This window comes from Pseudonocardia sp. T1-2H (assembly GCF_038039215.1).
GTDB lineage: Bacteria > Actinomycetota > Actinomycetes > Mycobacteriales > Pseudonocardiaceae > Pseudonocardia.
In genome coordinates, this window is the sequence record NZ_JBBPCL010000001.1 from 399205 (window position 1) to 1309410 (window position 910206).

854 protein-coding genes, 11 tRNA genes, 3 rRNA genes, 1 other RNA gene, 61 pseudogenes and 2 riboswitches (2 of these 932 cut by a window edge) are annotated in these 910206 nt (G+C 72.3%); of the genes and pseudogenes, 515 read left to right on the forward strand and 415 right to left on the reverse strand.

Annotation, left to right across the window (positions count from 1 at the left end; genetic code table 11):
- On the forward strand, nt 1-351 hold the final stretch of the coding sequence (locus WBK50_RS01960) for an amidohydrolase family protein (RefSeq protein WP_341333951.1). Its footprint begins 426 nt before the window's first position; the window shows 351 of its 777 coding nt (coding positions 427-777); the start codon falls outside the window, past its left edge; the stop codon is at nt 349-351.
- Between the two features lie 49 nt (nt 352-400).
- Here WBK50_RS01960 and WBK50_RS01965 read toward each other — a convergent pair whose 3' ends face one another.
- Both WBK50_RS01965 and WBK50_RS01970 read right to left on the reverse strand, forming a co-directional pair.
- Nucleotides 401-1807, reverse strand: coding sequence for an MFS transporter (locus WBK50_RS01965; protein WP_341333952.1), 1407 nt, complete (start codon nt 1805-1807; stop codon nt 401-403).
- A gap of 68 nt (nt 1808-1875) precedes the next feature.
- On the reverse strand, nt 1876-2961 hold the full coding sequence (locus WBK50_RS01970) for a gamma-glutamylcyclotransferase family protein (protein WP_341333953.1): 1086 nt from the start codon (nt 2959-2961) through the stop codon (nt 1876-1878).
- A gap of 86 nt (nt 2962-3047) precedes the next feature.
- On the opposite strand from WBK50_RS01970, the gene mtnA reads away from it, so the two are divergent.
- Both mtnA and WBK50_RS01980 read left to right on the forward strand, forming a co-directional pair.
- On the forward strand, nt 3048-4007 hold the full coding sequence (mtnA, locus tag WBK50_RS01975; protein WP_341339260.1) for an S-methyl-5-thioribose-1-phosphate isomerase: 960 nt from the start codon (nt 3048-3050) through the stop codon (nt 4005-4007).
- Nucleotides 4004-5158 carry an MFS transporter gene (locus tag WBK50_RS01980; RefSeq protein ID WP_341333954.1) on the forward strand — a complete coding sequence of 385 codons (1155 nt, stop codon included), beginning with the start codon at nt 4004-4006 and terminating at the stop codon, nt 5156-5158. The genes mtnA and WBK50_RS01980 overlap by 4 nt, the downstream gene beginning before the upstream one ends.
- Nucleotides 5159-5181: 23 nt before the next feature.
- Here WBK50_RS01980 and WBK50_RS01985 read toward each other — a convergent pair whose 3' ends face one another.
- From WBK50_RS01985 to WBK50_RS34885, 3 genes and pseudogenes are all read right to left on the reverse strand, one after another.
- Nucleotides 5182-5817: an MBL fold metallo-hydrolase gene (locus tag WBK50_RS01985; protein WP_341333955.1), complete on the reverse strand. Its 636-nt coding sequence runs from the start codon at nt 5815-5817 to the stop codon at nt 5182-5184.
- Nucleotides 5814-6900, reverse strand: a pseudogene (locus WBK50_RS01990) (S-(hydroxymethyl)mycothiol dehydrogenase). The gene WBK50_RS01985 and the pseudogene WBK50_RS01990 overlap by 4 nt, the downstream one beginning before the upstream one ends.
- 16 nt (nt 6901-6916) lie before the next feature.
- The gene (locus tag WBK50_RS34885; RefSeq protein WP_445942336.1) at nt 6917-7261 is read right to left on the reverse strand and encodes an FDXHR family putative zinc-binding protein; all 345 of its coding nucleotides are present in this window, start codon (nt 7259-7261) and stop codon (nt 6917-6919) included.
- Between the two features lie 207 nt (nt 7262-7468).
- On the opposite strand from WBK50_RS34885, the gene WBK50_RS01995 reads away from it, so the two are divergent.
- Nucleotides 7469-7741 carry a hypothetical protein gene (locus tag WBK50_RS01995; protein WP_341333956.1) on the forward strand — a complete coding sequence of 91 codons (273 nt, stop codon included), beginning with the start codon at nt 7469-7471 and terminating at the stop codon, nt 7739-7741.
- A gap of 170 nt (nt 7742-7911) precedes the next feature.
- Nucleotides 7912-9072, forward strand: a complete 1161-nt coding sequence (locus tag WBK50_RS02000) for a hypothetical protein (RefSeq protein WP_341333957.1) — start codon at nt 7912-7914, stop codon at nt 9070-9072.
- A gap of 45 nt (nt 9073-9117) precedes the next feature.
- Here WBK50_RS02000 and WBK50_RS02005 read toward each other — a convergent pair whose 3' ends face one another.
- The 6 genes from WBK50_RS02005 to WBK50_RS02030 form a co-directional block, all read right to left on the reverse strand.
- Nucleotides 9118-9732 (reverse strand): ATP-dependent Clp protease proteolytic subunit, encoded by a 615-nt coding sequence (locus WBK50_RS02005; protein ID WP_341339261.1) that lies wholly within the window; start codon nt 9730-9732, stop codon nt 9118-9120.
- Between the two features lie 29 nt (nt 9733-9761).
- Nucleotides 9762-10343 (reverse strand): ClpP family protease, encoded by a 582-nt coding sequence (locus WBK50_RS02010; RefSeq protein WP_341333958.1) that lies wholly within the window; start codon nt 10341-10343, stop codon nt 9762-9764.
- Between the two features lie 132 nt (nt 10344-10475).
- On the reverse strand, nt 10476-11441 hold the full coding sequence (locus tag WBK50_RS02015) for a hypothetical protein (protein ID WP_341333959.1): 966 nt from the start codon (nt 11439-11441) through the stop codon (nt 10476-10478).
- Entirely contained in the window at nt 11438-12088 is a 651-nt protein-coding gene (locus WBK50_RS02020; protein ID WP_341333960.1) for a MerR family transcriptional regulator, read from the reverse strand. Before WBK50_RS02020 ends, WBK50_RS02015 begins: the two co-directional genes overlap by 4 nt.
- A 145-nt stretch (nt 12089-12233) precedes the next feature.
- Nucleotides 12234-12659, reverse strand: a complete 426-nt coding sequence (locus WBK50_RS02025) for an acyl-CoA thioesterase (RefSeq protein ID WP_341333961.1) — start codon at nt 12657-12659, stop codon at nt 12234-12236.
- Nucleotides 12660-12702: 43 nt separating this feature from the next.
- Complete coding sequence (locus WBK50_RS02030) at nt 12703-13452, reverse strand: MerR family transcriptional regulator (protein WP_341333962.1); 750 nt, start codon at nt 13450-13452, stop codon at nt 12703-12705.
- Nucleotides 13453-13573: 121 nt separating this feature from the next.
- Here WBK50_RS02030 and WBK50_RS02035 point away from each other — a divergent pair, with 121 nt between their 5' ends.
- The 3 genes from WBK50_RS02035 to WBK50_RS02045 all read left to right on the forward strand — a co-directional run bounded on the left by WBK50_RS02035 (nt 13574) and on the right by WBK50_RS02045 (nt 17739).
- On the forward strand, nt 13574-14794 hold the full coding sequence (locus WBK50_RS02035; RefSeq protein ID WP_341333963.1) for an acetyl-CoA C-acetyltransferase: 1221 nt from the start codon (nt 13574-13576) through the stop codon (nt 14792-14794).
- Nucleotides 14795-14799: 5 nt separating this feature from the next.
- Nucleotides 14800-16965: a 3-hydroxyacyl-CoA dehydrogenase NAD-binding domain-containing protein gene (locus tag WBK50_RS02040; protein ID WP_341333964.1), complete on the forward strand. Its 2166-nt coding sequence runs from the start codon at nt 14800-14802 to the stop codon at nt 16963-16965.
- A 147-nt stretch (nt 16966-17112) separates the two neighbouring features.
- Nucleotides 17113-17739: a DedA family protein gene (locus tag WBK50_RS02045; RefSeq protein ID WP_341333965.1), complete on the forward strand. Its 627-nt coding sequence runs from the start codon at nt 17113-17115 to the stop codon at nt 17737-17739.
- Between the two features lie 19 nt (nt 17740-17758).
- Here the strand turns inward: WBK50_RS02045 and WBK50_RS02050 are convergent, their stop codons facing one another.
- A complete protein-coding gene (locus WBK50_RS02050; protein WP_341333966.1) occupies nt 17759-18847 on the reverse strand; it encodes a glutamate--cysteine ligase in 1089 nt (362 codons plus the stop codon).
- Nucleotides 18848-18937: 90 nt separating this feature from the next.
- Between WBK50_RS02050 and WBK50_RS02055 the strand changes: the two genes are divergently transcribed.
- From WBK50_RS02055 to WBK50_RS02090, 8 genes and pseudogenes are all read left to right on the forward strand, one after another.
- A complete protein-coding gene (locus tag WBK50_RS02055; protein WP_341333967.1) occupies nt 18938-19747 on the forward strand; it encodes an ANTAR domain-containing protein in 810 nt (269 codons plus the stop codon).
- A gap of 247 nt (nt 19748-19994) precedes the next feature.
- The gene (locus WBK50_RS02060; protein ID WP_341333968.1) at nt 19995-20408 is read left to right on the forward strand and encodes a dihydrofolate reductase family protein; all 414 of its coding nucleotides are present in this window, start codon (nt 19995-19997) and stop codon (nt 20406-20408) included.
- A gap of 133 nt (nt 20409-20541) precedes the next feature.
- The gene (locus tag WBK50_RS02065; protein ID WP_341333969.1) at nt 20542-20694 is read left to right on the forward strand and encodes a hypothetical protein; all 153 of its coding nucleotides are present in this window, start codon (nt 20542-20544) and stop codon (nt 20692-20694) included.
- Between the two features lie 9 nt (nt 20695-20703).
- Nucleotides 20704-21561: an ABC transporter ATP-binding protein gene (locus WBK50_RS02070; protein ID WP_341333970.1), complete on the forward strand. Its 858-nt coding sequence runs from the start codon at nt 20704-20706 to the stop codon at nt 21559-21561.
- Complete coding sequence (locus WBK50_RS02075; protein WP_341333971.1) at nt 21558-22205, forward strand: hypothetical protein; 648 nt, start codon at nt 21558-21560, stop codon at nt 22203-22205. The genes WBK50_RS02070 and WBK50_RS02075 overlap by 4 nt, the downstream gene beginning before the upstream one ends.
- 121 nt (nt 22206-22326) lie before the next feature.
- Nucleotides 22327-22692 (forward strand): annotated as a pseudogene (locus WBK50_RS02080) (GntR family transcriptional regulator).
- Nucleotides 22689-23606 carry an ABC transporter ATP-binding protein gene (locus tag WBK50_RS02085; protein ID WP_341333972.1) on the forward strand — a complete coding sequence of 306 codons (918 nt, stop codon included), beginning with the start codon at nt 22689-22691 and terminating at the stop codon, nt 23604-23606. Before WBK50_RS02080 ends, WBK50_RS02085 begins: the two are co-directional and overlap by 4 nt.
- The gene (locus WBK50_RS02090; protein ID WP_341333973.1) at nt 23603-24343 is read left to right on the forward strand and encodes a hypothetical protein; all 741 of its coding nucleotides are present in this window, start codon (nt 23603-23605) and stop codon (nt 24341-24343) included. The genes WBK50_RS02085 and WBK50_RS02090 overlap by 4 nt, the downstream gene beginning before the upstream one ends.
- Before the next feature lie 100 nt (nt 24344-24443).
- Here WBK50_RS02090 and WBK50_RS02095 read toward each other — a convergent pair whose 3' ends face one another.
- Together WBK50_RS02095 and WBK50_RS02100 are read right to left on the reverse strand one after the other, a co-directional pair.
- The gene (locus tag WBK50_RS02095) at nt 24444-24968 is read right to left on the reverse strand and encodes a hypothetical protein (protein WP_341333974.1); all 525 of its coding nucleotides are present in this window, start codon (nt 24966-24968) and stop codon (nt 24444-24446) included.
- Nucleotides 24968-25771: an IclR family transcriptional regulator domain-containing protein gene (locus tag WBK50_RS02100; RefSeq protein ID WP_341339262.1), complete on the reverse strand. Its 804-nt coding sequence runs from the start codon at nt 25769-25771 to the stop codon at nt 24968-24970. The genes WBK50_RS02095 and WBK50_RS02100 overlap by 1 nt, the downstream gene beginning before the upstream one ends.
- Nucleotides 25772-25909: 138 nt before the next feature.
- On the opposite strand from WBK50_RS02100, the gene WBK50_RS02105 reads away from it, so the two are divergent.
- From WBK50_RS02105 to WBK50_RS02145, 7 genes are all read left to right on the forward strand, one after another.
- On the forward strand, nt 25910-26473 hold the full coding sequence (locus WBK50_RS02105) for a flavin reductase family protein (protein ID WP_341333975.1): 564 nt from the start codon (nt 25910-25912) through the stop codon (nt 26471-26473).
- A gap of 52 nt (nt 26474-26525) precedes the next feature.
- The gene (locus WBK50_RS02110) at nt 26526-28085 is read left to right on the forward strand and encodes a 4-hydroxyphenylacetate 3-hydroxylase family protein (protein WP_341333976.1); all 1560 of its coding nucleotides are present in this window, start codon (nt 26526-26528) and stop codon (nt 28083-28085) included.
- Nucleotides 28086-28113: 28 nt separating this feature from the next.
- Nucleotides 28114-28965 (forward strand): catechol 1,2-dioxygenase, encoded by an 852-nt coding sequence (gene catA, locus WBK50_RS02115; RefSeq protein WP_341333977.1) that lies wholly within the window; start codon nt 28114-28116, stop codon nt 28963-28965.
- A 37-nt stretch (nt 28966-29002) separates the two neighbouring features.
- Nucleotides 29003-30226: a cytochrome P450 gene (locus WBK50_RS02120; RefSeq protein WP_341333978.1), complete on the forward strand. Its 1224-nt coding sequence runs from the start codon at nt 29003-29005 to the stop codon at nt 30224-30226.
- Between the two features lie 2 nt (nt 30227-30228).
- A complete protein-coding gene (locus WBK50_RS34890; RefSeq protein ID WP_445942207.1) occupies nt 30229-32397 on the forward strand; it encodes a muconate/chloromuconate family cycloisomerase in 2169 nt (722 codons plus the stop codon).
- A 3-nt stretch (nt 32398-32400) separates the two neighbouring features.
- The gene (gene catC / locus WBK50_RS02140) at nt 32401-32676 is read left to right on the forward strand and encodes a muconolactone Delta-isomerase (protein ID WP_341333979.1); all 276 of its coding nucleotides are present in this window, start codon (nt 32401-32403) and stop codon (nt 32674-32676) included.
- 238 nt (nt 32677-32914) lie between these two features.
- Entirely contained in the window at nt 32915-33367 is a 453-nt protein-coding gene (locus tag WBK50_RS02145; protein WP_341333980.1) for a nuclear transport factor 2 family protein, read from the forward strand.
- A gap of 43 nt (nt 33368-33410) precedes the next feature.
- On the opposite strand, the gene WBK50_RS02150 is transcribed toward WBK50_RS02145, so the two are convergent.
- The 4 genes from WBK50_RS02150 to WBK50_RS02165 all read right to left on the reverse strand — a co-directional run bounded on the left by WBK50_RS02150 (nt 33411) and on the right by WBK50_RS02165 (nt 35892).
- The gene (locus WBK50_RS02150) at nt 33411-34565 is read right to left on the reverse strand and encodes a class I SAM-dependent methyltransferase (protein WP_341333981.1); all 1155 of its coding nucleotides are present in this window, start codon (nt 34563-34565) and stop codon (nt 33411-33413) included.
- Nucleotides 34562-35359: a hypothetical protein gene (locus WBK50_RS02155; protein WP_341333982.1), complete on the reverse strand. Its 798-nt coding sequence runs from the start codon at nt 35357-35359 to the stop codon at nt 34562-34564. The genes WBK50_RS02150 and WBK50_RS02155 overlap by 4 nt, the downstream gene beginning before the upstream one ends.
- Before the next feature lie 111 nt (nt 35360-35470).
- A complete protein-coding gene (locus tag WBK50_RS02160; RefSeq protein WP_341333983.1) occupies nt 35471-35611 on the reverse strand; it encodes a hypothetical protein in 141 nt (46 codons plus the stop codon).
- A 26-nt stretch (nt 35612-35637) separates the two neighbouring features.
- Nucleotides 35638-35892, reverse strand: coding sequence for a VOC family protein (locus WBK50_RS02165; RefSeq protein WP_341333984.1), 255 nt, complete (start codon nt 35890-35892; stop codon nt 35638-35640).
- A 142-nt stretch (nt 35893-36034) separates the two neighbouring features.
- On the opposite strand from WBK50_RS02165, the gene WBK50_RS02170 reads away from it, so the two are divergent.
- On the forward strand, nt 36035-37264 hold the full coding sequence (locus WBK50_RS02170) for a CaiB/BaiF CoA transferase family protein (RefSeq protein ID WP_341333985.1): 1230 nt from the start codon (nt 36035-36037) through the stop codon (nt 37262-37264).
- Nucleotides 37261-38175 carry a hydroxymethylglutaryl-CoA lyase gene (locus WBK50_RS02175; RefSeq protein ID WP_341333986.1) on the forward strand — a complete coding sequence of 305 codons (915 nt, stop codon included), beginning with the start codon at nt 37261-37263 and terminating at the stop codon, nt 38173-38175. The genes WBK50_RS02170 and WBK50_RS02175 overlap by 4 nt, the downstream gene beginning before the upstream one ends.
- 1 nt (nt 38176) lies before the next feature.
- Here WBK50_RS02175 and WBK50_RS02180 read toward each other — a convergent pair.
- The 6 genes and pseudogenes from WBK50_RS02180 to WBK50_RS02205 all read right to left on the reverse strand — a co-directional run.
- Nucleotides 38177-38395, reverse strand: a pseudogene (locus WBK50_RS02180) (IclR family transcriptional regulator domain-containing protein); the annotation flags it as partial.
- Between the two features lie 76 nt (nt 38396-38471).
- Nucleotides 38472-38846, reverse strand: a pseudogene (locus WBK50_RS02185) (IclR family transcriptional regulator domain-containing protein); the annotation flags it as partial.
- Between the two features lie 124 nt (nt 38847-38970).
- The gene (locus WBK50_RS02190; protein WP_341333987.1) at nt 38971-39948 is read right to left on the reverse strand and encodes a hypothetical protein; all 978 of its coding nucleotides are present in this window, start codon (nt 39946-39948) and stop codon (nt 38971-38973) included.
- 125 nt (nt 39949-40073) lie between these two features.
- Nucleotides 40074-40400 carry a hypothetical protein gene (locus WBK50_RS02195; protein WP_341333988.1) on the reverse strand — a complete coding sequence of 109 codons (327 nt, stop codon included), beginning with the start codon at nt 40398-40400 and terminating at the stop codon, nt 40074-40076.
- Nucleotides 40397-40648 (reverse strand): non-oxidative hydroxyarylic acid decarboxylases subunit D, encoded by a 252-nt coding sequence (locus tag WBK50_RS02200; RefSeq protein ID WP_341333989.1) that lies wholly within the window; start codon nt 40646-40648, stop codon nt 40397-40399. Before WBK50_RS02200 ends, WBK50_RS02195 begins: the two co-directional genes overlap by 4 nt.
- Before the next feature lie 5 nt (nt 40649-40653).
- On the reverse strand, nt 40654-42183 hold the full coding sequence (locus tag WBK50_RS02205) for a non-oxidative hydroxyarylic acid decarboxylases subunit C (RefSeq protein ID WP_341333990.1): 1530 nt from the start codon (nt 42181-42183) through the stop codon (nt 40654-40656).
- On the opposite strand from WBK50_RS02205, the gene WBK50_RS02210 reads away from it, so the two are divergent.
- Nucleotides 42133-42534 carry a MarR family winged helix-turn-helix transcriptional regulator gene (locus WBK50_RS02210; RefSeq protein WP_341333991.1) on the forward strand — a complete coding sequence of 134 codons (402 nt, stop codon included), beginning with the start codon at nt 42133-42135 and terminating at the stop codon, nt 42532-42534. The two genes, WBK50_RS02205 and WBK50_RS02210, sit on opposite strands and share 51 nt — an antisense overlap.
- Nucleotides 42535-42754: 220 nt before the next feature.
- Here WBK50_RS02210 and WBK50_RS02215 read toward each other — a convergent pair whose 3' ends face one another.
- The gene (locus WBK50_RS02215) at nt 42755-43120 is read right to left on the reverse strand and encodes a hypothetical protein (RefSeq protein ID WP_341333992.1); all 366 of its coding nucleotides are present in this window, start codon (nt 43118-43120) and stop codon (nt 42755-42757) included.
- 247 nt (nt 43121-43367) lie between these two features.
- On the opposite strand from WBK50_RS02215, the gene WBK50_RS02220 reads away from it, so the two are divergent.
- The gene (locus WBK50_RS02220; protein WP_341333993.1) at nt 43368-44447 is read left to right on the forward strand and encodes an alkene reductase; all 1080 of its coding nucleotides are present in this window, start codon (nt 43368-43370) and stop codon (nt 44445-44447) included.
- Between the two features lie 129 nt (nt 44448-44576).
- On the opposite strand, the gene WBK50_RS02225 is transcribed toward WBK50_RS02220, so the two are convergent.
- From WBK50_RS02225 to WBK50_RS02255, 6 genes are all read right to left on the reverse strand, one after another.
- On the reverse strand, nt 44577-45605 hold the full coding sequence (locus WBK50_RS02225) for a DNA topoisomerase IB (protein ID WP_341333994.1): 1029 nt from the start codon (nt 45603-45605) through the stop codon (nt 44577-44579).
- A 1665-nt stretch (nt 45606-47270) separates the two neighbouring features.
- Nucleotides 47271-49424: an ATP-binding SpoIIE family protein phosphatase gene (locus WBK50_RS02235; protein ID WP_445942208.1), complete on the reverse strand. Its 2154-nt coding sequence runs from the start codon at nt 49422-49424 to the stop codon at nt 47271-47273.
- Between the two features lie 155 nt (nt 49425-49579).
- On the reverse strand, nt 49580-50980 hold the full coding sequence (locus WBK50_RS02240; RefSeq protein WP_341333995.1) for a nucleobase:cation symporter-2 family protein: 1401 nt from the start codon (nt 50978-50980) through the stop codon (nt 49580-49582).
- Nucleotides 50981-51121: 141 nt separating this feature from the next.
- Complete coding sequence (locus tag WBK50_RS02245) at nt 51122-52348, reverse strand: cytochrome P450 (protein WP_341333996.1); 1227 nt, start codon at nt 52346-52348, stop codon at nt 51122-51124.
- Nucleotides 52345-52539, reverse strand: a complete 195-nt coding sequence (locus tag WBK50_RS02250) for a ferredoxin (RefSeq protein WP_341333997.1) — start codon at nt 52537-52539, stop codon at nt 52345-52347. The genes WBK50_RS02245 and WBK50_RS02250 overlap by 4 nt, the downstream gene beginning before the upstream one ends.
- A gap of 11 nt (nt 52540-52550) precedes the next feature.
- Nucleotides 52551-53720, reverse strand: coding sequence for an NAD(P)/FAD-dependent oxidoreductase (locus WBK50_RS02255; protein WP_445942209.1), 1170 nt, complete (start codon nt 53718-53720; stop codon nt 52551-52553).
- Between the two features lie 180 nt (nt 53721-53900).
- On the opposite strand from WBK50_RS02255, the gene WBK50_RS02260 reads away from it, so the two are divergent.
- On the forward strand, nt 53901-54842 hold the full coding sequence (locus WBK50_RS02260) for an Lrp/AsnC family transcriptional regulator (protein WP_341333999.1): 942 nt from the start codon (nt 53901-53903) through the stop codon (nt 54840-54842).
- 430 nt (nt 54843-55272) lie between these two features.
- Here WBK50_RS02260 and WBK50_RS02265 read toward each other — a convergent pair whose 3' ends face one another.
- Nucleotides 55273-56367, reverse strand: coding sequence for a M20 family metallopeptidase (locus WBK50_RS02265; protein ID WP_341334000.1), 1095 nt, complete (start codon nt 56365-56367; stop codon nt 55273-55275).
- 209 nt (nt 56368-56576) lie between these two features.
- On the opposite strand from WBK50_RS02265, the gene WBK50_RS02270 reads away from it, so the two are divergent.
- The 4 genes and pseudogenes from WBK50_RS02270 (at nt 56577) to WBK50_RS02290 (ending at nt 61435) form a co-directional block, all read left to right on the forward strand.
- A complete protein-coding gene (locus WBK50_RS02270) occupies nt 56577-57527 on the forward strand; it encodes an alpha/beta hydrolase (protein ID WP_341334001.1) in 951 nt (316 codons plus the stop codon).
- Between the two features lie 94 nt (nt 57528-57621).
- Nucleotides 57622-58242 (forward strand): annotated as a pseudogene (locus tag WBK50_RS02275) (flavin-containing monooxygenase); the annotation flags it as partial.
- A 236-nt stretch (nt 58243-58478) separates the two neighbouring features.
- Entirely contained in the window at nt 58479-59246 is a 768-nt protein-coding gene (locus WBK50_RS02280) for a flavin-containing monooxygenase (protein ID WP_341339586.1), read from the forward strand.
- A 941-nt stretch (nt 59247-60187) separates the two neighbouring features.
- The gene (locus tag WBK50_RS02290; protein WP_341334002.1) at nt 60188-61435 is read left to right on the forward strand and encodes a serine hydrolase domain-containing protein; all 1248 of its coding nucleotides are present in this window, start codon (nt 60188-60190) and stop codon (nt 61433-61435) included.
- A gap of 156 nt (nt 61436-61591) precedes the next feature.
- Here the strand turns inward: WBK50_RS02290 and WBK50_RS02295 are convergent, their stop codons facing one another.
- The 3 genes from WBK50_RS02295 to WBK50_RS02305 form a co-directional block, all read right to left on the reverse strand.
- Complete coding sequence (locus tag WBK50_RS02295; RefSeq protein ID WP_341334003.1) at nt 61592-62020, reverse strand: ATP-binding protein; 429 nt, start codon at nt 62018-62020, stop codon at nt 61592-61594.
- Nucleotides 62010-62318: an STAS domain-containing protein gene (locus WBK50_RS02300; RefSeq protein ID WP_341334004.1), complete on the reverse strand. Its 309-nt coding sequence runs from the start codon at nt 62316-62318 to the stop codon at nt 62010-62012. The genes WBK50_RS02295 and WBK50_RS02300 overlap by 11 nt, the downstream gene beginning before the upstream one ends.
- A gap of 137 nt (nt 62319-62455) precedes the next feature.
- Nucleotides 62456-63631, reverse strand: coding sequence for a PP2C family protein-serine/threonine phosphatase (locus tag WBK50_RS02305; protein ID WP_341334005.1), 1176 nt, complete (start codon nt 63629-63631; stop codon nt 62456-62458).
- A 161-nt stretch (nt 63632-63792) separates the two neighbouring features.
- Between WBK50_RS02305 and WBK50_RS02310 the strand changes: the two genes are divergently transcribed.
- Nucleotides 63793-64746: a glycoside hydrolase family 26 protein gene (locus tag WBK50_RS02310; protein WP_341334006.1), complete on the forward strand. Its 954-nt coding sequence runs from the start codon at nt 63793-63795 to the stop codon at nt 64744-64746.
- A 240-nt stretch (nt 64747-64986) separates the two neighbouring features.
- Here the strand turns inward: WBK50_RS02310 and WBK50_RS02315 are convergent.
- The 6 genes and pseudogenes from WBK50_RS02315 to WBK50_RS02335 form a co-directional block, all read right to left on the reverse strand.
- A pseudogene (locus tag WBK50_RS02315) lies at nt 64987-65277 on the reverse strand (AMP-binding protein); the annotation flags it as partial.
- 21 nt (nt 65278-65298) lie between these two features.
- A complete protein-coding gene (locus WBK50_RS02320; protein ID WP_341334007.1) occupies nt 65299-66147 on the reverse strand; it encodes a DUF2182 domain-containing protein in 849 nt (282 codons plus the stop codon).
- A gap of 5 nt (nt 66148-66152) precedes the next feature.
- A complete protein-coding gene (locus WBK50_RS02325; protein ID WP_341334008.1) occupies nt 66153-66755 on the reverse strand; it encodes a DUF1326 domain-containing protein in 603 nt (200 codons plus the stop codon).
- 429 nt (nt 66756-67184) lie between these two features.
- Complete coding sequence (locus WBK50_RS34895; protein ID WP_445942210.1) at nt 67185-67355, reverse strand: 6-pyruvoyl trahydropterin synthase family protein; 171 nt, start codon at nt 67353-67355, stop codon at nt 67185-67187.
- A gap of 120 nt (nt 67356-67475) precedes the next feature.
- Nucleotides 67476-67548: transfer RNA gene (locus tag WBK50_RS02330), tRNA-Arg, on the reverse strand.
- A gap of 27 nt (nt 67549-67575) precedes the next feature.
- Nucleotides 67576-68025 (reverse strand): nitroreductase/quinone reductase family protein, encoded by a 450-nt coding sequence (locus WBK50_RS02335; protein WP_341334009.1) that lies wholly within the window; start codon nt 68023-68025, stop codon nt 67576-67578.
- 103 nt (nt 68026-68128) lie between these two features.
- Here WBK50_RS02335 and WBK50_RS02340 point away from each other — a divergent pair, with 103 nt between their 5' ends.
- A complete protein-coding gene (locus WBK50_RS02340; protein ID WP_341334010.1) occupies nt 68129-69328 on the forward strand; it encodes an MFS transporter in 1200 nt (399 codons plus the stop codon).
- Here WBK50_RS02340 and WBK50_RS02345 read toward each other — a convergent pair.
- Complete coding sequence (locus WBK50_RS02345) at nt 69315-70007, reverse strand: SGNH/GDSL hydrolase family protein (protein ID WP_341334011.1); 693 nt, start codon at nt 70005-70007, stop codon at nt 69315-69317. The two genes, WBK50_RS02340 and WBK50_RS02345, sit on opposite strands and share 14 nt — an antisense overlap.
- Before the next feature lie 145 nt (nt 70008-70152).
- Between WBK50_RS02345 and WBK50_RS02350 the strand changes: the two genes are divergently transcribed.
- The 3 genes from WBK50_RS02350 to WBK50_RS02360 all read left to right on the forward strand — a co-directional run bounded on the left by WBK50_RS02350 (nt 70153) and on the right by WBK50_RS02360 (nt 73221).
- The gene (locus WBK50_RS02350; RefSeq protein ID WP_341334012.1) at nt 70153-71028 is read left to right on the forward strand and encodes an NAD(P)-dependent oxidoreductase; all 876 of its coding nucleotides are present in this window, start codon (nt 70153-70155) and stop codon (nt 71026-71028) included.
- 67 nt (nt 71029-71095) lie between these two features.
- Nucleotides 71096-71797 carry a response regulator transcription factor gene (locus tag WBK50_RS02355; protein ID WP_341334013.1) on the forward strand — a complete coding sequence of 234 codons (702 nt, stop codon included), beginning with the start codon at nt 71096-71098 and terminating at the stop codon, nt 71795-71797.
- Complete coding sequence (locus WBK50_RS02360; protein WP_445942211.1) at nt 71794-73221, forward strand: sensor histidine kinase; 1428 nt, start codon at nt 71794-71796, stop codon at nt 73219-73221. Before WBK50_RS02355 ends, WBK50_RS02360 begins: the two co-directional genes overlap by 4 nt.
- Before the next feature lie 84 nt (nt 73222-73305).
- Here the strand turns inward: WBK50_RS02360 and WBK50_RS02365 are convergent, their stop codons facing one another.
- A complete protein-coding gene (locus WBK50_RS02365) occupies nt 73306-73980 on the reverse strand; it encodes an SRPBCC family protein (RefSeq protein ID WP_341334014.1) in 675 nt (224 codons plus the stop codon).
- On the reverse strand, nt 73970-74569 hold the full coding sequence (locus tag WBK50_RS02370) for an ArsR/SmtB family transcription factor (RefSeq protein ID WP_341339266.1): 600 nt from the start codon (nt 74567-74569) through the stop codon (nt 73970-73972). The genes WBK50_RS02365 and WBK50_RS02370 overlap by 11 nt, the downstream gene beginning before the upstream one ends.
- Before the next feature lie 144 nt (nt 74570-74713).
- Between WBK50_RS02370 and WBK50_RS02375 the strand changes: the two genes are divergently transcribed.
- Together WBK50_RS02375 and WBK50_RS02380 are read left to right on the forward strand one after the other, a co-directional pair.
- Nucleotides 74714-76222: a trypsin-like peptidase domain-containing protein gene (locus tag WBK50_RS02375; protein WP_341334015.1), complete on the forward strand. Its 1509-nt coding sequence runs from the start codon at nt 74714-74716 to the stop codon at nt 76220-76222.
- Nucleotides 76223-76423: 201 nt separating this feature from the next.
- Complete coding sequence (locus tag WBK50_RS02380) at nt 76424-76918, forward strand: MogA/MoaB family molybdenum cofactor biosynthesis protein (protein ID WP_445942337.1); 495 nt, start codon at nt 76424-76426, stop codon at nt 76916-76918.
- 33 nt (nt 76919-76951) lie between these two features.
- Here WBK50_RS02380 and WBK50_RS02385 read toward each other — a convergent pair whose 3' ends face one another.
- A complete protein-coding gene (locus tag WBK50_RS02385; protein WP_341334016.1) occupies nt 76952-77380 on the reverse strand; it encodes an antitoxin in 429 nt (142 codons plus the stop codon).
- Between the two features lie 95 nt (nt 77381-77475).
- Between WBK50_RS02385 and WBK50_RS02390 the strand changes: the two genes are divergently transcribed.
- Nucleotides 77476-77646 carry a hypothetical protein gene (locus WBK50_RS02390; RefSeq protein ID WP_341334017.1) on the forward strand — a complete coding sequence of 57 codons (171 nt, stop codon included), beginning with the start codon at nt 77476-77478 and terminating at the stop codon, nt 77644-77646.
- A 13-nt stretch (nt 77647-77659) separates the two neighbouring features.
- On the opposite strand, the gene mscL is transcribed toward WBK50_RS02390, so the two are convergent.
- The 4 genes from mscL to WBK50_RS02410 form a co-directional block, all read right to left on the reverse strand.
- Nucleotides 77660-78079: a large conductance mechanosensitive channel protein MscL gene (gene mscL, locus WBK50_RS02395; RefSeq protein WP_341339267.1), complete on the reverse strand. Its 420-nt coding sequence runs from the start codon at nt 78077-78079 to the stop codon at nt 77660-77662.
- A gap of 25 nt (nt 78080-78104) precedes the next feature.
- The gene (locus WBK50_RS02400; protein ID WP_341334018.1) at nt 78105-78761 is read right to left on the reverse strand and encodes an SAF domain-containing protein; all 657 of its coding nucleotides are present in this window, start codon (nt 78759-78761) and stop codon (nt 78105-78107) included.
- A gap of 148 nt (nt 78762-78909) precedes the next feature.
- Nucleotides 78910-79254, reverse strand: coding sequence for an FmdB family zinc ribbon protein (locus tag WBK50_RS02405; RefSeq protein ID WP_341334019.1), 345 nt, complete (start codon nt 79252-79254; stop codon nt 78910-78912).
- A 57-nt stretch (nt 79255-79311) separates the two neighbouring features.
- The gene (locus WBK50_RS02410) at nt 79312-79806 is read right to left on the reverse strand and encodes a 5-formyltetrahydrofolate cyclo-ligase (protein ID WP_341334020.1); all 495 of its coding nucleotides are present in this window, start codon (nt 79804-79806) and stop codon (nt 79312-79314) included.
- A gap of 244 nt (nt 79807-80050) precedes the next feature.
- On the opposite strand from WBK50_RS02410, the gene WBK50_RS02415 reads away from it, so the two are divergent.
- From WBK50_RS02415 to WBK50_RS02440, 6 genes are all read left to right on the forward strand, one after another.
- Complete coding sequence (locus tag WBK50_RS02415) at nt 80051-80938, forward strand: UTP--glucose-1-phosphate uridylyltransferase (RefSeq protein ID WP_341334021.1); 888 nt, start codon at nt 80051-80053, stop codon at nt 80936-80938.
- A 5-nt stretch (nt 80939-80943) separates the two neighbouring features.
- Complete coding sequence (gene glp / locus WBK50_RS02420; protein ID WP_341334022.1) at nt 80944-82167, forward strand: molybdotransferase-like divisome protein Glp; 1224 nt, start codon at nt 80944-80946, stop codon at nt 82165-82167.
- A gap of 11 nt (nt 82168-82178) precedes the next feature.
- Nucleotides 82179-82862, forward strand: coding sequence for a GNAT family N-acetyltransferase (locus WBK50_RS02425; RefSeq protein WP_341334023.1), 684 nt, complete (start codon nt 82179-82181; stop codon nt 82860-82862).
- A 267-nt stretch (nt 82863-83129) separates the two neighbouring features.
- The gene (gene sepX / locus WBK50_RS02430) at nt 83130-84362 is read left to right on the forward strand and encodes a divisome protein SepX/GlpR (RefSeq protein ID WP_341334024.1); all 1233 of its coding nucleotides are present in this window, start codon (nt 83130-83132) and stop codon (nt 84360-84362) included.
- A gap of 44 nt (nt 84363-84406) precedes the next feature.
- A tRNA-Ala gene (locus WBK50_RS02435) sits at nt 84407-84482 on the forward strand.
- Nucleotides 84483-84626: 144 nt separating this feature from the next.
- Nucleotides 84627-85220: a hypothetical protein gene (locus WBK50_RS02440; protein ID WP_341334025.1), complete on the forward strand. Its 594-nt coding sequence runs from the start codon at nt 84627-84629 to the stop codon at nt 85218-85220.
- A gap of 4 nt (nt 85221-85224) precedes the next feature.
- On the opposite strand, the gene WBK50_RS02445 is transcribed toward WBK50_RS02440, so the two are convergent.
- Nucleotides 85225-85839 (reverse strand): helix-turn-helix domain-containing protein, encoded by a 615-nt coding sequence (locus tag WBK50_RS02445; protein ID WP_341334026.1) that lies wholly within the window; start codon nt 85837-85839, stop codon nt 85225-85227.
- Nucleotides 85840-85934: 95 nt separating this feature from the next.
- Between WBK50_RS02445 and WBK50_RS02450 the strand changes: the two genes are divergently transcribed.
- Nucleotides 85935-86756, forward strand: coding sequence for a DMT family transporter (locus tag WBK50_RS02450; RefSeq protein ID WP_341334027.1), 822 nt, complete (start codon nt 85935-85937; stop codon nt 86754-86756).
- 4 nt (nt 86757-86760) lie between these two features.
- Here WBK50_RS02450 and WBK50_RS02455 read toward each other — a convergent pair whose 3' ends face one another.
- Nucleotides 86761-88389, reverse strand: a complete 1629-nt coding sequence (locus WBK50_RS02455) for a dolichyl-phosphate-mannose--protein mannosyltransferase (RefSeq protein WP_341334028.1) — start codon at nt 88387-88389, stop codon at nt 86761-86763.
- A gap of 24 nt (nt 88390-88413) precedes the next feature.
- Between WBK50_RS02455 and rsmI the strand changes: the two genes are divergently transcribed.
- From rsmI to WBK50_RS02495, 8 genes are all read left to right on the forward strand, one after another.
- Nucleotides 88414-89259 carry a 16S rRNA (cytidine(1402)-2'-O)-methyltransferase gene (gene rsmI / locus WBK50_RS02460; RefSeq protein ID WP_341334029.1) on the forward strand — a complete coding sequence of 282 codons (846 nt, stop codon included), beginning with the start codon at nt 88414-88416 and terminating at the stop codon, nt 89257-89259.
- Between the two features lie 126 nt (nt 89260-89385).
- Nucleotides 89386-91176 carry a methionine--tRNA ligase gene (gene metG, locus WBK50_RS02465; protein WP_341334030.1) on the forward strand — a complete coding sequence of 597 codons (1791 nt, stop codon included), beginning with the start codon at nt 89386-89388 and terminating at the stop codon, nt 91174-91176.
- Between the two features lie 66 nt (nt 91177-91242).
- Nucleotides 91243-92109 carry a TatD family hydrolase gene (locus WBK50_RS02470; RefSeq protein WP_341334031.1) on the forward strand — a complete coding sequence of 289 codons (867 nt, stop codon included), beginning with the start codon at nt 91243-91245 and terminating at the stop codon, nt 92107-92109.
- A 206-nt stretch (nt 92110-92315) separates the two neighbouring features.
- A complete protein-coding gene (locus WBK50_RS02475; protein ID WP_341334032.1) occupies nt 92316-94109 on the forward strand; it encodes a transglycosylase family protein in 1794 nt (597 codons plus the stop codon).
- Between the two features lie 41 nt (nt 94110-94150).
- Nucleotides 94151-95035, forward strand: a complete 885-nt coding sequence (rsmA, locus tag WBK50_RS02480) for a 16S rRNA (adenine(1518)-N(6)/adenine(1519)-N(6))-dimethyltransferase RsmA (RefSeq protein WP_341334033.1) — start codon at nt 94151-94153, stop codon at nt 95033-95035.
- A gap of 189 nt (nt 95036-95224) precedes the next feature.
- A complete protein-coding gene (locus tag WBK50_RS02485) occupies nt 95225-96727 on the forward strand; it encodes a DHA2 family efflux MFS transporter permease subunit (protein ID WP_341334034.1) in 1503 nt (500 codons plus the stop codon).
- Between the two features lie 39 nt (nt 96728-96766).
- Nucleotides 96767-97732, forward strand: coding sequence for a 4-(cytidine 5'-diphospho)-2-C-methyl-D-erythritol kinase (locus tag WBK50_RS02490; RefSeq protein WP_341334035.1), 966 nt, complete (start codon nt 96767-96769; stop codon nt 97730-97732).
- Nucleotides 97732-99528, forward strand: a complete 1797-nt coding sequence (locus WBK50_RS02495) for an ABC-F family ATP-binding cassette domain-containing protein (protein ID WP_341334036.1) — start codon at nt 97732-97734, stop codon at nt 99526-99528. Before WBK50_RS02490 ends, WBK50_RS02495 begins: the two co-directional genes overlap by 1 nt.
- A 137-nt stretch (nt 99529-99665) precedes the next feature.
- Here WBK50_RS02495 and WBK50_RS02500 read toward each other — a convergent pair whose 3' ends face one another.
- Nucleotides 99666-101021 (reverse strand): dipeptidase, encoded by a 1356-nt coding sequence (locus WBK50_RS02500; protein WP_341334037.1) that lies wholly within the window; start codon nt 101019-101021, stop codon nt 99666-99668.
- 94 nt (nt 101022-101115) lie between these two features.
- Between WBK50_RS02500 and WBK50_RS02505 the strand changes: the two genes are divergently transcribed.
- Nucleotides 101116-102777, forward strand: coding sequence for a fatty acyl-AMP ligase (locus WBK50_RS02505; protein WP_341334038.1), 1662 nt, complete (start codon nt 101116-101118; stop codon nt 102775-102777).
- 87 nt (nt 102778-102864) lie between these two features.
- Here the strand turns inward: WBK50_RS02505 and pth are convergent, their stop codons facing one another.
- Together pth and WBK50_RS02515 are read right to left on the reverse strand one after the other, a co-directional pair.
- Nucleotides 102865-103452, reverse strand: coding sequence for an aminoacyl-tRNA hydrolase (gene pth / locus WBK50_RS02510; protein ID WP_341334039.1), 588 nt, complete (start codon nt 103450-103452; stop codon nt 102865-102867).
- A 3-nt stretch (nt 103453-103455) separates the two neighbouring features.
- The gene (locus WBK50_RS02515; protein WP_341334040.1) at nt 103456-104121 is read right to left on the reverse strand and encodes a 50S ribosomal protein L25/general stress protein Ctc; all 666 of its coding nucleotides are present in this window, start codon (nt 104119-104121) and stop codon (nt 103456-103458) included.
- A 609-nt stretch (nt 104122-104730) separates the two neighbouring features.
- Between WBK50_RS02515 and WBK50_RS02520 the strand changes: the two genes are divergently transcribed.
- A complete protein-coding gene (locus WBK50_RS02520; RefSeq protein ID WP_341334041.1) occupies nt 104731-105162 on the forward strand; it encodes a hypothetical protein in 432 nt (143 codons plus the stop codon).
- 153 nt (nt 105163-105315) lie between these two features.
- On the opposite strand, the gene WBK50_RS02525 is transcribed toward WBK50_RS02520, so the two are convergent.
- The 3 genes from WBK50_RS02525 to glmU form a co-directional block, all read right to left on the reverse strand.
- Nucleotides 105316-106275 (reverse strand): IS481 family transposase, encoded by a 960-nt coding sequence (locus WBK50_RS02525; protein ID WP_341333795.1) that lies wholly within the window; start codon nt 106273-106275, stop codon nt 105316-105318.
- A gap of 116 nt (nt 106276-106391) precedes the next feature.
- Nucleotides 106392-107363 (reverse strand): ribose-phosphate diphosphokinase, encoded by a 972-nt coding sequence (locus WBK50_RS02530; protein WP_341339268.1) that lies wholly within the window; start codon nt 107361-107363, stop codon nt 106392-106394.
- Between the two features lie 5 nt (nt 107364-107368).
- Nucleotides 107369-108949, reverse strand: coding sequence for a bifunctional UDP-N-acetylglucosamine diphosphorylase/glucosamine-1-phosphate N-acetyltransferase GlmU (gene glmU / locus WBK50_RS02535; protein WP_341334042.1), 1581 nt, complete (start codon nt 108947-108949; stop codon nt 107369-107371).
- A gap of 280 nt (nt 108950-109229) precedes the next feature.
- Between glmU and WBK50_RS02540 the strand changes: the two genes are divergently transcribed.
- The gene (locus WBK50_RS02540; protein WP_341334043.1) at nt 109230-109667 is read left to right on the forward strand and encodes an OsmC family protein; all 438 of its coding nucleotides are present in this window, start codon (nt 109230-109232) and stop codon (nt 109665-109667) included.
- Nucleotides 109668-109708: 41 nt separating this feature from the next.
- On the opposite strand, the gene WBK50_RS02545 is transcribed toward WBK50_RS02540, so the two are convergent.
- Nucleotides 109709-109779: transfer RNA gene (locus tag WBK50_RS02545), tRNA-Gln, on the reverse strand.
- A 109-nt stretch (nt 109780-109888) separates the two neighbouring features.
- Between WBK50_RS02545 and WBK50_RS02550 the strand changes: the two genes are divergently transcribed.
- The 7 genes from WBK50_RS02550 (at nt 109889) to WBK50_RS02580 (ending at nt 117641) form a co-directional block, all read left to right on the forward strand.
- Complete coding sequence (locus WBK50_RS02550) at nt 109889-111139, forward strand: class I SAM-dependent methyltransferase (protein WP_341334044.1); 1251 nt, start codon at nt 109889-109891, stop codon at nt 111137-111139.
- Nucleotide 111140: 1 nt separating this feature from the next.
- A complete protein-coding gene (locus WBK50_RS02555) occupies nt 111141-111971 on the forward strand; it encodes a sugar phosphate nucleotidyltransferase (RefSeq protein WP_341334045.1) in 831 nt (276 codons plus the stop codon).
- A 39-nt stretch (nt 111972-112010) separates the two neighbouring features.
- Complete coding sequence (locus tag WBK50_RS02560; RefSeq protein WP_341334046.1) at nt 112011-112682, forward strand: PIG-L deacetylase family protein; 672 nt, start codon at nt 112011-112013, stop codon at nt 112680-112682.
- Between the two features lie 80 nt (nt 112683-112762).
- Nucleotides 112763-113788 (forward strand): NAD-dependent epimerase/dehydratase family protein, encoded by a 1026-nt coding sequence (locus tag WBK50_RS02565; RefSeq protein WP_341334047.1) that lies wholly within the window; start codon nt 112763-112765, stop codon nt 113786-113788.
- An 86-nt stretch (nt 113789-113874) separates the two neighbouring features.
- Complete coding sequence (locus WBK50_RS02570) at nt 113875-114144, forward strand: DUF2277 domain-containing protein (RefSeq protein WP_341334048.1); 270 nt, start codon at nt 113875-113877, stop codon at nt 114142-114144.
- A gap of 126 nt (nt 114145-114270) precedes the next feature.
- Entirely contained in the window at nt 114271-115524 is a 1254-nt protein-coding gene (locus WBK50_RS02575) for a hypothetical protein (RefSeq protein WP_341334049.1), read from the forward strand.
- Nucleotides 115452-117641 carry a S41 family peptidase gene (locus WBK50_RS02580; protein ID WP_341334050.1) on the forward strand — a complete coding sequence of 730 codons (2190 nt, stop codon included), beginning with the start codon at nt 115452-115454 and terminating at the stop codon, nt 117639-117641. The genes WBK50_RS02575 and WBK50_RS02580 overlap by 73 nt, the downstream gene beginning before the upstream one ends.
- Nucleotides 117642-118167: 526 nt before the next feature.
- On the opposite strand, the gene WBK50_RS02585 is transcribed toward WBK50_RS02580, so the two are convergent.
- A complete protein-coding gene (locus WBK50_RS02585; protein ID WP_341334051.1) occupies nt 118168-119091 on the reverse strand; it encodes a hypothetical protein in 924 nt (307 codons plus the stop codon).
- A gap of 314 nt (nt 119092-119405) precedes the next feature.
- Here WBK50_RS02585 and mfd point away from each other — a divergent pair, with 314 nt between their 5' ends.
- The 4 genes from mfd to WBK50_RS02605 all read left to right on the forward strand — a co-directional run bounded on the left by mfd (nt 119406) and on the right by WBK50_RS02605 (nt 126008).
- Nucleotides 119406-122957 carry a transcription-repair coupling factor gene (gene mfd, locus WBK50_RS02590; protein ID WP_341334052.1) on the forward strand — a complete coding sequence of 1184 codons (3552 nt, stop codon included), beginning with the start codon at nt 119406-119408 and terminating at the stop codon, nt 122955-122957.
- A 105-nt stretch (nt 122958-123062) separates the two neighbouring features.
- Complete coding sequence (locus tag WBK50_RS02595; RefSeq protein ID WP_341334053.1) at nt 123063-124175, forward strand: sensor histidine kinase; 1113 nt, start codon at nt 123063-123065, stop codon at nt 124173-124175.
- Nucleotides 124168-125385, forward strand: a complete 1218-nt coding sequence (locus tag WBK50_RS02600; RefSeq protein WP_341334054.1) for a hypothetical protein — start codon at nt 124168-124170, stop codon at nt 125383-125385. Before WBK50_RS02595 ends, WBK50_RS02600 begins: the two co-directional genes overlap by 8 nt.
- On the forward strand, nt 125367-126008 hold the full coding sequence (locus WBK50_RS02605; protein WP_341334055.1) for a response regulator transcription factor: 642 nt from the start codon (nt 125367-125369) through the stop codon (nt 126006-126008). The genes WBK50_RS02600 and WBK50_RS02605 overlap by 19 nt, the downstream gene beginning before the upstream one ends.
- A gap of 731 nt (nt 126009-126739) precedes the next feature.
- On the opposite strand, the gene WBK50_RS02610 is transcribed toward WBK50_RS02605, so the two are convergent.
- Together WBK50_RS02610 and WBK50_RS02615 are read right to left on the reverse strand one after the other, a co-directional pair.
- Nucleotides 126740-127105 carry a hypothetical protein gene (locus tag WBK50_RS02610; RefSeq protein WP_341334056.1) on the reverse strand — a complete coding sequence of 122 codons (366 nt, stop codon included), beginning with the start codon at nt 127103-127105 and terminating at the stop codon, nt 126740-126742.
- Nucleotides 127096-128412: an MFS transporter gene (locus WBK50_RS02615; RefSeq protein WP_341334057.1), complete on the reverse strand. Its 1317-nt coding sequence runs from the start codon at nt 128410-128412 to the stop codon at nt 127096-127098. The genes WBK50_RS02610 and WBK50_RS02615 overlap by 10 nt, the downstream gene beginning before the upstream one ends.
- 522 nt (nt 128413-128934) lie before the next feature.
- Here WBK50_RS02615 and WBK50_RS02620 point away from each other — a divergent pair.
- Both WBK50_RS02620 and WBK50_RS34900 read left to right on the forward strand, forming a co-directional pair.
- A complete protein-coding gene (locus WBK50_RS02620; RefSeq protein WP_341334058.1) occupies nt 128935-129078 on the forward strand; it encodes a hypothetical protein in 144 nt (47 codons plus the stop codon).
- 63 nt (nt 129079-129141) lie between these two features.
- A pseudogene (locus WBK50_RS34900) lies at nt 129142-129384 on the forward strand (hypothetical protein); the annotation flags it as partial.
- A gap of 218 nt (nt 129385-129602) precedes the next feature.
- Here the strand turns inward: WBK50_RS34900 and WBK50_RS02630 are convergent.
- Nucleotides 129603-129752: a hypothetical protein gene (locus WBK50_RS02630; RefSeq protein WP_341334060.1), complete on the reverse strand. Its 150-nt coding sequence runs from the start codon at nt 129750-129752 to the stop codon at nt 129603-129605.
- Between the two features lie 57 nt (nt 129753-129809).
- Between WBK50_RS02630 and WBK50_RS02635 the strand changes: the two genes are divergently transcribed.
- Nucleotides 129810-130043 (forward strand): hypothetical protein, encoded by a 234-nt coding sequence (locus WBK50_RS02635; protein WP_341334061.1) that lies wholly within the window; start codon nt 129810-129812, stop codon nt 130041-130043.
- Nucleotides 130044-130046: 3 nt separating this feature from the next.
- A complete protein-coding gene (locus WBK50_RS02640; RefSeq protein WP_341334062.1) occupies nt 130047-130964 on the forward strand; it encodes a MazG family protein in 918 nt (305 codons plus the stop codon).
- A gap of 275 nt (nt 130965-131239) precedes the next feature.
- Here WBK50_RS02640 and WBK50_RS02645 read toward each other — a convergent pair whose 3' ends face one another.
- Complete coding sequence (locus WBK50_RS02645) at nt 131240-131632, reverse strand: PASTA domain-containing protein (RefSeq protein ID WP_341334063.1); 393 nt, start codon at nt 131630-131632, stop codon at nt 131240-131242.
- 310 nt (nt 131633-131942) lie between these two features.
- On the opposite strand from WBK50_RS02645, the gene WBK50_RS02650 reads away from it, so the two are divergent.
- Nucleotides 131943-132434 carry a hypothetical protein gene (locus tag WBK50_RS02650; RefSeq protein WP_341334064.1) on the forward strand — a complete coding sequence of 164 codons (492 nt, stop codon included), beginning with the start codon at nt 131943-131945 and terminating at the stop codon, nt 132432-132434.
- A 492-nt stretch (nt 132435-132926) separates the two neighbouring features.
- On the opposite strand, the gene WBK50_RS02655 is transcribed toward WBK50_RS02650, so the two are convergent.
- A complete protein-coding gene (locus tag WBK50_RS02655) occupies nt 132927-133340 on the reverse strand; it encodes a DUF7144 family membrane protein (RefSeq protein ID WP_341334065.1) in 414 nt (137 codons plus the stop codon).
- Nucleotides 133341-133643: 303 nt separating this feature from the next.
- Between WBK50_RS02655 and WBK50_RS02660 the strand changes: the two genes are divergently transcribed.
- Nucleotides 133644-134918: an IS110 family transposase gene (locus tag WBK50_RS02660; protein ID WP_341334066.1), complete on the forward strand. Its 1275-nt coding sequence runs from the start codon at nt 133644-133646 to the stop codon at nt 134916-134918.
- A 348-nt stretch (nt 134919-135266) separates the two neighbouring features.
- On the opposite strand, the gene WBK50_RS02665 is transcribed toward WBK50_RS02660, so the two are convergent.
- A complete protein-coding gene (locus WBK50_RS02665) occupies nt 135267-135704 on the reverse strand; it encodes a DUF7144 family membrane protein (RefSeq protein ID WP_341334067.1) in 438 nt (145 codons plus the stop codon).
- A gap of 451 nt (nt 135705-136155) precedes the next feature.
- On the opposite strand from WBK50_RS02665, the pseudogene WBK50_RS02670 reads away from it, so the two are divergent.
- Together WBK50_RS02670 and WBK50_RS02675 are read left to right on the forward strand one after the other, a co-directional pair.
- Nucleotides 136156-136344: pseudogene (locus WBK50_RS02670) on the forward strand (DUF1269 domain-containing protein); the annotation flags it as partial.
- Nucleotides 136345-136463: 119 nt separating this feature from the next.
- Nucleotides 136464-137132: pseudogene (locus tag WBK50_RS02675) on the forward strand (IS982 family transposase).
- 20 nt (nt 137133-137152) lie between these two features.
- Here the strand turns inward: WBK50_RS02675 and efeB are convergent.
- The 4 genes and pseudogenes from efeB to WBK50_RS02695 form a co-directional block, all read right to left on the reverse strand.
- Nucleotides 137153-138487, reverse strand: a complete 1335-nt coding sequence (gene efeB, locus WBK50_RS02680) for an iron uptake transporter deferrochelatase/peroxidase subunit (RefSeq protein WP_341334068.1) — start codon at nt 138485-138487, stop codon at nt 137153-137155.
- Nucleotides 138484-139644 carry an iron uptake system protein EfeO gene (gene efeO, locus WBK50_RS02685; RefSeq protein ID WP_341334069.1) on the reverse strand — a complete coding sequence of 387 codons (1161 nt, stop codon included), beginning with the start codon at nt 139642-139644 and terminating at the stop codon, nt 138484-138486. The genes efeB and efeO overlap by 4 nt, the downstream gene beginning before the upstream one ends.
- 18 nt (nt 139645-139662) lie before the next feature.
- Nucleotides 139663-140491, reverse strand: a pseudogene (efeU, locus tag WBK50_RS02690) (iron uptake transporter permease EfeU).
- Nucleotides 140492-140666: 175 nt separating this feature from the next.
- Nucleotides 140667-141074: a tetratricopeptide repeat protein gene (locus WBK50_RS02695; RefSeq protein ID WP_341334070.1), complete on the reverse strand. Its 408-nt coding sequence runs from the start codon at nt 141072-141074 to the stop codon at nt 140667-140669.
- Between the two features lie 196 nt (nt 141075-141270).
- Between WBK50_RS02695 and eno the strand changes: the two genes are divergently transcribed.
- Genes eno through WBK50_RS02710 form a run of 3 tightly spaced genes read left to right on the forward strand, consistent with a single transcriptional unit; the run spans nt 141271 to nt 143620 of the window.
- Nucleotides 141271-142560 carry a phosphopyruvate hydratase gene (gene eno / locus WBK50_RS02700; protein ID WP_341334071.1) on the forward strand — a complete coding sequence of 430 codons (1290 nt, stop codon included), beginning with the start codon at nt 141271-141273 and terminating at the stop codon, nt 142558-142560.
- Nucleotides 142561-142568: 8 nt separating this feature from the next.
- On the forward strand, nt 142569-143096 hold the full coding sequence (locus tag WBK50_RS02705; protein WP_445942212.1) for an FtsB family cell division protein: 528 nt from the start codon (nt 142569-142571) through the stop codon (nt 143094-143096).
- A complete protein-coding gene (locus WBK50_RS02710; protein ID WP_445942213.1) occupies nt 143093-143620 on the forward strand; it encodes a DUF501 domain-containing protein in 528 nt (175 codons plus the stop codon). Before WBK50_RS02705 ends, WBK50_RS02710 begins: the two co-directional genes overlap by 4 nt.
- 579 nt (nt 143621-144199) lie before the next feature.
- Here the strand turns inward: WBK50_RS02710 and WBK50_RS02715 are convergent.
- On the reverse strand, nt 144200-145834 hold the full coding sequence (locus WBK50_RS02715; RefSeq protein ID WP_341334073.1) for an acyl-CoA dehydrogenase family protein: 1635 nt from the start codon (nt 145832-145834) through the stop codon (nt 144200-144202).
- A 144-nt stretch (nt 145835-145978) separates the two neighbouring features.
- On the opposite strand from WBK50_RS02715, the gene WBK50_RS02720 reads away from it, so the two are divergent.
- The 3 genes from WBK50_RS02720 to WBK50_RS02730 all read left to right on the forward strand — a co-directional run bounded on the left by WBK50_RS02720 (nt 145979) and on the right by WBK50_RS02730 (nt 149113).
- Nucleotides 145979-146935, forward strand: a complete 957-nt coding sequence (locus WBK50_RS02720) for a Ppx/GppA phosphatase family protein (protein WP_341334074.1) — start codon at nt 145979-145981, stop codon at nt 146933-146935.
- Nucleotide 146936: 1 nt separating this feature from the next.
- Entirely contained in the window at nt 146937-147662 is a 726-nt protein-coding gene (locus tag WBK50_RS02725) for a uracil-DNA glycosylase (RefSeq protein WP_341334075.1), read from the forward strand.
- A 77-nt stretch (nt 147663-147739) separates the two neighbouring features.
- Nucleotides 147740-149113, forward strand: coding sequence for an NAD(P)/FAD-dependent oxidoreductase (locus WBK50_RS02730; protein ID WP_341334076.1), 1374 nt, complete (start codon nt 147740-147742; stop codon nt 149111-149113).
- 34 nt (nt 149114-149147) lie between these two features.
- On the opposite strand, the gene WBK50_RS02735 is transcribed toward WBK50_RS02730, so the two are convergent.
- A complete protein-coding gene (locus WBK50_RS02735; protein WP_341334077.1) occupies nt 149148-150356 on the reverse strand; it encodes an RNA polymerase sigma factor in 1209 nt (402 codons plus the stop codon).
- Nucleotides 150353-150715 (reverse strand): YciI family protein, encoded by a 363-nt coding sequence (locus WBK50_RS02740; RefSeq protein ID WP_341334078.1) that lies wholly within the window; start codon nt 150713-150715, stop codon nt 150353-150355. Before WBK50_RS02740 ends, WBK50_RS02735 begins: the two co-directional genes overlap by 4 nt.
- Nucleotides 150716-150939: 224 nt before the next feature.
- On the opposite strand from WBK50_RS02740, the gene WBK50_RS02745 reads away from it, so the two are divergent.
- A tRNA-Leu gene (locus tag WBK50_RS02745) sits at nt 150940-151013 on the forward strand.
- 241 nt (nt 151014-151254) lie between these two features.
- Nucleotides 151255-151986, forward strand: coding sequence for a phosphotransferase (locus WBK50_RS02750; protein ID WP_341334079.1), 732 nt, complete (start codon nt 151255-151257; stop codon nt 151984-151986).
- Between the two features lie 415 nt (nt 151987-152401).
- On the opposite strand, the gene WBK50_RS34905 is transcribed toward WBK50_RS02750, so the two are convergent.
- From WBK50_RS34905 to WBK50_RS02765, 3 genes are all read right to left on the reverse strand, one after another.
- Complete coding sequence (locus tag WBK50_RS34905) at nt 152402-152533, reverse strand: hypothetical protein (protein WP_445942214.1); 132 nt, start codon at nt 152531-152533, stop codon at nt 152402-152404.
- A gap of 137 nt (nt 152534-152670) precedes the next feature.
- Complete coding sequence (locus WBK50_RS02760) at nt 152671-153405, reverse strand: helix-turn-helix domain-containing protein (protein WP_341334080.1); 735 nt, start codon at nt 153403-153405, stop codon at nt 152671-152673.
- Between the two features lie 14 nt (nt 153406-153419).
- Nucleotides 153420-154655, reverse strand: coding sequence for a heparan-alpha-glucosaminide N-acetyltransferase domain-containing protein (locus tag WBK50_RS02765; protein WP_341334081.1), 1236 nt, complete (start codon nt 154653-154655; stop codon nt 153420-153422).
- Between the two features lie 1081 nt (nt 154656-155736).
- Here WBK50_RS02765 and WBK50_RS02770 point away from each other — a divergent pair.
- Both WBK50_RS02770 and WBK50_RS02775 read left to right on the forward strand, forming a co-directional pair.
- The gene (locus tag WBK50_RS02770) at nt 155737-156039 is read left to right on the forward strand and encodes a hypothetical protein (RefSeq protein WP_341334082.1); all 303 of its coding nucleotides are present in this window, start codon (nt 155737-155739) and stop codon (nt 156037-156039) included.
- Nucleotides 156036-156356 (forward strand): dihydrofolate reductase family protein, encoded by a 321-nt coding sequence (locus WBK50_RS02775; protein WP_341339270.1) that lies wholly within the window; start codon nt 156036-156038, stop codon nt 156354-156356. The genes WBK50_RS02770 and WBK50_RS02775 overlap by 4 nt, the downstream gene beginning before the upstream one ends.
- A 586-nt stretch (nt 156357-156942) precedes the next feature.
- Here WBK50_RS02775 and WBK50_RS02780 read toward each other — a convergent pair.
- A pseudogene (locus WBK50_RS02780) lies at nt 156943-157229 on the reverse strand (helix-turn-helix domain-containing protein).
- 66 nt (nt 157230-157295) lie between these two features.
- On the opposite strand from WBK50_RS02780, the gene map reads away from it, so the two are divergent.
- Nucleotides 157296-158078 (forward strand): type I methionyl aminopeptidase, encoded by a 783-nt coding sequence (gene map / locus WBK50_RS02785; RefSeq protein WP_341334083.1) that lies wholly within the window; start codon nt 157296-157298, stop codon nt 158076-158078.
- Nucleotides 158079-158415: 337 nt separating this feature from the next.
- Here the strand turns inward: map and WBK50_RS02790 are convergent, their stop codons facing one another.
- Nucleotides 158416-158748: an antibiotic biosynthesis monooxygenase family protein gene (locus WBK50_RS02790; protein ID WP_341334084.1), complete on the reverse strand. Its 333-nt coding sequence runs from the start codon at nt 158746-158748 to the stop codon at nt 158416-158418.
- Between the two features lie 80 nt (nt 158749-158828).
- On the opposite strand from WBK50_RS02790, the gene WBK50_RS02795 reads away from it, so the two are divergent.
- Nucleotides 158829-159257, forward strand: a complete 429-nt coding sequence (locus WBK50_RS02795) for a helix-turn-helix transcriptional regulator (RefSeq protein ID WP_341334085.1) — start codon at nt 158829-158831, stop codon at nt 159255-159257.
- Between the two features lie 10 nt (nt 159258-159267).
- Nucleotides 159268-159669: a VOC family protein gene (locus WBK50_RS02800; protein WP_341334086.1), complete on the forward strand. Its 402-nt coding sequence runs from the start codon at nt 159268-159270 to the stop codon at nt 159667-159669.
- A gap of 338 nt (nt 159670-160007) precedes the next feature.
- Here the strand turns inward: WBK50_RS02800 and WBK50_RS02805 are convergent, their stop codons facing one another.
- The 3 genes from WBK50_RS02805 to WBK50_RS02815 form a co-directional block, all read right to left on the reverse strand.
- Nucleotides 160008-160343: a cupin domain-containing protein gene (locus WBK50_RS02805; protein ID WP_341334087.1), complete on the reverse strand. Its 336-nt coding sequence runs from the start codon at nt 160341-160343 to the stop codon at nt 160008-160010.
- 201 nt (nt 160344-160544) lie between these two features.
- Nucleotides 160545-162209, reverse strand: a complete 1665-nt coding sequence (locus WBK50_RS02810) for an FAD-binding dehydrogenase (RefSeq protein WP_341334088.1) — start codon at nt 162207-162209, stop codon at nt 160545-160547.
- Nucleotides 162210-162470: 261 nt separating this feature from the next.
- On the reverse strand, nt 162471-162689 hold the full coding sequence (locus tag WBK50_RS02815) for a hypothetical protein (RefSeq protein ID WP_341334089.1): 219 nt from the start codon (nt 162687-162689) through the stop codon (nt 162471-162473).
- 183 nt (nt 162690-162872) lie between these two features.
- Between WBK50_RS02815 and tatA the strand changes: the two genes are divergently transcribed.
- Nucleotides 162873-163106 carry a Sec-independent protein translocase subunit TatA gene (tatA, locus tag WBK50_RS02820; protein ID WP_341334090.1) on the forward strand — a complete coding sequence of 78 codons (234 nt, stop codon included), beginning with the start codon at nt 162873-162875 and terminating at the stop codon, nt 163104-163106.
- Nucleotides 163107-163179: 73 nt separating this feature from the next.
- Here the strand turns inward: tatA and WBK50_RS02825 are convergent.
- Nucleotides 163180-163275: pseudogene (locus WBK50_RS02825) on the reverse strand ((2Fe-2S)-binding protein); the annotation flags it as partial.
- A 203-nt stretch (nt 163276-163478) separates the two neighbouring features.
- Between WBK50_RS02825 and WBK50_RS02830 the strand changes: the two are divergent.
- Nucleotides 163479-163910 carry a hypothetical protein gene (locus WBK50_RS02830; protein WP_341334091.1) on the forward strand — a complete coding sequence of 144 codons (432 nt, stop codon included), beginning with the start codon at nt 163479-163481 and terminating at the stop codon, nt 163908-163910.
- 143 nt (nt 163911-164053) lie between these two features.
- Nucleotides 164054-164863, forward strand: a complete 810-nt coding sequence (locus tag WBK50_RS02835) for a Bax inhibitor-1/YccA family protein (RefSeq protein WP_341334092.1) — start codon at nt 164054-164056, stop codon at nt 164861-164863.
- Nucleotides 164864-164923: 60 nt separating this feature from the next.
- Here the strand turns inward: WBK50_RS02835 and WBK50_RS02840 are convergent, their stop codons facing one another.
- On the reverse strand, nt 164924-166153 hold the full coding sequence (locus WBK50_RS02840; protein WP_341334093.1) for an acetyl-CoA C-acetyltransferase: 1230 nt from the start codon (nt 166151-166153) through the stop codon (nt 164924-164926).
- A gap of 214 nt (nt 166154-166367) precedes the next feature.
- Between WBK50_RS02840 and WBK50_RS02845 the strand changes: the two genes are divergently transcribed.
- On the forward strand, nt 166368-168611 hold the full coding sequence (locus WBK50_RS02845; RefSeq protein ID WP_341334094.1) for a discoidin domain-containing protein: 2244 nt from the start codon (nt 166368-166370) through the stop codon (nt 168609-168611).
- A gap of 186 nt (nt 168612-168797) precedes the next feature.
- Here the strand turns inward: WBK50_RS02845 and shbA are convergent, their stop codons facing one another.
- A complete protein-coding gene (gene shbA, locus WBK50_RS02850; RefSeq protein ID WP_341334095.1) occupies nt 168798-169526 on the reverse strand; it encodes an RNA polymerase sigma factor ShbA in 729 nt (242 codons plus the stop codon).
- 406 nt (nt 169527-169932) lie between these two features.
- On the opposite strand from shbA, the gene WBK50_RS02855 reads away from it, so the two are divergent.
- Both WBK50_RS02855 and WBK50_RS02860 read left to right on the forward strand, forming a co-directional pair.
- Nucleotides 169933-171294, forward strand: coding sequence for a cystathionine beta-synthase (locus tag WBK50_RS02855; protein WP_341334096.1), 1362 nt, complete (start codon nt 169933-169935; stop codon nt 171292-171294).
- A 160-nt stretch (nt 171295-171454) separates the two neighbouring features.
- A pseudogene (locus WBK50_RS02860) lies at nt 171455-172593 on the forward strand (cystathionine gamma-synthase).
- A 32-nt stretch (nt 172594-172625) separates the two neighbouring features.
- On the opposite strand, the gene WBK50_RS02865 reads toward WBK50_RS02860, so the two are convergent.
- Nucleotides 172626-172850, reverse strand: coding sequence for a hypothetical protein (locus tag WBK50_RS02865; protein ID WP_341334097.1), 225 nt, complete (start codon nt 172848-172850; stop codon nt 172626-172628).
- Nucleotides 172851-172930: 80 nt separating this feature from the next.
- Between WBK50_RS02865 and ilvA the strand changes: the two genes are divergently transcribed.
- Complete coding sequence (gene ilvA / locus WBK50_RS02870) at nt 172931-174178, forward strand: threonine ammonia-lyase (protein ID WP_341334098.1); 1248 nt, start codon at nt 172931-172933, stop codon at nt 174176-174178.
- Nucleotides 174179-174192: 14 nt separating this feature from the next.
- Here ilvA and greA read toward each other — a convergent pair whose 3' ends face one another.
- Complete coding sequence (greA, locus tag WBK50_RS02875) at nt 174193-174678, reverse strand: transcription elongation factor GreA (RefSeq protein ID WP_341334099.1); 486 nt, start codon at nt 174676-174678, stop codon at nt 174193-174195.
- A gap of 477 nt (nt 174679-175155) precedes the next feature.
- Between greA and mca the strand changes: the two genes are divergently transcribed.
- The 4 genes and pseudogenes from mca (at nt 175156) to WBK50_RS02895 (ending at nt 179177) form a co-directional block, all read left to right on the forward strand.
- On the forward strand, nt 175156-176082 hold the full coding sequence (mca, locus tag WBK50_RS02880; RefSeq protein WP_341334100.1) for a mycothiol conjugate amidase Mca: 927 nt from the start codon (nt 175156-175158) through the stop codon (nt 176080-176082).
- Between the two features lie 79 nt (nt 176083-176161).
- Nucleotides 176162-176428 (forward strand): hypothetical protein, encoded by a 267-nt coding sequence (locus WBK50_RS02885; RefSeq protein ID WP_445942215.1) that lies wholly within the window; start codon nt 176162-176164, stop codon nt 176426-176428.
- A gap of 37 nt (nt 176429-176465) precedes the next feature.
- Entirely contained in the window at nt 176466-178484 is a 2019-nt protein-coding gene (locus WBK50_RS02890) for a thioredoxin domain-containing protein (RefSeq protein WP_341334101.1), read from the forward strand.
- Between the two features lie 79 nt (nt 178485-178563).
- Nucleotides 178564-179177, forward strand: a pseudogene (locus WBK50_RS02895) (hypothetical protein).
- Nucleotides 179178-179215: 38 nt separating this feature from the next.
- Here the strand turns inward: WBK50_RS02895 and trhA are convergent.
- Entirely contained in the window at nt 179216-179842 is a 627-nt protein-coding gene (trhA, locus tag WBK50_RS02900) for a PAQR family membrane homeostasis protein TrhA (protein ID WP_341339272.1), read from the reverse strand.
- 172 nt (nt 179843-180014) lie between these two features.
- On the opposite strand from trhA, the gene WBK50_RS02905 reads away from it, so the two are divergent.
- Nucleotides 180015-180776: an isoprenyl transferase gene (locus WBK50_RS02905; RefSeq protein ID WP_297494270.1), complete on the forward strand. Its 762-nt coding sequence runs from the start codon at nt 180015-180017 to the stop codon at nt 180774-180776.
- A gap of 114 nt (nt 180777-180890) precedes the next feature.
- On the opposite strand, the gene WBK50_RS02910 is transcribed toward WBK50_RS02905, so the two are convergent.
- Nucleotides 180891-181259, reverse strand: coding sequence for a hypothetical protein (locus WBK50_RS02910; protein ID WP_341334102.1), 369 nt, complete (start codon nt 181257-181259; stop codon nt 180891-180893).
- Between the two features lie 303 nt (nt 181260-181562).
- The gene (locus WBK50_RS02915; RefSeq protein ID WP_341334103.1) at nt 181563-181940 is read right to left on the reverse strand and encodes a hypothetical protein; all 378 of its coding nucleotides are present in this window, start codon (nt 181938-181940) and stop codon (nt 181563-181565) included.
- Between the two features lie 305 nt (nt 181941-182245).
- Between WBK50_RS02915 and WBK50_RS02920 the strand changes: the two genes are divergently transcribed.
- Together WBK50_RS02920 and WBK50_RS02925 are read left to right on the forward strand one after the other, a co-directional pair.
- Nucleotides 182246-183547, forward strand: a complete 1302-nt coding sequence (locus WBK50_RS02920) for a DUF885 domain-containing protein (RefSeq protein WP_341334104.1) — start codon at nt 182246-182248, stop codon at nt 183545-183547.
- Between the two features lie 332 nt (nt 183548-183879).
- Nucleotides 183880-185162: pseudogene (locus WBK50_RS02925) on the forward strand (PhoH family protein).
- 74 nt (nt 185163-185236) lie between these two features.
- On the opposite strand, the gene WBK50_RS02930 reads toward WBK50_RS02925, so the two are convergent.
- From WBK50_RS02930 to WBK50_RS02940, 3 genes are all read right to left on the reverse strand, one after another.
- Entirely contained in the window at nt 185237-186676 is a 1440-nt protein-coding gene (locus WBK50_RS02930; RefSeq protein ID WP_341334105.1) for a GuaB1 family IMP dehydrogenase-related protein, read from the reverse strand.
- 82 nt (nt 186677-186758) lie between these two features.
- Nucleotides 186759-188297 (reverse strand): ATP-dependent DNA ligase, encoded by a 1539-nt coding sequence (locus WBK50_RS02935; RefSeq protein ID WP_341334106.1) that lies wholly within the window; start codon nt 188295-188297, stop codon nt 186759-186761.
- A 43-nt stretch (nt 188298-188340) separates the two neighbouring features.
- Entirely contained in the window at nt 188341-188865 is a 525-nt protein-coding gene (locus WBK50_RS02940) for a DinB family protein (protein WP_341334107.1), read from the reverse strand.
- 63 nt (nt 188866-188928) lie between these two features.
- On the opposite strand from WBK50_RS02940, the gene WBK50_RS02945 reads away from it, so the two are divergent.
- Nucleotides 188929-189903: a helix-turn-helix transcriptional regulator gene (locus WBK50_RS02945; RefSeq protein WP_341334108.1), complete on the forward strand. Its 975-nt coding sequence runs from the start codon at nt 188929-188931 to the stop codon at nt 189901-189903.
- 37 nt (nt 189904-189940) lie between these two features.
- Here the strand turns inward: WBK50_RS02945 and WBK50_RS02950 are convergent, their stop codons facing one another.
- From WBK50_RS02950 to WBK50_RS02975, 6 genes are all read right to left on the reverse strand, one after another.
- Complete coding sequence (locus WBK50_RS02950) at nt 189941-190945, reverse strand: ABC transporter ATP-binding protein (protein WP_341334109.1); 1005 nt, start codon at nt 190943-190945, stop codon at nt 189941-189943.
- Nucleotides 190942-191724 (reverse strand): ABC transporter permease, encoded by a 783-nt coding sequence (locus WBK50_RS02955; RefSeq protein WP_341334110.1) that lies wholly within the window; start codon nt 191722-191724, stop codon nt 190942-190944. The genes WBK50_RS02950 and WBK50_RS02955 overlap by 4 nt, the downstream gene beginning before the upstream one ends.
- Before the next feature lie 13 nt (nt 191725-191737).
- The gene (locus WBK50_RS02960; protein WP_341334111.1) at nt 191738-192640 is read right to left on the reverse strand and encodes an ABC transporter permease; all 903 of its coding nucleotides are present in this window, start codon (nt 192638-192640) and stop codon (nt 191738-191740) included.
- A 4-nt stretch (nt 192641-192644) separates the two neighbouring features.
- Nucleotides 192645-193796 carry an ABC transporter substrate-binding protein gene (locus tag WBK50_RS02965; protein WP_341334112.1) on the reverse strand — a complete coding sequence of 384 codons (1152 nt, stop codon included), beginning with the start codon at nt 193794-193796 and terminating at the stop codon, nt 192645-192647.
- Nucleotides 193797-193986: 190 nt separating this feature from the next.
- A complete protein-coding gene (locus WBK50_RS02970; RefSeq protein WP_341334113.1) occupies nt 193987-195174 on the reverse strand; it encodes an EAL domain-containing protein in 1188 nt (395 codons plus the stop codon).
- A 153-nt stretch (nt 195175-195327) separates the two neighbouring features.
- The gene (locus WBK50_RS02975; protein WP_341334114.1) at nt 195328-196764 is read right to left on the reverse strand and encodes a class II fumarate hydratase; all 1437 of its coding nucleotides are present in this window, start codon (nt 196762-196764) and stop codon (nt 195328-195330) included.
- A gap of 319 nt (nt 196765-197083) precedes the next feature.
- Here WBK50_RS02975 and WBK50_RS02980 point away from each other — a divergent pair, with 319 nt between their 5' ends.
- The 3 genes from WBK50_RS02980 (at nt 197084) to WBK50_RS02990 (ending at nt 198796) form a co-directional block, all read left to right on the forward strand.
- On the forward strand, nt 197084-197866 hold the full coding sequence (locus tag WBK50_RS02980) for a helix-turn-helix transcriptional regulator (protein WP_341334115.1): 783 nt from the start codon (nt 197084-197086) through the stop codon (nt 197864-197866).
- 151 nt (nt 197867-198017) lie between these two features.
- On the forward strand, nt 198018-198515 hold the full coding sequence (locus WBK50_RS02985) for a hypothetical protein (RefSeq protein ID WP_341334116.1): 498 nt from the start codon (nt 198018-198020) through the stop codon (nt 198513-198515).
- A complete protein-coding gene (locus tag WBK50_RS02990) occupies nt 198482-198796 on the forward strand; it encodes a helix-turn-helix domain-containing protein (RefSeq protein WP_341334117.1) in 315 nt (104 codons plus the stop codon). Before WBK50_RS02985 ends, WBK50_RS02990 begins: the two co-directional genes overlap by 34 nt.
- A gap of 378 nt (nt 198797-199174) precedes the next feature.
- Here WBK50_RS02990 and glpX read toward each other — a convergent pair whose 3' ends face one another.
- Nucleotides 199175-200248: a class II fructose-bisphosphatase gene (gene glpX / locus WBK50_RS02995; RefSeq protein WP_341334118.1), complete on the reverse strand. Its 1074-nt coding sequence runs from the start codon at nt 200246-200248 to the stop codon at nt 199175-199177.
- A gap of 211 nt (nt 200249-200459) precedes the next feature.
- On the opposite strand from glpX, the gene WBK50_RS03000 reads away from it, so the two are divergent.
- Nucleotides 200460-201080 (forward strand): DUF4245 domain-containing protein, encoded by a 621-nt coding sequence (locus WBK50_RS03000; protein WP_341334119.1) that lies wholly within the window; start codon nt 200460-200462, stop codon nt 201078-201080.
- 79 nt (nt 201081-201159) lie between these two features.
- Here the strand turns inward: WBK50_RS03000 and WBK50_RS03005 are convergent, their stop codons facing one another.
- From WBK50_RS03005 to WBK50_RS03015, 3 genes are read right to left on the reverse strand one after another with little or no spacing between them, the layout of a single operon-like run.
- A complete protein-coding gene (locus WBK50_RS03005; protein WP_341334120.1) occupies nt 201160-201384 on the reverse strand; it encodes an exodeoxyribonuclease VII small subunit in 225 nt (74 codons plus the stop codon).
- Nucleotides 201381-202691 carry an exodeoxyribonuclease VII large subunit gene (xseA, locus tag WBK50_RS03010; protein ID WP_341334121.1) on the reverse strand — a complete coding sequence of 437 codons (1311 nt, stop codon included), beginning with the start codon at nt 202689-202691 and terminating at the stop codon, nt 201381-201383. Before xseA ends, WBK50_RS03005 begins: the two co-directional genes overlap by 4 nt.
- Nucleotides 202688-203323 carry a lipid droplet-associated protein gene (locus WBK50_RS03015; RefSeq protein ID WP_341334122.1) on the reverse strand — a complete coding sequence of 212 codons (636 nt, stop codon included), beginning with the start codon at nt 203321-203323 and terminating at the stop codon, nt 202688-202690. Before WBK50_RS03015 ends, xseA begins: the two co-directional genes overlap by 4 nt.
- Before the next feature lie 162 nt (nt 203324-203485).
- Between WBK50_RS03015 and WBK50_RS03020 the strand changes: the two genes are divergently transcribed.
- Nucleotides 203486-204454 (forward strand): 4-hydroxy-3-methylbut-2-enyl diphosphate reductase, encoded by a 969-nt coding sequence (locus WBK50_RS03020; protein WP_341334123.1) that lies wholly within the window; start codon nt 203486-203488, stop codon nt 204452-204454.
- Here the strand turns inward: WBK50_RS03020 and WBK50_RS03025 are convergent.
- The 5 genes from WBK50_RS03025 to WBK50_RS03045 all read right to left on the reverse strand — a co-directional run bounded on the left by WBK50_RS03025 (nt 204384) and on the right by WBK50_RS03045 (nt 209271).
- Nucleotides 204384-205085 (reverse strand): DUF6542 domain-containing protein, encoded by a 702-nt coding sequence (locus WBK50_RS03025; RefSeq protein ID WP_341334124.1) that lies wholly within the window; start codon nt 205083-205085, stop codon nt 204384-204386. The two genes, WBK50_RS03020 and WBK50_RS03025, sit on opposite strands and share 71 nt — an antisense overlap.
- Nucleotides 205082-206647 (reverse strand): DNA recombination protein RmuC, encoded by a 1566-nt coding sequence (gene rmuC, locus WBK50_RS03030; protein WP_341334125.1) that lies wholly within the window; start codon nt 206645-206647, stop codon nt 205082-205084. The genes WBK50_RS03025 and rmuC overlap by 4 nt, the downstream gene beginning before the upstream one ends.
- Before the next feature lie 70 nt (nt 206648-206717).
- Nucleotides 206718-207218 carry a methylated-DNA--[protein]-cysteine S-methyltransferase gene (locus tag WBK50_RS03035; protein WP_341334126.1) on the reverse strand — a complete coding sequence of 167 codons (501 nt, stop codon included), beginning with the start codon at nt 207216-207218 and terminating at the stop codon, nt 206718-206720.
- Nucleotides 207215-208705, reverse strand: a complete 1491-nt coding sequence (locus WBK50_RS03040) for a DNA-3-methyladenine glycosylase 2 family protein (protein WP_341334127.1) — start codon at nt 208703-208705, stop codon at nt 207215-207217. The genes WBK50_RS03035 and WBK50_RS03040 overlap by 4 nt, the downstream gene beginning before the upstream one ends.
- Nucleotides 208706-208770: 65 nt before the next feature.
- Nucleotides 208771-209271, reverse strand: a complete 501-nt coding sequence (locus WBK50_RS03045; RefSeq protein WP_341334128.1) for a hypothetical protein — start codon at nt 209269-209271, stop codon at nt 208771-208773.
- A 215-nt stretch (nt 209272-209486) separates the two neighbouring features.
- On the opposite strand from WBK50_RS03045, the gene WBK50_RS03050 reads away from it, so the two are divergent.
- Entirely contained in the window at nt 209487-210125 is a 639-nt protein-coding gene (locus tag WBK50_RS03050; RefSeq protein ID WP_341334129.1) for a sigma-70 family RNA polymerase sigma factor, read from the forward strand.
- A gap of 29 nt (nt 210126-210154) precedes the next feature.
- Nucleotides 210155-211227: pseudogene (ychF, locus tag WBK50_RS03055) on the forward strand (redox-regulated ATPase YchF).
- 141 nt (nt 211228-211368) lie between these two features.
- On the opposite strand, the pseudogene WBK50_RS03060 reads toward ychF, so the two are convergent.
- Nucleotides 211369-212201, reverse strand: a pseudogene (locus WBK50_RS03060) (SCO6745 family protein).
- A 307-nt stretch (nt 212202-212508) separates the two neighbouring features.
- Here WBK50_RS03060 and fucP point away from each other — a divergent pair.
- Entirely contained in the window at nt 212509-213852 is a 1344-nt protein-coding gene (gene fucP / locus WBK50_RS03065; protein ID WP_341334130.1) for an L-fucose:H+ symporter permease, read from the forward strand.
- Entirely contained in the window at nt 213849-215132 is a 1284-nt protein-coding gene (locus WBK50_RS03070) for an ABC transporter substrate-binding protein (RefSeq protein ID WP_341334131.1), read from the forward strand. Before fucP ends, WBK50_RS03070 begins: the two co-directional genes overlap by 4 nt.
- A gap of 15 nt (nt 215133-215147) precedes the next feature.
- Here WBK50_RS03070 and WBK50_RS03075 read toward each other — a convergent pair whose 3' ends face one another.
- The 3 genes and pseudogenes from WBK50_RS03075 to WBK50_RS03085 all read right to left on the reverse strand — a co-directional run bounded on the left by WBK50_RS03075 (nt 215148) and on the right by WBK50_RS03085 (nt 218551).
- Nucleotides 215148-216113 (reverse strand): S16 family serine protease, encoded by a 966-nt coding sequence (locus WBK50_RS03075; protein WP_341334132.1) that lies wholly within the window; start codon nt 216111-216113, stop codon nt 215148-215150.
- Between the two features lie 317 nt (nt 216114-216430).
- Entirely contained in the window at nt 216431-217498 is a 1068-nt protein-coding gene (locus WBK50_RS03080) for a 3-deoxy-7-phosphoheptulonate synthase (protein WP_341334133.1), read from the reverse strand.
- Nucleotides 217499-217859: 361 nt separating this feature from the next.
- Nucleotides 217860-218551, reverse strand: a pseudogene (locus tag WBK50_RS03085) (DUF2848 domain-containing protein).
- A gap of 162 nt (nt 218552-218713) precedes the next feature.
- Between WBK50_RS03085 and WBK50_RS03090 the strand changes: the two are divergent.
- Nucleotides 218714-220051, forward strand: coding sequence for an MFS transporter (locus WBK50_RS03090; protein ID WP_341334134.1), 1338 nt, complete (start codon nt 218714-218716; stop codon nt 220049-220051).
- On the opposite strand, the gene WBK50_RS03095 is transcribed toward WBK50_RS03090, so the two are convergent.
- Nucleotides 220023-220673 carry a GntR family transcriptional regulator gene (locus WBK50_RS03095; RefSeq protein WP_341334135.1) on the reverse strand — a complete coding sequence of 217 codons (651 nt, stop codon included), beginning with the start codon at nt 220671-220673 and terminating at the stop codon, nt 220023-220025. The genes WBK50_RS03090 and WBK50_RS03095 overlap by 29 nt on opposite strands.
- A gap of 37 nt (nt 220674-220710) precedes the next feature.
- Here WBK50_RS03095 and WBK50_RS03100 point away from each other — a divergent pair, with 37 nt between their 5' ends.
- Nucleotides 220711-221499 (forward strand): carbon-nitrogen hydrolase family protein, encoded by a 789-nt coding sequence (locus tag WBK50_RS03100; protein WP_341334136.1) that lies wholly within the window; start codon nt 220711-220713, stop codon nt 221497-221499.
- 6 nt (nt 221500-221505) lie between these two features.
- On the opposite strand, the gene WBK50_RS03105 is transcribed toward WBK50_RS03100, so the two are convergent.
- From WBK50_RS03105 to WBK50_RS03120, 4 genes are read right to left on the reverse strand one after another with little or no spacing between them, the layout of a single operon-like run.
- Nucleotides 221506-221802: a 4a-hydroxytetrahydrobiopterin dehydratase gene (locus tag WBK50_RS03105; protein WP_341334137.1), complete on the reverse strand. Its 297-nt coding sequence runs from the start codon at nt 221800-221802 to the stop codon at nt 221506-221508.
- A 37-nt stretch (nt 221803-221839) separates the two neighbouring features.
- On the reverse strand, nt 221840-222694 hold the full coding sequence (locus tag WBK50_RS03110; protein ID WP_341334138.1) for an ABC transporter permease subunit: 855 nt from the start codon (nt 222692-222694) through the stop codon (nt 221840-221842).
- On the reverse strand, nt 222691-223665 hold the full coding sequence (locus WBK50_RS03115) for an ABC transporter ATP-binding protein (RefSeq protein WP_341334139.1): 975 nt from the start codon (nt 223663-223665) through the stop codon (nt 222691-222693). Before WBK50_RS03115 ends, WBK50_RS03110 begins: the two co-directional genes overlap by 4 nt.
- Nucleotides 223662-224729 carry a LolA family protein gene (locus tag WBK50_RS03120; RefSeq protein WP_341334140.1) on the reverse strand — a complete coding sequence of 356 codons (1068 nt, stop codon included), beginning with the start codon at nt 224727-224729 and terminating at the stop codon, nt 223662-223664. The genes WBK50_RS03115 and WBK50_RS03120 overlap by 4 nt, the downstream gene beginning before the upstream one ends.
- A gap of 104 nt (nt 224730-224833) precedes the next feature.
- Here WBK50_RS03120 and WBK50_RS03125 point away from each other — a divergent pair, with 104 nt between their 5' ends.
- From WBK50_RS03125 to WBK50_RS03140, 4 genes are all read left to right on the forward strand, one after another.
- Nucleotides 224834-225517 carry a response regulator transcription factor gene (locus tag WBK50_RS03125; RefSeq protein ID WP_341334141.1) on the forward strand — a complete coding sequence of 228 codons (684 nt, stop codon included), beginning with the start codon at nt 224834-224836 and terminating at the stop codon, nt 225515-225517.
- 10 nt (nt 225518-225527) lie between these two features.
- On the forward strand, nt 225528-226862 hold the full coding sequence (locus WBK50_RS03130) for a sensor histidine kinase (protein WP_341334142.1): 1335 nt from the start codon (nt 225528-225530) through the stop codon (nt 226860-226862).
- A gap of 133 nt (nt 226863-226995) precedes the next feature.
- The gene (locus tag WBK50_RS03135; RefSeq protein WP_341334143.1) at nt 226996-227835 is read left to right on the forward strand and encodes an NUDIX domain-containing protein; all 840 of its coding nucleotides are present in this window, start codon (nt 226996-226998) and stop codon (nt 227833-227835) included.
- A gap of 166 nt (nt 227836-228001) precedes the next feature.
- On the forward strand, nt 228002-228907 hold the full coding sequence (locus tag WBK50_RS03140; RefSeq protein WP_341334144.1) for a DUF559 domain-containing protein: 906 nt from the start codon (nt 228002-228004) through the stop codon (nt 228905-228907).
- Between the two features lie 294 nt (nt 228908-229201).
- On the opposite strand, the gene WBK50_RS03145 is transcribed toward WBK50_RS03140, so the two are convergent.
- Nucleotides 229202-229342: a hypothetical protein gene (locus WBK50_RS03145; RefSeq protein WP_341339587.1), complete on the reverse strand. Its 141-nt coding sequence runs from the start codon at nt 229340-229342 to the stop codon at nt 229202-229204.
- A 90-nt stretch (nt 229343-229432) separates the two neighbouring features.
- Between WBK50_RS03145 and typA the strand changes: the two genes are divergently transcribed.
- The 7 genes and pseudogenes from typA to WBK50_RS03180 all read left to right on the forward strand — a co-directional run bounded on the left by typA (nt 229433) and on the right by WBK50_RS03180 (nt 239827).
- Nucleotides 229433-231358, forward strand: a complete 1926-nt coding sequence (gene typA / locus WBK50_RS03150) for a translational GTPase TypA (protein WP_341339273.1) — start codon at nt 229433-229435, stop codon at nt 231356-231358.
- 121 nt (nt 231359-231479) lie between these two features.
- Entirely contained in the window at nt 231480-233312 is a 1833-nt protein-coding gene (locus WBK50_RS03155) for an ABC transporter family substrate-binding protein (protein WP_341334145.1), read from the forward strand.
- Nucleotides 233313-233543: 231 nt separating this feature from the next.
- Nucleotides 233544-235247 carry a peptide ABC transporter substrate-binding protein gene (locus tag WBK50_RS03160; RefSeq protein ID WP_341334146.1) on the forward strand — a complete coding sequence of 568 codons (1704 nt, stop codon included), beginning with the start codon at nt 233544-233546 and terminating at the stop codon, nt 235245-235247.
- Between the two features lie 85 nt (nt 235248-235332).
- Nucleotides 235333-236265: an ABC transporter permease gene (locus WBK50_RS03165; protein ID WP_341334147.1), complete on the forward strand. Its 933-nt coding sequence runs from the start codon at nt 235333-235335 to the stop codon at nt 236263-236265.
- Nucleotides 236266-236323: 58 nt separating this feature from the next.
- A pseudogene (locus tag WBK50_RS03170) lies at nt 236324-237226 on the forward strand (ABC transporter permease); the annotation flags it as partial.
- A gap of 70 nt (nt 237227-237296) precedes the next feature.
- Nucleotides 237297-239414 (forward strand): ABC transporter ATP-binding protein, encoded by a 2118-nt coding sequence (locus tag WBK50_RS03175; protein WP_341334148.1) that lies wholly within the window; start codon nt 237297-237299, stop codon nt 239412-239414.
- The gene (locus WBK50_RS03180; protein WP_341334149.1) at nt 239411-239827 is read left to right on the forward strand and encodes a VOC family protein; all 417 of its coding nucleotides are present in this window, start codon (nt 239411-239413) and stop codon (nt 239825-239827) included. Before WBK50_RS03175 ends, WBK50_RS03180 begins: the two co-directional genes overlap by 4 nt.
- On the opposite strand, the gene WBK50_RS03185 is transcribed toward WBK50_RS03180, so the two are convergent.
- Nucleotides 239764-240258 carry a GNAT family N-acetyltransferase gene (locus WBK50_RS03185; RefSeq protein ID WP_341334150.1) on the reverse strand — a complete coding sequence of 165 codons (495 nt, stop codon included), beginning with the start codon at nt 240256-240258 and terminating at the stop codon, nt 239764-239766. The genes WBK50_RS03180 and WBK50_RS03185 overlap by 64 nt on opposite strands.
- 41 nt (nt 240259-240299) lie before the next feature.
- Between WBK50_RS03185 and mshB the strand changes: the two genes are divergently transcribed.
- Genes mshB through WBK50_RS03200 form a run of 3 tightly spaced genes read left to right on the forward strand, consistent with a single transcriptional unit; the run spans nt 240300 to nt 242345 of the window.
- Nucleotides 240300-241193: an N-acetyl-1-D-myo-inositol-2-amino-2-deoxy-alpha-D-glucopyranoside deacetylase gene (gene mshB / locus WBK50_RS03190; RefSeq protein WP_341334151.1), complete on the forward strand. Its 894-nt coding sequence runs from the start codon at nt 240300-240302 to the stop codon at nt 241191-241193.
- Complete coding sequence (locus tag WBK50_RS03195; RefSeq protein ID WP_341334152.1) at nt 241190-241582, forward strand: hypothetical protein; 393 nt, start codon at nt 241190-241192, stop codon at nt 241580-241582. The genes mshB and WBK50_RS03195 overlap by 4 nt, the downstream gene beginning before the upstream one ends.
- Nucleotides 241572-242345: a hypothetical protein gene (locus WBK50_RS03200; protein ID WP_341334153.1), complete on the forward strand. Its 774-nt coding sequence runs from the start codon at nt 241572-241574 to the stop codon at nt 242343-242345. The genes WBK50_RS03195 and WBK50_RS03200 overlap by 11 nt, the downstream gene beginning before the upstream one ends.
- On the opposite strand, the gene WBK50_RS03205 is transcribed toward WBK50_RS03200, so the two are convergent.
- Nucleotides 242299-243303: a GNAT family N-acetyltransferase gene (locus tag WBK50_RS03205; protein ID WP_341334154.1), complete on the reverse strand. Its 1005-nt coding sequence runs from the start codon at nt 243301-243303 to the stop codon at nt 242299-242301. The genes WBK50_RS03200 and WBK50_RS03205 overlap by 47 nt on opposite strands.
- A gap of 115 nt (nt 243304-243418) precedes the next feature.
- Between WBK50_RS03205 and fdxA the strand changes: the two genes are divergently transcribed.
- From fdxA to WBK50_RS03220, 3 genes are read left to right on the forward strand one after another with little or no spacing between them, the layout of a single operon-like run.
- On the forward strand, nt 243419-243745 hold the full coding sequence (fdxA, locus tag WBK50_RS03210; protein WP_341334155.1) for a ferredoxin: 327 nt from the start codon (nt 243419-243421) through the stop codon (nt 243743-243745).
- The gene (gene dapC / locus WBK50_RS03215; RefSeq protein WP_341334156.1) at nt 243742-244851 is read left to right on the forward strand and encodes a succinyldiaminopimelate transaminase; all 1110 of its coding nucleotides are present in this window, start codon (nt 243742-243744) and stop codon (nt 244849-244851) included. Before fdxA ends, dapC begins: the two co-directional genes overlap by 4 nt.
- Complete coding sequence (locus WBK50_RS03220; RefSeq protein ID WP_341334157.1) at nt 244848-246047, forward strand: MFS transporter; 1200 nt, start codon at nt 244848-244850, stop codon at nt 246045-246047. Before dapC ends, WBK50_RS03220 begins: the two co-directional genes overlap by 4 nt.
- 4 nt (nt 246048-246051) lie before the next feature.
- Here WBK50_RS03220 and WBK50_RS03225 read toward each other — a convergent pair whose 3' ends face one another.
- Nucleotides 246052-247005 carry a CHAD domain-containing protein gene (locus WBK50_RS03225; protein WP_341334158.1) on the reverse strand — a complete coding sequence of 318 codons (954 nt, stop codon included), beginning with the start codon at nt 247003-247005 and terminating at the stop codon, nt 246052-246054.
- A 5-nt stretch (nt 247006-247010) separates the two neighbouring features.
- Nucleotides 247011-247958: a 2,3,4,5-tetrahydropyridine-2,6-dicarboxylate N-succinyltransferase gene (gene dapD, locus WBK50_RS03230; protein WP_341334159.1), complete on the reverse strand. Its 948-nt coding sequence runs from the start codon at nt 247956-247958 to the stop codon at nt 247011-247013.
- Nucleotides 247959-248183: 225 nt separating this feature from the next.
- Between dapD and dapE the strand changes: the two genes are divergently transcribed.
- The 9 genes and pseudogenes from dapE (at nt 248184) to WBK50_RS03275 (ending at nt 254658) form a co-directional block, all read left to right on the forward strand.
- Nucleotides 248184-249263 (forward strand): succinyl-diaminopimelate desuccinylase, encoded by a 1080-nt coding sequence (gene dapE / locus WBK50_RS03235; protein ID WP_341334160.1) that lies wholly within the window; start codon nt 248184-248186, stop codon nt 249261-249263.
- A 37-nt stretch (nt 249264-249300) separates the two neighbouring features.
- Nucleotides 249301-250068, forward strand: a complete 768-nt coding sequence (locus WBK50_RS03240; RefSeq protein WP_341334161.1) for an LOG family protein — start codon at nt 249301-249303, stop codon at nt 250066-250068.
- A complete protein-coding gene (locus WBK50_RS03245; RefSeq protein WP_341334162.1) occupies nt 250068-250667 on the forward strand; it encodes an LOG family protein in 600 nt (199 codons plus the stop codon). The genes WBK50_RS03240 and WBK50_RS03245 overlap by 1 nt, the downstream gene beginning before the upstream one ends.
- Nucleotides 250668-250722: 55 nt before the next feature.
- Nucleotides 250723-251534, forward strand: a pseudogene (gene folP / locus WBK50_RS03250) (dihydropteroate synthase).
- Between the two features lie 210 nt (nt 251535-251744).
- A complete protein-coding gene (locus tag WBK50_RS03255; protein ID WP_341334163.1) occupies nt 251745-252704 on the forward strand; it encodes a glucosyl-3-phosphoglycerate synthase in 960 nt (319 codons plus the stop codon).
- A 40-nt stretch (nt 252705-252744) separates the two neighbouring features.
- Nucleotides 252745-253134, forward strand: coding sequence for a DivIVA domain-containing protein (locus tag WBK50_RS03260; RefSeq protein ID WP_341339274.1), 390 nt, complete (start codon nt 252745-252747; stop codon nt 253132-253134).
- Nucleotides 253131-253649 carry an SRPBCC family protein gene (locus WBK50_RS03265; RefSeq protein WP_341334164.1) on the forward strand — a complete coding sequence of 173 codons (519 nt, stop codon included), beginning with the start codon at nt 253131-253133 and terminating at the stop codon, nt 253647-253649. Before WBK50_RS03260 ends, WBK50_RS03265 begins: the two co-directional genes overlap by 4 nt.
- A 54-nt stretch (nt 253650-253703) precedes the next feature.
- Nucleotides 253704-254285 carry a DNA-3-methyladenine glycosylase I gene (locus WBK50_RS03270; RefSeq protein ID WP_341334165.1) on the forward strand — a complete coding sequence of 194 codons (582 nt, stop codon included), beginning with the start codon at nt 253704-253706 and terminating at the stop codon, nt 254283-254285.
- A gap of 202 nt (nt 254286-254487) precedes the next feature.
- Entirely contained in the window at nt 254488-254658 is a 171-nt protein-coding gene (locus WBK50_RS03275) for a DUF3117 domain-containing protein (protein ID WP_297495092.1), read from the forward strand.
- Nucleotides 254659-254755: 97 nt separating this feature from the next.
- Here WBK50_RS03275 and WBK50_RS03280 read toward each other — a convergent pair whose 3' ends face one another.
- Nucleotides 254756-254941, reverse strand: a complete 186-nt coding sequence (locus WBK50_RS03280) for a hypothetical protein (RefSeq protein WP_341334166.1) — start codon at nt 254939-254941, stop codon at nt 254756-254758.
- A gap of 77 nt (nt 254942-255018) precedes the next feature.
- Between WBK50_RS03280 and WBK50_RS03285 the strand changes: the two genes are divergently transcribed.
- Nucleotides 255019-255573: a CGNR zinc finger domain-containing protein gene (locus WBK50_RS03285; protein ID WP_341334167.1), complete on the forward strand. Its 555-nt coding sequence runs from the start codon at nt 255019-255021 to the stop codon at nt 255571-255573.
- A gap of 121 nt (nt 255574-255694) precedes the next feature.
- Here WBK50_RS03285 and glgA read toward each other — a convergent pair whose 3' ends face one another.
- Nucleotides 255695-256855, reverse strand: a complete 1161-nt coding sequence (gene glgA / locus WBK50_RS03290) for a glycogen synthase (protein WP_341334168.1) — start codon at nt 256853-256855, stop codon at nt 255695-255697.
- 150 nt (nt 256856-257005) lie between these two features.
- Between glgA and glgC the strand changes: the two genes are divergently transcribed.
- A complete protein-coding gene (gene glgC / locus WBK50_RS03295) occupies nt 257006-258235 on the forward strand; it encodes a glucose-1-phosphate adenylyltransferase (RefSeq protein WP_341334169.1) in 1230 nt (409 codons plus the stop codon).
- 4 nt (nt 258236-258239) lie between these two features.
- Here glgC and WBK50_RS03300 read toward each other — a convergent pair whose 3' ends face one another.
- The gene (locus WBK50_RS03300; RefSeq protein WP_341334170.1) at nt 258240-258905 is read right to left on the reverse strand and encodes an O-methyltransferase; all 666 of its coding nucleotides are present in this window, start codon (nt 258903-258905) and stop codon (nt 258240-258242) included.
- Nucleotides 258906-259147: 242 nt separating this feature from the next.
- Here WBK50_RS03300 and sigE point away from each other — a divergent pair, with 242 nt between their 5' ends.
- From sigE to tatB, 4 genes are all read left to right on the forward strand, one after another.
- Nucleotides 259148-259810 (forward strand): RNA polymerase sigma factor SigE, encoded by a 663-nt coding sequence (sigE, locus tag WBK50_RS03305; RefSeq protein WP_341334171.1) that lies wholly within the window; start codon nt 259148-259150, stop codon nt 259808-259810.
- Nucleotides 259807-260598: a hypothetical protein gene (locus WBK50_RS03310; RefSeq protein ID WP_341334172.1), complete on the forward strand. Its 792-nt coding sequence runs from the start codon at nt 259807-259809 to the stop codon at nt 260596-260598. The genes sigE and WBK50_RS03310 overlap by 4 nt, the downstream gene beginning before the upstream one ends.
- 93 nt (nt 260599-260691) lie before the next feature.
- The gene (locus WBK50_RS03315) at nt 260692-262284 is read left to right on the forward strand and encodes a S1C family serine protease (protein WP_341334173.1); all 1593 of its coding nucleotides are present in this window, start codon (nt 260692-260694) and stop codon (nt 262282-262284) included.
- 19 nt (nt 262285-262303) lie between these two features.
- Complete coding sequence (gene tatB, locus WBK50_RS03320; protein ID WP_341334174.1) at nt 262304-262714, forward strand: Sec-independent protein translocase protein TatB; 411 nt, start codon at nt 262304-262306, stop codon at nt 262712-262714.
- Between the two features lie 6 nt (nt 262715-262720).
- Here tatB and WBK50_RS03325 read toward each other — a convergent pair.
- Nucleotides 262721-264131, reverse strand: a pseudogene (locus tag WBK50_RS03325) (amidase).
- A gap of 5 nt (nt 264132-264136) precedes the next feature.
- Nucleotides 264137-265075: a D-2-hydroxyacid dehydrogenase gene (locus WBK50_RS03330; protein WP_341334175.1), complete on the reverse strand. Its 939-nt coding sequence runs from the start codon at nt 265073-265075 to the stop codon at nt 264137-264139.
- A gap of 156 nt (nt 265076-265231) precedes the next feature.
- Here WBK50_RS03330 and WBK50_RS03335 point away from each other — a divergent pair, with 156 nt between their 5' ends.
- The 7 genes from WBK50_RS03335 to WBK50_RS03365 all read left to right on the forward strand — a co-directional run bounded on the left by WBK50_RS03335 (nt 265232) and on the right by WBK50_RS03365 (nt 270543).
- Complete coding sequence (locus WBK50_RS03335) at nt 265232-265744, forward strand: DUF3830 family protein (RefSeq protein WP_341334176.1); 513 nt, start codon at nt 265232-265234, stop codon at nt 265742-265744.
- A 156-nt stretch (nt 265745-265900) separates the two neighbouring features.
- Complete coding sequence (locus WBK50_RS03340; RefSeq protein WP_341334177.1) at nt 265901-266557, forward strand: maleate cis-trans isomerase family protein; 657 nt, start codon at nt 265901-265903, stop codon at nt 266555-266557.
- Nucleotides 266558-266609: 52 nt separating this feature from the next.
- Entirely contained in the window at nt 266610-267341 is a 732-nt protein-coding gene (locus tag WBK50_RS03345; RefSeq protein WP_341334178.1) for a maleate cis-trans isomerase family protein, read from the forward strand.
- A gap of 7 nt (nt 267342-267348) precedes the next feature.
- Nucleotides 267349-268071, forward strand: coding sequence for a GntR family transcriptional regulator (locus tag WBK50_RS03350; protein ID WP_341334179.1), 723 nt, complete (start codon nt 267349-267351; stop codon nt 268069-268071).
- 170 nt (nt 268072-268241) lie between these two features.
- Entirely contained in the window at nt 268242-268934 is a 693-nt protein-coding gene (locus tag WBK50_RS03355; protein WP_341334180.1) for an AEC family transporter, read from the forward strand.
- On the forward strand, nt 268928-269167 hold the full coding sequence (locus WBK50_RS03360) for a hypothetical protein (RefSeq protein WP_341334181.1): 240 nt from the start codon (nt 268928-268930) through the stop codon (nt 269165-269167). Before WBK50_RS03355 ends, WBK50_RS03360 begins: the two co-directional genes overlap by 7 nt.
- Nucleotides 269168-269286: 119 nt before the next feature.
- Nucleotides 269287-270543, forward strand: a complete 1257-nt coding sequence (locus tag WBK50_RS03365; RefSeq protein ID WP_341334182.1) for an aspartate aminotransferase family protein — start codon at nt 269287-269289, stop codon at nt 270541-270543.
- Nucleotides 270544-270619: 76 nt separating this feature from the next.
- Here the strand turns inward: WBK50_RS03365 and WBK50_RS03370 are convergent, their stop codons facing one another.
- A complete protein-coding gene (locus WBK50_RS03370) occupies nt 270620-271774 on the reverse strand; it encodes an Mrp/NBP35 family ATP-binding protein (RefSeq protein WP_341334183.1) in 1155 nt (384 codons plus the stop codon).
- 223 nt (nt 271775-271997) lie between these two features.
- Here WBK50_RS03370 and WBK50_RS03375 point away from each other — a divergent pair, with 223 nt between their 5' ends.
- Complete coding sequence (locus tag WBK50_RS03375; protein ID WP_341339275.1) at nt 271998-272459, forward strand: MarR family winged helix-turn-helix transcriptional regulator; 462 nt, start codon at nt 271998-272000, stop codon at nt 272457-272459.
- A gap of 9 nt (nt 272460-272468) precedes the next feature.
- Here the strand turns inward: WBK50_RS03375 and WBK50_RS03380 are convergent, their stop codons facing one another.
- Both WBK50_RS03380 and WBK50_RS03385 read right to left on the reverse strand, forming a co-directional pair.
- The gene (locus tag WBK50_RS03380; RefSeq protein ID WP_341334184.1) at nt 272469-273005 is read right to left on the reverse strand and encodes a DUF1003 domain-containing protein; all 537 of its coding nucleotides are present in this window, start codon (nt 273003-273005) and stop codon (nt 272469-272471) included.
- Nucleotides 272998-274333: pseudogene (locus WBK50_RS03385) on the reverse strand (magnesium transporter MgtE N-terminal domain-containing protein). Before WBK50_RS03385 ends, WBK50_RS03380 begins: the two are co-directional and overlap by 8 nt.
- Before the next feature lie 42 nt (nt 274334-274375).
- Between WBK50_RS03385 and WBK50_RS03390 the strand changes: the two are divergent.
- The 8 genes and pseudogenes from WBK50_RS03390 to WBK50_RS03425 all read left to right on the forward strand — a co-directional run bounded on the left by WBK50_RS03390 (nt 274376) and on the right by WBK50_RS03425 (nt 283004).
- Complete coding sequence (locus WBK50_RS03390; protein ID WP_341334185.1) at nt 274376-275245, forward strand: PhzF family phenazine biosynthesis protein; 870 nt, start codon at nt 274376-274378, stop codon at nt 275243-275245.
- A 182-nt stretch (nt 275246-275427) separates the two neighbouring features.
- Nucleotides 275428-276396, forward strand: coding sequence for an HpcH/HpaI aldolase/citrate lyase family protein (locus tag WBK50_RS03395; RefSeq protein WP_341334186.1), 969 nt, complete (start codon nt 275428-275430; stop codon nt 276394-276396).
- Between the two features lie 42 nt (nt 276397-276438).
- The gene (locus WBK50_RS03400) at nt 276439-277635 is read left to right on the forward strand and encodes an acyl-CoA dehydrogenase family protein (RefSeq protein WP_341334187.1); all 1197 of its coding nucleotides are present in this window, start codon (nt 276439-276441) and stop codon (nt 277633-277635) included.
- Nucleotides 277636-277810: 175 nt separating this feature from the next.
- On the forward strand, nt 277811-278332 hold the full coding sequence (locus WBK50_RS03405; RefSeq protein WP_297495157.1) for a general stress protein: 522 nt from the start codon (nt 277811-277813) through the stop codon (nt 278330-278332).
- Between the two features lie 211 nt (nt 278333-278543).
- On the forward strand, nt 278544-279929 hold the full coding sequence (locus WBK50_RS03410) for an ABC transporter substrate-binding protein (protein ID WP_341334188.1): 1386 nt from the start codon (nt 278544-278546) through the stop codon (nt 279927-279929).
- 104 nt (nt 279930-280033) lie between these two features.
- Nucleotides 280034-280915, forward strand: coding sequence for a carbohydrate ABC transporter permease (locus WBK50_RS03415; RefSeq protein ID WP_341339276.1), 882 nt, complete (start codon nt 280034-280036; stop codon nt 280913-280915).
- A gap of 93 nt (nt 280916-281008) precedes the next feature.
- Entirely contained in the window at nt 281009-281788 is a 780-nt protein-coding gene (locus WBK50_RS03420) for a carbohydrate ABC transporter permease (protein WP_341334189.1), read from the forward strand.
- A 12-nt stretch (nt 281789-281800) separates the two neighbouring features.
- Nucleotides 281801-283004 (forward strand): annotated as a pseudogene (locus tag WBK50_RS03425) (ABC transporter ATP-binding protein).
- 748 nt (nt 283005-283752) lie between these two features.
- On the opposite strand, the gene WBK50_RS03430 reads toward WBK50_RS03425, so the two are convergent.
- Nucleotides 283753-284592 (reverse strand): chromosome partitioning protein ParB, encoded by an 840-nt coding sequence (locus WBK50_RS03430; RefSeq protein ID WP_341334190.1) that lies wholly within the window; start codon nt 284590-284592, stop codon nt 283753-283755.
- The gene (locus WBK50_RS03435; RefSeq protein ID WP_341334191.1) at nt 284592-285239 is read right to left on the reverse strand and encodes a metallophosphoesterase family protein; all 648 of its coding nucleotides are present in this window, start codon (nt 285237-285239) and stop codon (nt 284592-284594) included. The genes WBK50_RS03430 and WBK50_RS03435 overlap by 1 nt, the downstream gene beginning before the upstream one ends.
- A 70-nt stretch (nt 285240-285309) precedes the next feature.
- Here WBK50_RS03435 and WBK50_RS03440 point away from each other — a divergent pair, with 70 nt between their 5' ends.
- On the forward strand, nt 285310-286245 hold the full coding sequence (locus tag WBK50_RS03440) for a class I SAM-dependent methyltransferase (protein ID WP_341334192.1): 936 nt from the start codon (nt 285310-285312) through the stop codon (nt 286243-286245).
- Nucleotides 286246-286247: 2 nt separating this feature from the next.
- On the opposite strand, the gene WBK50_RS03445 is transcribed toward WBK50_RS03440, so the two are convergent.
- Both WBK50_RS03445 and corA read right to left on the reverse strand, forming a co-directional pair.
- Nucleotides 286248-287243, reverse strand: coding sequence for a DUF5914 domain-containing protein (locus tag WBK50_RS03445; RefSeq protein WP_341334193.1), 996 nt, complete (start codon nt 287241-287243; stop codon nt 286248-286250).
- Between the two features lie 64 nt (nt 287244-287307).
- Complete coding sequence (gene corA, locus WBK50_RS03450) at nt 287308-288405, reverse strand: magnesium/cobalt transporter CorA (protein ID WP_445942216.1); 1098 nt, start codon at nt 288403-288405, stop codon at nt 287308-287310.
- A 331-nt stretch (nt 288406-288736) separates the two neighbouring features.
- Here corA and WBK50_RS03455 point away from each other — a divergent pair, with 331 nt between their 5' ends.
- Nucleotides 288737-289240 (forward strand): MaoC family dehydratase, encoded by a 504-nt coding sequence (locus tag WBK50_RS03455; protein ID WP_341339278.1) that lies wholly within the window; start codon nt 288737-288739, stop codon nt 289238-289240.
- A gap of 72 nt (nt 289241-289312) precedes the next feature.
- Here WBK50_RS03455 and WBK50_RS03460 read toward each other — a convergent pair whose 3' ends face one another.
- Nucleotides 289313-289717 carry an NUDIX hydrolase gene (locus WBK50_RS03460; RefSeq protein WP_341334194.1) on the reverse strand — a complete coding sequence of 135 codons (405 nt, stop codon included), beginning with the start codon at nt 289715-289717 and terminating at the stop codon, nt 289313-289315.
- 240 nt (nt 289718-289957) lie between these two features.
- Between WBK50_RS03460 and WBK50_RS03465 the strand changes: the two genes are divergently transcribed.
- From WBK50_RS03465 to WBK50_RS03485, 5 genes are read left to right on the forward strand one after another with little or no spacing between them, the layout of a single operon-like run.
- On the forward strand, nt 289958-290116 hold the full coding sequence (locus WBK50_RS03465) for a hypothetical protein (RefSeq protein WP_341334195.1): 159 nt from the start codon (nt 289958-289960) through the stop codon (nt 290114-290116).
- A 4-nt stretch (nt 290117-290120) separates the two neighbouring features.
- The gene (locus WBK50_RS03470; protein WP_341334196.1) at nt 290121-290705 is read left to right on the forward strand and encodes a PH domain-containing protein; all 585 of its coding nucleotides are present in this window, start codon (nt 290121-290123) and stop codon (nt 290703-290705) included.
- A gap of 52 nt (nt 290706-290757) precedes the next feature.
- Complete coding sequence (locus tag WBK50_RS03475) at nt 290758-291621, forward strand: PHP domain-containing protein (RefSeq protein WP_341334197.1); 864 nt, start codon at nt 290758-290760, stop codon at nt 291619-291621.
- Between the two features lie 26 nt (nt 291622-291647).
- Entirely contained in the window at nt 291648-292505 is an 858-nt protein-coding gene (locus tag WBK50_RS03480) for a RecB family exonuclease (RefSeq protein WP_341334198.1), read from the forward strand.
- Entirely contained in the window at nt 292502-292801 is a 300-nt protein-coding gene (locus WBK50_RS03485) for a hypothetical protein (protein WP_341334199.1), read from the forward strand. The genes WBK50_RS03480 and WBK50_RS03485 overlap by 4 nt, the downstream gene beginning before the upstream one ends.
- A 19-nt stretch (nt 292802-292820) precedes the next feature.
- On the opposite strand, the gene WBK50_RS03490 is transcribed toward WBK50_RS03485, so the two are convergent.
- Both WBK50_RS03490 and WBK50_RS03495 read right to left on the reverse strand, forming a co-directional pair.
- Entirely contained in the window at nt 292821-294089 is a 1269-nt protein-coding gene (locus WBK50_RS03490; RefSeq protein ID WP_341334200.1) for an Rv3212 family protein, read from the reverse strand.
- 49 nt (nt 294090-294138) lie between these two features.
- Nucleotides 294139-295713 carry a DEAD/DEAH box helicase gene (locus WBK50_RS03495; protein WP_445942217.1) on the reverse strand — a complete coding sequence of 525 codons (1575 nt, stop codon included), beginning with the start codon at nt 295711-295713 and terminating at the stop codon, nt 294139-294141.
- A 519-nt stretch (nt 295714-296232) separates the two neighbouring features.
- Here WBK50_RS03495 and WBK50_RS03500 point away from each other — a divergent pair.
- The 3 genes and pseudogenes from WBK50_RS03500 (at nt 296233) to WBK50_RS03510 (ending at nt 298710) form a co-directional block, all read left to right on the forward strand.
- A pseudogene (locus tag WBK50_RS03500) lies at nt 296233-296938 on the forward strand (ferritin-like fold-containing protein).
- A gap of 102 nt (nt 296939-297040) precedes the next feature.
- The gene (locus WBK50_RS03505) at nt 297041-297265 is read left to right on the forward strand and encodes a DUF3107 domain-containing protein (RefSeq protein WP_297495196.1); all 225 of its coding nucleotides are present in this window, start codon (nt 297041-297043) and stop codon (nt 297263-297265) included.
- A 194-nt stretch (nt 297266-297459) separates the two neighbouring features.
- Nucleotides 297460-298710, forward strand: coding sequence for an NRAMP family divalent metal transporter (locus WBK50_RS03510; protein WP_341334201.1), 1251 nt, complete (start codon nt 297460-297462; stop codon nt 298708-298710).
- Here the strand turns inward: WBK50_RS03510 and WBK50_RS03515 are convergent.
- Genes WBK50_RS03515 through WBK50_RS03525 form a run of 3 tightly spaced genes read right to left on the reverse strand, consistent with a single transcriptional unit; the run spans nt 298703 to nt 300571 of the window.
- The gene (locus tag WBK50_RS03515; RefSeq protein WP_341334202.1) at nt 298703-299431 is read right to left on the reverse strand and encodes a GntR family transcriptional regulator; all 729 of its coding nucleotides are present in this window, start codon (nt 299429-299431) and stop codon (nt 298703-298705) included. The genes WBK50_RS03510 and WBK50_RS03515 overlap by 8 nt on opposite strands.
- 47 nt (nt 299432-299478) lie before the next feature.
- On the reverse strand, nt 299479-299823 hold the full coding sequence (locus tag WBK50_RS03520; RefSeq protein WP_341334203.1) for a DUF4873 domain-containing protein: 345 nt from the start codon (nt 299821-299823) through the stop codon (nt 299479-299481).
- Nucleotides 299816-300571, reverse strand: coding sequence for a TetR/AcrR family transcriptional regulator (locus WBK50_RS03525; protein ID WP_341334204.1), 756 nt, complete (start codon nt 300569-300571; stop codon nt 299816-299818). The genes WBK50_RS03520 and WBK50_RS03525 overlap by 8 nt, the downstream gene beginning before the upstream one ends.
- 70 nt (nt 300572-300641) lie before the next feature.
- Here WBK50_RS03525 and WBK50_RS03530 point away from each other — a divergent pair, with 70 nt between their 5' ends.
- The 3 genes from WBK50_RS03530 to WBK50_RS03540 are packed head-to-tail and all read left to right on the forward strand — an operon-like array spanning nt 300642 to nt 303360.
- Nucleotides 300642-301544 carry an SDR family NAD(P)-dependent oxidoreductase gene (locus WBK50_RS03530; RefSeq protein WP_341334205.1) on the forward strand — a complete coding sequence of 301 codons (903 nt, stop codon included), beginning with the start codon at nt 300642-300644 and terminating at the stop codon, nt 301542-301544.
- Nucleotides 301541-302455 carry an AurF N-oxygenase family protein gene (locus WBK50_RS03535; protein WP_341334206.1) on the forward strand — a complete coding sequence of 305 codons (915 nt, stop codon included), beginning with the start codon at nt 301541-301543 and terminating at the stop codon, nt 302453-302455. The genes WBK50_RS03530 and WBK50_RS03535 overlap by 4 nt, the downstream gene beginning before the upstream one ends.
- Nucleotides 302452-303360 (forward strand): alpha/beta fold hydrolase, encoded by a 909-nt coding sequence (locus tag WBK50_RS03540; RefSeq protein WP_341334207.1) that lies wholly within the window; start codon nt 302452-302454, stop codon nt 303358-303360. The genes WBK50_RS03535 and WBK50_RS03540 overlap by 4 nt, the downstream gene beginning before the upstream one ends.
- A 94-nt stretch (nt 303361-303454) precedes the next feature.
- Here WBK50_RS03540 and WBK50_RS03545 read toward each other — a convergent pair whose 3' ends face one another.
- From WBK50_RS03545 to WBK50_RS03555, 3 genes are all read right to left on the reverse strand, one after another.
- Nucleotides 303455-304078 (reverse strand): TetR/AcrR family transcriptional regulator, encoded by a 624-nt coding sequence (locus WBK50_RS03545; protein ID WP_341334208.1) that lies wholly within the window; start codon nt 304076-304078, stop codon nt 303455-303457.
- A gap of 125 nt (nt 304079-304203) precedes the next feature.
- A complete protein-coding gene (locus WBK50_RS03550) occupies nt 304204-306555 on the reverse strand; it encodes a heavy metal translocating P-type ATPase (RefSeq protein WP_341334209.1) in 2352 nt (783 codons plus the stop codon).
- Between the two features lie 2 nt (nt 306556-306557).
- Nucleotides 306558-307496: a hypothetical protein gene (locus WBK50_RS03555; RefSeq protein WP_341334210.1), complete on the reverse strand. Its 939-nt coding sequence runs from the start codon at nt 307494-307496 to the stop codon at nt 306558-306560.
- A gap of 195 nt (nt 307497-307691) precedes the next feature.
- On the opposite strand from WBK50_RS03555, the gene WBK50_RS03560 reads away from it, so the two are divergent.
- The 6 genes from WBK50_RS03560 to WBK50_RS03585 all read left to right on the forward strand — a co-directional run bounded on the left by WBK50_RS03560 (nt 307692) and on the right by WBK50_RS03585 (nt 315928).
- Complete coding sequence (locus WBK50_RS03560) at nt 307692-308675, forward strand: alpha/beta fold hydrolase (protein WP_341334211.1); 984 nt, start codon at nt 307692-307694, stop codon at nt 308673-308675.
- A gap of 92 nt (nt 308676-308767) precedes the next feature.
- Nucleotides 308768-309940, forward strand: coding sequence for an adenylyltransferase/sulfurtransferase MoeZ (moeZ, locus tag WBK50_RS03565; RefSeq protein WP_341334212.1), 1173 nt, complete (start codon nt 308768-308770; stop codon nt 309938-309940).
- A gap of 443 nt (nt 309941-310383) precedes the next feature.
- Complete coding sequence (locus WBK50_RS03570) at nt 310384-312795, forward strand: hypothetical protein (RefSeq protein WP_341334213.1); 2412 nt, start codon at nt 310384-310386, stop codon at nt 312793-312795.
- Between the two features lie 75 nt (nt 312796-312870).
- Nucleotides 312871-313698 (forward strand): TIGR02569 family protein, encoded by an 828-nt coding sequence (locus WBK50_RS03575; protein ID WP_341334214.1) that lies wholly within the window; start codon nt 312871-312873, stop codon nt 313696-313698.
- 351 nt (nt 313699-314049) lie between these two features.
- Nucleotides 314050-315213, forward strand: coding sequence for a uroporphyrinogen-III synthase (locus WBK50_RS03580; RefSeq protein WP_341334215.1), 1164 nt, complete (start codon nt 314050-314052; stop codon nt 315211-315213).
- The gene (locus WBK50_RS03585) at nt 315206-315928 is read left to right on the forward strand and encodes a sirohydrochlorin chelatase (RefSeq protein WP_341334216.1); all 723 of its coding nucleotides are present in this window, start codon (nt 315206-315208) and stop codon (nt 315926-315928) included. Before WBK50_RS03580 ends, WBK50_RS03585 begins: the two co-directional genes overlap by 8 nt.
- Before the next feature lie 17 nt (nt 315929-315945).
- Here the strand turns inward: WBK50_RS03585 and WBK50_RS03590 are convergent, their stop codons facing one another.
- Both WBK50_RS03590 and WBK50_RS03595 read right to left on the reverse strand, forming a co-directional pair.
- A complete protein-coding gene (locus WBK50_RS03590; RefSeq protein ID WP_341334217.1) occupies nt 315946-316227 on the reverse strand; it encodes an MGMT family protein in 282 nt (93 codons plus the stop codon).
- Nucleotides 316220-316984: an alpha/beta fold hydrolase gene (locus tag WBK50_RS03595; RefSeq protein ID WP_341334218.1), complete on the reverse strand. Its 765-nt coding sequence runs from the start codon at nt 316982-316984 to the stop codon at nt 316220-316222. Before WBK50_RS03595 ends, WBK50_RS03590 begins: the two co-directional genes overlap by 8 nt.
- A 79-nt stretch (nt 316985-317063) precedes the next feature.
- Between WBK50_RS03595 and WBK50_RS03600 the strand changes: the two genes are divergently transcribed.
- The 6 genes from WBK50_RS03600 to WBK50_RS03625 all read left to right on the forward strand — a co-directional run bounded on the left by WBK50_RS03600 (nt 317064) and on the right by WBK50_RS03625 (nt 326334).
- Nucleotides 317064-318461, forward strand: coding sequence for a UvrD-helicase domain-containing protein (locus WBK50_RS03600; RefSeq protein WP_341334219.1), 1398 nt, complete (start codon nt 317064-317066; stop codon nt 318459-318461).
- Between the two features lie 457 nt (nt 318462-318918).
- A complete protein-coding gene (locus WBK50_RS03605; protein ID WP_341334220.1) occupies nt 318919-320589 on the forward strand; it encodes a PD-(D/E)XK nuclease family protein in 1671 nt (556 codons plus the stop codon).
- Between the two features lie 195 nt (nt 320590-320784).
- Entirely contained in the window at nt 320785-320991 is a 207-nt protein-coding gene (locus WBK50_RS03610) for a hypothetical protein (protein ID WP_341334221.1), read from the forward strand.
- A gap of 52 nt (nt 320992-321043) precedes the next feature.
- Nucleotides 321044-321724: a glycoside hydrolase family 16 protein gene (locus WBK50_RS03615; RefSeq protein ID WP_341334222.1), complete on the forward strand. Its 681-nt coding sequence runs from the start codon at nt 321044-321046 to the stop codon at nt 321722-321724.
- 32 nt (nt 321725-321756) lie between these two features.
- Nucleotides 321757-325128: an ATP-dependent helicase gene (locus WBK50_RS03620; protein ID WP_341334223.1), complete on the forward strand. Its 3372-nt coding sequence runs from the start codon at nt 321757-321759 to the stop codon at nt 325126-325128.
- A gap of 99 nt (nt 325129-325227) precedes the next feature.
- Entirely contained in the window at nt 325228-326334 is a 1107-nt protein-coding gene (locus tag WBK50_RS03625) for a saccharopine dehydrogenase family protein (protein ID WP_341334224.1), read from the forward strand.
- A 14-nt stretch (nt 326335-326348) separates the two neighbouring features.
- Here the strand turns inward: WBK50_RS03625 and WBK50_RS03630 are convergent, their stop codons facing one another.
- The gene (locus WBK50_RS03630; protein ID WP_341334225.1) at nt 326349-326738 is read right to left on the reverse strand and encodes a DoxX family protein; all 390 of its coding nucleotides are present in this window, start codon (nt 326736-326738) and stop codon (nt 326349-326351) included.
- A 160-nt stretch (nt 326739-326898) separates the two neighbouring features.
- Here WBK50_RS03630 and WBK50_RS03635 point away from each other — a divergent pair, with 160 nt between their 5' ends.
- Nucleotides 326899-327897: a potassium channel family protein gene (locus tag WBK50_RS03635; protein ID WP_341334226.1), complete on the forward strand. Its 999-nt coding sequence runs from the start codon at nt 326899-326901 to the stop codon at nt 327895-327897.
- A 132-nt stretch (nt 327898-328029) separates the two neighbouring features.
- Here WBK50_RS03635 and WBK50_RS03640 read toward each other — a convergent pair whose 3' ends face one another.
- Complete coding sequence (locus WBK50_RS03640; protein ID WP_341334227.1) at nt 328030-328203, reverse strand: hypothetical protein; 174 nt, start codon at nt 328201-328203, stop codon at nt 328030-328032.
- A gap of 127 nt (nt 328204-328330) precedes the next feature.
- Here WBK50_RS03640 and WBK50_RS03645 point away from each other — a divergent pair, with 127 nt between their 5' ends.
- The 9 genes and pseudogenes from WBK50_RS03645 (at nt 328331) to nudC (ending at nt 337464) form a co-directional block, all read left to right on the forward strand.
- Complete coding sequence (locus WBK50_RS03645; protein ID WP_341334228.1) at nt 328331-329173, forward strand: exodeoxyribonuclease III; 843 nt, start codon at nt 328331-328333, stop codon at nt 329171-329173.
- Nucleotides 329174-329223: 50 nt separating this feature from the next.
- Nucleotides 329224-330615, forward strand: coding sequence for an aldehyde dehydrogenase family protein (locus WBK50_RS03650; protein WP_341334229.1), 1392 nt, complete (start codon nt 329224-329226; stop codon nt 330613-330615).
- 124 nt (nt 330616-330739) lie between these two features.
- Entirely contained in the window at nt 330740-331483 is a 744-nt protein-coding gene (locus WBK50_RS03655) for a DUF4142 domain-containing protein (RefSeq protein ID WP_341334230.1), read from the forward strand.
- A 4-nt stretch (nt 331484-331487) separates the two neighbouring features.
- Nucleotides 331488-332111, forward strand: coding sequence for a class F sortase (locus tag WBK50_RS03660; RefSeq protein ID WP_341334231.1), 624 nt, complete (start codon nt 331488-331490; stop codon nt 332109-332111).
- A 94-nt stretch (nt 332112-332205) separates the two neighbouring features.
- Nucleotides 332206-333443: pseudogene (locus WBK50_RS03665) on the forward strand (aldehyde dehydrogenase family protein).
- Nucleotides 333444-333481: 38 nt separating this feature from the next.
- Nucleotides 333482-333748, forward strand: coding sequence for a hypothetical protein (locus tag WBK50_RS03670; protein ID WP_341334232.1), 267 nt, complete (start codon nt 333482-333484; stop codon nt 333746-333748).
- Nucleotides 333749-333758: 10 nt separating this feature from the next.
- Complete coding sequence (locus tag WBK50_RS03675; RefSeq protein ID WP_341334233.1) at nt 333759-335066, forward strand: M16 family metallopeptidase; 1308 nt, start codon at nt 333759-333761, stop codon at nt 335064-335066.
- Nucleotides 335063-336457, forward strand: coding sequence for a M16 family metallopeptidase (locus WBK50_RS03680; RefSeq protein WP_341334234.1), 1395 nt, complete (start codon nt 335063-335065; stop codon nt 336455-336457). The genes WBK50_RS03675 and WBK50_RS03680 overlap by 4 nt, the downstream gene beginning before the upstream one ends.
- Nucleotides 336454-337464 (forward strand): NAD(+) diphosphatase, encoded by a 1011-nt coding sequence (gene nudC, locus WBK50_RS03685; protein WP_341334235.1) that lies wholly within the window; start codon nt 336454-336456, stop codon nt 337462-337464. The genes WBK50_RS03680 and nudC overlap by 4 nt, the downstream gene beginning before the upstream one ends.
- A gap of 67 nt (nt 337465-337531) precedes the next feature.
- Here the strand turns inward: nudC and WBK50_RS03690 are convergent, their stop codons facing one another.
- The gene (locus WBK50_RS03690; RefSeq protein WP_341334236.1) at nt 337532-337777 is read right to left on the reverse strand and encodes a mycoredoxin; all 246 of its coding nucleotides are present in this window, start codon (nt 337775-337777) and stop codon (nt 337532-337534) included.
- Nucleotides 337778-337900: 123 nt separating this feature from the next.
- Between WBK50_RS03690 and WBK50_RS03695 the strand changes: the two genes are divergently transcribed.
- The 4 genes from WBK50_RS03695 to WBK50_RS03710 all read left to right on the forward strand — a co-directional run bounded on the left by WBK50_RS03695 (nt 337901) and on the right by WBK50_RS03710 (nt 341223).
- The gene (locus WBK50_RS03695) at nt 337901-339967 is read left to right on the forward strand and encodes an ATP-dependent DNA helicase UvrD2 (RefSeq protein WP_341334237.1); all 2067 of its coding nucleotides are present in this window, start codon (nt 337901-337903) and stop codon (nt 339965-339967) included.
- 160 nt (nt 339968-340127) lie between these two features.
- The gene (locus WBK50_RS03700) at nt 340128-340388 is read left to right on the forward strand and encodes a hypothetical protein (protein ID WP_341334238.1); all 261 of its coding nucleotides are present in this window, start codon (nt 340128-340130) and stop codon (nt 340386-340388) included.
- Nucleotides 340389-340631: 243 nt separating this feature from the next.
- The gene (locus WBK50_RS03705) at nt 340632-340925 is read left to right on the forward strand and encodes a WhiB family transcriptional regulator (protein WP_341339280.1); all 294 of its coding nucleotides are present in this window, start codon (nt 340632-340634) and stop codon (nt 340923-340925) included.
- Between the two features lie 67 nt (nt 340926-340992).
- A complete protein-coding gene (locus tag WBK50_RS03710) occupies nt 340993-341223 on the forward strand; it encodes a hypothetical protein (protein WP_341334239.1) in 231 nt (76 codons plus the stop codon).
- Between the two features lie 125 nt (nt 341224-341348).
- Here the strand turns inward: WBK50_RS03710 and WBK50_RS03715 are convergent, their stop codons facing one another.
- Both WBK50_RS03715 and WBK50_RS03720 read right to left on the reverse strand, forming a co-directional pair.
- The gene (locus tag WBK50_RS03715) at nt 341349-342674 is read right to left on the reverse strand and encodes an ABC1 kinase family protein (protein WP_341334240.1); all 1326 of its coding nucleotides are present in this window, start codon (nt 342672-342674) and stop codon (nt 341349-341351) included.
- On the reverse strand, nt 342671-343678 hold the full coding sequence (locus WBK50_RS03720) for a hypothetical protein (protein ID WP_341334241.1): 1008 nt from the start codon (nt 343676-343678) through the stop codon (nt 342671-342673). Before WBK50_RS03720 ends, WBK50_RS03715 begins: the two co-directional genes overlap by 4 nt.
- Before the next feature lie 137 nt (nt 343679-343815).
- Between WBK50_RS03720 and WBK50_RS03725 the strand changes: the two genes are divergently transcribed.
- A complete protein-coding gene (locus WBK50_RS03725) occupies nt 343816-344400 on the forward strand; it encodes a M48 metallopeptidase family protein (RefSeq protein ID WP_341334242.1) in 585 nt (194 codons plus the stop codon).
- A gap of 54 nt (nt 344401-344454) precedes the next feature.
- On the opposite strand, the gene WBK50_RS03730 is transcribed toward WBK50_RS03725, so the two are convergent.
- Nucleotides 344455-345975 carry a zinc-dependent metalloprotease gene (locus tag WBK50_RS03730; protein WP_341334243.1) on the reverse strand — a complete coding sequence of 507 codons (1521 nt, stop codon included), beginning with the start codon at nt 345973-345975 and terminating at the stop codon, nt 344455-344457.
- Nucleotides 345976-346236: 261 nt separating this feature from the next.
- Here WBK50_RS03730 and WBK50_RS03735 point away from each other — a divergent pair, with 261 nt between their 5' ends.
- Together WBK50_RS03735 and WBK50_RS03740 are read left to right on the forward strand one after the other, a co-directional pair.
- The gene (locus tag WBK50_RS03735) at nt 346237-349161 is read left to right on the forward strand and encodes a UPF0182 family protein (protein WP_341339281.1); all 2925 of its coding nucleotides are present in this window, start codon (nt 346237-346239) and stop codon (nt 349159-349161) included.
- A gap of 414 nt (nt 349162-349575) precedes the next feature.
- A tRNA-Met gene (locus WBK50_RS03740) sits at nt 349576-349649 on the forward strand.
- Nucleotides 349650-349728: 79 nt separating this feature from the next.
- On the opposite strand, the gene WBK50_RS03745 is transcribed toward WBK50_RS03740, so the two are convergent.
- Both WBK50_RS03745 and WBK50_RS03750 read right to left on the reverse strand, forming a co-directional pair.
- Nucleotides 349729-349851, reverse strand: coding sequence for a hypothetical protein (locus WBK50_RS03745; RefSeq protein ID WP_341334244.1), 123 nt, complete (start codon nt 349849-349851; stop codon nt 349729-349731).
- A 137-nt stretch (nt 349852-349988) separates the two neighbouring features.
- The gene (locus WBK50_RS03750; protein WP_341334245.1) at nt 349989-350276 is read right to left on the reverse strand and encodes a hypothetical protein; all 288 of its coding nucleotides are present in this window, start codon (nt 350274-350276) and stop codon (nt 349989-349991) included.
- Between the two features lie 21 nt (nt 350277-350297).
- Here WBK50_RS03750 and WBK50_RS03755 point away from each other — a divergent pair, with 21 nt between their 5' ends.
- The 5 genes from WBK50_RS03755 to WBK50_RS03775 all read left to right on the forward strand — a co-directional run bounded on the left by WBK50_RS03755 (nt 350298) and on the right by WBK50_RS03775 (nt 353145).
- On the forward strand, nt 350298-350561 hold the full coding sequence (locus WBK50_RS03755; protein ID WP_341334246.1) for a hypothetical protein: 264 nt from the start codon (nt 350298-350300) through the stop codon (nt 350559-350561).
- Nucleotides 350562-351054: 493 nt separating this feature from the next.
- Nucleotides 351055-351222: a hypothetical protein gene (locus WBK50_RS03760; RefSeq protein ID WP_341334247.1), complete on the forward strand. Its 168-nt coding sequence runs from the start codon at nt 351055-351057 to the stop codon at nt 351220-351222.
- A gap of 401 nt (nt 351223-351623) precedes the next feature.
- Entirely contained in the window at nt 351624-351932 is a 309-nt protein-coding gene (locus WBK50_RS03765) for a hypothetical protein (RefSeq protein WP_341334248.1), read from the forward strand.
- Nucleotides 351933-352360: 428 nt separating this feature from the next.
- Nucleotides 352361-352729, forward strand: coding sequence for an STAS domain-containing protein (locus tag WBK50_RS03770; RefSeq protein WP_341334249.1), 369 nt, complete (start codon nt 352361-352363; stop codon nt 352727-352729).
- A gap of 74 nt (nt 352730-352803) precedes the next feature.
- Nucleotides 352804-353145 carry a PucR family transcriptional regulator gene (locus WBK50_RS03775; protein WP_341334250.1) on the forward strand — a complete coding sequence of 114 codons (342 nt, stop codon included), beginning with the start codon at nt 352804-352806 and terminating at the stop codon, nt 353143-353145.
- A 678-nt stretch (nt 353146-353823) separates the two neighbouring features.
- On the opposite strand, the gene WBK50_RS03780 is transcribed toward WBK50_RS03775, so the two are convergent.
- The 3 genes from WBK50_RS03780 to WBK50_RS03790 all read right to left on the reverse strand — a co-directional run bounded on the left by WBK50_RS03780 (nt 353824) and on the right by WBK50_RS03790 (nt 355544).
- Nucleotides 353824-354012 (reverse strand): hypothetical protein, encoded by a 189-nt coding sequence (locus WBK50_RS03780; RefSeq protein WP_341334251.1) that lies wholly within the window; start codon nt 354010-354012, stop codon nt 353824-353826.
- Between the two features lie 144 nt (nt 354013-354156).
- The gene (locus tag WBK50_RS03785) at nt 354157-354750 is read right to left on the reverse strand and encodes a class F sortase (protein WP_341334252.1); all 594 of its coding nucleotides are present in this window, start codon (nt 354748-354750) and stop codon (nt 354157-354159) included.
- Between the two features lie 56 nt (nt 354751-354806).
- Nucleotides 354807-355544, reverse strand: coding sequence for a DUF4142 domain-containing protein (locus WBK50_RS03790; RefSeq protein ID WP_341334253.1), 738 nt, complete (start codon nt 355542-355544; stop codon nt 354807-354809).
- 438 nt (nt 355545-355982) lie between these two features.
- On the opposite strand from WBK50_RS03790, the pseudogene WBK50_RS03795 reads away from it, so the two are divergent.
- Nucleotides 355983-356174 (forward strand): annotated as a pseudogene (locus WBK50_RS03795) (RNA-binding S4 domain-containing protein); the annotation flags it as partial.
- Between the two features lie 24 nt (nt 356175-356198).
- On the opposite strand, the gene WBK50_RS03800 reads toward WBK50_RS03795, so the two are convergent.
- Together WBK50_RS03800 and WBK50_RS03805 are read right to left on the reverse strand one after the other, a co-directional pair.
- Entirely contained in the window at nt 356199-358253 is a 2055-nt protein-coding gene (locus tag WBK50_RS03800) for an acyltransferase family protein (protein WP_341334254.1), read from the reverse strand.
- Between the two features lie 178 nt (nt 358254-358431).
- A complete protein-coding gene (locus WBK50_RS03805) occupies nt 358432-359169 on the reverse strand; it encodes a transglycosylase SLT domain-containing protein (protein ID WP_341334255.1) in 738 nt (245 codons plus the stop codon).
- A gap of 460 nt (nt 359170-359629) precedes the next feature.
- On the opposite strand from WBK50_RS03805, the gene soxR reads away from it, so the two are divergent.
- From soxR to WBK50_RS03830, 5 genes and pseudogenes are all read left to right on the forward strand, one after another.
- Nucleotides 359630-360091 carry a redox-sensitive transcriptional activator SoxR gene (gene soxR / locus WBK50_RS03810; RefSeq protein WP_341334256.1) on the forward strand — a complete coding sequence of 154 codons (462 nt, stop codon included), beginning with the start codon at nt 359630-359632 and terminating at the stop codon, nt 360089-360091.
- A 135-nt stretch (nt 360092-360226) separates the two neighbouring features.
- Nucleotides 360227-360547, forward strand: coding sequence for an NIPSNAP family protein (locus WBK50_RS03815; protein WP_341334257.1), 321 nt, complete (start codon nt 360227-360229; stop codon nt 360545-360547).
- A 98-nt stretch (nt 360548-360645) separates the two neighbouring features.
- Complete coding sequence (locus tag WBK50_RS03820; protein WP_341334258.1) at nt 360646-360780, forward strand: hypothetical protein; 135 nt, start codon at nt 360646-360648, stop codon at nt 360778-360780.
- Between the two features lie 170 nt (nt 360781-360950).
- A pseudogene (locus WBK50_RS03825) lies at nt 360951-361106 on the forward strand (tyrosine-protein phosphatase); the annotation flags it as partial.
- Between the two features lie 112 nt (nt 361107-361218).
- Entirely contained in the window at nt 361219-361641 is a 423-nt protein-coding gene (locus WBK50_RS03830; RefSeq protein ID WP_341334259.1) for a tyrosine-protein phosphatase, read from the forward strand.
- A gap of 1 nt (nt 361642) precedes the next feature.
- Here WBK50_RS03830 and WBK50_RS03835 read toward each other — a convergent pair whose 3' ends face one another.
- On the reverse strand, nt 361643-362035 hold the full coding sequence (locus WBK50_RS03835) for a hypothetical protein (protein WP_341334260.1): 393 nt from the start codon (nt 362033-362035) through the stop codon (nt 361643-361645).
- Between the two features lie 7 nt (nt 362036-362042).
- The gene (locus WBK50_RS03840; RefSeq protein WP_341334261.1) at nt 362043-362285 is read right to left on the reverse strand and encodes a hypothetical protein; all 243 of its coding nucleotides are present in this window, start codon (nt 362283-362285) and stop codon (nt 362043-362045) included.
- A gap of 135 nt (nt 362286-362420) precedes the next feature.
- Between WBK50_RS03840 and WBK50_RS03845 the strand changes: the two genes are divergently transcribed.
- From WBK50_RS03845 to WBK50_RS03895, 11 genes are all read left to right on the forward strand, one after another.
- Complete coding sequence (locus WBK50_RS03845; RefSeq protein ID WP_341334262.1) at nt 362421-363602, forward strand: acyl-CoA dehydrogenase family protein; 1182 nt, start codon at nt 362421-362423, stop codon at nt 363600-363602.
- Nucleotides 363603-363611: 9 nt separating this feature from the next.
- Nucleotides 363612-364634 (forward strand): acyl-CoA dehydrogenase family protein, encoded by a 1023-nt coding sequence (locus WBK50_RS03850; RefSeq protein WP_341334263.1) that lies wholly within the window; start codon nt 363612-363614, stop codon nt 364632-364634.
- Between the two features lie 139 nt (nt 364635-364773).
- Entirely contained in the window at nt 364774-365607 is an 834-nt protein-coding gene (locus tag WBK50_RS03855; protein WP_341334264.1) for a leishmanolysin-related zinc metalloendopeptidase, read from the forward strand.
- Nucleotides 365608-365689: 82 nt separating this feature from the next.
- Nucleotides 365690-366199, forward strand: a complete 510-nt coding sequence (locus WBK50_RS03860) for a PadR family transcriptional regulator (RefSeq protein WP_341334265.1) — start codon at nt 365690-365692, stop codon at nt 366197-366199.
- A gap of 24 nt (nt 366200-366223) precedes the next feature.
- Nucleotides 366224-367336, forward strand: coding sequence for a peptide chain release factor 2 (prfB, locus tag WBK50_RS03865; protein ID WP_341334266.1), 1113 nt, complete (start codon nt 366224-366226; stop codon nt 367334-367336).
- 116 nt (nt 367337-367452) lie between these two features.
- Nucleotides 367453-368142: a cell division ATP-binding protein FtsE gene (gene ftsE / locus WBK50_RS03870; RefSeq protein WP_341334267.1), complete on the forward strand. Its 690-nt coding sequence runs from the start codon at nt 367453-367455 to the stop codon at nt 368140-368142.
- Nucleotides 368142-369059, forward strand: a complete 918-nt coding sequence (ftsX, locus tag WBK50_RS03875; protein ID WP_341334268.1) for a permease-like cell division protein FtsX — start codon at nt 368142-368144, stop codon at nt 369057-369059. Before ftsE ends, ftsX begins: the two co-directional genes overlap by 1 nt.
- A gap of 56 nt (nt 369060-369115) precedes the next feature.
- Nucleotides 369116-369601 carry an SsrA-binding protein SmpB gene (gene smpB / locus WBK50_RS03880; protein WP_341334269.1) on the forward strand — a complete coding sequence of 162 codons (486 nt, stop codon included), beginning with the start codon at nt 369116-369118 and terminating at the stop codon, nt 369599-369601.
- A complete protein-coding gene (locus tag WBK50_RS03885; RefSeq protein WP_341339282.1) occupies nt 369601-370572 on the forward strand; it encodes an amidohydrolase family protein in 972 nt (323 codons plus the stop codon). The genes smpB and WBK50_RS03885 overlap by 1 nt, the downstream gene beginning before the upstream one ends.
- A 31-nt stretch (nt 370573-370603) precedes the next feature.
- Nucleotides 370604-370988, forward strand: a transfer-messenger RNA (tmRNA) gene (ssrA, locus tag WBK50_RS03890).
- Between the two features lie 131 nt (nt 370989-371119).
- On the forward strand, nt 371120-372379 hold the full coding sequence (locus tag WBK50_RS03895; protein WP_341334270.1) for an MFS transporter: 1260 nt from the start codon (nt 371120-371122) through the stop codon (nt 372377-372379).
- A gap of 130 nt (nt 372380-372509) precedes the next feature.
- Here WBK50_RS03895 and WBK50_RS03900 read toward each other — a convergent pair whose 3' ends face one another.
- Nucleotides 372510-373238, reverse strand: coding sequence for a VIT1/CCC1 transporter family protein (locus WBK50_RS03900; protein ID WP_341334271.1), 729 nt, complete (start codon nt 373236-373238; stop codon nt 372510-372512).
- 280 nt (nt 373239-373518) lie between these two features.
- On the opposite strand from WBK50_RS03900, the gene WBK50_RS03905 reads away from it, so the two are divergent.
- The 3 genes from WBK50_RS03905 to WBK50_RS03915 all read left to right on the forward strand — a co-directional run bounded on the left by WBK50_RS03905 (nt 373519) and on the right by WBK50_RS03915 (nt 374967).
- Nucleotides 373519-374046 (forward strand): MauE/DoxX family redox-associated membrane protein, encoded by a 528-nt coding sequence (locus tag WBK50_RS03905; RefSeq protein WP_341334272.1) that lies wholly within the window; start codon nt 373519-373521, stop codon nt 374044-374046.
- Between the two features lies 1 nt (nt 374047).
- The gene (locus WBK50_RS03910; RefSeq protein WP_341334273.1) at nt 374048-374821 is read left to right on the forward strand and encodes a DsbA family protein; all 774 of its coding nucleotides are present in this window, start codon (nt 374048-374050) and stop codon (nt 374819-374821) included.
- 73 nt (nt 374822-374894) lie between these two features.
- A tRNA-Ala gene (locus tag WBK50_RS03915) sits at nt 374895-374967 on the forward strand.
- A gap of 10 nt (nt 374968-374977) precedes the next feature.
- Here the strand turns inward: WBK50_RS03915 and WBK50_RS03920 are convergent.
- The 10 genes from WBK50_RS03920 to WBK50_RS03965 all read right to left on the reverse strand — a co-directional run bounded on the left by WBK50_RS03920 (nt 374978) and on the right by WBK50_RS03965 (nt 380877).
- Complete coding sequence (locus WBK50_RS03920; RefSeq protein WP_341334274.1) at nt 374978-375766, reverse strand: tyrosine-type recombinase/integrase; 789 nt, start codon at nt 375764-375766, stop codon at nt 374978-374980.
- Entirely contained in the window at nt 375766-376179 is a 414-nt protein-coding gene (locus WBK50_RS03925) for a hypothetical protein (protein WP_341334275.1), read from the reverse strand. Before WBK50_RS03925 ends, WBK50_RS03920 begins: the two co-directional genes overlap by 1 nt.
- Nucleotides 376176-376376 (reverse strand): helix-turn-helix domain-containing protein, encoded by a 201-nt coding sequence (locus WBK50_RS03930; RefSeq protein ID WP_341334276.1) that lies wholly within the window; start codon nt 376374-376376, stop codon nt 376176-376178. The genes WBK50_RS03925 and WBK50_RS03930 overlap by 4 nt, the downstream gene beginning before the upstream one ends.
- The gene (locus tag WBK50_RS03935; protein ID WP_341334277.1) at nt 376373-377704 is read right to left on the reverse strand and encodes a replication initiator; all 1332 of its coding nucleotides are present in this window, start codon (nt 377702-377704) and stop codon (nt 376373-376375) included. Before WBK50_RS03935 ends, WBK50_RS03930 begins: the two co-directional genes overlap by 4 nt.
- Nucleotides 377701-378273: a hypothetical protein gene (locus WBK50_RS03940; RefSeq protein ID WP_341334278.1), complete on the reverse strand. Its 573-nt coding sequence runs from the start codon at nt 378271-378273 to the stop codon at nt 377701-377703. The genes WBK50_RS03935 and WBK50_RS03940 overlap by 4 nt, the downstream gene beginning before the upstream one ends.
- A complete protein-coding gene (locus WBK50_RS03945) occupies nt 378270-378485 on the reverse strand; it encodes a hypothetical protein (RefSeq protein WP_341334279.1) in 216 nt (71 codons plus the stop codon). Before WBK50_RS03945 ends, WBK50_RS03940 begins: the two co-directional genes overlap by 4 nt.
- Nucleotides 378485-379918 (reverse strand): FtsK/SpoIIIE domain-containing protein, encoded by a 1434-nt coding sequence (locus WBK50_RS03950; RefSeq protein WP_341334280.1) that lies wholly within the window; start codon nt 379916-379918, stop codon nt 378485-378487. Before WBK50_RS03950 ends, WBK50_RS03945 begins: the two co-directional genes overlap by 1 nt.
- Nucleotides 379919-379920: 2 nt before the next feature.
- Entirely contained in the window at nt 379921-380130 is a 210-nt protein-coding gene (locus WBK50_RS03955) for a hypothetical protein (RefSeq protein ID WP_341334281.1), read from the reverse strand.
- Entirely contained in the window at nt 380121-380342 is a 222-nt protein-coding gene (locus WBK50_RS03960) for a hypothetical protein (RefSeq protein WP_341334282.1), read from the reverse strand. The genes WBK50_RS03955 and WBK50_RS03960 overlap by 10 nt, the downstream gene beginning before the upstream one ends.
- A gap of 154 nt (nt 380343-380496) precedes the next feature.
- Nucleotides 380497-380877, reverse strand: a complete 381-nt coding sequence (locus WBK50_RS03965) for a hypothetical protein (protein ID WP_341334283.1) — start codon at nt 380875-380877, stop codon at nt 380497-380499.
- Between the two features lie 126 nt (nt 380878-381003).
- Here WBK50_RS03965 and WBK50_RS03970 point away from each other — a divergent pair, with 126 nt between their 5' ends.
- The 5 genes and pseudogenes from WBK50_RS03970 to WBK50_RS03990 all read left to right on the forward strand — a co-directional run bounded on the left by WBK50_RS03970 (nt 381004) and on the right by WBK50_RS03990 (nt 386921).
- Entirely contained in the window at nt 381004-381825 is an 822-nt protein-coding gene (locus tag WBK50_RS03970) for a hypothetical protein (RefSeq protein WP_341334284.1), read from the forward strand.
- A gap of 22 nt (nt 381826-381847) precedes the next feature.
- Nucleotides 381848-382633: pseudogene (locus WBK50_RS03975) on the forward strand (PP2C family serine/threonine-protein phosphatase); the annotation flags it as partial.
- Between the two features lie 286 nt (nt 382634-382919).
- Nucleotides 382920-383378 (forward strand): hypothetical protein, encoded by a 459-nt coding sequence (locus WBK50_RS03980; protein WP_341334285.1) that lies wholly within the window; start codon nt 382920-382922, stop codon nt 383376-383378.
- Between the two features lie 3 nt (nt 383379-383381).
- The gene (locus WBK50_RS03985; protein ID WP_341334286.1) at nt 383382-385973 is read left to right on the forward strand and encodes a tetratricopeptide repeat protein; all 2592 of its coding nucleotides are present in this window, start codon (nt 383382-383384) and stop codon (nt 385971-385973) included.
- A 106-nt stretch (nt 385974-386079) separates the two neighbouring features.
- Nucleotides 386080-386921, forward strand: a pseudogene (locus WBK50_RS03990) (IS5 family transposase).
- A gap of 230 nt (nt 386922-387151) precedes the next feature.
- Here WBK50_RS03990 and WBK50_RS03995 read toward each other — a convergent pair.
- The 3 genes from WBK50_RS03995 to WBK50_RS34910 form a co-directional block, all read right to left on the reverse strand.
- Complete coding sequence (locus WBK50_RS03995) at nt 387152-388099, reverse strand: cold-shock protein (protein ID WP_445942218.1); 948 nt, start codon at nt 388097-388099, stop codon at nt 387152-387154.
- Between the two features lie 671 nt (nt 388100-388770).
- Complete coding sequence (locus WBK50_RS04005) at nt 388771-389415, reverse strand: hypothetical protein (protein WP_341334287.1); 645 nt, start codon at nt 389413-389415, stop codon at nt 388771-388773.
- Nucleotides 389416-390385: 970 nt separating this feature from the next.
- Complete coding sequence (locus WBK50_RS34910; RefSeq protein WP_445942219.1) at nt 390386-391081, reverse strand: HIRAN domain-containing protein; 696 nt, start codon at nt 391079-391081, stop codon at nt 390386-390388.
- A 1370-nt stretch (nt 391082-392451) separates the two neighbouring features.
- Here WBK50_RS34910 and WBK50_RS34915 point away from each other — a divergent pair.
- Entirely contained in the window at nt 392452-393219 is a 768-nt protein-coding gene (locus WBK50_RS34915; RefSeq protein WP_445942220.1) for a tyrosine-type recombinase/integrase, read from the forward strand.
- Between the two features lie 749 nt (nt 393220-393968).
- On the opposite strand, the gene WBK50_RS04015 is transcribed toward WBK50_RS34915, so the two are convergent.
- Nucleotides 393969-395030 carry a phosphotriesterase family protein gene (locus WBK50_RS04015; RefSeq protein ID WP_341334289.1) on the reverse strand — a complete coding sequence of 354 codons (1062 nt, stop codon included), beginning with the start codon at nt 395028-395030 and terminating at the stop codon, nt 393969-393971.
- A gap of 707 nt (nt 395031-395737) precedes the next feature.
- On the opposite strand from WBK50_RS04015, the gene WBK50_RS04020 reads away from it, so the two are divergent.
- From WBK50_RS04020 to WBK50_RS04100, 17 genes are all read left to right on the forward strand, one after another.
- Nucleotides 395738-396283 (forward strand): pyridoxamine 5'-phosphate oxidase family protein, encoded by a 546-nt coding sequence (locus tag WBK50_RS04020; RefSeq protein ID WP_341334290.1) that lies wholly within the window; start codon nt 395738-395740, stop codon nt 396281-396283.
- A gap of 225 nt (nt 396284-396508) precedes the next feature.
- Nucleotides 396509-397948 carry a nicotinate phosphoribosyltransferase gene (locus tag WBK50_RS04025; protein ID WP_341334291.1) on the forward strand — a complete coding sequence of 480 codons (1440 nt, stop codon included), beginning with the start codon at nt 396509-396511 and terminating at the stop codon, nt 397946-397948.
- Nucleotides 397949-398247: 299 nt separating this feature from the next.
- Nucleotides 398248-399066, forward strand: a complete 819-nt coding sequence (locus WBK50_RS04030; protein ID WP_341334292.1) for an aldo/keto reductase — start codon at nt 398248-398250, stop codon at nt 399064-399066.
- A 118-nt stretch (nt 399067-399184) separates the two neighbouring features.
- Nucleotides 399185-399880 carry an HAD family hydrolase gene (locus WBK50_RS04035; protein ID WP_341334293.1) on the forward strand — a complete coding sequence of 232 codons (696 nt, stop codon included), beginning with the start codon at nt 399185-399187 and terminating at the stop codon, nt 399878-399880.
- A gap of 329 nt (nt 399881-400209) precedes the next feature.
- On the forward strand, nt 400210-400980 hold the full coding sequence (locus WBK50_RS04040) for a glutamine amidotransferase (RefSeq protein WP_341334294.1): 771 nt from the start codon (nt 400210-400212) through the stop codon (nt 400978-400980).
- A gap of 58 nt (nt 400981-401038) precedes the next feature.
- A complete protein-coding gene (locus tag WBK50_RS04045) occupies nt 401039-402037 on the forward strand; it encodes a LacI family DNA-binding transcriptional regulator (protein WP_341334295.1) in 999 nt (332 codons plus the stop codon).
- Nucleotides 401976-402596: a PfkB family carbohydrate kinase gene (locus tag WBK50_RS04050; protein ID WP_341334296.1), complete on the forward strand. Its 621-nt coding sequence runs from the start codon at nt 401976-401978 to the stop codon at nt 402594-402596. The genes WBK50_RS04045 and WBK50_RS04050 overlap by 62 nt, the downstream gene beginning before the upstream one ends.
- 119 nt (nt 402597-402715) lie before the next feature.
- Complete coding sequence (locus WBK50_RS04055; protein ID WP_341334297.1) at nt 402716-402973, forward strand: PfkB family carbohydrate kinase; 258 nt, start codon at nt 402716-402718, stop codon at nt 402971-402973.
- 258 nt (nt 402974-403231) lie between these two features.
- A complete protein-coding gene (locus tag WBK50_RS04060) occupies nt 403232-403441 on the forward strand; it encodes a ribose-phosphate pyrophosphokinase-like domain-containing protein (protein ID WP_341334298.1) in 210 nt (69 codons plus the stop codon).
- Between the two features lie 3 nt (nt 403442-403444).
- Complete coding sequence (locus tag WBK50_RS04065) at nt 403445-404098, forward strand: ribose-phosphate diphosphokinase (protein WP_341334299.1); 654 nt, start codon at nt 403445-403447, stop codon at nt 404096-404098.
- Between the two features lie 427 nt (nt 404099-404525).
- Complete coding sequence (locus WBK50_RS04070; protein ID WP_341334300.1) at nt 404526-405035, forward strand: hypothetical protein; 510 nt, start codon at nt 404526-404528, stop codon at nt 405033-405035.
- 70 nt (nt 405036-405105) lie between these two features.
- Nucleotides 405106-405240, forward strand: a complete 135-nt coding sequence (locus WBK50_RS04075) for a hypothetical protein (protein WP_341334301.1) — start codon at nt 405106-405108, stop codon at nt 405238-405240.
- Between the two features lie 103 nt (nt 405241-405343).
- Nucleotides 405344-405679, forward strand: a complete 336-nt coding sequence (locus tag WBK50_RS04080) for an NIPSNAP family protein (protein ID WP_341334302.1) — start codon at nt 405344-405346, stop codon at nt 405677-405679.
- Entirely contained in the window at nt 405676-406677 is a 1002-nt protein-coding gene (locus tag WBK50_RS04085; RefSeq protein ID WP_341334303.1) for an acrylyl-CoA reductase family protein, read from the forward strand. Before WBK50_RS04080 ends, WBK50_RS04085 begins: the two co-directional genes overlap by 4 nt.
- A 275-nt stretch (nt 406678-406952) precedes the next feature.
- Complete coding sequence (locus tag WBK50_RS04090; protein WP_341334304.1) at nt 406953-408665, forward strand: class I adenylate-forming enzyme family protein; 1713 nt, start codon at nt 406953-406955, stop codon at nt 408663-408665.
- A gap of 91 nt (nt 408666-408756) precedes the next feature.
- Nucleotides 408757-409104 carry a cupin domain-containing protein gene (locus tag WBK50_RS04095; protein ID WP_341334305.1) on the forward strand — a complete coding sequence of 116 codons (348 nt, stop codon included), beginning with the start codon at nt 408757-408759 and terminating at the stop codon, nt 409102-409104.
- Nucleotides 409105-409189: 85 nt separating this feature from the next.
- Complete coding sequence (locus WBK50_RS04100; RefSeq protein ID WP_341334306.1) at nt 409190-410134, forward strand: nucleoside hydrolase; 945 nt, start codon at nt 409190-409192, stop codon at nt 410132-410134.
- Between the two features lie 119 nt (nt 410135-410253).
- Here WBK50_RS04100 and WBK50_RS04105 read toward each other — a convergent pair whose 3' ends face one another.
- Nucleotides 410254-411261 (reverse strand): hypothetical protein, encoded by a 1008-nt coding sequence (locus WBK50_RS04105; protein ID WP_341334307.1) that lies wholly within the window; start codon nt 411259-411261, stop codon nt 410254-410256.
- Between the two features lie 1145 nt (nt 411262-412406).
- Between WBK50_RS04105 and WBK50_RS04110 the strand changes: the two genes are divergently transcribed.
- From WBK50_RS04110 to WBK50_RS04180, 15 genes and pseudogenes are all read left to right on the forward strand, one after another.
- Entirely contained in the window at nt 412407-412907 is a 501-nt protein-coding gene (locus WBK50_RS04110) for a LacI family DNA-binding transcriptional regulator (RefSeq protein WP_341339284.1), read from the forward strand.
- Between the two features lie 76 nt (nt 412908-412983).
- Nucleotides 412984-414453, forward strand: coding sequence for a nicotinate phosphoribosyltransferase (locus WBK50_RS04115; RefSeq protein WP_341334308.1), 1470 nt, complete (start codon nt 412984-412986; stop codon nt 414451-414453).
- A gap of 77 nt (nt 414454-414530) precedes the next feature.
- Nucleotides 414531-415598, forward strand: coding sequence for a phosphotriesterase family protein (locus WBK50_RS04120; protein ID WP_341334309.1), 1068 nt, complete (start codon nt 414531-414533; stop codon nt 415596-415598).
- A gap of 39 nt (nt 415599-415637) precedes the next feature.
- The gene (locus WBK50_RS04125; protein ID WP_341334310.1) at nt 415638-415979 is read left to right on the forward strand and encodes a cupin domain-containing protein; all 342 of its coding nucleotides are present in this window, start codon (nt 415638-415640) and stop codon (nt 415977-415979) included.
- Nucleotides 415980-416041: 62 nt separating this feature from the next.
- A complete protein-coding gene (locus WBK50_RS04130; RefSeq protein ID WP_341334311.1) occupies nt 416042-417529 on the forward strand; it encodes an aldehyde dehydrogenase in 1488 nt (495 codons plus the stop codon).
- A 135-nt stretch (nt 417530-417664) separates the two neighbouring features.
- A pseudogene (locus WBK50_RS04135) lies at nt 417665-419121 on the forward strand (aldehyde dehydrogenase family protein).
- Between the two features lie 95 nt (nt 419122-419216).
- Nucleotides 419217-419999, forward strand: coding sequence for a glutamine amidotransferase (locus tag WBK50_RS04140; protein WP_341334312.1), 783 nt, complete (start codon nt 419217-419219; stop codon nt 419997-419999).
- 20 nt (nt 420000-420019) lie between these two features.
- A complete protein-coding gene (locus WBK50_RS04145; RefSeq protein WP_341334313.1) occupies nt 420020-421099 on the forward strand; it encodes a PfkB family carbohydrate kinase in 1080 nt (359 codons plus the stop codon).
- A gap of 37 nt (nt 421100-421136) precedes the next feature.
- Nucleotides 421137-422129 (forward strand): ribose-phosphate diphosphokinase, encoded by a 993-nt coding sequence (locus WBK50_RS04150; RefSeq protein WP_341334314.1) that lies wholly within the window; start codon nt 421137-421139, stop codon nt 422127-422129.
- A 93-nt stretch (nt 422130-422222) separates the two neighbouring features.
- Nucleotides 422223-423326 (forward strand): LLM class flavin-dependent oxidoreductase, encoded by a 1104-nt coding sequence (locus WBK50_RS04155; protein WP_341334315.1) that lies wholly within the window; start codon nt 422223-422225, stop codon nt 423324-423326.
- Nucleotides 423323-423649, forward strand: coding sequence for an NIPSNAP family protein (locus tag WBK50_RS04160; RefSeq protein WP_169385765.1), 327 nt, complete (start codon nt 423323-423325; stop codon nt 423647-423649). Before WBK50_RS04155 ends, WBK50_RS04160 begins: the two co-directional genes overlap by 4 nt.
- A 125-nt stretch (nt 423650-423774) precedes the next feature.
- Nucleotides 423775-423909, forward strand: coding sequence for a nicotinamide phosphoribosyltransferase domain-containing protein (locus WBK50_RS04165; protein WP_341339285.1), 135 nt, complete (start codon nt 423775-423777; stop codon nt 423907-423909).
- Between the two features lie 177 nt (nt 423910-424086).
- On the forward strand, nt 424087-424713 hold the full coding sequence (locus WBK50_RS04170) for an HAD family hydrolase (RefSeq protein ID WP_341334316.1): 627 nt from the start codon (nt 424087-424089) through the stop codon (nt 424711-424713).
- 327 nt (nt 424714-425040) lie between these two features.
- Nucleotides 425041-425283 (forward strand): annotated as a pseudogene (locus WBK50_RS34920) (CoA transferase); the annotation flags it as partial.
- Nucleotides 425284-425473: 190 nt separating this feature from the next.
- The gene (locus WBK50_RS04180) at nt 425474-426286 is read left to right on the forward strand and encodes a hypothetical protein (RefSeq protein WP_341334317.1); all 813 of its coding nucleotides are present in this window, start codon (nt 425474-425476) and stop codon (nt 426284-426286) included.
- Here WBK50_RS04180 and WBK50_RS04185 read toward each other — a convergent pair.
- The 8 genes from WBK50_RS04185 to ribA all read right to left on the reverse strand — a co-directional run bounded on the left by WBK50_RS04185 (nt 426203) and on the right by ribA (nt 434025).
- Complete coding sequence (locus tag WBK50_RS04185) at nt 426203-426790, reverse strand: TetR/AcrR family transcriptional regulator (RefSeq protein WP_341334318.1); 588 nt, start codon at nt 426788-426790, stop codon at nt 426203-426205. The two genes, WBK50_RS04180 and WBK50_RS04185, sit on opposite strands and share 84 nt — an antisense overlap.
- 320 nt (nt 426791-427110) lie before the next feature.
- Nucleotides 427111-427623, reverse strand: coding sequence for a flavin reductase family protein (locus WBK50_RS04190; protein WP_341334319.1), 513 nt, complete (start codon nt 427621-427623; stop codon nt 427111-427113).
- 88 nt (nt 427624-427711) lie between these two features.
- The gene (locus WBK50_RS04195) at nt 427712-427900 is read right to left on the reverse strand and encodes a tautomerase family protein (RefSeq protein ID WP_341334320.1); all 189 of its coding nucleotides are present in this window, start codon (nt 427898-427900) and stop codon (nt 427712-427714) included.
- 51 nt (nt 427901-427951) lie between these two features.
- Complete coding sequence (locus WBK50_RS04200) at nt 427952-428725, reverse strand: alpha/beta fold hydrolase (RefSeq protein ID WP_341334321.1); 774 nt, start codon at nt 428723-428725, stop codon at nt 427952-427954.
- Nucleotides 428726-428807: 82 nt separating this feature from the next.
- A complete protein-coding gene (locus WBK50_RS04205) occupies nt 428808-430070 on the reverse strand; it encodes a metal-dependent hydrolase family protein (protein ID WP_341334322.1) in 1263 nt (420 codons plus the stop codon).
- A gap of 105 nt (nt 430071-430175) precedes the next feature.
- Nucleotides 430176-431288: an LLM class flavin-dependent oxidoreductase gene (locus WBK50_RS04210; protein ID WP_341334323.1), complete on the reverse strand. Its 1113-nt coding sequence runs from the start codon at nt 431286-431288 to the stop codon at nt 430176-430178.
- Between the two features lie 251 nt (nt 431289-431539).
- Nucleotides 431540-432532: an oxidoreductase gene (locus WBK50_RS04215; RefSeq protein ID WP_341334324.1), complete on the reverse strand. Its 993-nt coding sequence runs from the start codon at nt 432530-432532 to the stop codon at nt 431540-431542.
- A 182-nt stretch (nt 432533-432714) separates the two neighbouring features.
- Nucleotides 432715-434025, reverse strand: a complete 1311-nt coding sequence (gene ribA, locus WBK50_RS04220) for a GTP cyclohydrolase II (RefSeq protein WP_341334325.1) — start codon at nt 434023-434025, stop codon at nt 432715-432717.
- 490 nt (nt 434026-434515) lie between these two features.
- Here ribA and WBK50_RS04225 point away from each other — a divergent pair, with 490 nt between their 5' ends.
- From WBK50_RS04225 to WBK50_RS04240, 4 genes are all read left to right on the forward strand, one after another.
- Nucleotides 434516-435298, forward strand: a complete 783-nt coding sequence (locus tag WBK50_RS04225) for a glutamine amidotransferase (protein ID WP_341334326.1) — start codon at nt 434516-434518, stop codon at nt 435296-435298.
- Between the two features lie 20 nt (nt 435299-435318).
- Nucleotides 435319-437304: a PfkB family carbohydrate kinase gene (locus tag WBK50_RS04230; protein ID WP_341334327.1), complete on the forward strand. Its 1986-nt coding sequence runs from the start codon at nt 435319-435321 to the stop codon at nt 437302-437304.
- A 42-nt stretch (nt 437305-437346) separates the two neighbouring features.
- Nucleotides 437347-438339, forward strand: coding sequence for a ribose-phosphate diphosphokinase (locus tag WBK50_RS04235; RefSeq protein ID WP_341334328.1), 993 nt, complete (start codon nt 437347-437349; stop codon nt 438337-438339).
- 480 nt (nt 438340-438819) lie between these two features.
- A complete protein-coding gene (locus WBK50_RS04240; RefSeq protein ID WP_341334329.1) occupies nt 438820-439077 on the forward strand; it encodes a cupin domain-containing protein in 258 nt (85 codons plus the stop codon).
- Between the two features lie 56 nt (nt 439078-439133).
- Here WBK50_RS04240 and WBK50_RS04245 read toward each other — a convergent pair whose 3' ends face one another.
- Complete coding sequence (locus WBK50_RS04245; protein WP_341334330.1) at nt 439134-439355, reverse strand: hypothetical protein; 222 nt, start codon at nt 439353-439355, stop codon at nt 439134-439136.
- A gap of 761 nt (nt 439356-440116) precedes the next feature.
- Here WBK50_RS04245 and WBK50_RS04250 point away from each other — a divergent pair.
- Nucleotides 440117-440710, forward strand: coding sequence for a plasmid pRiA4b ORF-3 family protein (locus WBK50_RS04250; protein ID WP_341334331.1), 594 nt, complete (start codon nt 440117-440119; stop codon nt 440708-440710).
- Between the two features lie 30 nt (nt 440711-440740).
- On the opposite strand, the pseudogene WBK50_RS04255 reads toward WBK50_RS04250, so the two are convergent.
- Nucleotides 440741-441046 (reverse strand): annotated as a pseudogene (locus tag WBK50_RS04255) (transposase); the annotation flags it as partial.
- A gap of 109 nt (nt 441047-441155) precedes the next feature.
- Here WBK50_RS04255 and WBK50_RS04260 point away from each other — a divergent pair.
- Complete coding sequence (locus WBK50_RS04260) at nt 441156-441512, forward strand: hypothetical protein (protein ID WP_341334332.1); 357 nt, start codon at nt 441156-441158, stop codon at nt 441510-441512.
- Between the two features lie 988 nt (nt 441513-442500).
- Here WBK50_RS04260 and WBK50_RS04265 read toward each other — a convergent pair.
- Both WBK50_RS04265 and WBK50_RS04270 read right to left on the reverse strand, forming a co-directional pair.
- Nucleotides 442501-442926: a hypothetical protein gene (locus tag WBK50_RS04265; RefSeq protein WP_341334333.1), complete on the reverse strand. Its 426-nt coding sequence runs from the start codon at nt 442924-442926 to the stop codon at nt 442501-442503.
- Nucleotides 442926-443810 (reverse strand): polysaccharide deacetylase family protein, encoded by an 885-nt coding sequence (locus WBK50_RS04270; protein ID WP_341334334.1) that lies wholly within the window; start codon nt 443808-443810, stop codon nt 442926-442928. The genes WBK50_RS04265 and WBK50_RS04270 overlap by 1 nt, the downstream gene beginning before the upstream one ends.
- Before the next feature lie 202 nt (nt 443811-444012).
- On the opposite strand from WBK50_RS04270, the gene WBK50_RS04275 reads away from it, so the two are divergent.
- A complete protein-coding gene (locus WBK50_RS04275; RefSeq protein ID WP_341334335.1) occupies nt 444013-444732 on the forward strand; it encodes an alpha/beta hydrolase in 720 nt (239 codons plus the stop codon).
- A gap of 212 nt (nt 444733-444944) precedes the next feature.
- Here WBK50_RS04275 and WBK50_RS04280 read toward each other — a convergent pair whose 3' ends face one another.
- From WBK50_RS04280 to WBK50_RS04290, 3 genes are read right to left on the reverse strand one after another with little or no spacing between them, the layout of a single operon-like run.
- Entirely contained in the window at nt 444945-445169 is a 225-nt protein-coding gene (locus tag WBK50_RS04280) for a hypothetical protein (protein WP_341334336.1), read from the reverse strand.
- On the reverse strand, nt 445123-446571 hold the full coding sequence (locus tag WBK50_RS04285) for a flavin-containing monooxygenase (protein WP_341334337.1): 1449 nt from the start codon (nt 446569-446571) through the stop codon (nt 445123-445125). The genes WBK50_RS04280 and WBK50_RS04285 overlap by 47 nt, the downstream gene beginning before the upstream one ends.
- Nucleotides 446568-446720: a hypothetical protein gene (locus WBK50_RS04290; protein ID WP_341334338.1), complete on the reverse strand. Its 153-nt coding sequence runs from the start codon at nt 446718-446720 to the stop codon at nt 446568-446570. The genes WBK50_RS04285 and WBK50_RS04290 overlap by 4 nt, the downstream gene beginning before the upstream one ends.
- Before the next feature lie 353 nt (nt 446721-447073).
- On the opposite strand from WBK50_RS04290, the gene WBK50_RS04295 reads away from it, so the two are divergent.
- The 3 genes from WBK50_RS04295 to WBK50_RS04305 all read left to right on the forward strand — a co-directional run bounded on the left by WBK50_RS04295 (nt 447074) and on the right by WBK50_RS04305 (nt 450831).
- The gene (locus WBK50_RS04295) at nt 447074-448831 is read left to right on the forward strand and encodes a sigma-54-dependent Fis family transcriptional regulator (RefSeq protein WP_341334339.1); all 1758 of its coding nucleotides are present in this window, start codon (nt 447074-447076) and stop codon (nt 448829-448831) included.
- A 207-nt stretch (nt 448832-449038) separates the two neighbouring features.
- Nucleotides 449039-450085: a leucyl aminopeptidase gene (locus tag WBK50_RS04300; RefSeq protein WP_341334340.1), complete on the forward strand. Its 1047-nt coding sequence runs from the start codon at nt 449039-449041 to the stop codon at nt 450083-450085.
- Nucleotides 450085-450831 carry a maleate cis-trans isomerase family protein gene (locus WBK50_RS04305; protein ID WP_341334341.1) on the forward strand — a complete coding sequence of 249 codons (747 nt, stop codon included), beginning with the start codon at nt 450085-450087 and terminating at the stop codon, nt 450829-450831. The genes WBK50_RS04300 and WBK50_RS04305 overlap by 1 nt, the downstream gene beginning before the upstream one ends.
- Nucleotides 450832-451000: 169 nt before the next feature.
- Here WBK50_RS04305 and WBK50_RS04310 read toward each other — a convergent pair whose 3' ends face one another.
- The 10 genes from WBK50_RS04310 to WBK50_RS04355 all read right to left on the reverse strand — a co-directional run bounded on the left by WBK50_RS04310 (nt 451001) and on the right by WBK50_RS04355 (nt 461079).
- Nucleotides 451001-451840 (reverse strand): alpha/beta fold hydrolase, encoded by an 840-nt coding sequence (locus WBK50_RS04310; RefSeq protein ID WP_341334342.1) that lies wholly within the window; start codon nt 451838-451840, stop codon nt 451001-451003.
- A complete protein-coding gene (locus WBK50_RS04315; RefSeq protein WP_341334343.1) occupies nt 451837-452475 on the reverse strand; it encodes an isochorismatase family protein in 639 nt (212 codons plus the stop codon). The genes WBK50_RS04310 and WBK50_RS04315 overlap by 4 nt, the downstream gene beginning before the upstream one ends.
- Nucleotides 452472-452978: a (2Fe-2S)-binding protein gene (locus WBK50_RS04320; RefSeq protein ID WP_341334344.1), complete on the reverse strand. Its 507-nt coding sequence runs from the start codon at nt 452976-452978 to the stop codon at nt 452472-452474. The genes WBK50_RS04315 and WBK50_RS04320 overlap by 4 nt, the downstream gene beginning before the upstream one ends.
- Entirely contained in the window at nt 452975-455338 is a 2364-nt protein-coding gene (locus tag WBK50_RS04325) for a xanthine dehydrogenase family protein molybdopterin-binding subunit (protein WP_341334345.1), read from the reverse strand. Before WBK50_RS04325 ends, WBK50_RS04320 begins: the two co-directional genes overlap by 4 nt.
- Nucleotides 455331-456110, reverse strand: coding sequence for an FAD binding domain-containing protein (locus WBK50_RS04330; RefSeq protein WP_341334346.1), 780 nt, complete (start codon nt 456108-456110; stop codon nt 455331-455333). Before WBK50_RS04330 ends, WBK50_RS04325 begins: the two co-directional genes overlap by 8 nt.
- Entirely contained in the window at nt 456107-457519 is a 1413-nt protein-coding gene (locus WBK50_RS04335) for an MFS transporter (RefSeq protein WP_341334347.1), read from the reverse strand. Before WBK50_RS04335 ends, WBK50_RS04330 begins: the two co-directional genes overlap by 4 nt.
- 20 nt (nt 457520-457539) lie before the next feature.
- Complete coding sequence (locus WBK50_RS04340; RefSeq protein ID WP_341334348.1) at nt 457540-458805, reverse strand: FAD-dependent monooxygenase; 1266 nt, start codon at nt 458803-458805, stop codon at nt 457540-457542.
- 247 nt (nt 458806-459052) lie between these two features.
- Nucleotides 459053-459532, reverse strand: a complete 480-nt coding sequence (locus WBK50_RS04345; RefSeq protein WP_341334349.1) for a MarR family winged helix-turn-helix transcriptional regulator — start codon at nt 459530-459532, stop codon at nt 459053-459055.
- Between the two features lie 70 nt (nt 459533-459602).
- Nucleotides 459603-460139: a hypothetical protein gene (locus WBK50_RS04350; protein ID WP_341334350.1), complete on the reverse strand. Its 537-nt coding sequence runs from the start codon at nt 460137-460139 to the stop codon at nt 459603-459605.
- A gap of 22 nt (nt 460140-460161) precedes the next feature.
- A complete protein-coding gene (locus tag WBK50_RS04355) occupies nt 460162-461079 on the reverse strand; it encodes a hypothetical protein (protein ID WP_341334351.1) in 918 nt (305 codons plus the stop codon).
- Between the two features lie 407 nt (nt 461080-461486).
- Here WBK50_RS04355 and WBK50_RS04360 point away from each other — a divergent pair, with 407 nt between their 5' ends.
- The 3 genes from WBK50_RS04360 (at nt 461487) to WBK50_RS34925 (ending at nt 463071) form a co-directional block, all read left to right on the forward strand.
- The gene (locus tag WBK50_RS04360) at nt 461487-462167 is read left to right on the forward strand and encodes a type 1 glutamine amidotransferase domain-containing protein (RefSeq protein WP_341334352.1); all 681 of its coding nucleotides are present in this window, start codon (nt 461487-461489) and stop codon (nt 462165-462167) included.
- Between the two features lie 119 nt (nt 462168-462286).
- On the forward strand, nt 462287-462865 hold the full coding sequence (locus WBK50_RS04365; RefSeq protein WP_341334353.1) for a dihydrofolate reductase family protein: 579 nt from the start codon (nt 462287-462289) through the stop codon (nt 462863-462865).
- An 8-nt stretch (nt 462866-462873) separates the two neighbouring features.
- On the forward strand, nt 462874-463071 hold the full coding sequence (locus WBK50_RS34925) for a hypothetical protein (protein WP_445942221.1): 198 nt from the start codon (nt 462874-462876) through the stop codon (nt 463069-463071).
- A 288-nt stretch (nt 463072-463359) separates the two neighbouring features.
- Here the strand turns inward: WBK50_RS34925 and WBK50_RS04375 are convergent, their stop codons facing one another.
- Complete coding sequence (locus WBK50_RS04375; RefSeq protein ID WP_341334354.1) at nt 463360-463710, reverse strand: transglycosylase family protein; 351 nt, start codon at nt 463708-463710, stop codon at nt 463360-463362.
- An 888-nt stretch (nt 463711-464598) separates the two neighbouring features.
- Between WBK50_RS04375 and WBK50_RS04380 the strand changes: the two genes are divergently transcribed.
- Nucleotides 464599-465516, forward strand: coding sequence for a LysR family transcriptional regulator (locus WBK50_RS04380; RefSeq protein ID WP_341339287.1), 918 nt, complete (start codon nt 464599-464601; stop codon nt 465514-465516).
- Between the two features lie 25 nt (nt 465517-465541).
- Here WBK50_RS04380 and WBK50_RS04385 read toward each other — a convergent pair whose 3' ends face one another.
- Nucleotides 465542-466327 carry an alpha/beta fold hydrolase gene (locus WBK50_RS04385; RefSeq protein WP_341334355.1) on the reverse strand — a complete coding sequence of 262 codons (786 nt, stop codon included), beginning with the start codon at nt 466325-466327 and terminating at the stop codon, nt 465542-465544.
- Nucleotides 466328-466487: 160 nt separating this feature from the next.
- Here WBK50_RS04385 and WBK50_RS04390 point away from each other — a divergent pair, with 160 nt between their 5' ends.
- Nucleotides 466488-467012, forward strand: coding sequence for a phosphonopyruvate decarboxylase (locus WBK50_RS04390; RefSeq protein ID WP_341334356.1), 525 nt, complete (start codon nt 466488-466490; stop codon nt 467010-467012).
- Nucleotides 467009-467605, forward strand: a complete 597-nt coding sequence (locus WBK50_RS04395) for a thiamine pyrophosphate-dependent enzyme (protein WP_341334357.1) — start codon at nt 467009-467011, stop codon at nt 467603-467605. The genes WBK50_RS04390 and WBK50_RS04395 overlap by 4 nt, the downstream gene beginning before the upstream one ends.
- Before the next feature lie 31 nt (nt 467606-467636).
- Here the strand turns inward: WBK50_RS04395 and WBK50_RS04400 are convergent, their stop codons facing one another.
- On the reverse strand, nt 467637-468533 hold the full coding sequence (locus WBK50_RS04400; protein WP_341334358.1) for a LysR family transcriptional regulator: 897 nt from the start codon (nt 468531-468533) through the stop codon (nt 467637-467639).
- A 186-nt stretch (nt 468534-468719) separates the two neighbouring features.
- On the opposite strand from WBK50_RS04400, the gene WBK50_RS04405 reads away from it, so the two are divergent.
- The 16 genes and pseudogenes from WBK50_RS04405 to WBK50_RS04480 all read left to right on the forward strand — a co-directional run bounded on the left by WBK50_RS04405 (nt 468720) and on the right by WBK50_RS04480 (nt 484309).
- On the forward strand, nt 468720-469598 hold the full coding sequence (locus tag WBK50_RS04405; protein WP_341334359.1) for an FAS1-like dehydratase domain-containing protein: 879 nt from the start codon (nt 468720-468722) through the stop codon (nt 469596-469598).
- Between the two features lie 30 nt (nt 469599-469628).
- On the forward strand, nt 469629-470813 hold the full coding sequence (locus WBK50_RS04410; RefSeq protein WP_341334360.1) for a CaiB/BaiF CoA transferase family protein: 1185 nt from the start codon (nt 469629-469631) through the stop codon (nt 470811-470813).
- Between the two features lie 37 nt (nt 470814-470850).
- Complete coding sequence (locus WBK50_RS04415) at nt 470851-472005, forward strand: acyl-CoA dehydrogenase family protein (protein ID WP_341334361.1); 1155 nt, start codon at nt 470851-470853, stop codon at nt 472003-472005.
- Nucleotides 472006-472043: 38 nt separating this feature from the next.
- Nucleotides 472044-472868, forward strand: coding sequence for an HpcH/HpaI aldolase/citrate lyase family protein (locus WBK50_RS04420; RefSeq protein ID WP_341334362.1), 825 nt, complete (start codon nt 472044-472046; stop codon nt 472866-472868).
- A 107-nt stretch (nt 472869-472975) separates the two neighbouring features.
- A complete protein-coding gene (locus WBK50_RS04425; RefSeq protein WP_341334363.1) occupies nt 472976-474382 on the forward strand; it encodes an MFS transporter in 1407 nt (468 codons plus the stop codon).
- 38 nt (nt 474383-474420) lie between these two features.
- Nucleotides 474421-475083 carry a response regulator transcription factor gene (locus WBK50_RS04430; RefSeq protein WP_341334364.1) on the forward strand — a complete coding sequence of 221 codons (663 nt, stop codon included), beginning with the start codon at nt 474421-474423 and terminating at the stop codon, nt 475081-475083.
- A 2-nt stretch (nt 475084-475085) separates the two neighbouring features.
- The gene (locus WBK50_RS04435; RefSeq protein ID WP_341334365.1) at nt 475086-476477 is read left to right on the forward strand and encodes a sensor histidine kinase; all 1392 of its coding nucleotides are present in this window, start codon (nt 475086-475088) and stop codon (nt 476475-476477) included.
- Between the two features lie 135 nt (nt 476478-476612).
- Complete coding sequence (locus tag WBK50_RS04440) at nt 476613-477620, forward strand: TAXI family TRAP transporter solute-binding subunit (protein WP_341334366.1); 1008 nt, start codon at nt 476613-476615, stop codon at nt 477618-477620.
- Nucleotides 477617-477931 carry a hypothetical protein gene (locus tag WBK50_RS04445; RefSeq protein WP_341334367.1) on the forward strand — a complete coding sequence of 105 codons (315 nt, stop codon included), beginning with the start codon at nt 477617-477619 and terminating at the stop codon, nt 477929-477931. Before WBK50_RS04440 ends, WBK50_RS04445 begins: the two co-directional genes overlap by 4 nt.
- Nucleotides 477932-478238: 307 nt before the next feature.
- Nucleotides 478239-478694 (forward strand): GreA/GreB family elongation factor, encoded by a 456-nt coding sequence (locus WBK50_RS04450; RefSeq protein WP_341334368.1) that lies wholly within the window; start codon nt 478239-478241, stop codon nt 478692-478694.
- A 225-nt stretch (nt 478695-478919) separates the two neighbouring features.
- Nucleotides 478920-480929, forward strand: a complete 2010-nt coding sequence (locus tag WBK50_RS04455) for an erythromycin esterase family protein (RefSeq protein ID WP_341334369.1) — start codon at nt 478920-478922, stop codon at nt 480927-480929.
- Between the two features lie 22 nt (nt 480930-480951).
- Nucleotides 480952-481641 carry a dienelactone hydrolase family protein gene (locus tag WBK50_RS04460; protein ID WP_341334370.1) on the forward strand — a complete coding sequence of 230 codons (690 nt, stop codon included), beginning with the start codon at nt 480952-480954 and terminating at the stop codon, nt 481639-481641.
- Nucleotides 481638-481997, forward strand: coding sequence for a hypothetical protein (locus tag WBK50_RS04465; RefSeq protein ID WP_341334371.1), 360 nt, complete (start codon nt 481638-481640; stop codon nt 481995-481997). Before WBK50_RS04460 ends, WBK50_RS04465 begins: the two co-directional genes overlap by 4 nt.
- 123 nt (nt 481998-482120) lie before the next feature.
- On the forward strand, nt 482121-482384 hold the full coding sequence (locus WBK50_RS04470; protein WP_341334372.1) for a hypothetical protein: 264 nt from the start codon (nt 482121-482123) through the stop codon (nt 482382-482384).
- A gap of 77 nt (nt 482385-482461) precedes the next feature.
- A pseudogene (locus tag WBK50_RS04475) lies at nt 482462-482920 on the forward strand (aldehyde dehydrogenase family protein); the annotation flags it as partial.
- A gap of 216 nt (nt 482921-483136) precedes the next feature.
- The gene (locus WBK50_RS04480) at nt 483137-484309 is read left to right on the forward strand and encodes an acyl-CoA dehydrogenase family protein (protein WP_341339288.1); all 1173 of its coding nucleotides are present in this window, start codon (nt 483137-483139) and stop codon (nt 484307-484309) included.
- 123 nt (nt 484310-484432) lie between these two features.
- On the opposite strand, the gene WBK50_RS04485 is transcribed toward WBK50_RS04480, so the two are convergent.
- The 7 genes and pseudogenes from WBK50_RS04485 to WBK50_RS04515 all read right to left on the reverse strand — a co-directional run bounded on the left by WBK50_RS04485 (nt 484433) and on the right by WBK50_RS04515 (nt 489646).
- Complete coding sequence (locus WBK50_RS04485) at nt 484433-484855, reverse strand: nitrile hydratase accessory protein (protein ID WP_341334373.1); 423 nt, start codon at nt 484853-484855, stop codon at nt 484433-484435.
- Nucleotides 484852-485466, reverse strand: a complete 615-nt coding sequence (gene nthA / locus WBK50_RS04490) for a nitrile hydratase subunit alpha (RefSeq protein ID WP_341334374.1) — start codon at nt 485464-485466, stop codon at nt 484852-484854. The genes WBK50_RS04485 and nthA overlap by 4 nt, the downstream gene beginning before the upstream one ends.
- Nucleotides 485467-486168 (reverse strand): nitrile hydratase subunit beta, encoded by a 702-nt coding sequence (nthB, locus tag WBK50_RS04495; protein ID WP_341339289.1) that lies wholly within the window; start codon nt 486166-486168, stop codon nt 485467-485469.
- Nucleotides 486165-486650: an amidase family protein gene (locus WBK50_RS04500; RefSeq protein ID WP_341339290.1), complete on the reverse strand. Its 486-nt coding sequence runs from the start codon at nt 486648-486650 to the stop codon at nt 486165-486167. The genes nthB and WBK50_RS04500 overlap by 4 nt, the downstream gene beginning before the upstream one ends.
- Nucleotides 486651-486753: 103 nt before the next feature.
- Nucleotides 486754-487836, reverse strand: a pseudogene (locus WBK50_RS04505) (amidase family protein); the annotation flags it as partial.
- Between the two features lie 35 nt (nt 487837-487871).
- On the reverse strand, nt 487872-489302 hold the full coding sequence (locus WBK50_RS04510; protein WP_341334375.1) for an ABC transporter substrate-binding protein: 1431 nt from the start codon (nt 489300-489302) through the stop codon (nt 487872-487874).
- A complete protein-coding gene (locus tag WBK50_RS04515) occupies nt 489302-489646 on the reverse strand; it encodes an ArsR/SmtB family transcription factor (protein WP_297493676.1) in 345 nt (114 codons plus the stop codon). The genes WBK50_RS04510 and WBK50_RS04515 overlap by 1 nt, the downstream gene beginning before the upstream one ends.
- A 279-nt stretch (nt 489647-489925) precedes the next feature.
- Between WBK50_RS04515 and WBK50_RS04520 the strand changes: the two genes are divergently transcribed.
- Nucleotides 489926-490990, forward strand: coding sequence for a substrate-binding domain-containing protein (locus WBK50_RS04520; RefSeq protein WP_341334376.1), 1065 nt, complete (start codon nt 489926-489928; stop codon nt 490988-490990).
- Nucleotides 490991-491001: 11 nt separating this feature from the next.
- On the opposite strand, the gene WBK50_RS04525 is transcribed toward WBK50_RS04520, so the two are convergent.
- Nucleotides 491002-491421, reverse strand: a complete 420-nt coding sequence (locus tag WBK50_RS04525) for a MarR family winged helix-turn-helix transcriptional regulator (RefSeq protein WP_341334377.1) — start codon at nt 491419-491421, stop codon at nt 491002-491004.
- Between the two features lie 200 nt (nt 491422-491621).
- Here WBK50_RS04525 and WBK50_RS04530 point away from each other — a divergent pair, with 200 nt between their 5' ends.
- The gene (locus WBK50_RS04530) at nt 491622-492758 is read left to right on the forward strand and encodes a HoxN/HupN/NixA family nickel/cobalt transporter (RefSeq protein WP_445942222.1); all 1137 of its coding nucleotides are present in this window, start codon (nt 491622-491624) and stop codon (nt 492756-492758) included.
- A gap of 86 nt (nt 492759-492844) precedes the next feature.
- Nucleotides 492845-493195, forward strand: a complete 351-nt coding sequence (locus WBK50_RS04535; protein WP_341334378.1) for an ArsR/SmtB family transcription factor — start codon at nt 492845-492847, stop codon at nt 493193-493195.
- A 16-nt stretch (nt 493196-493211) separates the two neighbouring features.
- On the opposite strand, the gene WBK50_RS04540 is transcribed toward WBK50_RS04535, so the two are convergent.
- Nucleotides 493212-493571 (reverse strand): alpha/beta hydrolase-fold protein, encoded by a 360-nt coding sequence (locus tag WBK50_RS04540; RefSeq protein ID WP_341334379.1) that lies wholly within the window; start codon nt 493569-493571, stop codon nt 493212-493214.
- On the reverse strand, nt 493493-493843 hold the full coding sequence (locus WBK50_RS04545) for a hypothetical protein (RefSeq protein ID WP_341334380.1): 351 nt from the start codon (nt 493841-493843) through the stop codon (nt 493493-493495). The genes WBK50_RS04540 and WBK50_RS04545 overlap by 79 nt, the downstream gene beginning before the upstream one ends.
- Before the next feature lie 59 nt (nt 493844-493902).
- On the opposite strand from WBK50_RS04545, the gene WBK50_RS04550 reads away from it, so the two are divergent.
- The 3 genes and pseudogenes from WBK50_RS04550 to WBK50_RS04560 all read left to right on the forward strand — a co-directional run.
- A complete protein-coding gene (locus WBK50_RS04550) occupies nt 493903-494775 on the forward strand; it encodes a DMT family transporter (protein ID WP_341334381.1) in 873 nt (290 codons plus the stop codon).
- A gap of 745 nt (nt 494776-495520) precedes the next feature.
- Nucleotides 495521-496207, forward strand: a pseudogene (locus WBK50_RS04555) (VOC family protein); the annotation flags it as partial.
- Between the two features lie 199 nt (nt 496208-496406).
- A pseudogene (locus WBK50_RS04560) lies at nt 496407-496820 on the forward strand (class I SAM-dependent methyltransferase); the annotation flags it as partial.
- Between the two features lie 144 nt (nt 496821-496964).
- On the opposite strand, the pseudogene WBK50_RS04565 reads toward WBK50_RS04560, so the two are convergent.
- The 5 genes and pseudogenes from WBK50_RS04565 to WBK50_RS04585 all read right to left on the reverse strand — a co-directional run bounded on the left by WBK50_RS04565 (nt 496965) and on the right by WBK50_RS04585 (nt 503208).
- Nucleotides 496965-498337, reverse strand: a pseudogene (locus WBK50_RS04565) (L-serine ammonia-lyase).
- A 5-nt stretch (nt 498338-498342) separates the two neighbouring features.
- Complete coding sequence (locus tag WBK50_RS04570; RefSeq protein ID WP_341334382.1) at nt 498343-498861, reverse strand: sarcosine oxidase subunit gamma; 519 nt, start codon at nt 498859-498861, stop codon at nt 498343-498345.
- 83 nt (nt 498862-498944) lie between these two features.
- On the reverse strand, nt 498945-501713 hold the full coding sequence (locus WBK50_RS04575) for a 2Fe-2S iron-sulfur cluster-binding protein (RefSeq protein WP_341334383.1): 2769 nt from the start codon (nt 501711-501713) through the stop codon (nt 498945-498947).
- Nucleotides 501710-501952, reverse strand: coding sequence for a sarcosine oxidase subunit delta (locus tag WBK50_RS04580; RefSeq protein WP_341334384.1), 243 nt, complete (start codon nt 501950-501952; stop codon nt 501710-501712). Before WBK50_RS04580 ends, WBK50_RS04575 begins: the two co-directional genes overlap by 4 nt.
- An 8-nt stretch (nt 501953-501960) precedes the next feature.
- Nucleotides 501961-503208 carry a sarcosine oxidase subunit beta family protein gene (locus tag WBK50_RS04585; protein ID WP_341334385.1) on the reverse strand — a complete coding sequence of 416 codons (1248 nt, stop codon included), beginning with the start codon at nt 503206-503208 and terminating at the stop codon, nt 501961-501963.
- A gap of 117 nt (nt 503209-503325) precedes the next feature.
- Between WBK50_RS04585 and WBK50_RS04590 the strand changes: the two genes are divergently transcribed.
- Entirely contained in the window at nt 503326-503976 is a 651-nt protein-coding gene (locus WBK50_RS04590; protein ID WP_341334386.1) for a GntR family transcriptional regulator, read from the forward strand.
- 137 nt (nt 503977-504113) lie between these two features.
- Here the strand turns inward: WBK50_RS04590 and WBK50_RS04595 are convergent, their stop codons facing one another.
- Nucleotides 504114-505289, reverse strand: a complete 1176-nt coding sequence (locus WBK50_RS04595) for a hypothetical protein (protein WP_341334387.1) — start codon at nt 505287-505289, stop codon at nt 504114-504116.
- A gap of 334 nt (nt 505290-505623) precedes the next feature.
- Nucleotides 505624-506079: pseudogene (locus WBK50_RS34930) on the reverse strand (TPM domain-containing protein); the annotation flags it as partial.
- A gap of 149 nt (nt 506080-506228) precedes the next feature.
- Between WBK50_RS34930 and WBK50_RS04600 the strand changes: the two are divergent.
- The 3 genes from WBK50_RS04600 to WBK50_RS04610 all read left to right on the forward strand — a co-directional run bounded on the left by WBK50_RS04600 (nt 506229) and on the right by WBK50_RS04610 (nt 508702).
- Complete coding sequence (locus WBK50_RS04600; RefSeq protein WP_341334388.1) at nt 506229-506735, forward strand: SRPBCC family protein; 507 nt, start codon at nt 506229-506231, stop codon at nt 506733-506735.
- Nucleotides 506735-507850 (forward strand): LLM class flavin-dependent oxidoreductase, encoded by a 1116-nt coding sequence (locus WBK50_RS04605; protein WP_341334389.1) that lies wholly within the window; start codon nt 506735-506737, stop codon nt 507848-507850. The genes WBK50_RS04600 and WBK50_RS04605 overlap by 1 nt, the downstream gene beginning before the upstream one ends.
- A 390-nt stretch (nt 507851-508240) precedes the next feature.
- Nucleotides 508241-508702 carry a calcium-binding protein gene (locus WBK50_RS04610; RefSeq protein WP_341334390.1) on the forward strand — a complete coding sequence of 154 codons (462 nt, stop codon included), beginning with the start codon at nt 508241-508243 and terminating at the stop codon, nt 508700-508702.
- A gap of 34 nt (nt 508703-508736) precedes the next feature.
- On the opposite strand, the gene WBK50_RS04615 is transcribed toward WBK50_RS04610, so the two are convergent.
- Nucleotides 508737-508946: a hypothetical protein gene (locus WBK50_RS04615; protein ID WP_341334391.1), complete on the reverse strand. Its 210-nt coding sequence runs from the start codon at nt 508944-508946 to the stop codon at nt 508737-508739.
- A gap of 78 nt (nt 508947-509024) precedes the next feature.
- Here WBK50_RS04615 and WBK50_RS04620 point away from each other — a divergent pair, with 78 nt between their 5' ends.
- Complete coding sequence (locus WBK50_RS04620; protein WP_341339292.1) at nt 509025-509354, forward strand: sortase domain-containing protein; 330 nt, start codon at nt 509025-509027, stop codon at nt 509352-509354.
- A 180-nt stretch (nt 509355-509534) separates the two neighbouring features.
- Here the strand turns inward: WBK50_RS04620 and WBK50_RS04625 are convergent, their stop codons facing one another.
- Nucleotides 509535-511202 (reverse strand): glycoside hydrolase family 13 protein, encoded by a 1668-nt coding sequence (locus WBK50_RS04625; RefSeq protein WP_341334392.1) that lies wholly within the window; start codon nt 511200-511202, stop codon nt 509535-509537.
- A gap of 125 nt (nt 511203-511327) precedes the next feature.
- Between WBK50_RS04625 and WBK50_RS04630 the strand changes: the two genes are divergently transcribed.
- A complete protein-coding gene (locus WBK50_RS04630; RefSeq protein WP_341334393.1) occupies nt 511328-511498 on the forward strand; it encodes a hypothetical protein in 171 nt (56 codons plus the stop codon).
- Between the two features lie 41 nt (nt 511499-511539).
- Here WBK50_RS04630 and WBK50_RS04635 read toward each other — a convergent pair whose 3' ends face one another.
- Complete coding sequence (locus WBK50_RS04635; RefSeq protein WP_341334394.1) at nt 511540-512583, reverse strand: alpha/beta fold hydrolase; 1044 nt, start codon at nt 512581-512583, stop codon at nt 511540-511542.
- A gap of 212 nt (nt 512584-512795) precedes the next feature.
- Here WBK50_RS04635 and WBK50_RS04640 point away from each other — a divergent pair, with 212 nt between their 5' ends.
- Together WBK50_RS04640 and eutC are read left to right on the forward strand one after the other, a co-directional pair.
- Nucleotides 512796-514178: an ethanolamine ammonia-lyase subunit EutB gene (locus tag WBK50_RS04640; RefSeq protein WP_341334395.1), complete on the forward strand. Its 1383-nt coding sequence runs from the start codon at nt 512796-512798 to the stop codon at nt 514176-514178.
- Nucleotides 514175-514894, forward strand: a complete 720-nt coding sequence (gene eutC / locus WBK50_RS04645; protein WP_341334396.1) for an ethanolamine ammonia-lyase subunit EutC — start codon at nt 514175-514177, stop codon at nt 514892-514894. The genes WBK50_RS04640 and eutC overlap by 4 nt, the downstream gene beginning before the upstream one ends.
- On the opposite strand, the gene WBK50_RS04650 is transcribed toward eutC, so the two are convergent.
- Nucleotides 514891-515301 (reverse strand): DUF6401 family natural product biosynthesis protein, encoded by a 411-nt coding sequence (locus tag WBK50_RS04650; protein WP_341334397.1) that lies wholly within the window; start codon nt 515299-515301, stop codon nt 514891-514893. The two genes, eutC and WBK50_RS04650, sit on opposite strands and share 4 nt — an antisense overlap.
- Before the next feature lie 280 nt (nt 515302-515581).
- On the opposite strand from WBK50_RS04650, the gene WBK50_RS04655 reads away from it, so the two are divergent.
- The 3 genes from WBK50_RS04655 to WBK50_RS04665 all read left to right on the forward strand — a co-directional run bounded on the left by WBK50_RS04655 (nt 515582) and on the right by WBK50_RS04665 (nt 517552).
- Complete coding sequence (locus tag WBK50_RS04655) at nt 515582-515935, forward strand: SDR family NAD(P)-dependent oxidoreductase (RefSeq protein WP_341334398.1); 354 nt, start codon at nt 515582-515584, stop codon at nt 515933-515935.
- The gene (locus WBK50_RS04660) at nt 515917-516210 is read left to right on the forward strand and encodes a hypothetical protein (protein ID WP_341334399.1); all 294 of its coding nucleotides are present in this window, start codon (nt 515917-515919) and stop codon (nt 516208-516210) included. The genes WBK50_RS04655 and WBK50_RS04660 overlap by 19 nt, the downstream gene beginning before the upstream one ends.
- 187 nt (nt 516211-516397) lie before the next feature.
- Nucleotides 516398-517552, forward strand: coding sequence for a macrolide family glycosyltransferase (locus WBK50_RS04665; protein ID WP_445942338.1), 1155 nt, complete (start codon nt 516398-516400; stop codon nt 517550-517552).
- A gap of 12 nt (nt 517553-517564) precedes the next feature.
- On the opposite strand, the gene WBK50_RS04670 is transcribed toward WBK50_RS04665, so the two are convergent.
- From WBK50_RS04670 to WBK50_RS04680, 3 genes are all read right to left on the reverse strand, one after another.
- A complete protein-coding gene (locus WBK50_RS04670; RefSeq protein WP_341334401.1) occupies nt 517565-518833 on the reverse strand; it encodes a VOC family protein in 1269 nt (422 codons plus the stop codon).
- Between the two features lie 34 nt (nt 518834-518867).
- Entirely contained in the window at nt 518868-519395 is a 528-nt protein-coding gene (locus WBK50_RS04675) for an RNA polymerase sigma factor (RefSeq protein WP_297491543.1), read from the reverse strand.
- A 229-nt stretch (nt 519396-519624) separates the two neighbouring features.
- The gene (locus WBK50_RS04680) at nt 519625-520032 is read right to left on the reverse strand and encodes an HNH endonuclease (protein ID WP_341334402.1); all 408 of its coding nucleotides are present in this window, start codon (nt 520030-520032) and stop codon (nt 519625-519627) included.
- Nucleotides 520033-520102: 70 nt separating this feature from the next.
- Between WBK50_RS04680 and WBK50_RS04685 the strand changes: the two genes are divergently transcribed.
- A complete protein-coding gene (locus WBK50_RS04685) occupies nt 520103-521155 on the forward strand; it encodes a D-2-hydroxyacid dehydrogenase (RefSeq protein WP_341334403.1) in 1053 nt (350 codons plus the stop codon).
- 201 nt (nt 521156-521356) lie between these two features.
- On the opposite strand, the gene boxB is transcribed toward WBK50_RS04685, so the two are convergent.
- The 4 genes and pseudogenes from boxB to WBK50_RS04705 all read right to left on the reverse strand — a co-directional run bounded on the left by boxB (nt 521357) and on the right by WBK50_RS04705 (nt 526908).
- Nucleotides 521357-522769, reverse strand: a complete 1413-nt coding sequence (gene boxB, locus WBK50_RS04690) for a benzoyl-CoA 2,3-epoxidase subunit BoxB (protein WP_341334404.1) — start codon at nt 522767-522769, stop codon at nt 521357-521359.
- 78 nt (nt 522770-522847) lie between these two features.
- Nucleotides 522848-524618 (reverse strand): annotated as a pseudogene (gene boxC / locus WBK50_RS04695) (2,3-epoxybenzoyl-CoA dihydrolase).
- Between the two features lie 117 nt (nt 524619-524735).
- Nucleotides 524736-525164: a GNAT family N-acetyltransferase gene (locus WBK50_RS04700; RefSeq protein WP_341334405.1), complete on the reverse strand. Its 429-nt coding sequence runs from the start codon at nt 525162-525164 to the stop codon at nt 524736-524738.
- Nucleotides 525165-525291: 127 nt separating this feature from the next.
- Nucleotides 525292-526908 (reverse strand): benzoate-CoA ligase family protein, encoded by a 1617-nt coding sequence (locus tag WBK50_RS04705; RefSeq protein ID WP_341334406.1) that lies wholly within the window; start codon nt 526906-526908, stop codon nt 525292-525294.
- 189 nt (nt 526909-527097) lie between these two features.
- Between WBK50_RS04705 and WBK50_RS04710 the strand changes: the two genes are divergently transcribed.
- The 5 genes and pseudogenes from WBK50_RS04710 (at nt 527098) to WBK50_RS04730 (ending at nt 533762) form a co-directional block, all read left to right on the forward strand.
- The gene (locus WBK50_RS04710; protein WP_341334407.1) at nt 527098-528984 is read left to right on the forward strand and encodes an AAA family ATPase; all 1887 of its coding nucleotides are present in this window, start codon (nt 527098-527100) and stop codon (nt 528982-528984) included.
- A gap of 76 nt (nt 528985-529060) precedes the next feature.
- Nucleotides 529061-529873 (forward strand): PIG-L family deacetylase, encoded by an 813-nt coding sequence (locus WBK50_RS04715; RefSeq protein ID WP_341334408.1) that lies wholly within the window; start codon nt 529061-529063, stop codon nt 529871-529873.
- Nucleotides 529874-530055: 182 nt separating this feature from the next.
- Nucleotides 530056-531810, forward strand: coding sequence for an aa3-type cytochrome oxidase subunit I (gene ctaD, locus WBK50_RS04720; protein WP_341334409.1), 1755 nt, complete (start codon nt 530056-530058; stop codon nt 531808-531810).
- Between the two features lie 11 nt (nt 531811-531821).
- A pseudogene (gene serB, locus WBK50_RS04725) lies at nt 531822-533073 on the forward strand (phosphoserine phosphatase SerB).
- Nucleotides 533070-533762 carry a peptidyl-tRNA hydrolase gene (locus WBK50_RS04730; protein WP_445942223.1) on the forward strand — a complete coding sequence of 231 codons (693 nt, stop codon included), beginning with the start codon at nt 533070-533072 and terminating at the stop codon, nt 533760-533762. Before serB ends, WBK50_RS04730 begins: the two are co-directional and overlap by 4 nt.
- 137 nt (nt 533763-533899) lie before the next feature.
- Here the strand turns inward: WBK50_RS04730 and WBK50_RS04735 are convergent, their stop codons facing one another.
- On the reverse strand, nt 533900-535930 hold the full coding sequence (locus tag WBK50_RS04735; RefSeq protein WP_341334410.1) for an ATP-dependent DNA helicase: 2031 nt from the start codon (nt 535928-535930) through the stop codon (nt 533900-533902).
- A 169-nt stretch (nt 535931-536099) separates the two neighbouring features.
- On the opposite strand from WBK50_RS04735, the gene WBK50_RS04740 reads away from it, so the two are divergent.
- Nucleotides 536100-536981, forward strand: a complete 882-nt coding sequence (locus WBK50_RS04740; protein ID WP_341334411.1) for a thioesterase family protein — start codon at nt 536100-536102, stop codon at nt 536979-536981.
- Nucleotides 536982-537044: 63 nt separating this feature from the next.
- On the opposite strand, the gene WBK50_RS04745 is transcribed toward WBK50_RS04740, so the two are convergent.
- On the reverse strand, nt 537045-537596 hold the full coding sequence (locus WBK50_RS04745) for an isochorismatase family protein (protein ID WP_341334412.1): 552 nt from the start codon (nt 537594-537596) through the stop codon (nt 537045-537047).
- Nucleotide 537597: 1 nt separating this feature from the next.
- Nucleotides 537598-538902 carry a nicotinate phosphoribosyltransferase gene (locus WBK50_RS04750; RefSeq protein ID WP_341334413.1) on the reverse strand — a complete coding sequence of 435 codons (1305 nt, stop codon included), beginning with the start codon at nt 538900-538902 and terminating at the stop codon, nt 537598-537600.
- A gap of 55 nt (nt 538903-538957) precedes the next feature.
- Between WBK50_RS04750 and clpS the strand changes: the two genes are divergently transcribed.
- The 13 genes from clpS (at nt 538958) to WBK50_RS04810 (ending at nt 547361) form a co-directional block, all read left to right on the forward strand.
- Entirely contained in the window at nt 538958-539254 is a 297-nt protein-coding gene (gene clpS / locus WBK50_RS04755) for an ATP-dependent Clp protease adapter ClpS (protein ID WP_297490689.1), read from the forward strand.
- Entirely contained in the window at nt 539251-539802 is a 552-nt protein-coding gene (locus WBK50_RS04760) for a DUF2017 domain-containing protein (RefSeq protein ID WP_341334414.1), read from the forward strand. The genes clpS and WBK50_RS04760 overlap by 4 nt, the downstream gene beginning before the upstream one ends.
- A gap of 69 nt (nt 539803-539871) precedes the next feature.
- Entirely contained in the window at nt 539872-540261 is a 390-nt protein-coding gene (locus WBK50_RS04765) for a hypothetical protein (RefSeq protein WP_341334415.1), read from the forward strand.
- 38 nt (nt 540262-540299) lie between these two features.
- Nucleotides 540300-540842 (forward strand): DUF3558 domain-containing protein, encoded by a 543-nt coding sequence (locus WBK50_RS34935; RefSeq protein WP_445942339.1) that lies wholly within the window; start codon nt 540300-540302, stop codon nt 540840-540842.
- Nucleotides 540843-540974: 132 nt separating this feature from the next.
- On the forward strand, nt 540975-542180 hold the full coding sequence (locus WBK50_RS04770; RefSeq protein ID WP_341334416.1) for a hypothetical protein: 1206 nt from the start codon (nt 540975-540977) through the stop codon (nt 542178-542180).
- Between the two features lie 209 nt (nt 542181-542389).
- Nucleotides 542390-542860 carry a M67 family metallopeptidase gene (locus tag WBK50_RS04775; RefSeq protein ID WP_341334417.1) on the forward strand — a complete coding sequence of 157 codons (471 nt, stop codon included), beginning with the start codon at nt 542390-542392 and terminating at the stop codon, nt 542858-542860.
- A gap of 69 nt (nt 542861-542929) precedes the next feature.
- On the forward strand, nt 542930-543208 hold the full coding sequence (locus tag WBK50_RS04780) for a MoaD/ThiS family protein (RefSeq protein ID WP_297499967.1): 279 nt from the start codon (nt 542930-542932) through the stop codon (nt 543206-543208).
- Between the two features lie 76 nt (nt 543209-543284).
- Nucleotides 543285-544235: a PLP-dependent cysteine synthase family protein gene (locus tag WBK50_RS04785; RefSeq protein WP_341334418.1), complete on the forward strand. Its 951-nt coding sequence runs from the start codon at nt 543285-543287 to the stop codon at nt 544233-544235.
- A 51-nt stretch (nt 544236-544286) separates the two neighbouring features.
- Nucleotides 544287-544919, forward strand: a complete 633-nt coding sequence (locus WBK50_RS04790) for a rhomboid family intramembrane serine protease (RefSeq protein WP_341334419.1) — start codon at nt 544287-544289, stop codon at nt 544917-544919.
- Nucleotides 544916-545785 carry a glutamate racemase gene (gene murI / locus WBK50_RS04795; protein WP_341334420.1) on the forward strand — a complete coding sequence of 290 codons (870 nt, stop codon included), beginning with the start codon at nt 544916-544918 and terminating at the stop codon, nt 545783-545785. Before WBK50_RS04790 ends, murI begins: the two co-directional genes overlap by 4 nt.
- Before the next feature lie 10 nt (nt 545786-545795).
- Nucleotides 545796-546161: a hypothetical protein gene (locus WBK50_RS04800; RefSeq protein WP_341334421.1), complete on the forward strand. Its 366-nt coding sequence runs from the start codon at nt 545796-545798 to the stop codon at nt 546159-546161.
- Nucleotides 546154-546564: a hypothetical protein gene (locus tag WBK50_RS04805; RefSeq protein WP_341334422.1), complete on the forward strand. Its 411-nt coding sequence runs from the start codon at nt 546154-546156 to the stop codon at nt 546562-546564. Before WBK50_RS04800 ends, WBK50_RS04805 begins: the two co-directional genes overlap by 8 nt.
- A gap of 11 nt (nt 546565-546575) precedes the next feature.
- Nucleotides 546576-547361, forward strand: coding sequence for an MBL fold metallo-hydrolase (locus tag WBK50_RS04810; RefSeq protein ID WP_341334423.1), 786 nt, complete (start codon nt 546576-546578; stop codon nt 547359-547361).
- Here WBK50_RS04810 and WBK50_RS04815 read toward each other — a convergent pair.
- Nucleotides 547358-547831, reverse strand: coding sequence for a DUF2231 domain-containing protein (locus WBK50_RS04815; protein ID WP_341334424.1), 474 nt, complete (start codon nt 547829-547831; stop codon nt 547358-547360). The two genes, WBK50_RS04810 and WBK50_RS04815, sit on opposite strands and share 4 nt — an antisense overlap.
- 97 nt (nt 547832-547928) lie before the next feature.
- Here WBK50_RS04815 and rph point away from each other — a divergent pair, with 97 nt between their 5' ends.
- Nucleotides 547929-548675 carry a ribonuclease PH gene (rph, locus tag WBK50_RS04820; protein WP_341339294.1) on the forward strand — a complete coding sequence of 249 codons (747 nt, stop codon included), beginning with the start codon at nt 547929-547931 and terminating at the stop codon, nt 548673-548675.
- Nucleotides 548672-549277 carry an RdgB/HAM1 family non-canonical purine NTP pyrophosphatase gene (rdgB, locus tag WBK50_RS04825; protein WP_341334425.1) on the forward strand — a complete coding sequence of 202 codons (606 nt, stop codon included), beginning with the start codon at nt 548672-548674 and terminating at the stop codon, nt 549275-549277. Before rph ends, rdgB begins: the two co-directional genes overlap by 4 nt.
- 131 nt (nt 549278-549408) lie before the next feature.
- Here rdgB and WBK50_RS04830 read toward each other — a convergent pair whose 3' ends face one another.
- Entirely contained in the window at nt 549409-549813 is a 405-nt protein-coding gene (locus tag WBK50_RS04830; protein ID WP_341334426.1) for a carboxymuconolactone decarboxylase family protein, read from the reverse strand.
- Between the two features lie 155 nt (nt 549814-549968).
- Between WBK50_RS04830 and WBK50_RS04835 the strand changes: the two genes are divergently transcribed.
- Nucleotides 549969-550655 carry a TVP38/TMEM64 family protein gene (locus WBK50_RS04835; RefSeq protein ID WP_341334427.1) on the forward strand — a complete coding sequence of 229 codons (687 nt, stop codon included), beginning with the start codon at nt 549969-549971 and terminating at the stop codon, nt 550653-550655.
- A gap of 35 nt (nt 550656-550690) precedes the next feature.
- On the opposite strand, the gene WBK50_RS04840 is transcribed toward WBK50_RS04835, so the two are convergent.
- From WBK50_RS04840 to bcp, 3 genes are all read right to left on the reverse strand, one after another.
- Nucleotides 550691-550765: transfer RNA gene (locus tag WBK50_RS04840), tRNA-Leu, on the reverse strand.
- On the reverse strand, nt 550765-551430 hold the full coding sequence (locus WBK50_RS04845) for an HNH endonuclease (RefSeq protein ID WP_341334428.1): 666 nt from the start codon (nt 551428-551430) through the stop codon (nt 550765-550767). Before WBK50_RS04845 ends, WBK50_RS04840 begins: the two co-directional genes overlap by 1 nt.
- A 60-nt stretch (nt 551431-551490) precedes the next feature.
- A complete protein-coding gene (bcp, locus tag WBK50_RS04850) occupies nt 551491-551958 on the reverse strand; it encodes a thioredoxin-dependent thiol peroxidase (RefSeq protein WP_341334429.1) in 468 nt (155 codons plus the stop codon).
- A gap of 283 nt (nt 551959-552241) precedes the next feature.
- Here bcp and WBK50_RS04855 point away from each other — a divergent pair, with 283 nt between their 5' ends.
- Nucleotides 552242-552463 carry a DUF3618 domain-containing protein gene (locus WBK50_RS04855; RefSeq protein WP_341334430.1) on the forward strand — a complete coding sequence of 74 codons (222 nt, stop codon included), beginning with the start codon at nt 552242-552244 and terminating at the stop codon, nt 552461-552463.
- Between the two features lie 44 nt (nt 552464-552507).
- On the opposite strand, the gene WBK50_RS04860 is transcribed toward WBK50_RS04855, so the two are convergent.
- The 4 genes from WBK50_RS04860 to WBK50_RS04875 all read right to left on the reverse strand — a co-directional run bounded on the left by WBK50_RS04860 (nt 552508) and on the right by WBK50_RS04875 (nt 555518).
- Nucleotides 552508-553710 (reverse strand): NAD(P)/FAD-dependent oxidoreductase, encoded by a 1203-nt coding sequence (locus tag WBK50_RS04860; RefSeq protein WP_341334431.1) that lies wholly within the window; start codon nt 553708-553710, stop codon nt 552508-552510.
- A 92-nt stretch (nt 553711-553802) separates the two neighbouring features.
- Nucleotides 553803-554582, reverse strand: a complete 780-nt coding sequence (locus WBK50_RS04865) for a SigB/SigF/SigG family RNA polymerase sigma factor (protein WP_341334432.1) — start codon at nt 554580-554582, stop codon at nt 553803-553805.
- A complete protein-coding gene (locus WBK50_RS04870) occupies nt 554579-555001 on the reverse strand; it encodes an ATP-binding protein (protein ID WP_341339295.1) in 423 nt (140 codons plus the stop codon). The genes WBK50_RS04865 and WBK50_RS04870 overlap by 4 nt, the downstream gene beginning before the upstream one ends.
- 100 nt (nt 555002-555101) lie before the next feature.
- Nucleotides 555102-555518: an STAS domain-containing protein gene (locus WBK50_RS04875; protein WP_341334433.1), complete on the reverse strand. Its 417-nt coding sequence runs from the start codon at nt 555516-555518 to the stop codon at nt 555102-555104.
- 224 nt (nt 555519-555742) lie between these two features.
- On the opposite strand from WBK50_RS04875, the gene WBK50_RS04880 reads away from it, so the two are divergent.
- From WBK50_RS04880 to WBK50_RS04890, 3 genes are all read left to right on the forward strand, one after another.
- The gene (locus WBK50_RS04880) at nt 555743-557977 is read left to right on the forward strand and encodes a SpoIIE family protein phosphatase (RefSeq protein WP_341334434.1); all 2235 of its coding nucleotides are present in this window, start codon (nt 555743-555745) and stop codon (nt 557975-557977) included.
- A 213-nt stretch (nt 557978-558190) separates the two neighbouring features.
- A complete protein-coding gene (locus WBK50_RS04885) occupies nt 558191-558859 on the forward strand; it encodes a hypothetical protein (RefSeq protein ID WP_341334435.1) in 669 nt (222 codons plus the stop codon).
- A gap of 144 nt (nt 558860-559003) precedes the next feature.
- Complete coding sequence (locus WBK50_RS04890) at nt 559004-559501, forward strand: Dps family protein (RefSeq protein ID WP_341334436.1); 498 nt, start codon at nt 559004-559006, stop codon at nt 559499-559501.
- 152 nt (nt 559502-559653) lie between these two features.
- Here the strand turns inward: WBK50_RS04890 and WBK50_RS04895 are convergent, their stop codons facing one another.
- The 3 genes from WBK50_RS04895 to WBK50_RS04905 form a co-directional block, all read right to left on the reverse strand.
- Nucleotides 559654-559917, reverse strand: a complete 264-nt coding sequence (locus tag WBK50_RS04895; protein WP_341339296.1) for a WhiB family transcriptional regulator — start codon at nt 559915-559917, stop codon at nt 559654-559656.
- A gap of 321 nt (nt 559918-560238) precedes the next feature.
- Nucleotides 560239-560646, reverse strand: coding sequence for an anti-sigma factor antagonist (locus WBK50_RS04900; RefSeq protein WP_341334437.1), 408 nt, complete (start codon nt 560644-560646; stop codon nt 560239-560241).
- Between the two features lie 187 nt (nt 560647-560833).
- Nucleotides 560834-561808 carry a hypothetical protein gene (locus WBK50_RS04905; protein ID WP_341334438.1) on the reverse strand — a complete coding sequence of 325 codons (975 nt, stop codon included), beginning with the start codon at nt 561806-561808 and terminating at the stop codon, nt 560834-560836.
- A gap of 175 nt (nt 561809-561983) precedes the next feature.
- Here WBK50_RS04905 and WBK50_RS04910 point away from each other — a divergent pair, with 175 nt between their 5' ends.
- Nucleotides 561984-563087 (forward strand): PLP-dependent cysteine synthase family protein, encoded by a 1104-nt coding sequence (locus WBK50_RS04910; protein ID WP_341339297.1) that lies wholly within the window; start codon nt 561984-561986, stop codon nt 563085-563087.
- Nucleotides 563088-563157: 70 nt separating this feature from the next.
- Entirely contained in the window at nt 563158-564537 is a 1380-nt protein-coding gene (locus WBK50_RS04915) for an alkaline phosphatase PhoX (protein ID WP_341334439.1), read from the forward strand.
- Between the two features lie 9 nt (nt 564538-564546).
- Here WBK50_RS04915 and WBK50_RS04920 read toward each other — a convergent pair whose 3' ends face one another.
- Nucleotides 564547-564942: an STAS domain-containing protein gene (locus tag WBK50_RS04920; protein ID WP_341334440.1), complete on the reverse strand. Its 396-nt coding sequence runs from the start codon at nt 564940-564942 to the stop codon at nt 564547-564549.
- Between the two features lie 199 nt (nt 564943-565141).
- Here WBK50_RS04920 and WBK50_RS04925 point away from each other — a divergent pair, with 199 nt between their 5' ends.
- From WBK50_RS04925 to WBK50_RS04935, 3 genes are all read left to right on the forward strand, one after another.
- Nucleotides 565142-565441, forward strand: coding sequence for a DUF2795 domain-containing protein (locus tag WBK50_RS04925; RefSeq protein ID WP_341334441.1), 300 nt, complete (start codon nt 565142-565144; stop codon nt 565439-565441).
- A gap of 39 nt (nt 565442-565480) precedes the next feature.
- The gene (locus WBK50_RS04930) at nt 565481-565927 is read left to right on the forward strand and encodes an acyl-CoA thioesterase (protein ID WP_341334442.1); all 447 of its coding nucleotides are present in this window, start codon (nt 565481-565483) and stop codon (nt 565925-565927) included.
- A 200-nt stretch (nt 565928-566127) separates the two neighbouring features.
- Nucleotides 566128-567348, forward strand: a complete 1221-nt coding sequence (locus WBK50_RS04935; RefSeq protein ID WP_341334443.1) for an acyl-CoA dehydrogenase family protein — start codon at nt 566128-566130, stop codon at nt 567346-567348.
- A gap of 27 nt (nt 567349-567375) precedes the next feature.
- On the opposite strand, the gene WBK50_RS04940 is transcribed toward WBK50_RS04935, so the two are convergent.
- The 3 genes from WBK50_RS04940 to WBK50_RS04950 all read right to left on the reverse strand — a co-directional run bounded on the left by WBK50_RS04940 (nt 567376) and on the right by WBK50_RS04950 (nt 571314).
- Entirely contained in the window at nt 567376-569160 is a 1785-nt protein-coding gene (locus tag WBK50_RS04940) for a sigma-54-dependent Fis family transcriptional regulator (RefSeq protein ID WP_341334444.1), read from the reverse strand.
- Nucleotides 569161-569273: 113 nt separating this feature from the next.
- A complete protein-coding gene (locus tag WBK50_RS04945) occupies nt 569274-570404 on the reverse strand; it encodes an LLM class flavin-dependent oxidoreductase (RefSeq protein WP_341334445.1) in 1131 nt (376 codons plus the stop codon).
- 13 nt (nt 570405-570417) lie between these two features.
- A complete protein-coding gene (locus WBK50_RS04950; RefSeq protein WP_341334446.1) occupies nt 570418-571314 on the reverse strand; it encodes an alpha/beta hydrolase in 897 nt (298 codons plus the stop codon).
- A gap of 161 nt (nt 571315-571475) precedes the next feature.
- On the opposite strand from WBK50_RS04950, the gene WBK50_RS04955 reads away from it, so the two are divergent.
- Nucleotides 571476-572324 carry a mycofactocin-coupled SDR family oxidoreductase gene (locus tag WBK50_RS04955; RefSeq protein ID WP_341334447.1) on the forward strand — a complete coding sequence of 283 codons (849 nt, stop codon included), beginning with the start codon at nt 571476-571478 and terminating at the stop codon, nt 572322-572324.
- 192 nt (nt 572325-572516) lie between these two features.
- Here WBK50_RS04955 and WBK50_RS04960 read toward each other — a convergent pair whose 3' ends face one another.
- A complete protein-coding gene (locus WBK50_RS04960) occupies nt 572517-573800 on the reverse strand; it encodes a glycosyltransferase family 2 protein (protein ID WP_341334448.1) in 1284 nt (427 codons plus the stop codon).
- A gap of 315 nt (nt 573801-574115) precedes the next feature.
- Between WBK50_RS04960 and WBK50_RS04965 the strand changes: the two genes are divergently transcribed.
- On the forward strand, nt 574116-575369 hold the full coding sequence (locus WBK50_RS04965) for a competence/damage-inducible protein A (RefSeq protein ID WP_341339298.1): 1254 nt from the start codon (nt 574116-574118) through the stop codon (nt 575367-575369).
- Nucleotides 575370-575437: 68 nt separating this feature from the next.
- On the opposite strand, the gene WBK50_RS04970 is transcribed toward WBK50_RS04965, so the two are convergent.
- The 5 genes from WBK50_RS04970 to WBK50_RS04990 form a co-directional block, all read right to left on the reverse strand.
- A complete protein-coding gene (locus WBK50_RS04970; RefSeq protein ID WP_341334449.1) occupies nt 575438-576061 on the reverse strand; it encodes a superoxide dismutase in 624 nt (207 codons plus the stop codon).
- 189 nt (nt 576062-576250) lie between these two features.
- Nucleotides 576251-577384 carry an epoxide hydrolase gene (locus WBK50_RS04975; RefSeq protein ID WP_341334450.1) on the reverse strand — a complete coding sequence of 378 codons (1134 nt, stop codon included), beginning with the start codon at nt 577382-577384 and terminating at the stop codon, nt 576251-576253.
- Nucleotides 577385-577388: 4 nt separating this feature from the next.
- Nucleotides 577389-578150, reverse strand: a complete 762-nt coding sequence (locus tag WBK50_RS04980) for an SDR family NAD(P)-dependent oxidoreductase (protein ID WP_341334451.1) — start codon at nt 578148-578150, stop codon at nt 577389-577391.
- 11 nt (nt 578151-578161) lie between these two features.
- Entirely contained in the window at nt 578162-579160 is a 999-nt protein-coding gene (locus WBK50_RS04985; protein ID WP_341334452.1) for an acetamidase/formamidase family protein, read from the reverse strand.
- An 18-nt stretch (nt 579161-579178) separates the two neighbouring features.
- Nucleotides 579179-579922, reverse strand: coding sequence for an IclR family transcriptional regulator (locus tag WBK50_RS04990; RefSeq protein WP_341334453.1), 744 nt, complete (start codon nt 579920-579922; stop codon nt 579179-579181).
- A gap of 67 nt (nt 579923-579989) precedes the next feature.
- On the opposite strand from WBK50_RS04990, the gene WBK50_RS04995 reads away from it, so the two are divergent.
- Genes WBK50_RS04995 through pcaG form a run of 3 tightly spaced genes read left to right on the forward strand, consistent with a single transcriptional unit; the run spans nt 579990 to nt 582461 of the window.
- Complete coding sequence (locus WBK50_RS04995; RefSeq protein ID WP_341334454.1) at nt 579990-581195, forward strand: 4-hydroxybenzoate 3-monooxygenase; 1206 nt, start codon at nt 579990-579992, stop codon at nt 581193-581195.
- Nucleotides 581195-581896 carry a protocatechuate 3,4-dioxygenase subunit beta gene (pcaH, locus tag WBK50_RS05000; protein WP_341334455.1) on the forward strand — a complete coding sequence of 234 codons (702 nt, stop codon included), beginning with the start codon at nt 581195-581197 and terminating at the stop codon, nt 581894-581896. The genes WBK50_RS04995 and pcaH overlap by 1 nt, the downstream gene beginning before the upstream one ends.
- Nucleotides 581889-582461: a protocatechuate 3,4-dioxygenase subunit alpha gene (gene pcaG, locus WBK50_RS05005; protein ID WP_341334456.1), complete on the forward strand. Its 573-nt coding sequence runs from the start codon at nt 581889-581891 to the stop codon at nt 582459-582461. The genes pcaH and pcaG overlap by 8 nt, the downstream gene beginning before the upstream one ends.
- Before the next feature lie 23 nt (nt 582462-582484).
- On the opposite strand, the gene WBK50_RS05010 is transcribed toward pcaG, so the two are convergent.
- On the reverse strand, nt 582485-582934 hold the full coding sequence (locus WBK50_RS05010) for a hypothetical protein (protein ID WP_341334457.1): 450 nt from the start codon (nt 582932-582934) through the stop codon (nt 582485-582487).
- 350 nt (nt 582935-583284) lie between these two features.
- On the opposite strand from WBK50_RS05010, the pseudogene WBK50_RS34940 reads away from it, so the two are divergent.
- Nucleotides 583285-583596, forward strand: a pseudogene (locus WBK50_RS34940) (GtrA family protein); the annotation flags it as partial.
- A 118-nt stretch (nt 583597-583714) separates the two neighbouring features.
- Complete coding sequence (locus WBK50_RS05020) at nt 583715-584644, forward strand: alpha/beta fold hydrolase (protein WP_341334459.1); 930 nt, start codon at nt 583715-583717, stop codon at nt 584642-584644.
- On the opposite strand, the gene WBK50_RS05025 is transcribed toward WBK50_RS05020, so the two are convergent.
- Both WBK50_RS05025 and WBK50_RS05030 read right to left on the reverse strand, forming a co-directional pair.
- Nucleotides 584641-585003, reverse strand: coding sequence for a VOC family protein (locus WBK50_RS05025; protein ID WP_341334460.1), 363 nt, complete (start codon nt 585001-585003; stop codon nt 584641-584643). The genes WBK50_RS05020 and WBK50_RS05025 overlap by 4 nt on opposite strands.
- 16 nt (nt 585004-585019) lie before the next feature.
- A complete protein-coding gene (locus WBK50_RS05030) occupies nt 585020-586186 on the reverse strand; it encodes an acetyl-CoA hydrolase/transferase C-terminal domain-containing protein (protein ID WP_341334461.1) in 1167 nt (388 codons plus the stop codon).
- Nucleotides 586187-586300: 114 nt separating this feature from the next.
- On the opposite strand from WBK50_RS05030, the gene WBK50_RS05035 reads away from it, so the two are divergent.
- Nucleotides 586301-587314 (forward strand): glutathione S-transferase family protein, encoded by a 1014-nt coding sequence (locus tag WBK50_RS05035; RefSeq protein ID WP_341334462.1) that lies wholly within the window; start codon nt 586301-586303, stop codon nt 587312-587314.
- A gap of 301 nt (nt 587315-587615) precedes the next feature.
- The gene (locus WBK50_RS05040) at nt 587616-588839 is read left to right on the forward strand and encodes a glycoside hydrolase family 3 N-terminal domain-containing protein (RefSeq protein WP_341334463.1); all 1224 of its coding nucleotides are present in this window, start codon (nt 587616-587618) and stop codon (nt 588837-588839) included.
- 58 nt (nt 588840-588897) lie between these two features.
- On the opposite strand, the gene fabG is transcribed toward WBK50_RS05040, so the two are convergent.
- From fabG to WBK50_RS05060, 3 genes and pseudogenes are all read right to left on the reverse strand, one after another.
- Entirely contained in the window at nt 588898-589668 is a 771-nt protein-coding gene (gene fabG, locus WBK50_RS05045) for a 3-oxoacyl-[acyl-carrier-protein] reductase (protein ID WP_341334464.1), read from the reverse strand.
- Nucleotides 589668-595312, reverse strand: a pseudogene (locus WBK50_RS05055) (ATP-binding protein). The gene fabG and the pseudogene WBK50_RS05055 overlap by 1 nt, the downstream one beginning before the upstream one ends.
- A gap of 4 nt (nt 595313-595316) precedes the next feature.
- The gene (locus tag WBK50_RS05060) at nt 595317-596654 is read right to left on the reverse strand and encodes a 3-oxoacyl-ACP synthase III family protein (protein WP_341334467.1); all 1338 of its coding nucleotides are present in this window, start codon (nt 596652-596654) and stop codon (nt 595317-595319) included.
- On the opposite strand from WBK50_RS05060, the gene WBK50_RS05065 reads away from it, so the two are divergent.
- The 4 genes from WBK50_RS05065 (at nt 596641) to WBK50_RS05080 (ending at nt 599802) form a co-directional block, all read left to right on the forward strand.
- On the forward strand, nt 596641-597384 hold the full coding sequence (locus WBK50_RS05065; RefSeq protein ID WP_341334468.1) for a hypothetical protein: 744 nt from the start codon (nt 596641-596643) through the stop codon (nt 597382-597384). The genes WBK50_RS05060 and WBK50_RS05065 overlap by 14 nt on opposite strands.
- Nucleotides 597385-597645: 261 nt before the next feature.
- On the forward strand, nt 597646-598191 hold the full coding sequence (locus WBK50_RS05070) for a carboxymuconolactone decarboxylase family protein (protein WP_341334469.1): 546 nt from the start codon (nt 597646-597648) through the stop codon (nt 598189-598191).
- 28 nt (nt 598192-598219) lie between these two features.
- Nucleotides 598220-599386: an acyl-CoA dehydrogenase family protein gene (locus tag WBK50_RS05075; protein WP_341334470.1), complete on the forward strand. Its 1167-nt coding sequence runs from the start codon at nt 598220-598222 to the stop codon at nt 599384-599386.
- A 29-nt stretch (nt 599387-599415) separates the two neighbouring features.
- Complete coding sequence (locus WBK50_RS05080; protein ID WP_341334471.1) at nt 599416-599802, forward strand: VOC family protein; 387 nt, start codon at nt 599416-599418, stop codon at nt 599800-599802.
- On the opposite strand, the gene WBK50_RS05085 is transcribed toward WBK50_RS05080, so the two are convergent.
- Genes WBK50_RS05085 through WBK50_RS05095 form a run of 3 tightly spaced genes read right to left on the reverse strand, consistent with a single transcriptional unit; the run spans nt 599799 to nt 602196 of the window.
- Nucleotides 599799-600245 carry an SRPBCC family protein gene (locus WBK50_RS05085; RefSeq protein ID WP_341334472.1) on the reverse strand — a complete coding sequence of 149 codons (447 nt, stop codon included), beginning with the start codon at nt 600243-600245 and terminating at the stop codon, nt 599799-599801. The two genes, WBK50_RS05080 and WBK50_RS05085, sit on opposite strands and share 4 nt — an antisense overlap.
- A gap of 31 nt (nt 600246-600276) precedes the next feature.
- Nucleotides 600277-600747: a winged helix-turn-helix transcriptional regulator gene (locus WBK50_RS05090; protein ID WP_341334473.1), complete on the reverse strand. Its 471-nt coding sequence runs from the start codon at nt 600745-600747 to the stop codon at nt 600277-600279.
- A 54-nt stretch (nt 600748-600801) separates the two neighbouring features.
- Nucleotides 600802-602196: an MFS transporter gene (locus tag WBK50_RS05095; RefSeq protein ID WP_341334474.1), complete on the reverse strand. Its 1395-nt coding sequence runs from the start codon at nt 602194-602196 to the stop codon at nt 600802-600804.
- A 295-nt stretch (nt 602197-602491) separates the two neighbouring features.
- Here WBK50_RS05095 and WBK50_RS05100 point away from each other — a divergent pair, with 295 nt between their 5' ends.
- From WBK50_RS05100 to WBK50_RS05120, 5 genes and pseudogenes are all read left to right on the forward strand, one after another.
- A complete protein-coding gene (locus tag WBK50_RS05100; protein WP_341334475.1) occupies nt 602492-602902 on the forward strand; it encodes a TIGR03618 family F420-dependent PPOX class oxidoreductase in 411 nt (136 codons plus the stop codon).
- A 177-nt stretch (nt 602903-603079) separates the two neighbouring features.
- On the forward strand, nt 603080-604483 hold the full coding sequence (locus tag WBK50_RS05105) for an ATP-dependent 6-phosphofructokinase (RefSeq protein ID WP_445942224.1): 1404 nt from the start codon (nt 603080-603082) through the stop codon (nt 604481-604483).
- A 62-nt stretch (nt 604484-604545) separates the two neighbouring features.
- Nucleotides 604546-605388 carry an MBL fold metallo-hydrolase gene (locus WBK50_RS05110; RefSeq protein WP_341334476.1) on the forward strand — a complete coding sequence of 281 codons (843 nt, stop codon included), beginning with the start codon at nt 604546-604548 and terminating at the stop codon, nt 605386-605388.
- A 34-nt stretch (nt 605389-605422) separates the two neighbouring features.
- Nucleotides 605423-605734 (forward strand): annotated as a pseudogene (locus WBK50_RS05115) (phage holin family protein); the annotation flags it as partial.
- A 50-nt stretch (nt 605735-605784) separates the two neighbouring features.
- Nucleotides 605785-606492 carry an alpha/beta fold hydrolase gene (locus WBK50_RS05120; protein WP_341334477.1) on the forward strand — a complete coding sequence of 236 codons (708 nt, stop codon included), beginning with the start codon at nt 605785-605787 and terminating at the stop codon, nt 606490-606492.
- 61 nt (nt 606493-606553) lie between these two features.
- On the opposite strand, the gene WBK50_RS05125 is transcribed toward WBK50_RS05120, so the two are convergent.
- The gene (locus WBK50_RS05125; protein WP_341334478.1) at nt 606554-608044 is read right to left on the reverse strand and encodes a long-chain-fatty-acid--CoA ligase; all 1491 of its coding nucleotides are present in this window, start codon (nt 608042-608044) and stop codon (nt 606554-606556) included.
- Between the two features lie 170 nt (nt 608045-608214).
- Between WBK50_RS05125 and WBK50_RS05130 the strand changes: the two genes are divergently transcribed.
- The 6 genes from WBK50_RS05130 to WBK50_RS05155 all read left to right on the forward strand — a co-directional run bounded on the left by WBK50_RS05130 (nt 608215) and on the right by WBK50_RS05155 (nt 614114).
- Complete coding sequence (locus tag WBK50_RS05130) at nt 608215-609924, forward strand: flavin-containing monooxygenase (RefSeq protein ID WP_341334479.1); 1710 nt, start codon at nt 608215-608217, stop codon at nt 609922-609924.
- Nucleotides 609905-610105 (forward strand): hypothetical protein, encoded by a 201-nt coding sequence (locus WBK50_RS05135; RefSeq protein ID WP_341334480.1) that lies wholly within the window; start codon nt 609905-609907, stop codon nt 610103-610105. Before WBK50_RS05130 ends, WBK50_RS05135 begins: the two co-directional genes overlap by 20 nt.
- A 571-nt stretch (nt 610106-610676) precedes the next feature.
- Nucleotides 610677-611864, forward strand: coding sequence for a cytochrome P450 (locus WBK50_RS05140; RefSeq protein ID WP_341339300.1), 1188 nt, complete (start codon nt 610677-610679; stop codon nt 611862-611864).
- A 42-nt stretch (nt 611865-611906) separates the two neighbouring features.
- Nucleotides 611907-612101: a ferredoxin gene (locus WBK50_RS05145; protein WP_341334481.1), complete on the forward strand. Its 195-nt coding sequence runs from the start codon at nt 611907-611909 to the stop codon at nt 612099-612101.
- A 139-nt stretch (nt 612102-612240) separates the two neighbouring features.
- Nucleotides 612241-612927 (forward strand): response regulator transcription factor, encoded by a 687-nt coding sequence (locus WBK50_RS05150; protein WP_341334482.1) that lies wholly within the window; start codon nt 612241-612243, stop codon nt 612925-612927.
- Complete coding sequence (locus WBK50_RS05155; RefSeq protein WP_341334483.1) at nt 612924-614114, forward strand: GAF domain-containing sensor histidine kinase; 1191 nt, start codon at nt 612924-612926, stop codon at nt 614112-614114. The genes WBK50_RS05150 and WBK50_RS05155 overlap by 4 nt, the downstream gene beginning before the upstream one ends.
- 67 nt (nt 614115-614181) lie before the next feature.
- Here WBK50_RS05155 and WBK50_RS05160 read toward each other — a convergent pair whose 3' ends face one another.
- The 6 genes from WBK50_RS05160 to WBK50_RS05185 form a co-directional block, all read right to left on the reverse strand.
- Entirely contained in the window at nt 614182-615063 is an 882-nt protein-coding gene (locus WBK50_RS05160; RefSeq protein WP_341334484.1) for a phosphoribulokinase, read from the reverse strand.
- Nucleotides 615064-615096: 33 nt separating this feature from the next.
- Nucleotides 615097-616170 carry a class 1 fructose-bisphosphatase gene (locus tag WBK50_RS05165; RefSeq protein ID WP_341334485.1) on the reverse strand — a complete coding sequence of 358 codons (1074 nt, stop codon included), beginning with the start codon at nt 616168-616170 and terminating at the stop codon, nt 615097-615099.
- Between the two features lie 144 nt (nt 616171-616314).
- Nucleotides 616315-617199 (reverse strand): LysR substrate-binding domain-containing protein, encoded by an 885-nt coding sequence (locus WBK50_RS05170; RefSeq protein ID WP_341334486.1) that lies wholly within the window; start codon nt 617197-617199, stop codon nt 616315-616317.
- 22 nt (nt 617200-617221) lie between these two features.
- The gene (gene cbbX / locus WBK50_RS05175) at nt 617222-618214 is read right to left on the reverse strand and encodes a CbbX protein (protein ID WP_341334487.1); all 993 of its coding nucleotides are present in this window, start codon (nt 618212-618214) and stop codon (nt 617222-617224) included.
- A gap of 5 nt (nt 618215-618219) precedes the next feature.
- Nucleotides 618220-618645 (reverse strand): ribulose bisphosphate carboxylase small subunit, encoded by a 426-nt coding sequence (locus WBK50_RS05180; RefSeq protein WP_341334488.1) that lies wholly within the window; start codon nt 618643-618645, stop codon nt 618220-618222.
- Nucleotides 618646-618655: 10 nt separating this feature from the next.
- Nucleotides 618656-620086: a form I ribulose bisphosphate carboxylase large subunit gene (locus tag WBK50_RS05185; RefSeq protein ID WP_341334489.1), complete on the reverse strand. Its 1431-nt coding sequence runs from the start codon at nt 620084-620086 to the stop codon at nt 618656-618658.
- A 176-nt stretch (nt 620087-620262) separates the two neighbouring features.
- Between WBK50_RS05185 and WBK50_RS05190 the strand changes: the two genes are divergently transcribed.
- Nucleotides 620263-621261: a class I fructose-bisphosphate aldolase gene (locus WBK50_RS05190; RefSeq protein WP_341334490.1), complete on the forward strand. Its 999-nt coding sequence runs from the start codon at nt 620263-620265 to the stop codon at nt 621259-621261.
- Between the two features lie 514 nt (nt 621262-621775).
- On the opposite strand, the gene WBK50_RS05195 is transcribed toward WBK50_RS05190, so the two are convergent.
- Nucleotides 621776-622552 carry a crotonase/enoyl-CoA hydratase family protein gene (locus tag WBK50_RS05195; RefSeq protein WP_341334491.1) on the reverse strand — a complete coding sequence of 259 codons (777 nt, stop codon included), beginning with the start codon at nt 622550-622552 and terminating at the stop codon, nt 621776-621778.
- Between the two features lie 136 nt (nt 622553-622688).
- On the opposite strand from WBK50_RS05195, the pseudogene WBK50_RS05200 reads away from it, so the two are divergent.
- Nucleotides 622689-623841, forward strand: a pseudogene (locus tag WBK50_RS05200) (CaiB/BaiF CoA transferase family protein).
- A 67-nt stretch (nt 623842-623908) separates the two neighbouring features.
- On the opposite strand, the gene WBK50_RS05205 reads toward WBK50_RS05200, so the two are convergent.
- Both WBK50_RS05205 and WBK50_RS05210 read right to left on the reverse strand, forming a co-directional pair.
- Entirely contained in the window at nt 623909-624259 is a 351-nt protein-coding gene (locus WBK50_RS05205; protein WP_341339301.1) for a PDZ domain-containing protein, read from the reverse strand.
- Nucleotides 624214-625629 carry a S1C family serine protease gene (locus WBK50_RS05210; protein WP_341334492.1) on the reverse strand — a complete coding sequence of 472 codons (1416 nt, stop codon included), beginning with the start codon at nt 625627-625629 and terminating at the stop codon, nt 624214-624216. The genes WBK50_RS05205 and WBK50_RS05210 overlap by 46 nt, the downstream gene beginning before the upstream one ends.
- Nucleotides 625630-625733: 104 nt before the next feature.
- Between WBK50_RS05210 and WBK50_RS05215 the strand changes: the two genes are divergently transcribed.
- The gene (locus WBK50_RS05215) at nt 625734-626015 is read left to right on the forward strand and encodes a hypothetical protein (RefSeq protein WP_341334493.1); all 282 of its coding nucleotides are present in this window, start codon (nt 625734-625736) and stop codon (nt 626013-626015) included.
- On the opposite strand, the gene WBK50_RS05220 is transcribed toward WBK50_RS05215, so the two are convergent.
- Complete coding sequence (locus WBK50_RS05220) at nt 626016-627182, reverse strand: thiolase family protein (protein ID WP_341334494.1); 1167 nt, start codon at nt 627180-627182, stop codon at nt 626016-626018. It abuts the gene before it with no gap.
- Between the two features lie 355 nt (nt 627183-627537).
- Here WBK50_RS05220 and WBK50_RS05225 point away from each other — a divergent pair, with 355 nt between their 5' ends.
- Nucleotides 627538-628941, forward strand: coding sequence for a TMEM165/GDT1 family protein (locus WBK50_RS05225; RefSeq protein ID WP_341334495.1), 1404 nt, complete (start codon nt 627538-627540; stop codon nt 628939-628941).
- Here WBK50_RS05225 and WBK50_RS05230 read toward each other — a convergent pair.
- Together WBK50_RS05230 and sfnG are read right to left on the reverse strand one after the other, a co-directional pair.
- Nucleotides 628872-630095: an acyl-CoA dehydrogenase family protein gene (locus WBK50_RS05230; protein ID WP_341339302.1), complete on the reverse strand. Its 1224-nt coding sequence runs from the start codon at nt 630093-630095 to the stop codon at nt 628872-628874. The genes WBK50_RS05225 and WBK50_RS05230 overlap by 70 nt on opposite strands.
- A 401-nt stretch (nt 630096-630496) precedes the next feature.
- Nucleotides 630497-631621: a dimethylsulfone monooxygenase SfnG gene (gene sfnG, locus WBK50_RS05235; protein WP_341334496.1), complete on the reverse strand. Its 1125-nt coding sequence runs from the start codon at nt 631619-631621 to the stop codon at nt 630497-630499.
- Between the two features lie 155 nt (nt 631622-631776).
- On the opposite strand from sfnG, the gene WBK50_RS05240 reads away from it, so the two are divergent.
- A complete protein-coding gene (locus tag WBK50_RS05240) occupies nt 631777-632286 on the forward strand; it encodes a hypothetical protein (protein WP_341334497.1) in 510 nt (169 codons plus the stop codon).
- Here the strand turns inward: WBK50_RS05240 and WBK50_RS05245 are convergent.
- The 3 genes from WBK50_RS05245 to WBK50_RS05255 all read right to left on the reverse strand — a co-directional run bounded on the left by WBK50_RS05245 (nt 632274) and on the right by WBK50_RS05255 (nt 634692).
- Nucleotides 632274-632810, reverse strand: coding sequence for an AMP-binding enzyme (locus tag WBK50_RS05245; RefSeq protein ID WP_341334498.1), 537 nt, complete (start codon nt 632808-632810; stop codon nt 632274-632276). The genes WBK50_RS05240 and WBK50_RS05245 overlap by 13 nt on opposite strands.
- Nucleotides 632714-633994, reverse strand: coding sequence for an AMP-binding protein (locus WBK50_RS05250; RefSeq protein ID WP_341334499.1), 1281 nt, complete (start codon nt 633992-633994; stop codon nt 632714-632716). The genes WBK50_RS05245 and WBK50_RS05250 overlap by 97 nt, the downstream gene beginning before the upstream one ends.
- Before the next feature lie 68 nt (nt 633995-634062).
- On the reverse strand, nt 634063-634692 hold the full coding sequence (locus WBK50_RS05255; RefSeq protein ID WP_341334500.1) for a TetR/AcrR family transcriptional regulator: 630 nt from the start codon (nt 634690-634692) through the stop codon (nt 634063-634065).
- Nucleotides 634693-634826: 134 nt separating this feature from the next.
- On the opposite strand from WBK50_RS05255, the gene WBK50_RS05260 reads away from it, so the two are divergent.
- The 9 genes from WBK50_RS05260 to WBK50_RS05300 all read left to right on the forward strand — a co-directional run bounded on the left by WBK50_RS05260 (nt 634827) and on the right by WBK50_RS05300 (nt 647017).
- A complete protein-coding gene (locus WBK50_RS05260; RefSeq protein WP_341334501.1) occupies nt 634827-635978 on the forward strand; it encodes an acyl-CoA dehydrogenase family protein in 1152 nt (383 codons plus the stop codon).
- Between the two features lie 13 nt (nt 635979-635991).
- Nucleotides 635992-637593, forward strand: coding sequence for a long-chain-fatty-acid--CoA ligase (locus WBK50_RS05265; RefSeq protein WP_341334502.1), 1602 nt, complete (start codon nt 635992-635994; stop codon nt 637591-637593).
- On the forward strand, nt 637581-639179 hold the full coding sequence (locus WBK50_RS05270) for an acyl-CoA carboxylase subunit beta (protein WP_341334503.1): 1599 nt from the start codon (nt 637581-637583) through the stop codon (nt 639177-639179). The genes WBK50_RS05265 and WBK50_RS05270 overlap by 13 nt, the downstream gene beginning before the upstream one ends.
- A gap of 5 nt (nt 639180-639184) precedes the next feature.
- A complete protein-coding gene (locus WBK50_RS05275; protein WP_341334504.1) occupies nt 639185-641158 on the forward strand; it encodes an ATP-binding protein in 1974 nt (657 codons plus the stop codon).
- 115 nt (nt 641159-641273) lie between these two features.
- A complete protein-coding gene (locus WBK50_RS05280; RefSeq protein ID WP_341334505.1) occupies nt 641274-642779 on the forward strand; it encodes a class I adenylate-forming enzyme family protein in 1506 nt (501 codons plus the stop codon).
- A gap of 5 nt (nt 642780-642784) precedes the next feature.
- Entirely contained in the window at nt 642785-643540 is a 756-nt protein-coding gene (locus tag WBK50_RS05285) for an enoyl-CoA hydratase/isomerase family protein (RefSeq protein ID WP_445942340.1), read from the forward strand.
- A gap of 3 nt (nt 643541-643543) precedes the next feature.
- Entirely contained in the window at nt 643544-644350 is an 807-nt protein-coding gene (locus WBK50_RS05290; RefSeq protein WP_341334507.1) for a TIGR03084 family metal-binding protein, read from the forward strand.
- Complete coding sequence (locus tag WBK50_RS05295; RefSeq protein WP_341334508.1) at nt 644347-646068, forward strand: acyclic terpene utilization AtuA family protein; 1722 nt, start codon at nt 644347-644349, stop codon at nt 646066-646068. Before WBK50_RS05290 ends, WBK50_RS05295 begins: the two co-directional genes overlap by 4 nt.
- 28 nt (nt 646069-646096) lie before the next feature.
- Nucleotides 646097-647017 carry a LysR family transcriptional regulator gene (locus WBK50_RS05300; protein ID WP_341334509.1) on the forward strand — a complete coding sequence of 307 codons (921 nt, stop codon included), beginning with the start codon at nt 646097-646099 and terminating at the stop codon, nt 647015-647017.
- 15 nt (nt 647018-647032) lie between these two features.
- Here WBK50_RS05300 and WBK50_RS05305 read toward each other — a convergent pair whose 3' ends face one another.
- The 3 genes and pseudogenes from WBK50_RS05305 to WBK50_RS05310 all read right to left on the reverse strand — a co-directional run.
- Nucleotides 647033-647320: a hypothetical protein gene (locus WBK50_RS05305; protein ID WP_341334510.1), complete on the reverse strand. Its 288-nt coding sequence runs from the start codon at nt 647318-647320 to the stop codon at nt 647033-647035.
- A 221-nt stretch (nt 647321-647541) separates the two neighbouring features.
- Nucleotides 647542-647853: pseudogene (locus tag WBK50_RS34945) on the reverse strand (DUF5602 domain-containing protein); the annotation flags it as partial.
- 114 nt (nt 647854-647967) lie between these two features.
- Nucleotides 647968-648670, reverse strand: a pseudogene (locus tag WBK50_RS05310) (IS701 family transposase); the annotation flags it as partial.
- A gap of 299 nt (nt 648671-648969) precedes the next feature.
- Here WBK50_RS05310 and WBK50_RS05315 point away from each other — a divergent pair.
- The 5 genes from WBK50_RS05315 (at nt 648970) to WBK50_RS05335 (ending at nt 653666) form a co-directional block, all read left to right on the forward strand.
- Nucleotides 648970-649623 (forward strand): DUF1269 domain-containing protein, encoded by a 654-nt coding sequence (locus WBK50_RS05315; protein WP_341334512.1) that lies wholly within the window; start codon nt 648970-648972, stop codon nt 649621-649623.
- A 404-nt stretch (nt 649624-650027) separates the two neighbouring features.
- Nucleotides 650028-650927: an FUSC family protein gene (locus tag WBK50_RS05320; RefSeq protein WP_341339303.1), complete on the forward strand. Its 900-nt coding sequence runs from the start codon at nt 650028-650030 to the stop codon at nt 650925-650927.
- A 130-nt stretch (nt 650928-651057) separates the two neighbouring features.
- Nucleotides 651058-651630, forward strand: coding sequence for a potassium channel family protein (locus WBK50_RS05325; protein WP_341334513.1), 573 nt, complete (start codon nt 651058-651060; stop codon nt 651628-651630).
- 301 nt (nt 651631-651931) lie between these two features.
- Nucleotides 651932-652999, forward strand: coding sequence for an AI-2E family transporter (locus tag WBK50_RS05330; protein WP_341334514.1), 1068 nt, complete (start codon nt 651932-651934; stop codon nt 652997-652999).
- Nucleotides 653000-653258: 259 nt separating this feature from the next.
- Nucleotides 653259-653666 (forward strand): hypothetical protein, encoded by a 408-nt coding sequence (locus tag WBK50_RS05335; protein ID WP_341334515.1) that lies wholly within the window; start codon nt 653259-653261, stop codon nt 653664-653666.
- Nucleotides 653667-653690: 24 nt separating this feature from the next.
- Here the strand turns inward: WBK50_RS05335 and WBK50_RS05340 are convergent, their stop codons facing one another.
- From WBK50_RS05340 to WBK50_RS05360, 5 genes are read right to left on the reverse strand one after another with little or no spacing between them, the layout of a single operon-like run.
- Entirely contained in the window at nt 653691-654287 is a 597-nt protein-coding gene (locus WBK50_RS05340) for a UbiX family flavin prenyltransferase (RefSeq protein WP_341334516.1), read from the reverse strand.
- Nucleotides 654287-655636: a UbiD family decarboxylase gene (locus WBK50_RS05345; RefSeq protein ID WP_341334517.1), complete on the reverse strand. Its 1350-nt coding sequence runs from the start codon at nt 655634-655636 to the stop codon at nt 654287-654289. The genes WBK50_RS05340 and WBK50_RS05345 overlap by 1 nt, the downstream gene beginning before the upstream one ends.
- Nucleotides 655633-656421 (reverse strand): SDR family NAD(P)-dependent oxidoreductase, encoded by a 789-nt coding sequence (locus WBK50_RS05350; RefSeq protein ID WP_341334518.1) that lies wholly within the window; start codon nt 656419-656421, stop codon nt 655633-655635. The genes WBK50_RS05345 and WBK50_RS05350 overlap by 4 nt, the downstream gene beginning before the upstream one ends.
- 26 nt (nt 656422-656447) lie before the next feature.
- Nucleotides 656448-657830 (reverse strand): MFS transporter, encoded by a 1383-nt coding sequence (locus tag WBK50_RS05355; RefSeq protein WP_341334519.1) that lies wholly within the window; start codon nt 657828-657830, stop codon nt 656448-656450.
- On the reverse strand, nt 657827-658339 hold the full coding sequence (locus WBK50_RS05360; RefSeq protein ID WP_341334520.1) for a cytochrome P450: 513 nt from the start codon (nt 658337-658339) through the stop codon (nt 657827-657829). Before WBK50_RS05360 ends, WBK50_RS05355 begins: the two co-directional genes overlap by 4 nt.
- Before the next feature lie 230 nt (nt 658340-658569).
- On the opposite strand from WBK50_RS05360, the gene WBK50_RS05365 reads away from it, so the two are divergent.
- Nucleotides 658570-658815, forward strand: a complete 246-nt coding sequence (locus tag WBK50_RS05365; RefSeq protein WP_341334521.1) for a hypothetical protein — start codon at nt 658570-658572, stop codon at nt 658813-658815.
- A 289-nt stretch (nt 658816-659104) separates the two neighbouring features.
- On the opposite strand, the gene WBK50_RS05370 is transcribed toward WBK50_RS05365, so the two are convergent.
- The 4 genes from WBK50_RS05370 to WBK50_RS05385 all read right to left on the reverse strand — a co-directional run bounded on the left by WBK50_RS05370 (nt 659105) and on the right by WBK50_RS05385 (nt 662636).
- Entirely contained in the window at nt 659105-659359 is a 255-nt protein-coding gene (locus tag WBK50_RS05370; RefSeq protein WP_341334522.1) for a hypothetical protein, read from the reverse strand.
- 185 nt (nt 659360-659544) lie between these two features.
- Nucleotides 659545-661062, reverse strand: a complete 1518-nt coding sequence (locus WBK50_RS05375) for a tripartite tricarboxylate transporter permease (RefSeq protein WP_341339304.1) — start codon at nt 661060-661062, stop codon at nt 659545-659547.
- 20 nt (nt 661063-661082) lie between these two features.
- A complete protein-coding gene (locus WBK50_RS05380) occupies nt 661083-661544 on the reverse strand; it encodes a tripartite tricarboxylate transporter TctB family protein (protein WP_341334523.1) in 462 nt (153 codons plus the stop codon).
- A gap of 75 nt (nt 661545-661619) precedes the next feature.
- Nucleotides 661620-662636 (reverse strand): Bug family tripartite tricarboxylate transporter substrate binding protein, encoded by a 1017-nt coding sequence (locus WBK50_RS05385; protein WP_341334524.1) that lies wholly within the window; start codon nt 662634-662636, stop codon nt 661620-661622.
- Between the two features lie 149 nt (nt 662637-662785).
- On the opposite strand from WBK50_RS05385, the gene WBK50_RS05390 reads away from it, so the two are divergent.
- Nucleotides 662786-664456, forward strand: a complete 1671-nt coding sequence (locus WBK50_RS05390) for a sensor histidine kinase (protein ID WP_341334525.1) — start codon at nt 662786-662788, stop codon at nt 664454-664456.
- A 26-nt stretch (nt 664457-664482) separates the two neighbouring features.
- A pseudogene (locus tag WBK50_RS05395) lies at nt 664483-665138 on the forward strand (response regulator).
- Here WBK50_RS05395 and WBK50_RS05400 read toward each other — a convergent pair.
- From WBK50_RS05400 to WBK50_RS05435, 8 genes are all read right to left on the reverse strand, one after another.
- Nucleotides 665105-665317 carry an alpha/beta fold hydrolase gene (locus WBK50_RS05400; protein ID WP_341334526.1) on the reverse strand — a complete coding sequence of 71 codons (213 nt, stop codon included), beginning with the start codon at nt 665315-665317 and terminating at the stop codon, nt 665105-665107. The pseudogene WBK50_RS05395 and the gene WBK50_RS05400 sit on opposite strands and share 34 nt — an antisense overlap.
- Nucleotides 665308-666006 carry an alpha/beta fold hydrolase gene (locus WBK50_RS05405; protein ID WP_341334527.1) on the reverse strand — a complete coding sequence of 233 codons (699 nt, stop codon included), beginning with the start codon at nt 666004-666006 and terminating at the stop codon, nt 665308-665310. The genes WBK50_RS05400 and WBK50_RS05405 overlap by 10 nt, the downstream gene beginning before the upstream one ends.
- Before the next feature lie 152 nt (nt 666007-666158).
- Nucleotides 666159-666470 (reverse strand): integration host factor, actinobacterial type, encoded by a 312-nt coding sequence (gene mihF / locus WBK50_RS05410; RefSeq protein ID WP_341334528.1) that lies wholly within the window; start codon nt 666468-666470, stop codon nt 666159-666161.
- A 271-nt stretch (nt 666471-666741) separates the two neighbouring features.
- Nucleotides 666742-667197 (reverse strand): nuclear transport factor 2 family protein, encoded by a 456-nt coding sequence (locus WBK50_RS05415; RefSeq protein ID WP_341334529.1) that lies wholly within the window; start codon nt 667195-667197, stop codon nt 666742-666744.
- A 42-nt stretch (nt 667198-667239) separates the two neighbouring features.
- Entirely contained in the window at nt 667240-668577 is a 1338-nt protein-coding gene (locus WBK50_RS05420; protein ID WP_341334530.1) for an NAD(P)/FAD-dependent oxidoreductase, read from the reverse strand.
- 134 nt (nt 668578-668711) lie between these two features.
- On the reverse strand, nt 668712-669431 hold the full coding sequence (locus tag WBK50_RS05425) for an LCP family protein (protein WP_341339305.1): 720 nt from the start codon (nt 669429-669431) through the stop codon (nt 668712-668714).
- A gap of 26 nt (nt 669432-669457) precedes the next feature.
- A complete protein-coding gene (locus WBK50_RS05430; protein WP_341334531.1) occupies nt 669458-670309 on the reverse strand; it encodes a hypothetical protein in 852 nt (283 codons plus the stop codon).
- A gap of 2332 nt (nt 670310-672641) precedes the next feature.
- Nucleotides 672642-673541 carry a LytR/AlgR family response regulator transcription factor gene (locus WBK50_RS05435; RefSeq protein ID WP_341334532.1) on the reverse strand — a complete coding sequence of 300 codons (900 nt, stop codon included), beginning with the start codon at nt 673539-673541 and terminating at the stop codon, nt 672642-672644.
- Between the two features lie 319 nt (nt 673542-673860).
- Between WBK50_RS05435 and WBK50_RS05440 the strand changes: the two genes are divergently transcribed.
- The 7 genes from WBK50_RS05440 (at nt 673861) to WBK50_RS05470 (ending at nt 679077) form a co-directional block, all read left to right on the forward strand.
- Entirely contained in the window at nt 673861-674967 is a 1107-nt protein-coding gene (locus WBK50_RS05440; protein ID WP_341334533.1) for a CE1758 family FMN-dependent luciferase-like monooxygenase, read from the forward strand.
- A gap of 311 nt (nt 674968-675278) precedes the next feature.
- A complete protein-coding gene (locus tag WBK50_RS05445) occupies nt 675279-675548 on the forward strand; it encodes a hypothetical protein (RefSeq protein WP_341334534.1) in 270 nt (89 codons plus the stop codon).
- Nucleotides 675549-675769: 221 nt separating this feature from the next.
- Nucleotides 675770-676948 (forward strand): pre-mycofactocin synthase MftD, encoded by a 1179-nt coding sequence (gene mftD / locus WBK50_RS05450; protein ID WP_341334535.1) that lies wholly within the window; start codon nt 675770-675772, stop codon nt 676946-676948.
- 139 nt (nt 676949-677087) lie between these two features.
- Nucleotides 677088-677225 carry a hypothetical protein gene (locus tag WBK50_RS05455; protein ID WP_341334536.1) on the forward strand — a complete coding sequence of 46 codons (138 nt, stop codon included), beginning with the start codon at nt 677088-677090 and terminating at the stop codon, nt 677223-677225.
- A 5-nt stretch (nt 677226-677230) separates the two neighbouring features.
- Nucleotides 677231-677596 (forward strand): DUF6328 family protein, encoded by a 366-nt coding sequence (locus tag WBK50_RS05460; protein WP_341334537.1) that lies wholly within the window; start codon nt 677231-677233, stop codon nt 677594-677596.
- Nucleotides 677597-677665: 69 nt separating this feature from the next.
- The gene (locus WBK50_RS05465) at nt 677666-678121 is read left to right on the forward strand and encodes an MEDS domain-containing protein (RefSeq protein WP_341334538.1); all 456 of its coding nucleotides are present in this window, start codon (nt 677666-677668) and stop codon (nt 678119-678121) included.
- On the forward strand, nt 678118-679077 hold the full coding sequence (locus tag WBK50_RS05470; RefSeq protein WP_341334539.1) for a sensor histidine kinase: 960 nt from the start codon (nt 678118-678120) through the stop codon (nt 679075-679077). The genes WBK50_RS05465 and WBK50_RS05470 overlap by 4 nt, the downstream gene beginning before the upstream one ends.
- A gap of 29 nt (nt 679078-679106) precedes the next feature.
- Here WBK50_RS05470 and WBK50_RS05475 read toward each other — a convergent pair whose 3' ends face one another.
- The 5 genes and pseudogenes from WBK50_RS05475 to WBK50_RS05495 all read right to left on the reverse strand — a co-directional run bounded on the left by WBK50_RS05475 (nt 679107) and on the right by WBK50_RS05495 (nt 685328).
- A complete protein-coding gene (locus WBK50_RS05475) occupies nt 679107-679832 on the reverse strand; it encodes a glycosyltransferase (RefSeq protein ID WP_341334540.1) in 726 nt (241 codons plus the stop codon).
- A complete protein-coding gene (locus WBK50_RS05480; RefSeq protein ID WP_341334541.1) occupies nt 679829-681154 on the reverse strand; it encodes a PIG-L family deacetylase in 1326 nt (441 codons plus the stop codon). Before WBK50_RS05480 ends, WBK50_RS05475 begins: the two co-directional genes overlap by 4 nt.
- An 85-nt stretch (nt 681155-681239) precedes the next feature.
- Complete coding sequence (locus WBK50_RS05485; RefSeq protein ID WP_341334542.1) at nt 681240-682490, reverse strand: acyl-CoA dehydrogenase family protein; 1251 nt, start codon at nt 682488-682490, stop codon at nt 681240-681242.
- Nucleotides 682491-682753: 263 nt separating this feature from the next.
- Nucleotides 682754-684382: an L-glutamate gamma-semialdehyde dehydrogenase gene (gene pruA / locus WBK50_RS05490; protein WP_341334543.1), complete on the reverse strand. Its 1629-nt coding sequence runs from the start codon at nt 684380-684382 to the stop codon at nt 682754-682756.
- A gap of 20 nt (nt 684383-684402) precedes the next feature.
- Nucleotides 684403-685328: pseudogene (locus WBK50_RS05495) on the reverse strand (proline dehydrogenase family protein).
- A 111-nt stretch (nt 685329-685439) separates the two neighbouring features.
- Here WBK50_RS05495 and WBK50_RS05500 point away from each other — a divergent pair.
- The gene (locus WBK50_RS05500) at nt 685440-686573 is read left to right on the forward strand and encodes a PucR family transcriptional regulator (protein WP_341339306.1); all 1134 of its coding nucleotides are present in this window, start codon (nt 685440-685442) and stop codon (nt 686571-686573) included.
- Nucleotides 686574-686664: 91 nt separating this feature from the next.
- On the opposite strand, the gene glyA is transcribed toward WBK50_RS05500, so the two are convergent.
- The 3 genes from glyA to gcvT are packed head-to-tail and all read right to left on the reverse strand — an operon-like array spanning nt 686665 to nt 689457.
- Nucleotides 686665-687957 (reverse strand): serine hydroxymethyltransferase, encoded by a 1293-nt coding sequence (glyA, locus tag WBK50_RS05505; RefSeq protein WP_445942225.1) that lies wholly within the window; start codon nt 687955-687957, stop codon nt 686665-686667.
- Nucleotides 687954-688343 carry a glycine cleavage system protein GcvH gene (gene gcvH, locus WBK50_RS05510; RefSeq protein WP_341334544.1) on the reverse strand — a complete coding sequence of 130 codons (390 nt, stop codon included), beginning with the start codon at nt 688341-688343 and terminating at the stop codon, nt 687954-687956. The genes glyA and gcvH overlap by 4 nt, the downstream gene beginning before the upstream one ends.
- A 13-nt stretch (nt 688344-688356) precedes the next feature.
- Nucleotides 688357-689457, reverse strand: a complete 1101-nt coding sequence (gene gcvT / locus WBK50_RS05515) for a glycine cleavage system aminomethyltransferase GcvT (RefSeq protein WP_341334545.1) — start codon at nt 689455-689457, stop codon at nt 688357-688359.
- A gap of 57 nt (nt 689458-689514) precedes the next feature.
- Nucleotides 689515-689610: riboswitch (glycine riboswitch) on the reverse strand.
- Nucleotides 689611-689699, reverse strand: a riboswitch (glycine riboswitch). It lies immediately after the preceding riboswitch.
- Nucleotides 689700-690019: 320 nt separating this feature from the next.
- Here gcvT and WBK50_RS05520 point away from each other — a divergent pair.
- A complete protein-coding gene (locus WBK50_RS05520; protein WP_341334546.1) occupies nt 690020-690397 on the forward strand; it encodes an STAS domain-containing protein in 378 nt (125 codons plus the stop codon).
- A 138-nt stretch (nt 690398-690535) separates the two neighbouring features.
- A complete protein-coding gene (locus tag WBK50_RS05525) occupies nt 690536-690775 on the forward strand; it encodes an acyl carrier protein (protein ID WP_297493742.1) in 240 nt (79 codons plus the stop codon).
- Nucleotides 690776-691090: 315 nt separating this feature from the next.
- Here the strand turns inward: WBK50_RS05525 and WBK50_RS05530 are convergent, their stop codons facing one another.
- Together WBK50_RS05530 and WBK50_RS05535 are read right to left on the reverse strand one after the other, a co-directional pair.
- Entirely contained in the window at nt 691091-692359 is a 1269-nt protein-coding gene (locus tag WBK50_RS05530; RefSeq protein ID WP_341334547.1) for an NAD(P)H-hydrate dehydratase, read from the reverse strand.
- On the reverse strand, nt 692337-693077 hold the full coding sequence (locus WBK50_RS05535) for a histidine phosphatase family protein (protein WP_341334548.1): 741 nt from the start codon (nt 693075-693077) through the stop codon (nt 692337-692339). The genes WBK50_RS05530 and WBK50_RS05535 overlap by 23 nt, the downstream gene beginning before the upstream one ends.
- Nucleotides 693078-693360: 283 nt before the next feature.
- Between WBK50_RS05535 and WBK50_RS05540 the strand changes: the two genes are divergently transcribed.
- Together WBK50_RS05540 and WBK50_RS05545 are read left to right on the forward strand one after the other, a co-directional pair.
- Complete coding sequence (locus tag WBK50_RS05540; protein ID WP_341334549.1) at nt 693361-694287, forward strand: L-dopachrome tautomerase-related protein; 927 nt, start codon at nt 693361-693363, stop codon at nt 694285-694287.
- Between the two features lie 81 nt (nt 694288-694368).
- Nucleotides 694369-695235 (forward strand): annotated as a pseudogene (locus tag WBK50_RS05545) (NAD(P)/FAD-dependent oxidoreductase); the annotation flags it as partial.
- A 260-nt stretch (nt 695236-695495) separates the two neighbouring features.
- Here the strand turns inward: WBK50_RS05545 and WBK50_RS05550 are convergent.
- Nucleotides 695496-696332: a UbiA family prenyltransferase gene (locus tag WBK50_RS05550; RefSeq protein ID WP_341334550.1), complete on the reverse strand. Its 837-nt coding sequence runs from the start codon at nt 696330-696332 to the stop codon at nt 695496-695498.
- A 26-nt stretch (nt 696333-696358) separates the two neighbouring features.
- Here WBK50_RS05550 and WBK50_RS05555 point away from each other — a divergent pair, with 26 nt between their 5' ends.
- Genes WBK50_RS05555 through idi form a run of 3 tightly spaced genes read left to right on the forward strand, consistent with a single transcriptional unit; the run spans nt 696359 to nt 698731 of the window.
- Nucleotides 696359-697081 (forward strand): methyltransferase domain-containing protein, encoded by a 723-nt coding sequence (locus WBK50_RS05555; protein ID WP_341334551.1) that lies wholly within the window; start codon nt 696359-696361, stop codon nt 697079-697081.
- Between the two features lie 29 nt (nt 697082-697110).
- Nucleotides 697111-698154 carry a type III polyketide synthase gene (locus WBK50_RS05560; RefSeq protein ID WP_341334552.1) on the forward strand — a complete coding sequence of 348 codons (1044 nt, stop codon included), beginning with the start codon at nt 697111-697113 and terminating at the stop codon, nt 698152-698154.
- A gap of 40 nt (nt 698155-698194) precedes the next feature.
- Complete coding sequence (gene idi, locus WBK50_RS05565) at nt 698195-698731, forward strand: isopentenyl-diphosphate Delta-isomerase (RefSeq protein WP_341334553.1); 537 nt, start codon at nt 698195-698197, stop codon at nt 698729-698731.
- 38 nt (nt 698732-698769) lie between these two features.
- On the opposite strand, the gene WBK50_RS05570 is transcribed toward idi, so the two are convergent.
- From WBK50_RS05570 to WBK50_RS05580, 3 genes are read right to left on the reverse strand one after another with little or no spacing between them, the layout of a single operon-like run.
- On the reverse strand, nt 698770-699984 hold the full coding sequence (locus WBK50_RS05570; RefSeq protein ID WP_341334554.1) for an FAD-dependent monooxygenase: 1215 nt from the start codon (nt 699982-699984) through the stop codon (nt 698770-698772).
- Nucleotides 699921-700328, reverse strand: coding sequence for an FAD-dependent monooxygenase (locus tag WBK50_RS05575; protein ID WP_341334555.1), 408 nt, complete (start codon nt 700326-700328; stop codon nt 699921-699923). Before WBK50_RS05575 ends, WBK50_RS05570 begins: the two co-directional genes overlap by 64 nt.
- A complete protein-coding gene (locus WBK50_RS05580) occupies nt 700329-702344 on the reverse strand; it encodes an ATP-dependent Clp protease ATP-binding subunit (protein ID WP_341334556.1) in 2016 nt (671 codons plus the stop codon).
- Nucleotides 702345-702598: 254 nt separating this feature from the next.
- On the opposite strand from WBK50_RS05580, the gene WBK50_RS05585 reads away from it, so the two are divergent.
- Both WBK50_RS05585 and WBK50_RS05590 read left to right on the forward strand, forming a co-directional pair.
- A complete protein-coding gene (locus WBK50_RS05585; RefSeq protein ID WP_341334557.1) occupies nt 702599-703042 on the forward strand; it encodes an ATP-binding protein in 444 nt (147 codons plus the stop codon).
- A gap of 104 nt (nt 703043-703146) precedes the next feature.
- Nucleotides 703147-703551: an SRPBCC family protein gene (locus tag WBK50_RS05590; RefSeq protein ID WP_341334558.1), complete on the forward strand. Its 405-nt coding sequence runs from the start codon at nt 703147-703149 to the stop codon at nt 703549-703551.
- 76 nt (nt 703552-703627) lie between these two features.
- Here WBK50_RS05590 and WBK50_RS05595 read toward each other — a convergent pair whose 3' ends face one another.
- From WBK50_RS05595 to WBK50_RS34950, 3 genes and pseudogenes are all read right to left on the reverse strand, one after another.
- Nucleotides 703628-704725, reverse strand: a complete 1098-nt coding sequence (locus WBK50_RS05595) for a zinc-dependent alcohol dehydrogenase (RefSeq protein WP_341334559.1) — start codon at nt 704723-704725, stop codon at nt 703628-703630.
- Nucleotides 704722-705480 carry a Gfo/Idh/MocA family protein gene (locus WBK50_RS05600; RefSeq protein ID WP_341334560.1) on the reverse strand — a complete coding sequence of 253 codons (759 nt, stop codon included), beginning with the start codon at nt 705478-705480 and terminating at the stop codon, nt 704722-704724. Before WBK50_RS05600 ends, WBK50_RS05595 begins: the two co-directional genes overlap by 4 nt.
- A gap of 47 nt (nt 705481-705527) precedes the next feature.
- Nucleotides 705528-705839: pseudogene (locus tag WBK50_RS34950) on the reverse strand (Gfo/Idh/MocA family oxidoreductase); the annotation flags it as partial.
- Between WBK50_RS34950 and WBK50_RS05605 the strand changes: the two are divergent.
- The 7 genes and pseudogenes from WBK50_RS05605 to WBK50_RS05630 all read left to right on the forward strand — a co-directional run.
- Nucleotides 705802-706929, forward strand: a complete 1128-nt coding sequence (locus tag WBK50_RS05605; protein ID WP_341334561.1) for a glycosyltransferase — start codon at nt 705802-705804, stop codon at nt 706927-706929. The pseudogene WBK50_RS34950 and the gene WBK50_RS05605 overlap by 38 nt on opposite strands.
- Before the next feature lie 306 nt (nt 706930-707235).
- A complete protein-coding gene (locus WBK50_RS05610; RefSeq protein WP_341334562.1) occupies nt 707236-707676 on the forward strand; it encodes an Hsp20/alpha crystallin family protein in 441 nt (146 codons plus the stop codon).
- A gap of 641 nt (nt 707677-708317) precedes the next feature.
- Complete coding sequence (locus WBK50_RS05615) at nt 708318-708500, forward strand: hypothetical protein (protein WP_341334563.1); 183 nt, start codon at nt 708318-708320, stop codon at nt 708498-708500.
- A gap of 27 nt (nt 708501-708527) precedes the next feature.
- Complete coding sequence (locus WBK50_RS05620) at nt 708528-708995, forward strand: hypothetical protein (protein WP_341334564.1); 468 nt, start codon at nt 708528-708530, stop codon at nt 708993-708995.
- Between the two features lie 108 nt (nt 708996-709103).
- Nucleotides 709104-709511, forward strand: a pseudogene (locus WBK50_RS34955) (FAD-dependent oxidoreductase); the annotation flags it as partial.
- A gap of 56 nt (nt 709512-709567) precedes the next feature.
- Nucleotides 709568-709906: pseudogene (locus WBK50_RS05625) on the forward strand (FAD-dependent oxidoreductase); the annotation flags it as partial.
- 298 nt (nt 709907-710204) lie between these two features.
- Nucleotides 710205-710306, forward strand: a pseudogene (locus tag WBK50_RS05630) (Rieske 2Fe-2S domain-containing protein); the annotation flags it as partial.
- Nucleotides 710307-710453: 147 nt separating this feature from the next.
- Here the strand turns inward: WBK50_RS05630 and WBK50_RS05635 are convergent.
- From WBK50_RS05635 to WBK50_RS05650, 4 genes and pseudogenes are all read right to left on the reverse strand, one after another.
- Nucleotides 710454-710906, reverse strand: a complete 453-nt coding sequence (locus WBK50_RS05635) for a helix-turn-helix domain-containing protein (RefSeq protein WP_445942226.1) — start codon at nt 710904-710906, stop codon at nt 710454-710456.
- 52 nt (nt 710907-710958) lie between these two features.
- Nucleotides 710959-711387, reverse strand: coding sequence for an Hsp20/alpha crystallin family protein (locus WBK50_RS05640; protein WP_341334565.1), 429 nt, complete (start codon nt 711385-711387; stop codon nt 710959-710961).
- 115 nt (nt 711388-711502) lie between these two features.
- Nucleotides 711503-713614: pseudogene (gene glgX, locus WBK50_RS05645) on the reverse strand (glycogen debranching protein GlgX).
- Nucleotides 713615-713754: 140 nt separating this feature from the next.
- Entirely contained in the window at nt 713755-714318 is a 564-nt protein-coding gene (locus tag WBK50_RS05650; protein ID WP_341339309.1) for a cytochrome c oxidase assembly protein, read from the reverse strand.
- Nucleotides 714319-714396: 78 nt separating this feature from the next.
- Here WBK50_RS05650 and WBK50_RS05655 point away from each other — a divergent pair, with 78 nt between their 5' ends.
- Both WBK50_RS05655 and WBK50_RS05660 read left to right on the forward strand, forming a co-directional pair.
- Nucleotides 714397-714930: a Dps family protein gene (locus WBK50_RS05655; RefSeq protein ID WP_341334566.1), complete on the forward strand. Its 534-nt coding sequence runs from the start codon at nt 714397-714399 to the stop codon at nt 714928-714930.
- A gap of 410 nt (nt 714931-715340) precedes the next feature.
- On the forward strand, nt 715341-716048 hold the full coding sequence (locus WBK50_RS05660; protein ID WP_341334567.1) for a PRC-barrel domain-containing protein: 708 nt from the start codon (nt 715341-715343) through the stop codon (nt 716046-716048).
- A gap of 147 nt (nt 716049-716195) precedes the next feature.
- On the opposite strand, the gene WBK50_RS05665 is transcribed toward WBK50_RS05660, so the two are convergent.
- Both WBK50_RS05665 and WBK50_RS05670 read right to left on the reverse strand, forming a co-directional pair.
- Complete coding sequence (locus WBK50_RS05665) at nt 716196-716639, reverse strand: SRPBCC family protein (protein ID WP_341334568.1); 444 nt, start codon at nt 716637-716639, stop codon at nt 716196-716198.
- 45 nt (nt 716640-716684) lie between these two features.
- Nucleotides 716685-717677 (reverse strand): SDR family NAD(P)-dependent oxidoreductase, encoded by a 993-nt coding sequence (locus tag WBK50_RS05670; protein ID WP_341334569.1) that lies wholly within the window; start codon nt 717675-717677, stop codon nt 716685-716687.
- Between the two features lie 75 nt (nt 717678-717752).
- Here WBK50_RS05670 and WBK50_RS05675 point away from each other — a divergent pair, with 75 nt between their 5' ends.
- Together WBK50_RS05675 and WBK50_RS05680 are read left to right on the forward strand one after the other, a co-directional pair.
- Nucleotides 717753-718244 (forward strand): CinA family protein, encoded by a 492-nt coding sequence (locus WBK50_RS05675; protein WP_341334570.1) that lies wholly within the window; start codon nt 717753-717755, stop codon nt 718242-718244.
- A 505-nt stretch (nt 718245-718749) separates the two neighbouring features.
- Nucleotides 718750-719079 (forward strand): annotated as a pseudogene (locus WBK50_RS05680) (histone-like nucleoid-structuring protein Lsr2); the annotation flags it as partial.
- Between the two features lie 201 nt (nt 719080-719280).
- On the opposite strand, the gene WBK50_RS05685 reads toward WBK50_RS05680, so the two are convergent.
- Both WBK50_RS05685 and WBK50_RS05690 read right to left on the reverse strand, forming a co-directional pair.
- Entirely contained in the window at nt 719281-720162 is an 882-nt protein-coding gene (locus WBK50_RS05685; protein WP_341334571.1) for an alkaline phosphatase family protein, read from the reverse strand.
- A 71-nt stretch (nt 720163-720233) separates the two neighbouring features.
- Nucleotides 720234-720677, reverse strand: a complete 444-nt coding sequence (locus tag WBK50_RS05690) for a hypothetical protein (RefSeq protein ID WP_341334572.1) — start codon at nt 720675-720677, stop codon at nt 720234-720236.
- Between WBK50_RS05690 and WBK50_RS05695 the strand changes: the two genes are divergently transcribed.
- Nucleotides 720676-720900: a hypothetical protein gene (locus tag WBK50_RS05695; RefSeq protein ID WP_341334573.1), complete on the forward strand. Its 225-nt coding sequence runs from the start codon at nt 720676-720678 to the stop codon at nt 720898-720900. The genes WBK50_RS05690 and WBK50_RS05695 overlap by 2 nt on opposite strands.
- On the opposite strand, the gene WBK50_RS05700 is transcribed toward WBK50_RS05695, so the two are convergent.
- Both WBK50_RS05700 and WBK50_RS05705 read right to left on the reverse strand, forming a co-directional pair.
- Nucleotides 720887-723481, reverse strand: a complete 2595-nt coding sequence (locus WBK50_RS05700; RefSeq protein WP_341334574.1) for a PEP/pyruvate-binding domain-containing protein — start codon at nt 723479-723481, stop codon at nt 720887-720889. The two genes, WBK50_RS05695 and WBK50_RS05700, sit on opposite strands and share 14 nt — an antisense overlap.
- Before the next feature lie 43 nt (nt 723482-723524).
- Complete coding sequence (locus WBK50_RS05705; protein WP_341334575.1) at nt 723525-724280, reverse strand: IclR family transcriptional regulator; 756 nt, start codon at nt 724278-724280, stop codon at nt 723525-723527.
- Nucleotides 724281-724418: 138 nt separating this feature from the next.
- On the opposite strand from WBK50_RS05705, the gene WBK50_RS05710 reads away from it, so the two are divergent.
- From WBK50_RS05710 to WBK50_RS05735, 6 genes are all read left to right on the forward strand, one after another.
- Nucleotides 724419-725522: a zinc-binding dehydrogenase gene (locus WBK50_RS05710; protein WP_341334576.1), complete on the forward strand. Its 1104-nt coding sequence runs from the start codon at nt 724419-724421 to the stop codon at nt 725520-725522.
- A 58-nt stretch (nt 725523-725580) separates the two neighbouring features.
- Nucleotides 725581-726870, forward strand: coding sequence for a Rieske 2Fe-2S domain-containing protein (locus WBK50_RS05715; protein ID WP_341334577.1), 1290 nt, complete (start codon nt 725581-725583; stop codon nt 726868-726870).
- A 33-nt stretch (nt 726871-726903) separates the two neighbouring features.
- Nucleotides 726904-727416: a hypothetical protein gene (locus WBK50_RS05720; protein ID WP_341334578.1), complete on the forward strand. Its 513-nt coding sequence runs from the start codon at nt 726904-726906 to the stop codon at nt 727414-727416.
- Nucleotides 727413-728387 (forward strand): PDR/VanB family oxidoreductase, encoded by a 975-nt coding sequence (locus tag WBK50_RS05725; RefSeq protein ID WP_341334579.1) that lies wholly within the window; start codon nt 727413-727415, stop codon nt 728385-728387. The genes WBK50_RS05720 and WBK50_RS05725 overlap by 4 nt, the downstream gene beginning before the upstream one ends.
- A 103-nt stretch (nt 728388-728490) precedes the next feature.
- A complete protein-coding gene (locus WBK50_RS05730) occupies nt 728491-729786 on the forward strand; it encodes an MFS transporter (RefSeq protein ID WP_341334580.1) in 1296 nt (431 codons plus the stop codon).
- A 90-nt stretch (nt 729787-729876) separates the two neighbouring features.
- A complete protein-coding gene (locus tag WBK50_RS05735; protein WP_341339310.1) occupies nt 729877-730491 on the forward strand; it encodes a ribonuclease H family protein in 615 nt (204 codons plus the stop codon).
- Between the two features lie 620 nt (nt 730492-731111).
- Here WBK50_RS05735 and WBK50_RS05740 read toward each other — a convergent pair.
- A tRNA-Leu gene (locus WBK50_RS05740) sits at nt 731112-731196 on the reverse strand.
- A 92-nt stretch (nt 731197-731288) separates the two neighbouring features.
- On the opposite strand from WBK50_RS05740, the gene WBK50_RS05745 reads away from it, so the two are divergent.
- The 3 genes from WBK50_RS05745 to WBK50_RS05755 are packed head-to-tail and all read left to right on the forward strand — an operon-like array spanning nt 731289 to nt 734396.
- A complete protein-coding gene (locus WBK50_RS05745; protein ID WP_341334581.1) occupies nt 731289-732617 on the forward strand; it encodes a M20/M25/M40 family metallo-hydrolase in 1329 nt (442 codons plus the stop codon).
- Nucleotides 732618-732642: 25 nt separating this feature from the next.
- Nucleotides 732643-733413: an SDR family NAD(P)-dependent oxidoreductase gene (locus tag WBK50_RS05750; RefSeq protein WP_341334582.1), complete on the forward strand. Its 771-nt coding sequence runs from the start codon at nt 732643-732645 to the stop codon at nt 733411-733413.
- Nucleotides 733413-734396: an NADPH:quinone oxidoreductase family protein gene (locus tag WBK50_RS05755; RefSeq protein WP_341334583.1), complete on the forward strand. Its 984-nt coding sequence runs from the start codon at nt 733413-733415 to the stop codon at nt 734394-734396. Before WBK50_RS05750 ends, WBK50_RS05755 begins: the two co-directional genes overlap by 1 nt.
- Nucleotides 734397-734398: 2 nt before the next feature.
- Here the strand turns inward: WBK50_RS05755 and WBK50_RS05760 are convergent.
- Together WBK50_RS05760 and WBK50_RS05765 are read right to left on the reverse strand one after the other, a co-directional pair.
- Nucleotides 734399-734543: pseudogene (locus WBK50_RS05760) on the reverse strand (DUF5703 family protein).
- Nucleotides 734544-734743: 200 nt separating this feature from the next.
- Nucleotides 734744-735694, reverse strand: a complete 951-nt coding sequence (locus WBK50_RS05765; RefSeq protein ID WP_341334584.1) for an aldo/keto reductase — start codon at nt 735692-735694, stop codon at nt 734744-734746.
- A gap of 99 nt (nt 735695-735793) precedes the next feature.
- On the opposite strand from WBK50_RS05765, the gene WBK50_RS05770 reads away from it, so the two are divergent.
- The 5 genes from WBK50_RS05770 to ygiD all read left to right on the forward strand — a co-directional run bounded on the left by WBK50_RS05770 (nt 735794) and on the right by ygiD (nt 739681).
- Nucleotides 735794-736612 carry an undecaprenyl-diphosphate phosphatase gene (locus WBK50_RS05770; protein ID WP_341334585.1) on the forward strand — a complete coding sequence of 273 codons (819 nt, stop codon included), beginning with the start codon at nt 735794-735796 and terminating at the stop codon, nt 736610-736612.
- A gap of 24 nt (nt 736613-736636) precedes the next feature.
- Nucleotides 736637-737344 carry a histidine phosphatase family protein gene (locus tag WBK50_RS05775; RefSeq protein ID WP_341334586.1) on the forward strand — a complete coding sequence of 236 codons (708 nt, stop codon included), beginning with the start codon at nt 736637-736639 and terminating at the stop codon, nt 737342-737344.
- Nucleotides 737345-737416: 72 nt separating this feature from the next.
- Complete coding sequence (locus WBK50_RS05780) at nt 737417-737989, forward strand: DUF3090 domain-containing protein (protein WP_341334587.1); 573 nt, start codon at nt 737417-737419, stop codon at nt 737987-737989.
- Nucleotide 737990: 1 nt separating this feature from the next.
- Nucleotides 737991-738797: an SCO1664 family protein gene (locus WBK50_RS05785; protein ID WP_445942227.1), complete on the forward strand. Its 807-nt coding sequence runs from the start codon at nt 737991-737993 to the stop codon at nt 738795-738797.
- Nucleotides 738798-738823: 26 nt separating this feature from the next.
- On the forward strand, nt 738824-739681 hold the full coding sequence (gene ygiD, locus WBK50_RS05790; protein ID WP_341334588.1) for a 4,5-DOPA-extradiol-dioxygenase: 858 nt from the start codon (nt 738824-738826) through the stop codon (nt 739679-739681).
- Between the two features lie 24 nt (nt 739682-739705).
- On the opposite strand, the gene WBK50_RS05795 is transcribed toward ygiD, so the two are convergent.
- Complete coding sequence (locus WBK50_RS05795) at nt 739706-740467, reverse strand: histidine phosphatase family protein (RefSeq protein WP_341334589.1); 762 nt, start codon at nt 740465-740467, stop codon at nt 739706-739708.
- Between the two features lie 57 nt (nt 740468-740524).
- Here WBK50_RS05795 and WBK50_RS05800 point away from each other — a divergent pair, with 57 nt between their 5' ends.
- From WBK50_RS05800 to WBK50_RS05815, 4 genes are all read left to right on the forward strand, one after another.
- Nucleotides 740525-740863 carry a hypothetical protein gene (locus WBK50_RS05800; RefSeq protein WP_341334590.1) on the forward strand — a complete coding sequence of 113 codons (339 nt, stop codon included), beginning with the start codon at nt 740525-740527 and terminating at the stop codon, nt 740861-740863.
- Nucleotides 740821-742257, forward strand: coding sequence for an NADP-dependent phosphogluconate dehydrogenase (gndA, locus tag WBK50_RS05805; RefSeq protein WP_341334591.1), 1437 nt, complete (start codon nt 740821-740823; stop codon nt 742255-742257). The genes WBK50_RS05800 and gndA overlap by 43 nt, the downstream gene beginning before the upstream one ends.
- A gap of 121 nt (nt 742258-742378) precedes the next feature.
- Nucleotides 742379-743170 (forward strand): TIGR01458 family HAD-type hydrolase, encoded by a 792-nt coding sequence (locus tag WBK50_RS05810; RefSeq protein ID WP_341334592.1) that lies wholly within the window; start codon nt 742379-742381, stop codon nt 743168-743170.
- A gap of 73 nt (nt 743171-743243) precedes the next feature.
- Entirely contained in the window at nt 743244-743738 is a 495-nt protein-coding gene (locus WBK50_RS05815; RefSeq protein ID WP_341334593.1) for a DUF2127 domain-containing protein, read from the forward strand.
- On the opposite strand, the gene WBK50_RS05820 is transcribed toward WBK50_RS05815, so the two are convergent.
- The 7 genes and pseudogenes from WBK50_RS05820 to WBK50_RS05850 form a co-directional block, all read right to left on the reverse strand.
- Nucleotides 743722-744399 (reverse strand): hypothetical protein, encoded by a 678-nt coding sequence (locus tag WBK50_RS05820; protein WP_341334594.1) that lies wholly within the window; start codon nt 744397-744399, stop codon nt 743722-743724. The two genes, WBK50_RS05815 and WBK50_RS05820, sit on opposite strands and share 17 nt — an antisense overlap.
- A 20-nt stretch (nt 744400-744419) precedes the next feature.
- Nucleotides 744420-745538: an NAD(P)-binding domain-containing protein gene (locus WBK50_RS05825; protein ID WP_341334595.1), complete on the reverse strand. Its 1119-nt coding sequence runs from the start codon at nt 745536-745538 to the stop codon at nt 744420-744422.
- Nucleotides 745539-745573: 35 nt separating this feature from the next.
- Nucleotides 745574-746545, reverse strand: a complete 972-nt coding sequence (locus tag WBK50_RS05830) for a threonine/serine dehydratase (RefSeq protein WP_341334596.1) — start codon at nt 746543-746545, stop codon at nt 745574-745576.
- 43 nt (nt 746546-746588) lie between these two features.
- The gene (locus WBK50_RS05835; RefSeq protein WP_341334597.1) at nt 746589-746909 is read right to left on the reverse strand and encodes a putative quinol monooxygenase; all 321 of its coding nucleotides are present in this window, start codon (nt 746907-746909) and stop codon (nt 746589-746591) included.
- A gap of 158 nt (nt 746910-747067) precedes the next feature.
- A complete protein-coding gene (locus WBK50_RS05840; protein WP_341334598.1) occupies nt 747068-748777 on the reverse strand; it encodes a glycerol-3-phosphate dehydrogenase/oxidase in 1710 nt (569 codons plus the stop codon).
- Nucleotides 748778-748813: 36 nt separating this feature from the next.
- A pseudogene (gene glpK, locus WBK50_RS05845) lies at nt 748814-750330 on the reverse strand (glycerol kinase GlpK).
- 28 nt (nt 750331-750358) lie between these two features.
- The gene (locus tag WBK50_RS05850; protein ID WP_341334599.1) at nt 750359-751177 is read right to left on the reverse strand and encodes an MIP/aquaporin family protein; all 819 of its coding nucleotides are present in this window, start codon (nt 751175-751177) and stop codon (nt 750359-750361) included.
- A gap of 179 nt (nt 751178-751356) precedes the next feature.
- On the opposite strand from WBK50_RS05850, the gene WBK50_RS05855 reads away from it, so the two are divergent.
- The 3 genes from WBK50_RS05855 to WBK50_RS05865 all read left to right on the forward strand — a co-directional run bounded on the left by WBK50_RS05855 (nt 751357) and on the right by WBK50_RS05865 (nt 754622).
- Nucleotides 751357-752118: an IclR family transcriptional regulator gene (locus WBK50_RS05855; RefSeq protein WP_341334600.1), complete on the forward strand. Its 762-nt coding sequence runs from the start codon at nt 751357-751359 to the stop codon at nt 752116-752118.
- 42 nt (nt 752119-752160) lie between these two features.
- Nucleotides 752161-753663: a glycerol kinase GlpK gene (glpK, locus tag WBK50_RS05860; protein WP_341334601.1), complete on the forward strand. Its 1503-nt coding sequence runs from the start codon at nt 752161-752163 to the stop codon at nt 753661-753663.
- A 110-nt stretch (nt 753664-753773) separates the two neighbouring features.
- Complete coding sequence (locus WBK50_RS05865) at nt 753774-754622, forward strand: mycofactocin-coupled SDR family oxidoreductase (RefSeq protein WP_341334602.1); 849 nt, start codon at nt 753774-753776, stop codon at nt 754620-754622.
- A 57-nt stretch (nt 754623-754679) separates the two neighbouring features.
- Here WBK50_RS05865 and WBK50_RS05870 read toward each other — a convergent pair whose 3' ends face one another.
- Together WBK50_RS05870 and WBK50_RS05875 are read right to left on the reverse strand one after the other, a co-directional pair.
- The gene (locus WBK50_RS05870) at nt 754680-756302 is read right to left on the reverse strand and encodes a flavin-containing monooxygenase (RefSeq protein ID WP_341334603.1); all 1623 of its coding nucleotides are present in this window, start codon (nt 756300-756302) and stop codon (nt 754680-754682) included.
- 59 nt (nt 756303-756361) lie between these two features.
- The gene (locus WBK50_RS05875) at nt 756362-757282 is read right to left on the reverse strand and encodes an alpha/beta hydrolase (protein ID WP_341334604.1); all 921 of its coding nucleotides are present in this window, start codon (nt 757280-757282) and stop codon (nt 756362-756364) included.
- A gap of 149 nt (nt 757283-757431) precedes the next feature.
- On the opposite strand from WBK50_RS05875, the gene WBK50_RS05880 reads away from it, so the two are divergent.
- Nucleotides 757432-758292 carry an SCO6745 family protein gene (locus WBK50_RS05880; RefSeq protein WP_445942228.1) on the forward strand — a complete coding sequence of 287 codons (861 nt, stop codon included), beginning with the start codon at nt 757432-757434 and terminating at the stop codon, nt 758290-758292.
- 19 nt (nt 758293-758311) lie between these two features.
- Here the strand turns inward: WBK50_RS05880 and WBK50_RS05885 are convergent, their stop codons facing one another.
- Together WBK50_RS05885 and WBK50_RS05890 are read right to left on the reverse strand one after the other, a co-directional pair.
- Entirely contained in the window at nt 758312-759145 is an 834-nt protein-coding gene (locus tag WBK50_RS05885) for a hypothetical protein (RefSeq protein ID WP_341334605.1), read from the reverse strand.
- A 975-nt stretch (nt 759146-760120) separates the two neighbouring features.
- A complete protein-coding gene (locus tag WBK50_RS05890; RefSeq protein WP_341334606.1) occupies nt 760121-760849 on the reverse strand; it encodes a hypothetical protein in 729 nt (242 codons plus the stop codon).
- Between the two features lie 116 nt (nt 760850-760965).
- On the opposite strand from WBK50_RS05890, the gene WBK50_RS05895 reads away from it, so the two are divergent.
- Together WBK50_RS05895 and WBK50_RS05900 are read left to right on the forward strand one after the other, a co-directional pair.
- Entirely contained in the window at nt 760966-761718 is a 753-nt protein-coding gene (locus WBK50_RS05895) for a Crp/Fnr family transcriptional regulator (protein WP_341334607.1), read from the forward strand.
- Between the two features lie 63 nt (nt 761719-761781).
- Complete coding sequence (locus WBK50_RS05900; RefSeq protein WP_341334608.1) at nt 761782-762078, forward strand: hypothetical protein; 297 nt, start codon at nt 761782-761784, stop codon at nt 762076-762078.
- Here WBK50_RS05900 and WBK50_RS05905 read toward each other — a convergent pair.
- Nucleotides 762042-764198, reverse strand: a complete 2157-nt coding sequence (locus tag WBK50_RS05905; RefSeq protein WP_341334609.1) for an NB-ARC domain-containing protein — start codon at nt 764196-764198, stop codon at nt 762042-762044. The genes WBK50_RS05900 and WBK50_RS05905 overlap by 37 nt on opposite strands.
- Nucleotides 764199-764431: 233 nt before the next feature.
- Between WBK50_RS05905 and WBK50_RS05910 the strand changes: the two genes are divergently transcribed.
- The 3 genes from WBK50_RS05910 (at nt 764432) to WBK50_RS05920 (ending at nt 766830) form a co-directional block, all read left to right on the forward strand.
- A complete protein-coding gene (locus tag WBK50_RS05910) occupies nt 764432-765052 on the forward strand; it encodes a hypothetical protein (RefSeq protein WP_341334610.1) in 621 nt (206 codons plus the stop codon).
- Nucleotides 765053-765308: 256 nt separating this feature from the next.
- Nucleotides 765309-766316, forward strand: coding sequence for a TerC/Alx family metal homeostasis membrane protein (locus tag WBK50_RS05915; RefSeq protein WP_341334611.1), 1008 nt, complete (start codon nt 765309-765311; stop codon nt 766314-766316).
- Between the two features lie 190 nt (nt 766317-766506).
- On the forward strand, nt 766507-766830 hold the full coding sequence (locus tag WBK50_RS05920; protein ID WP_341334612.1) for a hypothetical protein: 324 nt from the start codon (nt 766507-766509) through the stop codon (nt 766828-766830).
- A gap of 48 nt (nt 766831-766878) precedes the next feature.
- Here the strand turns inward: WBK50_RS05920 and WBK50_RS05925 are convergent, their stop codons facing one another.
- From WBK50_RS05925 to WBK50_RS05935, 3 genes are read right to left on the reverse strand one after another with little or no spacing between them, the layout of a single operon-like run.
- Nucleotides 766879-767229 carry a putative quinol monooxygenase gene (locus WBK50_RS05925; RefSeq protein WP_341334613.1) on the reverse strand — a complete coding sequence of 117 codons (351 nt, stop codon included), beginning with the start codon at nt 767227-767229 and terminating at the stop codon, nt 766879-766881.
- Between the two features lie 29 nt (nt 767230-767258).
- On the reverse strand, nt 767259-768728 hold the full coding sequence (locus WBK50_RS05930) for a carboxylesterase/lipase family protein (RefSeq protein WP_341334614.1): 1470 nt from the start codon (nt 768726-768728) through the stop codon (nt 767259-767261).
- 17 nt (nt 768729-768745) lie between these two features.
- A complete protein-coding gene (locus tag WBK50_RS05935) occupies nt 768746-769861 on the reverse strand; it encodes a PQQ-dependent sugar dehydrogenase (RefSeq protein WP_341334615.1) in 1116 nt (371 codons plus the stop codon).
- A gap of 140 nt (nt 769862-770001) precedes the next feature.
- Between WBK50_RS05935 and WBK50_RS05940 the strand changes: the two genes are divergently transcribed.
- A complete protein-coding gene (locus WBK50_RS05940) occupies nt 770002-770679 on the forward strand; it encodes a DedA family protein (protein ID WP_341334616.1) in 678 nt (225 codons plus the stop codon).
- Here WBK50_RS05940 and WBK50_RS05945 read toward each other — a convergent pair.
- Both WBK50_RS05945 and WBK50_RS05950 read right to left on the reverse strand, forming a co-directional pair.
- Nucleotides 770622-771593 carry an asparaginase gene (locus WBK50_RS05945; protein ID WP_341334617.1) on the reverse strand — a complete coding sequence of 324 codons (972 nt, stop codon included), beginning with the start codon at nt 771591-771593 and terminating at the stop codon, nt 770622-770624. The genes WBK50_RS05940 and WBK50_RS05945 overlap by 58 nt on opposite strands.
- A gap of 107 nt (nt 771594-771700) precedes the next feature.
- Nucleotides 771701-772381 (reverse strand): ComEA family DNA-binding protein, encoded by a 681-nt coding sequence (locus tag WBK50_RS05950; RefSeq protein WP_341334618.1) that lies wholly within the window; start codon nt 772379-772381, stop codon nt 771701-771703.
- 306 nt (nt 772382-772687) lie between these two features.
- Between WBK50_RS05950 and WBK50_RS05955 the strand changes: the two genes are divergently transcribed.
- On the forward strand, nt 772688-773992 hold the full coding sequence (locus WBK50_RS05955) for a lipopolysaccharide biosynthesis protein (protein WP_341334619.1): 1305 nt from the start codon (nt 772688-772690) through the stop codon (nt 773990-773992).
- A 67-nt stretch (nt 773993-774059) separates the two neighbouring features.
- Nucleotides 774060-775262, forward strand: coding sequence for a low temperature requirement protein A (locus WBK50_RS05960; RefSeq protein ID WP_341334620.1), 1203 nt, complete (start codon nt 774060-774062; stop codon nt 775260-775262).
- A 9-nt stretch (nt 775263-775271) separates the two neighbouring features.
- Here the strand turns inward: WBK50_RS05960 and WBK50_RS05965 are convergent, their stop codons facing one another.
- The 3 genes from WBK50_RS05965 to WBK50_RS05975 form a co-directional block, all read right to left on the reverse strand.
- Entirely contained in the window at nt 775272-775574 is a 303-nt protein-coding gene (locus WBK50_RS05965; RefSeq protein WP_341334621.1) for a hypothetical protein, read from the reverse strand.
- A 123-nt stretch (nt 775575-775697) separates the two neighbouring features.
- Complete coding sequence (locus WBK50_RS05970; protein ID WP_341334622.1) at nt 775698-777047, reverse strand: hemolysin family protein; 1350 nt, start codon at nt 777045-777047, stop codon at nt 775698-775700.
- 149 nt (nt 777048-777196) lie between these two features.
- Entirely contained in the window at nt 777197-777682 is a 486-nt protein-coding gene (locus WBK50_RS05975; RefSeq protein ID WP_341334623.1) for a hypothetical protein, read from the reverse strand.
- Between the two features lie 383 nt (nt 777683-778065).
- Between WBK50_RS05975 and WBK50_RS05980 the strand changes: the two genes are divergently transcribed.
- From WBK50_RS05980 to WBK50_RS05995, 4 genes are read left to right on the forward strand one after another with little or no spacing between them, the layout of a single operon-like run.
- Nucleotides 778066-778755 (forward strand): energy-coupling factor ABC transporter permease, encoded by a 690-nt coding sequence (locus WBK50_RS05980; RefSeq protein WP_341334624.1) that lies wholly within the window; start codon nt 778066-778068, stop codon nt 778753-778755.
- Complete coding sequence (locus WBK50_RS05985; RefSeq protein WP_341334625.1) at nt 778752-779084, forward strand: energy-coupling factor ABC transporter substrate-binding protein; 333 nt, start codon at nt 778752-778754, stop codon at nt 779082-779084. The genes WBK50_RS05980 and WBK50_RS05985 overlap by 4 nt, the downstream gene beginning before the upstream one ends.
- On the forward strand, nt 779084-779827 hold the full coding sequence (cbiQ, locus tag WBK50_RS05990) for a cobalt ECF transporter T component CbiQ (protein WP_341334626.1): 744 nt from the start codon (nt 779084-779086) through the stop codon (nt 779825-779827). Before WBK50_RS05985 ends, cbiQ begins: the two co-directional genes overlap by 1 nt.
- The gene (locus WBK50_RS05995) at nt 779824-780666 is read left to right on the forward strand and encodes an energy-coupling factor ABC transporter ATP-binding protein (protein ID WP_341334627.1); all 843 of its coding nucleotides are present in this window, start codon (nt 779824-779826) and stop codon (nt 780664-780666) included. Before cbiQ ends, WBK50_RS05995 begins: the two co-directional genes overlap by 4 nt.
- A gap of 849 nt (nt 780667-781515) precedes the next feature.
- Here the strand turns inward: WBK50_RS05995 and WBK50_RS06000 are convergent.
- The 10 genes from WBK50_RS06000 to WBK50_RS06045 form a co-directional block, all read right to left on the reverse strand.
- Nucleotides 781516-781869, reverse strand: coding sequence for a fumarate reductase subunit D (locus WBK50_RS06000; protein WP_341334628.1), 354 nt, complete (start codon nt 781867-781869; stop codon nt 781516-781518).
- Nucleotides 781866-782339, reverse strand: a complete 474-nt coding sequence (locus WBK50_RS06005; RefSeq protein WP_341334629.1) for a hypothetical protein — start codon at nt 782337-782339, stop codon at nt 781866-781868. Before WBK50_RS06005 ends, WBK50_RS06000 begins: the two co-directional genes overlap by 4 nt.
- A complete protein-coding gene (locus WBK50_RS06010) occupies nt 782336-783112 on the reverse strand; it encodes a succinate dehydrogenase/fumarate reductase iron-sulfur subunit (RefSeq protein WP_341334630.1) in 777 nt (258 codons plus the stop codon). Before WBK50_RS06010 ends, WBK50_RS06005 begins: the two co-directional genes overlap by 4 nt.
- 4 nt (nt 783113-783116) lie before the next feature.
- Nucleotides 783117-784856: a fumarate reductase (quinol) flavoprotein subunit gene (frdA, locus tag WBK50_RS06015; protein ID WP_341334631.1), complete on the reverse strand. Its 1740-nt coding sequence runs from the start codon at nt 784854-784856 to the stop codon at nt 783117-783119.
- Between the two features lie 10 nt (nt 784857-784866).
- Nucleotides 784867-785100 (reverse strand): hypothetical protein, encoded by a 234-nt coding sequence (locus WBK50_RS06020; RefSeq protein WP_341334632.1) that lies wholly within the window; start codon nt 785098-785100, stop codon nt 784867-784869.
- 241 nt (nt 785101-785341) lie between these two features.
- Complete coding sequence (locus WBK50_RS06025; protein WP_341334633.1) at nt 785342-786145, reverse strand: ANTAR domain-containing protein; 804 nt, start codon at nt 786143-786145, stop codon at nt 785342-785344.
- A 252-nt stretch (nt 786146-786397) separates the two neighbouring features.
- Nucleotides 786398-786904 carry a class I SAM-dependent methyltransferase gene (locus WBK50_RS06030; protein ID WP_341334634.1) on the reverse strand — a complete coding sequence of 169 codons (507 nt, stop codon included), beginning with the start codon at nt 786902-786904 and terminating at the stop codon, nt 786398-786400.
- A complete protein-coding gene (locus WBK50_RS06035) occupies nt 786901-787398 on the reverse strand; it encodes an acyltransferase (protein WP_341334635.1) in 498 nt (165 codons plus the stop codon). Before WBK50_RS06035 ends, WBK50_RS06030 begins: the two co-directional genes overlap by 4 nt.
- Nucleotides 787377-787928 (reverse strand): glycosyltransferase, encoded by a 552-nt coding sequence (locus WBK50_RS06040; protein ID WP_341334636.1) that lies wholly within the window; start codon nt 787926-787928, stop codon nt 787377-787379. Before WBK50_RS06040 ends, WBK50_RS06035 begins: the two co-directional genes overlap by 22 nt.
- Complete coding sequence (locus WBK50_RS06045) at nt 787871-788482, reverse strand: hypothetical protein (protein ID WP_341334637.1); 612 nt, start codon at nt 788480-788482, stop codon at nt 787871-787873. The genes WBK50_RS06040 and WBK50_RS06045 overlap by 58 nt, the downstream gene beginning before the upstream one ends.
- 1586 nt (nt 788483-790068) lie before the next feature.
- Between WBK50_RS06045 and WBK50_RS06050 the strand changes: the two genes are divergently transcribed.
- The 4 genes from WBK50_RS06050 (at nt 790069) to WBK50_RS06065 (ending at nt 792998) form a co-directional block, all read left to right on the forward strand.
- On the forward strand, nt 790069-790665 hold the full coding sequence (locus WBK50_RS06050) for a PadR family transcriptional regulator (protein WP_341334638.1): 597 nt from the start codon (nt 790069-790071) through the stop codon (nt 790663-790665).
- A 112-nt stretch (nt 790666-790777) separates the two neighbouring features.
- Nucleotides 790778-791746, forward strand: a complete 969-nt coding sequence (locus tag WBK50_RS06055; protein ID WP_341334639.1) for an ATP-binding cassette domain-containing protein — start codon at nt 790778-790780, stop codon at nt 791744-791746.
- Entirely contained in the window at nt 791743-792552 is an 810-nt protein-coding gene (locus tag WBK50_RS06060; RefSeq protein ID WP_341334640.1) for an ABC transporter permease, read from the forward strand. The genes WBK50_RS06055 and WBK50_RS06060 overlap by 4 nt, the downstream gene beginning before the upstream one ends.
- The gene (locus tag WBK50_RS06065) at nt 792549-792998 is read left to right on the forward strand and encodes a nitroreductase/quinone reductase family protein (protein WP_341334641.1); all 450 of its coding nucleotides are present in this window, start codon (nt 792549-792551) and stop codon (nt 792996-792998) included. The genes WBK50_RS06060 and WBK50_RS06065 overlap by 4 nt, the downstream gene beginning before the upstream one ends.
- Before the next feature lie 381 nt (nt 792999-793379).
- Here the strand turns inward: WBK50_RS06065 and WBK50_RS06070 are convergent, their stop codons facing one another.
- The 6 genes from WBK50_RS06070 to WBK50_RS06095 are packed head-to-tail and all read right to left on the reverse strand — an operon-like array spanning nt 793380 to nt 799289.
- Entirely contained in the window at nt 793380-793634 is a 255-nt protein-coding gene (locus WBK50_RS06070; protein ID WP_341334642.1) for a hypothetical protein, read from the reverse strand.
- The gene (locus tag WBK50_RS06075) at nt 793550-794449 is read right to left on the reverse strand and encodes an LLM class flavin-dependent oxidoreductase (RefSeq protein ID WP_341334643.1); all 900 of its coding nucleotides are present in this window, start codon (nt 794447-794449) and stop codon (nt 793550-793552) included. Before WBK50_RS06075 ends, WBK50_RS06070 begins: the two co-directional genes overlap by 85 nt.
- On the reverse strand, nt 794446-795375 hold the full coding sequence (locus tag WBK50_RS06080) for an alpha/beta hydrolase (protein WP_341334644.1): 930 nt from the start codon (nt 795373-795375) through the stop codon (nt 794446-794448). The genes WBK50_RS06075 and WBK50_RS06080 overlap by 4 nt, the downstream gene beginning before the upstream one ends.
- A gap of 34 nt (nt 795376-795409) precedes the next feature.
- Nucleotides 795410-797071 (reverse strand): FAD-dependent monooxygenase, encoded by a 1662-nt coding sequence (locus tag WBK50_RS06085; RefSeq protein WP_341334645.1) that lies wholly within the window; start codon nt 797069-797071, stop codon nt 795410-795412.
- Entirely contained in the window at nt 797068-797937 is an 870-nt protein-coding gene (locus WBK50_RS06090) for an amidohydrolase family protein (protein WP_341334646.1), read from the reverse strand. Before WBK50_RS06090 ends, WBK50_RS06085 begins: the two co-directional genes overlap by 4 nt.
- Nucleotides 797934-799289, reverse strand: coding sequence for an MFS transporter (locus WBK50_RS06095; protein ID WP_341334647.1), 1356 nt, complete (start codon nt 799287-799289; stop codon nt 797934-797936). Before WBK50_RS06095 ends, WBK50_RS06090 begins: the two co-directional genes overlap by 4 nt.
- 250 nt (nt 799290-799539) lie before the next feature.
- Between WBK50_RS06095 and WBK50_RS06100 the strand changes: the two genes are divergently transcribed.
- The 6 genes and pseudogenes from WBK50_RS06100 (at nt 799540) to WBK50_RS06120 (ending at nt 804313) form a co-directional block, all read left to right on the forward strand.
- Nucleotides 799540-800748, forward strand: coding sequence for an LLM class flavin-dependent oxidoreductase (locus tag WBK50_RS06100; RefSeq protein WP_341334648.1), 1209 nt, complete (start codon nt 799540-799542; stop codon nt 800746-800748).
- On the forward strand, nt 800745-801581 hold the full coding sequence (locus WBK50_RS06105) for a mycofactocin-coupled SDR family oxidoreductase (protein WP_341334649.1): 837 nt from the start codon (nt 800745-800747) through the stop codon (nt 801579-801581). The genes WBK50_RS06100 and WBK50_RS06105 overlap by 4 nt, the downstream gene beginning before the upstream one ends.
- Nucleotides 801582-801633: 52 nt before the next feature.
- Nucleotides 801634-803109, forward strand: coding sequence for an aldehyde dehydrogenase (locus tag WBK50_RS06110; RefSeq protein WP_341334650.1), 1476 nt, complete (start codon nt 801634-801636; stop codon nt 803107-803109).
- A gap of 199 nt (nt 803110-803308) precedes the next feature.
- Nucleotides 803309-803491, forward strand: a pseudogene (locus WBK50_RS34960) (transposase domain-containing protein); the annotation flags it as partial.
- Nucleotides 803492-803514: 23 nt separating this feature from the next.
- On the forward strand, nt 803515-803979 hold the full coding sequence (locus WBK50_RS06115; protein WP_341334651.1) for a transposase: 465 nt from the start codon (nt 803515-803517) through the stop codon (nt 803977-803979).
- A gap of 85 nt (nt 803980-804064) precedes the next feature.
- A complete protein-coding gene (locus WBK50_RS06120) occupies nt 804065-804313 on the forward strand; it encodes a transposase (protein WP_341339313.1) in 249 nt (82 codons plus the stop codon).
- A gap of 341 nt (nt 804314-804654) precedes the next feature.
- On the opposite strand, the gene WBK50_RS06125 is transcribed toward WBK50_RS06120, so the two are convergent.
- From WBK50_RS06125 to WBK50_RS06135, 3 genes are all read right to left on the reverse strand, one after another.
- Nucleotides 804655-805992, reverse strand: coding sequence for an MFS transporter (locus WBK50_RS06125; RefSeq protein ID WP_341334652.1), 1338 nt, complete (start codon nt 805990-805992; stop codon nt 804655-804657).
- Nucleotides 805993-806014: 22 nt separating this feature from the next.
- Complete coding sequence (locus WBK50_RS06130; protein WP_341334653.1) at nt 806015-807838, reverse strand: flavin-containing monooxygenase; 1824 nt, start codon at nt 807836-807838, stop codon at nt 806015-806017.
- 93 nt (nt 807839-807931) lie between these two features.
- Entirely contained in the window at nt 807932-808870 is a 939-nt protein-coding gene (locus WBK50_RS06135; protein WP_341334654.1) for a LysR family transcriptional regulator, read from the reverse strand.
- A gap of 94 nt (nt 808871-808964) precedes the next feature.
- On the opposite strand from WBK50_RS06135, the gene WBK50_RS06140 reads away from it, so the two are divergent.
- From WBK50_RS06140 to WBK50_RS06175, 9 genes and pseudogenes are all read left to right on the forward strand, one after another.
- Nucleotides 808965-809921, forward strand: coding sequence for a 3-carboxyethylcatechol 2,3-dioxygenase (locus WBK50_RS06140; protein WP_341334655.1), 957 nt, complete (start codon nt 808965-808967; stop codon nt 809919-809921).
- 134 nt (nt 809922-810055) lie between these two features.
- Nucleotides 810056-810121, forward strand: a pseudogene (locus tag WBK50_RS34965) (hypothetical protein); the annotation flags it as partial.
- Nucleotides 810122-810221: 100 nt separating this feature from the next.
- Entirely contained in the window at nt 810222-810815 is a 594-nt protein-coding gene (locus WBK50_RS06145; RefSeq protein WP_341339314.1) for an alpha/beta fold hydrolase, read from the forward strand.
- A gap of 9 nt (nt 810816-810824) precedes the next feature.
- Nucleotides 810825-812261 carry an aldehyde dehydrogenase family protein gene (locus WBK50_RS06150; protein ID WP_341334656.1) on the forward strand — a complete coding sequence of 479 codons (1437 nt, stop codon included), beginning with the start codon at nt 810825-810827 and terminating at the stop codon, nt 812259-812261.
- 25 nt (nt 812262-812286) lie between these two features.
- Nucleotides 812287-813225, forward strand: coding sequence for a 3-hydroxyacyl-CoA dehydrogenase NAD-binding domain-containing protein (locus tag WBK50_RS06155; RefSeq protein WP_341334657.1), 939 nt, complete (start codon nt 812287-812289; stop codon nt 813223-813225).
- Nucleotides 813222-814931, forward strand: coding sequence for an AMP-binding protein (locus WBK50_RS06160; RefSeq protein ID WP_341334658.1), 1710 nt, complete (start codon nt 813222-813224; stop codon nt 814929-814931). Before WBK50_RS06155 ends, WBK50_RS06160 begins: the two co-directional genes overlap by 4 nt.
- Entirely contained in the window at nt 814928-815413 is a 486-nt protein-coding gene (locus WBK50_RS06165; protein WP_341334659.1) for a MaoC/PaaZ C-terminal domain-containing protein, read from the forward strand. Before WBK50_RS06160 ends, WBK50_RS06165 begins: the two co-directional genes overlap by 4 nt.
- Nucleotides 815410-815826: a PaaI family thioesterase gene (locus tag WBK50_RS06170; protein ID WP_341334660.1), complete on the forward strand. Its 417-nt coding sequence runs from the start codon at nt 815410-815412 to the stop codon at nt 815824-815826. Before WBK50_RS06165 ends, WBK50_RS06170 begins: the two co-directional genes overlap by 4 nt.
- 479 nt (nt 815827-816305) lie before the next feature.
- On the forward strand, nt 816306-817439 hold the full coding sequence (locus WBK50_RS06175; protein ID WP_341334661.1) for a helix-turn-helix domain-containing protein: 1134 nt from the start codon (nt 816306-816308) through the stop codon (nt 817437-817439).
- Between the two features lie 474 nt (nt 817440-817913).
- Here the strand turns inward: WBK50_RS06175 and WBK50_RS06180 are convergent.
- The 3 genes from WBK50_RS06180 to orn all read right to left on the reverse strand — a co-directional run bounded on the left by WBK50_RS06180 (nt 817914) and on the right by orn (nt 818856).
- A tRNA-Lys gene (locus tag WBK50_RS06180) sits at nt 817914-817989 on the reverse strand.
- 97 nt (nt 817990-818086) lie between these two features.
- A tRNA-His gene (locus WBK50_RS06185) sits at nt 818087-818159 on the reverse strand.
- Nucleotides 818160-818241: 82 nt separating this feature from the next.
- On the reverse strand, nt 818242-818856 hold the full coding sequence (gene orn / locus WBK50_RS06190) for an oligoribonuclease (protein WP_341334662.1): 615 nt from the start codon (nt 818854-818856) through the stop codon (nt 818242-818244).
- A gap of 73 nt (nt 818857-818929) precedes the next feature.
- Between orn and WBK50_RS06195 the strand changes: the two genes are divergently transcribed.
- Complete coding sequence (locus WBK50_RS06195; protein ID WP_341334663.1) at nt 818930-820489, forward strand: helicase HerA-like domain-containing protein; 1560 nt, start codon at nt 818930-818932, stop codon at nt 820487-820489.
- Nucleotides 820490-820526: 37 nt separating this feature from the next.
- On the opposite strand, the gene WBK50_RS06200 is transcribed toward WBK50_RS06195, so the two are convergent.
- Nucleotides 820527-822038 (reverse strand): PH domain-containing protein, encoded by a 1512-nt coding sequence (locus WBK50_RS06200; protein ID WP_341334664.1) that lies wholly within the window; start codon nt 822036-822038, stop codon nt 820527-820529.
- Entirely contained in the window at nt 822035-822547 is a 513-nt protein-coding gene (locus WBK50_RS06205) for a PH domain-containing protein (RefSeq protein ID WP_341334665.1), read from the reverse strand. The genes WBK50_RS06200 and WBK50_RS06205 overlap by 4 nt, the downstream gene beginning before the upstream one ends.
- A gap of 100 nt (nt 822548-822647) precedes the next feature.
- On the opposite strand from WBK50_RS06205, the gene WBK50_RS06210 reads away from it, so the two are divergent.
- Nucleotides 822648-823439: an HAD family hydrolase gene (locus WBK50_RS06210; protein WP_341334666.1), complete on the forward strand. Its 792-nt coding sequence runs from the start codon at nt 822648-822650 to the stop codon at nt 823437-823439.
- On the opposite strand, the gene WBK50_RS06215 is transcribed toward WBK50_RS06210, so the two are convergent.
- The 7 genes from WBK50_RS06215 to WBK50_RS06245 form a co-directional block, all read right to left on the reverse strand.
- On the reverse strand, nt 823436-824599 hold the full coding sequence (locus WBK50_RS06215) for an acyl-CoA dehydrogenase family protein (RefSeq protein WP_341334667.1): 1164 nt from the start codon (nt 824597-824599) through the stop codon (nt 823436-823438). The genes WBK50_RS06210 and WBK50_RS06215 overlap by 4 nt on opposite strands.
- Nucleotides 824600-824609: 10 nt before the next feature.
- Nucleotides 824610-825488 carry a sucrase ferredoxin gene (locus WBK50_RS06220; RefSeq protein ID WP_341334668.1) on the reverse strand — a complete coding sequence of 293 codons (879 nt, stop codon included), beginning with the start codon at nt 825486-825488 and terminating at the stop codon, nt 824610-824612.
- A 79-nt stretch (nt 825489-825567) separates the two neighbouring features.
- Complete coding sequence (locus tag WBK50_RS06225) at nt 825568-827178, reverse strand: AMP-binding protein (protein WP_341334669.1); 1611 nt, start codon at nt 827176-827178, stop codon at nt 825568-825570.
- 82 nt (nt 827179-827260) lie between these two features.
- Complete coding sequence (locus tag WBK50_RS06230; RefSeq protein WP_341334670.1) at nt 827261-829405, reverse strand: ArnT family glycosyltransferase; 2145 nt, start codon at nt 829403-829405, stop codon at nt 827261-827263.
- A 32-nt stretch (nt 829406-829437) separates the two neighbouring features.
- Nucleotides 829438-830727 (reverse strand): bifunctional glycosyltransferase family 2/GtrA family protein, encoded by a 1290-nt coding sequence (locus WBK50_RS06235; protein WP_341334671.1) that lies wholly within the window; start codon nt 830725-830727, stop codon nt 829438-829440.
- A 341-nt stretch (nt 830728-831068) separates the two neighbouring features.
- Complete coding sequence (locus WBK50_RS06240; RefSeq protein ID WP_341334672.1) at nt 831069-831458, reverse strand: thioesterase family protein; 390 nt, start codon at nt 831456-831458, stop codon at nt 831069-831071.
- 127 nt (nt 831459-831585) lie between these two features.
- A complete protein-coding gene (locus tag WBK50_RS06245) occupies nt 831586-832188 on the reverse strand; it encodes a TetR/AcrR family transcriptional regulator (protein ID WP_341334673.1) in 603 nt (200 codons plus the stop codon).
- Between the two features lie 67 nt (nt 832189-832255).
- On the opposite strand from WBK50_RS06245, the gene WBK50_RS06250 reads away from it, so the two are divergent.
- Nucleotides 832256-832756 (forward strand): GNAT family N-acetyltransferase, encoded by a 501-nt coding sequence (locus tag WBK50_RS06250; RefSeq protein ID WP_341334674.1) that lies wholly within the window; start codon nt 832256-832258, stop codon nt 832754-832756.
- Nucleotides 832757-833011: 255 nt separating this feature from the next.
- Complete coding sequence (locus tag WBK50_RS06255; protein ID WP_341334675.1) at nt 833012-833551, forward strand: pyridoxamine 5'-phosphate oxidase family protein; 540 nt, start codon at nt 833012-833014, stop codon at nt 833549-833551.
- Nucleotides 833552-834060: 509 nt separating this feature from the next.
- On the opposite strand, the gene WBK50_RS06260 is transcribed toward WBK50_RS06255, so the two are convergent.
- From WBK50_RS06260 to WBK50_RS06295, 8 genes are all read right to left on the reverse strand, one after another.
- Complete coding sequence (locus tag WBK50_RS06260; RefSeq protein WP_341334676.1) at nt 834061-835560, reverse strand: sensor histidine kinase; 1500 nt, start codon at nt 835558-835560, stop codon at nt 834061-834063.
- A 25-nt stretch (nt 835561-835585) separates the two neighbouring features.
- On the reverse strand, nt 835586-836329 hold the full coding sequence (locus tag WBK50_RS06265) for a response regulator transcription factor (RefSeq protein WP_341334677.1): 744 nt from the start codon (nt 836327-836329) through the stop codon (nt 835586-835588).
- Nucleotides 836330-836477: 148 nt separating this feature from the next.
- Entirely contained in the window at nt 836478-837527 is a 1050-nt protein-coding gene (locus tag WBK50_RS06270; protein WP_341334678.1) for an NAD(P)-dependent alcohol dehydrogenase, read from the reverse strand.
- A 29-nt stretch (nt 837528-837556) separates the two neighbouring features.
- Nucleotides 837557-838780: a cytochrome P450 gene (locus WBK50_RS06275; RefSeq protein ID WP_341334679.1), complete on the reverse strand. Its 1224-nt coding sequence runs from the start codon at nt 838778-838780 to the stop codon at nt 837557-837559.
- A gap of 43 nt (nt 838781-838823) precedes the next feature.
- Nucleotides 838824-840224: an NAD(P)/FAD-dependent oxidoreductase gene (locus tag WBK50_RS06280; RefSeq protein ID WP_341334680.1), complete on the reverse strand. Its 1401-nt coding sequence runs from the start codon at nt 840222-840224 to the stop codon at nt 838824-838826.
- Nucleotides 840221-840439, reverse strand: coding sequence for a ferredoxin (locus WBK50_RS06285; protein ID WP_341334681.1), 219 nt, complete (start codon nt 840437-840439; stop codon nt 840221-840223). The genes WBK50_RS06280 and WBK50_RS06285 overlap by 4 nt, the downstream gene beginning before the upstream one ends.
- A 252-nt stretch (nt 840440-840691) precedes the next feature.
- Nucleotides 840692-843502 carry a helix-turn-helix transcriptional regulator gene (locus WBK50_RS06290; protein ID WP_341334682.1) on the reverse strand — a complete coding sequence of 937 codons (2811 nt, stop codon included), beginning with the start codon at nt 843500-843502 and terminating at the stop codon, nt 840692-840694.
- Nucleotides 843503-843701: 199 nt separating this feature from the next.
- Nucleotides 843702-843848: a type II toxin-antitoxin system YoeB family toxin gene (locus tag WBK50_RS06295; protein ID WP_341334683.1), complete on the reverse strand. Its 147-nt coding sequence runs from the start codon at nt 843846-843848 to the stop codon at nt 843702-843704.
- A gap of 321 nt (nt 843849-844169) precedes the next feature.
- On the opposite strand from WBK50_RS06295, the gene WBK50_RS06300 reads away from it, so the two are divergent.
- Entirely contained in the window at nt 844170-845711 is a 1542-nt protein-coding gene (locus tag WBK50_RS06300; RefSeq protein WP_341334684.1) for an acetyl-CoA acetyltransferase, read from the forward strand.
- Between the two features lie 62 nt (nt 845712-845773).
- On the opposite strand, the gene WBK50_RS06305 is transcribed toward WBK50_RS06300, so the two are convergent.
- Both WBK50_RS06305 and WBK50_RS06310 read right to left on the reverse strand, forming a co-directional pair.
- Entirely contained in the window at nt 845774-846517 is a 744-nt protein-coding gene (locus WBK50_RS06305; protein ID WP_341334685.1) for a siderophore-interacting protein, read from the reverse strand.
- A gap of 45 nt (nt 846518-846562) precedes the next feature.
- Complete coding sequence (locus WBK50_RS06310; protein WP_341334686.1) at nt 846563-847186, reverse strand: TetR/AcrR family transcriptional regulator; 624 nt, start codon at nt 847184-847186, stop codon at nt 846563-846565.
- A gap of 72 nt (nt 847187-847258) precedes the next feature.
- Between WBK50_RS06310 and WBK50_RS06315 the strand changes: the two genes are divergently transcribed.
- The 7 genes from WBK50_RS06315 to WBK50_RS06345 all read left to right on the forward strand — a co-directional run bounded on the left by WBK50_RS06315 (nt 847259) and on the right by WBK50_RS06345 (nt 856463).
- A complete protein-coding gene (locus tag WBK50_RS06315) occupies nt 847259-848737 on the forward strand; it encodes a flavin-containing monooxygenase (RefSeq protein ID WP_341334687.1) in 1479 nt (492 codons plus the stop codon).
- A 44-nt stretch (nt 848738-848781) separates the two neighbouring features.
- Entirely contained in the window at nt 848782-849744 is a 963-nt protein-coding gene (locus WBK50_RS06320) for an o-succinylbenzoate synthase (protein ID WP_341334688.1), read from the forward strand.
- A gap of 6 nt (nt 849745-849750) precedes the next feature.
- Nucleotides 849751-850689 carry an NAD(P)/FAD-dependent oxidoreductase gene (locus WBK50_RS06325; protein ID WP_341334689.1) on the forward strand — a complete coding sequence of 313 codons (939 nt, stop codon included), beginning with the start codon at nt 849751-849753 and terminating at the stop codon, nt 850687-850689.
- Nucleotides 850690-850824: 135 nt separating this feature from the next.
- Nucleotides 850825-852228 carry an FAD-binding oxidoreductase gene (locus WBK50_RS06330; protein WP_341339315.1) on the forward strand — a complete coding sequence of 468 codons (1404 nt, stop codon included), beginning with the start codon at nt 850825-850827 and terminating at the stop codon, nt 852226-852228.
- Nucleotides 852225-853655 carry an AMP-binding protein gene (locus WBK50_RS06335; protein WP_341334690.1) on the forward strand — a complete coding sequence of 477 codons (1431 nt, stop codon included), beginning with the start codon at nt 852225-852227 and terminating at the stop codon, nt 853653-853655. Before WBK50_RS06330 ends, WBK50_RS06335 begins: the two co-directional genes overlap by 4 nt.
- A 173-nt stretch (nt 853656-853828) precedes the next feature.
- Complete coding sequence (locus tag WBK50_RS06340) at nt 853829-855466, forward strand: CYTH and CHAD domain-containing protein (RefSeq protein WP_341334691.1); 1638 nt, start codon at nt 853829-853831, stop codon at nt 855464-855466.
- Nucleotides 855450-856463, forward strand: a complete 1014-nt coding sequence (locus tag WBK50_RS06345; RefSeq protein WP_341334692.1) for a PHP domain-containing protein — start codon at nt 855450-855452, stop codon at nt 856461-856463. The genes WBK50_RS06340 and WBK50_RS06345 overlap by 17 nt, the downstream gene beginning before the upstream one ends.
- 47 nt (nt 856464-856510) lie before the next feature.
- Here the strand turns inward: WBK50_RS06345 and WBK50_RS06350 are convergent, their stop codons facing one another.
- From WBK50_RS06350 to WBK50_RS06360, 3 genes are all read right to left on the reverse strand, one after another.
- Nucleotides 856511-857767, reverse strand: coding sequence for an RNA polymerase sigma factor (locus tag WBK50_RS06350; RefSeq protein ID WP_341334693.1), 1257 nt, complete (start codon nt 857765-857767; stop codon nt 856511-856513).
- Between the two features lie 11 nt (nt 857768-857778).
- Complete coding sequence (locus WBK50_RS06355) at nt 857779-858123, reverse strand: YciI family protein (RefSeq protein WP_341339316.1); 345 nt, start codon at nt 858121-858123, stop codon at nt 857779-857781.
- Between the two features lie 104 nt (nt 858124-858227).
- Entirely contained in the window at nt 858228-858650 is a 423-nt protein-coding gene (locus WBK50_RS06360; protein WP_341334694.1) for a cupin domain-containing protein, read from the reverse strand.
- 205 nt (nt 858651-858855) lie between these two features.
- On the opposite strand from WBK50_RS06360, the gene WBK50_RS06365 reads away from it, so the two are divergent.
- Complete coding sequence (locus WBK50_RS06365; protein ID WP_341339317.1) at nt 858856-859764, forward strand: glycoside hydrolase family 16 protein; 909 nt, start codon at nt 858856-858858, stop codon at nt 859762-859764.
- Between the two features lie 75 nt (nt 859765-859839).
- On the opposite strand, the gene WBK50_RS06370 is transcribed toward WBK50_RS06365, so the two are convergent.
- Together WBK50_RS06370 and WBK50_RS06375 are read right to left on the reverse strand one after the other, a co-directional pair.
- Nucleotides 859840-860814, reverse strand: a complete 975-nt coding sequence (locus WBK50_RS06370) for a carbohydrate kinase family protein (RefSeq protein WP_341334695.1) — start codon at nt 860812-860814, stop codon at nt 859840-859842.
- Between the two features lie 85 nt (nt 860815-860899).
- Nucleotides 860900-861343 carry an SRPBCC family protein gene (locus WBK50_RS06375; protein WP_341334696.1) on the reverse strand — a complete coding sequence of 148 codons (444 nt, stop codon included), beginning with the start codon at nt 861341-861343 and terminating at the stop codon, nt 860900-860902.
- 86 nt (nt 861344-861429) lie between these two features.
- Between WBK50_RS06375 and WBK50_RS06380 the strand changes: the two genes are divergently transcribed.
- The 3 genes from WBK50_RS06380 (at nt 861430) to WBK50_RS06390 (ending at nt 864260) form a co-directional block, all read left to right on the forward strand.
- Nucleotides 861430-862440, forward strand: a complete 1011-nt coding sequence (locus WBK50_RS06380; protein ID WP_341334697.1) for a CobW family GTP-binding protein — start codon at nt 861430-861432, stop codon at nt 862438-862440.
- A gap of 38 nt (nt 862441-862478) precedes the next feature.
- Nucleotides 862479-863573 (forward strand): alpha/beta hydrolase, encoded by a 1095-nt coding sequence (locus WBK50_RS06385; RefSeq protein WP_341334698.1) that lies wholly within the window; start codon nt 862479-862481, stop codon nt 863571-863573.
- Between the two features lie 66 nt (nt 863574-863639).
- Complete coding sequence (locus tag WBK50_RS06390; RefSeq protein WP_341334699.1) at nt 863640-864260, forward strand: hypothetical protein; 621 nt, start codon at nt 863640-863642, stop codon at nt 864258-864260.
- Nucleotides 864261-864291: 31 nt separating this feature from the next.
- Here the strand turns inward: WBK50_RS06390 and WBK50_RS06395 are convergent, their stop codons facing one another.
- Complete coding sequence (locus tag WBK50_RS06395; protein ID WP_341334700.1) at nt 864292-865353, reverse strand: GGDEF domain-containing protein; 1062 nt, start codon at nt 865351-865353, stop codon at nt 864292-864294.
- Between the two features lie 45 nt (nt 865354-865398).
- Here WBK50_RS06395 and WBK50_RS06400 point away from each other — a divergent pair, with 45 nt between their 5' ends.
- The 5 genes from WBK50_RS06400 to WBK50_RS06420 all read left to right on the forward strand — a co-directional run bounded on the left by WBK50_RS06400 (nt 865399) and on the right by WBK50_RS06420 (nt 868124).
- Nucleotides 865399-865590 carry a hypothetical protein gene (locus WBK50_RS06400; RefSeq protein ID WP_341334701.1) on the forward strand — a complete coding sequence of 64 codons (192 nt, stop codon included), beginning with the start codon at nt 865399-865401 and terminating at the stop codon, nt 865588-865590.
- 76 nt (nt 865591-865666) lie between these two features.
- A complete protein-coding gene (locus tag WBK50_RS06405; protein ID WP_341334702.1) occupies nt 865667-865987 on the forward strand; it encodes a PadR family transcriptional regulator in 321 nt (106 codons plus the stop codon).
- On the forward strand, nt 865984-866532 hold the full coding sequence (locus WBK50_RS06410; RefSeq protein ID WP_341334703.1) for an HAAS signaling domain-containing protein: 549 nt from the start codon (nt 865984-865986) through the stop codon (nt 866530-866532). Before WBK50_RS06405 ends, WBK50_RS06410 begins: the two co-directional genes overlap by 4 nt.
- 35 nt (nt 866533-866567) lie before the next feature.
- Nucleotides 866568-867176: a hypothetical protein gene (locus WBK50_RS06415; RefSeq protein ID WP_341334704.1), complete on the forward strand. Its 609-nt coding sequence runs from the start codon at nt 866568-866570 to the stop codon at nt 867174-867176.
- A gap of 309 nt (nt 867177-867485) precedes the next feature.
- Nucleotides 867486-868124 carry an ANTAR domain-containing protein gene (locus WBK50_RS06420; protein WP_341334705.1) on the forward strand — a complete coding sequence of 213 codons (639 nt, stop codon included), beginning with the start codon at nt 867486-867488 and terminating at the stop codon, nt 868122-868124.
- 769 nt (nt 868125-868893) lie between these two features.
- Here WBK50_RS06420 and WBK50_RS06425 read toward each other — a convergent pair.
- Nucleotides 868894-868967 (reverse strand) — tRNA-Arg (locus WBK50_RS06425).
- 162 nt (nt 868968-869129) lie between these two features.
- Between WBK50_RS06425 and WBK50_RS06430 the strand changes: the two genes are divergently transcribed.
- Entirely contained in the window at nt 869130-869927 is a 798-nt protein-coding gene (locus WBK50_RS06430) for a PP2C family protein-serine/threonine phosphatase (RefSeq protein ID WP_341334706.1), read from the forward strand.
- Nucleotides 869928-869951: 24 nt separating this feature from the next.
- Here the strand turns inward: WBK50_RS06430 and WBK50_RS06435 are convergent, their stop codons facing one another.
- Nucleotides 869952-870584, reverse strand: coding sequence for a methyltransferase domain-containing protein (locus WBK50_RS06435; RefSeq protein ID WP_341334707.1), 633 nt, complete (start codon nt 870582-870584; stop codon nt 869952-869954).
- A gap of 81 nt (nt 870585-870665) precedes the next feature.
- Between WBK50_RS06435 and WBK50_RS06440 the strand changes: the two genes are divergently transcribed.
- The 11 genes and pseudogenes from WBK50_RS06440 (at nt 870666) to WBK50_RS06490 (ending at nt 892101) form a co-directional block, all read left to right on the forward strand.
- On the forward strand, nt 870666-872840 hold the full coding sequence (locus WBK50_RS06440; RefSeq protein ID WP_341334708.1) for a cytochrome c oxidase assembly protein: 2175 nt from the start codon (nt 870666-870668) through the stop codon (nt 872838-872840).
- Between the two features lie 536 nt (nt 872841-873376).
- Nucleotides 873377-874900 (forward strand): 16S ribosomal RNA (locus WBK50_RS06445).
- A 375-nt stretch (nt 874901-875275) separates the two neighbouring features.
- A 23S ribosomal RNA gene (locus WBK50_RS06450) occupies nt 875276-878400 on the forward strand.
- Nucleotides 878401-878579: 179 nt separating this feature from the next.
- A 5S ribosomal RNA gene (gene rrf / locus WBK50_RS06455) occupies nt 878580-878697 on the forward strand.
- Together the 16S, 23S and 5S rRNA genes form the textbook arrangement of a ribosomal RNA operon.
- 400 nt (nt 878698-879097) lie before the next feature.
- On the forward strand, nt 879098-879679 hold the full coding sequence (locus tag WBK50_RS06460; RefSeq protein ID WP_341334709.1) for a single-stranded DNA-binding protein: 582 nt from the start codon (nt 879098-879100) through the stop codon (nt 879677-879679).
- 24 nt (nt 879680-879703) lie between these two features.
- A complete protein-coding gene (gene ettA / locus WBK50_RS06465) occupies nt 879704-881380 on the forward strand; it encodes an energy-dependent translational throttle protein EttA (RefSeq protein WP_341334710.1) in 1677 nt (558 codons plus the stop codon).
- Nucleotides 881381-881461: 81 nt separating this feature from the next.
- Nucleotides 881462-885394: a hypothetical protein gene (locus WBK50_RS06470; protein WP_341334711.1), complete on the forward strand. Its 3933-nt coding sequence runs from the start codon at nt 881462-881464 to the stop codon at nt 885392-885394.
- A gap of 113 nt (nt 885395-885507) precedes the next feature.
- Nucleotides 885508-890283 carry an NAD-glutamate dehydrogenase gene (locus WBK50_RS06475; RefSeq protein ID WP_341334712.1) on the forward strand — a complete coding sequence of 1592 codons (4776 nt, stop codon included), beginning with the start codon at nt 885508-885510 and terminating at the stop codon, nt 890281-890283.
- A 125-nt stretch (nt 890284-890408) separates the two neighbouring features.
- Nucleotides 890409-890996, forward strand: a pseudogene (locus WBK50_RS06480) (alpha/beta hydrolase); the annotation flags it as partial.
- Nucleotides 890997-891019: 23 nt separating this feature from the next.
- Nucleotides 891020-891454: an acyl-CoA thioesterase gene (locus WBK50_RS06485; RefSeq protein ID WP_341334713.1), complete on the forward strand. Its 435-nt coding sequence runs from the start codon at nt 891020-891022 to the stop codon at nt 891452-891454.
- Nucleotides 891451-892101, forward strand: coding sequence for a hypothetical protein (locus tag WBK50_RS06490; protein WP_341334714.1), 651 nt, complete (start codon nt 891451-891453; stop codon nt 892099-892101). The genes WBK50_RS06485 and WBK50_RS06490 overlap by 4 nt, the downstream gene beginning before the upstream one ends.
- A gap of 22 nt (nt 892102-892123) precedes the next feature.
- Here the strand turns inward: WBK50_RS06490 and WBK50_RS06495 are convergent, their stop codons facing one another.
- From WBK50_RS06495 to WBK50_RS06520, 6 genes are all read right to left on the reverse strand, one after another.
- The gene (locus WBK50_RS06495; RefSeq protein ID WP_341334715.1) at nt 892124-893662 is read right to left on the reverse strand and encodes a glycoside hydrolase family 13 protein; all 1539 of its coding nucleotides are present in this window, start codon (nt 893660-893662) and stop codon (nt 892124-892126) included.
- Between the two features lie 39 nt (nt 893663-893701).
- On the reverse strand, nt 893702-894085 hold the full coding sequence (locus WBK50_RS06500; protein ID WP_341334716.1) for a globin: 384 nt from the start codon (nt 894083-894085) through the stop codon (nt 893702-893704).
- An 18-nt stretch (nt 894086-894103) separates the two neighbouring features.
- Nucleotides 894104-895129 (reverse strand): mechanosensitive ion channel family protein, encoded by a 1026-nt coding sequence (locus WBK50_RS06505; protein ID WP_341334717.1) that lies wholly within the window; start codon nt 895127-895129, stop codon nt 894104-894106.
- Nucleotides 895126-897243 carry a prolyl oligopeptidase family serine peptidase gene (locus WBK50_RS06510; protein ID WP_341334718.1) on the reverse strand — a complete coding sequence of 706 codons (2118 nt, stop codon included), beginning with the start codon at nt 897241-897243 and terminating at the stop codon, nt 895126-895128. The genes WBK50_RS06505 and WBK50_RS06510 overlap by 4 nt, the downstream gene beginning before the upstream one ends.
- Before the next feature lie 52 nt (nt 897244-897295).
- Entirely contained in the window at nt 897296-897655 is a 360-nt protein-coding gene (locus WBK50_RS06515; protein ID WP_341334719.1) for a hypothetical protein, read from the reverse strand.
- Nucleotides 897656-897732: 77 nt separating this feature from the next.
- A complete protein-coding gene (locus WBK50_RS06520) occupies nt 897733-898380 on the reverse strand; it encodes a pyridoxamine 5'-phosphate oxidase family protein (RefSeq protein WP_341334720.1) in 648 nt (215 codons plus the stop codon).
- A 71-nt stretch (nt 898381-898451) separates the two neighbouring features.
- On the opposite strand from WBK50_RS06520, the gene pdxR reads away from it, so the two are divergent.
- Entirely contained in the window at nt 898452-899831 is a 1380-nt protein-coding gene (pdxR, locus tag WBK50_RS06525) for a MocR-like pyridoxine biosynthesis transcription factor PdxR (RefSeq protein WP_341334721.1), read from the forward strand.
- A gap of 77 nt (nt 899832-899908) precedes the next feature.
- Entirely contained in the window at nt 899909-900772 is an 864-nt protein-coding gene (locus tag WBK50_RS06530; RefSeq protein ID WP_341334722.1) for an alpha/beta fold hydrolase, read from the forward strand.
- 3 nt (nt 900773-900775) lie between these two features.
- On the opposite strand, the gene WBK50_RS06535 is transcribed toward WBK50_RS06530, so the two are convergent.
- From WBK50_RS06535 to WBK50_RS06545, 3 genes are all read right to left on the reverse strand, one after another.
- Nucleotides 900776-901513 (reverse strand): MSCRAMM family protein, encoded by a 738-nt coding sequence (locus tag WBK50_RS06535; protein ID WP_341334723.1) that lies wholly within the window; start codon nt 901511-901513, stop codon nt 900776-900778.
- Nucleotides 901510-903453: an MFS transporter gene (locus WBK50_RS06540; RefSeq protein WP_445942229.1), complete on the reverse strand. Its 1944-nt coding sequence runs from the start codon at nt 903451-903453 to the stop codon at nt 901510-901512. Before WBK50_RS06540 ends, WBK50_RS06535 begins: the two co-directional genes overlap by 4 nt.
- Before the next feature lie 129 nt (nt 903454-903582).
- The gene (locus WBK50_RS06545; RefSeq protein ID WP_341334724.1) at nt 903583-904017 is read right to left on the reverse strand and encodes a TIGR03618 family F420-dependent PPOX class oxidoreductase; all 435 of its coding nucleotides are present in this window, start codon (nt 904015-904017) and stop codon (nt 903583-903585) included.
- 54 nt (nt 904018-904071) lie between these two features.
- On the opposite strand from WBK50_RS06545, the gene WBK50_RS06550 reads away from it, so the two are divergent.
- Complete coding sequence (locus WBK50_RS06550) at nt 904072-905196, forward strand: D-alanine--D-alanine ligase family protein (RefSeq protein WP_341334725.1); 1125 nt, start codon at nt 904072-904074, stop codon at nt 905194-905196.
- A gap of 27 nt (nt 905197-905223) precedes the next feature.
- Here the strand turns inward: WBK50_RS06550 and WBK50_RS06555 are convergent, their stop codons facing one another.
- The 3 genes from WBK50_RS06555 to WBK50_RS06565 are packed head-to-tail and all read right to left on the reverse strand — an operon-like array spanning nt 905224 to nt 906044.
- Nucleotides 905224-905403 carry a DUF3515 family protein gene (locus tag WBK50_RS06555; RefSeq protein WP_341334726.1) on the reverse strand — a complete coding sequence of 60 codons (180 nt, stop codon included), beginning with the start codon at nt 905401-905403 and terminating at the stop codon, nt 905224-905226.
- Nucleotides 905400-905807 carry a DUF3515 family protein gene (locus tag WBK50_RS06560; RefSeq protein ID WP_341334727.1) on the reverse strand — a complete coding sequence of 136 codons (408 nt, stop codon included), beginning with the start codon at nt 905805-905807 and terminating at the stop codon, nt 905400-905402. The genes WBK50_RS06555 and WBK50_RS06560 overlap by 4 nt, the downstream gene beginning before the upstream one ends.
- The gene (locus WBK50_RS06565; RefSeq protein WP_341334728.1) at nt 905808-906044 is read right to left on the reverse strand and encodes an Lrp/AsnC ligand binding domain-containing protein; all 237 of its coding nucleotides are present in this window, start codon (nt 906042-906044) and stop codon (nt 905808-905810) included. It lies immediately after the preceding gene.
- A 122-nt stretch (nt 906045-906166) separates the two neighbouring features.
- On the opposite strand from WBK50_RS06565, the gene WBK50_RS06570 reads away from it, so the two are divergent.
- Entirely contained in the window at nt 906167-907129 is a 963-nt protein-coding gene (locus tag WBK50_RS06570) for a thiamine-phosphate kinase (protein ID WP_341339319.1), read from the forward strand.
- A 113-nt stretch (nt 907130-907242) separates the two neighbouring features.
- Here WBK50_RS06570 and WBK50_RS06575 read toward each other — a convergent pair whose 3' ends face one another.
- From WBK50_RS06575 to WBK50_RS06585, 3 genes and pseudogenes are all read right to left on the reverse strand, one after another.
- On the reverse strand, nt 907243-907791 hold the full coding sequence (locus WBK50_RS06575; protein WP_341334729.1) for a hypothetical protein: 549 nt from the start codon (nt 907789-907791) through the stop codon (nt 907243-907245).
- Nucleotides 907792-907951: 160 nt separating this feature from the next.
- Nucleotides 907952-909753: pseudogene (locus WBK50_RS06580) on the reverse strand (L-lactate permease).
- Nucleotides 909754-909881: 128 nt separating this feature from the next.
- On the reverse strand, nt 909882-910206 hold the 3' portion of the coding sequence (locus WBK50_RS06585; protein WP_341334730.1) for a (Fe-S)-binding protein. Its footprint extends 1070 nt past the window's final position; 325 of the gene's 1395 nt are visible here — the last part of the coding sequence; its start codon lies off the right edge, out of view; it ends in the stop codon at nt 909882-909884.

The following is a 910206-nucleotide window of genomic DNA, read 5'->3' on the forward strand; positions in this document are numbered from 1 at the left end:
CTCGGCTCGGGCTGCCTGCCGACGGGGGTGCTGTGCCGGCTGGCGCGGCTGTCGAACGTGAACGTGCTGCTCACCGACGTCCTGGTGGCGATGCGGACCCATGCGGGGGAGGCAGGTCCGGCCCTCGACGCGCTGCTGGCCGCGTTCGGCCCCGGGCGGCTCCTGTTCGGCAGCGGCTACCCGCTGGTGCGGCCGCAACGGCTGGTCGGCGAGGCGGTCGCCGCGCTGCGGGAGCGGGGCCTGGAACCGGGCGACGTCCAGGCCGTCATGGGGGCGAACGCGGCGGGCCTGTACCGGATCCCGGTGCCGGACGCGCTCGTCCTCGGTGGCCAGGCGGCGCGCGCCCGGTGAGGCACCTGACGGCCCGGGCTCCGCGAGCCCGGGCCGGCGCGGGTGAGGGTCAGCCGCTGGTCTTCTCGCCGTCCGTGGGGCTCGCGCCGGCGTCCGCCCCGACCGGTTCCCCGTCGGACACGTACTTGTCGGTGCCGGGGATGTTCGTCGGATGCTGGATCGAGAGCCTCGCCGTCTCCGGCATGATCAGGATCGGCACGATCGCGATCGCCGCCGCGGCCATCAGGTAGTACGCCGGGATCAGGTCGTTGCCGGTGCCCGCGATCAGCGCGGAGACGATCAGCGGCGCGGTGCCACCGAAGGCTGCGGTGGACGTCGAGTAACCGATCGAGAAGCCGCCGTAGCGGTTCCGGGTCGGGAACATCGCGGGCAGCGCCGAACCGATCGTGCCCAGCATCAGCAGCAGCAGACCGCCGAGGATCACCATGCCGACGATCACCGGGAACACGCTCTTCATGCCCAGGAGCAGGAACGCCGGGACGGAGAGGACGAAGTACCCCACGGCGGACGTCATCAGCAACGGCTTGCGGCCCACCCGGTCCGACAGCGCGCCGACCGGGCCGATCAGGCCCATCATCACGATCATGACGCCGATCAGGATGAGCAGCGCCTCGGTGTCGCTGATCTCCAGCACCTGCGTCAGGTACGTCGGCATGTAGGTCAGCAGCATGTAGTCCGCGACGTTGAGCAGCACCACGAACCCGACGAGCTGCAGGATCTGCGGCCAGACGTTGGCGAGGACCTCCTTGAACGGCGACGCCGTCGTGGAGCCCGCGGCCTCCGCGGCCTGGAACGCAGGGGTGTCCTCCAGCCTGCTCCGCAGCCAGAAGCCGACCAGGCCCAGCGGACCGGCGATCAGGAACGGGATCCGCCAGCCCCAGCTGTTCAGGTCCTCCTCGGAGAGCCCGAGCTGGACCGCGGTGGCCAGGCCGGCACCGAGAACGGTGCCGAACAGCGTGCCGAACTCGAGGAACGAGCCCCAGAACCCGCGCCGCCTGTCCGGCGCGTACTCGGCGATGAACGTCGCCGCGCCGCCGTACTCGCCACCCGTCGAGAAGCCCTGCACCAGCCGGCAGACCAGCAGCAGGATGGGTGCCCAGATCCCGATCGAGGCGTAGCTCGGGATCAGGCCGACGCAGAACGTCGCGCCGGACATCAGCAGGATCGTCACCGCGAGGACCTGGCGCCGGCCGAACCGGTCGCCCAGCGGCCCGAGCACGATCCCGCCGAGCGGGCGCAGCACGAACGGGATCGCGATCCCCGCGAACACGAGGATCGTCGCCGCCGCGGGACTCGCCTCCGGGAAGAAGACGAATGCGATGACGGTGGCCAGGTAACCGTAGATCCCGTAGTCGAACCACTCGATCGCGTTGCCCATCGCCGCGCCGGCGACGGCCCTGCGCACGGTCTTCTCGTCGGGCTGCTCGACTTTCGTATCGGTGCTGGCTTCGCTCATCACGCCCCCTGGCTCGGTTGGTCGACCACGCTAGACGGGCGTTGCCGGGGCCGCAGGATGTGACCCGTTCACCCGGCCGGACTAGTCCCTCCAGCCGAGTGCCGATCGGGCCAACCGCCACTGACGGGCCGCAAGCCCGCGACCCCCGCGCTCCACACGTAGGTCCAGCACACCTCGCCTGTCTCCGGCACCACCGCCCGGACGCGGACGTACTGCGGTCCCTCGTAGGCGTCGAGCCGGGGGAGCAGGGCGGCCGGGTCCCGGACCGGGACCGTCCAGCCGGGCACGCCCGGTCCGGGTTCCCGCAGCATGGCGGGGTAGCCGAAGCCGGTGTCCAGCAGCGTCCCGGGCAGCGCGGCCCGCTGCGGTTCACCGGCCAGTTCGGGGGCGAGGAGCCCCCACGCCCGTCCGCCCGGCTGCAGCGACCCGTAGACGAACAGCCGCGCCGGCCAGTCCTCCGGCGCGGGGTTCCCCTCGACGGTCGTGGCGTCCAGCCCGTCGCCCGGGCCGGGTTCGCCCGCCAGCGCCCGCGCCGCGCTCTGGCCGACGGCCGAGCAGGGCACTCTCGCCCCGTCGACCAGCAGCGGGCGCCGGATCTCGGCCCGGCCCAGGTAGGCGAGGACGTCGTCGAGCACCGCGCCGTCCTCGGTCGTCACCGTGCCGGTGTGCAGCCGCGCGAGCCGGTAGCGGCCGGACCCGCGGCCCTCGCACACGTCCAGGACGTCCAGCTGCCGCCTGGTCGCGAACCACACCGAGTGCTCCTCGCGCGTCCCGGGCGCGGCCGCGAGGACCGCCGGCCGCTGGTCGTCGACGACGCGCAGGCCGTGCGCCCACACCGCCGAGACGTCCTCGGTGCGCGCCCGCAGCACCACGACCGGCCCGCGCAGCCCGAGCTCGCGCCGCAGCCAGCTGATCTTCGACGGGTTGCGGTTCGACCCGTAGGTCAGCACCGGCATGCGCCCGGCCAGCGTCGGCGATTCCCGCTCGGCCAGCCAGGCGTCGAGGTCCGTGCCGTCCCCGCCGGTGCGCCAGCCCGAGCGGGCCGACGCGTCGTGGACCAGCGGGTACCCGGCGCCGTCGTCGTGCACGTAGGACGTGGGCGGCACCGCTCCCGGGTACGGGACCGCGGGGTACGCCGCGTCCGGCCACGTCATCGAGCGGTCCCTCCGGGAGATCGGGCGGGAAGAACCGGCGAATCCTCGCACGACGGCCCGGACCGACCGGTTACGGTCGGCAGGTGTTGCCTCGAACGATCGACTGGCGGGACGGGGCGATCACCCTCGTCGACCAGACCGCGCTCCCCGAGCTCCGGACCGTCACGATCGGGACGGTCGAGGAGCTGGTCGAGGCGATCCGCGGGCTGGTGGTGCGGGGTGCGCCGGCGCTCGGCGTGGCCGGGGCCCTCGGGGTCGCGCTGGCCGCCCGGACGCTCGACGGAGCCGCCCTCGCCGCCGCGGCCGAGCGGATCGCCGCCGCCCGGCCCACCGCCGTCAACCTTCGGTGGGCGGTGGAGCGGGCCCTCGCGGCCGGGCCCGACGGCGCGCTCGCCGAGGCCCTCGCGATCCGGGACGCGGACATCGCCTCCTGCCACGCGATCGGCCGCCGGGGCGCGGACCTGCTGGCGGAGCTCTGCGAGCCGCGGCCGTTGCGCATCCACACGCACTGCAACGCCGGGGCGCTGGCCTGCGTCGAGTGGGGCACGGCGCTCGGGGTGGTCCGGGACCTGCACGCGGACGGCCGGCTGGAACTGGTGGTCGCGGACGAGACCCGGCCGTTGCTGCAGGGCTCGCGGATCACCGCCGTGGAGCTCGCCGAGCTGGGGGTACCGCACCGGATGGTCGTCGACGGGGCGGCGGCCTCGATCGTCGCGCGGGGGCTGGTGGACGCGGTGGTCGTCGGCGCGGACCGGATCGCCGCGAACGGGGACGTCGCCAACAAGATCGGCACGTATCCGCTCGCGCTCGCCGCGGCCCGGGCCGGGATCCCGTTCCTGGTCGCGGCGCCCGAGTCGACCGTCGACCCCGCGACCGCGGACGGCACGCAGATCGAGATCGAGGAACGCGCGGGAGACGAGGTACTGGCCCTCGGCGGCCGGCGGACGGCCCCCGCCGGCGCCGACGCCTGGAACCCGGCCTTCGACGTGACGCCGGCGGATCTGGTGACGGCGATCGTGACCGAGGAGCGGACCTGGCGGCCATGAGGTCCCCGGCCTTCCGGCTCGTCCTGGCGGCCACGGTGCTCGGGTTCGGCGGGTACGCGCTGCTGCTGCCGGTCGTCCCGCTGTGGGTGGCACGCGGCGGGTCCGGCGAGTTCGGTGCGGGCGTGACGACCGGTGTGCTGATGGCCGCCACCGTCGCCACCCAGCTCGCCGTCCCCGCGCTGCTGCGCCGGTTCGGGCACCGGACGGTGCTCGCGGCCGGACTGCTGCTGCTCGGCGCGCCGACGCCGCTGCTGCTGCTCTCCCCGGACCTGCCGCCGGTGCTGGCCCTCTCGGCGGTCCGGGGGCTCGGGTTCGGGCTGCTCACGGTGGCGGGCAGCGCGGTCGTCGCCGAGCTGGTGCCGCCCGCCGAGCACGGCCGCGCGTCCGCCCGGTACGGGTACGCCGTCGGGATCCCGCAGCTCGCGTTGCTGCCCGCGGGCGTCGCCGTCGTCGACCTCGTGGGGTTCGACGGCGTCTTCCTCGCCGCCGGGATCGCGCCGCTGGCCGGACTGGTGTGCGTGGCGTTCCTGCGGACGGGCGCGGCCCGGGCCGCCGAACCGCACCCCGCCGCGCCGACAGCAGGCCCCGACGTAACGTTCCGACGCCGGGCGGTCGCCCCGGTGCTCGCGATGCTGGCCTGCTCCATCGCCCAGGGCGGGATCGTGACGTTCCTGCCGCTCGTCGCGCCCGGCTCGCTCGTCGCGGTGCCGTTCGCCCTCTTCGGGACGGCGCTGGGCGGCCTGCTCGGGCGCGGCCTGGCCGGGGAGATCGTGGACCGTCGCGGCGAGGCCGGGCGGCTGCTGCCGGTCGGCGCGGCGATCGCGGCGGCGGGGATGGTCGGCGAGGTCGTCGCGGCGGGAGGCGGCTCCCCGGTGCTGCTGGTCGGCGGCGCGGCGCTCGTCGGGATCGGGTTCGGGTTGGTGCAGAACGATGCGCTCGTCGCCCTGTTCGCGGCGGGCGGGGCCGGGCGCTACGGCACCGCGAGCGCGGTGTGGAACATCGCCTACGACGCCGGGACGGGCGTGGGCGCGACCGGGCTCGGCGCCGTCGCGGAGCCCTACGGCTTCCGCGCGGCGTTCGGCCTGGCCGCCGCGGTGCTGTTCCTGGCGATCCCGTTCACCTCGCGGGTCGTGCGCGGGAAACGTTGCTGAAGCGGCGTTTCCCGCGCCCAGGGCTAGTGCCCCCTCGCGATCCACTCCTCGAGGTGGGGGGCCTCGACACCGATGGTGGTCGAGTCCCCGTGCCCGGTCCGGACGGTCGTGTCCCCGGGCAGGGTGAGCAGGGTGCTCCGGATCGAGTCGATGATCGTGTCGAAGCTCGAGTAGGACCGCCCGGTCGCCCCGGGACCCCCGTTGAAGAGGGTGTCGCCGGTGAACACGGTGCCCAGCTCGGGCGCGTAGAGGCACGTCGAGCCGGGCGAGTGGCCGGGGGTGACCATGGCGCGCAGCTCGATGCCGCCCGCCGTGATCACCTGGCCGTCGGTGAGCTCCTGGTCCGGCGTGCGGTCCGGGTGGGTCATCTCCCACAGCGGCGCCTCGGCCGGGTTGAGCAGGATCGGCGCGTTGAACATGTCCGCCAGGCGCGGCGCCTGGTTGACGTGGTCGTCGTGGGCGTGGGTGCACACGACGGCGACGACGCGGCGTCCGCCGATCGCGGCGGCGATCTTCTCCGGGTCGTGCGCGGCGTCGATGACGACGACCTCGTTCTCGTCACCGACCACCCAGACGTTGTTGTCGACGTCCCAGGTGCCCCCGTCCAGGGAGAACGTGCCGGAGGTGACGACGTGGTCGACGGGTCCGGGCGGGGTCACAGGACCACCACCGAACGCAGCACGTCACCGCGGTGCATCTTCTCGAAGGCGGACTCGATGTCGTCGAGCCCGATCTCCTCGGAGACGAACTTCTCCAGCGGCAGCCGGCCCTGCAGGTGCAGGTCGACCAGCGCCGGGAAGTCCCGGCTCGGCAGGCAGTCCCCGTACCAGGACGACTTCAGCGACCCGCCCCGGCCGAAGTACTCGATCAGCGGGATCTCCGGGGCGACCATGTCCGGGGTCGGGACTCCGACCAGGACGACGGTGCCCGCGAGGTCCCGGGCGAAGAAGGCCTGCTTCCAGGTCTCCGGGCGGCCGACCGCGTCGACGACGACGTCCGCGCCGAACCCGCCGGTGGCCTCCTTGATCGCCTCGACCGGGTCGGTCTCGGCGGCGTTGACGGTGTGCGTGGCGCCGAAGCCCTTGGCCCACTCCAGCTTCCGCGGGTCCCGGTCCACGGCGATGATCGTGGTCGCACCGGCGAGCTCGGCGCCGGCGATGGCCGCGTCACCGACCCCGCCGCAGCCGATGACGGCGATCGAGTCCCCGCGGCCCACGCCGCCGGTGTTGATCGCCGCGCCGATCCCGGCCATCACCCCGCACCCGAGCAGCCCCGCGACCTGCGGCTTCGCAGCCGGGTTCACCTTGGTGCACTGCCCGGCGGCGACGAGGGTCTTCTCGGCGAACGCGCCGATCCCCAGCGCGGGGGTAGGCCTGGCCCGACTTGAGCGTCATCTTCTGCTTGGCGTTGTGGGTATTGAAGCAGTACCAGGGCTTGCCCTTGCGGCACGCGCGGCACTGCCCGCAGACGGCGCGCCAGTTCAGGATGACGAAGTCCCCCGGCGCGACCTCGGTGACACCCTCGCCGACGGACTCGACGATCCCGGCGGCCTCGTGGCCCAGCAGGAACGGGAACTCGTCGTTGATCCCGCCCTCGCGGTAGTGCAGGTCGGTGTGACAGACGCCGCACGCCTGGATCTGCACGACGGCCTCGCCCGGCCCCGGATCCGGGATCACGATCGTCTCGACGGAGACCGGCTTGCCCTTGCTGTGCGCGACGACTCCGCGGACCTCTTGTGCCATTACCGTTCCACTCCAGTCATCTCGTCGGTGAGTGCCGTGCGCTCGTCCGCACGACAGTCGGGTCGATCCTGCCCTGTCCCCGAGAGCCTTCCATGCGCGTCCCGCCATGTCGTGCGGCGGACGGGGCGGATCCCTTCGGGCCCGGGGCGGCTCCTCCACCAGCCCCGACGGCGTCCACGGAACGGATCCAGATGCCGTTGCGGGTACGCCCGAGGTCCAGCGTCATCGGATCGAGGCACTGGTCCCGCCTGCGGTGGGTGTCGAAGAGCGACACGTCGTCGAACACCTGGGAGCAGCCACCGGTGCGGGCACAGCAATGAGCCCGATCGGCGCCCACCCAGGCGTAACCGCAGCAGGACATCCGGATGAGCTCCACGGCGGAAGAGGCTACGTGCCGCCCCCGACAGCCGCGCGCACGGTGATCGCCCCCGGGATGCCGGGGGGATCTCCCTACTTCATCCCGGGGGTGATCACGCGCAGGTGTAGGGCGTACTCGATCGTCCCGAGGCCGTGGCCGCGGCACAGTTCTCCTCAACAAGGAACCACCCGAAACCCCGAGGAGCACGCGATGTCGGACTTCAAGAGCCACCACAACAGCAACCACCACAACGACAACCACCACGGCAACGAGCACCACGACAGCCACGACTGGGACAAGAACAGCCACGAGGACAAGCGCTGGGACGAGGACCACGGCTGGAAGGACCACGACTGGAACGACAAGCACTCCAACGACTGGGACGACAAGGGCTGGGACGACAAGAACTGGGACGACAAGGGTCACGAGCACCACGAGGACCACTCCTCCCACGACTACAGCCACCAGTCCGTCCACCACTGACCGGGGGACGCACAGGCCCGTCCCGGGGGATCACGGCCGGCTCACGAGATCACTCGTGGGCCGGCCGTTCCTCTTCCGCCCCGGGCGTCCCTCGCCTAACCTCCCCCTGCGATGGTCGGCCGGCTCCGCCGCGTCCGGGCGCGCCTCGTCGCAGCCGGAGGAGGAATCGGTTGGCCGCCTCGCAGGACCCCGTGCGCCACCCCGTCGACCAGGCGCTGGATCTGCTGGGCAGCGCGCTCGCCGGGGCCGAGGCGAACGACCGGCCGGATCTGCGCGAGCGGCTCGACGCCGCCCGCCGGGCGCTCACCACGGCCCGCACGGACGGGGCCCGGGTCGGGGCGCTGCGGGCCACGGCGACGGAGCTCTGCCGGGCGCTGGACTCGCTCGCGTCGGATCTGCGGTACCGGCGTGAGGTCCTCGCCGATCCCGCCCGCGCAGGCCGCCTGCGCGCCGAACTGGCCCGCGCCCGGCAGCGCGCGGAACGGGCCCGCGGCCTGTCCCGCGAGTGGCCGCAGATCCTCGGCGACGGGTTCGCGGGCCTGACCTCGGACAGCGAGTTCGCGCTGCGCACCCGCTCCCGCGGCGTGCTCGCCGAGGCGGAGCGGGCCCTCGGGACCCACGATCCGGCGAAGGACGCCGAGCGGCTCGCCGACGAGCTGCGCGAGCGGCTGGTCGCCGAGGCCGAGCAGACCTATGCCGGGGTGCGTGAGGGTGTCCGGTCCGTCGCGGACCGGCTGACGGAGGTGCTCGAGCTCCCCGCGCCGCTGCCCGTCCCGGACCTGCCGCTGCAGCCGGCGAGCGAGCTAGTGGCCGGGTTGTCCGATCAGCGGCCCTCCGGGGCCGGGCGCACCCCGATCCCCGCCCGGCTGCTCACCGTCGTCATGCCGTCCTACGGCGGGATCATGATGGCTGTCGTGGGCACGCGCCTGCTCGGGCTCCAGGTGCCCGGCTGGGCGCTGGCGGTGGGGGCCGTGGTCGGCGCGCTGGCCCTGGGGGGTGCCGCGCTCAGCGGCGAGCGCAAACGGGGCCTGGACCGGCGGCGCGGTGAGGCCCGCACGGCAGTGCGGGGGATGGTAGACGAGTTCCAGATGGCGCTGGCCAAACAGGTCCGGGACGCGACGCGCACGGCGAACACACACCTCCGCCGGGACACGACCGCCGCGGCCATCCGGATGGAGGAGGACGCGGCGGCGCAGGTCGCGTCCGCCAAGGCCGCGGTCGACGGGCTGGCGCGTGTCCCCGCGGACGTCGCGGACGTCGACGACGACATCGCGACCGTGCGCGACCTGCGCCGCCGGGCCGACGCGCTGAACCCCAGGTTTCCCGGCTGACCGCGAGCCCGGTGGGAGGGCCGGACACCCCCACCGGGCACGACGTCACTTCACGAGCGAGAGCTTGCGACTCTGGATGAGCTCGTCGACGATCCCGTACTCGACCGCCTCGGTGGCGGTGAGGATCCGGTCCCGGTCGATGTCGGCGTGGACCTGCTCGGGGGTGCGGCCCGTGTGCCGGGCGAGCGCCTGCTCCATCTGTGTGCGGATCCGGGTGATCTCCTTGGCCTGGATCTCCAGGTCCGAGACCTGCCCGCGGAACCCGCCCATCGACGGCTGGTGGATCAGCACCCGAGCGTTCGGCACGGCCAGCCGGCGCCCGGGCGTCCCCGCGGCCAGCAGTACGGCTGCGGCGGACGCGGCCTGGCCGAGGCAGACCGTCTGGATGTCCGGCCGGACGAACTGCATCGTGTCGTAGATCGCCATCAGCGACGTGAACGAGCCGCCGGGCGAGTTGATGTAGATGCTGATCTCACGATCCGGGTCCATGGACTCGAGCGTGAGCAGCTGCGCCATGACGTCGTTCGCGGACGCGTCGTCGATCTGCACGCCGAGGAAGATGATGCGTTCCTCGAAGAGCTTGCTGTACGGGTTGGTCTCCTGCGTGCCGTTGCTCGTGCGCTCGACGAACGAGGGCAGCACGTAGCGCGACTGCGGCATCTGGGTCGACTGGGGCCTCGAATAACCGCTCACTGCGGCGTCACCTCTCCTGCGCGTGCGACCACCTGGTCCACGAAACCGTATGCCAGGGCCTCCTGCGCGGAGAACCACCGGTCCCTGTCGAAGTCCGCCATGATCCGTTCCGGGGTCTGGCCCGTGTGCTCGGCGATCAACCCCGCCATCTCCTCCTTGTGCCGGCGGAACAGCTCCGCCTGGATCGCGATGTCCGACTCGCTGCCGCCCACGCCCGCGGACGGCTGGTGCATCAGGATCTTCGTATGGGGCAACGCGTAGCGCTTGCCCGGCGTTCCGGCCGACAGCAGGAACTGCCCCATCGAGGCGGCCATCCCCAGCGCGTAGGTGGCGACGTCGCACGGGATGAAGCGCATCGTGTCGAAGACGGCCATCCCGTCCGGCACCGAGCCGCCCGGCGAGTTGATGTAGAGCGAGATGTCCGCGGCCGGATCCTCGGCGGCCAGCAGCAGCATCTGGCCGGCGATCCGGTTGGCGATCGCGGCGTCGACCTCCTGGCCGAGCACGACGATCCGGTGCCGCAGCAGGCGCTCGAAGACGGAGTCGGCGAGGTCGGCGGTCGGGGCTGGGGTGGGCATCGGAGGCTCCTGACGGTGTCGGATCCTGCTGTCCCCACCGACGCTAGGCAGGCCCGTGCGCGTCCGTGGCCCGATTCGCTCCTGGCGAATCGGGCCACGCTGCCGACCTGGGGCGCTTCGCCGAGGGTGAACTCAGGCGGACCCGAGCCGCGGTGCGTGCCGGAGTGCGCGGACCGAGCCGGCAGCCGTTCCGGCGACGATCAGCCCGAAGACGGACACCGTCAGCGCGTCCGGCGCCACGATGGACTGCCCGCGCAGCGCCTGCCAGGTGAGGAGCGCCAGCACGGCGGCGAGACCGACGACGGCGACCCCGACGAGGCCGCGGCGCACCTCCGGGCTCCGCAGGACGGCGACGCGCACCGCCAGAAGCTCGAGCGCGACCAGGACCAGCGGGATCGCCTGCAGCGCGTGCATGCCCACGAAGTGCGGGATCCGCAGGTCCCCGCCGCCGGTGCTCCAGCCGAGCAGCGGGAGTCCCGGGCCGCCGTCCGCGAGCCCGACGGTGTGGGCCCCGACGATCCCGGTGGCCCCCGCCATCTGCGCGGCGGTCGGGGACGTCATCAGGAAGCCCAGCGCCATCCCGACGACGGCGAGCACCGCTCCGGCCCGGATCGCCCGGGCACGGGCCGGATCGAGCCGGCGGACCCGGAAGAGCTGCGCCGTCACGTAAAGCGTCGCGATCCAGACGCCGGCGATGGAGAGGCCCATTGCGCTCCACAGCGCGGCGTTGAGCGCGGTGGTGGTGTTGAAGTGGCTGGTCTCGCCCCGGACCACCTGGGTCACGATGATCACCATCTCGACACCGAGCATCGTGGCCGCGACGGTGCCGGCCCGGTGCCCGAGGCGGGATGCCCGGCCCGGGAGCGCGTCGCGGACCACCGCGATCAACCACGCCCAGGTCACTGCGTAGATCAGGACCGAGATCGCGAACTTGGTGGGCTTGTCCCAGATCGGCAGGCCGGTGAGGACCCGCTCGTCGGCGACAATGCCGACGATCCCGGCGACGGTCAGCGCGGCCATCGCAGCGGCCAGGGCCATCAGTGGGCGGTGCCAGCCGAAGGCGGTGCGGAGGGCGGACGACGTGCCGGTGGTGGTCATGGGGTCTCCGGAGGAGGAGGGGCGAACCGGGTGGCGGACACGTGCTCTTGCGCGAGCCGGCGCAGGGCGGCGAGCAGGTGGTCCCCGAGGACCGTGCCGACGAGTGCGGTCTCGGCGCGGGCGTCCCGGTCGGAGACCGCGGAGACCGTGTCCAGGTCCGCCTCCGCGACCAGCTCGACGGCCCGGACATAGGCGTCGAGCACCGTGGCCAGCCGTTCGCCGCCGACGCGGTGCATCGCCGCCAGGACGTCGACCGCCGCGTCCCGGGCGGACGCGTCCGCCGAGACCCGCCAGCCCCGCGCGTCGACGACGCGGCCGATCTCGGCTTCCGCCTGCGCCCGGTACTCGTCGTGCTCGCCGGCGCCGGCGCCGGGGGTGACCGTCCCGACAGTGGCGCCGAGCATCTGGTGCAGCGGGACGTCCGGGTCGTCGATCGCGGCGAGGACCTTGCGGACCGCGGAGATCGACAGGCCGCCGACGTCGACGAGCGTGCGGATCAGGGTCAGCCGGCGGACGTGCGCCTGCCCGTAGCTGGCCTGGTTCGCCGAGGTCGTGGTCTCGCCGCGGGGGAGGAGACCCTCGCGGAGGTAGTACTTGATCGTCGCGACCGGGACTCCTGCCGCGGTGCTCAGCTCGGACACCCGCATGGCGGATACCTTAACTATCGGATAGTGCCGGTGTCCACTCTCCGTGCAACCGCAACGACCTCCCCCTGCGGTATGGACCCACAACGCGCAGATCAGGCCTCGTCATGAGCGTTGTGGAGCCATGGCGCGGGAAGGGGTGGAGGGGTCAGGCGGGAAGGTCGCGGAGCGGGTCGCCCAGGGCCTTCATGATCAGGTCCGGGATCTCGCGTTTGCCCGAGCCGTCCACCGCGATCACCACGTAGACGGTCCGGCCCAGGCAGGTGACGGCGTAGGACTCGCCCGAGTGCCTCCGCACCTCGAAGTCGAGGGCGAAGCTGGTGCGTCCGATCCGGGACGTCGAGACCGCGATCCGCACGTCGTCGCCCCAGCCGATGCCGGCCTTCCAGTCGATCTCCGAGCGGACGAGCTGGACGTCGTAGCCCGCGTCCGTCATGGACTTGTAGGGGAGCCCCCGGTCGGCGAGGAACGCGGTCATCGCATCGTCGAAGTACGCGAGGTACCAGCCGTTGAAGACGACGCCCTGCTGGTCGACCTCCAGGTAGCGGACGTTGACCGGGTGTGTGAAGGTCATGCGCGGACCCTACGAGGCCTTCGACGGGACGGGCGCGTCCGGCTCAGCCCGCCGCGTCGTCGGGCTCCTTCTCGGTGTCCACCCGCTCGCGGATGTTCCGGTTCACCGCCCGCCCGAACGCCGTCACGACGCCCTGCACGGTCACCGGCTTGAGGTGCGACAGCGCCGCGGCGAGGCGGGTCCGCTCCTCGGCCGGGCGACCCGCGTCCCGGTAGGGCTGCAGGACCTGGTCCTGGAACAGCTTCATCAGGTCCTCCGCCAGCGCGGCCGTGTGCTGCTCGATCACCTCGTGCGAGCGCTGCCAGAAGGCCGCGGGCAGGCCGTAGGCCAGGGAGTCCAGCCCGGCGGCCAGCGCGCCGGGGCCCTGCAGGCGCACCCGGCCGTCGTCGAGATGCTGCACGACACCGAACGCCACCAGCTTCTCGACGTCCGCGTCGTCGAGCACGCGGCCGGCCCGCCGGTCCAGCTCCGCGCGCTCGACCTCCTCGAGCGGCTCCGGCGCCCAGGGGGTGAGCAGCGCGAGCTGCAGCGCCAGCTCCTCGGGGCCGGCCGAGTGCGGCACCCGTTCGAGGTGACGTTCGATCGCCGACAGGGTGAATCCCAGGGCCGACAGCTCGCCGACGAGCTGGAGCCGGGCGATGTGGTCCGGCCCGTACAGACCCGTGCGCCCGCGCAGCCGCGGCGGCGGGAGCAGCCCACGACCTGAGTAGAAGCGGATGTTCCGGACCGTGACGCCGGTGCGCTCGGCCAGCTGGTCGATCGTCAGCAGCTCGGCCGTCGGCTCGGGGTCCATGGGGGCCAGGCTACGACATTCCTTGACCTATGTGACAGTGCTGCTGTAACAAATAGGTAGGGGCCACGGGCGCCGCTGTCGCGGTGCCCGGTCGGTCCGCCGACGCAGACGAGAGGTTCGCATGAGCGAGATTCCCGAGGCGTACGTCTACGACGCCATCCGCACCCCGCGCGGCCGAGGCAAGGCCTCGGGCTCGCTGCACGAGGTCAAGCCGGTGTCGCTGGTCGTGGGTCTGATCGACGAGATCCGCAACCGGTTCCCGGAGCTGGACACGAACACGATCGACGACGTCGTCCTCGGCGTCGTGTCCCCGATCGGCGACCAGGGCGGTGACATCGCCAAGACCGCCGCCATCGCGGCGGGCCTGCCGCACACCGTCGCCGGCGTGCAGCTCAACCGCTTCTGCGCCTCCGGCCTGGAGGCCGTGAACACCGCGGCGCAGAAGGTCCGCTCCGGCATGGAGGAGCTCGTCCTCGCCGGTGGCGTCGAGGCCATGTCCCGCGTCCCGATGGGCAGCGACGGCGGCGCCTGGGCGATGGACCCGGACACCAGCTACCAGACGGGCTTCGTCCCGCAGGGCATCGGCGCGGACCTGATCGCGACGATCGAGGGCTTCGACCGCGAGGCCGTCGACACCTTCGCCGTCGAGTCCCAGGCGCGCGCGGCGAAGGCGTGGGCCAACGGCTACTTCGCCAGGTCCGTCGTCCCGGTGAAGGACCGCAACGGCCTGCCGATCCTGGACCACGACGAGTTCATCCGCGCCGGTGCGACGCTGGACAGCCTGGCCGGCCTCAAGCCGTCCTTCGAGATGATGGGCGAGCAGGGCGGGTTCGACGCCGTCGCACTGCAGCGCTACCACTGGCTCGAGAAGATCGACCACGTGCACCACGCCGGCAACAGCTCCGGCATCGTCGACGGCGCGTCGCTCTGCCTGATCGGTACCGAGGCGGCGGGCAAGGCCGCGGGCATCACCCCGCGCGCCCGGATCGTCGCCACCGCGCTCTCCGGCGCGGACCCGACGATCATGCTCACCGGTCCCGCGCCGGCCAGCCGCAAGGCGCTGGCCAAGGCCGGCCTGACCGTCGACGACATCGACCTCTTCGAGATCAACGAGGCGTTCGCCGCCGTCGCGCTGCGCTACATGCGCGACATGGAGATCTCCCACGACAAGACCAACGTCAACGGCGGCGCCATCGCCATGGGCCACCCGCTCGGCGCCACCGGCGCGATGATCCTCGGCACCCTGCTCGACGAGCTGGAGCGCCGGGACCTGCAGCGCGGCCTGGCGACCCTGTGCGTCGGCGGCGGCATGGGCATCGCGACCATCATCGAGCGAGTCTGAGGGGAATGGCAGTGACCGAGAAGGCAGTCCGCTGGGAGAAGGACTCCGACGGGATCGCGATCGTCACGCTCGACGACCCGGGCCGCAGCGCCAACACGATGAACGACCGCTACAAGGCGGGCATGGACGCCGTCCTCGCCGAGCTCGAGGCGGCGAAGGACGAGATCTCCGGTGTGATCATCACCTCCGCGAAGAAGACCTTCTTCGCCGGCGGTGACCTGGATGCGCTGGTCAAGGCGACGGCCGAGGACGCCCCGGCGGTGTTCGAGAACGTCACCGAGGTCAAGGCGCAGCTGCGCCGGCTGGAGACGTTCGGCAAGCCCGTCGTCGCGGCGATGAACGGCACCGCGCTCGGCGGCGGCCTGGAGATCGGCCTGGCGACGCACCACCGCATCGGCCTCGACGCGAAGGGTGTGGTCTACGGCCTGCCCGAGGTCACCCTGGGCCTGCTCCCCGGTGGCGGCGGCGTCACCCGGATCACCCGCATGCTGGGCATTGCGAACGGCTTCATGCAGGTCCTCGCGCAGGGCCAGCGGCACAAGCCGGCCAAGGCCCTGGAGATCGGGATCGTCGACGAGCTCGCGTCGACCCCCGAGGAGATGCTGCAGAAGGCGAAGGCCTGGATCGCCGCGAACCCGGAGGCCAAGCAGCCCTGGGACACCCCCGGCTACAAGATCCCCGGCGGCACCCCGGCCAGCCCGAAGCTCGCCGCGATCCTGCCGGCGTTCCCCGCGAACCTGCGCAAGCAGCTCAAGGGCGCGCCGATGCCGGCCCCGCGCAACATCCTCTCGGCCGCGGTCGAGGGCGCCCAGGTGGACTTCGACACCGCGCTGCGGATCGAGGGCCGTTACTTCGTCGACCTGGTCACCGGCCAGGTCTCGACGAACATGACCAAGGCGTTCTTCTTCGACCTGCAGGCCATCAACGGCGGCAAGTCCCGCCCGGACGGCCACGAGAAGTACACGCCGCGCAAGGTCGCGGTCCTCGGCGCCGGGATGATGGGTGCGGGCATCGCCTACGTCTGCGCGCAGTCCGGCTGGGAGGTCGTGCTCAAGGACGTCTCTCTGGAGGCGGCCCGAAAGGGCAAGGCGTACTCCGAGGGCCTGGTCGCCAAGGGGGTCAAGCGGGGCAAGGTCACCGCGGAGAAGGGTGAGGCGCTGCTCGGGCTCATCACCCCGACCGACGACTACAACGACCTCGCGGGCTGCGACATCGTCATCGAGGCCGTCTTCGAGTCCGTCGCGCTCAAGCAGGAGGTCTTCCGCGAGGCGATGAAGGTCGTCGACCCGGACGCGCTGCTGTGCTCGAACACCTCCACCCTTCCGATCACCGAGCTCGCCGCGGGCATCGACCGGCCCGCGGACTTCATCGGCCTGCACTTCTTCTCGCCGGTGGACAAGATGCCGCTCGTGGAGATCATCCGCGGTGAGCAGACCTCGGACGCCACGCTGGCCAAGGCCTTCGACGTGACGCTCGGGATCCGCAAGACCCCGATCGTCGTCAACGACTCCCGCGGCTTCTTCACCAGCCGGGTCATCGGGACGTTCATCAACGAGGGCATCGCGATGCTCGCCGAGGGCATCGACCCGCAGACCATCGAGCAGGCGTCGGCGCAGGCCGGTTACCCCGCACCGGTGCTGCAGCTGATGGACGAGCTCACGCTCACCCTGCCGCAGAAGATCCGCAAGGAGACCCAGGCGGGGGTCGAGGCGGCCGGGCAGACCTGGACCCCGCACCCGGCCGACGTGATCGTGGACCGGATGGTCGACGAGTTCGGCCGCAAGGGGAAGAGCACCGGCGCCGGGTTCTACGACTACGTCGACGGCAAGCGGGCCGGCCTCTGGCCGGGGCTGCGGGAGAACTTCAAGGCGACGAACCACGACGTCGACCTGAAGGAGCTCTCGGAGCGGATGCTCGTCATCGAGTCGCTGGAGACGGTGCGCTGCTTCGACGAGGGCGTGCTCACGACGACCGCGGACGCCAACATCGGCTCGATCTTCGGCATCGGCTACCCGGCCTGGACCGGCGGGGTCATGCAGTACATCGAGGGCTTCGACGGCGGCGTGGCCGGCTTCGTCGCCCGCGCCGACGAGTTCGCGCAGAAGTACGGCGCCCGCTTCGAGGTCCCGGCGTCGCTCCGCGCCCGGGCCACGGAGACCGCCGCGGCGTAGCGGCTCCCGGCTGATCGCCCACGAACGGCACTTTCGCTCACCAGATCCGAGCGAGAGTGCCGTTCGTGCGTTCTGCGGGGGTTGCCTCCACGTGCGGACTCTCACGGAAAGCGGTTTCGGATCGGACGTTTCGGGCACGATCGGGGTGTGGCCGACTGGATTTTCTCGATCGTCGACCGTCTCGGTGCCCCCGGGGTGGGGTTCCTGATCTTCCTGGAGAACGTGATCCCGCCCATCCCCTCCGAGCTGATCCTGCCGCTGGCCGGGTTCCGGGCGCGGCTGGGGACGCTGGACCTGTGGTGGGTCTGGCCGGCCGCGACAGCGGGGTCCGTACTGGGCGCGCTCGTCCTCTACGCGGTCGGGGCGCTGCTCGGCTACGAGCGCGTGTACGCGCTGTCCGGCAAGCGCTGGTTCATCCTCTCCAGCCAGAAGGACCTCGAACGCGGCCGCTCCCTCATGGAGTCCCACGGCGGCAAGATCGTCCTGCTGGGCCGGTGCGTGCCGCTGATCCGCAGCATCGTCTCCATCCCGGCAGGGCTCGCGCGGATGCCGCTGTGGCGGTTCACGGCGCTGACCGCGATCGGCAGCGGTGTCTGGAACGCCGTGTTCATCGGCCTGGGCTGGTACCTGGGGGAGAACTGGGACCAGGTCGAGGGCGCGATGGGCCCGGCCTCGTACGTGGTCCTCGCGCTCGTGCTCGTGGGGGTCGCGTGGCTGGTGGTGCGGCGCCTGCGGGCCCGCAACGGCTACGTGGGCACGCACCGCGCACCCTGAGCCGCGGGGCGCGGTCCGCTCAGGTCGCCCGCGCCGCCTCGGCGACCACCGCGGCCAGGTCCCCCTCGTGCCCGGCCACCTCGCGTTGCATCCGGGACCCCGTACCCCGGTCCAGCACCGCGCCCAGGAGCACCCGCACGTCGTCGAGGTCCCCGGCGTCCTCCAACGCCTCCCGCACGTGTCCGACCAGCGCGTCGAGCACCTCGGCGGCCGGCGCCGGACGCCACGCCCCGGGCAGCAGGAGATCCTCCTCGACCCCGGATCGGGCGGCACGCCAGGACGCCAGCCGCAGCACCTCGGTCCGGACGTCGTCCGCCGGGACGCCCGCGCGCCAGTCTCGTGCCGCCGTCTCGACCAGCGCGCGGACGAGCGCGGCGAGCAGCACCGCGTCGTCCGGGTCCAGGCAGACGTCCGCCACCCGGATCTCGACGGTCGGGTGCTGCGCGGAGAGCCGGGCGTCGAGGTAGAGCATCGCCTCGTCCAGGATCGTGCCCGTGCCGAGCATCTCGTCGACGACCGCGCGGTAGCCGGCGGCCGACCCGAACGTCTGGTACCCGCCCGCGGACGGCCAGCGCTGCCAGACCTCGCCGCGGAAGCTCGCGTACCCCGAGTCCCGGCCCTGCCAGAACGGCGAGTTGCCCGTCACGGCGAGCAGCGGTGCGAGCCAGGGCCGGATCCGGTCCAGGACGGCGACGCCCTCCTCGTCCCCGTCGACCGCGACGTGCACGTGGCACCCGCAGGTCAGCTGTTCGTCGACGGTCATGCCGAAGCGCTCGGCCAGCGCCCGGTACCGCGGCGTCGGCGACACCGACGGCTCGACGGCCAGGGGTGACGTCGCCAGCGCGGCCACCGCGACCCCGACGGCGCCGGCGGCCTCCCGGGCCGCGGCGCGGGCCGTCCGCAGCTCCTTGCCCAGCTCGGTGAGGGTGCGGACCGGCCGGGTGCCGGTCTCGATCTGCTCGTTCTGCAGTTCGCCGGTGAGCTCCTCGGTCTCGCCGTCGGGTTCGTCCGCCGACCGGAGGACCGCGCCCGCGAGGGCCACCGGCCGTCCCGTCTCGGGGTTCACCAGCAGGAACTCCTCCTCGACACCGACCGTTCGCACCAGCATGCGGGCAGTATCACCGGAGGATCGGAGTTGCCGTGAGCCGGGAGGTCGGTCACGATTCCCGGTCGGCGACGAACGGATGGAGACCACCGCGTGACCACGGAGCAGGAGTGGGCGAACGACCGGGAACGGTTCGTCGCGGAATGGGAACCGGCTCTCGCCGACGGCCCCGCCCGAGGCATGGACCGGCCGGGTCCCGGGCCGCTCGCGCAGCAGTTCGTCGTGCTGTCCGAGGCGTTGCTGTCCGCGGACACCGTCGCGGAGGTGCTCGAGCGGGTCGTCCGCGCCACCACGGAGATCGTCCCCGGTGCCGATCTCGTCAGCGTGACGATGCGGGACCCCGACGACGGCTTCCGCACCCCCGTCGAGACGGATCCGCTCGCGACCAGGCTCGACGAGCTGCAGTACGAGATGGACGAGGGCCCGTGCGTCGCGGCGACCCGCAAGGAGGGCCTCGGGCTCGTCTTCAAGCGGGACCTCGCGGCCGCGCCGGACTTCCCGCGGTACGGGCCCGCGGCCGCCGAGCTGGGGGTGCGCAGCGTGCTCGCCGTCGGGCTGTTCCCGCAGGGTGACGCGCCGCGGATGGGGGCGCTGAACCTGTACTCGATGTCGGCCGGTGGGCTCGACGACGCGGACCGCGACGTCGCGTTGGTCCTGGCCGCACACGCGTCGACGGCCCTGGCCGCCACCGAGGCCTGCTCGGCCGCGGACCTGGAAGCCGCCCAGCTGCGGACCGCGCTGCAGAGCCGGGACGTGATCGGCCAGGCCAAGGGCATCCTGATGGAACGCCGCGGGATCTCGGCGGCGGAGGCCTTCGACGTCCTGCGCGCGGCCTCCCAGTCCCTCAACGTCAAGCTGGCGACGATCGCGGAGACGCTGGTCAGCCGCCGCGCGGATCTCTGACACCTCTTCTCGGACCGGATGTCGAGCGCGACGGTCCGGCTCCGACCACTGCGTGACGGCGGCCGCCCGGGCCGCCCACCCACCGGGGAGACCGCCATGCGGAAGATCGTGCACTTCGTCCACACCTCGCTCGACGGGTTCGTCGAGGGCCCGAAGGGCGAGTTCGACTGGCCGCTGATGGGGCCGGAGCTTCTCCGCCTACTCCTTCGGGCTCGACGAGCGCGCGACCACGCTCCTCTACGGTCGGGTGGTCTGGGAGATGATGGCGTCCTTCTGGCCGCATGCCGAGTCGATGTCCGACGACCCGCACGATCTGGCGTACGCGCCGAAGTGGCGGGTGATGCCGAAGGTCGTCGCGTCCCGGACCCTTCAGAGCGCGGAGCACGGCGCCCGGGTGATCGGCCGGGACCTCGCGGCGGAGGTCGCCGAGCTCAGGGCCGGGCCCGGCGGGGACATCCTGCTCATGGGCGGGTCCGGGCTCGCGGCGAGCCTGATGGGTCTCGGCCTCGTCGAGGAGGTGCACGTGGGCGTGCACCCCGTCGTCCTCGGCGGCGGGAAGCCGTTCCTGCCGCCGGCCGAGGGCAGCCGGTACACGCTGCGGCTCGAGGAGTCCCGCGTCTGCGACGGCCAGGTGGTCGTCTCCCGCTACCGGCCCGCCTGAACGATCCCGACCAGCTGCCCGAGCCGTTCGGCCTCACCGGGCGCGCCGCGCGGATCCGTGGGGCTCTGGGCTCCGCCGCCGCCCGGGTGTGACAGCCTGATCCCCGGTTTCCGGATCGAGGAGCGCAGAGAAGATGATCCGCAACGCGAGCTTCGCCGTCACGGTGGACCTCCCCGACGAGGCCGCCTACCGCGCCTACGACCTCGACGCGGAGCACAACCGGGTGCGCGCCGAGCTCTTCGCGCCGATCCGGGAGCGCGTCGACCGGATCCGGTTCCGGATCTGATCCGCCCCGGTGCCGGTACGACCGGGGGCGCTGCGCCTCGAGGCGGTCAGGAAGAGCTACCGCGGCGCCCCCGAGGTGCTCGCCGGGGTGGACCTCGCGGTCGCGCCGCGGGAGATCGTGGTCGTCGCGGGCCCCAACGGCTCCGGCAAGTCGACGCTGCTGCGGATCGCCGCGGGATGTTCGCGGCCCACCTCCGGCCGGGTGCGGGGCCGGGCGCCGGTCGTCGGGTACCTGCCGGACCGGTTCCCGGCCCAGCTGCGGATGCCGGCCGCGGTCTACCTGCGGCACCTCGCCGCGCTGCACCGGGAGAACGCCGCCGCGGCGGCGGAGTCGGCGGACGAGCTGCTCGAGGCGCTCGGCTTCGTCGGGTCGACGCGCATGCCGATGTCCGGGCTGTCCAAGGGAAACGCGCAGAAGGTCGGCCTGGCCCAGGCCCTGTGCTGCAGCGCCGGCCTCCTCGTCCTCGACGAGCCGTGGTCCGGCCTCGACGCCCCGGCCGCCCAGGTGCTGCTCGGCCGGGTCGCCGCGGCCGCCGCGGACGGCGCGTCGGTGCTGGTGACGGACCACACGGGTTCGGCGTCGGCGCTGCCCGGGACCCGGCACCTGCGGCTGCAGGACGGCGAGCTGCGGCCCGCGCCACCGCAGGCGAGCGGGCCGGCTCCGCTCGTCGTCGTCGAGCTGTGGTGTCCGGTGGACCCCGCCGACGCCGCGGCCGCGCTCGCCCCGTTCGTCCGGGCGTCACCGGCGGGCGACCGGCTGATCCTGCACGTCCCGGTCGGGCGCAGCGACGCCCTGCTGCGCGCTGCGCTCGACCTCGGCTGCTCGGTCCTCTCGGTCGTGCCCGCGGCCCCGGACGCGCCGCGATGAGAGCCGTCGCGGTCGCCCGGTTCCTGCTGGCGGACGCCATCCGGTCCCAGCGCGTCCTGATCCCCGTCTTCCTGCACGCCGCGGTCCTCGCGGTGCTGTTCGGGGGCGACCCCGGCCCGCTCCCGGCGCCCTGGGCCGCGTCCGCGCTCGCCCTCTACCCGATCGCCGCGTGGCTCGCGCTGACCGTCGCCAACACCGAGGACCCGGTGCAGCGCACCGTGACCGTCGCCGCCGCGGGCGGGCACCTTCCCGTCGCCGCCGGGACGCTGCTCCTCGCGCTGGCCGGCGACGTGGTGCTCTCGCTGCTGTCCGTGGTGTGGCCGGTCGTCGCGACCGGCTATCCGCACCCGCCGGGCGTCCTGGTGGAGGGTTTCCTCGGCCATCTCGCGTGTGCGAGCACCGGCACGGCCGTCGGGCTGCTCTGCGCCCGGCCGGTCATCGGCAGGATCGGGTGGTCCCTGATGGTGGCCGTGTTCGTGGTCGTGGTGACCGGGGTGCAGCCGTGGCTGCCGCCCGTCGGCACGTCCGTGGCGGCCCTCGAAGCCGGCGCCGGTACCTCGCCCGTGGCGTTCGGAGCGCTCCTCGGGCTGGTGCTCGCGGGGGCTGCGGCGGGCGTCAGCGCTGCCGTCGCTCGCCGATCCTGACTCTCTGACCTGCACTTTTCCGGTCTCACGCGATTTCCCGGTTGACACGGGCCTTCATTGGTTACATGGTTAGTTACATGAGTAATGAACCGACGGACTGGGGCAGGGCGGGGCGGTCGCCGTGAGGGACGACGGGAGGCCGCTTTTCCTGCAGGTCGCCGAGCAGATCGAGAAGCTCGATCATCGACGGGTCGCTGCCGGAGGAGGGCCAGGTCCCGTCGACCAACGAGCTGGCCGCGTTCCATCGGATCAATCCGGCCACCGCCGCCAAGGGCGTGAACCAACTGGTGGCCGACGGGGTGCTCTACAAGAGACGGGGATCGGGATGTTCGTCAGCTCCGGTGCGCGGACACAGCTGCTGGAACGGCGACGCGACGAGTTCGCGCGGCAGTTCATCGGCCCACTGCTGGCGGAGGCCCACAGGCTCGGGATGGACACCGAGCAGCTCAAGAAGATGATCGACGTCTGGGGGGACGAGAAGGCATGAGCGCGATCAGGATGCGCCACGTCACGAAGTGCTACGGCAGCTTCACCGCGCTCGACGACGTGAGCGTCGAGCTCGAGGAGAACACCGTCCACGGGCTGCTCGGCCGCAACGGCGCGGGCAAGACCACCATCATGCAGATCCTGACGGGCCAGGGGTTCGAGAGCTCCGGCGAGGTCGAGGTCTTCGGTGAGCACCCGTACGAGAACCCGCGCGTGCTGGACCGGGTCTGCTTCATCCGGGAGGCGCAGAAGTACCCGGACACCTTCGCGGTGAAGCACGCGCTGGCGGCCGCGGCACTGCTGTTCCCGAACTGGGATCAGGCCTTCGCGAACTCGCTGGTCGAGGAGTTCGGGCTGCCACGCAAGCGGACGGTCAAGAAGCTCTCCCGCGGCCAGCTCTCGGCCGTCGGCGTGATCATCGGGCTCGCGTCCCGGGCGCCGCTGACCTTCTTCGACGAGCCCTACCTGGGTCTCGACGCCGTCGCGCGGCAGCTGTTCTACGACCGGCTGCTCGCGGACTACGCCGAGCATCCGCGGACGATCGTGCTCTCGACACATCTGATCGACGAGGTCAGCGACCTGATCGAGCACGTCGTCGTGATCGACGGGGGCCGGATCTTGATCGACGAGGACTCCGAGGTCCTGCGCAGCCAGGCCGTCACCGTGACCGGCCCGGCGGCGGCGGTCGAGGCGTTCGCGTCCGGCCACACCGAGCTGCACCGGGAGAAGCTGGGGGGCTTCCTCCGCGTCACGCTCAGCGGCGCCACGCCGGAACCGGAGCTGCGTTCCGCCGGGCTCCGGTTCGAGCCGGTGTCGTTGCAGCAGCTCGTCGTCCGCACGACCCAGCAGGCCGCCGGACCCGAGCTGGTCAGCGCCTCCACCAACCACAACCACCGGAAGGAGGTGTCGCGATGAGTGTCGCGCTCGCTCCCGCTCCGGCCCGGCACAAGCCGCTGGGCCGAGCGGTGAAGGTCGCCCGGATCCAGACCGCCAACCTGCCGATCCAGCTGGGGATGCCCTGGCTGATCCTCGGCATCGCTTTCGCCGTCAACCTGGTGATCTTCGCGCTCGTCCCGGACCCGCCGGCCGGCGAGCCCAAGGTCACGGGCGCCATCCTGTCGATCTACATCTTCATGCTGATCGCGCACCTGCAGTCGATGACCCAGGTCTTCCCGTTCGCCCTCGGGCTCAGCGTGACCAGGCGGGACTTCTTCACCGGGACGTCGCTGCTGATCGTCGCGCAGTCGCTCGTGCAGGGGATCCTGCTGACGATCCTGCTCGCCGTCGAGCGGGCGACCGGGGGCTGGGGGATGGGCCTGCACTTCTTCGGGGTGCCGTTCCTGGTGCAGGACGACTGGTTCCTGCAGGTGGTCGCCTACACCGTGCCGTTCCTGCTGGTGTCCTTCGCCAGCATCTTCGCGGGCACCGTCTACAAGCGATGGGGCCAGCTCGGGATGTACGTGCTGTCGATCGGGTCGCTGGTGCTGGGGGGTGTGGCGGTCGTGATCATCACCTGGCAGCAGGCCTGGGGCGCGGTCGGCCGGTTCTTCGCCGACACCTCGGCGCTCATGCTGCTCGCCGGATACCCGCTGGTCCTCAGCGTGCTCCTGGCTGCCGCGGGCTACCTGGTCCTGCGCAGGGCCACTCCCTGAGGCCGTGCTCGGCGCTCGCTGGGGGGTGGGCGCCGGGCCGTGGGGAATGGCAGGAAGCCGCTCTCACGCCGACACGGGGTGAGAGTGGCTTTCGTGCCGGTCAGACCGGGAGCACGAGATCGGCCTCGGCCGAGGTCAGCAGACCCTGCTCCTGGGCGGACCAGATCTCCCGGTAGGGGGCGTAGCCGGGCCAGTCCGCGCGGGCGCGCAGCCTGCGGTCCCGTTCGTCCGGCGAGCAGTCCAGCCAGATCGCCGTCCCGGTGAAAGGCCGAAGGGCCGCCGCGCCCGCCCCGCACCCCTCCAGCACGACGAAGGGTGCCGGAGCCTGCTCGCGCCACGCCTCGGAGCGGACGTTCCGCAGCCAGTCCCACGGCCGCCACCGGGCCGGCCGCCCGGACGCGAGCGGCGCCGCGATCCACTCGACGGCCAGGGGCACCGCGGCGGTGAGCCCGGCCCAACCGGGGTAGAGCTCCTCCATCGAGAGCACCGGTGCGTCGAGCGCGGTCCCGAGCTCCGCCGCGAACGACGTCTTGCCCGCCCCCGAGTACCCGTCGACCGTCACCAGGGGCCCCGGCCGGCCCTTGACGAACCCGACGACGTCCACGCGGCCCGACGCGGGAGCCATCAGAAGAACCCGTCCCGCGCCACCCGCGCCGGACGGGGGTCGTAGCCCAGCTCCGCGCTGATCGCGTCCGCGGTCTCCACCAGCATCGGGACGACCTCGGCCGCCAACGTCGCCGGATCCGACCGCCCCGTCGACGTCGACGACGCGAGCGCCGCCACCACCCGTCCGGACCGGTCCCGGACCGGTGCCGACGCCGAGAGCAGGCCTTCCTCGAGCTCGCCCGCGACGATCGACCAGCCCTGCTCCCGCACCTGCGCGAGCGCCAGCCGGAGCTCGGCGGGATCGGTGACGGTCCGGGAGGTCCGGGTGTCCAGCGGGGTCTCGTCGAGGAACGCGGAGATCCGCTCGGGGCCCGCCCAGGCGAGCAGGACCCGGCCCATCGATGTCGCGTGCGCGGGCACCCGGGTCCCGACGGCCACGTTGATGCTCATGATCCGGCGCACCGGCACGCGGGCCACGTAGACGACCTCCGTGCCGTCGAGCTCGGCGAGCGACGCGGACTCGCCCGTGTGTTCCGCGAGCCGCAGCAGATGCGGCTGGGCGAGCTCGATCCGGGCGTTCGACGCCGTGTAGTGCTGCCCGATGGCGAGCACCCGGGGCGTCAGTGACCAGCGCGTTCCCTCGTTCGCGACATAGCCCAGGCGCTGCAGGGTCAGCAGCAGCCGGCGCACCGCCGGGCGGGAGAGCCCGGTGGCCGCGGCCAGCTCGGCGAGCGTCGGGTTGGTCAGGTCCTCGTCGAACGCCAGCAACACGGCGAAGCCGCGTTCCAGGCTCTGGACGTAGTCCCGCTCGCTCCCCTCCATGGTCACCCGGCCCATCCTTCCGCATGCTTCCCGAAACCGGGTCTTGACCCAGCGTCACCGCCTGAGGCACCCTCTGGCACGGTGAACGCATAGCGTTCAATAAGTACGCATAGCGTACACCGCACGGGGAGGTGCAAGATGACGGTCCAGCCTCGCGAGCTCCGCGACGCGTTCGGCCGGTTCGCGACCGGCGTCACGGTCGTGACGTGCCGCAACGACGAGGGCATGCCGCACGGCGCGACCGTCAACGCCTTCACCGCGGTGTCCCTGGAGCCCGCGCTCTGCCAGGTCACGCTGACCCGCCGGTCCAAGGCGTGCGGCTACCTCGAGGGCACGCCGTTCGCCGTCAACGTCCTGGGCGCCGGCCAGGCCGACACCGCCTGGCACTTCGCCGGCCGCCCGTCGGACCCGGGCCCGGAGTGGGCGGAGGGCCCCGCCGCACCCGTGCTCGCCGGCTCCGCCGCCGTGTACTCCTGCCGCCCCTGGCGCACCTACGACGGCGGCGACCACCTGATCGTCATCGGCGAGGTCGAGCACGTCGCCGTCACCGACGACGATCCGCTGCTCTTCTTCGCCGGCGCGTTCCGCGAGCTCGGTGCCCGCGAGACCGGCCAGCACTGGGGCGGCTCGCTCGACTGCCCCGACGCCGGCTGGTTCGACGCCACGACGACCTTCACACCGCTGCGGCCGCGCGCCGCCTGACCCGACCCCGTCTCCGCCTGACCCGACTCCACAGAAGCAGAAGGGCCACATCATGACGATCCAGCAGGACCGCCCCGCGCCCACCGCGACCGCTCCCATGACGGGCGACGAGTACATCTCCTCGATCCAGGACGGCCGCGAGGTGTGGGTCTACGGCGAGCGCGTCAAGGACGTGACCACCCACCCCGCGTTCCGCAACCCGGTCCGGATGACCGCCCGGCTCTACGACGCCCTCCACGCCCCGGAGACCCGGGACAAGCTGACGGTCCCGACGGACACCGGCAACGGCGGGGTCACGCACCCGTTCTTCCGCAGCCCGCACACCGTGGACGACCTGCTCGCGGACCGGCAGGCGATCGAGACCTGGTCGCGGATGTCCTACGGCTGGATGGGCCGCAGCCCGGACTACAAGGCCAGCTTCCTGGGCACCCTCGGGGCGAACAGCGAGTTCTACGCGCCTTTCGAGGACAACGCGAAGCGCTGGTACAAGGAGTCGCAGGAGAAGGTCCTCTACTGGAACCACGCGATCATCAACCCGCCGGTGGACCGGAACCTCCCGCCGGACGAGGTCGGCGACGTCTTCATGAAGGTGGAGAAGGAGACCGACGCCGGGCTGATCGTCTCCGGTGCCAAGGTCGTCGCCACCGGCTCGGCCATCACCAACTACAACTTCATCGCGCACTACGGGCTCCCGATCAAGAAGAAGGAGTTCGCGCTCATCTGCACCGTGCCGATGGACGCGCCGGGCGTGAAGCTCATCTGCCGCACCTCGTACACGCAGCAGGCCGCGGTGATGGGCAGCCCGTTCGACTACCCGCTGTCCTCGCGGATGGACGAGAACGACACGATCTTCGTCTTCGACAAGGTCCTGGTGCCGTGGGAGAACGTCTTCCTCTACGGTGACGTCGAGAAGATCAACGGCTTCTTCCCGGTCTCCGGCTTCATCCCGCGCTTCACCTTCCACGGCTGCATCCGGCTCGCGACGAAGATCGATTTCATCGCAGGGCTGCTGCTCAAGGCCCTGGAGATCACCGGCAGCAAGGACTTCCGCGGGGTGCAGACCCGCGTCGGCGAGGTCGTCGGCTGGCGCAACACGTTCTACGCGCTGGCCGACGCGATGGCCCGTAACCCCGACGAGTGGACGAACGGGGCGCTCCTGCCGAAGCTGGACTACGGCCTGACCTACCGGATGCTGATGATCCAGGCCTACCCGCGGATCAAGGAGATCATCGAGTCCGACGTCGCGAGCGGGCTGATCTACCTGAACTCGCACTCGATCGACTTCAAGACCCCCGAGGTGCGGCCGTACCTGGACAAGTACGTCCGGGGCTCGAACGGCTACGAGGCCGTCGACCGGGTCAAGGTCATGAAGGCGCTCTGGGACGCGGTCGGCTCCGAGTTCGGCGGCCGGCACGAGCTCTACGAGCGCAACTACTCCGGCAACCACGAGAACGTGAAGGCCGAGCTGCTCTTCGCCGCCGAGGCGCAGGGCACCACCGACGCGATGAAGGGCCTCGCCGAGGCCTGCCTGAACGAGTACGACCTGGACGGCTGGACCGTCCCGGACCTCATCGGGAACGACGACGTGTCGTTCCTCAAGAACCGCCGCTGACGCACTTCTCTCGACGAGGAGAACCACCATGACCACCGCAGAAGTGTCACCCACCGCCGCCGGCTCGGGCGCCAACGCCACCGAGGCCTTCCGTGCGAGCACCACCCGCCGCGGATCGGCCGAGGCCAGCCAGGAGCGGGTCAGCACCGTGGTCGGTGCCCTGCTCGAGGCCGTCCACGGCGTCATCCGCGAGCACGACGTCACCTACCCCGAGTTCCAGGCCGCCAAGGCTTGGCTGATGGCCCTCGGCGAGGGCGGCGAGTGGCCGCTGTTCCTCGACGTGTTCGTCGAGCACGAGGTCGAGGCCGTCGCGGCGCGGACCCAGCAGGGCACCAAGGGCAGCATCGAGGGCCCGTACTACCTGCCGGACCAGGTCCGGCTGCCGTCGGTCGCCAGCCTGCCGGCGCGTCCCGACGAGAAGGGCGACCGGCTCGTCTTCGCCGGTCAGGTCCGGGACCTCGACGGCGCGCCGCTCGCCGGCGCCGAGGTCGACATCTGGCACGCGGACGCGGACGGCTACTACTCCGGCTTCGCGCCGCACATCCCGGACGGCAACCTGCGCGGCGTCGTGATCGCCGACGACGAGGGCCGGTTCGAGATCTCCACCGTGCTGCCCGCGCCGTACCAGATCCCGACCGACGGCCCGACCGGCAAGCTGATCACCGCGGCCGGCTGGCACCCGTGGCGGCCCGCGCACCTGCACCTCATGGTCCGCGCGGAGGGCCACCGCCAGGTGACCACGCAGCTCTACTTCCACGGCGGCGAGTGGGTCGACTCCGACGTCGCGAAGGCGACGAAGGACGAGCTGGTCCTCAGCCCGGAGAAGCAGGCCGACGGAAGCCTCCGCTCGGACTACGACTTCGTGCTCGAGCGCGCCTGATCCCGTCCCACCCCGCAGACTCATCGAGGAGCCCGCTATGACCGCTGTGCACGAAACGCCCGCCTGGATCGCCGAGATCACCATGGCCGAGCTCGAGCGCAACCCCTACCCGTTCTACGAGCGCCTGCGGAAGGAGTGCCCGGTCGCGTTCATCCCCGCACTCGGCTTCCACGTGGCCACGACCAAGGAGGCCTGCCAGGAGGTCGGCGGCAACAGCGACATCTGGGACGGCCTGATCAGCCCCGCGGGCGGGCGCACGTTCGGCCACCCGAACGTCCTCAATGCCAACGGCCCGGAGCACGATGAGCTGCGCGGCATGGTCGAGCCGTCGTTGCAGCCCGCCGAGGTGAACCGGTACGTCGAGGACCTGGTCCGCCCGATCGCGCGGCGCTACGTCGAGGCCATCGAGGACGCCGGGCGGGCCGACCTGGTCGCGCAGTTCTGCGAGCCGGTCAGCGTCCGCTCGCTGGGCGACCTGATGGGCCTGCAGTCGGTGAGCTCGGACAAGCTCCGGGAGTGGTTCCACAAGCTCAGCGTGTCGTTCACCAACGCCGGGGTCCTGGAGAACGGTGACTGGGCCAACCCCGAGGGCTTCAAGCCCGGCGACGAGGCCCGCGCGGAGATCCGCGCGGTCCTCGACCCGCTGATCGACAAGTGGATCGTCGAGCCGGACGACAGCGCGCTGTCGCACTGGCTGCACGACGGGATGCCCGAGGGCCAGGTCCGGGACCGCGAGCAGCTCTACCCCACGGTCTTCGTGTTCCTGCTCGGGGCGATGCAGGAGCCCGGCCACGCCATGGCGTCGACCATCGCGGGGCTCTGGACGAAGCCCGAGCAGTTCGAGCGCGTCGTCGACGACCCGAAGCTGATCCGGCGGGCGATCACCGAGAGCATGCGCTGGACGTCGCCGATCTGGTCCGCGGTCGCGCGGACGAACAAGGTCGACACCACGGTCGCCGGGACGTTCCTGCCGGCCGGCTCGCTCGTGATGCTGTCCTACGGTTCGGCGAACCACGACGAGAACGACTACAACGCGCCGTCGGAGTACGACCTCGACCGCGCGCCGGTCCCGCACCTGGCCTTCGGTGCGGGCAAGCACGCGTGCGCGGGGTCCTACTTCGCCAGCGAGGTCTGCCGGATCGGCCTCGAGGAGCTGTTCGAGGCGATCCCGAACCTCGAGCGCGACGAGGACAAGGAGATCGACTTCTGGGGCTGGGGCTTCCGGGGGCCGGTCGAGCTGCACGCCCATTGGGAGGTCTGAGGGTGGCCGGTCACTCCGTCCGTCTCAAGACCCTCGGGGCCGAGACGCTCTGCGGCGCCGACCAGCCGGTCCTCGACGCCTTCCTCCGCGAGAACGTGTGGCTCCCGCACGGCTGCGCCCAGGGCACCTGCGGCAGCTGCAAGCTGCGGGTGATCGAGGGCGAGGTCGACCACGGGGCGGCACCCGAGTTCACCCTGACCGCCGACGAGCGTGCGCAGGGGCTGGCGCTCGCGTGCCAGGCCCGGCCGCGCAGCGACCTGCTCGTCGAGCCGCTGGCGGACATCGCCGACGACGGGGTGGTGCGGCATCCGCTGCGCGACGTCGTCGGCACGGTCGCCGAGCTGACCGACATCGCCCGCGGGACGCGGCGGCTGGTGATCGACCTCGACGAGCCGATCCCGTTCACGGCGGGGCAGTACGTCGAGCTCACGGTCCCCGGCACCGAGCTCCGCCGGCAGTACTCGATGGCGAACCCGCCGTCGGAGACCTCGCGCCTGGAGCTGCACGTCCGGCACACCCCGGGCGGCGCCGCGACCGACGGTTGGATCTTCGCCGGGATGACGGTCGGGGACAGGGTGGACGTCCGGGGGCCCCTCGGGGTCTTCGGCGTCGGCCGGCCGCAGGACGAACCCGCGATCCTGATCGCCGGTGGGACCGGGCTGGCGCCGATGAAGTCGATCGTGCTGGCCGCGCTGGCCGAGGGCCTCGTCCCGGAGATCTGGCTCTACCACGGTGGCCGCACCGAGGCCGACCTCTACGACGGGGACGTCTTCCGGGAAGCTCGAGGAACGGCACCCGAACTTCCACTACCGGCCGTGCCTGTCGGAGCAGGAGTGGGACGGCGCATCCGGGCTCGTCACCGACGTCGTGCTCGCGGAGTTCACGAGCTGCAAGGGGATGTCGGCCTACCTGTGCGGGCCGCCCGCGATGGTCGAGGCCGGTGCGAAGGCGTTGAAGCGCCGCCGGATGGCCCCTCGGCTGATCTTCAAGGAGGAGTTCACCGACACCTCCGACCTGCTGGGTCCGTCGACCGCCGAGGAGGAAGCCCCGTGAGCGACCTGCGGATCGACCGCGTCGAGACCGTGCTGCTCGACATCCCTCTGCGCCGCCCGCACCGCTTCGCGCGGGTCGGCATGGAGGCCCAGCCGGTGCTCTACGTGTTCGTCCGCACCGCGGGTGGCGTCACCGGGGTCGGCGAGGGCGTCGTGCCCGGCGGCCCCTGGTGGGGCGGCGAGTCCGTGGAGACGATGCAGCTGATCGTCGAGCGGTACGTCGCGCCGGTGCTCGTGGGGCGCCGGGTGGACGACATCCACGCGCTGCTGCGGGACGTCACGGACGTCGTCGGGGCGAACCTGTTCGCGAAGGCCGCGGTCGAGGTCGCGCTGCACGACGCCTGGGCCCGCTGCCTCGACGTCCCGGTGCACACGCTGCTCGGCGGGCTCGCCCGGACGTCCATCCCGGTGACCTGGGCGCTCGGCACCGAGTCCGCGACCGTCGTCATCGAGGAGGCGCTCGGCAAGCTCGACGCCGGGCTGCACCACTCGTTCAAGCTGAAGATGGGGGCGCAGGATCCGGCCGCCGACGTCGCCCGGATCTGCGCCGTCGCCGAGAAGCTGAGCGGGGTCGCGGGCGTGCGGGTGGACATCAACGCCCGCTGGGACCGGCTGACCTCGCTGACGCACCTGCCGACACTGGCCGAGGCCGGCGTCGAGATGATCGAGCAGCCGGTGCCCGGCACGGAGATCGAGACCCTCGCCGAGATCAACGCCGCACTGCCGATCCCGGTGATGGCGGACGAGACCCTCCGCACGCCGTCGGACGCCCTGCGGGTCGCGCGGCTGCGGGCGGCGGACATCTTCGCCGTCAAGACCACCAAGTGCGGAGGCCTGCGGGCGAGCATGGAGATCGCCGCGATCGGGGCTGCGGCGGGGATCCCCACGCACGGCGCGACGTCGATCGAGTCGCCCGTCGGCACGGCCGCGTCGCTGCACTTCGCCTGCGCCGCGCCGGGGGTGACCTGGGGGAGCGAGCTGTTCGGGCCGTTGCTGATGGCCGAGGAGATGCTCGTCGAGCCCCTGCACTACGCAGATGGTGAACTGCACCTGCCCGAAGGTCCCGGCCTCGGGATCGAGCTCGACCCGGACAAGATCCGGGCCTTCCGGAGGGACTGAACCATGCTCTTCCACGTGAAGATGGACGTCGCGATCCCGCTCGACCTGGACCCGGACGTCCGGGCGGAGACCCTCGCGCGGGAGAAGGCGTACTCCCAGGACCTGCAGCGACAGGGCAAGTGGGCGCACATCTGGCGGATCGTCGGGCAGTACTCGAACATCAGCGTCTTCGACGTCGAGTCCACCGACGAGCTCCACCAGCTCCTCTGGAACCTCCCGCTCTTCCCGTACATGACCATCGAGGTCACCCCGCTCTGCCCGCATCCGTCCGCCGTGTGAGCGGCCCGTGACCACCACGGGGCGGACGCAGTGCTCGTCCACCCGGGTCCGCACGCTCCTGGCTGCCGGGGACGTCGCGGGCGCCGCGCGCGTCCTGGGCCGTTTCCACAGGTCGACCGGGGTTGTGCGCGGGAAACCTCGTTCTAGCGAGGTTTCCCGCGCACAGGGGCCGCCGGGCGGCTGTTCGTGGAACCTGGGCGAGCGTCCGGACCGTCACCGTCGATTACCTGGAGCGCCTGTGAACACACTGGAAGATCGTCTGCGCCGGCTCGAGGACCTGGAGGCCATCCGTGCCCTCGACGCCCGCTACACCCGGGTCCTGGACGCGAACGACTGGGACGGCCTGATGGACTGTTTCACCCCGGACGGCGAGTTCCACGGCCTGGACCACGCCAAGGGCCACGACGAGCTGCGGCCCTTCTTCGCGGGGCTCGCCGCGGGCGGCCTCACCGAGTTCTGGCACCACGTCTCGAACCTGGAGATCGACCTCGACGGGGACACCGCGCGGCTGCGCTCGCTGCTGTGGCAGCCGTGTGTGCAGAACGGCGAACCGTACGTCGCGGCAGGCCGGTACACGGACGTGGTGGTCCGGGACGGCGGGCAGTGGCGCTACCGCTCCCGCACGATCGACTTCTCCTACTTCGTCCCGCTCGCCCAGGGCTGGAAGCCCGGGGCGGCGACCCGTCCGTAGGCGCCCGGCCGGACCTCGTCCCGCAGCCGCGAGGCATTTCCCGTCAGGGATCGACGCAGACGAGACCCCACGGCACGTCGTCGACCCGGGTCATGACGAGCGTCGCGCGCCGCGAGCCGGACAGCTTCAGCTTGCGGTGCACCGCGTCCACGTCTCCGGCGAGGCCCCGGCGCCGGATGTCGACGGAGCCGACGTCCAGGTCCCGCAACAGCGCCGGCAGCCTCTTCTGGTTCCACGGGCGCGTGTCGATCACCCGCAGCGTCCGGGCGAAGGGCGTCTCGACGAGCCGGTCCGTGCTCAGGAACGCGATCCGGTCGTCGATCTTCCAGGCGCCGATCCGGCGGGCGAGCTCCTCCACCGCACCCGCCCGGGTGACTGCGGGGGAGGGGTCGAGCAGGTACTCGCCCGGTTCCCGCACGTCGACGGCCTCCCCCTCGAGCGCGACGAGGGTGTGCCCGCCGGGCAGCAGCGTGGCTCGCGCCCCGGCCGTCGCCAGGGCGGGGGACCAGGCCACCGCCTCCTTCAGGTCACGGTCGACGGCCACGAACTCAAGCTCCCAACCCGCCGGCACCGCGTCGTGGGGCAGGCCCGGGGCGGCCTTGATCCCCATGCGCTCGACGGGCAACGCCGTGCACCAGTCGAGCGGCGGCTCGCTCTCCCCGGTCCGGAGCCGGCCGCGTCCGGTGCGCCGGGCCGGGTCCACGAAGACCGCGTCGGCGGCGGAGAGGGGGGCCTCCCGGACGTCGGACAGCAGCGTCGTCACGTTCGCGCCGACGCCGTAGACCTCCGCGTTCCGCCGGGCCATCCACAGGTGCACGGGATCGAGGTCCACGGCCAGGACGTGCCGGTCCGCGGCGAGGGCGACGAGGTCCCCGCCGATCCCGCAGCACAGCTCCACCAGGTTCGAGGTCCCGGCGAAGCGCGGGGCCCGATGCCGGGCGACGACCTCCGCGGACGCCTGCTCCCAGCCCGCGCGGGTGAGGAACATGTCCGCGGCCCGGTCGAACTTCGCGGCGGCCCGGTACCGGAGCGCCTGCTGCCCCAGCGCGTCGACGACCAGCTGCGCGGGGTACCGCGTGCGGAGCTCGGTCCCGAGGCGCAGGGCCTCGGCCCCGGAGACGTCCCGCCCGCGCAGCTCGCGCAGGAGCGCCTGCCCCTCGGGGGTGAGCAACGCGTCGTAGCGGTCGAGCTCGGTCATGGCGCCTCGGCCTGCGCCCGGTGCAGGGTCAGCAGCGCGTCCGGGGCGCCGGTCCGTTCCCACGTCCCGGAGTCGGCCGTCCAGGTCCGCCCGTCGAAGCCGACCCGGTCCAGGCCGAGCCGGCCGGAGTGCGCGACCAGCCAGCTCGCGATCGCCCAGCCCCGGACCGCGGGCTGCGGACCGCTGAGCTTCGCGGAACCGAGCTCGCGGGCGGCGAGCGAGGCGACGTCCTGACCGGGCACGGCGAGCGTGATGTCCTGGCAGCGCAGCGCCGCCTGCTGCTCGCCGGTCAGGGCGGAGGCGGCGGCGCGGGCCTGGGTCTCCCACTGCGCGTAGGCGGCGGGCGCCGCGGAGCGCTGGACGAGCTGCGCCGCCTCGGTGACGCTGACGTCCTGCCAGTTCGGCAGGGTGTGCAGCCTGGAGTAGAACGCCTGCGCGGCATGGACGGGGTCGGTGACCTGCGCGTAGGTTCCCCAGCCCTGGCTCGGGCGCTGCTGGAACAGGCCCGCGGAGTCCCGGTCCCCGCCGGGCAGGTTCCGCAGCCGGGACTCCTGCATCGCGGTCGCGATCGCCACGGTGACGGCGTGGTTCGGCATCCCCTCGGCGATCCCGACGGCCGCGATCGTCGCGGCGTTGTCCGTCTGCTCGAGGGTGAAGGTGAGCTGCCGGCCTGTCTCGGCCTCGGTCACCACGCATCCGGGGGTGGGCCTGGTGTTCGTCCACCAGAGAACCCCGCCGACGACCAGCGCGACGGCCGCCGCGAACGCCAGCACGCACCCGACCGCCCGACCCACGCGTCCATCCTGCCCGACCGGCCGAGCGGGCTCGGCAGACGCCCGCTCGCGCACAGGTCCGCGTGCTCCCGCACAGGTTCCGACCTGTGCGCCGACCCGTGAACCTGTGCGTCAGCGGGGCAGGTACTCGCTGAGCTCGACCAGGTTCCGGTCCGGGTCCCGGACGTAGACGCTGCGGATCGGGCCGGTCGCGCCCGTCCGCTCGATCGGGCCCTCCTCGACCGGGACGCCGGCGGCGATGAGGTCCGCCACGACGTCGTCGAGCGGGCCTTCGACGATCAGGCACAGGTCGGCCGAGCCGGGCAGGGGCGCCGCCGCGTGGGGGCGGGGCGACCGGCCGAGTCGTGCAGGTTGATCTTGCTGGTCCCGAAGCGGAGAGCTCGCCGTCCGTCGCCGAACGTCTGCGCCTCCATACCGAGGACGTCCCGGTAGAACGCGATGGTCGCGTCGAGATCCGCGACGGTGAGGACGAGGTGGTCGAGCCGGTCGATCCGCATGCCGTGAGTCTCCCAGGCGCCGCCACCCTTGCTCATATCGTGAGCCTCTGCCCATAATGTGAGCCGCGGGGCCGCTCGCGTGAGGGCACCGGGGCCTGAAGGGGCAGACCATCCGTGGCACCGTGAAGACCGCGATCCTGCCGCTCTCGCTGGTCGCCTGATGCACGAAGGAGACTTCATGGCCACCGACCTCCCGCTGGACGGGGTGCGCGTCCTCGAGCTCGGGAACTACATCGCCGCACCGACGGCCGGCCGGCTCCTTGCGGACTTCGGCGCCGAGGTGATCAAGATCGAGCGGCCGCGCACCGGGGACGAGCTGCGGAACTGGCGCCTCTACGTCGGGGACACGTCGATGCTCTACCGGACGATCAACCGGAACAAGAAGTCCGTCGTGCTGGACATGCGCACGCCCGAGGGACGCGACGCCGTGCTGGCCCTGGTGGCGCGCTCCGACGTCGTCCTGGAGAACTTCCGGCCCGGCACGCTCGAGAAGTGGGGCCTCGGCCCCGAGGAGATGAACGCCGCCAACCCCGACCTGGTCCTCACCCGGATCTCGGCGTTCGGGCAGACCGGCCCGTTGTCCGAGCGGCCCGGGTTCGCCGCGGTCGCCGAGGCGATGGGCGGTCTCCGTGAGCTGGTCGGCGAGCCGGACCGGCAGCCCGTCCGGGTCGGCGTCTCGATCGGGGACTCGATCGCCGGGCTCTACGCGGCGTTCGGCGCGATGATGGCGCTGTTCCGCCGGGAGTCCCGGCGGGGCGAGCCGCGGCCGCCGCTCGCCTCGCGCACGATCGACGTCGCGCTCAACGAGGCGGTGCTGTCCATGATGGAGTCCCTCGTCCCGGACCATCTCGCCTACGGGGTCAACCGGCAGCGGGTCGGCGGGCGGATGGAGGGCATCGCGCCCTCGAACGCCTACCCGTGCGGGGACGGCAGCAGCGTCGTCATCGCCGGCAACGGCGACGGCATCTACCTGCGGCTGATGGAGCTCATCGGCCGCCCGGACCTCGCGAAGGACGAGTCGTTGCTGGCGAACGCGGGGCGGTGGCTGCGCCGCGACGAGTTGGACGAGGCGATCGGGGCCTGGACGTCGTCGCTCCCGCGCGCGGAGGTGCTCGTCGCGCTGGAGGCCGCGGGCGTCCCCGCCGGGCCGATCTACACGGCCGCGGACATCGTCGCGGACGAGCAGTACAAGGCCCGCAACATGATCCAGTACTTCGACGTCGACACCGGCGGCGCGGAGCCCGCGTCCGTCGGCTTCCCGGGGATCGTCCCGGTGGTCGGCGGGACCTCGCTGCAGGTCCGGACGCTGGGCCCGGACCTGGGGGAGCACAGCGCAGAGGTCCTCAGCGGACTGCTGGGCCTCACCGACGAGCAGGTGGCCGCGGCCACCGGGACGGACGAGTCATGACGGCGATCCTGCGCGACGTGACCCTGCGGGACGGCCTGCAGCTCACCGGGAAGACGCTGGACACCGACCGCAAGGTCGAGGTCGTCCGGGCGTTGCTGCGGCTCGGGGTGCCGAGCCTGGAGATCGGCTCGCTCGCCCGGCCGGACCTCGTGCCGCCGCTCGCGAACACCCTCGACGTCGTCGCGCGGCTCACGCCCGAGGAGCTCGAGCGCTGCTGGCTGTGGGTCGCCACGCCCCGGCACGTCGAGCGGGCGATGGCGGCGGGCGCGCGCAACGTCCAGTACTGCTTCTCGGTGTCCGACGCGCACAACAAGGCCAACATCGGCCGGGACACCGAGGCGAGCCTCGCCGCGATGCCGGCCGCCGTCGAGCACGCCCTGAACGCGGGCGGGCGGATCGAGCTGTGCCTCGCCACGTCGTTCACCTGCCCGTTCGACGGGCCGGTGGACCCGCAGCGGGTCGTCGACATCGCGAACGACCCCCGCACCGAGGGCGCCACGGACGTCGTCGTCTGCGACACGCTGGGCCAGGCCGCGCCGTCGGAGGTCACCAGCCTGATCACCCGCGTGCGGCAGGAGACGCCGGAGCGACGGATCGTGTTCCACGGCCACGACACGTGGGGACAGGGCGTCGCGAACACCCTGGCGGCGGTCGAGGCGGGCGCGGACATGGTCGACGGCGCGCTCGGCGGCCTCGGCGGCTGCCCGTTCGCGCCCGGGGCCAGCGGGAACACCGCGAGCGAGGACCTGCTGTTCGCGATGCGGCCGGAGTGGCTGACCCCCGCCGTGCTGGGTGAGCTGGTCACACTGACCGAGGGGCTGCTGGACGAGCTGGGCGAGCCCAACCGGTCCCGCGCGGCCCAGGGGGTGCGCTCGCGGGCCACGGCCTTCCCGTGGACGGTGCCGGCCTGAGTCAGGAGGGGTGGCGGCCACCCAGGGTGCGGGTCAGCTGCTCCGCGTGGGCCACGAGCAGGTCGACCAGCTCCTCGCAGCGCGGCCGCGGCATCCGGATGGTCGGGCCGCTGATCGCCAGTGCTCCCACCAGGTCCGACGCCGGGTCGAACACCGGTGCCGCGAGGCCGGACGCGCCGTCGTCCCGCTCGGCCGTGGTGATCGCGAAGCCGTCCCGGCGGGTCTGCGCGACGAGCTTCCCGGAGGACGTCCGGGCTGGTCACCGTCGCGTCGGTGAACGGCTCCAGGGGACCGGCGAGCACGGCGTCGGCGAGCGGCGGGTTCCAGGCGAGCAGGACCCGGCCCGCCGACCCGGCGTGCAGCGGCATGATCTTGCCGACGAACATCTCCCGGCGCAGCGCGTGCCTCGTCTCGGCGACCGCGACGCAGACCCGGTAGCCCTGCTCCTCGCGGAACAGACAGGCCGTCTCGCCCGTCGCGTCGCGGATCTCGCGGAGGATCGGGTTGACCAGCGTCAGCACGTCGACGCCCTTGGCCGCGGCGGCCGCCCAGTACGCCATCCGCACGCCCACCCGGACCCGCTCGCCGGAGCGGTCCAACATGCCCTCGGCGACCATGTTGGACACCAGCCGCTGGACGGTGGACGTCGGGATCCCCGTGGCCTGCTGGATCTCCCCGAGCGTGAGCTCGGCCGGGTCAGCGAGAACGCGTCGAGGATCTCGGTGATCTTGCCCAGCACCAGGAGCGGACGGTGCCTCGACGTGGGGGCGTCGTCCTCCGCGGTGGTGCGGGAAGTCATGCCCCCGAGCGTATCCGCGCCTCCGCCGGCCGTGCGCGCACCGCTCCGCCGGACGTCACGGCCGGGCCGCTGCGCCCTGGACCTCGCCGAGGAGCAGGATGAACGTAGGGATCGACGGAAGGCGTGGTCGGCGTGTCGCATCGGGTCGGGGTGGTCATCGCGGTACTCGCGATGCTGGGACTCGCGGTGCTCGGGCTCTGGATGCTGTTCACCCTGGCCGATCCACGCCCGAGCCCCCGCTTCGGCGCCGTCGCCTCCACGCTGACCGCCGTTGTCGGGGTGGGTGCGCTGATCGCGGTCTGGGCGGCCACGGGGGCTCCCGCCCCGGCCTCGAACGCCCTGGCCGTGGCGCCCTCGATGCGATCCGGGACGCCCTCGGTGGGACCGCCGGCCGCGGTGCCCCCGGCGCAGACCCCCCTTCCGCCTCCGAACGCCTCGTCGACGGGCTCGTCCGCCGCGGCGCGGGGCGCGGGCCCGGCGCGCCGTCCGTTGCTGACGGTCGCCCTCGGGCTGACGGCCCCGGCGACGCGTCCCGCCCCGGCTCCCGCAGTCCCGGCCCCGCCCGTTCCCCCGCCCGTTCCCGCGGCTGCCCCCCAAGCTGCCGAGGGGAAGCCGGCGACGGCGACGCCGCCCGCCGCCGTCACGCCTCGGCGGTCGACGACACGGCCGACGACACGGCCGACGGTGCCCGCCCAGACCACGACCACCCCGGCTCCGACGAAAACCACCCCGGCACCGACGCCCACCCCCGGACCGACGACGCCCACCCCCGGACCGACGACGACCACCCCGGCACCGACGCCCACCCCCGGACCGACGACGACCACCCCGGCACCGACGCCCACCCCCGGACCGACGACGACCACCCCGGCACCGACGACACCGCCGACCACGTCCTCGTCCGCCCCGGCCACCACCGAGACGTACCCGTCGTCCTCGGTCCCGCCGGCGACGACCACGCCGACCACCGTCACGGCTCCCTGACCCGGCGCGCGCCCGCACGCCCCGCAGCTCCGGCTACCAGGTGACGTCAGCGCAGAGCATCAGCCACCAATGCCCGGGCCAGAACATCGCGCGCGCCGAGCTGCGCACGACTCCGTCACCCGTCGCCGACCTCCGTTCGTCCACCACTGCAGGGCGTCCGACCCGGAGCCTGCAGGTCGGCGACCTGCTCGAACTGCCACTGATGAGCCGGCCGGCGCACGAGATGCACGGGTGCCTCCGGTAGTCGTGGCGCCCCCTCCGCACCGCGCGCGATCACGACGACGCGGTCGTCGGCCGCGGTGTAGACCGTCGCGGCGGCCAGGGCGCCGCTCTCCTGGCCGAGCGCGGTACGGAGCCAGTCGACCAGGTCGTCGACCGCGCCCTCGACGCAGCGGACCTCCCACATGGTGGTGTCCGGCCTCGTCGATCCGTCGGCGCTCATCGGCGCAGGAGCGGCGGCACGGCGGGCACCGGCGGCGCGGCATCGATGTCAGCCTGGGTCATACGGAACTCCGGTGGGTAGTGCGCGTGGCTCGTGCGCCGGGCCGGCTCGGTCGAGCGCCACGTGTACAGGCAACGCTCGCACTGGTGCACCGTCCACACGCCCTCGACGGGGCTGGCGGCCACCTGCTCGATGCCGGTGTGCTCGCAGCGGGGGCAACTCATGCTCTTCTCCGTTTCCTCGGGCACGGCGTTCACCGTGCCGCCAGCATCCGGGTCAGCTTGGCCACCCAGTGGGGCGTCTCGGGCAGGTCCCGCACGGGCTGGCTGAAGTGGCCGCGGTCGTCGGGGGTCACGGGGGTGGTCGCGTCGATGACGACCTTGTCGCTCACGCCTGCGGGCGACGAGCTCGGATCGAGGGCGACCACGGACATGTTGGGGAGCTGCACGAGGTCGCCGGCGGCGTTGAACTTCGAGGACAGCGCCCACATGACCTGCGGGAGGTTGAAGGGATCGACGTCCTCGTCCACCACGATCACCATCTTCACGTAGCCGAGCCCGTGCGGCGTGGTCATGGCCCGCACCCCGACCGCCTTGGCGAACCCGCCGTACCGCTTCTTCGTCGAGATGATGGCGAGCAGACCGTGGGTGTACATGGCGTTCACCGCCTGCACCTCCGGGAAGTCGGCCTTCAGCTGCTTGTACATCGGCACGCAGGTCGCCGGGCCGATGAGGTAGTCGACCTCGGTCCACGGCATACCGAGGTAGAGCGACTCGTACACGGGTGCGGTCCGGTACGACACCTTGTCGATCCGGATGACCGGCATGCTGTGGCCCCCGGAGTAGTGGCCGGTGAACTCGCCGAACGGGCCTTCCAGCTCGCGCTTGCGTCCCTCGATCACACCCTCGAGGACGACCTCGGAACCCCACGGGACGTCGAAACCGGTGAGCGGTGCGGTCGCGACGGGGTAGGGCGACCGCCGGATCGCTCCCGCCATCTCGTACTCGGACTGGTCGTACCGCAGCGGGGTCGACGCCATGAGCGTGATGATCGGATCGTTGCCGAGCGTGATCGCGATCGGCAGGTCCTTGCCCCGCTCCTCGGCCATGCGCAGGTGCAGGGCCACGTCGTGCACGGGCACCGGCTGGATGCCCAACCGGCGCTTGCCCTTGACCTGCATCCGGTAGATGCCGACGTTCTGCTTGTCGAAGTCGTCGGGCTCGTCGGGATCGCGGGAGACCACGGCGGCCTTGTCGAGGTAGAAGCCGGCGTCGCCGTCGTTCAAGCGGAACAGCGGCAGGAGGTCGAAGAGGTTGATGTCGTCGCCCTCGACGGAGTTCTCGCGCCACGGCGCGTCCTCGCGGCGTTCGGGAGCGACCGGGAAGTCGTCCCAGCGCCGGATGAACTCGGCGACCTGGTCCTTCGTCGAGGTGAGCGGGTCCATGCCCATCGCGATGGCGTGGTTCGCCCACGAGCCCAGGGTGTTGAGCGCGACGCGCGCGTCGGTGAATCCCGACACGTTGTCGAAGTAGAGGCCCGGAGCGTTCTCGCCGATGCGTCCTGCTCCGGGAAGCCCTGCAGGGCGCGAAGCAGGGCGACGCCCAGAGGTGCGCCGGTGGCGCCGGACATGCCCACGATCAGTCGCACGGTCGTCGTCCTCTCGTTCGTACACGAACAACCTTTGGGTGACGGTACGCTTGTTCGTGTACGAACGACAGCGGAGGTGGCGCACGTGTTCGACGATCAGCTCTTCCACGTGATGCGGGTGGTGTTCCAGGAACACACCGCGCGCTGGAGCGCGGCGTTGCCCGAGCTCACGAAGCCGCAGTTCGCGGTGCTCTCCGCCATCGCGGCGTCTCCGGGGATCGAGCAGAGCGCCCTCACCGTGGCGGCCGCGAGCTCGAAGGCCACGCTCGCGGAGATGCTGGGCCGGCTCGAGGCCCGCGGCCTGCTCACCCGCACCGTGGACCCCGGCGACTCCCGGCGCCGTTTCGTCTCGCTGACGGACGAGGGGCGGGGCGTCGTCAGCCGGGCCGAGCCGGTCGCGGACCGGATCCGCGACTCGATGCTGAGCGAGTTGTCGCTCGAGGAGCGGGCGACGCTGCTGGATCTGTTGAGGCGCATCCGGTCGTAGTGCTTCGAGCCCTGGTGGTGTGACGTCCGGCGGAAACTTCGCGCAGCGCCCGCAGCTTGGGGGCTCCCGGTGGCGAGCACATGACCGGAGAACGAGCAGTGTCCCGTAGGGCCAGTGGGAGTAACCAAATCTGGGCGGGGCGGCTGCCCGGCCGGGGGCTACTTCCTGCCATCGGCCTGCCGGCAGCGGGACTCGTCGGGCCGATCTCCCACCGGTGAAGTCAGGGCGTCCTCCTCCTGAGGTGCCGGTTGCTCTTGGGCTCCCGCGCCGACGTCTCGTCCTCGATCTGCCGGATCACCTCGCGCTTGGCCTCGGCCAGCGCTCTTTCGAGGTGCCGGTCGGCGGCGCCCGCCACCAGTGGTGGGAAGCCGGGGAGGTCGACCTGCAGGGTGACGCGCTGCTCCTTGCTGCCTCGGTCCTTCACCGCGACCTTCACCGACACCTGGTCGGGGTTCCAGCGCGCAAGGTGCGACCCGAGGGCCGACAGCGCCTCCAGCACCCAGGGCCGATCCACGTCCCGGAATCCGGCGCCGAGGCGCAGCACCTCCTGCAGGACTTCGGGTCGCCGATCCTGGGTCTCGCTCACCGCTGGCCTCGTCTCTCCTGGGTCCGGCCGGTTCGTAGTACCCGGCCCCCATGACCAACATGCCCGAAAAGCCTGACGCACCGATGGTCATCCGACCGGTTCCTGCGTCGTCGAGGGATTCACGGGCCTGACCGCCTGCCCGCGCCGGCAAACGTGATCCTTTGCGTGGGGTGGAGCGGAAGGACCCGGGCAACCCAGCGGTTGAAGGCTCACGTACAGCACGCGATCGCAGGAGGTTCGACCCGTCGTGACCCGTCCGCTCTCCGCCGACAGCCCGCTGCTCCAGCCGATCACCGTCGGCGCCTGGCAGCTGCCCAACCGCATCTGGATGGCGCCGCTCACGCGCAACCGCGCCGACGACGACGGCACCCCGAACGCCCTGCAGGCGGAGTACTACGCCCAGCGCGCCGGCGCGGGCCTCATCGTCAGCGAGGGCAGCCAGCCCTCTGCGATCGGCCAGGGCTACCCGAACACCCCGGGCGTGCACACCGACGCCCAGCAGGAGGGGTGGAAGCGCGTCGCCGACGCCGTGCACGCCGAGGGCGGCACGATCGTCACCCAGCTCATGCACGCCGGCCGCATCTCGCACCCGGACACCCTCGGTGGGCAGACCCCCGTTGCGCCGTCCGCGGTCCGGGCCGCCGGCGAGGTCTTCACCGTGCACGGCCAGCAGGCCTTTCCGACCCCGCGTGAGCTGGCCACCGACGAGCTGCCCGGTGTCGCGCAGGAGTACGCCGACGCCGCCCGCCTCGCCGTCGCCGCCGGGATCGACGGCGTCGAGCTGCACGCCGCCAACGGCTACCTGCTCCACCAGTTCCTGGCCGACGGGGTCAACGGCCGCGCCGACAACTACGGCGGCTCACCCGAGAACCGCGCGCGGTTCGTCGTCGAGGTCGCGAAGGCCACCGCCGACGCGATCGGCGCCGACCGGGTCGGGATCCGCATCTCGCCGGCGCACCCGTTCAACGACATCACCGAGGACGACGTCAGCGTCTACGAGACGCTGGTCACCCAGCTCGACGAGCTCGGCCTCGCCTATCTCCACGTCCTCGCCGAGGCCGACGACCCGATCGTCGCGAAACTGCGCTCGGTGTGGACCCGGACCCTCGTGCTCAACACCGGCTTCGGCACCGAGTCCGACCGGGACCAGCTCGAGGACCTGATCGGCTCCGGTGCGGTCGACGCCGTCACGGTCGGCCGGAAGTTCATCGCGAACCCGGACCTCGTCCAGCGGTGGACCGACGACGCCGAGCTCAACACGCCCGATGAGGGGACCTTCTACGGCGGCGGCGCCGAGGGCTACACGGACTACCCGATCCTGCACTGACAGTGTGCAGCGGCGACCGCGTCACCTCCGGGTGGCGCGGCCGTCGCGCGTCCGGCGGGTTCATACCCCGATCACCTCGAACGCCACCGCAGGCTCCGCACCCGGCAGCCGCGCGCGGATCGGGCCCGGTCATCGCCGTGCTTCGGCCACCGCCAGGAGCACCGCGGACTCCGCATGTCGCAGCCGGTCGCGCTCCCGGGCCCGTTCGAAGGCGTCGACGAGTGAGCCCTCGACGTACGACTCGGGCACGCGGGGATTCACGTAGCTCTTGCGGCACACCGCGCGGGTGTTGTTGAGCCGGGCGGCAGCCGCGTCGAGCGCGGCGGTGATCTTGCGCTTGGCGTCGTTCGCGGACCGCGGTGGGCCGAGCCCGACGAGGACCTCCGCGGCGGTCACGGATCCGCCCCACGTGCGGAAGTCCTTGGCCGTGAACACCGCCTCGCTGATCGCCCGGAGATAGGCGTTCACCTCGGTGGACCCGACGTCGACGATCCGGCCGTCGTCGTCGACGTAGGAGAACAGCTCCTGACCGGGCAGCTCGTGGCAGGCGTGCACGACCGACGCCAGCCGCGCGTCGCTCAGCCGTACCCGCTGCTCCTTGCCCGACTTCGCGCGGAACTCGAACCGCACCGTCGCCGGATCCTCGATCGTGACGTGCTCATGGCGCAGCGTGGTCAGCCCGAACGACTGGTTCTCCCGCGCGTACTGCTCGTTACCGATCCGGACCAGGGTCTCGTCCATCAGCCGGACGACCGCGCCGAGCACCTTGTCCCGCGGCAGGCCGCGCAGCTCGAGATCGGCGTCGATCCGCCGGCGCACGCCGGGGAGCGCCTCGCCGAACTCGACCATCCGGTGGTACTTCGTGGCATCACGCACCTCGCGCCAGCGCGGGTGGTAGCGGTACTGCTTGCGCCCGCGGGAGTCGCGGCCGGTGGCGAGGATGTGGCCTCGCGGCGTGGGGCTGATCCACACCCCTCTCCACGCCGGGGGGATTCCGATCGCGTCGATCCACGCCCGGTCCTCGGGCTCGGTGATCGCCGTGCCGTCGGGCCGGCGGTACACCCACCCGTCCGCTCCGCGCTCGCGCGTGATGCCCGGCGCCGCGTCGCTGACGTACTCCAGCCCCGCGGCCTCCGCCACGGCCGGGGATTCCGTCACCGCAGTCACCTCCGATCGACGGCCGCACCAGGCCCCCGCGGCCATGGCCTCGCACTCGGTGCCGGGGACGACCGGGGAGCGAGCGAGCACCCGAACGGCGCGCTACCGACAGCCACGCCGCGCGAGGCGCCACGCCGCGCGAGGCGCTGTCCGAGTACCCGGCCGACGCGTGGCAACACCTCGCCGCCGCCGGACAGGACCACGATCGCCCTCGCGATCGTCGAAGGACCGCGCCAGCAGGACGACGATCCCGCTGCCGAGCACCGTCTCCCTGTTGGTGGAGCTCTGGTGCAGCTCGGACGAAGTGCGCCCGCCGCGTCCGGCGCGAGGCCGGTTCGTAGCCTCTTCCTGCGGCGGGGGTGTGACGATCTGTCCTTGATCCGCGGGGGGCAAGTGCGGTGGCCGGCCCAGCGGCCTCTCACTACACCTTCGTCCCGCTCGCGGCTGGCTGCCCGGCCCGGCCGACGGGTGGTGAAGTGCGCATTCTCCTGGCCCTCAATTCGCTCCGGGAGTGCCGAGTTTCCGCAGCTCGTTGTCGGACAGGCGCAGGTCAGCTGCTGAATTAGCTCTGTCTCGATTGTCCGCCGGCTCAGCGACCACTGCTCCTGTAGCGCCGTGATCGGGTACTCGACATGGGCCCGGCGAAGATTATCGGGCGTCACATTCGACAGGCCGAGGGCCGGAAGCGGAATCTAATGATCGGTTTCTCACGCCTGTTCGATCAGCTGGGGAAAACCCGACCGAGGTGCCCGACCGCACGAGGGGGAAAACCCTATTCGAAAGGGGGAAAATCCGACCCAAGAAGGGGGGTACCCCTAACGACTCTGACGGCGACTACTGCGATGGTTATGAGGCCAGACAAAAGCTGAGTTGAGGGCATAGAATCTCGAGATCCCTCCTCACTGTCGAGCATGGCCTTCGCATCGTCGCGAACTGGGCCGTACCCGGCGAGTCATTCACGACACACTTCCTGCTCGGGCCGCTGGCGGCGACAGCACCAGCTCCTTGGGCTTCGAGGTGTTCGAGAATGCCTCTCGGATCGGGAATTTTATGGGAACCGCAGAGACAAGGAGAAGTCATGAATTCCACCCCCCGCAACAGCGATTCAGACCGTACGGTCACGGTGACCGAGAGCCGCGGCCGATCGATCCGACGGAAGGCGATTCCCGCTGCGGTACTGACGGCAGGACTCTTGGCCGTCGGGGCGACCACCGCCACGGCCGCAAACGCCTCAGTGCCGTCCGCAACAGCCGGCAACAGCGTGGGAGCTCACCCGGCTACGACGGCTGCTCCATCCGCAACTTGCTGGACGGAAGACGCCTTCTACTACTACTACTGGCCCTGCTGACATCGGACCTACCTGTGGGCAGAGCGTGTCCGGTTCTTCGAGACGCCGAGCGGCGAATGTGGCGCTCCTGCTCACCGGAACCGGATCAACGATTCCAGGGGTTGGTGACGGTCCAGGGCGTCGGCACAATTCAGCCGATGCGGCGTGGTGCCGGGGTGACGCGCCGGTGATGCGGTAAGTGCGGCCACGGCACCGTCGCAGATCATGTCGATTCCTCTACCTACATGATCACCACAGCGCCTGCCGTGCCCGCCTGCGCTCCTTCGCCGATCCTCGCTCCGCTCGCACTCACAGCCGGACAGAACAAGATCGGCCCCTCACCACGTGTGGATGGTGAGGGGCCGATCTCGCGGCGCTACTGCGCCAATGGCTCCGGACGACCCTGATGTACTCCATCCAGTTCGTCCACGACGAGCTCCACGGGCTTGAGGCTCGGAGAACCTCGCGCCGACAGCTTGAAGTGCGCTTCGAGAGAACGCGGAATCAACGCTTCTGCGGGAGATCAACGAGTGGGACCACGCACGTCGACGGCGCCTGGGCATCATGTCGCGCGGAGGGTGACCACCGCACCGAGGCCGGACAGCTCGGCCGCCTTGCGAGCCGGCGAGCCGACCGGCACGACGACGTCCAGCGCGATCTGCAGCAGCTCGAGGCGGCCGGCGAGGGCGAAGAGCACGCGCAGGCCCGCGCTGTCGAGGTAGTCCAGCCCGCCCAGGTCCAGGGTCACGGACTCGGCCCGGTTGGTGATCACCTCGCTCAGGCGCTCCTCCACGATGCCAGCGTTCTCCAGGTCGACCTCGCCGTCGAGCCGGACCAGCAGCCGTCCCGGCTCGGTCTCCTCCGTGCGCACGCCCGCTTCCGTCATCGCCCCACTCCGCCGAGAGTCTTGTCCAGCACGACCCGAGTCCCCGGCCGTCGTGGTCGACACGCACCGCGTCGACCAGTTCGTGCATCAGCGTCGTGCCCCGGCCGCGGTTCGTCCCGCGCGCCTCGCGCCAGTCCCCGGTGTCTCGGACGGTCGCGGTGAGGGTGCGGCCGTGCATCTCCAAATGCACCTCCAGCAGCCCGCCGGCGGGTCCGTACGCGTGCTCGACGACGTTGGCCGACGCCTCGCCGACGGCGAGCAGCACGTCGGCGAGCTCCTCCTTGGTCGCCCCGGCCCGCCGCAGGTAGTCCCGCACGGCCTGGCGGACGCCACGCAGCGCCCGCGGGACGGCCGGCTCGACCAGGGTCAACGGTGCGACCCCGTGCTCGGCGTCGCGCGCCAGGACGAGGACGGCGACGTCGTCAGCCGACGGCTCGTTGCCGATCAGCCTGCTCATGACGGCCGCGCACACCGTCTCGGCCGGGCCCGGCACGACGGCGGCGGTCAGCCGGGCGAGCCCGGAGTCGAGCGGCTCACCCCGGCGCTCCACCAGGCCGTCCGTGTAGAGCACGAGGTTCGCCCCGGCCGGCAGCGGTACGACCGTGTTCCGACGCCGGCGCGGCCCCGTCAACCCGATGGGCGGATCCGCGGGTACCTCCACCAGATCGCTCGGCATCCCCGGCAGGGCGAGGACGGGCGGCGGGTGCCCGGCCGAGGACACCGTCACCTCGACGTGCCCCGGCTCCGCCACCGCGCAGAGCACGGTGGCCATGATGTTGTGCTCGAAGTGCTGCACCTGCCGGTCCAGCCATCGCAGCAGTTCCGCGGGATCCTCGGTCAGGAGCGCGTAGGCGCGCACGGTGCTGCGTAGCCGGCCCATCGCCACGGACGCCTGCAGTCCCCGGCCCACGACGTCGCCGACCACGACGCACAGCCGCCCCGACGGCAGGTCGAACACGTCGTACCAGTCGCCCCCGACCTCACCGCCCCCGCCGGGCACGTACCGCGCCGCGAGCTCGAGGCCGGGCACCGTGGGCAGCTGCCCGGGCAGCAGGCTGCGCTGCAGTGCGGTCGCAGCGGTCCGCTCCGCCTGGCTCATCCGGGCCCGGGTAGCCAGCGCGACCCGGTCCGCGGCCAGCTGCAGCAGCATCGCGTCCTCGTCGGTAAACGATCGCGGCTGCAGGCTCCCGACGTGCAGCACCCCCATCACGTCGTTGCCGATCATCAGCGGCACGCCCAGCAGCGACCGCACGCCCTTCTCGCGCAGGATCGGGTTCATGACGTTGGAGTGGTCGACCTCGGGGATCGTCACGGCCCTGCGCTCCGCGGCGATGCGGCCGGCGAAGCCTCGTCCGATCGGAATTCGGACCCCCTGCCGGATCTCCTCCTCGAGGCCGCGGGTGGCCGTCGCGACGAGGTAGTTCGCCGACGGGTCGAGCAGGAGCACCGCCACCGTGTCGACCTCGAGCAGCTCCCGCACCCGACCCAACAGCTCCTCCAGCAGCTCCTCGACCTCGAGGCGCGCGAGCCCGATGTCGGTGAGGGCCTGGATGCGGCGCAGGCGGTCGGCGGGCAGGCCGGAACCGATGCCGTCGGCGGGGGACACCATCGGATCCTAGGTCCCCCGCGCGCGGGCGCCCGTTGTGGCAACGCGGACGGCTCGCCGCCCGAGGGCGAACCACGCCGAGGCCCGGTCGGGTCCGCATCGCGGCTCGGCGCGCTCGCCGAGGGAGCCCGCCGAGGTCGTACTGCCGAGACGGCTCACGTCACGGCGTGGCTCGGCCCTTCCGGTCCTGGTTCAGCCGCCTTCTTCGGTGATCTCGATCCCACGTGGTTGAACAGGACGTTGAGCGCTATCGCGACGACGGCGGTGACGACGATCCCGCTGCCGAGCACCATCTGCAGCTCTTCCGGGAAGCTCTGGAAGAAAGTCGGCTGAGCCGCGGGGATGCTGCCCGCACCGAAGCTGACGGCGATGGTGATGAGGTTGCCGTCCTTCGTGAGGTCGGCTCGCGACAGGGTCTGGACGCCGATCGTGGCGATGATGCCGAACAGCACGAGCAGCGCGGCACCCACCGCGGGCTTCGGCAGAGCCGCTGCGACCGCGGCCACCTTGGGGAGACAGGCGAGCAGCAGCATGAACACCCCGGCCGTGGCGCACACCCACCGGCTCCTGACGTTGCTCGCCCTCACCAGTCCGACGTTCCCTGTGAACGTCGTGGGCGGAATGGAGTTGAAGACACCGCCGAGCACTGTCGCCAACCCTTCGCCGAGCACGCCCCTGCTGATGTCCCGGCTGCCGGGAGCTCTACCGACGATCTCGCCCACCGCGAAGAAGCTGGCAGTGCTCTCGACGGCGATGATCAGCATGGCGATGCTCATCACAATGATCGCGGACACGTCGAACCTCGGCCAGCCGAAGTGGAACGGACCGATGACGTCGAACCAGCCGGCTGCGGCGGCACCGCTGAAATCGACGACGCCGAGGACCACGCCGAGCGCGCCTCCGACGACGAGCCCGAGCAGCATGGCGATGTTCTTGAGCAGACCCGTGGAGATCCGGTACAGGACGACGACGGTGAGCAGGGTCGCGCCGGCGATGGCGAGGTTCTCCGGGCTGCCGAACGTGGGAGCGGTCGGGTCACCTCCGCCGGCGAGCGACACACCGTAGGGAAGGATCGAGAAGCCGACCATGGTGATGATCGCGCCCGTCACCACGGGAGGGAAGAAGCGCAGCAGCCTGCCGTACAGCGGGGCGATCGCGAAGAGGACGAGTCCGGCGACGATCACCGCGCCGTAGATCGTCAGGAGGCCCCCTACACCGCCCCCCTGTGCGTTCCCGATGGCGATCGTCGGGCCCAGCGCGACGGCGGATCCCCCCAGCACGAGCGGGTAGCGGATTCCGATCCGCCACAGCCCGATCGACTGGATCAGCGTGCCGATGCCACCGGTGAACACCACCGCGCTGAGCAGGACGGCGGTCTCCCGTTCCGACAACCCGATGCCGGCGGCGATGATGGCCGGGAGGACCACGATCGTCGCGTAGAACGTCAAGAGGTGCTGCATCCCGTAGAGCAGCAGTCGCCCCTTGGGCAGCATCTCGTCGACCGGGTGAGTGCCGGGGTCCGCCGCGGAGGAAGTTCTACTGCTCAGTTCGGCCATCGTTCGATCTCCTTTGATCGTGTGCTCGTCCGTTCGTTCGGCACCTGCGGGTCAGGCTCGGGCAATGCCCGACAGAATCCGGAACTTCGTGCGGCACACGGAGAAGGCCGTTCTCGTCGTGGTCCGTGCGCCGACGCGCCTCTATCGCGGGGACAGCACGACGGGCACCTCCGGCGTCGTCGCGACATAGGCGTTGTCGCCCCTGATGACCGGGGCAGCGAGCTCAGCCGTGGGGAAGCGGGTCAGCAGGGCGTCGAGAACCTCCTGGGCCTCGATCTTCGCGAGGTGCATGCCGATGCACGCGTAGGCGCCTCCGCCGAAGGTCAGCAGCTGAGGCGGGGACTCCCGGTCGAGGTCGAAGGCGTGCGGGTCGGGCGTCCTGGCCGGGTCGCGGTGGCCGGCCGGGACCACGACGTTCACGGCCCCTCCCGCGGGAACCGGATGCCCCAGGAGTTCCGTGGTACCGGTCGCGATCCGCGTGACGACCCGGACGCGGGCCTCGAAGCGCACACCCTCGCCGACCGCCCGCGGCACGAGCGAGTGGTCGCCGACCAGCCTGCGCCATACCTCGGGGCGCTCCAGCAACGCGGCGACCACGAGGCCCATCTGATGGGCGGTGTTGTCCGTACTCGCCTCCACCAGCGTGCTCGCCTCGTCGACGAGCTCGTCCTCGGTCAGCTCTCCGGCCTGCTGCAACCGGATGAGTGAGGAGAGGATGTCGTCACCGAGGGCGGCGCGCCGTTCGGCGATGCGCTCGCGCATGTAGGGGAACAGCTCCGCGTACCCGGCCTCGATGGAGTCCTTCTTCGACGGGTCGCGCTCGAAGATCGCGAGGACCTGGTCGGACACCCGCGACACGAACGGCGCGTCCTCTCGCGGCGCGGCGACCAGCATGCAGTAGGCCTCTGCCGGGACCCGGTTGAACAGCGCGGTGAAGAGGTTCGCCGGCTGGGTCGGGTCCACCTCGTCCAGGAGCGTGTCGACGATGGCGCGGATCTGCGCCCGCAGCGACTCCGTCCGTGCCGGTGCGAAGTACCGCGCCAGCGGCAGCCGCAGCCGCAGGTGTTGTTCGCCCTTCTGGGAAAGAAGCATCCGCTGCTTGTACTCGCGGGCCGGGCCCGAGGTGATGCCGACGGCGTCCACGATGGACATGTGGTCCCGCGTGTAGCGCCGGTCGCGCAGCACCGCCAGGCCCGCGGCGTGGTCCAGGACCTCCAGGCCTCGTTTGCTCTCGGCGAGCGGCGACGCGTCACGGAGTGCGTCCAGCATGGGGTACGGATCGCCGGCCCACGACGGGTCGGCGAGGTCCAGGCGCGGCAGGTCCGGGGAGGAGGGGGAGGCGGCACCCCCCTGAGCTGCGGCGGTCATCGCGGCGCCTCCAGCGAGATCGCCTCCACGGGACAGCTGTCCATCGCCTCCTGCAACGCGGCGTCGTCCGGTCCGGCGTCATGCTCGAGGACGACCAGCGTGCCGTCGTCGGACAGCTGGAAGTGTTCCGGCGAGGTGATGGCACACATCCCGTTGCCGATGCAGCGGGTCATGTCGACGTGCAGACGCATTTGATCTCCGTTCAGTGGGAGTGGGAGGGAGTGAGGTCGCTGATCGCGGCCTCGAACGCGGCCCAGTCCGAGGTCTGGCCGAGGAGTGCTCGCAGCCGCAGGAACCGCGGGGTCGCGTCGAGGGCGGCGACGCCCGTGACGGAGCCGGGCGTGCCGACGATGCCGATCGCGCTCGTCTCTGATCCGGGGATCGACCGACCTCGTGCGAGGCTCGCCGATGCGAAGGTCCCCGCTGCCTGCAGGCGTGAGCCGTACTGGTCTGACCAGGCGTAGGGGATGCTGTCGTGCGTCGCCCTGCCGGTGACGATGTCGAGAGCGACCGTCCGCGCCTGTTCGACCGCGTTGGTCCAGTGCTCGACGCGCTGCAACTGCCCGTACCGGCAGCTCCACCAGCGAGCCACGTCGCCCGCTGCGTGGACGCGCTCGGCTGCGCGCAGGGATGCGTCGCAGACGATGCCGTCGTCGAGGGTGATGCCACTGCCTTCGAGCCAGCTCGTCGCGGGACGGGAGCCGATGGCGAGGACGACGACGTCGCCGGGGACGACGTCGCCGTCGTCCAGCAGCACGCCCCGCGCGCGCTCCTCGCCGACGACGCGGACCGCTCGACGACCGCAGTGAACCGCGACGCCGTTGTCGCGGTGGAGCTGCGCGTAGATCGAGGAGATCGCCGGCCCGTAGCCGGCGAGGAGCTGAGCACCAGGTTCCAGGAGAGTGACGTCCAGTCCGAGCGTGCGGCAGCTCGCGGCGATCTCGCCCCCGAGGAAGCGTGCGCCGACGACGACCACCCGAGGACGCTCCACCCGGGTGAGGCTCGCCCGCAGGCGGATCGCATCGTCCCTGGTGCGCAGCGTGTGGGCCCCGGGCAGGTCGGCGCCCGGCAGCGAGCGGGCAATGGAGCCGGTCGCCACCACGAGTTCGTCGAAGCCCACCGTCGCGCCACGATCGGTGTACAGCTGCCGGCCCGGCAGGTCGAGATGGTCGGCTCGCTCGCCGAGGCGCAGCTGCACGCCGAGCCGGTGTAGGTCCTGCGCGTTCCGGAGCTCCGTCGCCGCGGGGTCCACGTGCCCGCGCAGCACTTCCTTCGACAGCGGTGGCCGGTCGTACGGCAGGTGCGGCTCGTCGCCGAGCAGGGTGAGCTCGCCGTCGAACCCGTTTCGCCGCAGCGCCTCGACCGTCCGCACGCCTGCGAGGGAGGCGCCGACGACCACGAGTCGACAAGGCCGCATCCGACCTCCAAGATTTTATTGCTTCAGGAGGCTCCAGCAATAAAATCTGAGCCCGTAGGCTCGGAGGCTATGAGTCGACCGTGGGTGTGTCAAGAGAGGAATGTGCTGCCCCCGGAGAGTGTGGACGCGTGGTCGATGTCCGATCTGGACCGTGCTCTGATCGAGAGCCTGCAGCACGATGGCCGCGCCTCGGTCAGCCGGCTGGCGCGGCTCGTCGGGGTCTCCGAAGCGCGCATACGTCCGAGGCTGGCTCGCCTGCTCGAGTCGGACGCCGTACGCGTCGCGGCCCTCGTCGATCCCGCAGCCCTCGGCCGGCCGGTCGTCGCCATGCTCGGCATCCACTGCGCGGCGGACGCTGAGGGGACGGCCTCGGTGCACGGCGTCGCGACCCGTCTGGCCGCGCTGGAGGAGATGAACTGGATCGCCGAATGTGCCTCGACGTCGACCGTGCAAGCTCAGGTCAGCGTCGCGGAGAACGGTGAGCTCCTCGATCTCGTCAACGCGTCGGTGCGCACGGTGCCTGGCGTCGGCGAGGTACGGGCAACCACCCTGCTGCGCGGCTCGGCCCTCGGCCCACGGGTCAGCGACAACCCGAACCGACCGGCCCGCCCGCTCGAGTTCCTCGGTCACACACGCCGGGGGAGGCCGCTCGATTCCGCAGACCGCGTCATCGTGACCGCGTTGCAGGACGACGGTCGCCTGTCGTTCACACGGCTCGCCATGCTCTCCGGTCTCTCCGTGGCGGCGACCCGGCAACGTTTCCTGCGGCTGCAGCGCGACGGCATCGTGTCGGTGCGGGCGCTGGTGGAACCCGAACTGCTGGGTCGCACCGGGTGCGCCAGCGTGGAAGTCGTCATCGTGGCGGACAGCGCCGCCACAGCTGCGATCATCGCGGAGATACCGGACGTGACGTACTCGCTCGAGGTCGCCGGTGGTTACGACCTGTTGGTGGAGCTCTGGTGCAGCACGCAGGAAGTGCTCGAACAACGGATCGGGCAGATCCTCGCGGTCGACGGTGTGGTTTCGTGCCAGGTGAACCGGTATTCCGCCATCGTCAAGCGACGACCCCAGTTCTGACGGGGCACGCCGTCGCCAACCGGGCAGCCGGCGGCCATCCACCGGCAGTGCCTGCCGGCCGGATCGCACCGCCCGCTCGCCCGCCCGAGAGCGCGGGGTCGTCGGGCGACGAGTGTGCCCGGCAGGGTTCGAATCTGCGGCACCCACGGGCTCGTGCCACGAGTGATTCCACGGTCAGGCGCATCGGGGAGCGACCCGAGTCCGGGGTGGACCGTGCCGGTGCGCCAGAAGGCGTTCCTCACCAGAGGACAATGATCACGGCCGGTGTCGAGGAGGGTGTACGTGCAGCAATGTGTGGTGGAGTTCTGCGAGCCCCACCGACACGATCACGGCTGGGGCGTACCAGCTCCACTCCAGCGCTTCGCCGATCGCGACAGCCCACCCGGCCCGAAGCGCCTGGCGGACGTCGGTCGCACCGGCTTCGGCGCGCTCAGCGGACCAGACCGCAGAAGGTCCGGATCGCGTGCTCGAGCTCGGCTACCGGGACGTTCTCGTCGACGGCGTGCATCCGCGCCGGATCTCCGGGTCCCCAGATCAAGACGGGCACGCCGGGCAGCACCGGAGCGAGCACCGAGGCGTCGGTGAAGTAGCGCACCGGCTCGGCTGCAGGCGCCCGCTGCGCGACCCAGGGATCGTCCGCGTCGGTCTTCACCGCGGGGAGCCGGGTGGTCACGGACACCTCGTCCGCCTCGGGCTGGCGTTGCCACCACGACAGGATCTCGCTGCCGTCGCCGACGGTGCGGTGGTCGAGATGGGCCTCGGCGTGGTCGGGGACGATGTTGGTCGCCGTGCCGCCGCGCAGTGTGCCGAGGTTGCACGTCTCCGGGCCGAGGTAGGGGTCCTCGGCCAGCGGGAGCTCCGTGCGCGCCCGGACGGTGAGGTCGACCAGGCGCGCGATCGCGTTCACCCCGAGCTCGGGCGTGCTGCCGTGCGCCGCGCGACCGCGGGAGACGACGCGGAGCCAGAGGGCCCCGCGGTGCCCCAGGTGCGCCCGGTTGCGGGTCGCCTCGGGGATCACGACCGCGCGGGGCGCGAGCTCGCGCACCGCGTCACGCGCCGCCGCCGCCCCCAGGCAGCCGATCTCCTCGTCGCTGGTCAGTAGCAGTGCGGCCGGCGCTTCCCGACGGCAGGCCTCGACCAGCGCGGCCGCCGATGCGACCACTCCGGCCTTCATGTCCGACGCCCCGCGCCCGTGGACCAGGCCGTCGGCGATTTCCCCGCCGAACGGGTCGATGCTCCAGTCGGCCGTCGGGCCGACCGGCACGGTGTCGACGTGGCAGGCGAACAGCAGGCGTCCGGCCGGCCCGGCGGCGTCGGTGGTCAGCAGCGCCCAGGGATGCGGCCCATCGAGGTCGGCCTCGCACCGGACGTCGGGGACGAGCGTCCGTACCGCACGGAGCACCGTCTCGATCACCGCGATCTGCCCGGCCGGGTCGCCCGAGACGCTGCGCTGCCGAATTATCGTCGAGAGCAGGGCCGCCGCGCCCTCCTCCGAACCACTCCACGAGTCCTGTGTCAGGTCCACTGTCCGCTCCTCCGGTGGGTCCGTCCGCGACGTCGACCACCTTCACAGGGCCGCAGCCCCTCGGCATGATCGACCGGTCCCAGGGCCGGGGAACCGGGACGGTCCCTCCCCAGCGGGACGCAGGTCAGAGGGCGCTGCTGCGGCTCGCAGCCTCGTCAATCCTTGACTCCTCGCTAGGGTCGAGAGACCGTTGTGGCGTACGACACAGCGTGTCGCAGGAGGCGAAGATGCCACTGGATCCGCAGGCTCAGGCCTTGCTCGAGCAGATGCGCGAGGCCGGCCAGCCGCCCTTCGAGCACATGACGGTCCAGGAGGCTCGCCAGGCCGCGTGGGCGTTCGTCGACCTGCAGGCTCCGCCGCAGCCCGTGGCCGCGGTCAGCCATCGGTTCATCCCTGGGCCGACGGCGGATCTACCCGTCCGGATCTACACCCCCGAGGGCGACGGCCCGTTCCCGGTGATCGTGTACTTGCACGGCAGCGGCTGGGTGATCCTGAACATCGAGATCTGCGACCCGACGATGCGTGCCCTTGCCAACAGCACCGGCTGCGTGGTCGTGGCGGTGAACTATCAGAAGGCTCCGGAGCACAAGTTCCCGGTGCCGTTCAACGACGCGTGGGCCTGCACCTGCTGGGTCGCCGAGCATGCGGACGAGCTCGAGATCGACGCGGGCCGGATCGCCGTCGGCGGCGACAGCGCCGGCGGAAACCTGGCCGCTGCCGTGTGCCTGAAGGCCCGCGAGGAGGGCGGCCCGGCGCTGGCCTACCAGCTGCTGATCTACCCCGCCACCGACCGCGACCTGGATAAGCCGTCGGCGCTGGCAAACGCCGAGGGGTACATGCTGCAGCGGGAGTCGATGCGGTGGTTCTGGGGGCACTACTTGGACGGCGCCACCGACGAGCCGGACTGGCGAGCGTGCCCGCTGCGCGCCGAGGATCTGTCTGGTCTGCCGCCCGCGCTGGTCGTCACTGCCGAGTTCGACCCCCTGCGTGACGACGGCAAGCGCTACGCCGACCGGCTGCGAGAGGCCGGTGTGCCGGTCAAGTACAGCAACTACGACGGCATGATTCACGGCTTCTACTGGATGGACGGGGTCCTGGAGCAAGGCAAGCGGCTGCACGACGAGATCGCGACGGAGGTCCGAGCCGCGCTCTCCCCATGACGCTCGGACGGGGCGTCGTTTGATCGCCGACGTGTCGGGCGCGTCCGCTCACCGACAATCCACACCAGCTGCGTTGTAAAGGAGCAAGAGCAGCATGAGCACGACGACCGACGTTGTCGAGGAACTCGACGTCCTTGTGATCGGGGCCGGTTTCGCCGGCATCTACCAACTCGACCGACTGCGCGGCCTCGGTCACTCCGTGAAGGTCCTGGAGGCCGGCCCGGAACTCGGCGGGATCTGGTACTGGAACTGCTACCCGGGCGCCCGGGTCGACACCGAGGGCCCGATCTACCAGTTCTCCCGGGACGACCTGTGGAGGGACTGGGAGTACACGGAGCTCTACCCCGATTGGAACGAGGTTCGTGACTACTTCGCCTACCTCGACCGCAAGCTCGACATCAGCAAGGACGTCCGGTTCAACACCCGGGTCACGGCGGCGCATTTCCACAACGACCACAACCAGTGGGTGGTGCGCGCATCGGATGGCACGACCATTCGCTGCACCTACCTCGTGCCCTGCCTCGGGTTCGCCTCGAAGCCCTACATCCCAGAGATTCCCGGCCTGGCCCAGGACACGTTCGAGGGCCGCTGGCACCACACAGCCCTGTGGCCGCAGGAGGGGCTGGACTTCACCGGCAGGCGGGTCGCCGTCATCGGGACCGGGGCCAGCGGCGTCCAGGTCGTCCAGGAGGGCGCCCGCGACGCAGCGCAGCTGACCCTTTTCCAGCGCACGCCGAACCTGGCGCTCCCCATGGGGCAGCGCAAGCTCGGGCCCGCCGATCAGGCGGCCATCAAGGCCGAGCTCCCCGAGCGGTTCGAGTATCGCGGTAACACGTTCGCGGGCTTCGACTTCGACTTCGAGCCCCGCAACGCGGTCGAGCTTCCCCGGAGGAGCGCACCGCCGGGTACGAGCGCTTATGGCAGGCGGGTGGCTTCCGCTTCTGGCTCGGGGTGTTCCAGGACACGCTGTTCGACCAGAAGTCCAACGAGTACGCCTACGCGTTCTGGCGGGACAAGGTGCGCGCGCGGATCAAGGACCCGGCGCTGCGGGAGAAGCTCGCACCGACCACACCACCGCACCCGTTCGGGGTCAAGCGCCCATCGCTCGAGCAGAACTACTACGAGGCGTTCAACCGGGACAACGTGGCGCTCGTCGACCTCAACGACACGCCGATCCAGTCGGTCACCGAGCGTGGCATCCTGACCGCGGACGGGGTCGAGCACGAGTTCGACATCATCGTGCTCGCCACCGGGTTCGACGCCGTCAGCGGCGGGCTGACCGCGATCGACATCCGGGGGGCCGACGGCTCGCTGCTGCGCGACAAGTGGGCCTCCGGGGTGCGCACCCACCTCGGCGTGGCCACCGCAGGGTTCCCGAACCTGCTGTTCGTCTACGGCCCACAGAGCCCCTCAGGCTTCTGCAACGGCCCGACCTGCGCGGAGATCCAGGGCGAGATGATCGTTGAGACCCTCGAGCACCTGCTGAGCAACGGCCACCGGCGCATCGAAGCGACGCCGGAGGCCGAGGAGGAGTGGACCCACCACGTGGCCGAGTTGGTCGCGCCGACGCTCTTCCTCCATGCCAGGTCCTGGTACGTGGGCGCGAACATCCCCGGTAAACCGGTCCAGATGCTCAACTACCCGGGCGGTCTCCCGCTGTACCGGGCGAAGTACGCGGAGTCGAAGGCGAACAACTACGCCGGATTCCAGGTCTCCTGAGCAGGAGGTGACCCAGGGCGGCCGGCGGCGGCCGTCACGGACCACCGCGATGCGCGCGCCCCCGCGGCGCCGACCGAAGGGACGTGTGTGACCGGCCCGCCCGGGCGGCTCGGTGACCATGTGCACCGGCGTGGGGCAGGGCATCACCGTCCTGCTCGAAACCGCTTGACTGAACACACCGACGAGGTGCTCACCGCCCTGGGTACGACACTGCCGCCATCGAGCGACTACGCAACGACGCGATCGTCTAGGTCGTCAAGGGGCACCGGCCCGGGCCCGGGCAGGTGGCGCACGGTCCGGGAAGCGGACTGCGCGGCCGGCCCCGGACGACATTCTTCGACGGGGATGCGCACCTGGACAGGGGTACCGCCGACTACATGGACGAGCACGGTGAGGGCGTGGTCAGCTGCGACCTGCAGCTACGACAGTGCGGTGGCCGTGCCGAGTTCGAAGGGTCGATCCGTACCCTCCGCTGCCACGAGGACATCGCGCTGCCCGCTGCCGGTGGGTGGGGAGAGCGCGCTGTTCCAGCCCTCCCGAGCTGACAGCGATGCTGAAACAGCACATCGACGGGTTCGGGAGTGCGTGCGTGTCCACGTGGCTGAACGGGGGAGTGCCGGCGACGCAGGTAGCTGAGTGGCCGGCCATTCCGTCGAGGTTCTGTTGAAGGTCTACGCCAAGTGCCTTGACGGCCAGGACGAGGCAGCACGACGGCGGGTCATGGCGGCTCTCGGACACCGCCAGGGCCGCTAGTGCGATCGGCGGCTGCGTCGGTATCCAGTACGGATCAGTATGGGGGAATCAGATGACCCGGTCCGTCCTGGCAGTCGGTTGAGTGCTCGTGCCGCCGCATCGCGCTGGACGATCATGAAACGCGGGGGCGGAAGATGCGGTCTCCTGTCGGACGGTGCCGATTCCCGCGTGGACGTGGGCCTGTCCTGGTGACTGCACTGGCGGCCTGCGCGGTCCTGTTGATCGCCGGCTGCTCGGTGACCGGTTCGGCTGCGTCGGCCACCACGCCGACCGGTTCGTCCGTGATCAAGACGATCGATCCGGCGGTGCTCCGGGCCACGGTGGATGCGACTGCCAAGGAACTGATGATCCCTGGCGTGGCGGTCGAGGTTCGTACTCCTCAAGGCGATTTCACGGCGGTATCGGGTACGACGCGGCGGGGCGCCGACGTGCGGCCGGGTGCTGACACCCACTTCCGGATCGCCTCGATCACCAAGACGATGACTTCCGCGGTGATCGTGCTGCTGGCCCAGGAAGGCAAGCTCCGGTTCAGCGATCCGATAGCGAAGTACGTTGCTAACGTACCCAATGGTGAGAACATCACCATTGCCGAACTGCTGAAGATGCGCAGCGGCCTGTACGGCTACACGAACGATCCCGAATTCGCGGCTACTCTCGATGCGCACCCCGCGAAGGTCTGGACACCGCAGGAGGTGCTGGCCATCGCGTTCCGGCATCCGCCGGAGTTCCCACCCGGCACTGCGTACGACTACAGCAACACCAACTACGCCTTGCTGGGTCTCGTTGTCGAAAAGGTGGACGGTAAGCCGCTCGACCAGGTCTTCCAGGACCGGTTGTACGGGCCGTACGGCCTGCGACGGACCACCCTCCCGGCCACCACCGACACCTCGATCCCTGATCCTTTCTCGCACGGCTACATGTACGGCGGCTCCGCCTTCGCCTTGGTGGACATGCCCTACCCACCTGACATGCAAGCGGGGGCCAGGGCGGGGACGTTGCAGCCCATCGACTACACCAACCAGAACGCTTCCTATGCCTGGGCGGCCGGGGGAGCCATCTCCACCGCCGACGACCTCGCAACCTGGATGCGCGACTTGGTCGACGGCCATGTGTTCAACGCCGACTTCCAGCGTCAATGGCTGGGCAGTCCGCAGGCCGCTGACCCGGCCCAGCCGACAGCACCGCAATACGGATACGGCATCGAGCGGCAGACCTTCGCCCCGAACGCCACCATGTACTTCCACTTCGGTGAACTCCCGGGATTCAACTCCTTCAGCGGTCACGATCCCGGCAACAAGGTGACGCTCGTGATATGGAGCAACCTGACCGTGGCGCCCGACAGCCGACCTACCGCGAATGTCCTGTTGGTCAAGGTGCTCGATCTGATCTACTCGTTGCCATCGCCATCCCCGTCAGTCACTCCCACCACCCGGTAGCGACAGTCATTCGGCGCCCCGGGACCGACGCGCTCCGTACGCACAGCTGCTCGCCGCAGTTCGTTCCGCGGGGCATTCCACGACAGAGTCCTCACAGGACGGGGTCGGGCCCTCGTGCTCGGCGGACTCCGCGTAGTTCCCGACGTCGGGGGCGTGTCAGCCGGCGCGGCGCAGTCGGACGATGCGCCAGTGGTTGGTGCCGCCGTCGCGGCGGTACACGAGTTCGTCGACCGCTGCGAGGGTCAAGGCGAGGCCCCGGCCGGACTCGGACATGGCGCGTGGCATCGCGGCGGTGGCGAGATCGACCTCGGCCCGACGCCCGTTGTCGAGGAACTCGCCTTCGATCCGGTCGAGGTGCACGCGGACGTACAGGGTGAAGTCGAGTGGGGCGCCATCGTGGGCGTGCTCGGCGATGTTGCCGCCGACCTCTGTGACGGCGACCTCGAAGAGCATGCGGTCGGTGTCGGTGATGTCGCCGTGGTCGGACCACACCTCCTGGAGCAGGGCGTGCACTCGTTCGAGGGACGCCGGCTCGGCAGGCGCGGTGACGCTGTACTCGTGCCGGCGGCCCTCGTCATCCGGCACTGAGGGCTCCGCCGACGGTGTCATGCGCTCGAAGGACCCGGTCCAGGTTGGTGAGTCGCAGGACGGTGGCGATCTGCGGTCCGACGCCTGCGATGCGCAGGTCGCCGCCGGCCTGGCGGGCGGTCTTGAGGCCGGCGATGAGGGCGCCGAGGCCCGAGGAGTCGACGAACTCGCACGCCGAGAGGTCGACCACGATCCGCGACCGGCCGGAAGCGACGGTGTCGGTGATCACCGTGCGCAGCTGCGGGGTGACGATCATCGTCAGCCGTCCGGTCGGCCGGATCTGCCCATCGCTCATCGTGCTTGCGCACGTCCGATGGTCGTGCCCGGCCTCCACCGCAGCCTGTTCGATCTTTACCCACCACCGGACGTCGTTCATGCACACGAAGGGCTGAATCGACGACGAGGGCACGGACGCGCGATCCGGTCGCCGTCTCAGGGCAGTCGGCGGATCGCCATTACCGTCACGTCGTCGTCGAGCAGCTCCGCCCGGTGCGCCCGGTCCGCGAACCGGTCCACGACGTCTGCGGCCTCGCCGCCCGCCCGGACCGTCGTCGCGATCTCGTCCAGCGCGTGCGGCAGCGTTCCGGGATAGAGGTCGAGCAGGCCGTCGCTGAAGGCGAGCACGACGTCGCCCGGACCGAGCGCGACCTTCGCCTCGTGCCAGTCGACGCCGGGCAGGACCCCGAGGGGAAGGTCACCCCGGACGTCGCGGTGGACCGAGCCGTCAGCTCGCACCAGCAGCATCAGTCCGTGTCCGGCGTCCGCGTAGCGAACCATGTCGTCGTCGGGGCGCAGGACTGCGTGGCACAGCGTCACCAGCGTGCTGGTCTCCTCGAGATCCTCGTGCAGCGCGCCGGCGGCTTGCCGCAGTGCGTCGGCGGGTGCGTGCAACCGGCCGGTCGACCGCATCGCGGTGCGGACCATCGCCATCACCAGCGCGGCTCCCATGCCCTTGCCCATGACGTCGCCGAGCGTCACCGCCAGCCCACCGTCCTGCGTGGGGTACCAGTCGAGGAAGTCTCCGCCCACCGCGCGCGAGGGGAGGCAGACCCCGGCCACGTCGTAGCCGGCGATCCGCGGGGGACGGCGGGGCAGGAGTCCGCGTTGTACCAGCGCGGCCTGCTCCAGCTCCGCCGATCGGGTCAGTTCCTGCTCCGCCCAGTCGGCGAGCTCCTCGAGCAGGACCCGTTCCTCCGGGGTGAAGGTCCGTGGTCGGTCGTGGATCAGGCACAGGGCACCGACCCGGTGGCCGCCCGGAGCCGTGAGGGGGTGTCCCGCGTAGAAGCGGACGTGCGGATCCCCGGTCACCAGTGGGTTGTCCGCGAACCGGGCGTCCGTCCTCATGTCCTCGACCACGAGTGTCTCGGGCCGGCGGATGGTCTGGTCGCAGAACGCCCCGCTCCGCGGACCGTCCAGGAGCTGTGCCCCGTCGTTCGACTTGAAGTACAGCCGGTCCCGGTCGATCAGGGTGACCGCGGCGGACGCGACCCCGAACAGTCGCCGCGCCAGCCCGGTCAGCCGGTCGAACCGCTCCTCGGGCCCCGTGTCGAGCACGCCCAGGTTCTCCAACGCCCGCACGCGCACCTCGTCGCCCCGGCCGAGATCCACGGCACCATGCCCTTCCGCCGCGGTCCTCGCCGGCCACCTCGCCGGGACGACGCCTGATGCGGCCCCTGATCGAGTCGTCCCACCCTAGATCGATGCGTCGCGGCACGCGACATCGTGTGATATCCACTCGTGTGGTCCGAGTCGGCGAGGGTGCGCTGAGGGTGTTGCTGGTGGTGGTGCTGTCCGGGCTGCTGGCGGCGGGCTCCGCCGCGCCGCAGCCACTCGCCCTCGGCGTGGCCGCCGACGACAGCACGGCGATCGACAGGTTCGCCGCCACCACGGGTGCTCCCGTCGGGGTCTACCAGTGGTACCAGGGCTGGGCCGGCACGCCCGCGTTCGACGCCACCCGGGCCACTGCCGCCGGAGCACGCGGGGCGCTGCCCCTGCTCACCTGGGAACCATGGGCGCCAGGAGCGGGAGCCGACCAGCCGTGGTATTCGCTGGCCCGCATCGCCGACGGCACCCACGACGCCTACATCACCACCTTCGCCCAGCAGGTCCGGAACTGGGGTGGCCGCCTCGGCCTCCGGTTCCTGCACGAGCTGAACGCGCCCTTCTACCCGTGGGGCGCCGGCGTCAACGGCAACACCTCCGCCGACGCCGTTGCCGCTTGGAACCACGTCCGTGAACTGTTCGATGCAGCGGGTGCGCACGACGTCGTCTGGGTCTGGTGCGTCAACGTGCACGCTCCCGGCTATGCCGACTACGCCCCGCTGTACCCGGGCGACCGAGCCGTCGACTGGGTCGCCGTCGACGGCTACAACGGCGGCGACGCGCTGCCGTGGGGTGGCTGGCGCAGTCCCGAGGAGGTGTTCGGCGACTCGCTGGCCGACCTCCAGGACCTCACCGACCGGCCGTTGGCGATCACCGAGGTCGCCTCCGCCGAGCAGGGCGGCGACAAGGCCGCCTGGATCGCCGACCTGTTCGCCCTCGCCCTCGGCCGGGGGATCCGGGTCCTGATCTGGTTCGATTACCAGAAGGAGACCGACTGGCGCGTGCAGAGCTCGCCGGCCTCGGCGGCTGCGATCCGACGGGAAGCCACCGTGCCCGGACGCCTCGGGCCGCCTCCTCTGCCCCTCCCGGCAACGGGTCGCGACCGCACGGGTGGCCGATGAGGAGCTCCCGGGGCCGGTCAACCGGCCCGTCCGTGGCGCCCGCAATGGCCCGGGCAGGGCCTCTGTGCGGCTTGCCGTGTCCGCTGTTGCCTCAGGGAGTCCGGTGGTTCGTTCCACGCGATGTTCCACGACCGAGCCCTGGCGTTCAGGAGCGCGGCCGCCTCCGCCGCGCTCGGTGGATCCGGCCCTACTCGACGGCGGCCGCGGTGCGGTACTGCTCGATGAGCCGGGTCCCACCTCGCCGAGCACCGGGCGTCCGACACTGCCCGGGTGGGCGAGCCACTCCTCGCTCGTGCAGACGGTGAGGCCGTTGGCCTCGGTCGCCCCGTAGTACTCGTGCAGCACCGGACCGAACCACTCGATCATGTCCCGCTTCACCGGCACCGGGCACGGCGCAGCCGCGTGGATGACGACTTCGAGCGACGACAGGTCGTAGCTTCGGCGGACCTGCTCGGGGAGCTTGAGCAGCCGGCTGAACATCGTCGGCACGACCTGGCTGTGCGTGACGCGGTGGCGCTCGACCAGATCCAGGTATCGCGATGCGCCCGGGCATTAGGAGAGCATCGGCGCCATCTCGGTCATCGGCGCCATCTCGGTCATCGGGTCTGCACCGGGAATGGCGAGGGCCGGGATCGAGTCCGGGGCGGCGAGCAGCAGCACACCGAGCGTGAGCAGCACGACCGCCGTCCCGTAGACCGCCACCCGGCGCCACGGAAGCGTCTTCTCGACGGCGATCAGCCCCGCGACGACGGCCATCCAGATGAGGCTCATGACCCCCAGTGCGAACAATGACGCCATCAGCGCCCAGCAGCACCCGACGCACCAGACGCCGTGCTTCGCGCCCATCCGCAGCGCACCCGAGCGGCCGTTACGCCAAGCGCTGAGAAGGAAGCCGAGCGGGCTGGTGCACTTGTCGAGGCAGACGTCCTTGAGGGGGGTCAGCTCGTAGAGCGCCGCGACGACGAGCGTGGCGCCCGCGACCCACCTCCCGGCACGGTCCCACGCGAACACGTCGCCCGGGATCCGGCCCAGTACTGCTGCCAGCGTGAAGGCACCCAGACCCGCGATGGTCCATGTGACCAGGTAACCCGCCGCGAACAGCAGCGGTGACAGCGGAGACCGCTTCTTGGTCATGCGGGAGTACAACGCGACCGTCGGGGCGACCGACGGGAACATCATCGCCGCCATCATCACGAGCCAGACCCCGAGGAACCAGCCCAGCCTGCCCAGCCCGGACCACGGCCCCTGGTCCATGCCGCGCATCTGGTGGGCCGTCCACCACCAGCCGACGCCGGCGAGAACGAACAGCGCGGCCACCAGCCCGAGCCGGACGCGGACGGCGGCGAACGCCGGCGCGAGACCGCCGGCTCGGCTGGGGCGTTCCCTCGCCGGAGCGCTCATCGGGGTCAGGCTGCCCAGGTGAATTCGGAGGTGGACAGACCGGTCTTGCCCTCGTACTCGATGCCGAAGGCGTTGATCCGCGAGCGCCGCGCCTCGGCCATCGTCAGGTTCGACCCGACCGGGTGGAACATGCCGTCGAACCGGACCGGCCGACCGTTCTCGACCCCGAACGGCACGATGTCCTCGATCTCGAACTCGATCGCGTCCCCGACGCGGACGCTGTGCAGCAACCCGTCGTCGGCCACCTCGATCGCCGCGCGCTCGACCCCGACGACCTCGCCCACGAGGGGAGCGAGCGCAGCCATCGGACCCCCGAGCTGTCCGCCGAACACCTGGACCAGCTTGTCGAACTGCTCGTCCGTGGCCTGGTCGTCGACGAACATCCCGAGCCGCCAGTTGCCGTCGGTCATGACCTTCGGCGTGTCGATGATCGTCACCACTCTGCGGCCCCGGACGTCGGTGCCATCAATCTCACCCTCGCGGATGTCGAAGGCCAGAGTCGCCCGACAGAAGTCGTAGGTGGCGCCATGGTCTAACGAGAGGTTGCACGGGCACATAAGCTCGCACGAGCAAGTCTCGGCGTAGCTGCCCTTGAGGTTCCACGACATCGCCGACCCCCTTCGCAGGACGAAAAGTGTCCATCCCCGGGATGAGCGGGTCAACCGCCCCCCGAGGGGATCACGAAGGCGCTTCGTTCGCCGCGCGGAGCAGTCGTCGCCCGGGTTGCGGGGAAGCCCACCTCTCTGCCTGACATCACCAGGCTGTGTCGGTCACTTCAGCACTCCGTCGCCACCGCCCCGCCTCGCCACGGCTGCAGACGTCGCACTCGACCACCAAACGCCGCCCCACCGAGTACAGGCGACTCAGACTGTCGCGTTGCTTACCGGGCCGCGGTAGGTACAGCCGGAGTGCATGTCTCTCTGACGGTTACTGCAGTCAGACCTGGAAGGGGTTTCTTGAGGCGTACCCGAATCCGCTCGGCGAGTACCTCGCTGCTGGGGTTGTCAAGCCCTGAACTTCGTTGAGAGAATAATGATCTAGCTGAGCCTCAAGTGGCTTCCAGCATCTTTCAGCTCACCGAAATCTTGGACCCAATGGTTCTCAAGGTCCAATTCTCCTTGGACGTAAACGAAGACTCGGTACGAGTGTCCGTGCAGTCGGGCACACTTGTGGCCGGCTGGCACGTTCGGCAGCCGATGGGACCTCACCGCGCTGCCCGTCGAGCCGGCTGCTGCTGGGCGGCGGCCATGATCGCGACGTTAGCCGTTCGCTCCCATCATGGCCCCCGATCCTGTGGACAACTGGCCCAGCAACGCTGCTGACCTGCGTGCCCCCGGCAGGATTCGAACCTGCGGCACCCGCTTTAGGAGAGCGGTGCTCTATCCCCTGAGCTACGAGGGCGTGCGAGGGACACTCTAGCCGCCGCCCTCAGACCGGCTCGAGCACGACCACCGGGATCCGACGTTCGGTGAAGCTCGCGTACTCCTCGTACGGCTTGTACATCTCCACCAGCCGCGGCCACAGGGCGTCCCGCTCCTCGCCCTCCGCGACCCGCGGCCGCACCCGGCGCTTCTCCCCGCCCGGCAGTTCGACCTGGGTGGAGTCCATCGCCATGAGGTTGTGGAACCAGGCCGGGTTGGCGTCCGTGCCGCCCTTCGATGCCACGACGACGAGGTTCGCGGCGTCGTCGAGGTAGTTCAGCGGGCTGACCCGCGCCTGGCCGGATTTCCGGCCGACGTGGTGCAGCACGAGGACCGGCGACGACCCGAGCCGGCCGCCCACCTTCCCCTTGGTGGCCCGGAACAGCAGCAGGTTCACCCGGGTCGCGAGGTGGAAGAGCTTCCAGAACGGCGAGTCCGCGGGCGGGGGCTTCTGCATGGCCGGGACCCTAGCGCGGGGGTGATCGATCGGACACCGAGTTGCCGCTCCTCCGCGCCTACCGTGGACATTCGGCCTGGGAAAGGCCGAAGGGGGACTACGGATGACGAAGACGCACGTGCGATGGGCACTGGCGGCACTGGCGCTCGGGGCGTTCGCGATCGGCACCGGGGAGTTCGCGATCATGGGCCTGCTGCCCGAGGCGGCGACGGGCCTGCAGGTGAGCATCCCGCACGCGGGCAGGTTGATCTCGGCGTACGCGCTCGGCGTCGTCGCCGGAGCCCCTCTGCTGATCGCGGCGGCCTCGAAGCTGCCGCGGCGCACCGCGCTCGTCGTCCTCATCGGGGTCTACGGCGGGGCGCACCTGCTCTCCGCGATCGCCCCCGACTACGGCTGGATGCTGGTCGCGCGCTTCCTCGCCGGTCTCCCGCACGGCGCCTTCTTCGGCATCGGCGCGATCGTCGCCGGCCGCCTGGTGGACCCGTCGAAGCAGGCGCGGGCGATGGCGATGATGTTGTCCGGGCTCACGGTCGCGAACATCCTCGGCGTCCCGGCGTCGACCCTGCTCGGGCAGATCGTCGGCTGGCGGTGGGTGTTCGGCGTCGTCGGGCTGATCGCGCTGCTCGCCGCCGCCGCGGTGACGTTCGCGGTGCCGGTCGTGCGCGGGGTGGCCACGCCGCGGCTGATCGAGGAGATCAAGGCACTCCGCCGCTTCCCGGTGTGGATCACGCTGCTGGTCTGCATCGTCGGCGGCGCGGCGCTGTTCTCCGTCTACAGCTACATCGCGCCGATGCTCACCGACGTGGCCGGGTACTCCCCGGCCGCGGTCACGCTGATCCTCGCGCTGTTCGGCATCGGCATGACCGTCGGCAACCTGGTCGGGGCGCGGCTCGCGGACCGCGGCCCGGTGCGCGCGGTGGTCCTGTTCTTCGGGCTCGACGTCGTGCTCGCGCTGTTGCTGGTGCCCGCGCTGCAGAACCGGGTCACCGCGGCGGTCGTGCTGTTCCTCTTCGCGGTGTCGGTGTTCGGCACCATCCCGGGGATCCAGCTGCGGATCATCAACGGGGCGGGGGAGGCGCCGCACATGGCCTCCGGAGCGATGCACATGGCGTTCAACGCGGCCAATGCCGTGGGCGCCTGGCTCGGCGGCCTGGTGATCGCCGCCGGGTTCGGCTACACGGCGCCGGCGTTCGTCGCGGCCGGGCTCGCCTTCCTCGGGGGCGCGATCGCGCTCTTCGCCGGCTGGCGGGAGCGCCGCGTGTCCTCCCGGATCGGGGACGACCCACTGGTCAGCGCCGGGTGAGCGCCTCGGCGACGATCTCGGCCATCACCGCGTAGCCGGCGTCGTTGGGATGAAAGTGGTCGGCGGCGAGCCGGCCCTTCCACCCCCGCATCCGCGGGTCCCGGAACTCGGCGAGGACCTGGCCCCGGTGGGCCACCGCCTCGTCGATCAGGCGGTTGAACTCGAGGGCGTCCGAGTACCGGCCGGGCTGGTTGCCGATGATCGTCCCGGGCGGGAGCCGGTCCAGCAGCATGCTCAGCCGCCGGGCCGCTCCGCCCCGGTGCGGCGGGCTCATCAGGTCGTTCGTGCCGATCATCACCGTCAGGACCGCCGGCTCCACGCCGAGCGAGGCCATGGCGGGCAGCTGGAGATCCAGCACGTCCTGGATCCGGCCACCGCTCATGGACAGGTTCACGCAGCGGTGACCGGGCAGCGACGGCGCGAGCTGCCCGACCCAGCCGCGGTCGTACCGGCTGGCGCCGATGCCCTGGGACATCGAGTCCCCGAGGACCACCCACAGCGGGCCGGTGGCGACGAGCGCCTCGCGGTTGTGCTCCGCCCAGGCCTGCGCGTAGGGGGCGGTCTGCGCCTGGACGTCGCGCACCCCGGGCAGGAGGCGGGACAGGAACGACACGACGGGACCCGTTGGCCGGCCCGTCAGGTTGGAGAACGTGAAGTCCGCGGGGAGGGATTCGGGCACGCGACCCAGTGAACCAGGACTCGGTGACCGCGGCCCGTGAGCAGCGTGTTCGTCCCGCGAGATCACACATTTCCGCACCGGATGATCCGCCCGTATCGCCCGCGGAGCGCGGCGGCCCCGGCCCGCGGACACTAGCGTCGCGGCCATGACCGACACACCGAGCGTCGCACTGCTGGGCACCGGGATCATGGGCAGCGGGATGGCGCGCAACATCCTGGCCGCGGGCCTGCCACTGACCGTCTGGAACCGGACCGCGGACAAGGCGCGGCCCCTCGTCGAGGACGGGGCGCGGCTCGCGGAGGACCCCGCGGACGCGGTCCGGGGCGCGGACGTCGTCATCACGATGCTCGGCGACGGCTCCCACGTGCTCGACGTCATGCGGTCCGCCGCGGCGGGGCTGCGGGCCGGTCAGGTCTGGGCCCAGATGACGACCGTGGGACTCGCTCCGCTGAACGATCTCGTCGCGTTCGCGAGGGAGCACGAACTGGTGCTGGTCGACGCGCCGGTGCTCGGGACCAAGGGCCCCGCCGAGGCAGGACAGCTGCAGATCTTCGCGGCGGGACCGTCCAGTGCCCGGGTGGTGCTCGACCCCGTCTTCGAGGCCGTGGGGAGCAAGACCGTCTGGCTGGGGGAGAAGGCCGAGGAGGCGACGGCGAGCCGGCTCAAGCTCGTCGCCAACAACTGGGTGCTGGAGCTGACCGCGGCGGTGGGGGAGACGCTCGCCCTGGCCAAGGGCCTGGGCGTGGACCCGCAGGCGTTCCTCGACGCCGTCGAGGGCGGCCCGCTGGACCTGCCCTACCTGCGGGTGAAGGCCGAGGCGATCCTGACCGGGCACATGAGCGCGAGCTTCACCGTGGACAACGGCGCGAAGGACCTCGGCCTGATCACCGAGGCCGCGCGGGACGCGGGCGTCCGGCTGGATCTCGCCCCGGCCGCCCTCGAGCGCTTCCGCCGCGCCGCCGACCGCGGCCACGGGGACGACGACATCGCCGGCGCCTACTACGCCAGCTTCGACGAGTGACCCGACTCGCGAGGCGATCACGGGGGATTCTCAGGTCCGTCTCAGAAGGTCGGTAGAGACTGACCGCATGCGAATCCTCGTCGTCGACGACGACCGTGCGGTGCGCGAGTCCCTGCGCCGTTCGCTCGCGTTCAACGGCTACCAGGTGGAGCTGGCGAGCGACGGCCAGCAGGCCCTGGACTCGGTGCTGGCCCAGCGCCCCGACGCGATGGTGCTCGACGTGATGATGCCCCGCCTCGACGGTCTCGAGGTGTGCCGGCGCATGCGCGCGGCCGGCGACGAGCTGCCGATCCTCGTGCTCACCGCGCGGGACGCCGTGTCGGACCGGGTCGCCGGCCTGGACGCGGGCGCGGACGACTACCTGCCCAAGCCCTTCGCCCTCGAGGAGCTGCTCGCCCGGCTCCGCGCACTGCTGCGCCGCCGCTCCGTCGACGACATCGCCGCGGCCGCGGCCGGGCTGAGCAAGCCGCTGGAGTTCGTGGACCTCTCGCTGGACCCGGACACCCGCGAGGTCCGCCGCGGCGAGCGCCGGATCAGCCTCACCCGGACCGAGTTCTCGCTGCTGGAGCTGCTGCTCACCAACCCCCGCCGGGTGCTGAGCCGCGCGCAGATCCTCGAGCAGGTGTGGGGCTACGACTTCCCGACCACCGGCAACGCGCTGGAGGTCTACATCGGGTACCTGCGCCGCAAGACCGAGGCCGACGGCGAGCCCCGGCTGATCCACACCGTCCGCGGCGTCGGCTACGTGCTGCGGGAGTCCCCGCCGTGACGGCTGCCGGTCCCGCCGAGCACCACACCGACCATGATCATCCGCACGGCCGCTCCCAGCGCCTGGACCGCTTCAGCCTGCGCGCCCGGATCGGGATCCTCGCCGCCGGGGTCGCCGCGGGTGTGGTGGTGCTCGTGTCCACGGCGGTCTTCCTGATCGTCCGGCAGAGCATCTTCGAGACGCTCGACGACAACCTGCTGCAGCGGGCCACGGCCGCCGCGCAGAGCGAGCTTGCGGACCCGGAGCAGCTCGCCACCACCTCGCCCGAGGCGCTCGGCGCCGGGGACATCCGGATCGCGCTGTTCTACTCGTCGGGCCTCGCGCAGTCCGCGGAGGCGCGCGCGTCCTCGCCGCCGCTGAGCCAGACGGAGCTCGAGGTCGCGCAGGGGGTCAGGCCCTACTCGGTGCGGACGGCCGGGGACTACGAGGTCGTCGCGGTCGCCGCGGGGCCGGGCCGCGCGCTGGTCATGGCGCAGAAGCTCGAGTCCACCCAGCAGGTCCTGGCGAAGCTCGCGATCGCCCTGCCCGTGATCGGCGGGATCGGCATCGTGCTGGCGGCCGCGCTGGGCGTCGCCGTCGCCCGCGCGGGGTTGCGCCCGGTGCAACGCCTCACGACCGCCGCCGAGCGCGTCGCGTCCACGGGGGACCTTCGGCCCATCCGCGTCTCCGGCTCGGACGAGCTGGCCCGGCTCACCGTCAGCTTCAACGAGATGCTCGGCGCGCTCGCGTCGTCGCAGGAACAGCAACGCCGGCTCGTCGCGGACGCCGGGCACGAGCTCCGGACCCCGCTCACCTCCTTGCGCACGAATCTGGAGCTCCTCGCGGCGGCGGCCCGCCCCGGTGCGCCCGTCCTGCCGGAGGAGGATCGTCGCGAGATCGTCGACGACGTCCGCGGGCAGGTCGAGGAGCTGACCCAGCTGGTGGGGGACCTCGTCGAGCTCGCGCGCGACGACCCGCAGATGGTGATGATCGAGCCCGTCGAGTTCACCGACGTCGTGGACCGGGCCCTCGAACGCGCCCGCCGCCGGGCCACCACGGACGTCACCTTCGACGTGCACCTGATGCCCTGGACCCTCATCGGGGACTCGACGGCGCTGGAGCGCGCGGTGCTGAACCTGCTGGACAACGGGGTGAAGTGGAGCGCGCCGGGCGGCACCGTGCGGGTCTCGATGGTCCCGGTCGACGACTGGACGGTCGTCCTGGAGGTCGCGGACTCCGGCCCCGGCATCGCGGACGAGGACCTGCCGCGGGTGTTCGACCGCTTCTACCGCGCGGACACCTCGCGCACGATGCCTGGCTCCGGGCTGGGCCTGGCGATCGTCCGGCAGGTGGCGGTGCGGCACGGCGGGGCGGTGTGGGCGGCCCGGGCGCCGGAGGGTGGGGCGCTGCTGAGCCTGCGGCTGCCCGGGCGGCGGCCGGCCTAGCCCGACCTCAGGCCAGGGCGAGCTGCGCCGAGGGCGTGAACGTGGAGTCCATCAGGAACGGGGTGATCTTCTGCGCCGGGGCGGTCATGGCTGGTCCTTCCGGACGACGGCGGCCAGCCAAGCCCGCCAGGCCTCGGTGAGGGCCTCGGCGCTCTCGCCGGGGCCGAAGTGGTGGTGCCCGACCGCGACCGGCAGGCCGATCGCGGACCGTTCGTGGAAGCGGACGAGCGCGTCGCCGGTGCGGAGGCCGACGTACCGGTCCGTCAGGTAGTCGATCTCGCCCTCGAGGACCCGGCCGGCGAGCTCGAGGCGGACGGGATCGCCGATGGCGGCGACGTCCAGTGCGGCCCGGATGCGGGGCCAGACGGCCGGGTCCGCGGCGGCGTCCACCTCGGCGTAGAGGGCCGGACGGCCGGCGAAGTACCGGAGGTACTGGCCGAGGCTGTGCAGGTACATGCTCCAGCCGAGGGCCGTCATGCCCTCGAACTCGTCGTCCCATTCGTCCCCGAGGACCCCGCTGTGGACGAACCGCAGGACGGTCGTGCCGTCCCGGCCCTCGATCACGTAGTCGAACGCGTCCGTCCCGGCGCGGCACTTCAGCTGCTCCGGCGCCCGGTCGACCTCCACCGTGGTGTCCGCGCGCACGTCCATCGGCATGAACCAGCCCGCGAGCCCGTCGGGTGTGGAGATCGCGGCCCACACCTGCTCGGGCGTGGCCGGGAGCGCGACCTCGCGGCGGATCTCGAACTCACGCGGCATCCGGGTCCTCCGGGCTCATCGATGGATGGAGGGCGACGACGACGCGGTGCCGCCGGCCGCCCTCCGCCCCCTGGTCGTGGTAGCGCGCGACGAGCCCGCCGACGGCGTCCGTCAGCTCCCGGGTGAACGCCGCGCGGTCCGCCGCGGAGGCGAACCGCACCTCGCCGTCCAGGGCGAACGTGGCGACCCGCTTACGGGTCCGGGTGCCGCCGACGATCAGCTCGCCCACGTCCCGCAGGAGCCGCGCGGCGACAGCGAGGAGCCACTGCGCGGACAGCCGGTCCGGTGTGCGGGCGGGATCCGGGGCGACCAGGGCCCACGCCTCGGGCGAGATCACATAGGCGCCGGCCGAGGCCCGCATCACACGCTCGGTCATGTTGCCCTTGCGCCGCTCCTCGACGAGCTCGACGAGGCCGTGCGCCTCCAGCGCGCGCAGGTGGTAGTTCACCTTCTGCCTGGTCAGGCCCACTTTCAGGCTCAGCGTGGCCGCCGACGCGGGCTCCGCGAGCTCGCGGAGCAGCCGCGCCCGGACGGGGTCCAACGCCACCGCCGCCGCGGCCGGGTCCGCGATCACCGCCGTCTCCTGCACGCCGACGACGGTGCCACCGACCAAATCGACTGTCAAGACAAATATTGTTGTCGGTGTGGCCGAGCGGTCGGTCCGGGTTGGCCATACCCTCCTGACTCTCCGGGGTCGGGTCCGCCGGCCCCCGGACCCGGACACGGAGAGCACATGACGGATGCCCGCGGCGCCGCCGCCCCCGACCCCCTTCGCGAGCACGAGCCGTCCGGCGGGACGCCCGGGTCCGGTGCAGAACCGTGCCCGCCCGGGGTGGGGACTCCTGCGACGGAGGGCGCGTCCCTGCCGGGTCCGGCCTGGGGGACACCGCTCGGGAACACCCCGGCTCCCGGGACGCCGGCACCGGGCGTCCCGCTCGCCGCGGAGCCCGGGCCGGGGTCATCGGCGGCCGAGGCCGAGGCCCGCGCGGCCGAGGCCCCGACCCCGCCGGGAGGCATCGCGGTCCCGCCCGCGGAGCGCGCGATACCGTCCGTCGCGTCCCGGGCGTCCACGGGGAGGACCGAGGTGGAGGCCGCGCCGGCGGATCGCGAGCCGGCGCACGCCCTCGTGGACGATCCCCACCCCCCGGAGCACCACCTCCGGGACGGCCGTTCGCGTCCCGCCTGGCTCGTCCCGCTCGTCGGGGCACTGGTGATCGCGCTGCTCGCCGGGGCCGTCGGGGGCGGCATCGGCTACGCCCTGGCGAGCCGCGGCGACGGGGGCGACCGGGGCGTGCTCAGCGCGCCCCTGCCGGACGTCGACCCGTCCGAAGGGCCGATCGAGGCCGTCGCGGCGAAGGTGTTGCCGAGCGTCGTCCAGCTGAAGGTCGACGGCCAGGGAGCCGGGAGCCGCGGCACGGAGGGCGAGGGCTCCGGCATGGTGCTCAGCGCGGACGGGCTGATCCTCACCAACAACCACGTCGTCCAGGGCGCCGCGGCCGGGGCGACGGTCGCCGCCGTGCTGCAGGACGGCCGGGCGGTGCCGGTGCGCGTCGTCGGCGCCGATCCCAGCTCGGACATCGCCGTCGTCCGGGCGGACGGCGCCGCCGGCCTCGTGCCGATCGAGCTCGGCAACTCGGACTCGCTGCGGGTCGGGCAGCAGGTCGTGGCGATCGGGTCGCCCCTCGGGCTCGGCGGCACCGTCACCACCGGCATCGTCAGCGCGCTCGACCGGGCGGTGAGCGTCGGCGGCGAAACCGGCGGCGACGCGACGGTCCTCAACGCCGTGCAGACCGACGCCGCGATCAACCCGGGCAACTCCGGCGGCCCGCTCGTCGACGTCCGGGGCAGGGTCGTCGGGATCAACTCGGCGATCGCGAGCACCGGCGGCGCGCAGGGCGGCTCGATCGGCGTCGGCTTCTCGATCCCGATCAACCAGGCCAAGCGCGTCGCGGACGAGCTGGAGCGCACGGGCAAGGCGACTCGGCCCGCGCTCGGGCTGAGCCTGACCAGCGTCGGCGTCCCCGTGACGGGCGGCGCGGTCGTCGGCCAGGTGAACCCCGGCGGGCCCGCGGAGAGGGCCGGGATCCGCCCCGGTGACGTCGTGACCAGGATCGATGATCGCCTGGTCACGGACTCCGACGAGCTCGTCGCGGCCGTCCGGGACCACGCCCCGGGGGACGTCGTCACGCTGTTCCTCGGCGCCCGTCAGGTCCAGGTCACCCTGGAGGGCCGGACCGGGTGATCAGGTCTGGGCGGATCCGGTGCCCCGCAGGTTTCGTTGACGCGCGCACCGGGAACATAATGGTGTTCGGCCTGTCCCGGATCGTGGTGCCCCGCGCACCGGGACTCGCGAGGGCCGCGTCGGCGCCGGAACCCCCTCCCTGCGTCGGCGCGGCCCCCCGCCGTACTCCGGTCCACGCCCTACTACGGTGAGCACATGGAGATGGCGCCACCTCAGATCGGCCGTGCCCTCGTGGTGATCGTCGACGACCGGGTGAGCCATGGCGAACGTCAGGACGCCACGGGCCCGCTGGTCAAGGAACTGCTCGAAGAGGCCGGCCTCGTCGTCGACGCCGTCGTCGTCGTCCCCGGAGAGGCCGTCGCGATCCGCAACGCGCTGAACACCGCCGTGATCGGTGGCGTGGACCTGGTGATCACCGTCGGGGGCACCGGCGTGTCCCCGCGGGCCGTCACCGCCGACGCGACCGCGGGCGTCCTGGACCGGCCGATCCCCGGCATCGCCGAGGCGATCCGGGCGTCCGGGCTGGCCGCGGGTGCCGTCGACGCGGGTCTGTCCCGCGGGCTCGTCGGTGTGTCGGGTAGCACGCTGGTGGTGAACCTGGCGTCCTCACGCGCCGCGGTCCGCGACGGCATGGCGACGCTCAGCCCCCTGGTCGCGCACGTGATCGGTGAGCTCTCCGGCCTCGCGGAGGACTGACTCCGGCCGCGACGCTGCGGCCGGGATTCCGGATCAGGCCTTCCTGCCCTCGTCGGTGTCGTCGCGACCCGCCGCCGGGGCCGAGGGCGTGATCGGCGTCCCCGTCGACGTCGGGGTGTCCGCGGTGCCGGTGGTCCCGGTCGGCGCGGCCGGCGTCGGGCCTCCCGACGGCGTCCCCACGTTCGGGACAGGGTCCGCCGAACCGGGGGTGCCGCGGTGCAGCACCTCGCCGACCTTGCCCTTCACCGTGCCGATCTGCTGGCTGTACTTGCCGCCGGTGGCCTTGTCCGCCTTCTCGGCGGCCTTGCCGAGGCCCGCCTTGGCCTTGACGGCCGCCTTCTCCGCGTAGGGCTTGGCCTTCTCGGCGTATGGCCCGGCCTTCTCCTTGGCCTTCTCCGCGTACGGCCCGGCCTTCTCCTTGGCGGTGTCCGCGATCTCCTTCACCTTGTCCAGGAATCCCATGGTGTCCCCCGGTTCTCGTCAGCCCGCCGGTCGGGCCACTGACGACCATGGTGGCACCGAATCGACCGGCCCGGCGGATACGGCACCATGGAGAAATGGCAGAACTGCCGGATCAGGTGCGCCGCAAGCTGGACGAGATCTTCGGGGACGCGCTGCCGTCCGTGACCCGCGACGAGCTGGCGGACGAGGAGCGGCCCAGCGCCCGACGGGCGGACGAGGAGTGGTTGAAGGCCAACCGGCCGCCGCATCACGTCGACACCGATTGACCACGCCCTCAGGTCACGCCTGGTGCCTGCCGTCCCCCTCCGTCGCGGCCTGCGCCCGGAGGAGGTCCCGGATCTCGGCGAGCAGCACGACGTCCGTCGGCTCGGCCGGGCCCGGCTCCTCGCCCCGCTTGCGCCGGTTCTTGAGCGCGTTGAGCGGCATCACGATCACGAAGTAGACGACCGCGGCGACGATGAGGAAGTTGATCGCGGCGGTGATGACGGCGGCGAAGTCGATGTACGCGCTGGGCTTGCCGGAAACCAGTTGGAGCCCGAGGCCCGGGCTCGTCGGCGGCGTGATCGTGTTGACCAGGGGCTGGATGATGCCGGCGGTGAACGCGGTGACGAGCGCCGAGAACGCCGCGCCGACGACGACCGCGACGGCCAGGTCGACGACGTTGCCGCGCAGGATGAAATCCTTGAACCCCTTGAGCATGTGCATCCCCCTCGGATGATCTCGATCATCGGAGGGTAACGGCCACCTGAGCGGAGAGCGACGCAGCGGCGACACGCGTCGCGATCTCCCTCGGCAGCGCCACGAGCACGAGACGGCCGCGACCTGCGGCGCCGCGTCCGTCGTCCGCCAGGACCGTGAGCACCACCGCATCGGCGGCGAGCAGGACCGCCTCGGCGCCGTCCGCGGCCGTGGTGACGACGTCCACCCGGCTCCCCGGCCCGAGCAGGGCCGCGACGTCCGGGTCCGCCAGTCGCACGGGAACCCCCGTTGCGTCGGGCAGCCCGGTCGCGCCGGCGGCGAGCGCGGGCCCGGCGAGGCGCAGGTCGGTGAGGGGTTCCCCGGCGCGGGCCGCGCCGGCCAGCACCCGCCCGTCGACGTCGGCCGTGGCGCGCAGCACCCCGGCCGGCACGAGATCGGCGGGCCAGCTGCGCAGGACCACGTCCGCGGCAGAGATCGTGGAGCCCGGCGGGAGGTCCCGACCGGCCACGACGACGTCGACGCCGGGCCTGGCGGGGGTCAGCGCGAGGATCCCGGCCAGCACGAGCAGCACGAGGGCGAGGCCACGACGGAGCACGGCCCTCAGCCGCCAGCCCGGGGCGTGCAGGAACTCACCGGCCCGATGCCGCCAGCGCGGCGCGATCCCGCCCACCCGTTCGTCCACCACTACCCCCTGCGCCTCGATCGTCGAAGGCTAGGGGTACGACGGTGCTGCGCACGGGGTCAGCGGCCGGCCTGTGGATCGTGGACAGGCCCTGTGGACAACTCCGGGTGTCCGGCACGTTCCGCCGTGGGGGCGCCGGGCGGGCGTGTCAGGATGCCGCGGCGGCGGGGAAGCTCGAGGTGCTGGCGGACTTCGTGTCCGAGGACGACGTCGAGCTCGACGAGGACTTCGACTCGGACTTCGACGACGAGCCGTCCGACGAGCCGGCGGACGAGTCCGAGCTCGAGGAGCTCGAGGAGCTCGAGGGGACGGCCCCGGCCCGGCTGTCGGTGCGGTAGAAGCCGCTGCCCTTGAAGACGATGCCGACGGAGGAGAAGACCTTGCGGAGCTTCCCGCCGCACTGCGGACACACCGAGAGTGCATCGTCGGAGAAGGACTGGACCGCCTCGAACCTGTGGTCGCAGGCGGTGCAGGCGTACTGGTAGGTGGGCACGGGATCCTCCGGGAACTGGCACTCCGAGACGGCGAGTGCCAGCATAACCCCCCCGGGTCAGTGGATGTTCCCCAGCGGAACGGTTCCGCGAACCGGCAGTACAGCCGCCGTCACGGGCACGTCGTAGGTGTCCGCCGGGAGAGCGTCGACCAGCTCGCCCTCGTGCAGCAGGACGGCGAGCGGGGTCCCCGGCCGCGTCCCGGGCAGGGTCCGGTCGTAGTAGCCGCCGCCCCGGCCGAGCCGGACGCCCCTCCGGTCCGCGGCCAGCCCCGGCACCAGGACGAGCGCTGCGCGACCGATCGCGCCGACCCCGAGCCGGGGGCCGAGCGGCTCGCGCAGACCCAGCGGACCTGCGCCGACGTCCTCCGGACCGGTGTAGCGCGCCCAGTCCAGCAGGCCGGGCGCGGGCGGGACGACCGGCAACAACACCTCGTGCCCCGCGGCCCGCAGCGCGTCGAGGAGGGCGGCCGAGCCGGGTTCCGACCCGATCGGGAGATAGGCGCAGACAGTCTCGCCGGCGCCCGCGGCGAGCGCCAGCACGTGCGGGCGCAACGCCTCGGCGTGGGCCGTACGGGTCTCCGGGGGAGGGCGCGGCGGGCGGCCATCAGCCGTCGCCGGAAGCCGCCTTGCGGTCGTCGCGGGTCCGACTGTGGGTCTTGTCACCCGATCCGCCGGTCATGGGCCGCCCTCCGGTGCCACCACGGGGTGGACTTCGCGTCGATCCTCGTCGAGATCCTCACCCTGTCGAGCGTGCCGTGGCACGTCGGTACCCGGGGCGCCGATAGGCTCGCCGACCATGAGCGCGCCCTCCGACATCCGCTCGGCCGTGGTTCCCGCCGCGGGACTGGGCACCCGGTTCCTGCCGGCCACCAAGTCCGTGCCCAAGGAGCTCCTGCCCGTGGTCGACACGCCGGGCATCGAGCTCGTCGCCGCGGAGGCCGCCGAGGCCGGCGCCGAGCAGCTGCTGATCGTGACCTCGCCCGGCAAGGAGTCCGTGGCCGCGTACTTCGAACCGGCGCCCGAGCTCGAGAAGAACCTCGAGGAGAAGGGCAAGACCGCGCAGCTCGCCGCGGTCCGCCGGGCGCCGTCGCTGCTGGCGGTGAAGACCGTGTACCAGTACGAGCCGCTCGGGCTGGGGCACGCCGTGGCGCAGGCCGAGCAGGCCCTCGCGGACGACGAGCAGGCCATCGCGGTGCTGCTGCCGGACGACCTCGTCCTGCCGACGGGGGTGCTCGGCCGGATGGCGCAGGTGCGGGCGGAGAAGGGCGGCAGCGTGCTGTGCGCCTTCGACATCCCCAAGGCGCAGATCTCGCCCTACGGCGTCTTCGACGTCTCCGACACCGACGACCCGGACGTCAAGCAGGTCCACGGGATGGTCGAGAAGCCCTCCGCGGAGGAGGCGCCGTCGACCTACGCCGCGGCCGGCCGGTACGTGCTGGACCGCGCGATCTTCGACGCGCTCCGCCGGATCACCCCGGGCAGCGGCGGTGAGCTGCAGCTCACCGACGCGGTCCAGCTGCTGATCGACGAGGGACACCCCGTGCACGTGGTCGTCCACCGGGGCGGGCGGCACGATCTCGGCAATCCGGGTGGCTACGTCCGCGCGTTCGTCGACTTCGCGCTGCGGCATCCGGACTACGGTGACGATCTGCGCAGCTGGCTCGCCGCGCGTCTGGAGGGTTAGCGAGGGTGCGGACGGTCGACGAGCAGCTCCGCCGGGTCCTGGAGATCGCGGTCCGGCCCGCCCCCGTCAGGGTGGCGATCTCGGACGCGCAGGGCCTGCGCAGCGCGGAGGAGGTCGTGACGGGGCGGCCGATGCCCGGTTTCGACCAGGCCGCGATCGACGGGTACGCCGTGCGGAGCGTGGACCTCTCGGGTGCCACCGAGGCGGAGCCCGTGAGCATCCCGGTCGTGGGGGAGATCCCGGCGGGATCGCGCCAGCCGCTGCGCCTGCAGCCCGGCCAGGCCGTGCGCGTCACGGCCGGGGCGCCGCTGCCCACCCTCGCGGACGCCGTCGTGCCGCTGGACAACACCGACGGCGGCTCGGCCCGCCTGCAGGTCTTCCGCGGCGTGCCCTCGGCGTCCTTCGTGCGCCGGGTCGGCGAGGACGTCCAGCCCGGCGACGTCGCCGTGCGCCGGGACGCGATCGTCGGCGCGGCCCAGGTCGCGCTGCTCGCGGCCGCCGGCCGGGACAAGCTGCTCGTGCACCCGCGTCCGCGCGTCTCGGTCGTCTCCGTCGGGGACGAGCTCGTCGACGTGGCGCGCCCGCCGTCGAACGGGCAGGTGCCGGACATCTGCTCGCACGCCCTCACCGCGGCCGCCCGGGAGTGCGGCGCGGAGACCGCGCGGGCCCGGACCGTCCGCTGCGACGCCCGGGAGCTGCGCGCGGCCGTGGAGGACCTGCTGCCCGTCAGCGAGATCATCGTCGTGGCCGGCGGGGCGGGCGGGAACGCCGGCGCCGAGGCCAAGGCGGCGTTCGCCGGGCTGGGCGAGATCGACGCGACCCGGGTGGCGATGCACCCCGGCTCGTCGCAGGCGTTCGTCCGGCTGGGCGGCGACGCCGTGCCCACCTTCCTGTTCCCGGCCCACCCGGCCACCGCGCTCGTCCTCTTCGAGGTCCTGGTCCGCCCGGTGATCCGGGTGGGGCTGGGCGCCGAGCCCCACCGCAAAACGGTCTCCGCGCGGCTCACCTCGCCGATCTCCTCGCCCGAGGGCCGGCGCTCCTACCTGCGCGGACGGCTGCTGCGTGAGCAGGCGACGGGGGACTACCTCGTGCAGCCCCTCGCCGTCGCGGGCACCCATCTGCTGTCCTCCCTGGCCGAGGCCAACGGCATGATCGTCGTGGGGGAGGACGTCATCGACGCGACCGTCGACGAGCGTGTGGACGTCGCCCTGCTCTCGTCGCGTCGTTGACGGGCCGGCAGGTGGCACACAGCCGGCCCGACCCGCGCCACGGCCTGCCGGAGAACGTCGGCCGGCACCCCGGCTGGCCCGCCGGGCTCGGTCCGCTACGGGTGCCCGCCGGTGTGGTCACGCTGCGCGGGGTGAAGCTCTCCGACGGGTCGGCCTGGTCGGAGATCCGGCTGCGGGACGAGCAGCACCTCACGCCCTGGGAGCCCACCACGCCCGGTGGCTGGGCCCGGCGCAACGCCCCTGTGGAGTGGCCCGGGCGCTGGTGGCTGCTGCGCGGCGCCGCCCGCCGGGGCGCGGCCCTGCCCTTCGCGATCCTGCTCGACGGCCGGCTGGTCGGGCAGGTGATGGTCGGCAACGTCGTGCGCGAACCCCTGCTGTCGGCCTACGTCGGCTACTGGTGCGACGCCCGGGTCAACGGCGGCGGGGTGACGACGGCGGCCGTCGCGATGGTCGTCGACCACTGCTTCACCGCCGTCGGGCTGCACCGGATCGAGGCCACGGTCCGCCCGGAGAACGGCGCGAGCCTGCGGGTGCTGGCGAAGCTCGGGTTCCGGCAGGAGGGGCTCTTCCGGCGCTACCTCGACGTCGACGGCGCGTGGCGGGACCATCTCTGCTTCGCCCAGACCGTCGAGGAGCTGCCGCAGGGCGGCCTCGCCGCGCGGCTCGTCGCCGAAGGGCGTGCCTCGCGCGTCTGAGGTCCCTGCGTGGATCTCGGCTGATCACGGTTGCATCACGGTCCGTATTCACGGACCGCACCCACTTGTACACCATCAGCCACCCCCGTCCCGGTGGAATCGTGGGAGATCCGGGTGACTACGGCGCGTCGCTTCCCTGATCCCGCGTTCGGGATCACTACCGTGAAGGTCCGGGCGTGATCTCTGCGGCGGTTTCTCGCGAGGTGATCTTCGCGGGGGCGCGGCAGGGGGACGTTTCGACTGCGCCGTTCGGGGGAGGAAGCAGCCGTGCCCAGCTCTCTGATCTTCGTGGGCCTCGTGGTGGTCTGGCTGCTCATCCTCGTTCCCGCGGTCGCACGGCGCCAGCAGGAGGTGGCCCGGCCCAGCGAGGCCGCTCTCGCCGGCCGGGTGCTCGCGCGGCCGGTGCGGCACCGGATCCAGGAGGTGGACCAGATGAACGAGTCCGACATCCCGACGGAGTCCCGGGCGGCACGTGCCGACACGACGCGGCCCGAGCCCGCCCAGGCCGCGGCGGCACGGGTCCCCACGGCCCGCGTCCCGGTCGCGGCCGGGGCACGGACCTCGGCGGCCCGGGCGGAGGAGGACGTCCTCGCACCTCCGGACCACGGCGACACCGACCGGGTCGAGGACCGGGACCTCCACGGCGAGCTGGACGACGAGCTCGAGCTCGACGCGCACGACGGGGAGCCCGAGGAGGAGCCTGCGGGATCGCGCGGCGTCGATCCCGCCGAGCGCCCCGGGGACGCGGAGGAGCGCGAGTGGCAGCGCCCGCCCGCCCGCTACCGTCCCGGCCGCGGCGGGTTCGACGCCGAGGCGGCCGCGCTCACCGCGCGTGCCCGCTACGCGTTCCGCCAGCGTGTCGTCATCGGCCTGCTGGTCGGCGCGGTGGCCACCGCGCTGATCGCCGTGATCGCGCTGCCCGCGCTGTGGTGGCCGCACGCGCTGATCGACGTCTCGCTCGTCAGCTACCTGGTGTACCTGCGACGCCAGGTCCGCATGGAGGAGGCGATCCGGGAGCGCCGGGCCGCGCGGATGGCCGGCACGCGGCGCCCCTCCGCGGCCGACGACCCCGAACTCGACGACTGGGCCCGTCGAGGCAAGGAGGCCGCCGCGCGGGCGCAGGACGACGGCTATGCCGGCTACTACGACTACGACGAGTCCGACGTCTCGGCCGCGGACGTCGACGAGGACCGGTCCGACGACGAGGCCGACGACGACGCCGACGACGAGGCCTGGACCACCGACGACGTCACACCCGAGCGCGTGCGCGGGACCGGTGAGCCGATCGGCGTCCTGCCCGCCCGCCGGCGCACGGCCCGCTCCGCCGACGAGGACCCCGCGGGGGCCGAGGTGGAGTCCGCCCTCCCGCGCCTGCAGCCGGCCCCGCCGCCACCGCTGCCTGCGGGAACGCAGCTCGTGGACGTCGACGAGGAGGAGGACGGCCTCGTCGCGGACGCCGGGACGGGGGCGAGTGCCTACCGCCGTGCGGCCGGTGAATAGCGGCTGATATGGTTCTTCCTGCCCGCCGGAAGACGGGCAGGCATGGGGCTGTAGCGCAGTTGGTAGCGCGTCTCGTTCGCATCGAGAAGGTCAGGGGTTCGATTCCCCTCAGCTCCACCACCACCCCCTCACAGACCGCCATCATCCGCGTTTCGGATGGTGGCGGTTCTCGTTTTCCGCCGACGGTGATCGCGATTCGGCGGCGGAACCTACGCCCCGGGTCCGTTCCGCCGCTCAGATCGTGACCAGGAGAGGTGAGCCCGCGTGACGACCCGCCGCACCCGGCCCGTGCTCGGGGCCGTCGCGCTCGTCGTCCTGGCACTGGCGGCGTTCGCCCTGGCGGACCCGTTCCACCTCCGCCTCGCGCCCTGGTACGCGGGCGTGCTCGGCACCCTCGCCGTCGTGCTCGTGACCCTGTGGATCACGCTGCGGGTGCGCCGCGGCCTCGTGCGGGTCCTGGTGGGCGGCGCCGGGCTGCTGGTCGCCCTGGTGTGGGTGGCGTTCAGCTGGCTGTCGATCAGCTTCCTGCCGGGCGAGGCCGTGCTGCGCGAGGTCCCGGCCCCGCCCGGTTCGCGGGTCCGGCTGGTGCTCGTCGAGAGCGAGACCCTCGCCGCCGACCCGGTCCGCTACTCGGTTCGCGTCCGGGCGGGCAGTGGGCCGTTCGAGCAGGATGCGCCGGTCTGGGTGGGGCTCTCGGAGGGCGCGGCGCCCACGACGCTCCGGTTCGGTGCCCCGACGGCGGCGGGCACGGTCGTCGAGGTCGTGGCGGGCGTGGACTGCGGCTATCGCTCCACCGTCGACGAGGTGACGCTCTCGGTGGACCCGGTGCACAGTCCGCTGCGGCTCGACGGCTGCTAGGCCCTTATTGTTCGACCGCCTGCGCGATCGCGCCCGGGGGGACCAGACCTGCGTCGCCGGGCTGGACCACCACCATCGTGAACCGCACGGGCTCCGCGCCCGCGCCGGAGTACCGGTGCGGCACGTGGGCCTGGAACATCAGCGTGTCCCCGGTGTCCAGCTCGTGCTCCGCCGTCCCGACCCGCAGGCCGAGCCGCCCCTCGAGCACGGAGAGCACCTCGGCGGTGCCCATGGGGTGTGCCTCGCCGTCGAAGGAGTCCCCCGGCTGCAACGTCCAGTCCCAGAGCTCGACGACGTCCGGCGGGTCCGTCCCGATCCGGAAGACCGCGGTGCTCCCGGCGTCGCTGCTCCACAGCGGCACCGCCTGCTCGGCGCGCCGCACGACCACCCGGGGCGCCGCGTCGCCGTCGACCAGCGACGCGACGCCCACCCGCAACGCCTCGGCCAGGTGCACCAGGGTGCCGATGCTCGGGTTGCCGCGGGCGGTCTCGATCTGGATCACCGTTCCGCGGCTGACGCCGGCGGCGGCGGCGAGCGCGTCGATGGTCATCCGCCGTCGGGTGCGGAGGGCCCGGACGTTGCGGCCGACGGCCGCCGCGACCTCATCGGAGGACTGCACGGGAACATTCTGCCGTACCAGGAAGGATATTCTGTTGAACCCCATGTTAGGTTCATCATCGTGTTCTCTGTAGTCCAGTCCGCTGTACCGGCCCCGTGAGCGCCGGATTCGCCGTCCCGTCCGCCGTCGCCTACGGGTTCGCGGACTTCGCGGGCGGCCTCGCCTCCCGTCGGGCTCCCGTCCTGGTCGTGACGGCCGTCGCGCAGCTCGCGGGTCTGATCCTGCTGGTCCCGGCGGTGTTACTGCTGCCCGGCGTCTTCAGCTGGTCCGCCGCGGGCATCGGGGCGCTGGCGGGTCTCGCCGGGGTCGGCGGCCTGCTGCTCTACTTCCGCGGGCTCGCCGTCGGGCCGATGGGCACCGTCGCGCCGCTCTCCGCGGTGGTCGGCGCGGGGCTGCCGCTGCTGATCGGGATCGTGGCGGGGGAGCGCCCCGGGGCGGTGACGATCGGGGCGATGGTGCTCGCGCTGGTCGCGATCGTGCTGGCCACGGCCGGGTCCCGGCGCGAGCCGGCGGCGCTGAGCGGGATCCTGCTCGGGATCGCCTCCGGGGCCGGCTTCGGGCTGTTCTTCATCGCCCTGGACCTCACGCCCGAGGACTCCGGGCTCTGGCCTCTCCTCGCGGGCCGGGCCACGTCGGTCACGCTGCTGGCGATCGTGCTGGTCGTCCGGCGGGCGGGCGTGCCGGCCAAGCCCGGGCTCATGGTCGTCAGCGGGCTGCTGGACACGGCGGCGAACGTGCTGTTCCTGCTGGCCACGCGGGTGGGATCGCTCGGGGTGACGGCGGTGATCGTCTCCTTGTACCCGGTCGCCGTCGTGCTGCTGGCCCGCGCGGTGCTGCGGGAACGGCTCACCGGCGTCCAGCTGACGAGCGTGGCGCTCGCCCTGGGGGCGTCGGTCCTGCTCGCGACGGGCGGCTGAGAACTCAGCGCCAGGACGGCAGCCAGAGCTCCGCCTGCCAGTGCTCCGGGGTGATCGGCAGCCCGACCAGGATGGGCCACAGCCAGGCGAAGTTCGCGACGGTCAGCCCCACCCACAGCGAGATGACCAGCAGGCCCGTCTGCCGTCGCTCGGAGGTCGCGGTCCGCGGCGCCCGGCCCAGGATGTCGCCCATGACCAGGACCGTCGCCAGCACCAGGAACGGCGCCACCGGCGTCATGTAGAAGAAGTACATCTGCCGGTCGATGTTGAGGAACCACGGCAGGAACCCCGCGCCGTAGCCGACCAGCACCGCGGCGTAGCGCCAGTCCGGCCGGGTGACCGCGCGCCAGACGCTCCAGAGCAGCACCGGGATCGCCGGCCACCACAGCGCCGGCGTCCCGACGAGCATGACCGCGCTCGTACAGTCAGCGGCGCCGCAGCCGCGGACGTCGGTGCCGGACTCGTAGTAGTAGAGCATCGGGCGCAGCCCCATCGGCCACGTCCAGGGCTTCGACTCCCACGGGTGCGGGCTGTTCGGCGGGGTGTCCAGGCCCTCGTGGAACGCGAGCACGTGCCCGCTGTAGTACCAGAGCGAGCGCAGCGCGTCCGGCAGGAACGACCAGGGACCGCCGGTACCGACCTGGTCCCCGACGGCGTGCCGGTCGACGCCGGTCTCGCTGCCGAACCAGGCCCACCAGCAGGACAGGTAGGCGATCACCGGGACGACCGCGAGGGCCCAGATCCCCGGCCCGACGTCGCGGCGCAGCGTCCCGACCCAGGGACGTTCGACGCCTGCCGCCCGGCGTGCCGTCGCGTCGAACAGGACCACGAGGAGCGCGAACGCGACCACCCAGTAGACGCCGGACCACTTGACCCCGCAGCCGAGCCCGAGCAGCACGCCGGTGGCGAGCCGCCACCAGCGCACCCCGAGCCGCGGGCCGAACGGCGAGTCCCCGATCCGCCCCTCGGCGACGACGACCGCCATCCGCTCGCGCACGTCGTCCCGGTCCCGGATGAGCGTGGCGAACGCGGCGAGCACGAAGAAGGCCTGGAAGGCATCGAGCATGCCGATCCGGGACTGCACGTGGCTCACGCCGTCGCAGATCAGCAGGACGCCCGCGATGCCGCCGAGCAGCGTCGACCCGGTCATCCGCCGCGCGACCCGGACGATCATCAGGATGCAGAGCGTGCCGCACAGTGCCGCGGACACCCGCCAGCCGACGCCGTCGTAGCCGAACGCCAGCTCGCCGAGCGCGATCAGCTGCTTGGCCAGCGGCGGGTGCACGACCAGCTCGTAGGCCGGGTTGTCCTCGACGCCGCCGTTGCCCAGCATCTGCCAGGCCTGCGGGACGTAGTGCTTCTCGTCGAAGACCGGGGTGCCGCCGTCCGTGGGGTAGCCCAGGCCGGAGAACCGCAGGATGCCGCCGAGGATCGTCAGCCCGATCGCGACCAGCCAGCCGCGCACGGTGTCCGTGGGGTGCGGCGGGCCGAGGCGGGGAGCACCGGGCTCCACCGCGGCGAGGGGTGGCGGGCTGCCGGCGGGCGCCACGCCGGGCACCTCGGAAGCGTCGACGACCGTCTCGGTCGCAGCCCGGGAGACGGTGGAGTCGCCCCTCACGCCGGTCGGTCGCATCGGGCCGATCGTAGGCTGCCGGGCATGGAACGCACGAACGCCGGTCGGCTGGTCCTCGCGGCCACACCCCTGGGCGACGCCCGGGACGCGTCGGCCAGGTTGCGCGAGACCCTCGCGACGGCGGACGTGATCGCCGCGGAGGACACCCGACGGTTGCGGCACCTGGCGAGCGCATTGGACGTCACGGTGACGGGAAAAGTGATCAGCCACTACGACGCCGTCGAGGCCGCGCGGATGCCCGGCCTGCTGGACGCGGTCCGGTCCGGCAGCACCGTGCTCGTGGTGAGCGACGCGGGGATGCCCGCGGTGTCCGATCCGGGGTACCGCCTGGTTGCCGCGGCCGCGGCCGAGGACCTGCCGGTGACGTGCCTGCCCGGCCCGTCCGCCGTGACGACCGCGCTGGTCCTCTCCGGCCTGCCGTGCGACCGGTTCTGCTTCGAGGGCTTCGCCCCGCGCAAGGGTGGCGAGCGCCGGGCGTGGCTGGGCACGCTCCTCACCGAGTCCCGGGCGGTGGTGTTCTTCGAGTCCCCGCGCAGGCTCGCGGACACCCTGGCGGACGCGGTCACGGTGCTCGGCGGGGAGCGCCCGGCTGCGGTGTGCCGAGAGCTGACGAAGACCTACGAGGAGGTCAAGCGGGGGACCCTCGCCTCGCTGCTGGAGTGGGCGGGCTCGGTGGAGGTCCGCGGCGAGATCACCGTCGTGCTCGCGGGCGCCGCGCCCAGCGAGGCCCCGACCGTCGAGAGCCTGGTCGGTGCGGTCCAGGAACGGGTGGCGGACGGCGAACGCCTCAAGGACGCGGTCTCAGCCGTGGCGACCGCTGCGGGGGTCCCGAAGCGGGACCTCTACAACGCCACCCTCACCGCCACCTGACAACGAGGCACGGACGTCTGCACCCCCTGAGTCCTTCGTCACTCGACCATCGTGGCGCAGCCGCTGGTAGATCCGGGCCCTCCGCCCGCCGGGTGAGCCGGTGGTGGGAGCGAATACGCTGGTCGCATGAGTTCCCGCGTGCTGACCGCCGTGGCGTGGCCCTACGCCAACGGCCCGCGGCACATCGGCCATGTCTCCGGTTTCGGTGTGCCCTCCGACGTCTTCTCCCGGTTCCGCCGAATGAGCGGGGACCGGGTGCTGATGGTCAGCGGCACCGACGAGCACGGCACGCCCATCCAGGTGCAGGCCGAGGCCGAGGGGCTGACCGCGCGGCAGCTCGCGGACAAGTACAACTTCGTGATCGCCAAGGACCTGCAGGGTCTCGGGCTGGGCTACGACCTGTTCACCCGCACCACCACCTCGAACCACTACGCCGTGGTGCAGGAGCTGTTCCTGGCGCTGTACAAGAACGGCTACGTCGTCCCGCGCACCACGATGGGCGCGATCAGCCCGTCGACGGGCCGGACGCTGCCGGACCGCTACGTCGAGGGCACCTGCCCGATCTGCGGTTACGACGGCGCCCGGGGCGACCAGTGCGACAACTGCGGCAACCAGCTGGATCCGGCGGACCTGATCAACCCCCGCTCGAAGATCAACGGCGAGGTCCCGAAGTTCATCGAGACCGAGCACTTCTTCCTGGACCTGCCCGCGTTCGCCGAGTCCCTCGGCGGGTGGCTGTCCACGCGCACGGACTGGCGGCCGAACGTGCTGCGGTTCGCCACGAACCTGGTGAACGACCTCAAGCCGCGCGCGATCACCCGCGACCTGGACTGGGGCGTCCCGGTGCCGCTGGACGGCTGGCGGGACCAGTCCATGAAGCGGCTCTACGTCTGGTTCGACGCGGTGATCGGGTACCTCTCGGCCTCGGTCGAGTGGGCCCGGCGCACCGGCGACCCGGACGCCTGGAAGCAGTGGTGGACGGACCCGGCGGCCAAGGCCTACTACTTCATGGGCAAGGACAACATCGTCTTCCACTCGGTCATCTGGCCGGCGCTGCTGCTCGGGCAGAACGGCGCGGGGGACCACGGGGGCGAGCCGGGCGCGTTCGGCACCCTGAACCTGCCGGACGAGATCGTGTCGTCGGAGTTCCTCACCATGAGCGGGTCGAAGTTCTCGACCTCGCGCGGCAACGTGATCTACGTCGGGGACTTCCTGAAGGAGTTCGGGCCGGACACGCTGCGGTACTTCATCGCCGCCGCGGGCCCGGAGAACCAGGACACGGACTTCACCTGGGACGAGTTCGTGCGCCGGATCAACTTCGAGCTGGCCAACGAGTGGGGCAACCTCGTCAACCGCTCGCTGTCCATGGCGCACAAGAACGTCGGCGCGATCCCGAAGCCGACCGCGCCCACGGACGCGGACCACGAGCTGCTCGCCGTCTCGAGGGCCGGGTTCGCCACGGTCGGCGACCTGCTGGGCCGCAGCAAGTTCAAGCAGGCGCTCGGCGAGGCCATGCGCGTCGTCTCGGCGGCGAACAAGTACATGTCCGACCAGGAGCCCTGGAAGCGCAAGGACGACCCGGACCGCCGGGACACGATCCTGCACACGGCGCTGCAGGTCGTGCAGGACGCGAACACGCTGCTCACGCCGTTCCTGCCGCACGCCGCGCAGAAGGTGCACGAGGCGCTCGGCGGCAGTGGCGTGTGGGCGGCGCAGCCGGAGATCCGCGAGGTCGAGGACCTCGGGGACGGCCCGTCGTACCCGGTCCTGATGGGGGACTACGACGCCGAGGCCGCGCGCTGGGAGTCCACGCCGATCGAGGTCGGCCGCCCGCTGGAGAAGCCGGCGCCGATCTTCCCGAAGCTGGACCCGAAGCTCGGCGAGACCGGCCCGGAGTGGGCCCCGATTGAGCGCTGACGCGCCCGTGCGCGGAAACCGTTGCCCTGGCGAGGTTTTCCGCGCACGAGCGGCGGAGCCGCAGTCATGAGGGAACGCCCCGAGCCGCCGGAGCCCCTGGGCGCCACCACCGTCGACGCGCACACCCACCTCGACGCCTGCGGCTGCGAGACGGCCGCGGACGTCGCGGCGGCGATGGACCGCGCGTCGGCGGTCGGGGTCACCCGGGCCGTCACGATCGCGGACGACCTGTCCGCGGCCCGCTGGGCGGTGCAGGCCGCACACTGGGATCCGCGGGTCGTCGCGGCTGTCGCGCTGCACCCCACCCGCACGGCCGCGGTGACCGACGACGAGTTCGCGGAGATCGAGCGGCTCGCGGCGGACCCGCGGGTGGTCGCGGTGGGGGAGACGGGCCTGGACTACTACTGGGACTACTCGCCGCCCGAGGCCCAGCAGGCGTCCTTCCGCCGCCACATCGACCTCGCCAAACGGCTCGGCAAGCCGCTGATGATCCACGACCGGGACGCCCACTCCGACGTCCTGCGGATCCTCCGCGAGGAGGGCGCGCCGGAGACGGTGATCTTCCACTGCTTCTCCGGGGACGCCGAGATGGCCCGTGTCTGCAGTGAGGCCGGTTACGTTCTGTCGTTCGCGGGCCCGGTGACCTTCCGTAACGCGAAGCCGCTGCGGGCGGCGGCGTCGGTGCCGCCGGACGATCTCCTGCTGGTCGAGACCGACGCCCCCTTCCTCACCCCGCACCCCCACCGCGGCCGGGCCAACGAGCCGTACTGCCTGCCGTGGACGGTGCGTGGCCTGGCAGAACTCCGTGGGGTGCCGGCGGATCGGCTCGCGGAGATCACCGAGCGGAACGCCGAACGGGTCTTCCGGCTCGGTGAGCTGCCGTCTGCCGCTCCGGATACGACGTCCACCGTGCCCGACCCTCGTTCGGCGTAGCGGACCGTCCATTCGGCGCTGCCGCCGTGTCGCGGCGTACGTGGGCCCGTCACCGCCCGTTACGGTTCTGTAATCGCTGAAAGCCGGGGTGGAGAACGCTCCCCAGCCAGGCGGACACGGTGTGGCCCGGGGCGTTCCCCCGAACCACCTGCCTCCGGGCCCACCGTGCTCGTCTCCTTCTCCTGCCCGGTCCGACGAGCGTCTGGATGCCAGTGGTCGACGTATCTGCGCGTGCGCGGCGGCACGCCGCCCGTGCCCGCCTCGGGCGCGACGCCGGGTTGCCCGTCGCCCCGGTGGACGAGGGATACCTGGATCAGGACGGCCCCGTCGGCCTCTTCACCGAGAGCGCGCCGTACCTCGAGCGCACCTACGTCGACGTCCCGGACTCCGCGATCTCCGGTCCGATCCCGGTCGTCGGTTCTCGGCACACCGCCCCGGACGACCGCCTCGAGGAGCTCGTCGAGGACCCGTTCACCGTGCCCTTCGACGCGGTGCGGGACGCCGCCGCGACCGGGCGGCTCCCGCGGATCACCGCGGACCTCTTCGCACCGGCCCGACGCCCCGTCGCGGACGGCCCCGCCCGGGACGTCGGCCAGGCCGACGCCCGGTACGACAGCCCGACCGGGGCCTTCGCGGCTGTTCCCGCGGACGCCGACGAGGACACCGCCACCGGTGCGCTGACCGTCGTCCCCGCCGCGGCGCCCCTGGACCCCGCCACGGACGTGTTCGCCGCCGTCGCCCCGAAGGCCGCCGTCGAGGCTCCCGCCGCGCCCGCGGTCGAGCCCGTCGAGCCGGAGCGGGCCGCCGCCCCGTCGCCCCGTCGGGCAGACCCGCCCGGCCGGGCCGCGACCCGTCGCCGCACCGCCCGCGGCGGCACCGGCGCCAAGGCCGTCGTCGTCGCCGTCCTGCTCACCCTCACCGCCTGCAGCACCGCCGCGCTCGCGATGGACAAGACGATCACGATCACGCTCGACGGGCAGGACCGGACCGTGCACACGTTCGCCGGCGACGTGAGCGGCGTGCTCGCCGCGGCCGGCGTCAGCACCTCCCCGCAGGACCGCGTGGAGCCCGCGCCCACCACGGACCTCGCGGACGGCGACCAGGTGATCGTGAACCGGGCCCGGCCGCTGACGCTGGTCGAGGGTTCGCAGAGCCGGCAGGTGTGGACCACGGCGTCGTCGGTCGACGAGGCGCTCAAGAACATGGGCATCGAGGTCCAGCCGATCCAGATGTCGACGGCCCCGGACGCCGTGATCCCGATGGACGGGCTGCACGTCCAGCTCAAGGTGCCGCGCAACGTCACCTTCACCGACGGCACCGGCGCCCAGGAGGCCCTCACCACGGACTCCGGGACGGTCGCGGGGCTGCTCGCCGAGAAGGGCGTCCAGCTGGGGCCGGACGACATCGCCGTGCCCAGCGGCGACACCCAGCTCACGGACGGGATGAACGTCCACGTCGTGCGCAACGGCGTCGGCGAGGTCGTCGAGGTCAAGCGGATCGAGCCGCCGACGCAGGAGATCGAGGACCCGGAGCTGCCCCGCGGCAAGCGCGAGGTCGTGGATCCCGGTAAGCCCGGCGAGCAGACCGCGGTGATGCGCGTCTACGTGCAGGACGGCCACGAGGTCCGGCGCGAGCAGATCCGCGGTGGCGCGAGCACAGCGCCCACCCCGCGGATCGTCAAGGTCGGCACCAACGACGAGCAGCCGCCGGAGGAGCAGGGGACCGCCACCGCCCCCGCGGTCTCCGACGCCGCGGCCTGGGACTCGCTCGCGAAGTGCGAGGCCGGCGGCAACTGGGCGATCAACACCGGCAACGGCTACTACGGCGGCCTGCAGTTCGACGCCTCGACGTGGCGGGCCTACGGCGGTACCGACTACGCGCCGCTGCCGCACCAGGCCAGCCGCGAGGAGCAGATCGCCATCGGCAGCAAGGTCCGGGACGACCGGGGCGGTTACGGCGCCTGGCCGGCCTGCGCCCGCAAGCTCGGCCTTCCCCGCTAGGCCCCCGCAGCGCGCGCGGCGCCGCCCGGGATGATGGGGCGGTGAGCACTCCCGAGCCTGCCGTGGACGACCGGTCGCGCCTCCTCGGCCCGGCCGAGGTCCGGACGCTGGCCGAGGGGCTGGGCATCCGGCCGACCAAGCGGCTCGGGCAGAACTTCGTGCACGACCCGAACACGGTGCGGCGCATCGTCCGCGCCGCCGAGCTCACCGCGGACGACGTGGTGGTGGAGGTCGGCCCCGGGCTCGGCTCGCTGACCCTGGCGCTGCTGCCGGCCGTCGCCGCCGTGCACGCCGTGGAGATCGATCCCGTGCTGGCCGGGGCGCTCCCGGGCACGGTCGCGGACCGCGCGCCGACGCTCGCGGACCGGCTGACCGTGACGACCGCGGACGCCATGCGGGTGCGCGCGGACCAGCTCACCGGGCCCACGCCCACCGCGGTCGTCGCGAACCTGCCCTACAACGTCGGCGTCCCGGTCCTGCTGCACCTGCTCGCCGAGCTGCCGGAGGTCCGGTGCGGGCTGGTGATGGTGCAGTCCGAGGTCGCCGAACGGCTGGCCGCCGGGCCGGGCAGCAAGACCTACGGCGTCCCGAGCGCGAAGCTCGCCTGGTTCGCCGGGGCCCGCCGCGCCGGGCCGGTGCCCCGGGCGGTGTTCTGGCCGGTCCCGAACGTGGACTCCGGCCTGCTCGCCTTCACCCGCCGGGAGCCGCCCACCGGGGTCGCGCGCGAGGACGTCTTCCGGCTGATCGACGCCGCGTTCGCGCAGCGTCGCAAGGCTCTGCGCTCCGGCCTCTCGGGGTGGGCCGGGTCCCCGGCCGCGGCCGAGACCGCCCTGCGCGCCGCGGGCATCGACCCGCTCGCCCGCGCGGAGACCCTGGGCATCGAGCAGTTCGCCGCCCTGGCCGCCGCCCGCTCCCCGGCCGCGTGACGCCACCCCGACCGCGTCGTGGAGCCACGACGCGGTCCAGGGGCAGATTTTTCACGTCGTCGCTCCACGACGCGAGGGGCGGAGGATCGACGCGCGCCGCGTGGCGGCCGAACGTATCGTCGTCACCTGCCTGTCCGGCGTCGTCGATCCGCGGCGCCGGTGGATCGAACCGACCACCTGGAGCTGTGCATGAGCACGCGCGACGCGCCGGACGCCGCCGCGGACCCGGGCGACGCACGGAGCCCGTGGCCGGCGCTCTGGGCGCTCGTCCTCGGGTTCTTCATGATCCTCGTGGACTCGACGATCGTGTCCGTCGCGACCCCGGCGATCATGGCCGGCCTCGGGGCGGGCGTCGACAGCGTCGTCTGGGTGACGAGCGCGTACCTGCTGGCCTACGCCGTGCCGCTGCTGATCACCGGCCGCCTCGGTGACCGCTTCGGCCCCAAGTACGTCTACCTCGCCGGGCTCACGATCTTCACCCTCGCGTCGCTCTGGTGCGGGCTGACCAGGGACATCGGCGGGCTCGTCGCGGCCCGGGTCGTGCAGGGGCTCGGCGCCTCGCTGATGACCCCGCAGACGATGGCGGTGATCACCAGGACCTTCCCGGCGGACCAGCGCGGCCGGGCGATGAGCCTGTGGGGCGCGGTCGCGGGCGTCGCGACGCTCGTCGGACCGATCCTCGGCGGGGTCCTCGTCGACGGGCTCGGCTGGGAGTGGATCTTCTTCATCAACGTGCCGGTCGGCGTGCTCGCCGTCGTGCTCGCAATCCGGCTCGTCCCGGTCCTGCCCACGCACGTGCGCCGGTTCGACCTGCTCGGCGTGGCGTTGAGCGCCATCGGGATGTTCCTGCTGGTCTTCGGGATCCAGGAGGGGCAGAGCTACGACTGGGCCCCCGGGGTGTGGGCGCTGATCGCGTCGGGCGTCGTCGTGCTCGGGGCGTTCGTGTTCTGGCAGTCGCGCAACCGGGCCGAGCCGCTGATGTCGCTGACGCTGTTCCGGGACCGCAACTTCAGCCTGGCCAACGTCGCGATCACCACGATCGGCTTCGCGGTCACGGCCCAGCTCTTCCCGATCATGTTCTTCGCCCAGGGTGTCCTGGGGCTCTCCCCGACGCGCTCCGCCCTGCTGCTGGTGCCGATGGCCGTCGTGTCCGGCGCCCTCTCGCCCTACGTCGGGAAGCTCACGGACCGGGCGCACCCGCGGTGGGTCGCCGGGTTCGGCATGGCCTGCTTCCCGGTCGCGCTGCTCTGGTTCGCGTTGGTGATGGGCCCGGCGACGCCGATCTGGCAGCTGCTGCTGCCGATGGCGCTGCTCGGCGTCGCCAACGGGTTCATCTGGGCGCCGGTCGGCACCACCGCCACCCGCAACCTGCCGATGGCCCAGGCCGGCGCCGGCGCCGGCGTCTACAACACCGCGCGGCAGGTCGGAGCGGTGCTGGGCAGTGCGGGGATCGCGGTGCTTATGCAGTCCCGGCTCGGCGCGCTGCTGCCCGGCTCCGGCGCGACCGACGGCGAGGTGGGGATCTCGAAGCTCCCGCCGCCGCTGCACGACGCCTACACGACGGCGATGGCGCAGTCCCTCGTGCTGCCTGCCGTCGTACTCGTCTTCGGGCTGGCCGCGGTGCTCGCCTTCGCCACGCCGGCGCATCTGCGCCGGGAGAGCGCCGCGAAGGAGACACAGCCCGTCGGGTGAGGCCCGCCACCGTCGGGCGGCAAGGACACGCACGTAGGGTTGAAGGGTGTTCTCCCCGCCCGACAGGTCACCAGCCGTGTGCCTGCGAAGATCAACCTGCACCTCGCGGTGGGTGGGCTCCGTGCGGACGGCTTCCACGACCTGGTGACGGTGTTCCACGCCGTCAGCCTGTTCGACGAGGTGACGGTCCAGCAGTCCGACGAGCCCGGGCTCGAGGTCCACGGCGAGGGCGTCTCCGAGGTCCCCGTGGACGACACGAACCTGGCCTGGCAGGCCGTGGACATGCTCGCCCGGCACGCGGACCGCGATCCGGACGTGCGCGTCGTGCTGCGCAAGGGGATCCCCGTCGCGGGCGGGATGGCGGGCGGCAGCGCGGACGCGGCGGGCACGCTGGTCGCCCTGTCCGCGCTCTGGAAGCTGGACCTCGGCCGCGAGGAGCTCGCGGGCTTCGCCGCCCGGATCGGCAGCGACGTCACGTTCGCCCTGCACGGCGGCACGGCCCTCGGCACCGGGCGGGGCGAACGGATCGTCCCGGTGTTGTCGCGGCACCCGTTGCACTGGGTGATCGCGCTGCACCGCAAGGGCCTCTCGACCCCCACCGTCTTCCGCGAGCTGGACCGGCTGCGCGGTGCCGACGAGCCGGCCGAACGGCCCGTCGAACCCGTCCTGGCGGCGCTGGCCGGCGGTGATCCGCGTCAGCTCGCGCTGTCCCTGGGCAACGACCTGCAGGCCGCCGCCGTCAGCATCGCGCCGGACCTGCGCCGCACCCTGCGCGCCGGGGTCAACGCCGGCGCGCTCGCCGGGATCGTCTCCGGATCCGGCCCGACCTGCGCGTTCCTGTGCGCCGACGCGGACTCCGCCGTCGAGGTGGCCGCCGAGCTCGCGGGCGTCGGCGTCTGCCGGACGGTGCGGGTGGCACACGGCCCCGTCCCCGGTGCCCGGGTCGTCGACCCCGGCGACGACACCGGTCCCACCGGCTCCCCACGACCGAGAGCGAAGGCCTGATGGCACGCGCCGGACAGAACCTGATCAACCTCGAATCCGTCACCGCGCACGTCCCGGGCGACGCCTCGCGTGTCCTCCTCGACGGCGTGTCCCTCGGCGTCGAGCGCGGCGAGCGCGTCGGCGTCGTCGGCCTGAACGGGGGCGGCAAGACCACCCTGCTGGAGGTGCTCGCCGGCCGGCGGGAGCCGCAGTCCGGCCGGGTCAGCCGGGTCGGCGGGCTCAAGCTGGCCTACCTGACCCAGGGCGACGACTTCCCGCGCGGCGCCCGGATCCGGGACATCGTGCTGCGCGACTACGGCGCCGAGCACGAGTGGGCGGCGGACCCGCGGGTGCGCGACGTCCTCGAGGGCCTCGGCATCAGCGACCTCGAGCGCACCGTGGACGGCCTGTCCGGCGGCGAGAAGCGCCGGGTCGCGCTGGCGGCGACGCTCGTCGGCGAGCCGGATCTCGTCGTCCTGGACGAGCCGACGAACCACCTGGACCTCGAGGGCGTCACCTGGCTGGCCGGGCACCTGCAGGAGCGGCGCTGCGGCGTCGTGGTCGTCACGCACGACCGCTGGTTCCTGGACACGGTCTGCACGCGGACCTGGGAGGTCGCGAACGGCCAGGTCGAGAGCTACCTCGGCGGCTACCAGGACTGGATCTACGCCCGCGCGGAGCGGACCAAGCAGTCGGACGCGGCCGAGGCCCGTCGGCGCAACCTGGCGCGCAAGGAGCTGGCGTGGCTGCGGCGCGGCCCGCCCGCCCGGACGTCGAAGCCGCGGTTCCGGATCGAGGCCGCCGAGGCCCTGATCGCGGACGTGCCGCCGCCGCGCAACACGGTCGAGCTGCTCGGCTTCGCGACGAACCGGCTGGGCCGCACCGTGCTGGAGCTCGACGAGGCCACCGTCAAGATCGCTGATCGCACCCTGCTGGACCACGTGACCTGGAAGCTCGGGCCGGGGGACCGGATCGGGATCGTCGGCGTGAACGGCTCCGGGAAGACGACGCTGCTGCGCTCGCTGACCGGCGAACGTCCGCTCGACGGCGGGAAGCGGGTCCAGGGCACGACGGTGCAGCTCGCCGAGCTCACGCAGGACCTCGTCGACCTGCCCAAGGAGATGCGGGTGCTGGAGGCGACCGAGGAGGTCGCCAAGTACGTGAGGTTCGGCAAGCAGGAGATGACGGCGTCGCAGGTGCTGGAGCGGCTCGGCTTCCCCGCGGCGCGGCAGTGGACGCCGGTCGGGAGGCTCTCCGGCGGCGAGCGGCGACGCCTGCAGCTCACCCGGCTGCTCATGGCCGAGCCCAACGTCCTGTTGCTCGACGAGCCGACGAACGACCTGGACGTCGACACGCTGTCCAACCTCGAGGACCTGCTCGACGGCTGGCCGGGCACGCTGATCGTGGTCAGCCACGACCGCTACCTGACCGAGCGGGTGTGCGACACGGTCGTCGCGCTGTTCGGGGACGGGAAGATCACGCACCTGCCGGGCGGGATCGAGGAGTACCTGCGCCGCCGGGCCGCCACGAGGACGTCCACCGCGACGCCGCGGGCGGCCGACGCCCCGTCGCCGCAGCCCACCGCGCAGACGGTGAGCGCGGCGGAGCAGCGGGCTGCGCGCAAGGAGGCGTCCCGGCTGGAACGCCGGATGACGCAGCTGACGAAGCAGGAGGCGCAGCTGCACGAGAAGCTCGCCGCCGCGGCGACGGACCCGGCGCGGCTCCTTGAGCTGGACGCCGAGCTGAAGGCCGTCCTCGCCGAGCAGGAGACGGTCGAGGTCGAGTGGCTCGAGGCCGCGGAGCGCGCCGAGGGGTGACGGCGCGCGAGCGTTGCCGTGCGCCGAGCAAAGGCCCCGCGACAGCAGCCTCCGCGCGCAGCCCGGTGAGGGCGTCGAGCCCCTCCCCCGGGGACACCGGCAGGTGTGCCGTGCCTGCGGACCGGGGGACACCGAGATCAGCGACGAAGCTCCTCCAGCAGGAACGCCTCGGCCCTCGCCCCCGTCGCGAACATCTTCAGGTCGAGGCTCTCGTCGATGCCGTGCCAGCGGCTCGCCGGGTCCCCGACCCCGGTGACCAGCACCGCGGCGCCCGGGAAGGTCCGCGCGAACTCCGCGATGAACGGGATGGACCCGCCGATCCCGGTCTCGACGGCCGCGTTCCCGAAGGCCTCGGAGAACGCGCGGCGGGCGGCGTCGTAGGCGCCGCCCCGGGCGTCGATGCGGAACGGCTCGGCGACGCCGCCGCCGGGGGTGATCTCCACGTGGGCGCCCCACGGGACGTGCGCCCGCAGGTGCTCGGCCAGCTTCTCCCGGCCGGCGACGGCGTCCTCGCCGGGCGCGAGCCGCATGCTCACCATGGCGCGGGCCCGCGGCAGCAGGACGTTCGATGCCTGCGCGACGGTCGGCGCGTCGATCCCGAGGACGGCGATCGCGGGCTTGTGCCACACCCGCTCCGGGATGCTGCCGGTGCCGAGCAGCTCGACGCCGTCGAGCATCCCGACGTCCGAGCGGAAGGTGTCCTCCGGCATGTCCGGGGCGTCGGAGGAGTTCTGCTGCAGCCCGGCGACGGCGACCTCGCCCTTCGCGTCGTGCAGGCTCGCGAGCGAGTGACAGAGTGCGGTGAGCGCGTCGCCGACCGGGCCGCCGAAGACCCCGGAGTGCACCGGGCGCTCCAGCATGGACACCTCGACCACGACGTCGACCAGGCCGCGCAGGCTCGTCGTCAGCGCCGGGACGTCGACGGCGGGGTTGGCGGCGTCCGCGATCACGATGACGTCCGAGGCGAGCAGCTCACGGTGCTTGCGCAGCAGCGCCGGGAGGGTCGGCGAGCCGGACTCCTCCTCGCCCTCGACGAACAGCGTGACACCCACCGGGGGCCTGCCCTCGTAGGCGCGGAGCACCGCGAGGTGGGTCATCACGCCGGCCTTGTCGTCGGCCGCGCCGCGCCCGTAGAGCCGGCCGTTCCGCTCCGTCGCCTCGAACGGCGGGCTGGTCCAGTTCTCGTCGCCGCCCGTCGGTTGGACGTCGTGGTGGGCGTAGAGCAGGACCGTCGGCTGGCCCTCCGGCGCCGGCCAGCGGGCGACGACGGCGGGCGCGCCACCCTCGGCCCGGAGGATCTGCACGGACTCCGGCCCGAGCGCGCTCGCGAGCTCGACGACCGCGGCCGCGCTGGCCTCGGTGTCCGCGGCGTGGGCGGGATCGGCCCAGATGCTCGGGATCGCGACGAGCCGCCGCAGGTCGTCGAGGGCGGAGGGGACGACGGCGTCGACCGCGGCCGCCACGCTGCTGCGAGAAGAGGAGCTGTTCGGCACACCCCCAGCTTAGGGTCTGTCCTGCGGTCTCCAGCCGGCGTGCGCCGCCCCGGGCCCGGGCGGCGAAGGTCAACGGCGTCGTAGGCTGCGGAGCATGTCCCGCTTCCTGGCGATGCTGCTGGAGTCCGCGTCCACCACCGGCCGCGGGATGACCACCGGCGAACCCGCCGCCGCCGTCCGCCGCAGCTGGGCGGACGTGCACGAGACCGCCCGCGGGTACGCCGCGGCGCTGCGCACCCCGAGCGGCGACGTGCCGGCCCTCGAGGCGGGCCGTGCCGTCGGCGTCCTCGCGGGCGAGCCGGCGTCGATCGCGCCGCTCGCGCAGGCCGTCTGGCTCACCGGCGGCAGCGTGACGATGCTGCACCAGCCCACCGCCCGCACCGACCTCGCGTCGTGGGCCGAGGACACGGTGGGTGTGCTACGGATGATCGACGCGTCGATGGTCCTGCTCGGTGCCCCGTTCGACGCCCTCGCCCCGGTCCTCACCGAGCGGGGCATCCCGTTCCGCACCCTGGACTCGTTGACCGGCGATGCGGCGAGCGTCACCCCCGACGTCGACGTGTCCGGCGAGGACGCCACGGCGTTGCTGCAGCTCACCAGCGGTTCGACGGCGGAGCCGAAGGCCGTCCGGATCACCCACGGCAACCTCTACGCCAACATCCAGGCGATGATCGAAGCCGCGCGCCTGGACGTCGACCGGGACGTGATGGTGTCCTGGCTGCCGCTCTTCCACGACATGGGGATGGTCGGCTTCCTGACGGTCCCGATGGTCACCGGGCTGGACCTGGTGACGGTCACGCCGGTGGACTTCCTGTCCCGGCCGCTGCTGTGGGCGGAGCTGATCTCGAAGTACCACGGCACGGTCACCGCCGCGCCGAACTTCGCCTACGCCGTCCTCGCCCGTCAGCTCGCCCGGGCGGAGGCGGACCTCGACCTCTCCAGCCTGCGGATCGCGCTCAACGGCGCCGAGCCCGTCGACCCGGACGCCGTCGCGTCCTTCACCGCCGCCGGCGCGCGGTTCGGGCTCCGTCCGGAGAGCGTGCTCTGCGCGTACGGAATGGCCGAAACGGCGCTGGGGGTGGCGTTCGCGCCCGTCGAGACCGGGCTGGCCGTCGACGAGATCGACGCGGACGCGCTCGAGACGCAGCACCGCGCCGTCCCGGCCGGGGGCGGTGCGGTCCGCCGGTTCCCGAAGCTCGGGCCGCCGCTGCCCGGCATCGAGGTGCGGGTCGTGGGGGAGCAGGGCGAGGTGCTCGACGCGGGCGGCGTCGGGGTGCTGCAGCTCCGCGGTTCGTCGGTGACGCCCGGGTACCTGACCGTCGACGGGCCGAAGGCGACCCAGGACGCGGACGGCTGGTTCGACACCGGCGACGAGGGATACGTCACCGGCGGTCAGGTCGTCGTCTGCGGGCGGCGCAAGGACGTGATCATCATGGGCGGCCGCAACATCTACCCGACGGACATCGAGCGGGCCGCCGCGGAGGCCGACGGGGTGCGCGCGGGGAACGTCGTCGCGGTCCGGTTGGCCGCAGGGGAGGGACGGCACCGGGAGTCGTTCGCGGTGGCCGTCGAGTCCCGGAAGGCCGGGGACGCCGAGGCGGAGCAGCTCATCCGCAAGGACGTGACGTCCCGGGTCGTGTCCGCGGTGGGGGTGCGGCCCGCCGAGGTGTCGGTGCTGCCGCCGGGAAGCCTCCCGAAGACCCCGTCGGGCAAGCTTCGCCGGGCCTCGACAGGGGAGATGCTGGCCGCGCGCTGAACGGCCTCGAACGCACGAACGGCACTTCCGCCCGGTAGGTCCGAGCGGAAGTGCCGAACGCGCGAGGCCAACAAACAGAGGTGCAGCTCAGCCGCTGAGCGCGTGGAACCGGTTCTGGGCCGGCTCCAGGCCCTCCTGCAACAGGGCCTCCGTCGCGTCCGCGGCGAGGTCGAGCGCGAACTCGAGCTCCTTGCGTTCGACGGAGGAGAACCGCTTGAGCACGAAGTCCGCCGGGTCCTGGCGGCCCGGCGGGCGGCCGATGCCGACGCGGACCCGGTAGTAGTCCTTCGTGCCGAGCGAGCGGCTGATCGAACGCAGGCCGTTGTGCCCGCCCTCGCCGCCGCCGCGCTTGAGCCGGATCACGCCGAAGTCGAGGTCGAGGTCGTCATGGACGACCACGATCTCCTCCGGCGGGACCGAGAAGTACTTCACCAGCCCGGCGACCGGGCCGCCCGAGACGTTCATGTACGTCCGGGGGCGGGCCAGCACGACCTTGCGACCGGCCAGCCTGCCCTCGGCGACGTCGGAGTTCGAGCGCTTGTGCACCGAGAACCGGCCCGCGCCGGCCCGCGCCGCCAGGAGTTCGACGACGCCGAAGCCGACGTTGTGCCGGGTCTCGGCGTACTCGGACCCGGGGTTGCCGAGCCCGACCACCAGAGCGGGGCCCGGCTCCACGGATCAGCTCTCGGAGGAGGCGGACGCGTCGGAGGCGGAGGCCTCGGACTCGGCGGCCGGGGTCTCCGGGGCGTCCTCGACGATACCGGCGCCCTCGGCGTCCTCGGTGGCCTCGAGGTCCGCGGCGGTCGGCGCGCCGACCACGTTGACGACGAGCGCCTCCGGGTCGGTCCGCAGCTCGACGCCGTCGGGGAGGGGCAGCTGGCCGGCGAGGAACTGGGTGCCGGCCGCGGCGCCCTCGACCGAGACCTCGACGGTCTCGGGGATGTTCAGCGCGTCCGCCTCGACCTCGATGGTGTTGAGCTCCTGGGTGACCAGGGTGCCGGGAGCCGCGTCGCCGGTGAGGTTCAGGTAGATCTCGACGACGACCTTCTCGCCCCGCTGGATGACCAGCAGGTCCACGTGCTCGATGTACGGGCGGATCGGGTGCGTCACGACCGTCTTGGTGAGTGCCAGCGACGGGGTCCCGCCGATGTTCAGCTCGAGGATCGCGTTGCGACCCTGCTCGCGGACGACGGCGGCGAACTCCAGCGACGGGAGCGCGAGGTGCTGCGGGTCCGTCCCGTGTCCGTACAGCACGGCGGGGATCTTGCCGGCGCGACGGGTACGGCGGGCGGCGCCCTTGCCGAACTCGGTGCGAGTCTCGGCGTCGATCTTGCTCTGGGCCACGGTGAATCTCCTCGATCGGGCGTGTCGTGAAGCGTGCACGCGGCGGTGTCGATCGAGGCGGGCGAAAGGTACCCACGCGTCGATGACGGCGGGCTAGTACGACACCCGCCCTCGCCGCGGAACTGCCGAGAATCGTACGCCGGGTCCCGGGGCGCCCCGGACCCGGGCCGCGGTCCCTACAGGTTGATCATGACTTGGGCAAGAGTCATCAAGAACGATGATCCCGGGCGGCGCCGGCTAATGAGCCATATGGCGCGGTGCGATGGACCGAACGTCGCAACCATCCGCGCTCAACGGGGACCGCCATGACCACACCGCCGTCCGTACCCACGCCGCGTCCGCACGAGCCGCAGGAGCCGCCGACCGAGTGGATCGCGGCCGTCCCGGCCCAGCGGACGGCCGCCGACGCCGCCGCTGCGGCGGGTCTCACAGCCCCGAGCCCCTGGTCCTCCGCGGGTCGGGTCGGTCGGGGCCGCCTCGGGCCCGTGGCCCGCCGCCGGCGCGGGCGGCGAGATCCCGCCCGCGGCGCCGCCGGGACAGCGGGAGGCGTCCGGGCAGGCACGGCCGCGCAAGGTCCGGCGGTGGCCGTGGGCGGGCGCGGGCCTGGTCGTGGGGCTGGCGGTCGGCGCGGGCATCGGAGCAGGAGGTGCGGCGACCACGACGTCGGCGGCCGCCGCGCCCGCCACCGTGACGGTGACCGCGCCCGCCCCGGCCCCGCGGACGGTGACGGTCACTGCGCCCGCCGCGGCCCCGCAGACCGTCACGGTCACCGCCGCGCCGACGACCGAAGCGGCGCCTGCGACGGCGAGCTCGGTCTCCGACGGTGTCTACAAGGCCGGGGTCGACATCCGGGCGGGCCGATACAAGACGTCCGGTGGCGGCACCTACGGCACATGCATTTGGCAGACCTCGCGCGACGGATCGTCCGGCTTCGAGGCCTTCGTCGACGGCGGCTCGAGCTCCGGCCAGATGTACGCGTCCGTCGAGTCCGGACAGTTTCTGGAGCTGACCGGCGGCTGCACCTGGACGAAGGTCGGCTGAGCCTGGAACGACGACGAGCGCGCCCCGGAACCGGGGCGCGCTCGTCGGATGCCGGGAGAACCGAGGAGGGCGCTGAGCGACTCGGCCCTGCTGCGCGGCGGGCGGAGCCGTCCAGCACCTCCTAGGTGTAGTGACCCGAGACCTTGTTGACGGTCACGCGGCGAGTCGGGTGATCGGGGGCCGGCCGCCGATGGCGGAGTGGGCGCGTCGAGTGTTGTAGTGATCGACCCAGCTGTCGAGGGCGGCGAGTCGATCGGTGTTGGACAGCCAGGGGCGGGCGTAGGCGAACTCGCTGAGCAGGGTCCGGTTGAACCGCTCAGCCTTCCCGTTCGTCCAGGGGCAGCCGGGCTTGGTGAACCGGCGCCGCAGTCCCGCAGCGACGCAGACGGCCTGCCAGAGGGATCCGCGACGGTAGACCAGGGCGTTGTCAGTGAGGATCCGCAGCACCCGCACTCCTCGGGAACGGAACGAGGCCACGGCCCGGTGCAGGAACCCTGCGCAGGTGGCGTCGCGTTCATCGGGCAACGCTTCGACGTAGGCCAGCCGGGTGTGGTCGTCCACGGCGACGTGGAGGTAGTCGAAGCCGATCCGGACTGGCTTGTGCCGGTGGGCGATGGTGGCGTCGCGGCCGAGGAGCCGCCAGCCACCGCCGTCGGGTACCCGCCCGAGCTTCTTCACGTCGATGTGTAGGAGGTCTCCGGGTGCGCGGCGTTCGTAGCGGATCCCGGAGTGGCGGCGTACCGGTTCTCCGGTGGTCGGGTCGATCGCCGCCAGCGGGGCAACGTCGTGACGACGCAGCACCCGCCCGACGGTGGACGCCACCAGTTGCAGCTGCCCGGCCAGATAGACCGGGCCGCGACGCTGGGAGTCGCGAAGCGCCAGGATCTGGGCCTCCACGAGCGCGGGAGTGCGGGTCGGGCTGGTGCGCGGGCGTGAGGAGCGGTCTTCCAGGCCGCCCCAACCTTCTTCGCGGAACCGGCGGATCCACTTGTGCACGGTGGCCCGGGAGATCCCGAGTTGCTCGGCGATCCGCGCAGCCGGCCAACCGGCTCGCCAACGTTCGATGATGAGCCTGCGCCCGTGGACAGTGGTGCGGGCGTTACGGTGCGACACGGAAGGCCTCCGGGTTCGAGCAGGTGCGTCAGACACACTCACTCCGCCGGAGGCCTTCCCCTCGATCAAGCCAACACGCCGTCAACCACCGTCAACAACGTGATGGGTCGCTACACCTAGGCGTTGCCGTCGAACAGGCTCGTGACCGAGCCGTCGTCGAACACCTGGCGGATCGCCTCCGCGACCAGCGGGGCGATCGGCAGCACGGTCATGGCGTCGAAGCGCTTCTCCTCCGCGATCGGCAGCGTGTCGGTGAAGACGACCTCGCGCGCGCCGCAGTTCGCGAGCCGCTCGACCGCCGGCCCGGAGAGCACCCCGTGCGTGGCGGCGATGATCACGTCCTTGGCGCCGTCCCGCAGCAGCACCTCGACCGCCTTCGCGACCGTGCCACCGGTGTCGATCATGTCGTCGATGACCACGCAGGTACGGCCCTCGACCTCACCGACCACCCGGTTCGCGACGGCCTCGTTGGGCTTGCGCGGGTCCCGCGTCTTGTGGATGAACGCCAGCGGGGTGCCGCCGAGGGTCTCCGCCCAGCGCTCCGCCAGCCGCACGCGCCCCGAGTCCGGGGAGACGACGGCCATCTCGCGGGTGTCGTACTTCGACTTGATGTGCCCGGCCAGTACCGGAAGGGCGAACAGGTGGTCCACCGGGCCGTCGAAGAAGCCCTGGATCTGTGACGTGTGCAGGTCGACGCACATGATCCGGTCCGCGCCCGCGGTCTTGAACATGTCCGCGATGAGCCGCGCGGAGATCGGCTCGCGGCCGCGGTGCTTCTTGTCCTGGCGGGCGTAGCCCCAGAACGGCATGACCACGGTGATCCGCTTGGCCGAGGCGCGCTTGAGCGCGTCGACCATGATCAGCTGCTCCATGATCGCGTCGTTGATCGGGGCCGAGTGCGCCTGGATGACGAAGGCGTCGCACCCGCGGACGGACTCCTCGAACCGGACGAAGATCTCGCCGTTGGCGAACGAGTACGCCGACTGCGGCGTGATCGTCACGTCGAGCTCCTTGGCCACCTGCTCGGCCAGCTCGGGATGAGCCCGGCCGGAGAAGAGCATCAGGTTCTTCTTCGGCGTGGCCGACATCGCGCTCACCGTGTGTTGCCTCCTCGACCGGTGTCACCGGCGTCACCTGCGGCGTTCTGGACGGCGGTGCCCGGACCGTCGTCGCGACCGGTCCCTGGCGTGCCGCCCTGGGCGCGCGCGGCGGCCTGCGCCGCCGGCGTCCCGGGCCGTTTCCGTACGACCCACCCGTCGATGGTCCGCTGTGACCCGGACGACACGGCAAGCGCCCCCGGTGGGACGTCCTCCCGGACGACCGTGCCCGCCCCCGTGTAGGCGCCGTCGCCGATGTGGACGGGGGCGATGAACATGGTGTCCGATCCGGTGCGCACATGGGAACCGATCACGGTGCGGTGCTTCCCGACACCGTCGTAGTTCACGAACACCGAGGATGCGCCGATGTTGCTCATCTCGCCGATCGTGGCGTCCCCGACATAGGTCAGGTGCGGCACCTTCGTGCCGGCGCCGATCTCGCTGTTCTTCGTCTCGACGAACGTGCCGATCTTCCCGCGCTCGCCCAGCTTCGTGCCGGGGCGCAGGAACGCGAACGGACCCACCTGGGCACCGGCGCCGATCAGCGCGTCGCTGCCGTGGGTCCGCACGACCCTCGCGCCCTGGCCGATCTCGCAGTCCGTGAGCGTGGTGTCCGGGCCGACCTCCGCGCCGTCGCCGACGACCGTGTGCCCGAGCAGCTGCGTCCCCGGCGCCACGACGACGTCGACTCCGAGCCGCACCGTCACGTCGACCCAGGTGGTGGCCGGGTCGACGACCGTGACCCCGGCGAGCATCCAGCCGCGCAGCAGCCGCCGGTTGAGCTCTGCGCGCAGCTCCGCGAGCTGCACCCGGTCGTTCACGCCGCGGACCAGCCACTCGTCCGCGCAGCGCACGGCGCCGACCCGCAGGCCGTCGGTCACCGCGAGCTCGACGAGGTCCGTCAGGTAGAGCTCGCCCTGGGCGTTGTCCTGGCCGAGCCGGCCCAGGCCGGAGGTGAGGAACTCCGCGTCGAAGGCGTAGACACCGGAGTTGACCTCGGTGATCGCCCGCTGCTCCGGGGTCGCGTCCGCCTGCTCGACGATCGCGAGGACCGCGCCGTCCGCCGCCCCGTCCTCACGAAGGATGCGGCCGTAGCCGGTCGGGTCCGCGAGGTCGGTCGTCAGCAGCGTGGCCGCGGACCCGGACTCCTCGTGCGTGCGCAGGACCGAGGCGAGGGTGGCGGCGTCGAGCAGCGGGACGTCCCCGTACCCGACGAGCACGGTGCCGGTCAGGCCGGACGGCAGCTGCGTGAGGCCCGCGCGCACCGCGTCCCCGGTGCCGAGCTGCTGCTCCTGCACGGCGGTGAGAACCGGCCGGGCCAGCTCCTCGGAGAGGGCCCCGAGGTGCTCGGCGACCTGCTCGCGGGCGTGCCCGATCACCGTCACGAGGTGCTCCGGCTCCAGCTCCGCGACGGCGTGCACCGCGTGCCCGAGCAGGCTGCGCCCGCCGATGGCGTGCAGGACCTTGGGGGTCGCGGACCGCATCCGGGTGCCCTCGCCGGCCGCCAGCACGACGGCCGCGGCGGGCCGGGTCGCCCCCGCCTCGGCTGTCTCGGGACGGTCGTGACGTTCGGGCATGTGGCCAGCTCCCTGCCTCGTGTCCGCTCTCGCGTATCCGGTTCGTCCGTGTCCGGTGGGACACGGGACGCGGGGATGAATCCTACGGCGGCCGGGCTCCGGCCATTCCGGTGCATGCGGGGCGCCGACACCGGGCCGGGGCACGAGACGCCGCGCGGGGACTTCCGGGTGGAGCGGGTCGGCACCTATCCTCGGCCGCCCGGGGCAACGAGGTGTGGAGACGGGCGCGATCGGGTTGTCCCACGAGCGAAGGCCTTCACAGCGTCGATCGGAGAGACACATGCCCACCCGCACCGCACGCACCGCCTGGAACGGCACCCTGCAGGAGGGCTCCGGCCAGGTCGAGCTGAGCAGCAGCAAGGTCGGCACCTACGACGTCAGCTTCCCGAAGCGGGCGGCCGACGACGCGGGCGGCACCACCAGCCCCGAGGAGCTCATCGCCGCCGCGCACTCGTCCTGCTACGCCATGCAGCTCTCGGCCCTGATCGGCGAGGCGGGCGGTACGCCGGAGTCCCTCGACGTCAAGGCGGACGTGTCGCTGGCGCCGGACCCCGCGGGCGGCTTCCGGATCACGGACATCGCGCTGACGGTGCGCGGCCAGGTCACCGGCCTCGACGCCACCGGCTTCGAGAAGGCCGCCCGGGCCGCCAAGGAGTCCTGCCCGGTCAGCAAGGCCCTGACCGGCACCACGATCACCCTCGACGCGGCGCTCGACTGAGAGCCCGCGCGCCGGGTCCACGGAACGAGGAGAAGGGACTGCTCCGCCGCCAGGATTCGAACCTGGACCATCGGAACCAAAATCCGAGGTGCTGCCTTTACACCACGGCGGACAGGCTTCAAGTCTGACACGGTGGACCCGGCGGCAGCCGATCACCCGTCTGCGCCGCCGGGCGACCCACCCGCGGGTGACTGCTGTGCCGATCGTGTAACACTGGCCCGGTGCCGACGCCCGCCCCGAAAACGCGTCCCCCCACTTGTCGCCTGTGCGGCTCACTGGACCTGCGGGGGTTCCTGGACCTCGGGGCGACGCCGCCGTGCGAGCTGTTCCTCACAGCCGAGGCCCTCGAGCAGCCCGAGGAGACCTTCCCACTGCACGTGCGGGTGTGCGCGGACTGTCTGCTCGCCCAGCTGCCGCCGCTGATCACCCCCGAGGACACCTTCACCGAGTACGCCTACTTCTCGTCGTTCTCGACGTCCTGGGTGCAGCACGCGAAGCGCTACGTCGACTCGGCGGTGCAGCGGCTGGGCCTGGGCCCGGACTCGTTCGTGGTCGAGGTCGCGAGCAACGACGGCTACCTGCTCCGGAATGTCGTCGACGCGGGGATCCGCTGCCTCGGCGTCGAGCCCTCGGCCAACGTCGGGGAGGCCGCCCGGGAGAAGGGCGTGCCCACGCTGACGGCGTTCCTCACCCCGGAGACGGGCGCACAGGTCCGGGCCGAGCACGGCCCGGCGGACCTGGTGGCACTGAACAACGTCTACGCGCACATCCCGGACGTCGTCGGCTTCACCCGCGGCCTGCGCTCCCTGGTGGCGGACGACGGCTGGGTGTCCGTCGAGGTCCAGCACCTGCTGACCCTCGTGGAGCACACCCAGTTCGACACGATCTACCACGAGCACTTCCAGTACTACACGCTGCTCACCGGGCAGCGAGCGCTGGCGTCGGGCGGCCTGACGCTGGTCGACGTCGAGCTCCTCGACACCCACGGCGGCTCGATCCGCATGTGGGCCAGGCCCGCCGAGATCGCCGGCGCGCCGTCGCAGGCCGTCGCGGACGTGCTGGCGGCGGAGGCGAGGGCCGGGCTGCACACCGTCGAGGGGCACGACGGCTTCGCCCAGGAGGTCTCCCGCGTCCGGGACGACCTCGTCGCCTTCCTGATCGACGCCCGCCGCGCCGGGAGGACGGTCGTCGGGTACGGCGCACCGGGCAAGGGCAACACCCTGCTCAACTACTGCGGCATCCGGCCGGACCTGCTGGCCTACACGGTGGACCGCAACCCCTACAAGCACGGCCGGTTCACTCCGGGCACCCGGATCCCGGTCGTCGAGCCCGAGCGGATCGCACAGGACCGTCCGGACTACGTGCTCGTCCTGCCCTGGAACCTGCGCGCCGAGCTGACCGAGCAGCTCGCGTACGTGCGGGACTGGGGCGGGCGCCTGGTCTTCCCCATCCCTAGGCTCGAGGTGGTCTGACTTGAAGGTCGTCCTCTTCTGCGGTGGCTACGGAATGCGGATGCGCGACGGCGTGTCGGACCTGCCGAAGCCGATGCACCAGGTCGGACCGCGCCCGCTGATCTGGCACGTGATGCGCTACTACGCGCACTTCGGGTACACGGACTTCGTCCTGTGCCTGGGCTACGGCGCCCACCACATCAAGGACTTCTTCCTGAACTACGACGAGACGGCGTCGAACGACTTCGTGCTGCACCGGGGCGAGGTCGAGCTGCTGGCCCGGGACATCCAGGACTGGAACATCACCTTCGTCCACACCGGCCTGGACTCGCCGATCGGCGAGCGTCTGCGCCGGGTGCGGTCCCTGGTCGAGGGCGAGGAGATGTTCCTGGCCAACTACGCGGACGTGCTCACCGACGCCCCGCTGGACGACATGGTGGCGAAGTTCCAGGCGTCGGACGCGGTCGGTGGGCTGATGGCGGTGCCGCCGCAGTCCGCCTTCCACTGTGTGGACGTCGGCGAGGACGGCGTGATCGACTCGATAAGCTCGTTGCAGCAGCTGCCGTTGTGGGAGAACGGCGGGTACCTGATGTTCCGGCCGGAGGTGTTCGACCACCTCACCAAGGGCTGCGACCTGATCGAGGACGTCTGCGCGCCGCTCGCGAAGCAGGGCCGGATGCTGGCCTACCGCTACCGCGGTTTCTGGCAGCCGGCGGACACAGTCAAGGAACGCACCGCGCTGGAAGCGGCCTACCAGGGCGGCACCCGACCGTGGATGCTGTGGGAAGCCCCGGACCGGGACCCGCTGCAGGCCGCGATCGCGGCCCTGCAGGACGCCCGCCCCGAGCGCTGAAGGTGCGGCGATGACGGACGTGACCGGAGGAGGGACGCTGTGTTGAGCCTGCTCCCGGAGCGTCTGGACCGGATGCTCCTGCTCGGCGCCCACTGCGACGACATCGTGATCGGGGCCGGCGGGTCGCTGCTGGAGCTGTGCCGCGCGCACCCCGGCGTGCGGGTCACCGCCATGGTGCTCACCGGCGGGGGCTCGCTGCGCGAGGAGGAGGAACGCGCCGCGCTCGCGGCATTCTGCCCCGGCGCGCAGCTCGAGATCGTCGTCCACGACATGCCGGACGGCCGGGTGCCGACCCGGTGGGAACGTGCCAAGCAGGCGGTGGAGGAGATGCGCGGCCTCGGCGAGCCGGACCTGATCCTCGCGCCGTCGCCGCACGACGCGCACCAGGACCACCGGACGCTCGCGGAGATCGTCCCCACGGTGTTCCGGGACCACCTGACCCTGGGCTACGAGATCCTGAAGTGGGAGGGCGACCTCGCCCAGCCCGCCGTCTACCTGCCGCTCGCCGAACCGGTGCTGCGGGAGAAGGTCGCGAAGCTGCACGAGCACTACGGCAGCCAGCGGGACCGGAACTGGTTCGACGCCGAGACCTTCGCGGGTCTGGCCCGGATCCGCGGCGTGCAGTGCCACGCCCGCTACGCCGAGGCGTTCCACGCGTCCAAGCTGGTCCTGGGCGTGGCGCCACTCACCGGACTCGATCCCGTCGACTAACAACCCGGGGTCCGCCTCCGACGTCGTACCGGGTAGGAACGTCTTTGCGAGGGCACGACCGACACGAGGAGAACCGAGCTGTGCGAGTTCTGTTGACCGGCCACCAGGGCTACCTGGGCACCGTGATGGCGCCGATCCTGGCGGCCGCCGGGCACGAGGTGGTGGGCCTGGACAGTGGCCTGTTCGCCGACTGCGTGCTCGGGTCGCTCGACACCCCGGACGTCACCGGGCTGTCCACCGACCTGCGGGACGTCACCGAGGACCAGCTGAAGGGCTTCGACGCCGTCGTCCACATGGCGGCCCTGTCGAACGACCCGCTGGGCTCGATGGCCCCGGAGATCACCTACGACATCAACCACCACGCGTCGACCCGGCTGGCCACCCTGGCCAAGGGCGCCGGCGTCGGCCGCTTCGTCTACGCCTCGACGTGCTCGGTCTACGGCGCGCAGTCGGGCGACGACCTGGTGGACGAGGACGCCCCGCTCAAGCCGGTCACCCCGTACGCGATCTCCAAGGTCCGCGTCGAGGACGATCTCGCAGCCCTGGCCGATTCCGACTTCGTGCCGGTCTCGATGCGCAACGCCACCGCCTTCGGCTTCTCGCCGCGGCTGCGCGCGGACATCGTGCTGAACAACCTGGTGGGCCACGCGATCCTGTCCAACCAGGTCAAGGTCCTCTCCGACGGCACCCCGTGGCGTCCGCTGGCGCACGCGGAGGACATCGCCCGCGCCGTCGTCGCCGCCCTGACCGCGCCCGCCGAGGTGGTCAGCGCCCGCGCGTACAACGTGGGGACCGAGAAGAACAACCGGACGGTCGCCGAGATCGCGCAGGCCGTGGTCGAGGCCGTCCCCGGCTCGGAGCTGCTCATCACCGGCGAGGCCGGCAACGACCCGCGCTCCTACCGGGTGGACTTCTCCCGCGCCCGCAAGGAGCTCGGCTTCGAGGCCGAGTGGACGATCCCGGCCGGGGCCCAGCAGCTCGCGGACGAGTACCGCGCGCGGGGCCTCACCCAGGACGCCTTCGACAACCGCTTCACCCGCCTCGCGGTCCTGAACGCGCGGCAGAAGGCGGGCACGCTGGACGGCAGCATGCACGTCATCGGCTGACTCTCCGGTCGATCTCGCGCGAACGGCACCTTCGTTCATTAGGTTGAACGAAGGTGCCGTTCGTGCATCGAGGGAGGGACCCGCGCATGTGCCGCAACATCCGCACCCTGCACAACTTCGACCCGCCGGCCCGTGACGACGAGGTACGGGCCGCCGCGCTGCAGTACGTCCGCAAGGTCAGCGGCACCGCGAAGCCGTCGCGGGCCAACGAGGAGGCGTTCGCGCGGGCCGTGGCCGAGATCGCGCACGTCACCCGGCACCTCCTCGACGATCTGGTGACCACCGCGCCGCCGAAGGACCGCGAGGTCGAGGCGGCCAAGGCCCGGGCCCGCGCGCAGGAGCGCTACCGCGCCTGAGCGGCCCGCCGCTGTGCCTACTGAGCGGCTCGCCGCTGTGCCTACTGAGCGGCTCGCCGCTGTGCCTACTGAGCGGCTCGCCGCTGTGCCCGCTGAGCCCGGACCGTCGCTCGATACGGTGAGCGGGTGCCCCGCAGTTACCTCCGCTTCCCGCACCTCGCCGGCGACACGGTCGTCCTCGTCGCCGAGAACGACATCTGGACCGCCCCGGTCTCCGGGGGCCGCGCCTACCGCCTGACCGCGGACGACGTCCCCGTCGCCGCCCCCCGTTTCTCCCCGGACGGCTCGCTGGTCGCCTGGACGTCCTGGAAGGACGGTGCCCCGGAGGTCCGGGTCGTCGGCGCGGAGGGCGGCGCCGCCCGCAGGCTGACGTTCTGGGGGGACCAGCGGACCCGCGTCGCCGGCTGGACCGAGCTCGACGGTGAACCGGCCGTCGTCGCCGTCTCCGCCGCGGGCGAGTCCTCGCCCCGCCGGACCTGGGCCTACGCCGTCCCCCTCGGCGGGGGCGGGCCGCGCAGGCTGGACGTCGGGCCCGTCTCCGCACTCGCGTTCGCCCCCGACGGCCCCGGCCGGCTCCTCGGCACGACGATGTCCCGGGACATGGCCTGGTGGAAGCGCTACCGCGGCGGCACCGCGGGCAAGCTCTGGTGGGATCCGACCGGTTCGGGCGAGTTCGCGCGGATCGCCGAGGACCTCGGCGGGCAGCTGGACTCGCCCATGATCGTCGGCGGCCGGATCGCCTTCCTGTCCGACCACGAGGGCTGGGGGAACCTCTACTCGCTGTCCCTGAACGAGGACGGCAGCGTGGGCACCGACCTGCGGCGGCACACGGACCACGGTGCTCCCGGCGCCCCGGAGTTCTACGCCCGGCACGCCACCACGGACGGCACCCGCGTCGTCTACGAGTCCGCGGGCGAGCTCTACCTGCTGGACTCGCTCGGTGCTGATGACGCTTCGCGTGGGCCGGAGCCGGTGAAGCCGGAGATCCGGCTCGCCGGGCCGCGGACGGACCGGGAGCCGTTCCGGGTCGGTGGCCGCCGGTTCAGCAGCGCGGTCCCGGACAGGACGGGCCGGACCAGCGTCGTCTCGCTGCGCGGCACCGTCCACCGGCTCACCCATCGGGACGGGCCCGCGCGGACGCTGCTCGCCGAGCCCGGCGTGCGCGCGCGGCTCGCCCAGCCCCTCGGCGACGACCGGGCGATGTGGATCGACGACGCGACCGGCGAGGACGCCGTCGCCATCGCCCCCCTGGACGCGCACGCGGACGCCGCGGCGCTCGCGAGGTACGGATCCGGGGAAGCGGGCGGGTGCTGGAGCTCGAGGCGGCCCCGGACGGCGCCTCCGCCGCGCTGGCCACGCACGACGGCCGGCTGTTGCTGATCGACACCACGACGGGCGCGCTCCGCGAGCTCGCAAGGGGCGCGGCCGGGGAGATCGCCGGGCTGAACTGGTCCCCGGACAGCCGGTGGCTGGCCTACGAGGACCCGGTGGAGCCGGAGCTGACCCGGATCATGGTCATCCGGCCCGGCACCGCCGACGACCCGGCCGACACCCACGTCGCCGTCACCGAGCCGCGGTTCGTGGACACGGACCCCGTGTTCACCGCGGACGGCAAGTACCTCGCGTTCCTCTCCCGGCGCAGCTTCGACCCGATCTACGACGAGCACTCCTTCGACCTGACGTTCCCCGCGTCCTGGCGGCCGTTCCTCGTCCCGCTGGCCGCGCGCACGCCGTCGCCGTTCGGGGCGAGCCCGGACGGGCGGCCGACCTCGCCGTCGGACGAGGGACCGGAGGACCTCCCGGCGCCCACCGAGGAGGACCCGGCGGCCGAGGAGTCCGGCGCGGAGCCGGCGGCCGGGCCCGAGGCGAAGAAGGACGACGCCCCGCCGGAGACGGTGATCGACGTCGAGGGCCTCTCCGGGCGGGTCGTCCCGATCCCGGTGCCGGAGGCGCGCTACCGCGGGCTCGGCGCGGCGAAGGACTGCCTGCTGTGGTTCCGCGTCCCGGTCAGCGGCGTCCTCGGGGACGGCCGCGCGGACGGCGAGCGCGGGCCCCGGCCGGTCCTCGAGCGCTACGACCTGACCCGCCGCAAGCTGGACGTGATCGCGGACCCGGCGAACGCCTACCGGGTCAGCGGGGACGGCACGCGCCTCGTCGTGCGGGACGGGCAGACCCTGCGGCTGCTGCGCACGGACCGCTCGGGTTCCTCCGCCCCCTCCGACGGCGACGCGGACGAGTACGAGATCGACACGAGCCGGATCTCGGTCACGATCGACCCGACCGCCGAGTGGCGCCAGATGTTCGACGAGGCCGGCCGGCTGATGCGGGACCACTTCTGGGTCGAGGACATGGCGGACGTGGACTGGGCCGCCGAGCTGGCCCGCTACCGGCCGCTCGTCGACGCCGTCGGAAGCAAGGACGACCTCGTCGACCTGCTGTGGGAGCTGCAGGGCGAGCTCGGGTCGTCGCACGCGTACGTCGTCGGCGGCGGGGGTGGCGGGGACTGGGACGGCTGCCCCGGCCTGCTCGGCGCGGACCTCGCCCCGGACGCGGACGGCACCTGGCGGGTCGCCCGGGTGCTGCCGCCGGAGACGTCGGCACCGCAGGCGCGCAGCCCGCTCGCGGACCCGGGCGTCGACGTCCGGGAGGGCGACGCGATCCTCGAGGTCGCCGGGCGCCCGGTGGACCCGGACTGGGGGCCCGCGCCGCTGCTGCTCGGCGCCCACGGCCGGCTCACGGAGCTGACCGTCCGGACCGCCGTCGGTGAGGTGCGCCGCGTGGTCGTGCGGCCGCTGTTCGACGACGGCGCGCTGCGCTACCAGGACTGGGTCGCCGGGCGGCGCGCATTCGTCGCGGACCGCAGTGACGGGCGGCTCGGGTACGTGCACGTCCCGGACATGGTCGCGTCCGGCTGGGCGCAGCTGCACCGGGACTTCGGCCGGGAGTCCAAGCGGGACGGACTGCTCGTGGACCTGCGCGGGAACAGCGGCGGGCACACCTCGCAGCTGGTGATCGAGAAGCTGGCGCGCAAGGTGATCGGCTGGGACGTCGTGCGGCACCGGCACCCCGAGACCTACCCCGCGGACGCGCCGCGCGGGCCCGTCGTCGCGCTGGCAGACGAGCACTCCGGCTCGGACGGGGACATCGTCACCGCGGCGTTCAAGCGGCTCGGGCTCGGCCCGGTCGTCGGGGTTCGGACGTGGGGCGGCGTGATCGGCATCGACAGCCGGTACAGCCTCGTCGACGGCACCCGGGTGACCCAGCCGCGGTACTCGTTCTGGTTCGACGACCTGGCCTGGGGCGTGGAGAACCACGGCGTGGACCCGGACGTCGAGGTGGTGATCAGGCCGCAGGACTGGGTGGCCGGCCGGGACCCGCAGCTGGAGAAGGCCGTCGACCTCGCCCTGGAGGCCCTGGAACGGACCCCCGCGGTCCGCCCCCCGGACCCCGCGACGCGCCCCTCCCGCCGCCGCCCGGACCTCCCACCCCGCCCCTGACCCCCGGCACCCCCCTGATCCGGCCGGCACCCCCTGATCCGGCCGGCACCCGCGCGAGTCGCGCTCCTGGACCGCGCGAGTCGCGATCTGAGGCCCCGTGAGTCGGGCTCTCAGCCCCTGCGAGTCGCGATCCTGGATCGCGCGGGTCGCGCTCCGCGGTCGCGACTCACCTGGCCGCGGGCCCCGGCTCGGGGGCGTCAGGAGGTGGGTTGCCGGCAGCGACGCGTACCGGGTGATGCGCCCGCGGCGCAGCACCCGGTACGCGACAGGCCCGAGCCCGACCACGACGACCATCGCCCGCAGCGCCGAGTACCGCAGGATCCGGCCCGGGCCCGGCCACTTCAGGCCGACCTGTTGCGCTCGTACTCCGTACGGCTACCTCTCGCGCAAGCACGAGGGCGGGCACGACGATGCGCCCCTCGACGTGAAGGCCACGTCCGAGGGGCGCACCGGAAATCCCGACTCGCCCGGCCTCAGATCCCGACTCGCCCGGCCTGAGATCCCGACTCGCGGGGGTGGACGGCGGTCAGAGGGTAGGGGAGAAGACCTTCACGGCCTCGGCGGCGGTGCTCTCGCTGTCGTGCGGGGCGATCTCCTCCTCCGTGAAGGGGGCCCCGTCGGACATCCGGACGAAGTCCCGCAGGGCGGTGCCGGTGCAGGCGACGTCGGCCATCGGGGCGCCGACCTTCGCGTGCACGTCCGGGACGGCGACGGTGCGGAAGTCGATGCTGTAGCGGGTTCGGCCGGAGAGGTTCGGCAGCGAGGCGTGCAGCTGGTCCCCGGAGAAGAGCATGATCCCGCCGACCGGGGGCACCACGGTGATCCGCGGCTCGTCGTCGGCGATGCCGTTGACCGGGGCGGGGTGCACGCGCATGTCCTTGCCGCCGGAGAAGTCCTTGATCCGGCCGCGCCAGGCGTTGGCGACGTAGTAGTCGTAGTCCCCGGAGTCGTTCTCCACCTGGGCGCCGAAGCCGCGGGGGAAGAACTCCATGACGTTGTTCTCGGCGACCGGCCAGACCGGCATCCACCAGTTGATCTGGGCGGCGGGGGCGCCGTACCAGGTGTCGCGGTGGGCCTGGAAGGCGTAGGCGATGCCGGTGGAGAGCCCGCCCTGGGGGAAGGCGGTGCGTAGCTTCGGCACGTCCGCGTGGATCTGCTCGGGGTCTCCGCCGAGCGCCTCGACGACCTTGCGGACGTGCTTCTTGGACTCGGGGTGGTGGATCCAGCGCGGCTTGAACTCGATCAGCAGGTCCGCGAGCTGCTCGGGGGAGTACGTCTCCTGGATCATGATCGGGTCGTGCGGCGCGAACAGCTCGGTGATCATGTCGCGGGTGAACTCGGCGAACTCGGCGATCGCCGGGACGTGCGTGTAGACGACGACGTCGCCCGCGAAGAGCCGCCGGCGGCGCTCCTCGTCGGTGTAGTCCGGATCGATGTGGACGTTGGCCATGTATCCCCCTCCGAACCCGGTCACCGCCGCCCGCTCGGGGCGGGCGGCGGTGACCGGGGCGTGGATTCTCGTGGAATTGTCGCCGCGTCGAGCCTCTTGCCGGGCCCCCCGAGCCCGATCACCGGACGTGTTCGCAACGGTCGTTGCCGGACGCGGCGCGGCCAGCATAATGATCAGCCGACGCGCCGCAGGAGTGAGGATCGCCGGGCGTATCGTCGAAGGGGCGAACCCCACCCGGGGAGGACGACCGTTCCGGGGCCGGGGTCTGTCCGCATGCCCCCACGTGCACGTGTCACCGAGGAGTCGACGCCGTCATGGCCCCCCTGTCCGGTCTGCTCACCGCCGTCTCCGCCGATCCCGGGGTGCGCGCCGTGCTCGAGGCGTCCGCCGAGGTCGACCTCCGGGCCTCCGTCACCCCCGCCGTCCGCGTCGAGGGCCCCGGGGCGCTGCGCCCCTTCCTCGCCTCCGCCCTGTCCGCGCAGGGCACCGTCCTCGCCGTCACCGCAACGGACCGGGAGGCCGAGGACCTGGGCGCCGCGGCCGCCGAGCTGATCGGGCAGGACGCCGTCGCCGTCCTGCCGTCCTGGGAGACGCTGCCCCACGAGCGGCTCTCCCCGCGCCCGGACACCGTCGGCCGCCGGCTCACGATCTTCCGCCGGCTCTCCTCGGACGACGCGCCCCGCGTGGTCGCCGTCGCGGCCCGCAGCCTGATCCAGCCGATCGCCCCGGGGCTCGGCACGCTGGACCCGATCACCCTGCGCGTCGGTACCGAGTACGACTTCGAGGCGCTGCTGGAGCGCCTGGTCGAGCTGGCCTACACCCGCGTCGAGATGGTGACGACCCGCGGCGAGTTCGCGGTGCGCGGCGGCATCCTGGACGTCTTCGTGCCCACCGCGGAGCACCCGGTGCGCATCGAGTTCTGGGGCGACGAGGTGAGCGAGCTGCGGACCTTCTCGGTCGCGGACCAGCGCTCCGTCGAGCCCGTCGAGGAGGTCGTGGCGCCCGCGTGCCGGGAGCTGCTCCTCACCACGCCCGTCCGCGAGCGCGCCGCCGCGCTCGCGCGCGAGCACGAGAACAACCCCCAGCTCCGCGAGATCCTCGAGCACCTGTCCGAGGGCATCGCGAGCGAGGGGATGGAGTCGCTGATCCCGGCGCTCGTCGGCGGTGAGCTGCAGCTGCTCACGGACCTGCTGCCGGCCGGCTCCCGGGTGCTGGTCGCGGACCCCGAGCGGATCCGCACCCGGGCCCGGGACCTCGTGCGCACCGGCCAGGAGTTCCTGGAGGCGTCCTGGCTGGCGGCCGGCACCGGCGGCACCGCGCCCATCGACGTCGGCGCGTCGGCGTACCGGGACCTCACCGAGGTCCTCGAGCACGCCACCACCACCGGACGTCCGGTGGTCAGCCTCAGCCCGCTGCTCTCCGGCCGGGACGACGCGCTGGTCCCGGCCGTGCACGAGATCGAGTCCTACCGCGGGGACACCGACCGCGCCCTGATCGATCTCCGGGCGCACACCGCGTCCGGCGGGGCCGCGGTGCTCGTCGTCGCCGGGCAGGGCACGGCCGCCCGCTCGATCGAGCAGCTGCGCGAGGCCGACGTCCCCGCGACCCTGGTCGAGGACCTGGCCGACGAGCCGGAGAAGGGCCTGGTCACGGTCACCTGCGGGCGGATCTCCGACGGCCTCACCGCCATGGAGATCGGCCTCGTGCTGCTGTCGGAGGGGGATCTGACCGGCAGTCGCGCCGGGCTGGACTCCGCGACCCGCAAGTTGCCCGCCCGTCGGCGCAACGCGGTGGACCTCGCCGCGCTGCAGCCGGGGGACTACGTCGTGCACAACCAGCACGGCATCGGCAAGTTCGTCGAGATGCGCGAGCGCAACGTCCAGGGCGCCATCCGCGAGTACCTGGTCCTGGAGTACGCGTCGAGCAAGCGCGGCCAGCCCGCGGACCGGCTCTTCGTCCCGACGGACGCCCTCGACGAGATCAGCCGCTACGTCGGTGGCGAGCAGCCCACGCTGAACAAGCTGGGCGGCGCGGACTGGGCCAAGACCAAGGGCCGCGCGCGCAAGGCCGTGCGGGACATCGCGGCCGGGCTCGTGCAGCTGTACGCGGCGCGCCAGTCGTCGCCCGGGCACGCGTTCGGCAAGGACACGCCCTGGCAGCGCGAGCTCGAGGACGCCTTCCCGTTCACCGAGACCCCGGACCAGCTGGCCGCGATCGACGAGGTCAAGCACGACATGGAGCGCCCGGTCCCGATGGACCGGGTGATCTCCGGGGACGTCGGTTTCGGCAAGACCGAGATCGCGGTGCGCGCGGCGTTCAAGGCGGTGCAGGACGGCAAGCAGGTCGCCGTGCTGGTGCCGACGACGCTGCTCGCCACGCAGCACCTCTCGACCTTCTCCGAGCGGATGCGCGCCTTCCCGGTCACGGTGAAGGGCCTGTCCCGGTTCACGGACAACGCCGAGGCCAAGGAGACGATCAAGGGGCTGACGGACGGGACCGTCGACGTCGTCGTCGGGACGCACCGGCTGCTGCAGAGCGGGGTCCGCTGGAAGGACCTCGGGCTGGTGATCGTCGACGAGGAGCAGCGCTTCGGCGTCGAGCACAAGGAGCACATCACCGCGCTCCGCGCCCACGTCGACGTGCTCACGCTCTCCGCCACGCCGATCCCGCGCACGCTGGAGATGAGCCTGGCGGGGATCCGCGAGATGTCCACGATCACCACCCCGCCCGAGGACCGGCACCCGACGCTCACCTACGTCGGCGCCTACGACGACAAGCAGGTCGCCGCCGCGATCCGCCGCGAGCTGCTGCGCGACGGCCAGGTCTTCTACGTGCACAACCGGGTCAGCTCGATCGACCGGGCGGCCAAGAAGATCCAGGACCTGGTGCCGGAGGCGCGGATCGCGGTCGCCCACGGCCAGATGAACGAGGACGTCCTGGAGCGCACGGTCAACGCGTTCTGGCACAACGAGTCCGACGTCCTGGTGTGCACCACGATCGTCGAGAACGGGCTGGACATCAGCAACGCGAACACGCTGATCGTCGAGCGCAGCGACACCCTGGGGCTCTCCCAGCTCCACCAGCTCCGCGGCCGGGTCGGGCGTGGCCGCGAGCGCGGATACGCCTACTTCCTGTTCCCGCCGGAGCACCCGCTCACCGAGACCGCGCACGACCGGCTCGCCACCATCGCGCAGCACTCCGAGCTGGGCTCGGGCGCGGCCGTCGCGATGAAGGACCTGGAGATCCGCGGCGCGGGCAACATCCTCGGCGCGGAGCAGAGCGGGCACATCGCGGGCGTCGGGTTCGACCTGTACATCCGGCTCGTCGGCGAGGCGGTCGCGGCGTTCCGTAAGCAGGCGGGCAACGAGGGCGGCGAGGTCGAGGAGCAGCTGGCCGAGGTCCGGGTGGACCTGCCGGTGGATGCGCACGTCCCGCACGACTACGTCGACGGCGAACGGCTGCGGCTCGAGCTCTACCGCAAGATCGCGGAGGCCGGGGACGAGGCGGCGCTGGAGGCGATCATGGAGGAGGTCACGGACCGCTACGGCGAGCCGCCGACACCGGTCCGGAACCTGCTCGCGGTCGCCCGCTTCCGGCAGACCTGCCGCACGCTGGGCATCGGCGAGGTGACGGTCACCGGGAACGTCCTGCGCATCGGCCCGGTCGACCTTCCGGACTCCCGGCAGATGCGCCTCAAGCGGCTGCACCCGAAGAGCGTCTACAAGCCGGCGTCGCGGCTGGTCACCGTCCCGAAGCCGACCGCCGGCAACAAGATCGGCGGCGCCGCGCTGCGGGACGCGGAGCTGCTGGAGTGGCTGACGACCCTGGTGAAGGAGCTGGCCGCCCCGGTCGCCGTCAACGCCTGACCGGCGTCCGGCGAGCCCGAGCACGGTGTCGGGCGTTCGCCGGACAGCGGCGGGCCGCGTCGCGGCGGTAACGCCGTGCCCGCAGCGGGCGACGCCCACTGCGAGATGTCGACAGCGGAATTCCTCGACCGGTTCGGTCTGCGCTACGCGGCGGGCGCACGGGCGGTCGTCGGCGTCCTGATGGCGGTGGCCGCGCCCTTCGCGGCGCCGCCGGCCGGCACGGCCGTGTGCGCGCTCGTCGCGGTCGTCCTCGCGGGGTGGAGCCTGGTCTACCTGCACCTGATGCGGAGGGCCCCGCGGACCTGGGTGTGGGTCTGCGACGTCGCCTTCATGTGCGGGCTCTGTCTGGCGCAGTCCGTGCTCGTCGACCCGTCGCTGCTCGTGCGGTTCCTCGGCTGGGTCTCGCCGGTCTCGTCGCTCGCGGTCGTCGCGTTGCAGTGGCACGTGCGGCCGCTGCCGGGTGCCGTCGCGACGGTGCTGGTGTGCGTCGCGTTCGTGGTCGGCGCGTCCGCGTCGCCCGGGGTGACGGTCGGGCAGGCGCTCGTCGCGGGCGGGGTGTGGACGGCGGTGGAGGCGGCGCTGTCCCGGCTGCTGTGGCGGCTCGTGCGGCGCGGTGGCCGGATCGCCGACGAGCACATGGCCGAGCGGTTCGCCGCCGAGCGGGAGTCCGAGCTCCGCCGCGCCCGCCGGGCGGAGCAGCGGGCGCACTGGGCGACCGTGCACGACACCGCGGCCAGCACGTTGATGATGGTGGGGGTGGGCGGCGTCCGCGGGGACGAGCCGTGGCTGCCCGCGCAGATCCGGCGCGACGTCGTCGCGTTGCGCGGGGAGCCGGGTGCCGCCGCGCGCGCCCGGGAGGTGGTCGAGGGCGCCGTCGCGGACGCGCGGATCACGGTCGACCTCCGGCTCGACGGCGACGTGGAGCTGCCGGGACCGGTGGCCGGCGCGATCGGCGGCGCGGTGGCCGAGAGCCTGGAGAACGCGCGCCGGCACGCGCTCGTGGCCTCGGTGGTCGTCGACCTGCGGGTCGTGGACGGGCGGGTGCGGGTGATCGTCCGGGACTCCGGGCGCGGGTTCGACCCCGCCGCCGTGCCCGACGACAGGTTCGGGCTGGCCCGCTCCGTCCGCGAGCGCATGGCGAGCGCGGGCGGGGGCGCGGTCGTCGAGTCCGCGCCCGGCCGGGGGACCTGCGTGTGCCTGGAGTGGCCGCATGCCTGACTCCCAGGACCTGTCGACCCAGGACCTGTCGATCCAGGACCTGTCGATCCAGGACCTGTCGATCCAGGACCTGTCGACCGAGGACCTGTCGACCGAGGACCTGTCGACCGAGGACCTGTCGACGCAGCTGCTCCGCGGGATGCGGATCGCCCAGACCATGATCGTGCTCGTCATCCTCGTCGGGCTGAACCTGCCCAACCTGCTCGCCAACCTCGGCGGCTACCGGGTGCCGTGGGCCGGGGTCGCCGCGGTCGGCGTCTTCTTCGTCCTCACCGGGATCGACGCCGTGCTCGTGGCCCGACACCGGCTCTGGGGCCGGGCGCGGTGGCCCGTGGCGGTGTTCCTGCTGGTGGTGACGCTGGTCGCGGGCCTTGCGCTGTACCCGGCGGAGCTGAGCGGCCCGGCGCACGTGACGCTCGGGTCGGCCGGCTGGATCGCCCTGCTGCTCTTCACCGGGGCCCCGCTGCGCGGGCTGCTGGCGGTGCTGGGCGCACACCTGCTGACCGCCCTGGGCCTGCTCCTCGCAGCGGGCCGGACGGACCAGGTCGCCCTCGTCGTGTTCGCGACGACGGCGGTCGGGGTGACGTCGTTCCAGCTCGCGGTCGGGCTGGCGGGCTCGGCGCTGCGGGCCGTCGCCGCACAGGCCGCCGCCGCGGCGGAGGAGAGCGCCCGGACCGTCACGGCGGACGCCGTCGCCGCCGCGGTGCACACCGACCGCGAGGCCCGCTACGCCGAGCTCCGGAACGTCGCCCTGCCGCTGTTGCGCGGCATCGGGGACGGGACCCGCTCGCCCGCGGACCCGGAGGTCCAGCGCGCGGCGGCGCTCGGCGCGGCCCGCCTGCGGCGGATGTTCGCCGAGGAGCGCGACGCCACGGACCCGCTCGCCGCCGAGCTCGCCACGCTGATCGACATCGCGGAACGGCGCGGCGTCGAGGTGCACTACTCCGAGCGCGGATCCCGGGCGATTCCGCCTCCGGACGTCTGTCAGGGGCTTCTCGACGAGGTCGGGGCCGGTCTGTTGCGTGCGGAACGGACCGCGCGGGTAACGCTGAGCGGGGTGGAGCGGGCCGTCGTGCTGAGCGTCGTGTCCGATGCCGCCGAGGGAGGCGTGGTGCCGGGGGAACGGACCCGGGCCGACGGCAGCACGGTAACCACCGTCGTGGGCGGCGGCCGGACATGGGTGGAGGCGAGATGGGCCCCTCGATCGTGATCGTCGACGATCACCCCGCCGTCGTCGACGGGGTGCGCGCCTGGTGCGCGGCCGCGGAGCCGCCGATCAGGGTGCTCGCCGCCGGAGCCAGTCCCGGCGTGGCCCTCGCGGGCGCCGGGGCGGAGGCTGACGTCGTCGTCTTCGACCTGCAACTCGACGGAGCCCCGGCCTTCCGCGCGCTCACCACGCTCGCGGACGCCGGCCGTCGGGTGATCGTCTACTCGCAGCATGCGGACAGCGACACCGCCCTGCGCTGCCTGGAACTCGGGGCGGCGACGTACCTGACGAAGGCCGAGGGTCCGGAGCACCTGATCCCCGCCCTCCAGGCCGTGGCCGACGACCTGCCCTACACCCCTCCGGTGCTGGGCGGCGCGATGGCGGCGGACCGGCACCCGGACCGTCCGGTGCTGTCCGAGCGGGAGCGCGAGGTGCTGCTCGCGTGGTTCGAGAGCGACTCGAAGCAGCTCGTCGCGCAGCGGTTCCACCTGTCCGCGAAGACGGTCGACACCTACATCAACCGGGTACGGATCAAGTACGCGGACGTGGGACGTCCGGCCACGACGAAGGCGGCTCTGGTGGCGAGGGCGCTGCAGGACGGGCTGATCGACCTCGCCGGCCTCTGAGCCCGAGCTCCTCGGCGGGGCGTCAGGACACAGAACCCGGCGCCCTCCGGGCCCTGCAGGACCACCCACGGCATGTCCCGCTGCCCACGTCCGCCGGGCGCGCACCGCGGGCCACCAGCGCCTCGACCGCGTCCTGCCGAGACTCCCGGATTCGGGGGCGACGTCCGGGTGCACCCGGTTCTTGACGACCTCGGCCTCAATGACCGGCGCGGACACGAGATCGAAGATCAGCTCGCCGACGTCCGGGCAGCGCACGTCGACCTCGTCGGGGGGTCGACAGGCCGTGCGCGGAACCGTCCGCGCGTCGACGACGACGTTCACCAGGCGGGTCGGCATGCGGGGAGGCCCACGGCGGGCCGGTGCCGCGGCTCGGGCGTTCCCCCCGTGCACGAACACCCGAGCCGCCGTGCCCCGGCGAGGAGGCCGGGTGCCGCCGGCCGACGCAGTGTGCCCCCTGCGATGTCGTCCGGCGGCGAACCCACGCCGACCCTATGTCCGCGGGACGCCCGGTCGTGTCGTGCGAACACCCGACAGGTGGCGCGGATGCCCGGCACCCGCGGGGCGGTGGTCCGTGGGTGCCGGGCCCTGTCGACCGTAGGAGGCCCGGTGCCGCGCCGCTGTCGGGTGAACACCTGACGTGCTGCTCGTCAACGTCCCCACGGCCGGGTCGAGCACGAACCGAGCGTCGGATGGTGGCCGCATCCGGCCATCGGATCCGAGATCCACTGCGCTCAGGCCGACGACGGGGACAGCTCCGGGTCCTCCTCTTTGCGGCGCCCGGCCGGTGGGTCGTGCGGGAGCTCCCGGGTGGACATCAGAGCGAGCAGGGCGAGCAGGGCCGCGGTGAGCAGGCCGACCTTGAGCGACCTGAGTTGGGCCTTGGTGTAGTCGTCCACAATGGCGGCGGTGGTGGCCTGGTCGAGCTCGGCCTTCTCGGCGGCGGCCTGCACCTGGTCTGCTGAGACGAAGTCGATACCGTTCTCGACGGCGACACCCACCTGCGTGGCGACCTCGGCACCGATCCGCTGATCCGACTGGATCGTCGTGACGAAGGAGCTGGTCAGGCCGGTCAGCACGATCGCGCCGATCAGCGCCACGCCGAGGGAGGAGCCGAGTTGCTGGCCGGTGTACTGCAGCCCGCCTGCCTCCCCCGTCCTGAGGCGTCGACCGAGGACTGCACCACGTTGCCGAGCTGGGAGACCATGAGTCCCATCCCCACGCCGAGGATCCCCATCGAGACGGCGAACCCGACGTCCTTCAGCTCGGGATCGATCGTGGCGAGCAGGATCAGCACCGCCAGCGCCGCGGTGGTGAGTCCGGTCCGGACGATCCCGCGTACGGTGAAGCGGGTCGACAGCCGCGAGCCGGCCGCGGCGGCCAAGAACATGGTGATCGAGATGGGCAGCATCTTGAGGCCGGTCTGCAGAGCGTTCAGGCCGAGTACGAGCTGCAGGTACAGCGGCACCACGAAGAAGACGCCCATGAGGATGAGGTTCTGGCTGAACAGCCCGATCAGGCCCGAGCGAAGCGGAGGGATCCGCAGCAGGCTCAGGTGCACGAGTGGGTCCGCGCCGATCTTCTCCCGGTGGCGCTGCCACACCGTGAAAGCCCACAGCAGGACGGCGCCGCCTGCGATCATCCAGATGGTCAGCGAGAAGCCCAGCGGAGCGATCGGGGAGCCCTTCGGCAGCACCCAGCCCCAGGTGCTCGACTGCAGCGTGCCGAGCACGATGACGCCCAGGCCCACGGCCGACATGACGGCGCCCAGATAGTCCAGCCGCGGTTTCGGCCCGCCGCTCTTGGCGTCGGCGACCTTTCCGGTCATGGCGAGGATGAAGATGACCAACACGACCTCACCGGCGAAGACGACCCGCCAGCTGAGCTCGGTCGTGGCCCAGCCACCGAGGATCGGGCCCACGGCGATGCCGGCCCCGGAGACGCCACCGATCACCGCGTAGGCCACCTTCCGGGCGGCTCCGGCGAAGTTCCCCGCGATGAGCGCGGCGAGTGCCGGTAGGACCAGCGCCGCACCGATCCCTTCGAGGATCGACCAGCCCAGTGTCAGCACGGCCACGGTCGGCGCCAACGCCGTCGTCAGCGAACCGCAACCGTAGACGACCAGGCCGACGACGAACGCCCGGCGGCGGCCGATGATGTCACCGACCTTGGCGCCGGTCAGCATCAACATCGCCATGACCAGGCAGTACAGCGTGATCACTGCCTGAATCGTGGTCACCGTGGTGTGGAAGTCGGCCACCAGGGTGCTGATCGACACATTCATCACCGACTGGTCGAGCACCATGACGAACTGGGCGGTCGCCAGCGCGATCAGTGGTGCCCAGCGAATCGCCGACCCCGTCGACAATCCGGGCGCTGCCGTATCCGCGGGTGTTGTGTCCGTCACCGTCAGGTCCCTTCAGTCGTCGAACTAGCGGCTAACCGAAGGTCCGGGCTTCGGACCCGCGAGGCGGCCGGGGATGGCCGAGCCCCGCAAGGACACAGCTCCCGCGCCCCCTTCGGGAGACCTTGAGAGGGTGGCAGCGGTGCCGTCGGTCGTACCAGGGCCGTTCGGCTCGCCCTAGAGATGCCAACCGGCCCGTCCTGAGGGGGCACCCGTGATCGTCGGGGCAAGACGTTCGGCGAGCAGAACCCGCACACCGACGTCCGGCTGCGGAAAGATCAACGGCTAGCCGATCCTGTACCTGTACCGAACTACCGCTTACAGGCATGGATGAGGCCAGCGCCCCCGTACCGGGCCGCCTCATCGCTCCAGGCACAGCCGAGATGGGCTCGACCTCGTGTCGGTCACCCCTTCGCAGCATCCCCGCTCGGCGGCGGGCCCGGCTCCCCGGCGCGGCTCTCCGGCGCGGTCCGTGTATCTGGCCGGGTCTGCGTATCACGCCCAGCCCGGCTATCCGGCCCACTCGTGTACCTGGCCGTCTTCGGGTTCGCGCACGTGATCGACGGCCTGCCGTTCCACCTCGGTTGCTTCCGCCCGCTGTGGGACGCGCGCCGGCAGACGTTCGCGGACTCGATCTGCGACGCCGTGCTGGTCCACGCGGACTTCTGAGCACCGGCGGCGGTGCGACCCACGCCACGTCGGCGTGAGAGGCTGACCGCCGTGCGCATCAGGATGGGGCGTCTCGTTGCGTCCGCGGTGGTCGTCGGTGCCGTCGTCAGCGGCTGTGGCAGCGGGCCGAGCCAGGTCGACTCCGCGGTGATCCTCGGCCAGGACTCGATCTCGCTCACCCAGATGCAGGATCAGCTCCGCACCGCCCTGGGGCGCACGGACATGGTCCAGCGGATCACGCAGCAGGGCGGGACCACCGAGCAGATCTCCCGGGACGTCGTCACGGCCGCGGTCATGCACCAGCTGCTGGAGCGCGCCGCCCGGGCCGAGAACATCACGGTCACGGAGGCCCAGGTCGCCGCGGAGACCACGGCGCTCGGCGGCACCGAGGCGGTGCTCGGCCGCACCCTGTTCGACGAGGGGAACCTGCACGATGCCGTGTGGGACCGGCTCGCCGCCACCGAGCTCGGCCGCAAGTACGCGGACCGGCTGTCCGTCACCGTCGACGTCGCGCTGACGACCACTCAGGCCGAGGCCGAGGCGAAGGCCCGCACGATCGCGGCCGGCGGCCCGGCCGCCGAAGCCGTGTTCGACGACAGGAACACCGCCGCCCGCAACCAGGTCCTGCGCGTCGGCCAGGACGCGACCCTCGCCGCGACCGCCGCGTTCGGCACCCCCGCGGGCCAGGTCGTCGCGTTCGAGCCGTCCCGGGGCAGGCCGTCTGGGCCGTCATGCGCGTCACCCGGCGCTCCACGGACGCGCCGCCGAGCGAGCCCTCGGTCGTCTCCTCCACGGACAGCGACTCGCTCGCCGCGATCGGCCAACGGCTGGTCCAGCCGCTGTCGGACCAGCTCGCGGTCACGGTCAACCCTCGTTACGGCGTGTGGGACCCGGTGCAGATGCGGGTCGTCGCCCCCGAGCAACGCGGCGGGGTTCTCCTGCCGGTGCAGACCGGGCGGGGCTGACGCGTGGCGCCCACCGTCGTCGTCCTGTCCCGGCGGCTCGGCGCCGTCCTGCCCGCGGCCGCGCTCCCGGCCTTGCGGAACGCCTCGGTCGTGCTCGCGGATCCGAGCGTGCCGGACGAGCTGGTCGCGGCATCGGGCGCCACGCGCGCCGTCGAGGGCGAGTCCCTGCCGGACGACGCCGTCCTGCTGACGCTCGAACCCGCGCCCGGCGCCGTGGCGACCCCGGAACCGCACGGCGCTGCGCTGCTCGACGCCGTCGCCGTCATGGACCGCCTGCGCTCGCCCGGCGGCTGCCCCTGGGACGCCGAGCAGACCCACGCCTCGCTGCTGCAGTACCTCGTCGAGGAGTGCTACGAGCTTTACCAGGCGATCGAGGACGGCGACCGCGCGGACATGCGCGAGGAACTCGGGGACGTCCTGCTCCAGGTGCTGTTCCACGCCCGGGTCGCGCAGGAGTCCGCGGAGGCGCCGTTCGGCATCGACGAGGTCGCGTCCGGGCTGGTGGCGAAGCTCGTCGGGCGGCACCCGCACGTCTTCGCCGGCACCGAGCGGATCGACACGGCGTCCGTGCAGGAGAGCCGTTGGGAGGAGCTGAAGCGGGCCGAGAAGCAGCGCACGTCGAGTGTCGACGGCGTGCCGCTCGGCCAGCCCGCGGTCGCCCTCGCCGCGAAGCTCACCAGCCGAACCGCCCGCGCCGGCCTCCCGGACGACCTGCTGCCCACCGGCGGGGGCGTGGGGGAGGAGCTGTTCCGGGCCGCAGCGAAGGCGAAGCTCGCGGGGATCGACCCGGAGGCCGAGCTGCGCACCGCCGCCCGCCGCTTCGCCGAGCTGGTCCGGGAGGCCGAACGCACCGCGGCCGCCCAGGGCGCGGACCCGCACGCCCTGGACCCGGAAACCTGGCGCCGAGCCTGGCCCGCCTGACCGCGCGCCCTTTCCCACGCGCCCTCCCCCGCGAGTCGCGACGTGAGGCCGCGCGAGTCGCGGTGTGGGACCGCGCGAGTCGCGGTTTCGTGTCGCGTGAGGCGGGACTCGGCGCCGTGGCTGTCGAGCCGACGGTCTCCCGCAACTCAGAGGTCTGTCAGCCGACGTCCGTAGGGGCCCGGGTCACTGCTCCCGCCGGCATCCTCTCCCCAGGTCGGATGAAGGACGAGAGCCCGTCAGCATCGGAGGCCGGCGGGGCCCTGGAGGGCGAGCAGCTACTTGGTCATCGTGACGACGACGAGCTGACCGGCCGCGAGCTCGCTGCCCGGCTTCGGGTCGACCTTCGTCACCGTCCAGTTCTCCGGTAGGGCGACAAGCGACTTCCCGGAAGTGGGATCCGCGGCCAGCCGCACGTTCGTGAAGCCCATGCTCTTGAGCGTGGACTCGGCGATCGCGCCGTTCTGCCCCGTGAGATCCGGCACGGTCAGCGTCGCCGGCGCGGGTGTCTGCGTCGCAGCGGGGGCCGCTGTGACGACCGTCGCTGGCGCGGGCACCGTCACGGTCACCGGGGCGGCTGTCGTACCGCCGCCACATCCGGCGAGCGTAAGGAGGGCGGCCAGGGCGGCGCCGCTCAAGGCGAGACGGGAATACATCAGGGAGCGCTCCATTTGTGCTGCTTGTCCCGTGGTATCGGGGTCATCCCGTGAGTGGCGGCGTCGTTACCTGCTGCTGTCGGCTGGCATGTCTGGTCCTCGTCCATGCGCCATCGGCGCTGATGGCGACGAGGAGCGAGTTGCCACCCGACACCTCGGATGATTTCTCGCCTCCCGCTGGGCTCAGCGGGCTGGCGGCGTAGTCCGCCCTGGATGCTGCGGCGCCTGGACCGGGCGGTCCGGGCGGCCGGACGGCCGGCTGCGACGCGAGTTCCTCCCCAGCGGGTGACGCGGCCGACCGTCGCCCACGGCAATGTTCCCGGGCATGCGCACGAGGCTCGCGTCCCACCTGGGCTCTCGTCAGGTCGCTCGTGTCATTTACGGCGCGATCGTCGGCCTGGCCCTGGTTGTCGCATTGGAGGGCTACCCGCGGACCGCCGGGCAGATGATCGGCTGGCTGCTGGGCACGGCCGTCGCGGTCGCGCTCGCCGAGTTCTACAGCGAGGTGGTCGGCACCGAGACCAGCGAGCGGCACCGGGTAACCCGTCACCAGTTGCGGCACATGTTCGACGACGCCGCCGCGGTCGCGTTCGGTGGCGCCTTCCCTGCGGTGTTCTTCCTTCTAGCGGCGGTCGGCGTGATCAGGACGGAAGCCGCCTTTGCGCTGGCGAAACGGGGCGGGTTCGTGTTGATCGGCTTCTACGGCTACTGGGCGGCCCGTTTCTCCGGCGCTTCGGTTCTCCGGAGCCTGGCACAGGCCGGTCTGGTGGGACTGGTCGCTGCCTTCCTGATCGTGCTCAAGGCGGCGCTGCACTAGCCGCCGGCGCCCACACGGCACCGCGAGCACCCGCAGGCCGTCGGCTGCCAACGGGGTTTCCGCCCTGCACGGACGCCGAATTCACCCGGGCTGGATGAGGTGCCCGACCGGCCAGGCTCGGAGCCCATGAGTCGGACCGTTGGCGCACTGCGTGCCGGTCGGCGTCGTGGAGGCACGACCCTTAGGCGGAGGGAATATCCATGCGAATTGTTGTTGATTTGAATCGGGTATGCGCAATGCCCTCCGCTGGCGCCGGAGGTTCTCCAGCTCAGCGGTGAGGAGGCGCTGCTGTATGACCCCAACCCGGCGGACTCGCTGCGCCAGCACGTCCTGCGAGCCGCGGCATCCTCCATGACGGCAAGATCCAAGTAGCGATCAAGGCGCTAAGTGCGACTGCGCGGGAACCATGCGGAGACCGAGCGCGTCTGACCGGCGCCTCGAGGTCTGTTCGACGAGCCGTGGCCGGGCGCAGCGACCGCAGCATGGGCTGACTCAGACCCGCGCCGCGTCGCCGTGCTTGATGACCGTCCAGATCACGACGGCGGAAAGGATCATGATGAGGACGGCGCCGACGGGATAGGCCGCGATGAACGCCAGCTGGATGACTCCGTTGAAGCCGGCCACCAGCACCGCGACCACGCGGGCCCACCTGGCCCCGATGAAGAGCGCGACACCTGCGACCACCTCGACGATGCCCAGTGCTAGCAGTACCCAACCCCACGCGGCCACCCGGAGCGCGACGACGCGCTCGGCGTCGGCCACGACGAAGTCGCCTGCGAGGAGTGCCCTCAACCCGTCGATGGCATTCCACACCCCGAGGACGATCAGGATCACGCCGACCGCGACGACCATCCCGAACCAGCCCGAGCGGCGTTGCGGAAGACCGCCGTGAACGTGTTCACTCATGTCGTTGGTCTCCTCCGCACTCGAGCCGCTCGCTGCATGCTGCGGGTGTGGGCTGTGCCGCGCGTCATCCCGTGCGGGTGACCTCTCAACACGGCGGAGCGCATCGCGGTGACGAGGTTCCCGGCTGGTACGGCACAGTCATCGCAGCCCCCGCCCCGAAGGACGCTGGCGATCTTGCTCAAGTTCGGTGTAGACGACCGGCGTCGCTCTTGACGGTGTTCACCGAGACAGTCGGTCGGTGGCGGTTCGCTCGGCTGGTGTGCGGGTCCTCGCGCCGCCGCACCGCACGCGGTGGCCCGAGAGGTGCCGCACGACCACACCGTCCGTGAGATCGGGGGAGGATCAGAGCGGGTTGCGGCGCTGGACATCGGCAAGGCGGAGCTGGTGGCCTGCGTCCGGGTTCCCAACCCGGACAGACCGGGCCGCCGCGCGCAGGAGATCACGGCCTACTCGACGATGACCCGTTCGCTGCTGGGTCTGGCCGATCGGTTGCGTGAGCTGGGCGTGACCCGGGTGGTCATGGAGGCGACCTCGGATTACTGGAAACCGGTGTTCTACCTGCTGGAGTCCCAGGGGTTGGATCCGTGGCTGGTCAACGCCAAAGACGTCAAGCATCTGCCGGGTCGGCCCAAGACCGACAAGCTCGACGCGGTGTGGCTGGCCAAGGTCACCGAACGGCAGATGATCCGGCCCAGCTTCGTCCCGCCCCCGCAGATCCGGTTGCTGCGCGATCTGACCCGCTACCGCGCCGACCTGGTGAACACGCGCACCGCGGAGAAGAACCGGGTGGAGAAGCTGCTCGAGGACGCCCAGATCAAGCTGTCGGTGGTGGCCAGCGACATCTTCGGGGTGTCGGGCCGGGAGATGATGGCGGCGTTGATCGCCGGCGAACGTGACCCGAGGGTGCTCGCGCAGCTGGCCCGCACCGGGATGCGCCCCAAGATCCCGCTGCTGGAGCAGGCGTTCGTGGGGCGTTTCACCGATCACCACGCGTTCCTGTTGCGCACGATGCTGGCCCGGATCGACGAGGCCGGCGTGGATATCGCCGCGGTCGAAACCAAGATCGAGGAGCTGATTACCCCTTTCTCCCAGACGGTCGGGCGTCTCGATGAGATCACCGGGGTCGGACGGACCGCTGCGCACGTGGTGATCGCCGAGATCGGGGTGGACATGACCCGGTTCCCGACCGCCGCTCACCTGTGCTCCTGGGCCCGGTTCGCCCCCGGGATCAAGGAATCGGCGGGCAGAAACAGCGGCCGAGGTGCCACCGGGCACGGCAACCCCTACCTGGCCCGTGTCCTCGGCGAGGCGGCCGTGACCGCCGGGAAGACCGACACCTTCCTCGGCGAGCGCTACCGGCGCATCGCCCGGCGCCGGGGCAAGAAGAGGGCGATCGTCGCGGTCGGCCGCTCGATCCTGGTCATCATCTGGCACCTGCTGTCTGCCCCCGGCGCCCGCTACCGTGACCTGGGCTCCGACTTTTACGACAACCGCATCGGGCCGGACCGCAAGAAGCGCAACCACGTCCGGCAACTCGAGGCCCTCGGCTTCACAGTCACCCTCGAACCCGCGGCCTGAGCACCACCACAGCCCGACCCCGACACGCACCTGGCCGGTGGGCCCCGTTCGCCCGTCCCGACTCATTTTCGGATTAGGACCAGGTTTCGCCGTCGGAGCTGTAGCCCCCACCTGCTCCGAGCGGGTGGCGATCGTCAGCGACGAGACCTGGCTGCGGCCCACGCTGCGCTGCTTTCCTCCTGGTGCCGGGCTTTGTGCGAAGCTTTCCGGTCGCTGAGCTCGAGACGGCGAAGCGATGGGTCTCCGCCGGAGAGCACGCCGCTCCTGTTGCCGGTCCGGCGGCGGCGTCCGGACCGTCGACGGGCGGACCGTCTCACGAGAGGACGACGACGGTCTTCCTCCGGACCGTCAGCCCTTCTCGGCGCGGTACGGGACGAGCGCCCAGATCACGATCGCGTTCAGCACGATGAGCATCAGGCCCCAGATCGGGAAGTGCGGGAGGAACGCGAAGTGCGCCACGATGTTCAGCCCGGCCGCCGTGATGCCGAGGGGGCGGGCCCAGCTCGCGCCCCACAGCACGCCGGCGCCCGCCGCGCCGAGAAGGACGGCCAGGACCAGGTGGATCCAGCCCCAGGTGGCGAGGTTCAACGTGTAGGTGTATTGCGGTGTCCGCACGAGGAGTTCGTCCTGCGCGATCGACGCGATGCCGGTGAGGACGCCGCAGGCCCCCCCAAGCAGCATCAGGACGGCGGCGAACAGGGCGAAGGTCGTCGTGAACTCCGTCCGACCTCCGGGTGTCGCCGCTCCACCGGGCTCGGCCCGATGCGGCGTCGCGTGCGTGCTCATCGTGGACTCCTGTCGGCAGGGCCGGTCTCCGACGTCACCCTGGCCCCTCGGCACCGCCACGGCCCCATCCGGGACGGGTGAATCGTCTCCGGCCCGCGGGCCGGAGACTCCGCGCCCGCGTGGACGACGGCGACCGGGAGGTGTGGTGGGCGCGGCGAGCGAGCGGATTCGGGGGTTCGAGAGGCTCGACGAGGGGTTGCGGACGGGGGATCCGTGGTACCGCTGGGGTCACTACCTCAGCGAACGGCAGTAGGGACGGTCCGCGAGGGTCTCCGAAGGCGTTGCGGCGGCCCCGGACGGCGTAATCCCGGACGGGTGGGTCGACGTCGGGGAGGTGCTCGGCCAGGGCGCCAAGCAGCTGGCCGAGCGGCGCAGCGTAGCGATCCCGGCCCGGTATTGGGGTGAGGCCCTGCGGACGCGATAGGCAGCCGCGGTGACGACTGCTCGGCAGTTCATCAAGGAGGTGCGGGAGAACGTGACGCCCGGGACGTCCGCGCTGTTCGTGATGTCGTCGAACGCGGTGCCGGACAAGGTCCTTGAGCGCTTCGGGACGACCGGGGCGTCGCTGATCTCGACGAACCTGTCGAGCGAGCAGGAGGCGAAGCTGCGTGAGGCGTTCTCCGAGGTCGAGCACGTCTGATGGGGGCGGTGAGGGGTGGGGGCCGGTCGTGTCTCCCGGGCGCGGGGTGATCAGGGCGCCTTCACCCGGCGCGGGGGATGCCGGGCCCGCTATGGCAGGAGGGTGTTGAAGGTCAGTTTGTGACGACCAACCTCAACCCCCTCCTGACCGCACTGTACGTCAAGATCGACGACCATCTTGGGCACCGCACCCGTACCGGGCGGCCCCCGAAACTCTCCGACGCAGAACTACTCACCCTCGCCGTCGCCCAGGTGCTGCTCGGCATCCGTTCCGAGGCCCGCTGGCTGCGCTTCGTACCCGCACACCTCCCCGGGGCGTTCGGCGTACCTGCCGGGCCAGTCTGGCTACAACAAGCGTCTGCGTGGCGCTCTGCCACTGATCAAGCAGCTGATCCGGGTGTTGGCCTGCGACACCGACCTGTGGGCCGACCCGGTCTGGGTGGTCGACTCGACCCCGGTCGAGTGCGCCCGATCCCGCCCCACTGTCAAACGCTCCAACTTGGCCGGATGGGCCGGCTACAGCTACTGCGCAAGCCACTCGCGCTTCTTCTGGGGACTGCGCCTGCACCTGATCGCCACCCTGCCGAACGTCTCCTCAAACCGGCCCGTCGAGTCGATCTTCGACACACGCTCAAAGGACAACTCGACCTGGAACTCGACGGCGGCCGCAGCATCGACGGCGTCGGCGCCCGGATCGGGCAACGCTTCCTCGCCATGACCGCCGCGATCTGGCACAACCGGGCCACCGGCCAAGAACTCACCAGGTCCCCGACCGCCTACGACCACTGACCGAGTTCGGACTTCCTCGTCTAGCTGAAGAGGGACTGGGCCCAGTACTCGCCGTCCCCGAGGCCCGGCGGGCAGGCGAAGAGGGCGGAGCCGTTGTGCTCCAGGTACTCCATCATCTTGTCCTTCCTCGCCAGCGCCCGCTGCATCGGGACGAACTGCGTCTGCGGGTTCCGGACGAACGCGATGAAGAACAACCCCGCGTCGAGATGGCCGCTGCCGTCGGAGCCGTCGACGAAGTTGTAGCCCCGACGCAGGATCTTGACCCCGTTCAGTGACTCCGATGACGCCAGCCGGATGTGCGCGTCCGTCGGGATCGCGGGCTGCCCGTCCGCACCGCGAGCGTTCAGGTCCGCGCGGTCGAACTCCTTCTGCCCGCTGAGCGGATTGCCCTCGCCCTTGGTCCGCCCGACGATCTCCTCCTGCTCCTGCAGCGAGGTGCGGTCCCACGTCTCGATGTGCATCCGGATCCGCCGGGCGACGAGGTAGCTGCCGCCCGTCATCCACGCCGGACCGTCCCCGGCCTCCACCCACACGTGCTGGTCGATCTCCTGCGGTTCCTCGGCCTTGAGGTTGTTCGTGCCGTCCTTGAAGCCGAAGAGGTTGCGCGGGGTGGTCTGCGCGGTCGAGGTCGACGACGTCCGCCCGAACCCCAGCTGCGACCAGCGCACCGCGACGGTGCCGAAGCCGATCCGGACCAGGTTGCGGATCGCGTGCACGCCGACCTGAGGGTCGTCCGAGCACGCCTGGATGCAGAGGTCGCCGCCGGAGCGGTTCGGATCGAGCCGGTCCCCGGTGAACGAGGGGAGATCGATCAACGCGGGCGGCCGCTTGTCCACCATGCCGAGCTTGTCGAAGATCGACGCGCCGAGCCCGAGGGTCAGCGTGAGAGACGCGGCGGGCAGCCCCAGCGCTTCGCCGGTGTCCGTCGGCGGGGACAGCGGGTTCAGTCCGACGGCGCCGTTCTCGCTGGTCTCGAGCCCGGCGGTCATACGTTCCGCGGCGGCCGTCCACTTCTGGAAGAGCCGCTGCACCTCGGCCCGGTCCTTCGTGGTGAGGTCCAGGGCCACGAAGTGCATCCGGTCCTGGGCCGGGGTGACGATCCCGGCCTGGTGCTGCCCCCGGAACGGCACGACGCCGTCGCGGGCCGGCTCGTCGCCGGAGGAGGCCCCGGCGGCGAAGCCGATGCCGGCCCCGGCGCCGGCGAGCGCGACGCCCGCCCCGGCGAACCCGAACAACCGCCGCCGGGAGAACCCGCCGCCGTTCCCGCCGGAGGCCACGGGTGGCTGTTCCGGCGGGGCAGGAGGAGTGGACTCCGGCGCTGCGTCCGGTTCGGTCGAGGGGCGGGTCGGGCTCATGACGTGACGACCCCCGCCACCCGGCTGATCGGCTCGGCGAGTGCGTCGACGGCGGCGGCCATGGCCTTCTTGTCGTCCTCGGTCAGCGTCAGGTAGCTCTTGTAGCCGTCACCCTCGCGGTACTCGTCGAGCAGCGCGTCGACGGCGGCGAAGCGCTGGTCCAGCGTCGGGCCGAGCTGGGGGTCCTTCTCGTCGATCACCGGACGGAGTGCTGCGACCGCGCCCTGCGAGCCGTCGAGGTTCCCCTTGAAGTCCCAGAGGTCCGTGTGCGAGTAGCGGTCCTCCTCGCCCTCGATCTTGCCGGTGGCGACCTCGTCGAGCAGTTCCTTGGCGCCGTTGGCGAGCTGGACCGGGGTGAACTCGAGCGGGGCGACGCGCGTCTGCAGGTCCTTCGTGTCGGCCATCAGCTGGTCGGCGACGGTGGCCGAGTCCGGCTGCAGGCCGTCGACCCAGAGGTCCTTCTCCAGCCGGTGGAAACCGGTGAAGCCGACGCCCGGCTCGCGCTCGTCGTCCTCGCGGCCGTCCATCTTCGGGTCGAGGTCGCCGAACGACTCGGCGACGGGCTCGATCCGCTCCCAGTAGGTGCGGGAGACCGGGAAGAGGGCCTTGGCCTCCTCGACCTTGCCGGCCTTGACGGCGTCGACGAACTCCTGCGTCTTGGGCACGAGCGCGTCGATCTGCGAGCCGACGTAGCGCTTGTAGCCGGCCGTGGCCTCGGCGAGCTTGGCGTTCGTGTCGACCGAGCGGGCCGCCGTGCCGGTGACGGTGAAGGCGTTGCGGATGCCGTCGCCGATCATGCCGGGCTTGCAGGCGGTGGTGTAGTCGCCGCCGTCCGGTACCTCGACGATCAGGTTCCGGGACAGGCCCGGGCCGATGTTCTCGACCTCGCCCATGATCCGGTCGCCCGTGCCGTAGAGGTAGAACTCGGTGACCTTCGTGCCGGAGTTCTTGATCGAGAAGGAGATGTTGCCGGCCGGCGCCTCGACGCTGGAGACCTCGCAGGCGGCGTCGGTCGCGTTCACCGTGATCGGAGCGCCGACCGCGTCACCACCGGAGGGCGCGGCGGGCTGGGCGGTGCTGGTGCACCCGGCGAGGACGAGTGCGGCGGTTCCTGCGGTGAGCAGGACGGCAGCCGACCGTCGGGTGGTGCGGGACATGCTCTTCTCCTCGGGGAGTCAAACTCGCGCAGCGGCGGAGGTGGTGGACCGCGCGTGCAGGGGGATGAGGAACAGCGTCAGGACGACGGCGACGTAGAGCACCCAGACGACGGCCTGGAACACGGTCGTCTGGGGAGAAGTTGAAGACCCCCTTGAGCAACGTCCCGTACCAGGAGTCCGGCGGGATCGTCGCGCTCACGTCGAAGGCGAGGGTGGTGAGGCCGGGCAGCACGCCGGCCTCCTGCAGGTCGTGCACGCCGTAGGCGAGGATCCCGGCGGCCACGAAGATCAGCAGCAGACCGGTGACGGTGAAGAACTTCGCCAGGTTGATCTTCATGGCCCCGCGGTAGATCAGGTACGCGAGGACGATCGCCAGCGCGATGCCGATCAGGAAGCCGATCAGCGGCTGGGCGGTCTCGCCTGCGGCCTGGGCGGCGGCGAAGAAGAAGACGGCGGTCTCCAGGCCCTCGCGGCCGACGGCGAGCGTGGCCATGACGACGACCGCGACCGGCCCCATCCGGATCGCCGTCTCGAGCTTCCCCTGCAGGTCCGACGACAGGGCGCGCGCGTTGTTGCGCATCCAGAAGATCATCCAGGTGACGAAGCCGACCGCGAGGATGGACAGCGATCCGCCGAGGGCCTCCGACGCCTCGAAGGTCAGCGCCTGCTCGGCGAGGGTGAGTCCGAGGGTGACGCCGACGCTCACGAGCACCGCGATGCCGACGCCGAGCCAGACCTTCGGAAGCTCGCGCCGGCGGTCCGTCCGGACGAGGAACGCGACGAGGATGCTGACGACGAGGGAGGCCTCGAGGCCCTCCCTCAGTCCGATCAGCGCATTGCCCAACACCGAGCCGACCTCCGGTTCCCGCTGCCTCGATTAGGTGAGGCTCATCAGTAGCGGGCTGAGGCTAGCTTGCCGAACCGGCGGTTCGGAAGGCTCCGTCCCGAGGCCGCGGCGCCGGTCGTCGCTGTAATGTCTTTCGATGTCCGGATCTCGTCCTCGAGAGCGGTCGGCGCGACGGTCAGTCCTGCAGGGTCGCGATGCGGGCCCGGACTTCGCCGAGCGCCTCCTGGTACTCCGGCCGCGGGTCCATCACCACAGCCATCTTGAGCTGTGCGAGCGCCTCGCCGAGACGGCCCTGCCGCTGCAGCGCCTTGCCCAGCGCGAAGCGCGCGTAGTGGTCGGACGGATCCAGCTCGAGCACCTTGCAGAAAGCCTGCTCGGCCCGCTTGAGCTGCGCGGAGTCCAGGTAGGCGCGGCCGGCGAGCAGGTGCACCGAGGCGTCGTTGGGCTGGCTCTCGACCACCGGGGTCAGGGCCTGCAACGCGTCGAGCGGACGCCTGTCGGACAACAACATCTCGGCACGACGGAACGACTCGAAGACCAGGTTTCGCTCCCGGCGGGAGACGGGTTCGCTCGTCATGGTCATTCCTACGTTAGGTGTCGGGACCATGAATCGCGAGGCTTGACATCCGTGCGCGTCGCGCGAGCGCACGCGCGCCCGCGAGGCCGCTGCGGGAAGGCGCACAGTGACGTGGCCCGGGCTCGTACCCCGGATCGTCGGTGCCTGCGGCTAACCTGACGCAGGCGAATCTCGGTACGGCGACGGTGAACAGGAGCAACGGGTGGCAGCCATCGAGCAGGTCGGGGCGCGAGAGATCCTCGATTCCCGGGGCAACCCCACGGTCGAGGTCGAGGTCGCCCTCGACGACGGCACGCTGGCCAGGGCCGCGGTGCCCTCCGGCGCGTCGACCGGTGAGCACGAGGCCGTCGAGCTGCGGGACGGCGATGCCCGCTACGGCGGCAAGGGGGTCGAGAAGGCTGTCACCGCGGTCCTGGACGAGATCGGCCCCGAGCTGACCGGCATGGAAGCGGTGGACCAGCGCCTCGTGGACCAGCGGCTCGTCGACCTCGACGGGACCCCGGACAAGTCGCGGCTGGGCGCCAACGCGCTGCTGGGCGTCTCGCTCGCGGTCGCGAAGGCCGCCGCGGAGTCCTCGGGGCTGGAGCTGTTCCGCTATGTCGGCGGGCCGAACGCGCACGTGCTGCCGGTTCCGATGATGAACATCCTCAACGGCGGCGCACACGCGGACACCTCGGTCGACGTCCAGGAGTTCATGGTCGCCCCCATCGGCGCCGAGTCCTTCCGCGAGGCCCTGCGCTGGGGCGCGGAGGTGTACCACGCGCTGAAGTCCGTGCTGAAGGAGAAGGGCCTTTCCACCGGCCTCGGCGACGAGGGCGGCTTCGCCCCGGACGTCGCCGGCGGCACCAAGGGCGCGCTCGAGCTGATCGGCGTCGCCGTCGAGAAGGCGGGCTACACCCTCGGCACGGACGTGGTGCTCGCCCTCGACGTGGCGGCCACCGAGTTCTTCTCCGACGGCGTGTACCGGTACGAGGGCAAGGAGCTCTCCTCGGCGGACCTGTCCAAGGTCTGGGCCGAGCTGGTGAACGAGTTCCCGCTGGTCTCGATCGAGGACCCGCTCTCCGAGGACGACTGGGACGGCTGGGTCTCGCTCACCCAGTCCATCGGGGACAAGGTCCAGATCGTGGGCGACGACCTGTTCGTCACCAACCCGGAGCGGCTCGAGGAGGGCATCAACCGGGGCGCCGCGAACGCGCTGCTGGTGAAGGTCAACCAGATCGGCACGCTGTCCGAGACGCTCGACGCCGTCACGCTGGCCCACTCGTTCAGCTACCGCTGCATGATGAGCCACCGCTCGGGGGAGACCGAGGACGTGACGATTGCGGACCTCGCCGTCGCCACCGGCTGCGGCCAGATCAAGACCGGCGCCCCCGCCCGTTCCGAGCGGGTCGCCAAGTACAACCAGCTGCTGCGCATCGAGGAGGCCCTCGGCGACGCTGCGCGTTACGCCGGTGAGCTGGCGTTCCCGCGGTACACGGTGCCGCAGGCCTGAGGCCGACGATGGCGGCGGTGTCCCACGCGGAGTCCGAACGGACGCGGGCCCGGGGTGACCGGGCCCGCACTGGTCGCGGTGCCGCCCGTCCGACGAGCGGCAAGCGGGTCCGGGAGCCGCGGCTCACCCGGAGCCGGTCCCGCGGGGTCGTCGCGGCCACCACCGGCCTGCTCGGGCTGTCGTCGACGCGGCGGGCGGCGATCCTCGCGATCGTCGTCTGCGCGTTGACGCTGACCGTCGCCATGCCGCTGCGCAACTACGTGGCGCAGCGCCAGGCACTGACGGAGGTCTCCGACCAGCAACGGGCGCTGGCCGCCGAGGTCGATCAGCTGACCGAGCGACGGGCGCGGCTGTCGGACCCGGAGGAGGTCGCGGCCGAGGCCCGGTCCCGGCTCGGGTACGTCAAGCCCGGCGAGATCCCGTACGTGGTGCAGCTGCGCGAGACCGCGGACCCCGCCGCGGCGGAGGCAGCCCAGGCGAACACCCCGTGGTACAGACAGTTGTGGAGCGACGTGACGCAAGGATCCCCGCAGTGACGAGCCCCGCGAGCCGGGATGCGGCGGCTACCGAATCGGGGTCCGCGGGGGCGTCGGCCGAGGACCTCGCCGTGATCGCCGAGCAGCTCGGCCGCCCGCCCCGCGGCGTCCTCGCGGTGGCGGCACGCTGCCCGGCCGGCCACCCCGCGGTGGTCCGGACGGCGCCCCGGCTGCCGGACGGCACGCCGTTTCCCACGCTGTACTACCTGACCTGCCCGAAGCTGGCGTCCCGGATCGGGACCCTCGAGGCCGAGGGCCTCATGCGCGAGCAGACCGACCGCCTCGCCGAGGAGCCCGAGCTCGCCGCGGCGTACCGCGCTGCGCACGAGTCCTACCTTGCGGAACGGAACGCGATCGAGCCGCTCGGCACGGACGTCAGCGCGGGCGGGATGCCGGACCGCGTCAAATGTCTGCACGTCCACATCGCCCACTCGCTGGCGAAGGGCCCCGGGGTCAACCCGATCGGCGACGACGCGATCGCCCATCTGGGAGACTGGTTCACCACGGGCCCCTGCTCCGCCTGACTCCACGAGCCGACTCCACGAGCCGCGACTCGGTCCCCGCGAGTCGCGCTCTGGAGCCGGGCGAGTCGCGTTCTGGAGCCGGGCGAGTCGCGTTCTGGAGCCGGGCGAGTCGCGTTCTGGAGCCGGGCGAGTCGCGTTCTGGAGCCGGGCGAGTCGCGTTCTGGAGCCGGGCGAGTCGGGGCCTGAGGCCTCTCGAGTCGCGCCTCTGGGCCGTGCGAGTCGACCCTGCGCGCGCTGAGGGAGCCGCATCGGCGAGCCCTCCGGGGGCCGTCGCATGTCTCGTTCGGCGCGGCGATGACGCGCACGATTTGACGCGCACGATTCGGTAGATCCCGGGCCCGGGCCCATCGCGGTACGAGCCCGGTGACCAGACCCCGCCGCGCGCCCGACTCCAGTACGAACCGAGACCCGTGTGGCGTCTGATCCCGGCTCGAAGGAATCCAGACCGCGACTTGAAGGCGGTAGATCGCGACTCGCGAGGTTTTACGTCGCGACTCGCGGGGTCTCAGATCGCGACTCGCCCGGCCTTAGATCGCGACTCGCGGGCGGTCCGGGCGGTCGGGGCGGGCCAGGGGCTGATCAGGTGGTGGGGGTGACGCGGGTGAGGAGGGTCCGGGTCGCGGTCGTCGGGGGCAGGGTGCCCGCGGTGCGCCAGGGGCCGTCCGCGGCGAGGCGGGCCGAGACGAACGCGTCCGCGGCCTCGGTCGGCGCGGTCCGCAGCATCAGCGAGCCCTGCAGGCAGAGCGCCAGGAGCTCGGCGAGGCGGCGGGCGGTGCGCGGGTCCGGCTCCCGCAGCGCGGTGCGCAGCGACGAGCACGCGGCGTCGAAGCGGCTGTCCGCGCCCGCGGCGGCGTCGACCTCCGTCAGCACCGCGTCCACGGACTCCGGGGACCGGCCGACGGCGCGCAGGACGTCGAGTGCGGTGACGTTCCCGGAGCCCTCCCAGATCGAGTTCAGCGGCGCTTCCCGGTACAGCCGCGGCATCGGGGACTCCTCCACGTACCCGTTGCCGCCGAGGCACTCCAGCGCCTCCGCGACGACGGCCGGGGTCCGCTTGCACACCAGGTACTTCGACGCCGGCAACGCCAGCCGCAGCAGCGCCGTCTCGCCGCGGTCCGCGGCGCCGGCCAGCCGCAGCGCCAGCGTCGTCGCTGCCTCGGACTCGACGGCCAGGTCCGCGATCACCGCCTGCATCAGCGGCTGGTCCGCGAGCCGGGCCCCGAACGCGCTGCGGTGTGCCACGTGGTGCGCCGCCTCGGACACCGCCGCGCGGACCGTGCCGGCCGAGCCGAGGACGCAGTCGAGCCTGGTCATCGACACCATCTCGATGATCGTCGCGACGCCGCGGCCCTCGTCGCCGACGCGCCACCCGAGCGCACCCGCGTACTCGATCTCCGATGACGCGTTGGACCGGTTCCCGAGCTTGTCCTTCAGCCGCTGGATCCGGAGCGCGTTGCGCGTCCCGTCGGGGAGCACGCGGGGGAGGACGAAGCAGGTCAGCCCGCCCGGCGCCTGGGCGAGGGTCAGGAACAGGTCGTTCATCGGGGCGGAGGTGAACCACTTGTGCCCGACGAGCGAGTACGTCCCGTCCGCGTGCGGCGTCGCGACGGTCGTGCCGGTGCGGACGTCCGAGCCGCCCTGCTTCTCCGTCATCGACATCCCGGCGAGCAACCCCGCCTTGGCCTCCGGCCGCGCGAGTCCCGGCGCGTAGGTGCGGGAGGTCAGGCCCGGCTCGAACCGCGCCGCCAGCGCGGGGGCGTGCCGCAACGCCGGGATCGACGCGTAGGTCATCGAGATCGGGCAGCAGTGTCCCTGTTCCAGCTGGCTGACCAGGTAGAACCCCGCGGCGCGGGTGACGTGGGCCCCGGGGCCGCCCGCCCACGGGGCCGCGTGCAGCCCGGCGCCGACGGACAGTTCCATCAGCGCGTGCCACGACGGGTGGAACTCCACCTCGTCGACCCGGTGGCCGTAGCGGTCGTGGGTGCGCAGGACGGGCTCGTTCTCGTTGGCCAGCCGCGCGTGCTCGCGGTACTCCGCCGAACCGACCGCTGCGGCCAGCCCCTTGAGGTCCTCGGGGGCGCCGCCCTCCCGACGCAGGGCGTCCGTGAGCGCGGGATCGCAGGCCAGCGGATCGAAGCCGTCGAGCGGCGGGGCCTGGTTGGTCACCGTGTGGGTGCCCAGATCGGTCTGCGGGTCGACATCGCTGTACGCCACGTACCGGAGAGTAACCCGGCTCCGTCCCCCAGGGACCCCCCGCGTGAGCAGTTCGCGCACGGCGTCGCCGGGCCGGCCGGGCTGCGTGATGTGCGAGGTCCGGACCGCGTAGCGTGGTCGCCCGGAACGGCGAAGGGAACTCCTATGTCTCGGGTGGCCGCGATCGACTGCGGGACGAACTCGATCCGCCTCTTGATCGCGGACGTGACCACGAGCTTCGACGGCACTCCCCAGCTCCGCGATCTGCACCGGGAGATGCGGATCGTGCGCCTGGGCAAGGGCGTGGACGCCACGGGCGAGCTCGACCCGGAGGCGCTCGAGCGCACCCGCGTCGCGCTCGTCGACTACGCGGCGGCGATACGCCGCAAGGGCGTCGAGCGTATCCGGATGGTCGCGACGTCCGCGACGCGCGACGCGAGCAACCGCGAGGACTTCTTCGGGATGGTTCGGGACACCCTCGGGATCGACGCCGAGGTGATCAGCGGCGACGAGGAGGCCCGGCTGTCGTTCGAGGGTGCGGTCGGCGAGCTGGACCCGGACGACGGCCCGTTCGTGGTCGTGGACGTGGGCGGCGGGTCGACGGAGCTGGTCGTCGGCGAGCTGGTGGACGGCAAGGCGAGCGTGACGGCGGCGAAGTCCGTGGACGTCGGCAGCGTCCGGCTCACCGAGCGCTGCCTGCCCGGGGATCCGCCGAGCCCCGAGGATGTCGGCAAGGCCCGCGAGGTGGCCACCGGGATCCTCGACGAGGCCTTCGCCGCGGTGCCGGTCGAGGGCGTGAAGACCTGGGTCGGCGTGGCGGGGACGATCACCACGCTGTCCGGGATCGCGCAGGACCTGCCGGAGTACGACCCCGAGGCCGTGCACCTGTCGCGACTGAGCCGCGAGGACATCCACCGGGTCGCGCAGCAGCTCGTCACGTCGCCGAAGTCGGAGCGGGAGAAGCTCGGCGCCCTGCACCCGGGGCGGGTGGACGTGATCGCCGCGGGGGCGATCGTCGTCGAGGCGCTGGCGGACGAGCTGCACGAGCGCGCCGGGATCGACGAGATGGTCGTCAGCGAGCACGACATCCTGGACGGGATCGCCCGCTCGATCGCGGTCTGACGTGCCCCGGAAAGGGGCTTTCCCGCCGACACCGACCACGCTCGCCGAGCTCGACGCCCAGGTCACGCAGTGCCGCGCCTGCCCGCGGCTCGTGGCGTGGCGGGAGGCGGTGGCGAAGGCGAAGCGGGCCGCGTTCCGGGACTGGACCTACTGGGGACGCCCGGTGCCCGGCTTCGGCCCCGCGGACGCGTCGATGCTGATCGTCGGCCTGGCGCCGGCCGCGCACGGGGCCAACCGGACCGGCCGGATGTTCACCGGGGACCGCAGCGGGGACTTCCTCTACGCCGCGCTGCATGCCGTCGGGCTCGCCAACCAGCCCACCGCCGTCCACAAGGACGACGGGCTGGCCCTGCGGGGCACGAGGCTCACCTCGCCGGTGCGATGCGCCCCGCCCGCGAACAAGCCGACGACCGAGGAGCGGGACACCTGCCGGCACTGGCTCGACGCCGAGCTGGCCCTGCTCGCGCCGACGGTCCGGTCCGTCGTCGTGCTCGGGGGCTTCGGCTGGCAGTCCCTGCTCCCCGTCCTGGCCGGCCACGGCTGGGCCATCCCCAGACCGCGCCCGAAGTTCGGCCACGGCGCCCACGTCGAGCTGGCCGGACCCAGGCCGCTGCACCTGTTCGGCAGCTACCACGTGAGCCAGCAGAACACCTTCACCGGACGCCTGACCCCCGCGATGCTCGAGGATGTCCTGCGCGCCGCGGGTGTCGCCGCTGGCCTCCTGTAGCCGGTCTCACAGCGGTTCGACGCAGATCACGCGCGAACCGCCGGTTGGGGTTAGGTCCTCGGGGTACGAATGTCGGTATGGCGCATGGTCAGAAAATCGTCGTGGTCGGCGGCGGCTACGTCGGCATGTACACCGCTCTGCGGCTGCAGAAGAAGCTGCGCCGCGGCGAGGCCGACATCACCGTCGTCGACCCGCAGTCGCACATGACCTACCAGCCCTTCCTCCCCGAGGCGGCCGCCGGCTCCATCGAGCCGCGCCACGTCGTCGTCCCGCTGCACAAGGTCCTGCGCGGCTGCCACGTCCTGACCGGGCGGGTCAGCGCGATCAGCGACGCGGAGAGGAAGGTGACCGTCGAGACGGCCGCGGGGCACACCACCTCGCTCGACTACGACGTGCTCGTGGTCGCCCCGGGCTCCGTCGCGCGCACGCTGCCGGTGCCCGGGCTGCCCGAGCAGGGCATCGCGTTCAAGAACGTGGGCGAGGCCATCTACCTGCGCAACCACGTCCTCTCCCGGCTCGACGCCGCCGCCACCACGGACGACCCGGAGCTCCGCCGGCGGCTGCTCACGTTCATGGTCGTCGGCGGCGGCTACGCGGGCGTCGAGGCACTCGCCGAGCTCGCGGACATGGCCCGGTACGCCACGAAGTACTACGAGAGCATCGACGCCGAGGACCTGCGTTGGGTGCTCGTCGAGGCGATGAACCGGATCATGCCCGAGGTCGGGCCCAAGATGGGCGCGTACACCGTCGGGCGGCTGATCGACGCCGGCATCGAGGTCCTGCTCGAGACCCGGGTCGAGTCGATGGTCGGCGGGCACGTCGTGCTCAGCGACGGCACCGAGTTCGACGCCGACACGATCGTCTGGACCGCGGGCGTCAAGCCCAACCCGATGCTCGAGCAGACGGACCTCCCGCTCGGCCCGCGCGGCCACGTCCTGTGCACCGCGGACCTCGCGGTCGAGGGCAGGCCCGGCGTGTTCAGCGCCGGCGACTGTGCTTCGGTGCCGGACCTGTCGAAGGACGACCCGGAAGCGCGCACCAGCCCGTCCGCGCAGCACGCCGTGCGGCAGGCGAAGGTGCTGGCCGACAACATCGTCGCCCACCTGCGCGGCGGCGAGACCAAGCCCTACAAGCACAGCTACGCGGGATCGGTCGCGAGCCTGGGGCTCTACAAGGGCGTCGCGCAGATCTACGGCGTCAAGCTCCGGGGCTTCCCGGCGTGGTTCATGCACCGGACCTATCACGTCAGCCGGATGCCCACCTGGAACCGCCGCTTCCGGATCGTCATGGACTGGACGACGGCGCTGCTCATGGGCCGCGAGGTCGTCGCCCTCGGGCAGATCCACGAGCCGAAGGCGGAGTTCAGCCGGATCGCCTCGCCGAAGCCCGTCGCCCCGGCCGCCCCGGTCGCCGGCACGGACGCGGGCGAGCCGGTCAGGAAGAGCGCGTAGCGCCTGTGCGCGGTAATCGTCGCCAGGGCGACGATTACCGCGCACGAGTGCTGGAGGCGCGGCCTTCGAGGTAGCGACGCTCGGGCAGGCTGCTGGTCTGTCGGGCGGCGATCCGGTACTGCTCGCGGGCCGCATCCGGCTCGCCGGCCAGCTCCAGCAGGTGCGCCCGGACCGCCGCGACCCGGTGGTTCCCGGCCAACCGCTCGTCGTCGAGGGTCGTGAGCAGGTCCAGCCCCGCCCGCGGCCCGCACGCCATCCCCAGCGCGACCGCGTGGTTCAGCGTGTAGACGGGGTTCGGCGAGAGCTTCCCGAGCAGCTCGTAGAGCCCGACGATCTGCGCCCAGTCCGTCTCCTCCGCCGTGGCGGCCTCCGCGTGCAGCGCCCCGATCGCCGCCTGCAGCTTGTACGGGCCCAGTGCGCCCCGGGCCAGCGCCTCCTCGACGAGTGCGGTCCCCTCCGCGATCGAGGTCGCGTCCCACAAGCTCCGGTCCTGCTCCGCGAGCGGGACGAGATCGCCGTTCGGCCCCGTGCGCGACGGCCGGCGGGCGTCGGTGAGCAGCATGAGGGCGAGCAGGCCGGCGACCTCGCCGTCGTCCGGGAGCGTGCGGCGGAGCATGCGGGTCAGCCGGATCGCCTCGCCGGTCAGCTCGGTCCGCGCCAGGACCTGCCCGGACGACGCCGTGTAGCCCTCGTTGAACATCAGATAGAGGACGTGCCGGACGACGGCGAGGCGGTCCTCGACGTCGTCCGGGGTGCCGAACGTGGCACCGGCCGCCCTGATCGTCTTCTTGGCGCGGCTGATCCGCTGGGCCATCGTCGTCTCCGGGACGAGAAAGGCCGCGGCGATCTCCGCGGTGGTCAGGCCGCCGACCGCCCGCAGGGTCAGGGCCAGCTGCGACGGCGGGGACAGCGCGGGATGACAGCACAGGACGAGCAGGGACAGGGTGTCGTCCGACTGCGGGGACTCGATGCCGGAAAGGGGTTCCTCGAGGACGGCGGCACGTTCCTCGCGTCGTCGGCTCGCGTTCTCGCTGCGCACCGCGTCGACGAAGCGGCGGGCCGCGACCGTGACCAGCCAGCCGTGCGGGTTGTCCGGGACGCCCTCGCCCGGCCACTGCGCCGTCGCGGCCAGGAGTGCCTCCTGCACCGCGTCCTCGCACAGGTCGAACTGGCGGTAGCGGCGCACGAGCACCCCGAGGACCTGCGGCGCGAGTGTCGGCAGCAGGTCCTCGGTGCTCGTCACATCTCCTCGCCACTGATGTCGAGGATGGGCCGCACCTCCATCGCGGTGAACTTCGCGCTCGGCCAGCGGGCGGCGATCTCGACGGCGCGCGCCTCGGAGTCGCAGTCGACGATCAGGTAGCCGCCGAAGTGCTCCTTGGCCTCGGCGAGCGGACCGTCGGTGATCGCCGGGACGCCGTCGCGGACGCGGACGACCTTGCTGCTCGCCGGATCGGCAAGCGCGTCCGTGCTGACGAGTTCGCCGGACTCGGTGAGCTCGGCCATCAGCGCGTCCATCTCGGCCATCAGGGCGTCGCCGTCCGGCCCGAAGAAGACGGAGCGGGTTTCCGGGTTGTCGTAGATCATCAGCATGTACTTCATCGGGGCCCTCCAGCGAAGTGGATGATCAGGACAGGGGCGAGCAACTCGGGATCGATGTCGTGGCCGGGACAGCGCGGGATCTCCATGGCTTCCTCCTGGTCCGGGGTCGTCGGTGACCCCGTTCGCAGGCAGGTCGGAGCCAGCCTGGCGGCCTCGACACCCCACCACAAGATTCTTCGCCGAGTGTCGGGCGGCGAAGGGGCCGTCGCTAGGGTGGCGGGGTCGCCCCCGTAGCCCAACCGGCAGAGGCAGGCCCCTTAAAAGGGTCACAGTGTGGGTTCGAATCCCACCGGGGGCACCCCCGATCACCGGCCCGATCATGGCGCTGAGCTGCGAAGACGCTCACTCCTCACCTCCAGTGCTGTCCGGCTGTGTCCGGCGTGGACCGGCGTTCTCCGACTGATCACGCCCAATACGCGCCAAAGTTTCACCGCCGAGCGCGGCCGCGATCCGGCGGCGGGCGGCGTCCTCCTGGCCGGCCATGCACTTGGCGTAGATCTGCAGCTCCAGACCCGCACGCGATGCGGCAGGCTACCCCCGTGCTTGACCTCAGCCCTTGGCCCGGTCTCACGCTCGGGAACCGACTCGGCGGCGGTCACCGGAACGCTGTCTACGAGGTTGACGGGCCCACCCGACTCATCGCGCGTCGTAGCCTCCGGACGTCTGACGCACTGGCGTGGGAACTGGATCTGCTCGACTTCCTCGCCTCGTATGACTTCATCGTCCCGGCGACCGTACCGACCGTGGACGGTCGGCGATCTGTCGATGGAATCCTGGTCCAGACCTGGGTGGATGGCCACCCACCAGAGGGTGACGACTGGACGATCGTCGCCCGTGAACTGGTTCGGCTCCACAGGCTTACGGCTGGTTGGTCTACGCAGCGACCAGGGTTCTCCTCCACGCAAGACCTGCTGACCGAGCTATACGGCGGCGACGTCAACCTCCGCGTGATGCCGGCAGACGTAGTGCGGTTGTGCCGGCAAGCCTGGGGCGGCCTTCCCGACGTTCCGCTGGCCGTCATCCATGGGGACCCCGGTGGTGCCAACATCCGGATACAGAGCGGCCGGGTCGGCTTCATCGACTGGGACGAATCACGAATTGACCACCCGGACCTCGATCTCGTCGAGATCCCCGACGGACCACTCACCAGCCACCGCCTGACCATGGCCTTAGCCGCGATCGACGCGTGGGAAACAGCCTGCGGATGGGCCATCGAGCCCGCCTATGCACGGCAACGACTCGACAGCCTCCGGCAACGAGTAGGGAACTGAACACACCCGGGCTCCGCCCGGACCCGGCACCGCTCAGAGATCGGGGGAGTGCGGCGGAGGGTGGTGATCTCCTCACCCCCCACCCCTCGGCCCGGAAGGGTTGCACCCGCGCCGCGAGGAGATCACCACCAACACCCGGCGTGGGCGGGCAAGAACAGGCCGCGCGGACTATGCACGGGCGCAGGCGCTGTCGATACGAATCCGCCGCAGGTCAAGGCCAAGTTGACAGTCCACTGTAAATCCGTCGGCTCAGCCTACGAAGGTTCGAATCCTTCACCTGCCACACCCAGGGCGAACGGCCCCTGACCAGCGGAAACGCGGGTCAGGGGCCGTTCTGCTGTGTCCGGTGGCGTCCGGCGCCGTCCGGCCGTCCCCGGGTGGCTGTGCCAATGCGTGTCCAAGCGGGGTGACGGCCTCAGGGCAGGCCGAGCGCCAGCGCGACGCGGTTCCGGGCAGCCTCCTCCTGCCCGGAGATGCACTTGGCGTAGACCCGCAGCAGGACAGCCACACTGTGGCTGGCCCACTCCGCAACCTGCGTGGGAGGCACCCCCACGTTGAGCCACGTCGAGAGGGCCGCGTGGCGCAGGTCGTACGGCCGTCGCGCGAGCGGCGACGCCGCTTCGTCTGGAGTGAGTGCGCAAGACGCTGTCCGAGAGATCGCCGTGATGGCACCCGGCCGTCGGTCTAGCGGAGGAGCCGGGTGGCGACCTGGAGGTGGAACAGGGTGTCGCTATCTGTGAGGTCGACAGCGAGGAGCTGGCGGACGTGATGGAGCCGATTGCGAGCGGTCGTGGTGTCGATGCCGAGCGTTCGCGCGGTCCGCGGGCAGTCGCCCCAGTTGTCCAGGTATGCCCGCAGTGCAGCGACCAGATTGCTCCTGTGCTCGGCGTCGAAATCGAGCAGCGGGCCCAGCCAGTAGCGGATGTATGCGTCGATCTCGCTGTCGGACCGGCCGAGCGCGATCAGGCCGGGCAGGTCCACCACGGGCAGGCTCACCGGAGGCGCTCCCGGCGGTGGACGGTTCGGCTTGAGGTAATTGCGCTCAAAGTCGGGGTGGATTGCGAACAGCTCCCGCAGGTCGGCGGCGACGAGAGCGGCGCGCACGGGATGGTCGGGCGGGGCGATCAGACAGAGGGCGATGTGGGCATCCCCCGCCCATTGCGCGATGGTGGTGAGGGTCTGAGCGCCGGCGGACGTCAGCCTTGCGAGGTGGGTGAGGTCCAGTGCCAGCAGCCGCGGGGACGCGGCCAGCTGTTGCCTGGCCACGGCGCGGAGGCTGGGAGCCCCCCCGTTGGCGAGAGCGCCGAACAGCCGGAGCCGGCAGACCCCGTCGTCGGCCTGCTCCAGGGTGATGACGAACGGGTCGGCCGGTTCTGCGGTGTCGTGCGACCCGCGGGCCCGGTTGTTCGATTGGAGCAAGGCCGTTCCTCGGCTCAGCGACCCCGCGGGGTGCTGCCGGTGTCGCTTTGGCTCCCGATCCAGCGCCATCCCAAGGCCGCGCGACGTGCGCGGCCCGCCGCCGTCGAGACCAGCCGTTCCAGCGGTCCCTGGCCGAAGAAGTGGCGCCAGAGCACGGCGAAGCCGAGCGCGCCGGCCACGGACGTCAGGTAGAGCGCGAGCGGCTCGTCGCCCAGCACGCCGGCGCCCAGCACGAGCACGTGCGCGGAGTAGATGGTCAGGGTCATGGCGCCGGCCACGCCCACCGGCCACAGGACGCGGGCCGCAGCGCGGTGTCTGGTGATGAGCAGCACGGCGCCGATGACGGCCATCGCGACGCCGATGGTGTGGATCGCGTCGATCGGCGTTGCCGAGTGGTGGCTGCGCACCGCGAGCCACCACCACGTGTCCGTACGTTGCGCGTCCCAGAGGACCTCGTTCTGGATCGTCGCCGGATCCGCGTCGGGCCCGGCCGCGGCGATCAGCTGCTGCAGTCCGCCCAGCTTGAACAGCAGTAGCGATGATGCGACCCACGCGATCACAGCCAGCACGACGCCGCTGACCAGGAGCCGGGTGGCGACCCGGGTGGAGGACAGATCGAGCCGGCCGATCGCCATGCCCACGAAGATGTAGGCCATGTAGACGACCGCGGGGAAGTAGCCGGTGACGAAGAGTTGGAGGACGGAGCCTCCCGGATCGGTGAAGAGATCGGTGAACGTCAGGCTGCCGTCGGCGGGTTCCAGGCCGAGGCTGGTCGCCCACAACAGGAGGAGCGGGCCGATTACGGCCACCCCGGTGGCGACGAGGGCAAGCGTGCGTGGCCGGAGGCCGATGAACGGGATCGCGAGCAGGAAGAACAGGCCGTAGTACGGAAGGATCATGACCGGCCCCGAACCGTAGCCGATCGCAAGACCAATGGCGGCGATCAACAGGGCGCGCACGACGAGACTCACCACCGTGGCTCGGCGGTCACGGCCTTGCCTCGGGTGTCGGCCGCCGGTGATGAATGCCAGACTGATCCCCGCCACCATCACGAACAACGTGGCCGAGCGCCCGATCACGGTCATCCCGGCGAGCGTCGGTTGGCCGTTGTCGTCGACCGCGCCGATCGCCGCGTCCCAGATGTTCGCGGCGAGCATCGCGAGCAGCGCGACTCCGCGTGCGACGTCGACGCCCAGGAAGCGCTCCTTCATGGGCACGCTCGCCGCTGGCATGGTCGCTGCGTCACTCATGGGTCACCCCCGGCCACCAGCTCCGGCTGGCAGTGACGGTTCCCGGTACGCAGAGGGGCAGGGCATGAATCAACCTCGTTTCTCGGGGTAGGGCAGCCTGCGGAATTGGCCGACCTGACGCTGGTGCGGTCAGATCGATGCGAACAGCCCAGGTTGGACGTGCGTCAATGCATGCCCTGTCGCCCAGAGTTTGGATTTCGCTGGGCGATTGGCCGAGTTGTCCGTTATGCGAAGAACTGGCTTAGGATCCAGCGATCGAAGTCTGCTCCCCCGTAGGTGTGGTCACTGGGAGGTGGGTGTTGCATGCAACATTGATCAGGCTATGCCTCACCCGTTGTCCGGCGGCATTTGATCAGGCTGCCCGGTGCTCCGCCGGGTCCACGAGTGTAGGACCTCTTCAAGGTCCACATTGAGTGATGTCGGCGAGAATTGCTCGGGTCCACAGAACATGACTGTGTGAAGCTTCCAGGTGGACGAACGTGTTTTGTCACAAGGAGGATCGCGGGACTCTGATCGCTGCGCACGAGGGCATGTGAGGTCGCCGGTGCAAGCGGACTGGCCGGTCCCGCAGGTGGGCGTCACGGTCATGTTGACCGCGGATCGCGGAGGCCAGACGGACTGCCTGTGTGCTGAATACGCGCCGAAGTTTGGGCCAGCGTGATCATGAGGGCTGGGTACATCCAGGTCAGAGGCATGATCAAGCCGGAGGAGTGGCTCCCCTTAAAGGGTCACAGTGTGGGTTCGAATCCCACCGGGGGCACCCACACCGACCGGCCCGATCATGGCTCTGAGCTGCGGATCTCCTCAATCTTCGGCTTAGGCGCTGTCCGGCCGTGTCCGGTCGGGGCCGGTGTTCTCCGGCTGGCTGTGCCGAATACGTGCCGAAGTTCCGGCGCCGAGCGCGGCGGCGATGCATGATCGTCCCCATGCGGGCTCGACCAAGACGGCCATCAACTGCCCTGGTGATCGTCGGCCAGACTCAAATCAGCGCGCAGCGATGAATCCGGCCCTCCTCGTCGGTCGACCCAGGGGACACGCGGTCCAAGCGATCACTCAAGGAGGCACCATGCCCCGAACCCGGGTGCACAACCTGAACATCTCACTCGACGGCTACGCCGCCGGCGAGCATGTGACCGTCGACGCCCCGATCGGCGGTGCCGAGCGGCTCTTCGCAGGGTTCGACGGGCGATTCATCCACGGGATCGACAAGGCGGATGCGGCTGTCACACTGGACCGCGCCATGACCAGTATGTGGGGCCAGGGGATCGGCGCCGAGATCATGGGACGTCGCAAGTTCGCCCGCAGGTCGGCGACTGGCCCGACGACGGATGGCGGGGCTGGTGGGGCGACGAGCCACCCTTTCGTACACCCGTGTTCGTCATGACCCACCACCCACGTCCTCCGATCGACTTTCCCAATGGGACGAGCTTCCGCTTCGTCGACGGGCCAGCGCACGACGTGCTCCGCCTGGCTCAGGAGGCCGCCGACGGTCGCGACGTCCGCATCGGCGGGGGGCCCTCGACGGTCCGCCAGTTCCTTCAGGCCGACCTGGTCGACTTTATGCACCTGGTGATCGTGCCCATCACTCTTGGGCAGGGTGTATCCCTATGGGAAGGAGTAAGCAGCACCGAAGACCGCTTCACGGTCGAGTCGGTCGCCTCGCCGAGTGGCCTTATCCATCAGCTCTGGAACAAGAACTGACCCACGTCTGAGCTCGGCTGCCTCCGCGCGATGAGGAAGTCTCCGAACCCGCCAACTGCGATGCCTCCGGCGGCCGGGCTCCGCCCGAACCCGACACCGCTCAGAGATCAGGAGAAGGGCACCTGGGGCGGCGACCTCCTCCCAGCAGGGACGAGCCCGCGCCGCGAGGAGATCACCACCTAGCCCGAAGCGCGCGAGGAAGGCCCCCCGGAGTCGCCCGCGCCGAATGCGTGCCGAAGTTTGGGATGATCAAGCACGGGGAGCTGGAACGCGCAGGTCAGCGGCGGGTACGAGACGTCGTCGAGCTTCCCCTTAGAAGGGTCACAGTGTGGGTTCGAATCCCACCGGGGCACCTCCGCCGGATCGGCAAAATCGCCCCTGGCCAGGGGATTCGTGACCTGAGGGCGATCTTGCGGTGTCCGGTGCTGTCCGGCTGACGCGGGTGGTTGGCGGGTGGCTGCGCTGAATACAGGCTGAAGTTCTAGGTGTACGGGCCGGGGACGTTGGTTGAGAACCGCGCCCAGGTGTTCTCCAGCCTCGGCAACTGCAACGAAGCTGCGGGATCAAGACCTACGAGGCCAACCGCTCACCTGCGTTGCGACGTGACCTCGCGGGATCGGCAGCGCCGTCCCGTCTGGTTGATCTCCGCCCACACTGCATCGAGGGAAAGGCCGAGAACGTCGGCGATCGCAGCGATGGTCGGGAAGGCAGGGGTGGCTACGCGACCGGACTCGATCTTCCGAAGAGTCTCTGGCGAGACACCTGCGTCCAGTGCGGTGCCGAGCATCGAACGCTCCCCCTGGCTCGACGCAGGAGGGCGCCGAGGCGCTGCCCGCGCTCGACCTCTGCGGGAGTGAGCGGCAACCTGACCATGACACCAATTGTAGTACCGGGATAATATGGCCGGGATACTTATTGGCTGACCGAGTAAGGCGTCGCATGATCGAGATCCTGAACCCCACCGAACTGCCACGAGCCAGGCAGGCAGGCGCCCTGGTCGCCGACATCTTGCAGACGCTGAGGAGTCGCTGCGAGGTGGGCACGAACCTGCTGGACATCAACCTTTGGGCCCAGTCCATGATCACCGAGGCCGGAGCGCGGTCCTGTTACGTCGACTACGAGCCGTCCTTCGGACGCGGGCCGTTCGGCCACTACATCTGCACGTCGGTCAACGACGCCGTGCTCCACGGACTGCCCTACGACTACACGCTTGCCAACGGCGACCTGCTGACGCTCGACCTCGCCGTCTCCAAAGGCGGAGTCGTCGCTGACTCCGCCATCAGCTTCATCGTGGGCGGCTCGAACCCCCCGGAGAGCGTTGCGATGATCAGCGCGACCGAGCGCGCATTGAGCGCAGGGATTGCCGCGGCCGGACCAGGGGCTCGCATCGGTGACATCTCCCATGCCATCGGCTCGGTCCTCAGCGAGGCGGGATATCCGGTCAGCACCGAGTTTGGAGGTCATGGCGTCGGATCGACGATGCACCAGGACCCGCACGTCCCGAACACGGGGCGGCCCGGCCGCGGATACAGGCTGCGCCCTGGGCTGTTGCTGGCGTTGGAGCCATGGGTCATGGCGGACACCGCCGAGCTCGTCACCGATGCCGATGGCTGGACACTCCGAAGCGCGACAGGCTGCCGGACAGCGCACAGTGAGCACACGATCGCTATCACCAACGACGGATCCGAAGTTCTCACCTTGCCGAAGCAGGCGCAACCATGAGGTGACAGCCATCCGCGTTCCCCGCTCCCAGAAGTTCACCACCCATCGTCGTTCCGAATCTCGGCGTCGGCCGGGCGTCCGCGATCGGACGCGATCAGTGCGAACGTCGGCCATGATCACGATCGTCGACGCGCCCGACGTCGCCCTGTGGCATGGCTGGATCGACGGTCAGCGCAAGGCGAACGACGACGTGTCGCGCGAAGGCCGCCTTCGAGTGTCTGGGCCGATCCGACCGGTACGCCGTGATCCTGCCGCTGCTCGAGGCCTGCACACCAGCAGGCGCGCGAGGGCCCTGGCCCGCGAGGTCCGCGGCTGGCGGGTCAGGAGCAGGCCGCGCTCACCCGTCGAGCTCCGAGGTCGACGGCCCGTACTCCCGCAGCACCTGCGCCACCCGGACGCGGTAGTCCGAGTACCAGACGTCCCGCCCGCGGCGCTGGGCCACCAGATGTGCGGCGACGTCCTTCCAGGCGCGGGCCGCGTGCGCGTCCCGCCAGTAGGACACCGTGATGCTGACGCCCTCCCGTGCCGACTCGACCCCGAGATAGCCGGGCTGCTCCCGGGCCAGCGTGGCCATGGCGTCGGCCATCGCGGAGTAGCCGCGGTCCCCGTCGGACCGGAGCGACGTGAAGATCACCGCGACGTAAGGCGGCTCGGGCGTGGAGGCGAACACGGCGTCACCCTCGCCGGTCGACGGCCCTCACCGCCACCGGATTCGGGTGATCGGCGGCGGGTCGGGGTTACGCTGCGGAGATGACCCCCGAGGAGCTCGCGGACCTCGCGCACCTCCGCCGCGCCCGGGACCTCATGGACCGCGAGTACGCGAGTCCGCTCGACGTCCCGAGCCTCGCCCGGGAGGCGTTGATGTCGCCTGCGCACTTCTCCCGCAGATTCCGCGCCGCGTACGGGGAGACCCCCTACAGCTACCTGATGACGCGCCGGATCGAGCGGGCGAAGGCCCTGCTCCGGCGCGGCGACCTCACGGTCACCGAGGTCTGCATGGAGGTCGGCTGTACCTCGCTGGGCTCGTTCAGCTCACGGTTCACCGAGCTCGTCGGTGAGAGCCCGACGGCCTACCGTGCACGGGACCACAGCGCGGGCGCAGTCGTCCCGGCGTGCGTCGCCAAGGTCCACACGAGACCGAGCAGGAACGGAGAAGCCCGCCGGCTCGGCGCGCTCTAGCGTTCCCGTCATGAACCTCTCCCTCTCGCACACCACCATCCTCGTCCACGACCCCGACAAGGCCCTGGACTTCTACCGCGACGCCCTGGGCCTCGAGATGCGCAGCGACATCGCCAACGAGGGTTTCCGCTGGGTGACGCTCTCTCCGCCGTCGCAGCCGGAGATCGAGATCGTCCTCGCCGAGCCGCAGGCCGGCCGTCCGGCCGCCGACGGCGACGCCCTCCTCGGGCTCCTCACCAAGGGCTCGCTCAACGGCGTGATCTTCCGGACCGACGATCTCGACGCCACCTTCGAGAAGGTCCGGGCCTCGGGCGCGGAGGTGCTGCAGGAGCCGATGGCCCAGCCGTGGGGCGTGCGGGACTGCGCCTTCCGCGACCCCTCCGGCAACATGATCCGGATCAACCAGGCCTGATCGGGGCAGGTGATCGATCCGCGGGCGTGGCCGGGCCCGGCCGTGGTCGGCCCGGTGGCCGGCGGGCACCGGAGCGAGGTCGTCGAGATCGGGGCGACGGCGGGCTGGTCGCGCGGCGCAGCCGTCGCCCGCCGGAGGCGTTGGCAGGGGAGCTCGACCTCATGGACCTGCTCGCAGCACGGCGACCCGCGCGCGTCGACCATGCGGACCTCGATCTCGCCGCGGTCCCCGGGGCGCTCACCGGTGAGCGATCGCGGATCGCGACGACGGCGACCGACGCGTGGCGTGCGAGGCGAACGGGTGGCTCGTGGAACCCGAGTACGCGCGCGGGCGGCTCGCTAGATCGGCGGCAGGTCCGACTGCGCGATGACCACCAGCATCCCGGCGTCCGACCCTGCCGAGTGCTCCTCGCCCGGCTTCCACACCGCGGCCCGGCCGGCCTCGACGGGCTGCCGCACGTCGTCCGGGCCCGCGACCCAGCCCGCGCCCTCGACCACCGCGAAGAGCTGCCACTGCCGCGTCGGATGACGGCCGAGCGTCCCGCCCGGGGCGATGCGGGCGACGTGCAGGCTCGCCGCCCCGGAGGTCGCGTGCACCGGGAGCAGCCGCAGCATGTCGACGCCGGTGCTGCCGAACTGCTCGACGGCCCGGGACCGCAGGGTCACGATCTCCATCGATGCCTCCCGTCGCGGACGGGTCCAGTCCACCACGGCGGGGGCGTGGGGCCGGTACGGCGGCGCGATGCCCCAGCCCCAGCGCGGCACGGGCAGGCGGAGCTTCCGGCGGCCTGAACGCTCCCGTTCGGGCGGTTCCGCGCGCGGCCGGACCCGCGCGGAAGAACCCGGACCCGCGCGGATCGAGACGGGGGACAGGCGTCAGAGTGCGAGCGCGGCGCCGCGGCCCGCGGCCCGCCCGGAGAACAGACAGCCGCCGAGGAAGGTGCCCTCGAGCGAGCGGTACCCGTGCACGCCTCCGCCCCCGAACCCGGCGACCTCGCCGGCGGCGAACAGCCCGGGAACCGGTGTCCCGGCGGCGTCGAGCACCCGGCCGGAGAGGTCGGTCTGCAGGCCGCCGAGGGTCTTCCGGGTCAGCACGTGCAGTTTCACCGCGATCAGCGGGCCCGCCTTCGGGTCCAGGATCCGGTGCGGGGTCGCGGTGCGGCCGAGCCTGTCCCCGCGGTAGCGCCGGGCGTTGTGGATGGACATGACCTGCAGGTCCTTGGTGAAGGCGTTGTCCATCTCGCGGTCCCGCGCGACGATCTGCCGCTCGATCGTCGCCAGGTCCAGCGGCGCCTCGGGGGAGATCTTGTTCATCCCGTCGACGAGCTCCGCGAGCGTCCCGGCGACCACGAAGTCCTCGCCGCGCTCCTTGAACGCCTCGACGGGGGCGGGGGCGCCGGGGCGGATCCGGCCGAGCGTCGCGCGGATGTCCTTGCCGGTCAGGTCCGGGTTCTGCTCCGAGCCGGAAAGCGCGAACTCCTTCTCGATGATTCTCTGGGTGAGGATGAACCAGGAGTGGTCGAATCCGGTGTGGCGCAGCGTCTTCAGCGTCCCGAGCGTGTCGAAGCCGGGGAAGTTCGGGGCGGGCAGCCGGCGCCCGGCGCCGTCGAGCCAGATCGACGACGGGCCGGGCAGGATCCGGATGCCGTGCCGCTCCCAGACGGGGTCCCAGTTCCGGATGCCCTCGACGTAGTGCCACATCCGGTCCCGGTTCACGACCCGCCCGCCGGCGGCCTCGGTGATGCCGAGCATCCGGCCGTCGACGTGCGCGGGCACGCCGGTGATCATGTGCTCGGGCGGGGTGCCGAGCCGCTCCGGCCAGTTCGCGCGGACGAGGTCGTGGTTCGCGCCGATGCCGCCGGAGGTGACGACGACCGCCTGTGCGCGCAGCTCGAAGGCCCCGGTCTCCGTACGCGAGCTGGCCTCCCCGCGGGCGACCGCGCTGGGCTCCAGGACCACGCCCGTGACCCCGTCGATCACACCGTTCGTGCTGGTCAGAGCATCGACCCGATGGCGGGACCGGAGATCGACGAGGCCGGCCCGCTCGCCGTCGCGGACCTTCCTCGCGAACGGTTCGACGAGCCCGGGCCCGGTGCCCCAGGTGACGTGGAAACGTGGGACGGAGTTGCCGTGCCCGTCGGCGAGGTATCCGCCGCGCTCGGCCCAGCCGACCAGTGGGAACCAGCGCACGCCCAGGCCGTGCAGCCAGCTCCGCTTCTCGCCGGCGGCGAAGTGGACGTAGGCGGTGGCCCACTGGCGCGCCCAGAAGTCCTCGCCTCCCGGGTCGTCGACGCCGCGGTCGAACTCCGCGCTGCCCAGCCAGTCCTGCAGGGCGAGCTCGGGGGAGTCCTTGATACCCATGCGCCGCTGCTCGGGGGAGTCGACGAGGAAGAGGCCGCCGAAGGACCAGAATGCCTGGCCGCCGAGGCTCGCCTCCGGCTCCTGGTCGAGGAGGAGCACGCGCTTGCCCGCGGCGACGAGCTCGGCGGTGGCGACGAGACCGGCGAGCCCCGCCCCGACCACGATGACGTCGGCGTCCATGACGTCTCCTGTCCGTTTCGTCCTACTCTGGCACCGGTGCGGCCCACCGTCACCCGTGAGTTCGTTCGGTGACCGCGGTCTGCGGTACGAACGCGGCCCTGTCGTGGCGGCCTCGTACCACGGACGGCGATCAAGAGCTTGTCACCGGTGTGCGCAGAGCGGGCCGGTGACCGGCCGGCCGGGGTGCGCCGGTGTGCGCAGAGCAAGGGCCAAGCGGGAGGACCCGCGGGGGGCCCGGCAGCGGCGCGGCCGGCGAGAGCGCTACCGGGCGGGGCGTTCGGAGTCCGGCTTCGCGGAGAGCGGGCCCTTGGTGCGGCGCTGCAGCCAGCCCCGGCCCTGGTGCAGGGTTCGGCTGAAGGCGTTGGGGCCCCGGCGCTTCTCGATGAGGTCGCCGATCTTTCCGAGCAGCCAGCCGATCACCGGCGCCGCGACCGCCAGGATCAGCCACATACGGAACCGCTTGGACAGGAAAGCCCACATCGCCGTCGTCACCTCTCACCCGGGCCACCGGGGCGGCGACCGGCCGCGAGCGTAGCGACGTCGCGGTGATCGCGCTCCCGGAGCGCGCCCTGACCGGCCGGAACGAGTCACTCCGCGGCCCCGCGCTCGTTGCACCGGGTACGAGGGTCGCGGCGGTGTGGCCCGGGCGAGAGGACAGATGACATGCCGAACCTCGGTGGGTGGGAGATCGTCATCCTCGTGGGGGTGTTGCTCCTGCTGTTCGGCGCGAAGCGGCTGCCCACCATGGCGCGCTCCGTCGGGCAGTCCGCCCGGATCTTCAAGGGCGAGATGAAGGGCCTGCGGGACGAGCCCGCCACGGCGGCGCCCGCCCCTGAGCGGGAGTACACGCCCACGGCCGTGCTGCCGGCCGTCGCGGAGGCCCCCCGCACCCCGTGACCCCCACCGCCCGAGCGGCAACGGAACGGGCCGGCACCCTCGGGTGCCGGCCCGTTCTCGTGTGCGGGGACTCCATCTTCGCGGCGGCGCTCTTGATCGCCTCGCGGACGCGGAAGTAGCTGCCGCAGCGGCAGACGTTCTCGATCGCGTCGATGTCGGCGTCGATCGGGTCGGGTACACGCTCGAGCGCGAATCGGGCGAAACGCCCAGCAGATGCGGCGGTTCGTCGCGGCGAGCGGGGGCACGTGGGGGAGGCGGCATCCACTCCCCGTACTCGCGGACCGTGACGGAAGGCACCTTCGCCAGTCCTCCGGGGTCTCGTCCTGTGCGGAGAGCCGCGGCGGCGGGGTGACGAGCGCTACCCTCGTACCTGTGGCGGGTGACCGTCCCCTCCTGCTCGGCGTGCTGACGTATCTGGGGATCGCCGTCGCACCGACGCTCTTCCTCTGGGCCGCGGTGCGGTTGGGGCCTGCGCTCTTCGACCTTCTCGCCGGTGCCGCTTCGATGCGCCGCCGCCGCGGCCCGCAGCCCGTCGGCCCGTCGCTGGAATCCCTGGTGGTGGACCTGCGACGGCTCCGCGCCGAGGTTCGGGGCCCCGGACCGCCCACGCAGGTCAGGCGAGTCGCGCTGCTCGCCGCGTACGACGACGTCCTGCTCGACGTGTGCCGGGCGGCCGACGTCGGGTCCTCGCTCGCGGAGGCGCCGCCGGGAGAGCGGCCGTACGCCCGGTTGCTCACCGAGGCCGCGATCGAGGAGGCCGGAATCGCCCTCGACCCGCCGTACGAGGGCCCGGCCGCGGCATGATCCCGGACGGTGCTCGTGCGCGTCCACCCCCTCTTCTGCAGGGATGGGTAAAGTCGCCTTTACCCGAGCGGGAACGCCGCAGCCCCACCGCGCGTTCTACCGATCAGAAGCTCGCACCACCGAGTAGTTCGAGGAGGACCCAGGTGCGCACCAGCAGCAACCCGGCGTTCCGCAACCTGTCCAGCGGACAGGGCGGCGGCTACGCCACGTTCGACCGCCAGGGCGGTGGTCTCATGGGCGGCGGCGCCGCCTATGCCGACGCCCAGGCCTCGCAGGTCGGATACGGGCGCGCCGGGTCCGGTGAACGCCCGATCACGATCGACGACGTCGTCCAGAAGACCGCGATCACCGCGGGCGCCGCGCTCGTCGCCGGTGTACTGACCGCGGTCAGCGGCGCGTACTTCCTGGCGCTGCCGGCGTTCATCGTCGGCTTCGTCGTGTCGCTCATCGTCATCTTCAAGCAGAGCTCGAACCCGGCGCTGGTGCTGACCTACTCGGTCGCCATGGGCGTCGCGCTCGGCGGGGTCAGCGGCCTGTTCAACGACATCTACCCGGGCATCGCGCTGCAGGCCATCATCGGTACCGCGGGCGTGTTCGTCGGCATGCTGGTCCTCTACAAGACCGGGGCCGTGAAGGTCACGCCGAAGTTCACCAAGTGGCTGATGGGCGCCCTGATCGGCGTCACCGTCCTGATGCTGTTCAACCTCGTGATGAGCCTGTTCGGGGTCAACACGGGGCTGCGCGACGGCGGTCCGATCGCCATCATCTTCAGCCTCGTCGTGATCGGTGTGGCGGCGTTCAGCTTGATGCTCGACTTCGACCAGGCGACCCAGGCCATCAGGGCCGGCGCCCCGGCGAAGTTCGCCTGGTACATCTCCTTCGGGCTGATGACCACGCTGGTCTGGCTCTACATCGAGATCCTGCGCCTGCTGAGCTACCTGCGGCAGGACTGAACACCCCTGCACGACGACGGCCCCTCCCGCTCCGGGAGGGGCCGTTTCGCGTGCAGGGGATCAGCTCAGGCGCTCGACCACCAGAGCCATGCCCTGGCCGCCGCCGACGCACATGGTCTCCAGGCCGATGCTCTTGTCCCGGCTGCGCAGGCCGTTGAGCAGGGTGGTGGTGATCCGGGCGCCGGTCATGCCGAACGGGTGCCCGACGGCGATGGCGCCGCCGTGGACGTTGAGCTTGTCGTCGTCGAACGGGTCGATGCCGAGGTCCCGGGCGGACGGGATGACCTGCGCGGCGAAGGCCTCGTTGATCTCGACGAGGTCGACGTCGTCGATGGTCATGCCGGCACGGGCCAGCGCCTGGCGCGACGCCTCGACGGGGCCGAGGCCCATGATCTCCGGGGAGAGCCCGGTGACGCCGGTGGAGATGATCCGGGCGAGCGGGGTGATGCCCAGGTCCTTCGCCTTGCTGTCGGACATGATCACCAGGGCGGCGGCGCCGTCGTTGAGCGGGCAGCAGTTGCCGGCGGTGATCAGCCCGTCGGGCCGGAAGACCGGCTTGAGCTGCGAGACCGCGTCGTAGGTGACGCCGGCGCGAGGGCCGTCGTCGGTGTCGGCGACGCTGCCGTCGGGCAGGGTGACCGGGGTGATCTCGCGGGCGAAGAAGCCGTCGGAGATCGCCTTCTCGGCCAGGTTCTGCGAGCGGACGCCGAAGCGGTCCATGTCCTCGCGGGTGACGCCCTTCGCCCGGGCGAGGTTCTCCGCGGTCTGGCCCATCGCGATGTAGGCGTCGGGCAGCAGGCCGTCCTGGCGCGGGTCGGTCCAGGTGTCGGTCCCGGACTCGGCGGTGGCGACCGTGCGGGCCTCCGCGTCGGCGAAGAGCGGATTGTGCGTGTCCGGCAGCGAGTCGGAGTTGCCCTTGACGAACCGGGACACGGCCTCGACGCCGGCGGAGATGAACACGTCGCCCTCGCCGGCCTTGATGGCGTGCAGGGCCATCCGCGTGGTCTGCACCGACGAGGAGCAGTACCGGGTGATCGTGGTCCCGGGCAGCGTGTCGTAGCCGAGGAGGACGGCGACGATGCGCCCCAGGTTGTGGCCCTGCTCGCCGCCGGGCAGGCCGCAGCCGAGCATCAGGTCGTCGATCTCGGACGGGGCGAGCTGGGGGACCTGGGCCAGGGCGGCGCGCACCATCTGGGCCGTCAGGTCGTCCGGCCGCATCTCGGCCAGGGAACCCTTGCGGGCCCGGCCGATCGGGGACCGGGCCGCTGCGACGATCACTGCCTCGGGCATCGCTGCTCCTTGGGTCGAAAGGTTGTCGTCGGTGACGTTACCCATCGGTACGGAACGGCCCGACCGGGCACCGGGCCGGACTGCTCACACACTGTCGCACCGTGGTGCTCCGAACGCTGCGCGCCGAGGACCTTTTGTCGTATGGGAAGGCCATCTCGTCGACGGCGGGTGAGGTTTTGATAACGATCCACCGTTATGGCCGGATTGACCGGTTGTGGCTTCCCCCGCACCCGCACGCTCCCTCACACGCCCGTGGTGGCGCAGATCGGGCGCGGCCGCCGCTCTCGTCGCCCTGCTCCTGCTCGGGGCCTCGGGCTACGAGGCCGTCACGTACGTCGCCTTCCGGGCCGCGCCGCCCGCCGACGCGACCGTCCTCGTCGAGACCGACCGTGCCGTGAACTCGTTCCCGGGCCTCGCCTCCGTCGGTGCCGGCGTCGACGGCCTCGACCAGGGTGAGATCGACCGGGTGTGGACCCCCGACAACATCGACGCGATGCGCTCGGCCGGCTACGGCCCGATCAGCTTCCGGCTGCGCACCGAGCTCGGCGTCAAGGCGTGGCACTGGAACGAGGAGGGTGCCTTCAGCGACGCCGCGCGGCAGCAGGGCTACTGGACGTCGTCGGACGTGGTCCGCAAGGACGCCGGGGTCTCCCACGGCTACCACCTCCCGCGCCGCGGCAACACGATCGACCAGGCCAACAACGACGGCTGGTCCCGGCTCGACGACGGCGACACCGGGACGTTCTGGAAGAGCAACCCGTACCTCGACCCCCACTTCACCGGGGGTTCGGACCTCGCCCAGTGGATCATGATCGCGCTTCCGCAGGCGCTCCCGGTCGACACGGTGCGGATCGCCTGGGCGGACCCGTACGCCACGAGCTTCCGCGTCCAGTACTGGACCGGCGCGGACGCCATCCACCCCGCCGAGGCCGGTGACTGGAAGGACTTCCCGAGCGGGGTGCACGCCGGGACGCCGGGCACGCAGACCCTCCGGGTGGCCGCAGCGCCGATCGAGGCCCAGCAGATCCGGATCCTCATGCGGAGCGGCTCCGGCACCGCCGCCCCCGGATCCACCGATGTCCGCGACGGCCTCGGGGTCGCCGTCCGCGAGATCTCCGCCGGCTACACCGGGCCCGGGGGCTTCGTCGACCACGTCGAGCACGTGCCGTCCCAGCAGCAGACCAGGATGTACACGTCGTCGACCGACCCGTGGCACCGCGCGTCGGACCTGGACCCGAACTACGAGCACGCCAGCTTCGAGCGGACCTTCGCCAGCGGGCTCACCGGCGGCCGCCCGATGATGGTCCCGGTCCCCGTGCTCTACGGGATCCCGGAGGACGCCGCCGCCCTGCTGCGCTACCTGCGGGGGCGCGGTTTCCCCGTCGAGCAGGTCGAGATGGGGGAGGAGCCGGACGGGCAGCTCGCCGAACCGGAGCACTACGCCGAGCTGTACAGACAGGTGGGACGCGCGCTGAAGGCCGTCGACCCGGCGATCGAGCTGGGCGGGCCCGGGTACCAGACCGTCCTCCCGGACTGGATCCACTGGCCGGACGAGAAGGGGGTCAAGTCCTACACCGGGCGCTTCGTCTCCTACCTGCGCGAGCACGACGCCCTGGAGCTCTTCGACTTCTTCTCCTTCGAGTGGTACCCGTTCGACGACGTGTGCGCCGACCCCGCGGTGCCGCTGGCCCAGCACCCGACCCTGCTCAAGGACATCGTGCGCCGCCAGGAGGAGGCGGGGCTGCCGCCCGAGGTCCCCAAGGTGATCACCGAGTACGGCTACTCGTCGTTCGCGGGGCAGGTGGAGCTCGAGATGCCGGGGTCGATCGTGAACGCCGAGACCGCGGCCCAGTTCCTGGCCCTCGGCGGCGACACCAGCTACTTCTACGGGCTCGAGCCGAACTGGGTCTTCCAGGAGGACGAGGGCAAGCCCTGCGACACGTGGGGCAACCTCATGCTGTTCCAGTACTACGACGACTTCCGGATCCGGCCCATCGCGACCCTGCATGCCTCGCAGCTGGTGACCGGGCAGTGGATCCAGGCCGGCGACGGCCGTCACGACGTGCACGCCGCCACGACCGACCTGCGCTCGGCGGACGGACACCCGATGGTCACCGCCTACGGCCTCCGCCGGCCCGACGGCCGCCTCTCCGTCCTGCTGTTCAACAAGGACCCCGCGCGAACGGTCACCGTCGCGCTGCGGACCGGATCGGCCGCCGCGAACGCCCCGCTCGCCGGGGAGCTCGAGCTGTTCAGCTACTCCGGGGAGCAGTGGGACTGGTACCCGGAGGGCGGAGAGACCAACGGCGGGTTCCCGGAGAAGAACGATCCGCCCGCCCGGACGGTCGTCGACGCGCGCGACGACGGCCGGGTGACGCTGCCGCCGTACTCGATCTCCGTGGTCCGTACGGAACCCGAGCGTTCCTGGTGGGAGCGGGCCACCGCGGTGACGTGCTGACGTTTCGTGGGAAACCCTGACGAGCTCGGTCAGGGAACTGCGCCACGGTGGCCACCATGACCTCCTGGAAGCAGATCGAGGCCGACGAGCCCGAGCTCGCCGCCCGCGTCCGCCGGGTCGAGCGCGCGTGAGCCCGTCCCTGCAACATTGCCGTGACGGACGGAGGTACCGGGAAGGCCGGACTGCCTACTCTTCCGGCGGCTCCAGCCACTTCCGCAGCTTCTGCAGCGCGCGGTGCTGGGCCACCCGCACGGCCCCCGGCGTCGAGCCCACGGCCTGCGCGGTCTCCTCGGCGGTGAGCTGGCCGATCACCCGGAGTGTGATGATCTCCCGCTGCTGCTCCGGCAGGCGGTCCACCAGCGCCATCAGGTCCCCGAACGCCGAGGAGTCGAGGACCTGCTGCTCGGGGCCGCCCGTGGCGTCCACCCGCTCGGGCACCTCGTCCGTCGGGTCCGAACGGTCCCGACCGGCCGAGCGGAAGGCGTCGACGACCTTGTTGCGGGCGATCCCGTACGCGAACGGCATGAACGGGGTGTCCATCTCCCGGAACCGCGGCAGGGCCCGGCAGATCGCGAACGCGACGTCCTGCGCGACGTCCTCGGCGGACTGCAGCCCGACCCGCCGGCCGCCCAGCCGGGCCCGGCAGTAGCGGACGAGCAGGGGCGAACACCGGCGGAGCAGCTGGTCGAGGGCGGCCCGGTCGCCGGCGCCGGCGGCGCGGGCGAGGGCGGTGAGCTCGGCGTCGGTGGGCGAGGCGACGGCCGGCGCCTGGTCGGATCCGAGCAGGTCGTCCGGGGTGGGGGCCGCCTCGGACGGGGCCGGCTCGACCGGGGCCGGACCGGACGGAGCCCCCTCGGACCGGTCCGGGTCGGACGGGCCGGGGTCGGACGGGTCCGGATCGTGCTCACCGCGCACCCGCGTTGCCACCTCTTCCTCTCACGCGGGCACGGGGAGCGACGAACAGTCCCGGCCCCCGGAGTCACCCGTCCCGCAGCAGAGGGGGGTTCGGGCCCGCGGCGCGTTCGGGCATGCCGACGCGAGGACGGACGAGATCGGGTGAATGGTCGGTGTGCCCCCCGACCGGAGTACGCCGACCCCGAACACGAGGAGACTAGACCGGATGCGCCGGCCGCCCCTCGATGACACACCCGTCCGGGCAACCCGTCCGCGTCCGTACGGTCACGCCCCGTCGTCTCCCTGGCGGCGGGGGCCTGGCGACCCCGACGCCGGACCGTGCCCTGCTGACGTCTGCCGGACCGCGCGCCCTGCTGACGACTGCCGTGCCGCCCGCCCGCCCCGGCGTGGATGGCAGCATGGGCCCATGCGCTACGCCGAGCACATCGCCGACCTCGTCGGGAACACCCCGCTCGTCCGCCTGGGCCGGGTGGCCGACGGGCTCGAGCCGCTCGTCCTCGCCAAGGTCGAGTACATGAACCCGGGCGGCAGCGTGAAGGACCGCATCGCGCTGCGCATGATCGAGGCCGCGGAGGCGTCCGGCGAGCTCCGGCCGGGCGGCACGATCGTCGAGCCGACCTCCGGGAACACCGGTGTCGGGCTGGCGATGGTCGCCCAGCGCAAGGGCTACAAGTGCGTGTTCGTCTGCCCGGACAAGGTGGGCGAGGACAAGCGCAACGTGCTCAAGGCCTACGGCGCCGAGGTCGTCGTCTGCCCGACGGCCGTGGAGCCGGAGCACCCGGACTCCTACTACCGGACGTCGGACCGGCTCGTCTCCGAGATCGACGGTGCCTGGAAGCCGAACCAGTACGCGAACAAGGAGAACCCGGCGTCGCACTACGCGACGACGGGCCCGGAGATCTGGGAGCAGACCGACGGGAGGATCACGCACTTCGTGGCGGGGATCGGCACCGGCGGCACCATCAGCGGGATCGGGCGCTACCTCAAGGAGGTCTCGGACGGCCGCGTGCAGGTGATCGGTGCGGACCCCGAGGGTTCGGTCTACAGCGGCGGCAGCGGGCGGCCGTACCTGGTGGAGGGCGTCGGCGAGGACTTCTGGCCCACGACCTACGACAAGGACGTCTGCGACGAGATCGTGGCCGTCAGCGACGCGGACTCCTTCCACATGACCCGCACGCTCGCCCGCGAGGAGGCGCTGCTCGTCGGCGGCTCGTGCGGGATGGCCGTGGTCGCGGCGCTGCGGGTCGCGGCGACCGCACCGAAGGACTCCGTGATCGTCACCCTGCTGCCCGACGGCGGCCGCGGCTACCTCGGCAAGGTCTTCAACGACGCCTGGATGGCCAGCTACGGCTTCCTCCCGCCGACCGAGGGCGCCACCGTCGGGGACGTGCTGCGGCGCAAGGACGGCACCATGCCGGACCTGGTGCACGCGCACCCGAACGAGACGGTCGCGGACGCCGTGCACTACCTGCGCGAGTTCCACGTCTCGCAGATGCCGGTCGTCCGGGCGGAGCCGCCGGTGATGGCCGCGGAGGTCGTGGGGTCGGTCGTCGAGCGGGACATCCTCGACGCGCTGTTCACCAACCGCGCGCAGCTCCTGGACCGGCTGGACAAGCACATGTCCGCGCCGCTGCCGACGCTCGGCGCCGGCGAGCCGCTCGCCACCGCGATGAGCGCCTTCGCCACCGCGGACGCCGCCCTCGTGCTGGAGGACGGGAAGCCGGCGGGGGTCGTCACCCGCTCGGACGTGCTCGCGTTCCTCGGCTGACCCCTGGGCGCGAGCTCGCGAGCGCATCCATGTCACAGCGCCTCGCGTAGCGCCGAGCCCGCGCGGCGGGGGAGTGCGAGACGCGTGGAACTTCGCCAGAACGAGGTTCCACGCCCAACCCCGGCTGATCTGCACGAACTCTCCCGCGTAGCGTTGGGGGATGCAGGGTTTCTCCACGCGCGCCATCCACGCAGGTCAGGAGCCGGACCCGGCCACGGGGGCCGTCACCGTGCCGATCCACCCGAGCTCCACGTTCGCCCAGGACGGGGTCGGTGGGCTCCGCGGCGGGTACGAGTACTCGCGCAGCGCCAACCCCACCCGGACCGCGCTGCAGGAGTGTCTCGCGGCGCTGGAGGGCGGCCGGCACGCGTACGCGTTCGGCTCCGGCATGGGCGCCTCGGACGTGCTGTTGCGGGTCCTGCTCAAGCCGGGTGACCACCTCGTCATCCCGCACGACGCGTACGGGGGCACGTTCCGGCTCGTCGACAAGGTCCTCACCCAGTGGGGCGTCGAGTACAGCACCGCCGACCTCGGTGACCTCGACGCGCTCCGCTCGGTGATCCGGCCGACGACCAAGGCGATCTGGTGCGAGACGCCCACGAACCCGTTGCTGGGGATCGCGGACATCGCCGCGCTGGCACAGGCCGCGCACGCGCACCACGCGACGCTCGTCGTGGACAACACGTTCGCCTCGCCGTACCTGCAGTCCCCCTCGCGCTGGGGGCGGACGTCGTCCTGCACTCCACCACCAAGTACGTCGGTGGCCACTCGGACGTCGTCGGCGGCGCCCTGATCTGCGACGACAACGCGCTCGCCGAGCGGATCGGCACCCTGCAGAACTCCGTCGGCTCGGTCCCCGGGCCCTTCGACGCATGGCTGACGCTGCGCGGCGCGAAGACCCTCGCGGTGCGGATGGAGCGGCACAGCGACAACGCGGAACGCGTGGTCGAGATGCTGTCCGCGCACCCGGCCGTGGCCAAGGTGCTCTACCCGGGCCTGCCCGAGCACCCCGGACACGAGGTCGCCGCGAAGCAGATGCGGCGCTTCGGCGGCATGGTGTCGTTCCTGGTCGAGGGCGGCAAGGAGGCCGCGCTGAAGGTCTGCGCGTCCACGAAGCTGTTCACGCTCGCGGAGTCCCTCGGCGGCGTCGAGTCCCTGATCGAGCACCCGCACCAGATGACGCACGCGTCCGTCGCGGGCTCGGCGCTCGAGGTGCCGGACTCGCTGGTGCGGCTGTCCGTGGGGATCGAGGACGTCGAGGACCTGCTGGAGGACCTGCGTCAGGCGCTCGGGGTCTGACCTGCTGCTCCCCGGGCGCCGCCGCCCGGGGGTCAGCTGCGGGACGGGACCGGCACAACGGTCGTCGGCTGCGGGTCCGGCGGCGAGGGGACCGTGAGGTCCCCGGGCTCGACGCAGCCGCCGACCAGCAGGTAGGCGCCGTTCCGGTACTCGTAGCGGCCCGGTGAATCGCAGCCGGCCTGCTGCACGGTGGCGACCGCGATGCCCGCCATGACGGCCGCGACCAGCAACGGGGCGACAGCCCGCACCCGCGTCATCCGACCTCCCCGTGGCGGCGGGGACCTCTGTGCCGACCCGCCGGGTCCGAGGCTACCGGGGTCGGTGCGAGAGTGGTGCCATGGCCGACCCTCGCACCGACACCGCGTTCCCGGTGGGAATCGACGACATCCGGTCCGCGGCCGCCCTGCTCGACGGTGTCATCCGGAAGACCCCGGTGCACCACTCGCGCGCGCTGACCGACCTGACCGGCGGCCCGGTGTGGCTCAAGTGCGAGAACCTGCAGCGCACCGGTTCGTTCAAGATCCGCGGCGCCTACACGCGGCTGGCCCGGCTACCGGAGGACCAGTGCCGGTCCGGCGTCGTCGCCGCCAGCGCGGGCAACCACGCGCAGGGCGTCGCGCTCGCCGCCCGGCTGCTCGGCATCGGCGCGACGGTCTTCATGCCCGAAGGGGCCGCGATCCCGAAGGTCCACGCGACGCGCGGCTACGGGGCGGCCGTCGAGCTGGTGGGGGAGACGATCGAGCAGAGCCTCGCGGCGGCCCGGGAGTTCGCGGAGCGCACCGGCGCGGTGCTGATCCACCCGTTCGACCACCCCGACGTCATCGCCGGCCAGGGGACCGTCGGGCTGGAGATCCTGGAGCAGGTGCCGGACGTGCGGACCGTGCTGATCGCCACCGGCGGCGGCGGGCTGCTCGGCGGCGTGGCGGCCGCGGTCAAGGCCGAGCGGCCGGACGTGCGCGTGGTCGGGGTTCAGGCCGCGGGCGCGGCGGCGTGGCCGGCCTCGCTGGACAGGGGCGCGCCGACCCCGCTGGACTCGATGCGCACGATCGCCGACGGCATCGCGGTCGGCATGCCCGGGGAGATCACCTACCGGCAGGTCGCGGCGCTGGTCGACGAGTTCGTGACGGTCGGCGAGGACGCGCTGTCCCGGGCCCTGCTGCACTGCCTGGAACGGGCGAAACTGCTGGTGGAACCGGCGGGCGCCGCACCGATCGCGGCGCTGCTCGGCGAGCCGCGACGCTGGGAGACCCCGGCCGTGGCGGTGCTCTCCGGGGGCAACGTCGATCCGCTGGTGCTGTTGCACGTGATCCAGCACGGCATGGCCTCCGCGGCGCGCTACCTGTCGCTGCGGGTCCGGGTGGGGGACCGGCCTGGTGCGCTGGCCGAGCTGCTGCAGCAGGTGGCCAGGCTGGGTGCGAACGTGATCGACATCGAGCACTCGCGGATCAGCGGCACGGTCCCGATGGGGGACGTCGACGTCGCGCTCAGCCTCGAGACGCGCGGTCCCGAGCACTGCCGCGACCTCGTCGAGGCGCTGCGGGACGCCGGCCACCGCGTGACGGCGGTCGGCGGCCCGGACCGGTAGCGATCAGCTCCGGGTCAGCCGGTGTACGGCTGGATCTCGACCAGCGTGACCTTCATGCTGCCGCCGTCCGGGAGCGGGTAGGAGCGCTCCTCGCCGGCCTTCGCCCCGAGCAGCGCGGCCCCGAGCGGGGAGTTCGGCGAGATGACCTGCAGGTCGCCGTGGCTGCCCTCCTCGCGGGAGCCGAGCAGCACCTTCTCGGTGTCGTCGTCGTCGTACCGGATGGTGAGCACGGTGCCGGGGGCGGCCTCGTTCGCACTCGTCGGGGAGGTGCCGACCTGCGCGGTGCGCAGCAGCTCCTGGAGCTGTCGGATCCGGCCCTCCTGCTGGCCCTGCTCCTCGCGCGCGGCGTGGTAGCCGCCGTTCTCCTTGAGGTCGCCCTCCTCGCGCCGGGCGTTGATCTCCGCGGCGATGACCGGCCGATTCGCGATCAGCTCGTCCAGCTCCGTCTTGAGCCGGTCGAAGGCATCCTGGGTGAGCCAGGTCACCTGAGTCTCCGTCACGGTCATCACTCCTCCAGCACGTCCGGAACCGCACAGTGCGGATCCGGTTGCCCGCACAGTCCGGGCCGTCGTCGGGCGGCAAGCCCCCGAGTAAGGAAAAACACGACCCGCCTGCGGGCCGTGTGCGCCTCAGCCTAACACGGAGGGTGCCGCTCGTCGCGGTCCTTCGACGAACGGCGCGGGGTGCGCCAAAGTTCCCCCGTCGGGCATTGATGCAGGTGAAAGCGTTACGACCGAGGTGGGAGATGGGCGGGCCTCGGCCGTTCGCCCGGCGAGGCGCCGCCGGTCGCACGGCCGCCGGCACCGCTCACCGCGGGCCCCGGGAAGAGCCCGGGGCCCGGCGGCGTTGGGCCTTTCGACGAGGTGTGGCAGGCGGTCGGCGCGAGAGTGTCGGGCCGCTCTGCCACGATTCCTCCGACGTGCGGGCCGGACGCGGCCCGTACACCTGACGAGGACGGAAGGACCGCGGTCGCCCCCATGACCTCTCCCTATTCGAGGATCTCCCCAGACCCGAGCCGCGAGCCGCTTCGGCTGATGACGGTGCACGCCCACCCGGACGACGAGTCGAGCAAGGGCGCCGCCAGCAGCGCCCGCTACGTCGCCGAGGGGGCCGAGGTCATGGTCGTCACCTGCACCGGTGGCGAGCGCGGCAGCATCCTGAACCCCGCCATGGACCGGCCGGACGTACTGCAGAACCTGCCTGCGGTCCGCCAGGCGGAGATGGCGCGGGCCGCGGAGATCCTGGGCGTGCAGCACCGCTGGCTGGGCTTCGTGGACTCGGGGCTGCCCGAGGGCGACCCGAAGCCGCCGCTGCCGGAGGGCTGCTTCGCGCTCGTCCCGCTGGAGGAGTCCACCGAGGCGCTGGTCCGGGTGGTCCGCGAGTTCCGGCCGCACGTGATCGTCACCTACGACGAGAACGGCGGCTACCCGCACCCGGACCACATCCGCACCCACGAGGTGTCGGTGGCGGCGTTCGACGCGGCGCCGGACCCGGACCGCTTCCCCGACGCCGGCGAGCCCTGGCAGCCGCTGAAGCTCTACTACTCCCATGGCTTCTCGAAGGCCCGGCTGGTCGCGTTCAGCGAGGCGTTGAAGGCCCGTGGCCTGGAGTCGCCCTACCAGGAGTGGCTGGACAACTGGAAGGACGACCGGCCGGACCCCGGTCTCCGGGTCACCACGAAGGTGGAGTGCGGGGAGTACTTCGAGGTGCGGGACGAGGCGCTCAAGGCGCACGCCACCCAGATCGATCCCACGAGCCGCTGGTTCTTCACCCCGCTGGACGTGCAGCGCGAGGTGTGGCCCACCGAGGACTACGAGCTCGTCCGCTCGCTGGTGGACAGCCCCATCCCGGAGGACGACCTGTTCGCGGGTCTGCGTACGCCGGCGGAGCTCAAGGCCGGATGACCGGCGCGGGAACATCCGCGTAGTTTGGAGGCGCCCGTCCCGTACGGGGGCGAGCGGTTCGCGCGAGGGGTGACGGGCAGTGGCGGAGATGCTGGTCCAGCTGGGGGCGGTCGATCCCGCTGCGGCGGTGGCCGCGGTACCCGCGCAGGATCCCCCTCCGCCGCCGCAGGGCGAGGAGTTCGGCAAGGCGTCGCCGGTCGCGCTCGTCGTCGTCATCCTGCTGGCGATCGCGACGGCAGTCCTGATCCGGTCGATGAGCAAGCGGATCAAGAAGCTGCCGGAGTCCTTCGAGCGGACCACGGGGGAGAAGCAGCCCGGATCGGACGAGGAACGCTCCTCGTCCTGAGGCGCGGGCGGCCGCGGCCTCTGCGAGGCTGGGTCGCATGTCCAACCGGCTCGCCCTGGCCACCAGCCCGTACCTGCTCCAGCACGCCGACAACCCCATCGACTGGTGGGAATGGTCGGACGAGGCGTTCGCCGAGGCGCAGCGCCGGGACGTGCCGATCATGCTGTCCGTCGGCTACGCGGCCTGCCACTGGTGTCACGTCATGGCGCACGAGTCGTTCGAGGACCCGGAGACGGCGGCCCAGGTCAACGCGAACTTCGTCGCGATCAAGGTGGACCGCGAGGAACGCCCGGACATCGACGCCGTCTACATGGCCGCCACCCAGGCGATGACCGGCCAGGGCGGCTGGCCGATGACCTGCTTCCTCACCCCGATCGGCGAGCCGTTCCACTGCGGCACCTACTACCCGCCCACCTCGCGGCACGGCATGCCCGGATTCCGGCAGCTGCTCGACGCCGTCACCCGTGCCTGGACCGAGGACGGCGAGCGGGTACGTGGCGCGGCCGCGGACATCGCGTCCCGCCTGGCGAGCTCGGCGGCGGCGGAGCTGCCCAGCGCGGTCGTCGGGGAGGCGGTGCTGGACGACGCGGTCGCGACGCTCGCCGGCGACGTCGACGCGACGTTCGGTGGTTTCGGCGGCGCGCCCAAGTTCCCGCCGTCGATGGTGCTCGAGTTCCTGCTCCGCCACCACGAGCGCACCGGGTCCGCCCCGGCGCTCGGGCTCGTCGAGCTCACCTGCGAGCGGATGGCCCGCGGGGGCATCTACGACCAGCTCGGCGGCGGTTTCGCCCGCTACAGCGTCGACGCGCAGTGGGTCGTGCCGCACTTCGAGAAGATGCTCTACGACAACGCCCTGCTGCTGCGGGTGTACGCCCATCTCGCCCGGCGCACCCGGTCGCCGCTGGCCGGGCGGGTCGCCGAGGAGACCGCGGAGTTCCTGCTCCGGGACCTGCGCACCGCCGAGGGCGGCTTCGCCTCCGCGCTCGACGCGGACACGAACGGCGTGGAGGGCCTCACCTACGCGTGGACGCCCGGCCAGCTCGCCGAGGTCCTGACCCCGGAGGACGCGGCCTGGGCGGCCGAGCTGTTCGAGGTCACCGCGCAGGGCACGTTCGAGCACGGCTCCTCGACCCTGCAGCTGCCGGTGGACCCGGACGACCCCGAGCGCTGGGAGCGCCTCCGCACGGTGCTGTTCGCGGCGCGCTCGTCCCGGCCGCAGCCCGGCCGGGACGACAAGGTGATCACCGCCTGGAACGGCATGGCGATCCAGGCGCTGGCGGAGGCTGGTGCCGCGTTCGGCCGGCTGGACTGGGTCGCCGCCGCGGGAACCGCGGCGGACCTGCTGCTGGACCTGCACGTCGTCGAGGGGCGGGTGCGGCGCTCGTCGCGGGACGGCACGGTCGGCACCGCGGCCGGGGTGCTGGAGGACCACGCCTACCTGGCGGACGCGCTGCTCGCCCTGCACCAGGCCACCGGCGACCCGCAGCGGCTCGCCGAGGCCACGCGGATCCTGGACCTCGCACTCGCCCGGTTCGCGGACCCCGACCGGCCCGGTACGTTCTTCGACACGGCGGACGACGCCGAGGCCCTGCTGCACCGCCCCCGCGAGTTCACCGACAACGCCACGCCGTCGGGAGCGTCCGCGCTGTGCAACGCACTCCTCACGGCGTCCGTGCTGGCCGAGCCGGAGGCAGGTGCGCGCTACCGGGAGGCGGCGGAGGCGGGGCTGGCGACCGTCGGTGGGATCGCGGGCAAGCACCCGCGGTTCGCGGGGCACTGGCTGACCGCGGCCGAGGCGATGGTGTCCGGGCCGCTGCAGGTCGCGCTCGTCGGGCCGGTGGGGGATCCGGAGCGGGAGGCGCTGCTCGCCCAGGCCCGGCTGCTCGCGCCCGGCGGGGCCGTCGTCGTGCCGGGGGAACCGGACGCGGCGGGAGTCCCGCTGCTCGCCGGTCGTCCCCTGCTCGGCAGCCGCCCGGCCGCCTACGTCTGCCGGGGCTTCGTCTGCGACCTTCCCGCAACCACTCCCGGCGACCTCGCCGCCCAGCTCACCTCCTAGGGGTCCGCCCTGCAGGAACGCGTGGCACGACCGCATTGTTGCGGCGTAATCTCGTAATCACGAGCAACGAGGAGGCGTCATGTCGGGGCGGATGCACAGGGGATGGCCCGGAGCGGGCGGACGTGGCGGCGGTCGGGGTCAGGGCCGGGGTGGCTGGCAGCAGTCCGACCTGCCCAGTGCGGACGACGCGGCGGCGTGGCTGCAGGGCAGACTGCCGGACGGCTGGTTCGTCGCGGCGCCGGACGTGACGGTGGACCGGGAGGAGATCCTGATCGTCGGGGAGCTCCGCCCGTCGAGGGCGAGTTCGCCGATTCCGACGCGGGCCGGGCCGAGCGGGCCGCCGCGGCCGCGGGCCGGATCTCCCGCTTCCGGGAGCAGACCCGCGAGGAGCGGATGGACATCGCCAACCAGGCGGAGCACCGCTACCGGCGCAAGGTCGCCTGGGGCGCGCGGATCGGGGACACGGAGGAGCTGTTCACCACCGCGTCGGTGCCGGTGATGACGCGCCTGCGGCAGCCGGAGCGGATCGTGCTGGACACGCTCGTGGACTCCGGGGTCGCGCGGTCCCGGTCGGACGCGCTGGCCTGGGCGGTGCGGCTGGTCGGCGAGCACGCCGACGAGTGGCTCGCGGACCTGCGCGAGGCGATGGCGAAGGTCGACGAGCTACGGGCGAAGGGCCCGACCGGCGAGTGAGGGCCGCGGGGCGCCCGCGCCTTCTCCCCGGGCGAGGCTCAGGCGAAGAGGACGAACCAGATCGCGAGCTGGTGGCAGATCGCGGCCAGCGCGGTGGCGGCGTGGAAGAACTCGTGGAAGCCGAACGTGCGCGGCCACGGGTCCGGCCAGCGCGTCGCGTAGAACACCGCCCCGACCGTGTAGAGCGCCCCACCGACCAGCAGCAGGACCAGGGCGGCCACCCCGCCGTTGTGCAGCAGGTCCGGCAGGACGAACACCGCGATCCAGCCCAGTGCGATGTAGATCGGCACGCCGACCCACGGCGGGGCGTGCGGCCAGGCGACCTTCAGGGCCACCCCGGCCAGCGCGCCGCCCCAGGCCACGGCGAGGACCCACCGCGCGGTGGCCGCGGGCATCGCGAGCATGGCGAACGGGGTGTACGTGCCGGCGATGAACACGAAGATCATCGAGTGGTCGAGGCGGCGCATGACGAGCTTGCTGCGCGGGGACGTCCAGGTGCGCCGGTGGTAGAGCGCGCTCGTGCCGAACAGTCCCAGGATCGACACGCTGTAGATGCTGATCGCCAGCACCGCCCAGCCCCCGACCAGCGCGGCGGACAGCGTGATCAGCACGGCGCAGGCGGCCACGGAGGCGACGAGCGACCAGAAGTGGATCCAGCCACGCATGCGAGGTTTGAGCGGCGCGCCCGGCGGCTGCGCCGGAACGGTCCCGGCGGTCACGTCGGCGAGAGTACGGCACCGGAGGTGACGGCGGCGGCGCCCCGGGATGAACGCCGGGTGATCACTGCCTCCCCGGGGGCGGGCCGGAGGTGCGGGCGTAGGCTCCTTCGCCGTGGGCGTGCGTGACCTGCTGTACGCGGCGTACGAGCGCCGGCTCGGCCGTCGGCTGACCGGTGCCGAGCGGCCTCGGCACGTGGCGCTGATCCTCGACGGGAACCGCCGCTGGGCGCGTGACGCCGGGCTCGTCGACGTCAACGACGGTCACCGCGCCGGTGCCGCGAAGATCTCGGACATGCTCGAGTGGTGCGGCGAGGCCGGGGTGGAGGTCGCGACCCTGTTCCTGCTCTCCACGGACAACCTGGACCGTCCCGCCGAGGAGCTCGAGCCGCTGCTCGAGATCATCACGACGGTCGTCGACGAGCTGAGCGGCCCGACGCGGCCGTGGCAGCTCCGCGTCGTCGGGGCCCTGGAGCTGCTCCCGCGGGCGATGGCCGAGCGGCTGTCCGCGGCGGTCGAGCGGACGGTCGGCCGCACGGGGCTGCAGGTCAACGTGGCGGTCGGTTACGGCGGCCGGCAGGAGATCGCGGACGCGGTGCGCAAGCTGCTGATGCAGCACGCCGAGTCAGGGACGTCGATCGAGGAGCTCGCGGAGGTCCTGGACGTGGACCACATCGCCGCCCACCTCTACACGTCCGGCCAGCCGGACCCCGACCTGGTGATCCGTACGTCGGGGGAGCAGCGGCTGTCCGGCTTCCTGCTCTGGCAGTCCGCGCACTCGGAGTTCTGGTTCACCGAGGCCTACTGGCCCGAGTTCCGCAAGGTGGACTTCCTGCGGGCGTTGCGGGACTACGCGGCCCGCCACCGCCGCTTCGGCGGCTGAGTACGGGCCCCGGGGAAACGCGCCCGTCGGCCGCTCCTCGACGCGAAGACGGCGCCGACCCCGCAGGGGCCGACGCCGTCTCCTCAGACCGTGGTGCTCAGCAGCGAGCTAGTCTCACTGGCTGAGCGTGTCGCCCGCACCGGTGTTCTGGGCGCAGTTGTCCGAGTTGTCGGTGGCGGTGCTGCCCTTGTTCTCGGCGTTGCCCAGCAGGCCCAGCGCACCGCTGAGGCCGGCGGTGAGGTCCTCGACCGGCACCTGGACGCCCAGGACGTTGACCGGGACGTTGTTGTTGCAGACCTGGACCGGCACGTTGGCGTTGTTGCCGGAGACGTTGACGAGGCCCTTGCCGTCCTTCGAGGCGAAGTCGGAGTGCGCGATGTTCGTGTCCCCGTGCCCGTGGCCCTCGCTCGCGAACGCGAGCGGGGACACGGCGACGAGCGACGCAGCGGCGGCGGCGAAGACGATTCCAGCCTTCTTCAGCACAGTGATCTCCTGTAAGTCATGTGGGACCGGCGAGCCGGTGCACCTTTCGGGTCAGCGCTGTTAGCGGGGAGCCCGCGCTGACTGGTAATGAATTTATCGGATCGAAGCGCTCAGTGAAAATCGTCGACCACTATCGTGTGATCAGAATTTCAGAACAAAGGTTACGCACTCGATCGGTTATTTTCGCTGCGTTACCGAAATAGATCCGTGAACGCTCGTGCGCGGCCCGCAGGAACGAAAAAGGCGCCGGACGCGAGGTCCGGCGCCTTCTTCGTGTCAGCTGAGCGGGTCAGCTGCGAGGTGTCACTGGTCGACGGAGTCGCCCGCGGAGGACTTCTGCGCGCAGTTGTCCGAGTTGTCGGTGGCGGTGCTGCCCTTGTTCTCGGCGTTGCCCAGCAGGCCCAGCGCACCGGTGACGCCGGCGGTGGCGTCCTCGACCGGCACCTGGACGCCCAGGACGTTGACCGGAACGTTGTTGTTGCAGACCTGGACCGGCACGTTGGCGTTGTTGCCGGACACGTTGACGAGGCCCTTGCCGTCCTTCGAGGCGAAGTCCGAGCCCGAGATGCTGCTCTCGTGGTGGCCCTTGTCGTGGCCCTTCTCACCGGCGAAGGCGAGCGGGCTCACCGCGAGCAGGGACGCGGCAGCGGCGGCCACGACAATTCCAGCCTTCTTCAGCACAGTTCTCTCCTGTAAGTCATGTGGAACCGGCTGGGCCGGCACCTTTCGAGTCAGCGTCCGACCGGGGAGCCCGCGCTGACTGAGGAGAAAGTTAGACCGCTATTCCCACTTACGCCAAATCGCGTACCACCATCGTGTGAATCGCTTACGAGAGGCAAGGATACGTCACCCATCGAGTGCATTTGATCCATCAGAGTGAGCGATCAACTTGGCAGATCCTCAACGGAGCGTGGTCATGAATCACCCGTCCGGGACCGTATCCGTTCGGCCCTTCGGGCGTGGGTTTCGGGCGGTATCGTCCGATGATGAGGCGCGCGTTCCCGATCCTGCGTGACGTCGCCCTCCTGGCGCTGCGGCTCGATCGCGCGGTACCCGGCACGGTCGAGGCGTTCACCGGGGACCCGGCACTCCGCCGGCACGTCCTGGTCGAACCTGCACCCTCGGCGTCCGAGCTGGTCGGAACCGCGCGCAGGCTCCGGGGCGAGCTTCCGGAGGCGCATCTCGCCCCCGCCCGGGAGGAGTTCGTCGCCGCGGAACTCGGGGCGCTGGAGCACGCCGCCCGCGCGCTGGCCGGGGAGTCCGTCTCGTTCCGGGAGGCCGTCGAGCAGACGTTCGACGTGCCGGTCGTCGCCGGCGACCCGGACGTCTACCGGGACGCCCACCGCGACCTCGACGGCCTGCTGCCCGGCCCGGGTTCGCTGGCCGGCAGGGTCGCCGCCCATCGCCGCGGTGACGAGCTGCCGCCGGAGCGGCTCGGCCCGGCCGTCGCGGCGCTGGTGGCGGCGTTGCGGGAGCGGACCGCCGCGCGGATCGGGCTGCCGGCGGGCGAGACCGCCGACGTCGAGCTGGTCAGTGGGCACCCCTGGACCGGGTTCACCCGCTACCTCGGCCACGCCCGTTCCCGGGTCCGCTTCGCCGCCGACGCACGGGTGCGGGCCGGCCAGCTCGCCCTGCTCGTCGCCCACGAGACCTATCCGGGACACCACACGGAGCACTGCCGGCGCGACGCGGTCGCGACCGCCCGGCCGGAGCGCGCGGTGAGCCTTGCGCGCAGCCCGCGCGCGCTCGTCGTCGAGGGGGCGGCGGATGCGGGTCTCGCGGCGGTGGTCGGCGAGGAGTGGGGCGGCTGGGCCGCGTCCGTGCTGGCCGGGGTCGGGGTGCACACGGACGGTGAGCTCGCCCGGCGCGTCGACGAGGCGATGGTGCCGCTGCACCGGGTCCGGCTGGACGCCGCCACGATGATCCACGAGCGCGGCGCGGGCCCGGACGAGGTCATCGCGCACCTGTGCCGGTGGATGCTGGTCGACGAGTCCCGGGCCCGCCGGATGCTCACCTTCCTGACCCACCCCCACTGGCGTACGTACACCGCCACCTACGTCGAGGGCTTCCCGCTCGTCCGCGCCTGGCTCCGTTGCGGCCCCGGGGATCCCGCCGCGCGCCTGGCCCGGTTGCTCGACGAGCCGCTCGTCCCCTCGAGGCTGCGCAGGGATCTCCGGACGTCCGGACCCGCCGCCGCCGGGCGGATAGCGGCCGACCGGGTCGTCGTCGGCCCCGCGACGACGACAGGCGGTGTCGATCACACGATGAACGGTAGGCCGTTCTGTTAATTCTCGGCTTCACCCCGTCGGGCGCGCCGAAGTAACAGTTGACCGCACCCGGGTAACCGCTAGTAGCGTTCGCCGTGGCGGTGCGTGCCGATCGCATCGCCCGGGGAGGCCCTGGACGTGGTGTTGCAAAGCACCCGAGAGGGCCGGCATCCGGCCCTTGCGGGCGTGCCGGCAGCGTTGCGAAACGCGGTCGACACACCCGCGCCAGGGCCGCCGGCCCACCGGAGAAGTGGGCGTGGTGCCGCGCTCACGAGGGAGCACCCGTGACCGATCGTCGTCCGGCCCCGGTTCAGGAGAGCAACGCATCCGTTTCCCGGGGTGCCTGCTGCTACGTGCTCGACACCTCGGTGCTGTTGTCCGACCCGTGGTCGCTGACCCGGTTCGACGAGCATCAGGTCGTCCTTCCGCTCGTGGTCATCTCTGGCTCGAGGGCAAGCGGCACCACCCGGAACTCGGGTGGTTCGCCCGCGCGGCGCTGCGTCAGCTCGACGAGCTGCGCATCAAGCACGGCAGGCTCGACGCGCCCGTCCCGATCGGGGACGCCGGCGGAACGCTCCACGTCGAGCTGAACCACAGCGACCCGATGGTGCTGCCGGCCGGTTTCCGGACCGACAGCAACGACAGCCGGATCCTCGCCTGCGCGCTCAACCTGCGCGCGGACTACGGGCCCACCCGCGAGGTCGTGCTGGTCACCAAGGACATGCCGCTGCGGGTGAAGGCCGCGGCGGTCGGGCTCCCCGCCGACGAGTACCACGGCCAGGACGTCGTCCCGTCGGGCTGGACCGGGATGGTCGACCTGGAGGTGCGGGCCGACGACGTCGACACGCTCTTCCGGGACGGCGTCCTGGACCACGAGGAAGCCCGCGAGCTCCCCTGCAACACCGGGATCAGGCTGCTCGGCGGCACGTCCGCCGCACTCGGCCGGGTCACGGCGGACAAGCAGGTCAAGCTGGTCCGTGGGGACCGGGAGGCGTTCGGCCTGCACGGCCGCTCCGCGGAGCAGCGGGTCGCCCTGGACCTGCTCCTGGATCCGGACGTCGGCATCGTCTCCCTCGGCGGACGGGCCGGTACCGGGAAGTCGGCGCTCGCGCTGCTCGCCGGCCTCGAGGCCGTCATGGAGCGCCAGCAGCACCGCAAGATCGTCGTGTTCCGGCCGCTCTACGCCGTCGGCGGGCAGGAGCTCGGCTACCTGCCGGGCAGCGAGAGCGAGAAGATGGGCCCCTGGGCCCAGGCTGTCTTCGACACCCTCGGCGCCCTGGTCAGCCAGAACGTCCTGGACGAGATCATCTCCCGCGGGATGCTCGAGGTGCTGCCGCTGACCCACATCCGCGGGCGCTCCCTGCACGACACGTTCGTGATCGTCGACGAGGCGCAGTCCCTGGAGCGCAACGTCCTGCTCACGGTGCTCTCGCGGCTCGGCACCGCGAGCCGCGTGGTCCTGACCCACGACGTCGCGCAGCGGGACAACCTGCGGGTGGGCAGGCACGACGGCATCGCCGCGGTGATCGAGAAGCTGAAGGGCCACCCGCTCTTCGCCCACGTCACCCTGACCCGGTCCGAGCGCAGCCCGATCGCGGCCCTGGTGACGGAGATGCTCGAGGGCCCGAACGCGTAGCGGTCCCCTGTTTGCACGAGCGGCACTTTCATGCGGTAGGTCCGCACGAGAGTGCCGCTCGTGCGGGGTGGGCCCTACAGGCCGTGCGGGGTGCCCTCCGTGAACCCCGCCATGGTCTGGACCCCCACCACCGCGCGCTCGTGGAGCTCCTCGAGGCTGCAGGCGCCGGCGTAGGTGGCGGCGGAGCGGACCCCGGCGCAGATGCCGTCGAGCACGTCCTCGACGCCCGGGCGGGCCGGGTCCAGCAGCTGCCGCGAGCTGGAGATGCCCTCCTCGAACAGGCCCTTGCGGGCACGGTCGAAGTCCCCGTCGCCCCGGGTCCGGGCGCTGACGGCACGCTTCGATGCCATCCCGAAGGACTCCTTGTAGGCGCGGCCGTTCTCGTCGCGCAGCAGGTCGCCCGGGGACTCGTAGGTTCCGGCCAGCCAGGATCCGATCATCACCGACGACGCGCCCGCGGCCAGCGCCAGCGCGACGTCCCGTGGGTGCCGAACCCCGCCGTCGGCCCAGATGTGCACCCCGTGCTCGCGCCCGGCCGCAGCGCACTCGAGCACCGCGGAGAACTGCGGGCGGCCGACGCCGGTCATCATCCGCGTCGTGCACATGGCGCCGGGTCCGACGCCGACCTTGATCACGTCCGCGCCCGCCTCGGCCAGATCGTGCACGCCCTCGGCCGTGACGACGTTGCCCGCGGCGATCGGGACGGTCGAACCGGCGTCGCGCACCGCCGCGCGAACGGCGCGCAGGGCGTCGAGCATCTTGTCCTGGTGCCCGTGTGCGGTGTCGACGACGAGCACGTCGACCCCCGCGGCGAGCAGTGCCTTCGCCTTCGTCGGCACGTCGCCGTTGATCCCGATCGCGGCCGCGGTCCGCAGCCGGCCGTGGGCGTCGAGGGTGGGCGCGTAGATCCCGGCCCGGATCGCACCGAGGGCGGTGAGCAGCCCGGCGAGCCGGCCGTCGCGGTCGAGGCCGAGCGCGACCCCGCGACCGCCGAGCGCCTCGAAGACGTCCCGCGGCGCGGTGTCCAGGGGCAGCATGACCGGCGCGCCGTCGAGGACCTCGGAGAGCCGGGTGAAGCGGTCGACCCCCGAGCAGGCGGCCTCGTCGACCGTGCCGACCGGGCGCCCGCCGTCGTCGACCACCACGACGGTGCCGTGCGCGCGCTTCGGCAGCAGGTTCAGCGCGTCCGCGACGGCGTCCCCGGTGCGCAGCACGAGCGGGGTGTCCCAGACGACGTGCCGGGACTTGATCCACGCGACGATCTCCGCGACGGCCTGCGGCGCCACGTCCTGGGGGAGGACGGTCAGCGCGCCGCGGCGGGCGAGGGTCTCGGCCATCCGGCGTCCGGCGACGGCGGTCATGTTGGCCGCGACGACCGGCACCGTCGCCCCCGTGCCGTCCGCGGTGGTGAGGTCCACGTCGAAGCGGGAGGCGACGGTCGACCGCCCCGGGACGAGGAAGACGTCGTCGTAGGTCAGGTCGGTCGCGGGCCGTTGGCCGTCGAGGAAGCGCACGAGTAGTGAAGGGTACGCGCCGATCACCGCGCAGCCCACCCGTTCCCGGCGCGACGACGATCTCACGGTTGGGTTCGAGAGATCACTCGGCGAGCAGGGCGCGCACCGCGTCGATCGTGTCCGCCTCGCCCGGGGTCTTGTCCGGGCGGTAGCGCAGGACGCGGGCGAACCGGAGCGCGACGCCGCCGGGGTAGCGGACGCTGCGCTGCGCGCCGTCCAAGGCGATCTCGACGACGAGCTCGGGGCGCAGCAGCACCGCACCCGGGGACTCCCCGCTGGCGTACTCGGGGAACGTCCTGGTCTGCCAGGCGAGCAGCTCGTCCGTCATGCCCTTGAACGTCTTGCCCACCATGATCGGCTCGCCGCCGTCCGGGTCCCGGGCGCCGAGATGGATGTTGGAGAGCGAGCCCGTGCGCCGGCCGTAGCCCCACTCCGCACCGAGGACCACCAGGTCCAGGGTGTGCACGGGCTTGACCTTCTGCCACGCCTTGCCGCGGCGCCCGGCCGCGTACGGGCCGTCCAGCGCCTTGACGACGACGCCCTCGTGCCCGGCGCCCAGCGCGTCGTCCAGCACGGTGGCGGCCTGCTCAGGGGTGGGCGTGCGGACGCCCGGCATGCGGAGCGGCGCCTGCTCGGGCGCGGCGAGCAGCCCGGCGAGGGCGTCCAGGCGCACCTGCAACGGCTCGTCGAGGAGGTCCTTGCCGTCGAGGTGTAGGAGATCGAAGAAGAAGGGGCTCAGCAGGGCCTGCTCCTCCGTGGCGTCGCTGCCGAACCTGCTCATCGTGTCCTGGAAGGGGCGCGGGCGGCCGTCGTCGTCGAGGGCGAGGGTCTCGCCGTCGAGCACCGCGGAGCGGCACGGCAGGCTCCGCACCTGCTCGACGAGCTCGGGCACGCCGTCCGTGATCTCCCGCAGGGTGCGCGTCCAGACCCGCACCTCGTCGCCGTCCCGGTGGACCTGGATGCGCGCGCCGTCCAGCTTGAACTCGACGGTGACGTCGGTGCCCAGCGACTCCAGCGCCGCGTCGAGCGACGACCCGGGGCTCGCGAGCATGGGCCGCACCGGTCGCCCGACCTCCAGCCGCGCGGCGTCGAGAGCCTCGGCCCCACCGCTCAGCGCGACGACCGCGGTGCCCGGCAACCGGCCGGACAGCATGAACGCCCGCCGCACGCTCGCGGCCGGGACGTCGGCCGCCGCGGCGATCGCCTCGAGCATCACGCCCTCCAGCGCGCCCTGCCGGAGCTCCCCGGTGAGCAGCCGGACGAGGAACTTCTGCTCCGCCTCGGTGGCGGCGCCGAACAGCTCGCCCAGCAGCTCCCTGCGCCGCCGCGTGGAGCCCGCACCGGACGTCCCGGCCAGCTCGGTGAGGGTCTCGTCCACCCCGGCGACGGTCAGCGACGGTTCGTCCGCCGGGTCCGTGACCAGGCCCGACAGGGTGCGCCAGCCGGCGCCGATCCGACCCTGCCGGGGTTCGCCCGCGAGCCACGCGGTGGTGGGCTCGACCTCGTCCGGCTCGGCGAGCCGTAGCAGGGCGGCCAGCGCCGTCGTCTTCTCCTTGCGGGAGCGGGTGGCGCCGACCGCGGCGGAGGTGTCCACGACCCTGGTGAGCAGCACAGGAACCATCCTGACAGCGGCCCCCGACAGTTTCCCGTCGAGATCGTGCAGATCAGCCCATCGTCTTCTGCCCGTCGATCGCCTCCCGCAGGATGTCCGCGTGCCCGGCGTGCTGGGCCGTCTCGGCGACGATGTGGAGGAAGACCCGGCGGGCGGAGCGGCGCGCGCCCGGCTCGAACCACGGGGCTTCCGGCAGCGCGTGCGACACGTCGAGGTCGGGGAGGGTCGCGAGCACGTCGTCCGTGCGCCGCGCGACCTCTTCGTACCGCGCGAGGAGGCCCGCGAGGGTCTCCCCGGGCTGCATCCGGAAGCCGAGGGCGTGCTCCGTCGACGAGTTCTCGGTCGCCTCCATCGCCGACGTGCCCTCGAGGATGAAGTCCACCCACGCCCGCTCGACCAGCGCGACGTGCTTGATCAGGCCGCCCAGGCAGAGCTCGCTGACCGTGGTCCGCGCCGCGGCCTGCTCGTCCGTCAGGCCCTCGGCGGTGTGGCGGAGGAAGTAGCGCTGCTGGGTCAGCGCCTCCAGGATGTCCGCGCGCTCGCCGGTGAGGGTCGGGGTGTTCTCCGTCGTCGTCATGAGGAGAACGATAGAAGCCGCTCCGGTCAGTTCCTGTCCTCAATGGCCGCCAGAATGGAGAACATGGCGAACACGAGCTCCCGGACGCTGCGGCTGCTGTCCCTGCTGCAGACCCACCGGTACTGGCCCGGCGGCGAGCTGGCGGGAAGGCTCGGGGTCTCCACCCGCACGCTGCGCCGCGACGTCGACCGGCTCCGCGAGCTCGGCTACCCCGTCGAGGCCACCCGCGGGGTCGACGGGGGATACCAGCTGGCGGCGGGCGCCGCGCTGCCCCCGCTGGTCGTCGACGACGAGGAGGCCGTCGCGCTCGCCGTCGGGATGCAGGCCGCGACGCAGGGCGCGATCGCCGGTATCGAGGAGTCCGCGGTCCGCGCGCTGACGAAGGTCGTGCAGGTGATGCCGCCGCGGCTGCGCCGCCGGGTGGACGCGTTGCGGGCCGTCACCGTGCCCGTGACCTGGGCCGGGACGAATCCGGCGCCGGCGGTGGACCCGGACGTGCTGATCACGGTCGCCCAGGCCTGCCGGGACGACGAGCGTCTCGAGTTCGGCTACACCGCCCGGGACCGCGACACCGCGGAGCGCCTCGTCGAGCCGCACCGGTTGGTCCCGCTCGGCCGCCGCTGGTACCTCGTGGCCTACGACCTGCACCGGCACGACTGGCGCAGCTTCCGGCTGGACCGGCTCACCGGCCCGCGCCGCACCGGCGCCCGCTTCCTGCCCCGCACGCTCCCGACCTCCGACGCCGCCGAGTTCGTCCGGGCCGGGATCCGGAACGTGTCCTCCACCCACGACGTCGAGGCGCTCGTCCGCGCGCCCGCGGAGACGGTCCGCGCGCGGGTCGGGCGCTGGGCCACGATCGAGGAGGCCGACGAGAGCAGCTGCCTGCTGCGGATGCAGGCCGACGACCTGGACTGGCCGGTCTTCGCCCTCGGCGGCGTGGGCGCGGAGTTCGAGGTGTACTCGCCGCCGGAGCTCGTGGACCGGGTCCGGGAGTGGGGCGATCGGTTCGGCCGTGCCACCGCGGGTCGTGCGCGGTAATCGTCGCCCGGGCAACGATTTTTGCGCACGGGCGGCGTCAGCCGCGGATGACCGAGACGGTGGTGGGGTCCCCGATGCCGGGCAGGCCGGGACGGCTGACCACGTCCACGGTGAGCTCGCCGACCTCGGTGCTCACGACCAGCCGGGTCACGGGGCCGAGGAACGTGCTGGTCAGCACGGTGCCCGGCAGGCCGGCCGCCCCTCCGACGGCGAGGCCCTCCGGGCGGACCTGCTTCGTCTCCGACGCGCCGGCCACGATCCGGCCCCCGTCCACCGGGACCTCGTTCATCACCCCGACGAACTCGGCGACGAACGGCGTCGCGGGTCGCGCGTAGACCTCCTGCGGCGGACCGATCTGCTCCATGTGCCCGGCGTTGAGCACCGCCACCCGGTCCGCGACGGCCAGCGCCTCGGACTGGTCGTGGGTCACGAAGAGCGTGGTGATGCCCTCGGCGAGCTGCAGCCGCCGGATCTCGTCCCGCAGCTGCACGCGCACCCGCGCGTCGAGCGCCGAGAGGGGCTCGTCCAGCAGCAGCACCGACGGCCTGATCGCCAGGGCCCGGGCCAGCGCCACCCGCTGCTGCTGGCCGCCGGACATCTCGTGCGGGTACGACCCGCCCCGGCTGCCCAGCCCGACGAGCTCCAGCAGCTCGTCCGCACGCCGCTTCCGCTCCGCCGCGCCGACCTTCCGCATCCGCATCCCGAACGCCACGTTCTCCGCGGCGGTCATCGTGGGGAAGAGCGAGTAGGCCTGGAACACCATCCCGGCGTCCCGCTTCGACGCCGGGACGCCGGTGACGTCCTTGCCGCCGATCAGGATCTCGCCCGCGGTGGGCGTGTCGAAACCCGCGAGCAGCCGCAGCGCCGTGGTCTTCCCGCAGCCGGACGGGCCGAGCAGCGCGAGCAGCTCGCCGGCGTGCAGGGTGAGGTCCAGCCCGTCGAGCGCCAGCGTGGAGCCGTAGGCGCGCTGCACACCCCGGAACTCGACGGTGGTCCCGCGGGCGGTCTCGGCGGCGGCGTCGGAGGTGATCACGTGGGTCATGCGTTGCTCCTCGCGCGACGGCTACCGGCGAACGAGACCGCCAGCAGCAGCACCCAGGTCAGCAGCAGGCTGGCCAGGGTCAGGGCGACCGAGACGCCGGCGACGCTGCGCCCGACGTCCACGACCGCGATCGGGAAGGTGTCCGTGTAGAGCAGGATCCGGGCGATCACGATCTCGCCGAGGACCAGCGCCAGGGTGAGGAACGCCGAGCCCAGCACGGCGCTCCGGATGGCCGGGAGGACCACCCGCAGCAGCGCCGACGCCCACCCGGCCCCGAGGTTGCGGGCCGCTTCGACGAGCGTGCGCAGCGGGATCGCGGCCAGCCCGTTGTCGATCGCGCGGTAGGCGAACGGCAGGGCCAGGACCACGTAGAACGGCGTCAGCGCGCTGATCGACGACGAGAACAGCGACCGGAACACCGGCGCGTCCAGGTTGGCCTGCACGAACGCGATGCCCGCCGCCATGACGACCGGCGGCACCACGATCGGCAGGATCGTCGCGCTCTCCAGCAACCCGGCGACCGCGGGGAGGCGCAGCCGCACCCACACCGCCGTGGGGATCACCAGGACCAGGACGAGCACCGCGGTGACCACCGCGATCTCCAGGGACACCAGCAGCGCGTCGAGCAGCACCGGGTCCGTGGCGATCGCGAGGTAGTTGGCGAACCCGTAGCCGCCGGGCTTGCGCAGGCTGAACTCGCCCGCGGCGACCAGCGGCACCAGGAAGTAGATCGCCGCGATCACGAAGACGACGACCCGCCAGCGCCTGCCCCGCCTCATCGGCCCGTTCCCTTCATCGCGCGGTCCACTTCGCCGCGCGCCGCTGCAGCAGCAGGTACCCGACCATCACGATCCCGATCACCACGACCATGTCCAGGCCGAGGGCGAGCCCGACGTTCTGCTGGTTGGCGAGCACGTTGCCGGACAGCGCGGAGGCGATCGACGTGGTGACCAGCGGGATCGAGCCGCTGGTCAGCGCGAGCGCGGTGGCGTAGGCGGCGAAGGCGTTGCCGAAGAGCACCAGCGTGGCCCCGCCGAGCGCGGGCGCCAGCACCGGCAGCGCGATGTGCCGCCAGTACGACCAGGCCGACGCACCGAGGTTCTCCGCGGCCTCCCGCCACTGCGGCAGCAGCCCCTCCAGCGCGGGGGTGATCAGGATGACCATGAGCGGGATCTGGAAGTAGACGTAGGTCAGACCCAGGCCGGTGAGCGAGTCGATCCGGAAGCCCGCCGCGTAGAGGTCGATCCCGATCCCGCGCAGGAAGATCGTCGCGAGCCCGGTCTGGCCGAGGGCACCGATGAACGCGAACGCCAGCGGCACCCCGCCGAAGTACGCGAGCACCCCGGACGCCGTCGACACGATCCGGCGCAGCGGACTGCCGGGCCGGCTGGTGATCACCGCCTGGGCGAGGAACACCCCGAAGACGGCGCCGATCAGCGCCGTCACCGCGGACAGCAGCAGGCTCGACGCGAAGGCCAGGCGGTACTGCGGCTCGGTGACCGAGGCCAGGACGTTCGCGAACGTCGGCCGGCCGCCGGAGTCCGTGAGCGCCCCGGTGACCACGAAGTAGAGCGGCCCGCCGAGGAAGACCAGCAGGTAGGCCGCGAAGGGCAGCAGTCCCAGCGCGGCGCGCCGGTTCCGGGCCGGCCGCACCGTCTCCGTCGGCGCGGCCGGCTGCTCGAGGAGCGAGGTCACGGCGTCACGACGTCGCGGTCGCCCAGTTCTGGGCCACCACCTTGTTCGCCGCGTCCGTCTGCGCCTGCGTCGGGAACCGTGCCTCACCGGTCACCGGCGGAAGCGCCGCGAGCAGCGCCTTGTCCGCGGTGCCCCCGGCGCTCATGGCCTCCAGCCGGATGGGCCGCGCCTTGCCGGCGAGCCACAGGTTCTGGCCCTCGTCCGAGTAGAGGAACTCCTGCCAGAGCCGGGCGGCGGCCGGGTGCGGGGCGTTCTTGTTGATCGCCTGCGCGTAGTACTGGGCGAACAGCCCGTCCGTCGGGACCGCGACCTTCCAGTCGAACGAGGCCTTGTTCTTCTCGGTCTCGGCGACGTTCAGGTAGTCCCAGTCCAGCACGATGGGGGTCTGGCCGCTCTGGATCGTGGCGGAGTTCGGGTCCACCTTCAGCAGGTTGCCGCTCTTCGCGACGGAACCCCAGAAGGTCACGCCGGGGCTGATGTCGTCCAGCGAGCCGCCGTTGGCCAGCGCGCCCGCCCACACCGAGGCGAACGCCGAAGCGGCCTGGGTCGGGTCCCCGTTGAGCGCGACCTTGCCCGCGTACTCGGGCTTGGCGAGGTCCTTGAGGGTCGTCGGGCAGACCGGGACCAGCGTGGAGTTGCAGCCGATCGAGATGTAGCCGCCGTAGTCGTTCACCCAGGCGCCGTTCGCGTCCTTGTTCGCGGCCGGGATCGAGTCGAACGTGGCGACCTTGTAAGGGGCGTAGAGGTCCACGTTGCCGAGCGCGAAGGACTGACCGAGGTCCAGCACGTCCGGCGCGCGGTCCTGGGTGCCGAGCTGCTTGACCGCGTTGATCTCGTCCTGGCTGGAGCCGTCCGGGTTCGCCGAGTCGACCTTGATGCCGTACTTGTCCGAGAAGGCCTTGATGATGTTGCCGTAGTTGGCCCAGTCCGGGGGCAGCGCGATGACGTTCAGCGTGCCCTCCGCCTTCGCCGCCGCGACGAGCGCGTCCATCCCGCCGCCGGCCTGGGCGGAGGTGGCGGTGGCCCAGGCGTTGCCGCCCGAGGCCGAGGAGGACGAGCCTGCGGAGCTCACGCAGCCCACGGCGCCCAGCGCCACGACTGCCCCGACCGCGGCGGTCACGAGGACCCGACGACTCCGGTGCGGCGATCTGATCATGTGCGGTTCTCCTCGAGAACGGGTGCGCTGGGGAGCGCGGGTGCGGGAGCTGTCGATCTCCCCTGATCGGGGAATCTAGCCGCGCGGTGCGACAAGTTCGGTCACATGCGGGTCACGGAACGGGCGTTCCGGACGGCGACACGTGGCCGGCGGGCACCCGGACGGGTCCGGGACGGCCTACCGGCCGTACTCACGCGGCGCTGGAATCTCCTCCGACCCCGCGCAGGAGGTCCGTCACCCGGACGATCCCGGCGCAGGCCCCGGCGCCGTCGAGCAGGACGAGATCGTCGTAGTGCCGGGTGCGGTCACCGGACAGGCAGTGCCTCAGCGCCACCGGGACGTCGACGTCCGCGGGTAGGGTCCGGGGCGGATCCGCCAGCCCCGAGGCCGGCCGCTGGGCCCACAGCGCCCGGCCGAACGGTCCGGAGATCGCCAGCATGAAGCGGTTGCGGTCCAGGAAGCCGACCGGCCTGCGCGCCGCGTCGAGCAGGACGACGCTCCCCACCTGCGGATGGTCCGCGAGTGCCTGCCGGGCCTGCTCCGCGGTCGCGTTCGCCGGCAGGCTGACGGCCGCCTGCACCAGTTCGGCGACGCTCGGGCGGCCCGGGACCTTCGCCGACCGCGGGACCGGGGAGGGCCGCAGCCGGGTGGCCGCGTTCTCCATCAGCTCGAGGGGCAGGCCGACCCCGGCCGTCGACGCCCGCCGCCGCGTCCCGGCGAGCAGCGGTCCCTGCGCCCAGGGGATCCCGTGGTGGCGGACGGCGGCGAGCTCCTCCGGCGTCGAGACGCCGACCGCCGCGGTGCGCACCCCCACGATCCGGCACACCTCGGAGATCGCGGTGACGACGGCGGCCGCGGTCCGGTCCGTGGGCAGCCGGGCGACCAGTTCGGCGTCGATCTTGACCAGATCCGGCCGCAGCGCGGACACGAACTCGAGCCCGAAACCGCGTCCCACCTGGTCCAGGGCCACCCCGAAGCCGTCCGTCCGCAGCTCGGCGAGCCGTTCCAGCAACACCTCCGGCGGCGCGGCGGCGAGCGCCGGGTTGATCTCCAGTACGAGCGGCGGCGCCGGGCGGTCCGGGTTGCGGCGCTCCAGCGTGGTGCGGAACTGCGCGACCCGGCCCCGGGCGCCGACGACGGTGTCCGCCAGGACGTCGACGTGCAGGGGCACGCTCGCGTCGTGGTCCGCGCCGTGCAGGACGGCCGCGCCCGCGATCCCGGAGTCGAACTCGGCGAGCTGCCGCGGCCCCCACACCGAGGTCTGCGCGACGTGCTCGGTCCGGTCCCGCGTCTGCCGACGCAGGATCTCGAGCCCGACCGGCCGGCCGGTCACCAGGTTCAGCAGCGGCTCGAACGCGAACCGCCCGGAGGCACTCACCGCAACGTTCCTGCAGTTGTCACAACAAGGATTAGACCGAACGGACGTGAACGCGGAGTGAACGATCTTCGAATACTACGAAGGGTGACGTGTCGCTCCCCGCTCGTGCGCGGAAACCCTCGCCCTGGCAACGATTTCCGCGCACGGGCGGCGTCAGCCGCGGCCGCCGCGGGCCATCTTGAGGACGTCCAGGGCGGTGTCCAACTGCTCCAGGGTGAGCTTCCCGGACTCCACGTGGCCCCGTTCGAGGACGACCTCGCGGATCGTGCGGCGCTCCTTGAGGGACTGCTTCGCGATCGAGGCCGCCTCCTCGTAGCCGAGGTAGGAGTTGAGCGGCGTGACGATCGAGGGCGAGGATTCGGCGTACTCGCGGGTGCGCTCCAGGTCCGCCTCGGCGCCGTCGACCACCTTGTCCGCCAGCAGCCGCGCCGCGTTGGCGAGCAGCCGCGCGGACTCCAGCACGTTGCGCGCCATGACCGGCATCATCACGTTGAGCTCCAGGTTGCCCTGGGTGCCGGAGAACGCGACCGTGGCGTCGTTGCCGATGACCTGCGCCGCGACCATCATCGTCGCCTCGCAGATCACCGGGTTGACCTTCCCCGGCATGATCGACGAGCCCGGCTGCAGGTCCGGCAGGTGGATCTCGGCGAGCCCGGTGCGCGGCCCGGAGCTCAGCCAGCGCAGGTCGTTCGCGATCTTGTAGAGGGACACGGCGACGGTGCGCAGCGCGCCCGAGGCCTCGACCAGGCCGTCGCGGCTGCCCTGGGCCTCGATGTGGTCGCTCGCCTCGGCCAGCACGTCGAGCCCGGTGGCCGCGCGGAGCTCCTCGGCGACGCCGGAGCCGAAGCCCTCGGGGGCGTTGAGCCCCGTGCCCACCGCGGTGCCGCCGATCGGCAGCTGCGCGAGCCGGGGGAGCGCGTCCCGGACCCGCTCGATGCCGTACTCCGCCTGGCTCGCCCAGCCGCCGGCCTCCTGGCCGAGGGTGATCGGCACGGCGTCCATGAGGTGCGTACGGCCGGACTTGACGACGTCCTTCCAGTCCTCGGCGCGGCGGCGCAGCGAGGCGGAGAGGTGCTCCAGCGCCGGGACGACGTCGGTCGCGAGCGCTTCGGTGGCGGCCAGGTGGATGGTCGTCGGGAACACGTCGTTCGACGACTGCGAGGCGTTGACGTGGTCGTTCGGGTGGACGTCCGTGCCCGAGGCCCGCGTCGCGAGGGTCGCGATGACCTCGTTCGCGTTCATGTTCGACGACGTCCCGGAGCCCGTCTGGAACACGTCCACCGGGAAGTGCGCGTCGTGCCGGCCCTCGGCGACCTCGTCCGCGGCCTCGGCGATCGCCGTGGCGAGCTTGTCGTCCAGCACCCCGATGCGGCCGTTCACCCGCGCGGCCGCGCCCTTGACCAGGCCGAGCGCGCGGATCTGGGCGCGCTCCAGGCCTCGTCCGGAGATGGGGAAGTTCTCGACCGCGCGCTGCGTCTGGGCCCGCCACAGGGCGTCGACCGGGACCCGGACCTCGCCCATCGTGTCGTGCTCGATGCGGTACTCCGCCTGGTCGTCCTTGCCGTCGGTGCCGGCAGCGCCCTCGCTCATGCGCCTCATCCTCCGCCCGGGGGCACCGTGGGCGCAGGTCCGGATGGGCGGGATTACACCGTCCGGGCGAGAGGGCGCTGCGTCGTCGCCCTGCTGTCCGGGGACCTGAACCCGAGCGTCATCGGCGGCGGGCCCTCCAGCGGGACGGGTCTCGTGCCCACCTCGCGGCGGGTCCCGGAGCCCTCGACGGATGCGGCCGTTCGGGCTATCGCCGCAGGGCCGTCCGTCGGCTTTCACCACGCCGATGTATGTGAATGGTTGACGATCGGCTCGTCAGTGGTGAGTACCTGATCACGGAGCGTCAATCGGGGTGAGGGGCATGACGGCGCGGCACGAACGGGACTGGATGGAGTTCGTCGCCGAGCTGATGGCGGAGCCGCTGACCGAGTTCCCGGCAGAGCGGATCGCGCTGCGGCTCGGGGAGACCTTCGACGGTCTGGGCTGCTCCTTCAACGACATGGCGCCGGGCCGGGCACCGACGATCGAGCTGTATCCGCTGCGGGAGAACTTCTCGGGTTATCGCGATCAGATCGAGGAATGGAGCATCGAGCGGGCCGCCGAGGAGCACCCGCTCCTGCGCTTCTACATCGGGACCGGCCTGCGGGTCCCGGTCCGGACCCACGACGTGCCGGCCACCTACGCGGACCCCCGGGTCTGCGGCGAGTGGACGGCCCTCGCCCGTTCCTGCCACTGTCAGGACCAGATGGCGTTGCCGCTGCGGTTGCAGCCGGGCGTGCACCGGGCGTTCGTCCTCGGCCGCGGCGAGCCGTTCACCGACGCTGAGCTGGACCTGTGCCGCGTGCTCTGGCGGGTGCTGACCGGCCTCGACCGCCAGGTGTCCGCGTTCGCCCGGGCGCGCCGGGAGACGGGCGCCGCCGGCCACGACGTCGCGTCCGCCCTGCGGCTCACCCCGCGCGAGTCCGCGGTCCTCACGCTGTTGTCGCAGGGGCTGACCGCAGGGGCGATCGGCCGCCGGCTGGACATCGCCGAACGCACGGTGCACAAGCACCTGGAGCGCTGCTACGCGAAGCTCGGGGTGGCGGACCGGCTCTCGGCCGTGCTCCGCGCCCAGCGGCTGGGCCTGTTCGGCAGGGTGTCCTGAGGGCGCCGCGCCGGCGCCCCGCGGACCAACCACACACGGCCGCTCGGAGGCTTTCCCGGCTGATTCCCGTGGATCGGTAACGCCGTTGTCCTCAACTCGGACCTTTCGAGTACGGCAGAGTTTCACTGACGACGGGCCGGAGTGAGATGCGATGAGGACGGGGTACGACGACCGGGCTTGGCTCGAGTTCATCGCGGAGCTGATGGCAGAACCGTTGACGGAGCTGCCGGAGGACCGGATCGCGCTGATGCTGCGGGACACGTTCGACGCCGTCGGGGTGGCCACGTCGGAGCTCGTGCCGGGCCGGCCGCTGACAGGGGAGATCTATCCGCTCGACGGCTCGATCGACGGCTTCCGCGACCAGATCATCGAGTGGGGCGTGGCCGACGCCCCGCGCAGCCACCCCGTCCTGCGCTATTACATCGTGACGGGGGACCTCGTCCCGCTGGAGATCGCGGATGTGCTCGAGGACTTCCTCATTCGCGACGGGTACGGCGAGGGGAACGCGCCGGCCCGCGTCTCGGGCATGACGGAGCAGGTCGTCATGCCCTTCCGGGCGGGGGCGCGGTCCGGTCCTTCACCATTGCCCGGCCTGCCGTCTTCACCGGGGAGGACATGGCGCTGGCCGGGCGGATCTGGCGGCTGCTGAGCGGCCTGGACCGCCAGGTCCGGGCGTACTCGGCGGCGCTGCGCGGCATCGACGCGGCGACGGCGGACATCGCGTCCTCGGTCCGGCTCACGCCCCGGGAGCGGTCCGTGCTCGCCCTGCTGTCCCAGGGGCTGACGGCGGGCGCGATCGCCCGCCGGCTGGACATCGCCGAGCGCACGGTGCACAAGCACCTGGAGCGCTGCTACGCGAAGCTCGGGGTGACGGACCGGCTCTCCGCGGTGCTGCACGCGCAGCGACTGGGTCTGGTCGGCGCGGCGTAACCGGCGTTTCGCCCGTGTCGACTGCGCAGTTCTGCGTATGCCCACGGCGCCGCGGCCCGAGGTACGCGCGCCTCGCGGAGGTCGAGGCGGCGTACGACCCCGGCGACGTCTTCCACCACACCACGAACACCTCGCCCGCAACCTGAGAAGCGGGCCCCGGTTCATCAGGTTTGTCGATGACCGGCCGCCCGCGGGGAGCAAGGATGGGGGTCAGGCCGCCGGAGGGGCGGCGGCTACAGGGGCGGCGCTCGAAAGGGCGTCAAGTCCGGCGCGGAGCAGGGCACGGCTCCGCGCCGGGCGCTCCGCATCCCCTCCACGAGGACCCGAACCCACCACAGGCCCCGCCGGAGTCCGGCGGGGCCTGTCGGTGTGTGCGATCTAGGGCAGCGGCGGGGTGTTCTCGTTCTCGACGAACACCGCGGGGTCGAAGTCCACCGACGCGTACTCGCGCAGCTTGGTCAACCGGTGGTAGCCGTCGATCAGCCGGACCGTGCCGGACTTCGACCGCATCACGATGGACTGCGTGGTGCAGCCGCCCGCGCGGTAGTGCACCCCGCGCAGCAGGTCCCCGTCGGTGACGCCGGTGGCGCAGAAGAACACGTTCTCCCCGGTCACGAGCTCCTCGGTGGTGAGAACACGGCTCAGGTCGTGGCCGGCGGCGATCGCCTTCTCGCGCTCCTCGTCGTCCTTCGGCCAGAGCCGGCCCTGGATCTCCCCGCCCATGCACTTCAGCGCGGCGGCGGCGATGATGCCCTCGGGCGTGCCGCCGATGCCGATCAGCATGTCGACGCCGGTGCTCGGGCGGGCCGCCGCGATGGCGCCGGCGACGTCGCCGTCGGAGATGAAGCGGATGCGGGCGCCGGTCGCCCGGATCTCCTTGACGATCGCGTCGTGCCGCGGCCGGTCCAGCACACACACCGTGACGTCCGTGACGTCCAGGGCCTTGGCCGCCGCGACCTTGCGGATGTTCTCCGCGATCGGGGCGGTGATGTCGATGACGCCCGCGGCCTCCGGCCCGACGGCGATCTTCTCCATGTAGAAGACGGCCGACGGATCGAACATGGCGCCGCGCTCGGCGACGGCCAGCACGGCCAGCGCGTTGGGCATGCCCTTGGCCATCAGGGTGGTGCCGTCGATCGGGTCCACGGCGACGTCGCACCAGGGGCCCTCGCCGTTGCCGACCTGCTCGCCGTTGAACAGCATCGGGGCTTCGTCCTTCTCGCCCTCGCCGATCACGACGACCCCGCGCATGGAGACGGTGCCGATCAGCTGGCGCATCGCGTCGACCGCGGCGCCGTCCCCGCCGTTCTTGTCCCCGCGGCCGTTCCAGCGTCCGGCGGCCATGGCTGCGGCCTCGGTGACCCGGACCAGCTCCATGGCGAGGTTGCGGTCCGGTGCCTCGCGGCGTCGTTCCGGCTTGGATGTCCCGGTGGTCTCGCTGGGGCCGGTCATCGGGCCTCCTTCTGCATCGGTGGGGCGCCGGGTCGTGCTCCGGCGTCCCGCGGCACGGCGGTGAGCCTGCGGCGGGGAGTCCCCGGGATCCTCCCAGATCGCCGCCCCGAACGGGGTGCTCCGAGAGCCATGCCATTGCCGCGGCACGCCCACCGGGCCAGGACGCGGTACCGGAAGGTGCACCCCCGGCGGGTGGGGGACCATGGACGGCGTGAGTTCCCCCTCCGAGCCGCCGCCCCCGCAGAAGCCCGCCCGCGGCGGGGCGCCCGACGTGCGCGGCATGCTCCTCGCGCTCGGCGTGCTCCTCGTGATCGCGCTGGTGGGCGTCGGCGGGCTGCGGTCCTGCTCCTTCGCACCCGGCGGCCCCGAGATCGACCCGGACGCCGTCCCGGTGACGGACGTGGGCGCCACGTTCACGGACTTCGCCAAGGCGTCGGTGTTCCCGCTGCGTGTCCCGGCGGTCCCGGCGGGCTGGAAACCCAACTCCACGGACCGCGGCGCCGTGACCGGTGGCGGGTCCGCCGTCCGGGCCGGGTACGTGACGCCGGACGGGCGCTACCTGCGCCTCGTGCAGAGCGACGGCGCCGAGGAGAACCTGCTGGCCGCGGAGGCCGGTGGCCCGGTGGGGGGCCGCGGCACGATCGACGCCGCGGGCCTGACCTGGGTGGAGTACGGCGCCCCGGACGGCGAGCCCTTCCGGATCGCAACGCTCCCCGGCACGCCCACGGTGCGGCTGCTGATCACGGGCAGCGGGACCGACGACGAGTTCCGCGCCCTCGCGGAGGCGACGGTGAAGGCGAGCCCGCTCGCGCCGGGAGCCGAGCAGAACTAGCCGCCGCTGCGCCGCCGCACCCCTCTTCTCCCCGCACGAGAGTGCTGCTCGCGGAGGTGGGCGCGACGGTGGAGCGAGGCTAGGTGTCCTTGTCCGCCTCTGCCAGGGCCTTCTCGACGCGCTCCCGGGCACCGGCGAGCTGCTGCTCGCAGCGGCGCGCCAGCTGCTCGCCGCGCTCCCAGAGGGCCACCGACTCGTCGAGACCGAGGCCGCCGACCTCGAGGGCGCGGACGACCTCGGCGAGCTCGTCCCGCGCCCGCTCGTAGTCCAGCTCCTCCACGGGCGTGCGTTCCGGGGTGCTCACTCGACGGCCTTCCTGGTTGCCTTCTTCCGCAGCGTTCCATTCTCCGCTGTGCCATCCTCCTCGGGCGCGACGACCGCGTGCACGGCCCCGTCCCCGACCCGGATCCGCAGCCGCTCCCCGGCGGAGGTCTCGCCGACCGCCGTCAGGATCGGCAGCACCGCACCGGCCTCGTCGGCGGGCGCGATCCCGGCCGGGACCCGCTGGACGATCGCGTACCCGCGGGCCAGCGTCGCGGACGGGCCCAACGCCGTCAGCCGGGCGCGCAGGTGCGCGATGTCCGTCTCGCCCCGGTCGATCCGCCGCTCGACTGCCGCCCGGGTGCCCGCGCGCAGCCGTTCCAGCTCCTCGTGCCGCCGGTCCAGGCTCCGCAGAGGCTCGGCCAGCACCGGGCGGGCTCGGAGGGCGGCGAGGACGCGCTGCTCCCGGTCCACCCAGCCGTGCAGCGCACGCCGCGCCCGGTCCCGCAGGGCCCCGACGCGGGCGACCTCCTCGGCGAGGTCCGGCACCAGCCGCCGTCCGGCCTCGGTGGGAGTGGAACACCGGACGTCGGCCACGTGGTCGACGAGCGGGGTGTCCGGCTCGTGCCCGATCGCCGAGACCACCGGGGTCCGGCACGCGGCGACGGCGCGGCAGAGCGTCTCGTCGGAGAAGGGGAGCAGGTCCTCGACGCTGCCGCCGCCGCGGGCCAGCACGATCACGTCGACCTCGGGGTCGCGGTCCAGCACCTCGAGCGCCGCGACGATCTGCGGGACGGCCAGCCCGCCCTGGGTCGCGGTGTTCTCGATCCGGAACCGGACGGCGGGCCAGCGGGCCTGCGCGTTCGAGACGACGTCGTGCTCCGCCGCGGACGACCGCCCGGTGATCAGTCCGATCCGGCGCGGGAGGAACGGCGGGCGGCGCTTGCGTGCCGGATCGAACAGGCCCTCCGCGGCCAGGAGCTTGCGCAGCCGCTCGACGCGCGCCAGCAGCTCACCGAGCCCGACGGCGCGGATCGCGTCCACCCGGATGCTCAGCGTGCCCCGGCCCAGGTAGAACGACGGCTTGCCGTGCACGATCACCCGGTTGCCCTCGGCCACCACCGGGCCCTGCTCGCGCACGAGCGACATCGGCACCGTGAGCTGCACGGACACGTCGGCCGCGGGGTCCCGCAGCACGAGGAACGCGGTACCCGTGCCGGCGCGGGCGGTGACCTGCGCGAGCTGGCCCTCGATCCAGACGGCCCCCAGCTTGTCGACCCACTCGGCGATCTTGCGGGCGACCGTCCGGACCGGCCAGGGAGTCTCCTCCGACGTGGGCCCCGCGCTCACGCCTCGGTGACCGTGGTGATCCGGTTGCTCAGCATCGTGACGTAGGCCGGGCGGTCCTCGTGCGTCGTCTCCCACGCCAGCAGCGACGTGAGGTCGTCCAGGCTCAGCGCGCGGAGCTTGCCGCGGAGCTGGGGCAGCGTCATCGAGGGGTAGGTCGGCATGACGTTCGGGCCCCCGGGGGAGGTGCCCGTCTCGGCGGTGTCCGTGCCGGCGATGTCCCCGGCGGCGGCGCTCGCGGTGACGGCGGCGGCCGTCGCGGCCGCGGTGTCCGGCTCCTCCGGCTCGGGTCCGGGCTCAGGCTCCGACCGGAGGTCCTCGGAGTCCAGTTCGGTGGCCGTCGGGTAGAGCTCCACGGGGCGGCCGTTGCGGGCGGGGGCGGGGGACTCGTCCAGCTCGTCGTCGAAGGTCGCCCACGAGGGTGACTCCTCGACGGGGCTGAGGGACCCGAGCACGCGGTCGCCCTTGATCGCCAGCTCGGTGACCCGCTGCTGCAGGCGCATCGACACCTGCAGGGCCTGGCTGACGGCGGTGACGGGGAACTCGATCGCGAGGCGGGGCAGCTCGCGAGCCTGCTCGACTGCGGTCGCGGCAAGGCCGGCGGCGATCCGTACCGGCATCGGGAGCGGCTTCATGAGGTCATCCTCCCTCGTCGGCGACGCAACGGCACACCGGGGACCACCCGAACGTGCCGTTGCTCACCGGGCCCGGCCGGAAACGCCGCTCCGGATCCCCGGGCGGGTCGCCCCGCTCACTCCCGGCGGCCCCGATGCCGGGGCGCCCGTACGCTGGCGTTCATGGTTGGCACTGCCGGATCGGAAGGCAAGCGCGTTCTCCTCGCCGCACCGCGGGGGTACTGCGCCGGCGTGGACCGTGCGGTCGAGGCCGTGGAACAGGCCCTCGAGCAGCACGGCGCCCCCGTGTACGTGCGCAAGCAGATCGTGCACAACCGCCACGTCGTCGAGACGTTGAGCGCGCGCGGTGCGATCTTCGTGGACGAGACCGACGAGGTGCCCGAGGGCGCGCTCGTCGTGTTCTCCGCGCACGGGGTGTCGCCGGCGGTGAAGGAGCAGGCGAAGGAACGCTCGCTGCGCACCATCGACGCGACGTGCCCGCTGGTCACCAAGGTGCACCAGGAGGCGAAGCGGTACGCCCGCGAGGACTACGACATCCTGCTCGTCGGCCACCAGGGCCACGAGGAGGTCGAGGGCACCGCGGGCGAGGCTCCGGCGAACATCCAGCTCGTGGAGAACGCCGCGGACGCCGCGACGGTCACCGTGCGGGATCCGGAGAAGGTCGTCTGGCTGTCCCAGACCACGCTGAGCGTGGACGAGACCATGGAGACCGTGCACGCGCTGCGGGACCGGTTCCCGACGCTGCAGAACCCGCCGAGCGACGACATCTGCTACGCCACCCAGAACCGGCAGGTCGCGGTGAAGGCCATGGCCCAGCACTGCGACCTGGTGATCGTCGTCGGGTCGCCGAACTCGTCGAACTCGGTGCGGCTGGTGGAGGTGGCGCTGAACGCCGGCGCCGGCGCCTCCCACCTGATCGACTACGCGCGCGAGATCGACGAGGCGTGGCTCGAGGGCGTGCGGACGGTCGGGGTGACGAGCGGCGCGTCGGTGCCCGAGGTGCTGGTGCGCGGCGTCCTGGACTACCTGGCCGAGCGCGGCTGGGAGAGCGTCGAGGAGGTCACGACCGCCGAGGAGACCCTGACGTTCGCCCTGCCCCGCGAGCTGCGTCCGAGCCGCGCTTCCCGCTGACCGGCGGCCGCGCCGGGGCCCGGGTCCTGGGCTTCTCGTCCAGGTCCAAGGACTCCAGCTCGTCGAGCTCGGCGTCCTCGGCCCGGCGGTCCCTGCCGAACAGCCCGCGCAGCCGGGCGACGGCGTCGTCCGCGCCGAGGCGCTGGCCGAACAGTCGGATCACCCCGATGACGAGCACGACGGCGGTGGTGACGGCCATCGTCGGGAAGCCGTTGACCAGCGGTGCCCCGATCATCAGCATCTTCTCGGTGGCGCCCGCGCCGGGCCCCGGCGTGCCGATGACCAGCACGACGGCCGGCACCGCGACGGCCAGCAGCAGCGGCGGCTGCACCATCGGCCCGAACAGGCTCCGGCGGCGCACCCAGCCGACGGCGAGCACGCAGCCGACGAAGTAGGCGATGGTGAAGATCGTCCCGAGGGTGCCGAGCCGGAGGATGTCGGCGAACACCCCGAGGGCCGTCAGCACCAGCGCGACGCCGATCGCGGCGACCGGCGGGATGCCCAGCACGGAGCCGATGATCGAACGGTCCGCGACCGGCCAGCGGCCGGCGGCGCGTTGCTGGGCGGCGTTGCGCTGCCGACGGCTGGTCTGCTGCCGCTTGGGAGCGGTGGTGCCCCGGGGACCCGTCACCCGTGCACCGTAGCCCGGGGCCCCTCACCCCCGTGTTCGGCGTCGTCGCCGCCGTGGTCGCCCGGGTCCTGGCGGCGTTCGGGCACCAGCTCGTGGAGGGCGATCAGCGAGTCCGCCGCGGACGCGACGAGCTCGGGGGCGGAGATCGCGCGGGGCGTGCGCTCGACCTGCCCCGGGCTCTCCAGCTCGCCGTCCGCGACCTTGAGCTCGGTGAGCTTCCGCGCGGTGACCAGCACCCGGGCCTCCAGGGAGGACACCGTGCGGTTGTAGCTCTCCACCGCGCCGTCCAGGCTGCGCCCCAGCTTGGCCACGTGCGTGCCCATCGTCGCCAGCCGGCCGTGCAGCTCGCGGCCGAGCTGGTGCACCTGGGCCGCATTGTGCGCCAACGCCTCCTGCCGCCAGCCGTAGGCGACCGTGCGCAGCAGGGCGATCAGCGTGGTGGGCGTCGCGATCACGACGTTGTGCGCGAACGCGTGCTCCAGCAGCGCCGGGTCCGAGCGCAGCGCGGCCTCGAGGAACGGGTCCCCGGGGACGAACAGCACCACGAACTCCGGGGTGGGCTCGAACGCCTGCCAGTAGGCCTTGGCCGAGAGCTGGTCCACGTGGGTGCGCAGCTGCCGGGCATGGGCGGTGAGCCGCTCGGTGTGCCGTGCCGGGTCCTGCGTCTCCACGGCTTCCAGGTAGGCCGCGAAGGGCACCTTGGCGTCCACGACGATCTGCTTGCCGCCGGAGAGCCGCACGATCATGTCCGGCCGGACGCCGTTGTCGTCGTCCGTGCCGCTGGCCGCGCTCACCTGCGTGGAGAAGTCGCAGTGCTCGACCATGCCCGCGAGCTGCACGATCCGCTCCAGCTGCAGCTCGCCCCAGCGGCCGCGGACCTGTGGCGCCCGCAATGCCGTGACCAGCGCCTTCGTCTCGGTCTGCAGTCGGTCCGAACTGACATGCATCGCCGCGACCTGCTCGCGCAGGCTCGCGTAGGCGGACTCGCGCTCCATCTCCACGGTGCGCAGCTGGCCCTCGACGCGCTGCAACGTGGCCGCCATCGGGTCCAGCAGCTTGTTGATCGCCTGCGCGCGAGCCGCTTCGTCCCCCTCGGCCTTCGCGTGCAGGGCCGCGGCGGCCTCCTTGATCCGGCTCTCGGCGAGGGTGACGAAGTGTTCGTTGTTGCGCGCCAGCGCGTCCGCGGAGAGCGCCCGGAACGCCTCCTTGAGCTCGGCGTCCCGCTTGACGAGCATCCGCTCGCGTTCCGCGCCCGCCTCGCGCTCGCTGCGCAGCGCGGCCAGGGTGCCGGCCGCGTCCGCCTCGGCGCGGCGCAACCGCTCCGTGGTGTTCTGAACCTGCTCGTGCAGCTCCTCGATCCGCTCCAGCAGCCCGGTGCGCTCCGCCCGCAGGCCCGCCGCGTCCGCCCGGGCGGTGGCCGAGGTGTTCGCGGCGGCCCGCTCGGCCTCGGCCGAGGCGATCCGGGCCCGGGAGACGGCGAACATCCACATCGCCCCGGCCCCGAGGGCCAGGCCGACGAGCAGCCCGATGAGCAGCACGTTGAGCGCGGTCACGACATCCACGCGTGCAGCGTGCACCCGGGGCCCGACAGTTTCGGGGATCCCCGGTCCGGCCGGGGTGTCCGCGCCCGGCTCAGTCCGAAACGGACTCCAGCTCGATCAGCTGCCGCTTCACGGCCAGGCCCCAGCGGAAGCCACCGAGGGACCCGTCCAGGCGCAGGACCCGGTGGCACGGCACGAACAGGGCCGCGGCGTTGCGGGCGCAGGCGGTCGCGGCGGCCCGCACGGCGGCGGGACGGCCGGCCTTGGCCGCGTACTCGGTGTAGGTCACGGGCGCCCCCGCCGGGACGGTCCGCAGCACGTCCCAGGCGTGTTGCAGGAACTCGCCGGACCGCTGCCGGACCGGCACGTCGTCGATCGCGTGGACGTCCCCGCGGTGGTAGGCGCGCACGGCGTCGCTGACGTGCCCGAGGTCCGCGGCGTGGTCGGGCGACGTGGGCCGGAGCGTCGGGTGGATCAGCGGCAGGAGGTCGTCCGTGGTGGACGTCCAGCCGGAGGCGAGAACGGCGCCGTCGTCGTCGACGACCGCGGTGAACGGGCCGATGGGCGTGTCCTGGGTGGACCAGGTGCTCATGGTCGTGTCCTTTCCGGGGCGGAGGCCCGCCAGAGGTGGGTGGCGGCGTAGGACCGCCAGGGGCGCCACCGCTCGGCGTGGCGCGAGAGCGAGGCCTGGTCGGACGGGAGTCCGAGCGCGGCCGCGCCGCGGCGGACGGCGAGATCGGTGGGCAGGAGCTCGTCGGGGTCGCCGAGCAGCCGCATGGCGACGTAGCCGGCGGTCCACGGGCCGACGCCGGGCAGCGCGGTCAGCGCGGCGCGCAGCGCGGCGGGGTCCCGGCCGGGGTCCAGGACGAGCGAGCCGTCCGCGACGGCCGCGGCCAGGGCGACCACCGAACGCCGGCGGCGCTCGGGCCCGGCCAGGACGTCCGCGGCGTGCTCCGCGAGCTGCTCGGCCGTCGGGAACAGGATGTCCGGGCCGCCCGCGGCGAGGGACTCCGAGAGGCGCTCGCCCAGCTCCGCCGCCAGGCCCGCGCCGGCGGTCCGGGCGGCGGCGACGGAGATCTGCTGGCCGAGCAGGGCCCGGACCGCGATCTCCGTGCCGTCGACGGCCCCGGGCAGCCGGATCCCCGGGACCGCGGCGACGGCCGGTGCGAGCGCCGGATCGGTGGCCAGCATCTCGTCGACGGCGACGGGATCGGCGTCGAGGTCGAACAGCCGGCGCAGCCGTGCGACGGCCGGGCCGAGGTCCCGCGGATCGGTGAGCCGGACCGTCGCCTGCACGTGGTTCGCGGCGCGCGGCAGGTCGAGGGCGACGGTCGCGGGTCCGTGCGGGAGGCGCAGCGTGCGCCGGTAGATGCTCCCGTCGACCGACTCCACGCCCGCGAACGCCCGCGAGGCGAAGAAGGCCAGCAGCCCGTCGGCGTCGAGCGGGGGCCGGTAGGGCAGGCGCAGGGTGATCGCGCCGGCCGCGGCCGCGCTCTCCGGCGAGGGCCCGCGCCGCCGCACGGCCTCGGTGCGCAGCGTCGTCGGCGGCACCGCGTACACCTCGCGGACCGTGTCGTTGAACTGCCGGACGCTGGCGAACCCGGCGGCGAACGCGATGTCGGCCATGGACATCGGCGTGGTCTCGATCAGCAGGCGGGCGGTGTGGGCGCGGTGCGCGCGGGCCAGTGCGAGCGGCCCCGCACCCAGCTCGGCGGTGACGACGCGGGTCAGGTGCCGCTCGGAGTAGCCCAGGCCCGCGGCGAGCCCCGCGACCCCCTGGCGTTCGACGACCCCGTCCGCGATGAGCCGCACGGCGCGGGCCGCGAGGTCCGCACGGCCGTTCCATTCCGGTGACCCGGGGACGGCGTCCGGCAGGCACCGGCGGCAGGCGCGGTAGCCGTGCTGCTGGGCGGCGCCGGCCGTCGCGAAGAACTCGACGTTGACGCGCTTGGGCGTGGTGGCGGGGCAGGAGGGCCGGCAGTAGATACCGGTGGTGCGCACAGCGGTGATGAACTGGCCGTCGAACCGCGGGTCACGGGAGGCGACGGCGCGGTAGCAGCGTTCGGGATCGAGCGGCACGGGGACGACTCTGCCACCGCCACACGGCCCGCTCTGGCGGAAATCGGACGCGAACGCGCAGCCGGTCAGTCCGCGCGGCAGAAGGACGCGGGCAGGGCCTCGTCCGCACACATCTCCCGCAACAGCGAGCGCACCCGCGGAGGCCGGGCCGCCCGGTCGGGGGACGGGGCCGCGTCCTCGTCGTCGGCGACGGGAGGCTCCGGGGCGGGCCCGACGGGTGCGGGCGTCGCGGCACGCTCCCGTGCCGCCCGCGCCTCTGCGGCGGCCCGCTCCCGCGCCCGGCGTTCCCGCGCCATGGCGCGGGCGGCCTCGACGCGGCCGGTCTGCGCGGCCGCGGGTGCCACGCCCAACGACGCGATCTGCATCCCGGTGACCGGGGCGTCGAGCACCCGGGCGGCGGGCGCCCGGACCGCCGGGGCCCGGGGCGTGTCCGCGAGGTCGAACGCGGGCAGCGCGACCGGCGCGAGGTCCGGCGCCTCCGTCAGCGCGATGCCGGTGGCCGACGCCGTTCCCGCCACGCTCACGACGCTGCACGCCGCGAGGATCCGTACCGTTCCGATCCGCATCCCGTGTCTCCCGTTCCTCGGTCGTGAGGACCTCCTACCCGTTCCCGGGCGGATCTCTAACCCGAACGGTCGAATCGGTGGGGAGGCCGGCACCACCCCGGGGTGGCGCCGGGAGGCCGACCACTCGCAAATTCGCAGGCTCTCGACGTACTCACGGAGCGAGCACGCTTCTCCTGGAAGAAGGAGGGCCCACCGGGGCCCGAGGAGAGGACGACATGCGCCCCGCAGCCCCGTTGCCGCAGATCGCCGACCGGGACGAGCTCACCGCCCGCATCGGCCGGTTCGCTCGTGCCGCCTCGACCGGCGATCGGCGGGCGTGCGACGACCTCATGACCGAGCTCCGCCCGCCGCTGCTGCGCTACTGCCGCAGCCGGCTGCGCAACGCCGTGGATGCGAACACGGCCGAGGACATCGCCCAGGACACGCTGATCGCCGTCCTCCGGGCGCTGGCCGCCTTCGACCACGACGCCGGCAGCCCCTTCCTGGCCTTCGCGTTCCGCATCGCCCGCAACAAGATCGCCGACACCGTCCGGCGCGGCCGCATCTCCCGCATCGACCTGTTCGGCGACGTCCCGGAGACCACCGCGAGCGTCGACGGGCCGGACGAGCTGGCCATCCGGGCCGAACGCACCGCGATGATCGTGAAGCTGATGGGCCGGCTGTCCGAGCGGCACCGTGAGGTGCTGCGGCTGCGGCTGCTCGTGGGCCTGTCCGCCGTGGAGACGGCGGAGATCCTCGGCTCGACGCCCGGCTCCGTCCGGGTCACCCAGCACCGCGCGCTGGTGGCGCTGCGCCGCTACCTGGAGAACCGCCCGGTGCCGGGGGCGCGGCTCTCCGAGGGCTCCGCGGCCTGAGCCTCGCGGCGCGACTACCCTGGACGACCGTGTCCCTCACCCTCGGCATCGTCGGCCTGCCCAACGTCGGCAAGTCGACCCTGTTCAACGCCCTGACCCGCAACGACGTGCTCGCCGCCAACTACCCGTTCGCGACGATCGAGCCGAACGTCGGGGTGGTCCCGCTGCCGGACTCGCGGCTCGACAGGCTGGCCGAGATGTTCTCCTCGGCCAAGGTCGTGCCCGCGACCGTGTCGTTCGTCGACATCGCCGGGATCGTGAAGGGCGCCTCCGAAGGCGCCGGGCTGGGCAACAAGTTCCTCGCGAACATCCGCGAGTCGGACGCGATCTGCCAGGTCGTGCGCGTGTTCGACGACCCGGACGTCGTGCACGTCGACGGGCGCATCGACGCCGCGAGCGACATCGAGACCATCGCCACCGAGCTGATCCTCGCGGACCTGCAGACCCTGGAGAAGGCCGTCCCGCGGCTGACCAAGGAAGCCCGCATGCAGAAGGACCGGCGGGTGGTCCTCGAGGCCGCCGAACAGGCCGTCGAGATCCTCAACGGCGGGCGCACCCTGTTCCAGGCGGGCGTGGACCGCGAGCCGCTGCGCGAGCTGACCCTGCTCACCACCAAGCCGTTCCTCTACGTCTTCAACGCCGACGAGGGCGTCCTGACCGACGAGGCCAAGCGCAAGGAGCTCTGGACCTGGTCGCCCCGGCGGACGCGGTGTTCCTGGACGCCAAGGTCGAGTCCGAGCTGCTGGAGCTGGACGAGGAGTCCGCCCGCGAGCTCCTGGAGTCCATCGGCCAGCCGGAGCCGGGCCTCTACTCCCTGGCCCGCGCGGGCTTCCACACGCTCGGCCTGCAGACCTACCTCACCGCGGGCCCCAAGGAGTCCCGGGCCTGGACGATCCACAAGGGCGACACCGCCCCGCAGGCCGCGGGCGTGATCCACACGGACTTCGAGCGGGGCTTCATCAAGGCCGAGATCGTCTCCTACGACGACCTGATCGAGGCGGGCTCGATGAGCGCCGCGAAGGCCGCGGGCAAGGTGCGCATGGAGGGCAAGGACTATGTGATGGCGGACGGGGACGTGGTGGAGTTCCGCTTCAACGTCTGACCGAGGCCTGCTCGCCCTGGTCAGCGGCCTAAGCTGCATCGCCGTTCGTCCGTCGTTCGTCAGTCGGTGCGAAGACCTCGCTCGGCATGGCGGCGGCTGCAGTGTCGCAGGCCGTGCCAAGGGTTCGGCGGTCGCTGTTCGTCAGTGCGATCCTGCGGCGACCAGTGTCGCGGTGATGGGCTCGAGCTCCGCGACCAGCTCGGCGAGCTCGGCGGCGGAGAGTGCGTCGTACGGCGGGGCGGCGAGCTCGTCGGTGAGGGCTTCGATGCGTTGCTTGGTCTCGCGGCCGGCGTCGGTGAACCAGCCGTCGGTGTCGACGAGCCCGCGCTCGCGCAGCCCTTCCATGACCTCGGCCAGCCGCTCCTTCGGCAGGTGGTGGAGGCGCCCGAACGACTCCGGCGGGTGGATGCCCTGCTCCAGCGCGGACAGCACGTGGGCCTCCGCACCGCCGATGCGCGCTCCGAGGAGAGCGGCGACGTGCCCGTCACCGCGGTGCTCGCGCAGTACGGTCGCGGAGTGCCACAGCCGGGTGACCGGGTCGCTGGGCACCGGAAGGGTCCGCATCCCGGCGTACATCACCCGACCTTCCGTGGGCGCGCTCGTCGCGGCCTTGGTGGTCAGGTCGGCGGCGCGCGCCAGGCCGGGGACTCAGCCAACTCCTCGCCGAGAATCCGCCGTACGGAGGCCGCGCTGCCCCGTTGCCACGCGGCGAAGGAGGCCTCCGGCGGGATCGTCTCCCACGCGCTCGGGATGTGCCGCGCAGCCTCGCCGTCGGCGAAGCTGTAGAAGGCTGCGTGCACGACCTGTGCCGGCACCCGTCCCAGTGGCGCGGCGCGGCTGGCGAAATAGCCGTCCCAGTAGGTGCGGTGGCCGAGCGCGGCCAGCTCCTCGTTGGACTCATCGGCGAGGTAGGTGACCAGGCAGATCGGCTCGAGGAGCTCGAACATGCGGCGGGCCGTTCTCGTGGTCGGCATGACTGATCTGACTCGGCGAGCGCCCCGGACTCATCGACTCCGTCGGTGGAAGTCGGCCACTCCGTCGCCGGCCCGAAGCAGATCCCTGCGGATCGTCGCGATTGTCTCCGGACGCCGCTCGTAGCTGATCTGCCCGATTCGGTTTGCTTCGACGTCTGATCAGCGCCGAGTCTCGGCGGGTCGCCCGGGCCCGTTGCCCTGATCTCCGGGAGGCCGTACGGTTTTCCGACGGAGTTCGGTCGGGGATTCTCGCGGCGGGACCTACGTGGCCACAAGGGCGTTGCCTCGAGATAGGGACGTGTCCGTCATGGCGGAAGCAGTCTCGAACCACGACACCACCACCGAGCGCGCGACGCCGACGAAACAGCGCCTGGTCTATCCGAAGATGGGGCTGCTCTTCGCCGTCATCATCGGCTGCTTCACGGCCTGGGGGATCGCGGCCGACCTGACCACGCCGATGGTCGCGGGCTTCAAGCACATCTTCGAGATGAGCACGTTCCAGGCCAGCCTGGTCCAGCTGGCGTACTTCGGCGCCTACTTCCTCCTCGCCATACCGGCGGCGTTGATCAACGAGCGGTTCGGCTACAAGGTCGGGCTGCTGACCGGCCTCGCCCTGGCCGCCGCCGGGGCGTTCCTCTTCTATCCCGCGAGCAAGATCCTCACCTACGAGGCGTTCCTGGTCGCGCTGTTCGCGCTGGCTGCCGGATGCTCGATCCTGGAGACCTCGGCCAACCCGTACGTGCTGGCCTTGGGGCCGGAGGAGACGGCGACCCGGCGCCTGAACTTCGCGCAGGCGTTCAACCCGCTGGGCACCAACATCGGCGTGCTGATCGCCGCGACCCTGATCCTGCCGAAGTTGGAGTCCCCGGTGGACCTGACCTCGGCCACGCCGCAGCAGGTCCAGGTCATCCGGGCAGGACAGCTCGCCGCCGTGATGGGGCCCTACCTCGGGCTCGGACTGCTGCTCCTGGCCATCTGGGTCGTGATCGCCACCCAGAAGGCACCGAAGATTGTCGAGGAGTTCCCCGACGTCGGCGACACCAGCACGGGTGCGCTTCTCCGGGTTCTGTGGAACAACAAGCGGTACCGCTTCGGTGTGGTGGCCCAGTTCTTCAACGTCGCCGCGCAGGTGTGCACGTGGACCTTCCTCCTGCAGTACGTCCAGCAGGCCATCAACGGCAGCCTGGAGCTCGGCGCCTACCTGCTGCAGGTCAGCCTGATCGTCTTCCTGCTGTCCCGGTTCCTCATGACCTGGGTCATCGGAAAGATCCGCGCGACCAAGGTCCTCGCGGTCCTCGCCGTCCTCGCCGTGCTGCTGTGCGTCTACGCCATGTTCTTCCCCAACATCACGGGCGTCATCGCGCTGGTCGGGGTCTCGTTCTGCCTGTCCCTCATGTTCCCCACCATCTACGGGGTCGCCCTGCAAGGACTCGGCCCGGCCACCAAGCTCGGCGCCGCCGGACTGGTGATGGCCATCGTCGGCGGTGCGATCATGCCGCTGATCCAGGGCGCGACGCTGGACGCCACCAGCCCGGCCGTCTCCTTCATCGTCCCGGCCGCGTGCTTCGCGGTGGTCGCGGCCTTCGCGTTCTACGACCTCCGGGCCCCGGAGCAGCCCGGGTTCGCGACGGCAAAGGCGGATGCGGCATGAGACTCCGCGGGCTCCGCGTCGCCGTGCTCGGGCTGGTGGTCGCGTGCGTGGCGGCCGCCTGCTCGTCGGGCCAGGGATCGAGCCAGGAGGCCACCAAGAACCTCGAGGTGCTCTCCTGGTGGACCTCGGGATCGGAGCAGCAGGCCCTCACCGTCCTGTTCGACGCCTACCGGGCGGCGCACCCCGGGGTGACGGTGACCAACAGTGCCGTCGTCGGGGGCGGCGGCGGCAACGCCCAGGTCGTGCTCGCCCAGCGCCTGCTGTCCGGGGACCCGCCCGACGTCTGGCAGACCTTCCCCGCCGCATCGCTACGGGCCTACGTCGGCCAGGGCCAGGTCGCCGACGTCAGCGACCTCTACGGCCGGGGCGGGCTGGCGGCCGCCCTCCCGCCGGTCATCCGCGACGGGCTCACCGTCGACGGCAAGCAGTACGGGGTGCCGACGAGCTCCCATCGGGGCAACATGCTGTTCTTCAACACCGCCCTGCTGGCCCAGGCCGGCGTGGCCGCGCCGGGGGCCGGCTACCAACCCGCGGCCTTCCTCGCCGACCTGGCGAAGCTGAGGGCAGCCGGCGTCACACCACTGTGCCTGGGGGCCAAGGACGCGTTCACCACCCCCGCGCTGTTCGAGAACACGTTGTTGAGCGTGGTCGGCGCCGACGGGTGGGGACAGATCGGCGCGGATCGGTTCGACTGGAACTCCGCCTCGGTGGACGAGGCGCTGGCCCGGTTCGGGCAGATCCTGGACTACGCCGACCCCCAGGCGGCGGCGCTGTCGTGGGACGCGGCCACCAAGAAGCTCGCGGACGGCGGGTGCGCCTTCGAGACGCTCAATGACTCGGCCTTCGGGGAGCTGGTCAAGGCCGGGGCGGTCGACGGGCAGACTTTCGGCGAGGTGCCCTATCCCGGCACCGACGGGAACTACGTCGCCGTCGTCGACACGTTCGTCCGAGCCTCTCGATCCGCGAATGCACGCAACGCCTCCGACTTCCTCGCGGTCATCGCGGCGCCGGACACGCAACTGGCCTTCAGCAAGGCCAAGGGCTCGGTGCCGATCCGCACCGACGTCGACGTCTCGTCGCTCTCGGCCTACCAGCGCTCTGCGGCGCAGGCGCTGCGCAGCGAGGTCGTGCTGTGGTCGATCGTGCATGGCGAGGTATTGAGCCCGAGGCTCCAGCAGGGCTTCTACGACGCCGTCGGGACCTACGTCCGCAGCCGTGACGTCAAGGCGTTCCGCGCGACGCTCACCGACGCCGTGCGGCGCGAGGCCCCCGCCAAGTAGGACGCGAGCCGTGTGTCAGCAGGTCGACGGAGTCTGCCCGGCCCGCAGCATGTCGAGGTCCTGGACCGCGTCCGTGAGCGTGTCCACCCGCACCAGCTGCAACCCCGCCGGGGCGTCGGCGCGGGCCTCCTCGCAGTTCTTCCCGGGCACCAGGAACACCGTCGCCCCCGCGCGCTGCGCACCGATCAGCTTCAGGCCGATCCCGCCGATCGGGCCCACCGTGCCCTCGGAGGTGATCTCCCCGGTGCCGGCGATGTTGTGGCCGCCGGTGAGCTCGCCGGGCGTCAGCTTGTCCACGACGGCCAGGGCGAACATCAACCCGGCCGACGGGCCACCGATGCCGCTCAGCGAGATGGTGATCTCGTCGTCGGTCTCGGGCTTGGCCACGGGCCCGATGCCGAGCGCGCCCTGCGCCGAGTCGCCGAGCCGGGTGAGCGTGACCATGACGTCCGTGGGGATCGCGTCGCCGCGCAGGATCCGCACCGGGACCTGCTGCCCCGGCGTCGTCCCCGCCAGGGCGGCGCGGACGTCCTCGACCGAGTCGACGGGCCGCCCGTCGACGGCGAGGATCTGGTCCCCGGTCTCGAGGACGCCGTTGGGGGCAACCCCGGGGGCTGCGGGCCGACGAACACCCGGGTCGGCATCTTCAGGTAGGTCAGCGCGGCGGCGGCGGCGTTGGACTGGGAGTTCGTGAAGTCCTGGTCGTTCTTCTGGTTGATCTGCTCCTGCGTCTCGTCCGGCGGGAACAGCGACGCCCGCGGGACGACCTGGCGCTCCGGGTCGGCCCAGAGCTGCAGCGCCCGGAACAGGGTCAGACCGTCCGAGATCTGGACGGTGGTCATGTTCAGGTGCCCGGACGTCGGGTAGGTCGGCAGGTTCGTCGTGATGACGGGCTTGCCCTCCGACTCGCCGAGGACGTTCGGCGCCGGGCCCGGTCCGATCGCGACCCAGGGCGTCGGGACCGTGGCCCCGATCAGGCATACGAGCAGCACGAGCACGCAGCTGGAGAGGAACGTCGCCGTGCGCCTGTCCACTCGGGGTGGACGGGGGTCGGTGAACGTATCGCTCACGACGGCTCGACCGGGGGACGGGCGCCGGCAACCGGCCTTGCGACAACGAGGACTCCCTGGTGCGCGGCGGCCGGATGGCGCCGAAGAGGTCGTGGAACAGCCTCGACAGTACTGCTCCGTGGGTGAGGGGGTGGTGAGAGCGGTGCGTGAGACGAACGTGGGTGCTGCCGACACCGTCGAGGACAGCACTCACGTTCCTCTCCCGATCCCCTCGTGAACGCGGCTCGTTCAGCCGGAACGGCGCGCCCGGACCGCCCCCGCGAGCTCGTCGAGCAGGCCCGCCGTGGTGTCCCAGTCCATGCACGCGTCGGTGACCGACTGCCCGTAGGTCAGCGCCGGGCCGAGCTCCTGGCGTCCCGCCGCGAGGAAGCTCTCCATCATCAGCCCGGTGACCCCGTGGTCGCCGCCCGCGATCCGGCCCGCGATCTCGCCGACGACCGCGGCCTGGCGGACGTGGTCCTTGCCGCTGTTGCCGTGGCTCGCGTCGACGACGACCCGCTCCGGCAGCCCCGCCCGCGTCAGCCGGTCGCGGGCCGAGGCCACGTCGGGCGCGGAGTAGTTGGGCCCGGCCGAGCCGCCGCGCAGGATGAGGTGCGCGTCCGGGTTGCCGGTGGTGCGGACGAGGGCGGCGAGGCCGTCGGCGTTGATGCCCATGAAGGCGTGCGGCGCGGCGGCCGCGCCGATGCCGTCGACGGCGACCTGAACGTCGCCGTCGGTGCCGTTCTTGATCCCGACGGGCATCGAGAGACCACTGCACAGCTGCCGGTGCACCTGCGACGCGGCCGTCCGCGCACCGATGGAACCCCAGGTCACGGTATCCGCGATGAACTGCGGGGTGATCGGGTCGAGGAACTCGCAGCCCACCGGCAGGCCGAGTTCGTTGATCTCGAGCAGGAGTCGGCGGGCGGCGCGCAGGCCACGGTTGACGTCGAAGCTGCCGTCGAGCCCGGGGTCGTTGATCAGGCCCTTCCAGCCGACGGTCGAGCGCGGCTTCTCGAAGTACGCGCGCATGACGACGCACAGGTCGCCCGAGACGCGCTGGGCGTGTGCGGCGAGCCGGCGGGCGTAGTCGAGCGCGGCCTCGGGGTCGTGGATCGAACACGGGCCGACGACGACGAGCAGCCGGTCGTCCCGCCGGTCGAGGATGTCGACGACGTCGGCACGGCCGCGCGTGACCACCTCGCCGACGCGCTCACCGGCGGGCAGCTCGTCGCGCAGCAGCGCCGGGGAGAGCAGGGGGCTGATCCGCGCGGTGCGGTGGTCGTCCAGCGCGGCAGCGGTATGCAGGGGGGACATGACGGACGGCGTCCTTTCGTGGGGCCGTCCGGAGGCCTCGCGGGAGTCCCGCCGAGCCGGCCCGTGGGGGTTCCGGCTCGAGGGGATGGAGGTCAGCGCAGCGGAGTGCGTGCCGACCCATCCCGGGCCGGCTCGCTAAACCAGTATCGCTGAGCCATGTCGACGACTGTAGCGAAGCGGTTCGCGGGCGCGCCAGGTGATCCCGGGCGCGCCCGCGTCCGGGCGGTCGGACGACGACGGGGTGGTCGCCGCCGACCGGCCGGTCCTCGGCGTCCGGCCGGAGCAGCAGGACCGGGTGGTAGCGCGCATCACCCTCGGGGACCTGCATGCGGGCCTCTCAGCGGCGTGGAGACGGCGTGCCTCAGCCGATGGGGTCGGGCATCCGGTCCACGGAGTAGTCGAGCCCCAGCGTCTCGCCGGTGGCCGGGTCCTCGAGCTGCACGCGCCAGCCGTCCGCGAACTGGTCGACGCCGGGCAGCATCGCGACCGTGCCGGACAGCAGGACCGTCCCGGGGCGAGCCAGCCGTGTTCGCGCAGCACGTCGACCCAGTAGGCGGGCGGCAGCAGGGCGTCGAGCGTCGCGTCCTGGGCCAGGTCCTCGCGCTCGCCGTGCCGGACCCAGGCGCGCAGCCGGACGGAGTCCAGCCGGTCGGCGACGTCGGCGAGCCGCCAGGCCCTCGTGCCCAGGACGTCGAGCCCGGCGTTCTTGCTCCAGGCGACGCCGTGCACCTCGAGCTCGCGGTCCGTGTGGTCGCAGGCGACGGTCAGCAGCAGGTCGGACGGATCGTCGCCCGCGACGACGAGCGCCCACTCGGCCTCGCCGGAGGTCCTGCCGTGCTGCGCCGGGACCGCGTCGACCTGCGCGGCCAGGTACGGCGAGACGGGGTAGAGCGCCGGGGTGACCGACGGCGCCGGGACCCCGAGCTCGGCCAGCTCCGCGACGTGCGCGGCGACCTCCTCCTGGGCGCGTCCCGCGTACCCGGCGTTGAGCAGGCGGGTCACGGTGACGGAGCGGGTGGTGCCGTCCGGCAGGTCGAAGTCGAGCCGGGTCATGTGTGACCTCTCCTGGTGACGGGTACAGGTAGCGCACCGACCGGGGCAGCGGTGAGTGGATGTTCCGAACGTGTTTCGGAGCCGCGGCGGCGGTTGCGTATGCGAATTGTATACAGCAAGTATGTACGCGAGCCAGTCCAGATCGCCCACGTCAGGAGCCCCATGTCCACCCCCGCAGCCGCCACGCCGGACCGGCGCTCGATCGTCAAGGCGTTCGTGGCGAGCCTGTCCGGCACGTCCCTCGAGTGGTACGACTTCGCCGTCTACTCCGCGGCCGCCGCGCTGGTCTTCCCCCAGCTGTTCTTCCCGGGTTCCGACCCGCTCACCGGCACGTTGCTCGCGTTCTCGACCTACGCCGTCGGCTACGTGTCGCGGCCCCTGGGCGGGGTCGTGTTCGGCCGCCTCGGGGACGTCATCGGCCGCAAGCAGGTCCTCGTCCTGACGCTGACGCTGATCGGCGTCGCCACGTTCCTGATCGGCCTGCTGCCCACCTACGCGACGATCGGCGTCGCCGCGCCGATCATCCTGGTGTTGCTGCGCTTCGCGCAGGGCGTCGGCGTCGGTGGCGAATGGGGCGGCGCCGTGCTGCTCTCCAGCGAGTTCGGCGATCCGGCGAAGCGCGGGTTCTGGGCGTCCGCCGCACAGATCGGCCCGCCCGCGGGCAACCTGATGTCCAACGGCGTGCTGGCCCTGCTCACCGCGACGCTGAGCGACGAGGCGTTCGCGTCCTGGGGCTGGCGCGTCGCGTTCCTGCTGTCCGGGCTGCTGGTCGCGTTCGGGCTGTGGATCCGGCTCAAGCTCGAGGACACCCCGGTCTTCCGGGCGATCCAGGAGCACGGCGACCGCCCCGAGGCGCCGATCAAGGAGGTCTTCAGGACCGAGCGGCGCGGCCTGGTCGCCGGCGTGCTCAGCCGGATCGGCCCGGACGTCACGTACGCGCTTTTCACCGTGTTCGTGCTGAGCTACGGCACCACCCACGGGTTCTCCCGGAGCCAGGTGCTCACCGCGACGCTCGTCGGCGCGGCGTTCCAGCTCGTGGGAATCCCGGCCGCCGGCGCGCTGAGCGACCGGATCAACCGGCGCCTCGTCTACGCCCTCGCGGCGGTCGGCGGTGCGCTCTGGCCGTTCGTGTTCTTCCCGGTGATCAGTGGCGGCTCGACGGTGATGCTGGTCGTCGGGGTCGTCGTCGGCCTGATGTTCCACTCCCTGATGTACGGGCCGCAGGCCGCGTTCATCATCGAGCAGTTCTCGCCGCGGCTGCGTTACACGGGCAGCTCGCTGGCCTACACGATCGCCGGGATCCTCGGTGGCGCGGTCGCGCCGCTGGCCTTCACCGCGCTGATCGGGCGCTTCGGCAGCTGGGTCCCGGTGGCGGTGTACGTCGCGGTCGCGTGCGTGGTCTCGATCTGCGGGCTGCTGCTGGGTCGGGACCCGGACCGCGCCGAGGACGAGGCCTACCTCGCGCGCGGCGTCACGCCTCGAGCAGAACCCGCAGTGTGAGCTCCAGGTGCTCGTCGATCGCGGCGTGGGCGGCCGCCTCGTCGCCGGCGGCGAGCGCGTCGACGATCCGGCCGTGCTCGGTGCACACCGAGCGCTGCCGGTTCGCGGCGCGGTAGAGCGCTGCGACGCCGACGCGCCGCTGCCGGACCCGCAGGCCGGCGTAGGTGCGCGCGATCGTGGCGTTGCCGACGGCGTCGACGAGGGACTGGTGGAAGGTCATGTCCCGATCGATGAACGCGGTCGCCGTCGCGAGGTCGTCCGGCCCGTCCCGCACCAGCTTCTCCTGCTCGGCCAGGGCGTCGCGGAGCGCCGGGAGCGGTACCGTGCCGCCGGTGAGGGTGCGGGTGGCGGCATGCCGTTCGAGGACGCCGCGCAGTTCCATGAGCTCACGGATCTGCCGGCCGGTCAGCGGCGGGACGTACGCGCCGCGGCCGGGCATCATCTCGACCAGCCCGTCCGAGACCAGCAGGAGCAGGGCCTCGCGCACCGGGGTCCGGGACACGCCGATCCGCTTCGCCAGCTCGACCTCGTTGAGGAACGTGCCCTGGACCGCGGGGTCGGCGAGCACGGTCTCGCGCAGGTAGCGGACGGCCTTGTCGCGTCCTGACTCCCTGACCGGCATACAGAAGATATACAGCACCACCGACAGGAGGACCCCCGTGCGCATCGCGCTGGCCCAGATCGTCTCCACCTCGGAACCGGAGGCGAACCTCGGCCTCGTGACCGACCAGGTCCGCGCGGCCGCCGAGCAGGGCGCCCGCATCGTCGTGTTCCCCGAGGCCACGATGTGCTGCTTCGGGGTCAAGCTCGGGCCGATCGCCGAGCCCCTCGACGGGCCGTGGGCCACGGACGTCCGCGCGATCGCCGAGGACGCGGGCGTCACCGTCGTCGCCGGGATGTTCACCCCGAGCCCGGACGGGCGGGTGCGCAACACGCTGCTCGCGACGGGTGGCGGCGTCGAGGCGGCCTACGACAAGATCCACCTGTTCGACGCGTTCGGGTTCGCCGAGTCCGAGACGGTGGCGCCGGGCACGGACCCGGTCACGATCGAGGTCGACGGGCTCACGGTCGGCCTGTCCACCTGTTACGACCTGCGGTTCCCGGGGCTCTATCAGGCCCTCGCGGACCGGGGGGCGACCCTGGTCGTGGCGCCGGCGTCGTGGGGCGCGGGACCGGGCAAGCGCGAGCAGTGGGACCTGCTGGTGCGGGCCCGCGCGCTGGACTCGACGACGTTCGTCGCGGCCTGCGACCAGGCGGACCCGACGACGGTGGGCCGCGAGGCGGGCCGGGCGCCGACGGGGATCGGGGCGAGCGCGGTCGCCGGGCCGTTCGGATCGATCGTCGCGCAGCTGGACGCGGAGCCGGGCCTGCTGGTCGTCGACATCGACCCGGGCGAGGTCGACGCGGCGCGCAAGTCCGTGCCCGTGCTGGCCAACCGGAAGTTCTGAGCCGGCTCAGCCGCCGGCGGCCGCGATGTGCTGCGAGATCACGCCCGCGAGGTCCGTGTCCTTCGCCGTCAGCCCGCCCTCGGAGTGGGTGGACAGCCGGAAGGTCAGAGTGCGCCAGCGGATGTCGATGTCCGGGTGGTGGTCCCGGGACTCGGCGTCCTCCGCGACCCGGTCGACGACCGCGATCGCCTCCGGGAAGGACGGGAGCGCCACGGTGCGCACGATCGAGTCGCCGTCCCGCTCCCAGCCGGGCAACCCGGCCAGGGCGGTGGTGACGGCGTCGTCGTCCAGGAGTTGGGCCATGCCGTCATGATGGCGCGCCGGGCCGCTCCCGGCGAGGTCACGCGTCCCGGCGCGCCATCCTGACGGCTGTGAGCCCCAGCCCGATCGCGAGATAGCAGAGCGCGCGCAGCGTGGACTCGCCCAGCCCGCCCAGCGGCAGCGGATCCCGCAGGGCGTCGGCCGAAGCAGCCCAGCCCGAGGTCAGCAGCCAGGGCTGGAGCCAGTCCAGGGCGGGGATCGCGCCGAGCACCCCGAACACGATGAGGCCGCCGAGCACGGACGCCAGCACCACCAGCGGGTGCTCGGTGAGCGACGAGAGCGCCAGCGCGACCGCGCCGACCGCCACCAGCTGCCCGACCACCCAGACCGCGACGAGCGCGACCCGGCCGAGCGCCTCGCCCGTGCCGAGCGTCGTCCCGGACAGGGTGACGACCTGGCCGGAGCCACCGACGATCAGCGTCCCGGCGAGCACCCCGACGACCGCGATCACCAGCACCGCCAGCGTCGCGACGACGAGCACCCCGAACGCCTTCACCCCGACGAGCCGGAGTCGGCCGACGGGCGCGAGCAGCAGCCCGCGCAACGTGCCGTGCGAGGCCTCGCCCGCGATCGCGTCCGCCGCGGCCATCGCGACGGCGAGCGGCAGCAGCAACGTCAGCGACAGGGTGAGCGCCACGATCGGGAGGACTAGGCCGTTGCCGGCGACGGCGCCGATCAGCCCGCCGCCCGCCTCCCGGTCCGCGATCACGATCCCGACCGCGATCAGGATCGGGATCAGCGCGAACAGGCCGAGCATGACGAGCGTCCGCGGGCGGCGGAGCACCCAGCGGACCTCGGCGGCGAGGAGCCGGCCGAGCGGGGCGGTGGTGCGGGTCGGCTGCGCCGTGTCCCGTTCCACCAGCGACGTGCTCATGAACTTCCCTCCGTGAGCTGCGCGAACAGCTCCTCCAGCCGTGGCCGGCGGCGCCGCGCCTCGTGCACGGCCACCCCGGCCCGGACCAGCAGCGCGACGATCTCCGGCGGGGCCGGCCCGTCGCTCACCACGACGGCGGGCTCGGCGCCCGCGTCCAGGAAGGCCGTCGCGCCGGCGTCGCGCAGGGTCGTCAGCGCGAGGTCGACATCAGGGGTCGCGACGACGAGGCCGCCGGTCCCGGCGTCGAGCAGGCTCCGCAGCTCGCCGGCCGCGACGAGCGACCCGGACTGCAGGACGGCGACGTGCGTGCACGTCGCCTCCACCTCGGCGAGCAGGTGCGAGGAGACGATGACGGTGGCGCCCCCCGCGTGCAGCTCGCCGATGATCCGCCGGACGTCCCGGGTGCCCGCGGGGTCGAGGCCGTTCGTCGGCTCGTCGAGCACCACGAGCTTGCGCGGGACCAGCAGTGCCCCGGCCAGGCCGAGACGCTGCTTCATGCCGAGGGAGTAGCCGCGGAAGCGGCGGTCCGCGGCGTGCGTGAGGCCGACCCGTTCCAGCGCGGTGCCGACGGCGCCGGGGATCTGCGTGCTCGTGAGCAGCGGCTCGGCGGACGCGACCCTCCGCAGGTTCTCCCGGCCGGACAGGAACGGGTGGAAACCCGGGCCCTCGACGAGCGCGCCGACGTGCGGCAGCGCGTTCGCGACGGCGTCGGGTACGGACGCGCCGAGCAGCTCGGCGGTGCCCGCGCTGGGCCGGGTGAGGCCGAGCAGCATCCGGATCAGCGTGGTCTTGCCGGAGCCGTTGGGGCCGAGCATGCCGAGCACCGAACCCGTCGGGACCTCGAGGTCGATCCTCTCGACGGCGACGGTGCGGCCGTACACCTTGCGGAGCCCGACGGCCTTCGCGGCCAACGGGGCCACCCCGGCCGCCGTGGGGGCGGCGGCCGGGGTGGCATCGGTGGACAGACTCACTTGGCGAGGGCCTCGGTGAGGACCTGCTCGGGCACCGCACCGGCGGCGACGCGGCCGTCGTCGGTGACGATGGCGCTGGCGACGGCGGTGGTGATCAGCCGCCCGCTGCCCCAGCTTCCGCTGACCGGCGTGCCGAGCGAGGAGAGGTCAGGGGTGGCACCGCCGGGGCCCTGGTCCTCGGGATCCGGCCGGCCCTGCGGTGCTGTGGGCGCCTTCCCGACGACCACGGTGTCCCACCCGTCGCCGACGACGGTGGTGCCGGCGGGCGGGCCGCTCCGGTCGGGGGTGCCCTCGGGCTTGTCCGCCGGAGCCGGCTCGTCCGTCACCGTGGTGCCGGGGGGCGGGGTGAACGTGAAGAGCGAGGCGTCCTGCGGACCGAAGGTGAGGTCCGTGAAGCCGATCTCCAGCGCGGGGTCGGTCGACCCGTTCGCCAGCACGGTGAGCTGCGTCGGCACGCGCTTCTCGGCGTCGACGGCGATCCGGACCTCGCGCAGCAGGGTGCGCTCGGTCGGGTGGGGCGCGAGCACCAGCTCGTAGGCGGGGCGCCCCGCGACCTCGGCGGTGCCGTCGACGGTGATCGTGCTGGTCTTGCCCAGGGTCTGGATGGCCTGCGCGGCCGCGGCCGTCGGGTCTGTGGTGGACCGCTGGTCCGGGGCGCGCTCCCCGGGCGTGCCGGTGTGCTTGGCGGCCGTGCGGTCCGCGGAGTCGTAGATCCACACCGTGGTCCCGTCCGCGACGACCGTCTTCTCGTCCGAGCCCGACGGGATGGAGAGGCGGCCCTTGCCGTCGTCACCGGACCAGACCCGCGCGGTGCTGGTGCCGTTCGCCAGCTGCGCCGGCGCGCCGGGGATCGAGGGGAGGCCGAGCGCGTTGTCCAGCTCCACCGTCCCGTTGAACGGGCCCGGCTTCGCCGTCAGCACCGAGCTCACGAGGTCCTCCGCCGACACCGGCGGAAGCTCCGGCGCGGCCCCGGCGCCCGCCGGGACCGCGATCAGCCCGAGCCCGACGGCACCCGCGAGCGCCGCTCCCACACCGATCCGTGACCACGCACGTCCTGCCGTCATGTGCTCAGCCTGACGCATCACGGCTGAGAGTGTTCTGAGTCGCTGAGAGTGTTCTGAGCCGGCGTGTCCGTTCCCTGCCGGTGGCGACCGGTACGTTTCGGCCGATGGCACGAGTGCTGGTGGTGGACGACGAGCCCGGGGTGCGCACGGCGCTGACCCGCGGGCTCACCGCCGAGGGCATGGAGGTCGTCGCCCTCGCGGACGGCCCGTCCGCCCTGCGCGCGGCCCTGACCGGCAGTTTCGACGCCGTCGTGCTGGACATCATCATCCCCGGGCTCTCCGGTTACCGGGTCCTGGAGCAGCTGCGCGCGGCCGGCGTGGACACCCCCGTCCTGCTGCTCTCCGCCAAGGACGGCGAGGTGGACCAGGCGGACGGGCTGGACCTCGGCGCGGACGGCTACCTCGTCAAACCGTTCTCGTTCGTCGTGCTCGTCGCCCAGCTCAAGGCGATGCTGCGGCGCCGGGACGCGACGCTCGGCCGCACCGGCCGGCGGGTCCGGCTCGGCGCGCTCGTCGTCGATCCGGCGTCGCGCGCGGTGACCTGGGAGGCCACGCCGATCGAGCTGTCCCCGCGGGAGTTCGAGCTGCTGCACGCGCTCGCCAGTCGGCCGGACACGGCCGTCGCGAAGGACGAGCTGCTGCGGCTGGTCTGGGGGGACGAGCAGGCGGCCAGCCGGAACGTCGTCGAGGTCTACGTGGGGTACCTGCGGCGCAAGCTCGACGCCGTCGGGGCCGGGCACCTGCTGCGCACCGTCCGCGGGCACGGCTACCTGGTCGGCACGGGGTGAGACGGCGCGGATGAGTCGACGCGCGGTCCGGCTGCGGGCCTGGTGGCGGCGGCGCTCGCTGCGGGTCCGGATCACCGTCGTGGTGGGGGGTGTCGCGCTGGTCGCCCTGCTGGCCCTGAGCCGGCTCGGCGTCGGGCTGCTCTACACCACGCTCCTCGGCGCCGCGGACGCCGAGCTCCGGGGCCAGGCGGAGATCGTCGCCGGCCGGTTGACGAGTGGGGAGACCGTGAACGCGCCGGGGATCGCACCGTCGATCCGGATCGTGGACGTCGCCGGGAACGCGGTCGACGGCCGCGGCCCGCTCCCGCTGGAGCCGCGGGACGTCCGCCGGCTGGCGGCCGGCGAGGCGGAGTCGGTGTTCCGCGGCCGGGAGGCGATTCGCTGGGTCGCGGAGCCGGTGGTGATGCCGGACGGCACGACGAAGCTGGTCCTGGCCTCGGGGGACCTCGTCGGCGGGGCGACCCTGCTGGCGCGCGCGGCCGTCGGCTTCCTGCTCGCGGCGTTGCTGGTGGCCGCGATCGTCGCGGCGACGGCGTGGGTCGCCACCCGGTTCGCGCTGCGGCCCGTGGACCGGATGCGCTCCGCCGCCGCGGCGCTCCCGCCCGGGGAACGGCTTCCCGTGCCCGTCGCCCGGGACGAGCTGCGGTCCCTCGCCGAGGAGCTGAACTCGCTGCTCGCCCGCCGGGACGACGCCGTCACCCGGCTCGAGCGCTTCACCGGGGACGCCGCGCACGAGCTGCGCTCACCGGTCGCGGCGATCCGCGCGCAGGCCGAGGTCGCCGTCGCGCACCCGGATCCGGCGCTGGCCGAGGAGACGCTGCGCGACGTCGCGGGGGAGGCCCAACGGCTGTCCGCGCTGCTCTCGGACCTGCTCGCGCTCGCTCGGGCGGACGCCGGGCGGCGGCCCGCCGCCGAGCCGGTGGACCTGGTCGGCGCGGCGCGGCTCGCGGTGGCCCGCGCCGGGCAGGACGGCCCGGCGGTCGAGCTGGTCGCGCCCGCCGCGGCGTCCGTGGCCGCGAGCCCCGCGGAGATCGGCCTCGTGCTGGACAACCTGCTCGGCAACGCCCGCCGCTACGCCCGCACGCTGGTCCGGGTCGAGGTGCTCCCGGCGGGACGGCGCACCCGGCTCGTCGTCTCCGACGACGGTCCCGGCATCCCGGCCGACGACCGCCGCCGGGTCTTCGACCGCTTCACCCGCCTCGCCCCCGAGGCCGACGGCGGGCACGCGGGACTGGGTCTCGCCCTGGTCGAGGCGCTGGTGGGCGGCCGCGGTGGCGAGGTCGTCGCCGGGGAGTCCGCCTGGGGCGGCGCCCGCCTCGAGGTCCGCTGGCCCACCCCCACCTGACCCCGCGAGTCGCGACGAGAGACCGCGCGAGTCGCGGTCCGGGACCGGGCGAGTCGCGCTGAGGGACCGGGCGAGTCGCGATGGGGGACCGCGCGAGTCGGGGTCTCCCGGCCCGCCTGACACGATCACGCGCATGCCCGTCCAGCGCTGCACGACGTTCGTCGACGCCCCGCGCCGCCTCGTGGCCGGCATGCTCCGGGACTCCGAGGCCGCGCGGGAGGCCCTCGCCCGGGCCGGGCACGACTTCTCGTCGTCCGTCCGGCTGCTCGCACCCGGGGACGAGGCGGTCCTCGTCGGCCGCGTCCTTCCCGGCGTCCGGCTGTCGTTCCGGAGCCGCATCCTGCGGGTCTCGCCCGAGGGGATGACGTCCGTGCTGGTCGGCGGCCTCGCCCGCGCGCTCACCCACACCACCACGCTCACCGAGGAGGACGGCGGGACCCGGCTGACCGACGAGATCGCCTGGACGTCCCCGTTCGGCCCGCTCGGCCGCGTCGGCGACGTCGTGCTGGTCCGGCGGCTGATCCGGAAGATCCTCGACGTCCGGGCCGTCGCCTTCGCCCAGCGCGCGGCGGCGCTCGCCGACGGCTCGGTCGTGGTCGCGACCGCGCTGGTCCGAGACGGCCGGGTGCTCGCCGCACGACGGTCGTACCCCCCGGAGCTGGCCGGGCGCTGGGAGCTGCCCGGCGGACGCGTCGAACCGGGGGAGAGCGAGGCGGACGCGCTGGCCCGGGAGTGCCGCGAGGAGCTGGGGACCGATGCGGTCGCCCGGGAACGGCTGGGTACCGACCTGCCCGTCTGCGGGGCGCTGGTGCGGGTGTACGTGGCGGATCCCGCGCCGGGCGCCGCGGAACCGCAGGCGCTCGAACACCTGGAGATCCGCTGGGTGTGTCCGGGGGAGCTGGCCACGCTGGGCTGGGTGGAGGCGGACCGCGCGGTCGTCGCGGACCTGCAGGGACTGCTCGCGGACCGCTGATCACCGGACGCGACCCCGATGCGGCCCTCGGTGGCCGTGTCCGGGCCGCTTCCGACGATCACCGGGGTGGGCGCCCCGGGCGCCGCCCACCCCGCCGCGCTGCGCCGAACCGGTGATCCTCGGATTCGACGGAACCGGCCCGTGCCGCGGCCCGTCGAAGGTGGTCATGACGGTCACCCCGCACCTCAGCGTCGCTGTCCACCTCCGCCGCCAGGCCGGTGTGATCACCCGGCGGCAGGCCCGCGCCGCGGGCCTGTCGGCGGACACGATCGACCGCAGGCTCGCGAGCCGCCGCTGGAAACCGCTGCACCCGCAGGTCTACCTGGACTCCGCGCACCGGCCCACGGACGAGGTGCGGGTCCGGAGCGCGGTGCTCTGGGCGGGCGGCGACGCCGTGCTGTCCGGGGTCGCGGCGGCGTGGTGGCACGGGATCGCCACCGCGCTGCCGGAGAACGTGCAGGTCACGGTTCCGCGGGCCCGGTGCCCGCGGGCGCGGCCGGGCGTGGGCGTCCGGCGGCGGGAGCTCGAGGCCGCCGACCTGACCTCCCGGCTCGGAGTCTCCGTGACCGCGGTCCCGCTCACCGTCCTGGAAGCCGCCGTCGAGCTCGGGCCGGAGGGACGGCCGTTCCTGGACCGGGCCCTGCAGGTCTCGACCACGTTCCCCGAGGTCCTCGAGTCCTACCACCGCAACCTCGGCGCGCACGGCTCGTCGACCATGCGGGCGCTGCTCACCACCGCCGCGGACCACTCGGCGTCCGCGGCGGAGCGGCGGCTCGCCGACCTGCTCCGCGAGGCCCGGCTCACGGGCTGGCGGCCGCACTTCCCGTTCTCGGGGTTCCTGGTCGACGTCGCGTTCCCGGAGTACCGGCTCGCGCTCGAGGTCGACGGGTGGGCGGGCCACGTGGACGACGCCCGCCGCCGGCAGGACCTGTGGCGGCGCAGCGTGCTGACGCGAGGCGGCTGGACGGTGCTCCGGTTCACCTGGCACGACATCGTCGGCCGGCCGCGGGCGGTGCTGGCGGAGATCGTGCACGCGATCGGGCGCGGCCGCCGGGCCCGCACGGTCTCGTGATCGCCGGAAAGGGCACTGGATCGGTCGAGAGAGCGCTGGATCACTGTGTGAAGTAGGTCATCGTCCAGCCATGATCCACGCCCGAGGGCGAGCGCTCCGGACCGCCAGGGTGTAGTGGGCCGAAACGACGTTCCGCCGCAGCGGCCGACCCGCGCCGGAGACTCCGGAGGAACGCCGCGAACCATGATCGGAAATCGGCTGCGCGATAGCGCACCCGTACCGGGTGGTGTAGCGGAATCGCTGGTCAGAGGGCATGCGGAGTCGCGCAACAGCCCGGCCGGACGGCCCGCGGACTCAGTAGACGCGGGCGGCCTTGATCGCGCGCGCGAGCTCCTTACCTCGCAGATCCAGCTTGTCGATCTTCGTCATCCGGAGCGCCACCACGGGGCAGTTCTTGCACCGTTTCGGCTTCGAGCGGCAGCACTTCTTCTTCACCTTGCCCATCGTGAGGCGAGCCTAGGCTGACCTACGGCGGGGGTCCAGGGTTCGGACGAGATACCGTGAAGTGTGACCACACCCGGATCCATTCTCGAGGCCGCCCCGGAGACCGCCGATCGCGGTCTTCCCGACGCGCGGCACGAGCTGCGCAACGTCGCCATCGTGGCGCACGTCGACCACGGAAAGACCACTCTTGTCGACGCCATGCTGCGCGCTTCCGGTGCGTTCGGTGAGCGTGCGGAGCTCGTGGACCGCGTGATGGACTCCGGCGATCTCGAGCGCGAGAAGGGCATCACCATTCTCGCGAAGAACACCACTGTCAACTGGCACGGCGTGACGGTGAACGTCATCGACACCCCCGGCCACGCGGACTTCGGGGGCGAGGTCGAGCGCGGCCTCTCCATGGTCGACGGCGTGGTGCTGCTCGTCGACGCCTCCGAGGGCCCGCTCCCGCAGACCCGCTTCGTCCTGCGCAAGACCCTCTCCGCAGGCCTGCCGGTCATGCTGGTCGTCAACAAGACCGACCGCGCCGACGCGCGGATCGAAGAGGTCGTCGACGAGTCGCTGGAGCTCCTGCTCGAGCTGGCCGACGAGCTCGAGCTCGACGAGGACGCCACCGCCCGGCTGCTCGACCTCCCGGTCGTCTACGCGTCCGGCCGCGCCGGGCGCGCGAGCCGCAACCGGCCCGGCGACGGCGAGCTGCCGGACTCCGAGGACCTCCAGCCGCTGTTCGACGTCCTGATGGACACCGTGCCGCCGCCCGCCGACAACCCCGACGCGCCGCTGCAGGCGCACGTCACCAACCTCGACGCCACCAACTTCCTCGGCCGGATCGCGCTCTGCCGCATCCGCGCCGGCGTCATCCGCCGTGGCCAGCAGGTCGCGTGGATGCAGGAGGGCGGAAAGGTCACCCGCGTCAAGATCACGGAGCTGCTGCGCACCGAGGCCCTGACCCGGGTCCCCGCCGAGGCCGCTTACGCAGGCGACATCGTCGCCGTCGCGGGCATCGCGGACGTCACCATCGGTGACACGCTCGCGGACCCCGACAACCCGATCGCGCTCGAGCGGATCCACGTCGACGAGCCGGCGATCTCGATGACCATCGGCATCAACACGTCGCCGCTGGTCGGCCGGGACCCGCACCCGGGCGCCAAGCTCACCGCACGCCAGGTGAAGAGCCGGCTGGAGTCGGAGCTGGTCGGCAACGTCTCGCTCCGGGTGCTGCCCACCGAGCGTCCGGACACCTGGGAGGTCCAGGGCCGTGGCGAGCTGGCCCTGGCGATCCTGGTCGAGACGATGCGCCGCGAGGGCTTCGAGCTGACCGTCGGCAAGCCCGAGGTCGTCACGAAGATGATCGACGGCAAGGTGCACGAGCCGTTCGAGCAGCTCTCGATCGACGTGCCCACCGAGTCCCTCGGCGCCGTCACCCAGCTGCTCGCCGCCCGCAAGGGCGAGATGAGCCAGATGGTGCACGGCGAGACGCGGGTACGGCTGGACTTCCGGGTCCCGTCCCGCGGCCTGATCGGCTTCCGCACGGAGTTCCTGACGATCACCCGCGGCGCGGGCATCGCCAGCCACGTCTTCGACGGCTACGGCCCCTGGGTCGGCGAGATCAGCAACCGCCTGCGCGGCTCGCTGATCGCGGACCGCAGCGGCCCGGTCACCGGGTACGCGGTGGACGCGCTGTCCGACCGTGGCGTCCTGTTCGTGGGCCCCGGCACCCTCGTCTACGACGGCATGGTGATCGGCGAGTACACCCGCAACGAGGACCTCGAGGTCAACATCGTGCGGGAGAAGAAGCTCACCAACATGCGCAAGTCGACCGGGGACGAGCTGATCAAGCTCACCCCGCCGACGATCCTCACCCTCGAGCAGTCCCTCGAGTTCTGCGCGAACGACGAGTGCGTCGAGGTGACCCCGGAGAACGTCCGGATCCGCAAGGTCGAGCTGGACTCGCACCTGCGTGGCCGTCAGCGTGCCCGGGCGAAGGCCGCCAACGCGTCCAAGGCGTGACCCACCACCGCCCGGGCGGGCCGATCGAGGAGTCGATCCGCCCCGCCCGGGCGGTGTCGTGCGGCGGTGCGACGATGGCCCCCCGGCGGGCCGCACGGCCCGCCCCGGCGGGAGGACGGGCGTGAGGACCGAGCGATCGCTGCTCGCCGTGCTGGTCGCGGCGCTGCTCGCGTTCCTCGCCGCGTGCACCGACCGGCCCGTCGACCAGCCCGCGCCCGCCCCCGCTCCGCCGCCCGTCCCGACGTCGACCCAGATCGTCGTCGGCGTCGACGACCTGGGCTCCGGTTTCAACCCGCATCTGACGGCGGACCGGTCCGCGGTCACGACGGCGCTGTCCACCCTGGTCCTGCCCTCGGTGTTCCGGCCGGACGCGAACGGGGACCTGCAGCTCGACCGGACCATCGCGACGAGCGCCGCGGTCACCTCCACCAGCCCGTTCACGGTCAGCTACGAGCTGAACGTGCAGGCGTCCTGGTCGTCGAACTCGCCGATCGCGGCCGAGGACTTCGTCTACCTCTGGGAGCAGATGCGCTCCCAGCCGGGGACGGTCGACGCCGCGGGCTACAAGCTGATCACCGACGTGCGCTCGCGGGCCGGCGGCAAGGCCGTCGACGTCGTGTTCTCCGAGGCGTACCCGAACTGGTCGCACCTCTTCTCGGACCTGCTGCCCGCGCACATCCTCAAGGACGCCCCGGGTTCCTGGACGGGCGCGCTCGCCGGCGGACTCCCGGTGTCCGGCGGGCCGTTCCGCGTCGTGACGGTGGACCGCTCGCGCGGCGAGGTCGTCCTCGCGCGCAACGACCTCTACTGGGCCACCCCCAGCACCCTGGACCGGATCGTGCTGCGCCGGCTCGACCCGCCGACGCTGGCCGAGGGCCTGCGCACCGGGGACGTCCAGGTGGCGATCCCGGCGTCGGGCGCGAAGGTCCGCGCCGCCCTCGCGCCGCTGGGCGCCGCCGTCCGCACACAGCAGGCCCCGCGGCCGACCGTCAGCGAGCTCCGGCTGCGGTCCGACGGCGGCCCGCTCGTCGACACCCGGGTCCGGCAGGCCGTAGGTGCGATCGTGGACCGGGAGGCGATCCGCACCGCCGTCGCCCCGGACTCGCTCGCCGCGGACGCGTTCGGCCTCGCCCCCTCCCAGCCGGGCTACGCCGCCACCGCGCCCGCGGGTGCTCCCGCCCGCCCGGACCCTGCGGCGGCGGAGCAGCTGCTCACCGAGGCCGGCTACACGCGCGACGCCGACGGCCGGTGGTCCCTGGGCAGGACGCCGCTGCGGCTCGTGATCGGCGCCGGCGCCGAACGGACGACCGACGTGGCGGTGGCCCAGCTCGTCGCGCAGCAGCTGCGGGCCGCGGGGATCACGGTCGACGTGGTCGCCCCGCCCTCGGCGGACCTGTTCACTGCGCCGACGGTGCCCGCCACCCCGCCGTCCACGACGACCCCGGCCCCCTCGCCGGGCGCGAGCGCGGCGCCCACGACGACCCCGGCCCCCACGCCCGCCGCGGCCGCGACGGGTACCACCGCACCGACCACGGCGTCGAGCACCACCCTCTCGTCGGGGGCCCCGGCGCCGGGCGCGGCGGTCCCGGTCGACGTCCTGGTGCGTCCCCGCGCGGTCGGTGGCGACCTCGGGGCCCAGCTCGCGTCGGACTACGGCTGCGCCACCCCGACGGCTACCGTCCCGAACCCGCCGGCGACCCCGGCGGCCTTCTGCTCCACGGCCCTGCAGCCGGTCCTGGACAGCCTCGCGAACGCCGCGACCCCCGACCCCGGACAGCTGGCCACGACCGAGCGGGTGCTGTGGGCGCAGCTGCCCGCGCTGCCGTTGTTCCAGCCCGTGGGCCTCGTCGTCAGCACCACTGCGGGCGACGCGGCGACGGCCGGGATCGGACCCGGCCCGTTGACGACGGGCCCCCTCACGGGCGCCCAGCGCTGGACCGCGCCACACGGCTGAGAAGCGCTTTATCGCCTCCCGCATGCTGATCGTTACCGGTGGGTAATAAGCTCGCATCTGCGGTTTTCTCGCCTGATCACCCTTTGGTTACGAAGCTGGCGGGAGGACCTGCGAGATTCCTAAGTTGCTCGGGGCGGTGCGCCCGTCTCAGCACAGGGACGCGTCTCGCCGCACCGAACTGAACGGGTCTGCCGATCGGGAGGGCCCGGCAACGAAGGGTCAGGAAAGTCGATGAGGAGATCGAGGGCAGCCCTGTCTGCCGTCGCGGTCACGGCGGTGGCCAGCATCGTGCTCGCGGGCTGCTCCCAGCAGTCCAACCAGAATTCAGGACAGACCGCCGCGGCGGCAACCGGTTTCCCGGAGACGGCCGACGCCCCGGACGTGCCGGGCAAGCCCGGTGGCGTCTTCCGTCTCGGCATCGTCGAGCCCACGGCGATCGACCCGTACAACGCCCAGGAGTCCGAGGGCATCCTGGTCAACAAGCAGCTGTTCACCGGGCTGGTCCAGGTCGAGCCGGACGGCACCGTGATCCCGGGCGTGGCCCAGAAGTGGGAGTCGAACTCCGACTGCACCCAGTGGACGTTCACCCTCAAGCCGGGCACGACCTTCAGCAACGGTGAGGTCGTCGACGCCGCGGCGTTCAAGCGCGGCTGGGAGCGCACCGCCGCCAAGGCCTCGGCCTCCGACACCGCTTACCACCTCGACGAGGTCCAGGGCTACGCGCAGCTGCAGGACGGTAGCGCCACCACGTTCTCCGGTGTCGACGCCGCCGACCCGAACGTCCTCAAGGTCACCCTCGCCAAGCCGGACTGTGAGTTCGAGATCCGCGGTGCGCATCCGGCGCTCAGCCCGGTCCCGACCGTTGCCGGCCCGGCGAGCAACACGGCCTACAACGACCTCCCGATCGGCAACGGCCCGTTCAAGATGGACGGCCCGTGGCAGCATGACAAGGGCATCCGGCTCGTCCGCAACGACACCTACGGCGCCGGCCCGAAGGCGAACCTCGACGCCGTCGAGATCACCATCACCCCGGCCGACCAGGGTGCGCAGGCCGAGTACAACGGCTTCCAGAACGGCCAGTTCGACTGGGCGCGCATGCCCACGCCCGTCCTGGCCCAGGCCCGGGCGCAGTACGACCCGCAGGGCGAGTGGCTGAACAAGAAGACGGCGGGCATCAACTACCTGCTCGTCTCGGTCACCCAGAAGCCCCTCGATACCGCGGACGCCCGCAAGGCGATCTCGGAGGCGATCGACCGCAACGCCATCGCCCAGGGCGTGTTCCAGAACTCGCAGGTCCCGGCCACCGCGCTGATCCCCGCGTCGTTCAAGGGCGCGTACCAGGAGGGTGTGTGCACCGCCTGCAAGTACGACGTCGCGGACGCCAAGAGGCTCGCGCAGTCGTCCGGCCTCGTCCCCGGCACCGCGGTGAACTTCCAGTTCAACACCGGTGGCGGGCACGAGGAGTGGACCGCCGCGGTCAAGCAGCAGCTGGAGACCAACCTCGGGCTCAAGGTCACCTACAGCGGCGTGCCGTTCCGTGACCTGCTGAAGAACGAGCAGGCCCCGGGTGCCACCGGCCTCTACCGGGCGGCCTGGAGTGCCGACTACCCCACGGCGGGCAACTTCCTCGGCCCGCTGCTCTCGACCGCCGCGATCGGCGCCGCGAGCCCGCAGGACGTCGCCCAGGGCGACAACCGCGGCCGCTACAGCAACCCGCAGTTCGACAGCCTGCTCGCGCAGGCGTCCTCGACCCAGGACGACGCCAAGCGCAACGACCTCTACAAGCAGGCCGAGAAGATCGCCATCGGCGACGACATGGCGCTCATCCCGCTGTGGGCCCGCCAGCAGTCCCGGCTGGTCAACACGGCGAAGTTCGCCAACATCAAGTTCGACTTCTTCGAGAACCCGACGCTGGCCACGATCACCACGAAGTGAGCCGGTCGTAGTCGACATCAGGCGGTGGCCCGGGGCGACGTAGAGTCCCCGGGTCACCGCCGTGTTCCGTCGGGAGTCCCCTCACATGGGAAAGTTCATCCTGCGCCGAGCCGCCCAGGCGATCCTGGTCATCCTCGTCGCCACCCTGCTGATCTTCCTGGCCACCTTCGCCCTGGGAGATCCCTTCGCCTCCACCGGCGAGAAGGCCGTGCCGCCCGCGATCGCGGCCGCCAACCGCGCCAAGTACGGCATGGACCACTCGCTGCCGGTCCAGTACCTCACCTACCTGGGCAACATGGTCCGGGGAGACTTCGGCATCGACTTCAACCAGAACCGGCCCGTCTCGGAGCTGCTCGCCGCGACGATCCCGAACACGGTCAAGCTGGCCGTCGCCGCGATCCTGCTCGACGTGCTGATCGGGGTCGGCGCGGGCGTCATCGCCGCCGTCAAGCGCTACTCGTTCTGGGACGTCCTGGTCACCGTCACCTCGACGCTGGCGATCGGCGTCCCCGCATTCGTGATCGGCATCCTGCTGGTGGCCAACGTGTCCGGCTGGGGCCCGTTCCCGCCGGTCCCGCGAAGTTTCACGGTCCAGGTCAACTGGCTCAACGAGCTGATCCTGCCGGCCTTCACGCTGGCCGTCATCGACGCCGCGTTCATCGCCCGGCTGATGCGCGGGTCGATGCTCGAGGTGCTGAGAGCGGACTTCATCCGCACGGCCCGGGCCAAGGGCCTGCCCGAGCGCACCGTCATCACCAAGCACGCGATGCGCAACTCGCTGATCCCCGTCGTCACCTACATCGGCATCTCGCTGGGCGTGCTGTTCGGCGGTGCGATCATCACCGAGACGATCTTCCAGTACAACGGCGTGGGCTACCTGCTGTCGCGGTCCATCGTGCAGAGCAACGCGCCGGTCATCATCGCGATCGTGGTCTTCAGCGTCGTCGTGTACGTGCTGCTGAGCCTGGTCGTGGACATCCTCTACGCCTATCTCGATCCGCGGATCAGACTCAGTTGATCTCTCAGCGCCGAAGAGTCCGTCCGCGACAACTCGAGAGAACCGAGCCAACCCTCCCATGACCCTTCCCACCTCGTCGTCCAGCGACCCGGCCGCCGGGGCGCTCGGACTGCCCACCGCCGAGATCGCCCCGCCCGAGCCCGACACCCCGGTGACCCCGGGGAAGACCCCGCGGCGCAGGAACAGCCAGTTCGCCGACATCTGGCGCCGCTTCCGGCGCAACAAGCTCGCGATGCTCGGACTGGTGATCATCGCCGTGCTGGTCGTGCTGGCGATCATCGGTCCGTTCATCACCCCGTACGACCCGTTCGAGCAGAACCTGCTCAACACGCTGCAGCCCCCCAGCTCCAGCCACTGGTTCGGCACCGACGTGCTCGGTCGGGACCTCTACTCCGGCATCATCTACGGCGTCCGCGTCGCCATGATCGTCGGCGTGTGCACCGTGGCCTTCTCGCTGCTCATCGGGGTGTCGCTCGGTGCGCTGGCAGGCTTCAGGGGGGGTGCCTGGGACGCCGTGATCAGCCGGATCATGGACGTGTTCCTGGCGTTCCCGCAGCTGATCGGTGCGATCGTCGTCGTCCGGGCGATCGGCAACGGCGTCGCCACGGTGATCGTCGCGCTCGTCGTCCTCGGCTGGGTCACCACCGGCCGGCTGATGCGGGGGCAGATGCTCGCCCTGCGCGAGGCGGAGTACGTGGAGGCCGCCCGGTCGATCGGGGCGGACAACGGGCGGATCGTGCGCCGCCACATCCTGCCGAACGCCATCGCCCCGGTGTTCGTCTACGCGTTCACCAGCATCGGCGTGGCGGTGGTCGCCATGGCGTCGCTGTCCTACCTCGGTATCGGCGTCCCGCCGGACATCCCCGAATGGGGCCGGCTCATCTCCCAGGCGGTGAACTTCCTGCAGGTCGAGGGCAAGGCGTTCCTGTGGATCGCACCCGCCGCCGCGATCGCGATCACGACCCTGGGGTTCGCGTTCGTCGCCGACGGCCTGCGCGACGCCCTCGACCCGAAGCTGCGGGGGGCAACTGATGTCCGAGAACACCGCCCTCGCGAGCGAGGACGTCCTCGGTGCCCGCAGCGACGAGCGCCGCTCGCCGTTGCTCGAGGTCAAGGACCTCCGGGTGCACTTCGAGACCCCTGCCGGCACGGTCAAGGCCGTCGACGGCGTCAACTGGCACGTGCACGAGGGCGAGACCCTCGCGATCGTCGGGGAGTCCGGCTCGGGCAAGTCCGTGTCCGCGATGACGATCCTCGGCCTGGTGCCGAGCCCGCCCGCCGTCTTCCCGAGCGGCGAGGTGCTGCTCAAGGGTCGCTCGCTGCTGGACATGCCGGAGAAGCAGCAGCGCAAGCTGCGCGGCAACGACATCTCGATGATCTTCCAGGACCCGCTGACCGCGCTGAACCCCGTGTTCAAGGTCGGCGACCAGATCGCGGAGATGGTGCGGGTCCACCAGCGGATCGGCAAGCAGGCCGCGTTCCGCAAGGCCGTCGACCTGCTGGGCGAGGTCGGCATCCCCAATCCCGCCGTCCGGGCGGGGCAGTACCCGCACGAGTTCTCCGGCGGCATGCGCCAGCGCGCCATGATCGCGATGGCGCTGGCGAACGACCCGCAGGTCCTGCTGGCGGACGAGCCCACCACGGCGCTCGACGTCACGGTGCAGGCGCAGATCATGCAGCTCCTGGTGGACCTGCAGGAGCGCCGCAACACCGCGATCGTGCTGATCACGCACGACCTCGGCCTGGTCGCGAGCCACGCGGACCGGATAGCGGTCATGTACGCGGGCCGGATCGTGGAGACGGGCACGACGGACGAGATCTTCAGCTCGCCCCGGCACGCCTACACCCACGGTCTGCTGTCCAGCCTGGCCCGGATGGACCACTCGCGGCCGGAGCGCCTCGAGCCGATCCCCGGACAGCCGCCGAACCTCGCCCGGGTGCCGCAGGGCTGCGCGTTCCACCCGCGGTGCGCTTTCGCGACGCAGGAGTGCATCGCCGAGGTCCCGCAGCTCGTCCCCCTGTCGCCGGGTTCCGGGCACCTGCACGCCTGCGTGCACCCGGACCAGGTCGCGATCGCGCACGACACCCCGCGGCCGCATGCCGCGTCCGTCGACGCCGCGGCGTCCACCGGCGGCCGGCCGGTCGTCGAGGTGACGTCGCTGGTCAAGCACTTCCCGATCAAGTCCGGGGTGTTCATCCGGCGCGAGGTCGGCGCGGTGCAGGCGGTCAACGACATCAGCCTGGACATCGAACCGGGGACGACGTTGTCGCTGGTCGGGGAGTCCGGCTGCGGCAAGTCGACCGCGGCCCGGGCGATCCTGCGGCTGCACGAGCCGACGTCGGGCACCGTCCGGGTCGGCGACCGGGACGTCACGGCGCTGAGCCAGCAGGAGCTACGCAAGGCCCGGGAGGACATGCAGATCGTCTTCCAGGACCCCTACGCGTCGCTCAACCCGCGGATGACGGTCCGGCAGATCCTTGAGGAGAAGTACGAGCTGCTCGGCGGGACGGTCACCGGCACGACGATCGAGGACCTGCTCGAGACGGTCGGCCTTTCGGGGGAGTACGCAGACCGGTACCCGCACGAGTTCTCGGGTGGGCAGCGCCAGCGCGTCGGCATCGCCCGGGCGATCGCGCTGAACCCCAAGTTCGTCGTGCTCGACGAGCCGGTGTCCGCCCTGGACGTCTCGATCCAGGCGCAGATCCTGAACCTGCTGGAGAAGCTGCAGGCGGACTTCGGGCTGACCTACCTGTTCATCGCCCACGACCTGTCGGTGGTGCGCCACATCTCCGACCGCGTCGCGGTGATGTACCTCGGCCAGATCGTCGAGATCGCGGACCGGGACGAGCTGTTCGAGCGGCCGCAGCACCCGTACACGCAGGCGCTGATCTCGGCCGTGCCGATCCCGGATCCGGTGATCGAGCGCGAGCGGGAGCGGATCGTCCTGGTCGGCGACGTGCCCAACCCGGCCAACCCGCCGTCGGGCTGCCGGTTCCGGACCCGCTGCTGGAAGTTCGCGGAGGTGCTCTCGGAGAGCCAGCAGCAGGCCTGCCTGGAGCAGGACCCGGAGCTGGTGCGGCACAACGACGTGGCGAACCACCGCGCGGCGTGCCACTACGCCGCCGAGCGCGAGGTCCTGCGCGGGTGACCGACGCCCGGGTCGGGGTCCTGCACCACGTCGAACTGTGGGTGCCGGACCTCGACCGGGCCGTCGCCGAATGGGGCTGGCTGCTCGGCCGGCTCGGGCACGAGGTCTTCCAGGACTGGCCGGGCGGGCGCAGCTGGCGGCTCGGGTCGACCTACCTCGTCGTCGAGCGTTCCCCGGACCAGCTGGGGGAGGCGCACGAGCGGTGCCGTCCCGGGCTGAACCACCTGGCGTTCCACGCGGGCGAGCGGGCCGCCGTCGACGCGCTGGTCGGCGCCGGTCCGGCGCACGGCTGGGCCCCGATGTTCGCGGAGCGCTACCCGTGGGCGGGCGGGCCCGAGCACTACGCGGGCTACCTGGAGAACTCCGACGGCTTCGAGGTCGAGCTCGTCGCGCGGTCCGCCGGGAACTCGTAGGACACCAGCACGAGGCCGGGTAGCACCTCCCGCTGGTCGGTCGGGGTGAAGCCGAGCGAGGCGTACAGCGCGCGGGCCGGGGCGTTGTCCCGGCCCGTCCAGACGACCACCCGGCGGTCCCGGGCGTGCGCCAGGACCGCGGTGACGAGCCGGCGGCCCAGGCCCCGGCGGAACGCCCGGGGCGCGACGACGAGGCGTTCGAGGTCGACCTCCTCGGCCGTCCCGCTCAGCGCGGCGGCGGCGAGCAGGCCGTGGTCGTCCCGGTAGGCGAGCCAGGTCAGCCCGGCCGCGACGAGCGTCTCCGCGGTGTCGTGCAGGGCCGGGATGGCGTCCGAGCCGATCAGCCCCGCCTCCACCCGGTAGGACGCGCGCTGGAGGGCGAGGAGCTCGCCGGCGCACGCGGCCGGGTCCAGGCGCTCGGGAGGCTGCACGCGTGCAGCATCACACAGGCCCCGCCGCATAGAGTGCGCTCGTGACGCTCCCACGCACAGCTGGGCGTCGGCTGCTGCTGGTGCACGCACATCCCGACGACGAGACCCTGACCACCGGCGGTGCCATCGCCCGCTACACCGCCGACCCGGACACCTCCGTGACCGTGGTGACGTGCACCCTCGGCGAGGAGGGCGAGGTCATCCCGCCCGAGCTCCGCGAGCTGGCCCCGGACCGGGCGGACCAGCTCGGCGGCTACCGGGTCCACGAGCTCGCGGGCGCGCTGGCCGCCCTCGGCGGGCCGGACCACCGCTACCTCGGCGGCGCCGCGCACTGGCGGGACAGCGGCATGGTGCTGGCCGGGCACGGCGACGTGTGGGCGGCGACCCCGGCCGAGCTGCACCCGCGCGCGCTGGCCGCGCCCGAGGCGTTCGACGAGCAGCTGGCCCGGCTCCTGGAGATCGTGGACGAGGTGCGGCCGCAGGTCGTCGTCTCCTACGCCCACGACGGCGGCTACGGCCACCCGGACCACGTCCGCGCCCACCGGCTGGTCGCCGCGGCGGTGCAGGCCCGCCCCGACGTCGTCGCGCGGCTGTTCCACGCCGTCGTCGGCCGGACCACCCTGGACAAGGGGCTCGCCGAGATCGTCGGGCTGCCCGGCCTGCCGTTCCGGGCGCCGGGCGAGGACGAGCTGCCCAGCGTCCCGGACGCCGAGGTCACGACCCGGTTGGACGTCACCGCCCACCGGGCCGCCCGGATCGAGGCGATGCGGGCGCACGCCACGCAGATCTCGGTGTGGGACAGCGGGCACGGCCCGGTGGCACTGGCGATGAGCAACGAGGTCGCGCAGCCGCTCCTCGACGTCGAGGAGTACGTGCTGGCGCACGGCGCGGGTCCGGCCCCGGCGGACGACCTGTTCTCGGGGCTCGACCGGTGAGGGCCCTGACGCTCGTCGCGGTGCTGGCGGCCTCCGCCGCGCTCGCCGTCGCCGAGCTGCTCTACCAGCCCACGTACGTCGGCACGGTGCCCGCGCCGCTCGGCACGCTGCTGATCCTCGGCACCATGCCCGCGATGATCCGCGGGGCCGCGACGGTCGCCGCGACGCCGCTGGTGGCGGGGTCGCCGCTGATGATCTGGCTGGTGGTCGTCGGCGTGCTCGGGCTCGCCGGGCCCGGCGGGGACGTGATGCTGCCGGAGACCTGGCAGTCCCTACTGCTGCTCGTCGCGGCCCTGCTCGCGGGTCTGCTGACGTTGCGGCGGGTACTGGACGAGTCGTACGCCGCAGCCGACGGCGAGACGAAGCCGGAGACCACGCGTGTCCGATGACGGCGCCATTCCCGACTCGGTGATCGTCGGGGTGCTCCGGCCGTTCGTGCGGGCCACCCGGCCCGTGCTCGCCGGCCTGCGGGAGTCCGATCCGTTCGGCCTGCGCGGACGGGTGCACTCGGCCCCGGGTGCGGAGGAGGAGCGCTCGCTCAAGGACCGGATCCTGGACACGCTGGCGTCCGTCGAGGTCCCGGGCACCGCGGCGTGGTCGGCGATGGACGTGCACGCCCGCTCGCACTGGTGGATCTACCGGGTCGGCCGGTTCACGACGCTGGTCGCGGCGATCCCCGGCCTCGGCGGTGCGCTGGCCCGCACGCTCCCGGTGTCCGCCACCGTCGGCGCCGCGGGACAGGGCCTGCTGATCGTCGCGATCGCGGGTGAGCACGGGATCGACTCCCGGGACGGTGAGGACCGGATCGTCGAGTTGCTCGCGTCGGTGCTGTTCGGCCGCGAGCTGACGCCGACCGGCACCCTGGACGCCGCCGAGGACGCCGCGGTCGACCGCAGGGCGGACGAGCTCACCGGGGAACTCGGCGAGAAGGACGCGGTTCCGACGGTGGCCAGGATCGGCTCCGCGGTCTGGCGGCTCGGCCGGGCGCTGTACTCCGTCGAGGACGAGCTGGACAAGCGCCCGCACGGCCGCTTCTACCACGAGGCGATCGGCATGCTGCCCGTCGTCGGGGTGGTGGGGAAGTACCTCGGGGAGTGGTCCGGCCTCAAGCGTGCGGCGAAGGCCGCGGAGAAGCGGCTGGCGCGGGCGTGAGGTAGTGGTAGCGGTGGTGCTCGGTGCAGCCCAGCCGCTCGTAGAACGTCCGGGCGGTGGTGTTGTGCAGCGCCACCTGCAGGACGGCCCACTTCGCGCCGCGCGCCAGCGCCCAGCGGGCGGCCGCCGCGGTGAGCGCGGTCCCGACCCCGGTGCGCCTGGCGACGGGGGACGTCGACAGCCGGGACAGGTGCAGGTGGTCCTCGACGAGCGCGCCGCGCACGGCCCCGAGCGGCTCCGGCCCGGCGAGGCCGAAGACGGTCGGCGGGCCGCCGGGGCCCGGGTCGAGGACGTGCTGCTGCGCCCGCGTCGGCGCGCCGCCCTCCGAGAACTCCCACCAGGTGGACGACGCGCGGTCGGTCAGGGAGACCGGCACCCGCCCGTCGGCGCCGGTCAGCAGAGTGAGATCCGCCACCAGGACCGCGACCTCGGCGCCCGCGGCGTGCCCGCAGTCGAGGACCCAGCCGGCGCGCTGGACGGCGGTCGACCACGGCGAGCCGATCGGCGTCTGCACCCGCGGCGGGACGCCCTCGTGCGCGGCCGCGAACTCCTGGACGGCGGCGAGCGCGTCGGCGATCGGCATGCCGGGATCCCCGACCGCCAGGCACGAGTTCGCGCGCCCGGTGAAACCGCCCGCAGCGCGCAGCCGCCAGGCGCCCAACGGGCGGTCGACCAGCGCCGGCCAGGCGTCCGCGCACAACGACTCCAGCCGCGTCACCGCACTCCAGGAGGCCCGGCGCGGGGGTGCCGGGGGTACCGCGCGGACCGCGACGACGGCCTCCCGCGGGACCCGCACCGCACCTTTCCGGGTCTCGACGACGACCGTGCCCCCGCCGCCGTCGGACAGGGTGCCGACGGCGTCGGTGAAAAGGGGCCTGCCGTCCCGTTCCCCGATCCGGTGCCGGAGCGCGACACGCGCCCCGAGCACCGCGTCGAGGTCGATTCCATCGCGTGTCACTGAGGCTTACCTTCCCATGCCGGGGCCACGACCCGCGGGTTAACCTGCCACAGCGTGGAACGCGCCCGAGCGCGTACCGCACAGTGTTTCCACAGCCGTAGTTGGAGGACGACCCGTGACGTACGTGATCGCAGAGCCTTGCGTGGATCTCAAGGACAAGGCGTGCATCGAGGAATGTCCGGTCGACTGCATCTATGAGGGTGGCCGGATGCTCTACATTCACCCCGACGAGTGCGTGGACTGCGGTGCCTGTGAGCCGGTCTGCCCCGTCGAGGCCATCTACTACGAGGACGACGTGCCGGACCAGTGGGGCGCGTACACCAAGGCCAACGCTGACTTCTTCGAGGAGCTGGGCTCCCCGGGCGGCGCGTCGAAGGTCGGCCTGGTGGAGAAGGACGTGGAGCCGGCCCTGAGCCTGGCGCCGCAGTCGCACGACGAGTGAGTCCCGTCGCGCTCCCGGACTTCCCCTGGGACTCGTTGACGGGAGCCCGTGAGCTCGCTGCCCGGCACCCGGGCGGTCTCGTCGACCTGTCCGTCGGCACTCCGGTCGACCCCGTGCCCGCCGTGATCCGCGACGCGCTGGCCGGCCCGGCCGCGGAGATCCCCGGCTACCCGACGACGCACGGCACGCCTGCGCTGCGCGAGGCCGTCGCCGCGTCGCTGGGCCGGCGCTTCGGCGTCACCGGGCTCGATGCGGCCGCGGTGCTGCCCACGATCGGCTCCAAGGAGCTGGTCGCCTGGCTGCCGACGCTGTTGGGCCTCGGCGCGGGGGACGTCGTCGGCGTCCCTGCCGTCGCCTACCCCACCTACGAGGTCGGGGCGCTGCTGGCCGGGGCCACCCCGGTCCGGCTGGCGGACGGCGAGGCCCCGCCCGCGGGCACCCGGCTGGTCTGGCTGAACTCGCCGTCGAATCCGACGGGCCGGGTGCTCGACGCCCCCGCGATGCGGGCCGCGGTCGAGGCGGCTCGCGCCGTCGGGGCCACCGTCGCGTCGGACGAGTGCTACCTCGGCCTGGCCGCCCCTGCGCTGGGCGCGGTGTCCGTGCTGCACCCGGACGTCTGCGACGGCCGGCACGAGGGTCTGCTCGCCGTGCACTCGATGTCCAAGACCTCGAACCTCGCCGGCTACCGCGCCGCGTTCCTCGCCGGGGACCCGGCGCTGGTCGGCGCGCTGCTCGAGATCCGCAAGCACGCCGGGATGATCGTCCCGCACCCGGTGCAGGCCGCCCTGGCCGCGGCAGCGTCGGACGATGCGCACGTGCAGGCCCAGGTCGCGCTCTACGACGGACGGCGGGCCCGGCTGCGTGCCGCCGTGGAGGCGTTCGGGTTGCGTGTGGACCACTCGGAGGCCGGGCTCTACCTCTGGGCCACTGCGGGCCGCCCGTGCCGGGAGACTGTGCAGGCGTTGGCGGAGAGAGGGATCCTCGTCGCCCCGGGCGAGTTCTACGGGGATGCCGGCGCGGAGCACGTCCGGATCGCGCTGACGGCGTCGGACGAACGGATCGACGCGGCGGTGGCCCGGCTGACCCCGGATCGACCGGGCACATGACCTCTCCCGACCCCGCCGCCACACGGATCCGTCCGGTGGTCGTCCTGCTCGGACTGCTCGCCCTCGCCGCGAACCTCCGCACCGCCCTGGCGGGCTATCCGCCGCTGCTGGAGACGGTCCGGGCACAGCTCGGGGTCTCCTCGGGCGCCGCCGGCCTGGTGCAGGCCGGGGCGGTGCTGATGATGGCCGTCGGGTCGTTCGTCGGGTCCGGGATCGGCGTCCGGTTCGGCCGGGAGCGCGCCGCGGGCGGCGCGGTCGGGCTGGTGGCGCTCGGCAGCGTCCTGCGCGCGATCCCGGCGCTGGCCCCGCTGATCGCGGGCAGCCTCGTCGTCGGGCTCGGGATCGGGCTCGCCGGGGTGCTGCTCGCCGGGATCGTCAAGGAGCACCTGGCCGCCCGGGCAGGCGCCGTGACGGGCGGCTACGTGGTCGCGATGATGGTCGGCGCGACCGTCGCGTCGGCCGTCGCGGTGCCGCTGTCGGTCGGACTGGGCGGCTGGTCGTTCTCGCTCGCGGTGTGGGCGGTGCCGGCGGTCGTCGCCTGCGCGGTGTGGGCGCCGGTGGCGCTGCGCGTCGGCCGGCCGGACCGGTCCGCGCCATCGGTGCGGCTGCCGTGGCGGGACCCGTTCGCCCGGAAGGCCGCCTGCTACATGTCCGGGACGTCGTTGATGTTCTACGGCTGGCTGACCTGGCTCTCGCCGTACTACGAGAGCCACGGCTGGAGCCCGCAGCGCGCGGGCCTGCTGCTCGCGGTCTGGAGCGTCGCGCAGATCCCGGCCGCGCTGCTCGCCCCGGTGCTGGCCGAACGTCGCCGACGCTGGCGGTTCTGGGGCTCGCTCACGCTCGCCTGCGGGCTGGCCGGGACGCTCGGCGCGCTGCTGCTGGCGGAGCCGGGCGTCGTCGGCCCATGGCCGTGGGCGGTGCTGATGGGGATCGGTGTCGGCGCCGGCTTCCCGATGGGCCTCACGGTGATCGCGTGGAACACCCCCGACGGTGCGACCAGCGCCGCCACCAGCGGGTTCGCCATGGGCATCGGCTACCTGGCGGCCGGGTTGGGGCCCCTGCTGATGGGGGTGCTGATCGACCTGACCGGCGGGTACGTCGCCGCGATCGTGGTGCTGCTGGTCGCCGGGGCGGTGCAGTGGCTGGCGATCTGGCGGATCGGGGACCGGCCCGATCCGGCTACGGCCCCGCACTAGACCCCTACAGCTCCGCGGCGCGCTCCCTGACCTGCTCCCAGGCCACCCACCACTCGGTGCGCTTCTGCTCGGCGCGGGTCCGCTCGCGCTCGACGAGCCGGCCGGCGACGAACACCATGAGCGCGTCCGGGGACTCGCCCAGCCCGTCGAGCAGGCCACGGATCCGCTCCTCGGCCACGCAGGCGTCCTGGTGGTCCCCGAGGACCTCCTGGAGCACCGCCGTCGCCTGCAGCAGCCGCTTGACCGGCCTGCCGAGCATGGGCACCACCAGCTCGCCCACGTACCGGACGCGCTTCACCCGGATCCGCAGCTCGTGCAGGGTCGCGTCCGGCGGGTGCTCCCCGGCCCGCTCCACGTTGCGCCGGAGCTTGTGCGCCTCCCTGCGGACGAGGTCGACGAGCTCGGGCTGCGCCTGCGTCGCCGAAGGGGTGGGCAGGGGCAGCCGGATCGCGTCCGCCAGCCGCTCCAGCAGGGCGGCGTAGCGGGGCGCGGAGAGGGCGGCCAGCATCTCCGCCCGGGCCTGCTCGCGTTCGGTCTCCAGGGCCGCGACGAGCTGCTCCGCCGCCCGTCGCTCGGCCGCCGGCAGGCTCGCCGCCTCCCCGCCGAGCCGCAGCAGCAGGACGTCGAGGTCCCGGACCGGGCCGAGCGCCCGGCCGAGCCGGCCGAGCTCCTCGCGCAACCCGTCGGACCACGGGCCGTCGAGCAGCGGGCGGGCGGCCTTCAGCGCGGCCCGCATGCGCCGCACCGATACCCGCATCTGGTGCAGGTCCTCGATGTCCGTGCCGACCCTGGTCCCCGGGTCGTGCGCGAGCAGGGCCCGTAGCCGCAGGTCCAGCGCGGCGCGGACGTGGTGCGCCGGCGGGTCCGCGGGGGTCGCGGTGAGCGGCGCGGGGAGGTCGGCGACGGAGATCGGCCGCCGCCCGTTGCGGGCTCCGGTCACGGGGTCGGTGCGCGTCACGGGGATCAGTTCGCGTGCAGCGCGGCGTTGAGGGCGATGCCCTCGCCCGTGCGGGGGAGCGCCTCGACCGCGCCGCTGATGCTGTTGCGGCGCAGCAGCACGCCGTCCTGGCCGGAGAGCGTGCGGGCGGCCACGGTGGCGCCGTCGGGCAGGGTCACCTTCGTGCCGGCGGTGACGTAGAGACCGGCCTCGACCACGCAGTCGTCGCCCAGGGAGATCCCGATGCCGGCGTTCGCGCCCAGCAGGCAACGCCGGCCGATCGAGATGACCTGGGTGCCGCCACCGGAGAGCGTCCCCATGATCGAGGCGCCGCCGCCGACGTCCGAGCCGTCGCCCACGACGACGCCCGCGGAGATCCGGCCCTCGACCATGGACGAGCCGAGGGTGCCGGCGTTGAAGTTCACGAAGCCCTCGTGCATGACGGTCGTGCCCTCGGCGAGGTGGGCGCCGAGCCGGACCCGGTCCGCGTCGGCGATCCGCACGCCCGACGGGAGCACGTAGTCGACCATCCGCGGGAACTTGTCCACGCCGTACACGGCGACCGCGCCGCGGGCCCGCAGCTTCGCGCGGACGAGCTCGAACCCGGCTACCGCGCACGGCCCGAAGTTGGTCCACGCGACGTTCGCGAGCAGGCCGAACTGGCCGTCGAGGTTGATCTCGTGCGGCCGGACGAGCCGGCTGGAGAGCAGGTGCAGCCGCAGGTACACGTCGGCCGCGTCGACCGGCTTGTCCGCCAGAGACGCGATCTCGGTACGGACGATCCTCGTCGTGACCTCGCGCGCCTCGTCGTCGCCGGTGAGTGGCTCGAGCGCGGCGCTGGTGTCGACGGCGTCCGCGCCCAGGGCGGGAGCCGGGTACCAGGTGTCGAGGATCGTCCCGTCCGGGGTGACGGTGGCGAGGCCGGTGCCGGAGGCACCCTCGCTGCGGAAACCTGTGCTGAACTCGGTGCTCACGTCTGTGCAATCTACGTCAGTGGGTGCCGTGTCCGGGGCGCCGGTGGCCCGGATGACGCCGGGAGCAACTGCTCGACGGTCTGGGGGGTGGAAGACGGCCGTCGGTAGCCGCCTCGTGCCGCACGCGGCGGTCAACGGCGCCGAGGGACGTGGTGATCAGCCCCGCCCGGCCGGTGCGGCAACTCCCGCCCGTCGGGGCGGAGCCTCCCCGGTACCGTCGCCCGCGTGACCTCGCAGACCACGGACCGGGCCCTCGACCTCACCGCGGATCCCGTCGACCTGACGGCCGCACTCGTCGACGTGCCCAGCGTGTCCGGGGACGAGGCCGTCCTCGCGGGCCTGCTCGAGGCCGCACTGCGGGAGCAGGCACCCCACCTCGAGGTCGTGCGCAGCGGCGCGGCCGTGCTGGCCCGGACCCACCTCGGGCGCGAGCAGCGGGTGCTCCTCGCGGGGCACATCGACACCGTCCCGATCGCGGACAACGTCCCGAGCCGTCGCGACGGCTCGGTTCTGTACGGCTGCGGCACGTCGGACATGAAGGCCGGGGACGCCGTCTTCGCGCACCTCGCCGCCACCCTCCCCGAGCCCCGGCACGACCTCACGCTGGTGTTCTACGACTGCGAGGAGGTCGAGGCCGCCCGCAACGGGCTGGGTCGCATCGAGCGCGAGCTCCCGGAGTGGCTTCGCGCCGACCTCGCGATCCTCGGCGAGCCGACGGACGGCGAGGTCGAGGCGGGCTGCCAGGGGACCCTGCGGGTGGTGGTCCGGACCACCGGGCGTCGGGCGCACTCGGCCCGCTCCTGGCTGGGGGACAACGCGATCCACCATGCGGGCGAGGTGCTGGGCCGGCTCGCCGGCTACGCCCCCCGGGACGTCGACATCGACGGCTGCGTCTACCGCGAGGGCCTGCAGGCGGTCCGGATCTCGGGGGGAGTGGCGGGCAACGTCGTGCCCGACGAGTGCGTGGTCACCGTCAACTTCCGGTTCGCACCGGACCGCACCGCCGAGGCCGCCGTGGCGCACGTCGAGGAGGTGCTCCACGGGTTCGACCTCGCCGTCACCGACCTCTCGCCCGGTGCCCTGCCCGGCCTCACCGCCCCCGCCGCGCAGCAGTTCCTGACGGCGACCGGGACGTCGGCGCGGGCGAAGTACGGCTGGACGGACGTCTCCCGGTTCGCCGCGCTGGGCATCCCGGCGATCAACTACGGTCCCGGGAACCCGAACCTGGCGCACACCCGCGAGGAGCACGTCGACGCCGCGGCCATCATCCGATGCACCGACGTCCTCCGGCGTTTTCTCGGCTGACACCGGGCCGGCGCACGAGGCTCATTAGTCTGCGGACATGAGCGCGAACGGGGAGCGGGCCCGACCCGAGCAGAGTTTCCGCGGCCCGGTGGTGCTGCGTCGCGAGCACCAGACGGAGGGCAGCACCACGGACCAGCGGCTGCTGGACTCACGCGGCCCGAGCGACTGGGTGCACACGGACCCCTGGCGGGTCATGCGGATCCAGGCCGAGTTCGTCGAGGGCTTCGGCATGCTGGCCGAGCTGCCCCGCGCGGTGACGGTCTTCGGTTCGGCGCGGACGCCGGCCGACAGCCCGGAGTACGCCCAGGGCGTACAGCTGGGCGCCGCACTGGCCGACGCCGGCTTCGCCACCATCACCGGCGGCGGCCCGGGCACGATGGAGGCCGTCAACAGGGGGTGCTCCGAGGCGGGCGGGCTGTCCGTCGGGCTGGGCATCGAGCTGCCGTTCGAGCAGGGCCTCAACGAGTGGGTCGACCTGGGCATCAACTTCCGGTACTTCTTCGCCCGCAAGACGATGTTCGTCAAGTACTCCCAGGCGTTCGTCTGCCTGCCAGGCGGGTTCGGCACGCTCGACGAGCTGTTCGAGGCCATGACCCTGGTCCAGACGAAGAAGGTCACCAAGTTCCCGGTCGTCCTGCTCGGCAAGGAGTACTGGCAGGGCCTCTACGACTGGATCGCGGGCCCGGTCCTGAAGACCGGCAAGATCGGCGAGAAGGACCTGGCGCTGCTGCACCTCACCGACGACGTCGACGACGCGGTCAAGGTCGTGCACGAGGCGTACCGCGCGTGGGAGGAGACGCACTGATGACGGCCGGACGCGGGGGCCGGGACCCGCACGCCGTCTGCGTCTACTGCGGCTCCTCGGACGGCGTCCCGCAGCGCTACCTGGACCTCGCGTCGGAGGTGGGCCGGGAGATCGGGGCCCGCGGCTGGTCGCTGGTCTCCGGCGGCGGCAAGCGGTCGATGATGGGCGCCGTCGCGCTCGGGGCGCGTGAGGCGGGCGCCCGGACCGTCGGGGTGATCCCGCGGAGCATGGTCGAGCGCGAGTGGGCGGACCACGACTCGGACGAGCTTCTCGTCACTGAGACGATGCGGGAGCGGAAGGCGCTGATGGAGGCGCACGCCGACGCGTTCCTCGCGCTCCCGGGCGGTATCGGGACCTGCGAGGAACTCTTCGAGGTCTGGTCGGCCGGAGCGCTGGACCTGCACGCCAAACCGGTCGTGATCCTGGACCCGGACGGCCACTGGACGGGTCTGCTCCAGTGGGTCGAAGGGCTCATGGCGGCCGGGTTCGCGAGCCGCGCCCCGCTGGAGCGGATCACGGTGGTGCGCGACGTCGCGGGCGCCCTGGAGGCCTGCGCCCCCCGCGTCGACGCCACGGCCGTGCCACGATCGGGGACGTGACGCTCCCCCGCTCCGCTTCGGCACCCGGACCCCGGCCCAGGACCGCGCGTTGGTCATGGCCATCGTGAACCGCACGCCGGACTCGTTCTACGACCGCGGTGCCACGTTCTCCGACGACGCCGCGATGGCGAAGGTCGACCGGGCCGTCGCCGAGGGCGCGGACATCGTCGACATCGGCGGCGTGAAGGCCGGCCCGGGGGACGTCGTGGACGTCGACGAGGAGGTCCGCCGCGTCGTGCCGTTCGTCGCCGCCGTGCGCGAGCGGTACCCGGACGTCGTGATCAGCGTCGACACCTGGCGGGGCGCCGTCGGCCGGCTCGCCGTCGCGGAGGGCGCGGACCTGCTCAACGACACGTGGGCCGGGACGGACCCGACGCTCGCCGAGGTCGCCGCCGAGACCGGCGCCGGGATCGTCTGCTCGCACACCGGGGGGCCGCGCCCCGGCTGCGGCCGCACCGGGTGCGCTACCCGGACGTCGTCGCGGACGTGGTGGAGGAGGTCACCGGGCAGGCGGAACGGCTGCTCGCGATGGGGGTGCCGCGCGAGGGCATCCTCGTGGACCCGACCCACGACTTCGGCAAGAACACCTTCCACGGCCTGGCCCTGTTGCGGCACTGCGACACGCTCGTCGCGACGGGCTGGCCGGTCCTGATGGCCCTGTCCAACAAGGATTTCGTGGGGGAGACCCTGGGCGTCCCGCTCGAGGAGCGCATCGAGGGCACGCTGGCCGCGACGGCGCTGGCCGCGGCGGCGGGCGCGCGGGTATTCCGCGCGCACCAGGTCGTGGAGACCCGGCGCACCGTGGACATGGTCGCCTCCATTCTGGGTACCCGTAGTCCGGCGCGGACGGTCCGCGCGCTGGCGTAGTAGGGAGGAATCACCCGGAAGTTTGGTTCATCTCTGACCGGCAGTTCAAGGGCGGGCCCGTTCGGATGCTCTTAACCGCGCTGTAACGAGTCGTGTCGTGAACAGTAATCCGCAATGGAACTAATCGAGTACTCGCACCACGAGTTGGAATCCCAGTTGATCCTTACGCCGACGCGTTGACCGCGTTCAGAGACCGACCCGAGGAGAACCATGCAGCCGATCACCGAGGACTGGTTCGCCCGTCGCACCTGGCAGGCCCCGGACTGGACCGTCGAGGACCTGATCGCCGCGAAGCGTGGCCGCAGGGTGTCCGTCGTCCTTCCCGCGTTGAACGAGGAAGCGACCATCGGCGCCATCGTCGCCGGTATCGCGCCTTTCACCATGGGGAACCGGCCCTTGGTCGACGACCTGCTGGTCATGGATTCCGGGTCCGAGGACCGCACCATCGAGATAGCGCGCGAGAACGGCGCCCGCGTCGCGCGGCGCACCGATGTCGTGCCGCATCTCGAGCCGGTTCCCGGTAAGGGCGAGGTGCTCTGGCGTTCGCTCGCCGCCACCGACGGCGACGTCATCTGCTTCATCGACTCGGATCTCGTCGACTTCGACCCCGGGTTCGTCCCGTCGCTGCTCGGCCCGCTGCTGCTGGCGGACGGCGTGCACCTGGTGAAGGGCTTCTACCGGCGGCCGCTGCGCCTCGAGGTCACCGAGGCCGAGTCGCTGGACCACGGCGGCGGCCGGGTCACCGAGCTCGTCGCCCGCCCGCTGCTGTCCGCCCTCCGTCCGGAGCTCGCCGGCATCGTCCAGCCACTCGGCGGCGAGTACGCGGGCACCCGCGCGCTGCTCGAGTCCGTCCCCTTCGCCACGAGCTACGGGGTGGAGATCGGGCTGCTGCTCGACACGGTCGACGGCTTGGGCCTCGACGCCATCGCCCAGGTGAACCTCGGGGTGCGCAAGCACCGCAACCGCAACCTCATGGACCTCGGGGTCATGGCCCGGCAGATCACGGCCACGGCGCTGCGCCGCACGGGGCTGCCGGACACCGGCGCACCGCTGACGCAGTTCGTGCAGGTCGGGGGCGAATGGGTCCCGAACAGCCGGGAGCTGGTCACCACCGAGCGGCCGCCGATGCGGGAGGTCCTGCCCGCCCGGCAGCCGGACCAGGTCGCCTGAGCCCTGTCGCGTCGTTCCCCACCCATGATGGGATGGCGTGGTGGGGACCGCTCTGATCTACCTGCTCGTCGTCGCGGCGGTGGCGGCGGTGGTGTTCGTGCTCGCGGCCATGGTCTTCGGCCGGGGCGAGGAGTTGGCCCCGCTGGCGCCGGGGGCGACACCGACCCGGCTGCCCGCGGAGTCCGTCCGCGGGGCGGACGTGCGGGACCTGCGCTTCCAGCAGGTCGTGCGCGGGTACCGGATGGGCGAGGTGGACTGGGTGCTCGAACGCCTGGCGGATGAGGTGGACCGGCTCACGCGCGAACGCGACGTGCTGGCGGCCCGGGTCGAGGAACTGGAGTCCGGTCCCGCGATCCCGGTCGCGCGGCACGCGACCGGCAGCACCCACCGGCGGATCGGGCCGTCCGAGCACGAGGGGCCGCGCCAGTGAGTGAGCCGCCGACCGGCGGGACGCCGGCTCCGAACGCCCGTCGCGAGCTGACCCTGACCGTCGACGTCCGGGCGCCCGCCCCTGTGGTCTGGGCCTACGTGACGGACTGGGAGACGCAGGGGGAGTGGATCCCCGCCACCCGCGTCCGGCGCACCGGCGGGGACGGCCGGTCCGTCGGCTCCACCCTCGACGCCTTCACCGGCGTCGGCCCGGTCGGCTTCCGGGACACCATGGAGATCACCGAGTGGAGTGAGCCGGCGCCCGGTTCCGACGGGCCCTGGCGCTGCGTCGTCCTGCACACCGGGAAGGTCGTGCGCGGCGACGGCGTGTTCGAGGTCGTCGAGCTCGGGCCGGAACGCTCCCGCTTCGTCTGGACCGAGCTGCTGGACCTCCCGCTCGGGGCCGTCGGCCGGTTCGGCTGGCCGCTGGTGCGGCCCGGCTTCGCGGCCGGTGTCCAGCTCGCGCTGCGGAAGATGGCCCGGCTGTGCGAGCGGCGGTACACCGCACCGCGGTGACCGGGGAGAGCGAGCGCGACGGAACCGTCGGACCCCGCGGGTAGCGTGCCGCCCGTGACGACTCCTGCCGACGAGCGCCTCCGATGCGGATGGGCCACCTCCGCCCCGGAGTACGTCGCCTATCACGACGACGAGTGGGGCCGGCCCCTGCGCGGCGAGGTCGCGCTCTTCGAGAGGCTCACGCTCGAGGGCTTCCAGTCCGGGCTCTCGTGGCTGGTGATCCTGCGCAAGCGGCCGGCGTTCCGGGAGGCGTTCGCGGGGTTCGACCCGGAGGTCGTCGCCAAGTTCGACGATGCGGACCGCGCGCGGCTGCTGGCGGACGCCGGCATCGTCCGGAACCGCCTGAAGATCGATGCGGCGATCGACAACGCCCGGGCGGTCCTGGAGCTCGACACGCCGCTCGACGAGCTGCTGTGGTCGTTCGCGCCGGACCCGGCCGTCCACGTCCGTCCGGCGACACTCGCCGAGGTACCGGCCACGAGCGGGGAGTCGAAGGCCATGGCGAAGGAGCTCAAACGGCGTGGCTTCCGGTTCGTTGGACCCACCACCTGCTACGCGCTGATGCAGGCCGCGGGGCTCGTGGACGACCACGTCGCGGACTGCTGGCGGGCGTCCCCGGACGCCCCGCGTCCATAACGGACGGTCCCCTCCCGACGCCGCGTTCAGCCCGTGATCCGGCGATTGCGCAGCGTGCACGCATCACCCCGCGGTGGCCCATTGATCGCCTCGGTTGTACCTCACGCTCCGCAATAGGGGAGAATGGCCACACCATCCCGCCGTGCGCGCTCCCCAGCGCATCGGCGCCCTGCACGAGAACTGACGACGGAGGGAGCAGGACATGGCGGCGATGAAGCCCCGGACCGGTGACGGACCCCTGGAAGTGACGAAGGAGGGCCGGGGCATCGTGATGAGGGTTCCGCTCGAGGGCGGCGGCCGGCTCGTCGTCGAGATGACCCCCGAAGAGGCCAGCAACCTGGGCGACGCTCTCAAGGCGGCCTCCCCCAGCTGAGCCCCGGAAGTGGGTGCCCGTGTCGTACCCGCGACGCGGGGCCCGCACCAGGACGTCCGGGGCAGGCTCCTCGGAACAGGCTGCCCGGACGTGCGCGTCAGGACTCGGTGCCCGCCGTGGCGTGCACGCCCTGCTCGCTCACCCCCGTGTCGGCGAGTTCCAGGTGCTGGATCGACACCGCCCCGCACACGCAGAGCCGGTAGCGGACCCAGCCCTCGGAGGTGCGGTGGGTCGAGAGCGTCCTGGCCTCGTCCGTCGGCCAGCCGCAGCGCGTGCAGCGCATCGTCGCACTCCTGATGAGAGTAATGTGCGTCTTAATTTGACGCCTTACGCCTAGAGGGTAGCAGGAGTAATAGATCAGTGGACTTCATTGGTTACAGAAGTGACGCGCTCGGCGCTGCGGTCGAACTGGTCAACACGGTCACGGCCGCGCCGGCGGGCCGTAACGGCGAGAGCGCGCCGCCGAACCAGCTCCGTGAGGTCCTGCTCGCCCACGGTTACCTCGCGGGCCGCGCACCCGCATCGGTGGAGCCCACATTGCGGGGCTGGGCGCACCGGCTGCGCACCGTGTTCGACGCCGAGGACCTCGACGAGACCGCGGTGGCGGTGAACGCGGTGCTCGCGGACGTCGTGATCGGCCCGCACCTGACCCGGCACGACGACCAGAGCTGGCACCTGCACTACTCGCCGCCGGACGCCGCCGTGGTGGACCGGGTCCGCTCCACCACGGCCTTCGCCCTCGCCATGCTGGTGTCCGAGTACGGGATGGACCGACACGGCGTCTGCGCCGCGGACGGCTGCTCGCGCGTCTTCGCGGACACCTCCCGCAACGCCGCCCGCCGCTACTGCTCCCCGGCCTGCGCCAACCGCTCCGCGGTCGCCGCCCACCGCGCCCGCCAGCGCTCCTCCCGCTGACCGCGACTCGCGCGGTCTCACACCCCGACTCGCGCGGCGCGAGAGCGCGACTCGCGGGAGTTACGGACGGCCAGCCCGCGAGTCGGGGTGTGAGGCCCCGCGAGTCGTCGGTCTCGGCGGTCTACAGGCTGCGGTAGATCTCGACGGTGCGCTCGGCCGCCTGCTCCCAGGCGAACTCCCGTACCGCCCGTTCGCGGCCCGCGACGCCCATCGCCTCGGCGCGGGCCGGGTCCGCGAGCAGGGCGTTGACGGCGTCGGCGATCCCGCTGCGGAAGGTGTCCGTGTCGTGCTCGTCGTAGTGCACGAGGGTCCCCGTCACGCCGTCCTCGACGACCTCCGGGATCCCGCCCACGTCCGAGGCGACGACGGCCGTGCCGCACGCCATCGCCTCCAGGTTGACGATCCCCAGCGGCTCGTACACCGACGGGCAGACGAACACCGTCGCGGCGGACAGCAGCTGGCGGACCTCCGCCGTGTCGAGCATGCGCCGCACCCAGATCACGCCGGGCCGGGCGGAGGCCAGCTCGCTGACCGCCTTCTCCGTCTCCTCGGCGATCTCCGGGGTGTCCGGCGCGCCCGCGCAGAGCACGATCTGGGCGTCCGGACTGATCGAGTGTGCCGCGGCGACCAGGTGCCCGAGCCCCTTCTGCCGGGTGATCCGCCCGACGAACACGACGATCGGCCGGTCCGGGTCCACCCCGGCCTCGACGACGGCGTCCCGGCCGGGATCCGGCCGGTAGAACTCGGTGTCGATCCCGTTGTGGACGACGTGGACCCGGGCGGGGTCGAGGGAGGGATAGCAGCTCAGGACGTCGTCCCGCATGCCCCGGCTGACGGCGATCACGGCGTCCGCGGACTCGTAGGCGGTCCTCTCCACCCAGGACGAGAGCCGGTAGCCGCCGCCGAGCTGCTCGGCCTTCCACGGGCGCCGGGGTTCGAGCGAGTGCGCGGTGACGACGTGCGGGATCCCGTAGAGGATCTTCGCGAGGTGCCCGGCCATGTTCGCGTACCAGGTGTGCGAGTGCGCGACGTCGGCGTCCTGCAGCCCTGCGACCATCGACAGGTCCACGCCCAGCGTCTGCAGCGCGGGGTTCGCCCCGGCCAGCCCGCCCGGGGTGGCGTAGGCCGTCACGCCCTCCCGGGGCGGGGAGTCGGCGCCGCCGAAGGCGTGCACGTCGACGTCGACGAGGGCCCGGAGGGCAGGGACGAGGTGCGCGACATGGACCCCGGCGCCGCCGTAGACGTCCGGGGGATATTCGCGGGTGAGCAGACCGATCCGCACGCGGACACACGCTATCGGTTGATCGGCCGCCGACACAGGGGCTTCTCGGTGTGGCCCGGCACCCGCCGGGCGCACTAGGGTCTCCCCCGTGACCGTGCGACTGCTGGACGGGCCGTCCGGGATGGGCGGCAGGCGATGACGTCCTCCCGGATGCTGACCCCCGGAGGCATGCCGGCGAACGTGCTCGGCATCGTCCTGGCCGGCGGTGAGGGCAAGAGGCTGTGGCCGCTCACGGCGGACCGCGCGAAACCAGGTGTGCCGTTCGGCGGCAACTACCGCCTGATCGACTTCGTGCTCTCCAACCTGGTGAACGCCGGGATCCACCGGATCTGCGTGTTGACGCAGTACAAGTCGCACTCGCTGGACCGGCACATCTCCACCACGTGGCGGCTCTCGAGCGTGCTCGGGCAGTACATCACCACGGTCCCGGCGCAGCAGCGGCTCGGCCGCCGCTGGTACACCGGCAGCGCGGACGCGATCTTCCAGAGCCTCAACCTCGTCTACGACGAGAGGCCGGACTACATCGCCGTCTTCGGCGCGGACCACGTGTACCGCATGGACCCGAGCCAGATGATCGCGCAGCACATCGAGACGGGGGCGGGCGTCACCGTCGCCGGCATCCGGGTGCCGCGGATGGAGGCCAAGGCCTTCGGCTGCATCGACTCGGACGCGGAGGGCAAGATCGTCGGGTTCCTCGAGAAGCCGTCGGACCCGCCGCACGTCCCGGACGACCCCGAGGTCACCTTCGCCTCGATGGGCAACTACGTGTTCACCACGGAGACGCTCATCGACGCGTTGCGCGCCGACGCCGAGGACCCGGACTCGGACCACGACATGGGCGGGGACATCATCCCGCGGCTGGTCAACGAGGGCGAGGCGCACGTCTACGACTTCGCGGACAACGTCGTGCCCGGCGAGACGGACCGCGACCGCGGCTACTGGCGCGACGTCGGGACGATCGACGCCTACTACGACTCGCACACGGACCTCGTCTCGGTGCACCCGATCTTCAACCTCTACAACGAGCGCTGGCCGATCCGCACGGCGACGCCGCCGCTGCCGCCGGCCAAGTTCGTCGAGGGCGGGATCGCGCAGGACTCCATCGTCGGCGCGGGCACGATCATCTCCGGCGCGATCGTCCGCCGGTCCACGATCAGCCCGAACGTGACGATCCAGGCCGGCGCCGAGGTGTCGGACTCGGTGATCCTGCCGGGGGTGAAGATCGGCCGGGGCGCCGTGGTGCGCCGCGCGATCCTGGACAAGAACGTCGTGGTGCCCGACGGCGCGCTGATCGGCGTCGACCTGGCCCTGGACCGGGCGCGCTACACGGTGAGCCCGGGCGGGGTCGTCGTCCTCGGCAAGGGCGTCACCGCCCTCTGAGGAGTCAGACCCGCGTCGCGCAGAGCAGGCCCTGCCCCAGCGGGAGCAGGGCCGCGACCAGGCGTCCATCGTCCCGGGCGAGGTCCGCGACCTCCTGCAGCGCCGCGGCGGCGAGGTCGGCGCGTTCGTGGCCGTCGTGGCCGGCGCGGTCGATCCCGGGGTCCGCGAGCACCCCCTCCAGCACGACGACGCCGCCCGGCCGGATCAGCCGGACGGCCTCCTCGAGGTACCGCGGGTACTCGGTGGGCACGGCGTCGACGAACACCAGGTCGTAGCCGCCGTCGGTGAGCCGGGGGAGGACCTCGAGGGCCATGCCGTTGATCAGCCGGAGCCGGGACGGGCCGTAACCGGCGTCGAGGAACGAGCGGCGGGCCGCCCGCTGGAGCTCGGGGTCGACGTCGATCGAGGTCAGCGTGCCGTCCCCGGACATCCCGCGGAGCAGCCAGAGTCCGCTCACGCCCGCTCCGGTGCCGATCTCCACGACCGCCTTCGCCGACGTCGTCGCGGCCAGGAACGCCAGCGCGGCACCGACCCCGCTGGTCACCGGGGTCGCGCCCGCCGCGTCCCCGCGGGCGCGGGCGGACGCCAGGACGTCGTCCTCGGCGAGGTAGCCGTCGGCGGTGCCCATCGGGCGGTCCGCCCGCTCGTTCGCCGCCAGGGGGCCGGTCATGGCACGAACTTACTGTGCGCAGGCCCCGCCACCGCGCGGACGGGGAGGAAGATCGGGAAATTTCGTGCGCCGGGAGATTTCACAGGCTCTTCTCAGTCGGATCTCACGCGTCTGTCATGGGAGTGGGGCACCGTGTGGGTCGTGGGACCGGGGTCGTCGGTTTCACACCGGCGAACCGGGGAACCCCGCACTTCGCTCGTCGCCACGAAGGCACGACCCGCCGCAGGAGGTGCGCTCCCCCGATGACCGACCGACCGGCCACCGTGGGCTTCGACGCGGAAACGGTGACGTCCTCGTCGCCGGGCTCCGTGTCGCTGCCCGGCGAAGGGCCCGAATGGACCCCGCCGAGCTGGGACGAGGTCGTCCGAGAGCACGCGGACCGGGTCTACCGGCTCGCGTACCGGCTCAGCGGCAACCCGCACGACGCGGAGGACCTCACCCAGGAGACCTTCATCCGGGTCTTCCGCTCGCTCGCGAACTACAAGCCCGGCACCTTCGAGGGCTGGCTGCACCGGATCACCACGAACCTGTTCCTGGACATGGTCCGCCGCCGCGCCCGCGTGCGCATGGAGGGCCTGCCCGAGGACACCGACCGGCTCCCGGGCGGCGGCCCGGAGCCGGAGACGGTCTTCTCGGAGACCCACCTGGACCCGATGCTGCAGGACGCGCTGGACGAGCTGCCCCCGGAGTTCCGGGCCGCGGTCGTGCTGTGTGACGTGGAAGGCCTCTCCTACGAGGAGATCGGCGCCACGCTCGGCGTGAAGCTGGGTACCGTGAGGAGCAGGATCCACCGTGGCCGCGCTCAGCTGCGCGGTGCGCTCGAGCGTCGCCGCGCGGAGGGCGAGCAGCTGCGGAGCGGTGGTCCGGGTGAGCTGGTGATGGTCGGGGAGGTAGCGGGTCGATGACCGAGGCGCGCCGCAGGTTCGTCCGCGGACCCGGCTGGGGCACGGACCACCTGTCGTCGGACGCGGTGGTGGCCTTCGTCGACGGCGAGCTCGCCGCCGGTGCCCACGAGCGGGCCGCCGCCCACGTCCGCGAATGCCTGGAGTGCACCGCCGAGGTGCGCGTCCAGCGGCAGGTCCGGACGCGGCTGCGCGGTGCGGACGTCCCGACAGTCCCGTCCTCGCTGCTCGCAGCCCTGCAGTCCATCCCGCAGGACGCCGAGCTGCCCCCGTCGCCGCCCGGTCTCGCCATGACCGCGGACGGCACGCTCGTCTCGGTGCTGCGGCCCGAGCGGATGCCGGACGTCGTCCGGCCCGCCGTCTCGGTCCAGCCCGACACCTCCGTCCGGCGGCCCTTCCGCCCTGCGCTCGCCGACGCGCCGGCCGGGCTGCCCGACGGTTTCCCGGACCGGTCCGACGAGCACCCGCAGGCCGGTCGCGTCCGCCGGCTGCGGGTCGGTGCGGTCGGCGCGGTCTCGGGGCTCGCCCTCGGGGCGCTCGCGCTCGGCGCGGTCCCGTCCGCCGGCGTCCCGCACACCGGCGTCCCGGCTCCGCGCGGGGTCCTCGGCGGGCCGGTGCTCGGCGGCGCCGGCGGTGTCGTGCCGGCCGCACGTCTGCAGGACACCACGAGCCGCGTGGTCTCGACGCCGTCCGCCTCGGCCACCCCGGCCGCCGCGCCGATCGTCCCCGCGGAGCTCCGGCAGGACGAGCGCACGGCCGTCCCGGCGTTCCCGCCGGCCGGCCTGCGCTGAGCTTCTCCCGCCTGGCCCGGCTACGCGGACTTCACCCCGTGTCCGGCAGGCTGAGCGGGTCCGATCAGACCCGTCCCCTGGAGCCGGCCTGCGATGTCAGACGAGCAGGACGCGCGCGAGCGCGCCGAGCCGGACTCGTCCGTGCCCCCGCAGGACGCACCCCGGCCGGACGCGCCCGGGCCCGAGATCGCCGATCTCCGCGAAGAGGCGGGCGGGCCGCCCCGGCTGAGCCCGCGCCCGCTCGAGCGGCCGCCCGTCGATCCCCGCACCGCCGCGGCCTTCGCCCGGCCGAACGGGGTCGACGGGGGCTTCGCCTCGACGCCCGGCAGCAACGGCCGTACCCGGCTCGCCCCGGTCCCCACCGCCGCCCTGGCCACGGCCTTCGGCCGTCCCGTGACCGGCGGACCCACCCTGCAACGCCCGCCCGTCGAGGCCGGTGGCTCCGACGGTGACGGCGCGGACCCCTTCTGGAACTCCGGCGCCCAGCAGGATCCCTGGCGTGACCCCGCCACGCCGGTCGAGCTCGGTCCGCCGCAGCCCGCTGAGCAGACCCCGGGCGCCAGCGCGCCGGCCCGCGTCGGCGCCCGGCTCAGCGTCCGGGAGCTGCTGTTCGGTCGCCGCGTCGACCCGAAGGCCCTGGCCCTGCTCGGCGTCGTCGCGCTTCTCATCGGGGCAGTCGGCGGGCTCGTCGGCCGCTACACCGCGGAGGGCGCCAACTCGCTCACCGATCCCGGCGCCACCCTGACCGCCACGTCGGACGGCAAGGAACGCCCGCCCGGCTCGGTCGCGGACATCGCGCAGCGGGTCCTCCCCGCGGTCGTCTCCGTCGATGTCAAGGTGGGGCAGGAGGGCGGGACCGGTTCCGGCGTCGTGATCGACCAGGCCGGTTACGTGCTCACCAACAACCACGTCATCGCCCCGGCCGCGGGCGCGCAGGGCGCGACCATCGAGGCCGTGTTCAGCAACGGCACCCGGGCCCCGGCGCAGATCGTCGGCCGGGACCCGAAGACGGACCTTGCGGTGGTCAAGGTGCGGGTGACCAACCCGACCGTCGCGACCATCGGGACGTCGAAGTCACTGGTCGTCGGGGACGGTGTGATCGCCATCGGGTCGCCGCTCGGCCTGGCCGGCACGGTCACCGAAGGCATCGTCAGCGCCGTCGACCGGCCCATCCGGCTCGACGGCGAGGGCTCGGACGTGGCGGTCATCGACGCCGTCCAGACCGACGCCGCGATCAACCCCGGCAACTCCGGCGGGCCGCTCGTGGACTCCACCGGTGCCGTCGTCGGGATCAACAGCGCGATCCGCAGCCTCGGCGCGATGCAGGACGAGGGCGGTTCCATCGGCCTCGGCTTCGCCATCCCGATCGACGACGCCCGGGTCATCGCGGAGGAGCTGATCGGCACCGGCGTGGTCAAGCACGCGGACCTGGGCGTCAACACCCGCTCGGTCACCGACGGCGCCGCCGATGGCGCGGAGGTGCAGAACGTCGTGCACGGCGGGGCGGCCGCTGTGGCCGGGATCCTCGAGGGGGACGTGATCGTGAAGGTCGCGGACCGGTCCGTCGCCGGGGCGGACGAGCTCGTCGTCGCGGTCCGGAAACGCAACCCCGGGGACGTCGTGCCGATCCAGCTGGTCCGGGACGGCCGACCGCTGACGGTGACGGCCACCCTGGCGTCCGACTAGATCCGGGTAGGCTGATCGCGTGTTCGACTCCGTCGGCTGGGGCGAGATCCTGGTCCTCATCGTGGCGGGCCTGTTCATCCTGGGCCCGGAGCGGCTGCCGGCTGCCGCGGCGTGGCTGGGCAAGACCATCCGGCAGGTCCGCGAGTACGCCACGGGCGCGAAGGACCAGCTGCGCAACGAGCTCGGCCCGGAGTTCGACGAGCTGCGCAAACCCCTGGAGGACCTGCGCGGCCTGCGGAACTTCAACCCCCGCACCGCGGTCCGCCGGAGCCTCTTCGACGACGGCGACCTGTTCGGCGCAAAGCCCAACGGCCACGCCCCGGGAGCGAACAGCGGCAGCGTGACCGCGCAGCCGCATCCGGCGGCGGCGCCGCAGCCGGAGAAGCTCGCCCCGAACGAGCGCCCCCCGATCGACCCGGACGCGACCTGACCGGGCTCAGCCGAGCAGCGGCGGGCGGCGGGTGTGGTGGTCCGTCGCCGTCTCGAACGCGTGCGCCGCGGCCAGCACCCGGCCGTCCGCGTGCCGCGGGCCCACGATCTGCAGCCCCACGGGCAACCCGGCCGAGGTGAACCCGCAGGGGACGCTCGCGGCCGGTTGCTGGGTCATGTTGAACGGGTAGGTGAAGGGTGTCCAGGACGTCCACCGCGGGCCCGCCGACCCGGGCGGCACCTCGAGCCCGCCGGCGAACGCCGGGATCGGCAGCGTCGGGGTGAGCAGCAGGTCGTACTCGGCGTGGAACGCACCCATCAGGGTGCCCAGGTCGTTCCGGACGGCCATCGCGGTCAGGTAGTCCAGGGCGCTGTACCGCGCGCCCTGCTCCGCGATCTCCACCAGCGACGGGTCCATCTGGGCCCGCGCCTGCGGGCCCAGGTTCTCGATCGTCTTGGCGGCGCCGGAGAACCAGAGCACGTGGAAGGGCTCGACCGGGTCCGCGAACCCGGGCTCCGCGCGCTCGACCGTCGCGCCGAGCGCGGCGAAGACGTCCGCGGCCGCCTCGAAGGCGGCCTCGACCTCGGGGTCCACGGTCGCGAAGCCCAGCGTCGGGCTGACGGCGATTCGGAGCCCGTCGACGCCGTCGACCAGCGTGTCGGTGAACGTGCGGGCGTACGGGGGGAGCAGCCAGGGGTCGCGGCCGTCGAAGCCGGAGATCACGTCGAGCAGCAGCGCCGCGTCCGCCGCGGTCCGGGTCATCGGTCCGACGTGCGCGAGCGTGCCGAAGGGGCTGCCCGGGTGGTGTGCGACGCGGCCGTAGGTCGGCTTGTGGGCGACGGTGCCGGTGAACGCGGCGGGGATGCGGACCGAGCCGCCGCCGTCCGTGCCGAGGGACAGCGCGCCCATGCCCAGCCCGACGGCCGCGGCGCTGCCGCCGCTGGACCCGCCGGACGTCAGCGTCGGGTCCCAGGGATTGGTCGTGACCCCGGTGAGCGGGGAGTCCGTGACGCCCTTCCAGGCCAGCTCCGGGGTCGTCGTCTTGCCCAGCAGCACCGCCCCGGCCTCGCGCACCCGCGCGACCGGCGGCCCGTCGACCTCGGCGGGCGCGTCCGGCGAGGTGCGCGAGCCGCGGCGGGTCGGCCAGCCGGTCGTCAGCAGGATGTCCTTGATCGACGTCGGCACGCCGTCCAGCGGCCCGCGCGGCGTTCCCGCCTGCCAGCGGGCCTCCGACTCCTTCGCCGAGGCCTGCGCGCCCTCGGCGTCGACCAGGTTGAAGGCGTTGACCGTGTCGTTCAGTGCGGCGATCCGGTCCAGCGCGTCCCGGGTGGCCTCCACGGGCGAGCTCCCCGGTCCGGTAGGCGGCGAGCAGTTCGGTGGCCGAGAGGTCGGCGGTGGTCCTGGTGGGGGTGGACACGGGGATCAGCCCTTTCCGGAGACGTAGCCGAGGCTCTTGTCGACGACGTTGCGCAGCGGCTCGCCGGCGCGGTAGCGGGTGAGGTTGTCGAGGAACAGGTCGACGAGCAGGTCCCGCCAGCCGACGACGTCGCCGGACATGTGCGGGGAGACGATCACGTTCGGCATCGCCCACAGGGGGGAGTCGTCCGGCAGCGGCTCGGTCTCGAACACGTCCAGCGCGGCACCGGCGATCCGGCGGCCCGCCAACGCGTCGACCAGGTCCTGCTCGACGACGAGCCCGCCGCGGCCGACGTTGATCACCCGCGCGGAGTCCGGCAGGGCGTCGAGCGCGGCCTTGTCCAGCATCCCGCGCGTGGTGTCGGTGAGCGGGGCGGCCAGGACCAGGAAGTCCGTGGTGGGCAGCAGGCCGTCGAGGGCGTCGAAGGGATGCACGCCCTCCCCGCCGCGCCGGCCGACCAGCTCGGTCCGCAGCCCGACGGCCCGGAGCAGGTCCGCGATCGCGTGTCCGATCGGCCCGCTGCCGACGACCGTGGCGCGCTTCCCGGCGACGCCCTCGGTCTCGCGGTGCCGCCACCGCGTACGGGACTGCAGCGCGAGCGTCCCGGGCAGGTCCTTGGCGAACGCCAGCACGCAGCCGAGCACGTACTCGGCCATCGGGCGGTCGAAGATGCCGCGGGAGTTCGTCAGCACGGCGTCCGAGGCGAGCAGCTCGGGGAACGTGACCTTGTCCACGCCCGCGCTCGCGGTGTGCACCCAGCGGACCGAGTCCGCGGCGTGCCAGGCGCCGGGGACGGCGTGGGAGAGGAAGTCCCACGTCAGCAGGACGTCCGCCCCGGGCAGCGCGGCGGCGAGCGTCGATTCGCTCGCGAACCGGATCTCGGCCCCGTCCGCGCGTTCTTCCAGACCGGCCGGCCGATCGTCGCCGGTGAGCACGGCAATCACCGGTCGACCTGCAGAAACGGCCACGCCGAAGATCCTTCCGGAGGCGGGGGAGACGATTGACACGCTAGGAAGCGCTCGTATGATTGTCAACAATCCGCGTGGAGATCACCTGCGTGGACCGTGCCCGTGCTCCCGACCGTTCTCGAGGTGTGTGCGTTGCCGAAGTTCATCAGGATCTCCCTCGAGCGTCGTGGCGTCTCCTGTGTCGCCGAGCTGCTGGAGAAGGATGCCCCGCGAACCGCGGCCGCGGTGTGGGAGGCGCTGGCCGACGGTCCGCTGGGTGGGCCCGCCCAGCACGCCAAGTACGCGCGCAACGAGGTCTACTCGATCGTCCCGCGGTTCGGCCCGACGATCGGCCAGGAGAACCCGACGGTCACCCCGATCCCCGGCGACGTCTGCTACTTCGACTTCCACGGCGGCATGCTCGACGCGTCGTTCAAGCAGGACCAGGACATCGACCAGGCCCAGGGCGGGATCGACCTGGCGATCTTCTACGGCCGGAACAACCTGCTGCTCAACGGCGATGTGGGCTGGGTGCCCGGGAACGTCTACGCCACCATCGTGGAGAATCTCGACGCGATGGCGGAGGCGTGCCACGACGTGTGGCGCTCCGGCAGTGTGGGGGAGCGGCTCGTCTACGAGCGTGCCCCCGACCAGTCGTCCGAGTAGCGCTCGGACCTTCTCTGGGAGTCCTCGTGCCCGCTGAGCTTCTCCGTCGGCCTCGTCGAGTCCGCGCACGGTGAGAGACCCGCCGATCCCGACGCGCCGGGTGTCGGCGTCGTCGCGCCGTTCGACTTCGCTCTGGACCGCGAGCTGTGGCGCTGGGTGCCCGAGGACGTCTCCCTCTACCTGACCCGGCTGCCGTTCTTCACGACGCCGGTGACGGTCCAGATGGCCGTCGCGGTCGGGGACCGCCGGGCGGTGCGCCGGGCGACCAGGGACGTGCTGACGCCGCGGCCCGGCACCGTCACGTTCGCGTGCACGTCGGGCAGCTTCGTCAGCGGGGTCCAGGGCGAGTACGTGCTCCGCCGGACGATGATCGAGGCCGGGGCGCCCACCGCGTCGACCACGAGCGGGGCGCTGATCGACGCGTTGCAGGTCCTCGGCGTCACCCGGCTGGCGATCGCGACGCCGTACATCGAGGCGGTGACGACCCGGCTGGTCACCTACCTCGCGGACCACGGCGTGGCGACGGTGGCGAGCGAGGGGCTCGGGCTGCTCGGCAACATCTGGCGGGTGAGCTACGACCAGGTCGTCGACATCGTCCGCGCGGTGGACCGGCCGGAGGCCGAGGCGTTGTTCATCAGCTGCACCAACCTGCCCACCTACGACATCATCGAGCCGCTCGAGCAGGCGCTGGGCAAGCCGGTGCTGACGGCGAACCAGGTGACGATGTGGGCGTCGCTGCGGGCGATCGGCCGGCAGGCGGTCGGCGGCGGCCGGCTGCTCTCCGCGCCCGAGCAGCAGCTGTCGATGGCGTGACTCCGGCCGGAAGGACTCGACATGTTGTCCGGTTGTCGACAATCATGAGGGCATGAGCACTGGCACGCCGACCGTCGGCATCCTCTACCCCGGCTTCTCCGCCGAGGACGACTACCCGCGCGCCGAGCAGCTCCTCGGCGACGCCCGCCTCCCGCTCGTGCACACCCTGATGCGGGAGGACGCGCACCGCGTCGACGCGCTGCTGGACGTCGGCGGCGACGAGATCCTCGCGGACGGGGCCCGGGCGGTCGCGGAGCAGGCCGGGCCGTTGGACTCGATCATCTGGGCCTGCACGTCCGGCAGCTTCGTCTTCGGCTGGGACGGCGCCGCGGCGCAGGTCGACGCGCTGCGGAAGGTGGCGGGGGTACCGGCGTCGAGCACGTCGTTCGCCTTCGTCGACGCCTGCCGGCGGCTCGGGATCACCAGGGTCGCCGTGGGGGCCACCTACCCGGACGACGTGGCGGAGCGGTTCGTCGAGTTCCTCGGCAAGGCCGGGATCACGGTCCTGACGCTCTCGGCGCGCGGGATCGTCACCGCCGCCGAGGTCGGCACGCTGCCCGGGGACCTGGTGCTGGACTTCGCCGCGGCCGCGGACCACGCGGACGCGCAGGCCGTCCTGCTGCCGGACACGGCGCTGCACACGGTCGACCTGCTCGACGCCCTCGACGCGCGGGTGGGCAAGCCGGTGCTGACGGCGAACCAGGTGAGTATCTGGCAGGGCCTGCGCCTCGCCGGGCAGGACGAGCGGCGGAAGGGCTTCGGCGCCTTGTTCGCCGGGAACTGAGGGGTTCATGGAGCTGGACACGAGCGGGCTGGAGCCCCTGGAGCGGCGGTCGACGGCGGCGATCGTCGCGGACCGCATCCGCACGGCGATCATGCGCGGGACCTTCCCGCCCGGGACCCAGCTCGGGGAGGTCGAGCTCGCGAACCGCCTGGGGGTGAGCCGCGGTCCACTGCGCGAGGCGATGCAGCGGCTCGTCGCCGAGGGGTTGCTGCGCAGCGAGCGGCACCGCGGGCTGTTCGTCCGGGACCTCGACGCGGCGGACGTGCGGGACGTCTACACGGCCCGGACCGCCGTCGAACGGGCTGCGGCGTTGCTGCTGCTCGCCGAGGGCGACCGCAGCGCCGCGGTCGCGCGGCTCACCGCGGCGCTCGCGACGATGGAGGCCGCCGCGGCCGCGGGGGACGCCGTCGCGCTGGCCGACGCGGACCACGACTTCCACGCCGAGCTCGTCGCCGCGTCCGGGAGCCCGCGGCTGCACCGGATGGCCCGCGCCCTGCTCGTCGAGACGCGGATGTGCCTGGCAGCGCTGCAGCAGACCGCCCCGCCGGCGGAGGACCTGCTCGACGAGCACCGCACGCTGCGCGACGCGCTGCGGGACGGCGACGCCGCCCGGTTCGTGGGGATGCTCGAGGCGCACATGGCGGACGCGGTCGCGCGGATCCTGGACGTCACGGCCGTCGCGGACCTGACCACGGACGAACCCGACCCGACCGGAGCCGTCCCCGCCTGACCTGTGCGCGGGAAACCTCGCTAGAACGAGGTTCCCCGCGCACGACCCCCGGCGACCTGCGGTCTGTCCTCCCCGGCGGCCGTGAACCCGGGGAACCTCCGTAACCTGGTCAGGCGTGACGGCCCAGTGACCTCCGACGGCCCAGTGGCCTCCGCGGCGAGCGACCTCCGGTGAGCGGCATCCTCGAGGGTTTCCTCGTCATCGGCGTCGTCGTGGGCGTCGGCTACCTGATCGGCCGCGCCGGGGTGCTCGGCCCGTCGGCCACCCAGGTCCTGTCCCGCACCGCGTTCTTCGTCGCCAGCCCGGCCCTGTTGTTCGTCACCCTGCAGGCGGCGGACGTCCGGGCGGTGTTCTCCGAGGCGCTGATCGTCACCGCCGGGTCGAGCTCGCTGGCCTGCCTGCTGTACGTGCCGATCGGGCGCTGGTGGCGCAGGCGCCCGGCGGGCGAGACGGCGATCGGGGCGATGGCCAGCGGCTACGTCAACGCGGGCAACCTCGGCATCCCGATCGCGACGTACGCGCTGGGCAGCGCCGCCGAGGTCGCCCCGGTGCTGCTGTTCCAGCTCGCCGTACTGACGCCGCTGTTCTCCACCGTGCTCGACGTCGTGTCCTCGAGCGGGGAACACTCCTCCCGGATGCGGACGATCTCCGCGCCGCTGCGGAACCCGCTGGCGGTGGCGAGCGGGATCGGCATCGTCGCGTCGCTCGTCGACTTCCACCCGCCCGAACCGGTGATGGCGCCGATCCAGCTGATCGCGGACCTCGCCGTGCCCGGCATGCTGCTGGCGTTCGGGATCTCGCTGCGGGGTGCGGCGCGGCCCGGCTCGGGGAGTCCCGGCCGCTGCTGCTGTCGATCGTGGTGATCAAGACCGTGCTGCACCCGCTGATCGCGTACCTGATCGGCGGGCCGATCCTCGGCCTGGAGGGGCACGCGCTGCTCGCGGTGGTGGTCCTGGCGGCGCTGCCGACGGCACAGAACGTCTTCGGCTACGCGGTCCGGTTCGACCAGGGGGTGGTCCTGGGCCGGGACGCGGCGCTGACCACGACGATCGTCAGCGTGCCCGTGCTGATCGCGGTCGTGGCGATCCTGGCCTGAACGGCGGCCGGTCTTGCCGCGAGCGAGGTCCCGTGGTTCCATCGACGCAGATTGTCGACAACCCGACAATCACCTGCCGCCTAGCTCGTACTGCTCGATCCGTCCAGGGAGCCCTCTTCATGGCACAGCTGTCCCCGATGCTCACCCAGGCCACCCCGGTCCAGGCCGCGCGCGGCGAGGGCGTCCACCTCTACGACACCGACGGCCGCCGGTACCTCGACTTCACCGCGGGCATCGGCGTGACCAGCACCGGGCACTGCCACCCCAAGGTCGTCGCGGCGGCCCAGGAGCAGGTTGCGACACTGATCCACGGCCAGTACACGACAGTCATGCACCAGCCCCTGCTGACGCTCACCGAGCGGCTCGGGGAGGTGCTGCCGGACGGTATCGACAGCCTGTTCTTCGCCAACTCCGGCAGCGAGGCCGTCGAGGCCTCCGTGCGGCTCGCCCGGCACGCCACCGGCCGGCCGCTGATCCTGGCGTTCGACGGCGGCTTCCACGGGCGCACCATGGGTGCGGCCGCGCTGACCACCTCCGGCGCGAAGATCCGCTCCGGCATCGGCCCGATGATGGGCGGCGTCGCGTTCGCGCCGTTCCCGTACGCGTACCGCTACGGCTGGACCGAGGAGCAGGCCGTCGAGTTCGCGCTCAAGGAGCTCGACCGGCAGCTGGTCACCACCGCGCCGGCCGCGGACGTCGCCGCGTTCATCATCGAGCCGGTCCTCGGTGAGGGCGGCTACGTGCCGACCCCGCCGCCGTTCCTGCAGGGCCTGCGCGAGCGCGCCGACCGCCACGGCATCCTGCTGATCGCCGACGAGGTGCAGACCGGCTACGGCCGCACCGGGAGGTTCTGGGGCCACCAGCACGCCGCCGGCGCCACCCCGGACATCCTGATCACCGCGAAGGGCCTGGCCAGCGGCTTCCCCCTGTCCGCGATCGCCGCGCCGCGGGACCTGATGGCGAAGGCGCGCCCGGGCTCGCAGGGCGGGACCTACGGCGGCAACGCGGTGGCCTGCGCCGCGGCGATCGCGACCCTGGAGGTCGTGCAGGAGGAGGGGCTCGTCGAGAACGCCGCGACCCAGGGCAGGAGGCTGCTCGACGCCGTCCGCGCCGCCACGGCGGACGTCCCCGTCGTCGGCGACGTCCGCGGCCTCGGCCTGATGGTCGGGATCGAGTTCACCGCCCCCGACGGCACCCCGGACGCCGCCACCGCCGTCCGGGCGCACGCCGCAGCGGCCGAGCAGGGCCTGCTGCTGCTGACCTGCGGCGCCTTCGGCAACGTCGTGCGGATGATCCCGCCGCTGGTGGTGAACGCCGAGCAGGTCGACGAGGGCGTCGCGCTCTGGACGAAGGCGCTCGCCGACGCCGTCTCCTGACCCCGGAGGGAACGCACGAACGGCACCCTCGCGCGGACCTGCCGCGCGAGAGTGCCGATCGGGTGGATCGACAGGGTTACTTGCGGACCGGGGAGATGTTCAGGCTCATCCCCGCCAGGCCCCGGCTCCGCACCGTGAGGGTGTCCGCGATGCCCTGCAGCGCCCGGGCGGCGGGGCTCTCCGGCTGCGCCCGGACGATCGGGGTGCCCGAGTCCCCGCACTCCCGCAGCCGCGGCTCGAGCGGGATCTGGCCGAGCAGCTTCACCGGCGCGCCCAGGGACTTCGTCAGCGAGTCCGCGACGGTCTGGCCGCCGCCGGACCCGAAGACCTCCATGCGCGAGCCGTCGGGCATCTCCATCCAGGACATGTTCTCGACGACGCCGGCGAGGCGCTGACGGGTCTGCAGTGCGATCGAGCCCGCGCGCTCTGCGACCTCGGCCGCAGCCTGCTGCGGCGTGGTCACCACGATCAGCTCGGCGTTGGGGATCAGCTGCGCGGTGGAGATGGCGATGTCACCGGTGCCGGGCGGCAGGTCCAGCAACAGGACGTCCAGGTCTCCCCAGAACACGTCCGCCAGGAACTGCTGCAGCGCGCGGTGCAGCATCGGGCCGCGCCACACCACCGGGGTGTTGTCCTGCACGAACATCCCGATGGAGATCACCTTCACGCCGTGCGCCTGCGGCGGCATGATCATGTTTTCGACCTTGGTGGGCCGGGCGTCCGCGCCGAGCATCCGCGGCACCGAGTGGCCGTAGATGTCCGCGTCGACGACGCCGACCTTGAGGCCCTTCGCGGCCATGGCCGCGGCGAGGTTGACCGTCACCGAGGACTTGCCGACGCCGCCCTTGCCGGAGGCGACGCAGTACACGCGCGTCAGCGAGCCCGGCTGGGAGAACGGGATGACCGGCTCCTCGGAGTCCCCGCGCAGGCTCTTGCGCATCGCGGTGCGCTGCTCGTCGCTCATCACGTCGAGCTCGACCCGCACGTCGCGGATGCCGGGCACGTCCATGACGGCGGTGGTGACGCGGGAGGTGATCGTCTCGCGCATCGGACAGCCGGCGACGGTGAGGTAGACGCCGACGGCCGCGACGCCGTCCGGCGCGACGGCGACGCTCTTGACCATGCCGAGATCCGTGATGGGCCGGTGGATCTCGGGGTCCTCGACCTTGGTCAGGGCGGCCCGGACGGCCTGCTCCATCGTCTCGGTGCTGGTGTTTCCCATGACGGACATCTGGGTCTCCGCTGAACCTTCCGTTGCGACGCATGACCGGGTGCGCGGCGATGTGGTGGTTCCGGCGCGCCCGGTGGGCTCGTTCCATGCTACGTCCGCCCCCGCGGCGGCCCGCGCATCCGTAGCATCTGTGAACGTGACGGACATCGCTGACGCCCCACAGGGGCTACTCAGGTCCGCGCACGGGGGGAACAGCAAGGATCCGGGACGGGCGCCGCGCACGGTGCCCTCCCCGGAGGAGCTGGCGTCGTGGCGGGCCTTCCTGCGCGCGCACGCCACGATCACCCGGGCGCTCGAGACCGAACTGGAGGCCGAGCAGCGACTCTCGCTGGCGGCCTACGACGTGCTGGTGCAGCTGGCGGAGGCGCCGCAACGCAGGTTGCGGATGACCGAGCTCGCGGACGCCGTGCTGCTGTCCCGTTCCGGGGTGACCCGGCTCGTGGACCGGCTCGAACGCTCCGGCCTGGTGCGGCGGGAACGGGTCGCGAACGACGGCCGGGGGGTCGCCGCGCTGCTCACCCCCGCCGGGCTGGACCGGCTCCGGACGGCGTCGCGGACCCATCTGCGGGGGGTGACCCGGCACTTCGTCCGGCACCTGGAGCCGGCGGACCTGGCCACGATGGAGCGGATCGGCCGGACGCTGGCCGCCCGCCAGGACCCGTCGGGCCGGAAGGCACCCGAGTAGCCGCGCCGGTCAGTCACCCGCCGCCGAGCGGCCCGCCCGCCGGGAACGGTCGCGGTCGCGCGCGGGCGGCTGACCGTCGACGGCAGCCTGCAGGGTCGCCGTCAGCCGGTCCAGCTCGCTGCGCAGGTAGTCCCGGGTGGCGACCTCGCCCACCGCGATCCGCAGCGCGGCGAGCTCGCGGGCGAGGTACTCGGTGTCCGCCTTCGTGCGTTCGGCACGGCGGCGGTCCTCGTCGAGCGCGATGCGGTCCCGGTCGTCCTGCCGGTTCTGGGCGAGCAGGATCAGCGGGGCGGCGTAGGCGGCCTGTGTGGAGAAGGCCAGGTTGAGCAGGATGAACGGGTACGGGTCCCACCGGATCCGCCACGCCACGAGGTTCAGCCCGATCCAGACCACGACGACCACGGTCTGGATCGCGAGGAAGCGCCCGGTGCCGAGGTAGCGGGCGACCCGCTCGGAGAGCCTGGCGAAGCCGTCCGGGTCCAGCTCGAACCGGCGGCGGCCGAGCCGCGGCTGGTCCAGCCGCCGGGACGTGTGCTGCTCAGGCATGGTCCGTTCCGTTCCGGTCCGCGGGTGGAGGCGGGGGCACTGCCGCCAGGACCCCGTCCACCACGGCAGCGCCCTGCCCCGCCCCGCCCCCGGGCTCGTTCATCCGGTCCCGCCAACCGATCGGCAGCAGGTGGTCCAGCACGTCGTCGACGGTGACGGCGCCGAGCAGGTGGTCCTCCCCGTCGACGACCGGGGCCGCGACCAGGTTGTACGCCGCGAAGTAGCGGGTGATCTCGCCGAGCGTGGCGTCGGGTGCCAGCCGGTCCAGCTCGGCGTCGACCACGCCCGCGACCAGCTCGAACGGCGCCTCGCGGAGCAACCGCTGGGCGTGTACGCAGCCGAGGTACCGGCCCGTCGGCGTCGCGCTCGGCGGCCGGCAGACGAACACCATGCTGGCCAGCGCCGGCGGGATGTCCGGGTTCCGGATCTGCGCCAGCGCCTCGGCGACGGTGGCGTCGGGCCGAAGGATGATCGGCTCCGGGGTCATCAGGCCGCCGGCGGTGTCCGACGAGTACCTCATCAGCCGCCGCACCGGCTCGGACTCCTCGGGCTCCATCAGCCCCAGCAGCCGGCGGGCCTCCTCGTCCGGGAAGCTCGTGCAGCAGGTCCGCGGCGTCGTCGGGGGACATGGCCTCCAGCACGTCCGCGGCGCGTTCGGAGTCCAGGTGGCCCAGCAGGGTGCGCTGCTCGGACTCGGACAGCTCCTCGAAGACGTCCGCGAGCCGCTCGTCGTCCAGGCTGTCGATGACCTCGTGCTGGCGCTTGCGGGGCAGCTCGGACAGCGCGACGGCGAGATCCGTGGGACGCATGGTGTCGAAGACGGCGAGCAGACCCTCGGTGCCCTGCCGGTCCGACAACGTCAACCCCTGCACCGCGCTCCACGGCAGCACCTGCACCTGCGCGCGGCGGGTGAGCCGTGGCCGGCGCGCGCGCACGGCCAGCCGGCCGACCACCCAGTCCCGGGAGCGCAGCGGCTCGATCGCCGCGTCGACGACGACGGCCTCCTCGCCCGAGTCCCGCAGCCGCACCGGCGCGTCGAGCATCTGGCCCAGCACCAGCGTCTCGTTGGGGCGCTGGTGGAAGCCGCGCAGGCTGACCGAGCCGGACGCGAGCGTGACGGCCGCCGGATCGATGTCCGCGACGCGCAGCATCGGCACGAAGATCCGGCGCCGGGTCGACAGCTCGACGACGAGCCCCAGCACCCGCGGCGGGGTCGCGTCCACCCGCAGCGTGGCCACGACGTCCCGGACCTTGCCGATCCGCTCACCGTCGGGCCCGAACACGGCGAGCCCCGCCATGCGGGCGACGAAGATGCGTGCGGACCCCATGGGCGCAGCCTAGAACGGTGACACGCCCTAGGGTGTCCGTCCGTGCCGAACCTGCGATTCGACGTCGTCGACGTGTTCACCGACCGGGCCTACGCCGGCAACCCGCTCGCCGTCGTGCACGGCGCGGACTCCCTCACGCCTGAGCAGATGCAGGCGGTCGCGGCCGAGTTCGCCCTGTCCGAGACCGCCTTCGCGCTGCAGCCGACCGAGCCGGGAGCGGACTACCGGCTGCGCATCTTCACCCCCGCGCGCGAGCTGCCGTTCGCCGGGCACCCGAGCGTCGGTGCGGCCTGGGTGCTGGCCCGCGACGGCGTGATCCGGCGCGGCGACGTCGTCCAGGAGTGCGGCGCGGGCCTGCTCCCGGTGCACGTCGACGAGGCCGGGGCGCAGGTCACCGGCGGCTCGCCCGAGGTCGGCGAGGACCTGGACGCGGCCCTGCTCGCCACCGCCGTCGGGTTGAACCCGGACGACGTCGACGGCGCCGCGGCGCCCGGGGTCGCGGCCGCCGGGATCCCCTTCGCCTTCCTCCCCGTGCACGACGACGCCGTGGCGCGCCTGGAGCCGGACCCGGAGGCGTTGAGCGCGCAGACCGACGGCCTCGTCGGCCTCGCCGTCTACAGCCTCTCCGCGGACGCGACACGGGTCCGTCTGCGGATGTTCGCCCCCGACGTGGGAGTGGCCGAGGACCCCGCGACGGGCTCCGCGGCCGTCGCGCTGGCCGTCCACCTCGTGGACCGCGGCCTGCTGGAACCGGACGGGGAGTCCGCGTTCACCGTCTCCCAGGGCGTGGAGATCGGGCGGCCGTCGACGCTGCACGTCACGGTCCGCGCCGCGGGGGGCCGCGCGGTCGGGACGGCCGTCCGTGGCGGCGTCGTCGCCGTCTCCCGAGGTGAGCTGGTGGCGCTGCCCTGACCGGACGGCCTCCTCCGGTCGGACGGGGGCGACCCGCCGGTAACCCCTGTTTACCTCGCGTGGGTGAGAAACCAATCACCTGAGGGCGCACCGGGGGTCGCGCACGTGTCAGCATCCAGGGCAGTCTTCAGGCATGCAGTTCCGTACCGCCTGATCCGAGCACTCGACGAGGAGTCCCGCCCGTGACGTCCGAGAGTACCCAGCTTCGCGCCCGCCGCTCCTGCCTGGCCGTTCCCGGCTCCAGCCAGAAGTTCATCGACAAGGCCCGGACCCTGAACTCGGACCAGGTCTTCCTGGATCTCGAGGACGCGTGCGCGCCGCTGGCCAAGCCCGGTGCCCGCAAGACCATCGTCGCCGCGCTCAACGAGGGCGGCTGGGGCGACAAGATCCGCGTGGTCCGGGTGAACGACTGGACCACCGAGTGGACCTACCGCGACGTCACCGAGGTCGTGGAGGGCGCGGGCGCCAACCTGGACGCGATCATGCTGCCGAAGGTGCAGACGGCCGAGCAGGTCGTCGCCCTGGACCTGCTGCTGACCCAGATCGAGAAGTCGATGGGCTACGAGGTCGGGAAGATCGGCATCGAGGCGCAGATCGAGAACGCGCTCGGTCTGACCAACGTCAACGCGATCGCGACGGCCAGCCCGCGCGTCGAGACGATCATCTTCGGCCCGGCGGACTTCATGGCCTCGATCAACATGAAGTCCCTGGTCGTGGGCGAGCAGCCGCCCGGCTACGATGTCGGCGACGCCTACCACCACATCCTGATGAGCATCCTGATGGCGGCCCGCGCGCACGACAAGCAGGCCATCGACGGCCCGTACCTGCAGATCAAGGACGTCGACGGGTTCCGCCGGGTGGCCGGGCGCTCCGCCGCCCTGGGCTTCGACGGCAAGTGGGTCCTGCACCCCGGCCAGATCGACGCCGCCAACGAGACCTACTCGCCGCTGCAGAGCGACTACGACCACGCCGAGAACATCCTCGACGCCTACGAGTACTACACCTCGGAGGCCGGCGGGAAGCGCGGCGCCGCGATGATCGGCGACGAGATGATCGACGAGGCCTCGCGCAAGATGGCTCTGGTGATCTCGGGCAAGGGCCGGGCCGCCGGCATGAAGCGCACCGACAAGTGGACTCCGCCGGAGGCGTGAGGACCCCGACCGGCTGACGCATCCGACGAGGAGGAACACATCATGGCGCGCCTGGCCCAGACCGCCGGCCTGACCGACATCCAGGAAGAGATCCTGTCCACGGTCAAGACCTTCGTGGACAAGGAGATCATCCCGCACGCGACCGCCCTCGAGCACGCGGACGCGTACCCGCAGGACATCGTCGACGGGATGAAGGAGATGGGGCTCTTCGGCCTCACCATCCCCGAGGAGTACGGCGGCCTGGGCGAGTCCCTGCTGACCTACGCCCTGGTCGTCGAGCAGATCGCCCGCGGCTGGATGAGCGTCTCCGGCGTCATCAACACCCACTTCATCGTGGCGTACATGCTGATGCACCACGGCACTGCGGAGCAGAAGCAGAAGTTCCTGCCGAAGATGGCGCTGGGGGAGACCCGCGGTGCCTTCTCCATGTCCGAGCCGGACCTCGGCTCGGACGTCGCGGCGATCAAGACCCGCGCCAAGAAGGACGGCGACGACTACGTCATCGACGGCGCCAAGATGTGGCTGACGAACGGCGGCTCGTCGAACCTGATCGCGCTGCTGGTCAAGACGGACGAGGGCAAGCCCAAGCCGTACCAGAACCTGACGACGTTCCTGGTGGAGAAGCCGTCGGGCTTCGGGGAGGTCGCGCCCGGGCTCACCATCCCCGGCAAGATCGACAAGATGGGCTACAAGGGCGTCGACACCACCGAGGCCGTGTTCTCCGGCTTCCGGATCCCGGCGTCGTCGATCCTGGGCGGGGAGGCCGGCAAGGGTTTCTCGCACATGATGGACGGCGTCGAGGTCGGGCGGGTCAACGTCGCCGCCCGCGCCTGCGGCATCTCGATCCGGGCCTTCGAGCTCGCGGTCGAGTACGCCCAGCAGCGCTCGACCTTCGGCAAGCCGATCGCCGAGCACCAGGCCATCGCGTTCAAGCTCGCCGAGATGGGCACCAAGGTCGAGGCCGCCCACCTGATGATGGTCAACGCGGCCCGGCTCAAGGACCGCGGCGAGCGCAACGACGTCGAGGCCGGCATGGCCAAGCTGCTGGCCAGCGAGTACTGCGCGGAGGTCACCCAGGAGGCCTTCCGCATCCACGGCGGCTACGGCTACTCCAAGGAGTACGAGATCGAGCGGCTCATGCGCGAGGCGCCGTTCCTGCTGATCGGCGAGGGCACGAGCGAGATCCAGAAGACGATCATCAGCCGGGGCCTGCTGAAGGAGTACAAGCTCCGCGGCTGACCCGCGTCCGACGAACGGCACCCTCGCCCCGTAGGTTGGGACGAGAGTGCCGTTCGTCCGTTTCCGGCCTGTGGCCCGATCGTGATCGTGTGCTGGGCACTGCGGGGTGGGGTCGGTCGTTGAGATGATGTGGGGCCGGATGTCCCCGGTGCCCGATGTTTCGAGGAGAGAGCCCGTGACCACCCCCTTCGGCGGCCCCGGACGCCAAGCGCCCGGGCTGCCCAACCTGCCCACTCCGCCCACCGGCTGGCCGGTCGGCTCCTACGCCACCTACGAGGAGGCGCAGCGGGCGGTCGACCACCTGGCGGACACGGACTTCCCGGTCCGCGACGTGACGATCGTGGGCGTGGACCTGATGCTGGTCGAGCGCGTGATCGGGCGCCTCACCTGGGGCCGCGTGCTGCTCCAGGGTGCGCTGTCGGGCGCCTGGTTCGGCCTGTTCGTCGGGCTCGTGTTCGGCCTCGCCGGCGGGGCCGGGCTGGGCCTCGCGCTGCTCGTCGCCGCGGGCGGCGCCGTGTTCGGCCTGGCGTTCGCCGCCGTCGGCTACGGCATGACGCACGGCCGTCGGGACTTCACCTCGGCGAGCCAGATGGTCGCCGGCCGGTACGACGTGCTGTGCCAGCCGCGCAATGCCGAGAAGGCCCGCGAGGTGCTCGCGAAGCTCGCGATGAGCGGGAACTCCGGCACCTCCTCCTGAGCTCGGGCCCTTCCGGTCCGGTCCGCTCAGCACCGGACGCGCCCTCTCACATCTCGGTCCGGTATCGCCCGCCTCCCCCGATTGCGAGCCCGCTCCGGGGGACATAGGTTGCGACATACCGGTCGCCCTCCGTGACCGGAGTCACACGACGGAGTGTGTCGCCGGGCTGCCGCGATCGCGGGCACGCGGTGGCCGTGAACGGGAGGCCGTGATGGGGCAGCCGCGGGGAGGCCGGGCCCATGGCCCGGACAGGACGCGGGCCGGCAGACGGCGTACGTGGGCCGCGGCGGGTGCCGCGCTGCTGTCCTCGGCCGCCATCGCCGGCTGTTCCAGTGGCGCGGTCGGGCCGCCGGTCCTGAACTTCTACACGCCCGCGGACGGCGCAACCCAGTACGGCCAGGCGGCCGCGGACTGCACGACGCAGGCGAACGGCCGCTACACGATCGTCCCGCAGACCCTGCCCAAGGGCGCGGACGACCAGCGCCTGCAGCTGGCCCGCCGGCTCGTCGCGGGAGACACCGCCGTGGACATCATGGGCATCGACGTCACCTGGACCGCAGAGTTCGCGACCGCGGGCTGGATCACCCAACTGCCCGAGGACGTCGCCGCGCAGGTCACCCAGGGCACCCTCCCCGGCCCGCTGGAGACGGCGACGTTCAAGGGGGCGCTCTGGGCGGCCCCGCTCAACACGAACACGCAGATCCTCTGGTACCGCAAGGACCTCGCCCCGACACCGCCGAAGACCTGGGACGAGATGATCTCGATGTCGGAGGCACTGGCGCAGAAGGGCCTGCCCTCCTACATCGAGGTGCAGGGCGCGCAGTACGAGGGCCTCTCGGTCTGGTTCAACACGATGATCAACAGTGCCGGCGGCCAGATCGTCGACGAGAACGGCACCGTCCTCATCGGTCAGGAGCCGAGCAGGGGCGCCGCCGAGAAGGCCGCGACGATCATGCAGCGGGTGGCGGCCTCACCGGCCTCGGACCCGTCGTTGTCCGTGGCGAAGGAGAACGACGGCCGGCTCGCCATGGAGGCCGGCACCGCCGCCTTCCAGATCAACTACCCGTTCGTCTACGCGTCGATCAACACCCCGCCCCCCGACGGCGGCGGTGGCGGCACGTTCATCGACGACCAGGGCAAGCCGGCGGCCAAAGACACCGGCAAGAAGGTCATCGACGAGTTCGCGTGGGCGCCCTACCCGTCGGTGACGCCCGGGACCCCCGCGAAGCCGACGATCGGCGGCCTGAACCTCGCCGTCAGCACGACGTCGCTGCACCCGGACCTCGCCTTCGAGGCGGTCCAGTGCCTGCGCAGCCGGGAGAACCAGCTGCGCAACGCCACGGACGCCGGCGTCCCGCCGACCCTGGAGGCGCTGTACAGCGACCCGTCGTTCCAGCAGGAGTACCCGGCCTGGCAGGCGATCAAGGAGTCGCTGGACGACGCGAGCGTCCGGCCGAAGACGCCCGCCTACCAGAGCATCTCGATCGTCCTGTCGGACCTGCTCAACCCGCCCGCGCAGATCAACCCGCAGGCGGTCGTCGGGGAGATGGCCGACCAGGTCGTCCGCGCGGAGAACTCGGAGGGACTGGTCCCGTGAGCGACCTTGCGAACGAAACATCCACACAGCGCACCGAACCCGTCGCCCCTCCCGAGCGGGCGCCCTCGTCGCCGGGGGCCCACCGGAAGCCGGGCAAGCCCGAGCTGTCCGAGGGCAAGAAGGCCGAGCGCAAGCTCGGGCTCCTGCTCTGCGCACCGGCGGCGATCATCATGCTGCTGGTCACCGCCTACCCGATCGTCTACGCGGTGTGGCTCTCGCTGCAGCGCTACGACCTGCGGTTCCCCGGCGAGCAGCAGTTCGCGGGGCTGGCCAACTACGCGGCCGTGCTCACGTCGAGCTACTGGTGGAGCGCCTTCGGAGTCACGGTGATCATCACGGTGATCTCGGTGTCGATCGAGTTCGTGCTCGGCCTCGCGCTGGCGCTGATCATGCACCGGACGATCGTCGCGCGTGGACTGACCCGGACCGTCGTGCTCATCCCGTACGGCATCGTCACCGTCGTCGCGGCGTTCAGCTGGCAGTTCGCCTGGACCCCGGACAAGGGCTACCTCGCGGCGCTGCTGCCGGAGGGCGCCGCGCCGCTGACGGACCAGGTGTCCGCGCTGGCGATCATCATTCTCGCCGAGGTGTGGAAGACGACGCCGTTCATGGCGCTGCTGCTGATGGCGGGTCTGGCCCTGGTGCCGGACGACCTGCTCAAGGCCGCCCAGGTCGACGGCGCGGGCGCCTGGCAGCGGCTGACGAAGATCATCCTGCCGATGATGAAGCCGGCGATTCTGGTCGCGCTGCTGTTCCGCACGCTCGACGCGTTCCGCGTGTTCGACAACATCTACATCCTGACCCAGGGCTCCAACGGCACCGGGTCCGTCTCGATGCTGGGCTACGACAACCTGTTCAAGGCGTTCAACCTCGGCATCGGCTCGGCGATCAGCGTGCTCATCTTCATCGCGGTCGCGGTGATCGCGTTCCTGTTCATCAAGATATTCGGGGCCGCGGCACCCGGATCCGACGAGGGGAAGCGCTGATGGCCACCGCGACGGCCACGGAGCCCCGGCGGGCTCGCTCCGGGAAGCTCGGCGGACAACAAGAAGCTCTGGTGGTCCGTCGCCAACCTCCTCGTGCTGCTCTACGCGCTGATCCCGGTGCTCTGGATCCTGAGCCTGTCGTTCAAGACCGCGGACACGGTGACGGACGGGAACTTCATCCCGCGGGCCTGGACGTTGGAGAACTACGCGCAGGTCTTCGCGATCGACCTCTTCACGTCGGCGCTGATCAACTCGATCGGGATCGCGATCATCTCGACGGTGCTCGCGGTCGTCATCGGGACGATGGCCGCCTACGCGATCGCGCGGCTGGACTTCCCGGGCAAGAAGGTGCTCGTCGGCATCTCGCTGCTGATCGCGATGTTCCCGCAGATCTCCCTGGTCAGCCCGCTGTTCAACATCGAGCGCGCGGTCGGGCTGTTCGACACCTGGCCCGGCCTGATCCTGCCGTACATCACCTTCGCCCTGCCGCTGTCGATCTACACGCTCTCCGCGTTCTTCCGCGAGATCCCGTGGGAGCTGGAGAAGGCCGCGCAGATGGACGGGGCGACGCCGTTGCAGGCCTTCCGGTCCGTGATCGTGCCGCTGGCTGCGCCGGGCGTGTTCACCACGGCGATCCTGGTGTTCATCTTCTGCTGGAACGACTTCCTCTTCGCCGTGTCCCTGACGTCGACGACGCGGTCCCAGACGGCGACGGTCGCGATCTCGCAGTTCACCGGTGCCTCGCAGTTCGCCGAACCCACCGGCTCGATCGCCGCGGCGGCCGTCCTGCTCACCATTCCGATCATCATCTTCGTGCTGTTCTTCCAGCGCCGGATCGTCGCCGGCCTGACCTCCGGCGCAGTGAAGGGTTAAGGGGCAACCGACATGGCTGACATCGTCCTGGACAACGTGGTCAAGCGGTACCCGGACGGCACGCTCGGCGCCGACCACGTCAACATCGAGATCGCCGACGGCGAGTTCATCATCCTTGTCGGCCCGTCCGGCTGCGGGAAGTCGACGACGCTGAACATGATCGCCGGCCTGGAGGACATCTCCGACGGAGAGCTGCGCATCGCGGGCGAGCGGGTCAACGAGAAGGCGCCCAAGGACCGCGACATCGCGATGGTGTTCCAGTCCTACGCGCTCTACCCGCACATGACCGTGCGGGAGAACATGGCCTTCCCGCTGAAGCTGGCGAAGATGGACAAGGCCGAGATCGACAAGAAGGTCAACGACGCCGCCCAGATCCTGGACCTGACCCAGCACCTGGACCGCAAGCCCGCCAACATGTCCGGCGGCCAACGCCAGCGCGTCGCGATGGGCCGGGCGATCGTCCGCAGCCCCAAGGCGTTCCTCATGGACGAGCCGCTGTCCAACCTCGACGCGAAGCTGCGCGTGCAGATGCGGACGATGGTCTCGAAGCTGCAGCAGCGGCTGGAGACCACGACCGTCTACGTCACGCACGACCAGACCGAGGCCATGACGCTCGGGGACCGGATCGTCGTCATGCGGGGCGGGGTGGTGCAGCAGATCGGCTCGCCGCAGACGCTCTACGACCGCCCGAACAACCTCTTCGTCGCGGGGTTCATCGGTTCGCCGGCCATGAACTTCCTGCCGGCGATGCTGGAGAACGGCGTGTTCCGGACGTCGCTCGGGGACCTGTCGCTCTCCGACGAGCTGCGCCGGAACCTCGAGGCCTCCGACGCGCCGCGCGAGCTCGATCGTCGGCATCCGGCCCGAGCACTTCGAGGATGCCGCGCTCGTAGAGGAGCACCAGCGGCCGAAGGGCTCGGTCTTCACCGCCGAGGTCGACGTGCTCGAGTCCATGGGCTCGGACAAGTTCGCCTACTTCACGGTGCAGGGGGAGCAGGCCATGTCCGACGATCTCGCGGACCTCGCCGCGGACGCCGGCACCGCGGACGTCCCCGGCGGGGACGCGGGAACGCTCACCACCCGCCTCTCCGCGGCCTCCACCGCCACCGAGGGCCGGTCGACGGAAGTGTGGGTGGACACCAGCAAGATCCAGGTGTTCGACCCGAACAGCGGCAAGAACCTCACCACCCGTGAGGCCGCCCCCGTCACCGCCTGACGCGCGAGGAGCCGGGGCCCGGCCCGCGCACCCGCGCACCCGCGCACCCGCGCACCCGTGCACCCGTGCACCCGCGCCCGGACCCGGCCCCTTCAAGCCCCGCGAGTCGCGCTCCAAGACCAGGCGAGTCGCGCTCCGAAGCCCGGCGAGTCGCGCTCTCGGACCACGCGAGTCGCGCTCTCGGGCCGCGCGAGTCGCGCTCTCGGGCCGCGCGAGTCGCGCTCTCGGGCCGTGCGAGTCGCGCTCTCGGGCCGCGCATGTCGCGCTGTGGAGCCAGGCGAGCCGCGCTCTCGGACCGCGCGAACTGTGGGCTGCGCGCATCCTTGCGGCGGAGCCCGGAGCCAGGCTGCGGCACACCTCGCCCGACTCGGTCGGCGACGCATTCAGAGTCACAGGGCTCCAGATCGCGATTCCTGCGGTCTCGGGCGCCGGCTCGCGGGCGCGGATCGTGTGGCGTCTCGCCGGGTTCCAGCTGGCGGCTCGCCAGAGTCCGCGTCGCGGCTCGCGGGGTCTTGGAGCGCGGCTCGCGGGGTCTCAGATCGCGACTCGCGGGGTCTTGGAGCGCGGCTCGCGGGGTCTCAGATCGCGACTCGCGGGGTCTCAGATCGCGGCTCGCGGGGTCTTGGAGCGCGGCTCGCGGGGTCTCAGATCGCGGCTCGCGGGGTCTTGGAGCGCGGCTCGCGGGGTCTCAGATCGCGACTCGCGGGGTCTTGGAGCGCGACTCGCGGGGTCGGGGGCGGGGTCGGGGTCAGGCGGTGGGGTGGGCGCGGAGCTGGTCCACGACCTCGTCGTCCCAGCGGTGGGTGCGGAGCAGGCGGTAGCGCTGGCAGGCGAGCTGCAGGTAGGCGTCGGCGTCCGAGCGGTCCCCGATGAGGTCGGCCTGGCGCAGCATCCGCACCACCGGCTTGTACTCCTCGGACCACCAGCGCCGGGCGACGGTCTCACGGTCCAGGTAGCGACTCTCGTGCTGCATGAGCCGGAACCCCCACGCCTCCACGGCCTGGCTGAGCTCCGCGTAGGCCCAGGCGTCCGCGACCTCGATGGACTCCAGCGCCCTGCCGCGCAGCGGTACCCGGTCCACGAAGACGCGGCGCAGGTCCTTCGTGATGAGGTCCCCGCGGTGCACGATCCCGTTGGGGTCGATCTTCGTGGTCACCTCGGTGACCCTCGCCTCGATCGAGCGCAGGTTGAGCGCGATCGCGACCGAGACGCGGTGATGGCCGTCCCGGACGAAGTGCAGCCCGCCGACCCGGTACACGTCGATCGGCGGGATCGTCTCCCCGCGCCGCTGCGCCCGGGCGAGGCGCTCCCAGCGTTCGCGGGTGCGGGGCGTTCGGGGGCGGAAGGAGCGGTCGAAGTCCTTCGTGCGATCCACGCTGCCGACGATCGACTCCAGTGCGATCACCTGGAGACCGAGCCGGCGTTCACCGGTGCGGCCCAGGGCGGCCACCACCTCGCCGAAGGGCAGGATGTCCGAGACGTCGTCGGGTTCGCGGCGCAGCCAGGACGCGAGCCGGGACAGCACCTGACGGCGACGGGTGCGCAGGAAGTCGTGCTCCGCGTCCGCCTGCGGGAAACCCGTCTCCACTAGACGTCCACCACCTTCCGGCCGACCACGTTGACCACCCTGGTGGAGCCCAGCATCCGGTCCGGGACAGGCTCGCCGTGCGGATGGATGTGCCCGTGCACGAGCAGCCGCGGCCGCAACGCCTCGACGAGCGGGTGCAGGCACTCGAAGCCGCGGTGCGGCCCGTCCTCCCGGTCCCCGCAGTGCCGTGGGGGAGCGTGGGTGAGCAGGACGTCCACGGTCCGGCCGTCCTTCCGGCGGGCCCGACGCGCGATCCGGACCAGCCGACGGGCGCGACGGGCCTGCTCGGCCTCGCTCCACTGGTTCGGCCCCGGTCGGTAGCGCAGACAGCCGCCGAGACCCGCGATCCGCAGCCCCGCGACGTCGACGACCCGCACGTCCGCGTTCTCGAACCCCGCAGGCCCCGGCCAGTCGCACGGGTGGCCCGCGCGCATCCACAGGCCGCGGCGCTGGGAGAAGCCGCCGAGATCCCGGTCGTGGTTGCCGGGAACCATGACGCCCGGGCGGTCCAGGGTGTTCGCCAGGTCCGCGAGGTAGTCGAACGGCAGGTCTCCGGCGCCCAGGACGAGGGCGACGTCGTACCGCCGGGCAGCGGCGGTACGCAGCCCGGCGACCTCCTCGTCGCTCACGGCCAGGGTTCGGACCATTGCGGGTCAGGGTACGGCGCGCGCGTCGTCCTTGGGTGCGGTCGGGGCGCCGATGGGTCAGGATTGGGGCGTGACCGGTCAGGAGTCCGTGACACCCCAGTCGCCGCCGTCGCAGGCGCTGGGACCCTCGACGGTGGTGCACGCCTTCGACGAGCAGGCCGACAGCTACGACAAGCTCGTCGGCGCGAACCCCGGATACCACGAGCACCTGCGGCTCTCCGCGCGCCGGATGGGCCTGCGCGGGCGGGGGCTGCACCTGCTCGACCTGGGCTGCGGGACGGGCGCCTCCACCGAGGCCCTGCTGGGGGCCGCACCGGGTTCGGACGTCGTCGCGGTGGACGCGTCGGCGGGCATGCTCCGCCAGGCGAAGATCAAGAACTGGCCCCCGGGCGTCGAGTTCGTGCACTCCACGCTGAGCGAGCTGCCGGGGAGAGGCGTCCGCGGCCCGTTCGACGGCATCCTGGCGGCCTATCTCGTCCGCAACCTCCCGGACCCGGACGCGGGGCTGCGGCAGATCTACGACCTGCTCAAACCGGGTGCGCCGGTCGCGATCCACGAGTACTCGGTGCGGGACCACGTGCGCAGCCGGATCGTGTGGAACCTGGTGTCCTGGTCCGTGATCATCCCGATGGCGAAGATCCGCAGCGGGGACACCGGCCTCTACCGCTACCTGTGGCGCAGCGTCCGTCGCTTCGACGGCATCGAGGCCTTCACCGCGCGGATGACGAAGGCCGGGTTCACCGACATCCGGGTGCAGACGATGCCGGGCTGGCAGCAGCACGTCGTCCACACGTTCCTCGGGCGCCGGCCGGCCGAGGACGCCGTCCTCCGGGACCCGGTCCCGACGCCGGCGGAGGTCGCCGGTCCCCGGCCGAGACCGCGGCCGCGGCACACGCCGGACTACACCGAGCGCGACGGCGGCGCGGACGACATGGGGTACGACGACGACCCGGCTCTCGGGGACGACACCGAGACCCCGCCGGCCGGCAGCCCCCCGGCGTCCTGACCTCAACGGTCGGCGCGCAGCGCGTACCGCCGCTCCGCGTAGGCGATGTCGTCGCGCCACAACCGCTTCGCCGTGCTCGCGACGAGGGGTCGCAGCGCCGCCGCGACCTTCTTCGTGTGCGCGAAGCCGGGCCGCTCCGAGTACGCCACGACGGCCTCGATCACCGCGGTCCGGGCCGCCCCGTCCGAGCCCGGACGCAGCGGCGTCGCGTGCGTCTCGACGACGGAGCCGGTGCCCTCGCCGTCGACGATCTCCATGGTCACCGTGCGCGGGTCCGGACAGCTGAATTCGGCGTGCACCGGCACCCCGAACGGGCCGGCGACCTTGAAGGCGACCTCGACGAGGAACCGGTCCTCGGCCGGCGGGCAGTCCGCGCGCGGGGCGCTGAGCACGCGCAACGTGGCGAACGAGTAGGGGTGGAACCAGGCGCCGTGCCAGGGGTCGAGCCGGTTCGCGAGCACGTCCGTGGGCTCGCAGCGGCCGATCACTGTGGCGACGGCGTCGAACGCACCGGCCTCGGGCGGGCGCGGGCCGAGGAAGGGACGCTCCGTGGGCTGCTCGCCGTCGGGCAGGGTGGAGTCGAGGCGGACCCAGGCCAGCACGCCGTCGTCGAAGGTCGGGAAGGTGGCCCAGCCCGGCCGGCCACCGGGGCCGAGCGGCATCCCGTGCCAGCGGCAGACCAGGGCGTCGTCGTGCACCGGGGCGTCGCAGAGGGCGGCGCCGAGGTGGGGGCACGCGCCGGGACCGGCGTGCAGCGCGCCGGTCGAGTCCCGCCACGCGACGACCTCACGTCCCGCGACGACTCGCCCGTAGGCGCGGTCACCGCGGACCTCCCGGCTGCCGGCGAGCACGAACCAGCCGCCGGACGGGCGGGCCGCCGCCCGCTGCGTGGCGGCCCGGATGAGGGCGGGTGACGCGTCCCGCCACGACGGTTCCTGTTCGGCCCAGGGTGGGATCCGCAACCGGCGCAACGGAGTCCGGGCCTGACGCTGCTCCACGCGCCGAGACTAGGACCGCGCCGCCGGCTCGGCGACTCGACGGCGGGGCTGGATCCGCGGCGGGTCAGAGCCAGTTGTTGCGGCGGAAGTTGCGGTAGAGCAGGCCGCAGGCGACCGCGATGAGGAGCAGGACGGCGGGATAGCCGAAGTTCCAGTGCAGCTCGGGCATGTAGTCGAAGTTCATGCCGTAGATGCCGGCCACCATCGTCGGCACGGTGATCAACGCGGCGTACGCGGTGATCTTGCGCATGTCCGAGTTCTGCCGCATCGAGACCTTGGCCAGCACCGCGTCCACCAGCGTGGTCAGCAGCTCGTTGAAGCCCGCGACACGCTCGGCGACCGTGGAGAGGTGGTCCTCCACGTCCCGGAAGTAGGAGCGGACCTCGTGCGGGATCAGCGAGCTGTAACCCTCGGTGATCTTGCGGAGCGGCTTGAGCAGCGGCATCACCGCGCGGCGAAGCTCGAGGATCTCGCGCTTCATCACGTAGATCTGCTCGGGGTCCATCGTCGAGCGCGGGGCGAAGACCTCGGCCTCGATCTCGTCGATGTCGTCCTCGATGGCCTCGGTGACCTCGAGATAGGAGTCCACGACGTGGTCCGCGATCGCGTGCAGCACCGCGGACGGGCCGAGCGCGAGCTGCTCCGGGTCCGCTTCGAGGGCGCGCCGGACCTGCTGCAGGCCGCTGTGCTTGCCGTGCCGGACGGTGACGACGAAGTCCCGCCCGACGAAGGCCTGCACCTCGCCGGTCTCGACGATCTCGTTCGCCGTCGTCGGCTCGGCATGGCCCACGTAACAGACGGTCTTGAGGACCATGAAGAGCGTGTCGTCGTAGCGCTCGAGCTTCGGCCGGTTGTGCGCGTGCACCGCGTCCTCGACGGCCAGCTCGTGCAGCCCGTAGGTCTCCGCGATGCCGGTGATCTGCTCCTCGCTGGGCTCGTGCAGGCCGATCCAGACGAAGCCCTCGCCACGCTCGCGGACCTCGTCGATCGCGGCGTCGTGGGTGAAGCGACCGGGCAGCCGGACGCCGTCGACGTACACGCCGCAGTCCACGACGTACGCGGACAGGGGGACCCGCAGGCGGGGGAGCACGGCCTGACCGGCACGGCCGTTCAGCTTGCCCGCAGCCCGGATGACGGGGCGGAAGGAGGACAGGGGCGGCACGGGGTACCTCCTGCGACGAGGACCTCGACGGGCCGAGGTCGTGCGGGGAGTGGACACGGGCCGTCCTCCGCTCGGCGGCGGCGACCCGGTGAGCTCGTCGCGCCTCCTCGCCGTGCTGCGTGGGCTCAGCTGCTCCACACGGTGGTCACGACGGGGACGCGCTCGGTACTGCACCCTGGAGCGGGATCCATCGCGCCACCTCCTTCGTCCACCGTCCCCGACCGCGCGGCCGGTGAAACCCCCGGGCCTGTGATCAGGGCCGCCCGCCGAAGCGCGGGCCACCGGCTAGATTACGCCTCCGGAAGTTGTATCGGCGATGGAGGCGTTGACGTTGCAGTTCGGTCGGTATTACGAGGAGTTCGAGGTCGGCGCGGTCTACAAGCACTGGCCCGGCAAGACGGTCACGGAGTACGACGACCACCTCTTCTGCCTCCTCACGATGAACCACCACCCGCTCCACATGGACGCGAACTATGCCGAGGAGACCACCGACTTCAAGCGGAACGTCGTGGTCGGCAACTACATCTACTCGTTGCTGCTGGGCATGTCCGTGCCGGACGTGTCGGGCAAGGCAATCGCCAACCTCGAGGTGGAGTCGCTCAAGCACACGAAGCCGACGTTCCACGGGGACACGATCTACGGCGAGACCGAGGTCCTGGACAAGACGCCGTCGAAGTCCAAGGACGACCGGGGCGTCGTGTACGTGGAGACGCGGGGGTACAAGCAGGACGGCACGGTCGTCTGCACCTTCCGCCGCAAGGTGATGGTCCCGAAGCTGAGCTACGGCGAGGCGCGGGGCGGGGAGCAGCCGGGCCGCCCGGTTCCGAAGGCCTGACCTCTCACGAACGGCACCCTCGTGCGGACCTGGCGCCCGAGGGTGCCGTTCGTGCGTGATGAGGGAGGGGCGTCACGGGAACGCGCGGGGGAGGACGGCCCACTCCGCGAGGGTCTCCGCGAGCAGATCGACCTTCGGAAGTGCCGCGAACTCCGCCGCGTCGACGAACTTCGCCTCGTCCGCGTCGTCGCCCGCGGCCAGCTCGCCGCCGACCGCCTCGCAGAGGTAGTCCGCGATGACGTAGCCGCCGCGGACGACCGTGCCGACGTGCCGGCCCGGGACGACGACGAGGCCCGTCTCCTCCGCCATCTCGCGGACCAGCGCGGCGGCGTCGTCCTCGCCGGACTCGACGCGGCCGCCGGGCAGCGACCACAGGCCCCGGCCCGGATCGTGGCCGCGGCGGATCAGCAACAGCCGGCCGCGGGCGTCGAAGAGGAGGCCGCCCACGCAGGGGACGCGTCGCTCGGAGCCGGACATCGGAACGGGACGTTACTCGACGGCCGGCCGGATGGATCGATGCAGCAGGTGTCGCCTCCTCGGACCCGAGGATCGGCCCGGCCGGCCGGAATCTGCCCGAAAAACCCCTGGACAGGTGATATTTCGCTACCGTGAGTCGTCGCCCGGAGCGGTACGCTCCCCGCGTGGCCGGTACCCGTCCGGGTCGGTCTCCGGTAGACATGATCTTGCAAGCTGTCCTCGGTCCTGAACGGTGGTCGCGTGAACGTCAAGAAGCTGGTGACGCTCCTCGTCGTTGCTCTTGTGGTGTTCTTCATCCTGACCAACCCGAACGGGGCCTCGAACTCGGTCAGCAACATCGGCAACATCCTGTACAACGCCGCGCAGTCGACCACCACCTTCTTCACCAACTTGTTCTGACCCCGTGCTGGCGCCCCGCGAGATCGACGAGTACCTGCTGCCCACGGAGCGGCGCGTCATCCGCGTGCGCCAGCACTGGGCGGTGATGGCCAAGCACATCGTCCAGACCGTGCTGTTCGTGCTGGCGATGGTGCTGATCGAGCGGTACCTCGACGGCAACTTCGGCGGCGGCTCCGCGTCGGACGACTCGCTCGCCATCGGCGAGCGCGTCGTGGACAACCTGACGTTCTACCTCGCGCTGGTCGCGGTCGCGCGGTTCACGATCAACACGATCCTGTGGTGGATCGAGCGCATCGTGATCACGGACAAGCGGGTGATGCTCGCCCAGGGGATCATCACCCACAAGGTCGGCATGATGCCGCTGGGCAAGGTCACGGACCTGACCTTCCAACGCAGCTTCGGCGGCCGGATCCTCGGCTATGGCACGCTCGTCGTCGAGTCCGCGGGTCAGATCCAGGCGCTGAACCGGATCGACTTCATGCCGCGCCCCGAGGAGATCTACGAGGCGCTCTCCGAGCTCGTCTTCGGCGAGAAGGGCAAGACCCGCGCCACCGGCATGCTCGCGCGTCCACGTTGGCGCCGGGGCTGAGCCGGTCCTTGCGGCCGGGGCGTGACCGAGACGCCCGGTCTAGGGTCGGCAGGTGACCCGGATCGATCTGCACACCCACTCCGTCATCTCGGACGGCACCGAGACGCCCGAGGAGCTCGTCGCGACCGCGGCGGCCGCCGGCGTCACGACCCTGGCGCTCACCGACCACGACACGACGGGCGGCTGGGTCCGTGCCGCCGCGGCGCTCCCCGCCGGGATGCAGCTGGTCCGCGGCGCGGAGTTCTCCTGCGTGAGCCCGGACGGGCGCGGGGGCACGGTCCCGGTCCACCTGCTCGGTTACCTGTTCGACCCCGAGCACCCCGCGATCGTCGACGAGCAGGCGCGGCTGCGCGAGGAACGCTCGCAGCGGCTGGTCAAGATGGTGGCCAAGCTCGCCGAGGACGGCTACCCGGTCGATCCCGGGACCGTGTTCGCGGACCTGCCCGAGGGCACCACACCCGGCCGCCCGCACCTGGGGCAGGCGCTGGTCCGGGCCGGCATCGTGGGGTCGGTCGACGAGGCGTTCGCGAAGCTGCTGCACAACGACAGCAAGTACTACGTCGAGAAGGCGGACACACCCGTCGAGACGGCGGTGCGGATGGTCCGCGAGGCCGGCGGGGTGCCCGTCTTCGCGCACGCCCTGGCCCGCAAGCGCGGCCGCGTGATCGAGACATTGGTGCTCGCGGACCTCGCGAAGGAGGGCCTGGGCGGCGTCGAGGTCGACCACCCGGACCACTCCCCGGAGGACCGCGCGACGCTGCGCGGGCTCGCCGGCGAGCTCGGCCTGGTCACGACGGGGTCCAGTGACTACCACGGGACCAACAAGAAGACCCCCATCGCCGCCGAGACCACCGCCCCGGACGCGCTCGAGGCGTTGCTGGCGCAGGCGAGCGGGGTCGAGCCGCTGACGGGCTGAGCCGCCGCGCTCGGTACCGTTGCCGCGTGGGTGCCGTGCGCGACAGATCTGGAGGTGAGCAGCTCGGTTTCGACCTCCTGGACGACACGGGCTGGGTCCGGCCGCTGGTCCGGGTCACGCCCGCCCGCCTCGCGACGTGGGAGGCCTGCCCGCGGCGCTACCGGATGACCTACGTCGACCGGCCCGCGCCGGCCCGGGGCGGGGCCTGGGCGCACAGCACGCTCGGCGCCGTCGTCCACCTCGCCCTCCGGGCTCTGCACGCGCTGCCGGTCGCCCGGCGTACGCCGGAGACGGCCGCCGCGCTCGTCGACCGGAACTGGTCCGGCGAGGGCTACCGGGACGACGCCCAGCAGGCCGAGTACCGCGAACGGGCGAGGGACTGGCTGGCGGAGTACTGCGCCGAGCACGTGACCGGGCCGGACGCGGAGGAACCCCTGGCCGTCGAGCGGTGGGTGTCCGGGGCGGTCGGCTCGATCGTCGCCGAGGGGCGGGTCGACCGGATCGACTCCCGCGAAGGCGAGGCCGTGATCGTCGACTACAAGACCGGGCGCCGGGTGCCCGAACCCGAGGACGCCCGGGACTCGCCCGCGCTCGCGCTCTACGCCGTCGCCGCGGCGCACACGCTGCGCCGCGGCTGCACCCGCGTCGAGCTGCACCACCTGCCCAGCGGGCGGGTCGCCGCCTGGGAGCACGACGCCGCGTCGCTGGCCGGGCACGTCGCCCTCGCCGAGGCGACCGCCGCCGAGATCACCGCGGCGGCGGACGGCGACGGCTATCCGCCGCGGACTGCGCCGCACTGCAGCACCTGCCCCGTCCGACGGCACTGCCCCGAGGGACGGGCCGCCGCACCCGAGCTCGACCCCTGGGCGTTGCTGGCGCCGTGACCACGTCCCGTACCCGCACCTCCCGCGCCGGGCGCCTGCTGCGCGGCGTGTCCGGGGTGCTCGCCGCCGGGCTCGTCGGGGTCGCCGTGATCCTGCTGGCGGGCTGGGCGGTGACCACGCGGACGGGCACAGCCGGTCCGGGGACGGGGATGCTGCTGGGGCACGGGGCGGCCGCGGTGGTGGCTGTCGTGGCGCAGGCCGTGGCGGACCGGCGGCGGGACCGGACGGGCGTGCTGGCCGCGTGGGCGGCGATCGTGCTGGTCGCGGCGGTCGTGGCCTGGTACTGGCTGTTCTGACCCGGTACGGGCCGTCCGATCAGCCCGCGGGCCGCAGGGCCACGGCCTCGGTGCCCCGCTGCTCGACGAGCACGTCGCCCTTGGCCGCCAGCGCGACCGACCCCGAGTAGCCACCCCGGTCCACCGGGACGGTCCGGCGCACCACGCCGCGCGTCGGGTCGACGACGGCGAGGCCGCGCGGCACGGGGACCACCCACTGGCCCGCGTAGCTCGTCCCGGGGCCCAGCGTGCCCTTCAGGGTCCACAGTGGGGCCAGTGCGGTGCGGTCCAGCGCGATCGTGCTCGAGCCGCTCCACCAGTAGGTCCGCTGTGTGTCCGAGGCGGTCACGGCCACGCCGTCCGGGGGCGGCGCGACCTCCGACTCCGGGATGTCCAGCCCGACGAGCGAGACCTGGGCGCCCTCGGCGTCGAGGATCTGCAGTTCGGGCGGCCCGGGCAGGACCACGGCCGTGCGCTCGGCGGAGAGGGCGACGACCTGCGCGCCCGTCTCGGGGAGCCGGCTGGAGAACGTGATCTGCGGGGTGTCGGCGTCCCCGCCGCCGTCCGGGCGCAGCACCGTGATCCGGTCCACGGTGTCCGTCGGGCAGGACTCGACGACGCCGAGCCGGCCGGCCGTCGCGGCGAACGAGTGGTACGTGCAGCCGCTGCGGGGCTGCCGTCCCGGCTGCGCGGGCGCGGTGATCGCCCCGTACTCCAGGGTCTTGACCAGGTCCGAGCGCATGGCCTCGGTATGGTCCGGGCCGGTGACGACGACCTGGCTGCCGCTGGTGAGCAGCCGGGCGCCGGGCCGGGCGTCCACGGTCCGCTGGTCCTTGCGCGTGCCGAGGTCCCCGTCGAGCGCCGCGAGCTCGTTGCAGTGCTCCTCGTCGTGGTAGAGCGCGAGGACCCGGCCGAAGCCCTCCGCGACGGTGCACAGCTGCCGGTCCCGCGTGTAGTGCCAGCGCTCGGCCCCGGTGGTGGCGTCCCGGCCGGTGACGGTCCCGCCGTCCGCGGTCACGACGCCCGGGCCGGCGGTGACGGGCAGCGGCGCGGCGGAGCTGGGCGCGCGCCAGGCCTCGGCGAACGCGTCCGGGACGTCCAGCGGGGCCTGCGGCGCGGTGCCGGGGCCTGCGGCGGGAACGGACTCCGTACCGGCGAGGGGGCTGTGCGTGCCGTAGACGACGGCGGCGACCACGAGCACCACGACGATCGCGACGGCCGCGACGACGTCCGCGGGGCGTCGGCGTTCGGGGCGGATCGGCCTGCGGCGGAGCACCACCGCACCCTGCCACAGGAGCGGACACGACACCGGCCCGGTCCCCGAGGTGGGGGCCGGGCCGGTGTGGTGTCCTGCCAGGTCAGCTGGCGGCGGCGTCCTGCTGCTCGATGCCCGCCGTGGCGCCCTCGCCGGAGCCGCCGCGACGGCGGCCGCCACGGCGACGACGACGGCGCGGGGCGCCCTCGCCGTCCGTGCCGGTGGAGGCGGTGACCTCCGGGCCGGTGGCGGGGGCGGCGTCGGGACCGGTGGCGACGCCCGCCGTCACCGGCTGGGCCTCGCCGGCCACGGGCACGCCACTACGGCGACGGGTGCGCTGGCGGGTGGCCCGGTCCGACCGGGCCGGACGGTCCGCCTCCGGGGCGGAGCGCCGGTCGTCCCGGCCGCTGCGCTTCTTGTTCCGGCCGCCGTGGTCGCCCTCGGTGTCCACGTACTCCGCCTCGAGCCCGGCGCGGGTGCGCTTGGAGTGCGGCAGCCGGCCGGTGGCGTTGGTCGGGATCTCGAGGTCCGTGAACAGGTGATCCGATGTGGAGTAGGTCTCGACCGGCTCGTCGAGGCCGAGCTTCAGGTCGTCCGAGACCATCTTCCACTTCGGGATCTCGTCCCAGTCCACGAGCGTGACCGCGACGCCCTCCTTGCCGGCGCGGCCGGTGCGGCCGATCCGGTGGACGTAGGTCTTGGAGTCCTCGGGGCACTGGTAGTTCACGACGTGCGTGACGTCGGTGACGTCGATGCCGCGGGCCGCGACGTCCGTGGCCACCAGGACGTCGACCTTGCCGGCGCGGAACGCGCGGAGCGCCTGCTCACGGGCGCCCTGGCCGAGGTCTCCGTGCACTGCGGCGGCGGCGAACCCGCGGTCCGCGAGGTCGTCCGCGACGCGCTGCACGGTGCGCTTGGTCCGCGCGAAGATCATCGTCAGGCCGCGGTCCTTGGCCTGCAGGACGCGGGTGAGCAGCTCGACCTTGTCCATCGCGTGCGCGCGGTAGACGAGCTGGCGGGTGCGCTCGTGGACCGAACCCTGGTCCGACTCCTCGGCGCGGATGTGCGTCGGCTGCTTCAGGAACGCCCGGGACAGCGCGATGATCGGGCCCGGCATGGTGGCCGAGAAGAGCATCGTGTGCCGCTCGTCCGGGAGCATGCGCATGATCCGCTCCACGTCCGGCAGAAAGCCGAGGTCGAGCATCTCGTCCGCCTCGTCCAGGACGAGGGCCTTGACGCGGCCGAGGACCAGGTGACGCTGCTCGGCGAGGTCCAGCAGGCGCCCGGGGGTGCCGACGACGACGTCCACGCCCTTGCGCAGCGCCGCGAGCTGCGGCTCGTAGGCCCGCCCGCCGTAGATCGCGGTGACCCGGACGCCGAGGTGGCTGCCGGCGTCCGCGAGGTCCTTGGCGACCTGGACGCACAGCTCACGGGTGGGGACGACGACGAGGGCCTGCGGCACGTCGCGGGTGCGGTCCGCGGCCTCGCCCTCGGCGGTGGCGGCGGGCTGCTCCGACGGCGGGGTCACCCGCTGCAGCAGCGGGACGCCGAAGCCGAGGGTCTTGCCCATGCCCGTGCGGGCCTGGCCGATGACGTCCTCGCCGGCGAGGGCCAGCGGGAGGGTGAGCTCCTGGATCGCGAACGTGCGCTCGATGCCGGCCTCGGCCAGCGCCTGCACGATCTCGGGGCGGACGCCCAGCTCGGCGAAGGTGGGGGACTCCTTCTTGACCGGAGCGCCGCCCTGGAGCGGGTGGGCCTCGTCGAGGGCCTCCGGGTCCGGGGTGCCCGCCTCGACGGTCGTGTCGGGAGTGTCGGGGGTGTCGATCTCGGCGGACTCGCCGGAAAAATCGTTCGGAACGGACAGGATGATCGCCTCTCTCCGCGTACAGATTCCCTGCAGCGGCTCGTCCGACCACCTGGGAGCCCGGGTGGGAGAGCCGTCGAGGCGCTGTACGCACCATGTCTGTGCGAGGTGCCGGTGAGTCGGGCGCCGGTGGCGCCGACCCGTTTCCCGGCGGTTCGCTCGGTGTGCGCGGCGCTACGGGGAAGAGAAGGGCCCCTGAAGGCCCCGGGGTTGCGACCCCGATCGCGCATCGCTCGACTCATGATACCCCGAAAGGGCACGTCGGGGCACGGTGCGGGGCCGGTCGGGTCGGGTGACGTGCGCCGCCTGATCGAACGGCTACGCTCGCTGACCATGGTGGGCGAGTCCGGCACCGTCTCCGACGGTGGGTACGAGCGTACGGAGATCACGGTGAACGGCAGTACCTCCCGGGCGACGGTGGACCTCCTCGGCGTCCTGGCCTACGGCGAGCTTCTCCGCGTTCGACCGCCTCGCCGCGGACGCGCGCACTGCGCCCACGCTCAGTGGACGTCGTCAGCTGTCGGTCATGGCGGCGGCGGAGATCGGGCACTTCCGGCTGCTGGAGGAGCACCTAGAGCGGTTCGGCGTGACGGTCGAGGAGGCGATGACGCCGTTCGTCGCCCCGCTGGACGCCTACCACGCCTCCACCCGGCCGCGGACCTGGCTGGAGTCGCTGGTCAAGGCCTACGTCGGCGACGGGTTGGCCGCGGACTTCTACCGCGAGGTCGCCGGCTGGGTCGACGACTCGACGGGCGAGCTGGTCGAGCGGGTCCTCGCGGACACCGGGCACAGCGCGTTCGCCGAGCGTGAGGTCAAGTCCGCGTGCGCGCAGAACAGGCAGGTCCGGGACCGCCTCGCGCTCTGGGGCCGCCGGCTGCTCGGCGAGGCGGTCACCCAGGCCCAGCACATCGTGGCAGAGCGGGACGAGCTCGCGGACTTCATCGTCCGGGGGTCCGGGGACATCGCGGGGATCGCGGCCCTGATCAAGCGGCTGCAGTCCAACCACGGGAAGCGGATGGCGGCACTCGGGCTGAACTGAGGACGCGTTCGCCCACGGTGGACGGCCCGTGCCGCCCCCGCGTCGCCGGCTCGACTAGCCTGGCGGTCGTCATCCCATCGTCGTCACCAGGAGGTCCCCCCGGTGGAGGTCAAGATCGGCATCGCGGAGAGCCCGCGGGAGCTCGTGGTGTCCAGCGGCCAGACGCCCGAGGAGGTGGAGGCCCTGGTCAACGAGGCGATGAAGTCCGCCGACGGGACGCTCGCCCTCGTCGACGACAAGGGGCGCCGCTTCCTCGTGCCCGCCGCGCGCATCTCCTACATCGAGATCGCTCCCGCGTCGCCGGCCCGGGTCGGCTTCGGCTCCTGACACCCGAGTCCCCTCGGACGGCCGGTCCCCCGGGGGCCGGCCGTCCGTGTTTCCCGGGGCCTGACCAGCGGATCGCGAAACACAACGGTAATCACCCCCGCGTTGACTGATTGTTGAACAATCCTTACGCTCAACGAAATCGGTGCGACTGGGCTCACAGCCGTGGCCGACGACGACACGAGCAGGGAGATCCCATGGGCCAGCCGGACAGTGCCGGACCGGACGGCCGCACGACCGCCGCTCCGGCCAGGGCGTACGACCCGAAGCGCACGATCGCCGTCGTCGGCGCGATGTTCCTGATGGCGATGTCCGCGGCGGGACCGGGCTTCATCTCCCAGACCGGCACGTTCACCGCCCGTTACGGCGCGTCCTTCGCCGCCGCGATCGTCGCCAGCATCGTCGTCGACGTCGCCATCCAGCTGAACGTCTGGCGGGTCGTCGGGCTCTCGGGTCTGCGTGCCCAGGACCTGGCCAACAAGGTCGTCCCCGGCTCCGGATACGTCCTGGCCGGCCTGATCACCCTCGGCGGGCTCGTCTTCTGCATCGGCAACCTCAGCGCGACCGGGCAGGGACTGAAGAACCTCTTCGGCCTCGAGCCCCGGATCGGGGTGGTGCTCAGCGCCGGGCTGGCGATCCTGATCTTCTCCTACAAGGCGCTGGACGGGACGCTGGACAAGGCCGTGATCGTCCTCGGCACGATCAAGATCGGCCTGATCGCGTACATCTGCGTCGTCACCACCCCGCCCGTCGGGGAGGCCGTCGTCCGCACGTTCGCCCCGGTCGGGCTGGACTTCCTGCCCGTCCTCACGCTCATCGGCGGCACCGTCGGCGGCTACATCACCTATGCCGGGGCGCACCGACTGATCGAGTCCGGCACGACCGGCCCGGAGAACCTGAAGACGATCGCCCGCGGCTCGGTCAACGGCATCCTGATCACCGGGGCGCTGCGGCTGCTGCTGTTCCTGGGCATCCTCGGCGCCGTCACCGCGGGTGCGGTGCTGTCCACGTCGGACCCGGTGGGCTCGGCCTTCGCCGCGGCCGTCGGACCCGTCGGGCTGGCGCTGTTCGGCCTGGTCTTCTGGACGGCGGGCATGACGAGCACCATCGGCGCCTCGTTCACGTCCGCGACGTTCCTCAAGACGCTCGCCCCGCCCGTCGCGCGCCGGTTCAACCTGAGCATCAGCGTCTTCATCGCGGTGTCCACCGTGCTGTACCTGGTCGTCGGCCGGACCCCCGCGGCGCTGCTCGTCTTCGCCGGGGCGTTCAACGGCCTGATCCTGCCGTTCGGGCTCGGCATCATGCTGTGGATCGCGTGGCGCCGGCGCGACCTGCTGCAGGGGGCGACCTACCCGCGCCGGATCCTGCTGGTCGGCGTCGCGGCCTGGCTGTTCACCGTCTACGCCGGGGTCCGCTCGCTGGCGGACCTGCCCGGGATCTTCAGCTGAGCTGCTCGACGGCGGCGGCGTAGGCCGTGATCAGGTGGCGCTGGGAATGGCGCAGGTAGCGCTCCAGCGTCACCGCCGCATCGTCGAGCCGTCCGGCGGCGATCTGGGCGGCGAGCTCGACGTGGGCGGGGACGTAGCGCTCGTGCATCTCCCGCGCGTTCGCGACCAGCAGGAACGCCAGCCGGAGCTCGGCGAGCAGGCTGCGGATGGCGCTGTCGATCCGGGGGTTGCCCGGCAGTGCGGCCAGCCCGAGGTGGAAGTTGGAGTTGGCCGTCCCGACCCCCGCCCAGTCCTCCCGGGCGACGGCCTCCACACCCTCCGCCGCCGCGGCCTGCACCGCGGCGACGAGCTCGGGATCGAGCGGTCCGTCGAGTGCCGCGGCCTCGCGCAGGGCACCGATCTCCAGGGAACGGCGCAGCCCGCACAGGTCCGCGAGGTCGCCCTGGCTCAGCTGCCGGACGAACACGCCGCGGTGCCGCCGGTGCTCCACCAGCCGCTCGTGCCCGAGGATCTGCAGCCCCTCGCGGATGGTGTTGCGGGAGACGCCCAGCGCCTCGACGAGCGCCTCCTCGCCCAGCTGCACGCCCGGGCGCAGCTCGCCGTCGAGCACCTGGGCGCGGAGCAGGTCCGCCACGCGCGCCGCCGTCGAGGCCGCGTGCAGCGTCTCGCGCTGCCGGGAGAGCGAGGCGGTCCATCCGGCGCGGGGCGTGCTGGCGGGCATGGGGTCAGGCTAGCGGGCACTGTCGGATCGTCCGACAATCCGGCTGGTCAGTCGTCCTCGGGCGTGGGCGGCTCGTCGAGGGGGAACGGCGGGCGGCCGCTCCCGCTGAGCCGGTAGCGGCCCCACAGGTCGACGTCGCCGATCGTCGCGGCCGCGCTGCCGTGCTCGGTCCGGAACTCGACGTCGCCTCCCCGGCCGCCCAGCAGGTCGGTGAGCCGATCGTCCCGGTCCACGCGGCCGAACCAGTGCAACCGGCCGTCGTGGGGCTCGTGCTGGACCAGGATCCGGACCCGGACCGGCACCTCCTCGCCGCTCAGCGTCAGGGTCGCGGCGCCGGTGTAACCCTCTTCGTCGTGGTCGTGCTCGGCCTGCTCTGCACGGGTCTCAGGCATGGTCTCTCTCCTTCTCGCAGGGGTCGGGCACGGCGCGGAGCGTGGGGTCGGGAGCCGGGGTGCCGGGCGCCGGGGTGCCGGGAGCTGGGGTGCCGCGACCCGGGGCCGCGGCCGCGAGCACGCCGCCCAGTCCGCCCCAGATGAGCGTGGTCAGGTAGCTGGTCAGCGCGGCGCGGCTCATCGTGCGGCGTTCGAGCCACCAGTCGCCGGCGTTCTTCACCATCCCGACGAGGCCGAGCGCCCACACCTCGGCGCCGCCGGAGTCCAGGCCCGCCGCGCGCAGGCGCTCACCGATCAGGATCGAGAGCAGCCGGGCGATCCGTTCCTGCACGTCCTCGACGATCTCGCTGCCGGCCTCGCGCTCGGCGGTGTTGTGCACGACGAAGTGCCAGAGCTCCGGCTCGTCCTCGATGCCCGCGAGGAACGCGTCGACGATGTGCGCGATCAGGGCGGCCTCGTCCGCCTCCGAGTCCGCGGCCTCCAGCGCCGTGAAGATGCGTTCCATCAGCAGCTCGGCGCTCTTCTCGCCGACCGCCCGCTGCAGGTCCGCGCGGTCCGCGAAGTGCCGGTAGAGCACGGGTTTGGTGATCCCGGCGCGCTTCGCGATGTCCGCGACGGAGACCCCCGCGCCGTGCTCGCGCACCGCGTCCATCGCCGCGTCGACCATCTCGGCGCGGCGTTCGGCCCGACGCTCGGTGTTGCGGACGGAGCGGTCGTTCCCCTTGACAGCTGGCGTGTCGTGCGGCACGTTACCAGTGGTAACAGTTACCGGCGGTAACAGCAAGCGCCGGTGGCCTTCGACGAGAGGAGAGCCGACGGTGTCTCATCCCAGATCCCGACGAGCGGTGGCCCCGGGCACCCGCGTGCTGATCACGGGAGCCGCGGGCGGGTTCGGTGCGCCGACCGTGCAGCGGCTGCGTGAGCAGGGTGCGAAGGTCGTGGGGCTGGACCGGGTCGCCGGGGACGGAATCGTCGCCTGCGACATCACCGACGAGGCCGCGGTCGATACGGCGGTGGCGACCGCGGTCGAGCAGCTCGGCGGCCTGGACGCGGTGGTGCACTACGCCGGCATCGGCACGCCGAACGACGCGGGCGGCCCGCTCGAGCCGGACGCCATGAAGGTCATCGACACGAACCTGCTCGGGGCGTGGCGGGTCACGGCCGCGGCGCTGCCCGCGCTGATGGCGGGCCGGGCGGACCGTGACGGTGCCAAGGGCCGGGTGGTGTTCGTGTCCAGCGAGCTCGCCTACCTGACGCTCCCGTTCGTCTCGGCCTACAGCGTCGCGAAGCGCGGGATGGCCGCCTACGCGGACGCCCTGCGCCTCGAGTACGGCACGGAGCTGCACGTCAGCACGGTGTACCCGGGCTACGTGCGGACGCCGATCCACGACGCCGGCCGCGAGGTCGGGCTCGCCCTGGAGGGGCAGGTCCGCCGCGAGGAGGTCGAGGACATCGTCGGCACGGTCGTCCGCGCGCTCGCGGCCCCCCGGCCGCCACGGGACACCGCCGGCACCCGCGCGGGCCAGCTCGAGCTCTGGGCCGGCCGGCACATCCCCACGATCGTCGGCTCCGGCGTCGTCCGCCGGCTGCGCACGCAGGCCGCCACCGGCCACTTCGACTCGTCGCCCGTCGCCGCGGGCCTGGTCCGCCGGCTGACCGGCCGCGACGTCCCCGCAGTCGTGCAGGAGACCGCCCCCTCGAAGGAGAGGAGCACCTCATGAGCGCCCCCACCGCGGACAAGCCCACGAAGACCCTGAACGACCGCGAGGCCACGGCCGACCGGCTGCTGAAGTCCTCGGTCGACCACTCGTACGACCCGAACCTGGACATCGACTGGGACGCCCCGCTCGTCGAGGGCAAGTGGGGCATCTCGCCGGAGCTGTCCAGCCTCTACGGCACCGAGCTGTGGGACGGGCTCACCGAGGAGCAGCGGCGGACGCTGACGATCCACGAGGTGTGCAGCATCGCGCGCATCGGCCTGTGGTTCGAGATGATCCTCATGCAGATGCTGCTGCGCTACGCCTACGACCGGGACCCGCGCCGCAGCCACATCCAGTACGCGCTCACCGAGATCGCGGACGAGTGCCGGCACTCGATCATGTTCGCCAAGATGACCGAGGCTTACGGCGTCCCGGACTACGCGCCGACCGGGCTCACGCACAACCTGGGCCGGGTGTTCAAGACGGTCGGCTACGGCCCCGCGATGTTCGGCGGCACCCTGTTCGTCGAGGAGATCCTCGACCAGATGCAGCGCAAGAGCATGCGCGACGAGTCGGTGCAGCCGCTCACCCGCATGGTCAACAAGATCCACGTGACCGAGGAGGCCCGGCACGTCCGCTACGCCCGCGAGGAGCTGGCGCGGATCATGCCGAAGACCAGCCGGGCGCAGAAGGTGATCGGGCGCTACCTGCTCTCGCGGATCGCGTTCATCGTCGCACGGAACATCATCCACCCGGAGGTGTACCGCAGCGTCGGGATCGACCCGGAGGTCGGCCGCAAGGCCGCCCTGGCGAACCCGCACTGGCAGGACACGCTGCGCTGGTCCGCCCGCAAGTGTGTCGCGTTCCTGCGCGAGCAGGACATGATCGGCGGCCCGACGGAGGTCCTGTGGCGGAAGGCCTACCTGGTATGAGGGTCCGGTCCGCGGACGGCATCGGGCTGCACGCCGAGGTCACCGGGGCAGCCGGGACGAGTTCCGGTACGGAGGCCCCGGTGACCGTCGTGCTCGCGCACGGCTGGACGCTGGACTCGCGCTGCTGGGAGCCCGTCGCCGACTCGTTGGTCGGCGCCGGGGTCCCGGCGCGCGTCGTCCGCTACGACCACCGGGGACACGGCCGCTCGGACACCGCCGACCCGTCGACGCTGACGATCGAGCAGCTCGCGGACGACCTGGCGGCACTGATCGAGCAGGTCGCCCCGGACGGGCCGCTGGTCCTGGGCGGCCACTCCATGGGCGGCATGACCGTGATGGCGCTCGCCGAGCGGCATCCGGAGCTGGTGGCCGCGCGGCTCGCCGGCGTCGCCCTCGTCGCGACGGCCAGCGGCGGGCTGGCGGACGCGACGTTCGGCCTGCGCCCGGCGCAGCTGGAGCTGTTCCGCCGCGCCGAGCGCCGGTTGTACGCCTCGCGCGGCTGGGACACCCGCCGCGCGCTGAGCAAGCACCCGTGGCTGCTGCGGCCGGGGATGAAGTGGCTGCTGCTCGGCAGCGACGCGGACGCCCGCGCGGTCCGGCTGACCACGAAGGTCGTCGCGGAGTGCCGGCCCAGCACGGTCTCCGGCTTCCGGCCGACCCTGGAGGCGCACGAGCGGGACGCCGCGCTGGCCGCGTTCGCGCAGGTGCCGGTGGAGATCATGGTCGGGTCCGAGGACCGGCTCACGCCGTCGTCGTTCTCCCGCCGGATCCGCAAGGCGCTGCCGGACGCGTCGTTGACGATCTTCCCGGAGGCCGGGCACATGCTGCCGGTGGAGCGGGTGGCCGGGGTGTCCGCGCGCCTGCAGGCGCTGGCCCGCACCGCCGCGCGCTCGTCGGCGGCCTGAGGACGGGGCCGCCCCGTCCGTCGCGGGGCTCTCGCGACGGACGGGGCGGGCTCACCGCGCGTCCTGCGCTGCCCGGGTGGGTCCGGGGCCTGTCCTAGTCGTGCACCATCGGGAAGCCCGCGAGGCCCTTCCAGGCCAGCATCGACATGAGCGAGATCGCCTCGTCCCGCGGGATGCCCTGCTGGGAGTCCAGCCAGTACTGCGCGGTGACCTGGCTCAGGCCCACCAGCCCGACCGCGAGCAGCCGCGCCCGCGCCTGGTCCAGGCCCGCGTCCTGCGTGACGACCTCGGCGACGGCGTCGATGCAGTTCGTCAGCGCCCCGTCGACGACGGCGGCGGCCTCGGGCTCGCCGCGCAGGTCCGACTCGAACACCAGCCGGTAGGCGTGGCCCTCGCCCGCGACGAAGTCGAAGTAGGCCGCGACGGCTGCGTGCACCCGGGCCCGGTTGTCCGCGGTCTCGGAGATGGCCTCGCGGACCCGGGAGACGAGCTCGTCGGCGTAGGTGGTCAGCAGCGCCCGGTACAGCTCGAGCTTGCCGGGGAAGTGCTGGTAGAGCACCGGCTTGCTCACGCCCGCCTTCTCGGCGATGTCGTCCATCGCGGCGGCGTGGTAGCCGTGCGCGGCGAAGACGTCCCGAGCGGCCACGAGGAGCTGGGCGCGTCGTGCGCTCCGGGACAGCCGGGCCCCTCGCTGCACCGGTGCGGTGGTCTCGCTCATCGTGTACTCCTCACTGCAGGCCGTGCGGGGTGATGCTACCCGCAGGTAACTCCCGACGGGGTGAAGAACGCGCGACTTCCTGTACCGGGCGTACCCGGTGCGACCGCGGTCGATGTCGGAGATCGTCAGACGGTGCCGCGGAACCGCCGCAGGCGGAGACTGTTGGTGACCACGAACACCGAGCTGAACGCCATCGCGGCCCCCGCGATCATCGGGTTGAGCAGGCCCGCCGCGGCCAGCGGGAGCGCGGCGACGTTGTAGGCGAAGGCCCAGAACAGGTTGCCGCGGATCGTGCCGAGGGTCCGCCGGGCGAGCCGGATCGCGTCGACGGCCGCGAGCAGGTCCCCACGGACCAGCGTCAGGTCGCTCGCCTGGATCGCCACGTCCGTGCCCGTGCCCATGGCCAGCCCGAGGTCCGCGGTGGCGAGCGCCGCCGCGTCGTTCACGCCGTCGCCCACCATCGCGACGACCTTGCCCTCGGCCCGCAGCCGCTCGACGACGGCGACCTTGTCCTCCGGCATGACCTCGGCGACGACCGAGTCCGGATCGATCCCCACCTCGGCCGCGACGGACCTCGCGGCGGCCCGGTTGTCCCCGGTCAGCAGGAGCGGGGTGAGGCCCAGGTCCCGCAGCCGGCGGACGGCGTCGGCGCTCGTCGGCTTCACCGCGTCGGCGACGACGAGGATCCCGCGCGCCTTCCCGTCCCAGCTCACGGCGACGGCGGTGCGGCCTTTGGACTCCGCCTCCTCCTTCGCCTCGACGAGGGACTCCGGCAGCGTGATGCCGTGCTCGGCCAGCAGCGCCGGCCGCCCGACCACCACGGCGTGCGCGACGATCCGGTCGCTGCCGCCCGCGGGCGTCAGCGGCTCGGGACCGGCCGGGGACCGCAACGGCGCGGGCAGGCCCGGCAGCTGCGCGAGCTCCGCGACGAGCCCCTGCACGCCCAGGCCGGGCCGGTTCTCGAACTCGCCGACGCGCAGCAGCTCGCCGAACCGCTCCCGCGCCGCGGACGCGACCGCCCGGGCGACGGGGTGCTCGGAGCCGTTCTCGACCGCGCCGGCGAGCCGCAGCACCTGGTCCCGGGACTCGCGTTCGGCCGCGTGCACCGCGAGCAGCGTCATCACGCCGGTGGTGACCGTGCCGGTCTTGTCCAGGACGATCGTGTCCACGCGGCGGGTGGACTCCAGGACCTCCGGCCCCTTGATCAGCACACCGAGCTGCGCGCCGCGGCCGGTGCCGACCAGCAGCGCCGTGGGTGTCGCGAGGCCCAGCGCGCACGGGCAGGCGATGATCAGGACGGCCACGGCCGCGGTGAACGCCTGGGTGGCCCCCGCGCCCGTCCCGAGCCAGTAGCCGAGCGTCCCGACGGCCAGCGCGATCACGATCGGCACGAACACGCCGGAGATCCGGTCCGCGAGCCGCTGGGCGGCGGCCTTCCCGCTCTGCGCGTCCTCGACGAGCTGCGCCATCCGGGCGAGCTGGGTGTCCACGCCGATCCGGGTGGCCCGCACGACCAGCCGGCCGCCCGCGTTGACGCAGCCGCCGGCCACCGCGTCGTCCGGGCCGACCTCGGCCGGGACGGACTCGCCGGTCAACATGGACACGTCGACCGCCGACGTGCCCTCACAGACCGTGCCGTCCGTCGCGACCTTCTCGCCGGGGCGGACGACGAACAGGTCCCCGACCTGCAACTCCTCGACTGGGATCCGTTCTTCGGTGCTGATCCCTCCCGGCCCGTTCCGCACGACGGCGACGTCCCGCGCGCCGAGCTCCAGCAGCGCCCGCAGCGCCGCGCCGGCGGTGCGCTTGGACCGGGCCTCGAAGTACCGGCCGGCCAGGATGAACAGGGTGACCCCGGCGGCCACCTCGAGGTAGATCGCGTCCGCGCCGGCGCCGCGGGAGACCGTCAGCGCGAACGGGTGTGTCACCCCGGGGACGCCCGCGGTGCCGAAGACCAGGGCGTGGACGGACCAGCCGAGCGCGGCGAGGGTGCCGAGGGAGACGAGCGTGTCCATCGTCGCGGTGCCGTGGCGCAGGTTCGTCCAGGTGGCGCGGTGGAAGGGCCACGCGCCCCACAGCACGACCGGGGCCGCGAGGCCCAGCACGACCCACTGCCAGTAGAGGAACTGCCACGCCGGGACCATCGACACCACGATCACCGGAACGGCCAGCAGCGCGCTGACGATGAGGCGTTCCCGCAGGTCCCGCGCGTGCTCGTCGGCGGTGTCGGTGTCCTCCGCGGCGGGGAGCGCCGTGTAGCCGGCGGCCTCGACGGTGGCGACGAGCTGCTCGGGTGTCACGTCGGCGGCGTAGCTGACCCGCGCCTTCTGCGTCGCGTAGTTGACCGACGCCTCGACGCCGGACATCTTGTTGAGCTTGCGCTCGACGCGGTTCGCGCACGACGCGCAGGTCATGCCGCCGATCGCGAGCTCGATGCGCGTCCGGTCCTCGTTCGTCGCCGTGCTCGGCTTGGTCATGCTCAGCTCCCTGCCGTGGAGACGGTGAACTCGGCCGTCCCGGTCCGGCCCTCGTGCCGGTATCCCAGGAAGAACCGGTAGGTCCCGGCTGTCGGGACCTCGGTGCTGAAGGCGATCGCCGGGCCGGCGCGGTCCGTCGGGAGCGGCCGTGTGGTCTCCGGCCGGACCCGGACGTACGCCAGGTCTCCCTCGCGGACCGCGACGAGCCTGCCGAAGCCGCCCCGGGTGGGCTCGAGCTCGGTGACCGGCTGCCCCCAACGCCCGACGGTCGTGTAGACCGCCGACGGGACCCCGGGGACCAGCCGGCCGTCGATCCGGACCTGGTAGCCGTCCACCGCGGCCGGGGCGCCCGCGGGCGGGAAGATGCGGGAGTCGGGGAACGTGAACGGGGCGAACTCCCCGGGGGCGAAGAGGTCCGTGCCCAGCGCGAGCCGCGGGCCGCCGGTCGGGATGAAGTCCGCGTAGGCCCGCCACACCCCCGCCGCCGGGAGCAGGAACGGGACGTTCCACGTGCCGTCGGGACCCATGGTGGGGGAGAGGTCCTGCATGCCGGCCGCGTCCCGCCGCACCACCAGCAGGTTCATCCGCTCGCCGGGCCGGAACTCCTGGTCCGGGGCCGCGTCGAAGGCCGTGACGGGCGCCCCGTCCGAGCCGGTGATGCGGAAGCTGAACGTCGTGGGGCTGTTGACGCCGAACGACGTCGTCGTGGGGACGAAGGTGTAGCCGGCCGCGGTGGCCGAGAGGCCGAGCGGATCCGCGGGATCCGGGCCGGCGGCCGCCGGCGGGGGAGCCATCGCGGCCATCCCCGGCTCGTGCGCCTGCGCCGCCGCCGGGGCCGGGCCGTCGCCGGACCCCCCGAACGCGGACCCCGCACCCCACGCGGCCCCGAACACGACACAGAGCACGGCGAGGTAGCTGCCGAGCCGCACCGCGGTCTGCATGCGTCACGTCTCCCTGGCTCGTCTTCGCGGGGCCGTCGTGCGCGTTCGACGCGGCGCACCATCGGGGGGTACAACGCACGAACGGGCCGTCCGACACGGTAAACCTACCCCAGGGGGTATCGGCCCGTCGCCGGGGGCCGAATGGTGGGTCACCCGAGGTGGTCGGGACGGGTGGGTTCAGGTCATGCTCGTCGGGTGGTCTCCGTCGCGCTCCCGCTGGTCCACCCGCGGTGCACCTCCGTGCCTCGCCCCGCGGGCACCGTCGACCCGGCCGACCTCCCGGTCCTGCCGAGCAACGGGCACTGGCCCGCGTGGCCGGGCCGCGACGTCACCTCCGGCGGGGTGACCCTGCACGTCCGCGAGACCCCTGGCAACGGCGCCGAGGCCGTCTACGTGCACGGACTCTCCGGCTCCGCGACGAACTGGACGGACCTCGCGGGCCTGCTCGCGCCGCGGGCCGCGGGCGTCGCGGTCGACCTGCCGGGGTTCGGGTGCTCGGCGCCGTTGCCCTCGCGGGACTACACGCCGTCCGGCCACGCGGATGCCCTGCTCTCCTGGCTGGCCGGGCGCGGGCGGCCCGTGCACCTGCTGGGCAACTCGCTCGGCGGGATGGTCGCGACGATGGTGGCCGCCCGCCGTCCGGAGCTCGTCCGCACGCTCACCCTGGTCTCGCCCGCCTTCCCGGACCGGCGGCCGGACCCGCGCCGGATGTCCGATCCGCGGATGGCGCTGGCGATGATCCCGGGAATCGGGAAGAAGGCCCGGGCCCAGCTGGCCGCGGCGTCGCCCCGGGTGCGGGCCGAGCAGGTGATGGCGCTCTGCTTCGGGGACCCCGGCCGCGCCACCGACGCCCGCCTGGACGAGACGGCCGCCGAGATCGCGGCCCGCGGGCGTCAGCCCTGGGCGGCGGAGGCCGTGTCCCGCTCGGCCAAGGGGATGTTCGCGAGCTGGGCCGGTCGCGGGCTCTGGGCGACGGCCGCACGCGTCCCGGTGCCGACGCTCGTGGTCTGGGGCGACCGGGACCGGCTCATCTCCCCCCGGCTCGCCGCGCGGGCGGCGCGCACGTTCCCGGACGGGCGGCTGCTGATGCTGGCCGGCGTCGGGCACATCGCGCAGATCGAGGTGCCGGACCGGGTGGCGGCTTGTGTCGCCGCGCTCTGGGACGAGTGCCCTTCCTGAGCCCGGATGGGAAGATAGGCCCCGACGAGTGCGTTGGCACCAGCGGGATGCACGCACGATCGACACGCTAGACAGCACCGAGGAGCTTTGACATGGCGCTACCGCCGCTCGTGGAGCCGGCCGCCGAACTGACCAAGGACGAGGTCGAGCGCTACAGCCGCCACCTCATCATCCCCGACGTCGGGATGACGGGGCAGAAGCGGCTGAAGAACGCGAAGGTGCTGGTCGTCGGCGCCGGTGGTCTGGGCTCGCCCGCGCTGCTGTACCTGGCCGCGGCCGGTGTCGGCACGCTGGGCATCGTCGAGTTCGACGAGGTCGACTCGTCCAACCTGCAGCGCCAGATCATCCACGGCCAGTCCGACGTGGGCCGCTCCAAGGCCGAGTCCGCCCGTGACTCGATCAAGGAGGCGAACCCGTTCGTCGAGGTCCGGCTGCACCAGGTGCGGCTCGACTCGTCGAACGTGATGGACATCTTCGCGGACTACGACCTCATCCTCGACGGCACGGACAACTTCGCCACGCGCTACCTGGTGAACGACGCCGCCGTGCTGTCCGGGAAGCCGTACGTCTGGGGTTCGATCTTCCGGTTCGAGGGCCAGGCGTCGGTGTTCTGGGAGGACGCCCCGAACGGGCTCGGCCTGAACTACCGCGACCTCTACCCCGAGCCGCCGCCCCCCGGCATGGTGCCGTCGTGCGCCGAGGGTGGCGTGCTGGGCGTGCTCTGCGCGTCCATCGGCTCGATCATGGTGAACGAGGCGATCAAGCTGATCACCGGCATCGGCGAGCCGATCCTGGGTCGGCTGATGGTCTACGACGCCCTCGAGATGACCTACCGGCAGGTGAAGATCCGCAAGGACCCGGCCACGCCCAAGATCACCGAGCTGATCGACTACGACGCGTTCTGCGGCACCGTCTCCGACGACGCCCAGGCCGCCGCGGCCGGCAACACGATCACCGCGCTCGAGCTCAAGGAGATGATCGACGCGGGCAAGGACTTCGCGCTGATCGACGTTCGCGAGCAGAACGAGTTCGAGATCGTCCGGATTCCGGGTTCGGTCCTCATCCCGAAGGACCGCATCCTCTCCGGCGAGGCGCTCTCGGAGCTCCCGCAGGACAAGCCGATCGTCCTGCACTGCAAGTCCGGGGCGCGCTCGGCCGAGACGCTCGCGGCGCTGCAGAAGGCCGGTTTCTCCGATGCGGTGCACGTCGGGGGTGGCGTGCTGGCGTGGGCCAAGCAGGTCGACCCCTCGCTGCCCACCTACTGACCCGGTAATCCCCCGGAGCCGTACCGACCGCCCGTCCTCGTTCGCGAGGGCGGGCGGTCCGCGTCTGCGGATCACGCCGCGCAGGCGTTTCTATGGTGTGGATCACATGTGAGCAACCCCTTTGTCGCGGTCCGTGACGGCGGGCGCCTCCACCACGACGCCGCGTAGCGATCACACCGTTATGTGACGCTCCGTGCCTCTGACCTGGGAGAGCACGTCCGACTGGAGCAATGACAATCGATCATCGGCCTGGGTAGCCTCCCTTGCCCCGGTGGATGTCGTGTCCCGTCGTCCGAACGGGGCCAGGGAAGTGGGGACCTTCGGACGCCGCGGCGTCGGGGGCGCGAGAGCGCCGCCTCGGTGACCCGACGGGGACGTCGTGCTGCGCAGGCACGCGCTCCCGGTGACTGCGATGGGGGCCGGCTGTGGTGGACGATTTCGGGGTGGACCGGTTCGGCTCCGACGGGTTCGGGTCACCTGCGCTGCGGCGCAGGTGCGCGCTCCCCGGGTGCGACGCGCTGGTCGAGGAGACGCCCGACCGTCCCGGGAAGATCTACTGCACCGCCGCGCACCGGGTCGCCGCGCGGCGTGAGCGACGGGCCGCGGCGCAGGCCGCCGGCGACGACCGGCTGACCGAGACGCTGCCCTGGCTCCGTGAGACGCCGCAGCGGCCGCTCGTCCGGAGCCGAGCCGTGCCGGCGCGCGTCGCGGCACCCGTGCGGGAGGAGCCCGAACCGGAGCCCGGGGAGCTCCCGGGCGCGCGGTCGCCGTGGATGGCCGGGCTGGCGCGGCGGCGGCGCGCGATCGCGGTGCTGGGCGCGACGGCCGTGCTGGTCGGCGGCTATGCGCTGACGACGTCGTCCGCGTCGTCCCCCGATCCCTCCCCGCCGACGGTGACGCTGCCGGAGGGGACCACGGACGAGGAGTGGGCGCGGCGGGCGCAGCTCGCGCTCGTCGCCGTCAACGAGCAGCTGGACACGATCGGCGAGACCGAGCGGGCCTGGAACTCGACACCCGCCGCACAGCAGGTCGGGACCGCCCCTTCCGCCGTCCGGCAGCTGCTGGAACGCAGGCGGGTGCTCGAGCAGCAGCGGGCGACGCTGCAGTCCCAGCTGGAGACCTACCGTGAGCTCGAACGCGCCTCGGACGAGCTCCGGCAGGCGGACAGCCGGCTCGACGAGATCCAGCGACTGCTCGACGCCGCCGCTACGCCGCCGTCGCGCTCGGCCGCCGACACCTCCTGGGCCACGGCCCTGTCCGAGCAGCGTGATCTGCGGGCCCGGCACCGGGACGCGGTGGCGAGCCAGGTGCAGAACCTGTCCGAGGGCGTGCGCACCGCCACCCGCAGCCCGCTGCCGAACGACGCCGACCGCACCGACCGGGTGCGGGAGGAGGTGCTCCGGCTCGCGAGGAACCCCACGCCGAGCCCGATGCCGTCGCAGGGGGTGGACGAGCGGCCGCCGCTCGTGCAGGGCCGCGACCAGGACGAGAGCCGCCCGTCGGGCGAGGTCGGCACGAGCGGCCCGCCGGACCCGCGCGGGCCGGGGGACGACACGGAGGAGACACCGCGGCACGACCACTCCGGGGATGCCCGCGCGCTCGGCTCCGGTTCCCAGGGCTCGTCCGGGCCGCGCGAGCGTGGCGGGCAGGGCGGCGGGCTGACCGGCGCGGTGTCGGGGACCGTCGACGGTGTCGGCGGGACGCTCGGGCTGAACGGTCAGCAGGGCGGCCGGCCGGACCAGGGCTCGGGAGACCGGAAGGACCGGGGCCGGGGGCAGCCGGGTGGTCAGGAGCGGCAGGGCCCCGGGCAGCAGCAGGGGCCCGGGCATCAGGGGCCTCAGCGCGGTGGCGTGACGGGTGCGGTGTCGGACACCGTCGACGGTGTCGGCGGAACCCTCGGCCTGGACGGCGGCCGGCAGGCATCGCCGCAGGGCCCGGACCGGGGCGGCTCGGCACAGGCTCGCACCGAACGGGTCGAGGCTGAGCCCGCGCAGGGCCGCGCCGACCGAAGCAGCGGGGCCGACGCGTCCCGCCGGGGTGCCGAGCAGGGCGGAGGCGGCGCCCCGGCGCGCCGGGGCGTCGAGCAGCAGGATGCGGGGACCGACCCCGGCTCCCGGACTCCGCGTCCCGTGGGTACGGGAAACTCGGGCCTCGCCGGCGCCGTCGCCGGTCCGATGATCAGCACGATGACCGGCGGGCTCGCGGCGCCGCAGATCGACGAGGCACTTCGGCTGGCGGACCGCGAGGCGGACCGGCAGATCCAGGAGAAGCTCCGGCAGCGCGGTGCCGCCACGTCGTCGACCCGGGGAACGGGGCGCAGCACTCCGGTTCGGACAGTTCGGGACGGTCCGGGGTGGACACCTCGCGCGCGACCGGGAGCGCGGGCTCGGCGAGCGGGCAGGACCCCACCGCGAACGGCCCGGCGCGCAGCAGCGGCGCGTCCCGGAGCTCGGACGGCGCCCGGGCGAGCGGCAGCGGCAGTGATTCGAGCAGCGGCTCGACCACCACCGCCTCCCGCGGCGGCTCGTCGACGGGCGCGGCCCGGGCGGGCGGCGCCTCGGACAGCGGCTCGCGGACCACCACCCCGCGCAGCGGGAGCTCCGGCAACGGGTCCGGCCGGTCCACGGACGCCGGGGCCCGGCCGAGTGGCTCCTCGGGCTCCGGGACCACGGAGCGGAGCAGCAGCTCCTCGTCGGGCGGCTCGGGTACGGCCGCCGGCAGCGCGGGCAGCGGCGGCGGGACCCCGTCCGAGCAGGATGTCCGGGACTACGCGGAGGCCCTGGCCGCGGACGTGGCGAGCTGAGGCGCTCCTCGTCGCGGCCTCGGACGGCGCCCTCCGTCACCGCCGGGCCTGATTCCGGAAGTCCTGCTCGGGGATCTCTCCGCGTGGCGCCCGTGATCCAGGCGACGACGCAGGTACCGTGCCGGTCGTGACGGCAGCACGCGTAGTCCCGACCAGCGAAGCGGCGATCGCCCTGCCCGACCACGTGCGCGTCGCGTTCGGGGTCAAGGACGTCGTGCCGCGGCCGGTGGTGTGGGCGGGCCAGCGCGCCTGGCACTGCGGGGACGTCCTGCTGCGCCCGGTCGCGGACAACGCGGTCGCCGCGTGGTCCGCCGGGGTCCTGGACAGCCTCGAGGTCGAGGCCGTGCGGCTCGCCCGCCCGGTCCGGTCCTCGGACGGCCGCTGGGTCGTCGCCGGCTGGGCCGGGTCCCGCAACCTGGCGGGCTCCTCCGAACCGCGCCACGACGACGTCATCTCCGCCTCGCTGCGCCTGCACGCCGCCACCTCCACAGTGCTGCGTCCCCGCCTCCTCGACGACCGCGACGACCTGCTGTCCCGCTCCGCCGCCGCCGCGTTCGGGGAGCGTCGCCTCGTCCTGGACCCGGGGACCGGCGGGGAGCTGTTCGAGCAGCTCGCGGCCCACCGCCGTCCGGTGAGGCTCTCCCCGCAGGTGGTGCACGGCGAGCTGTTCGGCGCCGTGCTCTTCGACGTCGACGGCGCGCCCGCGGTGCTCGATCTCGTCCCGTTCTGGCGCCCGGCCGAATGGGCGGCGGCGGTCGTCGCCGTCGACGCGGTGGCGTGGGGCGGTGCGGACGAGGGCCTGCTGGACCGGTGGTCGCACCTCGACGAGTGGCCCCAGGCGCTGCTGCGCGCCGTCCTGTACCGGCTGGCCCTGCACGCCCAGCACCCCGACGCCTCGGCCCGGAGCCTCCCCGGCCTCGAGCGCGCCGCGGGCCTCGTCGCCGCCCACCTCTGACAGCCGCCCTCCGAACTCGCGTCGTGGCTCCACGACGCGAGTGACGGGCGTGGCCTCACGCGCCCGATCCCGGCCGGGTGATCTCACACGGCACCTCACCGCACGTGAGGACCGGTTTGCGTCGGCGTCACACGGGGCCACGGCGGGGTAATGAGCCCTTCCTGCGGTCTGTGCATTCCCAGGATGCGACAGACCCACTGGAGGACGGCGTGACAGCCAGCCACTGCCTCGACGACCCGGACGTGGCCGTGGCCGTCTACGCCGTCCGCGTCGACGATCACCGTGTTCAGATCGGGTTACCGTGAGGGCGGTTACGCGGTGGACCCCGCCGACAGCACGGACAATGGTGCGATGACCGCTGCCACCACCGAGCCGGCGCCCGTTCCCGCCCTCGCGGGATTCACCGTCGGCGTCACCGCCGCGCGCCGGGCCGAGGAGCTGGGCACGATGCTCGAGCGGCGCGGCGCGTGCGTGCAGCACGGCCCCGCCATCCGCATCGTCCCGTTGGCGGACGACACGGACCTGCTCGAACGCACCCGTGCGCTCGTCGCGAACCCGCCGGACATCACGGTCGCGACGACCGGGATCGGCTTCCGCGGCTGGGTCGAGGCGGCCGACGGCTGGGGCATCGGCGAGGCGTTGCTCGCCGCGCTCGGCAAGGGTGAGCTGCTCGCCCGCGGGCCCAAGGCGCGCGGGGCGATCCGGGCGTCCGGGCTGACGGAGAAGTGGTCACCGCCGTCCGAGTCGTCAGCGGAGGTGCTGGAGTACCTGCTGGAGGAAGGCGTCGACGGCCTGCGGATCGCGATGCAGCTGCACGGCGAGCCACTCCCGGACGTCGTCGACGCCCTCGAGCTGGCCGGCGCCGAGGTCGTCCAGGTGCCGGTCTACCGCTGGGTGCCGCCCGCGGACCTCGGCCCGATGGACCGGCTGACGGACTCCGTGCTCGCCGGCGGCGTCGACATGCTGGCCTTCACGAGCGCGCCCGCCGCCGCCAGCCTGCTCGCGCGGGCGGCCGAACGCGGGGTGAAGGACGAGCTGGTCGAGGCGATGCGCGGGCCCGTCCTGGCATTGTGCGTCGGCCCGGTGACGGCGGCGCCGCTGGAGGCCGTGGACATCCCGACCCTGCAGCCCGCCCGCTCGCGGCTCGGTGCGATGGTCCGGACGCTGGAGGCCGAGGCGCCGACCCGGGCGCGCCGGCTGCCGGTCGCCGGGCACTGGCTGGAGCTGCGCGGACACGCCGTCCTGGTCGACGGCGAGCTGCGCAACGTGCCGCCCACCGGCATGGCGATGCTGCGCGTCCTCGCCCGCCGGGCCGGCCGGGTCGTCACCCGTGCGGAGCTGCTCCGGGCGCTGCCCGGCGGTGGCGACGACGAGCACGCGGTCGAGACGGCGATGACCCGGCTGAGGTCCTCGCTCGGCACCCCGAAGCTGGTCCAGACCGTGGTCAAGCGCGGGTACCGACTCGCCCTGGACCCCGGGGCGGGCCCCGCACCGACCGGTGGCCACTGTGTTTGACGTCAAGGCGCCGCTGCTGCTGGTGGCGCACGGGAGCCGGAGCGCCGCGGCGGACGAGGTGGTCCGCGAGATCGCCGCGGCCGCCCGGGAGCGGCTGGACGGCGCGGACGTGCGGGTCGCCTACGTGGACGTCCGCACGCCGACCGTCGCGGACGCCGTCGCCGCGCTCCGGGCGGACGGTCTGTCCGGCGCCGTCGTGCTCCCGGCCTTCCTGGCCTCCGGCTACCACGTGCGGACGGACCTGCCGGCCCAGCTCGCCGAGGTGGGCGCGGACCCGTCGCGTTTCGTGGTGACGCCCGCACTCGGCCCGGACCGCCTGCTCGCCGAGGCGGCGCTGGCCCGGCTGCGGGGCGCGGGCCTGCGCCCGGGGGACGCGGTCGTGCTCGCGGCCGCGGGCTCGTCGGACCCGGCGGCCCTCGCCGAGGTGCGCACGGCGGGCCGGATGCTGGGCTCGCTCCTCGGCCGACGCGTCCGGGTCGGCTTCGCGGCCACCGCCGCTCCGAAGGTCGACGCCCTGGTCGACGGCCTGCGATGGGCCGGGGAGGACCGGATCGCGGTCGCCTCCTGGCTGCTCGCGCCGGGGGTGTTCCACAGCCGGATCGAGGATTCGGGCGCGGACGTCGTCGGGGCGCCGCTGGGAGCGCACGAGGACGTCGTGGGAGCGGTCGTCGCTCGCTACCGCGCGGGCGTCGAGGCGGGGGCCGCGGCGGCCTGACCCATGGGTGCCGCGGCTCAGCGCCGCCGGTGCTCCTTCGGGAGCCTCCCGTCCACCAGGAGCACGCCTTCGGCCCGGAGCCGTGCGGCCTGCTCCTGCGCGATGTGCGGTGCGCAGGTGCCGTTCGCCCGCAGGACCCGGTGCCAGGGGAGGTCGTGGCCGTCCTCGGCGAGGATCCGGCCGACGAGCCGGGCCGAGCGGATCCCCGCCCGCGCCGCGACCTCGCCGTAGGTCGACGTCTCGCCCGGCGGGATCGCGGCGACCACGTCCCGGACCCGTTCGAGGACCTCCTCATCCATCCAGGAACGCCCGCAGCCGGTCCACCACCTCGGCGGTGCGCTCGAGGTAGAGCATGTGCCCCGCGTCCACCTCGGCGACGGTGAGCGCGTCGCCCAGCTCGGCCCGGCACGCCGCGACCCACTCCGGCCGCACGAAGTCCTCCCGCCCGGCCGGGAGCAGCAGCGTCGGCACACCGGCCGGCGGGACGACGGCGGGCCGGGCCATCTCGCTCCAGGCCGCGACGACGGCCGCCCGGCAGTAGCGCCACGCCCACTGCTCCCCGTGCGGGACGAGATGGTCCGCGATCTCCGCGTCGAGCAGCGCGTCCGGCACGTTCTTCCAGCTCTGGGCCTTGTCCGCCCGCGCGGCGTCGGCGTCCGGGAACACCTCGTCCGGCCGGGTGCTCTCGGCGGCCTCGAGCATGTCCCGCGGGTCGAGACCGATCGCGGGGTCCAGCAGCACCAGCCGGGACACCCGCTCCGGTGCGCGCCGGGCCAGATGCGCCGCGACGGCCCCGCCGAACGAGTGCCCGACCACGACGGCCTCGGCGAGGCCCTCGCGGTCGAGCACGGCGAGCACGTCGGCGACCTGCTGTTCGAGGCCCCACGACGGGGTCCACGGGGAGCGGCCGTGGCCGCGCAGGTCGGGGCACAGCCAGCGCAGCCCGGGCAGCGCGGCGGCGAGCGGCCGGAACCGCAGCCCGTGTCCGGTGACGCCGTGCAGGGCGAGGACCGGGCGGCCCTGCGGCGCGCCGAGCTCGTGGACGTGGAGCGACATGGGAGGGATCGTGCCAGCCCGGTCCGACGATTCCGGAGTCCGCGGCGGAACTGTCGGTGTCGCGTGGTCGAATCGACACATGGCCCGGACGGAGAGCGCACCCGCAGGCGGCCGGGTCGTGCCCCGGCCCGGTCCGCTCCTCGTCCGCGCGCCGCGGCCGGAGGTCCGCGTCCCCCGGTGGGACGAGCAGGCCCGCGCGGTCCTGGAGCACGATCGCGGCCCGCTGCGGGTGGTCGGCGGCCCGGGCACGGGGAAGACCACGCTGCTGCTCGAGGCGGTGGCGAAGCGGGTCCGGGAGGGGGTGGACCCGGAGCGGATGCTGCTGCTCGTCGGGAGCCGGCGGGCGGCCGTCGAGCTGCGCGAACGCCTCACCGGGCTGCTGCACGGCGGGCTGCCGGATCCGGACGCGCTCGACGCGCGCACGTCCCGCGAGCTGCTCGCCCGCACCGTGCACTCCTACGCTTTCGGCATCCTGCGCCTGCACGCCGCCCGGAACGACGACCCGCCGCCGCGGCTGCTCGCCGGCGCCGAGCAGGACGCCGTCGTCCGGGACCTGCTCGGCGGGGAGCTGGCGAACTGGAACGGCAGCGTGCCGGACTCGGGCTGGCCGGAGCGGCTGCGCCCGGCGATCGGCCTGCCCGCCTTCGCGAACGAGCTGCGGGAGCTGCTGCTGCGCGCCGCCGAGCGCGGCCTCGGCCCGGAGGAGCTCTTCACCCTGGGCGAGCGGCACGAGATGCCGGAGTGGGTGGCCGCCGGGCGGTTCTTCCGCACCTACGAGCACGTGATCCTGCTGCGCGGCGCCGCGGGCCGGGGTGCACCGCAGGCCACCGCGCCCGCGCTGGACTCCGCGGAGCTGGTCTCCGCCGCGCTCGACGCGCTGGCGTCGGACCCGGAGCTGTTCGCGGCGGAGGGCCAACGGGTCCGGCACCTCTTCGTGGACGACGCGCAGGACCTCGATCCCCAGCAGATGGAGCTGGTCCGCGTGCTGGCCCGCACCGCGCAGAGCACCCTGCTCGCGGGCGATCCGGACCAGGCGGTGCTGAACTTCCGGGGTGCCGATCCGGGCGGGTTGCGGGCGGTCGAGGCGCCCACGGCGGTGCTCACCGTCGATCACCGGCAGGCGCCCGCGGTGCGCGCGGCGTCGGCGCGCCTGGCGCGCAGCCTGGCCGGATCGGGGAGGGGCGGGTACGCGTCCCGCCGCCGGTCGACCCGGGCGCACCCGAGCCGGATCCGGGGTCGGTGCTGGTCCGGGTGTTCTCCTCGCCGGCGGCGGAGGCGGGGTGGATCGCGGACCAGCTCCGCCGCGCCCACCTCGTCGAGGGGGTGCCGTGGTCGGCCATGGCGGTCCTGTCCCGCTCCGCGCGTCGCACGCTGCCCGCGCTGCGCCGGGCCCTGGTCGCGGCCGGAGTGCCGATCGCCGCGCCGCCGGACGAGCTGCCGCTGGCCCGCCAGCCCGCGGTGCTGCCGCTGCTGCTGATCCTGCGCTGCGCCACCCGCCCGGACGAGATCGACGCGGACGTCGCGACGGCCCTGCTCACGTCGTCCCTCGGCTCGGGGGACCCGATGCGGATGCGGCGGCTGCGCCGGGGCCTGCTGAAGCTGCACGCCGCGGCCCGGACGTCGCGCCGCGCGGCGGAGCCGCCGCTCGATCCCGATCCCGGGAGCGGAAGCGACATCCCGGGTGTCTCCGGCTCCCGGGACCGCGACCAGGGCCGTGGGCCGGTCGGTGAGGGCCCCGCGTCCGCCGCCGACGACCCCGTCCCCGACGACGCCGAGCGCGCCGGGAGCGACCCCCTGCTCGTCGATGCCCTGCGGTCCGCCGCGGGAGGCAGGCCGGACCCGCTGACGGCCCTTCCCCCGGGGACTCCGCGCCCCTGCGGGCGGTCTCCCGCCTGCTCGCCACGGCCGCCGGCGCGATCCGCGAGGGGCAGAGCGTGGAGGAGGTGCTCTGGCGGGTCTGGCGGCAGTCCGGGCTCGCCAAGCGCTGGGGCGAGGCCAGCTCCCGCGGCGGCCCCGTCGGCGCGCACGCGGACCGGGACCTGGACGCCGTCCTCGCCCTCTTCGACGCCGCCGCCCGCTACACGGACCGGCTGCCGGGCGCGGACGTCGAGGGCTTCACGTCCTACCTCACGGACCAGCAGCTGCCGGGGGACACGCTCGCGGACCGCGCACCCCGCGGGGAGGCCGTCGCGCTGCTCACGGCGCACGCGGCGCGCGGGCGGGAGTGGGAGGTCGTGGCGGTGCCGAGCGTGCAGGAGGGCAGCTGGCCGGACCTGCGGCTGCGCGGCAGCCTGCTCGGCAACGAGCGCCTGGTGGACCTGGTCGCGGGGGTCGCCGAGCCGGCGGGCGCGCACGGGACGGTCTCCCGGGTCGCGCCGCTGCTCGCCGAGGAACGTCGGCTGTTCTACGTCGCGTGCTCCCGGTCGCGGTCGCGGCTGCTGGTCAGCGCGGTCCAGGGGGAGGACGAGCAGCCCTCCCGTTTCCTGGACGAGCTGGACCCGGTGCCCGCCACCGCGCTGGAGGGGCGGGCGGTGCACCGGCCCGGCCGCGCCCTGGTGCTCGCCGAGCTGGTCGGCGAGCTGCGCCGGGCCGTCACCGCGCCGGACCACGGTGATCCGGAGGCGGCCGCGAGCCGGGCCCGCGCGGCCGCCCAGCTCGCCCGGCTCGCCGCCGAGAACGTGCCCGGCGCGCATCCGGACGAGTGGTACGGGGTCGCGCCGCCGTCGTCGGACGCGCCGCTGCGCGCACCCGGGGCGCTGGTCCCGGTCTCGCCCTCGGACATCGAGCTGATCAACTCCTGCCCGCTGCGCTGGGTGCTGCAGCGCCACGGCGGGGACGAGACGGGCGCGCTGTCCGCGGTCACCGGCTCGCTCGTGCACGCGCTGGTCCAGGCCGGCGCGGCCGGGGCGGATCCTGCCGAGCTGGAGGCCGCGCTGCGCACGGCGTGGGACCGGCTGGACGCGGGCGCGCCCTGGTACGGCCGCCGCGAGCTGGCGCGGGTGCGGGAGATGCTCGCCGGGTTCGACCGCTGGGTGGCCGAGAGCCGGGCCGAGGGGCTGCGGCTCGTCGCCGTCGAGCAGGCGGTGCAGTTGGACATCGCGGCCGAGCCGGACATCGCGGGGGACGACCCCGGGAACGACGGCGCCGGGACGGCGGAGGAGCCGCCGATCCGGCGCAGCGTGCGGCTGCGCGGCCGGGTGGACCGCCTCGAGGTCGACGCCGAGGGCAGGCCGGTGGTCGTCGACGTCAAGACCGGGAGGACCGCGGTCAGCGCGAAGACGGCCGCCGAGCACCCGCAGCTCGCCGTCTACCAGCTCGCGACGGCCCTGGGCGCCTTCTCGGACCTGGTCGGGGCGCAGGCACCGCCCGGGGGAGCGCGGCTCGTCTACGTCGCGGACCGCTACGCGTCGGGCCGGCCCAAGGAGCCGATGCAGGAACCCCTGGACTCCGAGACGGCCGCCGAGTGGCGGGACGTCGTGTGGCGGTGCGCGGAGGAGACGTCCGGCACCGCCTTCGTCGCGCGCGTCGGGTCGGACTGCGAGCGTTGCCCCGTTCGGAGTAGTTGCCCTGCGGTGTCAAGCGGCCGTTCGGTCGTATCAAGTTAGGCCACTCGTGAGGCAACCTTCCGGGCTCACGCCGCCTGCCTCCTTTCGTCGCTTCTAAGCCTCCGACCAGCGAAAACGTGGCAGGCGATGATCGTCGGACGGGGTACGGTGGCCCGGCACCGAGGCGCTCCCCCGAACCTCGCGCGGCCGTTCTCCCCCGGCCGCCTCCTCGGCGCCAGAAGGAGGCGGTCCCCCGTGTTCTACCCTCGTCCGCGCGCACTCGGCGCGGGCCTGGTCGTGGCCCTCGCCGCGCTGCTCACCGGCTGCGGCAACGCGCCCGAGCTTCCCGACGGGCCCCGTCTCCCAGGGGCAGGTGCTGTCCGCGCCCACCACCACCGCCGCCGCGCCCACCCCGGCGCCGACGACCACCGCCGCGGCACCCACCACGACCGCCCCGCGTAGCACCACCAGCCGTCCGCCCCGGACCGGTACCACCAAGCGCACGCCGGTCGCCGTGCCGGCCGCGGCCGAGGCGGATCCCGTCGCCTGGCGGCCGGCCGGCGGGGACGAGTTCAGCGGGGCCCTCAACGAGGGCACCTGGAGCGCCTACGACTCGAAGGGCGGGTTCGGCAACGGCCTGCGCAAGCCCGAGGCGGTCAGCCAGGCGGGCGGGCTGCTGACGATCACCGGCAAGGCCCACGAGGGTGACGGCGTCTCCGGCGGCGTCCGCTACGCCGCCGGGCAGCTCTACGGCCGCTACGAGTTCCGGGCCCGCACGGACCGCGGCAAGGGCTTCAGCGCGGCGATCCTGCTCTGGCCGGACTCCGAGCAATGGCCGGAGGACGGGGAGCTGGACATCATGGAGGCCCCGACGCCGAACCGGGACGTCGCGCACACCTTCGTGCACTACGCGGTCGGGGACTCGGACCGTTCCGTGCACGGCGCTCACGCAGGGGACTACACCCAGTGGCACACCTTCCGGATGGACTGGCTGCCGGACCGGATCACCTGGTACGTCGACGGGGTCGAGCGCTTCGAGACCACGGACAAGACGGTCATCCCGACGAAGCCGATGCACCCCACGATCCAGCTGGACCAGGGCCCGAAGGCGAACTGGATGGACGGGCCGGACGAGTCGACGCCGGACGAGGTCAAGCTGCAGGTGGACTGGTTCCGCATCTCCAAGGCCCCCTGATTCCTGTCGGTGCCGTCGGGTAGACAGGGCGTGTGACGTCGACGGAGGTGGCCCTCGAGCCTGCGGTTCTCTCGCGGGCCCTCGGCCTGCCCCCACCCACCCCCGAGCAGGCCGCGGTGGTCGCGGCCCCGCTCCGTCCCGCCCTGGTCGTGGCCGGCGCGGGGGCCGGGAAGACCGAGACCATGGCCGCCCGCGTGGTCTGGCTCGTCGCCACCGGGCAGGTGCTGCCCGAACAGGTCCTCGGCCTGACGTTCACCCGCAAGGCCGCGCAGCAGCTCGGTGCCCGCGTCCGGTCCCGGCTGCGTCGCCTGGCCGGCTCCCCGCTGCTCGACGAGCTGGACCCGGGCGGCAGCCTGCGCGCCGCGCTGCTCGCGGGCGAGCCCACGATCTCCACCTACCACGCCTACGCCGGACGGCTGGTCGGCGAGCACGCGCTGCGGCTGCCGACGGAGCCCGCGTCCCGGCTGCTCGGGGAGACCGCGGCGTGGCAGCTCGCCCACCGCGTCGTCTCCACCTGGGCGGACGACCTGGACGTCGACCGCGTCCCGGCCACCGTCACCGGCTACCTGCTCTCGCTCGCCGGTGAGCTGGGGGAGCATCTCGTCGAGCCGGAGGACGTGCGCCGGCACGCCGAACGCCTGGTCGCGCTGATGGAGAACGCCCCCCGCGGGAAGGGGCAGAAGGCCGAGCCGTCGCAGGGCTACAAGGCGTGGATGGCCGCCCAGCGGCTGCGCGTCGAGCTGCTACCCCTGGTGGAGGCGTTCGCGTCGCGCAAGCGGGCGGAGCGGGCGATGGACTTCGCGGACCAGATGGCGATCGCGGCGAAGGTCGCGCAGAGCCGACCCGAGGTCGGGGAGATCGAGCGCTCGCAGTTCCGGGCCGTGCTGCTCGACGAGTACCAGGACACGGGCCACTCGCAGCGCGTCCTGCTGCGGTCGCTGTTCGGCCGGGTGCCCGGCACCGAGCCGCGGGACGAGTCGCTCTCCGTCACGGCCGTCGGGGACCCGTGCCAGTCGATCTACGGCTGGCGCGGGGCGAGCGCGGGGAACCTCGCCCGCTTCCGCACGGACTTCCCCCAGCCGGACGGGAGCCCCGCCGAGGAGTACGGGCTGCTCACGAGCTTCCGCAACCCGGCCGAGGTGCTCACGCTGGCCAACGCCGTCTCCGCGCCGCTGCGTGCGTCGGGCGGGGGCACCGACCCCGGGGCAGTCGCCGTAGGCGAGCTGCGGCCGGGGCCCGCGGCCCGCCCGGGAGACGTCCGGATCGCGTTGCTGCCGGACGTCAACTCCGAGGTCGCCTGGCTGGCGGACGGAATCGCGGGGCACTGGCACGGCCGGGTCGACGCGGGCGAACCCCCGCCGACGGCGGCGGTGCTCGTCCGCCGCCGCTCGGACATGGACGCGATCGCGGTCGCGCTGCGGGAGCGCGGGCTGCCCGTCGAGGTCGTCGGGCTGGGCGGCCTGCTGGACACCCCCGAGGTCCGGGACCTGGTCAGCGCGCTGCGGATCGTCGCGGACCCGCTCGCCGGGCCCGCCGCCGTCCGGCTGCTGACGGGTGCGCGGTGGCGGCTCGGCGTCGCGGACCTGGCGGCGCTGTGGAAGCGGGCGCGCGAGCTCGTCCCCGCCCTGCCGGCGCGTCCGGGGCCGCTGTCCCCGGCGGAGCTGGCGCTGGGCGCGCTGCCGGGCGAGCAGGCCGAGCAGGCCGGGCTCGTCGACGCGCTGGACGACCCGGGGGACGCCGAGCGCTACTCCGCGGCGGGGTTCGAGCGGATCCGGCGGCTGGCCCGCGAGCTGTCCTGGCTGCGCTCCCGCGCGTCGGCGCCGCTCACGGACCTGGTCGCGGACGCGGAGCGGATCCTGCTGCTGGACGCGGAGAGCGTCTCGCGTCCGGGGCCCGTCGGACGCGCCCACCTGGACGCGTTCGCGGGTGTCGTGGCGGACTTCGCGGCGGGCGCGGAGGTCGCGAGCCTGCCCGCGCTGCTGGACTACCTGGAGACCGCCGAGAAGGCGGAGGACGGGTTCTCCCCGGGCGAGGTCGAGGTGGCGCCGGACCGGGTGCAGATCCTCACCGTGCACTCCGCGAAGGGTCTGGAGTGGGAGGTCGTGGCCGTCCCGCACCTCGTCGCGCAGGTCTTCCCCGGCCGAAAGATGTCCGGCAGCTGGCTCAAGGACCCGTCCGAGCTGCCCGTCCCGCTGCGCGGGGACGCGGACGACCTCCCCGGCCTCTACCTGCCGCCGGCGCCGGACCGCAAGCAGGTCGAGCAGGCCCTCAAGGAGCACGACGCCGGGCTGGACGCGCGGCGGCTCGTCGAGGAGCGCCGCCTGTTCTACGTCGCGCTCACCCGCTCCGAGCACGTCCTGTTCTGCTCCGGGCACCGCTGGGGCGCGACGGGGGAGAAGCCGCGCCGGCCGTCGGTGTTCCTGGAGGAGCTGCGCGAGGTCGTCGGCGACATGGACGCTTCGCGTGGGACGGGCGTGGAGCAGTGGGCTCCCGAGCCCGAGCCGGACGACGTCAACCCGGTCACCGCCGAGATCGTGACGGCCGAGTGGCCGGTCGATCCCCTCGGAGCCCGGTCGCCGGACGTCCACGCGGGTGCCGAGATGGTCCGCGAGGCCTTGCGGACGCGGGAACGGGCCAAGCGAGCGGAACGCCGCCGCTCACGGGAGCCCGAGGAACCGCAGCTCAGCCTCGAGCTGGACGATCTCGAAGCACCGGAGGAGCCCGACCCCGAGGGCTGGGCCGCGGACGTGGACGTGCTGCTGGCCGAGCGCGCCGCCGCGGCGGCCCGGCCGTCGGTGGCGTTGCCCGCGCAGGTGTCGGTGAGCCAGCTCGTCGAGCTCGCCGCGGACGCGGACGCGCTGGCCGCCGGGCTGCGCCGGCCGCTCCCGCTCCCGCCGAACCCGCACACCCGCCGCGGCACGGCCTTCCACGCCTGGCTGGAGCAGCGCTTCGGCGCCGAACGCCTGCTGGACCTCGACGAGCTGCCCGGCGCGGCGGACGAGGACGCCGTGGGGGACGACACGCTGGTCGAGCTGCAGGAGGCGTTCCTCGCGTCCGCCTGGTCGGACCGGGTGCCGGTGGAGGCCGAGGTCCCGTTCGAGACGGTGCTGGCCGGGGTCGCGGTGCGCGGCCGGATGGACGCCGTGTTCGCGGACCCGGACGGCGGCTACACCGTCGTGGACTGGAAGACCGGCGCGGTCCCGGACGACGCGCGGCTGCCCGCGGTGAGCGTGCAGCTCGCGGTGTACCGGCTGGCCTGGGCCGCGCTGGCCGGGGTGGACCCGTCGACGGTCCGGGCGGCCTTCCACTACGTCCGCCCGGACGTCACGCTCCGGCCCGCGGACATGCTGGACGCGCCCGGGCTCCATGCGCTGCTCCGGTCCCTTCCGGAGGCCGGGGAGTAGACATCGGGGCCGGCCCCGGACCACGGCGAATCCCGCGATTCCGCCCGGGACGGCGCCTCGAACCGCATCGCGGTTCGAGGGAGCCCTACGCTCGCGCTCGTGACCGGAAAGATCGTGCTGTTCGGAGCCACCGGCTACACCGGTGGCCGCACCGCCGAAGCCATGGTGTCCCGGGGCCTCGCGCCCGTGCTCGCCGGCCGGGACCCGGCGAGGCTCGACGCGCTCGCCGCCCGGCTCGGCGGACTGGAGACGGCCCGGGCGGACGTCACCGACGTCGCGTCGGTGCGGGCGCTCGTCGGGGGAGAGGACGTCCTGGTCAGCACCGTCGGGCCGTTCGCGGAGCTCGGCGGCGCGGCCCTGGCGGCGGTCGTCGAGGCGGGCGCCGTCTACCTGGACTCGACGGGCGAGCCGCCGTTCATCCGGGAGGTGTTCGAGCTCCAGGGGCCCGCGGCCGAGCGCAGCGGTGCCGCGCTGATCCCCGCCTTCGGCAACGACTACGTGCCCGGGGTCCTCGCCGGTGCCCTCGCGCTCCGGGACGCGGGGGCGGAGGCCGACCGCGTCGACGTCGGGTACTTCATCGCCGGCGGCGGCCGCGGCCAGCCGTTCTCCCGCGGCACCCTGGACTCGCTGATCGGGGTCGCGACGGAGCGGGCGTACGCGTGGCGGAACGGCGGGCTGACGGCCGAGCCCACCGGCGCCCGGATGCGCTCGTTCGACGTCGCCGGCCGGCAGCGTCCGGGCGTCACCATCGGTGCCACCGAGCAGTTCGCGCTGCCCGCGCTCGCCCCCGGTCTCTCGACGGTCGACGTCTACCTGGGCTGGTTCGGCCCGGCGAGCCCGGTGGTGCACGCGGCCAGCCGGCTCGCGCCGTTGCTGGACAGGGTCCCGGCGCTGGGCCGCGCCGCGACGCGGGTGGCCCGGCTCGCGGCGTCCCGGGCGTCGGCGGCGCCGTCGGCGGAGAACCTGGCCCGCAGCACCTCGCACTTCGTCGCCGAGGTCTTCGACGCCACCGGCGCGCTGCTCGCGCGCACCCGGCTCGTCGCCCCGGAGGCCTACGCGATCACCGCGGACCTGCTGGCGTGGGGCGCGGGCCGGGCGCTCGAGGGCGGGGTGCAGGGCCCCGGCACGCTCGACCCGGTCGCCGCCTTCGGGCTCGACGTGCTGGAGAAGGGTGCGGCCGAGGCCGGGATCGTCCCCGAGGGCTAGGAAGCGACCCGGCGCTACCGGCGGGCCCCCGGAGGACGGGCGATCCGGAGCGCCCAGAGGACCAGCGGGACCTGCAGCGGCAGCCGGCCGTAGGCGATCGCCCGCTCCGGCGCGGAGCGATCCGACCAGCGCAGGGCCATGGACACGTTGGCCGGCAACACGGCGACGAACAGGGCCGCGGCCGCGTACCCGCCGAGCTTCCGGGTGCGCGGCACGGCGAGCGCGGCGGCGATGCCCAACTCGGCGACCCCCGACGCGTACGTCCAGGAGCGCGGCTCGCCCGGCAGCGACCTCGGGACGATCGCGTCGAAGAAGCCCGGTCGCGCGAAGTGCCCGACCCCGGAGACGCCCAGAAGCCCGGCGAGCGCCGCCGCGGGCCGGAATGATCTCGATCGGCTGCTCATCGCGGCGATCCTGCCACCGCCGCCACGTCGCGCCGGGCGAGGGACTCCGACGAGGGGCGGGTCACCTACGCGAGGGGGACGAACGGCCGCTAGTCTCCGCGCCGTGCGTGGTCGGCCGAGCCGTACTCCCGTCGATCAGCAGATCGTCGGGGTCATCCGCATGCCCGACTCCGCCGAGAGCCCGGTCTTCTCACTCGTCAAGCGGCTGTTGATCGCCCTCGCCGCCCTCTTCGGCGCGGCGCTGATCGTCTACATCGGTCGTGACGGCTACGTCGACAACAACGGTGAGGGCGCGATCTCGTTCAACGACGCCCTCTACTACGCGACGGTGTCGCTCTCCACGACCGGCTACGGGGACATCGTCCCGTACACGGCCACCGCCCGGCTGCTCACCACGGTCGTCATCACGCCCCTGCGGCTGCTCTTCCTCATCGTCCTCGTCGGTACCACCGTCGAGCTGCTCACCGAGCGCTCCCGGCAGTCGTTCCGCATCCAACGCTGGAGGTCACGCGTGCGCGACCACACCGTCGTCGTCGGCTACGGGACGAAGGGCCGGGCCGCGGTCGAGACGTTGCTCGGCGACGGTGCGGAGCCGGACCACATCGTGGTCGTGGACACCGACCGTGCGCAGCTCGACGCCGCCTCCGCACTCGGCCTGGTCACCGTCACCGGCAACGCCACCCGGTCGTCCGTGCTGCGGATCGCCGGTGCCCACCACGCGTCGGCGATCATCGTGGCGACGAACCGGGACGACACCGCCGTGCTGGTCACCCTGACCGCGCGCGAGCTCGCGCCCAAGACCCGGATCGTGGCGGCGGTGCGGGAGTCCGAGAACGTGCACCTGCTGCGCCAGTCCGGGGCGACGTCGGTGATCGTCTCGGCGGAGACGGCGGGCCGGCTGCTCGGGGTCGCCACGCGCACGCCGAGCGTCGTGGAGGTCGTCGAGGATCTGCTGACGCCCGACGCCGGATTCGCGATCAGCGAGCGCGAGATCGAGGAGTCCGAGGTCGGGGGCTCGCCTCGGCACCTCGCCGACATCGTGCTGGGCGTGGTCCGCGGGGAGAAGCTGCACCGCGTCGACGCGTCCACCGTCGACGCCCTGGAGCGGGGGGACCGGCTCCTCTACGTCCGCAAGGCGAGCCCCGCCGACGAGGACTGAGCCCCTCGGGCCCGGGGGAGCCGGAGCTCGAAGGCAGCCCGCTCCGCACGATCCGGTCCCCGCGCGTATCCGGAACTCGCCCGCGGCCGCCGCCCCCCGGGCCGTCCCGGTAGATCGTGCCGTCGCTGCCGGTCACGAACGCGAGGACGTCGGGCTCTCGACCTGACGGACGAGCTCGCCCTGCCGCACCCCCTGCTCGACGAGCTGGGCGGCGACGGCGGCGCGGGCCTGCAGCCGGGTGTCGAGGTCGGACCTGGTCTGGGCGGCCACGAGGACGTCGGTCAGCGCGCCGACGACCAGCAGCACGACGGCACGCTGGCGGTCTTCACCGGCACCCCGACCGAGAACGGCGCGGTCCTGAAGGCGGAGACCTCCCGGACCCTGCCCGCCACTCGCTGACGGCCCGGGAGCACACCCCGTAGGGTCGACGACCGTGCGTCTGGCGACCTGGAACGTGAACTCCGCGAAGTCCCGGCTCCCGCGGCTCCTGCCCTGGCTCGACGAACGGGCCCCGGACGTCGTCTGCCTGCAGGAGACCAAGCTGTCCGACGCGGACTTCGCGGAGACCTTCGACGCGGTGCTCGCCGAGCGCGGCTACCAGGTCGCCCACCACGGGCAGGGCCGCTGGAACGGGGTCGCGCTGCTCTCCCGGGTCGGCCTCGACGACGTCGTGCGCGGCCTCCCGGACGAGCCCCGGTTCCCGGACGAGGACTCCGCGCCGGACGCCCGCGCCGTCACCGCGACCTGCGGGGGACTGCGCGTGACCTCGGTGTACGTGCCCAACGGCCGCACCCCGGAGGACCCGCACTACGCCTACAAGCTCCGCTGGCTCGACGCCCTGCGCACGATGGTCGCGGCCGGCGACACCGTGACCACGGTCGTCGCCGGGGACATGAACATCGCCCCGACCGACGCGGACGTGTGGGACCCGGACCTGTTCGTCGAGTCCACGCACGTCACCAAGCCCGAGCGGGACGCACTCGCCGCCCTGCAGGCGACCGGCCTGCGCGACGTCGTGCGGGACCGCTGGCCGGACGAGCGCGTCTTCTCCTACTGGGACTACCGCGCCGGCCGCTTCCACAAGGACCTCGGGATGCGGATCGACCTGGTGCTCACCGGGCAGGTGGCGACCGAGCGGGTGCAGGCCGCCTGGATCGACCGCAAGGCGCGGAAGGGCACCGGCCCGAGCGACCACGCACCGGTGATCGTGGACCTGGACGAGGCACCGGACGGGGACATCGGGCCGGTCGTCCCGCCGCCCAGCGCCCGGCGGTGACCCGGGCCCGCCCGGGCGGTTGAACTCCCCGGGGGCGGGTAGCACCTGGCGTGACCGACATCGTCGAGCGCCCCCTGGTCGACCCGTCCGACCGTGTCCTCACCGTCCTCGACCCGCGCACCGGCGAGGTCGCCACGGAGCTGCCCGTCGCGGACGAACCCGCCGTCGCCGACGCGCTGACCTCCGCCCGGGCCGCGCAGGCCGGCTGGGCCCGGACCCCCGCCGCGGAACGGGGTGCGGCGCTGCGGGCCGCGGCGGCCGCGGTGCGTGCCGCGGCGGACGAGCTGGCCGAGCTCAACACCCGGGAGACCGGCAAGACCCCCGACGACGCCCGGGGCGGGATCGAGGCCGGAGCCGGCACCCTCGAGCAGTACGCCGAGCTGGGGCCCGTCCACCGCGGCCGCAGCCTGCAGGGCGGGTGGGGCGCGACGGACCTGATGGTCCCGATGCCGCGCGGCGTCGTCGCCGTCCTGACCCCGTGGAACGACCCCGTCGCCGTCGCCGCGGGCCTGCTCGGCGCCGCGCTCGTCACCGGCAACACGGTCGTGCACAAGCCGAGCGAGCGCTGCCCCGCGACGGGCCGCCGGTTCGCCGAGATCCTCGCGGACCACCTGCCGGACGGCGTCCTGCGCATCGTGGACGGGGACGGCACGATCGGCGCGCGGCTGGCCCGCAGCGACGAGGTCGACGTGGTCGCGCACGTGGGGAGCACGGCGGCCGGCCGGGCGATCGCCGAGTCCTGCGCCCGCACCGGCGCCCGCGCGCTGCTGGAGAACGGCGGCAACGACCCGATGATCGTCGACGCCGGGGCGGACCCGGCCTGGGCCGCGGAGCAGGCCGCCCTCGGGTCCTTCGCGAACGCCGGGCAGATCTGCGTCTCCGTCGAGAGGATCTACGTGCACCGGGACGTCGCCGAGCCGTTCCTCGCCGAGCTGACCGCCCGGGCGGGGGAGTGGGCGGACCGGATCGGTCCGCTCGTGGACCGCCGGCAGCGCGACCACGTCCACGACCACGTCCGCGGTGCGCTGGCCGAGGGCGCCGAGCTTCGCGCGGGCGGCGCGCTGCCGGACGGGCCGGGTGCCTACTACCCGCCGACCGTCCTGACCGGCTGCACGCCCTCGATGGCCGTGCTGCGCGAGGAGACCTTCGGCCCGGTCGCACCCGTCCGCGTCGTCCCGGACTTCGACACCGCACTCCGCGAGGCCGCCGACGACCGGTACGGGCTGGCGGCGGTGGTGCTGACGGCGGACATGGGGCACGCCCAGCGGGCCTGGCGGGAGCTGCCGGTCGGGACCGTGAAGATCAACGCGGCGTTCGGGGGAGCCCCCGGGGGCGCCGCCCAGCCGCGCCGGGCGAGCGGGCAGGGCTTCGGCTACGGGCCCGAGCTGCTGGACGAGATGACGACCACGACCGTCGTCCACATCGCACCTCCGGGCCCGTGAGGTACCCCTCCGACCGCTGGTCCGAACGGGTGAGGACACGATCCACCTGATGGGGGTCGCCGAGTTGCGCGGCGCCCTCGCACCGCGATACTCAGCGGCCGTGAGCACACCTCGGGGGAACCACATGACCAGTCGCTCGGCCCGCCTCACGGCCGGAACCATGCTCGTCGCGGTCGCGCTGACCGGGGCCGCGGCCTGCTCGTCCGGCGATCAGGCGCCGGCCGCCCCGACGCCGGGCGCGGTCGCGCCGCCGAACCCGGGGAATGCCGCAGGTCAGCCGACCGACGCGACCCGCCAGGCGTTCGGCCAGGCCAACCAGGGGGCGCTCGCCCTGGTCGCGCTGGGCGGCCTGGGCACGGACAAGGGCGTCGGCGAGCAGGTCCAGGGCCTCGCGCCGGACGTGACCAGCCAGGGGCAGGCGTTGCTGGACCAGGTCAAGCAGGCCGCCACGGCGCAGGGCGTCGCCCTCGGCGACCAGCTCGACGCGCAGGCGCAGGCCGTGGTCACGGACCTCCAGTCCCGCTCGGGCCGACCCTTCGACGCCGCCTGGCTGCAGGCCGCGACCTCCGTCATCGATCAGGCCCGCGCCGCTGCCGACGCCGTCCTGAACGACCCGAACGCCTCCCCGGAGGCGAAGACCGCGGCCCGGAACGCGCTCGCCAAGCTGGACGAGCTCGCCGCGCAGGTCCGGTCGGCGTCCTCGTCGGCGGGGGCCTCGACGCCCGGCTCGGTGAACGCGGGCACGGGCGGCCAGGCCGCATCGTCCGCGGAGAGCGCCCCGGTGCTCCCGCTCGCCGTCAGCGGGCTCGGCATCGTGCTGATCGGTGGCGCCGCCGCGTGGACGCGCCGCTCGCGCTCCGACGCCTGACCCGGTGGTCCCGCGGCGCCGGTGGCCGGCCGCGCTCCTCGCCCTCTGCGGGGTGGCGCTCCTGGTCACCGGCGTCGTGCTGTTCGTGAACGGGCGCCGAGACCCGCGCGTCGAGGCGACGTCCGTCGGCGACGTCCCGGTGGTGACGACGAGCGCGTCCGCCGCACCGCGGGCCTTCGGCGGCGACGTCCCCGTCCGGCTCGACCTGCCCGGCCGCGCCGTCACCGCGCCGGTCGTGCCCGTCGGCACCGGCCCGGACGGCGCGCTCGTCATCCCGGACCCGCCGCAGACGGTCGGCTGGTGGGCACCGGGAGCGCTGGCGGGTTCGGGTTCCGGGACGGTCGTCGTGGCGGGGCACGTGGACTCCCGGCTCGAGGGGATCGGCGCGTTGGCGGTCCTCCCGGACCTGACGGTCGGGGAGGACGCCGTGCTGACCGGCGAGCGCGGCACCGTGCTGCGGTACCGGGTCGTCGCGCGTCGGGAGTTCGTCAAGGCCGCGCTGCCGCCGGACACCTTCGACCGGACAGGCGCGCCGAGGCTCGTCCTCATCACCTGCGGCGGCCGCTTCGACAGCACGGTCCGCAGCTACGAGGACAACATCGTCGTCTACGCCGAGCCCGTCCCCTGACCGCTCGCGCACAGGTCGACGGGTCGACGCCCAGGTCCCGACCTGGGCGCGAGCGCGTGAACCCGTGCCTGGGCGGGGCCGTAATCTGGGCGGTGTGAGTGCCGAAGAGTTCGAGGCCGTCCGTACCTCCGCGCAGCGGGCCGCCGCAGCCGCGCCGGGGGTCCGCGCCGCGGGGGGACCGGCCGTCGACGCCGCCCTGCGGGCCGCCGCCGAGCTGCTCCGCAGCCGGGCCCCGGAGCTGCTGGCCGCCAACGCCGCGGACGTCGACGCCGCCACCGCCGCCGGTATGGCCGCCGGCCTGCTGGACCGCCTCCGCCTCACCCCGGAGCGCCTGGCGGACATGGCGACCCAGCTCGACGTCCTCGCGGACACCCCCGAGCCGGACGTCGAGCGGTTCGTCCGCACGCTGCCGTCGGGGGAGCGGGTGTTCGAGCGGCGCATCCCGGTCGGGGTGATCGGCGCGGTCTTCGAGGCGCGCCCGAACGTGACGATCGACGTGGCCTCGCAGGTCCTCAAGGCCCGCAGCGCCGCCGTCCTGCGCACCGGGTCCGCCGCGCTGGGCAGCGCGACCGCCCTCGTCGAGCTCGTGATCGCGCCCGCGCTCGAGGCGCACGGCATCCCCGCCGCGGCCGTCCAGCTCGTCCCGCTGCCGGGGCACGCGGGCGCCGAGGCGCTCGTCGGGCTGCCGGACCTGGTGCCGCTCGTCGTCGTCCGGGGCAGCGGGGAGGTCACCCGCAAGCTGTCCGCGCTCGGCGCCGCCGCGGGCACCCGCGTCCTCGCCCACGCCGACGGCGGCGGGGTGCTCTACCTGGACTCCAGCGCGGACGACGCGGTGGTCGAGCGCCTGGTGCACGACAGCACGGACCGGCTCGGCGTCTGCAACCGGCTGAACCTGCTGCTCATCGACCGGCCCGTCTACGACCGGCTGCTGCCCGTCGCGGAGAAGGTGCTGCGGGGCCGGGGGATCGAGCTCAGCCTGCCCCGCACGCGCACGCCCTGGGCCACGAGTGGGCGCTCGACTCCGGCAACGAGGCGCACGTGACGGTCGCGCCCGTCGACGGCGCGGTCGACGCGGCCCTCACCGCCGCGCGCGAGACGTCCGGGCTGGCGGCCTGTGTCTGCGCCGAGGACGAGGCGGTCGCGCACCGTTTCCTCGACGCCTACACCGGTACCGGCGCGTTCTGGAACACCCCGACCCGCCTGCTCGACGGGTACAAGCTGCTCGGCCTGCCCGAGACCGGGATCAACGTGGACCACACGCCCGGGCCGCGGGGCCCGGTGACCTACCCGGACCTGGCGCTGCGCCAGTTCGTGGTGCTGCCGCCGGTCTAGGGTCGGTCCCCGGCGTTCTCCCGGGAGGAGCCACCCTGGTGGACGCCTACGCGCACGCCGCCTTCCCCGAGCTCGAATCGTTCTCCACACCCTGGCACGCGGTGTTCTGCAGCGGCTTCGCGGCGACCCCGGGCGCCGTCGAGATCGAGCAGACGGTCGGGCCGGGCGCGGGGGCCTGGCTGGCCTGGTGGCGGGGATCCTCGCGCTCGTCGTCGCCGTCGTGCTGGTCGCGGGGGCCCGGTCCGCGGAGCGGCGTCCGGGCTGACCACCCCGTCCGCGGGCGGATCGTCGGTCTGCCGGGCTAGGGTCGGATCCGTGTCAGCGACAGAACTTCACCGGGCGACCCTGCCGAACGGGCTGCGGGTGCTCCTGGTCCCGGACCCCGCCACCCCCGTCGTCGGTGTCGCCGTGCACGTGGACGTGGGCTTCCGCTCGGAGCCCGAGGGGCGGACGGGGTTCGCGCACCTGTTCGAGCACCTGATGTTCCAGGGCAGCGAGAGCCTGGAGAAGCTGGCGCACTTCCGGCTCGTCCAGGGTTCGGGCGGGATCTTCAACGGCTCCACCCACCAGGACTACACGGACTACTTCGAGGTCCTGCCCGGCGCGGCGCTCGAGCGTGCGCTGTTCCTCGAGGCGGACCGGCTGCGCGCACCGAAGCTGACCGAGGAGAACCTGCGCAACCAGGTCGACGTCGTCAAGGAGGAGATCCGGCTCAACGTGCTGAACCGGCCCTACGGCGGGTTCCCGTGGATCCTCCTGCCGCCGGTCCTCTACGACACGTTCCCCAACGCGCACAACGGCTACGGGGACTTCTCCGAGCTGGAACAGGCGAGCCTCGACGACGCCGCCTCCTTCTTCGACACCTTCTACGCCCCGGGGAACGCGATGGTCACCGTCCACGGTGACTTCGGGTCGGCCGGCGGGGTCGACGGGGTGATGGCGCTCGTCGAGAAGCACTTCGGGGACATCCCAGCGCGGCCCACCCCGCTGAGGCCGTCGTTCGGCGAGCCGGTCCCGGGCAGCGAGAAGCGGCAGTCCGTGCCGGACGCGCACGCCCCGCTGCCGGCGCTCGCCGTCGGCTACCGGGTGCCGGATCCCACCACCGACCTCGACGGGTACCTGGGTCACGCGCTGCTCGCGTCGGTCCTGGGCGACGGCGAGGCGGCCCGCCTGCAGCGCCGGCTGGTGCACGCGGACGGGCTGGTCACGGACGTCTCCGCCAGCAACGGCCTGATGGGCGGCCCGCTGGACGCGCGGGACCCGGACACCTTCACGATCACCGCGGTGCACCCCGGGACCGTGGACCCGGACCGGGTGCTGGGCGCGATCGACGAGGAGCTGGACAAGCTCGCCGCCGAGGGCCCGAGCACGGACGAGCTGGCCCGCCAGTCCGCCCGCTGGGCCGCCGCGCTGCACCACGAGGACGACCGGGTGATGTACCGGATGCTCGGCCTCGGCGCGCGCGAGCTGCTCTACGGCCGCGCCGAGATCGCCACCGAGCTGCCCGCCCGGATCGCCGCCGTCACCCCTGAGCAGGTCCGCGCCGCCGCAGGGGCACTGCGCTCGGCCGGACGCGCCGTGCTGCTCGTCGAACCCGCCGCCGGAGAGGAAGGGGACGCGTGAGCGCGCCCACCACGCACCGCACCGCCGAGGAGATCGGCCGCACCGAAGCGGGGCCCCGGCCGCTGCCGCCGCTGGGCGAGACCCGCGAGGTGCCGCTCCCGGACGTCACCACGACGACCCTGCCCAACGGCCTGCGCGTGCTCGCCGCGCGCCGCTCCGGGGTGCCGATGGTCGAGATGCGGCTGCGGGTCCCGTTCGCCGTGCCCGGGGACACCGCGGACCCGGCGTTCACCGCCCGGGCCGAGCTGCTGTCGTCGACGATGCTCACCGGCACCGCCACCCGGGACCGCGTCGGCATCGACGACGAGCTGGCGTCCGTCGGCGCGGACCTCGGCGTCGCGGTCGATCCCGAGCGGATCCTCGTGCACGGCTCCGGCCTGGCCGCGGGCCTGCCCGTGATGATCGGCGTGCTCGCGGACGTGCTCACTGCCGCGGCCTACCCGGATCCCGAGGTCGTCCGGGAGCGCGAGCGGCTCGTCGAGCGGATCAGCGTCGCCCGCGCCCAGCCGAGCACCGTCGCCCGGGAGGCGCTGCAGCGCAAGCGCTTCGGCTCCCACCCGATCGCGCTGGAGATGCCGACGGGGGAGGCCGTGGCCGCTGTCGAGGCCATCGAGGTGCGCGCCCTGCACAGGGCGGGCGTCGTCCCGCGGGGTTCCACCCTGGTGCTCGTCGGGGACATCGACCCGGACGCGGCGATCGCCGCCGTCACCGAGCAGCTGGCCGGCTGGACGTCGTCCGCCCGGGCCCACGAGCTCGGTGCCCCGCCGATGCCCGCGCCGAGCGATCTCGAGCTCGTCCACCGGGCCGGGTCCGTCCAGTCGCAGCTGCGGCTCTCGGCGCCCGCGCCGCGCAGGGAGGACCCGCGCTACGCGGCCTTCCAACTCGCCAACCTGGTGTTCGGCGGCTACTTCTCCTCGCGCTGGATGGAGAACATCCGCGAGGACAAGGGCTACACCTACAGCGCGCACTCGGGCGTCGAGTTCCTGCCCGGCGGCGCCGTGCTCGGGGTGGAGACGGACGTCGCGAGCGACGTCACGGCCGCCGCGCTGCTCGAGACGCGCTACGAGCTGGGCCGGATGACGGCCGTCCCGCCCACGGTCGACGAGATCGACGCCGCCCGCCGCTATGCGATCGGCTCGTTGCTGATCTCGCTGGACAGCCAGGGCGGCCTCGCCTCCACCCTCGCGGCACTGGACGCGGACGGCCTGTCGATCGACTGGCTCCGCGAGCGCCCGGTCCGGCTCGAGGCGGTGACGCCCGAGGAGGTCGCGGAGAGCGCGTTGGAGTTCTACGCGCCCAGCCGGTTCACCGGTGTGGTCGTGGGCGATGCCGAGGTCGTCGGGCCGCGACTGCGGGCCCTGGGCGGGATCAGTACGGGAGGAATCGCGTGACGAAGGCTGCAGGAGACTTCCAGCTGGTCCAGCCGCCCGTGCTGTCCCGCTCCGCGGTGGCGCGGGACGAGCCGCTGCGTCTGGACGTGGAACGGCAGAAGGCGGGCTGGCCGAACGCCCGGGTCGTCGTCGTGGACGAGAAGGGCCGCACGCCCGTCGAGTGGACGACACCGCCGCCCAGCGCGTTCCGCGAGGGCGACGCCGCGGCGTGGGACGCCGCCACCGGGACCGGTGCGCGGCTCAAGACGCGCGCGGCCCGGGACGTCGCGGACGCCCCACCGGCCGACGCGGTGGTGCTCGGCGAGGAGGACGGCGTCGCCTACTGGGCCATGCGCGGCGGCCCGGACCTCGTCGCCGGGGACGACCCCTCGGAGTGGACGGACCTGCGCGCCGTCGGCGCCGAGCTCGACGCGCTGGGCGCCGGCCTGCTGACCGGTGCCGTCGCCGTCCTGAACTGGCACGACGCCGCACGGTTCTGTTCCCGGGACGGCTCGCCCACGGTCCCGCACAACGCGGGCTGGGCGCGCCGGTGCACCGCGGAGCAGCACGAGGAGTACCCGCGCACGGACCCGGCGATCATCTGCCTCGTCCACGACGGGGCGGACCAGGTCCTGCTCGCCCGGCAGCCGGTGTGGCCGCAGGGGCGCTACTCGGTGCTGGCGGGCTTCGTCGAGGCCGGCGAGTCGCTCGAGGCGTGCGTGGCGCGGGAGGTCGGCGAGGAGGTGGGCCTGGACGTCACGGACATCCGCTACCTCGGCAGCCAGGGCTGGCCCTTCCCGCGCTCGCTGATGGTCGGCTTCCACGCCCTGGCGGACCCGTCGCAGCCCCTGCGCCCCGCGGACGGCGAGATCGAGGAGGCCATCTGGGTCACCCGCGCCGAGCTCAGGGAGGCGATGGAGAAGGGCGACTGGGCGGCACAACCGGAGCCCGGGCAGCGCCTCGTCCTGCTCCCCGGCAGCATCTCGATCGCCCGGTCGATGCTCGAGTCCTGGGCAGCGCAGGGCTGACGGGCCCGGCCCCGTATACGCGTTGCGGGCCCACGCACGACGTGGGCCCGCAATCGTGCTCGGCCGCTCAGGCGGCGGCGGCGAGCTTCTTCTTGACCTCGGCGAAACTCGGGTTCGTCGCGGTGGTCTCGTCCGGGAAGAGGACGGTCGGGACGGTCTGGTTGCCGCCGTTCACACCCTCGACGAACCGCGCCGCGTCCGGGTTCCGCTCGATGTCGATCTCGCGGTAGGCGATCCCCGCCTCGTCGAGCTGGAGCTTGAGACGGCGGCAGTAGCCGCACCACGTCGTCGAGTACATCGTCAGCTGAGCCATGCCTCCTACAACGCGCCGCGCCCGAGGCAGCCTTCCGGCCACCATTGTGGCGTGGCTCACTCGTCCGCACACGCGTTCGAGACCCTGCCTCCGACTGTCGGGGGCGCCTGTCAGGATGGCCGGGTGACCGAGACGCTGCTGGACACCCGACTGGACGAGGAGCAGACGGCGGCGGTCACGGCTCCGCGCGGCCCGGTGTGCGTCCTTGCGGGGGCCGGCACGGGCAAGACCCGCACGATCACCCAGCGCATCGCGCACCTCGTCCGGCAGGGGCACGTCGCGCCCGGCCAGGTCCTCGCCGTCACCTTCACCGCGCGCGCCGCCGGCGAGCTGCGCACCCGGCTCCGCGCGCTCGACGCCTCCGGGGTCCAGGCTCGCACCTTCCACGCCGCCGCCCTGCGCCAGCTGCGCTACTTCTGGCCCCGCGTCGTGGGCGAGGAGCGGCCGTGGCAGCTGCTGGACGGCAAGCTCCGGCTCGTCGGCCAGGCCGCCGCGCGGGCGAAGGCCGGCACGGACTCGGACTCGCTGCGGGACCTCGCGAACGAGATCGAATGGGCCAAGTCCAGCCTGATCACCCCGGAGGACTACCCGGCCGCGGTGGCCAGGCTGCGCCGGGACGTGCCGGGCCCGGCCGAGCAGGTCGCCCAGGTCTTCGCGGGCTACGAGCTGCTGAAGAACCGCGCCCAGGCCCTGGACTTCGACGACCTGCTCCTGCACGTCGCCGCCGCCCTCGAGGAGCACGGCGCCGTCGCCGAGGAGTTCCGGGACCGCTACCGCTGCTTCGTCGTCGACGAGTACCAGGACGTCACGCCGCTGCAGCAACGCGTGCTCGACGCCTGGCTCGGGGACCGGGACGACCTGACCGTCGTCGGCGACGCGAACCAGACGATCTACACCTTCGCCGCCGCCACCCCGCGGTACCTGCTGGACTTCCCGCGCCGCTTCCCGGAGGCCACCGTCGTGCGGCTGACCCGGGACTACCGGTCCACGCCGCAGATCGTCGCCGCCGCCAACACCGTGATCGGCGCCGCCCGCGGCCGGGTCGCGGGGAGCCGGCTGAAACTCGTCGGCCAGCTCCCGCCGGGACCGGACCCGGACTTCTCCGAGCACGACGACGAGCCCGCCGAGGCCGCGGCCGTCGCCGCCAAGATCCGCCGGTTGATCGCCGACGGCACCCCGGCCGGCGAGATCGCGATCCTCTTCCGGATCAACGCCCAGTCCGAGGCCTACGAGCAGGCGCTCACCGAGGCGAAGATCCCGTACCAGGTCCGCGGCGGCGAACGCTTCTTCCTCCGCCCCGAGGTGCGGCGGGCGATGATCGCGCTGCGCACCGCCGGGGCGAGCGGGCAGGACACGGACCTGGTGGACACCACCCGCCGCGTCCTCGCCCAGATCGGCCTGAGCGACGAGCCGCCCCAGGGCGCGAGCCAGCGCGCGCAGTGGGAGTCCCTGCTCGCGATCGTCGGGCTCGCGGAGGAACTCGTCGCCGTCGAGCCGGAGGCGGACCTGCGCCGGTTCTCCCTGGAGCTGCAGACCCGGGCGGACGCGTCGCACCCGCCGGTCGTCCAGGGCGTCACCCTCGCGTCGCTGCACGCGGCGAAGGGCCTCGAATGGGACTGCGTGTTCCTGGTCGGTCTCGTCGACGGGACGCTGCCCATCCAGCACGCGGAGGGCGACGAGGCGGCGATCGAGGAGGAGCGGCGGCTGCTCTACGTCGGCGTCACCCGGGCGCGGCGCGTCCTGCGCCTGTCCTGGGCGCTGTCCCGCTCGCCGGGGCGCGGCAAGCACCGCCGGCGCAGCCGCTTCCTCTACGGCCTCATCCCGGACGAGCATCCGGCCTCACGGATCCCGCAGGGCGGGCGGCCGTCGGAGGGCGGGGTGAAGCCGCGTTGCCGGATCTGCGGCGGCCCCCTCATGGGGACGGACGCGATGAAGCTCCGCCGCTGTGGGGACTGTCCGTCCGATGTGGACACCGAGCTGCTGGACCGGCTCCGGGAGTGGCGCAGCGAGGAGGCCAGAGGGCAGGGGGTCCCTGCCTACGTCGTCTTCACCGACGCCACGCTCACCGCGATCGCCGAGCACCGGCCAGCGGACGTCGCGGCGCTCGTCGGCATCCCCGGGATCGGCGCCCGGAAGCTGGACCGGTACGGCCCGGCCGTCCTTGCGCTGGTCAGCGAGGCGAGCGAGTGATTCCGGCGACTCAGAAACTTCTTCTCGAATCAATGGATTAAATCGGTTGTGCCGCTCCGAGCAGTCCTTCTAGTCTCTTCACACGGACGGAACACGGCAGCCCGTCCTCCGGCATGACACGACCCGAACGACACCGATCCGCAGACAGGAGGTGGGCGACATGGAGACCAACACGATGATCACCGGCAGCACCGGCTACACGTGCGCGGTCGTCCCCGTCCCCGCCTTCGCGGGCACGGCTGTCGTTCGCGGTCGCGCGGTCCTTCTCGGTGGCGTCTCCACCGTGACCGGACGTGTCCGCATCGCGGGCGTGCGTCGGGTCGAGGAGCAGAAGTGGGTGCCGCTGACGATCGATTCCCCGCGCCCGCACAAGTCCACAAGTGTGTCCGTTCCAGGACAGCTGCATCGACATCGAACGTAGCTGCGCACCGGCCGACGAGTTTCGGGGCCGCGGAACCCACACCAAGGGGTCCGCGGCCCCTTTTTTGTGTCCAGAACAGCACCGGTTCACCAGATGGAACAGCAAGTCCCCTCACCACAAGGACGTCTCTCACCCCAGGAGGTAGTGGTGCTAGTCAGATCAACCCCGTTCGACGGCGGGGGCTCGGCGGCCGGGCTGAAGGACGACGACCTCGTCCCGAACCCTCTCGACCGGCTCGGTGGCCTGCTGAGCGCGGTCCCGGAGACGGAACTCGACCTGCCGTGCCGCAGCGGCGACGCCGACCTCTGGTTCGCGGAGTCCCCCGCGGAGCTGGAGCGGGCGAAGGGCCTCTGCGCCCGGTGCCCCATCAGGAGCGAGTGCCTCGCCGGAGCACTGCGGAGGGAGGAGCCCTGGGGCGTGTGGGGCGGCGAGATCTTCGAGCGGGGCGCCGTGGTCCCGCGCAAGAGACCGAGAGGCCGGCCGAGCAAGGCCGACCTCGCCCGGGACAGGGCCTGGGCCGCGACCGCATCCGCCTGACCCACCCGAAAGGCGCGCTCGACACCGACCGCTCCCCGGGGCAGATCACCGATCAAGGAGACCTCCGATGAACGACCTCACCTTCCGCACCCGCCCGTCCGACACCCGCGTGCCGACCCACACCTCCCTGGAGAACGTCATGTTGCTCGAAGAAGCCCTCGCCCGATCACGACAGCACGACGCCGAGGAGGCCGCGCGCAGATATCGCCAGGCGCGCGAGCTGACCGCGGGACGCCTCTGGACCCGGCTCGCGGCCTACGCCGCCCGCCGGGCCGAGCGCGCCCGCGTGACCGGCTGACGTCGTCCGGGCCCGCGGCGGCGGGTGACCCGGCGACGTGGTGCGCCACGTCGCCGGGCCCCCCGTCGCGGTACGAGGAGACGCCCGTCCGGATGCGCTACCGCCTGGGCGGGCGTCGTCGTGTCCTAGGTGACGGCGTCCGCCTCGAACAGCTCCGGCTGCCAGTGCCCCACGATCCCGCGCAACGGCACGTCCGCCTCGAGCTGGCAGAGCACCCCGAGAGTGCCGAGCGTGACCCGGTGCACCAGCAGGTACTGAGGCGGGAGGTTGAGCGCGCGCCCGGTGTCGAACTCCGGACTGCGCAGGTCCCCGACCCGTCCCGCCTGTGCCTGCAGCCACGCCCGGGTGAACCGGAACCGCTCGGTGTGCAGCGGCTCGGTGAAGGGCGCCAGGTAGCCGAGCGCCTCCGCCGCGGTGATCTCCGTGCCCGCGCGGACGAACCCCTCGCTGCGCATGAGGTCCATCAGGTCCTCGGGCCGGTTCTCCAGCGCGAACTTCGTCATCTGCACCAGGGGCCCGGGCAGGCCCTCCGGCAGCCGGGCCACCGCGCCGTAGTCGACGACGAGCAACCTCCCGTCGTCCAGGATCTGGAAGTTCCCCGGATGCGGGTCCGCGTGCAGGAGGTGGGCCCGGTACGGCGCGGAGTAGTGGAACGCGGCCAGCCGCGCGCCCGCGTGGTCCCGCTCCTCGGCGGTACCGGAGCGGATGACGTCGGACAGCTTCCGCCCGGCGACCCACTCGCTGACCATGGCCTTCGGCGCCGACGCGACGACGGCCGGCACCTTGATCTCCGGGTCGCCGTCGAACACCGCGGCGAACGCCCGCTGGTTCGCGGCCTCGTCCCGGTAGTCCAGCTCCTCGACCATCCGGTCCCGCAGCTCCGCGATGAGTGGTTTGATCTCCATCCCGGGGGCGAGCGGGGCCAGCAGCCGGCTCATCCGGGACAGTTGCCGCAGGTCGGAGACCAGAGCGGCCTCGGCGCCCGGGTACTGGACCTTCACGGCCACCTCGCGGCCGTCGCGCCAGACGGCCCGGTGGACCTGGCCGATGCTCGCGGCGGCCGCCGGGGTCTCGTCGAACTCGCGGAACCGGGCGCGCCAGCCGCGGCCGAACTGCTCGGCCAGCATCCGGTGGACGTCCGCGCTCGGCATCGGGGGCGCCGCGGTCTGCAGCTTCACCAGCGCGTCGCGGAACGGCTCCGCCATCTCGTCGGGCACCGCGGCCTCGAAGACGCTCAGCGCCTGGCCGAACTTCATGGCGCCGCCCTTGAGCTCGCCGAGCACGGCGAACAGCTGCTCGGCGCTCTTGGCCACCATCTGCGCGGAGATCTCCTCACGATCCCCGCCGGCCATCCGGCGACCCCATCCGGCCGCGGCCCGCCCTGCCGCCCCGAGCGGCAGGCTCGCGAGCTTGGCCGTTCGTGACGCCGTACGGCGTGGGATGTCGCTCACCTCATGATTGTCTCCCGAAGCCGCGGACTCGGCCACGTAGCCGACGTCGCACCGGCCCCGCAAGGGCAGTCCGGGTGCGCGTCCCACGGCCGGCGCTTGACGGTGCCGGCGCGGGCGTCGAGTTCCAGGGTGGCCCCGATCGACGGCGGGGCCGGGGCGCCGCCCGAGGGACCGTCGAGCGCCGCGAGCGCCTGCGCGGCGCCGAGCGCGGCGGTGGCCGCGAGCGTCGCCGGGTCCGCGCTGCCGCACCTGCCCGCGAGCTGCGCGGCGATCTCCGGCCAGGCCTCGTCGCGCTGCGCCCGGCTGAGTTCCACGCATCGCACGCACGGGGTCCGGCCCAGCAGCACCAGCGGTCCGACGAGCCCGAGACCGTCCCTGACCAGCACCGGGAGGTGGTCGGTCCGGTTCGCGAGCAGCCGGGTGACGACGAGCGGATCGGGCACGACGGCGTCCGCCAGCACCACGAGATCCGGGCGGAGCCCGCGCGGCGGAGGCCCCGTGCACGCCTCCGGCGCGACCCGGCGCACGACGTCGGCGAGGGCCTCGGACCGCAACCGGCCGACGTCGGCGTCCATGTACCCGCACCCCACGTCCGAGCCCGGGACCACCCCCGCCGAGGCGACGTGCACGGTGCCGATCCCGCACCGCGCGAGCGCGCCGGCGATCCCCGCGGCGAGCGGGCCGTCGCCGCGCACGACGACCGTGCCGCCCGCACGGTGGCGTGCGACACGTTCCGGTTCCGCGGCGTCGACGAGCGCACCGGCGTCGAGCAGGTCCCGCAGGAGCGACCGGGCGTCGTCCGGCGGGACGCCGCGGGCCGTGGCCCCGGCCAGCCAGGCCTCGGTCGCCACGGGCGCGACGAGCCCGTCGAGCAGCAGGGCCAGCGGTTCGGCCAGGTCGTCGACGGCGAGCGAGCGCGCGGGGTCCAGGCCGATCCGGCGGCCGTGGCCGGCGTGGGTGAGCAGAGGGAGGTGCGGGGCGAGGACGATCCGGGGCGGCAGCACGGGACCCACCGTCCCCGCCGTCGTCGCGCGGCGCGAACGACCGTCCACAGATCTTTCCATCTGTGGACAACCGGTGTGGGCAATTCTCACGGCGACCGGACGCTCCGCGGGGGCGCCGCGACGCCTAGGGTGGAGTGATGGCGAGCCCTGCGGTCGTCGAGGTCAGGCGTAGTGACCGGCGACGTCGGATGGTCAGCGCCCGGCGCGAAGGTGACACGGTGATCGTGTTCATCCCGGGGTGGATGAGCGAGTCCGAGGAACGGCGCTGGGTGGACGAGATGGTCCGCCGCCTCGAGCGCAGCGAGGCGAAACGGCGGTCCCCCGGCCGGCACGGGGACGACGCCCTGCGCCGACGATGCCTGGAGTTGTCCCGGCGGTACCTGGGCGGCAAGGCGATTCCCACGACCGTCCGCTGGGTGCCCCCGATGCGCACCCGCTGGGCGTCCTGCACACCCGCGGACGGCACCATCCGGATCAGCGAGAAACTGCGCGACGCGCCCGGCTGGGTGGTGGACTACGTGCTGGTCCACGAGCTCGCGCACCTCCTGGAACCCGGCCACGACGACGCCTTCTGGGCCCTGGCGCGCCACTACCCGCGCACCGAGCGGGCCATGGGCTACCTCGAGGGCCTCTCCGCGGCCGCGGGTCTCGGCATGGTCGGCACGGACGGCGAGCCCCCGCCGGAGCTCGGGGACGACGAGCAGGCCGCCGTCCCCGCCTGACCCGCGCACGCGAACGGGCCGCCGGGAGATCCCGGCGGCCCGTTCGTCACGTGCTCAGCTGCGCCGGGTGGGGGGCTCGTCCGGCCCGTCGTCCTCCGAGGCGTCCTTCGGCTCGTCCGACGAGGAGTCCGGCGTCTTCTCCGCCTCCGCAGCGGCCCGGGCGTCCGCCGCGAACTGCTTCTCCAGCTCGGCGATGGGGTCGTTCGTGTCCCGGTGGGACACGAACCCGGCCGGGTCGTCCAGGTCGTCCGCGACGGGCAGCAGGTCCGGGTGCGCCCAGATGGCGTCCCGGCCCTCGACCCCGCGGTCCTCGGTGAGCAGGCGCCACAGCTCGGCGGCGGAACGCAGCTTGCGCGGCCGCAGCTCCAGCCCGACGATCGTGGCGAACGCCTGCTCTGCCGGTCCGCCCGAGGCGCGACGGCGGCGCAGCGTCTCGCGCAGCGCCTCCGCGCCGGGCAGCCGATCACCGACGGCCTCGGCGACGACGGCGTCCACCCAGCCCTCGATCAGGGCGAGCAGGGTCTCCAGCCGGGCCAGCGCCGCCTTCTGCTCGGGCGTGGTCTGCGGCTCGAACATGCCGGACTGCATGGCCTCCTGGATGGAGGCCGGGTTCGCCGGGTCGATGTCCCGGGCGATCTCCTCGATGCGGGAGGTGTCGATGGTGATGCCGCGCGCGTACTCCTCGACGGCGCCGAGCAGTCGCTCCCGCAGCCAGCCGACGTGCGCGAACAGGCGGTGGTGCGCGGCCTCGCGGGCGGCCAGGTAGATCATGACCTCGCTGGCCGGGCGGTCCAGGCCCTGCGTGAACCTCTCGACGGCCTCGGGCAGCAGCGCCGCCGTGCGGCCCGGCCCGACCGGGAAGCCGATGTCGGTGGACGTCAGCACCTCGGCCGCGAGCTGGCCCAGGCCGCTCCCGAGCTGCGAGCCGAACGCGAACCCGCCCATCTGACCGATCATCGCCAGCATCGGCCCGGCCGCGGCGCGGACCTCCTCGGGCAGCCCCTCCACCCAGGCGCCGGAGACGCGCTGCGCCACCGGATCGCACAGCCGCTTCCAGGTGGGCATGCTCTCCTTGACCCACTCCGTCGGCGTCCACGCGACCGTCTCGGTGGCGCCGGCGGGGAAGTTCGTGGCCGGGTCCAGCCACAGCTCCGCGAGCTTGACGGCGTCGGACACCGCGGCGCGCTGCGCGTCGGTGAGCGACGACGTCGTCTGCGCGAGCTGCTGGGTGGCCATCTGCGCGGCGAGCTCGTAGTTGACCGGGCCGTCGCCGGCGGAGGCCTGTGCGCTGCTCAACATCTGGCCGAGCTGGGTCAGCATCTGACCGAGCTGGCTGACGTCGAAGCCGCCGGGCCCGCCCGCGCCGGGCATGCCCGGCAGGCCCGGCAGGCCACCCGGGAAACCGGGGATCCCACCCGGGAACTGGCCGCCACCAGGCAGGTTGCCGAAGCCGAACGGATCATTGGGTCCGTCCGGGGTCTTATCTCCCTTGTCGCCCGATTCGTCCCGCGGGCGATCGCGGTCGCGATCCGGGTCGCGGTCGGAAGGGCCGAAGCCGAACGGGACGTCACTCATGGCGTCCACGGTACGCGGGTCCGGACGGTCCCGGCGGCCTCCCGGCCCGGGTTCGCCGGGCGCGAAAGCGCCGGTCACGGGGTCCCCTCACACGGGAACTCCACATGCCGTCCGTAGAGTTGTCCCAGCAGGGCACGCCACTGGCCCGGCGTTGCGGTACGCGAGACGACACCCTGGTTCGCCTCCTGCCGCCGCGGTAGCCGGGTCCGACGGTGACGTCCGGCCGAGTCCGACCCGACCTGTAGGAGCGTGCCCGTGGCCATGCGGCCCCCGGTGGGAGCCCCGTCTCTCTCCCGCCGAACCAGGATCCTGCTCATCGCGGCCGCCGTGCTCGTGGTGGTGCTCCTCGGGGGCTCCCGGGTGGTCGACTTCTACGTCGACTTCCTGTGGTTCGGCGAGGTGGGCTTCCGTGGCGTCCTCACCACGGTCCTGTTCACCCGGATCGTGGAGTTCATCGTCGGCGGCCTCCTCATGGGCGGCGCCATCGCGCTCACCCTGTGGATCGGCTATCGGTTCCGACCGGTGTTCGTGCCGGTCGCCGGGCCCGAGGACCCCATCGCGCGCTACCGCACGGTGATCATCTCGAGGCTGAAGCTGTTCGGCATCGGGATCCCGGTGGCGGTCGGCATCATCGCCGGGCTCGCCGCGCAGGGGGACTGGCAGACGGTGCAGATGTTCCTGAACTCCACGCCGTTCAACCAGACGGATCCCGAGTTCGGCTACGACATCAGCTTCTACGCGTTCGAGCTGCCGTTCCTGCGGCTGCTGCTGAACTGGCTGTTCGTGATCGTGGCGGTCAGCTTCATCGTCGCCGTCATCACGCACTACGTCTTCGGCGGGATCCGGCTCAGCGGCCGCTCCGGCCAGGTCTCGGCCGCGGCCCGCGCCCAGCTCGCGATCCTCGCCGGCGTGTTCGTGCTGCTCAAGGCCGTCGCCTACTACCTGGACCGCTTCGAGCTGCTGTTCTCCGACCGCAACCCGAACTTCAGCGGCGCCACGTACACGGACCTCAACGCCGTCATGCCGGCGAAGCTGATCCTGCTCTTCATCTCGATCATCTGCGCCGCGGCGTTCTTCGGCGCGGTGTTCCGCCGGAACCTGCAGCTGCCCACGATCGCGGTGGTGCTGCTGGTGCTCTCCAGCGTCCTGGTCGGCGCGGCCTGGCCCGCCGTCCTGCAGCAGTTCGTCGTCGCGCCCAACGCGAACGAGCGCGAGGCGCCGTCGATCGAGCGCAACATCGCCGCCACCCGCGCGGCCTTCGGGCTGACCGACGACAAGGTCACCGTGCAGCCCTACAGCGGCACGTCGACGGCCACGTCCTCGCAGATCCGGGACGACGCAGCGACGGTGCAGAACATCCGCCTGCTGGACCCGAGCAAGCTGGCGAAGACTTTCACCCAGCTCCAGCAGCGACGGAACTTCTACGGCTTCCCGGACAAGCTGGACATCGACCGCTACACCGTCGGCGGGACGAAGCAGGACTACATCGTCGCCGCCCGCGAGCTGGACTCCAGCGCGCTGACCGGCAACCAGCAGGACTGGATCAACCGCCACCTCGTCTACACCCACGGCAACGGGTTCGTCGCCGCGCCGGCGAACCAGGTCAACGCCGCGCTCGAGGACACCGGCGGCCAGGGCGGCCTGCCCAACTTCACGGTCAGCGACACGACGACCGAGGGCGACATCCCGGTCACCGAGCCGCGGATCTACTACGGCGAGAAGATCACGGACTACTCGATCGTCGGGGCAGGGGCGGGCGACACGCCCCGCGAGTACGACACGGACAGCGCCCAGTTCACCTACAACGGCAAGGGCGGGGTGTCCATCGGCAACATCTTCAGCCGGCTCGCCTTCTCGCTGTACTACGGCGAGCGGAACATCCTGTTCAACAGCTCGATCAACGACAACTCGAAGATCATGTACAACCGTGACCCGCGGGAGCGCGTCGAGAAGGCCGCGCCGTGGCTGACGGTGGACAACGACCCGTACCCCGCGGTCGTCGACGGCCGGGTGCAGTGGATCCTCGACGGGTACACCACGCTGCAGAACTACCCCTACGCCGCGCAGGTGGCGCTGGGGGACACCACCAACGACAGCCAGCTCGGCCTGCAGGGGCAGCGGCTGCCGAACGAGACCATCAGCTACCTGCGGAACTCGGTGAAGGCGACCGTCGACGCCTACGACGGCACGGTCACGCTCTACGCGTTCGACGAGACCGACCCGGTCCTGAAGACCTGGATGAGCGCCTTCCCCGGCACGGTGAAGCCGGCGTCGGCGATCACCGACTCGCTGCGCGCGCACCTCCGTTACCCGGAGGACCAGTTCAAGGTCCAGCGCGAGCTGCTGACCCGGTACCACGTCAGCAACCCGGGTGAGTTCTTCTCGACGGTCTCGTTCTGGGACGTCCCCTCGGACCCGACGGTGCAGGGCAACACCGGCGCCTCGCAGGACGCCCAGCCCCCGTACTACCTGCTGACGGGGCTGCCCAACCAGCAGGGTGCGAGCTTCCAGCTGACGAGCGCGCTGGTCAGCCTGAGACGCCAGTTCATGGCGGCCTACATGACGGCCAGCTCCGAACCGGCCGACTACGGGAAGATCACCGTCCTACAGCTGCCGGCGGACACCCAGACGCTCGGCCCGCAGCAGGTCCAGGCGCAGTTCCTCGGCTCGCCCCAGGTGTCGTCCGAGCTCAACCTGCTCCGGCAGAACCAGACGACGATCGACTACGGCAACCTGCTGACGTTGCCGGTGGCCGGCGGCCTGCTCTACGTCGAACCGGTGTACATCGAACGGGCGGGGCAGGACTCGTCCTACCCGCAGCTGGCCCGCGTCCTGGTGAGCTTCGGCGGCCGGGTCGGCTACGACGCCAACCTGGCGAAGGCGTTGGACCAGGTCTTCGGGCCCGGCGCGGGCGCAGCGGCGAGCGGCACGCCGACGCGGGGCGGTACCACTGCAAACACGCCCGCGACGCCCGCGCCGACGGGGACGGGGAACACGGCGGCCCAGGCCGCCGCGGCCGCGGAGATCTCGAACGCGCTGGCTCAGCTCAAGGCGGCCCAGTCCTCGGGTGACTTCGCGGCCCAGGGCCAGGCCCTCGCGGCACTGGACGCGGCCGTGAAGAAGTTCCAGGCGGCCCAGGGGGCGACGACACCGGCCCCGGCCACTCCCGCCTCGCCCGGGGGCTGATCACAGCTCGAGGACGGCACTCTCGGGACCTCGTCGGCCCCGAGGGTGCCGTTCGGCGTTTCCGGGGCGTCGCGGCGGGGCCCGGCCGAGTCGCGGTGCGCTGATCCCTGCTGTGGCCACGAGACGGGGTGACGGGCCGATGATCGCGAAGTCGGGAGCGGGAGCGACCCCGTGGTGTCGGTGCCGCTCCCAGCATCGTGATCATGCTCTGGGCCTGTGAGCAGTGCCACGAGAGGCCCCGCCGGGGGCCTTGCCTGGGGAAACGTCGCCGGGGGCGGCTCGGGCGGAGCATCGTCGCAGCTCAGAGGCGGTGAACTGGTAAACCGACCCCCCGTGCACGGGCTGTTTTCCGGGGTGTAATGTTCTACCTACAACAGCAACACGGAAACACCAGAGTCCTTCGGGACTCAGCGGCGCGGGGTGGAGCAGCTCGGTAGCTCGCTGGGCTCATAACCCAGAGGTCGTAGGTTCGAATCCTACCCCCGCTACTAGGAAGAACGGCCCCCAGGACATCGTCCTGGGGGCCGTTCTCATGTCTCGGTAGTAAGACCGGTAGTACGAGCGGTCTCAGCCGGTGCCGCGGGCGTCGTCCTGCGAGCGCTTCACCGCCTCCTCGATCATGCGCCCGATCAGGTCCGTCGCGGGCAGATCCAGTCCTGTCGAGCGCTGTGTGTAGATCTGGAACGTCACTGTGGCCCGACGCGATCACTCAGGATCTTGGGTTCGACCCCAGAGTTCAGCGAGAGCGTCGCGTACGCGTGGCGGACGTCGTGCAGCCGGATCCGCCGGGCACCGGCGGGCGTCGACGAACCGGTTGAACCTGTCCGTCACCGAATCGGGATGTGGCCGGCGTCCGTCCGGCCAGACGAACAGCCAGCCGCCTGGTGCATAGGCGCGCTCGAACGCCTCCGCTCCTCGTCGAGCATCGCGAGATGCTGCCGCAGGCTGGCGACGGTGAAGGCATCCAGCGAGACCTGCCGGACCCCGGCATCGGACTTGCCGTCGGATTCCTCCGCACGGCCGCCGACGGAGATCAAGGTGTCGTCGATCTTCAGCGTGCCGGTGTCGAGATCGAGAAGGTCTCGGCGTACGCCGAGCAGCTCCGACCGCCGCATCCCGGCCCCAGCTCGGAGCGGATGACGCTGATGACGGCCGCGACGACCAGCACGACGAACGCCACGCCGGCGATCGCCGTCACCGCGATCAAAGCCCATCCCAGGATCCCTTGGTCTTGGGCGGGCGTGGAGGTGGTCGTCGTGATCACGGAGAGCATGTCCATATCGATGATCATCGGCCTCTGCGCCGGGGGTGTACATCACCCGACGGGCCTGATGTGGATCAGCGCAAAGTCGTACCCGACCTGCCGGGAATCGGGACGACACCGGCCTGCGCCGCGATGACGCTGAACGGGTGGACGTCCGGGGAACCGCCGCGACGGGGGCGCTGGCACCCCCTCGTCGCCCGGGGCGCCGGCGCTGAGCACCGGGCCGATGGGCGCGGCTCGCGGAGCACCCGGATGAGCAGCCTTGATCAGCGCGATCGGATCAGGCGCGACAGGTCTGTCGATCGTGGCTATGGCAAATGCGTGGCAGTCCGCGGTGGTTGGTGCGGGCGACGAGCCGCGTTGCTGCAGGTCAGAAGCCCAATGCCGACCTGGGCGGCACTCCACTGTGGATCCGTCGGCTTAGCCTACGAAGGTTCGAATCCTTCACCTGCCACACCCCGTGAAAACGGCCCCTGACCAGCGAGAAGCCGGTCAGGGGCCGTTTTCGTTGGTGTCCGGTCGTGTTCGACTCCGTCCGCCTATCCACGGGTGTTCGCGGTCGCTATGCGGTCGCGATCATGAACCGGGGTCCCGGAGGGCGTTCTCGATCCGCGGACCACGACAACATCATGGTCAGCGAGTTCGGCGAGGAGATTCACCTACGGCCAGGCGGATGCCCAAGCTGTGGCGCGGACTTCATCACCGTCTATGCCGACCACTGTTGGCGCTGCGAGGCCGAGTTCCCGCCGGCCCAACGGATCGGCATAGCCGCCGAAGATCCGGTCGACAACGAGTAGCCACGATCCTTGCCCCTGCAGCTCCTCGGCCACAGAATCTGGCATTCGCCCGCCCACTGCACTCCGGGCGGCGCAACTTTGTCCCCAGTCTGCAACGAGGAGCTTCACGGCACGGTCACGGTGGTACACCTCCCGTATCAGGAAGGGCCCCCACCATGACGAACCCCAACGAATCCGACGCGAAGAGCTCCAAGGGCGTCCGATCCGCGTCAGGTCCTCGGAGCGAAGCCGCCCCAGCGGTGAGACGGCGGCCCCGCGGCACCGCTACGGGCGCTGCCGACGCGGCGACTTCGCGGGTCAAGGGCGCCGCGAGGAAGCCCAACCGAGCCGCCACAGGCCGAACTCCACCCGACCCCCGTGGTCGGGCCGCCCCGAAGGCGCCAAAGCCCCGAGCAGCGGCAGTGACGAACCTCGCCGGGAAGGGTGCCGGCGCAGTCCAGGGCACGACCGGAGCCGTGAATTCGACGGTCGAGGGCACGGTAGGGACAGCAGTTTCGACGCTGCGCACCGGAGTCGGGGCAGGCTTCAGCTTGGCCGTCCACAAGGCGCTTCTGCTCCTGCAACTACTCAAACAGATCGCACTGCAGACCATCGAGGCACTCAGGCGACAGGCCATCGAGACACTCAGGCGACAGGCCATCGAGGTACTCGGGCGACTCGCTCGTCGCCTGCAGGAGGAGGCGGGGTCGAGGCTGGCGGCCGCACCATGATGGTGCCACTGTTGGACGCGCGGCGTCGGACGGTGCGGCCTGAACGTCAAGCATCAGCCGAGACATGACATTTGATCGGGTCGCGCTGCTGCCGAATTTGCCTCTATGAGATCAAGGCGCCGCCTCCGGCGGCGCGCAGCGGGCCGGCTCGGCGGCCCCGCTCGGCTCGCGCCCTCCTGCCTCCGGCCCGGGCGCGGCCGGCGTGACCGCCAGCCGCCCTCCGCTTGCGCGTACCGCAGGCCACCCGACCCGCTCCCCCGGAAGCGGCCACGTGACGCGGTTACAGCACCTCCAACCGGCGTAGGCTGTCCTACTTGTCGGGCCACCCGAGGTCAGGCCTCGTTGAAGGCGAAACGGCTGTTCGTTTGCGTTACTGCCCGGTTCGGGTAACCGCGGGAGAGCGACGAACAGCTGCTTGGAGGTGTCCCGTGACACCGCAAGAGCCCACGGCCCGATTCATCGTCACTGACGATCCGCCCGAGAACGGCATCCACCGGCTCAGGCTGGCCGGCGACCTCGACGCTACCGCCGCTCTCAGCCTTCACGCGCTGGCCCGAGAGCAACTGGCCGCGTCTCCGCGGTTGCTCGCGCTGGACCTCACCCACCTCGCCCGCCTGACGTCGTCCGGCGCTCTGGCCCTCGCCGATGTCGCCGAGTGGGCAGGACAGGCCGACATCGCCCTCTGCCTGATCGCCCCGCCCGCTCACGCCGTGCACGACGCTCTCGTCGCCGCCGACCTCGGGGAGTTGTTCGAAGTCCACCCCGACCTGGCTTCAGCGCTCGCCGACATGCGCTGACCAGCTACGCCGTCGACCACCGCAGGAGCAGTGATGACCTCACGAACATCCGTCCCCCGTCGGGGGTGTGTGTCGTGAACGCGGACCGGTTCGAGTTCCCCGGCTTGATTCGGCTCGGCCAGCACGACGGGGAGGTCGGCGCCTACGTCCGCCACTGGCTCGGCTCGGTGCTCGATTCCGACGCCGAGCACGGGACCCAGCTGGTCGCCACGCTGCGCGCCTATCTCGACTGCTGGGGCGAATACCCGCGGACCGCCCGCCTGCTCGGCATCCACACCAGCACCGTCCGCTACCGGGTCCACCGCATCCGCCAGGTCCTCGCCGCCGACCTCACCGACGGCAGCACCAGGTTCAACCTGCAGGTCGCCACCCACCTCCTCGGCTACATCGAGCGCGGTCGGCAGCTCCAGAGGTGACGCCACCACCCCCCGCGGGCTCCGCCCGCACCCGGCACCGCTTCGGAGATCAGGGAAGTGCGGACGTGGTGATCTCCTCACAGCACGCCGAGACGGAAGGGTTGCCCCGGCGCCGCGAGGAGATCACCACCAGCACCCGACGTGGACGGTGAGAACGACCCGCGCGGACTATGCGCGGACGCGGACGGTGGGTACCCGGCTCCACCGCAGGTCAGAGACGGTTTGCCAGCGCACTGTAAATCCGGTGCCGCGATGGCAGGCGAAGCAGGTCGACGGTGGCTTGACGGTCGCATTCGTGGTGGCCGGTCGCGACTGCTCGCGAGTGCACATGCAGGGCCAGATTGGCGCCGCTCTGGGTGGTGAGGCGGCATCTGGACGTCGCTGGGCTCTGGGTCCCCATCCTCGAAAGCGTGTGCGTGAGGTCGACGCAGGCTGGTCAAACCAGTAGTACGAACAGTAGTAGGACTCTCCCGCGCCCGGCTGGACTCGACGGGACGGCGAGGGACAAGGCACAACGCTGCTGGTGGTCAAGCCGGGCCAGAGCGGACGGCCAAGGGACGCCGGGACGGTCCCCATTCGCCTCATAACCCAGAGGTCGTAGGTTCGAATCCTACCCCCGCTACTACGCAAGAGGGCCACTGACCAGCACGGTCAGTGGCTCTCTTGCTTTTTGTGTGCTCAGACCAGGGGCGAATCGGCCCCGATGGTCACGGCCGTGGTCACGGAGCCCGTGGCCGGCCCCAGGATCGCCGTCGCCGCGACCTGCGCGGCGTGCTCGTCCATCCCCGGGATCACGTGCATGTAGGTGTCCTGCGTGAGCGAGACCGACGAGTGCCCCGACCGCTCGCTGACGATCTTGACCGGCACGCCGGCCCGCAGCGACGCCCCGATCGGGTCGCTTGGCGACCGCCGAGATTCGTCGCCGGTTCAGTCGCTGCGTCGGTCGGTGCCCCAGCTCAGGGTCGCCCAGAGGAGCTGGCGGGCGCCTGCCGGACAGCGGTGTGGTTCTGGTCAGCCGGGCACGGCGTAGGCGACAACGTTGTCGGCATATTGGCGGGTGTGCTGGTCGAACGAGCCACCGCAGGTGACCAGGGCCAGGCGCGGCGGCCCGTCGGTCGTGAACAGTTCCGGTGGCAGCGCGGTCTTCGGGTAACTGCGCACCGCGCGCACCACGTAGCCCTGTGTGCCGCGGTCCGTCCTGAGCCGTACCTGGTCACCGGGGCGCAGTGCAGGCAGGTGGTAGAAGGCGCCGGGCCCGTCGCGGGCGGTGTCGATGTGGCCGTCCACCACGACCGTTCCGTGTCCGCTGCCGGGCCGGGCGCCGGCCTGCCACCAACCGAGTACACCGGGGTCATCGGGAACCAGCAGCGCGCCGCCCGGCTCGACGTCGACCGGCACGACGGGGGCGTCCACGCCGAGTGACGGCAGCTGCAGCTGCTCCGGGGTCGCCGGCGCCGCAACCGGCGCGGGCGGCCCCACGATCGGCACCGTTGGCGGAGTCGGTGCTGCCGCGGGCACGGCTCCGCGGTTCGGTGTGGCCGCCGCGGCGCTCCACCAGCCGACCAGGCCGATGGTGATCATGGCCAGGCCGGCCAGCAACATCATCCAGGGCAGCCGTGGTCGCCGGTGAGATGCCGGCACCCGCGGCGCACCGGGTGTCCTCACGCTCGGCGCCTCCGGGTGAGCAGTTGGGCCCCGGCCCCGACGACGAGCAGTGAGCCGCAGCCGAGCAGGGCACCGACCAGCTCGGGAGACGCCCACGGCGCCGCCGTGCCGCCGGAGCCGGCGCTCACCCCGCTCGGCACGCCGCCGATTTGCTGCAGGTCACTCTGCAGCAACTGCAGGTGCTTCTGAGCGACCGGCAGGTAGCTGCTGGCGAACTGTTTGACCGCGGCGTCGCTGCCCGAGGAGAGCTCCTGCTGGGTCTGGCTGATGGACTCTTGATGACCGGCGATCTCGGGCTGCAGGTAGGCGAGGTCGAACGCGGTACCGGTGGCTGCCGTGAGCTGTTGCAGCACCTGCTGTTGCATCTGGTTGGGGGTGCTCGGCAGGGTCACCGAGGCGTTCTGTGCGATGCCGCGCAGCTGGGTGAGCGCCTGTTGGTGATCACTGATGAGCGTCTGGGCGGTCTGTTTGACGGCGGCGGTCGTCCCCTTCTGGGCGGCGAGCCCGCCGGCCGTGATCTCGGTCAGATCGGTCTGCGCGTTCTGCATGATGTACAGCCGATCCTGGTCGGAGAGCTGCCCACCGGTCCCGGGTGCCCCGGCGCTGCTGCTCGGTGGCGTGTTCGTGCCGGTGCCGGGAGGTGGGGGCGGCGTGGTCTGCGCTGCGGCGACCCCGCTGCCGAGCATCAGAGCGGCCGCACCGAGCATGCCGGCCGCGGCGACGGTGAACCTCATACGTACCCCTTCCGGTAGGGAGGGCGCCGAAGTCGCCGTCCTCCTTCGGCCAACGGGGGAGGTACTTACCCGCGGACCGAGACCCGAAACACGGGGCCCGTGCGGTCGGTCGGAAAGCGGATCGGGGACTGTCCTCCTCAGTCCGGGGCGTCTCCCCGGTGCCGTGACGGTCGCGCGTCCGGCCCGCTCGCACCGTCGACCGACCAGGTCACGGACCGGTCGACGCGTGCGTAGGTCGATCGGCGGACCCCGCGTCGTCGGCGGCCACGAGGAAGGTCCTCGGAGCCCGCCCGAGGGCCTTCTCCCCACGGTGCTCTCGGCGTGGACGTGCAGGTGCGCCTTCGGTAGCGGGCGGAGGTCCGGCACGACTGGCGACGCTGGGGAGCGCGGAGCGGGCCCGCGATAGACATCAGGGATGATGCGCAGGTGGCTGGTCCCGTGCAGAACGTCCCGATCTCCGCCGAACCCATCCGGCTCGGCCAGTTCCTCAAGCTCTCCGGCCTGGCCGAGGACGGTGCGCACGCCCGCGAGCTGATCGAGGCCGGCGAGGTGACGGTGGACGGCCGGCCGGAGCTCCGTCGTGGGGCCCAGCTCCGCAGCGGCGCCGTGGTGGCGGTCGGGGGAACAAGGCGCGCCCGGTCGTCGGCTGAGGCGCTACCAGCCGAGGGCCTGGTCCAGCCGTTCCTCCACCATCGGCGCCATCGACCGCATGTAGGTCGCGGTGACGTGGTTGTCGTCCAGGTAGACGAGCACGTTGCCGACGACGGCGGGGCACTGCTCCGGATCGCAGAGCGCGTCCGTCATGTCCAGGAAGGACACGTTCGGAGGCAGATCCGGGATCTGCTCGTAGGGAGGCGTCGCGGCGTAGACGTCCGCTCGGGCGACGCCGCACTCCGGCGCGTCGGCTCCGAACTGCTGTACGCAGTCCGGGCGTGACGAGGCGAAACGGGGGTTGTCCCGGAACGCGACGACCGGGACGCCGGCGTCGTTCATCCGCCGCCACTGCTCGACGTAGCCGGCCGGGGTGTGCTCGGTCAGTCCCGGCCGCACGTCACGGCTCGCGGCGGTGAACACGGCATCCGGGTGGAGCGCGAGGATCGTGTCCGCCGCGATCTGGTTCCACCCCACACAGTCTGCGTTGTTCGGGTCCGTGTCCGACCGGGTGGAGAACGGGCAGGCCCCGAGGAGGAAGGTCACGAGACGCCAGTTGCGGCTCTCGGCGATCGGCTGCAGCGCGTCGACGTACTGCTGGGAGTGCGAGTCGCCGACGACGACGAGGGTGTGTTCGGGGGTTCCGTTCGTGGCGAGGGTGCATTCCGGCACCTGTGACTGGTCCGGCACCGGCCGGCAGGTCCAGGCGCCTCGCTGCTGTCCCCAGTCCTGAGAGATCGTCACCATGGGCGGGACGGGCTCCACCGCGGTCCGGCCGTCGTTCGGCAACCCCTCGCGCAGCGCCATCGCCCCGGGATGGTCGACGTCCCCGATCGTGCCGAGGTCGCCGGCCCGCTGGTAGGCCGAGATCTGCCACCCACCCGCAGCCACCAGCACCACCACGACCATCGTCGCGCAGATCCGCGTCCGGGAACGGTCCGTGAGCCGGGCCCGTCGGAGAGGCTCCTCGACGAGATGGTGCGTCGCGATCGCCAGGACGACCGAGATCGCGACCACGACCGCGCCGTCGGGCAGGCCGACCTCGGCGCGGCCCCGGACGACGAGGAAGAAGATCAGGACCGGCCAGTGCCAGAGGTAGAGCGCGTAGCTGAGATCACCCAGGTACTGCATCGGCCGGCTGCCGAGCAGGCGGTCCGCGCCCAGCGGGCTCCCGGTCGCGCCGGCCAGCAGGATCATGACCGCGCAGAGGGTCGGCCACAGCGCCGCGTAGCCGGGGAACACGCGGTCGACCTGCAGGACCAGGCCGCACGCGACGAGCCCCAGCACGCCGGCCCAGCCCATCGCGAGGCGCAGCGCCCGGGACAGCACGACGGTGTCGATCACGAGCGCGAGCAGCCCGCCGAGCGCGAACTCCCAGACGCGGGTCAGGGAGTGGAAGTAGGCCAGCGGCTGGTTCGCCAGCGTCAGGACGATCGAGAACGTCAGGGACGCCACGAAGATGCCGATCATCGTCAGCGTCAGGTGGATCCGCAGCTTGTCCCGCGAATAGCCCGCGGTGAGCGCGACGAGCGCCACCAGGAGCGGCCACACGACGTAGAACTGCACCTGGACCGAGAGCGACCAGAAGTGCTGGACCACGCTCGCGGTGTCGTGCTGGGCCGCGTAGTCCACCGCGTCGGTGCCGAGCCGCCAGTTCTCCACGAAGACGGCGCTGGCGAGGACCTCCTTGACCGTCTGCAGCCAGCGGGCCTCGGGCAGGAGGGCGACGCCCAGCGGGATGCAGACGATCAGCACGACGAACGCGGCCGGGACCAGCCGGGTGGCCTGGCGGGCCCACATCGGACCGAGGCTCAGCGGGCCGCGGGAGGCGGAGCGGAAGAGCGACCCGGTGATGAGGAAGCCGGAGAGGACGAAGAAGACGTCGACGCCGCCGGAGACCCGGCCGATCCACACGTGGTAGACGACGACGAGGGCGACGGCGAGGGCCCGCAGGCCCTGCAGTTCGGGGCGGAAGGTGCGCGGGGCCCGCGTCGCGGAGGCGGGCCGGCCGAAGCCGGCGTTCACCGGGCCCGGGAGATCCGAGGGATTCTGGGGCATCTCCGGGACCGGCCTCCGCCTCGGCTCGTTCGCGCCTCCGGCGGGGGCGGCGCGCGGTGGCGTGCCCGAAGAGGGAGCGTCACCGAACGTTCGAATTCTCGGCGGAGCGTCACCGCCGCCGCCGTCCGGCGGATCCCGTCAGATTAGGCCATCCGGGCGGGAACCGCTGGTCGGAGGGTCAGTAGCCCACGTAGCTGCCGGAGCTGTCCGTGCGGCCACCCGCCTCGAGCGTCTCCAGGCCGTAGGTGGCGACCATGTACCGGACGCCGGCGGTGATGTTCGCGACCGGGTCGGTGATCGACTTACCGGCGAGGCTCGGGTGCACGTAGGCCCGGAACGTCGCCGGGATGACCTGCATCAGGCCCTGGGACGGGGTGCCGCGACGAGCGTTGGAGTCCCAGTTGTTGATCGCCGTCGGGTTGCCGCCCGACTCGGCCATGATGACCTTCTTGACCGACGGCGCGAGGTCCTGCGGGAGGTCGCAGACCGCGAGCGCCTGGGCGATCCAGCCGTCGACGCCGCCCTGCGAGATCAGCGCGGCGAGCTTGTCCGCCGCGGCCTGCTTGCGCGCCTCCTCGGCGTGCTGGGCGGCGATCTGGTCGGCGATCTTGCCGGCCTTGTCCAGCGAGGCGATCTGCGCATCGGCCCCGGAGGGGTCCGCGAAGGACGCCGTGTAGGCGACCGGGCTGATGTGGCCGTCGGTCGCGGCGACGTCGCCGATCCCGTCGGTGGGCGCCGAGGGCTCGAGGACGGTCGCGTTGGCGGCGAGGGCCGCCGTGGTGCCGGTGCCTTCCGCCGCCGCCGCGGTGTTGTTCGTGGCTCCGGTGGAGGTCACGGCCGCGAAGGCGCCGGTGGTGACCACGCCGATGGCCGCGCCGAAGGCGGCGGTCATCGAGAAGCTACGACGGGTGTTCACGGGACCGTTGACGGTCGCGTGACGCGCTGCGGAGCGCCGTGCAGTGTCCCGGTGGGGAGCCGGGACGTCGATCACACGGCGGCCGCCTGGGGAGCGGTGGCCAGCCAAGAACCTGCCCTTTCACGATCGGGGGCTCGATCACGAACGACGCCGGGTCGGGGGTCCCGGGAGCAGGTCGGGGGTCCTGCTCGAAGTCCGCTCGTGATCGGACCGTGATGACTCGGCAGACCTTACGGAGGACCCACTCGTCGAGACAAGGGCGAGGACGGCCTGTCGGCGCTCAGGGCGAGCCGCTCGTCTCGCCGTGGGGCGCCGGCCTGCCGCTTCGTCCGGCGGTGAACGGTCGGCGAGCCCGATAGGCGGTCGACTGCTCCGTTCAGGCCTCTGGGTTACGCCGGACGGGTGGTGAGGGGAGCGGAAGGCCCGCACCTGAACCCGGATCGAGGTGTAGGAACGAGCTGTGGACCAGTCGGACCTGTTGACCATCGGCGAGGTCGTCGACCGCAGTGGCTTCCCGCACTCCGCCCTGCGCTACTACGAGAAGGAGGGCCTCGTCGCGGCGACCCGCACCGGCGGTGGCCAGCGCCGGTACCGGCGCGCGACGCTGCGCCGGCTCGCCTTCATCCGGGCGGCCCGGGCGATCGGCATCGGCCTCGACGAGGTGCGCGAGGCCCTGGACTCCCTCCCCGCGGAACGGCCGACCACCGAGGACTGGACGCGGCTGTCCCAGCGCTGGCGGGGCCGGCTCGACGAGCAGATCCAGGCCCTCGAGGCGCTGCGCGACGGTCTGGACTCCTGCATCGGCTGCGGCTGCCTGTCCCTCGCGCGCTGCGGCCTGCTGAACCCGAACGACAGCGCCGCGGCGCAGGGGGAGGGTGCCCGGATGCTCCCCGCGGCGCTGCGCCGTCCACTCGCGCACTGAGCGGGCCACCGGGGGTGTCGGCGGCGAGCCGGTCGGTCGCGCGGCCGAGGGAACGTCCTGTCCGGTCACGACGAAGATCCTGTGCGCCCGGGGGGTTTCCTGCGAGGGTGGGACTTTCCGACCTGGAGGTCAACGATGATCTACGAGATCCGCGAGTACACGACCGTGCCCGGGCGCATGCCCGCACTGGTGAAGAGGTTCAAGGAGCACACCCTCGGCTTCTTCGAGGCGCACGGCATGGAGTGCGTGTTCATCTCGCTGACCGAGCTCGGCGACAACAGCAACAACGAGCTCGTCTACGTCATGAGGTTCGACTCCTACGAGGACATGGCCACCAAGTGGGCCGCGTTCATGGCCGACGAGAAGTGGCTCGCCGTCCGCGCCGCGAGCGAGGAGGACGGCCCGATCGTCGCGAAGCTGAGCCGGCGGGTGCTGAACCCCACCCAGTTCGGCTGACCCGCCGCGGATTCGCATGCTCCGCCGGTCAGGGGTGGTGCGGCCGCCCCGACCGGCGGGCCCGCGCGAGCTCGCCTGTGCCCGGAGCCCCCGGGGAGATGCCGAGGCCGGCGGTCGCCGAGGGCGGCGGGGGAGCGGGCAGCGCCTCCGCCGGGGACCCGCCGGCCGACGCCGCGGACGGCCTGCGCCCCTTCCTGCTCACCGCCGCGGGCGTGCAGAAGCTCGTCGCCTGACGTGAGACGCCGGTCATGCTGGACCGGGCGGCTGCCTGACTAGCGTGACCGGGGTGACCGACGCGGATACCGAAGCCGACCTGTCCGACGACTCCCTGGCCGACACCGCGCTGCACGAGGCGGCGGCGAACCGCTGGCTCACCCTCGAAGGCCTCTCCAACCTCCGCGACGTGGGCGGGCTCCCGCTGAAGGCCGGCGGCACGACCCGCACCGGGGTGCTCTTCCGCAGCGAGGCGCTCAACCACATGACCCCCGCGGACATCCGGCACATGGTCGACGTCGTCGGCCTGAAGCTGGTCCTGGACCTGCGGACGGACCGGGAGATCGCCGAGTTCCCCTCGACCGCCGTGGCCGAGGCCGGGGTGGAGATCGCGCAGTTCAGCTTCATCCCCGAGGAGGGCCGCGAGCTTCCCGGAGATCGGCGAGGACAACGACCCCATGGTGGCCAACTACCTCGGCTACCTCCGGGACCGCGGCCCGAACGTCCTCGGCGCCGTCCGCCGGCTCGCCGCGGAGGACACCGGTCCGGCGCTGGTGCACTGCGCCGCCGGCAAGGACCGGACCGGGACGCTGGTCGCGATGGTGCTCGACGCCGTCGGGGTCGAGCGGGAGGCGATCATCGAGGACTACGCGCTCTCGGCCACGAGGATCGAGGACATGTTCACCCGCTGGCGGGCGCGCACGGGCGAGCCTGTCCCGGACGCCGACGAGCTGGACCGGCACCGGCCGCGGGCCCGCGCCATGGCGGAGGTCCTCGCGGTGCTCGACGAGCGGGCCGGCGGCGCGGCCGGATGGCTGCTGGCGAACGGACTCACCGAGAACGAGCTCGCGATCCTGCGCGCCCGCCTCGCCGGAGCCTGAGCTACGGCATCTCCTCGATCGGCACCCGGGAGTCCAGCTTCCGCAGGGCGCCCGGGTCCCCGGTGACGGCGGGCCAGCCGCGCCGGCGGGCCGTCGTGACCACCTGACCGGCCACGATGTCGTCCTGCCCGGACGACGCGAGCAGCAGCCCGGACTCCTGCGCCGCCGCCGGGCTCAGGTCCTGGATCACCGTGTTGGGCAGGCCCAGGAGCACCTGCAGGGCCGCGTGGTGCTCCGGTTCCAGCATTGACCACGCGCGCCCCAGCGCCGCACTCGGCACGGCCAGCACCATGTTCTCCTCGACCGCCGCCCACACCAGGGCCCGCACGTAGACCGGCCTGCCCGTGGCGAAGGCGATCAGTGCGCTGGAGTCGAGGACCCGTCCTCCGATCACCGGGGCCTCAGCCGACGGCAACGGGAGGGACCAGACGCAGCGATCGCCGCGCCGCATCGAGCTCGTCGGGAGGTGGCGGACCGCCGTAGAGGTCCTCCAGCGTCGCCAGGGAACGGTCCCTGAGCTGCCGGGACGCCACCGCCTCCGCGACGTAGGCCGACAGGCTCGCCGCGTGGCCTCGTCGGACCGCCTCCCGTGCCTCGGCCACCAGCTCGGCCGGCAGGGTGACGGTCACCCGCTCACTGCGCATACTCGCAGGCTACCGGGCGCATACCGGCGCTTCGAGGGGCTCACCGGGCGGTGCAGGTTACTGGCGGGTATGTCAGGGTGGGGACAGCGCAGCGGCCCGGTCCCGGACCGCTGGACCGTCCGCGAGGAGACAGCGATGGATCTGAGCTACACCGCGGCCGAGGAGGAGTTCCGCAACGAGCTCCGGTCCTGGCTGCAGGCCAACATCCCCGCCGAGTGGAAGGCCCCCGGCTTCTGGGAGTCCCTCGACGACGACGAGAGCTTCCGGCTCCGCCGGGACTGGGAGCGGGACAAGGCGCTGGCCGGGTTCGCCGGCATCCAGTGGCCCACCGAGTTCGGCGGCCGCGGCGGCACGCCCGGCATGAAGGCCATCTACGACGTCGAGATGGTCCTGGCCAACGCCCCGCGCACCGTCAACCCGCTCGGTCTGACCTTCCTCGCGCCCACCGTGATGGCGATCGGCACGGACGCGCAGCGCAAGGAGATCATCGGCCCGATGCTGCGCAACGAGGTCATCTGGTGCCAGGGCTTCTCCGAGCCCGGCGCCGGCTCGGACCTCGCGGCGCTGACGACCAGGGGCGTCCGGGACGGCGACGACTTCGTCGTCAACGGACAGAAGGTCTGGACCACGAACGCCGTCCACGGCGACAAGATCTTCACCCTGGTCCGCACGGAGCAGGGCTCGCAGAAGCACCGCGGCATCTCGATGCTGCTCATCGACATGAACCAGCCCGGTGTCGACGCCCGGCCGCTCAAGCAGATGAGCGGGGCCAGCGAGTTCGGCGAGGTCTTCTTCGACGACGCCCGGGTGGCGGCCACCGACGTCCTCGGCGAGATCGGCGAGGGCTGGCGGACGGCGATGCTGCTGCTCTCCTTCGAGCGCGGCGCGTCCGGCATCTCCCAGTACACGGAGTTCCGCCGGCAGTACGACGAGATCGCGGCCGTCGCCAAGGCGCTCGGCAAGGACAAGGACCCGGTGCTGCGCGGCAAGCTGGCCCGGGTGCTCACCGAGCTGGAGTGCCTGCGCCTGCACTCGATGTACGTCCTGACGCAGACCGAGCAGGGCAAGGACCTCGGGTTCGAGGCGTCGATGACCAAGCTGCAGTGGTCCGAGGCGTTCCAGGACCTCTGGGAGGTCTACGACGACATCCTCGGCGAGGACGCCACGCTCGAGTCCCTGTCGATCGACGGCACGGACTTCGACCTGCGCCCGATGAACGCCCAGGCCATGTGGTCCCGCTCGGTCACCATCTGGGGCGGCTCGTCCCAGGTCCAGCGCAACGTCACCGCCGAGCGTGTGCTCGGCCTGCCCCGCTAGGAGGCCGGGATGTTCTTCGCACTCACTTCGGACCAGCAGGAGTTCGGCGCCGCCGTCCGCGGGTACCTGGCGGACCGGTTCGACACCGACGCCGTCCGGGCCGTCGTCGACGACCAGGACTCCGACGGGCACCCCGCCTCGCTGTGGAAGGCGGCCGCCGAGCAGGGCTGGCTCGCCGTCACCGTGCCCGAGGAGCACGACGGCCTGGGGCTCGGGCTGATCGAGGCCCAGGTCATCGCGCGGGCGCTCGGCGCCGGGGTCGCTCCCGGGCCGTGGCGCGGGACCGTCCTCGCGGCCGAGGCGATCCGGCTCGCAGGCTCCGACGAGCAGAAGGCGGCCTGGCTGCCACGGCTGGCGGCAGGGGACGCCGTCGGCGCGTTCACCCTGCGGGGATCGGCACCCGGCACCCTGCCCAACGTCGAGTACGGCGCGGTCGCGGACGTGATCGTCGCGCGCTCCGGGGACGGGCTCGCACTCGTCGAGAAGGGCGCCTTTACCGCGACCCCCCTCCGCTCCTACGACGGCACCGCGCGGGTCGCGTCGGTGCACGTCGAGGGTGCGGGCGAGGCCCTGCCCGGCGCGACCGCCGAGGTCGTCGCCGAGCTGGAGGCCCGGGCGACCGTGCTCGTGGCCGCGGACCTGACGGGCGTCGCCCGCGAGGCCCTGTCCCGCACCGTCGCCTACGACCGCGAGCGGGAGCAGTTCGGCGTGCCGGTCGGCTCGTTCCAGGCGATCAAGCACGCGCTGGCGGACCTGCACGTCGGGATCACGATGGCCGAGCACGCGTCGCTGTACGCCGCGCACGCCGTCGACGAGAAGCAGGACGACGCAGCGCTGGCCGTCGCGGTCGCCAAGGCCAAGGCGAGCGACGTGGCCCTGCAGGCGACGGCCGCGATGATCCAGTACCACGGCGGCATCGGCTTCACCTGGGAGCACGAGGCGCACTTCTTCTACAAGCGCGCCAAGCGCCTCGCCGGCCAGTACGGGGACGGGGACGCCCAGCGCGAGAAGATCGCCGCGCTGACGATCTGACCTGTGCGCGTGGAACCTCGCTCTAGCGAGGTTTCACGCGCACGACCCCGTCCGACCTGCGCCGGTCCGCTGTCGACGCCCTCGCCGCCCCCGTCCGGGTCCCGGCGCGGGAGCGGCGCAGGTGCGAGGATCCGGCCTCATGAGCGATCACTACCGGGCCGTCGCGAGCACCCGCCGGGCCGCGGCCCTCGCCGCCACCGACTCGCCGTTCGCGATCGACGTCCGCTTCACCGGCGGCCTCACCGGGCGCCAGCAGAAGGCGTTCAGCCGGGCCGCGGACCGGTGGGCGTCGGTGATCGTTGGCGACCTCCCGTCCGTGCTCGTGGACGGCGAGACGGTCGACGACGTGCTCATCCTCGCCTCGGGCAGCTCCATCGACGGCCCGGGGCAGATCCTCGGTCAGGCCGGGCCGACCCAGCTCCGGCCGGCCTCGGCCGGTGCCGCCGCGCTGCTGCCGGCCGCCGGGCGGATGCAGTTCGACAGCGCCGACCTCGCGCAGATGGAGGCCGACGGGACCCTCGACGACGTCATCACCCACGAGATGGGCCACGTCCTGGGCATCGGGACGCTGTGGAGCCGCAAGGGCCTCCTCGCCGGCTCCGGGACGGACGACCCGACGTTCAGCGGCGCGGGTGCCGTCGCCGAGTACGAGACGCTCACCGGCGCCGCGGAGACCGGCGTTCCGGTCGAGAACACCGGCGGCGCGGGCACCCGGGAGGGGCACTGGCGGGAGAGCGTCTTCGGCACCGAGCTGATGAGCGGTTTCATCGCCGCCGCGGGCAACCCGTTGAGCCGGCTCACCGTTGCCAGCCTCAGGGATCTCGGCTACGTCGTGGACCCCGAGGCCGCGGAGCCCTACTCGCTTCCGGCCGCGGTGGCCCCGGGGGAAGGGGCTGTCGTCGCCGGCCCGGGGCGGCGCTGTGTGGTCGGCCGTCCGGCCACATCGGTCCTTCCGGACTCCAGCCTGCGCTGAACGGGGGAGAGGCGGCCCGGCATTGGGTGCACAGTGGAATTCGTGGACTGCGGGAACCGGTCGGGCGTGCGACCGTTTACCGATGCCGGCCCCTCCCGCAGTGAACTCGACCGCCGCCGCGCTCCTCGGGCTGCTCCACGGCGGACCGATGACAGGCGGGCAGTTGGTCGCGGCGGCGGGCGAACGGTTCGGCTCGTTCTTCACCGTGACCCGCAGCCAGGTCTACCGCGAGCTGCCCGTGCTGGCCGAGGCCGGGCTGCTCCGGCTCGGCAAACAGGGCCCTCGCGCGTCGCAGCAGTACGTGATCACCGCGGCGGGGAAGCGGGCCTTCAAGGCGTGGCTGACCGGTGGCAGCGGGTCCGACGCGCTGCGCAGCCCGCTGGTGCTCCGGCTCCTGCATGCGGGGTCGTTGACGGTGAAGCAGCGCACGGAGCTGGTGAGCGACGCGCGGGAGGCGTACACCTCCCGGCTGGAGGAGGCGCGCGTCGCGGCCCGGGGTGAACCGGACCCGTATCGGAAGGCGGTCGCGGACTTCGCCGTCGCGCACACGCGGGCGATGGTGAAACTGCTGGACGCGATCCCTGTCGACTAGCGGGTACACGTACCCTTGGGTGCTGTGAATGCCGACGCCGCAGCCGACCTGAAGGAACTCTCCGCCACCCTGGAGAGCATCGAGAAGGTCACCGACCTGCCCGCGCTGCGCTCGGAGATCGCGGACCTCTCGGACCAGGCGGGCCAGCCCGACCTCTGGAACGACACCGAGGCCGCACAGAAGGTCACCAGCCGGCTCGCCCACGCCCAGGGTGACCTGCGGCGACTCGAGGACCTCCGGCGCCGCGTCGACGACCTCCCGGTGCTCTACGAGCTCGCGGAGGACGAGGGCGACGAGGGTGCCGTCGCGGACGCGGACGCCGAGCGCGCCAAGCTGCGCGAGGACATCTCCTCGCTCGAGGTCCGCACCCTGCTCTCCGGCGAGTACGACGAGCGCGAGGCGCTGGTCACCATCCGTTCGGAGGCCGGTGGCGTCGACGCCGCGGACTTCGCCGAGATGCTCATGCGGATGTACATGCGCTGGGCGGAGCGCCATGGCTACCCCACGGACGTCTACGACACCTCCTACGCGGAGGAGGCGGGCATCAAGTCCGCCACCTTCCAGGTCCACGCGCCGTACGCCTACGGGACGCTGTCGGTCGAGCAGGGCACGCACCGCCTCGTGCGGATCTCCCCGTTCGACAACCAGGGCCGCCGCCAGACCTCGTTCGCCGGCGTCGAGGTGGCGCCCGTCGTCGAGTCCACGGACCACGTCGAGATCGACGAGAAGGACCTGCGGGTCGACGTCTACCGCTCGTCGGGCCCGGGTGGTCAGGGGGTCAACACGACCGACTCCGCCGTCCGGCTCACGCACATCCCGACCGGAATCGTGGTGTCCTGCCAGAACGAGCGCTCGCAGATCCAGAACAAGGCCACCGCGATGGTCGTCCTGCAGGCCAAGCTGCTCGCCCGGCAGCGCCAGGAGGAGCAGGCGCGGATGGACGCGCTGAAGGACACCGGCTCGTCCTGGGGAAACCAGATGCGCAACTATGTGCTGCACCCGTACCAGATGGTCAAGGACCTGCGGACGGACTACGAGGTCGGCAACCCGGGCGCGGTGCTGGACGGGGACATCGACGGCTTCGTCGAGGCGGGCATCCGCTGGCGCAAGAGCCAGCAGATGGCCGACGGGAGCTGAGTCCGGCGGCCTGATCGGACCGTGATCGACCGTTGATCGGACGAGCGGTCGTACCGCTGCGCCGAGGGGGCGGGTCGGGGCGCGGCCCCGCGGCGTCGCGCCGGTAGGTTCGGCGCGTGATCCGCCTCGAACGCGTCACGAAGATGTACAAGACGTCCACCCGGCCCGCGCTCGACCGTGTCTCGGTCGAGGTCGACAAGGGTGAGTTCGTCTTCCTCATCGGGCCGTCGGGCTCCGGGAAGTCGACGTTCCTGCGGCTGCTGCTGCGGGAGGACGTCCCCACCCGAGGGAACATCTTCGTCACGGACCTGAACGTCGCGAAGCTGCCGCGGCGGAAGGTCCCCCGCCTGCGCCAGCGGATCGGCTGCGTCTTCCAGGACTTCCGGCTGCTGCCGAACAAGACCGTCGGCGGGAACGTCGCCTTCGCGCTCGAGGTGATCGGCAAGCCCCCGTCGACGATCAGGAAGGTCGTGCCCGAGGTGCTCGAGCTCGTCGGGCTCGAGGGCAAGGCGGAACGGATGCCGCACGAGCTCTCCGGCGGGGAGCAGCAGCGCGTCGCGATCGCCCGGGCGTTCGTGAACCGGCCGCTGGTGCTGCTCGCGGACGAGCCCACGGGCAACCTGGACCCGGACACCAGCCAGGACATCATGCTGCTGCTGGAGCGGATCAACCGCACGGGGACGACCGTCGTGATGGCGACGCACGACCACTCGATCGTCGACTCGATGCGCCGCCGCGTGGTCGAGCTGGAGATGGGCCGGGTCGTCCGGGACGAGGCCCACGCGGTGTACGGGGTGGGCCGGTAGTGCGCACGGACTTCGTCTTCCGCGAGGTCGGCACGGGCCTGCGCCGCAACGTCACGATGACCGTGGCGATGGTGCTGACCACCGCGATCTCGCTGCTCCTGGTCGGAACCGGCCTGCTCGCCGTCCGCACGATCGACAGCACCGAGTCGCTCTACAGTGACCGGCTCGAGGTGCAGGTCTCGCTCACCCAGGACGTCTCGGCGTCGGACCCGGACTGCAGCCAGCCGATCTGCTCGGGGCTGCGGTCCACCCTGGAGAACTCGCCGCTGATCGCCTCGGTGCGCTACGAGAGCCAGCAGGCCGCCTACGAGCGGTTCCAGCAGCTCTTCGCCGGCCAGTCGATCGCCGAGGTCGCCCGCCCGCAGTCGCTCCCCGCGCAGCTGCGAGTGAAGCTCGTGGACACCGACGGCGCCCAGGCGGACGCCGGTGCCGCGGCCGTGCGGCAGGCGATGCAGAACCAGGTCGGCGTACGCACGGTGATCGACCAGCGGGACGTCGTCGCGAAGCTGTTCGACTTCCTCGGCGGCGTGCGGAACGTGACCTTCGCGCTGGCGCTCGTCCAGGCCGTCGCGGCGCTGCTGCTGATCTCGAACACCGTCCAGGTGTCCGCCTACACGCGGCGCACCGAGGTCGGCGTGATGCGCCTGGTCGGCGCGACGCGCTGGTACACCCAGCTGCCCTTCCTCATCGAGGCCGTGGTGACGGGCGTGGTGGGCGCGGTGCTCGCGGGCGTCGGGCTCGTCGTCGGGAAGCTCGCGTTCATCGACTCGTTGCTCGCCGGGATCGCGCAGAACGGCGTCATCCCGCCGATCACGCTGGTGGACGTGGTCACGACGTCGGTCTGGCTGGTCCCGATCGGCGCGGCCATCGCGGGGATCACGGGCTACATCACCCTGCGCCTGTACGTGAAGGTCTGACGCACACGCCCGCAACACAGGTGATCGCCGGCACCCCTCCCGCGTAGGCTGGAGGGGTGAAGGAGAAAGGCCGCAAGGTGATCGCGCAGAACCGGCGCGCGCGTCACGACTACGCCGTGCTGGACACGTACGAGGCCGGTGTGGCGCTGATGGGCACCGAGGTGAAGAGCCTGCGGCTGGGCCGGGCGTCCCTGGCGGATGCGTTCGCGACGGTCGACGACGGCGAGGTCTGGCTCCGCGGCCTGCACATCCCCGAGTACACCCAGGGGAGCTGGACGAACCACGAGCCGCGGCGTACGCGCAAGCTGCTGCTGCACCGCGGCGAGATCGAGCGGCTGATCGGCAAGATCCGCGAGGGCGGCCTCACGCTCGTCCCGCTGTCGCTCTACTTCAGCGACGGCAAGGTCAAGCTCGAGCTCGCCCTGGCCAAGGGCAAGAAGACCTTCGACAAGCGGCAGGACCTGGCCAAGCGGGACGCGAACCGGGACATGCAGCGGGCCATGGGCCGCGCGATCAAGGGACGGGACAGGGAACGCCGGTGATCCCGGAGCCACCCCGCAGCGATGCGGACGTACCGCGGTTCACCGCTGAGCTCGGCCTTCCCGGGCTCGTCGACGTGCACGTGCACTTCCTGCCCGAGCGGATGCTGCGGAAGGTCTGGGCGTACTTCGATCAGGCGGAGACCCACTACGGTAGGCCCTGGCCGATCCAGTACCGGACGCCCGAGCCGGAGCGCGTCGCCACGCTCGAGGAGCTCGGCGTCCTGCACTACGCCCCGCTGGTCTACCCGCACAAGCCGGGGATGGCGCGCTGGCTGACGGAGTGGGTGGGGGAGTTCGCGAAGGCGACGCCCGCCGCGGTGCGCACCGCGACCCTGTTCCCGGAGCCGGACGTCGCGGACTACCTCGGCGCCGCCGTCGAGGCGGGGGCACGCGCGGTGAAGGTGCACGTGCAGGTCGGCTCGTTCGACCCGCGGGACGATCTGCTGCGCCCGGCGTGGGGCCTGCTGGCCGAGGCGGGGGTCCCGGCGATCGTGCACTGCGGGCACGGGCCGATCCGGGGGAAGCACACCGGGCTGGACATCATCGCCGAGGTGCTGAAGGAGCACCCGCAGCTGCCGATCGTGCTGGCGCACGCGGGGATGCCGGACTTCGCCGAGGCCCTGGACCTGGTGCAGAGTTTCGAGAACGTGCACCTGGACACGACCATGGTCGGCACGGACTTCAGCCTGGAGATCGCGCCGCTGCCGCCGGACTGGCCCGAACGGCTCGTCGACGTCGCGGACCGGGTGGTGCTCGGCACGGACTTCCCGAACATCCCGTACCCGTACCACGAGCAGATCGCCGCCGTGGCCGGTTGGGCCGCCGCGGACGACCGGCTGGGCGCGGGCTTCCTGCGTTCGGTCCTGTACGAGGCACCGGCCCGGCTGCTCGGGGTGGGGGACGAGCGGGTTCCACCCGCTGACGACACGCACGCGTGGAATCGGAATGAACCGGGGCCCTGCAGGCGTTAGACTCCATGTAACGCCCACTGCGGGCGCCGAGGGGGGTGAACGGTTTCGACTCCGGCCAGTGATCCAGGGGAAGCGTGTCGAGGAAGACGACGATGATCTCGTTAACCATGCGTCGTAAAACAACAAGTGCCGACACCAGTCGCACTGCCCCGGCTCAGGCCGAGCTCGCGCTCGCTGCCTGACCCATAAGGGGCTGTCGGACCGGAGGCGTTCCCGCTCCGGACCCCGGCATCATTTAGGGAACTCACCTCAACACCCGGTCACGGGGTGCTGAGGGACAAAAAGCAGTGACTGGGATCGTCACACCGGCTCGTTCGCATGACCGGTGGATCCGAGTAGAGGCGACGCGGACTGCACACGGAGAAGTCCTGGTGAAGTGACGGAGGACCCGGGTTCGATTCCCGGCACCTCCACAGATCGAGACCCGACGGGGCCACGGCCGAACGGCCGTGGCCCCGTTGCTGTGTCCGGGCACACCCTCGTGCGGAAATCGCCCATCGCGTAGCGTCGCTAACGAAACGCGACGTCAGGGGGCAGCGTGGCCGACGTGGTACGAACGCGACTCCGGGGATCCGGCGCCCGGCTCCCGCGCGAGGTCCTGGTGCTCGTCGCCTCGGCATTCGTGGTGGCCATCGGGTTCGGCATCGTGGCGCCCGCGCTGCCGGCCTTCGCCCGCAGCTTCGACGTCGGGGTCACCGCCGCGGCCGTGGTGGTCAGCCTGTTCGCCGCGTTCCGGCTCGGCTTCGCGCCGATCGGCGGGCGGCTGGTCACCCGCTTCGGCGAGCTGCGAATCTACTGCCTGGGCCTGGCGATCGCGGCGACGTCCGTCGGGGCGACGGCGTTCGCGGCGAACTACTGGCAGCTGCTGATCTTCCGCGGGGTCGGCGGCATCGGTTCCACGATGTTCACCGTCTCGGCGATCTCGCTGCTCGTCCGGCTCTCCCCGCCCGACTCGCGCGGCCGGGCGTCCGGGGCCTGGGCGACGGGCTTCCTACTCGGCAACATCGCCGGGCCGCTGCTGGGCGGCCTGCTCGTCGTCGTCAGCCTGCGGGCGCCGTTCCTCTGCTACGCCATTGCGCTGCTGCTGGCGCTGGCCATCTCCGCGCTGATGCTCCGTGGCCGGACGGGTTATGCGTCGGGTACCGAGAACGTTCCGCCCGCGCTGTTCCGCACCGCGTTCGCGCACCCCACCTACCGGGCCGCGCTGGTGGCGAGCTTCGCCAACGGCTGGACGGTGTTCGGGGTCCGGATCGCGCTGGTGCCGCTGTTCGTCGTCGCGGTACTGGGCCAGGAGGAGTCCTGGGCCGGGTTCGCACTGTCCGTGTTCGCCGCCGGCAACGCGGCGACGCTGCTGCTGGCCGGCCGGCTCGCGGACCGGCGCGGCCGCAAGCTGCCGGTGATCTCGGGCCTGGTCGTCTCGGCCTTCGCGACCTCCCTGCTCGGCTTGCACACCCCGCTGCCGGTGTTCCTGGCGTTGTCACTGGTCGCGGGCGTGGGCAGCGGGCTGGTCAACCCCGCGATGACGGCGGCCGTCGCGGACGTCGTCGGGGCGAAGGCACGGGGCGGCACGGTGCTCGCCGGCTTCCAGATGGCCGCGGACTGCGGCGCGATCATCGGCCCGCTGCTGGCGGGTGCGGTCGCCGAGGCCGCGGGCTTCGGCTGGGCGTTCGTGCTCACCGGAGCGACCTCCGTCCTGGCCCTCGCCTTCTGGGTGCGGGCGCCGGAGACCCTGCCACGGACGGAGCCGTGCGATCCCGCACGGCTGCCGTCCGAGGCGGTGACGACCCGGGCTCTCGGCTCGGAGTAGAGGTCAGGCCCGGGTGAGATAGGCCGGCCGCTCGGTCAGCTGCTCCTCGACGAGGCGTTCTCCGGGGGCCAGCTCGCCGTCGAGGATCTCCGCACGTTCCGGGTCGGGTCTCCCTTTCCAGGGTGTCAGATCACGCGGCGGAGACCCCGATGAGCATGCCGACCAGATAGGTCGCGCCCGCCGCGATCGCCCCGAACATCAGCTGCCGAAGCCCGCCGCCCCACCATGTGCGGACCGTGAAGCGGGACGAGAGCGCACCGGCCGCGAACAGCCCGACCGCGCCGATCCCCAGCGCGAGGACCAGCGACGACGACCCGAGGAGGAACGACAGCAGCGGGATGATGCCGCCGATCGCGAAGCACAGGAACGACGAGATCGCCGCCGTCCACGGTGAGGGCTGGTCGTCCAGGCTCACGCCCAGCTCCTGGCGCACGTGCGCCCGCAGCGCCAGGTCCGGGTTGGCGTGCACCTCCTCGGCAACGGCCCGCGCGGTCGGCTCCGTGAGACCCATCTCCCGGTACATGTCGACCAGCTCGGCCTTCTCCGCGTTCGGGTGGCGCTCGAGCTCGTCGCGTTCCTTCGACGCCTCCTGCTGCACGGCCTCGTTCTGCGTACCGACCGACGCGAACTCGCCCAACGCCATCGAGAACGCGCCCGCGACGAGCCCGGCCATCCCCGTCAGCACGATCAACTGGCGGTCGCCGCCACCGCCGCCGACGCCCGCGACCAGCGCGATGTTCGTGACGAGGCCGTCCATGGCGCCGAACGTGGCGGCGCGCAGCCAGCCACCGGAGATGTCCTGGTGGTGATGGTCCTGCGCGTGCGCGGCCAGCTCGTCGTCCGGTACCGGGGTACTCACCCGCCGAGCGTAGCCGCTGCCCCGACAGGGTGGTCGGCTCGCGGGACGGCCGGCGCTTCGGCGTCCTGATGGACGGCGACCGAGCTGTCCTCGTCCGGCGGCAGTGGGTGCTCCGCCACCGGGAGCTGCCGGCCGAGAGCAACCGGACCGCGCGCCGTCGCGTCGATGAATCGAGCGTCCGACCTGGACGCGGCTCTCGAGCAGGGGTCCGCCCGCGAGAATTCCGGCCCTGCTCCGGGCCCTCAGAAACGTCTCAGGTAGCGGGACTACGGTGCGCCGCGTGACGAGGGATCGCGTACTGGACGTGGTCGGCACGCTAGCGCGGCTGGGGCTCGCGGCGGTGTGGCTGGTGTCCGGCCTGCTCAAGGTCGTCGACCCGGACCAGACCTACGTGGCCGTGCGCGCGTACGACGTGCTGCCGAAGCTCGGGGTGTCGGTCGTGGCGGGTGTGCTGCCGTGGTTCGAGCTCGCCCTGGGTCTGCTGCTGCTCCTCGGCGTCGGGATCCGGCTGGTCGCCTGGCTCTCCGTCGGGCTGCTGGTCGCGTTCATCGCGGGTGTGAGCCAGGCGTGGGCGCGGGGGCTGTCGATCGACTGCGGCTGCTTCGGCGGCGGTGGCGCGGTCGCGGCCGGGCAGACCCAGTACGTGCAGGAACTGTGGCGGGACATCGGATTCTTGCTGATGGCGGGCTGGCTCGCGGTCCGGCCGCGGACGCTGGGATCCCTCGACGGCCGGTTCGGCGCCGCGCCCGCACCCGCGGGCGTCGGGGCCCGGCGAGATGCTCGGGGAACTGAAGGAGACGGGAACTGACGTGGGTGGTGCGGAGCGCAGGGAACGGGAACGGCGCCAGGCGGCGACCGAGGCCCGGCTGCAGGCGGCACGCAAGGCGACGGGCAAGGCGAGCCGTGGAGGCATCCTCGGCAATACCCCCGCCCTGGCGATCGTCGCGGTCGTCGTGGTCGCGGCGATCATCGTGGGCGTCGTGATCGCGGCGAACCGCAACTCGGCGGGGAACGCGCCGGTGGCGGCGCACTACCCGGTCAGCCGGGCGGACACCGTGATCGTCGCCGGCCAGCCGTCGGCCCCGAAGACGATCTCGGTATACGAGGACTACCTCTGCCCCTACTGTGAACGGCTCGAGCAGCGCTATGGCGACCAGCTGACGACCGCGCTCAACGCCGGCCAGATCAAGGTCGAGTACCACGCGCTCGGCTTCCTCGACGCCAGCTCGAGCCCGGCCGGCTACTCCACCCGCGCCGCGAACGCCGCCCTCTGCGCCGCGGACGCGAACATCTGGCCCGCCTACCACGCCGCGCTCTACGCGACCCAGCCCGCGGAGGGTGGCCCCGGCCTCAGCGACGAGGAGCTGATCCAGAAGGGCACGGACCTCGGCGCGCCGAACACGTTCGGCCAGTGCGTCACGGGCAACGGCAACGCCGCCGCCATCGCCTCGGCCACCAACACCGCTGTCGCGAACCCCGCCCTGCAGAGCAACGGTCGGTTCGGGACACCGACCGTCATCGTCAACGGCAGCAAGGTCGACCTGAACGACACGAACTGGCTCACCGAGGCGATCGCAGGCTGACGCCGTGGAGCCGGTTCCCGGGACCCCCCGGAAATCGGCTCCACAGCCGTCGTGTACGGTTCAGTCATCGCAAGGGGCTGTGGCGCAGCTGGTAGCGCACTTGACTGGCAGTCAAGGGGTCAGGGGTTCGAATCCCCTCAGCTCCACCCTTGATGATCAGCCCGGACACTCGTCCGGGCTTTTTTCTTGTCCGGCCTCGGTGGCCGCTGAGTGACTAACTGAGTGACTAACCGCCGTGAGTGGGAACAGATCATCCATCGCTGTGGTGCCTTCGTCGAGCACCGGCTTGAGCTGCTTCCGATAGACGGCCTCGGTGACAGCGGTCCCGCTGTGCCCGACGAGCCGTGAGATCTGCTCCAGCGGAACGCCGGACTCGGAGAGCAGCGAGACGAAGCTGTGCCGCAGCTCGCGTGGGGTCCATGCCTTCGGATCGAGCCCGGCCGCCTCGACGACCCGCCGGAAGGTGCGCCGGACGTTGTGCGCGTCCATCCCGGTCCCGTTGGCGGTCGCGAACACGAGGTCGTCAGGGTCGACGGCGCGGCCAACCTTGTGCCGCCGGAGCGCGTCGACGCAGCGGAGCGGCATGGCGATCCGCCGCCTCGACTTGCGAGTCTTGGTGTCGCCGCCGAGCCGCACCGAGCGGAGAACGGAGATCGAGGGCGGGACCGGCGGAACAGCGTCCGGCTTGCCGTCGAGGTCGACATCGGCCCAGCGCAGCGCGCGGAGTTCTTCGGTACGGGCGCCGACCAGCAGCGAGAGCACGATGTAGGCACGTAGCGGTGAGCCCTCGGCCGCGGTGAGGAGCTTCTCGGCCTGGGCGAACGTGAGTGACTTGGATGGCCGCCCGGCCTTGCCGGTAGGGATCTCGCAGAGCCCGACGACGTTGCGCCGGACCTTGTCGCGTGCCATCGCGTAGTTCACGGCGCGGTTGAGGATCGAGTGCATCAGCCGGAGCGTGCGGGTACTGACCTGCGACGACTCGGCGCGGAGCCAACGGTCGACGTCCTCGGCCGACAGGTCTGCGAGCCGTCGACGGCCGAGCGGCGGGATGATGTGGTGGTCGCTGATGGTGCGGTAGTTCGCGACCGTCCCGGGGAGCGGCCGGACAGGGCGTAGTCGAGCCAGTAGCTGACCGCCTCGCCGACGGTGTAGCGCGGCGTGCGTGACGTCAGCCCGTCCTCGTGGTCCCGCAGGATCCGCTTGAGCTTGTCCTTCGCGGCGGTCTTGGTCGTCCCGCTGGCCTTCTTGGTGATCCGCTTTCCGCGCCCGTCGAAGCCGAGCGTGGCTGTGGCGATCCACCGCTGGCGGGTCTCGTCCCAGTGCAGTCCGCCTTCCCCTCGGTTGCGTCGGGTGGTCACGAGGCGATGCCGAAGTCGTCGGATTCCCGCTCCAGGAGCGCGATGTAGTCGGCGATGGCGGAGGCGGGGATGAGCCGGACGCGGCCGACCCGGACCGAGCGGAGGCGACCGCTGCGAAGCTCTTCGTACAGGGTGCTGCGGCCGAGGGAGAGCAGCGCCATGACGTCCGGCACCCGGTACAGCTCCTTGGCGTTCACGGTCCGGTCCTCCTGGTCGTCCGTCGGTCGTCGCGGATGCGTTCGGCGTGGGCGATGGCGAGTTCGCGGTCGGTGTCGGTGTGGTGGCCGATGCCGACGAGGTGCCAGTCGTTGATGACGATCACGGGGTCGTCGGCGGGGTGGCCGAGGTGGTCGAGCTGTTCGGCCAGGCGCCAGGCCCGACGTTCACCGCGGATGACGCGGAAGGTGGTGGAGTAGGCGCGGCTCTTGGTGAGGAAGTGGCCGCGGAACCCGAGCATGTGGGCCCATTTGCGCAGGTTGAGCTCCGCGTACTGGGCGAGGCCGCCGAGGTGCCAGGCGGTTTCGATGAGGCGCCGGTGGTGGGTGGCCAGGTGCATCCGCTCGAGGTGGGCCAGGGAGCGGATGGGGCGGTCGGGGTGGCCGTCGGTCTTCCCGGTGCCCTTGGTGGCGTATTTGGCGATGTAGCCGGCCAACCGGCTGTCGGTGATCTCGCCGGACTCGTCGGTGACCGCGTCGTGGGCGGTGGGAGTGATCTCGCGCAGGTCGAGCTGCGCGCCCCAGCGCAGGGTGAGGGTGGTGCCGTCGGGCCGGGCGACGTCCAGGCCGGTCGCGGTGGCCGCCTCGTGGACGGCGTCGCGGAGGGCTTCGGCGGTGAGCCCGGCGGGTGGTGGGTCGGCGGGTCCGTCGGGGCCGTCGAGCCGGATCGCGGCGTGGAAGTGCACGAGCCCGCGGCGTTGGTATTCGGCGACCTTGGCGTAGGACAGCCGGGCGACCTGGCCGAACCGACGTCCGGAGACCCCGAGCCGGGCGGCGAGGGCACGGCGCAGGGTGATGGCGAAGCGGTGCCAGAGCTTCCCGGCGTGGGCCTGCCAGAGGACCGCGGCGGTGTAGTCGTAGCTGTCGTGGTCGATCGCGCCGCCGAGGTTCGGGTCGTGGTCGCGGTGGTGGACCCCGCAGGCGCAGGGGATGACCCGGCCGCGGGTGGTGAGCCGTCGGGTGTGGACGGGCCCGAACGAGGGCGCGGTGAGGGTGAGGAACAGGCGGGGCCGGTCGGTCACGGTGGCGGGGATGCCGCGCTCTTGTCCGGCGAGTCCGGCGCGGATGAGGTGGAAGGCGTCGGCGGCGTAGCGGTCCGAGCAGGACGGACAGACGGTGTCGCGGCGGTTCCCGCACGGCGCCCACACCTCCCCGGTGCGCTGGGCCAGGACCCGCCCGTCGGAGGTGGTGATGGTCGAGGAGCCGCGCAGCCGGACGGGGTGGGCGCAGCCGCCGGTGGCCTCCATCCGGGCCCGCCACGTCGGGTAGTCGAAGGAGCGGAGCCGCGCGGTCAGTTCCAGGTCGCTCATCGTGGGTAGACCTCGTGTTCGTGTTCGATCTCGACGGGGTCGGCGCGCAAGCCGTGGTGGCGGGCGAGGCGTTCGGCACCGGCCCGGTAGGAACGGGCCCGCCCGATGACCTCCCCGGCGCTGGTCTCGACGAGGTAGCTGCCGTTCTCGCGGACGATGGCGCCGGAGAACTCGTCCGCGGTGACCAGGCCATGCCCGGGGCGGACGACGTCGACGAAGACCCGCACCCGGTCCCCTGGCTGGGCCTTGGAGGCCGCGACGGCGGCGACGTCGACGGTGGTGGCTGCTTCGGGTTCTGCGCGGCCATCGACAGTGACGGTCACCCGGGACCCGTGGACGAGGCGCCCGGCGGCCAGGAGGTGATGCACCGTGGCGGCGACGTCCGAGCGGGCAGGGATGGCGTGCTCGGCAGCGCGGGTGCCGATGTGGCGGGTGTGCACGGCCTCGCCGACGCCGACCAGGACGAAGCCGGGATCGCGGGCGTCGCGCAGCACGCGGTCGGTGACTTCGTCGTCGAACAGCAGGGCTTGCCCGGCCGCCTCCCGGCGCTGGCGGGGGAGGCGGCTCATCGCGTCCACCACCACGAGTAGCGGGCCTCGGCACCCCATTCAGCGGCCAGCGCGCGGGTCGCCCGGTACTCGATCAGAGCGGCGCCGATGGCAGCGACCCAGAACCAGCCGGAACCGGTGCCGAGCACGAGCCAAAACAAACCGACGACGGCGGCGAGGGCGAGGGTGACGCGCAGCCAGGTCGCGGCGGCCCATCCGGTGACGGCCCACATCACGCCGCCTCGCCATCGCCGACGGCCCGCAGCCCGGGGGTGGCCGGAGGGGTGCAGCGAGCGACGAGCTCGTCGATCTCCTCATCGGTCACCAGGGCGGCGCGGAACCGGATCGGCAGCCGCGAGCGCTGGTCGATCACGTAGCCGATCCCGGCGTGCGCTTGATCGCCGGGGATCTCGTCGGCCAGCGCGCCCCGCTCCCGGGCACCGTCGCCGAGGACCATGTCCACGTGGGAGCTGGCGGTGACGCCGAGGCAGATCCGGGTGGGGAACAGCTCGCGGACGTCCACGACGTCCTTGGACGGTTCCTGCACGTAGCCCATGACGCTGGTGAGACAGGCGCGGCCCTGGGTGAGGATCTCGGCGAGCAGGCGCAGGGCCTCGCGGACGTCGCCGCGTTCGCCGTAGGCGGTGAGCATCGCCATCTCGTCGATCACGACCAGGTCCAGCGGCGTGGTCGGGGAGACGTCGAGGCGCCGGAGCCCGTGGGCGGCCATGTGGGCCTGGCGGGTCTTCATCTCGTCCCGCACGGCGGTGAGCAGGGCGATGGCCTCGGCCGCGGTGGTGGCGTGGCGGTGGAACAGCGGCGCTCCGCGGTGGGTCTCGGCGCCGCCCTTCAGATCGATCACGTGCAGCCGCACCAGCCGGTCGCGGATGGCGGGGCCCATCGCGCGCAGCGGTGCCCAGATCAGCGAGCCCTTGCCCGGGCCGGTGGCGCCGGCCACCAGGACGTGACGGCCGGGCACGCCCAGGGTGAAGGGGTGGCCGTACTCATCCTCACCGACCGGGAGCGCGGCGAGATCGACGAGATCGGTCTCGGCGGGGATCGCCGGTGCGGGGATGGGCAGGGTGAAGGGCATCTGTCGCTCGACCACGACGGTGAGCACGCCGGGGCGGTGGCGCGTGACCGCGACCCGGTGGGCGCGCATCGCATCGGCGAGGGTCTCGGTGCGCCCCGTCCACAGCGTGAGGTCCTGGCCGCGGGTCAGACGGACCCGCAGGGTGTCGATCGAGCGAGTGGCCGAGCGGACCCGCAGCACCCGCGGGGCGTCGATGCGGCCCGTGTGGTGGTTCTCCCTCGCGAGGCCGCAGTCGGCGAGTAAGGCCGCCCAGCGGCGGCCGCGGTAGGTGGTCCAGCGCCGCCAGGCCGCACGCAACATGGGGGCGGCGAAGCGGTCAAACGTGGGAGGGTGCAGCCGCCCCCACACCACCACGGCCAGCAGCAGCGAGCCGATAGTGATCGCGGCCGGGAGCAGGCCGACGAGCACCGCGGCCACGACGAGGGCGGCAGGGATAAGCAGGAACAGGGGGTGGCGGGCCAGCCAGGCCAGGCCGCGGAACTCGCCGCCGACCGGGCGGGAGGAGTGCCGGACCGTGGGGCGGTGGTGCGCCTCGGCGTGGCGCAGGGACGGGCGGTGCAGCGGGCGGGCCATGATCAGACTCCCTTGCGGATGGCGAGCTGGGCCAGGCGCAGGCCCTCGGCGACCCCGGCGCGCCAGGCCTGTTCGGTCGGGACCTCCGGGGTGGTGGCGTGCAGGAACCGGCGGCGCTCGCGGTCCAGGCGGCGCACCAGGCGACCGACGCCGTGGGCGGGCTGACGGACCCGGCCGTGGCGGACGGGCTTCTCGGTGGCGGTCAGGGACATGTCGTCTCCTCGGGCGTGGTGGCGGTGCAGGGGGTTGCGGTGCCGTGACAGCCGGGGCAGGTGCCGTCGCCGAGGCAGGCGGGGCAGTCCCGGCCGTCGCCGGCGCCGGGTGAGGTGTCCGGGGTGGTGCCGTAGCCGTCGCAGACGTCGCACGAGCCGGAGCCCGAGCAGCCGCCACAGACGGCGGTGGTGGTCGCGGTGGTGGTAGTCATCGGGGCCTCCGGTGCTGGTGGTGGCCTGTTTTCGGGCAGGGGGCAGCCACTGCGGAATTGCGGTGATTTCGCCGAATCAGTGAGGGGTCGGCTGCCCCGTGCCCGAGCGCGGCCGGTCAGGCCGCCGGGAGGTGGGCCGTGAGGCCCGGTGCTGCTACTTGTCGCCGCTCGGGCGCGGTGCCGGGGCCGAGGCGTGCTTGATGCCCATCGCCCGCCACGCGAGCCCGGAGTTCACCCGACCTGCGGTCTCCACCTGGTAGGGGGAGACCCGGGCGTCGAGCAGCTCGACCCGCACGTCCTCCCCGAAGTCCGGCCCGGGATCGGTGGACAGGGTCACCTTGATCTCCTCGCCCTTCGGGGCCCGCTCGCCCGGCTTGACCCGCAGCTTCGCGAACAGCGACACCGTGAACTGCGTGGCGCCGTCGCGGTCGGTCACCGGCACCTGGGCGCCGTTGGCGTCGTCGCGCATCTTCGGGGCGGGCGGCTCCACGATGGTCAGCTTGTAGCCGCCGAGGTTCACCGGAATGTCTCGCATCGCTCTTGCTCCTTCAGTCGGTGCGTGTAGGCCCCTAAACATTTGAAGTAGTGATGTTGAGGGGGCTAAACCGATGATGCCGCTCGGCGAGCCTACTTGTCAAGGGGCCTAAACTCGCGGGCGTGGATGAGGAGTTCGAACGCCTGCGCCGGGAGCCTGACCCGGTGCGCCGAGGGCGCAGGGCGACCGAGCTTCCTGGCTACCTACCAGCAGCGCTCGGTGGAACTGGCGCGGCTGCGGCGGGCCGCGATCGAGGAGGCCCGGGACCAGCTCGGCGGCAGCTACACCGAGGTCGCCAAGGCGTTCGGGCTGACCAAGGGCCGGATCACTCAGATCCGCAACAGCGCCCCGCCCGCGCACCGGGCGTTCTTCGGGGTCGGCCCGCTCGACGTCGCGGTGGTCGGCCGGCGCATCCTGGAGCGCGAGGACATGGTCATCGCAGCCGAGGACGACGCGGTAGGCGCGCACCTGATCGCCGAGGCCGAGCAGCTCGCGTTCACCGCCGAGCGGCTGGTCGTCGACCCGCGCGAGGAGTGGGCACCGACCCACGACGCGATCGTGGTGTGCGGCCCCGCGTCGGCGCACATCGGCAACGCGCTGATGAGCGAGGACCCCGTACTCGGCATGACCATCGCCGACGGGGGCCGCTGGTACATCGTGGACAAGGTGACGGGGGAGCGGTTCGCCTCGCCGATGGACGACCCCGAGCCCCGCCGGGCAGACATCGCCTACCTCGCCCGCCACGTCCGGGACGGCCAGGTCATCACCCATATCGCCGGAGTCCACGCCCTCGGCTCGATCGGCGCCGCGCACTACCTGACCGAGCACCTGGCCGAGCTGTACGCCGAGCACGACAGCGAGTCGTTCAGCATGGCCGTGACCGCCGAGTTCGACGGCCTCATCCCCAGGAGCGTCGACGTGCTCGTCCCGCCGCGCGCATGGGCCTGATCGTCCACGCCGCCATGCTGCCCGGGGAGAGCCGCCGGGGCAGGACCGCTGGAGCGTCAGCCAACGGGGCGCGGTCGTCCTCGACGGAGCCAGCTCGCACAGCCCCGAGGCGCCGGACGCCAGCGCCTACGTCGACCGGCTGCTACCCGCGATCCTCGCCCGGCTCGATGACGGCGACCTCCAGACCGTCTTGCGCGACGCGATCACCGAGACCGCCGAGGCCCTGGCCCTGGTGCCCGGTGCAGCGCCATCGTCGACAGTCTTGCTGCTGCGCGTCGACGACGAGGCCGTCGAAGTCGCAGCGCTCGGCGACAGCACCGCCATCATCGGCCACCCCGACGGCACCACGACCCGCCTGTCCGACGACCGCCTCGCACGCGTCGGGGCCGAGCAGCGGCGTGCCTACCGCGAACACCTGCGGCGGGGGAGTGGCTTCGGTCCCGAGCACAGGGACCGTCTGAGCGAGCTACAGCGCGGCGAGTTCCCACACCGGAACCGGCCCGGGGGCTACTGGATCGCAGAGGCCGATCCCGCGGCCGCCGACGAGCTGCTCATCCGTTCGTTCCCACCCGAGGTTGTCTCCTGGGTTGTGCTCGCCACCGACGGGATCCAGAAGCACATCGACCGGCTCGGTGGCCGATGGGACGCCGTCGCGAGCCAGGGCAACGACCAGCTCGCCGCGTTCCTTCAGGACGCGCACGCTTGGGAGACCGAGGCAGATCCGGACGGGACCGCCTTGCCCCGATCCAAGCGCCACGATGACAAGACCATCGTCGCCTGGCAGCCCGCCCTGTCACCCATCAACTGAGACCGCGTCTCGCTGGCTCTCTGTCCGAAAGCCGCCATGACCTGCAGTTTCGCCCAGCTCAGGGCCGCGGGGTTCAGACTTTCTCTACCTGTTCAAGGCGGCGCCTGCGGCGCCGCGCGGCGCTCTGCCTGATGAAGCCGCAAGCGCTCGCGCGGGGCGTGCGGCCTCCGGCCGGTCCCCGCGCGGCGCGCGGCTCGAACAGTGGCTGCCGTAGGTATGTAACATCGAACGTCCGACAGACGAAGTACCTGCGACCGGCGATGCGCCTAACCAGATGCTCTATCGAGTGACCTACACATCTAATAAATTGCACTGGGGGACCAAGATGGACTTCGATATAGCAGCTCTCGTCGCGACGGGCGGAACTGCACTAGTAGAGATTATGGCCACGGACGCCTGGTCCGAGGCAAAGCACATTATTAAACGACTGTTCGGGCGGTCAGCTAGCGGGAACGACGACGCTGGCTTCGACGCGGAGCTGGAAGAAGCTCGCACAGAAGTGATCGAGGCGCGAGACCATGGGGATGCACAACGAGAATCTGAACTCGTGACCGAATGGTCGAGTCGTATTCGCCGGACTGTGCAGTCCAACCCGGAGGCATCCCAGGCCCTTATCGACCTCATCGAACTTCGGAAGACTTACCGCGACAATGGAACAGGAGACACTTCCTCGACTAATACGGCCATCGCCAACGACAAAAGCCGCGTCTACCAGCAGGGCTCCGGCCAGCAGTACAACTTCTGAGTCATGACGAGAGAACGATCCCACGCGGACCCTATCCATGGCCATGCTAACGACGAATCTCACCTCTATCAGCAAAATTCCGGAATCCAACTCAATATAGACGAAGCCTACTTTGGCGATGATGGACTCGCATCGCGTTTGCGACTGCCCGGTGTTACATGGAACCCAGACGACTGGCCCACAGTTGCGGAATGGGATCCGCTCGACCTTGGAGTTCATCGCGCTCCAATAAATGACGGCAACGCGGTTCCTCTCTACGTTCAACGGGATGTCGATACCAATCTCGGCGAATCAATCACGCATGCCGCCGAGAATGGCGGCATGGTGATCGTTATTGGCGACTCTACGGCGGGCAAGACTCGATCTTCTTATCAGGCTCTCCGTTCCAGGATGCCACAACGACGTCTCTACCGACCCGAAGCCGTGAGCGAGTTTCGCGCCTCCGTTGTTAGCCTCCTAGCTTTCGGGGGCAGTTGGGTAATTTGGCTTGACGATCTTGAGCGATTCATTGGACCTAGCGGAATCACTCCCGGCATTCTTCTTCAGCTGAAGCGCGCGAAAATCGCATGCGTCGCAACTATTCGGAGCGAGCAATACCGGCGATTCGAAGACGTTCCAGGCGACACGGACGAACACGCAATTAGTGAATTCCGACGGATCGTCGATCAATCGCGCACAATTCTCCTGCCGCGTCGCTGGTCTGAGGCCGAACTTGCCCGAGCAGGCAGTTCGACGGATCCACGGATTCGCGAGGCAATATCACACGGCCAACTGTTTGGCGTTGCTGAGTACCTTGCGGCCGGACCACTCTTGCGAGAGATTTGGGAAACAGCCTGGGGAGCGGGTGCCAATCCACGAGGTGCAAGTCTCGTGGCAGCGGCGGTGGACTGCTCGCGAGCAGGCGTCGACGTGCCACTACCGTCCGAGTTCTTGAGAAGCCTCCACGAATTCTACCTAGAGCGTGCCGGAGGAGAAATCTTGGCACCCGAGACCTTCGTGGAGGCACGCGCATGGGCAACTCGGCGGCGCATGGGTGTAGCAAGCTTGCTCATTCCAAGTGACAATGGAGAAAAACTTCGTGCATTCGAGTATCTGCAAGATTCAATTAGCCGAGAGGAGGGATACTCTGCCGTACCTAGCGAAGTCTGGAAATCCGTCGTGGACTTCGCGGGGCAAGACGTCGGATTGCTATTTGGAATAGCATACTCCGCGAAAAATCACGGACTTATCGACGTCGAGATCGATTGCTGGCGCAAAATTTCGGAGTTCACTCACAGCCCACGCGACTTGACAAGTCTAGGAAGAGTCCTTCTTCGAGCGAGTCGAGATGATGAAGCATTAGGGCTGTTTGAATCAGCCGCTGCCTCCGGCGATATTGAGAGCAACACCCAGCTTGGGATCTATCTTCAGAACGCTGAACGCCAAAATGAAGCGAAAGAATTCCTGCTCCTATCAGCAGAAGCGGGGGATGCACATGCAGCACTTCACCTCGCAATCCTCCTTAGGGATCAGAATTCTCTGGAAGATGCAGAGAAATGGTATCGAAAAGCACATGAGGCGAATCGCGACACCGATACTAGCACCGGCCTAGCCTCAGTTCTGGCCGACAGAGGACTTGATGAAGAGGCAGACCGCCTTTTTGAGTCTATTATCCGTGAAGCCAGCGATTCTGACGACCTCAACGGAATCGGGATTGCGGCCGATAAGGCTGGCCGTCATCAGATTGCTGCGGAGATGTGGGATCGCGCAATCGAGCTGGGCGACGGAAATGCTGCAGCAAATCGAGCGCAACAGCTGGACGAGGCAGGCGACGTCGCCGGTGCTGACGCCCTCTGGGCAAAGAGTATTCAATTGGGTTGTGCGGCGGCTCTACTAGGCCACGCCAGACTCCTTTGGCGGACAGGCCAAGTCGAAGAAGCAGAAGCGAAGTACATCTCTGCATTGGCCTTAGACGTCGAGGGGGCCGAACTATGCTACTCCACGGACCTGTATAACTCAGGACGGTTTGACGACGCAGAGAAGTACCTCAGAGTCGCCCTGGAAAAGGATCCCGATAACGCCCCAGCTGCATACAATATGGCCTTCCTCCTGGAACGCCGCGGAGCGGACAAACTCGAATCCGAACAATGGCTCGTTCGGGCCGCCCAAAATGGTAGCATCCACGCGAGCGCTCGCCTTGGAGAGCGACTTTTCGAGCGCGGCCAATTCCATGAGGCTCGCCGACACCTCCTAGTGGCCGCAGAGGATGGCGACGAAGTTGCAGCCTGCCATCTCGGCACCGTCCTCGCTCGCCTAGAGGACTGGGAGGAGAGCAATAAGTGGTTCAATGCATCATACGATAGTGGACACTTTCATGCAGGTTGCGTTCACGGATCCAGTCTTCTCATGCAAGGCAGCATTGATGAGGCGATCCAACGATTCATACTAGCCGCTCGTGGCGGCCACATGCACGCCGCGGAAGTCCTAGAGAAACTATTTCGCGATATCGGGAATTTCAAGGACGCTGCATACTGGCACGGTTTTCGCAGCGGAAGGAATCAGATTTCCAAACCGAACAAAAAGCAGAGCAAGAAATCCAGAAGGCGTCGTCGATAGGCCAGAGCTTGTGCCGGGGCACATCTCCTCAGTTTAGACCTGGTCTCAAAACTTAGGGTGTGTCGCTGCGTAACCTGCCGGTCCTGGTCGTCGATCGTGGGCAGTCGTGGCGAAGACGACGCAGCAGCGACGGGTCGAAGACCGGCTCTGGGAGCTGATCGAACCCCTGATCCCGTCCCGACCAGCGCCGCGCGGTCCGGGTGGGCGGCCCCGGATCGATGACCGTGCCGCGCTAGAGGGGATCTTGTTCGTGCTCGACACCGGCTGCCGCTGGCGAGACCTACCCGAGCAGCTCGGATGCGGTTCCGGGCACACCGCGTGGCGGCGGTTACGTGAGTGGCAGGACGCCGGCGTGTGGGACCGGCTGCACCAGCTCGTGCTCGACGAGCTGTCCGACATCGACGAGCTCGACTGGACCAGAGGCTGCATCGACGCGGTGTCGGTGCGGTCGAAAAGGGGGGCGAGCTGACCGGCCGCAGCCCCACTGACCGGGGCAAAGCCGGCTCCAAGTACCACGTTCTGTGCGACGCGAACGGGCTACCGCTGCACGTCATGTTGTCGGCGGCAAACACCCACGACAGCATGCTGTTTGAGCCGCTGCTGGACACGAACCCGACCGTGCGCGGCCACCACGGCCGGGCGGGCCGGCCACGATGCCGACCGGACAAGCTGCACGCCGACAAGGGCTACGACTACCGCCGCTGCCGCCGCTACCTGACCCGCCGCGGTATTAAGGTCCGTATCGCCCGGCGCGGGATTGAGGACAAGTCCCGCCTCGGCCGGGTCCGCTGGGTCGTCGAACGCACCATCTCCTGGCTGCTGCGGTTCAAACGCCTCGGGCTGCGCTACGACCGGACCGAACGCACCACGCTGGCGCTACTCACGCTGGCCTGCACCGTGATCAACGTCCGCCGGCTCATAAAGATCGAGCTCTGCGACCAGGTCTAACGCATCCATTCACTCGTTTGGGATACATCGGTAGCTCTGTGTCGTTGGGTGGGGGTGACTGGTGAGCTTCTGAGCGCGGAGCAGGTCCTCGGGTCGGCACGAGGCCCCCGTCACCACGAGGGAGATCGATCTCCTGGAGGAGGCTGCAGCCGCGTTGCTGACGGCACCATCGACGGGGATGAACGAGCACTCTCGTCGGGAAGTGATCAGCCATCGGTGGGGCCGCCTCTTCAGAGGCGTTCGATGCGGTCGGCCTGCGGGCCCCGGTCGCTCTGACGCACCGCGTACCGGACCCGGTCACCCTTCTGCAGCGGCTCCGACCCCATGATCACGGACACGTGGGCGAAGAGATCGTCGCCGCCTGCGTCCGGGGTGATGAAGCCGAAGCCGCGGTCGCCGTCGTAGCGCGCGACGACGCCCTCGCCGCCTCGTACGGGCACGTCCCGCGCCGCCGGCCCTGCGGCCGCGGCAGGTGCCGACCGCTGCGGCGCCGTCTGGGGCTCGGCGCCCCGGACCAGGTGCACGTCGCGGGCCTGCGGGCCCTTGTCTCCACTAGCCACCTCGTAGGCGACGCGGTCGCCCTCCGCGAGCCACGTCAGCCCCTCGGCCAGGGCCCGGGCGTGAACGAAGACGTCCCCGGCGCCGGAGTCGGGGTTGATGAAGCCGAAGCCCTTGTCCTCGTCGTACCAGGCCACCGTGCCGTCGGCACCGTCCGCGATGCCAGCCGCAGCGGGTGGGCCGGCCCCCGCTCCCAGCGGGATCACGTGCCCGGCCTGCGGGCCGCGCTCGCCTTCGACGATCAGGAAGGCCACCCGCTGCCCCTCGGTGACCACGCCGCCGGTCACGATGGCGGAGCTGTGCACGAAGATGTCGGCGCCGCCGCCGTCCGGCGACGCGAAGCCGTACCCCTTGCCCGGCTCGTACCAGTTGACGGTGCCGAGCAGGCCCACCGCGCTGCCGGTGGCCGCATCGGCGGTGACGCGAACGCGCAGCGCCTGGGGCCCGCGGTCGTTCTCGCCGACCTCGAACACGACGGCCTGACCCTCGCGGAGCACTTTCGCGCCGCCGTCCCCGACGATCTCGGAGGCGTGCACGAACACGTCCGGCGAGCCGTCCTCGGGCGCGAGGAAGCCGAAACCCCGTTCGGCGTCGAACCAACGGACGGTCCCCTGCGGCATCAAAGGCTCCAGGTCGAGAGGGCGGGCACTGGCCCCCAGTCTCTCTGACAGACCTCGCGGTCCGTCAGGCCGGGCCCACAGGCGGGCGGTGCGGAGCCAGGGGCGGGCCGTTGGTCCACCTAGCGACACGCCGAGTTTTGAGACCAGGTCTTAGGCAAGAATAGTCGCCCTCGCCGGGCAGGCAGACCTCCGGGATGGGGGTGTGTCATCCCGTCGGCCTCCCCGAGGGCTACCACACGACGTCCCGGGGCAGAGCTTCACGACGTCGGCTGGCGGTTGCGTCGAGGGCTGCCCCCGGGCCACCGCGTGGTAGGGTATTGCCAGGCCGACGGGATGACACAACAAGCTCCAGGCGTGGTTGGGCGGAGCAAACCCGGAGCGAACATCGTGCGAGCGCCCGTCACGCGCTGAGATATGCCAGCACGAAGTCTCAGCTCAGACAATACGCGACGGCACGGGACGACAGCCGCCGGGCAGCCGGATCCGCCTTGACACCGAAGAGGTCACTGGTTCGATTTCACTATCGCCCACTTCCATTGTCCCAGGCCAGCCCCCGTGCCAGTTGTGTGTCAGACTCCGCAGAATGGTCTGGCACGCATCCCTGCCGTGTCAGACGATTCGTTGCTACTGCGACAGCAATTCGTGGGCACCTGCCACAGACACGTCCGCGACTACGTCTCACAATTCGGTCGTGGCGCGGCGGGCAGGTCGCGGCAAGCGACCGTGAGAAAGTCGGCGTACCGACGTGTGAACTCCGCCCGGTCGTACGAGTTGAGCCGCGCGTCAAGTGGAGGAAGTCCAGAGTTGACGTCTCCTGAGACCGCTCGGGGCAGGTAGGCCGCGATCGCTACAGCCTTGACGTACGCCTCGGGCGAGCCGTAAACGGACACCTTGTTGAACGTCTCCTGGAAGTCGTAACGGGCAGGAGCGAGGTCGGCGACGTGCCGACCACACTCGCCGTCGACTGTGAAACCTTCCTGGCCGTCAGGTCGACCGTCTCGCGCGGCGTTGAGGCAGGCCTGAACCTGGGCAGTGGTCGTTCCGTATCGATCTGCGGCGTCGAGAAACTTGAAGTAGACGTCCGCCTGGGTCGCCCGGCTCTCCTTTTCTCGCTCCTCTGCGATCTGTGCGGCCTGGGCGTCCGCCGCACTACGAGTCTGGATTAGAGACCCGCTCAGGGCGCCTCCAATGCCAATCACTCCCGTGAGAACAGCAATGAGGAGGGTGTGACGGCGGTCTGCGGCCTTGTCGCTGCTGGCGGTGTGGCCTCCTGAGGAAGTCGAATCTGGTGAGTGCGGGGGCGGGGCGTCGGGCACCTCCGAATAATGACACTTCACCCCGACAACTTCGGCTGCCGTGCGAGACCTGGGTAGGGGTGCCGGTGGGTCGCGTCCTCGCTGGGCGGTGGCGGACCCGCGCCTTCCCGCCCGACCTCCCGGAGGGCTGCCGCACGGACGCCCGTGGGCCCGCCGGCGGTGGTGTCGAGGGCCGCCCACGGACGTCCGCACGGTCGGCTTGCAGCAGGTCGACAGGATGGCACTCAGAGCGACGCCACGGTTGCTGTACAGCAACCGTGGCGTCCGTGCCCCACCGAAATCGAGCGTCAGCGGCTGCTCAGGGCCTTGATCGGCCCTCGCCGACTGCCTGGCCGGTAGTTCGCATCGAGAGGGTCAGCATGCTGCGAGTCTGGATGAAACGCTTGGGGAGCTTTGGCGCAAGGCGGGTCCGGCAACTGGTCTGCAATGCTATGCCATTTGCACCCACCCCTCGACTTGGTAGCACCGCTCAACAAGCAAGACAAGTTCTGTCAGCAGCTCCGGTAGCTGATCTGCCGTCAGAGATGTCCATTCCACCGGCTGATCAGGCTCCTGCCGTCTACCTGGCGGAGCATGGCGCCAGCCCCGAACCTGCTCCGACTTGGTGAACGGCCATAGGCTGTGGACGATCTCGTGACGTCCCCGCAGTGCGGAAGCGGAGCCGGTAAGGAACGCCTCGGCCTCGTCGCGGCGGTCTGGCCAGAAGCGGTGAAGTAGCTTGCGGCTCTCGCTAATGATCACAGTACCGGGCTTCCCCGCGAGAGTGGAGGGGGTTTGCCGCGTGTCAGGTGGTGTGGTCGCCAGCTCATCTCGCGGCATGCGGGACAGCTGGCCATAGAGTACGTAAAGCCGGTCCTCCAGCAGTGCGGAGACCAGGACGATCCGCCCCACGAGGCCATAGAAGTCATCCTCTACCGCCCCGAACATCCACGACGGAACACCCCACCTGTCTGCAGCCATCGCGATGGTGCTACGGCCACCGAAGATGCGCAGGCATAGGCGCACCAGGTGGCCGCGGAGTCATTAGGTGTCTCAGGACAGGAGGAGTAGCTGCCACAATTCCGATTTGACGGCATGCCCGCCCAGCTGCAGTCCCGCGAATAGCTATTGCATCTAGTGCGCCGCCAGCATCTAAGATCGGAGCTATCAGCCGTGCCCGCAATCGATCCACATATGCTGCCCGATGAGCGCCAGTTATGTCGTAGACGGCTATTGCGTTACGATCGTGTGGGTTGCCTGGCTCTCGGACAAGGCGGACCGGAGCGCCAGGAGAGAAGTCTCCGGAACTGGATCCGGACTCGTTGTACTTCTCGCCCCGAAGTTGTGAGGAGTAGATTCCGATTGATGACAGATATCGATTCTTCGGTGCGATCAGGAGACCTGTCTTATCCTCGCATAGTCGGAGAAGTTCTTCGCCGGATTGATCGCGGTACGGTATCAGCCTAATCGGCGGCACGCCATCAACAAGCTGAAATCTATATTTCTGGTCCGGGCCTGACGGCACATACCAACGCATGTGCTTACCGTCGTCTGTTGCGGGTGTGTCATCCGGATCCTGCCGCCTGGATGTTGGGGAAGGCGCTTCACGGAGGGATTCAGGATCAACGGCCCGCCTATCTGAATTGGTCCATCTCGCTAGCCATGCAACTACCTCGCGTAGCGCCATCCCGCTCTCCTCCTCGGTCTCCCACAGGATCACCGGGCAGGAAACAGATCACAACCCACAGGGTCCGTACTGAACTCATCCCCGTCCAGGAGAGGACCTAGCACGCGGCGCCGAGGGTTCTGCGCCGGTCGGGCCGGCGGGGCACGTCTGGGGCACATCAGGGCCGGGACAGCCCAACACCCGCTGACACGACGTGGCAGCGGGTTGGCTGGTGATCGAGGGTTCCGAGGGAGACACACAGACAGGAAGCGAGCCTGATTCGCGTTAGGAGAGCGGTGGTCGGCCGTCAAACGGTGAGTGACTAACTGAGTGACAACCGGACCGGGGAAGTAGGGACACTGGTGGACGCCGGCGGACAGCGCGCTGGTGGTCGCAGTGCCCGAGGCGGCGCCCGGCCGACGCTCCGAGTGCCTGGCAGTCAAGGGGTCAGGGGTTCGAATCCCCTCAGCTCCACCCTTCTGATCAGGCGGTTTAGGCCGCCCTCCGGCTCCATAGGCTGTGTTGTGGAGCCATTCGTGGAGCATTTGGCCTTGGCGTTCTCCCGTGACCAAGGCCAGCCCTCGCCGCCGCGTTCGGCAGCGCGGTGAGATCGAGACGCTCCCGAGCGGCTCGCTGCGCGTGCGCGTCACCGCTGGCAGAGACCCGGTTACAAAGCAGCGCCACTACCTCACCGAGACGATCGCGGCGGGCCCGCTCGCCGTCGAGGAGGCCGCGAAGGCTCTGCGGAGCCTCTTGGTCCAGGTCGATGAGAAGCTGAACCCACGGACCGCTGCAACGGGGGCGCTTCTCCTCGAGAAGCACTTCGCGTTGCTCGAAGTCGAGCGGACGACCAGAGCGACCTACGAGAACCTCGCTCGCATCCACATCGTGCCGCTGCTCGGCAAGGTGAAGCTGTCTGCCCTGACCTCGGAAGGCTTCGACTCCTTCTACGCGGAGCTGCGTCGCTGCCGAGCTCACTGCAGGCGCAAGCGCATGATCGAGCATCGACAGAAGATCGCCCACGACTGCGATCATCGATGCCGCCGGCACGTCTGCAAGCCGCTGTCGCAGTCGACCATCCGCCAGATCCACGTGATCCTCAGCGGCGCCCTCCGGCGAGCGGTCCGGTGGCGCTGGCTGGCCCACAACCCGATCGAGAACGCCGAACCGCCCAAGCGGCCGCCAGCGAAGCCGCAACCGCCTACCTCGGCAGAGGCTGCTCGTATCCTGAACGCCTCGTGGGATGATCCGGACTGGGCTGTTCTCGTCTGGCTGACGATGGTCACGGGCGCCCGCCGTGGCGAGCTGTGCGCGTTGCGTTGGTCGGATGTCGACCTGCTGCGCGGCACGTTGCGAGTCGAGCGCTCAGTCGCAGAGCTCGACGGTGAGACGTGGGAGAAGGACACCAACACTCACCAGCACCGCAGGATCGCGCTCGACCCGGAAACGATCACGCTGCTGACCGCTCACAGGGCGCGGAGTATGGAGCTCGCCGCGAACCTGGGGTTCGAGCTTCCTGCGGACGCCTTCCTGTTCTCGCATTCCGGCGACGGCGCAAGCAGCCTCAAGCCGAGGCAGTCACCCGCCGGTACTCGCGGCTCGTCCAGAGGCTCGGTATCCGCACGACCTGCCACAAGCTCCGTCACTACTCCGCGACCGAGCTGATCGCAGGCGGCGTCGACGTCCGCACCGTCGCGGGTCGCCTTGGGCACGGCGGCGGGGGAGCGACCACGCTGCGGGTTTACACGCCGTGGGTGTCCGAGGCTGATCAGCGCGCCTCGTCCGGGCTACTCGACCGGCTTCCCTGCCGTCCCGCCGGAGACCCCGGAGTGGTCGGGCCGGAGGAGCTGTTCGCGCAGAACCCTTTCGAACTGACTGCGATGGACCTGCGCTCGCAGATCCTGGACGGAACACTCGGGGTAGGTGCGGCGATATCATCTTGCTGCTCCGGCTTGGTCCCGGCCCCTACGACGCAGCGAAGGGGCGCTCCCACGGCGATGCGGCGTCCGTCGATCGCCCCGCCAACCCAGCCAAGGGAGCCAACCCATGAACTACACGACGAATGCGAACGCCTCGGATTAGGCGCTGCTGGTGAGTTGCCCGGAGTGTGCGACACCGCCCGGCAGGTCCCGCCCATCAACTGGATCACCCCCCGGTGAGACGTCGCAGTGGTCGCACGCCTGCGACGGCACGGCGTTGTGCCCGGTCATGACCGCGGCGGGTTACCGGCCGGCGGTGCCGGTCACGCACCTCAACACCGTGGACACGGTTTTGATCATCACCAGGTCCGGGGTGGTGTCGCGGTGAACGCGATTCTGCAGGTGCGGGGCCTGGGGCGTCGTGCTGCTTGGCTTCGAGAAGCCGTGACGCGGAACTGGCCGCCTCCGCATCCGGACCCGAACGACCGCCGGCACCGCGTGCGTCGGCGCTGGTGGTCCCGGTGACGCGCACGGTGGTGTCAGCGGACCACGCGTGGGTAACGACCCGCCGGCGGCGCCCAGTCAGCGTGGCCGGGGAGCGGTGCGCCACCAACACGACGGCCCACAGGTTTAGGCGGTGGCGGGAGGAACGCACGCCGTCGAGCGGAGGAAAGCCCGTCTGCGCGGAACGCGGCGCATAGCCGACGTCGAGCAACCAGGCGGGAGTTCGAGAACCGGTGCGCCGCCAGGCTCAAGACGGAGGCGAGTCAGCTCGCGCGGGCTGCGTCGGCCTGCCGCGTGCCTAGCGTCGCGGGTGCTACGAGGCTAGGCCGTGTTTAAGAAGTCCCTGATCGCGGTCTTCGCGCCCAGATCGCGCCTGGCGGCGTTGCCGCCCGCGGCCGAGTACGCCCGGCACGACGCCGGGGCGGCGCCTTGCCAGCCACGATCTGGATCACGAAGACCGCGATCGGTGACTTCTTGAACACGGCCTAGGTGCGCGAAGCCGCAAATAGGCGTCCGGGGTTCGCGGTCATCAGCTCTGCCGCCACGTCGGGCGTCACTTCATGACGCTCCAGGCGAGGCAGGAAAAGCTTTGGGATGTAGCCGAATCCGTTCCCGCCATTGCAGGTCAACATGCTCTTGGCGGCCACATCGTGGCTCAATAGTATTCGTGCGGAGTACCCGTCCCGAATTAGGCCGGCAACCGCGGCTGCGGTCTGGTCAGGGGCGGGAGACTGACCTTCTCCAGGGTAATGGAACGGCATTCCGATCATGTCGAACTCGAGCCAGACGCCATGATCGGCAACGGCGCGCTGGTATTCCACGTCATGGCCAGACGGATCCATGTGGCACATGACGACCGCCGCAGGGGTAACTCCCTCCTCGCCCAGCACGATGTCGAGTACCTCGAAGGCTCGACGTTGCCAGCCCGGCAGGTGGATCATGAGCGGAACTCCGAGCTGGCGTTGGGCACGAGATGCAGCGCGCAGCCGGAGCTTCTCCGCGTCAGTGAAGTCAGGTGAGACCCCGATCTCCCCGATGACTCCGGGCGCAAGTCCCGTGTCGCCGACTCCGTCGGTGAACTCGGCCAGGAGCTCCTCGGTGAGCTGGTCGGCGCTGGCGGAGGCGGTCCTGCTGTCGTGAAATCCGTGGACATACCAGCCGGAACCCATCACGACGTTGATTCCTGACCTGTCGGAGATCTCTCTGAGCGCTAGAGGGTCCCGCCCGAAGTCTCCGTTTGTGCAATCGACGACTGTCCGTCCGCCTGCCTCACTGAAGTTCCCCAGTTCGGCGGCCGTGGCGAGCGGGTCGTCCTGGCACCCGTTGTCAAAGCAGCAAAACGGACTGTCGGCAAGTAGCCAGTTCATCGACGGACCCACGGGGGTGCCATACAGCTTGCGTTCGGCGGCGCCCTCGGGCGGCGTGAACCGCTTCGTGAAGTCGAAGATGAGGTGCTCGTGGGTCAAGGTCATACCAAGCTCGTCAACCGATACGGGGCCTCGAACCGTGTTCACCTGCACGGCCTGGTCGGCTACCGCTGAAGCCATCTGGGTTCTCCTTTGTGTAGGGATCGGGCCGGGCGCCGGCCCGGACTGGATGCCGCGCCATCGTCGATCCGGGGGAGTTTGTGCCGCACGTGTCGCTAACGCCTGGGCGGTGCGGCCGTTGTCCACTGCCGTCCCGTGGCGGCCTGCGTCCGCCTGACCGTGCCGTCAACCTCGAGGTTTGCGTCCTGTGAACACCTGTAGATAGGGCTACGTGCGGTTCGGCCGCAGCGCACGGCCGGGGTTCGCGAACCCACAGCCGCGGCTGCGACGCCGCGCTGTGTGCTCGTCAGACGCCCGCCGCCGTCGCTCGATCGGTTCAAGACTGAGCTGTCGATCACGGCGTCTCCGGTGGTGGGGAGCTATGGGTTCGGCCATCTAACACGATGGAAACGTTCTGAGTATTGCTGTGACGCAGCCTACGTCGCTATGGTCACCCCGCAGCGCCTGACGCTACGGAGGTAAATCTGTGTCCAAGGAGTAGAAACGATTCGCGTCGCTTGCTTGTCGGGCGGCTTCGGGACGGGAACCACAGAAAGCGACATGGCCTCGACCACTCGCTCTAGACCGCGGTCGGCGAGCACTCGGCTGTTCAAGCCCGGGGCGCAGCGGAGATCGGCACGCGGACGGCGTCCGCCGTCTGGGTCAGACGGCGACATGTCATTCGGCGTGGGCCAGCACTTGCTGCCCTGGACTGAGAGGACGACCACATGGCTACCTCCCTCGGGGAGCTTGCTCCCCTCGAAGGCGTCAAGCGCTGGGCCTTCGTGGAAAGGGCTCTGCGGCTTCGGCTCGCGTCTGCCCTTCCAAACGGGGCGATCAATGTCTCGCCGGCGTGGTTCGTCGTCGTAGACGAGACCGTCTATGTGCCTCTCGACCCGACCCTTGGTGATCCGGGGCAGAGCACGACCCCTGACGCTCGTCACATGGAGGTCATCGACGCGGGTGGGCGGGTGTCCGCGGTGATCGACGAGGGGGACGAGATCTCCAACGTGCGTGCGGTTCAGCTTGAAGGGACAGCCAATCAGGTTGACGATCCGGAGCTCGTCGAGCAGCTCCTGGATCTGGTGGCTGAGAAGTACTTCCACGTCGGTCACCCGCACCTCGAGTACTACTTCAGTGCGGGTGCGGTAGCGGCGCGGAGTTGGTACCGGATCATTCCTGAGCGCGTCGATGGTTGGGATATGCGTGAGCTGCCTCAGCCTCCGATCCAGGAACACCTTCGCTTCCCTGACCACGTGGTGAACGGAAGCTGATTCCTTCATCGAGGCCGGCCTGCTCGGATCGAGCGACCGCCTCCATGGCCCCGACGACGGCAAGGGTAGGCCGCTGACCACCAGTTGAGCGGCTTACCACCATCCGCTTCATGACCACCGGAGGCGGCGCGGGCGGGGTGAGTCAACGAGCACAGTCCTCGGCTTGGTCCGGGTTCGCCTCTGACCAGGCCCCCTACCTGTAGGCATACGATCAGGAGAGTTGACATGGGCGAATCGTCCCTGTGGCGCAACATCATCGTGAACGTCGATAGTTACAAGAACGCGCACTACGGGATGTACCCGGACGGCACCGAGTACGTCTCCAGCTACGTCGAATCACGTGGCGGCCGCTTCCCCGCGACAATGTTTGTCGGGCTCCAGGCCTTCCTGCGCGAGTACCTCACTCGGCAGATCACCCTCGACGACATCCACGAGGCCGAGGCCGTGCACCGGCCGATGGGCATTCCGTTCAACCGCCAGAACTGGATCGACCTGCTCAACGACCACGACGGCTACCTCCCGATCGAGATCGAGGCGGTCCCGGAGGGCACCGTTGTCCCGACCGGCAACGTCCTCGTGCAGCTGGTCAACACCGATCCGCGTTACCCATGGATCACCAGCTTCGTCGAGACCGCCCTGCTCCGGGCCGTCTGGTACCCGACCACGGTCGGCACCCTGAGCTGGACGGCCAAGCAGCTGGTGAAGGGGTTCCTGGAGCGCACCTCCGATCACCCCGAGGCAATCCGCATGTACCTGCACGACTACGGCAATCGCGGCGTCAGCTCGCTGGAGTCGGCCGGTCTCGGCGGAATGGCGCACCTGGTCAACTTCGACCAGACCGACACGGTTCCCGCGTACGTCGCCGCCCGGCAGTGGTACAACGCGGCGGCCCCGAACGGCAGCGCCGTCTTCCAGGAGCATTCCACCGTGGCGGCCGCCGGCAGGGATGCCGAGGCGGACACGTTCCGCAGCCTTCTGAAGTTCCCCGGGGTCGTCGTGGCCGGCCTTCTGGTCGACACGTTCGACCACGACCGGGCGGTCAACGAGATCCTCGGCAAGGAGATGCACGACGAGATCAGCCAGTTCCAGGGTCTCGTGGCGGTGCGGTGCGACTCTGGCGATCCGATCAAGGTGCCGGTCGACACCGTCGAGTCGCTGATGGACAGCTTCGGGCACGAGACCAACGGCAAGGGGTTCAAGGTCCTGCCTCCGAACATCCGGGTGATCCAGGGCGACGGGCTCACCCTCGACACCTACATCGCGATCTACAGCGAACTGGAGGCGCGGGGCCTGGCTGCGGACAACGTGCTCTGCGGGATGGGTGGCGGTCTGCTGCAGCAGGTCAACCGGGACACGCTCAACTTCGGGTTCAAGGCCAGCGCTATGCGCATCAACGGCGAGTGGCGAGAGACCGTGAAGGCCCCGACTGGCAGCGCGATGAAGCGGTCGAAGGGGGGCCGGCTCGCCCTCCGCTACACCGACGGCACGTACTCCACCGTCCCCCGCGACTCCATCCCGGCGGAGGAGAACCAGCTCGTGCCGGTCTTCCGTGACGGCAAGATGCTGCGCCAGTGGGACTTCACCGAGCTCATCGAGCGGAGCGAGCGGCCGACTCCGGAGAGCTACTACTCGGGCGTCGTACAGGGAGTCGCCGGCGTGCACTGAGGCCGGCCGCTGCGGGACCGACCCGTGCTCCCCTGGGTCGGTCCCGCCCCCGTGCGACCCAGCCTGCCCACCAGGTGCGCGGCCGACCGCTCGATCACGGTCCCGAGCGCCAGGGCGTGCTCGGGGATGGCCGGGTCGGTAGAGCTGCGAGCGACCTCGGACTTCCATTCGGCAAGACGCTCGACCTACGATCTCGTCGGTTGGGAGCGTGTGGCCGGAGGACGAAAACCCGCGGATGACGTTTTCGTGGTTGCGATGTTCTCGGTTAAGGAAGAAGCTACGATATTGGACCCTCTGATATGACCCTGAATACAGTTCGGCTGGCCGAAGCGGATGTTCCACCGATCGGCCAGGGCACCTGGCGTATGGGTGCGGACCGCCCGGCCGAGATCACCGCCTTGCGGACCGGTATCGATCTCGGAATGACCGTGATCGACACGGCTGAGCTCTACGCCGACGGGGCTGCAGAAGAGGTCGTCGGTCAGGCGGTGCGTGGCCGTCGCGACGAGGTATTTCTGGTCAGCAAGGTGCTCCCGCAGAATGCGACCACCGAGGGCACGGTCGCCGCATGCCATGCGAGCCTCAGGCGCCTGGGGACCGATCGGCTGGATCTCTACCTGCTGCACTGGCGCCGTGAGGTTCCCCTCGTGGAAACGGTGGCCGGGCTCGAGAAGCTGCGCGAGGAGGGTTCGATCCAGGCCTGGGGGGTCAGCAACTTCGACCTGCACGATCTGGAGGACTTGCCGGAGGGCGCCGTCCCTGCCTGCAATCAGATCCTCTACAACCTCACCCGTCGCGGTCCGGAGGCGAATCTGTTCCCCTGGTGTGAGCGCGTGGGCGCCGCGATCATGGCCTACTCGCCCGTCGAGAAGGGGGCGTTGCTCGATCATCCCGACCTCCGCCGCGTGGCGACAGAGCGTGGAGCCACCTCGGCGCAGGTCGCGCTGGCCTGGTCGGTCCGTAGCGGGCGCGTCATCGCCGTTCCGAAGGCTGTCCGGCTTGCCCATGTCAAGGAGAACGCTGCAGCACTGGACCTCGAGCTCACCGACGAGGAACTCGAGGTCCTGGATCGCGCCTTCCCGGCGCCGGGTGTCGTCCCGCTCGAGACGTTGTCCTAATCCGGAAAGGTCTTCGTTTCCCTCGGCCCGACGGTTCGGTGATTCGTCTCTGTCGAGTGACGCCTGGCCCAATAACCCTTGTATGCATCCCGCGGGCATCGTCCCGTGTGGCCTTCCCGTGAAAGAGGAGCTCATGCCGCAGAGCCCAGGTGTCGACATGTCGGACCATGGCCGACGTCTGCATGTCTTCGACATGGACGGCACCCTCCTTCGAGGTGCCGCAACGATCGAGCTAGCCCGACACTTCGGGAAGCCCACCGTCGGTAATGACATCGAGTCTCGGTGGCTCGCTGGCTCCATCTCGGACCGGGAATTCTGGGAGACTTTGCTCGATATTTGCGCCGAGGCGACCGAGGCCGATCTCGACGCTGCGTTTGAGAGCGCCTGTTGGATGACAGGCATCGTCGACGTGTTCACCGATATTCGTGCCCGAGGTGAGATCGCGATCGTCATCACGCAGTCCCCGGCCTTCTTTGCCCGCAGGCTGCAGCGTTGGGGTGCAAGTGAGACCTACGGCTCGGATGTCGAGGTCGGCCGGCCGCTGCCGGATGGGGCCACCCTGTTACCGGAGGCGAAGGTCAAGATCACTCAGGATGCTCTGACCCGACATCACCTGACGGCGCAGGCGTGTGTCGCCTACGGCGACTCGTCGTCGGATCTCGACCTGTTCACCTGGCTGCCGCACGCCGTCGGGGTGAACCCGAGCCCGGCCATCGCCCAGCTAGCGTCGGCAAGCTACGTCGGCACCGACCTGAGAGAGGCATACTCGATCGGCCGTCGCCTGCTGTCGCCCACTGGCGTCGACACGACCTGACGAGGGTCACTCAGCCAGCCGTCTCCACACCGGGCAGAATCGTTTATGGTGGCCTGTGGAGAGCGAGAGGAAGGCAGAGTGACTGATGAGTAACGCAGGCCCGCCGGCCGGCCCCGGCGTTCGATACTCACTGATCGAGGCCGCAAGCCATAGGGCAGGTCTTGGGTCGACACGGGCCGGGTCGTGGGGGACCACGACCCGGGAGTTGAGCCCGGCCCAGCCGCCCGGCGCCACGGCAACCCGCCGGCGTCTGACATAATGATCAATTGGGAAGCCTCGGGAGCTCGCCACGGTCGAACCCATCCCCCCTACACAAAGGACCGATTCGTATGAGTGCGCGCGGGTCACAGTTGAACGTCTTGGTCGCGGGGGAGTCCTGGATCAAACATACGATCCACATGAAAGGGTTCGACCAGTTCCACACTACCGAGTACGAGGAGGGCGCAGGCGCTTTTCTTGAGTGCCTGGCCGCGGCGGGTCACGCCGTCACATACGTCCGCGGGCACGAGATCTCGTCGCGATTCCCGCGATCCCCTGAGGAATTGGACGCGTTCGATGTCATCGTGATCTCCGACATCGGGTCTAACTCATTCCTGCTGCCGGACGAGACGTTCCTGCGTTCGGAGAAGTCGCCGAATCGGCTCGGGCTTGTGGCAGATTATGTGGGCCGCGGCGGGGGGCTCGTCATGATCGGCGGGTATCTCTCGTTCACCGGTATCGATGGCAAGGCGCGCTATGGCATGACCCCGCTCGCGGACGTCCTGCCGGTCGCGATGCTTCCGCACGACGACCGCATCGAGATGTCCGACGGGTTGAAGGTCGACGTCGTCGAGCCGGGGCACCCGATCCTCGGCGGCACGCCTGCAGCGTGGCCGCCGCTGTTGGGCTACAACCGTGTGCTGCCCAAGCCGGGCTCCGTGGTGGTGGCCCGCACGGGTGATGACCCGATGCTGGTCACCGGTGAGTACGGGGAGGGTCGGGCGGTCGCGTTCGCATCGGACCTCGCGCCGCACTGGGCGCCCCCGGAGTTCGTGGAGTGGGTGCACTACCCTGCGCTCTGGGGCTCGATCCTGTCGTGGGCCGCCCAGGCGCGCACGTGACAGGCCGCCGGGGGGCGTGGTCATGACGCGGTCCGACCGTGCGCGTAAGCGGCCCACCATGAAGGATGTCGCCCAGCATGCGGGTGTGTCGGTGAGCACGGTCAGCTACGTGCTCAACGACTCGGGTCCGGTCGCGCCCGAGCGGCGCAGTCGGGTGCTCGATGCCGTTCGGATCCTGGAGTACACGCCGAACGAGTCCGCCCGCAACCTCAAGCTGCGCAGCACCTCGACGATCGGGATGGTGGTGCCGGAGCTGACCAATCCGTTCTTCGCGATGGTCGCCGAAGGCGTACAGAAGGTGGCGTCAGAGCGCAACGTACTCGTCGTGCTGGTCGTGCCCGATGCGACGCGACAGCCCGAGGAGAAGCAGGCGGAGCTCCTGCGGAGCCAGCGGATCGACGGCGTCGTCTACTTGTCGGGGACCGGGTCGATGCCGGCGTCGCTCTACCGGCTGGCTCGCTCAGGCCCCGTCGTGCTGGTCGATGAGCAGCTCTCCGGTATGGATCTGCCTGCGGTGGTCTGCGACTCCCGGAAGGGAGCTCGCGAGGTTGCCGCGCACGCCCTGGAGCAGGGGCACCGGCGGGTGGCCGTGATTGGCGGTCCACCGTCGCTCTGGACGTCCCAGCAGCGGCTCGCGGGCTACCGAGAGGCGTTTGCGGGAGCAGGACTCGACCCAGATTCAGTACCGGTCTTTCCCGGCGACTACCGACAGGCCACGGGCGAGAAACTTGCGGCGACAGCGCTGGAGTCCGACCCACGGCCGACGGTGCTGCTCTGCACGAACGATCTCATGGCGATCGGCGCCATGGAGTACTGCAGACGAGTCGGTCTGCGGGTCCCCGAGGACGTGAGCATCGTCGGGTTCGACGATCTCCCCGTCTCCGCGCTGCTCACGCCCAGGCTGACCACCGTTCGCCAGCCCGCGCACGAGATGGGGTCCCGCGCGGCGTCGGCACTGTTCGATCTACTCGAGAACGACGAGTCCGAAGCACTCGGTGTGCTGCCGGCGACCGTGCAGCTGCGCGAATCGGTGTGCCCTCCGAAGGAAGGCAAATGACCGCCCGGGTGCTCGTCGTCGGCGCCGTCAACGTCGTCGTCTCGACCGACGAACTTCCCGGGCCGGGACAGACCGTCGTCGGCGCCAGCGCGGAGCGCTACGGCGCGGCAAGGGAGCGAACGCGGCGGTCGCTGCCGCACGTGCCGGTGCGGCGGTCCGGTACTGCGGCGCCGTCGGCCGCGACGATGCAGGATCCGGTGCGGTGGCCGAGTTGCGCACCGAGGGCATCGACGTGACCGATGTCGCCACCCTCGACGGAGTGTCGACCGGTACGGCACTGATCGTGGTCGACCGGAAGGGGGAGAACCAGATCGCCGTCGGTGCCGGGGCGAACGCCGCCGTCGATCCGGCGGCAGTCCGAACGGCCGTAGCGCGGGCAGCTGGCTGGGCGGGCTGTGTGCTCGTCAGTGCTGAGGTCACCCCGGATGCGGTCGTCGCCGCTGTCGAGAGTGCTGCTTCCCACCGGATCCCCTGCGTGTTGAATCCGGCGCCGGTCACGTCCGGACTCGTGGAGCTCTTCGGCCTCGGCCCTGTGCTCACCCCCAACTCCTCGAGCTAGGCGAACTGCGCACGCTGCTGGGGGGAGCACGGGACGGTGCGGTTTCGGACATGGCGGCTGACCGGGCAGCTCGCACGCAGGCTCCAGCCGCCGTGACCTTGGGGGGAGCGGGTGTACTGGTGGCCGAATCCGACGGTGCGGTGGCAGCCTTGCCGGCCCGCCAGATCGCCGAGGTTCGAGATACGACCCGCGCGGGCGACACGTTCAACGGGGTGTTCGCCAGTGCCCTGGCCGCGGGAGCAACGGTCCTGAACGGGAGTTCCCGCGGCGTCACGGCCGCCTCGCTGTCGGTCGGCTGGGTCAGTGCACGAGCCGGCATGCCGCGCAGCGACGCCATCGACGCCGCTCACAAGAGCGCCGACCCAGACCGCTGCTAGTTCCCTCGGGAAGAGCTGCGCCGGAACACGACTGCTTCATCGTGATCGGGGAAACGGCAGTACCTGCTGGCCGCTGGAACGTGACAGAAATCCTAACCGCCTTCCACGGGAAAGTCCGACTAGACATCAGGACGATCGACAACGGGTTCGGACGAAAGGCTGACCGGTAGGGTATGGGAACTGCAGTGAACGCCGAGAAGACGACAGCGACCGCCTGTGCGCAATAGCAGAGCCACCGCTGGGCCGGACGATCGTTGAGTGGGCAGTCTCGTGACCGCGTCTTTGCAGCTTGGCTACCATAAGCGCCTGATGCTCTTCTCCGAACGGGCGAATCCCGCTCTGGCGGGCGCAATCGCCGGTCGGCTCGGCATCGAGCACGGGCCGATCACCCTCAAGGCCTTCTCGAACGACGAGGTCTACTGTCGCTTCGACGAGTCCATTCGCGGCGCGGATGTCTTCCTTATCTAGCCGATGTGCGGCAATGCCGAGACGGACATGAACGCAAATGATGCCCTGCTCGAGCTGCTGGTCATGATCGATGCCGCCGTGGTCACGATGGACCTGCACGCAGGTCAGTTGCAGGGCTTCATCGGCGTCCCGGTCGACCATATGACGGCCTTGATGATGTTGGCAGATCACTTCGCCGGCCTGGACGACGACCTTGTCGTCGTGGCTCCCGACGCCGGCCGGGTGAAACTGAACAAGCAGTTCGCCATCCGTCTGGGCGCTGGGCTGGCGATCCTCGACAAGGACCGCCCTCGGCACCAGGCCGCCGAGATCGGACACGTCATCGGCGATGTCCACGACAAGACCGCAATCGTCGTCGACGACATCATCGACACGGCCGGCACATTGCGCGCGGCCGCGGAGGCCGTGGTGAGCAGCGGCGCCCGTCGAATATTCGCCGCGGCCACCCACGCAGTGTCCGCGGGCCGGGCTTACGAGAACCTACGATCGTCACCTCTTGAGAGGATCGTCGTCACCGACACCATTCCGCTGAGGCCAGACGTACCCGCATCAATTGACGTCGTGTCATGCGCTTCGTTACTTGCCGACTCCATCCGCCGAATCTTCACCGACGACTCGGTCAGCGCAGTTTTCGGCGGCAAGAACCATCCCTTCTGACTTCTCGTCGACGGTGGGGCCCGGCCCGAGCAGGGGCACCGTCCTGTTCGGCCGGACGGCCACTCCAGGTGTCCCGAACACCAGAGCGGGCCGTGCGGCCACCAGATCCGGCCGTTGACTCCATCGCGATGCTGGTCACGTCGTCCCTTCGGGCGGCTCGTCGGCTTCCTGACCGCGGTCCGTGACAACCACCAGTCGTGGTGTGCCCCAACGCGGGTGGAGGCGCACCGGCCCGGTAGAGCAGCCAGGATATAAACGTTCCATGTATTGCCGCCAGCAGGCGCCGACGCTACGCTGTGCCGGTCAGTCATGGCGGAGCACGGGACCGAAGCACCCCAAGTAGAAACGATTGACCTCCTGGTGACTCGGGTGAGGACGTGTCGTCGGACGCCCTTACGGGCGAAGGGAAGGGGACGGTGGTCGCCTGATGTCCAGCGAGGCCAAACGTGAGGCCGGCGCAGCGATCAGAAGATCGGTACCCGCACAGGAGATCCGGTTTCCTCGGCTGTTCCGATTCGACGAGATCGAGGCGATGCCGCGGATCGCCTTCAGCGACGGTGTCGCAGCCGGCACCTTCATCTCGCGCGAGCGTGACGGTGCCCGGTACTACAGCCAGGGAATCAGCTTTCACGCCCCCGCCGCGAAAGACGTGGTCTGGCAGGCGACCAGCTGGGACGAGGCGTTCTATTGCATCGACGGCACGATACACATCGTGGTGACCGACGCCGATGACGTCAACGTCGAGTTCTCCCTCGAGGCCGGGGAGTATTTCTGGGCGCCAGCCGGCTACAAGTATACGGTGAAATCGACCGGCGTCGAGGCGAAAGTGCTTCTGACGACATCGCCGCAGATGCTGTCCGGATGGCGCTATACGGGTGATGACGAATCGTACAGCGACGTCCTCATCGGGATGCGTCGTCTCCGCTCGGACCGTTGAGCGACCCCGCGATCAATCTCTGGAAACCTACGCCGGTACGGGTCACTCCCCGATCACGGTCGCATCGACATTGCGAAGCCAGCACTACCTGGCGTGCTTGGTGGCGGTGGGCCAGCCCATCAGTGAGATCATCAAGAACATGGAACTGATGGCCAAGGAGGTCTTCCCCGCCTTCGCCGAGGAGGGCTCCGCCTCAACTCGGTGATCCGCCGCCGTTCGATCGCTGCTGGGACGTGTATCCGGCGGCCCCTCCTGGCGAGTTCCGGTGGCGGCCGAATCATAGCGCAATCGATAGAGAAGGATAGAGAATGCTATACGAGGTCCGAGAGTACGTCGCCACGCCCGGCCGCCTTGAGTCGCTCATCACGAGATTCAATGAGCACGCATTCCGCCTGTTCGACAAACATCAGATGGACCTCGTTCAGATCGGCGTGACCTCGGTGGGCGATCACTCGTTCAACGAGGTCGTCTACACGCTCCGGTTCACAGATGTCGCAGACATGGAGCACAAATGGGGCGAGTTCGTCCGTGACCCGGAGTGGGTCGCCGCGTTTCGCGCGAGCGAGGCGGAGGGCCCATTGGTGCAGTCGATGAGGCGGCGATTGGTCGACGCGAGTTCGTTCGGTGAGTGGGGTAAGAAGTGAGCAGCAGTGATGGGCGCGAGTTCCATGCGGTACGGATCCATCGAGTCGGCGACTCGACCCGGGTTTCGGTCGACAAGCTGACCGATGACGACCTGCCCTGGGGTGATGTCGAGGTCGACGTCTCCTACTCGGATCTCAATTTCAAGGATGGAAAGGTGATGGAGGCGGGCTCGTCTATCCCGCAGCACCTTCCCATCGTTCCCGGTATCGACTTCGTGGGAACGGTGACCCATTCTTCGAGTCCACTGTTCGCGGTCGGCGATGAGGTGGTGGCGAATGGCTTCGGTCTCGGGACCGATCGTGACGGGGGGCTGACGCAGCGGACACGCGTTCCGGGGGCCTTCTTGCTGGCACTACCTTCGCGGCTCGATCAGCGGCGCGCCGCCGCGATCGGGACTGCGGGGTACACCGCCGGGCTGGCCGTTGAGGCGATCCTCGAGGCTGGTGTGAGGCCCTCGAACGGGCCGGTTCTGGTCACCGGCGCGGGTGGCGGCGTCGGAACGATCGCCATCGCCGTGCTGGCCCAGGCCGGCTTCGATGTCGTGGCGTCAACCGGACGGGCGGACCAGCTGCGGGATTCGCTGCTCCGGCTGGGGGCGCGCGAGATCATCGGCCGGCTGCCGGCCGAGGCCGGCGACGGGTTGGCGACTCCCACTTGGAGTGCAGTGGTCGACTCCGTCGGCAGTACGACCCTCGCCTCGGCTCTGGCCGCCACCCGCTACGGAGGCGTGGTCGCCGCGGTCGGTCTCGCACAGGGGATCGATCTTCCTTCGACGGTGCTGCCGTTCATCCTGCGAGGGGTCTCGTTGGTCGGTATCGACTCCGTCTACGCCTCCGAGTACCGACGGCGGCGAGCATGGGACCGGCTGGCGAACGTGGACCACGAGCTGCTCGACTCGATCACTTCGGTCGTGGGGCTCGGGGACGCGGCGAGCGTGTCGCAGGATGTCGTGGCAGGCCGGGTACACGGGCGTGTCGTCGTCGATGTCCACAAGTGAGCGACAAGGCGTTGTCGGACCATCCGGTCGTGCTCATCGATGGTGAGGTGCCGGGCGGCGCGGTCGCCGGTCTGCTCGGGCGGTCGGGCCCCCTCCGCGTGGCACCACCGCGAGATGCCGACGGTGGGGGAGAGGACAGCGGGTGTGGTCATCCTCAGATCGGTGACGAGGGACGGCCGGCGGCGGTGCCGGCGTCGCTCACGAATGGATCTCGCGTCGATGCGATACGCAGGGTCAGCGCCGGAAGGGTTGGGCAGACTGAGAAGAGAGATCATATGTCCGACGACAACACCAGTGGTCAGGGAACGCCGTGGCGGCGGCTCTACTCTGGCCATATCGATGAAATACCGTCGCTTCCATTCCGTTCCCTTCCCGAGGCCTGGCGCCACCGCGTCGCAACGGCTCCGGACCGCTGCGCGCTTCGGTACTTCGACGGAGAGCTTTCCGCGTCCCAGGTCGACCTCGCGACCGACGCCTTGGCAGTCGCGTTCCAGGACCGCGGAATCGGTGCCGGCGACCGCGTCGGTCTCTGCATGCAGAATATCCCCTACTATCCCTTGTGCATGCTCGCGTTGTGGAAGATCCGCGCCATCGCCGTACCGTTCAACCCGATGTATCGTGGTGAGGAACTTCGCAGGTTGGCCGACGACGCTCAGTTGTCTGGGGTGGTCGCTGAAGACGAGGTGGCCGACGAGGTCGAAACCGCGCTGACCACCGCCGCGGGTCCGTGGATGCTGACCGTCTCAGCGCAAGACCTCCGTACCCAGGCGCAGTCGCGCGGCGTCAAGCACACGGGCGCAGGTGCCTCCTCGCAGGACGTCGGCACCCTGATCGGCGGCTACCTCGGCAGCACGCCCCGCACCGAGGAGGCCGCGGGGGAGGACGTGGCGGTCATCAGCTACACCTCGGGCACGACCGGGCTTCCGAAAGGTGCGTTGAACACGCACGCCAACATTTTGCACTCCTCGCGGAACTTCGCGCAGTGGATCCACCTACGCCCCGGCGACACAATCCTGGCCCTCGCGCCGTTGTTCCACATCACCGGACTCAGCCTGAACATGGCAATCGCGCTGCTGGCCGATACCACCCTCGTCATGACCGGACGGTTCCGCGCGGAGAGCGTCATCAAGGCGATCGCCGAGAACAACGTTTCCTACACAGTCGGTTCCATCACCGCCTACAACGCTTTCATGAAAGTGCCGTGGGCCGGCGCCGAGCACTTCAGAACATTGACTCGCTGCTATACCGGCGGGGCACCAGTACCACCGTCGACCGTGATCCAGCTCCGCGAGAGATTCGGCCTCGAGGTGCGCAACGCCTGGGGCATGACAGAGACAACGGCAGGCGGCATCGCCACGCCGCTCCATCTGGAAGCCCCCGTGCACACGCCGAGCGGTTCACTGTCGGTCGGGGTTCCCATGCAGAACGTATCGGTCAGGATCCTGGACCAGGACGGCACGGCATTGCCGGTCGGCCAGGAAGGCGAGCTCGAAGTCGAAGCTCCTCAGAACGCCGTCGGGTACTGGCGGAATCCGGACGCGACCGCCCTCAGCTTCCCCGAGGGTCGATTGCGAACCGGAGACGTTGCCGTCATGGACGAGGACGGCTGGATCTACCTGGTGGACCGCCTGAAAGACATGATCAACGTCTCGGGATTCAAGGTGTGGCCGCGCGAGGTCGAAGACGTCCTGTATGAGCACCCCGATGTCTTCGAGGTTGCCGTCGTGGGGGAGCCTGACGAGTACCGCGGCGAGACGGTGGTCGCCTACGTCTCCCTGAACAGCGCCGCCACCGCGACTTCCGAAGAGCTGGTGGAGTTCGCACGAGGGCGACTCGCGGCGTACAAGTACCCCGGCGGATCTATATCGTCGACGACGTCCCAAAGACCGCGACCGGCAAGATCAAGCGCGGCGCCCTGCGCTCCGTGGAAGCCTCGACCGATGCATCGGTCAGCCCGTAGCAGAACTGGGCGAAGTCACCCGCGGTGAGTCATGAGCCTCGGTCGGGTGATCCCGGCCCCGGATGGGCGTTCGGGGCTGCACCAAAGAAGTGAGAATACCGCGAAAGGAAGTACATAGAATGACGCAGCATCTCGGAAACGTGTTCCGCTACCAGCTCCAGCCTGAAGGGTACGAATCACTAGAGGACGCCAGCATCACGGTACCGACCGGTACTTACCACATCGGCACTGTCGAGGGGGCGGAGATCGGTGTGTGGGAGGCGGAGCCAGGACTCATTGGGGGCTTGACCGACGACGAGGTCTTCGTGGTCCTGGAAGGACGTGCCGAGGTCACGTTCGACGACACAAAGGAAACGATCCAGATCGGACCCGGCGACGTCGTCCGCCTCAATAAGGGCCAGCGTAATACTTGGCGGACCATCGAGCGGCTTCGGAAGGTGTCCATCTGGTCAGAGTCGGGCTCATGACGTGGTTATCCCGCTGCGAGCGCCAGCCGGCGCCCCCGGCCTGGTCGGCCCCGATGCGAGAGGCGGACAGCAGATGCCCCGGCGAGTGATCCTGGACGTCGATACCGGCAACGACGACGCAGTCGCGCTCACGATGGCCGCCCTGCACCCGGATATCGAACTGGTCGGGTGCACGACGGTGGTCGGGAACCTGACGCTGGATCAGGCCACCGACAACACGCTGCGTGTCCTACACGCGATCGGCAAGAGCGAGGTCGAGGTCCACGCCGGCCTGGCCCGCCGCTTCGCACCGAGTCCTTACCCGTCCGCACCCAACCCGGCGGAAGGAATGTTCCACCAGGACACGCTGCCAGTCGGGGTGGCGGGGCTCACACCACACAGCTGGCGTGGCCTGGAATGGCTGGTCGAAACGTTGCGCCGCGCGACTCATCCGATCACCCTGATCCAGGTCGCCCCTCTGACCAACCTCGCAGCCGCGTTGACGGTGGCACCCGACGTCCTCGACTCGGTCGAAGAGGTCATCGTCATGGGCGGCGCATGGAAGAAGTCCGGAAACCGGACACCAGCAGCGGAGTTCAACATCTACGCCGACGCCGTGGCGGCCGATGTCGTCTTTAGAGCCGGCATCGAGCGCCTCACCGTCGTGCCTCTCGACGCTACGCACGAGGTGCTCGTGAGTCGTGACGACCTGCGGCGCTACCGAGAGCTTGAGACCAGCGCCGGTCAAGTCGTCTCGGCTGTCACGGAGTACTACATCGACAGCTACTACGCAACCGAACCTCACGGTATAGGGGCTCTTCTTTCTGCCCCTCTCCATGACGCGCTCTGCGTTGCTTACGCTATCGACCCCGCCGTTCTCGAGCTGACGGAGGTCACCGTCGACGTCGAAACGGTGAGCCCCCAGAATTACGGTCGGACAACCATTGATTACCTGCACGGGCTCAGCGGAACGGTGGGTAACGCACGTTTCGCTGTTCATGCCGACAGTGAGCGATTTCACCGGATTCTCGACGACTGCCTGAAACGGTGAGCCCTAATTATCGCGCCATGAGCAGGCGGAGGACGAGTCATCGATCCATACGTGCGGCCTCGCGCTAACCGAGTGTGGCGCCTAGCTCGGCTAGGACCGACGAAGTCGGTGTGATCGAGTCAAGGTCTGGGTGCCATGCGGCGAAGCGGGCCTGCTGGGTGAAGTGGTCGAGGGCGTGCTGGTAGTTGCGGGCGGCGGCGCGCAGGGCGCTGGGTGCGGGTGGGCCGGGGTCGGTGAGCTGGGCCGGCCCGGGTGCGGGGAGGCGGGTGTGGATGTCGGTGATCAGTTTGGCGTGGGCCAGTCCGGTGTCGGTGACCCGGTAGCGGTGGCTGCCGGGGGGCCCGCGCGATGAGGCCGTGGGCGCGGAGTCGGCGCAGGTCGTAGCTGACCTGCCCGGCCGATGGCCCGGTGGGGGCGAGGGCGAGCAGCCCGCGCAGGTCGGGGTTGCGGAATCCGCGTGGGAGCAGCCGGAACACCAGCAGCACTTGCAGCAGCGCCTGCGCGCGGTGATCACCCGGGCGTAGTCCGGCGATGCGGTGCCCGTCGCGGGTGAGGATCGGCTGGTGGACGGCGGTGAAGGCCTCGGCGGCGCGGATCGGGTTATGGCTGAGTCGTTGGACGCCGAGCTGGCGCCGGTGGGCGGAGAGGGCGATCTCCCGCAGCGCGGGCAGGTGGGTCAGCCGGGTACGGATGCCGAGGTCGCCGGGGTCGTTGACCGTGGTCTGGGTGCTTAGCGCGCGTCCTTCCTTGTGGTGCTGCTTGATCGTGGTGTGTTTGTAGTCGATGTGCAGGCTCGGGGTGGCCCCCTCGGTAAGCACGCGGGTGCGGAACCGGCCCGGGGTGTGCTGGCGGCGGCCGCGGTGGATGCGCCGGTCGAAGACCAGGCTGACCTGGTCGGGGCGTCCGACGTTGAGGTTGTCCCGGATGACCTCCTCGAGGAACACCCGCCCACAGATGGGCCGATCCAGTACCTGGGTCAGGGAGGACTCCGCCTGCAGCACCGAAAGGTCATAGCGGTAGCCGGCGGCCCGGTCCGCGCCGGTGGACGGGTGCGGCAGGCGCGCCAGCCACTTGCGCAGCAGCGCGTCGATCCGCTCGGCCCCGAGCCGATCGCAGATCGCTAGCACCGCCTCCGCGTCGGCGCAGGTGGCGAAGCCGTTGTTCAGGGCGGCGAACCCCAGGCCCGCCTTCGTCGCCTGGCGTTTGGCCCACTCGTGCCCGTTGAGACACAGCTTGGCGTTGTAGGGGAAGTAGGAGCAGAACTTGGCAAAGAACGTGCCGAAGTCTGCGTCGACGGCGTAGACGTAGAAGTGGTTGACCCACCCCAGTCGTCTTGACGATCCACGGATAGGCGCCGGCGAAGCCGCCCGTGTCGTCGGCGTGCACCGTGCGCCTCGCCGTCACCCGCGCCACCGAACACGGACGCGAGGCCGAATAGGGGGACCCACGACCGGCCATCGTCGGCTGATCCCGCTGTCGGGCAACGAGATCCGCCGCCTCCTCGCCGCGCTCGTCCTCGCCCCGCAGCCTGCATCGGCCACGTCATGCACCGGTCGACCTGGCGACGCGAACGCCAGCAGCAGGCCCCCGACTGCCACTACCGGCGCCGCGGCGAACGACCACGGGACTGATCAAACCGCTGTTGCGGTATTAGGTGCTGGTCGAGCGGCTCAACCTCCCCGAGCGCGAACCCAAGGACACAGCCCTCGGTCCGCAGCTCGGCGTGCGCGGAACGACAGCACCGCCTCCCGCCCAGCGCGCTGGGTCCGACATCGCGCTCGGCGGTTGTGCGCGTCGGCAATGGTGGCCGGGCTGTGGCACACGAAGGTGGTTGAGGCCGCGTCGAGGCACGGCCTGATCGGGGCGACCGCCTCGTCCGGGTCCCTGTCGTCGAGGTTCCTCTCTCCCGCGCGGGCGCAACTCCCGGACGAAGGGTTTACCCGTGCCCGTTGCTTGACCTGTCAGGGTGAAGTACCCTACGATACCAGAATCGTTTCTAATTCATGCTTGGCCAACGGAGGCCTACACCCGCTCCCTTGGTCGACTGAGTGCAGGTTTCGGCGGAGGAAGAGAGGTAGAGGTGAAGTCGGATCGTTTCTTCGCCCTCCGACCTCACTCCGCACCGGGCGCTGCCGGAGTTCGTCGGGTGGTCGCACTACGCGGTCCTGTGGACCTCGGTACCGTCCTGAGCGGCACGCGTGCAGGCCTCGGTGAAACGGGTAGGAGGCAGCGCGACGTGACTCAGTCCGACCGCAAGCGCAAGCGGCCGACTATGAAGGACGTGGCCGAGCATGCCCGGGTGTCGGCGAGCACGGTGTCCTCTGTGCTCGACGACTCCGGACCGGTCACGCCGGAGCGGCGTAATCGGGTGCTGGACGCCGTCCAGGTGCTGGAGTACTCGCCCAACGAGCCTGCGCGTCCTGGACGGGGCGAGCTGTGCCCACACAAGAATCGAGTCCATCCAACCCTCTCGGTCGTCGCGTGGCGGGTGGGTGGCTCGGCGGCCCGGGTCCCCCGCCCGTGCTGGTCGCGGGCAGGTCCGACAGCACCGCGCGACGGGCGGTCGCCGGGTCACCCGAAAGGCCGTCCGGTGTCGCGGCGTGCCGGAATCGCCCGCTCACCGCGCGTTCGGCCATATGGCCTGATCAGGGGGTTGAGTTGGGATGCCGGTCACACTAGAATCGTTAAAAGTATGTTGCTCTGCGGTCGGGCTTCTAGCGCTTGGCCGGATGGATGGGAAAGTCTGCACGTCAGCGTTGACCAGACGGGTTGACGCACTTCAGAGCCAGCCCGGACGCGCCTTACCGGGACGGCACAACAGCAGTCGGTAGAAACGACTCTCGCGGAAGGTGAGCGACACCCCGATGGGCTACCTCGACAACCTGATCATCGACACCGACAACTACAAGCACTGCCACTACCCGCTGTACCCGAAGGGCACCGAGTACGTCTCGAGCTACATCGAGTCCCGCGGCGGCGAGTTCGCGGTGACGCAGTTCGTCGGCCTGCAGGCCTACCTGCGTGAGAAGCTGATGACGCCGATCACCCTCGAGGACATCGACGAGGCCGAGTTCGTCACCCGCGAGCAGGGCATGCACTTCAACCGCGAGAACTGGATGGGCATCCTCAACGACCACGGCGGCTTCCTGCCCGTGGAGATCGAGGCGGTGCCGGAGGGCACGGTCCTCCCGGCCCGCAACGTGCTCGTCCAGGTCATCAACACGGACCCGAAGTACTACTGGGCCACCAGCTTCTTCGAGACCGCGCTGCTGCGCGCCGTCTGGTACCCGACCACCATCGGCACCGTCAGCTGGCTGTCGAAGATGGTCATCAAGGAGGCGCTGGAGCGCACCTCGGACAACGCCCACCTGGTCCGCTTCATGCTGCACGACTACGGGGCCCGCGGCGTGAGCTCGCAGCAGTCCGCGGCACTGGGCGGCCTGGCGCACCTGGTCAACTTCGACCAGTCCGACACCGTGCCCGGCATCCTCGCGGCGAAGCGCTTCTACAACGCCGGCAAGGTGTCGAACTCGGGCCCGAACTCCGAGCACGCCGGCTTCTGCGCCTGGGGCCGGGCGGGCGAGGCCGACGCCATGCGCAACATGCTCGAGACGATGGGCCCGAACGGCTGTGCCCTGCTGCTGACGGACACCTACGACCACGAGAACGCGGTCAAGAACATCATCGGCAAGGAGCTCAAGGACCAGATCCAGAGCTTCCCGGGCCTCGTCGGCATCCGTCCGGACTCGGGCGACATCGTCGAGGTCACCGCGGACACCACCGAGTGGCTGATGGACGCCTTCGGCTACGAGGTCAACTCGAAGGGCTTCAAGATCCTTCCGCCGTTCATCCGGGTGGTCCAGGGCGACGGCGTGAACTTCCACAGCCTGCCGCAGGTCTACATGGAGCTCGAGCGTCGCGGCCTGGCCGCGGACAACGCCGTCTTCGGCATGGGTGGCGGCCTGCTGCAGCACTGGAACCGCGACACGATGAACTTTGGCCAGAAGGCGTCCGCGGTCTGCGTGAACGGCGAGTGGCGCGACATCGCCAAGCAGCCCACCGGCGCCTCGTTCAAGACCTCGAAGAAGGGCCGGCTCGCGCTCAAGCACGAGAACGGCGTCTACACGACCGTGCCGAAGGGCTCGATCCCCGAGTCCGAGAACGTGCTCCAGCCGGTGTTCCGCAACGGCAAGCTGCTCAAGAAGTGGGACTTCACCGAGCTGATCGCCAACGCGGAGAAGGACGTCCCCGAGTCCTACTACATCGACCACGTCGGTCAGATGCGCACCGTTTCCTCGGAGATGGCCGTCTCGGCCTGACGTCGTCTACCCGGCGCCCCTGCCCGCCCCTTCCGGGCGGGGCGCCGGGGCCCCACGCGAACGAAGAGGTTGACCCGATGGATGACCCGACCGTGCTGGTCAGTACTGTGCGCGGCCCGGTTCCGGTGGACGCCCTCGGGATGACGCTCACCCACGAGCACCTGCTCAGCGACTGGTCCGGTCGCCGCCGCGTCGAACCCGAGGACCCGGCGGAGCGCGCGGTGTTCCACGCCCCGGTGGGCCCGTCGATGCAGTGGCTGCTGCGGGAGGACCCCCGCTGCTGCCTGGACAACACCCGGCAGAACGACCCGGACGCCACGGTCGCGGAGCTGGCGAACTTCGTCGAGGCGGGGGGCCGCACCGTCGTCGACTGCACGAACGGGGACGTGGGCCGTTCCCCCGCCGCGCTCCGGGACATCGCAGACCGGACCGGGCTCAACGTCGTCATGGGCTCTGGCTGGTACGTGCACATCTTCCACTCCGCCCGCCGCGCCGAGACCACCGTGGACGACCTGGTGGCGGAGATCCTCGCCGAGTTCGCGGACGGTGTCGGGGACACGGGCATCCGGCCCGGGATCATCGGCGAGATCGGGGTCTCCCCGCAGTTCACCGAGGCCGAACGGACGCACCTGCGTGCGTCCGCCCGCGCCCAGCGGGAGCTCGGCGTCCCGCTGTTCGTCCACCTGCCGGGCTGGCAGCGGCGCGCCCACGAAGTCCTCGACATCGTGCTCGAGGAGGAGGGGACCCGCCCCGAGTCCGTCGTCCTGTGCCACATGGACCCCTCCGGGGAGGACCGGGACTACCAGCGGGCGGTCGCTGAGCGCGGCGTTTGGCTGGAGTTCGACATGATCGGCATGCCGTTCTTCTACGCAGGCGAGGGGCAGTGTCCGGCGCCGGAGCAGACCGCGGCCGCCGTCGCCGCCCTGGTCCGAGCGGGCTACGCCGAGCGGCTCCTGCTCAGCCACGACATGGCGTCGAAGGCGATGTGGACCCGCAACGGCGGCAACGGCTTCGGCTACGTGCCTCGCTACTTCCTGCCCCGGCTGGAACGCCACGGCGTCCCGGGCGAGGTGACCGCGAGCCTGCTCACCGCCAACCCCCGGCGCCTGTTCACGGCGGCCCGCGGCGCGCACGCCGACCACTGACCTCTCGGAACGAGAGCCTGTACATCTGTGAGGAGAACTGTGAGCCAGCTTCTGGGAAACGCCTTCTCGGCCGAGCTCGACTGGAAGCCGAAGATGCCGACATTCCGCACCGGCGCCCGCTACCTGGGCGGCCTCACCGCGGGCACTGCCGTGGACGTCTGGGGAGCCGAGGTCGGGGAGTACCAGGGCGTCACGGCCGACGAGATCTTCGTGGTGCTCGAGGGTAAGGCGGAGGTCACCTTCCACCGCACCGGAGAGACGATCGTGATCGGGCCGGGGGACGTCGTCCGCCTGTTCGCCGGGGACACGAACACTTGGCGGACGATCGAGACCATCCGCAAGGTGTCGTTCTACGTCCCCCCGGTCGAGTCCGGATCCTGACCCGTACCCCGCACCTGACGGCGTCCACGACGGGCACCGACAGAGAAGGAAAGAGATAGCGAGTGGACATCACGACCGCCGGCGCTGTACCCCTCGACCGGCTGGACGAGTTCTACATCGGCGGCCGATGGGTCGCCCCGACGTCCTCGGACACGATCGACGTCGTCGACTCCGTCACCGAGCAGGTGTACTTCAGCGTCGCGGAGGCGCGGAACGACGACATCGCCGCCGCGGTCGGTGCGGCACGGGCGGCGTTCGACGACGGCCCCTGGCCGCGCATGACGCACGGGCAGCGCGCCGAGTACCTCCGGGCGATCAGCTCCGCGGTCGAGGACCGCGTCGAGGACGTCGCGCAGATCTGGCCGCGAGAGTCGGGAATCCTCGCCGGCGCGGCACGCGCGGCGATGGGGGAGGTCACGGGCGCGTACTCCTACTACGCTGAGCTCGCGGCGTCGTTCCCCTTCGAGGAGCCCGCCACCCCGTCCGGCGGTGGCGGATACGGGACGATCGTGCGCGAGCCGGTCGGCGTCGTGGGCGCGATCATCCCGTGGAACGTGCCGATGACGCTGATCGCCTACAAGCTCGCCCCCGCCCTGCTGGCCGGCTGCACCGTGGTCCTCAAGGCCTCCCCCGAGGCGCCGGGCGCAGCGCTGATCATGGCCGAGATCGCTGAGCAAGTCGGGCTGCCCGCGGGCGTGCTGAACGTGGTCACCGCCGATCGTGAGGTCTCCGAGACCCTCGTCCGAGACCCTCGGGTGGACAAGATCACGTTCACCGGATCGACCGCCGCGGGCAAGGCCATCGCCGGCATCATGACCGAGCGGGTCGGCCGTTTCACGCTCGAGCTCGGCGGCAAGTCTGCGGCGGTAGTCCTGGACGATGCGGACATCGCCGAGGCCGCCCGCGTCCTGGCCGGGGCGGAGTGTTTCCTCACCGGCCAGATCTGCGGCTCCCTGACCCGGATCATCGTGCCCCGCCATCGGCATGACGAGATGGTGGAGGGTCTCGCCGAAGCGTTCTCACAGGTGACGGTCGGGGACCCCTTCGATCCGGCCGTGCAGATGGGCCCGCTGGCCACGGAACGGCAGCGGGAACGAGTCGAGGGTTACGTCGACATCGGGCTCAGCGAGGGAGCGACGCTCGCTGCCGGAGGTGGACGACCGGCCGGCCTCGACCGCGGATGGTTCGTCCAACCGACCGTCTTCGGGAACGTGGACAACTCGTGGCGGATCGCGCAGGAGGAGATCTTCGGTCCCGTGCTGACGGTGATTCCTGCGAAGGACGAGCAGGATGCCATCCGCATCGCCAACGACTCCATCTACGGCCTCAACGCCTCGGTGTTCACCCGAGACGTGGACAAGGCGCTAGCGGTCGGCCGGCAGCTCCGGGCGGGCACCGTCGGCCACAACGACAACCGCGCAGACTTCGGCATCGGCTTCGGCGGGTTCAAACAGTCCGGCATCGGCCGTGAAGGTGGCGTCGCAGGGCTGCTGCCCTACCTGGAGAACAAGACGATGGTCCTCGAGGAGAAGCCGGGTGGCAGCGCGTAGCGCACCCGCAGAGTTCTCGTCCCGCCCCCTCCCACGCTTGATCGGAAGCCCCGTGAACGACGTCTTCGTCCGCTTCAGCCGACCACAGGACACCACCGCCCTCGCCAGCACCCGTGACGCCGGGTGGGCGACACCATGACCCGCACCACGACCGTTCGGCGGGCGGGGTCCTGGATCGCCGGGCAGCCGGTGTCCGGTTCCGGAACGTTGCCGGTCCGGAACCCCTGGACGGACGAGCTCGTGGCCGAGGTCGCCCTCGCCGACCCCGAGCACGTGGAGCAGGCGCTGCAGCTGGCCCACGAGGCGGCCGGCAGCCTGCTCGCGGTTCCCGCCCACCGCCGCGCGGACGCTCTCCGACAGGCGGCCACGGGTCTGGTCGAGCGCATGGACGAGGTCGCCGCCACGATCACCAGGGAGAGCGGCAAGCCGATCACATGGTCGCGAGCCGAGGTGCAGCGCGCCGCCCTGACCTTCCGGTGGGCGTCGGAGGAGGCGGTGCGGTGGTCGGGTGAGCTCCAGCGACTGGACAGCGAGCCGGGCGGAGACGGACGCCTGGCCCTGCAGCGCCGGTTCCCCCGGGTCCAGTCCTGGGCATCACACCCTTCAACTTCCCGGTGAACCTGGCCGCCCACAAGATCGCGCCCGCCCTGGCGGTGGGCGCGCCCATCGTGCTCAAACCCGCGCCGAAGACGCCGCTCAGCGCCCTGTTGCTGGGCGAGATCCTGGCCGAGTGCGGGCTACCGGCGGGCGCGTTCTCGGTGCTCACGGTGGACGACGAGGTCGCTGCCGGTCTCGTCGCCGACCCGCGGATGCCCGTGGTGTCGTTCACCGGGTCCGGACCGGTCGGCTGGGCCATCCGAGACGCGGTGCCCCGCAAGCACGTCACTCTGGAGCTCGGCGGCAACGCAGGGGTGCTGATCTGTCCGGACTGGAGTTCGGATGCCGACCTGCGGCAGGCGGCCCGGCGGATCGCGACCGGCGCAAACGCCCAGGGCGGCCAGTCCTGCATCTCGGTGCAGCGCGTCCTCGTCGACAGGACGGTGTACGAACGGTTCCTGCCCGTGCTGGTGGACGAGGTCGAGCAGCTCGTCGTGGGTGACCCCTGGTCGCCGGCGACCACCGTCGGGCCGTTGATCAACCGAGCAGCTGCACAGCGGATCGGGGAGTGGGTCACCGCAGCCGTCGCGGGCGGGGCCCGGGTTCTGACCGGCGGGAAGGTCACCGACGCGCTGGTCTCTCCCACCGTGCTCGTCGACGCCCCGGCCGACGCGCAGGTCTGCCAGGACGAGGCCTTCGGTCCGGTGCTGACCGTCGCGGCGGTGGACGGCGTCGACGAGGGCCTGCGGGCACTGGACGACTCGCGCTTCGGCCTGCAGGCCGGGATCTTCACCCACGACATTCAGACGGCGTTCCGCGCACATCGGGAGCTGGAGGTCGGAGGCGTCATCGTCGGCGACATCCCAACCTTCCGTGCCGAGCAGATGCCGTACGGAGGGGTCAAGGAGTCCGGTATCGGACGCGAAGGAGTGCGGGCCGCGATGGAGGACTACACCGAACCGCGGCTGCTCGTGCTCTCGGGAGTGAGCTTATGAGGCGACCACCGGCCGACGCGTAACCCGCTCGGGCGGACGTTATCAGCCCGTAACAAGAATCGTTTATAGTCAACACCGAGCCGAGAGGAGGGCACGTGCCCGACAACCTGAGCACATCCCCGCTGCGCGTCCTGGTCGCGGGTGAGTCCTGGATCAAGCACACGATCCACATGAAGGGTTTCGACCAGTTCCACTCCACCGAGTACGAGGAGGGTGCCGGCGTCTTCCTGGATTGCGTGCGGGCGGCGGGTCATGAGTTGACCTATGTGCGTGGTCACGAGATCAGCGCGTTGTTCCCGAAGACGGCGGAGGCGCTCGACGCGTTCGATGTCGTCGTCATCTCCGATATCGGGTCGAACTCGTTCCTGTTGCCTGATGAGACGTTCCTGCGCTCGGAGAAGTCCCCGAACAAGCTGGGCCTGGTGGCGGACTACGTCGGCCGCGGTGGTGGGTTGGTGATGATCGGGGGGTATCTGTCGTTCACCGGGATCGACGGTAAGGCGCGCTACGGGATGAGCCCGCTGGCGGACGTGCTGCCGGTGGACCTGATGCCCACCGACGACCGGGTTGAGATTTCCGACGGGCTGAAGGTGGATGTGTGCGACCCGGCCCATCCGGTGCTGGGTGGCACGCCGGCGGAGTGGCCGATGCTGCTGGGCTACAACCGGACCTTCCCGAAGGAGGGCTCCACCGTCGTCGCGCGGACCGGTGACGACCCGCTGCTGGTGGTGGGGGAGTACGGCAGGGGCCGCTCGGTGGCCTTCACCTCGGACCTCGCCCCACACTGGGCCCCGCCGGAGTTCGTGGAGTGGGAGCACTACGCGGCACTGTGGACGTCGATACTGTCCTGGGCCGCAGGCGGTCCCCGAGGTCAGTGAGAGTCCGAAGGGGACGTGACGTGACACAGCCCGCCCGCAGGCGCAAACGGCCCACCATTCTGTTCGACCTGTTGGAGAACGACGAGTCCGGCGCGATCGGCGAGCTCCCCGGCCACTGTTCAGGTGCGGGACTCTGTGTGTGCGCCGTCGGTGGTCGCATGACGCCGCGGGTGGTGGTGGTCGGCGCGGTCAACGTCGACCTGGTGGTGCAGGCCGACCGGCTGCCGGGGCCGGGGGAGACCGTGGTCGGTCCAGGCGTCGAGCGGCATGGGGGCGGGAAGGGCGCGAACGCGGCGGTCGCCGCGGCCCGGGCCGGCGCCGAGGTCCGCTATTGCGGCGCGGTGGGTGCGGACGACACCGGGGCCGGTGCCCTGGCGGAGCTGCGCGCGGAGGGGATCGACGTGACGGACGTGGCGGTGCTCGAGGGTGTCGCCACCGGCGTCGCCCTGATCGTCGTCGACGTGCAGGGGGAGAACCAGATCGCCGTGGGGGCCGGGGCGAACGCGGCCGTGGACGCGGCGGCGGTGCGCAAGGCCGTGGCGCGGTCGGCGGAGTGGGCGGGCTGTGTGCTGGTCAGCACCGAGATTCCGCCGGACGCGGTGGCGGCGGCGGTCGACACCGCGACGGCGCACGGCCTGCCGTGCGTGCTCAACCCGGCGCCGGTGACCACGGAGCTGGTGGACCTGCTCCGGCTCGGCCCGGTCGTCACCCCCAACCGGTCCGAGCTGCGGGACCTCTTCGCGCTGCTTGAGGACGGTACGGGCGAGGACACGGCCGCATCGGTGGCGGAGATGGCGGCCGCGGTAACTGCACGGACGGGCGCGCCTGTCGTGGTGACGCTCGGCGGCGACGGCGTGCTGGTCATCGACCCCGAGCGGGGGGCGACGCCCCTGCCCGCCCCGCCCGCCACGGTCCGGGACACCACGGGCGCGGGCGACACGTTCAACGGGGTGCTCGCGGTGGCACTGGCCGCCGGCGCCACCGTGTCCGAGGCCGGCGCGCGCGGCGTGGCGGCGGCCTCGCTGTCGGTCGGCACGGTCGGGGCACGGGCCGGTATGCCACGGGCTGCGGCGATCAACGGAGCGACGGGGCCGGGCTGATGTGCCGGCCCCCACGATCCCCACGAAAGGTGGATTCATGACGGCGTCGCTACAGCGGGGCTACGACAAGCGGCTGATGCTGTTCTCCGGTCGGGCGAATCCCGTCCTGGCCGAGGAGATCGCCCGCCAGCTCGGTGTCGACCTCGGCCCGATCACGCTCAAGACCTTCTCCAACGACGAGATGTACTGCCGGTTCGACGAGTCGATCCGCGGTGCGGACGTGTTCCTCGTCCAGCCGATGTGCGGCAATCCCGAGACCGGGGTCAACGCCAACGACGCGCTGCTCGAGCTGCTGGTCATGGTGGACGCGGCGGTCGGGGCGAGCGCCCACCGGGTGATCGCGGTGACCCCCTGGTACGGCTATTCGCGGCAGGACAAGAAGTCCGCCCCGCGGGAGCCGATCTCGGCGCGGATGGTCGCGCGCACGCTCGAGGCGGTCGGCGTGGACCGGGTGTTGACCATGGACCTGCATGCGGGGCAGCTGCAGGGGTTCTTCGGAATACCCGTCGACCACATGACCGCGCTGATGATGCTTGCCGACCACTTCGCCGGCCTGGACGACGATCTTGTGGTGGTCGCGCCGGACGCGGGCCGGGTCAAGCTGAACAAGCAGTTCGCGACCCGGATGGGCGCCGGGCTCGCGATCCTGGACAAGGAGCGACCCGCCCAGCAGGTGGCCGAGATCGGGCACGTGATCGGGGACGTGCGAGGGAAGACCGCGATCATCGTCGACGACATCATCGACACCGCGGGCACGTTGCGCGCCGCGGGGGAGGCGGTGTCCCGGGCCGGTGCGCGGCGGGTGTTCGCCGCGGCGACGCACCCGGTGTTCAGCGGGCGGGCCTACGAGAACCTCGCGGCCTCGCCGTTCGAGCGGATCGTCGTCACCGACACCATCCCGCTCCGCCCGGGCGCGCCGTCGACGATCGACGTCGTATCCTGCGCCCCGCTGCTCGCCGACTCCATCCGCCGAATCTTCACCGACGACTCGGTCAGCGAGGTCTTCGGCGGCAAGAACCACCTCTTCTAGGTTTACTTGATGAGAACACGGTGGTGCTTCCCGGGTGGGGTCGCTACAGTCATGGAAACGTTTATATACCGACTGCCGTAGAGGAGAGACGACATGGCACTGAAGTTCTGGGTGACGGCACCCTTCTTCTACTCGGACATGGACCGTCCGTGGGGCGAGCTCCTGCAGGACATGCTGACGATCGTCGACACCGCCGAGCGGCTCGGTTTCGAGGGCGTCGCGATCAACGAGAACGTGTTCCAGAACTACGTCGCGAACCCCAGCGCCCTGGCCTTCGCCGCGCTCGCGGCGGCCCGCACCACGCGGCTGCGGATCCTGCCCGGCGTGGTGGTGCTCCCGAGCTATAACCCGCTACTGATCGCGTCGGAGATGGCGATGCTGGACCACCTGGCGCCGGGCCGCCTGGGTATCGGTGTGGCCCGGGGCGGCGGCCGGTACCAGCTGGACCGGATCGGGGTGGACCCCGCCAAGTCGCGGGAGATCTACGAGGAGGCGCTGGAGATCATCCAGAAGGTGTGGGTCGAGGACAACGTGACCTACGACGGCCGCTACTTCTCGTTCCCGCGCACCACGCTCGTGCCCAAGCCCGCCACTCAGCCCGGCCCTGACCTGTGGGTCGCCTCGCAGAGCGTCGATGGCGTGCGGAAGGTGGCCGCGCAGGGGCACAACCTGCTCACGGCGCCCAACTGGGGCAACTTCGAGCCGCACGGGGACCTCGAGGCGCTCCTCGAGGCCTTCAACGCCGCGGCCGCCGAGAGCGGCTCGCCGCGCGGCGAAGTCATGGTCTACCGGCACACGTGGCTGGGGCGGACCGAGGCCGACGCGCTCGAGTTCTTCGACGACATGGTCAGCGAGTACAACCACTACCTCGCGCTCACCCAGACCGTCAGCCAGGGCACCCGTGAGGACCGCCTCAAGGCGCGTGGCACGGGCGAGAAAGTCGAGTTCGTGGAGGCCGGCCGCGTCGTGCCCGCGAACGAGTCGCCGTCGTCGGAAGGCCTCTGGGAGAAGTACTCCGACCCGGTCCTCACCACGGCGGACAAGATGATCGAGCGGTTCAAGCAGATGGAGGCGATGGGCGTCGACCACCTCGCCTGCCTGATCGCCTGGGGCCAGCCCATCGAGGCGGTCGTCGCCCAGATGGAGCTGATGGCCGAGCAGGTCCTGCCCGCCTTCGCCGGACAGGAGCGGGCGTGATCTACGAGGTCCGCGAGTACGTGGCCGTCCCGGGGCGGCTCGGGGCGGTGATCGACCTCTTCACCTCCGCCACCCTGCCGATGCTGGCCAAGCACGGCATGGAGCTGGTCAGCGCCGGCCGTACCATGATCGGCGAGCACTCCTGGGGCGAACTCGTCTACACCCTGCGGTTCGACGACCTCGCCGACCTCGAACGGAAGTGGAACGCGATGCTGGCCGACCCGGAGTGGGTCGCGGCGCTGAGCGCCGCCGAGGCTGGCGGACCTCTGTTCGCGACGATGCGGCGGCGGGTCCTCGACGCCGCCCCGGTGGTCACCGCCTGAGCAGTGAAAACGAACCGGTGCTCGCCAGCGGCGCCGGGAGGACTGAGCTCATGCGATCCCGTGAAGCGCCGTCTGACTAGGAACGACTCTCACGCGGGTGAACAGAGGGGTATCTCGACGACCTGATCACCGACACGGACAACGACAAGCACTGCCATTACCCGCTGTACCCGAAGGGCACAGAGTATGTGTCCAGTTACATCGAGCCGGAGCACGTGCTGCAGCCGGTGTTCCGTGACGGCAAGCTGCTCAGGAAGTGAGACTTCAGCGAGCTGATCGCGAACTGGTAAGCGTGAGGTTCGGAGTCCTACTACATAGACCATGTCGGTCCGATGCTGACCGTCTCGACTGAGATGGCCGTCTGGGCCTGACGCAGTCGTCCGGCGCCCCGCCCATCCCCTCCCCGGCGGCGCGCCGAGCCACCCGCTAGGAGAACCATGACCCGCCTGCACGTCTTCGACATGGACGGCACGCTGCTGCGCGGCGCCGCCACCGTGGAACTGTCGCGCCACCTCGGCACGTTCGAGGTCGCGGACGCCGTCGAACGGGCCTGGAACGCCGGACAGCTGACCGACCTGCAGTTCTGGGAGTCGGTGCTGCCCCTCTGGATGGACGCCTCCGATGCCGAGATCGACGCCGCCTTCGCAGCCGCCGCCTGGATCGAAGGCGTCCCGGAGGTCTTCGCGGACATCCGGGCCCGCGGCGAACACATCGCCGTGATCTCCCAGTCCCCGCACTTCTTCGTGCGCAGGCTGGAGGGGTGGGGTGCGCACCGGACGTTCGGCTCGGACGTCGCGCCCGGCCGCCCGCCGACCACGGATTCGCTGCTCACCCTGCAGGACAAGGTCGACATCACCCTGGGCCTGCTCGCGGACCTCGGGCTGAGCGAGGACGACTGCACGGCCTACGGCGACTCCCGCTCCGACGTGCTGCTGTTCGAGCGGCTCACCCGCACCGTCGGGATCAACCCCACCGACGTGCTGCGCGACCGGTGCGCCGTCGTCTACGAGGGCCTCGACCTGCGCGCGGCCTACGCGCTCGGCCGGGACCTGGTGCCGTCGTGACGCGACGTCGTGTCCTGCGCTCCGCTGCCGGCGGACCCCGTCCGCCGGGTCTTGACCGACGACTCGGTGAGTGAGGCCCCGCCGCACGAGATCGCCAAGGAGCTCGGGGCGCTCGGGGTGCTGGGCATGCACCTGCAGGGCTACGACTGCGCGGGCGCGATGCGGTGTCCTACGGGCCGGGCTGCGCAGAGCCGGAGGTGCGGACAGCGGGTTCCGCAGCGTCGTCTCCGTGCAGGGCTCGCTGTCGAACGCTGCGGCACGCGAACGGCCTGGAGTCCGTGCTGACCGACGAGGATGTCGTCGAGGTGGAGCGGCCCGGACCGCTGAGGACTGGCCGCTGCGGACGCGGCGCTGCTTGACCCGCGGCTCGTGTACTGCTCGGTCTCCGGGTTCGGGGCGGGAGCCGGGGCCGACCTGCCCGGTTATGACCTAGTGGTGCAGGCGATCGGCGGCTGATGAGCACGACCGGCGCCGGCCCCTGGGGAGCCCTTGAAGGCCGGGGCCGCGTTGATGGACGTCCTGACCAACTTGCACACGACCGTTGGGATCCTGGCGGCGCTGCGGGCCCGGGGTCCCGTGCGGACCGACCTGAGCCGGGGAGGGAGTACCGCCCTGCGCCGCCCCTTCCCGACAGGCCTGCCCCGGGCCGTCGGCGAGCGAGGTCGCTCGGCGACGGCCTTCGTCGTCTCGCTCGACAAGCTCGAAGGCGTGCTGATCGGGCTGGACGCCCCCGCGTGGATCATGGCCATCGCCATCGGCCATGGCCATGGCCATGGCCATGGCCATGGCCATCGCCATCGGCGTCATCATGGTGGCGATCGCCATTCCGCTCACCGCCTCGGCCACCATGGCCGCGGTCGGCCCGGTCGCCGTCGTCGCGCTGGTCCGCACCGGGGTGCCGGCCCCGATCGCCGCCGCCGCTGTTCTAGGACTGCCGGCGCCACTGGCTCAGGCGGTGGTCATCGGGTCCCTCCGGGCACACGCTGAGCTGAGGGAGCGGCGCTGGATGGCACGCAGGACAGTCAGGTCGGCCCCGCGAGCTGCCAGCCGGCCGCGCCAGGAGCGCTTCGGTCGTGCCGATCACGGTGCTGATGGTCCTGGTGCTGGTGGTGCTGCCGGCGCGAAGACCGTCCTGCTCTGGACCTACCTCACCACCCCGGGGCGGTTCGTCTTCGCCGACGGCGGCTTCGCCGGGCGCCTACTCGCGTGGGCTCAGACCTTCCTGTGCACCACGATCGAGGTCGGGCGCAAATCTGCAGGTGAGCGCGGGCTCGCGGTCATCCCCCGCCGCTGGGTAGTCGAACGCAGTCTCGGCCGCCTGGCCGCACACCGGCGCCTGACCCGCGACTACGAACGCGACCCCGCCGTCTCCGAGGCCATGATTCGATGGGCCGCGATCAACACCATCACCCGACGCCTCGCCCGCGGCGGGCCTACTACCCCAACGCCGCACCTCCACAACCGCCAGTTGATCTTCTCAAACACGCTCTCAGCCGCGAGGGGTGGCTGCGGTTGTGCCACCTGTGAGCTCGTTCGAGTCTTGAAGCAGGATCAGGCGGAACAGGTCGCGTAGTTCATCCTCGGACTGATCGTCGCGACCTTGGATCAGCTGCGCGTTGGCGCCTTCCCAGGCGGCCTCGAGGAACCGGGCAGTGCGTGCGCTGTAGAGACGTTCCACGCCCGCGCGTGCTGATTCTGCCCAGGAAATGACGAGCTCTCGGTAGGCGGGGTCGCGGACGCTCTGGGCGTAGAGCTCGTAGAGCAAGGTGCGTTCTCGGGCACTGTCCTTGAGCGCGTTCACGACCGCGAGGGCCGCGTCGATCATGGACTCGAGGTCGGTGGCTTCGTGGAACTGACGCTCGTACAGGGCCGAGGTGTGCGAGACGAAGAGCCGGAACGCCTCGAGTAGTAGATCGTCGAGGTTGGCGAAGTGGTAGCTGGTCAGCCCGAGGGACAGGCCGGCGGCGCTGGCGACCCGTCGGTGGGTGACGCCCTTGACCCCGTACTCGGCAGCAACATCGAGGGCTGCATTGAGGAGGGTGAGGCGGGTGGCATCGGAACGAGGTCTCGCTCGCACTCCACAATTCCCTTCCACCTGCCCGGTCCTCGTTGACGCTGGGAGAACCATACTGTCTCGTTACGTCCGCGGTAGGACGCTCCGCCGGTCTTCGGGAGGCGAAGCGGGTCTGGCCTGGGGACCGTGCCGGTTGCGACGGCCGTGGCTGATGTCATCGTCGGGGCTGCATGACGGCTGTGGGGGTTGGGGGAACGGTCCACCAGCCGCAAGCATGGGCGGCGGGTCGGCCGTGTCGCGGCGGACCCGTCGAGCGGACACCCCAGATGCGGCCCACGGGTGAGAGGGGTTGGGACTGCCCGGCTCGCGACATGGCTGCCCGGTCAGGATTCGAGTGCGATGAGGCGACGGAACCGGCTGCTGTGGAAGACCAGCGGCTCGTTGCGGGGATCTGCGGTCAGACGGTGGATCTGCAGCAGCACGATGTCGTGGTCGCCCGCGGTCACCTCGGAGTGCACCGAGCACTCGAGCCATGCTGTAGCGCCCCTGACGAAGATGGCGCCGTCTTCGCTGGGCTCCCACGGCACGTCGGCGAACCGGTCGCGGTCCTTCGCCGCGAGTGAGCGGCACAGCGCCTCCTGGCCGTCGGCGAGCACGCTCACCCCCAGCCGGGGCAGCTGCCGCAACCGCGGCCAAGTCGTCGAGCTGTGTGCCACACAGACCGACACCAGCGGTGGAGTGATCGAGACAGAGGTGAACGAGCTCGCCGCGATCCCGACGGGCTCCTCGTCGTCCAGCGCACAGACAGCGGTCACGCCGCTGGGGAAACAGCTGTAGGCTCGCCTCAACTCCGCCTGGTCAACGGGCAGCGGACCGATACTCAGTTTCGAGGCCATTGATTTCCGTTTCGGCTCGGGTTGTCGAAGTCACGCGAGTGAGATTTGAGCGGCGCGCATCAGGGAGCAGTGCGCGCCGCCTGTGGGGTCAGCCCATCAGCTTGCCGCCGTGGCCCCAGCGGTTGCGCGGGACGCCTTCGACGATGACGGTCGACTCCGCACCGACCTCCTCGCCGAGCACGGAGGTCATGGCCTGTGTGACTGCCTCGACCATCCGCTGCGAGAATGACGGGTCCTCGAAGCGATCCTCGAAAACCTTCACCTCGCTGTAGGGCATTCTGCCGCTTCCTTTCTGTGGCCAGAAGTGCTGACGGAGTACTTGTTAGGGTTACAGGCGATTCGTGTCGAACCAGGCTGATGCGACTTTGTTGAACCGCTCCGGGTCGTCCTGGTGCAGGAAGTGGGTGACGCCTGTCCAGAGCTCGACTCGGGCATCGAGACCGAGCTCGTCGACGAGGTGCGACTCCCAGGTGTAGGTCGGCTCGTAGGCGTAGATGCACAGTGTCGGCTGGCGGCGCTCGCGGATCGCGCGTTCGGTCTGCGGGCGAAGCCCCGGCGCGCCCTCGCCGCACCACATGCCGGCATAGGTGGGCCAGACGACTTCGGGGCCGAGTGCGAGCGCCTGTAGCCGGCGTCGGATCCGGCGGGCGGCGGTGACGCTGTTGTGTACCTCCGGCTCGAGGTCGGCTGCCACCGCGGCGCGTTCTGCGCTGTCGGCGGAAGCCGGGTCGCCGATGGTCGCGCGAACCTGGCCCTCCCACTCCCCGGGCTGTCCGTAGGCCGGGTCGATCAGCAGGACCGAGCGGGCCAGGTCCGGGCGGCGCACAGCGACCAGGTTGGCGATGATGCCGCCCAGGGAGTGCCCGACCAGATGGCTGTCGCTCAGGCCCAGATGGTCGAGGACGGCGATCACGTCCTCGGCGAGCTCCACGCTCCCGTACCCGCTCGCGGTCCGTTCGGAATGCCCGTGCCCCCGCAGGTCGAGTGTCACAACACGCGCGTCGCCGGCGAAAGCAGAAATCTGGTCGACCCAGTCGGTCGAGTCGCTGCACCACCCGTGAATCAACACGATAGAGCGGTCACCGCTGCCGAACTCCGCCACGAAGCAGTCGAAGCCCCGAACACGAACCCAACTCATGCATTCCTGCTTTCCCTGTGGTGGCCCGCTCGACCTGGCGCCGCGGTCAACTGAGGACCGACGCCGCAGCGGCGAGATAGTCGCTGCGGTCCACACCGGCGGTGAGGACGTGCGCGATGTTGCTCTGGTCACCGAGCAGTCGGATATCGGACAGCACGTCGCCGGTGACGACCACGACGTCCCCGGCGAAGCCGGCCGCGAGCTTGCCGATCTGGTGTTCGCGCTGGAGCAGCGCGGCCGCGGTAGTCGTGGCCGTGGTCAGGGCTTCCTCCGGTGTCATGCCGTGCTCGACGTAGAGCTCCAGCTCCCGGGCGTGTGCACCGAAGGGGCACAGCGTGCCGGAGGAGTCGGTGCCCATGGCGATCCGGACTCCGGCCTGGCGGGCGATGGCGAAGGCCTCGAGCGTGCGGTCATGGGCGTCGCGCAGGTCCTCCACGCCCTCGGGGGTGAGTCCGCGGCGGGTTCCTTCGCGTTGGCACCAGTCGTTGAAGGCCATGGTCGGCACCAGGTAGGTGCCACGCTCGGCCATCTCCTTGGCGGTGGGCTCGTCCAGGTAGGAGCCGTGCTCGATACTGTCGACCCCGGCGGCGAGGCTGCGGCGGATCCCGTCGATCGACAGTGCGTGTGCGGCGACCCGTAGGTCGAGGTCGTGTGCCTCGTCGACGATCGCGGTGAGCTCGGCGACGGTGTAGTTCGGCCAGTGGGGCTGCTCGCCGGGTGACATTCCGCCGCTGGCCATGACTTTGATGAAGTCGGCGCCCTCGCGAGCTTGCAGCCGGACAAGCTTGCGGCACTCGTCGACGCCGTCGGCGGTGTCCCAGCGGCGGCGGGGGGTGTAGGGCGGGTAGAACAGGTCGCCGTGGCCGTTGGTCATGGTGATCCACCACGGGGAGACCAGCAGCCGCGGGCCGACGGTCAGGCCCCGCTCGACGAAGTCGCGCAGCTCGATCTCTCCGACGTCGCGGTGTCCCATCACCCGCAAGGTGGTGAAGCCGGCTGCGAGGGCGCGATGGGCGTTGCGCAGCCCGTGCAGCAGCTTCGCCGGCTTGGTCACCTGCCCGCGGAAGGCGCTGCTCGCCACCACGTTGTCGTGGTCGGAGTTGGTCGTCAGGTGCACGTGCACGTCGATCAGACCGGGCAGGACGGTGCAGCCGGTCGCGTCGATACGTCGTGTCCCGGCGGGCACCGCGGCATCGTCGGCGGGCCCGACGTACGTGATGATCCCGTTCTGGATGACGACGAGGCCGTTCACGTGGTGTGTGCCTGGGGCGGCCCAGACCAGGCCGCCCTCGATGGCGATGTCGTTCACCTGTTCACCGTCCCGCTGGTAGGTGGGTATGTCTGGGGCAGGGAGCTCGGCGACAGCCGCCTGCATGTCGCCGAGCCCCCGCATGTCGCCGAGCCGCTGAGGCGGTCAGGCCCTGGAGGGCGTGGGGCCCTCGGCGAAGGCGGGCAGGACCTGCTCGGCCATCAGCTCCATCTGGGCGACGACCGCCTCGATGGGCTGGCCCCAGGCGATCAGGCAGGCGAGGTGGTCGACGCCCATCGCCTCCATCTGCTTGAACCGCTCGATCATCTTGTCCGCCGTGGTGAGGACCGGGTCGGAGTACTTCTCCCAGAGGCCTTCCGACGACGGCGACTCGTTCGCGGGCACGACGCGGCCGGCCTCCACGAACTCGACTTTCTCGCCCGTGCCACGCGCCTTGAGGCGGTCCTCACGGGTGCCCTGGCTGACGGTCTGGGTGAGCGCGAGGTAGTGGTTGTACTCGCTGACCATGTCGTCGAAGAACTCGAGCGCGTCGGCCTCGGTCCGCCCCAGCCACGTGTGCCGGTAGACCATGACTTCGCCGCGCGGCGAGCCGCTCTCGGCGGCCGCGGCGTTGAAGGCCTCGAGGAGCGCCTCGAGGTCCCCGTGCGGCTCGAAGTTGCCCCAGTTGGGCGCCGTGAGCAGGTTGTGCCCCTGCGCGGCCACCTTCCGCACGCCATCGACGCTCTGCGAGGCGACCCACAGGTCAGGGCCGGGCTGAGTGGCGGGCTTGGGCACGAGCGTGGTGCGCGGGAACGAGAAGTAGCGGCCGTCGTAGGTCACGTTGTCCTCGACCCACACCTTCTGGATGATCTCCAGCGCCTCCTCGTAGATCTCCCGCGACTTGGCGGGGTCCACCCCGATCCGGTCCAGCTGGTACCGGCCGCCGCCCCGGGCCACACCGATACCCAGGCGGCCCGGCGCCAGGTGGTCCAGCATCGCCATCTCCGACGCGATCAGTAGCGGGTTATAGCTCGGGAGCACCACCACGCCGGGCAGGATCCGCAGCCGCGTGGTGCGGGCCGCCGCGAGCGCGGCGAAGGCCAGGGCGCTGGGGTTCGCGACGTAGTTCTGGAACACGTTCTCGTTGATCGCGACGCCCTCGAAACCGAGCCGCTCGGCGGTGTCGACGATCGTCAGCATGTCCTGCAGGAGCTCGCCCCACGGACGGTCCATGTCCGAGTAGAAGAAGGGTGCCGTCACCCAGAACTTCAGTGCCATAACTCACTCCATTATCGGGAATCGTGTGTGAAGAGGAAGGAACGGGTGAGGCCGAATCCGACGCTCCGCAGACCAGCTGCGACAACGTGGGGCGAGGCTAGGTTCTCGCCACTCCACCCGAGGTCGGAGTGCGGCGTTGTGTGGCCAAGTAAGGCCCACTCAGCGACGGACTGCTTGGACGTGCGCTCGTTCGGGAATGGCCTGGCAGCAGGGTGCGCTTGGGCGTCGAGGTTGGTCTTGCGTGGGTGTGGTCATTTGGCCTGTGTCGGCTCCTTCAGGGAGTTGACCCAGAAGGGGTTGGTGAGCAGGAGCCGTCCGATCGCGACGAGGTCGCAGTCCCTGCCGGCAAGCGCGGCTTCGGCTGCTTCTGCGCTGCTGATGCCGCCGGCGACGATGGTCGGCATACCAGTGCGTTCGCGGACCTGTGCGGCGAGGTTGCGGAAGTCGACCGGGATCTCGAACGATGACGCGCCCTCGACTGCGCCGCCGGCCGCGGCGTCGATGGCATCGCAGCCGGCCCGGCTGAGTTGGTGGATGACCGGGATGGCGTCGTCAGCATGCCAGCCGCCGTCGGCGAGGTCGTCGATCGCCAGCCGGACGAACAGCGGCATTCCCGGCCCGCAGGCTGCGCGTACCTGTTCCACGATTTCCAGCAGGAAGCGACTGTTGGCCTCGGGGCCGCCGCCGTACGGGCCTGAGCGGTGGTTGGTCAGCGGCGAAAGGAACTCGTGAATGAGGTACCCGTTCGAGGCGTGGATCTCGATCACGTCAACGCCGACCTGACTCGCCCTGGCTGCGGCCTGCCCGAACGCAGCGACCAGGTCGCAGATCTCCTCGTCGGTCAGCGCGTGGGGCTGGTGGCTTGAGGCGTTGAAGGGCGCCCCGGTAGCGCCTACGACCTGGTTGAGCGCGGCGCTGTCGGTGAAGGCCTTCCGCCCGGTGTGCCCGAGCTGCACACCGACCTTGGCCCCCTGCTCGTGGCAGAACTCCACGATGGGCGCCAGCGCCGCGGCCTGCTCATCGGTGTAGAGGCCAAGAGCGCCGCCGTGGCCGCGGCCCTCGGGCGAGACCGCCGAGTCCTCGATCATCACGAGCCCGACACCACCGACCGCACGCGAGCCGTAGTGCACCAGATGCCAACTACTCGCGCACCCGGTCTCGTCAGCGGAGCGCTGCGACATCGGCGCCATGACGACCCGATTCGGCAGCTCCAGGCCCCGAACCTTGAGGGGGTCGAGCAACATGAGCGTCTCCTTAAATCGCAGGCGGTCGGCCATCCGACCGGTCAGAAGATGTGGTTGGAACCGTCGAACACCGCGCTGACCGAGCCACCCACCTCGATGCCTTCTCCTATGTTCTTGCCTCGGACGTTGCGGAGCGATGCGCGATATTCCTGCACCGCACGTAGGGTGAACACAATCATTCCCTACATCGCGACTATGTCGAATTTCTGGTGCCCCATGCGATTCTCCTTCGCTCTGAGGTACCGCACGTTGTGTGGGTTTTCCGCGTAGGGGACTCCGACTTGTTCGACCACGGACAGCCCATGCTCGCGGAGCGCGACGCTCTTTGCTGGGTTGTTGCTGATGAGGCGAACGTTGTGGACACCGAGATCGGCCAGGATGCCCGCAGCGTGCCCGTAGTCGCGGGCATCGACCGGTAGGCCCTGGACGACGTTGGCATCGACGGTGTCGAGGCCGTCATCCTGGAGGCTGTATGCGGTGATCTTGTTGGCCAGCCCGATTCCGCGGCCTTCGTGGCCTCGCAGGTAGATGACGGCGCCACAGCCTTCGCGGGTGATCGCGGCGAGCGCGTGCTCGAGCTGGGCGCCGCAGTCGCAGCGCAGCGAGCCGATGATGTCTCCGGTGAGACATTCGCTGTGTACCCGGACCAGGACACCATCTTCGGATACCCCCTGTGCAGCGACGTCGCCGAGCACGATCGCCAGGTGCTCGGCGCCGTCGCGGGTGCGGTAGGCCGCGGCCTGAAAGTCGCCGAACACCGTGGGCAGCGCCGCCGTTGCGACTCGTCGCACCTCGGCACGCTCCGCGTCGCGGACCTTGATCAGGTCCGCGATCGTCAGGAAGGGCAGCCCGTGCTCCGCGGCGAACCGCTTGAGCGTGTCTCCGCGCGCCATATCACCGTCCTCGTCGATGATCTCGCTGATCACCGCGACTGGCGGGAGGTCGGTTCGGTGCAGGAGGTCGACAGCGGCCTCCGTGTGCCCGGGACGGGTGAGCACTCCGCCCTCGCGGGCCTTCAGCGGGAAGATGTGGCCGGGCCGGGTGAACTCCGATGCAACAGCCGCCGGGTCGGCCAGGGCCTGCAGAGTCAGGGCTCGATCCTGTGCCGACACGCCCGTTCCGCAGCTGCCGTGGTCGACGGTGATCGTGAACGCGGTGCCGTGGGGGTCCGTGTTTTTCGGGACCATGTCCCCAAGCCCCAGCTCCCGAGCGCGGGCGGCAGGCATCGGAGCACACAGGATGCCGGTCGTGTGCCGCACCATGAAGGCCACCGCGTCCGCGGTTATCAGAGCGCCCGCCGCGATCAGATCGCCCTCGTTCTCGCGTTCATGGTCATCGGCGACTACGACCAGCCCACCTGACGCAAGCGCCTCGACGGCCGAACGCACTGCCTGAGCAGCACGCTCCAGCTCTCTGGTCTTACGGACCACCTGAGGAACCCACCCTTCGCGATGAATCGACCTGCACACGGCGACCACCTCGGCCTCCGTCACAGGGGGTCGAGCTTCCTGACGAACTCGCCGCCCTGTGTCGGCCCGATCTTCCGGGCTACTTTGAACAAACGTCCAACATGGCGCCTGAGTCTGGCCTCCGCTCCTCGGCTTGTCAACGGGCCAATTGATCGGTACGCGCGCTCTCCAGCGGTGACGAAGCACCCGGCAGGCCGCTGGAGCTGCGTGTCTGGGCCCCCGAGGGTGCCGAGGGGTTACCGGCCCGTTTGCTCGGCAGGCCCGCACGCCATCCGGTAGTGGTTGCGGTAGGAGTCGGCCACCCAGCGAGTCTCCCGACGGGCCGTCCGGTCGGGTGAGCCCCCGGGCCGCGCTCCAGAGGCGCATCGTTCAGCCGCTCGACCTCTGCTTACCGGATGGAAACGTTCCTACCTCTTGCCAGTTCTCGCCGACCTGGCTACTTTCGGCCGGTAGGGGCCGCGCACTGGCGGCATGTACGCCGTCAGCAGAAACGTTTATCACGAGAGGAGGGCACGTGCCCGACAACCTGAGCACATCCCCGCTGCGCGTCCTGGTCGCGGGTGAGTCCTGGATCAAGCACACGATCCACATGAAGGGTTTCGACCAGTTCCACTCCACCGAGTACGAGGAGGGGGCCGGCGTCTTCCTGGATTGCGTGCGGGCGGCGGGTCATGAGCTGACCTACGTGCGTGGTCACGAGATCAGCGCGCTGTTCCCGAAGACGGCGGAGGCGCTGGACGCGTTCGACGTCGTGGTCATCTCCGACATCGGGTCGAACTCGTTCCTGTTGCCTGATGAGACGTTCCTGCGCTCGGAGAAGTCCCCGAACAAGCTGGGCCTGGTGGCGGACTACGTCGGCCGCGGTGGTGGGTTGGTGATGATCGGGGGGTATCTGTCGTTCACCGGGATCGACGGCAAGGCGCGCTACGGGATGAGCCCGCTGGCGGACGTGCTGCCGGTGGACCTGATGCCCACCGACGATCGGGTTGAGATTTCCGACGGGCTGAAGGTGGATGTGTGCGACCCGGCCCATCCGGTGCTGGGCGGCACGCCGGGCGAGTGGCCGATGCTGCTGGGCTACAACCGGACCTTCCCGAAGGAGGGTTCCACCGTCGTCGCGCGGACCGGTGATGACCCGCTGCTGGTGGTGGGGGAGTACGGCCGGGGCCGTTCGGTGGCTTTCACCTCGGACCTCGCCCCACACTGGGCCCCGCCGGAGTTCGTGGAGTGGGAGCACTACGCGGCACTGTGGACGTCGATACTGTCCTGGGCCGCAGGCGGTCCCCGAGGTCAGTGAGAGTCCGAAGGGGACGTGACGTGACACAGCCCGCCCGCAGGCGCAAACGGCCCACCATGAAGGACGTCGCCGAGCACGCCCGGGTGTCCGTGAGCACGGTGAGCTACGTGCTGAACGACTCCGGCCCGGTCGCCCCGGAGCGGCGCGACCGGGTGCTCGACGCCGTGCGCGTCCTGGAGTACTCACCGAACGAGTCCGCACGCAACCTTAAGCGGCGCAGCGTCTGCACCATCGGGATGATCGTGCCCGAGCTGACCAACCAGTTCTTCGCGATGGTCACCGAAGGTGTGCAGCGGGCCGCCTCGGCACGGGACGTCCTGGTGGTTCTGGTCGTGCCGGACGCCACCGAGAAGCCGGAAGAGAATCAGGCCGAGCTCCTGCGCAGCCAGCGCATCGACGGCGTGATCTACCTGTCCGGGACCGGGTCCATGCCGGCGTCGATCTACGAGCTGGCCCGCTCCGGGCCGGTCGTGCTGGTCGACGAGCAGATCCCCGGGATGGTCCTGCCTGCAGTGGTGTGCCAGGCCCGCAAGGGGGCCCGGGAAGTCGCGGCCCACGTCATGGAGCACGGGCACCGCAGGGTCGCGGTCATCGGCGGGCCGCCCAGCCTGTGGACGGCCCAGCAACGGTTGGCCGGGTACCGGGAGGCGTTCGCCGGGGCCGGGCTCGACCCGGACTCGGTGCACGTGTTCGCCGGTGACTACCGGCAGGCGTCCGGGCGCGAGCTCGCGGCGAAGGCCCTGGCCGCCGAGCCACGGCCGACTGCGCTGATCTGCATGAACGACTTGATGGCGATCGGGGCGATGGAGCATTGCCGCGAGGTGGGGCTCCGGGTGCCGGAGGACGTGAGCGTCGTCGGCTTCGACGATCTCCCGGTCTCGGCCTTGCTCACGCCGCGGTTGACCACCGTGCGTCAGCCCGCGTACGACATGGGCTTCCGGGCGGCGTCGGTTCTGTTCGACCTGCTGGAGAACGACGAGTCCGGCGCGATCGGCGAGCTTCCCGGCCACTGTCCAGGTGCGGGACTCTGTGTGTCCGCCGTCGGTGGTCGCATGACGCCGCGGGTGGTGGTGGTCGGCGCGGTCAACGTCGACCTGGTGGTGCAGGCCGACCGGCTGCCGGGGCCGGGGGAGACCGTGGTCGGTCCAGGCGTCGAGCGGCATGGAGGCGGGAAGGGCGCGAACGCGGCGGTCGCCGCGGCCCGGGCCGGCGCCGAGGTCCGCTACTGCGGCGCGGTGGGTGCGGACGACACCGGGGCCGGTGCCCTGGCGGAGCTGCGCGCGGAGGGGATCGACGTCACCGACGTGGCGGTGCTCGAGGGTGTCGCCACCGGCGTCGCCCTGATCGTCGTCGACGTGCAGGGGGAGAACCAGATCGCCGTGGGGGCCGGGGCGAACGCGGCCGTGGACCCGGCGGCGGTGCGCAAGGCCGTGGCGCGCTCGGCGGAGTGGGCGGGCTGTGTGCTGGTCAGCACCGAGATTCCGTCGGACGCGGTGGCCGCAGCGGTGGAGACCGCGGTGGCGCACGGGCTGGCGTGCGTGCTCAACCCGGCGCCGGTGACCCCCGGGCTGGTGGACCTGCTCGGGCTCGGCCCGGTCGTCACCCCCAACCGGTCGGAGCTGCGGGACCTGTACGCGCTGCTCGAGACCGGTGCGATCGATCCGGAGAGGACGACCGTGCCGGAGATGGCGGCCGCGGTGGCCGACCGGACGGGCGCGCCTGTCGTGGTGACCCTCGGCGGCGACGGCGTGCTGGTCATCGACCCCGAGCGGCAGGCGACGCCCCTGCCCGCCCCGCCCGCCACGGTCCGGGACACCACGGGCGCGGGCGACACCTTCAACGGGGTGCTCGCAGCCGCGCTGGCCGCCGGAGCCGCGGTCCCCGACGCCGCGGCCCGCGGCGTGGCGGCGGCCTCGCTGTCGGTCGGCGCGGTCGGGGCACGGGCCGGCATGCCGCACGCCCGGGCGATCGACGACGCGATCGCCCAGGGCGCGCCCACGGGCTGATCCACCGCAGTTCTTCCACTACCTCCACGAAAGGGTGGATCCATGACGGCGTCGCTACAGCGGGGCTACGACAAGCGGCTGATGCTGTTCTCCGGTCGGGCGAATCCCGTCCTGGCCGAGGAGATCGCCCGCCAGCTCGGTGTCGACCTCGGCCCGATCACGCTCAAGACCTTCTCCAACGACGAGATGTACTGCCGGTTCGACGAGTCGATCCGCGGTGCGGACGTCTTCCTCGTCCAACCCATGTGCGCCAACCCGGCCGCCGGGGTCAACGCCAACGACGCGCTGCTCGAGCTGCTGGTCATGGTGGACGCGGCGGTCGGGGCGAGCGCCCACCGGGTGATCGCGGTGACCCCCTGGTACGGCTATTCGCGGCAGGACAAGAAGTCCGCCCCGCGGGAGCCGATCTCGGCGCGGATGGTCGCGCGCACGCTCGAGGCGGTCGGCGTGGACCGGGTGTTGACCATGGACCTGCATGCGGGGCAGCTGCAGGGGTTCTTCGGAATACCCGTCGACCACATGACCGCGCTGATGATGCTTGCCGACCACTTCGCCGGCCTGGACGACGATCTTGTGGTGGTCGCGCCGGACGCGGGCCGGGTCAAGCTGAACAAGCAGTTCGCGACCCGGATGGGCGCCGGGCTCGCGATCCTGGACAAGGAGCGACCCGCCCAGCAGGTGGCCGAGATCGGGCACGTGATCGGGGACGTGCGAGGGAAGACCGCGATCATCGTCGACGACATCATCGACACCGCGGGCACGTTGCGCGCCGCGGGGGAGGCGGTGTCCCGGGCCGGTGCGCGGCGGGTGTTCGCCGCGGCGACGCACCCGGTGTTCAGCGGCCGGGCCTACGAGAACCTCGCGGCCTCGCCGTTCGAGCGGATCGTCGTCACCGACACCATCCCGCTCCGCCCGGGCGCGCCGTCGACGATCGACGTCGTATCCTGCGCCCCGCTGCTCGCCGACTCCATCCGCCGGATCTTCACCGACGACTCGGTCAGCGAGGTCTTCGGCGGCAAGAACCACCTCTTCTAGGCGTACCTCGGTGTTCGTGCGGGTCAACTTCGTGCGCGGCCTCGGTGCTGGAGGCCTCTCCGGCGGCTGGTCACGCCGGCTGCGGTCACCTGATGGAAACACGGCGCCCCTTGGCGCGCCGTCGGCACCTCGCTTCAATTCCTAGAAACGTTTATATGTCTGCCCGCCGTCGAGGAGAGATGACATGGCACAGCACGTGAGGCTCCTGTTGGACGGATTGATCTAGGCAATCGCCCGTCTACCAGGAGCTTCACTCATTCGTGGTCACGCCACGCCGAACATGCACTGACCTGCCCCTCCGTTAGCCTGGCAAAGGCTGAGTGTCAGTCAATACTAACAATGTTTCGCCCGAAGCTTCCGAATGAAACCTGTACATCTATAGGGAGAATTGCGAGTCAGCTTCTGGGAAACGCCCTCACGGCCGAGCTCGAGTGGGCGCCGAAGGACGAGACGACGACGATTCGCACGGGAGCCCGGTTCTTGGACAGCTTCGCCACCGGCACGGCGGTCGACGTCTGGGGAGCGGAGACGGGGCAGATCGAGGGCACGTCGACCGACGAGATCTTCGTGGTGATCGAGGGCAAGGCCCAAGTCACCTTCCACAGCACCGGCGAGACAATCGTCATCGGGCCGGGAGACATCGTTCGGTTGTTCGCAGGCCAGTCGAACACCTGGCGGACGATCGAGCAGCTCCGCAAGGTCTCCTTCTACGTGCCACCAGTCGCGACCGGGTCCTGAGCGAACGCGCCACCCTGGGGGGCGGTGGCCGCGTGGCCACCGCCCCTGTGAGCGGCTCAGTGGGAACGCTGATCGTCCTGCGCGGCCGGGTACTCGCTGTCGAGGGTGGCCGTCCAACTCGCGAGCAGGGTGAGGACATCCGCGGAGGAGCTTCCGGGCTCGACGTACACGGCCACGTCGAGCCCCGGGATCGGCAGGAAGCGGCATCGTCTCGTAAGCGATCTCGATGTCGCCGACCACGGGCTGGTGGAAGCGCGGCCGGCGTGGGTGCGCAGCATGTCGACCACGTTGTCGGGGAGCTCGTCCCAGCGGCTGGGTCCCGGTGCCCCCGCCCCTCAGGAGGCCGGGCGGGCAGCCGGGCATAGCCGCCACCGGCCGGTCCCCCACGGGCGCCCAAGCCTCCTCGGCGTGCTGGCCGTGCACGGCCTACCGGGAATCGCCGCACCGAAGAGCTCAACCGCCTGGCCGGCCAGCTCGACGAGGCCCCGACCACCCTGCGCCGGGAGGACAACGCCCCGGTCAACTGACCGGCCCTCACCGCCGCCCAGGTGGCCTCGTCCTGACTTGGGCTCAACGTCACCCCGTTGAGGTCGCAGAACACCCAGGTGGCCAGCCAGCCCAGGCGCTTGTTGCAGCATCCGATGGCCGTCAAACTCCTGGTGCGGGAGCGCCAGGTATGTCCGGGTGAGTACCGGAGAACAGGTGGAGTCCGGCGCCGGCCTGGACGCTCAGCGCGACGCCCTTATGGCAGAAATCCCCACTCACGCCGGTCAGCCTGCCAACGGCGGCAACATCGGCGATCTGCACGAGCCGGCGCACCCTCTCACGCGCCGGATTGGCGTACCGAACCCGGCAACCCACGACGCGGAAACAGCACTCTCTCCCGATCCCGCGGAAGGACCACCGCATGCCCACCGAGCGACCCCCACGGACGCCGCTGCCCAGCGACCAGGCTGCGGCCCTAGGCCGTGTTTAGACGTCGTTTCAGAAGTGGTGGGCCCGGGCCTGCCGCCGCTGACGGAGCTGACAGCATCGGCGCATGCCCGCGCCTCGCGTGACTGCGAAGACGAAGATCTTCGAGTTCGAGATCGTGTTGGAGGAGGTCCAGCCGCCGGTCCGGCGCCGCGTGCAGGTCCCGGGCGAGGTGAACCTGGCCGTGCTGCATGAGGTGGTGCAGTCGGCGATGGGCTGGACCAACTCGCATCTGCACGAGTTCGAGATCGGCGGGCGCCGCTACGGGGTCCCGGACCCGGACTGGGACGGCCAGCAGGTCACCGACGAGGCCAAGGGCAAGCTGTTCCGCCTGGTCAAGCCCGGTGACCGGTTCGGCTACCTGTACGACTTCGGCGACAACTGGACCCACCAGCTCACCGTGGAGAAGATCGTCTCGCCGGAGCCGGGTGTGCGCTATCCGCGGTGTGTGTCCGGGCAGGGGGCCTGCCTGCCGGAGGACGTCGGGGGCCCCTGGGGCTACGAGGAGTTCCAGGCCGTGGCGGCCGACCCGTCGCATCCCGAGCATGACGAGCGCCTCGAGTGGGCCGGCGGACAGTTCGACCCGCACCGCTTCGACCTCGACGAGGCCGATCGGGCCCTGGAGTGGCTGGCCTGGCGGCCGCTCACCTCCCTGTCATAGAGCGCGGCGAAAGCGGCGCCGGAAGCGCCGTCACGACGGTCGCGGGCGGTGCTGGGCGAGGCGGCGGTGACAGATCAGGGCGCCGGCCAGCGACAGCAACGCCGTGATGGTGGACTCGCAGCGGTCGTAGCGCAGCGCCAGGCGCCGGAAATCCAGCAGCCAGGACATCGTGCGCTCGACGACCCAGCGGACCCGCCCAAGGCGAGTAGAGTGCTCGATCCCGCGCCGCGCGATCCGCACCCCGATCCCGCGCCGGGCCAGGTAGCGGCGGCACCGTGGGTGTGTCGCGATGCGCCGCCTCGCCCCGGAGGGCGCCCCGCCGGCTCGAAGGGGCGGGCGACCTGGCGCTGCGCGTAGCCGGCGCGCCTGTTCTAGGGCGTGTCTCCCGGCTCCGTGGCCTGATTCGGGTGACGCTGTTCCTGACCCCTCCAGGAGGCGCACGAAAATGTCCGCCACACTTCCGACACCGACCGGTGTGAAGGCCCTGATCCGTGCCCATCGCGACGCCCAGGCCGACCAGCGAGCCGCGATCGCCGCCGACCATGACCGTGACCTGGCTGCGGCCCGGGTGCGGCTCGCCGCGATCGAGACCCGGATCCGCAATCTCGGCTTCCCCGCGCTCGCCGACCAGCTCGAGACGGAGACGAACGCCGGGGCGGTCCTGATCGTCGCGCTCACCTGCCCCGACCAGGAACGCCCCACGACGGAACAGAGCACGACGAAGCAGGACGAGCTCGGCCGTGCCCTGGCCAGGTTCGCGCAGCTGCGAGCCGACGTCGACACCATCAGCTCCCGGCGGTAGGTAGCCGGATGAGCACCGGCGGGACCGGGACCATCGTGTCGGCGTGAGCGCTGCGGCACTCGGGCCGTCGCACCCCGGGCAGCCGACGCTGCCGACGCGACCCCGGTGCAGATCCGTGACGCCCTCGGCGAGCAGGAAGCGGTGAAAGGGGACCCAGGAGCCGAGGCGACCAGGGCATGCTCGGCCGATTCGTTTCCTGCGGGCCGTGCCCGCGGACCCGAACGCGAGCCGACGCACCTGCTCCCGAGTGGGGGATGCCCGGTTGCGCTGTGCGAGTAGCGGTACCCCGGAGGTACGGCGTGGCCGACGCTCGGAGAACACGCCGATGCCTACGGATGCGACGGCTCCTCGGGGTCGGTCGAGCGGAAGGGACGTGACCTGATGGCTGACGCCATGACGCGCACCGCGACTCGTGCCACCGCGGGTGCCCGGCGAGCCGGCCGAGGGGTTCCCACCGATCCGGCGGGAGAGGCCGCCCGCAAGGCGATGAGTGAGGCCGGCCGGCGGGTGCTGGGGGCGGGGGTCGACCGGGCCGTCTCGCGGGTCGACGATGTCGCGGATCGGCTCGACGGCGCCGCGGAGAGCGGGGGCACCGCGCTCGCCGGGCTCGCACCGCACCAGCCGAGCCGGAGTCGGCCGGCGCCGACGAGGAGGGGGCCGACGAGGACGCCGCGGGCGAGGACGACGAACCGGACGAGCACCGGGCGGGACGCGCGGAGCGCCGCGGTTCCCGCACACGGCGCAGGGACGCGCAGGGCCCGGGACCGCTGCGTTCGGTCCCTGCCGAACACGCGCCGCGGCGCGGCCGTCCCCGTGCCGACCGGTGAGCGAGGCCCGCGCCGGCAGCGGCCCCGCCGCTACCCCGGTCCCGGACGGTGAGCACGGATCGTCGGGAAGCTCGTGATCCCGCTCCCTCGGTCACCGAGAACGTCGGACGCAGCCGTCGACGATCCCGCAGGCGAGCAGGCCGCGCGCCGGCGCGGTACCGCTATCTGCTGAAAGGGGTCGCGGTGCGTGACCCCGACGTGCGGCCGTCGAACGGCGCCGCGCTACCCGTCCGGCCGCCGTTCGCCGGGGGCCGAGCCGCCAGCGCCTGTTCGAGGGCGTGGACGGCCGCTCGCGCGGCGTCGAGGGACTCCTCCCGGGGACCCGCCACACGCGCCGCGAGCGCCTGCAACGCGGCCGTCGAGTCGGTGGCCACGTGCGGCAGCACCGCGGCCACCAGGCCGTCGAGTGTCCGGCAGACCGTCGTGCGGCCCGATCGCGTCGCGGCGGTCCAGCCGCCGGGCACCGTACGCACCGCGAGCCCGTCGCTCGCCGCCGTGAAGGTGCGCGCGACGGCGGCGCGCCGGTGCGGGCCGGCCACGCGCGGCCCGGCGGGGTCCGGCGGCGCACCGCCGCACGCACCGCACATCAGGAGGCCGTCCGCGGGCGGCGCTTCAGGAAGTCCTGCGCGATGTCGTCGAACGTCGACCAGCGCACGCCCTTGTGTCCCGAGATGTGCTCGATCAGCCGCTCCAGCATCAGCAGCACCTGCGGGCGCCCCGAGACGTCGGGGTGGATGGTGAAGGTGAAGACCGCGTAGTCGTTCTCCCGGTAGACCCAGTCGAACTGGTCGCGCCACATCTCCTCGATGTGGCGTGGGTTCACGAAGCCGTGGCTGTTCGGGCTGGCCTTGATGAACATCATCGGCGGCAGATCGTCGAGGTACCAGCTCGCGGGGATCTCCACGAGGTCGGTCTCCTGGCCGCGTACCAGCGGTTTCATCCACTCACGGGCCGGCTTGTCGTAGTCGATGCTGGTCCAGCTGTCGCCGACGCGCACGTAGTACGGCTCGAAGTCGCGGTGCATCAGCGAGTGGTCGTAGGTGATGCCGCGCTCGATCAGCAGCTCGTTGGTGACCCGGGAGAACTCCCACCACGGGGCGACGTAGCCGGTCGGACGCTTGCCGATCCGCTTCGTGATGAGGTCGATGCAGTAGTCGAGGATGTCGGCCTCCTGCTCGCGGCTCATCGCGATCGGATTCTCGTGGCTGTAGCCGTGCAGACCGATCTCGTGGCCGGCGGCGACGACCTGTTCGAACTGCTCGGGGAACGTCTCGACCGAATGGCCCGGCCAGAACCACGTCGACGGCAGGTCGTAGCGGGCCAACAGGTTGTTGAGCCGCGGGACGCCGACCTCACCGGCGAACATGCCCCGGGAGATGTCACCGGGAGAGTCCTCACCCCCGTAGGAGCCGAGCCAGCCTCCGACCGCATCGACGTCGATGCCGAAGGCAACGAAAATCTCCTTGGTCACGATGTGTCCTTTCCTCGGACTGCTCGGGCCGGTGTCACGGTGCCAGAGGTGGGGATGCTCGGCTGGGTGCGAGACGGGCTTCGCCGCGATCCCGATCCCCTCTGACGGGACACCCATGATCGCGACCTGGCGCGACAGGCAGTCGCCCGGCAAGGCGCTCGGAGCATCGGGGCAGACTGGCGGGGTGCGGAGGGACCTGCGCGTGCCGAAGCTCAGCCGCCGCTGCGGGGCGCGCTCGGTGCGTGCGGTCGTGCTGGTCCTGCCCGGCGGGGAGGCCGAGAGCCGGCGGCGGCACCTGTGGTCGGCCGAGGCGTTCCTCTGGCCTCTGGCGGCCCGGTTCGTGGGGCGGGGGCGGCGGCACGGCCTCGCCGTGCACGTGCTGCGCTACCGCTACCGGGGGTGGAACGGCGAGCGCGCCGACCCGGTGGCCGATGCGCGGTGGGCGCTGGCCGAGGTGCGGCGGCGGTACGGGCCCGTTCCCGTCGGGCTGGTCGGCCATTCGCTCGGCGGCCGGGTGGCGGTCCACGTTGCCGGTGATGCGCGGGTGGCCGGTGTCGTACTCCTTGCTCCCTGGTTGGAGGAGGCGGATCCCGTGGGGCAGCTGACGGGCCGGGCGGTACTCGTCGTCCACGGCGTTCGCGACCGGCACACCGATCCGGTGATGTCCTACCGGTTCGCGGTGCGCGCGCGCCGGGTCGGTGCCCGGATCGGCCGTGTCGAGCTGCCCCGTGCCGGCCATCTGTTGCTGCGGCAGTGGCGGGCGTGGACGGTGCGGGTCACCGATTTCGTCGACGCGTCCCTGATCGCCGGCCGGTTCGACTCGTCGATGCGCGGCGCCATCGGGGCCGTGGGCAGCGGGGGCTTGCGCGTGCACCTACCGCGCCGGCGGTGGCGTCGGCGGTGTGGATCGAGCCGTTCGTGATCTGGCCCGGCGGGAAGCCCGTCACCGTGGTGCCCGGGCTGGTACCGGTGTCGCCCGACTCGGTCGAGATGCCGGTGCTGTCGACCGCCGGCCCTGCCAGGATCGCCGCCGTCGCCCCGGGTGGGCGCGGGGCCGCCCGAGGCCGAGGAGCCGGCGCCCACCCGCGTGGAGCGGGCGCCGGCCCGGGAATGCGGCCGGAAGCCGCATCACCCTCAGGCCAGCGCGAACCCCTCGTATCCGCGCTCGGCCGCCTCCGCGCACTTCTGCAGGTAGGTCGGCAGCCCGCCGGGGTAGGCGAGCAGCTCACGCTTCTTACCCGGCACGTTGTCGCCCATGTACCAGGATTTCGCGAACGGGAACAGCGTGTCCGCGGTCAGCTCGGCGACGTGCTCACCCCACGCCTCCTCGGCTTCCGGGGTCGCCTCGATCCGGGTCAACCCGTTCTCCCGCATGTGTTCCAGGCATTGGACGACCCAGTCGCCCTGCAGCTCCGCGCAGGTAGGACCGTTGCAGAAGGCCGAGGGGCTCTGCGGCCCGTACACGTAGAGCAGGTTCGGGAAGCCCGCCGTCGCCGTCCCGAGGTGGGTGCGTGTCCCGGCCGCGAAGACGTCGGCGAACGACTCGCCCTTCGTGCTGCGGATGTCGATGGCCGTGATCCCGCCGGTGACCGCGTCGAAGCCGGTGGCCAGGACGAGCACGTCGAGCGCGTGCTCGCGGCCGTCCGCGGTCACCACCCCGGTCGCCGTCACTCGCTCGATCGGCGTGTCCTGGAGGTCGACCAGGTCCACGTTGTCCTGGTTGTAGACCTCGTAGTAGCGCTGCTCGAGAGAGGCGCTTGACCCCGAAGGGGTGCTGCGCCACCGTCGGGGCCAGCTTCTCGGCCGTGGCCGGGTCGGTGATGCGCGCCCGCACCTTGTCCCGCCAGAACGCGTAGGCGGTCGCGTTGGCCTCGGCGTCGAAGAAGATGTCGTTGAACGTCCCGAGCCAGGACACGAAGCCGCCGGTCTCCCACAGCTTCTCGTAGACCGCGGTGCGCTCCTCGTCCGAGACCTCCAGGGCGCCCTTGTCCTGGAAGTCGTAGTCGAACCCGGCGAAGGTCGTCGCGCGCATCGCGAACCGCTCCGGATAGCTCTCCTTCATGGCCCGGTTGGCCGCCGCGTCGAGCTGCTGCTGACGCATCGGCAGGGCCAGGTTCGGGGTGCGCTGGAACACCGTCAGGTGGGCGGCGTCGGGCGCGGACTCCTGGATCACCTGCACCCCGCTCGCACCGGTGCCGATCACCCCGACGCGCTTGCCGGTGACGTCGAGGCCGCCCTGTGGCCACCGGGCGGTGTGGTGGCACTCGCCGGCGAAGGTGTCGAGGCCGGGGATGTCGGGCACGTAGGGCTTCGACCCGAACCCGGTGCAGAGCACGAGGTAGCGGGCCCGCACCGACGAGGTCTCGCCGGTGCGCTCGTCGCGGGCACGCACCTCCCACTGCCGGCGTTCCTCGTCGAACTCGGCACCGATGACGCGGGTGCTGAATCGGATGTCCTTGCTGAGGTCCAGCTTGCGGTCCACGTGCCGGAAGTACCGGCGGACCTCGTCCCAGCCGGGGTAGAGCTCGGTGAAGTCGAAGTCACGCCAGAGGTCCTCGCGGGAGAACTGGTAGAGCGGGGCCCACGTGTCGACGCGGGCGCCCGGATAGCAGTTCCAGTACCAGACCCCGCCGAGGTCCGAGCCGGCCTCGAAGACGGTGACGGAGTAGCCGAGGTTGCGTAGCCGGTCGAGCTGGTAGAGGCCGGCGAACCCGGCCCCGACGACGAGGACGTCGAGCTCGTCGCTGGTGGGTGTGCTCATGGGTGTCCCTTCCAGGCATAGAGGTGAGCGGGCGAGAACTCGATGGCCGCGGGCGTCTCGTCGCCGTCGAGGTGCTGGATCCCCGTCTCGTGGTGCACGGGGAACAGGAGGGCGTGGTGGTCCGCTGCGATGTTCTTCAGGCGGTGCACCGATGCCCGCCGGCGGTCGACGTCCCGGTAGACGGGTCCAGGCTCAGGTGACCCGGATCCGCCCCGGGCGATGTGATGTCCATGACACGGACCGTCGCACCGCGACGGGCCTCATCCGCGTCCCGATTGTGGACACGGGCCCGTGGCCGGCCGTTCGGGTCCTGGTCACCGTCGAGCCGGGGCCGGGGAACGCGCCGGCGCCACGCCTCCCGCGCACCCTCGCTCGCGCGGCCGCCTCGTGCAGGTCACGCCGGTGAACGGGGAGCGGTCCTCGTCGCGTGTTCCAGATGTGAACACGGGATCATCTCGGTCCGGGAGGATGCTGGACGGAGCCGATGAACGACGGGGTTCGCATGGCAGAGATGCTCGAGCGACAGCTCGCTCATGAACGGGAGCGCTTTCTCAGCTCCGGCGAGGGACCCGCGCGGGTCCGTGCCGAGGTGGTCTCGTCGTGGCGCCGGTGCCTCAGCTGGTCGGTGCCCGTGGACGGTCTGGTCCCTCCGTACCGCCCCGAGGTCGACCGCGAGTCGCCGCTGCTGCGCGCGGCGAGGCCCGTCCTCGACTCCGTTGTCGAGCGCCTCGGCGACCTGCAGGTCAGCTTCCTGCTCAGCGACGCCGAGGGCCGCATCCTCGACCGGCTGGCCAAGGAGACGGCGCTGGTGCGGCTGCTCGATGCCCGCAACGTCGGGCCCGGGTTCGTGTTCGGGGAGGACGCGACCGGCACGAACGGCGTCGGTACTGCCATCGAGCTGGGCCGCACCACGCGGATCGACGGCTACGAGCACTACTCGTCCGACCTGGTCGCGTTCACCTGCGTGGGAGTGCCGATCATCGATCCGCTGCGTCAGCGCTGCGTCGGCGTGCTCGACGTCACCTGCGCGGCGGATCGGGACAACCGGTTGGTCACCCTCGTCGCCGAGCAGACGGCACGCGCCATCGAGAGCAGGCTGCTCGAGCAGCAGTCCCGCCGGGAACGCGCGCTCCTGGCGCAGTTCCTCCAGGCGAGCAGACCGGGTCACGGGGGCGTCGTCGTGATCAACGAGCGCGTCGTCATCGCCAACCCACGCGCCGCCCGCCTCCTCGAAGGCGTGGACCAGGCGATCCTCTGGGACGACGCGGCTCGCGCGGGCGACGGACCCGTGTGGGGCGAGCTGGCACTCACCGACGGCAGGGTGGCGTGCACGCGCACCACCCCGCTGCACGACGGCGGTGAGCTGGTCGGCGCGTTGATCGAGCTCCGTCCCTCGGCCTACGAGCGGGACCCGCTGCCGGGCAGGCCCTCCGCCGACGACGACACGCTGCACCGGCTGCGGCGCACCCTCGTCGGTCGCGATCCGGTGTTCGCCGAGGTGCTGCAGAGAGCGGGCGCCGTCGCGCCGGGCAGCGTCCTCGTGCTCTGCGGTGAACCGGGCACGGGCAAGCGGGCCCTTGCCGTGGCGGCCGGCCGCGCCCGGCACGGTGCCGACCCGCACGAGGCCGACGCGGCCGCGGCGGTACAGGACGGGGAGGCGTCGTGGCTGGCGGGGCTGGGCTCCGTGCTCGGCGGCCGGCCCGGGGCGATCGTCATCAGGCACGTCGAGTTGTTGTCGGCGACCGCGATGCGCACCCTCGCCGCCCTGCTGGCCACTGCCGGCGGCCGGGGATGGTGGTGCGCGGTCACAGCGACCGGGCCGGACGCGCCGCTGCTCCCCGGCGTCGAGCAGGAGACGGCGTGGATGCCCCCGCTGCGGGACCGGCGCGGGGACCTCGCCGCCCTCGTCGCCGCGTTCGCTGCACCGGCCGCCGTGGCGCCCGAGGTCGTGCAGCTGCTGGCCCGGCTGTCCTGGCCGGGCAACGTCCGCGACCTCCGGGCAGCGGTGTCCCGGATCGTGGCCGCTGCCCCCGACGGCCCGCGTATCGGTCTCGCCGCCGTACCCAACGACCTGCGCCGCGCCGCGACCCGAGCCACTCTGACCCGGTTCGAGCGCGCCGAGGTGCACGCGATCCTGGAGGCGCTGGCGGAGACCCGGGGCAACAAGAAGGAGGCCGCCAGCCTGCTCGGCATCTCCAGGACGACGCTCTACCGCAAGCTGCAGACCGCGGGCGTCGACCTGGAGAACACGGTCTACTGACCCGTGTCGGGCTTCCGGTCACGAGGCGCCGTACACCTCGGCCGTCCGAGCCGAGTTCGCGACGGCGGTGCGAGCACCGTGCGCAGCGGCCTACCGGCGGCTCCAGGGGCCCGCTTCGCACATTCGTCACACGCCACCGCTTGACGTCCGCCGCGCACTGCGCGATCGTCAGTGTTCGGACTATCTGGAGTCGAGGCCGGAGGAGCCATGGACCAGAACCTGTTCAACGACATCTGCCTGCAGCAGCTGACCCTTTCCGGGGTGCACGAGGGCGAGACGGTGGCGGTGCTGACCCGCGGCGCGGAGCGCGGGGAGTATGCCGATGCGTTCCTGTGGGCGGTCCAGAAGCTGGGGGCGCAGGGTTTCCACCTGCGGTTGCCGGCGCCGGCGAGCGCGTCGGGGGGGTGGGCGGTGGGTGACTCGGGGTTGGCGGGGAACCGGCTGGCGGTGGAGGCGCTCAAGAGTGTGGACATGGTGGTGGACTGCACGTTCCTGTTGTTCTCCCCGGAGCAGTTCGAGATCCAGGCCGCCGGGACGCGGATCCTGACCGCGGTGGAGCCGGCGCCGTTGTTGGCCCGGTTGATGCCGACCCGGGCGTTGCGGGAGCGGGTGGAGATCGGGGCGGAGTTGCTGGCGAAGGCGCAGACGATGCGGATCACCAGCCCGCACGGCACCGATGTCACCTACCGGTTGGGGGTGTATCCGACGCTGTCGGAGTACGGCTACACCGATCAGCCGGGGCGGTGGGATCACTGGCCGGCGGCGTTCGTGTTCACCGGTGGCGCGGACGACGGGGTGGACGGGAAGATCGTCCTTGCGCCGGGGGATGTGTTGTTGCCGTTCAACACCTATGTGCAGACCCCGGTGGAGATCACCATCGAGCAGGGGTTCATCCGGGATATCCGTGGGGGTGCGGGTTCCAGCGGGTTGGATGCGGATCTGCTGCGTTCCTACATCGAGTCCTTCGACGATCCGCGTGGGTACGGGATGTCGCATGTCGGGTGGGGTCTGGATGAGCGGGCGCACTGGCATGGGTTGACCCAGTTCGGTGGTGGGATGGGGATGGAGTTGCGCAGTTTCTACGGCAACGTGATGTTCTCGATCGGGCCGAACAACGAGCTGGGTGGGCCGAATGACACCGCGTGTCATTTCGACATCCCGATGCGGGGCAACAGCCTCTACCTCGATGACGAGCTGATCGTCGACGCCGGCGAGCTCACCGTCCCCGAGATGAAGCCGGTGGAGAAGCGCTGATGCACGACCACCACATCGGCATGATCGTGCCGAGCTCGAACCTCACGATGGAGACCGAGCTCCCACGGATGCTGCGCGCCCGCGAGGAGGCCGATCCGGAGAACCGGTTCGTGTTCCACGCCGCGCGGGCCCGGATGCAGCACGTGACCCCGGAGCAGTTGCGTGCCATGAACGCGCAGGCCGAGCGGGCGGCGACCGAGCTGGCCGACGCCCGCCCGGACGTCGTCGCCACGGCCTGCCTGGTGGCGATCATGGCCCAGGGTCCCGGCTACCACTGCACCGCGGAGGACGCGATCACCGCGGCGCTGCGGGCGGAGGGCGCGCAGGCGCCCGTGATCTCCTCTGCGGGCGCCCTGCTCGACGGCATCGCCGCGCTGGACGCGAAGCGGGTCGCGATCATCACCCCCTACATGAAGCCGCTGACCCAGGCGGTGGTCGAGTACCTGACCGACGCCGGCGTCGAGGTCGTGGACTCGCTGTCGCTGGAGGTGCCGGACAACCTCGCCGTCGCCCGCCTCGACCCCGCCGACCTGCGGAAGCACTACCAGCAGCTGGACCTCGCCCGCGCCGACGCCCTGGTGCTCAGCGCGTGCGTGCAGATGCCCTCGCTGCCGTCGATCCAGCCGGTCGAGGACGAGGTGGGCATCCCGGTGCTCTCCGCGGCCACCGCCACGACTTACCGGATCCTGCAGGAGCTGGGCCTCCCGCCGGTCGTTCCGAACGCGGGACGGCTGCTCGCCGGCTGACCGGAGCGCGCTCGGCCTCGACGTCGGCGAGCCCGAGATGCTCTACGACGTCTTCTCCGTGGTGGTCCGGCTCGATCGGGCTGGGGCCGGGCGAACGGAACCTGACGAGCAGTGGCGCGCGACGCCCGAGTCCACCGGGGAGGAGAGCGACAGGACCCCGACTCGCGAGTCAGGTCATGGCGCCGAGGCACTCCCGGAGCAGCGACAGGGCTGCGGGCGGGTTGTCCCAGAACACCATGTGGCCGGCGTCGGGGATCTCGGTCATCGACGCACCGGGATTGGTCTTGGCCGCCTCCTCGGCGCCTTCCACCGTGACGACGGGGGAGTCCGCGCCGTACAGCAGCGTCGCCGGGGTCGGGACCGACGGCCAGGTGTCGAAGAAGTCCTCGGCCTCGAAGCCCTCGTGGGTGGCCCGGATCGCCTCGGGGTCGCAGCTCGAGAGCCAGCGCGCCCGCAGCTCCTGCTCCCGGCGCGGCCACCTCGGCCACGCCCGGGCGACCTCGTCCGCGTCGGTGCCGCGCTGCGCCTCGGCGAGCTGGCCGAGGAACGCCGCCAGGGTGGTCGGGTACGGCCCACGGCCGGGCCCGCTCATCGGCGGGTCCACCAGGACCGTGCCCCGCAGCGGCCGCAGGGTCGCGGCGACCGCGGCGATCCGCGCCCCCATCGAGTGCCCGAGCAGGAGCGGGTCCGTGCCGATCCCGGGGAGCCCGTCGAGAACCGCGAGCGTGTCGGAGGCGTAGTCCTGCAGGGAGTAGGTCTCGCCGGAGTCCGACAGCCCGCGCCCCCGGACGTCGACGACGACGGGCCGCACCAGGTCCCGCAGCTCGCGGGCCACGAAGTCCATCGTGATCGCCGGGCTGGTGATCCCGGGCAGGACGACCAGCGGCACGCCCGAGCCGCCGTAGTCGAGGACGTGCAGGCGCACGTCCCCGTTCCGCACCCACCGCGACGTGGCGGGGATGTCGGCCAGGTCGGCGAGCGCGTCCTGCCGGACGCAGCGGGTGCTCATTTGACGCCCCCCACGTAGGCGATCGCGTCGGCCAGTGAGATCACGTCCCCGTACTTGGCCTGGATGTCGAACAGGTTCGCCTCGGCCGGCCCGTCGGCCCGGTCGCCCACGCACTCCCGCGGGACGAGCACGGGATAGCCGCACTGCAGCGCGTCGACCACGGTGGCGCGCACGCACCCGCTGGTGGTGGCCCCGCAGACGATCACCGTGTCCGCCCCCGTCGACGCGAGCAGCGAAGCCAGCCCGGTCCCGAAGAACCCCGAGGCGCCCTTCTTCACGATCAGGTGGTCGGCGTCGGTGAACGGCAGCCGGTCGTCGATCTCGACGGCCTCGGACCCGATCGCGAGCGCCCGCATCCCGGGTGCCTTGTCCAGCCAGACCACGGTGTCCAGCTCGGCGCGGGTGTACCCGATCGTCGTGTAGACGACCGGCACGCCGGCCGGGCCCGCGGCCGCGACCAGCTGCGACGTCGCCGCGACGACCTCGGTCAGGTCCGCGCCGGTCGGGTAGGCGGGGTCGGTGAACCCCTTCGTCAGGTCGACGACCACGATGGCCGGGCGCTCCCCGCGCCGAACCGGCGAGCCGAAGCCCGCCCGGTCGTAGGTCGCATCGGTCTCGGATCCGTGCAGGCTCATGCGGTGCTCCTGTCGAGCTGGTCCTGGAAGGCGGCGCGCCGGCGCGAGGCGCAGTCGTCGATCGCCTCGACGATGGTCTGATATCCGGTGCAGCGGCACAGGTTGGAGGCCACGACCTCGCGGATCTCCTCCTTCGTGGCCTCCGGCTCCTCGGCGAGGTAGCCCTCGGCGAGCATGAGCATCCCGGGCGTGCAGAAGCCGCACTGCAGCCCGTGGTGCTCGGAGAAGCACTGTTGGAGGTCGTTCAACGTCCCGTCCGGCTCCGCGAGCGACTCCACCGTCCGGATCTCCGAGCCCTCGACCTGCGCGGCGAACAGCAGGCAGGCCCGGGCCGGTGCGCCGTCGACGAGCACGGTGCAGGCGCCGCAGATCCCGTGCTCGCACCCGACGTGCGTGCCGGTCAGGCCCAGGTCGTGGCGCAGCACGTCCACGAGCGTGCGGCGGGGCTCGATCGCGAGATCGTGCCGCTCGCCGTTCACGGTCAGCTCGATCAGCTGGATCATGCCTTCTCCAATGCCCTGAAGATCGCTTCCCGCGGGACCGGGGTGTCGTCGAGCTCGACCCCGGTGTGCCGCAACGCGTCGTTCACCGCGTTGAGGACCGCGGCGGGCGCCCCGATCGTGCCGCCCTCGCCGGCGCCCTTGGCGCCGCTCTCGGTGAACGCGCAGGGCGTCTCGAGGTGCTCGATCCGGACGTCCGGGATCTCCGCGGCCGTCGGGACCTTGTACTCCATGAAGCTCGGCGCGAGCGGCTGGCCGGCGTCGTCGTAGGTGACCTGCTCGAACAGCGCCCCGGCGATGCCCTGCGCGATCCCGCCGCGGGCCTGCCCCTCGACGACCTGCGGGTGGATCGCCACGCCGCAGTCCTCGACGCAGACGTACCGAAGGATCTCGACGCCGCCCGTGCCCGGATCCAGCTCGACGACCACGCCGTGGGTGGCGTTGGAGAAGGTCCCGTCGCCGCCGACGTCGAAGCTCGCGGTGGCCGAGAGGCCCGGCCCGACACCCTTGGGCAGCAGGTGCGCCTTCAGGTAGGCGACGTCGGCGATGTCGGCGAAGGACAGCGACCGGTCGCCGACGCGGACGCCGCCCGCCCCGTCGAGCTCGGCCGAGTCGACGTCGGCCTCCAGGAGGTGCGCCGCGATCTCCCGCAGCTGGTCGCCGAGCTTCACCGATGCCGCCGCCACCGCGCTGCCGCCGATGGTGATCGAGCGCGAGGCGAACGAGCCCCAGCCGTAGGTGATCCGGTCCGTGTCGCCCTGCACGATCTTGACCCGGTCGTACGGGAGTCCCAGCCGGTCCGCGACGATCTGCGCCATCGTCGTCTCGTGGCTCTGCCCGTGGGAGAGCGTGCCGGTGGTCACCGAGACCGTGCCGTCGAGGTCCATCCGGATCTCGGAGATGTCGAAGCCGGGCACGACCTGCATCCTCCGCTGCGCGAACGCCCCCGAGCCGTAGCCGGTGCGCTCCGAGAAGCAGGAGAAGCCGATGCCGATCACCCGATTCTCCTCGGAGCGACGAGAGAACCAGCCCTCGTCGCGCAGGGTCTGCTCGCACAGGTCGAGCGACTCCAGGTAGGACCCCGGGTCGTAGGTGATGTTGTTGACGCCCTTGTAGGGGAACACGGTGATCACGTTGCGGCGCCGCAGCTCCACGGCGTCGATCCCGAGCGCGCGGGCGGCCTTCTCGAAGACCCGCTCGACGACCATCACGTACTGCGGCCGGCTCACCCCGCGGTACGGCGCGGTCGGCGCCTTGTTCGTGGTGACCGCCCGCCCGCGCACCCGGTACGCGGGGAGCTTGTAGACGCCCGGCATCTCGGCCGAGGCCATCAACGGCTCGATCCCGGCCGTGAACGGGTAGCAGGAGTAGGCGCCCATGTCGCAGACGACGTCGGCGTCGAGCGCCAGGAACTCCCCCTCGGCGGAGAAGGCGGCCCTGACGGCGTAGCGCTGCTCGCGGGCGAGGAAGGCCGCGGTCAGCGCGTCGCGCCGGTCCTCGATCCACTTCACGGGCTTGCGGAGCCGCAGCGCGACCGCGGCCGCGGCGATCTCCTCGCGCCCGACCACGCACTTCTGCCCGAACCCGCCGCCCATGTCCGGCACGGTGACCCGGACCTGCTTCTCGTCCAGCCCGACGCACTGCGCCAGCACGGTCCGGACCTGGTGCGGGACCTGGGAACAGGTCTGCACGCGCAGCTGCTCGTCCCGGTCGTCCCAGTCGGCGACGACGCCGCGGGTCTCCAGCGGGAGCGCGTTCTGCCGTCCCGTCTTGGTATGCACCTCGACGACCGTGTGGGCCTCGTCGAAGATCGTGTCGATGCCTTCGGTGGCGAACAGCGAGACGTCGACCAGCGTGTTCCGCGGGGCCTCGGCGTGCACCAGGGGAGCGCCCTCGGCGAGCGCCGCGGTGTCCGAGACGACGGGCTGCAGCGGCGCATACTCCACGATCGCGGCCTCGACCCCGTCCTCCACGGCGTAGGGATCGCGGGCGACGACGATCGCCACCGGCTCGCCGACGTAGCGCACCCGGTCGCGGGCCAGCACCGGCATCGCGGTGGGCACGAACTCGTGCGGCGGGCGGTCGAGCAGCGCGGTGACATCGCGCAGGTGCAGATCGGTGGCGCTGTAGGCGGCCACCACGCCCGGCACGGCCCGGACCTCGGAGAGGTCGACGGACACGATCTCCGCGTGCGCCTCGGTGCTGCGCACGAACTGGGCGTGCAGCATCCCGGGAAGGACGATGTCGTCGACGAACCGGCCGCGACCGGCCAGCAGCCGCGGGTCCTCGCGGCGCGGGACCGACGCCCCGACCCAGGTGCCGTCGCGCCGGAGGTGGGGGGTTCGCCGGGGTGGCTCAGCCACGGGAAGCCTCCTCTCGGGCCCGCTCGACCAGCGTGCGGACCAGGCCACGGCGGTAGTGCGCGCTGATCCCCGGCTCGTCCCGCAGCTCCAGGGCGCCCGCGATCTCCGCGGCCGTCCCGGCGCCCTCGACCAGCACCGGCGTGGGCGCGACACCGCCGAGCACGACCCGGTCCGTGTCCAGGTCGACGGCCGCGGCGACCAGCGCGAAGTCCCCGCGCCGGTCGGCGTACTCGGTCAACGCGGCGCGGGGCGCCGGGCGCGGGAAGACGATCTCGACGATCAGTTCGTCGGGCTCCAGGGCGGTGGTGAAGGGGCCCTGGAAGAAGTCGACCGCCCGGATCTCGCGGACCCCGGACGGGCTCTCCGCGAGGATCCGGGCGTCGAGCAGGACGGCGAGCAGGCACCACTCGGCCGTCGCGTCGGCGTGGGCGATGCTCCCGCCGACCGTCCCGCGGGTGCGGATGGGCAGGTGGCCCACCCATCGCATCGCGCGGGACAGCACCGCGAAGTCCCCGAGGTCCGCCTTCTCGACCGCGCGGTGCGTGACCAGCGCCCCGAGGTGCAGCGCGTCACCGTCGCGGCGGATCCCGGCGAGCCCCTCGACGTGCGTGATGTCGACCAGGTGCTCGGGCCGGGCGAGGCGGAAGTTCATCATCGCGACCAGGCTCTGGCCACCGGCGATGACCTTCGCGTCGTCGCCCAGCTCGGTGAGGAGCCCCACCGCGCCCGCCGTGGTGCGGGCGCGGTGGTAGGTGAAGGCGGCGGGCTTCACGCCGAGCGGGCCGGCTGGGTGGTCGGCGCCTCGGCGCCCGTGACGTCCTCGGACCCGACGATCCGGTCGAGCTCGCGGCCCTTGGTCTCCGGCGCGGCGAGCGCCATGTAGAGCACCGCGCCGAGCACGACCACGCCCATCAGGGCGAACGTCAGCGGCAGGCCCAGGACCGGCCAGAGCAGGCTGCCGAAGATCAGCGGCACGAAACCGGTGACCGCGCGGCTCATCGACGAGGCCCAGCCGAAGCCGCTGGCGCGCAGCTCGGTCGGGTAGAGCTCCGAGACGTAGGCGTACATCACCGGGATCACCACGAGGGCGAAGAACCCGAAGACCGCGATCATCACGATGGCCGCCGTCGGCGAGCCCAGGACCAGGGAGAAGACCAGCAGGGACAGCGCGGCGAGCGGGGCCGCGATGCCGATGACCCACTTCCGGCCGACGATCTCGACCAGCATCACGGAGGTGAGGACGCCGAGGATGCCGACCGCGTTCATCACGGTCGTGGAGCCGAACGCGGCGACCTCGCCCATGCCCTGCGCCCGCAGGATCGACGGCATCCAGGACAGGGCGGCGTAGTAGACGACCATCACCGAGATGAACAGCGCCCAGGCCACACCGGTGACCTTCGGGTTGAACGCCCAGACCAGCCGGAGTTGGTCGACGGCGGCGGAAAGGCCCTTCTTCCGCGACGCGGCGGCCTCGGGCACCACGGCAGGGATCTCGTAGGGCTCGGGCGTGGCGCCGGTCCGCGCCACCATGTCGTCGATGACGGCCCGGGCCTCGGCCTCGCGCCCGGTGCGGGCGAGGTAGATCGGCGACTCCGGCACGCCGCGGCGGATCCAGAACAGCAGGATCGCGGGCAGCACCATCAGCGCGAGCATCCAGCGCCAGTTGCCGGTGACCGGCACGAGGAACGTGGCGGTGACACCGGCGAGCGTGGTGCCGATCGGCCACCAGCCGTCCATCGCGGCGAGCACCCGGCCGCGCTGCTTGCGTGGCGAGAACTCGCTGACGATCGCATAGTCCACCGGGATGCAGCCGCCCAGGCCGACGCCGGCCAGGAAGCGCAGCACGAGGAAGACCTCCCAGCTCGGCGACAGCGCGCCCAGCACGGAGAACAGCGCGAAGATCATCAGGGTGATCGAGAAGGCCTTCTTGCGGCCCATCCGGTCCGCGATGGTGCCCCAGGCGATCGCGCCGACCGCCATGCCGATCAGGTTGGCCGTCGCGACGAGGCCGCGCTGGCCGGTGGAGAGCCCGAACTCGGTGCCGAGCAGCGGGGTGAGGAAGCCGTTGAGGGAGACGTCCCAGGCGTCGAACATGTACCCGAGACCGCCGATGACGAAGATCCGGCCCTGCACCCCCCACTTCCACGGGAGGTCCTGGACGACCTGGTCGCCTGTACGCATGATCTGCTCCGGTTCTCGACTCAGCGTGCGAACGGGTAGGAGTGGGACTCGGTGTCCGGGTCGTTCAGCGGCGAACCGCCCCAGAGCCAGTCGTAGGAGACGTCGGACTCGCCCCGGAAGTCGCGCAGGAGCGCGTCGCGTTCCTGCTGCTCCGGGCCGTCGGGCAGGTGGTAGAAGCGCATGTTCTCGAGTGACGCGTCCTGGACCATCCCGGCGTGGGTCGCCCGCCGGGAGACGTAGCGGATCAGCGCGCCGTCGATGCCGTCGCGGGTCACGGCGCCGAGCTCCTCGGCCAGGACCGCGGCGTCCTCCATGGCCTGGGAGGCGCCCTGGGCCTGGTAGGGGAGCATCGCGTGGCAGGCGTCGCCCAGCAGGGCCACCCGGCCGTCGACCCAGACCGGGTCGCGGCGGCGGCGGAACAGCGCCCACTTCGACGCGTCGCCCTCGGCCTTGGAGAGCATCGAGGCCACCCGGTCGTCCCAGCCGGGGAAGGCGTCGACGAGCTCGTCGGCGGTGGCGGGGACGGTCCAGGCGTCGGTGGTGTCCAGCGTGTTCGGCACGACCGCGACCACGTTGAGGTATTCCCCGCCGCGGATGAGGTAATGCACGAGGTGCCGGTCCGGCCCGTACCAGAGCGTGGAGTGGAAGCGATCCAGCAGGAAACGGGTCGCGGGGTCGGCGGCGATCTTGTCCCCGGGGATCAGCGCGCGATAGCACATCTCCCCGGAGAAGACGAGCGTGTCGTCGAAGCCTGCGGCGTCGCGGACCCTCGACCGGATCCCGTCGGCACCGATCAGGACGTCGCCGGTGAACCGGCGGCCGTCCGCCGTGATCGCCACCGGCCGGGTGGGGTCGGTGCGGTCGATCTCGGCGACGCCGGAGGCGGTGTGCACCTCGGTGACCGGGCCGGGGCCGTCCGGATCGGTGCAGGCGTCGAGCAGGACCTTGTGCAGGTCGGCGCGGTGGTAGTGCCAGTACGGGGCGCCGTACTCGCTTTTCACGCGGTCCGCCAGCGGGAGCGACGCGATGATGCTGCCGTCCTGCCAGCGGCGCCGGACCTGGTCGGTCGGCTCGGTGCGGATCGCCTCCATCTGCCTGCGCAGGCCGAGGCCGAAGAGGATCCGGCTCGCGTTCGGGGCGGTCTGGATGCCGGCGCCGACCTCGCCGAGCTGGTTCGCCTGCTCGAGGACGACGGTGCGCAGCCCCCGCCGCCGGAGCGCGAGCGCGGTGGTGAGACCTCCGAGCCCACCACCGACGACGGTGACGGTGAACGACTGGCTGGCCACGTGCCCTCCCAATGTTGATCCACACTGGACGGTGGGCCGCCGGGATCCGGCCGCTCAGGGCTCGCGTCGCACCGCCCGTCGGAGATAATCCGAACACTGACGATCCCGGAACGCAAGGGGTTCGGCAACCTGTAACGCGTCAGAAACCCGCGGGTCGGCAGTCCCGGTCGACCGAGTGGCACATCCCGGTAGACCGGGATGTGGGGTTCGGACGAGGAGAAGCGCCGCTTCGCGGGGGAGGGGCGGGTCAGTCGTCGACGAGGGACTCCCAATGCTCCGCGATGCCGTTGAGCCTGGTCAGCAGCGCAGCCTCGGCGGACTTGCCGATGTCGCGCATGAGCAGCTCGTCGAGGTCGCGGGCACGCTTGTCGGCTTCGCGCAGCGAGGTGGTGCCCTCGTCGGTGAGGTGCAGCAACCGCTTGCGGCCGTCCTCCGGCGGGGTCACGCGGACGATGAGCCCGCGGTCCTCGAGTCGTCGCACGATGCTGGCCATCGTCGACCGGTCGAGGGCGACGGCCCGGGCCAGCGACCCCTGCTCGACGCCGGGGTACGCGTCGACCGCGGTGAGCACGGCGAACTGCGGGCCGGTCAGGAGCGGGTCGACGTAGCGCACCCACGCGGCGGTGTAGGCGTGGTGCAGCCGCCGGGCGACGTACCCGGGCGCGGCCAACAGAGCCGCCGGCGCCGGCAGCTGCTCGGGTTCGGCCCGCACGCGCTTGTCGCCCATGACTCCATTCGACCACGAGTCCTCGGCGGGGCTGCGTCATCCGGTCCCGTGACCACCGATCGAGGCCGGGTTAGCCCTGTGTCTGCGCGACCAATGGCGGGTCCTTCAACGCCACGGGCTCGCTGCGCTGGCCGCGCTCCGCGGCGGGCTTGGTGGCGATGCCGATGAGCTGCCGGAACACCCAGATCAGACGGATCAGGCGGCCGGACGCGAAGATCAGCGTCCCCTCTGCGATCCACCGCATGCCGGCGGCCGACGTGCCGTCGCGGTCGAACACCTTGCACAGGATCAAGATGCCGAGTGCAGTGGCGAGACCACCGAGCGCCGACATCCACTGGGCATGGACCTGGTCGCCCGCGTAGGCCCGGAACTGGGTGATCCGCGGCCCGGAGAAGGCGAGGTAGCTCGCCAGCGCCGTCGCGGTGAAACCGAACAGCAGACCGGTGACGGCGATCATGTCCGTGTACAGGCTGAGCCGGTTGGTGAAGCCGGTGGTGCGGAGCACGTCGAACCGGCCCGTCGACCACGCGAGCGCGACGTGGCCGCTCGTGAGGAGCGCGGCGCACGGCCAGTCGAGCCATCGGTACTCGACGAGCCGCTTTCCCATCGCCCCCGCCACAGCCGAGAGACTACGCGGAGGGACTGTCGGTTCGGGTGCCGTCGAGCGCGCTGAGGATGTCCTCGTACTGTTTGTCGTAGGCCTCCCTGATCGCCTCGCTCACCCGGGCGTTGCTCGGGCCTCCTCCGGCGCGGTCGATCTCGACCTCGACCTCCTGGGCCACCGCCTGCGCGAGGAAGTCGAACGAGTCGGACCGGTCGTCCTCGATCCGCCGGTACTTGATGTTGGCGCGTTGCGCGCTGCCCAGGGCGTTCCTGGTGAACAGCTGCCGAAGCACGCCGAGCGCCCGGTCCGAGGTGTCCTCCGGGCCGTTCGGGGAGAACTTGAGGGCGAGCTCGACCGACACGCCGGGAAGGTTCTGCTTGAAGGTCCTGATGGCGTCGGCGAGGAAGTTGGCCGGTCCGCCGACCTCCGCCGCGGTGTCCGCGTCGAGCTCGAGGTTGATCCGGGTCAGCTTGCCGACGCCGGCGAGCGCCCGAAGTGCGTCCCTGTCGACGAGGGGACGGATCGTCATCTCCTCGTCGAACACCGCGGAGTTGAGGAAGTCCCGCAGCGACGCCGGCCCGGGTGACTGTCCGGTCTGCCTCATGATGCCGACGACGTTCCGCTCGAACAGGCCGACGTGGGTCGGCTCGGCGATGGTGTCGCCCTCGTCGAGCTCCAGGGCGCGATAGCGGCGGCCGTGCTCGATCCTCATCCGCACGTCGCGCGTGATGCGGTCGACGATGATCATGGGGCACTGCCGGGCCCGGCCGGCGCCTTGTGGCGTGTGGACGCTCCCGAGCAGTTCCAGCCGGGCGAGCCGCACGTAGGCGTCCTGGTCGGGAATGTTCGACACGAGGTCGAGCAGGCGTTCGATGTCCATGTCCGGCACCTGTTGCTCGTCCTTGGACAGCAGCTCGTAGAACCGGACGGTTGCCTTACCCACGCTGACCTCTCGCTGCACCACGACCGCGACTCGAACGGGCCGAGCCCGACCCCCGGCGCCGGGGCTGCACCCCCTTCCTGCGTGGCCCCGCGGTGACAGCCGAGGGCACGTCGACGGCACCACCAGCCGCTGCCCGTTGCCGAGCGCGGGCGGTAGACGGTCGCGTCGCCGGGTCTTCCCCACCTCGGCGCCGCGACCGAGGCCACAGACTACCACCTGGATCGAACATATGTTCGACAGCGGTGGATGATCGTTCTGGTTCTGCCGTTCCGAGCACGAGATCCTCGGCGTCGTCCTGACCGAGCAGGACCGGCGGGAAACAAGGCTTACGGCCCCGCGTCGGGGGTACCTCGCACGGCAGCAGACAGTCGACGACGTCCCTGACGGGCCGGAGATGGTGACGTGACATGAAGATCCTGATGGTGCTGACCTCACACGACAAGCTCGGCGACACCGGGCGCAGGACCGGGTTCTGGCTCGAGGAGTTCGCGGCCCCCTACTACGTGTTCTCCGACGCGGGCGCGGACGTCACCCTCGCCTCGCCCAAGGGCGGGCAGCCACCGCTCGACCCGCGCAGCGACGAGCCCGACTCGCAGACGGACGCGACGCGGCGGTTCCGGGCCGACGAGGAGGCGCAGGCGAAGCTCGCGGACACGGAGAAGCTCGCGAACGTCTCCGCCGGCGACTTCGACACGGTCTTCTACCCCGGTGGGCACGGCCCGATGTGGGACATGCCCGACAACCCGGACTCGATCGCGCTGCTCGAGGGGTTCCTCGCCGCCGACAAGCCGATCGCCGCCGTCTGCCACGCGCCCGCGGCACTGGTCAACGTGCGCGCGCAGGACGGGTCCTACCTCGTGGCGGACCGGCATGTCACGGGCTTCGCCGACGAGGAGGAGGCCGGGGTCGGCCTGACCGGCGTGGTGCCGTTCCTGCTCGAGGACCGCCTCGCGGACCGCGGCGCCGTGTACGCCCGCAGCAAGGCCTGGGGTCCGCACGTGGAGGTGGACGGGCGGTTGGTCACCGGCCAGAACCCCGCGTCGTCGACGGGCACCGCGGAGCGGCTGCTGGAGATGCTGCGGGCCTGACCCCGGGCGGTGGGGTCCGCCTCCGGTTCGTACAGATGCCACGGCGCGAACGCGCAGGTCCTCGCCGACCCGGTCAAGGCGATCTTGGTGCTCTCCGGACCCGCTGACGATGAGTTCGGGTGCGCCGGGCGGTCTACTTCCCCATGGGCACTCTCAGCTACGCGATGAGCATCTCCCTCGACGGCTACATCGAGGACCTGACCGGCGGCATCGCCTTCTCCGAGCCGGACGAGGAGGTGCACCGCTTCGCCAACCAGCAGACTCGTGAGACGGCGGCGTTCCTGTTCGGCCGCGGCCTCTATGAGGTCATGGAGGAGTTCTGGACGGCGCCGGAGCGGGCCGACGGGCCCGAGGTGGAGGCGGAGTTCGCCCGCGAGTACGCCGCGACGCCGCGGATCGTGTTCTCCGACTCGCTGGAGTCGGTCGCGCCCGGGTGCCGGCTGGTGCGCCGCGCCGATGCGATCGACGAGGTGGTCCGGCTCAAGAAGGAGACCGACGGCGACCTGGCCGTCGGCGGCGCCGGTCTGGCTGCATCGCTGCTGGACCTGATCGACGAGTTCCGCCCGAGGGTGGTGCCGGCCTTCATCGGCGGCGGCAAGCCGTACTTCCCGCTCGGCGCCGACCTGCGGCTGCGGCTGGTCGAGCAGCGCGCCTTCCGCGGCGGCACCGTGTACCTGCGTTACGAGAGGATCGGCTGATCGAGCACGTGCCGTCGGAGGACGGCACCGAGATCGCCGCCGAGCGGGCCGGCGCGCTCGACATCTACGGCGCCACCGAAGAGAGGTGGCGGGACGCGCGCGAGTACGGCGTGACGGACATCGACGGCTCCGCTCCTGATGCGTGGCGCCGAATCGTGGGGGTCCAAGACCCGGGCCTCCGAGCGGACAACACCGGCTATCGATGACGGCGTGACGCTCGGCCGGGCGTCGCAGAACCTGCATCCGCCTCAGCCGCGACGACTCGCGCCCTCTTCGGAACGGAAGCCACGCACGCGGGGCCCGGCCGGTTGTCTTCACCGGCCGGGCCCCGCGCGTGAAACAGATCCGGGCTGAGTCTTCCCCGCGCCCGCGGCGGTATTCCCGACGAGATCAGGCGCTGCCCGAGGTCGAACGGCCGCCACGGCGCACGGGGGTCTTCCGGAATCCGGGGGCGGAACAACAGCTGCCGCCCCGACGATCGGAAGTCTCGGCCGTCAGGCCAGGCCGAGCTTCTGCGAGCACGCCGGCCAGGCGTTCCAGCCCTGCGCGGCCAGCACGTTCTCGGCGACGGCGATCTGCTGCTCGCGGGTCGCATTCTCCGGGACGCCCTGGCCGCCGAAGGCCTGCCACGTCGAGGGGGTGAACTGCAGGCCACCGGAGAACCCGTTGCCGGTGTTGATGCTCCAGTTGCCGCTGCTCTCGCACTGGGCCAGCGCGTCCCAGGTCGAGCCGGACGCAGCGTTCGCGGTGCCGGAGACGGCGAGGGGAGCTCCGACCGCGATGGCGCCGGCGAGAGCCGCACGCAGCAGGTTACGGCCGGAGAAGATCGAGATTCGAGAGAACATAGGGAGCACTCCATCTGCGCCATCGAGAAAGACTCCTGCACAGATCGGATTGCAAAGCAGCTTGGGGAGCTGATGCCGAACTCTGCCCGGCCGACGTTGGGGATGACGTCTGCCGGTACTTTCTCGCCCCTGTTCCAGCTTTTTTCTCTACGGACCGAAACCGCGGAACAGGGGGAGGCGCAGCGGGTCGGATGACTTACCGGCCGACCCGGACGGGCCAACCGGTAATCGAGGCTACGTAAAACTGAGGTCGGATGGTAATGATCGATTCATGACCGGCGTCACGCACCCCCGGCCCGTTGCTTTCCGTACTTGCCGAATGCGCAGGTCAGGCAGCATGTATCACGGTTTGATCACGGCGGTGGTATTCGATGGAATCACGGCGATTGTCACCCACGCCACAGTCGGTCGACGACTACTCGTGCGGAGAAGTGACAGGGGTAACGGTGTCGATACCGCCGATCGGGCGCCGCCCCATACCGGAATTCGGACCCTCGCCGTTGGGCCGTGCCTCATTGTCGTGCAGGGACCCGATCGCCTTCGCGACGTCCGTCGGCGGCACCGACCGGGTTACCGGCCTTCGACATCCACGTTCGGTTCGCCGGGTGTCGATCACCGCGGTATCGCACCCTGGCCTCGCTGCCCGGCGTGTCGGTCACCGAGGGGCGCCCCACGGGCGATGCTCGAGGTCTTCCGAAACCGCTCGAGGTCGAGGGCGGCCCTTGCCGGGCCCGGCGGACCCACGGCTGCCGGTAGCGGACCTGCAGGCGGACCGGACCCTCCCCGGCTCATCACGAGGGCTGATCGAAGGAGCCCGGCGATAGAGCGTCGGCATGCCAGGATCATCCGGTCCCGGTCGGCAGGAGGCCCGCGATCGACGTCAAGCAACTGTCCGCGCTCATCGCGGTCGCCGAGTCGGGAAGCGTCACCCGGGCCGCGGACATCCTGCACCTGGTGCAGCCGGCCGTTTCGCGGCAGATCCGGCTCCTCGAGGACGAGCTGGGCACGGCGCTGTTCGAGCGGACCCGCAGCGGCATGGTCCTGACCTCGGACGGGCGGGTGCTGCTCGAGCACGCGCGGCGTGCGCTCGGGGAGCTGGAGCGGGCGCGCGCGGAGATCCGGCCCCGCTCCGGTGAGCTGCAGGGTCTCGTGACGGTCGGTCTGCTACCCAGTTTCGCCGACCCGCTGGCCGAGGCGCTGGTGGGCCGGGTGGCCCGCGAACATCCCACCGTGCAGCTCCGCCTGCTGGTCGGCTACGCCGGGCACGTCGCCGAGTGGCTCGACGCCGCTGACGTCGACCTCGCCGTCCTCTACGACGTCCGACCGTCGGCCTCCGTGGACGTCCGCCCGCTGCTCGACGAGGCGCTGTGGGTGGTCGGGCCGCCGGACGCCGACCTCTCGCTCGAGCACCCGATGGGCCTGGCGGAGGTCGTCGACCGGCTCCGCGTCCTTCCCAGCCGTCCGCACGCCATGCGCAACATGCTCGAGCGGACGGCGGCGCGGAAGGGCTGCGAGTTGCGGGTCGCGGTCGAGACGAACTCGATGAGCGTGCAGCGCCGGCTGGCCGCGGCCGGTGTCGGACTCACCGTCCTGCCGGGGACCGCGGTGACGAACGCGCTCGCCCGGGGCAGGGTCACCGCCGCTCCCCTCACCGACCCGGAGATGCGCCGCAGGTTGGTGCTGGCGATGCCCGGCACGCGCAAACTGAGTGTCGCCGCCCGCGGCGTCGCCGACCTCCTCGTCGACGAGATGGCCCGTTCCGTCGCCAGCGGTGCGTGGCCCTCGGCCACCTGGCTGGGTGGTTGACCTGCGCGAACGGTCCGCTCTCGGATCAGTTCCGGTGCTGTCCGAGGAAGTCCAGGACCGCCCGCCCGGCCTGCTCCCGGAACTCCTCGAAGTAGGCGTGGCGGGCCCCCTCCAGCAGGAGGCTCCGGCTGTCGGGAATGCGCTCCGCGAGCAGTGACGCGTTCGCGGTGGGACAGAACAGGTCGTCGGTGCCGTGCAGGATCAGCGTCGGGGCGGCGATTCGAGCGAGCGCGTCCCACGCGTCGTGTCCTGCGCTGGCTCTGCGATGACCACGGCGCGCGGCGGCGCTCATGTGGCGGTCGCCCAGGACTGCGTACGGGCCGGGGTGCGCACGGAGCCAGCCCGGGGTGAACATCAGCTCGCCGAGGGCGCGCTCGGCGTCCTGCGGCGGGCCTGCGAGCGGTCGCAGCACGTCGGGGGCCGCGACGAGTCCTCTCTCGCCGCCAGGCGTGGTGCAGCCGAGGACGAGGGAGCGGACCCGGCCCGGGTGGTCCGCGGCGACCCATTGGGCCACCTTCCCGCCCATGGAGGTCCCGTAGACGTCCACCCGGTCCAGGCCGAGCTCGTCGAGCACCGCGATCACGTCCCCGGCGAAGCGCCGGGTGGTGTACTCGGCGCCGGGCGGCGACTCGCTCTCGCCGGTGCCCAGCGCATCGATGGCGATGGTGCGGTGCGCCGCGGCGAAGTCGCTTCGTACGGGGCCCCACCAGCGCCGCGAGTTGGCCTGCCCCGCCAGCAGCACCAGCGGGGGGCCGGCTCCCTCGACGTCGAAGTGGATCCGGGCGCCGTCGGCTGCCGTCGCGAAGCTCACGTCGGGCCAGTCTGCCTTTCCGGGCGGTGCCCGCCGGTACCGGGTGACGCGACCCGGTGAGGGATGACGGCCCGGCATCCGTGCATGCCGATTCTCTATTGGTCAGCGCCGGATATCACGCCTGATGATGCTCGGGGTACTGGCGACGCGGAGGAGACACATGGCTGAGCAGGCGTGGCAGAAGGAGGCGTTCGACGTCCTCCTGGAGGCCGGGGTGCGGCAGATCGCCTACGTGCCCGACGCCGGACACGCGTACTCGATCCGGGAGGCCATCGGTAGCCCGGAGATCCAGGACGTGGTGCTGACCAGCGAGGAGGAGGGCGTCGGCGTGGTGGCGGGGGCGTGGCTCGGTGGCCGGCGCGCCGTGCTGCTGATGCAGAGCAGCGGGGTCGGCAACTGCGTCAACATGTTCTCGCTGCTGGAGAACTGCCGCTTCCCGTTCCTGACGCTGATCACGATGCGCGGGGAGTACGCCGAGTTCAACCCCTGGCAGAGCCCGATGGGGCGCAGGGCCCAGGGTGTCCTGGAACTCATGGGAATCCGCGTGTACCGCGCCGACGCACCCGACGAGGTCGGGGAGGTCGTGAGCGCCGCGGTCGATTCGGCGTTCCTCGCGGGGGAGCAGGTCGCCGTCATCCTCGGCCAGCGCCTGATCGGCCGGAAGAAGTGGGAGGGGAACCGATGAGCAGCGCAGTGACCGAACCCCGGATCGAGCGGCGCCGCTTCGTCGCCGATCTGCTGGCAGGTGTGCCGGACGCCCTCGTGGTGACGGGCCTCGGATCGCCGTCCTACGACGTGTTCGCCGCCGGCGACCGCGACGAGAACTTCTACCTGTGGGGCGCCATGGGCGCTGCGGTGCCGGTCGGACTCGGCCTGGCGCTGGCTCAGCCGGACCGCTCGGTCGTCGTCGTGACGGGTGACGGCGAGCAGCTCATGGGCGTCGGATCCCTCGGAACCGTGGGGGCCTGCGAGCCTTCGAACCTGACCGTCGTCGTCCTCGACAACGGGCACTTCGGCGAGACGGGCATGCAGCGGAGCCACACCAGCCTCGGCACGGACCTCGCCGCGGTGGCCCGCGGTTTCGGCATCGCCGACTCGTTCCGCGTCGAGGACCACGACGGGGTGACGGGCGTGATCGAGCGGATCCGCGCCCGGTCGGGTCCGGCCTTCGCGCAGGTCCTCATCTCCGCCGAGGAGCCGCCGCGGGTGCTCCCCCCGCGCGACGGCGTGTTCGTGAAGAACCGCTTCCGCGCCGCCCTGGGCCTCACGCCCTTCTGAGCGGGAGCTCGTACCGCGGCGGGACGGCGGCTCAGTCCGCCGGCGCCCTACGCCAGCGGCCCGAGAAGACGAACCCCATGAACCTCTCGGTGAGGGGTGAGCGGGCCACCTCCTCGTGCCAGACCAGCCCGAGCTCCCGGTGCGCTGCGGAGTCGGCCAGAGGGATGTACACGGCGTTCGGCTCGGCCCGGTTCGGACGCGGTGCGGGGACGACCGCGACTCCGAGGCCTGCCGCCACCAGCCCTTCCATCGTCGCGATCTCCGCGCTCTCGAAGGCGATGTCCGGGGCGATGCCGGCATGGGCGAAGAGGTCCTCGGTGAGCTGTCGCAGGCCGAACTCCCGGCCGAGGACGATGAACGGCTCGTTCGCCGCGGCAGCGAGGTCGACCTGGTCGAGCGCCGCGGCGGCGTGATCGCGCGGTACCACCAGGCACAGCTGCTCACGGTGGAGCGGATGCCAGCCGAGGTCCTCGGCGTCGGGTCTCGGCCCGGTGATCGCGATGTCGGCCTGGCCTTCGCGAACGTGGGCGAGGAGCTCGTAGGACGCGGCCTGGGTGAGGGAGAACTGCACCCCGGGTGCCTCGATGCGGAAGCCTCTGATCAGTTCGGGCGCCAGCCACGTCGCGACCGAGTGCAGGAACGCGAGCCGGACGGAGCCGTGATCGGGGTCCCGGAGAGAGCGGATCCTCTCGCCGGCGGCATCGAGCTCCCCGAGACTGCGGCGGGTGTGCTCGAGGAGGACGCGGCCGTAGACGTTCAACCGCAGCCTGCGGTTCACCCGGTCGAACAACGGAGCCCCGACCTGGCGCTCCAGGCGGGCCAGACCACGGGACAGGGTGGGCTGGCTGATGCTCAGCCGGGTGGCGGCCCGGGTCATGTGCTCGGTCTCGGCGAGGACCACGAACCACTCGAGCTCGTCCACCGTCATGACGCCATCATGCATGAGCGTCATCAAGCCGGTTCAACATTGTCATTTCCCGTATCGATCGGGAAGCGGCAGGATGGCGGCTGTCGCGAGCACAGATTCTATATTCTCCAGAATCCTGAGCCGGCGACCTCGGCGTCGGCGCCTCGTGGCGGCCGGCGCAGCACGATCGTCGAACGAGGGGACCCGATGAGTGAGCCCGGCAAGCAGAGCGTCCTGGCCGAGTCGCTGCGGAGCTGGCGGCCCGGCACCGTCGAGACCTCGCGTCGGGTCGACCCGTGGTCGGCCGCGGCGTTCGCCGCGCTCATCGACGCCGACACGCCGGCCCTGAAGGAGGGCGACCCCCTGCCGCCCCTGTGGCACTGGTTCACCCTCCTCGACCATCCCGCGCAGGCGGCGATCGGCGAGGACGGCCACCCGACGGCCGGCCCCTTCCTTCCCCCGATCCCGGGGCGGCGTCGCATGTTCGCCGGGGGCAGGTTCAACCAGGACGCGCCGATCCCGCTCGGCGCCGAGCTGCACTGCCGGTCGGCCGTCGCGGACGTGACGGTGAAGTCGGGCCGCAGCGGCGAGATGGCCTTCGTGACGGTCCGGCACGAGCTGTCCGTCGCCGGTGAGCTGGTCGCGACCGAGGAACAGGACATCGTCTACCGGTCGGAACCCGAGGGCACGCCACGCCGCACGATGACCCGTCCCGAGGGCGGTGAGCCTGCGCCGGACGGGGACTGGAGCTCGGCCCTGCCGACCGATCCCGTCCTGCTGGCCCGCTTCAGCGCCCTCACCTACAACGGTCACCGCATCCACTACGACACCCCGTACGTGACCGAGGTGGAGGGCTACCCGGATCTCGTGGTGCACGGCCCCCTCCTCGCCCTCCAGGCCCTCGAGCTGCCGCGGGTCAACGCGCCCGGTAAGACGGTCCGGACGTTCGAATACCGGCTCGTTCGCCCGGCCTTCGTCCCGGCCCGGATCCTGAGTGCCGCCCGCTGCGACGGAGACCGCGCGCAGATCACGGTGGCGGCCGAGGGCGTCACGCCGTCCCTGACGGCCACCGTCCGGCTCGCCTGACCCGATCACCTCGCCGAAGGAAGGCCGTCGATGACGTCCACCCCGCCCCTGCAGGGCATCACCGTCGTCAGCCTGGAGCAGGCCGTCGCCGCCCCGTTCGCCACGCGTCAGCTCGCCGACCTGGGAGCGCGCGTCATCAAGATCGAGCGTCCGGGTGGCGGGGACTTCGCCCGCGGCTACGACGAGGCGGTGTACGGGAACTCCAGCTACTTCGTGTGGCTGAACAGGTCGAAGGAGTCGCTGACCCTCGACCTGAAGTCCGAGGAGGGCCGGGGGATCCTCGGCGAGCTGCTGGGCCGGGCCGACGTCCTCGTGCAGAACCTCGGCCCCGGCGCCGCCGGGCGGCTCGGGCTCGACCCGGCAACCCTGGCCCGCACCCATCCGCGGGTCATCCCGTGTTCGGTCTCGGGCTGGGGCACCGACGGGCCGTGGGCGGATCGGAAGGCCTACGACCTGCTGGTCCAGTGCGAGACCGGGCTCCTGTCGATCACCGGCACGTGGGACGAGATGGCGAAGGTCGGGATCTCGGTGGCCGACATCGCCGCCGGCATGTACGCGTACTCCGGGATCCTCACCGCGCTCCTGCGCCGGGCGACCACCGGTGAGGTCTCGGCGGTCGAGGTCTCGTTGTTCGAGGCGCTCGCCGAGTGGATGGGCGCGCCCGCCTACTACACCCGCCACGGCGGCCGGCAGCCCGCGCGGGTCGGCGCGCAGCACGCCACGATCGCCCCGTACGGGCCCTACGAGACCGCCGACGGCACGATCCTGCTCGCGGTGCAGAACGACCGTGAGTGGCGTTCCCTCTGCGATGTGGTGCTCGACGAGCCGGAGACGGCCACCGACGACCGGTTCACGACGAACTCGGCGCGGGTGGCGCATCGGGAGGAGCTGAACGAGCTCATCCGTGGCAAGCTCCTCCCGCTCGAGACGAAGCGTGCGGCCGAGCTGCTCGACGCGGCCGGGGTCGCCAATGCGAGCATCAACCAGGTCGAGGACTTCCTGAACCATCCGGTGCTCGAAGGCCGCGACCGCTGGCGGCCGGTGCAGGTCCCGGGCGGTCGGATCGAGGCGCTGCGGCCTCCGGCCGACCTCGCCGGCGTCGAACCGGTGATGGGTCCCGTCCCCGCCCTCGGCGAGCACACGGCCTCGATCCTGCGCGAGCTCGGACGCTCGGAGGACGTCATCTCCGATCTCCGCGACCGCGACCTCGTCTGAGCACAGCCACCACGTCGACCACCCGAGAGGAACACCCATGAGCGTCCTGAGCACCGAGGAGCAGGCGGTCGTCGAGACCGTGCGCGAGTTCGTCGAGCGCGAGGTCCGTCCCGTCGTGCGCGAGATGGAGCACGCCAACGAGTACCCCGAGAAGCTCATCGAGCAGATGAAGGAGCTCGGGATCTTCGGCCTGGCGATCCCCGAGCCCTGGGGCGAGGCCCCGGTCTCGATGCCCTGCTACGCCCTGGTCACCGCCGAGCTCGCCCGCGGCTGGATGAGCCTGGCCGGCGCGATGGGCGGGCACACCGTGGTCTCCAAGCTGATCCTGGCCTTCGGGACCCAGGAGCAGAAGGACCACTACCTGCCCCGCATGGCCACCGGCGAGATCCGGGCGACCATGGCGCTGACCGAGCCGGGCGGCGGATCCGACCTGCAGGCGATGACCACGAACGCCCGCCTCGACGGGGACTCCTACGTCGTCAACGGTTCCAAGACCTGGATCACCAACTCGCGACGCTCGCAGCTGATCGCGCTGCTGTGCAAGACCGACCCCAAGGCCGAGCCCAAGCACAAGGGCGTGTCGATCCTGCTCGTCGAGCACGGGCCCGGGCTCACGGTGTCGAAGGACCTGCCCAAGCTCGGCTACAAGGGCGTCGAGTCCTGCGAGCTGCAGTTCGACGACATGCGGGTGCCGGCCTCGGCCGTGCTCGGCGGGGTCGAGGGCAAGGGCTTCGCGCAGATGATGAAGGGTCTGGAGACCGGCCGCATCCAGGTCGCCTCCCGCGCGCTGGGCGTCGGCCGGGCGGCGTTCGACGACGCGCTGCAGTACGCCCAGGACCGCGAGTCCTTCGGCCAGCCGATCTGGAAGCACCAGTCGATCGGCAACTACCTGGCGAACATGGCCACCAAGCTCACGGCCACCAAGCAGCTGATCCTGCACGCCGCGGAGAAGTTCGACGCGGGCGAGCGCTGCGACATGGAGGCCGGCATGGCCAAGCTGTTCGCCTCCGAGGCCGCGATGGAGATCGCGCTGGACGCGGTGCGGATCCACGGCGGGTACGGCTACTCCACCGAGTTCGACGTCGAGCGCTACTTCCGGGACGCCCCGCTGATGATCGTCGGCGAGGGCACCAACGAGATCCAGCGCAACGTGATCGCGAGGCAGCTCGTCAAGCGGGGCGGGCTCGACTGACCATGAGTGTGTCGTCCGGAGAACAGCACGTCCCTGCGGTGCGCGGACCCGCGCTCCTGTTCTGCCCCGGCAACCGGCCGGAGCGGTTCGGGAAGGCCGCCGCCGCAGCGGACACCGTCATCCTCGACCTCGAGGACGCCGTCGGTCCCGAGGAGAAGGACCTGGCGCGGAAGGAGGTCGTGCAGGCTCTCGAGCGGATGGACCTCGAGGGGGTGATCGTCCGGATCAACGCGGCCGGAACCCGCTGGTACTCCGACGACGTCCGCGCCTTGGCGGACCGGCCCGACGTCGTCGTCATGCTGCCGATGGCCGAGAGCGCGGAGGCGGTCGAGGCGCTGCGGCCCCATCCGGTCGTCGCCCTGTGCGAGACCGCCAAGGGCGTGCTGGCCGCGCCGCAGATCGCGGCGGCGGCGAACTGCGTCGGGATCATGTGGGGGAGTGAGGACCTGGTCGCCGACCTCGGCGGCCGTCGTGGCCGCGCGCCGGACGGCGCCTACTGGCCGGTGGTGGGCGAGGCCCGCACCCGTGTGCTCTACGCGGCCCGCGCTGCCGGTGTGACCCCGATCGACACCGTCCTGGTCGACATCGCCGATCTGGAGACGCTCGCGGCCGACAGCGTCGCCGCGGTCTCGTCCGGATACGCCGCGAAGGCGTGCATCCACCCGAAGCAGGTCGAGGTCGTCCGGACCGCGTTCCTGCCCACCCCGGACGAGGTCGCCTGGGCCGAAGGGGTCACCGCCGCCGCGCGGTCCGAGAGCGGGGTCTTCACCTTCGAGGGCCGGATGGTCGATGCTCCCGTCCTCGCCCACGCCGCCCAGGTGCTCCGCCAGGTCGGCGCAGCCGCTGATGAGGAACCGTCCTAAGGAAGCGTAAAGGTCCGCCGGTGAGGCTGTACCGGGGCCGGGGGCGCCGCGAGCATCAGTGATCGAGGACAACGTCACCCTCGATCCGTGCAAGCAAGGGAGCTTGAATGTCGCAGCCGAGCCGGCCCCCCACCCCGGTCACCGAGAGGCGGTCCTCGGTCGCCGCCAACGTCGCCCGAGGCTCGTTGGGGAACCTCGTCGAGTGGTACGACTGGTTCGTCTACGCCTCGTTCAGCATCTACTTCGCCACGGTCTTCTTCCCGGAGGGCGACCTCACCGCCCAGCTGCTGTCCACGGCGGTCGTCTTCGCCGTCGGCTTCCTCGTCCGGCCCCTCGGTGGCTGGCTGCTCGGCCTCTACGCCGACCGGTTCGGACGTCGTTCCGCCCTCAGCCTGTCGGTGATCCTGATGGGTGCCGGCTCGCTCATCATCGGCGCGACGCCCTCCTACGCGATGATCGGGCTCGCGGCTCCGGTGATCCTGGTCGTCGCCCGGCTGCTGCAGGGCCTGTCCGTCGGCGGCGAGTTCGGGTCCAGCGCCACCTACCTGTCCGAGGTCGCGGCTCCCGGCCGCCGTGGGTTCTACTCCAGCTTCCAGTACGTCTCGATCGTGTTGGGCCAGCTCTCCGCGCTGCTGGTGATGATCGGCCTGCAGAGCTTCCTCACCGAGGAGCAGATGTACGCGTGGGGCTGGCGGGTGCCGTTCTTCATCGGTGCCCTCGCCTCCCTGGTCGTGCTCTACCTGCGCCGGCACATGGACGAGTCCGAGCACTTCCAGGCCGAGAAGCGCGCCGAGGCGGCCGCGGCCGCGTCGGGCACGAAGGTGCGCAAGGGCCTCCGGGCGCTGGTCACCGAGTACCCGCTCCAGCTGGCGGCCGTGTTCGGCCTCGCGATCGGCGGCACCGTCGCCTTCTACACGTTCACGACGTACGTGCAGAAGTACCTGGTCAACTCCGCCGGGATGGCGAAGTCGACGGCGTCGGTCGTGGTCTTCTGCGCCCTGTTCTTCTTCATGCTCCTGCAGCCGCTCACCGGGCACATCTCCGACAGGATCGGCCGCCGCAAGGTCATGCTGTTCTTCGGGATCAGCGGCGTGCTGCTCACCGTTCCGCTCATGACGCTGCTCGGCGGGGCCTCCGACCCGGTCGTCGCGTTCCTGCTCCTGGCCGTGGCGATGATCTTCGTGAGTGGCTACACGGCCCTCTCGGCGATCGTGAAGGCCGAGATGTTCCCGACGAAGGTGCGCGCGCTCGGCGTGGGCCTTCCGCACGCTCTGGTCGCCGCGGTGTTCGGCGGGACGTCCGAGCCGGTCGCGCTCGCGCTCAAGCAGGCCGGCAACGAGTCGCTGTTCTTCTGGTACGTGAGCGGACTGTGCCTGCTGACGACGGTCGCCGCCTTCTTCGTCAAGGAGCCGTCGGCGCGGTCGACCCTCGAGGAGCCCCTCACGCCGCAGGCGCCCGAGGCCGCCCCGCGGCCGAAGGTCGCGGCCGGCGAAGGGGCTGTCCGGGAGCACTAGGCTCACGGGCCGGACGCACGTCGGGAGATCAGCGGGGCATGAGGGTAGCGGTCGTCGAGGACGACGACGGGGTCGCGAGCGCGATCGTCGACAGCCTCGGCATGCACCAGATCGAGACGGCCCGGATGAGCCGGGGGATCGACCTCCTGGGACGCCACCGGGAGTTCGACGTCGTGCTCCTCGACCTCGGACTCCCGGATCTCGACGGGCTCGAGGTCCTGCGCTCACTGCGGAAGGTCAGCACGGTGCCCGTCATCGTGCTGACCGCACGCGACGACGAACGGACCGTGGTGCGCGGCCTGCGCAGCGGCGCGGACGACTACCTCGTGAAGCCGGCCCGGATCGCCGAGCTGCTCGCCCGGATCGAGTCCGTCCACCGGCGGGCCTCCCGGGTCGCCGGGACCGAGGGCCCGGCGGTCCGGCGATTCGGGGACGTCGAGGTGTCCCTCGAGCTGCGGACGGTGCACGTCGCGGGTGAGCCCGTCAGCCTGACCCCGATCGAGTTCTCCCTGCTGGCGCATCTCGTCGAGACCCCCGGTGCCGCCGTCAGCCGGACCCAGCTGATGGACCGGGTCTGGGGCAACGCGTTCGTCGGCACCTCCCGCACGCTCGACGTCCACATGGCCGGGCTTCGGTCGAAGCTGCGGCGCCGCGAGTTCATCGAGACGATCCGCGGCTTCGGCTTCCGCTGGACCGGGTAGTCGTGCGGGCACGCCTGCTGTTCGTCCTGACGCTCGTCGGGCTCCTCGTCGTCACCGCCTTCTCGGTTCCGCTCGGCCTCTCGATGGCCGAGTCGCGGACCCGCGCGTTCGTCCTGTCGCGCAACGCCGACCTCGAGCGGTTCGCCGCGCTGGCGGATGCGTATGTCCGCGGGGACGACCTGGGAACGGTCCTCGGCGAGCTGCAGACCTACCGGGATCTCTACGGAGAGGAGGTGGGCGTCGTGTCCACGCGCGGCGCCGCGCCCTACCCGGAGGACTTCGACCAGGCCTCTCCCGAGGTCGCGGAGGCGGTGTCGCGGGCGCTGCGGAACCAGGCCGACCCGCTCGCCGGCGTCCTGACCCCGTGGAGCCGGAACGACGTCGTCTTCGCGAAGGCGACCGGCACGGACGCCCAGATCACCGGAGCCGTGGTCCTGGTCGCCTCCTCGGAGGCCGCCCGGAGCGACATCCGCCGGTACTGGCTGCTGATCGCCGGAGGAGGGGTCGTCGTGCTCGGCGTGCTGATCGCCTGCGCGGTGGGGGTCAGCCGGTGGATCCTGCGTCCGGTCGGTGTGCTGAGCGACGAGATGCGGGTCCTGGCGTCCGGCCTGCCCCGGGCGGGTGGCGTCCGGGCGGAGATCCTTCCGGAGGGGCGGGCCGTCGACCACTCGACCGGTCCGCCCGAGCTCAGGGAGATGACCCGCACCTTCGCGCTGATGGCGCAGCTCGTCCGCCGATCCACCGAGGCCCAGCGCCGGCTGGTCGCGGACACCGCGCACCAGCTGCGCAACCCGCTGGCCGCCCTGCAACTACGACTCGACAGCCTGAACGGCAGGGTGGACGCGAGCGCGGAGACCGGCTACGAACGCGCGGTGTCGGAGGCCGAACGGCTGGCGGACATCCTCGACGACCTCCTCGTCCTGTCGAAGGCGGAGGTGGCGGAGGGCATCGGGAGCGCGGCCTCGGGGACGTGCGCGCCCTGGCTGGTGGCGTCGGACCGCGTGGACGCCTGGCAGGACTCGGCGGCCCGGGCCGGCGTCACGCTTCGGGTCGCGGAGGAACGGGAACCCGGTCTCGTGGCCGCGATCGGCCACGACGACCTCGCCCAGGTGCTCGACGTCCTGCTCGACAACGCCTGCCGGTACGCGGGGCCGGGCGCACGGGTCACGGTCGACGTCGGGCGAACCGCCCCGGGGACCGTGGAGGTGACGGTGGCGGACACCGGTCGCGGGGTTCCGGACGACGAACTGGGGCGGATCACCGAGCGGTTCTACCGCGGCGCCGCGGCGTCGGTGCCGGGGACCGGTCTGGGACTGTCCATCGTGGACGCGCTCGTGGCGGGCAACGGGGGCGGCGTGGAGGTCCGTTCAGCGACGGGGGAGGCCTCGAAGTGACGGCGCGCCTGGTCGCGGCCGACGAGTGCGCCGAGGGGAGCGCGACGTGAGCGCACCTCCCGACGCGGCACGCGTGCTCGGCCGCCGGAGCGCGCTGGGTCTTCTCGGCGCCGGGGTCCTGGCGCTCACCGCCGCATGTGCCGAACCGGCTCGACAGACGGTGCGTCTGGGCACCGCCGAGCGGGGCGGGTTCTTCCACGAGTTCGGCGAGCTCCTCGCGGGCGTGGTCCGCGAGGACGATCGGCTCCCGTTCGTCCTTTCGACGGAGGCGACGCGAGGTGCCCTCGAGAACCTGGCAGGGCTCTCGGCGGGGCGGCTGGACCTCGCACTCTCACTCGCCGACGCCGCCACGGCGACGGAGAAGGGGCCGCTCGCCGTCGGCAAGGTCTACGAGAACTACGTCCAGGTCGCGGTGCCGCAAAGCTCCTCGATCCGACGGGTGGGGAAGCGAGCGGTAAGCGGGTCAGCTTCGGAGCGACAGGATCGGGCACGCGATTCGCCGCCGGCAGGATGCTGGAGGTCGCCGGCGTGGCTCCCGGGAGCGTCGTCGACACGCCCCTGCCGGTTCTCGAGCTGCTCGACGCCATGGCCGACGACCGCATCGATGCCGCGATCTTCGTCGGCGGGGTCCCGCATCCACCGGTCGACCCTGCGGGCGGGCGCGGGCCTGCGGGTGGGATCCGGCTCCTCGACCTGGGCGAGACCGCCGCCGGGCTGCGGGATCGCTTCGGCCCCGTCTACCAGCCCGTCGTGCTGCCGCCCGGGATCTACGGGTCGAGCTCACCGGTGACGACGATCGGAATCTCCAGTCTGCTGCTCGTCCGGCCGGATCTTTCCGATGTCGTCGTCGCCGACGTCGTCGACATGCTGCTCACCCGCTCGGACGCGCTCGTCCCGGCAGGGGCCCTCGGAGCTGCAGTATCTCGACACGCGCTCCCTCGTCCACACCTTCGGCATCCCGCTGCATCCGGGGGCGGCCAGCGCCTATCGAGCGGGCCACGGGTAGCGCGACGGTGCATGCGGCATCCGGCTCGGGGCAGGCTGGACGCCCGGGCCGCCTCGGCCCGTCGGCCGATGGCGGGCACGTCCTCGGGTCGCGGTCGTCGGTCTCCGGAGCGGCCCGCTCTATTGTCGGACGGGTGAACCGCCGCGCCGCCGCCGTCCTGACCGCACTCGTCCTCTCGTTCGGCGCCGCCGGATGCGGCGGGGGCGGGTCGCAGACTTCCTGCGCTCTCGACGGGTGCACGATCACGTTCCCGCGCAGCGGGGACTCCACGGTGTCGGTACTGGGGGTCGAGGCTCGGCTCGTCGGCGTGGTGAACGGTGCCGCGGAGCTCGTGGTCGCAGGTCAGCAGATCACCGTGCCGGTGGGTGGGCAGGCGGACGCGGGCGGCTTCACCGTCGCGGTGGACCGGGTGACCGACACCGAGGTCGTCGTGCGCGTCGCGCCCTGAGCGCGGGCGAGCAGCCCGATTCGGAAAGTCACCTCCGGGCCCTGCTGCGCAGCCGCACGGCGAGCGCAGCAACCAGGAGTACGACGCCACGACCCCGGTGAGCAGGCCGACGAGGCTCGTGGCCGGGGCCACGGCAGGCGCGGCGGTCTGCGTCCGCCCGGGGACCGTGCGGTCGTGCCCACCGGCGGCGCCTCTGCGGTGATCGATCACCGAGGCTCGCGTCCTCCGCCCGCCGGGGCCAAGGGTGGGGGCAAGTCCGTCCTCCCGGGCCGGACGCCGCGGCCGGAGCCGCGTGCGACCGTGGGGCATGACGGCGGCCGCGCACGACGAGCGCCACGCTCTGCTGGAGGAGCTGGGCCTGTTGCAGACCCGTCGGCGCGAGCTGGAGGAGAGCCTCGTGGCCGACGACCACCCGCCGCACGACTTCGGGGAGCGGGGCGAGACCACCGAGCGCCGCGACGAGCTCGACTGGATCGACCGCCGCATCCGCGACGTCGTGCACTACCTCGCGGAGGCGGGGCGGCCCGACGAGGACACGTCCGAGCGGGTCGGGCTCTACAGCACGGTGACGCTCCGGTTTCCGGACGGCTCCTCCGAGTCCGTCCAGGTCACCCGCTTCCCCGACGAGGACGTGCCGGTCACCACGCCCGAGAGTCCCCTCGGGCGGGCGTTGCTCGGGGCGCAGCCGGGGGACGAGATCACGTGGACGGCGCCGGAGGGGCGGTTGCGGGCCCGCGTGGAACGCGTCGACCGGCCTGCCTAGGGCCCGTCGCCCGCTCGAGCGGCCGACGGTTTCCGTGCCCCGGGCACCTGCTCCGCGAGGGCGACCGGGCGGAGGGATCTGGCACCGGGGGGCCGACGATCGCCCGTCCTCGTTCGGGCACAGTCGCGGGTGCCGCCGAGACAGGGCGGACGAGCCGGGAGGGAGGTCCGGGCCCGGCGGACCGCGATCGCGTCCCGGACGTCCGGACAAGCTGCAGGAGGAGCGATGTCGGATCGAGTCTTCCGTGACCGCCAGGACGCCGGACGTACCCTGGCCGGCCTCCTCGACCACTACCGGGGCCGGCCCGACCTCGTGGTCCTGGGGTTGCCGCGGGGCGGCGTACCGGTGGCCTACGAGGTCGCCCGCGCGCTGGAGGCCCCGCTGGACGTCTTCGTGGTCCGCAAGCTCGGCGTGCCCGGCCGCGAGGAGCTGGCCATGGGCGCGATCGCCGGCGGCGGCGTGGTCGTGCTCAACGAGGACGTGGTGCGCGGGCTGGGCATCACCCCGGACGTCATCCAGCGGGTGGCCGAGCAGGAGGGCCGCGAGCTGCTGCGCCGGGAGCAGGCCTACCGGGACGGGCGGCCGATGCCGGACCTGACGGGCAAGACCGTCATCCTCGTCGACGACGGCCTCGCGACGGGTTCGAGCATGCACGCGGCGATCACCGCCCTGCGCGAGCACGAGCCGGCAGCGATCGTCGTGGCGGTACCGGCCGCGCCGAAGTCGACCTGCGAGGAGCTCCGGACGATGGTCGACGAGGTCGTCTGCGCGACGACGCCGTCGCCGTTCCTCGCGGTCGGCGCCTCGTACTGGGACTTCGGCCAGACCACCGACGAGGAGGTCCGTGACCTGCTGCGAGCCGCGGCGACCTCGATCCCGGCGCCCACCGAGGAACGGCCGCTGAGCGACCCCGACGTGATCCGCTCCGCCGCGATCGCGACCGAGGAGGGTGTGCCGTCGTACGACGCGCTGTTCGACCTGGTCGGCGACGCGGAGTTCGTGCTGATCGGGGAGGCGTCGCACGGGACCGCCGACTTCTACGCCGCGCGCGCGGCCATGACCCGCCGGCTCATCGAGAAGAAGGGGTTCTGCGCCGTCGCGGCGGAGGCCGACTGGCCCGACGCCTACCGGGTGAACCGGTACGTCCGCGGCCACGGTGACGACGCCGACGCCGAGGAGGCGCTGCGCGGCTTCCAGCGTTTTCCCACCTGGATGTGGCGCAACGCCGCCGTCCTCGAGTTCGTCGGCTGGCTGCGGGAGCGCAACGACCGGGTCGGCGACGAGCGGCGCAGGGCCGGCTTCTACGGGATCGACCTCTACAGCCTCCACAGCTCCATCGACGAGGTCATCACCTACCTCGACCGCGTCGATCCGGCCGCGGGCCTGCGGGCCCGCGAGCGCTACTCCTGCTTCGACCACCACGGCGCGGACGACGGCCAGACCTACGGCCTCGCCGCCGCCATGGGCGCCGGTGAGACATGCGAGCAGGAGGTCGTCGAGCAGCTGACCGAAATGCAGCGGAAGGCTCCTGAGTACGCCCGGCGCGACGGGTTGCTGGCCGAGGACGAGGCCTTCTACGCCGAACAGAACGCCCTGGTCGTCCGCAACGCCGCGGAGTACTACCGGTCGATGTTCAACGGCCGCGCCCTGTCGTGGAACCTGCGGGACCGGCACATGGCCGACACCCTCGACGCCGTGCAGGCCCATCTGACCGGGCAGCTCGGCGAGCCGGCCAAGGTCGTCGTGTGGGAGCACAACTCCCACCTCGGCGACGCCCGCGCGACCGAGATGGGGGCCCGGGGCGAGCTGAACGTGGGGCAGCTCGTCCGCGAACGCCACCCCGACCGCTGCCGCAACCTCGGCTTCACCACCTACACCGGAACCGTCACGGCCGCCGACGACTGGGGCGGGGAGGCGAAGCGCAAGTGGGTCCGACCGGCCTTGTCCGGCAGCGTCGAAGAGCTGTTCCACAAGGTCGGCCAGAAGGAGTTCATGGTCCCCTTCGTCACGGGCGGGCGAGTGGCCGAGCGGCTTCGCGCGGCCCACCTGGAGCGCGCGATCGGCGTCATCTACCGGCCGGACACGGAACGGCAGAGCCACTACTTCCGGGCCCGGGTGGCGGACCAGTTCGACGCCGTGATCCACATCGACGACACGCGGGCCCTCGAACCCCTCGAGCGGACAGGGCTCTGGGAGACGGGCGAGGTCCCGGAGACCTACCCGTCCGGGGTCTGACCGATCCGGCGGCGGCGACGACGTGAACGCCCCGGACGCCCTCCACCGGAGTCTGCAGATCCCCGCCGCCGGCGTGGTGGTGGAGGCCGACCTCGGGGTGCCACGGGAGTCCCCGCGCGGCGCAGTGCTGTTCGCCCACGGCAGCGGTAGCGGCCGGCACAGCTCACGGAACCGGTACGTCGCCGACGAGCTCAACCGCGCAGGCCTGATCACCGTGCTGGCCGACCTGCTCACACGCGACGAGGAGCGGGTCGACCTCCGCACCGCGGCGTTGCGGTTCGACATCGACCTGCTCGGCGGGCGGGTCACGGCGCTGACCGACTGGGCGGCCCACAGCGACCCCACCACCGGTCTGGGGGTGGGCCTGTTCGGGGCGAGCACCGGCGCCGCGGCCGCGCTCATCGCCGCCGCGAACCGGCCGGACGTCGTGCAGGCGGTGGTCTCCCGCGGCGGCCGACCCGACCTCGCCGACGCGCACCTTCCCCGGGTGCATCAGCCCACGTTGCTGATCGTCGGCGAACGCGACCCCGTCGTCGTCGAGCTCAACCGGAAGGCCATGCAGCAGCTGGGCGGGGAGACCCGGCTGACGATCGTTCCGGACGCGACGCACCTGTTCGAGGAGCGCGGGGCGCTGGAGCAGGTGGCGGCCCTGGCGCGGGACTGGTTCCTCGGCCACCTCCGACCGGTCTCACACGAGACGGAGGAAACATGACGGTGAAACGGAACGAGAGGGCGTTCGACCAGGCGCGCGAGCTGATCATGGCGGGCGAGTACGTCGGCGACGACCGGGACGCGTGGAGCGAGCACCGGCCGTCGGCGCAGCAGGAGAACGACTTCATCGACCGGCACGGCATCGGCGAGTACGCCAAGTGGCACCTCGGGATCGACGACGACGAGGATCCGGAGCGGAAGGGCCGCTACAAGTTCCCGTACGGCGACTTCGAGAAGGTCCACCGCTGCGGCCTGCTGGCCGCCGAGTCCCGCGCGGGGCAGCGCAAGTACTACGACATCGAGCTCGCGGTCGCCCATCTGCACGGCATGGTGGAGGCGCTGCGGCGGAGAGGGTAGGCGGGCACGCGGCAGTTCGAGGACAGGCGCACGAGCTCGTCGACACCCGGTCGGGCACCCGGACCCGACGTGACCCACGATCCTGGTGCCGCTTCGATCCTAGAATCGTTTCTAGTTCGCAGTGTGAGCTCCGAGCAGACGACCGGGGTCGAGGACCCGCTGGAGATGGAGCGGCTCGCGGACGCCAACGTGGACAAGGCGCACACCCGGTTCACCGTCTCCGACGACCCCGCCGAGGTGGTCGACCGGATCGGCACCTACCTCGACCTCGGCTTCACGGACCTGGTGCTGCACGGTCCGGGTGGGGACCAGCACCGCTTCCTGGAGCAGTTCACCACCGACGTGCTGCCCGGCCTCCGCGACCGCGCGAAGGCGGGCCCGGCGTGACGGTCTCGGCCCCCGAGCAGCCGGCACCGGCACCCCGACCGCGGTGAGGCTCCGACACCTCGTCGCCGGCACCTGGACTGACGGCGGCGGCGAGGAACTCGTCGACCCGGACCGCCGCCGTCCTCGACGCCAACGCCCCCGCCTGGGGCGAGGAGCTCGCCCGCGAGGAGGGGAAGACCCTCGCCGAAGGGGTCGGCGAGGTGCGGCGCGCGGCGGAGATCTTCCGGTTCTTCGCCACCGAGGGCCTCCGCCCGGTCGGCGAGATCTACGCGTCGCCGCGGCCGGGGGAGCAGATCCAGCTCGTCCACCGACCGGTCGGCCCGGTCGCCGTGATCACCCCCTTCAACTTCCCGATCGCCATCCCGGCCTGGAAGATCGCGCCGGCGCTCGCGTCCGGCAACACCGTCGTGTGGAAGTCGGCCAGCTCGGTGCCCCTGCTCGCGATGCGCCTCGCCGAGGCGCTCGTCGAGGCGGGCCTGCCGGATGGGGTGCTCTCGCTCGTGGTCGGCGAGGGCGCGATCGGAGGCCGGCTCGTCGAGCACCCACATCAACTCCGAGACCGCCGGCGCGGACCCGCACGTCCCGTTCGGCGGCAGCAAGGAGAGCGGTTTCGGCCCGAAGGAGCAGGGCCGGGCCGCTCGGGAGTTCTTCACCACGACCACCACGGTCTGCCTGAAGGCCTCCCGCCCCCTCGAGCGGTGACGGTCCCCGCTCCGCAATCGACACGCAGACATCGTTGGAGAGAACGTCCCATGGCATCCGTGATGAAAGACCCGCTGGACCTGCTCGACGTGTCCTCGCTGCTCAGCGAGGAGGAGCTCGACATCCAGCGGACCGTCCGCGACTTCCTCGACGACCGGGTGCGCCCGCACATCGGTGAGTGGTTCGAGGACGGCCGGTTCCCCCGGGAGCTCGTCACCGAGCTCGGCAAGCTGGGCCTGCTCGGCATGCACCTGGAGGGGTACGGCTGCGCCGGCACGAACGCCGTCAGCTACGGCCTCGCGTGCCTGGAGCTGGAAGGGGTCGACTCCGGCCTGCGCAGCTTCGTCTCCGTCCAGGGCTCGTTGTCGATGTACTCGATCTGGCGGTGGGGTTCGGAGGAGCAGAAGCAGGAGTGGCTCCCGCGGCTCGCGGCCGGCGAGGCGATCGGCTGCTTCGGCCTGACAGAGCCGGACTTCGGCTCGAACCCGTCCGGCATGCGCACCCGCGCCGTGCGCGACGGCGAGGACTGGATCCTGAACGGCTCGAAGATGTGGATCACCAACGGCGGCCTCGCGGACGTGGCCACGGTGTGGGCGCAGACCGAGGACGGCATCCGCGGGTTCCTGGTGCCGCGCGGCACCCCGGGCTTCACCACGAGCGACATCAAGCACAAGCTGTCCCTGCGGGCGTCGGTGACCTCCGAGCTGGCGTTCGACAACGTCCGGCTGCCGGCCTCGGCCCAGCTGCCCGAGGCCCGTGGCCTGGGCGGCCCGCTGGCCTGCCTGAACGAGGCCCGCTTCGGGATCCTGTTCGGCGCGGTGGGCGCGGCCCGGGACAGCCTGCAGGCCGCGCTGGACTACGCGGATGCCCGGATCCAGTTCGACAAGCCGATCAGCGCCTTCCAGCTCACGCAGAAGAAGCTGGCCGACATGGCGGTGTCGCTGAACTCCTCGATGCTGTTGGCGTTGCACCTCGGGCGGCTCAAGGACGACCACCGGCTCCGGCCCGAGCAGGTCTCGGTCGGCAAGCTCAACAACGTCCGGGAGGCGATCGCGATCGCCCGGGAGTGCCGGACGATCCTGGGCGGTAGCGGCATCTCGCTGGAGTACTCGCCGCTGCGGCACGCCAACAACCTCGAGTCCGTCCGCACCTACGAGGGCACGGACGAGGTGCACACCCTCGTGATCGGGCAGGCGCTGACCGGTCAGGCTGCGTACCGCTGACCGGTAGGGGCGTCGGGCGGCCTCGACACGCCGTGCCTGCCGGCGCTCCGGTCCGTTCGGGTAGCGGACCGCGGCCGAGCCGGGCGTCCTCGGACGCCCGGCTCGGGCCTGTTCACGGCCGCGTCACCGCGACGAGCTCACCGCCGGGTCCACGGCGACGGGCTCGCGGTGCGCGTGGTGGTGGTTCGCGTTCCGGGGTGTCGACAGGACCGCGTGCGCGCGCTCGTCGAGCACGGGTCCCGACAGCGTGCCGTTGGCGGCGAGGACGGTCTCGAGCGCGGTGAGCCAGTGCTCGTAGTAGCTCCACGGCTCGGTCCCGTTCTCGGCCTCCCACCGGCGGATCGACTCGACCAGCGAGAGCTGGAACTCGCTCCACGCGTAGTTGCCCTCGTGGTAGGCGGCGACGGCCATCGCGAAGGCTCGCAGCTCCCACGGCTGTTCGAAGGAGCGCTCGTCCGGGCCCGCCCCCGGCAGGTTGCAGACGAGGTCCTCGACGCGTCGCCGGGCGTCGCCCAGCTCCGTCGCGTCCTCGCGTACGCCGCTCATGCGGAGGCCGGGGTGCCGACGGGGCCGACGCCGATCATCGAGTCCCGCGTCACGAGGGCGGCGAGCTCGAACGGGCCCAGGTCCTCGGTGCCGGCGGGTCGCTGGGGCAGCACCCAGTACCGCAGCTCGGCGCTCGAGTCCCACACCCGGATCTCCACCGAGTCCGGGACGGTGAACCCGAAGTCCTCGGCGAGCACCTTGCGCGGCTCGCGGACGATCCGGGCGCGGTAGGCCGGGGCCTTGTACCAGTTGGGCGGCAGGCCGAGCACCGGCCACGGGTAGCACGAGCAGAGCGTGCAGACGATCGTGTTGTGCACCGTGTCGGTGTTCTCGACGACGATCATGTCCTCGCCCTGCAGGCCGCCGATGCCGAGCTCCGCGCAGGCCTCGGTGGCGTTCGCCAGCAGGCGCCCCTTAAACTCGGGGTCCGTCCACGCCCGCGCGACGACCTGCGCACCGAGCTGCGGGCCGACCTCGTTCTCGTAGATCTCGGCCAGCCGGTCGACGGCCTCCACCGTCATGATGCCCTTCTCGATCATCAGGGCCTCGAGGGCCTTGACCCGGGCGGCGATCTCCTCCTGCGTGCGCAGGGGGGTGTCCGTGGGGGCCATTCAGGCTGCTCCTTCAGTGGCGGGGGCGGGGCTGATGTAGGGCTCCCAGACGTCGAAGTAGACGACGCCGTTGGGGTCGCCGACCTCCGGGCCCCAGAGCTCCTCGGCGGTGAACTTGACGGTGTAGACGTGCTCGGGCGCCTCCGGGCCGCCGTTGCCGGCGCTGTCCGGGTAGATGAAGGTCCCGTGGGTCGCGGTGACGACGCCGGTCCGGCCGCGGATGTAGCGGGCGCGGCGGGTGTGCCCCACCGGGCTGTCGTCGGCGACGACCACCCGGTCGCCCACCGCGAACGCGGCGACCTTGTCGGACTCCCGCGCCGCGGGGGCGCCGCCCTTCACCGCGCCGTCGACGAACGCGAGCAGGTCCGGGTCGGTCCGCTCGGGCAGTGGGGCGTCCGGGTTCTCCAGGTAGAACGCCGTCCGCTTCTCGAGCTCGTCGGGATCGATCGCACCCGCTTTCCCGGCGTAGTGCTCCGCGGCGTGCGCCCAGTGCTCGTAGTAGTTCGACAGGAGGTACTCGGCCGGGTCCATCAGCTCGATGCCGTGCCGGAACATGTCGACGTTGAACAGGCCGGCGCGGAAGTTGGTGGCGAACAGGGCGAACGCGGCCTTCTCCCACTCGGCGTGGAAGACCGGCTCGTTCTCCTCGGTGCGGACGGGTCCCACCCCGTCGGTGCCCCCGAGGTCGAAGACTCCGTTCATGCGCTGCTCCCGGTGCTCGCGGTGGTGAGGGCGGGCGGCGCGGGGAAGCCGCCGACCGCCTGCTCGTAGGTGTGCGCCACGCGCAGCACCGTCTCGTCGTCGAAGTGCTTGCCGATGATCATCAGCCCGGCCGGCAGCCCGTCGACGAGCGCGGTCGGGACGCTGCACGCCGGGTGCCCGCTGGCGTCGAACGGAGCGGTGTTGCCGATCATCGACAGCGCCGTCGCGAGGTAGACGTCCAGTGGGGCGTCCGGCGGCGGGATCTCCTGGGCGGTGAAGGGCACCGTGGGCATGACCAGGACGTCGTAGGCCGACAGCGCGGCGTCGTAGGCCTTGCGCAGCTCGAAGACCAGGTTGCGGGCCATGCCGTAGTAGCTGCCGTGGCCCTCCTCGAACGCGTAGCGACCGGCCAGCGCGACGAGCTTGACGGTCTCGGAGAACTCCGCCCCGCGCTCGCGCCACTGCCTGCCGTAGAACGCCATGAGCTTCCGGGTCGTAGAGACCCTGGGAGTTCAGCCCGAACGCGTTGCCGTCGACCATCTGGTACGCGGCGCCCTCGGTGGCGATCACGTTCCACAGGTGCATCGCGTCGGTGTGCCAGGGGATCGACACCTCCTCCGCGGTCAGGCCGGCGGAGCGGAGCACGTCGACGGCGTCACGGACCGCCGCGTCCACCGCCGGGTCCGACACCGGGGTGCCGAAGCCCTCGGTGACGACCCCGACCCGCAGGCCGGACGCTGGGTCGGAGAGGGCGGCGAGGTAGTCGATCCGGGCGATCGACGTCGGCTGCCGCGGGTCGAGCCCGTCCGGCCCGGCCATGATCGACAGCATCAGGGCCGAGTCCGCCACGGTGCGGGTGATCGGGCCGAGGTGGTCGAGCGTCTGCTCGATGGGGAACGCGCCGGTGTAGGGCACCAGGCCGTGGGTCGGCTTGTGTCCGACGGTGCCGCAGAACGAGCTGGGCATACGCACCGAGCCGCCCTGGTCCCCGCCCGTGGCCAGGTCGACCGCACCGGTCGCGACCAGCACCGCGCTCCCGCTGGACGAGCCGCCCGCGTTGCGGGTGGTGTCCCAGGGGTTGAGCACCGGGCCCGGCTTGGAGGTGAAGCTGCCGCCGGAGAAGCACAGGTCCTCGCACACCGCCTTGCCGGCGATGGTGGCGCCGGCGTCGAGGAGTCGGGTGACGACGGTGGCGTCCCGGGTGGGGACGAAGCCCTCGACGGTCCGGGAGCCGTTCATCATCGGCACGCCCGCGACGGCGGTGTTGTCCTTCACCGCCACGGTGCGCCCGGAGAGCGGCCCGGCGGCCCCGGTGCTCACCGAGGACGTGACGTACCAGGCGTGGTAGGGGTTGTCCGCCTCGGACGGGGTCGACCACTCGCGCTCGGGCGCCGTCGGTGCGCTCCGCGAGTAGAGCTCCTCGACCGCGTTGAACGCGCCGAGGGCCCCCTCGACGAAGGGGGCGAACGCGGAACGCCGCTCGGGGGACAGTCCGAGCCCGTAGTGCTCGTCGAGCCGGGCCAGGCGGTCGGGATCGGGTGGGGTCAGCGGCACGGGACTTCCTCGCTGTAGGCACAGCCGAACACGCCCGAGGGCGTGCCGGGATGACGGGGACCGTGATGCGGCCCACAGGCGCGGCCGCAGGAGTGAATCTAGGAAGCCCGGCACAACGCGTCAATAGCTGTCGACACGTTGACACGTCCCTAATCGTCGAAGGACACCCGGAACGTCGAGGCGGCCGCGTCCGCCAGGTACAGCCGCTGCACGACGGCCCCGCTCCCGTCGAGGGTGACGGTCCCGCGCGGCAGCTCGAACCGCGCCGTCCGCATCTCCCGCGCGATCGCGTACGGGTCGTCCTCGCCGGCGCGGCGGACGGCGGCGGCGTACATGCGCAGGGCCTCGTAGACGGACTCGCTCAGGGTGGACAGCGGCGGCGCCCACGGCCCGTACGCCGCGCGGTAGCGCCGCACGAGCTCCTCGTTCCCGCTGGTCGGCAGGTCCTGGTAGTAGCCGGACACCCCGGAGATCCCGGCGGCCGCCGCGATCCCGACGTACTCCAGCGTCGACTCGTCCATCCCCAGGGAGAGCGTGCGGGTGCGCTCCCGCAGGCCCATGGCGTGGCACTGGCGCTCGAAGGCGACGGCGTCGCCGCCGACGAAGGTGGACAGGACGACGTCCGCGCCGGAGGCGGCGACGGCCTCGACCAGCGGGGCGAAGTCCCTGGTCCCGAGCGGGGCGAGCCGCTCGCCGACCAACTGCCCGCCGGCCGCGGGGATGACCTCCCGGGCCGCGGCGTGGCACCGGTGCGGCCACAGGTAGTCGTTCCCGGCGAGGAACCAGCGGCGGCCGCCCGCCCGGGCCATCATCGGCCGGGCCGCCGTCGCGATCTGGTCCGTGGGCCGCTCGCCGAGCTGGACGCGTAGCGGCCCGTCGATGCCGCCCTCGTTCATCAGGGTGTGCACCAGCAGCACACCGGTGCCGGTCAGGGCGGCGCTGACCGCCACGAACGTGGCCGACGTGGTGGAGGCCAGGATCGTGCGACACCCGGCGCGGGCCAGGCGCCGGGCTTCGGCGACCCCGGTCGCCGGATCGGTCGCGTCGTCGCCGACGGCCAGGTGCAGCGGCCGGCCCAGCACGCCGCCCTCGCCGTCGATCTCCTCCCGGGCCAGCTCGGCGGCGTTCTCCGCGGCCACGGCGAACACGCCGCCCGGCCCGGACTTGGTGGTCAGCAGGCCCACCCGGTGGCTGCCGGCGGGCACGGCGTCCCGGACCGGGTGGCCGCGGCGGCGCAGCAGCCAGGCCACGCCCCGCTCGTCGAGCTCGGCGACCAGGCGCACCCGGGTGCCCGTCCCGGCGCGGTCGAGGTGGAGCCGGACGAGCCCCCGCCACGGCTGCTCGTGCCTGATCTCGAGCAGGTGCGGCCGGCGCACGCGGCTGATGCGGCCCAGGAGCTCCACCGGGAACGGGTCCTGGCCGCCGAGCGGGGCCCGGATCGTGACGCTCGCGCCGGGCTCGACCCGGTCGCAGACGGCGTCGAACACCCAGCCCGCACCGGCGCCCGCACCGAACAGGTCGTAGACGACCGACGGCGTGGCGTCGACCTGTTGCTCGGCGCGCAGGGCGACGCCGCCCATCAGCCGGCTCTGGAACGGTCCGGTCGTGCGCTGGACATCGGCTCCTCGACGGCGGCCCGGACCGCGTCGAGGGAACTCTGGAACAGCCCCTGCAGGTGCCGGATCACCTCTTGCCCCGCGCCGGAGTGGTCCACGGCGTAGTAGCGGAAGCGCCCCGCCCGGCGCTCGGTGACGAGGCCCGCGGCGCGCAGGATCCGCAGGTGGCTGGACACCGCGGTCCGGCCGACCCGGCTGACGTGGGCCGAGAGCTCGCCCGCGCTGCACTCCTCGTGGTCCGCGAGCACGGCCAGTATCTCGCGGCGGACGGGATCGGCCAGGGCGTCGAAGGCCTGTGAGGTGTCCACAGTGGCCGCGGCTCCTCCCTGTCCGGTGCGCGTGATGGCCATCGTAGGCCACCCGGCGATCCGGTGTCCGCCGTCGTTCTCCGACCCGTCGGACGGCCGGATCCGCCCGGGCGCCCCCGTGGTCCCCCTATATTCACGACGACGACGGTCGGAGCGTCAGGACGTCGTCGGCGCGCCTTCCCCGGATGCACCACTCGGACGGCGGAGCCGCCGTCGACACGGCGGCAACGCCTCCGGGGCGGACTCGCGTTCTCCGCTCCCGCGGACAGGGGAGGGCACATGGCGGCGACCGTCCTCGACGTCGCGTTCGTCGTTCCGACGAGCGGTACCAGCGGCATCTACGGTCCCTCGTGCGAGGCGAGCGGGCGCCTGGCGGTCTCCGAGATCAACGACGCGGGCGGGATCCTCGGTCGCGAGGTGCGGCTGCGCCCCGTCGACGGGGGGCGCTCCCCGGCCCGGGTGGCCGACGAGGTCGACGCGCTCGTGCGGTCGGGTTCCGTCGGCGCGGTGTCCGGATGGCACACCTCGGCGGTCCGCGAGCAGATCGCACCGCGGCTGCGAGGCAGGGTGCCGTACGTCTACACCGCGGTCTACGAGGGCGGGGAGCGCACGCCCGGGGTGTTCCTGACGGGGGAGACGCCGGCGGGGCAGCTGCTCCCGGCGATGCGCTGGATGTCCCGCGAGATGGGCGTGAAGAGCTGGACCATCGTCGGCAACGACTACGTCTGGCCCCGGGCGTCCGCCGGAGCGGCCCGCGCGTACGCCGGCCCGGTCGGCGCGGAGATCCGCGACGAGATCTTCGTCGGCCTCGGCACCGAGGACTTCGGGCCGGTACTGCGCCGGATCGAGCGGTCCCGGTCCCAGGGCGTCCTCATGTTCCTGCTGGGCTCGGACGCAGTGCACTTCAACCGCGCCTTCACCCGGATGCGGCTTCACGACGGGTGCGTGCGGCTGAGCCCGCTCATGGACGAGAACATGCTGCTCGCGACCGGGGCGGCCAACACGCACGAGCTCTACTCGGCCGCCGGCTTCTTCGAGACGCTCGGCACCGCCCACAGCATGGACTTCGAGCGGCGCTACGTGGCCCGGCTGGGCCCGACGGCACCGGCGATCACCTCGCCCGGCGAGTCCTGCTTCGAGGGGCTGACGCTCCTGGCGGAGCTCACGACGGCCGCGCGGAGCACGGACGTGCCGCGGATCGACGGCGTGTCGGAGTCGGTCGCCTACGAGGGGCCGCGGGGTCCGGTCCACCTCCGGGACCGCCACCTGGTGCAGCGCATCTACCTCGCCCGGGCGGACGGGCTGGAGTTCGACGTGCTGGCCGAGATCAACGGCGGGGCCTGAGCCGCACCGGGTCAGTCCCGCGTGGACAACCGGCCGTCCGCGAGGGACGTGGCGGACGCCAGGCGGGTCAGCAGCTCCACGAGGAGGGGCGCGTCCGTGCCGAGGGTGGCCAGCGCTTCCGACTCGGCCCGGTCGACCCGGGGGGCGAGGCGTTCGTGCACGGCGTACCCGTGGTCGGAGAGGAACCCGAGCACCCGGCGCCTGTCGCGGACGTCCACCAGGCGGTAGACCACCGCGGAGTCGACGAGCTTGTCGATGATCTTGGTGAGGGTCGGCCCCGGGACCACGAGCGCGGCGGCGATCTCGGACATCGGGTGACCCTCGCCGTCGGCGAGCAGGTCGAGGACCCGCCACTGGTCGAGGGTGAACCCGTCCCCGGTGAGCTCCGCCTCGAGCGAGCGCGCGACCTGTCGCTCGGCCTGGACGAGCACAGTGCCCAGGGGCCTGCGGCTCCTCGTACTCCGTCGTCGCTCGGTCACCCGTCGCCCCCAGGCCCTTCTCCCACCCGAATACTTTACATCGGAGGTATTTCACGGTCCCCTCGCACGGTGCGCCGCACGTGTGAATAACTGAGCAGGTATTGAATCCCGGCGGCCGCCTCCGCAGGCTGTCCCCTGGGCCCGCCGTCTCGATGCGAGGAGTGTCAGCAGTGGTGAACGTCGCGACCGCCGTCCCCGCCCGATCACCCGTCCGGCTCGACCGGGCCCGCCTGGCCGGGCTGCTCGGGGTCATCGGGCTCATGCACGTCGTGGGTTTCGGCATCCTGTTCCTCGTCGTGCTGCCCGCGAACCTGTCCGCGGGCGGCCAGGTGTTCGGGATCGGGCTCGGGCTGACCGCCTACACGCTGGGGCTGCGGCACGCCTTCGACGCCGACCACATCGCCGCGATCGACAACACGACGCGGAAGTTCATGGCCGAGGGGCGCCGCCCCGTGTCGGTCGGGTTCTGGTTCGCGCTCGGCCACTCCAGCGTGGTCATGGTGCTGGCCGTCCTGGTCGTCCTCGGCACGAAGGCCGCGGGCACCCTCACGTCGGAGGACTCCACCACGCACCAGATCCTGGGCATCGCCGGGACCGGCGTCTCCGGGCTCTTCCTCTACCTGATCGGCCTGCTCAACCTCGTGGCCCTCGTCGGCATCCTCAAGGTGTTCCGCGGGCTGCGGCGCGGGGAGTTCGACGAGCAGGCGCTCGAGGCGCACCTGGAGAACCGGGGCTTCTTCGCCCGACTGCTGGGCGGGATGACACGCTCGATCCGGCGCCCCGGCCAGATGTTCCCGGTCGGCCTGCTGTTCGGCCTCGGCTTCGACACCGCCAGCGAGGTCACCCTCCTCGTCCTTGCCGGCACGGGTGCCGCGGCCGGCCTGCCCTGGTACGCGATCGTCGTGCTGCCGCTGTTGTTCGCCTCCGGCATGACCCTGCTCGACACCCTCGACGGCGCGTTCATGAACGTCGCCTACGAGTGGGCGTTCGCGAACCCGATCCGCAAGGTCTTCTACAACATCGCCATCACCGGCCTGTCCGTGGCGGTCGCGCTGGTGATCGGGACCATCGAGCTCGTCACGGTGCTGCACGAGGACGCCGGCTTCGACGACCCGGTCACGAACTGGGTGTCCGGGCTGGACCTGAACAACGTGGGCTTCGTCGTCGTCGGGCTGTTCGTGGTGGTGTGGGGCGCGGCGCTGCTCTACTGGCGGCTCGGGCGCGTCGAGGAACGGTGGGGAGGCGACCCCGGGCCGCGGGCCGCGGAGGTCCGTCCGGGCGAGGCCTGACGCCTGCCTGCGCCCTGCACACGTGCATGGTTGCGAATCCAGCTGAACACTTGGACAGGGACGCGGGCGTGGTTACGCTCGGGCCCGTGCACGAGTCGCTGCCGGACTTCCGGATGCCGGACGACGGCCAGGTCGAGTCGGCCGCGGACGTCTTCCGGCTGCTCGCGGACCCCACCCGGATCAAGCTCCTCTGGGCGTTGCTGCAGGGCGAGGAGTCCGTCGCGTGCCTCGCCGAGCTCGTCGACGCCCCACCGACCGCGGTCAGCCAGCATCTGTCCAAGCTGCGCCTGGCGGGACTGGTCCGGGGGCGCCGGCAGGGCACCTTCGTCTACTACACGGTGGTGGACGAGCACGTCGCGAGGCTGCTGGGCGGGGCGCTCTTCCAGGACGAGGACGCGGCTCGCCGGAGCGCGACACCCGCCGCACCGGCGCGCTGAGCACCGGCAGCTCCGGTCAGGACGGGGGCGGCCGGCACTTCGCCGTCGCGGCCGGGTCCCGGGGCACGAGCCCGAGGCGCGCCGCCTGCGCGACGGTGGCCGGGACCCCGGCGTCGGTCTCCCCGACCCGCGGCCCGAGGAGCCCGCTGAAGTCGCCGAAGGTGCCGAACGTCGCGGGGCGGCGCAGCGTCAGCAGGAGGGCGCACATACCGCCCTCGCTGAACCCGGCGATCGCCCACTGCCGGCCAGGGGGCCGGGTGGAGAACTGCTTCTGCACGGCCCGCGGGAGGTCGTCGGTCAGATAGGTCTCGGCGTTGCCGTCGGGAGAGTCGACGCACTCGGTGTCCCCGGTGAAGTCGCCGTTGACGTCGGGCATGACGACGACCGGCGCGAGTCCCCCGTGCTGTCGGGTACCCGCCCCCGGGCCCGGTCCGCGTAGGCGTCCCGGATGTCGCCCGCGCCGCCGAGGCCGAGCGCGACGCCGAGGGTGGGAAGGTAGCGGTAGCTCGCGTTGACGGCGTCGGCGACGTCGACGAGCGCCAGGGTGAGCACGAGCACCACGGCCAGCACGACGCTCACCGGCCGGCGGACGAAGCGCAGGGCGAGGCCGATCCCGAGCAGGGTGAGGACCAGGAGCACCGCGCGCACCGGCCACCAGTCGGTGGCCGACAGGTTCTCGAGCGTGTCGATGAGACGGGAGCATTGCGATGGCGACCTTCCTCGCCGTGGTGTTCGCCTTGCTCTGCGCCCTGTTGTTCGCGGTGGCGTGGGTGGCCCAGCAGCGCGCCGCCTCGGCCGTGCCGGACGAGGAGGCCCGCGGGATCCGGCTGATCCTCCGGCTGGTGAGACGGCCGGTCTGGTGGGCGGGGACATTCGGCGACACCGCCGCCTTCGTGATGCAGGCCGTCGCCCTCGCGTTCGGCTCGCTGCTGCTGGTCCAGCCGTTGATCGTGACGTCGCTGCTCTTCGCCCTGCCGTTGGCGGCGCGGTTCGGCGGCACCCGGCCCACCCGCAGGGACCTCGGATGGGCGGTGCTGCTCGCGGTGGCGCTCGGGGCGTTCATGGTGGTCGGCGCGCCGACCGCCGGCGTCGACCGGGCCGGCCTGCGGGACTGGGCGCCGACCGGGCTGACGATCCTCGGTCTGCTCATCGCCTGCGTCGCCGTGGCGTCCACGCGGCGGGGGACGGTCCGGGCCCTGCTGCTGGCGTGCGCCACCGGCCTGGCCTACGGGACGGTCGCCGCGCTGACCAAAGGTGTCGTCGTCCTCCTGGGCGAGGGCCTCGTCCCGCTCCTCACCGCGTGGGAGACCTACGCCCTGGTCGTCGCCGTCGTCGGCGGGACGCTGCTGCAGCAGTCCGCCTTCCAGGCGGGGGACCTGGCCGCGTCGCTGCCCGCCGTGACCGTGGGGGAGCCGGTGGTCGCGGCGGTGATCGGGCTGACCGTGCTCGGCGAGCGGCTTCGGGCGGACGGGCCCGAGTGGGCGCTGATCGGGCTGCTGGTCGCGCTCATGGTGGCGGCGACGGTGGTGCTGGCGCGGTCGTCGGCCCGGTCGGCGCCGCGGTCACCCACCGGCTCCTGATCCCCGCGTCGGGGTCCTCGGAGAGGACTGTGCTCACGCCCGATCGGGCGCCTCCGCCCGCGGGTGTCGTCTCTGTCCCGACCTCCTTGGGCACCAACAGCTCCCCGAGCACCGGCACGGACAGGAACCCCTCCGCGCCGGCACAGAGCAGCCCGACGCGGGGAGGTCCCGCGCCCGCCGGTAGGCCAGCACGCGACGTCCAAGGCGAAGGTCCGCCGGATCGTGACGGTCTGCGTGGGACCAGCCGGACGACCCCGCCGGCGAGCGCCTCCGGGAGCAGCGTGCCGCCGACGAGGGGCAGCACCGTGGCGGCCGCCGTCACGAGGCCGACGATCCGGCCGAGGTAGGCGAGCGGACGCGGGAGCTGCTGCGCCGGGCGGAGGCGTCGGTGGTGATCACGATCTGTTCCTCTCGGAGGGCCGGGGCTGTCGCCCCGATGACTCCACGATCACCCCGGCCGGGCCCGCGCACAGTCGGCCGGGAGGGCCTGCGGGGGACGATCCCGTCGTCGGCCGATCGGGGGACGGCGGGGTCCGCCGGCGTTCCTCACCGCTTGGCGGACAGCCGGGACGACCGGTTCGTGACGTCGCGGCACCGGAGCTGATCGAGCGCGAGACCGACGTCGGGTACCGGAAGAGGTACGCGAAGAGCTGGAAGGGGTGGCGCGCGGGCGATGAGTTCTGCGGGGCCGCGCGGTCTCTCCCGTGTGGGAACCTGCCGCCCGCCCCGACACGAGGAGACCCCGATGCCTGCCAGTACCCCCGCCCCGTCCGGTGCCCCCTGCTGGATCGACCTGTTCAGCTCCGACCCCGACCGCGCCGCCGAGTTCTACGGCGCGATCCTGGGCTGGGAGGCCGAGTCCTCCGGCGCCGAGTACGGCGGCTACGTGAACTTCAGCAAGAACGGCGTGCGCGTGGCCGGGATGATGCGCAACGACGGTTCGGCGGGCCAGCCGGACGCGTGGACCACCTACCTGTCGGTGCCGGACGCGAAGGCCACGACCGAGGCCGTCGTCGGCGCCGGCGGGCAGGTCTACCTGGAGCCGATGCAGGTGGGCCCGCTGGGGACCATGGGCATGGTGGCGGACCCGGGCGGTGCCGCGGTCGGGCTGTGGCAGCCCGGCGAGCACCGGGGCTACGGGCTGGACAGCGAGCCCGGCGCGCCCTGCTGGCACGAGCTGCACACCCGGGACTACGAGGCCGTGCTGGACTTCTACCGCACGGCGTTCGGCTGGGAGACGCGGGTGATGAGCGACGCCGAGGACTTCCGGTACACCCAGATGGTCTCCGGGGACGGCGAGTACGCCGGGGTGATGGACGCGAGCGCCTTCCTCCCGGAGGGCGTCCCGTCGACCTGGCAGATCTACATCGGGGTCATGGACGTCGACGCGGCCGTGGCCCGCGCCGTCGAGCTGGGGGAAGCGTCGTCGAGGCGCCCGAGGACTCGCCGTACGGCAGGCTGGCGCGGATCGCGGACCCGACGGGTGCCCAGATCAAGCTGGTGGAGGTGCCGGTTCCGGCCTGACTACCGTCAAGGGCGTGACCGAACCGTCCTACCTGCGCACCACCCGCGAGGCCTACGACACCGTCGCGGCCGAGTACGCCGAGCACTTTCGCGGTGCGCTCGACAGGATGCCGCAGGACAGGGCGATCCTCGGCGCGTTCGCCGAGCTCGTGCGCGCGGACGGGCCGGTGCTGGACGTCGGCTGCGGGCCGGGTCAGGCACTGGCCCACCTGCGGACGCGCGGGGTGAAGGTCTTCGGCGTCGACCTCTCGCCCGGGATGGTCGACGTGGCCCGGTGGGCCAACCCGGGCGTCCGGATCGACGTGGGCTCGATGACCGCGCTGGACCGGCCGGACGGCGCCCTCGGCGGCCTCGTCGCCTGGTACTCGATCATCCACATCCCGCCGGAGGAGCTGCCGGCGGTGTTCGCCGAGTTCCACCGCGTGCTGGTCCCACGCGGGCACCTGCTGCTCGCGTTCCAGGTGGGCGATGAACCCCTCCACTTCGACGAGGCGTTCGGGCACGCCGTCGACCTGGACTTCCGCCGGCTCCGGCCGGACCGGGTCGCGGACCTGCTCGCCGACGCCGGGTTCGAGGTGCTCGCGCGGACGGTGCGCGAGCCGGTGGGGGCGGAGACGGCCGAGCAGGCGTTCGTGGTGGCGCGGCGGAGCTTCCTGACTCGCCGCTCAGCACTCGACGATGGTCACCGCCAGGCCGCCGCGGCTCGTCTCCTTGTACTTGCTCTTCATGTCCGCGCCCGTCGCGCGCATCGTGCGGATCGCCTTGTCCAGGCTGACGTGATGGGTGCCGTCCCCCGCACGGCCATGCGGGCGGCGGTGATCGCTTTCATCGACGCGATCGCGTTGCGCTCGATGCAGGGGATCTGGACGAGCCCGCCGATCGGGTCGCAGGTCAGGCCGAGGTTGTGCTCGATGCCGATCTCGGCGGCGTTCTCCACCTGCTCGGGGGTGCCGCCGAGGACCTCCGCGAGCCCTGCCGCGGCCATCGAGCAGGCCGAGCCGACCTCGCCCTGGCAGCCCACCTCGGCCCCGGAGATGGACGCGTTCTCCTTGAACAGCGCGCCGATGGCGGCCGCGGTGAGCAGGAAGCGGACGATCCCGTCGTCGTCCGCCGCCCGGCAGAATTTCGCGTAGTAGTGCAGGACCGCGGGGACGATCCCGGCCGCGCCGTTGGTCGGGGCCGTGACGATCCGGCCGCCCGCGGCGTTCTCCTCGTTGACGGCGAGGGCGAACAGGGTGACCCACTCCGTCGCGCCCAGCGGGTCGCCGTCCTCGACACGGGACTCCAGGTCCGCGCGCAGCGCCGCCGCCCGCCGGCGCACCTTCAACCCGCCCGGCAGTACGCCACCGGTGTGCGACCCGCGCTCGACGCACTCCTGCATCACCGACCACAGGTGCAGCAGCCCGGACCGGACCTCGGCCTCGGGCCGGCGCGCACACTCGTTGGCCAGCATCACGCCGCTGATCGAGAGTCCCGTCTCGCGGCACCGGCCGAGCAGCTCGGCGCCGCTGTGGAACGGGTACGGGACCTCCGTCGCGTCGGGGACGAGCACGGGTGCGCCCGTCTGGTCCTCGTCGAGGACGAACCCACCGCCCACCGAGTAGTAGTGCCGGACCAGCAACGTCTCGCCGGTGCCCGAAGCCGCCCGGAACCGCATGCCGTTGGAGTGGAAGGGGAGCGAGCGCCGCCGGTACAGCACGACGTCGTCCGCCATCGCGAAGGCGATCTCGTGCGTGCCGCCGAGCCGGATCCGCCCGGTCTCCCGGACGCGCTCGACGGTCGGGGCGGCCGCCACCGGGTCGACCGTCTCCGGTCGTTCACCGGCCAGCCCGAGCACCACCGCGCCGACGCTGCCGTGGCCCTTCCCGGTGGCGCCCAGCGAGCCGAACAGCTCCGCCTCCACGTGCGCGACCCGGTCCAGGAGCCCGTCCGCCGCCAGCCGCTCGACGAACGAGTGCGCGGCCCGCATCGGCCCGACGGTGTGCGAGCTCGACGGCCCGATCCCGATGCTGAAGAGGTCGAACGCGCTGACGGTCATGGTCGCTACCCGGTCCCCGGCTCGATGTGCCATTCCGCCGCGGCGTCGAACAGCCACTCGGCCAGGTACCCGGCGAAGGACGACCGCACCAGGATCCGGTAGTCCGTGCCCTCGTCGTCCAGGGCGAGCAGGACGACCCCGGCCCGGCCGAGCGTCGTCACGGCCGCCGAGCCGGCCGGGAACGCCCGCGGGTGCAGGTCGATCGCGCAGCCGGTCTCCAGGACGTCGCGGGCGTGCGCGCCGCGCAGCCGGATCGTGGTCCGCTGGGCGGACACGTCGACCGCGGCGCCCTCGCCGTCCAGCGCCTCCCGCAGGCCGGCCTCGAGGTCCGCGGGGGAGACGAACGGGCTGTTCACGAGCCACTCGTCGGGCCCCAGCCAGATCGCGGTGCACCCGGAGACCTCGGCAGGGCCCGCGGCCCAGCCACGGACCGGGAGCGTCGTGCCGAGGTGCGCGGCGACGCGCTCGACGGCCGCGCCGGAGCACCGGACGTCCACCATGGAGTGGAAGGGCTCGGCGAGCAACGCGACGGTGTCCGGGAAGCTCGGCGAAGCGCCCGGCCCAGCCGTGCAGCGGGCCGGTGCGCACGAGTGCCCCCATCCCTGTCTCAGCCATCTCGACGGGTTCCTTCCGGGTCGACGAGCACCGAGCTCGTCACCTCGACGGGCACGAGCTCACCGCCCACGGGGACGACGAGGGTCTCACCGATGCGCGCGTGCCCGCCCTTGACCAGCGCGAGCGCGAAGGTCCGGCCGAGCGCGGCGCTGCGGTAGCTCGACGTGACGTGGCCGAGCATCGGCACCGGGGGCGGCGGCAGCTCCGTGAGGTTCTCGACGATCTGCGAGCCCTCGGGGAGCTTGCGCTGCGGGTCCACCGGCAGCAGCCCCACGAGCTGCCTGCGCATCGGGTCGAGATTGGACGGCCGGGAGAAGGAGCGTTTCCCGATGAAGTCCGGTTTCTTCTTCGACACCGCCCAGGCCATGCCGAGGTCCTGCGGCGTGACCGTGCCGTCGGTGTCCTGGCCGATGATCGGGTAGCCCTTCTCGGCGCGCAGGACGTGCATGGTCTCGGTGCCGTACGGCGTGATCCCGTGCTCGGCGCCCAGCTCCAGGAGCCGCGCCCAGACGGCCGGTGCGTGCCAGCCGTCGACGCTCACCTCCCACGCCAGCTCACCCGAGAAGCTGATGCGCGCCAACCGGACCGGCACGCCGGCGATCCCGTCTCCTCCGTCGAGCACGGTGTCGAGCCAGCTCATGAACGGGAAGGCCTCGTTCGACACGTCGACGCCGGGGGCGAACGCGCCGATCACGTCGCGCGACCGCGGGCCGACCACCGGGAACGTCGCCCACTGCTCGGTGACCGACGTGAGGTACACCCGCAGGTGCGGCCACTCCGTCTGCAGCCACTCCTCCATGTGGTCGAGGATCGGCGCGGCGCCGCCGGTGGTGGTCATGACGAGGAAGCGGTTCTCGTCGATCCGGAGCACCGTGCCGTCGTCGATCACCATGCCGTCGAGCCCGCACATGACGCCGTACCGGACCCGGCCGGGCTTCAGCGAGCTCATCAGGTTCGTGTAGATCATGTCCAGGAAGGCGCCGGCGTCGGGGCCCTGGACGTCGATCTTGCCGAGGGTGGAGCCGTCGAGGATGCCGACGCCGCCGCGGACCGCCGCGCACTCGCGCAGCACGGCGGTCTCCATGTCCTCGCCCGGCCGCGGGTAGTAGCGCGGCCGCTTCCACTGGCCGACGTCCTCGAACACCGCCCCGGCCGCGACGTGCCAGGGGTGCAGCGCCGTCGTCCGCTCGGGGTCGAACAGGCGTCCGCGCTCCCGCCCGGCGAGCGCGGCGAACGCGACCGGCGTGTACGGCGGGCGGAACGTGGTGGTGCCCAGGGACTCGATCGGCACGCCGAGCAGCTCGGCGGTGATCCCCGAGGCGATGACCCCGGAGGTCTTGCCCTGGTCGTGGGCCGTGCCGATCGTCGTGTAGCGCTTGACGTGCTCCATCGAGCGCATCCCGGCGCCGACGGCCCGGGCGATGTCCGCGACCGTCGCGTCCCGCTGGAGGTCGACGAACTGGCGGTCCGGGTCGCCGTCGGTGCGCCAGAGCACCTTCGTCGGCGTCCGCTCGAACGGCGCCGGCCGGTCGCCGGCGCCCTCGGCCAGGCAGCCGGCGAGATCCAGGGTGCCGTTCGCGGCCCCGACGACCGTGACGCCGTCGAGCGGTTCCCCGGGGACGAACGCACCGAGTGCGGGCTCGTAGCGGAGCGCCCCGCGGACGTGGCTGAACAGGTGGGCGGTGGGGTTCCACCCGCCGCTGACCAGCAGGAGGTCGCAGGGGATCGCCTCGTCGCCGACGAGGGCGTGGGTGACCCTCTCCGCGCCGCGGGTGCCGGTGGCCGCGGTCCCCGTCCGGACGGTGATCCCTTGCTCTGCGCACGCCCGCGCACCGGCCGCCGGGGCCTCGTCCCGGGCGTCGAGCACCGTGACGCGGGCCCCGGCGCGGGCCAGGTCCGCGGCGGCGTCGTAAGCCGCGTCGTCGCTGGTGAAGACCACGATCTCGCGTCCGGCGAGCACCCCGTGGCGGTGCAGGAAGTCCCGCGCCGCGCCCGCGAGCATGATCCCCGGCCGGTCGTTGTCCTCGAAGACGATCGGCCGCTCGTGCGCCCCGGCCGCGACGACGACCCGCTTCGCGCGGATCCGGTGCACCCGCTGCCGGGACACGTTCCGCCGGGCTCCGGCGCCGAGGTGGTCCGTGCGGCGCTCCAGGGCGAGGACGAAGCCGTCGTCGTAGTGGCCGAAGGCGGTGGTGCGCTGCAGGTGGAGCACGTCCGGGCAGGACCGCAGCTCGACGACGGTGTCCGCGACGAAGTCCAGGGCGGAGCGGCCAGCGATCCGCTCGGTGCCGAGCAGCGTGCCGCCGGCGGCCGGACGGTCGTCGACGAGCACGACCCGCTCCCCGCGGCGCGCGGCGGTGCGGGCGGCGAGCAGCCCGGCCGGCCCGGCGCCGACGACGAGCACGTCGCAGTGGGTGTACTTGCGGTCGTAACGGGCGGTGTCGGGCACCTCGGCCAGCCGCCCGCGCCCCGGGAGGCCGCGGGCGACCAGGCCGTCGGTCAGCTCGATCGTGCTCGCGAGCAGCATCGGCTCGGGGAACGGCTCCTCGACCTGCACGAGGCCGCTCGGGTCCTCGCTCCACGCGGCCGCGATCCCGCGCGGGCGGCCGAGCGTCACGCTCGTCGCGACCCGGTGCACCCCGTTCGCGAGCAGGGCGCTCGCGAGGGTGTCCCCGGGGTGGCCGGTGTAGGTGGTGCCGTCGAAGGTGAAGGTCAGGGTGCGGGAGCGGTCGATCCGGCCGTACCCGTCGAGGCGGCTCACTTCTCGAACCTGTACGTCACGGTGTCCCGGACGGCGGTGAACCAGCGGCGGCAGCCCGCGCTGTGGCTCCAGCGCTCGTGCAGGGGCCCCTTCGGGTTCGCGCGGTGGAACACGAACCGGGCCCACTCCTCGTCGGACAGTTCGGCCGGCGTCGCGGGGTAGGCGACGCCCGCCTGCCCGCCGTAGTGGAACTCGACCTCCTCGCGGGGGCCGCACCAGGGACAGTCGATGAGCTGCATGGTCTCTCCTAGTGGGCCACGGCGGCCGCGCCGTGCTCGTCGACGAGCGCGCCGCTGACGAAGCGGTCGAGGCCGAACGGTGCGACGTAGGGGTGCGGCTCGTCGTGGGCGATCGTGTGGGCCATGCACCAGCCGACGCCGGGCGTCGCCTTGAACCCGCCGGTGCCCCAGCCGCAGTTGAGGTAGACGTTCTCGTAGGGCGTGCGGCCGACGATCGGCGAGGCGTCCGCGGTGACGTCGACGATCCCGCCCCAGGTCCGCAGCAGGTGGGCCCGCGCGAACACCGGGAACAGCTCGACCGCCGCGGCCATCTGCCGCTCGATGATGTGGAAGGCGCCGCGCTGGCCGTAGCCGTTGTAGGAGTCCACGCCCGCGCCCATCACGAGCTCGCCCTTGTGCGCCTGGGAGACGTACACGTGCACGGCGTTCGACATGACGATCGTCGGGTGCACCGGTTCCAGCAGCTCGGAGACCAGGGCCTGCAACGGGTGGCTCTGGATCGGCACCGGGATGCCGAGCAGGTCCGTGAGGGTCGAGGTGTGCCCGGCTGCGCAGAGCGCGACCTTCCCGGCTGCGATGTCGCCCCGCGTCGTCCGGACGCCGGTGACCCGGTCCCCGTCCGTGGTGAAGCCGGTGACCTCGCAGTCCTGGATCAGGTCGATGCCGGCCTCGTCGGCGCGCCGGGCGAAGCCCCACGCCACGTAGTCGTGTTTCGCGATGCCCGCGCGGGGCTGGTAGGTGGCGCCGTGCACCGGGTAGCGGATGTCCGCGGAGACGTTGACGATCGGGCAGATCTTCGCGACCTCGTCCGGGCCGATCCACTCCGCGTCGATCCCGTTCAGCTTGTTGGCCTCGACGCGCCGCACGCTCTCCCGCACGTCCTGCTCGGTGTGGGCGAGGTTGAGGACGCCGCGCTGGCTGAACAGGATGGGGTAGCCGAGGTCCTCCTCGAGGCCCTCCCACAGCTTCAACGAGTGCTCGTAGATCGCGGCGCTCTCGTCCCAGAGGTAGTTCGAGCGGATCAGGGTGGTGTTGCGGGCCATGTTCCCGCCGGCCAGCCAGCCCTTCTCCAGGACCGCGACGTCGGTGATGCCGTGGTTCTTCGCCAGGTAGTGCGCGGTGGCCAGGCCGTGCCCGCCGCCGCCGACGATCACCACGTCGTAGGAGCGCTTCGGCTCGGGCGTGCGCCAGAGGAAGTCCGGATGGTCCGGGGGCTGCCACGGGCGAGCGTGCGGGCCCGTCGTCGTGTCGGTCATTCCGGGTCCCTCGCCTGGTGGATGAGTATCCGTAGACTGATATATCAGTTACCGGGTACGGTAGGCGCCGGGACGGGGCGGGTCAAGGCCGCCCGCGGATCCGACGGGAGGGTGCCGGTGAGCGTCGCGCAGGAGACCGGGTCGCTGGCGGACAGGGCCTACGCGGCCATCCGGGACCGGCTCGTCATGCTGGAGATCCGCCCCGGCGAGCCGCTGAACGACGAGCGCCTCGCCGAGGAGCTCGGCACCGGGCGCACGCCGGTGCGCGAGGCGCTCAAGCGGCTGGAGGGGGATCGGCTCGTCGTCGCGTACCCGCGGCGGGGCACGTTCGCGACGGCCGTGGACATCACCGAGCTCGCCCACCTGTCCGAGGTCCGCGAGCAGCTCGAGCCGCTCGCCGCGCGCAGCGCCGCCCGCAACGCCGGCTCCGTGGACCGGGCCGCGCTCGCCGCGCTGGCGGAGGAGGTCGCGGCCTTCGACCCGGACGCGACGGATCCGCACACGCTGCTCCGCGCGGACGTCGAGGTGCACCGGACGATCTACCGCGCCACCGGCAACCCGCACCTCGAGGACGTCTGCGTGCGGCTGGACAACCTCGCCACCCGGATCTGGGTGCTGTTCATGGGGCGCATGCCGACGTTGCCCGGGCATGTCCACGAGCACGCGGACCTGCTGCGCGCCGTCGTCGAGGGCCGGGAGGAGAAGGCGGCGGAGCTCGCGCTCGCCCACGTCGTGGGGTTCGAGAAGTCGATCCGCGCCCTGTTGTAGCGCGCCCCGCCCACCCAGGGCTCCTGCCGCGCGCCGGGCCCCTGTTCCTTGCACGAACGGCACTTTCGTGGGTCAGGTCCGCACCGACGTCCCGTTCGTGCAGGTCAGGGGGGATGGTGCGGAGAGATGCGGGGCGCTCAGAAGCGGCCGCCGCCGCCCCTGCGGCCCCGGCTCGACGAGCCGCCGAAGCTGCCCGGGGAGTGGCCCCCGCCCCCGCCGCCGTTCCCGAAGCCGCCGCCGCCCCGGTGCCCGCCTCCGCCGCCGAGGGCACCGGAGAGGATGCCGCCGAGCACGAGGCTGCCGAGGTCCGCGCCGACGCTGCTGCGCCCGCCGCCTCCGCCGGACGGCCCGGACCACCGGGAGACGTCGTCCTGGGCCAGGCGCAGGGCCTCCTGCGCCATCGAGTCCGCCTGCTGCGCCTCGCGCAGCGCCGCGATCGGGTCGCCGCCGCCGGAGGCCTGCTGCAGGTGCCGCTGCGCCTCGGCGAGCCGGGTGCGGGCCTGTGCCCCGACCGCGCCGCGACGGGTGCCGATGAAGTCCGAGGCCGCGGCGACGGCCGAGCCCGCGGTCACCAGCGCCTGGTCCAGCGCCACCGCGGCCCGCCGGTTCCGGTCCTGGGCGGCGCGCGCGTCGGCGAGGGCGTGGTCGAGGGCGGTGCCGGCCTCGTCGAGCAGGTGCAGCGCGGCGAGCGGATCGGGCTGCGCCGCCCCGGCCGCCTCGGCGGCGGACGTGACGGCGGCCCGGGCCCGGGCGACCACCGCGGGGTCCACGGTGGGCAGCGCGCCCGCCTCCGCCAGGTCCTGGTCCACCTCGGCGCGGGCGGCGGGGACCCGCGTTTCCGCGTCGGCCAGCTCCTTCTCTCGGCGCGGGACGCCGTCGAGCAGCGTCTCGGCCTGCGTCAGCGCATCCTCCGCCGCCCGCCCGACGACGACGGCCTGCGCCGGGCTCGGCGCGGCCCGGGCCTCGCCGACCTCGGTGCGCGCGGCCTCGAGCAGGGTCCTCGCCTGCGGGATGTTCTCCGCGACGGGCTCCAGCGCAGAGGCCGCGTACCGGTTCCGCAGGGCGGCCCACGTCGCCTCGGTCGCCGGCACCCGCGAGGCGAGGGCGTCGAGCCGGGCCGCGGTCCTGTCGACGTAGCCGGGGGCGTCCGCCTCGAGCCCGCGCAGCCGGTCGAACGCCTCGACCTGGGCGTCCAGCCGGTGGTCCGCCGCGGTGGCCAGGCGCAGGATCTCCGCGTGCATCCGGCGCTGCGCCGGCTCGTCCTCGGGCACCTCGTCGTCGAGCTGCTGGCGGATCTCGAACGCCGCCAGCATGTCCGCCCGGGACGCTTGCAGGGCTGCGGCGAACTCGGCGACGGCCTCGTCCCCGAAGTGACCACGGGCCGCGGCGAGCTTCCCGCTCGGAGGTCCCCACGGCGTCGTCGACCTCGAGGAGGGCCTGGCTGGAGCGGTAGCCGAGGTCCTCGATGGTGACGCCGGGGAACGGGTCCGCCGGGGGAGCGGGCGCGTCGGGGGCCCGGGTGTCGCGGGTGGCCTTCCGGCGCCGTCGGCTCAGCGCGTAGGCCCCGCCGCCCACGACCACGGCGCCCCCGACGACCCACGGGACGACACTCCCGCCGCTGTCGCTCCCGCTGCGCAGGCCGTCGGCGAGGGCCACCGCGGCGCCGGCCCAGTCCTCTCGGGACAGCCGCGGCTCGACGTCGTCGCTTCGGATCCGGTCCGTCGTGGCCCGTGAGAGCGGGAAGGCGTCGTCGATCGACAGTCCGTAGGCCCGGTCGTCGACGGCGACGGCGAGCAAGACACCGTCGGCGCCGAGTTGGGAGCGTTCCGCGGCGGTGTTCGCCCAGGCCTGCCCGTCCAGCCCGTCGAACGAGTGCACGTAGACCACGAAGAGGTCGTAGGGCGTGGTGTCGCGAAGCCGCTGGATCGCGTCGGTGACCTGCGCCCGCTCCGTGGCGTCGAGTAGCCGGGCCCGGTCGGTGACCCGGTCCGCGGCCCGGAAGGGCGGATCGGCCGCCGCGACACCGGGCCCGGCGAGGAGCCCCGTTCCCAGGGCGAGGAACAGCGCCCCGAGCAGCGAGGCGAGGACGACGATCCGGCGCACGGCGGTCTCCGATCATGGGGCGGCGCGCCCATCATGGCGTGCCGGCCTCGCCTGGTGCCCAGGCGCACCACTCGCCGGGCGCTGCGATTGACAGCTGGGTTCCTCTGCGCAACCCTGGGAGCTCTCCGACGACGAGGAGCCTGCTGATCATGGAGTGGACCGGAGCCCGGTACGCGGACACCCCGACGGTCGAGGTGGCGACGTGGGTCGACGCCCCGCCCGAGCGGGTGTGGACGGTGGTCTCCGACGTCGAGGCGATGCCGTCGATGAGCACCGAGCTGCAGCGTGTCGAGTGGACGGACGGCGTCACCGGTCCCGCGGAGGGCGCCTGTTTCGTGGGGTACAGCAGGCACGACGCGCTGGGCGAGTGGTCGACGCGGTCGTACGTCGTCGAGTGCGAGGAGCCGCGGGTCTTCGGGTGGGCGGTGGGCGACCCCGCGAGCCCGGCGGCGTCGTGGCGCTTCACGCTCGAGCCCGCGGACGGCGGCACCCGGCTGACCGAGTGGATGCGGATGGGCCCGGGCCGCTCGGGCCTGAGCGCCGCGATCGACGCGATGCCGGACAAGGAGGAGAAGATCGTCTTCGTCCGGCTGCGGGAGTTCGAGGCGAACATGACCGCGACCCTCGCGGCGATCAAGGAACGGGCCGAGGGCTGATGCGCACGGCCACCACCGTCGAGGGCTCGGGCGGCCGCAGCTTCCGGGAGACGCTGGACTTCGTGGTCGAGGCCGAGAAGCTGGGCCTCGACATGGCCTTCGTCGCCGAGGCCTGGGGCTCGGACGGCCCGTCGGTGCTCGGCTACCTCGCCGCCCGGACGGACCGGTTGCTGCTCGGTTCCGGGGTCATGCAGGTGGGAATCCGGACCGCGGTCGCCGTCGCGCAGGTTGCGCTGACCCTGTCGGACATGTCCGACGGCCGGTTCGTGCTGGGCCTCGGCCCCTCCGGTCCGCAGGTGATCGAGGGCCTGCACGGCGTGCCGTTCGCGAAGCCGCTGACTCGCACGCGCGAGACGGTGGAGATCGTGCGGCAGGCGTTGGCGGGGGAGAAGGTCGCGTTCGCCGGGGTGACGCAGCAGATCCCGCTGCCCGGCGGCGAGGGCCGGCCGATGCGGCTCTCGACGGCGCCGAACCCGGACATCCCGATCTACCTCGCCACCATGTCGCCGAAGATGCTGGCGCTGACCGGGGAGGTCGCCGACGGCTGGCTGGGGACGAGCTTCGTCCCCGAGGGCGCGGCGGCCTACTTCACCCATCTCGACGCCGGGATCGCGGCCGCGGGCCGTACCCGCACGGACCTCGACGTCTGCCAGGGCGCCGAGGTCGCGTTCGCCGCGGACCCCGACGAGCTCCGGGGGATGGTCGCGGAACGGCGGAAGGGGCTCGCGTTCAGCCTCGGCGGGATGGGCTCCGCGAGTACGAACTTCTACCACGACGCCTACAGCCGGCAGGGCTGGGCGGACGTCGCCGCGGCCGTCCGGGAGCGCTGGCAGGGTGGGGACCGCGAGGGCGCCGCGGAGCTTGTCACGGACGAGATGGTGCTGGGCACCACGCTGATCGGCACCGAGGACATGGTTCGCGCCCGGCTCCGGGTGTGGCAGGACGCGGGCGTGGACACGGTCCGGCTCTACCCCGCCGGGGAGACCCTCGACGAGCGGTTGACGACGCTGGCCCGCGCGCTCGAGCTGGTGCGCGATCTCCAGGGCAGCGTTCCCGGCCCGCACCGAGCAACCGTGAGCTCCGATGCGTCTGCATTCGGTGCACCAGGGCGGTAGCCCCGGAGCTCGTCAGCCCGGGGCGTGCGCCGGGCCGAGATCGCCCGCGCCACCAGCGCGACCCCGGCGATGACGCAGACCACGCCGATGACCAGCCACAGCCGGGACCCGGTCATGAAACTGCCGCCGATCACGTTGGCGCCCTGCAGCGTCCACACCAGGCCGATCAGCACGAGGACGACGCCGACCACCGGAAAGAGGATCTTGGTCACGGTTCGACGGTACTCGGGTCGGGCCGGCGCGGCCTCGTGTCACGTTCCGCGCTCGCACCCGGGCGTGGGATCCCCGGACGGGTGAGAAAAGCGTCGGTCATGTGATCTCGGCGATAGCGTCCCGTCACTGTCCCGAACCGTTCGTCACCCCCGAACCACCAGCTGAGGAGGGGTCGCCTTGTCGCGTCCGCACACCGCCCGCCGCATCGCCACCAGCACCGCCGCCGTCACCCTCGCCCTGTTCGCGACCCTGCCGCTGGCCGGGAGCGCGAGCGCCGCGGAGGACCTGGACTGCAAGGACTTCGTCAACCAGGCCGCCGCGCAGACCCACTACGACGCGAACCCGAGCGACCCCGACCGCCTCGACGCGGACGACGACCGCGAGGCCTGCGAGAACCACGACTACAGCACCTCGTCCGGCTCGATCGGGGCGCCGACGAGCCGCGACGAGCCCGCATCGTCGAACCGGGTCGGCGCCCGGATCGCGGCCGTGCCCCGCGGCGCCGTCGCGGCCGGGGACGGCAGCGGGACCGGCGCCGACCCGGAGGCCGTCGCGGCTGCCACGCTCGGCGGGATCGCCGCGATCGGCGTCGCCGGCGGCGTGTTCCTACTCCGCCGCCGCGTCCGGGACGGGCACTGACCGGCCCGCGGCCGGCGCCTCCGCGTCCTCTGCGTCACGGCACCCTGCGTCCGGGCGGACTGCGGCGGGCCCTGCTGGCCGTCGCCGCGGCCGGGGCGCTGGGCGCGGCGCCGCTGGCCGGCCCGGCGTCGCCGCCCGGCGGGACGGTCACGCCGATCCGCACGACCACGCTCCGCGCGGCGTCGTCCCCGCTCACCGGGGCAGTCCCGGTCCGCGTCCGGGCGCCGGCGATCGGGATGGACACCGGGCTCGTCCCGCTCGGCCTCGACGCGACCGGCGCCCTGGACGTCCCGTCCGGGGAGGCCGCCGCGACCCTCGCCGGCTGGTACACCGGGGGGCCGACGCCGGGGAGCGCGGCCCGTCGGTCCTCACCGCGCACGTCGACTGGAACCACCGGGCAGGCCCGTTCCAGCGGCTGCGCGCACTGGCCCGCGGGGACCTGGTCGAGGTCGACCGCGCGGACGGGACCACGGCCACCTTCGAGATCCAGGACGTCCGCCGCTACGCCAAGGACGCGTTCCCGACCGCGGCGGTCTACGGGGACCTGCCCGGCGCGGGGCTGCGCCTGGTCACGTGCGGCGGATCGTTCGACCGGGGCGAGCGCAGCTACCGGGACAACGTCGTCGCGTTCGCCGCGCTCGTCGCGGCATGATCCTCGAGTCCGTACCTCTACGGATGTGCGAGGTGCGGGTCCCGTCGTCCGGATCCTGCTCGCCCTGGTCCTGCTCGCCCTCGTCGGGATATCGGCGAACAGGCTGGGCGCCGGTTGTCGGACGGTCGTCCGGGCCTGAGCCGGGGGTCCACCGCCGGGTGGTACGGCGGACCCCGCCGCTCAGTGCGCGGCGAGCCAGACGGCCGTGTCCGCCGGGACGCGCGCGTCCTCGGTCAGCGGGCCGCTCGCCAGGATGATCTCCGCGCCGGCCGGCAGCGGGAGCGGCTCGGCCGAGACGTTCAGGACCAGTACGAAGCCCCGGTCCCGGGCGAACGCGAGCGCCCCCTCCGGAGCGTCGAGCCACGTCAGCGGGCCGTCGCCCAGCGCGGGGTTCTCGCGCCGCAGCCGCAGCGCCGACCGGTAGAGGTTCAGGATCGAGTCCGGGTCCTTCGCGAGCGCCTCGGCGGTGTGCTCGGCGAACCATTCGGGCTGCGGGAGCCACGGCTCGCCCTCGCCGAAGCCGAACGGCGGCGCGTCCCCGGACCACGGGATCGGCACCCGGCAGCCGTCGCGGCCCCGCTCGGTGTGCCCGGAACGCCGCCACGTCGGGTCGTCCAGGACGTCCGGCGGCAGGTCCTCGACCTCGGGCAGGCCCAGCTCGTCGCCCTGGTAGACGTACGCCCCGCCCGGCAGGGCGAAGATCAGCAGCGCGGCGGCCCGGGCCCGGCGCAGGCCGAGCTCGAGGTCCGCGACCGTACCGAGCATGGAGTCGAGGGACGTGCCGATCCCGGCGTCGGGGTCCCTGGCCAGCCGGGACACGTGCCGGGCGACGTCGTGGTTGGACAGCACCCAGGTCGGGGGCGCCCCGACGACGGCGTGCTCGCGCAGCGTCCGCGTCACGGACTCCCTCAGCGCCGGGGCCAGCCAGGCCGCCTGCAGGAAGTCGAAGTTGAACGCCGTGTGCAGCTCGTCGGCGCGCAGGTAGCGGGCGAACCGGTCCGCCTCCGGCACCCACGCCTCCGCGACGAACACCCGCGGCGGGTCGTAGGTGTCCGCGATCCGGCGCCAGTCGCGGTAGACGTCGTGCACCTCGTCGCGGTCCCAGTGCGGGTGCGGACCGGGCTCGTGGTTCCGCCGCGTCCCGACGTCCGGCAGCCCCGTCTCCTTGATCAGCGAGTTCGCGACGTCGATCCGGAAGCCGTCGATGCCACGGTCGAACCAGAAGCGCAGGGTCTGCTCGAAGTCCGCGCGGACCTCCGGGTTCTCCCAGTTCAGGTCCGGCTGCTCGACGTCGAACAGGTGCAGGTACCACTCGCCGGGCGTGCCGTCGGGTTCGGTGACCCGGGTCCAGGCGCCGCCGCCGAACATCGCCTTCCAGTCGTTCGGGGGTTCGTCGCCGCCCGGGCCGCGGCCCGGGCGGAAGACGTAGCGGTCCCGCTCGGGCGACCCGGGGCCGGCCCGCAGCGCCTCGCCGAACCAGACGTGCGCACTCGACGTGTGGTTCGGGACGACGTCCAGGATGATCCGCATGCCGCGCTCGTGCGCGTCCGCGATCAGCGCCTCCGCGTCGGCGAGGGTGCCGAACCGCGGCTCGATCGCGCGGTAGTCGGACACGTCGTAACCCGCATCGACCAGCGGCGACGGGTACCACGGGTTGATCCACACTGCGTCGACGCCCAGGTCTGCCAGGTACGGCAGCCGGTCGCGGAGACCGGCGATGTCCCCGACGCCGTCGCCGTTCCCGTCGGCGAAGCTGCGGATGTAGACCTGGTAGATCACCGCGCTGCGCCACCAGGACGCGTCGTCCGGATCGTTCACGGGCAGGTTCCGGTCGGCCGGAGCCGCCATGCGTTCTCCTCGGGGTGGTCCGGGGGTGCGGGTCGTCCCCATGGTGCCCGCCGTACCCGTTTCCGGCGCGTTCTGTCGGTGCGGCGTGCTTCACTCGGTGGGGGAACGGTGGAAGGAGCCTCCACATGGGGTTCGTGCACGGCCATCCGCGCGACCTGACGTGGGTGAAGGGGCACTACCGCGCGCCCAACTCCGCGGACGACGGCCAGCTCGGCCTGGACCTCCCCGCCCCCGCACCGGACCTGGACGACCTGCTCGCGCAGTCCCGGGAGGAGCCGGGGGACCAGGGTCCCTAGCCCGAGGCGGGGTCTCGCCGGAGTGGCGGCGCCGCCGCCCGTCAGCAGTCCAGCATCTCGGCGATGACCGCGTCGATCGCCTGCTGGTCCTCCTCCCGCAGGCAGAACATGCCGAAGTGGCCCATCGGGGTGTCGACGGGCCGGAGCCGCCCGTCCGGGATGTGGGCGCAGTCCGCCTCGTGGTCCTCCGGCGGGAAGAACAGGTCCTCGGAGAACGACGTCACGAAGAACTTCGCGGTGATCCGTTGCAGCGCCGCGGCGACGTCGCCGCCGGCGTGCAGGCCGATGTCCCCGGCCTTCCACTTCGAGGCCTGCGCGAGCAGGTTGTTCGGGTCCATCGGCGCGAAGTACCCGCGGAGGAAGCCCTGCCGGAAGTCGTTCGCCGAGACGAAGCCGAGGTCCCGCCACAGCTCGTCGCGGTAGAACGCGGCGGACAGCCCGATCAGCGAGAACGCGACGGCGTGCCGCTTCAGCGCCAGCCGCAGGTCGTCCGAGTCAGAGTAGAAGCCGTCCTTGAACGCGGGGTCGGAGACCATCAGCTCGGAGTGGACGTCGATGAAGATCTGGTTGTGCACCGGGGTGCGGGCGGTGCCGGCGAAGACCGCGGCCCGCGGCACGAGGTCCGGGAAGCGCACGGCCCACTCGTAGGTCTGCTGCGCGCCCATGGACCAGCCGAGGACGGCGTGCAGCCGCTCGATGCCGAAGTGCTCGGTGACCAGCCGGTGCTGCGCGATGACGTCGTCCGCGATCGCGAGCTGGGGGAACTGGCCGCGGTCGAACGGTGCGGGCGTGTTCGACGGGCTGGAGGAGAACCCGTTGCCGAACTGCCCGGGCAGGATGATGAAGTACTTCGCGGGATCGAGCGGGCGGCCCTCGCCGACGAACATCTCCATCGACGCCGACGTGCCGCTGTACATGTGCGGGAACAGGACCGCGTTGTCCTTGGCCTCGTTCAGCGTCCCGTGCGTCTTGTAGGCCAGCCGCGCGTTCGGCAGCGTGTACCCGCTCTGCAGCGGGAAGCCGCCGAGGTCCAGGTACTCGTGCTTGCCGTGGACCTCGTCGGAGTAGTAGTCGCTGATCGCCATGATCTCCCTCGTCGTTGACGGAGCGGTGAGGTTCGATCATCGGTTTCCGCGCCCGTTCCCGCAACGGGGTGATCGGGATTTCCCGGGCTGTGGACGGTCGGCGCCTTCGCCCTGTTCATGGTGTGGTTCGGGTTCTACAGTCGCCACCATCTCGTCGCGAGCGCCCCCGACGAGGAGTTCGCGGCGGCGGCCGCGGCGGAAGCGGAGCTGGAGTGACGACACGCAGGGCCACGCTGGGCGGGCACACCTACGAGTTCGGAGATCTGAAGGCGCTGCTCGCGGCGGCGACGCCCGAACGGTCCGGGGACGCGCTGGCGGGTCTCGCCGCGGCGTCGGAGCAGGAGCGCGTCGCCGCCCAGGGGATCCTCGCGGACCTGCCGCTGGCCACGTTCCTGCAGGAGCAGGTCGTCCCCTACGAGGAGGACGAGGTCACCCGGCTGATCGTCGACACGCACGACGCCGCGGCGTTCGCACCGATCTCGTCGCTGACCGTCGGCGGCTTCCGGGACCACCTGCTGCGCCCGGAGACGGACACGACCGCGCTCGCGCCGGGCCTCACCCCGGAGATGGTCGCCGCGGTCGGCAAGCTGATGCGGGTGCAGGACCTGATCGCCGTCGGCCGCCGGACGCCGGTGGTCACGGCCTTCCGCTCCACGGTCGGCCTGCCCGGCACCATGGCCACCCGGCTGCAGCCCAACCATCCGACGGACGACCCGGTGGGCGTCACGGCGAGCATCGTCGACGGGCTGCTGCTCGGCTGCGGGGACGCCGTCATCGGGATCAACCCGGCCACGGACAGCCCGAACCGCACCGTCGACCTGCTGCACCTGATCGACGAGGTGCGCACCCGCTACGAGATCCCGACGCAGAGCTGCGTGCTGGCGCACGTGACGACGTCGATCGAGATCATGGAGCGCGGCGCGCCCGTCGACCTGGTGTTCCAGTCCGTCGCCGGGACCGAGGCCGCCAACTCCGGCTTCGGCGTCACGCTCGCGATGCTGCGGGAGGCGCACGAGGCTGCGCTCGCGCTGGGGCGGGGGACGGTCGGCACGAACTGTATGTACTTCGAGACCGGGCAGGGCAGCGCGCTCTCCGCGGACGCGCACCACGGCGTCGACCAGCAGACGCTCGAGGCCCGGGCCTACGGCGTCGCGCGGGAGTTCGACCCGCTGCTGGTCAACACGGTCGTCGGGTTCATCGGGCCGGAGTACCTCTACGACGGCAAGCAGATCGCCCGGGCCGGCCTGGAGGACCACTTCTGCGGCAAGCTGCTGGGTGTCCCGATGGGCGTCGACGTCTGCTACACCAACCACGCCGAGGCGGACGCGGACGACACGGACACCCTGCTCACGCTGCTCGGCGTCGCCGGCTGCTCGTTCGTGATCTGCGTGCCGGGCGGGGACGACGTGATGCTGCACTACCAGTCGCTGTCCTTCCACGACGCGCTCTACGCCCGCCAGGTACTCGGCCTGACACCGGCGCCGGAGTTCGCGGAGTGGATGGCGCGGATGGACATGCTGACCCCGGACGGCCGGGTGCGCGAGCTCGGCTCGGACTCCGCGGCGCTCAAGGCGCTGACGGCGGGTGTCCCGTGACGGATCCACTCGCGGCACTTCGGGCGTCGACGCGGGCGCGGGTCGCCCTGGGCCGGGCGGGGGACGCGCTGCCCACGTCCGAACTGCTGGAGCTGCGCGCGGCCCACGCGGCGGCCCGGGACGCGGTGCACGCGCCGCTGGCCGCGGACGCCGTCGCCGCGGACGTCGAGGCCCTCGGGCCGGATGTCGTGCGGGTGACGAGCGCGGCCGCCGGCCGGGCGGAGTACCTGAAGCGTCCCGACCTGGGACGGCGCCTCGCTGCCGGGACGGCGCTGGAGCCCGGCGAGTACGACGTCGTGCTCGTGCTGGCCGACGGGCTGTCCCCGCTCGCCGTGCAGAACCACGGGGTCCCGATGCTCGCGGCGATCCTCTCCCGGCTCGACGGCTGGCGGGTGGCGCCGGTGGTGATCGCGACCGAGGCGCGGGTGGCGCTGGGGGACGAGGTCGCCTCGGCGATCGGGGCCCGCAGCGTCGTCGTGCTGGTGGGGGAGCGGCCGGGCATGTCCTCGACGGACAGCCTCGGGATCTACTTCACCCTCGACGCGCGGCGCGGCCGCCGGGACTCGGAACGGAACTGCCTGTCGAACATCCGGCCGCCGCACGGGACCGGCTACGAGGCCGCCGCGACGACGCTGGCGATGCTGATGGCGGAGGCCAGGCGACTCGGGCTCTCGGGGGTCGCGCTGAAGGCGGACCCCGCACTCGGAACCTCTTAGCCCTTGACCAACCCGGCCTCGCGGGCGATGTGGCAGATCCCGAGCAGCCGCAGCGTGACGACGTCCGCGTGCTGCCACTGCCCGTCGCGCGGCAGCGGGACCCACCCGGCCTCGCGGCGCTGGCGCTGCAGCAGCGTGCGCGCGTAGGTGGCCAGCCGGACGGCGACGGTGCCGTTGCGGGCGGGGAGGGTGGCGACCGTGGTGAGCGCGCCGCCGGCCGCGCGCGCCGGACCGGCCGTCACGATGTCCCGGACCGCCGCGGCGTGCTGGTCCACCACCGCGGCCAGCCCCGGATCGCCGGCCGCGGCGGACAGGCCGGAGCGGCCGATCTGCTCGGTCAGGTGCTGGAGCCGCCGCCGCGCGGAGCGGTCGGCGAACACGGTGCGCAGGTCCTGCAGCACGGTCACGGGAGGGATCGTAGCGAGCTGAATCACATGATCGGGTGACGATCCCGTGCGGCCGATCCGGTGATGTCCGGCTGCACCCCGATCACCCTGAGCAAGGCCAGCGCCTCCGCCGCGGTTCGTGCGCCGCAGCCTGGTACCGCGAGTCCCGGGCTGCGGTGGGCCTGGCGGCCGGCACCGCCGGGGCCGACGCTGGAGACATGAGCGACACGACCTACGCCCTGGTGACCGGGGCGAACAAGGGCCTCGGCCTGACGACGGTGCGACGGCTCGCGGAGCTGGGGTGGACGGTCCTGCTCGGACCAGGGACGCCGCCCGCGGCGCGGCGGCCGCCGCGGGCCTGGCCGGGCTCGACGTGCACGTCCTCCCGATCGACGTCACGTCCGACGAGTCGGTGGCCACCGCGGCGAAGCGGGTCGAGGGCTCCTACGGCCGGCTCGACGTCCTGGTGAACAACGCCGGCATCACGGGCCCGCACGTGGCCGCCGCGGACACCGGCGCCGACGACCTGCGCGAGACCTATGAGACCAACGTGTTCGGGCCGGTCCGGGTGACCCACGCGTTCCTCCCGCTGCTGACCCGCTCCGCCGCGCCGCGAATCGTCATGGTGTCCAAGGCATGGGGTCGATCGCGGTGACGAGCGACCCGTCGCGGTTGGAGTCGCGCCTGGTGGGGCTGACCTACCCGTCGTCGAAGACCGCCCTGAACATGATCACGACGCAGTACGCGAAGGCGCTGCCGGGGATGCGGGTCAACGCCGCGGACCCGGGTTACACGGCGACGGACCTCAACGGGCACAGCGGGTACCAGACCGTCGAGGAGGGGACGGACGCGATCGTCGCCCTCGCCCAGATCCCGCCGGACGGGCCGACCGGGACCTTCGTCGACCGGAACGGCCACGTGCCCTGGTAGGGCCCGCGCACGAGCGGCGCAGTCGCAAAACGGGGTGCGGCTCGACCTGACGGGCCCCTAACATCCGATCCGTGATCCAGAAGCAGCTGTACGGCTGAGAACTCCGCCGCGGACCCGCCGTCACCGGCGGGTCCGTCCCCGTGCTCTCGTTCGTACGACTTCTGGAGAACCCGTGTCCCACATCTTCATGGTCAGCGCCGGCGCCCACGGCCACGTCAACCCGGGCCTGCCGGTGATCGCCGAGCTCGTCGAGCGCGGCCATCGCGTCAGCTACGCGATCCCACGGTCCTTCGCCGACGTCGTCGCCTCGACGGGCGCGACCCCGCTCGTCCACACGTCGAGCCTGCCGGACGAGACGCGCGGGGAGCAGTGGCCGAGCGACCCGATCACCGGCATGTCGATCTTCGCCGAGGACGCCGCCGAGGTGCTCCCGCAGCTCGAGGCCGCTCTCGCCGCCGACCGGCCGGACCTGGTGCTCTACGACATCACGGGCTACGCCGGCCGGGCGCTCGCCCATCGCTGGAACGTCCCCCTGGTGCAGCTCTCGCCGTCGATGGTGGCGTGGGAGGGCTTCGAGGAGGACATGGGCGAGGCGCTCGCGTTCCGGCGGGACCCGCGCTTCGTCGAGTACCGGGAGCGGTTCGCGGCCTGGCTCGACGGGCTGGGCATCGACCTGGACCCGGACACCTTCAGCGGACGGCCGCCGCGGTGCGTCGTGCTGATCCCGCGGGCGCTGCAGCCGCACGCGGACGACGTCGACGAGAAGGTCTACACCTTCGTCGGGCCGTCGCTGGACCGGCGTCCGCACCAGGGGGACTGGCCGGAGTCGGAGAAGCCGCTCGTGCTCGTCTCGCTCGGCTCGGCCTACAACGACCGGGCGGAGTTCTTCCGCGCGTGCGTCGCGGCGTTCGGCCCGTTGCCGTGGCAGGTCGTCCTCGCGATCGGGCCGCACACCGATCCGGCCGCGATCGCCGAGCTGCCGCCGAACGTCGAGCTGCACCGCTGGGTACCGCAGCTCGCCGTGCTGCGACGGGCGTCTGCGTTCGTCACGCACGCGGGGATGGGCGGCTGCTCCGAGGGGCTCCACGAGGGCGTCCCGATGATCGCGGTGCCACAGGCGGTGGACCAGTTCGGCAACGCGGCGATGCTGCAGGAACTCGGCGTCGGCGTGCATCTCCCGGCCGAGGAGGCCACGCCCGAGGCGCTGCGGGAGGCCCTGCTGACGCTCACCGGCTCGCCGGACGTGGCCGAACGCCTGGCCGCGATCCGGGACGAGCTGCGCGCCGCGGGCGGAGCCGCGGCGGCGGCGGACATCGTCGAGGCGCAGCTCCCGACCTCGTGACCCCGGTCGGGTTCAGTACTGGACCAGCCAGAACCGTCCGCCCTGGTCGTCAACGCACTCGCTCGACGTCCCGTAGCCCGCGTCGGTCGGGTCCGTGGCCGTTCCGCCCAGCTCCCGCACCGTCCCGACCGCCGCGGCGACGTCCGGCACCACGAACATCGGCACCACCGTCGCCTTCTCCCGGCCCCCCGCCAGCCCGATCGGCGGGCGGGGGTGGCCGCCGTCGACCCGGACGATCCACATGCCCGGCTCCCGGCCCGGCAGGAACCGCCAACCCAGGACGGTGCCGTAGAAGGCGCGGGCGCGGGTGGAGTCCGGGACCTCGATCGTCGCGTAGGTGAGCTCGCCCGGGGCGTTCGTGTCCCGGCCCCGCCCGCTCCCGCCGGCGACGGCGTAGAGGGCGAAGGGGAGGCCCTGGTCGTCGACGCAGTCCGCAACCCGGCCGAACGGCATCTCCGCCGGGGCCTGCGCCGTTCCGCCAGCCGCGCGGACCAACGCGACGGCCTCGTCGACGTCGGCGACGCCGTAGCAGCAGAACAGGGTCGAGAGCTCCTGCTCGCCGACGATCCCCATGTGCGCGGTGAGGTCGGTGACCTGCCGGCCGGCGCCCGCGTGGTCGGCGGTGGCCACCCAGCCGAGGACGGCCCCGTAGAAACGCTCCGCTGCGACGACGTCGCGGGTCCAGATCGAGCTGTAGCCGAGGTCTCCGGGGCGCACGACGGCGTCCCCGGCCGACGGCGAGCGGGACACCATCCACCGGTGCCCCGACGGATCGGTGATCGCCCCGCCCCGGCCGTACGGCGAGTCGCTCACCGGCCGGTCCAGCCGGGCGCCGCGGGCGACGGCCCGCTCGACCACGGCATCCGGGTCGGGCACCTCGAGGCGCAGCGACACGGACACCGCGTCGGGTGCGGGAGCGCGCAGCCCCAGCTCCGGGAACTCGTCCGCGAGCATCAGCACGGTGCTGCCGAGGGCGATCTCGGCGTGCCCGATCCGCCCGTCCGGCATGACGATCGGCTCGCCCCGCCGGACCCCGCCGAAGACGCCGGCGTAGAAGTCGAGGGCGGCCGCGGCGTCGGGCACGGCGAGATAGGCGGTGAGGTCGTGCAGGGGCAGCGCTTCGGCCTGGGCGGTGGTCATCGGGATCTCCCGGGTGCTGGTCAGGGGTGCGGCCGGGTCGAGGAGCAGCCGTTCCAGGCGTTCGCGCAGACGCGCGGCGAACGCGGGGTCGGGGTCGACGGGACGCATGGGGTCATGGAGGGCGTCCAGCGGATCGGTCATGACTCCGCCTCTGTGGGAGGAAGCACGTCGGCGGTCATGCCGGGCCCCCTCGGTCGTCGTCGTAGCTGCGGCGGAATGCCGCGCGGGCCCGGACGAGCAGCGCCTCGGTGGCGTGCACCGTCCGGCCGAGCAGGTGCGCCACCTCGGCGACCGCGAGGCCGTCGAGGTACCGCAGGGTCAGCGCGGCGCGGTGCTGCGGGCTCTGCCGCGCGAGGACCTCCCGCGCCACCAGGGCGTCGAGCTCGGCGTCCCAGGGGTCGTCGACGTCCTCGGCGCCGCCGTCGAGCACCCGGAGCCGGCGGTCCTGGACGTCCAGGGCCCGCCAGTGATCGACGAGCTTGTGCCGGGCGATCCCGACCAGCCAGCCGGTGCTGACGTCCGGGCCCGGCCTGCGCCGGCACGCCTGGACCGCGGCGAGGAACGTCTCCGCCGTGAGGTCCTCGGCCAGGGTTCGCCGGCCGCACCGCGCGAGCAGGTAGCCGTAGATCTCGGGCAGGGCCGTGTCGTACAGCGTGAGCAGCGCGAGGCCCGGGTCGGGCTCGACCTGCTGCGGACCGCTCACGTCCCTCCATCGCGTGGGCCGACCGAACTCCGACGGTCGATCACCCGATCGGACCTGCTCACGAGGTGCGACTCGGTCGACCGGAAACGCCGACTCGCGGGCAGGTCAGGGGAGGAAGTCGGTGTCGGCGGTGGCGGACCGCACCCCGGGCCGCAGCGTCATGCCGAGATCGTTTCCACCTGCCGTCCGGTGGTCAATCCGCCGGTCGGCTCAAGGTGGCGGCGATCGGTCAGCCCGCTCGCCGGTCCTGCTCGGCCCGGGTGAGGCGACGGAGCTGGGCGGCGAGGTAGGGCCGCGCCCGGCGCTGCCCGCCACGCTCCGTGATGGCCCGGTCGAGCGAGCGCAGGGCGCCCAGCACCGCGTCGAGGTCGGGGTGCCAGCCGCGGCGCTCGCACTCGGCGAACCACTCGGCCGGGCTCGTGTGCCCGCGGCCGGCGTTGCACCGCCGGCACGCGACGACCTCGTTCTCCAGCCAGGACGGCCCGCCCTTGACCCGGGGCACGAGATGGTCGGTGGTCGCGACCACCAGCCCGGCGCACTCCCGCCCGCACCACACGCACCGGTTGCCGTCGCGGACCGCCGCCGCGCGCAGCCGGGCCGCCCGGCCGGGCTGGGAGGGATGCGGGACACGGCTCACCCCGTCCAGTGTGCCGCGCCGGCCGGGGTCGGGCAGGGTGGTCCGCGTCCGTCGACGTGAGGAGGTCCGGGTGGCCGAGCGGCTGCGGGTCGTGCTGGCGACCCCGCTCGACGAGGAACTGTGCGCGATGATCGAGCGGGAGGAGCCCCGAGTCGAGCTGGTCCGCGACCATTCCCTGCTCCCTCCGCAACGCCATCCCGGAGACCACTCCGGGGATCCGGGCTGGTCCCGCACGCCCGAGCAGCAGGCCCGGTTCGAGGAGCTGCTGGACTCCGCGGAGGCCCTCTACGGCATCCCGGACGTCGACGCGGACGCGCTCGCCCGGACCGTCGAGGCCAACCCGGGGCTGCGCTGGGTCCAGACGATGGCCGCGGGCGGCGGGGCCACCGTGCGTCAGGCGGGCCTGTCCGAGGAGCAGCTGAAGAGCATCACCTTCACCACCTCCGCGGGTGTGCACGGCGGTCCGCTCGCCGAGTTCGCGCTGTTCGGGCTGCTCGCGGGGGCAAAGACGCTGCCGCGGCTGCAGGCCCACCAGAGTGCGCACCACTGGGCGGACCGGTGGTTCATGGGCCGGCTCGAACACCAGACCGTGCTCGTCGTCGGGCTCGGCGGCATCGGCACCGAGGTCGCGAGGCGGCTGCAGGCGTTCGGGACGCGGGTGATCGGGACGTCGCGGCACGGCGGGGAGCCACCCGAGTTCGTCGACGAGCTGGTCCACCCCGACGAGCTGGTGTCCGTCGTCGGCCGGGTCGACGGTGTCGTGGTCACCCTCCCCGGCACGCCCTCGACCGAGAATCTGGTCGGCGCCGCGGTGCTCGACGCCATCCGGCCCGGGACGACGCTCGTCAGCGTCGGCCGCGGCACCGTGATCGACGAGGACGCGCTGGTCGGGGCGCTGCGGGACGGCCGGATCGGGTTCGCTGCCCTGGACGTCTTCGCGGTGGAGCCGCTGGCCGTCGACAGCCCGTTGTGGGACCTGCCGAACGTGCTCGTCAGCCCGCACACCGCCGCGCTCGACGAGGCGGAGGACCGGCGCATCGCGGAGCTGTTCGTGGAGAACGCGCGGCGGCTGCTGGACGGGGAGCCGCTGCGCAACGTCGTGGACACGGTCGAGTTCTACTGACCTTCCAGGGGTCGCCCGGCTGCCTGCTCCTGGCGTCGCGGCTGCGTCGAGCCGACGCCGCTTGAGTGGCTCGAGCAGCGCACGGTGGCGCTCGAGCCACTCGAGCGCCGTCGGCCGCGGAGACCAATGCCGCTGGAGTGGCTCGAGCAGCGAAGAATGGCGCTCGAGCCACTCGAGTCCCAGGGGCGGCGGCGATCCCGGTCAGGCCAGGTGGACGTACTCGTACTCGAACGGCTTGCCGTTGATGCCGTTGGTCGGCGGCGCGATCCAGCTCGCGATCTTGCCCGGCTCGTAGACCGGCCGCATCAGCGACTGGACGTGCACCTTGTCGCCCTCGCTCGGCAGCCAGCAGTCCTCCTTGGCCTTCCACGTGTCCTTGCCGACGAGGTCCCCGGCAGGGGTGACGTAGTGGTCCGAGAAGAGCCCGACGTGCCGGTTGAAGCCGACGTGCGGCAGGTAGAGCCGCTGGTCGAAGCCCGCCTTCTCCAGGATCCGGTTCCAGCGCTTGAGGCCGGACTGGCAGTCCTTGACGTACTCGTTGCGCAGGTCCGAGTTCAGCGCGAGCAGCGCCGGCACCTCGTCCTGGGTGACCTGGCCGTCCCGCACGAGGTCGATCTTCGCGGAGTCCTCGGTGAGCAGGTGGTCGTCCTTGCGGCGCTCCTCCTGCCAGCGGCCCTTGAGGCCCGCGGTGAAGTAGTTCGCCGCGTTCGTGGACTGCTCCGAGCCGAACAGGTCCAGCGACACCGAGTAGTGGAAGTTGACGTACTTCTGGATCACGTCCAGCGGGACGCCGCCGTGCGGGGCGATCTCGTCGGTGTCGTGCTCGCGCATCAGCTCGCACGTCCGCGTCACCACCCGGTCGATGCCGGTGGTGCCGACGAACATGTGGTGCGCCTCCTCCTTCAACATGAACTCGCAGGTGCGCGAGAGCGGGTCGAAGGCGGACTCCTTCAGCGTGCCGAGCTGGTACTTGCCGTCCCGGTCCGTGAAGTAGGTGAACATGAAGAACGACAGCCAGTCCGGCGTCTCCTCGTTGAACGCGCCGAGGATGCGGGGCGAGTCGAGGTCACCGGAGTTGCGGTGCAGCAGCGCTTCGGCCTCCTCGCGGCCGTTGCGGCCGAAGAAGGCGTGCAGCAGGTAGACCATCGCCCAGAGGTGACGGCCCTCCTCGACGTTGACCTGGAACAGGTTGCGCAGGTCGTAGAGCGACGGCGCGGTCTCGCCCAGACGCCGCTGCTGCTCGACGGACGCGGGCTCGGTGTCGCCCTGGATCACGATCAACCGCTGCAGGTCCGCGCGGTACTCGCCGGGGACCTGCTGCCAGGCCGGCTCGCCCTTCTGCTCACCGAAGGCGATCCGCCGGTCGTCGCCGCGCTCGGCGAGGAACACGCCCCAGCGGTACTCCTCCATCGCGACGTGGCCGAACTGCGCCCAGCCCTCCTTGCCGACGTCGACGGCGGTACGCAGGTACACGTCCTCCGTCGGCACGGCCGGGCCCATCGTCTTCCACCAGTTCAGGAAGTTCGGCTGCCAGGACTCCAGGGCGCGCTGCAGCTTCCGGTCGCCGGCGAGGTCGACGTTGTTCGGGATCTTCTCGCTGTAGTCGATGCTCATTGCTCTCCCTCGCTGCGCGAGCTCGGCGCTTCGCCGATGCACTGTGTCGATCGTTCGCTCGCAAGCTCGCTCACGGGCTCACACCCGCCTGCGGTCGAATTCGGCCTTGCGTCCCGTGCCGTACCTGCGGAGTGCGCCCTCGGGTCCGGCGGCGTTGGGCCGCACGAAGATCCAGTTCTGCCAGGCGGTGAGCCGGGAGAAGATCCGGCTCTCCATCGTCTCCGGGCCGACGAACCGGTGGTTGGCCTCCATGCCGGTCAGCGCGTCCGGGGAGAGCGACGCGCGCTCCTCCAGCATGATCCGGATCTCGTCCTGCCAGTCGATGTCGTCCGGGGCGTCGGTGACCAGGCCCAGCTCGAGCGCCTCGCGGGCCTCGATCCGCCGGTCCGTCTCCTGGCGGAGCTTGGCCACGTGGTCGTCGTCGCCGTAGAAGCGCGAGCCCAGCCGGGAGAGCCCGTTGCTCATCGGGAAGGTGCCGAAGTTCGAGGCGGACAGCATGATCTGCGCCTCGTCGCCCTGCCCTGGGCCACTGGGGTCCTCGGCTGTGTCGTCCGCCAAAGTGCCGTCCAGCATGTACTGCCGGTCGCAGGCGAGGGCGAGCTCCAGCAGCGCCCCGGCGAAGCACGAGCCCGGCTCGATCAGCGCGATCAGGCTGCGCGAGGTGACGTCGAGCCGCTTGAGCACCCGCTTGAAGTAGTGCCGGATCTCGTTGACCAGCCAGTCGTCCTTGCTGTGCTGCTCGATGACCCGCTCGAAGGCGAGGGCGTCCTCGACGTCGCCCTGCGTGCGGATGAGCCATGTGCCGAGCTCCAGCTCGTTCGCCCGCAGCCGCAGGATCAGGTCGTCGAGCTCGCGGGTCATGGCCAGCGGCCAGAAGTCCGCGCCCAGCTCGTGCACCCGCGCGCACGACTCGGGCACGCCGCCGTCGGGGCCGAGGACGGTGATCTCCACCAGGCCGCGGTCGCGGTCGAACGTGGCCTTGACGTGCTTGTAGGTGATGCCGACCGCGGTCTCTTCACGCTGCAGCGGCGTCAGGGCCACCCCGGAGGCGTCCGCAGGACGCGACGACCCGGCCGCGGCGGTGGCGGCGCGCTCGGCGACCGTCTCGTTCCAGGCGCGCTTCGGGACGACCTCGTCGACGAGCTTCCACTCGACGGCGCGCTTGCCCCGCATGCCCTCCGAGGTCGTGGCGAAGACGTCCGCGCGGTCCTTGCGGACCCTCCGCTTGTCGATCACCCGGGTGAGGCCGCCGGTGCCGGGCAACACGCCGAGCAGTGGGACCTCGGGCAGCGACACCGCGGAGGAGTTGTCGTCGATGAGCAGGATCTGCTCGCAGGCCAGCGCCAGCTCGTAGCCGCCGCCGGCCGCCGTCCCGTTGACCGCCGCGATGTAGGTCTGCCCGGAGTGCGCCGTGGCGTCCTCGATGCCGTTGCGCGTCTCGTTGGTGAACTTGCAGAAGTTCACCTTCCACGGGTGTGAGCTGGGCCAGCATCCGGATGTTCGCGCCCGCGCAGAAGTTCTTGTCCTTCGCGCTGGTCACCACGACAGTGCGCACCTCGGGGTGCTCGAACCGCAGCCGTTGCGTGGCGTCGTAGAGCTCGATGTCCACGCCCAGGTCGTAGCTGTTCATCTTCAGCTCGTAGCCCGGGACGATCCCGCCGGTCTCGTCGATGTCCAGCCGCAGATACGCGACGCCGGTCTCGGCGGACCCGGACGTGTCGAGCGTCCAGTGCCGGTAGGTGGCGGGATCGGCGTCGAAGGAGACGGCGGGCGTCTCCTCCGTGTGCTCGGCCGAGCCTGACGGGGCGGTGGTGCCGGCTGCGTCGATGGTGCCGGTCTCCTCGGTCATGTCGGGATCCTCCTGCGCTGCGTCCGTCCCGGGTGGGGTCTGTCCCGAGCGGGACGCGGCGGTCGGCTGGCCGAGAGTCTACAACATGCTCGCGCTTCGGGATAGCGCTGTAGAACGTCAGGTGACGCCGTTGCTCCGGATCCGTTTCCGCAGCTCGCCGACGTCGGTGGGCTCGAACCCGTGCGCGGCCAGCCATCCGGAGATGGCGTCGGGATCCGGGTGGCCGCGCGGGACGACGTTGTAGATGTAGTTGAGGTGCCGGCTGCCGGCCTCCTCCTCGAGCCGTTCCAGCACGAACGTGCCGACGCCGCAGCCGCGGTGCTCCGGATGGGCCAGCACGAGGATCTCGGCGTCGCCCCAGGACTCGTCGAGACGCCCGTAGCCGACGACGGCGCCGTCGTCCTCGACGCGCCACCACTCGTCGCCGAGCTTGTCGCCTTCCTGCGGGGTGCCGAGGCCGAACAGGGTCGGCGCCAGGTCACCGAGGACGTCCGCCTTCGGCCCGTCCCAGATCGCGGGCGTCTCCCGGATCCACTCGTGGGTCATACCTGCCTCCTCGCGTCCGCCCGAGTGTGGCCCGGGTCTCCTGGGGCCGCAGCGCGCGGCACCGGGGCATCCGCACGAGTGGCACTTCTCGTGCGGTAGGTCCGCACGGAAGTGACGTTCGTGCGCTTCAGGCGCGGGCGGGCGCCCCGGGGGAGAGGACGGGCGTCGGTGCCACCGTGAGCCCGGCGGGCGGCGCCTCCACCGCGAGCGCGCGGAGCCGGTAGCGCTGGATCTTGCCGGTGGCGGTCTTCGGCAGCTCATCGATCGGGACGACGGCGCGGGGCCGCTTGAACGCCGCGAGCCCGGCCCGGCAGAACGCGATGACCTCGTCCGGGTCGACGACCACCCCGGCCCGCGGCACGACGTACGCGACCGGCTTGTCCAGGCCGTCGGCGTCCGGGATGCCGACGACCACGGCCTCGGCCAGGCCCGGGTGCTCCAGCAGGCGGGACTCGACCTCGGCCGGGGAGACCCAGATGCCGCCGACCTTGAGCACGTCGTCCGCGCGGCCGAGGCAGGTGAGGCTGCCGTCGTCGTTGCGGATGTACTGGTCCCCGGTGCGCATCCAGCGGCCGTGGAAGACCGCGCGGTTCACCTCGGTGCGGCACCAGTAGCCGGTGCAGATCGAGTCCCCGGAGATCCACAGCATCCCGGACTCGCCGGCGCCGTCGATCACCGTGCCGTCCGTCCGGCGCAGCTCGACCTCGTAGCCGGGGACCGGGAACCCGGAGCTGCCGGGGACGACCGCGCCGGGCCGGTTGGAGACGAAGATGTGCAGCGCCTCGGTGGAGCCGATGCCGTCGAGGACCTCGAAGCCGAATCGCTCGCGGACGCCGTGGTACATCCGGGCGGGCAGGGTCTCGCCGGCCGACGCGCCGCGGCGGGTCGTCGCGAAGGCGTCGTCCGGGACGCCGGACGCGAGCAGCGGACCCCAGAAGCTGGGCACGGCGAAGAACAGGGTGACGCCGTGCGCCCGGACCTTCTCGGCGATGAGGTCCGGGGTCGGGCGCGAGGGTTCGAGCACCACCGACGCCCCCACCGAGAGCGGGAAGAACATCGAGTTGCCGATGCCGTAGGCGAAGAACAGCTTGGCGACGGACAGGCACACGTCGTCCGGCTCGATCCCGAGTACCTGCGTCCCGTAGGTCTCGGCGACGTGGCGGATGTCCGCATGCCGGTGCATCGCGCCCTTGGGCTTGCCCGTGGTGCCGGACGTGTAGAGCCAGAGGGCGGGCGACTCGTCCCAGGTGGGGTAGGGCTTCTCGATCGGCGTGCTGCCTGCGGCGCGCAGCTCGTCCCAGGTCAGGGCGCTGATACCCGGGGGCGCGATCGGCTGCGCGCCGGCGAGCACGAGGTGGCGCAGGTCCGGGGCGTCCTCGGCCGCGGCGTGCACGGCGTCGGCGAACTGGTGGCTGCCGAGCAGGGCGCGCGCCCGCGAGTCGACGACGAGGGCCGCCAGCTCGGAGCCGGTGAGCATCGTCGAGCACGGCACGGCGACCGCGCCGATGTACATCGTGGCGAGGATCGAGGTGAAGAGCTCGACGTCGTCCGCCATGCAGAGCACGACGCGTTCCTCGGGGCGGACGCCGATCCCCACGAGGCCGGCGGCGACCGTGCGGACCTGGTCGACGAGCTCGGTGTAGGTGAGGGTGCCGCGCGGGTGGCGAACCGCGACACGGGCGCCGTCGCCGGCGTCCACCCGTCGATCCGTCAGATACTCCGCAGCGTTGAAGAGTTCGGCCATGGTGCTGGCTCCTGTGCCGGTTCGGGTGCTCGAACTCTACAGCTTGATCACGCACCGTCAACGGCGCGTAGAAGATTGCAGATGCTGCGATCCTGACACGGCGGGCCTCGCCCTGTACGAATGTGGTGTGGTGCGGCGAATGCCGGATCATCTGGATGTCGCCCGCGTGCGCGGGCGTCGGAGGTGACAGTGACGTCAACGACCCTCTCGACCGGGAACGGCGCCCCGGCGGCGGGCAAGCAGCCCGTCCCGATCGTCGGCCTGAAGCGGGAACGCGAGGTGCTCACCGTCGCGCTGGCGACCGGCCGGCACGTCGTCATCGAGGGCCCGCCCGGAACCGGCAAGTCCACGTTGCTGCGCTCGATCGCCCGGGACGCGGGGCAGCACGTCGTCTTCGTCGAGGGCAACGCCGAGCTGACGCCCGCGCGGCTGATCGGCGCGTTCGACCCGTCGCAGGTGCTGGCGGAGGGCTACCTGCCCGCGAGCTTCGTGGACGGGCCGCTGCTCAACGCCATGCGCGAGGGCGGTCTGCTCTATCTCGAGGAGCTCAACCGGGTCCCCGAGGAGACGCTCAACGTCCTGATCACGGTGCTGACCGAGGGCGAGATCGCGGTCCCCCGGCTCGGCACCGTCCAGGCCGGCCCGCGGTTCCGGTTGATCGCCGCGATGAACCCGTTCGACGCCATCGGCACCGCGCGGGTCAGCCAGGCGATCGCGGACCGGATGTGTCGGGTCGTCCTCGGCTACCAGGACGAGGACGCCGAGCGCACGATCACCGGCTCCGTCACCGGGGTGCAGGGCCCGGTCAACGACCTGGCCGTCGGCCTGACCCGCTCCACCCGTGCGCACCGCGACATCCGGATGGGCTCCTCCGTGCGTGGGGCGATCGACCTCGCGCTCGTCCTCACCGCGCTGTCCGAGCTGCGCGGCGAGGAGAAGCCCGCCCGCGAGACCGCCCGGGACGCCGCGCACGCCGCGCTGTCCGGCCGGATCCGGATCGCCGACGGGGTGGACCGCACCCCCGAGGCCGTGATCGACGAGCTGCTGGAACGGCTCTGGCCCGAGGAGGCCGACGAGCCGGACGCGCCGGACCAGGACGGTGATTCGGGAAAAGCTGAGGGCCCGCCGCCGTCAGGTGGGGCGGGCCAGCAGAAGGGCAAGGACAAGCCGACGCCGAGCCGTGGGCAGCGGACGATGGGCCGCGGCGAGCTCGGGAGCCGGCACGAACAGTTCGAGGACGTCTCACCCGAGCTCGGCGAGCTCGACGCCGAGGCGTTCGACGCCGCGCTGGCCGAGAACCCCGAGGCGGCCGCCGCGCTGTTGGCCGACCTCGCCGTCGCGACGGACGTGCAGCTGCGGGCGCAGGCCCGCAAGCTGGCCGGACGGGTGTTCATCCAGCTCGGCAAGGTCGGCCCGGCAAAGGCGCGGGGGACCCGGCGGATCGCCCCGACCAAGGGCGGCGAGGGCGATCTCGACCTGGACCGGACCCTCGACGCCTGGCAGCCGGCCGTGTCCCGCCGGCCGCAGCCGGAGGACCTGGTCACCCGGGGCTGGACGGCGCACCGGCGGGCCGTCTGCCTCGTCGTGGACATCTCCGGCTCGATGCAGGGGCTTGCGGTCGCGCTGGCGGCCGTCGCGGCGTCCGGCGTCGTGCTCGCGTCCGAGACCGGTGGCGCGAAGCTCGAACCCGGTGTCCTCGCCTTCGGATCAGGGGTTCGGACGCTGCAACGGCAGGGGGTCCGGCGCCCGCCGGACGAGCTGATCGGCGAGCTCGTCGCCCTGCGCGGGCACGGGACGACGGACATCGCCGCCGCCCTGCGGGAGGCGTCGAGGCAGCTCGCCGGTGCGGTCGCGGACGAGCGGATGGTCGTGCTGCTCTCGGACTGCCTGCACACCGCCGGCGATGAGCCGACGACCGCGCTCGGCGGCATCGACCGGCTGCACGTGCTGTGCCCGCTCCCGGACGAGGACGCGGAGAAGGCGTCCGCGACGCTGGCGGCGCGGGGCGGCGGCACCTGCCAGCCCGTGCGGAGGCTCGCCGAGGTCGGGCCGGCGCTCACCCGCATCCTGGCCTGACGGGCCGGTGCGCGGTACGTGGTGCCCCGGCACCACGTACCGCGTCCCGCCACCGCGGGCGCATATCCTCGTCGCCGTGGGGACAATCGTCAGCTTCCATGCCCATCCCGACGACGAGTCGATCGGCTCCGGCGGAACCCTCGCCAAGGCCGCGAAGAACGGCCACCGCGTGGTGCTCGTCTTCGCCACCCGGGGTGACCTGGGCGAGCCCGTCCCGGGAGTGCTCGCCGAGGGCGAGCCGCTGTCCATCCGCCGGTCCGCGGAGTGCTACGAGTCCGCCAAGGCCCTCGGTGCCGCGCGCGTGGAGTTCCTGCCGTACACGGACTCGGGGATGAAGGGCCTGCCCACCAACGACGCCCCGTACTGCTTCTGGCAGGCCCGCGTCGAGCACGCAGCCAAGCTGCTGGCGGTGATCCTCGACGAGGAGGAGCCGGACGTCCTCACCGTCTACGACGACAACGGCGGCTACGGCCACCCGGACCACATCCAGGTGCACCGGGTCGGGATGCGGGCGGCCGAGCTGTCCGGCGTCCCCGTCGTCGCGCAGGGGACGATCAACCGGGACTGGATGCTCCGCGGGATGAAGGGGCTCAAGGAGTCGGGGCAGATCCCCGAGGGGTGGGACGCGTCGTCGTCCGAGCCGCCGCCGGACTTCGGCAAGCCCGAGGCGGAGATCACCCACCGGGTCGAGGCCGTGGACTTCGTGGAGCAGAAGCGGGCGTCGATGCGGGCCCACGCCAGCCAGATCGGGCCGGACCACTTCATGCTCGCGATGCCCGACCCCATCTTCGCGATGGGCTTCGGCACCGAGTTCTACATCGTGGCGGACCCGCCCGCCCCGGCCGTCGCGCCGGACGTCTTCACCGAGCTCTTCCTGCCGATGCGGTAGGCCGGGTGACCACGGTCGCGTGACCGCGGGTTCCGGACCCGCCGGTGGCCGTTCTACTCTGCGTAGAGCATGATGCGCGTGCGAACCGTCGTGCCAGGGGAGACCATCGCCCCGGCAGGGGGTACGCCGGTTCGCGCGGATAGAGTTCGGACCTGCCCATGAGGTCCAGTGCAGGAGGCACAGTGACAGCCGTCGCCCCCAAACCGATCACGACGCGCCCGTACCCGGCGCGTCGGACGGGTAAGGGCTCCACGTTCCTGAAGATGCTGCGGACGACGGACCCGAAGGACATCTCGATCCTTTACATGGTCACGTCGTTCGGCTTCTTCATGGCCGGCGGTGCGATGGCGCTGCTGATGCGTGCCGAGCTCGCCCGCCCGGGACAGCAGATCCTGTCCAGCGAGCAGTACAACCAGCTCTTCACGATGCACGGCACGATCATGCTGCTGCTGTACGCGACGCCGATCCTCTTCGGCTTCGCGAACTACATCGTGCCGCTGCAGATCGGCGCCCCGGACGTCGCGTTCCCGCGGCTGAACGCCTTCTCCTACTGGCTGTTCCTGTTCGGTGGCCTGATCGTCCTGTCCGGGTTCCTGACCCCCGGCGGCGCCGCGGACTTCGGCTGGTTCGCCTACACGCCGCTGTCGGACGCGATCCGCTCGCCGGGTGCCGGCGCGGACCTCTGGATCGTCGGCCTGGTCGTCTCCGGCCTCGGCACGATCCTCGGTGGCGTCAACTTCGTGACCACGATCGTCTGCATGCGCGCCCCGGGCATGACGATGTTCCGGATGCCGATCTTCACCTGGAACATCTTCATCACCGCGCTGCTGATCCTGATCGCGTTCCCGGTGCTCACCGCCGGTCTGCTCGGCCTCGCCGCGGACCGTCACTTCGGCGCCCACGTGTTCGACCCCGCCAACGGCGGCGTGATCCTGTGGCAGCACCTGTTCTGGTTCTTCGGCCACCCCGAGGTCTACATCGTCGCCCTGCCGTTCTTCGGCATCGTGTCGGAGATCTTCCCCGTGTTCAGCCGGAAGCCGATCTTCGGTTACAAGAGCCTGGTGTTCGCCACGATCGCCATCGCGGCGCTGTCCGTGGCCGTCTGGGCGCACCACATGTACGCCACCGGCGCGGTCCTGCTGGCGTTCTTCTCCTTCACCACGTTCCTCATCGCGATCCCGACGGGCGTCAAGTTCGTCAACTGGATCGGCACGATGTGGAAGGGCAAGCTGACGTTCGAGACGCCGATGCTCTTCGCGGTCGGCTTCCTCACCACGTTCCTCTTCGGCGGCCTGACCGGCGTGCTGCTGGCCTCCCCGCCGATCGACTTCCACGTCTCGGACACGTACTTCGTGGTCGCGCACTTCCACTACGTGCTCTTCGGCACGATCGTGTTCGCCACATACGCCGGCATCTACTTCTGGTTCCCGAAGATGACCGGCCGCATGATGGACGAGACGCTGGGCAAGTTCCACTTCTGGACCACGTTCATCGGGTTCCACCTGACGTTCCTGGTGCAGCACTGGCTGGGCAACGAGGGCATGCCGCGCCGCTATGTGGACTACCTGCCGACGGATGGCTTCACCACCCTGAACACGATCTCCTCGATCGGCGCGTTCGTGCTCGGGGCCTCGACGCTGCCGTTCATCTGGAACGTGTTCAAGAGCTACCGCTACGGCCGGGTGGTCACCGTGGACGACCCGTGGGGCCACGGCAACTCCCTGGAGTGGGCCACCTCGTGTCCGCCGCCGCGGCACAACTTCACCGAGCTGCCCCGGATCCGCTCCGAGCGCCCCGCGTTCGAGCTGCACTATCCGCACCTCGTCGAGCGCATCCGCGAGGAGGCGCACGTCGGGCACCGGGCGGCACCGTCCGAGGTCCTCGCCCAGGGCGTCAGCCACGAGACGCAGCCGGACGACGACCCCAAGTCTCGTTAGGACTGCTCGCTCTGAACGCTCAGAACCCGGCCCGGTCGACCGTCCTGGTGACGGTCACCGGGCCGGACCGTCCCGGTGTCAGCTCGGCACTGTTCACCGTCCTCACCCGACACGGCGTGGACCTGCTGGACGTCGAGCAGGTCGTCATCCGCGGCCGGCTCACGCTGGGGGCGCTGGTCGCCGTCGAGCGGGATCCCGAGGGACTCCAGGAGTCCCTGGACGACGCCATGCAGAGCATCGGCATGCAGGTCCACACGTCGGTGAACCACGGGACCGATGAGGACCCGGCGGTGCGCCGCAAGTCCACACACGTCGTCGTGGTGCTGGGACGGCCGATCACCGCCCGCGCGTTCGGCTCCGTCGCGCAGGCGCTCGCGGACGTCGGCGCGAACATCGACTCGATCCGCCGGGTCGCGGACTATCCCGTGACGGGCCTCGAGCTGGAGGTCTCGCCGAACCCGGACGACCCGCAGCAGCATCCGCACGGCACGCTGCGGCACAAGCTCGTGGAGGTGGCGCGCGAGGCGGGCATCGACGTCGCGGTCGAGCGGGCCGGTCTCGCCCGGCGCAGCAAGCGCCTCATCGTCTTCGACGTGGACTCCACGCTCGTCCAGGGTGAGGTCATCGAGATGCTGGCCGCGCGGGCCGGCGCCGAGGCCGAGGTCCGCGCCGTCACCGAGGCCGCGATGCGCGGCGAGCTGGACTTCGCGCAGTCCCTCGAACGCCGGGTGGCCGTGCTGGAGGGACTGCCCGCCGCGGTCATCGACGAGGTCGCCGCCGAGCTGCGAGCTCATGCCCGGCGCGCGCACCACGATCCGCACGCTCAAACGGCTCGGCTTCCGCGCGGGCGTCGTCTCGGGCGGGTTCACCCAGGTGATCGGCGGCCTGGTCGACGAGCTGGGGCTGGACTTCTGCGCCGCCAACGAGCTGGAGATCGTCGACGGGCGGCTGACCGGTCGCGTCGTCGGGGACATCGTGGACCGGCCCGGCAAGGCGGTCGCGCTGCGCCGGTTCGCGGCCGAGCACGGGATCCCGCTCGAGCAGTGCGTGGCGGTCGGCGACGGCGCCAACGACATCGACATGCTCTCGACGGCCGGGCTCGGCATCGCGTTCAACGCCAAGCCCGCGCTGCGCGAGGTCGCGGACACGGCGCTGTCCCAGCCCTACCTGGACGCCGTGCTGTTCATCCTCGGGATCACCCGGGACGAGGTCGAGACCGCCGACGCCGCCGAGGGTGTGCTGCGGCGGGTCCCGATCGCGTGAGCACGGTTCTCGACGCGCTGGCGGCCCGCTACTCCGGGCCGGACGTCGTGATCCCGCCCGAGCAGGACGGCGTGGTGCGGGCGATGCCGGTGATCCTGCGGATCGAACGGGATGCGCCGCCGCGCACGCCGCTGCTGGAGGCGGCCGCCGGTGCCGCGCTCGCGCTCTGCCTGGACCCCCGGGCGCAGGAGGGCGGCGAGTGGCACGAGGACGTCCGGATCTGGGTCGACGGCCGCATCCGCAAGATCGCCAGGCGGGCCCGCGGCGCCCATTGGAAGGCCGTGCAGGAGCTGCCGGGCGTGACCGTCGAGGTCGACGGCGCCGAGGCCCGCGCGCTCGTGCCCGGCCCGGTCGACGCGGTGCCGAAGGTCGTCTCGCGGCTGCAGATCGGCGGCACGGACCTGCCCCCGGACTCGCCGCCCGCGCCCCCTCCGGGCGTCCCGGTGATCACGCTGAACCCGGCCGTCACGATGAGCGTCGGCAAGGCCGCGGCCCAGGTCGGGCACGCGTCGATGCTGCTCGCCGCCGTCCGGGGCTGGACCGAGACCCCGCGGTTCGCCGTCCGGTCGACGGACGAGGCGGGCTGGGTGGCGCTGTGCGCGGCCGTTCAGCGGGACGAGGCGGTCGCGGTCCGGGACGCGGGGTTCACCGAGGTGGAGCCGGGGACCATCACCTGCATCGCCCGCTGACGCCTCCGGCCCCCTGCCGCCTCCGGCTCCCTGCCGCTTGAGTGGCTCAAGTGCCAGCTTCAGCTGCTCGAGCCACTCAAGCGGCAGAACGTCGTCAATGCTCTGCGGCAGCCCCGCACGGGGTGCGCCGGTGAGGGTCAGACGTCGCGGAGCCGGCGCAGGGCCGCCCGCACCTTCTCGGGATCGGTCGTCTGCCAGAACGGCGGCAGGCTCGCCCGGAGGAACCCGCCGTACCGGGCCGTCGCGATCCGGGGGTCCAGGATCGCGACGACGCCCCGGTCGTTCATCCCGCGCAGCAGCCGGCCCGCACCCTGGGCGAGCAGCAGCGCGGCGTGGGTCGCGGAGACCGTGAGGAAGCCGTTGCCGCCCCGGGCGTCCGCGGCCCGCTGACGGGCCGACACGAGCGGGTCGTCCGGGCGCGGGAACGGGATCCGGTCGATGATCACGCAGGACAGGGACGGCCCGGGCACGTCGACGCCCTGCCACAGCGACAGGGTGCCGAACAGGCACGTCTCCTCGTCCTCGGCGAACCGTTTGACCAGCAGCATCGTCGAGTCGTCCCCCTGGCAGAGCAGGGGGACGGACAGCCGTCCCCGCAGCGCCTCGGTGGCCTGCTTGGCGGCGCGCATGGAGGAGAACAGCCCGAGAGTCCGGCCGCCGGCGGCGTCGACCAGCTCGGCGATCTCGTCCAGGTAGGCGGGCGCGAGGCCGTCGCGGCCGGGCGGGGGCAGGTGCTTCGCGGTGTAGAGGATCCCGCTGCGCGCGTGGGCGAACGGCGAGCCGACGTCCATGCCCTTCCACCGCGGGACGTCCTTGTCCTTCACCGGGTCGTCCTCCGGGGCCGTTCCCTCCGGCGGGAGGCCCCACTGCCGGGCCAGCGCGTCGAAGGAACCGCCGAGCGCGAGCGTCGCCGAGGTGAGGACGGTGGTCCGCGTTCCGAACAGCCGCTCCCGCAAAAGCCCGCCGACCGCCAGCGGCGCCGCCCGCAGCACCTTGAACCGGGCGTTGTCCGGGCCCTGCTCGCCCAGCCACACGACGTCGTAGCGCGTGGCCGGGTCCTCCTGCTCGAAGGTCTTCAGCACCCGGACGGCGACCTCGGACACCTCGTCCAGCAGCGCGAGCGCGAGCTTGCGGCCGGTGGCGCCCTCCGGGTCCTCCCGGCGTTCGCCGCCCAGGGCCTGCCGGCACATCGCGGCGGCGTCGACGATCGACCGCAGCGCGCCGGACGCGGAGCGCGGCAACGACTCCCAGCGTCCGGGAGGCAGGTCCTCGAGGGTGAGCCCGAAGCCCTCGCCCGCCTCGGCGAGCCGGTCGGCCAGATCCTGGTCGACGAGCTTTCCGCAGCGCCGGGCCGCAGCGGCGACGGTGCCCGCGGTGAGCTCCGCGGTGGCCGCGCCGGTGACCCGGTCCACGAGCTCGTGCGCCTCGTCGATCACGACGACGTCGTGCTCCGGGAGCACCGACGCGTCGCCCATCGCGTCGATCGCCAGCAGCGCGTGGTTCGTGACGACGACGTCCGCACGCCCGGCCTCGGCCCGCGCCTTCTCGGCGAAGCAGTCCTCGCCGACCGGGCACCGGGCCGCGCCCAGGCACTCCCGCGCCGTCACCGACACCTGCCGCCAGGCGTTGTCCGGGACGCCCGGAACGAGCTCGTCCCGGTCCCCGGTCTCGGTGTCCGACGCCCAGTCGTGCAGGCGCTTCACGTTGCGGCCCAGGGCGGAGATGGCGAACGCGTCGAAGAGCTGCTCCTCGGCGGGGTCCTCGCCCATCGCGTCGTCGCCGTGCAGCTTGTTGAGGCAGAGGTAGTTCCTGCGGCCCTTGAGGATCGCGAACGTGGGCGCGCGCCCGAGCAGCGGCTTGAGCGACTTCGCGACTCGCGGGAGGTCCCGGTCCACGAGCTGGCGCTGCAGCGCGATCGTGGCGGTGGAGATGACGACCGTGGTGTCCCGGGCCATCGCATGCCGGATCGCCGGGACGAGGTAGGCCAGGGACTTCCCCGTGCCCGTGCCGGCCTGCACCGCGAGGTGCTCGCCGCTGGACAGCGCCTTGCGGACGGCCTGCGCCATCGCGTCCTGCCCCTCGCGGCGCGCGCCCCCGACCGCCGTGACGGCCGCCTCGAGCAGCTCGGCCACGCCGGGGAGGTCGGTCTTGGCGGGAGCGGCAGGCACTCGTCGACCTTATCCGGCCCCCCGACAGCCCGGGGCGGAACCGTTCATCGACGCGGTCGGCGCCGGTCCGCAACCGTGCGGGCACGCTCGGTGAAACGTGGCAGGTCCCACACGTGATGTGGGGCGGCCGATTCGGCAGGTGGACGGGGGTCTGGCCATCATGGCGAGGGTGACGTCCACCGAAATCCGACCCGATCCCGCGCTGTACCCGAAGGTCTTCGAGCCCACGGCCCGCTACAGCGATCTCGACCCGAGCCGTCGCATCGGCCGGGAGGCTCTCGTGCGCTGGTTCGAGGACGCGCGCGTCGCCGTCGAGCTCGACGCGTTCGGGGCCGACCTCGCCGACCGGCAGCGCGCCCGGGTGGGCCAGCTGCTGGTGTCGGTGAAGGTCGACGTGATCGCACCGCTGCGGATCGCCGGCCGGTACCGGGTCGGGATCGGCGTGAGCCACATCGGGACGAAGTCGTTCTCCTACTCCTACGGCGTCTTCGCCGGGGACGATCTGGTCGCCACCGGCGAGTCGACGAGCGTCTACACCGAGGGCGGCGTGACGACGGCGATCCCCGCGGACCTGCGGGAGGCACTGCTCGAGGTGGAACTCCCGGGCGCCGGACACGGCCGGGTCGAGTTCGAGCCGTCGCGGCTCGTCCGGGAGAACTACCCGTTCCGCTACGACGTGCGCACCCGCTTCGGTGACCTCGACACCAACCGGCACGTCAACAACGTGGCGCTGGCCGGCTGGTACCTCGACGGTCTCGCCGAGCTGCACACCGACGTCCTGGGCTACCCGGTCGGTGGCCCGCTCGACGGCCTCGAGCCCAGCTCGCTGCACGTCGAGTACCTCGCCGAGGTGCGCTTCCCCGGTATCTACCAGCTGCGCGTCGGCCTCGTCGACATCGACGACACCCAGGCCCGCTACGCCTGCGGCCTCTTCGACGGCCGCCGCTGCATCGGGCTCGCCGACGCCGTCGGCGCCCACAGCACGCACGACACGGACGGCGACCAGGTCGATCTCGGCGCCGCGCTCCAGCCGTTCCGCATGAAGGGCTGACGTCCTCCGAACACGGGTCCACGGCCGCGCATCCGCTTTCCGGATGCGCGGCCGTTCGCGTTCCTAGCCGACGGTCACGCCGGCGTCGCGCAGCACGTCCAGGGCCTTGTCGGTGGTCGCCGGCGCGACCCCGGCGCAGTGCTCCAGCAGCACGGTCACCGCGAAACCGGCCGCGTTCGCGTCGAGGGCGGTCGCGCGGACGCAGTGGTCCGTGGCGATCCCGACGACCTCGACGGCGTCGACGCCCCTGTCCCGCAACCAGTCCGCCAGCCCGACCCCGTTCGGCTCCGTGCCCTCGAAGCCGGAGTACGCGGCGGTGTGGTGGCCCTTGTCGAACACCGCGTCGACGAGGGCGACGTCCAGCGCCGGATGGAACGACGCGCCCGGCGTGCCCGCACGGCAGTGCGGCGGCCAGGTGTCCACGAAGTCCGGGGTGTCGCTGAAGTGCGCGCCGGGGTCGACGTGGAAGTCCCGCGTCGCGACGACGTGGTCGTACCCGCCGTCGCGGGCGAGCCGGGACACGCTCTCGGCGACCGCGGCGCCGCCCGTGACGGCGAGCGAGCCGCCCTCGCAGAAGTCGTTCTGGACGTCGACGACGATCAGTGCCCTGCTCATGTCAGGACCTCCCCTCGAACACGGTCGGGATGGCGGGCTCGCCGCGGGAGAGCTTCAGCCCCTCCCACGGCACCGAGACGAGCGCGGCGCGCAGGTGCTCGCGGGACTGGTCCAGCGACGGCAGGTCGTCTGCGCGCTTCCCGCTGCGGACCAGCGTGATCGGCAGCACGCGGTCGTTCGGCCCGACCTCCGGCGAGGCGGTGACGGGGTACACGACCTCCTCGACCGCCGTGCCGGTCGGCTTGAAGCGGCGCAGCGCGGACTTGCGGCCCCCGCGGGACTCCTTCGAGCTCGACCGCTTGGCCACCGGCCGCCCGTCCACCTCGACGAGCTTGTAGACCATGCCCGCGGTCGGTGCACCGGATCCGGTGACGACCGAGGTGCCGACGCCGTAGGCGTCGACGGGTTCGGCACGCAACGAGGCCAGCGCGTACTCGTCGAGGTCACCGGACAGGACGATCCTCGTGCCGGTGGCGCCGAGGGAGTCCAGCTGCTCGCGGGCCTGGCGGGCGAGCACCCCGAGGTCGCCGGAGTCGATCCGGACCGCTTCGAGCTCGGGTCCGGCGGCCTCGATCGCGTTCTCGATCCCCTTGCGGATGTCGTAGGTGTCGACGAGCAGGGTCGTCTTGACGCCGAGGGCCTCGACCTGGCTGCGGAAGGCACTGAGCTCGTCGTCGTGCAGCAGGACCCAGGCGTGTGCGGCGGTGCCGGCCGTCGGGATGCCGTGCCGGCGACCGGCCTCCAGGTTGGAGGTGGCGCTGAACCCGGCCAGATGGGCGGCGCGGGCCGAGGCGACCGCGGCCTCCTCGTGGGTCCTCCGCGAACCCATCTCGATCAGCGGCCGGGACCCGGCGGCGGTGACCATCCGGGCCGCGGCCGAGGCCACGGCGCTGTCGTGGTTGAAGATCGACAGCGCCAGCGTCTCGAGGACGACCGCGTCCGCGAAGGAGCCGGTCACCGTCAGGATCGGGGAGCCGGGGAAGTACAGCTCGCCCTCGGGGTAGCCGTCGATGTCACCGGCGAAGCGGTAGTCCGCGAGCCAGTCCAGGGTGCGCTGGTCCAGCGACCCGACCAGGGACGCGAGCTCGGACTCACCGAACCGGAAGTCCTCCAGCGCGTCGAGGAACCGGTCGGTCCCCGCGACGACGCCGTAGCGGCGGCCGTCCGGCAATCGGCGCGCGAACAGCTCGAAGGTGCACTGCCGGTCGGCGGTGCCGTCGGCCAGTGCCGCGGCGACCATGGTCAGCTCGTACATGTCGGTGAGGAGCGCGGTGGAAGCGCCCGTCCCGTCCGCGACGCGGGTCATGGCGTGAGCCTATGTGCCGTCCTGCGCCTCGGGGTGTGCGTGTCACCATGGAGGCATGTCCGCGCCGCTCAGCTCGCCGACCCGCCAGGTGGATCCTGCCGTCGACGAGGAGACCACCGGCGACACACCCTGGCAGGCTGTCGTCTGGAACGACCCCGTCAATCTCATGTCCTACGTGACGTACGTGCTGCAGAAGCTCTTCGGCTATCCCGAGCCGAAGGCGACGGCGCTCATGCTGGACGTCCACCACAAGGGGAAGGCCGCGGTGTCGTCCGGGGACAAGGACAAGATCGAGACGGACGTCGCCAAGCTCCACGCGGCCGGCCTCTGGGCCACCATGCAGCGCACGTGAACGGCTGGAAGCGCTCCGGACGCGGGACGAAGGCCCGGCTCGTCGCGACGTTCGAGGAGCAGGAGTCGACGGTCCTGCGCGGCCTGGTCGGCGAGGTGCGGCAGATGCTGGAGGGACGCGCGAGCGAGGCGCCCGTCGACGAGCTCGCCGCCCTCACGGGCATCCGCACCGGGCCGTCGAAGCGGCCGGACGACCGCGTGCTCGCCCGGCTGCTCCCGGACTTCACCAGCGAGGACATGGACCTCGCCGCGGGCCTGCGGTCCTTGCACGAGCCCGAGCTGATCGAGGGCAAGCAGAACGCGGCCCAGGCCGTGCTGGACGCGTTGCCGGAGGCGGGCGGGAAGGTCGAGCTGACGCCCGAGCAGTCCGACGTGTGGCTGACCGCGCTCAACGACGTCCGGCTGGCGCTCGGGACGGCGCTGGACATCAGCGAGGAGATGCCGGAGGAGCTGCCGCCGGACGACCCGCGCGCGCCGCACCTCGGGGTGTACCAGTGGCTGACGTTCGTGCAGGATTCGCTGGTTCAGGCGCGGACCAGGCTGCTGTAGACCGTTCACGATCGCGAACCCCTCGGCCGAAGTGGTCCCGCGCGCGGGACGGCCTGAGATCATGGGCGGGTGACCTCGCCGAGCGACTCCGTCGACGCCGCTGACATCCGCCGGGTCGACGACGCGCAAATCGTCTGGACGGACGCGGTGCCGACGGTGGGTGGGGCGCCGGGGCAGGTCCGGTTGGAGCCGGAGGTGGCGCGGGCCTTCTCGGCGAGGCTGGGGGAGGTCATCGAATCTGTCTTGGAGGCCGTCCTGCTCCTCGACCCGGTACGGACAGCCTTTCCGGATATCGATCCCGTGAGTCGTAACGCGGCGATTCAGTCGATGAGAATGATCAATGACGCTCGTGCATACCTGGCACGGTGGCATAGTCATCTGGTGGACGCACGGACTGCGCTCGACTCGCAGCTTGCCGCTTATGCGAATGTCGATTATCAGAATAGAGCGCGCGCGTGACAGGTACTCGTCCGGCGATCACACCCCTTATTTCGGTCGTGCTTGCAGTCACTCTGTCTGCATGCTCGTCGGCTACTCGGATGGGTGATCAGGAACTAAAAGCTGGGTCGCAGCCTTCGGTTAGTGCGCCCCCTGTGCAATATCTTCCCAAGGTGGCTCACCCGCGAGATTCCCGGGGCGTCCGCGCATGTCTGCTTCTCGATGCTGATCAACTCCTGTCGCTAGGTCTCGTCGGGGCCACCGCCACAGATGCTTCTAACGCTAACGCTTCTGCCTGTGATTGGAAATCTGGTGACGCTTCATACAGTGCAGGTATCGCCCTCAGTGCCGGTCGTGATCTCGACCTGTATTACTCCCTTCGGGATACTTTTCCGATCTTCGAACCCGAAGAGATCTCCGGTTATCCAGCGGTGCGAGTCAGTGATGCGGCGAGTGCGTCGTGTGTAATTCTAGTTGGCAACGCTGATGATCAAGCGTTGTCGGCTCGGGCAGACGGACTAGGTAGCCCGCGAAGAGATTACTGTGCAGTCGCACGTGATGTCGCGGCAGCCGCTTTGCAGTCGTTGCCTCCACGTCGCTGATTGGGAGCCTGAAGAATGACGCAAGGTTATGAAGGAACCGGTATTGATTTCTCTGTGATGTCGATCGAACAGATTCGCGATCCTGTGGTTGCCGGCAGCGCTACGAATGATCTCCAGGGTGCGGCCGACCTGATGGCGCAGGTCGCGCAGAAACTCACCGCAGCCTGCGACGACCTCCACCAGCTCCACCGGGACTACTCCTCCGCGCACGAAGGTGCGGCCGCCGACGCCACCCGCGACTATCTGGTCAGGCTCGCGGAGCCCGGGCTGATCGGCGTGGGCAAGTTCAACCTCGCTTCGACGGCGCTGCAGGACCAGAGCACCTACTTCGCCAAGGTCACCACCGACGTCGCCGGTCAGCAGGACCAGGCCGCGGTCTCGCACGCCGCGACCGTCTACCAGGACAACACCAACCACAACCTCGCGAACTGGTTCCAGGTGTTCCCGCCGCCGACGGTCGCGCAGCCCGACTCGTCGATCGTCGCGGGATCGTCGGTTCCCGACTGGCCGCAGGGCTCTGGCGGCGCGGATCGGACGTATTCGGCTTCGGAAGCCACTGCGATTGCGGGCGCGCCGGGCGTTGGCACTACCGAGGCGGCAGGAGTTGGTGCGGCCGCGCCGGGTGCTTCGGGCGGCATCGGCTCAGGTGGCACCGGCGCTGTCGCGCCACCCTTGGCGGTCGGGGCCGTGGGAACCGGGAGCGCGGCGTCGGGCGGGCGATCCGGCGGATCGGCCGCGAGGGACGCAGGACTCCGCGACCGTGTCTCCACTCTCAGCCCGTCCGAGATCGACGCCGCCCGGGCGACCAACTCAGGCTCGGCAGGCTCGGCGGGCAGCCTCAGAACCCCAGCGCCGTCCGCCGCCGACGTCTCGTTCGGATACGGCGGAGGGGTCTCGGCGTCCAACAGCCCGGGCGTGCGCTCGTCCGCCGGGCGCACGGGATGGGGGACGGGGGAGCCCGAGGTCGGGGCTCCCGCTACTCGCGGGCCCGGCTCCGGTCGCCCACCCGGTGCCGGGACGACGGGCGCTCCCGGTGGTCGGTTCGGCTCCGGACTGTCCTCGGAGGCCGTCCGCGGCGGGACGACGGGTGGTGAAGGTCCCCTGCAGCCTCGCGGTGGCAGCGGCGGACCGGTGGTGGAGGAGGCCCCGCGCTCGGCCTCGCCACGCGGTGGTGGGCAGTCCGGGATGAGCCACATGCCGTTCATGGCCGGTGGTCCGGGCTCGGGCGGCGGGGGAGAGGAGCATGCGCGACCTGCGTGGCTCGTCGAGGACGACCCGGAGTCGATCTGGCTCTCGGGGCTCCCTCCGCACGGGCCGGGCGTGATCCGCCCGGGCTAGAGGGGGCGGACAGTGCGACTCGCGTGGTCCCAGAGCGCGACTCGCGTGGTGCTGGAGCGCGACTCGCGCGGTCTCAGGGCGCGGCTCGCGCGGTCTCACGTCCCGACTCGCCGGGGGTGAGGGCCCGGTGGCGGGAATGTACGGACTTTTGGTGTGAGCCGTGTCGGTAGATGTGCGGTCACGTATGTCGGGCACGTACGCTTCAGGACGTGCTGGTCATCCGAGCGGATCTCGTGGACGAGATCGTCGCGCATGCCCGCCGGGACCACCCGGACGAGGCGTGCGGCGTCATCGCGGGCCCCGAGGGGGCGGACCGGCCGGAGCGGTTCATCCCGATGCTGAACGCGGCGCGCTCGCCGACGTTCTACGAGTTCGACTCGGGTGACCTGCTGCGTCTCTACCGTGAGATGGACGCGAACGACGAGGTGCCCGTGGTGATCTACCACTCGCACACCGCGACCGAGGCCCATCCGTCGCGAACCGACATCTCCTACGCCTCCGAGCCGGAGGCGCACTACGTGCTGGTGTCGACCCGCGACGACGCGCAGGCGAACCACACCGGTCACGAGTTCCGGTCCTTCCGGATCGTCGACGGAGTCGTCACCGAGGAACAGGTCGAGGTCGTGGAGACTTATATGTTCGCGCACACCGGCGCGGACGACGTCCCCGATCTCGGCTGACCAGGGACACCGCGTCCCGCCTCTTCTCGACCGACCCGAACCGAACGAATCCGACCAGGAGTTCTCCACATGGCCGTCACCGTCTCCATCCCGACCATTCTGCGCACCCACACGGGCGGCGAGAAGGCCGTCGAGGCCAAGGGTGGCACCGTCGCCGAGGTGATCGACGACCTCGAGTCGCGACACGCGGGCCTCAAGGACCGCCTGCTCTCCGACGGCAAGCTGCACCGCTTCGTCAACATCTACGTCGACGACGAGGACGTCCGTTTCGCCGGTGGCCTGGACGCCCCGGTGACCGAGTCCTCGACGCTGACCATCCTGCCCGCCGTCGCGGGCGGCATGCGCTGAGCTGAGCCCGACGCGGAGGGCGCCGCACGGCGCCCTCCGCCGGCTCGCTCGTCGCGCATGCTCGGAGGTAAACGCCATGGCGCGCTACGACTCGCTGCTGCAGGCCGTCGGGGACACCCCCATCGTCGGCCTCCCCTCGCTCTCCCCTGCGCCGCACGTCCGGCTGTGGGCGAAGCTCGAGGACCGCAACCCCACCGGCTCGATCAAGGACCGCCCCGCGCTGGCGATGATCGAGAAGGCCGAGGCCGACGGGCTGCTGAAGCCCGGCTGCACGATCCTCGAGCCGACGTCCGGGAACACCGGCATCTCCCTGGCCATGGCCGCCAAGCTCAAGGGCTACGAGATCGTCTGCGTCATGCCGGAGAACACCTCCGAGGAGCGCCGGCAGCTGCTCACGATGTACGGGGCGCGGATCATCTCCTCGCCTGCGGCGGGGGGCTCCAACCAGGCCGTCGCCATGGCGAAGCAGATCGCCGCCGAGAACCCGGACTGGGTCATGCTCTACCAGTACGGCAACCCGGCCAACGCGGACGCGCACTACCGGACCACCGGCCCGGAGATCCTGCGCGACCTGCCCACGATCACGCACTTCGTCGCCGGGCTCGGGACGACGGGCACGCTCGTCGGCACCGGCCGCTACCTGCGTGAACAGAAGCCGGACGTGCAGATCATCGCCGCGGAACCCCGCTACGGCGAGCTCGTCTACGGCCTGCGCAACCTCGACGAGGGCTTCGTCCCGGAGCTCTACGACCCGAGCGTCCTCACGGGCCGCTACTCCGTCGGCAGCTACGACGCGCTGCGCCGCACACGGGAGCTGGTGGAGAAGGAAGGCATCTTCGCCGGCATCTCCACCGGCGGGATCCTGCACGCCGCCCTCGCGGTCGCGGAGAAGGCCGCGGGCTCGACGACGCCCGCCGACATCCTGATCGTGGTCTGCGACGGTGGCTGGAAGTACCTCTCCACCGGTGCCTACTCCGGCGAGCTCGACGACGCGGCCGAGGGGATCGACGGCCAGCTCTGGGCCTGACCCGGCGCGGAGCACCCCGGCCGGCCGCCGCTTCCGCGTACTCTCGATCTCATGGCCGTGCCGTTGCCACAGGTACCCACACCGTCCCGACCGCGGAGCCAGCGCATCCTGCCGCCGGCCCCGGTCCTCTCGTCGCTCGTGATGCTCGTGTTCACGGCGGTCCTCTACGTGACCGAGCTCGTCGACGCGTTCACGGGCCAGCGGCTCAACGACGACGGGATCCACCCGCGGGACCCGGAGGGGCTGCTCGGCGTCATCTGGTCCCCGCTGCTGCACGCGAACTGGGACCACCTGATCGCGAACACCCTGCCGTTCCTGATCTTCGGGTTCCTCGCGATGGCGGTCGGGCTCGGCCGCTGGTTGGCCGTCACGGCGATCATCTGGGTGGTCGGCGGGCTCGGTGTCTGGTTGGTCGGGCCCTCGGGCTCGTCGACCATCGGCGCGTCCGGAGTGATCTTCGGGTGGCTGACGTTCCTGCTGGCCAGGGGCTTCTTCAACCGCAGCGGCAAGCAGATCCTGCTCGCCCTGGTCCTGTTGTTCCTGTGGGGCGGCATCCTGCTCGGGGTCCTGCCCGGCAACCCGGGGGTCTCCTGGCAGGCGCACCTCTTCGGGGCCCTCGGGGGCGTTCTGGCAGCCTGGGTCATGGCCATTCGGAGGCGAGGGAACGGGGTCCAGCGAGCGTGAGCACATCGAACGGTGCCGGACCGGACAGACATGCGCCGATCGGCATCTTCGACTCCGGCGTCGGCGGGCTCACGGTGGCCCGCGCCGTGATCGACCAGTTGCCCGCCGAACGCGTCGTCTACGTGGGGGACACGGCCAACGGTCCGTACGGTCCGCTGCGCATCGCGGACATCCGCAGACACGCCCTCGCGATCGGGGACGACCTGGTCGAGCGCGGGGTGAAGCTGCTGGTCATCGCCTGCAACACGGCGTCGTCGGCGTGCCTGGCGGACGCCCGGGAGCGCTACCCGGTGCCCGTCGTCGAGGTCATCCTGCCGGCGGTCCGACGGGCGGTGGCGGCTACCCGCAACGGCCGGATCGGGGTCATCGGGACCCGCGCGACCATCGCGTCGGGCGCCTACACGGACTCCTTCGCGGCGGCGCGGGACGTCGACGTCACCGCGGTCGCGTGCCCCCGGTTCGTGGACTTCGTCGAGCGCGGCATGACCAGCGGACGGCAGGTGCTCGGCCTCGTGCAGAGCTACCTGGAGCCGCTGCAGCGGGCCCGCGTGGACACCGTGGTGCTGGGCTGTACGCACTACCCGCTGCTCGCCGGGGTGCTGCAGATCGTGCTGGGCCCGGACGTCTCGCTGGTGTCGAGCGCGGACGAGACGGCCAAGGACGTCGTGCGCACGCTGATGGCCCGTGACCTGCTGCGGGACCCCGAGACCGACCCGCCGCCCGGCCCGCACGCGTTCCTCGCCACGGGGGACCCGGAGCCCTTCCGGCGGCTCGGCCGCCGCTTCCTCGGCCCGGAGATCGGCTCGGTCGTGGGACGGACCGGACAGCGGGCGACCGCGTCCGGTTGCGTCGGGGGCCTCGGGTAGCGTCCCGCCCGTGATCGACGCGCTCCGGTTCGTGGTGCTCGTCGCCGCGGCTGCGGTGGCGCTCTTCGGCGTGGTCACGACCGTGCTGAACCGCCCACCCGGCAGGCCGCACCGGCTCCTCGTCGGAGCGTTCGAGGCCCTGCTCGTGGTGCAGGCGGTGATCGCCGCCGCCCGGGTGTTCGGCGGCGTCCAGCTTCCGGAGCAGAGCACCTTCCTGATCTACCTCCTGGTGAGCGTCTGCGTGATGCCGATCGGGCTGCAGTTCGCGACCGCCGAGCCGACGCGGTGGGGCGGCACGGTCATCGCCGTCGCCGCCATCGGCACGGGCGTGGCCGTGTGGCGGCTCGAGGGCCTCTGGGCGGCCGGCGGTGTCTGAGCCCCGGGCTCCCCGGGCGACGTCGAGCGGCGCCGGACGGGTCCTGATCGCCGTCTACGCGATCTTCGCCCTGTCGGCGACGGCCCGCGCGGGAGTGCAGATCGCCACGAAGTTCTCCGAGGCTCCCGTCGCCTACCTGCTCTCCGGGCTCGCCGGCGTCGTCTACATCCTCGCGACGATCGGGCTGGCCGGTTCCACGCCCGGCCACCGGAGGCTGGCCTGGGGCGCGGTCGGGTTCGAGCTGGCGGGCGTCCTGGTCGTCGGCCTGGTGACGCTGCTGGACACCGGGGACTTCCCGGACGACACGGTCTGGTCCGTCTTCGGTCGCGGCTACGGGTTCATCCCGCTGATCCTGCCGTTCGTCGGGCTCTGGTGGCTGCGCCGCACGGGCGCCAGGCGTTAGCATCGGCGATCATGCGGCTGATCGTGCTCGGCTGTTCGGGAAGCGGACCGGGGCCTGGTTCGCCCGCCTCGGGCTACCTGGTGGAGGCGGGTGCGGCGCGGTTCACCCTGGACCTGGGCAACGGCACCCTCGGCGCGCTGCAGCGCCACCTCGATCCGTGGGCCCTCGACGCCGTGGTGTTCAGCCACCTGCACCCCGACCACTGCTCGGACTTCGCGTCGCTCGTCGTGCACCGGCGCTACCACCCGGCCCCGCCCGTCGACCCGACGGTGCACAGGCTGCCCGTGTTCGCGCCGGTCGAGGCGCCGGACCGGTTCGCTGCGGCCTACGCGCCGTCGGCCGAGGAACGCGCGGCCACGGATCTGACGGACGTCTTCACGTTCCACCCGCTCACCGACGGCGGGTCGTTCCCGATCGGGGACGCGGTGGTGCGCGCCGCCACCGTGGACCATCCGTGCGAGGCCTACGCCCTGCGCGTCGAGGCCGGGGGCCGGTCGCTGGTCTACAGCGGGGACACGGGGCCGTGCGACGGGTTGATCGAGCTGGCCCGGGGCGCGGACGTGCTGCTCTGCGAGGCGAGCTGGCCGCACGTCACGGACCAGTGGGACGCCCCGCCGCCCGGCGTGCACCTGTCCGGCGTCCAGGCCGGCGAGCACGCCACCGCCGCGGGGGTGGGCCGGCTGCTGCTCACGCATGTGCCTGCATGGTGTGATCCCGACGCGCTGCTGGCCGAGGCCAAGGCGACGTTCGACGGGCCGGTGGAGCTGGTGGTGCCCGACGCCGCGTACGAGATCTAGGAAAAGCCCTGCCAGACCGCGGCCGCGCCGGCGTCGCCGATCCAGACCACCAGCCCGGTGACCACGATCCCGAGCAGCGCCGCGAGCACCCCGACGGCTACCGCCGCCCGCCGGAGCGCGGGCGATCCCTCCGGGCCCAGCCGGTCCGAGCGGATCCCGATCGCGACCGTCGCGATCACCAGGACGAGGAAGACGATCGCCCACGGGAGCAGGCCGTCCGCCCGCCTCTCGTGAATCGCGACGAGCGGACCGCCCCCGTTGAGTGCCCGTTGCAGCTGCTCGCCGGTCTGCGTGGCGATCGGCACCGCGATCACACCGACCAACGCGATCAGCGCGACGGGGATGCCGATCGCGCGCCGCCAGCGCGGGCGGACCGCCATGGCGATCGCACCGAGCGTCGCCAGAGGTAGCAGCGCGACGACGGCGTGGATCACCAGGGGATGGGCGGGGATCCCGTTGACCGTGATCATACGTAATTGAATCCTGAACGATGTGAGGTCCGTGTGACGCGCCGGGTCCGGGGCCGCCGGGGCGGCTTCCTAGACTGGGCCGGTGACTACAGGCACGGTGACGCGGGCAGACGGCAGGACCGACGACGAGCTGCGCCCCGTTCGGATCACCCGCGGGTTCCAGAAGCACCCGGCGGGCTCGGTGCTCGTCGAGTTCGGTGACACCAAGGTGCTCTGCGCGGCGAGCGTGACCGAGGGCGTGCCGCGCTGGCGCAAGGGCTCGGGGCTCGGCTGGCTGACCGCGGAGTACGCGATGCTGCCGTCGGCCACGAACACCCGCAGCGACCGCGAGTCGGTCAAGGGCCGGATCGGCGGGCGGACGCACGAGATCAGCCGCTTGATCGGCCGGGCACTGCGGGCGTGCATCGACCTCAAGGCGCTCGGCGAGAACACGATCGCCCTGGACTGCGACGTCCTGCAGGCGGACGGCGGCACGCGCACCGCGGCGATCACGGGGGCCTACGTGGCGCTCGTCGACGCCGTGACCTGGCTGGGCGCGCACGGCAGGCTCGCGGACCCGCAGCCGATCTCGTGCCAGGTGGCGGCGGTGAGCGTCGGCGTCGTCGACGGGCGGGTGCGGCTCGACCTGCCCTACGAGGAGGACTCGCGGGCCGAGGTGGACACGAACGTCGTCGCGACGGACACGGGCACGCTGATCGAGGTCCAGGGGACGGGGGAGGGCGCCACGTTCGCGCGCTCGACCCTCGACGCGATGCTGGACTCGGCGCTCGCGGGGATCGCGAAGCTCGTCGAGGCGCAGACCGCCGCGCTGGCCGAGCCCTACCCGGGCGAGCTGCCGGCGTGACCCGGCTCCTGCTCGCGACCCGCAACGCCGGCAAGCTCGTCGAGCTGCAGCGGCTGCTCGTCGCGGCCGATCTGGGCGAAGTCGAGGTGCTGGGACTCCGGGACGTGCCCGAGTTCCCGGAGGCGCCCGAGACCGGGGCCACGTTCGCGGAGAACGCGCTGGCCAAGGCTCGGGACGCGGCCACCGCGACCGGGTTGCCGGCCGTCGCGGACGACTCCGGGCTGGCCGTCGACGCGCTCAACGGGATGCCGGGCGTGCTGTCCGCCCGCTGGTCCGGCAAGCACGGCGACGACCTGGCGAACCTCGAGCTGCTCCTCGGGCAACTCGCCGACGTCCCCGACGAGCGCCGCGGCGCCGCGTTCGTGTGCGCCGCCGCGCTGGTGGTGCCGGGCGGGACCGAGGTCATCGAGCACGGGGAGTGGCGGGGCCGACTGATCCGGGCGCCGCGGGGCACGAACGGCTTCGGCTACGACCCGATCTTCGTCCCGGAGGGGGAGCAGCGCTCCTCCGCGGAGCTCGAGCCGGTGGAGAAGGACGCCGCGAGCCACCGGGGCCGCGCGATGCGCGCCCTCCTCCCGCACCTGGGCGCACTCGCCGGTTGAGGGGCGGCGGACCGCCGCCACCCGCGCTGCTCGCACAGTCGCTACGCGCCCTGTCGCGCCACGCGCGCGGTCGACCGCGCGTGGCGCTACCTCGCGCGTGGGCGCCGACAGCGCCGGCGCAGGTCTGCGCGTCACTCGGTGGGGTCCGGCTCGGCCAGGACGCGCTTGGCGACCCCGAAGGCGGAGTTGGCGGCGGGGACCCCGCAGTAGATCGCGCTCTGCAGCAGCACCTCGACGATCTCCTCGCGGGTCAGACCGTTGCGCAGGGCGGCGCGCAGGTGCAGCTCCAGCTCGGCGAGGTGACCGTGCGCGACGAGTGCGGTCAGCGTGATCGCGCTGCGCATCCGTCGGTCCAGGCCCGGCCGGGTCCAGATCCCGCCCCACGCGTAGCGGGTGATCATCTCCTGGAACTCGCCGGTGATCTCGTCCGCGCGCTCCAGCGAGGCGTCGACGTGGGAGACGCCGAGCACCTCCCGGCGGACGGCCAGGCCGTCGGGGTCGAGGTCCAGCTTTCGGGTGCTCTCGGGCGTGCTCACGGCCAGCACGGTAGCGCCGGAGCCCAGCCGGGGCGGGTCGTGCTTCCGCACTGTGGAAGATCGGCGGGAAAGGTTCCGTGTGATCCGGATGGACGGAAGATGTCCGGGTCGGGTGCGGCGGCCTCGAGGATCACCCGGTCGGTACCGTCGTCCCCGTGAAGTGGTGGCGCCCGGTCCTCGCGGGCATCGGGCTCGTGGCCGTGATCGCGGCCGCGCTGCTCGTCGCCCGCGTCTACGGGGCCCCCGGGGTCGCGGACCTGCAGCGGCTCACCACGGAGGCCGGCATCTGGGCCCCGCTGCTGTTCGTCGGCCTCCAGGCCGCGGTCACGGTGACGCCGGTGCCCCGGACGGTGTTCACCCTCGCCGCGGGCCTGCTGTTCGGGTCGGCGCTCGGCATCGTCCTGACCCTCGCCGGGACGACGCTGGCGGCGCTCCTCGCGTTCGTGCTGGTCCGGATGACCGGCGGCAGGCTCGTGGAGCGCTACGCCCGGGGGTCGGCGGCGCGGTGGGCGCGGATCCGGCTCGACCACCACGGGGTCCTCGCCGTCGCCTCGATGCGCCTCGTGCCGGCGATCCCGTTCTCGGTGCTGAACTACCTCTGCGGGCTCTCCGCGGTCCGGTTCTGGCCGTACCTGGTGGGCACCGTCGTCGGGATCGTCCCCGGCACCGTCGCGATCGTGGTCCTCGGTGACGCCGTGACGGGACGGCCTTCGCCGGCGTTGATCGTGGTGTCGGTGATCTGCGGCCTGGTCGGCGTCGCGGGGATCGTGGTGGCGGCGAGGAGGCCGGTCCCGCAGGACGACGGGGCGCGGGAGGCGGACGCGGCGCGTCAGGAGGCCTGACGACGGCCGTTTCGGCCTCCGGGCCGGTGAAAAGGTGTCGGCGGCGGGATTCGAACCCGCACTGTCTCGGACCTAAACCGAGGGCCTCCTGCCAATTGGGCTACGCCGACTAGGCGAACGGAATAGTTCGCCCTCTCTTCCGCCCGCACCATGTGTCCGTCAGCGCGTGGCAGTTCGGACACAGGATACGGAGGTTCTCCAACCGGTTGTCCGTGTGGTCGCCGTTGATGTGGTCGAGGGCCAGCGGCAGCGGGGTGTCGAGCCACTCGCGAAGGCCGCAACCCTCGCAGTGATCCGGCTTCAGCCCGGCGGCGATCAAGCGTTTCCTGAGGGCCGACGAGTTCGCCCGAGAACCCTTGACCAGGATTTCGTCCAGGGTCCGAGGCGCGAGTGTCCGTACGGAGCGGCCGCGTGACCAGGACTGCCCGGTGAAATGCGCCGTGTCCAGGCCGAGCCGCCGGAAGTGGCCGATCAGCATGCGGTGGATGCCGCCGCTCGGCTTGTAGCCGAGCCGGCGGCCGACCTCGGCCACCGTGAAGCTCGTCCGCACGGTCTCCGCGAGCTGCGTGTCGGTCCAGGACAGCCGGGGGTTCGGCGAGCCGGCGTCGGCCGTCGGGATGTGCGACGCGTCAAGGCCGAGCCGGGCGATGTGCTCGCGGAGGTACTGGTACCGGCCCGGCCTGATACCGAGCCGGGCGAACACCTGCTTCATCGTCCGGCTCTCGGCCACCGCCTCGACCAGCATCTCGTCCGTCCAGCTGCGTTCCCGGGGCATGGCCCGATCCTATCGAACAGAGGTTCGATCGGGTCGCGATCGGCCCGGGTTGTCCACAGGTCAGATCTTGAGGTCCCGCCGCAGCTTCGCGACGTGCCCCGTCGCCCGGACGTTGTACAGCGCGGCCTCGATCCTCCCCTCCTCGTCCACCAGGAAGGTCGAGCGGATCACTCCGGTGACCGTCTTGCCGTACATCTGCTTCTCGCCGAAGGCGCCCCAGGCGGTGAGGACCTCCTTGTCGACGTCCGAGAGCAGCGGGAAGGTCAGCTCCTCGGCGTCCCGGAACTTCGCGAGCTTCGCCGGTTTGTCCGGGGAGATCCCCAGGACGTCGACCCCGGCGCCGTTGAGCTCGGCGAGGTTGTCCCGGAAGTCGCAGGCCTCCTTCGTGCAGCCCGGCGTGCTCGCGGCCGGGTAGAAGTAGACGAGGACCTTGCGGCCGCGGTGCTCGGCGAGCGAGACGGGCTTGCCGTCGGCGTCGGGCAGGGTGAAGTCGGGGGCCTGGTCGCCCTCGGACAGCCGGGTTGTCATGCCCCGATCCTCGCAGTACCGGTAGGGGCGCGTCTCCCCGTCCTCATCCGGCGCGTGACGCCCCAGCCGGCGCCCCGCCGCGTTCTCGTCGGCGCCGATCCGAACCCGGGATCAGCCCCTCCTCGGCCTTGCGGGTGGTCCACCTGGAACGCCGCGGTACCGGCGAGGACGTGGAGACGCGCCCCTGCGGCGCGTCGACCACCACACCCGTCGGGCCGCGCTCCGGCCTGTGATCTACGGTGTGCGGCAGTCATTCGCGAAGGACATTCCCCGAGGAGGAGTCGTGGCGCGCGACCCCGAGGCCATCCAAAGTGAGATCGAGAAGACGCGTGACGCACTCGCCGACAGCCTGGACGCCCTGACGGACCGGGCGAACCCCAAGCGGTTCGTGGACAGCGGCAAGGCGCAGGCCAAGCAGAAGCTCGAGGATCCGAAGATCAGGTACGCCCTGATCGGCGTCGGGGTGATCCTCGCCGCGGCGATCCTGAAGAAGCTCTTCTCGTAGAGTTCGAGCAGGTGGAAGGGGGTCGGCGGATGCCGGCCCCCTTCTCACTGCTGCAGTAGACGAGCGAACTCGAGCGCCGCGGCCCGGTCCGCCCCGGCCAGCAGCGGCGCCCGGTAGCGCACGACGTACCGCGCGGCACCGAACCCGGCCACCGCGACGAGCTTCTCACCGGCCAGGTAGCCCACGACGGTCCCCTTCACCGGCCCCCCGGCGAGCCCCTCGCCGTGCAGCGGGAGCACCGAGTCGGCCAGGTCGGGTCGCCCGATCAGCTGGATCTTGAGCCCGAACTGGTCCGACCAGAAGTACGGCACGGTCGCGGGCGGCGCCTCGGCCCCCGTGATGTCCCGGGCGACGATCGCGGCCTGGTCGCTCGTCGACGTCCAGTGCTCGAACCGGTGCCGCGCCCCGTTGAGGGCGTCGGACCAGGAGGACATGTCCCCGACGGCCCACACGCCGTCGAGGCCCTCCACCCGGCCGGACGCGTCGCAGGGCACGCCGTCGCTCAGGTCCAGCCCGGTGTCCGCCAGCCACGCCAGGTCCGGCTTCCCGCCGATCCCGACCACCACGACGTCCGCGGAGACGGTCGAGCCGTCCGCCAGCTCGACGGTGTGCGCGTCCACGAAGCGCGCCAGCGCCGTCCCGGTCCGCAGGTCCACCCCCGCCTCGCGGATGAGCCGGGCGCAGATCCGGCCCACCTCGTCCCCCAGGCCGCGTGAGAGGGGCACCGCGGCGGCCTCCAGGATGGTCACCGAGACGCCCCGGGCCAGCGCCGTGCTCGCCACCTCGGCCCCGATGAACCCCGCCCCGACGACGAGCAGGGACTCCGCCTTCTCGAGCGCGGCGCGCAGGGCGAGCGAGTCGTCCAGGGTGCGCAGGACGAACACGTCCTCCGGCTGGCCGGGCAGGGTGCGCGCCTCGACCCCGGTGGCGAGCACGATCGCGTCGGCGGTGAGCACCGACCCGTCCGCGAGCTCCACCTCGCCGGGCCGCAGCGCGACGGCGGGCAGCCCGAGGTGCATCCGGACGCCGAGGTCCTCGAGCGCGGCCGCGTCCCGCAGCGCGATCTTCTCGGGCTCCCAGGCACCGGCGAGGAGCTGTTTGGACAGCGGCGGCCGGTCGTAGGGGGGATGGGCCTCGGCGCCGACGAGGCTGATCCGCCCCTCGAACCCGACCTGACGGAGCTGCTCGACCGTCCGCAGGCCGCCGAGCCCGGCTCCCACGACGAGGACGTGTTCCGGCGCGGTCATCGGCTCTCCTCCCGGCCGGACCGGCGTCCGCCCGAGGAACATCTTGACCCACCGGCCCGGGGCGCGGGCCGTGACCCCGGCCGCAGCGCGGCTCAGCCCGTCCGCGTGTCCGGGTCCAGCCGGTTCCTCAGCCGGTCCAGGGTCTGCGCGAGCAGCCGGGACACGTGCATCTGCGAGATCCCGACCTGCTCGGCGATCTGTGTCTGCGTCATGTTGCCGAAGAACCGCAGCATGACGATCGTCCGCTCGCGTTCGGGCAGCTCGCTGAGGACGGGCCGCAGCGCCTGCCGGAAGTCCACCCGGTCCAGCTCGGCGTCCGCCTCGCCGACGAGCTCGCCGACGGTGGCGCTGCCCTGCTCGGAGGACAGCATCTCGTCCAGCGACGAGCTGCGGTACGCCTCGGACGCCTCCAGCCCCTCGAGCACCTCGCTGACGGGCACGCCGAGCCGTTCGGCGATCTCGCTGGGCTTGGGCGCCCGGCCCAGCCCCTGGGACAGCTCGGACACCACGCCGTTGATCGAGACGTGCAGGTCCTTGAGCCGTCGCGGCACCCGCATCGACCAGCCCTGGTCCCGGAAGTGCCGGCGCACCTCGCCGCTGATCGTGGGCACGGCGAAGGAGAAGAAGTCGTTGCCCTTCTCGGGCGAGTAGCGGTCCACCGCGTTGATCAGCCCGACGGTGGCCACCTGCACGAGGTCGTCCAGCGGCTCGCCGCGGTGGTTGAACCGGCGCGCGATGTGCTGGGCGATCGGCAGGAACCCCGTGACGAGCCGGTCCCGCAGCGATTCGCGGCGCGGGTCGTCCGGGCCCAGTGCGGCGTACTCCTCCAGCAACGGGGCGAGGTGGCCGTACTCGGGATCTGCGGCGGTCACCGGGGTAGGGCGGCGGCGCGCTTGTCGAGTTTGATGCCGACGGTGGGCCGGCCGTTGTCCTTCGCACCGAGCAGCTCGACCTCGTCCGCGAGGGTCTGCAGGACCCGCCAGCCGAACGTGTCCGTGGAGACGGTCATGTCCGGCCCGGCCACGTCCACCTCGGCCTCGACGCCGATGCGCTCGTCGTGCACGGAGAACGCGCAGCGCAGCGACGAGCCGGGAGCGGCGATGTCCACGAGCGTCGCGCAGGCCTCGTCGACGGCCATGCGCAGGTCGGAGATCGCGTCGAGGTCGAAGTCCGCACGCGCGGCCAGGTCCGACGCCACCGCACGGATGGTCGGGATCAGTGCCGCCGTCGCGGCCGTCTTCACCTCGACGACGGAGGCACCGTCCGGGCCGCCCGGATCGGTTCGGTCCATGTCGGACACGCGGGGTATCTCCTTCTGCTCGGCGCTCGCTCGTCCCCGTCCCGGGCGGACCCGGGGCGGATGGTCATCGTGCTACCCGGGGGTCGCTGAATCAATCCGCACCCCCCGGCACGGGGCCGGACCCACCGCCGGCGACGCCCGAGAGGACCTCCTCGAGGCCGCCGTGCATCTCGAAGAGCCGGTCCGAGCCGGTGATCTCGAGCGGCCGGGTGACGGCCCGCGAGGTGGCGACGAGGTGCAACGGGCGCCCCTGTCCGGTGGCCCGGTGGGCGGCGCGGATCAGCACGGCCAGCCCGCTCGAGGCGAGGAAGGAGACGTCGGCGAGGTCGACGACGGGGGTGCCGCGCTCGTCGTCGAGCAGGCCCGTCAGGCCCTCGGCCAGGCGTGGGGCGGTGAGTGTGTCCACCTCGCCCGCGACGGTCAGCAGGCGCACGTCGGGGGCGGGGGAGCTCAGCGTGGCGGAGAGAGCGCCGGCACGGCCGGAGGACTCGGGGGCGGGATCGAGCACGGGGCGTCACCTCCAGCGACATCCGTCGGCGGCCCGGGCGGTGGTAACGGCGCACGTGGCCCGGGCACCACGTCGGAGACCGGCGGCTGGTGGCTCAACCGCGTTCGCTGCGACCTTACAGACCGTGCCGCGCCGGCCGGTCGGCACGTCGGGGCAGCTCCTGTCCACCATGGGCGGAGTCCGGGCGAGCGGCGCGCGCGGCCCGTCCCCCTTATTCTTGTGGGGTGGAAACCGCGGACCCGGGCACGCTCGCCGAGACGCTGGCGGGAAAGGTCGCGGCCGGAGACCTCCCGGCCTCCGGCCTGGCCGCCACCGACCTTCCCCAGGTGCTCTACGACGCCCCCGCCGCCGTCCTGATGATCGATCTGGAGCAGCGGCAGGTGGTCTACGCCAACGCCGCAGCCGTCGACCTGACCGGTAACCGGGTGCGGCTGCCCGTCGACATCGACGACTGGAGCGACGCCGCGGGCCTCACCGACCTGGGCGGCAAGCGGATGAGCGAGACGACCTCGCCGCTGTCCCTCGTCTTTTCGGGGATCCCGGTGGCCGGCGAGCCGGTCGCGGTGCACGACGCCGCCCGCCGGGGATCGTCCGCGACGTCGGCGCAGCGCGAGGCGAGCGAGGGCCGGTTGCTGTGGGTGACCGGGTTCGGGCTCGGTCCCGACGCGGGGGCCCCGGAGGGTGTCGAGGTCCCGGACGAGCTGCGCTCCCGGGCGCTGGTCGTGTTCCTCCAGCTCTCCGGCACCGAGCACGGGGACCGCAGGCGGCTGGAGGTGCTCCGGGACCGCGCCGTCGTCGCGACCGACATGTCCTTCACGATCACCGATCCGCGCCGCGAGGACGACCCGCTGATCTGGGTCAACCCGTCGTTCACCCGGCTGACCGGCTACACCCCGGACCAGGCCGTCGGGCGCAACTGCCGGTTCCTGCAGGGGCCCAACACGGACCGCGCCTCGGTGCGGCGGATGACCGAGGCGCTGCGGAACCAGGAGCCGATCACCGAGGTCCTGCTCAACTACCGCCGCGACGGCACGGCATTCTGGAACCAGGTGTCGATCTCCCCGGTCGTCGACGGGGCGGGGAACCTGGTCAACTTCGTCGGCGTGCAGGGCGACGTCACCGAGCGGGTGCTCGTCGAGCAGGAACGCCGGGCCGCGCTCGCCGAGGCCGAGGAGTCCCGCGGGCAGCTGCGGCTGCTCGCGGAGGCGACGACGCAGATGACCGAGGCCCTCGACGTCGTGGACGCCTGCCGGCGGCTGGCCCGGATCGTGGTGCCCCAGCTCGCGGACCTGTGCGCCGTCGACGTGCTGGACCGGCCGGGCGCGAGCGCGCCGCAGCGGCTCGCCGTGGCCGCCCGGGACGCGGCGGACGAGGCGCGGCTGCGGGACCTGGTGCTGGTGCGGGACTACCGGATCGGCCGCGGCAGCGACACCGGCCGGGTGCTCGGGGGCGACGAGCCGGTGCTGGTCTCCGACCTCCCCGAGCGCGGCGAGGAACGCCACCCCGGGGACGCCGCGGCGGCCGGCGCCTACGACCGGCTGCGTCTCCGCTCGGCGATGGTCGTGCCGCTGCGGGCGCGGGGCCGCGTGCTCGGCACGCTGACGCTGCTCACCCAGCACCCCTACGGCCGCCGCTACACGCAGCGGGACCTGCACCTCGCGACGGACCTGGCCGGCCGCGCGGGGCTGACGGTGGACAACGCGCGGCTCTACGAGCAGGAGCACGCCGCGGCCGCGACCCTGCAGCACAGCCTGCTGCCGGCGTTGCCCGAGGTCGGCGGCCTGCAGATGGCGGCGCGCTACCTCGTCGGTGCGGACGGCAACCAGGTGGGCGGGGACTGGTACGACGTGCTGCCGCTGCCGGACGGCGGCGTCGGGATCGCGGTCGGTGACGTCGTCGGGCACGACCTGGCGGCGGCGGCCGCGATGGGCCAGCTGCGCGGTGTCCTCCGCTCCTACGCGTGGGACGGCGGCCGTCCCGGCTCGGTGCTGGACCGCTGCGACCAGCTCGTGCAGGGCCTGGACATGGCCGCGATGGCGACGGCCGTCTACGCGCGGATGGAGGCTCCGGACGCCGCGGGCGACCGCGTGCTGCGCTACTCCAACGCGGGCCATCCGACGCCGCTGCTGCTCACCCGCGAGGGGGAGCTGCGCAGCCTCGACGACAACCGCTCACCGATGATCGGCGCCATCCCGTTGGGCCGCGACGGGAGCGTGCCCGGACGGACGGAGGCCGAGCTGACCTGCCCGGCCGGCTCGCTGCTACTGCTCTACACCGACGGCCTCACCGACATCGCGGGCGAGGACGCCGACGAGCGCACGGACCTGCTGGAACGCACCCTGGCCGGGCTTCCCGTGGACTCGGACGCCGAGTGCGTGGTCGAACGACTGCTCGCCGCCGCCCGGCCGGACCGGCTGCGGGACGACGTGGCCCTGCTCGCGATCCGTCTCGACGGGTGAGCGCCTCTGCGGCCCGTCCACTGTCGACGAGCGGGTTCACCCGACAGACGTAACCGGCTGGCCGGTCCGGGCTCCCGCTCACGGACCCGAGGAGCCCGCTCGGCGTACAACTGCGCCTTTCGGGCGCGACGGGGACTCCCGGCGAGGTGAGATCCGTTGCGGACAACGGGATCGGCGACGTGGCCGTCACCCGGACATGGGGGGTTCGTCAGGATGGTCGCGGTGCCCGGCGTCGGGGACGCCGGTCCGATGGTCGCCCGGCGCACGGGGGTGGCGGTCGGCCCTCCCTTGCGGAGCCGGCTGGTCGCGGTGGCGGTGAGCCCGCTCGAACTCCTGCGGCCCGGCTCGGACCTGGCCCGCCTCATCGGTGAATTCGGCCGGGTGGACCTGCTGGTCGCCCGGGACGAGGTGGACCTGGACCGGGACTGCGCGGGCGTCACCACGCTGGGGTGCGGGGACGCTCCCGGCGCGGAGGTCGTGCTCGATCCCGTGGTGCTCGCGGACGGGCCGGGCGCCGAGGACCTCGACGAGGACTACGAGGGGTTCGACGACGACGAGGACGACGAGGACGACGTCCTCATGGCCGTCGCGGACCTCGGCCTTCCGAACCTGCACCTGCATCGCCTCGGGCTCCCCGGCCGGGTGGGCGCCGCCGCGGGGGCGGACCTGCTCGCCGCGCTGAGCGAGCTCGTCGGGTTCGATCCCGAGCCGGGCGTGTACCTCGTCGCGCCGAGCCCGTCGCCGTCGGACCCGGAGCGCTCGACGATCGTGGAGATCGCGAACAGGCTGGCCCGGGTCTACGGGATCCCGATGCTGCGCTACGGCGGCCTGGAACTGTCGGTCGTCGCGGCCGATCACCCGGGTGAGCGCACCGCGGGCTGAAGCCAGCCTCGCTTACCATGGCCCTTGTCACTCCGTCAATGGGTTCGCCGCAAGACGTGCCGGGTACTCATAGGACGTTGACGAAAGCGCGTGCCGGCCCCGGCCGGCGCCGGCGCACCGATGTTGCGAGGAGTTCTCACCACCATGGCTCAGCCCATCACCAGCACCCTCGAGGACGCGGCCCGGGACACGACCGGCGCGGCGCTGCAGAAGACCCTCGTCGACCTGGTCGACCTCTCGCTGGTCGCGAAGCAGGCCCACTGGAACCTCGTCGGCAGGCAGTTCCACGACGTCCACCTGCACCTCGACGAGCTCGTCGACCTCGCCCGTGAGTACGCGGACAAGGTGGCCGAGCGCGCCGCGGCCATCGGCGTCTCGCCCGACGGCCGGTCCCGGACCGTCGCCGACGCGTCGACCGTCCCCGCGTTCGCCGAGGGCTGGGCCCGCGACCGGGACGTCATCCGGTACGTCTACGAGGCGCTCGACGCGGTCGTCTCCGGTGTCCGGCCCCGGCTGGAGGACACCGAGAAGACGGACCTGGTGACCCAGGACCTGCTGATCGCGCTCGTGGCCGCGCTGGAGGAGGCCCGCTGGATGTGGCAGGCGCAGGCCAAGGGATACGAGGACGACGGCGAGAGCTGATCGTCGGGCGCGGCTCCCGCGCCCGGTACACGCCGAAGGGCGGTTCCGTGAACGGGAACCGCCCTTCGGCGTGCGTGACGGTGGGGGAGACAGCGGGACTCCCGCGACCCCCGACGACCGCGGGCGCCCCACCGAGAACGGTGTTGCTCCCGTCAGGCCGGCATCGCCAGGTCGCGGCGCTCCAGGATCATCCGGCGCTCCGTCTCGCCGAGGCCGCCCCACACGCCGAACGGTTCGCGCGTCTCCAGGGCGAACTCCCGGCACATGTCGATCACCGGGCAGCTGTTGCACACCGCCTTGGCCTGCGCGGTGCGGCGGGACCGTGAAGGGTTGCGCTCGCCGTCCGGGTGGAAGAAGACGGCACTGTCCATACCCCGGCACGAACCGAGACGCTGCCACTGCCACGCGTGGTCCATGGGGCCAGGGAGGCGGGACACATCGCTCACTCGGCTCACCTCGTTCTCAGAGAGACCCGGCGACCTGGGTGTGCCGGGCGATCTCTCGGCTACTTCCCGGAGGATTTCGCCACCAAACACCCCGGTCGCCGAAAGGCGATCCGACGAAACCGGGTCGACGGGGCGGCCGGACCCGCCACGAGCGTCGCGGAGCGATTCCACTGTCGACATCGGCGCAGCTCAGGGCCGTCCTGTGACAGCGTTATACCGGTGCCGGGTGCCGTCCGTCTGACGCAACGGAGTGGCTCGGAGTGGCGCACATCACACTCGGCTTGGGAACTCTCAGGTGTCTTCGAGCGCCTTCTCGACCGTGTCGTGGATGTCGAAGAGCGGGACGAGCCCGGCGATGCTGAGCGGCCGCAGGACCCGCCGCCCGGTGCAGGCGAGCCGCAGTTCGACACCGGCGGCGTGCGCGGCCTCGCGGACCTCGATGAGGACGGCGAGCCCACTGGTGCCCAGGAACGACACCCCGTCGAGGGCGAGCACGATGAGCTCGGCACCCTCGGCCGCGAGGTGCTCCAGGACCACGGCGCGCAGCCGCGGGGAGGTGAGCATGTCCACCTCACCGCCGACCTCGACGACGAACCGGCCCGGACCCTCGGTGCGGCTGGACACGGTGATCTGGTCGTCCGCCTCGGTACCTCGGCGGGCCGACGGGGGTTCGGCCGAAGACTCCTGCGCGTGCTGCATCGCGGTCACGCTAAGGGCAGTGGTGCTCCGCTGCCACTCGGGGCGACGCGCGGTGGCGTGCGACACGCCCCGTCGACCGGGCGCGTGGGTCTGAGGTGCGCGCGTGGGTGGGCTCAGGAGCGGAAGGCGTGGCGTCCGGGTTCGGCGGGCTGCTCGTCGTGCGGGCGGGGGAGGGGGATCCGCCCCGTCACCTCCGCGGACTTCGGGCCCTCCGCGAAGAGGTCGACGGTCCCGGGCTCGCCCTCGTCCGCGGTCTCCTCGGCGACGGGGGCGGCGGCGGGCTCCTCGGCTGCGCCGGTGCCGGCGACGGGGACGGTGGGCGCGGGAACCGGGCCCGTGTCGGTGGAAGGGCCGGCGGCGGCCTCGCCCGGGGTGGGGTGGCCCGGGACGGCCCACACGGTGTCCTCGGCGGGGCCGACGGTGGCGGGGCGAGGCTCCGGGGAGCCTCCTCGGCCGGGGCGACCTCCGACGGCGCCGCGTCGGCGGCAGCGCCGCGGACCTCCGGGACGGCCTCGGCCGTGACGGCCTCGGCCTCGGCGGCGTCTCCTGGTCCGGTCGGGCGGCCGGGAGCCCCCGGCGTGGCGCTCTCTGCCTCCGCCGACCGCGGCACCGGCACCTGCTGTGCCAGCTGGATCTCGCTCTCGAGCTGGCGCAGCTCGCCCCCGAGCGCACTGTGCACCCGGGCCAGCTCGTCCCGCAGTCCGGTGCGCAGGGCGTGCAGGTCCCGCGTGCGGAGCGCGACGTCGTCGTCCAGCGCCCGCACGTCCTCCCGGGCCCGCTGCGCCGCCGCGCGCTCCCGTTCGGCGACCGCACCGGCCTCGCCCGCGGCCCGGTGCGCCTCCTCCAGCAGGGTGGCCGCCTCGTGCGCCGCGCGGGCGCGGATCTCGGCGGCCTCGCGCTCGGCCAGCCGGAGCACCCGCTCGGCCCGGACCCCGAAGGTCTCCTGGGCCGCGGGAACCGCGGCCGCGCGGGAGCGGTCCCGGGCGACCGCGAGCTCGTCGGCCGCTGCGGCGGCGTGCTGCTCGGCCATCCGGCGCGCGTTCTCCGCGGCGACGACGCGCCGGCGCAGCTCCTGGACGTGGGACTCGACCTGGGCACGGTCGTAGCCGCGGCGGACGACGTCGAAGCCGGGCTGGTCCTCGGGATCCAATGGAGCGGTCACAACCGGTAGTTTCCCTGGTCGGATCGCGGGGGACCTCGCCGCGTCGGTGGGCGACCGGCTGCCTGCGGCCGGCGGTCGCCTCCGGAGAGTGACGAACATCGCGCGCTCGCGCCACCCGGTCACCGGGGCCCAGGTGGTGCGGGCCCGCTCGCTAGGGTCGTCTCCCATCAGCGCGATCACCCCACCTCCCGAGCCCGTCGACCGGTCCTGTGCCCGCACCCGCAGCTGGGTCGACGAGGCGGTGCGCCGCGTCGAGGCGGACGCCAACCGTTCCGCGGACACCCACCTGCACGTCTTCCCGCTCCCCGAGGACTGGGGTGTGGACGTCTACCTGAAGGACGAGTCCGTCCACCCGACCGGCAGCCTCAAGCACCGGCTGGCCCGCTCGCTCTTCCTCTACGCCCTGGTCAACGGCCACATCACGCCGACGACGACGGTCGTCGAGGCCAGCTCGGGCTCCACCGCGGTGTCCGAGGCGTACTTCGCGCGGCTCATCGGGGTGCCGTTCGTCGCGGTGATGCCGCGGGCCACCAGCCCGGAGAAGATCTCGCTCATCGAGCGGTACGGCGGGCGCTGCCACTTCGTCGACACGGCACCCGAGATGTACTCCGAGGCGGAGCGGCTGGCGCGCGAGTCCGGGGGCCACTACCTCGACCAGTTCACCCACGCCGAGCGGGCGACGGACTGGCGGGGCAACAACAACATCGCCGAGTCGATCGTCGCGCAGCTGGCGCTGGAGCCGCATCCCGTCCCGGACTGGGTGGTGGTCGGGGCGGGGACCGGCGGGACGTCGGCGACGATCGGCCGCTACCTGCGCTACCGGCGGATGCCGACCCGGCTCGCCGTCGTCGACCCCGAGGGCTCGGCGTTCTTCCCCGGCTGGGCGAGCGGCGCGCACGACTACCAGACCGGCCGCCCGTCGCGGATCGAGGGCATCGGACGGCCGCGAATGGAGCCGAGCTTCGTGCCGAGCGTGATCGACCTGATGATCCCGGTCCCGGACGCCGCCAGCATCGCGGCGGCCCGGCACCTACGCGCCGTGACCGGCCGGTGGGCGGGTGGATCCACCGGGACGAACCTGTGGGGCGTCTGGCAGCTCGTCGCACGGATGCTGCGCGAGGGTCGGCGCGGCAGCGTCGTCACCCTGATCTGCGACGGCGGCGAGCGCTACCGGCACAGCTACTACGACGACGCCTGGGTCGCGGCACAGGGCCTGGACCTGGCTCCGTGCACGGCCACGCTGGACCGGTTCCTGACCACCGGCGAGTGGGTCGGCTGACCATCACCATCGGGTCACCTTCGGCGGGTTCTGCGACCCTTGTCCGGGTCCGGATGGTGCACTGCCGGACATGATCGGAAGGGTTGCCGTGACCGAAGCGGCGGTACGGGCCGGGCGGTTCACCCGGCGCGGCTTCCTGCGCACCGCGGCGGCAGGCGCCGGGATCGTCCTGACGGGCAGCACCGACATGCTCCGCACGGCCCCGGCCGCCGTGCCCGGGTACGGGCCGCTGCTCCGGGACCCGAAGGGCGTCCTGGACCTGCCCGCCGGCTTCTCCTACCGTGTCGTCACCCAGGCCGGACGGACGAAGCTGGAGGCCGGCGGGCCGACCCCGCGCAACCACGACGGCACCGGCGCGTTCCCCCGTCCCGGCGGCGGCACCGTCCTGGTCAACAACCACGAGATCCGCGAGCCGGAGGGCACGAAGAACCAGGTCCCGCACCTCGAGGGCCTGGTCTACGACCCGGGTGCGGCCGGCGGCTGCACGGTGATCGAGACCGACGCCGTGGGGCGCCCCCTGCGGGAGTACGTCGGCATCGCGGGCACGTCGACGAACTGCGCGGGCGGCGTGACGCCGTGGAACACCTGGCTGACCGGCGAGGAGACCGAACAGCGCGCGGGCGGCAAGGGCTACGAACGCGACCACGGCTACGTCTTCGAGGTCGACCCGTTCGATCCGGCGGCCAACCGGGACCCGGCGCCGATCCGGGCGCTGGGGCGCTACAGCCACGAGGCCTGCGCGGTGGACCCGCGGTCCGGGGAGATCTACCTCACCGAGGACGCGTCGGGCCCGAACGGCCTGCTCTACCGCTGGACCCCGCCCGCGGGCTTCCGTAGCGGGAAGGGCAGCCTGCGGGCGCTCGGCCCGTCGGCCGGGGTGCTGGCCGCGATGCGGTGCACGGACGCGTCCGGCAAGCACGTCGACGACCTGTCGAGGGCCACGGAGGTCGGCACCGAGTACGCGGTGGAGTGGGTGCCGATCGAGGACCGCGAGGCGCGGAAGCGGTCCACGCGCAAGCAGCACGGGGACGACGACGTCACACGCGCCCACAAGCTCGAGGGCTGCTGGTGGGGCGGCAACGGCGTGCACGTCGTGTCCAGCTACGCCGGCGGGGAGAGCCCGAAGCGCCACGACGGGCAGGTCTGGTTCTACGACGCGGCCCGCTGCCGACTGACGCTCGACCTGCTGCTGCAGGCCGGCGAGGAGGAGTTCGACGGGCCGGACAACATCAGCGTCTCACCGTACGGCGGCGTGATCCTCGCGCAGGACGGCGACGGCGACAACGGCCTGTTCGGGGTGACGGCGGCCGGCGACCCCTTCCCGCTGGCCCGTGCCTCCGGCTCGGAGTTCACCGGGCCGGTCTTCTCCGCCGACGGCGCGGTGCTCTTCGCGAACATCCAGGAACCCGGGATCATGTTCGCGATCACCGGGCCCTGGCGGCAGAGCTGACCGGGCCGCTCAGGCGGTAGGACGCAGCGCTTCGGGGACGCCGTCCGCCACGTCGAACAGGGCGAGCAGGCCGGTGGCCTCCAGCGCCCGGGTGACGATCCGGGACCCGCAGACCAGCCGGAGCAGGTGACCGCGGCGCTCGGCGTCGTCCTTCGCGGCGACCAGGACGGCCAGCCCGGCCGAACCCAGGAACGTGACCTGCGAGAGGTCCAGCACCACCAGGGGGACGGTGGGCAGGTGCTCGTCCAGCTCCCCGCGCAGCACCGGCGCGGTCAGCGTGTCGATCTCTCCGAGGACGTGCACGACCAGGGCGTCGTCGCCGTGACCGACCACCTCGAACCGCACGACCTCGCCGACGTCGCCGCCGGGGCTGTCCCCGGTTCCGACGGATGACTCACCGCTCATGCGCACCGTGCTCCTCGCGCCTTTCCCGACTTCTGGTGCGGACTGTCGTCTCAACCGCCCGCCAACCCTACGGCCGCCGGTGATTCGGACACAACAAACCCCCTCGCGCGGCGTTTGAACGGGTGTGATGTAGGGCACCTACTGCTGACCGACCTGCCGGCGGCCGCGGTTGGACGCCCGCTCCGGTCGAGGAGGAACCGTGTACCGAAGGACGTCCCGCGCCGACGTGACGCGCATCGGCCAGGTGCTCGACGGGGTGGAGTTCCCGGCAGCCAAGTGGCAGCTCATCGCGCACGCCGACCACTACGGCGCCGACGCCGTGACCCGCGCCGAGCTGTGGGCGATGCCCGTCGCCGCCTACCCGGACCTGGTCTCGGTGCTGACGGCGATCGGCGTGCCGGCCCGCTCGGACCCGTCCCGCGCCGTCCCGCCACCCCCGGTGGCGTACCGGCGCCAACCGGAGTTGCAGGCCGCGGCGCAGGAGCGCCGCGAGCGCTGAGTCCGCGTTCCGGTCGGTGCCTCGTGCGATGCTCCGGGCATGGGGCAGGAGGTCTTCTCGGTGCAGGTCGGGGTCCGCAGCTACGAGACGGACGCCAACGGGCACGTCAACCACGCCGTCTACCACCACTACGGCGAGCACGCCCGGATGGAGCACCTCCGGGCCGCCGGCTGCTCGGCGCCGCTGCTGCTGGAGCGGGGCTGGACCGTGGTCATCCTCGAGACGCACGCCCGGTTCCTGTCCGAGCTGCTGCTCGGTGAGCAGGTGGACGTGAGTTCCAAGCTGCGGTTCGGCGAGGGCAAGTCCTTCGGGATGGAGCACGTGGTGCGGCGGCTCACGACCGCGGACGGGGAGGCCGCGGGCGGCACCGTCGCCTGCGAGATCAGCTGCCGGATGGGGGTGCTCGACACCACGGCCCGGCGCCTGGTGCCCGATCCGCGGGGAAAGCTGCTGTCGATTGCCACCCGACCCGAGCTCATCGGCTGACCGGGCGGTCCGCGGCGGGCGGCGGCGCGCGTTCGTCCGGTCCTCCTGGGCCGGGAGGCGGGGCCGCTCCGTACCGGCGGGTCGGCGCTGTCGGCCGTCCGACATCTCAAAGTGAGATGTCGGAAGGCCGCTGCTGCCGGGCTCTGATGGTGACCGCACCCCGTCGACGAGGACGGGCCCCGATCCGAAGGACGGTCACCATGACGGCAACGCAGGAGTCCCCGGCACCCACCGCGCCCGGGGACAGGCCCGGCGCGGAGACCCTGATCGCCCGGGCCGAGGCACTCGTCCCCGTGCTCCGCGAGCGCGCGGAGCGCTGCGAGGAGCTCCGCCGGATCCCCGAGGAGACCATGGCGGACCTCACCGAGGCCGGCCTGTTCGACCTCGTCGCCCCACCGAGCGTCGGCGGGTACGGCTACGGCATGCGCGAGTTCGGCACGATCACCCGGATCCTCGCGCAGGGCTGCGCGTCGACCGCGTGGGTCTACTCGTTCCTCGTGGTGCACAACGTCTCGCTCGTCCAGGACACCCCGCACCTGCTCGGCGGCAGGGCCTTCGCCCCCTGCGCGCTGTCGGCGGGTTTCCAGGCGACCCCCTCCGGCACCGCGACGAAGGTCGACGGCGGGTGGCGGCTGACCGGGAAGTGGCCCTTCGCCAGCGGGATCATGAACTCCGACCACTCGCTGCTCATCACCACCGAGGACCGCGGCGACGGCAGCGAGCCCGCGCTGCTCGGCCTGGTCGTCGACGTCGCGGACGTGACGATCCACGACGTCTGGTACATGTCCGGGATGAAGGGCACCGGGTCCAACACCTTCTCCTGCGAGGACCTGTTCGTCCCCGCGGACCGGCAGTGGACGGTCTTCGGGCAGGAACCGATCCGCCCGCTCGACCACGGCGAGTTCCGTCCGCTCGAGGGGTTCTCCATGATCCGGATGTTCGACGTCCTGCTCGCGGCGGTCGCCGTCGGCAGCGCCGAGGCGTGTCTCGCGGACTACAAGCAGCGAATCCTCACCCGGACCGTCGGATTCGGGCTCGGCCCGCAGCGCGAGCACCCCGAGGCCTGGGTGCGCTACGGCGACGCCGTCACCAGGACCCGGATCGCGCGCCTGGTCTGGGACGAGACCCACCGCGTCGTCACCGACCTCGCGGACCGGCAGGAGAAGGCGACCCTCGAGCAGGCCGCGCTGCTGCGGATGGCGTCGCCACGGATCTGCGCGCTGGCCCGGGACGCGATCGAGACGATGCTCGACGGGGCCGGCTCGAGCGTCAACGAGCTGCGCAGCCCGTTCCAGCGCTACAAGCGGGACGTCGACACCCTCAAGAGCCACTCCTACCTGCACTGGGACGGCGCGGCCGTCACCGCCGGCGCCGCGCTGCTGGGCGTCACGGACACCCCGGACGGGTTGTTGCTGGTCTGACCGACCGGTGGAGCGGCGAAGAGCGTTCTAACGCTCTTTGCCGCTCCCAGGGGGTGTGATGGCGAAGCGGCGGACCTTGCGGTAGATCGTGGCCCGGGAGATCCCGAGGTCCGCGGCCGCACGGTCCTTGTTCCAGCCCGCCCTCTGCAGCGCCGCGACGATCGTGTCCCGCTCGGTGCTCTCCAGCAGGGCGAGCCGGGGCCGGTCCGGCGGGCTGCGGTAGCCCTCGGGCAGGTGGTGCGTCGAGACGTCGAAGTGCATGCCGTTGACCAGCGCCGTCGCCAGCACCCGGCGCAGCTCGCGGACGTTCCCGGGCCAGGGGTGCGCCTTCAACGCCCCGAGCGCGGACGCGGTGCAGCGCGGCCGGGTGCCGCCCTGGCTCAGCTCGTCCAGCAGCTCGTCGACGAGCACCGGCACGTCCTCGGCGCGGTCGCGCAGCGGTGGCACGGCGAGCGTCACCTCCGCGACGTCCAGCAGGTCGCCGCCGGGCGGGTCGACGCTGGTCAGCACGACCCGGGCCGGCGCGGCGCCGACGAGTGCGGCGACCGTCCCCGCGGCCTCCGGCGAGAGGGCCGTGACGCGGCGGAGCACCACGGTCGCCTGCGGGTCCTCGAGCGCGGTCCCGAGCTCGTCGAACCAGGCGTCGCCACGGTGCGGCTGGGTCCGGCAGTCCAGGATCCGCGCCGGCCCGCTGCCGCCGCGGGCGGCGTGCAGCCGCGACGCGAGCCGGGCCTTGCCGACGCCGGGCTCGCCGTGGAGCAGCACCGGGCCGTCGAGCTGGGCGATCCGGTCCACCTGCCGGAGCACCTGCCGCCACGCACCGCTGCCGGTCGCCCGCCGGGCGCCGCCGGGGGAGACCGGCACCATCGTGACGATCACCCCGGCGGGCCGGGCCGCACCCGGGTCGACGGGCGTGCAGCGCGCCTGCACGGTGATCTCCCGGGTCAGGGTCAGCTCGCCGCTGACCTCCCGCCCGGACGCGATCGCCCCGCCCGCCCACTCCCACAGGAGGGCGTGGTCCGCGGGCTCGAACAGCTGCGCGGCCGCCGAGTTGGTGATCAGGAAGTCCTCGTTGAGCGAGGCCACGGCGACGTCGCGGCGCCGCCGCGTCCGCTCGACGAACTCCTCGAACAGCGCCCGTTCCCGCGCGGTCGCCTGCTCGCGCAGCCGCAGCTGAATCTCCCGGACGGCCTCGGTGAGCAACGGCAGGAGCAGCTCGTTGGTGTCCCGCGAGCCGCAGGTCAGGTCCAGGACGCCCTCGAGCCGGTTGCTCAGCGGGTCGACGATCGGCACCCCGACGCAGGTGAAGTCCTGCATCGCGTCCTGGTAGTGCTCGCCGCCGACGATGAGGGTCGGCCGCCGTTCCTCGACGACGGTGCCCAGGCCGTTGGTCCCGACGAGCTCCTCGCCCAGGCAGCAGCCCGGCGACGCGGAGATCCGGTCCAGCCCGGTGAACAGGGCCCGCTCACCCGCCCCCCGCCACAGGATCCAGGCCTTGCTGTCCGCGAGGACGACCGCGGTCGTCGTCCCGGAGAGCTGCCCGACGAGCCGGTCCAGCACCGGTTCCGCGGCCCGCAGCAGGCGCGGCGCGGCCGACCGGTCCGGGTCGAACCGACCGTCCGGAACCCGGGTCGGGTCCACCCCGGAGAGCAGGGACCGCCGCCACGACGCCGCGATCTCGGGCCGGACCAGCTCGGGGCCCGACCCGCCCGGGCCGGCGCCCGCGGAGAGGATCTCCTCGCGCGCCCGCTGGACGCGCTGTTGCGCCTCGGCGCTCCAGCGCGCCCCCACGAAGGGCACGGTCCGCCCCATCCCGACCTCCTCGTCGGCAGGAACTGCTGCTCAACAGTGCCGAACGGTCGTCAGGTCCGGCAAGGCCCGACGACCGTTCGGTCCATCGTCGACCGTCGGCTGCTCCACCCGGTCTAGCCGCCGGCTGCCTCCCGCCGCTGGCGCGTGGTGCGGTGCTCCGGGTCGAGGTCGAACTTCGGGATGACGTAGTCGCCCATCAGGCGGATCATCCGCAACGTCTCCTCCTTGGTCTTGACGCCGCGGAGCATGAGCAGCTGGTTCGCCCCCGTCGCCTCCCAGGCCTTGACCTGTTGGATGACGTCGTCGGGGTCGCCGACGATCGCCGCGCCGAGCCCGATGAACGCGTCGAGCATCTCCTCCGACAGCTCCGGCATCACCGCCGGCCACTGCGGGAAGCCCTCCGGCCGCGGGAAGGTGTCGTGGTACCGGAAGACCTGCGACATCTGGTAGTTGTTGCCGCCGGCCAGGAAGTCCCGGCGGGCCTCGCCGCGGTCCTCGGCGATCGAGTTGAACCCGTTGGCGACGATCAGGTTGTCGTTCACCCACGCGCCGATCGGGTCGTCGCAGTTCGCGACGGCGCGCTTGTAGGCCTTGATCGCCGCGTCCGTCTTGGGCAGCTCGTCCAGGGAGAACCCGAGCGCGCCCATGCCGCGCCGCCCGCACATCTCGAAGCTCGACGTGTTGCCCGCCGCGTACCAGATCGCCGGGTGCAGCGGTCCGTACGGCTTGGGCAGGACCTTCCGGGCAGGCATGTCCCAGTACTCGCCGGAGAAGCCCGGGTACTCGTCCTGCATCCACATCTTCGCGAACTCGGGGACCGTCTCCTCGAAGATCTTCTTGGTCTCGTTGACGTCGGTGACCTCGGTGTGGAAGGCCTTGACCTCGTGGCTCCCGGCCCCGCGGCCGACGCCGAACTCGAAGCGGCCCTCGGTGAGGTGGTCCAGCATCGCGACGCGTTCGGCGACCGCGGCCGGATGATGGACCTTCGGCAGCGGGTTGAAGATCCCGGAGCCGACGTGCGCGCGGGAGGTGAGCGCGCCCAGCGCGCCGAGGAACACGTCGTTCGACGAGATGTGGCTGTACTCGTCGAGGAAGTGGTGCTCGGAGATCCAGATGTACTTGAACCCGGCCTTCTCGGCGGCGAGGCAGACCTCGAGGTCGTCCATCAGCGTCCGGTGCTCGGCATCGGGGTCGGTGCGCCGGTCGGCGGGCAGATAGCCCTGGGTGAGGAATCCGAACTCCATGATCGTCCCCTTCTCAGACGGCCGCGGTGGCGCGGGCGTGGGCTCGGACGAAGCCGCCGGCCCGGTCGACGGCGCGCTGCGCCTCGGGCAGCCGGTCGGCGAACATCTGGAACACGTGGACCATCTCGTAGCCCACCTGCAGCGTCGCGTCCCCGCCCGCGGCCAGCACGCCGTCGACGACCCGGACCGCGTCGTCCTCGAGCACCTCGCTGCTGCCCACCTGCACGAGCAGCGGCGGCAACCCGCCGAGCGGCGCGAGGAACGGGGAGACCCGGGGGTCGGCGGGATCGTGACCGGCGAGATAGCCCTCGGCCATCCCGGTCAGGACGGCTCGGCTGACCAGCGGGTCGACGGATTCGCGCGCGGACATCGAGTCCCCGCTGAGGGTGAGGTCGGCCCAGGGGGACATCAGCACCCCGGCCGCGGGCAGCGCGTCGCCGCCGTCGCGGGCCGCGACCAGCGTGGCCAGCGCCAGTCCGCCGCCCGCCGAGTCGCCGGAGACGACCAGGTCCGCCGGGTCGACGCCGTCGGCCAGCATCCCGCGGTACGCGGCGATCGCGTCCTCCCAGGCGGCAGGGAAGGGGTTCTCCGGGGCGAGCCGGTAGTCCGCGAGGAACACGTGAGCGCCGGCCGCACGGGCGATCCGGGCGGCGAGGTCACGGTGGCTCGCGGGCGAACCGATCAGGTAGCCGCCCGCGTGGAAGTGCAGGATCGTCGTCGGCCCGGATTCGGGGACGCTCACCCACGAGCCCCGCACCCCGCCAACCGTGCCCTCGGTGATCGCCGCGTCGGCCGGGGGTTCGGGGCACATGCCGTCGAAGCCGACGCGCATCTCCTCCAGCGTGGCGTCCTCGCGCAACCACAGCCCGTAGGCCGCCGTGGCGAGCTCGTTCACCCGTGCCGAGACCATGGGTCCTCCGTGCAGCTCGGGGCGGGCCGCACTGCCCGCCTCTGCGGTGACGACACCAGGCCCCCGTCTCCCGGGGAGGTCTCACATTGAGACCTCGGTCCGAGGGGACGGCCTCCCTACCGTCGTGGCGGCGCGGCATCGGGGCCGGGCGGGACGCGGAGGTGGAGTCATGGGTCGGATGGACGGCAAGGTCGCGCTGGTCACGGGCGCGGCGCGGGGGGCAGGGCCGGTCGCACGCGCTGCGGCTCGCCGAGGAGGGCGCGGAGATCGTCGCCGTCGACCTGTGCGCGCAGATCGACACCGTGCCCTACGGGATGGCGCGCCCGGAGGACCTCGCCGAGACGGCCAAGCTGATCGAGGAGCTGGACCGGCGCGTGCTCACGCGCGAGGCCGACGTCCGGGAGCAGAGCGCGCTGGACTCCGCGGTGGCCGACGGCCTCTCCGAGTTCGGGCACATCGACGTCGTCTGCGCCAACGCCGGCATCTTCAGCTACGCCCCGGCATGGGAGATGACCGAGACGATGTGGGACGACATGCTGGCCGTGAACGTGACGGGGGTGTGGAAGACGCTGAAGGCGGCCCTGCCGTCGATGATCGAGCGCGGGCAGGGCGGCTCCCTCGTCCTGACGAGCTCGACGGCCGGCCTGCGCGGCTTCGCGAACATGGTCCACTACACCGCGGCCAAGCACGGCGTCGTCGGGGTGATGCGGACGATGGTGCAGGAGGTCTCGCAGTACGACATCCGGTGCAACACGGTCCACCCGACGGCCGTCGACACGGACATGATCCAGAACCGGCCGATGTACGAGCTGTTCCTCCCGGACGCGAAGCCCGAGGAGCTCACCCGCGAGCGCTACGGCGAGGCGTTCCAGGCCCTGCACACCATGCCGCACCCGTGGGTGGAGGCGCGGGACATCTCCAACGCCGTCCTCTGGCTCGCCTCGGACGAGTCCCGCTACGTGACGGGCCAGACGATCGCGGTCGACCTGGGGTTCCTCGAGAAGGTCTAGCACAGCGATCATCGGTTCACACCGGTGCCCGCGCATGCCTCCGGGCGTGCGGGGTGGCCGGGGCCATAACCGAGCCACGAGACCAGGACCAGGACGAACCGGACCAGGACGCCGAGCCACGATGACGGCCGAGCGAGACACGCGGAAGGTCACCGTCCCGAGGGGCGGTGGCCTTCCGCGTGGGGCGAGGAACTAGCGCAGCGCGATCGCGGGGCGAGCCTGCCCGCCCCGCGGGCCGTCCTGGTCGCTGCCGCCCTGGTCCTGCGCCGCGACGAGCGGGGGGACCCGGCCACCGGCGCGGCGCGCCTTGCGGCGGGCCCTCAGGTAGACGTACGGGCCGGCGAGCATGCCGCGCAGGCGCGTGCGGCCCGCGCCGCTCGGCATGGCGTCGCCGGCGCCGGCCTCGCGGTCCGCGATCCTGCCGAGCTGGCGGACGGCGGCCGGGATCCGCCGGATCGCGGCCGCGCGGCCCCGCGGGGACAGTGCGACCTTGGTCAGGAAGCCGGCGAGCCCGATGGCGTAGCCCTCGACCTGCTCGCGCAGCGCGGCGCTGTCCGGGCGGTGGTGGTGCCAGACGTACGCGCTGGGCTCGTAGCCGAGCACGTGCCCGGCGAGCACCAGCCGGACGAGGAACTCGCAGTCCTCGCCGGAGCGGGTGGCCGAGCCCGGGCCGAGGGCCTCGTCGAAGCCGCCGGAGACGCGGGCGACGTCCGCCCGCACCGCGAGGTTGGCGCCGATCCCGAACAGGCCGGGGGAGAAGGGGAAGATCGCGGAGTCCGGGGGCGGGTCCGCCAGGGAGAACGTCCGGGAGACGAAGCCCTTGTTCCAGCCCAGGGCCGCGTCCGCCGCGCGCTCCTCGTCCGAGCCGAGGCTCGCCGCCAGCACGGGCCCGCTGACGCAGACCAGGTCGGGGTTCGCAGCGAACGCACCGGCCATCCGGCGGGCCCAGGAGGAGTCGACCTCGGTGTCGTCGTCGGTGAACGCGACGAGCCGGGTGCGGGCCTCGGCGAGACCCCGGTTGCGCCCGGCCGACGCGCCCCGGCGCGCCTCCCGCACGTACCGGACGCGCTCGTCCGCGATCGCCTCGACGGCGTGCCGGGTGAGCTCGTCCTCCGGGTCGTTGTCCACGACGAGCACGGTGACGGCCGGGTGGTCCGAGCCCAGGATGCTGCGCACGCAGCGGCCGATGCTGTCCGGCCGTCCCCGGGTCGCGACGACGACGGTGATCGGCTCGACGGACGACGGCGCGGCCGGCGCGGCCGCGCTGCCGAAGCGGGCGTCGATCGCGGCGCGCACATCTGCGGCACCGGCGCGGCCGGCCCGCAGCGGGACGGTGACCTGGCCCAGCGGGGCACCGTCGGGCATGGTCACCAGCAGGCGGGCGGCGCCGAACCGGGCGTCGACGGCGATCTCCGTCGCGTCGGTCCGTTCGACCCGGCCGACCCAGGTGGGCTCGCGCAGCGTCTCGTCCGGCATCAGTGGAGCGTCCTTCCCTCTGTCGCGGCGGCGGGCCCGTGGGGGTCGATCGGGTCCGCCTGCCGCGGCGGTGCCGCCCTCTGGGGAAGAGCGACCGTTCGCGCTTGTCCTGACCAAGTCTCCGCATGCCCGCTGTGACGACACTGAGAAACGCTGAAGATCCAGGTCAGAGCGCTGTTTCCGGTGTGTCCGGACGAGCGGAGATGAGCATAGCGTCACGCTCCGTGCCCTGCCTCGCGGACGCACGGCGGCCGTCCGCGGCGGTACGGTCTCGACCATGGTCGAACGGGCTCCGGGAAGCGGCCGCGCGCCGGCATCGTCGTCACCGGGAGCGAACTGCTCACCGGCGCCGTGCGGGATGCGAACGGCCCGTTCGTGGCGACCGAGCTGGGGAATCTCGGGTTCGAGGTCTCCCACGTGCTGCTCGTCGGGGACCGCCCGGAGGACCTCGCGCAGGCCCTGCGGTTCGTCGCGGACTCCGGCGCGGAGCTCGTCGTCACCAGCGGGGGACTCGGCCCCACCGCGGACGACCTGACGGCGGAGGTCGTCGCCGCCTTCGCGGGCCTCGAACTCCATCCGGACGAGACGATGCGGGAGCTGATCGCCCGCCGCGTCGAGCGCTGGGCGGCCCGGACCGGGTTCGGCGGACCGGCGCTGGACGCCGCGACCGCCAAGCAGGCCATGGTGCCCCGCGGCGCGACGGCCCTGGAGCCCGTCGGCACGGCGCCCGGGCTGGTGGTGCCTCGCGACGGCGGTCCGCTCGTGCTGGTCCTGCCCGGGCCGCCGCGCGAGCTGCAGGGGATGTGGCCGAGCGCGCTGGCCGCCGCGCCGATGGCGGAGCTGCTCGCGACCGTGCCGCACGCCGAACCGGTGCTGCTGCGGTTCCAGGGGCTGCCCGAGTCCCAGATCGCGGAGACGCTGCGGGTTCTTCCGGCCTACCCGGACGTCGAGGTCACGACGTGCCTGCGCCGCTCGGAGCTCGAGGTGGACCTGCACCCGTTCCCCGGCGGCGAGGCGGACGCGACCGCGCTCGCGGACGCGATCGTCGCCCGGCACGCGAAGAACCTGATCAGCGCGGACGGGACCACCACCGACGAGCTGCTCGGGCGCGCGCTGGAGGCCTCCGGGCTGACCGTGGCGACGGGGGAGTCCTGCACCGGCGGCATGCTCGCGGCCCGGCTCGTCGACCGGGCGGGCTCGTCGTCGTACGTCCTCGGCGGGGTCGTCGCCTACTCCAACGAGGCCAAGACGGCCCTGCTCGACGTCCCGGCGGAGATGATCGAGGAGCACGGCGCGGTGTCACCGGAGGTCGCGCGGGCCCTGGCCGACGGCGCGCGGGCGAAGCTCGGCGCGTCGATCGGGGTCGGGATCACCGGCGTCGCCGGGCCCGGCGGCGGGACGGAGGCCAAGCCCGTCGGCTACGTGTGCTTCTGCGTCACGACGGACGACGGCCAGGTCCTCGCCCGGGACCCGGTCCTGCCGGGCGGCCGCAACGACATCCGGGAGCGCTCCGTCGACCTCGCCATGCACCTGCTGCTCCGCGTCTCCGGGGCACTCCCCACCCGCTGACCTCCGCGAGCCGGCACTTCCGGTTGCCCGAGTGTCGACTCTGAAGTGCCGACTCGCGGGGAGCGGGGTCAGGCGGGGGTGATCAGGCCCGTGGTGGTGCGGGCGGCGTCGAAGCGGGCCTGGGCGTCGGCCCAGTTCACGACGTTCCACCAGGCCTTCACGTAGTCCGGCTTCACGTTCTTGTACTGCAGGTAGAAGGCGTGCTCCCACATGTCCAGCATGACCAGCGGGATCTGCCCGGCCGGCAGGTTGGCCTGCTGGTCGTAGAGCTGGTGGATCAGCAGCCGGCCGCCGAGGGCGTCCCAGGCGAGGATCGCCCAGCCGGAGCCCTGGATGGTCGTGGCGACGGCGGTGAAGTGCGCCCGGAACGCGTCGAACGAGCCGAAGGCGTCGTCGATCGCCGCGGCCAGCTCGCCGGTGGGCTTGTCGCCGCCGTCCGGGGACAGGTTCTGCCAGAAGATCGAGTGGTTGACGTGCCCGCCGAGGTTGAAGGCGAGGGTCTTCTCGAGCCCGACGACCGCGTCGAAGTCACCGCTCTCGCGGGCGGCGGCCAGCTTCTCCAGCACCCCGTTGAGCGCGGTGACGTAGGTGTTGTGGTGCTTGGAGTGGTGCAGCTCCATGATCTCGCCGGCGATGTGCGGGTCGAGTGCGCTGTAGTCGTAGGGCAGGTCGGGCAGGGCGTACGTGGCCATTCTCGGAGCGCTCCTCTGCGTAGTGCATATGACTTGCAAGTGAGATATTGACGCAACTGCCGATCCGATGCCACTCTGGTGCGGCAGGTGGGGCGCGTGGGTGATCGTTCTGGCAGCTCGGCACCGACGTGACGACGAGGGGCCGCACGGAAGTCCGTGCGGCCCCTCGTCACGTCCGGGTGCGGCTGCTCAGCGCACCATTCGGAAGAACGTGCGCAGCTCGTCGACGAACGTCTCCGGCTGCTCCATCGACGCGAAGTGCCCGCCCGAGCTCGGGTAGGTCAGCCGCCGGAGGTCGACGAACCGGCGCTCCAGCCAGCTCCGCGGCATCCGGTTCATCTCCCGCGGGAAGATCGCCGCGCCGGTCGGGACCTCGACGGTGTCGTAGCGGGTCTTGCCGTAGCTCTCCCAGTACAGCCGTGCCGACGACGTGGCGCTCGCCGTCAGCCAGTAGAGCGTCACGTTGTCCAGCAGCCGGTCCCGGCTGATCACGTTCTCCGGCGGGCCGGCCGAGTCCGTCCAGTCCCAGAATTTCTCGATGATCCACGCGCACTGCCCGGCGGGGGAGTCCGTGAGCCCGTACCCGAGGGTCTGCGGGCGCGTCGACTGCTCGGCCGAGTAGCCGGCGCCGAAGCGCCGGAACTTCTCGGCGTCCTGCCGCGCCTGCTTCTCGGTCTTCGTCAGCGCCTGCCGCTCGTCCTCGGGCGGGGCCTCGGCCAGCGGCATCGTCAGGTGGATCCCGGCCACGGCCTCCGGCATCCCGGTGCCCAGGGCCGCGGTGATCATCGATCCCCAGTCGCCGCCCGCCGCGCCGTAGCGCTCGTAGCCGAGGCGGTCCATGAGCTGCGCCCACGCGGTCGCGATCCGCTCGACGCCCCAGCCCGCCGTCGTCGGCTTGCCGCTGTAGCCGTACCCGGGCAGCGACGGGATGACGAGGTGGAACGCGTCCGCGCCGTCCGAGGGCTTCGTCAGCTCGTCGATCACGTCCAGGAACTCGACGACCGAGCCCGGCCAGCCGTGCGTGAGGATCAGCGGCAGCGCATCCTCGTGGGGCGAGCGGACGTGCAGGAAGTGGACGTCGACGGAGTCGTCGCCGCCGCCGTCGAGGCCGGTGACGAACTGCGGGTAGGCGTTGAGCTGGGCCTCGACCCGTCGCCAGTCGTAGCCGTTCGCCCAGTAGTCGCACAGGTCCTGGACGTAGTCCAGGGGGACGCCCTGGGTCCAGCCCTCCACGGTGGACGGATCCGGCCACCGGGTACGGAGGAGCCGCTCGCGCAGGTCGTCGAGGTCGGCTTGCGGGGTCTCGATCCGGAAGTCGCGCACGTCCCTACAGTTGCACGCCCCGGGTCAGGGCACCGTCGGCGACCAGGTTGGTCCCGCTGATCCGGCTGGCCAGCGGGCTGGCCAGCATGACGACGGCGTACGCGGCCTCCTCGGGCGTCCCCATCCGACCGGTCGGGTTGAGCGCCAGCGCGGAGTCGAAGAACTCCTTGTTGTTCTGCTCCATGCCGTGCCAGACCCCGCCCTCGAAGTAGGTGTTGCCGGGGGAGACGGTGTTGGCGCGGATTCCCTTGGCGGCCAGGTCGAACGCGAGACCGGCCATGTAGTGCGCGAGCGCCGCCTTCATGACGCCGTAGGAGCCCGTCGCGAAGTCCACCTCGCGCCCGGACACGCTGGACACCGCGACCACCGACGCGGCGTCGCTCTCCTCCAGGTAGGGCATCGCGGCCTCGACCATCCGCACGGTGTGCATGAGGTCGACCTCGAAGGCGGTCCGCCAGTTCTCCTCGCCCGGCCCGATCGCGAGCGCGCTGACGTTGGCCACCAGGATGTCGATCCCGCCGGCCTCCGTCGCCTCGTCGACCACCCAGGCGGCGAGCGCGCCGGCGTCCGCGACGTCCAGGGCGCGGCCCGCGACCTCGGCCCCCGTCGCGGCGAGCGCGTCGACGCGGGCGAGCACCTCGTCCTCGGAGCGGGCGCAGAACGCGACCCGCGCCCCCTCGGCCGCGAGCAGGTCGACGACGGCGCCGCCGATGCCCTTCGTGCCTCCGGTGACGAGCGCCTTACGGCCCTTCAGCTGCAGGTCCATGCGGGTTCTCCTTACAGTGAGCGGGCCTGCTCGCGCAGGTGGGAGTGCATCCCGCCGTACGCGGACCCGGTGGGGAGCAGTTTCTTCGCGATCTTGGTGACCGCGCTGTAGTTGGTGTCCACGACGTTCGCGAGCGGGGACTCGCTGATCTGCGTCAGCAGCTGGTAGGAGTCCAGCCGGTCCAGGCCGTAGAGCTCGCCGAGCCAGCCGATCATGCCGATCTGGCTGGCCCGCCAGGCGTCCTCCAGGGGCCGCGAGGAGCCGACCACGACGTAGTGCGAGTCGCTCTCGATCCGCGGCCAGGTCGTCGGCGTGCCCTTGATCAGCTCGACCAGGATCGTCACGTCCATCGCGCCCTCGACGGCCGTCCCGCAGCTCTCGCCCTCGCCCTGCCGGTAGTGCCCGTCGCCCACCGAGAACATCGCGCCCTCGACGTTGACGCCCAGGTAGCAGGTGACGCCGGGCTTCATCTCGGGGGTGTCCATGTTCCCGCCGAACACGTCCGGGACGAGGCTCGACCGCACCTCGCGGCCCGCGGGGGCCACGCCGACCGTGCCGAGCATCGGGTTCATCGGCAGCTCCAGGCGCAGGTCCGCGCTCTGCGCCTCGAACAGGACGGTCTCCTTCGCCCGGTCGAGCTGGTAGATCCAGGTGCGTTCGGGCAGGGGGTCGTGCAGCAGCGCGGTGCGGTCGGTGACCGAGAGCGCGCCGAAGAACGGGATCAGCGTCGACGCACCCCAGTCCCGCGCCGGCGTCAGGTCCACGATGTGCAGGGCCAGAGTGTCCCCGGGCTCCGCGCCCTCCACGAAGAACGGCCCGGTCTGCGGGTTGACCTCGGCCATGTTCAGGACCGCGCTCGGGCTGTCCGTGGTTCTGGTCAGCCGGCCGGAGAACGCGTCCTCGGTCCACAGCCGCAGGAGCGTGCCGGGGGAGATCCGGTGCGACGGGGCGACGCCGCCGAAGGTCCAGACGTACTGGTCGCGTTCGGGCCGGTACTCGACGACGTCCATGGTCGAATACTTGCGGGCTCAGCTACTCCTGGCAAGCGCCCGGCCGATGCCCCGCGCGGCCGCCCGGACCGCGGGGACGTAGGCGTGCGGGTTCCCCTCCGCCGGCACCACGATGGACAGCGCCGCCACGACCTCGCCGGACGGCCCGCGCACCGGCGCCCCGATGGACTGCGACACCATCTCGACCTGCCGGTCGCTGATCGCCACCCCGGTGCGGCGCACCTCGGCGAGCATCCGGCGCACCTTCTCGGGGTCGCACAGCGTCTTCGGGGTGAACCGGCGCAGCGGGGCCGTGAGCACCCGCTCCTGCAGCTCCGGATCGGCGAAGGCCAGCAGGGACAGCCCGACCGCGGTCGCGTGCAGCGGCATCCGGGACCCGGCGCGCGTCAGGATCGAGACGGCGTCGCGAGCGGCGAGCCGTTCGACGTAGACGACCTCGGCGCCGTCGAGCACGGCGAGCTGCACGTTCTGTCGGGTCACCTCGTGCAGGTCCTCGAGGTAGGGCATCGCGGCGTCCCGCAGCCCGAGCCCGCGCGGGGCGAGCGCCCCGACCTCGAAGAGTCGCAGGCCGACGCGGTACTGCCCGTCCTCCGCCCGTTCCAGCGCGCCCCACGCGGCGAGCTCGCCGACGAGCCGGTGCGTGGTCGTCAGCGGGAGGGCCGTCCGCCGGCTGATCTCGGTGAGCGAGAGCTGGGGTGTCTCGGCGGTGAACGCGCCGAGCACGTCGAGGACCCGCGCCGTCACGGTCGACCTGCCTGCCATGCAGCCAGTCTTCCGCACAGTGGAAGTACGGTCGAACGGGGATCGGCGGGTGCGGGAAGCTGCGGCCATGCGAACCCAGGTCGTGTCCAGGACCCAGGTGGGGATCGTGGGCGCCGGGCCAGCAGGACTGCTGCTCTCCCACCTGCTCTCCCGCCGAGGAATCGACTCGGTCGTGCTCGAGGCGCGCAGCCGCTCCTACGTCGAGCAGCGCGTCCGGGCCGGTGTGCTCGAGCACCCCACCGTGGAACTGCTCCGCGAGGCCGGCCTCGCCGCCCGCCTCGACGCCGAGGGCCTCCCGCACGGGGGCATCTCCCTGCGCTTCGACGGCGGGGACCACCGCATCGACTTCGCCGACCTCGTCGGCAAGGGGATCACGGTCTACGGGCAGCAGGAGGTCGTGAAGGACCTCATCGCGGCCCGGGTCGACGCCGGCGAGCCGATCGAGTTCGAGGTCTCCGACGTCGTCCTGGACGGCCTCACCACGGACGCACCGTCGATCGGCTACACCGCCGCGGACGGCACCCGGCGGAGGATCGAGTGCGACGTGGTGGCCGGCTGCGACGGCTTCCACGGCGTCAGCCGCCGGGCCGTCCCGGACGTCCGGATCGCCGAGCGCGAGTACCCGTTCGGCTGGCTCGGGATCCTGGCGAAGGCCGCCCCCACCCACGACGAGCTGGTCTACGCCAACCACGACAACGGCTTCGCGCTCTACTCGATGCGCAGCCCCGAGGTCACCCGGCTCTACCTGCAGGTCAGGCCCGACGCCGACCCGGCCGAGTGGTCCGACGCCCGGATCTGGGACGAGCTCGGCACCCGCCTGCAGGCGGACGGGTTCACCCTGAACGAGGGCCCGTTCCTGGAGCGGCCGTCGGTCACGGGGATGCGGAGCATGGTCGCCGAGCCGATGCGGCACGGGCGCCTTTTCCTCGCCGGGGACGCCGCGCACATCGTCCCGCCCACCGGTGCGAAGGGCATGAACCTGGCGATCGCCGACGTCCGCCTGCTCGCGGACTCGCTCGCCGACCTCCTGCTCCACAGGGACGAGACGGGCGTCGACACCTACTCCGAGCGGGCACTGCGCCGGATCTGGCGCGCCGAGCACTTCTCCTGGTGGATGACCTCGATGCTGCACCGCTTCGACGACGACCACGCGAACGGCGACGCGTTCGGCCGCGCCCTGCAGCTGTCGCAGCTGCGCTACACCGTCTCGTCGCGGGCCGCCGCGACCGGTCTCGCCGAGAACTACGTCGGCCTTCCCCACGGAGCTGTCTGATGCCGTTGATCTACCCGTACGCCGAGGACACCCACCCGGCGCTGGACTCGCCCGGTTACAAGAGCACCGGCCTGCGCGCGCCGAAGCAGCGGCCGATCATCCTGCCGCAGCGGTTCACCGAGATCACCGGGCCACTGCTCGTCGGCGAGATCGGCCCGAACGACCACGACCTCACCCGCCAGCACCACGGCGAGCCCCAGGGCCAGCGGATCACCGTCTCCGGCCGCGTCCTGGACTCCGACGGGCGCCCGGTGCCGGACACGCTCGTCGAGGTCTGGCAGGCGAACGCGGCAGGCCGCTACCGGCACGCCGGGGACAACTGGCCGGCTCCGATCGACCCGAACTTCTCCGGCGGCGGCCGGGTGGTCACCAACTCGCTCGGCGAGTACTCCTTCACCACGATCAAGCCGGGTGCCTACCCGTGGGGCAACCACCCCAACGCCTGGCGGCCCGCGCACATCCACTTCTCGCTGTTCGGGCGCGCCTTCACCCAGCGGCTCGTCACGCAGATGTACTTCCCGGACGACCCGCTGTTCGCGTACGACCCGATCTACAACTCCGCGCCCGAGGGTGCCCGCGAGCGGATGGTCTCCCGCTTCGACATGGACACGACGCAGCCGAACTGGGCCCTGGCCTACCGCTGGGACATCGTGCTGCGGGGCCGCAACCAGACAGTGTTCGAGGAGCCGCACGATGACTGACCGACCCGGGCTGACGCCGTCGCAGACCGTCGGGCCGTACCTTTCGCTGGGCCTGACCTGGCCCGAGGGTGCGGACGTCGTCCCAGCCGGCACGCCGGACACCATCCGGATCTCGGGCGTCCTCCACGACGGTGCGGGCAACCCGATCCCGGACGGCATGATCGAGACCTGGCAGGCGGACCCGGCCGGCCGCTTCGCGCACCCCGACGACCCGCGCGGCGCCGCCGAGCCGAGCGTCCCGGGCTTCCTCGGCTTCGGCCGCTGCAACACCGACCCCGAGGGGCGGTGGGAGATCCGCACGGTCCGTCCCGGCCCGCTCCCCGCGGAGGACGGCGCCGTCGAAGCCCCCCACCTGGACGTCTCCGTGTTCGCCCGCGGCCTGCTGGACCGCGTCGTCACCCGGATCTACTTCGCGGACGACCCGGCCAACGAGGCGGACCCGGTGCTGAACAGCGTCCCGGCGGAGCGCCGGGACACCCTGGTCGCGCAGAAGGACGGCGAGGGCGTCTACCGCCTGGACATCCACCTGCAGGGGCCGCACGAGACCGTGTTCTTCACGGTCTGAGGCACTTCACGGTCCGGGCCCGGTCAGGGCATCGACGAGAACGACACCGAGCGGAAGGTCTTCCCGGCGCCGACGACCTCGCCGGGGGCGAGGGTCTCGCCCGGACCCGCACCGGCACCGGGGCGGTCCTCGGCGACAGGGTCCGCCGGGCCCGGCCCGGTCTCCCGGTCCTCGGCGATCTCCCGGCAGGTCCGCGCGGACAGCAGGGCGACCCGGTCCGTCTCGTTGACCGACGTCCGCCACGCCACCTCGTCGCCGTCCGGCGAGGTGAGGTCGACGCAGGTGCCGACCGGGGTGTCCACGAGCACCGCGGACGAGTCCAGGTGCTCGCCGTACTCCCCGGTCCCGTCCTCGGCGTGGTAGCTGCCGTGGGCGACGAGCGGTGCGGTGTCCGCCAGCGCGACACCCGTCCCGGCGAGTGCGGCCGTCCCGACCGCGCCGAGGACCAGGATCGTCCGTATCCGTGTACGCATGGTCACGTTCCCCCGATGCCGGGCGGTGGAGTTCACCCGCCCGTGTCTGCTGCGCTTCCGCTTCCTCAACGCGCCCGCCACGATCGGGTTACGGGGAGGCCTCCGTCACAGGGGCCCGTGAGCGGGGAATGTCTCGATCTTCTTGGGGTATTCACAGGAGAGAGCGAGCGCGCACCCATCCGCGGATGCGATAACTGTCGTACACAGCGGAAACGGGTCGAGGAGATGATGGAATGGCCGGCCGGGCATCGGTGGCGCATCTCGGTCTCCCGTCAGTGCTCGCGAACCTCGCCCGGTCGGCCGGTGATCGGCTCGCGGTCGCGCGGACCCGGCTGGACGAGCGGTTCCCGATGCTCCGGCAGCTCGCCCGCTACGCCCTCGTCGGTGGCCTCGGCACCGCGGTCAACGCCGGCGTCTACCTCGCCCTGCGGGTCACGTTGGAGCCCCTGGCCGCGAACCTGGTCGCCCTGCTGGTCAGCACCGGCGTCAGCACCGAGGTCAACCGCCGCTTCACCTTCGACGGCGCGCAGGCGCGCCGGTGGCGCGTCTACGTCCAGGACGCCGGCACCGTCGTCTTCTACGCGTTCTACAGCTCGGCGGTCCTGCTCGTCGTGGACGAGGTCTTCCCTGCCGTCACCGCGCCCGGTGAGTCCGTCGCGGTCGCGCTGGCGAGCACCCTGGGCGGCCTGGTCCGGTTCGCCGTGCTCAAGGCCTGGGTCTTCGAGAGCGCCGGGACCGGGCAGGTGCCGGAGGCCGGCCCGGCCGACTACGGTCGGCACGATGTTCCCGGGATTCGAGACGTTCGACCTGCAGGTGCCGACGGCCACGTCGCCGGTCCGCATCCACGGCGTGCGCGGGGGCTCGGGGCCGCCGCTGCTCCTGCTCCACGGGTTTCCGCAGAGCCACGTCCTGTGGCATCGGCTGGCCCCGCGCCTGGCCGAGGAGCACACCGTCGTCGCCACGGATCTGCGCGGGTACGGGGACTCCGATCGGCGTGTCTCCGCCGACGGGCCGGACACCCCCGGGTCTGAGCGGCACGCGGACTCGTCCTTCCGGGCGATGGCCGCGGACCAGGTCGCCGTGATGGCCGAGCTGGGGTTCGACGAGTTCGCGGTCGTGGGCCACGACCGCGGCGCCCGCGTGACGCACCGCCTCGCCCTCGACCATCCGGGCGCCGTCACCCGGCTGGCGCTGCTGGACATCATGCCGACGGAGTACGTGTACTCCCACGTCGACCGGCGGCTCGCGACCGCCTACTACCACTGGTTCCTCTTCATCCAGCCTTTCGACCTGCCGGAACGGCTGCTCGCGGGCGACCCGGGCGCGTACCTGCACAGCCTCCTGGGGGGCTGGGGGAGCGGCCTCGACGCGCACGACCCCGCTGCCGTCGCCGAGTACGAGCGGGTCTTCGCGGACCCCGACGCGCGGCACGCGATGCTCGAGGACTACCGCGCGGGGGCCTCGATCGACCTGGCGCACGACGCCGAGAGCGAGCGGACCGGACGCCGGATCGCCGCGCCCTGCCTGGTCCTCTGGGGCGGCCGGGGTGTGGTCGGGAACAGCCGGGACCACCCGCTCGACGTGTGGCGCTCCCGCGCCGCGGACCCGTCGCTCGTCACCGGCGAGGCGATCGCGGAGGCCGGCCACTTCTTCGTCGACGAGCGCCCAGAGGAGACCCTCGCGGCGCTGGCGCCGTTCCTGAAGGGTTAGTCCTCGGCCGGCAGCACGCAGAACTCGTTGCCCTCGGGGTCCGCCATCACGATCCACGGGAGGCCCGGGGCCTCGTCCAGCACGGTGGCGCCGAGGGCCGTCAACCGCCTGACCTCGCCCCGCTGCGTGCCGCCCGGCTGGGGGGCGACGTCGAGGTGGAGGCGGTTCTTCCCCGTGCGCGGCTCGCCCACCGGTTGGAACAGCAGCAGGGGGACGGCGTCGTCGATCTGGGCGTAGGTGGTCCCGTGGTCGTCGTCCCAGGCGCGGATGCTGTGGTGGCCGAGCGCCGCGGCCCAGAAGCGGGCGAGGGCGTCGGCGTCCGTGCAGTCCACGACGACGGCGACGAGCCGGCTGGTCATGGCTGGACGGTAGCGCTCACCCCGCGACCCGGCCGTCCCACAGATCGAGCAGCGCGGCGCGGCGCTCCGCGCGGTCCAGCCCCCGCAGGTCCGCCGTCCCGCGCTCGGTGACCACCACGTCGACGTCGTGCGACGCGGTCGTCACCGGCCGGGACAGGCGTTCGACGAGCGTGGGCCGGTCCTTGTGCGCCGACGCCAGCGCGATCACCGACAGGCCCGGGCCGCGGACGCCCGCGGCGGCGAAGTCCGGGTGCCCGCCGATCATGCCGGCTGCGGACCGGCCGAGGCCCTCGACGTTGACCTGCCCGTCGACGTCGATCTCGAGCGCAGCGTTCAGGCCGATCAGCGGGGGCTCGCCGGCCGCGGAGAGCCGGCCGACGTCGTGGGTGACCTCGATGGGGTGCAGGAGCCGCCGGCCGTCCGCCCAGTCGTAGAGCCGGCGGGTGCCGATCAGGTACGCGCACATCGGGTCGTCGAGCAGCAGGCCCTTCTGGTCCAGGTCGACGACCGGTTCGGGCAGCAACCCGGAGTCGATCCGCACCGGGACCTCCAGCGCCGCGACCATCGCCTGCGCGAGCCGGCCGGGGCCGACCTGCACACGCGCCCCCTCGGGGACCAGCGCCGCGACGTTGCGGGCGATCGCCTCGTCCGCGGGAGTCGGGGGCGGGGTAGGGATCTCGGCCGGGCCCTCGTCCGTCTCGCCGAGGACGGTGATCGCGTCCGCCGGGAGCGGGTCCCCGGCGTCGGCCAGCGGGGTGGCGGTGGACACGACGCCCGCCACCGGCACCCCGGCCTCGATCAGGCCGCGCATGTACGAGGCCTCGGCACCGAGGTGCAGCCCGCGCGGCCCGCGGACCAGCGTCGCGACGAGCAGGTCCGGCTTCAGCACCCCGGCCAGCAGCGTGGGCACGGCGGAGAGCCGGCAGGGAACGACGTGGGCGTCCCCCGCCTCGACCATCGACCGGACGCCGGGCCCGCCCATCAGCACCCGGACGTCCGCGAAGGCCGTCGGGTCCAGGTCCGGGGTCGGCGCGGGCATCCACCCGAGGACCAGCCGCACGTCCCCGGCCCGGGCCGCAGCGCGGCTCAGCGGACCCTGCAGGACCGTCGGGGTGCCGCAGCCGTCCGCGAGGGCGACCCGGGAACCGGGCCGGACGACGTCGTCCAGCGAGAAGTCCACCATGACCCGATTCGACCACAGGGAGATCGCCCCGGCGGTGTGATCGCGCGCTCGTCCCGGCCGTCCGAGATCGCCGCGGGGCGGGCGGGCACGCTCGGGAGGTCGTAGCGTTGCCGCATGGGAGCGTCCCCGAGCGGTGCAGCACAGTCCGGCTCCGACGAGTTCGTCCGCGAACCCCTCGGGGTGCAGGAACGGATCACCTCCGACGGCTCCTCGCCGTGGCCGGTGGAGGCGGACCGGTACCGGCTCGTCGCCGCCCGGGCCTGCCCGTGGGCCAACCGTGCCGTGATCGGGCGGCGCCTGCTCGGCCTGGAGCCGGTGATCTCGCTCGGCATCGCCGGCCCCCTGCACGACGAGCGCAGCTGGCGGTTCCACCTGGACCCGGACGACAAGGACCCCGTGCTCGGCATCGAGTACCTGCGGTCGGCGTACGAGGCGGCCGTGCCCGGCTACGACAAGGGCGTCACCGTGCCCGCCGTCGTCGAGGTGGCGAGCGGGAAGGTCGTCACGAACGACTACAAGGCCCTCGAGTTCGACTTCGCGACCCAGTGGACGGAGTTCCACCGCGCCGGCGCGCCCGACCTCTTCCCGGACAAGTACCGGGACGAGATCGAGGAGGTTTCCGAGGGGGTGTTCCACGACATCAACAACGGCGTCTACAAGTGCGGGTTCGCGAAGGGCCAGGCCTCCTACGAGAAGGCGTACGCCGCGCTGTTCGGCAGGCTCGACGAGCTGTCCGAGCGATTGTCGCGGCAGCGCTACCTGGTCGGGGACGCCATCACCGAGGCGGACGTCCGGCTCTGGGTCACCCTGGTCCGCTTCGACGCGGCCTACCACGGCCACTTCAAGTGCAACCGGCAGAAGCTGAGCGAGATGCCGGTGCTCTGGGCGTACGCCCGGGACCTGTTCCAGACCCCCGGCTTCGGGGACACGATCGACTTCGAGCAGATCAAGCAGCACTACTACGGCGTGCACCACGAGGTGAACCCGACGGGCATCATCCCCGTGGGCCCGGACGTCTCCAACTGGCTCACCGCGCACGGCCGCGAGGAGCTCGGCGGCAGCCCCTTCGGCGACGGCACCCCGCCCGGCCCCCCGCCCCCCACGGAACGCGTCCCCTCGCTCACCTGACCGACTCGCCCGGCCTCAGACCCCGACTCGCCCGGCCTCAGACCCCGACTCGCCCGGCCTCAGACCGCGACTCGCCCGGCCTGAGATCGCGACTCGCCCGGCCTCAGACCGCGACTCGCGGGGGTGGAGCCGGGCTTCCGCGAGTCGGGGTCTGGAGCCCCGCGAGTCGCGATCTCAGGCCGCGCGAGTCGGGGTCTGGAGCCGCGCGAGTCGGGGTCTCGAGCCCCGCGAGTGTCCCTCGGACCGGGGTGTGGGGCGGGGCCGTTCGGCACGAGAACGGCGGCACGCGACAATGGCCGGGATGCGGTTCCGCGACAGTTCCACCACACGCCGACGCGCGGTCACGACCGTCGCGGGCGGCCTCGTCCTCGGTGCCCTGCTCAGCGGCGTCGGCGTCGCCACGGGAGCGGCGCCCGACGTCGTCCGGTCGGCGCGCGCCGAGCCCGCCGCGGCACCCGTACCCGCCGCCCCGGCCACGGCCGCCCCGGAGGTGGCACCCGAGGCGCCCGTGGACCCCGGCCCCACGTGCGCATCCGCCGTCGCTGCGCTCAGCCCCCGGGACCGGCTCGCGCAGCGGCTCATGGTCGGTGTCGACGCGGCGGACCCCGCAGGCGCCGCCGCGATCGTCCGGCAGAACCGCGTCGGCGGGATCTTCCTCGGCGGCGCCGCCACCGCGCTGCTGCAGAACAAGAAGCTCGACGCGGTCCAGGCGGCCGCGAACCTGCCGGTCGCCGTGGCCGTCGACGACGAGGGCGGCCGCGTCCAGCGCATCGACGACCTCGACGGCGAGCTGCCCAGCGCCCGCGCGATGGCGAAGAAGACTCCCGAGCAGGTCCGCGCGCTGGCCGCCCAGCGCGGGAAGCAGTTGCTGGCCCGCGGGGTGACCTGGGACCTGGCCCCGACCGTCGACGTCAGCGACCAGCCGGCGAACGCGGTGATCGGGGACCGCTCGTTCTCGAACGACCCGGCCGTCGTCACCACCTATGCCCGCGCGTTCGAGGAGGGCCTGCACGAGGCGGGCGTCCACGGCGTCCTCAAGCACTTCCCGGGCCACGGGCACTCGAGCGGGGACTCGCACGAGGGCCGCGTCTCCACGCCCCCGCTCGCACAGCTCCGGGCGAACGACCTCAAGCCCTACGCGGACCTCCTCGGGCCCCTCGGGCCGCAACGGGCGAGCGTGATGGTCGGCCACCTGGACGTCCCCGGCCTGACGGACGCCCTGCCCAGCTCGCTCACCCCCGCGACCTACCGGCTGCTCCGGGACGACTACGGCTTCGACGGCCTGGTCATGACGGACGACCTGGGCGCGATGAAGGCGGTCACCGCCACGCTCGCCCTGCCGCAGGCCACGCTCGCCGCGCTGCGCGCCGGGGCGGACATGGCGCTCTCGTCGAACGTCGAGCCCGTCGCCCCGATCCTGGACACCCTCGAGACGGCGTTGGCCGACGGCCGGATCCCGGCCGCCGACAACGACCGGGCCGTCGAGCGGGTCCTCGCCGCGAAGGGCCTCTGCCGCCGCACCTGAGCCCGGACGCGGAGACGCCGCCCTCCCGGGGAGAGCGGCGTCCACGGGAATGCCGGACCTACATGTCCAGCCCGCCGTTGACCGAGATGACGCTGCCCGTGATGTAGCCCGCGTCGTCGTCGACGAGGAACTGCACCGCGCGCGCGATCTCCCGCGCCTGCCCGAGCCGGCCGATCGGCACCTTGGCGATCAGCTTGTCCAGCACCTTCTCCGGGATGGCCGCGACCATCTCGGTCTCGATGTAGCCCGGCGCCACGCAGTTGACGGTGACGCCCTTGCGGGCGACCTCCTGCGCGAGGCTCTTGCTGAACCCGAACAGCCCGGACTTCGACGCCGCGTAGTTCGCCTGGCCGATCCCGCCCGACTCGCCGATCACCGAGCTGATGTTGACGATCCGGCCGAAGCTGTTGCCGGTCATGTGGTCCAGCACGTTCTTGGTCATGTAGAACGCGCCGGACAGGTTGACGCGCATGACCGCATGCCAGTCCTCGACGGTCATCTTGCGGACGGTCTTGTCCACCGTGATGCCCGCGTTGTTGACCAGGATGTCGACACGCCCCCGCTGCTCCAGCACCTCCGAGACCACCCGCCGGCAGTCCTCGGGATCCCCGACGTTGCCCTGGTGGATCGAGACCGAACCGCCTTCGGCCCGCAGCTTCTCCGCCAGCTCTTCGGCGGCCTTGCTGTTGGAGCTGTAGCCCGCGGCCACGTGCACGCCCTGCTTGGCGAGCGCGGTGGTGATCGCGGCCCCGATCCCGCGGGCGCCGCCGGTGACGATGGCGGTGCGCGGCTCGGGGTGGGTGTCGGTGGCTGGAGCAGCGGTGGTCATCAGGTCTCCTCGTGGGTTTCCGGAATGCGTGCCAGTGTCTTCGCCATACCGCGCTGAACGGCCTCGACCAGGTAGGGGCGGAGCCGGTGCGGGTTCACGATGTGGTGCACCGAGCCGACGCGCTGCGCCCGCTCGATGGAGTGCTCGGTGTCGAACTCGTCCGCGACGGCGCCGAGCTTCTCCGAGCGGACGTCCGCCCGGACGGCGGCGAGCTCGGCCCGCAGCCGGGCGGCCTCGGGCTCGTCGCGGGACTCGACCGCGGCGGCGACGCGGGCCTCGAGGCCCGTCACCCGCTCGTCGGCGTCCGTCCGCTTGCGGACCTCACCGGCGAACACCACCGCGGCGGCCGGAGCGCCACCGAGCACCGAGGCGTACGAGCCCTCCACGGCGGCGATCTCCATGGTGTCGTTGAGCGTCGCGGAGAACACGACGAACGCGCCGCCGTGATAGCGGGAGACCACGCAGAACACGATCGGGCCGTCGAAGTTGACGACCGCCCGGCCGATCTCCGCGCCGTACTCCAGCTGCAGCGAGCGCAGGGACTCCGGCGAGCCGTCGAAGCCCGACAGGTTCGCCAGCACGACCAGTGGCCGGTTGCCGCTCGCCGCGTTGATCGCCCGCGCCGCCTTCCGCGACGAGCGCGGGAACAGCGTGCCCGCGGTGAACTGCGACGGGCCGTCGACGGGCAGCGGGCCGCGCCGCGGGATCGGCTTCGACTCGATGCCGATCAGCTCGACGGGAATGCCGCCGAGGTGGGCGTCGAACACGACGACGGAGTCCGCGTCGTGCATGTCCTCCCACCGCTCCAGCGGGGTGTGGTCGAAGTCCGCGACACCGCGCATCACCGAGCGGATGTCGAACGGCTTCTTGCGGCCCGGGTTCGTCTCGGCGGAGAAGATCTCCCCGAGGGTGGTGAAGTCCCCGCCCGCGTGCGGCGCGGTGGTGATGTCCCGGTCCGCCGGGTCCGCCGTGGGCGCGGGCCGCGGGAACCGCTCGCCGGGCAGCCGGTAGGCGTGCTCGTAGTGCCGGAACAGCACGTCGATGGCGCCGCCCAGGTCCGGGGCCCAGTACTGCCCCTGCCCGTTCGGACCCATGATCCGGTCGTAGCCGCCGATGCCGAAGTTGTCCTCGGCCGAGACGCCGCCGGAGTAGTCCAGGGACTGCTTGCCCGTCAGCACCATCGTGCTGTCCGGCGTCATGACCAGGATGCCCTTGGTGTGCATGAGCATCGTGGCCTCGGCGTTCCAGTACGGCTGGGCGCCCACGTTGATCCCGGTGACGACGACGTTGATCTCGCCGCCGGCCTGGGTGAACTCGATGATCGAGCGCAGGGCCCGGGAGATCCAGTCCATGTTCTCGGTGCCGGAGTCCATGGCGATCTTCGCGCCCGCCGAGACGGCGAACCACTCGATCGGCGCGTCCAGCCGCTGCGCCAGCTCGATCGCCGCGACGACCCGGGCGCACTCCGGCTCGGCCAGCGCGCCGAGCGCACGGGTCGGGTCCCCGATGAGCACGACGCGCGTCATGCCCTCCGGGTAGCGGTCGGTCGGCGTGGTGACGGTGCCGAGCACGATGTTGGCCGTGTTGCGGCCGGGCTCGCGCTGGACGGGCGCCGCCGTCGGATAGGTGTCCGCCTCGGGGTCCAGGTCGTACTCGACGAAGGTCCCGCCGGACTTCGTGAGCAGCGGGACGATCTCGTACGGGTACACCGCACCCCGCCGGCGCGCCTTGATCACGTTCTGCGCGTAGGCGTCCAGCTCGCGGAGCAGGTGGGTCGGCGGCTCGGTGAGCTGCAGGGTCAGCCCGGCACCCGGCGGCCGGGACATGCGCAACATGAACTCCGGGGCCTCGCCCCGGCCGGGGCAGGCGCGTGGAACTGCACCATCACCTGCTCGAGGCCGAGTCCCCCGGTCCGCGGCGCGAGCGTGCTGAGCACGGAGTCCAGCTCGTCCACCGGGATGTCGACGACCGGCCAGACGTAGAGCAGGATCCGGTTCCAGCCGAGCCTGGCCAGCTTCGGGTCCTTGCTCCGGGCGCTGCGCAGGCTGTCCAGGCAGGCGTCGAGCACCCGTTCCAGCTGCGGCAGCGAGCGGATCCGCCCGTCCGTCTCGTCCCGCAGGACGGTCAGCTCGCGCACGTCCGTCAACGCCAGCAGCCGCTGGTCCTCGCGGACCTGCTTGCCGGTGGCGTGGAACAGGTGGACGTCCGGTGCGGAGTCCAGCCGGCGCAGGTCGAACGCGCCGAGGCGCCAGAGGCCGAGCCGGTCCCCGACGAGCGGGTGCAGCCCGCGCAGGGTCCGGTTCTCGACGAGCGTGCCGTCCGCCTCGGGGCGGAAGGTGAACCAGATCGGGCCCGGGTCGCACACCGGGTCCTCGACCGTGGTCGGGTTGGGCCGCACGGCGACCGCGACCCGGGTCAGCTTCTCCGGCGGCACCGAGCCCAGCGCCGCGCGGACGCGCTCGGCGCGGGCGTCGGCGTCCCCGCGGTCGTCCGCGTGGGTGGAGGTGACGTAGAGGTCGACGACCGCGGTGCGGCCCTCGGGCAGCTCGGAGACCAGGCGCCGGGTCTCGTCCGCAGCGGCCTTCGCCCGTGCCGGGTCGTTGTTGTCGATCACCGTCGCGATGACGCGCCGGTCCCGGCCCTCGTGGGTGTAGTCCGTGGTGAGCAGCGGGCGGCCGTCCTGCTCGGTCACGGTGATCTCGCCGAGCGGGCGGACCCGGTAGTAGCGCCGGGTCATCACCTCGAGCAGGGCGGCGTTGTGCTCCGCGCCGAACACCCCGAGGATCGGCTCCGACGACGCGACGAGGGACTCGATCCGCTCCGCGCGGTCCGGCGCGTCCGGGTTCTCGGTCAGCGCGTCCAGGGACGCACGGACCTTGTGCAGCACCTCGCTGCGCTCCGCCGCGACGGCGGGGGCGTCGAAGAGCCGGTAGCGCACCTGGCGCGCCAGGTCGCCGACGACCGGGTGCCGCACCTGGGTGGCCCGGACCAGCTCGTCGAGGGTGCCCAGGTACTCGTCCCGGGCCGCGGGGGACAGCTCCGCCACCGAAGCGGGGTGGGTCAGCCGCCACTGCAGCAACGCCATCACGACCGGCACGTGCGCGGTGGCCCGGCGGTGCGCGAGGAACATCCAGTACAGCGCCGGACCCAGGTCCTGGTGCGCGAGGTCGGTGACGCCGTAGTGGGCCAACGCGCGGCGCAGCTTCTGCTGGAAGGACTCCGGCAGCTGCTCCGCCTCGGCGTCGCGCGAGCGCAGGAACGCGTAGAGGTACTCCTGCGGGTTGCGCCCGGTCTCCTCGGCGGCCTCCCCGTTGGTCGTCTCCGGGACGCTGAGCTCGCGGCGGTTGCGGGACAGCGACGACAGGTCCGCGAAGATCCGCAGCACCGCGGTCTCGCCGAGCAGCACGGAGGGGTCGTCGCCGGGCAGGGCCTCGCGGGCCTTCCCCAGCCGGGAGAGCAGGGGCTTGGCCTCGCGTTCGTCGACGTCGAAGCCCAGGACCTGCCAGCGCAGCGCGGTCAGCACGTCCGCGGCGACCGCGCCCGGGTCCGCGGCGCTCTCGCCGGACCCGGCCAGCGCGGAGAAGTCCGCCCGGTCCCCGGAGGGCCCCGCGGCGGCCGGATCGGCCGTCGGCTCCAGCCGGACCAGCTTGGACCCGCCCTCGACCTGCGTGTTCGCCGGCACCAGCACCTCGGCGACGACGCCCGCGAACGGTGCCCGCAGCGCGGTCTCCAGCTTCATGCTCTCGACGACGGCGACGACGTCACCCTCGGCGACCGTCTGCCCGGCGGTCACCGGCACCGCGACGACCATCGCCGGGGCGGGCGCGCGGACCATGCCGGCCTCGCCGCCGGAGATCCGGTGCACGGCGCCGTCGACCTCGACGAGGTAGTCCGCGTCCTGCGGCGCCGAGAGGACCGAGTAGGTCGTGCCGCCGAGGGTCAGCCGCCGCTCGAACCGGCCCGAACGCTCGACGTCGACGTCGACCGCCTGGGTGGTGGAACCCCCGCCCGCGGCGGGCAGCTCGAGGACCACGCGGTACCGGTTGGCCCGGGTCCGCGCGACGCGCAGCCGGTAGGAGTCGCCGCCGGCGCGGACGTCCGTCTGGTGCCAGGTCTCGTAGCCGACCTCGGGCCGGCCGCGCTCCGCGGAGGCCAGCAGCCGGTGCTGCTGGCGGGCGACGTGCCCGTCGTGCGCCTCGACGGCCGCGGCCAGCAGCGCCACGTCCAGGCGGCGCGGCGGCGTGTAGCCCTGCGCCATCATCCCGTCGAGCCAGGTGGTGTCGGTGTCCCCGGTGACCAGCTCGGGCCGGGACAGCAGGTCCAGCAGGAACGCCTTGTTCGTGGTGCCGCCGTCGATCACCGCGGCCGTCTGGCGCAGCGCGCGGACGAGCCGGGCGCGGGCCTCGCCGCGGTCCCGGCCCCACGCGATGACCTTCGCGATCATGGAGTCGAACTGCGGCGGGATGACGTCGCCGGCCGCGACGCCGGTGTCCACCCGGATGCCCGGGCCGCTGGGCAGCGCGAGGTGCTCGATCCGGCCGGGGGCCGGTGCGAACTCGCGTTCCGGGTCCTCGGCGGTGAGCCGGGCCTCGATGGCGTGCCCGGAGCCCCGCGGGGCCTCCGGCGCGACGTCCGCGAGCTTCCCGCCGCCGGCGATGTGCAGCTGCAGCTTGACGATGTCGACGCCGGTGACGGCCTCGGTCACCGGGTGCTCGACCTGCAGCCGGGTGTTGACCTCCAGGAACGACAGCAGCCGCTCCTTGGGCTCGTAGAGGAACTCCACGGTGCCCGCGTTGGTGTAGCCCGCGGCGCGTACCAGCTCGGCGGCCGAGGACCGCAGCAGCTCCTCCTGCTCGGCGTCGAGCGCGGTGGACGCGGACTCCTCGATCACCTTCTGGTTGCGGCGCTGCACCGAGCAGTCCCGGACGCCCAGGGTCCACACGTCGCCCGCGGCGTCCGCGACGACCTGCACCTCGACGTGCCGGCCGCCGCGGACCGCCCGCTCCAGGAACACCGTGGCGTCCCCGGCCGTCTTCGACGCCTCCGAGCTCGCCCGCTCGAAGGCCTCCGGCAGCGCGTCCGGCGTGGCGACGTAGCGGATGCCCCGGCCGCCGCCCCCGGCCGTCGCCTTGACCATCAGCGGGTAGCCGATGGACTCCGCCGCCGCGCGGGCCGCGTCGAGGTCCGCGACGGGGCCGCCGCTCCACGCCGCCAGCGGGACGCCGACCTCCTCGGCCAGCCTCTTCGCGGCGATCTTGTCACCGAGGCGGCGCATGACGTCCGCGGACGGGCCGATGAAGGTGATGCCGAGGCGGTCGCACAGCTCCGCGAACTCGGCCTTCTCCGAGACGAACCCCCAGCCCGGCCAGACGGCGTCGGCCCGGGAGACGCGCAGGGCGCGCTCCAGCTCGGCGTAGTCGAGGTAGGGGCTCGGTCCCAGATGGTCCGGGTCGTCCGGGCCGATCAGGACGGCCTCGTCCGCCTCACGGACGTACATGGCCCGCCGGTCGACGGCGGTGTAGAGCGCGACGGTGCGCAGCGGGGATTCCCCCTGCGCGTTCCATTCGCGGACTGCGTGCACGAGCCGCATGGCGGGCTCACCACGGTTGACGATCGCGATCCTGTGGAAGCTCACGGGCCACATCCTGCTAGACCCCGAACGCGACGTGTACATCGTCGCTCGTGGTGCCGGGAATCGGAGGGAGATCGGCCGCGTCCGGCGAGCCGGCCGGTCGCTCCCCGACGCCGCCGAGGACGACCTCCGGCGCGACGATCGACGGGTCGACGGTCATCACCGCGTACCCGCCCACCGCGCCGGCGCCGAAGCCCGGTGCGAAGACGCGCATCGGCGCGGTGATCACCTTGTCCCGCACGGCGTCGAACAGCGCGATCGGGATGGAGGCCGCGGAGACGTTGCCCATGGTCTCGATGTCGAAGTAGAGCTGGTCCGCGGACAGCCCGGCCTTGTCGGCGAGCTGCAGGATCATCGTCTTGTTGGCCTGGTGCGGGACGATCAGGTCGATCTCCTCGAGCAGGGTGTCCGACGTGTCGCCGGGCAGCTCGCCCAGCTCGCCGATCATCTGTGCGAGGTAGCGGGCGACCAGCGCCTTCACCTCGGGCCCGTAGACCGTGATGTCGTTGTCGAACTCCGGGTTCGGCCAGATGATCGAGTTCACCTGCTCGGGCGGCCCGCCGGCGTAGGTCTGCAGGATGTCGACGTCCCCGGCGGACCCCTCCGCTGCCGGGGCCACGACGATCGCCGCGGCGCCGTCACCGAAGATCATCCGCGAGGTGCGGACACTGCCGATCTTGTCCGAGAACTTCTCGACGCAGACCAGGAGCACCGGCCGCTCGACCTCCTGCAGCTGGCGCACGGCCTCGGCGAGGCCGTAGGGCAGCCCCGCGCACGCCGCGACGATGTCCGCCGAGCAGTGCGTCTGCAGGAGGCCGAGCTCGCCGGAGAGCCAGGTGGACAGCGACGGGATCAGCCGGTCGCTGGTGCAGGTGGCGACGAGCACGGCGCCGATCTCGTCCGTCGAGCGCCCGGAGTGGGCGATGGCGGCCTTCGCCGCCTCCAGGGCGAGCTCGCCGATGTCGTGTCGGGTGTAGCGGCGCTGGTCGATGCCCGTCTTGGCGCTGATCTCGGCGGCGCTCATCGGCGACCAGGAGAAGCTGGTGTTCCGGACGACGTCGGAGTTGTCGCAGACCAGCTCGCCGCGGACGATCGCCAGCGCCTCGAGCTTCGGCTGCACGGTGAACGCCTCGCGCACCTTGACCGGCGGGAAGGGGCGCACCGGCGCCTTCGGGACGACGGGGGACGCCGTCCGCTGGGCGGGCACGCGGCCCGCCCTGACGCGGTCCAGGAACGCCGAGACCTCGCGGGTCCGCGGGTGGAACGCGATGACGATGTCGTCGTCGCCGATCTCCGACGCCGGCCTCAGCTCGGTCTTCGAGCGGTCCCAGGGGTACTGGTTGTGCAGCACCATCGCCCAGCGGGTCAGCGCCTCGAGCTTCCGGGACGGCGGCCTCGGCGTCGTGGATCTCCTGCGTGGTGAAGACCGGGTAGTCCGGGTCGTGCTGGGGAAGCACGAAGGTCAGCGCGTCCGGCGTGCGCAGGAACTCCGCGACGGTCGGCTTGACCGCCGGCAGCTCGGTGGCGTGGTGGCGGCGGTTGCGGAAGACGTCGAAGAGCAGGTTGAAGACGGCGTCCTCCGCCGTCTCGTCCCACGCGGCGGGCAGCTCGCGATACGCCTGCTCGACCGCGGCGACCTTCCGGTCCCCGTCGACCCACGGGGTGAGCACGGGCAGGAAGACGTCCGGGCGGTGCCGCGGGACGTCCCGCCAGCGCGTCGGGCGCTTGTCGTACATCGTCATCGAATAACGGTTGACCCAGAACATGTTCTGTCCCAGGTCGCGCAACAGCTCGAATCGGCTGGGGTAGGCGCCGGCCTCCACCCGGGCGAGGATGTCCGTTCCGGTGGGGGCCTTCGACTCGAAATCGCGGCCGATGACGGCGCCGAACTGCTCCAGCGAGTCGAGCACCGAGAAATCCAGGTCGGGCGAGAAATTGGCGGGAAAGACCAGACGGCCATGGTTGTTGACCACGAACGGCTTCATGTGTGGCGGACCTCCGTTGCACCGGGCATCACGAGGAAACTCCTGGTCGTGAGCCTGCGCAACCGCGAGTGGGTGGATCGGGCGGTGAGGGAACGGTAGCGGGATTCCGGCGATGATCGACAGGTGACCTGGGTCCCGATCGCCCATTCTGTACCGGGCCCGGTCACCGTTGACGGTTACCTTCCGGTAATACTGTGGAGTGTTACCGCGGAGTGTTACTCGTGCGTTCGTGACGGATTTCCGCGTCCCCGCACGTGACGGCCGCATGAGCCACCACTGTGGACGGCACGGGCCGAGCAGATTCTACGGATCGTCGAACGTGCAGCGGCGGCGGCGGGAGTCGCCTACGGTCTGCAGAACATGGCTCGTGTCACGTATGCAGATGCCCGGAACGTCCCGCCGCAGACGGCCGCGACCCTGGGGAAGGTGCCACCGCTGCACGTCTTCGGGCTCGTCGCCCGCGCCGACACGGCGTTCCGGCCGTGGCTCAAGTACGGCGGCGCGCTGCTCGCGGACCTCGCGATCGACCCGTTGCTGCGCGAGCTCGTCATCCTCCAGGTCGGCCGGCTGAACGCCCGCTACGAGTGGGACCAGCACGTCCCGATCGCCCTGGCCGCGGGCGGCACGCAGGAGCAGGTCGACGCCCTGGACCGCGGCGAGACCGGCTCCGAGCTGTTCACCCCGGCGCAGCGGGCGATGTTCGCGTTCGTCGCAGACTTCGTCCGGGACGGCGAGGTGCCCGACGCGACCTACGCTGCGCTGGCGGCCGAGCTGGACGAGAAGCAGATCGTGGAGGTCGGGCTGGTGGCCGGGCACTATCTCGGCCTGGCCCGGCTCATGACGGCGCTGCGCATCGACCCGGACGAGGCGGTCGGCGTCGAAGGCCTGCCCGCCGCCCGCGTCTAGGACACACCCGGACCGAGAGGGAGTCACCGTGGACTTCACGCCGAACGACGACCATCGCGCCATCCGGGAGGGTGTCCGCGCCGTCTGCAAGGACTTCGACGACGCCTACTGGCGCGCCTGCGACGCCGAGCACCGCTTCCCCTGGGACTTCTACCGGGCCATGGCCGACGGCGGCTGGCTCGGCATCTCCCTCGCCGAGGAGTACGGCGGGGGCGGGCAGGGGATCACCGAGGCGTCGATCGTCCTGGAGGAGGTGGCCGCGTCCGGGGCGGCGATGAACGGCGCGAGCGCGATCCACCTGGCCGTGTTCGGGATGAACCCGGTGGCGAAGCACGGCTCCCGTGCGATGCGCGAGGCGTACCTGCCGCGCGTCGCGTCCGGGGACCTGCACGTCGCGTTCGGCGTGACCGAGCCGGACGCCGGGACGGACACGACGTCGATCGCCACCCGCGCCAGGCGGGACGGGGACCGTTACCTGGTCCGCGGGCGCAAGGTCTGGACGTCGAAGGCCCAGGACTGCGAGAAGGTCCTGCTGCTCGTCCGGACGACCCCGCTCGAGGAGTGCGCGAAGCGGACGGACGGGATGACGCTGCTGCTCGCGGACCTGCAGCGGCCCGAGGTGGACATCCGGCCCATCCCGAAGCTCGGCCGCAACGCCGTCGCGTCCTGCGAGGTGAGCTACGACGACCTGCCCGTCCCCGTCGCGGACCGGGTGGGCGAGGAGGGCAGGGGCTTCCGCTACCTGCTCGACGGGCTCAACCCCGAGCGCATCCTCATCGCCGCGGAGGCGCTCGGCATCGGCCGTGCCGCGATGCGCAAGGCCGTGGCGTACGCGGGGGAGCGGGAGGTGTTCGGCCGGCCCATCGGGAAGAACCAGGGCCTGGCGTTCCCGCTCGCCGAGGCGCACATGCGGCTGCACGCGGCGGAGCTGGCCGTGCGGGAGGCGTCCTGGCGCTACGACGAGGGGCTGCCCTGCGGCGAGCACGCCAACACCGCGAAGTTCCTCGCCGCGGAGGCCGGGCACTTCGCCGCGGACCGGGCGATGCAGACCCACGGGGGCTTCGGGTACGCGGACGAGTACGACGTCGGCCGGTACTGGACGGAGTCCCGGCTGATGAAGATCGCCCCGATCTCCCAGGAGATGGTGCTGAACTTCGTGAGCGAGCACGTGCTGGGGCTCCCGCGGTCCTACTGAGGGAGTACCTCGGCACTAGGGTCGGGTCCGTGGAGATTCTCGCCGGCCGTGTCCTGCTGCGCCCGGTCGATCCGGACGTCACCACGGTCTTCTACCGGGACGTCCTGGGCCTGGCCGTGTACCGCGAGTTCCCGGGCGGCACGGTGTTCTTCCTGGGCGGCGGGTTCCTCGAGGTGTCCGGCCGCGGCGAAGGGCCCGGCACGGGCGACGGAGTCCGGCTCTGGATGCAGGTCCGGGATCTCGCGGGGGCCCGCAAGGAGCTCGCGGAGCGCGGCGCACGCATCGTGCGCGAGCCGCGCCGCGAGCCCTGGGGCCTCGACGAGATGTGGGTCGAGGACCCGGACGGCGTGCGGATCGGGTTCATCGAGATCCCTCCGGAGCACCCGCTCCGCAAGGACATCCGGACGAGCCCCTAGGTGGGGTTGGCCGTCCCCTCGACCGCCGTCCCCTCGACGGTCCGCTTGATCTCGGCGAGGGTCTCCTCGAGGCCCGCACGGACGGCCGGGCCGTCGGCGTGTTCGGTGTGCAGCGACACCACGACCTCGGACTCGCCCTCGGCGGCCCCGTTCACGGCCAACTCGCCGTGGTAGCCGTTGCGGCTCTCCGAACCCCAGCGCAGGGCACGCGTCCGCTCGTCGGCCTCGAACCAGGCCTCGCCTTCGCGGCGCTTCCCCTCGACCTCCGCGACGACGTGGATCTCCTGCGCACCGGGGTGTCCGGCGTCGGAGGCGTCCTTCCCCGTCGGCTCGGCATCGCGCATGGCGGAGAAGTAGTTCGGGAGGTTGTGCACGTCGGAGAGGTAGCGGAACAGCGAGTCCGGGTCGGTCGCGACGGTGGTGCTGTGCTCGTAGTCACCCATGGCCGCGGGTACCACGGTTCGCGGTACCCAATCAGCTCGCCCGGGTCACGGCCCCCGGGCCGGGCAGGGTGCGCAACCCGCGGTGCTCGGCGATGACGTGGCCCTCCTCGCAGCGCAGCTCGGCGTGCACCGCGGCGCCGCAGCCGGGGTGCTCGATCCGCATCGGCGCGCCGGCCTCCCCGGCCAGGTGCCTGTCGCCCCAGTCCAGCATCGCGATGACCACGGTGCGGAGCTCCGCGCCCGCGGGGGTGAGGTGGTACTCGTGGCGCTCGCGCCGGCCGGGCTCCCGGTAGGGCACCCGGTCGACCAGCCCGGCCTCGACCAGGGTCGCGAGCCGTCGGGTGAGCACGTTGCGGGCGATACCCAGGTGCCCGGCGATGTCGTCGAACCGGCGGACCCCGTTCAGGAGGTCACGCAGCACGAGGACCGTCCACGCGTCGCCGATTATCGCGGCGGTGCGGGCCACCGAGCAGCTCCTGCTGTCCAGTTCGGTCCAGTCCACCCCGCCAGGTTAACCGCGCTGGGTTGCCGGGAACAACCGAAGCGCGGGCCCCGGTCAGGGGGTGCTGCTCGTGACCAGGGCGCCGGCGTTCTCGCTGTGGCCCGCCCCCCGGGGCGACGGGGTCAGGGCCGCCACGACCGTCCCCAGGACCGCCGCGCCGGCGCCGGCCAGGAAGATCGTGGTGTAGGCCCCGCTCGAGGGGAGCACCCGGCCGCCCAGGTCGAGGGTCATCGCCGTCGTCACGGCCGCGACGACGGCGGTGCAGGACGAGGTCCCGAGCTGGCGCATGAGGGTGTTCAGGCTGTTCGCGGCGGCCGTCTCGGTCTCCGGGACCGCCCGCATGATCAGCAGCGGCAGGGCGGAGTAGGCGAGCGCGGCGCCGATCGAGGCGACGGTCGCGGCCAGCATGAGCAGCAGCAGGCTGCCGGGCAGCAGCGCGAACGCGACGTTGCCGACGACCAGGACCGACGCGCCGAGGACCAGCGTGGTCCGGGGCCCGCGGGTCCGGGAGATCAGGGCGGAGGTCGAGGAGAACACCACCATCGCGCCGCCGATCGGGAGCAGCACGACGCCGGCGACGATCAGGGAGAGCCCGAACCCGTAGCCGGTCTCCACCGGCGCCTGCAGGATCTGGGTCGCCACGACGAACGTCGCGAACATCGAGAAGCCGATCAGCACCGAGGTCACGTTGGTCCAGAGCACGGGGGGCCGCGCCGTCACCCGCAGGTCGACCAGCGGTGCCCGGGTCCGCAGCTCGTGCCGGCCCCACACCGGGACGATCACGAGGAAAGCGCCCAGCAGGCCGAGGGTGACCGGCGACGCCCAGCCCCACTCGCCGCCCTTGGACACGGCGAGCAGCAGGCACACCAGCGCCGTGCCGATCCCCGCCGCGCCGATCAGGTCGAACCGCCCGCCCGTCCGCACGCCGGACTCCGGGACCAGCCGCACGACCAGCAGGATCTGGACGAGGGCGACGACCGCGGCGCCCGCGAACAGCCATCGCCAGCTCGCGAACTGGGCGACCACGCCGGTGAGCGGGAGGCCGATCGCGCCGCCGACCCCGAGCGAGGAGCTCATCAGGCCGACGCCGCCGCCGATCTTCTCCGCGGGCAGCACGTCCCGCATCAGGCTCATGCCGAGCGCGATCACGCCGAACGAGACGCCCTGCAGGACCCGCGCCACCAGCAGCACCAGGATGTTCGGCGCCAGCGCGCCCAGGAGCGAGCCGAGCCCGATCAGCACGAGCGAGCACAGCAGCATCCGGCGCTTGCCGTACATGTCCCCGAGGCGGCCCAGGACCGGTGCGGACACGGCGCCCGCGACGAGCGTCGCGGTGATCAGCCACGCCGCCGTCGACGGGGTGGTGGACATCAGCCGCGGGAACTGCGGCAGCAGCGGCACGACCATCGTCTGGATCAGCGCCACCAGGAGCCCGCACGAGGCGAGCACGCCGATCGCGACCCCGGGGCGGCGACGGGCGATCGCGGAGGCGTCGTCGCCGATGGTGGCGGGTGGGGCGGGGGCGAAGCTCGGACACGCGGCGTCTCCGTCCGGATGAGCAGGGTTCCCGTCCAGGTGACCACGACGCCCGTTTCGCCCGCAAGGTGAACGCTTGCCTTTGCCAAGTATCTCACCGAGCAACGTCGTGTTCGTCCGGTTCACCCTTTCGGGTGGCGAAGCCCGTACGGCCGTTCGGCGGCAGGCGCGTCGGTCGCCGTCGGGCCCGCCGGGCAGGATGGCCGGCATGGCAGTCCGACGTCTCGAGCCTGGATCGGTGTCCGAGCAGTTCCGCGAGTTCTGGACCGAACGCCACCTGGGCACCCTGGTGACCCTGCGCCGGGACGGGACCCCGCACGTCGTCCCGGTGGGGGTCACGGTGGACGTCGAGCAGGGCGTCGCCCGGGTCATCTGCCGCGGCGGCTCGCAGAAGGCGCGCAACGTCGCCGCGGCCGGTCCGGCGGGGGCGCGGGTCGTGGTCTCCCAGGTCGACGGCGCGCGCTGGTCCAGCCTCGAGGGGGTCGCGACGGTGCGGGACGACGCCGAGCGCGTCCGGGACGCGGAGGAGCGCTACGCGAAGCGGTTCCGGGTGCCCCGGGTGAACCCGGAGCGCGTGGTGATCGAGATCGTCGTCGACCGGGTCCTGGGGCTGGCCTGACCGCCCGCCGCGGAACTCCCACCCCCCGGCCTGTCCTTCCAGGTCCGGGTGGGGCACGCTGGTGGGGCAGGACCGAGGTCGCCGTCCCCACCGTCGCGGGGTGACCGATCCGACGCACGTGCACACGGCCGTGCGGTCGAGACAGGGACAGGACACCGGGTCGCGGGGAGTGGTGAGGTGAGCGAGGCGTTCGATCACGTGAACGAGGCGGGGGAGCAGCCCGGCGGGAACAACGTCGTGCCGCTGGACCGTCCTGTGGCCGTCGATCCCGCGGACCTGGACATCGCGACCCTCGGCCCGTGCCGGATCACCTCGCCGATGGCGCCGCTGCTGGACTCGCGGCGCACCACCGAGCACTACATCGACGAGGACGACCGGGTCCTGCTCGACGACACCCTCACCAAGGTCACCTCGCGGGGAGTGCCGCTTGAGCGGCTCCCCGGGCTGGAGCCCTGCGGTCCGCGCCGGAAGATCTACTTCGACCCGTCGAAGACCCGGGTGGGGATCGTGACCTGCGGCGGTCTGTGCCCCGGGCTCAACGACGTCATCGCCGGGCTCGTCCGGACCCTGACCTACCACTACGGCGTGCGCCGGGTCGTCGGGTTCCGCAACGGGTTCCAGGGGTTCATCTCCTCCTACGCCTACGACGTCGTCGAGCTCACCCCGCAGTCCGTCCGGGACATCTCGGTCGACGGCGGCACGGTGCTCGGCACGTCGCGCGGACACCAGGACCCGGAGGAGATCGTCGACTGCCTGGAGCGGATGCACATCAACGTGCTGTTCGTGGTCGGCGGGGACGGCACGATGCGCGGCGCGATGCAGATCGAGCGGGTGATCGCCGAGCGCAAGCTCAAGATCGCGATCGTCGGGATCCCGAAGACGATCGACAACGACATCCCCTACATCGACCAGAGCTTCGGCTTCCAGACCGCGTTCTCCCGGGCGTCGGAGTCGATCCGGGCGGTCACCGTCGAGGCGAAGTCCACGGCGAACGGCATCGGCCTGGTCAAGCTGATGGGCCGGCACTCGGGCTTCATCGCCTGCTACGCCGCGCTCGCCCGCAGCGACGCCGACGTGGTGCTGATCCCGGAGGTCCCCTTCGCCCTCGAAGGGGAGAACGGGCTCCTGGCGCACCTGCGCAAGCGGGTCGAACAGCGCGGCCACGCCGTCGTCGTCGCCGCCGAGGGGGCGGGCCAGGAGCTCCTGGCGGGCGACGCGGCCACGGACGCCTCGGGCAACGCCAAGCTCGGGGACATCGGTCCCTACCTGCGGGAACGCATCGCGGCCCACTTCGCCGAGGCCGGCGTCGAGACGTCGCTGCGCTACATCGACCCCAGCTACGCGATCCGCAGCGTCCCCGCGAACCCGTACGACAGCGTCTACACCGTCCGGCTCTCCCAGGCGGCGGTGCACGCCGCGATGTCCGGCCGGACGGCGATGGTCGTCGGGCGCGTGCGGCGCCGGTTCGTGCACATCCCGATGGCGATGGCGGTGAGCAAGCGCAACCAGGTGGACCCGCACGGGGACCTCTGGATGGCGGTCCTGGAGTCGACCGGCCAGCCCTTCCGGTTCGGGGACTGACGGAGCAGCCGACCCACCGCCCGACGCCCGTCCACGACCGGGTGAGGGCGATACTCGTCGGTGTGCAGCCGTCCGCCCTCCGGTTCCTCGGGCACTCGACGGTCCGGATCGAGCTGGCCGGCCGCGTCGTCCTCACCGACCCGGTGCTCACCCGGCGGGTGTCCGCGCTGCGCCGCGTCGTGCCGCCGCCTCGCCCCGAGGACTACGCGGACGCGGACGTCGTCCTCATCTCGCACCTGCACGGGGACCACCTGCACCTGCCGTCGCTGAAGCTGCTGCGCCCGGACGCCCGGGTGGTCGTGCCGCGCGGCGCGGGGGAGTGGGTGCGCCGCCGCGGTGTCGCCCGGGTGGACGAGCTGGCGGTCGGCGAGGAGCTGCGCGACGGGGCCCTGCGGATCACGGCCGTGCCCGCCGCGCACAGCGGGCACCGGTGGGGTCCGCGCTCGGCGCACGGCCCGGACGCGCCCGCGCTCGGCCACGTGCTGGAGGGCGACGGCTCGCGCGTCTACGTCTGCGGGGACACGGACCTGTTCGACGGCATGGCCGACATCGCCGCGGCCGGCCGCCTCGACGCCGCCCTGCTCCCGGTCTGGGGCTGGGGGCCGTCGCTCGGGCCCGGGCACCTCACCCCGCAACGCGCCGCCGTCGCCGTCGGGCGGCTGCGGCCGTCGCTGGTCGTGCCGGTGCACTGGGGAACCCTCGCCGTCGCCGGGCTGGCCCGCGCCCCGGGCCGCGCGGGTGCCCGGATGCGCCGGTTGCTGACCGAGCCGCCGCAGGAGTTCGCGGCCGCGGTCGCCGCCGGGAGCAGCGGCTCCCGCGTGGTCGTGGCGCGGCCCGGCGAGTCCGTCGAGGCGGCGATCCGGGCCGGCCGCGAACTGCGGAGCCGGCCGGGGGACGCCGCGTGAACTGGTCGGACCCGCAGGCCATCGGCTACCCGTTGCTCTTCGGCGCGTCGACACCTTCCCGCACTGCCCGGACATCATGATCAACAGTCGTTACGACCCGGCACGTGACGACGCGTCGCCGTTCGAGCCGCACGTCGGCTCGCACGGGGGCCTCGGCGGACCGCAGAGCCGCGGCTTCCTGATGTACCCCGGGGAGCTGCCGGCCCCGGGGGAGATCGTCGGCGCGGAGGCGCTGCACCGGGTCCTGCGGGGCTGGCTCACCCACCTCGGCCAGCCGGTCCCCGGCGAGGAACCGTCCGCCGAGGCCGACGAGATCCAGGCCGAGCGCGGATCCGTGGCAGGCTGATCGCCGGAACCCCGCGGCGGGCGCGGGTCGGGAAGGACGTGGTGACCGGGATGCCCGGAGACAGGTTCGTCCTGGTGCACGGGGCCCACCACGGTGGCTGGTGCTGGCGCCGGGTCGCGGGGCTGCTCCGCGAACGCGGGCACGACGTGTTCACCCCGACCCTGACCGGGCTCGGCGAGCGGTCCCATCTGCTCACCCCGGACGTCGGGCTGAGCACGATGACCGCCGACGTGGTGGCCGTCCTGGAGGCCGAGGAGCTCGACGACGTCGTCCTCGTCGGGCACAGCTTCGGCGCGCTCCCGGTGCTCGGTGCCGCCGACCGCGAAGCCGGGCGGATCCGGCGGATCGTCCTGCTCGACGGTCTGGTCGTCGACGCGGGGAAGTGCGCCTTCGACGCCCTGCCCGACGAGCTCGTGGCCCGGCGGACGAGCGACGCGCGGCGGCGCGGCGACGGGATCGCGATCCCGCCCCCGCCCGACGCCTCCGCGTTCGCCGTGACCGGGCCCGACGCGGCGTGGGTCGGACGCCGGCTCACGCCCCAGCCGTTGCGCAGCTATCAGGAGCCGCTGGACCTGGAGCATCCGCTCGGCAACGGGCTACCGGTCACCTACCTGCACTGCGTCGCACCGCGGTACGAGGCGATCGCCTCCTCGCTCGGCGTGGTGGCGCGGGCCGGCTTCGGATGCCGGGAGATCGAGACCGGGCACGACGCGATGATCACCGTCCCGGAGCTGGTCGTGGAGGAGCTGCTTCGCTGACGCGCTCGTGCGCGGAAATCGTTGCCAGGGCGACGATTTCCGCGCACGGGCGGCTCCGGCGCTATTCCGGCGCGGAGACCTCACGGCGCAGGATCTTGCCCGTCGGGCCCTTGGGCAGGGCGTCGACGATCCAGACCTTGCGCGGGTACTTGTAGGCCGCCATCCGCTCCTTCACGAAGTCCCGCAGCTCGTCCGGGTCCGCGCTCTGGCCGGCCTTGAGGGCCACCGCGGCGCCGATCTCCTCGCCGAGGTCCGAGTGCTTCATCCCGACGACCGCGGCCTCGGCCACGGCCGGGTGTTCGTAGAGGGTCTCCTCGACCTCGCGCGGGTAGACGTTGTAGCCGCCGCGGATGATCAGGTCCTTCTTCCGGTCGACGATGAAGTAGTAGCCGTCGGCGTCCTTGGTGGCGATGTCCCCGGTGCGGAACCAGCCGTCCGGGATCGCCTCGGCGGTCGCCTCGGGCCGGCCCCAGTAGCCCTTCATGACGTTCTCGCCGCGGATCGCGATCTCGCCGGGGGTGTCCGCGCCGACCTCGTTGCCGTCGTCGTCGACCAGCTTCATCTCGCAGCCGCGCACCTGGAAGCCGATCGAGCCGGGCTTGCGCTCGCGGCCGGGCTGGTTGAACGAGGCGACGGGGGAGGTCTCGGAGAGGCCGTAGCCCTCGAGGACCTGGCAGCCGAACTTCTGCTCGAACGCCTTGAGGATCTCCACCGGCATCGCCGAGCCGCCGGTGATGCACGTGCGCAGCGACGACATGTCCGCGCTGCCCGCGTTCGCGTGGTGCAGCATCCCGGCGTACATCGTGGGCACGCCCTCGAACACCGTGACCTTGTCCCGCCCGACCATCTCCAACGCCTTGCCGCCGTCGAAACGGGGGAGCAGGGTCAGGCAGGAACCGGAGACGACCGCGGCGTTGAGCCCGCAGGTCAGCCCGAACACGTGGAACAGCGGCAGGCAGCCCATGATCACGTCGTCCGACGTGATCTCGATGAGCGTGTCGACCGTCATGCGCGCGTTCGTGTTCAGGTTGCGGTGGGTGAGCTCGGCGCCCTTGGGCTGTCCGGTGGTGCCGGAGGTGTAGAGGATGACGGCGGTGTCGGTGTCGTCCCGCTCCACCGGCGTGGTGATCGGCTCGCCCTCGAGCTGCTCCGCCGACGGCCCGAGCGCGCTGACGACGACACCGGTGATCCCGACGGCCTCGGCCGCGGCGGGCACGACGTCGCCCCCGCCGTCCCAGCCGAACACCATCGACATGCCGGAGTCGTTCAGGTAGTACTCGACCTCCCGTGCCTTGAGCAGCGGGTTCATCGGGACCACGGTGGCGCCGGCGAGCAGCGCGCCGTAGAACAGGATGGGGAAGGCCGGCACGTTCGGCAGGACGAGCCCGACGCGGTCGCCCGGGGAGATCCCGCGCGACCTGAGGGTCCCGGCCACGGCGGCCGCTGCGGAGTGCAGGTCGCTGTAGGTCAGGACGTGGTCGTCGAGGCGCACCGCGGGGCGGTCGCCGTACTTCTCGGCGGTCGCGATGAGGTTCGCGGCCAGGTTTGTCATCGTCGACTCCCGTTGCTGGAGATGCTGATCGATCTCGCTCGTGGGCACTTTATGTCCTCTTGTCCGAGCGGCGGCGCCACCATCGGTCGGCGGGACGCCCGATGCGCCGTCCGGCGGCCCGCGCCCGCCCTCCGTTGCGAGGATCCGGTGGATCTGTCTACCGTCCGGCGGTGAGCGATGTGGCTGCGCCGGCGCCCCTGGCGGACGCCGATCTCCGGGACGCCCTCGACGGCGCCAACCTCCCGACGCTGCTGCTGGTGCTGGCCCACGTCACGGGGGACGACGGCTGGCTCACCGGCCGGTTCCGCCCGAGCCGCACCCGCGCCCTCGACGACAACGACACCGCGGGCCTCGACCCGGAGCGCAGGCACGAGCTGCGGGAGGCGGCGTTCGCGGTGCTCCGGGGAGTGCGCGAGGCCCCGTCACCCCCGGACGACGCGAGGATCGTGGCGATGCTGAGCGCCTCCCTCGGCGAGGAGATCCCGCCCGAGTACGCCGAGCCGATGGCCGAGGACGGCGGCTTCCGCGAACCGGCCTGGCTACGCGGCCCGGCGATCGGGCCCGACGGGCCGCGGGTCCTGGTGATTGGCGCGGGCGCTTCCGGGATCTGCATGGCCCACGCCCTGCGCCGGCTGCAGCTGGACTTCTCCGTCGTCGAGCGCAACGCCGACGTCGGCGGGACCTGGCTGGAGAACACCTATCCGGGAGCGGGGGTCGACACCCCGAGCCACCTCTACTCGTTCTCCTTCGGGCCACGGCCGTCGTGGAGCCGCTACTACCCGAAGCAGCCGGAGATCATCGCCTACCTGCGGGAGTTCGCCGCCCCGGTGCGGGACGCGATCACGTTCGGGACGTCGGTGGTGTCCGCGGTGTGGACCGGCACGAGCTGGGACGTCGTGCTCCGGGGCCCGGACGGGGAGGAGCAGCGGACCGTCGACGTCGTCGTCAGCTGCGTGGGGCAGTTCAACCAGCCCGCGACACCGGCGATCCCCGGCCTGGACACCTTCCCCGGCCCCGCCTTCCACACGGCTCGCTGGCGCCACGACGTCGACCTGCGCGGGAAGCGCGTCGGGGTGGTGGGGACCGGGGCCTCGTCGATGCAGGTGGTCCCCGAGATCGCCGGTGAGGCGGCCTCGGTGACGGTCTTCCAGCGCTCGCCGCAGTGGATCACCCCGAACGGCAACTACCTCCGGCGTATCGACGACCGGGTGCGCCGGCTCATGGAGCACCTCCCCGGCTACCGGACCTGGTACCGGCTGCGGCTGATGTGGATGCTGCAGGACAAGCTGCACCCGACGCTGCGCAGGGACCCGGACTGGCCGCATCCGGAACGCTCGATCAACGCCCTCAACGACAAGCACCGCCGGTTCTTCACCGCCCACGTCGACGCCCAGCTCGAGGGGGCCGAGCACCTCCGGGACGCGGTCCTGCCGGACTATCCGCCCTACGGCAAGCGGATTCTGATCGACAACGACTGGTTCACCACGATCCGCCGGGGCGACGTCGAGCTCGTCCCGTCCGGGGTCGCGGCCGTCGAGGGCTCGACCGTCGTGACGCAGGACGGCCGCCGCCACGACGTCGACGTCCTGGTGCTCGCCACGGGCTTCTCGTCGCGCCGGATGCTGTTCCCGATGGACGTCCGCGGCCGGTCCGGCGTGCCGTTGCGCGAGCAGTGGGGAACCGACGACGCCCGCGCCCACCTGGGCGTCGCCGTCCCGGACTTCCCCAACTTCTTCCTGGTCTACGGGCCGAACACGAACCTCGGTCACGGCGGCAGCACGTTCTTCCACACCGAGGCGCAGACCGGTTACGTCGTCGGGCTCCTCCGGGAAGCTCGCCGCGCACAAGGAGCCCCTGGAGGTGCGGCAGGAGGTCTGTGACGCCTACAACGCGCGCCTCGACGCCGCCCACGAGCAGATGATCTGGACCCACCCCGGCATGACGACGTACTACCGCAACGCGGCGGGCCGGGTCGTCACGACCACGCCGTGGCGGCTGGTGGACTACTGGCACATGACGCGCAGACCGGACACGGCGGACTTCCGGCCCGCCGACCAGTAGGTTCCCCGTCAGCTCGCCGGCCGGCGGGGACCGGACCCGCCCGTGCTCCTCGGGCCGGGGCTGCTGGAGGGCCCGGCCGAATCCGAAGACCCCGTTCGTGCTCTCCGCCCGGTCCGAGGAGCAGCTCACCGCGAGCACCCGCAAGACGCAGAAGATCTGTCGCCGTCGGCGGCCTCGACCAGGTCGTTGACCAGTTTGGTGGCCAGGGTGTATTCGAGGCGGTAGCCGGCCATTGCGGACACCAGGGCGTGTCGCGGGGCGTGGCGGGCGTGGGCGCGGCGCCGCTGCCGGGTGGGGTCGTATCGGTGGGCCCCGAGCTGGGGGAACGGCGCAGGCGCTCGGGCTGATCGCAGCGCTGCGTATCGCACGAGTCGCGCGATGTCGCCTCACCCCGCCGGCTCGGAGGCTCGACTCCACCTGGGGCGCCAGCGGCGAGGACAGCGTGCGGCGCGGGGGTGCCCTGTCCTCGCTCTCACAGCTCTGGTGCCGGCTTCTGGAGAGGACGAATACCGTGACCGACAGCGCAGCCAGGATCGCCGAGCCGGCGGGTGCCGGTGCTCCGAACTACCCGATGCCGCGGGCGGCGGCCTGCCCGTTCGACCCGCCCCCGCGACTGCAGCAGCTGCAGAACGAGGCGCCGATCACAAGGGTCCGGCTGTGGGACGGCAGCACACCGTGGCTGGTCACCCGCTACGACGACCAGCGGACGCTGCTGGCCGACCCGCGGATCAGCAGCGACTCCCACCACTCGCAATACCCCTTCGTGAGCGCGGGCCAGATGGCGACGCAGCAGCAGACCGCGACCTTTATCCGCATGGACGATCCCCAGCACGCACGGCGGCGCCGGATGGTGACCGCACCGTTCTCGATCAAGCGGGTGGAGGGACTGCGGCCCGCCGTCCAACGGATCGTGGACGGGTTGATCGACGACATGCTGGCCGGCCCGCGGCCGGTGGACCTGGTCGAGGCATTTTCCCTGCCGGTGCCGTCACTGGTGATCTGCACGCTGCTCGGCGTCCCGTACGCCGACCATGGCTTCTTCCAGGCCAACTCCCGGCTCCTGGTCAAGCGCACCACGCCCGCGGACGAGGCGCAGGCCGCCCAGCAGCGCCTGGTCGACTACCTCGACCGACTGGTCACCGAGAAGATGGCGAACCCCGGAAACGACCTGCTGACCGAACTGGCCGGGCGGGTCACGGCGGGGGAGGTCTCCCGGCAGGAGGCGGCGGCCACCGGTCGCCTGCTGCTGGTCGCCGGGCACGAAACCACCGCGAACATGATCGCGCTGGGCACGCTGGCCCTGCTGCAGCACCCCGACCAGCTGGCCGTGCTGCAGAACACCGACGACTCCACGGTGATCGCCGCCGCGGTCGAGGAGCTGCTGCGCTACCTGAGCATCGTGCACACCGGGCGCCGCCGGGTGGCGCTGGCCGACATCGACATCGGCGACGAGACCATCCGGGCCGGCGAGGGCGTGATCCTGGCCAACGAACTCGGCAACCGCGACCCGGCCGCCTTCGCCGACCCCCACCGCCTGGACCTGCGCCGCAACGCCCGCCACCACGTGGCCTTCGGCTTCGGGGTGCACCAGTGCCTGGGCCAGCCGCTGGCCCGCGTCGAGCTGCAGGTGGTCTACGGCACCCTCTTCCGCCGCGTCCCCACCCTCCGGCTGGCCGCCGAGCGGGGCAACCTCGACCAGATCCCGTTCAAACACGACGGGGCGATCTACGGCGTCTACCAGCTCCCCGTCACCTGGTGAGACCCCCGACGAACAACACAACGACAGGCAAGGAGATCTCTGATGAGGGTGACCGTGGACCAGGACAAATGCGTCGCCGCCGGGAACTGCGTGCTCACCGCCCCGGCCGTGTTCGACCAGCGTGACGAGGACGGCATCGTGGTCGTGCGGGACCCGACCCCGCCCACTGAGCTGGCCGACGCCGTCCGGCAGGCGGCCGCGCTCTGCCCCGCCCGGGCCATCACCGTCGCGGACTGACATGGGCGCCGGGATCGTCGGCCATACGGCCCAGCGGACGAGCCAGGTGAACGCACCTCGTGCCGGCACGGGGCCGATACGCTTCAAGTTTCATCATCGAGCACCCGCGCCGGGCGACGGTCGGGACCGAGGAGGAACCATGACGACGGCCTTCCCGGATCGTGGAGGGTCGGTTAGGCCGCTGCGCGTCGTCCTCGTGGACGACCACGAGATGGTGGTGGCCGGGATCAAGGCCATGCTCGTGCCGTTCCAGGGCCGGATCCGGGTGGTCGGCGAGGCGATCGGTGCGGACCGCGCAGTGGAGGTGGTCGCCTCACTCATCCCCGACATCGTGCTCTGCGACGTGCGCATGCACGGCGTCAGCGGCCTCGACCTGTGCCGCAAGCTGCGGGAGCGCGACCCGAACTGCAAGGTCGTGCTGCTCAGCGTCTACGACGACGAGCAGTACCTGTTCCAGGCACTGCGCGCGGGCGCGTCCGGCTACCTGCTCAAGCAGATCACGAGCGACGAGCTGGTGCGCCAACTCGAGCTGGCGCACACCGGGGCCACCGTCATCGACAGCGCGCTGGCCGGCCGCGCCGTCGACACCGCGGCGCGGTTGCAGAGCGACGAGTTCTGGCCCGGCGCGCGGCACGGACTCACCCACCGCGAGAGCGAGGTGCTGGAGCTGGTGGTGGCGGGCCTGTCCAACCGCGGCGTGGCCGCCCGGCTCGTGGTGAGCGACGAGACGGTGAAGAGCCACCTGCGGGCGATCTACCGCAAGCTTCAGGTCAACGACCGCAGCGGGGCCGTGGCCACCGCGCTGCGCGAGGGGATCTTCCTGTGAGTGACGTGCTCGGCCTGGCGGATCCGGAGCGGGAGAACGGGCTGCTGCTGCGGCTGATCGAGGCCGCCTCCATCGGACCCGCCGTGGAACCGCTCGCGTCAGCCGTTGCGCAGCTGATCACCGACGCCACCGACACCGACGTCTGCTTCGTGCACGTGCTCGACGACGGCGAGCGCTCGCTGAGCCTCGCCGGCGCGACGGCGCCGTTCGACCGGGCGGTGGGCAAGGTCCGGCTCCCGATCGAGACCGGCGTCACCGGATGGGTGGCCCGCAACCGGACGCCGACGGTGATCGTCGAGAACAAGGAGAGCGATCCGCGGTACGTGCCCATCCCGGCCCTGCGCGGCACCGACTTCACGTCGATGGCGTCGGTGCCCATGGCCACCGACACGGCGGGGCTCGTCGGCGTGCTGAACGTGCACACGGTGGTCCGGCGGGAGTTCACCGACCGCGACATCCGACTGCTCGTGGTGATCGGCGGCCTGGTGGCGGGCGCGCTGCACCAGGCACGGATGCACCGGCGGCTCGCTGCCCGCGAGCTGGCTACCGAGCGGTTCACCGAGCAGGTGATCGCCGCGCAGGAGACCGAGCGGCGCCGGCTGGCCGGCGACATCCATGACGGAATCTCCCAGCGGCTCGTCACGCTCAACTACCACCTCGACGCGATGGAGCACACACTCCTGCAGGACCCGCAGGTTGCGGCCGGGCAGCTCGTGCTGGCCCGGGAGCTGCTCGACCTCACGCTGGACGAGGCCCGGGCCGCGATCGGCGGCCTGCGCCCGCCTGTGCTCGACGACCTCGGCCTCGCCGGCGGCCTGGCCAGCCTGGCCCGGTCCATCCCGGAGCTGGAGCTGAGCCTCGACCTCGCCGAGGAGCGGCTGCCCGAGCACGTCGAGATCGCGCTCTACCGCATCGCGCAGGAGGGCCTGCAGAACATCACCAAGCATGCCGGCGCCACGGCCGGCCGGCTGCGGTTCGCCGTCCGGCAGGGTCGGGCGGAGCTGCAGGTGTCCGACAACGGGGCGGGTTTCGACACCGTCGCGATCAGCGAGACCGCCACCGGCTACGGCATGCGGTCGATGTCCGAACGGGCGGAGGTGGTGGGCGGGACGCTGCACGTCGCCTCCACACCCGGCGGCGGCACCACGATCACCGCGGTCGTCCCGGTCGAGGGACTGCGGGCATGACCACCGACGCGCGGTTGCGCGCCTCCGTCGCGTCAGCATGGCCACCAAGACGGTGACGTCCCGCGCCCTACCCGCCCAGCGCCTGCTTCCGCCGGTCCATCAGCCGCAAGATCATCGGCGTGAAGATCAGCTGCATGGCCAGATCCATCTTCCCGCCGGGGCAGACGATGGTGTTGGGCCGCGACATGAACGAGTCGTGCAGCATCGACAACAGGTAGGGGAAGTCGATCCCGTGCGGATCGCGGAACCGGATGATCAGCATCGACTCGTCGGCCGTCGGGATGGTCCGGGCGATGAACGGGTTGGAGGTGTCGACGACGGGCACCCGCTGGAAGTTCACGTCGGTGTGGGTGAACTGCGGACATATGTAGTGCACGTAGTCCGGCATCCGGCGCAGGATCGTCTCGGTCACCGCCTCGGCGGTGTAGCCGCGCGCCGCCTTGTCCCGCTGCAGCTTCTGGATCCACTCGAGGTTGAGCACCGGGACGACGCCGATCCGCAGGTCCGCGTACCGTCCGACGTCGACCTCGTCCGTGACGACCGCCCCGTGCAGGCCCTCGTAGAACAGCAGGTCCGTATCGAGCGGCACGCTCTCCCACGGGGTGAAAGTGCCGGGTTGCTGCCCGTAGGGGGCGGCCTCCAGGTCGTCGTGCAGATACTTGCGGACCTTGCCGGAACCCGTCTCGCCATAGGTGCGGAACAGCTCCTCGATCTGGTCGAAGAGGTTCGCCTCGGGGCCGAAGTGGCTGAACGCGTAGTCGCCGCGGGCGTGCGCCTCGGCCATCGCCGCCTTCATCTCGACGCGGTCGAAGCGGTGGAAGCTGTCGCCCTCGACGAACGCGGGGTTCACCCCCTCGCGCCGGAAGATCTGCGCGAACGTGCGCATCACCGACGTGGTGCCCGCACCGGACGAGCCGGTGACCGAGATGATCGGGTACTTGCGTGACATGCCTCTGCCTCCCTCGGATACCGTCGGGCCCGCTCAGCCGCCGGACACGCGGAACAGGCCACGCACGCCGTACAGGGGTGAGTCGTACGGGCGGTCGTTGTGCTCGCGGTGGTAACGGTCGATCAGCGCGACCTCCTCCTCCGCCCCGAAGATCAACGGGATGCGCTGGTGCAGGCCGGACGGGACGACGTCGAGGATGCGCTCGCGCCCGGTGCTCGCCACACCGCCCGCCTGCTCGATGAGGAACGCGACCGGGTTGGCCTCGTAGAGCAGCCGCAGCCGGCCCGGCTTGGCCGGGTCCTTCGTGTCGCGGGGGTACAGGAACACCCCGCCCCGGGTGAGGATGCGGTGCGTCTCGGCGACCAGCGAGGCGATCCAGCGCATGTTGAAGTCCTTGTGCCGCGGCCCGGACCGGCCGGCCTGGCACTCGTCGACGTAGCGGCGCACGGCAGGCTCCCAGAACCGACGGTTCGACGAGTTGATCGCGTACTCGCTCGTCCTGGCCGGCACCTGGATCGACTCGCGGGTGAGGACGAACTCGCCGAGCGCCCGGTCGAGGGTGAACACGTGTACGCCCCGGCCCACCGTCACCACGAGCATCGTCGCCGGGCCGTACAGCGCGTAGCCCGCGCAGACCTGCGCAGTCCCTGGCTGCAGGAAGTCCTGCGTCGTCGCGTCCACCCCGGGCTCGGGCGCGCGCAGGATCGAGAAGATGCTGCCGACCGATACGTTCACGTCGATGTTGGACGATCCGTCGAGCGGGTCGAAGACCAGCAGGTACTTGCCCCGCGGGTACTCCGCGGGCAGTACGTAGGGCTCGTCGAGCTCCTCCGAGGCCATTCCCGCCAGGCGGCCGCTGCGCTCGGTCGCCCGCAGGAAGTAGTCGTTGGCGGCCACGTCGAGCTTGTGCTGCACCTCGCCGTGGACATTGGTCTGGTCGATCTTGCCCATCGAGTCGCGTAGGGCACCGAACGCGGCGCGGTCGGCGACTGCCTTGCACGCCAGCGCGACCTCGAGGATCACGGAGTTCAGGTCCCCGTCCGAGGCGGGATGGTGGCGCCGTTCCTCGCTGAGGAACTGCGTGAGCGTCGTGCGGTCGGCGAGCATGGTTCTGTTCACCTCATTCGGTGGACGGACGGCGGGCCGCGGACGGGCCGGGCCGGCGGTCGCCGGGTCAAAGACTGGCGGCAGGCCCGGGCGCGGCCATCCCCCTCGTGGGGGAGCCGACCGGGGGTTCTCCGGTCGGGGTTCTCAGGAGCGGGGTTCGCGCCAGTCGAGCGCCGGGACGGCGAGCACGTGCTCGATCAGCAGCCGGGTGGACGGCGTCGGGTCCGGCTGGCTGACGACGTGCCATGGCCGGTCGAGCGGGACGCCGGGAACCGGCAGCTCGACCAGTGCGCCGGAGCCCAGCTCGCGGCTGACGGCATGCCGCGACACGAGCGTGACGCCGAGCCCGGCCACGGCCGCGGCGATGACCGCGCCGTTCGAGCCGAGTGTCATCTGCGGCGGGGAGACGTCCAGGCGCTCCAGCAGGGCGGCGCAGGTCGCCCGCATCCCCGACGCCGGCTCGCGCAGCAGCCAGGTCACCCGGGCCGGGTCGAAATCGGGGCGTTCGTCCGGCGCACCGACCACGACCAGCGAATTAGGGCTCACCGCCCGCACCCTGGCGGGGAACAGGTCGTCCGGCGGCCGTCCCGCAACCACGAGGTCGACCTCGTGACGCGCCAGCATCGGCCAGATCAGGCCCCGTGGCGCTACCTCCAGCCGCAGCACCACGCCGGGGTGCTTCTCGCGGAAGGAGGCGAGCATGTCCGGGATCAGGAACTCCCCGGCGGTGGTGACCGCGCCGAGCCGGACCGCGCCGTGCTCGGGATCCGCCTCCGCGTGGGCCGCGAGGACGGCCTCGGCGTGCAGGCCGAGGATCCGGCGGGCGTACTCGGCGTAGCGTTCCCCGGCCGGGGTCAACCGGACGCCGCGGCCGTGCCGGGTGACGAGCGGGGTGCCCACGTCCGCGGTGAGGGCGCTGACCGAGGAGGACACGGACGACTCGGTCACCACCAGACGTTCGGCCGCCCGGCGGACCGAGCCGGTCTCGGCCAGCTCGACCAGCGCGCGCAGCCTGGCGTTGGTGGTCACCTCGTCGTCCGATCCGTCCCCATCAGGCCGAGCGCACCGTCGTGGTGTCGGCGTCCTCATTGAACACCCGGCTCGCAAGCAGGTCGGACGCCTCGATGGTCATCAAGGCCGCCAGGTCGACCCGCGGGTCCTCCTGATCCAGGAGCCTACGTGCCTGCCGCAACCGGGCCCGCTCCATCGCGTTGCGAACGCTCCGCGCATTGGCGAACCACGGCTGCCCGACGCGCCGCTCCAGGTAGCGGCGCAGGACGACACGAGCCTCGTCGGAGAACCGGTAGGCCAGCTCGTCGGTCATCAGGACCGCGATCTCCTCCAGCTCGGTGACCGTGTAGTCCGGGAACGTGATGTGGTGGGCGATGCGGCTCTGCATCCCCGGGTTCGCCGCGAAGAAGACGTCCATCTTGTCGGCATACCCGGCCAGGATGACCACGAGGTCGTCGCGGTTGCTCTCCATGACCTGCAGCAGGATCTCGATCGACTCGGATCCGTAGTCCCGGTCGTTCTCGACCTTGTACAGGTAGTACGCCTCGTCGATGAACAGCAGGCCCCCCATCGCCCGCTTGATGACGTCCTTGGTCTTCGGCGCGGTGTGGCCGACGTACTCCCCGACGAGGTCGTCCCGGGTGACGCTGACCAGGTGGCCGCGGCGCAGGTAGCCCAGCCGGTGCAGCAGGTCGGCCATCCGCAGCGCCACCGTCGTCTTGCCGGTTCCGGGGTTGCCGGTGAAGCACATGTGCAAGGTCGGTCGTCTCGCGGTGATCCCGTATCGCTCCCGCATCCGGTCGATCAGCAGCAGGGAGGCGATCTCCTCGATGCGGGTCTTCACCGGCGCCAGACCGACCAGCTCGGTGTTCAGCTTCGCCAGCACGTCGTCGATGCCGGCTTCCCGTCGGGCCGCGGCCAGGTCGACCACGGCGTCGGCGGGGAGGTGCTCGACGGTCTCTTCCTCCGCGGGGTCCGGTCCGGGCGCCTGGCTCGGCCGGTAACCGAACGGAGTGCCCTGTCCGGTCTCCACCCTGCTCACCCCTCTCGGTAACGGTTCCCGACGGGGCGGTCGGTCGCGTAGGCGCGGGTCGTGTAGCGGATCTGGCGGTCCTGGGCCTCCTGCCGCTCGAGCTGGAACCCGGGTTCCTCGGCGGGCCGCTGCACGATGAACGACAGCGCCGTGGTCTGGCGGCCCAGCCGCGCGTCGTAGGCGGTGAGCCGGATGTAGGTGTTCGGCTCGGCGGCTCGGCAGGCGTTGACCTCGGCCAGCACCCCGGCCGGGTCCTTGAGGTCGAACATCGGCAGACCCCACATCTCCCAGTAGACGTTGCGGGGGTGGGGGTCGTCGGTGAACTCCACCGACAGCGGCCAGTCGTTATCCAAGCAGTACTCGATCTGCTCGGAGATCTCCTCGTCGGTGAAGTCGGGCAGGTAGGAGAAGGTGCCCTGGGTGACGCGCACGGTCGGCTCCTCAGACTGTCGTCGGCGTCGCGACGACGTCGGGGACGTCGGTGGACTCGTAGTTGAAGGTGATGTCGCCCCACGTGGCCAGGGCCATGTCCAGAGCGCGGTTCTTGGAGGCGGCCTTCCGGAGGATCTCCTCGCCCTCCTTGTAGTAGTCGACACCCTCGTTCCGCGCCTTGATCATCGCCTCGAGCGCCACCCGGTTCGCCTCGGCACCGGCCGCGATGCCCATGGGGTGCCCGATCGTGCCGCCACCGAACTGGAGGACGACGTCCTCGCCCAGGTAGTGGAGCAGCTGGTGCATCTGGCCGGCGTGGATGCCGCCGGAGGCCACCGGCATCACCGGGGGCATCGACGCCCAGTCCTGGTCGAAGTACAGACCCTTGACCGGGTCGGCCTCGACGTTGTTGTCACGCAGGGTCTCGTAGAAGCCCGCCGTGGAGTACGGGTCGCCCTCCAGCTTCCCGACGACGGTCCCGGCGTGGATGTGGTCGACACCGGCCAGCCGCATCCACTTGGAGATCACCCGGAAGCTGATGCCGTGGGTCTTCTGCCGGGTGTAGGTGCCGTGCCCCGCGCGGTGCAGGTGCAGGATCACGCCGTTGGCCCGGGCCCAATTCGCCATCGACTGGATCGCGGTGTAGCCGATCGTGAGGTCGATCATCACGACGACCGAGCCGAGCTCCTTGGCGAAGTTCGCCCGCTCGTACATCTGCTCCATCGTCCCGGCGGTGACGTTGAGGTAGTGGCCCTTGATCTCGCCGGTCGCGGCCTGCGCACGGTTGACCGCCTCCATGACGAACAGGAAGCGGTCCCGCCAGCGCATGAACGGCTGCGAGTTGATGTTCTCGTCGTCCTTGGTGAAGTCCAGGCCACCGCGCAGCGCCTCGTAGACGACGCGGCCGTAGTTACGTGCGGACAGGCCCAGCTTCGGCTTCGTGGTCGCGCCGAGCAGCGGGCGGCCGTACTTGTTGAGGTACTCGCGCTCCATCACGATCCCGTGCGCCGGGCCCTGGAACGTCTTCACGTAGGTGACGGGGATCCGCATGTCCTCCAGGCGCAGCGCCTTGAGCGGCTTGAACCCGAACACGTTGCCGATGATCGAGCTCGTCAGGTTCGCGATCGAGCCCTCCTCGAACAGGTCGAGGTCGTAGGCGATCCAGGCGATGTACTGCCCCGGCGTGCCCGGGACGGCCTCCACCTTGTAGCACTTGGCCTGGTAGTGCTCGTAGCTGGTGAGCCGGTCGGTCCACACGACCGTCCACGTCGCGGTGCTCGACTCCCCCGCCACGGCGGCGCCCGCCTCCTCCGGCGGCACCCCCTCCTGCGGGGTGATCCGGAAGGCGCACAACACGTCGGTGTCCTTGGGGACGTAGTCGGGCTGCCAGTAACCCATCTCGGCGTAGGGGATGACCCCGGCGTTCCAGCGGTTCGTCATGGCTCCTATGGTCGGCATCACAAACCCCGGCGTCTATCGAGACTTCCTCGCGAACACTTGAGCGATCACTGAATATTCACGGGCTCCCCGACCGTCTCCCCAGGATGGGTGAGGCCCTCCCCGGAGCCGGTCCGTACGTTCGGCGACCACGTTCGCCGACGGAGGGAACTCGCGACATGGGTTCGTGCAGACAGATCGCGGCGCAGATGGTGGCCCCCGGAAAGGGCGTCCTCGCCGCGGACGAGAGCATCGGCACGATGTCCAGCCGGCTGGAGAAGGCGGGGGTCGAGGCCACCACCGAGCACCGGCGCCGCTACCGGGAACTGCTGGCAGCGACGCCGGGACTGGCCGACGGCGCCTCGGGGATCATCTTCTGCGACGAGACCCTGGGGCAGACCTTCGCCGACGGGACACCGTTCGCCCGGGCCGTACTCGCGCTGGGCATCCTGCCCGGCATCAAGGTCGACACCGGCGCCAAGCCCTGTCCGGGGCTGCCCGGGGAGACGGTCACCGATGGCCTCGACGGCCTGACCGGCCGGCTGGCGCACTACGCCGAGATCGGCGCGGCGTTCGCCAAGTGGCGCGCCGTCTACGTCATCACCGACGAGCTGCCCAGCCCAGGAGCCCTGCGCAGCAACGGCAACGCCCTGGCCCGCTACGCGGCGGCCTGCCAGGCGGCCGGGATCGCGCCGATCGTCGAGCCCGAGGTCCTGATGGACGGCGCCCACTCGATCGAGCGCTGCGCGGAGGTCACAGCCGCGGTGCACGCGGCGGTCCGCGAGGAGCTCGCGCTACTGGGCGTCGACCTGGCCGGGATCGTGCTCAAGCCCAACATGGTGATCGAGGGCAAGGGCAACCCTGAGCAGTCCTCGCCGGAGCGGGTCGCCGAGGCCACCGTCGAGGTGCTGCGCGCCTGGCCCGACGAGCTGGCCGGCGTCACGTTCCTCTCCGGCGGGCAGTCGCCCGAGTGCGCGACCGCCAACCTCGAGGCGATGCAGCACCACCGCACGCCCTGGCCGCTGACGTTCTCGTTCGGCCGCGCCCTGGTGGACCCGGCGCTGGCGGCGTGGCACGGCGACCCGGCCCTGGTCGAGGCCGGGCAGGCCGCGCTCGCCGAGCGCGTCGCCGCCAACTCGGCCGCAGTGCGACGGCGGGCGCAGCTGCAGCCGGCCTGACCCGCCGTCAGGCCGTGTCCCCGGACACGGCCTCACGGCGGCCTGACGCTCGGGGCTCGCAGGGGCACTGCTCGTCCTCGTAGACCGACAGCAGGACGGCCCTGCGCTCCGGGTCGCGCTCGTGCACCGCCCGGTGCGAGGAGCGCGCGGGCGCGAGGCGTGGGCGCGTCGCTGGCCGGCCTGACCGCCGCGGCGACCCTGCGCCGAGAGGGCTTCATCGGCTCCCTGACCATGGACGGCCGGCGGCCCGCACCCGCCCCTGCGTGGCGCCCGGCGTTCACGACGCACCCACTGGGCTCGACGCGAACCCGGTCACCACGTCCGCGATCGCCTCGGAGGCGCCGGGCGTACCACTGAGGTAGACCAGAGCCAGGGCCACCGGCTCCGGCTAGCTAGCTCGGCGCGGGAGTGGACCACGATCAGCCCGCGCGCGTTGTCGCCGTACACGGGCTCGAGCACCAGCGGGAACGACAGGTCGCTACGCCAGGCCAGGGCCTCGACGGGCCCTACCCCCTCACTCGCCCTTCCACACGGGCGCCCGCTTCTCGGCGAACGCGGTGGCGCCCTCCCGGGCGTCGGAGGAGGTGAAGACGGGCCGCATGATCTCCTCCTGGCGGGACCAGCGCTCCTCCACGGGCCAGTCCGGCGCCCCGACGACGATCTCCTTCGTCGCCCGGACGGCCAGCGGGCCGTTGGCCCCGATCTGCCGGGCCAGCTCCAGCGCCCCGGCCAGCGCCTCGCCCGGCTCGGTCAGCCGGTTCACCAGGCCCCAGGCGTGCGCGGGCTCGGCGCCGAAGTGCTCGCCCGTCAGTGCGTACTCCAGCGCGATGCCGCGGGGGATCCGCTCCGGCAGCCGGAACAGCCCGCCCGCGCCGGCGACGAGCGACCGCTTCGTCTCCGGCAGCCCGAACTTCGCGTCCCGCGCGGCGACGATCATGTCGCAGGCGAGGGCGATCTCGCAGCCGCCGGCCAGCGCGTAGCCCTCGACCGCGGCGATGATCGGCGTCTTCGGCGGGGTCAGGGTGATTCCCGCCAGGCCCCGCCCCTCGATCGACGGCGTGTCCCCCGCGAGGAACGCCTTGAGGTCCATCCCCGCGCAGAACGTGCCGCCCGCGCCGGTGAGGATCCCGACGGAGAGCGTCGGGTCCCCGTCGAGCTCGTCGAGCGCGGCGGCCACCGCTCGTCCCAGCTCGCCGTTCACCGCGTTCCGTACCTGCGGGCGGTTGAGGGTGATCACCAGGACCGCCCCCTCGCGCTCGGTCAGGACCACCGCGTCGCCTGATTCGGCCATGCCCGCCTCCGTGCCGGTTCACCGGATGAGCCTGCTCAATGCAGACGCATCAACGTGTCGGGGTCATATCTATCATCGCGAGGTGCCCCCTTCCCAGACGTCCGACCACATCCCCGGCCCCGGCGAGCCCCTCGGCCTGGAGGAGGTGGCGCCGTCCGGTCCGCTCGCCGGCCTCGTCGTCGCGGACTTCTCCCGGGTGCTCGCCGGCCCCTACGCCACGATGATGCTGGCGGACCTCGGGGCCACGGTCGTCAAGGTCGAGAACGCCGGCGGCGACGACACCCGCACCTGGATGCCCCCGGTGCACGACGGGCCGGACGGCCCGATGTCCACCTACTACCTCTCGATCAACCGGAACAAGCACTCGATCGTGCTGGACCTCGACGACCCCGAGGACCTCGCCGACGCACACCGGCTCAGCGCCCGCGCCGACGTCATGATCGAGAACTTCAAGCCCGGCGGGCTGCGCCGGTTCGAGCTGGACTACGACGCCGTCCGCGAGCGCAACGCCTCCGTCGTCTACTGCTCCATCAGCGGTTTCGGCACCGCGGGCGGCGCGCACCTGCCCGGGTACGACCTGCTCGTCCAGGCGACGTCCGGGCTGATGAGCCTCACGGGCGAACCCGGGGGGACCCCGTACCGGTCCGGCGTCGCCGTGTTCGACGTGATGACGGGACTGCACGCCGCGGTCGCGATCCTGGCCGCCCTGCAGCACCGGACCGTGACGGGCGAGGGCCAGCACGTCGAGACGAACCTGCTGTCGTCCGCGCTGTCCTGCCTGGTCAACCAGACCTCGGCCTACCTCGCGGGCGACGTCGTGCCGAGCCGGATGGGCAACGCACACCTGAGCCTGTTCCCCTACGAGCCGCTGCCGACGGGGACGGCGAGCTCATCGTCATCGCCGGGAACGACGGCCAGTTCCGCAGGCTCTGCACCGCCCTGGGCGCTCCCGGCTCCCCGACGACCCGCGGTTCGCCTCCATGGCGGACCGCACCCGCAACCGGGAGGTGCTGCGCCCGCTACTGCTGGAACGCCTCGCGACGCGCAGCGCGCAGGAGTGGTTCGACGTCCTGACGGGCGTCGGCGTGCCCTGCGGGCCGATCAACACCGTGGACCAGGGGATCGGGCTGGCGGAGAGCCTCGGCCTGAACCCGGTCGTGCACCCGGGCGGCGGGGTCGGCGTGGTCCGCAATCCGGTGGACTACTCGCTCACCCCGCCCGACTACCGCCGGACGCCGCCGACGCTCGGTGCGGACACCGAGGCCGTCAGGGCGTGGCTGAAGGGGTGAGCGGGGGCCGGCCGGGCGGAGTCAGGGGGTGTCTCCGCCCGGCCGGTGATCGTGCGCGGCCGGGTGCTCAGTTGCCGCCGGAGCCCGAACCGCCGGAGCCCGAACCGCCCGAGCCCGAGCCGCCACCGTTGTTGCCGAACGGGTTGAGCCCGCCGAACGGGTCCCGCTGCTGTGAGGTGGAGCCCCCGCTGCTCGTCGTCGCGCCGGTGTCCTGGATGCTGCCGAGGGTGACGTCGACGGTCCGCGCGGAGGCCCCGGTGCCGACGGTCAGGGTGACCTTGTCGCCGGGGGAGTAGGCGCCGATCCGGGCGACCAGGTCCGAGAAGTCCCCGACGGAGGCGTCCCCGACCTTCGTGACGACGTCGCCCTGCTTCAGCCCGGCCGCCTCGGCCGGGCCGCCGGGGGTGACGGCGGCGATGGTGGCGCCCCCGCCCCGGACGGCGACGAGCTGGTGGAGGCGTTCCCCTGGACCCCGAGCACCGGCTTGGTCGCCTTACCGGTGTTCATGATCTCCTGCGCGACGCGGCGGGCCTGGTCCACCGGGATGGCGAAGCCGAGGCCGATGCTGCCCGTGCTGCCGCTGCCGGACGTGGCGATCGCGGAGTTGATGCCGACGACCTGGCCGTCCAGGTTCACCAGCGGGCCGCCGGAGTTGCCCTGGTTGATCGCGGTGTCCGTCTGCAGGCCGTTGTAGACGACGCCGGTGCCGTCCTCGCCCTCGACGGCGACGGTGCGGTTCAGCGCGCTGACGATGCCGGTGGTCACGGTACCGGTCAGGCCCTGCGGGGACCCGATCGCGACGACCTGCTGGCCGACCTGGACGTCGGAGGTCCGGCCGAGCGTGGCCGCGGTGAGCCCGGAGACGCCGTTGAGCTTGAGGACGGCGAGGTCGTAGCTCGGCGAGGTACCGACGACCGTCGCGGTGTGCGTCGAGCCGTCCGCCAGCGTCACGCTGATCGGCCCGGTCGAGCCCGCCACGACGTGGTTGTTGGTCAGCACGTCCCCGTCGGAGGTCAGGACGACGCCCGAGCCCTCCGCGGTGCCCTGGCCGGTGGTCACCCGGATGTCGACGGTGCTGGGCATCGCCTTGGCGGCGGCCGCGGCGACCGTGCCGTTCGTGGTGGCGGAGGCGTTCGTCCCGGACGCCGGGGTGCCGGTCAGCGTGGTGGTGCTGCTGCTGGGGCTGCCGTCCAGCAGCGCGTACGCGCCCCCGAACCCGGCGCCGCCGCCGACGAGGCCGGCGATCAGGGCGGCCGCGACGATGCCGACCATCGGCCGGGACCTGCGGGGCCGGTCGCCGTCGAGGACGGTGGTGTGACCGCCGGGCGGGTCCGTCGGCCCGCCGGGGCCGCTCGCGCCGCCCGGGCTCCCGGTGCCCGGCGTGGCAGGGCCCTGCTGGGCGCCCGCGTAGGGGCCGTAGGCCGGGGCGCCGTAGGGCGCGCCGTGGCCCTGCTGCCCACCGTATCCGTAGGCGCCGTAGCGGGCCTGCGCCGCGTACTGCTGCGATCCGTACTGCTGTCCGCCGTACTGGCCCGGAGTGTGTGGCTGGGTCGTGTACGGGCTGTAGGAGCCCGCTGCCGACGCGGCGTGCACCGCGGTGGGGCGGTCCGCGCCGTCGGTGCCGTTGACCGCACCCTCGGCCTTCTCGCCCACGGGCTGCGCGGGCGAGGCGACGACATCGGTCGGCCCGTCGATGGGGTCGTTCTGCTGGGTCCGGGTGTCCCGTGCCCTGGTGGCGTCCGCAACGTCCCCATCGGGCCGGGTCTGCCCCCGCTGCTCGTCGGTCATGGCACAAGTGTGAGGCCCGAGTCTGAGACGTTCCTGTGCACGTCCTGGGAATCCGTGCTCAGTACGGCAGGGCAGCGGGTGGACGCCGCGGCCCGGCACCCCGAGTGGAGGCGGAGGAGGGCACCGGGCTGCCGGCGCTGCGCGAGCGGGCGTGGCAGCTCGTGCAGCTCCGGATGGATCTCGCGGCGGCCCTGGACCCGTTCGGGAACCTGATCGCCCTGCGCCGCGGGGGCGCGACCTGGGAGCTGATCGGGAAGGCCGCGGGCGTGAGCCGGCAGTCCGCGCACGAGCGCTGGCCCGCCCGGGTCACGGAGGTTCTGGACCGCTACGGCACGGGGGAGGAGGCCGGCCCGATCGCGGACGGCGAGGCCGGCCTTCCCGCCTGATCAGAGGAGTTCGACGATGGTGGCGTTCGCGGTGCCGCCGCCCTCGCACATGGTCTGCAAGCCGTAGCGGATGTCGCTGTTGCGCATGTGGTGCAGCAGTCGGGTCATCAGGATCGTGCCGGACGCGCCGAGCGGGTGGCCGACGGCGATCGCGCCGCCGAGGGGGTTGAGCACCTTGTCGTCGGCGCCCAGCTCGGCCTGCCAGGCCAGCGGGACGGGGGCGAAGGCCTCGTTGACCTCGAACGCGCCGATGTCGGCGACCGACAGGCCGCTCTTCTTGAGCACCTTCTGCGTCGCCGGGATCGGGCCCGTCAGCATCATCAACGGGTCCGCGCCGCTGACCGCACCGGAGTGGTAGCGCGCGATCGGGGTCAGCCCCAGGTCCTTCGCCTTCTCGGCGGACATGATCAGCGTGGCGGACGCGCCGTCGGAGATCTGCGAGGCGTTGCCCGCGTGGATCACGCCGTGCTCGTTGAAGGACGGCTTGAGCTTCGCCAGCGTGTCCGGGGTGGTGCCGCGGCGCAGGCCCTCGTCCGCGGTGAAGTCCGGGTGGCCGGGGATCGGGGCCAGTTGGCCGTCGAAGGCGCCGGAGTCGATCGCGGCGGCGGCCAGCTCATGGCTGCGCGAGGAGTACTCGTCCAGGCGCCGGCGGGTGAATCCCCACTTCGCGGCGATCCGCTCGGCGCCGATGCCCTGGTTGAAGTCCTCGCCGGGGAACTCGCCGCCGGTCAGGTCCACGGCGTAGCGCTCGCGCACCAGCGGGCCGTAGGGGCGGCCGAGGTCCCGGCCGGCGCCCAGCGGCACCCGGGTCATGGCCTCGACGCCCCCGGCGACGACGACGTCGTACTGCCCGGACATCACCATCCCGGCCGCGAAGTCGAACGACGACTGGCTCGACCCGCAGGCCCGGTTGATCGTCACACCGGGCACGGTCTCCGGCCAGCCCGCGGCGAGGACGGCGTAGCGGCCGATCTGCGCCGCCTGGTCCCCGACCTGGTTCACGCAGCCCCACACGACGTCGTCGATCACGTTCGGGTCGATGCCGGTGCGCTCCTGCAGGGCGCGCAGCACGTACGCGGAGAGGTCGACGGGGTGCACGTCGGCCAGCGAACCCTTCCGCTTGCCGATGGGGGTGCGGACCGCGTCGACGATGACGGCCTCGGCCATGGGGTACTCCTCGGAGATTCGGGCCCAACTTAACGAACGTACGGCACAGGGTGGCTCTCCTGAACGTAGGTCGTGCCCGGGCCGAACGCCAGGCTCGGGGGCATTCGGCCCCCGGGCCGGCATGAAGCAGCTCATACGATCGGGCCCGGCGGGGACAGGCCTGGATCGATGCGGTAGCGTCGGTCGCAGCGAAGGGGAGTAGCTCTCAACGCCGCGGTCGACATACTGGCGAGTCACCTCGCCCGGCCGCGCGGCCTGTCCACCACCAGGCGAGCGAGACCTTCGATCCGACATGGTCGGATCGAAGAGGCCCCTATTCCTCTCCGGTCCGGCCCTGAGATCGAGGGGTTGGACCGTGCACGACGTCCTGTTCGCGTTCGCGCTGAGCTTCGGGGTCATCTTCGTCGCCGAGCTCGGCGACAAGTCGCAGCTCATGGCTCTGACGTTCGCGACCCGCTACAAGACATGGCCGGTACTCATCGGCATCACGATCGCCACGTCGCTCGTCCACCTGGTGTCCGTGGCCATCGGTTTCGGCCTCGGCTCGTCGCTGCCCACGGGCTGGATCGCGCTCGTCGCGGCCATCGCCTTCTTCGGTTTCGGCGCGTGGACCTTGCGTGGTGACTCGCTCACCGACGAGGAGGAGGCGAAGGCCGGGCGCAGGGCGCGCTCCGCCGTCGTCGCCGTGTCGGTGGCGTTCTTCCTGGCCGAGCTCGGCGACAAGACGATGCTCGCCACGATCACCCTGGCCACCCAGCACGGCTGGTTCGGCGTCTGGCTCGGCTCCACGCTCGGCATGGTCGTCGCGGACGCGCTCGCGATCGTCGTCGGCCGCCAGCTGGGCAAGCGGCTGCCGGAGAAGACGATCCGCTACGGCGCCTCGGTGCTGTTCGTGCTGTTCGGCGCCGTGCTGCTGGTCGACTCGATCGGGCAGCTCAGCGGTCGCCCCGCCTGGGACGTCGTGGCCGGGGCGCTCAACCACCACCTCGCGGGCTGGATCGCGCTGGCGCTCGGCGTCGTCACGATCGTGGGCGGGGCGTACGGCCGCCGGTGGGCGCGGGCCGGTGCGCGGCGCTCGCCGCTCGCCGCCGGGGTGGGCTCCCCGGCGTGGTGGTCCCGGGTGCTCTTCGGGCTCGCCCTGTTGCTCGGCCTGGCGGCGCCGCTGCTCGTGGCGGCGGACGTCATCCAGCCGTTCCAGCTGTTCAGCCGGCCCAGCTACGTCGTGGTCGGGGCGGGTGTCCTGCTCCTCGGTCTCGCGTTGCTGCTGGCCTCGCTCGCGCAGCTGGGCTCGGCGCGCAGGCGCGGCGGCGCGCCGCTCGCGCTCGCCACGAGCGGCCTCTACTCGCGGGTGCGCTACCCCGCGTTCACCGGCATGATCGTGGCGACGGCGGGCCTGCTGGTGATGGTGCCCACCGCGCTCGCGCTGCTCGCGACGGTGCTCATCGTCGTCGCGGTGCAGATCCAGGCGCGCGGGGTGCGGGAGCCGGGCCTGAGCCGGGAAGCTCGGGGAGGACTACGCGAACTACGTGGCCCGCACCGGCCGCTTCCTGCCGCGGGTCCGCCCGCCGGAGCCCGAGCACACCCCGGGGATGCCGGCGGACACGGACCGCCAGCGCGTGGGCTGAGCCCCGGACCGGCACGGAGAAGGGCCACCTCAGGTCGTGAGGTGGCCCTTCTCGTCGTCCCGGGTCAGGAGTACCAGGTCGGCTCCGGGAGCTCGTCGCGCAGCAGGAAGGCCCCCACCTCGCGGCGCTTGTAGGCCACCGGGTCGTGCAGGGTGTGGGTGCGGACGTTGCGCCAGAACCGGTCGAAGCCGAGCGCGGCGGTGGTGGAGCGGGCGCCCAGGCCCTCGAAGATCCCCGCGGTGATCTCCAGCGCGACCTCGGTGGCCCGCGCCTTCACCGCCGCGACCCGCACCTCGTGCTCGCCGCGCTGCCGCTCGGTCACGTTCCAGGCGTCGCGGTGGATCGCGAGCCCCTCCTGCGCCACCTGGTCCGCCAGCGCCTCGACGGCCCACAGCTTCGACGCGTAGTCCCCGTAGAGGTCCAGCTGGTACGGCTCGTCGACGGCCCGGTCCGCGTCGCTGTGCAGCCAGGAGCGGGCGCTGGTGCGGGTGTACCCGGCCCCGGTCTCGAGCGCCCCGCGGGCGATGCCGAGGTAGAAGTTGACGAACACGAGCTGGATCGTCGGCACGTTGAGCGTGTTGTAGACCCGCGGCCGGAAGGTCCGGTCGACGAAGCCGGCCGCTGCCTCCCACGGCACCTGGACCTCGGAGATCGTGACCCCGCCGCTCTCGGTGAGCCGCTGGCCGATGTTGTCCCAGTCGTCGTGGAACGCGATACCGGGCTGGTCGCTGGGCACGATCGCGAAGACGTGCGTGTCCGTGCCTTCGAGGACGCCCTCGAGCACGGTCACGTCGGAGACCCTGCTGCCCGTGGAGAAGGACTTCCGGCCGTTGTAGACGAGGTGGTCGCCCGCGTCCCGGATCACCACGTCCGCGTCGCGGGGGTTGACCGCGCCGCCGAAGAACCAGCGGTTGCGGGTGGCGTCCGCCTCGACGGCGGCGATCTGCTCGGGCGTGCCGACCAGACGCGCGGCCCAGAACCAGAGGTAGTGGTAGCCGAGGAGCTGGCCGATGGAGCCGTCGCCCGCGGCGACCTCGCGGACGACCCGGTAGGCGAGCGGCCACTCCTGGCCCGCGCCGCCGTGCTCGACGGGGCCGAGCAGGGTGACGAGGCCGGAGTCCTTCAGCAGCGCGACCTCGTCGTAGGGGGTGGCGCCGGCCCTGTCGCGGGCGGCCGCATCGGCCTCCAGGATCTCGCGCACCTCGCGGGCCCGGGCGACCCACCCGTCGGCGGAGGTGGGTACGGGGTGGGTGGCCCAGGCGGGAGCGGCGGTCCGGTCGTTCTCGATCGTCGTCACGGTTCACGTGCCTTTCGGGGTGATTTCGGGCAGGCGGAAAGAGGCCTTTCGCGCACGTCGCGAAACGCCGGGAAAAGGAATGGAGAATTTGTTCCGGCGGGCGGGGGGACGACACCGCCGACCGGAGTGCGCAGAGGAGTTCAGCTCAGGAAGACGTCACCGAGCTGCGAAGATGTGGCGCGCGAGGGTGCAGGTCCCGCGGTCGGTACTACCGACAGGCGGTGGACACCGCACGAAACAGATCGACGTGACGTCGACGGGTGAGTTCCTGCGTAACCACGATCTCTACTCTCGTGAAGAACGGGAGGAATGTCAAGCGCGGGAAAGAAGCGACGGCCGGTGGGAATTGCCCACCGGCCGTCACGGGCAGTGCTTTGTGCCGGGCCGGCAGCTCAGCGTGCGGCGGTGACCAGCTCGCGCGCGCCGAGGGCGGCCTCCTTCTCGCGGATGATCGGCAGCACGTGCCGGCCGAAGTACTCGACCTCCTCCTGGAAGTGGAGGTAGCCGAGCAGCAGCAGGTTCGCGCCGCGCCGCTTGTACTCGATCGCGCGGTCCGCGATCTGCTCGGGCGTGCCGATGAGCTGGGTGCGGAAACCGTCGTTGTACTGGACGAGGTCGGAGAACGACGAGTCCGCCCACATGCCGCGCTTGTCCCCGGTGGAGTTCCCGGCCTGCTGCACAGCGTCCCGGAAGCCCTCGACGGCGGGCTTGTTGGCCTTGGCGATGATCTCGCGGAGGGTCTCGCGGGCCTCCTTCTCGGAGTCGCGGGCGATCATGAAGCCGTTGAGCCCGAACCTCGGCGTCCGGCCCACCTCGGCGGCGTGCGCGTTCACCTCGGCGACCTGCTCGGAGAAGCCCTCGTAGTCCTTGCCGTTGCTGAAGTACCAGTCGGACACGCGCCCGCCGTTGCGCCGGGCCGCGGTGGAGTTCCCGCCCTGGAAGATCTCGGGGTGCGCCCGGCCGGGGACGGCGAGCGGCTTGGGCTTCAGGTCGTAGTCGTGGATCCGGTAGAAGTCGCCCCGGAACTCCGCGCAGTCGCTGGTCCAGATCTCGCGCAGGACCCGGATGAACTCCTCGGACCGGCGGTAGCGCTCGTCGTGCTCGAGCCACGGCTCGCCGAGAGCGGTGAACTCGTCCTTGAGCCAGCCGCTGACCACGTTGACGGCGACGCGGCCGCCGGAGAGGTGGTCCGCGGTGGCGACCCACTTCGCGAGCACCGCGGGCTGCCAGAGTCCGGGGTGGACGGCGGCGATCACCTTGAGCCGCTCGGTGGCGAGCAGCAGGGCGAGGGAGAAGCTGGTGGACTCGTGCTGGTGGTCCGCGCCGTAGCTGGCCATGTAGCGGACCTGGGACAGCGCGTACTCGAAGCCGTTGTCCTCGGCGGTCCGCGCCAGCTTCTTGTTGTACTCGTAGCCCCAGTCGGTGCGCTGCTCGATGGTGCTGGTGACGAGGCCACCGCTGACGTTGGGCACCCAGTAGGCGAACTTCAGGGGCTCGTTCGCGGGCGTGTCGGACACAGAGTTCTCCTGTGGAAAGGGGGTCAGGTACGCGAGGGTCGTGAGGTGCGCGGAGCTATCGACACGCGCAGGAGACGACGCGCAGCTGATCCACATGACGTCTGCGCGTCAAGGGAGTCCTGGCCACGACACGACTCGACCAGACGGGGTAGCCCTTGTCAACCCGGGCGTCCCGCACGTACCGGGCCGCCGAGGCGGGCGGCGGTTCGTCCCGGTGGGCCTTCCTCGCGCTCGGCATCGAGCTGCCGCTGACCCTGCGCCGGGCGATCGTCGCGGGCGTGTTCGGGGTGATCGGGTTCGTGCTGGCGCTCACGGGCCTGGAGGACGCCGGGGAGAAGTACGAGGCGTTCCTGCTGATCATCGCCTACTGGATCGGGCCCTGGCTCGGCGTCTACCTCACGGACTGGTACCTGCGCCGCCGCCAGGACGAGGCCGTCCTGGCCGGCCTGCTGTTCGACCGGACCCACAACCCGTGGGGCGGGTTCGCCGCGATGTCGATCGCGATGGTCGTCTCGATCGCGCTGTTCTGTGCCCAGACCCTGTACACGGGTCCGGTGGCCGCGGCGTTCCCCGGCATCGGCGAGCTGACCTTCGAGGTCGGTTTCGTCCTCGCCGCGGGTCTTTACGCCCTGTTCGGCGCGAAGGCGCGCCGTCAGCTCGTGTAGTGGCCCGCGTGGGCGGCCCTGAGCTTGTACTTGAGGACCTTGCCGCCCACCGTCTCCGGCAGCGCGTCCGCGAAGACGATCGCCTTCGGCGTCTCGAAGCCGGCGAGACGTTCCTTGCAGAACGCGATGACGTCCGCCTCGACGGGCGACGTGCCCGGCCGGGGCAGGACGACGGCGGTGACGGCCTCGCCCCAGCGGTCGTGCGCGAGCCCGATCACCGCGGCCCGCAGCACGTCCGGGTGCTCGTGCAGCACCGCCTCGACCCGCATGCTCGACACGTTCTCGCCACCGGACTTCACGATGTCCTTGTAGCGGTCGACCATGATCCGCAGGCCGTCGCCGTCGACCGTCGCGCTGTCGCCCGAGTGGAACCAGCCGCCGCGGAACGCCTCGGCCGTGGCCTCGGGGTTGCGGTAGTAGCCGGCGGTCATGATGGGCGAGCGGTAGACGGCCTCGCCGGGTTCGCCGCGTACGGGCTCGCCCAGCTCGTCGACGACGTCGGAGGCGAGCAGCGGGCTGGGCACCCCCACGTAGTTGACGGCCGGGGCACTGCGTCGGTGCACCTCCGGCCACCTCGTGGGCCAGAACCGGTGGCAGGCGATGGCCTCGGTCTGGCCGAAGATCCCGAGCGTGACGAGCTCGTGCCCGACCCGCGCGTCGAGGTTCTCGAGCAGGCCGGGGAGAGCGCGCCCCAGCCGTAGACGAGCGTGGTGAGGCTCGTGAGGTCCAGCTCCGGCCGGCTCTCCAGCTCGGCCGTCAGCGCCGCGACGAACTGGGGCGAACCGGCCCACAGCGCCGTCGCCCGCTCCTCCGCCAGGGCGTCGGCGACCGGTCCCGGCGCGGGCCTGCGCCCGATGATCACCGTGCCGCCGGCGAGCATCGCGCCGAGCGGGAACAGCACGTCCCCGATGTGGTAGATCAGCGGCAGGAACGTGACGAGCCGCAGGTCCGCCTCGTGCGGCAGGCCGCGGCTGAGCGACAGCGCGAAGTTCATCCCCGCCAGGTGGGCGTAGGTGTGGGAGAGCATCACGCCCTTGGGCATCGCCGTGGTGCCCGAGGTGAACAGCAGCTGGAAGATGTCGTCGCCGTGGATCTCGACGTCGGGCTCGGTCGTGGGCTGCCCGTCCAGGAGTTCGGTGAAGGTCCGGCTGCCCGCGACGGCACCGCCGCCGACGGTGATCGTGGCGCCGACGGTGAGGCCGGTGGCGGCGAAGGGCGCCTCGGCGCGGGGCCACAGCTCGGCGTCGACGAGGGCGAACCGGGGTTCGGCGAGCCGGATCAGGTGCTCGAGGACGTCCGGGGCCAGGTTCGGGTTCAGCGGCACCGCGACCATCCCGGCCTTGGCGATGCCGAACTTCGCCAGGTAGGCCTCGATCGAGTTCTCGCAGACCAGCAGCACCCGGTCCCCGGGCTCCAGTCCCGCCGCCGCGAGCGCGTGCGCGAGTCGGTTCGCGGTCTCGTCCGCCTCGCGGTAGGTGACGGCGGCGAAGCGCTCGTCCCCGTAGGCCCCGGGGCGCCCGGCGACCGCGACCTGGTCCGGGTAGCTCCAGGTCAGCCGCTCGAACACGTCGCCGAGGGCGGTGCGTTCCCAGCGGTTCACCGCGCGCCGCCCGCGCAGGGTCTCGACGTCGATCCGCGAGGCGTCCGGGAGGTCGGATCCGTGCGGTGCGAACGGCAGTCCGGTGGTGTCGCTGCTGGTGACGCTCATGCCCGTTCAGCTCCCTTGCTGGTGGCCTGCCGGCCAGCATGGCGTGACGCCGGCCACGTCGGCAAGAGCTAAGTCACCGCGGGTTCACTCGCGAGCGCCGCCGGGGCGGTGATCCCGAGGCAGGCGTGCGCCATCTCGTCGAGCAGTTCGGCGAGCCGCTCCGGGGCCAGCCCGCTGCGGAAGAACAGGGTGGACTGGATCGCCCCGACGGCCGCGTGCACCGCCAGCCGCAGCTCCCCGTCCGCCAGGTCCCGGCGGAGTGGGGCGAGCACGTGCACCCACTCCTCGATGTAGTGCCGCTGCGCGCGGCGCAGCCGGCGGCGCTCGTCCTCGGGCAGGTTGTGGATCTCCCGGTGGTAGACGGCGAGCACCGTGCGGTCCTGGATCGCGACCCGGATATGGTCCCTGATCAGGGCGGACAGGGCGGTTCGGTCGTCCGCGCCGCTGGTCAGGATCTCGGCGGCGCCGGCCTGCAGCCGGCTCATCACCCCGTCCAGCAGGGCGATCAGGATCGCGTCCTTGCTGTCGAAATGACGATAGATCCCGGAGCCGACGATCCCGGCCTCGGCGCCGATGTCCGCCATGCCGACGGTGTGGAACCCCCGGCGCGCGGCGAGCTCGGCCGCCGCGACGAGGATCCGTTCCCGACGGCCGGGATCGCGCCGGCGTCGGGCCCCGGAAGGAGCGGAGGCGGTCATCTGGTCATCATGGCAGGGGCACGCTAAGGTCGCCATGAGTGAACCGCTAATCACTCAAGGGGTCGCGAAGCAGACGGGCGCGACCGGGATCAGGCATCACCGGGATCAGGGCCCCACCGAGATCAGGAGTCACCGTGGACTTCGTCGAGAGCGACGAGCACCGCGACCTGCGCGCCGCGGTCGGGAGCATCGCCGCGCCGTACGGCGGGAGCTACTACGCCGAGCACGCCCGCGCAGGGGAACCGTGCGCCGAGCTCTGGAAGGACCTCGGGGACGCCGGGTTCGTCGGCGTCAACGTGGGCGAGGAGTACGGCGGCGGCGGCGGCGGCCTGGTCGAGCTCGCGCTGGTCTGCGAGGAGATCGCGGCTCAGGGCGCGCCGATCCTGCTGCTCCTGGTCTCGGCGGCGATCTCGGCCGAGGTGATCGAGGAGTTCGGCAGCGACTCCCAGCGCAAGGAGTGGCTGCCCGGGCTCGCGAGCGGCCGGACGAAGGTCGTCTTCGCGATCACCGAGCCGAACGCCGGCTCCAACACCCACCAGCTCTCCACCACCGCCACCCGCTCGGGCGACGAGTGGGTGATCAACGGCGAGAAGTACTACATCTCCGGGGTCGACGAGGCGGAGGCGCTGCTGCTCGTCGCGCGCAGCGGCAAGGACGCGAACGGCAACGCCAAGCTGTCCCTCTTCCTCGTCCCGACGGACGCGCCGGGCCTGCAGAAGACCCGCCTGCCCGTCGACGTGATGCTCCCCGAGAAGCAGTTCACCCTGCACTTCGACGACGTCCGGCTCCCCGCCTCCGCGCTCGTCGGCGAGGAGGGCGCCGGGTTCCGCCAGGTGTTCCACGGCCTCAACCCGGAGCGGATCACCGGTGCGGCGCTGTGCGTCGGCATCGCCCGCTACGCGCTCACCCGGGCCTCCCGGTACGCGAACGACCGTCAGGTCTGGGACCGCCCGATCGGCGCCCACCAGGGCATCTCGCACCCGCTGGCGAAGGCCAAGGTCGAGACCGAGCTGGCCGCGCTGATGACGCAGAAGGCCGCGTGGCTGCACGACCAGGGGCTCCCGGCCGGCGAGGCGTCCAACATGGCGAAGTACGCGGCCGCCGAGGCCGCGGTCGCCGCGATCGACGCCGCGATGCAGACCCACGGCGGCAACGGCGTGGCCGCCGAGTTCGGCCTGCTGCCGTACTGGGGGCTGGCCCGGTTGCTCCGGATCGCGCCGGTGAGCCGCGAGATGATCCTGAACTTCGTCGCCCAGCACAGCCTGGGCCTCCCGCGGTCCTACTGAGACGGAGACCGTCATGGACCTGAACGAGAACCTCATCCAGCGGATCAACATCGGGGACTCGCTGACCCGCACCGCCGCCGTCCGGCCCGCGCAGCTCGCGGTGGTCGACGGGGACCGGCGCTGGACGTACGGCGAGTTCAACGCCTGGGTCAACCGGCTCGCGCACGGCCTCGCCGGGCGCGGCTACTCCCGCGGGGACGCACTGGCGCTGGCCTCGGCGAACAGCGCCGAGTTCCTCGCCGTCTACTACGCGTGCGCCAAGCTCGGGGTCGTCTGCGTGCCGATCAACCTCGGCTGGCGGCCGGACGAGGTGGCCTACGTTCTCGGGCACTCCGAGGCCCGCGGGATGGTCGTGGAGAGCCAGCTCGTCCCGGCGATGAGCGAGGCCGTCGCGAAGGTCTCGGACGTCGAGGACGTGATCGTCGCGCCGGGGACGCACGCGGAGTACCCGGCGGAACCCGCGGACCGGCACTGGTCCACCACCGAGGAGCTGCTGGCCGACGAGGCGTCGGAACCCGAGTGCATCGTCGACGACACCGACGGGCTCAGCTACCTCTACACGTCCGGCACCACGTCGTTCCCGAAGGGCGTCGTCGGCACGCACAAGGCGATCTACCTGGGCTCGATGTCCGGGGCGCTGGAGGGTGGCTGGAGCGCGGCGGACCGGTTCACGGCGATGATGCCGATGTTCCACACCGCCCAGCTCAACGCGTTCTGCACGCCCGCGGTCATGGTCGGTGCCACGATCCACGTGCTCCGCGGCTTCGACCCGCGGGTCTTCCTGGACACGATCGAGCGGGAGCGGATCACGCAGGTCTTCGGGCTGCCGATGATGTTCCGCGCGGCCCTGGACCACCCGTCGTTCGCGGGGCGGGACCTCTCGTCGCTCAAGCGCGCCGTCTATGCGATGGCACCGATGCCGGACGCGTTGATCCGGGCCTGCCTGGAAGGCTTCGCCTGCGACTTCGCGCTGCTCTTCGGCCAGACCGAGATGAGCCCGGTGACCACGCTGTTCCGCCCCGAGCATCAGCTCACGCACATCGGCGCGGTCGGCACGCCGATCACCGGCGTCCAGGTCGGGATCATGGGCCCGGACGGGCAGCTGCTCCCGCAGGGCGAGCAGGGCGAGATCGTCTACCGCGGCCCGTCGACCATGCAGGGGTACCTGCGCAACCCCGACGCCACCGCGGCGGCGTTCGCCCACGGCTGGTTCCACTCCGGCGACGTCGGCCGGTTCGACGCCGACGGCGTGCTCTGGTTCGCGGACCGCTACAAGGACGTGATCAAGACCGGCGGCGAGAACGTGGCGTCGATCGAGGTCGAGAAGGCGGTCTACGCGGCCGACCCGTCCGTGGCGGAGGTCGTGGTGGTCGGGCTGCCGCACGAGCGGTGGAGCGAGGCGATCACCGCCGTCGTCGTGCCGAAGCCGGGCGAGAGCGTCGACCCGGACGCGTTGATCGCGGCGCTCAAGCAGCGGCTCGACGGCTACAAGGTCCCGAAGTCCGTGATCGTCACCGACGACCTCCCGCGGACCTCCACCGGGAAGATCCAGAAGAACCTGGTCCGCGAGGCGAACGCGGCGCACTACGGGCAGCTCCTGACATGCCGGTCCTGAAGTCCCTGCTCGATCTCTCCTCGGAGACGTACGCGAGCAACCGGAAGAACCAGCTCGCGGTGCTCGACCAGCTCAACGAGCAGCTCGAGCTGGCCATCGCCGGCGGCGGCGAGCGCTACATGAAGCGGCACCGGGACCGCGGGAAGCTGCCCGCCCGCGAGCGCGTCGAGCTGCTGCTGGACCCGGACAGCCCGTTCCTGGAGCTCTCCCCGCTGGCCGCGTGGGGCACCGAGTTCGCCGTGGGTGCCAGCGAGATCACCGGGATCGGCGTCGTGTCCGGGGTGGAGTGCGTGCTCATCGCGCACGACCCCACGGTCCGCGGCGGGGCGATGAACCCGTACTCGCTGAAGAAGACGCTGCGCGCGTTGGAGATCGCCCGGATCAACCGGCTCCCGGTGATCAACCTCGTGGAGTCCGGCGGCGCGGACCTACCCACCCAGGCGGACCTGTTCGTGCCCGCCGGGCGGATCTTCCACGAGCTCGCCGAGCTCTCCTCGATGGCGATCCCGACCGTCGCCCTGGTGTTCGGCAACTCGACGGCCGGCGGCGCGTACGTCCCGGGCATGTGCGACTACGCGGTGTTGGTGGACAAGCAGGCCAAGGTGTTCCTCGGTGGTCCGCCGCTGGTCAAGATGGCAACCGGCGAGGACGCGGACGACGAGTCCCTCGGCGGGGCCGAGATGCACTCCCGGGTGTCCGGGCTGAGCGACTACTTCGCCGCGGACGAGCACGACGCCATCCGGCTGGGCCGGGAGATCATGTCCCGGATCAACTGGCACAAGCTCGGGCCCGCGCCGCTGGCGAACCCGGAGCCGCCGCGCTACGACCCGGACGAGATCCTCGGCATCGTCCCCACGGACACGAAGGTCCCGTTCGACCCGCGGGAGATCCTCGCGCGCACCGTCGACGGCTCGGACTTCGACGAGTACAAGCCGCTCTACGGGACGTCGCTGGTCACCGGCTGGGCGCAGATCCACGGCTATCCGGTCGGCGTGCTCGCCAACCACCGCGGGGTGCTGTTCAGCGAGGAGGCCAAGAAGGCGTCCGAGTTCATCCTGCTGGCGAACCAGACGGACACGCCGCTGATCTTCCTGCAGAACACCACCGGCTACATGGTCGGCACGGACTACGAGCAGGGCGGGATCATCAAGGACGGCGCCAAGATGATCAACGCCGTCACGAACAGCCAGGTCCCGCACCTGACGATCAACATGGCGTCGTCGTTCGGGGCGGGCAACTACGGCATGTCCGGGCGCGCCTACGACCCGCGGCTCATGTTCGCCTGGCCCGGCGCCAAGCTCGCGGTGATGGGCGCGGCCCAGCTCGCCGGCGTCATGTCGATCGTCGGGAAGGCCTCCGCGGCGTCGCAGGGCAAGCCCTTCGACGACGATGCGGACGCGCGGCGGACCGCGCAGATCGAGGCGCAGATCGAGGCGGAGTCGCACTCGTTCTACGTCACCGCCCGGCTCTACGACGACGGGATCATCGACCCGCGGGACACCCGCACCGTGCTGGGGATGTCGCTCTCGGCTGTCCACTCGACCACCGTCGCCGGCCGCCGCGGCTTCGGCGTCTTCCGGATGTGAGGACCGTGATCCACAAACTGCTGGTCGCGAACCGCGGGGAGATCGCCGCCCGCGTCATGCGCACCGCGCACGCCCTCGGGATCTCGACCGTCGCCGTCTTCTCCGACCCCGACGCCGACGCCCCCTTCGTCTCGGTCGCCGACGAGGCGGTGCGGCTCCCCGGTGCCGCCCCGACGGACACCTACCTCCGGGCCGACCTGGTGATCGCCGCCGCGAAGGCGACGGGTGCGGACGCGGTGCACCCCGGGTACGGGTTCCTGTCCGAGAACGCGCAGTTCGCGCGGGACTGCGCCGAGGCGGGGCTGACGTTCGTCGGGCCGTCGCCGGAGGCCATCGCGTCCATGGGCTCCAAGCTGGAGGCCAAGGCGCTGATGGAGAAGGCCGGGGTCCCGGTGCTGCCGGGCGCGACCGTGACCGAGGAGACGGACCTCGGGGCCGTCGCCGCGGAGATCGGGTTCCCGGTGCTGGTCAAGGCCGCGTTCGGCGGCGGCGGGCGCGGCATGCGGGTCGTGCACACGCCCGCCGAGCTGGCCGACGCCGTGGACGGCGCCCGGCGCGAGGCCGCCTCCGCGTTCGGCGACGGGACGGTCTTCCTGGAGCGGTTCGTCGTCGACCCGCGGCACGTCGAGGTGCAGATCCTCGGCGACGCGCACGGCGACGTCGCGGCGCTCTTCGAGCGGGAGTGCTCGATCCAGCGGCGGTACCAGAAGATCGTCGAGGAGAGCCCGTCCCCGGTCGTCGACGACGCGTTGCGGGCCGAGCTGGGGGAGGCCGCCGTCGCCGCGGGCAAGGCGATCGCCTACTCCGGCGCCGGGACCGTCGAGTTCGTGCTGGACCAGGACGGCAAGTTCTTCTTCCTCGAGGTCAACACCCGGCTGCAGGTCGAGCACCCGGTCACCGAGCTGGTCACGGGGCTGGACCTGGTGGAGCTGCAGCTGCGGATGGCCGAGGGGGAACCGCTGCCGGAGTCCGTGACCGGGGCGGAGATCTCCGGGCACGCGATCGAGGTCCGGCTCTACGCGGAAGACGTCCCGGCCGGGTTCCTGCCCGCCACCGGCACCCTGCACCGCTTCCGGATACCGGACCTCCCCGGTGTCCGCGTCGACAGCGGCGTCGTCGACGGCTCGGTCGTCGGGACCCACTACGACCCGATGCTGGCGAAGGTGATCGCGCACGGCCGCACCCGGCTCGACGCCGCCCGGACCCTGGCCCGCGCGCTGCGGCAGGCCGAGCTGCACGGCGTCACGACGAACCGGGACCTGCTCGTCGGCATCCTGCGCGAGGAGGAGTTCCTCGCCGGGCGGACGGACACGGGCTACCTCACCCGGCACGACCCGGCCGAGCTCGGCGCCGCGGCCGGGGGTGGCGTCCGGCAGGCCGCCGCGGCCGCGCTCGCCGCCCAGGCCGGCAACCGGGCGTCGGCGCGCGTCCTCGGCGGGCTGCCGTCGGGCTGGCGCAACGTCGGCGGGGCGCCGCAGCGGGTGAGCTACACGCTGGGGGAGCGGACCCTCGAGGTCGCCTACCGGCTCAACCTCCACGGCCGCGGCCTGGACCTGCGGGTCGACGGCGAGCCGCTCGGCGGGTCCGTCGCGCTGCTGTCCGCGAGCCCCGACGCCGTCGAGCTGGAGATCGACGGGGTGCGCCGGGCCTACGCGGTGCACCGGATCCCGGGTTGGTCCTTCGTGGACGGTCCGGACGGGTCCGCGGCGCTCGCCGAGGTCCCGCGCTTCGCCGACCCGAACGCCGTCGCCCACGCCGGATCGCTGCTGGCCCCGATGCCGGGGTCGGTGGTCCGGGTGCTGGCCGAGGCCGGCGCGGCCGTCACCGCGGGGCAGGCGCTCGTCGTCCTGGAGGCGATGAAGATGGAGCACACGGTGACCGCGCCCGTCGACGGGACGGTGGCCGAGATGAACGTCGGTCCGGGGGACCAGGTCGACACCGGTCAGGTGCTGGCCGTCGTCGAGGAGCCGGAGGGGTGAGCGTGACGTCCGGGAGCGGGTGGTGGCCTTGCGCTCCGCGCCCGCGGTGGCAGGGTTCGAGGCGTTCCGGCGACGAGGCCGGGCGAGCGGATCACAGTGTGGGCGGTAGCCGGGTATGAACATCGCGAACCTCCTGCGGCGCAGCGCCGCGGACCATGCGGGACAGGTCGCGTTGCGGCTGGACGACACCGAGATCGGCTACGGCCACTTCGCGGACATCGGCGGCCGGTTCGCCGCCCATCTGCGCGCGGTGGGCGTCGCGCCGGGGGACCGGATCGGGTTCTTCCTGCCGAACACCCTCGACTACCTGCCCGCCCTGCTCGGGGTGTGGCAGGCCGGCGGGGTCGGCGTCCCGCTGAACCATCTCTTCCCCGACGGCCCGCTGCGGCACGCGATCCTGGACTCCGGTGCCACGCGTGTGCTCGCGCTCCCGGGCGACGTGGCGCGGCTCGAGTCCGTCCTGGACGGTGCCGGGTCCGGCGTCGAGATCCTGACGACGGGACCGGGGGGCGGGTTCGAGCAGGCGATCGCCGCCCACGATCCGCGGCGCGACGTCGTCCCCCGGCTGGACCGGGACGACGCCCTGCTGATGTACACCTCCGGCTCCACCGGCGTGCCCAAGGGCGTCCGGCAGACCCACCGGAACATCACTGCGCAGGTCGACGGCGTCGTCGACCTCTACAAGATCACCGCGGCCGACCACGTGCTGAACTGCATGCCGCTCTTCCACGTCGGCGGGCTGCAGCTGGCGAGCCTGCCGGTCCTGCTGCGCGGCGGGCAGATCACGTTCATGCCGCGGTGGGACCCGCTGCGCTGGCTGGATCTCGCGAAGCGCCTGCGGCCGACCTACGGCGGCCTCATCTCCACGATGATGATCGACGTCGGCAACCGGACGGTCGGGTCGCCGGTCGTGCTCGACTCCTTCCGGGTCTGCATGTTCGGGGGTTCCCGGACGCCGACGGCGGCGATCGAGCGCCTCGCCGCGGGGACCGGGATCGAGGGCGTCGAGATCTACGGGCAGACCGAGCAGAGCGGGCTCGTCGTGTCCTACGCCGTCGGGGACCCGCGGCGGCCGGACTCGATGGGCAAGCCGCTGGAACAGGTGGTCCGCACCCGGCTCGTGCCGCCGGACGGCGGTGACGACCTGGAACCCGGATCGACCGACGTCGGGGAGCTGTGGGTGCAGGGCGACGCCGTCACCCCCGGGTACTGGCACCTCGACGTGCCGGAGAAGTGGGTGGACGGCTGGTTCCGCACCGGTGACCTGATGTCCCGGGACGCCGATGGCTACCTGTACTACGTCGACCGGATCGACGACATGATCGTCTCGGGCGGGGAGAACATCTTCCCGCAGATGGTCGAGGAGCACCTCGCGGACCACCCGGACCTGGCCGAGGTCGCCGTGATCGGCACGCCGCACGACCGCTGGGTCGAGCAGGTGACCGCCGTCGTCGTGCCGACGCGGGAAGGTCTCACCCCGGACGAGGTGGCCGAGTGGTGCGCGACCAATCCGAACCTGCGCGGGATGCATCGGCCCCGCCGGATCGAGGTCGTGGACGCGTTGCCGCGCACCGGGAGCGGCAAGCTGAACCGGCCCGAGCTGCGGAGGATGTTCCCGTGAGTGACGTGGTGCGCTACGAGGTGACCGACGGGATCGCCTGGCTGACGATCGACCGCCCCGAGGCCCGCAACGCGCTCAGCAAGGACGTCCGGGAAGGGCTCTGGGCGGGCACCCGCCGGTTCGTCGCCGACGACGACGCCGCGGTCCTCGTCGTCACCGGCGCGGGGGACAAGGCGTTCTGCGCGGGCGGGGACCTCAAGGAGATGGCCGAGACCTCCCTGGAGGTCCCGCCGCCGGACTTCCTGCCCCAGTTCGGCCGCAACATCGACGTGCCGAAACCGACGATCGCGGCCGTCAACGGCGTCGCCTACGCGGGCGGGTTCCTGCTCGCCCAGCAGTGCGACCTCGTCGTCGCGTCGGACCACGCGCGGTTCGCGATCAGCGAGGTCAAGGTCGGCCGGGGGTCGCCGTGGGCCGCGCCGCTGTCCTGGCTCGTGCCGCCGCGGGTCGCATTGGAGATCCTGCTGACCGGGGACCCACTGGACGCGGCCCGGGCGAAGGCGTACGGACTCGTCAACCACGTCGTCCACGCCTGCGACCTGCGGGACCACACGCAGTCGCTCGCCCGGCGGATCGCCGCCAACGCGCCGCTCTCGGTCCGCGCCGCCAAACAGACCGCCTACCTGTCCGCGCACCACGATCTCGCCGACGCCTACGACCGCGCCGAGGAGATCTGGGCGCCGGTGTATCGCTCGGCCGACGCGCAGGAGGGCCCGGCGGCGTTCCGGGACAAGCGCACGCCGGTCTGGAAGGGGAGATAGCTCATGCCCGTGTCGATGGAGTCCCTCGCGGACGACCTCGCCGCCGAGTCCGAAGTGCTGCGCGCGCTGCTGGCCGATCTCGACGAGCACGGCTGGCGGCGGGAGACCCCCGCGGAGGGCTGGACGATCGCCGACCAGGTCTCGCACCTGGCCTACTTCGACGACGTCGCGGTGCAGTCCGCGACGGACCCGGACGCGTTCGACGCGGAGCTGGAACGGCTGAACGCCGAGGGCGGGGTGAACCCCGACTCGATCGCCGCCCGGTACCGCGGCTTGTCGGGCGCCGAGATGCTGCACTGGTTCGACCTGTCCCGGGAGCGCCTGATCGGCACGTTCCGTGGGCTCGACCCGTCGACCCGGGTGCCGTGGTTCGGCCCGGCGATGAGCGCGGCGTCGTCGCTGACCGCGCGGATCATGGAGACCTGGGCCCACGGGCAGGACGTCGCGGACACCGTCGGCGTGCTTCGCGAGCCGACGGACCGGCTGCGCCACGTCGCACACATCGGCGTCGGCGCGCGGCCCTTCAGCTACGCGGTCCGCGGGAAGGACCTGCCTCCGGAGCCGATCCGGGTGGAGCTCGACGCCCCGGGCGGCGGGCTCTGGACCTGGGGGCCGGAGGACGCCGAGGACCGGGTGACGGGCACCGCGCTGGACTTCGCCCTCGCCGTCACCCAGCGCCGGCACCGGGACGACCTGGCGCTCACGATCACCGGTCCGCGGGCGACCGAGTGGATGAGCATCGCGCAGGCCTTCGCCGGTGACGCCGGAGCGGGGCGCAGGCCGGGACAGTTCTCCGGAGGGACCGCATGACCCGCCCGATCAGGATCGGCAACTGCTCGGGGTTCTACGGCGACCGGATCTCCGCGGCCCGGGAGATGGTCGACGGCGGCGGCATCGACGTCCTCTGCGGGGACTACCTCGCCGAGCTGACCATGCTCATCCTCGCGAAGGCCCAGGCCAAGGACCCGTCGGTGGGCTACGCGAAGACGTTCCTGACCCAGGTCGAGGACGTGCTCGGCAGCTGCCTGGACAACGGAATCCGGATCGTCGCGAACGCGGGCGGGCTGAACCCGGCCGGGCTCGCCGACGCGATCCGGGCCGTCGCGGAGAAGCTGGGTCTGGACGCGAAGGTCGCGCACGTCGAGGGCGACGACCTGCGTGGTTCGCTCTCCGCGATCACCCCTGAGGTGGTCGGTAAGCCGGTGTCCGCCAACGCCTACCTCGGCGGGTGGGGCATCGCGCAGGCCCTCGCGGCCGGTGCGGACGTCGTCGTGACCGGGCGGGTGACGGACGCGTCGCTCGTCGTCGGGCCGGCGGCGTGGTGGCACGGCTGGGGGGCGACGGACTGGGACGCGCTGGCGGGCGCCGTCGTCGCCGGGCACGTGATCGAGTGCGGGCCGCAGGCCACCGGCGGCAACTACCCGTTCCTCGACGAGATCACCGACCGCCGGTACCCGGGCTTCCCGATCGCGGAGGTCGCGGCCGACGGCTCGTCCGTGATCACCAAGCACGACGGGACGGGCGGGCTGGTGTCCGTCGGGACCGTCACCGCCCAGCTGCTCTACGAGATCGCGGGTCCCGCCTACCTCGGCCCGGACTGCACGACCCATTTCGACACGATCGCGCTGGCGCACGAGGGTGAGCACCGGGTGTCGATCTCCGGGGTGCGGGGGAGCCCGCCGCCGGAGACGCTGAAGGTCGCTCTGAACGACGCCGGCGGCTACCGGAACACGATGACGCTCGTGCTCACCGGGCTCGACCTCGAGGCCAAGGCCGCCCACGCCGAGCAGCTGCTCTTCGAGGTCCTCGGCGGGCGGGACCGCTTCGCCGAGGTGGACGTCCGGCTGTTGCGGTTCGACACCCCCGACGCCCCGTCGAACGAGCGGGCCACCGCCCACCTGCGGGTCACGGTGAAGGACCCGGACCCGCGCAAGGTCGGCCGCGCGTTCTCCAACGCGACGATGGAGCTGGCGCTCGGCGGGTACGCGGGGTTCCACACGACGACGCCGCCGACCGCGGAGTCCGCCTACGGCGTCTACCGCCCGGCCGCGGTCCCGCGCTCGGCGGTCACGCAGACCGTCGTGCTGCCCGACGGCGAGCGCCGCACGATCCCGGATCCGCCCACGTCGGACGCCCCTGTGCGGGTGAAACCTCGTTCTGGCGAGGTTCCCCGCGCACAGGGGGCGGTGAGCAGGAAGGTCCCGCTGGGCGCGGTGTGCGGGGCGCGGTCCGGGGACAAGGGCGGGAACGCGAACATCGGGCTCTGGACCCGCACCGACGAGGCCTACGGCTGGCTGCGGGAGTTCCTGACCGTCGAGCGGGCCCGGGAGCTGCTCGGGCCCGAGGCCGCGGACCTGCGGTTGGACGTCCACGAGCTGCCCAACCTGCGGGCCCTCAACGTCGTCGTGCACGGGATCCTCGGCGAGGGCGTCGCGTCGTCGACGCGGCCCGACCCGCAGGCGAAGGGCCTGGGCGAGTACCTGCGCAGCAGGCTGGTGGAGGTTCCGATCGACCTGATACCCGGGTAGCCTCTCGATACGGTCCGAAACGGACGGTATGGAGGAGATGGTGGCGATGGAGCTGCACCAGCTGCGCTACTTCGTCGCCGTCGCCGAGGAACGCAGCTTCACCCGGGCCGCCTCCCGGCTGTTCCTCGCCCAGCCCTCGCTGTCGGTGCAGATCCGCAAGCTCGAGCAGGACGTCGGCGCCCGGTTGTTCGAGCGGACCGGGCGGCGGGTCGTGCTCACCGCCGCCGGTGACGTGCTGCTGGAGCACGCCGTCCGCGCACTCGGCGAGCTCGACCGCGGCCGGGAGCGCGTCGAGGAGGTCAACGGGCTGCGCGGCGGCCGCGTCTCGGTGGGCGTGCTGCCCAGCATCGGCGCCCGGCTCCTGCCCGACGTGCTGGCCGCGTTCCGCGAGGCGCACCCGGGCGTCACCGTGCGGGTGGTCGAGCACGACGTGTCCCGGGAGTTCGAGGAGCTCGTCCGCTCCGGCGAGCTGGACCTGGCCATGACCCGGTTGCCGACGACGCTGCGCGGCCTGGCCGCCGAGGTGCTGGTCCGGGAGCCGGTGGTGCTGCTCGTGCCTGCGGACCACCCGCTGCACGACCGCGACGGGGTGGACCTCGCCGAGCTCGCAGACGAGGACTTCGTCGGCATGCGGCCCGGCTACGGCCTGCGCGAGTTCGCCGACCGGCTGTGCACCGACGCCGGCTTCCTCCCGCGGGTGGTGCTGGAGACCGGGCAGCTGAGCATCGTGCACGGCATGGTGCGGGCCGGGATGGGCGTGGCGCTGCTGCCCCGGCTGGCAGCGGGCGACGGGCCCGCCGTCGCGGTGCGCGACGAGGCGGCGGTGCGGGAGCTCGGCGTGGTGTGGCGGGACAGCGCGCTCGCCTCGCCGCCCGTCGCCGCGTTCCGCAAGGTCCTGCTGGACTCCGGCCGGGGCCGGTCGGGCGGCCCCGGGGCCGACGGAGCCTAGGAGGTTCTGCCCGACCTACGAGGCGGTGCGCATCGTCAGGCCGGCGAGGGAGATGACGTAGTCCTTCGTCTGCTCGTCGACGTGGACGCCGTAGCTGGTCGGGTAGTACCCGGTCTTCTGAAATGCCTGAGGCTGTTTGAGCTCCTGCCGCAAATTCGGATTGGTCTGCAGCCACTCGCGTGTGACCATCGGCTCGATGAAGGTGTAGCGGCCGTCCCAGGTGCCGTTGATGAGGATCTGCTCGAAGTTGTAGGAACCAGGTACGAGACTGGTGTCGCTGGAGTCGACCAGATGCACTCCCATTCCCGGTACGGCTTGCGCGGCAACGGCGGGCTCGGGGGAACGACGTAATCCTGCGGCACGTACTTCGCCTCGGGTGCATGTTCGGCCTTGGTGGCGAAGTTCGGGTCGGTCGGGTTGATGGCCTGCATCGTCGCCATATCGGCCATGTCGAAGTGCACGTCGAAATGCGGATCGGCGAACAGGGCGACGGGGACGTGTCCCTGGGGGTTCCAGTTGAGCATGACGTGGTCGAACGCGGTCGCCGCCGCCTGATCGGGGAAGGCGAGCATCAGCGTGTGCGGGGGATCGGTGGTCGTCTCAGGCAGTCCGTCCAGGGCGCCGGCGGTCATTCGCACGCCGACCTCGGTGGGGTTTCCCCCGGCGTCGAGTGTGGTGTAGGTCTTGACGGTGCCGTTCCCGAGGTTCTGGGACGGGCCGAAGAAGGTGCCGCTCTTGTCCGATGCTGCGCTCTCGCCACTGCACGCGGAGAGAAGGAGAGCCGTACAGGCGGCGAGAGCGAGTCCCGTACCGCGGCGGAGTCGGTGAGTGTGCATAATTCTTCCCCTTTCCGGGGCCTGAGTTCGCACAGCATCCTCCCCACCGTTCCTCGCCACAACTGTTCCGCGCCGCTGTATCCGCAGAATCCGAGCGGGACCGGACTCCGGAGACTAGTACTCCAGCCGTTGATCGTTATGATCATGCACGGGTGGCTTTCTGACGCTGGTAGTAGCTGGAGCGTGCGCGGTACTGATGACGACGGCGCCAGCTCGACCAGGCAGCGGCGCAGGCGATCGCTCGGCCAGGCTCGATGACGAAGATGGCGAGCAGGCGGCGGATCTCGTTGCAGGTCAGCGCGATCAACCCGGCCGGGCCGGGCCGATCGATGTGCTCGCGGGCTGCGATCACCGCGAGCAGGGCGTGGGCGAGCATCGCGAACATCGTCCAGCGCCGCCAGGAAGTCCAGCGCCGGAGCTGATGCTCGTCCAGCCCGGCCAAGCCCTTGCCGGCCTGGAACGACTCCTCGACCGTCCAACGGCGGCCAGCGACGCGGACCAGCTCACGCAGCGGGACCAGGTGCGGGCTGTAGCAGCGGTAGAACGCCAGCTCACCGGTGTGACGGTGGCGGCGCACCAGCAGCCACCAGCACTTGGTGTCCTCGGGCGAGATGCCCTCGGGAGGGGTGAGGGTGACCAGCGCCCAGTCGTAGTAGCGCTCGCCCTTCGCGCCAGCTCCGGCCGAGAGCCGCTGCCAGGCCCGTTTCGGCAGGCCGGCGGTGAGCTTGTCAGCGCGGAGCAGCCCGGCCGCGGTCGGGACCCGGCGGTCACAGCCGATGGCCAGCACGTAGCCGACCCGGCGGGCTTCGAGCTCGGTGGCATGTCTCCCTAGTACTCCCACCCCAGAGCAGACCGAAGATTGCTACCAGGAAAAGGATCGTTGCGTGATCCGCCGGCGCATCACCCAAAACGGGTGATGCGTCCGATCTTCACTTGCAGCAGGGTCCCACGACCGCCCGGCAACCTCGTTACCCGGAAAGGGACGCGGCGCCTGATTCGATCAGACTGGTTGTGGCGCTGCGTCACAGCCGGCACACGCAAATGAGTACCCGACTGTATCGGAATACGCAAACGGGATCGGTAATTGGTTCCAGGGTTTCGGTCGGGCTGCCGCGCGTGCAAGTCGACGGACCGGCAAGTCGGCAAAAATGCATCAGCGGGTCGCGTGGCCCGTCGCCCGACACAGGCGGCCAGGTTCAGAACGCGCGACCGGTCGTGCGCCGGTCGCCAGAAAAGCGGGAGAGTCTCATGGCATCGGCAACAGATGCGCCTGTCGATCTCTATATCGCAGCGTACGGGGATCCCGACGCAGCTCGAGGCGACTGGGACGCCATCAAGCAGCTCGCCGCCGACGATGTGATCGCGGTCGACGGGCTGATCCTTGTCAGCCGCCGTTCCGACGGCAAGATCCATGTCGATGACGACTTCCATACGGCCCGCAAGGGCGCAGCCTGGGGTGCTGTCGGCGGTGCGGTCGTCGGCCTGATCTTCCCGCCGTCGCTGCTGGCCGGCGCGCTGGTCGGCGCCGGCGTCGGTGGAGGTGTGGGCGGGCTGATGTCGCACGCCGAGAAGAAGGCGATCAAGGCCGAGGTCGAGGACACGTTGCCGCTCAACAGCTCGGGCATCGTGGCGATGTTCGAGGAGCAGTGGGCCACCGCCGTCGACGACGCCCTTCCCCACGCCACGAACGTCACCAAGGAACAGGTCGACCCGAACAGCGCGAACCAGGTCAAGGCCGCAGCGACGGACACTCCGCCCGCGACGACCTAGAACCCCGTAGCCGTTCGGTGTGATGGGCACGGGCGCCGAGGGCGTAGGTAGCGGGGAGCCATGACGATCGATTCGATCGCATCCGCGGAAGGGCCCGCAGCCGGCGTCGTCGACCTGCACGCCGCATGGTTCGAGGCGCTCCTGCGGGCCTCCGCCGGGGAACCAGCCGTGGCCGTGCGGCCGCTCCGCCGGCCCGGCGACGTTCCGCCTGCCACCGACGGTCGGTGTTGCAGGCGATGACGACCGCCACGCATGGTTGGCGTCGCTGGTTCGCCTCGACCGGGGCCCCACCGATGTGGCGGCCCGTGTTGTACGCCGTGGCGGGTCTGGTGGTCGGCGCCGCGTTGGGTGCGGTGCTGACTCCGCAGAAGGGTGCGGTCCTGGCCGGGCTCACCGGCCTCTTGGTGGCCGCGGCGGGATCGACCGGCCCGACGAAGGTTTCGTTGCGGCTCGCCTCGCTCGCGGCGGCGGCTGGGCTCATCGTCGTGTTCGCGGCGTTCGTCGTCACCGGCCATCCGTGGTGGGCGGCCGTCGCGATGGCCGCGGTGGCGATCCTGACCTCGGCCGTTGCCACCGCCGGACCGGCCGGTGCGGTGTTGGGGATGCTGGGAGGGATCGGGTTCGTGTTGACGGTCGTCTGCGCCGCAACGGTGGGGTTGGTGCCGGACGTGTCGGTGCTGTCCGGGGCCTCGCGGGTGGTTCTCGGGGCCGTGGGCGGCTTGGTCGTGGCGACGGTCGGTGCCATGGTGCGAAACCGCCGGGCCGGCACCAGCACCGGCCCGGACATCCCCGCACCGTGGGGGCCGATGTGGGCATCACTGAGGTCGTTCGACGAGCACACCCGCGACGGGGTACGAAGGGCAATCCCCCTCGCGATCGGCATGTTCGTCTACCAGCGCACGCTCGACCATGACTCGCTCTGGATCTTCATCGCCGCATTCGCGGTGTTGCTGCCGACCGGAAAGCCCACGGTCGGCGTCGCAGCCACGCGGGTGGTCAGCACCATCGTCGGCATGCTGGTCCTCTCCGTGCTCGGCCTGGTCAGCGCCGCGGGTGTGCTGTTCACGGCGGCGATCCTGTTCTTGCTCGTCGGCATCGCCTACAAGCCGACCTATCCCTTGCCGGCGGCCGCGTTGTCCGCGATGGGCGCCGTACTGCTTGTCGCGGGGCCCGCGGGAGACCTGGGCGCCTGGGCCGCACACCGCCTGCTCGACACCCTGCTGGGCTGCGCAATGGCCCTCGCGTCGATGTACCTGCTCTGGCCGAGGGACAAACCAGACAACGACGCCGTCACAGCCGAATGACGAAATGACACCAACACACCAACCTCGGACAGCGATCGGCCCAGAACCCGTCCCCGGACGCCCCCGAACTGCGCTGTAGCCACCCAGGACGATGCAGGCCCGGTGACGGCCGGGGAACGGAGCGAGACCGATGACGAGGAACCGAGTCGACGAACTGAGCCCTGCGGCCCAGAAGCGCATGCTGAACGCAACGCTGCTGAAGGCCGCCGTATCAGCGGCGCTGCTGGTCGTCGTCTACTACCTGGCCCCATTGAACCGGCCGCTCGACGCTGTCACTTGGATCGGATTCGCGCTGGGGCTCGCGGTCTTCGCCGCCATCATCGGCTATCACACGCGGGCGATCATCGCCTCCGAGGTCCCCCGCCTACGTGCGATCCAGGCGGTTGCGACCGGGCTGCCGGTGCTCCTACTGCTGTTCGCCGCGATCTACGTCCTGATCGCGAATGCAGACCCGGACAGCTTCAGCGAGATGCTCAGCCGAACCGACTCGCTCTACTTCACCCTCACCGTGTTCGCCACCGTCGGTTTCGGCGACATCGCCCCTCGCAGCGACGTGGCACGGATCCTCACCATGATTCAGATGATCATCGACCTGTTCGCGGTCGGGGTGATCGCCAAGATCCTGATAGGTGCGGTCGACGTCGCGCAGAAGAGGCGCAAGAACGAGGCGGCGGAGAACGAAAGCCGAAATGCGAGCGAGTGAGCGCAGGCCATTCTGTCTCAAGCTGAAACTCGACTCGAAACGCCTCCAAGAGAGGGCCCATTTTCGTCGCAGTTGATGTTATCCCGACCCTTGGCTGCATTCCTCCGACCCCGGAGACCACTCTTCACCCCGCACGGGCGACCCCGCCTCCGAGGGCCGGGCCTACCGTCTATGCATGACTATTCCAAATCCCGAACCCGACGCTGTCCAAACCATCCCTGTGTCGCTTGCTGAGGCCGCGGCCCCTCGCCGATGGGGTATACCGCGAGCGCTTATCCTCCTCATCGGAGCGGCATCGACGGTGGTGGTCCTCGCCGGCGTGCAGGCCACCGCCTGGCTGCTCGGACCAGCGTTCATGGCGCTGGTCATCGTGATCGGTGTGACGCCAGTGCAAGGCTGGCTACGGCGTCACGGCTGGCCCGGATGGGCCACCAGCCTCGTGGTGGTCGTTCTCGTCTACGCGATCCTGTTCACTCTCGCGCTGGTGATCATCTTTTCCGTCGCCCAACTCGCGACCGAGCTGCCGAAGTACGCGTCGACAGCCAACGCCCTCGTGGCTTCCGCGACGGCCCAGCTCACCGCGCTGGGCGTCGGCCCCGAGCAGCTGCGGCTGGCGGCGAGCTCGCTGGACCTCGGAAAGCTAGCCGGAGTGCTCGGGTCGCTGCTGAGCAGCGTCGCCGGACTGGCGACCAACTTCGTGTTCCTGCTGGCGCTCCTCTTGTTCCTCAGTGCCGAGTCCGGGGGCATGGATGACCGATTCGCGTCAATCGCCAAGGACCGACCGAAGATCATTGAGGCGCTCAACCATTCCGCCTGGGGCACCCGCCAGTACCTGCTGGTGACCACGGTGTTCGGGTTCATCGTGGCAGTGCTGGACTCCGTCGCACTGGGGATCATGGGTATCCCGTTGGCGGTCACCTGGGGCGTGCTGGCGTTCATCACGAACTACATCCCGAACGTCGGGTTCATCATCGGTGTCGTGCCGCCCGCACTACTCGGGCTGCTGACCGGCGGCCCGCGGCTGATGCTGATCGTCATCATCGTGTACGCGGCGATCAACTTCGTGGTGCAGTCGATCATCCAGCCGCGTTTCATCGGTGACGCGGTCGGGCTGTCGATGACGATCACGTTCGTCGCCCTGGTGTTTTGGGCATGGCTGCTGGGCGCGCTCGGCGCGATCCTGGCCATCCCGCTCACACTGATGTGCAAGGCGATCCTTGTGGACGTCGACCCACAGGCCCGATGGGCCGAGGTGCTGCTGCGATCCTCGGCCAAGGACCCCGACCCGTCCGCGCCCACGAAGAAGTCGCGCCGCCAGCGCCGCCACGCGCCACCACCCTCCACCGACCCGACGCCCGCATCAACCTGACCACGCCGGGCGGAGCCCGATCCATCAGTCGAGCGTGCGCGGTGCGGTCGGCGAGGGCGTCAGCATCGCTCTGACCGCCACAGCGTCGAGGAAACGCACGCGCCCCGTCCGGCTGCGTGACATCGACGTCGAGCGCACTCGGCCGGCACGGTCCGTGTCATCTCGTCCCGCTGCACGGACCGTTCGAAAGTTCAGCTCGGCCAATTCGGAGGGTCACCCGCCGCGGGTGAGGTGATGCACGCCAGCCGCGAGACGATATGTGGCGTTCTACCGCTGCTACAGCCCGCACCTGGTCCCGCTGCGTGAGCTGGTCCGCGTCGCTGGCCGCCGTTGGACGGTCGAGGAGTCGTTCCAGGCCGGCAAGGGCTTGGCCGGGCTGGACGAGCATCAGCTCCGGCGCTGGACTTCCTGGCGGCGCTGGACGATGTTCGCGATGCTCGCCCACGCCCTGCTCGCGGTGATCGCAGCCCGCGAGCACATCGATCGGCCCGGCCCGGCCGGGTTGATCGCGCTGACCTGCAACGAGATCCGCCGCCTGCTCGCCATCTTCGTCATCGAGCCTGGCCGAGCGATCGCCTGCGCCGCTGCCTGGTCGAGCTGGCGCCGTCGTCATCAGTACCGCGCACGCTCCAGCTACTACCAGCGTCAGAAAGCCACCCGTGCATGATCATAACGATCTACGGCTGGAGTACTAGATCCGGTGCAGGGTGCCCTCGTCCGGGCCGCGGTCCCCGGTCCAGCGCTGCACCGCGTCGGTGTCGACGTCGAGCAGGTCCAGCGCTCGGCCCACCGTGTGGTCCACGATGTCCGCGACGCTCGCCGGCCGCGTGTAGAACGCCGGCACCGGCGGCATCACGATCGCGCCGGACGCGGTCACGTCGGACATCAGCCGCAGGTGCCCGGCGTGCAGCGGGGTCTCGCGCAGCAGCAGGACCAGCCGCCGGCGCTCCTTGAGCACCACGTCCGCGGCCCGGACCACCAGCGACTCGTCGTAGCTCGACGCGATGCCCGACAGCGTCTTGACGCTGCACGGCGCGACGAGCATCCCCGCGGTCCGGAACGAGCCGCTGGAGATGGAGGCGCCGAGGTCGTTCTCCGAGTGCACGACGTCGGCGAGCGCCCGGACCTCGGCGACGCTGCGGTCGGTCTCGTAGCCGATGGTGGCCCGCGCGGCCTTCGTCATGACCAGGTGCGTCTCGACGTCCGGGATCCCGCCCAGCAGCTCCAGGGCCCGGATGCCGTAGACCGCCCCGGACGCCCCGGTGATCGCGATGATGATCCGGCGCACTACAGCCCCAGCTCCGCCAGGTGCCCGCGCACGCGCTCGGGGTCCGCCGGCTCCACCCGCATCTGCCGATAGCGGTCGCGGTCGGCGGACGGGACGGTCGCGTCGATCCCGAGCTTGGCGGTGAGCGCGCCGTCGGCCGACGGGTCCAGGCTGCTGCCCTTCGCGTTCGGCACGACGAGCAGGTCCCGGTCGGCCTGCACGCGGGTGGCGACGGCCCAGCCGACCTGCTCGTCGTCGAGCACGTCCACGTCGTCATCGACCACGGTGACCTGCTTGATCGTCGACGCGGTGAGGAACAGCGTCATCATCGCCGTACTCGCCGCCCCGGGCGCCGGGTTCCGCAGCGCCACGACCGCGGACAGCCGGCAGGACCCGGACTCGGGCAGCCGCAGCCCGGCCACGTCGAGACCGGCCCGGCGCAGCGCCCGCATGCAGGCCGCCTCGCGCGGGACGCCGCCCGCGTAGAAATGCTCGCGGCCGCCGGAGAGGATCGTCTGGAACACCGCGTCGTCGCGGTGCCACCCCTCGAGCAGCTCGATCACCGGCGCCGGGCCGCCCGGGCCGTAGGTGCGCGGGTACTCGCCGAAGGGCCCCTCGGCCTCGCGGCGACCGGCCCGGAACCGGCCCTCCAGCACGAACTCGGCCCGCGCGGGGACGAGCGCGTCGACGGTCGGCGCCGCCACCAGCTCGATCGGCTCGGGAGCCAGCGCGTTCGCCACGCCGTAGTCGTCCAGCTCCCGGTCCGCCGGCGACTGGCTGGCCAGGACCAGCGCCGGGTGCACCCCGACGACGAGCGCGACGTCGAGGTCGCGGCCCGCCGCCTCGGCCTCGGTGAAGATCCGGCGCAGACGTCCGGGCAGCAGCAGCGCGCGCAGCTCCCGTTCGCCCGCGGCCTGCAGCCGGTTGATCGACAGGTTCATCCGGCCGCTCGCCGGGTCCCGCACCACGACCAGCGCCGAGGTCAGGTAGAGGCCTCCGTCCCGGGAGTGCTGCCGGGTGAGCGGCAGCGCGGACAGCAGCCGGTCGCCGGTGAGGCGGTTCGCGAGCACCGGCGCGTCCGCCGGCTCGACCTGCGGGCAGGGCGCCGGGTCGTCGAGCGCGGCGGCGAACCGGTCCGCGACGTCGTGCGGGTCGCAGCCCAGCGCGAGCCCGAGGTGCTCGCGGCCCGGCACGGTGTTGCCCACCAGCGGGAACTCCGCGCCCTCGACGTCGTCGAAGTGGACCGCGCGTCGGCCGTCGGCCCGTTCCAGGACCGCGGCGACGTCCTGGTCCGGGCCGATCGGGGCCTTCAGCCGGACGAGCTCGCCCCGGGAGTCGAGCATGCCCAGCCAGGAGCGCAGGTCCGTCACGTGAACACCCCGCCGCCGTCGACCACCACGGTCTGCCCGGTCACGAACCCGCTCGACGGCGACGCCAGCCACAGCACGGCACCGACCAGGTCGTCGGGCGCCATCTCGCGGCCGAGCGCGCGACCCTTGGCGGCCATCGCGATGTAGTCGCCGGTGTTCAGGACGCGGCTGGCGTCGTCGCTGACCAGGCCGGGGGCGACCCCGTTGACGGTGATGGTGTCGCCGCCCAGCTCGCGCGCCGCAGCCCGGGTGAGCCCGTCGACGGCGGCCTTGGAGGCGACGTAGTGCGCGAACCCGGGCGCGCCCATCCGGGCGACGGTGGAGGAGATGTTGACGATCCGGCCGCCGCCGCCCTCGCGCATCACCGGGGCGACCGCCTTGATGGCCTGCCAGGTGCCGCGCACGTTGACGGTGAGCACCCGGTCCCACTCGTCGTTCGTCAGCTCGGTGAGGTGCTTCTTGCCGCCCAGGCCCTGGTAGATCGCGGCGTTGTTGACCAGCGCGTCGATCCGGCCGAACTCGCTGCGGGCGGTGTCGACGACGCGTCCCCAGTCGTCGTCGGAGGTGACGTCGGCGGCGACGAACACGACCCGCCCGCCGCCGGCGGCCGTGATCTTCTCGGCCAGCGCGGTGCCGGTGTCGGTCGCGGCGGCCACGTCCGTGGCGACGACGTCCGCGCCCGCCGCGGCGAACGCGGCCACGTAGTCGCCGCCGATCCCGCCGCCGGCGCCGGTGACGACGACGGTGCGGCCCCGGTGCTCGGAGTGGCCGTTCTCGGTGCTCATGGAATGGAGGTCCTTTCGGGGTGGGCTCAGGCCCGGTCGGCGGGGGCGGGCGGCGTGGCCGGTGCTCGGTCCGAGCCGTGCGCCGGCTCCTCACGGTCCAGCGCGCCGCGGGTCTCGGGCACGAACAGCGCGCCGATCAGGAACAGCGCCACGACGGCGCCGAGGAAGATCGCCAGCCGGCCCGGGATGTCGGCCACGGTGGGGCTGGCCAGGCTGACGAAGGTCGTGGTCAGCCCGCCGATCGCGAAGCCGCCGTTCCAGATCAGCGCGGTCGCAGTGGCCCGCAGCCGGGTCGGGAACAGCTCGTTGAGGAAGATCGGGACCGCGGCGTAGGACGCGTTCGCGAGCACGGTCAGCAGCAACCCGTAGACGAGCAGGGTGCCCGTGTCGTCAGGCCCGAGGCCGGCCATGCCGGTGACCAGCAGCGGCAGCGCGAACAGGTTGACCACGCCGATCGTCAGGAACACCGGGCGGCGCCCGTAGCGCTCCGAGAGGTGCCCGGTCAGCAGCGCGATCGGCAGGATCGCCAGGCTCGTCCACACCAGCAGCACCCCGCGCGGACCGGTCGCGAGCTCGTTGATCTGGGCGAGGAACGTCGGGAGGTAGCCCGAGGTCAGGTAGTACTGGGCGCCGGCACCGATCACCAGCGCGATGCTCGCGATGAGCGTGCGGGTGGTGGTCGCGCTCAGCAGGTCCCGGGCCCGCGCGGGTTCGCGCGCCTCGGCGGCGTCCTTGGCGGCCGCGACCCACACCGGTGACTCCTCGAGCACCCGGAAAAGCGCCAGGCTGAGCAGGGACGCGAGCAGGCCGGTGAAGAACATGACCCGCCATCCCCACGCGTCGAACGCGGGACCGGGGAAGGCCGCGGAGACGCCGAGGAACACCAGCGACGCGATGACCGCGCCGAGTCCGGCACCCCCGCCGCCGACCAGGCCGGAGACCAGGCCGCGCCAGCGCTGCGGCACGGTCTCGGTGCCCAGCGTGTGGGTCGAGGCGACGACGCCGCCCACGAACAGGCCCTGCACCAGCCGCAGCGCGACGAACACGATCGGCGCGACGACCCCGACGGTCTCGAAGGTCGGCAGCGCGCCCATGACGGCGGTGGCCAGGCCGACGCCGCCGACGGTGACGACCATGCAGCGGCGTCGCCCGTGCTTGTCGGCGTAGCGGCCGAACACGGCGCCGCCGAGGGGGCGCATCACCAGGCTCACGCCGAACGACGCGAACGTCGCCGCCAGCGTCAGGGTGGGACTGGAGCTGGGGAAGAACAGCGGCCCGATCGTCGAGGCGACGTAGAGCAGGATGAACAGGTCGAACAGGTCGAAGGCGAACCCCACGGCCGACGCGGTGCCCGCGGTGATCATCTGCTTCGGGCTGGGGACCGGGATGCCCGGCACGGCGGCGCTCACCACGTCACCGGCAGCCTGCGCACACCGAGGTGGCGCCCTCCGCCCTCGAGCGGGTCGGTCCGCTCGACCTCCCCGTCCACCCGGAAGCCCGGGATCCGCCGCAGCACGGTCTCGACCGCGATCTTGATCTCCAGCTTGGCCAGCGCCATCCCCGGGCAGGTGTGGATGCCCGCGCCGAACGCGAGGTGCCGGTTGGGACGCCGGTCGATGACGACCTCGTCGGCCCGGTCGAACGCGTCGGGGTCCCGGTTGGCCGAGGCGAACAGCAGCAGCACCCGCTCACCGGCCTTCAGCTGCTGCCCGGCCAGGCAGGCGTCGGTCGTCAGCTGCCGGGGGAACCAGTGCAGCGGCGTCTCGAAGCGCAGGATCTCGTCGATCATCGACGGCACCAGCTTCGGCTCGTCGACCAGCCGCTGCTGCACGTCCGGGTGCTCGGCGAGGTAGAGCAGGGTGTTGCTCAGCCCGAGCGCGGTCGAGTCGTGCCCCGCGTAGGTCAGGATGAACATCATGTTCGCGAGCTCGTCGTCGGTCGCGCCGAGCTTCCCGGTTGGCCTCGACGAGCCCGGTCAGGAAGTCGTCCTTCGGCTCCGCCCGGCGGGCCTCGAACAGCGAGATCCAGTACTTGCAGACCCGGTCGATGATCTCGCGGCCCCTGGGCCCGCCCGCGTGCTCCAGGAACTCCTCGGAGTAGGTGCGGATGTCCGCGGCCTGCTCCGGGCCGAGGTCGTAGAGCTGGGTGATGACGTCGAGCGGCACCGGCGTGGACAGCTCGGCCACCAGCTCCGCGCGGCCGCGGTCGGCGAACGCGTCGACGAGCCGGTCGACGGTGGCCTGGATCTTCGGCTCCATCGCCTTGGCCGCTGCACCGCTGGTCAGCGGCGCGATCAGGGCGCGGAAACCGGCGTGCTCGGGCGGATCGTGGTCGATCGGCGGGAACCGGCTGTCCGAGACGGCCGGTACGTACACCCCACCGGTGGAGGAGTAGGTCCCGTGGTCGAGGGCGACGGCGCGGACGTCCTCGTAGCGCGACACCGCCCAGTACCCGCCGTGCCGCTCGCCGTGCGCCACCGGGCAGCGCTCACGGAGCTCGCCGTAGACCTCGTAGGCACGGTCGGGGGACAACCCCGGGTCGTGCGGATCGAATTCCGGGATGGTCGTGCTCGGCCTGCTGTCGGGCACCGTTGCCTCTTCTCGACGCGTCGCTGTGTGCGCACGAGTCTGTGACGCGGGTCGCCACGGGTCGATCGGCAACTGGCTATGCCACTGATAGCCGGTCACTCGTCGGGGTCGAGGTCCGCCTCCGCTGCGGTGCGCCACTGCTCCGCGACGTCGGCCGGGTCGGCCTCCGGCGGCGGTGCCTCGGGCGGGACGGAGACGATCAGGTCCTCGATGTCCTCGGCGACGTCCGCCGGATCCGCCTCCAGCGGGATGCTGACGTCCAGCTCGCTCTCGTCGACCGGCTCGTCGTCGCCCGGCACCACCGGCTGCTGCTGCTCGACGACGTCCTCGATCGGATCCTCGTTACCCATCCCGCAGGGGTGCCCCTCGGGTCCTCGGCTACACGCGGTTCGGCCCGAGACCCCGACTCGCGCGGCTTCGGACCCCGACTCGCGCGGCTTCAGACCCCGACTCGCGCGGCTTCGGACCCCGACTCGCGGGGTCGAGGGTGGTGGTTTCCGCGAGTCGGGGTCCTGGGCCTGCCGAGTCGGTGTGATCAGACGAGCTCGTCGTCCTTCGCCCTCGCCTCGTCCGATCCGGGCCGGGGCGCCGCCGGCCGGGTGGGCAGGGCCCTGCGGATCAGCGGGAAGGCCAGGAGCAGGGCGATCACCGTGTAGACCCCGATCGCCAGCGGCGTGGAGAACAGGGTGGAGACGTCGCCGTCCGCGATCTGCAGGGAGCGGCGCAGCTGCAGTTCGGCGTCCGGGCCCAGGATCACCCCGAGGATCGCCGGGAGGACCGGCAGTCCGAACCGGCGCATCAGGAACCCGATCGCGCCGATCACGAGCAGCACCAGGATGTCCACCGGCTGCCCGGACACCGCGTACGCGCCGACGCAGGCGAAGAACAGGATGCCCGCGTACAGGTACGGCCGCGGGATCCGCAGCAGCGTCGCCCAGAGCGGCGCGAGCGGCAGGTTGAGCACCAGCAGCAGCACCAGGCCGATGAACAGGCTGGCGATCAGCGTCCAGACCAGGTCCGGCTCGCTCTGGAACAGCAGCGGGCCGGGCTGGATGCCGAACTGCTGGAACGCCGCGAGCATGACGGCGGCGATCGCCGTCGTCGGCAGGCCCAGGGTGAGCATCGTGGACATCGTGCCCGCGGACGACGCGCTGGCCGCGGACTCCGGACCGGCGACGCCCTCGATCGCGCCCTTGCCGAACTCGTCCTTGTGCTTCGAGAGCCGGCGCTCGGTGACGTAGGAGAGGAACGTCGGGATCTCCGCGCCGCCGGCCGGGATCGAGCCGAACGGGAACCCGATGAACGGCCCGCGCAGCCACGGCTTCCAGGTCCGCTTGAGGTCCGCCTTCGACAGCCACGGCCGCCCGACGGGGATGACCTCCTGCTGGGTGCGGCGCAGGTGCGCGGCCACCCACAGGGCCTCGCCGACGGCGAACAGCCCGACCGCGACGATGACGACGTCGATGCCGTCGGCGAGCTGCGGCACGCCGAACGTGAGCCGCGGCTGGCCGCTGATCGGGTCCAGCCCGACGAGCCCGATCGTCAGCCCGAGCGCGAGCGAGGCGAAGCCTCGGATCCGCGAGCTGCCGAGCACCGAGGTCACCGCCACGAACGCGAGCACCATGATCGCGAAGTAGTCCGGCGCGCCGATGTTCACGGCGACGGACGCGACGAGCGGGGCCAGCAGGACCAGCCCGCAGACGCCCAGGAATCCGCCGACGAAGTGCCCGATCGCGGCCGTGGCGAGGGCCTGCGCCCCGCGCCCGGACTTCGCCATCGGGTTGCCCTCGATCGCCGCGACCACCGCCGCGCTCTCGCCGGGGGTGTTGAGCAGGATCGACGTCGTCGACCCGCCGAACATGGCGCCGAAGTAGATGCCGGCGAACATGATGAACGCGCCGGTGGGGTCGAAGGCGTAGGTGACGGGCAGCAGCAGCGCGACGGCCATCGCCGGGCCGATGCCCGGGAGCACGCCGATCGCGGTGCCGAGGAGGACGCCGAGGGCGGCGAAGAGGAGGTTGCCCGGGGTCAGCGCGGCGCCGAACCCGTCCATGAGGTGGGACAGGGACTCGATCACCCGAACACTCCCATCAGCGGCCCGCCCGGCAGGTCGACGCCGAGCAGCGCGTCGAACAGGACCCAGGTCACCAGGGACACCCCGGCCGCGATCACGAAGTCCCGCACGATCGTGCGGGAGCCGAGCGAGTAGGTCGCGCCCCAGAACAGGACGGTGCCGGCGATCGGCCAGCCGAGCAGCGGGATGAGCACGGCGGTGGCGACCAGGATCCCGGCGAGCATGCCGACGGTGCGCAGGTCCGGGGGCGTGGACAGGTCGATGTCCTCGCCGGCCTCGGCCTCGCCGTGGCCGCCGCGCAGCACGTCGACGGTCAGGAGCACGGCCAGCAGCACCAGCGCCCCGCCGACGACGAACGCGACGGCGTGCGGGCCCAGCGGGTCCGAGCCCGCCGGAACCGCTCTCCAGGGTGGTGTCGACGACGACGAGCAGGCCGACGACGAACAGCAGCAGGGAGACACCGAGCTCGGAGTAGCGCCGGTACCAGGGGCCCTCCTGATCGGGTGAGGCCTGGTCGGGGCGGTCTTCCAACACGGTCATGACGTCAGCCCCAGTTCCCGCAGCACCCCGGCCACGCGCGTGTTCTCGTCGGCGAGGAAGGTTCCGAACGCGTCCCCGGGGACGAAGGCGTCGGCCCAGCCGTTGCGGGTGAGCGCCTCCTTCCACTCCGGGCTGTCGTGGAGCCTGCTGAACGCGCCGATCAGCTCCCGGCGGCCCTGGTCGTCTAGCCCGGGCGGCGCGACCATCCCGCGCCAGTTGGTGAACTCGACGTCCACGCCGGACTCCTTCAACGTGGGCGCGTCGACGCCCGGGACCCGCTCGCCGGCGGTGACCGCGAGGACCCGCAGCTCACCGGCGTCGATCTGGTCCGCGTACTCGCCGAGCCCGGAGACACCGAACGCCACCTTGCCGCCGAGGACGGACGCGAGCAGCTCGCCGCCGCCGTCGTAGGAGACGTAGTTGACGTCCTTCGGCGGGAGGCCGACGGCCTTCGCCATCAGCATCGGGGCCAGGTGGTCCGGCCCGCCGGGGGAGGACCCGCCGCCGACGGGCACCGCGCCGGGATCGGCCTTCCACGCGGCGACCAGCTGGTCGATGCTGCGGTAGGGCGAGTCCTTCCCGACCACGACGATCTCCGTCTCCTCGGTCATCTTCGCGATCGGCGTGGTGTCCGCCAGGGTCGCGGTCGAGGAGTTCGTGTAGACGCTGCCGACGACGCCGAGGCCCATCGACATGACGAGCCGGTCGTTGCCGCTCTCGTTGACCGTGCGGCCGAGGCCGACCGTGCCGCCCGCGCCGGGCAGGTTGAAGACCTCGACGGCGCCGGTGGTGCCGGCGTCCTCGAACGCCTTCGCGGCGGTGCGGGCGGTGACGTCGTAGCCGCCGCCCGGGGTGTTGGGCACGAGCAGGCGCAGGCCGCGCAGCTGGTCGCCGTCACCCCCGCCGGTCGCGGCGCCGATCAGCGGCGGCACCAGCAGGACCGCGGCGGCCGCCACGACGACCGCCAGCACGGCCGACAGCCGTCTCGCCGGTGCTCTCTCCCGGGTGGACATCGATGTCCCGACCTCTCCGTCGAAGGGGATGTGTGGTGCGGGTCATCGTGCGGGCGGTGCGGGCGGATGTCTCGCTTGCCCGCACAACGGTCGTTGTGGTCGTTGTGGTCACGGGCTTCGCAAGCCCGGTGTTCCCTAGTCTCTCCACCGTGCGCCGCCGCCGACCCCGAACCCTCGCGCGCCAGTTCCTGGCGTGGCAGCTGCTGGTCGTGGTGATCCTGCTCGGCGCCGTCGCGGTCCTCGCGGCCGTGCAGTCCGACGCCGCGTTCCGCGAGACCCAGGGCCGGCGGATGCTGTCGGTGGCCGAGGACGTCGCGGCGACGCCGGGCGTCCGCGCGGGGCTCGTGCAGCGCAACGTCGACCTGCTCGCCACGTTCGCGCGCAGCGCCGAGAACCTCTCCGGCGCGGACCGGCTGCTGATCGTCGACGCCGACGCGGTCGTCCGGTCCACCCCCGACCCCGCCGAGCTGGGCAGCCCGTTCGCCGTCGGGGAGTCCACCGCGTTCCAGGGGCGCGCCTGGGTGGGGGACCCGGACGGGGACTCGGTGGTCGCGCAGGTCCCGGTGATCGGGGACGACGGCGCGGTCGTCGGCATCGTGTCCGCCGGGATCACGGCGCCGACCCTGCTGCAGGCGCTGGCCCCCGCCCGGGGCGAGGTCGCGGCGGTGCTCGGGCTCGCCCTCGTCCTCGGGGTCGTGGGGTCGCTGCTGCTCGCCCGGCGGGTCCGCCGGCAGACTCTCGGGCTGGAGCCGGAGGAGATCGTGGAGCTGGTGCAGCGGCGCGAGGCGATGCTGCTCGGCGTCAAGGAGGGGGTCGTGGGCCTGGACCCCGGGCAGCGGATCACGCTGCTCAACCCGGCCGCCCGCGAGCTGCTGGGCCTGCCGGGGGCGCGGGTCGGCGAGCAGGTCGACGAGCTCGGCCTCGACGGGCGGCTGCGCGACGTGCTCACCGGCCGCGCCGCGGGGGAGGACCAGCTCGTGCTGCACGGCTCCCGGGTGCTGGTGCTGAACCGGATGCCGGTGCAGGTCGACGGGGCGTCCGTCGGCGCCGTCGTCACGTTGCGGGACCGGACCGAGCTGGCCGCCCTGCAGGACCGCCTCGACGCCTCCCGGACCGTGACCGACACCCTGCGCGCCCAGGCCCACGAGTTCACCAACCGGCTGCACACGATCGCCGGGCTCACCGAGCTGGGCGAGCACGACGAGGTGCGCCGCTTCGTCGCCGGGGTCGTCGCGGAGGCGGACGCGTGGCGCCGCGACGTGGTGTCCCGCATCGGGGACCCCGCGGCGGCAGCGCTGCTCGTCGCCAAGGCCAGCCTCGCCACCGAGCGGGGCGTGGAGCTGCGCCTCGCGCCGGACGCGCTGCTCGACGGCACCGATCCCGCGCTGGCCCCGGACCGCGAACCGGCGCTGTCCGCGGACCTGGTCACGGTGCTGGGCAACCTCGTGGACAACGCACTCGACGCCGTCGGGGCCTCGCCGCCGCCGCGGTGGGTCGAGATCGGCGTGGTCCTGGACCGGGACACGGTGGAGGTGCAGGTCCGCGACTCGGGGCCGGGCGTCGCCTCGGAGCTCGCCGAGGAGGTCTTCCGGCACGGGTTCACCACCAAGGCCGCCCAGGCGGACGAGCCCGGCGGGGTCGCCCGGATCGGTGGCCGGGGACTGGGACTCGCGCTGGCCCGCGAGGTCTGCCTGCGGCGCGGCGGGAGCATCGCCGTGCGTGAGCTCGACGAAGGCGGCACCGGTGCCCTCTTCACCGCCCGGCTCCCGCTCGCCGGCCGGGTCCGTGAGGGCGGCCCCCTGATGGAGGGGATGCAGTGAGGATCCTCGTGGTCGACGACGACTTCATGGTCGCCCGCGTGCAGAGCGGGTACGTGGCGCGGATACCCGGCTGCGAGGTCGTCGGCGTCGCGCACAGCGGGGCCGACGCGCTGCGCCGCGCGGCCGCGCTGGTGCCGGACCTCGTCCTGCTCGACGTGTACCTGCCGGACATGTCCGGCCTCGACGTCCTGCGCAGGCTGCGGACCGGTGCCCCGGACGACCCGTTCGTCCTGGTCATCACGGCCGCGAACGACACCGCGACGGTCGGCGCCGCGCTGCAGGGCGGGGCGCTGCACTACCTGGTGAAGCCGTTCGAGTCCGCGGCGCTACGGGAGCAGGTGGAGCGGGCGATCCGGATCCGCGGGCGGCTCTCGGGGTCGGACCGGGCGGCCCAGGAGGACATCGACCGGCTCTTCGGCTCCGGCCTGCGCACCCGGGCCCCGCAGATGCCCAAGGGGCTGACCCGGCCGACGGCCGAGTCGTCGAACGCGTGCTCCGCGGACACGACGGGGACCTGTCCGCCGCCGAGTGCGCCGAGCTGGCGGAGCTGTCCCGGGTGAGCGCGCGGCGCTACCTGGAGTACTTCGTGGAGACGGGGACGGTCAGCGTCCGGCTGCGCTACGGCGGCACCGGACGGCCTGAGCGCCGCTACCGCTGGGGCGCGGACCCGGTCGAGGCCTGAGCGTTCGCGAGCCCGACCTGGCCGAGGATCGCCGCCGCGACCGGCTCGACGACCGTCGCGTTCAGCGCGTGCCCCATGCCCTGGATCCGGACGAGCCGGCTGCCGCCGATCAGCCGGGCGAGGTGCGTGGCGTGCGGCGGCGGGTTCACCGGGTCGTCCGGGGCCTCGATCACCAGCACCGGGACGTCCACGGCGGCCAGTTCGTCGCCCCGGTCCAGGCCGTCCTGGGCAGCGAAGGCGTGGGCGCCGGGGTTGTCGCTGCGCCCCGCGTGGGCGATGACGCGCTCCTCGAGGGCGCGGAACTCGTCGGCGTCGAAGGGCGTGCCGGTGCCGTTGAGCATCCGCCAGTGCTCGACGCGCCAGGCGAGCTCACCCTCGTCGTCGCGCTCGTCGCCGAGTCCTGCCAGAGCCGGAGCAGCGCGGGGTCGGGACCGGGGAGCTCCTCGTCCGCGCTGTCGTCCGCGGCGAGGCTGGAGCCGAGGGCCGTGGTGCACATCAGGGTGGCCGAGAGCAGGCGCTGGGGGGTGTCGAGCAGGAGGAGCTGGGCGAGGATGCCGCCCATGGACATCCCGACGACGTGGGCCCGCTCGACGTCGAAGGCGTCGAGGACGGCGACCACGTCGGCGGCGAGGTCGCGGATCGCGTAGGGGTGCTCGTCGAACGCGTAGGTCGACCGGCCGGTGTCCCGGTGGTCGTACCGGATCACCGGTGCGTGCTCGGTGAGCCGGGAGACGAGGGCGTCCGGCCAGGCGACGCCGGCGGCGTTGGCCCCCATGACCAACAGGATCGGTGCGGCCGGCTGTTCGGGGCCGTCGATCATCTCGGCCCAGATCTCGATGCCCGCTGCCACCTCGACGAACTGCTCCACGTGGAGCAGCGTCGCAGATCGGGCTCGTGCCCCGGTCAGCCGGCCCCGTTCCCGGGGTCCGACCCGTTCACCCGGTCCGGCACATGCCGGACCGGGTGCAGGGGTCGAACGGGGTCACCGCACGCCGGCGTGCGGCGCGGGAACCCGGGTGCTCACTTCAGGGCGTCCAGCAGCGCCTGGCGCTGGCGCTCGCCCAGGCCCGCGGCGCGGCGGGAGGCGTCGATCCCGGTGGCCTCGAGCAGCTGCGAGACCTTGGCGGGGCCGTAGCCGGGGAGGCTCTTGAGCAGGTCCGCGACCTTGGTCTTGCCGACGATCTGGTCCGACTTCGCGCGGCCGAGGACGGCGGGGATGGTCTCCTCGCCCCTCGCGATCTTGTCGCGGAGCTCCTTGCGCGCGGTCCGGGCCGCGGCGGCCTTCTTCAGGGCCTCCTGGCGCTGTTCGGGAGTCAGCGTGGGCAGTGCCATCTCTCGTGCTCCTCTCGTGTGTCCGACTCGGTGTCCGGTCCCCGGGCCGTCGTTGCGGCGGTGGGGATGACGGTCATCTTCGCGGTACAGACTGGCAGAGCATGCCAGCGCCGCGCCGGGAACCCCCATGTCAGCGGCACATCGAGTGCCAAAACGGTGTTACGTAACCGTCAGCGGGCGCCTTGGTGCGGCGGGCGGCTCGACGCAGGGTGTCGAGAGGCCGCGGGGCCTGCGGCCCGGGCGTGTCCGCAGGTGGGGGCGCGATTGCTCCTCAGGAGGCCGGGTCGAGGAGCCGGCGGCGCAGCCTCGTGTCGTCCCAGAGGGTCCGGACCGTGGCGATCCGGCCCTGCCGCACGTGGACGACGGAGATCGCGAGGACCGTCGCGGGGCGTCCGGTCGGGGCGAGGCCGGGGAGCAGCCACGGCAGCGGGCGGTCGTGGGTGAAGGTCCAGCGGACCTCGTCGACGAGCCGGCGGGTGTCCACGGTGCGGGACACCCGCGCGCGGGCGAGGTCCGCCGGCAGGTGCCCGACGACGTCGTCCGCGAGATGGGCGCGAACCTGCGCCCGGTCGTTCCCGCCGGTCATCGCGGGCATGTTCACGAGCGCGACGGGATCGTCGAGCACCGCCATCGCGGCCTCGACGTCGGACCGTTCGTACAGCGCGGCACAGAACCCGTCCCAGGCGCGCTCGATGTCGCGCATGAGGACCTGCATCGCCGGGGTCACCCCGGCATCATGCCTGCCGCAGGGGCTCCGTGTGGACAGTCCCTAGGCCGCGGGCTTGTCCTCGACCTCGCGGGCGGCCCCCTCGACGCTGATCAGCCGGTGCCCGCGGTTGCGCGCGTAGCGCAGCGAGCGGACCCAGTTGTAGAGCGTGCCGAGGCGGTTGCCCCAGCCGATCAGGAACATGACGTGCACGTAGCACCAGAGCAGGTAGCCGATCCAGCCGGTGATCTGGACGCCCTTGACGTCCGCGACCGCCTGGCGGGCGCCGATGGTCGCCATGCTGCCCTTGTCGAAGTACTTGAACGGCGCAGGCGTGGTCTCGTCCCCGCGGGCGCGGGCCGCGATCAGCTTGCCCACGTACTTGCCCTGCTGCATCGCGACCTGGGCGACGCCGGGGAGCCGGTCCACGGTGGTGACCATGTCCCCGATGGCGTACACGCCCTCGGCGCCGGGAAGGCTGCAGTCCGGGTCCACCGCCAGCCGGCCGGCCCGGTCGGTCTCGGTCCCGGTGGCCTTCGCGAGCGTCGCGGCGAGCGGGGAGGCCTGCACGCCCGCGGCCCAGACCTTCGTCTTGGCGACGATGGTGTCCTCGCCCTTGGGGCCCTTGACCGTGATGCTGTCGTGGTCCATGCCCGTCGCCGCGGTGTTCAGCCGGATCTCCACGCCCATCTTCTCGAGCCGGCGCTGGGTGTAGCGCTGCAGCTTCGGCGCGAACGGGGGCAGCACCGACGGGGCGGCGTCGAGCAGGATGATCCGCGCGGACCTCGTGTCGATCGAGCGGTACTCGTTCGGCAGCACGTATCGGGCCAGCTCGGCGAGCTGCCCGGTGATCTCCACGCCGGTGGGGCCCGCGCCGACGACGACGAACGTCAGGTACGCCTCGCGCTCCTTGTCGTCCGTGGAGACCTCGGCGAGCTCGTAGGCACCGAGGATCTTGCTGCGCAGGTGGCGGGCGTCCTCGATGGTCTTCATGCCGGGCGCGAACTCCGCCCACTCCGGGTGTCCGAAGTAGGCGTGCGTGGCGCCGCCGGCGACGACGAGGTAGTCGAACGGCAGGTCGATCGGGTGACCGTTCGGGGCGAGGGAGTGGACCACCCGGCTCTCGAGGTCGATGCTCGTCACGTCGGCCAGGAGCGTGCGCGTGTTGCGCTGCTTCTTCAGCACCCGGCGCAGGGCCGGGGCGATCAGGCCGGGGGACAGGATGCCCGTCGCGACCTGGTAGAGGAGCGGCTGGAACAGGTGGTGGTTGGTCCGGTCGACGACGGTGACGTCGACGTCCGCGTGACCGAGCGCCTTCGCGACCTGGACCCCGCCGAACCCGCCGCCGACGACGACGACCTTCTTGCGCCCCTCGCGGTGCTCGGCGTCCGTTGTGCTCACTGTTCTCTCGCCCTTCGGCTAGGTACCTGCGTCGTCGGCGAGCGTAGACCGCAGGTGTCCCACGGCGCCGCGTCGGGCGCGAGCGTCACCTCGGGCGGGATCCGGGACGCCCGCGCCCGTGGCGGACGCCCGCGTCAGGACGCCGGACCCGGCTCGCCCGCGGTGTCGCCCGCCGAGACCGACGCGCAGGAGTCCGCCAGCGACTCCGGTGCCGCGGTCGCGGGCTGCGGGGCGGCCGAGGCCGAGGCACCCGCCGACGTGGACGGGGCCGGAGTGGTCGACGGGGCAGCGCTCGTCGAGGGCTTGCTGCCGGGCAGCGGCACGCCGTCGATCGCGGACCGCACGACCTCCCGCATGTAGTCGACGTCCGGGCGCGAGGTGTCGAACTTGCCGTCGTTCTCGTTCGGGTCCGGCAGGTTCGGGTCGAACGACACGCTCTCCAGGGAGAACCCGTCGCCCGCCAGCGACACCAGCGCCGGCAGCACCTGCTGCGGCAGGTTGGTCTCGATGTTGTCCGTCGTCACCCTGGCCACGGCCTGGAAGTTCGTCAGCAGGTCCGTCGGGCTCCGCTGGTGCAGCACCGCCTGGATCAGGCAGCGCTGGCGGCCCATCCGCTGGTAGTCGTTGCTGTCCCGGCGGGAGCGGGCGAACCAGAGCGCGTCCTCGCCCTTGAGCGTCTGCACGCCGGGCTGGATGTAGCCGTCCGGCTTCACGTGTTGCCCGTCGGCGGTGACGCCGTTGATCGGGATCGGGTCCGGCCCGACGTCCACTGTCACCCCGCCGACGGCGTCGATGAGCGCGGAGAACCCGGCCATGTTGATCTCGAGGTAGTAGTCGATCGGCAGGCCGGTCATGTACGAGATCGAGGACTGCAGGAGGTTCAGCCCGGGCGTGGACGTGGGCCCGGGCGGCGCCAGCGCCGGGTCCGCCTCCGCGTAGGCGTACACCGCGTTGAGCAGGTAGTTGCCCGAGAGCGGGTCCTTCGGGTCGTGGAACCCGTTCGGGAACCTCTTCCCCATCGGGGAGTCCGGGGGAACTCGGCCCGCTGGATGTTGCGGGGCAGGCCGAACAATGTGGTGCGGCCGCTGCGGGTGTCGATGCTGGCGACCATCATCGTGTCGGTCCGCGTACCGGTCCGGTCCGGTCCGGCGTCGCTGCCCAGGAGCAGGACGTTGAGCCTCGGCTTGGCGATCGCCTCGGCCACGGACGTACCGCCGCCGTTGCCGCCGAACACGTCGTTGAGCAGCGAGCGTTGGGAGTTCGCGAGGTCCGCGGCGAACCCGAACGGCACCGCGACGGCCATGCACAGGAGCGCGGCGCAGAACGTCCCGACGACCTTCTGCGCGGTCGGCATGGAACGCGGCCGGGCCAGCGCGTAGGTCCGGGCGATGGTCGCGATCCAGCCCAACGCCGCCAGCAGGGCGACGACGGCGGCCGCGGTGAGCATCGTCGTGGACAGGGCGGTCTCGAGGAGGGTCGTGCGACGGGCCGTCAGGCCGAAGAGCAGCAACGCGGCGACGCCGATCAGGAAGACCGCCAGGATCAGCCCGCCGGTGCGCCGGCGGCGCAGGATCAGGTGCCCGGAGCCCGGCACGACGGTCGACGCCGCGGTGACGCCCAGGGCCGCGCGGAGGGTGCGCCGGGCGGGGCCGCCGTCCTCGGCGGGGGCACCGTCGGCGCTCTCGCCGGACCGGGCCCGCGCGGAGGCCGCGCGGGCCTTGGCGGACAACACCGGCCGGACCGCACGGGTGGGGCTCTCGGTGTCGTCGAGCTCGTCGTCGCCCGGTCCGTCCGCCCGATCGCGGGGAGAGCCGGAACGTCCTGCGGCGGCGAGGCCGCCGACGGCCGCGGCGCGGGCGCCACGGGGGCGACCCGCGGTACCCGGGGTGGAGGGCGGGGGCCCCTGGCTCTCGATCGCCTCGGTGGGGACCTCGGTGGGATCGGGACCGCGGTTCCCGCGGCCCTGCTCGGTCCCGTGGCCGGCGCCGGGCGCCCGCTGGGTGCGGCGCTCCGCCGCCCCGCGGGGCCGTCGGAGGTCGTCGGGCCGACGGGGGCCGCCGTGCCCGGTGTCCCGGCCGGCGGAGCGTCCCGCGCCGGGGCCCTGCCCGGCGCGGCCCGGGTCACCGGAACCCGACGGGCCGGATCCGGACGGCGTGGAGCCGTGCCGGCCGGCGCCCGCCGGACCCCGATCCGGCTGCGCGGGTCTGCCCGCGGACCCGGGCTGCGGGTTCCCGGAGCCACCGGGTCCGGCCGCGCCGGGAGCGGGCGAGCCCGGCCCGCCGGCGCCGGGACCGGATCCGCCGGGCCTCGCGGGGCGGGTGCGTCCAGGAGGAAGCGGCGGCGCGGCGGGGCCGCGCTGCTCGGGTCGTCCCCCGGGCGGCTGGTCCTGCCGACCGGTGGGGGGGCCACCGGGCCTGCGCGGCGGTGCGGAGCCGCGACGCGGTTCCTGACCCGCCGGCCTGCGGGGCGGGGGGCCGTCGCCACGGAGGGGGCCGTCCGGCCGCGAGGTGTCCTGCGGTCGGGCAGAGCGGTCCGATCGGGCAGGGCGGTCGGGCCGGGCGGGGCCGTCGGGCCGCGCAGGGCTGTCCGGCCGAGCGGGGCTGTCCGGCCGAGCGCCCCGTTCGGGCCGAGGAGGGCCGTCCGGCTGAGCCGGGTGATCGGGCCGAGCGGGGCTGTCGGGCCGAGCAGGGCCGTCCGGCCGGGGGCCCGGTCCGTCGGAGCGGTCGGCGCGCCGCGGCCCGGGGTCCCCACGGTGCGCGGCGGCGACCGGGGCCCGTGGGTCCGAGGGGGCCCGGGCCGCCGCGCGGTGGGCGGCGCCGGACCAGACCGCGCCCCGGGAACCGTCCCGTTCGGCGCGTCTCGGCCACGGACCGTGATCCGGACCGGGCGAGCCGGGGACCGGGACCTCGGGCGTGGCGGACGGGTCGGTTGTCCGGGGCCTGTCGGCGCCGCGGAAACCTAACCGCTGGGACTCGGGGAGATCGGATTCGTACAGGGGAGATTCCTGCCCGGGGGAGCGGGGAGCGGACGGGTCGGAGCCAGGGGGAGCTGCTGCGACCGGGGGAGCTGCTGGGACACGGAGACCTCGCGGGACAGCCCGCGGCGAGGTTCGTCTCCGCTCACGGTGGGCCACCCCCTGTCAGGCGTCAGGAACGATACGCGGGCCGCGTGAGGTGGCCGTTCGTCCACAGGTGTGGGCGGCGGGTCCGGCGAGTCACGACGGGATCTCGACGCCGAGATCCCGGGGAGAATACTGAACGTCACCGCGGGGGTTCCGCGCCCCTATTGGTAGGACACGAACGCGGGTGTCGTCGGTCCCACCGCGAGGGTCTGCGCCGGGGGTACCTCGGCCGGTCCTCGTCCACGAAGTTCTTCCATCCCCGCGTGATTCCCGCAGGTGAGGCGTCGTGGAGCGCTGCCCGGGTCTCGGCCTTCTCCGTACTCGTGCCGAACCCGTCGGCGTGGATCACAACGGACAAGTCGTCACGGTCCGTGACAAGTCCGGCACGATTCTTGATCATCGCCACCGGAACCGGTGAAGCATCAGCAGCTTCTGCGGCAGCCCGTGGTCGCGGGTGACGGTCGGCCGGCCAGCCGGCGACGCGATTGATCTCCGCGGCGTCCACGGGGCCCACCTGGACGCGGTGCTTCTGACCGGGGCCGAGCCGTCACCCCGGGTCGAGGGCGAGCCCGACGTTCGGCCGCGGCCGGTACTCCTCCGCCAACCGCTGTGTCCGCTGCGCCGACCGTTCGATCCCCTGCTCGCCCAGCACGCCCATCGCCGCGGGCCCGGACGCCCGTACAGCGCGACCATCCGGCGGCCGGGGACAGGGTGGTGCCGCTCCCGGGTAGCTCCGGGCCGGGCGGCGGAGCGGGGGTGGCCGTCGTGCAGCGGGCGACGATCGCCAGGACCAGCAGGAGGGTCGCCGGGAGCGCGGGTGAGCGTGCGTGCGCCGCGCCCCCCTGCCGGGACGCTGGGAGGCCCCGATCGGGAGTGCCCGGCGACACGCGCCCCCCGGGCCGTCCCGTACCGGAACGGACCAGTGACGCCGTGGGGGAGAGGCTCAGCGCATCCGGGCGACGGGCATCGTCGGCCCGTTGTCGTCCCCGTCCCGGCGCGGACGCCCGCGCAGGATCCGCTTCAGGGCCGCGGTGTGCCGGCGGCTGACGGGCAGCTCGGGCGCATTCTGTCCCTGGCCGACGCGCACCACGTACCCCGAGCCGGAGAGCCGCAGCTCGGTGATCAGCGGCAGCGCGACGAGGAACGCGCGGTGGATCCGCACGAACCCGGCCTCGCGCCAGCGCTCCTCGAGCACGGACAGCGGGATCCGGACGAGATGGCTGCCGTCCAGGGTGTGCAGGCGCGCGTAGTCCCCCTGCGCCTCGACGAAGCGGACCGACGAGCGGGGGACCAGCTTCGTCGTACCGGCCAGCTCGACGGGGATGACCTCGTCCTCCGGCGGCTCCTGGCGCGGCGGCGGGCCGAAGCCGCGCGGCGGCGCGGGCGCGTGCGGGTGCCGGCCGCCGTCCATCGGCGCGTGCCGGGGCGGCGGCGCCGTGCGCGTGGCGAGGGTGCGGTCGATCGACCCGGCGAGGCGCTCGGAGCGCAGCGGCTTGAGCAGGTAGTCCACCGCGCCGATCTCGTAGGCATCCACGGCGCGGTCGTCGTGCGCGGTGACGAAGACGACCGGCGGCGGCGACGCCATCGCGGAGAGCACGCGGGCGAGCTCGAGCCCGTCGAGACCGGGCATGCGGATGTCCAGGAACACCAGGTCCACGCCGGACGAGCCGGGTGCGCTCCCGGGCCTGCTGCCCAGGATCCGCAACGCCTCGGTCGCGTCGGGCGCGGTCAGCACGGTGCCGACCCGTCGATCCTCGCTCAGCAGGTGCGCGAGCTCCTGCAACGCAGGTTCCTCGTCGTCGACGGCCAGGACCGTGAGCCCGCCCGGTACCTCGCTGCTCACGAGCGCCTCCTCGTCGCGGGTCGGGAGCGAAAACCCGCCAAGTGTGTCGTGACTGCAGCCACACGCTAGCGAAGCCCGATCGGGTGGCCGACGCCCGGTCCTGGCCCGCCCCCGCGACGGGCGGCGACAGGCATCCCGACCAGCGGCGATGTGCGCGCGCTGCGGACAGGGACCATGCCACGAACGGGGGGTCGTCCGCGACGGACACGCAGTGGCCGGGGGCCGGGAACATCCGGGCGGGCCCCCACGTTCCGAATGATTGCGAGTGCAACTACTACACTCGCTGACGCCGCGGAGGCGGCGGGAAGGGGGAGCCGAGATGCAGTTCGGAATCTTCACGGTCGGGGACGTCACCACCGACCCGACGAACGGCACCACGCCGACCGAGCAGGAGCGGATCCGCGCGATGGTCCGCTACGCCGAGCACGCCGAGGCCGTGGGCCTGGACGTCTTCTCCACCGGCGAGCACCACAACCCGCCGTTCGTGCCGTCGTCCCCGACGACCCTGCTCGGCTACATCGCCGGGCGCACGAAGACGCTCGTGCTCTCGACGTCGACCACGCTGATCACCACGAACGATCCGGTGAAGATCGCCGAGGACTTCGCGATGCTGCAGCACCTGGCCGGCCCGGAGCGCGTCGACCTGATGCTCGGCCGCGGCAACACCGGCCCGGTCTATCCGTGGTTCGGGCAGAAGATGTCGGACTCGGTGCCGCTGACGGTGGAGAACTACCAACTGCTGCGCCGCCTCTGGGACGAAGAGGTCGTGGACTGGCAGGGGAGGTTCCGCGGGCCGCTGCAGGGGTTCACCTCGACCCCGCGCCCGCTCGACGGCGTCGCCCCGTTCGTGTGGCACGGCTCGATCCGCACGCCCGAGGTCGCGGAGATCGCCGCCTACTTCGGCGACGGCTTCTTCGCGAACAACATCTTCTGGCCGGCCCAGCACTACGTCCGGCTGATCGACCTCTACCGGCAGCGCTTCGAGCACTACGGGCACGGCCGCGCGAACCAGGCGACGGTCGGGCTGGGCGGGCAGTTCTTCATGCGCCGCAACAGCCAGGACGCGTGGAACGAGTTCCGGCCCTACTTCGACGAGGCCCCGGTCTACGGCCACGGCCCGTCGATGGAGGACTTCACCTCGCAGACGCCGCTGACCGTCGGCAGCCCGCAGCAGGTGATCGACCGGACGCTCACGTTCCGTGAGCACTTCGGGGACTACCAGCGCCAGTTGTTCCTCCTCGACCACGCCGGCCTGCCCGAGAAGGTCGTGCTCGAGCAGCTGGACCTGCTCGGGGAGATCCTTCCGACCCTGCGGGCCGAGTTCGAGTCCCGCCGCCCGGCGGACGTCCCGTCGAACCCGCCCACGCACGCGGAGCGGGTCGCGGCGAAGGCCGCGGCGGTGGAGCAGGTGGCCACGGCCGTCTGACCGCGGAGGCCGTCCGCTCGTCCGCGACGTGCACCCCGGGGGCCGGGACGTTCCGGGGTCGCCGGGAGTTCCCGCCTGTGATGTTCACCCGGAGTGACGAACACGAGTTGCCCCGGCCCGGGCCCGGGCCTCACCATGGATCACGTGATCGAAAAGCGACGGCGCACCGCGGGAACTCCCGTGCGCCGTCGTTCGCGTCACCTCCTGACCCGTCGTCGCATCGTCGACCACCTGCGGACGTCGAGCGCGCTGTGTCGGCTCCCGGCCGATCCCGCCACGTCCCTCCGTCCGCAGCTCGTAGGAGTCCCGTCATGACCGTCCCGACCCACGACCGCCCCGGCGCCTCGCCCGTCCCGGCGCAGACCCGCAAGGCCGCTCCGACCCGCGACGACCGCCGTTCCGCGATCGTCGACCGGCTGCTGGACTCGCTGGAGGACCTCGTCGTCCGGCACCGCGCCCTCGCGGGCGACGACCAGCAGGTCGAGCTGCACGCCGAGCTCATCGCCGCCGAGGTGGCGCACGAGCTCTCCGTCACGCGCTCGGCGCTCAAGCGCAACCCGCCCCTGCGCCGCACCGGCTGAGCCGGCCCCGTCGTTCGGATCCCCGTCTCACCAGGGCCCGCCCGGAATCGTCCGGGCGGGCCCTCGTGCGTCCGGGCCGGGGTGTCCCGGGTCGAGCGGACGGGGGTGTCCCCGACGATCGGAGGGGCCTCGCGACGCGCGCTCCAGGTCTTATTGTGGCACCGGGTGCCGAAATGCTAGGTTGCCGGCACTCAGACTCTGAGCTGCGAAGGGGCAGGTACATGGCCAGCACGAGCGAGTGGTTCGAGACGGTCGCCGAGGCACAGCGGAGGGCCAAGAAGCGCCTGCCGAAATCCGTCTACATGGCGCTGATCGCCGGCACCGACAAGGGCATCACGGTGTCGGACAACGTGGACGCGTACAGCGAGCTGGGCTTCCGCCCGCACATCGCGAACCTCCCCGCGGAGCGCTCGCAGGCGACGACGGTGCTGGGCCAGGACATCGCCCTCCCCGTGATCATCTCCCCGACCGGCGTGCAGGCCGTGCACCCCGAGGGCGAGGTCGCCGTGGCCCGGGCCGCGGCCGGCGCCGGCACCGCGGCCGGACTGAGCTCGTTCGCGAGCAGGTCCATCGAGGATGTCGCCGCGGTCAACGACAAGGTCTTCTTCCAGATGTACTGGGTGGGCAGCCGCGAGCAGCTGCTGGCCCGCGCGATGCGCGCGAAGAAGGCCGGCGCGAAGGCGTTGATCATGACTCTGGACTGGTCGTTCTCCAACGGCCGGGACTGGGGCAGCCCGCCCATCCCGGAGAAGATCGACCTCAAGGCGGCCGTGCAGTTCGCGCCCGAGGTCCTCCGCAAGCCGCGCTGGCTGCTGGACTTCGTGAGGAGCGGCAAGCTGCCGGACCTCACCACCCCGAACCTCGCGATCGACGGCGAGCCGGCGCCCACCTTCTTCGGCGCCTACTACCAGTGGATGACGACCCCGCTGCCCACCTGGGAGGACGTCGCCTGGCTGCGCGAGCAGTGGGACGGCCCGTTCATGGTCAAGGGGATCATGCATCCGGACGACGCGCGCCGCGCCGTCGACGCCGGGGCCACCGCGATCTCGGTGTCCAACCACGGTGGCAACAACCTGGACGGCACCCCGGCCTCGATCCGGGTGCTCCCGGGCATCGCGGACGCGGTGGGCGACCAGATCGAGGTCCTGCTCGACGGCGGCATCCGCCGCGGCGGCGACGTCGTCAAGGCGCTCGCGCTCGGCGCCAAGGCCGTGATGATCGGCCGCGCCTACCTGTGGGGCATGGCCGCCAACGGCGAGGCGGGCGTCGCGAACGTCCTGGAGATCATGAAGCAGGGGATCGACGCCGGTTTGCTCGGCCTGGGCAAGTCGTCCATCCACGAGCTCACCCGGGACGACCTGCTGATCCCGGAGAACTTCGCGGTGGGCACGAAGTCCTGACCGCGCGTCGCGGGGAGGAGGGCGGTCGACGCCGCCCCTCCCCGGCCGCTCGCCCTCCCCGATCGTGTGATTCGTGGCGTGACGGGTACCCCGTCCCGTCAGCGGTCCGGCGCACGTGCGCCGCGGGAGGGAGTCGCACGTGGTCGCCGAGGTCGAACGCACGCGGGCGTGTACACGCGACGACGAGTGGAACACCCGGCACCGCGACGAGGTCCCGCTGCGCCGCGCGGACCGCAACTTCGCGGAGCTGCCTGCAGGCAGCTCCGCGTCGTCCTGACCGGTGTGCAGATCCTCTTCGGCTTCCTCCTCACGCTGTCGTTCAGCGAGCGCTTCACCCGCCTCGACGGCTTCCAGCACACGGTCTTCGTCGTGACGCTCACGGCCGCGGCCCTGGCCTCGACACTGCTGGTCGCACCCGTCGCGGCACACCGCGTGGCCTTCCAGCGCGGCCGCAAGCGGGAACTGGTCCGGTGGGCGCACCAGCTCGCCCTGGCCGGCCTCGGCGCCCTCGCTCTCACCCTCTCGTCCGGGCTGCTGCTCGTCCTGGACATCGCGGTCGGGCGCGCGGTCGCGTCGGCGGTCACCGGCGCGATGCTCGTCGCGACGCTGGTGCTCTGGGTGCTCGTCCCCCTGCACCTGCGGCGCTGAGATCCGCGTCGTGGGCCCCGGGCACCGCGGTAGGGGGGAACGGCGCCCGCGCTCGGCTATCCTCCTGACGTGCGTGTGGCCGGTGAGCTCGGCGAGGCCCGAGGCTATGGCCTCCAGGACCACCTCTGCTTCGTCTTCGACGCCCCGGCCGAGTTCGACCGGCAGGCCCGGCTGTTCCTGGCCGAGGGGCTGGAGCGGGGCTGCCGCGTGCTCTACGTCGGCGACAGCCCGCCCTCGGCGGCGGAGCTCGCGGGGGCCCGGCCCGGTGCGGTCCGCGTCGCTCCCGCGGCGGCGACCTACGGCGCCGGCCCCGTCGTCGACCCGCGGGGTCAGGTGCGCGAGTACGCCGCCGCCGTCGCGGAGGCCCTGACCTACGGGTTCACCGGCCACCGCGGCGTCCTGCTGCTGGCCGAGCTGGGCCGTGGGTGGGGTGGCGAGATCGTGCTCCGCAACGCGCCCTACGGCACGCGCAAGCTGATCGGGCTGCTGGAGCCGAAGGGCGTCCGCGTCGAGGTGGCGGCGTGAGGTCGGGTGCCGCGGCGGGGCACACCGGCTACTTCCACGAGGCCGCCTTCTACGGTTCGGACGAGGAGTTCCTCGCGATCGTGCTGCCCTTCCTGCGGGAGGGCGTCGCGGCGGGGGAGCCGTCGGTCGTCACCCTGGGCGAGGTGAACGCGGGCCTGCTCCGGTCGGCGCTCGCGCCGGCGGAGGCCGCCGCGCTCCGGTTCGTGCCGGGGGACCTGCAGTACGCCCGGCCGGCGCGGGCGATCCGGGCCTACCGTTCGATGTTCGGCGAGGTCGTCCAGGAGGGTGCGAAGCAGATCCGGGTGGTCGGCGACGTCCCCCATCCCGGGTTCGGGGTGGCCTGGGACGAGTGGGCCCGCTATGAGGCGGCCGTCAACCACACCTACGACCCGTTCCCGGTGTGGGGCCTGTGCCCCTACGACGTGCGGACCGCGCCGGCGGGCGTGCTGGCGGACGTGCGGCGGACCCATCCCCACGTGGCCACCACGGACGGCGGACACCTCGCCAACCCGGAGTTCGCCGACCCGGTCGCCCTCCTGCGGGACGAGCTCATGACGCCGTGTCCCGCCGAACCCGGCTCGCCGCAGGTCGAGCTGCACGGGCCGACACCGGCCGAGGCCCGGCGCGCGCTGCGTGCCCTGGTCGCGAGGGGGAACGGCGCCCTCGACGACTCGGCCGTCGAGGACCTGCTCGTCGCCGTCAGCGAGGCGGTGGACAACGCCTGGTCGCACGGCATCCCTCCGGTCGGGCTCCGGCTGTGGCACCACGGCCACCGGCTCGTCGCGACCGTGACGGACCGGGGCCGCGGCCCGCGGGACCCCTACGCCGGCCTGCTCCCGGCGGCCGGCAGCGCGACGGCCGGGCTGGGGCTCTGGATGACCCACCAGATGTGTGATTCGGTGACGCACCACCGGGACCCCGACGGCTTCACCCTGCGGATGACCGCGGGACGGTAGCGGCGCTTCTCCGTCGCCCTGGGAGGCCCTCACGCCGGCAGCTCGTGCAGGCTGTCCAGCAGGTCCGCCAGTCCGCCCTCCGCCCGGCCCCGGCGGCGGGCGGAGGTGCGGGCCCGGACGTCCGACGGGGAGACGACCCGGTGCCCGTGCGCGCGCAGCCGTTGCAGCAGGGCGTGCTCCTCGCCGTGCGCGACCACCGGAAAGCCCCCGACCCGCAGGAAGGACGCCGCCCGGACGCCGAGGTTCGCCGCGTAGGCGTGCCCGTGCCCGCCGCCCACGTCCGCCCCGGCCTCGATCAGCCGCGCGTAGCGGCGGAGCGCGATCGGGGAGAGGGCGGCCGGGTCGTCGAGGTCCACCAGCCCCGCGACGACGTCCGCGCCCCGGTCCGCGTGTCGCAGGTGATCGAGCGCCCACGTCCGCGGGACGACGGTGTCCGCGTCGGTGCTGAGCAGCCAGGTCCGTTCGGCGGGGACGCCTCCGAGGCGGGCCAGCAGCCGGGCGACGCCGTGGTTGCGCACCTCGCCGACGGTCACCCGGACCCGGTTCGGGACCAGGTCGACGAGTGGAAGGCGGGCGGCCTCCCGGGCCCGGTCCTCGGTGCGGTCGGAGCAGCGGTCCAGCACCACGCACACCCTCGTGACGACCCGGTCCGGAAGCGCGGCGAGCGCGTCGACCACGGCCGTGAGGCAGGCCCCGATCCGGTCCTGCTCGTCGTGGGCCGGGACGACGACCCCGACGGCGTCGATCCGCGTCACCGGCGGCGCAGCACGTGGACCAGGAACTCCGCGTCCGTGTGCTCGAGCAGGATGTCGAATCGGGGGTCCTCGCGCAGCCGTCGGTGGGTGGCCTCCGCGTCTTGGGGGGCCTCCGCCGGCCAACCGCGCCAGTGCGCCACGAGGACGTCCCCGCCCGCGACGACCGCGTCCGCCAGCCGGTCCACGGTGGCGTCGAGGTCGGCGGCGGAAAGGTAGTAGAGGACCTCGCTGAGGACGGCGAGGTCGATCCCGGCGGGCAGCGCCGCGGGATCGGGCAGGGCCCGGTGCTCGACCGTGACACCCGCGAGTCCCCGCGTCGCCTCGGCGGTCGCGGCGACGGCCTGCGCGGTGTAGTCCGATGCGGTGACGGCGTCGCAGCGGCCGGCGAGCTCGCGGGTCAGTGCCCCGGTCCCGCATCCCGGCTCGGCGGCGTGGGTGTAGCGGGCGTGGGGCAGGCAGGCGAGCAGGACCGCACGCTTGCGGATCTCGTACCAGCTCGTGCGGGTCTGCCACGGGTCGCCGTCGCCGCCGGAGTAGAGGGTCGCGAAGCGGTCCGCGGGTGCGCTGGTCGCCCGGGGCTCGCGGAAGAACAGCTCGCGCTCGGTGTCGAAGAGGCGGAGCACCTCGGCGGGCAGGATCGGCGGGCCGCCGTCCGGCGCGGGTTCCAGCTGCGAGGTGAAGCGGCCGATCGCGGCGCGCTTGGCCGCCCGGTCCGCTTCGCTCATGACGTGGAGGTAGGCGCGTGACCAGGGGATTCGGTCCTGCTCCGGGCGTTCCCAGGCGAGCGCCCAGATCGGGTAGCCCCAGCCGTGGGCGGTGACGGGCGCGGCGACGGCCGCCGCCCGGCCGGCGGCGGCGTGGTCCGGGTGCGGGTCGCCGGACCAGGGCGCAAGGTAGGCGTCGGCGTGCCGCAGGAGCGGTTCCAGCTCCTTGGCCAGCGTCGACTCCACCTCCTCGAGGCCCGAGTCCGGCAGGCCCAGCCAGTGCACCGGGACGTCCTCGGCGCCGAGGACGCCGAGCGCGTCCTCCAGCTCGCGGCGGCGGGTGCGGCCGAGTGCGGCCTGGGCCGCGGCCGTCGCGTCCGGGAACGCGCCCTCGCCGTCCGTCGCGATCACGATCTCGACCGTGCAGCCCGCGGCGTGCGCGGCCCGCACGTACCCGCCGGCGGCGAGGGTCTCGTCGTCGGGGTGGGCGGCGACGACCACGAGCCGCCCGGTCGGCGGGCTCATCGTCCGGGGCGCGTGGTGGCCGATCGCGTCGCGCCAGAGGCCGGGCGCGTCGAGCGGGTCGGGCACGGTCGGTCCGCCGACGGCGCGGCTCATCGCTCTCCCTCGCTGCGCGAGCTCGGTCCCGGGCGAGGCGTCACAGTGCGCGGGCGCTGTCTCGATCGTTCGCTGGCAAGCTCGCTCATCGGGCCGCCGATCCGTCGCGGCCGCCCGCACCCCGGGTCTCCGTCACGGGGGCCCCGATGGCGAGGTCCCGGGTAGCGAGGTCCCCGGTGGCCAGAACCGCTGCGCCGAGGGCCGCGAGGTCGCGTTCGCCGTGGTGCTGGCGGACGTACACGCCCAGGTCGGCGAGCCGCTGAGCCAGCGTCCCACCTCGGCTCAGCGCCGCCACTCCGGCGACCCGCGGGGCGACGTCCAGCACCGTGCGACAGGTCTGCTCGGCCACGGCCCGCGCCGTCCACGCCGCCGTCCGGTGGTCCGACTTCGGGTCCGCGTCGATCTGTTCCGCGGTCCGGACCAGCAGCGCGTCCGTGGCCTGCAAGGCGGCGTGCAGGGCCCCGGCGTGGGCGAGCTGGTGGGGGTCCGGTCCACGGTCCCGGAGCAGGGCGAACAGGTCGTCGACGATCCCGGCGGCACCACCGAGCCACACCGCGGCCACGCCCGCGCCACCCCACCAGAAGCCGGGCCGGTCGGTGTAGAAACCGGGGTCGCCGAGCAGCGCGTCGTCCGCGACGGCGACACCGTGGAACTCGACGTCCAGGGTGTCGCTGGCGCGCATCCCGGCCGTGTTCCAGGAGTCGTCGATCCGACGAATGCCCGGGTCGTCGAGGCGCACGTCGACCAGCCGCATGCCCGACGGGCCGGACGCGACGACCAGGGCCCGGTCGAGGTCGTGCGCGCCGGAGCAGAAACGCACCGTGCCCCGCAGCTTCCAGGCACCGGCTCCGCCGGTGAGCTCGCCGCCGGTGCCCCCGGACCGCGCGGCCCACACGCCGTAGAGCATGCCGGGCTCGGGGGTGCCGCCCGCGTCGTCGAGGATCGCGACGGCGTCCGCGTGGCCCTCGGCGAGCCGGGCCAGAGGGAGGTCGGAGCGGCCCCAGCGGGCGAGTGTCGCCCACCGCGCGGCGGTCGCACCGTGGCCGGGGCGGGGTAGGTCCAGCCCGCCCTCCCGGAGGAGGCCGGCGAGCCGTTCGGGGGCGGTACCCCGGACGGGGGCGGCGCGGACGGGTCGAGGAGCGCGAACGGGGCCGGTTCCATGAACAGGGACATCTCCTGGTCGAGCGGTGCGCCGAGCTGCGGGCCGAGCCGGCCTCCCTCGATCTTCACCGCGGGACGGGAAGCCCGCCACCGGAGATGTCCGGGCGGTGGGGTCCAGAGCCCCCGGGCCGGGGCGGTGCCCCCGGATCATGTCCACCAAGATTCTGGAAAGCATCGACGTCACCGTTGCGGTGAGCCGGTTCAGGTTGCACAGCTTCGGAGGACGGCCTGCCCCTTCGGCGCGGGCCGTCGCCGTGTTCACCGAGGGCGCGCCGTCGCCGTGGTCACCGAGTTCGGCGCCACGGCGATCCGTGCTCACCGCTCGCGACCCGGGACCGGCCACGGTCGGCCGGCGAGGGGTCGCGCACGGCGATCAAGAGGGTCTCGGGCCGAGCAGGCGTTCCGCCGGCCCGCCGGACCAGCGCGGTGAGAAGAGCGTCAGCCCATGTGCGGGTACGTGTGCCCGATCGGCGGCACCATGGTCTCCTTGATCGCGCGCGGGCTCGTCCAGCGCTGGACGTTGAGCATCGAGCCGGCCTTGTCGTTGGTGCCCGAGGCCCGGCTGCCGCCGAAGGGCTGGCGGGAGACGATCGACCCCGTCGGGCGGTCGTTGACGTAGAAGTTGCCGGCGGCGTGCCGCAGCGCCCGGTGCGCGTCCTCCACCGCGGCGCGGTCGGTCGCGAAGACCGCGCCGGTCAGGGCGTACGGGCTGGTCGAGTCGACGAGGTCGAGCGTCTCCGGCCACGCATCGTCGTCGTAGACGTGCACCGCGAGGATCGGGCCGAAGTACTCGGTCGTGAACGCCTCGTCGAGCGGGTCCGTGCCGACCAGGACCGTCGGGTCGACGAACCAGCCCACGCTGTCGTCGCAGCCCCCGCCGACGAGGACCTCCAGGCTGTCCGTGTTCTTGGCGCGGTCCAGGGCGGCGCGGTGCCGGTCGAACGCGCGGGCGTCGATCACGGCGCCGCCGAAGTTCGCGAAGTCCGCGACGTCGCCGTACCGCAGCGAGCGCGTGACCTCGGCGAGCTCGTCCCGCAGGCCGCCGCGCCAGAGGCTCCGCGGCACGTACGCGCGCGAGGCGGCCGAGCACTTCTGGCCCTGGTACTCGAACGCGCCGCGGACGAACGCCGTGGTCAGCGGGGCCGGGTCGGCGGAGGGATGGACGACGATGAAGTCCTTGCCGCCCGTCTCGCCGACGATCCGCGGGTAGCTGCGGTAGCGGTCCAGGTTCTCCCCGATCCTCCGCCAGAGGGTCTTGAACGTGGCGGCCGAGCCGGTGAAGTGCAGGCCCGCGAAGCCCGGGTCGGTGAGCGCGACGCGGGAGACCGCGAGGCCGTCGCCGGTCACCATGTTGATCACGCCGGGCGGCAGGCCGGCCGCCTCGAGCAGGCGCATCGTGAAGTGTGCGGCGAACTGCTGGGTGGGCGTCGGCTTCCAGACGACCGTGTTGCCCATCAGCGCGGGCACGGTCGGCAGGTTCCCGGCGATGGCCGTGAAGTTGAACGGTGCGATGGCGACGACGAAGCCGTCGAGCGGGCGGTAGTCCATCCGGTTCCACTCGCCGGGGACCGAACGCGGCTGCTCGGCGAGCACCCGGCGGGCGTAGTGGACGTTGAAGCGCAGGAAGTCGATCAGCTCGCAGGCGGCGTCGATCTCGGCCTGCTGCACGGACTTCGACTGCCCCAGCATCGTCGCGGCGTTGAGCGTGTCACGCCACGGCCCGGCGAGCAGGTCCGCGGCGCGCAGGAAGATCGCGGCGCGCTCGTCGAAGGGGAGGGCGGCCCAGTCCCGGGCGGCGTCCCGGGCGGCGCGGACCGAGTCGGCGACGTCCGCGTCGGTGGCGTTCGCCGACGTCCCGAGGACCGACGAGTGCAGGTGCGGCTCGACGACGTCGAAGCGCTCGCCACCGGCCATCCGGCGGTGTCCGGCGATGGTCTGGGTCAGCTCGATCCCGGCGCCGCGCAGCTCGGCGACCTTGTTCTGCAGCGACTCCCGCTCGGCGGTGCCGGGGGCGTAGGTGCGGACCGGCTCGTTCGCCGGCTCCGGAACGGTGGTGACGGCATCCATCGAGAAGACCTCCTCGGGTGTCAGCGGGAGAGCAGGGACCGGGCGAAGAACGCCAGGTTGGCGGGGCGCTCGGCGAGGCGCCGCATGAAGTAGCCGTACCAGTCCGCGCCGTAGGGCAGGTACACGCGCATCTGCGATCCCGACGCGGCGATCCGCTCCTGCTCGGCGACGCGGATGCCGTAGAGCATCTGGAACTCGTGGTCGTCGGGCGTGCGGCCGTGCTCGGCGACGAGCGCGCGGGCGGCGTCGATCATCGCGGCGTCGTGCGTGGCGACCATCGGGTACCCGGGTCCGGCGAGGAGCACGCCCAGGCACCGCACGTAGGACTCGTCCACGTCGGCCTTCGCGGAGAACGCGACGGACGCGGGCTCCGCGTAGGCGCCCTTGACCAGGCGTACCCGCGATCCCGGCCGGGCGAGGTCCGCGCAGTCGGACTCGGTGCGGCGCAGCGCGGACTGCAGCACGGCGCCCAGCCAGGGGTACTCCGCGCGCAGCTCGGTCACGACGGCGAGGGTGGAGTCCACGCCCGTGTGGTCCTCCATGTCGATGGTCGCGGTGGTGCCCGCGCGGGCCGCGGCGGCGCAGATCGCGGCGACGTTGTCCCGGGCGATCGCCGTGCCGTCCCGGGGAGCGCCCGGCCCAGCGCGGAGAGCTTGATCGACACCTCGGCCGAGCCGGCGAGCCCGCGGGACGCCAGGCCGTCGAGCAGGTCGACGTAGGCGTCCCGGCAGGCCGCGGCCTGCGCGGCGTCGAGGGTGTCCTCGCCCAGGTGGTCGAGGGTGACCGACAGGCCCTTCGCGGCCAGCTCGGTGGTGGCGGCGAGGGCGGAGGCGAGGTCGTCCCCGGCGACGAACCGGTCGACCAGTCGTCGGGTCACGGGGGCCGTCGTGACCAGGTGCCGCACGTGCGGACGCCGGGAGACGGCGAGGAGCGTGGAGCCGAACATGCGACCTCCAGAATCCGATGGGAGAACGGTAGGAGTCCGGCGACCTCGAGCCCATGGACAGCAGCTCCACGATTGCGGCGGTTCTTCGTACAGCTGTATGAAGGGCGGGTGATGACCCCGGAGCTGCAGGACGTCGTCGACGACGTGTCCCGGCTCCTCGGCACGCCCGCGATCCTGGAGGACCGGCACTTCAACCTCGTCGCCTTCGGGTCGCACGCCGGTGAGGTGGACGCCGTGCGGCAGCGCTCGATCCTGCAGCGCCGCTCGTCCGCCCGGGTCCAGGAATGGTTCGAGCGGTTCGGGATCGCGACGAGCGAGCGGCCCGTCCGCACGCCCGCGGACGCGGGACTCGCCGTCGTCGCCCGCGTGTGCCTCCCGGCGCGCTGGAACGGCGTCACCTACGGCTACCTCTGGCTGCTCGACGAGCGGCACCGCCTGGACGACGCGAGCCTCGAGCGCGCGATGCCGCGTGCGGCCCGGGCAGGCACGATCATGGCGCAGCAGGCCCGGACCAGGGAAAATCTCGACGCGCAGGTCGGGGAGCTGCTGGCCGGGGACCCGGACACCGTGGAGGCGGCGGCCGCCGAGATCGACCGGCTGGGCGCGATCGGCCGGGACACCCCGGTGTGCGCGGTGACCCTCGAGGTCGACCTGCCCGAGGCGACCCCGCCGCCGCTCAACCTCTGGCGGGTGCCGCGCTCGGTCGTCGCCGCGCTCGTCGACGAGCATGTCCTCCTGCTCGTCCCGGCGGCGCAGGCGCGGGACGTGGCCCGGACGGCGTGGGAGCTCTATGCCCACCGGCTCGACGCCGAGGACCATCCGCGGCTCGTCGCGGGGGTCGGGGCCGCCCGCCCGGACCTGGCGCAGGTCCGCGGAAGCGTCCGGGAGGCCCGGCTCGCCGCGCGGGTGGCGCACGCGGTGCCGCGGCTGCGCGCGGTCGCCGGGTGGGACGAGCTCGGCGTACACCGGCTGCTCGCCTGCGGACCGCGCCCGGCCCTGCGGGACGGGGTGCTCGACGCCGCGGTCGAGCCGCTGTTCGACCATCCCGACCTGGTCGCCACCGCCGCGGCGTTCCTGGACCACGCCGGGAACGTCCAGCGCGCCGCGGCGGAGCTGCGGATCCACCGGCAGACGCTCTACTACCGGCTCCGGCGGATCGAGCAGCTCACCGGCCTGGAGCTGGGGGACGGGCGGGACCGGTTGCGGCTGCACCTGGCGGTGACGCTGTCACCGCTGGTCCGGTGAGGCTGAACCGGCCTCCGCTCGCGTTCCCGCCCGTCCGCTCGCGTCCGGACGCGAGCGGCGCCGCCGGAACGCGAGCGGAGCGACGTGTGCCCTACGCCAGGCCGGGGTAGAGCGGGTGCCGCTTCGCGAGCGTCCGCACCTCGTCCCGGAGCGCGACGATCGACGGGTCGTCCGCGGTGACGCCCTCGGGCAGCAGCAGGGTGCGGGCGATGATGTCCGCGACGTCGGTGAACCCCTCGGTGGTGAACCCACGGGTGGCCAGCGCGGCCGTGCCGATCCGCAGGCCCGAGGTGACCATCGGCGGGCGCGGGTCGAAGGGGACCGCGTTGCGGTTGACCGTGATGTCGACGAAGGCGAGCCGGTCCTCGGCCTGCTTCCCGTCCAGCGCGGCGCCGGCCAGGTCGACCAGGACCAGGTGCACGTCCGTGCCCCCGGTGAGGACCTTGATCCCGGCCGCGGCCAGGTCCTCCCGCACCAGGCGCGCGGCGAGGATCTTCGAACCCTCGATCGTGCGCTGCTGGCGCTCGGCGAACTCCGGCTGCGCGGCCATCTTGAAGGCGGCGGCCTTCGCGGCGATGACGTGTTCGAGCGGCCCGCCCTGCTGGCCCGGGAAGACCGCAGAGTTGATCTTCTTGGCGAGCGCGGCGTCGTTGGTCAGGATGATGCCGCCGCGCGGGCCGCCGAGGGTCTTGTGCGTCGTCGACGTCGTGACGTGCGCGTGCGGCACGGGCGAGGGGTGCAGACCCGCGGCGACCAGGCCGGCGAAGTGGGCCATGTCCACCATCAGGTAGGCGCCGACCTCGTCCGCGATCTCGCGGAAGCGGGCGAAGTCCAGCTGCCGGCTGTAGGCGGACCAACCGGCGATGATCAGCTGCGGGCGGTGCTCCTTGGCGAGGCGCTCGACCTCGTCCATGTCCACCCGCAGGTCCTCCTTGGAGACCTCGTAGGCGGCCACGTTGTAGAGCAGGCCGGAGAAATTGATCTTCATGCCGTGCGTGAGGTGCCCGCCGTGAGCCAGCGACAGGCCCAGGATCGTGTCGCCCGGCTTGATCAGCGCCTGCATGGCCGCGGCGTTGGCCTGCGCGCCCGAGTGCGGCTGGACGTTCGCGAACCCGGCCCCGAACAGCGCCTTGATCCGCTCGATGGCCAGCTTCTCGATCTCGTCGACGAACTCGCAGCCGCCGTAGTAGCGGCGCCCCGGGTAGCCCTCGGCGTACTTGTTGGTGAGCACGGAGCCCTGGGCCTGCATGACCGCGAGCGGCGCGTGGTTCTCCGACGCGATCATCTCGAGGCCGTCCTGCTGGCGGGCGAGCTCGCGCCCGATCAGCTCGGCGACCTCCGGGTCGAAATCGCCCAGCGACGTGTCAAGTACGGACATACTCATCCCTCGTTCTTCGCGCGGTACTCGGCGGCGTCCAGGACCGCACCGAGCTCGGACACGGTGGCGGTGAACAGCCAACCCTCACCGTAAGGGTCCTCGCCCACGAGAGCGGGGTTGTCGGCGAGTGCTGTGTTCACGGTGACAACCGTGCCGGTGGCCGGACTGAAGAGCTCGGACACGGACTTGGTGGACTCGACCTCGCCGCAGGGCTCGCCGGCGGTCAGCTCGGTGCCCGGCTCGGGGAGCTCGACGAACACGATCTCGCCGAGGGCCTCGACGGCGACGGCGGAGAGCCCGATCCGGACCTCGCCGGCGGGTGTTCCGGCGCCGGGTGCGATCGCGATCCACTCGTGGTCGGTGGTGTAGGAGAGGTCGGCGGGAAGGTTCACGGGGGCCTCCGGGTCAGCGGCGGTAGAAGGGGAGGGGAGCGACGGTGTAGGGCTGGCTGCGCCCGCGGACGTCGACCGCGAGCTCGGTGCCGGGCTCGGTGAGCGCGGCGTCGACGTAGGCCAGGGCGATCGGGACGCCGAGGGTCGGCGAGAGCACCCCGGACGTCACCTCGCCGACGGCGGAGCCGTCCGGGCCGAGCACGGCGGAGCCCGCCCGGCCGGCCCGGCGGCCGGTCCCGGTGAGCCCGACGAGCGTGCGCGCCGGCTCCTTCGCGGCCAGTGCGGCGAGCGCGTCGCGGCCCACGAAGTCCTTGTCCAGCGCGACGATCCGGCGCAGGCCTGCGGCGAACGGGTCCGTCGCGGTGGTGAGCTCGTGACCGTAGAGGGCCATCCCGGCCTCGAGGCGCAGCGTGTCCCGGCAGGCGAGCCCGGCGGGCACGAGGCCGTGCGGCGCACCCGCCTCCAGCAGCGCGCGCCAGAGGGCGGGCGCCGACGCGTTCGGCACGTAGAGCTCGAAGCCGTCCTCGCCGGTGTAGCCGGTGCGCGCGAGCAGGACGTCGATCCCGGCGATCGTCGCGGGCTCGGCCGCGTAGTACTTCACGGTGTCGACGACCTCGGCGGCGGCGGGGTCGGCGAGCGCGCGCAGGATCTCCGGCGACGCCGGTCCCTGCACCGCGATCAGCGCCGTCTCCGCGGACCGGTCGACGACCGCGACGTCGAAGCCCCGGGCGCGGCGGATCAGCTCGGCCGCGTCCTGCGCGGCGTTGGCGGCGTTGACGACCACGAGGAAGTGCTCCTCGCCCAGCCGGTAGACGACGAGGTCGTCGAGCACGCCGCCGTCCGGGGCGCAGAGCAGCGAGTACTTGGCCCGCCCGACCTTCACCTTCGACAGCGCCCCGGCCAGGGCGTGGTCCAGCGCGGCGGCCGCCTGCGGCCCGGTGAACTCGACCTCGCCCATGTGGGAGAGGTCGAAGAGCCCGGCGGCCTTGCGGACGGCGTGGTGCTCGGCGAGGTCGCTGCTGTAGCGGACGGGCATCCGCCAGCCGGCGAAGTCCGTGAACGACGCCCCGAGGGCGGCGTGTTCGGCGGCGAGTGGGGTCTCTACGGGGGGCATACGCGCTCTCCGGGGTGGCGGAACGACGGTGGACGGGCGGGCGACGATGGTGCGGCGTCTCCCCGCTCTGTCATGGGACCTGAGAGATTCCGCGGATCGTTCCCGCTTGCCCCGTCGGTGGTCCACCCGAGGGCGGACGCTTTCCAGAGTTGCCTCGCCCCAGCGGTACGGCGGCCTGAGAGTTTTCCGGGGAGGATTGCTCCTACGGCTCTGGAACGAACCAGATCTCCCGCTGGGATTCGAGCGGCGTATGCAGTTGTGGGGCCTGCGGTCGTGATCTGGGCGAACCGTACCGGGGTTCGGCCCGGCACGGGAGTGCGGCGTGGCGGGCTTCTCAGGAACCGGCCCGCGGGGACGGCAGGGTCCCCCGCGCAGCGGCAGCGCTGTCGCCCGGCACGGGGAGGTGGCGGCATCCCGCTGCGGTGCGTACTCTCGCCGCCGAGGTTGGGAACACAGCCCCGCCAGTACGGCGTGCGGGCGTTCCGCCCGGATGCGCCTCCACTGTTCCGGCCCATCGGCCGCCGAGACGCATCGAATCGTCCACGGGAGCGGCAGGAGTTCGATGAACGAGATCCGTGACGTCCCGGACGTCGTCGACTGCCGTGGCCTGTGGGTCGTGGTGTGGCGGTCCGCGGGCTGGACCGGCCTGGACCTGACCGGTGACATCGACCTCGCCAGTGCGCCGGCTCTGGTCGCGACCCTGGACGGGCTGCTGGCCGACGGTGCCCGCCACCTCGCGCTCGACCTGACCTACGTGGACTTCTTCGGGGTGCAGGCCCTCCGCGTGCTCGACGACCTCGAACGACGGTGCCGGCGCCTGCACGGAGGGCTCGTCCTGGTCGAGGTCAGCCCCCACGTCCGCCGGGTCCTCGTCCTGCTGAACGCCGAGCGTCTGCTCGACGCCGTGCTGCCGGAACGCGTGGGCGATCTCCGGCCGTAGCCCCGGGGGGCGACGCACCGGTGGTGGAGACCCCGTGACTCGGCCATCCGGGTAGGACGAGCCGGCGACGGCGGTTCGTCGCGCCCGCGGCGGGTAGCCGCCCTCGTCCGGAACCCACGACCGACGAGGTGATGACCCGTGGCCACAGGTGAGACGGGCTTCAGCGACGTGATCTACGACCTCGTGTCCGTCCAGTACCACTCCCTCAAGGCCGGCCACGACTACGGCCAGTACGTCCGGGACGCCCGCAACGGCGGGTACGAGGACGTCGCCTCCTTCTTCGAGCAGGTCATGAAGGAGGACTCCGACCGGGCCGCACGGTGCCACGAGTTCCTGCGCAAGCTGGAGCCGAAGGAGGACACCGGAGGCAAGGCCTGATCGTCGAGGGCCTGAACCGTGGACGGGGACGGCCGGGCCGCCCGGCCGTCCCCGTCCACGGCGGGCCTCGCGCTCCCGCTAGAAGTCGGGGTCACCGGGCCGCGGCGGCGAGCAGTTGTTCGCGATGGCCAGGTCCCGGGCGGCCCGTTCCGCGGCGTCCTCGCCCTGCTCGTCCGGCCGCTCGGGCTCCGGGGGCGGTCCTGCCGGGGCCGGTCCTCGGCCCGGACGTCGTCGTTGCGGTCCACGTCGTGCATGTCCCCCGGGTACCCGCGCCGCGTGGCGATCATTCGGCCGGCCGCACCACCGGATCGGGCGTCAGCTGCCCCGGTTCTCGCCGAGCTCCTGCTCGATCGGGTTGACCGGCGGCGCCGGCCGCTCCGACGGGTCGGGGGCATTGATCTCGACGGACGAGAGCACCTCCCCGAGGGACCGGTACTCGACGGGCGGGACGCCGCGCAAGGCGCGGATGGTGGCCTCGTCGGCGCCGTTGTGCTCGGCCGTCGCGAGCAGCGCGTCCTTGTCCGCCGGGAAGTCGACGTCCGCGAGGGCGGTGGTGACCGCCGCCTGGGTCGTGACTCGTGTGGACATGGTGCTCCCCCTGTCGTCGGTTCCGCGGACGTGCCGGGATTCCCGCGGGCGGGAGCCCTGCACGCGCACGGTCGCCCCGGCGCTCACCGCATCAGCTCGGCGAGGACGAGGGGCGCCTCGTCGAGGAGCTTCCCGGGCGAGGAACCCCACGTGCGAGATGCGGGCCCCCAGCCGCTCACCGGCGGTGGCGTGCACGTGGGTGGCCCAGCACGCGGCCTGGGCGGGCGAGGCGCCTCGCGCCAGCAGGCCGACGACCAGCCCGGCGAGGACGTCGCCGCTACCCGACGTCCCGAGCCCGGCGTGCCCGCTTTCGTCGATCCAGAGGCCGCCGTCGGCGGCCGCGACCCGCCCGCCCAGGGTCACGACGGCGTCGAGGTGCCCGGCGAGCGCGGCCGCCGCCCCGGCCGGGTCCTCCTCCAGGTCCGGTGCGTCCGGGACGTCGGCGAGCAGGACGGCGGCCTCGTCCGAGTTCGGGGTGAGGACGAGCCGCCCGGCCAGCGGCGCGACGGTCTCCCGGCGGAGCCCGCGCAGGGCGTACCCGTCGAGGACGACGGCGGCCTCGGCACCGACCCGCTCCAGCAGCGCCTCGACCAGGTCCTGGATCGGCGTCTCGCCGTCGAACAGGCCGGGGCCGACCAGCACCGCGTCCGCCGCCGGGAGGACCGCCTCCAGGTCGTCGACCGACGCGGACGAGACGCAGCCCGCCGCCGTCTCGGGCAGGGGCATCGCGAGGGCCTCCGGGACGCTCACGCCGAGCGCGGTGGCGGTGGAGGCGGGCGCACCGATCTGCAGTACCCCGGCCCCGGCCCGCAGCGCGGCCACGCCGGCGAGCAGCACGGCCCCCGGGGTGCCCCGGCTGCCGCCGACGACGAGGGCGGTGCCCCGGCTCGCCTTCGCCCCGCCGGCCGGTTCGGGCAGGGCCCACCGCCGCAGCACCGTGGGCGTCAGGACCGTGACGGCGGATGCGGGGTCGTCAGGCCTCGTCGGAGCGGACACGGGACTCCCTCGTCGTCGGGACGTGGTGCTGGGGCAGTGGCTCGGTGCGCCCCACGTCGACCGCGCGCAGCGGTTCGGCCGGGGTGGGGCGTTCGAACCGGGTCAGCGAGCAGTTGGCCACCGGCGCGGCGCGCAGGGCGTCGATCAGCTCGGGCTCGGTCAGCTGCTCGAGGATGTAGCGGATGAGGTGGATCGGCGCCTCGTGGGTGAAGCACAGCACCCGCTGCCCGTCGAGGTCGAGCATCGGGTCGGTGAGCAGGGTGCGCAGCCGCAGCGCGACGTCCGCCCAGGACTCCCCGCCGGGAGGCCGGTGGTAGAACTTGCCGAGGTGCCTGCGCCGCGCGGCCTCCTCGGGGAACCGGGCCTTGATCCCTTTCCAGGTGTGCAGGTCCAGGATGCCGAGCTCGCGGTCCCGCAGCCGCTCGTCGATCCGCAGCGGGACGTCGGGCAGCTGGTCCAGGGCGAGCCGTGCCGTGTCGTGGGCGCGGCGGTAGGGCGAGGTCAGGGCCAGCGTCGGGCGCTCCTCCGGAGGCAGCCCGGCCAGCCACTTCCCGACCGCCCGCGCCTGTTCCTCGCCGAGCTCGGACAGCGCGACGTCGGCGTCGCGCTCGAGGTCGAGCAGCTCGGCACCGGAGGCGGCGGCCTCGTCGTTGGCGACGTTGCCGCGGCTCTGCCCGTGCCGGACGAGCCAGAGGACGTCGGGACCGTGGAAGGACACGCCTGCGGCTACCCAGCCTCGTCGACGTTCATGCGGGAGGGACCACGACCGCCGCGCCCGGCCGCGTTTTCGACGGTGGCGGCGCGGTAACCCGTCCGCATGAGCAGCGAGACCATCGTCCGCGACGGGCCCGTCGGCGAACTGGAGGTCGTGCACCTGTTCGAGAGCGGCCCGATGCCGACCGGGGTCGGCGTGTCCCGCACCGGGCGGGTCTTCCTCTGCTACCCGAAGTGGGGCGACGACGTCCGCTTCACCGTCGGCGAGCTTCCGGGACGGCGAGGTCGTGCCCTACCCGGACCAGGGGTTCAACGACAACGAAGGCGACGCCGACCCGTACGCCCTCGTGTCGGTGCAGAGCGTCGTCGTCGACCCGGGGGACCGGCTGTGGCTGCTCGACACCGGCAGCCCGATGTTCCGGCCGGTCGAGTACGGCGGGCCGAAACTGGTCGAGGTCGACCTGGCCACCGACGAGGTCGCGCAGACGATCCTGTTCCCCGACGAGGTCGTCCTGCCCACCACCTACCTCAACGACGTGCGGTTCGACCTGCGCCGCGGCGAGGCCGGGACCGCGTTCATCACCGACTCCTCCGACCAGGGCGCCAACGGGATCATCGTCGTGGACCTGGCCGCCGGGCACAGTCGGCGGCGGCTGCACGACCACCCCTCCACGAAGGCGGAGACACCGCCGGACCTGCGGATGATCGTCGAGGGGCAGGACTTCCTCGAACGCGGCGCGGACGGCTCGAGCTCGTCGGTCACGATAGGCGCCGACGGGATCGCGATCGCCGCGGACGGCCGCCGCCTGTACTACTGCTGCCTGGCGAGCCGGCGCTGGTGGAGCGTCGACGTGGAGGCGCTGTGCGACCGCGACCTCGACGACGGCCCGGTCGAGGCCACGGTGCGCGACGAGGGCGACAAGGGCGCCGCCGGCGACGGCATGGAGACCGACTCCCACGGCAGCATCTACGTCACCGACGGCGAGCACGACGCCGTCCACCGCCGCCTGCCGGACGGGAGCTGGCAGACCGTCGCGCACGATCCGCGCCTGCTCTGGCCGGACACCCTCTCCGTCGCCGAGGGGTACCTCTACGTCACGGCGAACCAGCTCCACCGGCAGGCGCGGTACCGCGGCGGCAAGGACGAGCGCCGCTATCCGTACGTGCTGTTCAGGACCCCGATCGACGCCGGGCCGGTCCGGCTCGTCCAGTAGCGGCGCGCCTCGACGCCGCGCGGATCGGCGCGCCGTGAGGCACGCTGGCAGCACGGACCGCCCTGCCGACCGGGGGATCACATGGACGCGTTGTACGACGTCGCCGTCGTCGGCGCCGGGCCCGCGGGCTCGGCCGCCGCCCTGCGCGCCCTCCAGCTCCGGCCCGACGCCCGCGTGGTGCTCCTCGACGCGGCGACCTTCCCGCGGGACAAGACCTGCGGGGACGGCGTGGCCGCCGCGGTCTTCGACCTGCTCGCCGCGCTCGGCGTGCCGGGGCTCGAGGACCTGGCGCCGCCCGTACCGAGGCTGCGGCTGCGCACCCCCACGGGCCGGGTCGTCGACCGGGCGTGCCCGCGGCCCAACCGGGTCATCCCGCGGCTCGTGTTCGACGCCGCCCTGGCCGCGGCCGCGGTGGAGAAGGGGGCGGAGCTGCAGCACCACCGGGTCCGGCGGATGGACGTCCGCGCGGACCGGGTCGTCCTCGACGACGAGGTCGCCGCACGGGTCGTGGTCGGCGCCGACGGTGCCAACTCGGTCGTGCGGCGGCTGCTCGGGGCCCCGGTCCCACCGCCGGCGGCGGCGGCGGTCGCCATCCGCGGGTACACCGCGCACGATCCGGGCCGGGAGGCGCTGACGATCGAGTACGCGCAGGGCCCGTTCCCGGCGTACGCGTGGTCGTTCCCGGTCGCGGGCGGCGGGGCGAACGTCGGGTACGGGGTCTTCGACCGGCGCGGCAGCGAGAGCCGCCAGGTGTTCCTGGACGCGCTGCGCCGGTTGCTGCCCGGCCAGGAGCCGGACCCGTCCACGGTCCGGGGGCACCACCTGCCGATGTCGAACGGGCCGCGCTTCCACCCGGACGGCCGGGTGCTGCTCGCCGGCGACGCGGCCGGGACGATCAACCCGTTGACGGGCGAGGGGATCTACGACGCCGTGGCGTCCGGGGCGCTGGCCGGCCAGGCCGCGATGGCCGGGGCCGGGGCGGGTGCGGTCCACCGCGGCGCCATGCACCGCGCGTTCGCCCGGCACCACCGGCACAGCGGCGTGCTGGCGCGGCTGATGGCCCGTCCCCGGTTCCTCGACGCGGCGATCGTCGCAGCCGGCGCCCACCAGTCCGTCTTCGACGCCGCCGTCGACCTCGGGCTGGCCCGCGGCACCGTGCCCCCGCCGCTCTCGCCCTGGTCCTCGCGCGCCTGCGCCCCTGATCCGGGTCAGCCCACGAGGGCCGGCCCGACCGCGACGAGCAGCACGACGGCGACGCCCGCGACCACCAGCACGGCCCGGAACGGCGCCCGGGAACCCGGCCGGCGGCCGGCCCGGAACCCCGCCGCGAGGACCGCCGCCGCGACGGCGGGCACGGCCACGGCGACCACGGCCGGGACGGGCGCCGCCAGGGCCAGCACGACCGTCGCCGCGAGCAGCAGGACCGCCGCGGCGATCCGGCTCCCCGCCGCGCCGATCCGGTGCGGCAGGCCGCGCACACCGGTCGCCGCGTCGTCCTCCAGGTCCGGCAGCACGTTCGCGAAGTGCGCCCCGGCCCCGACGAGCGCCCCGGCCACCGGCAGCCACCACGGCGGCGCGGGGGAGCCCGGCAGCGCGACCACGACGAACGCCGGCAGCAGCCCGAAGCACACGATGTAGGGCAGGACGGAGACCGGCGTGGACTTGAGCCCCAGGTCGTAGGCCCAGCCGGCGGCGACGGCGACGAGGTGCAGCACCCCGGCCCACACCCCGCACGCCAGCGACAACGGGACGCACGCGGCCGCGGCGACGGCCGTCGCGAAACCGACGGTGCGCGCGGACACGGCGCCGGCGACGACGGGCTTGTCGGCGCGGCCGACGGTGCGGTCCCGCTCGGCGTCGAGGACGTCGTTGAGCCAGCCGATCGACAGCTGCCCGGTCAGGACGGCCGACCCGATCAGGACGACGCGGCCCGCGGTGTGCCCGGTGGTCACGGCGAGGGCGGTGACCATCAGCGTGACCGCCGCGGTGGGTTCCGGATGACACGAGCGCAGCAACGCGATCGTCGTCGTCCCGAAGCGCCGCATGGGCCCGAGTCTGACACCCTCGGGAGGTGGCCGACGTCCGTGAGCGCGCCCGCAACGATCCCGGCCAGTACGACGACCTCGTCGACGAGTGGTGGGACCCGCGCGGCGGTTTCGCGATGCTGCACTGGCTCGCGGCCGCCCGCGCCGACCTGGTGCCTCCCGCGGGGCCGGGCCGCGGGCTCCTCGTCGACCTCGGGTGCGGCGCCGGGCTGCTCGCCCCGTGGCTCGCCGGGAAGGGCTACCGGCACGTCGGCGTCGACCTCACCGCGACGGCGCTCGACCAGGCCCGCCGGCACGGCGTCGCGGCGGTGCGGGGGGACGTGGCCCGGGTCCCGCTGGCCGACGGGTGCGCGGACGTCGTCGTTGCGGGGGAGATCCTGGAACACGTGCCGGACCTGCCCGCGGTCCTCGCCGAGGCGTGCCGGCTGCTCCGCCCCGGTGGCCTCCTCGTGCTCGACACGATCGCCGCCACCGCGCTCGCCCGGGTCGTCGCCGTCACCGTCGCGGAGCGGCTGCCCGGTGGGCCGCCGCCGGGCATCCACGATCCCCGGCTCTTCGTCGACCGGGCGGTGCTGCGGCGCGAGTGCGCCCGGCACGGCGTCGTCCTGGAGCTCCGCGGCATCCGGCCGTCGGTCGTCGATCTCGCCCGGTGGGCGGCCGGGCGCGCCGACCTCGTCCGGATGGTCCCGGTGCCGACCACCGCGGTGCTGTTCCAGGGCGTCGGCCGGCGGGCGGGGGCCCGGGGTTGAAGGAGGGCGCCGATGGGGACCACCCGATCATGAGGGCGACCGTGACCGGGTTCGGCACGGCCCTGCCCGGACCCGCGCTGGAGCAGACCGCCGTCTGGGACGGGTGCTTCGCGGGGCACCTCGCCGGCCACCGCACGGCCCGGCGGATCTTCCACGGCGCGGGCGTGCGCCGCCGGCACGCGGCGGTGAACCCGCTGGTCGAGGACGTGTCCGGCTGGTCGACGGGGCGCCGGATGCGGCGCTATGCCGTCGAGGCGCTGCCGCTGGGCAAGGAGGCGGTCGGCGCCGCGCTGGCCGACGCCGGGCTGCGGCCGGAGGAGATCGGGCAGTTCGCCGTCGTCTCGTGCACCGGTTACGGGACGCCCGGGCTGGACATCCGGATCGCCGCGGACCTGGGGATGGCCCCGGACCTGCAACGGCTGGTGGTCGGGCACATGGGCTGCTATGCCGCGATCCCCGGGCTCGGCGCGGTCGCCGACTACGTGGTCGCCCGCGGACGGCCCGCCGTGGCCCTGTGCTGCGAGCTGACGTCCCTGCACGTCCAGCCGCCGTCCGACGATCTCGGCCAGGTCGTCTCGCACGCGCTGTTCGGCGACGCCGCGGTGGCGGTCGTCGTCGAGCCGGGGGCCGGGGTAGGACTCGAGGTGGTCGACGTGGCCGCGGTGACCGATCCGACCACGGCGGACCACATGACCTGGGACGTCACCGACCTCGGCTTCCGGATGGGCCTCTCGCCGGAGGTGCCCCGGGTGCTGGCCCGGCACGTCCGGGGCCTGGTGACCGGCCTGCTCGGCCGGCACGGCATGACGCTCGGTGACGTCGACGGCTGGGCCGTGCACCCCGGCGGGCCGAAGATCCTCGACACCGTCGCCGAAGGTCTGAACCTGCCCGTCGGGGCCCTCGACGCCTCGCGCGCGGTGTTGGCCGAGCGGGGCAACTGCTCGTCGGCGACCGTGCTGCTGGTGCTCGACGCGCTCCGCGCCACCGGCCGCCCGCGGCCCGGCCGGGCCGTCGTCGCGATGGCGTTCGGGCCCGGACTCACCCTCTACGCCGCCCTGCTGCGGGCGGCCTGAACCCCGACGACCCCGTACCCCGACAGTGATGAGGAGACCGATGGTGGGCGAACAGGTCGTGCTGCTCGACGACGAGGGGCGCGCCGTGGGCGTCGCGGACAAGGCGACCGTGCACGGGGCCCGCACGCCGCGCCACCTCGCCTTCTCCTGCTACGGCTTCGACGAGGCGGGGCGGCTGCTCGTCACCCGGCGCTCCCGGCGGAAGCGGACGTTCCCGCTGATGTGGACCAACACGTGCTGCGGGCATCCCGGTCCCGGTGAGCCGCCCGAGGAGGCCGTCCACCGCCGCCTCGCCGACGAGCTGGGCATGACGCCGACGGACGTCCGGCCGGCCCTGCCGGACTTCAGCTACCGGGCCTCGTTCGACGGGGTCGAGGAGAACGAGCTGTGCCCGGTCTTCCTGTGCACCCTGCAGGGGGAGCCGCGCCCGGACCCGGCCGAGGTCGAGGAGTGGCAGTGGTGGAGCTGGCCGCGGTTCCTCGAGGCGGTGGCGAACCCGGCCAGCGGCCTGTCGCCCTGGGCGCGGTTGCAGGCCCCGCTGCTCGCCGAGCTCGGCGAGCACCCGTCACTCGGGTGAGCGGGCCGGCCGGGTGATCGGGCCGGCCGGTGATCGGGTCACCGGGACGAGCGGGGCGCGGACGCCAGGACGACGCGGTCCGGGCGCAGCAGCACGGCGGCGCACCCGCCGTCGCGCAGCCAGGCCCGGACCGGGCCGCCGTCCGCCAGGACCACCTCCCCGTCCCCGTCCCCGTCCCCGGGGCCGATCTGGACGACGCAGGCGCGCAGCAGCCGCGCGCGGGCGAGCAGCGTGACCGGGACCGGGCCGTCGGTGAGCAGGACGTGGCCGCAGCCCAGGGCCTCGTCGAGCCGGACGGACCTGCCGTCGAGGGTGACGAGGGGCTGCGGGCACACCGTCCCGGTGAGGTCGCGCCGGTCCCGGCGGGGATCGACCTGGGCGCCCGCGGGGTAGCGGGTGACGATGCCGCGGCTCGCGCGGGCGCGGACCCCGGGGAGCCGCAGCAGGGACCGGGTCAGCGGCCCCCGCAGCGCCGCCGCGACGTCCTGCCCGCCGGTCATCGCCCGGCCGACCCGGACCGCCCCTCGGATCATGGCCTCCACCTGGGGTGCCCGTTCCTGCTGGTAGCTGTCGAGCATCCGGTTCTCCAGCGCCGGCGGGACCTCGCCGTGCAGGACCGCCGCGAGCTTCCAGGCGAGGTTGTGGGCGTCCCGCAGGCCCGCCCCGAGGCCCTGCCCGATGAACGGCGGGGTCAGGTGGGCGGCGTCACCGAGCAGCAGGACCCGGTCCTCGCGCCAGCGGGTCGCGATCCGGGCCCGGAACACGTACTCGGCGGCCCGGAGCACCTCGAGGTCCTCGCTCGCGACATCGGGACGCCACGGGGCCGTGAGGCTGTCGATGCGGGTGACGAGGTCGTCGGCGGTCTCGTCCCGATCCATCCGGAACTCCCAGCGGTACCGGTCCGCGGGCAGGGCGAGGAACGTGGCGGGACGCCGGGGGTCGCAGATCTGGTCGACCCCGCCCCACGTGGTGATGCGGCGGGCGCAGCGGACGTCGACGACGAACCAGCGCTCGGTGAACCCGAGGTCGCGCGCGTGCGACCCGAGCGTGGTGCGGACGGTGCTGCCCGCCCCGTCGCAGCCCAGCACGGCGTCGAACTCGAGGTGGTCGACGGAGCCGTCGGCCGTGTCGCGCACGGTCACCCGGCCGGCGGGGAAGACGTCCACGAGCTCGGTGCCGCACCGGATCGTCACCAGCGGCCGGCGGGCGGCCTCGGCGAGCAGCAGCTCCTCGAGTTCGGGCTGGTCGAACACGTTGGACTCCGGCCACCCGTGGCGTCCCGCGGCGCAGTCCCGGGGAAGACCGCGAAGGGCCGGAGCCGGCCGTCGAGCAGGCGCAGGCCGGTGGCCGGCCGGCTGATCGCGGCGAACTCCTCGGCGACACCGGCGCTCTGCAGGATCCGCACGCACTCGTCGTCGAGGTGGACGGCGCGGGGCAGCCGGTGCGGCGCGGAGCGCCGGTCGACGACGGTGCTCGCGACACCGAGGTCCGCGAGCAGGAGGGCGGCGACGAGGCCCGTCGGGCCGGCCCCGACGACCAGGACTCGCGGAGTGCCCCGGTCGTCCGGCGCATCCGGGGAGCTGGGGGACGGGTTCATCTACGCGAGCACCAGGACGAGGCGGCCCTCCGCGACCTCGAGCCGGACCTGCCCGCCTGCGCGCAGCTCCCCGCCGAGGAGCAGCCTCGACAGCCGCCGTTCGACCTCACGCGCGATGACCCGCCGCAGCGGCCTCGCGCCGAACCCGGGCTGGTACCCGAGCTCGGCGAGGTGGTCGAGCGCCGCGTCGTCCGCGACGAGTTCGACGCCCCGGGCCGCGAGCCGCGAGGCGGTGTCGGCGAGCAGCATCGCGGTGATGCGGCGCAGCTGAGCGTGGTCGAGGGCCTCGAACAGGACGACGTCGTCGACGCGGTTGACGAACTCCGGCCGCAGGTGGCGGCGGACCAGCATCATCACGACCTCCCGCGTCGACTCGACCGGACGCCCCGCGGCGGCCGCGGCGAGGATCTCCTCCGCGCCCAGGTTGCTGGTCATGATGACGATCGCGTGCCGGAAGTCCACGACGCGGCCCCGGGCGTCGCTGAGCCGGCCCGCGTCGAGCACCTGCAGCAGTGTCCCGGTGACCTCGGCGTGCGCCTTCTCGATCTCGTCGAGCAGCACCACGGTGTAGGGGTCGCGGCGCACGGCCTCGGTGAGCTGGCCGGCGTCGTCGTGTCCGATGTAGCCGGGCGGGGCGCCGATCAGCCGGGTGACGGCGGACCGGTCCGCGTACTCGCTCATGTCGAGCCGCACCATGCGCTCGTCCGAGCCGAAGAGCGCGGCGGCGAGCGCCCGGGCGAGTTCGGTCTTGCCGACGCCGGTGGGGCCGAGGAAGAGGAACGAGCCGACGGGCCGGTCCGGGCTGGAGAGCCCGGCGCGGCCGCTGCGCACCGCGTCGGCCACGGCCTCCACGGCCTCGTCCTGGCCGACGACCCGCCGGTGCAGGTGGTCCTCGAGGTCGAGCAGCCGCTGCCGGTCGGTCGCGCCGAGCTCGGCGACCGGGATGCCGGTGCGGGAGGCGACGACCCGGGCGACGTCGTCGGCGGTGATCTCGGGCGTGCCGGGGCCGGGCGGGCCCTCCTCCAGGACGAGCCGGTCGAGCTCGCGGTCGAGCATCGCGGCCCGCTCGTCGTCCCCGGCGTCCGTCGCGACCTCCCGGGCCCGGATCAGCTCCTCGACCTGCCGCCCCGCGCCGGTCGCGGGTGTCCCGCGCAGGTGCACCCGGGACGCCGCGCGGTCCACGAGGTCGATCGCCTTGTCCGGCAGGAAGCGGTCCCGGATGTAGCGGTCCGACAGGGCGACGGCCGCGTCCAGCGCGGCGTCGGTGATCCGGACGCGGTGGTGCTCCTCGTAGCGGCCGCGCAGCCCGCGCAGGATCTCCCCGGTCTCCGCGGGCGTCGGCTCCGGGACGACGACGCGCTCGAAGCGCCGGTCCAGCGCGGGGTCGCGCTCGATGTGGCGGCGGTGGTCCTCGACCGTGGTCGCGCCGATGATCTGCAGCTCGCCCCGGGCCAGCGCGGGCTTGAGGATGGAGCCGGCGTCCATCGGGGAGTTCTCGCCGGAGCCCGCGCCGACCACGAGGTGCAGCTCGTCGATGAACACCACGACCGAGCGCTCCGCGGCCACGATCTCGGCGACGACGTCGGTGAGCCGTTCCTCGAACTCGCCGCGGTACTTCGTCCCGGCGACCAGCCCGGCGAGGTCCAGCGCGACCACCCGGACGTCGCGGAGCGCCGCGGGGACGGCGCCGTCGGCGACGCGCCGGGCCAGCCCCTCGACGATCGCCGTCTTGCCCACCCCCGGGTCGCCCACCAGGACCGGGTTGTTCTTCGTCCGGCGGGCGAGGACCTCCACCACCTGGTCGAGGACGTCGTCGCGGCCGATCACCGGGTCGAGCCGGCCGGCCCGGGCGTCGGCGGTGAGGTCGCGGCCGTAGCGGTCGAGCTTCCGGGTCGACGTCGCCCGGCGCGGTGCGGGGCGCGCCGGGTCCTCCTGCGGCGGCAGGTCGAGGCCGGCGAACAGCCGGTTCACGAGGTCGCCGAGCGGGCCGAGACCGTCGAAGGGATCCTGCGGCATGGTGGCCTCCTCGGTGACGGTGCGGACCGTCTCCTCCAGGTGTACCCGCCGCGAGGTGCCGCGTATCGGGCGACGACCCGCGACGGCGCCGTTCGTCCGGGCCACTGCCCGAACCGGGGCCGGACCACGGCGCGTCAGCGGCACACGGTCTTCATCCGAATGACGACGGCGGGGTGCACCCGCCATCCGCGGCCGTTCCGGCGCCGGTACGGGCCGGGTGGGTTCCCGACGTCGTCCAGCGGGAACCCGGGGTCGTGGATAGTGGTCTCAAGCTCGTTCTGGACGCGCGGTCGGATGCTCCGGACATCGCCGCGCGGGCGTTGGCCAGGTGGTTGTGCACCGTCGGGTGGCCGGCCGAGGACGCGCAGGACCTGGTGTTCGCGGCGCGGGAGGCCGTGTGCAACAGCGTCGACCACGCGTACCGGGGCGAGGCGGTGGGTCGGGTCGATGTCGATGCGGTGGTGCGGGACGAGGCCGGCGTCGTGGAGCTGACGGTCGTCGACCAGGGGCAGTGGCGCCGGTGGGGCGACGTCGGACGGCGGGGGTACGGGATCCCGCTGATGCGCGCCGCCGTGCCCGACGTCGTGATCGGGACGGCCGGTCCCGGTACGTGGGTGCGCCTGCGCAGCGGCCCGGGCCCGACGTCCGGCAGCCCGAGCAGCACGAGCAGCCCGAACCCGGCGGGCGCGGCGTCGTAGGCCGGAGGGGCTGCCCGACTGCGCTACCCGGCGTGCGGCGGTCCTCCGGTGGACCGCCGGGGCGGACCGCGGATGGCCGAACCCGGAGCCGGGTACCCCCGTGCATGGCGGAGTTCGAGGCGGAACGGCGGATGGCGGCCACCGCGGACCGGGTCTTCGAGGTGGTGGCGGACCTGGACCGGGTGGACGAGTGGGTCCCGGACGGGATACGGGTGCGCCCGACGCCCGACGGCGAGATCGCCGCCTCGCTGGACGGCCGCGGCAGCATGGTCCCGGGACTGGTCCGGGTCCGGTCGGAACAGCTACGGCTGGAGTGGGGCTCCCGGGACTCGCCGGACTACGCGGGCTGGCTCCAGGTCATGCACGCCGACGACGGCCACTGCTCGGTGCTACTGCACCTCTCGTTCCTCGGCGACCAGCCGGAGGCGCACGCGGGGGCGGCCGCCCGAGCCCTCCGGACCCGGCTCGACGACAGCCTCGCCCGGCTGGAACGGCTCGTCACGCCCTGACCGGGCGAGCGGGCGGCCGGCCGCGGCCACTCCGGGGCGAGAGATCTCCTGCGCGATCCCGACGCGGTGTGCGGCGTCAGTCGTGGCCGTCGACCTCGAGCACGGCCTGGATCGTGTGCCGGCGCCGCGCCGCGAGGTCGGTCAGCAGGGCCGGCCCGTCGCGGAGCGGGAGGACGTCGGTGATGACGTGCTCGCGCAGCAGCGGACCCTCGTCGAGCAGGAGCGCGATCGTCTCGGCGGAGAGCCGCTCGCGGTCCCAGAGGTGTGCGGTACCGCGGGGGACCCGGCCGATCTGGGCGCTGCGGATCCCGAGGCCGTTGTGGTGGAACTCGGCGCCGAGGCGCAGGGCGGAGCCGTCGTCGGTGTAGAAGGCCAGGTCGACGACGGTGCCCTGGGGGCGAAGGATCCGCAGGGCGGAGGCCAGTGCCGTGGCCCGTCCGCGGCACTGGAAGACGACGTCGGCGCCGCGGTCGCCGGGGGAGTGCCGCCACCGGGACTTCAGCACGAGGGCCGGATCGCCGTCGGCGGGATCGAGGGTGCCGAGCCCGAGGCCCTCCGCGGCGGCGCGGCGGCGCGGTGTCGGGTCGACCAGGACGACCTCCTCGGCGTCGTGGTGGCGGGCGAAGAGGCCGGTGAGCAGGCCGACGACGCCGCCGCCGACGACCGCGACGCGCCGCCCGCGCACGCCTGCGCCGAGGTCGCGGACGTCGGTGCCGTGGACGTCCGCGGCGGCGTGCAGGAGCCCGTTCGCGCAGATCGGGCCCATGTGCGCCACGTAGATGCCGAGCAGCGGGTCGAGCCCGGGCGGCAGGACCACGATCCGCTCGCTCAGCGGATCGGCCCGGTACGCGGTGCGGTGGCCGTAGGTCATGGCGACGAGGTCGTCCCGGGCGGGCCCGGTACCGTCCGCCGGGCTCTCCACGACCCGGGCGACCTCCATGTACCCGAGCCTCGTCACCGGGTAGCCCTGGTCGGGGCGGCCGCCCCGGAAGAGCCCCAGCTCCGGGTCGAAGGTGGCGTGCAGGGCGGGGTTGGTGCCGGTGAGGAAGCTCAGCTCGGTCCCGGCCGAGACTCCGGTGAACAGGGTGCGGACGGCGACCGGACCCGCCGCCTCGGGCACCGGCCGGACGGCGGGCACCCCGCGCGACTCGATGATCAGCGCCCGGTCGCTCACCGGGCCTCCTCCGGGACCCGCGTCCCGACCGAGGTGGCGAGGGCGCAGGCGAGGCGGTGGCTGCGCAGCGCCTCCGCGTGGTCGGGCAGGCCGAGCGGGGCGGGCGGGCTCCCGTCGCCGCGCACGGCGTCGAGGAACTCGCGGTCCGCCGCCCGGCGGGCGATGGCCGGGTCGAACCGGCGGCGGCGGGTGGAGATGCCGTCGCCGACGTGCAGCCGGTCCTCGCCGATCCCCACGACGAGGCCGTCGGCCACGATCTCGAGGCCGGCGCGGAGCTTGCCGGCGAGTGCGCAGGTGGTCGACACCGTGCCTACGGCGCCGCAGGCGAAGCGCAGCACGCCGGAGGTCGCGACGTCGGTCGTGCCGCCCTGCCGCGGGCCGGCGGAGAGGGCGTAGACCTCGTCGACCTCGCCGACCAGGACGCGGGCCAAGTCCAGGACGTGCACGGCCTGCTCGACGAGGGGGCCGCCGGACCGGGCGCGGTCGGTCCACCACGGAACCGGCGGCACCTTGTCCAGCCAGTACCCCGAGACCTGCCGGACGGTTCGTCCGGCGAGCAGGTCCCGGGCCCCGCGGACCGGTTCCGCGCACCGCCAGTGGTGGCCGACGCGGCTCACCACGCCCGCCGCGGCGATCCGGTCCGAGATCTGCTGGGCGGTGGGCACGTCGAGCGCGAGCGGCTTCTCGACGAACAGGGCGACCCCGGCGTCGGCGAGGGCCGGCTCCGCCTCGCCGTGGGCGTACGGGGGACGCACACGTAGACGGCGTCGACCCCGGCGTCGATCAGTGCAGCGACGTCGGGGACGGCCCGGCCGCCGTGGGCGTGGGCGAAGGTCGCCGCGCGATCGTGGTCCAGGTCGATGACGGCGACGATCTCGGCATCGTCGAACGTCGCGACAAATCTTGCGTGTCTGGTGGCGACACCGCCCGTTCCGACGAATCCGATACGACATTTGACTCGCGACCGGACGCTGTTTTGTGCCATGTCGTCCGAGTACCTGATTGGACGGAGTGCGAAACGGGCACCGCCGCATATGACAATGACGGTTCTGCTCAATTCCGGTCCGTGGCTCCCCGTGCCGCCCCCGGGGTACGGCGGCATCGAGAACGTCATCGCCGCGCTCGTCCCGGAGCTGCGGCGGCGCGGGGTCCGGGTGGTCCTGGCCACGGTCGGACGGAGCACGCTCCCCGTCGACGAGCGGATCTCCGTGCACGAGAACGGGCGGTTCGGCGAGCTGCAACGACCCTTCAACCAGGTGGCGGGGGTGGCCGCGGCGCACCTGCACCGCATCGTGACCGAGCTGAGGCGCCGGGACGACATCGTGCTCGTGCACGACCACCAGGAGGTGTTCGGCCCGACGGTCCTGGGCGCGCTCGGTCCCGACGGTCCGCCGGTCCTGCACACCCTGCACTGGGACCTGCGCAAGCACCCCGAGTTCTACGGGGCCGTCGACGGCGGCGGCTCGCTGTGGGTGAACGGGGTGTCCGCCTCGCAGATAGCGAACGCGCCCGCCGCGCTGCGGGCGATCAGCGTCGGCCACGTCCACCTGGCCACGCCGCTCGCCGTCGGGGCGGACCGGCGTGCCCCCGCCGTCGACAAGGCCGGCCACCTGGTGGTCCTTGGCCGGGTCACCGCGGACAAGGGCCAGCACGTTGCAGCCGAGGTGGCGCACCGCACCGGCCGCGACCTGGTCCTCGCGGGGCCGATCGGGCCCCATGACCACCCGAGCGAGCTGGCGACCGCGGACGCCGCCAACCCGGACGTCCGGTACTGGCGCGAGCAGGTCGAACCACTGGTCGACGGGGTGAGGGTGCGCTGGATCGGGACCGTCACCGGCCGCGAACGCGACACCCTCCTGCAGAGCGCCGACGCGGCCCTGTTCCCCATCGGATGGGACGAACCCGGGGGGACCGCGGTGGTCGAGTCGCTCGCCCTCGGCACCGCGCCCGTCGGCTACCGGCGCGGCTGCCTCCCCGAGCTGGTCGACGACGGGCGCACCGGCCTCCTGGTGGAGCCGGGCGACATCGACGCTCTCGCCGCCGCGGCGTCCGGGGCGCGGCTGATCGATCCTCGGGTGTGCCGCCGCGAGGCTACGCGACGTTTCACCCCCGCCCGAATGGCGCAGCAGTACCTCGATTTCTACGACCAGGTGATCGCGCTCGGTGGTCGTCCCGTTCCGGTCCGTTCGACCGCGGATGTATGACAGTTCTCGCTCATTCGCCGAAAACTGTGGAAAGGGCTTCGACAACGGCCGAGGAATCAATTCGCTTCGAGCGTCCGGCGGCGTACCGGGCCGGCACGCCGCCGAGCGGGCCGGTCGTCCTCGACGCGGTCGCCGAGCGCCGGATGCGCCGCCACCGATCCCTCGCCCAACTTGAGCGATACAGCAATCTACCCTCTTGCATGAGGGAAACCTGCAGTGCACACTTCAGATATCCCAGCCGCACGCGGAAGGTCCGAGGCGGCTGGCCGCATCGCCGACAGTGTCGTGAGGAGAGGAGTGGTAGCGATGCTGATGCGTACCGACCCGTTCCGTGAGCTCGACCGGCTCGCCCAGCACGCCTTCGGCGCGCCCGGGACCTGGTCGCGCCCGACGGCCATGCCGATGGACGCTTACCGCCGCGGCGAGGAGTTCGTGGTGGAGTTCGATCTGCCCGGGGTCGATCCGGGGGCGATCGAGCTGTCGGTGGAGCGCAACGTGCTGACCGTCAAGGCCGAGCGACGTCCGCCCCTGCGCGACGAGAACGTGGAGATGCAGGTGTCCGAGCGCAGCCTGGGCGTGTACTCCCGCCAGCTCTTCCTCGGTGAGACGCTGGACACCGAGCACATCCACGCCGACTACAACGCCGGCGTGCTCACGCTGCGGATCCCGGTCGCCGAGAGGGCCAAGCCCCGTACCATCAGCATCTCCAGCGCCGAGGACCCGGGACGCCAGGAGGTCAACGCCTGATCCCGCCGCCGTGTCCTCGTACGCCTGTGTCCCTGAACGTCCGTGTCCTTCGCGTCCGTACTCCTCCGCGACGGGGGTGATGACCATGATCGGGCTGACGGCCCACGAACCTGCTGCGCCGGGCGTGAGCGCCGGGTGCGACCAGGAGCGGGTCGACCGGATGTTCCTCGCGATCGCGGCGGAGTCGTCGCTTCCGAGGAGCGGCCCGACCGGTCCGAGGGCCGGTGCCGCCGCACGGGGCCGCCGGCCCGGCGGCGGTGCGGGGCCGACCGTGCCCGAGCCCGTTCCCGCGTGGTGGGCCGGCGGGAGCCCGCAACCGGCCGGCACCTGCCCGGCGGGCGGGGCGACCGGGAGGTGCTGCCCCGGGAGCGTTCTCCTCCGCGGACCGTAGGGCGCGTCCGATTGTCGGTGTGACGGTGCGGAAGGAGGTGGCCAGGACGATCGCGGCCGGTGGCACGACGGCCGGCGTGATCGTCTCCCGATGTCGCGACAGTGTCTGTGTGGTCCGTCGTGCGCCACGTGCGGGGCCCCGCCGGCCCGTTCCCCCTGGTGAGGCGGGCCCCGCACACCGGCGCCATCCCTGACCCACCGCCCGCCGGCGGCGACCGCCGTCGGGCTCCCGCCCAGAGAGGAACTCTTCCGTGACCGCTCCCGCTGCCGTTGGTGACACCGCCCCGTCGTGCCTGCGCGAGGCATCGGACCACGGTCTCCGCCCAGGTGGACCCGAGCAGCACGTCCCGGACAACCCGCCGGACGTCGCGGCCGACGTGATGGCCCGCGCCCTCGCCGCCCTCTACGAGGACGACCTCGACGCCTGGAGCTAGGTGGAACCCGACGCAGGAGGACCGCCCGTGAGCCTGACCAAGGTGTGGTTGCAGTTGGTCGACGGCAGCCTGCTGCGCGGCGACCAGGTGGTGCAGATCGACGTGCACCGGACCCCGGACTTCGCCGGGAAACCTGCCCGCTGGCTGCTCGACGTCGTCGTCGCGGCCCCGACCGGCAGCGGCGACCAGGAGGGATGGCAGAGCGGGCCGCTGCATCGCACCCTCGCCCAGACCGGCACTCCGCCGGACGAGGCCCCCGCCGCGCTGGCCCGGCTGCTGGCCCAGCTCGACAGCGTCGACGCGGCCGGGATCCTGCGCGCGGACACCGCCCGGGTGAGGACCACCCCGCACCCGGACCGCACCGTGGCCGCCGGCCCGGTCCGGTTCGGCTTCTCCCCGTTCGCCGGCGCCGCCGGACAGCCCTCTCCCGGCCGGGAGGATCCGCTCGGGATCTCGCCGGGCGACGCGCCCGGCGGCCCCATGTCGCAGCCGTGACCAGGACGTCCACCCCGAACCGGCCGGCCGGTCCGCCACCGGGCACCGGAAGGTCGAGACCACGACGGCACCCACCTACAGGAGGCCCATGACCCCACGACCACGGAGATGACCCACGACCAGAGGGACAGCGACGGAACAGACGGTCCCTCGACTCGGCAGGTTGGACGGCGAGGACCCCCCGGCCGGCCCCCCGCGCGGGGACGCAGGCTCCTCGGCGTCCAGCCTGCGCTCCTCTGTGCTGGCCCCCTCGACCGTTCCCCACCCGCGGGTCCGCCTGCCCGGACCGATCATCAGGCCCGCGCGCGGGTACACGCCGTCGACCGGGCGGCGTCCACGCCGTTCGCGCACCTCGAGGAGCAGGATGACGACATCCGACGCGAGCGGCCACGTCCCCACGACCACGGCGGCGGCATCACCGGCCTCACGACCGCGCTGCTGCTGACGCGGCGCGGCGCCCGGGTCGCGGTCCTGGAGGCGGGCCGGATCGGGTCCGGTGTCACGGGCAACAGCACGGGCACGGTCACGGCCCTGCAGAGCACGATGCTCTCGACGATCGAACGCACCCGTTCCCGGTGGCCGGCGCGGTCCGCCTCGACGACCAGGTCGAGATCGATCCCGTCGGCTACGCCCATGGCCTGGCCACGGCGATCGAGGCGGCTGGCTCGCGCGTCCTCGAGGGCACCCGCGCGACGGCGGTGTCCGAGGGGCGGCCCGTCCGCGTCACGACGACGCACGGGGAGCTGAACGGGCAGCAGGTCGTGGTCGCCACGCACTACCCGGTCTGGCTGGTCGTTCCGCTCCGCGGGCGATCTGATGGTCGTCTGCGGGCAGGACCACCCCGCCGGGGCACGGGGCGTCGATCCCGGCCGCTACACCGCGCTCGAGGAGTACGTGCCTCGCGGATGTAGGTCGCCGCCGGATACTCGAAGTGGGGGCTGAGCGGCGGGTCGATGGCAGCCGCGCTGCTCTCCGAGCGGCTGTCCGGCGGGGCCGCGGACGAGGTCTTCAGCCCGCACCGGTTCTCCGTGCGGGGGCTGCCCGCGCTGGCGCGGATGAACGTGAAGGTCGCCCTGGACCTGCTGGGGGACCGGTTGACGTTCGGCGACGTCGCCGACGGGCGGAGCCGGCTCCCGGCCAGGCCGGCGTCGTGCGGGCCGGCACGGACCGCACGGGCGTCTTACGCGACGCCGCCGGGGGGGGCACGCCGTGTCGATCCACTGCACCCACCTCGGCTGCCTGCTGCGGTTCAACGGCGCCGAGCGCAGCTGGGACTGCCCGTGCCACGGCTCGCGGTTCGACGTCGACGGCGCCGTGCTGGGTCGACGGCGCCGTGCTGGAAGGGCCCGCGGTCGAGCCGCTCGCGCGCCGCGACCCGCCCGCTCCCGGCTGAGCCCGCGGTGGGCCGGGGCGCCTCCTTCGGTACGGCGGCGGCCCTGCGCACGGGGCCCGGCGGTCTCAGGTCTCGTCGTCCAGCCGACGCTGGAGGTCGGTGATCTCCGCGCGTGCCTCGCGCAGCTCGCCGCGGGTCCGGTCGAGCTCCTCCGTGCGGTCCTGGAGGTCCGAACGGGTGCGGCCGAGGGCGTCGTCGCTGTGGTGCAGCCGGCCCTCGAGGTCCGCGATGGCGAGGGCGGAGGTCAGGGTGTGCCCGGCGTCGAGCAGCTCGCGCAACCGCGCCGCATGGGCGAGCTGGCGGCGGGAGTACCGGCGGTGCCCGCCCTCGGTGCGGTGGGGACGCAACGCGCCCCCGGTGTCGAGGCTGCGTAGGAAGGCGGGCTGGACGCCGAGGAGCTCCGCGGCCTGGCCCATGGTGACCGCCGGGTAGTCCTCGTCGTCCAGCCTGCCGAGGTTGTTCGTCACGTGATCAGCGCTCTCGTCGGTGTCGTCGTCCTCCGGGTGGTCGTCCGACATCGGGCCGTCCGGCGCGAGGCGTCCCCGCGGAGCGGGGGGACGCGCGGGCGGCTCAGGCGGGGGAGCCGTCCAGCACGGGCTGCGCGTCGCGGCCGCCGTGGGCGATCTCGATCCGTCGTGGCTTGGCCCGCTCGGCGACCGGGATGGACAGGCTCAGGACCCCGTCCCGGTAGGTGGCGGTGAGCCGCTCGGTGTCGAGGTCACGCCCGAGCAGCAGGCGGCGGGTGAAAGTGCCACGGGGACGCTCGGAAGCCAGCCACTCGCCGCCGTCGTGCGGGGCCGTCCGCTCCGCGCGGACGGTCAACGAGGTGCCCTCGACGGTGAGGTCGATGGAGCCGGGGTCCACGCCGGGGAGGTCGAAGCTGACCAGGAGGTGGTCGTCCAGGCGCTGGATGTCCATCGGCATCCCGGCCGGAGCCGGACCGGCGGCCCGGTCGAACCTGCGGAAGGCGTCGGCGAGGGGCTCGTAGTTGAGCAGCATCGTGATCTCCTTTCGTGGTGCTGCCCGAAGTCGGTGACGAAGAAATTTATAGTATGCGCTGTAGGTTCTGCGCAACCTCTGCGAGAGGATTTCTCGGCCCGGTGCCGTCCGCCGGTCAGGGGCTGCTCTGCAGGACCAGCATCGAGCGGGCGGGGAGCCGAACCTTCCCGCCCGGGTCCGGGGAGCGGCGGCGGGCGTTGGCGAGCAGGGGGTCCGCGGTGTCGAGGACGGCCTGCCAGCCCTTGCCGTAGCTCTCGTCCGGCACCGTGAAGGTCTGCTCCTGGTGGTGGGCGTTGATCAGCAGCAGGAACGAGTCGTCGATGATCTGCATGCCGAGGTCGTCGCGGTCCGGGATGCCCTGCCCGTTGAGGTGGACGGTCAGCGACTGGGTGTGGTCGCCGGTCCAGTCGTCGTCGCTCATCGGGTGGCCGTCGGGCCGGAGCCAGGCGATGTCGTCGACGCCGGAGCCGCGCAGCGGGCGGCCCTGGAAGAACCGCTGCCGGCGGAAGATCGGGTGCTCGGCGCGCAGCCGCGCCAGCCGAGCGGTGAACTCGGTGAGGACGTCCTGCTCGCGGGCGGCGTCCCAGTCCACCCAGCTGATCTCGTTGTCCTGGCAGTAGACGTTGTTGTTGCCGCCCTGGGTGCGGCCGAGTCGTCGCCGTGGGAGATCATCGGCACGCCCTGGGAGAGCAGCAGCGTGGCGAGGATGTTGCGCTTCTGCCGCTCCCGTAGCGCGTAGACCTCCGAGTCGTCCGTCGGTCCCTCCGCGCCGCAGTTCCACGAGCGGTTGTGGCTCTCGCCGTCGTTGTTGTCCTCGCCGTTGGCCTCGTTGTGCTTCTCGTTGTAGGACACGAGGTCCTGCAGGGTGAAGCCGTCGTGGGCGGTGACGAAGTTGATCGAGGCGATGGGGCGGCGGTTGTCGGCCTCGTAGAGGTCCGAGGAGCCGGTGAAGCGGGCGGCGAACTCGCCGAGGCTGGCCGGTTCGCCGCGCCAGAAGTCCCGGACGGTGTCGCGGTACTTGCCGTTCCATTCGGTCCACAGGGGCGGGAAGCCGCCGACCTGGTAGCCGCCGTCGCCGACGTCCCAGGGTTCGGCGATGAGCTTGACCTGGCTGACGATGGGGTCCTGGTTGACCAGGTCGAAGAAGGCCGAGAGCCGGTCGACGTCGTGGAACTCCCGGGCGAGGGAGGAGGCGAGGTCGAAGCGGAAGCCGTCGACGTGCATCTCGGTGACCCAGTAGCGCAGCGAGTCCATGATCAGGCGCAGGGACTCGTGGTGGCGGACGTTGAGGCTGTTCCCGGTGCCGGTGGTGTCGTAGTAGAACTTCTCGTCGCCGCCGACGAGGCGGTAGTAGGCCTGGTTGTCGATCCCGCGGAAGGACAGCGTCGGCCCCATGTGGTTGCCCTCGGCGGTGTGGTTGTAGACGACGTCGAGGATGACCTCGATCCCGGCCCGGTGCAGGGTGCGGACCATCGTCTTGAACTCGAAGACCTGCTCGCCGCCGGTGCCGAAGCAGGCGTAGCCGTTGTGCGGGGCGAAGAAGCCGATGGTGTTGTAGCCCCAGTAGTTCGACAGGCCCTTGTCCTGCAGGGTCGAGTCGTCGACGAACTGGTGCACCGGCATCAGCTCGATCGCGGTGACCCCGAGGTTCTTCAGGTGCTTGATCATCGCGGGGTGCGAGATCCCGGCGTAGGTGCCGCGCACGTCCTGCGGGATGTCCGGGTGGCGCATGGTCATGCCCTTGACGTGCGCCTCGTAGATGACGGTCTCGTTGTAGGGGATGCGCAGCGGCCGGTCGTCGGCCCAGTCGAAGAAGTCGTTGGTGACGACGGACTTCATCATCCGCGGGGCGGAGTCCTCGTCGTTGAAGGAGTCCGGGTCCCCGAAGTTGTAGGAGAACAGGGCCTGGCCCCATTCGATCCGGCCGTCGATGGCCTTCGCGTAGGGGTCGAGCAGCAGCTTGGAGGGGTTGCAGCGCAGCCCGGCGGCCGGCTCGTAGGGCCCGTGCACGCGGTAGCCGTAGCGCTGCCCGGGCCACACCCGGGGCACGTATCCGTGCCAGACCAGGCCGTTGCGCTCCGGGAGGTCGAGGCGGGTCTCGGTGCCGTCGGAGTCGAAGAGGCAGAAGCTCGATGCGCTCGGCGACCTCGGAGAAGATCGCGAAGTTGGTGCCACCGCCGTCGAACGACGAGCCGAGCGGGTAGGGCGAGCCGGGCCAGATGTGCAAAGGGACCTCCACGACGAACGCCCGCGGAGCCGCGAGCACGTCTTTGTATCGACTGCGCCCACGGCCCGCGACTCAGGGCCGCGCGACGATCGCCACAGCGGGAGAACCGGTCGCCGGCGGTTCAGGGATGCCCGAACCGGCTACGCGGGGCTCTCGGGCAGATCGACCTTCGCCACCTCGACGTGGGCTCCCTGACGGCGCACGTGGTGAGCGACGACCCGGCACTCCGCCGTTGCCGCTGGCCGCACCGCCGGCCCACCGGGGCAGGAGCGGCCGGCCGGCCGATACCCCGTCGGACCGGCGTACGCCGGGTGCGCCGACCCGTCCGCCGATACCCGGACCTCGAGCGCGGTGCGGTGCGGTGCGGGGTCGCGACCGACGACCGAGGCCGTGAACAGCACCCCGGCGAGGAGCACGTGCGCCTGGACGAGCGGGCCGTGCGCGGCCGGGTAGAGCCCGGTCCGGTACACCACCCAGAGCCCGCCGACGTCGAGGCCCGCGGCGACGACCGGATGGGTGAGGAGGGCGCAGCACCGGATGCCCCGGCGGAGCCGGAAGGCTTTCGAGGGGATTAGTGCGGCTCCACGGGTGGTACCAGCGCTTCGTGGCCTCCGAGGACACCGAGCACGCCTCGTGGGCCCTCCGTGCGGTGGAGACCCCGGCCGGGGTGTCCCGCTGCGAACGTCCGGCTCGACTCCGGCGATCCGCCGGCCGGCCGGTGTCTCCTGAGCACCTGCGAACGACCGTCAGAAAGGCCTGAGATGAGCACCGAATCACATTCCGTGAGCTACACCGTCCCCGGCATGGAGGAGAAGGACGCCGCCGTCGTCATCGACATCCTGCAGGGTCGGCTGAACGCGCTGAACGATCTCGCGCTGACCCTCAAGCACGCGCACTGGAACGTGATCGGCCCGAACTTCATCGCCGTGCACACGATGCTCGACCCGCAGGTCGACGGCGTCCGCGAGATGGTCGACGACGTGGCCGAGCGCATCGCGACCCTCGGAGGCTCGCCCAGCGGTACTCCCGGCGCCCTGGTCGCCGCCCGGAGCTGGGACGACTACTCGATCGGACGCGACGACGCGATCGCCCACCTCGGGGCCCTCGACCTCGTGTACACGGGCGTCATCGCCGAACACCGGGACGCGATCGCGAAGACCGAGGACCTCGACCCGGTCAGCCAGGACATGCTCATCGACCAGGCCGGTGACCTCGAGCAGTACCAGTGGTTCGTCCGCGCCCACCTGGAGAACGCCGACGGCACCCTGCGTACGGGTGGCGCGAAAACCGAGACGGAGGCCGCACGCAGGGCCTGAGGCCCGGTCCGCGGATCTCCCGGCGGGCCCGCCCCGCCCGCGGCGTCGCTGTGGAGTGCTCCGTCCGTACGAACGGAGCACTTCGCGCCGTGTCCGCGCAGTGACACCGCACGCGGCCGGGCTCGTCAGACGCTGCCGGGCCCTCGCCCCCGGCACTGCCGGGACCCTCGCCCGCGTCGCTGTCCGGGCCCTCTCCGCTGTCGCTCCCCGGGCCCGGCGAGTCCGCCGCCGTCGCGTGCCGCGGGGCGTGGAGACTCCCCGCCCGCCGGCGCCGAATCTGCGAACGGGGTCGGGAAGATCCCCGTCGCCGGTGTGGGCCGGGGCCGCCGGGCATTCCTCGACATCGTCCGATTTCCGGACGCGATCCCGTCGTCGCCGACGAGACGACGGGCGGAAAGGAGAACGTGTACATGGCTGTGAACATCCAGGACCCGACCGCGATCCAGGGGCTGACCGTGACCGGGCAGGGCGGGGAGAAGCTCGGGAAGGTCGACGGTGTCTACCTCGACGACGACACCCAGCGCCCGGAGTGGGCGGCGGTGAAGAGCGGCCTGTTCGGGACCCACATCTCGCTGGTGCCGCTCGCGACCGCGGACCTGTCCGGTGACGAGCTGCGCGTGCCGTTCGACAAGGACGCGCTCGAGCGGGCGCCGCACCACGACCCCGACCAGGAGCTGAGCCCGCAGCAGGAGATCGAGCTGTTCGAGCACTACGGCATCCCGTACGGCGGCGACACGGTGACCGCGCAGGTGGGCCACGGCGCAGACGGGGGCGGGCTGCACGGCCGGCACCCCGAGGGCCGGCACGAGACGATCGAGGACGACCGCGCCGAGCGGGACGAGGTCGCGCTCGGCGCGGAGGGCGTCGAGGACGGGGTGGCCGGCCCGCCCCGGGGCGGCGTCGCCGGGGACGTGGACCGGACCCGCGGCACCGACCGTACGGAGGGCGTCGAGGCCGGCAGGACCGCCGGTCACGAGCCCGGCGCGGTCGGGCAGGACACCTCCGACCCGACCGCCGACGACGCGATGACCCGTTCGGCGGAGCGGCTGCACGGGGGCACCGAGCGGACCGAGGCCGGGCGCGCGCGGCTGCGCAGGTACGTGGGCACCGAGACGTGACGCAGGCGGTGCCGGGGTCGCGCGAGGAGGTCTGCAAGGAGGAGGTCGACACCTCCGGGGTCGGGCACGGCCGCAACCGCTGAGCCTCGCCCGGGAGACGCGCGTCCGCCATCGCCCCGGGAGATCTCGCCGCGGCCACTCGGGATCTCACTTCACGGGGCCCCGGTGCATCACCAGATCGGACAACCGCTGCAGGGACTCGGTGTTGCGGAGCTTGAGCAGGGACGACTCGATCGGCCACGGCACGAGACGGGCGGGGCCGCTCTCGCTCCGTTCGGCCATCGTCACCAGCGTCCCTTCCGGAACGGGGTCGAGCGTCAGCCGGACACGGGCCGTTCCCGCGGGCCAGGCCCGGGCGCGGAGTTCGAGCATGCGCCCGGGGTCGACCGCGAGGACCTCGGTGTTGTCCTCGATCTGCAGGGGCCAGATCCCGACGCTGTGATGCAGCTTCGACCCGACCGCGGGCCAGTCCGGGTCGACCGAGCGCATGTGCGTCGCGCCGACGACCCACAGTGGATAGGACCAACCGTCGGCAAGGACCGCGAAGACCCGGTCCGGATCGGTCGGGATCACACGACTGACCTCGATCATGTTCGCTCCCTCGGGCGGTGACTTCGGACGGAAGGACGCCGGCGGTCATTCCGCCCGCCGGCGGACGACGGTGGTGAGGACCCCGAGAGCCCCGAGCCCGAGGAGCCGCCTGCTGCGTTCCCGGCGCCGGCCATGCCATCCACCGTGGACCTCACGCGGACCCGGAGCGGGCCGGTACAGGTTCCCGGGGCTCGTCGGGAGGGCTCCCGGGAGAAGCCTAGATGTTCCACGTCGCGTGCGAGGACGCGTTCGGCCGAACCCGGTGAGACCTTGTACTGCGCCAGCAACGCCCGTCCCAGTAGCCCGCCGGCCACGACCTCGCGGCGCGGGAACCGGATCTGGTTCACGATGATGCGGGCGACCCGCTCCGGCGCGTAGACCGGCGGGATCGCGCGCGGTCGTCGCCCCGTGTGGTTCGCGGCGTCGCGCCAGATGGGCGTGTCGATGGCGGCCGGCAGGACGGTGGACACCTTGACCCCCCGCACACCGGCCAGCCGGAGCTTCCTCGCGCAGGCTCCCCCCGAGTCCCCGCAGCGCGAACTTCGACATCGCGTACGACGAGCCGTAGGGCTGGGCGATCACGCCGAGGATGGACGAGACGGTGACGACGACGCCGCGGTTGCGCTCGATCATCCGGGGCAGGGCCGCCCGGCAGCCGTGGACGGCCCCCATCACGTTCACGTCCAGGACCCGGCGGGTGTCCGCCAGGGGGACGTCGAGGAACGACCCGAACGCGATGACCGAAGCTGCGTTGACCCACGCGTCCAACCGGCCGAAGCGCTCCACCGCGATCTCGGCGGCCCGGTTCACGGCAGCGGCGTCGGTGACGTCCGTCGGCACCACCGCGGCCGTCACGCCGAGGGAGGTGCACTCGACCGCGACCGCGACCGCGACCGCGACCGCGACCGCGCCCAGCGCCTCCGTGTCCCTGGCGACCAGCACGAGTCTCGCGCCCCTATGGGCCAGGGCGAGCGCCGTCGCCCGGCCGATGCCGCTCGACGCGCCGGTCACCACGGTGACACAGCCCTTGATCCGCATGTCCCGGCAGTACCCCGAGCGGGCCGGCTCATGCCGGCTCGGATGGACACGCACGAATCAGGGTATGGGGCGGTCATGAGCACGGAGAAGTCCGAACTGGACCGCCTCGCCGCGGAGATCGCCGGGTCCGCCTCGGCGGCGGGACGCACGGTGGCGGTGGCGGAGTCACTCACCGGCGGGATGATCTCCTCGGCCCTGGCCGCGGCCGAGGGTGCGTCCGAGTGGTTCCGCGGCTCGCTCGTGGCCTACTCGAGCGAGGTCAAGCACGAGGTGCTGCACGTTCCCGACGGCCCGGTGGTCAGCGCGCCCGCCGCCCGCGCCATGGCCCGCGGGGTCCGACGCCTCCTGGGCGCGGACGTCGCCGTGGCGGTCACCGGGGCCGGGGGCCCCGCCCCTCAGGACGGGCGATCGCCGGGCACGGTGTTCCTCGCGATCGACGACGGCGCCTCCTGCGTGGTCATCGACCGGGATCTCGACGGGGAGCCGGAGGAGATCTGCGTCGCCGCCGCGGAATCCGCCCTCGAGCTGCTGGCCGGCCGCTTCCGGTCGGGGGGCCCGGACCGGTGACCCCGCGCCGAGACAAGAGTGCCATTTCCGCTCGGCGCGGTTCACCTATCACGGGCCGCAGCAACGCCTGAGCCGAACGCCGGTACGGGTTGGAGGCCGACCCGAGCCGGTGAGCCTTCCGCACGGCGGCGGTGTGCCCCGTCGCTTTCTCGCCGCGCGGCTCGGCGGTTTCCGGGCACCGGGGCGACAACGATTTCCGGCTTCGTGATGACAACGGCGTTCAGCGGGCATCCGCCGGGGCCACATGCCGACGGGAGAGGCGCAGGTGACCCGGAGCCGAAGTGTCCCCGCGGGCTCCCAGCGGCCCGGTCCGTCCGGCAACCCGGCGTCGAGGGGCACACGGATCCGTCGTGTTAGGGGGGTCGCTCCTGGTCCGGACGCCGGGAGCCTCCCGTCTCCGACGAACGGGGCCTCCGACCACCTGATGGCGGGTCCTGCTCGACAATTTCTGAAAGGTGTGGAGAATCGAGCAGGAAATACCCGCGCATCTCAGAACGGAATAGATATGGCCAGAGTCACAGAAGTGCGTCTCGTCGACGACATCGACGGGGGCGATGCGGATGAGTCGATCGAGTTCACGCTCGACGGCAAGGCGTTCGAGATCGATCTGAACGCGGCACATGCTGCGGAGTTGCGGGATGCCCTCGCTCCGTTCGTGGGGGCGGCGAGGCGGGCCGGTGGTGGGTCCGCGGTCGCGCGCCCGAAGAGCTTCGCCCGATCGGCGCGTTCCCGCGAGGAGACCGCGGCGATCCGGGAGTGGGCGAGCGCGAACGGGTTCGAGGTCGCTCCGCGCGGCCGCATCCCGTCCGCCGTGATCCAGGCCTACGAGAACCGGGGCGCGGCGTCTTCCACGGACGCGACGCCCGCGGAGGTCGAGACCACCACCGTCGAGGCGGAGGCCAAGCCGAAGCGCCGGCCGCGGCGGAAGGCCGCGGAGAAGGCCGACGCCTGAGCAGGTCGTGACCGAGGGGCCGGGGCGTTCGCCCGGCCCCTCGGCCGTTCTCGTCCGGACGCCGCCGGGACCCGGTCCGGGCGTCTACCTGCCTGCAGAGGTGTTCCAGAGCGCGGGGATCGCGGCGGCGTCCGCGCTGTGGCCGAGTGCCGGGAGCCCGTAGAGATCCTCGAGCGTGCGCAGCAGCCCGTAATGGTCGGCGCGCTCGGTGACCGGACCGGGGGAGACCCGCTCACCCACCGCGACGGTGGCGATGTGGTTGTCGGAGTCGTGCTTGGACTCGGACTCGTCGAAGGACACGAGCAGCAGGCTGTTGTGCGTGCGGGCCCAGGTCGCGTACGGGTCGAGGTTGTCGCGCAGCCAGGCGTCGCCCTCCGCGATGGAGCAGTCGTGCATGTCGTGGCAGAGGTTCGGGATGACGAAGGAGACCGTCGGCAGGGTCGAGTAGTCCGTCGGCATCGCGTCGAGCGGTTGGTTCGCCGAGGCGGGCACGCTGCTGAAGTCCGTCCAGGGGCTGTGCTTGCGGGCGTAGCCGTCGTGCTCGCAGCCGGTGTACCCCGGCTCGGGCAGGTCCTCGGAGTAGCCGGCGAAGGTGTACCCGGCGCCGACGAGTTCGCTGGCCAGGTTCGGTGCGTCCGAGGTGTGGGGGCAGCTGTCGTCGGTGACGCCGTGGGTGTCCCCGGAGAACAGCGCCACGTAGTTGGGCTGGCTGGGATGGGTCTCGGCGTGCATGTCGGTCAAGGACGCGCCGGACCGGGCGAGGGAGGCGAGGTAGTGGCCGTCCCGCAGGGCGTCGCCCTCGTCCTTGTTCTCCAGCATGACGATCACGACGTGGTCCGGCCGGGCCGGCGTGGCCGGGGTGGTGTCGGCCGCGCCGGTGACCGCGACACCGGGGGCGGGACCGGTGCAGGCGGAGAGCACCCCGGTGGCGAACACCGCGAGAAGCGCCGCTACGGCTGAACGCATCCTGATCATGGTCTCCCTGTTCGTGCCCCGTCGATACTGGCCCCGCCGCCGTCGTCCGGCTGCCTCCGTCATCAGGTCGGGTTGCAGGTCTCATCGGAAAGCGCGACCTGCAGGTGGACCTCGGCGGGCGAGCTGGAGACGCGGATGGCGCCGGCCCGGGGGTCGTCGCCGATCACGGGGACCGCGACGACCCCGTCGTCGGTGTCCGGCGCGGCCCGGGAGAGCACCTCGGAGACGGACCGGTCCGCGGTGGCCGGGCCCGTGCCGAGGACGCGGGTGCCGGAGCGGTCGTAGAGGGCGACGTCGGCGCGCTCGGCCGAGGTGGGCAGCTGCGGCTCCCGGCCGCGGGCGAGATCGACGGCGACGGTCAGCGCGGCCACGTCGGCGACCTGGTCGAGCTCGCTGCGCTCGTCGTCGGCGAGGTACTTGACCACGATCCCGGCCAACGGCAGCCCGAACAGGGCGATCGCCAGGACGGCGGCCGCGAGGGTGAGCACGATGATGTGTCTGCGCATGTCCCTGGTTCGGCTCGGTGGAGTGGTCTCCGTGCGGGTGGAACCGGTCGACGCCGTGCAGGATCGTGGCCGGGAGAAGCTCGACGCGGCTCGCCGCCCGCTGGTGCACCAGGTCGTCGACGAGGTGGTCGAGCCCCCGCACGGCCTCGACGCTACCGATCCGTGGGTCCGCCGAGGGGCGTCGGCAGGCGCGAGGCCGGGGTCCGTCCCTACTCGGGGGTGAGCCGGACCGACCCGGCGGCGCCGTCGACCGTGATCCGCTGTCCGGTGGTGATCGCGCCGGTCGCGTCCGGGACCCCGACGACGGCGGGGATGCCGTACTCGCGGGCGACGACCGCGCCGTGGGAGTTGGCGCCGCCCATCTCCATCACGAGCCCGCCCGCGGTGAGGAACAGCGGCGTCCAGCCCGGATCGGTGGAGGGCACGACGAGGATCTCCCCGGGTTCGAGGTGCGCGTCGGCGGGGTCGAGGACGACGCGCGCGAGGCCGGTGACCTCGCCGGCCGACGCGGGGGTGCCGACGAGCGCGCCGTCCCCCGCCGCCGGGGCGGCGAGGGCCTCGGGCTCGGTGCCGTCGGAGAGCAGGACCCGCGGGACGTGGCGACGCCGCAGCTCCCGCGCGTGGTCCTCCCGGCGCTGCGCGACGACGTCGCGGTGGTCGGACCCGAGCAGCGCCGACCGCGCCTCGGCGAGATCGAGGAAGAAGACGTCGTCGACCTCCGCGAGTAGCCCGCGCCCGGCCAGCTCGGCCCCGACGGCGACGAGGTCGGTCCGCGCGGCGGCGATCAGGCGGACCAGGTGGTCCTTGTGCGTCTCCCGCAGCCCGGCGAGCTCGCGCGTCCGCCGCAGGGCCCAGCCGACGACGAGGGCGCGGGGCCGGGAGCGCCGCCGCACCCGGGTCACGACGTCGGCGACGGCCCCCTCGGCGGCTGCGGCACCGCGGGCGAACATCGCGTCGGGGGTCGACTCGCGGCCGGCGTCGGTGGTGGCGAGCCGGAGGTAGCCGGCCAGCACGCCGAGGACGTAGGAGGGGTCGTCGCGCCAGCGGGGCACACCGATGTCGATCTCGGCGACGGCCCGGTGCCCGTGGCGGCGGAGGAACCGGTCGAGCTCGTTGCGCAGCAGGTCGGGCAGCGGACCGGAGCCGGCGCGCAGCCGGGTGACCGACGCGTCGTCGGCGCGCAGGCGGACGGCGACCCGCCAGAGCTCGAGGTCCATCTCGGTGGTGACGTTGTGGGGGAGCGAGCGCAGCAGGTCGTGGGTGGTCCGCCCGTCGATCTCGGGGCCGGCGAGGGCGCGGGCGAGTCCGAGCGCGAGGAATCCCGCCCCGGCGACGGGGGCGACGGTCGGCAGTACGGGGAAGACCCGGCCGAGCAGGGCGAGGGCGCGGTCGTGCCGTTCCAGGCCGGTGGCGGCGGGCGGAAGAGCCGCCGTCAGGCCGTCGCCGACCCGCCCGACGCGCCGCCGCGCGGCGGCCGGGGCCACGAGGGCCTGCCCGACCTGCAGCGGGACGCGGTACCGGACGAGCACCCGCAGCACCCGGCGGGCGAACGACCACGGGGACCGCGTGCGCACGGCGAACGCGGGCTCGTCCCTCAGCCGCCGGAGGACGACGGCGGAGCGGACCTCCATCACGTCGAGGAGCCGCGGGACGATCCTGCGGCCGACGGCGTTGCGCAGGGCCGGCGTGACGTCGACGAAGACCCGACCGCCGGCGACGGCCAGGGCCGAGGGACCTCCGAGATCGTCGGCCGGGATCCCGAACCCCAGGCGTGAGCCGGTAGCACCGATCACCCGGAACGCGGCGATGCCCATGGGGGTGATCGGTCGGGTCAGGCCCTGCGCGAGGCTGACGCACAGGTAGGCCCGCAGCCCCGGACCGGTCGGCTCCGGGAGCGGATGCAGCGTGGTGATGGGCCGCGACTGGGTCAGCCGGACCGCGCCGGCGGTGTCGATCGCCCACTCGATGTCCTGCGGGGCGCCGTAGTGGGCCTCGACCCGGCGGCCGAGGGCGACCAGCGCCCGGACCTCGTCGTCGGTCAGGGCGCGCTCGCCGCGTCGATCACCGGCGGCGATCTGCTCGGTCCCGCCGCCCGGCACGGCCCGCACCTCGACGGCCTTGTCCCCGGCCTGGTAGTCGATCGTCGAGCCCTCGACGACCACGTGGTCGGGGTTGACCGCCCCCGAGACCACGGCCTCGCCGAGTCCCGGACTCGCGTCGATCACGCAACGCGTGCGGCGCCCGGACACCGGGTCCGCGGTGAACAGCACGCCCGCGACGCGCACGTCCACCATCCGCTGCACCACGACCGCCAGCGCCACCCCGCGCCCGTCGATCCCGGCGGACGCGCGGTAGGACACGGCCCGATCCGTCCAGAGGGAGGCCCAGCAGCGGCGCACGGCGTCGAGCACCGCCTCGGTGCCGACGACGTTGAGGTAGGTGTCCTGCTGGCCGGCGAAGCTGGCCGACGGCAGGTCCTCCGCGGTGGCCGAGGACCGGACCGCGACGGGCACCCGGTCGCCGAGCCGCGCGTACGCCTCGGCCACCGCGGCCTCTACATCCGGCGTGATCGGGACCGCGAGCAGCGCCTTCCGGGCCGCGGCGGCGAGCGCGGCGTCCTCCGCGCGACCCGGCACCTCGTCGAGTCCCGCGGCGTCCGCGGCGCGCCGGTACGCCTCCGTGGCGACGCAGAATCCGGCCGGGACGTCGAACCCCGCGGCACGCAGCTCGGCGAGGTTGGCCGCCTTGCCCCCGACGAGACCGAGGTGGCGCGCATCGGGACTGTCGAGGTCGAGGACCGTCATCGACCGAGCTTATCTCAACACGCGTTGAAATTCATGTGTCGGTTCAGCTGCCCAGCGCCTCGGAGATGTCGTCGGCGGTCTTGCGGACGAGGTCCAGGATGTCCTCGCGGCGCTGGTCGTCGACCCGGAAAGCCGGGCACGGCGCGGACAGTGCCGCGACGATCCGGCCGTCCTCGCGGATCGCCGCCGCGGGCGCCCAGACGCCCTCGTCGATCTCCTGGTTGCTGATCGCCCAGCCGCGCGCGACGTCCCGCTCCACCTCGGCCAGGAAACCCTCCCGACCGCTGACCGGGGGCAGGGCTCCGGAGCTCAGCGCCCGGTCGACGTAGTCCGCGCGCTCGTCCGCGCCGAGCCCGCCGAGCAGCAGCCGGGCGCTGGCCCCGCGCAGGGGTGGCAGCAGCTGGCCGGGCTCGAACGAGAGCCGGAACCGGCTGGGCGACTCGACCCGGTGGATGCACACCGGCAGGCCGTGGACCAGCCGCATCAGCAGGACCGACTCCCCGATCTTCTCGGAGAGGGCGCGCATGGCGGGCTCGGCGAGGTCGACGATCGGGGCGGCCCGGCGCGCGGCGCGCCCGAGCGCGGCGACCCGCATCGTCAGGTGGTAGCGCCCCCGCGACCCCTCCTCGATCAGGCCCATGTCGCGCAGCAGGGCCACGTACCGGTGCACCGAGGGCGCCGGGATGTCCAGCGCCTCCGCGAGATCCCGTACCGAGGCCACCGGGCGCTGCTCGGTGAACGCGAAGAGCAGGTCGAGTGCCCGCCGCCCACTGTCGGCACCGGCCTTCGCGGTTGCCACGTGTCGCCTCCCCGTTGACGGCCGGCCCATTGACGACCAGAACTGTGCGATCTACTGTACCGATATCGCACAGCGATAATAAACTATCACACAGCGATAGGAAGCGACCCAATGGTGTGGACCGCGGAGCGGAGCGGGGTGGCTGTTCTCCCCGACACCGCGAGGGCGAGCGTCGCCCTGCCGAACAGCAGCAGCGAGATCCGGCAGCTGGCGATCACGCCGGCGGACGCCGACACGGGCTGGCTGCGGGTGACGGCGTCCGGCATCTGCGGCACCGATGTCGGGCTCTACGCCTCGGGCGTCGCGGCGCCGACGGTCCTCGGCCACCACGTCGTCGGTGAGATCGCCTCGATCGGGGCGTCGGCCGCGCGGCGCTGGGGTGTGCAGGCCGGCGACCGGGTCGTGATCGAGGAGTACCTGCCCTGCGGGACGTGCCCGACGTGCCTGACCGGGCCCTACCGGCTCTGCCCCGACACCGACATCTGGGGCGGCGGGCGCCGCATCGGGACGATCCCCGTGGCCGAGGCCCCCGGACTCCTCGGCGGCAACGCCGACTACGTCTTCCTGCCGCCGAACGCGGTCGTGCACCCGCTCCCGGCGGATCTCGACGAGGAGCTGGCGGCCTGGGTGCTGCCCTACGCCAACGCCCTGGACTGGACCTCGGGCGCCGGCCGGCTGCGCGCCGGCGAAACCGTGGTGGTGCTGGGCCCCGGCTACCACGGGCTCGCCGTGGTGGCCGCGGCCGTCGCGAGCGGCGCCGCACAGGTGGTCGTCGGCGGCCTGGCCCGGGACGCGGAGCGCCTCGAGATGGCCGAGGCCCTCGGGGGGACACCCGTGGTCGTCGGTGAGGACGATCTGCTCGCGCGCGTCCGGGCGGCGGCCGACGGCCGGGACGCCGACCTGGTCGTCGACGCCGTCGGCCCGGGTCCCGGAGTCGTCGCACCGGCCGTCGAGCTGCTGGGACACGGCGGCAGGCTGGTGCTCACCTCGCCGAAACGGCCCGCCGCGGTCGATGTCGACACCGCCCGCATGGTCCGGCGCAGCCTCACGGTGAGCGCCGTGCGCGGCCGCGCCCCGGAGGCGATCGCCGCCGCGGTCGCCTCGCTGGCCGACGGCAGCTCACACCTGGACCGGGTGCCCACCGTCGCGGTCGACCTCGACGGCGTCGGCGACATGCTCACCCGGCTCGCCGCGGGCACCGGGCCGGAGTCGCCCCACGTCGTCGTCCGGCCCTCCGCCTGACCCCCGTCCTCCCACCACTCTCCGAACATCAGCGTCGAACATCAAGGAGCGATCCACCTTGCTGACCCACGAGCAGAACGAGCGGCTGGTCCGGACCAACCGCGGCACCGAGATGGGCACCCTGCTGCGCCGCTACTGGATCCCGGCCCTGCTGGCCGAGGAGATCCCCGAGCCGGACTGCCCTCCGGTGCGGGTGCAGCTGCTGGGGGAGAGGCTCATCGCCTTCCGCGACAGCGCCGGCCGCATCGGGCTGATCGACGAGTTCTGCAGCCATCGCACCGCGTCGCTGTTCTTCGGCCGGAACGAGGAGTGCGGCCTGCGCTGCGCCTACCACGGCTGGAAGTACGACGTCGACGGCAACTGCGTGGACATGCCGTCGGAGCCGCCGGAGAGCCGGTTCCGGGAGAAGATCAAGCAGACCGCGTACCCGTGCGTCGAGCGCGGCGGCGTGATCTGGACCTACATGGGGCCGCCGGAGCTCAAGCCGGACCTGCCCGAGCTGGAGTGGGCCACGCTGCCCGGCTCGCAGGTCTTCGTCTCCAAGCGGCTGCAGGAGACCAACTTCATGCAGGCGATGGAGGGCGGGATCGACTCCAGCCACGTCTCCTTCGCACACCGGTTCAACATGGACGACGACCCCATGCACGCCGGAACCGAGGGGCTGACCTACCTCAAGGCCGACACCCGACCCAAGTTCGAGGTGATCGAGTCCGACGGCGGCCTGCTGATCGGGGCCCGGCGCAACGTCGACGACGAGCAGTACTACTGGCGGATCACGCAGTGGATCATGCCGTGGTACACGATCATCCCGCCCTTCGGCACCCACAACCCCCTCGGCGCCCACGCCTGGGTCCCCATCGACGACGAGACCTGCTGGGCCTGGAGCATCAACTACCACCCGACCCGGGACCTGCGCGACGACGAGCTGGAGTCGATGCGGCGCGGCGACGGCATCCACGCCAAGTACGTCCCGGGCACCTACCGGACCCTGGCCAACGCGGCCAACGACTATCTCATCGACCGGGTGGCCCAGCGGGAGAAGCGCAGCTTCAGCGGGGTCGAGGGGATCGCCGCCCAGGACTTCTCCCTGCAGGAGAGCATGGGCCCGATCGTCGACCGCACCAAGGAGCGGCTCGGCACGAGCGACGCCGCGATCATCCTCGCCCGCCGGCGGCTGCTCGCCGCCGCGGAGGAGGCGGCCGGGTCCACCGACCCGCTCCCCGGCGGCGACGCCGAGCACCACCGCGTCCGCTCCGCGTCGGTGCTGCTGCCGAAGTCCGTCCCCTTCCAGGACGGCGCCGAGCAGGCCCTCGTGGCCCGCACCGGCGAGGACTTCGTCTCCATCTGACCCTCCGGCACGAAGGAAGGAGGTGACGACGCCATGGCGCCGATCTCCTGGGACCGGCGGTCCTACGAGGCCACCGTCCTGCTCGTCCCCCTCGACCCCTCCGCCCGGGGCTGGCTCCTCGGCCAGGACCCTGCGGCACTGGAGGGCATCACGGTCGCCGACGCCGACCTGCTGCCCAGCCACGACCGGCTCCGGCCGGAGCCGGTGCCCGCGCGCGGCGAGGGCACCGCGGTGAGCAGCCCGCTCGACCACGCGGTGCACGACGCCGACGTCGTCGTGCTGCTCGCCCACGAGCTCGCCGCGGTCGACGGCCGCTCGGTGGTGGCCGTCGGCGATGCCGCGCGGGCCACCGGCACCCTGCTCGGTGCCGTCGTGGTCAGCCCGGACGCCCGCTGGGCCGAGCCCGCCGCCCACCGCGCGGCCACCACGATCCGCGAGGCCGCGGACAACGTCGTGATCCTCAAGGACAGCCGGTTCGCCCTGCCCTTCCTGCAGGTGCTGCGCGGCGGGGCCCGGGACGCCGAGCCCGCCGGGAGCATCCGATGAGCGACGCCACGCTGCCGGTCACGGTCACCCAGGTCCGCTGGGAGTCCGCGGGCGTCGTCTCCCTGCGGCTGCGCGGTGACGGCCCGCTGGCCGGCTGGACCGCCGGCGCCCACGTCGACCTCGTGCTCCCGTCCGGGCTCGTCCGCCAGTACTCGCTGTGCGGCGAGCCCGACGACCCGGAGTACACGGTCGCGGTGCTCCGGGAGCCGGACGGCCGCGGCGGCTCGGCCGAGATCCACGACACCGCCCTGGTGGGGCGCCGCCTGGCGATCCGGGGCCCGCGCAACCGGTTCGCGCTCGAACCGGCGGAGGCCTACGTCTTCGTCGCCGGCGGCATCGGCATCACGCCGGTGCTCGGCATGGTCCGCGCGGCCGTCGCCGCCGGGGTGCCGTGGGAGCTGCACTACGGGGGCCGGCGGGCGGACACGCTGGCGTTCACCGGGCCGCTGCGCGAGCTGGCCGGGCGGTCCGGCGGACGGCTCGTGCTGCGCAGCGACGACGTCGACGGGCCGCTCCCGCTGAGTGCGATCGTGGCGGGGGCGCACGCCGGGTCGGCTGTCTACGCCTGCGGCCCCGCCGGGTTGCTCGCCGCGCTGAGCCGCACCGTGGAGCTGGAACGGCCGGATCTGCCGCTCCGGTTCGAGCGCTTCGGCGCCGATCCGCTCGGGCCGGCGGAAGCCGCCGCCGACTCCATCGACGGCCGGGCGTCGTTCGAGGTCGAGCTCGCCCAGACCGGCGAGACGGTCACCGTCCTGCCCGGCCAGTCCGTCCTCGACGCCGTCCGCCCGCTGCGGCCGGACGTCCTGTCCTCCTGCGAGGAGGGCTTCTGCGGAACCTGCGAGACGAAGGTGCTCGACGGCACGCCGCTGCACCGCGACACGATCCTGAGCGCGAAGGAACGCGCCAGGAACACGTCGATGATGATCTGTGTCGGCGGCTGCACGTCGGCCCGGCTCGTCCTCGACCTCTAGAAGCGGAACCCGAACCCGCTCCCGCCCGGCCGGTCCGCGGCCCGGCCGGGCCCGGCGCCGCCCCACGACGTGCGCCGATCCCTTCCACCACGGAGGCTCACCGATGAGCTCACGTACTTCCGGCAGCAGTGCCGAACCCGCCTTGTCGCCGTACCGCTGGGTCGTCCTCTTCGCCTGCTGGATGTCCTTCACCCTGACCTCGGTCGACCGTTCGACCTGGGGGCCGGCGTCCGTCTTCGTGGGCGACAGCCTGGCGGTACCCGTCGCCAGCCTGGGCGCCTTCGCCACGGCCTACTACATCGGCTACGTCATCTCGAACGCCCTCGGCGGGATCGGCACCGACCGGCTCGGGGGCCGGCTGATGCTCTCGATCTCCCTGTTCGGCGCCGGGGCACTGATGACCGTCTTCGGCTCCACCACCTCGGCGACGGTCGGCATCGCGGTGCAGGCCCTGGTCGGGCTGTTCGCCGGCGCGGACTACTCGGCCGGTATCCGCCTCGTCACCAGCTGGTTCCCCGCGTCGAAGCTGGGCCTGCCCCTCGGCATCTTCGTGACCGCGACCTCGCTCGGCACGGCCATCGCCAACGCCGTCGTCCCCGCGCTGATCGCCTGGCACGGCTGGGGGACCTCGTACCACCTCTTCGGCGTCCTCTCGATGGTGCTCGCCGTGGTCCTGTTCTTCCTGCTCCGCCCGGGCCCGATGCTCGACACCGACACCGCGCAGGAGGCCGGGCCGGGGTCCACCGCCGCCGAGCCGGCCGGGCTGTCCTCGATGGTCCGCAACCGCAACCTCGTCCTGACCTGCCTGGCCGGTTTCGGCGGCTTCTGGGGGCTCTACGGCTTCGTCACCTGGGCCAACGCGCTGATGATCAAGGGTCACGCCATCTCGCCGGGGGCCGCGGGAGCGGTGGTCGCGATCTTCGCGGTGACCGCGGTGGCGGTCAAACCGGTGGTCGGGTTCGTCACCGACCGGTTCTTCGGCGGGGCGAGGCGGCTCCCGGCGTCCTGCATCCTGGCCCTGTTCGCGGTCACGCTGGTCGCGTTCGGCAACCTCGGCACGGCGACCGCCTTCCTCTGGCTCGCGCCGCTGCTCGGTGCCGCCGCCTACGGCTGGACACCGCTGCTCGTCGCCCTGGTGCCGCGGCTCGTACCGGGTGCGGTCACCGGCTCGGCCTCGGGGTTCGCCAACGCGGTCTGGCAGCTGGGCAGCGTCATCGTCCCGCTGGCCGTCGGGGCCGCCTACTCCGCCTCGGGATCCTTCGCGGTCGGGTTCCTCACCCTGGCGGCCGGGCCCGCGCTCGGTGCAGTGATCATGCTCGCCGTGCGGGAGTCGCGCACCGCCGGGCATCGGAACGCCGACCCGGCCCCGACGACCACGGGAAGCGTCACCCCCGGGTGACGGGTACTCCGGACCTCGCGGCGCGCGGCTCGCGACGCCCGAGGCACGTCGGGCCGGAAGCGGACGCCACCCTAGGGTGGTCGGGTGCCGATGACCGCGAAGTACGCCACCACCTGCGGGGCCTGCTCGTCCCGCATCCAGCCCGGTGAGGAGATCGCGAAGTCGGGCAGTGTGTGGACCCACGTCGCGTGCGCCGACGCGGCGACGAAGACCCCGGGGAACGGCACGCTGACGGCGCGCCCCAAGCGGACGGCGCCGCGGCCCGACATGCCGGCCGCCGAGGGCGCGCTCGAGGTGTGGACCGACGGCGCCTGCTCGGGCAACCCGGGCCCGGGGGGCTGGGCGTGGGCCACGCAGGACGGGCGGCAGGACAGCGGCGGCGAGGCCCCCACCACCAACCAGCGGATGGAGATCCGCGCCGCGCTGGAGGCGGTGCGCGCCCTGGACGGACCGCTGGTGGTCGTCAGCGACTCGACCTACGTCGTGAACTGCTTCCGCGACGGCTGGTGGAAGGGCTGGCTCGCCCGCGGGTGGGTCACCAGCGCGAAGAAGCCGGTGGTCAGCCGCGACCTCTGGGAGCCGTTGATCACGCTCGTGAACGAGCGCGGCGACGTCTCCTTCCGCTGGGTGAAGGGGCACTCGGGCGACCCGATGAACGACCTCGTGGACGCCCTGGCGGTGGAGCAGTCGCACGCGGTGAGCTGAGTCCCCTGCGGTAGCGAGCCGGTGAAGCCCTCACGTAGCGGCCCAGCTGCGTGATCGTCACCTCGAAGGTGCCGCCCGGCCCGGTCCGGCCCAGCGCGGTCTGGTAGCCGGCGCCGTCGATCAGGGAGAGCGCGGCGTCCGGGAGGGGGCTCCCGCCGGACGTGCGCACCCGCACCTGCAGCGCGCCCGGTGCGTCCGGCGCGCGCTCGGCGTTCGTGCCGTCGCCGGTGCTGGACCCTGCTCGATCCGAGGGCGGGCGTCGGGCGCCGCGCTCCTTGGCCCCTTCTTCGTACTCCACTCGGCCCAGTGGCTCGCCACCGATCCCGGACATCGGACGACGGACGGGTGCCGGCGCTACTCGGTCAGCCGGATGCAGGGGGGCGATGATCCCGACCTCGTCGGTGCGGCGCGGCGGTGGTGGCCCGCGACCGATCGCCTGACGAGCTACGCGAGGGGGATCGCCGCGGCGGAGTCGCGGCGGCAGCTGAGCCGAAGGACGGGGACGAGGTCTACCGAGAACTCGGGGAATCATCACCGACCGGCATGCTGACCGCACTGCCTCGGTGGAGCTCATCCCGCCACGTCAATGCTGCGGGATCAATGCTGCGGGATCAATACTGTGTCCGAGGGGGGACTTGAACCCCCACGCCCGTTGAAGGGCACTAGCACCTCAAGCTAGCGCGTCTGCCATTCCGCCACTCGGACCGCCGTCGCGGTGCTTCGCTCCGCGACGGGAGAAGGATAACGCACCCCGTTCGGCCCTCCGCCCCCCACCCTCGGATGGTAGGAAGATCCGCATGACCGGCACCGTCTCTCCCGACATCGCGGCCGAGGACGAGGTCGTCGACCTGGCCTCGGAGCTCATCCGCATCGACACCTCCAACACCGGCGAGCCCGACACCGTCGTGGGTGAGCAGGAGGCCGCGGAGTACGTCGCGGCGAAGCTCGTCGAGGTCGGCTACGAGGTCGAGCTCGTCGAGTCCGGGGCGCCGCGGCGGATGAACGTGTTCGCCCGGCTGAAGGGCGCGGATCCCGAGCGCGGCGCGCTGCTGCTGCACGGGCACCTGGACGTCGTCCCGGCGGACGCGAGCGAGTGGTCCGTGCACCCGTTCTCGGGCGCCGTGCAGGACGGCTACGTGTGGGGCCGCGGCGCCGTCGACATGAAGGACATGGTCGCGATGACCATCGCGGTCGCGCGGCGGTTCAAGCGCACGGGCACCGTCCCGCCGCGGGACATCGTGTTCGCGTTCGTCGCGGACGAGGAGGCCGGCGGCAGGTTCGGCGCGGGGTGGCTGGTCGAGCACCGGCCGGACCTGTTCGAGGGCTGCACCGAGGCCGTCGGCGAGGTCGGCGGGTTCTCCCTGACCCTGGGCGAGGACCAGCGCGTCTACCTGATCGAGTCCGCCGAGAAGGGCATGGCCTGGATGCGGCTGCAGGCCCGGGGCAAGCCCGGGCACGGCTCGTTCCTGCACGATGACAACGCCGTCACCCGGCTCTCCGAGGCGGTCGCGCGGCTGGGCAACCACCGCTTCCCGCTGGTCATGACGGACACCGTGCGGGCGTTCGTCGAGCAGATGCGCGAGCTCACCGGCCAGGAGTTCCCGGAGGACGACATCGAGGGCGCGTTGGCGAAGCTCGGCCCGGTGGCCCGGATGGTCGGCGCGACGGTCCGGGACACGGCCAACCCGACCATGCTCAGCGCCGGGTACAAGGCGAACGTCATCCCGTCGACGGCCGAGGCGACCGTGGACTGCCGGATCCTGCCGGGCCGCCGGGACGCGTTCCTCCGCGAGGTCGACGAGCTGCTCGGGCCGGACGTGACCCGCGAGTGGATCACGGACCTGCCCGCGCTGGAGACGCCGTTCGAGGGGCCGCTCGTCGAGGCGATGGCCGCGGCGCTGCAGGCCGAGGACCCGAACTCGCGGGCCATCCCCTACATGCTCTCCGGCGGGACGGACGCGAAGCACTTCAGCGACCTCGGGATCCGCGGCTTCGGCTTCGCCCCGCTGCGCCTGCCCCCGGACCTGGACTTCGCGTCCCTGTTCCACGGCATCGACGAGCGGGTCCCGGTCGACGCGCTGAAGTTCGGCACGCGGGTGCTCGAACGGTTCCTGCTCTCCAGCTGAGCACTCCCACGGAAGGACGGTCAGGGTGGACCTCACCGACAGGACGGCACTCATCACGGGCGGGGCGTCCGGCATCGGCGCGGCCGCGGCCCGCAGACTGGCGGCGGCCGGGGCGACGGTCGTGATCGCGGACCGGGACGAGACCGGGGCCAAGGCCGTCGCCGACGAGCTGGGTGGCCTGGCCGTCGCGACGGACGTCACGGACCCGGAGGCGATGCAGGCCGCGGTCGCCGCGGCCGAGGAACACACCGGGCGCCTGGACGTCGTGCTGCTCAACGCGGGCGTCACCGGCGGGCAGACGGGCGTCACGGACCTGGACCTGGAGGGCTACCGGCGGATCGTCGGGGTCAACTTCGACCACGTCGTGTTCGGGCTGAACGCGGCCGTCCCGGCGCTGCGCCGAGCGGGCGGCGGGCGGGTGATCGCGACGGCGTCGCTCGCCGGGATCGTCGCCCTCCCCGGGGACGCGCTCTACACGGCGACCAAGCACGCCGTCGTCGGGTACGTGCGCTCCGCCGGGCCGGCGCTCGCGCCGGAGGGCATCACGGTCAACGCCGTGTGCCCCGGGTTCGCGGACACCCCGCTGATCGCGCACCTCAAAGAGCAGTTCGGCGAGTTCCCGCTGCTCACGGCGGAGGACGTGGCGTCGGCGATCGAACTGATCATGGAGCGGGGCGAGCCCGGGGACTGCTGGTACGTGCAGCCCGGCCGGGAGCCCGCGCCGTACGGGTTCCGGGGCGTGCCGGGGCCGAAGGGCGGCACGCCTCCGCCGCCCGTCGAGTGGACCGAGCACTAGTGCGGGGCTGGCAGGTCCACGAGCTCGGCGACCCGGACGACGTCCTCACCTGGCACGACGAGCTCCCGGACCCGGAGCCGGGAGCGGGCCAGGTGCTCGTCCGGGTGCACGCCGTGGCCTGCAACTTCCCGGACATCCTGGTCTGCAGGGGCGAGTACCAGGAGCGGCCGCCGCTCCCGTTCACCCCGGGCATGGAGATCGCCGGCGAGGTCGTCGCGGCGGGTGAAGGCGCCGGGGCGTCCGTGGGGGACCGGGTGCTGGGCACCCCGCGCAGCGGCGCCGGCGGGTACGCCGAGCTGACGGTCCTGGACGCGGAGTCGACGTTCCCGTGGCCCGAGGGGATGTCCGCCGGGCAGGCCGCCGGCATGTTCGTCACGTACCAGACCGGCTACTGCGCGCTCCACCACCGGGCGAACCTGCGGGCGGGGGAAACGCTGCTGGTGCACGCGGCGGCGGGCGGCGTCGGCAGCGCGGCGGTGCAGCTGGGCAAGGCCGCGGGCGCCCGGGTCATCGGGACGGCAGGCGGCGCCGAGAAGTGCGCGCGGGCGAAGGAGTTGGGCTGCGACGACGTCGTGGACTACCGCGGCGAGGACATGGTCGCGGCGGTCAAGGAGCTCACCGGTGGCCGGGGGGCGGACGTGATCTACGACCCGGTCGGTGGGGACACGTTCGACGCGTCCCGCAAGGTCGTCGCCTTCGAGGGCCGGATCCTGGTGATCGGCTTCGCCTCCGGGCGCATCGCGGACGCCCCGACCAACCACGCGCTGATCAAGAACTACTCCGTGGTCGGCGTGCACTGGGCGTTCTACCGCACGATGAACCCCGGGCTGCTGCCGCGGTGGCAGGACGCGCTGAACGACCTGTGGGCGGCGGGCGCCATCGATCCGCTCGTGGGCGAGGAGCTGCCCCTGACCGAGGCGAAGGAGGCGCTGCGGCGTCTCGGCTCACGCGGCACGGTCGGCAAGGTCGTGCTCGTTCCCTGAGGTCAGGTCGACAGCTCGGGGAGCATCCGGTTCGTCCGCTTGCGGCGGAGCCAGACCTTGCGCACGCCGCCGGGGTACAGGCGGACCCGGGAGAAGCTCCCACCCCGAGTACTCGGCCTGGATCGCCAGCCGCACCGCCGCGGTCATCCGGGAGACGGTCCCGTCGATCTGCAGCGGGCGGTACTCCCATTCCCCGTCGACGAGATCGCCTGCCTCGGTAGAGCCGGTGCTGCTCGGCAAACCGGCCACCTCCTTGCCTGGTTCGTGCGGTCCATCCGCTTGCCGTGTGAACGGCGGATGACGTCACCACAATAAGCGGGCGACGGACGCTCGGCCAGGATCCGCGGCTAACGGACCGGTTCGCTCACGTCGTCCAGTGCCGCCCGGATCTCGGCCGGCAGCGTGATCGACTCGGTCGCCATGGACGCGGTGAGCTGCGCGGCGTCCCGCGCCCCGACGACCGCCGACGCGACCCCCGGCCGGTCCCGCACCCAGGCCAGCGCGACGGCGAGCGGGCTGGTCCCGAGCCCGTCGGCCGCGGTCAGGACGGACTGCACGATCCGCGCGGACCGCTCGTTGCGCCGCGCCTCGACGTACGGCGCGAGCACCGGGGACGCCGCGCGCGAGTCCGCCGGGGTGCCGTCGGTGTACTTCCCGGTCAGCACGCCCCGGCCCAGCGGCGCCCACGCGAGCATCCCGACGCCGTGGTGCCGCGCCGCGGGGAGCAACTCGAGTTCGGCGGTCCGGTGGAGCAGTGAGTACTCCGCCTGCGCCGAGACGGGCAGGACGATGTTGCCGAGGTGGCGGGCCCGCTCGACGGTGGTGGCGAGCTGCCAGCCCGCGGGCGCGACCAGCCCGGCGTAGCGGACGCGGCCGGACAGCACCGCCACCTCGACGGCGCTGAGCCGCTCCTCGAGCGGGACCCGGTCGTCCCAGCCCGGGAGCTGCCAGAGGTCGAGGTGGTCCGTGCCGAGGCGGCGGAGCGTGGCGTCGAGGCCGGCGAGCAGGGCGCCGCGGGCCGCGTTCTCGCCCAGCGGCCCGGGCGGGGGGCCGCCGCGACCGGCGAGGACGAGCGAGTCCCGGTCCACCAGGCCGCCCGCCAGATGGGCGCCGAGGATCTGCTGCGCCTTGCCGTCGCCGTAGACGTCCGCGGTCTCGACGAGGGTCCCGCCCTCCTCGACGAACGCGATGAGCTGCTCCCCGGCGGACTCGACGTCCGTGTCCTCGCCCCAGGTCATCGTTCCGAGGCCGATCCGGGACACCTGCAGCCCGCTGTCCCCGACCCGTCTGCGCTGCACGGCAAGACCCTAGGAGACCCGATCATCCGGCCGTTCCCCGGATCGTCACCCGACGTGGGTACGGTGACCCGCCGTGACCACGATCGAGGGAATCACCGCATGAGTTGGCTCGAGGTCGTCATCCTCGGTCTCGTCCAGGGGTTGACGGAGTTTCTGCCCGTCTCCTCGTCCGGGCACCTCCGGATCGTCTCCGGGCTGTTCTTCGGCAACGACCCCGGCGCCGCGTTCACCGCGGTCAGCCAGCTGGGCACGGAGCTCGCCGTGCTCATCTACTTCGCCAAGGACATCTGGGGCCTGATCGCGACGTGGGTCCGTGGCTTCCGTGACCCCGAGGTCCGCGCCACCCCGGAGTACCGGATGGCCTGGCTGGTGATCATCGGCACCATCCCGATCGGCGTGCTCGGTGTGCTGTTCCAGAACTCGATCGAGACGGTGGCCCGCAACCTCTGGCTGATCGCCACCACGCTGATCGTCTTCGGCGTCCTGCTGGGTCTCGCCGAGCGCTACGGGAAGCAGGAACGGCCGGTGGAGGAGCTGACGGTCATGGACGGCATCGTCCTGGGCTTCGCGCAGGCCCTCGCCCTGATCCCGGGGGTCTCCCGCTCGGGCGGCACGATCACCGCCGGCCTGTTCATCGGGCTCACCCGCCCCGCCGCCGTCCGCTACTCGTTCCTGCTGGCGATCCCCGCGGTCGTCTCGGCGGGGGTGTTCCAGCTCAAGGACGTGACGGCCGGGGACACCACGGTTCCGCAGATGGTGGTGGCGACGGTGATCGCGTTCGTCGTCGGCTACGCGGTGATCGCCTGGCTGCTGAAGTTCGTCGAGCGCAACAGCGTCTACGTGTTCGTCGCCTACCGGATCGCGCTGGGCACGGCCCTGCTGGCGGCCCTCTCGATCGGCGCGATCTCGGCGACCTGACCCCGGCACGTAGGCTCGATCATCGTGACCACGCTCATCCTGCTGCGCCACGGCCGTTCGACGGCCAACGTGTCCGGCGTCCTCGCAGGACGCACCCCCGGCGTGGAGCTGGACGACAAGGGCCGGGAGCAGGCCGCGAAGATCGTCGAACGCCTGGACACCGTCCCGATCTCGGCGATCGTCAGCTCCCCGATGACCCGCTGCCGGCAGACGGTCGCGCCGCTCGCCGCGGTCCGCGGGCTGGAGCCGGTGATCGAGGACGGCCTGTCCGAGGTCGACTACGGCAGCTGGACCGGCGGCGAGCTGAAGGACCTGGCCAAGGAGCCGCTCTGGAAGGTCGTGCAGGCCCACCCGTCGGCCGTGGTGTTCCCGGACGGCGAGGGCCTGGCCGGGATGCAGGCGCGGGCGGTGGCCGCGGTCCGGAGGCACGAGCGCCTGATCGCCGCCGAGTTCGGTCCCAACGCCGTGTGGGTGGCCTGCAGCCACGGCGACGTCATCAAGTCCGTCCTCGCGGACGCCCTGGCCACCCATCTGGACAACTTCCAGCGGATCGTCGTCGACACCTGCTCGATCTCGGTCGTCAGCTACACCGAGACACGCCCGTTCGTGGGCCGGGTCAACGACGTCGGGGGCGACGTCGCGGCCCTCGTCCCGCCGAAGCCGAAGGAGGAGGGGGCGCAGGAACAGGCGCAGTCCTCCGAGGCCGTGGTCGGGGGTTCGACGAACGCCTGACCACGTCCACAGAGGCTGGTCGACCACACCGGCGTGCCGCGGATCTCTGCGTGGCCTACTCTGGGAATCGCCATGTCACGCGTCATCCATGTCTTCCGCCAGCCCGAGCGCTTCGTCGCCGGGACCGTCGGCGAGCCCGGCGACCGGGCGTTCTACCTCCAGGCGATCGAGGAGGCCCGCACCATCAGCGTGCTGCTGGAGAAGCAGCAGGTCTCGGTGCTCGCGGAGCGGGTCGCCGCGCTGCTCACGGAGGTGGCCCGCCGGTTCGGTCCGGACGTCGCCACCGAGACGGAGGCCGCGGACAGCGACAACGATCCCCTCGCCGTGCCGCTCGAGGAGGAGTTCCGGGTCGGCACCATGGGCCTGGGCTGGGACGCGGACTCGAGGTCGATCGTCGTCGAGCTGCTGGCGGTCACCGAGGAGGAGGTCGACGAGTCCGTCGTCCTGGACGACACCGAGGAGGGCCCCGACGCCCTGCGGGTGTTCCTCTCCCCGGTGCAGGCCAAGGCGTTCGCGGACCGTGCCGAGAAGGTCGTCTCCGCGGGCCGCGCGCCGTGCCCGCTGTGCGCCGAGCCGCTGGACCCGGAGGGTCACGTGTGCGTGCGGCTGAACGGTTTCCACGAGCGCTCCCCGGTCGCCGAGTAGCTTGAACGACGCCCCTGAGCTGCGGGACCCCGAGGTGATGACGATCCTCGGCCGGGGCCGCATCGAGATCACCGGCCGTCTTGTCGCCGCCTCCAACGCGACCCTGTTCGGCACGGCCAGCGTGGACGGCGTGTCGGTGAAGTGCGTCTACAAGCCGGTCCGCGGCGAGCGCCCGCTCTGGGACTTCCCGGACGGCACGCTGGCCGGGCGCGAGGTCGCCAGCTACCTCGTCTCCGAGGCCGCCGGCTGGCACGTCGTCCCGCCGACGGTGCTCCGCGACGGGCCGTTCGGCACCGGGATGGTGCAGGCCTGGGTGGACACCGACACCACGGACGACCTGGTCGACGTGTGCGCGCCCAAGAAGGTGCCGAAGGGCTGGCTCGGCGTGCTGCGCGCCCGGGACGACGACGGTCGCCCCGCCGTGCTCGTCCATGCGGACCATCCCGAGCTGCGCACGATGGCCGCGTTCGACGTCGTGGTGAACAACGCGGACCGCAAGGGCGGCCACGTCCTCGCCGGGGACGACGGGCACGTCTACGGCGTCGACCACGGCCTCACCATGCACTCGGAGGACAAGCTCCGGACGGTGCTGTGGGGCTGGGTCGGTGAACCGCTCACCGAGGAGATCGTCGACGCGCTCGGCATGCTGCGGGCGGAACTCGAGGGCCCGCTCGCGGAGCGGCTCGGCGACCACATCACGCTCACCGAGATCCGGACGCTGACGGACCGGGTCGACGGCCTGCTCGGGGTCGGTCGCTACCCGGAGCCCTCCGGCTACGGCCCGGCGATCCCCTGGCCGGCGTTCTAGCGCACAGCCCGCTCTAGTCTGTGGCGGTGAGCACCTCCATGCCCGCCGCGTTCATCGGCCACGGCAGCCCGATGAACGCACTGGAGACCAACCGCTACACCGAGTCGTGGCGGGCGCTGGGCGCCGCGATGCCGAGGCCCCGGGCGATCCTCGTGGTCTCCGCGCACTGGTACATCAACGCGACGGCCGTGACGGCGATGCCGCGGCCCCGCACGATCCACGACTTCTTCGGCTTCCCGCAGGAGCTCTTCGCGGTCGACTACCCGGCCGAGGGCGCCCCGGACATCGCGGGCGAGGTCGCGGAGATCGCGAAGCCCACGTGGGTCGGCGCGGACGTGGACAGCTGGGGCCTGGACCACGGGACCTGGTCCGTGCTCCGGCACATGTTCCCGGACGCCGACGTGCCGGTGGTCCAGCTGTCCATCGATGCCACGAAGCCGCTGGACCACCACGTCGCGCTGGGGGCGAAGCTGGCGCCGCTGCGGGAGCGGGGCGTGCTCGTCGTCGGGAGCGGGAACGTGGTGCACAACCTGGGGGGCATGGACGGCTCCCGGCCGGACGCCGGCTTCGACTGGGCCCGGCGCTTCGACGACGCCGCCCGGGACCTCATGACGGACACCCCGGACGCCGTGCTGCGGCTGCGGGAGTCCGGGGACTTCGGCACCGCCGTCCCGACCCCGGACCACTTCATCCCGCTGCTCTACCTGGCCGGGCTCGGCGCAGCCGCCGGTCACGGCGCCGACGTCCTGGTCGACGGCTACGCCTACGGCTCGCTGTCCATGACGGCCTACACGCTCGACCTCGCCGGCCTGCCGACCGTGCACGGCACGGGCCCGGCGGGGGAGATCCCGGACGGCGTTCCGCCCGAGTCCACCAACATCTAGGGTCTGTCCGCCGGACAGCCCTGCTCAGCTGCGTCCGTACTTCTCCAACCACGCGTCGTCGAACCAGGGCGGGAGCGGCGGCGGCGCATCGAGCGCCAGCGAGAGGTCGCGGAACCGGACGGTCGGCGACCCGTTCGCGGCCACGGACACCCGGATCGGCTCCAGGTTCTCCGGCTCGCCCGGGTCGTGTCCGAACGCGGTGCTGACGAACGCGCGCATCGGCGCCGAGTGCGTCGCGACGACCGCGACCCGCTGCTCGTCGGAGCCCTCAGGCGCCAACGCCGTGATCCCGGACCAGAACCGGTAGGCCGCGATCTGGGGCGGCTCGAAGTAGAGCGTCGGATTGTGGATCCAGTGTCCGATCGGACCACCCCGGGCGGCGATCTCCCGGTAGTCCGAGTCGAACCGGGCGTACTCGGCCGCCCAGTGCGGCAGGTCCCCGTCGCCGAGCGCGAGCCGCGCGGCCACCGCCACGCTCGCGTCCACGACCTCGCCGTGCAGCGCGAACCGCAGGTTGTCGAACCAGGGCTCGGGGTACAGCTCGCCGAGCGTCACCCCCGGCCCGACCGCGCCCACCAGCGTCTCCCGCAGGACGACCGCGGTCGCGATGCCCCGGGCCGTGCGCGCGTGCGGCATGACCACGGACGTCCCGGGCGCCAGCTCCGCGGCCAGCGCCACGCCGCGCGCCCGGGCCTGCTCCTCGCCCCGGGCCGTCAGCCCGTGGTCCGCGTCGTAGCCGTGGGTCTCGCCGTGCCGGAGCAGCACGACCTCGTACGGGCCAGCCATCGGGGAACCACCTCCACTGCGCACCGTACGGCGTCACCCCGTCACCGCGACGCCACCGTGCCGCCCTCGGGAACGATCACCTCGGTGTACGCGCTCGCGTCCGCCCGCCGGGTCCCCTCCTCGGCGGCGCTGCGCCTGCAGCCGTGGCCAGAGTTCGTCGCCGTCGATCTCGGTGACGTCGTCGTGCACGGCGTCCTCGACCTGGAGCTCGCCTCGCGGGACCTCCGTCACACGGTTCGGCGGGCGTCGAGGGGAGACGCCGGGGTGCGGCGGGTAGCAAGATGGGCCGCCGGGGCCCGGCTCTCGCCGTGCGGCTCCGAGCCGGATCAGCGGATGAGCGAGGAGAGCTACGGATGGCGGAGAAGAGCCGGATCGGTGTCACCGGACTGGCCGTGATGGGTGCCAACCTGGCGCGCAACATCGCGAGCCGAGGCGTCCCGGTCGCCGTGCACAACCGCACCACCGCGAAGACCACCCAGTTCATGCAGGACTACGGCCACGAGGGCGACTTCACGGGCGCCGAGTCGACCGAGGACTTCGTCGCCGCCCTCGAGAAGCCCCGCCGGATCATCGTCATGGTGAAGGCGGGCAAGCCCGTCGACGGCGTCATCGAGGAGCTGACGCCGCTGCTCGACGAGGGCGACATCATCATCGACGCCGGCAACTCGCACTTCCCGGACACCGTGCGCCGAACCGCCGAGTGCGCGGAGAACGGCATCCGGTTCATGGGCGTCGGCGTGTCCGGCGGCGAGGAGGGCGCGCTGCTCGGGCCGAGCATCATGCCCGGCGGCGACCCCGAGGCCTACGCCGAGGTGGAGGACGTCTTCACCTCGATCGCCGCGGTCGTCGACGGGACCCCGTGCTGCGTGCACGTCGGCCCCGGCGGCGCCGGGCACTACGTGAAGATGGTGCACAACGGCATCGAGTACGCGGACATCCAGCTGATCGCCGAGGCCTACGACCTGCTCACCCGGGTCGCGGGGCTGGACGCGACGGCGATCGGCAAGATCTTCGAGGAGTGGAACACCGGGGACCTCGAGTCGTTCCTGATCGAGATCACCGGCAAGGTCCTCGCGAAGACCGACGAGAAGACCGGTCGCCCGCTCGTCGACGTCATCGTGGACCAGGCGGGACAGAAGGGCACCGGCACCTGGACAGCGATCGACGCGCTGGGCCTCGGCATCCCGCTGACGGGCATCACCGAGGCGGTGTTCGCCCGCGGCCTGTCGGCGTTGCGGGACGAGCGCAAGAAGGCGTCGGCGACGCTGGCGGGGCCCTCGCCCGAGGGCAAGGAGGACCGGACGGACCTCGTCGAGGACATCCGGCAGGCGCTGTACGCGTCGAAGGTCGTCGCGTACGCGCAGGGCTTCGCGCAGATGCGCGCCGCGTCGATCGAGAACGGCTGGGACCTGGACCTGGGCGCGATGGCCACGATCTGGCGGGGCGGCTGCATCATCCGGGCGCAGTTCCTCAACCGGATCCGCGACGCCTACGCCGAGCACCCGGACCTGGACAACCTGCTGATGGTCCCGTACTTCACCGAGGCCGTCGCGAACGCCCAGGACGCGTGGCGCCGGGTCGTCGTCACCGCCACCGAGCAGGGCGTCGCGATCCCGGCGTTCTCCAGCTCGCTGAGCTACTACGACGGCTACCGCACCGAGCGGGGACCGGCGAACCTGATCCAGGGCCTGCGGGACTTCTTCGGCGCCCACACCTACAAGCGCATCGACGGCGAGGGCAGCTTCCACACCCGCTGGTCGCAGGACGGCACCGAGGTCCAGACCGACTGACCCTCGCCGACGGCGGCCGCTGCTCGAGTGGCTCAAGCGCCATGTACCGACGCTCGAGCCACTCGAGCGGCACGGTGGTCGGCGGGCAGCGGCGGCCGGCCCGTCTCGGTAGCGTGCCCGGATGGATCAGGTTCGAGCGATCTTGATCGACATCGACGGCGTGCTGACCGTCTCCTGGGAGCCGCTGCCCGGCGCCGTCGACGCGCTCACCGCGCTGCGGGACGCGGGCCTCCCGTTCGCGCTGATCACGAACACCACGTCGCGGACGCGCCGGCGCATCGCCGGGACGCTCGCCGACGCCGGGTTCCCGGTCGGCCCGGACGACGTCCTGACCGCTGCCGCGGCGACCGCGGCCCACCTGCGCGAGCACCACCCCGGAGCGACGTGTGCGCTGCTCAACAGCGGCGACATCGCCGAGGACCTCGAGGGGATCGAGCTGGTGGACGTCGCCGACGCCGCGGACGTCGTCGTGCTCGGCGGCGCGGGACCCGAGTTCTCCTACGAGGCGCTCGACGCCGCGTTCCGCCACCTGCAGAACGGCGCCGCGCTCGTCGCCATGCACCGCAACCTCTACTGGCGCACGGACACCGGCATGCAGCTGGACACCGGTGCGTTCCTCGCCGGGCTCGAACAGGCGGCCGGCACGGAGGCGGTGGTGCTCGGCAAGCCCTCGGGCGCCTTCTTCGACGCCGCGCTGGGCGGCCTCGGCGTCAGTGCGGGCGAGGCGCTCATGATCGGCGACGACGTCGAGGCGGACGTCCTGGGCGCGCAGGCGCACGGCCTCACCGGGGTGCTCGTGCGGACCGGGAAGTTCCGGCCGGAGGCGGAGGAGGGGGTCGACGGGCAGCGGCCGCAGTACGTCGTCGACTCGTTCGCGGACCTGCCGGGGCTGCTGCACGGCCGCGCGGGGTGATCGGCCCGTCCACCGGCACCGCGTCCTGCCCGATGCCCTGATCCGCCGTCCGTCCGGGACTACCCTCGGGCCCGTGATCACCAGGGCCGGCCCGTCGTGGACCGAGCGTCTCTTCCGGATCGCCCTGCTCGTCAAGGGCATCGACGGCGCCGCGGAGCTGATCGGCGCCGTCATCCTGCTCGTGGTCTCCGGTGCGGCCGTCCACGGGATCGTCGGCGAGGTCCTGGCCCGGGACCTGCTCGGCCCGCCGAACGGCACCCTGGCCAGCCACTTCGTGGCCGGGACCGGCGAGTTCGTGTCCGGCGACCGCAGCTTCCCGGTGCTCTACCTCGCGCTGCACGGCGTCGTGAAGCTCGCGCTCGTCGTGGCGCTGCTGCGGAAGTGGCTGCCGGCCTACCCGGTCGCGGTGCTCGTGCTCGGGGCCTTCGTCGTCTACGAGGTGCTCCGCGCGATCCACACGGGCTCGCTGGTGCTCCCCTTCCTGGCGGCGCTGGACGTCGCGATCATCGTGATGGTGATCCGGGAGTACGCGGTCCTGCGGCGGGAGCGGCTCAGCCCAGGACGTTGACCGCGCGGGCCACCACGAGAACGACCACCACCAGCGCGACCATGGACTGCGCCATCATCGTCAACTTCGCCCAGCGCGTGAGCGGGAGGACATCGGTCGGGCTGAACGCCGTCGCGTTCGTGAACGCCAGGTAGAGGTAGTCCGCGAAGCGGGGCTCCCAGTCCGGGTCGGCGAGGTCGGGGGACTGTATCTGGGCGAAGGCGAAGTCCGGGTGCCGGCGCCGGCCGTGGGCCCGCGCGGCGGGTCCGCCGCGGTCCAGCTCCCAGTACCAGAGCGCGAAGACGATCACGTTGGTCAACCAGATCGCGGCCCCGGCGAGCAGCAGCGTGTGGGCGTCCCCCGCCGTGCCGCCGACGAGGGCCCGGACCAGCAGCACGGCGGACCAGGCGTTGGCGATGCTGACCAGCCCCGCCGTCGCCAGCCCGGCGGTCCGGAGCACGGCCGACTCCCGGTCCAGCCGGAACGGGCTCGCCGTGACGAGCACGCCGAGCAGCACGATCTCCAGCGCCGGCAGGAGGTACCGCGCCTGGGGGGCCAGGCGGTCCGGCAGGATCAGCTGCAGCGCCACGGCCACCACCACCGCGGTGGCCTGCGGCCAGCGGTGCTCACCCGGGGTGTGTCGGCGCCAGGCCGGAGGACCCTGCTCGGGGATGGTGGTCACGTCGGGGACGGCTCCTCACGTCAGGAACGGAGTCTGACACGCGCCTGCGACGCAACCGCGGAGGAGAGCCACCGGCCGGCCGGGGCGAACGACCCCTCGCGGAGCCGCCTGACCACCTCGTGCGCCGCCGCGTGCCCGGCCCGGTTCGCACCGATGGTGCTCGCCGACGGCCCGTACCCGACCAGGTGCACCCGCGGATCGGCGACGGCGCGGGTGCCGTCGAGGGTGATCCCGCCCTGCGGGCTGCGGAGCTTCAGCGGCGCCAGGTGCCCGACCGCGGGACGCCAGCCCGTCGCCCAGAGCACGACGTCCGCCGCCCACGTCGTGCCGTCCGCCCAGGCCACACCCTCCGCGGTGAGCCGGGCGAACATCGGATGCCGGTTCAGCACGCCGGCGGCGATCCCGGCGCGGTACTCCGGTGTCAGCATCAGACCCGTCACGCCGACGACGCTCCGCGGCGCCAACCCGGCCCGGACCCGCTCCTCGACGCGTGCGACCGCGGCCCGCCCCGCCTCGGCGTCGAACGGGCCCTCGTGCCATTCCGGCTCCCGGCGGGTGACCCACAGCGTCGACCTCGCGAACGGCGCGATCTGCAGCAGCAGCTGGACCGCGGTCGCCCCGCCGCCCACGACCACGACGCGCCGGTCCGCGAACTCCGCCGGGCCCGGGTAGTCGACGGCGTGCAGCTGCCGCCCCCGGAACTCGCGGGCGCCCGGGTAGGCGGGGACGAACGGGCGGCTCCAGGTGCCGGTGGCGTTGATCAGCGCGCTCGTCGTCCAGGAGCCCCGGTCCGTCTCGACGACGAGCTCGGGATCGGCGTCCCGGACGGTGGTGACCCGGACGGGCCGGCGCACCCGCAGGTCGAACGCCCGCTCGTAGGCCGCGAAGTACTCGGGGACGACCTGGTTGGCGGGCCGCGTGGGGTCGGTGGGGGCGAACTCCATCCCGGGGAGGGAGTGGATGCGGTGCGCGTCGTCGACCCGCAGCGTCGGCCAGCGGTGCTGCCAGGCGCCGCCGGGCGCCGCGTCGGCGTCCAGGACGGTGAAGCCGGGGCCGGGTTCGAGCCCGGCCCGGCGGAGGCCGTGGGCGGCCGACAGCCCGGCCTGCCCGGCCCCGATCACCACGACGTCCGTACGCACGCCCGGTGCAACGCCGGCGGGCGCGGATCGAGTCCCTAGAGCAGATCGAACCGGGACGCCCAGGCCGTGACGTCGCCCGTCGAGGCGTTGCCGCCGCAGACGACGAGGCCGAGCCGTGTGTCGTCGCCGACCTTCTCCACGACCCGGCGCGCGGCCGGGACCAGGCAGCCGGCGGCCGGTTCGGCCCAGACCTTGGCGTGGTCCGCGAGGTCGAGCGTGCCCTGCACGGCCTCCGCGTCCGGCACCACGAGAACGTCCGTGACCAGCGCGGACACGTGGTCGTAGGTGAGCGGGGAGACGCTCGGCGCGCTCAGCGTCGTCACGATCGAGGTGAGGTCGACGGGCACGGGCCCGCCGGCGGCGAGCGCCGCGGACATCGCCTGGGCACCCTCGGTCTCGACGCCCCAGATCCGGACGTCCGGACGGCTCGCGTGCAGCGCCGCGGCGACCCCGGAGATCAGGCCGCCGCCCCCGATGCTGACCAGGACGTCGGTCAGGTCACCGGCGTCGGTGGCGAGCTCGAGGCCGACCGTGCCCTGCCCGGCGATCACCGTCGGGTCGTCGAACGGGTGCACGAGCGTGAGCCCGCCGGCCTGCAGCTCGGCGGTCAGGGCGAACGCGCCGGCCATGTCCGGGGTGAGCCGGACGTCCGCGCCGGCGTCGCGGGCGATCCGGACCGAGCCCGCGGGCGCGGACTCGGGCATCACGACCGTCGCGGCGACGCCCAGTGCACCGGCCATCACCGCCAGCGCGATCCCGTGGTTCCCGCCGCTGACCGCGACCACCCCGGCCGCGCGCTCGTCCTCCGTGAGCGCGAGCAGCTTGGCCGTGGCACCCCGGGCCTTGAACGAGCCCGTGCGCTGCAACAGCTCCAGCTTCGCCGTCACCGGAACACCGAGGAGCGCGCTCAGCCCGGGGCTCGGCACGGTCGGGGTCCGGACGACGTGCGGTGCGATCCGCTCGGCGGCGAGGGTGATGTCGGTGAGGGAGACGAGGGATCCGGCCACTCCCGCACGCTAACCCCCGCCCCCGCCGCACCGCGGGGGGACCTCAGACGGCGCCCTGTTCGGCCGTGCCCGCCGGGACCGCGGACAGCCGGACGACGTTCAGCGGGCCCGCGAGCTTGCCCTTGAGCAGCTTCCCGAGCTCGGTGAACGCCGTGGCGGAGCTGTGCTCCTTTAGCGCCTCGGGGGACTCCCAGCGCTCGATCATGACGAGGTCCGTCGAGTCCCCGAGGCCCTCGTGCAGTGCGTACTTCTCGCAGCCCGGCTCCTTGTGGACCAGGGGGATCGTGGCCTTCAGCGCCTCGAGCACCTCCTGCTCGTGGCCGGGCTTGGGGGTGATGGTCGCGACGAGGATGACGGGGCTCATGGTCACCATCCGACCTGCCGGCCGGAGGTTCGTCAACCCGCGCCCGTCCCCCAACGCACGGGCGGCACTCTCGTGCGGACCTACCGCGCGAAAGTGCCGCTCGTGCGACGACGGGGGGCCACCCCCGGGCAGCGGAGCCACAACCCGTCGAGCCGGGTCTACTGGACCGGCACCACGTCCGGCGCCCCCATCCGGGCGGAGTCCGCGGTGGCGTCGTCCGGCATCCGCTGGCTCTCCCGCTCCGCGGCGACCCGGCCCTGGTAGTGCTCGACCTCCTTGGCCTGCTGCTCGGAGCTCCAGCCGAGCACCGGCGCGACCAGCGCGGCGACCTCCTCGGCCGCACCCAGCCCCCGGTCGAAGGTCTCGATCGAGGTGCGGGTGCGGCGGGTGAGGATGTCGTCGAGGTGCCGGGCACCCTCGTGCGTCGCGGCGTAGAGGATCTCCGCGCGCAGGTAGTCCGGTGCGCCCTTGAGCGGCTCGCCCAGCGACGGGTCGTCCTTCAGGGGCTCGAGGACCTCGTCGATCAGCGATCCGTAGCGGCCGAGCAGGTGCTTGATCCAGGCCGGGTGCACGCCGTACCGGTCCGCGAGGACGTTGACGGAGTTCTTCAACGCCTCCCAGCCCTCCGCGCCGAGCAGCGGGATGTTCTCGGTGACCGAGGCCGGGACGCGCGCGTCCAGGCCGTGCACGGCCGCGTCCACGGCGTCCTTCGCCATGACCCGGTACGTCGTGTACTTCCCGCCCGCCACGACGACCAGCCCCGGCACCGGGGTGGCCACCGCGTGCTCGCGGGAGAGCTTGGACGTCGAGTCCGACTCCCCGGCCAGCAGCGGCCGCAGGCCCGCGTAGACGCCCTCGACGTCCTCGTGGGTCAGCGGCTGCTCGAGTACGGTGTTGACCTGCTGGAGCAGGTAGTCGATGTCCGCGGCGCTGGCGGCGGGATGGGCCCGGTCCAGGTCCCAGTCCGTGTCCGTGGTGCCGATGATCCAGTGCCGGCCCCACGGGATGACGAACAGCACGGACTTCTCGGTGCGCAGGATCAGCCCGGCCTCCGAGCGGATCCGGTCCCGCGGCACCACCAGGTGGATGCCCTTCGACGCGCGGACGTGGAACTGCCCGCGCTCGCCGGCCAGGCTCTGGGTCTCGTCGGTCCAGACCCCGGTGGCGTTGATGACCTGCTTGGCGCGGACCTCGATGCGCTCGCCGGTCTCGAGGTCCTGGACCTCGGCACCGACCACGCGGCCGCTCTCCTTCATCAGCCCGACGACGCGGGCGCGGGAAGCGACGTGCGCCCCGTACGACGCGGCCGTGCGGGCCACCATCATCGTGTGTCGGGCGTCGTCGACCTGCGCGTCGTAGTACTCCAGGGCACCCACCAGGGCGTCCTTGCGCAGCGACGGGACGACGCGGCGGGCGCCGCGCCGGGTCAGGTGCCGGTGGTGCGGCACCCCGCGGGAGCGGCCCGAGAGCAGGCCGAGGGCGTCGTAGAGCGCGACGCCCGCGCCGGCGTAGAACCGCTCCCATCCGCGGTGCTTGAGCGGGTAGACGAACGGGACGGGCCGGACGAGGTGCGGCGCGAGGGTCTGGATGAGCAGTCCGCGTTCCTGCAGGGCCTCGGCGACGAGCCGGAAGTCGAGCATCTCGAGGTAGCGCAGGCCACCGTGGATGAGCTTGCTCGAGCGGCTGGAGGTGCCGGCCGCGAAGTCCCTGGCCTCCACCAGCCCGACGCGCAGGCCGCGGGTGGCGGCGTCGAGGGCGCTTCCCGCACCCACGACACCGCCGCCGACGACGAGGACGTCGAGCTCACCGGAGGCCAGATCCGCCAGGGCCCGCGAGCGGGCCTCCGGGGAGAGCGCGACGGATCTCATGATCTCTTCCTCTCGAAGAATGCTGGTTCGTACTGCTCAGTCGACGTCTACCCAGTCCAGCGTCCGCTCGACCGCCTTCTTCCACTGGGCGTAACCGGCGTCTCGTTGCTCAGTGCTCCACGAAGGGTCCCAGTGCTTCGACTCGTTCCAGTTGGCCCGCAGCTCGTCGGTGTTCTTCCAGAACCCGACGGCCAGGCCGGCGGCGTAGGCCGCGCCGAGCGCCGTGGTCTCCGCCACGACCGGGCGGCTGACCTGCACGCCCAGGACGTCCGCCTGGATCTGCATGCACAGCTCGTTCGCGGTCACGCCGCCGTCGACCTTGAGGACCTCCAGGTGCACCCCGGAGTCCTTCTCCATCGCCTCCGCGACGTCGCGGCTCTGGTAGCAGATCGCCTCGAGCGTCGCCCGGGCCAGGTGGGCGTTGGTGTTGAACCGGGAGAGCCCGACGATCGCGCCGCGGGCGTCGGACCGCCAGTAAGGCGCGAACAGGCCCGAGAACGCCGGGACGAAGTACACCCCGCCGTTGTCCTCGACCTGCCGCGCCAGGGACTCGCTCTGCGCCGCGCCGGAGATGATCCCGAGCTGGTCGCGGAGCCACTGCACGGCCGAGCCGGTGACCGCGATCGAGCCCTCGAGCGCGTAGACGGTCGGCTCGTCGCCGAACTTGTAGCAGACGGTCGTCAGCAGCCCGGCCTCCGAGCGGACGAGGTCGGTACCGGTGTTGAGCAGCATGAAGTTGCCGGTGCCGTAGGTGTTCTTGGCCTCGCCCGGGGCGAGGCAGACCTGCCCGACCATCGCGGCCTGCTGGTCGCCGAGGTCACCGGTGAGCGGGACCTCGCCGCCGAGCGGGCCCGACGACAGCGTGTGGCCGTAGCATTCCGGGCAGGAGCTGGGCTTGATCTCGGGCAGCATCGAACGCGGGATGCCGAAGAAGCCGAGCAGCTCGTCGTCCCAGTCGAGGGTCTCGAGGTTCATCAGCATCGTGCGGCTGGCGTTGGTGGGGTCGGTGACGTGCACGCCCCCGTCCCGGCCCCCGGTGAGGTTCCACATCAGCCAGGTGTCGGTGTTGCCGAAGATCGCGTCGCCGCTCTCGGCGCCCTCGCGGGCACCGTCGACGTTCTCCAGGATCCACTGGATCTTGCCGCCGGAGAAGTACGTCGCGGGGGCAGGCCGGCCTTCTGCCGGATGACGTCACCGCGGCCGTCGCGGTCCAGCGCGGACGCGATCCGGTCCGTGCGGGTGTCCTGCCAGACGATCGCGTTGTACAGCGGGCGTCCGGTGCGCCTGTCCCAGACCACGGTGGTCTCGCGCTGGTTGGTGATGCCCAGCGCGACCAGGTCCTTGTGGGTCAGCCCGGTCCTGTTCAACCCGGTCTGGATGACCGACGAGGTGCGCTCCCAGATCTCGACGGGGTTGTGCTCGACCCAGCCGGCCTGCGGCAGGATCTGCTGGTGCTCGAGCTGGTGGCGTCCGACCTCGTTGCCGCCGTGGTCGAAGATCATGAATCGGGTGCTGGTCGTCCCCTGGTCGACCGCGCCGACGTACTCAGCCATGCTGTTCTCCTCAGTGAGAAAGTGCGGATCAGGCCTCGCGGGTGACCTCGCGCCCGACGGGCTGCGGAGCGTCCTCGGCGGTCGGCAGGTAGCGCTCGATCAGGACCTTGAAGAACGCGCCGCCGACGAGTCCGCCGACGATCGGGGCGACGATCGGCAACCACCAGTACTGGTTGCCGTTCTGGTCCAGGAACGCCGTCGAGTAGCCGGTGATGAACGAGGCCAGGCGCGGCCCGAAGTCGCGGGCCGGGTTGATCGCGTAGCCGGCGTTGGCGCCCCACGCCATCCCGATGGCGACGACCAGCAGGCCGATGACCACCGGGGCCAGGTTGGCCTGCGGCGGGTTGTTCCAGGCGTTGACCAGGGCAAAGATCACGAAGACCAGGATGGCGGTACCGACGACCTGGTCGAGGAACGCCGTCGGGAGGCTCACCCCGGGCTCGCCGTTGCCCGGCAGGGTCGAGAAGACGATCTGGGTCTTGTAGGTGTGGCCCGGGTCCGTCCTGTTGATCAGGTCCGCGTAGGTCACCCGCACGATCAGCGCCGCGACGAACGCGCCGAGGGTCTGGGCCAGGATGTACGGTGCGACCTTCTTCCAGGGGAAGCCCTGGTATGCGGCGAGCGCGATCGTGACGGCGGGGTTGAGGTGGGCACCGGAGATCCGGCCTGCGGTATACACGCCGAGCGTGACGCCGATGCCCCACGCCCACGCGATGGAGTCGTGGTTGCCGAGCGGGCTGTCCGGTAACGACGTGATGACCTGCGCCACCACGCCGGTGCCGAACAGGATCAGGATCATCGTGCCCGCGAACTCGGCACTCAGCTCCCCGAGATAGGAGTTCCGCATCGAACTCTCCCTTGGTCGGTGACGTCCGCGGGCGTGTGTTCCGGCCTCGGGTTCGAGGGCGGCCGCGCGACGTTGAGAGCGACGCTAGGAAGGCGGGCGGGGTACGGCAACGCACATCGTTCGACAATGTCGAACGCCCGGTGCCGATTGGATCACAGCAACACCGTAGGGTCGGGGATGTGCCGGGCGCCATCCAGTCCATCGAGCGGGCCGCCGCGGTCCTGCGCCTGCTGGGCGGCGCGGGGCGTCCGCTGGCGCTCGCGGAGCTCGCCGCGGCCCTGGACCTGCCGCGGCCGACCGTCCACGGGATCGTGCGGACGTTGCGCGAGGAGGGGCTCGTCGAGCAGGACTCGTCGACGTCGCTGTACTCGCCGGGGCCGGGGCTGCGGCGCCTCGGTGACGGCTGGGACCGGCACGACCTGCGCTCCCGCGCGATGAACTGGGCCGACGCGCTCGCCGGCAGCTCCGGCTGTGCCGTCTACCTGGGCGTTCCCGCCGGCCGGGCGGTGAGCCTGGTGCACCACGTGTTCCGGCCGGACGGCTCCCCGCAGCGCCTGCGCACGAACACCGAACAGCCCCTGCACGCGACGGCCTGGGGCAAATGCCTGCTCGCGTTCGCCCCGGTCGCGACGCCCGCGCTGCGGGACCTGGAGCTCCATCGCTACACCCGCCGGACGACGACGACCGTGACGGCGCTGGAGACGCAGCTCGCCGGGGCCCGGCGGCGGGGCTGCGCCACGGACGTCGGCGAGTTCGAGGCCGGGGTCGGCGGCGCCGCGGTGCCGTTGCGGACCGGTGGGGGACTGGCCGTCGCGGCGCTCGGGATCGCCGGGCCCGTCGAGGAGCTGTTCGGGGCGGGCGGGGAGCCGCGACCGCGGCTCGTCGAGCAGCTGACGGCGGCGGGCCGCGAGATCTCCGCGTTCCTGGGGGCGGCGAGATGATCGCGCCGAGCCCCCCGACGTTCTCGGTCCCGCGGAGGCACCGTGAGCACCGAGCGGGTCGTGGCCGCGATCGACCAGGGCACCACGTCCACCCGGTGCCTGCTCTTCACCCGCTCCGGCCGCATGCTCGCCGTCGCCCAGCGCGAGCACCGGCAGCACTACCCGCGGCCCGGGTGGGTGGAGCACGACGCCGAGGAGATCTGGCGGAACGTCGCCAGGGTCGTCCCCGCGGCGTTGAAGCGCGCGGGCCTCGGGCCGGAGAACATCGTCGCGCTGGGGATCGCCAACCAGCGCGAGACGACGGTCGTCTGGAACCGGCACACCGGGGTCCCGCTCGCGCACGCGATCACCTGGCAGGACACCCGCACGGACGAGATCGTCAGCGGGCTCGCCGAGACCGGCGACCTCTGGTCCGGGACCAGCGGTTTCGGCCCCGCGACGTACTTCGCGGGGCCCCGGCTGCAATGGCTGCTGGACCACGTCCCGGGTGCGCGCGAGGGAGCCGACGCCGGCGACGTGCTGTTCGGGACGATCGAGAGCTGGCTGATCTGGCGGCTGACCGGCGGCCCGGACGGGGGCCGGCACGTCACCGACGTGACCAACGCCAGCCGCACCATGCTGATGGATCTCCGCACGCTGGAGTGGTCGCAGCGGCTGCTCACGGCGCTGCGCGTGCCGGAGCGGATGCTCCCGGAGATCCGGCCGAACGCCGAGGTCTACGGCGTCTGCTCGGAGGTGCTGCCGGGCGTTCCGGTGGCGGGTGCGCTGGGGGACCAGCAGGCCGCGCTCGTCGGGCAGACGTGCTTCGCGCCCGGCGAGGTCAAGTGCACCTACGGCACCGGCGCGTTCCTGCTCAAGAACACCGGATCGCGGATCCCGGGCTCCGCGCAGGGGCTGATCCCGACCGTCGGGTACCTGTTCGGGGAGCGGCCCGTCTACGCGCTCGAGGGCTCCATCGCCGTCACCGGGTCACTGGTGCAGTGGTTCCGGGACTCCCTCGGCATGATCGGCACGGCCCCGCAGATCGAGACGCTCGCGATGACGGTGCCGGACAACGGGGGCTGCTACGTCGTCCCCGCCTTCTCGGGCCTCTTCGCGCCGCACTGGCAGGCCGAGGCCCGGGGCGTGATCGTCGGGCTGACGTCGTTCATCACCCGCGGGCATCTCGCCCGCGCCGTGCTGGAGGCGACCGCCTGGCAGACCCGCGAGGTCGTCGACGCCATGAACGCCGAGTCGGGGCTGCCGGTGAGCAGGCTGAAGGTCGACGGGGGGATGACGGCCGACCACCTGCTGATGCAGTTCGTCGCGGACGTGCTGGACGTCCCGGTGGAGCGCCCGCTCGGGTCGGAGGCGGTCTCCCTCGGCGCGGCGTACGCGGCGGGACTCGCGGTCGGGCACTGGTCGGACGTCGAGGTCCTGCGGGCGAACTGGCACCGCGCGGCCGCCTGGGAGCCGTCGATGGACGCGTCCGTCCGGGACCGGGAGCGGGCGAACTGGGCCCGCGCGGTCGACCGGAGCTACGGCTGGGTGCAGTCCACCGGCTGAGGCGAGGCGCCGGGCTCCCGACCCGGATGTCGGATTGACCATGGTGCGGGTCACCCCGGAGCGTGGACGGCGGCCGGGCAACGGCGCCCGGCCGGATTCGGAGGTCGGTCATGGGACGGGTCGAGGGCAAGGTCGCGCTGGTCACGGGGGCGGCGCGCGGGCAGGGCCGGAGCCACGCGTTGCGTCTGGCGCAGGAGGGGGCGGACATCATCGCCCTCGACCTCTGCGCGGACGTGGAGACGGTTCCGTACGCGGAGGCGACCGAGGCGGACCTGGCCGAGACGGCCAAGCAGATCGAGGATCTCGACCGGCGGGTCCTGACCCGGGTCGCGGACGTCCGGGACCTCGCGGCGCTCGAGGCGGCCGTCGCGGACGGGATGTCCGAGTTCGGGCGCCTGGACGTCGTCGTCGCCAACGCCGGCATCGCGTCGTTCGCGCCGGCCTGGGAGATCGACGAGCAGACCTGGCAGACGATGATCGACGTCAACCTGACCGGGGTGTGGAAGACCGCGAAGGCGACGATCCCGACCCTGCTGGAGCAGGGCAGCGGGGGCTCGATCGTGCTCACCAGCTCCATCGCGGGGCTCGTGGCGTTCGGCAACCTCGCGCACTACACGGCGGCGAAGCACGGCGTGACCGGGCTGATGAGGACGCTCGCCGTGGAGCTGGCGCCCCACCGGATCCGGGTCAACTCCGTGCACCCCACGACCGTCGACACGGACATGGTGAACAACGCGCCGATGTACTCGCTCTTCCTCGGTGGGCAGGAGGGCGCCACCCGGGCCGACGCCGAGGCGGGCTTCACCGCGATCAACGGGTTCCCGATCCCGTGGGTCGATCCGGTCGACATCAGCAACGCCGTGCTCTACCTGGCGTCGGAGGAGGCCCGCTACGTGACCGGCACGACGCACGTGATCGACGCCGGCGCGCTCGCGCCGTTCAAGGCGCCCCACCTGTAGGGCGGGGCCGGGTGTTCCGGCGGCCGGGCACGACGCTGTGCCCGGCCGCCGGAAGCTCTAGGCGGGGACGGACTCCGGTTCGGGGGTGAGGGCGAAGCCGGCGTAGCCCTTGGCCGCGATCTCGTCGCACTTCTCCCGGTAGGCGCCCATGCCACCGATGTAGGCCATGAACACGCGCGGTTTGCCGGGGACGTTGGAGCCCATGTACCAGGAGTCCGCGGTCGGGTAGAGCGTCGTGTTCCCGACCTCCTCGACGTGGCGCACCCACTCGTCCTCGGCCCGGTCCGTGGCCTCCAGCTCGGCGACGTCGTTGTCCCGGAGCCAGCCGATGCAGTCCGCGACCCAGTCCACGTGCTGCTCGATCGCCACCATCATGTTCGTCAGCACCGACGGGCTCGACGGCCCGGTGATCGTGAACATGTTCGGGAAGCCGGCGACGGTCAACCCCAGGTAGGAGCGCGGGCCCTCGCCCCACTTCTCCCGCAGCGACACCCCGTTCCTGCCGCGGATGTCCACCCGGGTGAGCGCGCCGGTCATCGCGTCGAAACCGGTGGCGAAGACGATCGCGTCGACCTCGTACTCCTGCTCCGACGTCCGCACGCCCTTGGCGGTGATCTCCACCAGCGGGGTCTTACGGATGTCCACGAGGTGCACGTGGTCGTCGTTGAACGTCTCGTAGTAGCCGGTGTCCAGGCAGGGGCGCTTCGTCCCGAACGGGAAGCTGCGCGGGGACAGGGCCTCGGCCAGCTCCGGGTCCTTCACCACGTCACGGATCTTCGCCCGGACGAACTCCGCGGCGGTGTCGTTGGCCTCCTTGACGGCGAGGGTGTCGACGTAGGAGGTCAGGATCGCGACGAGGTTCCCCTGGTCCCAGCCGGCCTGGTAGGTCTGGTTGCGTTCCTCCTCCGGCACCTCGAGCGCGGAGCGGGTCGGCGCGGGCATGGGGACGCCGAAGCCGGACCACTTGGCGGCCTCGCGGTACTCGAGGTAGTTCTCCTTGCGCGTGCGCACCTCCTCCTCGGTGAGCGGCCGGTTGCCGGCCGGCATCGAGAAGTTTGGCGTGCGCTGGAAGATCGTCGCCTCGGCGGCCTGCGCGGCCATGATCGGGATGGACTGGATGCCCGACGAGCCGGTACCGATCACCGCGATCCGCTTCCCGGTGAAGTCCACGCCCTCGTGCGGCCAGTGCCCGGTGTGGTAGATCGGCCCGGGGAAGGTCTCGGCGCCGGGGATCTCCGGGGCCTTGGAGACGGAGAGGCAGCCCGTCGCCATCACGAAGAACCGCGTGGTGACGACCTCGCCGCCGTCCGTCGTGACCGTCCAGGTGTGCGTGTCCCCGTCGTAGACCGCGCTCTCGACCCGGGTGTCGAACGTGATGTCCTTCTTCAGGTCGAACCGTTCGGCGACGTGCTCGGCGTAGGCGAGGATCTCCGGCTGGGGCGAGTACTTCTCGGACCAGGTCCACTCCTGCTCGAGCTCCGGGGAGAACGAGAAGGAGTAGTTGAGGCTCTCGACGTCGCAGCGGGCGCCCGGGTACCGGTTCCAGTACCAGGTCCCGCCGACCCCGGAACCGGCCTCGAAGACGCGCGTGGTCAGGCCCATCTCCCGGAGCCGGTAGAGCTGGTAGAGGCCGGAGAACCCGGCCCCCACGACGACGACGTCGACAGACTTGTCCGTCATGGCACTTACCTCCTGGCTGCGGCGCTGCAGATCGGTGGGCGTCGGGGGACGCGGGTGGTCTAGAGGACGCGCTCGACGTGCTCGACGACGTAGTCCATCCCGTCCGTCTGGCCCGGGAGGACGTTGACCATGGTGAAGAAGCCGTGCATCTGGCCGAGGAAGCGCTGGGACTCGACCTTGACGCCGGCGGCGCGCAGCTTCTCGGCGTAGGCCTCGCCCTCGTCCCGCAGCGGGTCGTGCTCCGCCGTGAGCACGACGGCGGGCGGCAGGCCGGAGAGGTCCGCGGCGCGCAGCGGCGACGCGTCGGGGTTGCGCCGCTGCTCGGGCGTGGCGTAGTGGTCCCAGAACCAGATCATGGCGTCCCGGCTGACCATGAGCTGGTTCGCCGGGTCCCGGTAGCTGGCGTTGTCCAGGTCGCAGTCCGTCACCGGATAGATGAGGACCTGCAGGGCGATCGCGGGGCCCCCGGCGGCGCGCGCCTTCTGCGCGACGATCGCGCCGAGGTTCCCGCCGGCGCTGTCCCCGGCGACGATCAACGGCGCGTCCGCCCCGGCGAGCTCGGCCCGCCGCGACTCCACCCACTGCAGGGCGGTCCACGCGTCGTCCACCGCGGTCGGGTAGCGGTGCTCCGGGGCGAGCCGGTAGTCGACGAGCACGACGGTGCAGTTCGTGCGGGTGGCGAGGTGCCGGCCGAGGGTGTCGAACTCGTCGAGCGCTCCGATGACCCAGCCGCCGCCGTGGTAGTAGACGAGCACGCCGCGGGGGTTCTTGACGGCCAGGATCCGGGTGCCGACGATGCCCCCGTCGGGGGTCGGGACCGGGGAGTCGGTGACGCTCGCGACCTGCGGGCCGGGCCCGTACATGTCCCTGAGCAGCCCACCGAGGCCGCGGGCCTCGTCCGGGGTCATCTCACTGATCGGCTTGCCGCCGCTCTCCGCCATCGCGGTGAGGAACGCGATCGTGGCCTCGTCCAACGCCATGGGCACCCCTTCGTGCAGCGAGTCGGACGCGGGGCGAGTGTGACCCGCGTCCTAACGACCGTAAGGGGGGTACCGGTAGGCGTCATCGGCCGGACGGGTTGTCCTGAACTATCGTTCAGCCACGGGGGCCCGCCCTGTACGGTCCGGCCGTGGACACCCGAACGTCAGGCGCCGTCGCCCGAGGCCTCGAGCCGCTGCACGCCATGACCTACTTCGCCCCCGAGACCGAGAAGCACCTCACCGCGGCCGGGCTCGAACCGGGACGGATGAGCTACTTCGCCGGCCGCGCCGCCCCGATGGGTGCGGTGTCCGGGTCCGTCGTCGCGGCGACGTTCTTCAACTTCAGCCCGGCGCTGGTCGCCCGGCACATCCCGAAGGCCTGGTCGCTGGCCTCGCCCGCCGATGTCGTCGCGGCGCGGTTCGAGGCGGTCGACGGCGCGCTGCGCCGGCTGCTAGGCGACGACGTCGTGGCCTCGCCCGTGGTGGCCGAGGCCGCCGCCCTGGCCCGGCGCGCGGCGGAGGCCGCCGAGCCGCAGGGGCGCCCGCTCGCCGCCGGTCACCTGGACGTCGAGTGGCCGTCCGCGCCGCACCTCGTGCTCTGGCACGCGGTCTCCGTCCTGCGCGAGCACCGCGGGGACGGGCACATCGCGCTGCTCGTCGACGCCGGGCTCTCCGGGATCGACGCGCTGGTCACGGCGACCGCGACCGGCACCGGCTTCGTCCCGTCGTTCGCGCGGGCGAGCCGTGGCTGGACCGAGGACGAGTGGGCGGCCAGCGAGGTGAGCCTGCGGGAGCGCGGCCTGCTCGGCGACGGGCTGAGCCTCACCCCCGAGGGGAACGCGCTGCGGGAGCGGATCGAGGACGACACGAACCGGCTCGGCGCGGCGCCGTGGGAGGCGCTCGGGGAGGAGGGCACCGCGCGGCTCGGCGAGCTGGGGCGCCCGCTGGTCCGGGGCCTGCTGAAGGCGGGCTGCTTCCCCGCGGAGGGGGTGTTCGCGACCCGGCGCTGATCGTCGACCCGGGGAGGAGTCAGCCGCGGAGGGCGGCGACCGCGGACCACGGCGGGCCGTCCCCCAGGGCGTGGAGGGCCCGGACCGCGCGCGCCGCGTCCGTCTCCCCGCCGGTCCGGGCGGCGAGCAGGGCGTCCACGGCGGGTGCGGGTGTCTCGCCGACCTGGAGCTCGCCCGCCTCCAGCCGCGCCCAGTCGGCCGCCGTGGCGTCGCCCGCGGCAGCGAGGGCGTGCAGGCTGCTGCGGTAGGCGGCGACCGCCGCCCGGCGCTCCCCCCGCGCGTGCTCCGCCTCGGCGATCTCCCGCCAGCTCGCGGCGGTCCCGGGCAGGTGGCCGAGCGCGCGGTACAGGCCGAGCGCGACGCGGAGGTCCGGCAGCGCGGCCGAGGGCCGGCCGGCCCGGCGGCGCGCCCGGCCGCGGCCGCGCAGCGCGTGGGCGTGCCGCTCGTCGTCCAGGCCCTCGAGCAACGCGACGGCGTGGTCGAACAGGGGCTCGCCACCGTTGTCGAGCAGGTCCCCGTGCGCGAGGGACTCCGCGGCCTCGGCGATCCGCAGGACCGCGCGGCCGGAGAGCACCGGGTCGCCGAGCCGGTCCGCGAGGGTCAGCGCCCGCGAGGCGGCTCGGAGTGCGGCGTCGGCGGCGTCCCGCCGGAGCCGGACCGCGGCGATCTGCAGCAGCACCTCGGTCTCGGTGCGGTCGTCCCCGGTCGCGGCGGCGGACTCCGCCGCCCGTTCGAGGACCCAGACCGTGTCGACGTCCGGCCGCCCGGTCCTCGTCCCGAGCTCGCGGCAGCCCGCGGCGGCGCCGGCGAGGACGCTCCGGGGAGGCTCGTCGCAGGCGCGGGGGAGCGGCACGGCGGGGGTCCGGGTACCGAACAGGGAGCGCACGGCGGCCGGCAGGGCGTACCGGTCGGGGCCCTCCGGCGCCGGGGTCAGCAGGCGCCGGCGGGCGAGCTTCCCGAACCAGCTCGCCGACGTCCTCGCCGGTCAGGGCGCCGGCCGTGGCGGCGTCGAGGTGCACCAGGCCCGCCGCCGCGACGGCCGTGAGCAGCGCGGCTGCCCGCGGCCCGGCGGCCCGGAGCGCGATCCGCGCGGCGGCGCACGCGGCCGCCGCGGCGTCCGGCGGGGTGCCGAGGGCGGCGAGGGCGTCGTCGGCCGAGGCCGTCGCGCCCGCGAGCAGGAGCAGCGCCAACGGCGAGCCGTGGCAGGCCGTGGCGAGCCGGGGCGCGTCGTCCCGGCCCGTGCAGGCGACGGCGGCCGCCCCGGCCAGGCCCCCGACCGGCAGTGCGGCGACGTCGTCGAGCGCCAGCTCCGGCAGGGGGGTGGCGGAGGTGACGAGCGCACGGGACCGGCCACCGGGCAGCAGCGCGCGGACCTGCGCCGCGCAGCGGGCGTCGTCGAGCAGGAGGAGGGCGGGGCGTGCGGCGAGCAGGGAGCGCAGCAGCGCGCTGCGCTCGTCGACGGAGTCCGGCAGCTCCGAGTCCCCGACGCCGAGGCCCAGCAGCAGGGTCCGGAGGGCGGGCGCGGGATCGTCCCCGGAGTCGCCGAGGCGCGCGAGCCGGACCCCGCCGGGGAACGTGGGCCCGAGCCGTGCGGCGGCGGCGAGCATCAACGCCGTGGTCCCGCTGCCCGACGGCCCGTGCAGCACCATCCCGGGCGCCTCCGCGACGACCTGCGCGATCCGGGTGAGCTCGACCTCCCGGCCCGCGAGCGGGGCGGGCTCGAGGTCCAGGACGTCCGCACGGTCCGGTTCGACCACCATCCGGCCGATCTGCACGACGGTCTCGACGGGTGCGGTCACGTGCAGGGACAGCTGCGGGCCCGGCCCGGTCACCGCGGCTCACCGGGCCTGCCGAGCACCAGGCCGCCGCGCAGCTCCCGGACCTGGACGATCGCGCCGACCTGGCCGCCGTCCGCCACCTCGACCCGCATGACGTCCCCGGTGGCCGGCGCGGGCCGGGGCCCCCCGGCCCCGCGCGGCGCCGGGAGCGGAGTGCCGGCGTGCACCCACGCGGGCGCGGCGAACGACTTCGCCGGGTCCACGACCCGGACCGGCACGAACTCCGCCGCCGGGAGCGCGGCGTGGGCACCGGGATCGGCCGCCAGCGCGTCGAACAGGGAACCGGAGAGGACGACCGAGAGGTCCGAACCGGGCCGGGTGTCCAGGGCGTCGCGGGCGGGCGCGGAGTCCAACAGCCGGCACGTCCGGACGACGGCGTCCCCGGCGAAGCCGTTGCGGGCGCGGCCGGCGGGCCCGTGGTCCGCGGCGACCCGCAGCCGGTACCGCTCGCCCACGCGGTCGTGCGGGTTGGCGCGGCGGAGCCCGTTCCGCAGCACACGGAGGAGTTCGGGGACGACGCCGATCCCGACCGTCTCGTCGAGCAGCGCGACCTCCCCGTCGCCGTTCGGCTGCCGTTGCACCGCACCCGGCGCGACCCGCTGCCAGAGCAGGTCCAGCAGCGTCCGGAGGACGTCCTGCGCATGTTCTTGCCCGGCGTGCGAGCGCCGGCTGTAGCCCTCGAGGTCGACCGCCACGCACAACCGGCCCGTCCTGGTCATCGGCCCCCCGGTGCCCTGATCGACGGTGAACCTGCGACATTACGAGCCCGGTGCCGTTCAGCGGTAGGTTCCATACACGCTCGTACGCTTGCGGCACCCCGAGGGGAGGGACGCCGGTGAAGGCACCGCCCCCTGCCGGGCCCGTGAACCTGGGCCCGGGGGACTGGGCCGAGCTCCGCGCCCTGGGCCACGCCGTCGAGCACCCGCAGGGCGCGATGGTCCTGCTGCAGGGCTCCCCCTCGGACGCGATGTTGGTGATCGAGTCCGGGCTGGTGGCCGTCAGCGCCTCGGACGAGTCCGGGCACGAGGTGTTCCTCGCCTTCCGCCGGGCCGGTGACCTGCTCGGGGAGTTCGGCTTCCTGGACCGCCGGCCACGCTCGGCGATGGTCCGGGCCGTCGCCCCGACCCGGTGCCGGGTGTTCCCCGGCCCGGTCCTGGACCGGTTCCTCGCCGCGCATCCGGACGCGTCGCGGGCGCTGACGACCGCGATCGTCGCCAAGATGCGCGCGGTCACCGACCGCCGGGTCCGCTACTCCCGGGGCCGCATCGGCGATCGGGTCGTGCGGGTCCTGCTGGACCACGCCGCGCAGTTCGGCCGCCCGCTCGGGGGCGGCCCCGCCCGCCGCATCGACGTCCCGCTGTCCCAGACACGGATCGCGGACCTGGTGGGGGCCAAGCCGCGGATCGTCGGCGCGGAGCTGTCCCGGCTGCAGGATCTCGGGCTCGTGGACACGGGGTACCGCTCCACGCCGCGCCGGCTCACGGTGCTGGACCCGGGCGGGTTGCGACTTCTGCCGGAGACCGACGCGGACGGTCCGCCTCCCGGCGGCCCGCCGGATGTCGCATTGGTGCGTCATCCCGCCGGTTGATCCGGGAGAGCATCGCCGTCGTCCGGCCGTGTGGTCACGGCGACGCACGACGCGAGGTCCGTGATGGCAGCCGAGCACGACCCACCCGAACAGGATCTCCGGGAGCCCGATCTCGGGGCGGAGGGCGAGCTGGACGAGGACATGCTCGCCCTGCTCGGGCACGACGGCGCCTCGCTGCCGGTCCCGCGCGCCCGCCGTGCCGGACAGCTCCCGCCGGTGGAGCCCGGGGACCTGGTCGGCGAGGGGGGGACCTTGCGGTTCTGCGGGCGCACCGGGCGTTTTCGAGGGGTCGCCGGGTGCTGGTTCGCGAGTGACGGCACGGTCTACGGCCCGGCGGGCGAGCGTCTCGGCCGCAGCTGAGCGGCGCCGCGCCCCGGCTCGGGGGCCGTGCCGCCGGCCCCGGGACCGTCCGGACCGGTGGACGTGACCGCCAGCCAGCGGCGCGCCCGGGCCTCCGCCCCCGCGTCGGACCGCAGGACCGCAGCCCGCCGGGCCAGCTCGAACTCCGCCGCGGCCTCGCGCGGCCGACCCTGCGACGCCAGGAGCTCGCCCAGGCACTGCCGCGTCCAGCCGGACCGCGCGACGCCGTCCGGCTCGTCGTGCAGGTCCAGCGCGGTGCGGTAGGCCTCGGCCGCGCCGTCGGCGTCGCCGGCACCGCGGCGGGCGTCCCCGATCCCGTGCCACGCCCAGGCCCGGCCGGGCCGGGAACCGGCCTCGCCGAACCTGCGCAGGGCCGCGCGCTGGCGGCCGAGTGCGGACCACGGGTCACCCCGGAGGCACTCGACGTTCCCGAGCGCATGCAGGGCCCAGGCCAGCGCCTCGGTGACGGCCGCCCCGGGTGGCAGCCGGCGCAGGGCCACGATCGCGTCCCGGTAGCCGCCCGCCGCGCCGTCGAGGTCGCCCGTGGCCCGCAGGATCTCGGCCCCGGCGCGGAGGGCGACCACGGCCTCCACCGGCAGGTCCGTCGCCGGTTGGCGCTCGCGCGTACCGGGCGCGACGGCGGGGGCGCGGTCCGGGCGCCCGCTCCCGCGCGGCGCGGCGCTGATCCGGACCCGCAGCTCGGCGCGCCGCCCGGCCGGGCCGTCGGCCGCGGCGGCGAGCGCAAGGCCCTGGATCCGGATCCACCCGTTCTTCGACGCGTGCGGGTCGTACTGCGGGGCCACCGCGTCCGCCAGGTGGTCCAGGGCGCCCCGGGACCACGGGGTACCGGTCTCGGCGAGGTGCGCGGCGAGCGCGACCAGGTTGTCCCACTCCTCGGCGAACCAGGACCGCCGCGGGTCCTGCAGCGCCCGGTCCAGCGCGCGCCGGTAGTGGCCGACCAGCCGTTCCGCCGCGGCGGCGGCCTCGCCCGGCCCCCGCGCCCGCAGCTTCTCCTCGCCGTAGCGGCGCAGCAGGTCGTGCATCCGGTGTCGCGGCACCCGCCCGGGCCTGCGGTCCAGGAGCTGGGCGTCGTAGAGGGTCGCGAGCAGCTCGGCGGCCCGTTCCGGTGCGACACCGGCGAGCGCGGCCGCGCCGGGCACCGTGACGTCCCGCAGCGGCACGGCCGCGAGCCTGCGGAACATCCGGCGCTCCGGCTCGCCCAGCCCGGCGTGCGAGGCCTCGAAGGACGCGCGGACCGCGCGGTCCCCGGCCCGCAGCTCGTCGATGGTGCGGTGGCGGCGGCGGAGCTGTGCGGCGAGGCGCGCCGGGGTCAGCCCCGGCTCCCCGGCGAGCCGGGCAGCGACGATGCGCAGCGCGAGCGGGAGGCCGGCACAGAGGCTGACGAGCTCGTCCAGGACGGCCGGGTCACCAGCGGGTTCGGCGTGGCCGAGCAGGGCCCGCGACGACGGGACGTCCAGGTCGCCGAGCCGCAGCCGCAGCAGGGGGACGGGCAGCGTGAGCAACCCGGACCGGGCGGTCAGGACGGCGAAGGCGCGGTCCGGGCCCTCGGGCAGCACGGCCGTGACCTGGGCGGCGCGTTGCACGTCGTCGAGGACGACGAGGACCCGGCGCTCCCGCAGCAGCCGGCGCCAGGCGACGGCGCGGTCCCCGGCCCGGTCCGGGACCCGCGCGCCGAGCGAGCGCAGCAGGCGTCCGGTGAGCTCGTGCGCCGACGGCCCGCGCCCGTCCGCGGCGCCGAGCTCGGCGAACACGACCCCGTCCGGGAAGAGCCCGCCGATCCGGTGCGCGCTCTCGACGGCCAGCGCCGACTTGCCCGCTCCGGGACGGCCGCCGAGCAGGACCCCCCGCACGTCCCCGGACCCGCCGGCGGCGCGGGCCACGAGGTTCGCCTCCCGCTCCCGGCCGACGAACCGGCGCGGACGCGGGGGCAGCTCGGCCGGGCGGGGCCGCCGCGGCCGCAGCGGTACCGCGAACGTGCCGAGCTGGACGAACGTCGCGACCGGGGCCTCGATCCGGGCGTGGACGCCCGCCGGGCCGGGGGCGGTTGGGCCGGCCGGCGTCGTGGTGTCGGGCGTACGAGGCTGGTCGGCGGGCGGCACGTCGGATCACCTCCGGCAGGGCGGATCGGGGTGGGGCCTCGGCAGAAGGTGCCCCCGGTCCGGGCCCGGACCTGAGGCCGCGAGGAGGGGAGCCGAACGGTGCAGCGCCTGGACTGCAGACGGTCCCCCGAACGCCCCTGATACGTCCATCGCTGACCCGAGATGTAACCAACCGCAACGTTGCAACGAGCAGCCCGTCAGCGAGCCGCGCGAGGGGGAAGGATTCGGGACAAATGCCGCAGAAGGGCCTCGACCCGTTGCAGGAAGGGCTGCCGGCCGCCGTGGTGGAGCTCGTGACCGAACTGCGGGAGATCTACACCGACGGGCCGTACGAACGGCTCAAGCAGGTCGAGGACGCGATCGTGGCAGTGCGGACCGGACGGCCGGAGCTGGTCACGGTGTCCTCGGCGACCTGCTCGCGCATGCTGAGCCCCCGCCGGACGAGCGGCGGCCGGACGGCGCTGCCGCGCTGGCCGTCGGTCCTGGCGTTCCTGGTCGTGCACGGGTGGGATCCGGCTCCCTACGAGGAGCGGTGGCAGGCGGCCCGGGCGGCCTGGGTGGCGCAGGACCGCCCGGCGGACCCGGCCGCCGGGGGTGATCCCGAACGTCTCGAGCCCGCCGAGTTTCCCGAGCCCGCCGGCGCGGCTCCGGACCCGGGAAGCGGGACGCAGCCGTCGCCCGGGGCCGGCCCCGCGCCGGACATCGACGAGCCGCAGCCGGCTCCCGCTCCCGTGTCCTCGGGGCGCCGCCGTCCGCTGCTCGTGGCCGCGGCGGCGGTCGCGGCCCTCGCGCTCGTCGGTGTCGGGATCCTGATCGGCCGCCCGCCGCGTGCCGCCGGCCCGGCGCCGCGCTGAACGCCGAGCCGGTCGACGAGAACCACCGCTACGAGGCAGACGCGTCGTGGGCCCCGTAGCGGGCGGAGATGCCGGTCGCACGCGGACGGTGTGCACGGACCCGCTGAGGCCCCCGGCCCACAGTGATCACCGGCGCCGTCCCCCGTCCTCTGGTACAGCTGGAACCTGTCCGATTCGTCCTGGTTGCGTGGCCGGATCGTGGGCACCCTAGGCTGATCACGGCCAGTTCGTACGAACGACACCTCCGGAGGAACGCGTGCTCGAGGTCACCGGTCTCGCCTGGATCGTCACGATCGGCCTGATCGTGCTGTTGCTCGCGCTCGACCTGATCCTCGCGTCGGTACGCCCGCACCGCGTCGGGTTCCGCGAGGCCGCGGCGTGGTCCGTGTTCTACATCGCGGTGGCCATCGCGTTCGGCATCGTCTTCTGGATGATCGCCGGGGCCGAGTTCGGGACGGAGTACTTCGCCGGCTACATCGTCGAGAAGAGCCTCTCGGTCGACAACCTGTTCGTCTTCGTGATCATCATGACGACGTTCGCGGTGCCCGAGAAGCATCAGCACAAGGTCCTGACCTTCGGCATCGTGCTCGCTCTGATCATGCGCGCGATCTTCATCGCCCTCGGCGCGACACTGCTGAACCTGTTCTCGTTCATGTTCCTGGTCTTCGGCCTGCTGCTGCTGTTCACCGCGGTGCAGCTCTTCCGCCACCGCGACGAGGACCCCGACGTCGAGGACAACGCCGTCGTCAAGGGCGCCCGCAGGCTCTTCCCGGTCAGCGACGAGTACGACGGAGGCAAGCTCGTCACCCGCCTCGGCGGCAAGCGCATGGTGACGCCGCTGTTCATCGTGCTCGTGGCGATCGGCGGCATCGACCTGCTGTTCGCGCTCGACTCGATCCCCGCGGTGTTCGGCGTGACCGAGGAGCCCTACATCGTCTTTGTCGCCAACGCGTTCGCGCTGCTCGGCCTGCGGGCGCTGTTCTTCCTGGTCAAGGGCTTGCTGGACCGGCTGGTCTACCTTTCGGTGGGGCTCTCGCTGATCCTCGCCTTCATCGGCGTGAAGCTGATCCTGCACTGGCTGCACGTGGACATCTCGAACTCCGTCCCGGAGATCTCGACGCCCGTGAGCCTCGGTGTGATCGTGGTGGTGCTGACGGTCGTGACGGTCGCCAGCCTGATCAAGACCCGCGGCGACACGTCCGCGAGGGCCCACGCCGGATCGCTGCGGGCGAGCCGGAAGGCGCCGTCCGAGCAGGACCGGTAGTGGTCGGCCGCGGGCGCGCGAGGTACGGTCGGCCCGTGCGCCTCGTCGTGACGCTCCCGCGGGAGATCATTATCCGGCGCGTCGGCTAGCCAGGTCGCCGGCGCGCCCCTTCGGCAGCGCCCCCTGTCGCTCGCCGCCCCCCGAGGCCTGGCTCGGTCCGGATCACCGCACCGATTCCAGGAGCGCTCCCGTGAGCCCTGCCGTCCTCCACGCCGCTGTCCTCGATCCCGCCGGTCCTGATGCCGCCGTCCCCGACGCCGCCCCGCTCGATCCACCCGGGGCGACCGACCCCGGCCGCCGGCAGCGCCTCGTCCGCACGCGCCTCGACGGCGGGATGGACGCCGTCCACCGCGTCGTCACCCTGCTCCGGGGGCGTGGCTACGAGGTCCGCGGGATGTCCGTGGACCTGCGCCGCGGCACCCTCGACGTGACGCTGCTGGTCACCCCGGACGAGACCGCGCTGCTGCTGGAACGGCTGCGCAGGCTCCCGTCGGTGCTGGCCGCCGCCGCGTGATCATCGGGCCCGCGCGATCATCGGGCCGTGATCACCGGGCCCGGGCGATCAGCGGGTCTGGCTGAACCCCGGCCCCGCCGTCAGGCCGGGGCCGCCGAGCGGGACGAGCTCGATGAACTCCGGCGGCCCGGCGAGGAGCGGCAGCACCGAACCGAGCCCCGCCTCGCCGAGGTCCCGGTTCAGCGCGGCCTCGGACGACTCCTCGTCCGCCCACACCTCGGTGACCCACACGGCGTCCTCGTCGTCCGGCGTCCGGTTCACGATGTAGAGCTCGCAGCCGGGGGCGCTGCGCATGCCCTCGGCGACCTTGAGCAGGTTCGTCGCGAGCTCGTCACCGGATCCGGGGACGGCGACCATCCGGACGTACCTGCCGACCCGTGCGTTCTCGCTGGAAGTCACGGTCGGCAACGGTAGTGGGCCCCGGTGCGTCAGGGCGCCTCCAGGGTCACCACCCCCGGGTCGACGTCGATGCGCAGGGCGCGGCGTGCGGAGTCGAAGGCGGGCCAGCCAGGATCGCCGGTCCGCGCGAACGCCACCCAGGCGTCGCGCATCAGGTCCGACACCGCCTGCGGGGCGGGCGGCTCGCCGAGCAGCCCGGTCGGTCCGGTCGCCGAGCCGAGCGTGCCGAAGACGAACGGCAGCTCGAGGCCGTGGCAGGCGCCGAGCCGGCCGCCGAACGCGGGGGAGCGCCAGGCGAAGTCGTAGACGTGGGTACGTCCGGTGTGGGCGTCGGCCAGCCGTCGCACAGGCCCGCGGAAGACGAGCTCCGTCATCACCGCCGCGAACACCTGCCCAGCGTGCGCGCCCGGCTCGTCGAGACCCGCCGAGGCGAGCAGTGCGACCGAGTCCGGCCGGACCATCGCCAGCGCCGTGCGCACCTGGTCCGCGGTCATCGCGTCGATCGCGCCGGTGGGGACGAGGTAGAGGTTCATCTCCTCGGCGTTGGCGCCGACGAGCAGGTCGACGTCGGCGGCCGAGCCGGCCGCCAGCGCGTCGAGCGGGTGCTCGGGCAGGACGTCGTCCCCGAGGACCGGCAGGAACGCCCCGAGGCCCAGCCCGGGGTCGGTGCCGTCGGGCTCGCGCAGGTCACCGCGCTCGAGCGGGTCCGCGAGCATCTCCTGGACGGCGAGCGCGTCGGCGACCGAACGGCCGCGCACCCCGTCGGCGGAGAACTCGACGCCCAGCGCGTCGGTCACGACCCGCGCGTACCGGGCCGACGGCTCGGCGGAGCGGACCATCTCGGCGCCGCCGCTCTGCACGATCGCGCGCCGGAACAGCCCTCGGGCGAGCGGCGAGCCGAGCAGGGAGCCGATGCTCATCGCGCCCGCGGACTCGCCGAACACGGTGACGAGGTCCGGGTCCCCGCCGAACGCCGCGACGTTGTCGCGGACCCACTCGAGCGCGGCGATCTGGTCCCGCAGGCCGATGTTCGTGGCGCCGCCGGGCAGCGGGAGGAACCCCTCGACGCCCAGCCGGTAGGTCACCGAGACCAGGACGACGCCCGCCCGGGCCAGCGCGGTCCCGTCGTAGGAGGGGGCGCCGGGCTCGCCCGCGACGAACGCGCCGCCGTGGACGAAGACCATCACAGGCAGGCCGCTCGCCGACGGGTCGGGCGTCCAGACGTCGACGGTCAGGTAGTCCGAGCCCTCCCGCCAGCCGGTCCCGATGATCGGGGTGAGGTCCAGGCCGGGGAAGGCGCGGGTGTTCTGCGGGGCGTTCGGGCCGGGCTTCGTGGTGTCCCGCACGCCCTCCCAGGCCGAGGCGGGAACGGGCGCCGCGAACCGCAGCGCGCCCTGCGGCGGCGCGGCGAACGGTATGCCGAGGAACCGGCTCACCCCGTCCGCGGTCGTGCCCTCGACTCTTCCGGCGGCGGTCTCGACGATGGGGTTCTCACTCACCCCTGTAGGTCTACCGGTCAGGTGAGCGGGATGACCAGGATCCGGTCGTCGTCCGCGCCCGGTTGGCCCCGGCCGTCCCGATTGCTGGTGGTGACCCAGAGGGCGCTGCCGTCGGGCGTCGCGGTGACCCCGCGGAGCCGCCCGTACTCGCCCTGCAGCAGCGGCTGGGGCGTCCCGACCCCGCCGTTCTCCCCGAGCGGGACCCGCCAGAGCCGCGCGCCGCGCAGCGCGCCGACCCACAGCGAGCCGCCCGCATAGGCCATGCCGCTGGGGGAGGCCTCGGCCGGGGTCCAGGTCAGCAGCGGGTCGGTCAGGCCCTGCCGGTTGCCGACGCCCTCGACGAGCGGCCAGCCGTAGTCCGCGCCGGCGGTGATCGCGTTGATCTCGTCGTAGGTGTTCTGGCCGAACTCCGTGGCGTAGAGCTGACCGGCGGGGTCCCAGGCGAGGCCCTGGACGTTGCGGTGGCCGTAGCTATAGACGGCGGTTCCGAACGGGTTGCCCGGGGCCGGGGCGCCGTCGGGGGTGACGCGCAGGATCTTGCCGCCCAGGTCGTTCTTGTCCTGCGCCGGGGCGCCCCGGCCGGCCTCGCCCGTCCCGACGTAGAGGAACCCGTCGGGGCCGAACGCGAGCCCGCCGCCGTTGTGGATCGTGCCCTTCGGGATCCCGGAGACGACGACCCGCTGCGTGGTGCCGTCGACCGTCCCGTCGGGAGCGGCGGTGAGCCGGACGACGCGGTTGTCGGCCGCGCCGGTGTAGTAGACGTAGACGGCCCGGTCCGTCGCATACCCGGGCGAGATGGCGATCCCCAGCAGCCCGCCCTCGCCCGCCGGCAGCACCCCGGCGACCGTGCCGACCGGCCTGGCCGTGCCGTCGGGCGTGACCCGGAGCAGTCGCGCCGAGTTCCGCTCGGTGACCAGTGCGGCGCCGTCGGGCAGGAACGCGAGCGACCACGGCACCGTCAGCCCGCCGACGAGGGTGCGCGCCTCGCCGGCGGTCCGCTGCACCGCCACGGTCGGCGCGGGGGAGGCGACCCCGGCCGCCGGCGCCGATGCCGCGGTGGCCGAGCACGCGACGGCACCGGCCAGCACGGCGGAGGCGATCACGGCGACGGTGGACCTGGTGAGAGAGCGCACACCCGCAACGGTATCGACGTCCGGTCTGCTGGGCGTCAAACGAACTTTCCGGACAGACGGACGGCGGCAGGGGCAGCACCCCCGGTGGGGTAGGGGAGACCCCGTGTCCGGCGGCCGAAACGTCGGGCAGGCTGTGCGCCATGACGGTCGATGCCCTCCTCCAGGCGATCCCGCCGCTCGCGGTCTACCTCATCGTCGGCGGCGTCATCGGGGTGGAGAGCCTCGGGATCCCGCTGCCGGGCGAGATCGTGTTGGTCAGCGCTGCGCTGCTGGCCTCGCATCACGAGCTCGCCGTGAACCCGATCGGCGTGGCCTCGGCCGCGATCATCGGTGCGGTGATCGGGGACTCGATCGGCTACAGCATCGGTCGCCGCTACGGGATGAACCTGTTCGCCTGGCTCGGCGAGAAGTTCCCGAAGCACTTCGGGCCCGCGCACGTCGCCCTCGCCGAGAAGCTCTTCGCGCGCTGGGGTGTGTGGGCGGTGTTCGTCGGCCGGTTCATCGCGCTGCTGCGGATCTTCGCCGGTCCCCTGGCCGGGGCGCTGAAGATGCCGTACCCCCGGTTCCTGGCCGCCAACATGATCGGCGGGATCTTCTGGGCGGGCGGCACCACGGCCGTCGTCTACTACCTGGGGCTCGCCGCCGAGAAGTGGCTGTCCCGCTTCTCCTGGGTCGGCCTGATCGTCGCGGTGATCGCCGGGCTGGTCGTCACGCTCGTCGTCCGGCGGCGCACGAACCGCATGATGGCCGAGCTGGAGACTCAGACCCCTGCCGAGGATCCGATCGACGGTTCGACGGCGCCGACCGCCGCTCCATGACCGTGCACGACCACCCGGCCCACGCGCGCGAGTTCGGGCGATCCGGCGCCGAGCGCGGTCAGCGTGGCCGCGATCAGCGGCGGGATCGGGCGCGCCGAGCCGTCGAGGATCTTCAGCGCAAGGGCTCGGCCGTCCGGTAGCGCCGCGGCGAACACGCCGTCCGCGCCGTTCTTGGCGATCAGTCCCGGCACCGCCTCCATGAACCGGGGGACCCCGCGGTTCGTGCCGCTGAGCCACCACGGGTTCGTCCGGATCGCCGCCGCGACCCGGCCCTCCGGCGTGTCCGGCGAGGCGACGGAGATCGCGGCGAACGCGCGGGCGAGTCCCGTCACCGTGCAGGAGAACAGCGGCGCACCGCACCCGTCGACGGCGACGTGCTCGACGACGTCCCCGGTCAACGCTTCGACGTGTGCGCGGATCGCCCGCTGCAGGGGATGGCCCGGGTCTCGGTAGGTGGCGGTGTCCCAGCCGTTGGCGACGCAGGTCGCGAGCATCGCCGCGTGCTTGCCCGAACAGTTCTGCGCGAGCGACGACGGCGAACTGCCGGCCGCGCGCCACGCCGCGGCGGCGTCCGGGTCCATGGGCAGGTCGGGCGTGTTCTGCAGGGCGTCCGGCCCGAGGCCGGCCCGCGACAGGATGCGGGAGGCCCCCTCGCGGTGGGCAGGCTCGCCGGAATGGCTCGCCGTCGCCAACGCGAGGAGCTCGCCGTCGAGGTCGAGCCCGGCGCGGAGCATCGCGGCCGACTGCACGGGCTTGAGGGAGGAGCGGGGGAAGAACGTGACCTCGGGAGCGCCCTCCCGGACGACGGCCGCGCCGCTCCCGTCCAGGCCGACCAGGTGTCCGAGGTGCACCGACTCCACGACACCGTTGCGGATCACCCGTGCCAGGGGCGCCGCGTGCTGCTCGATCGTCATGGGCGGCGACGGTAGCCGCCGGGACGTCACCGCCGCGTACGGGCGCGGTGGGATCTCCCTCTGGCGTCGAGGAGCATCGCGGGATCGGGTGCCGGCGGGCCGGCCCGTCAGTAGACGATGCCGCGGTCCCGGACCAGCTCCCACAGGTCGAGGGGGATCTCGGCCCAGGCGAAGACGTCGTCGACCGCGGCGAAGGGCACCCCGGCGGCCTCGCGGACCTCGACGATCCGCCGGGCGGTGGCGGGCTCCACGCCGCAGACGCTCGCGATCGCCGCGGCCGGCGCGCGATTGAGGTCGACGAGGCCGCCGTCGTCGTAGGTGTGGGGCAGGTCCGGGCGCCCGATCCGCAGCTCACGCGCGAGCAACCGGTCCGTCGCGGCGATCCGCCGGGACTCCTCCCGGCGGGCCCGCCCGGCGAGTGCGGCGGCGACGGCCGGGTCCTGGCCGGGGCCGGGTATCCCGAGGCGGACCGGGAACTGCGGCCCGGGCGGCCAGATCTCGCGGCGGAGGCGGCCGAGGTGCACCAGGGCGACGATCATGATGCCGACGAGCAGGACGACGGTCCCGCTGCCGCCGAGACCGGCCCAGCCCAGGGCGTACGCCGACGGGACGGCCGCGGTGTACGCCGCGGCCCGGACCACGGCCGCCCGGGTTCGCTGGCGTGCCGCCGCGTGGAGGAACGCGACCGGGGCGAGGGTGCCCCAGGACAGCAGCGCGAGGGCGATGTACCAGGCGCCGCCGGTGGGGGCGGGGGCCCGGCGGGGCAGGTGGGACGGCGCCGTGGTCATGGCACCACTGTCCCGGAAGACGGGGCTCCCCGGTATCGGGAGCGGTCCCCCGGGCCGATCAGCAGACGCTGCCGCGGTCGCGGATCCGGTCCCACCTCTCCACCGGCACGTCCGTCCAGGTGACATGCGGGGGCGCGAGGCCCGCAGTCACCCGATCAGGTGCCCTCTGTACCCTCCGACCGACGCGGAGAACGCGCTCCCCCACCGAGATGACGACGCCATCGGCCCTGGTCGAGGGCGGTTTCTCGCAGAACGTGGCAATTCGGACACCCGCCGTCTCCGCGGGCGTTCCGGGAAGGACCCTTCTTGTCCCAGCAGATCGAGAGCACGCCGCGCAAGGGCCTCGGCGCTCTCTCCGCCTGGACCGCACCCGTGCACCGGGACGGCCTCGCGCTCGTCCTCAGCTCAGGGCTCAGCTCGGCGATCGGGCTCCTGTACTGGATCCTGGTCGCCCGGCTGTTCACCCCGGAGGTCGCCGGCGTGAACTCGGCCGCGCTCGCGACGCTGAACATGCTGGGCGCGATCGCGCACCTGAACATGCAGAACGCGCTGCTGCGGTTCGTCCCCGTTGCGGGCACGGGCACCAAGCGCCTGGTCGCCGGCGCCTACGCCGCCGCGATCACCGCGTCGGCACTCACGGGGATCGTGTTCGCCCTGGGTGCGCCCGTGTGGGCGCCGGAGATGGTCGCGGTCGCCGGGCTGGGTGCGCTGGTCGTGTTCTTCGCGATCGGGACGCCACTCATGTCGATCTTCGACGTCCAGGACAACCTGCTCACCGGCCTCGGCCGCGCGATGGTGGTCCCGGTCGAGAACCTGGTCTTCGCGCTGCTGAAGATCGGCCTGCTGGTGCTGGCCGCCTCGGTCGCGATCCCCGGCGGGATCGCGCTGTCCTGGGTGATCGCGACGGCCGTCGCGGTGCTCGCGGTCAGCAGCTGGGTCTTCGTGAAGCTGGTGCCCCGGCACGCGGCCGTACCGACCGCGGTCGAGCCGATCACGATCAAGGGCATCGCCCGGTTCGCCGGCGCGGACTACACCGGCTCGATCTTCTGGCAGTGCGCGATCTACGGCATCCCGCTGCTGGCCCTGAGCCGGATCGGCGCCGGTTACGCCGCGACCTACCAGATCGTCTGGACCATGGCGATGGCCTTGTACCTCGTGGTCACGGGCATGACGCAGTCGATGGTCGCGCACGCCGCGAACGATCCGGCCGGAGCCCGGGCGGCCCGCCGCGCGACGAGCAAGCGGGCCCTGATGCTCACGGTCCCCGCGGTCGCGGTCCTCACCCTCGGCGCCCACCCGATCCTCTCGATCTTCGGCGGCTACTACGCCGAGACGGGCACCTGGGCGCTCGTCCTCTGCGCGCTGTCGGCCCTGCCGAACATCGTCACGGCATCGGCGCTGGCCATGGCCCGGGTACAGCGGCGGATGGCCGTGCTGATCGTCGTGCCGGCCACGATCTCGGTCATCGTGATCGCGGGCTCGTGGATCCTCATGCCGGCCTGGGGGCTGGTCGGGGTCGGTGCGTCGTGGCTGGTCGGGCAGAGCGTCGTCGCGGCCGTCCTGACGGTGACGGAGCGCAGGCACGAGCGGGAGCCCCTCCCCGCCGCCTGACCACGTCTCCTGCGGCAACCCCGGAGAACGGCTGGTCCCGTCCCCACCGCCCTGGCAGCATCGGCGCATGACTGCACCCCGGCGCGGCCGGATCGAAGCGGTGGCGGAGAAGGCGGCGGTCACCCCGCTGGAGCTCTTCTTCGACCTGGTGTTCGTGTTCGCCCTCACCCGGGTCACGGACTGGATGGCCGACGACCCGACCGTCGAGGCGGTGGTGCGCGGCGCCCTGATCCTCACCGTGATGTGGTGGACCTGGGTCGGGTACGCGTGGATCGGGAACGTCGCCAAGGCGGACGAGGGCGTCATCCGGGTCGGCATGTTCGTCGCGATGGCGGGCGTGTTCATCGGCGCGATCACGATCCCCGAGGCCTTCGACGACCTGCCCGGCGGCCTCTACGGCCCGGCGGTGTTCGCGGCGGCGTACTTCTTCGTGCGGACCGTGCACATCGTGCTGTTCTGGTTCGCCAGCCGGGACGACCCGATGCTGCGCAAACAGGTCCTCCGGTTCCTGCCGTCGATGCTGATCGGCACCGTGCTGCTGCTGGTGGCGGCGCAGACCTCGGGCTCGGTGCAGACCCTGCTCTGGCTCGCGGCGATCGTCGGGGACTACCTCGGCACGGTCCTGGCCGGCACGGACTGGCGGCTGCGCTCCGCGGCGCACTTCGCCGAGCGGCACGGGCTGATCGTGATCGTCGCGCTGGGCGAGTCGATCGTCTCGATCGGCATCGGCGTGGCCGCGCTGCCGGTCTCCTGGCCGATCATCGGGGCGTCCGCCCTGGGCCTGGCCGTCGCGGGGGCGTTGTGGTGGGCCTACTTCGACGTGACGTCGATCCTGACCGAGCACGCGCTGGCCGAGGCCCGGGGTGGGCGCCGGATCCGGCTCGCCCGCGGCGGGTACTCGTTCCTGCACCTGCCGATGGTCGTCGGCGTGATCATGATGTCGCTCGGGTTGAAGAAGGTGCTGCTCTACGTCGGCGGCGGCGAGGAGCACTCGCTGACCGACCCGATCTACGGTGTCCCGCTCGCCGCGCTCTACGGCGGGGCCGCGCTGTACCTGCTCGCCCACGTCGGGTTCAAGCGGTACGTGATCGGGACGCTGAACGTGGAACGGATCGTGGTCGCGGCGCTGCTGCTCGTCCTGATCCCCGTGGTGGCGCACCTGCCGGCGCTGGTGACGCTCCTGGTGCTCGCGGTGGTGCTGGTGGCGCTCGTCGCCTACGAGACGGTCCGGTTCGCCGAGCAGCGGGACCGCGTCCGGCACGCCGGCTAGAGCACCCTCCTAGGTCTCGTCCAGGTCCTGCGGCGTGACCTCGGGGGTGCGTTCCAGGTCCGCCGAGCCGGCCCAGGGGGCCGCGCCCAGTTCGGCGGGGCTGCGGACGCCGAGCTCGGCCAGGCGGGCGGTCTGCAGGCGCTGCCGCTCGCTCGGCCGCTCCGGCGCCTCGGTCCGGGCGATCGCCGGGTTCACCGCGGGCACCGAGCGCAACCGCTTCCGCAGCGGCGGTGCGCCCTCGCCGCGTTCGGGCAGGGGAACGGCCCGGCGCGTCGAGCGGGCGGCCGGGAGCATCACGCGTCCGGGGCGCACGGCTACCGGCGTCCGGGATCGGTCTGCGTCACGCCTCCAGCATGAGGCCGCGCGACGGTGATCGCCAGAGGCTCCTTGATCTCCACCCGGCCGGCCGGCGAAGCCGAGGGTGAGCACCCCCGTTCAGGCCTGCTGCTCGTCGGCGTCCCGGTGGTCGGCGGCGGAGCGCTCGGTGTGCGTGTCATCCGCGTTCGGGGTGATGCGGACGCGGGCGGCCCGCCGGCCGTCCATCTCCAGCACGGTGAACCGATGGCCGAGGGCGTCGATCTCGTCGCCGAGCCGCGGGGCGCGGCCGAGCCGGTCGACCACGAATCCGGCCAGGGTGTTGTAGTGGCCCTCCGGCAGCTCGATCCCGGTCGATTCCTTGACGTCGTCGCGGTGCAGCAGGCCGTCCATCTCGATGCTGCCGTCGGCCTGGCGCCGGGCGGGTCGGTCTCGGGGGTCGTACTCGTCCTCGATGTCGCCGACCAGTTCCTCGACGAGGTCCTCGAGGGTCACGATGCCGTCCGTGCCGCCGTACTCCTCGACGACGATCGCCAGGTGGCCGCGGCGGCGCATCCGGGACAGCGCCTGGATCAGGGGCAGGCTGCCGGGCAGTACGGGTGCTTCCCGGGCGAGCTCGGCCACCGTGGCGGGCGCCTGCCGGCCGTGGTCACGGCGATGCGCGGCGGTCAGCACGTCTCGGACGTGGGCCACCCCGAGGACGTCGTCGGACGAGCGCCCGCTGATCGGATACCGGGAGTGCGGCCGGTCCGAGACGTACTCCGCCGCCTCCTCGACGTCCATCGAACCGGGCAGGAAGTCGACCTCGGTCCGCGGGATCATCACCTCGCGCAGCACCCGGTCGGTCGCGGTGAAGACATCGGCCAGCACCCGGCGCTCCTCCGGCGTGAGCTCCTCGTGACTGCCGACCAGATCGCGCAGCTCCTCCTCGCTGACCTGGCCGGTTCTGGCGTCCGGATCGATTCCCGCCAGCCGGACCACCGCATTGGTCGACACGGTGAGCAGCCAGATCACCGGGCGGAAGAGCGTGGCGATCCGGTCCAGCACCGGCGCCACGAACAGTGCGACCGCCTCGGGACGCTGCATCGCCAGCCGCTTGGGCACCAGCTCGCCGAGCACCAGTGAGATGTAGGCCACGGCCAGCGTCACGACCACCAGCGCGAGCGTGCCGGCCGCCCCGACGGAGAGGCCCGCGTGCACCAGCACCCGCTGCAGCTCGATCGCGAGCGTCGCGCCGCCGTAGCTGGCGGCGAAGAACCCGGCGAAGGTGACACCGATCTGCACCGCCGACAGGAAGCGGCCGGGGTCCTCCCGTAGTCGAGCCACCGCCAGGCCCCGCTTGCTCCGCTCGGCGAGGCGGCGGACCTGCCCCTCGCGTAGCGAGACCAGGGCGATCTCCGATGCGGAGAAGTACCCGCCGACCACCACGAACAGCAACACGAGGAACGCGTTGAGGAACCAACCACTCATGCCCTGGGGCTTCCCCACGGACAGGGCCTGATTCATGCCGGCCCGGCGCAGTGAGCGAGCGGTGGACGCCGGGTGGCCGCACTCGCGAGGCGGGCGGCGGCAGGTTGATCGCGCCGCCGAAGAACCGAGGAAGTACAGCTGTGCTCTCCTCAGTCCGCGCCCGGCGAACGGGGAGAGGCGACCACATGCGTAACGGGAACGCCGGCGGCGGCAACCCTGATGCGACGGGGAAGGTCGGTGCGAAGCCACTTCGACAGGTGGCTCGGGAGCGTGCCGACGATGACCTCGTCATAGCCACCGCGCTTCCACTCGCGCTCGAACGCCGTCATCGGGTCCGGGTCGCCGATCATGCACGAGACCTCGATCCCGCCGGCTTGCAGGCGCTTCTGCGCCGCCCGCAGGCGCCGCCACGCAGACTCCGTGCCCCCGTGCGGGTCCTGGACCTCCCAGATCGCGGGCGCGAGCATGGTCACCGCGATCGGACCCTGGCCGTGGCGGGCGAGGACCTGCCGGAGCAGCTCACTGGAGTCTGCCGTCCGGTTGGCAAGAACGAGCACGCGCGTCGCCGCGTCCATGCCGCTGGACCTTACGCCGCTGAGCGCGTCGCGCCGACTCTCGCGCAGCACCGCCGCCACCACAGCATGCTCTCCAGACGGCCCTGATCGGACGATGGCGACAACGGGCGACCCGAGCTCGCCGTGGCAGGCAGGGGGAGCCCGGTGAGTCGAGTGCACGGACCCGGTTGCTCTCGATCGCCCGCCGAGCGGCCGCGGACGTCGTCCGGACGGCACGACGCCGACCCCGCACCTCGGCCACCGAAGAGTGGGACGACGCCGTCACGAACGATGCCGGTGAGCGACCCGGCCTGGTGCGGGGAGCCGCAGACGGCGAGATCGTGCTGCGGCCGCGACGCACCACTGGCCGAGTGTTTATTTGCGCAACTGTTCAGACTTGAAGATCGCCGGTGCGCCGTCGTATGTTCCTCCTGTCCATGAGGCGTCGACCGGGGGAGCGGATCGTGCACATTGCCGAGGGATACCTGCCGCCCCTGCATGCGGCGGCATGGACCGTGGCGGCGGCGCCGTTCGTGCTGCAGGGTGGCAGGGCGGTGGTACGCCAGGTCCGGGAGGACCCGGAATCCAAGCTGCTGCTCGGTGCGGCCGGGGCATTCAGCTTCGTGCTCTCAGCGCTGAAGATCCCGTCGGTCACCGGCTCCTGCTCTCACCCGACCGGTACCGGTCTGGGCGCTGTGCTGTTCCGACCACCCGTGATGGCCCTGCTCGGTACGATCGTTTTGTTCTTCCAAGCGGTGCTGCTGGCCCACGGCGGGCTGACCACGCTGGGCGCGAACGCGTTCTCGATGGCAATCGTCGGGCCCTGGGTCGCTTACGGGGCCTATCGGCTCACCCGCTCGCTCGGGGGCGGTCTCGGCTTCGGGATCTTCGTCGCCGCGTCGCTCGGCGACCTGTCGACGTACTGCGTGACCAGCGTCCAGCTGGCGTTGGCGTTCCCGGACCCCACGTCCGGGATCCTCGGCGCCATCGCGAAGTTCGGGTCGATCTTCGCGGTGACGCAGGTCCCGCTCGCGATCAGCGAGGGCCTGCTGACGGTGCTGGTGTTGAGGTTGCTCGTGCGGGTCAGCCCGGGCGAGCTCGAACGACTGGGCCTGCTCAGGCGTCCGGGGACGACGACGGAGGTGGGGACGTGAAGCGCTCGACCCTGGTCAACTGGCTGCTGGTGGCTGCGGTCCTGGTGATCGCAGCGGTACCGGTGCTCTTCGTCGGCGGCGAGTTCAGCGGCTCCGACGGACAGGCCGAGGCGGCGATCACGGCGTCGCATCCCGACTACGAGCCGTGGTTCTCCCCGCTCTACGAGCCGCCGTCCCGCGAGGTCGAATCGGGCCTGTTCGCGCTGCAGGCCGCCCTCGGGGCGGGCGTCGTCGGCTACTACTTCGGCGTCGCCCGGACAAGGCGACGCTCGTCCGGCGACCGGGAGGACGGCGGGTCGGCCGATCAGGCCCGGGACGACGTGGCCTGATGCTGCCACTGGATGCCGCGGCCTACGGCAACCGCTGGCGCTTCCGGCACCCTGGGGAGAAGGCGTTCCTCTCACTCGGGCTGCTGCTGCTCGCTGTCGTGCTGCCGCCGTGGCCGGGCGCCGCGGTGTGCGGTCCGGTCGCGCTAGTGCTGCTGCTCGGCCCGGCCGGTGTCGCCCCGCGGACAGCGTGGAAGGCGGTCCGCGTACCCCTCGGGTTCGTCCTCGTCGGGGCGGTGCCGCTGCTGGTCACCCTCGGCGGCGACCCGTGGCTGGCCTGGAACCCGGACGGGTTGCTGCCCGCGGCCGCGCTGACGGCCCGCGCGGTCGCCGCCCTGCTGTGCCTGTTGCTGTTCGCCGCGACGACACCGCTGGCCGACCTGTTGCCGCGGCTCACACGCCTGGGTGTGCCGCCCGCGATCACCGAGGTCGCGATGCTGATCTACCGGATGTTGTTCCTCCTGCTCGAGTCCGCCCGGGCCGTCCGCGAGGCGCAGGCGGGACGGCTCGGGTTCCGCACCTGGGGCACGAGCTACCGGTCGGTGACCGGTCAGGCCGGTTCGATCTTCGTCCGGGCGTTCGACCGGGCCCGCCGGCTCGAGCACGGGCTGGCCTCGCGCGGCTACGACGGCGACCTGCGCGTCCGGGTCGCCTCCCGGCCGGTGTCCCGGGAGTTCGTCGTCGCGACGGCCGTGCTGCTCGTGGCGGTCGTCGTGGTCACCCTTGGCCTGCGGAGTGTGCTGTGAGCGGGACGCCCCTGCTGGAGGGCCGCGCGCTCGCGTTCGCCTACGAGCGCGGCCGGCCGGTGCTCGACGGCGCGCAGATCACCGTGCACGCCGGCCGCCGCATCGCGGTGCTGGGACCCAACGGCGGCGGGAAGACGACCCTGTTCCGGCTGCTGGTCGGGCTCCTCGAGCCCACCTCGGGGCAGGTCCTGCTCGACGGGGAGCCGCTCGTGCGCAGCAGGCGCGGTCTGACCCGGTTGCGCAAGCAGGTCCAGCTCGTCCTGCAGGACCCGGACGACCAGCTCTTCGCCGCGGACGTCACCCAGGACGTGTCGTTCGGTCCGGTCAACATGGGCCTGCCCGCGGCCGATGTCGAAGCGCGCGTGGCGGCCGCGCTGGATGCCCTGGACATCACCGATCTCGCCGACCGGCCGACCCACCTGCTGTCGTTCGGGCAGCGCAAACGGGTGTCGGTCGCCGGCGCGATCGCGATGTGCCCGCGGCTGCTGGTCCTCGACGAGCCGACCGCCGGCCTCGACCCGGCCGGGGTCGAAGCGCTGATGGAGATCATTACGGGGCTGCACCGCGCGGGCACGACGATCGTCCTGTCGACCCACGACGTCGACCTGGCCTACCGGTGGGCCGACGAGGTGGCCGTCGTGGCCTCGGGCACGGTACGGAGCGCGGGCGTCGACGAGGCGTTGGGGGATCCCGAGCTGCTGCGGTCCGCGCGGCTCGGGCCGGCGTGGGCCCCCGGTGTGCACCGGCTGCTGCGCGAGCTCGGCTCCGAGGACCGGCCACGGACGGCGGCCGAGCTGTCCGCGGTGGTGGTCGAGCGTCTCGGGCGGGCCAGCCGCTGACGCACCACCCGCGGCCGGGCCGGCGTCGAATGCGGGCGCCGTCGGCGCCCGCCGAAATCGAGTGACGCCGTGGGGTCCGGTGACCTGGATGGGTCGGCGGACAGCGATCCGCGGAGTGGCGGCGCGCCGATTGCACGCCGCGCTCCACGAGGTCGAGATCCTGTGGCCCGGCAGGCCGCGGAGGTGTTGGTCGGCCAGCAGGTCGTGCCCGCGTCAGCCGGGCACGACGCGTCGGACGACGCTGTGCGAACGCGTAGCCGCCGCGCTGCTCGTGCCCGTCGGGTCCGACGGTGCACCAGTGAACGGTGTGTTCCCCGGTGGCGGGCGGTCGCGGGGCGACTCCGACGGTCAGCGCGCGCTCGCCGTGCGCCGTACGGCGTAGCGGAGGTGCAGCTCGCCGCGGGCGGGAAGCGAGTCGGCGTAGGTGCCGTCCAGGTTGCTCAGCTTCGCGAGGTTGTTCCGGTGGGGCCTCTGACGTCGTCCGCGATGCAAGAGATCTCAATTGGCGAAGGCATGCTCACGTTCGTTGACCCGGGGGCATTTCCGGTGATGCTTGACGCGGGAACACGGTCGTGATCAAGGCCCGGAGTAATGCAGCGAATGAGGTCACGAACGCGAGCCGCCGGTCGTTGAGTGTCGTTCGACCCGGACCTCGGCTCCTGGGCCAGCCAGGTGGCCAGCCAGCCCATCGGCACGGCACTGATCGGGTCCGCCATGACGAACCCGCCGCCTGGCGGTGGGTGACGGCCGGCCCGGTGCCGGACGGAGGACCGCAACGAAGAGGGTGAACGCCCCGCAGCAGGTCGACCGTGCGGTCACGCTGCCGGGAACGGTCCGCGCCGTCATGGGTCATCCGAACAGCACGACGGCCGCCCAGACCGATCCGGCGAGCGCCCCGGCGTAGCACAGCACGGTGATCGGCGCCCGCAGCCGCGGGAGCTGCAACCCCTCCGAGAGCGTGTAGCGGAACCGGTGCGCCCAGTGCAGCAGCGCCAGCACGCACAACCCGAACAGCACGATCCGGGTGAGCGGGTGGCCGAAGACCGCCGCCAGATGGGGGTACTCGGGCGGCGCCAGCAGCCCCAGGGGGAACACGACACCGAAGAGCAGCAGCAGCACCGGGACGAGCAGCGCGGACACCACCCCGCCAGCGCTGAACAGCAACCAGGCCACCGCCTCCGCGGACGAGCGCCGTGCCGTCATGGTCCGGCCCCCAACACGATCCACACGACAACCGCGGAGACCACCACCCACGCTGCGAAGTGGCCCGCCGCGATCATCGGGGAGGGCACCCGTCGCCCCCGCAGCCGGATCACCATTGCCTGTGGGGCGAGGTTGAACCAGGTGATCGCGTGCAGCACCACGAAGGCCAGCGCCACGACGTTCACCACGAGCAGCCATGGGCTGCTGCCCCACTCGAGGAACGCGTGGTAGGAGTCGCTGCCGCCGTGGACCGCCGCGACCAGCAGCAGGAGGTACACGACGAACCAGGCGACGAACAGGCTGGACAGCTCGCGCAACGCGAACAGCAGGTAGGAGGGGCGGCGCACCCACCAGAGCCGGGAGATCCGCGGCTGGTACGTCCGGGCCCGGGGCCGGGCCGGTCCGCTCGCCCGCTCACTCAGGGTCGAGGCCTCGCGCCGGTTCGGCGACCGGTCCGCCAGTTCACTCATCGCGACCCCCGGGGCAGCAGGAGGGATCGCAGCGTCCGCGTCGCCGCGGTCAGCTTGTACCGCTGGATCGCCCCGGCCGGGTCAACGCCCTTCGGGCACGCCGTGGTGCATTCCCCCACGTACGTGCAGGCCCAGACCCCTTCCGCGGTGGCGAGCACGTCCATCCGCCGGTGGGCGCCCTGGTCCCGAGAGTCGAGGTTGTACCGCTGGGCGAGCGCGAGCGCGGCCGGGCCGAGGAAGTCCGGTTCGAGGCCGTAGACCGGGCACGCGGCGTAGCAGAGCATGCAGTTGATGCACATGCTGTACTGCTTGTACTCGTCCATCTCGGCGGGCGTCTGCAGGAACTCGACGCCGTCGACCCCCTGCTCGTCGTCCCGCACCAGCCACGGCTGCACCGCGGGCAGCTTGCGCAGGAAGTCGTCGATGTCCACGACGAGATCACGGATGACCGGGAAGTTCGCCAGCGGCTCGACCCGCACCGGTCCCGGGGCGTAGTCGGTGAGGAACGTGCCACAGGTCAGCGCCGGGTCGCCGTTGACCGTCATGCCGCAGCTGCCGCAGATGCCCATCCGGCACGACCAGCGGAACGACAGCGTCCCGTCGAGCCGGTCCTTGATGTAGTTCAGCCCGTCGAGGACCGCCCACTCCTCGCGCATCGGGACCACGTACTCCTGGATCGTGGGCGCGGAGTCGGCGTCCGGCCGGTAGCGGGCGACCTGCATCGTGATGGTGCTGTCTGCTCGCTCCGGCAAGTTCCGCTCGGTGTCCGGCATGCCGTCACCTCCCGTAGACCCGTTCGCCCGGCGGCCATCGGGTGATCGTCACCGGCAGATACTCGACGCGGGGCGCCCCGCCCAGGTCGCGGGAGACCAGCGAGTGCGCCAGGAACCGGGCGTCGTCCCGGCGCGGGAAATCGGTGCGCTGGTGCGCGCCCCGCGACTCCTCGCGGCGCAGCGCGCACGCCACCACCGTCTCGGCCACGTCCAGCATGAAGCCCAGCTCGAGGGCCGCGACCAGCTCGGTGTTGAAGGAGCGGCTGCCGTCCTCGATCGTTGCGTGCACGAACCGGTCGCGCAGGTCCTGAAGCCGGTCGGCGCCCTTGACCAGCGACTCGGTGTCCCGGTATATCCCGGCGCTGCCCTCCATTGCGTGCTGCATGTCGGTGCGGACGTCGGCGATCCGCTCCCGGCCGGCTCGCCGGGCGAGCAGGTCCCGTTCCAGGCGGCGCCGCTCGTCCGCGATCTGGGCCTGCACGGCCGGCCCGGGGGTCGCGTCGTGCGCGGCGGCGAACTCGGCGGCCGCGATCCCGGCGCGGCGGCCGAACACCAGCAGCTCCGGGAGCGAGTTCGAGCCCAACCGGTTGGCCCCGTTGATGCTCACGCAGGCGACCTCGCCTGCCGCGTACAGGCCGGGGAGCCCGGTGGCGCCGTCGATGTCGGTGTGGACGCCGCCCATCATGTAGTGCTGCACCGGCCGCACCGGAATCAGCTCGTGCACCGGGTCGATCCGCTCGTACTGCAGGCACAACTCCCGCACGAACGGCAGCTTGCTGTCGATCACTGTCGCACCGAGGTGGCGCAGGTCCAGGTGCACGACCGGGCCGTACGGGGAGTCGAGGGTGCGGCCCTTTTCCTGCTCGTGGACGAACGCCTGGGACAGCCGATCCCGGGGACCGAGCTCCATGCTGCGCATCACCGGGGTGGGCGAGGGCGTGCCGAGGTCGTAGTCCTGCAGGTAGCGGTAGCCGTCCTTGTTCAGCAGCCACCCACCCTCCGCCCGGGCCGCCTCGGTGATCAGGATGCCGGTGAACGGCAGGCCGGTCGGGTGGTACTGGACGAACTCCATGTCCTTCAGCGGGGCGCCCGCGCGATAGGCCAGTGCCATGCCGTCCCCGGTCTTGATGTTGCCGTTCGTGGTGAACGGGAACACCCGCCCGCACCCGCCCGTGCACAAGACGACCGCCCGCCCCGTGATGGCCTCGATCCGGCCGGTGGCCAGCTCGATGCCGACAACACCGTGCACCTGGTTGTCGTCGACCAGCAGCGTCGTGACGTACCACTCGTCATAGCGGATGATCCGGTCGTATTTCAGCGAGGTCTGGAAGAGGGTGTGCAGCAGGTGGAAGCCGGTCTTGTCGGCGGCGAACCACGTACGCATCTTCTTCATGCCGCCGAACGCGCGGACCGCCACCTCGCCGTCGGGCTGCCGGCTCCACGGGCAGCCCCAGTGCTCCAGCTGCAGCAGCTCGTGCGGTGCCTCCTGCACGAAAGCCTCGACGGCGTCCTGGTCGCACAGCCAGTCGCTGCCGGACACCGTGTCGTAAGCGTGCTCGTCCAGGCTGTCGTCGGTCGCGATGACCGCCGCGGCGCCGCCCTCCGCCGAGACCGTGTGGCTGCGCATCGGGTAGACCTTGGAGACGACCGCTACGTTCAGCTGCGGGTTCGCCTGCACGATCGCGAGGGCGGCGCGCAGCCCGGCGCCGCCGCCACCCACCACCACTACGTCGTGGTCCGCCATCCCGCCCGGCTCATTCGGCGTGTTCGGCGGACAGCTCGTTCAGCAGCACCCGGCCGTCGTGGCGGGTGACTCTGGTGCGGCAGCTCCCGTCATGGAACTGGTGCTCGATCGAGCGGCAGCCACAGTCGTAGGTGACGTCGTCGCACCGGATGCCGGAGCCGTCGTCCTCGAAGTAGCGGCTGCCGTTCACCCGCCTCCCACACGGAGCCTTCTCGTCCGTGAAGGGCGTCTTCGTTCCGATCACGGCCCACCTCCTCGAGGGCGGGGCCGAAAGCCTCATCGGCGGGAGTCGTCGGTGTGGGGGCATCGACCTCGGCTGTGATGCCTGTCACCCTTGATGGCACAACTCGGCAGCCGAGTCAAGCCCCGAGTCGACCGGCGCCGAGGGAGCTGTCGGGTCCGGGCATTGCGCAGCTCAGCCGGGGACGTCGCGCTGCAGGCCGCCGACGGCTACTTCCGGATCTTCGGCCGGGTGCACGACGTGATCAACATCGCCGGGCACCGGCTGGGCACCAAAGAACTGGAGTCGGCCAGCATCGAAGCTCCGCTCGGCGTTCCGCCAGCGTCGTGGCGACCTTGACCAGCTTGGTGTTGAGCGCCTGCGACGCCTCGCGCAGGACCTGGAACGCTTCGCTCTCGCTGATGCCGCGGCGCTCCATCAGCACTCCCTTGGCCTGCCCGATCACGTCGCGGCTGCGTATCGCTTCCTTGAGTTGCGCGACCTGTAGCTCGGCGGCGTTGGTGGCGATGGTGCCGGCGAGCGCGGTGGCGGCGTGCGCGGCGAGGATCACCGCCATGTCCCGGTCCACGGCGTCGAGCCCGTGGGGCTGGGCGGAGTAGAAGTTGAGGGCGCCCATACGAGGTGGCTCTTGTTTGGGGAACAGTCCCAGAGACAGCACGCTGCGTACTCCGCGCTGCGCAGCGGCAGGTCCCCACGCGGGGTACGCGGAGTCGGTTTCCAGGTCCAGGGACTCGGCGAGCCCGAGGCCCGATGTGCGGCTCGCTTCGATCCCGGGCCCCTCACCGAGCTCGGACTGCAGCTCGTCGAGGGCCTCGGCCAGTGGTGCAGTGGCGACCGGCGTGTCGAGCCGCCCGTCGGGGGTATGAAGGGTGACGCTGACGAGGTCCGCGCCGGGAACGACCGTCTCCGCCGCGGTCGCGACTCGGATGAGGACGTCGTGAACGGTGCTCGCGGCGAGCAGTTCCTGGGCCAGCATGAGGAACTCCATGACCACCGCGTTCGGTGGTTCGGAGAGGCGTCGTTCCGAATCCCTCATGTCGCCTGCCATCGTGGGACTCCTTCCGGTCGGCGGCGTTCCGCGCGACGCTGGAGCTAGTGAACGGACACGGGTCCGTCGGCCCGACCCTGAACCCTATATCTGGGACGGCGGCCGGACGACCAGACAGGGCCCCCTGCTTTGCCAGGCGATCTTCCGGGGCGAGGCGAGCTGAAGCTCGGCGGTCCTAGGCAGGTCGCCTGTTGACATCCCTCCCCGCGGCTGGGGACGGGGCAAGGCCGGAGCCGGGGGGCCGCGAACGGGTCAGGGCTTGCGGGCGTAGCAGCGCAGGTTGCGGATGTCGTAGGTGAAGATCTCGCGGACGATGAGGTGCGGCTCGACGGCCGCGCGCAGCGAATCGGGGTCGAACATCGTGTGGTGGGCGTTCCAGATCCACAGCGGCACGCCGTGGCCGTCGACGCCCTGGTGGGCGGCACGCTCGGAGTGCCCGCCCAAGATCCAGTGATTGGCCTCGGCGGTGTCGATCTCGCCGGCGACCCACTGGGCGGCGACGAACTTCGCGTCGGGGACGCCGATGTCGACGGCGGCGCCGGGTTTGAGGACCCGGGCCCACTCGCGCAGCGTCTGGTCGATGAGTTCGTAACTCTGGTGCTCGAGCACGTGGTTGGCGCGTAGCGCGTCCAGCGAGCCGGTCCTGAAGGGCAGCCGGTCGATCCGGCAACGCACCTCGATGTCGGGCAGCGCCAGCAGGTCGACGTGCAGGTCGTAATCGGGGTGCGGCTTCTCCCCGGCGCCGATCTCGAGCCTCATCGGCCGGGCGGGGTGATCGTGTCGATCGGCTCGGCCGGTCGCCCGGCCACCACCGTGTAGGGCTCGACGTCCCCGCGCACCAACGAACCGGCGGCCACCACGGCATGCTCGCCGATGGTCACCGGGCCGAGCACCAGGACATGGCTGGCCAGCCAGACCCCGTCGCCGATCACCACATCACGGCCGGAGCGCGGGAAGGTGAGCTGGCGCTCGCGGCCGAACTTCTCGATGTCATGGGTGCCGGTGAGCACCGCGACGTCATGGCCGAAGAACGCGTACTCGCCGACGGTGATCGTGCCGCCGGACAGGTTGAACAGCGCGTTGTTGACCACAGCGGTGTCCGACAGGTGCAGCCGGGACCGGTCGCCGTGCCAGCGGGGCCGGTAGAGCGCGTCCAGCTTGAGCTGCTCGACCTGCGCAGCCAGCTGCTCGGCCACCAAAGCGCCGATAGGACCGCGCAGCACTCCGGCGATCAGCCGGTCACGCAGTCGCATGCGCCGTTCCCCCTGTCAAACGCCGAACCCGGATGGTGACACATAGGCGCACCCGAGAGGAGTAGACCGAGCCGCCGGCGAAGGGCGTCCATCCCGAAATGCTCCCGTGCGATGGCTTCGTTGTGGTCCAGCAGGCCCGGATCGGGATCGGCCAACCAGGCTCGCAGCGACTCGGGATCCGTCGCGCAGAACCAACGGAACCCGTACTCCGCGAGCTCGCGGGCCACCGGGAAGTCTCCGACCGCGATGGGGCGGCGGTGCAGCGCCGATTCGATCAACGGCAGCCCGAAGCCCTCCCAGGACGAGGGCAGCACCACCGCGTCGCAGGCCGCGTAGGCGCACGCCATCGTCACGCCCGCCGGTAGCCGGCGCCGCACAGGCACAGGGCTCGCCTGCAGCAGGGCGTCGAGTTCGCGCTGATAGCCGTCCTCGGCCGGGCCGGTCAGCCAGAAGGTGCCGCCGAGGGCCGCGGTCAGGGCCAGCCCGACGGCGATGTTCTTCCGGGCGATCGCCCGGGTCGGCTGCAACACCAACGGGCCGTCCCCGTCCACACGGAGGCGCCGGCGCACCCGGTCCCGATGCTCCGGGGGCAGGGCCGATCCCTGAAGCCGTGATAGATCGTGGTCGCCGCGATCCCGCGGTCGCCCAGCGCGCGGCGGGCCAGCTCGTTGATCGTCACGTGGGTCCACCTCTGGTCTCTCGGGGGCCAGTCGAGGATGTCGGCGTAGCGCTCGCGTTCCCACGGGAGGTCGTGGTGGCGCAGCACCGCGGGCCGCCCGGCCAGGTAGGCCGCGACCGCCTCACCCACCTGGCGGTTCACCGGCAGTGAGCACACGTTGTCCACGATCACCACGTCGACGTCATCGAGGGCGGCGGCCAAGCTGCGGCGGGGCGGAGGACGCGGCGCGTCCAGGGACAACCCCGGCACCATGACGTCTGCCCGGCCGGCCCCGGCTACCGTGTGCACCTGCATCCCCAGGGCGCGCAGCGTGGTCAGCCACTGGGCGGCGGTCACCGACACGCCGTCGGCCATGCCGAAGCGGTAGGACAAGATCGCCGCCCGGCGCCCGACGAGTTCGAACATCGTCATCTCCCGTGGTCGCAGTGGCAGGTCCGTTTCCCGGGGCGGTGGGCCATGCGGCTTCCGCCGGGGTCACCGCTGCTGCGCCGTTTTCCGCTGCTGAATCACCTGCGTCCATCGCGCCGTCGCCACCACATCAGCCACTGCAAATCCGCCCGGCTGTCCCCAGCACCGGCCACCCGTCGGAAAGCAACGAGGTAGGACGGCCGGATTCACCACGTGAAAAGAGTTCCCGAACCTGTCCGACGTCACCACCGCCTATCGGCTGGTGTCCCGTGGTGCCCCCCGTCTTCGGTGGCCCGGGCCGCATGGCCTCGACGGGATCGCTACCTCCGGGCCTGCCGTCCTCTCTACTCTGAGCGTTCCCAGCGGCCTGGGTTCGGGCAGTTGGCTGCTCGGACATCGTTGGCTGCCCTTCTTCACCCGGTCCCTCGTCGCCCCGGCTCGAGACGGACTTCCCCCTGTGCAAGATCGACAACCGCTTCAATCCATTCCGGAGGGTAAGGCCTCGTGATGGCCGGCATTACCCACCTGCTCATCCACGCGGGGTGCGTCGAGCGACGAACCGGCATCCACCTCGGCCTACTTCAACTCGCCTGCGCGCCGATCCGTCCTCCTGACCCGAGGCCCCGTTGGCGGAGCTACAGTTGCGCGGCGGCGCGGTTCCTTGGTTACCGCTTCTGTCCGCGGCGTAGACATTCGCGCGAAGCGGCACGAGCCGGGCCACCTTCTTGTTCTGGAGAGTTCCGGCCCATTGTCGAAGGCGCGCAGCGGAGACGGCTTGTCGGGCGGCCCAGTGAGGAAGCAGGGGACACGCTCACCCGAGATCATCCAGCGAACCGCGCACAGCTCCCCGATCCTCGGGCCCGAGCCGATCGCGAAACGGATCAGGTCGGGCAGGTCTGCGCCGGCGGCGATCTTGTCCGCGGATCATGCGGCGGGTGTCGGCGGAGTGGCGCAACTTCTCGGCGGTCGTGCCGTCGTGCTGCTCGACGACTCGCCGGGCCCGCTCCAGGCAGAAGAAGAACGCGTCGAGGAGGGCGACATCACACTCGACGAGCCCCGGCTCACAGTTCGGTCTGTAGCTCCTGCTGGGCGGCTGCGCGGGATGTGCCCCAGCGCTCGACCAGTCGGGTCACGCCATCGAGGTCACGGAAGCGGCAGGGGCGACCCACCTGCCGTTGTCACGGACGACCTTGATCGACCAGTGATCTCCGAGGGCGAGCGGGGGACGGGCCATGGCGGCGACTCCGGAGAGGGTCTCCGTGGGGTCTTCGACAGGTTTGATCTCCAGAAACGCCAGCAGAGGTCGGGGACATGTCCCCGACCTCTGCCGTTGGTACGTCGCCGGGGACTTGAACCCCGAACCCGCTGGAGGGGAGTCGGGTACTCACTCGCGATCCCCGGAACTCGTTCCTGCTGGCCAGACGCTCTTCCAGCCGCCTGTCGATCATCAGTGGAGATGCCTATCCGACACAGTGATCGGTTGTAAGCGGTGACCAAAACGGTGACCGGTGAACCCGGCGGGGGTGGCCTGGTCGACCTGCGGGTCGACCACCCAGTCGCTCGGTCTCGTAGGCTCAGCGGCGATGTCGGCGACGCGCTTGCTGGTACTGGGGATCGTTCGCGGGTACGGGCGTGCCCACGGCTACCGGATCGGCAACGACCTGCTGTCGTGGGGCGCCGACGAGTGGGCGAACGTGAAGTGGGGCTCGATCTACCACGCGTTGCACTCGCTCACGGAGGCCGGCTACCTCCGGGACTTCAACGACATGCCGGGGCGCACCGAGTACGAGCTCACCGAGCGCGGTGAGGCCGAGTATATGAAGCTGCTGCGCGACGCGCTGCGCCGTCCACAGCCACGTCCCGACGCGTTGGGCGCCGCGCTCGCGATGCTGCCGTCGCTGTCCCGCGACGAGGCGATCGCGCTGTTGCGGGAGCGCCTCGGGGCGCTGGAGACCGCGCGCGACAAGGCGCGCGCGCAGGTCGACGCGCTGGTGGACCCGCCGCACGTGCGAGAGCTGTTCGGCATGTGGGAGCACAGCGCGGCGAGTAGCGCCGAGTGGACGCGCGGCGTGATCGAGCGCATCGAGGGCGGCGCGTACCCGATGACGGGCGAACCGCGCTCGCCGGGCAAGCCCGGCAGCTGGGACGCGTTGAAGTTCCCGCCGTATCCGCCGCGATAGTCGGGGGCGCTTGGTAACACCCGTCCGGTTCGTGGCGACTCAAGTTTGCATACCCCCTTCCCGGTGAGGCATCCTCGTCGGGCAGGGTTCAAACTTGAGTATCGGGAGGGACATGGTTGCCGCTGTGAGCGCCGAGGCGCTCCGCAAGCGCTACCCCGGGTCCGACCAGCCCGCGCTCGACGGGTTCGACCTGTCCGTGCCGCCGGGCACGGTGCACGGCCTGCTCGGCCCGAACGGCGCGGGCAAGACCACCGCCGTCCGCATCCTCACCACGTTGCTGCGCGCCGACGGCGGGCGCGCCGCGATCGACGGGTTCGACGTCGCCACGCAGGGCGCGGACGTGCGCAGGCGGATCGGGCTGGTCGGCCAGTACGCCGCGGTCGACGAGATCCTCGACGGCCGCACCAACCTCGTGATGTTCGGCAGGCTCTTCCACCTGTCCCGGGCCGACGCGCGCCGGCGGGCCGACGAGCTGCTCACGCGGTTCGACCTCGCCGACACCGGTACCCGGTCGGTCGGGAGGTACTCCGGCGGCATGCGGCGGCGGCTCGACCTGGCCGTCAGCATGATCCTCGCGCCCGCGGTGCTGTTCCTCGACGAACCGACGACCGGGCTCGACCCGCGCAGCCGGGCCGGGGTCTGGGGCGCGGTGCGTGCGCTCGTCGCGGACGGCACGACGGTCCTGCTCACCACTCAGTACCTGGATGAGGCCGATCAGCTCGCCGACCGGATCTCGGTGCTCGCCGCGCCGAAGGGCGGCGGCGGCCGCGTGGTCGCCGAGGGCACGCCGGACGAGCTGCGCTCGCGGATCGGTGGGGACCGGATCGAGGTCGTGGTCCACCACGCGTCCGACCTGCCGCGCGCCGTCGCGCTCGTCGGACGGGTGGCCGGCACCACCCCGGCGGCCGAGCAGGCGACCCGCAGGGTGACGGCCCCGGTGAGCGACCGCATGGAGGCGCTCACCGCGGTCGTGCACGGGCTGCAACACGAGGGGATCGATGCGGAGGACCTCTCCGTGCGCCGCCCGACGCTCGACGAGGTGTTCCTGCAGCTGACGACGGCGACGGGGGTGGCGGCGTGACCGTTGTCCCCGCACCCGGGTCTCGGCTGGGCTGGGCGCTCACCGACGCCGGCACGCTCACCCGCCGCTACCTGGCCCACCTGCGTCGCCAGCCCGAGCAGCTCGTCCTGACGATCGGGTTCCCGATCGTCATCCTGCTGATCTTCGTGTACCTGATGGGCGGCATGATGGTGGTGCCGGGCGGCGACTACCGGCAGCTGCTGCTCCCGGGCATGTTGACCATGACCATGCTGTCCGGGATCGGCAGCACGATGATCGCCGTCGTCACCGACACGCAGCGCGGGATCACCGACCGGTTCCGCTCGATGCCGATGACGCCGTCGGCCGTGCTCGTCGGGAGGGCCGCCGCCGATCTCACGATCTCTGCGATCGGGCTGGTCGTGCTGATGCTCGCGGGTCTCGCGATCGGCTGGCGCATCAGCGGGGGGCCACTCGCTGTGGTCGCCGCCGTCGGGCTGCTCCTGCTGTTGCGGTTCGCGATGCTGTGGATCGGCATCTACCTGGGCCTGATCGCGCGCGGCAGTGGGCCGGTCACCGCGGCTCAGGCCCTCGAGTTCCCGGTGGCGTTCCTGTCCGGGGTGTTCTTCGCACCCGCCGCCATGCCCGCCGTGGTCTCGACGATCGCCGAGTGGCACCCGCTGACCGCAACCGCGGCAGCTACCCGAGAGCTGTTCGGCAACCCCGGGTGGGGCGGCGACTCATGGGTCGCCCAGCACCCCGTCCTCATGGCCGTCGTCTGGCCGCTCGTGATCATCACGGTCTTCGGGCCGCTTTCCGTCCACCGCTATCGAGAGATGAGCCGATGACCACCCAGAACCCCACCCCGCCGCGCTGGCTCAAGCCGATGAACAAGGTCTTCCTCGCGCTGCGGCGCGCCGGCCTCGGCATGAAGGAGCTGCCCGTGCTCACGGTGCCGGGTCGCAAGAGCGGCAAGCCGCGCAGCACACCGCTCTCGGTGCTGCGGCACGAGGGACAGCGCTACCTGCTGGAGGGCTTTCCCGGCGCCGACTGGGCGCGCAACGTCCGGGCCGCGGACGGTCGCGCCATGCTGAGCACGGGCAAGCGCCGCGAGCAGGTTCGGCTCGTCGAGCTGGATCCGCAGGACGCGCTCCCGGTGCTGCGGCTGTGGCCGGTGCGTCTCGCCGACGGCGCGAAGATCATGGCCGACGCCGGGGTGGTTGAGGCCGTGACGCCAGAGGCGTTCGAGGCGGTCGTCGGCCGGTGCGGGGTGTTCCGTGTCGAGGCCGCATGAGGGAAACCGGTCAGGAAGCGTCCGCTTTCCCGGCTAGCGTAGCCAGAGACGCATTTCGGTCGACGGCATCTACTTGATGTCGCTGTTCTGCCGTCACCGTTCGATCCGGCGCGTCGTATGCGTATCTCCCGCGAGAACCCCGAGGGTGTGCCCTCTGCCAGCAACAACGGCAGCGTGGAGAAGACCACCGCGCCCTAATGGTCAAGTGCTCACCCGCCGCGATGCGCCGCGGGGGCATGTAATCCCATCAGCGGTCCCGGCCTCCTCACGACCAGCGGGCACACGGTCGGAGCGTAGAGCTCCACGCCCGGAGGCCGGGAGTGCTGACCCGCTGGCCGCTAGCAGAGGCGAGCCTGGCACAACCAAGCCCGACAGGACCCATTAGAGCGCCGGCCGGACCCGTTCGGCGAACTCCCGCATCACGTCTCGGGCGGTGGCCAGCGGGCTCTGCAGCGCCAGCTCGGTCACGCCGGCCTGTTCGGCCTCCCGGATCTGCTCTACGACCTCGTCGACGGTGCCCACGATCGTGACCGCCCGGACGGCATCCTCGGTCAGAAACCGGCGCTCGGCGGCGGGCAGCCAGGTGGCGTGGCCGTCGTGCAGTTCGAGGTAGCGGCGGTCCTCGGGGGTCTCCATCCCGGCGACGTGCGCGCAGTACTCCTCCCAGAAGGGTCGGAAGGGCGGGGAACGGCGTCCTCGTCCTCCCGGATCGACCACATCTCGTAGGCGAAGTGAATCGCGGCGCCCACCCAGGAGTCGGTCATCGCGAGCACGCGCGACGCGGTCGCCGACTCGCCCTCCGCCAGCACGACGACGTTCGTCATCGACGTCGTCGTGAAGCCCGTAGGAAGGGCGCGGCCCGACCGGGTGGCGCCCTCGGCCACCAGGTCCGTGACGCCCTTGACCTCGTCCGGGTGGGTCACGGCGATCGTCACGACACCGTCGCCCTCAGCGCCCGCGAGGCGCAGCGCACGCGGGCCGTTGGCGCCCACGACGACCGGGATGGGGTGGTCGAGGGCGACGAACCCATGGTCGCGGTTCAGGAAGCGGGTGTGCGCGCCTCCGCCGAGGTCCACCTCCTCGCCGGCGAGCAGGCCGCGCACCGTGCGAACGTAGGTCCTGAACTCACCGACGGGCATGGGCTTGCGGCCCATGACCCGCATCGACGTATGGCCCGTGCCGATACCGAGGAAGGTCCGGCCCGGCGCCAGCTTCGCCACCGACGCGATGGAGTGGGCCGTGACGGGTGCGAGCCGGGTGCCGGCCGCGGCGACACCCGGGCCGAGGGCGATGCGTTCGGTGTGGGCCGCGGCGAGGGCGAGCGTCGCGTAGCAGTCGGACCACAGCATCTGGGAGTCGCAGGCCCACGCCGAGTCGAAGCCCAGCTCCTCCGCGTACCGGAAGACCTCCCAGTCGTCTATCCGGGGAGCGAGGACGACTCCGAACCTCATCGGGCAGCTCCGGCGACCGTCGGCTGTGCGGCGGGCTCCTCGACACGGGGTAGGCCCGAGATCCACCGTCCGATCCGGGTCAGCGACTCGTCGGCGACAGCGAGCCGCCCGGCGCCCATCTGGTAGACGTGCTGCTGCCCATCCTCGAGCTCCAGCGTCACAGAAACCCCGGCCGCACGGGCGCGCTCGGCGAGGCGCGTCGTGTCGTCCCGCAGGGTCTCGTGCCTGCTCGCGGCCAGGTACAGGGGCGGCAGGGGAGCGAGGTCCGCGTGCAGCGGGTTCACCGCGGCCGCGTCCGGCGACTCGCCCGCCAGGTACAGCTCCGCCATCAGCTGCAGGGTGGGCCGGTCCACCATGGCGTCGTGGTCGGCGTTCTCGGCCAGCGACTCCCCGGTGTTCGCCAGGTCGAACCATGGGGAGAGGGCGACGACTCCGGCGGGCGGCGTTCCACGCTCGGCCAACCGGAGCGCAGCGCTCAGCGCCAGGTTGCCGCCCGCGGAATCGCCGGACAGGACGATGTCGGCGGGCCGGTGGCCGGCGTCGATCAGCCAGCCCACTGTGGACACGAGGTCGTCGATCGCCGCGGGGAACGGGTGCTCGGGAGCCCGGCGGTAGTCCACGACCAGCGCCGAGGCGCCGGCCCGTGCCGCGAGGTGCCCGGCGAGCTTGCGGTGGCTGTGCCGGGAGCCGACGACGAAGCCGCCGCCGTGCGCGTGGACGACGACCCACGCGGAACCGCCGAGCGCGCGGCACCAGGTGGCGGGGACCGGCGCACCCTCCGCCTCGGCGTACTGCACCCCCGCGGGCTCCGTCGTCCCGAGGTGCCAACCCTCGAAGAGGTCCCGCATCGCGTCCACGCCCATGTCCGGCGTCCGGGCGAGGCGCGCGGCGAAGCCGCTGTACAGAGTGGTCAGGTGATCGGTCATGGCGTTCCTCGCTGAAGCCGTGGTGGTGTCGTGATCAGGACGCGGCGCTCGAGAGCGGGGACCGGCTCTCGGCGCCGACCAGGGTGCGGAACAGCCGGTCGACATCTCCGGGGGCGACGTCGCCGCTCCACCCGACGTAGAGGTCGGGCCGGACGAGGACCAGGCCGAGCGGCTCCTCGGTGACGACGGGCTCGTCGATTTCGAGCACGGTCAGCGGGATGCCGAGGCGCTCTGCCGCGGCGCGGAACGGGGTCGCGTCGCCGCGGGTGCGGACCAGGGTGAAGTCGCGACCCAGGCGGTCGAACACCGAGCCCCCGTCGGGCAGCCAGGCGTGCGGGAACCGGGAGCCGGGCGCGACGCTCGGCCGGTAGTGGTCGATGCGGTCGATCGCGCCCGGTGCGTGCACCCGGTCCGCGACGATGCCGGGGGACTCGGCGTAGCGAGCGCCGAACTGCACACCCTGGCTGTGCCACTGCTGCCGGTCGACCTCGGCGATCCGGGCTCCGACCTCGGTGCGAAGCCGGGCGCCCTCGGCGTCGTCGACGTGCAGGGCGGGGTCGCGCGCGATCGTGGCCATGTCGCGGTCGATCTTCAGTGCGGCCCGTGAGGTTGCCTCGCCCACCGACATCCGCTCCACCTCGTAGGCGTCGAGCAGGTCCGGGCCACCCCAGCCTGCCAGCAGAGCGGCGAGTCGCCAGCCGAGCCCGACGGCGTCGGCGATGCCGGTGTTCATGCCGAAGCCACCCAGCGGCAGCCAGAGGTGTGCTGCGTCGCCGGCGAGCACGATCCGGCCGTCGACGAACTTGTCGGCGACCAGCCGACGCGGGGTCCAGCGCACGATCTGGATCTTCTCCACCTCCATGTCCCTGCCCAGCGCGGCGCGCAGCACCTCGTCCTCGTCGAGGTCCTCGGGTGCGGTGCCGTCCGGGACGCGGGCGTGGCAGAGATAGAGACCCTTGCCGTCGAGCTGGACGAACGAGCCCTTCAGACGCGGGCCGTACCACCAGTACATCCAGCCGGGGCGCTCCGCCGCCGCGAACTCGCGGGCCAGCTCGGCCGAGCGGAAGTACACCGAGAGCCGGTTTTCCGCGGCCTGCGAGTCACCGTGCAGCCGGGCGCCGATCGCCCGCCGGGTGGTGCTGGCCCCACCGTCGCAGCCGACGACGTAGTCCGCGGTCACCACGGTCTCGACGCCGCTCGCCTCCGCGCGGACCTCTACCTTCCCGCCGTGGTCGACCACCGCGGTCACCCGGCTCCCGCGGATGATCTCGACGGAGGGGTAGCCGCGGACGTGCTCCTCAAGGATGGGCTCGAGGTAGATCTGCGAGATCCGGTGCTGGGGTTCGGGGGTCGGCCACTCGGCGAGCTCGGGAGCGGTGCGGTCGAAGATCTGCTGCGCGGAGGAGAACGGGAAGCGGGTGAGCTCCCAGCCGGTCAGCGTTGTGCAGTAGACGATGTCGGTGGCGTGGTCGAGTGGGAGCCCCGCCCGCCGGATCGGGTCGGCCACGCCGAGCCTGCGGAAGTACTCCATCGACCGGGCGTTGGTGGTGTTGCAGCGCGGGTTGTCGGTGGTCGTCGGGTTCTGTTCGAGCACGAGGGTGTCGATCCCGCGGGTGCCGAGCTCGGCGGCGAGCGTCAGGCCGACCGGTCCCGCGCCGACGACGATCACGGAGCGGTGTCCGGAGGGGATGGTCATGAGGGGGTCTCCTCGGGGGTGTCGAGCGCCTCGAGCGCCTTCCCCGCGGTGGGGAAGAGGCGGCAGAAGGTGCGCCAGAAGATGTTCTCCAGGTGCTCGTCGGCCATGTCGGAGGCGAGCAGCTCCGCCATGACGGCGGGCACGTTGTAGCTGACGGGATCGGCGTAGGAGTCGGTGCCGAACAGCAGCCGCTCGGACCCGAACCGGGCGACGAAGGCGTCGAGCGGGCGCAGGAGCGGGAAGCAGATCGCGGTGTCGAACAGGATGTTGTCGAACCGGTCTACGAGGTCGAACACGTACTGCACCTGTGTCGACGCCGAGAACCCGTCGAGCGCGACGGTCGTCGCGTCGGGATGGTCGCGGGCGAGGTCGGCAAACATCCACGGCGCCTCGAGGTTGGACTCGGCGAACATGTGGACGTAGCAGGGCAGACCGCGGCTCGTCGCCTCGTCGACCAGGGCGTGCATCCGCCCGTCGGACACCGCCACGCCCTGGTAGCGGGTGTGCCAGACCACGCCGTCGAGGGCCAGGTCGCCCACCATCCGATCCAGTTCCTCGCGGCACAGGGCGAGGCCGTGTAGCGGCTCTACGGTGCCCAGCGCGGCGAGGAAGCGGGGTGAGGAGTCGCGGTAGGCGGCGATGGCGACGTTGAGCTCGCGGGTGTTCACGATCCCGTACGGGCGCTCGTACTGCAGGCCCGGCATGACCGCGCACGCGCTCATCCCGAAGCGGTCGAGCATGGCGTGCTGGACCTCGACCGGGTCGCGGGACTCGGCGGCGGAGGTCCGCTCCTCAGCGGCGCCGATCGCCAGGCTGCCGACGTGGTGGTGGGTGTCGACGACATGGCGGACGGTCCGCCCGCTCACGACAGCTCCCGGCGGCCCGCGGCGTTCGCGCGGCGGCGCAGCGCCACGATGGAGAGCAGGCTGATCACGCCGAGCAAGGTCATGTAGGCCGCGACCGACCAGCTTGCCTTCGTGGCGTCGAGCAGGGCGGCGGTGATCAGCGGGGCGAGCCCGCCGCCGAAGATCGAGCCGACCTGGTAGCCCAGCGACGCCCCCGAGAACCGGACGTCGGTGCTGAACAGCTCGGAGTACAGCGCGACCTGCGGCCCGAACATCAGCGAATGCACCGTGAAGCACACGAGGAGGGCCACGAACACCAGCCACAGGTTCGCCGTGTCGATCAGCGCGAACATCGGCCAGGCCCACAGCGCCACTCCGACCGCCCCGATGATGAACAGCTTCGGACGGCCCGCCCGGTCGGACAGGTGTGCGAAGTAGGGCAGGAAGAACAGTGGCGCGACGCAGGCGGCCAGGATCACGCCCAGCAGCGGGCCGCGGGACAGGTGCAGGGACCGGACGCCGTAGTCGAGGACGCCGGAGACGATGATGAAGGCGACCGCGTTGGGCAGGACGAAGGCGCCCCCGGCCAGCAGGATCGTGCGCCAGTGCTCGCGGAGCACCTTCGCGAGCGGGGGCTGCTCGGGCTCGTCGGGCTCCGGCCGGGTGGCCCGCAGCTCCTTGAACTTCGGGGTGTCCTCGACCGCACGGTGGATGTAGAGCCCGATACCGATCATCAGCAGGCCGGAGAGGAACGGGATCCGCCAGCCCCAGGCGATCATCTGCTCGTCGGAGAAGACGAACGAGAGCACCAGGAACGCGCTGATCCCGCTCATCAGGCCGAGCTGGGCGCCGACCTGGACGAAGCTGCCGAAGTAGCCGCGCCGCCCGCTCGGGGCGCTCTCGGTGAGCAGCAGCGAGGCGCCGCCCCATTGCCCGCCGAGCGCGAAGCCCTGCAGTAGACGTAGCACCACCAGCAGCGCGGCCGCGACCCAACCGAGGGTCGACGCGGTGGGCAGCAGGCCGATCAGGAACGTCGCGACGCCCATGATCGCGGTCGAGGCCACCAGTACCGGCTTGCGCCCATAGCGGTCGCCGTAGTGCCCGGCGACGGCGCCGCCGAGGGGGCGGGCGACGAACCCGACGGCGAGGGTGAGGAACGAGGCCAGCGTCGCCGCGGTGTCCCCGAGCCCGGAGAAGAACAGGGGGCCGAGGTAGATGGCGGCGGCGGTCGCGTAGACGAAGAAGTCGAAGTACTCCACGGCCTGGGCCAGGACGGCGACGGTCACGAGCCGGCGCAGACCATGTGGCGACGTCGCCGCAGCGACGCCCGGCCGGACGGCAGCGGCCGGCGAATGGGGCGGGAGGTCAGTCATGCCAAGCAAGCTAAGCGGGCCGAGAGAATAGCACTATGACGAATTCCGACGCTCTCACTGAGCCGTACGGCTATGCGTCCGAGCGGGACATCATCGCTCGAGAGGACGATCAGCGGACGCTGACATAGCTCGAAAGCTAAGTCTCAGCGCCGATCTTCCTCATGGACCCCTCTGTCGGCCGACTCTAACGTTGCCCCGTCCTGTGCTGCCTCATCCCTGGGCAGAACGGCTTCACCCGAGGAGAGTCCTTGTGAGCAGACTCCGGTTCGGCATCTTCCTCGCGCCGATCCACGCACCCGGCCAGAACCCGACCCTTGCCCTGCAGCGCGACCTGGAGCTCATCGAGCACCTCGACGCGCTGGGCTACGACGAGGCCTGGATCGGCGAGCACCATTCCGCCGGCTCCGAACTGATCGGCTCGCCGGAGATCTTCATCGCGGCGGCGGCGGAGCGCACGCGGCACATCAAGCTCGGCACCGGCGTGACCTCGATCGCTTACCACAATCCACTGTGGGTGGCGGACCGCATGGTGATGTTGGACCACCTCACCCGCGGTCGGGTGATGCTCGGCTGCGGTCCGGGCTCGCTGCCGACCGACTCGTCGATGATCGGCCTGACCCCTACGGACACCCGCGAGCTCCTCGAGGAGCACCTGGACATCATCCTGCGACTCCTGCGCGGGGAGTCGGTCACGGCGCAGACGCGCACCCACTCCCTGGTCGATGCCCGGCTGCAGCTCCGCCCCTACAGTGATCCGTGCTTCGAGGTCGCCGTGGCGGCAGTCGCCTCGCCCACGGGTCCGCGCCTGGCCGGACGGCACGGCACGGGGATGCTGTCGGTCGGTGCGACTCTCACCCGAGCCGGGTTCGACGCCCTCGCCCGCCACTGGGACGTCGTCGAGGAACGGGCGGCGCACCACGGGCTGCCGGCGCCGGACCGGTCGAAGTGGCGGTTGACCGGGCTGGTCCACGTCGCGGAGACCCGCGAGCAGGCCTATCGAGATGTCGAGTACGGCATCGAGCACTGGTTCACGTACTTCAGCAGGGTCGCCGCCTTCCCGCAGATGGCCGTCGGCGAGCACGCCGACGTCCGCGGGATGATCGACTTCATCAACGAGGCCGGGATCGGTGCGATCGGCACCGTCGAGGACGCCAAGGCTCAGGTGCGTCGGCTGGTCGACCAGAGCGGCGGGTTCGGCACCTTCCTGTTCTCGGGTCATGAGTGGGCGAGCCCACAGGCCTCCAGACGGTCCTACGAGCTGATCGCCCAGTACGTGTTCCCCGAGTTCCAGGGGCAGGCCGAGAGCACGCTCGCTGCCGGCGACCGGGCGCGCGAGCGGCGGGCGAGTCTCGCTCAGAGCCAGCTCGACGCGGTCGAGCACATGACCAAGCGATACCAGCGGGATCTCGACGACATCGGGCACCCGGCGGCGCGGGACGACGAGGGCGTGTACCGGTGACCGGGCGCCTCGAGGGAAAGGTCGCCCTGGTCACCGGGGCCGCCCGCGGGCAGGGACGTAGCCATTCCGTTCGGCTGGCTCAGGAAGGTGCCGACATCGTCGCCATCGACCTCTGTGGTCCCGTGGACAGCATCGACCTGTACCCACCCGCGACGGAGGAGGACCTGGCCGAGACGGCGCGGCTCGTCGAGGAACTCGACCGGCGGGTGGTCACCGCCAAGGCCGATGTGCGCGATGCGGAAGGCCTGCGCGCGGCGGTAGACGCAGGGGTGGCCGAGGTGGGCCGGTTGGACATCGTGTGCGCCAATGCAGGCGTGCTGGGGCTCCAGCCTGCGCTGGAGCTTTCCGTCACCGCGTGGCACGAGCTGATCGACGTCAACCTCACCGGGGTGTGGAACACCTGCCAGGCTGCTCTCCCGCACCTGCTCGCCGGCGGCCGTGGGGGCTCGATCGTGATCACGAGCTCCACCGGCGGCCTCAAGGGCCTGATGAACGCCGCGCACTACGTGACGGCCAAGCACGGTCTCGTCGGGATGATGCGGGCGCTCGCGAACGAGTTCGCGCCTCACTCGATTCGCTGCAACACCGTCCACCCGACGACGGTCGACACGCTCATGATCCAGAACGACGGGTTGCGCAGGGTGTTCGATCCCGCGAACCCGAGTCCGACGCGCGAGTCGATCGCGCCGATCATGCAGAACAAGAACGCCCTTCCCGTGCCGTGGGTCGAGCCGGTCGACGTGTCCAACGCCGTCCTGTTCCTCGCCTCCGACGAGGCCCGGTACATCACCGGAGTGACCCTGCCGGTCGACGCCGGCTACACCGTCAAATGAGCCGCTGCCCGCCACTTGGCAGTCGTCGCTCACCGGAACGTCAGGAGCAGCAGTGATCGCCAGTCCAAGCGCGAAGACCGAGTTGGACCGGCGGAATCTCTACGTCGACGGCGCATGGGTGGAGCCGAGCGGTGCCGAGTACCGAGGTGTGAGGGAGGCCGCCACCGGCGAGCTACTCGGTACGGCTGCCCTCGGGTCGGAACCGGACCTCGACGCCGCGGTCCGCGCCGCTCGTCGAGCTATCGACGAGGGGCCGTGGGGGGAAACGACCACTGCCGAGCGTGCGCAGGTGATGCGTCGGTTCGCACAGGCCCTGGCCGACCGCGCCGCGGCCACGGCCACGCTGGTCAGCCGTGAGAACGGGATGCCGATTGCACAGTCCACAGGTTTCAACGGCACCGCCCCGGTCGCATTGCTGCGCATGTACGCGGATCTGATCGAGGCTCTTCCGCTCGAGGAGATCCGGCCCAGCGCCCACGGATCCACGATCGTCCGCCGGGAGCCGGTCGGCGTGGTCGGGGCGATCACGCCATGGAACTACCCCCAGGCCCTGGCGATGTTCAAGATCGCGCCGTCCTTGGCGGCCGGCTGCACCGTCGTGCTGAAGCCGTCGCCCGAGACGGCGCTGGATTCCTTCGTGCTCGGGGACGCGGCGGCGGAGGCCGGGATCCCGCCGGGTGTGCTCAACATCGTCCCCGCCGGTCGCGAGGCTGGGTGGTCGCTGGTGACCCACCCCCTCGTGGACAAGATCAGCTTCACCGGGTCGACCACGGCCGGACGCGTCATCGGCGCAGAGTGCGGGCGGCTGATCCGGCGCTGCACACTGGAACTCGGCGGCAAGTCCGCCGCGATCTTCTGCGAGGACGGCGACGTGGACGACCTCGTCGCCGGGTTGGGCAACGCCAGTTTCAAGAACAACAGCCAGACATGTACCACGCAGTCCCGGATCCTGGTCGCGCGTGCGCGATACGACGAGGTCGTCGACGCAGTCGCGCAGTACTGCCGCCAGATGGTCGTGGGTGATCCGTTGGATCCGGCCACCACGTGCGGGCCGATGGTGAGCGAGGAGCACCTCGCCCGCGTCCTGGGCTTCATCGACATCGCCCGCGGGTCCGGCGCGCGGCTGGTCACCGGAGGCGGCCGCCCGGTCGGCCTGGATCGCGGCTGGTTCGTGGAGCCGACGGTGTTCGCGGACGTCGACAACGGTGACCGGCTCGCCCGAGAGGAGGTGTTCGGTCCGGTCATGGCCGTGATCCCGGTCGACGACGACGAGGACGCAGTGCGGGTCGCCAACGACTCGAACTACGGGCTTGGAGGTTCGGTCTGGTCAGCGGACGAGGAGCGTGCCCTCGGCATCGCCCGGCGGGTACGCACCGGCACGATCGGGATCAACCGATACGACCTGGACTTCGGCGCGCCGTTCGGGGGCATGAAGGACTCGGGGATCGGGCGTGAGCTGGGGCCCGAAGGTCTGGCCTCCTACCTCGAGTACAAGTCGCTCTACGTCGGTGGCGACCAACCGGGCTAGCCCCAGAACCGTTCAGTTGAGGCGTTGGCGTGTTGGTCAACGAGGCCGGAGTTGTCGGCGTGTCGTGAGGGGGAGGTAGCGGAGCCCCGACAGGAGGGCGTCCGCTAAGACACCTTGCTCCCGAGGAGCTCCGCTGAGCCCGGACTCTGTCACCAGTCGTGTTCTGACCGTCGCCGGTGGCCGGTTCGCCCCGGGGCATCTGGGTGAGCTGACCCGGATCGTGCCGTTCGAGATGGTCGACGCCGTCCTGGCCGAGACCCGTACCGTCGAGACACGGGTGCGGGACCTGCCCTCGCGAGTGGTCGTATATCTGCTGCTTGAGGCCGGGTTGTTCGCTGATCTCGGCTACCGCCAGGTGTGGGCGCGCATGATCTCTGGGCTCGCCGCGGGTTCGGCGACTCGCCAATGCCGAGCGCATCGGCGCTGTGCCAGGCCCGCCGCCGGATCGGGTCAGCGCCGCTGCGCGCGTTGTTCGACGTGCTCCGCGCCGCCGCCCCGGGAACGCCCGGGGTGTGGTGGCGCGGGCGGCTGGTCTGCGCGCTCGACGGTACGCAGATGTGCGTGCCCAACAGCCCGGCGAACCTCGCGGTCTACCGGCCGGGCGGGACCTATCGCGGCGTCACCGCCTATCCGATGCTGCGGCTGGCCGCGCTGGTCTGCTGCGGGACACGCACGCTGCTCGACGCGGTGCTCGCCACCGACCGACGCAGCGAGACCTCGTTGACCATGGACCTGCTCACCGCGATGCGACCGGGGATGATCGTGTTGGCCGACCGCTACTTCGGCTACGCCCCCATGATCACCGCGGTCGCCGCGACCGGGGCGGACCTGCTGTTCCGGTCCGAAACAACACCCGTCTGCCCGTGCTGACAGCGCTGACCGACGGCTCGTTCCTGTCCCGCATCGGGGCCGGCTCCTCAGCGCCGCCGGTGCGGGTGGTCCGGGTCGTCCGGCCCTGGAACTGGCCCGGCTCTACCGTCGGCGCTGGGAGATCGAGACCACGTTCTTCGAGCTGAAAGCGACCATCCTGGGCGGGCGGGTGCTGCGAGCCCGCACCCCCGGCGGCATCGCCCAGGAGGTCTACGCGTTGCTGGTGACCTACCAGGCCCTGCGGATCGCGATCGCCGACGCGGTCCTCGCCCACCCGCACCTCGACCCCGACCGGGCCAGCTTCACGATCGCGCTCAACACAGCCCGGGCCTAGCTCACCACCGCAGACGCCCTCACCCACGAACCCGCCACCCGGCTCGACCTGGCCGGAACGATCGGTCGCCGGGTCCTCGCCGCTCTCCTCCCGGCCCGCCGCCACAGAACCGGGCCCCGCGCCGTGAAACGAGCGATCTCCAACTACACGGTCAACACCGCCACAGGCGCGTCAGAGGACCCAGCCGCAACTACACCATCGGGATCAACACCATCCCGCCGGACAGCCCTTGATCCACAGCTGCCGGCCCTTAACTGAACGGCCTTGGGGCTGGCCCTGGACAACCAGAGCCCCGGGCCGACGGCGCACTGCCGTCGGCCCGGGGCATCGTCATGTCCTGGTCAGGCCAGCGCGGGAGGCGAGTCGGGCTCTGGGTGTACCGACCTCGCATCGGCCGACGGGGACACGGGACTGCGCAGGGAGACAGTGGCGATCACGCTGATCACCCCATTCAGGACCAGGTAGCCCGCGATGGCGGCCGTGCTGCCGCTGGCTGCGTACAACATGGTTGCCACCAGCGGTGCGAGTGCGCCACCGAGCACACTGCCCGCGCCGTAGGCCACCGACGAGCCGCTGTACCGGAGCGTGGTGGGGAACGCCTCGGTGATGTAGGCCCCGAACGGACCGCTCGAGACGCCGATCAGGGCAGCGGCGACCGTCGTGGCCGCGAGGAGCTCCGCCGTGCCGCCGGTCTCCACCAGCCAGAAGTAGGGAAAGGCCCAGACGGCGACCCCGGCCATGGATGCGGCGAGGACGGGCCGTCGACCGAAGCGGGCCGCTGTCAGCGCCGCGATCGGGACCGCCGCGCCCCACACCACGGCTCCGACGAGGGTCACGAGCAGGATGATCGTGGGACTGAACAGCCCACGAGCGGCAGCGTGACCGGCGAGGAAGACCAGCAGGATGTTGCCCAGCGCCGTGGTCGCGATCGGGATGCCGGCGGCCGGGATCCAGACGCGCGGCGCACGCAGGACCTCGCCGATCGGCGCCCGCCGCACCCCCTGCCGCGTGCGGGCTCGCTCGAACTCGGGGCTCTCGCCGAGCCGCAGCCGCAGGAGCAGGCCGAACGCGACGAGGATCGCGCTGGCCAGGAAGGGGATCCGCCACCCCCACTCGACGAACGCGGCATCGCCGAGGCCGGTGCGCACGGCCAGGAAGACCAGGCTGCCGAGCAGGACTCCTGTGGGCAGGCCGACCTGCGGGAGCGCGCTGAGCAGGGTGCGCTGACGGGGGGACCGCGCGTTCTCTAGAGCCAGGAGCGTGGCGCCGCCCCACTCGCCGCCCACTGCGAACCCCTGGGCGAACCGCAGCACCAACAACGTGATCGGTGCGGCGACACCGATCGCGGCGTAGGTGGGAAGTACACCGATTGCTGCGGTGGCGGTCCCCATGACCATCAACGACAGGACCAGCATGCGTTTGCGACCGATCCGGTCGCCGTAGTGGCCGATGAGGGCCCCGCCGAGCGGACGGGCGACGAAGCCGATCGCGAACGTCGACAGTGCCGCGAGCGTGCTCGCCACGGGTGAGGCGCTCGGGAAGAACTGGGGGGCGAAGACCGATGCGACGGCCAGGCCGTAGATGAAGAAGTCGTACCACTCGATCGTGGTGCCGATGAGGCCGGCGATCGCGACCCGCCACGGGCCCACGGCGGGGGTGTCGGTGGTGTGTTCGGACATCGTCGTCCTTTCGAGAGGGTGGTCAGGAGGGGTGGTGGACGGGGATGTCGAGGCCTTCGTAACGAGCCTTGAGCTGGAGCGCGAGAGCGCGGGAGTAGAACCGGACCTGTTGCAGGTTGCCGCCGTGCATCCAGAGGTTGGTCACCTGCGTGGGCTTCCACATGTTGCGCAGCTCTCCCTCCCAGGGACCCGGGTCGTTCGTCGTGCCGGAGCCCAGGCCCCAGCAGGGTCCGAGGCGGGTCGCGGTCTCCTGGTCGACGAGCTCGGACACCCAGTCGGTCATCGACTCGTAACCGGTCGCGAAGACGACCAGGTCCGCAGGCAGTTCCGTACCGTCGTCGAGGACGACCGCGTCCTCGGTCAGATGGCTCACCTGGCCGTGGGCGAGCGCGACCCGGCCGTCGGCGACCAGGTCCGCGGAGCCGACGTCGATGTAGTAGCCCGAGCCGCGGCGGAGGTACTTCAGCAGCATGCCCGATCCGTCGTCACCCCAGTCGAGCCAGAAGCCGGCCTGCCGCAGCCGGTCGTAGAAGTCCCGGTCGACCTCGGCGATCCGCTCGAAGAGGGGGGTGTGGACGGAGGGCAGGACCCGGTAGGGCACCGAGGCCCCGAGCAGGTCTGCTCGCTCGGTCGTGATCCCGGCTGCCTCGGCGTGCTCGGAGTAGAGGCGGCTGGTGACGCGTTCCCGGAGGGTCTGGCTCTTCACGACGAGCGTCGACGAACGCTGCACCATCGTCACGTGGGCGTCCTTCTCCCACAGCGCGCCGCAGATGTCGAACGCCGAGTTGTTGCTGCCCACGACGACGACTCGGCGCCCGCGGTAGCCTTCGGGACCAGGATGTGCCGAGGAGTGCTGCACCTCGCCGCGGAACACGTCCGTGCCGACCACCTCGGGCATCCGCGGTTTGCCGGACATGCCGGTGGCGAACACGAGGTGCGTGGGTCGGACGGTGAGCGGGGCGCCGTCGCGCACGAGGTCGACGACCCACTCCGCGGCGTCGTCGGACCAGCGGGCACGGACGGCTTTGGTGCCGGACCAGTAGGGCACCTCCAGGTGCGTGACGTACGACTCCAGCCAGTCGCCCATCCTGTCCTTGGGGGTGAAGATCGGCCAGGTGTCGGGGAACTTCATGTACGGCAGGTGGTTCGCCCAGACCGGGTCGTGCAGGCACAGTGACTTGTAGCGGTTGCGCCACTGGTCGCCTGCCCGGGGGTGTCGGTCGATCACGAGTGCGGGGACGCCGAGCTGACGCAGTCGGGCACCGAGGACGATGCCGCTCTGGCCGCCGCCGATCACGAGCACGTAGGGTTGGGTCAGGACGCCGAGCGCCTCCGCCTCGTCCTGCCTGGTCTCGAGCCAGGTCCGGCGATCCTTGTGGGCGCCGTGCCGCGTGCCCATCGGGCGGCGCGTCCGTTGGGGTTCCTCGTGCCCCTTCAGCTCGGCCATCGCGGTGAGCAGGGTGAAGGCCCGGTCGTCACCGTTTTCGCGGACGAGCCGAACGACCCCTTCACCGACTCCCACGGCGGTCTCGAAGGCGAACACCGCGGCGACGAGTCCGTCGGGCTCCTCGACGATGTCGAGGAGCCGGAAACCGGACGGATCGGTGGCGGCGAGGGTGGCTGTCAGCAGGTCCCGAACCCCTGCGCGGTGTTCGACGGTCTGCAGGTCCCACGTGAACGACAGCAGGTCGCGCCAGTAGCTCCGAGTGGCGAAGAGGCCGACCGCACGTTCGATCTCCTGTCGGCCGAGGGCGTCCTCGAACTCGGCCAACCACGCCCTGGCGCGGTTCGCCGGCTCCTCGGGGACGATCGTGCCGACGGCCTCGGACCGGGCGGTCTGAGTCATGCTGCCCTCCTCCATGAGGTGATGTGGAGGAAAGCTAAGGCGTGGACCTTATAGGCACTATGACGAATTCCGCTGGGTACGTGAGGCCTATGGCTATGAATGAGGAGCGAGGCAGGTGTGGACGCCCGCGCGGATTACGCCGGTCAGGGTGTTCTGGAACTCGGTCAGCCGCCTTCCTCGGCGTTGGACAAGGTAGAGCTTGTCCCGCAGGTCCTGGCCGCTGATCCGCACCTCACGCAGGAGCCCCGTGTCCAGCTCGCGCTGCACCGAGGCCCGCCAGAGCAGGGCCACGCCGAGCCCGCCCTGGACCGCCACCTTCATGGACTCGGCGCTGCCGAGCTCGATCGCCACGCTCCGGTCGACGACTCCGATCGCCGCCAGTGCCGAGTCCTGGCTGCGGCGGATGGCCATGCCCGCGGGCGGGCAGACGAAGGACAGGCCCGTCAGCTCCGCGACGGACACCGCATCCCCAACCCTCGTGTCGTCGGGCGCCGTGACGAGGCAGAAGGAAGGTCGGGCGATTAGTTCCGCCTCGAAGGAGTCGGTGTCGAGGACGGCGTCCGTGGCGAGCACCGAGAAGTCGTACCGTCCGGAGAGGGTGCCCTCGAGCGCGATCTCGACGCTCGACGGGCTAAGGGAGATCGAGGCATGCGGGTGCCCGCGGCGGAAGTCGACGAGGAGCGGCGGCAGGACGTAGTTGCCGACCGACATGCTCGACCCGATCGACGCGCGACCGGCGGCGCCGCGGGAGATGTCGCGGAGGCTGCGGTCGAGCTCGGTGCGCCCCCGCAGCACCTCGGTCGCCCACACGTGCACCTCGGTGCCGGCCTCCGTCAGCTCCATGCCACGGCCCTCCCGCCGGAAGAGCTTGACGCCCAGTCGTTCCTCCAGGGAGCGCAGGTGGGCGCTCACGACCGGTTGGGACACGAAGAGCTCCTCGGCCGCGAGCCGGACGCCGCCGCGCTCGACCACCCGGGCGAACACCTCGAGCTTGTGCAGAGAGATCCGGTTGTCCGGCGCCAATGAACTCATAGTCAGAATGCTAAGTCGTGCCGCCGGAATTTCACATAGACCTATCTGAATCGGGGACATAGCGTCGGGTCGTCCCACTGCCGAGGAGGTCACGATGCCGCTCGCCGCGATCACCGCGTCGCACACGCCGCTGATGCACACCGTCGAGCCCCGGGGAGACGCCCGGGCCGCGGTCGACGCCGCCTTCGCTGACGCTCGCGCCTTCGCCCGGGAGTTCCGCCCCGACCTCGTGGTCGTCGTGGCCCCCGACCACTACAACGGCATGTTCTACGACCTCATGCCCCCCTTCTGCGTGGGCACCGTGGCGGACGCCGTCGGCGACTACGAGACGGCCGCGGGCCCGCTGGCCGTGGACCGCGACGCAGCCTGCCACGTCGTCCGCGAGGTGCTCGGAGCAGGGATCGACCTCGCGATGAGCGAGCGCATGGTCGTCGACCACGGCTTCGCGCAACCCCTGGAGCTGCTGTTCGGCGCGATCGACGCCATCCCGACGGTGCCCGTGTTCGTCAACTCCGTGGCCGTGCCGTTCGGTCCGGTGCAGCGGACCCGGCAGCTGGGTGCGGCGCTCGGCCGCGCCCTGCTCGCCCTCGACCGGCGGGTCCTGCTGCTCGGCTCCGGCGGCCTGTCCCACGACCCGCCGCTGCCGCAGCTGGAGGGCGCCCCGCCCGAGGTCGTCGCCCGGCTCGTGTCCGGCAGGCACCCGTCGGCGGAGGATCGGGCCGCGCGGGAGGGCCGGGTGCGCGAGGCGGGCCTGGCCGTGATCGCCGGGGAGCCCGGCCCGCGGCTGAACCCGGCCTGGGACGAGGCGTTCCTCGACCTGCTGGCCCTGGGCGAGCTCGGCGCCACCGACGGCTGGACCAACGACTGGATCACCGCCGAGGCGGGCAACTCCGCCCACGAGGTCCGCACCTGGCTGGCCTGCTACGCCGCCCTGGCCGCCGCCGGCCCGTACACGGTGCGCAGCAGCTTCTACCGGCCGATCCCGGAGTGGATCGCCGGGTTCGGCATCACCACCGCAGAGACCCTCGCACCGACCCGGAGGACCCCGTGACCCTTCCCGCACCCGTCACCGACGAGCCGAGCATCTGGACGGCCCTGCTGGGCCAGGACCTGACCATCCGCCACGTCCAGGTCGGCGAGTGGAACACCCGCGTGCTGGAGGCGGGCTCCGGACCCGAGACCGTGGTGCTGCTCCACGGCGTCGGCGGGCACCTCGAGGCCTACGCGCGCAACATCCCGGCGCTGGCCGCCCACCACCGGGTGATCGCCTACGACTACCCCGGTCACGGCATGACCACCCCGACGACCCGCCCGCTCGAGCTTCCCGGACTACGTCGAGCACCTCCTCGGCCTGCTCGACGCGCTCGGCGTGGACAGGGCCCACCTCAACGGCGAGTCGCTCGGCGGCTGGATCGCGGTCAAGGCGGCGTACGCGCACCCCGAGCGGGTGGGCCGGATCGTGCTCAACACCCCCGGCGGCGCCCTGTCGGACCCGGCCGTGCGCGAGCGCATCCGCACCCTGTCCCAGGGTGCGGCCGACGACCCCAGCGACGAACGCATCCGCGCCCGGGTGACCTGGCTGATGGCCGACCCGGCGAGGGTGACCCAGGAGCTGGTCGACGTGCGCCGCACCATCTACGCCCAGCCCCCGTTCGCCGAGTCCATGCGCAACATCATGTGCCTGCAGGACGGCGACATCCGGGCCCGCAACATGATCACCGACGAGGAGCTCGACGCGATCGAGGCCCCGGCGCTCGTCGTCTGGACCAGCGACGACCCCTCCGGTCCGGCCGCCGTCGGGCTGCGGATGGCGGAGCGGCTCCCGAACGGCCGGTTCGAGCTGGTCGAGGGCGCGGGACACTGGCCGCAGTGGGAGCAGCACCGGCACTTCAACGAGCTGGTGCTCGCCTTCCTGGACGAAGACGCCCGCGTCGCCGCGGGCTGAGGAGCTGTGATGACCACCATCCCCGTGACCAACCCGCGGACCGGCGAGGTCGATCACTGGATCGAGCCCTGGGGCCGCGCGGAGATCGCCGCGCTCGGCGCCGACCTGCGCAAGGCGCAGCAGGGATGGAGCGAGGCGGGCATCACGCACCGGGCGGCGGTGCTGCGCCGCTGGGCGGACGCGATCGAGGCGCACGCCGGCGCGATCGGGGACGCCGAGGCCGTCGACACCGGCCGCAGCCGCGTCGCGCACGAGGTGCCGCACATGGTCGTGGCGTCCATCCGCGGCTGGTGCGACGCGGCCCCCACCCTCCTCGAGGGTGCCCGGCTGCAGGGCCGGTCGAGTGTCACGGACACGGTCTCCTTCGACACCGAGCTCGACCCCTACCCGTTGCTCGGCGTGATCAGCCCGTGGAACCACCCGTTCCTGCTCTCCATGCTCGACGCCGTGCCCGCGCTGCTCGCGGGCTGCGCCGTGATCGTCAAGCCGAGTGAGGTCACGCCCCGGTTCGTGGAGCCGGTCTCCGCGAGCATCGCCGAGGTGCCCGAGGTCGCCGCCGTGCTGCGCTACGTACTCGGCGGGCCGGAGACCGGCCAGGCTCTGGTCGACGAGGTGGACGTGCTGTGCTTCACCGGCAGCGTGACCACCGGCCGCGCGCTCGCGGAGACCTGCGCTCGCCGTTTCATCCCGGTCTTCCTGGAACTGGGCGGCAAGGACGCGGCGATCGTGACCGCGTCGGCCGACCTCGCCCAGGCCGCGGCGGCGGTGCTGAAGGGCGCGGTGCACAACACCGGCCAGATCTGCTTCGCGACCGAGCGCGTCTACGTGGACCGCACCGTGCACGACGAGTTCGTCGAGGAGCTGACCGCGCAGGCCTCCCGATTGGAGCTCAACCACCCGGACATCGACCGCGGACACCTCGGCCCGTTCATCCTCGGCAGGCAGGCGGACATCGTGGACGCGCACCTCGCCGACGCCGTCGCGCGCGGGGCCGTGATCCGCTGCGGCGGCCCCAGCGAGACGCTCGACGGCGGCCGCTACATGCGCGCCACCGTGCTGACCGGCGTGGACCACAGCATGACGATCATGCGCGAGGAAACCTTCGGACCGGTCGTCCCGGTGCAGGCCTACGATCACGTCGACGAGGCCGTCCGCCTCGCCGACGACAGCGAGTACGGGCTGTCCGCCGCGGTGATCGCCGGCGACGAGGCCGAGGCGCGGGTCATCGGCAGGCGGCTGCACGCCGGCGCGGTGAGCCTGATGGACACCTCGCTGACGATCACGATCATGCGGGACGTCGAGAAGACGTCCTACGGGGCCTCCGGGCTCGGCGGCTCCCGCATGGGCCCGAACGGGCTGCTGCGTTTCCTGCGCCGTAAGGCACTCATCACCCGCTCGGGGCCGGTGACCGACATGGAGATGCTGCGCGAGGACCCGCGCTCCTGATCCTCTACAGACACGGAGGTCTGTCATGTCCCTGTACGGGGGCGACACACCCGTCGGCCTGGTCGGCGGCGGGACCGTGGGTGGCGGTTGGGCCGCCACCTACCTCGTCCGGCGGCGGCCGGTGCGGCTCGTCGACCCGGCTCCCGGGGCGCTGGAGCGGATCACCGGCTACCTCGGCACGGTCTGGCTGTCCGTGCGCCGGACGGTGCCCGACGCCCCGGACGTGCCCCCACTGGAGCTGCTGCGGCTGGTGCCGGTGGAGGATCTCGGCCCGGTCTCCCTGGTGCACGAGAACGTGCCCGAGTCCGTCGAGGCCAAGCAGGAGGCGTACCGGAGCATCGAACCTTCCGTCAGGGCCGACGTTCCGATCCTCTCGAGCAGCGGTGGGCTCATGCCGAGCGAGCTCCAGGCCGGCATGGACCGTCCGGAGCGGTTCGTCGTCGCCCACCCGCAGAACCCGGTGTACGCGCTCGCCCTCGTGGAGGTCCTCGCGGGCAAGGCCACCTCGGCCGACGTCGTCGAGGACGTCCTCGCCCACCTGAAGGACCTGGGCAAGCGGCCCGTCCTCGTGCGCCGCGAGGTCCCGGGGTACCTCACCAACCGGCTGACCTTCGCGATGCTCCGGGAGGCCGTGCACCTGATCGCCGAGGGAGTGGTCGACGCCCGCGGTCTGGAGGACGCCGTCGTCCACGGAATCACCCCGCGGCTGCTGGTCGGCGGGCCGCTCACCTCGCTCGCGCTCGCAGGCGGCCCCGACGGCATGCGCGGCGCGATGCGCTCCTTCGCCCCGACCATCGAGCAGTGGTGGTCGGACCTCGGCACCCCCCACCTCGACGACGACGTCCGGGCCCGGCTGATCGCCGCCGCGGACGAGATCCTGGGGGACCGCCCGATCACGGAGGTCCTTGCTACCCGCGACGCCGCCGCGGTCGACTTGGCGGCGCGTCGGGAGCCCGGGGAATGAGCGAGCTGTTCACCACGCCTGCGGTCGACTGCCACCACGAGCCGGACGGCTCGCTCATCCTGCGCTCCCGGGTCCCGGCGGGCCGTCCGACGCCCACGGTCCTGCACTGGCTGCGGCGGTACGCGACCGAGACCCCCGACGTCGCCCTGCTCACCGTCGCCACTGCCGACGGCCGCCGGAGCTGGACCTACGCCGAGGCCTGGGCAGACGTGAGCCGAGTCGCCGCGGGCCTGCGCGCGCGCGGGCTGCGGGCCGGTGAGCGGCTGCTGGTGCTGGGCGCCAACTCCGTCGAGCACCTCACGGCGACGCTCGCCACCATGCTGGCCGGGGGAGTGGCCGTGCCGGTCGCGCCGCAGTACGCGGGCCCGGCGGCCGAGCACGACAAGCTCTCAGGCCTGCTCTCGGTCCTCGACCCCGCGATGGTCTGGGTGGACACCGCGGCGCAGAGGGCCGTGGTGGCCGCCGCGTCGACCGGGACTCCGCAGGTCCTCGTCGGCACGGGCGGGCTCGCCGCGCTCACCGGGGACACCCCGCCGCGCCCCGAGGATCTCGATCCCGCGGCGCCGTCGAAGATCCTGCTGACCTCCGGCTCCACCGGCAGGCCCAAGCCGGTCGCCTACACCCAGACGATGATGACGACCAACGTCCGGATGACGATCGACGTCTGGCCGTTCCTGGAGGACCATCCCCCCGTCCTGGTCGACTGGCTGCCCTGGAACCACGCGTTCGGCGGCAACGCCAACGTCCACCTCGTCCTCGCGCTCGGCGGCACTCTGCACGTCGACGAGGCGGCGGGCCGACCAGAACGACTCGGGACGACGCTGACGAACCTCCGGCGGTTCCGCCCGACCTTCCACGGGGCCGTCCCCGCGGGGTTCGCCGCGCTCCTCCCGGCGCTGGAATCCGATCCCGACCTGCGCGGCGCGTTCTTCGGGCGGCTCGACGTGCTGTTCAGCGCGGGTGCGGCCATGCACCCCACCGTGTTCCGCAGGCTGACCGAGCTGTCGGCGAGCGTGCGCGGGACCGCCGTCCCGATCGTCACCGGATGGGGATCGACCGAGGTCGGACCCGGCGCGACCATGGTGCACACCCACGGCGTCGACCCGGACTGCATCGGGACCCCGCTGCCGGGGGCCGAGATCGCGTTGCGTCCGGCGGGCGGCAAGCAGGAGCTGCTCGTGCGCGGCCCCTGCGTCGCCGCGGGCTACTGGAACCTGCCCGAGCAGACCCGGGCCGCGTTCACCCCCGACGGGTGGTACCGCTCCGGCGACGCCGGTGAGCTGGTCGATCCCGCCGACCCGTCCCGCGGGCTGCGGTTCGCCGGCCGGATCGCCGAGGACTTCAAGCTGGCCAACGGCACCTGGGTCGACTGCGCCGGGATCCGCGCGGCGCTGCTGTCCCGCAGCGGCGGCCGGCTGCGGGACCTCGTGGTGATCGGCGCCGATCGCCCCGCACTCTGCGTGCTCGCGTGGCCGGACACCCGCACTCCCGAACCGTTCCAGGAGGAGGACCTCCGCGTGCTGATCGACGACCACAACCGCGACCAGGCCCGCCCGAGCACCCGGCTGCTCGACGGTGCGCTGCTCGATCCCGAACCCGACGGCGACGAGCTCAGCAGCAAGGGCGCCCTCGTGCGCACCGCGGTCCTGCAGCGGCGTTCGGCACTGGTGGAGGAACTCTACGACCGGCAGGGGGCAGCGCTGTGAAGATCGCCGAACCCGCCACCGGGCTGGTCGTGGACCGGGCCGCGGACCTGGCCCCGCACGTGGGCACCGAGCTCGGGACCAGCGGCTGGATCGCCCTGGAGGAGGCGGACGTCCTGGCGTTCGCCGACCTGACGCGGGACCGGCACTGGATCCACACCGACCCCGACCGCGCCCGGTCCGAGGCCGGCCTTCCCGGGGTGCTGGTCCACGGGTTCCTCGCCCTGTCGCTGGTCACCGAGCTCGGCAACCAGTGCTACACGGTGCGTGACGCGCGGCGCTGGACCAACTACGGCATGAAACGACTGCGGTTCACCGCCCCGGTCTTCCCCGGGGACGAGCTGCGCCTGCGCCTCACGCTCGACGCCCTGGCCCCCGGCACGGGCGGGACCACCCGGCTCGACCTCGGCTGCACGCTCGAGCGACGCAGCGGCGAGCGACCCGCGCTCGTCGCGACCTGGATCGTCCTGGTGGAGGACTCGTGACCGCGGTCCCGGAGGGATTCGTCCCGCTCGGCCAGGAGGGCACCTTCCTCGGCCACGTCGGCGGACTGACCTGGCGCCGCCAGGCGGACCGTACAGACGTCTGCGTGCTCCTCGAACCGCACCACCTGAACCCGAACGGGACCGCGCACGGTGGGTTCCTGCTCACCGTCCTCGACATCACCCTCGGGGCGACGGTCGAGTCGTACCTGGGGGTGGACGCCGACCGCCACCCCGTCACGCTCCAGCTGTCGGCGTCGATGTTGGCGGCCGCGAAGGGCGGCGAGCTGTTGTTCGGCGAGGCGACCGTCGACCGGTCCACGCGGACGGTGACCTTCGTGACTGCGCGGCTGCACAGCGCGGGGGACACCGTGCTCACCGCCTCTGCGGTCTTCCGTAACCCGCCGACGGCATGACCGACCGGGGCCTCGACGTGACCGGGGCCCTCACCGAGCCCCCGGCCGCCCGCGCCGCCGCCTCCGCGCTGCAGGCGCCCGCACCCGCACGCCGTGCCCGCCGGTGCGGGAGGCCCTGGGCGATCTCAGTGACCCCGCGACGACCTCGAGGGCTCGGCAAGCCCACGACGCTGAGCTCGTCAGTGCGGCTTCCGACGGTGTCTCGCCGGCTTCGACCTCTACGCCAGGGAAGACCCAGGGCGACACCCCGTCACGTCGTCGCACGACCAGCACACCGCCAGGACCGGGACGACAGCGACCACGACGAGGTCAGGCACGCTCTCAGCTTCCCGTAGCTCGGTCGCCGGTCGGGGCATCTTCTGTCAAAGCGCCGCGAAGTCGCCGCCCTCAGTGCGATCATGATCGCCAGGACGCCGAGATCACGAGCGTGCGGGGGCCGGATGCAAGCAGGGGCGGATCGTGGAGAAGCATGGCTCTACGTGGCCGAGACCGTGGTAGCTGCGCCTCCCGACGGCTCCGAGGTCGGGGAGATCATCCGCTGGTACCGGCAGCGCGAGGGGCTGACCCAGCAGGACGCGGCGGAGCTGCTGAACACGACGCAGTCGCGGCTGTCGAAGCTGGAGAAGGGGTCGCAGGCGCTGCGCGACGTCGTCGAGCTCCGGCACATCGCGTCAAAGCTTGGGATCCCACCGGAGCGGCTCGGGGTGCTGCCGGACAACTCCCGGGATGCGATGCCCAAGGCGGGCGCGGTCAGCGAGGAGCCAGGGCCTGTGCGGACGAGCCAGGAGCGGTGGTGCGAGGTTCGACATGAGCTCAACGGCAACCGTGCGCTGCTGGGCGATCTCGCATCTGAGCTGTACCCACAGGAGCAACGCGTCGCTGGGACGACGGTGCTTGCTGGGCCCGGCTGGGTGCCGGATCAGCCGGTGGACCTCGCCGACGTCGAGATGACCTGGCTGACTGAGTCTCCGACCCCGATCATCACGGGCAAGGTCGACGAGGCGGCGGCCGTGCGGGCGCTGCGCGCCACCGGCGAGCCCTACGACCGGTACTCGCGCGCGCTGCGCGATCTCGCGCGGCCGAAGCTGCTCGACAACAGAACGAGCTACCGGCTGCTCTCCGCTGACTGGTCTGGCGGGCGCGGACGGTTCGGCTTCAACTACACCAGCTACTTCGACGTGCTGGACGTCTGCGAGGCCGTCGGGCACGAGTTCGCCGACGCGTGGCAGCAGCGCGGGCGCAAGCGGCCGAGCCCGGCAAGTCTTCCGCTGCGGCGCCTGATCGAGGATCCCTTCGACCTGGTGGCGCGGCCGATGCTGCCGAGCATAAACACGCTGACGATCCGGCGGGACCCGATCGACGGGCACCGGATGTACCTGCATCGGCGCAACGCGGGCGCGGTCGCGGCGGCCGGTGGGATGTTCCACGTCGTCCCAGCGGGCGCGTTCCAGCCTGCTGCGCTCGCGCCGGCCCACCAGGCCAACGACTTCTCCTTCTGGCTGACGATGGCTCGGATCATGCGGCGGGTGTTGGCGGCGTGTGCCGGCTTCTCCTCGACGGTGCCGTCGCGATGCTTGACCAGCTTGCGGGCCTTCTCGAGGTCGACGAAGTAGGAGCCGAGGCGAGCGACGGTGCACTCGATGAGCCGGAGCTCGCCGAGCTTCGGGAGGACCTGCTTCTTCAAGCAGTTTGGCGTACGTATCGGCTGTTGAGTCCGCCCGGCGCTCCTGGATCTTGGAGAACCAGACCTCGGCGGCCTCGTTGAAGCGCGAGTGCTGGCCAAGCGCCATCGCCCGCGGGACGCCGCTGCGCTCGCGGATCGCGTCCTGTATCGCCTTCTGCGCGGCCGCCTTCGTCGGAGCCCAGCGGGAGAGCTGACGGGTCCTGCCGTCGAGGTCGCGGTACCGGCAGCGGGCCAGCCATCGACCGCCGTCGCGGGTGATCTGAATCTCACCGTGGGAGCCGAGCGCGAGCGGAGGACGAGCCATCGCGTACCCCTCCCGGATGGGGTTTTCGTTGAGTTTCCGTTGAGCGGATCTCCGGGAAAAGTAACAGGCCAGACCAACACACGGTCTGACCTGCAACTATGGTACGTCGCCGGGGACTTGAACCCCGAACCCGCTGATTAAGAGTCAGCTGCTCTGCCAATTGAGCTAGCGACGCATGTGAAATTTTCTCTGCTGACCGGATCCCCTCCGCTCAGCGCCTCGACAACTTTACCAGCCGTCCTCAGGCGCCTCGCGGTGGGGTCTGGCCACCGGGTGAGTGACGGGACTTGAACCCGCGGCCCCCTGGACCACAACCAGGTGCTCTACCAACTGAGCTACACCCACCATCGCCCGCCGGGCGTGCCCGGCGTTCTGGGAAGAGTCTAACCACCACCGCGAGCGGGTTCTGCAGGCGGGTGGGTGATCGTCATTCCGCAGGTGGGAAGGGGGTCCGGAGTGCGGCCGCCGCGGCCTGGGCCTGTTCGGTGCTCGGCCCGGGCGGGGCGACGAACAGGGTGTTGCGGTAGTACTCGAGCTCGCGGATGGACTCGATGATGTCCGCGAGCGCGCGGTGGGCGAGGCCCTTCTCCGGCTTCGCGTAGAAGACCCGGGGGAACCAGCGGCGCGCCAGCTCCTTGAGCGAGCTCACGTCGATCATGCGGTAGTGCAGGTGGGCGTCGAGCTCGGGCATGTCCCGGCCGAGGAAGCCGCGGTCCGTGGCGATCGAGTTCCCGGCCAGCGGGGCCACCCCGGCCTCGGGCACGTGCTGGCGGATGTAGGCCAGCGCCTGCTCCTCGGCCTCGCGCAGGGTCACCTTCGAGGCCCGGACCTCCTCGGTCAGCCCGGACTTCGCGTGCATCTCCCGCACGACGTCCGGCATCGCGGCCAGCGCGGACTCGTCGGCGTGGATCACGACGTCGACGCCCTCGCCCAGGATGTTGAGGTCCCCGTCCGTGACGAGCACCGCGATCTCGATGAGCGCGTCGTTCACGAGGTCGAGGCCGGTCATCTCGCAGTCGATCCACACCAGACGATCGTTCATCGCTGCAGCGTAAGCGCTCGGCCCCGGCCGCGCCGGGACCTCGACGCGCGCCGGATGCAATAGGCTCCGCCGCGTGGGGGACAACACGAGCGCTGCCCAGGAGAAACCGGCACAGCAGATCGCCGCGGGGTACGCCACCGAGGGGATCGCTCTGGAGCTGGGCACGGTCCTCGTCGACGGCGAGGTGGACCCGACCGCGAAGGTCCGCATCCCGTTCGCCACGCTGAACCGCCACGGGCTGGTCGCGGGCGCCACGGGCACGGGCAAGACGAAGACCCTGCAGGGGCTCGCCGAGCAGCTCTCGAACGCCGGGGTCCCGGTGCTGCTGGCCGACGTCAAGGGTGACCTGTCCGGGCTGTCGAGGCCCGGCGAGGACGGCCCCAGGATCCGGTCGCGGGCGCAGGACACCGGCGACGACTGGACGCCCACCGGGTTCCCCGTCGAGTTCCTGTCCCTCGGCGGCTCGTCCTCCGCCGTGCCGATCCGCGCGACGCTGACCCAGTTCGGGCCGATCCTGCTGTCGAAGGTCCTGGACCTCAACGACACCCAGGAATCGACGCTCGGGCTGATCTTCCACTGGGCGGACCAGCAGGGTCTGCCGTTGCTGGACACGAAGGACCTGCGCGCCGTCATCCAGCACCTGACCTCGGACGAGGGCAAGGCGGAGCTCAAGGGCATCGGGGGCGTCTCGCCCGCGACGGCCGGGGTGATCCTGCGGGCGCTGGTGAACCTCGAGGCCCAGGGCGGCGAGGACTTCTTCGGCGAACCGGAGTTCGAGCCGGCGGACCTGATCCGGCAGGTCGACGGCAAGGGCGTCATCACCCTGCTCGAGCTCGCGGACCAGGCTGCCAACCCGAAGCTCTTCTCGACCTTCCTGATGTGGCTGCTCGCCGAGCTCTACGAGGACCTCCCCGAGGCCGGGGACCTGGACAAGCCCAAGCTCGTCTTCTTCTTCGACGAGGCGCACCTGCTGTTCACCGACGCGTCGAAGGCCTTCCTGTCCCGCATCGAGCAGACCGTGAAGCTCGTCCGGTCCAAGGGCGTCGGGGTGTTCTTCTGCACGCAGCTGCCCACGGACGTCCCCAACGCCGTGCTGTCGCAGCTCGGCGCGCGGATCCAGCACGCCCTGCGCGCCTTCACCCCCGAGGACCAGAAGGCCCTGTCGAAGACGGTCAAGACGTACCCGATCTCCAAGGTCTACGACCTGGAGGAGGCGTTGACCTCCCTCGGGACCGGTGAGGCGATCGTCACCGTGCTCTCCGAGCGGGGCGCGCCGACGCCCGTCGCCTGGGCCCGGATGCGGGCGCCGCGGTCGCTGATGGCCGCGATCGGGGAGCCGGCCGTCACCGAGGCGGCGAAGGGCTCCGTGCTGTTCCCGAAGTACGGGCAGACCGTGGACCGCGAGTCCGCCTACGAGAAGCTGACGGCGAAGATGGCCGAGCCCGCGCCGCCGGCGGCTGCGGAGGCGCCGGCCCCCGCGCCGGAGCCCGAGCGCCGCCGCGCGGAGAAGGAGGAGCCGGGCATGATCGCCGAGGTCCTCGGCTCGCCGGTGGTGAAGTCGTTCCTGCGCTCCGCCGCGAGCTCCCTGGGCCGCGAGATCACCCGCGGCCTCTTCGGCACCCGCCGCCGCTGACGCGGCCCGTGCCCGGGAATCGCCGCCCTGGCGACGATCACCGCGCACGAGCGCGGAAGGCGCACACCTCCGGCGTGACGGCCTCGGCGAGGGTCACGGCGTCGGCGGCGGTGAGGTCGAGGATGCGGTAGCCGCCCTCGCCGGCCGCGGTGACCGCCTCGAGGGTCACCACCCCGGTCCACCGCTGGAACGGGCTCTGTCGGACGGTCCAGCCGATCACGCCCTCCCGGTGCAGGACGACGGTCCGGCGGTTCAGCCCGCCGAGCCGGCTCACCAGGTACCGCGGGGTCAGCGCGTGCCCGAGGCCGCGGTAGCGGTCCCGGCCGAGCAGCGCGGCCGCCGGCAGCAGGAGCAGCGAGAGCGGCCCGAGCCCGGCGGGCCCGGTCGTCCCGGCGACGACCCAAGCCGTGAGCACGAGTACCGCCGCGGGACCGAGGGCCCTGGTCATCCTGCGGCGCAGCGCCACCCGGGGATGCAGCAGCAGCGGGGTCAGGGTCGGTGAGGCGGCCTCCTGCAGGGCGGCGGCCGCGACGCGATGGGCCTCCGCCCGGGGCGCCGGCGGCTGGAGGACCCCGCCCTGCGCGTCCTTGCCGAGGCCGGTCGAGAGCGCCCGCGTCTGGGCGCCCCGGCCGGCCCGCAGCAGCAGCGGCTCGGTGACCGCGACCCCGCGCAGCCGGTGCTCGGACACCGACAGCGAACGCCGGGTGAGCAGCCCGCGGTGCACGCGCAGCGTCCCGTCGGACTCCCGGCTGAGCCGGTAGCCCCACCAGCGTTCGGTGAACAGCGCGGTCGACCCGACGACGGCGAGCACCAGGAGCAGCACCCCGACGACCCCGACGGCGATCCACAGCGGCCCCGCCGCCAGCCGCTCGGCGGCGTCGTCGACGCCCGGGACCTTCCGCGGATCCACCCGCAGCTCGCTGAGCAGGTTGAACCCCGCCGCGACGACGGCGCCCACCCCGGCCAGCGAAGAGAACGTCAGCGGCGCGAAGCGCAGCCACGCCCAGTTCATCGTGGCGAGCGACTCGGACTCCTCGGCGGGCGCGGCGGCCACGGGAGCGGTGGGCGAGCGCTCCAGCAGCTCGTGCCGCAGCCGCTCCGCCTCCGCCGCGCTGACGGCGTCGAGACCCAACCCGTGCTTCTCCCCGGCGCTCGCCGAGTCCGCCGCGTGCACCGTGACCACCGACAGCCGGAACGCGCGGTGCAGCAGCGTCGAGGTGAGGTCGACGGTCCGGATCCGGTCCCGCGGCACGGACCGCCGTTGCTTGCGGACGAGCCCGCTGTGCAGCTCCACCCGCTCGGGCGTGATCCGGTACTTCGTGGTCCGCCAGCGGATCGCGCCGCCGATCACCACGAGCACCGCGATGCCGGCCGTGATCAGCAGCCGCGGGGTGTCGCCCTGCCCCGTGACCAGGACGATCACCAGGAAGGGCAGCAGCCGCAGGAGTATCCCGGCCGGGCCGACCACCAGCACCCGCGGGTCCAGCCGCCGCCACGGCACGTCCTGGCGCCCCACCTCGGGCTCGGCGGAGGCGGCCGGCAGGGTCACGTCGCGTCGCCCGCCGTGGCCTGCGTGGTCTCGGTGAGCTGACGGGCGAGCTCCGCGGCGTCCCCGGCTGCCAGCCCGCGGATCGTCACGGGACCGCGGGCCGACGCCGTCGTCACCGTCACGCTGGCCAGCCCGAGGAGCTGCTGCAGGGGCCCGTGCTCGGTGTCCACGGTCTGCACCCGCGAGATCGGGGCGATCCGCCACTCCCGCACGATCCAGCCCGACAGGGTGTAGACGGCCTCGTCGGTCACCTCCCAGCGGTGGATGCGGAACAGCACCCCGGGGACGACGCCCGCGTAGGCGAGACCGGCGACGACCGTCGCCGCCAGGGTCCCCACCAGCCAGGCAGGCCCGCCGAGGACCAGCGCGACGACGAGCTGCGGCAGCGCGACGACGAGCGCGACCGCAAGCCCGCGCAGCCGCCACCAGGTGATCGCGCGCGGGTCCACCTGATGGGCCGGCGGCCGGAGCGGGAGGACGTTCGGCCCCGGCGACTCAGCAGTCTGCATGGCTCCACTCTGCCGAACCCCGCCGCGCGCCGCGCCCGGACGCTCCGTCGACCCGCCCGGGCCGCCCGACCGGGCGAAGGCCCGGTTTAGTGTCGGACGTGTGCGACCTCCCGGATGGCAGCCGCGTCTGATCGCCCTCGACGTCGACGGCACCACGATCCACCAGCACGCCCCGCCGTCGGACCGGGTCGTCGCGGCGGTGCGGGCCGCCGCGGAGCGGGCGGTCGTGATGATCTGCACCGGGCGCACGGTGATCGGCGTCGGCGCGGTCCTCGACAAGCTGGGGCTCGCCTCGGGCACGACGGTCTGCTCCAACGGCGCGGTCGTCCTGGACACCGCGACCCGCTCGGTGAAGGCCGTCCGCACGTTCGATCCGGCGAAGGCCTTCGCGGCGCTGCGCGAGACGTTCCCCGGCGCGCACCTGGGCTCGGAACACGTCGGCGTCGGGCAGCGGGTCACCGAACCCTTCCCGGACGGCATCCTGGCCGGCGTCGTGACCGTCGTCCCGGAGGAGGAGCTGGTCGCCCTGCCCACTCCCAAGATCATCGCCTACTGGCCCGGCCGCACCCCGGCGGAGACCGCGCAGCGGGCCGCCGAGCTGGACGTCCCGGACGCCGAGCTGACCGTCGACCACGAGCTGGCCTGGGTGACGCTGGTCCCGGCGGGGGTGTCCAAGGCCTCCGCGCTCGCGGACGTCGCGGCGGAGCTCGGGATCGCCCGGGAGGACGTGCTGGCCGCCGGCGACGGGGACAACGACCGCGCGATGCTGCGCTGGGCCGGCCACGGCGTCGCGATGGGTCAGGCGCCCGCCGAGGTGAAGGCGGACGCGGACGAGGTCACCGCCACGGTGGTCGACGACGGCATCGCGCTCGTCCTCGAGCGGTATCTCTAGAGCCCGAACGCCGCGAGCTGGGCGGCCCGCACGGGGCCCGTCTGCGCCTGGATCAGGTGGAACGCCGCCTCCCGCGCCCACCGCTGCTCGGGGCTGTCGAGCAGCATCGCCGATCCCGAGCGCGCGGCGATCAGTGCCGACGCCGCCCGCACCGTCAACGTCGTCAGCTCGGCCCGCAGCGCGATCCGCTCCGGGATCCGCTCGGCGCCCGGGACGCCGCCGATCAGCGCGTACGCCTCGGCCCGGCGCGCGGCGGCGTGCTCGCCGAGCGACCACGCCAGCTCGACGGCCTCGGGCCGGTCCCGCTCCCGGCCGACGGCCTCCAGCCCGACCAGGACGCGCCGGAGCAGCCCGAGCGAGGCCGGGGTGACGTTCGCGGTCCGGGCGGCGTCGAGGGTGCGGTAGGACGCGCCGTCCGCCACGGCGAGCACGGCGCCGGGGCCGGCGACGAACCCGTCGAGCTCCAGGGCGACGGTCCGGGTCCCGCCCATCACGGACAGCGGCAGCGGCGCCGCGGCCCGCAGTCCGGGCGCCTCCACCGCCGGGACCAGCACGAACAGGTAACGGTCCGCGGGTGCGGCGGCGGCGATCATGACGACGTCCGTGAGGCCCCAGCCGGTGCACCAGTCCGCGGTTCCGTCGATCCGCCAGCTCCCGTCGGCCCGCGGCTCCGCCCGGACCGCGGGCGGACCGGGCCGGCGGAGGTGGGCGACCGCGATCCCCGCGCGGGTCCGCGCCGAGGCCAGGCCGGCCCGGTACCGCGGCGCCGCCGGGCCGATCTCCAGGGCGGCGGGATCGAGACCGGGCAGGCCGCCGCGGCTGAGCTGCTGGGCGGACCGATGTTGGTTCGCGACGAACCACGTGGCCGCGCAGGCCGCGGCGACGAGCTCGGTGCACTCGGCGTCCACCCGCGCGCCGGCGCCGAGGCCGCCCTCGGCCTCCGGGACCGTGACGCTCAGCAGCCCGGCCCCGGCCAGCGCCGCGAGGTGGGCGGGCTCGACCCCGCGGGCCTGGTCGTCCGCCGCCGCGGCGTGCGGGGCCAGCACGTCGTCCGAGATCCGGGTGGCCGCGGCGACCGCGGGATGGGCCGCGACCTCGACCGGCGGTGCGAACAGGTCCGCGACGGACGCGGCGATCGGGCTGGGGGCCGGAGCGATCACGAGCCCGACGCTACGCGAGCGCCCGGACCCCGGTCGCCACGAGCGGAGCGACGCGGGCGAGCCCGGCTCCGCAGGACAGCGGGCGCGGGGCATCGGGGGAGGGGGCGACGCGGACCAGTCGGCGACGGCCGTCCGCCGCGTACACCGGCACGTCGACGGGAGCCTCGTCCCCGGCCTCGCCGTCGACGGGAAGCGCCGGACCGATCGTCAGCCCGTCCGCGTCCCGCAGGCCCTCGGCCTCGCGGATCCGCAGCTCCGCGACCTGCCCGACCGGCTCCCACGCGATGCGGCCGCGGCAGTGCGCGGTCTCGACCTCGCCCTGCCCGGCGGCCTTCCGCGCGGCGATCGCGGTGGCCACGTCGAGCCGGCCGTAGAGGTAGCCGGTGGGCAGGACCAGCGCGGTCGGCGCGAACCGGTGCCCGCCGAGATGGCTGCACTCCCAGAGGCCTGCCGCCCGGTCCTCCGGCTCCGTGGTCAGAACGGACGCGGCGAGCGAGCGGCCCTCGACCGCGCAACAGAGGTCCCGCGTGCCGTGCGTGCAGACCAGCAGCATCGGCGCGTCGACGGGATCGCCGGCGCCGGCGTCGTCGAGCGGGACGTCGGCGAGCTCCCCGGGCCCGCGCACCCGCAGCGCACCGACGCGGGTCCGGCCCGGGGCGGTGTCGGCGAGCAGCAGGGTGCGCCCGGAGTCCGGTCCGGGTCGCCGTCCGGGGCGGCGGACGAGCAGCGTGCGCCGCCCGGCCGTGCGGGCCCGGGCGACGAGGGCGGCCACGGCCGGATCCGGGTGCCGGTCCACGGAGCGGGGCCAGGGGCCGAGATGCTCGACGCAGAGCAGCCGGGAGTCCGTGAAGGCGGTGCCGGCCAACGGTTCCCCGAGCCCGGCGGACACCGCTGAGCAGCGTGTCTCGTGCGGGGGCCCGGCCATTGGCGGACCTTACATTAGGTAAGGCTAAGTCGATGACTCGGGCTCAGGCGTCGATGGCGGGCAGTTCCCGCGCGGCGACCTTGCCGGTCTCGTTGCGCGGCAGCTTCTCCAGGAAGACCACGTCCCGGGGGACGGCGAAGCGCGCGGCCTTCTCCTTCACCGCGGCCTTCACCTCGTCCGCGGAGAGCGACGCGCCCGGCGCGAGCACGACGTAGGCGGCGAGGCGCTGGCCGAACTTCTGGTCCGGGACCCCGACGACGGCGACCTCCCGCACCTCGTCCCGGGCGGCGATGATCTCCTCGATCGGTCCGGGATGGACGTTCTCCCCGCCCGAGACGATCATGTCGTCGCCGCGGCCGGTGAGGTGCAGCCGCCCGGCGTCGTCGAGGTGGCCGACATCCCCGGTGCCGATCAGCCCGTCGAGCGTCTCGACCTCGGCGCCCTCGCGGGTGTAGCCCTCGAACGGCAGGTCGTTGCGGACGAACACCCGCCCGTCCGTGCCCGGCGGGACGGGGCGGTCCTTCTCGTCCAGGATCATCAGCGTGGTGCCGGACGGCGCGCGGCCCGCCGTGCCGGGCGCGGCACGCAGGTCCGTCGGCCCCGCGATGCTCACCCAGGAGACCTCGGTCGAGCCGTAGAGGTTGAACAGGCGGTCCCCGAAGCGGTCCATGAACTCCGTGGCGAGCCCCGCGGGCAGCGCGGACCCGCTGACGGCGACGACCCGCGGCTCGTGCCCGTCCCAGGAGACGTCCTGCTCGGCGGCGTACTCGCAGAGGCGCTGGATCATCACCGGCACGGCGACGACGACGTCGCACCGGTCCCGCGAGACCGTCTCCAGGAACGTCTGCGGGTCGAACCTGCGCCGCAGCACCACCGTCGCGCCGTGCAGGACCGAGATCAGCAGGCCCGCGTTGCCCCAGGTGTGGAACAGCGGGGCGGCGATCAGCACCCGGTCCCCGGCCCGGAACGGGATGATCGACAGGATCGACGCGGCGGGCGCCAGCGTGGACAGGTGGGGCCGCTTGGCGCCCTTCGGGGTTCCGGTGGTGCCGGACGTCAGGACGATCATGCGGCCCTGCCCCGGCGAGGACGGGAGCGAGCCGGAGGTGCCCCGCTCCATGAGGTCGTCGACCCCGGCACCGGAGGTCACCACCGCCACGCCGTCCGGGAGCACGCCGGCGAACTCCTCGTCCGCGACGACGGTGTGCAGCTGCAGCTCGTCCGCGATCTCGGCCATCTGCCCCGCGGGGAGCCCGGTGTTGAGCAGCACGACGTCCGCGCCGAGCTTCCCGGCGCCGACGAGCGTCTCGATCGCGCCGCGATGGTTGCGGCACAGCACCCCGACCCGGGTGCCCTCGCCCACGCCGAGCGCGGCGAGCCCGCGGGCGAGGCGGTCGGTGCGCTCGTGCACCTCGGCGTAGGTCAGCGTGCCGTCGTCGTCGACGATCGCGGGCCGGTCCGGGTGCCGGGCCGCCCCCACCGCGTAGCCCGCGGCGAGGCTCAGCCGGTAGCGCATCAACCCGGACACCACCCCCGGCAACCGGTCCGGCCGGATCGGCCGCACCACCCCGGAACGGGTCAGCGCGCCCAGCGCGCGAGCGGTGCCGAGGATCGCGTCGACGGCGTTTCCGATCGTGGTGCGCAGATCGCTCACGGGGCCCAGTCTGCCCGTTCGCGGAAGATCGACACCGAGCAGGGGCGGGGCGCCGTGACGCACCGCCCCGGTCCCCGGCGGGTCAGCCGGCCGGCGCCGCCAGGTCGTAGACCGTGCGCCCGCCGATCGTCGTGGGCGTGTAGTTCTGCTGCACCCAGGCGGTGATCGCCGAGGAGGCACCGCCGCGGCCTCCACCCCCGCCCATGCCGCCGCCGGTGACGAAGTACCGGATGTCGCCGGCGGCGACGTAGGCCTGGAACTGCTGGAGCGTGGGATAGGGGTCGGACCCGGTGAAGCCGCCCATGGCCATCACCGACGTCCCGCTGGCGAGCTCCATGGACGCGGCGCCCTGGGACCCGCTGGTCGCGGCCGCCCAGCGGACGTCACCGGCGCTGCGGAGCAGGTCGACGAGGGCGGCGTCGGTGGTCTCCTCGCCGGGCCCGCCGCCTGCCGGGAAACCGCCCGGTGCGCCGGGTGAGGGAATCGCGCCCACCGCCGCCCCGTCGGGAGCGGTGCCGGTGGTGGCCCTGCCGGGCGCCGCGCCCGGCGCCCGTCCGTCCGGGACGCCGTCCTGCCCGGTCCCGTCCTGCCCCGTGCCGCGCTCGCGGGTCGGACCGGCACCGAACCGCGCCCCGCCCATGCCGGACTCGCCCGCGACCGCGGGCCCGGCCGACGGGATCGAGCCGTTGTGGGCGGTCCCGATCGTCTCCGCCGCGTACGCCGCCGGGGCGGCGAGCCCCGCGAGCACCGCCGCGGCCGCCGCGATCGCGGCCCAGCGCCGGCGTCCGGCAGGGATCAGCAGGCCGAGCGCCGCGACCAGACCGACGGCGAGCACGACCCAGCGCAGCCACGGCAGGAACGTGGGCGACCAGCCGAGCATGACGAACGCCCAGACCGCGGTGACCGCGGACGTCACGGCGAGGGTGCCGCGGCCGACCCAGGTGCCGCGGGCGCGCCAGGCCTCGCGGCCGCCGATGGCGACCAGCGCCGCGATACCGGGCGCGAGCGCCACCGAGTAGTAGGGGTGGATCGTGCCGCTCATGAAGCTGAAGACCAGCCCGGTGACCAGCGTCCAGCCGCCCCAGACCAGCAGGCCGGCGCGGACCCGGTCGGTCCGCGGGGCGCGCCGGGTGAGGTGGAGCGCCGCGACCAGCAGGATGAGTGCCGCGGGCAGCAGCCAGCTGATCTGGGTGCCGAACGCCGTGCTGAACAGCCGGGAGAGCCCGGGCGCACCACCGAACATGCCCCCGCCGGGGCCGCCCCCGCCGGGCATCCCGCCGCCGAAGCCCCCCGCCGCCTCCGCACCGGCCGTCCCACCGGGAAGACCGCCCCCGGCATCGGCCGCGATGCGATCCGGGCCCCCGTTGCCCGCGCCGCCGAAGATGCGGCCCAGGCCGTTGTAGCCGAAGGCCAGCTCCAGCGGAGTGTTGTCCGTCGAGCCGCCGATGTACGGGCGTGACCCGACCGGCCAGAGCGCCACCACCAGCAGCCACCAGCCCGCGCCGACGACCAGCGCGACGCCCGCCCCGAGCAGCTGGCGGATCCGCCGCCACACCGTCGTCGGCGCCGCCCAGGAGTAGGCGACCGCGAGGCCGGGCAGCACCAGGAAGGCCTGCAGCATCTTGGTCAGGAACCCGAGGCCGAGCAGCAGCCCGCCCAGCAGCAGCCACCGGGTGCCGGCCTTCTCGATCGCCCGCGTCGTGCAGTAGGCGGCCGCGACCATCAGCAGCACGAGCAGCGCGTCGGGGTTGTCGAACCGGAACATCAGCGCGGCGATCGGGGTGAGGGCCAGGACCAGCCCGGCCAGCAGCCCTGCGCCGGGGCCCGCCACCCGGCGCACCGCCGCCCACAGCAGGGCGACGGACGCGACGGCCATCAGCGCCTGCGGGGCGAGCATGCTCCACGACGAGAACCCGAAGATCCGCCCGGAGAGCTCCATCACCCACAGCGACGCGGGCGGCTTGTCCACCGTGATCGCGTTGCCGGAGTCCAGCGATCCGAAGAAGAACGCGGTCCAGCTCTGCGTCCCGGCCTGCACGGCCGCCGCGTAGAAGGAGTTCGCCCAGCCCGAGGCCGCCAGGTTCCACAGGTAGGCGGCGGCGGTGCCGGCGAGCAGCAGCGCGAGCGCCGGACGTTCCCAGCGCGGCCGGCCCGCGGTCGTCGCCGGCTCGGCGGGGCCGGGGTCCGCGGGCGGGCGGACGTGGTCGGAGCGGAGTGTCGTGGTCACGGGGAGTTCCTCCGGGGAGCGGGTGGTGCGGCTCAGGCGGCGAGTTCGGTGGTGGGCCCGGCGGTCGTCGGCGTCGCCGGGTGGGCCCGCCCGCGGAACACCCAGGAGCGGAAGAGGACGAACCGGACGACGGTCGCGACGAGGTTCGCGACGACGATCACCGCGAGCTCCAGGACCGTGCCCGGGTTCGCCACGACGACCCCGAGCAGCGCGAGCGCCCCGGTCGTCAGGCCGAGCCCGATGCCGAAGACGATCAGGCCCTGGAACTGGTGGCGGGCGGCGCCGTCGCGCCCGCGCACGCCGAACGTGAGCCGCCGGTTGGCCGCGGTGTTCGCGATCGTGGTCAGCAGCAGCGCGACGACGTTCGCCGCGAGGGGACCCGTGAACGTCCGGAACAGCAGGTAGAGCAGCAGGTTGGCCAGGGTGCTCGCGACCCCGATCGCGGCGAAGCGGACCAGCTGCGACGTCATGCCGGTCGGGACGCCGGGGACGCCGGCCTCCAGGGGTTCGCGCCCGAGCCGGGTCCGCAGATCCCTGATCGGCAGGGCCCCCGTCGCCAGGGCCCGCCCGACGCGCACGACACCCTTCAGGTCCGCCGTCGCGGTCGCGACGATGTCGACGGTCGAGTTCGGGTCGTCGACCCAGTCGACCGGGACCTCGTGGATGCGCAGGCCCGCCCGCTCGGCCAGGACCAGCAGCTCGGTGTCGAAGAACCAGCCGGTGTCCTCGACGAGCGGGAGCAACCGCTGGGCGATGTCGCCCCGGATCGCCTTGAAGCCGCACTGGGCGTCGGAGAAGCCGGCGGCCAGTGCGCCGCGCAGGATCAGGTTGTAGCAGCGGGAGATGAACTCCCGCTTCGCCCCGCGCACGACCCGGGACCCGCGCCCGAGCCGGGTGCCGATCGCCAGGTCCGAGTGCCCGGAGATCAGCGGCGCGACGAGCGGGAGGACGGCGTTGAGGTCGGTGGACAGGTCCACGTCGCAGTAGGCGAGCACCATCGCGTCGGAGGCGGACCAGACCGTCTGCAACGCCCGCCCGCGGCCCTTCTGCTCGAGCCGGACGTTCGCGACGTCGGGCAGCTCGGCGGCGAGCCGGGCCGCGATCCGCGGGGTGTCGTCGATGCTGGCGTTGTCCGCCACCGTGATCCGGAACGAGTAGGGGAAGCTCGCCCGAAGGTGCGCGTGCAGCCGGCGGACCGAGGACTCGAGGTCGCGCTCCTCGTTGTGGACGGGGACCACGATGTCCAGGACTGTGCGCCGGTCACGCCCGCCGCCCACTGGCGGGAGTCCGGTGCCGGTGAAGTCGCTGACGACGCTGCTCATGGTGGCAACCCTCGGGCCCGGGCCTGTCGCGGATTTGTGGTCGACCTGTGGACCGGCTGTGGGTGCGGCCGGCTCGGGTGTGACAGCGGTCATGCCGTGGCCCCGGAGCTCAGGTCGTAGAGGGTCGTGCCGTCGAAGGTGGTGGCCGTGAACGTCTGCTGGACCCACGCGGCGATCCGGGCCGCCGCGTCGCTGCCGCCCGTGTCCGAGCCGCCCCGGTCCGACCCGGCGCCGCCGACGAACCAGCCGCGCGAGGCCGAGCAGCGCCGCGGCGGCCACCAGGCCGACGCCCAGGACCGCCCAGCGCAGTCAGGGCTGCCAGCTCGGGTTGCCGGGCAGGATCATGAAGGACCAGACCGCCGTCCCCGCGACGGAGGCCGCGAGGAGCATCGTCGCGAGGAAGCCGACGTCGATGGATGTGGAGCGGGTTCGTAGACGTCGAAACCACGGGCGCCGGTGCGGAACCGGGCGGCGTTGATGACCGTGCGTCGGTGGGCGCCCCGGCAGACGGTCGCGGCATCGGCGGCGGCGTGGACGGCGAAGCTGAGCTGCCTGCCGTCGACGGCAGGCAGCCCGACCTGCACGGTCAGCGGGCAGCCGGGCGGGGTGGGCGCGTCGTGACTGAGGTCGGGGTGCACGCCCAGCGGCTGCTCTCCGGTGTCGAGGTGCCCGGCGAGGGCGAGCATGCACGCCCACTCCACGATGCCGACGAGGTATCCGGTGGCGAGCACCCCGGGCACAGCGGCGAAGTGCCCGGACTCGGGCAGCGGGTGGGGACCGTGCGCTCGGGCGGGACGGTGATGGTCATGGTCGGCACGAGTCCGGGGCGGACGGTGTCGCGCACGGCGCCTTCTCTCGTCAGCCCGGCGTGTTCGCCAGGGGCGAGCCGACCTGCAGCTGGTGGTGGACCGCGGCGGTGGTCCGCTGCCGGTCGCCGGTGGCCAGCAGGTCCAGCAGTGCGCCGCGCAGTACGGCGAGCGTTGCGCTGCGCCGGGCGAGCCCGGCGGGGGTGCCGCGCTGCTCAGGTGGTTGGGCTGCGGCCAGCACACCCAGCCAGTCCGCCACAGTGGCGCGGGCGAAGCCGGCCCATGGGCCGTTCGGGTCGAGCAGCGACCGCGCGTAGCCCTCCACCCACAGCGTGAGTAGCGCCCGGTGCTCGTCGGCGCACAGCCACTCCCACACCTGCGCCGCGACGGCCTCCAGCCCGGCCGGCGGGTCGTCGCCGACCGGGCGCAGCCGCTCCAGCAGGGCGAGCTCGTCGACGCGGGCCCGGGCCAGCAGCGCGCGCACCAGGCCGTCCTTGCTGCCGAACAGGAACAGCAGCACCCGGGGACTGGACCCGATCGCGGCGGCCAGCGGGCGCAGCGACAGCTCCGCCAGACCGTGTTCGAGCACGTAGGCGTAGGCCGACTCCAGCAGCTCGGTCTGCCGCGCCGATGGGGTTGAGTTCGCACCTGCCATGCCCGTAGCCTGCCACGACTGAAACACTCGTGTCAGTAGATGAGTGTGGAGTTCGAGGAGGAGCGCAATGGATGTCGCGGCACCCGCCCGGGCGACCATTCGCCGGCTCGACCGGCCCGGCGACCTTGGCTGGGTGGTGATGGCCCACGGCGAGCTCTACGACATCGAGTTCGGCTGGGACATCCGCTTCGAGACCCTGGTGGCCGGGATCGTCGCCGACTACGCCGCCGACCACGACCCCGCCCGAGAGGCCGCCTGGATCGCCGAGGTCGACGGCCGGCGGGTGGGTTGTGTGTTCTGCGTCGCCGAGGACGAGACGACCGCGAAGCTGCGGATCCTGCTGGTCGATCCCCGCGGCCGGGGCCACGGCCTGGGTCGCCGCCTGGTCGACACCTGCCTGGACTTCGCCCGCGCCGCCGGCTACCGCCGGCTCATCCTGTGGACCAACGACGTGCTGGCCTCCGCGAGGAGGATCTACCAGGCCACCGGGTTCGAGCTGGTCGAACAGGAGCCCCACCACAGCTTCGGCCACAACCTCGTCGGGCAGAACTGGGCCAAGGACCTGTAGGCGACGACATTCTTGTGGAACGACGGCAGAACGACAGTGAGTCGTCATTGCGGCCTGGCTGGTGGCGGGTCATAGCCGGCCGAGGTGATGGGCATCTCGGTTCGTGCCGCGGCGGTCGCGGTGCACCAAGGTGCGGGGCGACGCGTGCTGCTCCCGGTTGCCACTCCCTCCCCCGCCCCGGGGCGGGCGCGCAGGGCTGCCGCGACCTCTTAATCCTGTCCGGAAACTGTCAGGGTTTCGAGATCTACTCCTCCCATGTTCGAGACCAGCGCCGAGATCAGCCGCCTCCAGGAACTCCTGGACACCTCCGTGAACCGGTCCACCAGCCATCTGCGAGCCATCGTCACACCCGGGGAGCGCACGCTGACCGCGGAGCAGCTCGTCCGCGTCGCCACGGGCATGTGCACCCTCGCCCTGGCCACTGTGACCCGGACGGGCGAACCGCGGGTCAGCGGCGTCGACGGGCATCTCCTGCACGGCCGGTGGGTGCTGGGTACCGATCCGTCGGCCGCGAAGGCGCGTCACCTCCAGGACCGGCCGGCGGTGAGCGTGGCGTACCTGCGAGGTGAGGAGCTCGGGGTGTTCACCCACGGCCACGCGCGGCCGCTGAACCCGCAGCACGGGCCCGAGGACCCCCGGTGGCCGGAGACGCTCGAGTATCTCCGGGGGCACTACGGGCCCGAGGCGTTCGTCTGGACGGACGTGATCTTCTACCTGATCGAACCGACGTGGATGGTCGCCTACAGCCCCGACCCGGCCGCGATCGTGCAGATGGTGCCGTCGCCGACCCCGTAGCCGTCACGAGCCCTCTCGTCCACCATGGTGGGCGGGCCGCAGCCGACCGAGGTGGACCCGCCCTCGCCGGGCTCCCCTGCTCGGTCGGGCGCAGCGACTCCGCCCCGAGGAACCGTTCGCGGTTGCGCTCGTCAACCAGCGGCGGTGTGCGGATCGACGGCGTCCGGCCTTCCCCACCGCCGCGGCCCCACCTGCCGCGACCCAGGCGCTGACGAGGTCGCCAGCCTGCACTGCCGCAGGCCGACAACACGAGCCCAGCAACCGCAACCGGCGTGCCGGCGGGCGCGCCGGTCCGGGGTTGCCCCGCGGACCTTTTGCTCTGCGCATACCGACGCGCCACCCGCCGCCGCGTCCCCACCGGGAGAGGGACATCAGCGGCCTTCGATCATGGAACTGTCACGCTCCTGTTCCTCTCACGCGGTGGCGGTGCCTTCCGGTGCGCCGGTCTGCGCAGAGCAAGGCTCCGCCGAGCAGGGGCCCGCCGAGCAGGGGCCGGCGGAGCGAGGGCGTCAGACTCGGGTGGGTACCGGGGCCGGGGACTGAGCCGACACCCCCGGCAGGCGGACCGTGAACGCCGTCCGGCCCGGCTCGCTCTCCACCGAGACCGAACCGCCGTGCGCGGAGACGACCGCGTCGACGATCGCGAGGCCCAGCCCGGTGCTCGCCGTGTTGTTGACGGCCCGGACCCGGGACTTCTCCCCGCGCGCGAACCGCTCGAACACGTGCGGCAGCAGCGCGGGTGGGATGCCTGGCCCGGTGTCGGTGACGGTGAGCTCGGCGGGTGATCCCGCGACGAGTCCGACGGTCACCTCGGTCCCGGCCGGGGTGTGTGTGCGGGCATTGGCCAGTAGGTTGACCAGCACCTGGGTGAGCCGCGACGCGTCGCCGACGACCGTGACCGGCTCGTCCGGCAGGTCCAGCTTCCAGTGGTGCCCGGGACCCGCGGCGTGCGCGTCCCCGACGGCGTCGAGGACGAGGCGGGTGAGGTCCACCTCGGCGCGTTCGAGCGGGCGGCCGGCGTCGAGACGGGCGAGCAGCAGCAGGTCCTCGACGAGCGTGCTCATCCTCATCGCCTGCGAGGAGATCCTGGTCAGGGCGTGCGTGGTGCTCTCGGGGAGGACGGTGCCGTCCCGGCGGGTCAGCTCGGCGTAGCCGCGGATCGCGGCGAGCGGGGTGCGCAGCTCGTGGCTGGCGTCCGCGACGAACTGGCGCAGCCGGGTCTCGCTCTCCTGTCGCGCCTCCAGCGCGCCCTCGACGTTGTCCAGCATGCGGTTCAGCGCCGCGCCGACCTGGCCGACCTCGGTGCGCGGGTCCGGGTCCCGGACGCGTTCGGCGAGCTCGATCTCGCCCTTGTCCAGCGGCATCGTGCTGACCTTCGCCGCGACGGCGGCGACCTGCTCGAGGGGCCGCAGCTCGCGGCGCACCACGAACGTCGCCGCCACGGCCGCACCGCCGAGCGCCACACCGATCACGACCAGCTCGATCACGACCAGGCCGTTGAGGATCCCGGTGGCCTCGTCCGCGGGCTGGCCCAGGGCCAGGATCTCGCCGGAGCCGCCGGGTAACGTCGCCACCCGGTACTCCCCGATGGACAGCCGCACGGGCTTCGGCCGGGTGTTCACGGGCAGCGCGGCGATCGTGGCGGCGTCGTGGGCCGGCAGGGCGGTCGACGAGCCCCGCAGGTCCGTGACCTCCGACTGCACGACGACGCCGTCGACGATCACGGCGCCGAGCGTGCGCGGCTTCTGGGCCGGGCCGAGGAAGTCGCGGGCCGGGCGGCCGGGGGGCGGGGGGACGCCGCGCTCCTGGAACTGCCGCGACACCGAGAACCGGTCCGCCGCTCCCATGACGTCCTGGTCCAGGCGGTTGTAGAGGAACTCCCGCAGACAGAGCGTCGTCGCGACGCCGATCACCGCGCAGGCCAGCCCGAACAGCAGGAGCACGGTCACGACGAGCCGGGCCCGCAAGCTACGCCCGCGGTCCCGCAGACGTGCGCCCGCGGCGCTCACCGGCGCCTCGTCCTCATGGGGGCGATCATCCCGCGTCGGCGGCCGGCTTGAGCACGTATCCCGCGCCGCGCACGGTGTGGATCATCGACGCGCGGCCGGCGTCGATCTTCTTGCGCAGGTAGGACACGTACAGCTCGACGACGTTGGACTGGCCGCCGAAGTCGTAGTGCCACACCCGGTCCAGGATCTGCGCCTTGCTCAGCACGCGGCGCGGGTTGCGCATCAGGAAGCGGAGCAGCTCGAACTCGGTGGCGGTCAGCTCGACGTCCGTGCCGCCGCGCCGGACCTCGTGGCTGTCCTCGTCCAGCACGAGGTCCCCGACGACGAGCTCCGAGCCCTGCTTCGCCGCGGCCATCCCCGCCCGGCGCAGCAGCCCGCGCAGCCGCGCGACCAGCTCCTCCAGGCTGAACGGCTTGGTGACGTAGTCGTCCCCGCCCGCCGTGAGCCCGGCGACCCGGTCCTCGACCGCGTCCTTCGCGGTCAGGAACAGCACCGGCACCTCGGGCGCCTCGGCCCGCAGCCGGCGCAGCACCTCGAGCCCGTCCAGGTCCGGCAGCATGATGTCCAGGACGACCGCGTCCGGCTTGAAGTCCCGTGCCGTCCGGACCGCGCCGAGGCCGTCGGCCGCGGTGCGCACGTCCCAGCCCTCGTAGCGCAGGGCCATGGACAGCAGGTCGGCCAGCGTCGACTCGTCGTCCACGACGAGCACCCGCACGGGGCTCCCGTCCGCGCGGCGCAGGGGTGCGGACTGCTCGCTCACCTCGGTCATGGTAGTCAGCCTCGCGCCCGCGCCTGTGTCTCCTCTTGCCGTCTCCTGTGCGTTTTCTGTGACGACGCGCGGGGTCCGGGCACACGGTCCACAGGGTCTCCGCACAGCCCGCGGACAATACGCCTCGATCGACTTCGGTCTGGTGAGGTCACGGGTTGGGGATGATGACCGCGCGTCCTTGGATCTTGCCGTCCTGCAGCAGCTGGTAGGCCTCGCCGGCGCGTTCCAAGGGGAAGTGCTCGACCAGCACCTTGATCTTTTCCTGCTGGGCGAGGGTGATCACCTCCATGAGTTCGGGAATGAAGCCCCAGTAGGGCGAGGCGACCGAACACTCGTGCGGCGGGCTCGAGAAGTTCACGGGTACGACTCCGCCGCCGAGGCCGACGATGGTCAGGTGGCCCAGCACCCGGGCCACCTGCGCCGCCATTCGCAGGGTCGGGTCCACTCCGACCATGTCCAGCACGAGCTCGGCGCCCTGGCCCCGCGTGATGTCCTTGATGCGGGTGACCGCCTGGTCGCCCGAGAGCAGTGCCTCGTCCGCGCCCATGCGCTTGGCGGTCTCCAGTTTGTCGGCGGCGGTGTCCACGGCGACGACGGTGGTCGCCGCGCTGAGCGCGCGCAGAATCTGGATGGCCATCTGGCCCAGGCCGCCCGCCCCGATCACCACCGCGGTCGAGCCCGGCCCCAGCAGGTGCAGCGACCGCTTGACGGCGTGATAGCTGGTCAGCCCCGCGTCGCTGAGCGGCGCGGCCTCGCGGGGATCGAGGGTGCCCAGTGGAAGCAGGAATCGCGACGCCGGAACCAGCAGGTACTCGGCCATTCCGCCGTCCTGACCATCCAGGCCCCCGCCCAGACCTGCGGTCTTCTGGCAGTAGTTCTCCCGGCCCTCCCGGCAGTTGGCGCACAGCCCGCAGCCCCAGGGACCGTAGACGAGCACGGGGTCTCCGGGCGCGAACCCGGTCACGCCCGGTCCCAGCGTCTCCACCCACCCCGCGTTCTCATGGCCGAGCGTGAAGGGCAGCCTCATGCCGTCTCCCGGCGCGGGTGGGGGTGGCGGTGCCTGCATGATGTGCAGATCGGAGTGGCAGGCACCGGCGCCCGCGACCTTGACCAGGACCTGCCCGGGCCCGGGCTCGGGCACCGGCACCTCGCGCAGCTCGGGCGGTTTCTGCCATTCGACGAGTTGAAAAGCCCGCATCGCAATTCCTTCGGTAGCTGGGTGCTGGCTCAGTCGCGGATCCCGTCGATGTCGATCATCATGTGGAGCGGGCCGCGGAAGATCTGGCTGCGGCGGTACGGCGGCGGGTCTTCGACGAGCCTCGGGTTCTCCACGCGACGGACGAACTCGGCGAGCGCGATCTGGACCTCGAGCCGCGCCAGCGGGGCGCCGAAGCAGTAGTGGATGCTCTGGCTGAAGCCGACGTGCTGGTTGTCGGGGCGCTCGAGGTCCGGCACGTCGGGGTTCTCGAACCGCGCCGGGTCGCGGTTCGCCGAGCCGTACGCGATGAAGATCGGCGCGCCTTTCGGGATGGTGGTGCCCGCGATGTCGATGTCTTCGGCCGCGCAGCGGGTGTGCCAGATCTGGACCGACGACTCCAGGCGCAGGAACTCCTCGACCGCGGGCACGACCAGCTCCGGCCGGCGGCGCAGCTGCTCGTACACGTGGGGGTGCCGCAGCATGGTGAGCACGCTGTGGGAGATCAGGTTGACCGAGGTCTCGTGCCCGGCGAACAGCATCAGCGCCGCGTTGTTGACGAGCCGGTCCTGGGGTAGGCGCCCCTCGGGGCCGTCGTCGTTCACCATTCCCGAGAACATGCCCGGGCCGGGCTTCTCGGCGTACTGGTCGAGCAGATCGGCCAGGTACTGCATCAACTTGGCCACCTCACCGGCGGCCCGCTCCGCCCGGCGCTGCTGCTCCGGGTCGTTCGCCTCCGGGCCGAAGTCGGCCCCGTCCAGGGCGTTCTCGATCCAGCCGTGGAAGTCCGGTATGGACTCCAGCGGCATGCCCAGGACCTTGCAGATCATGGTCACGGGCAGCGGGAAGGCGAACTCGTCGACGAGGTCGATGCGGGTCCTGCCCTTCATGTTGTCCAGCAGCTCGGCGGTGAGGCGGCGGATCTCGGGCTCCAGGTCGGCGATCATGTGGGGGCACTCGGGCGGGCCGAAGTGCCGCATCATCCGGCGGCGATCTCGATCGTGTTCGGGCGGGTCTATGGTGATGATCATCCCCTCGAAAGGGTTGGGGAACTGGTACTGCGCGGGGCGCTTCCTCATATCCGAGCTGACCCGGGGGTCGTGGAGCAGCTGGACGATCTCTTGATAGGTGCTGGCGACGTAACTGCCGTTCGGCTGCCGCGACACCGGGGTCTTCCGCAGCTCTTCGTAGAACGGATACGGATTGGCGCGGTTGGCGTAGCGGAGGGACTGCTGCCAGGGCGTTTCCTCGGCCATGATGCTCTCCTGTGCTGTCCGGTTGGTGCTCTCGAGCGGCGCGTCAGCGTCGGGGCCGGAACTCGGCTATGCGCTCGTTCGGGTCGTGGCCGGTCAGGACGACGTCGGGTATCGCCGTCGGGACACCCGGCGCGGGGAACTCGGCCGGCATCGGGTTCATGTCGTCGGGCCGATCCCAGCCCGGCGGCGGGGGCGGGAACGGAGCCGATTTCTCGATCAGCCGCCCGTAGTGCTCCAGCCACTTGCCTTGATCAAAGCTGACAGCGGCAACGATGCGGCCCCGACGACCGTAGGCGGCGGCGAAGCGGCGCTCCTTGACCGACCCCTGCGTGAAGACGATCTCGTCGCCGAAGGGCGGCACGCCGACGGACTTGATGTTGACGCCGAACTGGCCGGACCAGAAGCCGGGCAGCAACAGATGCGGGTGGTAGTCGGGCTCGAGGCTCACCATGTTGTGGGCCGCGACCTCGGCCCCGAGGACGGCATTGTCCCAGTGCTCCATCGCGAGAAACTGGTACTCGTAGAGCACGTGGGGGGCGCGTGCCACGTCCCCCGCCACGTAGACCGAGTCGGTCACCACGCCGTTGATGTCGAAGGCGCGACCGCCGGCGTCGCAGCCGATACCCCAGAAGCCGGCCGCCAGCCCGGAGCCCTCCAGCCATTCCACGTTGCGGATCGACCCCAGCGAGGCCACCACCACGTCAGCCTCGACGGTGGTCCCGTCCGAGAGCCGAGCACGCCGCACGTGTCCGCCCGCGTCGCCCTCCAGCGACGACACGCCCACCCCGCAGCGCAGGTCCACGCCGTGGTCGCGTTGCATCTCCGCGGCGATCTCGCCGATCACCCCGCCGAGCGCGCCGACCAGCGGCGCCGAGCCCCGCTCGACGACGGTCACCGGGATATCGAGTTCTCGGCAGACGGAGGCCATCTCCGAGCCGATGAACCCGGCGCCGATGATCAGGACCCGCGCCGGCCGCGAGGCCAGCGCCTGTTGCAGCCGCGCGGCGTCCTCACACGAACGCAGCGTGTACACCCCCTCCAGGGCGGCCTCGGTCGGGTTGGGCCACTGCCGTGCGCGGGTGCCCGTGGCGATCAGCAACCGGTCGTACGGCACCTGCTCGCCGACGGCCAGGCGCACCTGCTTGGTGGCCCGGTCCAACCCGGTGGCGGCCACCCCGAGCCGCCACTGCGCATCCACTTCCCGCAAGCGGGGCAGCTGGGTGTGGTCGGCCGGCACCCAACCTTTGAGCACCTGCTTGGACAGCGGGGGACGGTCGTAGGGCTCGTGTGGCTCGTCCCCGATGATGGTCAGAGACCCGTTGAAGGCCTCCTCACGCAGGGCTTCGGCGGCCCGCAGTCCCGCCAGGGAGGCGCCGACGATGACGATCCGCCCGTTGGCCTTGAAGCCGCGCACCAACTCCGCGACCGTTGCCGCCATGGTCATGACCCCACGCTCCGCTCCGCACCGTCCAGGCGGTCGAGCACGATCGCCTGGACCGGGCAGGCCGCAGCGGCGCGATGAACCTGCAGGCGCCGCGCGTCATCGGGGTTCGGCTCGTAGGTAAGTACTTCGTCACGACTCAAGCGGAAGACCTCGTGGGCCAGAAACACGCACTGTGCGTATGCCTGGCACCGGTTCAGGTCCACGACGATCCGCATGGGCAAACCCCTTCCTTCCGCGCCTCCCGCCCCACAGCGACCATCGGTGCGGTCATTCCCCGCCTTCTGGTCACGGCTTCCTCCGTGAACCGCCCTGACCCCGGGGCCGACGACGCTAGGACGTGGCGGACTCCGCGGAATCCCCGAAACCCGTAGTCCACGAGTCCGAGCGGGAGTCGATTCCAGACGGCGGCGGGCCGATCTGTTCGGGGTTCCCGGGTCCGACGCCGACGCTCATAGGCGGGCGCCGGGTCAGCGGCGTCCGTCGAGGAGCGGACGTTCGGAGGCGGGGATCGCGTGGAGTAGGCCGACTCCCTCGTGGATGACGCGGTGGGCGAGCTGCGTGCGGGAGGTCACCCCGAGCTTCCGGAACACCTTGCGCAGGTGGTACTCGACGGTGCTCGGGCTGACGAACAGCTGGGCGGCGATCTCCCGGTTCCCTTCTCCACGGCTCACCAGGCAGGCTATGTGTGCCTCCTGGGGAGTGAGCTCCTCGGCCGTTCCCACCTCTCGCTTCCGAGTGCGCTCACCCGTGGCCCGCAGCTCCACGCGCGCCCGCTCGGCGAAGCAGGGCAGGCCCATGCCGTCGAACATGTCGAGGGCTACGCGCAGCTGATCGCGTGCCTCCCGCCGCCGGCGCTGGCGGCGCAACCACTCGCCGTAGACGAGGTGCGCGCGGGCCAGCTGAGGAGCGGCCCGGGTCCGGCCGAGCAGGTGCAGCGCGTCCTCGTATCCCTGCCGGGCATCTGTCGGGGTGGCCAGCAGCGCCCGGGAGCGGGCGAGCAGGCCCAGGGCCAGCGGAGTGCCGGTCGCGCTCGCGCGGTCCGCCAGACGTCGGATCGCGAGTTCTGCCAGGTCCCGCCGACCGGCACGGACGGCGGCCTCCACCAGGTCGGGCAGTGCCTGGGTCCCGACGAGCGGGGTGTCGTCGGTGTACGCCGGATGCAGGCAGCCCACGGCGAGGCCGTAGTTGCCGAGGCTGATCTCCAGCACGCCGAGGAAGTACGCCGCCATGGCCATCTCACCGGCGGCGCCCCGGCCCGGGGCCTCCCGTGCCACCGCCGCTGCGGTCGCCCGCGCCTCGGCCTCGCGGCCGCTCAGGCCGAGGGTGAGCAGCGTGTGGGCGCCCGTGGGCGGGACGACACCGGGATTGCCGGTCACCTCCGCCAGTTCGTGCGCCTCGGACTCGGCCGCCCGCGCCGCGGCCAGCCGGCCGGCCGGCCCGTCGACGTAGGCGCTTCGGAAGGCGAGTGCACCGGCCAGCCTGGCCAGCGCGCCGCTCTCGCGGGCACGGTCGATCCAGTCAGCTGTCAGCTGCTCCGTCGAGGCATCATCCAGCAGATCGGCCGCCGAGACAGCGGCCAGTTCCAGTTTTTGGAGTGTGACGTCGGGGTCGACCTTCTCCGCGAGGAAGGCCTGCACCGTGCGACGCAACACCGGCACGGCCGCCGCATAGTCACCGGTCACCCGCGCGGTGCAGCCCTCGAGCAGCAGATCGGCGGCCGAGTCCGGGGAGTCGCCCGTGGGTGGCAGATTCCGCGCCGTCCACGCGATCTCGTGCAGGAGCGGGGCGCTGGGCGCCGAGCCGGCGAACACCGCGGCCTCCAGCGCGGAGAGCAGCGCGTCCCTCGCGGCGCGCGGGTCGAGCGGCCGCAGTCGCCGTGCAGCGCAGACCAGGGCGGAGGTGGCCTCGGCCACCTGCCCGCGGTGGAACCGGATCCTGCCCTCCAGCAGGGTGGCCTGCGCGGTCGACAGCGGATCGCGCAGGCCCGTGGCGGCCTCGGCCAGCAGGGCCTCGGCCCGGTTGACCGCCCCGGCGAGCAGGTGGGCCTGCGCTGCCGACAGCCGGCGCTCGGCCCGCCGCTCCTCGTCGGGGGTCAGCAACGCCGTGCGTTCGAGGAGCGCGGCCGCGGCGGCGTAGCCGCCGCGGCTCCGGCCCTGGTCCGCTGCCGCCTCCAGCCGGGCGGCGACCCCTTCGTCAGGCGCGGCGGTGGCCGCGGCGAGATGCCAGGCCCAGGGAACTGCGTCGAGCTGCGGATCGCACGCCGCCGCGAGGGCCCGGTGGGCCGCTCGCTGCTCGTCCGGGGCCGCGGCGTGGTAGACCGCCGAGCGGACGAGCGGGTGGGCGAACCGCACCTCCGGCCAGAAGCCCACCATTCCCGCCGCCTCCGCGGCCACCACCGCGGACTCCGGGATGCCCAGCGCGGCGGCCGCCTGCCACAGCCGATCGCCCCGGCCCGGCTGCTCCGCCGCCGCCAGCAACAGCAGCGTCTGCGTGTTCGTGGGAAGGTCCCGCACGCGCCGCACGAACAGGTCTTCGAGCTGGTGACCGACGGGCAGCGGCTCGGGCAGCGGCACCTGTCCGCGCAGTTGCTCTGTGGTCAGGTCGGCTGCGCCCTCGACGATGGCCAGGGGGTTGCCCCCGGTCCCGGCGACGATGCGCTCCGCCACGACCGCGTCGATGGGCCGGTCGACCGCGGTTGCGAGCAGCTCGTACGCGTCCGGCTCAGGCAGGCCGGCGAGCCGAAGGCCGGGCAACGCCTGCAGGCGCGGGTCCGGCTCGGCGGTCTCCCGGATCGCGAACAGCATCCCGACAGGGTCGGCCAGCAGCCGGCGGGCCACGAAGCCGAGGACGTCGGCGGACTCGTCGTCCAGCCACTGCGCGTCGTCGATCACGCACAGCACCGGCCGGCCCCCGGCCGCGTCCGACAGCAGCGTGAGCACGGCCAGGCTGACCAGGAACGGATCGGCCGGCGGCCCGCTCTCCAGGCCGAACGCCACGCCCAGCGCCCGTCGCTGCGGCTCCGGCAGCCGGTCCGCGCTGTGCAGGAAAGGAAGGAGCAGCTGGTGGACAGCGGCGAAGCCCAGGCCGTTCTCCGACTCGACCGCCACCATCCGGACGACCTGCAGGTCCGCGGCGCGCGCGACGGCGTAGTCGAGCAGTGCCGACTTCCCGATTCCCGGCTCACCCCGAAGGGCCAGCGCGCCGCACATACCGGCACGCACGCGCTCGAGTACTTCTTCGAGCGCGTGCTTCTCCACGCGGCGGTCGATCAACCGCACCGAACGACCGTAGCCCTGATCGCCCATGCGAAGGAAGGCCGAGCGTGGTGACCCCGCCGTGTGCGCGAGCAGACATCGGCGTCGCGGCGCTCCCGTTGCGTGGGCCACTGCCTGATGCAGAACAACCGCGTGATGTAACCCGGTCGGCCGGACACCGCGGTCTGAACCGCCCTGGCTAGCTCGCCGAGCTGCTCGTGCACTAATCGCCGTAGCGGTAGCGGCACGCGGCGATACGGATCTCGTCGTCGACGATCTTGTAGATGAGTCGGTGCTCGTCGGTGATGCGTCGCGACCAGTAGCCGTGGAAGCCGTCCAGTCCGGTCTGCGTGGCGGTCGCGGTGAGCACCCCGACCTGGGCCGGCAGCGGCCCGCCGGCGGGCGGGCGATCGATCCGGCCAAGGCGGTGACGATCGAGGTCTTGCCCACCCCACCCTTCTGGTCGGCCACCAGCGCCACCCGCGCCGGTGCCGCGGACTCCGCCCCCTGCGTGGACGTGTCGGGGGTTCATCACCACCGCACGTCTGGGCCGCGGCCCAGACGGCCTGCGCCGACCTCGTCCTGGCGGTCCCCCGGGAACCTCGGCGAACTGATCAGCAAGATCGACACGGAGCGTGTCGGAGCCGGCACCGCACGGGACCGCGTCCGACCGCTGTACTACCGTCCGTCCGTGCGGGACGACAGGTTGCCGGTGCTTCTCGGCGTGGGCCAGGTGCTCGGCAACCGGGACCGGACGGTGGCCGGCGCGCGGGAGCCGTTGCGGCTCGTCGCGGACGCCGTGTCCGCCGCCGGGCAGGACACCGGCGCCGGCACCGGCGGTCGGCTGCTCCGCGAGGTCGACTCGATCGCGGTCTCGCACGTCGCCAGCTGGGGATACGACGACCTGGCGGCGAAGCTCGCCGAGCGGATCGGCGCGGGCCCGTCCCACACGTTCGCCGCGCCCGTCGGCGGGCAGTGGCCCGTCGCGCTCGTGAACACGGCGGCCGCGCGGATCGCCGCGGGGGAGTCCCGGGTGGCGCTGGTGGCCGGCGGCGAGGCGTCGGCGTCGATGGCCGTGCTGGCCCGCGCGGGCGTGGACCCGGCCGTCGACCTGGGCTGGAGCGCCGAGCCCGGCGGCCAGCCCGCCTTCGACCCGGACGACCTCGGGAGCGCGGCCATGCAGCTCGCCGGGCTGGTCCTGCCGACGCGCGTGTACCCGATGGTCGACGCCGCCCTGACCCACGCGCTGGGGGAGAGCCCGGCGCAGGCCCAGGCCTGGTCCGCGGAGCTGTACGCCGGGCTCAGCAAGGTCGCGTCGGAGAACCCCTGCGCCTGGAACCCGATGGTCACCTCGCCCTCGGACATCCTGCGCGTCGGGCCCGTCAACCGGATGATCTGCGAGCCCTACCCCCTGGCGCTCAACGCGAACCCGCTGGTGGACATGGCCGCGGCCGTCGTCGTGACGTCGGTGGCCGTGGCCCGCGAGCACGGCGTCCCGGACGAGCGGATGGTGCACGTCTGGGGCGGCGCGGGTGCGGAGGACGCCGCGGACGTGGTCGCCCGGCCGGACCTGGCGGTCTCGCCGGCGCTCGGGTCGGCGCTGGACCGGACCCTCGCCGCGGGCGGCCTCGCCACCGCGGACCTCGACGTCCTGGACGTCTACACGCCGTTCCCGGTGGTCCCGCGGCTCGTCGGGCGGCATCTCGGCCTGGCCCTGCCGGACCTGCTCGGTGTCACCGGCGGGTACTCCGCCTTCGGCGGCCCGCTGTCGTCGTACGGGCTGCACGCCGTCGTCGCCACCGCGCGCCGGCTGCGGGCGGGGGCCCGGACCGCGCTGGTGCACGGGGGAGGCGGGTATCTGACCCGGCAGCACGCCGTCCTGCTCGGGCGGTCGGCGCACGAGGACGGCTACGTCGGCGACCCCGTCCCCAAGGACACCGCCGAACCCGGCCCCGCGCCGGTGGTGCTCGCCGACGGGGACGTCCACGAGGTGCGGGTGGAGGCCGGGACCGTGGAGTACGACCGCAACGGCCTCCCCACCCAGGGCTTCCTGCTGGCCCGCACGCCGGACGGCCGCCGCCTCGCCGCCGCGACCCCGCGCGGGGACGCCGCCAGCACCGCGGTCCTCACCGTCTTCCCCGACGGCCCCACCGCCCCGCCGGGCCCGCACGCCGTCGGCCGCACCGTCCGCGCCACCGTGATCGCCGGCCACGCCCAGCTCGACCCCGTCTGACGCCCCCGCGAGTCGCGATCTGAGACCGCGCGAGTCGCGCCACGGAACCGCGCGAGCCGGGCTCAGCGGGCGCGCCAGTACCCCGTCGCGTAGACCGCCCGCCGGCCGAGGCCGCGCTCGTTCAGCAGATGAGCCCGGATGTCCTTCACCGCGGCGGACTCGCCCGCGAGCCAGGCCTGACCCTCACCCTCGGGCAAGGTCGCCGCCCGCACGGCCTCGACGAGCGGTTCGCCCGCGGGCCGGTTCCCGCGGTGCACCCAGGTCACGTCGGCCTTGCCCGGCAGGTCCTGTTCCTCACCGGCGTCCGCCACCTCGAGCAGGGCCAGCGCCGGGACGTCCGGCGGCACCGCCTCCAGCACGGTCGCGACGGCGGGCAGCGCGGACTCGTCCCCGATCACGACGTGGAACGCCGCGGCGGGATCCGGCACCCAGCGTCCGCCGGGCTCGGAGACCCCGACCCACGACCCGGGCTCCGCGGACTGCGCCCACGCCGCGGCCGGCCCGTAACCGGTGTGCACCACGAAGTCGACGTCCAGCTCACCGGCCGCGGGGTCGAAGCGGCGGACGGTGTAGGTGCGGATGGTCGGGCGTGCCTCGCCCGCGGGCCAGACGGGTCCGCCGGTGCTGGCGCGGGGGATGGCCGGCCGGTCCTGTCCCTCGACCGGGAAGAACATCTTGATCCGCCGGTCCGGGCCCTCCCCGGGGAACCCGGCCAGCTCGTCGCCGCCCAGGGTCACGCGGATCATCCGCGGCGTGATGGTGGTGCTGCGCAGGACCTGCAGCAGGCGGGGGGCCGTCGTCGTCACCGGCACAGTGTGCCTCGTGCGCGAAAACCGTTGCCAGGGCGGCGATTACCGCGCACGGGCGCCGGAGGCGCGGCCCTGCAGACCGGTCCAGGCGAGGTCCATCAGGTACTCCGTGGCGTCCTCGGTCGTGACGCGATTGTCCTGCGCGCGCCAGACCGCCAGCCGCTCGCACGCGCCGACGATGACCTGCGCCCAGCCCTGCAGCTGGAGCGGAGCGGCGTCCGGGGCCGCGGCGCCGAGCAGCGCGGCGATGAAGTCGGTCTGCTGCGCCCGGATCCCCTCGACCGCGTCCGCGGCGATCCTGGCCTCGGAGTACAGCAGCGAGAAGGCGGCGGCGCGCTCGTCGAGGAACTCGAAGAACGCCCGGGTGCCCCGGCGGAGCATGTCCTCGGGTGTCGTCGCGGCCGCCGCGGCGGTGGCGGTGACCTCGAGCAGCTCGGTCCGGGCCTGTGCGACGCACGCCAGCAGCAGGCCCTCCTTGGAGCCGAAGTGCGTGTACAGCACGGGCTTGGTGACCCCGACCCGTTCGGCGACGGCGTCCATCGACGCGTTCGCGTACCCGCGCTCGGAGAACACGGCGACCGCGGCGTCGAGGATCTGCCGCTCGCGCTCCTCGCGGCCGACGCGGCGGCGTCGAGCGGGGGCGGCCTGGGCGGAGCGGGATTCCACGGGGGAACCCTACCCGGATCCAACTTACTCGTGGTAACTTACTGGCGGTAACCCAACGAGGAGGGACCCGGAATGAGCGAGACGACCCCACGTGTCGATCCCGTCACGGTGGACACCGTCATCGTCGGCAGCGGCTTCGCCGGCCTCGGCGCGGCGGTGAAGCTGGACGAGGCGGGTCGGAGGGACTTCGTCATCCTGGAGAAGGGCGACACCCTCGGCGGTACCTGGCGGGACAACGTCTACCCGGGCTGCGCCTGCGACGTGGAGTCCCACCTCTACTCCTTCTCCTTCTTCCAGAACCCGGAGTGGACGCGGACGTTCGCGCGCCAGCCGGAGATCCGGGCCTACCTCGAGAGCGTCGCGGACCGCTACCGCCTGCGGGACCGCATCCGCTTCGGCGTCAAGGTCGCCGGCGCCGAGTGGGACGGCACCGCGTGGGACGTCCGCACGGACGACGGCACCAGCTACCGTGCGCGCTACGTGCTGTTCGGCACCGGTGCGCTGCACGACCCCTTCGTACCCGAGATCGAGGGCCTGGACCGCTTCGCCGGCAAGGCCTTCCACTCGTCGCAGTGGGACCACTCGCACGACCTCGCGGGCAAGCGCGTCGCCGTCATCGGCACGGGGGCCAGCGCGATCCAGTTCGTGCCCGCGATCGCCCCGGACGTCGAGTCGCTGACGCTCTTCCAGCGCACCGCGCCGTGGGTGCTGCCCAAGCCGGACCGCGCGATCCCGGAGCGCACCCGCGCCGCGTACCGGCGCCTGCCGCTGCTGCAGACGCTGAACCGGATCGCCCTGTACTGGCGGCACGAGGCGTTGGTCGCGGGCTTCCTGCACCCGCGGATCATGAAGCTGGTCCAGGGCCTCGGGCTGAAGTACCTGGACAAGGTCTTCGCCGGCGACGACGAGCTCAAGCGCAAGGTCACGCCCACGTTCACCATGGGCTGCAAGCGGGTCCTGATGAGCAACGACTACTACCCGGCGCTGCGGCGGGACAACGTCTCCGTCGAGACCGGGGACATCACCCGGATCACCGAGCGGGGCGTCGTCACCGCGGACGGGGTCGAGCACGAGGTCGACACGATCATCTTCGGGACCGGGTTCAAGGTCGCGGACGGCATGGCGCAGATGGGCGTCACCGGGCGGGACGGCGTCAAGCTCGTCGACGCGTGGAAGGACGGCTCGGAGGCCCTGCTCGGCACCACGGTCGCGGGCTTCCCGAACCTGTTCACGATCGTCGGCCCGAACACCGGGCTCGGCCACAGTTCGATGGTGTTCATGGTCGAGTCGCAGGTGAACTACATCCTCGACGCGATGCGGACGGTCGACGCCAACCACGCCGTCGCCATCGACACCCGGCAGGACAGTCAGGACGCCTACAACGCGGACCTGCAGCGCCGGCTCGGCAAGGCGGTGTGGAGCACGGGCGGCTGCGCGAGCTGGTACCTCGACGAGAACGGCCGTAACCGGACCCTGTGGCCCGGCTACACGTTCACCTTCCGCCGCCGGACGAAGGCGATCGACCCCGCCCACCACGAGCTCATCGCCTGAGCGCAGCCGAGGAGCGGACATCGAGACTGAGTAGCGTCGGCCGGGTGGAAGATCCCTTCGTCTACTCGATCCCGATGACCACCCGGTTCCGCGGCATCGCGGTCCGGGAGGGCCTGCTGCTGCGCGGCCCGGCGGGCTGGGGCGAGTTCTGTCCCTTCACCGAGTACGACGACGCGGAGGCCGCCTCCTGGCTCGCCGCCGCCCGCGAGGCCGCGGACGACGGCTGGCCGGAACCGGTGCGCGACCGTGTCCCGGTCAACTGCATCGTCCCGGCGGTCGGTCCGGAGCGGGCGCACGCGCTCGTCCGCGCGTCCGGCTGCTCGACGGCGAAGGTGAAGGTGGCCGACCACCCGGAGTCCGCTGCCGAGGACCTGGCCCGGGTCGAGGCCGTCCGGGACGCGCTCGGGCCGTCGGGCGCGGTGCGGGTCGACGCCAACGCCCGCTGGGAGGTCGACGAGGCCGTGGCCGCGATCCGCGCGCTGGACCGCGCGGCGGGCGGGCTGCAGTACGTCGAGCAGCCGTGCCCGTCCATCGAGGAGCTGGCGCTGGTCCGCCGCCGCGTCGACGTGCCGATCGCCGCCGACGAGTCCATCCGCCGCGCCGAGGACCCGTTGAAGGTCGCGGTGGCCGGCGCCGCGGACGTCGCGATCCTGAAGGTCGCGCCGCTCGGCGGGGTCCGGCGGGCCCTCGACGTCGCGGAGGCCTGCGGGCTGCCGTGCGTCGTCTCGTCCGCGCTGGAGACGAGCGTCGGGATGGCCGCGGAGATCGCCCTCGCCGCCGCACTGCCGCGGCTCGACCACGCCTGCGGGCTGGGGACGGGCGCGCTGCTGACCGCGGACGTCGTCGCCCCGGACGCCCGGCTGACCCCGCGGGACGGGTTCCTGCCCGTGCTGCGACGCGCCCCGGAACCCGTCGCGCGGCAGGGCGTCGCTGCCGATCCCGAGCGCACGACCTGGTGGCGGGACCGGCTAGAACGGGTGCAGCTCCGCGCGCGCCGCTACCCTTGACCGATCATGTCCGTGGTCGTGGTGGGAGCCGGACTGGCCGGCGTCGCGTGTGCGCGGGAGGTCGCCGACGCCGGGATCCCCGTGCGCGTCCTGGACCGCGGCCGCGCCCCCGGCGGCCGGATGGCGAGCCGCTGTCACGACGGTCGGCCGATCGACACCGGTGCCGCCTACTTCACCGTGCGGGACCCCGGGTTCGCCGAGGTCGTGGCGACCTGGCGGACGGCCGGCCTGGCCCGGCCCTGGACCTCCGAGCTCGCGGTCCTCGACCACGGGGAGCGGCGCCGGGCGCCCGGGCCGATGCGCTGGGCCGCGCCGCGGGGCCTGTGCAGCCTGGTCGCCGCGCTCGCGGAGGGGCTCCCGCTGGAGCTGGAGCGTGAGGTGGAGCGGGTCACCGCGGGCCCGACGGTCGACGGGGAACCGGCCGACGTCGTGGTGCTCGCGATGCCGGACCCACAGGCCCTGCGCGTCCTCGATCCCCGGCTCGACGCCGTCGCGCTCGCCTCGGGGCGGCCCTGGCGGCCCGTCCTGGCCGTCGCCGCCGAGTACGCCGATCGCACCTGGGACGAGCTGCCCGCTGCGTTCGTCAACGACCACCCGGTGCTCTCCCTGATCGCGGACGACGGCGCGCGCCGCGGCGACGACGCCCCCGTGCTGGTGGCGCACACCGTCTCCGACGTCGCCCGGCGGTTCGACGAGCAGCCGGAGAAGGCGGTCCCGCTCGTCGTCGAGGCGGTGGGGGAGCTGCTCGGGATCACCGCACGGCCGGTGTGGACGCACGCCCACCGCTGGCGCTTCGCGTCCCCCGAGCAGGACCGCGACGTGCCCTTCCACCTCGGCGCGGACGGCATCGGGCTGGCCGGGGACGGCTGGGGCAGCTCCCGGATCGAGACGGCCTGGCGCTCGGGCTCCCTGCTGGGGCGCGAGGTCGTCCGCCGGCTCGGATGACCGGAACCGGTCCAGCGGGTTAACGTCACCGTCATGGTGGAGCCCGCAACCGTCGGAGGCCTCTCCGACGCCCTCACGCCGGCCGACGCCGACGACCGGCCCTTCGGTGTCGCGGACTCCGGCGACGCTTTCGCGATGGCGGTCCTCGACGACGCCGGCCGTGCGGTCCTCGCCGAGCTGGCCACCGCGCTGCCCGCGGATCGCGTGCTCACGGACCCGGACACCGTCCGCCCCTACGTGCACGACGAGGCGGAGTGGGCCGAGCACGGCGCGCCGATCGCCGTCGTCCGGCCGCGCAGCACCGCCGAGGTCGCGGCCGTCGTGAAAGCCTGCGCGCGGCACCGGGTGGCCGTCGTGCCGCGGGGCGCGGGTACCGGGCTGTCCGGGGGCGCCAACGCCGTCGACGGCTGTGTGGTCCTGTCCCTGGAACGGATGCGGGACATCGTGGAGATCGATCCGGGCGAGCGGCTCGCCGTCGTCCAGCCCGGGGTCGTGAACGACGACCTGCGCGCCGCCTGTGCCGAGCAGGGCCTCTGGTACCCGCCGGACCCGGCGAGCGCCCCCTGGTCGACGATCGGCGGCAACGTCGCGACGAACGCCGGCGGCCTGTGCTGCGTGAAGTACGGCGTGACGGGGGACTACGTACTCGCGCTCGAGGTCGTCACAGCGGCGGGGGAGGTCGTCCGGGTCGGGCGGCGGACCGCGAAGGGCGTCGCCGGCTACGACCTCGCCGGGCTGTTGGTCGGGTCCGAGGGCACGCTCGCCGTGATCACCGAGATCACCGTGAAGCTGCGGCCGTCGCGCACGGCGCCGCCGCGTACCGTCGTCGGGTTCTTCGACACCCTCGCCGACTGCGGGGCCGCGGTCGCCGCCGTGACCGCGGCGGGCCTGCAGCCGGCGGCGTTGGAGCTGATCGACCGGCACTGCCTGCACGCCGTCAACGAGTGGCGCCACGCAGGGCTGCCCGAGGACGCCGCCGCACTGCTCCTCGCGCAGACGGACCTGGCCGAGCCCGCGGCGGGCGCCGAGGCCGAGGCGATCGCGTCCGCGTTCGAGGCGAACGGCGCCCGGGACGTGATGGTCTCGACGGACCCGGTGGAGGCCGAGGCCCTGTTCGACGCCCGCCGCCTCGCCTACCCGGCGCTGGAGCAGCGTGGGGACGCGGTGCTCACCGAGGACGTCTGCCTGCCGCGCGGCAGGCTCGCCGAGATGCTCGCCCGGATCGACGTCATCGCGGACCGGCACGGCACGTTCGTCGCCACCATCGCGCACGCGGGCGATGGCAACCTGCACCCGTTGATCATCGTCCCGCACGGCGACGCCGAGGCGCGGACCCGCGCGCAGGCCGCGTTCGACGACATCGTCTCGGCGGCGATCGAGCTGGGTGGCACGGTCACCGGCGAGCACGGCGTCGGCCTGCTGAAACGCGACGGCATGCGCCGCGAGCTGGACCCGGGCTCGCTGGCGATGCAGCGGGCGATCAAGGCGGCCCTCGACCCCGACGACATCCTCAACCCCGGCAAGGTGATCGGCCAGTGAACACGCTCCTCCCCGCATTCGACGACCCGACCGACAAGCTCGCGCTCCGGTTCCCGGACGGCGAGCTGACCTACGCCGAGCTGGCCGGCGTCGCCTCGGACCTCGCCACCCGGCTCGCGGGACACGGGCGCGTCGCGGTGTGGGCGACGTCCACCCTCGGCGCCGCGGTCGGCATCACCGCCGGGCTGCTCGCCGGGGTGCCGGTCGTGCCGGTGAACCCGAAGGTGGGGGAGCGGGAGCTGGCGCACGTCGTGTCGGACTCGGCGCCCGAGCTGATCATGGCGGTCCCCGACGTCACGCTCCCGGAGGCGCTGGCCGGGCTGCCGCGCGTCGACGTCGTCACCGACCCGGCCGGGGTGACGCCCGCCGAGCTGCCGGCCGAGCCCGGGCCCGAGGCGCCCGCACTCGTCGTCTACACGTCGGGGACCACGGGGCCGCCGAAGGGCGCCGTGCTCTCCCGGGGCGCGATCGCCGCCAACCTCGACGGGCTCGCCGAGGCCTGGGCCTGGACCGGCGACGACGTCCTCACCCACGCCTTGCCGATCTTCCACGTGCACGGGCTGGTGCTCGGCACCGTCGGCCCGCTGCGCCGCGGCGGCAGCCTGCACCATCTCGGCGCGATCGACGGCCAGGTCCTCGCGGCGGCGGTCGACGGCGGCGCGACGCTCGTCTTCGGCGTCCCCACGCACTACCACCGGCTCGCCGCGGACCTCGAGGCCGACGCCGCGCTGGCCGCGTCCGTGGGCCGCGCCCGGCTGCTGGTCTCCGGGTCGGCTGCGCTCACCGCCGTCGACCACTCGCGGATCGAGAAGGCGACCGGGCTGGGGGTCCGGGAGCGCTACGGGCTCACCGAGACGCTGATCGTCACCGCCGCGCGGGCGGACGAGCCCGCGGAGGTGGGGGCGGTCGGGCGTCCGGTGCCCGGGACCGAGGTGCGGCTCGCGCCCCTGCCCGAGGCCGAGGGCGACGACGAGGGACTCGGCTCCGTGGAGGTCCGTGGCCCGAGCCTGTTCTCCGGCTACCTCAATCTGCCCGAGGCCAGCGTGGCCTCGCAGACCGCCGACGGCTGGTTCGCCACCGGGGACATCGCCCGCTGGACGCCGTCCGGCGCGCTCGCGATCGTCGGCCGCAAGGCCACGGACCTGATCAAGTCCGGCGGGTACAAGATCGGCGCGGGCGAGATCGAGAACGCGTTGCTGGAGCACCCGGACGTCGCGGAGACCGCGGTCATCGGCGTCCCGGACGACGACCTGGGCCAGCGGATCGTCGCGTTCGTGGTGCCCGTGGGCGACGCCCCGGAGCCCAAGGTGCTCATCGACCACGTCGCGAGCCTGATCGCCCCGCACAAGCGGCCGCGCGAGATCCGGTACGTGGAGTCGCTGCCGCGCAACGCGATGGGCAAGGTGCAGAAGAAGCTACTCTCCTGAACCCCGCGCGAGTCGCGCTCCAGAACCCCGCGAGTCGCGCTCTCGAACCCCGCGAGTCGGGGTGTGAGACCGCGCGAGTCGCGCTCCGGGATCGCGCGAGTCGCGCTGGTCCGGGCGTGTGACCGCCTCCGTCCGGACGTTTCGCGGACCCGGCGACTCGGGCACTCAGCTCCATGAGCCGCCGCGACCCCACGACCCGGACCACCACCGACCCGGCCGAGACCCACGTCGGCACCACCTACCGCGGTCCCGCCGCCGCCGGTGCACCCCGTCTCGCCGATCTCGAAGGGGTGCGTCCGGGCCGGGCGTCCGCGGGCGAGGTGCGCGAGACCGAGCGCTACGACACGGCCGACCTCCGGCTGGCGACACAGGGCATCGTGCTCGCCGTGTACCGCGAGAACGACGCCGAGTACTGGCGTCTCGACCTCCCGGACGCGGGCGAGGGCGAGCGGCTGCAGGTACCCGTCACGCCGTCGGAGGTGGAGGGCGTCGACCCGGAGCTCCCCGCCGAGCTCGACGAGCTGGTGCGCGGCGCCCGCCGCGGTGCGGAGGTGCGGCCCGTCGGCCGCATCCGGCGCGTGCGGACGCGTACCCCCCTGCGCGCCGCCCGCCGCCCGGTCGGTGAGCTGATCCGCGACGAGGTGCAGGTGGCGACCCTCGGCTCCTCGACGACCGTGGAGAACTGGTCCGAGACGGAGGTCAGGCTGACCCTCTCCGCGCCCGCCGGCCTCGCCGAGAAGCTCACCGCCCGCCTCGCCGAGACCGGGATGGAGCCGGCACCCTCCGGCGCCGACGCCGAGCTCGACCGGCTGCTCCGCGTCGGGGCTCCGGCCGCTCCCCGTCGCCGTCTCGACAAGAAGGGCTCCGCCGGAGCCGTCGTCCTCGGCTACGTCGCCGAGCACGTCGACGCGCTGGCCGACGCCGACCTCCTCGCCCGCCGCGGCGACGACGAGGGCGTGCACCAGATGCGCGTGGCCGCCCGCCGCCTGCGCAGCGCCCTGCAGAACTTCCCGACGGTGCTGGACCGGGAGCGCACCCGCCCGCTCGTCGACGAGCTGCGCCACCTCGGTCAGCAGCTCGCCCCGGCGCGGGACCTGAAGGTCGTCGAGGAGCGGATCACCGCCGCCGTCGCGGAGACCGACGACGCGCTCGTGCTGGGGCCGGTGCGGGCCCGCGTCACCAAGCACTTCGCCCGGCCCCGGGAGGAGGCGCGCGCCGCCGTCCTCACCGAGCTCGACGGCGAGCGCTACGCCGCGTTGCGGAGCGCGCTCGAGCGGTTGTTGCAGGACCCGCCGCTGACCGGGGCCGCCGCACGTCCGGCGCGCAAGGAACTGCCGGTCCTGGAGAAGAAGGCGCAGCGGCGCTTCGACAAGCGGCTCGACGCCGCGCTCGACACACTCACGACCGGGGACGCCGAAGCCGGCGACACCGCCGTCCACGAGGCCCGCAAGGCCGGCAAGCGGCTGCGCTACGCCGCCGAGGTCACCCGGGCGCCCGGCATGAAGCTCGGCAGGAAGGACCGGAAGAAGGCGAAGGCCCACGCGAAGCAGCTGAAGTCCGTCCACCAGGCGCTCGGTGAGCACCAGGACACGGTGGTCTCCCGCCGCACGCTCCGGGAAGCTCGGCGCGGCCGCGCACGCCGCGGGGGAGAACGGCTTCACCTTCGGCCTCCTGCACGGCCGGGACCAGGCCATCGCGGAGCGTATCGAGGAGACCCTGCCGCAGATGCGCTCCTGATGCGTCCCGCCACTCGAGCAGCGGCGGAGATCGCCCGCCGATGGCACGATCACACCCGTGAGCGATCCCCGTGACCCGGTGGCCGACCTCCGCCGCATCGCGTTCCTGCTCGAACGCGCGCACGAGTCGACCTACCGGGTCCGCGCCTTCCGCACCGCCGCCGCGGCCCTGCGCGGCAAGGACCCGGACGAGCTCGCGGCGCTGGCCCGGTCCGGGGAGCTGGTCAAGCTCAAGGGCGTCGGCGAGGTGACGGCCCGGTGTGTGGCCGAGTCCCTGACCGGCGAGGAGCCGGTGTACCTGCGCCGGTTGGAGGCCACCGACGGCGTCGAGCGCGTCCAGGCCGCGATCGACCTCCGGGACACGATCAAGGGCGACTGTCACAGCCACACCGACGCGTCCGACGGCGGGTCGCCGCTGTGGGAGATGGTCGAGACGGCGATCGGCCTGGGGCACGACTACCTCGTGATCACCGACCATTCGCCGCGGCTCACGGTCGCGAACGGCCTCTCCGCCGAGCGCCTGAGGAAGCAGATCGAGCAGATCGCCGAGATCAACGCGGGGCTGCGCGGCTTCCGGATCCTCACCGGCATCGAGGTCGACATCCTCGACGACGGCGCCCTCGACCAGCAGGAGGACCTGCTCGCCGAGCTCGACGTCGTGGTCGCCAGCGTGCACTCCAAGCTCCGCATGCCCCGCGCGGAGATGACCGAACGGATGCTCACCGCCGTCGCGAACCCGCATGTCGACGTCCTGGGGCACTGCACCGGGCGGATGGTCACCGGCAACCGCAAGCGCCCGGAGTCGGACTTCGACGCGGAGGCCGTGTTCGCCGCCTGCGCGGAGTACGGCACGGCGGTGGAGATCAACTCGCGGCCGGAGCGGCTGGACCCGCCGAAGCGCCTGCTCCGCCTGGCCGTCGAGGCGGGCTGCGAGTTCACGATCGACACGGACGCCCACGCGCCCGGTCAGCTCGACTGGCTGGACAACGGCTGCTCCCGCGCGGTCCTCTGCGGCGTCCCGACCGAGCGGGTCCGCAACACCCGGGACGCCGAGGCCCTCCTCGCCCGATGACCTCCTTCCCCCGGTGACCAGGCCGGAACCCCTCGGCTCGAGGGGCCTCACGTCCGGCGGAGGGAGTCCAGGCGGGCGGTGAGGAAGCGGCGTTCGGGATCGTTGCCGACGAGCTCCAGGGCTCGCCGGTAGGCCTGCGCGGCCTCGCTGGTGCGGCCGAGGCGGAGGAGGAGATCCGCGCGGGCGGCGGGGTAGAGGTGGTGGGTGCGCAGGCGGGGCTCGTCGGCGAGCGCGTCGAGCAGGACCAGCCCGGCGGCGGGGCCGTCGCGCATCGCCACCGCGACCGCCCGGTTCAGCGCGACCAGCGGCGAGGGCGCGATCCGGGCCAGCACGTCGTAGAGCGCGACGATCTGCGGCCAGTCCGTCGTCGCGACGTCCACGGCCTCGTCGTGCAGCGCGGCGATGGCTGCCTGCACCGCGTACGGGCCGACCGGCCCTCCGGTCAGGGCCCGCACCACCAGCTCGCGGCCCTCCTCGATCAGCGTGCGGTCCCACCGGCCGCGGTCCTGGTCGTCGAGCAGGATCAGGTCGCCGTCCGGACCGGTGCGGGCGTCGCGCCGGGCGTGCACCAGCAGCATCAGCGCGAGCAGCCCGGTGACCTCCTGCTCGCGCGGCAGCAGCCGGTGCAGGATCCGGGCGAGCCGGATCGCCTCGAGCGCGAGGTCGACGCGCAGCAGCTCCGGCCCCTCGCTCGCCGCGTAGCCCTCGGTGAAGACCAGGTAGACGACGCGGAGCACGCCTGGCAACCGGTCCGGCAGCTCGTCGGCCCCGGGGACGCGGAACGGGATGCGGGCGTCGCGGATCTTGCGCTTCGCCCGGACGATCCGCTGCGCCATCGTCGCCGGTTCGACCAGGAACGCACGGGCGACCTCCGGCGTGGTCAGCCCGGCGAGGCACCGCAGGGTCAGCGCGACCTGCGACTCCCCGGGCAGCGCGGGGTGGCAGCAGGTGAAGAACAGCCGGAGGCGTTCGTCGGGAATCCCGTCGTCCGGCTCGTCGGGGGCGCCGGGGTCGGTGCGGTCGGCCTCGGCCTGCAGGATCGCGACCCGCTCTGCGTAGGCGCGGTCCCGGCGGAGCCGGTCCACCGCGCGTCGACGGGCGGTGGTCAGCAGCCAGGCCCCCGGCTTGTCGGGCACCCCGTCGGCCGGCCAGTGCACCAGCGCCGCCTCGATCGCGTCGGAGGCGACCTCCTCGGCCAGGTCGAGGTCGCCGAAGCGGCGCACCAGGGAGGCGAGCAGCCGGCCCCGTTCCTCCCGGAACACGGCCTCCACCGAGGTCCCGGCGCCGGCTGCTCCCTCGGACACGGACGGACCCGTCAGCGGAACTCGACGACCGGACGCACCTCGACGGCCCCACCCGCGGCCGTCGCCGGGCAGCGGCCCGCCCAGCCGAGCGCGGAGTCGAGGTCCGGGAGGTCGAGGACGTAGTAGCCGCCCAGGACCTCGCGGGTCTCGGCGAACGGGCCGTCGGTCGTCTCGGGTGACCCGTTCCCGGCGCCGCGCACCGTCGTCGCGCTCGCGGGGCCGTGCAGCGCGTCACCGGCGACGCGGATCCCGGCGTCGGCGACGGCCTTGTCGTAGGAGACCCAGGCCTCGTTCATGTCCCGGGGCTCGGTGCCGGCGGGGGGCTCGGGGGCCTCCGGAACGTAGATCAGCAGCATGTACTTCACGGCTCGACTCCTGTCGCTCGTCGTGCACGGCGGGGTGCCGCACAGCATGACGACGAACGCGCCGTCCCGGAATCGACAGCGGCCCGGAACCTTCCTCAGGCGAGCTCGAAGTCCGCGAAGTCGAAGCCCGGCGAGACCACACAGGTGACGAGCGCCGGCTCGCTGCCGAGTCGCCGCGCGGACTGCCAGTGCCCGCCCGGGACCTCGTGCTGCGGGCGGGCCCCGGCGGACGGGGGACCGAGGGTGAGGGGCCGGCCGGGGTGCGGCGCCTCGCCGTCCCCGCCCGGGACGAGCGCCACGATCGAGCCGGAGTGCCAGCACCACAGCTCGGCCGAGCGCACCCGGTGCCACCGTGACTCCCCGTCGAGCAGGTAGAGGATCGCGGTGGCGCTCGGTCGCGGGCCGTGGTCGGTCTCGAGAGTCACCGGCGAGGTCCAGGTGCGCCGGAAGTACCCGCCCTCGGGATGGGGTTCCAGGTCGAGGGCGAGGGCGAGCGCCGGGACGGAGGTTCCTGCCATGGCGCGCAGTCTCGCCTCCCCGCGCGCCGTTGTCGCGCTCTGTGACGAAAATTGTGTTACCCAGAGTAGTTGAACGATGCCGCACGATCTGTCACCCCTCGATCGTGCGCCACTCGACCAGGTGGCAGAACTGGCGTCGCTCACGATCTGCGGTGAAATGGGCACAGTCCTGAGACGCGAGAGACGGGAGGTGCCCACGGTGCGGATGCTGCTTACGTCCCGATCGGTGGCCGTGGTGCTCGGCGCCTGCGCGCTGGTCGCGGTCACCGGTGCGGCCTCGCCCGCGTCCGCCGCCGAGCCGGCGCCACCCGGGGCGGTCCGGCCCGCCGAACCCGTCGCGCCAGGACCGCCGGCGGCGCCGTCGAAGTGCACGACGACGACGTCGGAGAAGCTCGGCTGGGGCGAGCCCACCCGCACCTCGGACTTCGACGGCCCCACCCTGCCGCCGGACTGGCACGCCTACGGCCCCGAGCCTGGCCACGCGAAGAAGGGCACCCGGACGCCCGACGCGGTCACCCTCGAGGACGGTGTCGTCACGATCACCGGGCAGCAGGACGGCACCACCGGCGCGATCAGCTGGCACCCCGGGCAGCGCTACGGCCGCTGGGAGGGGTGCGTGAAGGCCGACCCCGGCAAGGGCGGCTACAACGCGCTGTTCCTGCTCTGGCCCGTGGCGGAGGACTTCCCGGTCGGCGGGGAGATCGACTGGATGGAGATCACCTCCGACGACCGGCAGAAGACCAGCTTCTTCCTGCACTACGGCGCCCAGAACGACCAGGAGTACGGCTCGGTGCGCCACGACGCCACCGAGTGGAACGCCTGGGCCGTCGAGTGGACCCCGGAGGAGATCACGGCGTACGTCAACGGCAAGGAGTGGTACTCCACCACCGAGACCTCGCACTTCCCGCCGGGGCCGATGAACATGACGATGCAGCTGGACTACTTCCCGCCCGCGGGCGGGAGCACGGCGATGCACATGGACTGGGCGAAGCAGTGGGCGCTGCCCGAGAGCGAGCCCGCCCAGCTGTCACTCGGCCCGGGCGAGCCCGCGACCGGCCAGCCGCGCGACTACCCGCAGCACAAGCCGCGGCCGCTCGACCAGATCCGGCAGTAGCCCCCCGAACTCGTGGGCAGCGGGGACGCAAGAACTGGGGCCGTCCCCGCTGTCCACGACCTACCGCTGTGGGGCCTACCCGTGCGCGGCGGCCTCGAGCTCGGCCGCGGTGGGCGGGTTCGCCCCGCGGCGCGAGCAGGTGATCGCGGCCGCCGTGACACACTCCTCGAGCACCTCGTCGAGCGTGACGACGTCGATGTCGCGCAGCGCGGTGCGCGCCCCCGGGCCGAGCAGGCCGCGTCGGTGCAGGCCCGCGAGCAGCGCCGCGGTGAAGCTGTCCCCGGCGCCGACCGTGTCGACGACGTCGACCGCCCGTCCCGGCAGCGTCGTCCGGATCCCCGTCGCGGTCCCGGCCAGCACGCCGTCGGCGCCGAGCGTGACCGCGACGATCGACGGCCCGCGGCCCAGCCAGTCGTCGACGACCTGCCCGGGCGGGGTGTCCGGCACCAGCCAGCGCAGGTCCTCGTCGCTGACCTTCACCACGTCCGCGGTGCCGAGCACCTCGTGCACCCCGCGCAGGACGTCCGCCGGGTCCCCCATCAGCAACGGACGGCAGTTGGGGTCGTAGCTGATCGTCGCGGTCGCCGCCGCCTTGGCCAGCAGCTCCCGCAACACGGTCGCACCCGGTTCGGCGGTCAACGCGAGCGAGCCGGAGTGCACGGCGACCACGGAGCCGTCCACCGCGCCGCTGAGCTCGTCCGGGGTCCACTGCCAGTCCGCGGTCCCCGAGATCCGGAAGTCGTAGGTCGCCTGGCCGTCCTCGGACAGCTCGACCAGCGCGAGCGACGACGGCTCCTGGGCCCGCACGACGTGCCCGAGGTCGACGCCGTTGCTTTCGAGATGCGCCCGCAGCCGGACGCCGAGCAGGTCGTCCGCGATCCGCGCCAGCATCCGGGCCGGGACGCCGAGGCGGGACAGTCCGACCGCCACGTTCGCCGGGCTGCCGCCGGGGGCGAACTCGAAGTACCCCTCGGCCGGCGCCGGCACGATGTCGACGAGCGCCTCCCCTGCGACGGCGATGACGGCCTGGTCCGGGGCTGCACTCTTCACCGGGGACTCCTTCGTCGGGTGACCCGGCCCGGTCGGGTTCGGCCGGGGCGCGTCCACTCTGCCACGTCCCGGACCGCCCCGGTCGTCATCCCTCGACGGTTCGCGCGAGATTGTCCAGGACCCCGGCGTAGATGCGGGCCAGGCCCTTGGGTGCGAAGGTCTTCTCGAAGAAGCCGCCGATGCCGCCCGCGCCGTTCCAGGTCGTGGTGATGGTGACGGTGCTCGCGGCGTCCCCGGCCGGCGCGACGGTCCATGTCGTCACCATCGAGGAGTTCGCGTCCGTCTCGACGAGCTGTCCCGGGGTCGGCTCACTGACCTGGACCTTGACGTCACGGACGCGCTTCTTCGTCGCCTGCAGCTTCCACGCGGCGGTGGTGCCGGCACCGGTGCCGCCGGTCGTCACGGAGTAGTCGCTGTACTGCTCGGTGAGGATCGCCGGGCGGGTCACCGTGTAGTCGGCGACGGCTGCGCGGACGCGGTCGGCGGGGGCGGGAACGGTGCGCTCGGCGGTCGCGGTTACCTGTGCCATGACTCCATCCTGCCGTTCGCCGGTCCGTCGGCCGTCCCGGCCCGTCAAGTGCCGGTCCACGGGCGCGGGCGTGGTAGTCACTAGGCGTGCGGAGGATCCCGGTGATCGTCGTCGCCGGTTTCCTGGGCTCCGGCAAGACCACGATGCTCAACCACCTGCTCGCGAACTCGCTCGACGCGAGGATCGGCGTGGTGGTCAACGACTTCGGCGCCATCGGCATCGACGCGATGCGCCTGGCCGGCAGCGCGGACGCGATGGTCTCCCTCGGCAACGGGTGCCTGTGCTGCGCGGTCGGTGAGGACGGCGTCGCGGCGCTGCTGGACCGGCTGGCGAGGCGCAAGGACGAGATCGACGTCATCGTGATCGAGGCCAGCGGCATCGCGGACCCGGGCACGCTGGTCCAGCTCGTGCTCACCGCCGGGAACCCGCACCTCGTCTACGGCGGGCTGGTCGAGGTCGTGGACGTCACGGAGTTCGAGGCGACGCGGCGGAAGCACCCGGAGGTGGACAGGCACCTCGCGCTCGCGGACCTGCTCGTGCTGAACAAGGTCGACCGGGTGGACCCCGGGAAGGTCTGGCGGGTCCGGCGGCTGTGCCGGGCGGCCAACGGGCTCGCCCCGATCGTCCCGGCGCGCCACGGCGCCGTCGATCCGCGGCTGCTGTTCGACATCGAGATCGTCCCCGGCCGGCAACTGCTGCTGGGGGAGGGCGGCGCGGACGACGGCGATGACCACTCGGGGCACCTGCACGCCGCGTACGACAGCGTCGCGTTCACCTCCGACGTCCCGATGGACCCGCAGCGCCTGCTGGACCTGCTCGACGCGCGCCCCGCCGGCGTCTACCGGATCAAGGGCATCGTCGCGTTCGGCGCGTCGCGGCCGGAGAAGTACACGCTGCACACCGTCGGCCGCTACATCCGGTTCCGGCGGGACCGCTGGGCGTCCGGGGAGGCCCGTCGGACCAGCCTGGTGCTCATCGGATCGGGCCTCGACGCGGACATGGTGGACTCCGGACTGCGGGGCTGCGTCGCGGACGCCGACACCAGGACGGACCCGGACGCCATGCTCCCGGTGCACCGCTACACCTTCGGACGGTGATCCGGATCCGCCCGCAGGCGCGGGCGTAATCTCGGTTCGTGATCGCGCGCTCCCTGCGGATCCGAGCCCTGAGACTCGCGTTGCGCCTGCTCTTCGGCCTGCCGCACCCGATCAAACGGCTCCTGGCGGGGCCGGCCGTGCGGTTGGAGGACCAACTGCTGGACCTGGACCTGCAGCTGCTCATCAGGGCCGGCGACCTGCTCGCGCGCAGCGGCCCGGCGGGTGACGCCGCGATGGCCGAGCAGCGCAGACAGGCGGACGAGGCGGCCGAGCTGGCCGCCGAGGGGCTCTTCGACGACGTCGTCATCCGGGACTTCACGGTCCCCGGCGCGGACGGCTCGGTGCCGGCCCGGCTCTACGTCCCGCCCGGCCTCGACGGGCGGTCCGGCCTGCTCGTCTACTACCACGGCGGGGGTTTCGTGCTGGGCAGCATCGCCTCGGCCGATCCGCTCTGCCGGCTGCTCGCGGCGCAGGCCGGGGTCCGGGTGCTGTCGGTGGAGTACCGGCTCGCGCCCGAGCACCCGTACCCGGCCGCCCTCGACGACGCCATCGCGGCGTACCGGTATGCGGCGGAACGCGCCGAGTGGCTGGGCGCGGACCCGGACCTGATCGCGGTCGGCGGGGACAGCGCGGGGGCGAACCTCGCGCTGGTCGTCGCGCACCAGCAGGCGCTGAGCCGCGGCCGCGTGCCCTCGTTCGTCGTCGCCTTGTACCCGGCGACGGACGCCGGGCGCACGGGTGGCTCGCGGATCAGCTTCGGTCGCGGTTTCGGGATCACCACGGACTACCTGACCGAGCTCGAGCAGATGTACCTGCCGGACGGCGTCCCCGCCGACGACGCACGCGGCGCGATCCTGCGGGCGGACGACCTGTCGGCCATGCCGCCGGTGTACCTGTCGACGGCCGGTTTCGACCCGTTGCGCGACGAGGGCGAGGAGCTGGCCGAACGGCTGCGCGAGGCGGGCGTCCCGGTCGTCGCGCGGCGGTTCGCCGGGCTCCTGCACGGCTACGCCAGCTTCACCGCGATCAGCCGCGCCGCCCACGACGCCACGTTCGACGCCGCCAGCGCGCTGCGGGCCGCCCTGGCACTCGTCGGCAGCCTCCGGGAGCAGAGGCAGCGGCAGAGCGCCTGACGGAGCGCTGTCGTGAGCGTCACGTTTAGCCGACGTAACTCGACGTCGTCACAATCGATGATGTGAGTGGCGGCCGGTGAGGGCCGCCGTCACGGCAGCACGATCGAGTACGAGGCGATGAACGAGTTCGTCAAGGGTGCGCCGGCAGACCGCCTGCCGACGTTGGTCCGGACCACGCAGGGCTACCGGGTCTTCGATCCCGCGCTGGTCGCGGGGAGCCATTATCAGATCGACGAACACGGGACGCTCGTCTACACGAGGCTGCCGGCCGGGAGCGTGGCGCTGACCGTGCTCGTCCTGTCCGCGGTGGCCGCGCTGTCCCTCGGCGACGGCTGGCTCTCGATCGCGGGGTGGATGGCGGCCGGGCTGGTCGTGGCCACGGCACTGGCCGGCGTCGCGCTCTCGCTCGTGCACGCCGTCAGCAGCCCGGAACGGCGCTACCGGCGGCTGCACGGCGACGCGTCGTACACCCGGGACGTCGTGGAGCGCGGCACGCAGGCCTGGCGGCTCTGCGAGCAGGCCGAGCGCCTCGCCGCGACCCGCTCGTGGATCATCGGCTCGGTCGACTCCTCCCGCTCGCTGCCCGCCCTGCTCTGGGCCGGGGTCGCCGGCGAGGACGCGGCCGCGGAGGCGGTGGACCGCCTGGTGAACCCCACCACGGGCCCGCCCCTGCCCGCCCCTGCCTGACGGCTCCCGGACCTGGCGCAACCACCGGCGCCTACGCCCGCCGGTGCCGGCCCGGCCGGCCCTGGTCCGGCACCGGGCGAGCGGGGGCCGTCCGGTCCGAGCCGTGCCGCGCACCGTCGCCCCGCCGTCGCCGTTTCTGCTCGTACATCGCCTCGTCCGCGGCCTGCCAGGCGCCGGGGAAGCCGGTGACGACGCTGTACGGGGCGTGCCCGAACGAGCCCGCCACGCCGGCCGTCGCCATCGCGCGCTCGGCGCGGGCCACCAGCTCGCCGGCCTGCTCGGGCGTCGCGCCGACGGCGACGATGCCGAACTCGTCGCCGCCGAGCCGGGCCAGGACGTCGCCCTTGCGGACCGTCCCGGCCAGCACGGTGGCGGCGCGCCGGATGTGGCGGTCCCCGGCCTCGTGCCCCTGGGTGTCGTTGACGCTCTTCAGGTGGTCGAGGTCCAGCACCACGACGCACGCGGGGTCGCCGAAGCGGCGGAACCGCTGCTCCTCCTGCCGCAGGTACCGGTCCCAGCCGCGGCGGTTCAACAGCCCGGTCAGCGCGTCGACCTCGGCCTCGCGCCGGGCCTGCTCGAGCTCGCGGGCGATCGCGGTGGCGCGCAGGTCGGACTCGAGCACCGCGGACAACAGGCTGGAGAGCAGGTCCAGCAGCGGCCCGTGCTCGGTCAGCGAGACCGGCTTGCGGTGCGGGTCGAAGCCGCAGACCGTGCCGAACAGCTCGCCGTCGGGCTGGACGATCGGCGTGCCGATGTAGGAGCTGATCTCGATCGGGGCGTGGGTGGCGGCCGCCGCGTACTCCGGGACGGCGGAGACGTCCGGCGCGATCCGCGGAGCCGTGCCCGAGACCATCCACTGGCACATCGAGCCGGCGTAGTCGACCTCCGCGCCGTGCGTGATCGGGTACGCGTCGCCGTCGGTCGCGAGGACGATCTGCCGTCCGCTCGCGATCCGGGTGACCGCCCACATCCCCATCGGGGCGACGTCGGAGAGGTGACGGACGACGAGTTCGCAGGCCGTGTCGAACGCGCGCGCCGGCAGCAGGTGGGCCGCCACCTGCATCGACGTGCTCGCGTTCGGCCTCACGGGCATCAGGCACCCTAACTTTCGGCGGGAGCCGGGCGCATCGGTCACACCGTGAACCACTCGTCGTCCCACCTGCGCGAAGGGGTCGCGACGGCTCTCCGGATCTCCCTGACCCTCGACTCCACGAGCCCCGGCCGCCCGCGCGGGTTCCGGAAGCTCGCCCTCGGCTACGAGGCCGAACCGCTGCCCGCGCCGTTCCGGACCCGCGAGGACGCTGCGGACAACGAGTTCTGCGTCGCCTGAACGACACGCCGGTACCCCCGTTCGCGTGCTACTGCGTGATGCGCAGTAGTGTGCGTCGCGGAGAAGGGGGGCGGCCGTGGACACGAGTCAGCTGCTCAAGGGCGTGCTCGATCTGGCGGTGCTGGCGGTGCTGGAGCGGGCGGACGGCTACGGCTACGAGGTGGTCCGTGGCCTGCGGGCGGCAGGCCTGCCGGACGTCGGGGACGCGTCCGTCTACGGAACCCTGCGCCGCCTGTACAACGCGGGTCTGCTCACGTCGTACGTGATGCCGAGCGAGGAGGGTCCGCACCGCAAGTACTACAGCCTGAACGGCCCGGGCCGGGAGCGGTTGAAGGAGAGCGTCGAGACCTGGCAGGCGTTCGCCAGGACCATGGAAGGCTTGGTGAAAGCGGCATGACGTCGGAGAACAGTGTCGTCGGGGACGAGCCCACCGTCCGGATCGCGGCGGACCCGGCACCTGCGGACCGCTACCTGGACGGCGTGCGGGTGGCTCTCGCGGACCTGCCGGCGTCCGAGGTCGCCGAGATCCTCGACGACGTGCGTGCGCATCTCGCCGACCTCACCGCGGAACTCGACGGCCCCGGGGACTTCGAGACGCTCACCGGCCGGCTCGGCGGTCCGGACGCCTATGCCGCCGAGCTGCGGTCCGCTGCCGGGTATCCGGCTCCTCCCGGGCCTCCGGAGAAGGTGCGGTCGCGCGCGGCGGCCGGGCGGTTCGCCGTCGCGCTGCTCGTCCTGGCCACGCTGTTCCTGCTGGCCGGAGGGTTGGGCGAGGTCCCATCGCTGGTGCTGTTCGGGATCCTGGCCGGGCTGGTGGCGCTGCCCGTGGTGCTGCCCGACGGGCCCCGTGTCCCGTCCGCGGTGGGGCTGCCGGAGGTGCGCCGGTTCGCCGCCGCCCGTCCCGGGCGGACTCACCCTGGCGCGGAGCAGCGGGATTCCTGACGAGCCTGCAGCCGGCCTGGTGGGTCGTCCGCGGGGTGATCGCGTCCGCGCTCGCGGTCCGGATCTTCGCCGACTCGCAGGTGTCGGTGATCGTGCTGGTGTCGTTGCTGACGGTACCGCTCTCGGTGTGGGTGGGGCACCTGTCCCGGCGGGACCGCCGCTGGCTGTGGGGAGTCGTCCCGCTCAACGGCCTGGCCGCGGGTCTGGCCGTCGCGGCGGCGATGGCGGGCTCGCTCGGCGCGCCGTCGTCCTACGCGAGCTACTCGCCGCCGTCGCTGCCGGGGCTCTGGCAGGACTCGCGCCGCGAGATCCGGGACATCCGCCCGGTCGACGCGAACGGGACGCCGCTGACCGGCGTCTACCTGTTCGACCAGGACGGACGCCCGATCGACACCGGCAACACCTCGGGCTGCGAGGACGAGGGCACCTCGGCGAGCGGGACCACAATGGCCGCCGCGCGGTCCGCCCGCCCGTATCCGCGGGGCGTCGTCGAGTTCGACGATCGCACCGGGCGCTGCCGGAGCGTCCCGCCCGGACCGCTGGTGGTGGCGGTCCCGTCCGCCGCCCCGTCGGTCGCTCCGACCGCGGTGCCCAGGTCGGGATCGAGCTCGGCCGCGCTCCCGACCCCGGCGCCGCCGCGTTGAGAACCTGACCCGCCGTACCGGCACCCCTGGGGAGGGGTGATCGCCGAGGAACGGGTCTTCATCGGGCCGTGCCGGCGCATCGGGGGATGCGCCGGCACGGCCCGCCCGAGGTGCCGGGTCGACCTCGGTGGGCGAGTGTGCGAGGACGGGGTACGTAGGCTGGCGGCGGTCCGGCCGCCAACCACGTTGGAACAGAGGAGAGCCGATGTCGACCCGTGATCCGCAGGGGAGCTCGCGCCTCCGGGCCCGGTCGTTGCCGAGTTCGTCGCGCTCGCCGAGAAGCTGCTCGACGCACCCACCGTGCAGGATGTGCTGGAACGCATCGCCGAGGCCGCTCTGCGGGTGGTGCCCGGCGCCGACGTCGTCAGCGTCTCCCTGCGGGCCCCCGACGGCACGCTCGACACCCCTGCGACCACCGACGCGATCGGCATTCGGCTCGACGAGCTGCAGAACGAGTTCGACGAGGGCCCCTGCCTGGACGCGAGCCGCATCCCGGGAATCGGGATCGCGTTCTCGGCGGATCTGCCGGCGGGGGAGGGCTTCGCGAAGTGGGGCCCGGCGGCGGCCGAGCTCGGGATTGAGAGCGTGATGGCGATCGGCCTGTTCCCCGCGCAGGACCCGCCGCGGGTCGGGTCGCTCAACGTCTACTCGCGGCGCCGCGGGGGCCTCTCGGAGGCGGACCGCGACGCCGCGCTGGTCCTGGCCGCGCACGCTGCCGTTGCGCTCGCGGGCACGCTCGCCACCGGCCGGGCGGAGCTGGAGGTGGTCCAGCTCAAGGAGGCCCTACGCAGCCGGGACGTGATCGGCCAGGCCAAGGGGATCCTGATGGAACGCCGCGGCATCGACGAGGCCGAGGCGTTCGACGTCCTGAAGGCGGCGTCGCAGTCGCTCAACGTCAAGCTCGCCCGGCTCGCCGAGATCCTCGCGACGCGCCGCGCGGAGCTCTGACCGGCGCCCGGGCCGGCCGGCGTAGCGGAGCGCGGTCCGGGGGCGCGCCCTCGGCGTTCCTGGCCTCGACGAGCGCCGGGCCTCGACGAGCCGGCTCCGGGAGAGGACCGGCTCTCCGACCGCGCCTCTCGGGTATCAGGCCCGCACGACCTCGACGTCGTCGAAGCCCTCGCCTCTCGACGGCGGGACCAGCTTCCGGTCCGCGGCGAGCACTCCCACGAGCGGCACCCGCGCCCGGCCGATCCGCCGCTCGTTGCGAGCCAGACAGAAGCTCGAGGGGCACGACCACGCCCGGCACCACCGGCCGGGACGCCGACAGCGCCCGCGATCAGCTCAGGAAGCTGCTGGAGCGTGACGCCCCGCTCTCGTTCTCGCGTGGACGTGCTGACGCTGCGGTACAGCGACCCCGAGACGTTGTCCGACAGGGACTTGACGACGGCGGCCCACAAGGTCGCCGAGGACCGTGGGCGGGTCGTCCTGACCGCACGAGGGCATTCCTGCGTGAGCTGCTCGACCGATACCGGCCGGAATGCGGACCATCGGGCCGCCCGCGTGGGTGAGGGATCTGCTAGTCCGGCGGCATGCGGAGTCGGCCCGACGGGGTCTTCCCGTCGACGAACGTCAGACTCCGCGACCCGGACAACACCCGCGAGCAGCAACGGAGCGAATGCCGCGGTGGCGTTGGACGCGTTCGGCCCGCGAAGCGCGGGGTACACGCCGGGGAGGATCTCGGCCTCTCGACCGGGTCGTCGTGATGACTGCGTCTGAGTGCCCCCGGCAGGATTCGAACCTGCGACCTAGAGATTAGAAGGCTCTTGCTCTATCCAGCTGAGCTACGAGGGCGTGCTGCTCCGAGGGAGCTGCGGCATACGAGGGTAGCGGGTCGATGCGCTAGGGCCGAACGGCCGCCGGGAGTGGCCCCCGTCCGTGCGATCCACCGAAAGCGGGCGACCGTTGGTGGTGTCGCCTGCAACGAAGAGCGCACCCTAGATCCATACTATGTGAATGGCACTGGCACTCCGCTCCGCGATCGGCTCCGACGTCGGTCGCCGTCGCTCGGCGAACCAGGACTCGGCGACGGCCGGCGACCGGCTGCTGGCGGTGGCGGACGGAATGGGCGGACACGCCCACGGCGAGGTGGCCAGCGCGCTCACCATCGCCGCGCTCACGACCCTCGACGACCGGCTCCCCGACGACCTCGGCGCCGTCGATCTGCAGGCGGAGCTCGGTGCCGCCGTCCAGGACGCGTCGAACCGGTTGGCCGCCCACGCGGAGCAGGACCCGGACACCCTCGGCATGGGCACCACCGTGGTCGCGCTGCTGTTCGACGGCACGCACCTCGGTCTCGCCCACGTCGGCGACTCCCGGATCTACCGGCTGAGCGGGGGCAGGCTCCAACAGATCACGCACGACCACACGATGGTGCAGCAGCTCGTCGACGAAGGGCAGATCACGCCGGAGGAGGCACTGACCCACCCGCGCCGCTCCGTCCTGATGCGTGCGCTCAGCACGGATCACCCACCGGAGCCGGACCTCCTCCTGCTCGAGCCGGAGGTGGGCGAGCGCTACCTGCTCTGCTCGGACGGCGTGACCGCCGTGCTGCCGGACAACGTCGTCGGCGAGATCCTGGCCTCGTTCCCGGACCCGGACGAGGCGGTCGCGCAGCTCATCGCCCTGTCCAACGAGGGCGGCGGACCGGACAACATCACCTGCGTCGTGGTCGACGTCGTCGACGAGCCGGACGCACAGCCGCAGGGCCGGCGGATCGTGGGGGCGGCGGCCGAGGTGGCCGACCTGCTCTGAGCCGCGCCTCCGTGCCGGACACCGTCATCGTCTCGCCACCAGCCGGCGGAGCGCGACGGGCAGGGATCCCCCCGCGAGCGGTGTCAGCACCTCCGCGTCGACGAGCCCGGGCGGCCGCAGGCCGGCGGTTCCCAGGGCAGCGGGTGCGCCTCGCGCGGCGGCCTCGTCCGGCAGCGGCAGGAAGAAGAGCGCGCGGTCGTCCTTGAGCACGGCGAAGTCGGCCGAGGTGAGCAACCAGCCGGCGTGGTCCAGCCCCGCCGAGTTCGGCCAGCTGCCGCCGAGCGCGCGCCGGACGCCGGCCGTCCGCAGTTCCGCGAACGAGCGCACCGTCCCCGACGGGACCACCGCGACGAGCGTGCCCGCCGGACGGAGCACTCGTCTGAGCTCGGCGAACAGTGCGTCCGGCCGGGGCACCAGCGGGAGGACGAGGGACAGCAGGAGGGTGTCCACGGCGTCGTCGGCCAAGGGAAGCGTCTCCGGACGCACGGCCGCCGTCCGCCCGTCGATGCGCAGCCGGCTCCCACCGTCCCCGAGTTCGACGAGGGCGCGGTCGCGCGGCAACGCGGCGCGGACCCAGTCCGCCGCGGATCCCCTGCGTCCCGCGAGGGACGCCAGGAGCGGCGGCCCCACCGCGTCGGACACCTCGTTCTGCCTCACGGGCCGCAGTGTGGCAGCGGGCACCGACGGAAATGCCACCACCGCCCGCGGACCGTCGGTCCGCGGGCATAGCCTGGATCCATGGCGCAGACCACCGCCGAGCCGGTGACCGGCCCGAACGGTTCCGAACACTCCGGGAGGAGCAGGCCCGCCTCCGGCATCTGGGGCCTCGTCGGCCTCGGGGCCGCTGTCGCGGCACTCGTCGCGGCGGGGCTCGTCGCCCTCACCGGAGCCCGACCCGCCGCGAACCTCGGTCTCTCCGAACCCGGGCCCCTGACCGACCTCGGGCTGCCCGCCGTGCGCGCCCTCGCGGAGGTGAGCGCGGCGCTCGCCATCGGCTCGCTCCTCTTCGCCGCGTTCCTGGTGCCGCCCCAACGCAGCGGCTATCTCGACGTCGCGGGCTACCGGGCGGTGCGCGCGGCGTCGTACGCCGCCGGCGCGTGGGCGGTCGCGGGCTTCCTGATGGTGCCGCTGACGATGTCGGACGCGCTGGGCAGACCGGTTGCGCGCGTCCTGGACCTCGGCCTGCTCGTGGACCTGTTGCCCAAGGTCGACGGTCCGTCGTCATGGTTGCTGACGGCGATCGTCGCGCTCCTGGTGCTGGTCGCCTGCCGCCTGGTGCTGAGCTGGGGCTGGACCGTGCTCGCGTTCGGGTTGTCGCTGCTCGGCCCGCTGCCGGTGGCGCTCACCGGGCACTCGGCCGCAGGCGGTTCGCACGACGTCGCGACGAACAGCCTCGTCATGCATGTCCTGGCCGCGTCACTCTGGGTCGGTGGTCTGGTCGCGGTGCTGGTGCTCGCGGCGGCGAACGGTTCGACGTCCGGCGAGGCACTCCCGGTGGCCGTGCGCCGGTTCTCGAGAGTCGCCTTCTGGTGCTGGTTGGTGCTCGCGGCCACGGGGGTGATCAACGCGCTGGTGCGCGTGCCGATCGACTACCTCCTCGGCACGACGTACGGGACGTTGCTGCTGGGGAAGACCGTCGCGCTGCTGGTGCTCGGCGGCCTGGGAGCACTCCACCGCAGGTACTCGGTGGACGCCGTGGCCCGGGGGGAGCGCGGCGCTCTGCTGCGGTTCGGTGGCGTCGAAGTGCTGATCATGCTGGCGACGGTCGGGCTGGCCGTCGCGTTGGGCCGCAGCGCTCCGCCGAGCACGGGGGCCGCGCCGCCGTCCCGGACCGAGGTGGTGCTCGGCTACGACCTCGCCGGCCCGCCGACGCTCGCGCGTCTCGCCTTCGACTGGCGGTTCGACCTGGTGTTCGGCAGCCTCGCGATCCTGCTCGCCGTGCTCTACCTGCGGGGGGTCGTCAGGCTCCGGCGGCGTGGCGACCACTGGCCCGCGGGCCGCACGATCTCCTGGTTGCTCGGCTGCGTGGTCATGCTGATCGCCACGAGCTCGGGCATCGGCAAGTACGCGCCGGCGATGTTCAGCGTGCACATGGGCAGCCACATGATGCTGTCGATGCTGACGCCGATCCTGCTGGTCCTGGGGGCGCCGGTGACGCTGGCACTGAGAGCGTTGCCCGCGGTGGGACGCGGGGGAGTGCCGGGGCCCCGGGAGTGGCTGCTGGCGGGGGTCCACTCGCCGGTGTCCCGATGGCTCACGCATCCGCTGGTGACGCTCCCGCTGTTCGTGGGGACGTACTACGCGCTGTACTTCTCGGACCTCTTCGGCTGGGCGCTCACCGAGCACTGGGCGCACGTCGCGATGAACGCGCACTTCCTGCTCGTGGGGTTCCTGTTCTTCTGGCCGTTGGTGGGCATCGACCCGTCGCCACGTCGCCTGCAGCCGGTCGTCCGGCTCGCCGTCGTGTTCGCGTCGCTGCCGTTCCACGCGTTCTTCGGCGTCGCGCTGATGAGTACGAAGGCGGTGATCGGCGCGGAGTTCTACCGAGCGCTGGCCCTGCCCTGGGTGACGGACCCGCTCGCGGACCAGAAATTGGGTGGCGGCCTGGCCTGGGCCTCCGGTGAAGGCCCGCTGCTCATCGTCATCCTCGCGCTGCTGATCCAGTGGTCGCGCCAGGACGAACGGTCCGCCCGACGCGATGATCGTCGGGCGGACGCGGACGGCGACGAGGACCTGCAGGCGTACAACGCCATGCTGCGCCGCCTGGCGACGGGAACCGCTACGCCCGGCGCGGCCGAAAATTCTCGGAAGAATTTTCCGGACGCGAACGTTGACGACGAACGACGGTCGGACGACGTCGCAGAGGCTTCGGACGGCCCGGAAACCGAACGATCGGGCCAGGTCAGCGGCTGACGCACGGTGCCTTCCGGGCCGACCGTTCGTCGCTCGGGGCCCCCGTGGCGATGGACTGCACTGGCCGGCTGATCGGCCTGTTTTCGCAGGTCAGACCCCAAGTAGGGGGGCGATTTGACGGCCCCGGAAGCCCCTGTGTAACTTTCTCTTCGTCGCCAGGAACGGACAGCACGACAGACCGGGACGAGCTCTTCGGCCCAGAGTCAGGGTCCGGGATGTGGGTGGCGAGCTTCCGGTTGGTGGTCCCTCCTGGTGGGGGAAGATCGGCCGGGCGCGGGAACTTCAGGGGTTGACGCCGCTGGGGGGCTTGCGTAACATAAGAGAGTTGCCTCAGGCCGGGTTGGTCTGGTAGGCTTCTGACAGACGGAGCCCCGGAGCTGGTTGCGAGACCGGTGATGGTGTGCGGGTGTCTTTTGAGAACTCAACAGTGTGTCGAGCTTGTTTTCTTGTTTGGTGGTTTTTGTGCCAGATGAGTTCGGCCGGCGTGGGACCCCGTCCCTGATGCGTCGGTCGGCATTTTTTTGTAGGGCCAGTTTTTGTTGGAGAGTTTGATCCTGGCTCAGGACGAACGCTGGCGGCGTGCTTAACACATGCAAGTCGAGCGGTAAGGCCCTTCGGGGTACACGAGCGGCGAACGGGTGAGTAACACGTGGGTGACCTGCCCTCAGCTCTGGGATAAGCCTGGGAAACTGGGTCTAATACCGGATATGACCACATGTCGCATGGTGTGTGGTGGAAAGTTTTTTCGGCTGGGGATGGGCCCGCGGCCTATCAGCTTGTTGGTGGGGTGATGGCCTACCAAGGCGACGACGGGTAGCCGGCCTGAGAGGGCGACCGGCCACACTGGGACTGAGACACGGCCCAGACTCCTACGGGAGGCAGCAGTGGGGAATATTGCGCAATGGGCGGAAGCCTGACGCAGCGACGCCGCGTGGGGGATGACGGCCTTCGGGTTGTAAACCTCTTTCGCTATCGACGAAGCCTTTCGGGGTGACGGTAGGTAGAGAAGAAGCACCGGCCAACTACGTGCCAGCAGCCGCGGTAATACGTAGGGTGCGAGCGTTGTCCGGAATTATTGGGCGTAAAGAGCTCGTAGGCGGTGTGTCACGTCGATCGTGAAAACTTGGGGCTTAACTCTGAGCTTGCGGTCGATACGGGCATCACTGGAGTTCGGCAGGGGAGACTGGAATTCCTGGTGTAGCGGTGAAATGCGCAGATATCAGGAGGAACACCGGTGGCGAAGGCGGGTCTCTGGGCCGATACTGACGCTGAGGAGCGAAAGCGTGGGGAGCGAACAGGATTAGATACCCTGGTAGTCCACGCCGTAAACGGTGGGCGCTAGGTGTGGGGGCCATTCCACGGTCTCTGTGCCGCAGCTAACGCATTAAGCGCCCCGCCTGGGGAGTACGGCCGCAAGGCTAAAACTCAAAGGAATTGACGGGGGCCCGCACAAGCGGCGGAGCATGTGGATTAATTCGATGCAACGCGAAGAACCTTACCTGGGTTTGACATGCACCAGACATCCCTAGAGATAGGGCTTCCCTTGTGGTTGGTGTGCAGGTGGTGCATGGCTGTCGTCAGCTCGTGTCGTGAGATGTTGGGTTAAGTCCCGCAACGAGCGCAACCCTCGTTCCATGTTGCCAGCGGGTTATGCCGGGGACTCATGGGAGACTGCCGGGGTCAACTCGGAGGAAGGTGGGGATGACGTCAAGTCATCATGCCCCTTATGTCCAGGGCTTCACACATGCTACAATGGCCGATACAGAGGGCTGCGAGACCGTGAGGTGGAGCGAATCCCTTAAAGTCGGTCTCAGTTCGGATTGGGGTCTGCAACTCGACCCCATGAAGTTGGAGTCGCTAGTAATCGCAGATCAGCAACGCTGCGGTGAATACGTTCCCGGGCCTTGTACACACCGCCCGTCACGTCACGAAAGTTGGTAACACCCGAAGCCGACGGCCCAACCCCTTGTGGGAGGGAGTTGTCGAAGGTGGGACCGGCGATTGGGACGAAGTCGTAACAAGGTAGCCGTACCGGAAGGTGCGGCTGGATCACCTCCTTTCTAAGGAGCTCACCGGTTGGTGAGGTTGAACCGGCGCCGTGGGTATGCCCCGCGGGTGGTCGGTCTCCTTTCACACAATCCGCTTCGCCGGCCTGGGGTCGGTGGGTGGCTGGGTGGAACACAAAATACCAATTCATGCTGAACGAGACAGCAGGCCGTTTCCTTTCGGGGGGCGGCGAGGCTTGGCACACTGTTGGGTCCTGAGGAGACACCGGTGATCGGTGTGGTTCTCGGGCTGCTCCCGGCCTGGACCGTCTAACGCCTCCCGCGCCGCTGGGTTTTTTCCAGTGGTGGGTGGGGGTGGTGGTGGTCAGGGATTGGTTGGGGTGTGGTTGTGTGTTGAGTGTTGCATAGTGGATGCGAGCATCTTGTTGTGGTCAAGTGTTTAAGGGCACATGGTGGATGCCTGGGCATCAGGAGCCGATGAAGGACGTGGGAGACCGCGATAGTCCTCGGGGAGTTGTCAACCAAGCTGTGATCCGAGGGTGTCCGAATGGGGAAACCCGGCGCGTGTCATGACGCGTCACTAGCATCTGAATTCATAGGGTGTTAGGGGGAACGTGGGGAAGTGAAACATCTCAGTACCCACAGGAAGAGAAAACAACCGTGATTCCGTGAGTAGTGGCGAGCGAAAGCGGAAGAGGCTAAACCGGGTCCGTGTGATAGCCGGCAGGCGTTGCGGATGCGGTGTTGTGGGGTTTCGTCGTGTGGGCGCTGCCGTGCCTGCGAAGCCGTGTTGCAGTGTTAGTGGAAGACTTCTGGAAAGGGTCGCCGTAGTGGGTGAGAGCCCCGTACGCGAAAACATTGTGAGCGGTTTGGACGTTGTCCCCGAGTAGCAGCGAGCTCGTGGAATTTGCTGTGAATCTGCCGGGACCACCCGGTAAGCCTAAATACTCCCTGATGACCGATAGCGGACGAGTACCGTGAGGGAAAGGTGAAAAGTACCCCGGGAGGGGAGTGAAATAGTACCTGAAACCGTGTGCCTACAAGCCGTCAGAGCCTACTTGTTGGGTGATGGCGTGCCTTTTGAAGAATGAGCCTGCGAGTTATGCTTCGTGGCGAGGTTAACCCGTGTGGGGTAGCCGTAGCGAAAGCGAGTCTGAATAGGGCGCTTATAGTCGCGGGGTATAGACCCGAAGCGGAGTGATCTAGCCATGGCCAGGGTGAAGCGTCGGTAAGACGACGTGGAGGCCCGAACCCACCAGGGTTGAAAACCTGGGGGATGAGCTGTGGTTAGGGGTGAAAGGCCAATCAAACTCCGTGATAGCTGGTTCTCCCCGAAATGCATTTAGGTGCAGCGTCGCGTGGTGGGTACCGGAGGTAGAGCACTGGATGGTCTAGGGGGCCGACAAGCTTACTGAAATCAACCAAACTCCGAATGCCGGTACTTTTAGCGCGGCAGTGAGACTGCGGGGGATAAGCTTCGTAGTCGAGAGGGAAACAGCCCAGATCACCGGCTAAGGCCCCTAAGCGTGCGCTAAGTGGGAAAGGATGTGGGATCGCCCAGACAACCAGGAGGTTGGCTTAGAAGCAGCCACCCTTGAAAGAGTGCGTAATAGCTCACTGGTCAAGTGGTCCTGCGCCGACAATGTAGCGGGGCTCAAGCGCACCGCCGAAGCCGTGGCATTCCAGCATTGATCCGCCCGAGGATTTCGGTTTTTGGGTGTAGTCGTTGGGATGGGTAGGGGAGCGTCGTGCATCCGGTGAAGCGGCAGCGTGAGCTAGTCGTGGAGGGTGTGCGAGTGAGAATGCAGGCATGAGTAGCGAATGAAGAGTGAGAATCTCTTCCGCCGAATGACCAAGGGTTCCTGGGCCAGGCTGTTCCGCCCAGGGTGAGCCGGGACCTAAGGCGAGGCCGACAGGCGTAGTCGATGGACAACGGGTTGATATTCCCGTGCTCGTGATAGTGCGTCCGTGCCGAGGCCGGTGATGCTAACCATCCGAAGCCCCCCGCCTGTTCCTTCGGGAGCGGTGGGTGTGGTGGAGCGTGGGACCCGATCCGGTAGTAGGCAAGCGATGGGGTGACGCAGGAGGGTAGCCTCGCCAGGCGGTGGTAGTCCTGGTGTAAGCGTGTAGCCCGACTCCTAGGTAAATCCGGGGGTCGTGACGGGTGAGACGTGATGCGTAGCCGATTGAGGCGAAGTAGGGTGATCCCATGCTGTCGAGAAAAGCCTCTAGCGAGTGCTGTTGCGGCCCGTACCCCAAACCGACACAGGTGGTCAGGTAGAGAATACCGAGGCGATCGAGCGAACTGTGGTTAAGGAACTCGGCAAAATACCTCCGTAACTTCGGGAGAAGGAGGGCCGTCTGACTTGAAGCCCCTTTGCGGGCTAGGGTTGGGCGGTCGCAGAGACCAGGCCCAAGCGACTGTTTACTAAAAACACAGGTCCGTGCGAAGTCGCAAGACGATGTATACGGACTGACGCCTGCCCGGTGCTGGAACGTTAAGAGGACCTGTTAGTCCCTTCGGGGGCGAAGCGGAGAATTTAAGCGCCAGTAAACGGCGGTGGTAACTATAACCATCCTAAGGTAGCGAAATTCCTTGTCGGGTAAGTTCCGACCTGCACGAATGGCGTAACGACTTGGGCGCTGTCTCGACCACAGACTCGGCGAAATTGCACTACGAGTAAAGATGCTCGTTACGCGCGGCAGGACGGAAAGACCCCGGGACCTTTACTATAGCTTGGTATTGGTGCTCGGTTCGGCTTGTGTAGGATAGGTGGGAGACTGTGAAGCGGCCACGCTAGTGGTTGTGGAGTCGTTGTTGAAATACCACTCTGGTCGAATTGGGTGTCTCAACCTCGGGCCATGATCTGGTTCAGGGACAGTGCCTGGTGGGTAGTTTAACTGGGGCGGTTGCCTCCTAAAGAGTAACGGAGGCGCCCAAAGGTTCCCTCAGCCTGGTTGGCAATCAGGTGTTGAGTGTAAGTGCACAAGGGAGCTTGACTGTGAGACTGACAGGTCGAGCAGGGACGAAAGTCGGGACTAGTGATCCGGCACCACCTTGTGGAAGGGGTGTCGCTCAACGGATAAAAGGTACCCCGGGGATAACAGGCTGATCTTGCCCAAGAGTCCATATCGACGGCATGGTTTGGCACCTCGATGTCGGCTCGTCGCATCCTGGGGCTGGAGTAGGTCCCAAGGGTTGGGCTGTTCGCCCATTAAAGCGGTACGCGAGCTGGGTTTAGAACGTCGTGAGACAGTTCGGTCCCTATCCGCCGCGCGCGTAGGAGACTTGAGGAAGGCTGTCCCTAGTACGAGAGGACCGGGACGGACGAACCTCTGGTGTGCCAGTTGTCCCGCCAGGGGCATGGCTGGTTGGCTATGTTCGGAAGGGATAACCGCTGAAGGCATCTAAGCGGGAAGCTCGTTCCAAGATGAGGTCTCCCACCACCTTGCGTGGTTAAGGCTCCCAGTAGACGACTGGGTTGATAGGCCAGAGATGGAAGCCCTGTGAGGGGTGGAGTTGACTGGTACTAATAGGCCGAGGGCTTGCCACAACAAGTTGTTCGCATCCACTGTGTGACCCTGAGCACACAACCCTCATCACCCGATACCCCGGGAAAACCGGGGGTTCGGGGGTGGCGGGTTGGTGTTCGACCCGGGTCGGTTTCCCGTTTTCGGGTTCGAGGTTTCTCGAATCCGGTGGGGGTCGGGGCGGGGATAGGTGAATAGTGTTGTCGGTGGTTTTGGCGGAGCGGGGAACGCCCGGTCCCATCCCGAACCCGGAAGCTAAGCCCTCCAGCGCCGATGGTACTGCACTCGTCAGGGTGTGGGAGAGTAGGTCGCCGCCGACATTCAACCTGGGAATGGTCCCGTAGCTTCGGCTACGGGACCATTTCTGCATTTCCGAGAAACCCCCGGGCGTGGGCGCGTCGATGCCCGCCGCGTCCGCCACCGAGGCGAAACCGTCGCCGCGCACGCAGTTCTCCGGTCCGGCTGGACTTGCCTACAAGTGCTCTGTCCCCCGGGCCGCGGACATCGCGGTTCACCCCCGGAGCGGACGTTCCGGCGATGCCAGCAGGGGCGGGCAATCCTCGCACGAGCAGCCGACACTCTCGGCGGAAGCAGTCCTGCGGGGACTCGTTCATCCACATCCCGCCTCAAGCATCCACAGGAACACGATCGGTCTCCTCGACGGCCCTCATCCGGGCAATGCTCGATGCGTCGCAACGAACGACGGATCGGAGCAAGGGCATGAACGAGATGAAGACGACCGTGGTGGGCAACATCGTGAACGTCGTGAGCCGGAAACGTCTGAACGACGGCACCGAGCTGGCGAGCTTCCGGATCGCGCACAACCATCGCCGGCTGGACCGGCAGACCGGTGAGTGGACGGAGGTGGCTACGACCTTCATCTCCGTCACGTGCTGGCGCAGGCTGGGCCAGAACGTCCTCGCGACGTTCGCGAAGGGCGACCCGGTCATCGTCCACGGACGCCTGCAGACGCGGGAGTACGAGAAGGACGGCCAGACCCGCCTTTCGGTGGAGATGGAGGCCGAGGCCGTCGGGCCGGACCTGAACCGCTGCACCGCCGCCGTCACGCGGACGAGGCGCGACCAGCCCCTTCCGGCCCCGGGAGAGCACCAGGACGGCTCGCCACGGGACGCCACGGAACGAGACGGCCTCGCCGAGCTCCGGCCGGTCACCGGCATGCCGGACCGGTCGGAACCCTTCGACGACTACGGCGACGAGCCGTTCGACGAGGCCCGCGAGCGCTCCGGGCTCGACGACCTGGCGGATCTGGCCGAGGCGGGCGTACCGGCCGGAAGGTCCTGAGCAGGCCGAACTACCATCGTTGTCGTGGCGGAGTTCATCTACACCATGAGAAATGTGCGCAAGGCGCACGGCGACAAGGTCATCCTCGAGAACGCGTCGATCAGCTTCTATCCGGGGGCGAAGATCGGCGTCGTCGGGCCGAACGGCGCCGGTAAGTCCAGCGTGCTGAAGATCATGGCGGGGCTGGACCAACCGAACAACGGCGACGCGATCCTCGCGCCCGGGGCGACGGTCGGGATCCTGCAGCAGGAGCCCCCTCTGAACGAGGAGAAGACCGTCCTCGGGAACGTGGAGGAGGGCGTCGGAGAGATCAAGCAGAAGCTCGACCGGTACGAGGCGATCGCCGAACAGATGGCGACGGACTACTCGGACGCGCTGATGGAGGAGATGGGCCAGCTCCAGGAGGAGCTGGACCACGCGGACGCGTGGGACCTCGGTTCGCAGCTCGAGCAGGCGATGGACGCCCTGCGCTGCCCGCCGGGGGATGCCGACGTCAAGCTCCTCTCCGGTGGGGAGCGGCGCCGTGTGGCGCTCTGCAAGCTGTTGCTCTCCCGGCCGGACCTGCTGCTGCTCGACGAGCCGACGAACCACCTGGACGCGGAGAGCGTCCTGTGGCTCGAGCAGTTCCTCAGCAGCTACCCCGGTGCCGTGCTCGCGGTCACCCACGACCGGTACTTCCTCGACAACGTCGCCCAGTGGATCCTCGAGCTGGACCGCGGCCGGACCTTCCCGTACGAGGGGAACTACTCGACGTACCTGGAGAAGAAGGGGGAGCGGCTCGCCGTCCAGGGCAAGAAGGACGCCAAGCTGCAGAAGCGCCTCAAGGAGGAGCTGGCCTGGGTCCGCTCGAACCCGAAGGCCCGGCAGGCGAAGAGCCGTTCGCGGCTCGACCGGTACGAGGAGATGGCGGCGGAGGCGGACCGCACCCGCAAACTGGACTTCGAGGAGATCCAGATCCCGCCGGGTCCGCGTCTGGGCAGCACCGTCGTCGAGGTCGCGCACCTGGACAAGGGCTTCGACGGGCGCCAGCTGATCAAGGACCTGTCCTTCACGCTGCCGCGCAACGGCATCGTCGGCGTGATCGGCCCGAACGGTGTCGGGAAGACGACGCTGTTCAAGACGATCGTCGGGCTCGAGCAGCCGGACTCGGGGATCGTGAAGGTCGGGGACACGGTTCACCTTTCCTACGTCGACCAGAACCGTGCCGGCATCGACCCCAAGAAGAACGTCTGGGAGGTCGTCTCGGACGGGCTGGACTACATCCAGGTCGGCCAGACGGAGATGCCGTCCCGGGCCTACGTGGCGGCGTTCGGGTTCAAGGGCCCGGACCAGCAGAAGCCGGCGGGTGTCCTCTCCGGCGGTGAGCGGAACCGGCTGAACCTCGCGCTCACGCTCAAGCAGGGCGGGAACCTGATCCTGCTCGACGAGCCGACGAACGACCTGGACGTCGAGACGCTGGGGTCGCTGGAGAACGCGCTCGAGCAGTTCCCGGGCTGCGCGGTCGTGATCTCCCACGACCGCTGGTTCCTGGACCGCGTCGTCACCCACATCCTCGCGTGGGAGGGCACGGACGAGAACCCGGCGGCCTGGTTCTGGTTCGAGGGCAACTTCGAGTCCTACGAGAAGAACAAGGTGGAACGCCTCGGGGCGGAGGCCGCGCGACCGCACCGTGTCACGCACCGTAAGCTCACTCGCGACTGAGGGCCACACCGCCGCGTGATGCGGTGGTCGTGCGAGGTGCCGGACGGACCCGGATCGACGGGGTACACGGGAGGCTGCTGCGTGGCGACCACGGGTATTCGGAGCGAGGCGGGCGACGAGTTCTCGGGAGGTGCTCTCCTCCCCGTCGCCGCCTCGTTGCGCTGGAGCCGACCGGACCTCACGGCCGGGATCGCCGAGCACGTGGCCCAGCGGTCCCTGGCCAAAGGGGACCGGCCGCTGTGGCTCGCCGCCTCCGGGTGGTACGTCCACGGCCGGTCCGCGACCGGTGACGGGCGTGAGGCCGCTGCGGACGTCGTGGACCGGTTGCGGACCATGGCCCGGCGCGGAGCGCTGATCACGTCCGACGGCGTCCGGCTCTGCGTCGAGCTCGCCGGGCTCGCCCAGGAGAACGGCGACGTGGCGGACGCCCGCGCGCTCGCCTCCGTCGCGCTGGAGGCGGCGGACGGTTCCGCCGAGCTGGAACTGGACGCGCTCGTCGTGCTCGTCCGGTGTGCGCTGGCGGACGAGGCGAAGGGCGTCGACGAGCTGCTCGCGCGGGCACGCACGGCCTCGATGCGGTTGCCCGGCCAGGGGCCTGCAGCGGTGTACGCGCTGGTCATGGCCGCGGTTCAGCGGGCGGCCGGCAGATGCGACGACGCCGTCTCGGCGGCCGTCGACGGCCTTCGGCAGCTCGGCGTGCTGCCCTCCGAAGAGGCCACCGTCGCCCTGTGCGGGCACCTGGCCGACGCCCTCGGCGCCCAGTGGATCGGCACCCTGCTCGATCACGACCGCGTCCACGAGGCGCGGGCCGCCGCGGAGTCGATCAGCGGGGCCCGGACCGGTGGCCTGCCCAGCCGGCAGGCGGTCCAGCTGCGGCTCTCGATCGCTCGGGCCACGGCCGGAGACGTCGATTCCACACGGCGGGGGCTGGCTGAGGCGGCGGAAATGGCGGCGGCCGCGAACACGCCGTCGCTGGTGTCCGCATGCCGGACCGCGCTCGCCGGGCTCGAGGAGCAGGCCGCCAACGTCGAGGCTGCGCTCGCGTCCATGCGCGCGGGCGTCGCGGCCGAACGCACGGACCAGGAACGAGGACGCCGCTTCCGGGCGCTGCTCACCACCCTGGGCGCACCGGACTCCTGGGAGGCCGCTCCGAGCCGTCGGGAACCGCAGCGGGACCAGGTGGAGGCGACGCGGACGGGCGGACGGCGCCGCGCCGCGTCCGGTGACGATGAGCGACGGCTCGTGGCCGTGCCGGCGGCCGACGGAGCCTTGCCCGGAAATCGGGAAGAGACGCCCGCGCCCGCTCGGACGTCGACCCCTGCGTCGGATCCGGTGGCCGCCGAGGTCCCGGCTCGCCCCCCGCGCCGCCGCCGTGCGGCTCCGCAGCCCGGCGCCGAGGGGGAGGCGCGCGACGTGCTGCGCGAGCTGCTGAAGGGCTCGCCGCTCGGGGACGCTCTCGCGGCCGAGCTCCGAGCCGACGGCCTCCTGGCGCACGACGGACTGACGAACGGTCACCACGTGAACGGTGACCTGGCCGGCCAGGAGCGGGCGAACGACGGCCCGTCGCGCAACGGCTCCGCGGAAGGTGCCGCTGAGGTCAGCGGTACACGGGGTGGCGACGCGCCGAAGAATGGTGTCGAGGGCGCCCGGACCGAGGGCGCCCGGACCGAGGGCGCCCGGACCCCTGGCGGCGGCAGCCGCAGCGGCGCGACCGCCGGCACCGGCAGCGATGGCCTCCGCGTACCGAGCGAGGACGCGAGAGACTCCGAGACTCAGAGCGAGGCCCCCGCGGACATCCGAACCGGTCGCCGTCGGAGGTCCGCGTCGGTGTCCGACGGCTCCGAGCGCAACGGTCACCGTGCGACCGGGACACCCGGACGGGGTGCGGCAACGGTCGACGACAGCGCCACGGAGGCGAGCTCGTCCGTCCCGGCGGAGGGTGCGAGCGACTGGCTGCGCGCGGCCATCGCCGAACTCGATCGCGTATGGGGGTCGCCCGCGGGCTCGGACAGCGTGACCCCGGGCCGTGCCGCGCCGGACACAGCGGCTCAGGACCCCCCAGGCCGGGCTCGCATGGCTGTCGAGCCGACGGACCAGGACGCAACAGCGCCCGCGGCCCGTCATTCGTCGGGTCCGGACACCGACCGACATGTGGACGCCGAGCAGACCTCCGACGAGATCCCGGTCGCGAAGGGCGGGCGGGCAACGCGTCACGCCACCTCGGGCGCCCGTGCCACGGGCGAGCACCTGACCAGCTCGGATGACGCACGTGGTGCTGCTGGTTCTGCCGCCCGGCACGGCTCCCGCGGCGCGGCCGACACGAACGACGAGGTCGACGACCGCGAGCCGGACGGCCGTGGCACAGGTGCCGGCGAGCAGTTCACCCGGTCGGCCTTCGGCAGTTCGGTCGTCGTCGACCTCGTCCGGGGCGACGAGCGGATGACCACCCGGCCTGCGCAGGAAGCGCTGCGGGGACTGACCGAACGGATCCGGGAGCACCTGCCCGTCCACGCGGGCGTGCGGGACGACGGGCCGGACGAACTGGTCGTCGTGCTTCCCGGACACGGCCGGGCCGCGACCGCGGCGTGGTTGCACCCTGTGCTGCGCGAGCTCGCGGACCACCTCGACCCGGCCCACGGCCTGGCGGGGGCGCGGTTGCGGGGCAGCGTCCACGGCACGGACGGCCGCGCCGGCGTGCAGCTCATCCAGGACATCGTGGCCTCCGCCGAGCCCGCGCGACGGCGGCACCCCACCGCGGACGACTCCGACGGGCTCAGGGACGGTGGCCTCACGGACGGTGGCCTCACGGACAGCGGGCTCAGGGACGGCGACCTCGCGGACGGCGGCCTCCGGGACGGTGGGCCGTCGGACAGCGGCGCGGTGGACGGCAGCCAGGCGGACGAGCAGGGCCGGACGAGCGAGGACACCCGGGCCGAGGGCGACGATGCGCGGCGCACCCCTGGTCGGCGGGCCAGACGCCGGGCGGCTGCGGGCGATCCGCTCGGGCCGGCGAGCTACGTGCTCGGCGAGTTCTCGGGCTCCGCGGCGGAGGAGGAGAGCGGGCCGCTGCTCGGTGACCTTCTCTACCGGGAAGCGAGCGGAGCCGTCGCGGAGACATCGGTCCCTGGGCCCTCCGGCTCAGCCACGGACATCGGTGACACGTCGGGACGAGCGGGCGCGGGCCGCCGGCGCCGCGACGAGACGGCCGACGGGGAGCGGTCGGAGGGTCTCGCGTCGCGCAACGGGCGCCACGACGGCGACGAGCCGAGCGGCCGGCGTGCCCGCAGGGAGACTGCCGGCCACGGACCGGCGTCTGCTGAGCGCGAGGGTTCCGACGCCGAAGGCACGCCGGCCGAGAACTCCACACGGTCCGTGACTCTCCGTGCATCCGGGTCGCGTCGCCGTCGCGCGGACGACAGCTCGTTCCACATCTCGGATCTGGAGATCCGGCCCGGCAGCGGAGGGCGGCGGCACCGCGACGACGAGGAGAGCGTCGAGTCCGGGCGTCCGCGACGTGGGGCGGACGTGGCCGACCCGACGGATGCACCGACACCGATTCGCGGTTCCCGGCAGCCCGCGGAGGACGGCGCCGAGGGCGGTCGCCGGCGCCGCCGGTCGCGGGACGTCTCCGCGGACACAGTGGACGGCGCCGACCTCCCGGCGGACGGCCCGCGCCCCGGAGACGACGGCGCTCGGAACGGCGAGGAGACCGGCCGGGCGGCTGCCGGCCGGGAGGACGCCGGCCGGGCGGACGCGATCCCGGCTGAGGGGAGCCGGGCAGACACGAACCGGCCAGACCGGAGCCGAACGGACCCGAGCCGGACGGACGAGAGCAGCCCGGCCCAGGCCAGCACCGACCGGGACGACACCGACCGGGACGACACGGACGACGACCCCGCCAGCAAGCGCCCCGGCAAAACGCCCGCCACCTCGGACGACCCCACCGATTTCGGGGAGAATCTCGGCCTCGGTGACCTGCTCGCCGGAGCCCTGGCCGCCTACCGGGGGCTCTGACGACGTGGCGACGACCCGTCGACGGGCCGTCGCCCCGCCATCCCCGCGCCCCTCGGTAGGGCTAGGGTTGGTGGGGTTCTGTCACCCCCTGTAGTCCCCCGGAGCACTGTGTGATGAGCCGAGCCCGTGAGCAGACAACCGCCGCGGAGTCGGCCGACGACGAGAGTGCCCGTCTCGTCCGGCTGTACACGCGCCACACCCCCGAACCCGAACGCCTCCCGGACGACGTCGCTCCCCTCGCCGACATCGCGACCGTCGCGCGCGAGCAGCGCCTCGTCGCGCAGCGCCGCCTCGCCGGCGAACCTCTGGTCGAGGTCCGGGCGGCGGACGGCGCGATCGTCGTCGAGATCGTCACCGACGACATGCCGTTCCTCGTCCAGTCCGTCCTCGCGGGCGTCGGCCGCGTCGGCAGCGCGGCCCGGCGACTGCTGCACCCGATCGTCGTCGTGCGCCGCACCGTCACCGGCGAGATCCGCGAGATCCTCACCGAGGCGGACCCGGACGCACCGCCCGCCGGCTCGCTGGCCGAGTCCTGGATGCGCCTGGACCTGCAGCCGACGGACGGCCTCTCGCCCGACCGGCTGCGGGACGAGCTGCTGCGCACCCTGCACGACGTGCGGGAGGTCGTCGAGGACAGCGACCGCATGCTGGTGCGGATGCGGGACCTGGCGGACGAGCTGCTCGCCGAGGAGCTCCTGCCACGGGGGGTCGTGGCGGGGCCCGGCTCGGAGCGGGACGACCTCGCGCAATTCCTGCGCTGGCTCACCGACGACGGCCACTTCACGTTCCTCGGCTACCGTCACTACGTCGTCGACGGCAGCGGGGACGGCACCGCGCTGCGCCCCGAGCTCGCGTCCGGGCTCGGCGTGCTGCGCCGGGACAGCCTCGTCGCCCGCTCCTTCGCCCCGGACACCGGCGAGACCAGCCGCAAGGACCTGCTGATCCTCACCCGGGCCAGCGTCCCGAGCCGGGTGCTCCGCCCGGTCTTCCCGTACTACGTCGGCATCCGCACGTTCGACCACGAGGGCAACGCCACCGGCGAGCACCGCTTCCTCGGCATGCTCACCGTCCCCGCGCTGCACGAGAACGTGCTGGACATCCCGCTCGTCGCCCGGCGGGTCCGCGGCGCGATCCGCCGGGCCGGCTACCCGATGGACTCCTACTCGGGGCAGCAGATGCTGGAGGTGCTCTCCACGCTGCCGCGGGAGGAGCTGTTCAGCTCCACCGAGCAGACCCTGCACGACGTCGCGACGGGTGTCCTCGCGATGGCGGGACGGCGGGCGGTGCGGGTATTCCTGCGCCGGGACCCGTACCGCCGTTTCGTGTCCTGCCTGGTCTTCCTGCCGCGGGACCGCTACACGACGACGAGCCGGCTGGCGATGGCGGACGTCCTGGCCCGCCACCTCGGCGGCACCGGTTCGGACTACACCGCGCGGGTCAGCGAGGCGAACCTCGCGCTCGTCCACTTCACCGTGCAGACGGACCCGTCGCGGCCGGCGGCGGAGGTGGACCTGCAGACGCTGCAGGACGAGCTCACCGAGGCCGCCCGCACCTGGGACGACCGGCTGATCGACCGGATCGGGACCAAGGTCGGGTCCGTCCCCGGGCTGCTCGCCGGCATCCCGGAGTCCTACAAGGCGGCGGTGCCCCCGGCCCGCGCGGTCGACGACCTGCGACGCCTGCTGGCCCTCCCCGAGAAGGGCTTCGACGTCCGGCTGCACCGCGAGGTCCGGCACGGCGGCTCGGGTGGCGACGTCACGGACACGGACCTGCGGCTCACCCTCTACCTGGCGGACTCGCCGGTCACGCTGACCCGGATCCTGCCGACGTTGCAGTACCTCGGCGTCGAGGTGGTGGACGAGCACCCGTCGGAGTTCGTGCTGCCGGACGGCCGCCGGTGCTGGCTCTACGATTTCGGCCTGCGGGTCGACTCCGCCGGGACCGATCCGGTCTACGCCCCCGACCGCGTCGAGCTCGACTTCTGCGCCGCGTTCCGCGCCGCCTGGTCCGGCGAGGCCGAGCCGGACCGCTTCAGCGCGCTCGTCCTGCGCGCGGGCCTGCACTGGCGGGAGGCTGCGGTCCTGCGCGCCTACGCCCGCTACTCCCGGCAGGTCGGCAGCACGTTCGGCGCGCAGTACATGGCGGACACGCTCCTCGCCCAGCCCGAGGTCGCCCGCGCCCTGGTCAGCCTGTTCCGCGCCCGGTTCGACCCGACGCTCGCCGAGGACACCCGGGACAAGGCGCACGAGGAGGCCCTCTCCCGCGTCACCACGCTGATCGACGAGGTCACGGGCCTGGACGCGGACCGCATCCTCCGCGGCTACCTCGCGATGATCACCGCGACGCTGCGGACGAACTGGTTCCGCGAGCGCCCCTTCTTCTCCTTCAAGATCGACCCGAGCGCGGTGCCGGACATGCCCGCACCCCGCCCGCGGTTCGAGATCTTCGTGTACTCGCCCCGCGTCGAGGGCGTGCACCTGCGGTTCGGGCCGGTCGCGCGCGGCGGCCTGCGCTGGTCGGACCGCCCGCAGGACTTCCGCACCGAGATCCTCGGCCTCGTCAAGGCGCAGGCCGTGAAGAACGCCGTGATCGTGCCCGTCGGCGCCAAGGGCGGCTTCGTCGTGCGCGCCGCGCGGCCGGATCCGGCGGAGGTCGAGGCGTGCTACCGGACCTTCATCTCCGGGTTGCTGGACGTCACGGACAACCTCGTGGGCGGGGAGACCGTGCCACCGCCGGACGTCGTGCGGCACGACGGGGACGACTCCTATCTCGTCGTCGCGGCGGACAAGGGCACGGCGAAGTTCTCCGACGTCGCCAACGAGGTCGCGGCGTCCTACGACTTCTGGCTCGGCGACGCGTTCGCCTCCGGCGGCTCGGTCGGCTACGACCACAAGGCCATGGGCATCACGGCCAAGGGCGCCTGGGAGAGCGTGAAGCGGCACTTCCTCGAGCTCGGGGTGGACACGCAGAGCCAGGAGATCACGGTCGTCGGCGTCGGGGACATGTCCGGTGACGTCTTCGGGAATGGGATGCTGCTGTCCGAGCACATCCGGCTCGTCGCGGCGTTCGACCACCGGCACGTCTTCGTGGACCCGACGCCGGACGCCGCGCGGGGCTTCGCCGAGCGCGCCCGGCTGTTCGCGCTGCCCCGCTCGTCCTGGGACGACTACGACCGGTCCGCGATCAGCCCCGGTGGCGGGGTGTGGCCGCGTACCGCGAAGTCCGTGCCGGTCGGGCCGGAGATGCGCGAGGCTCTCGGCCTGCCCGCGCACGTCACCAGGCTCAGCCCGCCGGAGCTGATCCACGCCATCCTGCTCTCGCCCGCGGACCTGCTGTGGAACGGCGGGATCGGCACCTACGTGAAGGCGAGCACCGAGACTCACGCGGCCGCGGGCGACAAGGCCAACGACGCGATCCGCGTCGACGGCCGGGAGCTGCGGGTCAAGGTCGTCGGCGAGGGCGGCAACCTCGGCCTCACCCAGCGCGGGCGCATCGAGTTCGCCCGCGCCGGCGGCCGGGTCAACACCGACGCGATCGACAACTCCGCCGGGGTGGACTGCTCGGACCACGAGGTCAACATCAAGATCCTGCTGGACCGGCTGGTGGCGGCGGGGCAGCTGGGGCACGAGGACCGCAACGCGCTGCTCGTGGAGATGACGGACGAGGTGTCCGCACTCGTCCTGCAGGACAACGTGGACCAGAACGCGGTGCTGGGGGTGGGGCGCTCGCACGCCGGGGAGATGGCCAACGTGCACGCCCGGCTCGTCGCGGACCTGGAGGAACGCACCGGGCTCGACCGTGCCCTGGAGGTGCTGCCGGACCAGGCGCGGTTCGCCGCCCTGGAGGCGGCCGGCGAGGGCCTGAGCAGCCCCAGCTTCTCCACGCTGCTGGCCCACACCAAGCTGGACCTGACGCACCGGCTGCTGGACACGGAGCTGCCGGAGGTCCCGGCGTTCGCCGCCCGGCTCGCCGAGTACTTCCCGCGCCCGCTCCGCGCGCGGTTCGCCGACGCGATCTCGCGGCACCCGCTGCGCCGGGAGATCGTCGGGACGATGCTTGTCAACGAGATGGTCGACGGCGGCGGCCTGACGTACACGTTCCGCCTCGGCGAGGAGACCTCCGCCGGCCCGTCGGACGCGGTGCGCGCCTACGCCGTGACGACGCACGTGTTCGACCTGCCGCAGCTGTGGGAGGAGGCACGCTCGGCCGGGTTGCCGGTGGCCGTCGCGGACCGGATCGTGCGCGAGTCCCGGCGGCTGCTGGACCGGGCGTCGCGCTGGTTCCTGGCCAACCGGCCGCAGCCGCTCGCCGTCGGCGCCGAGACCGCCCGGTTCGGCGGCAAGGTCCGGGACCTGCGGGACCGGCTGCCGGAGCTGCTCGTCGGCCGCGAGCGGGACCAGGTCGCCGCGCGGATCGAGGGGCTGGTCGGCGAGGGCGTGCCGGAGGCGCTCGCGATCCGCTCCGCCACGGCGCTGCACAGCTACGCGCTGCTGGACGTCGTCGAGCTGGTCGAGCTGTCCGAGCGGGACAGCGAGCCGCGGGAGCCCCTCGAGGTCGCGACGCTGTACTACGCGCTCTCGGACCACCTCGGCGTCGACGTCGCGCAGACCTCGGTCAGCGCGCTGCCGCGCGGGGACCGCTGGCACCAGCTCGCCCGGCTGGCGCTGCGGGACGACCTCTACGGCTCGCTGCGCTCGATCACCCTCGACGCGCTGCGCGAGGCCGCGCCCGGGACGCCGGTCCGGGAGGCCATCACCCAGTGGGAGCGGGCGAACGCGTCGAAGCTGGTCCGGGCGCGGGCGGCGCTGCAGGAGATCGCGGGTGCGGGACAGCTGGACCTGGCCACGCTCTCGGTGGTGTCCCGACAGCTGCGGGGGCTCGCCCGATAGAGGAGAGTCGGCCGATGAGTCACGGCGCCCCGGGGAGTCGGAGAAGGGTGACCACCTTCCTGCTCATCCCCGGGGCCGGCGGCGCTGGTACTGGCACCTCGTGAGCGCCGAGGGCGAGCCGTCGCGGCCACGAACCGATCGCCGTCGACCTTCCCGCGGCGGACGAGACGGCCGGTTGGCCCGAGTACAGCGAGGCGTCGCTGGCGGCCCTCGGGGACCGGAGCGAACCGGTCGTCGTCGCGCAGTCGATGGGGGCCTTCACCGGGCCCCTGGTCTGCGCGCGGATCCCGGCCCGCCGGCTCGTCCTGGCCAACCCGATGGTGCCGGCCCCCGGCGAGACCGCGGGGGAGTGGTGGGGCGCGACCGGGCAGGAACAGGCGCGCAAGGAGGCCGGCTTCGGGCCCCTGGACATGCCGGGGGACTTCTTCCACGACGTCCCGCAGGACGTGACCGACGAGGCGATGGCCGGCGGGGACCAGCCGCAGTCCGGCTTCTCGTTCGCCCAGCCCTGGCCGCTGGACGCCTGGCCGGACGTGCCCACGTCGGTGGTCCAGGGCGTCGACGACAGGTTGTTCCCGCTGGAGTTCCAGCGCCGCGTCGTGCGCGAGCGGCTCGGGCTGGAGCTGCACGAGGCCCCGGGCGGGCACCTGATGGCGCTGAGCCGCCCGGTGGAGTTCACGGACGTCCTGCTGGGCCTGGTGACCGGCGGGTAACCGCGGTTTGAGAGGCTTGCGGCGTGGCTCGCTACGTCGCGCACGTCCCCCTGCGCTGGACCGATCAGGACTCCTACCGCCACGTCAACCACGCCCGGACGGTCACGCTCCTCGAGGAGGCCCGGATCGGACTGCTGTTCACCGAGGCGTCCGCGGCGGGAGTCGGCTCCTTCGGCGGCGGCCTGCTGGTCGCGGGCCTCGAGGTCGACTACCGGCGGCAGATCCCGTACCGGGCGCAACCGCTGCGGGTGACGATGGCCGTGCGGCAGCTGCGCGCGGCCTCGTTCACCATCGACTACGACCTGCATGACGGGCCGGACGAGGACTCCCCTGTCGCGGCCGTCGGCGTGACCCGGATGGCGATGGTCGATCTCGCGGCGCAGCGCCCGCGCCGGCTGACCCCGGAGGAACGCGCGTTCCTGCAGCGCTGGGCGGACACTCCGGCGGTCGTGTCGTGACCCTGCGGCTCGCCGACCCGTCCGAGCGGGACGACCTCGGCGCGTTCACCGCGCGCGTCGTCCGCCTCGACCAGACCGCCCAGGTCACGCTCCGGGCGTCGGCGCACCGGGTGACGGCCTGGGCCGCCACCCCCTTCGACGTCCTGGCCACCCGCTCCGTCGCCGGCGTCATGGAGCCGGACGAGGTCACCGTCGACGCGACCGCGCTGCTCACCGCCCTGGCGGTGGACCGGTCCGAGGAGATCGACCCGGGCCCGGGGTTCGGGCTGTGGGCGGGGGAGCTGCCGCCGGACAGGGGCTGGGCGCCCGTCGACGACGTCCCGGCCGCCGAGCTGGAGCAGCTCACCGAACGGGGGCTCGCGCTGGCGCGGGAGCACGGCAGCGCCCACGGGCCGCCGTCGTCCCTGCTGGACCAGACGGTGCTGACGGTGACCGGCTCCGGGGTGCGGGGCGGGGTCAAGGTGCCGATGCGGGCGCTGTTCGCGCTGTCCGGGATGGGGTTCCTCGGGGGCGCGGACACTGGGGCCGGTCCGGCGGGGGAGACCCCGGTGGTGCGGATCTCGGCGACGGGCTCGTGGATGCGCCTGGACGCCCGCTACGGCGCGGTCGTCCGGCGGCGGGTCCTCAGCCTGCCCCTCTTCACGTAGCCCCACCTGCCGGAACGGCCGATCAGGTGAGCCAGGCCGCCGCGTTCGGCGGGAGTTCCCCGTCCACCAGCGGCACGCTCGTGAGCAGGACGTCCCCCGGCGGCAGCGGCACCGGGACCGACGAGGCGTTGAGGGCGCAGACCAGCGTCGAGGCGCTGCGGCGGAAGGCGAAGCAGCCGGGCGGGGCGCCGTACCACTCCACCGCGTCCCCGGCGAAGCCCGGATGGTTCGCCCGCAGCTCCAGGGCGCGCCGGTACAGGGAGAGCGTCGAGCCCACGTCCTCCAGCTGTGCCGCCACGGTGAGCCGGCCGTACTCCTGCGGCATCGGCAGCCACGCGGCGCCGGTGGTGAACCCGTACCCGGGGGGCTCGGCGTCCCAGGGCATCGGGACCCGACACCCGTCGCGGCCGCGGCCCGAGGGGTCCTGCAGCACCTCCTCCGCCAGCTCGACGTCCGGCAGGCCCAGCTCCTCGCCCTCGTACAGGTACACCGAGCCGGGCAGGGCCAGCACGACCAGCGCCATCGCCCGGGCCCGCGCGGTGCCGACGTCGCCGCCGCCGTAGCGGGTCACCGCCCGCGGGACGTCGTGGTTCGCGAGCGTCCAGGTGGGCTCCGCCCCGACGCCCGCGAAGGTCGCGAGGGTGCGGTCGATCGCGGCCCGGACGGCGTCGGCCTCGAACGGCGCGTGCAGCAGCCGGAACCCGAACGCCTGGTGCAGCTCGTCCGGACGCACGTACCGGGCGAACGCCTCGTCGTCGCCGACCAGCACCTCGCCGACGGCCATCCGACCGGGGTAGTGGTCCAGCACGGCGCGGATCATCCGGTGGACGTCGTGGACGCCCGGATCGTCGAAGCGGGGGTCGTTGTCCCGGTCCCCGAGCGGGGTCCAGCCGGGCTGGCGCAGGTCGTCCGGCAGGGTCTCCGGCTTGGCCATCCCGTGGGCGACGTCGATGCGGAACCCGTCGACGCCGCGGTCCGCCCAGAACCGGATCGTCTTCTCCGTGTCCGCCCAGACCTCCGGGTTGGTCCAGTCGAGGTCCGGCTGGTCGGCGGTGAAGAGGTGCATGTACCACTCGCCGGGCTCGCCACCGGGGCCCGGCACGTGGGTCCACGCCGGACCGCCGAAGACGCTGCGCCAGTTGTTCGGCGGCTCGGCCCCGTTCCGGCCGCGGCCCGGCCGGAAGTGGTAGCGGGCCCGCTCGGGGCTGCCCGGCGCGGACTCCACCGCCCCGCGGAACCACTCGTGCTCGGTCGACGTGTGGTTGCCGACGAGGTCCACGACCACCTGCATGCCGCGCCGATGCGCCTCGGCGAGCAGGGCGTCGAACGACTCCAGGTCCCCGAACAGCGGGTCGACGTCCCGGGGGTCCGCCACGTCGTAGCCGTGGTCGACCATGGGGGAGCGGTAGAACGGGGTCAGCCAGAGCGCGTCGACGCCGAGGAGTTCCAGGTAGCCGAGCCGGCCCCGGATGCCGTTGAGATCGCCCACCCCGTCACCGTCGGAGTCGGCGAAGCTACGGACGTAGACCTCGTAGACGACCGCCTCCTGCCACCACCGCACACGATCATCCTGCCAAATCCGCAGCCGGAATCCCGCTTTTCAGACCTGTGAGTTGACCATGCTCGCGGCCGCGTACTCCAGGTAGTTCCACAGTTGCGCACGGTGCGGCTCGTCGAGCTCCGCCTCGTCGACGGCGATCCGCATGCACCGCAGCCACGCGTCCCGCTGGAGCGGCCCGACCGTGAACGGGGAGTGCCGCATGCGCAGCCGGGGGTGCCCGCGCTGCTCCGAATAGGTGCGCGGGCCGCCCCAGTACTGCTCCAGGAACATCCGGAGCCGGTTCTCGGCGGGGCCCAGGTCCTCCTCCGGATACAGCGGCCGGAGGATCTCGTCGACGGCGACCTGTTCGTAGAAGCGGTGGACGATCTGGTGGAAGATCTTCTCACCGCCCACCTCGGCATAGAAGTTCTGTGGTGCGCTCACTCCTACAGTCTCCCCGGCTCAGCTCGCCGCGGCACCGTCGGCTGCGCCACGGGTGGCGAACGGCCCGGGCCGGGGCATGTTGTGCTCGTCGAACTCGTCGGTGATGGCGGCATTCAGCGCGCGCTGCACGGCGAACTGCCTGCCCGGGTTGACCTTGACGGTCAGCCGCAGCGTGACACCCTCCGCGGTCACCTTCTCGACGCCCAGGACCTCCGGCGGCTCGAGCACGTCGTCCTTGATGTCCTCACCCTCGACCCGGCTCGCGGCGATGCGGCCGGCGAGCTCGCCCGCCTGCGTCATGTCCGCGGTGTGCGCCAGCGGCAGGTCGACGACGGCGACGGCGTAGCCCTGCGACTTGTTGCCGACGCGCAGGATCTCGCCGTTGCGGACGTACCAGACCGTGCCCTGATGGTCCCGCACCGTGGTGATCCGCAGGCCGACCGTCTCGACGACGCCGCTGGCCTCGCCCAGGTCCACGATGTCCCCGACGCCGTACTGGTCCTCGAGGAGCATGAACATGCCGGACAGGAAGTCCCGGACCAGGTTCTGCGCGCCGAAGCCGACGGCGACGCCGACGATCCCGGCCGAGGCCAGGATCGGCCCGAGGGCCACCCCGAACTCGGCGAGGATCATCACCGCGGCGATCAGCAGCACCACCGCGGACGTGATCGAGCGCAGCACCGAGCCGATCGTCCGGGCCCGCTGCGCGCGCCGCGCGGTGACCAGCGGGTTCGCCCCGGCCCGGAGCCGCTTCGGGGCGCGGCCCAGAAGCTTGGTGACGTGCCCGTTGGTGGCGCCCGCGACGAGGCGGGTGATGGAGCGATGCAGCAGGTGCCGGACCCCCAGGGCGATGACCAGGATGAGGACGATCCGCAGGGTGGGCGTCACGACCGCGTCCGCGGCGCTGGCCAGCGACCCGTTGTTCGTCCAGTGGTAGAAGCGGGCGCACCAGCTGGCGGGGGCGGCGGTGCAGGCGGGGGGTTCGGCGAGGGCGGTCTGCACCGCGTCGGGGATGGTCGCCGGGATCGGGGTTGCAGGGGTCATACGAGCTCCAGACCGGTGTGGGCGGCGAGGAAGGCGAGCGTGTCCACCGACAGCGCGACGCTGCGGGAGATCGAGCGGGCGCCGTGCCCGACGTCGGTCTCGCGGCGGAACAGGACGGGACGGGTCGTGACCTCGCCCGTGGTGGCGTCCTGCAGCGCCGCGCACATCTTGCGGGCGTGCAGCGGGTCCACCCGGGAGTCCGACTCGAACACGGTGAACAGCACGGCGGGGTATTCGATGCCGCCCTGCACCTGGTGGTAGGGCGAGTAGGAGAGCAGCCAGCCGAGCTCGTCGGCGTCCGCGGCCGTGCCGTACTCGTCGTTCCAGGTGCGGCCGAGGGAGAACTCCTCGTAGCGCACCATGTCCAGCAGCGGCGCCGAGCAGACCACGGCGCGGTAGAGGTCCGGGCGCTGGACGAGCGCCGCGCCGACGAGGAGGCCGCCGTTGGAGCCGCCGGAGATACCGAGCTGCCCGGGCGTCGTGGTGCCGGAGGCGATGAGGGACTCCGCGGCGGCGTGGAAGTCGTCGAAGACGTTCTGCTTCCGCCCGCGGTTGCCCGCGCGGTGCCACTCCTCGCCCTCCTCGCCGCCTCCCCGGAGGCTGACCAGCGCGTACGCGCCGCCCGCCGCGACCCAGGCCAGCGCGGACGACGTGTACGCCGGCTCGCGGCTGATCCCGAACCCGCCGTAGCCGGTCACCATCGCCGGCCACGGGCCCTCGCCGGTGGCGGGCGTGACGACGAACATCCGGACGGTCGTGCCGTCCCGGGAGGTGAACTCGCGCTGCTCGGTGCGCACGTCCGGGACGGTCACGTCCCCGGGCGCGGTGCTCTCCAGGACCGTCTCCCCGCTCACCCGGTCGTACCGGTGCACCTGCGGCGGCGTGACCAGGTCCGTCCAACCGATCCAGAGGGAGCCGTCGCGTTGCGGGGTGTCCCGGTCCGGCACCGTCAGCCCGGTCAGCGAGCCGGTGCCGGGGAGCGGCACGGTGCCCCGGGGCGTCCCGTCGACGTCGTGCAGGGCCAGCTCCGCGACGGCGTGCCGCGCGCGGGCGAGCACGAGCTGCGGTTCCTGCCCGCTCCCGGGCGCGGGCTCCAACCAGCGGACGCCCTCCAGGACGGACTCCGGGTCCTCGCCGACGAGGTCCCGCCAGTGCTCGCGGCCGGGCGTGCGGGGGTCGGTGACGGCGAGCTTCCAGCGCGGGGCGCCGTCGGTGGTGTGCAGGTACAGGCGGTCGTCGCGGTCGACCCAGGCGACGGCGCGGACGTCGTCGGCCTGGGTGAGGATCGTGGTCAGCTCCGCCGTCCTGCCGGCGCCCAGCTCGGTGATCCACAGGCTGTCCCGGCGGGCCGTGCCGACGTTCGCGCTGACGATCAGCCACCGGCCGTCCCGGGAGACCCGGACGCCGTAGTAGGTGTGGTCCTCGTAGAGCCCCGAGCCGGTGACCAGCGAGTCCTGCTCCGTCGGGGCGCCGACGCGGTGCCGCCAGATCCGCCGGTGGAAGTCGTCCTGGCCCTCGCCCATCTCGCCGGGGGCGACCTTGCGGACGAAGAAGAACTCGTCCCCGCCCGGCATCCAGGACACTGCGGAGTAGCGGCAGCGGTCGATCGGTCCGTCGACGAGCTCCCCGGACTCGACGTCCAGGACGTACAGCACGGACTGCTCGTCGCCGCCCGCGGAGACCTGGTAGGCGACCCGGCGGCCCTCGAGGTCCGGCACCCAGCTGTCCAGCGTGGTGAGCCCGGTGGGGTCCAGCACCATCGGGTCCAGCAGCGCCTTCTCGACCCCGTCCGGGCTGCGCGTGTAGATCACCGCGTGCTCCTGGCCCGGCTCGCGGCGGGAGAAGAACGCCCGGCCGGCGCGCCAGAGCGGCACCGAGATCGACCCCGCGGAGAGCAGGGCGCGCAGCCGGGCGTCCAGGACGTCCCGGCCGGGGAGGGCGTCGAGCAGGCCGCGGGCCAGGTCGTCCTGCGCGGCCGACCACTCGCGGGTGCGCGGGTCCTCGGGGTCCTCGAGCCAGCGGTACGGATCGGCGACGCGGTGCCCGTGCAGCTCCTCGACGAGATCGAGCCGTTCTGCGCCCGGATAGGGGCGGGTCCGTTCGGGCGTGCTCACGCGTCGGGAGCGTACGTCACCCGATCAGGGTCGCCGGGAGGCGGTTGCCGCCCTAAGGACGCCGCAGGCTCAGCTCGGCGAGCTCCGCACCCGTCAGCTCGGTGGTCTCGTGCGCGTCCGGTGCCCCGGGGGTGATGACCAGCGCCATCCCGGCGAACCCGCCGACCTGGGCGAGGACCCGGCAGGGCGACGCCTCCACGATGGTCACCGGCTCGCCGCGGAACCACCAGCGCTCGGCCAGCACGCCCAGCCCGAGCCGGTGCAGCTCGGCCACGGCCGACCCCTCGTCCACGGCCGTGCCGAGCTCACCCCCGAACACCGTGAGGTAGCGCCAGCTCCCGGCGCCGTCCGGCTCGACGAAGCCGATCAGCTCCTCGTCGTCCCGGCGGACCTCGGCGCGGTAGGCGGTCATGGTTCGGCTCCTCCCGGGTCCGTCGGTGTGCGGTCGGGAGTCAGGGTGCGCGGCCGGGCCGCGCCGCAGCAACGGATTTACCGCCGCGTGACGTGCTCCGGGACGGCCCGACCTGCCGGGACGTGCTCGTCCGGGACGGGCACGCCGAAGGTCGGGAGGACGGGGAGGACGCCGGCCCAGACGTCGTCGGTGATGTCCTCCTCGTCGTCGCCGGGTGGGCCGGTGCGGACCTTGACGCTCGCCTCGGCGAGGTCCATCGCGAGGACCGCGGTGGCGGCCAGCTCCCGGCGCGACGGGGTGCGCGCGTGCTCCCAGGAGCCGGGCGCGAGGTGCTCGACGATCGCCCGCAGCGAGTCCCGGCGCTCGGTCTCGTCCGTGACCGGGCGCGCGGTGCCGTGGACGACCGCGCTGCGGTAGTTCATCGAGAAGTGGAAGACCGCGCGGGCGTAGACGATCCCGTCGAGGTGGGTGACCGTGAGGCAGGCCGGCATCTCGCCGGAGCGCAGCCAGCGCGCGCCGGAGGAGCCGTGCACGTAGATCGTGTCGCCGATGCGGCCGTAGCCGGTGGGGAGCACGACGGGCGCCCCGTCCGCGACGAACCCGAAGTGGCACACGAGACCGGCGTCCAGCACGGCGTAGAGGTCCGCGCGGTCGGTGCGGGCGCGCTCGCCGAGCCGGCCGAGCGTGCTGCGTCCGGTGGGGGACAGGGGGGTCGTGGTGGTCACCTCCCGAGTGTGCGCCGCGGTGGTGGCATCCTGGGAGAGCCATTCCCGCTCGGATCGAGGAGGCCAATCCGGTGGACGTCCCGCCGATCGTGCTCGACCGCTCCGGCGCCGAGCCCCTCGCCGTGCAGCTCGCCGGGGCGCTGCGCGGGGCCGCGGCGGGCGGCACGCTGCGCGCGGGGGACCGGCTGCCCTCGACGCGCGCGCTCGCCGCCACCCTCGGCCTGAGCCGGACGGTCACCGCCGCCGCCTACGAGCAGCTGCTCGCCGAGGGCTGGGTCGAGGGCAGGGTGGGCGCGGGCACCTACGTGACGACGGCGCCGCCGGCTCGGCTCCCGGCCCGGCGGCGTGAGGACGCAGGCGCCACCGAGGCGGACCTGGTCGTGATGCGTGCCGGCGTCCCGTGCACCGAGGTGCTCGATCGCGGAGCCTGGCGCCGGGCCTGGCGGGCGGCCGCCGACCCCGCGCCGGACACCGAGCCCAGGCCGGAGGGGTTGCCGGAGTTCCGGGCGGCCGTCGTCGAGCATCTGCTGCGGCACCGGGGCCTCGCCGCGGACCCGGCGGACGTCCTCGCCACCGGCGGCAGCACGGGCGCGATCGCCGAGGTCGCCCGGACGCTCCCCGCGGGCGCCGTCGTCGCCGTCGAGGAGCCGGGGTACCAACGGGCCGCCAGCGGGCTGCGGTCCGCCGGGCTGCGCGTCGTCGGGGTCCCGGTCGACGACGCGGGCCTGGTCGTGGACGCGCTCCCGGCCGGGCTCGCCGCCGTCTACTGCACGCCCGCGCACCAGTTCCCGCTCGGCGGGCGGCTGCCCGCGTCCCGGCGGGTCGCGCTGGTCGAGCGGGCCAGGGCGGCCGGGTTCGTGGTCCTCGAGGACGACTACGACGGCGAGCTGCGCTACGACGTCGCCCCGCTGCCGCTGCTCGCGGCGCTCGGCCCGGACGTCGTCGCGCACTTCGGGACCACCAGCAAGATCCTCACGCCGACGCTCGGCGCGGGCTGGCTCGTCGCCCCGCCCGCCGTGCGCGAGGCGGTGCTACGGGAACGCGAACGCACCGGCAGCCGGCCCGCGCCGGCCGGGCAACGGGTGGTCACGGCGTTCGCGGCGGCGGGGGACCTGGCGCGGCACCTCCGGCGGCTGCGCCGCGAGCTGGCCGGCCGGCGGGCGGCGGTGGTCGAGGCGTTGGCCGGGATCACGGTGCTGGGCGACGAGGCGGGTGCGCACGTCGTCGTCCCGCTGCCGGACGTCGCCGCGGAACGGGCGGTGCTGCGCAGGGCCGAGGCAGCCGGGATCGCGCTCGACGGGCTCGAGCGCCACCACGCCGCCACGTCGACGCCGGGGATCGTGCTCGGCTACGCGGGCTCGACCCGCGCCGAGCTGCGGGCTGCGCTCCCGCACGTCGCAGCGATACTCCGGGAGGCGATGTCCGGGGTGCCCGACCCCGTTCCCCGGTGACGAACCGGGCGGGCGCGCCTACGGTCTGGGCGTGTCCACCCGCTCCGACCTCCCGCCGGACAGCCCGCTGTGGCACGGTGCCGCACGGCGAGCTCCGGGACAGCGCGGGGCAGCGCGTCCACTACACGCGCGGCGGGAGCGGCCCGCCGGTCGTCTGCCTGCACGGGTGGCCGGGCTTCTGGATCGACTACCGGTGCCTGCGCCCGCTGCTGGAGCCGGACGCGGACGTCGTCGCGATCGACCTCCGCGGATTCGGCGGCTCCATGGACGCGGAGCTGCACGCGGACCACTTCGGCCGGGCCGCGCAGGTCGGCGTGGTGCGGGACGTGTTCGACGCGCTGGGGATCGCGCGGGCGGTGCTGGTCGGCTACGACGTCGGCTCGTCCGTCGCGATCCAGTTCGCCCGGGAGTCCCCGGAGCGGGTGACCGGCCTGGTACTCGGCAACCCGATGCATCCGGCGTCCGCGCCGCTCGCGCTGGAGCCGGACCACCGCGGGGAGTTCTGGTACCAGGACTTCCACCAGCTGCGGCTGGCCGACGAGCTCGTCGACGGCCGGCCGGAGGCGGTGCTGTCCTACCTGCGGCACTTCTACGGGCACTGGGGCCATCGGCCCGCGGCCTTCCACCCGGACCACCTCGACGACCTGGTGCGCGCCTACGCCCGCCCGGGCGCGTTCTCGCGCAGCGTGAACTGGTACCGCTCGGGCTCGTCGACGGTCTTCGCCGCGCTCGCGGCCCGGGACGCGGAGTTCCCGCCGCCGGTCGCCGTCCCCGCGTCGGTGCTCTGGGGTGCGGCCGACCCGCTGTACCCGCCGACGTTCGCCGAGGGCCTGGAGAAGACCCTGCCGGGCCACACGCTCCGGGTGCTCGACGACGTCGGCCACTTCATCCCGCTCGAGGCCCCGGACGAGACGGCCGAGGCGGTCCACCGGTTCCTCTAGTGCTCAGTCGCCCGCGATCGGCATCGGTGCGGTGCGGGGGCGGCGGGGCGTGCCCACGGCGCCGAGCTGCACGTCCGCCGTGGTGGTCCCGGATCCCGTGAGGTCCACCCGGGCCACCCCGGGCAGGTGCACGCTCGTCGTGACCGTGTAGCTGCCGGGCATGAGCTCGGGGACGCGGTAGCCGCCGTCGTTCCCGCTCGTGGCGGTCGCGACGACCGTCCCCTCGACGTCGACGACCGTGATCATCGCGTTCGGCAGGGGCTGCCCGTCCGGGCCGGTGACCTGTCCGGCGAGGCCGCCGGCGGCGCTGATCGCCAGCTCCACCGGCACCGACGCCTCGGCGACGACGTGCACCGACGTGGCCTGAGGCGCCCGGCCCGCGAGGGTGGCGGTGATCGTCGTCGGGCCGACGGGCAGGCCCTCCATCCGGAAGGTGCCGTCGGGGTCCGTGACGGCCCGGCCGGTCAGCCGGCCCGCCGCGTCGAGCGCCAGCACCGTCACGCCGGGGACCCCGGCCGGGCCGCTCCCGCTGCGGACGATGCCGTGCACCGCGCCGTCGCCGCGCAGGTCGAAGTCCTGCCGCGCGCCCCGGCCGTCGAGCGTCACCGCGGCGACCTCGGGCCGGAAGCCCGGCGCGGTCGCGACGACCATGAACGTGCCGGCGCCGAGCCCGAAGAGCGCGTACCCGCCCGCCGGGTCGACCTGGGTGCGCCCGACCTGACGACCGTCCGGTGCGGTCACGGTGACGATGCCCTGCGCGATCGCGGTGCCGTGCGGGGTGCGCAGCGCGCCGACGAGCGACCCGGCCGTTTCCGGCTCGGCGGGCGCGGGCGCCCCGGCCAGGCCCGGCGCCCCCACAGCCCCGACGGCGGCCGTGGCCACCGCGCCCCTGTGGGCGCCGACGTCCCCGTAGAGGCCCTGCTCGTCGACGAGCTCGCCGCCCTCGGCCGCGAGCGCGGCCCGACGGGCTCGTGCGAGGCGCCCGGGACGACCCGCTTGCCGGTGAACGCCGAGGCGACCGCGGCGACCAGGCAGGCGATCACGGCGAACCAGAACGCCGCGGTCAGGCCGTCGGAGAACGGGCCGGAGATCAGGTTCGGGAAGAAGCTGCGCCCGGTGAGGAACGCGGCCTGGTCCGGCGGGATGACCTTCAGGACGTCGCCGAGCAGCTCCTGGACCGGGTTGTAGCCCAGGAACGCCGCGAACAGCACGCCGACGGGCGGTAGGGCCGCGATCCGGCTCGCGTCCGCCGCGGGCACGCCGTGCTGCAGCAGCCCGCTCTCCATCACCGACGGCAGGTGGCTCGACAGGCCGGCGATCATGAGGCTGAAGAAGAAGCCGATCGACAGCACCATGGCGGAGTTCTGGAACGTCGCGGTCATGCCGGCACCCGCGCCGCGGGAGTCGGCCGGCAACGCGTTCATGATCTCGGCCCGGTTGGGCGAGGAGAACAGGCCCATGCCGAGGCCGTTGAGCAGCAGGACCAGCGCGAAGACCCAGTAGTCGAAGTCCACCGGCAGCAGCTCGAGGAGCAGGAAGCTGACGGCGCTGATCACCATGCCGCCGGTGGTGAACAGCTTCGCGCCGTACTTGTCGGACAGCCAGCCCGAGATCGGCGCGGCGATCAGGAAGCCGATCGTCAGCGGGAGCATGTAGACACCCGCCCAGAGGGGCGTCTGCTCGAAGCTGTAGCCGTGCTGGGGCAGCCAGATGCCCTGCAGCCAGATGATGAGCACGAACTGGAGGCCACCGCGGCCGAGCGAGGCGAGCAGGTTGGCCAGGTTGCCCAGGGTGAAGGGCCGGTTCCGGAACAGCGAGAGCTCGAAGAGCGGCTTCGCGACCTTGGTCTCGATGACGCCGAACCCGATCAGCACGACGACGCCGCCGATGATGCAACCGAGCACCATCGGGCTCGTCCAGCCCATGGTGTGGCCGCCGTAGGGCTGGATGCCGTAGGTGATGCCCACCAGCACGGCGATGAGCCCCACCGCGAAGGTGATGTTGCCCCACCAGTCCATCTTGGCGGGCTGGCGGTTGCCGTTGTCCTTGAGCTTCAGGTACGCCCAGATCGTGCCGAAGACGCCGAACGGCACGGACACGAAGAAGACGAGGTGCCAGTTCACCGGGCCGAGCAGGCCGCCGATGACCAGGCCGAGGAACGAGCCGGCGATCGCCGCGACCCCGTTGATGCCCAGCGCCGTCCCGCGCTGGCGGACGGGGAACGCGTCGGTGAGGATCGCGCTGGAGTTCGCCATCAGGAACGCGCCGCCGACGCCCTGCACGATGCGCCAGCCGATGAGCCACATCGCGGCCGCGTCGCCCTGTTGCCAGGTGATCCCGAGGAACACCGAGGCGATCGCGAAGATCGCGAAGCCCATGTTGTACATCCGGACCCGGCCGAACATGTCGCCGAGCCGCCCGAAGCCGACCACCAGCACCGCGGTGACGACCAGGAAGCCCATGATCATCCATAGCAGGTAGCCGGTGTTGGACGGCTGGAGCGGGTTGATCCCGATGCCGCGGAAGATGTCCGGCAGCGCGATGAGCACGATCGACGAGTTGATGGTCGCCATGAGCATGCCCAACGTGGTGTTGGACAGCGCGATCCACTTGTAGCGGGGGTCAGGCTCGTCCTGGCCGCCACCGGCCCGGTCGAGCACTGCCGACTGTTCGGCTGGCACGAGGCCTCCCACCCGAAACTCGATGATTAGTTGTCTCAGGCTAACTGTTGCATCGTGCCACGGTCGAGCCCGCAGTTCCCGGAGAGGCCGTGGGATGCCCCACAGTGGAATCGGTCCAGAGTCCCGTGGTCAAGCGTTTCCGTAGACCCGGACCGGCTCGACCAGAACCGCCACCCGCCCCTCCTCCCGCATCACCCGGTCGTAGGTGTCCCAGTCGTCGTGCGTGCCACCGGCGGCCTCGAAGACCGCGCGGAGCAACAGTCGCAGCGTCTCCGCATCGACGTCCCCGGGCCCGATCAGCTCGCTCGTCCCGTCCACGGCGGCCCAGCGCCAGCCCGCCCGCCAGAGCACCGAGGTCGCCGGCCGGGCACGCAGGTTGCGGAGCTTCACCTGTCCGTAGGTGACGTACCCGACCACCGGCTCCCCCCTCGTCGGATGGTCGAGGACCCCGGCGTTGACCAGCGACGAGTGCGGGGTCCCGTCCGCGCGGACGACGGCCACGCTCGCCAGGCCGCTGTCCTTGCGGACGATGTGCCGGACGGCTTCCAGATCTTGTGCGCTCACGCCCCGAGTGTGGCACGCGCCACCCTTGGGGACCGTGGCCTACGCTCGCCGGTCATGAGCGACGCCCACGTGGACAGCACCGCCCGAACCGACCGTGTGCGGGTGGCGGTCGTCTTCGGTGGCCGCAGTTCCGAGCACGCGATCTCCTGCGTCTCGGCGGGAAGCGTCCTTGCGCACCTGGACCGCGAGAGGTTCGACGTCGTGCCGGTCGGCATCGCGCGGGACGGTTCCTGGGTGCTGGGCACGGACGATCCGTCGGTGCTGCGGATCTCCGGACGCACGCTGCCCGAGGTCGACGGCTCGGCCGCCGCCCTCGTCCTGCCGGGGGACCCGACCCGCGGCGGCCTCGTCCGGCTGGACCCCGAGCACGCGGGCGAGGTGCTCGCGGGGGTCGACGTCGTGTTCCCCGTGCTGCACGGCCCCTTCGGCGAGGACGGCACGGTGCAGGGCCTGCTGGAGATGGCCGGCCTGCCCTACGTGGGCGCCGGGGTGCTCGCCAGCGCGGCGGGCATGGACAAGGAGTTCACCAAGAAGCTGCTGGCCGCGGCCGGGATCCCGGCGGGCCGGCTCGTCGTGCTGCGGCGCGGGACCGCGACCCTGACCGAGGCCGAGCGTGCGGACCTCGGCCTGCCGGTGTTCGTGAAGCCCGCGCGGGCGGGCTCGTCGGTCGGGATCACGAAGGTGTCGGACTGGGCGGACCTCGACGCCGCGATCGCCACCGCCCGCGAGCACGACCCGAAGGTGCTGGTCGAGGCGGCCGTCGTCGGCCGCGAGATCGAGTGCGGGGTGCTCGAGCTGCCGGACGGCACGCTCCGCGCCAGCCTGCCGGCCGAGATCCGGCTGGTCGCCAGCACGGCGGACTTCTACGACTTCGAGGCCAAGTACCTCGACGACGCCTGCGAGTTCGACATCCCCGCCAAGCTCGACGAGGACCTCGCCGAGAACCTCCGCGCGATGGCGATCGACGCCTTCCGGGCGCTGGACGGGCAGGGCCTGGCCCGGGTCGACTTCTTCGTCGGTGAGGACGGCGACCTGACCGTCAACGAGGTCAACACGATGCCCGGTTTCACCCCGATCTCGATGTATCCGCGGATGTGGGCGGAGACCGGCGTCGACTACCCCACGCTGCTCACGACGCTCGTCGAGACGGCGCTCGCGCGGGGGACCGGGCTGCGCTGAGCCCTGCCCGCCGCGCTGAACCGGCTCTCAGCGCACGACGACCGGGCCCTTCGGCAGCGTCGAGACCACGGCGTCCGAGACCGCCTGCAACGGGCCGCTGCCCGCCGTCGTCGGGACGGTGAGGGCGACGTAGACGGGCCGGTCCACCGCGACGTAGGTGGTCAGGACCGGGTCCGGGGCGTTGTCCGTCAGCGCCAGCCAGCTCACGCCGTTGACGTCGGTGAGCGGGGACGTCGGCACGAGCCCGCCGGCCGCGGCAACCCGCAGCGCAGCACGACGGGCCGGGGTGACGCCGCCCAGGCCGCGACGCCGGCCTCCGACGGCGCGGCGATCGGCCTGGCCGGGAGCGGGTCCGGATCGGCGGGCAGCTCCTTCGGCAACGCCGCGAGCAGCGAGACGCAGCCGGCCGAGCCCCCGTCCGTGGCCCCGACCGGGGGGACCGCGAGCGGCCCGGTCTCCGCGGGCACGGGTGCCGGCGCGGCCTCGGTGCCGCGACCCCGGAACGTCAGCCCGAGGACCGCGACGACGACGGCGAGCAGCACGGGTAGCGCGATCGCGACGACCACCGCCGGTCGCCGCAGGTCGGGGCCGTGCCCGGTGTCCACCTTCACCTACACCAGTTTGACGACCGGGCAGGTCAGCGTCCGGGTGATCCCCAGCACGCCCTGGACGCGGGCGACGACCAGCTGCCCCAGCTCGTCGACCGTGTCGGCCTCGGCGCGGACGATGACGTCGTAGGGTCCGGTGACGTCCTCGGCGGAGATCACGCCGGGGATGCCGGAGATCTCTCCGGCGACCGCGGCCGACTTTCCGACCTCGGTCTGGACCAGGATGTAGGCCTGCACCACGGCGTGCCCCTCTCGATTCTCGTGGTCCGCCGGAGTGCTCCGGCGGAGAGTCGGAAGGGAACGTACCTGAGGAGGAGCGTTTGTCCCCATCGTCGAGCACCCCTCGTGACGCAACCGAGGCGATCGACACACCGGGCGAGCGCCTGTCGGAGCTCGGCGAGTTCGGCCTGATCAGCCGGGTGACGCGCGACCGGCCCCAGCCGCCGGCGACGCTGCTGGGGCCCGGGGACGACGCCGCGGTCGTCGCGTCGCCGGACGGGAGGGTCGTCGCGTGCACGGACGTCCTGGTCGACTGCGTGCACTTCCGCCTGGACTGGTCCACCCCGGAACAGGTGGGGCGCAAGGCCGCGGCGGCGAACCTCGCGGACGTCGCGGCGATGGGCGCGGTGCCCACGGGCCTGCTGGTCGGCCTGGCCTGCCCGGCCGACACCCCCGTCGAGACGCTCGAGGACCTGGCCGCGGGACTCTGGGCCGAGGCGGGCGTCGTGGGCGTCGGCGTCGTCGGCGGGGACGTGGCCTCCTCGGCGACGCTCGTGGTCTCCGTGACCGCGCTCGGTTCGCTGGAGGGCCGGGCGCCGGTCCTGCGCACCGGCGCCCGGCCGGGGGACGTCGTGGCGGTGGCCGGGCGCCTCGGCTGGGCCGGTGCCGGGCTCGCCGTCCTGACCAGGGGTTTCCGCTCGCCCGGTACGGTGGTGAACGCCCACCGGGTGCCCGAGCCGCCCTACGCGGCCGGACCCGCTGCCGCGAAGGCCGGTGCCACGTCCATGATCGACGTGTCGGACGGGCTGCTGGCGGACCTCGGGCACATCGCGCGGGTGTCCGGCGTGCTCGTCGATCTCCGGTCCGAGGCGCTGGAGGTCCCGGCCCGGCTGGTCGACGTCGGGTCCGCGCTGGGCGTCGACCCGCTGCACTGGCTGCTCACCGGGGGCGAGGACCACGCGCTCGTCGCGACGTTCCCGCCGGGCACGGCCCTGCCCGAGGGCTGGCGAGAGATCGGCGTGGCCGCCGCGGGCGAGCCGGTCGTGCTCGTGGACGGCCGGACCTACGAGGGCGACCAGGGCTGGGACCACTTCGCCGGCCGCTGACGGATGTCCGCGTCGACCTCACCGCAACACCGTGCGGGCAGGCGCTCACAGGCCCGGGGCGGGACGGGTGACCGCCGAGACCCACGAGCGGATGCGACGCCTCGCCGCCGCGGTCAGCTCCTCCTGAACAGCCTCCGCCAGCCCTTGCGCTCCTTCACCGGGTAGGACCGCTGCGGCTCGGGATAGGCCGGCGGCTCCGCGGCGACGGGCGGGGGCGCGAGGGGCGCGAACGCCGCCGGGAGGGTCGCGGGCGCGAGGGCCGGCAGGGTGGCGGGATGATCCGGCGTCCCGGCCCGGACCGGTGCGCCGACGATCACGGTGTCGGCGGAGGGGTCCGGCTCGGGAGCGACCCCGACGGCGGCGGTGCCCTTCGCCTCGATCGGGCCGGCGCCGTGCGGCTCGGCCGGGCCCGCGGTGTCCTTCGCCTCGGCGGCGTCGGCCCGGGTCGGGGCGGCTTCGCCGGCGTCGGCCGTGACCGAAGTCTCCTCCGAGCCGCCGGTGGCCTCCGCGGCCCTGGCGTCGGCTCCCGCGCCGCGCCGGGGGAGCGGCGACGGCCGTGGCCGGAAGAACCCGGTCCGCAGCGCGGCGCCCGGGGCGTTCGGGGTCGGGTCGCCCGGGTTCGTGGTGGTCTCCGGGGAGTCGGCGGATCCGGTCGTGCTCACGGCCCGCTATCGCCCGGCCCCGGAAGCCCGTTACGCCGCGCTGGTGGAGGGCGGCGGTGGCACGCGCGCCGAGCCCCCACGCGCGGGGTTGCGCCGCACGCGCGCGGTAGGCGGCGAGCGTGCCGCCGAACCGCGCGCGTGGCCTCGGGGAGCGGAGCCGTCAGGGCAGCATCCAGCCCAGGACCGGGGTGGACTGCAGATAGATCAGCACCGCGAGGACCAGCAGCATCCCCAGGCTCCAGCCGATGATCTTGCGCAGCAGGAGACCCTCCTGGCCCTCGAGCTTCACCGCGACGGCCGCGATCGTGAGGTTCTGCGGCGAGAGCATCTTGCCGAGCACCCCGCCGGACGAGTTCGCCCCCGCGAGCAGTTCGGGGGCAGCCCCGCCTGGTTCGCCGCGGTCACCTGCAACGCCCCGAACAGCGCGTTCGCGGACGTGTCCGAACCGGTGACGGCGACGCCGAACCAGCCGAGCAGCGGGGACAGGAACGCGAGCGCCCCACCGGCGCCGGCGATCAGCAGCCCGATCGCGGCGGTCTGCGCCGACGCGTTCATGACGTAGGCGAGCGCGAGCACCGCGGTGACGGTGAGGATCGCCCACCTGAGGTCGGAGACGGTCCGGGCCCAGGTGGCGAGGGCCTTCCCGGCCCCGACCCCGAGCACCGCCGCGACGATCACGCCCGAGAGCAGCATCAGGGTCCCGGCGGTGGAGAGCCAGGTCAGCGAGTACATCGTGGTGCTGTGCGGCTTCCCGTTCGTGCCGACGACGTCCAGGCCGGGCCAGCGGAACGCGAGCTTCAGCGAGTCGACGGCGGGCTTGATCCCGGGCAGCTGCGCGAGCGCGAAGACGGCGATGATGATCACGTACGGCGCGTACGCGCGGCGGACCTCGGTAGGGGTGTCCGGGAGGGTCGTGGTCGACCCGCCCACGGCGGGCTCCGTCGTCCCGGCCTCGGCCGTCGCGTGTCCGGTCGTCGGCCCGGTGGTCGCGGGCCGGGTCGTCGGGGGCTGGGTCGTCGAGGGCTGGGCCGTGGACGGCGCGCCCGGCCTCCCCGCCTGCTCGCCGGTTGTGTCGGGGGCGCGGCCGCGGGTGTCGCGGGCCGCCCACACCGCGTCCGGGCGGGCCCGCGAGAGGAGCACCACCGCGATCGCGGCGAGCAGCGAGGCCACGATGTCCGTGAGCGCCACCGAGACGAAGTTCGACGTGGCGAACTGCGCGATCGCGAACACGACGCCCGCCGCGACCGCGGGCGCCCACGCCTCCCGGACGCCGCGCCGCCCGTCGACGATGTACACCAGGACCAGCGGCACGAACAGCGCCAGGAAGGGGGTCTGCCGGCCGACCATCGACGAGACCTGGTCGAGCGGGAGCCCCGTGACCGACGCGAGGGTGATCACGGGGACGCCCATCGCTCCGAACGCGACGGGCGCGGTGTTGGCGACCAGCGCGAGGACCGCGGCGCGCAACGGCTTGAAGCCCAGCGCCATCAGCATCACCGAGGTGATCGCGACGGGGGCGCCGAACCCGGCGAGCGCCTCCAGCAGCGCGCCGAAGCAGAACGCGACCAGGATCGCCTGCGTCCGCTGGTCCGAGGAGAAGGCGCCGAAGCTGCGCCGCAGGACGTCGAAGTGCCCGGTCGCGACGGTCAGGTTGAACACCCACAGGGCGTTGACCACGATCCAGAGGATCGGGAAGAGCCCGAAGAACGCGCCGTGCGCCGCGGCGGACAACGACATCCCGACGGGCAGCCCGAATCCCACGATCGCCACGACCAGCGAGGCCGCGAGGCCCGCGAGCGCGGCCCAGTGCGCCCGCACCCGCAGCACCCCGAGGAGCAGCAGCACTACGGCCAGCGGGATCACCGCCAGCAGCGCCGACCAGGCGAGCGAGCCGCCGACGGCACGAGGGTCCTGTTGGTAGGCGGCGAGGACGATTCCGGACGACGCTGTCCCAAGGGTCATGAAGCAGGAGTCTGCGACGAATCGGCCGCCCCGGCAGCGTGAACTGGGCCGAACGGGTCGACCGGTGCGGTGGAGACACCCGAGCGGCCGGATCGCGGCGCCGGGGTGCCGGCGCCGCGATCCCGGGCTCAGGTCCTCGGCACCGGCACGTTCCGGATGCTGGCGTCGAGCAGCTGCACGGGATGCAGCAGCGGGAGCGAGCCGTCCCCGGACTCCGACGCCAGGTGCTTGCCGATCTGCAGCAGGCAGCCCGGGTTCGCCGTCACGATGACGTCCGGCCGCACGGACCGCACGTTGTCCGCCTTGCGCTTCCCCAGGTCGTCCGCCGCCTCCGGCATGATCATGTTGTAGATCCCGGCCGAGCCGCAGCAGAGCTCCGCCTCGGGGATGTCGACGAGATCGAGCTCCGGGATGCTGCGGAGCACCGCCCGCGGCTCGGCGCGGACCTTCTGC

Bases quoted from the DNA above. Each gene is read 5' to 3' on its own strand.
- WBK50_RS01965 (WP_341333952.1), bottom strand. From the start codon at position 1,807: ATGAGCGAAGCCAGCACCGATACGAAAGTCGAGCAGCCCGACGAGAAG.
- WBK50_RS01970 (WP_341333953.1), bottom strand. From the start codon at position 2,961: ATGACGTGGCCGGACGCGGCGTACCCCGCGGTCCCGTACCCGGGAGCG.
- WBK50_RS01980 (WP_341333954.1), top strand. From the start codon at position 4,004: ATGAGGTCCCCGGCCTTCCGGCTCGTCCTGGCGGCCACGGTGCTCGGG.
- WBK50_RS34885 (WP_445942336.1), bottom strand. From the start codon at position 7,261: ATGTCCTGCTGCGGTTACGCCTGGGTGGGCGCCGATCGGGCTCATTGC.
- WBK50_RS01995 (WP_341333956.1), top strand. From the start codon at position 7,469: ATGTCGGACTTCAAGAGCCACCACAACAGCAACCACCACAACGACAAC.
- WBK50_RS02005 (WP_341339261.1), bottom strand. From the start codon at position 9,732: ATGCCGCAGTCGCGCTACGTGCTGCCCTCGTTCGTCGAGCGCACGAGC.
- WBK50_RS02010 (WP_341333958.1), bottom strand. From the start codon at position 10,343: ATGCCCACCCCAGCCCCGACCGCCGACCTCGCCGACTCCGTCTTCGAG.
- WBK50_RS02015 (WP_341333959.1), bottom strand. From the start codon at position 11,441: ATGACCACCACCGGCACGTCGTCCGCCCTCCGCACCGCCTTCGGCTGG.
- WBK50_RS02020 (WP_341333960.1), bottom strand. From the start codon at position 12,088: ATGCGGGTGTCCGAGCTGAGCACCGCGGCAGGAGTCCCGGTCGCGACG.
- WBK50_RS02025 (WP_341333961.1), bottom strand. From the start codon at position 12,659: ATGACCTTCACACACCCGGTCAACGTCCGCTACCTGGAGGTCGACCAG.
- WBK50_RS02030 (WP_341333962.1), bottom strand. From the start codon at position 13,452: ATGGACCCCGAGCCGACGGCCGAGCTGCTGACGATCGACCAGCTGGCC.
- WBK50_RS02035 (WP_341333963.1), top strand. From the start codon at position 13,574: ATGAGCGAGATTCCCGAGGCGTACGTCTACGACGCCATCCGCACCCCG.
- WBK50_RS02040 (WP_341333964.1), top strand. From the start codon at position 14,800: ATGGCAGTGACCGAGAAGGCAGTCCGCTGGGAGAAGGACTCCGACGGG.
- WBK50_RS02050 (WP_341333966.1), bottom strand. From the start codon at position 18,847: ATGCTGGTGCGAACGGTCGGTGTCGAGGAGGAGTTCCTGCTGGTGAAC.
- WBK50_RS02065 (WP_341333969.1), top strand. From the start codon at position 20,542: ATGATCCGCAACGCGAGCTTCGCCGTCACGGTGGACCTCCCCGACGAG.
- WBK50_RS02075 (WP_341333971.1), top strand. From the start codon at position 21,558: ATGAGAGCCGTCGCGGTCGCCCGGTTCCTGCTGGCGGACGCCATCCGG.
- WBK50_RS02085 (WP_341333972.1), top strand. From the start codon at position 22,689: ATGAGCGCGATCAGGATGCGCCACGTCACGAAGTGCTACGGCAGCTTC.
- WBK50_RS02090 (WP_341333973.1), top strand. From the start codon at position 23,603: ATGAGTGTCGCGCTCGCTCCCGCTCCGGCCCGGCACAAGCCGCTGGGC.
- WBK50_RS02095 (WP_341333974.1), bottom strand. From the start codon at position 24,968: ATGGCTCCCGCGTCGGGCCGCGTGGACGTCGTCGGGTTCGTCAAGGGC.
- WBK50_RS02100 (WP_341339262.1), bottom strand. From the start codon at position 25,771: ATGGAGGGGAGCGAGCGGGACTACGTCCAGAGCCTGGAACGCGGCTTC.
- WBK50_RS02105 (WP_341333975.1), top strand. From the start codon at position 25,910: ATGACGGTCCAGCCTCGCGAGCTCCGCGACGCGTTCGGCCGGTTCGCG.
- WBK50_RS02110 (WP_341333976.1), top strand. From the start codon at position 26,526: ATGACGATCCAGCAGGACCGCCCCGCGCCCACCGCGACCGCTCCCATG.
- catA (WP_341333977.1), top strand. From the start codon at position 28,114: ATGACCACCGCAGAAGTGTCACCCACCGCCGCCGGCTCGGGCGCCAAC.
- WBK50_RS02120 (WP_341333978.1), top strand. From the start codon at position 29,003: ATGACCGCTGTGCACGAAACGCCCGCCTGGATCGCCGAGATCACCATG.
- catC (WP_341333979.1), top strand. From the start codon at position 32,401: ATGCTCTTCCACGTGAAGATGGACGTCGCGATCCCGCTCGACCTGGAC.
- WBK50_RS02150 (WP_341333981.1), bottom strand. From the start codon at position 34,565: ATGACCGAGCTCGACCGCTACGACGCGTTGCTCACCCCCGAGGGGCAG.
- WBK50_RS02165 (WP_341333984.1), bottom strand. From the start codon at position 35,892: ATGAGCAAGGGTGGCGGCGCCTGGGAGACTCACGGCATGCGGATCGAC.
- WBK50_RS02170 (WP_341333985.1), top strand. From the start codon at position 36,035: ATGGCCACCGACCTCCCGCTGGACGGGGTGCGCGTCCTCGAGCTCGGG.
- WBK50_RS02175 (WP_341333986.1), top strand. From the start codon at position 37,261: ATGACGGCGATCCTGCGCGACGTGACCCTGCGGGACGGCCTGCAGCTC.
- WBK50_RS02195 (WP_341333988.1), bottom strand. From the start codon at position 40,400: ATGAGCGCCGACGGATCGACGAGGCCGGACACCACCATGTGGGAGGTC.
- WBK50_RS02240 (WP_341333995.1), bottom strand. From the start codon at position 50,980: ATGGCCGAACTGAGCAGTAGAACTTCCTCCGCGGCGGACCCCGGCACT.
- WBK50_RS02245 (WP_341333996.1), bottom strand. From the start codon at position 52,348: ATGACCGCCGCAGCTCAGGGGGGTGCCGCCTCCCCCTCCTCCCCGGAC.
- WBK50_RS02250 (WP_341333997.1), bottom strand. From the start codon at position 52,539: ATGCGTCTGCACGTCGACATGACCCGCTGCATCGGCAACGGGATGTGT.
- WBK50_RS02260 (WP_341333999.1), top strand. From the start codon at position 53,901: ATGTCCGATCTGGACCGTGCTCTGATCGAGAGCCTGCAGCACGATGGC.
- WBK50_RS02300 (WP_341334004.1), bottom strand. From the start codon at position 62,318: ATGAGCGATGGGCAGATCCGGCCGACCGGACGGCTGACGATGATCGTC.
- WBK50_RS02320 (WP_341334007.1), bottom strand. From the start codon at position 66,147: ATGAGCGCTCCGGCGAGGGAACGCCCCAGCCGAGCCGGCGGTCTCGCG.
- WBK50_RS02325 (WP_341334008.1), bottom strand. From the start codon at position 66,755: ATGTCGTGGAACCTCAAGGGCAGCTACGCCGAGACTTGCTCGTGCGAG.
- WBK50_RS02335 (WP_341334009.1), bottom strand. From the start codon at position 68,025: ATGCAGAAGCCCCCGCCCGCGGACTCGCCGTTCTGGAAGCTCTTCCAC.
- WBK50_RS02340 (WP_341334010.1), top strand. From the start codon at position 68,129: ATGACGAAGACGCACGTGCGATGGGCACTGGCGGCACTGGCGCTCGGG.
- WBK50_RS02350 (WP_341334012.1), top strand. From the start codon at position 70,153: ATGACCGACACACCGAGCGTCGCACTGCTGGGCACCGGGATCATGGGC.
- WBK50_RS02355 (WP_341334013.1), top strand. From the start codon at position 71,096: ATGCGAATCCTCGTCGTCGACGACGACCGTGCGGTGCGCGAGTCCCTG.
- WBK50_RS02365 (WP_341334014.1), bottom strand. From the start codon at position 73,980: ATGCCGCGTGAGTTCGAGATCCGCCGCGAGGTCGCGCTCCCGGCCACG.
- WBK50_RS02375 (WP_341334015.1), top strand. From the start codon at position 74,714: ATGACGGATGCCCGCGGCGCCGCCGCCCCCGACCCCCTTCGCGAGCAC.
- WBK50_RS02380 (WP_445942337.1), top strand. From the start codon at position 76,424: ATGGCGCCACCTCAGATCGGCCGTGCCCTCGTGGTGATCGTCGACGAC.
- WBK50_RS02385 (WP_341334016.1), bottom strand. From the start codon at position 77,380: ATGGGATTCCTGGACAAGGTGAAGGAGATCGCGGACACCGCCAAGGAG.
- WBK50_RS02390 (WP_341334017.1), top strand. From the start codon at position 77,476: ATGGCAGAACTGCCGGATCAGGTGCGCCGCAAGCTGGACGAGATCTTC.
- mscL (WP_341339267.1), bottom strand. From the start codon at position 78,079: ATGCTCAAGGGGTTCAAGGATTTCATCCTGCGCGGCAACGTCGTCGAC.
- WBK50_RS02415 (WP_341334021.1), top strand. From the start codon at position 80,051: ATGAGCGCGCCCTCCGACATCCGCTCGGCCGTGGTTCCCGCCGCGGGA.
- WBK50_RS02455 (WP_341334028.1), bottom strand. From the start codon at position 88,389: ATGCGACCGACCGGCGTGAGGGGCGACTCCACCGTCTCCCGGGCTGCG.
- rsmI (WP_341334029.1), top strand. From the start codon at position 88,414: ATGGAACGCACGAACGCCGGTCGGCTGGTCCTCGCGGCCACACCCCTG.
- metG (WP_341334030.1), top strand. From the start codon at position 89,386: ATGAGTTCCCGCGTGCTGACCGCCGTGGCGTGGCCCTACGCCAACGGC.
- WBK50_RS02470 (WP_341334031.1), top strand. From the start codon at position 91,243: ATGAGGGAACGCCCCGAGCCGCCGGAGCCCCTGGGCGCCACCACCGTC.
- WBK50_RS02475 (WP_341334032.1), top strand. From the start codon at position 92,316: ATGCCAGTGGTCGACGTATCTGCGCGTGCGCGGCGGCACGCCGCCCGT.
- WBK50_RS02485 (WP_341334034.1), top strand. From the start codon at position 95,225: ATGAGCACGCGCGACGCGCCGGACGCCGCCGCGGACCCGGGCGACGCA.
- WBK50_RS02495 (WP_341334036.1), top strand. From the start codon at position 97,732: ATGGCACGCGCCGGACAGAACCTGATCAACCTCGAATCCGTCACCGCG.
- WBK50_RS02505 (WP_341334038.1), top strand. From the start codon at position 101,116: ATGTCCCGCTTCCTGGCGATGCTGCTGGAGTCCGCGTCCACCACCGGC.
- WBK50_RS02530 (WP_341339268.1), bottom strand. From the start codon at position 107,363: ATGTCGGCCACGCCGAAGAAGAACCTGATGCTCTTCTCCGGCCGGGCT.
- glmU (WP_341334042.1), bottom strand. From the start codon at position 108,949: ATGCCCGAACGTCACGACCGTCCCGAGACAGCCGAGGCGGGGGCGACC.
- WBK50_RS02540 (WP_341334043.1), top strand. From the start codon at position 109,230: ATGCCCACCCGCACCGCACGCACCGCCTGGAACGGCACCCTGCAGGAG.
- WBK50_RS02570 (WP_341334048.1), top strand. From the start codon at position 113,875: ATGTGCCGCAACATCCGCACCCTGCACAACTTCGACCCGCCGGCCCGT.
- WBK50_RS02585 (WP_341334051.1), bottom strand. From the start codon at position 119,091: ATGGCCAACGTCCACATCGATCCGGACTACACCGACGAGGAGCGCCGC.
- mfd (WP_341334052.1), top strand. From the start codon at position 119,406: ATGGCCCCCCTGTCCGGTCTGCTCACCGCCGTCTCCGCCGATCCCGGG.
- WBK50_RS02595 (WP_341334053.1), top strand. From the start codon at position 123,063: ATGTCGACAGCGGAATTCCTCGACCGGTTCGGTCTGCGCTACGCGGCG.
- WBK50_RS02600 (WP_341334054.1), top strand. From the start codon at position 124,168: ATGCCTGACTCCCAGGACCTGTCGACCCAGGACCTGTCGATCCAGGAC.
- WBK50_RS02605 (WP_341334055.1), top strand. From the start codon at position 125,367: ATGGGCCCCTCGATCGTGATCGTCGACGATCACCCCGCCGTCGTCGAC.
- WBK50_RS02635 (WP_341334061.1), top strand. From the start codon at position 129,810: ATGCGCGTCACCCGGCGCTCCACGGACGCGCCGCCGAGCGAGCCCTCG.
- WBK50_RS02645 (WP_341334063.1), bottom strand. From the start codon at position 131,632: ATGGAGCGCTCCCTGATGTATTCCCGTCTCGCCTTGAGCGGCGCCGCC.
- WBK50_RS02650 (WP_341334064.1), top strand. From the start codon at position 131,943: ATGCGCACGAGGCTCGCGTCCCACCTGGGCTCTCGTCAGGTCGCTCGT.
- WBK50_RS02655 (WP_341334065.1), bottom strand. From the start codon at position 133,340: ATGAGTGAACACGTTCACGGCGGTCTTCCGCAACGCCGCTCGGGCTGG.
- WBK50_RS02665 (WP_341334067.1), bottom strand. From the start codon at position 135,704: ATGAGCACGCACGCGACGCCGCATCGGGCCGAGCCCGGTGGAGCGGCG.
- efeB (WP_341334068.1), bottom strand. From the start codon at position 138,487: ATGAGCCCGACCCGCCCCTCGACCGAACCGGACGCAGCGCCGGAGTCC.
- efeO (WP_341334069.1), bottom strand. From the start codon at position 139,644: ATGTCCCGCACCACCCGACGGTCGGCTGCCGTCCTGCTCACCGCAGGA.
- WBK50_RS02695 (WP_341334070.1), bottom strand. From the start codon at position 141,074: ATGACCATGACGAGCGAACCCGTCTCCCGCCGGGAGCGAAACCTGGTC.
- WBK50_RS02705 (WP_445942212.1), top strand. From the start codon at position 142,569: ATGGCGGCGGTGTCCCACGCGGAGTCCGAACGGACGCGGGCCCGGGGT.
- WBK50_RS02720 (WP_341334074.1), top strand. From the start codon at position 145,979: ATGTCTCGGGTGGCCGCGATCGACTGCGGGACGAACTCGATCCGCCTC.
- WBK50_RS02730 (WP_341334076.1), top strand. From the start codon at position 147,740: ATGGCGCATGGTCAGAAAATCGTCGTGGTCGGCGGCGGCTACGTCGGC.
- WBK50_RS02740 (WP_341334078.1), bottom strand. From the start codon at position 150,715: ATGAAGTACATGCTGATGATCTACGACAACCCGGAAACCCGCTCCGTC.
- WBK50_RS02765 (WP_341334081.1), bottom strand. From the start codon at position 154,655: ATGAGTGACGCAGCGACCATGCCAGCGGCGAGCGTGCCCATGAAGGAG.
- WBK50_RS02775 (WP_341339270.1), top strand. From the start codon at position 156,036: ATGACCCACCACCCACGTCCTCCGATCGACTTTCCCAATGGGACGAGC.
- map (WP_341334083.1), top strand. From the start codon at position 157,296: ATGATCGAGATCCTGAACCCCACCGAACTGCCACGAGCCAGGCAGGCA.
- WBK50_RS02795 (WP_341334085.1), top strand. From the start codon at position 158,829: ATGACCCCCGAGGAGCTCGCGGACCTCGCGCACCTCCGCCGCGCCCGG.
- WBK50_RS02800 (WP_341334086.1), top strand. From the start codon at position 159,268: ATGAACCTCTCCCTCTCGCACACCACCATCCTCGTCCACGACCCCGAC.
- WBK50_RS02805 (WP_341334087.1), bottom strand. From the start codon at position 160,343: ATGGAGATCGTGACCCTGCGGTCCCGGGCCGTCGAGCAGTTCGGCAGC.
- WBK50_RS02810 (WP_341334088.1), bottom strand. From the start codon at position 162,209: ATGGACGCCGACGTCATCGTGGTCGGGGCGGGGCTCGCCGGTCTCGTC.
- WBK50_RS02815 (WP_341334089.1), bottom strand. From the start codon at position 162,689: ATGTGGGCTTTCCTGTCCAAGCGGTTCCGTATGTGGCTGATCCTGGCG.
- tatA (WP_341334090.1), top strand. From the start codon at position 162,873: ATGCCGAACCTCGGTGGGTGGGAGATCGTCATCCTCGTGGGGGTGTTG.
- WBK50_RS02840 (WP_341334093.1), bottom strand. From the start codon at position 166,153: ATGCCCGAGGCAGTGATCGTCGCAGCGGCCCGGTCCCCGATCGGCCGG.
- WBK50_RS02855 (WP_341334096.1), top strand. From the start codon at position 169,933: ATGCGCTACGCCGAGCACATCGCCGACCTCGTCGGGAACACCCCGCTC.
- WBK50_RS02865 (WP_341334097.1), bottom strand. From the start codon at position 172,850: ATGACGCGGGTGCGGGCTGTCGCCCCGTTGCTGGTCGCGGCCGTCATG.
- ilvA (WP_341334098.1), top strand. From the start codon at position 172,931: ATGGCCGACCCTCGCACCGACACCGCGTTCCCGGTGGGAATCGACGAC.
- mca (WP_341334100.1), top strand. From the start codon at position 175,156: ATGACCTCTCCCTATTCGAGGATCTCCCCAGACCCGAGCCGCGAGCCG.
- WBK50_RS02890 (WP_341334101.1), top strand. From the start codon at position 176,466: ATGTCCAACCGGCTCGCCCTGGCCACCAGCCCGTACCTGCTCCAGCAC.
- trhA (WP_341339272.1), bottom strand. From the start codon at position 179,842: ATGCGTGGCTGGATCCACTTCTGGTCGCTCGTCGCCTCCGTGGCCGCC.
- WBK50_RS02920 (WP_341334104.1), top strand. From the start codon at position 182,246: ATGAGGCGCGCGTTCCCGATCCTGCGTGACGTCGCCCTCCTGGCGCTG.
- WBK50_RS02935 (WP_341334106.1), bottom strand. From the start codon at position 188,297: ATGGTTCCTGTGCTGCTCACCAGGGTCGTGGACACCTCCGCCGCGGTC.
- WBK50_RS02940 (WP_341334107.1), bottom strand. From the start codon at position 188,865: ATGACGACGACGGAGAACACCCCGACCCTCACCGGCGAGCGCGCGGAC.
- WBK50_RS02945 (WP_341334108.1), top strand. From the start codon at position 188,929: ATGGCGAACACGAGCTCCCGGACGCTGCGGCTGCTGTCCCTGCTGCAG.
- WBK50_RS02950 (WP_341334109.1), bottom strand. From the start codon at position 190,945: ATGACCCACGTGATCACCTCCGACGCCGCCGCCGAGACCGCCCGCGGG.
- WBK50_RS02955 (WP_341334110.1), bottom strand. From the start codon at position 191,724: ATGAGGCGGGGCAGGCGCTGGCGGGTCGTCGTCTTCGTGATCGCGGCG.
- WBK50_RS02965 (WP_341334112.1), bottom strand. From the start codon at position 193,796: ATGATCAGATCGCCGCACCGGAGTCGTCGGGTCCTCGTGACCGCCGCG.
- WBK50_RS02975 (WP_341334114.1), bottom strand. From the start codon at position 196,764: ATGAGCGAGGGCGCTGCCGGCACCGACGGCAAGGACGACCAGGCGGAG.
- WBK50_RS02980 (WP_341334115.1), top strand. From the start codon at position 197,084: ATGACGGCGCGGCACGAACGGGACTGGATGGAGTTCGTCGCCGAGCTG.
- WBK50_RS02985 (WP_341334116.1), top strand. From the start codon at position 198,018: ATGAGGACGGGGTACGACGACCGGGCTTGGCTCGAGTTCATCGCGGAG.
- WBK50_RS02990 (WP_341334117.1), top strand. From the start codon at position 198,482: ATGGCGCTGGCCGGGCGGATCTGGCGGCTGCTGAGCGGCCTGGACCGC.
- glpX (WP_341334118.1), bottom strand. From the start codon at position 200,248: ATGACCGGCCCCAGCGAGACCACCGGGACATCCAAGCCGGAACGACGC.
- WBK50_RS03015 (WP_341334122.1), bottom strand. From the start codon at position 203,323: ATGAAGCCGCTCCCGATGCCGGTACGGATCGCCGCCGGCCTTGCCGCG.
- WBK50_RS03020 (WP_341334123.1), top strand. From the start codon at position 203,486: ATGGTTGGCACTGCCGGATCGGAAGGCAAGCGCGTTCTCCTCGCCGCA.
- WBK50_RS03035 (WP_341334126.1), bottom strand. From the start codon at position 207,218: ATGAGCACCTGGTCCACCCAGGACACGCCCATCGGCCCGTTCACCGCG.
- WBK50_RS03045 (WP_341334128.1), bottom strand. From the start codon at position 209,271: ATGCGGATCGGAACGGTACGGATCCTCGCGGCGTGCAGCGTCGTGAGC.
- WBK50_RS03050 (WP_341334129.1), top strand. From the start codon at position 209,487: ATGCGCCCCGCAGCCCCGTTGCCGCAGATCGCCGACCGGGACGAGCTC.
- fucP (WP_341334130.1), top strand. From the start codon at position 212,509: ATGGCGGAAGCAGTCTCGAACCACGACACCACCACCGAGCGCGCGACG.
- WBK50_RS03070 (WP_341334131.1), top strand. From the start codon at position 213,849: ATGAGACTCCGCGGGCTCCGCGTCGCCGTGCTCGGGCTGGTGGTCGCG.
- WBK50_RS03075 (WP_341334132.1), bottom strand. From the start codon at position 216,113: ATGCCTGATCGGGGCCACGGTCCCGACGCCCTGGGTCGCGATCGGACC.
- WBK50_RS03080 (WP_341334133.1), bottom strand. From the start codon at position 217,498: ATGTCCCCCCTGCATACCGCTGCCGCGCTGGACGACCACCGCACCGCG.
- WBK50_RS03090 (WP_341334134.1), top strand. From the start codon at position 218,714: ATGTCCACCCCCGCAGCCGCCACGCCGGACCGGCGCTCGATCGTCAAG.
- WBK50_RS03095 (WP_341334135.1), bottom strand. From the start codon at position 220,673: ATGCCGGTCAGGGAGTCAGGACGCGACAAGGCCGTCCGCTACCTGCGC.
- WBK50_RS03105 (WP_341334137.1), bottom strand. From the start codon at position 221,802: ATGGCCCAACTCCTGGACGACGACGCCGTCACCACCGCCCTGGCCGGG.
- WBK50_RS03110 (WP_341334138.1), bottom strand. From the start codon at position 222,694: ATGAGCACGTCGCTGGTGGAACGGGACACGGCGCAGCCGACCCGCACC.
- WBK50_RS03120 (WP_341334140.1), bottom strand. From the start codon at position 224,729: ATGACGGCAGGACGTGCGTGGTCACGGATCGGTGTGGGAGCGGCGCTC.
- WBK50_RS03125 (WP_341334141.1), top strand. From the start codon at position 224,834: ATGGCACGAGTGCTGGTGGTGGACGACGAGCCCGGGGTGCGCACGGCG.
- WBK50_RS03130 (WP_341334142.1), top strand. From the start codon at position 225,528: ATGAGTCGACGCGCGGTCCGGCTGCGGGCCTGGTGGCGGCGGCGCTCG.
- WBK50_RS03135 (WP_341334143.1), top strand. From the start codon at position 226,996: ATGCCCGTCCAGCGCTGCACGACGTTCGTCGACGCCCCGCGCCGCCTC.
- WBK50_RS03140 (WP_341334144.1), top strand. From the start codon at position 228,002: ATGACGGTCACCCCGCACCTCAGCGTCGCTGTCCACCTCCGCCGCCAG.
- WBK50_RS03160 (WP_341334146.1), top strand. From the start codon at position 233,544: ATGAGGAGATCGAGGGCAGCCCTGTCTGCCGTCGCGGTCACGGCGGTG.
- WBK50_RS03165 (WP_341334147.1), top strand. From the start codon at position 235,333: ATGGGAAAGTTCATCCTGCGCCGAGCCGCCCAGGCGATCCTGGTCATC.
- WBK50_RS03175 (WP_341334148.1), top strand. From the start codon at position 237,297: ATGTCCGAGAACACCGCCCTCGCGAGCGAGGACGTCCTCGGTGCCCGC.
- WBK50_RS03220 (WP_341334157.1), top strand. From the start codon at position 244,848: ATGACCTCTCCCGACCCCGCCGCCACACGGATCCGTCCGGTGGTCGTC.
- WBK50_RS03240 (WP_341334161.1), top strand. From the start codon at position 249,301: ATGAGCGCGAACGGGGAGCGGGCCCGACCCGAGCAGAGTTTCCGCGGC.
- WBK50_RS03245 (WP_341334162.1), top strand. From the start codon at position 250,068: ATGACGGCCGGACGCGGGGGCCGGGACCCGCACGCCGTCTGCGTCTAC.
- WBK50_RS03255 (WP_341334163.1), top strand. From the start codon at position 251,745: ATGCAGCCGATCACCGAGGACTGGTTCGCCCGTCGCACCTGGCAGGCC.
- WBK50_RS03275 (WP_297495092.1), top strand. From the start codon at position 254,488: ATGGCGGCGATGAAGCCCCGGACCGGTGACGGACCCCTGGAAGTGACG.
- WBK50_RS03280 (WP_341334166.1), bottom strand. From the start codon at position 254,941: ATGCGCTGCACGCGCTGCGGCTGGCCGACGGACGAGGCCAGGACGCTC.
- glgC (WP_341334169.1), top strand. From the start codon at position 257,006: ATGCTGACCCCCGGAGGCATGCCGGCGAACGTGCTCGGCATCGTCCTG.
- WBK50_RS03300 (WP_341334170.1), bottom strand. From the start codon at position 258,905: ATGACCGGCCCCCTGGCGGCGAACGAGCGGGCGGACCGCCCGATGGGC.
- sigE (WP_341334171.1), top strand. From the start codon at position 259,148: ATGACCGACCGACCGGCCACCGTGGGCTTCGACGCGGAAACGGTGACG.
- WBK50_RS03310 (WP_341334172.1), top strand. From the start codon at position 259,807: ATGACCGAGGCGCGCCGCAGGTTCGTCCGCGGACCCGGCTGGGGCACG.
- WBK50_RS03315 (WP_341334173.1), top strand. From the start codon at position 260,692: ATGTCAGACGAGCAGGACGCGCGCGAGCGCGCCGAGCCGGACTCGTCC.
- WBK50_RS03345 (WP_341334178.1), top strand. From the start codon at position 266,610: ATGAGCACTGGCACGCCGACCGTCGGCATCCTCTACCCCGGCTTCTCC.
- WBK50_RS03350 (WP_341334179.1), top strand. From the start codon at position 267,349: ATGGAGCTGGACACGAGCGGGCTGGAGCCCCTGGAGCGGCGGTCGACG.
- WBK50_RS03365 (WP_341334182.1), top strand. From the start codon at position 269,287: ATGGCACAGCTGTCCCCGATGCTCACCCAGGCCACCCCGGTCCAGGCC.
- WBK50_RS03370 (WP_341334183.1), bottom strand. From the start codon at position 271,774: ATGTCCGTCATGGGAAACACCAGCACCGAGACGATGGAGCAGGCCGTC.
- WBK50_RS03380 (WP_341334184.1), bottom strand. From the start codon at position 273,005: ATGCCTGAGCAGCACACGTCCCGGCGGCTGGACCAGCCGCGGCTCGGC.
- WBK50_RS03400 (WP_341334187.1), top strand. From the start codon at position 276,439: ATGGCGCGCCTGGCCCAGACCGCCGGCCTGACCGACATCCAGGAAGAG.
- WBK50_RS03410 (WP_341334188.1), top strand. From the start codon at position 278,544: ATGGGGCAGCCGCGGGGAGGCCGGGCCCATGGCCCGGACAGGACGCGG.
- WBK50_RS03435 (WP_341334191.1), bottom strand. From the start codon at position 285,239: ATGGTCCGAACCCTGGCCGTGAGCGACGAGGAGGTCGCCGGGCTGCGT.
- WBK50_RS03460 (WP_341334194.1), bottom strand. From the start codon at position 289,717: ATGTCCGGCTCCGAGCGACGCGTCCCCTGCGTGGGCGGCCTCCTCTTC.
- WBK50_RS03510 (WP_341334201.1), top strand. From the start codon at position 297,460: ATGGGCCAGCCGGACAGTGCCGGACCGGACGGCCGCACGACCGCCGCT.
- WBK50_RS03515 (WP_341334202.1), bottom strand. From the start codon at position 299,431: ATGCCCGCCAGCACGCCCCGCGCCGGATGGACCGCCTCGCTCTCCCGG.
- WBK50_RS03520 (WP_341334203.1), bottom strand. From the start codon at position 299,823: ATGCCTGAGACCCGTGCAGAGCAGGCCGAGCACGACCACGACGAAGAG.
- WBK50_RS03535 (WP_341334206.1), top strand. From the start codon at position 301,541: ATGAGCGCCCCCACCGCGGACAAGCCCACGAAGACCCTGAACGACCGC.
- WBK50_RS03540 (WP_341334207.1), top strand. From the start codon at position 302,452: ATGAGGGTCCGGTCCGCGGACGGCATCGGGCTGCACGCCGAGGTCACC.
- WBK50_RS03545 (WP_341334208.1), bottom strand. From the start codon at position 304,078: ATGAGCGAGACCACCGCACCGGTGCAGCGAGGGGCCCGGCTGTCCCGG.
- WBK50_RS03550 (WP_341334209.1), bottom strand. From the start codon at position 306,555: ATGACCAAGCCGAGCACGGCGACGAACGAGGACCGGACGCGCATCGAG.
- WBK50_RS03555 (WP_341334210.1), bottom strand. From the start codon at position 307,496: ATGCAGACCGCGGTGCGGCTCGGCAGCTACCTCGCCGTGCTCTGTGTC.
- moeZ (WP_341334212.1), top strand. From the start codon at position 308,768: ATGGCGCTACCGCCGCTCGTGGAGCCGGCCGCCGAACTGACCAAGGAC.
- WBK50_RS03580 (WP_341334215.1), top strand. From the start codon at position 314,050: ATGACCGCTGCCACCACCGAGCCGGCGCCCGTTCCCGCCCTCGCGGGA.
- WBK50_RS03590 (WP_341334217.1), bottom strand. From the start codon at position 316,227: ATGGATGAGGAGGTCCTCGAACGGGTCCGGGACGTGGTCGCCGCGATC.
- WBK50_RS03595 (WP_341334218.1), bottom strand. From the start codon at position 316,984: ATGTCGCTCCACGTCCACGAGCTCGGCGCGCCGCAGGGCCGCCCGGTC.
- WBK50_RS03600 (WP_341334219.1), top strand. From the start codon at position 317,064: ATGGCCCGGACGGAGAGCGCACCCGCAGGCGGCCGGGTCGTGCCCCGG.
- WBK50_RS03630 (WP_341334225.1), bottom strand. From the start codon at position 326,738: ATGAGCAGCCGATCGAGATCATTCCGGCCCGCGGCGGCGCTCGCCGGG.
- WBK50_RS03635 (WP_341334226.1), top strand. From the start codon at position 326,899: ATGCCCGACTCCGCCGAGAGCCCGGTCTTCTCACTCGTCAAGCGGCTG.
- WBK50_RS03655 (WP_341334230.1), top strand. From the start codon at position 330,740: ATGACCAGTCGCTCGGCCCGCCTCACGGCCGGAACCATGCTCGTCGCG.
- WBK50_RS03690 (WP_341334236.1), bottom strand. From the start codon at position 337,777: ATGGCTCAGCTGACGATGTACTCGACGACGTGGTGCGGCTACTGCCGC.
- WBK50_RS03700 (WP_341334238.1), top strand. From the start codon at position 340,128: ATGGAGACCAACACGATGATCACCGGCAGCACCGGCTACACGTGCGCG.
- WBK50_RS03710 (WP_341334239.1), top strand. From the start codon at position 340,993: ATGAACGACCTCACCTTCCGCACCCGCCCGTCCGACACCCGCGTGCCG.
- WBK50_RS03725 (WP_341334242.1), top strand. From the start codon at position 343,816: ATGGCGAGCCCTGCGGTCGTCGAGGTCAGGCGTAGTGACCGGCGACGT.
- WBK50_RS03730 (WP_341334243.1), bottom strand. From the start codon at position 345,975: ATGAGTGACGTCCCGTTCGGCTTCGGCCCTTCCGACCGCGACCCGGAT.
- WBK50_RS03735 (WP_341339281.1), top strand. From the start codon at position 346,237: ATGCGGCCCCCGGTGGGAGCCCCGTCTCTCTCCCGCCGAACCAGGATC.
- WBK50_RS03750 (WP_341334245.1), bottom strand. From the start codon at position 350,276: ATGCGGCGGTCGGAGCTGCTCGGCGTACGCCGAGACCTTCTCGATCTC.
- WBK50_RS03755 (WP_341334246.1), top strand. From the start codon at position 350,298: ATGACGCTGATGACGGCCGCGACGACCAGCACGACGAACGCCACGCCG.
- WBK50_RS03760 (WP_341334247.1), top strand. From the start codon at position 351,055: ATGGTCAGCGAGTTCGGCGAGGAGATTCACCTACGGCCAGGCGGATGC.
- WBK50_RS03785 (WP_341334252.1), bottom strand. From the start codon at position 354,750: ATGATGTTGCTGGCCGGCCTGGCCATGATCACCATCGGCCTGGTCGGC.
- WBK50_RS03790 (WP_341334253.1), bottom strand. From the start codon at position 355,544: ATGAGGTTCACCGTCGCCGCGGCCGGCATGCTCGGTGCGGCCGCTCTG.
- WBK50_RS03800 (WP_341334254.1), bottom strand. From the start codon at position 358,253: ATGCCCCAGAATCCCTCGGATCTCCCGGGCCCGGTGAACGCCGGCTTC.
- WBK50_RS03815 (WP_341334257.1), top strand. From the start codon at position 360,227: ATGATCTACGAGATCCGCGAGTACACGACCGTGCCCGGGCGCATGCCC.
- WBK50_RS03820 (WP_341334258.1), top strand. From the start codon at position 360,646: ATGCCGAGGCCGGCGGTCGCCGAGGGCGGCGGGGGAGCGGGCAGCGCC.
- WBK50_RS03830 (WP_341334259.1), top strand. From the start codon at position 361,219: ATGGTGGCCAACTACCTCGGCTACCTCCGGGACCGCGGCCCGAACGTC.
- WBK50_RS03840 (WP_341334261.1), bottom strand. From the start codon at position 362,285: ATGCGCAGTGAGCGGGTGACCGTCACCCTGCCGGCCGAGCTGGTGGCC.
- WBK50_RS03845 (WP_341334262.1), top strand. From the start codon at position 362,421: ATGGATCTGAGCTACACCGCGGCCGAGGAGGAGTTCCGCAACGAGCTC.
- WBK50_RS03850 (WP_341334263.1), top strand. From the start codon at position 363,612: ATGTTCTTCGCACTCACTTCGGACCAGCAGGAGTTCGGCGCCGCCGTC.
- WBK50_RS03855 (WP_341334264.1), top strand. From the start codon at position 364,774: ATGAGCGATCACTACCGGGCCGTCGCGAGCACCCGCCGGGCCGCGGCC.
- WBK50_RS03860 (WP_341334265.1), top strand. From the start codon at position 365,690: ATGCCGGCCCCTCCCGCAGTGAACTCGACCGCCGCCGCGCTCCTCGGG.
- WBK50_RS03920 (WP_341334274.1), bottom strand. From the start codon at position 375,766: ATGCACTCGATCCTCAACCGCGCCGTGAACTACGCGATGGCACGCGAC.
- WBK50_RS03935 (WP_341334277.1), bottom strand. From the start codon at position 377,704: ATGAGCGACCTGGAACTGACCGCGCGGCTCCGCTCCTTCGACTACCCG.
- WBK50_RS03940 (WP_341334278.1), bottom strand. From the start codon at position 378,273: ATGAGCCGCCTCCCCCGCCAGCGCCGGGAGGCGGCCGGGCAAGCCCTG.
- WBK50_RS03945 (WP_341334279.1), bottom strand. From the start codon at position 378,485: ATGTGGGCCGTCACCGGATGGGCCGCCGCGACCTGGCTGCGCGTCACC.
- WBK50_RS03950 (WP_341334280.1), bottom strand. From the start codon at position 379,918: ATGGCCCGCCCGCTGCACCGCCCGTCCCTGCGCCACGCCGAGGCGCAC.
- WBK50_RS03955 (WP_341334281.1), bottom strand. From the start codon at position 380,130: ATGTCCCTGACCGCCACCGAGAAGCCCGTCCGCCACGGCCGGGTCCGT.
- WBK50_RS03960 (WP_341334282.1), bottom strand. From the start codon at position 380,342: ATGACTACCACCACCGCGACCACCACCGCCGTCTGTGGCGGCTGCTCG.
- WBK50_RS03965 (WP_341334283.1), bottom strand. From the start codon at position 380,877: ATGCGAGACATTCCGGTGAACCTCGGCGGCTACAAGCTGACCATCGTG.
- WBK50_RS03970 (WP_341334284.1), top strand. From the start codon at position 381,004: ATGAGGAGTTCGAACGCCTGCGCCGGGAGCCTGACCCGGTGCGCCGAG.
- WBK50_RS03985 (WP_341334286.1), top strand. From the start codon at position 383,382: ATGACGAGAGAACGATCCCACGCGGACCCTATCCATGGCCATGCTAAC.
- WBK50_RS03995 (WP_445942218.1), bottom strand. From the start codon at position 388,099: ATGCCGCAGGGGACCGTCCGTTGGTTCGACGCCGAACGGGGTTTCGGC.
- WBK50_RS34910 (WP_445942219.1), bottom strand. From the start codon at position 391,081: ATGGCGCTACGCGAGGTAGTTGCATGGCTAGCGAGATGGACCAATTCA.
- WBK50_RS04015 (WP_341334289.1), bottom strand. From the start codon at position 395,030: ATGGCTTCAGCGGTAGCCGACCAGGCCGTGCAGGTGAACACGGTTCGA.
- WBK50_RS04020 (WP_341334290.1), top strand. From the start codon at position 395,738: ATGGCTACCTCCCTCGGGGAGCTTGCTCCCCTCGAAGGCGTCAAGCGC.
- WBK50_RS04025 (WP_341334291.1), top strand. From the start codon at position 396,509: ATGGGCGAATCGTCCCTGTGGCGCAACATCATCGTGAACGTCGATAGT.
- WBK50_RS04030 (WP_341334292.1), top strand. From the start codon at position 398,248: ATGACCCTGAATACAGTTCGGCTGGCCGAAGCGGATGTTCCACCGATC.
- WBK50_RS04040 (WP_341334294.1), top strand. From the start codon at position 400,210: ATGAGTGCGCGCGGGTCACAGTTGAACGTCTTGGTCGCGGGGGAGTCC.
- WBK50_RS04045 (WP_341334295.1), top strand. From the start codon at position 401,039: ATGAAGGATGTCGCCCAGCATGCGGGTGTGTCGGTGAGCACGGTCAGC.
- WBK50_RS04065 (WP_341334299.1), top strand. From the start codon at position 403,445: ATGTGCGGCAATGCCGAGACGGACATGAACGCAAATGATGCCCTGCTC.
- WBK50_RS04070 (WP_341334300.1), top strand. From the start codon at position 404,526: ATGTCCAGCGAGGCCAAACGTGAGGCCGGCGCAGCGATCAGAAGATCG.
- WBK50_RS04080 (WP_341334302.1), top strand. From the start codon at position 405,344: ATGCTATACGAGGTCCGAGAGTACGTCGCCACGCCCGGCCGCCTTGAG.
- WBK50_RS04090 (WP_341334304.1), top strand. From the start codon at position 406,953: ATGTCCGACGACAACACCAGTGGTCAGGGAACGCCGTGGCGGCGGCTC.
- WBK50_RS04095 (WP_341334305.1), top strand. From the start codon at position 408,757: ATGACGCAGCATCTCGGAAACGTGTTCCGCTACCAGCTCCAGCCTGAA.
- WBK50_RS04110 (WP_341339284.1), top strand. From the start codon at position 412,407: ATGAAGGACGTGGCCGAGCATGCCCGGGTGTCGGCGAGCACGGTGTCC.
- WBK50_RS04120 (WP_341334309.1), top strand. From the start codon at position 414,531: ATGGATGACCCGACCGTGCTGGTCAGTACTGTGCGCGGCCCGGTTCCG.
- WBK50_RS04150 (WP_341334314.1), top strand. From the start codon at position 421,137: ATGACGGCGTCGCTACAGCGGGGCTACGACAAGCGGCTGATGCTGTTC.
- WBK50_RS04155 (WP_341334315.1), top strand. From the start codon at position 422,223: ATGGCACTGAAGTTCTGGGTGACGGCACCCTTCTTCTACTCGGACATG.
- WBK50_RS04170 (WP_341334316.1), top strand. From the start codon at position 424,087: ATGACCCGCCTGCACGTCTTCGACATGGACGGCACGCTGCTGCGCGGC.
- WBK50_RS04180 (WP_341334317.1), top strand. From the start codon at position 425,474: ATGGCCATGGCCATGGCCATGGCCATGGCCATCGCCATCGGCGTCATC.
- WBK50_RS04190 (WP_341334319.1), bottom strand. From the start codon at position 427,623: ATGGCCTCGAAACTGAGTATCGGTCCGCTGCCCGTTGACCAGGCGGAG.
- WBK50_RS04195 (WP_341334320.1), bottom strand. From the start codon at position 427,900: ATGCCCTACAGCGAGGTGAAGGTTTTCGAGGATCGCTTCGAGGACCCG.
- WBK50_RS04210 (WP_341334323.1), bottom strand. From the start codon at position 431,288: ATGGCACTGAAGTTCTGGGTGACGGCACCCTTCTTCTACTCGGACATG.
- WBK50_RS04215 (WP_341334324.1), bottom strand. From the start codon at position 432,532: ATGTTGCTCGACCCCCTCAAGGTTCGGGGCCTGGAGCTGCCGAATCGG.
- WBK50_RS04235 (WP_341334328.1), top strand. From the start codon at position 437,347: ATGACGGCGTCGCTACAGCGGGGCTACGACAAGCGGCTGATGCTGTTC.
- WBK50_RS04245 (WP_341334330.1), bottom strand. From the start codon at position 439,355: ATGCTGCGCACCCACGCCGGCCGCGCTTCCACCAGCCCGTGGTCGGCG.
- WBK50_RS04250 (WP_341334331.1), top strand. From the start codon at position 440,117: ATGCCCGCGCCTCGCGTGACTGCGAAGACGAAGATCTTCGAGTTCGAG.
- WBK50_RS04260 (WP_341334332.1), top strand. From the start codon at position 441,156: ATGTCCGCCACACTTCCGACACCGACCGGTGTGAAGGCCCTGATCCGT.
- WBK50_RS04265 (WP_341334333.1), bottom strand. From the start codon at position 442,926: ATGTGCGGTGCGTGCGGCGGTGCGCCGCCGGACCCCGCCGGGCCGCGC.
- WBK50_RS04285 (WP_341334337.1), bottom strand. From the start codon at position 446,571: ATGAGCACACCCACCAGCGACGAGCTCGACGTCCTCGTCGTCGGGGCC.
- WBK50_RS04295 (WP_341334339.1), top strand. From the start codon at position 447,074: ATGGCAGAGATGCTCGAGCGACAGCTCGCTCATGAACGGGAGCGCTTT.
- WBK50_RS04300 (WP_341334340.1), top strand. From the start codon at position 449,039: ATGGACCAGAACCTGTTCAACGACATCTGCCTGCAGCAGCTGACCCTT.
- WBK50_RS04305 (WP_341334341.1), top strand. From the start codon at position 450,085: ATGCACGACCACCACATCGGCATGATCGTGCCGAGCTCGAACCTCACG.
- WBK50_RS04310 (WP_341334342.1), bottom strand. From the start codon at position 451,840: ATGAGCACCCGCTGCGTCCGGCAGGACGCGCTCGCCGACCTGGCCGAC.
- WBK50_RS04315 (WP_341334343.1), bottom strand. From the start codon at position 452,475: ATGAGCCTGCACGGATCCGAGACCGATGCGACCTACGACCGGGCGGGC.
- WBK50_RS04320 (WP_341334344.1), bottom strand. From the start codon at position 452,978: ATGATCCAGCTGATCGAGCTGACCGTGAACGGCGAGCGGCACGATCTC.
- WBK50_RS04335 (WP_341334347.1), bottom strand. From the start codon at position 457,519: ATGCGTACAGGCGACCAGGTCGTCCAGGACCTCCCGTGGAAGTGGGGG.
- WBK50_RS04345 (WP_341334349.1), bottom strand. From the start codon at position 459,532: ATGGGCGACAAGCGCGTGCGGGCCGAACCCGAGCAGCTGCCGGCGCCG.
- WBK50_RS04350 (WP_341334350.1), bottom strand. From the start codon at position 460,139: ATGGGAAAGCGGCTCGTCGAGTACCGATGGCTCGACTGGCCGTGCGCC.
- WBK50_RS04360 (WP_341334352.1), top strand. From the start codon at position 461,487: ATGAAGATCCTGATGGTGCTGACCTCACACGACAAGCTCGGCGACACC.
- WBK50_RS04375 (WP_341334354.1), bottom strand. From the start codon at position 463,710: ATGTTCTCTCGAATCTCGATCTTCTCCGGCCGTAACCTGCTGCGTGCG.
- WBK50_RS04390 (WP_341334356.1), top strand. From the start codon at position 466,488: ATGGCTGAGCAGGCGTGGCAGAAGGAGGCGTTCGACGTCCTCCTGGAG.
- WBK50_RS04395 (WP_341334357.1), top strand. From the start codon at position 467,009: ATGAGCAGCGCAGTGACCGAACCCCGGATCGAGCGGCGCCGCTTCGTC.
- WBK50_RS04400 (WP_341334358.1), bottom strand. From the start codon at position 468,533: ATGACGGTGGACGAGCTCGAGTGGTTCGTGGTCCTCGCCGAGACCGAG.
- WBK50_RS04405 (WP_341334359.1), top strand. From the start codon at position 468,720: ATGAGTGAGCCCGGCAAGCAGAGCGTCCTGGCCGAGTCGCTGCGGAGC.
- WBK50_RS04410 (WP_341334360.1), top strand. From the start codon at position 469,629: ATGACGTCCACCCCGCCCCTGCAGGGCATCACCGTCGTCAGCCTGGAG.
- WBK50_RS04415 (WP_341334361.1), top strand. From the start codon at position 470,851: ATGAGCGTCCTGAGCACCGAGGAGCAGGCGGTCGTCGAGACCGTGCGC.
- WBK50_RS04425 (WP_341334363.1), top strand. From the start codon at position 472,976: ATGTCGCAGCCGAGCCGGCCCCCCACCCCGGTCACCGAGAGGCGGTCC.
- WBK50_RS04430 (WP_341334364.1), top strand. From the start codon at position 474,421: ATGAGGGTAGCGGTCGTCGAGGACGACGACGGGGTCGCGAGCGCGATC.
- WBK50_RS04440 (WP_341334366.1), top strand. From the start codon at position 476,613: ATGTGCCGAACCGGCTCGACAGACGGTGCGTCTGGGCACCGCCGAGCG.
- WBK50_RS04450 (WP_341334368.1), top strand. From the start codon at position 478,239: ATGACGGCGGCCGCGCACGACGAGCGCCACGCTCTGCTGGAGGAGCTG.
- WBK50_RS04455 (WP_341334369.1), top strand. From the start codon at position 478,920: ATGTCGGATCGAGTCTTCCGTGACCGCCAGGACGCCGGACGTACCCTG.
- WBK50_RS04465 (WP_341334371.1), top strand. From the start codon at position 481,638: ATGACGGTGAAACGGAACGAGAGGGCGTTCGACCAGGCGCGCGAGCTG.
- WBK50_RS04480 (WP_341339288.1), top strand. From the start codon at position 483,137: ATGGCATCCGTGATGAAAGACCCGCTGGACCTGCTCGACGTGTCCTCG.
- WBK50_RS04485 (WP_341334373.1), bottom strand. From the start codon at position 484,855: ATGAGCGGCGTACGCGAGGACGCGACGGAGCTGGGCGACGCCCGGCGA.
- nthA (WP_341334374.1), bottom strand. From the start codon at position 485,466: ATGGCCCCCACGGACACCCCCCTGCGCACGCAGGAGGAGATCGCCGCC.
- nthB (WP_341339289.1), bottom strand. From the start codon at position 486,168: ATGAACGGAGTCTTCGACCTCGGGGGCACCGACGGGGTGGGACCCGTC.
- WBK50_RS04500 (WP_341339290.1), bottom strand. From the start codon at position 486,650: ATGGCGTTCTACGGCAGGCAGTGGCGCGAGCGCGGGGCGGAGTTCTCC.
- WBK50_RS04510 (WP_341334375.1), bottom strand. From the start codon at position 489,302: ATGGGCGGCGTCGCCCTGCGCGCCGAGCAACAGGTCGACGCCACGCCG.
- WBK50_RS04520 (WP_341334376.1), top strand. From the start codon at position 489,926: ATGGCGGCGACCGTCCTCGACGTCGCGTTCGTCGTTCCGACGAGCGGT.
- WBK50_RS04530 (WP_445942222.1), top strand. From the start codon at position 491,622: ATGCGAGGAGTGTCAGCAGTGGTGAACGTCGCGACCGCCGTCCCCGCC.
- WBK50_RS04540 (WP_341334379.1), bottom strand. From the start codon at position 493,571: ATGCCCGACGTCAACGGCGACTTCACCGGGGACACCGAGTGCGTCGAC.
- WBK50_RS04550 (WP_341334381.1), top strand. From the start codon at position 493,903: ATGGCGACCTTCCTCGCCGTGGTGTTCGCCTTGCTCTGCGCCCTGTTG.
- WBK50_RS04580 (WP_341334384.1), bottom strand. From the start codon at position 501,952: ATGCAGCTCATCGACTGTCCCTGGTGCGGCCCCCGCGAGGAGGTCGAG.
- WBK50_RS04585 (WP_341334385.1), bottom strand. From the start codon at position 503,208: ATGACCGACACGACGACGGGCCCGCACGCTCGCCCGTGGCAGCCCCCG.
- WBK50_RS04595 (WP_341334387.1), bottom strand. From the start codon at position 505,289: ATGCTGGCGGCGTTCGAGATCCGCCAGCAGCTCGACGACGAGGTGCCC.
- WBK50_RS04600 (WP_341334388.1), top strand. From the start codon at position 506,229: ATGGAGTGGACCGGAGCCCGGTACGCGGACACCCCGACGGTCGAGGTG.
- WBK50_RS04605 (WP_341334389.1), top strand. From the start codon at position 506,735: ATGCGCACGGCCACCACCGTCGAGGGCTCGGGCGGCCGCAGCTTCCGG.
- WBK50_RS04625 (WP_341334392.1), bottom strand. From the start codon at position 511,202: ATGGCGGCTCCGGCCGACCGGAACCTGCCCGTGAACGATCCGGACGAC.
- WBK50_RS04630 (WP_341334393.1), top strand. From the start codon at position 511,328: ATGGGGTTCGTGCACGGCCATCCGCGCGACCTGACGTGGGTGAAGGGG.
- WBK50_RS04635 (WP_341334394.1), bottom strand. From the start codon at position 512,583: ATGGCGATCAGCGACTACTACTCCGACGAGGTCCACGGCAAGCACGAG.
- WBK50_RS04660 (WP_341334399.1), top strand. From the start codon at position 515,917: ATGGGGTCGATCGCGGTGACGAGCGACCCGTCGCGGTTGGAGTCGCGC.
- WBK50_RS04665 (WP_445942338.1), top strand. From the start codon at position 516,398: ATGGTCAGCGCCGGCGCCCACGGCCACGTCAACCCGGGCCTGCCGGTG.
- WBK50_RS04670 (WP_341334401.1), bottom strand. From the start codon at position 518,833: ATGACCGATCCGCTGGACGCCCTCCATGACCCCATGCGTCCCGTCGAC.
- boxB (WP_341334404.1), bottom strand. From the start codon at position 522,769: ATGAGCATCGACTACAGCGAGAAGATCCCGAACAACGTCGACCTCGCC.
- WBK50_RS04700 (WP_341334405.1), bottom strand. From the start codon at position 525,164: ATGACCCACGAGTGGATCCGGGAGACGCCCGCGATCTGGGACGGGCCG.
- WBK50_RS04705 (WP_341334406.1), bottom strand. From the start codon at position 526,908: ATGGCCGAACTCTTCAACGCTGCGGAGTATCTGACGGATCGACGGGTG.
- WBK50_RS04745 (WP_341334412.1), bottom strand. From the start codon at position 537,596: ATGAGCAGGGCACTGATCGTCGTCGACGTCCAGAACGACTTCTGCGAG.
- WBK50_RS04750 (WP_341334413.1), bottom strand. From the start codon at position 538,902: ATGACCCGCGTCGCGGACGGGACGGGCGCTTCCACCGCGCTCCTCACC.
- clpS (WP_297490689.1), top strand. From the start codon at position 538,958: ATGTCCGCGCCGCTCAGCTCGCCGACCCGCCAGGTGGATCCTGCCGTC.
- WBK50_RS04770 (WP_341334416.1), top strand. From the start codon at position 540,975: ATGGCGCAGGTCGCGCAGAAACTCACCGCAGCCTGCGACGACCTCCAC.
- WBK50_RS04780 (WP_297499967.1), top strand. From the start codon at position 542,930: ATGGCCGTCACCGTCTCCATCCCGACCATTCTGCGCACCCACACGGGC.
- WBK50_RS04785 (WP_341334418.1), top strand. From the start codon at position 543,285: ATGGCGCGCTACGACTCGCTGCTGCAGGCCGTCGGGGACACCCCCATC.
- WBK50_RS04790 (WP_341334419.1), top strand. From the start codon at position 544,287: ATGGCCGTGCCGTTGCCACAGGTACCCACACCGTCCCGACCGCGGAGC.
- WBK50_RS04810 (WP_341334423.1), top strand. From the start codon at position 546,576: ATGCGGCTGATCGTGCTCGGCTGTTCGGGAAGCGGACCGGGGCCTGGT.
- WBK50_RS04815 (WP_341334424.1), bottom strand. From the start codon at position 547,831: ATGATCACGGTCAACGGGATCCCCGCCCATCCCCTGGTGATCCACGCC.
- WBK50_RS04845 (WP_341334428.1), bottom strand. From the start codon at position 551,430: ATGCCCCGGGAACGCAGCTGGACGGACGAGATGCTGGTCGAGGCGGTG.
- bcp (WP_341334429.1), bottom strand. From the start codon at position 551,958: ATGACAACCCGGCTGTCCGAGGGCGACCAGGCCCCCGACTTCACCCTG.
- WBK50_RS04860 (WP_341334431.1), bottom strand. From the start codon at position 553,710: ATGACCGCGCCGGAACACGTCCTCGTCGTGGGAGCCGGGCTCGGCGGC.
- WBK50_RS04870 (WP_341339295.1), bottom strand. From the start codon at position 555,001: ATGGACCGAACCGATCCGGGCGGCCCGGACGGTGCCTCCGTCGTCGAG.
- WBK50_RS04885 (WP_341334435.1), top strand. From the start codon at position 558,191: ATGGTCGCGGTGCCCGGCGTCGGGGACGCCGGTCCGATGGTCGCCCGG.
- WBK50_RS04890 (WP_341334436.1), top strand. From the start codon at position 559,004: ATGGCTCAGCCCATCACCAGCACCCTCGAGGACGCGGCCCGGGACACG.
- WBK50_RS04895 (WP_341339296.1), bottom strand. From the start codon at position 559,917: ATGGACCACGCGTGGCAGTGGCAGCGTCTCGGTTCGTGCCGGGGTATG.
- WBK50_RS04900 (WP_341334437.1), bottom strand. From the start codon at position 560,646: ATGCAGCACGCGCAGGAGTCTTCGGCCGAACCCCCGTCGGCCCGCCGA.
- WBK50_RS04915 (WP_341334439.1), top strand. From the start codon at position 563,158: ATGATCGGAAGGGTTGCCGTGACCGAAGCGGCGGTACGGGCCGGGCGG.
- WBK50_RS04920 (WP_341334440.1), bottom strand. From the start codon at position 564,942: ATGAGCGGTGAGTCATCCGTCGGAACCGGGGACAGCCCCGGCGGCGAC.
- WBK50_RS04930 (WP_341334442.1), top strand. From the start codon at position 565,481: ATGGGGCAGGAGGTCTTCTCGGTGCAGGTCGGGGTCCGCAGCTACGAG.
- WBK50_RS04935 (WP_341334443.1), top strand. From the start codon at position 566,128: ATGACGGCAACGCAGGAGTCCCCGGCACCCACCGCGCCCGGGGACAGG.
- WBK50_RS04940 (WP_341334444.1), bottom strand. From the start codon at position 569,160: ATGGGGCGGACCGTGCCCTTCGTGGGGGCGCGCTGGAGCGCCGAGGCG.
- WBK50_RS04945 (WP_341334445.1), bottom strand. From the start codon at position 570,404: ATGGAGTTCGGATTCCTCACCCAGGGCTATCTGCCCGCCGACCGGCGC.
- WBK50_RS04950 (WP_341334446.1), bottom strand. From the start codon at position 571,314: ATGGTCTCGGCACGGGTGAACGAGCTCGCCACGGCGGCCTACGGGCTG.
- WBK50_RS04960 (WP_341334448.1), bottom strand. From the start codon at position 573,800: ATGCCGGACGAGACGCTGCGCGAGCCCACCTGGGTCGGCCGGGTCGAA.
- WBK50_RS04970 (WP_341334449.1), bottom strand. From the start codon at position 576,061: ATGGCCACGTACGCCCTGCCCGACCTGCCCTACGACTACAGCGCACTC.
- WBK50_RS04980 (WP_341334451.1), bottom strand. From the start codon at position 578,150: ATGGACCTGCAGCTGAAGGGCCGTAAGGCGCTCGTCACCGGAGGCACG.
- WBK50_RS04985 (WP_341334452.1), bottom strand. From the start codon at position 579,160: ATGGACGTCGTCGAGTACCGGCCCGAACGCGACCAGTACGTCTGGACC.
- WBK50_RS04990 (WP_341334453.1), bottom strand. From the start codon at position 579,922: ATGGCAGGCAGGTCGACCGTGACGGCGCGGGTCCTCGACGTGCTCGGC.
- WBK50_RS04995 (WP_341334454.1), top strand. From the start codon at position 579,990: ATGCGAACCCAGGTCGTGTCCAGGACCCAGGTGGGGATCGTGGGCGCC.
- pcaH (WP_341334455.1), top strand. From the start codon at position 581,195: ATGCCGTTGATCTACCCGTACGCCGAGGACACCCACCCGGCGCTGGAC.
- pcaG (WP_341334456.1), top strand. From the start codon at position 581,889: ATGACTGACCGACCCGGGCTGACGCCGTCGCAGACCGTCGGGCCGTAC.
- WBK50_RS05010 (WP_341334457.1), bottom strand. From the start codon at position 582,934: ATGCGTACACGGATACGGACGATCCTGGTCCTCGGCGCGGTCGGGACG.
- WBK50_RS05020 (WP_341334459.1), top strand. From the start codon at position 583,715: ATGTTCCCGGGATTCGAGACGTTCGACCTGCAGGTGCCGACGGCCACG.
- WBK50_RS05025 (WP_341334460.1), bottom strand. From the start codon at position 585,003: ATGACCAGCCGGCTCGTCGCCGTCGTCGTGGACTGCACGGACGCCGAC.
- WBK50_RS05030 (WP_341334461.1), bottom strand. From the start codon at position 586,186: ATGGTGGACTTCTCGCTGGACGACGTCGTCCGGCCCGGTTCCCGGGTC.
- WBK50_RS05035 (WP_341334462.1), top strand. From the start codon at position 586,301: ATGGGAGCGTCCCCGAGCGGTGCAGCACAGTCCGGCTCCGACGAGTTC.
- WBK50_RS05040 (WP_341334463.1), top strand. From the start codon at position 587,616: ATGCGGTTCCGCGACAGTTCCACCACACGCCGACGCGCGGTCACGACC.
- fabG (WP_341334464.1), bottom strand. From the start codon at position 589,668: ATGACCACCGCTGCTCCAGCCACCGACACCCACCCCGAGCCGCGCACC.
- WBK50_RS05060 (WP_341334467.1), bottom strand. From the start codon at position 596,654: ATGGTGCTGCACAACCAGTACCCCTGGGACCGCTCGAAGACCGAGCTG.
- WBK50_RS05070 (WP_341334469.1), top strand. From the start codon at position 597,646: ATGGCTCGTGTCACGTATGCAGATGCCCGGAACGTCCCGCCGCAGACG.
- WBK50_RS05085 (WP_341334472.1), bottom strand. From the start codon at position 600,245: ATGGGTGACTACGAGCACAGCACCACCGTCGCGACCGACCCGGACTCG.
- WBK50_RS05100 (WP_341334475.1), top strand. From the start codon at position 602,492: ATGGCAGTCCGACGTCTCGAGCCTGGATCGGTGTCCGAGCAGTTCCGC.
- WBK50_RS05120 (WP_341334477.1), top strand. From the start codon at position 605,785: ATGCCCGGAGACAGGTTCGTCCTGGTGCACGGGGCCCACCACGGTGGC.
- WBK50_RS05125 (WP_341334478.1), bottom strand. From the start codon at position 608,044: ATGACAAACCTGGCCGCGAACCTCATCGCGACCGCCGAGAAGTACGGC.
- WBK50_RS05140 (WP_341339300.1), top strand. From the start codon at position 610,677: ATGCCGCGGGCGGCGGCCTGCCCGTTCGACCCGCCCCCGCGACTGCAG.
- WBK50_RS05145 (WP_341334481.1), top strand. From the start codon at position 611,907: ATGAGGGTGACCGTGGACCAGGACAAATGCGTCGCCGCCGGGAACTGC.
- WBK50_RS05150 (WP_341334482.1), top strand. From the start codon at position 612,241: ATGACGACGGCCTTCCCGGATCGTGGAGGGTCGGTTAGGCCGCTGCGC.
- WBK50_RS05160 (WP_341334484.1), bottom strand. From the start codon at position 615,063: ATGTCACGCAAGTACCCGATCATCTCGGTCACCGGCTCGTCCGGTGCG.
- WBK50_RS05165 (WP_341334485.1), bottom strand. From the start codon at position 616,170: ATGCTCGCCGACCGCACGACGCTCACGCAGTTCCTCAGCGAGGAACGG.
- WBK50_RS05185 (WP_341334489.1), bottom strand. From the start codon at position 620,086: ATGACGAACCGCTGGAACGCCGGGGTCATCCCCTACGCCGAGATGGGT.
- WBK50_RS05190 (WP_341334490.1), top strand. From the start codon at position 620,263: ATGGGTTCGTGCAGACAGATCGCGGCGCAGATGGTGGCCCCCGGAAAG.
- WBK50_RS05195 (WP_341334491.1), bottom strand. From the start codon at position 622,552: ATGGCCGAATCAGGCGACGCGGTGGTCCTGACCGAGCGCGAGGGGGCG.
- WBK50_RS05210 (WP_341334492.1), bottom strand. From the start codon at position 625,629: ATGACCGACGAGCAGCGGGGGCAGACCCGGCCCGATGGGGACGTTGCG.
- WBK50_RS05220 (WP_341334494.1), bottom strand. From the start codon at position 627,182: ATGGCCGAGGCCGTCATCGTCGACGCGGTCCGCACCCCCATCGGCAAG.
- WBK50_RS05250 (WP_341334499.1), bottom strand. From the start codon at position 633,994: ATGAGCGTCACCAGCAGCGACACCACCGGACTGCCGTTCGCACCGCAC.
- WBK50_RS05255 (WP_341334500.1), bottom strand. From the start codon at position 634,692: ATGACCGCCTCCGCTCCTTCCGGGGCCCGACGCCGGCGCGATCCCGGC.
- WBK50_RS05265 (WP_341334502.1), top strand. From the start codon at position 635,992: ATGGACCTGAACGAGAACCTCATCCAGCGGATCAACATCGGGGACTCG.
- WBK50_RS05270 (WP_341334503.1), top strand. From the start codon at position 637,581: ATGCCGGTCCTGAAGTCCCTGCTCGATCTCTCCTCGGAGACGTACGCG.
- WBK50_RS05280 (WP_341334505.1), top strand. From the start codon at position 641,274: ATGAACATCGCGAACCTCCTGCGGCGCAGCGCCGCGGACCATGCGGGA.
- WBK50_RS05290 (WP_341334507.1), top strand. From the start codon at position 643,544: ATGCCCGTGTCGATGGAGTCCCTCGCGGACGACCTCGCCGCCGAGTCC.
- WBK50_RS05295 (WP_341334508.1), top strand. From the start codon at position 644,347: ATGACCCGCCCGATCAGGATCGGCAACTGCTCGGGGTTCTACGGCGAC.
- WBK50_RS05300 (WP_341334509.1), top strand. From the start codon at position 646,097: ATGGAGGAGATGGTGGCGATGGAGCTGCACCAGCTGCGCTACTTCGTC.
- WBK50_RS05305 (WP_341334510.1), bottom strand. From the start codon at position 647,320: ATGGGAGTGCATCTGGTCGACTCCAGCGACACCAGTCTCGTACCTGGT.
- WBK50_RS05325 (WP_341334513.1), top strand. From the start codon at position 651,058: ATGACGAGGAACCGAGTCGACGAACTGAGCCCTGCGGCCCAGAAGCGC.
- WBK50_RS05350 (WP_341334518.1), bottom strand. From the start codon at position 656,421: ATGAGCACCGAGAACGGCCACTCCGAGCACCGGGGCCGCACCGTCGTC.
- WBK50_RS05360 (WP_341334520.1), bottom strand. From the start codon at position 658,339: ATGATGTTCATCCTGACCTACGCGGGGCACGACTCGACCGCGCTCGGG.
- WBK50_RS05365 (WP_341334521.1), top strand. From the start codon at position 658,570: ATGACGTCGAGCGGCACCGGCGTGGACAGCTCGGCCACCAGCTCCGCG.
- WBK50_RS05370 (WP_341334522.1), bottom strand. From the start codon at position 659,359: ATGGGTAACGAGGATCCGATCGAGGACGTCGTCGAGCAGCAGCAGCCG.
- WBK50_RS05375 (WP_341339304.1), bottom strand. From the start codon at position 661,062: ATGGACGGGTTCGGCGCCGCGCTGACCCCGGGCAACCTCCTCTTCGCC.
- WBK50_RS05385 (WP_341334524.1), bottom strand. From the start codon at position 662,636: ATGTCCACCCGGGAGAGAGCACCGGCGAGACGGCTGTCGGCCGTGCTG.
- mihF (WP_341334528.1), bottom strand. From the start codon at position 666,470: ATGGCACTGCCCACGCTGACTCCCGAACAGCGCCAGGAGGCCCTGAAG.
- WBK50_RS05425 (WP_341339305.1), bottom strand. From the start codon at position 669,431: ATGACCGGCCTGCCGATCGACTACTACCTCGAGATCAACATGGCCGGG.
- WBK50_RS05440 (WP_341334533.1), top strand. From the start codon at position 673,861: ATGCAGTTCGGAATCTTCACGGTCGGGGACGTCACCACCGACCCGACG.
- WBK50_RS05445 (WP_341334534.1), top strand. From the start codon at position 675,279: ATGACCGTCCCGACCCACGACCGCCCCGGCGCCTCGCCCGTCCCGGCG.
- mftD (WP_341334535.1), top strand. From the start codon at position 675,770: ATGGCCAGCACGAGCGAGTGGTTCGAGACGGTCGCCGAGGCACAGCGG.
- WBK50_RS05480 (WP_341334541.1), bottom strand. From the start codon at position 681,154: ATGAGCCGCGCCGTCGGCGGACCGACCGTGCCCGACCCGCTCGACGCG.
- WBK50_RS05485 (WP_341334542.1), bottom strand. From the start codon at position 682,490: ATGCTTTCCAGAATCTTGGTGGACATGATCCGGGGGCACCGCCCCGGC.
- pruA (WP_341334543.1), bottom strand. From the start codon at position 684,382: ATGGATGCCGTCACCACCGTTCCGGAGCCGGCGAACGAGCCGGTCCGC.
- WBK50_RS05500 (WP_341339306.1), top strand. From the start codon at position 685,440: ATGACCCCGGAGCTGCAGGACGTCGTCGACGACGTGTCCCGGCTCCTC.
- glyA (WP_445942225.1), bottom strand. From the start codon at position 687,957: ATGAGTATGTCCGTACTTGACACGTCGCTGGGCGATTTCGACCCGGAG.
- gcvT (WP_341334545.1), bottom strand. From the start codon at position 689,457: ATGCCCCCCGTAGAGACCCCACTCGCCGCCGAACACGCCGCCCTCGGG.
- WBK50_RS05520 (WP_341334546.1), top strand. From the start codon at position 690,020: ATGAACGAGATCCGTGACGTCCCGGACGTCGTCGACTGCCGTGGCCTG.
- WBK50_RS05550 (WP_341334550.1), bottom strand. From the start codon at position 696,332: ATGCGGCGCTTCGGGACGACGACGATCGCGTTGCTGCGCTCGTGTCAT.
- WBK50_RS05560 (WP_341334552.1), top strand. From the start codon at position 697,111: ATGAGGGCGACCGTGACCGGGTTCGGCACGGCCCTGCCCGGACCCGCG.
- idi (WP_341334553.1), top strand. From the start codon at position 698,195: ATGGTGGGCGAACAGGTCGTGCTGCTCGACGACGAGGGGCGCGCCGTG.
- WBK50_RS05575 (WP_341334555.1), bottom strand. From the start codon at position 700,328: ATGAACCCGTCCCCCAGCTCCCCGGATGCGCCGGACGACCGGGGCACT.
- WBK50_RS05580 (WP_341334556.1), bottom strand. From the start codon at position 702,344: ATGCCGCAGGATCCCTTCGACGGTCTCGGCCCGCTCGGCGACCTCGTG.
- WBK50_RS05590 (WP_341334558.1), top strand. From the start codon at position 703,147: ATGGCGGAGTTCGAGGCGGAACGGCGGATGGCGGCCACCGCGGACCGG.
- WBK50_RS05610 (WP_341334562.1), top strand. From the start codon at position 707,236: ATGCTGATGCGTACCGACCCGTTCCGTGAGCTCGACCGGCTCGCCCAG.
- WBK50_RS05635 (WP_445942226.1), bottom strand. From the start codon at position 710,906: ATGTCGGACGACCACCCGGAGGACGACGACACCGACGAGAGCGCTGAT.
- WBK50_RS05640 (WP_341334565.1), bottom strand. From the start codon at position 711,387: ATGCTGCTCAACTACGAGCCCCTCGCCGACGCCTTCCGCAGGTTCGAC.
- WBK50_RS05660 (WP_341334567.1), top strand. From the start codon at position 715,341: ATGGCTGTGAACATCCAGGACCCGACCGCGATCCAGGGGCTGACCGTG.
- WBK50_RS05665 (WP_341334568.1), bottom strand. From the start codon at position 716,639: ATGATCGAGGTCAGTCGTGTGATCCCGACCGATCCGGACCGGGTCTTC.
- WBK50_RS05670 (WP_341334569.1), bottom strand. From the start codon at position 717,677: ATGCGGATCAAGGGCTGTGTCACCGTGGTGACCGGCGCGTCGAGCGGC.
- WBK50_RS05675 (WP_341334570.1), top strand. From the start codon at position 717,753: ATGAGCACGGAGAAGTCCGAACTGGACCGCCTCGCCGCGGAGATCGCC.
- WBK50_RS05685 (WP_341334571.1), bottom strand. From the start codon at position 720,162: ATGCGTTCAGCCGTAGCGGCGCTTCTCGCGGTGTTCGCCACCGGGGTG.
- WBK50_RS05695 (WP_341334573.1), top strand. From the start codon at position 720,676: ATGTCCCTGGTTCGGCTCGGTGGAGTGGTCTCCGTGCGGGTGGAACCG.
- WBK50_RS05690 (WP_341334572.1), bottom strand. From the start codon at position 720,677: ATGCGCAGACACATCATCGTGCTCACCCTCGCGGCCGCCGTCCTGGCG.
- WBK50_RS05700 (WP_341334574.1), bottom strand. From the start codon at position 723,481: ATGACGGTCCTCGACCTCGACAGTCCCGATGCGCGCCACCTCGGTCTC.
- WBK50_RS05720 (WP_341334578.1), top strand. From the start codon at position 726,904: ATGGCGCCGATCTCCTGGGACCGGCGGTCCTACGAGGCCACCGTCCTG.
- WBK50_RS05725 (WP_341334579.1), top strand. From the start codon at position 727,413: ATGAGCGACGCCACGCTGCCGGTCACGGTCACCCAGGTCCGCTGGGAG.
- WBK50_RS05730 (WP_341334580.1), top strand. From the start codon at position 728,491: ATGAGCTCACGTACTTCCGGCAGCAGTGCCGAACCCGCCTTGTCGCCG.
- WBK50_RS05735 (WP_341339310.1), top strand. From the start codon at position 729,877: ATGACCGCGAAGTACGCCACCACCTGCGGGGCCTGCTCGTCCCGCATC.
- WBK50_RS05745 (WP_341334581.1), top strand. From the start codon at position 731,289: ATGACCGGCACCGTCTCTCCCGACATCGCGGCCGAGGACGAGGTCGTC.
- WBK50_RS05770 (WP_341334585.1), top strand. From the start codon at position 735,794: ATGAGTTGGCTCGAGGTCGTCATCCTCGGTCTCGTCCAGGGGTTGACG.
- WBK50_RS05780 (WP_341334587.1), top strand. From the start codon at position 737,417: ATGTCACGCGTCATCCATGTCTTCCGCCAGCCCGAGCGCTTCGTCGCC.
- WBK50_RS05795 (WP_341334589.1), bottom strand. From the start codon at position 740,467: ATGGCTGGCCCGTACGAGGTCGTGCTGCTCCGGCACGGCGAGACCCAC.
- gndA (WP_341334591.1), top strand. From the start codon at position 740,821: ATGGCGGAGAAGAGCCGGATCGGTGTCACCGGACTGGCCGTGATGGGT.
- WBK50_RS05810 (WP_341334592.1), top strand. From the start codon at position 742,379: ATGGATCAGGTTCGAGCGATCTTGATCGACATCGACGGCGTGCTGACC.
- WBK50_RS05835 (WP_341334597.1), bottom strand. From the start codon at position 746,909: ATGAGCCCCGTCATCCTCGTCGCGACCATCACCCCCAAGCCCGGCCAC.
- WBK50_RS05840 (WP_341334598.1), bottom strand. From the start codon at position 748,777: ATGAGATCCGTCGCGCTCTCCCCGGAGGCCCGCTCGCGGGCCCTGGCG.
- WBK50_RS05850 (WP_341334599.1), bottom strand. From the start codon at position 751,177: ATGCGGAACTCCTATCTCGGGGAGCTGAGTGCCGAGTTCGCGGGCACG.
- WBK50_RS05865 (WP_341334602.1), top strand. From the start codon at position 753,774: ATGGGACGGGTCGAGGGCAAGGTCGCGCTGGTCACGGGGGCGGCGCGC.
- WBK50_RS05870 (WP_341334603.1), bottom strand. From the start codon at position 756,302: ATGACGGACAAGTCTGTCGACGTCGTCGTCGTGGGGGCCGGGTTCTCC.
- WBK50_RS05875 (WP_341334604.1), bottom strand. From the start codon at position 757,282: ATGGCGTTGGACGAGGCCACGATCGCGTTCCTCACCGCGATGGCGGAG.
- WBK50_RS05890 (WP_341334606.1), bottom strand. From the start codon at position 760,849: ATGACCAGGACGGGCCGGTTGTGCGTGGCGGTCGACCTCGAGGGCTAC.
- WBK50_RS05900 (WP_341334608.1), top strand. From the start codon at position 761,782: ATGGCAGCCGAGCACGACCCACCCGAACAGGATCTCCGGGAGCCCGAT.
- WBK50_RS05910 (WP_341334610.1), top strand. From the start codon at position 764,432: ATGCCGCAGAAGGGCCTCGACCCGTTGCAGGAAGGGCTGCCGGCCGCC.
- WBK50_RS05940 (WP_341334616.1), top strand. From the start codon at position 770,002: ATGACGGTCGATGCCCTCCTCCAGGCGATCCCGCCGCTCGCGGTCTAC.
- WBK50_RS05945 (WP_341334617.1), bottom strand. From the start codon at position 771,593: ATGACGATCGAGCAGCACGCGGCGCCCCTGGCACGGGTGATCCGCAAC.
- WBK50_RS05950 (WP_341334618.1), bottom strand. From the start codon at position 772,381: ATGACCACGGCGCCGTCCCACCTGCCCCGCCGGGCCCCCGCCCCCACC.
- WBK50_RS05960 (WP_341334620.1), top strand. From the start codon at position 774,060: ATGACTGCACCCCGGCGCGGCCGGATCGAAGCGGTGGCGGAGAAGGCG.
- WBK50_RS05970 (WP_341334622.1), bottom strand. From the start codon at position 777,047: ATGAGTGGTTGGTTCCTCAACGCGTTCCTCGTGTTGCTGTTCGTGGTG.
- cbiQ (WP_341334626.1), top strand. From the start codon at position 779,084: ATGCTGCCACTGGATGCCGCGGCCTACGGCAACCGCTGGCGCTTCCGG.
- WBK50_RS06000 (WP_341334628.1), bottom strand. From the start codon at position 781,869: ATGACGGCACGGCGCTCGTCCGCGGAGGCGGTGGCCTGGTTGCTGTTC.
- WBK50_RS06005 (WP_341334629.1), bottom strand. From the start codon at position 782,339: ATGAGTGAACTGGCGGACCGGTCGCCGAACCGGCGCGAGGCCTCGACC.
- WBK50_RS06010 (WP_341334630.1), bottom strand. From the start codon at position 783,112: ATGCCGGACACCGAGCGGAACTTGCCGGAGCGAGCAGACAGCACCATC.
- frdA (WP_341334631.1), bottom strand. From the start codon at position 784,856: ATGGCGGACCACGACGTAGTGGTGGTGGGTGGCGGCGGCGCCGGGCTG.
- WBK50_RS06025 (WP_341334633.1), bottom strand. From the start codon at position 786,145: ATGGCAGGCGACATGAGGGATTCGGAACGACGCCTCTCCGAACCACCG.
- WBK50_RS06030 (WP_341334634.1), bottom strand. From the start codon at position 786,904: ATGAGGCTCGAGATCGGCGCCGGGGAGAAGCCGCACCCCGATTACGAC.
- WBK50_RS06035 (WP_341334635.1), bottom strand. From the start codon at position 787,398: ATGCGACTGCGTGACCGGCTGATCGCCGGAGTGCTGCGCGGTCCTATC.
- WBK50_RS06045 (WP_341334637.1), bottom strand. From the start codon at position 788,482: ATGTTCGAACTCGTCGGGCGCCGGGCGGCGATCTTGTCCTACCGCTTC.
- WBK50_RS06050 (WP_341334638.1), top strand. From the start codon at position 790,069: ATGTCGGCGACGCGCTTGCTGGTACTGGGGATCGTTCGCGGGTACGGG.
- WBK50_RS06055 (WP_341334639.1), top strand. From the start codon at position 790,778: ATGGTTGCCGCTGTGAGCGCCGAGGCGCTCCGCAAGCGCTACCCCGGG.
- WBK50_RS06065 (WP_341334641.1), top strand. From the start codon at position 792,549: ATGACCACCCAGAACCCCACCCCGCCGCGCTGGCTCAAGCCGATGAAC.
- WBK50_RS06070 (WP_341334642.1), bottom strand. From the start codon at position 793,634: ATGGAGACCCCCGAGGACCGCCGCTACCTCGAACTGCACGACGGCCAC.
- WBK50_RS06075 (WP_341334643.1), bottom strand. From the start codon at position 794,449: ATGAGGTTCGGAGTCGTCCTCGCTCCCCGGATAGACGACTGGGAGGTC.
- WBK50_RS06080 (WP_341334644.1), bottom strand. From the start codon at position 795,375: ATGACCGATCACCTGACCACTCTGTACAGCGGCTTCGCCGCGCGCCTC.
- WBK50_RS06085 (WP_341334645.1), bottom strand. From the start codon at position 797,071: ATGACCATCCCCTCCGGACACCGCTCCGTGATCGTCGTCGGCGCGGGA.
- WBK50_RS06095 (WP_341334647.1), bottom strand. From the start codon at position 799,289: ATGACTGACCTCCCGCCCCATTCGCCGGCCGCTGCCGTCCGGCCGGGC.
- WBK50_RS06115 (WP_341334651.1), top strand. From the start codon at position 803,515: ATGCCGAGCGCATCGGCGCTGTGCCAGGCCCGCCGCCGGATCGGGTCA.
- WBK50_RS06125 (WP_341334652.1), bottom strand. From the start codon at position 805,992: ATGTCCGAACACACCACCGACACCCCCGCCGTGGGCCCGTGGCGGGTC.
- WBK50_RS06130 (WP_341334653.1), bottom strand. From the start codon at position 807,838: ATGACTCAGACCGCCCGGTCCGAGGCCGTCGGCACGATCGTCCCCGAG.
- WBK50_RS06135 (WP_341334654.1), bottom strand. From the start codon at position 808,870: ATGAGTTCATTGGCGCCGGACAACCGGATCTCTCTGCACAAGCTCGAG.
- WBK50_RS06140 (WP_341334655.1), top strand. From the start codon at position 808,965: ATGCCGCTCGCCGCGATCACCGCGTCGCACACGCCGCTGATGCACACC.
- WBK50_RS06150 (WP_341334656.1), top strand. From the start codon at position 810,825: ATGACCACCATCCCCGTGACCAACCCGCGGACCGGCGAGGTCGATCAC.
- WBK50_RS06155 (WP_341334657.1), top strand. From the start codon at position 812,287: ATGTCCCTGTACGGGGGCGACACACCCGTCGGCCTGGTCGGCGGCGGG.
- WBK50_RS06160 (WP_341334658.1), top strand. From the start codon at position 813,222: ATGAGCGAGCTGTTCACCACGCCTGCGGTCGACTGCCACCACGAGCCG.
- orn (WP_341334662.1), bottom strand. From the start codon at position 818,856: ATGAACGATCGTCTGGTGTGGATCGACTGCGAGATGACCGGCCTCGAC.
- WBK50_RS06205 (WP_341334665.1), bottom strand. From the start codon at position 822,547: ATGCAGACTGCTGAGTCGCCGGGGCCGAACGTCCTCCCGCTCCGGCCG.
- WBK50_RS06235 (WP_341334671.1), bottom strand. From the start codon at position 830,727: ATGAGCAGCGTCGTCAGCGACTTCACCGGCACCGGACTCCCGCCAGTG.
- WBK50_RS06245 (WP_341334673.1), bottom strand. From the start codon at position 832,188: ATGGCAGGTGCGAACTCAACCCCATCGGCGCGGCAGACCGAGCTGCTG.
- WBK50_RS06250 (WP_341334674.1), top strand. From the start codon at position 832,256: ATGGATGTCGCGGCACCCGCCCGGGCGACCATTCGCCGGCTCGACCGG.
- WBK50_RS06255 (WP_341334675.1), top strand. From the start codon at position 833,012: ATGTTCGAGACCAGCGCCGAGATCAGCCGCCTCCAGGAACTCCTGGAC.
- WBK50_RS06265 (WP_341334677.1), bottom strand. From the start codon at position 836,329: ATGACCGAGGTGAGCGAGCAGTCCGCACCCCTGCGCCGCGCGGACGGG.
- WBK50_RS06270 (WP_341334678.1), bottom strand. From the start codon at position 837,527: ATGCGGGCTTTTCAACTCGTCGAATGGCAGAAACCGCCCGAGCTGCGC.
- WBK50_RS06275 (WP_341334679.1), bottom strand. From the start codon at position 838,780: ATGGCCGAGGAAACGCCCTGGCAGCAGTCCCTCCGCTACGCCAACCGC.
- WBK50_RS06280 (WP_341334680.1), bottom strand. From the start codon at position 840,224: ATGACCATGGCGGCAACGGTCGCGGAGTTGGTGCGCGGCTTCAAGGCC.
- WBK50_RS06285 (WP_341334681.1), bottom strand. From the start codon at position 840,439: ATGCGGATCGTCGTGGACCTGAACCGGTGCCAGGCATACGCACAGTGC.
- WBK50_RS06315 (WP_341334687.1), top strand. From the start codon at position 847,259: ATGAGCGAGACGACCCCACGTGTCGATCCCGTCACGGTGGACACCGTC.
- WBK50_RS06325 (WP_341334689.1), top strand. From the start codon at position 849,751: ATGTCCGTGGTCGTGGTGGGAGCCGGACTGGCCGGCGTCGCGTGTGCG.
- WBK50_RS06330 (WP_341339315.1), top strand. From the start codon at position 850,825: ATGGCGGTCCTCGACGACGCCGGCCGTGCGGTCCTCGCCGAGCTGGCC.
- WBK50_RS06340 (WP_341334691.1), top strand. From the start codon at position 853,829: ATGAGCCGCCGCGACCCCACGACCCGGACCACCACCGACCCGGCCGAG.
- WBK50_RS06355 (WP_341339316.1), bottom strand. From the start codon at position 858,123: ATGCTGCTGATCTACGTTCCGGAGGCCCCCGAGCCCCCCGCCGGCACC.
- WBK50_RS06360 (WP_341334694.1), bottom strand. From the start codon at position 858,650: ATGGCAGGAACCTCCGTCCCGGCGCTCGCCCTCGCCCTCGACCTGGAA.
- WBK50_RS06365 (WP_341339317.1), top strand. From the start codon at position 858,856: ATGCTGCTTACGTCCCGATCGGTGGCCGTGGTGCTCGGCGCCTGCGCG.
- WBK50_RS06375 (WP_341334696.1), bottom strand. From the start codon at position 861,343: ATGGCACAGGTAACCGCGACCGCCGAGCGCACCGTTCCCGCCCCCGCC.
- WBK50_RS06395 (WP_341334700.1), bottom strand. From the start codon at position 865,353: ATGCCCGTGAGGCCGAACGCGAGCACGTCGATGCAGGTGGCGGCCCAC.
- WBK50_RS06410 (WP_341334703.1), top strand. From the start codon at position 865,984: ATGACGTCGGAGAACAGTGTCGTCGGGGACGAGCCCACCGTCCGGATC.
- WBK50_RS06430 (WP_341334706.1), top strand. From the start codon at position 869,130: ATGGCACTGGCACTCCGCTCCGCGATCGGCTCCGACGTCGGTCGCCGT.
- WBK50_RS06440 (WP_341334708.1), top strand. From the start codon at position 870,666: ATGGCGCAGACCACCGCCGAGCCGGTGACCGGCCCGAACGGTTCCGAA.
- WBK50_RS06460 (WP_341334709.1), top strand. From the start codon at position 879,098: ATGAACGAGATGAAGACGACCGTGGTGGGCAACATCGTGAACGTCGTG.
- WBK50_RS06475 (WP_341334712.1), top strand. From the start codon at position 885,508: ATGAGCCGAGCCCGTGAGCAGACAACCGCCGCGGAGTCGGCCGACGAC.
- WBK50_RS06505 (WP_341334717.1), bottom strand. From the start codon at position 895,129: ATGACCCCTGCAACCCCGATCCCGGCGACCATCCCCGACGCGGTGCAG.
- WBK50_RS06515 (WP_341334719.1), bottom strand. From the start codon at position 897,655: ATGACCGCCTACCGCGCCGAGGTCCGCCGGGACGACGAGGAGCTGATC.
- WBK50_RS06550 (WP_341334725.1), top strand. From the start codon at position 904,072: ATGAGCGACGCCCACGTGGACAGCACCGCCCGAACCGACCGTGTGCGG.